We start from the raw sequence: 878,941 nt of genomic DNA on the forward strand, positions 1-878,941 counted from the left end.
CGCGGGACTTCACGCCCGTGCGGTGACGCGAGCGCACAGCCGACCGGCCCGCCGCGCAGCGGCCACCGGACACCGCATCGGCGCGCGGGACTTCACGCCCGTGCGGTGATCTCCCCCTGAGCCGGCCGGGCCGGGACCTCCCGTGGGACGGGGTCCCGGCCCGGTCGTGTCCGCGTCCCCTCAGTCGCCGAGCACGTCCAGGAGCCGGTCCACGTCCGCGGCGGTGTTGTACAGGTGGAACGCGGCCCGCAGGTTGCCCGCCCGGTTGGAGACCTCGATGCCGGCGCGGCTCAGGTCCGGCTGCCGGCCGCCGAGTCCGGGCACCGAGACGATCGCCGAACCGGGTGCGGGCAGGGGCGCGTGCCCGAGGGCGGCGAGTCCGGCCCGGAACCGGTCGGCGAGGGCCACGTCGTGGGCGTGCACGGCGGCCACCCCGAGTTCCTCGATCAGGTCGAGGGAGCGGCGCAGGCCCGCCAAGGTGAACAGGGCGTGGGTGAGGTCGAACCGGCGGGCGGAGTGCGCGAGTTCGGCGACCGGGCCGTAGCAGCTGTCCCACGGCTCCTCGCCCGCGACCCAGCCGGCGAGCAGCGGGGTCAGCCCGCCGAAGTCCTCGGGGACCACGAGGAAGGCTGTGCCGTGCGGGCCGAGCAGCCACTTGAAGGAGACCGCGGCCGAGAAGTCGTGGTCGTCGGCTTCCATCGGGAGCCAGCCGGCGGACTGGGAGAAGTCGACGTAGGTACGCGCCCCGTGCTCGCGGGCGGCCTCCCGCAGGGCCGGCAGGTCGGCGACGCGTCCGTCGGCGGACTGGGCGGCGCTGACCGCGACCAGCGCGGTGCCGGGGCGGACGGACTCGGCGATCCGCTCCAGCGGCACGGCGCGCACCTTGAGGTCGCCGCGGACGTGGAACGGGTTCAGCACGGAGGTGAAGTCGTCCTCGGCGGTGAGGACTTCGGCGCCGGCGGGCAGCGAGGCGGCGATCACACCGGAGTGCGCGGCGACCGACGCGCCCACCGCGACCCGGGTCGCGGGGACGCCGGCGAGCCGGGCGTACGCGGCCCGGCTGGCCTCCACGTCCTCGTACAGCGAGGTCAGCGGACGGCCCTCGGCCCGCAGCAGCGCCGCCTCGTGCAGGGCGACGACGGTGCGGGCCGGCAGCAGGCCGTTGCTGGCGGTGTTCAGGTAGGTGCTCTTCGGGCTGAACTCGGCGCGGACGAGGCTCTCGAACGTCTCCGTGGTCTCCATGGCTCCATGCTGCGGCCCACGGAACCCCCCGTCCATTGCGGATTTTTACGCAGAACCGCTAAGCCCTGCTTATACGACCGCTCTGACCTGGGATTTCTCAGTGCTGCGGGACCGCGCACCCGTCCGGCCCGCAGGCCTCGGCGTCACCCTCGTCGATGAGCTGCAGCGGGGAACGCGCACCCCAGGCCTGGCCGAGCGCCTGGGTGAACACCTCGGCGGGCTGGGCGCCGGAGACCCCGTACTTCCGGTCGAGGACGAAGAAGGGCACCCCGTTGGCGCCGAGCTGGGCGGCCTCGCGCTCGTCGGCGCGGACGTCGTCGGCGTAGCGGGCCGGGTCGGCGAGCACCCCGCGCACCGCCTCCGCGTCCAGCCCGGCCTCCACGGCCAGTTCGACGAGCCGCTCGGCGCCCTCGGTGAACAGGGACCGTTCCTCGGCGAAGTTCGCCCGGTACAGGAGCTGGATCAGCTCGTCCTGCCGGCCCTGCTCCTTGGCGAAGTGCAGCAGCCGGTGCATGTCGAAGGTGTTGCCGTGGTCCCGGCCGCGGGTCTGGTAGTCGAGGCCCTCGGCGGCGGCCTGGGCGCCCAGGTTGTCCTCGCCGGCCTGGGCCTGCGCCTCGCTCATGCCGTACTTCCTGGTAAGCATGGCGAGCACGGGCTGGACGTCGTCCTTGGCGCGGCCGGGGTCCAGCTCGAAGGAGCGGTGCACGACCTCGACCTGCTCGCGGTGCGGGAAGGCAGCGAGCGCCTTCTCGAAGCGGGCCTTGCCCACGTAGCACCACGGGCAGGCGATGTCGCTCCAGATCTCGACGCGCATGTCTTCGGCTCTCCAGGTAGTAAGACGTCTCTCTCGAGTGCCTGAACCTTCAAACAGCCCGCTTCATTCCCCGCCCACCGCGTACCGCAGATACAGGTGGTGGTCACCGTCGGCGGGCGGGTGCTCCGGGTCCGGCACCCAGCCCTGGCGGGCGTAGAAGGCCTGGGCCCGCCGGTTGTCGGTGTGCACGTCGAGCACGGCAGTCCGCCTGCCGTCGGCCCGCCACTGCTCCAGGCAGGCGCTGTGCAGGGCGGTGCCGACCCCGGCCCGCCAGTGGTCGGGGTCGACATGGAACTGGAACAGCTTGACCGTTTCCGCGGGCGCGCCCTCCGGCGTACGGAAGGAGGCGATCGCGGTGATCACGCCCGCTTCCACCACGCACAGCACCTGCCCGTCGGGCCGTTCGACGGCTCCCCGCCAGGCCGCCGTCCAGTCGACGCCGTCGTCCGGCAGACCGTCCGGGTAGTACGTCGACCGGGCCCGGTGGTGCAGCGCGGCGATCTTCTCGGCCTCGGCGGGCAGGGCCGTACGGATCACCCGCAGCCCCTTCAGAGGGTCACTGATCATGCAACGGAGGACGCGATCACGCCCGCGCCGGTTCCTTGGCCGCCTTTTTTGCCGTGGCCTTCCCGCTCAGCTTCCGTCGCGGAGGTCGGCCGGCCAGTCGGGCCTGAACTCGATGTGGTCGTACGTCACCACACATCCCTCCCCTATCGGCGACTGGGTCATGAAGCCGACCAGGGCGCCCTCCGTCTCCTTCTCCCCGCCCAGCGTGAACAGCCGCACGAACACCCACCTCTCGCCGTCGCGGGAGGCGTGGAAGGCGAGCGCCCGCCCGGTCCGGCTGATCCGCAGCCAGACCGAACTCCCTTCCACCGTGAAGGCGTTGGAATCGTCGGAGTGCCCCCGGGTGACCACCGTGCAGACGGTGGGGACGTCCGGGGAGTTCTCCAGACAGAGCTTGGCCCAGGCCCGGTCGCCGACGTGGACGTACAGCACACCGGCGTCGAAGGCGGCACCGAACCCGACGGTGACCCGGGCGATCAGCTGGAAGTCCCCCTCGGGCGCCCCGAGCAGCCGGGGCGCGTCCGAGGCGGGATCCAGGGCCTCCCCGGTGGGCGACACGAACCGATCCTGCCGGGCCCCGGCCCACCCGGTGAGCACACCGCCCTCATAGAACCAGTGCCCGTCGGGCCCGTAGGTACGGAGGGGAAAGGGAAGTTCGGGAAGTTCCACGTCCATGGTCGAATTGTGTCAGCAGAACTTCGAAGCCGACCAAGGTACAGCCAACCTGAGGGGCGCGGGGGAACTGCGCGATCAGCCACAACGGACCCGCACCCCGCAGCGCACCCGCACCCGCACCCGCACCCGCACCCCCCACGGCGCTACCGCTCCAAAACCCCGTTGAACCGCCGAGGAAGCCCCAGCGGATTCTCGTCCCGCAACTCCGCCGGCAGCAGAGCCTCCGGCACCCCCTGGTACGCCACCGGCCGCAACCACCGCTCGATGGCCGTACCGCCCACCGAAGTGGACGTGGAGGTGGTCGCCGGGTAGGGCCCGCCGTGATGCTGGGCCGGCGCCACGGCCACCCCCGTCGGCCACCCGTTCACCAGCACCCGCCCGGCCAGCGGCGTGAGCTCCGCGAGGATCTCCGCGCCGAGCCCCTCCCCCGCGGCCTCCTCGGCGGAGACGTGCACCGTCGCGGTGAGATTCCCCGGCAGCCGCGACAGCACCGCCGTCGCCTCACCCCGGTCCGCGTACCGGACCACCACGGTCACCGGCCCGAAGCACTCCTCCAGGAGCAGGTCGTACGCCCCCTCCTCGGCCAGCCGGCTCGCCGGCACCGTGAGGAACCCCGCGCTGACGGTGTGCTCGCCGCCCGCGCCCGGTGTCACCGGGCTCTCCACGTCCGGGAGTTCGGCGCGCTCGGCGACCCCGGCGACGAAGTTGTCCCGCATCCGGTGGTCGAGCAGCACGCCCGCGTCGGTGTCGCTGACCGCGTCCGTGAGGGACTTGACCAGGCCGTCACCGGCGGCGTCGGCCGGCACCAGCACCAGGCCCGGCTTCACACAGAACTGGCCCACGCCCAGCGTCATCGACCCGGCGAGCCCGGTGCCGATCTCCCCGCCGCGCTCGGCGGCCGCGGCCTCCGTGACCAGGACGGGGTTGAGGGAGCCCAGCTCGCCGTGGAACGGGATCGGCACCGGACGCGCGGCGGCCGCGTCGAACAGCGCACGGCCGCCCCGCACCGAACCGGTGAAGCCGGCCGCGGCGACCAGCGGGTGCCTGATCAGCTCGATGCCGGCCTCGAAGCCGTGCACCAGACCGACCACCTCGGCGGGGATGCCGTGCTCGGCCGCGGCCCGGCGCAGCACCTTGGCGACCAGCTCGGACAGGCCCGGGTGGTCGGGGTGGGCCTTGACGACGACCGGGTTGCCCGCGGCCAGCGCGCTCGCGGTGTCGCCGCCGGCGACCGAGAAGGCGAAGGGGAAGTTGGAGGCGGAGTAGACGGCGACGACGCCCAGCGGGACCTTGTAGCGGCGCAGGTCGGGGACGGGCGGGGTCGCGGTGGCGTCGGGGTGGTTGACGATGACGTCGAGGAAGGCGCCCTCGTCGACGATGTCGGCGAAGGCCCGCAGCTGGTAGGTGGTGCGGGCGAGCTCCCCGGTGAGCCGGACCGGGCCGAGCGCGGTCTCGGCGTCGGCGGCCTCCACGAGGTGGCCCTTGGCCGCGTCGAGTCCGGCGGCGGCGGACCGCAGGAAGGCGGCGCGGACCGTGCGGTCGGCGAGGGAGCCGCGTGCGGCGTGCGCCGCGGTGACGGTGGTGTCCACCTCCTCGGCTGTGGCTTCCACCGCAACCTGTTCACGCTGCTTCCCGGTACGCGGGTCGACACTCCAGACTGGTGCTGCTGCCACCGCGGGTCCCTCCATGAGTTGCGTTCTGCCGCAGAGCCGGGTCACTCACCAGGGATGTTCGATATACTGAACGCTGTCTCTGATGATGAATATGCTGTTGGAGACTATAACCTCGGTTTCTCGTCCAACGAAGGGGTCAAGGGCGATGTCGGCAGGCGAGACAGGCGGCGGGGCACAGGTCAAGTCCGCGGTACGGACCGTGGAGTTGCTCGAGTACTTCGCCGGCCGGCCCGGTATGCACTCCCTCGCGGCGGTCCAGGAGGCCGTGGGCTATCCCAAGTCCAGCCTCTACATGCTGCTGCGCACCCTGGTGGAGCTGGGCTGGGTGGAGACGGACGCGACCGGCACCCGGTACGGCATCGGGGTCCGGGCCCTGCTGGTCGGCACCTCCTACATCGACGGCGACGAGGTGGTCGCGGCGGCCCGCCCGACCCTGGACCGGCTCTCCGACGACACCACGGAGACCATCCACCTGGCGCGCCTCGACGGCACGAACGTCGTCTACCTGGCCACCCGCCAGTCCCAGCACTACCTGCGCCCCTTCACCCGCGTCGGCCGCCGGCTCCCCGCGCACTCGACCTCCCTGGGCAAGGCGCTGCTCGCCACCCACACCGACGAGCAGGTCCGCAAGCTGCTCCCGGAGACCCTCCCGGCGCTCACCGAGCACACCCTCACGGACCGCGAGAAGCTCATCGAGGAGCTCCACCAGATCCGTGAACAGGGCTTCGCGATCGACCGCGAGGAGAACACGCTCGGCCTGCGCTGCTTCGGGGTGGCGATCCCCTACCGCACCCCGGCCCGCGACGCGATCAGCTGCTCGGTCCCGGTGGCCCGGCTCACCCCCGCCCACGAACAGATGATCAAGGACGCCCTGTTCGACGCCCGGGACCGCCTGACGCTGGCGACGCGACGGCTCTAGCGCGGCGCCGCATGAGCGGACGATGAGAAATCCGCCCGCACGGGAACGGACGACCCGACTTCGCTCGTCTGTCTGAGCGGAATGAACAAGACGATCAGGCGAGCGTCCGTCTTCGCGCTGCTGCTCGTGCTCGCCCTGCTGGCCAGGGCGACATGGGTGCAGTTCTACGACGGCCAGGCCCTCGCGGACGACACGGACAACCGGCGCAACGCGATCGAGACGTACTCGCGGCCGCTCGGGAACATCATCGTGGCCGGTGACTCGATCACCGGCTCGGCACGGACCCTGAGCAGCAGTGACCTCAAGTACAAGCGCACGTACAGGGACGGCAGGCTGTACGCGGCCGTGACGGGCTACGCCTCGCAGGCCTATGCCCCGACGCAGCTGGAGGGCATCTACCAGGACCTGCTGAACGGCACCGACACACGGCTGAAGACGGTCATGGACACGGTCACCGGCCAGCGCGCCGACCCGGGCAACGTGATCACGACGATCGACCCGGCCGTCCAGAAGGCGGGGTACCAGGCGCTCGGCGACAAGAAGGGCGCGGCGGTCGCGATCGACCCCAAGACCGGCAAGATCCTCGGGGTCGTGTCCACCCCGTCGTACGACCCCTCCTCGCTCACGGACGCCAACACGGCCGGTGCGGCCTGGAAGAAGCTGACCGCCGACGCGGACAAGCCACTCACCAACCGGGCGCTGCGCCAGCCGCTGCCGCCGGGTTCGACGTTCAAGCTGGTGGTCGCGGCGGCGGCGCTGGAGGACGGCCTCTACGCCGACGTCGACGTCAAGACCCACAGCCCGAACCCGTACACCCTGCCGGGCACGACGACCCCGCTGAGGAACGAGAGCAGCACGGCCCCCTGCGAGGACGCCTCGATCCGTACGGCGCTGCGCTACTCCTGCAACAACGTCTTCGGCAAGATGGCCGTCGAGCTCGGCCAGGACAAGGTGCGGGCGATGGCCGAGAAGTTCGGCTTCAACAACGCCAAGCAGGACATCCCGGTGCGGGCCTGGGCCAGCGTCTACCCGTCGGACATGGACAAGGCCCAGACCGGCCTCTCCGGCATCGGCCAGTTCGACGTCACGGCGACCCCGCTGCAGATGGCCATGGTGTCCGCCGCGATCGCCAACGGCGGCAAGCTGGTCTCGCCGCACATGGTCTCGCAGATCACCGACAGCGGTGGCGATGTGCTGAAGAACTACGACGACGACACCAGCACCGAGCAGATCGTCAGCTCCGGGACGGCCGAGCAGTTGCAGTCCGCGATGCAGACGGTCGTCGAGCAGGGCACCGGCACGAACGCCCGGATCGACGGCGTGACGGTGGGCGGCAAGACGGGCACCGCCCAGCACGGCGAGAACAACTCCAAGACCCCGTACGCCTGGTTCACCTCGTACGGCAAGTCCGACAGCACGGGCAAGGAGGTCGCGGTGGCGGTCCTGGTCGAACAGTCCGACGCGGCGAGGTCGGAGGTCAGCGGCAACGGGCTGGCGGCGCCGGTGGCCAAGGCGATGATGCAGGCGGCGCTGAAGTAGAGCGCCCCGTAGGGGCGCGGGGCTGTATCCATGTGCGGCTCCGCCGCGGGGGCGCGACCGGCCACCAACCACCCGCAGCCGAAAGCGCACCCCCCGCGCCCCACACCCCTACTTCACGCCCAGCACCTGCTCCACCGGATCGATCGCGAAGTACACCAGGAACAGCGCCGACACGACCCACAGCAGCCAGTTGACCTCCTTCGCCTTCCCCAGCACCGCCTTGATCACCACGTACGCCAGGAACCCCGCCCCGATCCCGTCGGTGATCGAGTAGGTGAACGGCATCGCGGCGATCGTCAGGAACGCCGGGATGGCGATCTCGTACTTGTCCCAGTCGATGTGCTTGACGTGGGTCATCATCAGGAAGCCCACGGCGATCAGGGCCGGCGCCGCCGCCTGGAGCGGCACGATCGTCAGCAGCGGCGTCAGGAAGAGCGCGAGTCCGAACAGTCCGCCGGTGATCAGGTTGGCGAAGCCGGTGCGCGCCCCCTCGCCCACCCCCGCCGCCGACTCGATGTACGCCGTGTTGGAGGAGGCCGAGCCCACACCGCCGGCCACCGCTGCCGCGCCGTCGATGAACAGCACCCGTCCGATGCCGGGCACCTGCCCCTTCTCGTCCAGCAGCCCGGCCTCCGCGCTGATGCCCACGATCGTGCCCATGGCGTCGAAGAAGTCGGACAGGATCAGCGTGAAGACCAGCAGGACGGCGGTGAGGACGCCGGCCTCGGCGAAGCCGCCGAACAGGCTGAAGTGGCCGACGAGTCCGAAGTCGGGGGCGTCGACGATCTTGTCGGGGACCTTCGGCGTGGTCAGGCCCCAGCTCTTGATGTCGGCGACCGAGTCGATGACGATCGCCACGAGGGTCATGGTGACGATGCTGATCAGGATCGCGCCCTTCACCTTGCGCGCGACCAGCGCGATGGTCAGGAGCACGCCAAGACAGAAGACCAGTACGGGCCAGCCGGTGAGCCGGCCGACGGCGCCCAGCTGCACCGGCACGGTGGTGTTCGCGGCGTCCGGGATCCGGCTGACGAACCCGGCGTCGACGAAGCCGATGAAGGCGATGAACAGACCGATGCCGACCCCGATCGCCTGCTTCATCGCCTGCGGGATCGCGTTCATGATCGCTTCGCGCAGGCCGGTCACCACCAGCACACAGATCAGGACGCCTTCGAGGACGACCAGGCCCATCGCGTCGGACCAGCTCATCAGCGGCGCCAGCTGGAAGGCCACGACGGCGTTGAGGCCGAGCCCGGCCGCGATGGCCAGCGGCAGGTTGCCGCCGACGCCCATGATGACCGTCATCACACAGGCCACCAGCGCGGTGGCGGTGACCAGTTGGCCGGTGTCGAGGGTGTGGCCGAACTTGTCCTTGGCGCTGCCGAGGATGATGGGGTTCAGGACAAGGATGTAGGCCATGGTGAAGAACGTGGCGAAGCCGCCGCGTATCTCCCGGCCGAAGGTGGACCCTCGTTCGGAGATCTTGAAGAACCGGTCGACGGTGTTGCCGGCAGGTGGCGGGGCGCTCTGCCGCTCGTCCACCTTCTGCGACTCGGACATGGTCGTACTCCTCGTTGCCTGAGTGATCGTGTGCGGATGCTGGCTGGATTGTTCCCGCGTCGAACCGGTTTCAGGTTTTCTCCGTGTTACGGAATCAGGCCTGAGGGACTCCGGTCGACCGGACCGCCACCGAACCCCCGTACGGCACACACAAAAAGACCACTGCTACGCTCCGGATCTCGCCGGAACGTTCCTCCGGACGTTCGCATGTCGATTCACCTGTCATTCGCATGACACAGGCACGCATGACACAGGTGCGCATGACGCAGACACCCTGACAGAAGAGGTCACCCGTGGGCACAGTCGTCGACGACGCCGCCTCCGCGGAGTTCCATGCCTTCTTCGAACGCCACTACGCCGAACTCTCCCGCCTCGCCCACATGTTGACCGGCGAGTCGGACGCCGCCGACGACCTGGCCGCCGACGCGCTGCTGGCGCTCTGGCACCGCTGGGACCGGGTGCGCGCGGCCGACCACCCGGTGGCCTACGCCCGGGGTGTCGTCGCCAACCTGGCCCGCACCCGCATCCGCGGCGCCGTGCGCGAGCGGCGCCGTATCGCCCTGTTCTGGTCGCACCGCGAGGAGACGACCGAGAACCCGGACATCGCCGGCGTGGTCGACGTCCAGGGGGCGCTGCGCCGCCTGCCGTTCCGCAAACGGGCGTGTGTGGTGCTTCGGCACGCGTTCGACCTGTCGGAGAAGGACACCGCGCTCGCCCTCGGGATCTCGGTGGGTACGGTTAAGAGCCAGACCTCGAAGGGCATGGCCGAGCTGCAGAGACTGCTCGGCGGCTCCCAGGGTGTGCCGCAGCGGGTGCACGCGGCGATGGCGCCGCGCGCCGGTGAGAGCGGAGGAAGGAACCGATGAGGCAGCAGGACGTGCACGACGAGCTGCGCGCCCGGCTGCACGAGACGGCCGAGGAGCACGAACCCGACCGCGCCCGCATCCTGGCCCGGGTCGAGCGGGGCATGGCCGCGCAGGGCCGCCCCGGCCATCGCGCCACCCTGCCGCCCCTGTTCGGCTGGGTCCGGGTGGTCAGCGCCACGGCGGCGGTCGCCGCGGTCCTCGGCGTCGGCGGCTACGCGGTCGCCTCGGCCGTGAAGGACCCGCCCACCGAGAAGACGGTCGCGGTGTCGCCGACGCCCTCCGCGTCCCCGGACGCCACCTCCCGGCCGCCGTCCCACCCGGCCCTCCCGCCGTCCCCGAGCGCACCCCCGAAGTCCTCCTCCCCGACGGCGGGTTCGACGCCCTCCGCGACCGCGAAGGCCTCCGCCACCCCGACAGCACCGGCCGCCGAGGGCGAGACGGACGGCCCGCTGTGGTCGGACGGCTCGGTGGACCCCCACAGCAACGACTTCTGGGCGCAGTCCGACATCACCCTGAAGACCTCCGCGCAACTGACCGCACTCACCGTGCGGTTGAAGGTGGCTCAGTCCGGCGTGGTGTCCAACGCCGGAGCCTGGCGCTCGCTGCCGGAGACCGACTTCACGCAGTCGGTGACCGAGCAGGACGGCTTCCTCGTCTACACGTGGACGCTCAAGCCGGGCAGCAGGGTCGCGGTCGGCGAGTGGGTGTTCGCGGGCCAGTACAACCACGAGCAGGGCGACCGCGACGCCAAGGGCGACAGCTACACGATCACGGGCAGCGCGGACGGCAAGCAGTACGGGGTGACCGGCGACTTCGCGACGCACACCAGCGGTGAGGGCGACTCCTGAGATCCACGGGACGTTCGCGCCCCGCAAGGGGCGCGGGGCCGTACCGATATGCGGCTCCGCCGCGTGTGCGCGACCAGCCACAACGGCCGCGCAGCCCGCGGCGCATCCGTCAGTTCATGGTGGAACCGATGGTCGTGGACCCGGTGGTCAGGAACACCGTCCCCGGCAAGGCCCCACTCGCCTGCCGCGCCCCGTACGCGCTCGTCGCATCCGTCGACTTGAAGGCCGGCGTGCTCACACCGCCGTCCCAGCTGTTGGCGGCGGACACGGCCCTGGACCCCACCTTGTCCGCCCCGCCCGCGTTGCCCACCGCGAGGTTCCGCGCCAGCCGTGCTGCACCGGTACCGCTGGCCGTCGACTTGAGGGTGGCGGTCGGGTAGTAGGTGCCCGCGCGGACCTGGATGACGGTGCCGGCGGTGGCGTTCGCGACGGCCGACTCCAGCTGTGCGGTGGTGGAGACGGTGACCGTGCTGGTGGCGGCCTGGGCACCGCCGTTCGACAGGCCGAGGTAGACGCCGCCCGCGCCCGCCGCGACGGCCACCGCCGCGGCGATCGAGAGGGTCCGGGTCCTGCGGTGGCGTCCCGTGCTGAAGCGCACTGGCCGTTCCTTTCCTTGACGTCGCCTAGGACGACGTGCTGACGAGGGGAGCGAAACGGGCCGGAGGGGCCGCCCCGGCCCGTTTCTGTCTCCCAGTCGCCATCGCGGCCGGAAAGGGTTGCCGCGTCCGCCGGCCGAGGCCTGCGGCCTACGACACGAAGTACGTCGGGTTCGGCAGCTTGTACGTGCGGTCCGCGTGGCCGCCGTCCAGGTCCGAGTACTGGTCGCCGAAGTTGGCGATGATGTCGTACCCGAGGTCCTTCTCGATGTGCTTGCGGGTGCCGGACTTGTACTGCACGGTGGTGCAGGTCCAGCTACCCGCGGTGGCGCAACCGCTCAGGTACGACGGCGGGTTGGCCGCGTCCTTGAGGAACATGTGGCCGGCGTCGAGGTTGACGTCGGCGCCGATCTTCTTCAGGTTCTCGACGGCGGCGGTGCGCTGCGCCTCGCTGAGACCGGAGTTGTAGAAGACCTCCACCCCCTTCTGCTTCGCGTACTGCACCAGCTCGGCGCTGCCGAAGACGCCCGGGCGGTCGGCCTTGTTGACGTAGGCCGCCCAGGTGGCCGAGTTGTACGTGTAGTTGTAGCGCTTCTCGTAGTCGAGGCTGAGCAGCAGCGTGTCGTCGATGTCGAAGACGACCGCGGGCTTCTCGCCCTTGCGGTGGGCCTTGCGCGCGGCGCGGTCGATGTAGCGCTGGGCATCCTGGTCGAGATGGGCCAGGTCCTTGGCGTACGGACTGGTCGGCGACGCCTGGTAGACGCCGCCCGCGTCGGCGGCCGTGCCGTAGTAGGTGTCGATGTCCTTCACCAGGAGCCCGATGTTGTAGGGCTCGTGGGTGGAGTTCGCGGTCTTCTGGCCGGCGGTGGCGGCACCGGCGCCGTAGAGGGCGCCGGCGGCGACCGCACAGGAGGCGGTGATCGCCGCGATGCGGAGTGACTTATGCATGACAGGAGTTCTACGCGCGTCATCCTGGTGGGCGCGAGTCCCGTTGCCTGATCGATATCTCATCCACAGGCAAAAAACGGGTCAAGCGCCCTGGAGGGATTGGTTCCGGATGTCCGGGTCAGTCCATGGTGGCCCCGATGGTGGTGCTGCCGGTCGTCAGGAAGGTGGTCGCGGGCAGTGTGCCGCTGGACCTGCGGGCGTTGTACGTGCTGCTCGCGTCCGTCGACTTGAACGCGGGGGTGCCGATCCCGCTGTCCCAGTTGTTGCCGGCCGACACGACCGAGGAGCCCTTGCTGACCAGGCCGCTCCCGTTGCTCACGGCGAGGTTCCTGCCGAGCCGGGCGGCGCTGGTGGCGAAGTAGTAGCCCCAGTTGCCGTTGGCGTAGGCGGTGGTGCGGTTGATGACGATCGCGCCGGTGTTGGAGTTCTCGGTGAACCCGTTGCCGGCGTTGCCCCAGGCGGCCGAGTTGTTGACGACGTGCGCCACCACCTCGCCGTCGCCGCCCAGCTTGTAGCCGTTGCCGTCACCGGCGAACGCCGAGTCGCCCCAGCGGTTGTAACCGTTGCCGAAGGACCAGGTGTGCTCGACGGTGACCGGCGAGGAGAAGGACCAGAAGTCGATCCCGTCGTCCGAGTTGTTGTACGTCCGCGCCGCCGAGATCAGGTTCCCGGTGCCCGAACCGAACTTGACGGCGATCCCGTCGGCGTTCTCGCCGTGGGTGGCGGCGTCGTAGTTGCCGTAGGAGTCGATGTTCTTGACGGTGTTGTTCACCGTTCCGTCCCCGGTGAGCGTGAAGCCGGAGTCGCCGCCGTCGATGGTCTTGATGTTGTTCCAGTTGGTCCCGGTGCAGGACTGGCAGACCACCGCGCTGTCCGGGGAGTTCTGGAAGGTGATGTTGGAGACGTTCCAGTAGTCGGCGGTCAGCTTGAGGATCCAGGAGCCCGAGGGCAGCGAGGACCCGTCGATCTTCACGGTCTCCGAGCCGTACGCGGTCAGAGTGACCGGCGACGACGAGGTGCCGTTGGCGGTGGACTGGAGGGTGGCGGTCGGGTAGTAGGTGCCGCCGCGGACCTGGATGACCGTACCGGCGGTGGCGTTCTTGATGGCGTTGGTCAGGTCGGTGGAGTTGCTGACCACGACGGTGGCCGCGTGCGCCGGGGTGGCGAGCACGGCCAGTCCGAGCGAAGCCGTGGTCACGGCGAGCGCGGTGAGGGAGCTGATACGACGCATGACGTGCGGGTCCTTTCGTCGATCAGGGCTGGCGGACGGGTTTCCAGTCGCCGAGGTAGGCGGCGGGGGTGTGCGACGCCGCCTCGGCGGCGCTGAGCTGGGGCCGGTTGTCGGGGACGCTGATCACCGCGCCCGGCCCGTGGTTGCGGTACTCGTGGAACCGCATGGACTGCCAGGGATAGGCGTCCCGCATGTTCGTGTAGGGGGCGACGGCATCGATGCCCGGGCCGATGAGACTGTCCCGCACGACCAGCGAGGGCCAGGCGGTGGTCTCGTACGTCGGCACCCAGGGCCGCGCCAGCTTGTACGCCCCGTCCTGCGCGCCGGAGGAGAACCGGCAGCGGACGGCGAGGAACCCGTGTGCATCGGCACGGGCGGTCGAGGGGGCGAACACCATGCCCTGGGGAGTGAAGTCCACGTCCCGTCGCAGGGTGCGGAAGTGGCAGTCCTGGTACACCGCGACCGCCCGTCCGAAGACGAAGTCGACATCGCCCTCGACGTAGCAGTTGTGGAAGAACTGCCGGTCGAAGGAGCCGAGTTCGGCCGTGTCGGCGAACAGGGTGTCCTGGTGGGCGAGGAGCCGCACGTTCTCGAAGTGCGTACGGTCCCCGGTGAGATACGCGGCGACGGCCTGGGTCCCGGTGATCTCCGGGTGGTCGGCGCGCAGCCAGTCGTTGGCGAGGGTGAGATCGCGTACGACGAGTCCGGCCGCCGCGGAGGTGAAGGTCGCGGAGCCGGCGGTGCCGTAGGTCCCCGACCCGTCCGGCTTCTGCGTCCCGTTGGCGTTGTCGTAGACGATCACGGCGGCCCGGGGGTCACGGCTCGCGCCCCGCAGGGTCAACCGCACCTTGTCCGCGGCCACGTTGACGACCTCGCGGTACGTCCCCGGGTGCACGACGATCGTCCAGCCCGGCCCGGACACCGCGTCCACGGCCCCCTGGACGGAGTCGCCGGGGCGGACGTGCAGGACGCGGCGGCCTTGGTCCGGGGCGAGGGGCGAGGAGGATCCGACGGCGATGGCGGTGGCGAGGAGGGTGCGTCTCGACAGCACGTCAGCACCCCTTCCATGGGGTCCAGTCGCCCAGATAGGTCTCGCGGGTCGCGGACTCGGCCTGTTCGGCGGTGAGCTGGGGCCGGTTTGCGGCGACCGTGATCTCGGCGCCGGGGCCGAGGTTGCGGTACTCGGCGAACCGCTGGCTCTGCCAGGGAAAGACGTCCGACATGTTGGCGTAGGGCGCGACCGCGTCGAGGCCGGGGCCGAGCCGGCTGTCCCGGACGACCAGCGAGGGCCGGGCGGTGGTGTCCGAGCTGGGCACCCAGGGCCGGGCCAGCTTGTAGGAGGCGGGCGGGGCCTCGCTGGTGACACGGCTCCCGGTCACCAGATATCCGTGCGGGTTGAGGACCGCCGTCGAGGGCGCGAAGACGAACCCGTACGGGGCGGCCGCGAGGTCGGTCCGGTCCAGGGTGCGGAAGTGGCACCGCTCGTACACCGCGGTCGCCCGCCCGAAGACGAAGTCGACGTCGCCCTCGGCGTAGCAGTGGGCGAAGTACTGGCGGGCGACGACACCGAGGGCCGTCGAGTCGGCGTACAGGGTGTCCTGATGCCCGAGGAAGCGGCAGTGGTGGAAGGCGCTGCGATCGCCCTGGGCCTTGAGGGCGACGGCCTGGGTGCCGGTGATGTCCGGGTGGTCGGCGCGCAGCCAGTCGTTGGCGAAGGTGATCCAGCGGGCGGTGAAGCCGTCGGCCTGCACGGTGGCGGTGGCGGAGCCGGTGGTGCCGTAGGTCCCGCCGCCGGGCTTGGCGGTGCCGGCCGCGTTGTCGTGGACGATGACGACGTCCCGCGGGTCCTCGGAGGCGCCGATCCAGGTGGCCTCGGTGCGGGTGGTGTCCAGGGCGACCGTCTCCCGGTAGACGCCCGGGGCGAGGACGAGGGTACGGCCTCTGCCGGTGGCGGCGGTGACGGCGGCCTGGACGGTGGTGAAGTCGCCGCGGCCGTGCGGGTCGACGTACAGGGTCTCCGGGGTGAGACGGTGTTCGGGCGACCCGTAGCGCCCGAACGGACGGCGGCCGCCGACGACGGCCCGCGCGGGGCCGGCGGCGAGGCCGAGCGCGGCGCCCGCCCCGGCGCCCGCGATCAGGAAACCCCTTCTGGACAGGGGAGGTCGTGGATGGTGCGAGGGCATGCGGATGCTCCTTCGCGGTGCGGCTCGGGTGAAGGTGAGGGAGGGGACCGGGGCGGTGGGGCGCCCCGGCCCGAGGACGCGACAGGGTCAGCGCAGCCGGCCGGCCCCGGCCCCGCAGTCGACGACGCGTGGCACGGCCCGTGCCGGGTCGATCCTCGTGCGCAGGGTCGGGGTCCAGGTCGAACCCGCCTGGAGGGTCTCGGCGGGGATCTGCGCGTTGTGGACGGCGATCAGGTCCGTCGGCTCACCGTTGACGTAGTTGTCGTCGGCGGTGAGCGTCGACTCGTTCCACTTCTTCAGGATCGAGCCGGCCCTGACGGTGTCGGGCAGGGTGAAGGCGTTGTGCTCTGCGACGAGTTGGGACTCGATGCCGATGCCGTAGCTGTAGCCGTAGCCGTCCTCGGCGACGAAGTGGTTGTTGTAGGAGTCGACCTGCCCGAACCGCACCCGCGGCGCCCGCTCCACCAGGTCGGAGAACAGGTTGTGGTGGAAGGTGACCTTGAGATGCCCCCGGTCGACGGCGGCCGTGGACGCGCTGTCGCTGTTGCCGATGAGGATCGTCTTGTCGTGGTCCTCGAAGACGTTCCAGGAGGCGGTGACGTAGTCGGCGCCCTTGACGATGTCCAGCTCGCCGTCGTGCTGCTCGTAGATCCGCCCGAAGTAGTACGGCAGGGTGCTGTCCGGGTGGTCGCCGTCGGTGAACGTGTCGTGGTCCATCCACACATGGGTCGACCCGTAGACCACCGCGCTGTCGTACTCGGAGTTCCAGTTGCCGTCGGCGGTGTCGGTCGGGTCCCACTGCGGGAAGCAGTCGAGGGGGCTCTCGAATTCCAGGTTGCGGACGATGACGTTGTCGACGGCCTTGATCTGCAGGCCGGCGCCCTTGAAACCGGCGTCCTTGCCGATGCCGACGATGGTGGTGTTGGCCGGGACGTTCGCCTTGATGTAGGCGTCCTGGTGGGCGGCGGAGGCGCGGCGCAGCCCCTCCGGGCTGTCGTCGGGCTCGCCGTCCAGGTTGGTGGAGTGCCCCCAGGCCTCGGGTGAGTACGCGGCGAGGTAGGCGTCGAAGTCGTAGCCGGGCGCGGCGAACGAGTCACAGCTCGGCCCGTCCGCGTCGATGGCCCCCTTGACTCTGACGATCTTCGGCGCGCTCCCCCCGTCGGCCAGGGCGGCCTTGAACCCGTCCCAGGTGGTGACGGTGTAGACGTGCGCGGAGTCGGCGGCGGCCCCGCCGGTGGTCCCGGTGGCGGCCGCGCCCCAGCCGTCGCCGGCGCCCAGCACCTGGCGTTCGAGCGCGGCCCGGTGCGGGGCGGCGGCCTGGGCGGTCCCGGTCACGGCGAGCACGAGGGCGGTGCAGCCCACGACCGCTGTAATGACGCGTGCATGACACACAGATGTACGCACTGTGCGGGTCTCCTTCGGCTATGCGGTGGGCCAGGTGATCCAGGACGTGGGGATCTCCTGGTGCAGCCGGATGACGTCGTGCCGGGCCAGCACCCGGGTGCGCGGCAGCTCGCGCGCCACGAGCCGGGCCACGGCGATGGCCCCCGGCGGATTGAAGTGCGTGTTGTCCTGTTCGGTGTCGGTCCAGTTGAAGTACGTCTTGGTCGCCTCGGCCCCGAGCGACTGCCACAGCGCGAGCGACAGCGCCTCGATGTCGAGCAGCGGCACACGTTCCTGTACGGCGAGCGCGCGCATCGCCGCCGGGTAGTCGCCGTGGGTCGGCACGGCGTTGCCGTCGGCGTCGAACCTCCGCCGCTCCACGGGCGTGGCGAGGACCGGCCGGGCACCGTGCGCGCGAGCGCCTTCGACGTAGAGGCGCAGATGGTCCTGATAGGTGGTCCAGGGCTCGGTGTACCGGGTGGGATCGTCGCTCTTCTCGTCGTTGTGCGCGAACTGGACGAGGAGCAGATCGTGCGGCCGAATGGTGGCGAGGATGGCGTCGAGCCGCCCCTCGTCGACGAAGCTCTTGGAACTCCGCCCGTTGACGGCCTGGTTGGAGACGGCGATTTCCGTCCGCAGGAAGAAGGGGAGCGCCATTCCCCACCCGGTCTCCGGGGCCGCGTCGGCGAATTTCTGGGCGGCGGTGGAATCACCGGCGATGTACAGGGTGCGATGGTTCTTCTCGGAAGAGCGACCGACAAGGAGAACGGCACCGAGGGCCGCGGAAGTTACCTGTCTGCGCGTGAGGGACACGGGGTCACCTTTCCCACAGGGGACGACATGAACTGCTCAGGGGCGCGGGGAGCTGCGCGACCAGCCACGACAGACCCGCGGTCCCCCACAACCGCACCCACCCGAACTCAGTGGTTCTTCTTCCAGTCCGCCTGAGCCTTATCCAGCTGATCGGCCAACGTGTCCAAGAACTCCTTCGCCGTCAGCTTCCCGAGCAGCACCTTCTGGAAGTTCGGCTCGTTGTCGGCCTTGGAGACGGTGTTCCAGTCCGGCAGGTAGTAAGGAAGCTGCACGATCTTGGTGGACGCGCCGTTGAGCGCCTCGGCGGCCAGCTTCGTCGGCTCCGACGCCCGCACCCACGCGTCCTGTGCCGCCTCGTTGTTCGCCGGCACCTGCCCCGCCGACTCGTTCCACTCGCTGTTGGCCTCGTGGGACGCCGCGAACTCGATGAACTTCCAGGCGGCGGCCTTGTTCCTGCTGGACTTGAACAGCCCGAGCCCGTCGACCGGGTTGGACACCTGCACGCGGGTCCCGTCGTCGAGCGTGGGGTTGGGAATGCCCTTGAACTTCCCGCTCAGCGCTTTCTCGTGGTCCGCGTAGGAACCGAGGTTGTGGCTCAGCATCCCGATCGTGCCGGAGTCCCACTGCGCGACCATCTTGGTGAAGTCGTTGTTGACGTCGGCGGACGGGGTGTCCTTCTTGTAGAGCCCGGCGTACTTCTCCAGGGCGGCGACGTTCTTCGGGTCGTTCACCGTTGTCCTGTCGCCGTTCCAGAACGAGGTGATCCCGCTCTGCCCGTACATGGCGTCCAGCGCCTGGGCTATTGACCCCTCACCGCCCCGGATGGTGTACCCGAACTTGTTGTTCCCCTTGTCGGTGAGGCTGTCGGCCGCCGCGAAGAAGTTCGTCCAGGTGGTCGGCGGGTCCAGTTTGGCCGCGCTGAACAGATCGGTGCGGTACCAGAGCGTTCCGTTGTTCGCGGACGTCGGCACGGAATAGGTCCTGCCGTCGCCGCCGGCGGCTTTCACGCTCTCCAGGAACTTCTCGTTGAGCTTGCCGTTCAGGGAGCTCTTCGCGAGCCGGCCGTCCAGCGGTTCGAGGGCACCCTGCGCGGCGACCTCCGCGAGCATCGCGGTGCCGACACCGCCGACGTCGGGGAGTCCGCCGCCCTGGATGGAGGTGTCGTACTTGGACTGCACACTGGCGGCGGGCACCCCGACGTAGTCGACCTTGATGCCGGGGTTCTGCTTCTCGAAGTCGGCGATGATCTGCTTCCAGACGTCGGTGCGGACACCGCCGTTGTTGTCCCAGAAGGTGATCGTGCCCTTGCCGGAGCCCTCGTCGCCCTTGCCCTCCGCGCTGCCGCTGCCGTCGTCGCCGCAGGCGGTGGCGGTCAGGGCGAGCACGGAGCCCAGGGCGACGGCTACGGCCGCACGCCTGCTTCTGCGAATGCCGATGCTGCTCTTCATTGGTCGGCTCTCTTCTTCTGGATCCCATGGAGATGTGAGGTGGTGCGGACGTTCGGTTACCGGGCGCCGACGCGGCAGACGTCCGGGTCGGACCAGTCGGCGTGCAGGACCGGGTTGGTGAAGGTGGTCACCGGGTCACCGCCTTGTGGACCAGTGCGGCCGCCTCGTCCCGCCCGAGCCGCCCGTCGGCGACGACGGTGACGACGCGCCGTACGACGATCTCGCCGGGAGGGACCGGCAGCCGTTCGACGGGGGCCAGTGAGGAGCCGACGCCCGGGTACTCGGCGGTGCGGACGAACCAGGGGTCGCGGCGGGTGTTCTCGGTGGCCCCGGCGAAGACGAGGGTCCAGCCGGTGCCGGCCAGCGCCAGCCAGTCGGCGCTCCGGCCGTGCACCGCCTGCTCGCCCTCCCGGTCGGCCGTGAAGACGTCCGGGGCGGCGGCCTCCTTGCGGGCCCGCCAGAAGTAGCCGCCGTAGGCCGCGCCGGGGCGTCCGCCGGTGGCGGGGCTGCCGATCGACAGCGGGCCCTCGGTGACGTTGGTGAGGGAGAAGGTGAAGTCCAGCGCCCAGGCGGTGTCGGTGAGTTCGGTCGCGGCGACCGTGCGCCGCTCACGCAGCAGCTCGGTGCCGGCGGCGGCCCAGCGCAGCTCTTCCACGAACCCGTCGGGGTCGCTGAGCTGAAAGGCCAGGTGGCGCTGGGTGCCGTGGTTGTCCAGTTCGGTCGGACCCTGGTCCCGCACGAAGGTCCGCCCGCCCCAGAAGTTGAACCCCTCGACGTCGGGAACGGCGACACCGACGCCGAGGTGGTGGGTGTGGTCGGCCGGGGTCAGCTCGGTGACCGCCGTACCGGCCAGGGTGGTGACGGGATGCAGGTAGGGGCGCGGGGAGAGGCGGGCCGGCAGTCCGGGCCGGGTGACGTAGCGGGCGACCGGGCGGCCCGCGACCCGTAACACCAGGGTGTCTGTCATGTGCTCACCGCTTTCGGTGGGGCCCAGGGGGCGGACAGCTCGGAGTAGAGGGCGAGGGTGTCGGCGCAGGCCGCGACCAGTGCGTCGATGCCGGTGACGACCCGGCGGTCCTCCTCGGGCAGGAAGTGCCAGGCGTCGGCGGGCAGCGCGGCCGGGTCGCCGGCCAGCCGAATCGCTTCGACGACCTTCATGAAGGCGCCCGTCGAGTCGGGTTCGACCAGCAGTTCGGCGCCGGTGGTGAGGTGGTCGGCGAGGTTCTCCAGCAGGTCCGTGCTGCCGTACTCGGTCTCCTGCGGGCCGTGACCCGCCCGCTGCACCAGCACCCGGTCCTGCTTGTACCAGAAGGTGATCCGGCCGCTGCTGCCGTGCACCAGGACATAGGGGTCCCCGGGCTCCTCGGCGCAGAGGGTGGCGGCGACGGTGAGCGGGCCGCGCGGGGTGGTGACGCGGACGCAGGAGGTGTCGTCGGACTCGATGTCGTTGGCGCGCAGCAGTTCGGTCTCGATGTGGGTGACGTCCTCGGCGCGGGGGGTGCCGAGCAGGGCGAGGCCGGTGGCGACGGAGTGCGCGAAGGGGTTGGTGAGGACGCCGTCGACGACGTCCACGCCACCGATGCGCCGCTTGCCGGCCCAGGGCGCCCGCCGGTAGTAGGACTCGGCGCGGGCCCAGGCGCCGGCCCCGCCCACCCCCAGCACGTCACCGATCACGCCCTGTGCCAGTAGCTTGCGGATCGCGGGCACGGCGCCCGAGCCCAGCGACTGGAAGCCGATCTGGCACACCACGCCGGCCTTGGCGACCCCGTCGGCCATCCGCCGGAACTCCGCGTACGACGGTGCCGGCGGCTTTTCGAGGAGCAGGTGCAGGCCCCGCTCAGCGGCGGTCAGCGCGAGGTCGGTGTGGGTGGGGATCGGGGTGCAGATCACGGCGATCCGGGCACCGGTCGTATCGAGCAGGGCGCCGAAGTCGGCGGACTGCTCGGGCGCGCCGAGGCCCTCCGGCAGCTCGTCCGCGCCGAGCGGGGTCAGCTCGCAGATGCCGGCGAGCCGTACGACGCCCTTCTCCTGGAGGCGGCGGATGTTCTCCAGGTGCCAGCGGCCGTGGCCGCGCGCCCCCGCCAGCACGATGTCGATGGTCGAAGAGTTCACGGCATGCTCCCTGCGCCGGCGATCTTTGCGTGCAGGGTAAGCGTCCGACCCGGTCGGCCCGTGTGCTGTCTCATCCCTTCACCGCCCCCGCGCCGAAGCCGGTGATCAGCCACTTCTGGATGAAGGCGAAGACGATCACCACCGGTACGGCGGCGATGATCCCGCCCGCGGCCAGCGCGCCCAGGTCGACGCTGTCGGCGCTCATCAGGGTGTTGAGGCCGACCGGGATGGTCTGCTTGCTCTGGTCGGAGAGGAACATCAGGGCGAACAGGAAGTGGTTCCAGGCGTGCACGAAGGCGAAGGAGCCGACCGCGATCAGCCCCGGCCGCAGCAGCGGCAGGACGACGATCCGGAAGGCGGTGAGCCGGTCGCAGCCGTCGACCCAGGCGGCCTCCTCCAGGGAGTACGGCACGTTCCTGATGAAGCCGCTGATCAGGATCATCGACAGCGGCAGCTGGAAGACGGTCTCGGCGATGACGACGCTGCCGAGCGAGTTGATCATCTGGAGCCTGGCGAAGATCTGGAAGAGCGGCACCAGGAGCAGTGCGCCGGGCACGAACTGGGAGCAGAGCAGCGCCAGCATGAAGCCGCGCTTGAGCCGGAAGTCGAAGCGGGCCAGGGCGTAGCCGCCGGCCAGCGCGACGACCGTGGTCAGCAGCAGGGTGGCGACGCCGACGTAGACGCTGTTGGTGAAGTAGGTGGCGAAGCTGCGCTCGGTCCACACCTTCCGGAAGTGCTCGAAGGTGACCGGCCAGGGCACCAGGGAGGTGGAGCCGGCCGGGCGCAGGGCGAAGAGCAGGATCCAGTAGAAGGGGACGAGGGTGAAGACGAGGTAGATCCCGAGGGGGAGGTAGATCTGCCAGCGGGGGGCCTCGTCCCAGGCGCGGCGCTGCTTGCCCGGCCGGGCGGGTGCGGACACGACGGGTTCGGTCTCGGGGGCGATCTCGGTGATCACTTGGCGTCGCCTCCGAACTTGCTCAGCCGCAGATAGACCACCGAGCAGAAGAGCAGGATCACGAACGCCACCGTGGTCAGCGCGGAGGCGTAGCCGAAGTTGTGGGCGTCGACGCTGGTGTTGGCGATGTAGAGGGGAAGGGTCGTCGTCTCCCCCGCCGGGCCGCCTCCCGTCAGGGTGTAGAGCAGGTCGACGTTGTTGAACTCCCACACCGCGCGCAGCAGGGTGGAAAGCACGATGGCGTCCTTGAGATGCGGCAAGCTGATGTGCCAGAACTGCTTGATCCGGCCGGCCCCGTCGACCTCGGCGGCCTCGTACAGGTCCTTGGAGACGGACTGGAGGTCGGCGAGGATGAGGATCGCGAAGAAGGGGACGCCGCGCCACAGGTCGGCGACGACGGCCGCCGGGAACACCGTCGAGGTGTCGGAGAGCCAGCTGGTGCCGTACGACCCGATGCCCGCGTCGGCGAGGTAACGGGTGACGCCCGTCTGGGAGTTGTAGAGCAGCACCCAGATCGCGGAGGTCAGCACGCCGGAGACGGCCCAGGGCGAGAAGACCAGCGCCCGGCCGAGCGCCCGGCCGACGAACGTCTGGTTGACGATGAGCGCCAGCGCCAGACCGAACAGCAGCTGCAACCCGACTTCCACCACGACCCACTTGGCGCTGAAGGCCAGCGTGGACCAGAACTGCGGGTCGTGCGCGAAGGCCTGGGTGAAGTTGCCGAGGCCCGCGAAGCCGTTCCGCCAGGGCTTGGTCGGGTTGTAGTTCTGCAGGCTGTAGTAGAAGACGCTGAGCACCGGGTAGGCGATGAAGCCCAGCATCAGCAGGGCCGCCGGGGCGATCAGCAGATACGGCAGCCTGCGCGGCGTCGCGGAGGCACGGCGCCGCCGGGGTGGCGCGGGCGGTTTCGCCACGGCTGCGGCTTGGGCCATGACTGTTCTCCGTTCGCTCTGGTTACAGCGGGTGCAGGAAGCGCTTGCTAGATGGACGCGGTTGAAGCGCTTCGACGATCATCAGGGGCGGTTGTGGCGGTTGTGGGTGGTGCGGTCAGCCCGCGTACGGGTCCGGGACCTCGCCCGGCCGGGCCAGGAACTCGAAGTCGCAGCCGGTGTCGGCCTGGGTGATCTGCTGGTCGTAGAGGGCGCCGTAGCCGCGCCGGTGGCGCACCGGCGGCGGCGTCCACGCGGCCCGGCGTCGCGCCAGCTCCGCGTCGTCCACGTCGAGTCGGAGCGTGCGGGCCTCGACGTCGAGGGTGATGGAGTCGCCGGTGCGGACGAGCGCCAGCGGGCCGCCGACGTACGACTCCGGTGCCACGTGCAGCACACAGGCGCCGTAACTCGTCCCGCTCATCCGGGCGTCGGAGATCCGCACCATGTCCCGCACGCCCTGCTTCAGCAGGTGGTCGGGGATGGGCAGCATGCCGTACTCGGGCATGCCGGGGCCGCCCTTGGGCCCGGCGTTGCGCAGCACCAGCACGCTGTCGGCGGTGATGCCGAGGGCGGGGTCGTCGATGGTGCGCTGCATGGTCCGGTAGTCGTCGAAGACGACGGCGGGCCCGGTGTGCTTGAGGAGCCGCGGGTCGGCGGCGATGTGCTTGATGACGGCGCCGTCCGGGCAGAGGTTGCCGCGCAGCACGGCGACTCCGCCCTCGGCGGCCACCGGGTTGTCACGGGGCCGGATGACGTCGTCGTCGTGCACCCGGGCGCCGGCGAGCTGCTCGCGGTAGGTGTCGTGGGAGACCGTCGGGCGGTCGAGGTGGAGCAGGTCGGGGATGCGGGAGAGGAAGCCCGGGAGGCCGCCCGCGAAGTGGAAGTCCTCCATGAGGTACTTCCGGCCGCCGGGGCGGACGTTGGCGAGGACGGGCACGGTGCGGGCGATGCGGTCGAAGTCGTCCAGGGTGAGCCGCACGCCCGCCCGTCCCGCCATGGCGATGAGGTGGATGACGGCGTTGGTGGAGCCGCCGAGGCCGAGGACGGTGGTGACGGCGTCCGCGAACGCCTCTTCGGTGAGGATGCCGGAGAGCCGCCGGTCCCGGTGGACGAGTTCGACGATCCGCATCCCCGCCCCGGCGGCCATCCGGTCGTGCCCCGAGTCGACGGCCGGGATGCTGGACGCGCCCGGGACGGTCACGCCGAGGGCCTCGGCGGCGGCGGTCAGGGTGGAGGCCGTCCCCATGGTCATGCAGTGACCGGGCGAGCGGGCCAGCCCGCTCTCCAGCTCTTGCATCTCGCAGTCGCCGATCAGACCGGCGCGCTTGTCGTCCCAGTACTTCCACATGTCGGTGCCGGAGCCGAGGACCTCGCCCCGCCAGTGGCCGGGGAGCATCGGGCCGGCGGGCACGAAGACGGCCGGCAGGTCGACGGAGGCGGCGCCCATGAGGAGGGCGGGGGTGGACTTGTCGCAGCCGCCCATGAGCACGGCCCCGTCGACCGGGTACGACCGCAGCAGTTCCTCGGTCTCCATGGCGAGGAGGTTGCGGTAGAGCATCGGGGTCGGCTTCTGGAAGGTCTCGGAGAGCGTGGCGACCGGGAACTCCAGCGGGAATCCGCCGGCCTGCCACACGCCCCGCTTGACCGCCTGCGCCCGGTCGCGGAGGTGCACATGACAGGGGTTGATGTCCGACCAGGTGTTGAGGATCGCGATGACCGGCTTGCCGAGGTGCTCCTCGGGAAGGTAGCCGAGCTGGCGGGTGCGGGCGCGGTGACTGAAGGAGCGCAGGCCCTCGGTGCCGTACCACTGGTGGCTGCGGAGTTCCTCGGGCCGCTTGCGGGGCGCGTTCATATGGACCATCCGGAGGCGATGGCGGCGACCTCGGCGCGCTCTTCCTCGGGCAGCTGCCTGCTGGGCGGGCGGACGTCGCGGCGGCACAGGCCGAGGGAGGCGAGGGCCTCCTTGACGACGGTGACGTTGTCGGCGGAGCCGTGGGCCGCGCGGAGTTCCTCGAAGCGGCGGATCTGTTCCCAGACCTTCATGGCGGCCGGATAGTCGCCGGATCGAAGCGCTTCGATCATGTTCAGCGAAACGGCCGGGGCGACGTTCACCAGACCGGAGGTGAAGCCGGTGGCGCCGGCCGAGAAGTAGGAGGGCGCGTAGGGCTCGGCGAGCCCGGCGACCCAGACGAAGCGGTCGAGACCGGCGTCGCGGGCGAACGCGGCGAACCTGGCGGCGTCGGGGACCGCGTACTTGACGCCGATCACGTTGGGGCAGGCGTCGGCGAGTTCGGCGAGGCGGGCGCCGGGGAGCTGGGCGTTGCGCAGGTAGGGGACGACGCCCAGCTCGGGCACGGCCTCGGCGATGGCGCGGTGGTAGTCGACCCAGCCGCCCTGCGAGACGTACGGGTGGACGGGCTGATGGACCATGACCATCCGGACGCCGCACTCCCGGGCGTGCCGGGCGGAGGCCACGGCGGTCGGCACGTCGTGTCCCACACCGACGAGGACCATGGCCCGCTCCCCGGCTTCGTCGACGGTCAGCTCGGTGACGAGCCGCCGCTCCTCGGGGGTGAGGGCGTAGAACTCGCCGGTGTTTCCGTTGGGGGTGAGGGTGCGGATACCGCCGTCGAGGAGGCGGCGCAGCAGGGCCCGGTGGGCGGCCCGGTCGACGCTGCCGTCCGCGGCGAAGGGGGTCACCGGGATGGCCACGACGTCGGCCAGGGCCGCCCGTTGGGTCTCGAACGCCACGCTGCTCATTCCTGTCCTTCCTCGGCCCGGGCTTCGGGGTACGCACGCTCGACGAAGGACGCGATGTGGGCGTGCAGGGCACCGGCGGCGCCTTCGGCGTCGCCCGCCAGAGCCAGCCGCAGGATCTCGCGGTGCTCACCGGCCTCCTGTTCCCATGAGGGGGAAGCGGCCCAGGCGACGGCGGAGACGAGGGCGGCCTGGTCGCGGACCTCGTCGAGCATCCGGCCGAGCAGCGGGTTGCCGCACGGGAGGTAGAGGGCGCGGTGGAAGTCCCGGTTGGCGAGGGAGCGTTCTGCGGTGTCGGTCGCGTCGTCGGCCCGGGTGAGCGCGTCCCGGGCGGCGTCGAGGGAGGCGCCTGCTCTGACGGCCCGCCGGAGCGCCTCGGGTTCGAGCAGGAGCCGTACGTCGTAGACCTCGCGTGCCATGTCCGCGTCCACCATGCGCACCGTGACGCCCTTGTACTGGTTCATCACGACCAGCCCGGTCCCGGCGAGGGTCTTGAGGGCCTCCCGGACGGGGGTCTTGGACACCCCGAACTGCGCGGCCAGTTCGGTCTCCACCAGGGCCTGACCGGGCGTCAGCTGCCCGGTGAGGATGCGGTGCTTGATCGCGTCCAGCACGTACTGCGTCCGGGACGGAATCGGCATGGGCACAGAGGTCATGCGCGCCTCTCGGGGTCACGTACCGGCTCAGGCGAGCCGGTCTGACGTATCTGATCTCGCATATCGCGTCTCATATATGACGTACGAAGTACGACGCGGATGAAGGTAGGAGGACGGCCGTGTTTCGTCAATGCTTCTGACAAAGGTGCTCCGCCGGGCGCCGAGGCCCGCCTGGATCCGGTGTTCTGCCGGGGGTCCGGCGGATTCAGAGACCCCGGGCCTCGCCCTCCCGTGCCACGCCGGTGGGCCGTCCCGCCACCGCCCCCGCCCGGGCCGCCGCCATCTCCCTGGTCAGCGTCGGCCCCACATGGGTCACCAGCAGCTCCCGCACCCCGGCGTCCCGGGCGATCCGCCCCGCGTCCTCCGGCGTGAGATGTACCCGTTCGCCATCGCGATGCTCGTCGAGGTCGGCCTCGCACAGGAAGACGTCCGCGCGGGTGGCCAGCTCGGTCAGCGCGTCGCAGGGACCGCTGTCCCCGGAGTACGCCAGTACGCTCCCCTGGCATTCGGCGCGCAGCCCGTAGGCCTCGACGTCGTGGGCCACCGCCCGGGCGGCGAGCCGCAGGTTCCAGTGCCGGACCATGTGCCCGTCGTACAGCGGCCGGAAGTCGAACACCCCGGCCAGGAAGCCCACGTCCGGCCGGCCGAAGAAGCCCGCCAGCCGTTGCGCGCAGGCCTGCGGCGCGTACACCGGTATCGGCGCGGCCGGTGTCATGCCGCCGAAGGCGTACGCGTACGCGGCGGCCAGCAGATCCGCGCTGTGGTCCGCGTGCAGGTGCGAGATCCAGATCGCCGCGAGCCGGGCCGGATCCGTGTGCCGCTGCAATTCCGCGAAGGTGCCGGTCCCCGCGTCCACCCATACCTCGGCGCCCCCGCCCCGCAGCAGATAGCCGGAGCAGGGGCGGCCGGGCCGGGGGTGCGGAGAGGCCGTGCCGAGGACGGTGAGGCTCAGTGCCATGGCGAGGAGAGTACGGATCCGGGTCCCCGCCCGCTCACCGTTCGAGTCGCTCTACGGCTTACGGCCCGGCCCTCTTACGGCTTCCAGCCCGGATCACGGCCGCTCAGCCCGGTCCTCTTACGGCTTCCAGCCCGGATCACGGCCGCTCAGCCCGATCGCCCGTTCCAGCAGCGGCGCGTTCTCCGGCACCGGCACCAGCGGGCCGAAGGGGCCCCGGTCGGCCATCTCCGCCGCCGCCCGCAGAAAGCCGTACGCCGCTTCCAGCGCCACCGGGTCCGGGACGTACTCCTGGCCGGTGGCCCGGGCCAGGTCCCAGCCGTGGATGACCAGTTCGTCGGCGGCGACCGCCGCGGCCACCTCCCCCGGCAGGTCGATCCCGCCCGCCCGGGTCGTCCCGCCCCACGCTGACGGCTCCCGCCAGGCCCGTGCCAGGGCGTCGAGCGCCTCGGGCAGTTCCTGCCGCCATCCGGGGCCGAGTTCCGGCAGGGTGCCGTCGGGACGGTGGTCGGTCGTGGTCCCCAGAGTCTTGTGGGCCGCGTCCCGGAAGGCCACGGACAGCCCCGCCACATGGGCCAGGAGGTGGCGGACCACATAATCCGGACACGGGGTCGACGCCGTGAGCTGCTCGTCCGTCACCCCCTGCGCGAGCATCGCGACGATCCTCGTCTGCGGGCCGAGGTCGATCATGGTGGTGCCGGTCATTCGTGCCGCCTCCCAAGCCGTGCTGGAACTCTCCTTCGGGGGGTAGACCTCGACGGGCCCCGGAACTCATCGCCATGCCCGCCGGAAGTGCGCGCACGGTCGCGGTCCTTCTAAGGCACCTGCCCGATCCCCGCGCCCCCGCCTTAGGCCCACGATGACCAGGCATGACCACCTCGTGGACCGTGACCCGCCTGCTCCGCGACCGCAATGCCGGCCTCTATCTCGCCGGCGTCGTGGTGTCCGGTTTCGGCAGCTCCGCGCTCTGGCTGGTGTCGGGCGTCTGGGTGAAGGACCTCACCGGCTCCGACGGCCTCGCCGCCCTGTGCACCGCCGCGCTGTGGGCCCCCACCCTGCTCGGCCCCGCCCTCGGCACCTTCGCCGACCGCGTCCGCCGCAAGCCCCTGCTCGTCCGCCTGAACCTCGCCCTCGCCGTCCTCCTGCTCCCCCTCTGGACGGTCGACTCGCCCGGCTCCGTCTGGCTCCTCTTCACCGTCCTCGTCCTGTACGGCGCGGCAGGCGTCGTCGAGGACGCGGCCAACTCCGCCCTGGTCGCCGCCGCCGTCGACCCGGCCCTCCTCGGTGACTTCAACGGGCTGCGGACGACCGCGCGCGAGGGCATGAAACTGGTCGCCCCGCTGACCGGCGCCGCGCTGTACACGGCGTACGGCGGGCCGAGCGTGGCACTGCTGGACGCCGGCAGCTTCGTGCTGGCGGCGGGGGTGTGCGCACTGCTCCGGGTGCGCGAGGAACGCCCGCGGCCGGCCACCGGGAACTGGCGGCGGCAGACCGCCGAGGGCGTCCGGCTGCTGTGGGGGCACCCGGCCCTGCGTCCGCTGGTGCGGGCCGGCGGCGCCACGATGTGCCTCGCCTCGCTCGGCAGCAGCCTGAACTACGCGGTGGTGGACGCCCTCGGCCGCTCCCCCGCCTACACGGGCGTGATGTACGCCGTCCAGGGCGCCGGCTCGGTCGCCGTCGGGCTGGTCTCCGGGCCCGCCCTGCGACGGCTCGGCGAGCGCCGGTTCGCGGCGTACGGCATCGCGCTGACGGGGGTCGCGGTGGCCGCGCGGGCGGTGCCGTACGACGCGGTGGTGCTGGCGTGCAGTGCGGCGGGCGGGCTGGGGCTGCCCTGTGTGCTGATCGCCGCCTACACCGCCGTACAACGCGAGATCCCGGCCGCGGCACTGGGGCGGGCCACCGCGACCGCCGACACGCTGATGTTCACGCCGAACGTGGTCGGTCTGGCCGTCGGGGCCGCCCTGGTCGAACTCGTCGACCACCGGCTGCTGTTGGTGGTCCTCGGCGGTGCGCTGCTGGCCACCGCCGGGTCACTGGCTCAGCGCAGCGCCTCCCGCACCGCCGCCAGGTCGCCGTCGGACGCCAACCCGGCGTGATACAGCCGCAGTCCGGTCGCGCCCAGGTCACGTGCCCGGGCCGCGTCGGCCGCCAGGGTGCCGGGGCTGCCGCCCATCCCGGAGACGACCGTGAAGTTGGCGGCCAGGACCGTGTCCTGGCGCGCGTGCTCCGCGAAGGGCGCCAGCAGGGCCGTACCGCCCGCGCAGGGGACCACCACGCCGTCCGCGACCGACAGCACGTGCGCGGGGTCCACGCCCGCGTTGGCGCCGCAGTGGTAGGCCACCGGGTCGGCGTGCAGCAGCACCTGGAAGCCCTCGGGGGCCGCCGCGCGCACCGCGGCCACGGCCGCCTCCTGCAGCGTGCGGGCCCGTCCGTCGCGCCACGCGCGGGTGGCCGCCGCCACCGGTTCGCCGAGCAGCTTCTCGACCGTCGGCCATCCGCCGTCGTCCGCCGCGCCCCGCCACAGCGGCTCCAGGGCCTCCCGTACGGCGGTGGCCAGCTCGTCGGCGTCCAGGCCCTGTTCGCCGTACCCGGCCCGGCAGGCCGGGCAGAAGCACAGCGCCATCAGGTACTGGCCGGCGTCGCCGAGGGCGACACCCCCGGTCTTGTCGTGGGCGTGCAGATGCGGGAGGCCGTACCAGCCGAGGGACTCCAGCTCGGTGCCGGCCGCACCCGGGCGGACGGCGGCCTCGGCGGCCAGGTCGGTCAGGTACGCGCGCGTGGCGGGCTGGGCGATGCAGGGGGCCCAGGGGTAGCGGTCGCCGTAGGCGTTGACGACCGAGGTCTCCGGGTGCTCGGCGCCCAGGCGGGAACTGTGGGCGAGGATCACCCAGGTGTGGACCTCGAGGCCGGCGCCGGCCAGGGCTTCGGCGGCTTCTCCGTACGCGTCGCCGGGGGCCCAGTCGCCCGCCTGGTGGGGGCGGAGCCCGCGGCCCGCCCAGCGGTCGCCCGCCGGGTAGTAGACGGCCGCGTACTCGGCGGTGACGATGCGGTGGCGCGGGTGCCGGGGGGTCAGCGCGCGGGTCGAGTGGTAGGCCGAGGCGAGGGTCACCTGGTCCACGCCGAGCGCGGCGATCCGCTCCGGGGCCCCGGGGTCCCCGTTCACGTCCCAGGGGTAGACGAACGCCGACGCCTTCACCGGTCCTCCTCCAGCAGGGCGTACCCGCGCTCGATCAGTTGGGCGAGTTGCTTCACATGGTCCTCGCCCGGCTCGTGCAGCGGGGGCCGCACCTCGCCGACGTCCAGACCGCGCAGCCGTACGCCCGCCTTGACCAGGGAGACGGCGTAGCCCCGGCCCTGGGCGCGGAGTTCGACGAACGGGCGGTAGAAGCCGTCCAGCAGGCGCTCCACCGTCGGCCGGTCCCCCTCGCGCAGGGCGGCGTGGAAGGCGAGGGCGATCTCGGGGACGAAGCAGAAGACGGCCGAGGAGTAGAGGGTGATGCCGATGGCCTGGTAGGCGAGCTGGGTCTGTTCGGCGGTGGGCAGGCCGTTGAAGTAGAGGAAGTCGCCGGGGACCTCGGTGCGCACGGCGCTGACGATGCGCTGCATCAGGTCCAGGTCTCCGAGGCCGTCCTTGAAGCCCATGATGCCTTCGGTGCGGGCGAGTTCGACGACCGTGGGCGGGGTGAACACCGCGTTGTCCCGCTGGTAGACGATCACCGGGAGATCGGTCGCCGCGGCCACCTCCCGGTAGTGCCGCAGCAGGCCCTCCTGACCGGCGACCACCAGGTAGGGCGGCATGGCGAGCAGGCCGTCGGCGCCCGCGGCCGCGGCGAGACGCGCGTAGCGCACGGCGAGCGCGGTGCCGTAGCCGGCACCGGCGATCACCGGTACCCGGCCCTCGGTGGCCGCCACGGCCGCGCCCACACAGGCCTCGAACTCCTCGGGCAGCAGCGCGTGGAACTCCCCGGTGCCGCAGCAGGCGAACACGGCCGCGGCACCGGCCTCGACGCCCCGGCGCACATGCTCGCGGTAGGCGTCGAGGTCGAGGGAGCCGTCGGGGTCGTAGGCCGTGACGGGGAAGAAGAGCGGCCCGCGCGGGTCACGGAGCCGCGCGGCGAGAGGGGCTGGCGTCACGGGCGCTCCCTGTTGATGCATGTGTCTTGATGCACGTGCCTTGATGCATATGTCTGATCAGTGTCCATATTCATGAACGCGACCACGTTACGAGGCGCCCTCCGGGTCGGTCAAGGACACAAACGACCAACATCCGAGCGGATTCCCGCACTCCACGGCACACTTGACGAGGTGCGGCGCATCTCCCTAGCGTGTCCACGCATGTGAATGCCATACATGGATGAGACCGCTGGATCGCCCAGAGGACGCCGACCAAGGAGACCTTGGATGCCCACTCCCCGCACGCTACTGCTCACCGGCGCCGCAGGCGGGCTCGGCACCCTGATGCGGACCCTGCTTCCGGAGTACGGCTACGAGCTGCGCCTCTTCGACGTCCGCCCGATCGACGGGGAGCCCGACGCGATCACCGCCGACCTCGGCGACCAGGACGCGCTGCGGGAAGCGGTGCGGGGCGTGGACGCGGTCCTCCATCTCGCGGGGATCTCCTTGGAGGCACCCTTCGAGAAGATCCTCCGCTCGAACATCGAGGGCACGTACCACCTCTACGAGGCCGCCCGCGAGGCCGGCGTGCCACGGATCGTCTTCGCCTCCTCCAACCACGCCGTCGGCTACACCCCGGCCCCGAGCACGGACACACCACTCGGCTCGAGGGCGCTCATCCCGGTCGACACCCCCCGCCGCCCGGACACCTTCTACGGCCTGTCCAAGTCCTTCGGCGAGGACCTCGCCCAGCTCTACTGGGACCGGCACGGCCTGGAGACCGTCTCCGTACGCATCGGCTCCTGCTTCGCCGAGCCGGCCGACGTGCGCATGCTCTCGGTGTGGATGAGCCCCGCCGACGGCGCCCGCCTCTTCCACGCGGCCCTGACCGCCGAGGAGGTCGGCCACACCGTCGTCTACGGCTCCTCCGCCAACACCCGCCTGTGGTGGGACCTGACCGGCGCCCGGGCGCTCGGCTACGAGCCGCAGGACGACTCGGAGCGGTTCGCGGAGAAGCTGATCGCCGAGCACGGCGAGCTGGACCCGGAGAACCCGGCCCACACCCACCTGGGCGGCCGCTTCGTCAACGACCCGCCCATCTGGCCGTACTGAACCCGAACGAGACGCGAGACGGCGGAAGACAACCGGACACGGCAGCACGCGGGCGGCGGAAAACGATCGTCCACGGCGGCGGGCGGGCACCGAACGGGCCCGCCCGCCGCCGCGTTCGGGCATCCCGGCTGCCCGCTCCCACCCCGCACCCGGCAGCCGCGCAGGTCCGAGGCGGGCACCGTGACCGGCAAACGGACACACCCGGGCAGTATCGGGCCCGCAACAGACCTGGTCAGCCTCGCACACCCGCTGTAGAACTTGCTGCATGGCCCGAACGGGCAGCTCCACGCAGCTCCACAAGGAAGTGGGTGACGAGATGAGCACGAGGACGGCGGAAGAACGCCAGCGCGAGATCGTGCGGGCCGCGCGCGTCACCGGCTCGGTCGACGTCACCGCCCTCGCCACCACCCTCGGCGTGGCCAAGGAGACCATCCGGCGGGACCTGCGCGCCCTGGAGGACCACGGCCTGGTCCGCCGTACCCACGGGGGCGCGTATCCCGTCGAGAGCGCCGGTTTCGAGACCACGCTCGCCTTCCGTTCGACCAGCCACGTCCCGGAGAAGCGGCGGATCGCGTCGGCCGCCGCCGAGCTGCTGGGCGACGCCGAGACCGTCTTCGTCGACGAGGGCTTCACCCCGCAGCTCATCGCCGAGGCACTGCCGACGGACCGGCCACTGACCGTGGTCACCGCGTCGCTGCCGGTCGCGGGCGCGCTCGCCGAGACCGAGAACATGTCGGTACTGCTGCTCGGCGGACGGGTACGGGCCGGCACGCTGGCGACCGTCGACCACTGGACGACGAAGATGCTCGCCGGTTTCGTCCTCGACCTCGCCTACATTGGAGCCAACGGCATCTCGCGGGAGCACGGCCTCACCACTCCGGACCCCGCCGTCAGCGAGGTCAAGGCGCAGGCCGTGCGCGCCGCCCGCCGGACGGTCTTCGCGGGCGTGCACACCAAGTTCGGAGCCGTCAGCTTCTGCCGCTTCGCCGAGGTCGGCGCCCTGGAGGCGATCGTGACGAGCACCCTTCTTCCGGCCGCCGAGGCCCACCGCTACGCCCTGCTGGGCCCGCAGGTCATCCGGGTCTGACACACCGACGACACACCCACGCCCTTCCTGAAGGGCTCTTCCACACCCCGCAGTGCCCCATATATCACGATTCCTCCAGGAGCGATCCATGCGAACCCCGAGCCGACGGAGGCCGCGAGTCACACTCGCCATGGCCGCCGCAGGGACGCTGCTCGCCCCGCTGCTCTCCGGCTGCTGGGTCGGTGCGGGCGGGTCCGGTTCAGGCGGCGATTCGATCAACGTGCTGATGGTGAACAACCCCCAGATGACGGAACTCCAGAAGCTCGCCCCACGCTTCACCAAGGAGACCGGCATCAAGGTCAACTTCACCGTCCTGCCCGAGAACGACGTCCGCGACAAGATCAGCCAGGACTTCGCCAACCAGGCCGGCCAGTACGACGTGGCCACCCTGTCCAACTACGAGATACCGATCTACGCCCGCAACGGCTGGCTGCACGAGATGAACTCCTACGTCGCGAAGGACCCGGGCTTCGACCAGCAGGACATCCTCCAGCCGATGCGCGAGTCCCTGACCGCCGACGACGGCAAGCTCTACGGCGAGCCCTTCTACGGCGAGTCGTCCTTCCTGATGTACCGCAAGGACGTGTTCGCGGCGAAGGGCCTGACGATGCCCGCGCACCCCACCTGGCAGCAGGTCGCCGACCTGGCCGCCAAGGCGGACGGCGCGCAGTCCGGCATGCGCGGCATCTGCCTGCGCGGCCTGCCCGGTTGGGGCGAGCTGATGGCGCCGCTGACCACGGTCGTGAACACCTACGGGGGCACCTGGTTCGACAAGGACTGGAAGGCCCAGCTGACCGGGCCCGGCTTCGAGAAGGCGACGAATTTCTATGTCGACCTCGTCCGCAAGCACGGCGAGTCCGGCGCCCCGCAGTCCGGCTTCGCCGAGTGCCTCAACAACATGACCCAGGGCAAGGTCGCCATGTGGTACGACGCCACCTCCGCGGCCGGCCTCCTGGAAGCGAACGGCTCCCCGGTCAAGGGCAAGCTCGGCTACGCCCCCGCGCCCGTCGAGCAGACCAAGTCCGCCGGCTGGCTCTACACCTGGGCCTGGGGCATCCAGAAGGCCTCGCGCAACCCGGACAAGGCCTGGAAGTTCGTGTCCTGGGCGTCCAGCAAGCAGTACGAGGAACTGGTCGGACAGACCAGCGGCTGGTCCAACGTCCCGGCGGGCAAGCGCGCGTCGACCTATACGAACCCGGACTACGTCAAGTCGGCCGCCGCGTTCCAGGAGATGACCAAGGAGGCCATCGAGAGCGCCCGCCCGAACGACCCCGGCGTCCAGCCGCGCCCCGCGCCCGGCATCCAGTTCGTCGACATCCCCGAGTTCACCGATCTCGGCACCAAGGTCTCCCAGGAGATCAGTTCGGCCATCGCCGGACGTCAGTCCGTCGACTCGGCCCTGAAGAAGTCCCAGCAGCTGGCCGAGAAGATCTCCAAGGAGTACGAGGGACGATGACCGCGACGACAGCCCCCTACGCAGCGACACCCGTACACGCCACGCGGCCGCCCTCCGCCCGGCTGCGCGCCTGGGCCACCCGGGCCCCTCTCCTGCCGGCCCTGGTCTTCATGATCGTCGTGACCCAGCTGCCGTTCGTGGCCACGGTGGTCATCTCCTTCTTCGACTGGAACGCCCTCTACCCGAAGGCCCGCCACTTCGCCGGCGTCGACAACTACCGCCAGGTCCTGACCGACGCCGACCTGCGCCACTCGGTGTGGACCACCGTGCTCCTCACCGTCACGGTGGTGCTGGTCAGCCTGGTCCTCGGCCTCGCACTGGCGCTGCTCCTGAACAACAGGTTCCGCGGCCGGGGCGTGGTCCGCACCCTGCTGATCGCCCCCTTCCTGGTGGTCCCGGTGGCCGCCGCACTGCTCTGGAAACACGTCCTCTACAACCCCGAATACGGGCTGCTCAACGGCCTGTTGTACTACGTCGGCGGACCGCAGCCCGACTGGATCTCCAGCACCCCGCTGCTGGCGGTCGAGGCCGCCCTGGTGTGGCAGTGGACGCCGTTCATGATGCTGATCCTGCTCGCCGGGCTGCAGAGCCGTGACCCCGAGCAGATCGAGGCCGCCCGGGTGGACGGCGCGAGCGACTGGCAGGTCTTCCGCTATCTCACGCTCCCGCACCTGCGCCGCTATCTCGAACTCGGCGCCCTGCTGGGCAGCATCTACATCGTCCAGAACTTCGACGCGGTCTTCACGATCACGTCCGGCGGCCTGGGCACCGCCAACCTTCCCTACACCGTGTACCAGAGCTTCTACCAGGCCCACGAGAACGGCCTCGCCTCGGCCGCCGGCGTCCTGGTCGTCATCGGCTCGATCATCATCGCGACCTTCGCCCTGCGCGTGGTGTCGTCCCTGTTCCGAGAGGAGGCGTCCCGCGCATGAGCAGCCTCGCCCTGCACGTCAGGAAGCACCGGGGCCGCAGCGTCGGGCTGGTGGCCTGGCTGGTCGGCATCGTCTTCTTCTTCCCCATCGCCTGGATGGCGCTGACGTCCTTCCACTCCGAGGCGGACGCGGCGACCAACCCGCCCTCCTTCGGCGCCGCCCTCACCCTGGACGGCTACCGCGAGTTCTTCGGGGCAGGCGGCGGCGCGAGCCCCTGGCCGGCCCTGATCAACTCGGCGGTCGCCTCGATCGTCTCCACCCTCTTCGTCCTCGTCCTGGCCTTCCCGGCGGCCTACGCGCTGTCGATCCGGCGGGTCAAGAAGTGGACGGACGTCCTGTTCTTCTTCCTCTCCACCAAGATGCTTCCGGTGGTGGCCGGCCTGCTGCCGATCTACCTGTTCGCGAAGAACACCGGGATGCTGGACAACATCTGGTTCCTGGTCATCCTCTACACCTCCATGAACCTGCCGATCGCGGTGTGGATGATGCAGTCGTTCCTCGCCGAGGTCCCGGTCGCGGTGATCGAGGCCGCGCAGATCGACGGCGCCCGTCTGCCGACGATCCTCGCGCGCGTGGTCGCCCCGATCGCCCTGCCCGGCATCGCCGCCACCTCCCTGATCTGCTTCATCTTCAGCTGGAACGAACTTCTCTTCGCCCGAGTCCTGACGGGCGTGGTCGCCGAGACCGCCCCCGTCTTCCTGACCGGCTTCATCACCAGCCAGGGCCTGTTCCTGGCCAAGGTGTGCGCCGCGTCGCTCGTCGTCTCCCTGCCGGTGCTCGCCGCGGGGTTCGCCGCCCAGGACAAGCTGGTCCAGGGCCTGTCGTTGGGAGCCGTGAAATGAAGGCCGCCGTCATCGAGTCCGTGGGCCGTGCCGTCGTCACCGAGGTTCCCGACCCGACACCTGGCCCCCGTGAGGTCGTGGTGGAAGTGGCCGCCTGCGGCCTGTGCGGAACCGATCTGCACATCCTCCAGGGCGAGTTCGCGCCCAAGCTGCCGATCGTGCCGGGCCACGAGTTCGCCGGCGAGGTGGTCGGCGTCGGCTCCCAGGTGACCGAGGTGGCGATCGGCGACCAGGTCGCGGTCGACCCGTCCCTGTACTGCCACGAGTGCCGCTACTGCCGGGACGGCCACAACAACCTCTGCGAACGCTGGGCCGCGATCGGCGTGACCGTGCCGGGCGGCGCCGCGCAGTACGCGGTCGCCCCGGTCGCCAACTGCGTGAAGCTCCCCGAGCACGTCCGCACCCAGGACGCGGCCCTGGTCGAACCCCTGTCCTGCGCGGTACGCGGCTACGACGTCCTCAACTCCCGACTGGGCGCCCACGTCCTCATCTACGGTTCCGGGACCATGGGCCTGATGATGCTGGAGCTCGCCAAGCGGACCGGCGCGGCCAGCGTCGACGTGGTCGACCTGAACCCGGCCCGCCTGGAGACCGCCCGCGCGCTCGGCGTCTCCGGGTCCGCCGCGAACGCCGACGAACTGGACCGGCCGCGGGGCTGGGACGTGGTGATCGACGCGACCGGCAACGCGGCGGCGATCCAGGACGGCCTGGAGCGGGTGGGGAAGGCCGGCACCTTCCTCCAGTTCGGCGTCGCCGACTACGCGACCCGGGTGACGATCGACCCGTACCGCATCTACAACCAGGAGATCACCATCACCGGCTCCATGGCCGTCCTGCACAGCTACGAACGCGCCGCGGAGCTGTTCGCGAACGGGGTCCTGGACCCCGAGGTCTTCATCAGCGACCGCCTCCCGCTGGACAGCTACCCGCAGGCGCTGGAGCAGTTCGCGGCGGGGGTCGGACGGAAGATCGTCGTCGTCCCCTGAGCCTGGTTCGCAAGGTCCCCTGAGCCGATCGGGGGACGGTGCGAGGGCCGCTCGACGGTAAGGGAACGGTAAAGCGATGCCGTTCGTTCTCGCGGCATGACAGCTATGACCCCTGGCTCGAACATCCCTCTCCCCGTCTCCCGGGTGGCGGTGGACGTCGCCGCCCCGGTGCGGCTCGACGTGTCGGGCCTGCTGCTCACCGGCGACGGCAAGGTGCGCTCCGACGACGACTTCATCTTCTACAACCAGCCGAACGGCCCGGGTGTGACGTACCGCTCCGGCGGCGGTACGTCCCCGGACGCGATCACCGTCGACACGGCCGCCGTGCCCCCGGGCATCGAGAAGATCGTCGTCACCGCGAGCCCCGACGCCGCGGGGCAGACCTTCCAGGGCATCGAGCCGACGGCGACGATCCGCAACGCGGACGACGGCTCGGTGCTGGGCACGTTCACGCCGCCACAGCTGGGCACCGAGACGGCCCTGGTGGTCGTCGAGATCTACCTGCGCAACGGCGCGTGGAAGGCCCGCGCGGTCGGCCAGGGGTACGCGAACGGGCTGGCCGGCATCGCCACCGACTTCGGCGTGACGGTGGAGGAACCGGCGGCGGCCCCGGCCCCGCAGCCGACGGCGCCCCAGCCGACGGCCCCGCAGCCGACGGCGCCCCCGGTCGTGGCCCCGCCCGCGCCCGCCGCGCCGCCCGCTCCGCCCGTCCCGGGCGCCGGGAAGATCAACCTCGACAAGGGCAGGGTCAGCCTCCAGAAGAACCAGACCGTGTCCCTGGTCAAGGGCGGCAGCCCGCTGCTCTCCCTGGTCCACATGGGCCTGGGCTGGGAGCCGGCGTTCCGCGGCAAGGACATCGACCTGGACGCCTCGGTCATCGCCTACGGCCCGCAGCGCGACCACGTCGACAGCTGCTACTTCGGCAAGCTGTCCATCCTCAACGGCGCGATCAAGCACTCCGGCGACAACCTGACCGGTGAGGGAGGCGGCGACGACGAGGTGATCGTGGTCGACCTCGGCCGGATCCCCCCGGAGGTCACCGGCCTGGTCTTCACCGTCAACTCCTTCTCCGGCCAGAAGTTCACGGAGGTCGCCAAGGCCTACTGCCGTCTCCTGGACGCGGCAACCGGCGAGGAACTGGTCCGCTTCGACCTCACCAACGCCGAGGCGCAGACCGGCGTGATGATGGCCAAGCTGGTCCGCCAGTTCTCCGGCGAGTGGGACATGACGGCACTGGGCGAGTTCGTGAAGGCCCGCACGGTCCGGAACATGGTGAAGCCGGGCGCGCAGGCGCTGTAGCGGCCGTGGACCGACACGCCCCGCGCCCCTTCCGAGGGGCGCGGGACCGCCTCTTCCGGTCCGTCAGAACAGGGCGCTGTAGGCGTTCAGCGCGGGTTGCCCGCCCAGGTGGGCGTAGAGGACGGTGCAGCCGGGGTCGATCTCGCCCCGTTCGACCAGGTCCACCATCCCCGCCATCGACTTCCCCTCGTACACCGGGTCCGTCACCACGCCCTCCGTGCGGGCGGCGAGCCGCATCGCCTCCAGGGTGGTCTCGTCCGGGATGCCGTAGACGCCCGCGTGGTAGCGCTCGTCCAGCTCGATGTCTTCGACGGTCAACTCACGCTTGAGACCGATCAGTCGTCCGGTCCGCCGGGCGATCCGGGCCACCTGCTCGCGGGTCTCGGCGGGCTTGGCCGAGGCGTCGATGCCGATGACCCGGCGCTCGCGCCCACCGGCCTCCGCCAGCGCGGCGAACCCGGCGGCCATGCCGGCCTGGGTCGACCCGGTCACCGAGCAGACGATCACCGTGTCGAAGAAGACGCCCAGCTCCCGCCCCTGCTCGGCGACCTCGTACGCCCAGTTGGCGAAGCCGAGCCCGCCGAGCGGATGGTCGGAGGCGCCGGCCGGGACGGCGTAGGGTGGCCCGCACCCCCCGTGAAGGTGCGGGCCACGCTCATGGGCCGGCGGTCAGGCGGCCGCCGCCCACGGCCAGTCGGCGTCCCGGGCGGACTCCAGCAGCGGCACCATCCGGAAAGCCGCGTCCGAGAGGCCGCCGAAGGTGTGCCTGTTGGCCGCTCCCGACGGGCCGTGGCCGACCCGGTAGCCGGCCAGGTTCCAGGTGTAGACCGGGATGTGGGCCGGGACCTGCTGGGTCGGGTCGCCGTGCCGGTGGTACGTGTACTGCTCGTCGGTGACGATCAGCACCCGGTCCTGCCCCCGGTAGTGCGAGCGGATCGCCGAGGTCGTGTCGGTACCGCCCAGCGAGCCGAAGCGACCGAGGATCTTCAGCACCGACTCGCCCTTGCCGAACGTCAGCCGCCTGCTGGTGGTACCGAACTCGACGAGGTCCGCGTCCGCCGCCCGCAGCGCGAGCGCCGAACCGAAGATCGCCGCCGCGTCGGCCCGGTTGAGCCGCGAGCGGTCGGACAGCGGGCCCCACATCGAGCCGGACCGGTCGACCAGCACCAGCGTCCGCCCCGGCAGTGCGGGCACGTTGGCCAGCGAGTGGCCGAGCGCCCGCTCCAGCGGGAAGGACCAGCGCAGCGACGGGGCGTGCTGGTACGCGGCGAGGTACCGGAACGGGAACTGCCGCGAGCGCGCCACCTCCGCCGGGTCACTGATCCGGGCCGCGACCTGGGCGGCGACCTCGTCGCAGACTCCCGCCTCGTCGAAGTTCCGCAGGTTGCGAAGGAGCGCCATGGCCCCCATGGACGGGATGACCGCCTCCCAGGCCGCCCTGTCCATCGGGCCCTGGAGCCATCCGGCCAGTGCCTCCCAGGTCAGCCCCGCCGCCGCGAGCCGCTCGGCGCCACCGGGCTCGGTGACGACCGCACGCCGCCGTGCGACGGGCAGCGCCATCAGCTCGCGGTGCGCGGCGAGCACCGGGCTCGACGCGGGCGGTACGGCCGTGTCCGGGTGGTGCCGCCGGTCCAGCGCGTACTGGAACAGCTCACCCTGCCATGGCTTGTCCGGGTCCGGCGCCGCGTGCACCAGGTTCAGGATGTCGCCGAAGCGGTATCCCTTGGCCGCGGTGTCGTACTTGAGCAGCGACCGGCCGTGGTAGAGCCGCCGTACGGCGTCGGCGATGCCCCGCTTGACGGGCTTGGGGACCGCACGGCCGTAGGTCGCCGTCCAGTAGGCGAGCAGTTCGCCGGGCTCGTCGGGCCGCTGCAGCACGGAGGCGACGACCTGCCGGTTCGAAGGGCCCTCGGTGGCGCCCGCGGTCAGGCGTGCGTGCACGTACTCGGCGGCGCCCACGAGGGAGGCGGTCCGCATGTTGCCCTCGCCGCGCAGCCAGCCGAGCAGGCCGGCGGTCCAGACCGGATCGGTGACGGCGAGCTCGCGGACGAGCTTCGCGTACCGGTCGTCGCGGTCGGCACCGGTCTCGTAGAAGGTCTCCTGCGAGACGAAGTTGGCGACGGCGAGCAGGAAGAGCTCGGACCGCGTGTCCCGCTCCCGGCCACGGCCGCCCTGGTAGGTGCGGAGCACGCGTCCGGTCGAGGTGACCCGCGAAGTGGGCTGCGCCCGGGCCGCCTTGGTGTTGAATCGCGCCATGGTGAATTCCCCCCGAATTCATTGGAGTCTGGGAGGAGGCGCAACAGGAGGTGGGTGCCCGAGATCAGGAGTCGGCGGCGGGACTTTTAACCTGGCGCGTCTTCCTTTCCGCCACATCGGCCCTGAGCCGACGACGGGAATCGAACCCGCACCCCCTTTCGGGGACCAGGGCCCTGAAGTATCCGCTGCCTGCGCACCGGGCACCCTCCATGAGCTGCGCCTCCCGAGTTCAGTGACACACGCACCGGGAGGTGCATGAAGTTTTTGGTGTCCAGAGTTCAAGGCCGGCGGAACCGACGTAGGTGCTCTGACCCCTGAGCTACACCGGCGCGTTGTACCGGTGGCGGGACTCGAACCCGCGGCCGCCCCATTATCAGTGGAAGTAGGTCCTGCCTTCGCACCTGGACGTTCATTACCTTAGGAGGCGTGCCGCGGGCCGAGCGAGTGAATTAATTACCCGCGCTTCTGGCGTTTCCAGGGCCCGGTGATGGCAAGCATGATGCCCGGCGTCTGGATGTTCGCGTACAGGGTCCTGCCGTCGGGCGAGAAGGTGACGCCGGTGAACTCGCTGTATTCCGGCTCCTCTTCGGTGCCGATGTTCAGTTCGTTGCGGGCGATGGGGTAGGTGCGGCCGCTGTCGGTGGCGCCGAACAGGTGCTGGATGCCCTCGCCGTCCTCGGCGATGACCAGCCCGCCGTACGGGGAGACGGTGATGTTGTCCGGGCCGTCGAAGGCGCCGTCCACGGACGGGTCGGGGTTGACTCCGATGAGGACCTTCAGGGTGAGGGTGCGGCGCTTGGGGTCGTAGAACCAGACGGCGCCGTCGTGCTGGACGGGGCTCTCCGAGCGGGCGTAGGAGGAGACGATGTACACGCCCCCGTCGCCCCACCACATGCCCTCCAGCTTGCGGGCGCGGGTGACCTGTCCGGCGGTGAACTGCTTGCGGACCGAGGTGGTCCTGGCGTCTCGGTCCGGGACGTCCGTCCAGTCGACGCCGTACACGGTGCCGATCTTCGTGGCGCGGGAGAGGTCGTCGACGAACACGCCGCCGGAGTCGATGCACTTGAAGGCCTGCAACGTGCCCGCGTCGTCGGCGAGGGCGCGCAGCCGGCCGCGGCCGTGGTGGAAGTGCTCGGGCGGGGTCCAGCGGTAGAGCAGACCGTTCGGGTTGGACGCGTCCTCCGTCAGGTAGAGGTGGCCGCGCTTGGGGTCGACGACGACGGCCTCGTGCGCGTACCGGCCCAGCGCCTTGATCGGCTTGGGGTTTTGGTTGGCCCGGCGGTCCTCGGGGTCGACCTCGAAGACATAGCCGTGGTCCTTGGTCATGCCGTTGGCGCCGGCCTTGTCCTCGGTCTCCTCGCAGGTGAGCCAGGTGCCCCAGGGGGTGTTGCCGCCCGCGCAGTTGGTGGCGGTGCCGGCGATGCCGACCCACTCGGCGACCTTGTCGTGGCGCACCTCGACGACCGTGCAGCCGCCGGCGGCCGCCGGGTCGTAGACGAGGCCCTCGGTGAGCGGCACCGGGTGGGTCCAGTTGGCGCGGGGGCCGGCCAGCTCGTGGTTGTTGACGAGGAGGGTGGCGCCGCGCGGGCCGTCGAAGGTGGAGGTGCCGTCGTGGTTGGAGGGGGTGAACTCGCCCGACTCCAGCCGGGTCTTGCCGCTGTAGGTGATGACGCGGTACTTGAAGCCGGCGGGGAGCGCGAGGATGCCGTCGGGGTCGGGGAGCAGCGGCCCGTAGCCGACGCCGCCGTGTCCGTGTCCGTGCCTCGCCTCGGCCGTGCCGGACGCCTCGGTCTCGGTGGACGCGAGGGCGTTCGGGGCGGTGGCGAGGGCGCCGACGCTGCCCGCCAGCGCGACACCGGCACCGGTGATCGCGGATTTTCTGGCGAAGTCCCTGCGGGTGAGCGACATGGTGTCTCCTGTGACGGTCGAAGGGCCGTGGAGGGTGGCGGACCTCAAGTCGGCGCACACGCTCCCGGCCGCGTCTGAACTCCGCCTGAACTCAGGGCGACATCGGCTTCGCTTGTTCAATGAATCCGTATGCACCGCCCCACGGCAACCCAAAGCCACACCCAAGAAAGCGCCGCGGAGGCCGCCAACCGCGGCCTGGAATCCTTCTTCCGCCACGGCTGCGTTCAGCCGCACTCGACGCGTCCGGCGGGGCCCGACCCGCACGCAGCCCCGCCCCTTCGGCCGCTACCCCCCGTGCTGCGACCGCGCCTTGAACGCCGCCTTCCGGGCCTCCTTCGCGACCTTCTTGTCCGGGTGCAGGCGTCCCATCGCTTCCAGGACGTCGGCCGTGTCCGGGTGGTCGACCCGCCAGGCCTCGGCGAAGAACCCGGCGTGCTGCTGGGCCAACCCCTCGACCAGGGCCTGCAGTTCCTCGGAGTTCCCTTCGGCGGCCAACTGCGCGGCGACCGTGTCGATGGTCAGCCAGAAGATCATGTCCGGCGAGGGTGCCGGTACGTCGGCGGCGCCGCGCTCGGCCAGCCAGACCCTGGCCAGTCCGCCCAGCTCGGGGTCGCCGAGGACCTCGCGGAGCGCCGGTTCGGCCTCGGCGCCGACCAGGGACAGCGCCTGCTGGCAGCGCAGCCGGCGCAGCGGCGCGCCCGCGTCGTCGCCCCGGGCGGCGGCCAGCAACTCCCGCGCGGCGGCGAGGGATTCACGGCGGTCCAGCCACTGCTCGGTCTCGGCCTGCGCGGCTCCCTGCGGGAACGTGGCCATGCCGTCGAGCAACGCGTCCGCGCCCTTGTCGGCGAGGTCTCCGACCGCCGGCGCCTCGAACCCGGCCTCCAGCAGCCGCGCCCGCAGCCCGTACGCGCCGAGCGGGGTGAGCCGCACCATGCCGTACCGGGTGACGTCGCTCTCGTTGACCGGCCCCGCGGCCGGCTCCTCCTCGGTGTCGGCCATGAGCGCCTCGTCGACCGGCTGGTACGCGACGAGTCCGACCGGCTCCAGCGTCCGGAACTGGTCGTCGAGCCGCATCATCGCGTCGGAGACCTGTTCGAGAACGTCGTTGGTCGGCTCCCCCATGTCGCTGGGCACGATCATCGACGCGGCCAGCGCGGGCAGCGGCACCGGCGCCTCGCCGGGGCCGCCTTCGCTCACCGTCAGCAGGTACAGGTTGCCGAGGACGCCGTCGAGGAAGTCCGCCTCCGCCTCGGGGTCCCAGCCGAGTGACGAGAAATCGACCTCGCCGCCCTCGTCGAGCGCGTCGACAATTCCGTCCAGGTCGGGCACGCTCGCGTCGCCGATCACGGTCTCCAGGGCGGCCAGCCAGACCCCGAGGACGTCGTGCGGCGAGCCCCCGGTGAGCAGCGCCAGCTCCTCCCCCGCCGCGACCGTCCCGGCCTCCTCGTCGACGATCTCGACGAGCCCGGCGTCCAGCGCGACCCGCCAGGCCTCGGCGGTGTACGCGGCGGCGTCGTCCCCGGTGAGCCCGAGCAGCTCGGCGGCGGCCGGGAGCTGTTCCTCGGCCAGTCCGCCACCTGCGTCGACGCGGGTGTCGGGGCCGGCCCAGCGGGCGAGCCGGGCGGCCCGGGAGAGCAGCGGCGTGGCCAGCGCGGCGCGTGCCAGCTCCGCTTCGGGACGCAACCGCACCGGCGGCAGGGGGGAGCTGTCTGACATCGGGTGGTTCTCCTCGGACGCCTCTACGGTCGTACGACGACATGGACTCCGTACGACGGCCGTACGACCATCGGGACGCCGTACGCCTCAGCCGCTCAGCCTAGACGGATTTCCACCCATGCCGCCCGGTTCATGTCCTCGCCGAGCTGCGTACATGGCCGAAACCTTGACAACTCCCCTACGCAGGGACGAGATTGACGCGCGTAGAAAACGGGGGGGCAAGTGTTCACTCTCTGTCTACGCGTGTCATGCCCACTCCATGACGCACCCTCGTCCCGGCACCGTTTATGTCCCCGGAGGGATTTCCTTGCCGAGCAGGTCTTCCGCGCGTCTCGCCGCGCTCACCGTCGCCGCCGTCTGCAGCGCGGCGTCCACCGTCGCCCTCACCTCGCCGGCCCAGGCCGACGGGCTGCGCATCCATGACGTCCAGGGCGCCACGCGCATATCGCCGTACGCCGGCCAGAAGGTGACGGACGTTCCCGGCATCGTCACGGCCACGCGCACCTACGGCTCCTCGCGGGGTTTCTGGCTCCAGGATCCGACGCCCGACGCCAACCCGGCCACCAGTGAGGGCGTCTTCGTCTTCACCAGCTCCACCCCGAAGGTCGCGGTCGGCGACTCCGTCACGGTCACCGGCACGGTCTCCGAGTACGTCCCGGGCGGCGCCGCCACCGGCAACCAGTCGCTGACCGAGATCACCAAGCCGACGGTCACCACGGTCTCCACCGGCAACGCGGTCCCGGCGCCGGTCGTGATCGACAAGAAGTCGGTGCCGGCCAAGTACACCCCGGCGGGTGACACGGCCGCGGCCGGCTCGGTCAACGGCCTGACGCTCCAGCCGAAGAACTACGCCCTGGACTACTACGAGTCCCTGGAGGGCATGAACGTCCAGGTCCGCGACACCCGCGTGGTCACCGCCACCGACCCGTACGCCGAGCTGTGGGTCACGGTGAAACCGCACGAGAACCGCACCGTCCGCGGCGGCACGCTGTACCGCTCCTACAACGACCAGAACACCGGCCGTCTCCAGATCCAGTCCCTGGGCGCGACCGCCGGCTTCCCGGTGGCGAACGTCGGCGACACGCTGACCGGCGCCACGACCGGCCCGCTGGACTACAACCAGTTCGGCGGCTACACCCTCGTCGCGAGCGAGCTGGGCACCCTCAGGAGCGGCGGCCTGCAGCGCGAGACGACGAAGAAGCAGTCGAAGAGCGAACTGGCCGTCGCCACCTACAACGTCGAGAACCTCGACCCCTCCGACGGCACCTTCGCCGCGCACGCCGCCGCGATCGTGAACAACCTCCAGTCGCCCGACATCGTGTCCCTGGAGGAGATCCAGGACGACAACGGCGCGACGGACGACGGCACGGTCGCCGCCGACGTGACGGTGAACAAGCTGATCGACGCGATCGTCGCGGCCGGTGGCCCGAAGTACGACTGGCGTTCCATCAACCCGGTCAACGACCAGGACGGCGGCGAGCCCGGCGGCAACATCCGCCAGGTCTTCCTCTTCAACCCCGAGCGGGTGTCCTTCGTCGACCGCGCGGGCGGCGACTCCACCACCGCGGTGGGCGTCACCAAGGTGCACGGCCAGGCCCAGCTGACCGCCTCCCCCGGCCGTGTCGACCCGGCGAACTCCGCCTGGACGGCCAGCCGCAAGCCGCTGGCCGGCGAGTTCGTCTTCCACGGCAAGACGGTCATCGTGATCGCCAACCACCTGAACTCCAAGGGCGGCGACCAGGGCCTGACCGCGCAGTACCAGCCGGTGGCGCGCAGCTCGGAGGTCCAGCGCCACGCGCAGGCGACGCTGGTCAACGCGTTCGTCAAGAGCATCCTCGACGTCCAGAAGGACGCGAACGTCATCGCGCTCGGCGACATGAACGACTTCGACTTCTCCGGCACCACCAAGATCCTGGAGAGCCACGGCGCGCTCTGGTCGGCGATCCAGTCGCTGCCGACCAAGGAGCGCTACACCTACGACTACCAGGGCAACGAGCAGGTCCTGGACCAGATCCTGATCAGCAAGGAGATCCGCCGCAACGGCGACTTCGAGTACGACAGCGTGCACGTCAACTCGGAGTTCCACGACCAGATCAGCGACCACGACCCGCAGGTGCTGCGCTTCCGCCCCTGAGGACGCGGCTCAGGACTGGCTGAACACGCCGTTCAGCCAGTCCTGCCAGGCACGCTCGTTCGCCCGGGCGTCGGCGTCCGCCGCGAAGTCGTGGATGCTGATGCCGACCGGGGCGCCCCAGTGGTTGCGTCCGAAGAACCGGACGAGGGCGTCGTCGGTGCGCAGCCCGATGAAGTACGGGTTGCGGTAGTCGACCACCGCCTCCAGGGTCCGGCCGCCGGGCCCCCGGACGCTCGCCTTCGCGCCCTCGGCCAGGTCGTCCGGCAGGCCGAGAGCGCGGCCCACGGCCTCGAAGGCGTCCGGCGCCTGGGCCGCCTCGGGGCCGTTGAGCTGCGCGAAGGTGACCGGGCGGGGCGCGAAGTGGACCAGGTACTCGCGCAGGGTGTGCAGATAGAAGTCGGTGTGCCGGCTCGCGCCGTCGTACTGGTTGTCCCAGTCGTCGGTGAAGATCCCGCTGTGCACGTAGCGCACCCAGGCACGGCGGCCGCCGTCCCGCGGCTCGATCACGTGCTCCAGCTGGTTGACGCTCTGGACCGGGAAACCGACGTCCTCGCTGCGGACGATCAGGTGGTGCGGCGGCTCGTAGGCGGTCACGGTGGAGCCGAAGGCCGCCGCACCGCCCACCCGGGGCTCGGGCGGCTCCATCGGCCACAGGTAGGCGCCGGTGCCGTTGGTGATCGCCTCCCACACCTCCTGGGGTGTGGCGTCGACCTCGAACTCGCGGGCGATCTCGAATTCCTTGGACATGTCAGGGCTCCTGCTGCCTACTGATCCGTTTCGGGGGTGGTCCGCTCCGAGACCCAGGGCCGGCCCTCGGCCGCCGGGAGGATCTCGGCCGCGGGGTGCGTCTCGGCCGCCGGGTGAGTCCCGGCCACCGGGCCGGAGTCGGCCGCCGGGCCAGGGGGCGCCGTCGGGCCGGGGTCGGCCGTCGGGCCGGGGTCGGCCTTGACCGTGGGGTGGAGGGCTACGACGATCCGGTGGTCCCGGCCGTCCGCCGTGTCGGGCGCGTCGTACTTGCGGATGAGCGCGCTGACGCCCGCCGTCAGCTCCTGCACGAACGCCGCGCGGTCGGCGGCGGAGGCGAAGCGCACCTCACCGTCCAGCGCATAGGTCGCCAGCTGTCTGCGGGCCTTGGCGGCACCGCTGATCAGCGTGCCGACGTCGCGCACCAGGCGGGCGCCGACCGCGAGCAGCCAGCGCGCGGAGAGCTGGTCGCGGAAGCGGTCCGGGTCCGGCTGTACGGCGGGCAGGGCGGCCGGCGAGATGACGTACGACGCGGCGGTCGCGCGCATCAGCCGCTCGTTGACATTGCCCTTGCGCCGCTCGCCCGCCAGCTCGACCAGGCCGTGCCGCTCCAGCGCCTTGAGGTGGTAGTTCACCTTCTGTCGGGGCAGCCCGACCCGGCCGGCCAGCATCGCGGCCGACGCGGGCGCGGCAGCCAGTTCGGCGAGCAGCCGGGCCCGTATGGGGTCCAGCGACACCGCCGCGGCCTCGGGGTCCTCGATCACGGTCACGTCCAGCATGGCTCCACCCTCCCACCGAAAACTTTTCCTGTCCAGACGGATCAGATTTTCGGCGAGAGGGTGGAGAGGGCGGGGAGAAGGCCCCGCGCGGATCTCAGTGGCGCCGGCCACGGCGCAGGGCGCCCGCGGCGACGGCACCGGCGACGGCGAGGGCGGCGCCCGCGACCAGCACCGGGCGGGTGTGCCGCAGCGCGCCCCGGAAGGCCGTACGCGTGGACTGCGGGAGGCGTCCCTCGGCGGCGTGACCCGCCTCGACGGCCTTGTCGGACGCCAGATGGCCCGCCCGTCCGGCCCGCTCCTGAACGGCGTGCCCGGTCCTGAGCGCCCGCTCCTGCAGCGTGTGCCGCGCCTTGACCATCTGCTCCTGGGTGGTGTGGCCGCCCCTCGCCGCCCGGTCCTGGGCCTGGTGGCCGGCCCGGGCGGCACCCTCGCGCAGCTGGACGGTCAGGGCGCCGGCCTTGTCCTTGAGATCGGCGGCGCGGGCCTGGGTGCGTCCCTTGAGGTCGGCCTTCGCCGCCAGGGCGCCCGCGGAGTCGATGATTCGGGCCCCGGTTCCGTGTGCGTTCCTCTTCGTCATCGGTACTGCCCCTCCTGGTCTCGGCGTCCGCTTGTGCCTACGGACCTTCCGAGTACCCAGGTCGCCGACGGTCAGGCGGCCGACCCGTCCGTCAGCCCGGCTCCCCCCGCTCACCGAGCCGCGCGAGCCGGCTCTGGAACCAGTCGAGGCGGGCCTGCAACAGGGCTGCCTCCGCGACCAGTTCGGGCACCCCGAAGTCCTCGCCCAGCACCGGCACCTGCTCACCGACGACCGCCCCCGTGCCCCCGGCGACCATCCGCAGGCCCTCTCCGGCCAGCCGGGCGAATCCGGCGAGCGAGACGGACGTGCGCGCGCGTACACAGCCCCCGCAGGCGGCCGCCAGGGCCCGCCATCCGGGCCTGCCCCAGCCCGCGTCGGCGAGCGCCACGGCCGGCGCGCCGCAGGCGCACGCGCCGACGGTGGCCGTGCGCACCCGCTGCCGGGCGTAGCGGAAGCCGCGTTCGAAGCGGATGTAGGCACCGAGCACGGAGACCTCCAGCAGCACGGCCGCCCGGTGCTCGGCGGTGCACAACAGGGCCTCCGCGGCTTCGCGTCCGTGCACGCAGTGGAAGCCGCAGTCGCACCGCCGCGCGGGCGGGCGATGCCGCCGGCCGTAGACGCAGGACGCGTCGTCCAGCACTCCGTACGGCAGCGCGCCGCCCAGCGACACGCCGGTGAACCCGGCCCGGGCGCCATCCTGGGAGAGCACCGGGTGGGCGATCTTGTAGCCGGTCGGCGGCTCGGCCGGACGTTCCGCCGGGAGCCGCAGCCTCATCGGGCGGCCGGGGCCTCTTCGGGCGCCGCCACGACCTGGGGCTCGTGGATCTCTTCGGGGACTTCGGGTTCCACGTCGTGGACGAGCGGCCGCTCCTCGGCGACCCCGGTGGCCAGTGCCCTGCCGAGCTTCATGACGCCTCCCATGCCGTGCCGTCGGTGACCGTCCGGCCCATAGTGGCCCATCCGGTGCCGAGTTGGACATAGGGCCTCGGCGGCCCGCACGAGCGATGGTTTAGCACTCCTAAGGCATACCCCATAGAAGAATTAAGTGGAGCTAAGCCGTCGTGCCGCCGAGACTACCTTCATGACGAACCCACCCGACACCGCCCGCTCGCCCCGCCCCTTCGGCCGCACCCTCTGTGCGATGGTCACACCGTTCACCGAGGCGGGGGCGCTCGACCTCGACGGCGCCCGGCGGCTGGCCGCGCAGCTGGTGGCGGAGGGCTGTGACGGCCTGGTGCTGAACGGCACCACCGGCGAGTCGCCGACCACCACGGACGCCGAGAAGGCCGAGCTGATCTCGGCCGTCCGGGAGGCGGTCGGCGAGCGGGTGCCGCTCGTGGCGGGCGTGGGCACCGCGGACACGCTGCACACCGTGGAACTCGCGCGCGCGGCCGAGAAGGCGGGTGCGGACGGCGTGCTGGTGGTGTCGCCGTACTACAGCAGGCCGCCGCAGGACGCGCTGGAGGCGCACTTCCTGGAGGTGGCGGAGGCGACCGGGCTGCCGGTGATGCTGTACGACATCCCGGGCCGCACCGGCACCCGTATCGAGCCGGAGACGCTGATCCGGCTCGCCGCGCATCCCGCGATCGTGGCCGTGAAGGACTGTTCGTACGACTTCCTCGGCACCCAGAAGGTGCTGGCGCGCACGGAACTGGCGTACTACGCGGGCAGCGACGAGCACATCCTCGCCCTGTACGCGGTGGGCTCGGCGGGCTGTGTCAGCACGGTCGCCAACGTGGTGCCGGGCCGGGTCGCCGCGATCCTCGACGCGTTCGACGCCGGCGACACCGCCCGTGCCGCCGAACTGCAACTGCGGGCCACCCCGTTGATCGAGGCGATGACGGCCGCGGGCCTGCCGGGCACGGTCACGTCGAAGGCGCTGCTCAGCGCGCTCGGCCGGCCGGCGGGGCCGGTACGGGCCCCGCTGCGATCCGCCGGCCGGGAGACGGCCGACGGACTGCGGGCGGTGTACGAGGAACTCGTGGCCCGCTGATCAGCGGCGGGCGAAGGCGGGCTGCCACGCCTTCAGGTCGTCGTACATCTCCTTCTGGACACCGCTCAGCGCCACGATCTTGTCGCTGCCGATCGTCACCAGGACGAGCCGGGCCCGGTACGACTCGTCCAGGCCGCCGGCCCGCTCCCAGGTGATGAGCCGCCGGTCGTCGGCCCAGGCCAGCAGGTCGCCGCCGCGGACCTTGGTGATCTCCTTGCCGGTGCGGGGGTCGCGGATCGAGGAGTACGACTTCCCGGGGGCGACCACGGCGGCCGTGGCGGCGGCCATGGAGGCGTCCGGCGGGCGCGTCGGCGCCGACGGACGGCCAGCACCCATTCGGCGAAGCCCGATCCCGCCGGCGGCTGTTCCTGTAACCGTGGTGACGCGTGTGGAGCGGCCCCGCTATGCCTGTCCGGCGCGGAAATAATGCACCGGTGTCGCACCCGCCCGCTGCCCTACGTTGTCCCCATGAGCCGCCCCCTGTTGTTCCTGGACGTCGACGGCCCCCTCAACCCCTACGCGGCCCAGCGCGAGCGGCGCCCCGAGGGTTATACGACGATCCGGGCGACCGTCCGCCCGGGACGCCCGTTGCGGGTCTGGCTGAACCCGGAGCACGGCCCGGCGCTGCTCGCCCTCGGCTACGAGCTGTGCTGGGCGACCACCTGGATGGCCGAGGCGAACCACTGGATCGCCCCGGTCGTGGGTCTGCCCGAGCTGCCGTACGTCGACTTCGGCAGGGGACTGCTGGCGGAGCGGCCCGACGGCGTCCACTGGAAGACGGAGGCGATCGTCTCGTACGCCGAGGGGCGGCCGTTCGCCTGGGTGGACGACGAGCAGAGCCCGGCGGACACGCTGTACGTCCGGGCCCACCACCCCGGCCCCGCCCTGCTGCACCACGTCGATCCCCGGATCGGCCTGCGGCAGGGCGACTTCGCCGCGCTGACGCAGTTCCGGGGATCCCTGCCCCAGGGCGGCTGAGCGCCCTCCCGTACCATGGGGCGGCCGTCCGGCCGACCGCACGTCTGCGGCTCTGCCGGGTCACGAGTTGGGGGCCTGCCGGCCGCGACATTCCGCGTTGCGGGCATCACCCGTCGACAGAAGCAGCGCGCCGATCAGCTGATCGTCTCCGGCCCCCAGCGCTCGGGCCCCACTCCGCGCCAGTCGATCCACGGTGACTCGGCCACCTCCGCCGGGTCGATGTCCAGCCCGGCCCGGCGGAGGAACTCCGCGACGTCGACCGCGTGGTGAGCCAGCCCGAGGATCTCACCGTCCACGCGCACGCGGCGGCCACCCGTGGGCGACGGTGGATGCACGATCACACGTATCGGTCCGGGCATGTCCTCAGGGTCGTCCGGGTCGTGCGGACCCGCGTTCCAGGTCGTCATCGCTGATGCCGCTCGTTCACGTTCCGGTCTGACCGCTCCAGGTCACGCAGCTGTTGGTAGGTGGCACTCCACTCCTGCTGTGCCTGGGCAGGGTCGGCGGAAAACAGTCGCATGACCAGATTCAAGCACGTGTTCGATTTTCTGGACCACATCGAGGTCCCGGGCGACCGCATGGCCTCCTCGGAACCGTGTTCCCACGGGGTTCCGCGCCGACCGTCGGCCTCCGCCTGTGGCGCTCCGCCGCCATCGTGCGGTTCGACTGGCCGAGAAAGCCCGTGAGCGCCCTCCCCCGGGCCGTCCTCGGGCCGTGGAAGGGCGCTCAGTGATGACTGGCGTCGACAGACCGCCGACAGCTCGACAGCAGGTCGGGGCGCTGATCGCGCAGGCGGCCGCAGGGCACGGCCGTCGGTGGTCAGTTGTGGCTGTGCAGGATCTCGTTCAGGCCGCCCCAGACCGCATTGTTCGGGCGGGCCTCCACGGCGCCGGTGACCGAGTTGCGGCGGAAGAGGATGTTCGAGGCACCGTTCAGCTCGCGGGCCTTGACGATCTGGCCGTCCGGCATGGTGATCCGGGTGCCCGCGGTGACGTAGAGGCCGGCCTCGACCACGCACTCGTCGCCGAGCGCGATGCCGACGCCCGCCTCGGCGCCGACCAGGCAGCGCTCGCCGATGGCGATGATCACGTTGCCGCCGCCGGACAGCGTGCCCATGGTGGAGGCGCCGCCGCCGATGTCCGAGCCGTTGCCGACCACGACACCGGCCGAGATGCGTCCCTCGACCATCGAGGTGCCGAGCGTGCCCGCGTTGAAGTTGACGAAGCCCTCGTGCATGACGGTCGTACCCTCGGAGAGGTGCGCGCCGAGGCGGACCCGGTCGGCGTCGGCGATACGTACGCCCTTCGGGACGACGTAGTCCGTCATCCGCGGGAACTTGTCGATCGAGGTCACCTGGAGGTGCAGGCCCTCGGCGCGGGCGTTCAGCCGGACCTGCTCGATGTCGTCGACGGCGACCGGGCCGAGGGAGGTCCAGGCGACGTTGGCGAGGAAGCCGAACTGGCCGTCCAGGCTCAGGCCGTGCGGCTTGACCAGGCGGTGCGAGAGCAGGTGCAGGCGCAGGTAGACGTCGTGCGCGTCGATCGGCTTCTCGTCGATCGAGGCGATGACCGTGCGGACCGCGACGACCTCGACGTTGCGGCGGGGGTCCGGGCCGATCGCCTTGGCCGCACCCTCGCCGAGGAGTTCCACGGCCTGCTCGGCGGAGAGCGTCTCGGTGCCGGCCGGGCCGGGCTCGGCGACCAGCGCGGGAGCGGGGAACCAGGTGTCGAGAACGGTGCCGTCGGCGGCGATGGTGGCGAGCCCGGCGGCCACGGCGCCGGTGGGACGAAGAGCAGTCGTGTCGGTCATGAGGGCAACCTAACCGGCCGGGGGCCGGGGAGGCGAACCAGCGTGCGGGGCGTCTCGGCAGCCGGGCCGTGAAGATCGTCCGGGCGGCCCGCACTCCCCCGCGGTGCGGGCCGCCCGGAACAACCCGGGGTGACGTCAGGGGCGCTCGCCGGCCTTGTCCACCACCGCCATCGTGACCAGTTCGTCGGTGTCGACGACCTTGCCGTCCATGAACTGGCGCCAGCCAACGACGTGGTAGGTCCGCGGGTCGATCAGCGTCTGTTTCACCAGACTGGGCCTGCGCTCGGCCTTGTTCTGGGGCAGGTCCGGGTCGTCCACGGCGAGGTAGTTCGTCAGGGCGACGGCCTTACGGCCGGTGACCGTGCCGACCAGGTGGTCGGTGACGTTCCCCTCGACCAGGAGCGCGAGGGCGCGGTACAGCGAGGCCAGCCCCGCGGGCGGCACGAATCTATAACGGAGGAGGGTAGTGATCTCCATGTAGTCGTCCCACGCCTGGCCCCCGGCCCCCTTCATTCCATCGTTGCTGATGGCGTTCCAGTCACGGAGTGCCCGCAGCGTCCCCTCGCCGTCGACCGGCAGTGCGGCCACGAACCGGTACACCGCACGCGGCGACGGGTACACATCCAGCTCCTTGCCCCCTGGATTTGCCGGGCCGACGGTGAGCCTGGGATCGCCGGCCGCCGGGTGATAGGCCCGCAGTTCGCCGTCGTACCGGGCCCAGCGCTCGCTTGACTCTCCGTCGGGGACCGGCACCACGTTCGTGTAGATCCACTGCTTCCCGGTGGGCTCGGTGCCCGCCGGCTGCTTGTCCAGCGCGTCGGCCGCCCGTTCCAGGAAGTCGTGCGCGCTCATCCCTTTCAGGTCGATGTCCGGCGTCGCGGGCCGCACCCTGCGTCCCGTGCCGCCCCCGCCCACCAGCAGGGCGGCGGTGACGGCGACGGCGGTCACCGCGGCCACGACCGCGACGATCACGAACTCCCGCCGCCACCCGGCCCGGCGCCGCTCCCCGGCCCGTACCGCGTCGGTCAGCAGGGCGCGCCCCGCCGCCAGCCGTGCCCGGTCGGGCACCGGCGCGTCGGCGCGCAGCGAGCGCACCTCGGTCATCTCGTCCATCGCTATGCCACCTCCGCGGTGTCGCCCACGAATGCCGGATCGGCGCCCAGCGCCGTACGTACCTTGCGCCGGGCCCGGTTGAGCCGGGAGCGGACCGTGCCGACCGGGATGTCCAGCGCCTCGGCGACCTCCTGGTAGGTGAGGTCGGCCCAGGCGACGAGCAGCAGGACGTGCCGGTCGCCCGCCGTCAGTGCGGCGAGGGCGCCGGCGAGCGGGCCCTGCGCGTCGATCCGGTTGTCGGTGTGTTCGACCCAGGTCTCGCTCCAGGACGCGGCGACCGGGTCGTGCCCGGTGCGGGCCAGCGCCTTGAGTGCCCGTACCTCGGCCCGGCGTTGCTTGCCGATCAGGTTGCCGGCGATGCCGTACAGCCACGGGCGCGCGTTGGGGCGTGCGAGGTCGTAGCGGGAGCGGATCCGGAAGGCGACGAGGAAGGTGTCCGCGGTGATGTCGTCGGCCGCTGCGTCGCCGAGCCTGCGCGCCGCGTACCGGTGGATGTCGGGCGCGTAGCGATCGTAGAGCCGGGCGAAGAGCTCCGGTTGTTCCAGTGACTGGGCGACGGTCTCCGCGTCGTCCTCCGCCTGTGCCGTGGCCGGCGGCGGTCCGCTCACGAGGGCTCCCCCTGGTTCGTCGGTGCGTGTGTGTCACCGCCTGTTCCCCGATGCCCGTCGGAGGGTTCACGGTGCCTCGGCCGGCTCGCCGGGAAAGGGAGCGGCAGACGCGTTCCGCTCAGGGAATCACGCGCCCCAGCGCCTCCCGCGCGTACCCCTCGTCGTACGGCATCCCCGTCAGCAGCACCTGGAGGCAGATCCCGTCCATCAGCGCGACCAGCGCCCGCGCCGTGACCGGGTCGGTGCGCCGTGCCAGCCGCTCGGCGAGGTCGTCGGCCCACTCGGCGGCGACGGGGCGCAGGGCCGGGCGGCGCAGGGCGGCGAGGTAGAGCTCGTACTCCAGCTCCACGGCGGTACGGTCCCCGTTCAGCCAGTCGCCGAGAATCCGGGCGAGGGCGGCGGCGAGGTCCGCCGAGGAGTCGTCCAGGCCGCCGTACGCGGCGACCACCTTGGCGAAGCCCTCGTTGGCCTGCCGCAGCGCGGCGACCATCAGCTCGTCGAGCGTCTTGAAGTGGTAGGTCGTCGAGCCGAGCGGTACGTCCGCGGCGGCGGCGACGGAGCGGTGGGAGAGCCCGGCGAGCCCTTTCTCCCCCACCACGCGGATCGCCGCCTCGATGATCCGCTGCCGGCGTTCGGGGTCGTAACGGCGTGGCATCAGTGCGCGCCTCCCAGGTTCAGGACCACCACTCCGCCGATGATGAGCACGATCCCGGCGACCTTGACCAGGCTCAGCCCCTCCCCGAACAGCAGCAGGCCGAGCACGGCGATGGCCGCGGTGCCGACTCCGGACCAGATGGCGTACGCCGTGCCGATCGACACGGTCTTCAGCGTCGCGGCCAGGAGCAGGAACGACACCACATATCCCAGTGCCGTGACCAGCGAGGGCCAGAGCCTGCTGAAGCCCTCGCTGTACTTCATCGCCGTCGTCGCGGCGACCTCGGCGGCTATGGCGCCGGCGAGCGTCAGGTATCCCATGTGTACGAGTGTACGCAACGTTGTGTACGGCCGTACACAACAGCCGAGTCGCAGCGCAGCCCACGCGAGGGCGCCGAGATCCGCGCGCGAACTCCCCTGCGCCCACAAGAAGATGTTCAATTCTCATAGAAACCGCTAGCTGAAACAGCTCCCCGCAGCCACGCGACTCCACTACTGTGTGCACCTCTGTGATCCATCACCGCTTCACACTTCACCCACCTCACCCTCACACCCCCGGCCGCCGCTGCCTTGGCGCCGCTGGAGGAAAAGCGCATGCCAGAAACCACCCCCCAACCCCCGCCGCACCCCTCCTGGGAGAACGGCTGGGTCCCCGACACCTCCCGGGCTCCCGGGACCCGAAGACTCTGGCTGGCCGGCACGCTGGCGATCGCCACGGTCGTCGCCTGCGTCACCGCGATAGCCGTCAGCCGCACCACCCCTGACCAGGCGTCAGCACCACCTCCCCCGCCGACCGACGCGGCTCTCGACCACGGCCCCGGCCTGCTCTCCTTCGCCTCACCGACGGCGACGGGGCCGGCCACCCCCGCGAAGGACAAGTCAGGCATTCTGACGACTTCGCCGACCTCGTCCTCCTCCGCCACGGCCGCGGCACCGGGCACCACCCCGAAGACCTCGCCGTCGAGTGCGAAGTCCTCCACGTCCTCGCCGTCCAGGGGAAGTTCGGGCGGCTCGGGTGGTTCGGGCGGCTCCACGCAGCAGTCCTCCGCCCACAGGTCGGTCCGGTCGGTCAACTACCCGGACCGCTACTGGCATGTGAGCGACGGCTATGTGAAGCTCGACCCGGTCAGCGGCTCGGAGTCCCGCGCGGACTCCACGTTCACCGTCGTCAAGGGCCTTGCGAACAGCTCCTGTTACTCGTTCAGGACGTCCGACGGGAAGTACCTGCGCCATCGCAACTTCGTGCTGCGCGCCGACCGCAGCGACGGCTCGTCCCTCTTCCACCAGGACGCCACCTTCTGCGCCCGGACCTCGGCCTACTCCGGCGCGGTCATGCTGGAGTCGGTGAACTACCCCGGCCGCTACCTGCGCCACCAGAACTTCCAGCTGAAACTGGTCTCCTACCAGAACAGCGACCTCTACCGCGCGGACTCGGCGTTCCGCCTGGTGGATCCCCTGGCCTGAGCACGCTGCTCGAACACGCGAAAGCGGCGGCACCTGCCCGGTGCCGCCGCTTTTCGCTACGCGGGTGTCAGACGTTGAACCCGAGCGCCCGCAGCTGCTCGCGGCCGTCGTCGGTGATCTTGTCGGGGCCCCACGGGGGCATCCAGACCCAGTTGATGCGCAGTTCGTTGACGAGGCCGTCCGTGGCGGACTTGGCCTGGTCCTCGATGACGTCCGTCAGCGGGCAGGCCGCCGAGGTCAGGGTCATGTCGATCGTCGCGATGTTCGCGTCGTCGATGTGAATGCCGTAGATCAGGCCGAGGTTGACGACGTCGATGCCCAGCTCGGGGTCAACGACGTCGTACAGCGCCTCGCGGAGTTCTTCCTCCGAGGCCGGCTTCATCTCAACGGTCTCGCTCATGCCGTCTTCCTTTCGGCGTCGGCCGCGCCACCCAGCGCCTGAGCCGTCGCGTCCTTCCACGCCATCCAGCTCAGGAGAGCGCACTTGACCCGGGCCGGGTACTTGGAGACACCGGCGAACGCGACCGCGTCCTCCAGCACCTCCTCCATCGCGTCGTCGGGTTCGAGCCTGCCCTTGGACTGCATCAGCTCCAGGAAGGTCTCCTGGATCTGCTGCGCGTCGCCGAGCTCCTTGCCGACCAGGAGGTCGTTCAGTACGGAGGCGCTCGCCTGGCTGATCGAGCAGCCCTGGCCCTCGTACGAGACGTCCTCGATCGTCGTGCCGTCGTACTTCACTCGGAGGGTGATCTCGTCGCCGCACGTCGGGTTCACATGGTGCACCTCGGCGTCGCCATCCCTGAGACCACGCCCGTGCGGGTGCTTGTAGTGGTCCAGGATGACTTCCTGGTACATCGAGTCCAGCTTCACGGTCTCAGTTCACGCCCTTCAGCCGAAGAAGTTCCGTACGTGCTCCAGCCCCTCGACCAGTGCGTCGATCTCGGCCGGCGTGGAGTACAGATAGAACGACGCTCGCGTGGTCGCAGGAATTCCGTACCGCAGGCAGACCGGACGGGCGCAGTGGTGGCCGACCCGGACCGCGATGCCCTGCTCGTCGAGGACCTGGCCCACGTCGTGCGGGTGGATGTCCCCGAGGGTGAAGGAGATCGCCGCGCCCCGGTCCTCGGCCGTGGTGGGGCCGATGATCTTCAGGTCGGGGACCTCGGTGAGCCGCCGTACCGCGTACTCGGTCAGCGCGTGCTCATGGGCGAGGATCTTGTCCATGCCGATGGAGTTCAGGTAGTCGATCGCCGCGCCGAGGCCGACCGCCTGGGCGATCGGGGGGGTGCCCGCCTCGAACTTGTGGGGCGCCGGGGCGTAGGTCGAGGAGTGCATCGACACGGTCTCGATCATCTCGCCGCCGCCCAGGAAGGGGGGCAGGTCCTCCAGGAGCTCCTGGCGGCCCCAGAGGACGCCGATGCCCGTCGGGCCGCACATCTTGTGGCCGGTGAAGGCCACGAAGTCGGCCTGGAGGGCCTGGACGTCGAGGGGCATGTGAGGTGCGGCCTGGGAGGCGTCGACGCAGACCAGCGCGCCGACCTCCTGGGCGCGGCGGACTATCGCCTCGACCGGGTTGACCGTGCCCAGGATGTTCGACACCAGCACGAAGGAGACGATCTTCGTCTTCTCGGTGATGATCTCGTTGATGTTGGACAGGTCGAGGCGGCCGTCGTCGGTGAGGCCGAACCACTTCAGCTTCGCGCCCGTGCGCTGCGCCAGCAGCTGCCACGGCACGATGTTGGAGTGGTGCTCCATCTCCGTGATGACGATCTCGGTCTCGTGGTCTACCCGGTAGGGCTCGTCGGCCCAGCCGAGCATGTTCGCCACGAGGTTCAGCGACTCGGAGGCGTTCTTGGTGAAGATCACCTCGTCGCGGCTGGGCGCGTTGATGAACTCGGCGACCTTGTCGCGCGCGCCCTCGTACAGCGCCGTGGCCTCCTCGGCGAGCACATGCACACCGCGGTGGACGTTGGCGTTGTAGCGCTCGTAGTACTCACTGAGTGCGTCCAGCACCTGGCGCGGCTTCTGCGAGGTCGCCGCGTTGTCCAGGTACACGAGCTTCCGGTCGTCGTGGACCAGTCGGTCCAGGATGGGGAAGTCCTTGCGGATCGCCTCGGTGTCGAGGAGGCCCGGCAGCTGCGTCACGCGGATACGCCACCCTTCGTGTAAGCCTCGTAGCCCTCGTTCTCCAGCTTGTCGGCGAGCTCGGCACCGCCGGACTCGACGATGCGTCCGGCGGAGAAGACGTGGACGAAGTCGGGCTTGATGTAGCGCAGAATGCGCGTGTAGTGCGTGATGAGCAGGGTGCCCACCTCGCCGGTCTCACGGACGCGGTTGACGCCCTCGGAGACGACGCGCAGGGCGTCGACGTCCAGGCCGGAGTCGGTCTCGTCGAGGATCGCGATCTTCGGCTTGAGCAGTTCCAGCTGAAGGATCTCGTGGCGCTTCTTCTCACCGCCGGAGAAGCCCTCGTTGACGTTGCGCTCGGCGAAGGAGGGGTCCATGGAGAGGCGCTCCATGGTCTCCTTGACCTCCTTCACCCAGGTGCGGAGCTTGGGGGCCTCGCCGCGGACGGCGGTGGCGGAGGTGCGCAGGAAGTTGGAGACCGAGACGCCGGGCACCTCGACCGGGTACTGCATCGCCAGGAACAGGCCCGCGCGGGCGCGCTCGTCGACGGACATCTCCAGGACGTCCTCGCCGTCGAGGGTGACGGTGCCGCCGGTGATCGTGTACTTCGGGTGACCCGCGAGCGAGTAGGCGAGGGTCGACTTGCCGGAGCCGTTGGGGCCCATGATGGCGTGCGTCTCGCCCTGCTTCACGGTGAGGTCGACGCCCTTGAGGATCTCCTTCGTGGCGTTGTCGGCCTCGACGGTGACGTGCAGGTCTCGGATTTCAAGCGTTGCCATGGGTGCCTCAGGACTCCTGGGTGAGGGAGACGAGCACGTCGTCCCCTTCGATCTTTACGGGGTAAACGGGGACGGGGCGGGTGGCCGGGAGGCCGGACGGCTTGCCGGTGCGCAGGTCGAAGCTGGAGCCGTGCAGCCAGCACTCGATCTGGCAGTCCTCCACCTCGCCCTCGGAGAGCGAGACGTTGGCGTGGGAGCAGATGTCGTTGATCGCGAACACCTCTCCCTCGGTGCGGACGACCGATACCGGCGTGCCGTCGAGCTCCACCCGCTTCGGGGTGTCGTCCTCCAGCTCGCTCAGGCTGCAAGCGCGTACGAAGGTGGTCATGCGACCGAGGCCTCCAGCTCTTCCTCGATCTTGGCGAGCAGCCGCTCCTCGATGTCGGCGACGCCGATCTGCTGGACCAGCTCGGCGAAGAAGCCGCGGACCACCAGCCGGCGGGCCTCGTACTCCGGGATGCCGCGGGCCATCAGGTAGAAGAGCTGCTCGTCGTCGAAGCGGCCGGTGGCGGAGGCGTGGCCGGCGCCGACGATCTCGCCGGTCTCGATCTCCAGGTTCGGCACCGAGTCGACCCGCGCGCCGTCCGTGAGGACCAGGTTGCGGTTCATCTCGTAGGTGTCGGTGCCCTCGGCCTTGGCCTCGATGAGGACGTCGCCGATCCAGACCGCGTGCGCCTGCTCGCCCTGGAGGGCGCCCTTGTAGGCCACGTTCGACTTGCAGTGCGGGGTGTTGTGGTCGACGAGCAGCCGGTGCTCCTGGTGCTGCCCGGCGTCCGTGAAGTACAGGCCGTACAGCTCGGCCTCGCCGCCGGTGCCGGCGTAGGAGACTCGCGGGTGCAGTCGTACGAGGTCGCCGCCGAAGGTGACGACGACCGACTTGAAGGAGGCGTCCCGGCCGACCAGGGCGTTGTGCTGGGCCACGTGCACGGCCTTGTCGTCCCAGTCCTGGACGGAGACGACGGTGAGCTTGGCGCCGTCGCCCAGGACGTACTCGACGTTGGCCGCGGTGACCACGTCGCCGGTGTGGTCGATGACGACGACGGCCTCGGCGAAGGCGCCCAGCTCGATGACCTGGTGGCCGTAGGAGACCCCGCCCTGGCCGTGCACGCTGATCCGGATCGGCTCGGTGAGCACCGTCTCCTTGGGGACGGTGACCACGCCGGCCTGCTCGAAGGCGGAGTAGGCCTGGGCGGCGACCCGGTCCACCGGGGTGCCGGCCCGGCCGAGCCGGGGATCGTCGCGGCCGACCAGCTCGACGGTGACGCCCTCGGGGGCCTCCACCGCGACCTTCAGGCTGTCGCCGGACGCGACCGCCGTGCCGTCGTGCAGCCCGCGCAGGCGCTCCAGCGGGGTGAACCGCCACTCCTCCTCGCGGCCGTGCGGGACCGGGAAGTCCGCGACGTCGAAGGAGGGGGGCGCGCTCATGCGCGTGGCGACGGTCGACTCGGCGGCCACCGCGATCTGGCCGGCGGTGGTGGACCCGACCGGGATGTTCTGAGCCTCAGCCATGGCTGTCGGTCTGCTCGCTTTCTTACGTGAGTGACTTGACGGTGACGGCGGTCGCTTAGCCGACCGCGCCTTCCATCTGGAGCTCGATCAGCCGGTTGAGCTCGAGGGCGTACTCCATCGGCAGTTCCTTGGCGATCGGCTCGACGAAGCCGCGCACGATCATCGCCATCGCCTCGAACTCGGTCAGACCGCGGCTCATCAGGTAGAAGAGCTGGTCCTCGGAGACCTTGGAGACGGTCGCCTCGTGGCCCATGGACACGTCGTCCTCGCGGACGTCGACGTACGGGTAAGTGTCGGAGCGGGAGATGGTGTCGACGAGCAGCGCGTCGCACAGCACGTTCGACTTGGAGCCGTGGGCGCCCTCGCCGATCTCGACCAGGCCGCGGTAGGAGGTACGGCCGCCGCCGCGCGCCACGGACTTGGAGACGATGTTGGACGACGTGTTCGGCGCCATGTGGACCATCTTGGAGCCGGCGTCCTGGTGCTGGCCCTCGCCCGCGAAGGCGATGGAGAGGGTCTCGCCCTTGGCGTGCTCGCCCATCAGGTAGACGGCCGGGTACTTCATCGTCACCTTGGAGCCGATGTTGCCGTCGATCCACTCCATGGTCGCGCCCTCGTAGGCGACGGCGCGCTTGGTGACCAGGTTGTAGACGTTGTTCGACCAGTTCTGGATGGTCGTGTAGCGGCAGCGGGCGTTCTTCTTGACGATGATCTCGACGACCGCGGAGTGCAGCGAGTCCGACTTGTAGATCGGGGCGGTGCAGCCCTCGACGTAGTGCACGTAGGCACCCTCGTCGACGATGATCAGGGTCCGCTCGAACTGGCCCATGTTCTCGGTGTTGATCCGGAAGTAGGCCTGGAGCGGGATCTCGACGTGCACACCCTTCGGCACGTAGATGAAGGAGCCGCCCGACCACACGGCGGTGTTCAGGGAGGCGAACTTGTTGTCACCGACCGGGATGACGGTCCCGAAGTACTCCTTGAAGAGCTCCGGGTGCTCCTTCAGCGCGGTGTCGGTGTCGAGGAAGATGACGCCCTGCTCCTCCAGGTCCTCGCGGATCTGGTGGTAGACGACCTCCGACTCGTACTGGGCGGCGACACCGGCGACCAGGCGCTGCTTCTCCGCCTCCGGGATGCCCAGCTTGTCGTAGGTGTTCTTGATGTCCTCGGGCAGGTCCTCCCAGGACTCCGCCTGCTTCTCCGTGGAGCGCACGAAGTACTTGATGTTGTCGAAGTCGATCCCCGACAGGTCGGAACCCCAGTTCGGCATCGGCTTCTTCTCGAAGAGGCGCAGGCCCTTGAGGCGGAGCTTGGTCATCCACTCGGGTTCGGACTTCTTCGCGGAGATGTCCCGGACGACGTCCTCGTTGATGCCACGCTTGGCGGAGGCGCCGGCCGTGTCGGAGTCGGCCCAGCCGTATTCGTACTTGCCCAGACCCTCGAGTTCGGGGTGGGCAGTCTCCGTGGGGAGAGTCATGCGGGGTTCCTCCCGGCCGTGCTAGCAGATGCGTCAGTGGAAATCTTGGGGATGAACGTCGTGCAGACGCCGTCGCCGTGCGCGATGGTCGCCAGTCGCTGGACATGCGTTCCCAGTAGTTCGGCGAAGATCTCCGTCTCCGCCTCGCACAGCTGCGGGAACTGCTCCGCGACATGGGCGACCGGGCAGTGGTGCTGGCACAGCTGTTCGCCGACCGGTGCGCTGCGCGCCGTTGCAGCGTACCCGTCCCGGCTCAGGGCCTTGGCCAGCGCTTCCGTGCGGTCGTGGGCGCTCACGGCCTCGATCGCCTTGCGGTAGGCGCTCGCCTGTGCGGCGATCCGGGCCCGCGCGAAGGCGGCGACCGCCTCCTGACCGCCCCCCTGCTCGGCGATCCAGCGCAGCGCGTCGGCGGCGAGGGTGTCGTAGGACTGGTCGAAGGCGTCGCGGCCGCAGTCGGTGAGGGCGAAGACCTTGGCGGGCCGGCCGCGCGTCCGAGCGCCGTACACCCGCTGCTCGCGCGGCTCCACGACGTCGTCGGCGACCAGGGCGTCCAGGTGCCGGCGTACGGCCGCGGGGGTCAGGCCCAGGCGGCCGGCCAGTTCGGTGACGGTCGACGGGCCGTGGTCCAGGATCGACCGCGCGACCCGGTTGCGCGTCGAGCGCTCACCGGTCGCGAGTTCCTCCTGCGGGGCCCCCGTGGGGGTCTCCCGAGCCTCGCCGACGTTTTTCACAACGCCATTGTTGCGTAATTCCTCAGAGCCAGGCAAGCGGCGTCCGGCCCGGCGAGCGGTGCCCTGCGTCACTTAGGCATACCTAATGTGACCTGCGCAAACGATCTTTGATCGATCATCCCTCAGCCAATCCGGTGGCGGTCGGCGGCCCCGTCCGGAACACTCCACAACCATGCCCACACCCCCTCCGACCGGCCCTCTTGTCACTCGGGACTCCCTCGCGAAGCAGCTTCGGCTGCTCGGCGTCAAGACCGGCGAAACCCTCCTCGCGCACACCTCGCTCAGTTCCCTCGGCTGGGTCAACGGCGGAGCCGTGGCGGTCGTGGAAAGTCTTCTCGACGCGCTTGGTCCGGACGGCACCCTGGTGGTCCCCACCCAGACCGGCGACCTCTCGGACCCGGCGGTGTGGCGCGACCCGCCGGTACCGGAGGAGTGGTGGGCGGACATCCGGGCGACCATGCCGCCTTACGACCCCCGGATCACCCCCGCGCGCGGGGTCGGCGTGATCCCGGAGACCGTGCGGACCTGGCCGGGCGCCCTGCGCAGCGCGCACCCGCAGACCTCCTTCGCGGCCGTCGGTCCCCTGGCGGCCGCGATCGTCGACGGCCACGCCCCCGACTGCCGGCTCGGCGAGCGGAGCCCGCTGGCCCGACTGGAGAAGCTGGACGCGCGCGTGCTGATGCTCGGCACCGGCTATGCCACCTGCACCGGCTTCCACCTGGCCGAATACCGCATACCGTCGCCACGCGTCCCGGTCGGCCGGCCCGCGCCGGGCGGCGGCTGGGAGGTGGTGACCGAGGTGTCGATCACCTCCGACCGCTTCGACGAACTGGGCTACGACTTCGAACGCGACCGGCCCGTCGTGGCGCGCGGACCGGTCGGCGCGGCCGAGGCCAGGCTCTTTCCCGTGCGTGAGGCGGTGGCCTACGCCGAGCGATGGCTGGCCGTACATCGACCCCGTGAGGAGGAGATCTAGCACCCGGCCGTCCGGGTGACGGCAGCCGTACCTAGACTCTGTCACCATGCGAAGTGAGCCCGTGGTCCAGGTGCGGGACCTGGTGAAGCGGTATGGCACGAAATCCGCCGTGGACGGCCTCGACCTGGTGGCCCGCCCGGGTGTGACCGCCGTGCTCGGCCCCAACGGAGCGGGCAAGACGACGACGATCGAGACCTGCGAGGGGTACCGCAGGCCGGATTCCGGCTCGGTGCGCGTCCTGGGCCTCGATCCCGTGCGCCAGTCCGCCGAGCTGCGTCCCAGAGTGGGCGTGATGCTCCAGTCCGGCGGGGTCTACTCGGGCGCCCGCGCGGACGAGATGCTGCGGCACGTGGCGAAGCTGCACGCGCATCCGCTGGACGTGGACGCGCTGATCGAGCGGCTGGGCCTGGGCGGCTGCGGCCGTACGTCCTACCGCCGGCTCTCCGGCGGCCAGCAGCAGCGGCTGGCGCTGGCCATGGCCGTCGTGGGCCGTCCGGAACTGGTCTTCCTCGACGAGCCGACCGCCGGGCTCGACCCGCAGGCCCGCCGGGCCACCTGGGACCTGGTGCGGGACCTGCGCACCGACGGCGTTTCGGTCATCCTCACCACCCACTACATGGAAGAGGCCGAGCAGCTCGCCGACGACGTCGCCGTCATCGACGCCGGCCGGGTGATCGCCCAGGGCTCCCCCGAGGAGCTGTGCAAGGGCGGCGCCGAGAACACCCTGCGGTTCTCCGGCCGCCCCGGCCTCGACGTCGGCTCGCTGCTCAAGGCGCTCCCGGCCGACTCCGCGGCCGCCGAGCTGACGCCGGGTTCCTACCGGGTCATGGGCAAGGTCAATCCCCAGCTGCTGGCGACGGTGACCTCGTGGTGCGCCCAGCACGGGGTGATGCCCGACCGCATCTCGGTCGAACGCCACACGCTGGAGGACGTCTTCCTGGAGCTGACCGGCAAGGAGCTGCGCTCATGACCACCGCGACGGGCACCCACACCCCCCGGCCGGGTGCCGCCCCGCTGCCCCGCATGATCGCGGCGCAGGCGGCCCTGGAGACCAGGATGCTGCTGCGCAACGGCGAGCAGCTGCTGCTGACGGTCGTGATCCCGACGCTGCTGCTGGTCCTGTTCAGCTCGGTGGACGTCGTGGACACGGGCACCGGGAAGTCGGTCGACTTCCTGGCCCCGGGCATCCTCGCCCTCGCCATCATGTCCACGGCCTTCACGGGCCAGGCGATCGCGACCGGCTTCGAGCGCCGGTACGGCGTCCTGAAGCGGCTCGCCTCCTCCCCGCTGCCGCGCTGGGGCCTGATGACGGCGAAGACGGCTTCGGTCCTGGTCACCGAGGTCCTCCAGGTGATCCTGCTGACGGTGATCGCCCTCGCGCTCGGCTGGTCCCCGCACGGCGCTGGGACATTTACCGGCGTGCTCGCCGTCCTGCTCCTGCTGGTCCTCGGCACGGCCGCGTTCTCCGGCCTCGGCCTGCTGATGGCGGGCACCCTCAAGGCGGAGGCGACCCTGGCAGCCGCCAACCTGGTGTTCCTGCTGCTGCTCGTGGGCGGCGGGGTCATCGTCCCGCTGGACAGGTTCGGCTCGACCGGACAGGAGATCCTGGGCCTGCTGCCCATCTCCGCCCTCTCGGACGGACTCCGGGACGTGCTCCAGCACGGCGCCGGGACGCCGTGGGGGGACCTGGGGATCCTCGCGGTGTGGGCGGTGCTGGGACTGGGCGCGGCGGGGCGCTTCTTCCGCTGGGAATGACGTGGGGGCGGGGCGCTTCTTCCGCTCGGAATGACGTGAGGGCGGGGCGCTTCTTCCGCTCGGAATGACGTGGGAATGACGCGCTCCGGTCTTGCGCGGCGCGACGGGTGACGCCTTTGTGTCTCCCGTACGAATGAGAGGCACACGCAGCGGGAAGACCACCCCCCGTGTTCGAATCCGCGGATTCTTCGGCACCAAGGTCGTTGCAGCCGCTGCTGCACGATGTCGTCATCTGCGTCGACGCCCCGGCCTTCGCCGCCTCCCCACGCGACGGACAGCTGCGCGGAGCGCACGTCCAGGGCTTCTACGATCATGACCGCAGGCTGCTGCACACGCTGTGCCTGCTCCTCGACGACCGGGAGCCCGAGCCCATCGGCGTGCAGCCGCTCGGTCCGCACCAGGTGCGGTTCACCGCCGTCCACCGCGACCCGAGGGACCGGACCGACGATCCGACGGTGATCGTCGAGCGCGTCCGCACCGCCGGCGAGGGCGAGACCATCTCGCTGCGCAACGTCGGCACCACGGAACGCCGGCTGCGGGTGGAACTGGCCGCGGCGACCGACCTGGCCGACATCGCCGACGTGAAGCGGGGCCGCCGCCGGCCGCCGGTGCTGTGCACCCCGGCGAGCGGCGGCGCGGGCCTGGAGTGGCGCTCCGCCACCGGGCGCGCCGAGATCCGTACCACTGCTTCCGCCGTCGGTCCCGCGGTCGCCGGTGGCCCCGAGGGCGGCACCCTCGCCTGGTCGCCGGTGGTCCTGAGTCCGGGCGAGTCCTGGCAGGTGACGGTCACCGTCGAAGGCCGTGCGGTACCCGCCCCGACCGGACACCCGGTGCGTCCCCGGGAGCCCGCGCCCTGGAGCGAGCCGGTCGTGGCGACCGACGACCGACGGCTGCGTGACCTGGTGCGGTGGGGGCTGCGGGACCTCGGCGCGCTGCGGCTGGCGGACCCGCTGGGCGCTGCCGCCGAGGACCAGTTCATCGCGGCGGGCTGCCCCTGGTACCTGACCCTCTTCGGCCGGGACTCGATCTGGTCGGCACGGATGCTGCTGCCGCTCGGCACCGACCTGGCCCGTGGCACCCTGTGGGCGCTGGCCCGCCGGCAGGGCAAGGTGCCCGACGTCTTCCGGGAGGAGGCACCCGGACGGATCCTCCACGAGCTGCGCCCCGCCGTGGCCCTGCACGGCCACGGCCTGGTGCTTCCCTCCCACTACTACGGCTCGGTCGACGCCACCCCGCTGTTCGTGACGCTGCTGGTGGAGGCCTGGCACTGGGGGCTGCCGGACACCGAGGTCGACGCCCTGCTGCCGTACGCGGAACGCGCCATGGAGTGGGTGCTGGAACGCACCGGCGAGGACGCGGACGGGCTGCTGCGCTACAACCCCCGGCCCGGGGGCCTGCGTCACCAGTCGTGGAAGGACAGCGAGGACGCCGTACGGGACGCCGAGGGCCGCCGTATCGAGCCGCCACTGGCGCTGTGCGAGGTACAGGGGTACGCGTACGAGGCCGCGAACGGCCTGGCCGCCCTCCTCGGACACCGGAACCGGCACGACGCGGCGCAACGGCTGCTGAACTGGGCCACCGCCCTGAAGAAGCGTTTCGCCGAGCTGTTCTGGCTGCCCGCGGCCGAGGGGCCCGCCGCTCGCTACGTGGCCATCGCGGTGGGCCACGGCCCCACCCCCGTCAGCGGCCCCGCCTCGAACATGGGGCAACTGCTGTCGACGGGCATCCTGGACGAGGAGGGCAGCCGCGATGTCGCCGCCTGGCTCGCCCATCCGCAGCTCAACTCCGGATGGGGCCTGCGCAGCCGGTCGGCCGCCGTGCCCGGTTTCAATCCCCTCAGCTATCACGGGGGTTCGGTGTGGACCCACGACACGGCGATCGCGGTGCGCGGACTCTGCGCGGCGGGACACCACGAGGAGGCACGGGCCCTGCTGCACGGACTGCTCGACGCGGCGACCCACTTCGGATACCGGATGCCGGAGCTGTACGGCGGCGACGCACGGAGCGACGACTCCCCCGCACCGCTGGCCTACCCCGCGGCCTGCCGGCCGCAGGGCTGGTCGGCGGCGTCCGGGGTGGCGGTCCTGGCCGCCCTGTTGGGGCTGCAGCCCGACGTCACTCGACGGACGCTGACGGCCCGGCCGGCGACGCCGGTTCCGCTCACGGTGCGAGGTCTGGTACTGGACGGTCAGCCGCTGGCGGTCGAGGCCACGGGGGCGGGCGACTGCACGTTCCCCGAGCTTCCGCCGGGCTGGCGGTACGAACCGGCCTGAGGAACGGCGCCGAGCAGGCGTCCGTATGCGAGAAGCATGGGCTCGACGTAGGCGCGCTCCAGGTCGAAGCGGTGCCGGACGTGTTCGCGGGCGGCGTGTCCGGCTTTCCTGGCCCGGTCGGGCTCGGTCAGCAACCGCCACACGAGGCTGGCGAACTGGGCGGCCAGGGTGTTCTCGTCGTCGCTGGGCGCGACCAGGGTGCTTCCCCCCTCGCCCAGGCCGCCGACGCCGGTCGCGACCACGGGACGGGCCGCGCACATCGCCTCCAGCGGGGCGAGTCCCATGGGCTCGTCGAAACGGGAGGGGTAGACGACGACCGCCGCCTCCTCGTACAGCTTGCACATGTCGTCGACACCGGCCTGCCGGAACTCGACGTCCGGTTCCGCCCCACGACTGAAGCCGCTGTCGTCGATGAGCCGCTCCAGGTCGGCTCGGAAGCCGTCCTTCTCCTGGTGGAAGTCGACCGTGGACGCCGGATCGGTGAGGACGAGACGCGGCCGGAGGCGGGTACCGCCGTCCGTGTGCTTCTCGCCGTGGTCGATGATCTTCCGCAGCATCCTGATCGCCACGGTGGCGCCCTTGTTCGGGATGAGCCGGGCCGGCAGCAGGATCACCGGACGCGGACCGATCTCCCCCAGCTCGGGAACGCGCAGGTACGGCTTGGTGTCCACGCCCAGGTAGGTGCGGTCCACCGGCCTGCCCAGCACCTCGGCGCATTCGCTGACGAGGAAGTCCGACACGGCGTGGTGGACGTCCCAGACGGCGCACTCCCGGGCCAGTCTCTCGTGCTGCGGGCCGCGCCAGATGCTGTGGTAGGTGTGCGGCAGGACCAGTCCCAGCTCTTCCTGGAGGCTCTTCAGCGCGCGGGCCGGGACGCTGGAGAAATGGTGCAGGTTGTGACCGTGGACCAGGCGAACGGGATCGCCGGCGCCCATGAGGTGCGTACGGAACCAGTCGGCGAGTTCCCGCACGTCATGCTCGTCGTCACGGCGGGCGGCGGACAGGTCCAGCAACCGGTGCGTACGCATCTCGACGCCGTCGCAGGGCCGTTGGGGATCCGCGGTCCCGGTGAACACCGTGACCCGGTGCCCACGGGCCACCAACGCCCGCGAGTAGTCCCAGAGATGGGTCTCGACGCCACCCACACACGGCGGAAAGGACCAGTGGACCAGACCGATGTGCAGAGGGCTCCCCGGACGAGATCCCTCCTCGGTGTCGAGCCCCGTCTGCTGCCGCTGCACCGCGCCTCCGTCTGGTCGTAGTGAATGCCCGAAACGAACGCCGGGCTAACGACCTAGTACCAGGAGAGGACACTGAATAGACGCCGACTGGTTCCGCGCAGTTGCTCTGGCTGCCGGTCGAACCGGCGAGGAGAATGGGACGCTACAGCACAGGCATCGCCGGGGGAGGCGTCATGCGGATACTGCCCGATAAGCGACTGTTCAAGACCGTCCTCAGCTCCGTCACAGGGGCCGTGGCGATCTTTTTGTCCGTGATCGCGCAGGACACGGACGGCACGCGGCTCGTGGAACTGGCTTCGAGCGCCGGCGTGCTCGGGGGCATCTCCGCGATCTCCGGCTACTTCGTCGTCCACCCCCGCGCTCCGCAATCCGCCGACGAGGGCTCGGACCAGGGACCGTTATACGTGCCCCCGCCCAATCTGCCGGATCCGTCGCGGTACTTCACCGGGCGGGAGCAGGAACTCCGTGACATCGCCAAGGCGTTACGGCCCGGCCGCCGCAACGGCGGCATCAGGATCGCCGTCGTCCACGGGCCCGCCGGTGTCGGCAAGTCCCAGCTGGCCGCCGCCTACGCCGAGGAACGGCTGCGGCACCACAGGTCCCTGGTGTGGTGGCTGTCGGCGTCCAGCTACGAGCGGCTCAGAAGCGACCTGCTGGAACTGGCGGCCTGCCTCGGCATTCCGGAGCACGACTCCAAGAACGTGATGCTCAACCGGCTCTGGGGGAAGCTGCGGGACTCCCCCGGCTGGCTGCTCGTCTACGACGACGTGCAGCGGGGCAGCATCGGGCCGCTGGACGAGGGGAGCGAGGACTCGCGTCAGTCCCTGCTGCCGCGGACCGGACACGGCGAGGTCCTGATCACCACCCAGCAGCGGGAGGGCTGGGAGCGCCACCGCGCCGTCTCGGTCCTGATCGAGCTGTCCGATCTGGGAGCCTCGGACGGTCTCGCCTTCCTCCGGGCCCGGGTCGACGGCGAGAGCAGCGACGGACAGCTGGAAAAACTCGGCACGCAGCTGCACTGGTGGCCGCTCGCGCTGGAACAGGCCGGTGCGTACATCGCCGGGACGGAGATCTCCGTGCCGGAGTACCTGTACCGGCTGCCCGATCTCTCCAAGAGCCGCAACGTCGTGGCCGTGACGTTTCGGCTCGCCTTCGAGCGGGTGACGGCGGCCGATCCGGTGGCCGAGGATCTCATGCGCCTGTGCTCCTTCCTCGCCTCGGAGGACGTACGCAAGGACATGCTGTTGCGCAACCCGGCGGTCGTCCCCTCCCCGCTGCGGGACGTCATGGAGGATCCCGCCGCCTTCAACCAGGTGGTGCGCCGGCTGTCCGACTATTCGCTGCTGCGCCGCACCGGGGACAGCAGACTCGGCACCGTCACCTACGCCATGCACCCCCAGGTGCAGTTCCAGGTCCGCCAGGACATGGACGAGGAGTCGAGGATGCTGTGGTCGCAGGCCGCCGTCCAGCTCCTCGAAGCCGCCTTCCCGCAGCGGCCGTGGCAGCTGGACCAGCGCACCGTGTGCGAGGGCCTGATGCCGCACGTCGTGGCGGTGACCGCCGAGCTGGCCTGGGCGGCCGACGCCGGGGACCACGAGTTCGGCGCGGCCCGCGACCCCCAGGCGCTGGCCCGGCTGCTGCACCGGGTCGGTGAGTACCAGGAGCACCGCTGCGACTGGAACCGCGCCCTCGACTACTTCGAGAAGGAGGCGATCCTCCGCGGTCTGCACGCCGACGACGACCTGGGGCGTACGACGGCCCTGTTGTCCGTGGCCACCCAGCGCTACCGGCGCGCCCAGCTGGCGACGGCGGAGGAGGAGTGCCGCGAGGCGCTGCTCGAATGCGAGAGCCACGCGGACGTCCCCGCGTTTCTGCCGCTCCAGGCCAAGGGCCGGCGGCTGCTCGGCGGGATCCTGCGGGAACGCGCCAAGTTCACCGAGGCGCTGCGGGCGATGGAACACGCCATCTCCATGTACGAGAGCCCGGAAGCCCGCGGGGAGGACCTCGACCGGGCCGTCGCCGAGCAGGAAGCCGGCATGATCCATCGCAACGCGGGGCAGCTGGGCAAGGCGCTGGAGCGCTACCAGAGGGCCAAGGAGCTGGTGCCCAGCCGCAGCAGCGAGGAGCCCCGTGACCACCTGGTCTTCCTGGCGATGCTGCAGCGCGACCGGGCCGTCGTCGCGCAGGACCGGGGCGATCTGGACACCGCCGAGCGAGAGCTCCGCTCGGCCCTCGTGGTCTTCGGCGCCAACCGCGGCACCGACGACTTCGAGACCTCACAGGTCTGCAAGTTCCTCGCGGACGTCCTGCGGCGCGGCGGTGAGGAGGTCCGGGCCCGTGCCCGGGACACCCATCACCCGATGCGCCGCCTGCGGATGATGCGTGAGGCGCGCCGCCGGCTCGACGAGGCCGACGCCCTCCTTGGGCCCGTCGTGGAGCTGCACTTCAAGCGCCGCGAGAGCGAGGAGCACAAGTACGCGGCCTGCCTCAACAAGCTGGGGTCCCTCCGGCTGGCCCAGGGGCGCCACCAGGAGGCCCTGGACGCCCTGCTGGAAGCGGAGGCCATCTACTCCCGGTCCTACGACGCCGGGCACCCCTACCGGGCCAAGACCCTCTCCCGCCTCGGCGCCGTCCTGATCGCCACGGGCGGGACCGTCATCCTCTCCACGGCGGAGGAGGTGAACGCCGAGCAGACCCTGCGGCTGGCCGAGCAGATCTTCCGCAGCCGTCTCGGAGACCAGCACCCCTGCCTCGTCGCCGTGTACGAGCGCCTCGCCGAGTGCACCACGGACGCGGGTCGCCGGGCCCAGCTGCGCGGCCGCGCCCGGCGGATCAAGGAGGTGCTCGGCAGCGCGTCGCCGCCCACGTCACAGCCGGCGGTCGCGCCCGGCGGGGCACCCACGTGAATTCATGCACAAGCGGCGCCCTACGATGGGGGACGTGCCAAAGCTGACCCCCGCCGATGCCGTAGCGGCCGTGCGCAACCCGCTCGCCTTCATCGCCGACCGCTGGACCCCGGATCCCCGGACGGTCCGGCGCGCGGCCCTCGCCGCCCTCGTGATGTCGGTGGTCATCGTGGTCACCGGCGGCGCGGTCCGGCTCACCGGCTCCGGCCTCGGCTGCCCGACCTGGCCCGAGTGCACCGGCGGCTCGCTGACCCCGACGACCGCGCTGAGCTACCACAGCGCCATCGAGTTCACGAACCGCATGCTGACCTACGTGCTGTGCGCGGCAGTCGGTTGGGCGATCATCGCCGCCCGTTCCGAGAAGCCGTACCGGCGCAGCCTGACCCGGCTGGGCTGGGCGCAGTTCTGGATCGTGATGGGCAACGCGATCCTCGGCGGCGTCGTGGTGCTCGTCGGCCTCAACCCGTACACCGTCGCCGCGCACTTCCTGCTGGCGACCGCCCTCATCACGGTCGCCGTCCTGATGTGGCAGCGCACCCGCGAGGGCGACGGCGAGCCGCGGCTCCTGGTCGGCAAGGCCGTGCAGCAGCTGGTGTGGGCCCTGGTGGTGGTGTCGCTGCTGCTCATCGCCGCGGGCACGGTGGTGACCGGCGCGGGCCCGCATCCGGGTGACTCCGGTGAGGTGGAACGCATCGACGTCAGCTGGTCGGGCGTCGCCGAGCTGCACGCGGTGTTCGCCTGGATCGTGGTGTCCCTGACCTTCGCGCTGTGGTTCTTCCTCAAGGGCGTGAACGCCCCCCAGGGCCCGCGCGACCGCACCCGTGACCTCTTCCTGATCCTGCTCGGCCAGGGCGTGATCGGTTACGTCCAGTACTTCACTCACCTGCCCACGGTCCTGGTGGGCCTCCACATGTTCGGCTCCTGCCTGGTGTGGATCGGCGTGTTGCGTGTTCTGCTGTCCCTGCGGGAACGCGCCGAGGTGACGGCCGAGGTGCCCGCTCAGTCGTACGACGCCGTGAGCGCGTCGATCGCCGGCCCCAAGTAGTCCCGGGTCAGCCGGGCCCGGCGCGCCGTCCACTCCCCGGTGGGCGGGGCGGGGTCGGCGTAACGGCGGCTGCGGATGTCCTCGACGACCTCGACGGGCGCCCCGAGACCGGGCAGCAGGTCCAGCGCCTCGCGTTTGGAGATCAGGCGGCCCTCGCGCGCGGTGACCGTGGCCCGGGCGAACGTGGTCATCCCGACGTGGACCCAGACGTCCCGCGTCCACAGCGGGGCCTTGCCGACCGCGGGCCGCCAGTAGTCCCGCAGTTCACGGACGACGAAGTCGCCGAGTTCCCGGTCCGTCACCGGCGGCAGCAGCCCGGCGGGCGCCTTCCCGTGCAGCACCCGCCCGAAGGCGTGCAGCTCACGCCGGGTCACCGGACTGACCGGCCGTTTGAAGAGCTGCTCATACGCCCAGGTCAGATGGCGCCGGGCGGGATCGGCCGCGGTCGACGGGGTCAGATAGGTGCAGTGCAGGACGGTGGCGAGCGGCAGCGCGCGCAGCCGGGCGTGTGCCACGCCGACCCGCCATACGACGGCCGGGGTCACCGGCCCCGGCAGCACCGCGATCAGGTCCAGGTCGCTGCGGCCCTCCTGGTAGTCACCGGCGGCGAGCGAGCCGTGCGCCCACACGGCGAGCGGGTCCAGTGCCGACAGTTCACCGACGAATCGGGTCAGTAACGTCTCGGTGTCCATGCGCCCAGTCTGTACAGGTCACCCCAGCCCGTACACGCGTTTCGCGTTCCCCGCCGCGATCAGCCCGGCCACGCGCTGCGCGTCGCCCAGCGACCAGGCGTCCTCCGCGACCCAGCCGCCGAGGACCCGGGCGAGGGACTCACGGAAGAGGCGGGCGCCGACGACATGCAGTTCGGGCAGGCCGTGGGCGCCGCTGGAGAAGAGGATCTTACCGAAGGGGGCCAGTTCCAGGATCTCGGCGAGGATCGTCGCGGCTCGTGCGCCGGTACGCACCAGGGCCGCGCCCGAGTCGGCGTACACGTGCGGGAAGACGCCGGCCAGGTGGGCGGCGTGGCGGTGGTACGGGTAGCCGTGCAGCAGGACCAGGTCGGTGCCCAGGCCCGCGGTGGCCCGGACGAAGTCGGTCAGCAGGACCGGGTCGGTGCGGTCGATCCGGGCGCCGGGCTCGCCGAGGCCCGCGTGCAGCTGGAGCGGGAGACCGGAGGCGACGGCGATCCACAGCAGGTGCCGCAGGAGAACCGGGTCGGTCAGCTCGCCGCCGACCCGGCGGCCGGCCAGCCAGCGGCCCGCGGCGCCTCTCACCTCACCGGGTCCGGGCGGCTCGGGGGCCAGGGCGAGGCCGTGCCGCAGTCCGGCGACGGAGGTGAAGGCGACCGCGTTCGCCGCCGCGCCGTGCACCGACTCGGCGAGGTTGGCGAGGAAGGACTCGACGGTGCCGGAGGTGTCGGCGACCTGTTCGGCCAGCAGCTCCAGGCGGACGATCTCCCGCGCCTCGGCGGCCCCGGTGGAGGCCATCTCGGCGGTGCCGGTGAGGTCGCCTGGGAGGCCGGTGTCGACGAGGTAGGTGGTGATGCCGCTGCCGCGCAGCAGCCGGCGGCCCGCCTCCAGGACGCCGAGTTCACGGCGCCGGGCCAGGTAGCGGGCGGGCGGACAGTGGGGTTCCAGGCCGAGGAGCGGGGGACACCAGCGCCGTACCGCGAAACCTGTCTGGGTGTCGAACAGGGTGGTGCCGGGGGCCGGGGGGCCTTCGGTGCGGGCGAGCTGGGCCTCGAAGGTGCCCAGGCCGAGCTCCGTACGCAGCACTCCGTGGCAGTACTGGTCCACCAGGGACGGCGTTTCGATCATCCGGGCTCCCCCGTGGACGGCTGCATACCGTCTTAACGGGTGAACCGGGATGGAGGTCGCGGTGCGCGGCCGTACTTCGGCTGCCGGCCGGTGGCGGCTGGCCGCGTCCACGCGGCGGAGCCGCGCATCGGTACAGCCCCGCGCCCCTGCCGGGGCGCGTTGTCTCAGCCGCCGATCTGAATGCCGGCCATGCGCTTCCACTCGTACGGGCCGGTCTGGACCTTCGCCGCGAACTCGCCGTCGAAGGACTCGTGGACGGTGATGCCCGCCTTCTCCACCGCCTGCCGGGCGATCTCGGTGCTCGGGGCCACCAGGTCGCCCCAGCCACCGTCCTCACCCACGAGGACGATCCGCGCGCCGCGTTCGCCGATGTGGGCCACCTGGCCCTCGGCGCCGCCGTGGGCCTTGGCGAAGGTGCTGATCTGCCTGGCGAGGCGCGCGACCTTGCGCTCGGCCTTCTGGTCAACCTGCTGCGTGTCTGCCATGAGCAGGATGCTACTCACGAGTAGATCGACTGGCGAGGGCAGGGCGGTGTGATGTGGGCCCGCGTGGGGGTCAGTGCAGGAAGGGGTCCACGGCCACCGCCACGAACAGCAGCGACACATAGGTGATGGACCAGTGGAACAGCCGCATCTCCTTGAGCTTCCCGCCCGTCACCTCGGCCTTCGCGCGGTTCTGGAGCGCGTGCGCCTCCCAGAGCCACCAGCCGCCCGCCACCAGGGCGACCAGCGTGTAGAACCAGCCCGTGTAGCCGAGGGGGGTGAGGAGCAGCGAGACCGCGACCATCACCCAGCTGTAGATGACGATCTGCTTGGCGACCACCTTGTTGGAGGCGACCACCGGCAGCATCGGCACGCCCACGCGCGCGTAGTCGTCCTTCACCTTCATGGACAGCGGCCAGTAGTGCGGCGGTGTCCAGAAGAACATGACGAGGAAGAGGATGACCGGCGCCCACGACATGGAGTCCTTGACGGCCGACCAGCCGATCAGCACCGGCAGACAGCCGGCGATGCCGCCCCACACGATGTTCTGCGAGGTACGGCGCTTGAGGATCATCGTGTAGACGACGACGTAGAAGAGCAGCGCTCCGAGTGACAGCCAGGCGCTCAGCCAGTTGACGGTGAAACCGAACAGCAGCGTGGAGCCGACCGCCAGGGTGATGCCGAAGGCGAGGCACTCGCGCGGGCTGACCATGCCGGTCACCAGCGGACGCTGCGCGGTGCGGTCCATCAGCGCGTCGATGTCCCGGTCGATGTACATGTTCAGCGCGTTGGCGCCGCCCGCCGAGAGGTAGCCGCCGACACAGGTGAGCAGCACCAGCGTCAGGTCGGGCACGCCCTGCTGCGCCAGGAACATCACCGGAACGGTGGTGATGAGCAACAGCTCGATGATCCGCGGCTTGGTCAGCGCCACGAAAGCTTTGACACGGGCCCCGAACGGCCGGTGACTCGGGCTCTCGCTCGCACCGAGTACCCCCGCTGGACGGGATTCGACGGCCGTCACGCACACCCCTGACAGAGACTCCCAGCGAGCCCGCCGTGTGAACTCACGGTGAAGGCTCGCGCGTACCACGCCACTTTAGACGTTGCCCATACCCCGACCTTCGCGGGGGTGGGGTCGTGTTGGGGGGCGTCTCGGAAGAGGGGGACGGGGGCTCGGTTGAGCAGTCAGATGAGCGGTTCCGTATTCATGTGCCGAATGCCTTCTCGGCCAGTCGGGAGGCGGATCCCCGCAAGGCCCGGCAGTCTGGAAACACTCGAAAAAACGCACGTCCTTACGGGGGTAGGCTCGACAGCGGCCGGTGGGCACCCAGTGCACCGGCAGCCGGTGCGGGCGTGTGCCCGTGGACCGGTAACCGAACATGTGGAGAGGAGCCCTGACCCAGGGTGAGCACCAAGCCGACCACCACAGACCTCGACTGGACCGAGTTGGACCAGCGGGCCGTCGACACCGCCCGCGTCCTGGCCGCCGACGCCGTACAGAAGGTCGGCAACGGCCATCCGGGTACGGCGATGAGCCTGGCGCCGGCCGCGTACACCCTCTTCCAGAAGGTGATGCGGCACGACCCGTCCGACCCCGACTGGGTGGGCCGCGACCGTTTCGTGCTGTCCGCCGGTCACTCGTCGCTGACCCTCTACACGCAGCTCTACCTGGCCGGCTTCGGCCTGGAGCTGGAAGACCTGGAGTCCTTCCGGACCTGGGGCTCGAAGACCCCGGGCCACCCGGAGTACGGCCACACCAAGGGCGTGGAGACCACCACGGGACCGCTCGGCCAGGGTGTCGCCAACGCCGTCGGCATGGCCATGGCCGCCCGCTACGAGCGCGGCCTGTTCGACCCGGACGCGCCGCAGGGCGAGTCCCCCTTCGACCACTTCATCTACTGCATCGCCGGTGACGGCTGCCTCCAGGAGGGCATCTCCGCCGAGGCGTCCTCGATGGCCGGCCACCAGAAGCTCGGCAACCTGGTCCTGCTGTGGGACGACAACCACATCTCGATCGAGGGCGACACCGAGACGGCCGTCTCCGAGGACACCGTCAAGCGCTTCGAGGCGTACGGCTGGCACGTCCAGCGCGTCGCCCCGAAGCCGGACGGCGACCTGGACCCGCACGCCATCTACAACGCGATCGAGGCCGCGAAGAAGGTGACGGACAAGCCGTCCTTCATCGCGATGCGCTCGATCATCGCCTGGCCCGCCCCGCACGCGCAGAACACCGAGGCCGCCCACGGCTCGGCGCTCGGCGAGGACGAGGTCGCGGCCACCAAGCGAGTCCTCGGCTTCGACCCGGAGAAGTCCTTCGACGTCGCCGAGGAGGTCCTCGCCCACACCCGCCAGGCCGGCGAGCGCGGTGCCGCCGCCAAGGCCGAGTGGGAGAAGTCGTTCCAGCTGTGGCGTGACAGCAACGCCGAGCGGGCCGCCGAGTTCGACCGCATCGCCGCGGCCGAGCTGCCCAAGGGCTGGGAGGAGAAGATCCCGGTCTTCGAGCCCGGCAAGGGCGTCGCCACCCGCGCGGCCTCGGGCAAGGTGCTCCAGGCGCTCGGTGCCGTGATCCCGGAGCTGTGGGGCGGTTCCGCCGACCTCGCCGGGTCGAACAACACGACCATCGACAAGGACAGCTCGTTCCTGCCGGCGGACAACCCGCTGCCGGGTGCGAACCCCTACGGCCGCACCATCCACTTCGGTATCCGCGAGCACTCCATGGCCGCGGAGATGAACGGCATCACCCTGCACGGCAACACCCGTGTCTACGGCGGTACGTTCCTCGTCTTCTCCGACTACATGCGCAACGCCGTGCGGCTGTCGGCGCTGATGCACCTGCCGGTGACGTACGTGTGGACGCACGATTCCATCGGTCTCGGCGAGGACGGCCCGACGCACCAGCCGGTCGAGCACCTCGCCTCGCTGCGCGCCATCCCCGGTCTGAACGTGGTCCGCCCGGCGGACGCCAACGAGACCGCGATCGCCTGGCGCGAGATCCTCAGGCGCTACACCAAGGTCTTCGGCAAGGGCGCTCCGCACGGCCTGGCGCTGACCCGCCAGGGCGTGCCGGTGTACGAGTCCAACGAGGACACGGTCAAGGGCGGTTACGTCCTCTTCGAGGCCTCGAACGGCACCCCCGAGGTCATCCTCATCGCCACCGGCTCCGAGGTGCACGTCGCCGTCGAGGCGCGCGAGCAGCTGGAGGCCGACGGCGTGCCCACCCGGGTCGTCTCCATGCCCTGCGTGGAGTGGTTCGAGGAGCAGGACCAGGGGTACCGGGACAGCGTGCTGCCGCCGTCCGTCCAGGCGCGGGTGTCGGTCGAGGCGGGTATCGGCCTCACCTGGCACAAGTACGTCGGGGACGCCGGCCGCATCGTTTCCCTGGAGCACTTCGGTGCTTCCGCCGACGGCAAGGTGCTCTTCCGCGAGTTCGGCTTCACTGCCGAGAACGTGGCCGCCAAGGCCCGGGAATCCATCGCCGCCGCCCAGCGCTGACGCTCACATACGACACGTAGGAGATGTAATTCCATGACAGACGCACTCAAGCGCCTCTCCGAAGAAGGCGTCGCGATCTGGCTGGACGACCTGTCGCGCAAGCGGATCACGTCCGGCAACCTCGCCGAGCTGATCGACCAGCAGCACGTCGTGGGCGTCACCACCAACCCGACGATCTTCCAGAAGGCGATCTCGCAGGGCGACGGCTACGACCAGCAGCTGTCGGACCTCGCCGCCCGCAAGGTCACCGTCGAAGAGGCCGTCCGCATGATCACCACGGCGGACGTCCGCGACGCCGCCGACATCCTGCGCCCGGTGTTCGACGCGACCGACGGCCAGGACGGCCGGGTGTCGATCGAGGTCGACCCGCGCCTGGCGCACAACACCAAGGCGACCGTCGCCGAGGCCAAGCAGCTGGCCTGGCTGGTGGACCGCCCCAACACGCTCATCAAGATCCCGGCCACCGAGGCGGGTCTGCCGGCGATCACCGAGGTCATCGGCCTCGGCATCAGCGTCAACGTCACGCTGATCTTCTCGCTGGAGCGTTACCGCAAGGTCATGGACGCGTACCTGACCGGCCTGGAGAAGGCCAAGGAGCGCGGCCTGGACCTCTCGCTCATCCGTTCGGTGGCGTCGTTCTTCGTGTCCCGTGTGGACACCGAGATCGACAAGCGCCTGAACGACCTGGGCACCGACGAGGCCAAGGCGCTGCGCGGCAAGGCCGCCGTCGCCAACGCCCGGCTCGCCTACCAGGCGTACGAGGAGGTCTTCTCGACCCCCCGCTGGAGCGCGCTGGAGAGCGCGGGCGCCAACAAGCAGCGTCCGCTGTGGGCGTCGACCGGTGTGAAGGACCCGGCGTACAAGGACACCATGTACGTCGACGACCTGGTCGCGCCGAACACGGTGAACACCATGCCGGAGGCCACCCTCTTCGCGGTCGAGGACCACGGCGACATCACCGGCGACACGATCACCGGCACCTACGAGCAGGCCCGCGCCGACCTCGACGCAGTCGAGCGGCTGGGCATCTCGTACGACGACGTGGTCCAGGTTCTGGAGGACGAGGGCGTCGAGAAGTTCGAGGCCTCCTGGAACGACCTGCTCAAGTCGACCCAGGCGGAGCTGGAGCGCCTGGCCCCCTCGGAGGGCTAAATTGTCGAGCAGCAACCCGCTGCGTGACCCCGCAGACCGACGGCTCCCGCGTATCGCGGGACCGTCCGGTCTGGTCATCTTCGGCGTCACGGGCGACCTCTCCCGCAAGAAGCTCATGCCCGCGGTCTACGACCTCGCCAACCGGGGTCTGCTGCCGCCGGGCTTCTCCCTGGTCGGCTTCGCCCGCCGCGAGTGGGCCAACGAGGACTTCGCCGCCGAGGTCCACGACGCCGTCAAGGAACACGCCCGCACCCCGTTCCGCGAGGAGGTCTGGCAGCAGCTCATCCAGGGGATGCGCTTCGTCCAGGGCACCTTCGACGACGACGACGCCTTCGAGCGGCTCCGCTCCACCATCGAGGAGCTGGACAAGGCGCAGGGCACCGGAGGCAACTTCGCCTTCTACCTGTCCGTCCCGCCGCGGTCCTTCCCGGTCGTCATCCAGCAGCTGAAGAAGCACGGCCTGGCGGACCAGAGCGGCGGCTCCTGGCGGCGCGCGGTCATCGAGAAGCCCTTCGGCCACGACCTGAAGTCGGCCGAGGCGCTCAACAAGGTCGTGCACGAGGTGTTCGAACCGGACCAGGTGTTCCGGATCGACCACTACCTCGGCAAGGAGACCGTCCAGAACATCCTGGCGCTCCGTTTCGCCAACACCATGTTCGAGCCGATCTGGAACCGGTCCTTCGTGGACCACGTGCAGATCACCATGGCCGAGGACATCGGTATCGGCGGCCGCGCCGGCTACTACGACGGCATCGGTGCCGCCCGTGACGTCATCCAGAACCACCTGCTCCAGCTGATGGCCCTGACCGCGATGGAGGAGCCCGCCTCCTTCGACGCGGACGCGCTGGCCGCCGAGAAGGAGAAGGTGCTCGGCGCCGTACGGCTGCCGGACGACCTGGGCAAGCACACCGTGCGCGGCCAGTACGCGGCCGGCTGGCAGGGCGGCGAGAAGGTCACCGGCTACCTCCAAGAGGACGGCATCGACGGCAAGTCGAAGACCGACACCTACGCCGCGATCAAGGTCGAGATCGACAACCGCCGCTGGGCGGGTGTCCCCTTCTACCTGCGCACCGGCAAGCGTCTGGGCCGCCGCGTCACTGAGATCGCGGTGGTCTTCCAGCGGGCCCCGCACTCCCCCTTCGACCACACGGCGACGGAGGAGCTGGGCCAGAACGCGATCGTCATCCGCGTCCAGCCCGACGAGGGCATCACGGTCCGCTTCGGCTCCAAGGTGCCCGGCACCTCGATGGAGATCCGGGACGTGTCGATGGACTTCGCCTACGGCGAGTCGTTCACCGAGTCCTCGCCGGAGGCTTACGAGCGGCTGATCCTGGACGTGCTGCTCGGCGACGCCAACCTCTTCCCGCGCACGGAGGAGGTCGAGCTGTCCTGGAAGATCCTCGACCCGATCGAGGACTACTGGGACCAGCACGGCAGGCCCGCCCAGTACCCGTCGGGCACCTGGGGTCCCGCCGAGGCCGACGAGATGCTCGCACGAGACGGACGGAGCTGGCGCCGGCCATGAAGATAGACCTCACGGACACCACGGCCGGCAAGGTCAACAAGGCGCTGGTACAGGGCCGCCGGGCCATCGGCACGCCCGCCGTGGGCATGGTGCTCACCCTCGTCATCGTCACCGACGAGGAGAACGCGTACGACGCCCTGAAGGCCGCCGGCGACGCCTCGCACGAGCACCCCTCGCGCACGCTGGTCGTCATCAAGCGTGTCTCCCGCTCCCCCCGCGACCGCACGGCGTCCCGCCTGGACGCCGAGGTCCGGGTGGGCGCGGACGCGGGCTCCGGCGAGACGGTGCTGCTGCGGCTGTACGGCGAGGTCGCCGACCACGCCGACTCGGTCGTGCTGCCGCTGCTGCTGCCGGACGCGCCGGTCGTCGTCTGGTGGCCGGTCAACGCCCCCCTCGATCCGGCGAAGGACCCGCTGGGCGCCCTCGCCCAGCGCCGGGTCACCGACACCTACTCCTCCGAGCAGCCGGTACGGGAGCTGTCCGCCCGCGCGGACGCCTACACCCCCGGCGACACGGACCTGTCCTGGACCCGGATCACGCCCTGGCGCTCGATGCTGGCGGCGGCCCTGGACCAGGTGGTCTGCGAGGTCAAGGCCGTCGAGGTGGAGGGCGAGGAGTTCAACCCGAGCTGTGAGCTGCTGGCGATGTGGCTTGCGGACCGGCTGGACGTCCCCGTCAAGCGCTCCCTCTCGTCGGGCCCCGGCCTGACGGCGGTCCGTCTCGACACCAGCCAGGGGGCGATCGCGCTCGACCGCGCGGACGGCTCCCTCGCCACCCTGTCCATCGACGGCCAGCCGGACCGGGCGGTGGCGCTGAAGCGGCGGGAGACGGCCGAGCTGATCGCGGAGGAACTGCGGCGGCTCGACCCGGACGACACCTACGCCTCGGCCCTGCGGTTCGGTGTGGAACGGCTGAACGCGTCGGCCTCGCCGGCCGCGGAACCGGAGGCTCCGGCCGCTCCGGCCGCCCAGGCCACTCCTGAGGCCCAGGCCCCCGAGCCGTCGGCCAAAGGAGAACCGGCCGCCGAAGCCGCTGCCCCGGAAGCTGCCGCGCCCGAAGCGGCGGCGAAGGAACCGCTGAAGAAGAGGGTGAAGGCACCATGAGCACCCCCCAGCTGGTCGTGCACCACGACAAGGAGCTGATGGCGCAGGCCGCCGCGGCCCGCCTGATCACGAAGATCGTGGACGCCCAGGCCTCCCGGGGCGAGGCGTCCGTGGTCCTCACGGGCGGCCGCAACGGCAACGGCCTGCTCGCGGCCCTCGCGGCGGCTCCGGCGCGGGACGCCATCGACTGGGGCCGGCTCGACCTGTGGTGGGGCGACGAACGCTTCCTGCCCGAGGGCGACCCGGAGCGCAATGACACCCAGGCCCGCGAGGCCCTGCTCGACCAGGTGCCGGTGGACCCTAAGCGCGTGCACGCCATGCCCGCGTCGGACGGTCCCTGGGGCGCGGACGTGGAGGCGGCCGCCGAGTCCTACGCCGCGGAACTGGCCCGCGCGGCCGGCCCGGAGAACCACGGCTCGGTGCCCACCTTCGACGTCCTGATGCTGGGCGTCGGCCCGGACACCCACGTGGCCTCGCTCTTCCCGGAGCTGCCCGCGGTCCGGGAGACGGAACGCACGGTGGTGGGCGTCCACGGCTCCCCGAAGCCGCCGCCGACCCGGGTCTCCCTCACCCTCCCCGCCATCCGCTCGGCCCGCGAGGTCTGGCTGCTGGCGGCGGGCGAGGACAAGGCCGAGGCCGTCGCCATCGCCCTCTCGGGCGCGGGCGAGATCCAGGCCCCGGCAGCGGGCGCCCGGGGCCGCCAGCGCACCCTGTGGCTCCTGGACGCGGCAGCAGCGGCTCAGCTGCCCCGCTCGCTGTACCCACCGGCTTCGCCGTGACGAAGCCCTGAAAAAACCAGTGGAGAGCCCGTACGGCCCGGTGGCCGTACGGGCTCTTCCATGACCGGGCCTAACGCCCGCGCAGCTCCCGGTACTTGGCCACCAGGGCCGTTGTCGACGGGTCCAGGCCGGGTACCTCCGCGCCCTCCGTCAGTGCCGGTTCCACGCGCTTGGCGAGGACCTTGCCGAGCTCCACGCCCCACTGGTCGAAGGAGTCGATGTTCCAGACGGCGCCCTGGGTGAACACCTTGTGCTCGTAGAGGGCGACGAGCTGGCCGAGGACCGACGGGGTCAGTTCGCGGGCGAGGATGGTGGTCGTCGGGCGGTTGCCCTTGAAGGTCTTGTGCGCGACGAGCTCCTCCGGCACACCCTCCGCGCGGACCTCCTCGGCCGTCTTGCCGAAGGCCAGCGCCTGCGTCTGGGCGAAGAAGTTCGCCATCAACAGGTCGTGCTGCGCCTTGAGTTCACCGCTCAGCTCGGCGACCGGCTCGGCGAAGCCGATGAAGTCCGCCGGGATCAGCTTCGTGCCCTGGTGGATCAACTGGTAGTAGGCGTGCTGCCCGTTGGTGCCGGGCGTGCCCCAGACGACCGGGCCGGTCGTCCACTCGACCTCCTTGCCGTCCCGCGCCACGTGCTTGCCGTTGGACTCCATGTCCAGCTGCTGGAGGTACGCCGTGAACCTCGACAGGTAGTGGCTGTACGGCAGGACCGCGTGCGACTGGGCGTCGTGGAAGTTGTCGTACCAGATGCCCAGCAGCCCCAGCAGGAGCGGGACGTTGGACTCGGCGGGGGCGGTGCGGAAGTGCTCGTCGACCAGGTGGAAGCCGTCGAGCATCTCGCGGAAGCGGTCCGGGCCGATCGCGATCATCAGCGAGAGGCCGATGGCCGAGTCGTAGGAGTAGCGGCCGCCGACCCAGTCCCAGAACTCGAACATGTTGGCCGTGTCGATGCCGAAGTCCGACACCTTCTCGGAGTTCGTGGAGAGGGCCACGAAGTGCTTGGCGACGGCGTCCTGACCGGCCTTCAGCTCGCCCAGCACCCAGTTCCGGGCGGAGGTGGCGTTGGTGATCGTCTCGATGGTGGTGAAGGTCTTCGAGGCGATGATGAACAGGGTCTCCGCCGCGTCCAGGTCACGGGTGGCCTCGTGCAGGTCGGCGCCGTCGACGTTGGACACGAAGCGGACCGTCAGATCGCGGTCGGTGAAGCTGCGCAGCACCTCGTAGGCCATCGCGGGACCGAGGTCGGAGCCGCCGATGCCGATGTTGACCACGTTCTTGATGCGCTTGCCGGTGTGGCCGGTCCAAGCGCCGGAGCGGACGCGGTCGGCGAAGCCGCTCATCTTGTCCAGGACCGCGTGCACCTGCGGTACGACGTTCTCGCCGTCGACCTCGATCACCGCGTCCCGCGGGGCACGCAGCGCCGTGTGCAGCACCGCGCGGTTCTCGGTGACGTTGATCTTCTCGCCGCGGAACATGGCGTCCCGCAGGCCGAAGACGTCGGTGGCGGCGGCCAGCTCCCGCAGCAGCCGCAGCGTCTCGTCGTTGACCAGGTGCTTCGAGTAGTCGATGTGGAGGTCACCGACCTGGAGGGTGTAGCCCGTGCCGCGCGCCGGGTCGGCCGCGAACAGGTCCCGCAGATGGGTGTCGGCGAGCTCCTCCCGGTGCTTGGCGAGCGCGGTCCACTCGGGCGTCTGGTTGAGCCTGGTACGGCCGTCTGCGTTCATGTGCGACTTCAGCCTTCTTCCTTGCACCTGTCCTGTTGCGTACCTGCCCCGCTGCCGTTCCAACCTAATTGATCAGCGTGGGACGCGGCCTGCTGTCGCGCCGTCCCGCGGCGCAACAACAGGTACGTCCGGCTTGCGCACCGGTATCAACGAGGTGACGGCCAGACCGAACAGGACGGCGGCGAGCAGCGCGGGCCCGTTCAGGCCGTACGCCCCGGCGACGGCTCCGCCGAGGAGGGCGCCGAGCGGCGCGCCCGACGTGGAGGAGGTGCGGAAGGCGGCGGCGATCCGGCCGGTCATCGACTCGGGCGCGCGTTGCTGCATCAGCGTGACCTGGTTGACGTTCCACACCATGTTCATCGCGCCGAGCAGGAACATCCCGGCGACGAGCGCGCCGAGGTGCCGGACGGTGCCGATGAGGAGCAGGGACGACGTCTGGACGGTCCCGGCGACCAGCAGGGCGCGCACCCGCCCGGTGCGGCGGGAGATGCGCTGGGCGAGGAAGCCGCCGGTGATGCTGCCGACCGAGTACGCGGTCAGGGCCGCCGCGTATCCCGCGGTGCCGGCCTGCAGCCAGCGCGTGACGTGCAGCACCAGGGTGGCGATCAGGGCGCCCATGCCGATGTTGCAGAGCAGGGTGGCCACGCAGGTGGCGCGCAGGGCGCGGCCCTGCCACAGGGCGCGCAGGCCTTCGCCGATCTCGGTGCGCAGGGTGCTGCCGGCCAGGCGTGGCGCCCGCTCGGGTGGCCGTGTCCGCAGGGAGGCGACCAGGGCCGCGGCCGCCAGGTAGGTGCTCGCGTCGGCCGCGAAGAACGAGCGGGGCGCCGAGCAGGCCGCCGGCGATCTGCTGTCCGGTCATCAGCCGGGCGTTGGCCCCGCCCAGTGTCTGCCGGTCGACCAGGGAGGGCAGCAGGGCCGTGGACGCGTTGTCGAAGAGCGTCTGGAGCGTGGTCAGCGCGAAGGCGAGCAGGAGCGGCAGCGGGATCGAGGCGTGGCCGAGCCCCACGGCGAGGGCGAAGGCGCCGACGAGCAGCCCCCGTACCGTGTCCACGGCCCACATCGCGCGCCGCTGGTCCACCCGGTCCGCGACGGCACCGCCGAGCAGTCCGAACAGCAGCCACGGCACATAGCCGCAGGCGGTCACCGAGGCGATGGCGAGAGGGTCGTCGGTCAGGCGCGCGGCCAGCAGGGGCAGCGCGGACGTCCGTAACGCGTCTCCGAACCGGGAGACCACGGCGGCCGTCCACAGCCGCCCGAATCCCCCGCGCCACGCGGGCGCCAACTCCTGCACCGTCACCATCGCCCCCTCACGATTCGCCGATGCACAAACCGTAGAGGGCACCACTGACAACGGCCCGGGTCCCGGCCGCGAAGACAGCTCCGGCCAGGCGCCCTCAGGCACCTGGCCGGCCTCAACTCCTAGATCTCGCCCCGCAGTTTGGCGAGCGCCTCGGCGAGGATCGCCTCGCCGTCCGCGTCGCTGCGCCGCTCCCGTACATACGCGAGGTGCGTCTTGTACGGCTCGGTGCGCGGCGGGTCCGGCGGGTTGTCCCGGTCCTGACCGGCCGGGAAGCCGCAGCGCGGGCAGTCCCAGGTCTCGGGCACCTGCGCGTCGCTGGCGAAGCTGGGCTGCGTCTCGTGCCCGTTGGAGCACCAGAAGGAGATGCGCAGACGCGGCGCGGACTCGCCGCGCTCGGCCTCGCCCATCGGCCCCGCCCCGACCCGGCTACCTCGGATCGCGTTGCCACTTGCCACGGTCGTAACTCCCTGCGTGATGGTGCCGCGAAGCGAGTCGGCGTGTCGCTTCGTTGCGAGCGCCTCAGTCTACGTAAGGCCCAACGCGCGTCCAGTGTTGGGAGTTACCGCCCCCGCACCTAGACGCAAGCCCCATGATAGGCCGCGCTCAGGTGCGCGTACCGAACATGGGGCCTTACGTGCGGATTGTGCGTGTGTGCGAGTCGCGGATCAGCTGTTCGTCTTCATCAGCATGCCGAGGACGATGATGCACGCGAACCACAGCAGACCGATCACCACAGTGATCCGGTCCAGGTTCCGCTCGGCGACCGAGGAGCCGCCGACGGAGGACTGCATGCCGCCACCGAACATGTCGGAGAGGCCGCCGCCCTTGCCCTTGTGCATCAGCACCAGCAGCATCAGCAGCAGGCTGAAGACGATCAGGGCGATCGAGAACCCCAAAACCACGGCTGGACCAACTTCCTCGGATACGGATGGACTGCGGGGCCGAAACCGGGATCGAAGCCCGGAGCGGGCTCCTCGTAACAGTTTCGGCCCCGCAAGGGTACGACGGATCGCCGCTACCGCCTACTCGCAGTTCTGCTCACTGGTCGCGGAAGCGCACGATCTTGACGAATTCGTCCGCGTCCAGCGAGGCGCCGCCGACCAGCGCGCCGTCGATGTCGGCCTGCGCCATGATCTCGGCCACGTTGCCGGCCTTGACGGAGCCGCCGTACTGGATGCGGACCTGGTCGGCCAGCTCCTGGCTGTACAGCTCGGCGACCTTGCCGCGGATCGCGGCGCAGACCTCCTGGGCGTCCCCGGAACCGCAGACCTTGCCGGTGCCGATGGCCCAGACGGGCTCGTAGGCGATCACGATCGACTCGGCCTGCTCGGCCGGGACGTCCTTGAGACCGCCCTCGACCTGGGCGAGGGTGTGGGAGACGTGGTTGCCCGCCTCGCGGACCTCCAACTCCTCGCCGACGCACAGGATCGGGGTCAGACCGTGCTTGTAGGCGGCCTTGACCTTGGCGTTCACGATCTCGTCGGTCTCGGCGTGGTACTGCCGGCGCTCGGAGTGGCCGATGACCACGTACGTGCACTTCAGCTTGGTCAGCATCGGGCCGGAGATCTCGCCGGTGTAGGCGCCGGAGTCGTGCGCCGAGAGGTCCTGGGCACCGTACTTGATCTTGAGCTTGTCGCCGTCGACCAGGGTCTGCACGGAACGCAGGTCGGTGAAGGGCGGCAGGACGGCGACCTCGACGGCCTCGTAGTCCTTGTCGGCCAGGGCGAAGGCGAGCTTCTGGACGTGCGCGATGGCCTCGAGGTGGTTGAGGTTCATCTTCCAGTTGCCCGCCATGATCGGCGTGCGCCCAGAAGAAATAGATTCAGCCATGTAGGTCAGTCCTCCAGTGCGGCGAGGCCGGGGAGCGTCTTGCCCTCGAGGTATTCGAGGGAGGCGCCGCCACCGGTCGAGATGTGTCCGAACGCGTTCTCGTCGAAGCCGAGGATGCGTACCGCGGCTGCGGAGTCACCGCCGCCGACGACGGTGAAGCCCTTGGACTCGACGAGAGCCTGGGCGACCGCCCGGGTGCCCGCGGCGTAGTCGGGGTGCTCGAAGACGCCCATCGGGCCGTTCCAGAAGACGGTGGCGGCGTCGGCGAGCTTCGAGGCGTACAGCTTGGCCGTCTCCGGGCCGATGTCCAGGCCCATCTGGCCGGCCGGCATGGCGTCCGCGGCGACCGTGCTGGGGTGGGACGGGGCCTTGCCCGACAGGTCCGGGAACTCGGGCGCGACCAGCGTGTCGACGGGCAGGACGATCTCCACGCCGGTCTTCTCGGCGCGCTCCAGGTACTCGGTGACGGTGCCGAGCTGGTCCTCCTGGAGGAGGGAGCTGCCGACCTCGTACCCCTTGGCCTTGAGGAAGGTGTAGACCATGCCGCCGCCGATGAGGAGGCGGTCGGCCTTGCCCAGCAGTTCGTCGATGACGGCGAGCTTGTCGGAGACCTTGGCGCCGCCGAGCACCACCACGTAGGGGCGCTGGACGTCCTCGGTGAGCTTCTTCAGGACGCCGACCTCGGTGGCGATCAGGTAGCCGGCGTAGTGCGGCAGCCGGGCCGGGAGGTCGTAGACGGAGGCGTGCTTGCGGTGCACGGCGCCGAAGCCGTCGCCGACGTAGACGTCCGCGAGGGCGGCCAGCTGGTCGGCGAACTCACCGCGCTCGGTGTCGTCCTTGGCGGTCTCGCCGGCGTTGAAGCGCAGGTTCTCGATGACCGCGACCTGGCCGGGCTGCAGGCCGTTCACCGCGTCGTGGGCGGCGGGGCCGACGGTGTCCTGGGCGAAGGCGACCGGGGCGCCGAGGAGTTCGGCGAGCCGCTCGGCGGCCTGGAGCAGGGAGAACTTGGGGTCCGGGGCGCCCTTGGGACGGCCCAGGTGGGAGGCGACGACCACCTTGGCGCCCGCGTCGGCGAGGGCCTTGACGGTGGGCAGGACGGCGCGGATACGGCCGTCGTCGGTGATGAGGCCGTCGGACATCGGCACGTTGAGGTCGGCGCGGACGAAGACCCGCTTGCCGTCGACCCCTTCGGCGAGGAGTTCGTCGATCGTCTTCATGGTTTGGGGACTCCTACAGGAGGGCTCTTGATCGTACGAGGGCTGATCGAACCGTAGCCGCCGGGTCGATCCTTACGTGCGTCAGGGCTCGGGCGGCGCGACCGTGCGCTGCCCGAGCCCTGCTACCGCATCGAGGTGCCTGCTTGGCCGATCAGAGCTGGTTGCCGACGAAGACCGTGAGGTCGACGAGGCGGTTGGAGTAGCCCCACTCGTTGTCGTACCAGCCGAGGATCTTCACCGTGTTGCCCTCCTGGACCATGGTCAGGGAGGAGTCGAAGGTGCAGGAGGCCGGGTCGCCGACGATGTCCGAGGAGACGATCTCGTCCTCGGTGTACGCCAGGTAGCCGCTCAGGTCGCCGTCCTCGGAGGCCTTCTTGAACGCGGCGTTGACCTCGTCCTTGGTGACCTCGCGCTGCAGCGTCACGACCAGGTCGGTGGCCGAGCCGGTCGGGACCGGGACGCGCATCGCGATGCCGTCGAGCTTGCCCTTGAGCTGCGGCAGGACCAGGGCGGTGGCCTTCGCGGCACCGGTGGTGGTCGGGATGATGTTCTCGGCGGCGGCACGCGCGCGACGCAGGTCCTTGTGCGGGAAGTCCAGGATCCGCTGGTCGTTGGTGTACGCGTGCACCGTCGTCATCAGGCCCTTGACGATGCCGAAGTTCTCGTCGAGGACCTTCGCCATCGGCGCCACGCAGTTGGTGGTGCAGGAGGCGTTGGAGATGACGTGGTGGTTCGCCGGGTCGTACTTGTCCTGGTTGACGCCCATCACGATGGTGATGTCCTCGTCCTTGGCCGGAGCCGAGATGAGGACCTTCTTCGCACCACCGGCGATGTGCTTGGCGGCGTCGTCCTTCTTGGTGAAGATGCCGGTCGACTCGATGACGATGTCGACGCCCAGCTCGCCCCACGGAATGTCGGAGGGGTTGCGCTCGGACAGGACCTTGATGGTGTGACCGTCGACCGTGATGGTGTCGGCGGTGTGCGAGACCTCGGCCTTGAGACGCCCAAGGATCGTGTCGTACTTGAGCAGGTGGGCGGTGGTCGCGGTGTCACCCAGGTCGTTGACAGCCACGATCTCGATGTCTGCACCCTGCTCCAGCAGCGCGCGGAAGTAGTTGCGACCAATACGGCCGAAGCCGTTGATGCCTACGCGGATCGTCACGAACCGATCTCCTCGTTGGTACGCCGGCCATGCGGTGCCGGCGAGCTGTATTTGGGATGTCCCCGACCACCCACGACCCTACCTCCCTGAGGCTCCCGAGGTGACATCCAGATGCCCCATACACGGCGAGGCGGTCCGTACCCGCCAGTAGGGGTACGGACCGCCCCGGATCGAGCGTCGTATCACGCGGTTTTGTCACGGAATGCCGACCGCGTTTCAGCCCGTTGTCACTCGTTCGTGAGCGGGTCGGCTCACATGTCGAGTGCCGTCGCCGTCAGTTGTCGAGTGCCGTCAACGCCTTCTTCACCAGAGCGGCACGATCGGCGGCCGAGCTGACCTGTTCCAGGCCGAAACCGAGCAGCACGGTGCGGTCGGTGGTGACGGCTCCGTACGTCCTGAACAGGGCTCCGGTGCGCTCCCAGTCCTTGAGGACGGCCGGGCTGCCCGCCGGCGGTCCGCTGACGCTCCAGGGGCCGAGGGAGGTTTCGAAGCCCTCGGTCTCGGTGGCCGTGCCGCCGGTCAGGAGCGAGGCGTCGTCGACGAGGACGCCGTGTCCGCCGGTGCTCGGGTCGGTGATGTAGCCGATGGAGACCTCGACGGTCCGCCCGGCGTAGGCGCTCAGGTCGAACTTCACCGACTGCCAGCCCGCCGAGCTGCCGGTGAAGCTGTGCCAGGAGCCGCTGGTGCCGCTCGCGGCGCACTGGTTGCCGGTGATGGTCAGGTAGTGCTTGAGCCACGGGTGCTCGGCGATCAGGAACCCGGCCCCGCACTCGCTCGGCACGGCGTCGCTGGTGGCACCGCCCGCCTCGGGCAGGGTCGTCCAGTCGTCGGCGCCCACGACGTGCGCCTCGACCACCGCGTGGTCGTAGCCGGGCTCGGTGTCCCAGAGCAGCTTGGCGCTCAGGGCCGGCTGGTCGGCCGCGGTGACACCGGTGAGGTCGATGGTGCGGGTGAGGCGCTTGTAGGCGTCGTCCGTGTGGACCGCGGCGGCCATGTACGACCCCGAGTACGGCCCGTACGGGTTGACGGTCCCGGCGAACTGGCCCGCGCCCGCGCTGGCGAACTGCGGGTAGGTGTCGGCGGCGAGTTCGTCGGAGGTGACGGCGTAGGTGCCGGCCTTGTCGAGCGGGTTGGCGGAGGTGCCGCTGAGCGCGCCGCCGGAGCCGTCCAGCGCGCCTGAGCCGGTGAATCCGGTGGCCCCGCTGGTCGAGGTGCGGGAGTAGGCGCCCAGGTAGTACTGGCTGAAGTCGTTCGACGGGGTGCCGTCGCCGAGGTTCACGCTGCCGCCGGCCAGCTCGCCCGCCTCGATCAGCTTGCCGCCCTCGTTGAGGTAGGCGCGCAGCTGGAGCTGGGTGTCGTTGCCGGGGCCGCTCGTGCCCGAGTAGTGCACGACCGTCCCGAAGTGCTTCAGCACGCCGAGCGCGTCGGGCGCGCCCTGGGTGGCGACGTCCCAGACGACCGCCTTGTGCCCGGCCGCCTTCAGCGCGTCGACATAGGTCTGCGCCTGGGTGGCCTTGGCGCCCTCCTCGGCGACCACCAGCGTGTCCGCCTTGGGCCGCTCGGCGACGGTGTACGTGAAGTGCGAGCTGGAGACCTTCTTGCCGCTCCTGGTCTCCCCGGTGAACCACACCTCGACCTTGTCGCCCGGCACGCCGTCCTTCACCTTGGCCCGGTACTCGTCGAAGTAGAGGTTGTCCCCACCGCCGTAGGTCTCGCCGCCCTTCCAGCGCTTGAGCGCCATGTCGAGCGTACGGCCGCGGTTGACGCGGTACTTCAGCTCCTTGTCGCGGATCGCCTTGCGGACGACGACGGAGACCTCCTGGTCGGCGCCGCGCGAGTACGACGTGGAGAACGCGGCCGGGGTGAAGTCGGCGGCGCTCAGGCCGACCGAGGAGACCGGCTGGTCGGGGTGTGCGGCGGTCTCGGCGACGGAGAGCGCGAACGGCACGTTCTTCGCGAACTCGTCCTGGATCAGCGTCTCGTCGTCCGGGAAGTTGAAGACCGACTGGCAGTCGGCGGCGTTCCAGGCGTCGTTCGGGTCGATGTTCGAGGCCGTCTGGCAGGTCGACATCTCGGGGGTGAACATCGCCATCCCGTTGACGTTCGACGCGTGGCCGTCCGCCTCGCCGTTGGTGGTGTACAGCTCCGAGGAGACCTGCGAGTGGTAGCCGGGGATCGCCGGGTTGTCCGGGGTGCCGGCCAGCGCCTTGTAGAGGACGTCGTCCGGGGTCGGCGTGGCCACCTGCCAGCCGACCCCGTAGAGGAGGAGTTCGGCGGCCGAGTGGTAGTTGATGCCGTACGTGAATCCGACGCGCTTCTCGAAGTAGTCCAGCGCCCTGGTCTCGGGCTCGGACTCGGGGCTCGCGCCGCGGTAGGTCTCGCTGGTGGGGTTGGGGGACGAACCCTCGTCGTCGTAGCCCCACTTGTAGCGGAAGTTCCGGTTGAGGTCGACGCCGTCACCCGTGCTGATGACACCGTCGCCGTTGACGTCCCGCAGGTTCTTGCGCCACAGGCGGGTGTCGGAGTTCTGGAAGGTGTAGTCGTAGCCGTCGGGGTTGGCGGACGGCACGAACCACAGTTCGGTCGAGTCGACGATCTTCTTGATGCGCTTGTCGGTGCGGTAGTTGTCCAGGTAGTAGTGCATCAGCCGGCGGGTCATCTCCGGCGTGATCCATTCGCGCGCGTGCTGGTTGGACACATAGAGCACGGCGGGCTTGGAACCGTCCTTGGAGTTCTTCGCGCCCTTGGTCAGTTTGAGCGCGAGGATGTCCTGGCCGTTCAGCGTCTTGCCGATGGACTCGACCTTGGTGAGGCCGGGGTTGGCCTGCGCGGTCCGCAGGATCTCCTCCTTGAGCCCGCCGCTGCCGCCGTACGGGCGGAACACGCCCTGGGAGGCGTCCGCGACCCGCGTCTCCGCCTTGGCCGACAGCGTGTGCTCGGTGAGGTCGACACCCTGCTTCTCCAGGGTCCGGGCCTGTCCGTCGGTGAGATAGACCTCGACTTCGGTCTTGCCGGATCCGGTGACCTGGTCGCCGAGTTCATGGCCGTCCTGGCCGGCCTTGAGCAGCAGGGGAATCTGCTTCTTGGTGACGTCGGCGTGGAAGACCTTGACCTCGTCGGGGTCGGGCTTCGCCGAACCCCCGGTCTGCGCCTGGGCCATGGGTGCGAGTGCGGCTCCGCCGATCAGGAGCGCGCCGACAGCGAGGATCGATCTCGCTCTGTGTCTCATGAACCCCCCTAGCAGTGGTCCGCCACGGCGGCGAACCCCTGCCAGGCTCATGACACTCCATGATCGAGTCAAGGGCGCCTCACAGACAGTTCACGGTGGCCTAAAAGAGACGCAAACACCGGCGCCGACGGCCGAAGAGGTCGTCGGCACCGGTGCGCTGACGGTGACTCAGCCTGCGAGGTTGTCGGCCATCTCCTCACTGAGGTTGGCCTCGGTGCCCGGGATGCCCAGGTCGGACGCGCGCTTGTCGGCCATCGCCAGCAGACGGCGGATCCGGCCCGCGACGGCGTCCTTGGTGAGCGGCGGGTCGGCGAGCGCACCCAGCTCCTCCAGGGAGGCCTGCTTGTGCTCCATCCGCAGCCGGCCGGCCGCCGCGAGGTGCTCGGGCACCTCGTCGGCGAGGATCTCCAGGGCCCGCTGGACCCGGGCACCGGCGGCGACAGCCGCGCGCGCCGAACGGCGCAGGTTGGCGTCGTCGAAGTTGGCGAGGCGGTTCGCAGTGGCCCGCACCTCGCGGCGCATCCGGCGCTCCTCCCAGGCCAGCACGGACTCGTGCGCGCCGAGCCGGGTCAGCAGCGCGCCGATCGCGTCACCGTCCCGGACGACCACCCGGTCCACCCCGCGCACCTCACGGGCCTTCGCCGCGATGGACAGCCGACGGGCCGCCCCGACCAGGGCGAGCGCGGCCTCCGGGCCGGGGCAGGTCACCTCCAGGGAGGACGAGCGGCCGGGCTCGGTCAGCGAGCCGTGCGCCAGGAAGGCACCGCGCCAGGCCGCCTCCGCGTCGCAGGTCGCCCCGGAGACCACCTGCGGAGGCAGGCCCCGGATCGGGCGGCCCCGCCCGTCCACGAGCCCGGTCTGGCGGGCCAGCTGGTCGCCGCCCGCGACCACGCGCACCACGTACCGCGAGCCGCGGCGCAGTCCGCCGGGTGCCATCACGATCAGCTCGGAGCTGTGCCCGAAGATCTCCAGGATGTCCCGCTTGAGGCGCCGGGCCGCCATCGCGGTGTCCAGCTCCGCCTCGATCACAATGCGCCCGCTCACCAGGTGGAGGCCGCCCGCGAACCGCAGAATGGCGGAGACCTCGGCCTTCCGGCAGCAGGTCCGGGTGACGGGTAGCCGGGAGATCTCGTCCTTCACCGCTGCCGTCATCGCCATGGGCCGATCCTTCCATGCATCCGAAAAATACGGTCGTACGCGGCGGCCAACAGCTCCGGATCATGCCGGGGTGATCCGTCGGTCCGGGCCACGGGGCCCAGCTCGACCGCGGCTCCCAGCCGCTTGGCGGCTTCGGTGAGCGAGTCGCGGTCGGGCACGGCGGCCTCGTCGGCCAGCACCACGTCCAGGGCGAGTTTAGGGGCGTGTCGGCCCAAAACCTCCAAATGACGCTGCGGGGAGAAGCCTTCGGTTTCACCCGGCTGCGGTGCGAGGTTCAGCGACAGGACCTTGCGGGCCTTGGTCTCGGTGAGCGCGTCGAGGAGATCGGGGACCAGCAGGTGCGGGATCACCGAGGAGAACCAGGACCCGGGGCCCAGTACCACCCAGTCCGCGTCCAGGACCGCCGCGACGGCCTCCGGCACGGCCGGCGGGTCGTGCGGCACCAGGTGCACGGACTGCACCTCGCCGGGCGTCAGCGCCACCGTGGCCTGCCCCCGGACGATGTCCACCTCCTCCGGCCGCTCCGGATCATGCCCCTTGACCAGGGCCTGCAGCTCCAGCGGCACGGCGGACATGGGCAGCACCCGCCCGTGCGCGCCGAGCAGCTTGCCGACCAGGTCCAGGGCCTGGACGTGGTCGCCGAGCTGTTCCCACAGGGCGACGATCAGCAGATTGCCGACCGCGTGTTCGTGCAGGTCGCCCTTGGACTGGAAACGGTGCTGGATGACCCGGGCCCAGGTCTGGCCCCAGTCGTCGTCACCGCACAGCGCGGCGAGGGCCTTGCGCAGATCACCCGGAGGAAGCACACCGAGTTCGTCACGAAGGCGCCCGCTGGAGCCGCCGTCGTCGGCCACGGTGACGACGGCGGTGAGGTCGCCGGTGATCCGGCGCAGCGCGGCGAGCGAGGCGGACAGGCCCATGCCGCCGCCCAGGGCGACCACCTTGGGCTGGGTACCGCGCCGGCGCGGCCGGGCGCCGCGGGCCTCGACGGGACGGCCCGAGCGGGACTCGGGCACGACCCGGCGCAGCCTGCTCAGCCGTGGAGAGCGTCCGGTCACTCGCGCCCCATGTCCCGGTGCACGACTACGGTCTCCACTCCCTCTGCGGCCAGACGGGCGGCGAGTTTCTCGGAGACGGCGACCGAGCGGTGCTTGCCGCCCGTGCAGCCGATGGCGATGGTCACGTAACGCTTGCCCTCGCGCCGGTACCCGGTCGCGATCAGCCGCAGCAGCTCGGCGTACCGGTCGAGGAACTCCTTGGCGCCCGGCTGGTTGAAGACGTACGCCGACACCTCCTCGTTGAGGCCGGTGTACGGGCGCAGCTCCGGCACCCAGTGCGGGTTGGGCAGGAACCGCATGTCGGCGACCAGGTCGGCGTCGACCGGCAGGCCGTACTTGAAGCCGAACGACATCACGGTGGCCCGCAGCTCGGGCTCCTCCTCGCCGGCGAACTGGGCGTCCATCTTGGCGCGCAGCTCGTGCACGTTCAGGCTGGAGGTGTCGATCACCAGGTCGGCGTCGCCGCGCAGCTCGCGCAGCAGCTCACGCTCGGCGGCGATGCCGTCCACGATCCGGCCGTCGCCCTGCAGGGGGTGCGGGCGCCGCACCGACTCGAAGCGGCGGACCAGCGCGTCGTCCGAGGACTCCAGGAAGACGATCCGGCGGGTGACGCCCCGGCTGTCGAGGTCGGCGAGGGACTCGCGCAGGTTGTCGAAGAAGCGCCGGCCGCGCACGTCGACGACGACCGCGATCCGGGCCACGTTGCCCTGGGAGCGGGCGCCCAGCTCGACCATGGTGGGGATGAGGGCCGGCGGGAGGTTGTCCACGACGAACCAGCCGAGGTCCTCCAGACACTTGGCCGCCGTCGAGCGGCCCGCTCCCGACATGCCAGAGATGATCACCAGCTCGGGGATGGCCGCCTCGGGCACCCCGGCCGGAGTGGCATCGGTACTCACTTCTGCTCCGTTTTCCTGGACCGCTTCCGCTTCCGTCTGCTGCGGCTGATCCTGGCCCGCCTCGTTGTGCGTTTCCTTGGGCGCGCCCTGAGTTTCGCTGAACGCCGGATCTCGCCGGGCTGTGGGCTGTGCGTCGCGCTCGGTCATCTCTCCTGCCCCCGATCGTCCGGGGCACCCGCGGGTACGGGCTCCCCCGAGGCGTCCGCCGTCGTCCCGGGCGCCTCGTCTTCCCTGTCATCCATGATCTCTCCGGTCGCCGTGTTCACGGCAGGAGCGGCCGGGGCCGCCTGGGCGAGGGCCACGGCGATGGTCTCGGCCGTCTTGCGGCCTATCCCCGGTACCTCCTGGATCTGCTCGATTGTGGCGGACCGCAGCTTCTTCACCGAGCCGAAATGCTTGATCAACGCCTGTTTGCGGGTCTCGCCGAGGCCCGGCACGTCATCCAGCGGGCCGGAGCGGAAACGCTTGGCGCGCTTGGTGCGCTGGTAGGTGATGGCGAAGCGGTGCGCCTCGTCGCGGACGCGCTGGAGCAGGTAGAGACCCTCACTGGTACGGGGCAGGACCACGGGGTCGTCGTCCTCGGGCAGCCAGACCTCTTCGAGGCGCTTGGCGAGACCGCAGACGGCGATGTCGTCGATGCCCAGCTCGTCGAGCGCCCGCTTGGCCGCCGCGACCTGGGGCTGGCCACCGTCGACGACCACGAGCTGGGGCGGGTAGGCGAACTTCCTGGGCCGGCCGTCGTCGTCCTTGAACCCGCTGATCGGGCCGTTGTCGCCGTCGGGGTCGGCGGCCGTGGAGGTGGCGTCGGCGTCGGCGGCCGTGGAGGTGCCGGCGGGGACGGCGGCCGTGGAGGTGCCGTCGGTCGTGGGGGGACCGGCGGTCGGGGGTGCGCCGACGGCCAGGGGTGCGCCGGAGGCTGTGGGTGCGCCGCCGGTAGGTGTGGGTGCGCCGGAAGGCGCGGGTGCGCCGAAGGCTGTGAGGGCACCGGCATCCGTACGTGCATCGGCGTCCGAGGGTGCGCCGGCGTCCGGGACGGAGCTGTCCGTGCCGTCCTCCTCCGCCCACTCGCCGGTCCGCTCCTTCTCGGCGAGGTAGCGGCGGAAGCGGCGGGTGATCACCTCGTGCATGGAGCGCACGTCGTCCTGGCCGGCGAAGCCCTTGATCTGGAAGCGGCGGTACTCGCTCTTGCGCTGCAGACCGTCCTCGAAGACGACCATGGAGGCCACGACGTCGTCGCCCTGGAGGTGCGAGATGTCGTAGCACTCGATGCGCAGCGGAGCGCTGTCCAGGTCCAGGGCGTCGGCGATCTCCTCCAGGGCCCGGGAACGGGTGGTGAGATCGGAGGCACGCTTCGTCTTGTGCAGGGCGAGCGCCTGCTGGGCGTTGCGCTGCACGGTCTCCATCAGGGCCTTCTTGTCGCCGCGCTGCGGGATGCGCAGCGAGACGTTCGACCCGCGGCGGCCGGCGAGCCACTCCTGGACCGGCTCGACCGGCTCGGGCAGGGCCGGGACCAGCACCTCCTTGGGGACGGCGTCCCCGGTCTCCTCGCCGTAGAGCTGCTGGAGGGCGTGCTCGACGAGCGCCCCGGTCGTGACGTCCTCCACCTTGTCCGTCACCCAGCCGCGCTGACCGCGCACGCGCCCGCCGCGCACGTGGAAGATCTGGAGGGCCGCCTCCAGCTCGTCCTCGGCGACCGCGATGAGGTCGGCGTCGGTCGCGTCGGCGAGCACGACCGCGTTCTTCTCCATGGCCTTCTTCAGGGCCTCGATGTCGTCGCGCAGGCGGGCGGCCCGCTCGTACTCCATCGCCTCGGCGGCCTCCATCATCTGCTTCTCCAGACGGCGGAGGTAGGTGCCGGTGCGGCCGGCCATGAAGTCGCAGAACTCCTCGGCCAGGTCGCGGTGGTCCTCCGGGGAGATCCGGTCGACGCAGGGGGCGGAGCACTTGCCGATGTAGCCGAGCAGGCAGGGGCGGCCGGTGCGGGTGGCGTTCTTGAACACCCCGGCGGAGCAGGTGCGCACCGGGAACACGCGCAGCAGCAGGTCGACGGTGTCCCGGATCGCCCACGCGTGGCCGTACGGCCCGAAGTAGCGGACACCCTTCTTCTTGTGACCGCGCATCACCTGGACGCGCGGGAACTCCTCGTTCATCGTCACCGCGAGGTACGGGTAGCTCTTGTCGTCGCGGTACTTGACGTTGAACCGGGGGTCGTACTCCTTGATCCAGGAGTACTCCAGCTGAAGCGCCTCGACCTCCGTGGACACCACGGTCCACTCCACGGACGCGGCGGTGGTGACCATCGTCCGGGTGCGCGGGTGCAGGCCCGCCAGGTCCTGGAAGTAGTTCGCCAGGCGCTGGCGCAGGCTCTTCGCCTTTCCGACGTAGATCACCCGGCGGTGCTCGTCGCGGAACCTGTACACCCCGGGAGAGTCCGGGATCTGTCCCGGCTTGGGGCGGTAGCTGGAGGGGTCGGCCATGTCTCACACCCTACTGGCGCGCACCGACACCGCGACGAGCCTGTGGACAACCCCGACGGGCCGGTGGGACCGGCGGCCCCGTCGAGCAGGCGGGACTGACGGGATGGATCGGACCGCCGGATGGATCGGTCCGGCCGGACCAGCCGGACCAGCTTGGATCGGCCGGACCGGCCGGACCGCTTGGATCGGCCGGACCGGCCGGACCGCTTGGATCGGCCGGACCGGCCGAGATCGATCGACCGGTGCGCAGCCCCGTCGCCGTGCAGCCCCGTCGCCATGCGGCTCTCCGCTCCTCAAAGCGCGGCCCCCGCGCTTCCTGGCGGGGCCAGACCTGCCCGCCCCGGAAGCGGATCTCGGAATCGGCCACCTCGGTGGCATCGCGAGCCGTCCCGGCACTCCGCCGACGCGTGCCCGGCCCATACCCGGTCCGTGACCGGCACGGAACCGCTGGGTCGATCCCGACGGACCTTGCGCGGCTTCCTCCCCAAATCGGCGCCCTGCGTGCGAGCGCGCTTCGCTCCCCCGGGCAGCCACAGCGCCCTCTCGCTCGCGCGATTCTTCCGGCGCCGGGGGCACGCCTCGGCCAGGTGGGCGCCCTCGGCCGGCCGAAGGTGTTGTCGGGGATTGGTCAACACGCTTCAATGCGGGGGAACTCGGGGCCCTGAGCAGCGGCCTGCGGACGCGGCGTACCCAGGTGCGGCCGCCCCGACGCCGACGGGGTGGCCCCGGACCCCCGCCAACGGCCTGACCAGCCGTGGTGAACCCCAAGAGAAAGGCCCTCCTGCATGCGGCACGGCACACAGCACGCGGACGTCGCCACCGCGGAACTGGACTCAGCCCTGCGCGGCGGCCCCTTCCATGTGGCCCTGCGCGCCGCGATCGCCGCCCGCGGGCTGCCGCTCCAGCGCGTGCAGCACCATCTCTCGCGCTACGGGGTCAAAGTGGGCGTCACCAGCCTGAGCTACTGGCAGCAGGGAGCTCGTCGCCCGCAGCGCCCGGAGTCACTGCGGGCCGTCCGGGCACTGGAGGAGATACTCCAGCTCCCGGACGAGTCTCTGATCCGGCTGCTCGCCGATGCCGATCAGGGCCCCGCTGTACGCCGCCCCGCCGCCCGCTCCTACCGCTCCCTGATCGAGGCCTCCGACGTCCTGGACCGGCTGCAGTCCGACCTCGGCTGGTCCCTCGACGGCGGTCTGCACACCCTGGGGCACCACGAGCGCGTGCGGATCGGTGCCCACCGAGAGCTGGCCGCCCGTGAGTCGCAGCACATCGTGCGCGCCCACCGGGACGGCGTCGACCGCTTCGTGGCCGTCCACCACGGCGACCCCGGCTGCGCCCCGCAGCACATGACCGTGCGCGCCCTGGAGAACTGCCGCACCGGACGCGTCCGTTCGGACCCGGAGACCGGCCTGCTCGTCGCCGAACTCCTCTTCGGCACCCGCCTGCGCTCCGGCGACACCTTTCTCTTCCGTTACGTCGTGGAGGACGGTACGGCAGGTGTCTCCCGCGAGTACGTCCGCGACTTCGGCTTTCCCGGCGGCCAGTACACCCTCCAGGTCCGTTTCACCGCGGACGCACTGCCGACGCACTGCCACCGGTTCACCCAGCACTCCGCGGCGGCGCCGCGCAGTGGCCGGCAGGCCCTCCCGCTGAGCGGGCTGCACCGCTCCGTCCACCTGGTCGAGCCCCGAGTGCGGCCGGGTCTCCTCGGGATCGGCTGGGACTGGGAATGACCCGGCGCTGAACCGGCTCCCCCGAATCAGGCGCCCGGGCCTGCCACGATCCGGCCGTTCGCGGTCTTGACCGGCAGTTCGTTCAAGGGCTCGGTGGCCGGCGACCGCACCACCTTTCCGGTGACCGCGTCGAACTCGCTGCCATGGCAGGGGCAGACCAGCGTCGTGCCCTGGAGTTTGTTGATCGGGCAGCCCGCGTGCGTGCAGATCGTGCTGTAAGCCTTCAGGGCACCGTCGGTGGACCGGCTGACGACGACGTTGTGCTCCCGGTACAGCTTCGCGCCGCCCTTGGTGACCTCGCTCTCGGCCCCGAGGTCGACCGGGGCGGTCGGCGTCGCGTCCGCCGAGGCTCCGCCGCCGGGAGCCGAGCAGGCGGCCAGCCCGAGCCCGGCGACCGGTGTGACCGCCGCTCCCCGCAGGACGGCACGACGGCTGGCGGAGGATCGGGCGGCGGGCATCGGGGGCTCCAGCGGGGTTGGGGGTGGGGTGGATCGATTGCAGCGGTGGCGGTAGTCGGCCGCGGCAGGGCAGAGCAGATCAGAGCAGAGCAGATCAGAGCAGAGCAGAGCGACGATACCCGGGCAGATCGTCCCGCTTTCGGGGTGGGTCGGGTTGTGTGCGAGGTGCGAGCGAGGTTGGGGACACCCGGGGCCGGAGGTGCAGGCCGGTGGGGGGTGGGGGGCTTGGGCGGCTCACCCGACGGCGGCGACGGTCCGGGCGACGGAGAAGGCGTGATCATGCCCTGGGGGGCCCGATCGGACGTAAACGCTTGCGTAAGCGTTTACGCGAGAGTTCCGGATGGGGTAACTTCCCGGCCGAGACCTACCGCGCCCCGGGAGGGAACCGCAGGGCCTGGCCCAAGATCGGCAAACGAAGGAGGGGAGCCCCATGCCCACCATGGCCGACGTCGCCCGGCGTGCCGGGGTCTCCGTGGCGACCGTCTCCCATGTACTGAACGAGACGCGTCCGGTGCTGCCCCACACCCGTCAGGCGGTGCTCGACGCCATCGAGGAACTGGACTACACACCCAACACCCTCGCCCGCTCCCTGGTGACTTCCCGCACCCGCTCCATCGGGCTCGCGGTGTCGGCGATCAGCAACCCGTACTTCACGGAGATCCTTCAGGGCGTCGAGGCCGCCGCCCTGGAGCACGGCTACAGCCTGCTCATCGCCGATCCGCACGACGACCCCGACCACGAACGCAAGGTCGTCCAGCTTCTGCACGAGCGCCGCGTCGACGGCATGATCGTCGCCCCCTCCGCCGACCCGCGCGCGCTCCTCACCTACCTCGACCGGCACGCCGTACCGGCCGTCCTCCTCGACCGGGTGATCGACGGCCACGCGGACAGCGCCCCGCGCTTCGACCAGGTCTGCGCCGAGAACACCGAGCCCACGGCCCGGCTCGTCACCCATCTGGCCGGTCTCGGGCACCGGCGGATCGGCCTCGTCGCGGGGCTGCCGGGGCTCAGCACCACCGGTGAACGGATCGCCGGCTACCGGCAGGGGCTCGCCACCGCCGGGCTGCCCTTCGACGACGGTCTGGTCGTCTCCGGTAACTCCGAGTCCGCCGGAGCCGAGCCGGCCACCGCCGCCCTGATGGCTCTCACCGCGCCGCCCACGGCGCTCGTCACCGCCAACAACGCGATGACCATCGGCGCCCTGCGCGCGCTGCGGGCACACGGCCTCTCCGTGCCGGAGGACATCGCCCTGTGCTGCTTCGACGACTTCGCCTGGGCCGATCTGTTCTCGCCTCGTCTCACCGCCGTCGCCCAGCCCAGCAGGGAGATCGGCGCCGAGGCGGTCCGCGTGCTTCTCGAACGGCTGGCCGCACCCGACCGGACCGCCAGGACCGTACGGCTTCCGTGCACCTTCGTGCACCGGACGTCGTGCGGCTGTCAGGAGGAGGGCGGGGCGACCGCGACCGCCCGGACCCGGTCGGCCTCGTCAGCCTCGTCGGCGGGATCGCGTCAGCGGTCCGCACGCTCCCGGCTGGTCCAGCAGTCCGGGCAGGCAGAGCACCGCCGGCATTCCGAGTACCCCGAGGAAGGAACCGTCTCGTGATCGTCGTCGCCGGTGAGGCACTGATCGACCTGGTACCGCAGGGCGCGGGCGCCCTCGCGACCCTGCAGCCGGCCCTCGGCGGCGGCCCGTACAACACGGCCGTGGCCCTCGGCCGCCTCGGCTCCCCCACCGCCTTCTGCTCCCGCACCTCGCACGACGCCTTCGGCGAGGCCCTGCTGGACGGGCTAAGGCGCGCGGGAGTCGATGTCTCCCTCGTGGAGCGCGGCACGGAGCCGACCACTCTCGCGGCGGCCACGATCGACGCGAGGGGCTCCGCCTCCTACTCCTTCTATGTCGACGGCACCGCCGACCGTCTGTTCACCGCACCAACCGGCCTGCCCGCCACGACCCGTGCCGTCTCCTTCGGCACGCTCTCGCTCGTCCTGGAACCTGGGGCGAGCGCCTACGAGGAGCTGATGCGCAGTGCGGCCGGGCAGGGTCTGTTCACCGCCCTCGACCCGAACATCCGGGCAGGTCTGATCACGGATCCGGACGCCTACCGGGCGCGTTTCAAGAGCTGGCTGCCCTCGGTGACTCTCCTCAAGCTCTCGGAGGAGGATGCGCTGTGGCTGGGCGGTACCCCGCGCGAGTGGCTGGCGTCGGGCCCCTCCGCTGTGGTGATCACCCACGGCGGTGACGGTCTCAGCGCCTTCACCCCCGATGGCACCGTGTACGCCATGCCCGGTGAGGAGGTCGCCGTCGTGGACACGATCGGCGCCGGGGACACCGTGAACGCGGCTCTGCTGCATGGACTCGCCGCCCAGGACGCCCTGTCCGCCGAGGCGCTTGCGGGACTGGGCGCCGACGGCTGGACCAGGCTGCTGCGATTCGCGGCGCGGGCGGCCGCGATCACCTGCTCCCGGGCGGGTGCGGAGCCGCCGTACGCCTCCGAACTAGGGGACCTGTAGGGGCCGTCCGGCTCCCCGTCGCCTCTTCAACGGTCCCGCTGACATCGCGCTGATTCCGCTGTTGATGAGTCAAGGTTCGTCGCCGCCGCGAGGATCGGGCGGCTGATGAGGGAACGAGCGGCGCCCCACGGGGAGTTCCCGCGGGACGCCGCACTTTTCTGGATTTGTCCGAGCCGGTCGCCCGGGGACCTCAGGCTTTGCGGGCCCGGGTCGTCTTCTTCGCGGGCGCCGTCTTCCTCGTGGCCCCGGCCGCCTTCTTCGTGGCCGTGCTGTCGGCGGTCCTGGCGGTCGCCGTCTTCTTCGCCACCGACTTGGCCGCGACCGTCTTCTTCGCCGCCGGCTTGCGCGGGGCCTTCACCGAGCTGGCGTCGCTGATGCGGTCGGCGCCGAGGACCTCGCGCAGGAACTTGCCGGTGTGGCTGGCCGGGACGGCGGCGACCTCCTCGGGCGTGCCCTCCGCGACGACGAGTCCGCCGCCGGCACCGCCTTCCGGACCCATGTCGACGACCCAGTCCGCGGTCTTGATCACATCGAGGTTGTGCTCGATGACGATGACCGTGTTGCCCTTGTCGACGAGACCGGCGAGGACCTTCAGCAGTTTGCTGATGTCCTCGAAGTGCAGACCCGTGGTCGGCTCGTCCAGGACGTAGACCGTACGCCCGGTGGAGCGCTTCTGCAGCTCGCTGGCGAGCTTCACGCGCTGCGCCTCACCGCCGGACAGGGTGGTCGCCGACTGGCCGAGACGGACGTAGCCGAGACCGACGTCGTTCAGCGTCGTGAGGTGGCGGTTGATCGCCGGGACGGCCTCGAAGAAGTGCATGGCTTCTTCGATGGGCATGTTCAGGACCTCGGAGATGGACTTGCCCTTGTAGTGGACCTCCAGCGTCTCCCGGTTGTACCGGGCTCCGTGGCAGACCTCGCACGGGACGTAGACGTCCGGGAGGAAGTTCATCTCGATCTTGATGGTGCCGTCGCCCGCGCAGTTCTCGCAGCGGCCGCCCTTGACGTTGAAGGAGAAGCGGCCCGGCAGGTAGCCGCGGACCTTCGCCTCGGTGGTCTCGGCGAACAGCTTGCGGACGTGGTCGAAGACACCGGTGTACGTCGCCGGGTTCGATCGCGGGGTGCGACCGATGGGCGACTGGTCGACGTGCACGACCTTGTCGACGAGGTCGTCGCCGTCCACCCGCGTGTGCCTGCCGGGGACGTTCCGCGCACCGTTCAGCTCACGCGCCAGGTGCGTGTAAAGGATGTCGTTGACCAGCGTCGACTTGCCGGAGCCGGACACGCCCGTGACGGCCGTGAACACGCCCAGCGGGAAGGACACGTCGATGTCCTGGAGGTTGTTCTCGCGGGCGCCGTGCACTGTGAGCCGACGGGACGGGTCCTGCGGCCGGCGGATGTCCGGCAGCGGGATCGCCTTCCTGCCGGACAGGTACTGGCCGGTCTGCGACTCCTCGTTGACCAGCAGCTCCTTGAGGGAACCGCTGTGCACGACCTTGCCGCCGTGCTCGCCGGCGCCGGGGCCGATGTCCACAACCCAGTCGGCGACCTTGATGGTGTCCTCGTCGTGCTCGACCACGATGAGCGTGTTGCCCATGTCGCGAAGCCGGACCAGGGTCTCGATGAGCCGGTGGTTGTCGCGCTGGTGCAGGCCGATCGACGGCTCGTCGAGGACGTACAGGACACCGACGAGACCGGAGCCGATCTGGGTGGCCAGGCGGATCCGCTGCGCCTCGCCGCCGGAGAGTGTGCCGGCCGCGCGGTTCAGCGAGAGGTAGTCCAGGCCGACGTCGACCAGGAACCGCAGCCGCTCGTTGACCTCCTTCAGGACGCGCTCGGCGATCTTCTTGTCGCGCGCGTTGAGCTTGAGCTCGCCCAGGAACTCCGCGCAGTCGCTGATGGACATCGCCGCGACCTCGGCGATCGACTTGTCCATGATCGTGACGGCGAGGACGATCGGCTTCAGGCGCGTGCCCTGACAGGTCGGGCAGGGCACCTCGCGCATGTAGCCCTCGAAGCGCTCCCGGCTGGCGTCGCTCTCGGCCTCACTGTGCCGGCGCTTGACGAAGGGCACCGCCCCCTCGAAGGGCGTGGTGTACACGCGCTCGCGTCCGTACCGGTTGCGGTAGCGGACCTCGATCTGTGTCTTGTGGCCGTAGAGCAGGGCCTTCCTGGCGCGCTGCGGCAGGCCGGCGAAGGGGATGTCGGTGCGGAACCCCAGCGCGTCCGCGAGGGCGCCGATCAGGCGGCCGAAGTAGTCCTTGGTGTGCCCGTGCGACCAGGGGTGGATGGCGCCCTCGTCGAGGGACTTGTCCTCGTCGGGGACGATCAGCTCCGGGTCGACCTCCATGCGCGTGCCGATGCCGGTGCACTCGGGGCAGGCGCCGAAGGGCGAGTTGAAGGAGAAGGAACGGGGCTCCAGCTCCTCGAAGGACAGGTCGTCGTACGGGCAGTACAGGTGCTCCGAGTACATGCGCTCGCGCTCGGGGTCGTCCTCGGGGAGGTCGACGAAGTCGAGCACGACCATGCCGCCTGACAGGCCCAGCGCGGTCTCCACGGAGTCCGTGAGGCGGCGCTTGGCGGTGTCCTTCACCGTGAGACGGTCGACGACCACCTCGATGGTGTGCTTCTCCTGCTTCTTCAGCGTCGGAGGCTCGGAGAGCTGAATGGTCTCGCCGTCCACGCGCGCGCGGGAGTAGCCCTTGGTCTGGAGGTCGGCGAAGAGGTCGACGAACTCGCCCTTGCGCTCGCGCACCAGCGGCGAGAGCACCTGGAAGCGGCTCCCCTCGGGCAGCTCCAGCACCCTGTCGACGATGGCCTGCGGCGACTGGCGGGAGATCGGGCGGCCGCACTCGGGGCAGTGCGGCTTGCCGATGCGCGCGAAGAGCAGACGCAGGTAGTCGTAGACCTCGGTGATGGTGCCGACCGTCGAGCGCGGGTTGCGCGAGGTCGACTTCTGGTCGATGGACACCGCCGGGGACAGGCCCTCGATGAAGTCCACGTCCGGCTTGTCCATCTGCCCGAGGAACTGGCGCGCGTACGAGGAGAGCGACTCCACGTAGCGCCGCTGGCCCTCGGCGAAGATCGTGTCGAAGGCCAGGGAGGACTTGCCCGACCCGGACAGCCCCGTGAAGACGATGAGCGAGTCACGAGGCAGGTCGAGCGAGACATTCTTCAGATTGTGCTCGCGCGCGCCACGGACGATGAGACGGTCGGCCACAGCCGGTCCGCACCTTTCTTGAGAGAAGTGACAGGGGCAGGGCCCCGTGCTTCTTCAGACTAGGGGGAGCCACTGACAACGCCGGTTGGATTCCTGGATGCGTAAACAATCCCGGACCATCCAGCATGCCCGACGCCGTCACCGACGATATAGCACGCGCATTCGATTTACGGACCTGGTGCGAAACCTTCACCCGAAGGTGTGGCGGGGCTACTGTCAGCCCCATGATTGATCACGCTCATGACCTGGCGTCTGTACAGGAAGCGACGGACCGGATCCTCACCGCAGTCGCCAAACTGGACAACGCGTCCGTGGCGCGACCGTCACGGCTGCCCGGTTGGACGGTCGGTCACGTCCTGGCCCACCTCGCCCGCAACGCGGACGCGCTCACGAACGTCCTCGACGGGCGTCCCATGTACGTCTCCGGCGGCGCCCGGGACGCCGACATCGAGCGGGACGCCCCGCGCCCGCTCGACGCCCACCTCGCCGATCTGCGCGAAAGCGACGCCCGGTTCCGGGTCCGCGGGGCAGAGCCAGCGGACTGGACGCGCACGGTGGAGCTCCGCAACGGGGTCACCGACGCGGCGGCACGGGTGCCGTTCCGGCGCTGGGCCGAGGTCGAGCTGCACCATGTCGACCTCGGGATCGGCTACGAGCTGGAGGACCTCCCGGCGGAGTTCACGGAACGGGAGATCGACTTCCTGGCGGAACGCTTCGGCGGCCACCAGGACGTGCCCTCGACCGGGCTGCGCGCCGACGGCGGCCGCGTCTGGACGACGGGCGGTGGCGCCCCCGGAGGCCCGGTCGGCGTCGAGGGAAGCGCCGCGGAGCTGCTCGGCTGGCTCGCCGGCCGCCGTGACGGTTCGGCCCTGACGGTGCGGGGCGGCACCCTGCCCGCGCTTCCGCCGCTGTAGCGCACGGCACCTGGTGGGCCACTCCCCGCTATAGGCTGACCGCCATGACGTACAGCGGAGAGGTGACGGTCGGCGGACCGGCGGACGTGCACGAGCTCAAGGACCTGATGATCACCAAGATCGCGGTCGGACCCATGGACAACAACGCCTATCTGCTGCGCTGCCGCGCCACGGACGAGCAACTGCTGATCGACGCGGCCAATGACGCCGAGACGCTCCTGGGCATGATCGGTGACGACGGCATCGCGTCCGTCGTCACCACGCACCAGCACGGCGACCACTGGCAGGCACTGGCCGAGGTGGTCGCCGCCACCGGCGCACGGACGTACGCGGGGCGCGAGGACGCTCCCGGCATCCCGGTCACCACCGACGTCGCCGTCGACGACGGCGACGTCATCCGGGTCGGCCAGGTCGAACTGACCGCCCGCCACCTCGTCGGTCACACCCCCGGTTCCATCGCCCTGGTCTACGACGACCCGCACGGCCACCCGCACGTCTTCACCGGGGACTGCCTCTTCCCCGGCGGGGTCGGCAACACGCGCAAGAACGCGAAGGCCTTCGCCAGCCTGATCCACGACGTCGAGACGAAGATCTTCGACGTGCTGCCGGACGAGACCTGGGTGTACCCGGGGCACGGCAACGACACCACCCTGGGCACGGAGCGCCCGCACCTGCCGGAGTGGCACGCGCGCGGGTGGTGAGCGCGGGGGCACGCCCGCCATGGGCGTGAGCTGTGGGCGTTACCCATCCGCGTGGGCCGCGCGCGTGAGCCGTCCGCGCGGGGCGTGCGTGCGAGCAGCGCGCGCCCGGCGTGTGGTTCTCAACTCGCGCCCGGCGCACGCCCCTTCACCCGCACCCGGCGCGCACGACCTCGCACGCCCCGCGCGGACTCGTCGCGCGCCCCGTGTGAACAGTTCGCACGCGCCGGGGTCCAGCGCACGCTCCCCGCGCGCGTCGTTGCGCGGTCAACTGGTGTCAGCCCCGCACAGGATGACGGCTCCTGCGCGGTACGGGCCGCCGGTCACCATTCCCCGCCCTCGACCGGCGGCCCCGGCGTGGTCGCCTCGCAACCCGCGACGGGCAACGTTCACAAGACCGCAACACCGGTTCCCACTATGCGGACAGATAACCCCTTGACCTGGACATACGCGGCGTTCGCTGTCACTCTCCCGCCATGCACCCTGCCCCGAGCGCACTGCGCCGCGCTGTCGCCGCCGCCACCATAGCCCTGCTCGCCACCGCTGTCGGCTGTGCTCCGCAGCCGGAGGAGAAGGCTTCCGGCGGGTCTTCCTCCTCGGCCGGAACCACGTGCGCCAAGGGCAAGTTGGCCACCCAGACGTCTGGCAAGCTCACGATCGCGACGGACGAGCCGGCGTACGAGCCGTGGTTCAAGGACGACAAGCCGGCCAATGGCGAGGGCTTCGAGTCCGCGGTCGCGTACGCCGTGGCGAAGCAACTGGGGTACGACAAGAGCGCGGTCGTCTGGCAGAGCGTGCCGTTCAACAAGGCGTTCGCGCCTGGTGTGAAGACCTTCGACTTCGACATCAACCAGGTGTCCATCAGCGCCGAGCGCAAGAAGGCCGTGGACTTCTCGTCGGGTTACTACGACGTGCGCCAGGCGGTCATCGCGCTCAAGGGCAGCAAGGCCGCGAAGGCGACCGGTATCGCGGATCTCAAGGGCCTCAAGCTGGGCGCCCAGGTCGGCACGACCAGCCTCGACTACATCACCGATGTGGTGAAGCCGTCGCAGCAGCCCGCCGTGTACGCCAAGAACGACCAGGCCAAGTCGGCGCTGAAGAACGGCCAGGTGGACGCGATCGTGGTCGACCTGCCGACCGCCTTCTACATCACCTCGGCCGAGGTGACGAACGCGAAGATCGTCGGCCAGTTCCAGAACCAGGGCGGCACGCCCGAGCAGTTCGGCCTGGTCCTCGACAAGGGCAGCGCGCTCACCTCGTGCGTCACGACCGCCGTCGACGCGCTGCGCAAGGACGGCACACTGGCGAAGATCGAGCAGCAGTGGCTGTCCGACGCCGTCGACGCCCCGGTGCTCAAGTGACCGTCACCAAGGACGGGTCCGGCCGGGGGGAGGGTGTGGACGGCACGAGTGGCATGTCCGCGCACGGGGACGACGGCTACACCCCGTCCGAACGGCGGCTGGAGCGGGAACGCTACAGGCGTGCCCGCGCCCGCCGCGCCACCGCGATCGCCGCGCTCTCGACGCTGGTCACGGCGGTCGTGCTCTACCTGGTCGTAGTGAACGCGCCCGGCTGGCCGCGCACCAAGGAGACGTTCTTCAACGGGCAGTACGCGCGCGAGGCGTTGCCGAAGGTCCTTGAAGGTCTGTGGCTGAACGTCCGGCTGCTGGTCGTCTGCGGTGTCGCCGTGCTGGTCCTCGGCATGCTGATCGCCATCGCGCGCACGCTGCGCGGGCCGGTGTTCTTCCCGTTGCGGGCGCTCGCGGCGGCGTACACCGACTTCTTCCGCGGGCTGCCGCTGATCATCAACCTGATGATCGTGGTGCTGGGCGTCCCGGCGCTGCGGCTGCAGGGTGTGACGGTCGATCCGGTGCTGCTGGGCGGTACCGCGCTGACGCTGACGTACTCCGCGTACGTGGCCGAGGTGTTCCGCGCCGGCATCGAGTCGGTCCACCCCTCGCAGCGCGCGGCGGCCCGCTCGCTCGGCCTCACCAACCGGCAGGCCCTGCGCCATGTGATCCTGCCGCAGGCTGTACGACGTCAGGTGCCGCCGCTGCTGAACGACCTGGTGTCGCTCCAGAAGGACACCGGTCTCGTGTCGATCGGTGGTGCGATCGACGCCGTACGGGCGGCCGACATCATCGTGGGCCGGAGCCTCAATTACACGCCGTACATCGTCGCCGGGCTGGTCTTCGTGGCGCTGACCATCCCGATGACCCGATTCACGGACTGGGTGACGGCACGGATGGACCGGCAGCGGGCCCAGGGAGGATCCATATGACCGACGCACCTGTCCTGCGCATGGAGTCCGTTCGCAAGACCTTCGGCCGCTCGGTGGTGCTGCGGGACGTGGACCTGGCGGTCGCCCCGCACACGGTGACGGCGCTGATCGGCGCGTCCGGCTCCGGCAAGTCGACGCTGCTGCGCTGTGCCAACCTCCTCGAGGAGATCGACGACGGCGCGATCTGGCTGGACGGCGAGGAGATCACCGCCCCGCGCGCGGACCAGGACGCGGTACGCCGCCGTATCGGCGTGGTCTTCCAGGCGTACAACCTCTTCCCGCACATGACCGTGCTGGACAACATCACCCTGGCACCGCGCCGGGTGCACGGCGTCTCCCGCGCGGAGGCCGAGGAACGGGCCCGGGAGCTCCTGGAGCGCCTCGGGCTGGGTGACAAGACGGACGCCTACCCGGACCGGTTGAGCGGCGGTCAGCAGCAGCGGGTGGCGATCGTGCGCGCCCTTGCGGTACGGCCCCGGCTGCTGCTGTTCGACGAGATCACCGCCGCCCTCGACCCGGAGCTGGTCGGCGAGGTGCTCACCGTGGTCCGCGGTCTGAAGGACGAGGGCATGACCATGGTGCTGGCGACGCACGAGATGGGCTTCGCCCGGGACGTCGCCGACCAGGTCTGCTTCCTCGACGGCGGCGTCGTACTCGAACACGGCACCGCCGAGCAGGTGTTCGGCGATCCGCAGCAGGAGCGCACCCGGCGCTTCCTGCGGCGGATCGTGGAGGCCGGACGGCTCTGAGGCGTCAGGCGTCTGCCGTGGCGGCGCCGGCCAGCGCCGCCACCCGCTCCACGCCGAACACATAGCCCTGCACACCGCACCCGGCGATCACCCCGTCGGCACGCAGGGAGACGTAGGAGTGGTGCCGGAAGGACTCGCGCTTGTGGATGTTGGAGATGTGGACCTCCAACACAGGCATCCCGTCGCAGGTGTTGAGGGCATCCAGGATGGCGACCGAGGTGTGCGAGTAGGCGCCCGGGTTGATGACGATCCCGCAGTGGCCGAGGCGCGCCTCGTGGATCCAGTCGACCAGTTCGCCCTCGTGGTTGGACTGCCGGAAGTCCACGGTGCCGCCGTGCGCGGCCGCCGCCTTGACGCAGAGGGCCTCGACGTCGGCGAGCGTGTCGGAGCCGTAGATCTCGGGCTGGCGCTGGCCGAGCAGGTTCAGGTTGGGCCCGTTGAGAATCATGATCGGGGCGTTGGCCAGGGTGCGGGGCACGCTTCCTCCGGTCCGTTCGGACGATGAGCGGCCCTGGGTGGACCGCGGCTCAGACCGGTTTATCACGGTGCGCCGAGGCGCCCGTGAAGGGCGCCGTGCGCCCCCGTGACGGACGGTCACCGTGGGTAGTTGACGCGACATGCACGATGTACGCACCGTAAGGGTTCCCTCGATGCTGAGGCTGGCGGCCGCCTCGCTCGCCGGAACCGCCATCGAGTTCTACGACTTCTTCGTCTACGGCACGGCCGCGGCGCTCGTCCTGGGACCGCTGTTCTTCCCGACGTTCTCACCGCTCGCGGGCACGCTGGCGGCGTTCGGGACGTTCGGTGTGGGGTTCGTGGCCCGCCCGCTGGGCTCGGTGCTGTTCGGGCACATCGGGGACCGGCGTGGCCGGCGTCCGGTGCTGGTCGCGTCACTGCTGCTGACCGGCGCCTCGACGGTCGCGGTCGGCTGTCTGCCGACGTACGGCACGATCGGCGTGGCCGCGCCCGTGCTGCTGCTCGTGCTGCGCTTTCTGCAGGGGCTGGGGCTCGGCGGGGAGTGGGGCGGGGCGGTGCTGCTGACCGCGGAACACGCGCCCCCCGGGCGGCGCGCCCTGTGGTCGAGCTTTCCGCAGATCGGGCCGGCCGTCGGCTTTCTGCTCGCCAACGGCGTGATGCTGGCCCTGTCCGCGTCGCTGTCCGAAGCGCAGTTCGCGCAGTGGGGGTGGCGGGTGCCGTTCTGGGCGGCGGGAGCGCTGGCGCTGAGCGGGCTGTGGCTGCGTTCGTCGCTCGCCGAGAGCCCCCGGTTCCTGGAACTCGACGACCATGCGCGCGTGCCGATCGCCGAGGTCGTACGGCATCACTGGCGGCTGGTGCTGCTGACGGCGGGGGCGCTCGCGGTCGGGTACGCGGTGTTCTACGCGGTGACCACCTGGTCGCTGGCGTACGGGACGGACCGGCTCGGGGTCAGCCGGACCGTGATGCTCGTCTGCATCATGGCCGCCGTGGTGGTGAAGGGCTCGCTCACACCGGTGATGGCCCTGCTCGGCGACCGCTACGGGCGACGGCCGCTGTGTCTTGCGGGGTGCACGGCCTCGGCGCTGTGGATGTTCCCGATGGTCGCGTTGCTGGCGACCGGTGAGCCCCTGTTGATGTTCCTCGGGTTCACGGGCGCGCTGGTCTCCTTCATCGCCATGTTCTCCGTCGTCGCCGCCTATCTGCCGGAGCTGTACGAGCCCCGGGTGCGCTGCACCGGCGCCGCCGTCGGCTACAACCTCGGCGGGGTCCTCGGAGGCGCGCTCACCCCGATCGTCGCGACGGCGCTGGCGGAGCACAGCGGACGGGTGCCGTGGGCTGTGGGGACGTATCTGACGGCGATCGCGCTGCTGAGCCTCGGCTGCTTCGCGCTGCTGCCGGAGACGCGCCCGGTGCCGGTGGCGGCGGCCGAGCCGGTCACCGGGTGAGTTCGCGCTAGGGGTTGATCGCCAGTTCCAGATAGGCGGCGAAGAGCACCAGGTGGACGCCGCCCTGGAGCGGTGTGGCCCGGCCCGGCACGACCGTGAGGGAGCTGACCACCACGGTGAGCGCGAGCAGCAGCATGTGGGTGGCGCCGAGGCCGAGTACCAGGGGGCCGGAGAGCCAGATGGATGCCAGGGCAACGGCGGGGATGGTCAGCCCGATGCTGGCCATGGCCGAGCCGAGCGCCAGGTTGAGGCTGGTCTGCACACGGTCGCGGCGGGCGGAGCGCAGGGCTGCGATGGTCTCGGGGAGCAGCACCAGCAGGGCGATGATCACACCGACGACGGCTTGGTGCAGTCCGGCCGCCTGCACGCCGGACTCGATCGTCGGCGACACGCCCTTGGCCAGTCCGACGACGCCGACAAGGGCGAGGCCCAGCAGGCCGAGGCTGATCCAGGCGGTGCGCGCGGAGGGCACCTCGGCGTGGTCGTCACCGTCGATCACCTCACCCTGCCGGGTGATCGGCAGGAAGTAGTCGCGGTGCCGCACGGTCTGGGTGGCGACGAACAGGCCGTAAAGGATCAGTGAGGAAAGGGCCGCGAAGGTCAGCTGGACGCCGGAGAACTCGGGGCCCGGTCTGCTCGTGGTGAAGGTCGGCAGGACCAGACTGAGGGTGGCCAGGGTGGCCACGGTCGCGAGGGCGGCGCCGGTGCCCTCGGGGTTGAAGACTGCGGTGCCGTGGCGCAGGGAGGCGACGAGAAGACAGACGCCGACGATGCCGTTGCAGGTGATCATCACGGCGGCGAAGACGGTGTCCCGGGCCAGCGTGGAACTCTTGGCGCCGCCGTCGACCATGAGGGTGACGATCAGGGCGACCTCGATGATCGTGACGGCGACGGCGAGGACCAGGGACCCGAAGGGTTCGCCCACCCGGTGGGCGACGACCTCGGCGTGGTGGACGGCGGCGAGGACGGATCCGGCGAGGACCACGGTCACCAGTGCGACGACCGCGCCGGGCAGATCACGACCCCAGGTGAACAGGAGCAGGACGACCGCGAGCACCGGCACGAGGAACGTCCACCGAGTGGAGAGCGACCTGAGCCGAGTGATCATGCAGCGATGTTGGCAGAGGCGTACGGGGTTCGCATTCCGGTCCTTTCGGGCTCCGGGGGCCCGCCGTCGACGCGGCACGGCCCCCGGGGTCGTACGGGTGCGGTCGGTCGAACGGTTACGCGAAGTCGGTCGGGTGCGGTCGTTCGAACGGTTACGTGAAGTCGGTCATGTCCACGACGTCGCAGTCGGTGAAGGACGGCGGGCGGGTGCACAGGGCGGCCATCCGCTCGGCGAATTTGCTCGTCTCGGGGTCGTCGCTGTTGCGCATGGCCTCCTCGTAGGAGTTGAACTCGATCACGCCCAGGTAGTGGCCGGGCCGGCTCCGGTCCCTGAGGATCAGCCGACGCGTCGGGCTGTTCTCACCGCCGGCGAGTTGGTTGCCCATCTCGTCCGCGAGGGCCCTCATCTCGTCGATGCGGTCGGTCTCGAAGGCGATGATCTGGACGAATGTCACGGTTGCCTCCACCGGGTGGCGGCGCCCCCGACCGGGGACGCTCCGCCACCCAACGAAGCACCGGGAGCGGTGGGCCGGCAATGCGCTTCGCACCGCCCCGCGGGGTGGTTGTTCCTACGTCCGACGTGGTCAGACGTCGATGCTGTCCTTCGGAGCGCCTTCGCTCCGGCTCCGCGCCGCCTCGGCCGCCGCCTGCTTCCTGGAGGCCCGCAGACTGGTGATCGTGGTGACGATCAGGACCGCGCAGATGACGCCGAGCGAGACCGGGATGCTGATCTCCGGCACATGGACGCCGGACTCGTGCAGAGCGTGCAGCACGAGTTTGACGCCGATGAAGCCGAGGATGATGGACAGACCGTACGAGAGGTGGACCAGCTTCTTCAGCAGTCCGCCGATGAGGAAGTACAGCTGTCGCAGACCCATCAGCGCGAAGGCGTTGGCCGTGAAGACGATGTACGGGTCCTGCGTCAGGCCGAAGATGGCGGGAATGGAGTCCAGCGCGAACAGGACGTCGGTCGTACCGATCGCAAGCATCACGACCAGCATCGGGGTCATGACCCGCTTGCCGTTCTGCTGGATCCACAGCTTGGTGCCGTGGTAGCGGTCGGCCACACCGAACCTGCGTTCCGCGGCCTTGAGCAGCTTGTTCTCCTCGAACTCCTCTTCGTCCTCGTCAGCCCGGGCCTCCTGGATCAGCTTCCAGGCGGTCCAGATCAGGAAGGCGCCGAAGAGGTAGAAAACCCAGGAGAAGTTGGCGAGGATCGCGGCACCCGCGGCGATGAAGACGGCCCGCAGGACCAGGGCTATGAGGACGCCGACGAGCAGCACCCGCTGCTGGTACCGCGAGGGCACGGCGAACTTCGCCATGATCAGGACGAAGACGAAGAGGTTGTCGACGCTCAGCGACTTCTCGGTGATGAAGCCCGCGAAGAACTCGCCGCCGGGTTGGCTGCCGCCGAAGACGAGCAGGCCGAGGCCGAAGAGTCCGGCCAGGGCGATCCAGACGACGGTCCAGATTCCGGCTTCCTTGACGGATACGTCATGCGGCTTGCGGCCGATGAAGAAGTCGACCGCGATGAGGGCGGCCAGACCCAAGATGGTGAGGACCCAAAGGGTCACGGATACATCCACTGCGCCTCCGGTTCGTGAATGGCAAAGGGTCAGCGTCATCGCTGCCGGAGGTCTCTTCCACCCGAGACGGGCCGACGCCCCGGGATCCGGTCGGATCCGTATTGACGGGTACGCCGCAGCAGATAGGGAGTACTCCCCTCCGTGAGGAAAACAGTACCCCAATCACCAAGGAAAGGTAAAGCGATTGGCAAAATAAAGGCCAAGTTACCTGGTCAGAGGGCTTTACATACGCTTGGTGCGCGCGATCGCGACCTGGTTGAGCACCTGCTGGAGCACCTGGCTCCCGGCCGGCACGAGGCAGGGCTCGTACGTCCAGGCATGCCCCACCCACGGGTCGGCCAGGTGATCGTCCGGTACCGGCGTGAGTCGCATCAGTGAACGCCACAGCGGATCGAGCAACGGTCCGTAGGCGGCGGCGTCCTCGCGGTCGGCGACCAGCAGGAGATGGACACCGACGTCCGGACCCTCGTCCGCGAGATAACGCAGCTGAGTGACGGCGCGGTCGTCGAAACCGTGCGGGAACTCGTTGACGATCAGCAGTTGCCGGGAGACGTCCAGACCGGGCGGCAGGGCGTCCGCCGCGCCACCGCGCACGGCCATCTGCACCAGGTCGACGCGCTCGGTCAGCCGACCCAGCACCTCCGCCACACCGGCCGCGCCGGTCGTGGGTGGCCCGGCCAGGACGCCGGTCCCCGTCAGCGGGGCGAGCGCGGAGGCGCCGGAACCGGCCGGATCGACGATCTGTACGCCGAACTCCCCGGCCGGGTGTACGGCGAGCAGCCGGGCCGCGAGCGCCACCGCCGTATGCAGAGCGAGGTGCCGCAGGTCATCGGCGTCGGGAAAGCCACCGTCGGGAGTCGAGGTGAGGCCGCTGTCGATCCACAGGCCCCGCTCCAGCGGCAGCCGGACCAGCATCGGGACGCGCAGCGGATCGCTCTCCGCAAGGTGCAGGTCGCCCAGTCGCACGGCCATCGGCGGTTCCGTCGGTACCCGGTAGGCATGCCAGACGGGGTTGTCCCAGCGTGCGTACGCCGGTGGCAGAGCGGGCTCGACGACCTCGGACTCGGCGGTGAGCTGGGCGAGGTCGCGGTCGAGGGCCGCCTGGGCCTGGTCGACCAGCTGAGCCTGCCGGGCGCGAGCCGCCTCGCGTGCGGCCTCGCCCGTCGAGCCCAGGCGGCTGCGCGGGTCGGCGAGGATCTGGTCGAGCTCCTTCTCCATACGGGACCCGGCGAAGTCGACGGCACTGCGGTACGCGGCGGTGGAGCGGGCAAGGTCCTCGAACATGCCCCAGACCTGGTTGTACAGCCGCTCGTCCATGGACCAGCCGACCGCATCGCCGGCGACGAGCGGCACGGGCCCGTCGGCCGGGGCGGGTGCCCCCGGGGCGGGCGCTGCCGACACCGTTGGCGAGGAGGCCTGGCGACGCCTGGGATGCGTGTAGTCGATGGGGCCGCCGACGGGCGTGGCGGCATCGGCGGGTCCTTCAGAGACCGGGGACCGGCCGTCGTCGAGTGCCGACTCAGATCCACCGAGTCCGCCAGGTCCCCCAGGTCCGCCGGAAGGGATCGGCCGGTCGCTGCTTTCGCCGGGCGCCTGAACGTCGTAGGGGGACCCGGCACTGGTGCCGGACGGATCGGGGCCGGCGACGGAGGCGGCCGTACGACGCGAGCGGCCGGTCTCCGTGTGCACCGGGACCGACCGGGCCACACCGCGCGCCACCGCCTCCTCGATCCCGCGGGCGAGTTCGGCGGCCTGCGGCAGACCCTGGTCGGTCAGGAGCGCGGCGAGGCCCTCCGCGTATCCCTGGCCCACCGCGCGGATCTTCCAGGCGCCCTGGCGGCGGTAGAGCTCCAGGGCCACGACCGCCGACTCGGCGTCCAGGCCGGCGAGGGTGTAGCCCGCTACCTCGGTGCCGTCGAGGCCGGTGACCGCGGCGCGCGGCGCGGCGACCGCGCCGAAGCGGAGGGGGCCGCCGAGGGTTGCGGGCAGGGCGATCAGGACGCTGACCCGGTGCACGCCCTCGGGCAGGGCGTCGAGGTCGACGGCGAGCCGGTGTTCGGCGGCCGCCTGCCGGGAGACCTCGATCCCGGACTGGGTGGGTGCGCCCGGATGGGCCACCCGGTCGGCGTCCCGCACCCGGCCGGTGTCGTCGGCGAGGGTGGCCCCGGCCACGACCGGCACATCGGCCGAGATCCGGATCTCGATCCGGTTCCGCGGGAGCGGATGGTTCTGCCCGCGCTTCAGCTCGGCCGCCATCGCCCAAGTCCCCCTGTGTGTCGTGTCGTCGTGCGCCGCGGGGCTCCTCCTAGAGGACCGGCAGGATCGTGGGCACCAGGTCCTGGAAGGTGCGCCCCTTGGCCGGCACGCCCAGGGCCGTCAGCGTCCAGCCCGAACCGGAGCGGTGCACCTTCGCCATGATCTGGGCGGTGTACTCGCCGCCGCCGTCGAGCGTGTAACGGGCGAGTTCCTGGCCGTTGGTCTCGTCGACCAGGCGGCAGAAGGCGTTCTGCACTTCCTGGAAGGTCTGGCCGGTGAAGGAGTTGACGGTGAAGACGATCTGGTCGATGTGGACCGGGACACGCGCGAGGTCGACGAGGATGGCCTCGTCGTCGCCGCCCTGCCCCGCGCCGCCGACGAGGTTGTCGCCCGTGTGCCGGACCGAACCGTCGTCACTCACCAGGTGGCGGAAAAACACGACGTCGACGGGCTGCTTGTCGGCGAACAGCACCGCCGAGGCGTCCAGGTCGATCTCCCGGGTGCGCGAGCCGAACAGCCCGCGCCGGGGTGCCGCCTTCCAACCAAGACCCATGCGGACCGCGCTCAGGGAGCCGCCGTCCTTCTTCTCCAGGCTGATGGCCTGACCCTTGGTCATGTTGACGGTCACGGCTGCTGTCCCCTCGTCGAATGTCCCCGGTTGCCGCGAAGTGCGCGGTTGTCCAAAACCCTATGCAGCGCCGCTGACAGTCCCGAACCCCGGCCCGCGGTTTGTGTCGGTGTTGCAACACTTCGCGCCCCTGCCGGGGTCCGGCGGCGGCTCGGGGTTCAGGCCAGGCCCGCCTCCCTCATCTGGCGCAGTTCCTTCTTCATCTCGGAGACCTCGTCACGCAGCCGGGCCGCGATCTCGAACTGCAGATCCGCGGCGGCGGCACGCATGCGTTCCGTCATCTCCTCGATCTGCCCGGCGAGTTCGGCCGCCGGACGGTCGGTCGGCACCGTCTCCTTCGCCTTGCCCTTGGCCGTCTTGCCGGCCTTCGCGCCCTTGGCCGCCTTGTCGCCCAGGGCCGGAACGGGGGCCTTGGCCGCCTTGCCGTCCTTCTGCTTGCGGTAGCCCGAGCCGAGCAGCTGCTCGGTGTCCACCTCTTCGCGGGCGATCTGCGCGACGATGTCGTTGATCTTCTTGCGCAGCGGCTGCGGGTCGATGCCGTTGGCCGTGTTGTAGGCGACCTGCTTCTCCCGGCGGCGGTTGGTCTCGTCGATGGCCCGCTCCATCGCCGGGGTGATCTTGTCGGCGTACATGTGGACCTGGCCGGAGACGTTGCGCGCCGCGCGGCCGATGGTCTGGATCAGTGAGGTGCCGGAGCGCAGGAAGCCCTCCTTGTCGGCGTCGAGGATGGCCACCAGGGAAACCTCGGGCAGGTCGAGGCCCTCACGCAGCAGGTTGATGCCGACCAGGACGTCGTACTCGCCGGAGCGCAGCTCACGCAGCAGCTCGACGCGGCGCAGGGTGTCGACGTCGCTGTGCAGATAGCGCACCTGGATGCCGAGTTCCAGGAAGTAGTCGGTGAGGTCCTCGGCCATCTTCTTGGTGAGGGTGGTGACGAGGACGCGTTCGTCCTTCTCGGTGCGCTTGCGGATCTCGTGCACCAGGTCGTCGATCTGGCCCTCGGTGGGCTTGACGACGACCTCCGGGTCGATGAGGCCGGTGGGGCGGATGATCTGCTCGACGACGCCGTCCCCGCGGGACAGCTCGTAGGTGCCCGGGGTCGCCGACAGATACACGGCCTGCCCGATGCGCTCCTGGAACTCCTCCCACTTCAGGGGGCGGTTGTCCAGGGCGGAGGGCAGCCGGAAGCCGTGGTCCACGAGGGTGCGCTTGCGGGAGGCGTCGCCCTCGTACATGGCGCCGATCTGCGGCACGGTGACATGCGACTCGTCGATGACGAGGAGGAAGTCGTCCGGGAAGTAGTCGAGCAGGGTGTTGGGCGGAGAGCCGGGCGAGCGGCCGTCGAAGTGCATCGAGTAGTTCTCCACGCCGGAGCAGGTGCCGATCTGGCGGAGCATCTCGATGTCGTACGTGGTGCGCATGCGCAGCCGCTGGGCCTCCAGGAGCCTGCCCTGCTTCTCCAGCTCCGCGAGGCGCTCCGCCAGCTCCTTCTCGATGTCGTTGACGGCCCGCTCCAGGCGCTCGGGACCGGCGATGTAGTGGGAGGCCGGGAAGACGTACAGCTGCTGGTCGTCGCTGATGATCTCGCCGGTGAGCGGGTGCAGCGTGGACAGCGCCTCGATCTCGTCGCCGAACATCTCGATGCGGACGGCGAGCTCCTCGTAGACCGGGAAGATCTCGATGGTGTCGCCGCGGACGCGGAAGGTGCCGCGGGTGAACGCCATGTCGTTGCGCGTGTACTGGATGTCGACGAAGCGGCGCAGCAGGAGGTCGCGGTCGATCTCGTCCCCGACCCGCAGCGGGACCATCCGGTCGACGTACTCCTGCGGTGTACCGAGGCCGTAGATGCAGGACACGGAGGCGACCACGATGACGTCCCGGCGGGTGAGCAGCGAGTTGGTGGCGGAGTGGCGCAGCCGCTCGACCTCCTCGTTGATCGAGGAGTCCTTCTCGATGTAGGTGTCCGACTGCGGGACGTACGCCTCGGGCTGGTAGTAGTCGTAGTACGAGACGAAGTACTCGACCGCGTTGTTCGGGAGAAGCTCGCGGAACTCGTTGGCCAGCTGGGCGGCCAGCGTCTTGTTCGGCGCCATCACCAGGGTGGGGCGCTGGAGCTTCTCGATCATCCACGCGGTGGTGGCGGACTTGCCGGTGCCGGTCGCGCCGAGGAGGACGACGTCCTTCTCACCGGCCTCGACGCGCTTGGCCAGCTCGGCGATGGCCGCCGGCTGGTCGCCGCTGGGCTGGTACGGGCTGACGACCTCGAAGGGCGCCACCGTGCGTTCGATGTGGGAAACGGGCCGCATGGGTTCCACCGTACGACCCCGCACTGACAACCGGCTCTGATCAGCGATTCTGCGGAGTGCGGGAGCTGTGGTGGCTCTGCTGGCGGCCGATGCGCAGCTGCGGGCGGCGGCTGGGGTGGTGGGTGACCTCGTCGGCCGGGACGCCCGGCTTGTGCTCCACGCGGAGCCGGTCGGGCCTGCCGATGATCATCATGGGGTCGAACACCACGACGACGGCGGCGAGGCAGAGGAAGGCCAGCGGGCCGATCAGCATGGGGGCGAGCAGGGAGGCGGGCGAGTCGCCGGGGGGCGTGGCACCGGTGTTGTGGAGGTGGACGCTCATGGCGGCCATCCCGGTGTAGTGCATGCCGCTGACGGCGAGTCCCATCACGAGGCTCGCGCCGACGCTCCACAGGAAGCCGCGGATCTGCCCGGCCGCCCAGAGGGCCGAGGTGGCGGCCACGACCCCTATCACGACCGACGCGCCCACGGTGAGCGTGTTGTACTCCAGGGTGCCGTTGAGGCGCAGGCCGGCCATGCCGAGGTAGTGCATCGAGGCGATGCCCAGGCCGGTGATCGTGCCGCCCGTGAAGAGCGCGGTTCCGGTCGCACCCCGGTAGCCGACTATGAAGATCCCGACACCCACCATGACGATGGCGAGGCCGAGGCTCGCAAAGGTGATCGTCTTGTCGTAGTGGACAGGCGTCTCCCTGACGCTGAACCCCATCATGGCGACGAAGTGCATGGTCCATATGCCGGAGCCGATCGCTGCCGCCCCCAGGGCGAGCCAGGCGGGCCGCCAGGACTGGGCCACCAGCATCGCCCGGGTCGTACAGCGCAGTCCGAGGGCACCGCCGAGGCAGGCCATCACATAGGCCACCAGCGGGGTGACGACCCCGTAGCTGAATCCGTCGACCGTGCCCTGCATACGTGGCTGCCCTTCACCCTTTGCGTCCCGGAATATTTGATATGCGCCCCCGTCCCAGGACCGCCCGAGCGGTCAGGGTTGACGCAGAGAGTATGACCCGCACCGGAATGGTCGAACGATTTTCCGGCAAAGAAACACGGCTTTGCCGCAGTTGTGCGGCACCAGTGAGCGGACTTGGGTGACTCCATTCAATCTGCGGCCATCCCGTACCCGGCTGCTGTTGACTCCCTGCTGTCAGTCTTGTGCTGTCCGTATTCGTCCGACGTGAGGAGCACACATGCACGCGCGTGCCGTCGCCGCCACGACCACCGCGCTGCTGGGCACGGCCGCCCTGCTGAGCCCCGTGCCCGCCGCCCGGGCCGGCGACGTGCGCGAGCCCACGGTGCTCGCGCACCGGGGCGCCTCCGCCTACGCCCCCGAGAACACGCTGGCCGCCGTCGACAAGGCGGCCGCGCTGGGCTTCACCTGGGTCGAGAACGACGTCCAGCGCACCAGGGACGGCCGGCTGGTGGTTCTCCACGACGACAGCCTTGCGCGCACCACGAACGTCGAACAGGTCTTTCCCGGCCGGGCGCCTTGGAAGGTGAAGGACTTCACCGCCGCCGAGATCGCCCGGCTGGACGCGGGCAGCTGGTTCTCCTCCTCGTACGCAGGCATGCGCGTGCCCACGCTGGCGCAGTACATGCGCAGGATCGAGCACAACCACGAGAAACTGCTCCTGGAGATCAAGAACCCGGAGCTGTACCCGTGCATCGAGCAGCAGATCGTCAAGCTGCTGGGAAACGAGGGCTGGCTGGACGGCCCGCACCTCGGCCGGATCGTCGTGCAGAGCTTCAGCGCGGACAGTCTGCGCATCGTGCACGGTCTCAAGCCCGCCGTGACGACCGGCTACCTCGGCACACCGCCCGTGTCGGCCCTGCAGCGGTACGCGCGCTTCACGGACCTGATCAACCCGTCGATGGGGTCGATCTCCGCCGATTATGTCTCCTCCGTGCACTCATTGGAGGGCCCGCACGGCACGCCGCTGCGCGTCTTCACCTGGACGGTGGACGACGCGGCCACCACCTGGAAGGCCGTCGGCTACGGCGTCGACGGGCTCATCACCAACAAGCCGGACGTGGTGCGGGCCGCGCTGCGCGCGAGCTGAGCAGCCCGGACGGGCCGGCGTTGTCAGTGGCGGGTCGTACGGTGGGTCGCATGGACAGCGAAGGGCAGTACGAGCAGCGGGTGGTGTGGGCCGTCGTGGGCACCGACATCGGTCCGCTGCTGCTGGCGGCGACCCGCGAGGGCCTGGTCACCGTGGTCTTCCACGCCACGGACGCGGTGCGGGAGCGGACTCTGGAGCGGCTGGCGGCCCGGCTGGGCGCCGAGCCCGTCGAGGATGCCGCGGCACCCGTGCTGGTCGAGGCGATACGCCAACTGCGGGCGTACTTCGCGGGTGAGCGGCAGAACTTCGACCTGCCGCTGGACTGGTCGCTGATCTCCGGTTTCAACCGGCAGGTGCTGCGTGAACTGGCCGCCGGCGTCCCTTACGGCACCGTGGTCGGATACGGGGACCTGGCCGGGCGGGTCGGGCAGCCCGGCGGGGCGCAGGCGGTGGGCTCGGCGATGGGTGCCAATCCGCTGCCGGTCGTCGTGCCGTGTCACCGGGTGGTGGAGAGCGACGGCGGCATCGGCGGGTTCGGCGGCGGTCTGGAGACCAAGCGGAAGCTGCTCGCCCTGGAGGGCGTCCTGCCCGAGCCGCTGTTCTGAGGCGCCCCGGCGGGAGCGGCGGTCAGTAGTAGTGCCGGGCCTCTGTGACGTTGCCGTCCGGGTCGCGGAAGCAGAAGTCGCGCGGGGCCTTCCCGCGGGCGCCGAAGGAGTCGTGGCCGATGTCGGTCATGGGGACGGCGTGCTCGGCGAGGCGGCAGCGCAGGGCGTCGAACGCGTCGGGCGGCAGCCACAGACAGATGTGGTTCACCGGGTGGCCGGCAGAGCCGGGGAGCGCCGGTATGCGTTCGGCGAGGGTGTGCGGCGCGAGGTCGAGGATCGTCTCCTCGTTGACACGTACGGAGGGGAAGGGCACCTTTCCCACGGTGAACTCGGCGAGCCGCAAAGGCTCCGGGCCGAGCTTCCGCTCGTAGAAGCGGGCCGCGGCGACCGGATCGGCTGCTCAGAGGACGACATGGTCCAGACGCGCCGTGTGCTTCGTCGTGCGGCACGGGCTGGTGGCGTCCGGCACAGGCCGCAGGCGTTTAACCGGATGTTCCGCCCGCCAGAGATGAGGGAAGACCGACGGACAGGAGGCAGGCGCGTGGTGCTGGTGGTGTCGGAAGAGGTCCGTGAGGCGCTCTGCGCGGGCCGGGCAGTGGTGGCCCTGGAGTCCACGATCATCGCGCACGGGCTGCCGCGCCCGCGCAACCTCCAGGTGGCGCTGGAGCTGGAAGAGGCGGTACGGCACGAGGGTGCCGTACCCGCGACCATCGCGGTGCTGGACGGACGGCCCCATGTCGGCCTGGACAAGGACCAGTTGGAGCGGGTCGCGAACGAGGACGGGATCCGCAAGCTGGGCCACCGCGACCTGCCGCTCGCCGTGGCGGCGGGGGCGAGCGGGGCGACCACCGTGTCGGCGACGGCGCAGCTGGCGGCGCTGGCCGGCATCCGGGTGTTCGCGACGGGCGGTCTCGGCGGGGTGCACCGGGAGTGGACGGTCACCCAGGACGAGTCCGCCGATCTGGGTCTGCTGGCGCGCACCCGGATCACGGTGGTGTGTGCGGGCGTGAAGTCGATCCTGGACGTGCCGGCGACCCTGCAGCGTCTGGAGACCCTGGGTGTGGCGGTGGCCGGTTACGGCACGGACCGCTTCCCCGGCTTCTATCTCTCCGACTCCGGTTACCCGGTCGACTGGACGCTGGAGACTCCGGCGCAGGTCGCGGAGGTCATGCGGGCGCAGGACGCGCTCGACGCGGCGGACACCTCACTGATCGTCGCGAATCCGGTCCCGGAGGCGGAGCAGCTCGATCCCGCACTGCACGCGCGGGTGCTCGCCGACGCGCTGCAGGCGTGCGACGGGGAGGGGATCACCGGTCAGGGGGTCACGCCGTTCCTGCTCGACTATCTGGTCCGGCACACGGACGGCGCCTCGCTGGAGGCCAACCTGGCGGCCGTGCGCGGCAACGTACGGCTGGCGGCGCGGATCGCGTCGGCGTGGACCAGGGGGTGACGACTGCCGGAGAGGGCGCGCTGCTGGTCGTCGGTGACGTCGTCACCGATGTCGTCGCGCGGCACCGGGGACCGCTCGCGGGCGGCACGGACACGGCTGCCGTGATCCGGACCGTGCCCGGCGGGGCGGGCGCCAACGTGGCCTGCTGGGCCGCCCGTGCGGGCTGCGCGGACGTACGGCTGCTGGGGCGGGTCGGCACGGACGCGGCCGAGTGGCACCGGCGGGAGCTGGTCGCGGCCGGGGTGCGGCCACGGCTCGTGGTGGACCCGGAGGTCGCGACGGGGACGGTCATCTGCCTGGTCGACAACGGCGACTCGGCCGAGCGCACCTTTCTCACGGACAGCGGGGCGTCGCTGCGGCTGGAGCCCGCCGACTGGTCGGACGCGTTGCTCGACGGGGTCGCCCGGCTGCATCTGTCGGGTTATCTGCTGTTCTCCGAGCCGAGCCGGGCACTGGTGGCGGTGGCTCTGGCGTCGGCACGCGCGCGTGGCGTGCCGGTGAGCCTGGATCCGGCGTCGGCCGGGTTCCTCGTGGCGCTGGGCGTGGACCGCTTCCTGGCGCTCGTCGAAGGCGTGGACGTCCTCCTGCCGAGCCGTGACGAGGCCTGTCTGTTGACGGGGCTGTCCGATCCGGCCGACGCGGCGGCCGAGTTGAGCCGCCGTGTGCCGCTGGTGGTGGCCAAGGCGGGGGCGGACGGCGCGCTGGTCGCCGAGGCGGGTGGCGTCCTCGCGCGGGTCTCGGCCGAACCGGCGACGCCGCAGGACACCACGGGCGCCGGTGACGCCTTCACCGGGGCGTTCCTCGCGGCGCTGCTCGCCGGCGCGGATCCCGGGGAAGCGGCGGCACGGGGCTGCGGGGCGGGCGCGAGGGCGGTGGAACACGTGGGCGCCAGACCGCCCGTCCACGGTTGACACGGCACCACGGGCGGAAGCGGCGGCCCGGCGCCCTGTCCGGTGGGCCTACTCCTTGTGGCCCCATGCCGAGATCATCGGGGCCGTGGCGAGGTCCATGCCGCCCGCCGCCACGTTGGCGAGGTGCTGGTCGATCTCCTCGTCGGTGGCCAGACCCGCGGTGACGAGCCGGCCGCGGATCTGCCGGACCGTCGCGGACTCCAGGGCGGTACAGGCGGGCGAGGCGACGGGGAAGTAGGCGTCGGCCTCCACCTGGTGCAGCCCGGCCTCGCGGAGCAGCCGCGGGAGTTTGCGCCCGTACGACAGGTCGGCGCCGCGTTCGGCGAGGAGTTCGCGAAAGCCTTGGCGCAGGCGGTTGGCGAGCCGCTGCTCGGGGCCGTACTCGTAGGGGCAGGTGAGCGGCTGGAGGGCGGGGTCGGCGTCCTCGATCAGCAGCCGTCCGCCGGGGCGCAGGGCCTTGATCATGCCGCGCAAGGCATGTTCCCGGTCCGGGACATGGACCAGCACGAGCCGGGCGTGCACCAGGTCGAAGCCCTCCCCCGGCGGCTCCTCGGTGCCGACGTCGTGGGTGCGGACCTCGACCGGTGCGTGGGCGGCCGTGGCGAGCAGCGAGGTGTCGATGTCGGTGGCGACGACCTGGCCGGTCGGTCCGACCTTCCTGGCCAGCCAGGACACCACCGAGGTGCCACCGGCCCCGACCTCCCAGCAACGCCCGCCCGGTCCGATACCCAATGCCTCGAGGTGCCGGAAGGTGGTGGGGTCGAAGAGGGCGGCGAAGGCGTCGAAGCGCTGCGCGGCCTCGCTCTGGCGGTTGTCGAGGAGGTATCCGTCCGCTTGTGTCATGAAGGGATCATCCCCGCTGACCGGGTTGTCGGGCACGGCCAGCCGGGTTGTCCACAGGCGGGAACCAACCGGAACTCGCTGCTCACACAGGCTTACCCGTGTCTCACACCGGGCTGGCAGACTTGCCCGGCAGGGCGCGGAAGCGTTGCGCGAGGGGATCCAGGCAAGGAGATCCGGATGACGATGGCAGGGAATCTGCGGAAGGTCACGGGGCTGGGCAGGGCCGGCGGTCTGCGCAAGGTGGCGCGGCTGGCCCGGCGGCGGCCCCGCGTCGACCTCAACCATCACGCGCGGTCCCCGCTGGGCTCCTCGGTGGTCAACTGCGTGACGTACGAGGCCGGGGCGCGGGTCCCCGAGTGCAGTGATCTCTACTCGGCAGTGGAGCGGGTGCGCAAGAAGGGCGAGGGGTTCGTCTGGCTGGGGCTGCACGAGCCGACGGACAGCGAGTTCGCGGGCATCGCCGAGCTGTTCGATCTGCACCCGCTGGCCGTGGAGGACGCGGTCGAGGCCCATCAGCGCCCCAAGGTGGAGCGGTACGGCGAGACGCTGTTCGCGGTGTTCAAGACGGTCTGCTACGTCGAGCACGAGAAGCTGACGGCGACCAGTGAGGTCGTGAACACGGGCGAGATCATGGTGTTCGTCGGCGAGGACTTCGTGATCACGGTGCGGCACGGCCGGCACGGCTCGCTGGGGCCGCTGCGCGAGGAACTGGAGGCGACGCCGAACCAGCTCGCCAAGGGCCCCGCGGCGGTGCTGCACGCGATCGCGGACCATGTGGTCGACGACTATCTGAACGTCACGGACGCGGTGCAGGCCGACATCGACCAGGTCGAGGCGGACGTGTTCGCGGAGAACGGCGCGCGGGCCGACCCGGGTCGGATCTACCAGATGAAGCGTGAACTCCTGGAGCTGAAGCGGGCGGTGGTGCCGCTGGGCAGGCCCATGGAGGAGCTGACGACCCGGCCGATACGGGTGATCGCCCCGGAGATACAGGCCTACTTCCGGGACGTGCTCGACCACCTGATGCGGGCCAAGGAACAGATCGCGTCCTTCGACGAACTGCTCAACTCCATTCTCCAGGCGCATCTGGCGCAGGTGACGGTCGCCCAGAACGAGGACATGCGGAAGATCACGGCGTGGGCCGCGGTGATCGCCGTGCCGACGATGGTGTGCGGGGTGTACGGCATGAACTTCGATCACATGCCGGAGCTGCACTGGCGGTTCGGCTACCCGCTCGTCATCGGCGTCATATCCCTGGCCTGTCTGGTGCTGTACCGGGGCTTCCGGCGCAACGGCTGGCTCTGAGCCCCACGACGGGCAGCACCAGGGACCGAGGCCCCCACGCCCCCCCGGGGCGGCTTCAAGCCGAGAAGGCGATGACCCGGCGCGGGACGACCCTGATGATCACGCGCACCTCGTCGTCCTTCTCCGCGGGCGGGTCGATGCCGAGGTATTTGTGGGAGAGCTCGAGGGGGAGCCGCTTGGCCTCGTCGGGGAGGATCTCGGCGGTGCCGCGGATCTCGGCCGAGCGGTAGGGGTCGGCCAGGTCGAAGACGGTGAGGCTGACGCGGGGGTCGCGGCGGAGGTTGCGCACCTTCTGGCGACCGTCCGTGGAGGAGAACAGCACGGTGTCGCCCTCGCGTTTGATCCAGACCACCGAGTTCTGCGGGGCACCGTCCGGGCCGAGGGTGGCGACACTGGCGAAGTTCCTGCCGTCGAGGAGGGCCCGGACGGAGTCGTCGAAAGTGGTGGGGGTGTTCGAGGAGGTCGGCATGTGACCAGACTAGTTACATGCATGCACATATAAAAGCGGTTCTCCGAATCAGCCGATGCGAGTGGGCGACGGGGGCCTGCCGCGGGACGCTCAGCCGATGCGAGCGGGGCGACGGGGCCTGCCGCGGGACGCTCAGCCGTTCCACGCCGGGTGCCGGGGGTCGTCGGCGCGGACCAGGACGTCGGCCGTGCCGGCGGGGTCGGTCTCGGCTTCGTAGCGCTCGAAGGCGGGGAGGGTCCAGTGCTCGGACTCGGGGGTACGGCGGCGCAGGGCGCCGGGAGACAACAGGAGGTGGACGGTCAGGTCAAAAGGGAACCAGTGCCGCAGCAACAGCGGTCCGTGCAGCAACAGGATTCCACCGGGCGGGAGTTGGACGTAGGGGCTGCGGGTGGCGCGGTCGGTGGCCGGGTCCCACAGGTCGGGCAGGACACGTCCGGTCCCACCGGGGTCGAGAGGGCCGAAGACCTCCCGCCACAGGGCGTTGGTGTCGAACCAGCCGCCGTAGTACGACTCCGCGTCGCGGCGACCGTGTTCCAGACGCAGCGAGGCGGGGCGCAGGAAGCCCTCGGCGCCCACGACGAGCGAAGGCCGGCCCCGCAGGCGCAACGCCTCCGCGACGCGCTCCGCGAGGTCCCCGGGCCGGGCCGCCGGGGCGCCGTCGAGAGCGACACGCGGCCAGGCACCCCCGTCGGCGGGCTTCAGCTCGGCCAGCCGCTCGGCGAGGCGCTCGGCGAGCCGGTCCCAGGTGATCGCTTCGAGTCGCACGGGGTCATGATGCCGCGCGGCCCGGGCGGCGGCCCGGCCGGGGCCGGGGCACTCCGGTGAGGTTCGCCGGGATGCCCGGCGCCCGGAGCCGCGGGAATGGCCGAGGGGCCGGGTCGTACTCCGGCTCCTGACCGAACCGCACGTCGTGTGCCCGTCGCCGTGCGGACGTGAGATCCCTGGCCCGGAAGGGGAAAGAACCGCATATGACGCGCCTCGCAACTCCCCCTCACCACGGTGGACTTCTGGTGGTGCAGCCTCTTCGGCACAAGCGGTGTGCGGCCTGCCTGCGGGGGCCGTTGTCGATGCTGGTGCTGGAGGACGGGGCACCGCGGTGCCTGGAGTGCGCCGATCTCGGGCATCTGGTGTTCCTGCCGCGTGGGGACACCGCGCTGACCCGGCGGTCGCGGGAGGAGAGCACGCTGTCGGCGGTGGTGGTGCGGTTCAACCGGCGCAAGAGCCGGCACGAACGGCAGGGCGTCCTCGTCGAGGAGGCCGCACTGGCCCGGGCCGAGGCGCGGTGTCTGGCCGATGCCGAGGCGCGGCGGCGGCGCCGGGCGCGGGACGCCAGGCGGCGGGCGGTGGAGGACGTGCGATTCACGGAGGCCTTCGCGGCAGAGATCCTGCGCCTGTTCCCGGGCTGCCCGGTGGAGCGGGCCCGGGCGATCGCGGCGCACGCGTCGGTGCGGGGCAGCGGGCGGGTGGGGCGCACCAGGGCCGGGCGGGCCCTCACGGAGGGGGCGGTGGTCTCGGCGGTGGTGGCGGGGGTGCGGCATGTGGACACGCCGTACGACCAGCTGCTGATGGGCGGGGTGCCGCGGTACGAGGCGCGGCGGCGGATCGCGAGGACGGTGGAGGCGGTGCTGCGGGAATGGGAGGCCGGGGTGGAGATCCGCCTCACCGGCTGACACCGGGCGGACCAGCCGGCCGGAGGGGGCCGGGCACGGGAGGCCGGGCAGTACAGCCGGTCGGAAGAGGCCGGACACAGGAGGCCGGGCAGTACAGCCGGTCGGAAGAGGCCGGGGACGGGAGGTGAGCAGGTAGGTAGCCGGGCAGGGCGGGCGTGGGCAATGACTTGAATGGCGGCGGTGCCCGAGGCGAGGGGCGAGAGTGAGTGTGGTGGCTGTGATCGACGGGCCGTATTACGTGCTGGTCCTGCTGGGAGTACTGGGGACCGGACTGGTGGCGGGGGTGTTCTGCGGGTTCTCGGCCTTCGTGATGCGCGGGCTGGCCGCGCTGCCGCCGGCCCAGGGGGTCGCGGCGATGAACGCGATCAACCGGGCCGCGGTGACCCCCGCGTTCATGCTGGTGTTCGCCGGGTCGGCGGTGCTGTGCGCGCTGATCGCGGTGGTGACGTTCGTGGTGTGGCCGGAGGAGGGGAAGACGGAGCTGCTGCTGGGCAGCGCGCTGTATCTGTCCGGTTCGTTCGGGCTGACCCTGGTGGCGAACGTGCCCCGGAACGAGGCGCTGGCCTCGCTGGAGCCGGGGACCCGGGAGGCCGCCTCCTACTGGACGTCGTATGTGCGCGAGTGGACGCGGTGGAACCATGTGCGCACCCTCGCGTCGGCCGCGGCGACGATCATCTATGTACTGGCCCTGTCCTGAGGGAGGCATGGGAGAAAACCCACACCCGACTGGCCGCCGGCTGGCCTCCCGCTGATTCCCAGCTCGGGAAGCCCCGGCAGATGGCGCTGTCAGCCACTCTGCGGGCACGACCGCGCGGACGTATCGTGGCCGAAAGAGTGCCGCCCGATGACGCATGGCCTGGGGCAGTCGCACGCGAGGAAGTCGACCATGGCCGATCCCAAGGGTTTCATGACCACGCCGCGAGAGGAGTGGCCGCGGCGGCCGGTCGAGGAGCGGGTCCGGGACTGGGACGAGGTGTACGTCCCCGGGGCGCTGCTGCCCATCATCAGCAAGCAGGCGGACCGCTGCATGGACTGCGGGGTGCCGTTCTGCCACGACGCGTGTCCGCTGGGCAACCTGATCCCCGAGTGGAACGACCTGGTGTCACGGGAGGACTGGCGGGCGGCGGGCGACCGGCTGCACGCGACGAACAACTTCCCCGAGTTCACGGGGAGGCTGTGCCCGGCGCCGTGCGAGGCGGGGTGCGTGCTCGCCATCAACCAGCCGGCCGTCACGATCAAGAACGTCGAGTGCGCCATCGCCGACCGGGCCTGGGCAGAGGGGTTCGCCTCGCCGCGGCCGCCGGAACGGCTGTCCGGGCGGACCGTGGCGGTGATCGGGTCCGGTCCGACCGGCCTCGCGGCGGCGCAGCAGCTGACCCGGGCCGGCCACACCGTCGCCGTGTACGAGAAGGACGACCGGCTGGGCGGGCTGATGCGGTACGGCATCCCCTCGTTCAAGATGGAGAAACACCATCTGGAGCGGCGGCTGGGGCAGATGCGGGCCGAGGGGACGAAGTTCCGCACATCGGTGACGGTGGGGCGGGACATCGGGGCGGCGGAGCTACGGACGCGGTACGACGCGGTGGTGATCGCGACCGGGGCGACGGCGTGGCGGGAACTTCCGGTACCGGGTCGGGAGTTGGACGGGATACACCAGGCGATGGAGTATCTGCCGCTGTCCAACCGGGTGGGCGAGGGGGATCTGGCCCGGTCGCCGATGTCGGCGGCCGGCAGGCACGTGGTGATCGTGGGCGGGGGTGACACGGGGGCGGACTGTCTGGGGACGGCGGTGCGGGAGCGGGCCGCGTCGGTGACCCAGCTGGACATCTACGCGCAGCCAGGGGCGGAACGGGACGAGGACGTCGAGCCGTGGCCGACGTATCCGAAGATCTACCGGCTGTCGGCTGCGCACGAGGAGGCGCGGGACCTGGAGACGGCACCCGACGCGCATGCGGACGCGCGGTTGTTCGCGGCGTCGACGCTCCGCTTCACCGGCGACGGGAGCGGGCATGTGCGGTCACTGCACCTGACGGAGGTGGACGCGGCGCGGCGGCCGCTGCACGGGACCGGCCGGACACTGCCAGCCGACATGGTGCTGCTCGCGCTCGGTTTCTCGGGCCCCGACCGGGAGGACGGGCTCATCGACCAACTGGGACTGGTGATGGAACCGCGCGGGACGATCGCCCGGGACGCGGAGTTCACCACGAACGTGCCCGGTGTCTTCGCCGCCGGGGACGCGGCGCGCGGGCAGTCGCTCATCGTCTGGGCGATCGCGGAGGGGCGGGCGGTGGCGGCGGCCGTAGACCGATATCTGACGGGGAGTTCGCAGCTGCCGGCGCCGATATCGCCGTACGACCGGCCGATGACCGTGTAGGTGAGAGCGCGGGATGCGGGACGGCCGCCGTAGGCTGCGGGACGGCGAACACCCGACCCCCGGACCCCCGGACCCCCGGACCCCCGGACCTCCGGAATGCGGAGACTCGCGAACGCCGAAGTTCCCGGGCGCTGGAGCGCCTGCTACGGGCTGAGCCTCGGCCCCGGCCGGATGCGGCAGCCTCCGTTCCCGGTGGTGGCCGTCAGCCGCCTGGTGGACGCGCCCCGGCGCCTGTGGTCGTGTCTCTGCCCCAGGCCGGTCTGTGCTCGTAGCTCTGCCCCAGGCCGCTCTGTGGTCGTGGCTCTGACTAGGCCGCTCTGTGGTCGTGGCTCTGACCTGGGCCGAAGAGGCCGTTACGGTTTGCGCCCCACCGCCCCGTAGCCCGGAATCACGCCGTCGTCCTGCCCCGGCACCGGCTCGCCCAGTTCCGGACGCCAGTGGTGGACCACCGAGACACCGGGGTCGACCAGGTCCAGGCCGTCGAAGAGGCGGCCGAACTCCTCCCGGGAGCGCAGCGCCAGGGTGACTCCGGCCGCCTTGAGTTGCGCGGTGGCCGCCGCCGACTCCTCCGGGGTGAAGTCGGCGGTGGCATGGGTCATCGTCAGGTAGCTGCCGGACGGCAGTTCGGCGAGCAGCCGGCCCACCAGCTCGTGCGCCCCGTCCTCGTCGGGGACGAAGTGCAGCAGGGCGACGAGCGACAGCGCGACCGGGCGGTCGAGGTCCAGGACCTCGCGCGCGCCGGCGACGATCGACGCCGGGTCACGCACGTCGGCCTGGAGGTACTCCGTCGCGCCCTCGGGCGTGCCGCGCAGCAGGGCGGCCGCGTGGACCAGCACGATCGGGTCGTTGTCGCAGTAGACGACCCGGGTGTCGGGTGCGACGCTCTGGGCGATCTGGTGCAGGTTGGGCTCGGTCGGGATGCCCGTGCCGATGTCCAGGAACTGCCGTACGCCCTGCCCGGCCAGCCACCGGGTGGCGCGATGCATGAAGGCGCGGTTGACCCGGGCCATCACCGGCACCCGGGGGTCCAGGGCCAGCATCTGCCTGCCCATTTCCTCGTCGACCGGGTAGTTGTCCTTGCCGCCGAGATACCAGTCGTACATCCGCGCGGGATGCGGCTTGCTGGTGTCGATCACGAGGCACTCCGTAAGCGTCCGACAGGGTCGATGATCAATTCAGCACCATTACAAAGAAGTTGAACAAGAAAAAAAGAAGCAGTTTCAGGAGAGCAGGAAGTCGGCCTCCCCCGCCTTGGCGCCCTCGATGAAGGCCGTCATCTCGTCCGTGGTGTAGATCAGCGCCGGTCCGTCGGGGTCGGTCGACTGGCGGACGGCGATCCGGCCGTCGGCCAGCTTCATCGCCTCCAGGCAGTTGCCGCCGTTGCCGCCGCTCCACGGCTTGTGCCAGCCCTCGCTGCCCAGTTCCCGGGCGGGCATGCCGTTGTAGATCCGCTCGGTGCGGTTCCGTGGCCCGGACTGGGGTTTGATGCGATCCATTCACAGCTCCTTGCGGAGATCCCGGAGGATCTCCTTCGTGCGTTGTGCCGTAGCGGCCTGCGCCGCCATGCGGTCCATGACCTCGAGGTGGGTCGCCACCTCGGTGCGCGCGTCCAGGTAGACGGCGCCGGTCAGGTACTCGCTGTAGACCATGTCCGGCAGTTCGGGCATGGCGAATCGGAACAGCACGAAGGCCCCGTACGTCCCCGGGTGCGGCCCGCTCGTGAACGGGGCGACCTGGAGCGTCACATTGGGCAGCTTCGTGACCTCTAGCAGCCGGTCGATCTGCGCGCGCATCACCTCCGGGCCCCCGACCGGGCGGCGTAGGGCGGTCTCGTCCATCACGGCCCAGAAGCGGGGGGCGTCATCACGGGTGAGCAGATCCTGGCGTTGCATGCGCAGGGCGACATGGCGCTCGATCTCCTCCGGCTGGGTCTGGCCGACGGCTCCCGACTTCAGCACCCCGCGCGCGTAGTCCTCGGTCTGCAGCAGCCCGGGGACGAAGTGCGGCTCGTAGGAGCGGATCAGGCTGGCCGCGCCCTCCAGGCTGACGTACATGGAGAACCAGCCGGGCAGGATGTCGTGGAAACGCTGCCACCAGCCGGGCTGGTTGGCCTCCTCGGCGAGCCGGACGAAGACGTCGGCCTCGTCGTCGGTCACCCCGTACGCCTTCAGGAGCAGTTGGAGGTACGGGATCTTGAGGGCGACCTCGGCCATCTCCATACGGCGGACGGTGGCGGGAGCCACGCGAAGCACACGGGCGGCCTCCTCACGCTTGAGCCCGGCGCGTTCACGCAGGTCAAGGAGGCGCCGACCGAGGACCACCTGGCCCACGGTGGGCGCGGACCGCGGTTCGCTCACGCTCCACCTCCACGAAGTTCCCTGGCCGGGCCGCCACTTGCGCTGCTCGGCGGCGCGGTCGCCGCCACATACAGGTGTCACCCGGCTACAGGTGTCAGCGGCATGCTGACAGCCCAGCGGCGCCATTCGAAGAATCATTCGAAGATCTGACGGGGTGACCGGACCGGACAGGGTGACCGAATTGACCGGAACAACCAGATACTTCCGGTTCAGTCGCATCGATCGCATTGGCCGGATCGGTCCGTCGGATCCTCACTGATCCCAACTGGCGCCGCTCGACATGCTGTTGCGAGCAGTGTGCCACGGCCCTTCACCGCGTCACACAGCACTCTGCATTTTTCAGAGTGACTCTTGCCAAGTGTTCACGGCGGGGCGATAGTGGCAAGCGTGATTCCGTCCCCGCCCTTAGGAACAGACGCCGCCGCAGACCGTCTTGGTCTCGGCGCTGCCGCGGTTGTCGCCCCTGGTGGGGGCGGTGCCGAGCGCCGGTTCCGGTTCGAGTTGGCCGCTCATCCGGGTTCCCCCGCCCAGGCGAGACGCCTGGTGCGTGCCCGGCTGACCGGCTGGTCGGTCTGCGCGGACACCTGTGACACCGCGGTACTCGTCATATCCGAGTTGGTCACCAACGCGATCGTGCACACCGCGAGCAGTCGCGTCGTGTGCGAGTTGCACGACCACGACGACACGGTGCGCATAGCCGTGCACGACGAGGGCTGTGCACCGGATGAGCCCCACCCGTCCCCACAGCGTCCGGAGGAGGAGCACGGGAGGGGGTTGCTCCTCGTCGAGGCGCTGTGCCAGGCGTGGGGGGCTCAGCAGCACGGTCCCGGGCTGCTGGTCTGGGCGGAGCTGCCGCGCCAGACCGATGCCGCCCAGGACTCCGCCGAACCCCGCGACGACCTGGGATGGGGCGCCCGCCCCGATCCGGGCCCGTCGCGTGGCTCGTCCCGCGGACCTTCGCGCGACCCGTCGCACGGGCCCGCGCACAGCCCGGCCCACCGTCCCTCGCCCGGTTCCGGGGAAGAGGGGCAGCCGGAGGCCGCGCTGCGCCCGGTGCCCGTGCAGAGGCGACCGTGAACGGCGTCCCCGGTGCCGGCCGGTCGCTCGGCCTCGACACCCTGGTCCGGCTGCAGCGCGGCCAGCGGCCGGCGACCACGGGCGATGCCCGGCGGGTCCCGGTGCCCGAGGGCATGACGACCCCGCTGGGCTGCGACGCCGTGGCCGTACCTGCGCGTCTCGGGCCGCTGGTGGTCCCCCGGCTGCCGCGGGTGGGCTGTGTGTACGCCGACGGCACGCGCTGGTGGTGGATCGTTCCCTCCGACTCCGACTATGCCCTCAGCTGGCCCGCCCCGGCCGACTACAGCCCGGGGGCCCCGCTTCCCGGCGCCGCCCGGCTGATCCACCGCCCCGACGGCACGGTGCCGTACACCCCGCCGATACCGCTGTACCTCGCCCTGTGCCGGGTGACGGGGACGACACCGGAGTGGTCCCGCCCCCTGAGCGCGTGACCGCCGCGCCGCTTCGGCGGACAGCGATGCGTGAGCGAGGGGCGTGACCGAGGGGCGTGAGGCCGACGGGTGCGGCCGACCGGCGGGAGAGCGACCGGCGTTCAAATCGCCGGCGGCAAGGCCGATGGGTGCAAGACCGACCGGCACGAGACCGGCGGGTCCCAAGCGTGGCTCTCCTTCACATCCCCGGCCCACCCCATCCTCATCCCGCACCCCCGGCGCACTCCCCCGTGCCCCGCGAGCCCCGTCGTACGCCCTGCCCGGGGGCCGCCGTGGCCGCGATAGTGGCCGTTCGTCGACGGCCCTGGGGAGGAACTCGGTGACGAAGAGGCGGGACACGGCGGCGTCCGAGGTGTCGGAGTCGGAGCGGCTGCTGTTCGGGGGGCCGCTCCGCTACGACATGGGATGGAACCAGCACCGGGACGCCTTCCTGGAGCTGGACCTCCGCGCGATGCTGACCCGGCTGCCCGGAATGCTCATGTCCAGCCTGCGGCTGGCCCGTCAGGCGGACGCCGGCGCCGCGCGTGTGGTGCTCACCGCGCAGGTGGCCATCGGCGTGACCCAGGCCGTGAGCCTGCTGGCCGTCAACAGCGTGCTGGGCCGGCTGATCGGCACCGGCAGCATCGAGGAACGGCTGCGCGGTGCCGCCCCGGCCCTGGTGATCATGGCCGCCGTGATGTTCCTGGCCGCCCTGCTGCGCGCCGCGTCCACCTACGCGACGGGCCGTCTGGAACCCAAGGTCGAGCGGGTGGCGACCGAGATGTACCTGGAGCGTGCGGCGGCCGTCGAGCTCGCCGCGATCGAGGACCACGCCTTCCACAAGCTGCTGGACACCGCGCAGTACGGCGCCTCCTCCGCCCGCCGCATGATCATGTACGGGACGCGCGTGGTGAACGCGATGATCTCGCTGATCGCCGCTGCCGGTGTGCTGACCGTGCTGCACCCGGCCCTGCTGCCGCTGCTGATCACGATGACGATCCCGAGCGCGTGGGGCGCCTTGACCATCGCACGGCGCCGCTACGAGTCGTTCCACACCTGGGTGCAGCACGCCCGCGCCGGCCATCTGATCAGCTCCCTGCTCACCGAGCCGGAGGCGGCGCCGGAGATCCGGGTGCACGGCGTCGGCCCCTTCCTGCTGCGGCACTTCCGGGCGATGTCGGAGACGGCGGAGGCGGAGCAGGCCCGGCTGGCCCGGCTCGCCGCCCGCACCGGCCTGATCGCGGCGGCCTGGACCGGCCTCGCGACCGTCGCCACGTACGCGACGCTGGGCGCGCTGCTGCTGAGCGGGGCGATGGCCCTGTCGGTGGCCGGTACGGCGGTGATCGCGATCCGCACCGGCTCGGCGAGCCTCAACACGCTGGTGCTGGAGATCAACACGCTGCACGAGGAGGCGCTGTTCGTGGGCGATCTGGAGCGGCTGTACGTCGAGGCGGCCGAGCGGGCCATCCCGACCGGCGGCGAACCGCTTCCGGAGGATCCGCGGGAGATCCGCTTCGAGAACGTCACGTTCACCTATCCGGGTGATGCCACCCGCCCCGCCCTGGACGACGTCACCCTCGCGCTCCCGCTCGGCCGGATCGTCGCCCTGGTCGGCGAGAACGGCTCCGGCAAGACCACCCTGGTCAAGCTGCTGGCGGGGCTGTACCAGCCGGACGGAGGCCGCATCCTGTGGGACGGGGTCGACGCGGCGCGCGCCGACCGGCACCGGCTCGCCGAGCGCATCGCGATGGTGGCCCAGGACTTCAAGCGCTGGCCCTTCACCGCCAAGGTCAACGTGGCCGTCGGCCGCTCGTCGGCGCCGCTCACCGAGGAGCGGCTGACCAGGTCGGTCTCGGAGGCGGGCGCGGAGGAGGTGGTCGAGGACCTGCCGCGCGGCCTGGACACCCTGCTGGCCCGCAACTTCAGCGGCGGGCACGAGCTGTCCGGCGGTCAGTGGCAGCGACTGGGCATCGCGCGGGCCGCCTACCGGCGCGGGCGCATCCTGATCGTGGACGAACCGACGGCCGCCCTGGACGCCCGGGCCGAGCTGGAGGTCTTCGAGAAGATCCGCGCGCTGGCGGGCAGCGGGCAGACCGTCGTACTGATCACCCACCGGCTGGCGTCGGTCCGCCACGCCGATCTGGTGCACGTCCTCGACCAGGGCCGGGTCGTGGAGTCCGGGACCCCCGACGAGCTCCTGGCGAACGGCGGTGTCTACGCGGAGTTGTACGCGCTCCAGGCGGACCAGTTCACGGCCAAGGTGCCCGCCCGGAAGGTGGGTTAGCCCGCACCCGACCCCCGGCCGGCCCCGCACCCGGCCCCGGACCATTCCCCCGACCAGTTCCCGCCCGCCCCCGACCAGTTCCCCGCCGGCCCGGACCATTCCCCGAGTCGTCCTGGACCGGTCCTCGACTAGCCCTGTGCTCCGTCGCCGCCGCGCACGATGACCAGGAACGTGTCCGTCGCCAGGTCCATCACGACCTCTGCGGGCATGCCTTCGAGTCGCCGCGCGTTGGCGAACTCCTCCGCCGGCCAGGATCCTCGCGGTCCGCCTGCGGGAAAGCGTTCGAGCACGGTTCGCCCGTTCACCACCCTGCACCTCCAGAAGTGCGTCGTACTTGTTGGAGTTAACGCTCTGGAGAACACGAATGGCTCGCCCGGTGACGGTACTGAGACATAGCCGACACGTCACCGGCGCGGAGGGTGAGAGTCCGTTGACTTTCGGCCACCTTCGTGACCGCTTGTGTCAGTCCTCGTACTCGTCGTGATAGCGCACCCGGTCGCTGCCCGCGGGCACCCGGCCCAGTGCCGTCAGGTCGAGCAGGGAGCTGGTCGAGCCGAGTCCGTCGAGGCCCCGGCCGTGAGCGGAGTAGGTGTGGAAGACCCGGTCGTGTTCCCGCAGGAAGCAGCTGATCCCGGGCCGTTCGACCGATTCGTCGTCGACCACGAGGGTCGCCCCGAAGTCGCGGTTGAAGTCGCTGTGGTAGGAGGAGTACCAGGGCAGCGTCCAGCCCATCCGCGCCTTGAACGGCAGGATCCTGGTGAACGGCGCCCGGGACACCGCCGCGAACGAGGTGCCGCGCGCCCGCAGATGGGCGAGGTGGCCGATCTGGTCCAGGAACGCCGAACAGTTGGGACAGCCGGCCTCCCACTCCGGGGCGAACATGAAGTGGTAGACGATCAGTTGGGCGCGCTCCTCGAAGAGGTCGAGCAGGGTGACCTTGCCGTCGCCGCCCTCGAACACGTACTCGGGGTCCACCTCGACCATCGGGAGCCGGCGCCGCTCGGCGTTGAGCACGTCCCGCGCGCGCGTGAGCGCCTCTTCCTTGAGCAGTAACTCCTCACGCGCGGCACGCCACCGCTCACGCGAGACGATCTCCGGAAGCGACATGGGCCCTCCTGTACGACGGTCGGTTCCGGGTGGTGACCGTCGGCGGGAGAAGAACTCATCGGCGCGGCCGAAGATTTTTTTCGGCGTCACCGTCGGGTGTCGTACTCCTGGATGCGCCGGCCCCGGCTGCGGTCGACGAGTGCGGGCAGCCGTTTTCCCAACTCCCTGACCACGGCACGCACATCGAGGGTGAGCAGCTCTCGGTCGCTCGTCAGGACACGGCCGTCGACGATCGTCGTGCGGACGTCGGTCGGACGGGCGCTGTGCACGAGCGTGGCGCTCATCGCCCCGACGTAGGGCAAGGTCGTCGGGCCGTGTGAGCCGAACCGCGCATCCTGTCCTGCCCGCTGTCGCGTACCGGCCCGGCGGCGCTCCGCGGAGCGCCGGGGTGGGACCAGCGCACCGGTATGTGCGGTTCGAGCGCCGAGACGTACGGCGCGGCCGAGGTTCGCTACACCGCGACCGGCATCCGCGGCACCGCGAGCCCGAGCCGTTGCCCGCCGCGCTCCAACTCGGCTGCCAGGTCTTCGAGTTGCCGGGCGTGCCGGGCGGTGAGGTGCCCTGTCTCGTCGAGGTGCACGGCGCACGCGGTGGTCGTGTCCACAAGCCGTTCGAGTACGGCGGCCACCGCGTCCGTGCCCTCGGTGTGCCGGGCGAGGGCGGGGAGTTCGGCGGCGGCGAGGGCGATCGTGGTGCGGGCCTCGGCGAGGGTGCGGTAGGCCTCGCGGCGCAGGGCCCAGCGTTCGCCGCGGTCGTCGGACTCGCTCAGTACGTGGCCGAGATAGGCGTGCGCGGCCCGCCCGGCCGCCGCAAGCCGGGCCCGTACCCCGCCGCCCTGTTTCCCGGCCATCGGCAGATGCCCCACGATCAGCACGATCGCGCAGGCCAGCAGGGTCTCGCCGATGCGGCTGACGGAGGCCTGCGGTTCGCCGCCGACCATGACCAGGGCGAGCACCAGGACGGTCACGGCGGCGGTCTGGGCGGCGAAGTGCCGGGTGGACACCGGGATGGCCGCTCCGCAGACGGCGACCAGCGCGATGAGCCCCTCGGGCCGGGGCAGTACGGCGGCGAAGCCCGCGAAGACGAGGGCGCCGAGCACAGTCCCGGCGGCCCGGCACAGCACCCGGGAGGCGAGCGGTCCGAGGTCGGGCTTGACGAGGAAGACGGCGGTGGCGGGCAGCCAGTACCAGTGCTGGTGCTGGCCGTACCAGCGGGCCTGGTGCAGGGCCTGTGCGATGGCGGCGCTGGCCCCGAAGCAGAGGGCGACCCGCAGCCCGTACTCCCGGCCGCCGCTGCCGAGCGCGGCCCGCAGCACCTCCTTCGGGCTGCGGCGCCGGGCCGGCGGCCGGTGCTCCGCGCCCTCGGCCCGGTCGAAGGCCTCGGCGGCGCGCAGCAGCGCGTCATCGAGGGCACGCAGGGCGGGCGCCGACCGGGACGGCGCGGGCAGCGGACCGGTACCGCCGGTTTCCCGGACCGCGACGGCGAGCCGCCGGGGCCCCTCGGCCGCCCGCTCGGATATCGGCTCCTCCGCCCAGGCGAGGGCGGTGGCCGCCTCGGCGAGGGGCAGCGCGGCGGTGTACTGCGCGTGCAGTCGGCGCTCGGCGGCGGAACTGGCGTGCCGCCGCAACCGGGGCCCGGTGAGCGCGTCCTGGGCGTGGTCGAGCGCGGTGCTCAGCGCCTTGCGCCGGCCGAGGGCGGCCTCGCTGCCGACGGCATCGAGCAGGTCGGCGACGGCGTCGTACACGGCGGCGACGGCGTCCCGTTCCCCGTCGAAGCGGTAGTCGCCGGCGAGGGCGCCCGGGGTGGGCAGGGCGAGCCGCAGCACCAGCAGCCAGCCGGCTCCGGCGAGGAAGGCGAGGGCTCGCTGCCAGCCCGCTTCGGCGACCGGCATCCCGGCGCCGATGGCGGCGGCGACCAGTAACTGCGTCCCGGCCCCGGAGGCGACCGGCCCGACGGCGCTCATCCCGCCGGCGACCAGCCCAAGCCCGGTGAGCAGCAGGGTCAGGGGTACGGCGGTGAGGTGCTCGCCGCCGTAGGTCCCGGTGAGCAGCCCCGCGGCCCCGGCCGCCGCGGGCGCCCCGAGCCGGCGTACGGCGGCCCGTCGGCTGCCCGGCCGGTCGTTGATCCCGGCGAGCATCGCGGCGATGGCGGCGACGACTCCGAGGGAGGTGTGGTGGAGCACGACCGCGGCGAGCAGCAACGGCCCGGCGGCCAGCGCCCCTCTCGTCACGGCGCTCCAGGGCACGGGCCCACGCTGGGTGCGCAGGGCGTGGGCGAGCCAGGGCGGCAGGGCGATACGAGGGGACACGGGGCTCCTGTCCGGGCGAGGGCGGGGGTGTGCCTTCGGACGACGGTGGCCGGGTTGTCGGCTTCGGTGTTCCCACCGTAGATCGTGTTCCCGTACGGAAAGGCCCGTTCGTATTTCCGAGGGGTGACAAGTGGGGCGAAGAGCCGTGTTCTTTATGAACGCAATTTCACGACGAACGGGACACGAAGAACGGGACACGAAGAACGGGCACGGGCCCGGGGGCGTAGCCGGCCGGCCCCCGGGTCGTGGAGAGCCGCCCGTCGTCCCACGCCGGCAGACTTGAGAACCCGTGCTGAGATCGACGAGCTGCTTCTCCAGGAACGGCAGGGAAATTCGTGTGCGGACCGCTGGGGCGAGGGAGGACGATCGGGAGGCTGTCCGTCTTTGATCCAGGACACTCCAGGAGATCCAGTGGTCCAACGCACCAACACCGCCTCGGGACTCGTCCCGCCGCGCGCCTGCTCCTACGTGTCGGTCAGCAAGGCCGGCACGCGGCTCACGTCCCCGGCCGGTTCCGTTCCGCTGGATGCCGAGGGGAAGCTCATCGGTGTGGCCTGCCCCGGAGGCGCCGGTCAGGTGGTGGGGGTTACAGCCACGGACGTCGTGCCCGACGGGGCGCCCGCGTGAGCGCGGGTGAGGCGGCCGTACTGCGCCGGGCGGTCGGACCGGATGCCGGCGCGGTCGCCGACGTCTGGCTGCGGTCGTACTCCGCGGCCCTGCCCACCGTCGTCCGGGGGCGCTCCGACGACGAGGTGCGTGCGTACTTCCGGGATGTCGTGGTGCCGGAGCGGGAGACCTGGCTCGCGGAGGTGGACGGTCGCGTCGTGGGCGTGATGGTGCTCGCGGGGGATCTGCTGTCCCAGTTGTACCTGGCTCCCGAGTGGCGGGGGCGGGGTGTCGGTGACCGGTTCGTCTCGCTGGCCAAGGAGCGCTCCCCGCAGGGGCTCACGCTCTGGACGTTCCAGGTCAACAAGCCCGCCCACCGGTTCTACGAGCGGCACGGTTTCGTCGCCGTCGAGTACACCGACGGCAGCGGGAACGAGGAGCGGGAGCCGGATGTGCGCTACGTCTGGCGACCCTGACCCCGTGTACCGGCCCCGCCGCCGATGCCGTGCCGTGGCTCCGAAGAGCGTGAGTTCATCGCGCCGTGCCCGCTATGCGGACCCGGCCGCACCCCACGCCCGTCGCTTCGGCAACGGCTTCGCGTAACTGCCCGCCCGGCTGGTCGTGAGACCCAGCGCCACCAGCGACTCCGCCAGCTTCACCGCCGCGCCGACGCCGTCGACCACCGGAAGCCCGAGCTTCTCCCCCACCGCACGCTGCAGCCCGGTCATCCCGGCGCAGCCGAGGACCAGGACCTCGGCGCCGGCGTCCCGGGCACGTTCGGCCGCCGCGAGGAACGCCGTCTCCGTGCGCCCGGGGTCCCCGGCGAGGTCGAGGACGCCCAGTCCGGTGCTCGTCACGGCCGCACAGTTGCGGGCCACGCCGGCCGTCTCCAGGCTGTCCTCGATCTGTCCGCGCGACCGCTCCAGGGTGGTGACGACGCCGTAGCGGCGGCCCAGCAGACAGGCCAGGTGGGCCGCGGCCTCGGTGATGTCGACGACGGGTACGTCCACCAGCTCCCGTACGCCCTCCCGCCCGTGCTCGCCGAAACCGGCCATGACCACCGCGTCGTACGGCGGGCCGTGGTAGGTCCGCAGCGTGTCGATGACGGCCGCGGCCGAGAGGTAGCTGTCGAGCCAGCCCTCCGCAGACTCGGGGCCCCAGGTCGGGGTCAGACCGGTCACGGAGGTGCCCGGGCCTGCGGCGGCCCGGGCACCTCGTACGATCTCCTCGGTCATCTCCTGCGTGGAGTTGCAGTTGGTGACGACGATCCGCACGGTCGTCAGGCCTCCAGGGGTGCGACGGCCCGGTCGGTGCGGCAGAGCGCCGCGTACAGTCCGGCGGCCAGCGCCGTACCGATGAACCAGGAGTACGGCGCCACCGCGCTGAACGTCTTCACCAGCGCGAGCACCGCCGCGACCGCCGCCGACGGCAGGAACGCCCACAGCGCCTTGGGGTTGACGCCCTTGCGATAGTGGTACGGCGATCCCGGCGTCGCGTCGAACAGTTTCTCGACGTCCACCTTGCCGCGCTTGACCCAGTGGTAGTCGACCATGATCACGCCGAACAGCGGGCCCAGGAAGGCGCCGAGGCCGCCGAGGAAGTAGTTGACGACGGTGGGGTTGGAGAAGAGGTTCCAGGGGGTGACGACCAGCGCGGCGACCGTGCTGATCATGCCGCCGACCCGGAAACTGATCTTCTGCGGCCAGACGTTGGCCAGGTCGTACGCCGGTGAGACGAAGTTGGCGACGATGTTGACGCCCATGGTGGCGACCGCGAAGGTCAGCGCGGCCACGACCAGGACCCAGGTGTTGCCGACCTTGGCGACCAGTTCGGCGGGGTCGGTGATGGCCTCGCCGAAGACCTCCAGCGAGCCGGCCGTGACGATCACCGAGACGACCACGAAGGCCGTCGAGTTGACGGGCAGGCCCCAGAAGTTGCCGCGGCGGACGGTGCGGTAGTCGGGTGCGAAGCGGGAGAAGTCGCAGAAGTTGAGCATCAGCGTGCCGTAGGTGGCGAGGATCAGGCCGATCGCGCCGAACCACTGCCGCCACTGCTCGCCGGCCGACACCGGGTGCGGGGTGGAGGTGAGCGAGATGGTCCAGTGGGCCTTGGCCAGGATCCAGACGGCGAGCGCGATCATGACCAGCCAGATCGCGGGGCCGCAGAAGTCCTGGAACTTGCGGATCGTCTCCATGCCCCGGCTGATGATCGCCGCCTGGATCAGCCAGAGGGAGACGAAGGAGATCCAGCCGAGCGCGTCCAGGCCCAGGAAGGAGTGGTGCGTCCAGGACTCCAGGCCGGGCCAGGCGGCCAGCAGCATCACGTTGACGGCGACGGACGCCAGATAGGTCTGGATGCCGTACCACATGATGGCGATCACGGCCCGGATCAGGGCCGGGATGTTGGCGCCCCAGACGCCGAAGCTGATCCGGCTGACCACCGGGAACGGCACGCCGTGGCGCTGGCCGATCCGCCCCATCCAGTTCATGCCGACGTAGATGAGCACGAAGCCGACGAGGAGGGAGGTGAAGACCTGCCAGACGTTCATGCCGAGAACCAGCAGGCCGGCGGCGAAGGTGTAGTTGCCGAGGTTGTGGACGTCGGACATCCACATGGCGAAGAGGTCGAAGACCTTCCAGTTCCGCTTCTCGGCGGGGGCGAGGTCTTCGTTGGTGAGCCGGGGGTCGGGGACGAACGCGGGTGCGCCGGTGGCTTCGGCGCGGTCGGCCAGGGACACGGGGCCTCCAGGGACTACGAGGAATGCGGGGGAACTACGAGGACCGCGGGGGAATCAGGAGTGCGGGAACTACGAGGACCGCGGGGGGACGAGGACCCCGGGCGCAACGGGCTACGGGGAGGGCGAAGGGCGGAGGGTGGCTGCCGAATGATGCGCGCGTTTGGTATACCAAACTGTCGTCATGGTCCTCCCGTCAAGCGTTCCGACCGATGTCCGTCCCGTTACGGCTCCGTAAAAGCCCCCTCAGGTCGGCGAAGATGGCCTCATGGGATCCCCCACGACGAAGATCGAACCCCTGGGCGCGGTGCGCGAGCGCGTCCTCGCGACCCTGCGGCAGGACATCATCGCGGGGCGTCTGGGCCCGGGCGACCGGCTGGTCGAGCGCGAGCTGGCCGAGCGGTTCGGGGTGTCCCGGGTGCCGGTCCGGGAGGCGATCCGGGCCCTGGTCGCCGAGGGCTTCGTCCTCTTCGAGTCGGCACGGCGGACCGTCGTACGCCGGCTGACCCCGACCGACGTCAAGGAGCTCTTCGAACTGCGCGAGGCGCTGGAGGTGTACGCGGCCGGGCTGGCGGCGGCACGGGCGACCCCGCAGGCCCTGGCCGAGCTGCGGGACCTGCTCGACCGGGCCGCCACGGCGACGCGGACCGGGGACGCCGAGACGATCACCGACATCAACACCCGTTTCCACGACCGGATCCTGGCCCTGGCCGGCAACAGCCTGCTCATCTCGGTGATGGAACCGGTCGACGGCCGGCTGCGCTGGCTCACCCGACGGAACGAGGAGTGGCCGCAGCTGCTCACCGAACACCGCGAGCTGTACGACGCGATCGCCTCCGGCGACCCGGACCGCGCCCGCGCCCGCGCCCTCGGCCACGTCCAGGCCAACTACCGGTCGACGGTACGGCACCTCTTCGGTGAGGAGACCGAGCAGCGGCCCTGACCTCGCATCGGGTTGTCCACAGGAACACCAGTTCGGACGGGGATCTCCTAGATTTCTCCTCATCGGTGATGATCGGAACGGATCCGATCGGACGACACGGGGAGGCACGACCATGGTGAACAGCCGGGGGCCGTCGAGCGGAGCCGCAGTCGTGGGGACGGGCGCGGTGGGCGGCCTGGCGGCGGCCGCGGGGACCGTCGCGGCCGACACTCCGCTGGACACGCCGTTCACCCCGGTCGCCCTACCGCATCTGACCGAGGCCGAGCAACTGGTGCGGTACCAGCGCCTGCTGGCGGCCGGCCATCTGCCGACGGGACTGGCCGGGCACTGGCCGCTGGACGGCTCCGGCACCGACCGCTCCGGCCTTGAGCATCCCGTCACCCTGGGCTCGGGGGCGGCCTGGAGCACTCTGCGGGCCGGCGGTGAGCTGAGCTTCGACGGCTCCTCCGGTGCCTACGCGGCCACCGGCTCGGTGCTGGACACCACGGCCCCGTTCACGGTCGCGGCCTGGGTCCGGCTGGCCGACGACGCCGTGCTGACCAACATGTACACGGCCGTCAGCCAGGACGGCGGCCGCGTCAGCCGCTTCCTGCTCCAGTACGACGACACGGCCGGGACCTGGGCCTTCAAGGTGCGCAGCGAGGACCAGCGCGCCGAGGTCTCCGCACTGGCCGCCACGCCCGTCACCAGGACCGGCGTCTGGACCCACCTCACGGGTGTCTGGGACGGCACCCGCGCCCGGCTGTATGTGAACGGCGTACTCGAGGGCAGCGCCGACACGACCCTGTGCTGGGCCGCGCCCCACGGCTTCAGCATCGGCCGGGCCCGCTGGGACGGCGGCTACGTCAACCGCTTCAGGGGCGCGATCAACGACGTCCGCGCCTACGGCCGCGCCCTGAGCGCCGCCGAGGTCGCCCTGGTCAGCGGCGCCACGGCACGCGCCAACAACGTCTATCTGACGAACGCGACGGCGACCGTCGGCTGGGGCCGCCCGGACGACCTGGCGAGCTGGGTGGCCCGGGCACGCTGCGCTTCCTTCGTCACGGCGCTGCTCAGACACACCTACGGGTGGGCGACCGACGCCTACTTCCTCCGGTACTTCCAGCAGAGGGGCCCGGAGGCCGCCAACTACTGCGCGGCCTTCCTGCAGAACACCGGCGGCCCGCGCTTCCGTCCCGTCCGCAAGGTCACCGACCTACGGCCGGGCGATCTGATCGCGGTCGACTACAACGGGCAGGACGCCGAGAGCACCGGGCACATCGTGGTGGTCCGTGAGGTCAAGGGGGTCTTCAGCGGGGTCGCCGACTTCCCGGACGAGACCCAGTACGCCGTCGAGATCATCGACTGCACCTCCGACCCGCACGGGGTGTATGGCCTGAGCAACTACCCGCAGTACCCCGACACCCGCATGGTCAGCAACGTGGACGGCGAGAGCTTCCAGGGTGTCGGCGTCGGCCACATGATGTTCTACGCCGCCGACGCCACCGGTGCGTTCTCGCGCTACCGCTGGAGCGTCAATTCCTCCGCGTCCACCGGCACCCACCCGGTCACCGACCGCCCGGTGGCGGCGGCCCGCATAGCCTGCAGCCTGCAGCCCGCAGCCCGCAGCCCGAAGCCCGAAGCCCGCCCGCCCGCCGCCCGTCACCGCAGCCCGGCCGCCTCCGCCGCCGTCGCCAGCACATCGCGAAGCATCTCGGGGGTGAGGCGGCCGGTGAAGGTGTTGCGCTGGCTGACGTGGAAGCAACCGAAGAGGTCCAGTCCGTCGAGGTCGACCCGGGTGCCGTGGGCGAAGGCCGGCCGGGGCCGGGGCACGCTCCAGCCGGCCGCGGCCAACGCGGGCAGCGTGGCCTGCCAGCCGAAGGCGCCGAGGACGACGGCGGCGCGCGCCGTCGGCCGCAGCAAGGTCAGCTCCTCGACCAGCCAGGACCGGCAGGTGTCGCGCTCCTCGGGGGTCGGTTTGTTGTCGGGCGGGGCGCAGTGAACGGGCGCGGTGATGCGCACGCCGTACAGCTCCAGACCGTCGTCGATGCGCTCCGACGTCGGCTGCGAGGCGAGGCCGACGTCGTACAGCGCCTGGTACAGCACGTCGCCGGAGCGGTCGCCGGTGAACATCCGGCCGGTGCGGTTGCCGCCGTGCGCGGCCGGGGCGAGGCCGATGATCAGCAGCGGGGCGTCGGGCGGCCCGAAGCCGGGGACGGGACGGCCCCAGTACGTCCACTCGGCGAACGCGGCGCGCTTGGTACGCGCCACCTCCTCGCGCCAGGCGACCAGGCGAGGGCAGGCCCGACAGGCACTGACCCGCTGGTCGAGGCGGTCGAGGGGGGTGGGCGGGGAGGGGGGAGGGGAGGGAGGATGGTGCACAAGGTCAACGGTAGAGCCGCGCGGACCTGACCGTGCCGGACCGATCCGGTCGACGCGATCGGGCCACATGCATCCGGGAAATCGGCTCCGTTCCTCTCGACTCGGAGGGCTAAGGTCGGGGCATGGCTTCTGAGGACACGGGTGAGAGCAGGGAGCGCGAGAGCGGTGGGACGGGAGCCCCTGTCCCGGGCGGGCCTGCCGAGGGCACCGAGGCGCCTGCCGCCCAGGCCCCCGAGTCCGGCTCGGACCTCGACCCCGCCGCCGTCGCCGCGGCCATCGCCGCCGCCGAAGCCGCGGGGCCCGCTCCCGGTGAGAACGTGCGGATCGACAGCTGGATCTGGGCCGTGCGCCTGATCAAGACGCGCTCGATGGGAGCCACCGCCTGCCGGGGCGGGCACGTCCAGGTGAACGGCGAACGGGTCAAGCCCGCCTACTCCGTGCGCGTCGGTGACGAGGTGCGGCTGCGCCAGGAGGGGCGGGAGCGGATCGTCATCGTGAAGCGCCTGATCCGCAAGCGGGTCGGCGCCCCGGTGGCCGCCCAGTGCTACGTCGACAACTCGCCGCCGCCTCCGCCCCGCGGGGCCTTCGTCCCCGTCGGCCTGCGCGACCGCGGCACCGGCCGCCCCACCAAGCGCGACCGCCGCGATCTGGAACGCCTGCGCGGCCTCGGCGGGATGGGGGGCGCGGGCGGAACGAGCGGAACGGGCCGACCGGACGGCAGACGCCCCGGCGGACGGTGATCCACCGGGGCTGACTCCACAGGGCTCGGCCTGGCCGAGGCCGGCGGCGCGAGGCTCGGCCGGGTCGGGGTCCGGCTCCGCTTTCGTTCGGCGGGGCGGGGTGTCATGCCCGTGGCCGCACCAGTCCCCACAGCCGCGCGTTCTGTCCGCGTCGGGCCCAGGCGATCAGGGCCAGCGGCACGATCAGGATCAGCGGGGTCGCCGCGTACTGGCCGTCGAAGACGGTGAGCTGGACGATGAACGCGCCCACCATGAGCGCACTCAGTGCCGTCGCCGCCACCGACTGCAGCACCGGTATCAACAGGGCGACGGCACCGGCCAGTTCGAGCGCGCCGATGGTGTACATGCCCGTGCTGCCCCAGCCGATCCTGTCGAAGGATTCGACGGCCGACGGGTTCGCGATCAGCTTGGGCAGCGCGCTCGCGACGGCGTAGAAGAGGGCGAGCAGCACCTGCACCGTGCGCAGGCCCAGCCGGGCCCGGCGGCCGCGGGCCGTCGCCGACTCGGCGACGACGGGGGCCGGGACCGCGGCAGGGGCGGCAGGAGCGGCGAGGGAGGCGGACGTAGTGGGCTCGGACATGGGGTTCTCCTGGGGGAAGCGGTCCCTGTTGCTGTCACAGGGGTAGACCCGCCGCCGACGGAGAACTCATCGACCGCCACCGGGATTTCCCGGCCGCCCGCCGCTTCTCGCTAGGGCGCCGGTACCGCCCTCACCCACACCCCGTCCTCGGTCAGGTACTCGGTCACCTCCAGTCCCGCTTCCGCGAGCGCCTCCTCGAACTGTTCCTGGGTGAGCGGCCGGGCCAGGAACGTCTGTGTCCAGGCCGCGTCCGGGAACTCGTACTCCGCGCGCACCGAGTTCACCCCGTCCCCGGCCGGCTCCACGGACGCGATCCGTACCGTGTAGCCGCTGGGGTCGACCCGTTCCCTCGGCACGTTCGAGTGGTAGTCGGCGCCCTCCCGTTGGATGAGCACGCAGCCGCCGTCCGCCACATGTGCCACGCAGGTGCGCAGCATGCCCCGGCGTACCTCCGCGTCCCCGGTGTTCACCAGGAACGACGCGAGCATCACCACGTCGAACTTCTGGCCCAGGTCGAGCCCTTCGATGGTGCTGTGTACGGTGTGTGCTCCGCGGACGCGCGCCAGCATCTCCGCCGACTCGTCCACCGCCGTGACCGCGAACCCGCGTTCCAGGAGCGGGTGGGTCATCCGCCCCACGCCACTGCCCAGTTCCAGGATGTGGGCGCCGGCCGGGACCGCCGCCTCGATGATGTCCGGCTCGCTGCCGACGGACAGCCGCGAGTAGAGCTCCACCGCGCAGCCGTCCGGGGTGATGGCACCGGGACCTGTCCCCTCGTACCCCTCCCGCATTTCAATCGTCATGCCCGGACAACGACCCACCCCCGTAGGGACGTTCCCGCCGTGGCGTCACTCTCCCCAGAGGAACCATCCGTGTCCGAGGTACCAGTGGCCGCCCGCCCGCAGGTGGTCGCCGACCGCCCGCTCCACCGACGTACGCCGGGGCAGGTCCTGTACCGGCAGGTCCGGGGCGCCGAAGACGAACTGGACCGCGGTGGTGTCGACCGGTTCGGTGTCCTCGTGCCCGGCCCGGAACCGGTCCTGGAAGCGGACGATGTTCGAGTCCGCTCGCAGGTACCGCCTCAGCTGCGGGTCGAGCAGCCAGGAGTGGCAGGTCGCGACCGCGTACTCCTCCTCGGGGAAGTACCGGGGGAAGAAGTCCCGTGCCAGGTCGAGCGAGCGGTCGCAGGCGACGGGGGTCAGCGGCCCGCGGTAGTCGGGGATGTGCAGGTTCAGGCAGGGCTGCCCCGGTGCCACGGACCCGGACGAGCCCGACGCGGTCGCCGTGACCGCCCGTGCCGTGCGCTCGCCGAGCCGGGCCCGCTCGTACTGCAGCCGGCCCAGCTGATACAGCTCGCCGCGGAAGTGGCGGATGAGCCAGGACGCCTGGAGGGCCGACAGTCCTCCCCTGCCGTAGCGCCTGCGGTGCAGCGTCATACCGCGCCCCAGGTCGGCGAGCGTGCGCCGGGACACGTCGGCGGGGATACCGCGCGCCTGGTGGTAGGCGTGGGCGTGGGGCAGTGCGGCGAGGAAGACGTAGACCAGGAAGTACCCGTCCAGTGCGGCCGGGGCGGCGGCGGCGAGCTCCCCGAGCCCGGACGAGCCGTCGACCCCCGCCGGGACGGCCGGGGCAGCCGGGGCAGCCGGGGCAGCCGGAGCGGTGGTGACGCCGGTGACCTCGTCGGCGCATTCGGCGAGCAGCCGCCGCACTCCGGGATCGGCGGTCACGGTCCGCCGCAGGGCTACCACCTCGTTGATGTCCTCATGGGGCACGGCGAGGTCGAGGAGCAGGTCGGGCAGGTCGTCGGCGTCCGGCAGCACGGCGGGGTCCCCCTTGGTGAACGTCCTGGTCGAAGAGTACGTTGCAAGGAGGAGTGGTGATCCATGATGCGTACGGGCAGTGAACCGGCGACCGCGCGCAGTGCGCTTCGGGCGCGGTTGTGGCTGAGTGTGTGGGGCGTGGTCTGGGCGATCTTCGGCACGGCGGCGTTCGCGCTCGTCGGCCGTCCCGGCTGGGCGGCGGCCTGCGGGGTGCTGTGGCTGGTGGCCACCGCCGACATGACCATGATCATCAGGCACATCAGGCAGGGCCCGCACTATCAGCCGGGCCGTGATGTGCCGCCGTACCAGCCGGCGGAAGGCGGCCCGCGGCGGCTGCGGCGCCCGCCGCAGCACGGCCACCCGTGAGCAGCCGTCCGCTCACTCGCCGTCGAACCGGGCGACCTGGCGACCTGGCGACCTGGGCGACCCGGCTGATCATCCGCTCACGCGCCCACGGGTGAACCTGGGCGGACGCCGGCGCACCCGTCCACGAACCGGGCGGCCCTGGAGAGCGTCCGCCTCTCGGGCCGTCGGACGCGGCTGCCCTGGGGAGTTGTCCGCTCACCCGGCGTCGTCGAAGCGGGCCGCTTTCAGGTACTCGGGGTTCGGGTCCAGGGCGGCCGCCAGCCGGAAGTGGCGTATCGCGAGGTCGGCGCGGCCCTGGCGTTGGTAGGTGCGGGCGAGCGCGAAGTGCGCGAACGCGTTGTCCGGCTCGCGCTCCAGGACGATGGTGAACTCCAGCTCGGCGGGGCGCAGTTGCGCGGCGGCGAAGAAGGCTCGCGCGCGCAGCAGCCGGGCGGCGGTGTTCTCGGGGTGTGCGGCGATCACTCCGTCGAGCAGTTTCACCGCACCCCGCGGATCCCGTGCGTTGAGCAGTTGCTCGGCGGCACGGAAGTCGATGACATGCGTCTCCGGAGTACGTCCGGTCGAACCGCTGGTCTCGGGCACGGCAAAGTCCTTCCCTCGCTGAAGCGGTTCAACGCCCGGACGGGTGCCCGCTATTTCGAAGACGCGTGTCCGTCAGTTCGAACCGCCCTCCCGCGCCCGGCGTGCGAGGTCCGCCCACACCTGTGCGACCCGCTCCTGGAGCACGTCCAGCGGCACGTCGTTGTCGATCACGATGTCCGCGATCTCCAGGCGTTTCTCGCGCGTCGCCTGCGTGGCCATGCGCGCGCGTGCGTCCTCCTCGGCCATCCCCCGAAGCCGGGTCAGCCGGTCGAGCTGGGTCTCGGGGGCGACGTCCACGACGACCACGACGTCGTAGAACGGCGCGAGGCCGTTCTCCGTGAGGAGCGGAACGTCGTTGATCACCACCGCGTCCGCGGCGGCCGCGTTCTCCAGTTCGCGGGAGCGGGACCCGACCAGGGGGTGCACGATCGAGTTCAGTACGGCGAGCTTCTCGGGGTCGGCGAAGACGATCGAGCCCAGCTTCGGCCGGTCCAGGGTGCCGTCGGCGGCGAGCACGTCCGGCCCGAAGGCCTCGACGACGGCCGCCAGACCGGGGGTTCCCGGCTCGACGACCTCACGCGCGATGCGGTCCGCGTCGATCAGCACCGCGCCGTGTCCGACGAGCAGCCGCGACACCTCGCTCTTGCCGGCGCCGATCCCGCCGGTGAGGCCCACTTTCAGCATGCCCCGAAGCTTAGGCCCTGCCAACGACACCAGCCCCGACCGGCCCTGCTTCCGACCGAACCCGGAGCCCTGCGGAACGGCCCTGCTCCCGAGCAGACCCGACCCCACCGGACCGGCACTGTTTCTAGGCCCGCCGGCCCGGTGGAGGCCCCGGAGGGGGATCTAGTTGTCGCCCTCCCGCTCCGCGAGGAAGCGTTCGAACTCCAGGCCGATCTCGTCCGCCGAGGGGATCTCCACCGGTTCGGCGAGCATGTTGCCCCGGGTCTCGGCGCCCGCGGCGGCGTCGTACTGGTGCTCAAGGCCCTGGACCAGGGCGGTGAGTTCCTCGTCGCCCTCCTGGATCTGGCGGTCGATCTCCGTCTGCGTGCGGTACGCGTCCGTGCGCAGGGCGTGCGCGATGCCAGGGAGCACCAGACCGGTGGCGCCCGTGATGGCCTCCAGGACGGTCAGGGCGGCGTCGGGATAGGCGGAGCGGGCGATGTAGTGCGGGACGTGCGCGGCGACGCCCAGGACGTCGTGGCCGGACTCCATGAGGCGGTATTCGACCAGCGCCTCGGCGCTGCCGGGCACCTGGGCCTCGTCGAAGGGGCTGCTGTGGCCCGGGACGAGGTCGGTGCGGTTGCCGTGTGGCGTGAGGCCGACGGGACGGGTGTGCGGGACGCCCATGGGGATGCCGTGGAAGTTCACGGACAGCCGGACGCCGAGCCGCTCCACGATCTGCCGTACGGCCGCGGCGAAGCGCTCCCACTCGACGTCCGGCTCGGGGCCGGACAGCAGCAGGAACGGCGCGCCCGTGGCGTCCTGGACCAGCCGGACCTCGATGCTGGGCTCCTCGTACTCGGTCCAGCGGTCCCGCTTGAAGGTCAGCAGCGGGCGGCGGGCCCGGTAGTCCACGAGCCGGTCGTGGTCGAAGCGGGCGACGACCTGGTGGGGCAGCGAGTCGAGGAGCCGGTCGACGATCTGGTCGCCGGTCTCGCCCGCGTCGATGTATCCGTCGAAGTGGTAGAGCATGACAAGACCGGCCGACTCCTGGGCCAGCGCCATGTCCACCACGGCGAGGCCCTTCGGCTCCCATGCGTACAAACCCTGCGGATCAAGCACTGTGACCGCTCCTCCTCGTGTTCGTACCGGACAACGTGGCAGGGGCGGCGGGCATTCCCGCCGCCGCTCCGACGAACCGACCACTCACCGACTTCTCATGCCGAAGGGCGCTCGAAGGGCGCTCTTCTCGTACCGAAGAACGCCCTTCTCATGCCGAAGAACGCGGCCTCGTGCCCGTGTGGGCCCCGCTCTGCCGCGCCCTACGCGGACAGCACGCGCGCGTGCAGTGCCGTGACGGCCTTTCGCGCGGAGCTGAACGCCCCGTGCTGCCAGGCGTCCGTGTAGCTGAGCCAGTCGCCGGCGAAGTAGACGCGGCCGGTGGGCTCGTTGAGCGGTTTGTAGCGCACGTCGTCGGGACCGCCGGGGGTGTCGTGCCAGGCGGCCTCCAGATGGGGGGTCTGGCGCCAGTGGTGGGAGAAGGAGGAGACCAGCTCGGTGCGGTACTTGTCGCCGTAGATCTTCACCCCGGCGGCCACCGCGCGCTGTTCGCGTCGGGCCGGGGTGAGTTCGGCGTAGGAGTCCGCGTCGGTGTCGTAGTTGTAGTAGCCGATGAGGACGCCCCGTTCGCCGTGGAAGCCGTACGAGGGGTGCCAGATGTGGGTGACGTCCTGGTCGGTCTCGGTGATGCCGCCGTAGATGCGGTGGTCCAGTTCCCACCAGCGGGAGCGGTATTCGAGGCCGATCTTGGCCGCGGACGACGGGGTGACGGCGGCCAGGGCGCTCTGTACGCCGGAGCCCAGGTTGTGCGGCACCTTGGCGAGGATGTTGGGCGGCATGGCGGCCACGCAGTAGTCGGCGTCGACGGCCTTGGTACGGCCGCCCTGGGTGTAGGTCACGGTGACGCCGTCGCCCTTGTCGGTGATCCTGGAGACGACGGCTCCGGTTCGGATGCGGTGGGCGCCGATCGCGCGGGTGAGCGCCTTGGGTATCCGGTCCATGCCGCCGACCGGCTGGAACATCAGCATCGCCTGGTCGAAGCCGAACTCGAAGGAGAAGTAGCGTCCGACGCCGCTCGCGAACACCTCGGAGGCGGCCGGGACGTCGCCGAGAAGCACACCGGGAGTGCCGGCGGCGGCCGGTACGGTCGTGTATCCGCGCCGCTCGCCGCCCTGGTACGTGAGCTTGTCGCCGAGTTCGCCCCAGTCCTTGAGGAAATCGACGAGCCGCTCCTGGTCGGTGGCCGTCAACTCCTTGTCCAGGGCGCCCTTGTCGGTGGCCTTGGCGAGCAACTCCGCGACGTAGCCGTACACGTCGGCCTTGGCGGTGCGGTAGCGCTCGGCCTTCGTCATGCCGGCGGACTCGTTGTAGAGGTACGCGTCGGCGTTGGTGTTCGTGAACACCTCTATGGGGACGCCGAGTTCGCGGCAGTAGTCGAGGGTGATCATCCACTGCGGTATACGGGCAGGCCCGGCGTTCATGTAGTGGCCGTCGGCGAACCGCGCGGTCTGCGTATGGCCGTAGAGGTCGGTGGTCGAGTCGCCGCCGCGCACGGTGAAGTTGCGTCCGCCGGTACGGTCCCTGGCCTCCAGGATCGTACAGTCGTAGCCGGCCTTGCCCAGTTCGTACGCGGTCGCGAGACCGGCGATGCCGCCGCCGAGGATGACGACCCTGGCCGCGGCGCGCCCGGTGAGGGTGAAGTCGCTTGCCCCGGGCGCCCGGAAGGCCTGTTCGCGCTGGGCGGCCCGGGCGGTGGGCGCGAGGCCGAGGGCTCCCATGGTGGCGAGCATGGTGCCGGCGCCGCCGGTGAGACCGACGTTGCGCAGGAAGGTCCGCCGGCTCGTCCCTGACCTGTACTGAGGCTGTGCCATGCCTGGACTCCTCTCTCGATCTTGAACGAAGACCGGGGAAGCGTCCCAGCGCCGCGTTACGGCTTAGCGGTTACTCGTGTATCCCACACGTTTCTGCGCACGGGAGGTCGGGCGCCCCCGCAGGGGTGCGGAGAGCTGTGCGCTCAGCCACCCACGACGCCGCACGGACGCACGATCGCGCGCCTCTCGAAAACACCGAGGGGCCGCACCTCGAAAGGTGCGGCCCCTCAGTTACCGGCTAGCTAAGCCCAGCGGCTGGCGTTCAGCTCTGGCCACCCGCGAGCTTCTCGCGCAGCGCGGCCAGCGCCTCGTCAGAGGCCAGCGCGCCGGAGGTGTCCGCACCCTCGGAGGAGTACGAACCGCCACCCGAAGCGGCCGGAGCGGCAGCCTCGCCGCCCTCGGCGGCAGCGGCGGCGTCGGCCTCGCGGCTCTTGATGACCTGCTGCTGGTGCTGCTCGAAGCGCTGCTGCGCCTCGGCGTACTGGTGCTCCCACGCCTCGCGCTGGGTCTCGTAGCCCTCGAGCCAGTCGTTGGTCTCGGGGTCGAAGCCCTCGGGGTAGATGTAGTTGCCCTGGTCGTCGTACGAGGCAGCCATGCCGTACAGGGTCGGGTCGAACTCGACCGAGGCCGGGTCGGCACCGAAGGACTCGTTGGCCTGCTTCAGCGAGAGGCTGATGCGACGACGCTCGAGGTCGATGTCGATGACCTTGACGAAGATCTCGTCGTTGACCTGGACGACCTGCTCCGGGATCTCCACGTGGCGCTCGGCCAGCTCGGAGATGTGGACCAGACCCTCGATGCCCTCGTCCACGCGGACGAACGCACCGAACGGAACCAGCTTGGTGACCTTACCCGGGACGACCTGACCGATCTGGTGGGTCCGGGCGAACTGCTGCCACGGGTCTTCCTGGGTCGCCTTCAGCGACAGGGAGACACGCTCGCGGTCCATGTCGACGTCGAGGACCTCGACGGTGACTTCCTGGCCGACCTCGACAACCTCGGACGGGTGGTCGATGTGCTTCCAGGACAGCTCGGAGACGTGGACCAGACCGTCGACGCCACCCAGGTCCACGAAGGCACCGAAGTTGACGATCGAGGAGACCACACCGGAGCGGACCTGACCCTTCTGGAGGGTCGTGAGGAACGTCTGGCGGACCTCGGACTGGGTCTGCTCCAGCCAGGCGCGGCGGGACAGGACCACGTTGTTGCGGTTCTTGTCCAGCTCGATGATCTTGGCCTCGAGCTCCTTGCCCACGTAGGGCTGGAGGTCGCGGACGCGGCGCATCTCGACCAGGGAGGCCGGGAGGAAGCCACGGAGGCCGATGTCGAGGATGAGACCACCCTTGACGACCTCGATGACGGTACCGGTGACGATCCCGTCCTCTTCCTTGATCTTCTCGATGGTGCCCCAGGCACGCTCGTACTGGGCGCGCTTCTTCGAGAGGATCAGGCGGCCTTCCTTGTCCTCCTTCTGGAGAACAAGGGCCTCGATCTCGTCACCGACGGCGACGACCTCGTTGGGGTCGACGTCGTGCTTGATCGAGAGTTCGCGGCTCGGGATGACACCTTCGGTCTTGTAACCGATGTCGAGCAGGACCTCGTCCCGGTCGACCTTCACGATGACGCCGTCGACGATGTCGCCGTCGTTGAAGTACTTGATCGTCTCGTCGATCGCGGCGAGGAAAGCTTCCTCGTTACCGATGTCGTTGACCGCTACCTGCGGGGTGGTGGCGGTGGTCTCGGTGCTGCTCGTCATGTGAGAAAGGGCTCCGGTACGGACATTGAAGTCGTAGGTACTGCTTACGCCGGGAGCCTGTTTCGCTCTGTAGAAGCCGGACAGCCTAGGAAGCGCCACCTGAACAACTGGTGACGCCTCGACAACCGAGGGGACATACAACAGATGCGAGCGCAGCCTGCTACGTCTGAGGTGCGCAGGCCCGCAGCGCAACTTGTAGCATACGGGGGCAGCCGGGCAGGGTCAATGCGCGAAGGCGCACACCCGGGGCGGATCGCCGCATACCCGGCACAAAAGCCGTCCCGCGAGGCCACGCAGGCCCGACAGACCTCCTCCGCGACACCCCCCTGAACGGGTTGCACGGAAGAGTACGACGAGGGAGCCGATCATCCAAGAGCCCGATTCGTTCGACCTCGAAGAGGCCGGGTCACCGCCCGGAACAGAGGGCGAACCCGAAGCCACCCGGCGTGCCGCCGGGGTCACGGAGAGCAGCCGCGCCAACCGGGGCTGGTGGGATCGCAACGCCGACGAGTACCAGGTCGAGCACGGCACGTTCCTGGGCGACGACCGTTTCGTGTGGGGTCCCGAGGGCCTCGACGAGGTGGAGGCGGAGCTGCTCGGCCCGCCGGAGGACCTCAAGGGCAAGGACGTCCTGGAGATCGGCGCCGGCGCGGCCCAGTGCTCGCGCTGGCTGGCCGCCCAGGGCGCCCGTCCGGTCGCCCTGGATCTCTCCCACCGCCAGCTCCAGCACGCGCTGCGCATCGGCGGATCGTTTCCCCTCGTCTGCGCCGACGCCGGCGCGCTGCCCTTCGCCGACGGCTCCTTCGACCTGGCGTGCTCGGCGTACGGCGCGCTCCCCTTCGTCGCCGACCCGCGCCTGGTGCTGCGCGAGGTGCGGCGGGTGCTGCGCCCGGGGGGCCGCTTCGTCTTCTCCGTGACGCACCCGATCCGCTGGGCGTTCCCGGACGAGCCGGGCCCCGAGGGCCTCTCGGTCTCCGCCTCCTACTTCGACCGCACGCCCTACGTCGAGCAGGACGAGGAGGGCCACGCGGTGTACGTCGAGCACCACCGCACGCTCGGCGACCGGGTCCGGGACATCGTCTCCGCGGACCTGCGGCTGGTCGACCTGGTGGAGCCGGAGTGGCCGGCCTGGAACACCGCCGAATGGGGCGGCTGGTCGCCGCTGCGGGGCAACCTCGTGCCGGGGACCGCGATCTTCGTGTGCGAGCGGACCTGAGCCGCCCGCGGCTCGTACAAAGGCACGCGCGCGAGGGCACGCGCGTGAGGGCACGCGCGTGAGGGCACGCGCGCGTGGGGACGTCTTCGGCGGCCGTAAGACACTAGGGCCGTGATCCGTTACGACGCCCTGGACGCGCTGCCCGTACGACAGGCCCTGCCCGGTCTGGACGACGCCCTGGACGGGCCCGGCACCGCCGTCCTGGTGGCACCGCCCGGCACCGGCAAGACGACGCTGGTGCCGCTGGCGCTGGCCGGCCTGCTGGACGGCGGCCGGCCCGCGCGGCGGGTGGTCGTGGCCGAGCCGCGCCGGATCGCCGCGCGCGCGGCGGCCCGCCGGATGGCCTGGCTGCTCGGTGAGCAGGTCGGGCGGAGCGTCGGCTACACCGTGCGCGGCGAACGCGTCGTGGGCCCACACGCGCGCGTGGAGGTCGTCACGACCGGAGTGCTGTTGCAGCGCCTGCAACGCGACCAGGAGCTTTCGGGCGTGGACGTCGTCGTCCTGGACGAGTGCCACGAGCGGCATCTGGACGCCGACACGGTGGCGGCCTTCCTCTGGGACGTTCGCGAGACGCTCCGCCCGGAGCTGCGCCTGGTGGCCGCCTCGGCGACCACGGACGCGCAGGGGTGGGCGCGGCTGCTGGGCGGTGCGCCGGTGGTCGAGGCGGACGGCGTGTCGTACCCGGTGGAGGTGGTGTGGGCCCCGCCGGCGCGTCCGGTGCGGCCGCCGCACGGGATGCGCGTGGACCCGGCGCTCCTGACGCATGTGGCGTCGGTGGTGCGGCGGGCTCTGGCCGAGCGGCCGGGGGACGTGCTGTGCTTCCTGCCGGGCGTGGGCGAGATCGCTCGGGTGGCGGGCCTGTTGGGTGACCTGGGGGACGTGGCGGTGCTCCAGGTCCACGGCCGGGCACCGGCGTCCGTGCAGGACGCGGTGCTGGCGCCCGGGGAGCGGCGCCGGGTGGTCCTGGCCACGGCGGTCGCCGAGTCGTCGCTCACCGTGCCCGGGGTGCGGGTGGTCGTCGACTCCGGGCTGGCGCGGGAGCCGCGGGTCGACCACGCGCGCGGGCTGAGCGCGCTGGCGACGGTACGGGCGTCGCGGGCGGCCGGGCGGCAGCGGGCGGGCCGGGCCGGGCGGGAGGCGCCGGGAGCGGTGTACCGCTGCTGGTCCGAGGCGGAGGACGCTCGCCTGACCGCCTTTCCGGCGCCGGAGATCAAGGTGGCCGATCTGACGGCCTTCGCCCTTCAGGCGGCCTGCTGGGGGGATCCCGGAGCCGCCGGGCTGGCGCTGCTCGATCCGCCGCCGGGCGGGGCGATGGCGGCGGCGCGGGAGGTGCTGACGGCGATCGGGGCGGTCGACCCCGCCGGACGGGCCACGGAACGGGGGCTGCGGCTGGCCCGGCTGGGGGTGCACCCGCGGCTGGGGCGGGCGTTGCTGGACGGCCCGGGCGGGAGTGCCGAGGTGGTCGCCTTGCTGAGCGAGGAGCCGCCGCGGGAGTACGGCGACGACCTGGCCGGCGCGCTGCGGGCGGCCCGGCGCGGCGGCGACGCCTACGCCGGCCGGTGGCAGACGGAGGTACGCCGGCTCCGGGCGGGCGACCGGGGCACATCGGCCGGCACGGTGGACGACCAGCGCACCTCGGCCGGCACGACGGACGACCGCACAGCAGACCACCAGCGCACCTCGGCCGGTTCGGTGGACGACCGCTCGGTGGACGACCGCTCGGTGGGCGACCGCTCGGTGGGCGACCGCATGGTGGGCGACCGCATGGTGGGACTCGTCGCCGCCCTCGCCTTTCCCGAGCGCGTCGCCAAGGCCGACGGCGGCTCGTATCTCATGGCCTCCGGCACCCGGGCCGAGCTCGCCGACGGCAGCCCGCTGCGCGGCGCCCCGTGGCTCTCGGTGGCCGTCGCCGACCGTCCGCTCGGCAGAGGGCACGCGCGCGTGCGGCTCGCTGCGGTGGTGGACGAGGCCACGGCCAGGTCGGCGGCCGGGTCGCTGTACTCCGAGGACCAGGAGGTCCGGTGGGCCGACGGGGACATCGTGGCGCGGCGCGTGGAGCGGCTCGGGGCGATCGAGCTCGTGGTGCGGCCGCTGCGGGACGCCGACCCGGCCCTCGTCCGCGCCGCGCTCCTCGACGGGCTGCGGCAGGAGGGGCTCGGCCTGCTGCGGTGGACGCCCGACGCGGCGGTACTGCGGCAGCGGCTCGCGTTCCTGCGGCTGCGCCTCGGGGAGCCCTGGCCCGACGTCTGCGAGGACGCGCTGCACGCGCGCGTGGACGAGTGGCTGGAACCGGAGCTGAGCCGGGCCCGGCGCCGGGCCGACCTCGGGCGGATCGACGCCGGGGAGGCGCTGCGGCGGCTGCTGCCGTGGGCGAGCGGCGAGGCGGGCCGGCTCGACGAGCTGGCGCCCGAGCGGATCGTCGTACCCAGTGGGTCACGGATCCGGGTCGACTACGGGAACCCCGAGCAGCCCGTGCTCGCCGTGAAGGTGCAGGAGATGTTCGGGGCGCAGGAGTCACCATCCGTGGCCGGGGTGCCGGTGCTCGTGCATCTGCTGTCGCCCGCCGGGCGTCCCGCCGCCGTCACCGCCGACCTCGCCTCCTTCTGGCGGGAGGGGTACAAGGGCGTACGGGCCGAACTGCGCGGTCGGTATCCGAAGCATCCCTGGCCCGAGGACCCGGCGTCCGCCGAGCCCACCCGGCACACCAACGCGCGGCTCAGGCGCTGACCGGTTCCGGGACCGTGGAGGCGGCCGGTTCCGGGTCGGCCGGGCGGCGGCCGAAGGCTTCCAGGCAGAGCGAGAGGGCGAGCAGCGCGATGCCGAGGGAGAGGAAGCCCCACGGGAGGTAGGAGGTCAGCATCAGGACGAGGGTGCGGTTCTGCTTGACCAGGGCGACCGTGTGCTCGATGTAGTCCTCGCGCATCTTCACGTCGCCGGCGAAGGCCGTCACCTTGGCGCGGCCGCCCAGCAGGGTGCCGCCGCGCAGTTCCTCCTTGTGGATCTCCTCGCCGTAGACGGGTGCTCCGGTAACGGGCTCGACCCAGAACTTGCGGACCGTGGTGTACCAGCGGGTGGTGCCGGTCTTGGCGACGGTCTCGGGGGTGATGCCCTGTACCGGCATCTTCTTGGGCATGGGGACCTTGGTCCAGGGGATGGTCTGCTCGAAGTAGTAGACCTTCACGCCCCGGAAGGTCTGCGTCCCCTTGTAATGGATGGGGTTGGTGGTGCGGGTCTGCGCGTCGAAGTACTCGTAGTCCCGCTTCTCGGTCAGGAAGGGCCACTTGAACTCGATGCCGTCCCGTCTCACCGGGTCCCCGTCGACCATCTCGCCGGTGGCGTGGACGGGTTCCTGGCTGTGGGCGTCGAAGATGTACCGCTCGGGGATCTCGGAGACCATCTTGCCGTCGGGACCCTGCACGTAGGACAGGCCGTCCCAGACGACGACGTCCCGTCCCGCCGTCTTCTCGATCTTCTTCGCGGCCGCCACATCGCCCTTGAGGGTCTGCACGATGGTGACCCTGGGTACCTTCCTCGCCTTCATGGTGCCGTAGTCGAGGAGCGTGGCGTCCTTCGCCTCCAGGACCATGTCCTGGTACTGGTTGGCGGGGATCTTGGCCAGGCGCGGGAAGGCGTACCAGCGCAGCAGCGGGGACAGTGCCGCGAAGAACACGGCGCAGGCGAGCAGGACCAGACTGGCCTTGCGGCGCATCTCGGCCTCCCGGGGCGGCGGTTACGGATGTGACGGCACCGTCGTGAGCAGCGGCTTGGGGGACGTCTTCCCGGCCGGCGACCCCAGGGCGCCGATCGTGACGACGAGGACCAGTGCGAGGGCGAGACCGGTCGCGGCGGCGATCAGGGCACGCATGCGGGGCCTCCCGACGGCCGACTGCTTCCCGACGGTCTTCCTGATGGATCGTCAGGTGCGGGCACCGTAGCAACGGGAGGGTGAGATGAGAACAGGTCGTACGACGGCGAAGGGCGCCGTCCCGCGTCGGCGGGAGGGCGCCCTCGTGGTCGTACGACCGTGGTTCAGGGGGTGGCGGAGGCGCTCGGGGAGGCGGAGGCCGACGCGGACTCGGACGCGGAGGCGGACGGGCTCGGCGACGGGCTCGGCGAGGTGTCGGCCGCGGCGACCGTCAGTTCGACGGTGAGGGTCGCACCGCCGGTGGTGGTGATACGGAGCAGGAACGTGCCGGTGGTGTCGTCCGCGTACAGCTTGGGCAGCGTGAGCAGGCCGTTCTTGTCCGTCTTGAGGTCCGTGAGGGTCCGGACGGGGTTGCCGTTCGCGTCCTTGAAGTACGGGCCCTTGTCGTTCTCGGTGGTGTCGTCCGCCGACTTGACGAGCGTGGCGGTGGCGGCGACCTGGTCGGCGACGGTGCCCTGGTAAGTGGCCTTCGCCTGCACCTGGTCGGCGAATTCGGCGCCGGGGGTGCTGGTGAGCGCGGTGGTGTTGGCGAGGGCGAGGGTGTCGGCGGCGCGCGCGGTGACACTCGCCGCGTAGTCGACGCCCTTCGCCGTACGGCCCACCACACTGGCGCGGACCGTGAAGTCACCGGTCTTCTCGCCCGCCTGGAGCGCCGGTGCGACCGCGACGCCCTTGCTGTCGGTGGTGACCGTGGCGACGCTCTCGCCGCCGGTGAAGGTCGCGTCCGTGTCCCCGACGATGGTGAACCGGACCCGGACCTTGGCGACGATCCGGCCCGCCTTGGTCTCCGCGCGCGTACTGATCCTCTTGGTGAACGCGTCGCCTGCCATCGCCGTGAGCTTGGCGGTGCCCGCGTCCTCCAGGTGGTCCACGGTGTCGGTGGCCGTGGGCGGCAGGGTCGGGGTCGTGCTCGGGCCGCCCGGCTCCGGCTCGTGGGGCTTCGGGGTCCCCGGCGCACTGGGCGTCGGGGAGCCGCTGGGACCGCTGGAGCCGGAACCGCTGCCGGGCTTGTCGTCGTCGCTGCGGTGGCTGGGCACGGTGCCGGTGCCGTTCGGGACCGAGTGGGTGCCCTTGCGGTAGAACTCGTACCAGGACAGCACCAGGTTGAGGTAGTCCTGCGAGTTGTTGTAGCTGAGGATCGCGCTGTTCATGTCCGCCTGGACGGACAGGTCCCAGCCGTTGCGGCACAGGTAGTGGCCGGCGGCGAGCGCCGCGTCGTAGACGTTGTTGGGGTCCTTGACGCCGTCGCCGTTGCCGTCGCGGCCCGCCCACGCCCAGGTCGAGGGGATGAACTGCATGGGGCCGACGGCCTGGTCGTACTGGCTGTTGCCGTCGTACTGGCCGCCGTCGGTGTCCGGGATGAGCGCGAACCCGTTGCCGTCGAGCTGCGGTCCCAGGATCCGGTGCAGGGTGTTGCCCTCGGCGTCGACGTCGCCGCCGCGGGCCTGCCCGGACTCCACCTTGCCGATGGCGGCGAGCAGCTGCCAGGGCAGGTTGCAGCCCGGCTTGGAGCCGCGCAGCTCCGCCTCGGCCTTCTTGTAGGCGTCGAGGACGGTGGCGGGTATGCCCGCCTCGGCCGCGCCCCGGGAGACGGCGGTGCCGATGCTCGACGAGGAGGCGGTGGGACTGGGGCTGGGGTTCGGGCTGTTGAGCGGCGGCAGGTCCGTGTAGTACGGCGAGTTGCCGGTGGCGCCGTCGGCCGCGCCGGCTCCGTCGGGTGCGGAGGTGCTGGCACCGGCGTTCGCCTGCCGGCCCGTGTCGCCGCCCGTCGCACCCGGTGCCTGGGACGCGGACAGAGCCGCTACCGCCAACGCGGCCGCGGCGGTCGTCGCCGCTCCCTTGCGCAGCCGCCTGCCGAATTGCGCCGCCATAAGGTGAACCCCTCCCATGGGCGCCTTCTGAGCGCCCGTCTCCGTCTGTCTGCTCGCCTCTGGTGTGACGGTTGGCCTGGTGCTGTGGTTGCCCCCTGTTACCTCTTTCGTGTGGTGAGGTAGCGCATCCGTGGTACACGCCGGGGCGGCGACCCAGGCGACACTACGACAACTTCCATTCCGCGGACACCCGGCGGTGCCCGATTTTCACCAGTTGGCCATTACCCGTTGAACGATGGTGGTGTCGCGGATACTTGCCGTACGCGATCACTTGTTCGGCGCGCCGGCCGCCGACTGCTCCAGGGAGACCGGGTGCCGTTCACTCTCAGCCACGCCGCCGCCGTACTGCCCGCCGTGCGCGACGACGGGACCGGGCGCGGACGGCTGGTGCCGGCGGTGCTCTTCGCCGGGTCCTTCTCCCCCGACCTCACCTACTACGCGGCGAGCGCGGTGCCGGACGCGATGGAGTTCGGCCAGTTCACGCACTCCTTCACCGGTGTCTTCACCGTGGACGTGCTCTTCTCCTGGGCGCTGGTGGCGCTGTGGGTGCTGGTACGGGAGCCGCTCGTGGCCCTGCTGCCCCAAACCCGGCAGGGGCGGCCGGCGGCCCTGCTGCGCTGCGGGGCGCCACGCGCGCGTGCCGGTCTTTCCGTCGCCGCCCGGTGGTACGTCTCCGCCGTGCTCGGCGCGCTCACCCATGTCGTCTGGGACGCGTTCACGCACCACGACCGCTGGGGGACCCGGCTGATCCCCGCGATCGGCCGGAACGTCGCGGGTGTACCGCTCTACACCCTGCTCCAGTACGGCACTTCGGCGGTGGCCGCGGCCGTGCTCGCCGTGTTCGTGCGCCGTGCGCTGCGGCGGGCCCCGGCCGGGGAGCCGGTGGGGGTGCCGCGGCTGTCCGTACGGGACCGGTGGTGGGCCGGGGCAGGGATCGCCGGCTGCGCGCTGGTGGCCGCGGTGCAGCGGGCCACGCGATGGTGGGCCTACTGGGGTTCGACGGCGAAGCCCTGGGAGCTGCTGCCGACGGTGCTCTTCGGGGCGGGCGCGGGGCTGCTGCTCGGGGTGCTCGGGTATGCCGTGACGGTCAGGGTGTGGCGTCCGGCTCCGGTGGCCGGCGGTGTGCGCCGGAACCCTTCGGCCGTTCGGTGAGGGTGGCCACGAACACGGTCATGGTGCGGGGGCGGCGGGGGCCGGGGAGCTTGTTGAGGAGCAGCGCGAGATAGCTGCGGGCGAGATCGAGCCACTGCCGCGGGTCGGGACGGGTGCGGAGTCTGCGCCGGAGGCGGGCGAGCGCTTTGCGCACGGTGACGGCGAGGTCGGTGGGGATGCGGGCGGAGCTGGCGCCGGGTGCCATGGCCGGGGCCGACGGGGCCGCCGTGACCTGCGCCGCGGCGGAGCGGGCGTTGGCCGGGGGCCTGATCTGGGGCGTCCGGCCGTGAAGCATGCGTATACCCATGCCCGCATCCTTGCCGTTGCCGGGTACGGGGGCGTTCTGACGGGGTCCAGCTGAGTGACGCCGTTGCGCCGACGACCGGCGGCGGGCGCCGCTCCACCGGTGTCGTGGAGTGGCGCCCGCCGCGGGCCGCCGGGGAACCCCCCGCCGGCTCTCGCCGGAGGCTAGTGCGCTGCTGATTCCCAGTCCGTGCCCACGCCGACCGAGACGTCCAGCGGGGCCCTGAGGTGGACCGCGTCGGCCATCTCGCGGCGGAGGATCGCCTCGACCTCGGTGCGCTCGCCGGGGGCGATCTCCAGGACGATTTCGTCGTGGACCTGGAGGAGCATCCGGGACTTCAGTTCCGCCTCGCGCAGCGCGCCGTCCACCTTCAGCATGGCCATCTTGACGATGTCCGCCGCGGTGCCCTGGATGGGTGCGTTGAGCGCCATCCGCTCGGCCGCCTCGCGGCGCTGGCGGTTGTCGCTGTTGAGGTCGGGGAGGTAGCGGCGGCGGCCGAAGAGTGTCGCCGTGTAGCCGGTCGCCCGGGCCTCGTCCACGACCCGGCGCAGATAGTCACGGACGCCGCCGAACCGCTCGAAGTACGTGTCCATCAGGGCCCGGGCCTCGCCGGCGTCGATGTTCAGCTGCTGGGAGAGGCCGAACGCCGACAGTCCGTAGGCGAGGCCGTACGACATCGCCTTGATCTTGCGGCGCATCTCCGCGTCGACGGCCGAGCGGTCGACGGAGAACACCTGGGAGGCGACCGTGGTGTGCAGGTCCTCACCGGAGGTGAACGCCTCGATCAGGCCCTCGTCCTCGGAGAGATGGGCCATCACCCGCAGCTCGATCTGGCTGTAGTCGGCCGTCATCAGCGACTCGAAGCCCTCGCCCACCACGAAGCCCCGGCGGATCGCCCGGCCCTCGTCGGTACGGACCGGGATGTTCTGGAGGTTCGGGTCCGTGGAGGAGAGCCGGCCGGTCGCGGCCACGGTCTGGTTGAACGTGGTGTGGATACGGCCGTCCGCCGCCACCGTCTTGATCAGGCCCTCGACCGTCACCCGCAGCTTGGCCTGCTCACGGTGGCGGAGCATGATCACCGGCAGTTCGTTCTCGGTCTGGCCGGCCAGCCAGGCGAGTGCGTCGGCGTCGGTGGTGTAGCCGGTCTTGGTCTTCTTGGTCTTGGGCAGCGCCAGCTCGCCGAAGAGGACCTCCTGGAGCTGCTTGGGCGAGCCCAGGTTGAACTCGTGCCCGGCCGCCGCGTGCGCCTCCTTCACGGCCTGCTGGACCGCGCCCGCGAACATCTGCTCCATCGCTTCCAGATGCGCGCGGTCGGCCGCGATGCCGTGCCGCTCCATGCGGGCGAGGAGGACGGAGGTCGGCAGCTCCATGTCACGGAGCAGGTCCGCCGCGCCGACCTCCTGGAGCCGGCCCTCGAAGGCCTCGCCCAGGTCGAGGATCGCGCGGGCCTGGATCATCAGCGCCTCGGCCTCGGCGCCGTCGTCCGCGCCGAAGGCCAGCTGACCGTCGGCCGTGGCGGCCGGCGCCAGCTCGCGGTGCAGGTACTCCAGGGACAGCGCGTCCAGGTCGAAGGAGCGGCGGCCGGGCTTGACCAGATAGGCGGCGAGCGCGGTGTCCATGGTGACGCCGTCGATGCTCCAGCCGTGCTCGGCGAAGACCCGCATGGCGCCCTTGACGTTGTGAAAGATCTTGGGCCGCGCGGCGTCGGTCAGCCAGGCCGCCCACGCGTTCTCGTCGGCCTCGTCCAGCTCGGCGGGGTCGAACCAGGCCGCCGCTCCCCCGGCCGCGGCCAGCGCGACCTCGGCGACGGAGCCGGTGCCGAGCGCCCAGGTGCCGACGGTGGCGATGCCCAGCGGCTGCGTACCGTGCTCGGCGAGCCAGCCGGTCAGCTCGCCGGTGCCGAGGACGGTGCCGTCCACCGCCACGCCCGCCTCGGGGGCCGGCGCGGCCTCGGCCTCCTCGGCGCCGGGGTCGACGGCGTAGAGCCGCTCGCGCAGCGACGGGTTACGGATCTCCAGGGTGTCCAGGATCATCGCGAGGTTCTTGCGGTCGTACGGCGCGCGCTCCAGGTCGGCGACCGTCTTCGGCAGCTCGACCCGGCGCTCCAGCTCGGTGAGCCGGCGGTTGAGCTTCACCGAGTCCAGGTGGTCGCGGAGGTTCTGGCCGGCCTTGCCCTTCACCTCGTCGACGCGCTCCACCAGCTCGGCGAAGGAACCGAACTGGTTGATCCACTTCGCGGCCGTCTTCTCGCCGACGCCGGGAATGCCGGGAAGGTTGTCGGACGGGTCGCCGCGCAGGGCCGCGAAGTCGGGGTACTGAGCGGGCGTCAAGCCGTACTTCTCGAAAACCTTCTCCGGGGTGAACCGGGTCAGCTCGGAGACGCCCTTCGTCGGATAGAGGACCGTGGTGTGCTCGGTGACCAGCTGGAAGGAGTCGCGGTCGCCGGTGACGATCAGGACCTCGAAGCCCGCGGCCTCGGCCTGGGTGGCGAGGGTGGCGATGACGTCGTCGGCCTCGAAGCCCTCGACGGCGAAGCGCTGCGCGTGCATCGCGTCGAGCAGCTCGCCGATCAGCTCGACCTGGCCCTTGAACTCGTCCGGGGTCTTGGAGCGGTTCGCCTTGTACTCGGTGAACTCCTCGGAGCGCCAGGTCTTGCGGGAGACGTCGAAGGCCACCGCGAAGTGCGTGGGCGCCTCGTCACGCAGGGTGTTGGCCAGCATCGACGCGAAACCGTAGATCGCGTTCGTCGGCTGGCCCGTCGCGGTCGTGAAGTTCTCCGCGGGCAGCGCGAAGAACGCGCGGTAGGCCAGCGAGTGCCCGTCCATGAGCATCAGCCGGGGACGGGTCCCACTGGGGGTCTTGTCGGTCTTCTTCGATGCTGTCTCTGCCACGCCCCCGATCCTGCCACGCCGCACTGACAGCGAGGGCCGACGGTTCGGGTCGCGATGGCCCCGGAACCGCCGGACAGCGCCCGTCGGGGCTGATCGCCGTCCCGGCGGAGAAACTCGAGAGCGGGGTGAGCCGGGAGGCGCGGCTCTGTCGGGCACGGGTTCCGGCGCGCTCGGCCGACCGCGCGGGCAGGGGTTCCGGCGCGCTCGGCCGACCGCCCTCGATCACTGTCGGCGGCGCGTGCGAGTATTCCGATGCACTGGTGCCGGCGTAGAGGGAGATCGTGCGATGGCGACGAAGCCGCCCAAGGGGGATCCGGTCCAGGACGCGCCGCGGGTCGCGGAGCCTAAGCACGCGGCCGCGGGGCTGCCGGCCATCGGGCACACCCTGCGCATCGCCCAGCAGCAGATGGGGGTGAGGCGCACCGCGCTGACGCTGCTCCGGATCAATCAGAAGGACGGCTTCGACTGCCCCGGCTGCGCCTGGCCGGAGCCCGATCACCGGCACGCCGCCGAATTCTGCGAGAACGGCGCCAAGGCCGTGGCCGAGGAGGCCACCCTGCGCCGGGTGACGCCCGAGTTCTTCGCCGAGCACCCGGTCGCCGATCTGCACCACCGCAGCGGCTACTGGCTCGGCCAGCAGGGCCGGCTCACCCACCCCATGTATCTCGCCGAGGGCGCCGACCACTACGAACCGGTCGGCTGGGAGCGTGCGTTCGACATCATCGGGGAGGAGATCGCCGCCCTCGGCTCCCCCGACGAGGCCGTCTTCTACACCTCGGGCCGGACCAGCAACGAGGCCGCGTTCCTGTACCAGCTGTTCGCACGCGAGCTGGGCACCAACAACCTGCCGGACTGCTCCAACATGTGCCACGAGTCCTCGGGCTCGGCGCTCAGCGAGACCATCGGTATCGGCAAGGGCAGCGTCCTGCTCGAAGACCTCTACAAGTCCGACCTGATCGTCGTCGCCGGGCAGAACCCGGGGACCAACCACCCCCGGATGCTCTCCGCGCTGGAGAAGGCCAAGGCCAACGGCGCGAAGATCATCAGCGTCAACCCGCTCCCGGAGGCCGGTCTGGAGCGGTTCAAGAACCCGCAGACCCCCCAGGGCATGCTCAAGGGCGCCGCGCTCACCGACCTGTTCCTGCAGATCCGGATCGGCGGCGACCAGGCCCTGTTCCGGCTCCTCAACAAGCTGATCCTGGAGACCGAGGGCGCGGTCGACGAGGAGTTCATACGCGAACACACCCACGGCTACGAGGAGTTCGCCAAGGCCGCCCGCGCCGCCGACTGGGACGAGACGCTCGCCGCCACCGGTCTCGCCCGTGCGGAGATCGAGGAGGCGCTGCGCATGGTGCTCGCCTCCGAGCGCACGATCGTCTGCTGGGCCATGGGTCTGACCCAGCACAAGCACTCGGTCCCCACGATCCGCGAGGTCGTCAACTTCCTGCTGCTGCGCGGCAACATCGGCCGTACCGGCGCGGGCGTGTGCCCGGTCCGCGGCCACTCGAACGTGCAGGGCGACCGCACGATGGGCATCTTCGAGCGCCCGGCCCCGGCCTTCCTGGACGCCCTGGAGAAGGAGTTCGGCTTCGCGCCCCCGCGTGAGCACGGCTTCGACGTCGTCCGGGCCATCCGCGCGCTGCGCGACGGCGAGGCGAAGGTCTTCTTCGCGATGGGCGGCAACTTCGTCTCCGCGACCCCCGACACGGAGGTCACCGAGGCGGCGATGCGGCGGGCGCGGCTGACCGTGCACGTGTCGACGAAGCTCAACCGCTCGCACGTTGTGACTGGGGCGCGGGCGCTGATCCTGCCGACGCTCGGCCGCACCGAGCGCGATCTCCAGGGCGGCGGCGAGCAGTTCGTCACCGTCGAGGACTCGATGGGCATGGTGCACGCCTCGCGCGGGCGCCTGGAGCCCGCGAGCCCGCATCTGCTGTCGGAGCCGGCCATCGTGTGCCGGCTCGCCCGCCGGGTGCTCGGTGCCGAGAGCGCCACTCCCTGGGAGGAGTTCGAGAAGGACTACGCGACCGTCCGCGACCGCATCGCGCGCGTGATCCCCGGTTTCCACGACTTCAACGCGCGCGTGGCGCAGCCGGGCGGCTTCGCGCTGCCGCACGGCCCGCGCGACGAGCGCCGCTTCCCGACCGCCACCGGCAAGGCGAACTTCACGGCGGCGGGCGTCGAGTACCCCGAACTGCCCGAGGGCCGGCTGCTGTTGCAGACGCTGCGCTCGCACGACCAGTACAACACCACGATCTACGGTCTGGACGACCGCTACCGGGGCATCAGGAACGGCCGCCGGGTGGTGCTGGTGAACCCGCAGGACGCGCGGGCACTGGGTGTCGCCGACGGGTCGTACGTCGACCTGGTGAGCGAGTGGAGGGACGGCGTGGAGCGGCGGGCGCCGGGCTTCCGGGTGGTGCACTATCCGACGGCCCGGGGCTGCGCGGCCGCGTACTACCCGGAGACCAATGTGCTGGTGCCGCTCGACGCGACCGCCGACACCAGCAACACCCCGGCCAGCAAGTCCGTCGTGGTCCGTCTGGAGAGCGGTGTGCCGCAGCCGGTGCCCGCCGTCTGAGCAAACGCTCAGTCCGTCTGGAAGAATCGGCGGCCTACTGAGCGTTTGCTCAGCGGAGAGAGACAGCCGCATGACGATCGGAGCCGGCCCATGGGTGAGCAGCAGCGAGTGAAGTTCCCGCAGGAGATCATCGACGAGTACGCCGCCCTCGGTGTCGACCTGCCCGCCCTGTTCTCGGCGGGCCACCTCGGCACCCGGATGGGCGTGCAGATCATCGAGGCCTCGGCGGACCGGGTCGTCGGCACCATGCCGGTGGAGGGCAACACCCAGCCGTACGGACTGCTGCACGGCGGGGCCAGCGCGGTGCTGGCGGAGACCCTGGGGTCGGTCGGGTCGATGCTGCACGGCGGCAGCTCGAAGATCGCGGTCGGCGTCGACCTGAACTGCACGCATCACCGCGGGGCCCGCTCCGGCCTGGTCACCGGCGTGGCCACGCCCGTCCACCGGGGGCGTTCCACGGCGACGTACGAGATCGTGATCAGCGACGAGGAGGGCCGCCGGGTGTGCACGGCCCGACTCACCTGCCTGCTGCGCGACCTGAAGGGCGACTCGCTCCCCTCCGCACCCCAGGGCTGAGCACCCTCACCCCGGGGCCGAGCACCCTCGACCCGGCAGGGCCGCGCATCTTCGACCCTGCAAAGCCGAGCACCTTCGCCCCCGCAGGGTCGCGTGCCCTCACCCCGCAGGGCTGCGCCCCACCCGCCGCCGCCCAAGGCCGGGGCCCGTCGGCGACGGGCCCATTGCCCCTCGCCGTCCCCGCCCTTAACGTCGGCGCATGGGACGGCGAGGAGGCACCCTGCCGGGTGGAGCGACCGCACTGGGTCTCGGCCTCGCTCTGCTGACCGGCTGCGGTACCACCGGCACCCCCGCTCACACCGCCTCGGGCTCCACGTCACCTTCGGCGTCACTTTCGGCGACCTCCGACGCCGCGCTGTGCGCCGCGATCGTCGCCCACTGGTCGCGCGAGGTGCTCGACAGCGGTACCTACGGCGACTACCAGTCGATGGGGCTGTCCAACGGGCAGTACGAGATCCTCCGGGACGTCGTGGACGACGCGCGGGCCGTGAAACGCCGTCAAGGTGCCGCTGCCGCCGACCAGTTGATCGAGCGCCGGTCGCGTGCCGCCTGCACCGAGCGATACCGCGACGGCGCGCCGACGGGAGGCCCCTGGCAGTGAGCGGAACGACCGGCATCGGCCCCGTCGAGCCGGGCGAGGGCACCCACGGCTGGGACCTCCCCGAGCCGGAAACCGTCTCTCCCCCACGCCCCGGACGGCGTCGCGCCGCCCTCGCCCTGGCCATGACCGCCGCCGTGCTGGCCGGTGGCGGCTACCTCTACGCGACCCGGCCGCACGACCCGCCGCCGCCCGAAGTCCCTTACCCCGCGCAGACGGTGGCGTTCGCCTTCCTGGGCGACCGGCTCACTCCGCCCGGCGCCCCGATCCGCAGCTTCAGCTTCGCGGTACGGATGAGCGTGCTGGAGGGACCTCCGGTCACCGTGGACCGGATCAGCCAGCCCTACGCCGGCCTCTCACTGACCGAGACGCCCCGCGTCCCCTTCCGGACGAAGACGGGCTCGCCGCGCGACGTCACGATAACCATGCATGTGACCGACTGTGCGACGGTTCCGAAGGACGCCGGACTTCCTTTCCTGGACGTAACTCTGCGTAATACGCGCGCAATACAAGTACAGAGTTTCATCCTGGGGTCCCGCTACGCACAACACCTGTCACGCGCCCTGAAAGTCGCCTGCAGCAACGGCCGGTAAGCGCTTCGAGTAATCACCAAAAGCCCCGAGTCGCCTGATCCGATTACGGCGGGTCCTGCGGGTTCTCACCATGCGGACGGAGCGAATCGGCCTGAATTCCACTCTTCTCGACACCATGTACCGCTCTGCATTACCTCGTGTCATAACAAGAGCGTCACAGCATCGGTCAGACCCTCCTCCACGTTCCCTCAGCCCGCTTAGAGTCACGGCCAGTCACGGCGCCGTTGAAATCTTCACTTCGACAGGGCGCCCGACTCGACCGTTTCCACGGGGATGCGGTTGTTCAGGGGAAAGGACTGATCGTGCGTCAACGTTCGCTCATCGCCATCACCGCAGCTCTGGCAGCGGGAGCACTCACCCTCACCGCCTGCGGCTCGCGCGACAGCGGCGACAAGGGCTCCGACTCGGGCAGTGGTGGCACCACGGTCACCATCGGCGTCGACGCCCCGCTGACCGGCGACCTGTCCGCGCTCGGCCTGGGTATCAAGAACTCGGTGGACCTGGCGGTCAAGCAGGCCAACAAGAAGAAGTACGTCGACGGCGTCACCTTCAAGATCGAGGCCAAGGACGACCAGGCCCAGCCCTCCTCCGGCCAGGCCAACGCCTCCGCCTTCGTCAGCGACAAGAACGTCTACGGCGTGGTCGGCCCGCTGAACTCCTCCGTCGCCCAGTCGATGCAGAAGGTGTTCGACGACGCCAAGCTGGTCGAGGTCTCCCCGGCCAACACCAACCCGGCGCTGACCCAGGGCGACAACTGGCAGACGACGAAGGCGCGGCCGTACAAGTCGTACTTCCGTACCGCGACCACGGACGCCATCCAGGGCCCGTACGCCGCGCAGTACGTGTACAACACGGCGAAGCTGACCAAGGCCTTCATCATCGACGACAAGAAGACCTACGGCGCCGGCCTCGCCGCCACCTTCACCGACGAGTTCAAGAAGCTCGGCGGCAAGGTGGTCGGCACCGAGCACATCAACCCCGACTCCAAGGACTACTCCGCGGTCGTCACCAAGGTGAAGAACTCGGGCGCCACCGTGGTCTACTACGGCGGCGAGTACCCGCAGGCCGGTCCGCTGAGCAAGCAGCTCAAGGCCGCGGGCGCCAAGATCCCCCTGGTCGGCGGTGACGGCATCTACGCCGACGACTTCATCAAGCTGGCGGGCACCGCGGCCACCGGCGACATGGCCACCTCGGTCGGCGCCCCGGTCGAAACCCTCGACTCCGCCAAGGAGTTCGTCAACAACTACAAGGCCGGCGGCTACACGGAGGCGTACGGCGCCTACGGCGGCTACTCCTACGACTCGGCCTGGTCGATCATCGAGGCCGTGAAGAAGGTCGTGGACGACAACGGCGGCAAGCTGCCGTCCGACGCCCGCGCGAAGATCACCGCCGCGGTGCAGAACGTCTCCTTCGACGGTGTGACCGGCAAGGTCTCCTTCGACGAGTACGGTGACGCGACCAACAAGCAGCTCACCGTCTACAAGGTCACGGGCGGGGCCTGGAAGGCCGCTACCTCCGGCACGTACACGCCGAGCAGCTGACCCACACCCGCCGCAGCACCGAGCCGCGCGGGGCGCTGTTCCACTGGCGCCCCGCGCGGACTCGCATCCGGCCTCATCCGTCGAACTTTCCGAACGTCTCGGAGGACATGCGGTGAACGAACTGCCGCAGCAGCTGGTCAACGGCCTGCTACTGGGATCCATGTACGGGCTGGTCGCCATCGGCTACACGATGGTCTATGGCATCGTCCAGCTCATCAACTTCGCCCACGGCGAGATCTTCATGACCGGCGCCTTCGGCGCGCTCACGGTCTACGCGTATGTACTGCCCGGCGGCACCTCGATGTGGGTGGCGCTGCCGCTGATGCTGGTGGGCGCGATCATCGTGGCCGTCCTGGTCGCCGTGGGAGCGGAACGGTTCGCCTACCGTCCGCTGCGCACCGCCCCGCGTCTCGCCCCCCTCATCACCGCCATCGGCCTCTCCCTGGCCCTCCAGCAGGCGGTGTGGGCCTGGTACCCCGAGGCGAAGTCCGCCCGGACCTTCCCGACCATCCCGGGCGGCCCCTTCAACATCGGCAACGTCACGATCCAGACCGGTGACATCTTCCTGGTGGTCGTGGCCCCGCTCAGCATGGCCTTCCTCGCCTACTTCGTGATGCGCACCCGCACCGGCCGGGGCATGCAGGCCACCGCCCAGGATCCGGACACCGCGAAGCTGATGGGCGTCAACACCGACCGCATCATCGTGATCGCGTTCGCCCTCGGTGCCGCCTTCGCCGCCGTCGGCGGTGTCGCCTACGGCCTCAAGTACGGCCAGATCGACTTCAAGATGGGCTTCCTGCTCGGTCTGAAGGCCTTCACCGCGGCCGTCCTCGGCGGTATCGGCAACATCTACGGCGCCATGCTCGGCGGACTCGTCCTCGGCGTCGCCGAGGCCCTGTCGACCGCCTACATCTCGGACATCCCCGGCATGGGCCAGTTCGGCAGCCAGTCCTGGGCCGACGTCTGGGCGTTCGTACTCCTCATCCTCGTACTGCTGTTCAGGCCACAGGGTCTGCTCGGCGAACGCGTCGCGGACAGGGCGTGACACCGATGACCACAGAGACCACCGCATCCGAGACCCCCGAGACCCCGGGGTCCCCCGAGACCGAGAGCGCCCCCGCGCCCGCCGCGTCCGGCCTCATCGGTCTGCCCGCCCCGCTGGGCCGGGCCCTCGCCACCGGCGGCGGCGCCCTCGCCGTCGTCTCCACGTTCATGTCCTGGACCTGGACCTCCGCGTTCCCCGGTGACCTCACGGTCTACGGCTACCCGGGCGGCCTGCAGGTCCTGGTCCTGATCGGCGGCCTCCTCACCACCCTGTTCGGTCTCGCCTCCTACGGCGTGCGAGGCCTGGGCGCGCTGACGCCGGGCAGTGCCGAGAGCGCGCTGAAGATGGCCGCGCTGGGCACCTTCGCCACCGCCTGGTACACCGTCATCGCCATCAGCGACGAGCTCGGCGGTGTGGTGAACCTGGACCCGGGCGGCTTCGTCGTCGCGATCGCCACGCTCGCCGCCCTGGTCGGCGCGCTGGCCCTGCCGTTCGAGCGGCCGGAGCCCGACCCGGTCGACCCGGACGACACCGGCTGGGAGCTGTTCAGGCACAGGTCCCGGCAGAACTGGAGCACCTTCCGCGCGTCCTTCGCCGCCAAGGCCCCGGCCCCGGGCCGCCCGCTGCCCTCCTGGGCCGAGATCCTGGTGATCGTCGCGGCCATGGCCGTCGGCCTGATCGTCTTCAGCTACGGCGTCGGCACGTCGTACGACGAGCTGTTCATCGGCTTCCTCATCACGGCCGGCTTCGGTTTCGCGGCCCTCTCCAAGGCCGGGATCGTGGCCCGGGTCTCGGCGATCACCGCGAAGCACCGGAACATCACCATGACCGGCGCCTTCCTGGCCGCCGCCGCCTTCCCGTTCACCCAGTCCAACGACCAGTACGCGACGATCGGCGTCTACATCCTGATCTTCGCGACCGTCGCGCTGGGCCTGAACATCGTCGTCGGCCTCGCCGGCCTGCTCGACCTCGGTTACGTCGCCTTCCTCGGTGTCGGCGCCTACACCGCGGCCCTGGTCTCCGGCTCGCCGTCCTCGCCGCTGCACGTGCAGTGGCCGTTCTGGGCGTCGGCGCTGCTCGGCGCGGCCGTAGCGATGGTCTTCGGTGTCGTCATCGGCGCGCCGACGCTGCGACTGCGCGGCGACTACCTGGCCATCGTGACGCTCGGCTTCGGTGAGATCTTCCGTATCACCGTCCTCAACCTGGACGGCACCTCGGGCCCGGACGTCACCAACGGCTCCAACGGCATCTCCTCCATCCCGAACCTGGACATCCTCGGCTTCGACTTCGGCGCCGAACACCAGATCCTCGGTTCCACCATCGGCCGGTTCGCCAACTACCTGCTGCTGATGCTGATCATCACGCTCATCGTGGTCATCGTCTTCCGGCGCAGCAGTGACTCCCGCATCGGCCGCGCCTGGGTCGCCATCCGTGAGGACGAGACCGCCGCGCTCGCCATGGGCATCAACGGCTTCCGGGTCAAGCTGATCGCGTTCGCCCTGGGCGCCTGCCTCGCCGGTCTCTCCGGCTCGGTCCAGGCACACGTCACCTACACGGTGACCCCGGAGCAGTACCAGTTCGCCTACGTCGTGCCGCCCAACTCGGCCTTCCTGCTGGCCGCGGTGGTGCTCGGCGGCATGGGCACCATCTCCGGCCCGCTGGTCGGCGCGTCCCTGCTCTACCTGATCCCGGCCAAGCTGCAGTTCCTCGGCGACTACCAGCTCTTCGCCTTCGGCGTGGCGCTCATCCTGCTGATGCGCTTCCGTCCGGAGGGCCTCATCCCCAACCGGCGCCGCCAGCTCGAGTTCCACGAAGATGCCGAAGCGCCCGCCGTCCTCACCAAGGCAGGGGCGTGACCACGATGACCACCGACACCACCGTCCAGGACGCCGCGTCCGGAGCCGCCGACCCCGGCGAGACCGTGCTCGACGCACGTGGCGTGACCATGCGCTTCGGCGGCCTGACCGCCGTACGCAATGTGAACCTCACCGTCAACAGCGGCGAGATCGTCGGTCTGATCGGCCCCAACGGAGCCGGCAAGACCACCTTCTTCAACTGCCTGACCGGCCTCTACATCCCCACCGAGGGCGAGGTCCGCTACAAGGGCCAGGTGCTGCCGCCGAAGTCCTTCAAGGTCACGGCGGCCGGTATCGCCCGTACCTTCCAGAACATCCGGCTGTTCGCGAACATGACGGTCCTGGAGAACGTGCTGGTCGGCCGGCACACCCGCACCAAGGAAGGCCTGTGGTCCGCGCTGCTGCGCGGCCCCGGCTTCCACCGTGCCGAGGCGGCCTCCCGGGCCCGGGCCATGGAACTCCTGGAGTTCGTCGGCCTGGAGCGCAAGGCCGAGCACCTGGCCCGCAACCTGCCCTACGGCGAGCAGCGCAAGCTGGAGATCGCGCGCGCCCTCGCCAGCGAGCCGGGACTGCTGCTGCTCGACGAGCCGACGGCCGGCATGAACCCGCAGGAGACCCGGACCACCGAGGAACTGGTCTTCAAGATCCGCGACAAGGGCATCGCCGTCCTCGTCATCGAGCACGACATGCGCTTCATCTTCAACCTCTGCGACCGGGTCGCGGTCCTGGTGCAGGGCGAGAAGCTCGTCGAGGGCGACAGCGCGACCGTGCAGGGCGACGACCGGGTCATCGCCGCGTACCTCGGCGAACCGTTCGAGAACGCGCCCGGTGACGAGGAGGCCGCCGAGGTCGAGGCGGCCGAGGCGCAAGCCGAGTCCCCGACCGACGCCGCGCCCGGCAAGGAGAACGACCGATGACCGCACTGCTCGAAGTAGAGGACCTGCGGGTCGCCTACGGCAAGATCGAGGCCGTCAAGGGCATCTCCTTCAAGGTCGAGGCCGGCCAGGTCGTCACCCTGATCGGCACCAACGGCGCCGGCAAGACGACGACCCTGCGCACGCTGTCCGGGCTGCTCAAGCCGGTCGGCGGGCAGATCCGGTTCAACGGCAGGTCGCTGAAGAAGATCCCGGCGCACAACATCGTGTCGCTGGGCCTGGCCCACTCCCCCGAGGGCCGGCACATCTTCCCGCGCATGACCATCGAGGACAACCTGCGGCTCGGTGCGTTCCTGCGCAACGACAAGCCGGGCATCGAGAAGGACATCCAGCGGGCGTACGACCTGTTCCCGATCCTCGGCGAGCGGCGCAAGCAGGCCGCCGGCACCCTCTCCGGTGGTGAGCAGCAGATGCTCGCCATGGGCAGGGCGCTGATGTCCCAGCCCAAGCTGCTGATGCTGGACGAGCCGTCCATGGGGCTGTCGCCGATCATGATGCAGAAGATCATGGCGACGATCGCGGAGCTGAAGTCCCAGGGCACGACGATCCTGCTGGTCGAGCAGAACGCGCAGGCGGCGCTGTCGCTGGCCGATCAGGGCCACGTCATGGAGGTCGGCAACATCGTCCTGTCGGGGACCGGTCAGGACCTGCTGCACGACGAGTCGGTCCGCAAGGCCTATCTGGGCGAGGACTGACACCCGGGTTCGACACCGTTCCGAACGACGAGGCCCGCGCCCCCTTCTCCGGGGCGCGGGCCTCGTCGTGCGTCCTCGCCGGTACGACAGCCGGTCAGCCCTTGCCGGACTTCTTCTCGTCGCTGTCCACGATGACCGCCTCCGCGACCTGCTGCATCGACATGCGGCGGTCCATCGACGTCTTCTGGATCCAGCGGAAGGCGGCCGGCTCGGTCAGGCCGTACTCGGTCTGCAGGATGGACTTCGCGCGGTCGACCAGCTTGCGGGTCTCCAGGCGCAGGGTGAGGTCGGCGACCTCCTTCTCCAGCTGCTTCAGCTCGGTGAAGCGGGAGACGGCCATCTCGATCGCCGGGACCACGTCGCTCTTGCTGAACGGCTTGACGAGGTACGCCATGGCGCCCGCGTCCCGCGCCCGCTCGACGAGGTCGCGCTGCGAGAACGCGGTGAGCATCAGGACCGGGGCGATGGACTCCTCGGCGATCTTCTCGGCCGCCGAGATGCCGTCCAGCTTGGGCATCTTGACGTCCAGGATGACCAGGTCGGGGCGGTGCTCGCGGGCGAGTTCGACCGCCTGCTCACCGTCGCCGGCCTCGCCGACGACGGTGTACCCCTCCTCCTCCAGCATCTCTTTGAGGTCGAGCCGGATCAGGGCCTCGTCCTCGGCGATGACGACACGGGTCGTCAGCGGAGGCACGTGCGACTTGTCGTCGTCGGGTGCGTCGACTGGCTGGGGCGACTCGGCGGCGGTCACGGGGGCTCCTCGTTCAGGGCAGGGGTACTGCTGACAAGAGCCTACCTAGCTACGGTATGGTGGACGCGCGGAGGGTCGGGTGTGACCTTTGATTCTTCGAGCCCCGGTAGCCCAATTGGCAGCAGGCAACGGATTCAAAACCCGTACAGTGTCGGTTCGAGTCCGACCCGGGGCACTTTTCCTTGGTTTTCAAGGTCACGATAAGTTTGCGTAAATGATGGGTCCCCCCGCCTGACGGAGGGACCCTTCGCTGTCACTTGGGGCTGTCGTCCTCGCCGATGTGGTGCACCCGGACCATGTTCGTGGAGCCGGAGACGCCGGGCGGGGAGCCTGCCGTGATGACCACGATGTCGCCCTTCTCGCAGCGGCCGTACTTCAGCAGCAGCTCGTCCACCTGGTCGACCATCTTGTCCGTCGAGTCGACGTGCGGGCCGAGGAAGGTCTCGACGCCCCAGGTCAGGTTGAGCTGGGAGCGGGTGGCCGGTTCCGGGGTGAAGGCGAGCAGCGGGATCGGCGAGCGGTAGCGGGACAGCCGGCGGACGGTGTCTCCCGACTCGGTGAACGCGACCAGGAACTTCGCGTTCAGGAAGTCGCCCATCTCGGCGGCGGCCCGGGCGACCGCGCCGCCCTGGGTGCGGGGCTTGTTGCTCTCGGTCAGCGGCGACAGCCCCTTGGCGAGGATGTCCTCCTCGGCCGCCTCGACGATCTTCGCCATCGTCCGGACGGTCTCGACGGGGTACTTGCCGACGCTGGTCTCGCCGGACAGCATCACCGCGTCCGTGCCGTCGATGACCGCGTTGGCGACGTCGGAGGCCTCGGCGCGGGTGGGCCGGGAGTTGTCGATCATGGAGTCGAGCATCTGGGTGGCGACGATGACCGGCTTGGCATTGCGCTTGGCCAGCTTGACGGCGCGCTTCTGCACGATCGGCACCTGCTCCAGCGGCATCTCCACGCCCAGGTCTCCGCGGGCGACCATGATGCCGTCGAAGGCGGCCACGATGGAGTCGATGTTCTCGACGGCCTGGGGCTTCTCGACCTTGGCGATCACGGGGAGCCGGCGGCCCTCCTCGGCCATGATGCGGTGGACGTCCTCGACGTCCCGGCCGCTGCGCACGAAGGAGAGGGCGATCACGTCGAAGCCGGTGCGCAGCGCCCACCGCAGGTCGGCCTCGTCCTTGTCGGACAGGGCCGGGACGGAGACGGCGACGCCGGGCAGGTTGAGGCCCTTGTGGTCGGAGATCATGCCGCCCTCGACGACCGTGGTGTGCACCCGGGGGCCGTCGACGTGGGTGACCTCCAGGCAGACCTTGCCGTCGTCGACGAGGACGCGCTCACCGGGGGTGACATCGGCGGCCAGACCGGCGTACGTCGTCCCGCACTGACGGCGGTCGCCCTCGGCGCCCTCCTCCACCGTGATGACGAAGGTGTCACCGCGTTCGAGGAGTACCGGTCCCTCGGTGAAACTGCCGAGGCGAATCTTCGGGCCTTGAAGGTCGGCGAGCATCCCGACGCTGCGACCGGTCTCGTCGGAGGCCTTGCGGACGCGCTGGTAGCGCTCCTCGTGCTCGGCGTAATCGCCGTGGCTGAGGTTGAATCGGGCGACGTCCATTCCGGCCTCGACCAGGGCCTTGATCTGGTCGTACGAGTCGGTGGCGGGCCCCAGAGTACAAACGATCTTTGCTCGGCGCATGCTTCGAGCCTAGGCCTTACCGACGGGTAGAGAATTGGTCGCACATGACGACCCAACAACCTTTGCGTGAAGGCCTATTGACAAGTGTTGAATTGTGCGATGACCCGCTCCGATGAGCATCTCGCACATGTTGAATACGGGAATGTCGACATCCGCACAGTCGACACCCAGAGAGGCGACGCTCATATATTCGACACACCGAACGGCCCAGGCGGGGTCACAGCTCCGGCGGCGCCATCGTGAATTGCGCGCTGACCTCGGCGGTCACGCGCAGTTGCGGAGGTTCGAGATCGAGGGGCTCGGCCTCGGCGATCTCGGCGGCGGCCGCCATCCGGCGGACCCCGCGGTCGAAGGCCGCCCGGCGCGGCCGTGGCCCCTCGCTGCCGGTGTCGGCGAGTTCGACCAGGGCGACGAGGGTGGTGCCGAGGGCGCCGGCGTACTCCCGGGCGCGCCGCACCGCCTCGGCGACCGCCTGCCGCCGGGCCTCGCCGTGCACGGGTGAGTCGGGGCGCAGCGACCACCAGGGGCCGTCGACCCGGGTCAGCTCCAAGTCGGCGAGCCTGGTGGTCAGTTCGCCGAGGACGGTGAAGTCGGTGAACTCGGCGGTGAGCTGGACCCGGCCCTGGTAGCTGCGGACCCGCTCACCCCGACCGCGTTCGGCGAGTTCGGGGGCGATGGAGAAGGTCCCGGTCGACAGGTGTGCCACCGCCTCGCCGTAGGACTTGATCAGGTCGAGGGCGGCGGTGTTGCGGCGGGTGAGGTCGTCCAGGGTCGAGCGGCGGTCGCGGCCCCGGGCGCTCACCGTGACGCCGATCCGGGCCAGCTCGGGCTCGACCTCCAGATCGGCCTCGCCGCGCACGACGAGAAGCGGCGCCCCGGGCGTGCCGGCCGGCCTGCGGTCCTCGGGCGAGGGTGCGGTCATACGCCCCACTCTGTCATGTCATCCCCGGGTGTGCGCACCGGAGTTCACCGTCGGGGTCACCAGATCGCAACCTCCCGGACCTGTTGCCGTCGGTCATGCCCAGGACAGAATCTACGCGCGTCGTTGACCATTTCCCGAGGAGATCAAGACATGCCCTTGAATCGCCGGAAGTTCCTGACGAAGTCCGCCGCCACCGGGGCGGGAGTGGCGGTCGCCGGAGCGGCGGCGGCGGCTCCGGCGCAGGCCGCCCAGGCCTCCCCGAAGCCCGACAGGCACCCCAAGCGGTACTCCCTCACCGTCATGGGCACCACCGACCTGCACGGAAACATCTTCAACTGGGACTACTTCAAGGACGCCGAGTACGCCGACGCCAAGGGCAACGCGCTGGGTCTGGCGCGCGTCTCGACCCTGGTGAACCAGGTGCGCGAGGAGAAGGGCCGCCGTAACACCCTGCTGCTGGACGCCGGCGACACCATCCAGGGGACCCCGCTGACGTACTACTACGCAAAGGTCGACCCGATCACCGCCAAGGGCGGCCCGGTGCACCCGATGGCGCAGGCCATGAACGCGATCGGGTACGACGCGGCGGCGCTCGGCAACCACGAGTTCAACTACGGCATCGAGACCCTGCGCAGGTTCGAGGACCAGCTGCGCTTCCCGCTGCTCGGCGCCAACGCGGTCGACGCGAAGACCCTCAGGCCCGCCTTCCCGCCGTACTTCATGAAGAAGTTCCACGTCCCGGGCGCCCCGCCGGTCAAGGTCGCCGTGCTCGGCCTGACCAACCCGGGCATCGCGATCTGGGACAAGGCCTACGTCCAGGGCAAGCTGGCCTTCCCGGGTCTCGAGGAGCAGGCCGCGAAGTGGGTGCCCCGGCTGAAGGCGATGGGCGCGGACGTGGTCGTGGTCTCGGCCCACTCCGGCACCTCGGGCACCTCGTCCTACGGCGACCAGGTGCCCTACGTCGAGAACGCGGCCGCGAACGTGGCCCGGCAGGTGCCGGGAATCGACGCCGTCCTGGTCGGCCACGCACACGTGGAGATCCCGGAGCTGAAGGTCACCAACGAGGCCACCGGGAAGACCGTCGTCCTCTCCGAGCCGCTGTGCTACGCCGAGCGCCTCACCCTCTTCGACATCGAGCTGGTCTTCGCCAAGGGCAGGTGGGAGGTGGAGTCGGTCGCCGCCTCGCTGCGCAACTCCAACACCGTCGCCGACGACCCGAAGATCACCAGGCTGCTGAAGGACGAACACGCCAAGGTGGTGGCGTACGTCAACCAGGTCGTCGGCACCGCCACCGAGACCCTCACCACGGTCGAGGCCCGCTACCGGGACGCCCCGATCATCGACCTGATCACCAAGGTCCAGGAGGACGTGGTCAAGGCGGCCCTGGCGAGCACCGAGTACGCCGCGCTCCCGGTGCTCGCGCAGGCCTCGCCGTTCTCCCGGACCTCCCAGATCCCGGCCGGCGAGGTCACCGTCCGGGACCTGTCGAGCCTGTACGTGTACGACAACACGCTGGTCGCCAAGGTGATGACGGGCGCTCAGATCCGCGCCTACCTGGAGTACTCGGCGGAGTACTTCGTGCAGACGGCCGCAGGCGCGCCGGTCGACGTGGAGAAGCTGACCAACGCGGGCAACCGTCCGGACTACAACTACGACTACGTGTCGGGCCTGGGGTACGAGATCGACATCGCCCAGCCGGCCGGGTCCCGGATCAAGAACCTGACCTACGGCGGTGCCGCCCTGGACGACGCCCAGCAGTTCGTGCTGGCGGTGAACAACTACCGTGCCAACGGCGGGGGCGCGTTCCCACATGTGGCCTCGGCCAAGGAGCTGTGGTCGGAGTCGACGGAGATCCGCACCCGGATCGCGGAGTGGGTGACCGCCAAGGGCGTCCTGGACCCGAAGGACTTCGCGTCGGCGGACTGGAAGCTGACCCGCGACGGCACGCCGGTGTTCTGACGGGGCGCAGGGCGCCGGTCCCCGGACCGGCGCCCGTCGCTCAGTCGACCAGCGGGGTCAGCTGCCTCGGCCGCTGCCCGTTCTGCGTCGGAACCCGCTCCTCCGACCGCTCCAGGCCGAAGCTGGTGAAGGCCGTGCGGGCGGGCAGCGGGTAGGGCTCCTTGCCGGTCAGCGAGTTCAGGATGGTGGCGCTGCGCCAGGCGGCGAGGCCCAGGTCGGGGGCGCCGACACCATGGGTGTGCAGCTCGGCGTTCTGCACGTACGCGGATCCGGTCACCGACGGGTCGAGGACGAGCCGGAACCGCTCGTCCACGCGCGGGCGTTCGCTGCTGTCCCGGCGCAGGTAGGGGTCGAGCCCGGCGAGCAGTCGGCCCAGGGGGCGCTCGCGGTAGCCGGTGGCCAGCACCACGGCGTCGGTGGGGAGCCGGGAGCGGCTGCCCTGCTGGATGTGTTCCAGATGGAGCTCGATCTTGGTGGTGGCGATGCGTCCGGCCGTACGGACCTGGACCCCGGGGGTGAGGACGGCGTCGGGCCATCCGCCGTGCAGGGTGCGGCGGTAGAGCTCGTCGTGGATGGCGGCGATGGTGTCGGCGTCGATACCCCGGTGCAGCCGCCACTGGGAGGCGACCAGCCGGTCCCGGACGGGCTCGGTCAGGGCGTGGAAGTAGCGGGTGTGGTCGGGCGTGAAGTGCTCCAGGCCGAGTTTGGAGTACTCCATGGGCGCGAAGGCCTCGCTGCGCCCGATCCAGTGCAGCTTCTCGCGGCCGGCCGGGCGGTGCCGCAGCAGGTCGAGGAAGACCTCGGCGCCGGACTGTCCGGAGCCGACGACGGTGACATGCTCGGCGGCGAGGAAGGCCTCGCGGTGGTCGAGGTAGTCGGCCGCGTGCACGACGGGCACACCCGGTGCCTCCACCAGGGGCTTGAGCGGGTCGGGCACGTGGGGAACCGTGCCGACCCCGAGGACGACGTTCTTCGTGTACGTACGGCCCAGGGCCTCGGCCTCCCCCTCGGCGTCGAGCTGGGTGAAGTCGACCTCGAACAGGTCCCGTTCGGAGTTCCAGCGGACCGCGTCCACCTGGTGCGAGAACCGCAGCCCGGGCAGGTTCTCGGCGACCCATCGGCAGTACGCGTCGTACTCGGCGCGCCGGATGTGGAAGCGCTCGGCGAAGTAGAACGGGAAGAGCCGGTCGCGGGACTTCAGGTAGTTCAGGAACGACCAGGGGCTGGCGGGGTCGGCGAGGGTCACCAGGTCGGCCAGGAACGGGACCTGGATGGTGGCGCCGTCGATCAGCAGCCCGGGGTGCCAGTCGAAACCGGGGCGCTGCTCGTAGAAGACGGCGTCCAGTTCGGCGAGCGGATGGGCGAGGGCGGCGAGGGAGAGGTTGAACGGTCCGACGCCGATGCCGACCAGGTCGCGGGGTGCTTCCGGCTCCTGGTGTGGGGGGGTGGGCAGCGAGCTCATTGGGGCGTCGTTCCTTCCACGAGTTTGAGGAGGACGGCCAGTTCGTCCGGCCGGGTGTGGGGGTTGAGGAGGGTGACCTTGAGCCAGAGCCGGCCGTCGAGCCGGGCCCGGCCGAGGACGGCCCGGCCGTCGTGCAGCAGACTGCGCCGTATGCCGGCGACGTCGTCGTCGGTGGCTCCGGTGGGGCGGAACAGCACCGTGCTGATGTTCGGGCGGTCGTGGAGTTCGAAACCGGGGTGCTCCCGGACCAGGGCCGCGAACTCCCGGGCCCGCGCGCACACCTGGTCGACCAGTGCGCCGAGTCCGGAGCGGCCCAGGGTCCTGAGGGTGACCGCGATCTTGAGGACGTCGGGGCGCCGGGTGGTGCGCAGGGACCGGCCGAGCAGGTCGGGGTAGCCGGCCTCGGTGTCGTCGTCGGCGTTGAGGTAGTCGGCGCGGTGGTGGAGCACGCCGAACTCGGCCGGGCGGGCGACCGCGAGGAGGCCGGCGGCGACCGGCTGCCAGCCGAGTTTGTGCAGGTCGAGGGTGACGGTGTGGGCGCGCTCAAGACCGGCGAGCTTGTCCCGGTGCCGGTCGCTGAAGGCGAGGCCGCCTCCGTAGGCGGCGTCGATGTGCAGCCGGGCCCCGTGGGCCGCGCACAGGCCGCCGATCTCGGGGAGCGGGTCGATGAGACCGGCGTCGGTGGTGCCGGCGGTGGCGGCCACGACGAACGGTTTCGGCAGGTGGGTGAGGGCGGCGTGCAGGGCGGCCGGGTCGAGGGTGCCGTTCGGCGCCGGGACCACGACCGGGTCGGGCAGGCCCAGCAGCCAGGCGGCCCGGGGCAGCGAGTGGTGGGCGTTGGCGCCGCAGATCAGCCGGACACCGCTGCCCAGGGCCTCGCGGGCGAGGAGGAGGGCGAGTTGGTTGGACTCGGTGCCGCCGCTGGTGACCACGGCGTCGGAGAGGCCGATGGCATGGGCGAGGGCGCGGGTGACCATGGCCTCCAGGGCGGAGGCTGCCGGGGCCTGGTCCCAGGAGTCCAGCGAGGGGTTGAGGGCGCTCGCGGCGAGGTCGGCGGCGGTGGCGACGGCGAGCGGCGGGCAGTGCAGATGCGCCGCGCACAGCGGGTCGGCGGGGTCGGCCGCGCCCGCCGCGAGAGCGGTCACCAGGGTGCGCAGGGCGTCGGGGTCGCCGTCGTCCGGGAGTACGTCCCCGACGGCGTCCGCGACCCGCTCGGCCACCGCCTCCGGACCGCCCGCCGGCAGCGGTCCGCCACGGGCCCGGCCGCCGTCGCGCAGCGCGTCGAGCACGGTGTCGAGCAGGGGCCGCAGGGCGTCGGGGCCCTGGGGTCCGGATGCGAGGGGCGGCGTGCTCATGGGTCTCCTCGGGGCGCCGGCCGAAAGGGGTTGTCCATGGGGGGGTTCCAGCTTGTACCGGATTGGGTCTGCGCGCCCCCAAAGCTCAACGATCGAAACCCGAAAGTGGGTACTGCCGTGCGGGGAAAACATGTCGGGGCGGGGTGCCCGGGGCGTGTCGGAGCAGGCGGCGACAGGGCGTTGAGACCGGGACTGACCGGGGTTAACGTCGGTCGGGTGGTTGACGCGTGGATGATCGACGTGCCCGGTGAGCGGGTGCTGGTACGGGAGCCGCTGCCCTCGGACGAGGCGCCGCTGCTCGACCTGTTCGAGGCGTGCGAGGACTGGTTCGTGGCGGCGACGGGACTGCCGTCCGGGCCGGGCGACGTGCAGAGCCTGTTCTACGGCCTGCCCGAGGGCGCCGACCCGGACGACAAGGTGCTGCTCGTGCTGGAGGGGGACGGGGTCGTCTCGGGCCTGGTGGACGCGGTACGGAACCATCCGGTGCCCAGGGCGGTCGCGGTCGGCCTGTTCCTGCTGGCGCCCTGGGCGCGGGGCCGGGGCCTCGGGCGGGCGCTGGCCGAGTCGCTGCTCGCGCATGCCGAGGGGGTGTCCCTGGTGACGGCGAGCGTGCCGCCGGGCTGGCGGTCCGGGGAGCGCTTCCTGGAGCGCCTCGGCTTCACGCTGGGCGCGGAGGCGCCCAGGGCGACCGAGGTGGGCAACCGCCGCGCGGGGCCCCGGGAAGGAGGCGTACGCCGGGCGGAGCTACGGCTGGCGGCCGGCTGAGGGCCCTGGCCAGGACGCCGGAACCTGCGAGGCCGCCGGAGCCTGCGAGACCGTCAGAACCTGCGAGGCCGTCAGGCCTCAAGGCCGTCAGGCCTCAAGGCCGTCAGAGCCTCGCCTTCGAAGCCGTCAAGGCCATCAAGGCCGTCAGAGCCTCGCCTTCGAAGCCGTCAGGGACGTCAGGGCGTCAGGGCCGTCAGGGCCGTCAGGGCCGTCAGGGCCGTCAGGGCTGGAAGTCTGCCGCGTGGTCCTCGGCCCACTGGTCGAAGGTGCGGGCCGGGCTGCCGGTGATCTCCTCGACCGTGGCGGTGATCTCGGGAGCGACGCCGACGGTGTCCGCGAAGGTCTTCAGGAGCCCCCTGACCAGCTCCGGCGGTGTCTGCGGGAAGAGCAGCGGGGCCGCCTCCGCCGGCCCCACCTCGACGAACGCCAGATCCCGGCCGACGGCCCGCCCGATCGCGGCGATCTGGTCGGTGTTGGTGGTGGCGGCGGGGCCGGTGAGGCGGTGGACGGCACCCTCGTGGCCGTCGTCGAGGAGGGCGCGTTCCGCGACGGCGGCGATGTCGTCCTCGTGGATGGGGGCCGTGAGCATGTCGGCGAAGACACCGCGGACGGTGTGACCGGCCCGGATCTGGGGCGCCCACTGCAGGGCGTTGGTGGCGAACGCGTTGGGGCGCAGGAACGTCCAGGCGAGGCCGCTGTCGCGGATCTGCCGCTCGGCGGTGGCGTGCATGGCGTGGATCGGGTGGGTCTCGTCGGCGCCCTCCTGGATGATCCCGGAGGAGAGCAGGACGGCCTGCCGCACCCCGGCTGTACGGGCCGCGTCCAGCAGCTCGGGCATCCGGCCGCCCGCGCCCTGGACGTACAGGAAGACCTTGTCCGCGCCCTCGAACAGGGCGGCCTGGTCGTCCGGCCGGAACCTCACCACCTCGGCCTTGTCGGGCAGGCCGGCCGTCTCCGGGGCGCGGGTGAGCGCCCGCACGGGCCGCCCGGCGGCGACGAGACGTGCGACGAGGGCACGGCCGACGTTGCCGGTGGCCCCGGTGACTACGATCACGGGTTTCTCCCTGGGTCTCTGGTGCTTCTTCGGCACCGAGCCTAGGAGCGGCGACCGGTCCCCGCATCGTCATCGGGGACCAGCCGCGCCCGTGTCGTCCTACGCCGCAGCGCTACGCCTCGCGGACCCGCAACGCCCGCTCCAGGTCGTCGAGTTCGTCGGTCAGCCGGCGGCGCAGGGCCGTCACCGGGTCGGCGTCGCGCAGACAGGCCCGGCCCAGGGCGAGGTTCTCGGCGTCGACGGCGTGGGTGGGGAAGGCCTCCCGGCCGACGGCGACCGCGATGGCGGGGCCGCGCCGAGCGGCGACGGCGGCCGCGTCCCCGTAGTACCGCGGCACGTACTCCCGGACCAGGTCGGCCTGTTCGGGGTGCCAGAAGCCCTGGGCGGTGGCGGTGAACAGGTAGTTGGACAGGTCGTCCGTGGTGAACATCGCCTCCCAGGCCCTGCGCTTGGCCTCGGGGTCGGGCAGCGCGGCCCGGCAGCGGGCGGCGCCCTCCTGGCCGCTGGCGCTGGGGTCGCGGGCCAGCTCGGCGGCGATCTGCGCCTCGTCGGTGGCGCCGAGGACGGCGAGCCGGCCCAGGATGCGCCAGCGCAGCTCGGGGTCGAGCTCGGGGCCGCCCGGCACGGTGCCCTCGGCGAGCCAGGCGGCGATGGTGTCGGGGTGGGCGGCCGCGCGGACGAAGTGCCGTACGGCGATCAGGCGCAGGCCGGGGTTGTCGCCGTCCTCGGTGCGCCGGATGAAGTCGCGGCACAGGGCGGAGACGGTGGCGAGGGCGGCCGGGCGGTCCTCGGGCCTGAGGTACCGGTCGACGACGTGGACCGCGGTGAAGGCCAGCACGCCCTGGACGAGGGCGAGGTCGGTCTCGAGCGGGAGATGGGCGCGGGCGGTCTCCAGGTAGTCGGCGGCCGGGAGTTCGCCGTCGCGGACCGCGTCCCGCAGGGCGTTCCACACCACCGCGCGGGTGAGCGGGTCGGGCAGGCCCGACAGCGCGGCGCGGACGGTCCTGGCGGACTCGGCGTCGAAGCGGACCTTGGCGTAGGTCAGGTCGCCGTCGTTGAGCAGGACCAGCGCGGGGCGCTTGCCGAGGGCCTGCGGGGCGCTGTGCGGGACGTCGAGGTCGATGCGCTCGCGCAGGGTCAGCCGGCCCTCGTCGGCGAGGTCCCGGTCGTAGACGCCGACGCAGACGCGGTGCGGGCGACTGCCGGCGCCCTCGACGGTCAGGGTGCGGGTGCCGTCGGGAGCGGTGGCGAGGGCCGGGGTGAGGGTGTCGACGCCGGTGGTGCGCAGCCAGGCGTCGGCCCAGGCGGGCACGTCGCGCTCGGTGGCGGCGGCGAGGGAGTCGATGAAGTCGGCGAGGGTGGCGTTGCCGAACCGGTGCCGCTGGAAGTGGATGTTGATGCCGGCGAGGAAGTCCTTCTCGCCCATCCAGGCGACCAGCTGACGCAGCGCGGAGGCGCCCTTGGCGTAGGAGATGCCGTCGAAGTTGAGCAGGGCGGCGGCGGTGTCGTCGACGGCCTCGGGGGCGACCGGGTGGGTGGAGGGGCGCTGGTCGGCGTCGTAGCCCCAGGCCTTGCGGGACACGCCAAAGTCGACCCAGGTGTCAGTGAAGCGAGTGGCCTCGGTGAGGGTCTGGTAGCCCATGTACTCGGCGAACGACTCGTTCAGCCAGATGTCGTCCCACCACTTCAGGGTGACGAGGTCGCCGAACCACATGTGGGCCATCTCGTGGGCGATGACCATCGCGCGGGTCTGCCGCTCGGTGTCGGTGACGGCGGAGCGGTAGACGAACTCGTCGCGGAAGGTGACCAGGCCGGGGTTCTCCATGGCGCCGGCGTTGAACTCGGGGACGAACGCCTGGTCGTAGGAGTCGAAGGGGTACGGCTCCTCGAACTTCTCGTGGTACCGGTCGTAGCACGCGCGCGTGATGTCGAGGATCTCCTCGGCGTCGGCGTCGAGGTGCGGCGCCAGCGAGCGGCGGCAGTGGATGCCGAAGGGCAGGCCGCGGTGCTCGGTGCGCACCGAGTGCCAGGGACCGGCGGCGACGGCGACCAGGTAGGTGGAGATCAGCGGGGTGGCGGCGGCCCGCCAGCGGCCCTCGCCGAGGTGCTCGGTGACGCCGTTGGCGAGCACGGTCCAGTCCTCGGGCGCCTTGACGGACAGCTCGAAGACGGCCTTCAGGTCGGGCTGGTCGAAGGCGGCGAAGACGCGCTGTATGTCGTCCAGGAAGAGCTGCGTGTAGACGTACGTCTCGTCGTCGCTGGGGTCGGTGAAGCGGTGCATGCCCTCGCCGGTGCGGGAGTAGCGCATCGTCGCGTCGACGCGCAGCTCGTGTTCCCCGGCGGTGAGGTTCCTCAGGGGCAGCCGGTCCTGGTCCAGCGCCCCGGGGTCCAGGGGCTGTCCGTCGAGGCTGACGGCGCGCAGTTCGACGGGCTTCATCTCGACGAAGGTGTCGCCGTCGGATCGCGCCGTGAACCTGATCACGGTCCGGGAGTCGAAGGTCTCGTCCCCGGTGGTCAGGTCGAGGTCGATCGTGTAGCGGTGGACGTCGAGGAGCTCGGCGCGGCTCTGCGCTTCGTCGCGAGTCAGTACGGACATGCTGGCCATGCTGCCCGATGACAGCGACAACGCACAGGGGCGGGGATGGTACGCGGCTTATGTCCGGTCCGTGGCCGTGCGGCGGGACGGGTACGGCGCCGGTGGACACGGTACGGCCGGCGGCGGCCCGGCCGTTGCGCGCCTGTTCGAGCGCCGGTTCACCGCCGGCGGACCGGCAGGGCCGGGGCGCTCTTCGGGGCGTACGGCCGGGTCAGTGCGCGCCCGCGGTCCGGTCGCCGACGGCGTCCTCGGCGATGGACTCGTGGTGTCTGATCACCTCGGCGATGATGAAGTTCAGGAATTTCTCGGCGAAGGCGGGGTCGAGCTTGGCGTTCTCGGCGAGGGCACGCAGCCGGGCGATCTGGCGGGCCTCGCGGGCCGGGTCGGCCGGGGGCAGCCGGTGGACCGCCTTGAGGCGGCCGACCTGCTGGGTGGCCTTGAAGCGTTCGGCGAGCATGTGGACGACGGCCGCGTCGATGTTGTCGATGCTGTCGCGCAGCCGGCCGAGCTCGGCGCGGACGGCGGGGTCGGCGTCACCGGTACCGGTGTTGCTGGTGGTCATGGGCGTCAACCCTAAGGGGACCACCGCGTGATCACTAAGGGCCTTCACCAAGGCCGTCTCGGTCGAGGTTGTCTCCACCGATGCCTTCTCCGCCGAGGCAGTCTGCGTCAAGGCCGTCTCCGCCGAGACCGTCCTCGTCGAGGCCGTCGTTCCAGTCGTCCGGGACGGCACGGCTCTGCTGGGCGCGGAAGCGCACGGGCGCCATGCCGACGCGGCGGGTGAACAGGCGGGAGAAGTAGGCGGGGTCGTCGTAGCCGACGCGGCGGGCGACGGCCGCCACGGACAGTTCGGTGGTGGCGAGGAGTTCCTGGGCGCGGCCGAGCCGGATGCCGATCAGGTAGTCCTTGGGGCTGCACCCGGCGATCCGGCGGACGGCGGTGCGCAGCTCGGCCGGGGTCATGCCGTGCCGGGCCGCGTGGTCGGCGACGGTCATGCCGGTGCAGGCGTCCCGGGCGAGCGCCTGCAGCACCGGGTCCCCGTCGGGGGCGAGGTCGGCACGCGCGCGACGCAGGGCGACCAGGAGCTCGTGCACGGCGGCGCCGGTCTCGACCTCCAGGAGGGGGTTTCCGTGGCGGGCGGCCCGGGCGATGCGGGCGATGACGTCCCGGGGTCCGGCGGCGTCCGCGAGGGGCACCACGGGCCGCTCGGGCTCGATGTAGCCGAGTTCCGTGTAGGTCGCGGTGTCGGGCCCGGTGAAGGTCACGAAGCCCTCGTCCCAGCCGCTGTCCGGGTCCGGCCCGTAGTGGTGCGGGACGCCCGGAGTCAGCCACACCAGCGCGGGCGCGGTCACCGTCGTACGGCGCCCGTCGGGTGCGCGGTACCAGCCCCGGCCGGAGCTGATCACCACGGCGACGTGCCCGTCGAGCACGCGCGGGCCGACGGCGGGCACCGCGCCGTACTGGAGGCCGACGCCCTGGCAGACCAGGCCGAGACGGTGCTGGACGGGGCCGGGTGTGAAGAACCGCATCCAGGTGTGGAAGACGGGCGCCCCTCCCGGCACTGCGCGCTCCTTCTTCTCGGCTCTTCAGTCCAACTGCTGCCGATCTTTGTCCATGGTCTCGGCGCCCACCAGGGGTCCAAGGTGAGCCTATGAGCGACTTCACGGTGGGCGAAACGGATTTCCTGCTCGACGGCCGCCCGGTACGACTGCTGTCCGGCGCGCTGCACTACTTCCGGGTGCACGAGGAACAGTGGGACCACAGGCTGGCGCTGCTGCGCGCCATGGGGCTGAACTGCGTGGAGACCTACGTCCCGTGGAACCTGCACGAACCGCGCCCCGGCTCCTTCCAGGACGTCCAGGCCCTCGGCCGCTTCCTGGACGCGGCACGGGACGCGGGCCTGTGGGCGATCGTGCGCCCGGGGCCGTACATCTGCGCGGAGTGGGAGAACGGCGGTCTGCCGCACTGGGTGACGGGCGAGCTGGGCGCCCGGGCACGCACGCGTGACGAGCGTTTCCTCCAGTACGTGGACCGCTGGTTCGACCGGCTGCTGTCCGAGGTCGTGCCCCGGCAGCTGGACCGGGGCGGCCCGGTGATCATGGTCCAGGTCGAGAACGAGTACGGCAGCTACGGCTCCGACGCCGACTACCTGGCGCACCTCACCGGCCTGCTGCGCGCGGAGGGTGTCACGGTGCCGCTGTTCACCTCGGACGGCCCCGAGGACCACATGCTCACCGGCGGCTCGGTGCCCGGGCTGCTCGCGACGGTGAACTTCGGCTCCCACGCGCGCGTGGCCTTCGAGACACTGCGCCGGCACCGGCCGCGGGGCCCGCTGATGTGCATGGAGTTCTGGTGCGGCTGGTTCGACCACTGGGGCGGCGAGCACGTCGTACGGGACGCGGAGGACGCGACGGCGGCGTTGCGGGAGATCCTCGGCTGCGGGGCCTCCGTGAACGTCTACATGGCGCACGGCGGCACCAACTTCGCCGGCTGGGCGGGCGCCAACCGGCCCGGCGGCGAGCTGCACGAGGGCCCACTGGAGCCGGACGTGACGTCGTACGACTACGACGCGCCGATCGACGAGTACGGCCGTCCCACCGAGAAGTTCTGGCGCTTCCGGGAGGTGCTGGCGGAGTACCACGCCGAGCCACTGCCCGAACCGCCGCCCGCCCCCGCCGTGTTGCCTTCGGCGACGGACGTGGCGATCACCGGCTGGGCGCCCCTGGCCGGCGTCATGGATGCGCTCGGCGGCCCGGAACGCGTGCACGCCGTCCCGCCCACCTTCGAGGAGCTGGGCATCGGCCGGGGCCTGGTCCGCTACGAGGCGGACGTGCCGGGACCCCGCCGGCCGTATCCGCTCACCGCGCGGGGACTGCGCGATCTGGCGGTCGTGTACGTCGACGGGGAGCGGGCCGGCGTGCTCACCGAGGAGGAACCCCAGCTCAAGAAGCCGATCGCCGGCCCCGCGCGCGTGGAGCTCTGGGTGGAGTCCCTGGGCCGCGTCAACTACGGCCCCCGCTCGGGCGAGACGAAGGGCATCACCGGCGGCCTCCTGCACGAACGCCAGTTCCTGCACGGGGTACGCGCGCGGGGCCTGGATCTGGACGCGTTCGAGGGGGGCGTGGAGGCGGTTGCCTTCGACTCGATCCCGCCGGACGGCACGCCCGGGCTCTACCGGGGCACGGCGACGGTCCACGGCGCCGGGGACGCCCGCCTGGAACTCCCCGGCTGGACCCGGGGCTTCGTCTGGATCAACGGCTTCAACCTGGGCCGCTACTGGTCGGCGGGCCCGCAGAAGTCCCTGTACGTGCCGGGTCCGGTCCTGAGGGAGGGCGAGAACGAGATCTGGATCCTGGAACTCCAGGGGACCGACCGGGGAACGGCGCGCATGGCGCCCCTTTAGGGGCGCGGGGAACAGCGCGATCAACCAGCACCGGCCCGCAGACATCGACCAACCTTCCGCCGCCCGTTTCCCCCGTCCCCCGCATACTGTGGAAGACAGCTCCAGCAACGTCTGCGGGGGTAGGGGACGTGGCGAACGGCGGCCCGGTGGAACACGGCTACCCGCACCTGGACACCGTGCGGGCCGCCATCACGGCGTTGTACCGGCGCCTGTCGTACGACACCGTCCAGACCTTCGCCACCAGCGTGCTCCCCGCCGACGTCGCCTTCTGCGACACCGACGACCTGCACCTCGGCGCCCAGCGGGTCGCCCACGAGATGGTCCGGCACTTCCGGCTGCCCGAGGCCCGGATGATCGTCGGCTTCCGGGAGATGACCCACGCGGCGAACGTCGAACTCACCGCGGGCCCCGAGTACTTCATCGAGCTGAACGACCGTTTCCGCACCCACCGCAGGGACATCGGCGCGGCCCTCGCCCACGAGGTGATGCACGTCTACCTGCACCGGCTGGACCTGTCCTTCCCGAGCACCCGGGACAACGAGATCCTCACGGACACCGCGACCACCTATCTGGGCGCGGGCTGGCTGCTGCTCGACGCCTACCGGGAGCACGGGGAGGCCTCCCAGAAGCTCGGCTATCTCACCCCGGAGGAGTTCGGCTACGTCCTGGCGAAGCGAGCCCTGGTCTTCCATGAGGACCCGTCCGTCTGGTTCACCAGCCCGCAGGCGTACACGGCGTACGAGAAGGGCATGGCCCGGGCCCGCCAGGACGAGGAGCAGCCGCCGCTGACCGCGGCGGGCTGGGCGGGCCGCCGCCGCTACGCCCGGGACCGCCGGCACGCCCCCGCGGCCCCGGCCCCGCACCCCGGTACCCCCTACACCTTCACGCCCGACGGCGGCGGTGGGTTGCGGGTCTCGTTCCCGTGCCCCACCTGCCACCAGCGGATCAGGGTGCCGGTCCGGGGCCGGGTCCGGGCCCGGTGCTCGCTGTGCCGGACGGTGCTGGAGTGCGACACGTAGGCCCTGCCGTCTGGATCACCCGGGCGTCGCGGCCCGTCGCGGGGCCGGCCCCGCCGGTCAGGCTCCGTACACCGCCCCCGGCGCCGCCGCCTCGGCCAGCAGTTTCAGCGCCGTCTCCCCCGCCTCGGCCGGGCTCCGGCGGCCGCCCTTGTCGGCGGTCGGCCCCGCTCGCCAGCCCTCCATGACGGTGATCCGGCCGCCCTCGGTCTCGAACACCCGCCCGCTGACTCCGGCGCTCGCGGCGGAGCCCAGCCAGACCACCAGCGGGGAGACGTTCTCGGGCGCCATGGCGTCGAACCCGGAGCCCGGGGCGGCCATGGTCGCGGCGAAGGTGCGCTCGGTCATCCGGGTACGGGCGGCCGGGGCGACGGCGTTGACCTGGACGCCGTAGCGGGCCAGTTCGGCGGCCGCGACCAGGGTGAGGCCGACGATGCCGGCCTTGGCCGCGCTGTAGTTGCCCTGCCCGACCGAGCCCAGCAGTCCGGCTCCGCTGCTGGTGTTGACGATCCGGGCCACCGGGGTGCGACCCGCCTTGGCCTCGGCCCGCCAGTGCGCGGCCGCGTGCCGCAGCGGCAGGAAGTGCCCCTTGAGGTGCACCCGCATGACCGCGTCCCAGTCGTCCTCGCCGAGGTTGACGAGCATGCGGTCGCGCAGGAACCCGGCGTTGTTCACGAGGGTGTCGAGCCGGCCGTAGGTCTCCACGGCCGTCCCGATCAGCGACGCGGCGCCGGCGGTGGTCGCGATGTCACCGCCGTGCGCGACCGCCTCGCCGCCGGCCGCGCGGATCTCGTCCACGACGGCCCCGGCGGGACTGTCCGGACCCGGCACGCCGTCGAGACCGACACCGAGGTCGTTGACGACGACCCGGGCGCCCTCCGCGGCGAAGGCCAGCGCGTGGGCCCGGCCGAGCCCGCGCCCGCCACCGGTGACGACCACGACCCGGCCCGCGCAGATTCCGCTCATCTCAGACCTCCTGGTCGGACGGCTTGTTGGCAGTTGCGGCATCGAGAAAGGGGGGTCGTTCCCCGCCGCCGTGCACGAGCAGGCTCGCCCCGCTGATGTAGGCGGCCGCGTCGGAGGCGAGGAAGACGGCGGCGGCGCCGATGTCGGACGGGACGGCGAGGCGGCCCAGCGGGACGGTGCGGGAGACGGCGTCGACGCCGTCCTGGCCGCCGTAGTGCAGGTGGGCCAGCTCGGTCCGGACCATGCCGACGACCAGCGTGTTGACCCGGACCTGTGGCGCCCACTCCACCGCCATGGAGCGGGCCAGGCTCTCCAGTCCCGCCTTGGCCGCCCCGTAGGCGGCCGAGCCCGGCGAGGGGCGGCCGCCGCTGACGCTGCCGATCATCACCACCGCTCCCCGGGCCCGCCGCAGGTGTTCGTAGGCGGCGAGGGAGGCGGTCAGCGGGGTGAGGAGGTTCAGCTCGATCACCCGGGCGTGCCGCTCGGCGTCCGCTTCGGCGAGCCGCCGGTAGGGGGTTCCACCCGCGTTGTTGACGAGCACGTCGACCCGGGGCAGGGCGTCGAAGAAGGCGCGCACGGCGGGCGGGTCGCGCAGGTCGAGGGGGGTGAACTCGACGCCGTCGAGGGGTTGTCCGGGGGGCCGGCGGGCACAGGTCAGAACGTGGGCACCGGCCTCGGCGAAGGCCCGGGCGATCCCGGCGCCCACGCCTCTCGTACCGCCGGTGACCACGACGGTCCGGCCGTGCATCGCGTCGTCCACAGGGCCTCGGGCGAGGTTTTCCACAGGGCCTCCCGCTTGCTCGCACCGGCTGCTAGCTTCGAAGCCTCACACCTAACAAATGTTTGGTGGAAAGGTAGCTGAGTGCGAAGGTAGCTGATGCGTCCATGGGTGTCTCCACCTCGTTTCCAGAAAAGGGCGTCGTGCTGGTCCTCGTCGATCACCCGCCGGTGAACGCGCTGCCGGTGCGCGGCTGGTTCGCGCTGGCGGACGCGGTGCGCGCGGCGGGCCGCGACCCCGAAACGCGGTGCGTGGTACTGGCGGCGCAGGGCCGCGGTTTCAACGCGGGCGTTGACATCAAGGAGATACAGGCGGACGGGAACGAGGCGCTGCTCGGCGCCAACCGGGCCTGCGCGGAGGCGTTCGCGGCGGTGTACGAGTGCGAGACCCCGGTGGTGGCGGCCGTGCACGGATTCTGCCTGGGCGGCGGGATAGGCCTGGTGGGCAACGCGGACGCGATCGTGGCGAGCGAGGACGCCGTCTTCGGGCTGCCCGAGCTGGACCGGGGCGCGCTGGGCGCGGCCACGCATCTGGCCCGGCTGGTCCCACCGCATCTGATGCGGACGCTGTACTACACCTCGCGCACGGCGACCGCGGCCCAGCTGCACGCGCACGGCTCGGTATGGCGGGTGGTGTCGCGCGGGGAGCTGTTCGCCGCGGCGCTGGAGCTGGCGCGGGAGATAGCCGCCAAGGACGGCCGGCTGCTGCGCCTGGCCAAGGCCGCCATCAACGGCATCGACCCCGTCGACGTGCGGCGCAGCTACCGCCTGGAACAGGGCTTCACCTTCGAGGCCGCCCTCAGCGGGGTGGCCGACCGGGTCCGTGACACCTTCGGGAAGGAGGGTGCGGGGAGTGACTGACAAGACGATGACCGCGGACGAGGCCGTCGCACGGCTGAGCAGCGGCATGACCCTGGGCATCGGCGGCTGGGGTTCCCGACGCAAGCCGATGAGCCTGGTCAGGGCCGTGCTCCGGAGCGGCATCGACGACCTCACCCTGGTCTCCTACGGCGGCCCGGACGTCGGGATGCTGGTCGCGGCCGGCCGGGTGCGCAGGCTGGTGGCGCCCTTCGTCACCCTCGACTCCATCCCGCTGGAACCGCACTACCGGGCGGCGCGCGAGCGCGGGGCCTTCGAGCTGACGGAGGTCGACGAGGGCATGTTCATGTGGGGCCTGCACGCGGCCGCGAACCGGCTGCCCTTCCTGCCGGTGCGCGCGGGGCTCGGCTCGGACGTCATGCGGGTCAACCCCGGCCTGCGCACGGTGACGTCGCCGTACGACGACGGGGAGACGTTCGTGGCGATGCCCGCCCTGCGCCTGGACGCGGCCCTGGTCCACGTCAACCGCGCCGACCGGCTGGGCAACGGACAGTATCTGGGCCCGGATCCGTACTTCGACGACCTGTTCTGCGAGGCGGCGGACACGGCCTATGTCTCCTGCGAACAGATCGTGGACACGGCCGAGTTGACGAAGGCTGCGGTCGCGCAGTCGCTGCTGGTCAAGCGGCTGCACGTGACGGGGGTCGTGGAGGCGCCCGGCGGTGCGCACTTCACCTCCTGCGCGCCCGACCACGGGCGGGACGAGGACTTCCAGCGGCTGTACGCGACGACCCCGTGGCCGGAGTTCTCCGAGCGGTTCCTGGCCGGGGACGAGCAGGCCTACCGCTCCGCGGTGCGGAACTGGCAGGAGGAGCGGGGCTGATGGACGTACTGCGCGCCGACTACTGTGTGATCGCCTGCGCCGAGGCCTGGCGCGGCTCCGGTGAGATCGTGGCGAGCCCGATGGGCCTGATCCCTTCACTGGGCGCCCGGCTGGCCCGGCTCACCTTCGCCCCCGATCTGCTGCTGACCGACGGCGAGGCCCTGCTGGTCCGCCCGGACGGCACCCCCGAGGGCTGGCTGCCCTACCGGCAGCACCTCACCCTGGTGGCCGGTGGCCGCCGGCACGTGATGATGGGCGCGAGCCAGCTCGACCGGTACGGCAACCAGAACATCTCGGCCATCGGTGACTGGTCGCGGCCCCGCCGCCAGCTGCTCGGGGTGCGCGGAGCGCCCTTGAACACACTGAACAACCCGACGAGTTACTGGGTTCCGAAGCACTCCCGGCGGGTGTTCGTGGCGAAGGTCGACATGGTGTGCGGGGTGGGGTACGACCGGGTGGCCGAGCACCCGGGCACGGAGCGTTTCCACCGCATCCCGAGGGTCGTCACCGATCTGGGCGTCTTCGATTTCGAGACGCCGGACCGCTCGATGCGGCTGGCCGCACTGCATCCGGGGGTGAGCGTCGGGCAGGTGCGGGAGGCCACGGACTTCGAGCTCGCCGTCCCGGACGAGGTGCCGTACACCCGCGAACCCGGCCCGGAGGAGCTGCGGCTGATCCGTGAGGTGCTGGATCCCGGCGGCGCGCGGACGAAGGAGGTCGCGGCCTGATGGAGACCGCGCTCACCCGGCTGGTCGGGGTCCGGCATCCGATCGTGCAGACGGGGATGGGCTGGGTGGCGGGCCCCCGCCTGGTCTCGGCGGCGGCCAACGCCGGGGCCCTCGGCATCCTGGCCTCCGCGACGATGACCCTCGACCAGCTGCGCGCCGCGATAGCCGAGGTGCGGTGCCGTACGGACGCCCCGTTCGGGGTGAACCTGCGGGCGGACGCGGCCGACGCCGGCGACCGGGTCCGGCTGATCGTCGACGGGGGTGTGCGGGTGGCTTCGTTCGCGCTCGCCCCCTCCCCCGAACTGATCGCCGAGCTGAAGGGGGCGGGCGTGCTGGTGATCCCCTCGGTCGGGGCCCGGCGGCATGCCGAGAAGGTCGCGGCCTGGGGTGCGGACGCGGTGATCGTGCAGGGCGGTGAGGGTGGTGGGCACACCGGTGAGGTGGCGACGAGCGTGCTGCTGCCGCAGGTGGTGGACGCGGTACGGATACCGGTGGTGGCCGCCGGGGGCTTCTTCGACGGCCGGGGGCTGGTGGCGGCGCTGGCCTACGGGGCGGCGGGGGTGGCGATGGGGACCCGTTTCCTGCTCACCTCGGACTCGACGGTGCCGGACGCGGTGAAGGCGAGATATCTGGCGGCGACGGTCAAGGACGTCACGGTGACCAGGGCGGTGGACGGGCTGCCGCACCGGATGCTGCGCACCCCGCTGGTCGACTCCCTGGAGAACACCGGCCGGACGCGACGGCTGCTGCGGGCCGTGCGCCATGCGGCCGCCTTCCGCAGGCTCTCCGGCCTCACCTGGCCGCAGATGGCTCGCGACGGCCTCGCCCTCCGGCACGGCAAGACCCTGTCCTGGAGCCAGCTGCTGCTCGCCGCCAACACCCCGATGCTGCTCAGGTCGGCGATGGTGGACGGCCGCACGGACCTCGGGGTGATGGCCTCCGGACAGGTCGCCGGCGTGATCGCCGACCTGCCGTCGTGCGCGGAGCTGGTGGCCCGCATCGTGAAGGAGGCGGACGAGGTGTTTCAGGGGCTGGAGCGGCTCAGAGCCGCTCGATGATCGTCACGTTCGCCTGACCGCCACCCTCGCACATGGCCACCCTCCCAAACGGCCCCCGCTCGGGTCACAGCCGCTCGATGATCGTCACGTTCGCCTGACCGCCGCCCTCGCACATGGTCTGGAGGCCGAAGCGTCCCTCGGTGCGCTCCAGTTCGTGCAGGAGGGAGGTCATCAGCTTGACTCCGGTGGCGCCGAGCGGATGGCCGAGGGCGATCGCGCCGCCGTTGACGTTGACCTTGGCGGGGTCGGCGCCGGTCTCCTTGAGCCAGGCGAGGACGACCGGGGCGAAGGCCTCGTTGATCTCGACGAGGTCGACGGCGTCGATGGTGAGGCCGGTCTTCTTCAGGGCGTGCGCGGTGGCCGGGATCGGGGCGGAGAGCATCCGGATGGGGTCCTCGCCGCGGACGGAGAGATGGTGGACGCGGGCGCGGGGGCGCAACCCGTGTTCGCGGACCGCCCGTTCGGAGGCGAGCAGCATCGCGGCGGCGCCGTCGGAGACCTGGGAGGAGCAGGCGGCGGTGATGGTGCCGCCGTCGACGACCGGCTTCAGGGCGGCCATCTTCTCCAGGGAGGTGTCCCGGCGCGGGCCCTCGTCCACGGCGGCCGGGCCGTAGGGCACGATCTCGCGCTCGAAGCGGCCCTCGTCGATGGCGCGCAGCGCCCTGCGGTGGGAGTTCAGGGCGAACTCCTCCTGGTCCCGGCGGCTGATGCCCCACTTGGCGGCGATCATCTCGGCGCCGGCGAACTGGTTGACGGCCTGTCGGCCGTAGCGGGCGCGCCAGCCCTCGCTGCCCAGGAAGGGGCCCTCGGTCAGCCCCAGCGGCTCGGCGGCCTGCCGGGAGGCGAAGGCGATCGGGATCTGGGACATGTTCTGGACGCCGCCCGCGACCACCAGGTCCTGGGTGCCGGAGAGCACGGCCTGCGCGGCGAAGTGCACGGCCTGCTGGGAGGAGCCGCACTGCCGGTCGACGGTCACGCCCGGCACCTCCTCGGGCAGCCCGGCCGCCAGCCAGGCGGTCCGGGCGATGTCGCCGGCCTGTGGTCCGACCGCGTCGAGGCAGCCGAAGACGACGTCCTCGACGGCCGCCGGGTCGATGCCCGACCGCTGGACCAGGGCGGTCAGCACATGGGCGCCCAGATCGGCCGGGTGGACCCCGCTCAGTCCGCCCCCGCGCCGCCCGACGGGCGTACGCACCGCTTCGACTATGTAGGCCTCGGCCATGTCAGCAACTCCCTCGGCAGAAAGGGACTTTCAGCGAATGGGTGAGCTATTCACGGACGGCGATCCCGTCCAGCACCATCGACAGGTACTGCCGGGCGATCTCCTCCGGGCTGTGCTGTCCGCCGGGCCGGTACCAGGAGGCGGCCACCCACACGGTGTCGCGCACGAACCGGTAGGTGAGCCGGACGTCGAGGTCGGCGCGGAAGACGCGCGCGGCGACCCCGTGCTCCAGCGTGGACAGCCATGCCTTCTCGAACTTGCGCTGCGACTCGGCGAGGAAGGTGAACCTCTCCTGCGCGACCAGTTGCTTGCTCTCCTTCTGGTAGATCGCCACGGCGGCACGGTGCCGGTCGATCTCCCGGAAGGACTCGGTGACCAGGGCTTCGAGGGTCTCGCGAGGACCGAGCCCGGCGTCCAGGACGGTGTCGTAGCCACCCCAGAGCTCGTCGAGGAAGGTCCGCAGGATCTCCTCCAGCATCGATTCCTTGGAGTCGAAGTGGTAGTAGAGGCTGCCCGCGAGCATGCCCGCGTGGTCCGCGATCTTGCGTACGGTGGTGGCGTTGTAGCCCTGCTCGGCGAAGACCTCGGCGGCGGTTTCGAGGAGTTCGCGGCGCCGGGCTGGAGCGGCGGCGGCAGCGCGCCTGCTCGCGGCGGTCACCTGGGGCTTCTTCTGGGTCGGCACGGGTCCATTGTCGGTGCTCCGGTGGTCAGGGATGCTGACTGCTGACGGAGACGACCTCTCCGGTGAGGTACGAGGAGTAGTCGGACGCCAGGAAGACGATCGCGTTGGCCACTTCCCAGGGCTCGGCGTACCGCCCGAAGGCCTCGCGTGCGGTCAGCTCCTCCAGCAGTTCGGCGGAGGTCACCTTCACCAGGTGCGGATGCATGGCGAGGCTGGGCGCCACGGCGTTGACCCGCACCCCGTACTCGGCCGCCTCGATGGCCGCGCACCGGGTCAGCGCCATCACCCCGGCCTTGGCGGCGGCGTAGTGGGCCTGTCCGGCCTGGGCACGCCAGCCGACGACGGAGGAGTTGTTGACGATGACCCCGCCCCGCCCGCTGTCGCGGAAGAGCCGCAGGGCGGCCCGCAGGCACCGGAAGGTGCCGTGGAGAGTGACGTCCAGGACCCTCGTCCACTGCTCGTCGTCCATGTCGACCAGGGCCGAAGTGCCGCCCAGGCCCGCGTTGTTGACGACGATGTCCAGCCGCCCGTGGTCCCGTACGGCGGTGTCGAACAGGACCCGCACCTGCCCCTCGTCGGTCACGTCACAGGGCACCGCGGTCACGGCGCCCGGATGCGCACCCGCCAGCTCGGCCTCGTACTCCTTCAGCCGGCGCGGGTGCGCGTCGCTGATCAGTACGCGCGCCCCCTCCTCCAGGAAGCGGCGCGCGGTGGCACCGCCGATCCCGGCCCCGGCCGCGGCGGTCACGACGGCGGTGCGCCCCTCCAGCAGCCCGTGCCCGGGCACGTACTCCGGACTCTCGACGCCTGTCATGGGCCCACGCTAACCTACCAAACACTTGTTAGGGAAGGACGGTGACGACGACCGTGGACCTGACCCACACCCCGGCCGACGAGGAGTTCCGCGCCGAGGCCCGCGCCTGGCTGGCGGAGCACGTACCCGACTCGCCGCTCCCCTCCCTGGAGACCGCTGAGGGCTTCGCGGCACATCGCGCCTGGGAGGCCGAACTGGCCGCGGACCGCTGGTCGGTGGTGTCCTGGCCCGAGCGGTACGGCGGCCGGGACGCGGGGCTGATCCGCTGGCTGGTCTTCGAGGAGGAGTACCACGCGGCGGGCGCGCCGGGCCGGGTCGGCCAGAACGGCGTCAGCCTGCTCGCCCCGGCCCTCTTCGACCACGGCACGGAGGAACAACGCGCGCGGGTGCTGCCGCCGATGGCCACCGGCGAGGTGGTCTGGGCGCAGGCCTGGTCCGAGCCCGGGGCCGGTTCCGACCTGGCCTCCCTCACCTCCAAGGCGGTGCGGACGGACGGCGGCTGGCTGCTCGTCGGCCAGAAGACCTGGTCGTCACGGGCCGCGTTCGCCGACCGCGCGTTCGGCCTGTTCCGCAGCGATCCGGACACGCCCAGGCCGCACCAGGGGCTCACCTATCTGATGTTCGACCTGCGCGCCCCGGGGGTCACGGTCCGCCCGATCGGGCGCCTCGACGGCAAGCCGGCCTTCGCCGAACTCTTCCTGGACGAGGTGTTCGTACCCGACGAGGACGTGATCGGCGAGCCGGGCCAGGGCTGGCGGACGGCGATGTCGACGGCGGCCAACGAGCGGGGGCTGACGCTGCGGTCGCCGGGCCGGTTCCTGGCCGCCGCCGACCGGTTGCTGCACCTGTGGCGGGCACGGGGCGCCCCGGAGTCCGCCGCGGGCCGGGTGGCCGACGCCGTCATCGGCGCACGTGCCTACCAGCTCTTCACCTACGCGGCCGCCGCCCGCTTCCTGGACGGCGAGCCGCTCGGCCCCGAGTCCAGCCTGAACAAGGTGTTCTGGTCCGAACTGGACCTCGCACTGCACGAGACGGCTCTGGATCTGCTGGGCCCGGAAGGCGAGTTGGCGGACACCTCGTGGTCCGAGGGATACGTCTTCTCGCTCGCCGGACCCATCTACGCGGGCACCAACGAGATCCAGCGCGACATCATCGCCGAGCGCCTGCTCGGCCTGCCGAAGGGACGCCGCTGACATGCGTTTCCGCCTCGACACCGAACAACGTGACTTCGCGGACTCCCTGCGGGCACTGCTGGCGGCAGCGGACACACCGGCGGTGATACGGGAGTGGAGCCGCGGGGAGCACACGAGCGGACGGGCCCTGTGGGGGCGTGTCGGCGCGGCGGGGGTGTTCGGTCTCGCGGTGCCCGAGGAGTACGGAGGGGAAGGGCGCCGGGCCGTCGAACTCGCGCTCGCGTTCGTGGAGTTGGGGCGGTATGCGGTGCCCGGGCCACTGGTGGAGACGGTGGTCGCGGCGGTGCTGCTCGGTGAGAGCCCGGATCTCGCCAAGCGGTTCCTGCCCGGGATCGCCTCGGGAGAGACCCTGGCGACGGTGACGGTCGCCGAGCACGGGTACGGGTACGCGCTGGACGGGGACGCGGCGGATCTGCGGCTCGCCGCGACGCCGGAGGGCTTGCGGCTGTCCCCCGGCGCCGGTGCGGTACGCCGGTCTCTGGACCCCGCGCGCCGGCTCACCCCGCTCGCCCCGGTCGGCGAGCTGATCAGCGCGGAGCCGGCGTGGGCAGGTGCGCTGACCTGGGCGCGGCTGGCGGTGGCCGCGCAGGCGCTGGGGGTCGGGCTGGCACTGCTCGACAGCACGGTGGCGCACGTGAGACAGCGGAGTCAGTTCGGGGTTCCCGTCGGCTCGTTCCAGGCGGTCAAGCACCGGCTGGCCGATGTGAAGATCGCGCTGGAGTTCGCCCGGCCGGTGGTCCTCGGGGCGGCGGCGACGATGACTCCGTCGGATGTGGCCGCGGCGAAGCTCGGCGCGTGCGAGGCGGCGTACCTCAGCTCCCGAGCCGCGCTGCAGCTGCATGGGGCGATCGGCTATACGGCGGAGTACGACCTGTCGTTGTGGCTGACCAAGGCGCGGGCGTTGCGGACGGCTTGGGGGACGCCGGAGGAGTGCAGACGGGTGGTTCTCGATTGTCCTCAGCCGCAGGCCGGTGGGGGCTGATCGCGCACACGCGGCGGTAGCCGCATATCCGATACAGCCCCGCGCCCCTTTCGGGGCGCTCCACGCACGGCGCTCAGTGGTGATCCCCACTCGTCAGTTCCTTGTACTCCTCCTGCGTCGGCTTCGGGATGTGGGTGTCCGGGCCGAACATGCCCTTCGCCAGGCTCGCGCGCACCCGCTGGACGACCGTGACCTTTCGGCGTACCCCGTTCGCGTCCGCCAGCGGGCCGATCTCGTACGGCGGATTCTGTTCGTGCTGGGTGAGGACGAACAGACTGCCCTGGCTGAGGGGTTCGTGGACCTCGATGTACTCGCCGTGCGGAAGCATCTTGATGAGGCCGGTCTCCCTGCCGTGCAGCACCTTGTCGCGGTCCCGGCGCTGCAGGCCGAGGCAGATCCGCTTGGTGGTGATGAAGGCGAGGACGGGGAGGACGAAGACGGAGATCCGCACGAACCAGGTGATCGAGTTGATGGACAGATGGAGATGGGTGGCGACGATGTCGTTGCCGCCGCCGATCAGGAGGACGAAGTAGATGCTGAGCCAGGCCACCCCGAGGGCGGTGCGGACGGGGACGTTGCGCGGCCGGTCGAGGATGTGGTGCTCGCGCTTGTCGCCGGTGATCCACGCCTCGACGAACGGGTAGACGCCGATGGCCAGGAGGAAGAGCGGGAAGAGCGAGAAGGGGATGAGGACACCTAGTGCCAGGGTGTGGCCCCAGGCGTTGATCTCCCAGCCGGGCATCACGCGGATCAGGCCCTCGGAGAAGCCCAGGTACCAGTCGGGCTGCGCGCCGGTCGTCACCAGGTCCGGGCGGTAGGGGCCGAAGGCCCACACCGGGTTGATGGTGGCGATGGCGCCGATGATCGCGAGGATGCCGAAGGTGAGGAAGAAGAAGCCGCCGGCCTTGGCCATGTAGACCGGCAGGAAGGGCATGCCGACGACGCTCTTCTGGTCGCGTCCGGGCCCGGGGTACTGGGTGTGCTTGTGGTAGAAGACCAGGATCAGATGGGCCACCACCAGTCCCAGCATGATGCCGGGGAGCAGCAGGACGTGGATCGGGAAGAACCGGGAGATGATGTCGTGGCCCGGGAACTCCCCGCCGAACAGGAACATCGAGATGTACGACCCGACGATCGGGATCGACAGGATGGCTCCGTCGGCGAACCGGACGCCGGTGCCGGAGAGCAGGTCGTCGGGGAGCGAGTAGCCGGTCAGGCCGGTGAGGATGGCGAGGAACAACAGGGTCCAGCCGAACAGCCAGTTGACCTCGCGCGGCTTGCGGAAGGCGCCGGTGAAGAACACCCGCATCATGTGCACGAACATCCCGGCGACGAAGACCAGCGCCGCCCAGTGGTGGATCTGCCGGATCAGCAGTCCGCCGCGTACGTCGAAGCTGATGTGCAGCGTCGACTCGTACGCCTTGGTCATGGTGATGCCGTTCATCGGCCCGTAGGAGCCGTGGTAGACGACCTCGGCGCCGCTGGGCTCGAAGAAGAGCGTGAGGTAGATGCCCGTGAGGATCAGGATGAGGAAGCTGTAGAGGCAGACCTCGCCCAGCATGAAGGACCAGTGGTCCGGGAACACCTTGCGCATGTTGGCCTTGGCCAGGCCGTATATCCCGAGGCGCCCGTCGGCCCAGTCCGCGAGCTTCTCACCCTTGCCCGGCGGAGTCTCCCTGCTCGCCGAAGTCCCCACCCGTACCGAGCCGTTCACCGTTCGTGCCGCGTCGTCCATACGTCGCGTCGCCTCCCCGCCGGATCACCCCTCAGGGTGGCACGACAGGCCCCCGACAGCCAACGGGGCGACGTAAAGTCAGCCGGGTCGGCGGCGACCGCCGGATCAGTCGGCCCGTACGATGCCCGCCGCCCGCGCCGCCGCCAGCCACTGCGGGAACTCGCCGACGAGACGGTCGTACAGCCGGTCGTCCGGCAGCGTCATCTGGTCCGAACCGGCGTGGAAGAAGCCCGCGTTGTCCACCACACGCTTGCCGGGCACCGCCAGTTCGTCGAGCTTGCGCAGGAAGTCGAACTGTTTGCTGTGCGGGTCGCCGAAGCCGACGAACTGCCAGAACAGCGGCAGCCTGGCCGCCTTGCACAGGTAGCGTTCGGCGGCGAGCTTGTTGATCGGGCCGCCGTCGGTCTGGAAGACGACCAGGGCGGGCTCGGTGGCGCCGCTGTCCAGGTAGTGGTCGATGACGGCGTCCATCGCCCAGTGGTAGCTGGTCTTCCCCATGTGCCCGAGTCCGGCCGCGATCTTCTCGATACGGCCCTCGTGCCCGGCGAGTTCGATGTCGGTGACCGCGTCGATGTCGGTGGAGAAGAAGACGACGGGGACCCGGCCGTCGTCGTCCAGGTGCGCGGAGAGGCCCAGCACCCGGTCGGCGAGGGCCTGCACACTGCCGTCGGCGTAGTACGGCTTCATGGAACCGGAGTAGTCGACGACGAGGTAGACGGCGGCCCGAAGTCCGTCGAGTCCGTGCTTGGTGAGGGAGATCCCGGCCGACCGGTAGGGGCCGACGAGCGCGGGCGCGGCCTGCTCCACCTTGCTGAGACTGATCGCGGCCATCCCTGTTCCCCCTGATTCCCCCCGGTTCACGGTCAGGATGCCGAGAGTACTTGGTCAGAGAAATGCTGCGGCACCTGCCCAGTCGTCCGGTCGGGGACTGGCGGACAGGCGCCGCATGGTGGGGGGTCTGGGGGGTGTCCCCCCAGATAACCCGCCCGTACGCCGTTGTACGGGACGTTCTTCGGGGTGGGTCAGACCATCAGCGAGCGGTCCGTCGGGCGGATCGGGGCCGGGAGTTCGCTCGCTCCGGTCAGGAAGCGGTCGACGCCCTTCGCGGCCGAGCGGCCCTCCGCGATCGCCCAGACGATCAGGGACTGGCCACGGCCGGCGTCCCCGGCGACGAAGACACCGGGCACGTTGGTCTGGAAGTCGGCGTCGCGGGCGACGTTGCCGCGCTCGTCGAGGTCGAGACCGAACTGCTCGACCATTCCGTTGTCCCGGTCGGTGCCGGTGAAGCCCATCGCGAGGGTGACCAGCTGGGCCGGGATCCGGCGCTCGGTGCCCGGCTTGGGGGTCAGCTTGCCGTCGATGAACTCCACCTCGGTGAGGTGCAGCCACTGGACGTTGCCGTCCTCGTCGCCCTCGAAGTGGGTGGTGGAGACGGAGTAGACCCGCTCACCGCCCTCCTCGTGCGCCGAGGTGACCTTGTAGAGCATCGGGAAGGTCGGCCACGGCTGGTGCGGCGCCCGGTCCTCGCCCGGCCTGGGCATGATCTCCAGCTGGGTGACCGAGGCCGCGCCCTGGCGGTGGGCGGTGCCCACGCAGTCCGCGCCGGTGTCGCCGCCGCCGATGACGACCACGTGCTTGCCCTCGGCCGAGATCGGGGAGGTGACGTAGTCGCCCTCCTGGACCTTGTTCGACAGCGGCAGGTACTCCATCGCCTGGTGGACGCCCTTCAGCTCCCGTCCGGGGACCGGGAGGTCACGGGCGGTGGTGGCACCGGCGGCGATCACGATCGCGTCGTACCGCTTCTTCAGGTCGGTCGCCTTGAGGTCGCGGCCGATCTCGATCCCGGTACGGAAGCGGGTGCCCTCCGCGCGCATCTGCTCGATGCGGCGGTTGATGTGCCGCTTCTCCATCTTGAACTCGGGGATGCCGTAGCGGAGCAGGCCGCCGACACGGTCGGCGCGCTCGTAGACGGCGACCGTGTGGCCGGCCCGGGTGAGCTGCTGGGCGGCGGCCAGGCCGGCCGGGCCCGAGCCGATCACGGCGACGGTCTTGCCGGACAGGCGCTCCGGGGCCTGCGGGGCGACGGTGCCCGCGTCCCACGCCTTGTCGATGATCGAGACCTCGACGTTCTTGATGGTGACGGCCGGCTGGTTGATGCCGAGCACACACGCCGACTCGCACGGGGCCGGGCAGAGGCGACCGGTGAACTCGGGGAAGTTGTTGGTCGCGTGCAGGCGCTCCGAGGCGGCCGTCCAGTCCTCGCGGTAGGCGAAGTCGTTCCACTCGGGGATCAGGTTCCCCAGCGGACAGCCGTTGTGGCAGAACGGGATCCCGCAGTCCATGCACCGGCCGGCCTGCTTGCTGATGATCGGCAGCAGCGAGCCGGGGACGTAGACCTCGTTCCAGTCCCGGACGCGCTCGGTGACGGGACGGGTCCGGGCGACCTCACGGCCGTGGGTCAGGAAGCCCTTCGGGTCAGCCATTGATCGCCGCCTCCATCATCTTCTCGGTGATCTCGGTCTCGGAGAGACCCGCTCGCTCGGCGGCGTCCTTGGCGGCGAGCACTGCCTTGTACGTGCTGGGGATGATCTTGCTGAACCGCTGCACGGCCGCGTCCCAGTCGGCGAGCAGCTTCTCGGCGACCGTGGAGCCGGTCTCCTCGGCGTGCCGGCGCACCACGTCGTGCAGCCACTGCTTGTCCGTGTCGTCCAGGGCCTCGACGGCGTCCGCGTTGCCGACGTTGACGTTGTCGCGGTTCAGGTCGATGACGTAGGCGATGCCACCGGACATACCGGCCGCGAAGTTACGGCCCGTCTCGCCCAGGACCACCGCGTGACCGCCGGTCATGTACTCGCAGCCGTGGTCGCCCACGCCCTCCGAGACCACCAGCGCACCGGAGTTGCGGACACAGAACCGCTCGCCGCTGCGACCGCGCAGGAACAGCTCGCCGCCGGTCGCGCCGTACGCGATGGTGTTGCCCGCGATGGTGGAGAACTCGGCGAGGTGGTCGGCGTTCCGGTCGGGGCGCACGATGACCCGGCCGCCGGAGAGGCCCTTGCCGACGTAGTCGTTGGCGTCGCCCTCCAGGCGGAGCGTGACACCGCGCGGCAGGAAGGCGCCGAAGGACTGGCCGGCCGAGCCGGTGAAGGTGATGTCGATGGTGTCGTCGGGCAGACCCGCGCCGCCGAACTTCTTCGTCACCTCGTGGCCGAGCATGGTGCCGACCGTGCGGTTGATGTTGCGCACCTTGATCTGGGCGCGCACCGGCTGGGCGTCGGTGGCGCTGGAGGCGGCCAGAGCGTCCGAGGCGAGCTTGATCAGCTCGTTGTCCAGGGCCTTCTCCAGGCCGTGGTCCTGCCGGACGGTCTGGTGCAGGGCCGCGCCCTCGGGCAGCTCGGGCACGTGGAAGAGCGGGGCCAGGTCCAGGCCCTGCGCCTTCCAGTGGTTCACGGCGCGGGTGACGTCGAGCGCCTCCGCGTGGCCGACGGCCTCCTCGATGGAGCGGAAGCCCAGCTCGGCGAGGATCTCGCGGACCTCCTCGGCGATGAACCGGAAGAAGTTCACCACGTACTCGGCCTTGCCGTTGAAGCGGTCGCGCAGCACCGGGTTCTGGGTGGCGACGCCGACCGGGCAGGTGTCGAGGTGGCAGACGCGCATCATGATGCAGCCGGAGACGACGAGCGGCGCGGTCGCGAAACCGAACTCCTCGGCGCCGAGCAGCGCGGCGATGACCACGTCACGGCCGGTCTTGAGCTGGCCGTCGGTCTGGACCACGATCCGGTCCCGCAGGCCGTTGAGCAGCAGGGTCTGCTGGGTCTCGGCGAGACCGAGCTCCCAGGGGCCGCCCGCGTGCTTCAGCGAGGTCAGCGGGGAGGCACCCGTGCCGCCGTCGTGGCCGGAGATGAGCACGACGTCCGCGTGCGCCTTCGACACACCGGCGGCGACCGTGCCGACGCCGACCTCCGAGACCAGCTTGACGTGAATCCGCGCCTGCGGGTTCGCGTTCTTGAGGTCGTGGATCAGCTGGGCCAGGTCCTCGATGGAGTAGATGTCGTGGTGCGGCGGCGGGGAGATCAGGCCGACGCCCGGGGTGGAGTGCCGGGTCTTGGCGACCCACGGGTAGACCTTGTGGCCGGGCAGCTGGCCGCCCTCGCCGGGCTTGGCGCCCTGGGCCATCTTGATCTGGATGTCGTCGGCGTTGACCAGGTACTCGGAGGTCACGCCGAAGCGGCCGGACGCGACCTGCTTGATGGCGCTGCGCCGCGCCGGGTCGTACAGCCGGTCCGGGTCCTCGCCGCCCTCACCGGTGTTGGACTTGCCGCCCAGCTGGTTCATGGCGATGGCGAGGGTCTCGTGGGCCTCGCGCGAGATGGAGCCGTAGGACATGGCGCCGGTGGAGAAGCGCTTGACGATCTCGGAGACCGGCTCGACCTCGTCGACGGAGATGGCTTCCCGGTCGCTCTTGAAGCCGAAGAGGCCGCGGAGCGTCATCAGGCGCTCGGACTGCTCGTTCACGCGGTCCGTGTACTTCTTGAAGATGTCGTAGCGGTTGGCACGCGTCGAGTGCTGGAGGCGGAAGACCGTCTCCGGGTCGAACAGGTGCGGCTCGCCCTCGCGGCGCCACTGGTACTCGCCGCCTATGTCGAGGGCGCGGTGCGCCGGCGCGATGCCGGAGGCCGGGTACGCCTTGGCGTGGCGGGCGGCGACCTCCTTGGCGATGACGTCGATGCCGACGCCGCCGATCTTGGTGGCGGTGCCGTTGAAGTACTTCTCGACGAACGCGCTGTCGAGACCGACGGCCTCGAAGACCTGGGCGCCCCGGTAGGAGGCGACCGTGGAGATGCCCATCTTGGACATGACCTTGAGGACGCCCTTGCCGAGGGCGTAGATCAGGTTGCGGATGGCCTGCTCGGACTCCATGCCCGGCAGGAAGGTGCCCGCGCGGGTCAGGTCCTCGACGGACTCCATGGCCAGGTAGGGGTTGACGGCGGCGGCGCCGAAGCCGATCAGCAGGGCCACGTGGTGGACCTCGCGGACGTCACCGGCCTCGACCAGCAGGCCCACCTGGGTGCGCTGCTTGGTGCGGATGAGGTGGTGGTGGACGGCCGCGGTGAGCAGCAGCGAGGGGATCGGCGCGTGCTCGGCGTCCGAGTGCCGGTCCGACAGGACGATCAGCCGGGCGCCGTTCCCGATGGCCGCGTCGGCCTCGGCGCAGATCTCCTCGATCCGCGCGGCGAGGGTGTCGCCGCCGCCGGAGACCCGGTACAGGCCGGACAGGGTCGCGGCCTTGAAGCCGGGCATGTCGCCGTCGGCGTTGATGTGGATGAGCTTGGCCAGCTCGTCGTTGTCGATCACCGGGAAGGGCAGCACGACGGAGCGGCAGGAGGCGGCGTTCGGGTCGAGCAGGTTGCCCGCGGGGCCGAGCGACGAGCGCAGGCTCGTCACCAGCTCTTCCCGGATCGCGTCCAGCGGCGGGTTGGTGACCTGCGCGAACAGCTGGGTGAAGTAGTCGAAGAGCAGCCGCGGGCGCTCGCTCAGCGCCGCGATCGGCGAGTCGGTGCCCATGGAGCCGATCGGCTCGGCACCGGCCTTGGCCATCGGCGCCAGGATGACGCGCAGCTCCTCCTCGGTGTAGCCGAAGGTCTGCTGGCGGCGGGTGACCGAGGCGTGGGTGTGCACGATGTGCTCGCGCTCGGGCAGGTCGCTCAGCTCGATCTCGCCGGCCTCCAGCCACTCGGCGTAGGGCTCCGCGGCGGCGAGGCTCGCCTTGATCTCGTCGTCCTCGATGATGCGGTGCTCGACGGTGTCGACGAGGAACATCCGGCCGGGCTGCAGCCGGCCCTTGCGGACGACCTTGGCGGGGTCGATGTCGAGGACGCCGACCTCGGAGCCGAGCACGACCAGGCCGTCGTCGGTGACCCAGTAACGGCCCGGGCGCAGACCGTTGCGGTCGAGAACGGCGCCGACCTGGGAGCCGTCGGTGAAGGTGACACAGGCGGGGCCGTCCCAGGGCTCCATCATCGTGGAGTGGAAGCCGTAGAAGGCGCGCCGGGCCGGGTCCATGGAGTCGTGGTTCTCCCACGCCTCCGGGATCATCATCAGCACCGAGTGCGGCAGCGAGCGGCCGCCCAGGTGCAGGAGTTCCAGCACTTCGTCGAAGGAGGCCGAGTCGGAGGCGTCGGGCGTACAGATCGGGAAGACCCGGTCCAGCTTCTCCTGCGGGCCGAACAGGTCGGAGACCAGCTGGGACTCGCGGGCGACCATCCAGTTGCGGTTGCCCTTGACGGTGTTGATCTCACCGTTGTGGGCGACGAACCGGTAGGGGTGCGCGAGCGGCCACGACGGGAAGGTGTTGGTGGAGAACCGGGAGTGCACGAGCGCGATCGCGGATGCGAAGCGGCGGTCGGACAGGTCCGGGAAGAAGGGCTCCAGCTGGCCGGTGGTCAGCATGCCCTTGTAGACGATGGTCCGGGCGGACAGCGAGGGGAAGTAGACACCCACCTCGCGCTCGGCGCGCTTGCGCAGCACGAACGCCCGGCGGTCCAGCGCGATGCCCTCGCTGGCGCCGTCGGTCACGAAAACCTGCCGGAAGACCGGCATGGTGGAGCGGGCGGTGGCGCCGAGCAGCTCCGGGGCGACCGGGACCTCGCGCCAGCCGAGGACGGTGAGGCCCTCCTCGCCGGCGATCGTCTCGATCCGTGAGACGGCGTCCTGGATGCCGTCCTCCGGAAGGAAGGCGATACCGACGGCGTACGACCCGGCCGGCGGCAGTTCGAATTCGGCCACCTCGCGGAAGAAGGCGTCGGGCACCTGGGAGAGCAGGCCGGCGCCGTCGCCGGAGTCGGGCTCGGAGCCGGTCGCGCCGCGGTGCTCCAGGTTGCGCAGAACCGTGAGCGCCTGCTCGACCAGCGCGTGGCTCGCCTCGCCGGTGAGGGTGGCCACAAAGCCGACGCCACAGGCGTCATGCTCGTTGCGGGGGTCGTACATACCCTGCGCAGCAGGGCGAGCATCCATGAACGACCAGTTCAGGCCATTCGTGGAGTGCTGGGACGGCTGGCGCGGCGTACGCATCGGCTCTCCCGTCGTCGTCAGTGGCGTATAGCAGGTGCCGAGGGACGACGCTGGCCCTCTGCGTTTTTGTTGCGAAATTTCACGCAGGTTACATGATGGAGCGATTCTCGGGAACTGGATACACCGTTCCAACATGCGGACGCCGTAGGGGTTTACGGCGGGGTACCGCTCATGCGGTGAAGGTGGTGGGGGACCGATCCGGACAGATCCGTGTCCATCGGTCCGCAGGGGCGGGGGTGAGCGTCGCCGACACCCCACAGGTGCCCGTCAGGCGTCCTTGCCTGCGGTGCTTACGGCTCATGCCCAGTGGTTAAGCATTCGAAACCAGCGAGTAACGGCTACTTATGCGGCCCAACGCATAAGTAGCGGTCCACCTATCCTACGGCCGTTCCGAACAGGCTGCCCAGGGCGTACGTCACACCGGCCGCGGCGCCACCCAGCGCGAGCTGCCGCAGACCGCTGAACCACCAGGTCCGCGCGGTCACCCTGGCCACCACGGCACCACAGCCGAACAGTCCGACGAGCGCCAGCAGCAGGGCGGGCCAGAGCGCGGTGGCGCCGAGCAGGTACGGCAGTACGGGCAGCAGCGCGCCCAGCGCGAACGAGCCGAAGGACGACACGGCGGCGACCAGCGGCGAGGGCAGGTCGCCGGGGTCGATGCCGAGTTCCTCGCGGGCGTGTATCTCCAGCGCCTGCTCCGGGTCGGCGGACAGCTGCCGGGCGACCTCCCGCGCGAGCGCCGCGTCGACCCCTCTCGCCTCGTAGAGTGCGGCCAGCTCGGCCTCCTCGTCCTGCGGATGCCTGCGCAGCTCTCCGCGCTCCACGTCCAGCTCGGCCTCGACGAGCTCGCGCTGCGAGGCGACGGAGGTGTACTCGCCGGCGGCCATGGAGAAGGCACCGGCGGCCAGCCCCGCCAGCCCGGTGATGACGATGGTCTGATGGCTGACGGCCCCGCCGGCGACACCGGTGATCAGGGCGAGGTTGGAGACGAGCCCGTCCATGGCACCGAAGACCGCGGGCCGCAGCCACCCTCCGGTCACGTCCCGGTGGGTGTGGTTGTCTCGGTGCGCCTCGTGCAGCGTCGCCTGGGTCTCGATGACGGCCATGCGGGTCCCCCAACAGGTCTCGAACATGCCTCACCTAAGCTGAGGCAAAGCTAAGTCTGGACTGATTCCATCTTTTGACAACATAGACAGTACGCCCCGCCATTCCCCGCCGCCAGCAAGGAAAGGCTCGGCTAACCTGCGGCTTTACCCTTCTCCGCTCACCTGTGCGATGCTCCGCACAGATGTCGACCGGGTGATGTGGAGGCCCGACAGGCTGCGGTCAACCGCCGTTGGTGGGACACATCCGCAAACGGTTCCGCGCCCCGGCGCGAAGCCCCTCCCGGAGAGGCCCGCCCATGTCATCGATCGTCTGCACCCCGCCGGCCCCCGCCCCCGACGAGCGCGCCTCCCCTCTGCACGACCGGGCGCGGGGCGCGCTGCTGGGCCTGGCGGTGGGCGACGCGCTCGGGGCGCCGGCGGAGAACATGAAGCCCTCCGAGATCCGCGCCCGCTGGGGCCGCATCACGGGGTACGTCACCGACACCCCGGCCGGCACGGACGACACCGAGTACGCGATCTTCTCCGGCCTGCTCCTCGCCCGCCACGGCTCGGCCCTCACCCCGGCCCATGTCGAGGCGGCCTGGCACGAGTGGATCGCCGACCGCGCCGAGGGCCCCTTCAAGGGCGCCGGTTTCAGCGAGCGCGGCACCCTGGAGAACCTCCGCCGGGGCCTCGCCGCCCCCATCTCCGCCCAGCACCGGCACGCCTGGAGCGACGGCCTGGCCATGCGGGCGGCCCCCTTCGGAGTCTTCGCGGCGGGCCGGCCCGTGGAGGCGGCCCGGCTGGTGGCGATCGACGGTTCGGTGAGCCACGAGGGCGAGGGCATCTACGGCGGCCAGGCGGTGGCGGCGGGTGTGGCGGCGGCGATGGCGGGAGCCCCGCCGACGGCGGTGGTCGCGGCCGCGCTGGCGGTGATCCCGGACGACTCCTGGACGGCCCGCTCCCTGCGCCGAGCCGTCTCGGTGGCCCACCGGGGCGAACGGGCGGTCCGCTCCGCGGTCGTCATCGGCGGCTACCCGTGGACCGACCTGGCCCCGGAGGCGGTGGCCCTGGCCTTCGGCGCGTACGCGGCGGCGGACGGCGACTTCCGGGACGCGGTACTGACGGCCGTCAACATGGGGCGCGACGCGGACACGACGGCGGCGGTGGCGGGGGCGCTGGCGGGGGCGACGCAGGGAGAGAAGGCGATCCCGCCGGACTGGGCCGCGGCGATCGGCCCGGCGAGGGGAAGCTGCCTGCCGTCGATGGCGGGCCAACACGTGCTGGAGGTGGCGGCACTCCTGACGGGAACGCCGCCGAGAACGCCGGCCCCGGCCTCCTCCCTACCGACCGAGCCACCCCCTCCGCCCCTCACCGAGCCCCACCCCACGACACCAACGCCCGCAGCGACCGAACCCCGCCGCCCGACACCAACGCCCGCACCGACCGAACCCCGCCCCTCGACACCAACGCCTGCACTGACCGAGCCCCGCCCCTCGACACCTACCTCGCAGCCGGCCGAACGCCCCTCGACGCCGGCCTACCTGCCGAGCGAGCCACCGCCTTCGACCCCCACATCGAAGCCGACCGAACGCCCCTCGACCCCGGCCTACCTGCCGAGCGAGCCACCGCCTTCGACCCCAACAACGCAGCCGACCGAACGCCCCTCCACCCCGGCCTACCTGCCGAGCGAGCCACCGCCTTCGACGCCAACAGCGCTGCCGACCGAGCGGCGGACTTCGGCGGCGGACTTCGCACCCACCGAGCCACGGCCTTCGGCGCCGGCCCTGCAAGGGACCTGGGGCGGCTGCAGCGAGGGGCTGCGGTGAGGCCGCGCCGTATCGAGGGGCTGCTGCTCGGCCTCGCCGCGGGTGACGCGGCCGGCTGGCCCGCCGCCCGGCACCGCGCCGCCCGCATGCCGGAGTGGACCCGCCGTCTCACCCGGGAACTCGACACCTTCGCCGAACAGAACGCGACCACCACCCTCCCCGTCCCCATCGCCCTCAACCAGCCCCCCGAGCCCCTGCGCCTCGGTCCCTCCGACGACGCCGAATGGGCGGCCTTCGCCGCGGAAGCCGTCCTGCGCGCCGGCGACGACACCGCCCTCGCCGACCTCAGCCGTGAGCTCCGTACCCGCGCCGCCATCGACCTCACCTGGACCGCCGTGGCCTCCGAGGTCGCCGCCGCCGCGGAACGCGCCCCCGAGATCGAGTCGGCCGTCCTCCCGCTGCGCGCCCGTATCTCCGTCCGCGCCGGCCTCGGCAACCTCGCCACCGGCCTGCGCCCGCCCGCCACCGGCCACGACAACCCGCACTACTTCGACGACGCCGCCTGTGTCCGTGCCTGCGCACTCGCCGTCGCCCACCCCGGTGACCCCCAACGCGCCGCCGACCTCGCCGAGTTCGACGCCCACTACACGCAGGACGGCGACGGAGTGCACGGCGCCCGCGCCATGGCGGCGGCCGTCGCCCTCGCCCTCGTCGGCACCGAGGTGGAGACCTGCGTGGCCGCCGCGCTCGCCGAACTCCCCGAGGCCACCGAGATCGGCCGCAACGCCCGCCACGCCCTGACCCTCACCGCCTCGGCCGACACCGCGTTCGCCCTCGTCCCCCTCCTCGAACACCAAATCGTCGACCACGTCTACAGCTACGGCATCGCCGCCGCCGAAACCGTCCCCGTCGCCCTCGCCCTCGCCACCGCCGCACGCGGCCGGATCGCCGAGGCCGTCCCCGCCGCCGCCTGTCTCTCCCGGGTCGCCGACTCGGCCCCCGCCCTGGCCGGCGCACTCACCGGGGCCCTCGGCGGCGGCGACTCGATCCCGCCGCCCTGGCGGGACGCCTGCCGCACCCTCTCCGGCTGCGCCCTCCCCCGCCTCACCGGCACCGACCTCGTGGAACTCGCCGAACTCCTGGAAGCCACGCAACCGGCCCGTCCAGGTGGATGATTCGGTGCATGACGCCCAAAGCACAAGAAAGCACCGGCGCTTCGCTGGACGAACGGATCACCGGAGCCCTCGTCGGGGCCGCTGTCGGCGACGCCCTCGGCGGCCCGGTCGAGGGCTACTCCCCCGACCAGATCCTGGAACGCCACGGCGGCCGCGTGCACGGCATCGTCGGCCCCTGGAACGGCGACGCCTGGCGCACCGCCCGCCCCATCGCCCCGTACCACAAGGGCGACGGGCACGTCACCGACGACACCTTGATGACCCATGCGCTGGTACGGGTGTACGACCGCGTCCGCGGCCATCTCGACGCGTACGCGATCGCCGACCACCTGGTCCCCGACCTGATGACCAACCCCCGCTGGATCCCGGAGCTGGAGACCGAGACCATCCCCCTCCAGCGGGTGTTCCTCGCCGAGAAGTGGCTGGCGACCCGCCTGCACTACGGCCATGTCGACCCCCGCGAGGCCGGCACCGGCAACATCGTCAACTGCGGCGCCGCGATGTACATGGCCCCGGTCGGCCTGGTCAACGCGGCGAACCCGCGGGCCGCGTACGCCGAGGCCGTGGACATCGCCGGCGCCCACCAGTCGTCGTACGGCAGGGAGGCGGCGGGCGTCTTCGCGGCGGCGGTGGCGGCGGCGACGGCGCCCGGCGCGACACCGGACTCCGTGGTCGGCGCCTGCCTGTCCACGGCGAAGGACGGCACCCGCGAGGCCATCGAACGGGTCTGTGAAACGGTGGCAGACCACTCCGACTTCGAGTCCGCGCTCGCCCCCCTCCGCGAAGCGATCGCCCCCTACGACACGGTGGGCCCCGACTACCGGTCCCCCTCCCTCGGCGCCCGCCGCCCCTCCCGACTCCACGCGATCGAGGAACTCCCCGTCGCACTGGGCATGTTGCTGGTGGCGGGCGGCGACTTCCGGCACGCCGTCCTCGGCTCCGTCAACTACGGCCGGGACTGCGACTCGATCGCGACGATGGCGGGTGCGATCGCCGGGGCGCTGGGTTCCGCCGTACCGGAGGAGTGGTCGAAGCGGGTCGCCGAGGCGAGCCGCCTCGACCTCTGGGAGCCGCCTCGCACGCTGGCCGCCGTGACCAGGGAGGTCTTCCTCCGCGACACGGACCTGCGGCGTGCCCACGAGGAGTCCTTCGCTCGCCTCGGGGGCCCGGGATGCTCCGCCTGACCTGGGTCCAGCCGGAGGATCTGCTGGGCCATGAGATCCGCCAGGCCCGGCAGGACGGCCGGGAGCCCGGCGCGGTCGCGGCGCGCTGGAAGGCGGCGGGGGGCGCGGACGCGCCGGACCGGGCGGGGGCGTCGCCTGACCGGGCGTCCCGCTACCTGCGCCAGCTGGCGGAGGACCTGCTGGACGAACTCGCCGACCTGCCGAGCCGGTTGAACGAGCCGACGGATCTGGAAGCGATCAAGGCGCTGTGTCCGGAGTGGCCGTCTGCGCCACGGGAAGGGCGGTGCGGACCGTCGTGCGACTGCGAGTGCGATGTGGTCGCTCGCGCGGTTCCCCGCACCCCTGACGGGGCGCTGCCGAGCCGCTCACATAGCTGCGGGCAGTCGTGTCGCTGGGGCGATGGGGGTCCCCCCGCTCGAGCGAAGCCGAGAGTGGGGGAGGGTGGGCGCGGCGGCACCCTGCCGGCACCGGTAAGCGACACCCCCGCCGCTCCCACCTCCCGCACCTACCACGCCGCCTGGCTCGGCAGAGCCGTTGGCTGTCTTCTCGGCAAACCCGTCGAGAAACTCCCCCTCCACGCCATCCGTGAACTCGCCCAAGCAGCCGGCAACTGGCCTCTGAACCACTACTTCACCGCCCGCGGCGTCCCCGCCGAGCTCCTCGCCGCCCATCCCTGGAACCGCCGCTCCGCCGCCACCTCCCTCGTCGAGAACATCGACGGCATGCCCGAGGACGACGATCTCAACTACCCCCTCCTCAACCTCCTCCTGCTCCAGCGCCACACCAGAGCCTTCACCACCGCCGACGTAGCCGCCCTCTGGCTCGACGAACTCCCCGCCGGCCGCACCTTCACCGCCGAGCGCGTCGCCTACCGCAACCTCCTCACCGGCGTCGAACCGCCGCACACCGCCCGCCACCGCAACCCCTTCCGTGAGTGGATCGGCGCCCTGATCCGCGCCGACGTGCACGGCTGGACCAACCCCGGCGACCCGGCCGCCGCGGCCGAGCAGGCCCATCGCGACGCCGCCCTCACCCATACCGCCAACGGCGTCTACGCGGCGATGTTCACGGCGGCCACCATCGCCACCGCCGCCACCGGAACCCACGACATCCACGCCTGCCTGCGCTCCGGCCGCACGGTGATCCCGCCCCGGTCCCGCCTGGCCCAGGCGATCGACCGGGCGATCCGGCTCGCCGAGACCCACGAGGACTTCGAGGCGGTCGTGGCGGAGCTCCACCGCACCCACTCCCCCACCCACCACTGGGTGCACGCCATCCCCAACACCGCGCTGATCGCCGCCGCCCTCACCCACGCGGACGGCGACTTCACCGGCTCCGTCTGCCGTGCGGTGAGCGGCGGCTGGGACACCGACTCCAACGGCGCGACGGCCGGCTCGGTCGCCGGGCTGCTCGCCGGCGACCCCGACGCCCTCCCCGACCGCTGGACGACCCCGCTCAAGAACCGACTCGCCACCTCCGTCGCCGGCTTCGACGGCATTGGCTTCGACACCCTCGCCCACCTCACCCACCTGGAGGCGACCCGCCCATGACCCAGATCGCCGTCCTCGGCAGCACGAACATGGACCTCGTCGCGTACGTCGAGAAGGCCCCGCAGCTAGGCGAGACCGTGACCGGACGGGAGTTCCGTACGATCCCCGGCGGCAAGGGCGCCAACCAGGCGATCGCCGCCGCCCGCGCGGGCGCCACCGTCTCGATGATCGGCGCGGTCGGCCATGACGCCTACGGCGTCCGGATGCGGGACACCCTCGAACACTCCGGCGTGGACACCGACTCACTGCGCACGATCGAGGGCCCCTCCGGCACCGCGCACATCGTCGTGGACGACGAGGGCGGCAACGCGATCGTCGTGATCCCCGGCGCGAACGGCACCGTCGACCATCTCTCCCCCGGCGACGAGGGCGTCATCGCCTCCGCCGACACCCTCCTGCTTCAACTGGAGATCCCGCTGCCCGCGGTCGTCGCCGGTGCGCAGGCCGCCCGCCGGCACGGCGTCCGGACCATCCTCACCCCGTCCCCCACCCGCCCCCTGCCCTCCGAACTGCTCGAGAACATCGACCTGTTGGTGCCCAACGAGCGCGAGGCCGCCGACCTCACCGACCGCGCCGACCCGCGCGACGCGGCGGCCGCCCTGCTCGGCCTGGTGCCGCAGGTCGTGGTCACCCTCGGCGCCGCCGGCTGCCTCTACCTCACCCGTGACGCGGCGCCCCTCGTCATCCCGGCGCCCCGGGTGACCGCCGTCGACTCGACGGGCGCGGGCGACACCTTCGTCGGCGCCCTCGCGGTCGCCCTGGCCGAGGAGAAACCCATCCGGGAGGCCCTGTCCTGGGCGGCGGCCGCGGCCGCGCTCGCCGTGCAACGGGAGGGGGCGTCGACGTCCATGCCGTACCGTCCGGAGATCGAGGCCCAGTACACCGCATGAGTACGACAACACAGCCCCAGCCGCTCGCCGGTCTGCGCGTCCTCGACCTCGCCACCCTCTTCGCCGGCCCCCTCGCCGCCACCCTGCTCGGTGACTTCGGCGCCGAGGTCGTCAAGGTCGAGCACCCCGCCAAACCCGACCCCTCCCGAGGGCACGGCCCTGCCAAGGAGGGCGTCGGCCTGTGGTGGAAGCTGCTCGGGCGCAACAAGCGGACCATCACCCTCGACCTGTCCAAGCCCGGTGGCCGCGCCACGCTGCTCCGGCTCGCCGCCACCGCCGACGTGATCGTGGAGAACTTCCGGCCCGGCACCCTGGAGAAGTGGGACCTCGGCTGGGAGGAACTCTCCGCCGCCAACCCCCGGCTGATCCTGACCCGGGTCACCGCCTTCGGCCAGTTCGGCCCCTACGCCCACCGCCCCGGCTTCGGCACCCTCGCCGAGGCGATGAGCGGCTTCGCGGCGATCACCGGCGAACCGGACGCCCCGCCCACACTGCCGCCGTTCGGACTCGCCGACTCCATCGCGGCACTGGCGACCGCGTACGCCGTGATGACCGCGCTCGCCGCCCGGGACCGCACCGGCGAGGGCCAGGTCGTCGACATGGCGATCATCGAACCGATCCTCACCGTCCTCGGCCCCCAGCCCACCTGGTACGACCAGCTCGGCTACGTCCAGGCGCGCACCGGCAACCGCTCCGCCAACAACGCCCCGCGCAACACCTACCGCACGGCGGACGGGACCTGGGTCGCCGTCTCCACCTCGGCCCAGTCGATCGCGGAACGCGTGCTGCGGCTGGTCGGGCGCCCGGAGCTGATCGACGAGCCGTGGTTCGCGACCGGCGCCGACCGGGCCGCGCACTCCGACGTCCTCGACGCGGCCGTCGGCGACTGGATCGCCACCCGCTCCCGCGCCGAGGTGCTGGCCGAGTTCGAGAAGGCGGAGGCGGCGGTCGCCCCCATCCAGGACGTACGCGACGTGATGGACGACCCGCAGTACCTGGCGCTGGACACGATCACCACCGTCCCCGACCCCGAACTGGGGTCGCTGCGCATGCAGAACGTCCTCTTCCGGCTCTCCTCGACCCCCGGCGCGATCCGCTGGACCGGCCGCCCGCACGGTGCCGACACGGACGAGGTCCTCACCGAGCTGGGCCTGACCCCGGCCCAGCTGCTGGCCCTGCGCGAGGAGGGCGCCGTATGACCACCGCCGCCTTCCCGCTGACCTGGCTGTACGTCCCCGGTGACCGCCCGCATGTCGTCGCCAAGGCGCTGGTCTCCGGCGCGGACGTGGTGGTGGTCGACCTGGAGGACGCCGTCGCCCCCGACCGCAAGGACTGCGCCCGCGCCGCCACCGCCGACCTCCTGGCCCACCCCCAGCCGGTCCCGGTGCACGTCCGGATCAACGGCCTGGACACTCCCTGGGCCGCGCCCGACCTGCAGGCCCTGCTCGGCCTCCCCGGCCTCGCCGGCCTGCGCCTCCCCAAGGTGACCGGCCCCGACGACATCCACCACATCGTGTCCCGGACCGCCGCCCTCCCTCTCTACGCCCTCCTCGAATCGGCCCTCGGCATCGAGCACGCCTACGCCATCGCCGCGGCCCATCCCGCCCTGCGGGGCATCTCGCTCGGGGAGGCGGACCTCCAGGCCGACCTGGGCGTGTACGACGACAGCGGCCTCGACTGGTCCCGTTCCCGGATCGTGGTCGCCGCCCGGGCCGCGGGCCTCGCCCCACCACCCCAGTCGGTCCACCCCGACACCCGCGACCTCAAGGGCCTCGCCGCCTCCTGCGCCCGCGGCCGCGCCCTGGGCTTCCTGGGCCGCGCGGCCATCCACCCCCGGCAGCTCCCGATCATCGAACGCGCCTACCTCCCCACGCAGGCCGAACTGGAACAGGCCGAAAAGATCATCAAGGCGGCCACCACGGAACAGGGCGCCCAGGCCCTCCCGGACGGCAGCTTCATCGACGCGGCGGTGGTGGCGACGGCCCGCAGAACCCTGTCCCTGCTGAACCGCCGCTGACACCGGCAGCCCGGTCCCTTCTTCGCATCCCTAGCCGGTGAACTTCTTCAGCCGCAACGGCGAGCACCCTCGCGGCGGTGTCCGGCGGTGCCGGGCTCGCCGGGGCCCGTCGGCCCGTACGCGAAGAGGGCGCCCGGTCGGTCCCGGGCGCCCTCTTCGTCGTATCGCGGCAGGTCAGCTCTTCTTTGTCGCCGCCCCGGCCTCGTCCTTGGCCTCGGCCTCGCGTCCGGTCTCGTCCTTGGGTTCGTGCTCGGCCTCGACTTCGGAAGCCTCCACCTCGGAAGCCTCCTCGGCTTCCGCGGCCTCGGCGGCGTCGCCCTCGCCGTCGGTCTCCCCGTCTGCGGCGCGCGGCTCGACCACCGCCTCCCGGCCCGGCCGCTTCTTCGCGGAGAGCACGATGTACAGCACCGCGAGCAGGAACACGATGATCGCGGTCCAGTCGTTGAGCCGCAGGCCGAGGATGTGGTGGGCGTCGTCGACGCGCATGTACTCGATCCAGCCGCGGCCCACGCAGTACGCGGCGACGTACAGCGCGAACGCCCGCCCGTGCCCGAGCTTGAACCGGCGGTCGGCCCAGATCACCAGGAAGCCGACGCCGATGCACCACAGCGACTCGTAGAGGAAGGTCGGGTGGTAGTAGCCGGGGACCCGGCCGCCCTCGGACGAGGTGATGTGCAGGGCCCACGGCACATGCGTCTCGCGGCCGTACAGCTCCTGGTTGAACCAGTTGCCCCAGCGGCCGATCGCCTGGGCGAAGGCGATGCCGGGGGCGATGGCGTCGGCGTAGGCCGGGAGCGGGATGCCCCGGCGCCGGCAGCCGATCCAGGCACCCACCGCGCCGAGCGCGATCGCGCCCCAGATACCGAGGCCGCCCTGCCACACCTTGAACGCGTCGACCCAGTCACGGCCCTCGCTGAAGTACAGCTCGTAGTCCGTGATCACGTGGTACAGACGCCCGCCGACCAGGCCGAACGGCACGGCCCAGACGGCGATGTCGGCCACGGTGCCGGCCCGCCCGCCCCGGGCGATCCAGCGCCTGTTTCCGAGCCAGACGGCTACGAAGACACCGATGATGATGCAGAACGCGTAGCCGCGCAGCGGAATGGGACCGAGGTGGATCACTCCGCGCGAAGGGCTGGGAATGTAGGCAAGATATTCCATGGCAGGGTCGACGCTACCGTGCCGGACCGGGCCGACGGCAACCAGCCCGGCTACGGCTCCATAACAGGGGCGTGAGAAAGGCTTACCCCGCTCACCCCTTGTTGGCGTCCTCCACGAGCTGCTTCAGCTTGGCCGGGGTCATGGTCTGGTCCTGGTAGATGTTCTTGCCGTCGAGCAGAACGGTCGGGGTGCCGCCGAACTTGGCCGCCTGGAAGGCCTCGTTGGACTTCACGACCCAGGCGTTGTGCTTGCCGTCCTTGACGCATTTCTGGAACGTCGGCGTGTTCAGGCCCTGGACCTTGCCGGCCAGCTCGATCAGCTTGTCGTTGCTCGAGAAGGCGTCGTCGGTTTCCTTCGGCTGGTTCTCGTACAGCACGTCGTGGAAGTCGCGGAACTTGCCGGCGTCCTGGGCGCAGGCCGCAGCGTTGGCAGCGTTCCGGGAGCCGCTGCCGCCGAGGTTGCCGTCGATCAGCGTGACCAGGTGGTACTCGATTCTGAGCTTGCCGGAGTCGGTCAGCTCGTGGAGCGTCGGGCGGTACGCCGTCTCGAAGGCCTGGCAGGCCGGGCAGCGGAAGTCCTCCCAGATGGTGAGCGTCGCCTTGGCGTCGTCCTTGCCGACCGGGATCGCGAGGCTGTCCTTGCCCTGCGCGCCCGAGGGCGCCACGACCGGGCCCGAGCTCTTGCTGTTCTTGTCCTTGCCCGCGTTCGCGGCGATGACGCCGATCACCGCGGCCAGGCCGAGGACACAGACGACGCTCGCGCCCACGATCAGCGCGCGCCGTCGCTTCTCCGCGGACTGCTGCTTCTCGCGGTCGGCTGCGATCCGCTCGCGGGCCGTCCGCTTTCCGTCACGATTCTTCTCGCTCACACCACCAGAACGAACCGGGGAGGCGCACCGCGCCTCCCCGGTCCCAGGTCCACCCGTTCGAGTGACCGGATGGTCCGTGGTGTTCCGTCACGCCTGTCCGCGCACGCCCTTCGCCAGGTCACCGGCGAGTTCCCGGACGGCCACCACCCCGGCCGCGTCGTCCGGCGCGTCCAGCATCCGCTTCACGAAGGCCGAGCCGACGATCACGCCGTCGGCGAAGCCGGCGACCTCGGCGGCCTGGGCCGCGTTGGAGACACCGAGGCCGACGCAGACGGGCAGCCCGGTGCCGGTGGCCCGGGTGCGTTCCACCAGGTCCTGAGCCTGCGCGCCGACCGATGCCCGGGTGCCCGTGACGCCCATCAGGGAGGCCGCGTAGACGAATCCGCTGCCGGCCGCCGTGATCTGCGCGAGCCGCTCGTCCTTGCTGCTGGGCGCCACGACGAAGACCGTCGCGAGGCCGTGCTTCTCGGCGTGCTCCCTCCACAGGGCCGACTCCTGGACGGGCAGGTCGGGCAGGATGCAGCCCGCGCCGCCCGCCTCGGCCAGCTCGGCGGTGAAGCGCTCGACGCCGTAGCGGTCGATGGGGTTCCAGTACGTCATGACGAGGATCGGCTTGCCGGTGGCCGCGTAGGCCTCCTTGACCGTGCGCATGACGTCCGCGATCTTGACGCCGCCGCGCAGGGCGATGTCGTCGGCGGTCTGGATGACCGGGCCGTCGAGCACCGGGTCGCTGTGCGGCAGCCCGACCTCGACGACGTCGGCGCCGCCGTCCAGGACGGCCCTGATCGCCTCGATGCCGCCGGCCACGGTCGGGAACCCGGCCGGGAGGTAGGCGATGAGCGCGGAGCGGCCTTCGGCCTTGGCACCGGCGAGGGTGTCGGACAGCAGCTGAATGTTCCCGCTCACTTGGCGTCCCCTTCGATCTCCGCGGTGGCGGTGGCGTCGGCGGCGACCTCGGCGTCGGTGTCGTACAGACCGAAGTAGCGCGCGGCGGTGTCCATGTCCTTGTCGCCGCGGCCGGACAGGTTGACGACGATCAGCCCGTCCTTGCCCAGTTCGCGGCCGACCTCCAGGGCGCCGGCGAGGGCGTGCGCGCTCTCGATGGCCGGGATGATGCCCTCGGTGCGGGACAGCAGGCGCATGGCCTGCATGGCCGCGTCGTCGGTGACCGCGCGGTACTCGCCGCGGCCGGAGTCCTTGAGGTAGGAGTGCTCCGGGCCGATACCCGGGTAGTCCAGACCGGCCGAGATCGAGTACGGCTCGGTGATCTGGCCCTCGTCGTCCTGGAGGACGTAGGACCGGGAGCCGTGCAGGATGCCGGGCTCGCCGGCGGTGAGGGTGGCCGCGTGCTCGCCGGTCTCGATGCCGTGCCCCGCGGGCTCGCAGCCGATGAGGCGGACGCCCTCGTCGGGGATGAAGGCGTGGAAGAGGCCGATGGCGTTGGAGCCGCCGCCGACGCAGGCGATCGCCGCGTCGGGGAGCCGGCCGGCCCGCTCCAGGAGCTGGCGGCGGGCCTCGACGCCGATGACCCGGTGGAAGTCGCGGACCATGGCCGGGAAGGGGTGCGGGCCCGCGACCGTACCGAAGAGGTAGTGGGTGTGGTCGACGTTGGCCACCCAGTCACGGAACGCCTCGTTGATGGCGTCCTTCAGGGTGCGGCTGCCGGACTTCACGGCGATGACCTCGGCGCCGAGCATGCGCATCCGGGCCACGTTCAGGGCCTGGCGCCGGGTGTCGATCTCGCCCATGTAGATGGTGCAGTCGAGGCCGAACAGCGCGCAGGCGGTGGCCGTCGCCACGCCGTGCTGGCCGGCGCCGGTCTCCGCGATCACCCGGGTCTTGCCCATGCGCCTGGTGAGCAGGGCCTGGCCGAGCACGTTGTTGATCTTGTGCGAGCCGGTGTGGTTGAGGTCCTCGCGCTTGAGGAAGATCCGGGCGCCGCCCGCGTGTTCCGCGAAGCGGGGGACCTCGGTGAGGGAGCTGGGACGGCCGGTGTAGTTGACCAGCAGGTCGTCGAGTTCGCGGGCGAACTCGGGGTCGTGCTTGGCCTTGTCGTACTCGACGGCGACCTCGTCCACGGCGGCGACGAGGGCCTCCGGGATGAACTTGCCGCCGAAGGCGCCGAAGTAGCCCTCGGGGGAGGGCACCTGGCCTTCTGGGTCAGGGAAGAAGTAGTCGCTGGGCATGCGGAAACCTCACGGTGAGTGTGTGGAACGACACTGTTCGCCGTGGGGCGAGGGGTTGTCTGTGGGCTGACCGCCGTCAGTGGCTGATCGCGCAGTTCCCCGCGCCCCTGACGGGGCGCTGCCATCGACGTCCGTTTACCTGCCCGGGTTCATCACCGATGACGTACCGCACCCTGCGGCCGTGGACACGCCGCGCCGGGGCTCGGCAGCCCCTCGGGCGGCAGCCGCGCGCCAGGCGGGCGTACCGGTCCACGGTCGTCACGGTGAGAGTCATCGGGGTCAGCCTAGCGGGTGATCAGGGGCGGCCGTGGCGCAGTGCCGGGTGTTCGCCCGCCGCCACCAGGTCGGCCACCGCCGACTTGGGGTCACGGCCGGTCACCAGGGACTCGCCGACCAGGACCGCGTCGGCGCCCGCGTTGGCGTAGGCGATCAGGTCGTGCGGGCCGCGGACGCCGGACTCGGCGACCTTGACCACGGTGTCGGGGATCTCCGGGGCGACCCGCTCGAAGGTGGAGCGGTCGACCTCCAGGGTCTTCAGGTTGCGCGCGTTGACGCCGATCACCTTGGCGCCCGCGTCCACCGCGCGCTCGACCTCGTCCTCGTCGTGCACCTCGACGAGCGGGGTGAGGCCGATGGAGACCGCGCGCTCGATCAGCGACTCCAGAGCCGGCTGGTCGAGGGCGGCGACGATCAGCAGCGCGAGGTCGGCGCCGTACGCGCGGGCCTCCCACAGCTGGTACGACGTGACGATGAAGTCCTTGCGCAGGACCGGGATGTCCACACGGGCCCGGACCGCCTCCAGGTCGGCCAGCGAGCCGCCGAAGCGGCGCTGCTCGGTCAGGACCGAGATGACGGCCGCGCCGCCCGCCTCGTAGTCCGCGGCGAGCCCGGCCGGGTCGGCGATCGCGGCCAGCGCGCCCTTGGACGGGCTGGAGCGCTTGACCTCGCAGATCACCTTGACGCCCTCGCCGCGCAGCGCGGCCACTCCGTCCTTGGCGGCCGGCGCCTTCGCCGCGCGCTCCTTGAGCTCGTCGAGGCTGACGCGCGCCTGCCGCTCCGCGAGGTCGGCACGGACTCCGTCGATGATCTCGTCGAGCACACTCACGCGAGCGGTCCCCTTCCGGTTCCGGACGGTTCTTCCGAGCGGGTCGAAACCCTTGCGGGTCAAAACCCATGGTCATATCGATGGTATCCGCAGGACGGCGCCGACCTCGCATCCGGCCGAAGCCCGGTCCCACTACCTGGACGTTTGCCAGTTGATCAAGGATGCAACCAGCCGACGAAGGGCAGGTTCCGGACAACGGTGAAGGCCAGCAGCAACGCGCCCAGGGTCCACATCGGGACCGGCCTGAGCTCGATCCGGACGGGCCGGCCGCGTGCCGCGCGCACCGCCCAGACGGTCCACACCACGGCGAAGGCCAGATAGGCGGCCACGCCCGCCGCGTTGTCCCGCAGCGCGGCCAGGAAGTCGCCGTGGATGAACGCGTGCGCGCTGCGCAGGCCGCCGCAGCCGGGGCAGTACAGGCCGGTGAGCCGGTAGAGGGGGCAGACCGGGTAGTGGCCGGGTTGGTTGGGGTCGACCGTGCCGACGTAGGCGAAGGCCCCGACGACGGCGGCCAGCACCCCCGCGGGCACGGCCAGCCGTCCGCGCAGGGAGGGCGGCGCCGGGGCGGCCGCGCCGGAGGTGTCGGCGTTCACGCCTCGCATTGTGCCCCGTACGGTCGGCACATGCGCGCGAGGGGCGGCCCGATGACTCGGGACGCCCCTCGGGAAGCGCTGCGGGCGCTGCCGATCAGCCCTCGGCGGTGACCGGCTCGCGGGTGACGGCCGGGGCGCTGTGCGCCGTCACCAGGGCGGTCTGCTTCGGCATGCCGAGGCCCATGGCACGCATGATCATGCCGACCACGCCACCGAGGACCACGATCACCATGCCGGCCCAGAAGCCCACCGGCTGGGCCATCACCATGAAGGCGCCCGCGACGCAGAAACCGATGAAGGCGATGGTGACGCCCGTCCAGGCGGCCGGGGTGTGACCGTGGCTGCTGCCCGCCATGACTTGCTCCTCGTTAGCTGGTGCGTGTCGTACGTGCCGTCCGTGGCCGCGCTCGTACGGGTCCGTTCCGGACGCTCGACTTCCATTGTCACGTACGCGCAGGCCCGCCGTGAGCGGGGGTGGCGTCTGATTCGCCACATCGGTATTGGGCCCGCGAGGCTCAGCGCCCCGAAAGGGGGCGCGAGGCTGTGTTCGATGTGCGGCTCCGCCGCGTGGGCGCGACCGGCCACAACTGCGCCGCGGACGACCGACAGCCCCTCACGGCGCCCCCGGCGAAGCGCTCAGGCTCCCGTAGGGTCCTCGCCCCGGTCCAGGGCCTTCCAGATGTCCTCGGGCCGGTCCGGGTCGACCGGCTTCGGCGCGCGGCGCGGCCGCTCCGCGCCCGTGCCGCGCTCGTAGCGGCCGGACATGGCGGGCCAGAGACGGCCGTAGCGCAGCGCGAGCAGTCCGGCGATCAGGATGAGCGCGCCGCCGGCCGCGGCGACGTACGGCCAGCCGGTGTGGCTGAGGGCGTCGACCGCGGCGGAGGTGTCGCCGCTGGCCTGGGCGGCCTTCTCGTCCAGCGCGGAGCCGTCGGAGGCGCCCGCCAGGGCGGCGACGACGATACCGGCGCCGGAGAGCGCGAGGAGCCCGGAGACCAGGAAGCGGCCGGCCCTGCGGACGGCGAAGACGGCGACGAGCGCGGCGAGGCCCACTATGGCGAGGGCCGCGGGAACGCCCGTGACGTCGCTGCCCTTGACGGTCAGCGGGAAGGCGCCACCAGCCACCGTCGCGGTGCCCTCCGCCCAGCGCTGCCGGCTGGACAGCAGGGCCACGGCCGCGCCGAGCGCACCGAACAACAGCGCGACGGCGAGGCTGCGGCGGCCGGACCCGCTGTGCGCGGCGGCTTCGGAACGGGGGTGAGGAACGGCAGTCACGTACTCCACTATCGCTTGAACCCCGGGCGAACGGTCACCCGGGGTTGGGTGAGAAGCGCCCTACTGCCCCAGTCTGTTGGCCGTGTGCACCGCGCGCAGCACCGCCGCCGCCTTGTTGCGGCACTCCTGGTCCTCCGCGACCGGGTTGGAGTCGGCGACGATGCCCGCGCCCGCCTGGACGTACGCCGTGCCGTCCCGCAGCAGGGCGGTACGGATGGCGATCGCGGTGTCGGAGTCGCCTGCGAAGTCGAGGTAGCCGACGCAGCCGCCGTACAACCCCCTTCTGGACGGCTCCAGTTCGTCGATGATCTGCATCGCCCGGGGCTTGGGGGCGCCGGAGAGGGTGCCGGCCGGGAAGCAGGCGGTGAGGACGTCGAAGGCGGTGCGGCCCTCGGAGACCTTTCCGGTGACCGTCGAGACGATGTGCATGACGTGCGAGTACCGCTCGACGGACATGAAGTCGACGACCTCGACGGAGCCCGGTTCGCAGACCCGCCCCAGGTCGTTGCGTCCGAGGTCGACGAGCATCAGGTGCTCGGCGCGCTCCTTGGGGTCGGCCATCAGCTCGTCGGCGAGGTCCTGGTCCTCACGCGGGGTGGCCCCGCGCGGCCGGGTGCCGGCGATGGGGTGGACCATGGCCCGCCCGTCCTCGACCTTGACCAGGGCCTCGGGGGACGATCCGACGACGTCGAAGCCCTCGAAGCGGAAGAGGTACATGTACGGCGAGGGGTTGGTCGCCCTCAGGACGCGGTAGACGTCCAGCGCGCTCGCCGTGCACGGGGTCTCGAAGCGCTGCGAGGGGACGACCTGGAAGGCCTCGCCCGCGCGGATGCGCTCCTTGATGTCCTCGACCGCGGCCTGGAAGTCGGGGCCGCCCCACAGGGCGGTGTACTCGGGGAGCTCGGAGGGGGGCAGGGCGGCCGGGGGCTGGGCGACCGGGCGGGAGAGGTCGGCCTCCATGGCGTCCAGGCGGGCGATCGCGTCCGCGTAGGCCTCGTCGACGCCGGTGTCGAGGTCGTTGTGGTTGATCGCGTTGGCGATCAGCAGGACCGAGCCCTCCCAGTGGTCCATCACCGCGAGGTCGCTGGTGAGGAGCATGGTCAGCTCGGGCAGCCCGAGGTCGTCCCGCTCCCCCGGGCCGATCTTCTCCAGGCGGCGCACGATGTCGTAGCCCAGATAGCCGACCATGCCGCCGGTGAACGGGGGCAGGTCCTCCGTGTGCGGGGTGTGCAGGGCCTCGATGGTGGCGCGCAGGGCGGCCAGCGGGTCCCCGTCGACGGGCACGCCGACCGGCGGGACGCCGAGCCAGTGGGCCTGGCCGTCACGGGCGGTGAGAGTGGCCGCGGAGCGGACGCCCACGAACGAGTAGCGAGACCATTGGAAGGCCGTGCGGCCGTTCTCGGCGGACTCCAGCAGGAAGGTGCCGGGGCGCTCGGCGGCGAGCTTGCGGTAGAGCGCGACCGGGGTGTCGCCGTCGGCGAGGAGCTTGCGGGTGACCGGGATGACACGCCGGTCGGTCGCCAGCTTGCGGAAGGTCTCCAGTTCCATGGCGGCAGACCTTACTGATCGGAGGCCGGGACGCCGGAATCGGCGCCCTCCTTGAGGAGCACGTCGGCGTCGAAGCAGGTGCGGTCGCCGGTGTGGCAGGCGGCGCCCACCTGGTCGACCTTGACCAGCAGGGTGTCGGCGTCGCAGTCGAGGGCGACGGACCTGACCCACTGGAAGTGACCGGAGGTGTCGCCCTTGACCCAGTACTCCTGGCGGCTGCGCGACCAGTAGGTGCAGCGGCCGGTGGTGAGGGTGCGGTGCAGCGCCTCGTCGTCCATCCAGCCGAGCATCAGTACCTCGCCCGTGTCGTACTGCTGGGCGATGGCGGGCACGAGGCCGTCGGCGCTGCGCTTGAGGCGGGCGGCGATCTCCGGGGCGAGGCCGCTGGGCGGGGGCGTACCGGTCGTACTGGTCATGGGTGCCATTGTGCCGCGCGGCACCGGCAGTCACGGACCGTGTCCACTGTCCGGACCGTGCGTGGGGCCGTAGGCTGGCAGCATGTCGACCTTCGCCAAGCGTGAACGGCTTCTGCTCGCCGACCTCTTGGAGACCGCCGGTCCCGAGGCACCGACCCTCTGCGAGGGCTGGCTGACCCGTGATCTGGCCGCGCACGCGGTGGTGCGCGAGCGCCGGCCGGACGCGGCCGGGGGCGCGCTGATCAAGCAGCTCGCGCCCCGCCTGGAGAAGGTGATGGCCGAGTTCGCCGCGAAGCCGTACGAGGAGCTGATCCAGCTGATCCGTACCGGCCCGCCGCGGTTCTCGCCGTTCCAGCTCAAGCAGATCGACGAGGCGGCCAACACGGTGGAGTTCTATGTCCACACGGAGGACGTCCGCCGCGCCCAGCCGGACTGGGCGCCGCGTGAGCTGGACCCCGTCTTCCAGGACGCCCTGTGGTCCCGTCTGGAGCGCACCGCACGGCTGCTGGGCAGGGGTGTGCCGACGGGCCTGGTGCTGCGCCGTCCGGACGGCCAGACGGCCGTCGCCCATCGCGGCGCCCCGGTGGTGACGGTGACCGGCGAGCCTTCCGAGCTGCTGATGTTCGCCTTCGGCCGGCAGAACGCGGCGAAGGTCGCGGTGGACGGCGACGAGAACGCGATCGCCAAGCTGCACGAGTCCAAGCAGCTGGGCATCTGAGGAGCCCGCGATGATCAAGGTCGCGATGACCAACGTCTTCGTCGACGACGTGGTCAAGGCGCACGCCTTCTACACCGATGTCCTCGGCTTCGAGACCCGCACCCGGCTGGACCTCGGCGGAGGCACCCTGTTCATCACGGTCGGCGCGCCCGGCGGCGCCCAGCCGGACCTCCAGCTGCTCCTGGAGCCCGGCCAGGGCACCATCGCGGAGCCGTACCGCAAGGCCGTCTACGAGGCGGGCCTGCCGGCCATCGTCTTCTCGGTCGACGACATCCGCGCGGAGTACGACCGGCTGCGCGCCCTGGACGTCCGCTTCACCCATGAGCCGCAGGAACAGGGCCCGGTGATCGCGGCCGTCCTGGACGACACGGTCGGCAACCTGATCCAGCTCACCCAGCCGAAGGGCTGAGGTACCTCGGCGGGGCAGCTCGGCCCGCCGCGGCCGGGCCGGGGCCCGGCGTGGTGTCAGCGGACGGGGTGGCCGGCTCCGCGCAGGGCCTGCTTGACCTCGCCGATGCGCAGGTCGCCGAAGTGGAACACCGAGGCCGCGAGGACGGCGTCCGCGCCCGCTGCGACGGCGGGGGCGAAGTCGGCCAGCCTGCCGGCGCCCCCGGAGGCGATGACCGGGACGGTGACGTGCTTGCGGACGGCCGTGATCATCTCCAGGTCGTAGCCGTCCTTGGTGCCGTCCGCGTCCATCGAGTTGAGCAGGATCTCCCCCGCGCCCAGCTCGGCGGCCCGGTGCGCCCACTCGACCGCGTCGATGCCGGTGCCGCGGCGGCCGCCGTGGGTGGTGACCTCGAAGGTGCCTTCGGGGGTGCGGCGGGCGTCCACCGACAGGACCAGGACCTGCCGGCCGAAACGTTCCGCGATCTCCCGGATCAGCTCCGGGCGCGCGATCGCCGCCGTGTTGACGCCCACCTTGTCGGCGCCGGCCCGCAGCAGCTTGTCGACGTCCTCGGCCGTGCGCACCCCGCCGCCGACGGTCAGCGGGATGAAGACCTGCTCGGCGGTGCGGCGCACCACGTCGTAGGTGGTCTCCCGGTCGCCGGATGACGCGGTGATGTCCAGGAAGGTCAGCTCGTCGGCGCCCTCCGTGTCGTACACCTTGGCCATCTCGACCGGGTCGCCCGCGTCCCGCAGGTTCTGGAAGTTGACGCCCTTGACGACCCGGCCGTTGTCCACGTCCAGGCAGGGGATGACTCGGACCGCCAGGGTCATGCTGTGGCCTCCCCTCGGTATGCCTCCACCTCGACCTCGACGACCAGGCTGGGGTCCACGAAGCCGGAGACGATGATCATGGATGCGGCGGGCCGGACGGAGTCGAACAGCTCCTTGTGGGCGCGTCCGACGTCGTCCACGTCTCGGGCATGGGTGACGTACATACGTGTCCGCACCACATCGTCACGGCCGAGGCCCAGCTGCCCCAGCGCCGCGAACGCGACGTTGAAGGAGTTGACCGTCTGCTCGTAGGGGCCGCCCCCGGCGATCTCGCCGTCCACTATGGAGGTGCAGCCGGAGACCAGTACCAGGCCGTTGGGCAGTTCCACCGCGCGGGAGTACCCGAAGGCGTCCTCCCAGGGCGCGCCCGTCGTGACACGTCGCAGCTCACTCACGGGGACACTGCCTCCAGTGCTTCTTCCAAGGTGAACGCCTTGGCGTAGAGGGCCTTTCCGACGATGGCGCCCTCGACACCGAGGGGTACCAGCTCGGCCAGCGCGCGGAGGTCGTCCAGCGACGACACGCCGCCGGAGGCCACGACCGGCCGGTCGGTCGCCGCGCAGACGTTCTTCAGGAGCTCCAGGTTCGGGCCCTGAAGGGTGCCGTCCTTGGCGATGTCGGTGACGACGTACCGCGCGCAGCCCTCCTGGTCGAGACGGGCCAGCGTCTCGTAGAGGTCGCCGCCGTCGCGGGTCCAGCCGCGGCCGCGCAGGGTCGTGCCCTTGACGTCCAGGCCCACCGCGATCTGGTCGCCGTGCTCGGCGATGACCTTGGCGACCCACTCCGGGCTCTCCAGGGCGGCCGTGCCGAGGTTCACCCGGCGGCAGCCGGTGGCCAGGGCGGCCGCCAGCGAGGCGTCGTCCCGGATCCCGCCGGACAGCTCCACCTTGATGTCCATCGCCCCGGCGACCTCGGCGATCAGCTCGCGGTTGTCGCCGGTGCCGAAGGCGGCGTCCAGGTCGACCAGGTGCAGCCACTCGGCGCCCGACCGCTGCCAGGCGAGGGCGGCCTCCAGGGGGGAGCCGTAGGAGGTCTCGGTTCCCGACTCGCCGTGCACGAGGCGGACGGCCTGGCCGTCGCGGACGTCGACGGCGGGGAGGAGTTCGAGCTTGCTCACAGTGTTCCGATCCAGTTGGTGAGGAGCTGGGCGCCGGCGTCGCCGGACTTCTCGGGGTGGAACTGGGTGGCCCACAGGGCGCCGTTCTCCACGGCGGCCACGAACGGCTTGCCGTGCGTCGACCAGGTCACGAGCGGGGCGCGCAGCGCGGCGTTGTGCGTCTCCAGCGACCAGTCCTGGACGGCGTAGGAGTGCACGAAGTAGAAGCGGGCGTCGGCGTCCAGGCCCGCGAACAGCTCGGAGCCGGCCGGCACGTCCACGGTGTTCCAGCCCATGTGGGGCACGATCTCGGCCTGCAGCGGCTCGACCGAGCCGGGCCACTCGTCGAGGCCCTCGGTCTCCACGCCGTGCTCGATGCCGCGCGCGAACAGGATCTGCATGCCGACGCAGATGCCCATCACCGGCCGGCCGCCGGACAGCCGCCGGTCGATGATCCAGTCCCCGCGGGCCGCACGCAGGCCCTCCATGCAGGCGGCGAAGGCGCCGACACCCGGCACCAGCAGGCCGTCGGCGTTCATCGCGGTGTCGAAGTCACGGGTTATCTCGACGTCGGCCCCGGCGCGGGCGAGCGCCCGCTCGGCGGAGCGGACGTTCCCGAAGCCGTAGTCGAAGACGACGACCTTCTTCGCGGATCCGCTCAATTCCACACCTCCAGCCTCACGACACCCGCCACCAGGCACATCGCGGCGCCGATCGAGAGCAGCACGATCAGGCTGGTGGGCATCTTCTGCTTGACGAAGGAGATGATTCCGCCGACCAGGAAGAGGCCGACGACGATCAGTATGGTGGACAGCCCGGTCATGGCTTTACAGCGCGCCCTTCGTCGACGGGAGGATGCCGGCCGCGCGCGGGTCGCGCTCGGAGGCATAGCGCAGCGCCCTGGCGAGCGCCTTGAACTGGCATTCCACGATGTGGTGTGCGTTGCGCCCATAGGGCACGTGCACATGGAGGGCGACCTGGGCCTGTGCCACGAAGGACTCCAGGATGTGCCGGGTCATGGTGGTGTCGTACTCGCCGATCATCGGAGCCATGTTCTCCGGCTCCGTGTGCACGAGGTACGGGCGGCCGGACAGGTCCACCGTGACCTGGGCGAGGGACTCGTCCAGCGGGACCGTGCAGTTGCCGAACCGGTAGATGCCGACCTTGTCGCCGAGCGCCTGCTTGAAGGCGGCGCCGAGGGCGAGGGCCGTGTCCTCGATGGTGTGGTGCGAGTCGATGTGCAGATCGCCGTCGGTCTTCACGGTGAGGTCGAACAGGCCGTGCCGGCCGAGCTGGTCGAGCATGTGGTCGTAGAAGCCGACACCGGTGGCGATGTCGGTCTTCCCGGTGCCGTCGAGGTCGATCTCGACGAGGACCGAGGTCTCCTTGGTGGTGCGCTCCACGCGCCCTACGCGGGTCATGCGTCCAGCTCCTTCTTGACTTCACGTACCGCGTCGAGAAACGCGTCGTTCTCTTCGGGGGTTCCGGCGGACACCCGCAGGAAGCCGGGCACGCCGTTGTCGCGGACCAGGACCCCGCGGTCGAGGATCCCCTGCCAGACACGGTGGGGGTCCTCGAACCGCCCGAACTGCACGAAGTTCGCGTCGGACTCGGTGACTTCCAGGCCGAGCGCACGCATCTCGGTGACCAGCCGGTCCCGCTCGGCCTTCAGCTGCTCGACGTACTTCAGCAGGGTGTCGGTGTGCTCGAGGGCGGCCAGCGCGGTCGCCTGGGTGATCGCCGACAGGTGGTACGGCAGCCGGACGAGCTGTACGGCGTCCACCACCGCGGGGTGCGCGGCGAGGTAGCCGAGGCGCAGACCGGCCGCGCCGAAGGCCTTCGACATGGTCCGGGAGACGACGAGATTCGGCCGACCTTCGAGCAGCGGCAGCAGCGAGACGCCGTGGCTGAACTCGACGTACGCCTCGTCGACGATCACCATGGACGGCCGGGCGGCCTGGGCCGCGTCGTACAGCGCGAGGACCGTCTCGGCGGGCACCGCGTTGCCCGTGGGGTTGTTGGGGGTCGTGATGAACACGACGTGGGGCCGGTGCTCGGCGATCGCCCGGGTGGCGGCCTCGAGGTCGAGGGTGAAGTCGTCCTCGCGCGGGCCGGGGATCCAGGCCGTGCCGGTGCCGCGCGCGATCAGCGAGTGCATCGAGTACGACGGCTCGAAGCCGAGCGCGGTACGGCCCGGTCCGCCGAAGGTCTGCAGCAGCTGCTGGATGACCTCGTTGGAGCCGTTGGCCGCCCAGACGTTCTCGAGGGCGAGCGGGTGGTTGCCGGTCTCGGTCAGGTACCTGGCCAGCTCGGTGCGGAGCTGGACCGCGTCCCGGTCGGGGTAGCGGTTCAGGTTCCGGGCGGCCTCGCGGACCCGCTCGGCGATCCGCTCGACCAGCGGCTCGGGCAGCGGGTAGGGGTTCTCGTTGGTGTTCAGCCGTACGGCGACGTCCAGCTGGGGCGCGCCGTAGGGGGACTTGCCGCGCAGCTCGTCCCGTACGGGGAGATCGTCGATTCCGAAGTTCACTTGGTCGCCGGTACCTTCCACCCGAACCTCGCCTTGATCGCCGCGCCGTGTGCCGGCAGGTCCTCCGCCTCCGCCAGCGTGACCACGTGGTGCGCGACCTCGGCCAGCGCGTCCTCGGTGTAGTCGACGATGTGGATGCCGCGCAGGAAGGACTGCACGGACAGCCCGGAGGAGTGGCAGGCGCAGCCGCCGGTGGGCAGCACGTGGTTGGACCCGGCCGCGTAGTCGCCGAGGGAGACCGGCGCCCAGGGCCCGACGAAGATCGCGCCCGCGTTGCGGACCCGGCCGGCCACCGCCGTGGCGTCCGCGGTCTGGATCTCCAGGTGTTCGGCGCCGTACGCGTCGACGACCCGCAGGCCCTCCTCGACGCCGTCGACCAGGACGATCGCGGACTGCCGGCCCTTGAGCGCCGGGACGATCCGGTCGTCGACGTGCTTGGTGGCCGCGACCTGCGGTTCCAGCTCCTTCGCCACCGCGTCCGCGAGCTCGACGGAGTCGGTGACCAGGACGGCGGCGGCCAGCGGGTCGTGCTCGGCCTGGCTGATGAGGTCGGCGGCGACGTGCACCGGGTCGGCGGTGGCATCCGCGAGGACCGCGATCTCGGTGGGGCCGGCCTCGGCGTCGATGCCGATCCGGCCGGTGAAGTAGCGCTTGGCGGCGGCGACCCAGATGTTGCCGGGGCCGGTGACCATGGTGACGGGCGGGCAGGACTCGGTGCCGTACGCGAACATCGCGACGGCGGAGGCACCGCCGGCCGCGTAGACCTCGTCGACGCCGAGCAGGGCGCAGGCCGCGAGGATGGTCGGGTGCGGCAGGCCGCCGAACTCCGCCTGCGGCGGCGAGGCGAGCGCGATGGACTCGACGCCGGCCTCCTGCGCGGGCACGACGTTCATGACCACGGACGAGGGGTAGACGGACCGGCCGCCGGGCGCGTAGAGCCCGACCCGTTCGACCGGCACCCACTTCTCGGTGACCGAGCCGCCGGGGACGACCTGGGTGGTGTGGCTCGTACGGCGCTGCTCGCGGTGGACCAGTCGGGCGCGCCGGATGGACTCCTCCAGGGCCGCGCGCACGGCCGGGTCCAGCTCCTCCAGCGCCCTGGTCAGGGCCTCGGCGGGCACCCGCACCTGCTTCAGGGCGACCCCGTCGAACCTCTCGGCGAAGTCGATCAGCGCCGCGTCGCCCCGATGATGCACGGCCTCGCAGATCGGACGCACCTTCTCCAGGGCGGCCGAGACGTCGAAGTCGGCTCGGGGCAGCAGGTCGCGCAGGGCGAGTCCCTCGGGGAGGGCGTCGCCGCGCAGATCGATACGAGAGATCACAGGCTCAATTCTCTCAGACGGCACTCCGGGCCCGTTCGCGCGTATCAATGGCTGATACAGAACGTGAGCCAACGGCCGGTACATAGCCTGGCCGGAACCCGGAAGATCACCTTCACGTGTTGTGTTCGAGGGGTGACGGAGCGGGCATCACCGCTGGGCGAACACCTGACTGACGAGTAGCTGAGGAAGAAGGAACAGCCGTGACCGAGGGGGTCCGGGAAGGGGAACTGCCGGACGATCTGACCGCGGCCGAGGCCGGCATGTGGCAGGCCTTCCGCAACGGCAGCGTGTACGACCTGAGCAGCGGCGACGCGCAGGTGGACGATCCGCACGGCGGCCACCCCTGGGGGCCCGAGCGGACCGTGCGGGCGCGCATCGTCTGCTGGCTGCTGCTCGACGGGCCGCCGGCGCTCGCGGGCCGGGTGCCCGCGCTGAAGCTGGCCGGCCTGCGGATCACCGGCGCCTTGGACCTGGCGGGTGGCACGGTCGCCCCGTACGTGGAGCTGCGCGGCTGCCGGTTCGACGACGAGGTCCTGCTGCCGGAGGCGCACTTCACCACCGTCCGGTTCGTGGACTGCGCGGTGCCACGCCTCGAGGCGGCCCGGGTCCGCACGGAGGGTGACCTGCATCTGCCGCGCTGCCGCTTCCTGGGCGGGGTCCGGCTGACCGACGCGCACATCGGCACCGACCTGCTGCTGAACCAGGCCGTGGTGTACCGGGACCGCAGCGGACGGTCGATCGCGGCGGACGGCATGACGGTCGGGCAGGATCTGCAGGCGGAGCTCCTGGAGTCGTACGGGGAGCTGAGCCTGCGCAGCGCCAAGGTGGGCGTCTCGCTGAGCCTGCGCGGGGCCCGGCTGCGCAATCCGCACGGGCGGTTCGCGCTGAACGCGCCCCAGCTGACCGTCGGCCGCACCCTGTACCTGACCCCGGCCGGGGTGGGCGGCCCCTGGCAGAGCGGCACGACCCCGGCGCGCGGGACCCGGATCCAGCGGTTCGAGTGCCAGGGCGGGTTCCGGCTGGACGACGGGCGGTTCGGGGACGCCGTCGACCTGGAGCGGGCGCGCTTCACCTTCACGGACGACCAGGAACTGTCGCTGCGCCGGGTGCAGGCGCCGGAGCTGCGGTTCCTCGGGGAGGAGCCGCAGCGTGGCCGGGTGGTGCTGTCGGGCGCCCGGACCGTGAACCTGGTGGACCGGGCGACCAGCTGGCCGGGCCCCGGGCGGCTGCACATGGGCGGCTTCGCCTACGAGAACCTGGTTCCGCAGGGCCCGTTCCCGCTGACCCGGCGGCTCGGCTGGGTGGCGGCGGCGACCGCCGAGTACAACCCGGAGCCGTACGAGCGGCTCGCGACCGTGCTGCGGGCCGCCGGCGAGGACGAGGACGCGCGCGAGGTGCAGCTCGCCAAGCAGCGCCGGCGCCGCGAGACGCTGCCGGTCGCCGCCAAGTTCTGGGGGTACGCGCAGGACCTCACGGTGGCCTACGGGTACCGGCCGGGCCGGGCGGCGGTGTGGATGGCGGTGCTGTGGGCGGCGGGCACGCTCGCCTTCGCGCATGCCCCGCATCCGCCGATGACCACCGGCGGGCATCCGGTCTGGGACCCGGCGCTGTTCGTCCTCGATCTGCTGCTGCCGGTGATCGACCTGGGCCAGGTCGGCCAGTGGCGCCTCAGCGGGGGCTGGCAGTGGGCGGCCGCCGCGATGATCCTGCTGGGCTGGATCCTGGCGACGACGGTGGCGGCGGGGGCCACCCGGCTACTGAGGCGCGGTTAGGCGCGGTGGACTCCGATGGGCCCGGTCGGGCGCGGTAGGCACGGTGGGGGGCGGTAGGGCACGCTAGGCACGGCCGGGCGTGCCTGGCAGGTACCCAACAGGTGAGCAACAGTCACCTTTTACCTTCCTTGACCTCGAATCGTACAACTTTCTCGGAGTTGGCCTGGTGGTCTGGCGCGCGCTCGACCTGCGGACTTTCAATGGCGACACCATGGCTTCGCTGCGTGCGCTGTTCCGTCCCACACGGACGGCAAGGACCACTCCACGCCCCGCCCTCGGCCCGCTGCCGGCCGACGACGAGGTCTTCCTCGACGCGCCCGACGAGCGACTCGCCCCCGTGCTGGTCGCGGCAGGCCGTGGCGAGTACCGGCCCGCCGCGCGGCTGCTGGCCGGAACCCGGGCCGCGGCCGAGTGGGAGGCCCGGGACCGGTACGTGCACCGGCTCGCCCTCTTCGCCCGCTCCCGGGCCGAGTGGCTGGGCGACTGGTCCGCGGCCGCTCCGCACGACCCGGACCTGCTCCTGCTCCGGGCCCAGCTGGCGGTGGACCAGGCCTGGCCCTCCCCGGCCCGGACCGAGTTGCTACGCGCGGTGAGTCCCCTGATCACGGCTGCCGCACGCGGCGACGACCGCGACCCGGTGCCCTGGCGGGTGGCGCTGGACCACGCCCGCGGCTCCGACGCCGGTCACAAGTACTTCGAGGAGCTGTGGGAGGCGGCGGTCCGCCGCGCCCCGCACCACTACGGCTGCCATGCGGCGGCCCTGCGCTATCTGGGCACGTACTGGCACGGCTCGCACGGCGAGTGCTTCGACTTCGCCGACCTGGCCGCCCAGGACGCCCCGGCCGACTCCCTCGTCCAGGCCCTCCCGGCCCGGGCCGCGTTCGCCTACCTCGCCGACGGCTGCGGTCCGGCGGTGCCGCGCGCCCGCCTGGACGCGGCGGCCGACCGGGCGATCGCCCTCTCCGGCCGGTTCCCGGCGGCCGACCCATGGCCGGCCGAGGTCCGCAACAAGCTGATGTACCTCCTGGTCCGGCTGGAGCGCTGGGAGGCCGCCCGCACCCAGCTGCACCTGATCGGCCCGTACGTCACGTCGTTCCCCTGGGACCGCCTGTCCGACGACCCGCTGGGCCATTTCGTACGGCTGCGCGCACACCTGCTGGCCGGTACGGAACCGCTCCCCGAGGCCCGCCCGGCCCCCTCGCAGCGGAGCGCGGGGCGCCCACGGGCCGAGCACGGCGGACATGTTCCCGCCGATGACCATTAGGCTGTGGCGCCGTGACCACCGTCCGTCTTCCCCTCTTCCCGCTGAACTCGGTGCTGTTCCCGGGGCTCGTGCTGCCGCTGAACGTCTTCGAGGAGCGCTATCGCGCCATGATGCGCGATCTCCTGAAGACCCCCGAGGAGGAACCGCGCCGGTTCGCCGTCGTGGCGATCCGCGACGGCCACGAGGTGGCACCGAGCGCGCCGGGCATGCCGGATCCGACGGCCCGGCCCGACCGGGGGCCGGCGGCCGGCTTCGGGCCCGACCCCCTCAAGTCCTTCCACCGGGTGGGCTGTGTGGCGGACGCGGCGACGATCCGGGAGCGGGCGAACGGCACGTTCGAGGTGCTGGCGACCGGGACCAGCCGGGTGCGGCTGCTCTCCGTCGACGCGTCGGGGCCGTTCCTGACGGCGGAGCTGGAGGAGCTGCCCGAGGAACAGGGCGACGAGGCGGGCGCGCTGGCGGAGGGGGTGCTGCGGGCCTTCCGGCAGTACCAGAAGCGGCTGGCGGGGGCGCGGGAGCGCTCGCTGTCGGCGGGTGTCGAGCTCCCCGACGAACCGTCCGTGGTCTCCTACCTGGTCGCCGCGGCGATGATGCACGACATCCCCACCAAGCAGCGGCTGCTCCAGGCGCCCGACACCGCGTCCCGGCTCCGCGACGAGCTGAAACTGCTTCGCTCCGAGACGGCGATCATCCGTAACCTGCCGTCACTGCCCGCGGCGGAGCTGACGCGGTCGCCGACGAGCCTGAACTGAGCCGGGGTTTCCTGACATGCCGAAGAAGTCGAAGAAGCAGCAGCCCGGCGGCACCCCGGCGACGGTGGCCCTGACCGCGGCGGGCGTGGACTTCTCCGTCCACTCCTACGACCACGACCCCTCCCACCCGTCCTACGGCGAGGAGGCGGCGGAGGCGATGGGTGTGTCCCCCGACCGGGTCTTCAAGACCCTGGTCGCGGACGTCGACGGCGCACTCACGGTCGCGGTGGTGCCGGTGGCCGGCAGCCTGGATCTGAAGGCCCTGGCGACGGCGGTCGGCGGCAAACGCGCGGCGATGGCGGACCCGGCCCTGGCCGAGCGCACGACGGGCTACGTCCGCGGCGGCATCTCCCCGCTGGGCCAGCGCAAGAAGCTCCCCACGGTCCTGGACGCGTCGGCGTCCTCCCACCCCACGATCTGCGTCTCGGCGGGCCGCCGCGGCCTGGAGGTCGAGCTGTCCCCGACGTCCCTGGCCGACCTGACGGACGCGACCGTGGCACCCATCGGGCGTGCGTGACCTCTCGACGAAGCGCCCGTTCTCGGTTAATTACGGGAGACATGTCAAAGAAGACACGGAAACGAAAGTGGCGCACGAAGAAGGGCCACGCGAACCACGGTCGCCGTCCGGCATAGAGGCCGAGAGCACGGGCGGCCTGCCGACCACGACCCTCCCACGGCCGGATCGCGCAGTTCCCCGCGCCCCTGCCCCTCCAACCACCCCAACACCAAAAGCCAAAACCCGCCCCACACCCCCACCCCCAGCCCGTCCGTCCGGCCTCTGAGGACGAGACCGATCAGACACCCCCCAACCCGCCCGTCCTCCGAGCACGAAGCCGATCAGACACCCCCCAGCCCTCCGGCGTCTGAGAACGAGACCGTTCAGACACCCCCCAGCCCGCCCGTCCTCCGAGGACGAAGCCGCTCAGACACCCCCAGGCCGCCCGCCCTCCGAGCACGAAGCCGCTCAGACACCCCCCCAAGCCCGTCCGGCGATTGAGGACGAGGCCGTTCAGGCCGATGCGGGGGTCTGGGGGCGGCAGCCACCAAGGGCGGGGGCCTGAGGGGGCGCAGCCCCCTGGGATGGGACGGGTAAGGGCGGCGGGGGCGGAGAACTACGCCGGCGGAGCCGCGTACGGTCCGTCCCCATAGGGCGGCTCCGGATCCCGCGGGCCGAACAACGCGGTCAGCCCCAGATGCACCACCAACGCCGACAGCGACCACGCCAGCAACGCCCCCTTCGCCCCCAGCTTCAGCGGCGCCGAGAACGTGACCCCCTTGCCCACCGCCTTCGCGTGCGCGATCACGTCCTGCTGCGGCCCCAGCCACACCCCCAGCCGCCACGCCAGCAGCGACCCGAGCACTCCCCCGACCCCCAGCGCCACCACCAGCGGCACGCCCCCACGCCGCTGCCACAGGAACACCACCGCCGCGCTCACCGCCCCGAACGCCAGCGCCAGCAGCGTGAACGTCCCGTCCACCCCCACCGCCTGCTCCCCCTCGGTGTCCTCGAGGTAGACCACCCAGCCCTTGCTGGAGTGGTCCCCCACCAGCGGGACGTGCGGCGCCAGCCACAGCCACAGCAGCCCGAGCAGCACCCCGCTCACCGCGAGCGCGAGAACGATCACCGTGGCCTGACGCAGCTCGGTCTTCATCCCGGGACCGTCCTGTCCGTACGATGCTTCGACCGTCCCGGCAGGCGGCGGCGCCTGCCAGGCCTGGTGCGAGGACTGGTCGTGCGGCGGCGGAGGCGGCGTCAACGGTGCGGTCACCCTGACATCGTGCCAGGTCGCCCTGTGCGGCGCGTCACCGGACGGCGGCTCGGCGATACGCCCAGGTGGCGACGGCCAGCGAGACGACCCCCACCCCGGCACACACGCCCAGGTCGGCAAGGACGACGGTCCAGTCGGGCCGCGCCCCGAAGGTCCGGGCGTAGGCCTCCACGCCGTACGTCGAAGGCAGCAGGTCACGTGCGAACTGGATGATCCCCGGCATCCGGTCCGGCGGCAGCACGCCGAGCAGCAGGGCCGCCGACATGCCCAACTGCCCCAGCAGCGTGGCAAGTTCGGGCCGGGGCGCAAGCAGCCCGCAGGCGGCGCCGAGCCCGGACAGGGCGGCCCCCGCCAGCGGGATCACGGCCAGCAGAATCCACAGGTTGCCCAGCGGCAGCCCGAACAGCACACACCCGAAGACGGCCGTCACCAGCGTCCCCGGCACGGTGAAGGAGGCGTACGCCGCGGCCGCCCCGAGCACCACGGAGGCCGGCGGCACCGGCAGCGTGGCGTAGTGGTCGAGGCCACCGCTCGCCCGCAGCTGCCCGAAGTACTGCGCGAGCAGGTTCAGTGCCACATAGGCGACGACGACCACCGACGACCCCGCCACCACGGACTGGGCCTCGGCCCGGCTGTCCACCACCCCGCGCATCATGATCATGATGCCGACGGACTGGAAGGTCGCGACGAACAGCAGCGGGATCCGCGCCACTCGGGCACGGGACAGCTGCGCCCGGTAGACGGCCGCCAGGGACGGCCACAGACGCGCACGCGGGCCCAGCTCGGCCGCCGCGCGCGGCGCCGTCTCCTCCAGGGCCAGGGCACCGCCCGGCAGAACCTCCGCGGGTACGACACTCACGTCGCGCAGCTCCTCTTCCCAACGGCATCCACGGCACGTACGTCCGCCGCGCCTTCCCGTACGGGCCCGGTCGCCCCGGCGTTCACGCTCATGCCTTCACCAGCCCCTGCCGTGCGGCGCCGCCCAGCGCCAGATAGACGTCCTCCAGGCTGGGCGTGGCGAGGGTGAAGTCGTCGAGAGCCGCGAAGGCGGCCCCGCCGGTCACCGTGGCGACGACGGCACGCGCCTCCTCGGGGGCGAGCCGCAGCGTCCAGCGCCGGCCGGACTCGATTGCACGCTCCCGCAGGACGGCCACCTCGGGCACGTCCAGCGGGGCCTGCTCCCGCCACACCAGTTCCACCCGCACCTCGCCGGCGACCCGTTCCTTGAGCCCGGCCGGGGTGTCGCAGGCGATGACCCGCCCCTGGTCGAGCACGGCGACCCGGTCGAGCACCGTCTCGGCCTCGATCACGTTGTGGGTGACCAGGACGACGGTCGCGCCGTGCTCGGCCCGCCGCCGGTCGACGGCGGCCCACACGGCCCGCCGGGCCACCGGGTCCATCCCGGTCGTCGGCTCGTCGAGCACCAGCAGCGACCGCTGTCCGACCAGCGCCGCGGCGAAGCAGGCCAGCCGCCGCTGGCCGCCGGAGAGTTTCTTGATCGCCCGCCCGGCGAGGGGCGCGAGTCCCAGTTCCGCCAGCACCGCGTCCCGCTCGGCACGGGCCTGCCGTACGTCCAGGCCGCGCAGCCGCCCGGTGGTCTCGGCGGCGAGGGAGACGGTCAGCTCGTCGAGGGCGCTGGACTCCTGGCCCAGGTAGGCGAGGATCCGGGCGGCCCGCTCGGGATGCCGCACGATGTCGTGCCCGAGGATCTCGACGGTGCCGGCGTCGGGCCGCAGCAGCCCGGTGAGCTGCCGTACGAGGGTGGACTTGCCGGCTCCGTTCGGCCCGAGCAGCCCGAAGATCTCCCCGCGCCGGACATCGAGGTCCACCCCGTCGGTGGCCCGGACCTCGGGCACCGCGGGAGTCCCACGGCGCCCTTTGACCGCGGCGTAGGTCTTCGTCAGCCCACGCACGGCACACACCACGTCGCTCTGCTGCCGAAGTGCCCGACCCACGCCCGTACTCACAAGGGACGAGACTACGGGGTCGGCCCCGTTTACTCGCCTTTGGGGCCGTCGGCTTCACGTCCCCGGGGCCGGCTCATTCGGCCGGCGCATGCTCCGCGGCCCCCGCCGGCACGTCGATCTCGCGCCAGAACCCCGCCCGAATGGCGTACCGGTCGTGCTCGTCGATCTGGTCGTCCTTGTGCGCCAGCAGCCCGAACCGGGCCGCGTACCGCAGCAGCTCCCCGTCGATCCGGTGCGGAATCCGCGGGTACATCCCGGACAGCTTCTGCACGTGGTTCTGGTCGCCCAGCCGCGAGATCCACCGTCGGGCGAACACCTGCCCGACCTCGTACGGATCCCCGCCGACGGTCGTGATGTCCTCCTCCCGGTCGGCCCACCGCTGCTCCGCGGTCGTCAGCTGGGCCAGCGTCGGCATGGCGACGGCCTCCGCGGGCTCCGCGACGGCGCCCGGCCGGTCCACCCACCCCTTGTCGGAGGACCACCGCAGGGTCGCCGTGGTCGCCGGGTGCTGCACCGGCGACTGCGCGCCCGGCGCCCGCAGCGCGGCGAGGTCCTTCGGCGTGGGCACCCCCTTGGGCGCCGGCACCCGCTCGACCGCCCCGTTCTCCGCCGCGCCCGCCACGGGCGCCCGCTCGGCCTCGTCGGCCCCCGGCTCGGCCGCGGCCGACAGCCCCGAGTCGGGCAGCGGCGCGGAGAGGATCGCGGCGATCTCCGGCCGCGGCGCCGGCGGCGGCGCACAGACCCCGGTCAGCTCCTTCGCCCGTACCGCCTGGGTGATCCACGCGCGGTCCAGGACCCGCCGCTCGTCGGCCTCCGCGACCAGGTCCTCGGACTGGTTGTAGTCCCCGTCCGCGGCCTGCACGGCCCACAGGTGCACGGCGACCCCGTGCTCCTTGGCGGCCATCATGCCCGGCAGCAGATCGCCGTCGCCGGTCACCAGCACGACGTCCGAGCAGGCGCGGTTGCGGGCCAGTTCGGTCAGCTCGGCGTGCATGGCCGCGTCCACGCCCTTCTGGGCCCAGCGTCCGTCGCTGCGGGTCAGCGCGCCGAGCCGGACGGTGACCCGGGGCATCACGCGCAGCCGGCGGTGTTCCGGCTGCGGGACGCGGTCGGGGGCGCCGTCGAACCAGTAGATGCGCAGCAGTGGACGCTCGGTGTCGGATTCCGCGCGGTCGCGCAGCGCCTGGATGAGCGCGGCGTGGTCGACGGTGATCCGGGATCGGGAGGGCTCACCGGCGAGGAGACTGGCGGCGGCACCCAGCAGATACCCGGCGTCCACCAGGACAATGCAGCGGTCCACGCGACTCACCCTCTTTCCGGGAGGTTTGCTTTCGGGGCTTCCTTCGAGTCTGCCCGACGGCGCGGGGGTTAACGGCCCGAACTCGATCTTCGGCGTGGCGTTTCGGCACCTCGCTCTCCGACAAACCCTGTCACACACGGTAATTATCCGAAATGCGTCTGTTGTCAGCCTATGTGAATCTGAATTCGGCCCCTAGATCCCCCACAGGAGGCAGATCACCATGGCCAAGAACAAGAACCGCAAGGGTGGCTCTCAGAACCGCACCCCGCAGACCGAGCAGACCCACGAGCACCCGCAGCGTACGTCGACGGAGTCCCAGGACTCGCCGGTGTCGCACATCCAGGGCAGCCCGGCGGATGTTGCTCGCAAGAAGCAGAAGAGCTTCGGCCACAACTGAGCGGACTGACCAGGTCCCACCGGGCTGTTGAAGCCCAGGCACGCAGGAGGGGCGCACCCGGTGCGGGTGCGCCCCTTCCGCGCGCGTACGACCGGGGAACCTATCCGGCCAGGCAGGACGGGCCGAGCAGCACCTTCAGGTCGCCGAACAGGGCCGGATCCGGCTTCACCCGGTGCCGGTCGAGACGCAGCACGGTCGTCTTGGTCGGCCCCTGGAGCTTGATCCGGACCTCGCTGTCGCCCTTGTGGTGACTGAGGATCTCGCCGAGGCGGCTGACCATCGGCGGGGTGATCCGGGTGGCGGGGATGGTGAGGATCACGGGCGCGTTGGCGCCCGCGGCGGACAGGTCCGGGATCGCCAGCTCCATCGCCACCAGGCGGGGCACGTCCTCGCGCTTGTCGAGACGGCCCTTGACGAACACGACGGCGTCCTCGACGAGTTGGGTCGAGATGAGCTGGTAGGTCGCCGGGAAGAACATGCACTCGATGGAGCCCGCGAGGTCCTCGACGGTGGCGATCGCCCAGGCGTTGCCCTGCTTGGTCATCTTGCGCTGCAGGCCGGAGATGATGCCGCCGATGGTGACGACCGCGCCGTCGGCGTGCTCACCGCCGGTCAGCTGCGCGATACCCGCGTCGGCCTTGTCGGAGAGCACGTGCTCCAGGCCGAAGAGCGGGTGGTCGGAGACGTACAGACCGAGCATCTCCCGCTCCTGGGCGAGCAGATAGGTCTTGTCCCACTCGTCGGTGGTGAACTCCACGTCGAGGCCGAACCCGGGCTCGCTGCTCTCCTCCTCGCCCATCCCGCCGAAGAGGTCGAACTGGCCCTCGGCCTCCTTACGCTTGACCTGCACCACGTTGTCGATCATCGGCTCGTACTGGGCGGTGAGGCCCTTGCGGGTGTGCCCGAGCGCGTCGAAGGCGCCCGCCTTGATGAGGGATTCCGTGGTCCGCTTGTTGCAGGCGGTGGCGTCGACCTTGTCCAGGTAGTCGGGGAAGGAGGCGAACTTCCCCTTCGCCTTGCGGGCCTTGATGATCGACTCCACGACGCCCGTGCCGACGTTGCGCACGGCCTCCAGGCCGAAGAGGATCACGTCGTCGCCCTGGGCCGCGAAGTTGTGCACCGACTCGTTCACGTTCGGCGGGAGCACCTTGATGCCCATGCGGCGGCACTCGTTGAGGTAGACGGCCGACTTGTCCTTGTCGTCCTTGACCGAGGTGAGCAGCCCGGCCATGTACTCGGCGGGGTGGTTCGCCTTCAGGTAGGCGGTCCAGTACGAGACCAGGCCGTACGCGGCGGAGTGCGCCTTGTTGAAGGCGTATCCGGCGAACGGGACCAGCACGTCCCACAGGGCCTGGATGGCCTCGTCGCTGTAGCCCTTGTCCCGGGCGCCCTTCTGGAAGAGGACGAAGTTCTTGGCCAGTTCGTCGGGCTTCTTCTTGCCCATCACGCGGCGCAGGATGTCGGCCTCGCCGAGCGAGTACCCGGCGATGATCTGGGCGGCCTTCTGCACCTGCTCCTGGTAGACGATCAGGCCGTAGGTGACCGCGAGGACTTCTTGGAGGGGCTCCTCCAGCTCCTTGTGGATCGGGGTGATCTCCTGGAGCTTGTTCTTGCGCAGCGCGTAGTTGGTGTGCGAGTCCATGCCCATCGGGCCCGGACGGTAGAGCGCGGAGACGGCGGAGATGTCCTCGAAGTTGTCGGGCTTCATCAGGCGCAGCAGGGAGCGCATGGGGCCGCCGTCGAACTGGAAGACGCCCAGGGTGTCGCCGCGCTGGAGGAGTTCGAAGGTCTTCGGGTCGTCGAGCGGCAGGGCCAGCAGGTCGAGGTCGATGCCCTTGTTGGACTTCACCATCTTGACGGCGTCGTCCATGATCGTCAGGTTGCGCAGGCCGAGGAAGTCCATCTTCAGCAGGCCGAGCGACTCGCACTGCGGGTAGTCCCACTGCGTGATGGTCACGCCGTCGGTGTGCCGCACCCAGATCGGCGCGTGGTCCACGATGGGCTCGCTGGACATGATCACGCCGGCCGCGTGCACACCCATCTGCCGGACCAGGCCCTCGACGCCCTTGGCGGTGTCGATGACCTTCTTGACGTCCGGCTCGTTCTCGTACATCCCGCGGATCTCGCCCGCCTCGTTGTACCGCGGGTGCGAGGGGTTGGTGATGCCGTCCAGGTCGATGCCCTTGCCGAGGACGTCCGCGGGCATCGCCTTGGTCAGGCGGTCGCCCATCGCGTACGGGTAGCCCAGCACGCGCGCGGAGTCCTTGATGGCGTTCTTGGCCTTGATCTTGCCGTAGGTGCCGATCATGGCGACCTTGTCGGCGCCGTACTTCTCGGTCACGTACCTGATCACCTCGACGCGCCGGCGCTCGTCGAAGTCGATGTCGACGTCGGGCATGGAGACGCGCTCGGGGTTGAGGAACCGCTCGAAGATCAGACCGTGCGGGATCGGGTCGAGGTCGGTGATGCCCATCGCGTAGGCGACGATCGAACCGGCCGCGGAGCCTCGGCCGGGGCCGACCGCGATGCCGTTGTTCTTGGCCCACATGATGAAGTCGGCGACCACCAGGAAGTAGCCCGGGAACCCCATCTGGATGATGACGTCCATCTCGTAGTCGGCCTGCTTCTGGCGGTCGTCGGGGATGCCGCCGGGGAAGCGGCGCTCCATGCCGCGGCGGACCTCCTCCTTGAACCAGGTGACCTCGGTGTAGCCCTCGGGGATGTCGAACTTGGGCATCAGGTCGCGCTTCTCGAACATGCCGGTGGTGTCCACCATCTCGGCGACGAGGAGGGTGTTGGCGCAGCCCTGCTGCCAGGCGTCCGAGGAGTCGACGGCGTACATCTCGTCCGTGGACTTCAGGTAGTAGCCGGTGCCGTCGAACTTGAAGCGGTCCGGGTCGGAGAGGTTCTTGCCGGTCTGGATGCACAGCAGGGCGTCGTGGGCGGTCGCCTCGTGCGCGTACGTGTAGTGCGAGTCGTTCGTCACCAGCGGCGGGATGCCGAGCTTCTTGCCGATCTCCAGGAGGCCGTCGCGGACCCGGTGCTCGATCTCGATGCCGTGGTCCATCAGCTCCAGGAAGTAGCGGTCCTTGCCGAAGATGTCCTGGTAGTCGGCGGCCGCCTTCAGGGCCTCGTCGTACTGGCCGAGGCGGAGCCGGGTCTGCAGCTCGCCGGAGGGGCAGCCGGTGGAGGCCACGATCCCCTCGGACCACTGGGAGATCGTCTCCTTGTCCATCCGGGGCCACTTCTGCAGCCAGCCCTCGGCGTAGGCGTCGGAGGAGAGCCGGAAGAGGTTGTGCAGGCCGGTGCTGTTCACCGCCCACATCGTCTTGTGGGTGTAACCACCGGAACCGGAGACGTCGTCCCGCTTCTGGTGCGGCTGGCCCCACTGGATCTTGCGCTTGTTGCGCCGCGACTCGGGCGCGACATACGCCTCGATCCCGATGATCGGGGTGACTCCGGCCTTCTGCGCGGTGTGGAAGAAGTCGTACGCCCCGTGCAGGTTGCCGTGGTCGGACATGGCGATGTGTGTCATGCCCATCTCGTTGCAGGCGTTGAACATGTCCTTCAGCCGCGCGGCACCGTCCAGCAGCGAGTACTGGGTGTGGACGTGCAGGTGCGTGAACGGCGGCTTTGACACGGTTTCGGCCTCCAGAGGAAAACAAGCGTCGACGATCTTCCGACCGACTGCGGACCGACTGCGGACAGTCTGGTGGGACGGCGAAATCCTATGCCTCGGCACTGACAATCCGCCCGCCACCCCGCGTACCTTCAGGCGAAGAAAGCGGGCACTCCCCCGGACCTTCGCACGTTGGCCCGAAGGAGAGATCCGCCCCACATGTCACGTACCACCCGTACCAGGAGGCACCCAGCGATGCCGGTCCCCCAGCTCAACGGCGAGCAGCGCGGCGAGGAGATCCTCGCCGTCTTCGACACCGCCTTCGGCGAGCTCCTGGCCGCCGACCCGGCCGCGTTCCGCGTGAAGTTCCGGAAGATGGCGGCCTCGGCCTTCGCCTTCTACCGGGGCACGGCCGCGCTCTTCTACCACGACGTGGACGCCGAGAAGCGCGGCGGCCCGTTCCTGGACGAGCGCACCTCGCGCGTGTGGATCCACGGCGACCTGCACGCGGAGAACTTCGGCACGTACATGGACTCCAACGGCCGCCTGGTCTTCAACGTCAACGACTTCGACGAGGCCTACGTCGGCCCCTTCACCTGGGACCTGAAGCGCTTCTCCGCCTCCATCGCGCTGGTCGGGTACGCGAAGGCGCTCAGCGACGAGCAGATCACCGAGCTGGTCGAGGTGTACGCGGGCGCCTACCGGGAGCGGATCCACGCGCTGGCGACCGGCGCCAAGAGCGACGAGGTGCCGCCGTTCACCCTGGACAGCGCCGAGGGCCCGCTGCTCGGCGCGCTGCGCGCGGCCCGCTCGCTGACCCGCTTCGAGCTGCTGGACTCGATGACGGAGATCCGCGACTGGGAGCGCCGCTTCGCCTCCGGCGGCGGCTCCATCGAGCTGGACGCCGCCACCCGCTACAAGGTCCTCGCCGCCTTCGACGGCTATCTGGAGACGCTTCCGGAGTCGTCCCTGTCCCGCCCGGACTCCTACCGCGTGAAGGACGTCGTCGGCCGGCGCGGCATCGGCATCGGTTCGGCCGGCCTGCCGTCGTACAACATCCTCCTGGAGGGCTCCACGGACGCCCTGGAGAACGACGTCGTGATCTACATCAAGCAGGCCCAGACCCCGGCCGTCTCCCGGCACATCACGGACCCGGCGATCCGCGACTACTTCCAGCACGAGGGCCACCGCACGGTGATCTCCCAGCGCGCCCTGCAGGCGCACGCCGACCCGTGGCTGGGCTGGACCGAGCTGGACGGCTCCGGGCAGCTGGTCGCCGAGGTGTCGCCGTACGCGGTCGACCTGGACTGGGGCGACATCGACGACCCGGAGGAGATCGCGGCGGTCGTCGCGGACCTCGGCCGGGCCACGGCGTCGATGCACTCGGCGGCCGACGACCAGTCCGGCGAGTCCCTGGTGCCGTTCTCCACCGAGCGGGCCATCGACGCGGCGATCGCCGCCGACGAGGAGGGCTTCGCGCCCCTGCTGGCCGACTTCGCGCACAGCTACGGCGCACGCGCGCGTGCCGACCACCAGATCTTCGTCGACCTGTTCCGCAACGGCCGCATTCCGGGGCTGTAACCTTCACGGATTCACAGGGCTCTTTTAGGGGTCCCTTACATGAGTACGTGACAGACTCTCCACCGCTATGGACATATCCGGGACCCAGCTCAGAGCCGTGCGCGCGGCGCTGTTCACGGCCTTCGTCGTGACGCTCAGCACCGCGTCGCACGTGCTGCTGTCCCGGGCCCCGCTGCCGTTCTCCACGGTGGCCGCGGTCGCCGCCGGCGTGTTCGGCACGGCGTACGCGCTGGCGGGCCGCGAGCGTGGCTTCGGCCGGATCGCGGCCCTGCTGGTCCCGCTGGAACTGGCCGCCGACACGGTCTTCACCACCGGCCAGCACGCCTGCTACGGCCGGGCCGGCGGTCCCATCGCCGGCCCGCTGCGCGCGGTCGGCTTCGACGTGCTGTGTCACGGCGGCGCCGTCGGCACCCCGCTGGCCCGGATGACCGGCGGCTCCCGGGCCGCCGCGGCGCTCGCCCACGCCGACCCGACCGCGGCCTGGCTGCTGCTGGCCGCGCACGTCGGTGTCGGTCTGCTGGCCGCCGCCTGGCTGCGCCGCGGCGAGCGCGCCCTGACCCAGCTGCTGCGCGCGGTCGCCGCCACCACCTTCCGCCCGCTGCTCCTCGCGGTCGCCGCGGGCACGGTCCGGCTGGTTCCGGTACGAGGACTGCCGCGTCCGGCGCCGCGTACGGCCGCGGCCCGCGACCTGGTCCTCGTGCACTCCCTGGGACGGCGCGGACCGCCGTGCTCCCGGGCGCTCGCCCTGCCCTTCGCCTGAGCGCCCCTCTCTCACCGGCACACCCCTCGTTCGAGCACGACGAGTCCCCCGCACGTATCCCGCGTACGACATGTGCGCGTCCCATATGGAGATCACCAACATGAGCAAGCGGAACAGCCAGTCCGCCAAGAACGCGGCCCGGGAGCGACTGCGCGTCGAGCGCGAGAAGCAGGCCAAGCGCGCCAAGGTCAAGCGCCAGGTCATCGTGGCCTGCTCGGTCGTGGCCGTGCTGGCCGCGGCGGGCGGCATAGGTTACGCCGTCGTCCAGGCCAACAAGCCGGGCTACTGGGAGGACGAGAAGTCCGCCAAGGTGGTCGCCCCGGCCAACACCACGGGCACCGACGGCACCACGGTCGTGATCGGCAAGTCCACCGCCAAGAAGACCCTCAAGGTCTACGAGGACCCGCGCTGCCCGATCTGTGCCCAGTTCGAGCAGACGGTCGGCTCGACGGTGAAGAAGGACATCGACGACGGCAAGTTCAAGATCGAGTACATCGGTGGCACGTTCATCGACGGCGACTCGCTGGGCAAGGGCAAGATCGGCACCAACGGCGAGGGCTCCAAGAACGCGATGAGCGCCATGGGCGCCGCGCTGAACGTCAGCCCCGAGGCGTTCCTGGAGTACAAGACCGCGCTGTACTCCACGAAGTGGCACCCCGAGGAGACGGACGACAAGTTCAAGAACGACAGCTACCTCATCCAGGTCGCCAACACCGTCCCGGCGCTGAAGAACAACAAGACGTTCCAGGACGCCGTGAAGTCCGGCAAGTACGACGCCTGGGCGCTGGCCATGTCGAAGACCTTCGACACCAACAAGGACGGCGTGACGGGCACCCCGAGCTTCGTCATGAACGGCAAGATGCTCACGGCCGACTCCAGCGGCAACCCGCCGATGACGGTCGCGGCCTTCAACTCCTTGGTGGACGCGGCCCTCAAGGCGTAACCCGCCGCTGTGCACAGGTACGGCACCAGCTCCGGGTGAAGAGCAGGCGAACTTTTTCTGGTTCGCCTGCTCTTGTTCATACTGGTCAGTAACCTGACCGGACGTGACCAGTCGATACAGATCAACTCAGGCTTCTGAGGGTGCCAACTCCCTCTCCCCGCGCCGCCGTACGGTCGTCAAGGCCGCGGCGGCGACGGCTGTCCTGGCCGCCCCGCTCGCCGCCGCGCTGCCGGCCCGGGCCGCCTCGGACGCCCCTGCCTTCCTGCACGGCATCGCCTCCGGCGACCCGCTGCCCGACGGCGTCCTGCTGTGGACCCGGGTGACGCCGAGCGCCGACGCGACCCCGGGCTCCGGTGCCGGCGCCGACACCGAGGTCAGCTGGGTCGTCGCCACCGACAAGGCGCTGACCAACGTCGTCTCCCGCGGCTCCACCACCGCGACCGCCGCCTCCGACCACACCGTCAAGGCCGACATCCGCGGCCTCGCCCCGGCCACCGACTACTGGTTCCGCTTCTCGGCCGGCGGCACGGACTCCGCGGTGGCGCGCACCCGCACCGCCCCGGCGGCCGACGCCGCCGTCTCCGGTCTGCGCTTCGGTGTCGTCTCCTGCGCCAACTGGGAGGCCGGCTACTTCGCCTCCTACCGTCACCTGGCCACCCGCAACGACCTGGACGCGTGGCTGCACCTCGGCGACTACATCTACGAGTACGGCACCGGCGAGTACGGCACCCGGGACACCGTGGTCCGCCAGCACGCGCCGGCCCACGAGATCATCACCCTCGCCGACTACCGCACCCGGCACGGCAAGTACAAGACCGACACCGACCTGCAGGCCCTGCACCTCAAGGCGCCGGTCATCGCGATCTGGGACGACCACGAGTTCGCCAACGACTCCTGGTCCGGCGGTGCCGAGAACCACACCGAGGGTGCCGAGGGCACCTGGACGGCCCGTCAGGCCGCCGCCAAGCAGGCCTACTTCGAGTGGATGCCGGTCCGCCCGGCCATCGCCGGCACCACCTACCGCCGGCTGCGCTTCGGCAAGCTCGCCGACCTCTCCCTGCTCGACCTGCGCTCCTTCCGCTCCCAGCAGGTGTCCACGGGCAGCGGCTCGGTCGACGACCCGGACCGCACCATCACCGGCCGCGCCCAGCTCGACTGGCTGAAGGCCGGACTGAAGGCCTCCGACACCACCTGGCGGCTGGTCGGCAACTCGGTGATGATCTCGCCGTTCGCCATCGGCTCGCTCTCCGCCGACCTGCTCAAGCCGCTCGCCAAGCTGCTCGGGCTGCCGCAGGACGGCCTCGCCCTCAACACCGACCAGTGGGACGGCTACACCGACGACCGCCGCGAGCTGCTGGCCCACCTGCGCTCCAACGCGATCGGCAACACGGTGTTCCTGACCGGCGACATCCACATGGCGTGGGCCAACGACGTGCCGGTGGACGCCGGCACCTACCCGCTCTCCGCCTCCGCGGCCACGGAGTTCGTGGTGACCTCGGTGACCTCCGACAACCTGGACGACATCCTCAAGGTCTCCCCGGGTGTCGTCTCCACCGTCGCCGCGCCGATCATCCAGCTGGCCAACCGCCATGTGCACTGGGTGGACACCGACCGGCACGGCTACGGCATCCTGGACATCACCGCCGCCCGGGCGCAGATGGACTACTACGTCGTCTCCGACAAGACGAAGGCCGACGCGACCTCGTCCTGGGAGCGTTCGTACCGCACCCGCAGCGGCACCCAGAAGGTCGAGCGCACCTACGACCCGGTGTAGCCGTCACCTACAGCGTGTCGAGGAAGCCGAGCGCCACCCGCCAGGTGGCCTCGGCGGCCTCCTCGTCCCAGTCCGGCAGCCCGGGGTCGGTGTAGAGGTGTCCGGCGCCCGGGTACCGGTAGATCTCCACATCGGCGCCGGCCCGGCCCATCTGCAGATACCAGGCGCTCAGCCAGTCGTCCGTCTCGAAGGCGTCCGGCTCGGCCACGTGCAGCTGGACCGGCAGCTCGTCCACCGAGGCGTTCGGCGCGATGTCCGAGGTGCCGTGCACAAGCAGCAGCCCGCGTGCCCGCTCGTCGCCCAGCGCCAGCGTCTGCGCGATCGAGGCGCCCAGCGAGAACCCCGCGTACACCAGCCCGCGCTCCGAGTACGGCGCCGCCGCCAGCACGGCCCGCTTCAGCAGCTCGTCCTTGCCGATCGACTCGTTGAACTCCATGCCCTCCTCGACCGTGTCGAACGTGCGTCCCGCGAAGAGGTCCGGCGTCCACACCTCGTGCCCCGCGGCACGCAGCCGGTCCGCGGCCTCGCGCACCGCGGGCCTGAGGCCATAGGTCGAGTGAAAGAGCATGATGTTCATGCGCCCATGGTGCCAGCCTGCGCCGACAGGCTTTGTGACGCCCTCGACACCGGTCAGCATGTTCAGGACCCCGCGGATCTGGTTACGTTCGGACCCATGGACATGGAGAACGTACTCCGCCCGCTGATCGTGGTCGGCGGCGCCGTCGTCCTCACCCTGCTGATCGGCTGGGCGACCGACCTGCTGCTGCGCAAGGCAGACGCACGGCACAGCGAGACACCCCTGTGGGGGCTGCTGCGCCGGGCCCGCATCCCCTACCAGCTGGTGCTGTGCGCGGCCCTGCTCAGAGGCTCCTACGACAAGGCCGAGCTGCTCCTGGGCCACCGGGTCGCCGTCGGTCAGATGCTGACCCTGGTGCTGATCGGGTCGGCCGCCTGGCTGGTGGTGCGGATCGCGGCGGCCGTCGTCGACACCTCGTACAATCGCTACGCCCGCGGCCACACCGACGCGGCCCGGGTCCGCCGGGTACGCACCCAGGTGTCGCTGATCATGCGGGTGGTCACGGCGATAGTCGGCGTGATGGCCGCGGCGGCGATGCTGCTGACCTTCCCGGCGATGCGCGCGGCCGGCGCCTCGCTGCTGGCCTCCGCCGGGATCCTCGGCATCGTCGCCGGTGTGGCCGCCCAGTCCACGCTGGCGAACATGTTCGCGGGTCTGCAGATCGCCTTCGGCGACATGGTGCGCCTCGGCGACACCGTCGTGGTCGACGGCGAGTGGGGCACGGTCGAGGAGATCACCCTGACCTTTCTGACGGTACGGACCTGGGACGAGCGGCGGATCACCATGCCGGTGTCGTACTTCACCTCCAAACCCTTCGAGAACTGGTCCCGGGGCACCCCGCAGATGACCGGGGTCGTCTACTGGCACCTCGACCACTCGGCGCCGATCGAGTCGATGCGCGAGAAGCTCCGGGACATCCTGCGCGAGTGCCCCGCCTGGGACGGGCGGGACTACAGCCTGGTCGTCACCGACTCCACGCCGAACACCATCCAGGTGCGGGCGCTGGTGACCGCCAAGGACTCGGACGACGTCTGGAAGGTCCGGGTCACCGTCCGTGAGCAGATGATCACCTGGCTGTCCGCCGAGCATCCCTACGCCCTGCCCCGGGTCAACACCGCCGACGCGGTCCTGTCGCCGGGCGGGATCATCCCCTCCCAGGACGGGGCGGCGGCCCGGCGTCTGCACGAGCCGCCCCGCACCGGCCGCGGCGCCTGACCGCCCCCCTTCCCGTCAGTGGCCGCGCTCGGCGCCGCCGTTGACCTGGACGATCTGCGAGGTGACGTGTCCGGCGGCCGGGGAGGCCAGCCAGTGCAGGGTGGCGGCGACGTCACCCGGTATGCCGGCCCGCCCGGTCGCCGTCTCGGCGACGAGCCGTGCCCGCCGCGCCTCCTCGACCGGGCCGCCGAAGAACTCGGTGTCCTCGACGTACCCGGGCGCGACCACGTTCACGGTGACCCCGCGCGGTCCCAGCTGCCGGGCCAGGTCGTGGGCGTACGGATGCAGGGCCGCCTTGGCGGCGGCGTAGGACCCGGTCCCCGACCCCCGGTACGCGGCGATGGAGCTGAGGAACAGCACCCGTCCGCCGGGGTCGGCGAGCCGGTCCTTCAGCGCCTCCGTGAGCAGCACGGCGGTGAGCGTGTTCTGCTGGAAGTTGCCCGTCCAGGTGCGGGCGACGGCGTCGAGCGGGTCGCCGGCCTCCGCGTCGGGCGCGAACGCCGCGTTGCCTCCGGCGCTGTGGACGAGCACGTCCACGGTGCCGATCTCCTCGGCGACGTACCGCGCCACGCCCCGTACGCCGGCCGGGTCGCTCAGATCGGCGGCGTACCAGACCGCCCCCGGCACCCCGGCCTGCTCCAACACCTCTCTGCGCCGCCCGAGCAGCAGCACCCGATCCCCGTCGGCGGCGAACACCCGCGCCGCGGCGAGCCCGATCCCTGTTCCGCCACCACTGATCACAATGTTCCGAGCCATGATCCGAGACTACGAGCGCACCGCCGACCCCGCCTTCGGATATCCACAACGGCCATACGTTTGTATTACTGCACGTGGGGGCGTGCGGTCAGCGCAGGCTACGGACGTCCAGGTGGCGCAGCACCCGGTCCACGATCTCCGGATCCGCCCCCGGCTCGCTCCGCGCCGCCAGCACCTCGTGCCGCGCCGCGCTGAGCATCTCCTGCTGGATCCGCCGCAGCCGCTTCAACCGTTTCGCCCGCTTGTCGTGCCCCTCCCGCCGCTCGTCCTCCACCACCTCGGGGCTGATCCGGAAGCCGATCTCGAAGGCCCGCCGCAGCATCTGCTCCGTCACCTCCTCCGGCAGGTCCTCGACCTGCTCGATCTCCTTCAGCCGCCGGCGTGCGGCCTTCGCCGCCCGTACCGCCAGTTCCTTCTCGAACTCCTTCTCCTGGTCGGTGTCGGCCCGCACCCCCAGCCGCTTCACCAGCCACGGCAGGGTCAGCCCCTGGAGCACCAGCGTCGCCATGATCACGCCGAACGCGATGAAGACGATCTCGTCCCGGTCCGGGAAGGGGGATCCGTCGTCGGTCTTCAGCGGAACGGCCAGGGCCAGCGCGACCGACGCCACCCCGCGCATCCCGGACCACCACATCACCACGGTCTCCCGCCAGCTGGTCGGGATCTCCTCGTCGTAGTCCCGCCGGGCGTGCAGCCGCTTGGTCAGCCAGGTCGCCGGCAGCAGCCACACCAGCCGGACCACGACGACCACGCCCACGATCGCGGCCGCCCAGCCGAGCAGTTCGCCCCAGCGGCCGGACGCCGTGCGGATCGCGTTGTGCAGCTCCAGGCCGATCAGCCCGAACGCGACGCCGGTGACGAGCGTGTCGACGATGTCCCAGAAGGTGTATCCGGCGAGCCGGGTCATCACGTCGTCGGCGTCGGTGGCGTACTCGGCGATGAACAGCGCGGTGGTGAGCACGGCGAGCACGCCGGAGCCGTGCAGTTCCTCGGCGAGGACGTAGGAGACGTAGGGGACCAGCAGGGTGAGGCCGATCTGGAGGGTCGGGTCGCCGAGCACGTCCATCAGCTTGTTCGCGCCCCAGCCGAGCGCAAGACCCACCGCGACCGCGACCACGGCGGAGAGCAGGAAGTCCAGCCCGGCCCGCCAGGGCGAGAACGTGCCGCTGACCACGGCGGCGATCGCCACGTGGTAGAGCACGATGGCCGTGACGTCGTTGAAGAGGCCCTCGCCCTCCAGGATCGACACCAGCCGGCGCGGCAGCCCGAGCTGCCCGGCGACGGCGGTCGCGGCGACCGGGTCGGGCGGGGCGACCAGCGCGCCCAGCGCCACGGCGGCGGCGATCGGCAGCCCGGGCACGATCGCGCCGGCGACGACGGCCACGCACACCGTGGTGACGAACACCAGGGCGACCGCGAGCAGGAAGATCGGCCGCTTGTTGGCCGTGAACTGGCGCCAGGAGGTCCGCCGTACGGCGGCGTAGAGCAGCGGTGGCAGCAGGCCGGGCAGGATCAGCTCGGGCGGGATGTCCACGTTCGGCACGAAGTCGGCCACCGCGAGGACGATCCCGAACAGGGTCATCAGCACGGGCGCCGGCAGCCCCAGCCGGTCCCCCACCGGGACGCTCACCAGAGCCCCGAGCAGCAGCACGAACAAAAGGGCCAACTGATCCACGGCCAGCGCTCCGGGAGTCGACGATCACACGGCGGGCCTCAAGCCTGCCATGCGGTCTTCCGGCACGGGCCGCGCTACAGGGCGCGCCGCATCCCCCGGTGCGGGATGCCCGCCTCCTCGTACTCCGGGCCGTAGGGCTCGTAGCCCAGCCGCTCGTAGAAGCCCAGCGCGTGCGTCTGCGCGTGCAGGTCCACCGCGCTCAGGCCACGCGCGCGTGCCGCGTCCTCGATGGCCCGGACCAGGACCACGCCTATGCCGAGGCCGCGGGCCTCCTGGGAGACCGCGAGCCGGCCCAGCGAGCCGAGGGACGGATCGCCGCCGGTCTTCTCCAGGGCCGTCTCGCCGTACAGCAGCCGGCCGGTGCCGAGCGGTACGCCGTCCTCGCGGATCGCGAGCACGTGCAGGGCCACCGGGTCGTACTCGTCGTACTCCAGGTCCTCGGGGACGCCCTGTTCGACGACGAAGACCTGCTTGCGTACGGCGAAGCACGCCGCCAGGTCGGCGGGGTCCTCGGCGACCCGCACCTTGTAGGCGCGCGTGCTCATCCGTACGTCTCCTCGCGGACCTGGTCCAGCGCCTTGCTCAGGTCGGCCGGGTAGTCGCTCTCGAACTCGACCCAGTCACCGCTGCCGGGGTGCTCGAAGCCGAGCCGGACCGCGTGCAGCCACTGCCGGGTCAGGTGCAGCCGCTTGGCGAGCGTCGGGTCGGCGCCGTAGGTGAGGTCGCCGACGCAGGGGTGGCGGTGGGCGGCCATGTGGACGCGGATCTGGTGGGTGCGGCCGGTCTCCAGCTTCACGTCCAGCAGGGAGGCCGCGCGGAACGCCTCGATGAGGTCGTAGTGGGTCACGGAGGGCTTGCCGTCGGCCGTGACCGCCCACTTGTAGTCGTGCTGGGGGTGGCGGCCGATGGGGGCGTCGATGGTGCCGCTGGTCGGGTCCGGGTGGCCCTGCACGAGCGTGTGGTAGCGCTTGTCGACCGTGCGCTCCTTGAACTGGCGCTTGAGCGAGGTGTACGCGCGCTCCGACTTGGCCACCACCATCAGGCCGGAGGTGCCGACGTCGAGGCGGTGCACGATGCCCTGGCGCTCGGCGGCGCCGGAGGTGGAGATCCGGTAGCCGGCGGCCGCCAGACCGCCGATGACGGTCGTGCCGGTCCAGCCGGGGCTGGGGTGCGCGGCCACGCCGACCGGCTTGACGATGACGACCACGTCATCGTCGTCGTACACGATCTCCATGCCCTCGACGGGCTCCGCGACGATCTGCACGGGCGCGGGCGCGCCCGGCATCTCGACCTCCAGCCAGGACCCGCCGCTCACCCGCTCGGACTTGCCGACCACCGCGCCGTCGACCTGGACCTTGCCCGCCGCGGCCAGCTCGGCCGCCTTGGTGCGGGAGAAGCCGAACATGCGGGAGATGGCGGCGTCGACGCGCTCGCCCTCCAGGCCGTCGGGCACGGGCAGGGTTCGGATCTCGGGAAGCGTACTCACCCGTCGAGTATGCCGGACCGCGCCGACAGCGCCGTACGCGAGCCCGTGCGGCCCCCGCTCCGGCCGCGGTCAGTCCTTGTGGACGGTGCCGTCCGGGTCCAGGCCGCGGAAGGAGAGCAGCACGATCAGGATGCCGCCGCAGACGATCGCGGAGTCGGCCAGGTTGAACACCGCGAACCCCTTGGGCGCGATGAAGTCGACGACCTGGCCCTCGAAGACGCCGGGCGAGCGGAAGATCCGGTCGGTGAGGTTGCCGAGCGCGCCGCCCAGCAGCAGGCCGAGGGCGACCGCCCAGGGGAAGCTGTAGAGCTTGCGGGCCAGGCGGAAGATCACGACGATCACGGCCGCCGCGATCACCGTGAAGATGATCGTGAAGGCGCCGCCGAACCCGAAGGCCGCGCCCGGGTTGCGGATCGCGTGGAACTCCAGCCAGTCGCCGAGGACCTCGATCGGCGCGTGGTGCTCCAGCTTCGCGACCACGATCATCTTGCTGACCAGGTCGAGGGCGTACGCGAAGGCGGCGACCGCGAACAGCACGGCGATCCGGCGTCCGCGCCCGGGGCGCCGTTCGTCGTCGGCCCGCTGCTGCTCCGCGCCGGACACGCCGGGTGCCGCCGTCTCCTCACCGCCGTCGTCCGGAGTGTCCGGCGTACCGATGATGCGCTCCGCCTCTGCCACGTGAGTCCCTCAACCTAGGTGCCTGCCTCGGGACGAGACTACGGCACGCCCCACGCGACCCCGATGCTCAGTAGCGGCGTTCCTGCTTCTGCTTGCACTCGACGCACAGAGTCGCCCTCGGGAAGGCCTGCATCCGGGCCTTCCCGATGGGGTTCCCGCAGTTCTCGCAGAGTCCGTAGGTGCCCGCGTCGAGCTTCTCCAGGGCCCGCTCGGTCTGTTCCAGCATCTCGCGCGCGTTGGCGGCCAGCGCCAGCTCGTGCTCGCGGGTGATGTTCTTGGTGCCGGTGTCGGCCTGGTCGTCTCCGGCGCCGTCCCCGGAGTCCCGCATCAGACCGGCGAGGGCGCTGTCGGAGGCGTCCAGCTCGGTGCGCAGCCGCAGTGCCTCGGTCATCAGCTCGGTGCGCGCCTCCTCGACCTCCTCCGGCGTCCACGGGTCCTCGCCGGGACGCACCGCGAGTTCGCCCGGAGCCGCCGCGGCGATCCGCGCCTTGGGGACGGCGGTCTCCGTCGCCGCAGTGGCCGTGCCAGGGGTCTTCTTCGCAACCACCGTCGTGGCTCCCGTCTGCTTCGCGGCCCTCGCCGCGCCCGCTTTCTTGGCCGTGCTCTTCTTGGCCGTGCTCTTCGCCGCCGCGGTCCTCGTCGCCGCGGGCTTGGACGCGCTCTTCTCCGACTTCCCCGCGGTACCCCCGGCAGCCGCGGTCGCCCTGTCACCGGCCGCCGGTGCCTCGGCCGCCTTCGCCTCGGCGGCCGTCGGCTTCCCGGCCGTCCTCGTGTCCGCGGCTCGGTTCCCGTCCGCTCTCTTCCCGTCCACTTTCTTCACCGGCGTCTTCTTTGCGGCCGTCTTCCTGGCGGAACCCTTCTCACCAGCCGTTCTCTCCGCCGCGGCGGTCTCCCCCGCGCGCGTGCCCCGCTTTCCGCCGCCCCCTTTGGTGTCGCCGTCGGAGGCAGCCGCGACCCCGGACGGGCCGGATGCCGACTGCTGTACGGCGGTCTTCTTCGCCACCATGGCCGCGGCCCCTTCACATATTGTGATCTTGCACGCGAATCGTGCTGGGACGATAAATCGACCTGAGTCCCTCGGCAACGGGGCACGCCGCCCGATCCGCCTGCCCCGCACCCCCCACGCAGCCGGTATGCATGCGTTGTGCCCAGCTCCCCGCGCGGTAATCCGCCGAGCCGGACATCCCAGGATGCGAACACGCGTACCGCGCCATTCGGGTCATCTCGGCAGGTGGACGGCCCGGCGCCGCCGGTGCCCGGAAAACGGGTCGGCCGCTGTCCGTGCGGCGCCGTACACTGGGCGGAGCGAGAAGCGTGGATGGGGACGAGTAGCGGCGTACGCAGCCCAGAGCGACCCGGGGACGGTGGGAGCCCGGGGGCGAGCGCGACGTGAAGATCACCCCGGAGCCGCCGGAAGAAAGCCGTGCAGGACCTGCTACGGCGAGTAGAACCGGTTTCGCGACCCCAATGAGGGGGCTCACCGGCGCGCATGGCGTTCGGGGAGCCAAGGAGGGTGGTACCGCGGGAGCGCGCCGCACACGGCGTACGGAAGACAAGGCTCTCGTCCCTCCGACGGAAGGCAGCAAGTCCGTTGGAGGAAGCTCGCAGATGACAGCGCCGACGTACCGCCAGGTGCCCGCACAGGTCGACCTGCCCGCCCTCGAGCACGCCGTGCTCGACTTCTGGCGCGAGCAGAAGATCTTCGCCAAGACCCTGGAGCAGTCCGAGGGCCGCCCCGAGTGGGTGTTCTACGAGGGCCCGCCCACCGCCAACGGCATGCCCGGCGCCCACCACATCGAGGCGCGCGTCTTCAAGGACGTCTTCCCCCGCTTCCGCACCATGCGCGGCTACCACGTGGCCCGCAAGGCCGGCTGGGACTGCCACGGCCTGCCCGTGGAGCTGGCGGTCGAGAAGGAGCTGGGCTTCAGCGGCAAGCCGGACATCGAGAAGTACGGCATCGCCGAGTTCAACGCCAAGTGCCGCGAGTCCGTGCTCCGCCACACCGACGCGTTCTCCGAGCTGACGACCCGCATGGGCTACTGGGTCGACCTCGACGACGCGTACGTGACCATGGACCCCGAGTACATCGAGTCGGTCTGGTGGTCGCTCAAGGAGATCTTCGCCAAGGGCCTGCTGGTCCAGGACCACCGGGTCGCCCCCTGGTGCCCGCGCTGCGGCACCGGCCTGTCCGACCACGAGCTGGCGCAGGGCTACGAGACGGTCGTCGACCCCTCCGTGTACGTCCGTTTCCCGCTCACCTCCGGTCCGCTCGCCGGCCAGGCCGCGCTCCTGGTGTGGACGACCACCCCGTGGACCCTGGTGTCCAACACGGCGGTCGCCGCGCACCCGGAGGTCACCTACGTCGTCGCCACCAACGGCGAGGAGCAGCTCGTCGTCGCCGAGCAGCTGGTCGCCAAGGCGCTCGGCGAGGGCTGGGAGACCACGGGCCAGACCTTCACCGGCGCCGAGATGGAGCGCTGGACCTATCAACGTCCGTTCGAGCTCGTGGAGTTCCCGGAACCGGCACACTACGTCGTGAACGCCGAGTACGTCACGACCGAGGACGGTACGGGTCTGGTCCACCAGTCCCCCGCCTTCGGCGAGGAGGACCTCAAGGTCTGCCGCGCCTACGGCCTGCCGGTGGTGAACCCGGTCCGCCCGGACGGCACCTTCGAGGAGAACGTCCCGCTGATCGGCGGCGTCTTCTTCAAGAAGGCCGACGAGCGTCTCACCGAGGACCTGTTGCAGCGCGGCCTCCTCTTCAAGCACCTGCCGTACGAGCACAGCTACCCGCACTGCTGGCGCTGTCACACCGCGCTGCTCTACTACGCGCAGCCGTCCTGGTACATCCGCACCACGGAGATCAAGGACCGGCTCCTCGAGGAGAACGAGAAGACGAACTGGTTCCCGGAGACCGTCAAGCACGGCCGCTACGGTGACTGGCTGAACAACAACATCGACTGGGCGCTGTCCCGCAACCGCTACTGGGGCACCCCGCTGCCGATCTGGCGCTGCGAGGACGACCACCTCACCGTCGTCGGCTCCCGCGCGGAGCTGACCGAGCTGACCGGCACCGACCAGTCGGGGCTGGACCCGCACCGCCCGTTCATCGACGAGGTCACCTTCGCCTGCCCGCAGTGCCGGAAGACGGCCACGCGCGTGCCGGAGGTCATCGACGCCTGGTACGACTCGGGTTCGATGCCGTTCGCGCAGTGGGGCTACCCGTACAAGAACAAGGAGCTGTTCGAGAGCCGCTACCCGGCCCAGTTCATCTCCGAGGCGATCGACCAGACGCGAGGGTGGTTCTACACCCTCATGGCGATCGGCACGCTGGTCTTCGACAAGTCGTCGTACGAGAACGTGGTCTGCCTCGGCCACATCCTCGCCGAGGACGGCCGCAAGATGTCCAAGCACCTGGGCAACATCCTGCAGCCGATCCCGCTGATGGACCAGCACGGCGCGGACGCGGTGCGCTGGTTCATGGCGGCCGGCGGCTCTCCGTGGGCGGCCCGCCGGGTCGGCCACGGCACCATCCAGGAGGTCGTCCGCAAGACCCTGCTGACGTACTGGAACACGGTCGCCTTCCAGGCCCTGTACGCCCGTACGTCGAACTGGGCACCGAGCGCGGCGGACCCGGCTCCGGCCGACCGCCCGCTGCTGGACCGCTGGCTGCTCTCCGAGCTGCACGCGCTCACCGACCAGGTGACCCAGGCGCTGGAGGCGTACGACACCCAGCGCGCCGGCAAGCTGCTGTCCGCGTTCGTCGACGACCTGTCGAACTGGTACGTCCGCCGCTCGCGCCGCCGCTTCTGGCAGGGCGACAAGGCCGCGCTGCGCACGCTGCACGAGGTCGTGGAGACGGTCACCAAGCTGATGGCCCCGCTGACCCCGTTCATCACCGAGCGGGTCTGGCAGGACCTGGTGGCGCCGGTCACCCCGGGCGCACCGGAGTCGGTGCACCTGGCGGCGTGGCCGGAGGCCGACCTGGGTGCGATCGACCCGGAGCTGTCCAAGCAGATGGTTCTGGTACGACGGCTCGTGGAGCTCGGCCGGGCCACGCGCGCGGAGTCGGGCGTCAAGACCCGTCAGCCGCTGTCCCGGGCGCTGGTCGCGGCCGTGGGCTTCGACTCGCTCGACCCGGAGCTGCACGCGCAGATCACCGACGAGCTGAACGTCTCCTCGCTGGCGTCGCTGTCCGAGGTGGGCGGCTCGCTGGTGGACACCACGGCCAAGGCCAACTTCCGGGCGCTGGGCAAGCGGTTCGGCAAGCGGGTGCAGGACGTGGCGAAGGCGGTCGCCGCGGCGGACGCGGCCGCGCTGTCGCTGGCGCTGCGCGAGGGCACGGCGTCGGTGGAGGTCGACGGCGAGACCGTGACGCTGGCGCCGGACGAGGTGATCATCACGGAGACGCCGCGTGAGGGCTGGTCGGTGGCGTCGGACTCGGGTGCGACCGTCGCGCTCGACCTGGAGATCACGGAGGAGCTGCGCCAGGCGGGGCTCGCCCGGGACGCGATCCGGCTGATCCAGGAGGCGCGGAAGAACAGCGGACTGGACGTGGCCGACCGGATCGCACTGCGGTGGGTGTCGACCGACCCGGCGGTGATCGCGGCGTTGGCCGAGCATGCCTCGCTGATCGCCGACGAGGTGCTGGCGACGGACTTCGCGCAGGGCGAGGCCGACGGCGGCTACGGCGAGCCGTTCGTGGACGAGGGGCTGTCTCTGACGTTCCGGCTGCGGAAGGCGTAGTAGCCGACCTCACGTTCCGGCTGCGGAAGGCGTAGCCGCCGACCCAGGTGACAAAGGGCCCGGTCTCCACGGTGGAGATCGGGCCCTTCTCGTACGTGCGGGTCGGAGCAGGTACCGTGCGCGGTTCCCCGCGCCCCTCCCGGCCCCCTCCTCGGGGAAGCCGCGCAACACGCATAAACAGGGCGGGACCCCGGTTGGTGAACCGGGGTCCCGCCCTGTGGTGCTCTGCCGACGCCTACGCGTGCTACGCGCCCGCCGTCAGTTGTCGTCCTCGTCGATGAGGAAGCCGCGCATCGGGGACGGCGCCTGGCCCATCGGAGAGGGGCCCTGCGGACGTACCGGTGCCATCGGCTGGGTCATCGCCGGCGTCATCTGCTGCTGGCCGCCGTAGGACGGCGGAGCGGGGGACGGACCACCCATCGGCTGGTTGCCGCCGTAGGACGGGGCACTCGCGCCGGCCGGGGCCATGGAGGGCGCCGGGGACGGCGGGAGAGAGGCAGCGGCCGGGGTACGCGGCGGCGCCAGGGAGTCGTCGGCCTGGGTCTCCAGCTGACGCAGCTGCGACTCCAGGTACGACTTCAGACGCGTGCGGTACTCGCGCTCGAAGCCTCGCAGGTCCTCGACCTTGCGCTCCAGCGTGGCGCGCGCGGACTCCAGGGAGCCCATGGCGACGCGGTGCTTCTCCTGCGCGTCCCGCTCCAGCGCGTCCGCCTTGGCACGGGCGTCACGCTCCAGACCCTCGGCGCGGCTGCGGGCCTCGCCGACGATCTTGTTGGCCTCGGAGCGGGCCTCGGCGATCGCCTGGTCGGCGGTCTGCTGGGCCAGCGAGAGGACTCGGGCGGCGCTGTCGCCACCGGGGCCCTGACCGGGGCCGCCCATCGGACCGCCCATGGGGCCGCCCATCGGACCACCCATCTGCTGCTGCATGGGGGGCTGGCCGCCCATCGGGCCCTGGCCCATGCCCTGGCCCATCGGACCCTGACCCATGGGGCCCTGGCCCATCGGACCGCCCTGGCCCATCGGACCCTGACCCATGGGGCCCTGGCCCATCGGACCACCCTGGCCCATCGGACCCTGACCCATCGGACCAGGACCCTGCGGACCGCCCTGGCCACTGGGACCGGCCGGCAGCTGCGGGGCGCCGCTCGGCAGCTGCGGGGGGCCACCCATGGGGCCACCCATCTGCTGCTGCGGCGGGCCCGATATGCCGGCGGGCACCGGAGCGCCGGGACCTCGCATGCCCTGCTGAGGCATACCACCCTGCTGCGGCATACCACCCTGCTGGGGCATGCCGCCCTGAGGCATACCGCCCTGCTGGTCCTGCGGCTCCGGAGGCTTGCGCATGTTCTGCTGGTTCTGGGCGGCGGCACGCGTGGCCGCGGCCAGTTTGGCGCGCAGGTCCTCGTTCTCGCGCAGCAGGCGCGTCAGTTCGGCTTCGACCTCATCGAGGAAGGCATCGACCTCGTCCTCGTCATAGCCTTCTCGGAGGCGGACGGTCGTGAACTGCTTGTTCCGCACGTCCTCGGGGGTCAACGGCATCTCTTCACCTCAACGTAGTCGTCGGCATCGGCAAGACGGTAGGTCACATCGCTCATCACAGCCGACCAACGATCGCGATCAGGATGTAGACGATGATCATCAGTACGAAGAAGGACAGGTCGAGCGCCACGCCCCCGAGACGCAGCGGCGGGATGAACCGCCGCAGAAGCTTGAGCGGTGGATCGGTGACAGTGTAGGTGGCCTCAAGTACGACCACCATCGCCTTGCCGGGTTGCCATGAGCGGGCGAACTGGAACACGTAGTCCATGACCAACCGGAAGATGAGCACGATGAGGAAGCACATCAGCGCGATGTAGATCACATCAAGGAACACGCTCATGGTTCGTGCTTCCCTCTCCCCTGTTCCGTGCTTCGTACCGGTGTTGCGTCTCAGCTCTGGTTGAAGAACCCGCCCTCTGCGATGCGGGCCTTGTCCTCCGCCGTGACATCGACGTTAGCAGGCGACAACAGGAACACCTTCTGCGTCACCCGCTCGATGCTGCCGTGAAGACCAAACACCAAACCGGCCGCAAAGTCGACAAGTCGCTTCGCGTCTGTGTCATCCATCTCAGTCAGATTCATGATCACCGGGGTGCCCTCACGGAAGTGTTCCCCGATGGTACGGGCCTCGTTGTAGGTCCGGGGGTGGAGCGTGGTGATCCGGTAAGGCTCTCGTTCCGACACGACCTTGGGCATGATCACCGGTGCGTTCTTCTCCAGGCTTGCGCGTTCTTGTGTGATGGACGCCACGGGGGCGATACGCGCCGGGCGTCCCGATTCCGCGGACAGCGATGCGGAATGCGACACCGGCTCACGCGGCGCCGGCGGCTGTACCACTCGTACCGAATCGTCCCTTTGGGACTGGTGTGCACCGTGGGACTGATGTGACGGCTCATGCCGTCGATGGTCCCGTTCGGGCTCCGGGTCCAGTTCGGGCTCGAAGTCGTCGTCGGGGTCAAATCCGCGGCCGTCGTACCCATCGTCCTCCACGAGGCCGAGGTAGACCGCCATCTTGCGCATCGCGCCGGCCATGCTCTGAGTCCTCCGCTCTGTGGTGGATCGGTGACGACTACCAAGTCCCGCGATCCACGTGGCCGTTGTGCCCGTCTTGGGCCGCATTGACCATATTTTCTGCTGTGGTCCGACTTCTTGGCGACGTTACCCGAGCCTGGGGCGGACGCCGAGTACCGCAGTGCCGACGCGCACATGTGTCGCCCCGGCGGCCACGGCTTCCTCGAGGTCCGCACTCATCCCTGCCGAGACCATGTTCGCAGCCGGATGGGCTCGGCGCAGGTCGGTCGACAAATCCATCAACCGCTCGAACGCCGCCTGTTGGCGCCCCGCGTACTCCCCGGTGAGCGGAGCGACGGTCATCAGTCCGCCGAGCCGCAACCCAGGCGATCCGGCGACCAGGTCGGCCAACTCTTCGATTCCGCCGGGCGCCACACCGCCGCGCTCACCCCTCCCGCTCGCACCCGCGTCGAGCGCGACCTGGAGGAGACACCCCACCTCGCGCCCGGCCCGCACCGCCTCCCTGGACAGTGCCTCGACGAGCTTGGAACGATCGACGGACTGCACGAGATCCGCGTAACCCACCACGGATCGCACTTTGTTGGTCTGCAATTGACCAACAAAGTGCCAAGCAAGGGGCAGATCGGCACATTCGGCAGCCTTGGGGGCGGCGTCCTGGTCCCGGTTCTCGGCGACATGGCGCACGCCGAGTTCCGACAGGATCCGCACGTCGCCGGCCGGATAGGTCTTGGTGACCACGATCAGGGTCACCTCCGCCCGCTTGCGCCCGGCCGCCGCACAGGCGGCGGCGATGCGCTCCTCCACTTTCGCCAGGTTTCCGGCGAGTTCGGTCCTACGGTCCGTCATGCCCCATCAGTCCAGCCACACATAGCCTGCGAGCCGCCCGGTGGTGCGGTCGCGACGGTAGGAGAAGTGATCGCCCGACTCCAGCGTGCACACCGGCGACTGCGCCCGGTCGAGCACCCCGGCGCGCGCGAGCTGCGCGTGCACACCGGCGCTCACGTCGACCGCCGGAGTGCCCCAGCTGGTCTCGGCGTGCGCCGTCGGCTCGACGGCGGCCACGTCGGCGCGCATCGCCTCCGGCACCTCGTAGCACCGTCCGCAGACGGCGGGGCCGGTGCGGGCGACGATCCGGGCCGGGTCGGCGCCGAGCGACTCCATGGCGTCGATCGCGGCCGGCACGATGCCCTTCACCATGCCCGGCCGTCCGGCGTGGGCGGCGGCGACCACTCGGGCCACCGGGTCGGCCAGCAGGACCGGCACGCAGTCGGCGGTCAGCACGGCGAGGGCGAGCCCTCGGGCCGCGGTCACCAGTCCGTCGACCGGCGGAGCCTGCCGAGTGGCCCAGGGCCCGTCGACCTCGGCGACGAGATTGCCGTGCACCTGGTTCATCCAGACCACCCGGCCGGGATCCAGACCGAGCGACTTGGCGGCGAGTTCCCGATTGGTCTGCACCGCGCCGGGGTCGTCGCCGACCGCCCCGCCCAGGTTGAGCTGCTCGTACGGAGCGGCGCTCACCCCGCCCCACCTGTCGGTGAAGGCGAAGTGCGCGCCGCTCACGGTTTCGCGCTGTCCTATCACGTCTGAAGGATCACTTGAGGAAGTCCGGTACGTCCAGTTCCTCGGCCGCGCTGTCCGTGTAGGAACGCGACGGCGGGACCGGCGGGGCGACCGGGATGTCGGCCACCGGCTCGGGCGCCGGCTCCGGCTCCTCCTTCGGGGTCACGCTGCCGAGCGAGCCGAAGGACGGGCGGGACTCGGGCTGCCGGGCCGGAGTGGGCTCCTCGCGGCGGGCCGAGGACGAGGCCGAGGACGAGCCGAGCACGGTGTCCCGGCGGGCCGGGGGCTGGCCCCCGTCGAACCCGGCCGCGATGACCGTGACCCGGACCTCGTCGCCGAGGGCGTCGTCGATGACCGCGCCGAAGATGATGTTGGCCTCGGGGTGAGCGGCCTCGCTGACCAGCTGGGCGGCCTCGTTGATCTCGAACAGGCCGAGGTCGGAGCCGCCGGAGATGGAGAGCAGGACGCCCCGGGCGCCGTCGATGGAGGCCTCCAGGAGCGGCGAGGAGATCGCCATCTCGGCGGCGGCCACCGCACGGTCGTCGCCGCGGGCCGAGCCGATGCCCATGAGGGCCGAGCCGGCCTCGGACATGACGGACTTGACGTCGGCGAAGTCGAGGTTGATCAGACCGGGTGTGGTGATGAGGTCGGTGATGCCCTGGACACCGGAGAGCAGGACCTGGTCGGCCGACTTGAAGGCGTCGAGGACCGAGACCTGGCGGTCCGAGATGGAGAGCAGCCGGTCGTTCGGGATGACGATGAGGGTGTCGACCTCTTCGCGGAGTTCCGCGATGCCGTCCTCGGCCTGGTTGGCGCGGCGCCGGCCCTCGAAGGTGAAGGGGCGGGTGACCACGCCGATGGTGAGGGCGCCCAGCGAGCGGGCGATGTTGGCCACGACGGGGGCGCCGCCGGTGCCGGTGCCGCCGCCTTCGCCGGCCGTCACGAAGACCATGTCGGCCCCCTTGAGGACCTCCTCGATCTCCTCGCGGTGGTCCTCGGCGGCCTTGCGGCCGACGGCCGGGTTGGCGCCGGCGCCGAGTCCACGGGTGAGTTCACGGCCGACGTCGAGCTTGACGTCGGCGTCGCTCATCAACAGCGCCTGTGCGTCGGTGTTGATGGCGATGAACTCGACGCCCTTGAGACCGACCTCGATCATCCGGTTGATGGCATTGACACCACCGCCGCCGACACCGATGACCTTGATGACTGCGAGGTAGTTCTGCGGTGCTGCCACGTCGAAGGCCTCTCGCCTCGAATTACGTTGCCGTCGCCATGCGATGCCCGCGTGGGACGGCAGATGCCGATTGGGACGGTCCGTAGCGCCGACCCGAACCCTAACGTTGAAGTTTAGGGTTACCAGTGTGTCTGTTCCCTGGAGTCTTCTGAACAGGACACTAAGTCGACAAGTGGCGCGCGTTCAACGAACACGCCGAACCTCCCGTTTTTCTTTTCACCCTATGTGATCAGCCGTAGCGGTGCCCAACCAGGGTGCTGGCCTGCGCTGATGTGCGTCAACTCGCCGATGACGCAGGCGCGGTGGGAACACTCACGTCGAAGTACCGCGCGACGGAAGCGGCTTTCATGAGAGCGGTGAGCGTGCGCGCCTTGGCGGCGCCGTTCTCGGCGCTGCCCCACTCGACCGTGCGGCCGCCGCTCAACTCCAGCGTGATGTCGTCATAGGAACGGACCTTGAGGGTTCGGGTGTCCCGGCGGACGGCGGCCGGAATGTCACCCGCGACCTCCACGGCTTCCCGCACCAGCCGGTCGGTGCCGAAACGGCGCAGACTCGCGGTGGCCGAACCCGACCGGGACAGACTCAATTCCAGTGCCGGAGCGCCTTTCGGTGCCTGCGAAACCGTCGCGAAACGGACGCCTTCCTTGTCCACTTCGGTGAACTTTCCACCCTTTTCGATGAGCAGAACCGGCAGCCGCTCGGTCACTTTCAGCCCGATTCCATGGGGCCAGGCGCGGACGACGTCGATCTCGTCAATTCGGGGCAGTTTCCGGCGCAGTCGGGCCTCGATGCCGTCGGTGTCGACGGAGACCATCGGCGCCCCGACGGGGACGTCGGCCGCCTCCCGCACCTGCCCGGGTGTCAGAACGACCGTGCCGGAGACGGAGACGTGCCGTACGCGCAGCCACGTGGAGCCGTACAGCAGCCAGACGGAACCGGAACCCAGGAGCACAACTCCCAGCACCAGAATGACGATCATACGAAAGCGGCGGTTCCTCCATCGCCGGGCGGGCGGCGGGCCGGACGACTCCTGCTGGCGTTGACCGCGCTCGGCGGTGGTCGGTCCGGCCACGCTGCTCACTTGCCTTTCGTCGTACGGCCTAACGGCTGGAGGCGATCGCCTCGTACACCATCCCGACGAGCAGGTCGTCGGCGTCCCGGCGGCCGAACTCGCTTGCCGCGCGGGACATCTCGTACAACCGGTGCGGATCGGCGAGCACGGGAAGCACGTTCTGCTGTACCCACTCCGGGGTGAGTTCCGCGTCGTCGACCAGCAGGCCGCCGCCGGCCTTGACCACCGGCTGGGCGTTCAGCCGCTGTTCGCCGTTGCCGATGGGCAGCGGGACATAGGCGGCCGGGAGCCCGACGGCGGAGAGTTCGGCGACGGTCATCGCACCCGCACGGCAGAGCATCATGTCGGCCGCGGCGTACGCGAGGTCCATCCGGTCCAGGTAACTTACCGGGACATACGGAGGCATCCCCGGCATCTGGTGCACCTGCGGCAGTTCGTTCTTCGGGCCGACCGCGTGCAGGATCTGGATACCGGCCCGCTGCAGCCAGGGCGCGACCTGCTGGGTGACCTCGTTGAGGCGGCGGGCGCCCTGGGAGCCGCCGGAGACCAGCAGCGTGGGCAGGTTGGGGTCGAGGCCGAAGCGGTGGCGGGCCTCGGGGCGGGCCGCGGCCCGGTCCAGGAGGGAGATGGAGCGGCGCAGCGGGATGCCGATGTAGCGGGCGTCGCGCAGCTTGCTGTCGGGGGTGGAGACCGCGACCCGGGCGGCGTACCGGGAGCCGATCTTGTTGGCGAGGCCGGGCCGGGCGTTGGCCTCGTGGATCACGATCGGCACGCCGAGGCGCTTGGCGGCGAGATAGCCGGGCAGGGCGACGTAGCCGCCGAAGCCGACGACGCAGTCCGCCTTGGTGCGCTCCAGGATCTGCTCGGCCGCCTTGATGGTGCCGCGCAGCCGGCCCGGGACGGTGATCAGTTCAGGGGTGGGCTTGCGGGGCAGCGGCACCGCCGGGATCAGGGCGAGCTCGTAGCCGCGCTCGGGCACCAGCCTGGTCTCCAGCCCGCGCTCCGTGCCCAGGGCCGTGATCCCCACGGTGGGGTCCTGCCTGCGCAGGGCGTCCGCGAGGGCGAGCGCCGGCTCGATGTGGCCGGCGGTCCCCCCACCAGCGAGTACGACATGCACCGAAATTCACCGCTCTCCGGACGAGCGCGCCGCGGAGGCACGCCGTCGCATCGTGTTCCATCTCCGAGACCCCTGAGGGCCCCCGGCTCCCCGCTTTCTACCAAAGCGAGGTTGCCGCATCGCAAGCGCCGCCCGCGCAGCGGGCTCGTCGCGCGCGAAGGCGATCAGCAACCCGATGGCGAACATGGTCGGCAGCAGGGCGGAGCCTCCGTAGGAGAACAGCGGGAGCGGGACACCGGCGATCGGCAGCAGGCCGAGCACCGCACCGATGTTGATCACCGCCTGTGCGGTGATCCAGGTGGTCACGCCTCCCGCGGCATACCTCACGAAGGGGTCCTCCGTGCGTCCGGCCACGCGGATACCCGCATAGCCTAGAGCCGCGAAGAGGGCCAGTACCGACAGCGTCCCCGCCAGACCCAGTTCCTCGCCGGTGACGGCGAAGATGAAGTCGGTGTGAGCTTCGGGCAGTTGGCCCCATTTTTCCACACTCGCACCGAGTCCGGAGCCGAAGAGTCCGCCGGATGCCAGGGCATAGATGCCATGAACCGCCTGCCAGCAGTCGGCTACGCCGCTCTTGGGCTCGGTGGCTCCGATACAGGCGAGCCGGGCCATTCGGTTGGGGCTGGTCTTGATGAGGATCACGCCGAGCAGTCCGGCGATCGACAGCACCCCGGCGAACAGCCGGGTGGGTGCCCCCGCCAGCCAGAGCAGGCCGAACAGGATCGCGGTCAGGATGATCGCCGTACCCATGTCGCCGCCGAGCATGATCAGGCCGAGCAGCAGGAAGCTGACCGGGACCAGCGGCACCAGCATGTGTTTCCACTGGGTCAGCAGCCGCTTCTCCTGTTTGCGCGCCATCAGGTCGGCGCCCCAGAGCACCAGGGCGAGCTTGCCGAACTCGCTGGGCTGGATCTGGAAGGAGCCGCCCAGGGAGATCCAGTTCTGGTTGCCGTTGACCGACATCCCTATCCCGGGGACCTGCACCAGGGCCATCAGGAAGACGGCGCCGGCGAGGATCGGGTAGGCGAGCGCCCGGTGCAGTTTCACCGGCATGCGGGACGCCACGAACAGCAGCACGCCCCCGATACAGGCGGCCAGGAACTGTTTGCGGAAGAAGAACGAACCCGGCAGCGACATCTGCAGCGCGGTGATCTGGGAGGCCGAGTAGACCATCACCAGACCCAGCACGATGATCAGCAGGCTGCCGCCGAGGATCAGGTAGTACGCGGTCAGCGGCCGGTCCCAGGCCCGGTGGAGGCGCGTGTGGAGCCGCCGCAGCGGGTTGTCGCGCGACGTGCGGGGGACGGCGGGCCTGCGGACTGCTCGCTGTACGGGCGGTCGGCCGGTGCGGCTACCGGGCATCCACGCCTCCGCTGAACGTCGAGCGTCCCACGCGTCCCTCCCAAGGTCGCCCGGCTGGCGGCCGGGTCAGGCGCCGAGTTCGCGAACAGCCTGAGCGAACGCGTCTCCGCGCTTGTTGTAGTTGGCGAACATGTCCATGGAGGCACAGGCGGGGGCAAGGAGCACCGTGTCGCCTTCGACCGCCAGTCGCCGCGCCTCCTGGACCGCCGCGAGCATCGCCCCAGTGTCGGTCCGGTCGAGGTCGACGACGGGTACTTCCGGCGCGTGTCGCGCGAGGGCCTCCCGGATGAGGGCGCGATCGGCACCGATCAGCACCACGCCGCGAAGTCGCTTTGCCGACTTGGCGACCAGTTCGTCAAAGGTCGCCCCCTTCGCCAGACCGCCCGCAATCCATACGATCGACTCATATGACGCCAACGAGGCTTCCGCCGCGTGCGTGTTGGTCGCCTTGGAGTCGTCGATGTACGCGACCCCGTCCACGTCGGCCACGTGCGCGATGCGGTGGGCGTCCGGGGTGAAGTTCCGCAGCCCGTCCCGTACGGCCGTGGCGGGCACCCCGAAGGCACGCGCCAGGGCCGCCGCGGCAAGGGCGTTGGCGATGTTGTGCGGGGCGGGCGGGTTGACGTCCGAGACCTCGGCCAGCTCCTGGGCGTTCTGCTGCCGGTTCTCGACGAAGGCGCGGTCGACCAGGATGCCGTCCACGACACCGAGTTGGGACGGCCCCGGGGTGCCGAGGGTGAAGCCGATGGCCCGGCAGCCCTCCTCGACGTCGGCCGCCCGCACCAGCTCCTCGGTGAGCTTGTCGCCGACGTTGTAGACACAGGCGACCCGGTTGCCCTCGTAGATATGGCCCTTGTCGGCGGCGTACGCCTCCATGGAGCCGTGCCAGTCGAGGTGGTCGGGGGCGAGGTTGAGCACGGCCGCCGAGTGGGCGCGCAGGGAGGGCGCCCAGTGCAGCTGATAGCTGGACAGCTCGACGGCCAGGACGTCGTACTCCTCGTCGCCGAGGACCGTGTCGAGCAGCGAGACGCCGATGTTGCCGACGGCGGCCGTGCGCAGGCCCGCGGCCTTCAGGATCGACGCCAGCATCTGGACCGTGGTGGTCTTGCCGTTGGTGCCCGTGACGGCCAGCCAAGGGGCCGCGTCCGGCCCCCGCAGTCGCCAGGCCAGCTCCACATCGCCCCAGACCGGGACGCCCGCCTCGGCCGCCGCCGCGAACAGCGGCTTGTCCGGCTTCCAGCCGGGGGCGGTGACGATCAGCTCGGTGCCCTCCGGCAGGGCTCCCGCGGCGGAGCCGCCGACGGATGCGGTGTCGCCGAGGCGCACGGTGATGCCGAGCGCCTCCAGCTCCGCGGCCTGTGCACGCGCGCGCTCGTCGTCGCCGTCGTTGACGACCGTGACGATCGCCCCGCGCGCGTGCAGCACCTTCGCCGCCGGGACGCCGGAGACGCCGAGCCCGGCGACGGTGACGTGCGTGCCGTGGAAGTCCGGGGACACCGAGGAGGTCACTTGTCCGCTGCCCATCCCGCATAGAAGAGGCCGAGTCCGACAATCACGCAAATACCCTGGATGATCCAGAAGCGGACCACCACAAGTACCTCGGACCAGCCCTTGAGTTCGAAGTGGTGCTGGAGTGGCGCCATCCGGAAGACGCGCCTTCCGGTGAGCCGGAAGGAGCCGACCTGGATGACGACCGACATGGTGATGAGGACGAACAGGCCGCCCATGAGGGCGACGAGGAGTTCCGTGCGGGACAGGATCGCGAGGCCGGTGAGGACACCGCCGAGCGCGAGCGAACCGGTGTCGCCCATGAAGATCTTGGCCGGCGAGGTGTTCCACCACAGGAAGCCGAGGCAGGAACCCATCAGCGCGGAGGCGATGACCGCGAGGTCCAGGGGATCGCGGACGGTGTAGCAGGCGTTGGGGTTGGTCAGGGTCATCGCGTTGGCGCAGGACTCCTGGAACTGCCAGACGCCGATGAACGTGTAGGCGCCGAAGACGAGCACGGAGGCGCCGGTGGCGAGACCGTCCAGACCGTCCGTCAGGTTCACGCCGTTGGACATCGCGAGGATCATGAACAGCGCCCAGACCACGAACAGCACCGGCCCGATGGTCCAGCCGAAGTCCGTGATGAAGGACAGCTTGGTGGACGCCGGGGTGTTGCCGATGGCATCCGGGAACTGCAGCGAGAGAACCGCGAAGGAGATGCCGACGATCAGCTGGCCGGCCATCTTCGCCTTGGCCCGCAGACCCAGCGAACGCCGCTTGACGATCTTGATGTAGTCGTCCAGGAAGCCGACCAGGCCCATGCCGCACATCAGGCCGAGCACCAGCACACCCGAGTATGTCGGGGCGTAGCCGGTGATCACCTTGGACAGGAAGTAGGCGGCGACCGTCGACAGGATGAAGGCGATACCGCCCATCGTCGGGGTACCGCGCTTGCTGGCGTGCTCGCGCGGGCCGTCGTCACGGATGTACTGGCCGTAGCCCTTGCGCGCGAGGAGCTTGATCAGCAGCGGAGTGCCGATCAGCGTCAGGAAGAGACCGATGACGCCCGAGAAGAGGATCTGCTTCATCATCGGGCATCAACACCCTCGGCACCGCTCTGGAGGAGCGCCTGGGCAACGCTCTCCAGGCCCACCGACCGTGACGCCTTCACGAGGACGACGTCCCCCGGGCGCAACTCGCTGCGCAACAGGTCGACCGCCGCCTGTGCGTCGGACACGTGCACCGACTCCTCACCCCACGAACCCTCGTTATATGCGCCCAGTTGCAGCCAGGAGGCTTCTACTCCCCCGACCGCGACGAGCTTGCCGACATTGAGCCGGACGGCGAGCCGTCCGACCGCGTCGTGCTCGGCGAGCGCCTCGTCCCCGAGCTCGGCCATCTTGCCGAGCACCGCCCACGTGCGGCGCCCCTTGCCCATGGCCGCGAGCGCGCGCAGCGCGGCTCGCATGGACTCGGGGTTGGCGTTGTAGGCGTCGTTGACGATGGTCACGCCGTCCGGGCGCTCGGTGACCTCCATACGCCAGCGGGAGAGGGAGCCAGCCTCGGAGAGCGCGGTGGCGATCTCTTCCGCGGACATGCCCAGCTCATGGGCGACGGCGGCCGCGGCGAGCGCGTTCGACACGTGGTGCTCACCGTACAGGCGCATGGTCACATCGCTTGCACCGGAGGGTGTGTGAAGGCTGAACGCGGGCTGTCCCGTGTCCGTGAGTCGTACGTTCTCGGCGCGTACGTCCGCTTCGGCCGACTCTCCGAAAAGGACCACCTTCGCCTTGGTACGGGATGCCATGGCCCGCACCAGGGGGTCGTCCGCGTTGAGGATCGCGGCGCCGCCGTCCTCGGCCGGGGGCAGGGCCTCGACCAACTCGCCCTTCGCCTGGGCGATCTGCTCACGGCCGCCGAACTCGCCGATGTGGGCGGTGCCGACGTTGAGGACCAGGCCGATCCTCGGGGGCGTCAGATCCGCCAGGTAGCGGATGTGGCCGATGCCGCGGGCGCCCATCTCCAGCACCAGGAACTTCGTCTCCTCGGTGGCGGACAGGGCGGTCAGCGGCAGGCCGATCTCGTTGTTGAGCGAGCCCGGCGTGAACACGGTCGGCGCCTTGGTGCGCAGCACCTGCGCGATGAGGTCCTTGGTGCTGGTCTTGCCGGCCGAGCCGGTGAGGGCCACCAGGGTCGCGCCGAGCCGTCGTACGACATGGCGGGCGAGGGCGCCGAGGGCGGTCTGGACGTCGTCCACGACGATCGCGGGCACGCCGACGGGGCGGGACGCCAGAACGGCGACCGCGCCCTGTCCGACGACCTGGGCCGCGAAGTCGTGGCCGTCCACGCGCTCGCCCACGAAGGCGGCGAACAGGCTGCCGGGGCCCGCCTCGCGGGAGTCCCGGACGACCTCCCCGGTGACCTGGACGGACGGATCCGGTATGTCATGCGTCTGCCCGCCGACGACTGCTGCGATCTCGGCGAGGGAGAGGGCGATCACAAGTTCATCCCTGGGTCTTCTGGATAGCTTCGCGAAGCACCTGGCGGTCGTCGAACGGACGGACCACGCCGGCGATGTCCTGGCCCTGCTCGTGGCCCTTGCCGGCGACCAGCACGGTGTCGCCGGGGTGGGCGCGGGCGACGGCCGCGGCGATCGCGGCGGCCCGCTCCTCGAAGAGGAGCACCTCGCCGCGCTCGTGGGCGGGCACCGTGGCGGCGCCTTCGAGCATGGTCGCGAGGATGGCGAGCGGGTCCTCGGAGCGCGGGTTGTCGGAGGTCAGTACGGCCGTGTCGGCGAGCCGGGCGGCGGCGGCGCCCATCGGGGCCCGCTTCGTCCTGTCGCGGTCGCCGCCGCAGCCGAGGACGATGTGCAGCCGGCCCTTGGTGACCTTGCGGAGCGCCTTGAGGACCGATTCGACGGCGTCCGTCTTGTGGGCGTAGTCGACGACCGCGAGGTAGGCCTGTCCGGCGTCCACCCGCTCCAGGCGGCCCGGGACACCCGGGACGGCGGCGACGCCGTCGGCGGCGGTCTGCGGGTCGAGGCCCGCGGCGGCCAGGGCGACGATCGCGGCGAGGGTGTTCGCCACGTTGAAGGGGCCCGGCAGCGGCGACTTGGCGGCGACTCGGACGTCCCCGGGCCCGACGACGGTGAACGTCGAGTCCATCGGGCCGATGTGGACGTCCGCGGCCCGCCAGTCGGCGTCGGGGTGGCCCTCGGCGGAGTAGGTGACGACCGGGACGCCGGCCTCGCGGGCGAGCCTGCGGCCGTACTCGTCGTCGACGTTCACCACCCCCCGTTTACTGCGTCTCGGGGTGAAGAGCTGCGCCTTGGCCCGGTAGTAGTCCTCCATGTCGGAGTGGAACTCCATGTGTTCCGGGCTGAGGTTGGTGAAGACGGCGATGTCGAAGACGCAGCCGTCGACCCGGCCGAGGACCAGGGCGTGGCTGGAGACCTCCATGGCGACCGCCTCGACGCCGCGCTCGCGCATCACGGCGAACAGGGCCTGGAGGTCGGTGGCCTCGGGGGTGGTGCGCTCGGACTTGATGCGCTCGTCGCCGATGCGCATCTCGACGGTGCCGATGAGTCCGGTGCTGCGCGTTCTCTTCAGACCGCCCTCGACCAGGTAGGCCGTGGTGGTCTTGCCGGAGGTGCCGGTGATGCCGATCTGGAGCAGGTCGCGCCCGGGGTGACCGTAGATGGTGGCCGCGAGTTCGCCCATCCGCGCGCGCGGCTCGTCGGCGACCAGGACCGGCAGGCCGGTCGCGGTGGCGCGTTCGGCGCCCGTCGGGTCGGTCAGCACGGCGACCGCGCCGAGTCCGGCGGCCTGGGCGACGAAGTCGGCACCGTGCAGCCGGGCGCCCGGCAGGGCGGCGTACACGTCGCCGGGGCGGACCGCGCGCGAGTCATGGGTGATGCCCGTGACCTCCACCGTGTCCGCGGTGTCCGGGACGGCGACGCCCAGCTGATCGGCGAGCTCCGCGAGGGGTGTGGCGGAGACCTGAACCGGCCTGGGCGGCCCCGGATATGTCACGGAAGCGCCCTTCTGGGTGGTTTGGGACTGATCAGCGTGTGGCACGGCGGTGAGCGTACCGGGCGCACCCGCTCCGGAGCGAAGTGAGGGCTCGGGGGCCCGGTGGTTCCCGGGATCGGGGGTGATCGTTGTCACGGGCTCGTTCCTGGTGGTCTTTCCGAAAAGCTGAGGCGCTGATCAGGGCTTGTAGTCGACGGGCAGGTTCGCCGCCTTGGCACCGGTCGGCGGGATCTGCAGGGTCTTGAGGGCGAACTCCATCACCTGCTTGTAGATCGGGCCGCAGATCTGGCCGCCGAAGTAGCTGCCGGCGGTGGCGTTCTGGATGGCGCAGTAGACGGTGATGCGGGGCTTGTCCGCGGGCGCGAACCCGGCGAACGAGGAGGTGTAGCCGCGGTATCTGCCGGTGGCCGGATCGACTCGGTTGGCGGTACCGGTCTTGCCCGCGACGTTGTAGCCGGGGATGGCCGCCTTGGCGCCCGTGCCCTGCTCGTCGTCCACGACGGACTCCAGCATCTCGGCGAGCGTCTTTGCGGTCTTCTCACTGACCACGCGGGTCTTCTTGGGCTGCGCGGACGGGGTGAAGCGGCCGTCTGCGCCCTTGGAGCCGCGCACCAGGGTGGGCTCCACCCGGATTCCGCCGTTGGCGATCGTCGAGTAGACGGAGGCCGCCTGCATGGCGTTGATGGAGAAACCCTGACCGAAAGGGATCGTGTACTGCTGCGAGGTGGACCACTTGGCCGGGGCGGCGAGGATGCCCCGGGTCTCGCCGGGGAAGCCGAGCCCGGTGTAGCCGCCGATGCCGAACTTGCGCAGATACGAGTAGAGGACCTGGTTGGCCTGCTCCTGGGTCTTGCCGAGCTGGCCGGTGGCGAGGATGGTGCCGATGTTGCTGGACTTGGCGAGCACGCCGTTGAGCGTGAGGTACCAGGTCGCGTGGTCGACGTCGTCCTTGAAGAGCCGGTCGCCGCGGTGCAGCCGGTTGGGCACCACCACGTGCGTGAGCGGGGTGGCGGCGTTCTCCTCCAGGACGGCCGCCATCGACATCACCTTGGCGGTGGAGCCGGGCTCGTAGGCGTCCTGGAGGGCCGCATTGCCCATCGCGGCGGCGTCGGCCGTCGACAGGTCGTTCGGGTCGAAGCCGGGCGAGTTGGCCATCGCCAGGATCTGCCCGGTCCTGGTGTCCTGGACGACCACGTAACCGCGGTCCGCCCTGGACTTCTTGACCTGCTCGGTGATGGCGTTCTGCGCGGCCCACTGGATGTCCCGGTCGATGGTCAGCTCGACGTCCGAGCCGGGTACGGCCGGGGTCTCCGTGGAGCCCGCGGTGGGCACCTCACGGCCACCGGACTGGGCGTAGCGGATCTTGCCGTCCTTGCCGGTCAGCTGCTTGTCGAGCTGCTGCTCGACACCGCCGCCGCCCTTGCCGTCGGCGTTGACCCAGCCCAGTATCCCGGCGGCCAGGTCGCCGTTCGGGTACACCCGCTGGCTGCTGGGGTCGGCGAAGACGCCGGCGAGCACGTTGACGGTGCCGCCGGCGGTCTCGGCCTTGTTGGTGAGCGCGGTCTTCAGGTCCTTGATCTGCTTCCAGACCTGCGGGGTCTGCCGGGCGGCGAGCCGGACGTAGCGCAGCTCCCGGTTCTCGGGCCGCAGCAGCTTGACGAGGGCGGCCTGGTCCTTGCCGAGGATCGGGGCGAGCAGCGCGGCGGCCTGCTCGGGGCCGTCGTTCACCTTGAGCTGCTTGCTGGTGAACATCGTGGGGTCGGCGGTGATGTCGTACGCGTCCTCGCTGATCGCCAGCGCCACGCCGTTGCGGTCGGTGATCCCGCCGCGCTCGGCGGCCAGGGTGTGCACGACGTACCGGTTCTGTTCGGCCTTCGCGGCGTACGCGCTGGCATCGACGGCCTGCACCTGGAGCAGGCGCCCGACGAAGACCAGCAGCACCAGGGTCAGGGCGAAGCCGACCATGCGCAGCCGGGGCCGGGGGCTGCCGAGCCGCAGGGGGCGCTGGGCCGGGGGGCGTGGCGCGCCCGGGCGGCGGACCGGGCGGGCGCCGGGGCCGGGGCCGCGCCGGACCGCGCCCCGGGGCTCCCGGGGGCGGGGCGGCCGGGCAGGGCCGGGCACACGGCGGCGCGGCGATTGCCTTTCTCCAGAAGTGTCTGGCACGTCCGTCACCTGCCGGGGGTCGTGGTCGGGGTCGTCACGGGCGTGAGTGCCGGCGCCGGGGTCGTCACCGGTGTGGTGACCGGCGTGGGCGCCGGTGCGGTCACCGCGGATGAGCCGGCCGGCGTCGGCAGGGCGGGGGACGGCGTGGCGATGGCCTCGGGGGCGGCCGGCTGGGTGGACCCCCGGAGGGCGGCCGTGCTGGGAACGCCCTTGACGGTGCCGTCGGAGCCGAGGAAGGCCGGGTCGCCGCCGGGGACCATGCCGAGTTCGCGGGCCCGGCGCTGCAGGGCGTCGGGGGCGGAGTAGGCGTCGATGTCCCGCTGCAGGGCCTGTTCCTCGTCGGTGAGGTTCTTGGTCTGCTTCTGCAGGTCGTCGAGTTTGAACGAGCCCTCGCTGAGCGCCGAGTTCAGCACCAGCAGGCCGATCAGGCCGCCGCCGAGCAGCAGGACGACCAGCAGGACGAACGGGGTGCGGGCGGCCTGGTTGGCCCGGCCGACCGGAAAGAGCCGGGCGAGCCGGGCGGCCCGCCCTTTCAGCTCGGGTTTCCTACTCACGTGTCCTCCGGTGGGTCCGGAAACCCAGCGTGCTCACGCCGCTCATTCAATGGACTCCCTGATGCGCTGGGCCCCTCGAAGACGCGCGGGCGCGGCCCGGCGGTTCTCGGCGACCTCTTCCTCGGTGGGAAGTTCGGCACCGCGCGTGAGCAGCTTGAGCCGGGGCTGGTACTGCTCGGGCACGACCGGCAGCCCGGGCGGCGCGGTGGTGGCGGCACCGGCCGCGAACACCTGCTTGACGAGGCGGTCTTCGAGCGAGTGGTACGACAGTACGGCGATCCGACCGCCGACCGCGAGGGCCTGCACGGCGGCCGGGATCGCCCTTTCCAGGACGGCCAGTTCGCCGTTGACCTCGATACGCAGCGCCTGGAAGGTGCGCTTGGCCGGATTGCCGCCGGTGCGCTTGGCGGCCTGCGGCAGGGAGTCCCGGATCAGCTCGACGAGCCGGGCGCTGTTGCCGAAGGGCTCCTTCTCGCGCTCCCGGACGATCGCCGAGACGATCCGCTTGGCCTGCTTCTCCTCGCCGTACGCGAAGAGAATGCGCACCAGGTCACCGGCCGGGTAGGTGTTGAGGACCTCGGCGGCGCTGATGCCGGTGGTCTGGTCCATGCGCATGTCGAGGGGGGCGTCCTGGGCGTAGGCGAAGCCGCGGTCCGCCTCGTCGAGCTGCATGGAGGAGACGCCGAGGTCGAACAGCACGCCCTGCACGCGCGCGATGCCGAGACGTTCGAGTACGTCGGGCAGCTCGTCGTAGACGGCGTGCACCAGGGTGGCGCGGTCGCCGAAGGGGGCGAGGCGCTCGCCGGACAGGCGCAGGGCCTCCTTGTCGCGGTCGAGGGCGACCAGACGGGCCTCGGGGAAGCGGGCCAGCAGCGCCTCGCTGTGGCCGCCGAGGCCGAGGGTGCAGTCGACGACCACGCTGCCCGGCGCCGCCAGGGCGGGTGCCAGCAGATCCAGGCACCGCTGGAGCATCACCGGAACGTGTCGACTCTGGCTCAAGGGGGCCTCTCAGGTCCGCGCGGGAGATACGCACCGCCGGGTCCCCGCCCGCTCGGTACGCGCGCCGCGCACGTGGGGAGACGGTCCGGGCGCCGTGCCGGGGTCTCCAGGGGATTTCACCAGCGGGGAGAGCCTCGCCTCCCGCTTCGCGTCACTTTAGTCCACCGTGTCGCCCGGTCAATCAACCGGCCTGTACGGCGCGTACGGCAGGGCGGCGTGGGCCGGGATTGGAAAGGAATCACCCGTACGGCCCCGGTTTGCGCTCCGTGTGGGTTAGCTCACAACGAGCCACGATGACGTTCTTTGTGCCCCCTCACAGCAGGCTCTGTACGCCCGTGACCAGTACCGTCGTGTCTATGACGACTTCCGCAGCAGCTCCCACCGGACCCGAAGGCGCCATAACCGACGGCGGCACCGTGACGGATCGCCTGGTCGACGCCAACCGCACGTACGCGTCCGCCTTCACCGACCCCGGCATGGACGCCCGGCCCGTGCTGCACGTGGCCGTGGTGTCCTGTATGGACGCCCGCATCGACCTGCACAAGGCGCTCGGCCTGCAACTCGGCGACTGTCACACCATCCGCAACGCGGGCGGCGTGGTCACCGACGACGTGATCCGCTCCCTCACCATCAGCCAGCGCAAGCTCGGCACCCGCAGCGTGGTCCTCATCCACCACACCGGCTGCGGCCTGGAGGCCCTCACCGAGGACTTCCGCACCGAGCTGGAGATGGAGGTCGGCCAGCGCCCGGCCTGGGCGGTGGAGTCCTTCCGGGACGTCGACCAGGACGTACGGCAGTCCATGCAGCGGGTGCGCACCTCGCCGTTCCTGCTGCACACCGACGACGTACGCGGCTTCGTCTTCGACGTCCGCACCGGGCTGCTCCGTGAGGTCGACCCCGCCTGAGCCCACCGGCTCCGACGGCCCGCCCGCCCCGAAAACCGCCGCCGTACCCTGTCAGGACGCTGTCGAAATACACGGCCGAAAGACCGTAAGACCGACATAGTGCGAGCAGTTGTCCACAGGCGAGTGACACGAATCGGTAACGGCAGCAAGAATGCGGTGTGGGACGTCGCGCGGAACTATTCACGCGTGGTGTCCGTGTTTCGGGGTGGGCCGGTTCCGCTGACAGAGCGCCGGCCCGGGCAATAAGGGGCCGAGGAGGGCCGGGTGACGACCTATGACGATCGAGCGAGCCTTACTGATCTGACCGCCACTGTGGAGCGGGTCCGCAGTTCGGTTGAGGGTGTGATCGAGGGCAAGCCGGAGGTCGTACGGCTTTCGCTGACCGTGCTGCTGGCCGAGGGACATCTTCTGATCGAGGACGTCCCGGGTGTCGGCAAGACGATGCTGGCGAAGGCGCTGGCGCGGTCCATCGACTGTTCGGTGCGACGCATCCAGTTCACGCCCGACCTGCTGCCGTCGGACATCACCGGCGTGTCCATCTGGGACCAGCAGCGACGGGACTTCGAGTTCAAACCGGGCGCCATCTTCGCCCAGATCGTGATCGGCGACGAGATCAACCGCGCCTCGCCCAAGACCCAGTCCGCGCTGCTGGAGTCGATGGAGGAGCGGCAGGTCACCATCGACGGGCAGACCTATGAACTGCCCAGCCCGTTCATGGTGGTGGCCACCCAGAACCCGGTCGAGATGGAGGGCACCTACCCGCTGCCGGAGGCCCAGCGCGACCGCTTCATGGCCCGCGTCTCGGTCGGCTACCCCAGCGCGGAGGCCGAGTTGCAGATGCTCGACATCCACGGCGGGGCGAACCCCCTGGACGACCTCCAGCCGGTGGCGCACGCGCACGACATCGTGAAGCTCGTCGAGACCGTACGGGGTGTCCATGTCGCCGAGACGGTCCGGCGGTACGCGGTGGACCTGGTCTCCGCCACCCGTACCCACCCCGACCTCAGACTCGGCGCCTCCCCGCGCGCGACGCTGCACCTGCTGCGCGCGGCGAAGGCGTCCGCGGCCCTGAGCGGCCGGGAGTACGCGCTCCCGGACGACGTACAGGCACTCGCCGTGGCGGTCCTGGCGCACCGGCTGCTGCCCACCGCCCAGGCCCAGCTCAACCGGCGTACCGCCGAGCAGGTCGTCCAGGAGATCCTGCAGCAGACCCCGGTGCCCGCGGCGGCCCCCCGGCAGCAGAACGGCTTCGGCGGTCTGGGCCGGGGCGTGCCGGCGTATCCCCAGCAGCCCCCGCGGAGTCTGTGATGAGCGCCCCGGCGGAGGCCGACCGTGACGAGTCGGGCGGCGTCCGCACGGCCCTGGCCGGGCTGACCACCCGCGGCCGCTCCTTCCTGGCGGCCGGCATCGCGGCGGTGATCTGCGCGTACATCCTCGGCCAGAGCGATCTGCGCCGGGTCGGGCTGCTGCTCGCCGTGCTGCCGCTGATCTGCGCGGCCGTGCTCTACCGCACCCGCTACCGGGTGGCCGGCAGCCGCCGGCTCTCCCCCTCGCGGGTGCCGGCCGGCAGCGAGGCCCGGGTCCATCTGCGGATGGACAACGTCTCGCGGCTGCCCACCGGCCTGCTGATGCTCCAGGACCGGGTGCCCTACGTCCTCGGTCCGCGCCCGCGCTTCGTCCTGGACCGGGTCGAGCCGGGCGGCCGCCGGGAGGTCTCCTACCGGGTCCGCTCCGACCTGCGCGGCCGCTATCCGCTGGGCCCGCTCCAGCTGCGCCTGACCGATCCGTTCGGGATGTGCGAACTGACCCGGTCCTTCTCGACGTTCGACACCCTGACCGTCATCCCGCGCGTGGAGCCGCTGTCGCCGATCCGGCTCAGCGGCGAGGCGAAGGGTTACGGCGACGGGCGGCAGCGCTCGCTGGCCCTGGCCGGCGAGGACGACGTGATCCCGCGCGGCTACCGGTACGGCGACGACCTGCGCCGCGTACACTGGCGCTCCACCGCCCGCTACGGCGAGCTGATGGTGCGCCGCGAGGAGCAACCGCAGCGCGCCCGCTGCACGGTGCTGCTGGACACCCGGGGCATCGCCTACGAGGGCGCGGGCCCCGACTCGGCGTTCGAGTGGGCGGTCTCCGGCGCCGCCTCGGTCCTGGTCCACATGCTCGAACGCGGCTTCTCGGTCCGGCTGTTGACGGACACCGGCAGCGCGGTGCCCGGTGAGGGCGCCGACGGTTTCGCGGGCTCCGGCCAGGACTCGGCGGACGCGGCCGGGCTGATGATGGACACCCTGGCCGTGGTCGACCACTCGGACGGCACCGGCCTGTCCCGGGCCTACGACGTCCTGCGCGGCGGGAACGAGGGGCTGCTCGTGGCCTTCCTGGGCGACCTCGACGAGGAACAGGCGGCGGTGGCCACCAAGATGCGCCGGCGCAGCGGCGGTGCCGTCGCCTTCGTCCTGGACCCGGACACCTGGGTGCGGGAGCCCACCGACGTGCCCGCGCCGGGCAACGCCCACGAGGAGCGGCTGCGGATGCTGCGCGAGGCCGGCTGGACGGCGGTCAGCGTGGCGCGCGGTGCTCCGCTGGCCGAGCTGTGGCGGCAGGCCGACCGGGAGCGTCTGTCGGTGGCCGCGGCGGGCGGGGAGGCCCGGTGATGAGCGGACGGGCCCGGCTGGCCCTCACCGCGGCGGCGGCGACGCTGATGGCGTCCTGTTCCCTGCTGCCCCTGGTCTCTCCGTGGACCTGGCTGTTCCAGGCGGCCTTCCTGGTGGCGATCCAGACCGGCGTCGGCGCGGCCGCGCGGCGGGTGCCGCTGGCCCGGCCGCTGACCGTGGCCGCGCAGGCCCTGGTCACGCTGCTGATGCTGACCCTGGTCTTCGCCCGGGGCCACGCGATCGCCGGGCTGATCCCCGGCCCGGACACCTTCCGGTACTTCGCCGACCTGCTGCAGCAGGGCTCCGACGACGTCAGCCGGTATGCGATACCCGCGCCGCTGTCGGACGGCATCCGGCTGATGGTGATCGGCGGGGTACTGGTCGTCGGGCTGATCGTGGACACCCTCGCGGTGACCTTCCGCAGCGCGGCCCCGGCCGGACTGCCGCTGCTCGCGCTGTACTCGGTGGCGGCGGGTCTGTCCGACGGACCGACCGACTGGCTCTGGTTCCTGGTGGCGGCGGCCGGCTACCTGCTGTTGCTGCTCGCCGAGGGCCGGGACCGGCTCTCGCAGTGGGGCCGGGTGTTCGGCGGGGTCTCCCGCACCCCGGGCGGCCCGGAGAGCGGCGCGGTGGCCCCGGTGCGCACCGGACGCCGGATCGGCTTCGCGGTGCTGGGCGTCGCTCTGTTCGTGCCGTTCGTGATGCCCTCGATCCAGGGCGGCCTGCTGGACGGCACCGGGAACGGCGTCGGCGTGGGCAACGGGAACGGCGGCACGATCTCCGCGGTCAACCCGCTGGTGTCGCTGCGGGACAGCCTCAACCTGGACGAGGACCGGCAGGTGCTGTCCGTACGGACCAGCACCGCCGACATCTCCGACATGTATCTGCGGATCGTCTCCCTGGACGACTTCGACGGCACTACCTGGAAGCCGGCCCAGCGGCACATCACCGGAGTCCCGGACACCTTCCCGACCCCGGTCGGCCTGGGCGGCGACGTCAAGCGGGCGACGGTGCGGACCACGATCTCGGCCGCCGGCTGGTACGCCCAGGACTGGCTGCCGATGCCGTACCCGCCGAGCGGGGTGAAGGTCGCCGGCACCTGGCGCTACGAGCCCGTCGGGATGACCCTGGTCGGCGACCACGGGCAGAGCACCCGCGGTGAGACCTACCAGGTCACCAGTCTGGACGTGCAGCCGACGGCGGATCAGCTGGCCGCGGCGCCGGAGCCGTCGGCGGCCATGAAGAAGGATTACACCAAGGTGCCCTCCTCGCTGCCGTCGGTGGTGGCGCAGACGGCCCGGGAGGTCACCGCGGGCTCGACGAGCCACTACGAGGAGGCGGTCAAGCTCCAGGACTACTTCGCGGTGAACGGCGGCTTCCAGTACGACACCCAGGTGCAGGTCGGCCGGGGCGAGGGCGCGATCGCGAACTTCCTGAAGCAGAAGCGCGGTTTCTGCGTGCACTTCTCCTTCGCGATGGCCGCGATGGCCCGGACGCTGGGCATCCCGGCCCGGGTCGCGGTGGGCTTCGCGCCCGGCACCCCGCAGGCCGACGGCACGGTCTCGGTGGGCCTCAAAGACGCGCACGCCTGGCCCGAACTGTACTTCGAGGGCGTGGGCTGGACCCGGTTCGAGCCGACCCCGACCCGCGGCACCACGCCGTCGTACACCGTCTCGGACGCCCCCGGCTCCTCGGTGCCGGACCAGACGCTGCCCTCCAAGGGCGCCTCGGCGGCGCCGTCGGCCTCGGCCTCGGAGAGCCAGAGCTGCTCGGCCCAGCTGCGCAAGCAGGACGTCTGCGCGAGCCCGTCGGCGGCGAGCGCGGTGCAGCAGGGCGACGGCGGGCCGCCGTGGTGGCAGCTGGCGCTGTGGGCGCTCGCCGGACTCGCCGTCCTGGCGGTGCCGCTGTCGCCGATGCTCTACCGGCAGCGGGTGCGTGCCAACCGGCTCGGGGCCTACGACCGTACCCCCGACGGTGTGGCGGCGCACACGCTGGCGGTCTGGCAGGAACTGATCGACACGGTCTGGGACTTCGGCGTCCCGCCGGACGACTCGCAGAGCCCGCGCGGCGCGGCCGCCCGGATCGTCCTGCTGGGCCACCTCGACCCGGTCGCCGCCGCGTCGGTGCACCGGGTGGCGGACGCGGTCGAACAGGTGCTGTACGCGCCACGGCCGCGGCTGACGGCGGGCCTCTCGGACGACGTCCGTCGGGTGACGGCCGCGTTCAACGGCACGGTCAGCGTCCCCACCCGGCTGAGGGCGCTGTTCGTCCCGCGGTCGGCCGTGCGGGCGCTGTGGGCGGCGTCGGTCGGGTGGGCGCGGCTGCGGGAGCGGGCGGCAGCGGCCCGCCCGACCCTGCGCAAGCCGTCGAACCAGCAGGGCTGACCGGCGGTGGGCTGGCCGAACGGCAGCGGCCTCACCGAACGGCGGCGGCTCTTACCGGCAGAAGGTTGACGGTCAGGGGGCTCGCCGACCGGCAGCGGGCTGACCGGCAGCGGGTTCGCTGACCGGCGGCGGGCCGACCGGCAGCGGCCTCACCGAACGGTGGCGGCTCGCACCGGCAGAAGGTTGACGGGCAGCGGGCTCGCCGGCCGGCGCAGGGCCCGGCGGACATGACTGAGGGGTGACCACCCGGTGGGTGGTCACCCCTCAGTCGCGCTCTGTTCTGCCTGTTCGGCGAATCCCTACTGGCCCTGCTCGTCTCGGCGGCGCTGCCAGCGCTCCTCGATGCGGTCCATCACGGAGCGCTTCGGCCGGACCTGACGGCGGGCCTGCTGGCCTCCCGCGGGCTGCTCGCCGGGCTTGGGAGCCTTGCGCCAGCCGGTGACGGCGAGGACCGCGCAGCCCAGCATGACGAGGAAGCCCACCACGCTGACCCAGATCTGCTTGGCAACCATTCCGGCCATGAGGAGCGCGATACCCACGAGGAAGCCGGCGATCGCCTGGTAGACCCGTCGCCGGGTGTACGACCGCAGCCCGCTTCCCTCAAGCGCTGTCGCGAACTTGGGGTCTTCGGCGTACAGCGCTCGCTCCATCTGCTCAAGCATTCGCTGCTCGTGCTCCGAGAGCGGCACGGCGTCCTCCTCATCGTGCAGTCGCCGGGGCGACCCGGGGGGTCCCTTCAGGATAGGCAGGGAATCGCCCCCGTGAAACCCGCCCCTCTAGGCCAATTGGCCAACCGGAATCCGCCATGGCCGTTCCGGCTCGCTGAGGCTTCCATTCCCCGGCGGCCGGCCCGTCATGCCGAGCGGTCTCCCTCGATCATACGGCGCAAACCCCTCGATCGGGGGGCCTGTGGCGTACTCCATCCGCTGCCGAGTCCCTGATCAGCGGCTCGTCTCAGGGGAATCTCAGGCCCCGGCCGCGCCCGGAGTCTCGCCGAGGACGTGGAGCTGGGTGGCGAAGGCGTGGAAGGCCGGGAGCTCGGCCGCGGCGGCCTCCAGCTTGAGCAGCGCGTCGAGAGCGCCGGGCTCGGTGTCCACCAGGACGCCGGGGACGAGGTCGGCGAAGACCCGTACGCCGTGCACGGCGGCGACGGCCAGACCCGCGCCCTCGACCAGGCCGGTGAGCTGCTCGGCGGTGAAGCGGCGCGGCATGGGGTCGCCGCTGCCCCAGCGGCCGTCGGGGTCGTCGAGGGCCTGCCGGGCCTCCTTGAAGTGCCCGGCGATGGCCCGCGCGACCACGGCCCCACCGAGTCCGGCGGCGAGCAGGCTGAGGACGCCCTCGGAGCGCAGCGCGGCCACCGTGTTGCGCACGCCCTCGGCCGGGTCGTCGACGTACTCCAGGACGCCGTGGCAGAGCACGATGTCGTGGCTGCCGCGCTCGACCACGTCGAACAGGCCGAGGACGTCGCCCTGCACGCCCTTGACCCGGTCGGCGACGTCGGCCTCGGCGGCGCGGCGCTCCAGCGCGAACAGCGCGTTCGGGCTGGGGTCGACGACGGTGACGCGGTGGCCGAGACGGGCGAGGGGCACGGCGAAGTTGCCGCTGCCGCCGCCGGTGTCGAGGACGTCCAGCGCGTCCCGGCCGGTGGCCTTGACCCGGCGGTCGAGGGCGTCCTGGAGGACCTCCCAGACCACGGCGGTACGGAGAGAAGCGCGGGGTCGTGTGGGGTCCGGCACGGCAGTTGACTCCTCGGCGCGGCACCGCCTGTTGCCCGGCGGCGCGAACTCGGTGCCTCCCCGGCCCGGAGTGCGGGAGGAGGGAAGGCTTCAGGCGCTCTCCACCCTATTGCCTCCGCTGCCCGGCCATGGCCTCCGCCGCCTCCCCCCGATCCTCCCGGGCAGGGCGTCCGCGTCCTGGTCAGCCCGCGTCGGGCAACCCCCTGTCCGGGGCGCCGTCCGGCTGCTCACCGTCCTGTCGGCGGGGCTGCGGCAGCACCGGCTGGAGGATGAGCATCCGCTCGACGATACGGAGGAACATCTCCACGTCCCGTATCAGGTCGTCGGCGTCGCGGCGGCCGGCCGCGCCCTGGATGCCCGCCTCGGCGCGGGCGCGGCGGCCGGCGCCGGAGGCGAACAGGGCGCTCCACTCCGTGAGCTCGGGCGCCACCTCGGGGAGCACCTCCCAGGCGCTGCGGATGCGGGCCCGGCGCCGGGGCGAGGTCTCGGGGCGGGCGCGGGCGGCGAGCACGGCGGCCGCGGTGCGCAGGGCGGCCAGATGGGCCGTCGCATAGCGCTCGTTGGGGGTGTCGAGGAGTTCGGCCTCGTCGAGGGAGGCGCGGGCCTGGGCGAGCAGGTCGAGGGCGGCGGGCGGGGCGGTGGCCCGGCGGAGCACGGGGTGCACGTCGCTCGCCGGGCCGGTCAGTGAGGGGGCAGGGCCGGTGGCGCGGCGCCGGTGGGCGGCGGCCGCTGAGGAGTTGGCCATGACGAACCTCCCGTCGTCTGGGTGACGGCTCCCTTACCCGGGGTGCCGTATGTGCCCATCGTGCGGTATGGCACTGACAATCCGTTCTGACCTGGGGTTTTGCTTCGATCGCGAGTTCGGGCTAGTTTTTGCACTGACCAGTCAGTTCAAAATGAAGCCGATGCGGACACCACTTCGGAAGGCAGGGGGGAACCTGTGCACGGCGTACCTGTCAGGGCCGAGGGGCTCGGGCTCAAGGGCCCGCGCGGCTGGGCGTTCCAGGGGATCTCCCTGGACGCCGGGCCCGGCGCGCTGATCGCGGTGGAGGGGCCGTCCGGCTCCGGCCGCACCTGTCTGCTGCTGGCCCTCACCGGACGGATGAGGGCCACCGAGGGCACCGGGACCGTCGGCGGGGCCCGGCTGCCCAAGCAGTTGGCGGCAGTGCGCCGGATCAGCGCGGTGGCCAACGTCGCCGGGGTCACCGACCTCGACCCCGCCCTGACCGTCGGCGAACACCTGCGGGAACGGGCCCTGCTGCAGCGCCGGTTCGGCGACTCGCTGCGCGCCCTGCTGCGGCCCCGGGCCGAGAAGGGCGCACAGGCACGGCAGTTGACCGACGAGGCCCTGGCCGCCGCCGGGCTCGACCTGGAGTCGCTGCCGAAGGGCGCCCGGACCGCCGTACGGGATCTGGAGCGGATCGAGGCACTGCGGCTGTCGGTGGCGCTGGCGCTGGTCGGGAGGCCGCGGCTGCTCGCCGTGGACGACGCGGACCTGAAGCTGTCCGCGGCCGAACGGACCCAGGTGCGGACGCTGTTGGCGTCGATCGCCGAGGCCGGCACGACCGTGGTGGCGGTCTGCGGGGAGGCGCTGGAGGGGGCCGTCGTGGTACGCACCGGGACCGTTCAGGAAGAGGAGAGCGGGATGCCGGAAGGCCCCGGAACCGGGGAGGAGGCCGGCGATGCGCTCACCGCGACTGGCCGCGCTTGAGCTCAGGCGCTTCGGACGGGGGAAGCTGCCCCGCGCGGCCCTGGTGGCCCTGCTGGTGCTGCCGCTGCTGTACGGCGCGCTCTATCTGTGGTCGTTCTGGGATCCGTACGGCCGGCTGGACCGCATCCCGGTGGCGCTCGTGAACGACGACAAGGGGGCGAGCGCGAGCGGCAGGAAGATCACCGCGGGCGACGACATCGTCGACGGGCTGCGGGACAGCAGGACGTTCGAGTGGCACCAGGTGAGCGCCGCCGAGGCACACCGGGGTGTCGAGAACGGCACCTACTACCTGTCGCTGACCATGCCCGCCGACTTCAGCTCGCGCATCGCCTCCAGTGCCGGCGACTCCCCGGAGACCGGTGCGCTCCAGGTCCGCACGAACGACGCGAACAACTACATCGTCGGCCAGATCTCCCGCACGGTCTTCAACGAGGTGCGCTCGGCCGCGTCCGCGAAGGCCTCCCGGTCCTTCCTGGACCGCATCTTCATCTCGTTCGCCGACATCCACGGGCAGACCGTGCGGGCCGCCGAGGGCGCCGACACGCTCAGCGGCGGCATCGGGAAGGCCGAGAAGGGCTCGAAGGACCTCGCGGACGGGCTGACGGACGCCAAGTCCGGCAGCGGGAAGCTCGCCAAGGGGATCAGGAAGCTGGACACGGGCGCGGGGACGCTCAAGGACGGTTCCCGGCAGGTCGCGGACGGCACCCAGGCGCTCGCGGACCAGGTCAACGGGGTCTACGGCAGGGTCGGCCCGTATCTCGCGGACAACGAGAAGACCATCGGCGACACCGCGCGGCTGGTCGCCGACTCGGCGCGGACCGTCCGCGACAACCTGGGCGTCCTGGTAAAGGCGGCCCCCGTGGCCGCGAAGACCGCGCACACGGCCGCCGGCACGCTGGACGACGTCTACCGGGCGCGCTGCTCGGCCGGGCTGCTGACCGACCCGGTCTGTCCCGACCTGAAGAAGGCCAGGGACGCGGCCGACGACGTGGCCGCAGTCGCCGACGACCTCGACACGCTGATCGCGGACCAGCACGGCGACCTGAAGACGCTCGACGGGAACCTCGGCACCCTCCAGCGGCAGGCCCAGGCCCTCGCCGACCGGGCCCCGCACCTCTCCGAGGACGTAGCCGACGCCGTCAAGAAGATCAACAAGCTGAACGACGGCGCGGCCCGGGTCGCCGCGGGCGCCGAGAAGCTGCACACCGGCCTCGGCACGGCCCTGACCGGCGCGACCGGTCTGGACTCGGGCGTCGGCAAGCTCGAGAGCGGCGCCTACGACCTCAACGGCGGGATGTACAAGCTCGTCGACGGCTCCGGCAAGCTCGCCGGCGGTCTGCACGACGGCGCCGCCCGGATCCCCGACTACGGCAAGCAGGACCGCGACCGGCGCACCGGGGTGATGGCCGACCCGGTCCAGCTCGCCTCCAGGGACCTGCACAAGGCACCCAACTACGGCACCGGGTTCGCCCCGTACTTCATCCCGCTGTCCCTGTGGGTCGGCGCGATGGTGGCCTACATGCTGATCCCGCCGCTCAACCGGCGTGCCCTGGCGGCCGGTTCGGCGGCCTGGCGGATCGCGCTGGCGGGCTGGCTGCCGGTGGTCGCGGTCGGGGTGCTGCAGACGGCCGCCCTGATGGCCGTACTGCACTGGGCGATCGGTCTGGAGATGGTCCACGCGGCCGGGACGGTCGGGTTCCTGTTCCTGGTGACGGCGTGCTTCGCGGCGATCGTGCAGTGGCTGAACGCGCGCTTCGGGGCGGCCGGCCGAATCCTGGTGCTGGCGCTGCTGATGCTCCAGCTGACCTCGGCGGGCGGCACCTATCCCGTGCAGACCAGCCCGGGCTTCTTCAACGCGATCCACCCCTTCCTGCCGATGAGCTACATCGTGGCGGCCCTGCGGAGGCTGATCACGGGCGGCGGGCTGGGACCGGTGTGGCAGGCCTGTGCCGTCCTGACGGCGTTCACGGCGGGCGCCCTCGCGCTCACCGCCCTCTCGGCCCGGCGCCGCCAGGTGTGGACGCTGGACCGGCTGCACCCCGAGCTGAGCCTGTGAGGAGATCCATGTCCTCGCCTCCGGTGCCCGCCGGCGCCGCCGTTCCTGTGAGAATCAGGACCATGGAAAGCAGCAGCACCACGGGCGGCAGCACGCGCCGTGAAGCCACCCGGCAGAAGCTCTACGAGGCGGCCGTCACCCTCATCGCCGAGCAGGGCTTCTCCGCCACCACCGTGGACGAGATCGCCGAGCGTGCCGGGGTGGCGAAGGGCACGGTCTACTACAACTTCGCCAGCAAGTCGGTCCTCTTCGAGGAGCTGCTGCGGCACGGCGTGGGCCTGCTCACCGCCTCCCTGAAGGAGGCCGCCGAGCGGACCGCGCGGGAGGGCGGCAACCGCGTCGACGCCCTGGACGCCATGATCCGCGCGGGCCTGGTCTTCATCGACCGCTACCCGGCCTTCACCCAGCTCTACGTGGCCGAGCTGTGGCGCACCAACCGGGCCTGGCAGTCGACGCTGATGGTGGTCCGGCAGCAGGCGGTCGCGGTCGTCGAGGGCGTGCTGCGCGAGGGCGTCGAGAACGGCGAGTTCAGCGACGAGATCGACATCCAGCTGACGGCGGCCGCGCTGGTCGGCATGGTGCTGGTGGCCGCGCTGGACTGGAAGTCCTTCCAGCCGGAGCGCTCCCTGGACGACGTCCACTCGGCCCTGTCCCGGCTGTTGCAGGGGCGGGTGAGCGGGAAGGGCTGAGCCCTTCCGGGACCGGCACGCGCGCGTGGCCGCGAGAAAGCCGCCCGCGCGCGTGGGCGGACGAAAGCACCGCCCGCGCGTGTGCGGACGAAGGCACCGCACTCGAAGGTGAGCAGACGAAGGCACCGCACCCGCACGTGAGCGGACGAACGGACCGCACTCGCGGGTGGGCAGACGAATGCGCCGGTCCGCCGTGGCCGCGTCCCCCGCGGGCCACCGTCGGACCGGCGCCTTCCGTGCACCCCCGTGCTTCCCCCGGTTTCCCGTTGTTTCCCCCGGGTCCCCTCTCCCCCGTGTCTCGCTTCCGCCGACGGAGCGGCGGAAGGAGCGGTCGAGGGCGCCGGCGCCGCTCCGCCGCCCCGTGTCGGCGGTACCGGGCCTGGCGCCCTTTTCCGTGCCCCCACTCTCTCGTTCACGCAGGTCGCGGCCCATCCGCGCGCGTACTCAACTCACTCCCTAGGTACGCGTACTCAGCTCTGCGTGCTCAGGCCCACGACGCGCGGGCGCCGACTGGTTACGATCGCGTCCGTGTCGGTACTCCCCTTGGTCTTCACCAGCGGCTGGGCCAGCGGAATCAACGCGTACGCGGTGGTGCTGCTGCTCGGCTTCTTCGGCGCGACGGGCCTGAGCGACGACGTCCCCGAGACGCTGCAGCGCCCCGAGGTGCTGATCATCGCGGGCGTGCTGTTCCTGTGCGAGGCGGTCGCCGACAAGATCCCGTACGTCGACTCGGTGTGGGACTCCGTGCACACGGTGGTCCGCCCGGTGGCGGGCGCCTGGGTCGGGGCACTGCTCGCCGGGCACAGCGGCTCCCTGTCGGACGTGGCGGCCGGGCTGATCGGGGGCTCGACGGCGCTGGCCAGCCACACGGTCAAGGCCGGGACCCGAATGGCGGTCAACGCCTCGCCGGAGCCGTTCAGCAACATCGTGCTGAGCTTCGCCGAGGATCTCGGGGTCGGCGCGATCGTGTCGTTCGCGATGTTCCACCCGCTGGCGGCGGCGATCATCGCCGCGGTACTCCTGGCCACCGGTCTGATCGTGCTGGTGTTCCTGATCTCCCGGATCCGCCGCTTCTGGCGCCGTCGCGCCCAGCGCCGGGAGGAACGCCGGGTCGCGGCCCAGGTGGGCAGGCCGCCGGACTGACGGGCCGCCGAGCCGGACTGTCGGTGGCGGTCGATAAAGTCGCGGGCATGGGACGGATTGCGGTGATCGGCGCCGGGATGGGCGCCATGGCGGCGGCCGCCCGGCTGGCCGTCGCGGGCCACCGGGTGACGGTGTACGAGCGCACGGAGACGTACGGCGGCGGGGTGCGCCGGTTCGAGCGCGACGGGTTCGCCTTCGACACCGGCCCGGGGCTGCTGTCGCTGCCCGCCGTCTACCGCGACCTGTTCGTCAAGACCGGCAAGGAGCCGCTGGAGGACCGGGTCGAGCTGGTCCAGGTCGACCCCTCGGCCCGGCACGTCTTCGCGGACGGCACCGAGGTCGCGCTGCCGAACGCGTCCCGCGCGGGCGTCGTCACCGCCCTGGACGAGGCTCTCGGGGCGGGCGCCGGCCAGCGCTGGGGCGACTTCCTGGTGCGGGCCCGGGAGGCCTGGGACCGCACCCGGCGTCCGCTGCTGGAGGAGCCGCTGTGGCCGAACTGGCAGGTGCTGGCCGAGCGCGAGCCCTATCCGTCCGTGCCGCACAGGAAGCTGCTGCGCACCCGCCGGGCCGGCACGCTCGCCGAGATCGGCGCCTGGGAGCTGCGCGACGAGCGGCTCGCCGCCCTCCTGAACAGCCATGCGCTCGCCCATGGCCTCAACCCCCGTGACACCCCGGCGAGCGCGGCGGTGCTGCCGTACCTGGAGCACGCCTTCGGCACCTGGTATGTGCGCGGCGGGACAAGGGAGTTGGCGCGTGCGGTGTACGAGCGGTGCGTACAGCGGCGGGTCGAGTTCGTGTTCGGCGCGGAGGTCACCGCGGTACTGGCGAAGGACGGCCGGGCGGCGGGGGTGGAGCTCGCCGGGGGCAGGGTGATCGACGCGGACCATGTGGTGGCCGGAGTGGATCCGGTGCGGCTCGAGGCTCTCACGCGGCTGACGGGGTGCCACCTGGACGCCGAGGACGATGTGCGGGCCGACACGAAGGCGGCGCGCCCGGGCCGCCTCACCGTGCTGCTCGCGCTGCGGGGCGGGCCCGAGGCCGGTGCCGCGCATCGCACGATCGTGCACGCTCCGGACGACGAGACCGAGCTGGATCTGCTGGCCGCTCCCGGCGGCGACCGTCCGGTGCGCCCCACCGTGACGGTGCTGCGCCCCGACGACCCGGCACTGAGACCGGACGACGACCACGAGTCCGTGGTGCTGTCGGCGGTGCTGTCGACCGAGGCGGGCTGGGAGAGGGCCGACATGGCCCGGGTGTGTACGGACTTCCTCCTGGAAGCCGCCGAGGCCGCCGTCCCGGGGCTGCGGGAGCGCCTGATCTGGCACGAGACGCTGCTGCCGGAACGGGTCACGGGGACCGGGGGGTTCGGGGAGGTCTCAGCGCCCGCTCTCGCCGCCGGCAAGGGCCGTTTCCTGCACCCGGCCAACACCACCCGGCTGCCGGGCCTGTACCGGGTCGGCGGCTGGTCGCACCCCGGCGGCGGCCTCCCGCACGCCGGTATGTCCGGGGCGCTGGTGGCCGGGCTGATCGTGGAAGGGCCGGAGTTCCGCGGCTCGCAGTGAGGCGCGGTCCGCGCCGCGCGGAACAGCAGCTTCAGAAACGGAACAGCAGCTTCAGAAACGGTACTGCTCGTCGTACCCGGTGCCGTGCTGGCTCTGCTGCTGGCCCTGCCCGTCGCCCTGGTAGGGGTACGGCTGCTCCTGCGGGAGTTCGCCGCCGTAGGTCTCGTCGGCGCGCTGCTGGGGGACCCAGACACCGCCCGCCGGGGTCTCGCCGTAGCCGCCGTTGCCGTACTGGTCCTGGGCGTAGCCCTGCTGGTCGTACTGCTGGGTGCCGTACGACTGGTCGTACCCGGCGCCGCCGTAGGTCTGGTTGCCGATGTACGGGTCGGAGTAATTGGCGTACTGCTGCTGGCCGTTGGCGTCGTAGCCGTACTGCTGCTGGCCGTAGCCGGAGTAGTCGTAGGCGTAGTTCTGGTCGGTGCCCTGGGCGGCGTACGCCTGGTCCTGGCCGGCGGTCGCGTAGGCGGGGTCGCCGGTGGTGGCGTATCCGGAGTCGTCGTATATGCCGTAGGAGCCGGTGTCGTCGGGCATCGGCTGCGGCTCGTACACCGCCGTGGACTCGGCGGCCGTGGGCTCGGTGGCGCGGCCCGGGGAGAAGACGTCGTCCCGGTCGTAGTCGTCGCCGTAGGCCGGGTTACCGCCGGTGGCGTAGGCGGTCTGCTGGTCGGCGTAGGCGGCGTCGGCCGTGTCCGGGTCGGTGGCCTCCAGGCCCGGGTCCTCGTCCGGCTCGCCGCGGCGGCCCTTGAGCAGGCCGCCCTCACCGTCGGCGCCGGGGCGCTTGACCGCCCAGCCGGACTCGAAGCCGCGGCGGAACGAGAGCGTGACGTAGGTCTGGCCGACCGCGAACGCGATCGCGCCCAGCCCGATGACGATCACCGACGGAATCAGGACACCGAACACGACCCCGAGGAAGCCGACGAAGGCGAGCAGCCGCCAGCGCAGCCGCGCCTTGTACTGCAGCAGTACCTCGCCCAGCAACCACAGTGCGACGATGCCGAACGCTACGTAGAGGACCGTCCAGCCCATGTACGCCCCTCTCCCAGTAACCGCTACGCAGTGTGTCGTACTCCGGTGCGGCCGGTCTAGGCCCGCGGGGGATGGTGCAGGCCCAGGTTCTCGTGGATTTCCAGCGTCGCCGTGGAGCTGTTGAGCGTGATGAAGTGCAGTCCGGGGACGCCTTCGGCCAACAGCCGTGCGCAGAACTCCGTGGCGAACTCGATACCGATGGAGCGTACCGCCGCCGGATCGTCTTTGGCTGTGAGGATCCGCTCTTTCAGGGCGTCCGGGAAGGACGCGTTGCTGAGTTTGGGCAGCCGTTCCAGCATCTTCACACTGGTGACGGGCAGGATTTCCGGAATCACCGGGGTCTCGCAGCCGGCCGCGGCGACCCGGTCGCGAAGGCGAAGGTACGACTCGGGCTGGAAGAACATCTGCGTGATGGCGTAGTCGGCCCCCGCACGGCACTTGTCGACGAAGTGCCGGACGTCGGTGTCCCAGTCGCTGGAGCGCGGGTGCATCTCCGGGAAGGCGGCCACGCCCACGCAGAAGTCACCGGACTCCTTGATGAGCCGGACGAGTTCGGCCGCGTAGGTCAGGCCCCGCGGGTGCGCCACCCACTCCCCCATCGGGTCGCCGGGCGGGTCGCCGCGCACCGCGAGCATGTTGCGGATCCCGGCGTCCGCGTACTGGCCGATGATGTTGCGCAGTTCGGCCAGCGAGTGGTCGACCGCGGTGAGGTGGGCGACCGGGGTGAGCGTGGTGTCCGCGACGATCTGCTGGGTCTCCCTGACGGTGCCCGCGCGGGTGGAGCCGCCGGCGCCGTAGGTCACGGAGACGAAGTCGGGGGCGACCGCCTCGACCCGCCGGAGCGCGCTCCACAGGTTCCGCTCGCCCTTGGGGGTTTTCGGCGCCGAGAACTCGAACGAGTACGTGGTCTTGCCGGAGGCGAGCATGTCACGCACGGTGCGTGCGCGGTCAGTCCTGGTGGATGCGGTTCCGAGGGCCATACTCGCAGGTTAGCCAGGGGTGGACGGACACCCAACCGCACTCGGGAGATTTGCCTGGATTGTCCGCCCCGTGTCCGAATACTGGACAAGTTTCCGGACGGTTCACCAAAGAGCCGAGCCGCCGCACCGGCCACGGACGAGGAGCCGCGCCGGCCGGACCGGCCACGGAAAGGAGCTTGCGCCGGCCGGAGCGGGCGCGATCCGGGCCCTAGGCCGACCGCAGCCGCTTCGCGAACTCGGCCGCCGCGGCGCCCGGGTCGTCGGCCTCGGTGAGCGCGCGGACCACGACCACCCGGCGGGCGCCAGCGTCCAGTACCTGGTCGAGGTTGCCCAGGTCGATGCCGCCGATGGCGAACCAGGGGCGGTCCGTGCCCAGGGCGGCGGTGTACCGCACCAGGTCGAGGCCGGGGGCGGGGCGGCCGGGCTTGGTGGGGGTGGGCCAGCAGGGACCGGTGCAGAAGTAGTCCACACCGTCCTGGACGGCGGCCGCGGCGGCCTCGGACTCGGCGTGGGTGGAGCGGCCGATCAGGACGTCCGGCCCGAGGAGCGCCCGGGCGGCCGGGACCGGCAGGTCGCCCTGGCCGAGGTGGAGCACGTCGGCGCCGGCCGCGTGGGCGACGTCCGCGCGGTCGTTGACCGCGAGCAGCTTGCCGTGCCGGGCGCAGGCGTCGGCGAACACGGCGAGGTGCTCCAGCTCCTCGGCGGCCTCCATGCCCTTGTCGCGCAGCTGCACGATGTCGACACCGCCCGCCAGGACCGCGTCCAGGAACCCGGCGAGGTCGCCCTGCTCCTTACGGGCGTCCGTGCACAGGTACAGCCGGGCGTCGGCCAGCTGGGCGCGGGCGGTGTCGGTCATCGGTGTGTCCCCCGTCGTGTCGGTACTGGCTGCCTCAGACGGCGAGCGCCTGGGCGCGGCGCTTCACCTCCGTGCCACGATTCTCGCTGAGCGCCTGCGCGGGGGTACCGGGCAGGGTCTCGTCGGGCGTGAACAGCCACTCCAGCATCTCTTCGTCCGTGAAGCCGTCGTCCCGCAGGAGCGTCAAGGTTCCGGACAGGCCCTTGACGACCTTGTCCCCGTCGATGAAGGCGGCGGGGACGTGCAGCGCGCGGTTCTCACCACGGCGAACGGCGATGAGCTGGCCCTCCTTGACCAGCTGCCGCACGCGCGTCACATCGACGTCCAGCATCTCTGCGATGTCGGGGACGGTGAGCCAGGCGGGGACGAGAGCATCGATCTTTGCGTCAATCTCGGTCACGGAAACAAGGGTAGGCGTTCCGGCGGGTGGGCCGCGATAGGGAAGCGCCAGGATGGGTCGGTGGTCGGCTGCGGGTTCGTCGTGGCTGGTCGCGCCCACGCGGGGGACCCGCGCATGTCACAGCCCCGCGCCCCTACCGGGGCGCTCCAGTCGCGTTCTTCAGCGGGCGGGACGGATCCGCCAGTGCCTCCGCGTCCATGCGGGTGTTCGCCTCGATCAGCCTGCGGCCCTGCGCCAGGTCTCGTGGGCGGCCTACCGCCAGCAGAGCGACCAGGCGGTCCTCGCGGAGCCAGCAGACGCTCCAGGCCGGCCCCGTCGGGTCGCCGCGCCAGATCATGCGGTCGGCGACGGCATGGTGGCCGGCGTACTGCACGAAGCGGCCGAACTGCTCCGACCAGAAGTACGGCACCGGGTCGTAGACCGCGTCGGACTCGCCGAGGATGTTGGCGGCCACCGTGCGCGGGCCCTGGAGGGCGTTGTCCCAGTGGTGGACCAGCAGGCGCTCGCCGTAGCGGCCGGACGGGAAGGAGGCGCAGTCGCCGACCGCGTAGACGTCCGGGGCGCCGGTGCGCAGCCGGTCGTCGGCGAGCACCTCCCCGTGCGCGCCCAGTCCGATGCCGGAGCCGGCCAGCCAGGCGGTGGCGGGGCGGGCGCCGATGCCGACCACGACGGCGCCCGCGGGCAGCCGCGAGCCGTCGTCGAGCACCACCGCGCCGGGTTCGACCCTCGCCACGCGCGCGTGCGTGCGCAGTACGGCGCCGCTGTCGGCGTACCAGCCGGCCATCGGCGCGGCCACCTCGGCCGGGAGCGCTCCCGCGAGCGGGCGGTCGGCGGCCTCCACGACGGTCACCGCACAGCCGGCCTGCCGGGCCGCGGTGGCGAACTCGGCGCCGATCCAGCCCGCGCCGACCACCACGATGTCGTGCTGCCGGGCGAGCACGGGCCGCAGCCGCTCGGCGTCGTCCAGGGTGCGCAGCAGATGGACGCCGGGCACGCCCTCGGTGCCGGGCAGCGTGATCGGCTCGGCACCGGTGGCGAGCACCAGGGCGTCGTACGGCACCGGTCCGGCCTCGGTGTCCAGCTCACGGTCGGCGGGGCGCACGCCGAGGGCCTCACGGCCCAGCGCCAGCTCGATGCCGAGCGCCTCGAAGTCGACCTCGAAGGCGGAGCCCTCGGACTTGCCGAGCAGCACCGCCTTGGAGAGCGGCGGCCGGTCGTACGGCTGGTGCGGCTCGGCGCCGATCAGGGTGACGGTGTCGGTGAACCCCCGCTCCCGCAGGGCCACGGCGGTCTGCACCCCGGCCATGCCCGCGCCCACGACGACCACGTGTCGCCTCTGTGACGTGCTCGGTCGCTGCGTCTGCTCGCTCACCTGATCACCATAGACAAGAACGATAGACAACTGACAAAGAGTCAGTCAGGTGGCGTGCTGGGTGACCTGTTCCACACCGCCGGGGCAGGCCGTCCTACCGGGGCGGAGCCCCGCGGGCTAGGGTGGCCGGGAAGCACACGCGGGAGCCCGGACGCACCGGGCTGAGAGGGAGGCTGGCGGCCTCCGACCGTACGAACCTGATCCGGGTCATGCCGGCGAAGGGAGGGGCTGGACGCCCATGTCCGCACATACGTCCGACGTCCTCGTCATCGGGGGCGGAATCATCGGCCTGGTGACGGCCTGGCGGTCCGCGCAGCGCGGGCTCGCCACCGCCGTGGTCGACCCCGAGCCCGGCGGCGGGGCCGCGCAGGTCGCCGCGGGGATGCTCGCCGCGGTCACCGAACTGCACTACGGCGAGCAGACCCTGCTGGGGCTCAACCTGGCCTCCGCCCGCCGCTATCCCGACTTCGCCGCCGAGCTCACCGAGCTGACCGGCCACGACCTCGGCTACCGGCGCTGCGGCACCCTCGCGGTCGCGCTGGACGCCGACGACCGGGCGCACCTGCGGGAGCTGCACGCCCTCCAGCAGCAGTCCGGACTGGACTCCGAGTGGCTGTCCGGGCGGGAGTGCCGGCGCCTGGAGCCGATGCTCGCGCCCGGCGTGCGCGGCGGGCTGCGGGTCGACGGCGACCACCAGATCGACCCGCGCCGGCTGGCGGCCGCGCTGGTGGCCGCGTGCGAGCGGGCCGGGGTGGTCTTCCACCGCGACTGGGCCGAGCGTCTGGAGGTGGCACGGGAGCGGGCGGCCGGTGTCGTCACGCGCGCGGGCGACCTGCTGACCGCGGACCGCGTCGTGCTCGCCGGCGGCAGCCTGAGCGGACGGCTGGCGGGGGTGCCGGACGAGGTGCTGCCGCCGGTGCGGCCCGTGAAGGGGCAGGTGCTGCGGCTGACCGTGCCCGCACCGTACGCGCCGTTCCTGAGCCGGACCGTGCGGGCCGTGGTGCGCGGCGGCCATCTCTACCTGGTGCCCCGGGAGAACGGCGAGCTGGTCGTGGGGGCGACCAGCGAGGAGCTGGGCTGGGACACGACGGTCACGGCGGGGGGCGTGTACGAGCTGCTGCGCGACGCGCACGAGCTGGTGCCCGGCATCACCGAGCTGCCACTGACCGAGACCCGGGCCGGGCTGCGCCCCGGCTCCCCCGACAACGCGCCGCTGCTCGGGCCGACCCGCCTCGAGGGACTGCTGCTGGCCACCGGGCACCACCGCAACGGAGTGCTGCTCACGCCGGTCACGGGAGACGTGATGGCGGAGCTGCTGACCGGCGGTGAGCTGCCGGAAGAGGCCCGTCCGTTCACCCCGAAGCGTTTCGGCCCCGCACCCGGCGCACTCCTGGAGCAGACCGCATGAACATCTCCGTCAACGGGGAGCGCCGGGAGATCACCCCGGGCACCGCTCTCGACACGCTCGTGAAGTCCCTGACGGTCGCGCCGTCCGGGGTGGCCGCCGCGGTCAACGAGACCGTGGTCCCGCGCGGGGAGTGGCCGGGTACGGCGCTCGCCGAGGGTGACCGCGTGGAAGTACTGACCGCCGTACAGGGAGGCTGAGCCATGGCCGACGATCCGTTGGTGCTCGGAGGTACGGCCTTCTCCTCCCGGCTGATCATGGGGACCGGCGGTGCGCCCAGCCTGGAGGTGCTGGAGCGGGCGCTGGTCGCGTCCGGGACCGAGCTGACGACGGTCGCGATGCGGCGGGTGGATCCGGGCGTACGGGGGTCCGTGCTCTCGGTCCTCGAACGGCTGGGGATCCGGGTGCTGCCGAACACGGCGGGGTGCTTCACCGCCGGCGAGGCCGTGCTGACCGCCCGGCTGGCCCGGGAGGCGCTGGGGACCTCGATGGTCAAGCTGGAGGTCATCGCCGACGAGCGGACCCTGCTCCCCGACCCGATCGAGCTCCTTGACGCGGCGGAGACGCTGGTCGACGACGGGTTCACGGTGCTGCCGTACACCAACGACGATCCTGTGCTGGCCCGGAAGCTGGAGGACGTCGGGTGCGCCGCGGTGATGCCGCTCGGATCGCCGATCGGGTCGGGGCTCGGGATCCGCAACCCGCACAACTTCCGGCTGATCGTCGAGCACGCGCGCGTGCCGGTGATTCTGGACGCGGGGGCCGGTACGGCGTCCGACGTGGCGCTGGCGATGGAGCTGGGCTGTGCGGGGGTGATGCTGGCGTCGGCGGTGACCCGGGCGCAGGATCCCGAACGGATGGCGTCCGCCATGCGGGCCGGGGTGGAGGCGGGGCGGCTGGCCCGGCTGGCCGGCCGGATCCCCTTCCGCCACTTCGCCGAGCCGTCGTCCCCCACGGAGGGCCTGGCCGCGTTCCACCCCGAGCACCCCGCATTCTGACCGCCGGCCCCCTCCCGCCCGTCTCTCCCACCCACGCAGCAACCGAATCGGTCGGCCGAAAGCCGGACTCTCCCGTGGGGACTGAACACCATCGGCGACCGCGGGACGTACGGGGGAGGCCCGCCGGGTGGGTGGTGGGCGGCCGTCGGGGGCGTGCGTCGTCGGCGCGTGTGGGGCGCGTGGAGGGGCGCGCTGCGTCACAGGTGCGCTGCAAGTCGGTGGGGAAATCTGTCTCACCTGTGGGGGTTTCAGCCGGGGCTCGTACACTCGCGGGGTGGATACGACGCTTCAGGACCCCCTCGTCGGGCAGGTGCTCGACGGCCGTTATCGCGTCGACGCGCGAATCGCCGTCGGCGGGATGGCCACGGTCTACCGGGCCCTGGACGTCCGGCTGGACCGGGTGCTCGCGCTGAAAGTGATGCATCCGGCGCTCGCCGCCGACGGGTCCTTCGTCGAGAGATTCATCCGCGAGGCCAAGTCGGTCGCCCGGCTGGCCCACCCGAATGTCGTCCAGGTCTTCGACCAGGGGACCGACGGGCCGTACGTGTATCTCGCGATGGAGTACGTCGCCGGGTGCACCCTCCGTGACGTGCTGCGTGAGCGCGGCGCGCTGCAGCCGCGGGCCGCGCTGGACATTCTGGAGCCCGTGCTGGCCGCGCTGGGCGCCGCGCACCGCGCCGGGTTCGTGCACCGGGACATGAAGCCCGAGAACGTGTTGATAGGGGACGACGGGCGGGTCAAGGTCGCCGACTTCGGGCTCGTGCGGTCCGTGGACAGCGTCACCAACACGACCGGCGCGGTGCTCGGGACCGTGGCGTACCTGGCGCCCGAGCAGGTCGAGAGCGGGGCCGCCGATCCCCGCGTCGACGTGTACGCGTGCGGTGTCGTGCTCTACGAGATGCTCACCGGCGAGAAGCCGCACGACTCGGACTCGCCCGCGGTGATCCTCTACAAGCATCTCCACGAGGACGTGCCGCCGCCGTCCGCCCTCGTGCCGGGGCTCGCCTACGAGCTGGACGAGCTGGTCGCCCACGGCACCGCCCGCAATCCCGAGGTCCGGCCGTACGACGCCGTCGCGCTGCTGGCCCTGGTGCGGCAGGCGCGTGCCACCCTGCGGGACGAGCAGCTGGACGCCGTACCGCCGCAGGCTCTCTCCGAGGCACATGACATAGCCGAGGACCGCACCAGCGTCATTCCGCGGTCGCTGACCGTGCCCCGGCCGCTGCCCGTCAACGAACCGGACGACAAGGTCCTGATGACGAGCCGGTTCGAGGCGCCGCCGGTGCCGGAGCGACGGCACGGGGCACGCCGCCGGTCCCGGCGCGGACTGGTGACGCTCGTCATCGCCGTACTGGTCCTCTTCGGTGCCGGCACCGGGATCTGGTACATCAACTCCGGGCAGTTCACGAAGGTTCCGCCGCTGCTGTCGAAGACCGAGGCACAGGCCACCGCGCAGCTGAAGGCGGCCGGGCTCGACGTCAAGAAGGTCGAGCACGCCTACAGCGACACGGTGCGGCGGGGCACGGTGGTCAGCACCGACCCGGCGGCCGGCAGGCGCATCCGCAGCAACGACTCGGTGACGCTCACCATCTCGGACGGCCCGGAGACGGTGAACGTGCCGGACGTGCAGGGCCGGACGCAGGCACGGGCCAAGGCGCTGCTGAAGGCCGACGGGCTCGAACCGGGCATGGTGACGCGGGAGTTCAGCGACGACGTGCCCAAGGGGTCGGTCATCTCCACCGATCCGGGCGCCGGGAGCAAGCGGCACGCGGGGACGGCGATCGCGCTCGTCGTCAGCAAGGGTTCGCCGGTCGACGTCCCGGATGTCACCGGTGACGCCCTGGACGACGCCCGGCAGGAGCTTCAGGAGGCCGGGCTGAAGGTGACCGTTTCGGCCACCGAGGTCACCTCCGAGTACGACCAGGGGCAGGTGGCCCGGCAGACCCCGGCGGGCGACGCGCAGGCCGCCGAGGGCGACACGGTGACGCTGACGCTGTCCAAGGGCCCGGAGATGGTCGAGGTGCCGAACGTGGTCGGGGCCACGGTCGACGACGCGACGAAGCTGCTCGAGCAGTCCGGCTTCCGGGTCAAGGAGGACCGCGGGCTGTTCGGGCTGTTCGGCGACACCGTGAAGCGGCAGTCCGTGGACGCCGGGGAGCAGGCGCCCAAGGGGTCGGCGATCACCATCACCATCCGGTGACCGGGGCCGGCCCACGGCGTGACACCCTTGACGGGTGAAAAGCCACCCGTCCCGTCCCTCCGGCACCCCGCAGTCCGGTCCCTCCCGCAACCCCGTCGGCGGTCATGTCCCGGTGGCTGGTGGCCTGCACTCGGTGGGGCTGTCGTACGCCCGTGAGCTGAAGGCCGAGACCGTGCAGGTCTTCGTCGCCAACCCGCGTGGCTGGGCCACCCCGGCGGGCAGCCCCCGGCAGGACGAGGCGTTCCGGGCGGCCTGTGCGGAGCAGGCGATCCCGGCCTACGTGCACGCCCCCTACCTGATCAACTTCGGTTCGCACACCGAGGCGACGGCTCAGCAGTCGGTGGAGTCGCTGCGGCACTCGCTGCGGCGGGGGCGGGAGATCGGGGCGCTCGGGGTGGTCGTGCACACCGGGAGCGCCACCGGCGGTCGGGCCCGGGAGGTCGCGCTGAAGCAGGTGCGGGCGTATCTGCTGCCGCTCCTCGACGAGCTCACCCATGACGACGACCCGTTCCTGCTCCTGGAGTCCACCGCCGGACAGGGCGCCTCGCTCTGCTCGCGGACCTGGGACTTCGGGCCGTACTTCGAGGCGCTGGACGCACATCCCAAGCTGGGCGTCTGCCTGGACACCTGCCATGTGTTCGCCGCCGGGCACGACCTGACCGGGCCGAGCGGCATGCACCAGACGCTGGACCTGCTGGTGGAGACGGTCGGCGAGGGCCGGCTGAAGCTGATCCACGCCAACGACTCCAAGGACGTCGTCGGCGCGCACAAGGACCGTCACGAGAACATCGGTGCCGGGCACATCGGCGAGGATCCGTTCCGCGCGCTGATGACCCACCCGGCGACCGCGGGCGTACCGCTGATCATCGAGACGCCCGGCGGCAAGGAGGGGCACGCGGCCGACGTCGAGCGCCTCAAGCGGCTCCGCGACGGCTGACCGCGCCCGGGTCAGCCGACCGCCAGCGGCACCGCCGCCAGCAGAAGTCCCGCCCCGAGCAGCGCCATCGACCGGCGCAGCCAGCGGTACTTCGCCGAGAGGATGACACTGACGTCCTGGAACTGGGTGAGCAGCCAGCCCACGCGGTCCGCGCCGACCTCGGCGGCTGCGCGGCGCAGCGCCTCCTGGTCGGTGGCGGTGAGCGCGTCGGCGTAGAAGGTCGGGCCCGGTGCCGAGCGGAACGTACGGGTGCGGGGCACGATCACCGCGAGCAGCAGCAGGGTGCCCGCCGCCCACAGCGCCGCGCCCGCCGCGAGGAACACCACGGCGGGACCGGAGACCCCGGGCGGCAGCCCGCGCCCGAGGACCAGGGCGGGTACCGCCACGGCGCCGGACAGCAGGACGGACGCCTTCACGTCCGCCCTGCCCAGGTCCTCGCGCACGGTGAGCAGCAGCCGTTCGGCGACATAGTGCGCGGCGGCTTCGGAGGCGGGGTCGGGGTCGCCTGGGGTCATCGGCGCGCCTCGGGGCTGGAGTCGTCCTCCACCCCCGTCCCCTCTCCGGGGATGGTGTCCACCGGGGACACCGGCGGCGCGGGCGGGATCGGCGGGGGCGCGTCGGCCGGGAGCAGCGGCGGTGCGGGCGGCATCGGCGGGATCGGCAGCGAGGTCGGGGCCTGCGGCAGGCCGTTCGGGAAGACTCCGGTGGAGACCGTGCGGCTGAAGTCGATGAGGGCCTGGACCTGGTCGTCGATCTGGTGGCGCTGCACCACGCCCTGGTTGATCAGGTTGGTCAGGTAGTCCAGGGCGCCCTGGCGCTGTTCGCGGGCCTGCTGCTGGAGCACACCGAGGATCTCGTGCGCGCGGCTCGGGTCCGAGGCGAGCATATGGGCGTACTGGACGGTCTCGCCGGCCGTGATCAGCTTCTGGGCGTCTTCCAGGTTGGCGGCGATCCGCGCCTTGTTGACGTTGTCGATGGCCTCCTGGACCACGCCGCCCTTCTCCACCGCGACCATCTGCGCCTGGTAGTCGGCGGCCGCCTGGCCGAGGTCGATCCGGACGAACACCTGGGTGGCGAGGCCGAGGTCGGCCCCGAAGTCGCTCCACCGGCCGCTGGCCAGCTCGTCCTGGATCGCCTCGTCGACCTGCTGGGCCGAGTCCAGGCTGTAGCGGCGGCTCAGCCCGCGCAGCCGGGCCTCCAGCGAGGGGCGCAGCATGCGCTCGACGTCGACCACGCGCTTCTCGGCGGCCTGGTAGAAGTCCTGCACCTCCCAGTTGACGTCCGCGCCCGCCCGGAACCGGGAGCGGTCGCCGTAGGTGGGCAGTTCCAGCTGGAAGGAGACCTGGTGCTGGCCGCGGGCGATCCAGCACACCGAGGTGGGCTTGCCCATCAGCGGCTTGTTGTGGTGCTCCGCGCCGCGCACGGTGATGACGCTGTGCCCGCCGTTCTTGTAGTAGAGCACCGAGGCGACCTGGCTGTTGCGGTGCCGGTAGGTGGTCTGTGGGGCGAACTCGCGGACGAAGGGGCCTCTGAGGTCGTGCGGAAGGGCGAACTCCTCGTCCTGAGGCGGCCACGGCTGCCCCCACTGGTTGTGCGTCATGGTGTACTCGCTCCCTGGACCGCGCCCCACAGGCGGCGGACCTGCTGGTCGTTCAGTGGTTGGTCGGGGTCTTCGGTCAGTTCCTTGATCAGGCCGAGCAGCCGGTTGCGGTCGTCGTGGGTGTGCACGAGGAGCGGCAGGAACCGCTCCAGCCGGTCGGCCCAGGGCTGGTCGGCCGAGTCACGCAGCCAGTCGGAGACGGTCTCGATCGCCGCCTCGTACGACCGTGGGGTCTGCAGCGCGGTCCACAGGAGCCCGGCGAGTTCCGCGGCGAGGGCGGGCCGGACGGTGGCCAGGGCCAGCATCAGCGGCCAGTCGCCGTAGCCCTCCAGCTCCTCGTGCTGGTTCCAGAGGTCGACGACGGGGATGGCGGCGAGGTAGACCGTGCTCTGCAGGCCGAGGTCCTGCTGGGTCCGGCGTTCGTCGGAGAGCCAGGCGCGGATCCTGCGCAGGGTCCCGGGCTCGGGGTGGGCGCCGGCGAAGTGGGCGACCTGGACGGCCGCTTCGGCCCGCAGTCTGCCCTCGTCCCAGACGCCGATCCCGCCGAGCAGGTCGAGCGACTCGCGGACGGTGTCCGTGGCCCGGCCCCGGCCGAGCACGGCCCCGGCGGTCCAGCGCAGCTGCTCGTCGCCGTAGCGGGCCCAGGAGCCGGCCAGGGCGCGGACGGCGGTGCCGACCTCCGGGGAGCGCACGGCGACGTCGAGCACGGTCGCGGCGAACAGCCGACGGCGGGCCCGCTCGGACTGGGCCATGGGCTGGACCAGTTCGTGCACGGTGTGCGAGAGGTCGAGGCGGCACAGCTGACCGGCCGCCACGGCGGCCCGTACCCACACCTGCGGCCTGGTGTCCTCGCAGAGTCCGGCCAGCCAGCGCAGCACGGGTCCGCGCGCGTTGTGCCGGTGCTGCCAGAGATGGCCGAGGACGGCCGGGGCGAGGGCCTCGCCGCCGAACCGGACGGTGCGGACCGGCACCTCCTCGGTGCCGACCTCCTCGGTGCCGAGTTCGGCGACCGCGCGGGCGGAGACCAGCCGGGCGTCGACGCCGTCGCTGAACAGCGGCCGGCCGGGGGTGGCCTCCGGGTCGACGGTGACGGCCAGTTCCCAGGCGAGCACCTCGGCGGCCTCGGCGACGGCGCTGAGCGAGGCGCCCTCCAGTACGGCGACGGCGATCCGGTAGGCCGCGTCCCGCAGCCGCTCGGGGGTCTCGGAGCGGATCCCGCCGGCGAACCATTCGGCGGCCTGGCTCTCGGCGAACCTGCGGCACTCGGCGAGGAGTTCCTCGTGCGTGAGCTCGTCCCTGGTGTGCCGGGCGAGGAGCCGCGCGAAGCGGGCGGCCTCCGCCGGCCGTAACTCGTCGAGTCCGCGTGCCTCCAGGACGTCGGGGTCGAGGGCGGTCGCCCGGGCCCGTTCGTACAGCTCGGGGCCCGAGTCCGCGAGTTCGACGGCGAGATGGCCTTCGAGTACGGCGGTCTGGGCGGCCGGGGTGTGGAGGCGGTAGTAGCGGCCGCCTCGGGAGAGGACGTCACCGGGTTCGGGGGTGGCCAGCAGGACGGCGTACGCCTCCTTCCTGCCGAGCAGTTCGCAGAGCCGGTCGAGACCGGTCTCGTCCGGCAGTCCGGTGGCGCTGGGTTCCAGGGCGTAGCCGTGGCCGTCGTGGATCTGCTCGTCGTCCAGCCGGTCCAGGTCGGTGCGCGGGTCGAGCCGGGAGACCTGGCCGCGGGTGAGGTCGTCGAGCAGGGACAGGGCGGTGTAGGCGCGGCCGGTACCGGGCTGGCCGTACAGCACCAGGAGGCGGCCGCCGCGCAGTTGCCCGCGGTGGTCGTCGTAGTCCGCCGGTTCCTGGAAGACCCGGCGCAGCCTGCGCAGTTCGTCCTCCGGGAGCGGGCCGGCGAGCAGGCGTTCCGCGGTCTGCGTCTGCCGGCTGTAGAAGTTCATGGTGCCGACGGATCCGGAGCTGATGAGGGTGCCGGAGCCGTGCTGGTTCACGGTGGAGCGGTAGATCCGGGAGGCGGCGGCCGCGGCCCCGGGCAGGGCCTCCTCGCCGAGCGGGTTGGCGGCGGAGCCGCCGATGACGTCCGCCTTCTCCGATTCGGTCGCGCCGCCGGACTCGGCGCCTGCCGGCTTGTCCGGCTCGGCCTTCTGCTGCGGCTGGGGCTGCGGTTTCGGACCGGCCTGGGGCGGCGGGGGGTTCTGCGCGTTCACCGGTCACCGCCGTCGGAAAAGTCGATGGTGTCGATGGTGCCGCCGACGACGATCCTGCCGGTGCCGTGCTGGTTGATGTTCTGGACGACGCCGCTCCCGGTGTCCTTGGGTGCCGGCGTCCGCGGCGGGTTGCCCCCCGCCGGCCCTTCCGGATCGTCCGGCCCGTCGGCCGCGTCCGGCCCCTGCTCCTCATGCGGCTCGGGCGGCCGGGACCGTCCGGGGACCATGAACCAGGCGGTGGTGCGGCCCTCCTTGAGGTCGACGTCGTGCCGGCGGTAGTGCTCGGGGTCCACCCAGCGCCCGCCGGGCAGGATGAAGTCCTCGTGCACCCGGTCGGAGGCGACCACCACCATGGGTGCGCCGTCCGCCGCCTTCAGGACCGCCTTCGCGACAGCGCAGTCGGCCAGCCGGCAGGCGAGGTCGACGGCGCGTCCGGAGCGGCCGTGGGCGTCGGCGGTGACCCGGCCGATGTGCAGGCCGACGCGGAGCCGCAGCGGTTTGCTGAGGTGCCGGTTGCTCTCCCGCAGGTTCTGGTGGAGGTGTTCCACCCATTCTCCGAGGACCCTGACGGGCGGCACGTCGGGCGCCAGTACGCCGAGGATGCCGTCGCCCCGGTCCTCCTGGTAGAGGCGCGGCGGCCGGATGCCGGCCTGTTCGAAGGCGGTGCCCGTGACGTCGTAGAGTCTGCGCCGCATCTCGGGTTTCTCGGTGTCAGTCAGCAGTCCCGAGCCTTGTGCGTCCACATTGACGATGAAGCCGTAGGCGGCTTCCCCCTCCATCGTTTTCTCCTCCCTGCCGTCCCGCCGGGCCACCGGCGCCTCCGGTGCGATGCTCGCGGAGCCGGCCGGTCGCCGCTGTAGCCGTTTACACAGCGCGGGACTCGGCGCTTGTCAGGTCTCCGTGCCGTGTGGTTGTCCGGCGGCGAGCAGGCGGAGCGGGTCCAGGTCGGCGACGGCCAGGGTGCCGGGGCCGGTGCGGACCAGGCCCTGTTCGCGTAACAGGCGCAGGGCCTTGGCGACGGCCTCGCGGGTGGAACCCACCGAGGCGGCCAGTTCGTGCTGGGCGAGGGGCAGCCGGATGGTCACGGCCTCGTTCTCCAGGCGGCCGGTGCGGTCGGCGAGTTCGACGAGGCGTTCGGCGAGCCGCTGCAGCACGGTCATGGAGGCCAGGGCCCGGCGCTCGTGGTCCGCGCTGCGCAGCCGCTCGGTGAGCTGGATCGTCATCAGCGCGTTGGCACGCGGCCGGGCGGCGAGAAACCGTCGTAACCGCTCGCCGGGTATGACCAGGCCGGTGACCGGGCCCAGGGTGCTCACCGAGGCGCTGCGCGGGCGGCCGTCGAGCGCCGCCATGTCGCCGACGACCTCACCGGCCCGCCTCAGGGCCAGGATCAGCCGGCCGCCGCGCTCGGTGGGTGTCCACACCGTGCACCAGCCGCTGAGCAGGACCACCGCGAACGTGGTCCGGTCGCCTTCCGCGATGACCGTGTCGTACGGCGGATACTCGTGCCGGGTGCCGAGTCCCGCCAGTGCCTCCCGGTCCCCCGGACCGAGCCCGCCCATGAAGGTATGCCGCTCTCCGAACAGCCCCACCGTCGTCCCCCGACCGCTCGCCCCCGAACCGGACCACAAGCGGAACCCCAAGGGCCCCTTGGATCCGTCTTTGCCCGGTGTGTCTCCCGCCAGGCAAGGATCTCAGCGTAGCGCTCTGGGCACGGAATGTGCCGCCGGTTACCGGAACGAGCCCGAAGCCTTCACGGGAATACCCCAGGGGGGTATATATCGTTGTCTCAAGAGGGATCCGCACCTGACACCGGGGATCAGTCATGGACCACGACCACACCCTTCACGAGCACGACGGACACGACGAGCACCACGGGCACGCGGAACAGCCCCACACGCACCACGAAGCACACGGGACACACGCCACGCACGGGCCCGCCGGCGCCTCCTGGGCCATGGCCGTCCAGGCGACCCTGCACTGCCTCACCGGCTGCGCCATCGGGGAGGTGCTCGGCATGGTCGTCGGCACGGCCTTCGGCTGGGGGAACCTGCCGACCACGCTGCTGGCGATCGTGCTGGCGTTCTTCTTCGGCTACTCGCTCACCATGCGCGGAGTACTGAGCGCGGGCGTCGACCTGCGCACCGCGCTGCGGGTGGCGCTGGCCGCGGACACCCTCTCGATCGCCGTGATGGAGCTGATCGACAACGGCACGATCCTGGTCTGGCCGGCCGCGATGGACGCCCAGCTGGGTGACGCGCTGTTCTGGGTCTCGCTGGCCGTCTCGCTGGTGATCGCGTTCGTGGTGACGACACCGGTCAACAAGTGGACGATCGGCCGGGGCAAGGGACACGCGGTGGTGCACCGGTACCACCACTGACCCGGCCCCGGGAACTCAGAGTTCCGGACCGTCCCCCGGCTCCTCCTGGTAGGAGTAGCGCTGCTCCTTCCAGGGGTCGCCGAGGTTGTGGTAGCCGCGCTCCTCCCAGAAGCCGCGCCGGTCGGCGGTCATGTACTCGATGCCGCGGACCCACTTGGGGCCCTTCCAGGCGTACAGCTGGGGGACGACCAGGCGCACCGGGAAGCCGTGCTCGGCGGTGAGGAGTTCGCCGTCCTTGTGGGTGGCGAAGATCGTGCGGTCGCCGGCGAAGTCCGTGAGGCGCAGGTTGGAGCTGAAGCCGTACTCCGCCCACACCATCACATGGGTGACATCGGGAGCGGGCGGCGCGAGCTCCAGGACGGTCCACGCCGGGACCCCGCCCCACTCGGCGCCCAGCATGCTGAACTTGGTCACGCAGTGCAGATCGGCGACCACGGTGGTGTACGGCAGGGCCGTGAACTGCTCGTGGTTCCAGGTGTGCGGGCCCGCGTCGGCGGTGGCGCCGAAGACCCTGAACTCCCAGCGCTCGGGACGGAACTTGGGCACCGGACCGTAGTGGGTGACAGGCCAGCCGCGCTGCAGCCGCTGTCCCGGCGGAAGCCCGGCTCCCGCGGCTTCCCTCGACGCGTGTTCCACCGGATGACCCATGCCTTCCATCCTGACAGACCACGGACGGTGCATCTGACCACGCATATCTCTCAAAGATCAGCAAATAGGTCAACTGGCGCCAAGCGTGCCCTTACTTACTAAGTACGCACTTACTGGACGATCTTCTGTGCCGGTGCAATCATGCGCCGCACACACCCAGTGCGTCCCCCACGTACCCATGCGGAAGGAGCCTCTGCGATGCAGGGCGACCCCGAGGTCATCGAATTCCTCAACGAGCAGCTCACGGGTGAGCTCACCGCGATCAACCAGTACTTCCTGCACGCGAAGATGCAGGAGAACTTCGGCTGGTACAAGCTCGCGAAGTACACCCGGCACGAGTCGTTCGACGAGATGAAGCACGCCGAGGTGCTCACCGACCGGATTCTGTTCCTGGAGGGGCTGCCCAACTACCAGCGGCTCTTCCACGTGCGGGTGGGGCAGACCGTCAAGGAGATGTTCGAGGCGGACAGGCAGGTCGAGGTGGAGGCCATCGACCGCCTCAAGCGCGGGATCAAGGTGATGCGCGAGAAGGGCGACATCACGTCCGCGAACATCTTCGAGTCCATCCTGGAGGACGAGGAGCACCACATCGACTACCTCGACACCCAGCTGGACCTGGTGGAGAAGCTCGGCGAGGCGCTCTACATCTCGCAGATCATCGAGCAGCCCGAGAGCAGCTGAGTCACGCGGCTTCGTCGAGCGCGTCGTACTCCGAGAGATCCGAGAGATCGGCGGAGAGCACCGGGCGGCCCTGGTCGGCCTGCTCACGGCGGGGGCAGGCGCCCCGGCCGAGAATCGCCTGGATGCGACGGACGCACGAACCGCAGTCCGTGCCCGCCTTGCAGGCGGACGCTATCTGGCGAGGAGTACAGGCCCCGCCCTCCGCGTGCTGCTTGACCTGCGCTTCGGTCACCCCGAAACAGCTGCAGACGTACACGCGGATTCACCTCCCGCCGGGATCGATCAGTGGTGCCGTCCCGATTGGTCGGTGAGGCAAACCTAACCTTACCCATCACCCGGCGAGTGCAAAAGTGGAGTGGGGCGCGGATCGCATGTGATCCGCGCCCCACTTCCCGCAAGACTCCCCGCGAGGCCGCCTACTGGTCGCGGTACATCTCCGCGACCAGGAACGCCAGGTCGAGGGACTGGCTGCGGTTCAGGCGCGGGTCGCAGGCCGTCTCGTAACGCTGGTGCAGGTCGTCGACGAAGATCTCGTCGCCGCCGCCCACGCACTCGGTGACATCGTCACCGGTGAGCTCGACATGGATGCCGCCCGGGTGGGTGCCGAGCGTCTTGTGGACCTCGAAGAAGCCCTTGACCTCGTCGAGCACGTCGTCGAAGCGGCGGGTCTTGTGGCCGGAGGCCGCCTCGTACGTGTTGCCGTGCATCGGGTCGGTGATCCAGGCGACGGTGGCGCCCGAGGCGGTGACCTTCTCGACCAGCTCGGGGAGCTTGTCGCGGACCTTGTCGGCGCCCATCCGGACGACGAAGGTCAGCCGGCCCGGCTCGCGGTCCGGGTCGAGGCGGTCGATGTACTTCAGCGCGTCCTCGGCCGTGGTCGTGGGGCCGAGCTTGAGACCGATCGGGTTGCGGATCTTCGAGGCGAACTCGATGTGCGCGCCGTCCAGCTGCCGGGTGCGCTCACCGATCCACACCATGTGCGCAGAGACGTCGTACAGCTTGCCGGTGCGGGAGTCGACCCTGGTCAGGGCGGACTCGTAGTCCAGCAGCAGCGCCTCGTGCGAGGAGAAGAACTCGACCGTCTTGAACTCCTCGGGCTCCGCGCCGCAGGCCCGCATGAAGTTCAGCGCGTTGTCGATCTCGCGGGCGAGCTGCTCGTAGCGCTGGCCCGACGGGGAGGACTTCACGAAGTCCTGGTTCCAGGCGTGCACCTGGCGCAGGTCCGCGTAACCGCCGGTGGTGAAGGCACGCACCAGGTTCAGCGTGGAGGCGGACGCGTTGTACATCCGCTTCAGCCGCTCGGGGTCCGGGACGCGGGAGGCCTCGTCGAACGCGAAGCCGTTGACGGAGTCGCCCCGGTAGGTCGGCAGCGTCACCCCGTCACGGGTCTCGGTCGACTTGGAGCGCGGCTTGCTGTACTGGCCGGCGATCCGGCCCACCTTCACCACCGGGACGGACGCGGCGTACGTCAGCACGGCGCCCATCTGCAGGAGGGTCTTGAGCTTGTTGCGGATGTGGTCGGCCGACACCGCGTCGAAGGCCTCGGCGCAGTCGCCGCCCTGGAGGAGGAACGCCTCTCCCTTGGCGACCGCCGCCATCCGGGCGCGCAGCTGGTCGCACTCGCCCGCGAAGACGAGCGGCGGATACGACTCCAGCTCCGCAACGACTGCGCGCAGAGCCTCGGGGTCGGGGTACTCGGGCTGCTGCGCCGCGGGCAGGTCTCGCCAGGTGTTGCCGGCGCTCGGGCCGGTCTTAGCGTTCACTGTCACCCCGTAAACATTACGGGGTCGTGTCGACTGTTTTTCCCCTGGCTCGACTGGTGAGACGGAGTGATTGTCCTGTGGACGGAGGGCGGGGTGCGGTACGGTATGCGCATGTTCGCGCTTTCGACCCAGAACTGGTGGTGGACCGCTTCTCCGGCGGCCCACTGACTGCGCGTACGCAAGACTTCGCGAAGGCCGCCCAGAGGGCGGCCTTCGGCGTTTCCGGGGCCGTTCCTCTCCACCTGCAAGGGATCGCAGAGGAATCATGGACCTGACCCAGCTGCTCCACGACGACCGCCCGTTCGCCCTGCTCCGCCGCCGTACCCCAGGCCACGACGAGAGCACGGTGGAGGTGCTGCTCGGCCCGGTCACCGACCGCGACCGGCTGGCCGCACTGCCCGAGGAGGGGCTCGCCCTGGTGCCCTTCCGCCAGATCCGCGAGCGCGGCTTCGACGTCCGCGACGACGGCACGCCCCTGCTGGTCCTCACCCCCGAGGAGACCCACACCCTGCCGCTGGCGGACGCCCTGGCCCAGCTGCCCGGGCACGCGGTGCGGGTCGAGGACGGGGGCTTCGACGTCGACGACGAGGAGTACGGGGAGATCGTCGGCCGGGTGCTGCGCGAGGAGATCGGCCGGGGCGAGGGCGCGAACTTCGTGATCCGGCGGACGTACCGGGGCCGGATCCCGGACTTCGGCCGGGCCGACGCGCTCGCGCTGTTCCGGCGGCTCCTGGAGGGCGAGCGGGGCGCGTACTGGACGTTCGTGGTGCACACCGGGGACCGGACCCTGGTCGGCGCCAGTCCTGAGGTGCACGTCCGGATGTCCGGCGGCACGGTGGTCATGAACCCGATCAGCGGGACGTACCGCTATCCGGCCGAGGGGCCCACTCCGGACCATCTGCTCGGCTTCCTCGCCGACGGCAAGGAGATCGAGGAGCTGTCGATGGTCGTCGACGAGGAGCTCAAGATGATGTGCACGGTGGGTGACATGGGGGGCGTGGTGGTCGGGCCCCGGCTCAAGGAAATGGCCCACCTCGCGCACACGGAGTACGAGCTGCGCGGCCGGTCCTCGCTGGACGTGCGGGAGGTCCTCAAGGAGACCATGTTCGCGGCGACCGTGACGGGCTCGCCGGTGCAGAACGCCTGCCGGGTGATCGAGCGCTACGAGCCCCTCGGGCGGGACGGGGTCGGGCGCGGCTACTACGCGGGTGCGCTGGCCCTGCTCGGCCGGGACTCCGGCGGCGCCCAGACCCTGGACTCCCCCATCCTGATCCGCACCGCGGACATCTCCTCGGAGGGCCGGCTGCGGGTCCCGGTCGGCGCCACGCTGGTGCGCGGCTCGGATCCGGCGGGCGAGGTCGCGGAGACGCACGCGAAGGCGGCGGGGGTCCTCGCGGCTCTAGGGGTACGACCGGCACGGCCGCGTACCGAGGGGACGCGGCCCCGGCTGGCCGACGACCCCCGGGTGCGGGCCGCGCTGGACGGGCGCCGGGCCGCGCTGGCGCCGTTCTGGCTGCGGATGCAGGAGCGGACCGGGGAGCTGGCCGGGCACGCGCTGGTGGTGGACGGCGAGGACACCTTCACGGCGATGCTCGCGCACGTGCTGCGGGCGGCCGGGCTCGACGTCACCGTCCGGCGTTACGACGAGCCCGGGCTGCGGGCGGCGGTGCTCGCGCACGAGGGGCCGGTGGTGCTGGGCCCGGGGCCCGGTGACCCGTCCGACCTGGACGATCCGAAGATGCGGTTCCTCCGGAAGCTCACGGCGACCGTGATCCGGGAGCACCGGCACGGGGTGCTGGGCGTCTGCCTGGGACACGAGCTGATCGCGGCCGAGCTGGGCCTGGACATCGTGCGGAAGGAAGTGCCCTACCAGGGGGCGCAGACGACCGTGGACCTGTTCGGGCGCCCGGAGACGGTCGGCTTCTACAACAGCTTCGTGGCCCGCTGCGAGGAGGACACGGCGCGGGAGCTGGCGGCGCACGGCGTGGAGGTGAGCCGGGCGGCCAACGACGAGGTGCACGCCGTACGGGGGCCGGGGTTCGCCGGGGTGCAGTTCCACCCCGAGTCGGTGCTCACGCTGAACGGCGCCGCCGTGGTGCGGGAGCTGATCGGCCAGGTGCGCGGCACCGGCACGTTCTCCGAGCGGCGGCCGGCCCGGTAGTCCAGGACGTCCGGACAACAGGGTCCGCCCAGGAAGAGCGCGTGCCGTCACGGTGACCGTGACGGCACGCGGACGGCCGTACCACGAGGTGCGTGGGGGACGGGATCCGGCGGTCAGCCGAAGAACACGCCGACCTCTTCGTACAGCTTCGGGTCGACGGTCTTCAGCCGGGCCGTGGCCTCCGCGATCGGCACCCGGACGATGTCGGTGCCGCGCAGCGCGACCATCTTGCCGAAGTCGCCGTCGCGGACGGCGTCGATGGCGTGCAGGCCGAAGCGGGTGGCCAGCCAGCGGTCGAAGGCGCTGGGCGTACCGCCGCGCTGGATGTGCCCGAGGACGGTGGTCCTGGCCTCCTTGCCGGTGCGCTTCTCCAGCTCCTTGGCCAGCCACTCGCCGACCCCGGAGAGCCGCACGTGCCCGAAGGAGTCCAGCGACTCGTCCTTGAGCACCATGTCGCCGTCCTTCGGCATGGCGCCCTCGGCGACGACCACGATCGGGGCGTACGACGCCTTGAACCGGGACGTGATCCAGGCGCACACCTGGTCGACGTCGAAGCGCTGCTCGGGGATGAGGATGACGTTGGCGCCGCCCGCGAGCCCGGAGTGCAGGGCGATCCAGCCGGTGTGCCGGCCCATCACCTCGCAGACCAGGATCCGCATGTGCGACTCGGCGGTGGTGTGCAGCCGGTCGATGGCCTCGGTGGCGATCCCCACCGCGGTGTCGAAGCCGAAGGTGTAGTCGGTGGCGGACAGGTCGTTGTCGATGGTCTTCGGTACGCCGACGACGGGCACGCCGTACTCGTCGGTGAGGCGGGCGGCCACGCCCAGGGTGTCCTCGCCGCCGATCGCGATGAGCGCCTGGACCTCCTGCTTGGCGAGGTTGTCCTTGATCCGCCGGATGCCGTCCTCCTGCTTCAGCGGGTTGGTCCGCGAGGAGCCGAGGATGGTGCCGCCGCGGGGCAGGATGCCGCGCACGGCGGGGATGTCGAGGCGGACGGTGTCGCCCTCGAGGGGTCCGCGCCAGCCGTCCCGGAAGCCGACGAAGTCATAGCCGTACTCCTGCACGCCCTTGCGGACGATGCCCCGGATGACGGCGTTGAGCCCGGGGCAGTCGCCGCCTCCGGTCAGTACTCCGACCCGCATGGAAATGTCCCTTCGCCGCGGTTGCCTGGTGGGGCTCACGGTAGTGGTGATCCAGGTCACACAGGGATGGGCGCGGAAGGGCAATTCCGGTGAATTGTCGGGCGGTTGGTTTACGTCCGGGCCGCGAAGATCAGATCAGCCGCCTTCCGGACCGTCGTCGAGACCGCGCTCTATGGCGTATCTGACCAACTCCACCCTGTTGTGCAACTGGAGCTTGCCGAGGGTGTTCTGGACGTGGTTCTGGACCGTGCGGTGCGAGATGACCAGCCGCTCGGCGATCTGCTTGTAGCTCAGGCCCTTGGCGACCAGCCGCAGCACCTCGGTCTCACGGTCGGTGAGCCGGGGCGCGTCGGGACTACCGGCGTCCGCGGCCGGCACCGGCTCGGAGGCCAGCCGGCGGTACTCGCCGAGCACCAGACCGGCGAGGCCCGGCGTGAACACCGGGTCGCCGACGGCGGTTCGGCGGACCGCGTCCAGCAGTTCCTCGGTCGAGGCCGACTTCAGGAGGTAGCCGGTCGCGCCGGACTTCACCGCCTCCAGGACATCGGCGTGCTCCCCGCTCGCCGAGAGCACCAGCACACGCAACGCCGGGTTGTGGCCGACGAGTTCCTTGCAGACCTGGACGCCGGGCTTGGCGGGCAGGTTGAGGTCCAGGACGAGGACGTCGGGCGCGGCCGCCTTGGCGCGGCGCACCGCCTGCTCGCCGTCCCCCGCGGTGGCGACCACCTCGAAACCGGACTCGGCCAGATCCCGGGCGACCGCGTCGCGCCACATGGGGTGGTCGTCGACCACCATGACCCTGATGCTCATCGCCGCTCCGCCTTCCCCAGGGAGACCTTCGGTATCTTCAGCTCTACTTCCGTGCCCTGCCCGGGAGTCGAGAACAGCTCGGCGCTGCCGCCGAGGTCGCGCAGCCGCCCCCGGATCGACTGGGCCACCCCGAGCCGCCCCTCCCCCTCGGCCTGGGCGAGCCGGCCCTCCGGGATGCCGGGGCCGTCGTCCCGTACGGTCACCACGATCTCGCCGGGCTCGTCCTCCACCAGGATCCAGGCCCGCGCCCCGTCCCCCGCGTGACTGCGCACATTGTCCAGGGCGGCACCGACGGCGGCCGCCAGCTCGCGCGCCGCACCCGGCGGCAGCTCCACCGGCGCCCCGGGCTCGGCCAGGCTCACCCGTGCTCCGGCGTACGGCGCGAGCAGCGCGCGCAGGTCGACGGGACCGGCGTCGTCCGGCTCCTCGACGAGGCGTACGACCGCACCCTGGGCCGCGTCCTCGGAGGCTCGGGAGAGCGGCACCAGACCACCGGAGACCAGGGTGCGCAGCGCCACCTCCTGCTCCCCCGCCATCCGGCCCAGCGCGGCCGCCTCGCCGCCGAGGACCGCGCCGCGCCGCTGCACCATCGCCAGCACCTGGAGCACGCTGTCGTGGATGTCCCGGGCGAGCCGCTCCCGCTCCCGGGTCGCCGCCTCGATCTCCAGGGCGCGGGCCAGGGTGCGCTCGGAGGCGCGGGCCACCTCGACGACGTACCCGATGGCGATGGAGGCGACCCAGACCAGGATCACGTTGTGGACGGTGTCACGGGCCGGCTGGCCGCGCTCGACCAGGTTGGCGGCGGCGACCGGCGTGGAGGCGAACGCGGCCCAGCGCCAGCCGCCCTTGAGGGCGTAGGCGAGGACCGAGCCGGCGGTCCATATCGACGGCAGGGTCGGGCCGCCGCGGTCGATGTGCGACTGGGTGACCACCCAGGGGGTCAGCACGATGCCGGTGAGCGCGATCGCCAGGTCGACTGCGAGGAAGCGCTTGGTGCAGGCGGCCGCGCTCTGCACGCGGGGCAGGGTCGCCAGCGTCCAGACGGTCAGGACGGCGTAGTAGGCGATCGCGACACCCGCACGGTCGTACTCGTCGTAGGCGGACGCGAACAGGCCGATCGCGTACAGCAGGGTCAGCACGCGGTAGCCGGTGAGGGCACGCCACAGGGGCAGCTCGACCGACATCCGTATGACGCGTTCCCGCTTTGTCATCTCCCCCAGTCCCCCCGGTCCCCCGGTCCCTCGGTCCCCCTTGCCGCCGGTCTAGGACTCGGCGGCCTTCTTCTCGGCCCTCGCCGCCTCCTTCTCGGCCTTGGCGGCCTCCGCGATCTGCCGCTTGGCAGCGGTCGCGTAGATGTCGACGTACTCCTGGCCGGAGAGCTTCATGATCTCGTACATGACCTCGTCGGTCACCGCGCGCAGCACGAACCGGTCGTGCTCCATGCCCTGGTAGCGGCTGAAGTCCAGCGGCTTGCCGATCCGGATGCCCGGCCGCATCAGCTTGGGCATCACCTGTCCCGGCGGCTGGATCTTCTCCGTGTCGATCATGGCGACCGGGACGACCGGGGCGCCCGTCGCGAGCGCCACGCGCGCGAGGCCGCCGGGCTTGCCCCGGTAGAGACGGCCGTCCGGCGAGCGGGTGCCCTCCGGGTAGATGCCGAACAGCTCGCCGCGCTCCAGTACGTCCATGCCGCTCCGCACCGCCGCCTCACCGGCGCCGCGCCCGCCGGAGCGGTCCACCGGGAGCTGGCCGACGCCCTTGAAGAAGGCGGCCGTGAGGCGGCCCTTCACGCCGGGCGTGGTGAAGTACTCGGCCTTCGCGATGAAGGTGACCTTGCGGTCCAGCACCGCGGGCAGGAAGAACGAGTCCGAGAAGGACAGGTGGTTACTCGCCAGGATCGCCGGGCCCTCGGCCGGGACGTTCTCCAGGCCCTCCACCCAGGGCCTGAAGGTGACCTTCAGCGGTCCCCCGATAGCGACCTTCATCGCGCCGTACAACAACCGAGTGCCTCCCGTTTCCGTCGATGAGACCTTAACCCGCAGCGCCGGGAATGGCCCCGACGACCCTGGTCGGTGTCAGTGCCGTCGCGTACGGTGAAGGACATCCGAAGTCGTCGTTCGGGCCTCTCTCAGTTCCTGCCCCCTCTCATGAATTGGAGACCGAAGGTGCCGGTTCTCCCTGGAGCCGAGCCGTACCGCCATGACGGCGGGGAGGTCGGTGTCCTGCTCTGCCACGGTTTCACCGGCTCGCCCCAGTCGCTGCGCCCCTGGGCGGAGCACCATGCGGCACACGGCCTGACCGTGGCCCTGCCCCTGCTGCCCGGGCACGGCACCCGCTGGGAGGACATGCAGGTCACCGGCTGGCAGGACTGGTACGCGGAGGTGGACCGCGAGCTGCGGCTGCTGCGCGAGCGCTGCTCCCAGGTGTTCGTGGCGGGCCTGTCCATGGGCGGCGCCCTGGCGCTGCGGCTCGCCGCCAAGAACGGGACGGGTGTGGACGGCGTGGTGATCGTCAACCCGGCGAACAAGGTGCACGGTCTGTCCGCGTACGCCCTTCCGGTGGCCCGGCACCTCGTCCGCACGACGCCGGGCATCGCCAGTGACATCGCCAAGCCGGGCGCCGCCGAGGTGGGGTACGACCGGGTGCCACTGCATGCCGCGCACTCGCTGCGGAACTTCTTCCGCCGGGTGGACGGCGAGCTTCCGCAGGTGACCCAGCCGCTGCTGCTGTTGCGCAGCACCCGGGACCATGTGGTCCCGGCGGTGGATTCGGCCCGGATCCTGAGCCGGGTGTCCTCCACGGACGTAACCGAGGTAGTGCTGGAACAGAGTTACCACGTGGCGACGTTGGACCACGATGCGGACCGGATCTTCGAGGAGAGCCTCGCCTTCATCGGCCGGCTCGCACCCAGTGTCGGCAAGGAAGGGACGGCCGCAGTTGGCTGAGCACGACTCCGACCGCGAGGACCGCGAGCCGGACGAGAAGGGGGTGCCCTTCGACGAGGCAGCCGCCTGGGCGGCGATCGTCGCGGGGTACGGCGAGGAGCCGCCGGACCCGCCGGGCGCCTCGCCCTACAAGCCGGTGGAGGATCTGGCGCTGCCGGCCATGGAGGAGGACGCCGCCGAACCCGGGGCGGCCGAGGAGCAGCGGCCCGCCCAGCCCCTGGGCAGTTCCGTCTCCTTCGCGCCCGGGGTGGGCCCGCGGGACTACACGGCACCGGAGCCGTCCGAGGACGACTTCGACGATGACGACGAGGGGCACTTCGTGCCGCCCGAGCCGCCGCCGCTGCCGGACTCCGACACGACCGCCAGGTTCGCCTGGCTGGGCGTGGTGGGCGGTCCGATCCTGCTCCTGCTCGCGGTGCTGCTCGGCTGGGACATGACCTGGTGGCTGGCGACGCTGGGGATCGGCGGGTTCCTCGGCGGCTTCGTCACCCTGGTGACCCGGATGAAGACCGACGACGACGAGGACGAGGGCCCGGGGCGCGGCGCCGTGGTCTGAGACTCACCGAGACCGGGGGCTCCCTGCCAGGACGCCGGGATTCTGAGGGCGGCCAGGACCGGCAATGGCCAGAGCCTCCCGACGCCGCCCTCGCACTGCTCGGCCCGGGGGCCTGGCGGGCTTCGGGCGGCTGCGCCGGACTCCGTCCGGCGGCGCCTCCGGTTCAGGCCGCGGGCACCCGGAGCGCGGCCAGGACGGGCAAGTGGTCCGTCGCCCTGGTGAGGTCGGCGTCGGTCACGCCCGGCTGCCCCAGGGGCACCCCGCAGCCGAGCACCTCGATGCCCTTCGTCGCGAAGATCGCGTCGATGCGCTGGTGGGGGTCGGTGGACCCGGAGGTGAACTCGCCGCCCCAGGGTGCGGTGGTATGGCAGTCCTGGAAGGCGTCGGCAAGGCGGCGGAAGGTGCGGCCGTCGGGGCGGTCGTTCAGGTCGCCGCCGACGATGGCGTGCGCCACGTCCATGCCGGCGACCCGGTCGAGCAGCATGCCGCCCTGCTCGTAGCGCTCCTCCTGCTGGAGGCTGAGGTGGAAGCTGGTGACGCCGAGGCGGGCGCGGCCGAAGCGGACGACGGCGGTCGCCAAGCCGCGGCGGTGCAGGCCGGGGGTGAGGGGCAGGAGCACGTCCTCCGTGCGCTCCACGGTGGCGCGCAGGTCGCAGAGGACGGCCGGGCCGGCCGCGGTCGCTCCGCCGGTGAGGATCACCAGGTCGGAGGCGGCGGCCAGGCGGGCGAGCTTCTTGCGCCAGCGGAAGAACCGGGGGGCTTCCTGGATCAGGACCAGGTCGGGGGCGCAGGCCTTGATGACACGGGCCAGGGCCTGGGTGTCGTCCCGCATGGAGCGGATGTTGTAGCTGAGGACGCGGATGACGGCGGAACCGTCGGGCTCTGTGTGGGAGTTGGGGAGCGACACGGTTGCCATGCCGTCAATTTACGACACGAGGGAGTCGGGACGCCCGATGGGGCGGGGCGCGAGGCAGGTGCGCGGCTGCCGGCCTCGTCGTGGCCGGCCGCGCCCGCGCGGCGCGGTAGCCGCATATCGACCACCGCCCCGCGCCCCCAGAAGAAGTGTGACCCGTGGACGGCGATTACATGATCGGGTCGGGCTCCCGGGCCAGGTCCGCGGCGCCCACCAGGCCTGCCTCGTTGCCCAGCTGGGCGGCGATGACCTCGGCCACCGGGCGCCAGTTGCCGCCTACCAGCCAGCGCTTGTAGGACTTGCGGATCGGGTCCAGGACCAGTTCGCCCTCGTCGGAGAGGCCGCCGCCGACGATGAAGGCGGAGGGGTCGAAGAGGGAGGCCAGGTCGGCGAGGCCGGCGCCGGCCCAGCGGGCGAGCTCGCGGTAGGAGTCGACGGCGACCGGGTCGCCCTGGCGGGCGGCCATGGAGATGTGCTTGCCCTCGATGCCGTCGGGGCTGCCGTCGCCGAGGCCGAGCAGGATCTCGGCGGCCTCGGGGGTGGCGTTGGCGCGCTGCTTGGCGTAGCGGACGAGGGCGCGGCCGGAGGCGTACTGCTCCCAGCAGCCCTGCGAGCCGCAGCCGCACAGCAGCCCGTCCGGGACCATCCGGATGTGACCGAACTCGGCGGCGACGCCGAAGTGCCCGCGGCGCAGCTTGTTGCCGATGATGATGCCGCCGCCGAGGCCGGTGCCGAGCGTGATGCAGATGACGTTGCGGTGGCCCTTGCCGGCGCCGAACTTGTACTCGCCCCAGGCAGCGGCGTTGGCGTCGTTCTCCACGACCACGGGGAGGCCGACGCGGGCCTCGACCTTCTCCTTCAACGGCTCCTGGCGCCAGTCGATGTTGGGCGCGAAGTAGACCGTGGAGCGCTGCCGGTTCACATAGCCGGCGGCACCGATGCCCACGCCGACGATCTCGTGCCCGGCGCGCGCACCCTCTACGGCGGAAGCAATGGCGTCCACGATGCCCTCGGGCGTGCCCGGGGTCGGCACCTTGTGGGTCGAGAGGATGTTGCCTTCCTCATCGACCACGCCGGCCGCGATCTTCGTGCCGCCGATGTCGACGCCGATGGTGAGTCCCATGAATCCCTCAGTTTCGGTCGAGCCCCGCTACGGCCAACCGTACCCGAGGGCCCGCCATCGGGTTCCCGTCATCCGCCCGCCCGGGCAGGCGGGAACCCGATGGCAGGGCCTTCAGGGGGCTGTCAGTCGAGGTCGATGCGTTCGCCGGGGCCAGGGTCGTCGCCCTTGTCCCGGCCGCTGGAGGCCCAGCGGGTCTCCTGGGCCTGGACCGCGGAGCGGTAGGCGGCGAGGAGCTCGGTGCCGGCCGCGGCCAGGTGGTCGAAGACGTCGGGGTTGCGCTCTATGACGGGCTCGACGGCGTTCTTCGCCTGCTGCACGACCTGCCGGACCACCTGCTGGGCGGCGGGCCCGGCGACCGCCCCGAGGAGCGGGGTCTGGATGCCGGAGAGCTTGTCGGCGACGACGTCGACGAGCTTGCGCAGTTCCTCGGCGGCCGACCCCGGGGTGGGGCCGTACTGGGCGCGGCGGCGGGCCTTCTCCGACTCCAGGTCCTCGGCACAGGCCGTGGCCCAGGCGTCGTCGTCGGTCACTCGTACGTCGTCCGCGGCCTCGGAGGCGTCGACTGTGGGGCGCTCTTCGCTCATGACGGACTCCTGACTACGGTTCGTCTCTACGACGTTACCCGAACGGGCGTACCGGATTCACCGTCAGCGCGGCCACAGATCCGGGTCCGGCGCGAAGCGCAGCCGAAGTTCGCCGTCGCGCAGCGCGGCCCCGGCGACGGTGCACCGGCGCAGGGCCGACGGCAGTGCGACGATCCGGCGGAAGCCACCGACGGTGATCACGAGTTCGTCGCCGCGCCGGACGAGGTCGAGGCCGTCCCGTATCGCACCGGGCAGCGGGATGTGCCAGACGAGGACGCCGTCCTCCTCGATACGGTCGGCGACGGGCCACTCGACCGGTGCGGGCGCGATGTTGACGCCGGGCACGGCGAGAGCCGCGAGGTCCTCGGTACCGCGCGGGTCGTGCCCGAGGTGGGGCACGGCGGTGACGTCGAACGTCTCCGCCCAGTCGTCGAGGGCCTTGCGCTGCTGCGCGACGAGGCCGTGCAGCGGGGTGTCCTCGGGCAGCACGCGGTTGGCGACCAGGGCCTCGGTGTGCAGGCCGCGCAGGGCGAGGCCGAGGCGGGCGGTGCGGACCGCGTCGGCGCCGGCCGGGCCGGGCTCCGCGACCAGGCGCACGGCGGTGCGGCGGTCGGCGAGGACGGCCTCCACGGCGGCCAGCTCGACGTCCCAGCGGGCGGCCGTCTCGTAGAGCCAGTCGGCGGGCATGGGGACGCCGGCCAGCCGGCCGAGGACCGGGCGCAGGGCGCGGGCCGCCTGCCGCTCGGGCGGCAGCAGCCGGCGCAGGTAGCGGCGCAGCTCCTCGGGGAGGGCCAGCAGGGCGAGGGCGTGCGGGGCGGCCGGGAGGTCCACGACGAGCAGCTCGTACCGCTCGCAGAGGGCGGCGTCGCGCAGGGCGCGCAGCAGGGACAGCTCCTCGGCGCCGGGCAGCGGGGTGAGCTCCTCGGCGTCCAGGCGGGAGGCGCCCAGCAGGTCGAGGACGCCCGCGGCGCGGGTCTGGAAGTCGGTGAGGTCCTCGCGGAAGCGGGCGGCGGCGTCGGGGCGCCAGGCGGTGAGGGTGGGGGTGAGGCGGGTGGGCTCCGGTCCTGTCGCCGCGCCCAGAGCGGCGCCGAGAGTGTCCGTGCGGTCGGCGCCGAGGACGAGGGTGGGGGTGCCCTCGGCCGCGGCGCGCAGAGCGGTGGCCGCGGCGACGGTCGTACGACCGCTGCCGCCCGGCCCGGTGATCAGGATGGTGCGCATGAGGGTGAACCGTAACTGAAGCGGACCTTGCTCGAAGGCGCTCGGTGGAGGGGGTGTCACTTACCGGCGCTCGCAGGGGGCCCCGCGCCCACCCGAGCCGCCCCAGGCGGCACGCCTGCCCGCAGCTGTGGAGCTGACGCGACTGCAGCGCCCCGAAAGGGGCGCGGGGAGCTGCGCGGCCGGCCACGACGGACCCGCGCCCGGGAGACCACGGGTACCCCCGCGGCGTGTCCCTACTTCTCCCCCGACTCCACCCTCTTCTTCAGCCCCGCCAGAGCACGGTCGATGATGACCTTCTCCGCCTTGCGCTTGATCATCCCGAGCATCGGGATCTTCACGTCCACCGTCAGCGAGTAGGTGACCTCGGTCGCCCCCGCGCCCGCCGGCTTCAGCAGGTACGACCCGTCCAGCGACCGCAGCATCTGGGACTTCACCAGCGTCCAGGACACCTCGTTGTCACCGGTCCACGTGTAGCCCAGCGTCTGGTCGTCCTTGATCGCACCCGCGTCCATGACGAGGCGGACCTGCTCGGCCCGGCCCTTCGCGTCGGTCTGCAGCACCTCCGCCTCCTTCACCTCACCGGTCCAGTCCGGGTAACGGGCGAAGTCGGCGATCACCGCCATGACGTCGGCCGGGGCCGCCTCGATCGTGATGCTCGAGCTGGTGTGTTCCGCCATCGCCGTGGCTCCTCCAGATGCGGGCCGGTGAGACCGGTACAAGGGTCTCCGTGCGCGAGCGTGCGCACGCGTGTGCAGCGTGAAGGCTACCGCGCGTCCGACCAGGCGACTTCACCCCCGTCCGGGGCCGTCGTCACCATTCCAGCGCCCAGGGCCGGCCGGTACCGGCGAAGTGCCCGACGTTCACGCACTCGGTGGCCCCGATCCGCATCCGCTTCACCAGGGGCTGGTGGACATGTCCGAAGAGCGAGTAACGCGGCCTGGTGCGCCGGATCGCGTCGAGCAGCGCCCGGCTGCCCCGTTCGAAACGGCGCGCCACCGTGTCGTACACCAGTTCCGGCACCTCCGGCGGAATGTGCGTGCACAGCACGTCGACCTCGCCGAGCGCCTCGATCTTGGCCGCGTACTCCTCGTCGGAGACCTCGTAGGGGGTGCGCATCGGCGTCCGCAGCCCGCCGCCCACGAAGCCGAAGACCCGGCCGCCGATCTCCACCCGCTGCCCGTCGAGGATCGTGGTGCCCGGTCCCGCGTACTCCGGCCAGAGCGGCGGGATGTCGACATTGCCGTAGGTGGCGTACGTCGGGGTCGGGAACGCCGCGAACATCTCGGCGTACTGCTTGCGCACCGCCTTCTCGATCGCGGTCGCCCGGTCCATGCCGATCCCGCCCCACAGCCGGGCCCCCAGCTCCCGGGCCTCCTCGAAGCGGCGGGCGGTGCGGAGTTCGACGAGGCGGTCGGCGTTCTCGACGCCGAACAGGTCGGGGAAGATGCCGCGCGAGTGGTCGGCGTAGTCGAGGAAGAGGACCAGGTCGCCGAGGCAGATCAGGGCGTCGGCGCCGTCGCCGGCTCTGGCCAGGTCACGGGCGTTGCCGTGGACGTCGCTGACCACGTGGACGCGGGTCGTTCGGTTGCCGGAGGGTGTGGCTGCCATGGTGATCAAGCGTAGGCCTGTGCGGCAAACGTGAACAGGCGGTGGCCGGGCCTGGGGTTACTGGTCAGTCACTAAAGCCGTGGACTACCGTACGCGAAGGAACACCAACCTGTGTGACGCACCGAACATCTCGCCGGGACCCCCTGTCGAAGAAGCCATACCGACGGGTAACGTCCGGGCAGTCCAGTCGTGCTCAGGAATTCAACCAACGGATCATGTGGCCCGTGGCGAAGCCCTGAGTACCTGCCCGAGCCTTGGACCGCACCGTCGCATCGCACAACGTCGTGGCGCCGGCGCCCTATGAGGAGCAGCAGTCTTGCGCGAGTTCAGCCTTCCGGCTTTGTACGAGGTCCCCGCGGACGGCAATCTGACCGACATCGTCCGCAGAAACGCCGCGCAGCATCCCGATGTCGCCGTCATGGCCCGCAAGGTCGGCGGAGTCTGGCAGGACGTGACCGCCACCACCTTCCTGACCGAGGTGCACGCGGCCGCCAAGGGCCTCATCGCCTCCGGCGTGCAGCCGGGCGACCGGGTCGGCCTGATGTCCCGCACCCGCTACGAGTGGACGCTCCTCGACTTCGCGATCTGGTGCGCCGGCGCGGTCACCGTGCCGGTGTACGAGACCAGCTCGCCGGAGCAGGTGCAGTGGATCCTCAGCGACTCCGGCGCGACCGCCTGTGTCGTCGAACTCGACACCCATGTGGCCGCCGTCGAGTCGGTGCGCGAGGCGCTGCCGGCCCTCAAGCAGGTCTGGCAGATCGAGGCCGGCGGGCTGGAGGAGCTGGGCCGGCTCGGCCAGGGCGTCACGGACGCGACCGTCGAGGAGCGCAGCTCGCAGGCGAAGGCGGACGACCCGGCGACCATCGTCTACACCTCGGGGACGACGGGCCGTCCCAAGGGGTGCGTCCTCACCCACCGCAACTTCTTCGCCGAGTGCGGCAACATCGTGGAGCGCCTGCGTCCGCTGTTCCGCACCGGTGAGTGCAGTGTGCTCCTCTTCCTTCCGCTCGCCCACGTCTTCGGCCGGCTCGTGCAGATCGCCCCGATGATGGCGCCGATCAAGCTGGGCTGCGTCCCGGACATCAAGAACCTCACCGACGAGCTGGCCGCGTTCCGGCCGACGCTGGTCCTCGGCGTCCCGCGGGTCTTCGAGAAGGTCTACAACTCGGCGCGCGCCAAGGCGCAGGCGGACGGCAAGGGCAAGATCTTCGACAAGGCCGCGGACACCGCGATCGCGTACAGCAAGGCGCTGGACACGCCGTCGGGCGCGTCCCTCGGCCTGAAGATCAAGCACAAGACCTTCGACAAACTCGTCTACAGCAAGCTACGGGCGGTGCTCGGCGGCCGGGGCGAATACGCGATTTCCGGCGGCGCCCCCCTGGGCGAGCGCCTGGGTCACTTCTTCCGCGGCATCGGCTTCACGGTCCTGGAGGGCTACGGCCTGACCGAGTCCTGTGCCGCGACCGCGTTCAACCCCTGGGACCGGCAGAAGATCGGCACGGTCGGCCAGCCGCTGCCCGGCTCGGTGATCCGGATCGCGGACGACGGCGAGGTGCTGCTGCACGGCGAGCACCTGTTCCGGGAGTACTGGAACAACCCCGGCGCGACCGCCGAGGCGCTGGCCGACGGCTGGTTCCACACCGGCGACATCGGCACCCTGGACGAGGACGGCTACCTCAGGATCACCGGCCGCAAGAAGGAGATCATCGTCACCGCGGGCGGCAAGAACGTCGCCCCGGCCGTGATCGAGGACCGCATCCGCGCGCACGCGCTGGTCGCGGAGTGCATGGTGGTCGGCGACGGGCGGCCGTTCGTGGGTGCGCTGGTCACCATCGACGACGAGTTCCTGGGCCGCTGGGCGGCCGAGCACGGAAAGCCGTCGGGTTCCACCGCGGCGTCGCTGCGTGACGACCCGGACCTGATCGCGGCGGTCCAGGACGCCGTCGACGACGGCAACGCCGCGGTGTCGAAGGCGGAATCGGTGCGGAAGTTCCGCATTCTGTCCTCCCAGTTCTCGGAGGAGTCGGGCCACCTGACGCCGTCCCTGAAGCTCAAGCGCAATGTGGTGGCGAAGGACTACGCGGACGAGATCGAGGCCCTCTACCAGAAGTAGAGCGGCACTTGACGAGGTGTCCGCTCAGGTCCCCGCTCACAGGTCCTCGGCGAGAACCCGTTCCATCGTGCGCTCGGCGAGCGCGGTGATGGTCACGAACGGGTTCACGCCGATGTTCCCGGGCACCAGCGAGCCGTCCGTGACGTACAGCTTCGGATACCCCTTCACCCGGCCGTAGTCGTCGGTCGCCTTGCCCAGCACGCAGCCGCCCAGCGGGTGGTAGCAGAAGTCGTCCGCGAACACCTTGCTGGACGACCCGAACAGGTCGTACCGGTAGATCGTGGCGTTGGCCAGGTTGATCCGGTCGAACAGTTTTTTGGCCATGGCGACCGAGACCGCGCTCTGGGCCGCGGTCCAGCCCAGCTTCACCCCGTCGCTCGCCGCGTCGTAGGTGAAGGAGGCCCGTTGCGGGTTCTTGGTGATCGCCAGGTACAGGCTGACCCAGGTCTCGAACCCGATGGGCAGCGGGGCGATCTCCGCGAAGACCGGGTTGTCGGTGTTGGCCCAGTCGTCGATGCCCATCACCGGCATGGTCGCCTGGTCGGCGCCGGTGGTGTCCCAGATGTGGTTGGCGCGCCCGAGCATGGTGTTGCCGTTGGTGCTCCAGCCGGCGCCTACACTGGCGTTGAGCACGGGCAGCGTGCCGGTGTCGCGGGCCCGTACGAGCAGTTCGGTGGTCCCGAGGCTCCCGCCGCCGAGGAACAGGTAGGTGCAGCTGTACTGCTTGGTCTCGACGACGGCCCCGGTCACGTCGATCCGGTCGACGCCGAGCAGCCAGCTCCCGTCGCCCGCCCGGCTGATGGACCGCACCTTCTCCATGGTGTGGATGGTGAGGTTGCCGGTGCCGAGGGCGGCGGCGAGGTAGGTCTTGTCGAGGCTCTTCTTGCCGTAGTTGTTGCCGTAGATGACCTCCTGCGCGAGCGCGGACTTCGTGGCGGTGCCGGCGGCTTCCTTCTGCATGTACCCGAAGTCGTAGACGTTGGGTACGAAGGTGGTCTTGAGGCCGGTGTTGGCGGCGGCCTTCCTGGAGGTCCGGGTGAACCGGTACCACTCGGTCGACTCGAACCAGGTGGCGTCGACGGTGTTGACGCCGAGCATGGAACGGGCGCGCGGGTAGTACGTGTTGTACATCGCGCTCGCGTCCACGGTCGGGAACTGCTCGGTGAAGTACGACTGGAGCGGGGTGACCGCCATCCCCCCGTTGACCAGTGAGCCCCCGCCCACACCGCGCCCGACGTAGACGGACATGTTGTCGTAGTGCACCCGGTCCAGGACGCCGGGATAGGGCGTGATGTCCTTGTTGACGACGTCCAGCCAGAGGAAGCTGGCGAGCGGGGCCTCCGTGCGGGACTTGAACCACATGGATCTCTTGTCCGGGGCGGCGGTGGAGCAGAAGACCTTCCCGTCGGAGCCGGCCGTGTTCCACAGCTGCCCCATCTCGATCATCAGGGTCCGCACGCCGGCCTGTCCGAGCCGGAGCGCGGCCACGGCCCCGCCGTACCCGGAACCGACCACGATCGCGGGCGCGTTGTCGACGGCGGCCGCCTCCTCGGCGGCCTGCGCCGACTGGAGCCCGACGCGGGTGAGACCTGCCGCGGCGGCGGTCTGGAGGGCGATCATGCCCAGGATGTGACGTCTGGTCAGCTGACGCTGCATCAGTTTTGCTGTCATGCGCGCAGCATGTGCGGATTTTCCGGTTCCGCCTAGGCCCTGCGACAGACTTAGTGACAACGCGCCCCACAGGGGCGCGGGGAACTGCGCGACCAGCCACAACGCATCCGCGGACGAACCGCGACCCAGCCCCCTAGAGCAACGCCTTCAGCCGCTCCGCAAGGAGGTCCCAGCGCCACCTCTCCTCGACCCACGACCGCCCCCGCTCCCCCATCCGCCGCCGCAGCTCCGCATCCCCCAGCAGCACGACGATCCGCTCGGCCGCCTCCTCCACCGAGCCGCCCCGCACCACCCATCCGGTCTCCCCGTCGAGCACCGCGTCCGGCGCCCCGCCGGAGTCCCCCGCCACCACCGGCAACCCGGTGGCCGAGGCCTCCAGGTACACGATCCCGAGCCCTTCCACGTCCAGCCCGCGCCGCCGGGTCCGGCAGGGCATCGCGAACACGTCACCGGCGCCGTAGTGCGCGGGCAGCTCGGCCCACGGCACGGCCCCCGTGAACCGCACCGACGCCTCGACCCCCGTCTCCCGGGCCAGCCGCCGCAGCTCCTTCTCGTACGGCCCGCCGCCCACGACCAGCAGCACCGCGTCCGGCTGGGCGGCCAGGATCAGCGGCATCGCGAGGATCAGCGTGTCCTGCCCCTTGCGCGGCACCAGCCGCGACACGCACACGACCACCGGCCGGTCGCTCAGCCCCAGCCGTGCCCGCACCTCCGCGCCCCCGGACCCGGGATGGAACGTCTTCTCGTCCACGCCCGGCGGCAGCTGCACCATCCGCCCGGCCGCGGCCGGACCGAGCGCGGGGGCGATCCGCGAGCGGGTGTACTCGCCGAGATACGTGATCGTGTCGGTCGCCTCGCCGATCCGCCCGAGCAGCTGCCGGGCGGCGGGCAGCTGGGCCCAGCCCGCCTCGTGCCCGTGGGTGGTGGCGACCAGCCGCTGTGCCCCCGCCTTCCGCAGCGCCGGCGCCATCAGCCCGAGCGGCGCCGCCGCCCCGAACCACACGGAGGCGCACCCGTGCTCCCGGAGCAGTCCGACCGCCGTGCGGGTCGCCCCCGGCGTGGGCAGCAGCATCGTCGTAGGGTCGCGTACGACGGTGAAGGGCTGCTCCGCGTCGAACGCGGCGGTGGCCTCGAAGCCCTCCCGGCTCCGCTTCCACGTGGACGCGTAGACGACGAGCCGCTCCGGGTCCAGCCGCAGGGCCATGTTGTGCAGAAAGGCCTGGATGCCGCCCGGCCGGGGCGGGAAGTCGTTCGTCACGATGAGGGTCTTGTGCATCGCGGCCGACCTTACCCGCACAGTGTGTTCGGCCGTGCTTCATGGCCGTCGCACAGCCCGGCGGGAGATCATGTGGCGCACTTCCAGGCACAGGGCGACGGACAGGGGCTCAGGTGGACAGGACGGGCGAGAGGCGTGCCCTGGCGTTGCTGGCGGCCGTCTGGGGTGCCACCCGGCTGGCGCTGCTGCTGTCCGTGCTGAAGGTGTTCGTGTTCCCGGGCGCGGACGTCACGACCGACGTGTCGGTGATCTACCAGGGGTGGTACGAGGTCCTCCGGCACGGAACGTTCCCCCTGGACGACGTCACCTGGCAGTACCCGCCCGCGGCCGCCCTGGCGATCCTCGCCCCCGGGCTGCTGCCCTTCCTGGACTACCCGACCGCCTTCTTCGTGCTGGCCTTCCTGGCCGACCTGGTGGTGCTCTCCCTGCTCCTCTACACGGGCCGGCGGCCCGGCCGGACCCTGCGCGGCGCCTGGATCTGGGTGCCCGGCGTGCCGCTGCTCGGGCCGACCGTCTACTCCCGCTACGACCTGATGGTCACCGCCGTCGCGGTGGCCGCGCTGCTCGCCGGGGCCCGGCACCCCCGGCTGATGGGCGCGCTGGCCGGCTTCGGCGCGATGGTCAAGGTGTGGCCGGCGCTGCTCCTGGTGGGGGCCGTACGACGGCGGGCCTGGGTGTCGGCGGCGGTCACGACGGTCCTGGTCGGGGCGCTGTTCGCGGTGGCCATGCCCGGCGCGTTCGCCTTCCTGACCTTCCAGCGGGACCGGGGCACCGAGGTGGAGTCGCTGGGCGCGCTGGTCCTGCACATCGCCCGGCACTACGGCTGGCAGGGCGAGGTGCTGCTGAACTACGGCTCGATCGAATTCCTCGGCCCGCGGGTGAAGGCGGTGAGCGCGGCGGCCCTGGTGCTGACCGCGTGCGCCTTCGGCTGGCTGCTGCTGTGGCGGCTGTGCGCGGCCCGCTTCCGGTCCCACACGCTCGCGGACGCCGCCTTCACGGCCGTCCTGATGTTCACGGTCACCAGCCGGGTGATCAGCCCGCAGTACATGGTGTGGCTGGTGGGCCTGGCCGCCGTCTGCCTCTGCTTCCGGGCCGGCCGGATGACCCTGCCGGCCGTCCTGCTCCTCCTGGCCGCCTTCGTGACGGTCCTGGAGTTCCCGGTCGGCTTCTCGCACGTCGTGGTGAGCGACTGGTACGGCATCACCCTGCTGCTCCTGCGCAACGGCCTGCTGGTCGCGGCGACGGTCACGGCGGCCCGGCAGCTGTGGCGCTCCACGGTGACCGAGGCCCCGGGCGCTCCGCTGCCCGCCCAGGCCGCCCGGGCGAAGGAGACCTCGGCGCCCTCCTGAGCGCGGGCCGGTTCAGTCGCCGAGCCGGTCCGTCAGGTAGTCGCGCCAGCGTGCGGTGAAGTCCGGCAGGGTGGTGCCGAGTTCCGTGCGCAGCGCGTCCTCGACGGCGCCGGTGCGGCCCTGGTGGGCGCCGACCGCCCGGTAGAACGCGCCGAGCCGCTCCTCGCCCCAGTGGGCGGCGATCATCCGGCAGGCCAGCCAGCCGCCCTCGTAGGCCTCGGCCAGCTTGGTGGGGTCGTCGGTGAAGCCGAAGTCCTTGTCCACCGGAAGGTCCTCGGGCAGGTCCCCGTCCCGCACGGCGCGGGCCAGTTCCGGTGCTGCCTCGGTGGGCGTACGGCCGCTGTCGAGATAGCCGATCCAGTCGGCGTATCCCTCGGAGAGCCAGAGCGGGGTGGCGGCCGAGGTGTGGGCGCGGGTGGCGACATGGGTCGTCTCATGGGTGAGGACCACCTGCTTGCCGACCGGGCCGAGGACGGCGTACGCCTCCGGGTTGAGGATGACCCGGTCCGCCGGGGCCTGGCCGGAGCCTCCCACCTCGCCGGTGGTGACGGCGGCGATGCCCCGGTAGTTGGAGGCGGGGGCGCCCAGCAGGCCCGCCATGCCGTTCAGCGACTTGGGTACGACCACGACCACCCGCCGGCTCCACTCGGTGCCCCAGGCCTTGGAGACCTCGGGGACGGCGGTGTCGGCGAGGCCGGCGTAGTCCCGCAGGGTGCCCCTGGACTGGCCGACGCCGAGCACCAGGCTGTGCGCGCCCTGGACGGCCGTCACGGTGCCCTGGTCCCACAGCTGCTGCCCCGACTTCCCGGCGGGTTTGTCGGCGGCGACGTACCAGTGGCCGTCGGCGGTGCGGCTGAGGGTCAGGGCGCGGTCGGTGGTGACCGCGGCCCTGTCGTAGCCCTGGATGCGGTAGCTGAGCCGGGCCTCGGCGGTGGCCTGGGCACCGTCCGGGTGGAGGGCGGTCAGCCGGTAGCCCCAGTCCGCGAGCGGCACGGCCCGCAGGTTCGCGTACGAGCTCCGGGTGCCGGTCTCGGTGTAGGACCGCTCGTCATGGCCGAGGACGGCGGCCGCACGCCGGTCCAGGACCTGCTGCACCTCGGCCATCGCCGAACCGGTCGCCGCCTGCCCGCCGCCGCATCCCGTCAGCGGCAGGAGCAGCAGACACAGTCCCACCACTCCTGAGCGCCACGCCCGCCTGCCACCAGCCACTTTCCGATCGTACGGGTCGGGGCCGGAAAGTCAGGGCCGGGTGACGGAGGAGATGGGCATCATGCCGACCGGGTCGTAGCGGACCGGGGCACCCGGGTAGGGGGCGTGGATGACCTGCCCGTTGCCGACGTACATCCCCACGTGGCTGGCGTCGGAGCGGTAGACGACCAGGTCACCGGGTTGCGCCTGGGAGAGCGGTACCTGGTGGCCGGCGTAGCGCTGCTCCTGCGAGGTGCGCGGCAGGTGGATGCCGGCGTGCGCGTACGACCACTGCATCAGGCCCGAGCAGTCGAAGCCGGAGGGGCCGCTGGCGCCCCACAGGTACGGCTTGCCGAGGGCGGCGCGGGCGGCGGCCACCGCGGCGGCGGCGCGGCCGTCGGGGGCGCTGACGCCGGAGAGATCGGGCAGGTCGGCGCGGTCGTCGCCCCGGGAGGCGTGTTCGAAGGCGGCGCGGTCGGCGGCGGGCAGCGTGTTGAGCAGCCGGCGGGCCGTGGCGAGCTTCTTCTCCACGGTGGCCTTGTGGGAGGCGACCGCCGTGCGGCTGCGCTCCAGCTCGGCGAGCTCTCCGGTGGCCTCGCTGCGTTCCTGGGCGAGTTCGCGCATCGCCGCCTGGAGCTCCCTGAGCTGCCCGGCCTGGCGGACGTCGATGCGGTCGAGGAGGGACGCCCGGTCGAGGTAGTCCTCGGGGTCGTCGGAGAAGAGCAGGGCGACGGTGGGGTCGAGGCCGCCGGAGCGGTACTGGGCGCCGGCCAGTGAACCGAGCGTCTCCCGCATGGCGTTGACGCGCTGCTGCTGGCGGGCGATGCGGTCCTGGGAGTCGTTCACCTCGCGGCGCAGCGCACCGGCCCGCTCGTCGGCCCTGTTGTAGGCCTCGGTAGCCTCCTCGGCCTGCTGGTACAGCCGGTCCACCTCGGCGCGGGTGTGCCCGTGCGAGGCCGCGCTCGCGGGTGCGGCGCCGAGCGCGGCCGCCGCGGCGGACAGCGCACAGATGGCGGCACCGGCGCCACGGTTGAACCCGGACGGTGCGAGACGGCGGTGAAACCCCACGGTGGTCCTTCTGCCGGCGGACGGGTACCGCTTCCTCCGGCGCCGGGGACGGGGATGCCCCGGCACCGGAGGAAACGCGGCAGACAGTAGCCGTGCGACCACACCCCGGCCAAAGACTCTCGACGGCCATTGCAACGTGACGCCCCGCCGCTGACGCAGGTCACCGGCGGGGCGTGGGGTCATCTTCGGTTGTCGGGATTCGCCCGTTCGGGCGCGCCGTGAGGTTGATCTTGGGCCGTACGAGTGTCGCCGTAACCCGCTGGGGTCAGATCCGGACGCCGAACTCGAACGTCATGTCACCGATCGACTCGTAGCGCACCACTGCACCGGTGTGCGGGGCGTGCAGCACCTGGCCGTTGCCGGCGTAGAGACCGACGTGGTGGTAGTCGCCGTAGAAGATGACCAGGTCGCCGACCTTGAGGTCGCTCTGGCTGTAGATCCGGGTGCCGGCGTTGGCCTGGGCCTCGGAGGTGCGCGGGATGGTGACGCCGGCCTGGGCGTAGGCCCAGGAGGTCAGGCCCGAGCAGTCGAAGGAGGACGGTCCGGAGGCGCCGTAGACGTACGGCGAGCCGATCACGGACTGGGCGGCGGAGAAGGCGGCGGCGGCCCGGCCGGAGGCGGAGCCGGTGTTGCCGAGGTCCACCCGGGAGGAGGCGCGGCTGGCGGCCTGGGCCTGCTCGGCGTCCAGGGCGGCCTTCTCCTTGGCCGTCAGGGTGTTGAGGAGCTTCTGCGCGTCGGCGAGCTTGGACTGGACGGCGCTCTTCTGCTTGGCCAGCTCGGTGCGGGTGGCGGAGAGGTCCTTGAGCTTGTCCGTCGCCTCTGCCCGCTCCTGGGCGAGTTCGCGCTGTTTGTCCTGAATCTTCTTCAGGGCCGCGACCTGCTGGCCGCTCAACTGGTCGAGCGTGGACGCCTTGTCGAGGTAGTCGTCCGGGTCGGACGAGAGGAAGAGCTGGACCGACGGGTCTATGCCGCCGGAGCGGTACTGCGCGGTGGCCAGCGAACCGAGGCTGTCCCGCAGCTTGTTGAGGTCCTCCTGACCACGGGCCACATTGTCCTGGATCGTGGAGATTTCCTTCTGCAGCTTGTGCTGCTTGTCCTTGGCTCCGTCCAGCTTCTCGGTGGCCTGCTCGGCCTCCTCGTAGAGCTTGTCGACCTTTGCCTTGACCTCGTCCTTGCTCAGCTTCTCGCTGGGTGCCGCGTTGGCGGCGTTGGCGCTGAGGACGACAGCAGCGGCGGCTGCGGTGGTCAGCACGGTCACGCGCGCGCGACTCGGCTGCTTGGGTCGACGATGGGACGCCACGGAGACGGGCTCCTTCGTTTGAGTGATCACCCGTGTGGAGGTTCGAGGCCCGACCCTAGTGACCTCCCCGTGATCAGTTCAAACCCAACAGCGAAAAAACTGGTCACGCAACGCACTCTTTGCACATAACTCACGTGCCGTAATGCTCGATTGACGCTACGTTGCGTGACGGTTCGGTCAATTCGGGCATTGCATATGTCCGTTGAACCTTCAGGACAGTCGCTTCAGAAGCATCGCAGAAGCGACCGGACGGGCACCCGCCTTGGCGACCCCGTCGGCGACCTCGCGGTCGGTCGAGGCGACGATCACCGGACGGCCCGGCGGCTCGGCGCGCACCAGCTGGCGGATCAGCTCGTCCGCGGTGACACCTGGCTTGGAGAAGAGGACCCTGACCCCGCGCGGCGGTGCGAGCAGCACCGGGGCGGCCAGTTCGGCGCCGTCGAAGACACAGGTGACCTCGGCGCCGGTCTGCGCGGCGAGCTGGGAGAGCTGCCCGAGCAGCCGCAGCCGCTGCTTCTCCAACGGCATCTGCGGATAGCCGGTCTTGGTCACGTTGTAGCCGTCGACGACCAAGTGCGCCTGGGGCAGGGCGAGCAGCTGGTTGAGAATGGCCGGGTCGTTCTCGGAGAGCGCCCGGGCCGCGATGTCCTTCGGGGTCATTCGTCCCGGTTCGACCGCGTCCACGGTCTCGGCGGGCCGCACCGACACCGGCGGCAGCGCCAGTTCGCGGCGCAGCCCCTGGGCCGCGTCCAGGACGGTGTCGAGCAGCAGCCGCACTCTCATGTCCTCGACGCTGCGTCCCTCGCGGGCGGCCCGGCGGCTGGCCTCCAGGGCTGCCTCGACCTCGCCGAGCCGGCCCTTGAGACGCCGGCCCTCGCTCTCGGCGGCGGACACCTGGGCCTGCCCCTCGGTGCGCACCGACTCCATCTCGCCCTGCAGCTTGCGCAGCGCGGCCTGACCCCGCTTGACGTCACTGAGGGCCGCGCGCAGCTTGCGGTGAAGCGATTCCGCTTCCTTCTTCGCCGCGTCCAGCTCGGCGCGCAGCCGCTCCGTGTCGGCACGGGTCTGCGCCCGGGCCCGGTCCAGCTCCTCGCGCAGCCGCTCCAGTTCGGCCCGGCTCTCCTCGTCGGCGCGCTCGGCGTCGGCCCGCTGGGCCTCCTCGCCGGCCGCCGCCACCAGCTTCACCCAGCCCGTGGGGCGCAGTACGTAGGCCGCGGCCGCCACATCGAGCGGGTCCGCGGCCGGGGGAGGTGAGCCGGAGTCGAGGGCGCCGGCGAGTTCCGGCTGGGCCTCTCTGAGCTTCTCCCCGATCCGCTGCCGGAAAAGGGTGTCCGTCTCCAGCGCGGTCGCCATGGCGTTGCCGGCGAACTTGGCCCGCCGGTTCGGGGCGAACCGGGCGTACTGCCGCAGTTGAGCCGGCAGTTCGGCGACGGTCAGGCCGCCGAAGCCGTCCGACACGATCTGCACGACACGCCGTCGCACGCCGTCGGGCAACGGACGGTCAAGCACCTCGGCGGTGCCGTCGCCCGGCCCCCCGCCTGTGGTCTCCACCATCCGTCACACCCCATCACCTGTGCGGGGCCGCCTCCCGGTCTCAGGAGTCGGCACCCGGCCTGTCCACGAGTTCCACCTGGTCCACCGCGTTGCACCAGCGGCAGCGCACCGACTCGATGGTCTCACTGACCACCTCGCGCTCCTCGACCTTGGGCTCACCGGCCAGGTCGAGGTGCACGTACTCCACGACCTTCGACGAGCGGGTCACGTCGAACCTCGTGAGGTTGCCACAGAGGGTGCAGCGCCACCGCGTCGTGGCGGTCGGCAGGGGAACCGTCATCGTGACTGTTCGCTTCCTTCTAGTGTCCGTGACGCGCCGTCCCGACGCGTGTGGCTCGTTACCCTACGGCCTGGCGAGTACTCGACGCCGCCCCGTCCAGGGCGGCGAGGCGATCTGCACCAGTGCATCCCGTTACGTCATGCTCTATGTCCATGATCGGCAACTGGAACACGACGGCCGGCCGGACGCTGCGGAGCCTGAGGGGGACGTCGGCGCCCATGACGTACACCCTGATCGCCGTGTGCTGCCTGATCTTCGTGCTCGGCCCGGCGTCCGGCTTCACCCCGTCCTACGGCACCGGGGACGCCCTGGCGGCCGCCCAGCGCGCGTACTTCCGGCGCTGGGGGGTGGTCCCCGCCGACCTGTTCGACGGTCCGGCGCGGGAGGTGCTCACCCCGGCCACGGCGCTGTTCATCCACGGCAGCTGGGTGCACCTGCTCGGCAACATGCTCTTCCTCTTCGTCTTCGGGGCGATGACCGAGGAACGGATGGGCCGCGTCGAGTTCACCCTCTTCTACATCGGCTGCGGCTACCTCGCATTGCTCGGCTACGCGGCCGCCAACGCCACGTCCCAGCAGTCGCTGGTGGGGGCGTCCGGGGCGATCTCGGCGGTCCTCGGAGCGTTCCTGTACCTGTTCCCCAACGCCCGCGTGACCAGTCTTCTGCCGTTCCTCTTCTTCCTTCCGCTGCGGTTCCCGGCCTGGGTGGTGCTCCCCTTCTGGGCGGCCCTGCAGTGGGTCGCCCTGAACCAGGCCCCCTCCGGCCCCGGCGTGGCCTACCTCGCCCACCTGGTCGGCTTCGGACTCGGCGTCGGCTACGCGTGGGTGCGGTACGGCCGTGGGACTAAAGTGAAGGCCGCCCCAGCTCCGGCACCCGAGGGAGAGAACCAGCCGTGATCACCGCGATCGTCCTCATCAAGACCAGCGTGGACCGGATCCCCGAGATCGCGGAACAGATCGCCGCGCTGGACAGCGTCAGCGAGGTCTTCTCCGTCACCGGTACGTACGACCTGATCGCCATGGTCCGGGTGCGCGAGCACGAGGATCTGGCCGAGGTGATCCCGGGCCGGATCAGCAAGATCCAGGGCGTGGAGGGCACGGACACGCACGTCGCGTTCCGCACGTACTCCCAGCACGACCTGGAGGCCGCGTTCGCCATCGGCCTGGACAGCTAGCGGACGCCGTTCACCCAAGCGCCCCGTCAGGGGCGCGGGGAACTGCGCGCTCAGCCCCCACCGGCCCGCACCGCGGTCGTCTGCGGGTCCGTCGTGGCTGGTCGCGCAGTTCCCCGCGCCCCTTGCGGGGCGCTGATCACACCGCCGGGACGCAGCGGCCTTCTTCCGTGCGGTACGTCCACTTGGCGCCGTGGGCAACCAGTTCCTTCACGGCGTTCGCGAAGCGCTCCACGTGCTCGTCGGGCGTCCCCGCCCCGAAGCTCACCCGGATCGCGTTGAGGGACTTCTCGCCCGGTGCCGCCTCCGGCGCCCCGCACTCGCCCTGGGTCTGGGGGTCGGAGCCCAGCAGGGTCCTGACCAGCGGGTGGGCGCAGAAGAGGCCGTCGCGGACGCCGATGCCGTACTCGGCGGAGAGGGCGGCGGCGAAGTGGGAGCTGTTCCAGCCCTCGACCACGAAGGAGAGCACGCCCACGCGGGGGGCGTCGTCGCCGAAGAGGGACAGGACACGGACCTCGGGCACCTCGGCGAGGCCCTCCCGGACCTTGGCGATCAGGTGCCGCTCGCGGGCGACCAGCGTGTCGAAGCCCGCCTCGGTCAGCGCCTTGCAGGCGGCGGCGATCGAGTAGGCGCCGATGACGTTCGGGGAGCCCGCCTCGTGCCGCGCAGCGCTGTCGTGCCACTCCACGGCCACTCCCCCGTCCGCGCGCCGGGTGACCTTGCGGCTGGCGCCGCCGCCCGCGAGGTACGGCTCGGCCGCCCGCAGCCAGTCGGCGCGGCCGGCCAGGACGCCGGAGCCGAAGGGGGCGTACAGCTTGTGGCCGGAGAAGGCGATCCAGTCGACGTCCAGCTCGCGGACGCTCACCGGGTGGTGCGGGGCCAGCTGGGCCGCGTCCAGGACGATCCGGGCGCCGTGCGCGTGCGCGGCGGCGGCCAGCTCACGGACCGGCCACAGCTCGCCGGTGACGTTCGAGGCGCCGGTGACGCAGACCAGGGCCGGGCCGTGCGGGTCACGGTCGGCGAGGGCCTTCTCCAGGGTCTCCACGGCCTGGCGCGGGGTGCGCGGGGCGTCGAGGTAGCTGACCCGGGCGTCCTGCCAGGGCAGCAGGCTCGCGTGGTGCTCGGTCTCGAAGACGAAGACCTGGCAGCCGGCCGGGAGGGCGCGGGCCAGGAGGTTCAGGGAGTCCGTGGTCGAGCGGGTGAAGACCAGCTGGTCGTCCTCACGGCAGTCGAGGAACTCGGCGACGGTCCGGCGGGCGTTCTCGAAGAGGTCCGTGGAGAGCTGGGAGAGGTAGCCGGCGCCGCGGTGGACGCTGCCGTAGTAGGGCGCGTACGCGGCCACGTCGTCCCAGACACGCTGGAGGGCGGGGGCGCTGGCCGCGTAGTCGAGGGCGGCGTAGGTGACCTCGCCACCGGTGACGAGCGGGACGATGACATCCCGCCCCAGAACGGGCAGGGGAGCACAAACCGACTGGGCGGAGGCGGCGGTGGAGACGGACATGGCGGAACTCCCGTGAGAGGAAGGAAGAAAGGGAAAAGGGTGCGCGGAAGTGGGGGCTCGACGCCCTAGCGCATTCGCTTGCTCACGGGGGACTCCCTCGATGACCAGGATCCCTGGGCTTTGCTCATTCAGAAGAGCGTGAGGGATCCGCGCTTGCCGCAGACCTCGCTGCCTACGGCCTGGTCTTCACCCGGGGCACCCCGCCACGGACGGAGGGTTGCCGGACAGTCGGCCGGGGCCTCATGACTGTCACTCATGACCTGAGTGGAAAACTAGATGAGGTGATCGCCGGCGCGCAACTCCTGTCCGGATGACGGACTGCCGAGGGCGCCGGCGCCACATGCTCTCTTCCGTTGGGCGCCTACCGGTTGGTGGCCGCCGCCCAGCGCTCCAGCACCCGCTTGGCCGCGCCCGAGTCGATCGACTCCGCGGCCTTGTCCATGCCGGCACGGATCTGCTCGGCGAGCGTTCCGGTGCCCGGGTCCAGGGCCACCAGGGCCGCCGCCGAGTTCAGCAGGACCGCGTCACGGACCGGGCCCGTCTCGCCGTCCAGCAGCCGGCGCGCGACCTCCGCGTTGTACGACGGGTCGCCGCCGCGCAGCGCCTCCACCGGGACCAGCTCGATGCCGGCGTCCCGCGGGTCGAAGGTCTCCTCGGTGACCTTGCCGTCGCGGACGATCCAGACGTGGGACGTGGCGGTGGTCGTCAGTTCGTCGAGGCCGTCGTCGCCGCGGAAGACCAGGGAGGAGTTGCCGCGCTCGGCGAAGACGCCCGCGACGACCGGTGCCATGCGCGGGTCCGCGACGCCGACCGCCTGGGACCGCACCTGCGCGGGGTTGGTCAGCGGGCCGAGGATGTTGAACACCGTGCGGATGCCCAGCTGGCCGCGGGCCGCGCCGGCATGGCGCAGCGCCGGGTGGAACTTGACGGCGAAGCAGAAGGTGATGCCGGCCTCCTCGGCGACCTCGGCCACCCGCCGCGGGGTCAGGTCGAGGTTGACGCCGAGCTTCTCCAGCACGTCCGAGGCGCCGGACGCGGAGGACGCGGCCCGGTTGCCGTGCTTGACGACCTTCGCCCCGGTGCCGGCCACCACCAGCGCCGACATCGTGGAGATGTTCACCGTTTTGGCGCCGTCACCGCCGGTGCCGACGATGTCGACCGTGCGGCCCGGTACCTCGATGACGTTGGCGTGCGCGTACATCGTGCGGACCAGGCCGTTGATCTCGTCCACCGTCTCGCCCTTGGCCCGCAGGGCGACGACGAAGCCGGCGATCTGGGCGTCGGTCGCCTGGCCGCGCATGATCTGGTCCATCGCCCAGGCCGTCGCGTCCGCGCTCTGGTCCTGGCCGTAGAGCAGCGCGTTCAGCACCTCGGGCCAGGAACGGCCCGCCGCGATGTCGCCTCCAGCGGGGGTCACAGCGCTCATAAGGCCGCTCCTGATCGTCGTACCGGCAAAAAACGGTGTCAGGCCTACCCTATCCAGCCCCGGGCACGGCGAAGGGCCCCCATCCGTACACCGGACGGGGGCCCTTCGACCGTGGCGTGGCGACGCGGTCGATCAGTGGTGGCCGTGGCCGCTCGTGATCTCCTTGTACTCCTCGACGGTGGGCTTCGGGATCTGGTTGTCCTCGCCGTAGTAGGCGCTGCTCAGCTTGGCGCGGAGCTTCTCGGAGCCCTTGATCTTGCGCTCGACACCGTTCTCGTCCACCGCCGCGCCGATCTCGGCCGGCTCGTACTGGTGGTGGGCCGTGAGGGTGTGCAGCTGCTCCTGGCTGAGCGGCTCGTGCACCTCGATGAACTCACCGTGCGGCAGCCGCTTGATGATGCCGGTCTCACGACCGTGCAGCACCTTCTCGCGGTCCCGGCGCTGCAGGCCGAGGCAGATCCGCTTGGTGACGAGGAACGCGATCACCGGTCCGGCGAAGAAGAAGATCCGGACGAACCAGGTCACGTCGTTGATCGACAGGTGGAAGTGGGTGGCGAAGAGGTCGTTGCCACCACCGACCAGGCCGATCATGTACACGGTCACCCAGGCGACACCGAAGCCGGTGCGGGTCGGGGCGTTGCGCGGCCGGTCCAGGATGTGGTGCTCGCTCTTGTCGCCGGTGACCCAGGACTCGATGAACGGGTAGAGCGCGATCGCGCCCAGCACCACACCGAACAGGACCAGCGGGATGAAGACGCCCAGGACCAGGGTGTGGCCCCAGAAGTTGATCTCCCAGCCCGGCATGTAACGGATCAGACCCTCGGCGAAGCCCATGTACCAGTCGGGCTGGGCGCCGGTGGACACCTGGTCCGGACGGTAGGGGCCCATGGCCCAGATCGGGTTGATCTGGGTGGTCGCCGCGATGACCGCGATGACACCGAAGACCAGGAAGAAGAAGCCTCCGGCCTTGGCCATGTAGACCGGCAGCAGCGGCATGCCGACGACGTTCTTCTCGGACTTTCCGGGACCCGCGAACTGCGTGTGCTTGTGGTAGAAGACCAGGATCAGGTGGCCCACCACCAGGCCGAGCATGATGCCCGGCAGCAGCAGGATGTGGATCGAGTAGAACCGGGCGACGAAGTCGTGGCCGGGGAACTGCCCGCCGAAGAGGAAGAACGAGATGTACGAGCCGACGATCGGCATCGACAGGATCGCACCCTCGGTGAAGCGGACACCGGTGCCGGAGAGCAGGTCGTCCGGGAGCGAGTAACCGGTGAAGCCGGTGAACATGCCGAGGACGAACAGCAGGAAGCCGAACAGCCAGTTGATCTCACGCGGCTTGCGGAACGCGCCGGTGAAGAACACGCGCATCATGTGCACGAACATGCCGGCGAGGAAGATCAGCGCGGCCCAGTGGTGGATCTGCCGGATGAGCAGACCACCGCGCACGTCGAAGGAGATGTGCAGGGTCGAGTTGAACGCCTCGGACATCATCTGTCCCTGGAGCGGGACGTAGCTGCCGTGGTACACCACCTCGTTCATCGACGGGTGGAAGAACAGCGTCAGGTACACACCCGTGAGGATGATGATGATGAAGCTGTACAGGCACACTTCGCCCAACATGAACGACCAGTGGTCGGGGAAGATCTTGCGCATGTTGGACTTGGCCAGGGAGTAGATCCCGAGCCGTCCGTCGGCCCAGTCGGCGACGCGCTCGCCGGCCGGTGCCTTCCCGCGTGAGCGGGTCTCGTCGTTGGTCGTAGTGCTCATCCGCGCTCCCAGAAAGCAGGACCGACGGGCTCCTCGAAGTCGCCGAGCGCCTGGAGGTAGCCCTCCTCGCTCACACCGATGCGCAGCTGCGGCAGGGCGTGACCGGCCGGGCCGAAGATCACTCGGGCACCGTCGGAGAGGTCGAAGGTGGACTGGTGGCACGGGCAGAGCACATGGTGGGTCTGCTGCTCGTACAGCGAGATCGGGCAGCCCACGTGGGTGCAGATCTTCGAGTAGGCCACGATGCCCTCGTGGGACCACTCCAGCTCGCGCTTGTCCTTGATGTTGTCCGGCTGCAGCCGGATGATCATCAGGGCCGCCTTCGCCATCACGTTCTGGAAGTCCTCCTGGGACTCCTCGACGCCCTCGGGCTTGGCGAAGGTCAGCGAGCCGACGGCGACGTCGGAGGGACGCAGCGGCTCGTTGGTGTTCATGTTGACGAGCAGCTTGCCCTTCGACCACGCCGTGTGCCGCAGCGAGGTGCCGGGCAGCGGGCCGAGGTCGCGCAGCAGCACCACACCGGAGAGCGGGACCAGGGTCAGCGCGCCGAACATGGTGTTGCGGATCAGCTTGCGCCGGCCGAGCGCCGATTCCTTGGCGCCCTGCTTGAAGTCGGCCAGGACCTTGGCCTTGACCTCCGGCGGCGCCGAGATGGCGTGCCGCTCGTCGGCGACCTCCACGTCGGACATCAGGGTGCGGGCCCAGTGGACCGCGCCCGCGCCGATGCAGAACAGCGCCACACCGAGGGTCAGGCCCAGCGCGAAGTTCAGCGCGCTGATGTGACCGATCGGGAAGACGAAGATCGACTTGTCTTTCGGGATCGTCACATAGGAGGCGATGAAGCCGACGGTGGCCAGCATCGACACCGTGAACAGCAGGGCCACGACGCGCTCGGACCGCTTGGCGGCCCGCTCGTCGATGTCCTGGATCCGGTGCTCGTGAGGCGGCAGACCGGGGTCCGCGAACGGGTCCTTCTCGTCCGCGATGCTCACGGCGCCGTGCGCGTGGCCCTGCTCAGCGGGCAGGTTCTCTTCTGGAATCTCTTGGCTACTCATGACTTCTTGGCCTTTGCGGTCCGAGCGGCGACCCAGACGGCGACGGCGATCATGGCGCCGAGACCGAAGATCCAGGCGAACAGGCCCTCGCTGACCGGCCCGATGCCGCCCAGGTTGAGACCGCCGGGGTTCTCCGTCTTGGGGCTGTTGACCGCGTCGAGGTACGCGATGATGTCCTTCTTGTTCTTCTCCGACAGCGTGGTGTCGGGGAAGGACGGCATGTTCTGCGGGCCCGTCTGCATGGCCTCGTAGATGTGCTTCGGGTCGACGCCTTCCAGGCTCGGCGCGAACTTGCCCTTGGTCAGCGCGCCACCCGCACCCACGAAGTTGTGGCACTGCGCGCAGTTGGTGCGGAAGAGCTCACCGCCCGCGGCGATGTCGGCACCACCCGGGCCGTACTGCTCCTTGGTGGGCACCTCGGGACCGGCGCCCAGCGAGGCGATGTACGTCGCGAGCTGGGTGATCTGGGCCTGGGTGTAGATGTTCTTCTTCTTGACGACCTGCGGGCCCTGCGAGGTGGCGGCCGGCATACGGCCGGTGCCGACCTGGAAGTCGACCGCCGCGGCGCCCACGCCGACCAGGCTGGGACCGTCGGACGAGCCCTGACCGCCGGTGCCGTGGCAGCTGGCACAGCCGACCGAGTAGAGCTTCTTGCCCTCCTCAATGGTCAGGGACTGGGAGGTCTCATCGGCCTGCGCCCGGCCCGCGGGCGCGAGCGCGGCGTACAGCCCCCCAGTGGCCGCCAGCGCAAAGAGTAGGACGACGACCGCCGCCAGCGGATGGCGTCGTCGTGCGGAGAGCTTTTTCACGGATTACCCCGGTGTCAGGATCTTCTGCGTCGATGCTTCTGGGTTGTGCGCTTCTGCAGCGCGTGGAGCCGGCCCGGCTACTTGATCAGGTAGATCGTGGCGAAAAGGCCGATCCAGACGACATCGACGAAGTGCCAGTAGTAGGACACGACGATGGCCGCGGTCGCCTGCTCGTGCGTGAAGCGCTTCGCCGCGTAGGTGCGGCCGAGGACGAACAGGAAGGCGATGAGGCCGCCCGTCACGTGCATCCCGTGGAAGCCGGTGGTCAGGTAGAACACCGAGCCGTACGGGTCGGAGGAGAGCGAGATCCCGTCCTCCTTCACCAGGCTGGTGTACTCGTAGATCTGGCCGCCGATGAAGATCGCGCCCATCACGAAGGTGACGATGAACCAGCCCCGGAGCTTCTTCACGTCCCCGCGCTCGGCGGCGAACACGCCGAGCTGGCAGGTGAGGGAGGAGAGCACCAGGATCGTGGTGTTGGTCGCGGAGAACGGAATGTTGAGATGGCTCGCCATCTCCTTCCAGTGATCCGGACCGGTCACCGATCGCAGGGTGAAGTACATCGCGAAGAGGGCCGCGAAGAACATCAGCTCGGAACTCAGCCAGATGATGGTTCCGACGCTGGTGAGGTTCGGCCGATTGACCGACGGGTGCGCGTGCCCGGTTTCTACTGTCGTTGCTGTCGCCACGACCGACATTATGTCGGTCGCTTATCTCGCGCTCACTCCGGGGGGTGCCGTTCGGGGTGTCCGCACCGTGTGTACTGCCCGGATGGCCCATCGAAGCGGTGTTCCAACAGGTGTTGACGAGGTGTTCGGGGGAGTAGCATCCGGCGCATCGGTCCTGTCCGTACGACGACTCCCGTCCCCGCGTATCGGAGGAACAATGCAGCCGACCGCCACGGTGCTGGTCTACAGCGACGACTCCAACACCCGCGAGCAGGTACGGCTGGCCTCGGGCCGGCGGCCGGCTCCCGATGTGCCGTTCGTCGAGTTCGTGGAGTGCGCGACGCCCCAGGCGGTCGTCACCGAGCTGGACAAGGGCGGCGTCGACGTGTGCGTGCTGGACGGCGAGGCCGTGCCGCTGGGCGGCATGGGGCTGTGCCGGCAGATCAAGGACGAGGTGTTCAACTGCCCGCCGGTGCTGCTGCTGATCGGGCGGCCGCAGGACGCGTGGCTGGCCACGTGGAGCCGTGCGGACGCGGCTGTGACGCTGCCGGTGGACCCGGTGGAGTTCGCGGCCGCGCTGGCGTCTTTGCTGCGGCAGCGGAGGCTGCAGAGCGCGTAGGAGAGGGCGGGGCGCGGTGGGTTCGCGCGTGCGGGCCGCACGTGGCTGGTCCCGCCCACGCGGCGGTAGCCGCATATCGGCTACCGCCCCGCGCCCCTGGTTTCTCACACTGACGTCGGCTGCAAACGCGCCGCGTCCTGGGGCTTCGGGCCGTCCGGGGTGCCGTTGACGAGGGCGCTGCCGTTGCGCCAGTCCTTCCAGGCGAGGTTCCAGTCGCCGAAGCCGTTGCCGAAGTGCTCCATCTCCTCGCCGTTGGAGTTGACGACCTTCACCAGGTCGCCCGGGTGGAAGGTGTCGAAGAACCACTCGGCGTTCGAGGTGTTCATGCCGGTGCAGCCGTGGCTGACGTTGGCGTACCCCTGGGAGCCCACCGACCAGGGTGCGGCGTGGACGTACTCGCCCGACCAGGTCACCCGGGTGGCGTAGTAGACCGGGAGGTCGTACGAGTCCGAGGTGCCCTCGGCGATGCCGACCGTGCTGCCGCGCATGCGTACGAAGTACTGCTTCTCCAGTACGACCTTGACGCCGTTGCGGGTCTCGAAGCCCGGCTTGCCGGTGGTGATGGGGATCTGGTTGATCTCCTTGTCGTTCTTGTACACGGTCATCTGGTGGGCGCCGGCGTCCGTGACGGCGAGGAGCTTGTCGCCGATGGTGAGCTTCAGGGGCGCGGCCGCGCCGCCCCACAGGCGGTCGCTGATCCTGACGCCGTCCAGGTCGCTGTGCACCTGGACGGTGGCGTGGGCGGGCCAGTAGTCCTTGGGCCGGTAGTGGAGTTCCTTGTCGCTCACCCAGTACCAGGCCCCGTCGACGGCGGGGACGGAGTCGACCCTGAGGGCGCGCTCCACGATGGCGCGCTGGGCCTTGTCCTTGACCGCGTGGTCGAGTTGGGCGGTGACGGGCTGGCCGACGCCGTACTCGCCCGCCTTGGGGCCGAAGGTGACCTTCAGCCGCTGCTGGGTGGTGGGCTTGCTGGTGTCGAAGGTGAGGACCTTGCGGCCGGGCGCGCCGTCCTCGTCCTCGGTGCTGACCTGGACCGTGTAGTGGGCGTTGGCGGCCAGCGGGGAGGTGCTGTGCCAGCGACGGCCGTCGGCGTCGAGTTCGCCCGCCACAAGGCGACCGGTGGCGTCCTCGGCCGTGACGTCCGTGATCCGGTCCTCGTCGCTCTTGGCGACGACCTCCAGCGGCTTGTCGGGGTCGGCCCGCTTCCCGGCGCCGGTGGGGGTGTTGAAGGAGACCTGGTCCGCCGCGTCGTACGGCTTGCCCGACAGCGGGTTGCCGTCCGATCCGCAGGCGGTGACGCCCGCGCCGAGGGCGGTCACCAGCAGGGTGCAGCTGACGACGGTACGGGCGCACGGAGAGTGACTCATATGGTCACGCTATGAGACGTTTTCCGGACCGGCACGCCAGGTACTCCGGACGGGGGACCGGCACTGCGCCGAAGGCGGCAACGGCCGGAAAAGCGGGAGCCCGGACCCTCCTGACAGAGGGTCCGGGCTCCCGGTGCGCTCGGCGCGTGCCTACTGGGTGCGGTTCTCACCGCGGTAGTACTCGAACACCCAGCCGAAGAGGCCGATCATGATGATGGGCGCCGAGAAGTACAGCAGCCACCAGCCGACCGCGACACCGAGGAAGGCCAGCGCGCCGCCGACACCGAGGGCGAGCGGCTGCCAGCTGTGCGGGCTGAAGAAGCCCACCTCGCCGGCCTCGTCCGCGACGTCGGCCTCCTTGTTGTCCTGGGCACCGGCGTCCACCCGCGAGGCCGTGAAGCCCAGGTAGAAGCCGATCATGATGCACAGGCCGAAGGCCATGAAGAGCGCCGTGGTTCCGGCCGCCTCCTTCGACCACACGCCATAGACGATCGCCATGGCGAGCACGAAGACGCTCAGCCACACGAACATGCGGCCCTGGATCTTCACTTGCCGGCCTCCTTGCTGCCCGTGACAGCGGCGACGGCCTGGCCGTGCTCCAGCTGCTCCAGGGCGGCGATCTCAGGGTGGTGCAGGTCGAACGCCGGGGATTCGCTGCGGATCCGCGGCAGGGTGAGGAAGTTGTGCCGCGGCGGCGGGCAGGAGGTCGCCCACTCCAGCGAACGGCCGTAGCCCCACGGGTCGTCGACCTCGACCTTCTTGCCGTACTTGGCCGTCTTCCACACGTTGTAGAGGAACGGCAGGATCGACAGGCCGAGCAGGAAGGAGCTGATCGACGAGATCGTGTTCAGCGTGGTGAAGCCGTCCTGCGCCAGGTAGTCGGCGTACCGGCGCGGCATGCCCTCGGCGCCCAGCCAGTGCTGGACCAGGAAGGTGCCGTGGAAGCCGATGAACAGCGTCCAGAAGGTGATCTTGCCGAGCCGTTCGTCGAGCATCTTGCCCGTCATCTTCGGCCACCAGAAGTGGAAGCCGGAGAACATCGCGAAGACGACCGTACCGAAGACCACGTAGTGGAAGTGGGCCACCACGAAGTACGAGTCGGACACGTGGAAGTCCATCGGCGGCGAGGCCAGGATGACACCGGTCAGACCACCGAAGGTGAAGGTGATCAGGAAGCCGGTGGCCCAGAGCATCGGGGTCTCGAAACTCAGTGACCCCTTCCACATCGTTCCGATCCAGTTGAAGAACTTCACGCCGGTCGGTACGGCGATGAGGAACGTCATGAAGGAGAAGAACGGCAGCAGCACACCGCCGGTGACGTACATGTGGTGCGCCCACACCGTGACGGAGAGACCGGCGATCGCGATGGTCGCCGCGATCAGACCCATGTAGCCGAACATCGGCTTGCGGGAGAAGACCGGGATGACCTCGGAGATGATGCCGAAGAACGGCAGGGCGATGATGTACACCTCTGGATGGCCGAAGAACCAGAAGAGGTGTTGCCAGAGCAGGGCTCCGCCGTTGGCCGCGTCGAAGACATGTGCCCCGAATTTCCGATCCGCCTCCAGCGCGAACAGCGCGGCGGCGAGGACGGGGAAGGCGAGCAGGACCAGGACGGCGGTCAGCAGCACGTTCCACACGAAGATCGGCATGCGGAACATGGTCATGCCCGGCGCACGCATGCAGATGATCGTGGTGATGAAGTTGACCGCGCCGAGGATCGTGCCGAAGCCGGAGAAGGCCAGACCCATGATCCACATGTCGGCGCCGATGCCCGGCGAGCGGACCGCGTCCGACAGCGGGGAGTAGGCGAACCAGCCGAAGTCGGCCGCGCCCTGCGGGGTGAGGAAGCCGCCGACCGCGATGGTCGAGCCGAACAGGTAGAGCCAGTAGGCGAACATGTTCAGCCGCGGGAACGCGACGTCCGGCGCCCCGATCTGCAGCGGCATGATCCAGTTCGTGAAGCCCGCGAACAGCGGCGTCGCGAACATCAGCAGCATGATCGTGCCGTGCATCGTGAACGCCTGGTTGAACTGCTCGTTCGACATGATCTGCAGACCGGGGCGAGCGAGTTCGGCGCGCATGAGCAGCGCCATCACTCCACCGATCAGGAAGAACGCGAACGACGTGACCAGATAGAGCGTTCCGATGGTCTTGTGGTCGGTGGTCGTCAGCCACTTCACCACGACATTGCCGGGCTGCTTGCGCCTGACCGGCAGCTCGTCAGCGTACGAGCCTTCAGCCGCGGCACCCTGGGGTTCGTTGAGGATGCTCACAGGTTGTTCGTCTCCCGGTTCTTCTCGTGGCTCGTCTGCGCGATGCCGGCGGGAATGTAACCGGTCTGCCCCTTCTTGGCGAGGTCCTTGAGGTGCTGCTGGTAACGCTCGGGCGAGACGACCTTCACGTTGAACAGCATCCGGGAGTGGTCGACGCCGCAGAGCTCGGCACACTTGCCGAGGAAGGTGCCCTCCTGATTGGGAGTCACCTGGAACGCGTTGGTGTGGCCCGGGATGACGTCCATCTTCATCAGGAACGGCACCACCCAGAAGGAGTGGATGACGTCACGCGAGGTGAGGACGAAGCGGACGGTCTCACCCTTGGGAAGCCAGAGCGTCGGACCGGGGTTGCCGGTCTGCGGGTTCCTGGTACCCGGAGTACCGACGTCGTAGACGCCACCGGCGGCGGCCGGGAACTCCTTCTTGAACCGGTCCGGAATGGCGTCCAGGTTCGCGTCGGTCTTCGCGTCGCCGGTGACACCGTCGACGGGCGTGATGTAGTTGAAGCCCCAGCTCCACTGGAAGCCGACCACGTTGACGGTGACGTCGGGCTTCTTGTCGGTGAGGCTGAGCAGCTTCGTCTCGTCACGCGCGGTGAAGTAGAACAACACCGAGACGATGATGAGCGGAACCACCGTGTACAGCGCCTCGATCGGCATGTTGTACCGGGTCTGGGCCGGCACCTCGATCTTGGTGCGGCTGCGCCGGTGGAAGATGGCGCTCCAGATGATCAGACCCCACACCAGCACGCCGACGGCGAGCGCGGCGGCCCAGGAACCCTGCCACAGGGAGAGGATCCGCGGAGCCTCTTCCGTGGTCGGGGTGGGCATACCAAGGCGGGGGAAGTCCTTGTATGTGCAACCGGTAGCGGTCGCAAGGACCAGGCCCGCGGTCATTGCCTGCAGCAGCTTCCGCCGCATCGGGCGCCGCGGCGAGCGGTCGGAGCCGTTGGGACTCACGTAGCGCCTTCCCGAGAGTCTCGCCCGCGCGGTTCGGCTGCGGCCTTCTCGCTGGTCGGTCGCCGCCCTGCGTCGGGCAGGGGTTTGGATGTTTATGCGGACCAAACCCTAGCCGACGCGATTCAGGGGTTCGCGGGGAGGGGGGCATACGCGTCGCCTGTCACTCGGTTGGGGTGGGAATGGGCGCCCAATAGCTCGGGTTGTCGCGGTTTGCGATACGGGTGCGGGTGCGTTGTGGTTGTCGCGCCCACGCAGCTGAGCTGCAGATGGGTACAGCCTCGCGCCCCTTGGGCCGGCTGTCCTCAGGAACGTTCTAACGTTGCCGTGTGTCCTACTTTGACGCCGCATCGGCCGCTCCCCTTCATCCCGTCGCCCGTCAGGCGCTGTTGGCCGCCCTGGACGACGGGTGGGCCGATCCTTCCCGGCTGTACCGCGAAGGGCGCAAGGCGCGCATGCTGCTGGACGCCGCCCGGGAGGCGGCTGCCGAAGCCGTCGGTTGCCGGGTGGACGAACTGACTTTCACCTCGTCCGGCAGCCGGGCCGTCCATACGGGTCTCGCCGGGGCGTTGGCCGGTCGTCGTCGCGTCGGACGTCACCTGATCGTGTCAGCCGTCGAACACTCCTCGGTGCTCCATTCGGCGGAGGTGTTCGAGGCGGACGGCGGCCAGGTGACCCAGGTGCCGGTGCGGCGGACCGGAGCGGTGGACGCCGAGTCGTACGCCGCCGCCCTCCGCGCCGACACCGCGCTCGCCTGCCTCCAGTCGGCCAACCACGAAGTGGGCACCGTGCAGCCGGTGGCGGCGGTGGCCGAGGTGTGCCGGGCGGCCGGGGTGCCGTTGCTGGTGGACGCGGCGCAGTCGCTGGGGTGGGGGCGCGTCGAGGGCGGCTGGTCACTGCTGACGGCGAGTGCGCACAAATGGGGCGGGCCGAGCGGGGTCGGGCTGCTGGTCGTGCGCAAGGGGGTGCGGTTCGCCCACCAAGGGGCCTCGGACGAGCGGGAGTCGGGCCGTGCGCCCGGCTTCGAGAACCTGCCGGCGATCGTCGCGGCGGCCGCGTCCCTGCGGGCCGTACGGGCGGAGGCCGAGCAGGAGGCGGTACGACTGCGGGAGCTGACGGCGCGGATCCGGGCGCGGGTGCCGCAGTTGGTGCCCGACGTGGAGGTGGTGGGGGACGCGGACCGGCGCCTGCCGGGGATCGTCACCTTCTCCTGTCTCTATGTCGACGGCGAGACATTGCTGCATGAGCTGGACCGGGAGGGCTTCTCCGTGTCGTCCGGATCGTCCTGCACGAGCAGCACGCTGACGCCCAGCCATGTGCTCAAGGCGATGGGGGTGCTGAGCGAGGGGAACGTGCGGGTGTCGCTGCCGGCGGGGGCGGCCGAGGCGGACGTCGACCGCTTCCTGGAGGTGCTCCCGGGGGCGGTGGCGGGGATGCGGGAGAAGTTGGGCGCCCCCGCGCCGGCAGCGACCGTACAGCAGGCGGAGGAAGTGGTCGTGGACTCGCTCGGCAAGCGGTGCCCGATCCCCGTCATCGAACTGGCGAAGGTGATCGGGAGCGTGCCGGTGGGCGGCAGGGTGCGGGTCCTGTCCGACGACGAGGCCGCACGACTCGACATCCCCGCGTGGTGCGAGATGCGGGGCCAGGAGTACGAGGGAGAGGAGAAGGCGGAAAGAGGAACGGCCTACCTGGTCCGCCGGATCAGCTGAGGCGCCCCGGCAGGGGCGCGGGGCTGTGTCGACTTGCGGCTACCGCCGCGGTGGGGGTCCCCCGCCCGAGCGGAGCCGAGAGTGGGGGAACGACCAGCCCCCCCACACCCGGAGCCGGACTCAGACCAGATACCCACGGACCTCTTCGGCGGCCTCGTCCCCGTACGCCTTCGTGAACCGCTCCATGAAGTGTCCGCGACGCAGCTGGTACTCCTGGGTGCCGACCGTCTCGATGACGAGGGTCGCCAGCATGCAGCCCACCTGGGCCGCCCGCTCCAGCGAGACCCCCCACGCCAGGCCCGAAAGGAACCCGGCGCGGAACGCGTCGCCGACACCCGTCGGGTCCGCCTTGCGCTCCTCGTCGGGGCAGCCGACCTCGATGGCCTCCTCGCCGGCCCGCTCGATCCGCACCCCGCGGGCGCCCAGCGTGGTGACCCGGTGGCCGACCTTCCCGAGGATCTCCTCGTCGCTCCAGCCGGTCTTGGTCTCGATCAGGCCCTTCTCGTACTCGTTGGAGAAGAGATAGGTCGCGCCGTCCAGCAGTATCCGGATCTCGTCGCCGTTCATCCGGGCGATCTGCTGGGAGAAGTCGGCGGCGAAGGGGATGCCCCGGGTCCGGCACTCCTCCGTGTGGCGGAGCATGCCCTCGGGGTCGTCCGCGCCGATGAGCACCAGGTCGAGGCCGCCGACCCGGTCGGCGACGGTCTTCAGCTCGATCAGGCGGGCCTCGCTCATCGCGCCCGTGTAGAAGGAGCCGATCTGGTTGTGGTCGGCGTCGGTCGTGCACACGAACCGCGCGGTGTGCAGGGTCTCGGAGATGCGCACGGAGTCCGTGTCGACGCCGTGCCGGTCGAGCCAGGCCCGGTACTCGTCGAAGTCGAAGCCCGCCGCGCCGACCAGGACCGGCCGGGTGCCGAGCTGTCCCATGCCGAACGCGATGTTGGCGCCGACGCCGCCCCGGCGGACGTCCAGGTTGTCGACCAGGAAGGACAGCGAGACCGTGTGCAACTGGTCCGCGACGAGCTGGTCGGCGAAGCGGCCGGGGAAGGTCATGAGGTGGTCGGTGGCGATGGAGCCGGTGACTGCGATGCGCACGGCTGGGACTCTCCTGAGGGGGAGGCGTGATTGACAGTTAACGCTACCGGGTCGGCGGGGGCGCCCTGAAGGTGCCAAAACTACCCGATAGTAGATCTTTCTTCGCGGCGCCCTACGTGCATACCGTTCGGTCATGACGAACCTCAAGGTCCACGCCCCCGCTCCGGCCGACCTCGACGGCGACCTTGCGTCGCTGCGCGGTGACTGCGCGCGGATGGCCCCGCACTGGGCGGTTCCCGATCACAGCGATGCCCGGCCGGTGCCGCCGTCACTCATCCACGGGGTGACTGTGCCGAAGAAGTCCGCCAGGCTGCTGGACGCGATGTCCGACTACGGCGACTGAGGCGCCCGGCGCGTTTCCAGGGAACCGCGCGCTCCCCTCCCGCGTCCCATCGCCGTCCCCCGTGAAGGGGAGGCGGGATACGACACGCGGCAAGGAGCGATGCGGTGAAGAGCGAGCGACCCGAGAACGAGGACGACGCGGCCGCTGGTGCCACCGGGGAGCCCCCGGAGACCCAGGCCACCACGGAGTCGCCGAAGGCAGCCGCCAGGCCCGACACGGGCCCCGCCGAGAGCACCGCCCGCCCGGAAGGGGAGCGGACCCCGGCAGAACCCCGAGCGACCCCTGAGCCGACCGCGCCCCCTGCCACAGAGGCGTCCCCCGAGCCCGCGGGCAACCCCGAGCCGGAAACGACCCGCGCCGCGGCCGAGGCCGAGCCGGAAACGACCCCCGAGCCCGCAGAGGCCCCCCGAGCGGCTGCCGGCCCCGCCGCCGAAACGACCCCCGCGCCGAACACGACTCCGGAGCCGGAGGCAGTGCCGGAGCGGGAGAAGAACCGCGCCTCGGAAAAAGCCCTGGAGACGGAGAAGGCCCCCGACTCGGACGCAACGTCGGAGCCGGACCCGGACGTCGTGCCCGAGTCCGAGGTGGCCTCGCTCTCCGGTGCCGAGGGGTTCGGGGCCGACGGCGGCCGTCCCGCCCGGCGTCGGTCTCCCGCTGTCATCGCCTCCGTGGCCGCCGCCGTGCTGCTGATCGGCGGCGGTGGGGCCTATCTCGCCGCGAGCGGCGGCTCCGGCGGCGGTACCGGGGCGGCCGGGACCGGCACCTCCGGTGGTGCCACTCCCCCGCCGCTCGCCCTGGACGGCTACTCCTCCGGCGGCAACGGGATCGCCCCGGGCGAGCCCAACCCCTACGGAGTGACCTACAGGGCGGGGGGAACGCTCCCCGGCGGCCCCGACTCGGCCGCGGTGTACCAGCCGGCCGACGAGGTCTCCAAGGACCGGGTGGCCGCGCTGGCGAAGGCGCTCGGGATCGAGGGGGCGCCGGTCGCCGAGGGCCAGGTGTGGAAGGTCGGCACCGACAACGACGGCTCCGGCGGGAGTCTCCAGGTGAACAGGGCCGCCCCGGGCATCTGGACGTACAGCCGCTACGCCCCCGGCACCGACAACTGCAAGTCCGGCCTGGTGTGCGCGCAGGATCCGGCGGCGCCGGCCGCAACCCCGGTGAGTGTCTCCGCCGCGGAGAAGGCTGCCGCCCCGGTCCTCAAGGCGCTCGGCCAGGACGACGCGAAGCTCGACGCGAGCCAGGTCATGGGCGCCCAGCGGGCGGTGAACGCCGATCCGGTGGTCGGCGGGCTGCCCACGTACGGCTGGACGACCGGGCTGACCGTCAGCAAGGCGGGCGAGGTCGTCGGCGGCAACGGGATGCTGGCGACGCCGGTCAAGGGCGACACGTATCCGGTGCTGAGCGCCGGGAAGACGCTGGGTCTGATGAACGCGGCGCCCCGCTCCGACCACCGGATGGGCATCGGCGGCTGCGCCAGTTCCGTACCGCTGAAGGACCGGCTGGAGCAGCCGTGCTCCGCCTCGACGTCGTCCGCCTCCTCGGCTTCCTCGGCTTCCTCGGCCGTGGTCCAGAACGCGGTGTTCGGGCTGGCCGCGCACTCCGTCGGCGGCCGGCAGGCGCTGGTGCCGTCCTGGCTGTTCCAGGTGCGCGGCGCGGCGGACTCGTACACCGTCACCTATCCGGCGGTGGACCCGAAGTACCTGGCCTCCGCCGCCTCACCGACGCCGAGCTCCTCCCCGGGGGCCCCGAAGGACGTGAAGGTGGACGGTTACACGGCCGACGGCAGTGAGCTGACCGTCGCCTTCACCGGCGGGGTGTGCGCCGACTACAAGGCGACCGCGGACGAGGGCTCGGAGCAGGTGGTGGTCAAGGTGACCGAGACGCCCTGGCCGGACAAGATCTGCGTCATGATCGCCAAGCAGTACCACCAGACGGTGCATCTCAAGGCGCCGCTGGACGGCCGGAAGGTGGTCGGCACGGACGGCAGGGCGGTCCCTAAGGAGAAGGCGACCACGCTCGACCCGCAGGTGGGCTGAGGACGAGGACACACGAAGGCGGCGGCCCCTCCGGGAGGGGCCGCCGCCTTCGTTCCGCTTGCCGGCCGGCTCGGCCGGCCGTGTCGGCTCAGCTGAAGGAGTCGCCGCAGGCGCAGGAGCCGGTCGCGTTCGGGTTGTCGATCGTGAAGCCCTGCTTCTCGATGGTGTCGACGAAGTCGATCGACGCGCCGCCCAGGTAGGGAGCGCTCATGCGGTCGGTCACGACCTTGACGCCACCGAAGTCCTTGACGACGTCGCCGTCGAGGGAACGCTCGTCGAAGAAGAGCTGGTAGCGCAGGCCGGAGCAGCCACCGGGCTGGACGGCGACACGCAGGGCGAGGTCGTCACGGCCTTCCTGGTCGAGCAAAGCCTTGACCTTGGCCGCGGCGGCGTCACTCAGGATGATGCCGTCGGTGGCGGTGCTGGTCTCGTCCGATACGGACATCTACATCTCTCCCGGGTTGTACGGAGACTGCTTGCCGACGAGTGCAACCGGCGGGTCCGCTGTTTCATTCCGGGCCGGCATGCGCGTTCTCGCGTTTTTCTCTTCCTTCATGCTCGCACATGCCCGAAGTCACGCCCAGCGGCCCGATGACCACTCCCCGACCACACCACAACCACCCCGCGGCCACTCTCCCGCAACCCTCCCGTACGGCGCCGGGATTCACGTCACATCGACACAATGGGCATCGTCAAACTGACGTGAAGCGGTTATGATAGATAACGTCAGAACGACGAAAAGTAGAAAGGGTGCGTGTCGTGACCACCGCCCAGACCACGGAGCTCGACGTACAGCCGACTCCGCTCGCCCTGCTGCTGCTCGGCCGTGAGGCCGACCCGAAGAGCGAGCGGGGCGTCGAGTGTCCCGGCGACCTGCCCTCGCCGTCCGACCCGGACCTGGCCGCGCGCGCCCGCGCGGCCAAGGAGAAGCTCGGCGACAAGGTCTTCGTGCTCGGCCACCACTACCAGCGCGACGAGGTCATCCAGTTCGCCGACGTCACGGGCGACTCCTTCAAGCTGGCCCGGGACGCGGCCGCCCGCCCGGAGGCCGAGTACATCGTCTTCTGCGGTGTGCACTTCATGGCCGAGTCCGCCGACATCCTGACCTCGGAGGACCAGAAGGTGGTCCTGCCCGACCTGGCGGCCGGCTGCTCCATGGCCGACATGGCGACGGCCGAGCAGGTCGCCGAGTGCTGGGACGTGCTGACGGAGGCCGGGATAGCCGAGCAGGTCGTCCCCGTCTCGTACATGAACTCGTCCGCGGACATCAAGGCGTTCACCGGCAGGCACGGTGGCACCATCTGTACCTCGTCCAACGCCCAGCGGGCCCTGGAGTGGGCCTTCGAGCAGGGCACGAAGGTGCTCTTCCTCCCCGACCAGCACCTCGGCCGCAACACCGCCGTCCGGGACATGGGCATGTCCCTGGACGACTGCGTGCTCTACAACCCGCACAAGCCGAACGGCGGCCTCACCGCCGACCAGTTGCGCGACGCGAAGATGATCCTGTGGCGCGGCCACTGCTCGGTGCACGGCCGGTTCAGCCTGGACTCGGTGGCCGACGTGCGCGAGCGCATCCCCGGGGTGAACGTCCTGGTGCACCCGGAGTGCAAGCACGAGGTGGTGGCCGCGGCCGACTACGTCGGTTCGACCGAGTACATCATCAAGGCGCTGGAAGCCGCGCCCGCCGGCTCCAAGTGGGCGATCGGCACGGAGCTGAACCTGGTCCGCCGGCTGGCGAACCGTTTCGCTCCCGAGGGCAAGGAGATCGTCTTCCTCGACAAGACCGTCTGCTTCTGCTCCACCATGAACCGCATCGACCTCCCCCACCTGGTCTGGACCCTGGAGTCGCTGGCCGAGGGCAACCTGGTCAACCGGATCGAGGTCGACAAGGAGACGGAGAAGTTCGCCAAGCTGGCCCTGGAGCGGATGCTGGCGCTCCCGTAGCCGTACGACCCGAGGTCACCCCGAGACGGGCTTCCGCTCGGGGTCGGCCGGGTCGAGGGTGAAGATCGTGCCGTCGGAGGTGGAGAGGACCAGGGCGCCCCGGTTGAACCACACGGTCGGCAGCAGGCCGCTGTTGCCCAGCACCTCGGCGCGGGCGGGGGACTCCCACAGCACGGTGCCCTTGGCGGTGTCCAGCGCGACCACCCGCCCGCTCGCGCCGGCCATGAAGAGCGTGCGGCCACTCGCGTCCACCGAGGCCTGGCCCGGCGATTCCAGGGTGGTGTGGCTGTTCCACCGCTTCTCCCCCGTCGTCGGGGAGAAGGCGGTGACCAGGCCGCTGGAGGTGGCGAGGTAGAGGGTGCCCCGGGCCAGGGTGGGCAGTCCGCCCCGGTAGTGCTCGGGCAGGGACGTCAGGGTGCGCTTGCCGGTGTCGGGGTCGACGCGCACGATGCGGGTGTAGATCAGGTCGGGACCGTTGTCGACGTCCTGGTCGTCGGCCTCCAGGAAGACCAGCTGTCCGGAGAGCGTGCCCACGAAACTGCCCGTCTGGGCGGGTGAGTTCAGGGTGCGCACCGGCCCGTCCGCCGGGTCGACGGCGAAGAACTTCGTGGCGTGCGAGCCGTCCGTCTGATCGCCGCAGTCCACATAGGGAAAGTCCCCCACGGCGAGCAGCGAGCAGAGCCAGCCCTGGGGCACGGGCACGGTTCTGCGCACACTGCCGTCGCGCGCCGAGCGGATGGTGACCGCGCTGCCGTCGCCCTCCTGGGTCAGGGTCACCCCGTCGGCGTAGGCCGACCCCAGGCTGTCGGTGCGTACCGCGTGGGACCAGATCCTCGCGCCGTTCCGGCTGTCGAGCGCCATGACGGACTGCGCCTGTCCCGCGCCGTTGGTGTCGGTGACCTGCAGTTCGACGAGGACCCGGCCGTCGTCCACGCCGAGGACGGTGGTGATGTAGCGGTCGGCCGGGATCCCCGCGGGTGCGATCGGGGAGCGCCACAGGGTCCGGCCGGTGGTGGCGTCGACCCGGGTGGGCAGGAGGGCGGTGCCGCCGCAGTAGACGGAGGAGCCGTCGGAGACGCAGGAGGGCGAGGTGTCGCCCTCGTAGCCCGGCGCCTTCTTCACCCCCTGCTCGGCGGTCGCGGACACCGTTGTCTGCCAGGGCTTCCAGCCGTCGGGGAGGGTGCCCCAGCGGGATCCGGGGGACGCCGAGGAGCCGGTGCGTGCCTCGCCGTCGCCGTTCCAGGGGCCCGGCAGGAAGTATCCGGTCAGGGCGATGGCGGTCACCGCGGCCGCGGCCAGCAGCAGCCGGGGGACGCGGCGGCGCGGGCGGTGGCCGGTGCCCGGCGGGGTGGTGGTGTCGAGGGACGGGGCGGTGCCGGGCCGTGCGGAGGGCAGGCGCAGGGTCATCGTCTGCGGTTCGGCGGACGACTCCGGCAGGGCCGTCGCGAACTCCCGGGCCAGTTCGTCCAGTTCGGGCCGGGCGGCCGGGTCCTTGGCCAGGCAGCGCACCAGGACCGCGCGCAACGGGCCGGTGACCCCGTCCAGTACGGGCTCGTTGTGGACCACTCGGTAGCCGGTCAGATAGGGGCTGTCGGCGTCGAAGGGGCCGCGTCCGGTGACGCAGTACACCAGCAGCGCGCCGAGCGAGAAGACGTCCGAGGCGGGGCCGACCGTACGGGCGTCCGTGAACTGCTCCGGGGACATGAACGGCGGGGTGCCGACCATCTGCCCGGTCTCGGTCAGGGTGTTGTGGTTCTCGGCGGCCCGGGAGATGCCGAAGTCGATGACCCGGGGGCCGTCCTCGGCCATCAGGACGTTGCCCGGTTTCAGGTCCCGGTGCACCACCCCGGCCCGGTGGATGTCCCGCAGCGCCTCCACCAGGCCCAGGGCCAGCGGCCGCAGCTCGGTGACGCGGAGCGCGCCCTGGGACCGGATACGGGCGGCGAGGGAGGGGCCTGGCACGTACTGCGTGGCCATCCAGGGGGCCGGCGCGTCCGGGTCGGCGTCCAGGACGGGGGCGGTGAAGGCGCCGCTGACCCGGCGGGCGGCCTCGATCTCCTGCCGGAACCGGGCGCGGAAGACCGGGTCCTCGGCGTACTGGGCGTGCACCACCTTGACGGCGACCTCGCGCCCGGAGCGCGACCGGCCCCAGTAGACGATGCCCATCCCGCCGGCCCCGAGCCGGTCGGCCAGCCGGTACCCGCCGAGGGACCTCGGGTCGTCCTTGTGCAGCGGCACGCCGAAACTCCCCTTCCCCGCCCTGCAGTTCGCGGCGCCAGCATACGGAACGGCCGGACGCGGACGGCCGGTTCCCGGAGGTGTTCCGGAAACCGGCCGTCGTTCGCGGGACCGTCACACGGCTGCGGGCTGCGGCTCCTCGGCCGCCGGGGCAGAGTCCGCTGCCCCCGGGTCCCGCTTCGCCGCCCGCTTCCTGGCCCGGCGCTCCTTGCGGAGTTCGACCATCGCGTACAGCGTCGGCACCAGCAGCAGGGTGAGCAGCGTGGAGGTGATCAGACCGCCGATCACGACCACCGCCAGCGGCTGGGCGATGAAGCCGCCTTCGCCGGTGACGCCGAGCGCCATCGGGAGGAGGGCGAAGATGGTCGCCAGGGCGGTCATCAGGATCGGGCGCAGCCGGTGCCGGCCGCCCTCGATGACCGCTTCGACCACGCCGTGTCCCTGGCGCCGGTACTGGTTGACGAGGTCGATCAGCACGATCGCGTTGGTCACCACGATGCCGATCAGCATCAGCATGCCGATCATCGCGGGGACGCCCATCGGAGTGCCGGTGACGACCAGCAGGCCGATCGCGCCGGTCGCCGCGAACGGGATGGAGACCAGCAGGATCAGCGGCTGGACGAGCGAGCGGAAGGTCGCGACCAGCAGCATGAAGACGATCGCGATCGCCGCGAGCATCGCCAGGCCCAGGTTCTTGAACGCGCTGTCCTGGTCCGAGGTGACCCCGCCGATCGAGGCCGTCGCCCCCGCCGGGAGCTTCAACGCCTTGATCTTGGACTGGAGTTGGGTGCTGACCGCGCCGGTGTTGTCACCGGTCGGCTTCGCCGTGATGGTCGCGGCGCGCCGGCCGTCGATCCGGGTCATCGACACCGGCCCGTCCACCAGCTTCACGGTGGCGATGTCGCCCAGCTTCACCGGGCCCAGCTTGAGGGCGCGCAGCTGTGCGAGGGTCTCGGCCGGCTTCGCCGACTTCACGACGACGTCCCGCTCGGTGTCGTCGAGGACCGCCTTCGCGACGGTGGTGCCCTTGACCGCCTGGGTGACGGCGGCGCCCAGCGTCTGGTCGTCGAACCCGGCCGCCGCGGCCTTGGAGTTGGCCTTCACCGAGATGCGCGGCACGCTCTGGGAGAGGTTGCTGGTGACGTCGGTGACGTCGTCCAGCTTGGCGACGGTGGCCCGGACCTGCTCCGAGGCCTTGCGCAGCACGTCCCCGTCGGCCGCCTTCACGACGACGCTCAGGTCCTGGCTGCCGAAGCCGTCACCGGCGGACACCGTGGTCGTACCGATGCCCGGCAGCTTGTGCAGACCGTCCTCGATGGCCGTCTGCACCTTGTCGTACGACTTGGCGTCGTCCAGCATCACCGAGTACGACGCCTGGTTGGTGTCGGTGCCGCCGCCGAAGGCCGCCATGAAGCCGGACGAGCCGACCGTGACCTGGTAGTCCTTCACCCCGTCGACGGAGGCGAGCAGCTTCTCGACCTTCTTCGCCTGCGCGTCGGTCGCCGCCAGGCTGGTGCCCGGCTTCAGCTCCTGCTTGACGGTGAGGACCTCCTGGTCGCCCTGGTCGAAGAAGTTGGTCTTCAGCAGCCCGGCCATGCCGAACGTGACGACCAGGACCACGATCGCGATCAGCACGCTGGTGAGGCGGCGCCGGGTCGCGAAGCGCAGGACGGGCACGTAGGCACGCTGGAGCCGGCTGTCGGCCTCCTTCGCCTCGGCCTCGCGGCGGGCCTCCGCGGCGTCCTCGGGGGTGCCCTTCGGAGCGCGCAGGAACCAGTACGACAGCACCGGTACGACCGTCAGCGAGACCAGCAGGGAGGCGAGCAGCGCGGCCGTCACGGTGATGCTGAACGAGCCGAACAGGGCGCCCACCATGCCGCCGACCAGCCCGATCGGCAGGAAGACGGCGACCGTGGTGAGGGTGGAGGAGGTGACCGCGCCGGCCACCTCGCGGACCGCGCCGATGATGGCGGCCTGGCGCTCCTCGCCGTAGCCGAGGTGGCGCTTGATGTTCTCCAGGACCACGATCGAGTCGTCGACGACCCGGCCGATGGCGATGGTCAGCGCGCCGAGGGTGAGCATGTTGAGGGAGAGACCCCGGGTCCACAGCACGATCAGCGTGAGGACCACCGACAGCGGGATGGAGACCGCCGTCACCAGGGTCGAGCGGATCGAGGCCAGGAAGACCAGGATGACCAGGACCGCGAAGACCAGGCCCAGGGCGCCCTCGGTGGTGAGGCCCTTGATGGACTTGGAGACCGCCGGGCCCTGGTCGCTGACGACCGTGAGGGTGGCGCCGGAGCCGAGGTCCTGACGCAGCTTGGGCAGCTTGTCCTTGACCGCGTTCGAGATGGAGACGGCGCTGCCGTCGTGGTCCATGGTGACGTTCACGGCGAGGCTGGGACGGCCGTCGGTACGGGTGATGGAGTCGGCCGGAGCCTCCTGCTCCTTGACCGAGGCCACGTCACCGAGGCGCACGGGCTTCTTGACGCCCTGCCCGCTGACCATCAGGTCCTTGATCTGCTCCAGCGAGGTGAGTCCGCCGCCGACCTGGACGGTGCGGTTGGCGCCGTCCTCGTCGAAGGAGCCCGCCGGCACGGTCGCGCCGGCCGCCTGCAGCGTCTGGGCGATCGCGGCCGGGGTGAGGCCCGCCCCGGCCGGCTTCGCCTGGTCCGGGGTGACGGTGACCTGGAGGTCCCGTACGCCGGTGACCTGGACGCGGCCGACGCCGTCGATGTCCTTCAGGTCCGGGACGACCGTCTTGTCGAGCTGGTCGGCGAGGGCCTGCTGGTCCTTGCCGGAGGTGACGGCGAGGACCACGGTCGGCATGTCGTCCGTGGAGCCGGAGATGACCTGCGGGTCGACGGAGTCCGGGAGCTGGGCGCGGTTGACGGCCAGCTGGACGTCGGCGACCAGCTTCTTGGTGTCGCTGCCGTAGTCGAAGGACGCCATGATCACGGCGTTGCCCTCGCCGGCGGTGGAGGTGACGCCGGTGATCCCGTCGACGCCTTCGAGGTTGTTCTCCACGGGCTCGATGATCTGCTTCTCGACGACGTCCGGCGACGCGCCCTGGTAGGGGGCGAGGACGGAGACGACCGGGAGTTCGATGGTGGGCAGCAGCTGCTGCTTGATCTGGGGGATGGCGATCGCCCCGAAGGCGAGCGCGATCAATGACATGAGGCCTATCAGGGCCCGCTGCGCGAGGCTGAATCGGGACAGCCAGGACATGGGTCAGGGTCTCTTTTCGGTGAGCTGCTGCTGTGAGCGGAACTGCTGTGAGCGGCGGATGAACGGCGAACGAGCGGCACAGGTGACACCTGTGAGCGCCCACCCCACACCCTCACCCATGCGCCGCCCCGCGCACGTAGGCCCTGGGTGCCGTCCTATATCCGGCTCCTACTCCCGCCGCAGTACGGCCGGGTGGAGGTCACTCCATCCTCGGACGGACCAGCCCCGACTCGTAGGCGATCACCACGAGCTGTGCCCGGTCCCGGGCGCCCAGCTTGGCCATGGCTCGGTTGACGTGCGTCTTCACGGTCAGCGGGCTGACCTCGAGGCGCTCGGCGATCTCGTCGTTGGAGTGCCCGCCGGCGACCTGGACCAGCACCTCGCGCTCGCGTGAGGTGAGTGCGTCCAGCCGCTCGGCGCGGGCCGGGTCGAGGCCGTCGGCGCCGGTGTCGCCCTGGGCGAGGAAGCGGGCGATCAGCCCCTTGGTGGCGGTCGGCGAGAGCAGCGCCTCGCCGCCGGCGGCGACCCGGATGGCACTCAGCAGCTCCTCTGGTTCGCTGCCCTTGCCGAGAAAGCCGGAGGCGCCCGCGCGCAGCGCCTGCACGACGTAGTCGTCCACCTCGAAGGTGGTCAGTATGACGACCCGGACCCGGTCCAGGGACGGGTCCTGGCTGATCAGCCGGGTGGCGGCCAGGCCGTCCGTGCCCGGCATCCGGATGTCCATCAGGACGACGTCGGCCCGGGTCTCCCCGGCCAGCCGCACCGCCTCGGCGCCGTCGGAGGCCTCGCCGACCACCTCCATGTCGGGCTCGGAGTCGACGAGCACGCGGAACGCGCTGCGCAGCAGGGCCTGGTCGTCGGCGAGCAGGACACGGATCGTCATGCGGAATCCCCCAGGGCGGCCGTCCGGTGGTTCGTACGGTCGTCGGTGTCGGTCTTGACCGGCAGGATCGCATGGACGCGGAAGCCGCCGCCGTAGCGGGGGCCGGTGGTGAGGGTGCCGCGCAGGGCGGTGACGCGCTCGCGCATGCCGAGCAGGCCGTGGCCGCCGCCGGCCTCGGGGGCGGCGTCCTCGCCGGAGCCGTTGTCGAGGACGGTGACCTCGATGTGCGGTCCGACGCGTACGACGCTGACCTCGGCCTTGGCCTCGGGTCCGGCGTGCTTCCGCACGTTGGTCAGGGCCTCCTGGATGATCCGGTAGGCGGCGAGGTCCACGGCGGCGGGCAGGGTGGTGCCCTGGTCGGCGCGGGCCACCTCGACCTGGAGGCCGGCGTTGCGGAAGGTGTCGGCGAGCTCTTCGAGGCGGTGCAGGCCGGGGGCGGGTTCGGTCGGGGCCTCGGGGTCGCCGGACTGGCGGAGCAGGCCGACGGTGGCGCGCAGTTCGTTGAGCGCGGAGCGGCTGGCCTCGCGGACGTGGGCGAGGGCCTCCTTGGCCTGGTCGGGCCGCTTGTCCATGACGTGTGCGGCCACTCCTGCCTGCACGTTGACCAGGGCGATGTGGTGGGCGACGACATCGTGCAGGTCACGGGCGATGCGCAGGCGCTCCTCGGCGACCCGGCGGCGGGCCTCCTCCTCGCGGGTCCGCTCGGCGCGCTCGGCACGCTCCCGGATGGCCTGGACGACGGCCCGCCGGCTGCGCACCGCGTCCCCGGCGGTGGCGCCGATACCGGTCCAGGCGAAGATCGCGAGGTTCTCCTGGGCGTACCACGGGAGGGGGCCCGCGGCCATCGCGGCGGTGGTCAGCACGGTCATGGTGAGCAGGCCGGCCCGCAGGGTGGTCCGGCGGTCGGTGGTGGCGGCGACGGTGAAGAGGGCGACGACGGCCGCCATCGCGACGGGGGCGCGGGGGTCGCCGGTGACGCACTCGACGACGGCGGCCGCGCCGGTGACGGCCAGGACCGTCTTCGGGGCGTGCCGGCGGAAGACCAGGGCGACGGCGGCGAGCGTCATCAGGACCAGGCTGAGGGGATCCGGGGTGCGGATGCCCCAGGCGACGCCGTGGGCGCCGTGCGGGACGGCGAAAGAGCTCACGACCATGCAGACGAGAGCGCCCGCGGCGATGACCGCGTCCACGGCGAGTGGATGCGCGCCGACTCTGCAGCGGGCTCTTTCGAAGGGGCTCACGGTGTGAACAGTACGGCTGGTTCATGCGGGCCGGAACTCTTGGTTCGGCCCGATCAGGCACCGTCCGGTTTCCCACGCACCCACCCACCCGACGCGGCCTGCCGACGGCTCAGGTCCGGGCGTCAGGCGAGTCAGCGGGAGCGCGTCAGCCCGGGATCAGGCCGTCGTCCCTCAGCAGCTCCCGGACCTCCTCCAGGGTGGCGTCCGGGGAGGGGAGGATCAGGTCCGAGGGTTCCAGGGCGTCGTCCGGGAGGGGGGTGCCGAGTTCTCGGACCTTGTCCAGGAGGGCGCCCAGGGTGCGGCGGAAGGCCGACTCGTCGCCGGACTCCGTCTCCGCCAGGAGTTCGTCGTCCAGCTTGTTCAGCTCGGTGAGGTGGCTGTCGGCCAGCCGCACCTGGCCCTCCCCCATGATCCTTACGACCATGTCGGCCATGTCGCCCTCCAGGCGTCGGCTACTGCTTGTCGAAGCGCGGGGTGTCCTGCGGCTGCTGCGCCTGCTGGCCCTGGCCGGCGCCGCCCTCGATCGCCTGCTGCGGCTGCCCGCCGGCCAGCTCCGCCTTCATCCGCTGGAGCTCCAGCTCTACATCCGTACCACCGGAGAGGCGGTCCAGCTCGGCGGCGATGTCGTCCTTGGCCATGCCGGTCGGGTCGTCGAGGGCACCGGAGGCGAGCAGTTCGTCGATGGCGCCGGCGCGGGCCTGCAGCTGCTGCGTCTTGTCCTCGGCGCGCTGGATGGCGAGGCCGACGTCGCCCATCTCCTCGGAGATGCCGGAGAACGCCTCACCGATGCGGGTCTGGGCCTGGGCGGCGGTGTAGGTGGCCTTGATGGTCTCCTTCTTCGTGCGGAAGGCGTCCACCTTGGCCTGGAGGCGCTGGGCCGCGAGGGTGAGCTTCTCCTCCTCGCCCTGGAGGGTGGCGTGCTGCGTCTCCAGGTCGGTCACCTGCTGCTGGAGGGCGGCGCGGCGGGACAGCGCCTCGCGGGCGAGGTCCTCGCGGCCGAGCGCGAGCGCCTTGCGGCCCTGGTCCTCCAGCTTGGTGGACTGCTGCTGGAGCTGGTTCAGCTGGAGTTCGAGCCGCTTGCGGGAGGTGGCGACGTCGGCCACCCCGCGGCGCACCTTCTGGAGCAGCTCAAGCTGCTTCTGGTAGGAGTAATCGAGGGTCTCGCGCGGGTCCTCGGCCCTGTCCAGGGCCTTGTTCGCCTTCGCGCGGAAGATCATCCCCATACGCTTCATGACACCGCTCATGGGCTTCGCGCGCCCCCTTCTGACGGACTCCAGCTCACAGATCCTGCGACAGAACCCACAGTACGGGCCCTGCCTCCATTACCGCACTGTTCGGGGACCGATGCGCTCATCCCCAAGGACGACTGCGGACAGTTCCACTCCGGCACAGGTAGTAGGTGCTCCCCCGAGCGAACCGTCTGCAACGTCCCCTGTGTCCCCTCTGGAGACGACTGACGTTGCGGGATCGTTCCCCACCGCGCTAGGGCCCACACCCGTCGACCCCGTACCCTTGGGTTTTGTGTTCCGTAGCCGTGCCAAGGATGAGAAGGCCCCCGCCGACAAGGCGGCGGTGACCGACTCCAAGCAGACCCGTGACCCGCAGGCGCCCAAGGGCAGGCCCACGCCCAAGCGCAGTGAGGCCCAGACCCAGCGCCGCAGCGTGGCCAACACGCCGACGACGCGCAAGGACGCCGCCAAGCGTCAGCGCGAGGACCGGCGTGCCGCCATGGAGCGGCAGCGCCAGGCGCTGGCCACCGGCGACGAGCGGTACCTGCCGCCCCGTGACAAGGGCCCGGTCCGCAAGCTCGCCCGAGACTGGGTCGACTCGCGCTTCAACGTGGCGGAGTTCTTCCTGCCGCTGGCCGTGATCATCCTGGTCATGAGCGTGGTGAACAACGCGGCGATCAAGAACATCGCGCTGCTGCTGTGGCTGGTCGTGATCGTGCTGATCGTGCTCGACGCGGCGGTGAGCGGCCTGCGGCTGCGCAAGCGCCTCGCCGAGCGCTTCCCGGACCAGAACAAGAAGGGCGCCGTCGCCTACGGTCTGATGCGCTCCCTCCAGATGCGCCGGCTCCGGCTGCCCAAGCCGCAGGTCAAGCGCGGAGAGCGGCCCTGAGCACAGAGCCTTTCTCCGGGGGTGCGGCGAAGGCCTGGCTGACCAGGCTGGGCGGACTGCGTGAGGTCGTACGACAGGAGCTGGTGGCCCGGCAGCTCGACGAGCAGATAGCCGGGCGTTTCCCGGTCGGGCAGCGGCTGCGGGTGCTCGACGTGGGGATGGGCCAGGGCACCCAGGCGTTGCGGCTGGCCCGCGCCGGGCACCAGGTGACCGGCGTCGAGCGGGAACCGACGATGATCGCGGCCGCGCGGGAGGCCCTGGCCGGTGAGCCGGAGGGGATCCGCGAACGGGTGCGGATCGTCGAGGGGGACGGACGGGACACGGGCGTCCACTTTCTGCCGGGCAGCTTCGACCTGGTGCTCTGTCACGGCGTGCTGATGTACGTCGAGGAGCCGGACGCACTGCTGGCCGGGCTGGCCCGGATGCTGGCCCCCGGCGGCCTGCTCTCGCTGCTGGTGCGCAACGCCGACGCGCTGGCCATGCGGCCGGGGCTGAGCGGGGACTGGGCGGGGGCGATGGGCGCCTTCGACACCGTCTCCTACCGCAACCGGCTGGGCCTCGAGGTGCGGGCCGACCGGCTGACCGTCCTCACCGCCGCACTCGCCGGCATCGGTGCGCCCCTGCACTCCTGGTACGGCGTACGGGTGTTCACGGACACGGCCGCGGACGGCGCCGGACCACCCGCCGACCTGGAGACGCTGCTGGCGGCCGAGGAACGGGCCGGACGGACGGATCCGTACCGTGCGGTCGCGGCGCTGCTGCATCTGTGCGGGGTCCGCGGCTGAACCCGCCGCGTGCTGCTCGTTCGGGTCAGCAGCACGAGCCGGACCGGCACCCCGCGACGAGACTCGGGGGCATGGACGCTTCCCGTACTCGCCGGACCTTCCGTACGGCCGCCGCGCTCGGCTCCTGCTGTCTGGCTCTCGTCTCCGGCTGCTCCGCCTTCGGCGGCGACACGGCCGAGGACGGCTCGACCACCCACGCCGCCCAGGCGGCGGCCGTTCCCGTGACGGCGGTCGACCTGCAGAACCGGTACCAGAAGGTGATCAAGGACGTCCTGCCGTCGGTGGTGCAGATCCAGGCCAGCAGCGACCTGGGGTCCGGCGTGGTCTACGACGACAAGGGACACATCGTCACCAACGCGCATGTCGTCAAGGGCGAGAAGAAGTTCAAGGTGACGACCGCCAACAACGAGGAACCGCTCACCGCGACGCTCGTCTACTCCTACCCCGAGCAGGACCTGGCGGTCCTCCGGCTCGACAAGATCCCGGACGGGCTGAAGGCGGCCGCCTTCGGGGACACCGAGAAGGTCGAGGTCGGGCAGATCACGCTCGCCATGGGGTCACCGCTCGGGCTGTCGTCGAGCGTCACCGAGGGCATCGTGTCGGCGACCGGACGGACCGTCAGCGAGAACCAGGAGGGCGGCGGCACCGGGGCCACCATCCCCAACATGGTGCAGACCTCGGCCGCCATCAACCCCGGCAACAGCGGCGGCGCCCTGGTCAACCTCAACGGCGAGGTCATCGGCATCCCGACGCTCGCCGCGAGCGACCCGGACCTGGGAAACAGCGCGGCGCCAGGGATCGGGTTCGCCATCCCGGGGTCGATGGTGAAGACGGTCGCCGACCAGATCATCAAGCAGGGCAAGGTGACCGACTCGGGGCGGGCCGCGCTCGGCATCAGCGGCCGCACGGTCGTCGACGTGAACTACCAGCCCGCCGGGGTGGCCGTCGTGACCGTGAAGCCGGGGGACGCGGCCGACAAGGCGGGCATCCGGCCCGGCGACATCATCACCAAAGTGGGTGACGACCACATCACCACCATCACCTCACTGGCCGAGTCGCTCGCCGTGGACCGGCCGGGGCAGAAGACGACGGTGACGTACAGCCGGGAGGACGTCCAGCGGACGGTGGACGTGACGCTGGGCGAGCAGTGACGGCGGGGCGACCCGCTCGGGGCCGCCCCGGACCGGCACCTCTCAGGACTCGTCCGCGTGCAGGCTCATCGGGCCGTAGATCTCGGTGGCGTCCTCGTAGAGCCGCACCTGGTCGGCGCCGCCGGCCAGCAGCGCCTTCCACTGTTCGCCGATCCAGGACTCGGCGTCGCCCTGGGTGGTGAACTCCTCGGGCTCCACCGCGGGCTGGACCTCCGTCCCGTCGGCCTTCTCGAACCGCCACGTCCATGCCGTCATGTAGGCCTCCTTTGATCCAACTGGTGCATCGTATAAGGACGCCGCCGAAAACTCCGCTGGTTGTGGGGTATGTGCGGGCTCGGCAGGGGCCGGCCGCGATCGCGCGGCGGAGCCGCACGCCGCCGGCCCCGCGCCCCTTCCGGGGCACGTCGCACGCGGCGCCCGCTGAAGCGAGAACCGTTGGGACAGGTGAAAATCAGGGCGTGGAAGTGACTTTGCTCGGTACCGGTGCTCCCGCGGGTCTGCCCCGCCCGGACTGCCCTTGTGCGGCCTGTGCCTGCGCCGTCGGGGCTGATGCCCGGGCCGCCACGGCGGCGCTCGTCGACGGAACGCTGCTGCTGGACCTGACGCCGGGCGCGGCGTTCGCCGCGGCACGCGCCGGGCGGTCCCTCACCGGCGTACGGCAGGTGCTGCTCTCGCATCCGCACGACGGACCCGCCGTCGAGGTGCCGGCCGGACTGCCGCAGCCGGGGCGGGTACCGGACGGCCGGGAGCTGGCGCTGCTGACCGGGCACCGGGTGCGGGCGCTGGCGATGGACGCGGGCGGCACCGGGTACGCGGTGACCGGCCCCGACGGGCAGCGGCTGCTGTACCTGCCGCCGGGCGGTGCGCCGGCCGGTCTGGAGAACGGGAGCACGGAGTCGTACGACATGGCGCTCCTGGACGTCGTGGGCCGCCCGGACGCGCTGGCGCGTCTGCGGGCGGTGGCGGCGGTGGGGCCGGCCACCGACGTCGTCGCCGTCCATCTCGACCACGACGTGCCGCCGGGACCGGAGTTGCGACGGCGGCTGGCGGCGGCCGGGGCGCGGGCCGTGCCGGACGGTACGACGCTGACGGTGGGGGTGTACGAGGAGGTGCCCGACGTTCCGCGCCGGACGCTGGTGCTGGGCGGGGCCCGGTCCGGCAAGTCCGTGGAGGCCGAACGGCGGCTGGAGTCCTTCCCCGACGTGCTGTACGTCGCCACGGGCGGGACGCGCGGCGGTGACACCGAATGGGCGGCGCGGGTCGCCGTGCACCGGGAGCGGCGGCCGGGGTCGTGGCGTACGACGGAGACGTGCGACCTGGTGCCGTTGCTGGCGCAGGACGGGCCGCCGTTGCTGGTGGACTGTCTGTCGCTGTGGCTGACGGACGCGATGGACTCCGTCGGGGCGTGGGACGACACGGAGTGGGCGTCGGGCGGGGAGAAGGCGCTGCGGGAGCGGGTGCGGGAGCTGACGGAGGCGGTGCGCTCGACCCGGCGGACGGTGGTCGCCGTCTCCAACGAGGTGGGGTCGGGGATCGTGCCGGCCACGGCGTCGGGCCGCCGCTACCGGGACGAACTGGGCCGGCTGAACACGGCGTTCGCGGCCGAGTGCGAGCACGTGGTGCTGGTGGTGGCCGGACAGGCGGTGGTGCTGCGGTAAAGGAAGGCGGGGGTGGGATCGCTTACCGGCGCTTGCAGGGTGCCGCCGCGCCCACCCTCCCCCATCGCCCCAGCGGCACGACTGCCCGCGGCTGGGACGGGCCCCGTGAGGGGCGCGGGGAACCGCGCGAACGGCCCCCAACCCGGCCCGCGGCCGCGCGGCAGGCCGTCAGCGCCCCTTTCTCGCGATGATCCGGTACCCGTTGGAGAAGGGTGTGCGGCGCAGCAAGGGGGCCAGCGCGCTGTCGACGGCCGCCGCCGTGGCCACCAGCGGGGCCGTCGCCGGCAGCCAGCGCTTGGGCAGCACCCGGCCCAGCAGCAGCGCGAGCGCCGCCGAGATGTCGTACGGGATGTGCGGCGTCCTCCGGTCGGCTTTCAGGATCTCGCAGCCCTGGGACTCCAGCTCCGCCCGCAGGTTGGCCGGCGGCAGCAGATGCAGGTGGCGGGGCTGCCCGTACGGGACCCACCACTTGCCGAGCAGCGCGCCGAAGGCGCTGCGCGGGTTGGCGATGTCGATCAGGAGGTGGCCGCCGGGCCGTAGCGCCGCGAGCGCCGCGCGGAGTTCGGCGCGCGGGTCGGGGGCGTGTTCGAGGTGCCGGAACATGCTGACGACGTCGTAGCGGGCGCGCAGCCGGGCCAGCACCTCCGGTGCGGTCAGGTGGCCGCAGTGCGCCTCCTCGATGTGCCCCTCGGCCTGGGCCCGCACCACCCGCAGGGTCGAGTCCAGGCCGTCGAACGAGGTGTACGGGAAGAGTTCCCTCGCCGTCCGCGGGAAGTGGGCGTGGCCCGTCCCGATGTCCAGCCAGCTCTCCGGCTCCGTCAGCGCCAGCATCGCGTGGGCGGCGGCGCGGTGCCTGCGGCGGCCGCCGCGGGTCGCGAGCAGGCCGTCGGCGTAGTCCTCCAGACGGCCCTCGTAGTGGTCCCGGTGGTAGAGGACGAAGCCCTCCGCGGTCAGCCGGGGGTTCTGGAAGGCGTGGGCGCAGTCGCGGCACTCGTCGACGACGAACCTGCCGGGCCGGTGATGGAGGAGGTCGGATGTGCGCAGCCGGGTGCGCAGGCGTCTGGAACCGCACCAGGGACAGTCCTCGCGGCGCGGTTCGTGGAACCGGTCGGTGCCCGGGAGGAGTTCGGGTGTGGGCGGCATGGGCGGCTCCCTGTGCTCCCTGTACGCAATACGCTGCAAAACGGAACGTATGGGATACCGATCTTGCCTGCCAAGACGCCGTGCGGGTGTGCCGGCGATCTGACACCGAAGCGTTCGTTCGGTGCCGGTACTGTTCGGCGAATGAGCTCGCTTAATCTCGACGACTTCACCGATCTGATCGAGCGCCCCGACGGCGGTGTGCGCCGTGACGCAGAGGCGCGCCGGGAGCGGCTGATCGTGCCGCCCGGATCGCTGGGCCGCCTCGACGACCTGGGTGAGTGGCTGGCCGCCGCGCAGGGTTCCGTGCCGGTACGGCCGGTCGAACGGCCGCGGGTGCTGCTCTTCGCCGGTGACCACGGCGTCGCGGAACTCGGCGTGTCCGCGCGGCCCGCGGGCACCGCCGAGCTGCTGGTGCGGGCGGTTCTGGAGGGGGCCAGCCCGGTTGCGGTGCTGGCCCGGCGGCTCGGGGTACCCCTGCGGATCGTCGACATGGCGCTGGACTGCGACCCGGACACGCTGCCCGCGGAGGTCGTACGGCACCGGGTGCGGCGGGGCAGCGGCCGTATCGACGTCGAGGACGCGCTGACGCTGGAGGAGGCCGAGGAGGCCTTCCGGGCGGGGATGGCGCTGGCCGACGGGGAGGCCGACTCGGGGACCGATCTGGTGGTGCTCGGCGATGTGAGCGTCGGGGGGACCACGGCGGCCTGTGTCCTCGTCGCGGCGCTGTGCGGCACCGATGCGTCCGTGGTGACTGGGCGGGGCGGGCTCGCCATCGACGACCTCGCGTGGATGCGCAAGTGCGCGGCGATCCGGGACGCGTTGCGGCGGGCGCGGCCGGTGCTCGGGGACCAGCTGCAGCTGCTGGCGACGGTCGGCGGGGCCGACCTCGCGGCGATGACCGGGTTCCTGCTGCAGGCGGCGGTGCGGAAGCTGCCGGTGGTGCTGGACGGAGTGGTGGCGGCCGCGTGTGCGCTGGTCGCGCAGCGGATCGCGTTCCGGGCGCCGGACTGGTGGCTGGCCGGCCACGACAGCGGCGAGCCGGGCCAGGCGAAGGCACTGGACCGGATGGCCCTGGAGCCGCTGCTGGAACAGGGCGTGACGGTGGGCGAGGGAGCGGGAGCGCTGCTCGCCCTCCCCCTGGTCCAGTCCGCGGCGGCCCTGGCGGCGGAACTCCCGGAGAAACCCGAGGAAGTGGCAGGGGAAGAGGCAGCGGAAGAGGAAAAGCCGGAGGAGTAGAGGTATCACCGGCAACGGCGAGGTCCGTGCGTGTGACGGCGTTCGCCCGCAGGGGCGCCCATATGATCCATCTCCATGGGAGATGTCCGAATTGCCGTTGAACGGTGGCGGGCCGGCGGGGTTTCCCGGCGGGCCGCCGCCTTTGCCGTGTGGTACTTGCGGGCCGTCGCCTTCGTCAACTTCCTCAGCGCGGTGTGGGTGTCGCTGGGGCAGGACGTGCGGCGGCACAACCAGGAGGACTTCTTCACGCCGTACCTGCTGACCGCCGGCTTCGCCTCCGGCGTGTTCACCGCGTTCCTCGCGATCACGATGCGGCGGCGCAAGCGGGCCGCCTGGATCCTCAACCTCGTCCTGAGCGGCCTGTTCCTCGCGCTGTTCGCGTTCGCCATGGCGTTTCCGGAGATCCGGCGGTACCCGCAGAACTGGATCTCGATCGCGCTGACCGCCGCCTTCGTGGGCGCGCTGCTGGCCGGCCGCCGGGAGTTCTACGCCAAGGGCGACCGGTCGAACCCGCGGCTCGCCGCGACCGTGGCCGTCGGCGGCGGACTGCTCGCCTCACTGCTCGCCGCCCTCCTCGTGACCGTCACCAACCAGGCCCCGCACGCCGCCCGTTCGACGTTCGCGGAGCGCTGGCACTACGGCACCCTGCGCCTGGTCTCGGTCGCCGCCGACCCCTCCCGGTTCCCTTACATCGCGCCGCCCAACTGGGTGAACGTCTCCGTCAACGTGCTGAGCACGCTCCTCGTCCTCGCCGTCCTCTACGCCGCCTTCCGCTCCCGCCGCGCCGTCGACCCGATCAGCGAGGACGACGAGAAGCGGCTGCGGGAGCTGCTGGAGCGGCACGGCGAGCGGGACTCGCTCGGGTACTTCGCGCTGCGCCGGGAGAAGAGCGTCGTGTGGTCGCCGACCGGGAAGGCGGCGGTGGCCTACCGGGTGGTGGGCGGGGTGAGCCTCGCCTCCGGGGATCCGATCGGGGATCCGGAGGCCTGGCCCGGGGCGATCGCGCCGTGGCTGAGCGAGGCCCGGGCGCACGGGTGGATCCCGGCGGTGATGGGGGCGAGCGAGGAGGCCGGGACCGTGTACGCGCGGCACGGGCTCGACGCGCTGGAGCTCGGGGACGAGGCGATCGTCGAGGTCGCCGAGTTCACGCTGGAGGGACGGGCCATGCGGACCGTCCGGCAGGCCCACAACCGGGTCGGGCGGGCCGGCTATTCGGTGCGGATCCGGCGGCACGAGGACATCCCCGCCGACGAGATGGCGTACCTCCTGCGGCGCGCCGACGACTGGCGGGACGGCGCCACCGAGCGCGGGTTCAGCATGGCGCTGGGGCGGCTCGGGGACGGCCGGGACGGGCGGTGCGTGATGCTGGAGTGCACCGACGGCCAGGGCCGGCTGCGGGCGCTGCTGTCGTTCGTGCCGTGGGGGCCGGGCGGCCTCTCCCTCGACCTGATGCGGCGGGACCGGGACTCCGACAACGGGCTGATGGAGTTCATGGTCATCGAGCTGCTGCGGCGTGCCGGAGAGATCCGGATCGCGCAGGTCTCGCTCAACTTCGCCATGTTCCGATCGGTCTTCGAACGTGGCGCGCGTCTCGGCGCGGGGCCGGTGCTGCGGTTGTGGAGGTCCTTGCTGAGCTTCTTCTCCCGGTGGTGGCAGATCGAGTCCCTGTACCGGGCCAACGCCAAGTACCGGCCGATCTGGGAACCCCGGTTCCTGCTCTTCGAGAAGAGCGCGGATCTGCCGCGCATCGGCCTCTCGTCGGCCCGTGCCGAGGGGTTCCTGGGGGCCGTGTCGGTGCTGCCGCGGTGGCTGCGCCGCCGGCATCTGGACACGGACCGGAACCCGCACGGATGAGGACCGCCGCATGAAGCCGCTCGGCCGCTGGGCCCGCGCCGAGTGGGGTCCGCTGTACGCCACCGTGCGCGGCCCGCTGACGGAGCGGCGGCTGCGGGCGGTGCCGATGTCGGTGGCGGCGGTGTGTCTGACGGCGCTGCTGCAGTTCGTCCAGAACCAGTCGTGGGGCTACCGGTTCGTGCAGGCCGTCGGGGGCACGCGGGCCGCGGACCCGCTCTGGCCGGCCCTGTTGCGCACTCCCCTGTCGCTGTTCGTGCCGGCGCTGGACCTGCCGGTCTGGGGCGCGCTGGTGCAGATCCTGGTCGTGTTCGGCATCGCCGAGGTGTGCCTGGGCTGGTGGCGGACGCTGGCCGTCGCGTACGTCGCGACCCTCGCCGGCACGCTGTACGCCCGCGTCGGCATCGCGCTGGGCCCGCACAGCCCGCTGGGCCTGCCCGCCTCGGACGCCTGGGTGGTGGACACCGGCCCCTCGGCCGCCGTCGTCGGGCTCGCGGTCGTCCTCTGCCGGCGGTACGGCGCGGATGTCACCGCGGGTGCGGTGGTGGCGGCGATGGTGGTCGAGGTGGCGGTCAAGGACAACCTCGCCGGCAAGGAGCATCTGGCGGCCATCGCGGGCGTGGCGGCGCTGTACGCGGCGGTGACGGTGGGGCGCCGGCTGCGGCGCCGGTGGCGTCAGCGGCGGCCGGGCAGCCGGGCCGGTTCCGGGCGGTCGGGTTTGCCGCCGATCCAGTCCTGAAGGGTCCTGCTCAGCCGCGCCCAGCGGCGGTCGTGGTGGTACGTGCGCAGCCCGGCCCTGGCCCTGGCGCGCGGGCGGTTGGCGTAGAAGCGGCGGGCCCAGGCCGAGCCGGGCCGGGCCAGGCGGACCGCGCCGACGACACCGACGAACGGGACGATCACCCCGAAGATCGCGGTACGGGCCTTGCCCTTGCTGAGGGCGACGAGCGAGAAGAGGAAGTTCGCCACGATGTTCGCGATGACGGCGCCCCGGTCCTGGAGTTCGTCCGTCGAGAGGTCGTTGACGCCGAACGGCGAGAACCCGGCGAGCAGCAGCCCGACCATCGCGGCGGTGACCACGACGACCTCCACGCTCTGGCGGCCCTCCTCGGTCCAGTAGACGTCGTCGAGGTGCAGGATCAGGGCGAACTCGTCGAGCACGAGCCCCGCGCCGACGCCGAAGACGACCGCGGCGAGGGCCGCTCCGAAGCCCTGCCGGCCGCTGGAGACCGCGCCGAAACCGCCGATGACGACGAGGACGACCCCGGGGACCACGTGGTGGATGTGCAGGCCGCCCGCCTTCACGTTGCCGAACGGGCCCTTTCCGGCGCGGATCAGCCGGGTGATGACCCGTGTGATCACAAAGGTCAGGACGAAGGCGGTCAGGGCGAGCAACAGCGGGAGTTTGCCCGGCTCGATGACGTTCCGCTCCAGCCAATGTCCCATGTGCGCACTTTATCCCCGGCCATGGCATGGGCCCCGCTGACCACCGGGTAACCTGCGCCGGTGGCTGCGACCTCTGCGACTCCCTGGCGTGACGGCCTCCGCTTCGCCTTCGGCACCCTCACCGTCTTCCCCGTGAAGGTGACCCGGTGGGACCGCGAGGCCGCCCGGGGCGGCATGCTGCTCGCGCCACTGGCCGGCCTCGCCGTCGGGCTCTGCGCGGGCGCGGTCGGGGCGCTGCTGGTCCTGGCCGGGGCGAGCGCGCTGCTGGCCGCGGTGGCCGCGGTCGCGGTACCGGCCGTGCTCACCCGGGGCCTGCATCTGGACGGGCTCGCCGACACCGCCGACGGGCTGGGCAGCGGCAAGCCCGCCGAGGAAGCGCTGCGGATCATGAAGCGGTCGGACATCGGGCCGTTCGGCGTGATCACGCTCGTCCTCGTGCTGCTCGGGCAGGTGGCCGCGCTGGCCCAGGCCTACGGCGGCTCGTGGCGGCGGGGTGTGCTGGCCGCGGTCGTCTCGGCGATGGTGGCCCGGCTGGCGATGAGCCTGGCAGCGGTGCAGGGGGTGCCCGCGGCCCGGCCGGAGGGGCTGGGGGCGGCGGTGGCCGGGGTGGTGCCGAAGGTGGGCGCGTCGGTGGTCACGATCGCGGTGATGGTGGTGGCGGCGGGGGCCGGGGCGCTGGCGGGATCGGCCGACAGCCTGCGGGCGTTGCTCGCGGTGGTGGTGGCGGAGGCGGCGACGGACGTGCTGCTGCGGCTGTGCCGGCGGCGGTTCGGCGGGGTGACGGGGGACGTGTTCGGGTGCCTCGCCGAGACGGCGGCCACTGTGGCGCTTGTGGTGTTTTCCTTGGGAGGTTGAAGGTCGAGCCGTGTCTGCGGGCCGGTGGAGGCCGGACGCGCCCACGCGGCGCGGCCGCACATGAAGGGGCCCATCCCCGAGCCCCCCTCAACAGGTTCTGCGCCACACCCCCAGCTCGTACTTCTTCTGCAGCGAGCTCAGTTTCAGTTCGCGCGACCGGGCGCAGAACTTCGCCGTCGGCAGTTCGTACTCCACGTGGAAGACGGCCTTGTCCGCCTTGGTGAACGGCTTCAGGTCGTCGCACTCGCCGTACTGGGCGCACTGCTCGTTGACCGCGAAGTCGAAGTCGGCGACCAGCTGCGGTATCTGGTCCAGGTCGTTCTTCAGGCCCACCGACATGCCCCGGTCGTGGGCGAGCCGGGCGATGAGCCGGTTGTAGCGGAGCTGGTCGGCCGCCTTGAGGGGGAAGCCCGTGCGGTTCTTGTAGCCGTCCATGTTGTCGGGCTCCACCGCGTCGAAGCCCTTGTCCTTGCACATGTCGAGACGGGCCGCCATCAACGGCTCCAGGACGTCCGTACGGCGGATGTCCAGCCAGCGTTCGCCCTCCCAGCCGTTGCCGCGCCCCAGCACCGACGCGGGGAACTGCTTCGCGTCGGGCCGCCAGTCCTCGAAGGCGCCGGTGGAGAGGTAGCAGATGACCTTGCGGCCTTTGCCGTGCAGCGCGCCGACCGTCGCCTTGGACTGGTCGAAGCCGTCGATGTCGTACACCGACGCTCGTACGGACGTGTCCACGCGGCCGCTCAGTTGCCACTGCCAGGTGACCCCGGGCCTCGGTTGCCAGCGACCGGCGTCGTCCGAGGCGGCGGTGCAGCCGGCGAGCAGGGCCAGCGGGACGAGCAGGGGCGTGGTGGTGCGGAGTTTCACCGGGCGGACTCCAGGGTGTGCGACAGGGGACCCCGGCGATGATCTCCCACCCCGGGTACCGCGCCGCGGTCGAGGCCGGCCTCGGGACGCGGGCCGGCCGCGGTCATGGCCATTGCCTTGGTTCTCGTTTGATACGCGGTGTGCGCCGATGCGGGGCCTATCCCCCGCACAATCCCCTTGCGCCTCCTTGTGGAGGTTTGGAGCGGGATCAGTGGAGATCGCGCGAAGCGGCAGATGGCCTCGCCCACCGGAACGCGAGGGATGTGACCCAGGTCACCTGGCGGGAGAGGGGGAGGTGGCGTGGACGCCACCCTCAGGTGAACGCCCGTAGGAATGAGCGAACGCATACACACGCGTAGGCTCGTCCCGGGTGTTCGCCGACAGGGTGAAGGCCCCGGTGGTCATGCGCCCCGAGGCCACTGCCTAGGGTCGCTTCCCGGGCCCGGTCGACCCACCCACTCGGCCACAGCAACTCAACATCGGAAGCGAGATCCCACCACCGTGACTGCTCTCACTCTCAGCACCGCAGCGGCGCCCGGCCTCCGGGCCGACGCGATCGTGATCGGTGTCGCCAAGGGCGCCAAGGGCCCGGTCGTAACGCCGGGCGCCGAGGCCGTGGACAAGGCCTACGACGGCAAGCTCGCCGACGTCCTGGAGACCCTCGGTGCCTCGGGTGCCGAGGGCGAACTGACGAAGCTGCCCTCGCCGGCCGGCTTCAAGTCCCCGCTCGTCATCGCGGTCGGCCTGGGCGCCGAGCCCGACGGCGGCGCCGGTTACGACGCCGAGGCGCTGCGCCGGGCGGCCGGCCTCGCGGCCCGCACGCTGAACGGTGCCAAGAAGGCGGCCTTCGCGCTGCCCGTCGAGGACGCGGCCGCCGTCGGCGTGATCGCCGAGGGCGTGCTGCTGGGCGCCTACTCCTTCGACGTCTACAAGGGCAACGGCGGCAACGGGACGGCGAAGAACGGCAAGGCGCCGCTCGCCGAGGCCACGCTGCTCGGCGGCAAGCCGCGGGACGCCGCCCACAAGGCGGCCCTCGCCCGCGCCACCGCGGTCTCCGAGGAGCTCAACCGCGCCCGCGACCTGGTCAACACCCCGCCGAACGACCTGACTCCGGCCGCGTTCGCCGCGATCGCGCAGCGCGCGGCCAAGGAGCACGGCCTCAAGATCCAGATCCTGGACGACAAGGCGCTCGCCAAGGACGGCTACGGCGGCATCCTCGGTGTCGGCGGCGGCTCGGCCGCGACCCCGCGGCTGGTGAAGCTGTCGTACACCAGCCCCGAGGCGGACAAGCACCTCGCCTTCGTCGGCAAGGGCATCACCTACGACTCGGGCGGTATCTCGCTCAAGCCGGCCGGGCACAACGAGACGATGAAGTGCGACATGAGCGGCGCGGCGGCGGTCTTCGCGGCAGTCGTCTCGGCGGCGCGGCTCGGCCTGCGGGTCAATGTGACCGGGTGGCTGGCGCTCGCCGAGAACATGCCGTCCGGCTCGGCCGTGCGCCCCGGTGACGTGCTGCGCATGTACAGCGGCAAGACGGTCGAGGTCCTCAACACGGACGCCGAGGGCCGGCTGGTCCTCGCCGACGCGCTGTGGGCGGCGTCGGCGGAGAAGCCGGACGCGATCGTCGACGTGGCGACGCTGACCGGGGCGATGATGCTGGCGCTGGGCAGCCGGACGTTCGGTGTCATGGCCAACGACGACGCGTTCCGTACGGCGATCCACGAGGCGGCCGAGGAGGTCGGCGAGCCGGCGTGGCCGATGCCGCTGCCGGAGCACCTGCGCAAGGGGATGGACTCCCCCACGGCGGACATCGCGAACATGGGCGAGCGGATGGGCGGCGGGCTGGTGGCCGGCCTCTTCCTGCGCGAGTTCGTGGGTGAGGGGATCACCTGGGCGCACCTCGACATCGCCGGGCCGGCGTTCAACGAGGGCGGGCCCTTCGGGTACACGCCGAAGGGCGGGACGGGGTCGGCGGTGCGGACGCTCGTGCGGCTTGCCGAGCTGACGGCCGAGGGCGACCTGGGCTGACGTCGGTTTTTGTGGGCGGGACCTCGCGTGCGGGTAGGGCGGGGTCCCGTCGCCCCTTGACTCGGTCCGTTCCGTCGTGGGGCGACTGCGGGCCGTGGGGGTTCTGGCGCCCACGCGGCGGAGCCGCACATCGATACAGCCCCGCGCCCCTCCAGGCATGCCGCCCCCGGCCTGCCCCGCAGGTGAGCGTCGGAGCCGCGCGCGCCCACGCGGCGGAGCCGCACTGGCGCTGATACCTCGCGGCGTTATCAAGTGAGCGTGTGGTGTCTCACACCCCAGCCCGGCGTCTCGTTCACCTCCGACAAGTGCGAAGATGGGGCTCGGCAGGACAGGGCCCCCACCACAGGGCCGAAGAAGAGCGGCCGGACACCAGCCGACCGACCGGTCAACCACCCGTATGGGAAAAAGGTGCCGGCGTACGGCGCACATGCATGGAGGACGTGACGTGGCGAACGACGCCAGCACCGTTTTCGACCTAGTGATCCTCGGCGGTGGTAGTGGCGGTTACGCCGCGGCCCTGCGCGGGGCGCAGCTGGGCCTGGACGTCGCCCTGATCGAGAAGGACAAGGTCGGCGGTACCTGCCTGCACCGGGGTTGCATCCCCACCAAGGCCCTGCTGCACGCGGGCGAGATCGCCGACCAGGCCCGCGAGAGCGAGCAGTTCGGCGTCAAGGCCACCTTCGAGGGCATCGACGTGCCGGCCGTGCACAAGTACAAGGACGGCGTGATCGCCGGTCTGTACAAGGGCCTGCAGGGTCTGATCGCGTCCCGCAAGGTGACGTACATCGAGGGCACGGGGCGCCTCTCCTCCCCGACCTCCGTCGACGTGAACGGCCAGCGCATCCAGGGCCGGCACGTGCTGCTCGCGACCGGCTCCGTGCCGAAGTCGCTGCCCGGCCTGGAGATCGACGGCAACCGCATCATCTCCTCCGACCACGCCCTCGTCCTGGACCGCGTGCCCAAGTCCGCGATCATCCTGGGCGGCGGGGTCATCGGCGTCGAGTTCGCCTCCGCCTGGAAGTCCTTCGGTGCCGACGTCACCGTCATCGAGGGCCTCAAGCACCTCGTCCCGGTCGAGGACGAGAACTCCTCCAAGCTTCTTGAGCGCGCCTTCCGCAAGCGCGGCATCAAGTTCAACCTGGGCACCTTCTTCTCGAAGGCCGAGTACACCGCCGACGGCGTCAAGGTCACCCTCGCCGACGGCAAGGAGTTCGAGGCCGAGGTCCTGCTCGTCGCCGTCGGCCGCGGCCCGGTCTCGGCCGGCCTCGGTTACGAGGAGCAGGGTGTCGCCATGGACCGCGGTTACGTCCTGGTCGACGAGTACATGCGGACGAACGTCCCGACCATCTCCGCCGTCGGTGACCTGGTCCCGACGCTCCAGCTCGCGCACGTCGGCTTCGCCGAGGGCATCCTGGTGGCGGAGCGTCTGGCCGGTCTGAAGACCGTTCCGATCGACTACGACGGTGTCCCCCGGGTGACGTACTGCCACCCCGAGGTCGCCTCCGTGGGGATCACCGAGGCCAAGGCCAAGGAGATCTACGGTGCGGACAAGGTCGTCGCCCTGAAGTACAACCTGGCGGGCAACGGCAAGAGCAAGATCCTCAACACCGCGGGCGAGATCAAGCTCGTCCAGGTGAAGGACGGTGCCGTGGTCGGCGTCCACATGGTCGGCGACCGCATGGGCGAGCAGGTCGGCGAGGCCCAGCTGATCTACAACTGGGAAGCGCTGCCCGCCGAGGTCGCCCAGCTCATCCACGCCCACCCGACGCAGAACGAGGCGATGGGCGAGGCCCACCTGGCCCTGGCCGGCAAGCCGCTGCACTCGCACGACTGACCCTCGGTCGACACACGCGACGACTCAGACTTCCGCAATTCGTAAGGAGCAACCGAAACCATGGCGGTTTCCGTAACCCTTCCGGCGCTCGGCGAGAGCGTCACCGAGGGCACCGTCACCCGCTGGCTGAAGGCCGAGGGTGAGCGCGTAGAGGCCGACGAGCCGCTGCTCGAGGTCTCGACCGACAAGGTCGACACCGAGATCCCGGCCCCCGCCTCCGGTGTGCTGGCCTCGATCAAGGTCGCCGAGGACGAGACCGTCGAGGTGGGCGCCGAGCTGGCGATCATCGACGACGGCACCGGCGCGCCCGCCCCGGCCGCCCCGGCACCGGCCGCCGAGCCGACCCCGGCTCCGGCCGCTGCGCCCGCCCCGGCCCCGGTGGCCGAGGCCCCCGCGGCTCCCGCCCCGGCCCCCGCCGAGGCCCCGGCCGCGCCGGCCGGTGGCGCCTCGGGCACGGACGTGGTCCTGCCCGCGCTCGGTGAGTCCGTCACCGAGGGCACCGTCACCCGCTGGCTGAAGTCGGTCGGCGAGGAGGTCGCGGAGGACGAGCCCCTGCTCGAGGTCTCCACCGACAAGGTCGACACCGAGATCCCGGCGCCGGTCGCCGGTGTCCTGCTGGAGATCGTGGTCGGCGAGGACGAGACCGCCGAGGTCGGCGCCAAGCTCGCCGTCATCGGTGCCCCGGGTGCCGCTCCGGCGGCCGCCCCGGCTCCGGCGGCGCCCGCTCCGGCGCCCGCCGCCGCTGCCCCGGCGCCCGCCCCGGCCGCCCCCGCGGCTCCGGCTCCGGCCGCCCCGGCGCCCGCGCCGGCCGCTCCCGCCCCGGTCGCCGCCGCTCCGGCTCCGGCCGCCCCGGCGCCCGCGCCGGCGGCTCCGGCCCCGGTCACCCCGGCCGCGGCTCCGGCTCCGGCCGCTCCGGTCGACGAGGGCGCCTACGTCACCCCGCTGGTACGCAAGCTCGCCGCCGAGAACGGTGTCGACCTGGGCTCCGTCAAGGGCACCGGCGTCGGCGGTCGTATCCGCAAGCAGGACGTGCTCGCCGCCGCCGAGGCCGCGAAGGCCGCTCCGGCCCCCGCGGCCGCCGCCGCTCCGGCCGCCGGTGCGAAGAAGACCCCCACGCTGGAGGTCTCCCCGCTCCGTGGCCAGACCGTCAAGATGCCCCGCATCCGCAAGGTCATCGGCGACAACATGGTCAAGGCGCTGCGCGAGCAGGCCCAGCTGTCCTCGGTCGTCGAGGTCGACGTGACCCGCCTGATGCGCCTGCGCGCCCAGGCCAAGGACGCGTTCGCGGCCCGTGAGGGCGTCAAGCTCTCCCCGATGCCGTTCTTCGTCAAGGCCGCCGCCCAGGCGCTGAAGGCCCACCCGGTCATCAACGCCCGGATCAACGAGGCCGAGGGCACCATCACCTACTTCGACGCCGAGAACATCGGTATCGCGGTGGACTCCGAGAAGGGCCTGATGACCCCGGTCATCAAGGGTGCCGGTGACCTCAACATCGCCGGTATCTCCAAGGCCACGGCGGACCTGGCCGGCAAGGTCCGCGCCAACAAGATCACCCCGGACGAGCTGTCCGGCGCGACCTTCACCATCTCCAACACCGGCTCGCGCGGCGCGCTGTTCGACACGATCATCGTGCCGCCGAACCAGGTCGCGATCCTCGGCATCGGTGCCACGGTCAAGCGTCCGGCCGTCATCGAGACGGAGGAGGGCACGGTCATCGGCGTCCGCGACATGACGTACCTGACCCTGTCCTACGACCACCGCCTGGTGGACGGCGCCGACGCGGCCCGTTACCTGACGGCCGTCAAGGCGATCCTGGAGGCGGGCGAGTTCGAGGTCGAGCTCGGCCTGTAACAAGACCGAGGATCTCGACGAAGTCGATTTCGGCCTCTGACCCGACCAAGGGTCGTACGGTGCCCCGTCCGGAGCTTCTCCGGGCGGGGCACCGTCGTATCACCCGGGCGTGAGCCGGTCGCCGGACCGGCCGACCAGCGGCGCCGGCCCGGCGGCGGCGCCCGCGTCGTCGTCGAACCCGGCGGCGCGCAGAAGTTCGGCCACGTGGGGTGGGGCTTCCGGAATCACCGGACCGGGCACCTGGCCGGGCCCGTCGTGGCACCGTTGCCCCGTCGTCCGGGGTGGCCATGCTCCTTCCCCGGCCGGCCGGGAAGCGTGTAAGTCTCGTCTCACCTGCGCGAAAGCGCCCCCGTGCGCCTCTCCCGAGAGGCGGTCCGGCCGTATTGTCTAAACGTCAACGCCCTTAAGGAGCTCCCATGACCGCGCCCGTCGTCCACTCGCTGCGCGAACAGATCCGCGAGCACATCGTGGAGGGAATCGTCAGCGGGCGCTGGAAGCCGGGCGAGCGGATCGTGGAGCGACGGATCGCCACCGAGCTGGAGGTCAGCCAGACGCCGGTGCGGGAGGCGCTGCGGGAGCTGGAGTCGCTGCGGCTGATCGAGTCGGCGCCGAACAAGGGCGTTCGGGTGCGGAACCTGACGGCGGCCGACCTGGAGGAGAGCTACCCGGTGCGGGCCGGTCTGGAGGCGATAGCGGCGGAGCTGGCGTCGGAGCGGCTGGCGTCGGACTGCTCGGCGCTCGAACCACATGTCACGGCGCTGTACGAGGCCGACCGGAACGCCGACGGCACGGGGCAGGTCCGGCACACCGTCGGCTTCCACCGCGAGCTGGTCCGGGCGGCCGGCAACTCGGTGCTGCTGCACACCTGGGAGGGCCTGGGCATCGAGGTCTTCACGGCGCTGTCGATCCGCTGGCTGGGGACGGTCCAGCAGTCGTACGCGGAGGAGCACGAGGAACTGGTGGCCGCGTTCCAGCGCCGGGATCCGCGCATCGCCGATATCGTGAAGGCCCATGTGCTGGGGTGCGCGCCGCGGGCATGACGGCCCGGCGGCACGAGGGAATCGAGGGGACCGAGCGTGACGGCAAGCGGTACGCCCGCCATGCGGCGGCGGGTGTGGTTGCTGGGGTGGGTGACGGGCCTCGCGTACGCCGTCGACCTGGGGAGCAAGGTGGCCGTGGTCGCATGGCTGGAGGGCCGCGCTCCCGTCCCGGTGCTCGGTACCTGGATGGAGCTGCGGGTGCAGCGCAACCCCGGCGCGGCGTTCGGTATCGGTCATGCGACGACGTTCGTGTTCACGCTGATCGCGGCGGCCGTCGCCGTGGCCGTTGTCCGGGTCTCGCGCCGGCTGACCAGCATGCCGTGGGCGGTCTCGCTCGGGCTGCTGCTCGGCGGGGCGCTGGGCAACCTGACGGACCGTGTCTTCCGTTCGCCGGGCGGCATGCAGGGCGCGGTGGTGGACTTCATCGCGGTCCGCGACTTCAGTGTGATGAATCTCGCCGACTGGGCGATCACCTGCGGCAGTGTCCTGGCGGTCCTGCTGTCCTTGCGGGGACGGGAGTTGGGGCCCGCCGGCCCGGCAACCCTTCCCGAGGCCTCGTAGTCCGAGGTCTCGTGGTTCGAGGTCCCGTAGCCCTCTCCCCGACCGTCGGAACACAAGAGCGCACGCCCGCTCAAAACCCCGTCCCACCTGCGCAAACCCCGTTCCGATCACGTCACCCGGTGCCACCGCCCAAGGCACCCCGTGCCGACTTTCTCGGAATCGAGAAGTTTTGCCCCTCAACCCTTTGATCGATCATCGATCAGGGAGTTATTGTCGCCGACGGGCCCGCACCCGGGCCCGCCGCCCTGTCCTGCCAAAGACCAAGGGCACCCCCGAACCCTTTAACCGATGAGGGAACCCCCTTCGACTGAGGAAGGCGGCGACATGACCGACCCCCAGGCCATCCAGCCGAGCGCGCTCGACCAGCTCCCCGACCGGGACCCGGAGGAGACCGCCGAATGGCAGGCCTCACTGGACGCCGTGGCCAGGGAGGCCGGGCCGCACCGTGCCGCGTACCTGATGCGCCGCACCCTGGAGCGCGCCGAGGCGGGCGGCATCGTGCTGCCGAAGCTGCTGGAGACCGACTACGTCAACACCATCCCCACCGCCGCCGAGGCAGCCATTCCCGGCGACGAGGAGATGGAGCGCCGGATCACCGCGTGGAACCGCTGGAACGCGGCCGCGATGGTCACCCGGGGCAGCAAGCACGGCGTCGGCGGCCACATCGCCACCTTCGCCTCCGCGGCCTGGCTCTACGAGACCGGCTTCAACCACTTCTTCAAGGGCAAGGAAGGGGACGGCAGCGGTGACCAGCTCTACATCCAGGGCCACGCCTCCCCCGGCATCTACGCCCGCGCCTTCCTCGACGGCCGGCTGACCGAGGCGCACCTCGACAACTTCCGCCAGGAAGCCGGCGGCAACGGCCTCCCGTCGTACCCGCACCCCCGCCGCCTGCCCTGGCTGTGGGAGTTCCCGACGGTGAGCATGGGCCTCGGCCCCCTGTCGGCGATCTACCAGGCCCGCTTCAACCGGTACCTGACCGCGCGGGGCGTCAAGGACGTCTCGTCCTCGCACGTCTGGGCGTTCCTCGGCGACGGCGAGATGGACGAGCCGGAGTCGACGGCCGCCCTCGCACTCGCCTCCCGCGAGGGCCTGGACAACCTGACCTTCGTCATCAACTGCAACCTGCAGCGCCTCGACGGCCCGGTGCGCGCCAACTTCAAGATCGTGCAGGAGCTGGAGGCCCAGTTCCGCGGCGCCGGCTGGAACGTCGTCAAGTCGCTCTGGGGCAACGCCTGGGACGAGCTGTTCGCGCTCGACACCACCGGTGCGCTGGTACGGCGCCTCCGTGAGGTACCGGACGCGCAGGTGCAGACGTACCAGACCCGGGACGCCGCGTACATCCGCGCCGACTTCTTCGGCAAGGACCCGGCGCTCGCCGAGCTGGCGAAGCTGATCAGCGACGACAAGATCATCGAGTGCTTCCACCTCTCGCGCGGCGGCCACGAGGCCCGCAAGGTGTACGCGGCCTACAAGGCGGCCCTGGACCACAAGGGCGGCCCGACCGTCATCCTGGCCCAGACCGTCAAGGGCCACACCCTCGGCCAGGGCTTCGCGTCGAAGAACGCCAACCACCAGATGAAGAAGCTGACGGTGGACGAGTTCAAGCAGATGCGTGACCTGCTCGAACTGCCCATCAAGGACAGTGACTTCGCCGACGGCCAGGTGCCCTACGGCCACCCCGGCGCCGACTCCCCCGAGGTCCGCTACCTCCAGGAGCGCCGGGCGGCCCTCGGCGGCCCGGCCCCGGCCCGCCGTACGCACCCGCTGGCCCCGCTGCCGGCCCCCGCCGACAAGGCCTTCGCCTCCTTCGACAAGGGCTCCGGCTCGCAGAACGTGGCGACGACGATGGCCTTCGTCCGGCTCGTCAAGGATCTGGTCCGCGACAAGGAGACCGGCAGGCGCTGGGTGCCGATCGTCCCGGACGAGGCGCGTACCTTCGGCATGGAGAGCCTGTTCCCGTCCCTCGGGATCTACTCGCCCAAGGGGCAGACGTACGAGCCGGTCGACCGCGACCAGCTGATGTACTACAAGGAGGCCAAGAACGGCCAGATCCTCAACGAGGGGATCACCGAGGCCGGTTCGATGGCCGACTTCATCGCCGCGTCCACCGCGTACGCGACGCACGGCGAGGCGATGATCCCGTTCTACATCTTCTACTCGATGTTCGGCTGGCAGCGCACCGCCGACCAGATGTGGCAGCTCGGCGACCAGCTCGGCCGCGGCTTCCTCGTCGGCGCGACCGCCGGCCGTACGACCCTGACGGGCGAGGGCCTGCAGCACGCCGACGGCCACTCCCCGGTGATCGCCGCGACCAACCCGGCCGCGCTGTCGTACGACCCGGCCTTCGCCTACGAGATCGCGACGATCGTCAAGGACGGTCTGCGCCGCATGTACGGCGAGTCGGCCCCGGGCGAGGACCCGAACGTCTTCTACTACCTGACCGTCTACAACGAGCCGCTCCCGCAGCCCGCGAAGCCGGCCGGGCTCGGTATCGACGAGGGCATCGTCAAGGGCCTGTACCGCTTCAACACCGCGGAGTCGGCCGGGCTCTCGGTGGTGGCGAACGCCCCACGCATCCAGCTGCTCGGCTCCGGTACGGCGATCCACTGGGCGCTCAAGGCGCAGCGGCTGCTCGCCGAGGAGTGGGGCGTGGCGGCCGACGTCTGGTCCGCCACCTCCTGGACGGAGCTGCGCCGTGACGCCATGGAGGCGGACGCCGCCCTGCTGCGCGGCGAGGAGCGGGTGCCGTACGTCCGTCAGGCGCTGCAGGGTGCGGAGGGCCCGGTGCTGGCCGTCTCCGACTACATGCGCCAGGTCCCGGACCAGATCGCGCAGTGGGTCGAGCAGGACTGGTCCTCCCTGGGTGCCGACGGCTTCGGTCTCTCCGACACCCGGGACGCGGCCCGCCGCCACTTCGGCGTCGACGCCGAGTCGGTCGTCGTCGCGGCCCTGGCCCAGCTGGCCAGGCGCAGCGAGGTCAAGGCGGCGGCGGTGAAGGAAGCCCGGGAGCGTTACGGCCTGTAGGAAACGCGCGTCTCTCTCCGCCGCAACGGCTCTCCGTTGCGGCGGAGATCCTTTTCCGGCCCGGCATCATGGGACGCATGCGCGCCGCCCGTCTGATCAGAATGGTGCTTCTGCTCCAGTCCCGGTCCGCCATGACCGCCGGTGAACTGGCCGCCGAGCTGGAGGTGTCCGAGCGGACCGTGATGCGGGACGCGCAGGCCCTGTCGGAGGCGGGGGTGCCGGTGTACGCGGACCGGGGCAGGGCGGGCGGGTACCGGCTGGTCGGCGGCTACCGGACGGGGCTGACGGGGCTGGGGCGGAGCGAGGCCGAAGCACTGTTCCTGAGCGGGGTGCCGGGGGCGTTGCGGGAGATGGGGCTGGCGGACGCCGCCAGTGCCGCCCGCCTGAAGGTGTCCGCCGCGCTGATGCCGTCGCTGCGGGACGCGTCCCGGACCGCGGCCCAGCGGTTCCATCTGGACGCGCCCAACTGGTTCGCGGAGCCCGGCACGCCCGCACTGCTGCCGGCCGTCGCCGACGCGGTGTGGGACGACCGGCGGGTCGTCGCGCACTACCGGCGCGGGGAGTCGGAGGTGCGGCGGGAACTGGAGCCGTACGGGCTCGTGCTGAAGGCCGGTGTCTGGTACCTGTGCGCGCGGGTCACGGAGACCGACTCCTACCGGGTGTACCGGATCGACCGCTTCACCTCGGTCGAGGCCGGCGAGGAGCGGTTCGCGCGGGACGAGGAGTTCGACCTGCCGGGGTTCTGGGACCGGCGGGCGGAGCAGTTCGCACGGTCGATCCTGCATGCCGAGGTGGTGGTGCGGCTGTCGGCGGTCGGCCTGCGCAGACTGCCGTACGCCGTCGATCCGGTGACCGCGCGACAGGCGCTCGCGGGCGCCGGCGGCCCGGACGCGCGGGGGTGGGTGACGGTGACCCTGCCGGTGGAGAGCGAGGAGGTCGCGCACGGTCAGCTGACCGCGCTCGGCCCGGAGGCGGAGGTGCTCGCGCCGCCGGGACTGAGGGCACGCTTCGCGGCGGACGCACGGCGCCTGGCGCGGCTGTACCCACCGGCGGAGGACTGCGGATAACAATCCGCACCACTCCGCGTGCGCCCCCGGCGCACAGGCACGATGCTGGACCCGTGATGGACGAGACGGAGTTCTGGGAGCTGGTCGACGGCACCCGCGAGGCCGCCGAGGGCGACCCGGAGGACCAGGCGGACCTGCTCGTGGACCGGCTGCTCCAGCTGGATCCGGACATGGTGCTGGACTTCGCCCGTCACTTCGAGGCCCGCTACAACCGCGCCTACCGCTGGGACCTGTGGGGCGCCGCGTCGGTGCTGCTCGACGGGGCCAGCGACGACGCGTTCGACTTCTTCCGGTGCTGGCTGATCGGCCAGGGCCGGGAGGTCTTCGAGGGCGCCCTGCACGACCCGGACGGGCTGGCGGAGTCGCTGGGCGACTTCGACGAGGAGATCGACGGCGACGGCGAGGAGCTCGGGTACGCGGCGGACGAGGCGTACGAGCAGCTCACCGGGACCGTGGCACCGGACCTGGGCATCGCCCCCGCGCCCTCCGAACCGGAGGGCACCCCGGTCGACTTCGAGAACGAGCGGGCGCTCGCGGAACGGTTCCCCAGACTCTGGGCCCGCTTCAAGGAGTGAGTGCTACGCCGTACGACGGCGGGTCATGTCCGAGGGGATGTACGCCTGGGTCTGTTCGGCCTTGACCGCGTGGTGCATCGGCGCCGCGTTGGCCTGGTCGAGGGCGGACGCGGTGACCGCGGCCGGGCCGAGGACGACCGTCGCGACCGCGCAGACCACGGCCCAGGGGCCGCGCGCGGACCTGACCCAACGGTCCTTCTCCGTGCTGCCCTTGGTGTCCCCGCGGGCTTCGGTACGGCTGCTGTTCATGATCCCCGCCTCCGGTCGGCCTGTGTTGTCCATGACGTTAGGACGCGGGGATCTGAACGGCCTGCGTGCCGCCTATGGCCTTCCTGTGGACGCGTCCACGGATGCTTCCACGGGTGTCTTCAGGAACCTGAGGGGTACTTCGAGGGGGGCTTTGAGGGGTGCTTTGAGGGGGGCTGTCAGAGGCGTCTTCGGAGGTGTTCGGGCCGGGGTCGACCCGGGTGTACCCGGCGGAGTCGCCGCGGGCGCTGCCGGCGGGGTCGCGGCGGGCGCTGCCGGCGGGATCGCGGCGGGCGGTCCCGGCGGGATCGCGGCGGGCGGTCCCGGCGGGGTCGCGGTGGGCGGGGTCGCGGCCGGTGGCACCCTGCCCTGGAGCCGGGCCGCCGCCTCCCTGATCTCGGGGAGGCGGGCGGTGAGGGCGGCGCCGGGGCAGTTGGTCATGTAGCCGTCCTGGTGGCCGGCCACGGCGGGCAGGGCGACCACGGCACCCTCCCGGTAGCGGCTGAGCCCGTTGCTGGAGACCAGGCGGGCCCTGGCGCGCGGGTCGACGTCGGCCAGGCCGAGCTTCCAGGCGGCGAGGGCGGCGATCGAGTCGGTCATGGCGCGCGGCACGGGTACCCCGGCGGTGAAGGTGCCGAGGGCGGCGATACCGGCGGTGCGGTGGTTGAAGCCCTGGGTGTGGGCACCGACGACGGCCCGCTCGGTGCCGCCGGCGCGGCCCTCGTAGATGGTGCCGCAGCGGTCGACGAGGAAGTTGTAGCCGATGTCGTCCCACGCCCGGTCGCCGGTCTGGCCGGTGTAGAGGCGGCGGATGATCTCGGGCACCTCGGCGCAGGAGTAGCCGTTGGGCGAGTCGGTGTGGTGCACGAAGACGGCGACGACCTTGTCGTCGTAGCGCGGCGGCGGCTGGGTGCGCCGGACGGTGGCGTTCAGCCAGGCCGAGCGCGGCACGATACGCGGCCGGGGCGCCCGGTAGCGGGTGGCGGGGCTGGCGGGCGCGGGCGCGGCGAGGTGGATCGCGACGGGGCGGTCGGTGCCCTGGGCGGACAGCAGCAGCGCGAGGGCGGCGGCGAGGCCGGGCAGACAGCCGAGCAGCGTCAGGACGGTGGTTCTGGTGCGCCGCCCTGCTCTGGGGAAGACACGCATGGCAACCACTCTCGGGTTGATCCACTCCGCCCGCGATGTGTGCTGTGCCACCTGATGGAACCAACGTCCCGGTCCGAGGCGTTTCAGGGGGTACACGCACGCGTGGCCGGTTCCCGGCGTTCCCGCGGGTGTGGACTGATCACTGGACCTGTCCCGACCGTATTAAGGGCACCGAGAGAAAGGCGGCTCCGTGGACCTGCTCGACCTGGTGCTCGTACTGGTGGTCCTCGTCTACGCGGCGTCCGGTTACCGGCGCGGGCTGGTGGCCGGCTGCGTCTCGCTGGCCGGGTTCGTGGGCGGCGCGGTCATCGGCGTGTGGGTGCTGCCGTGGGTGATGGAACTGGTCACCCGCGGATCCGCGACGGCGACGGTGGTCGCGGTGCTGACGGTGCTGGTGCCGGGGGTGGTCGGGCACGAGCTGGCGGGGCGGCTGGCGCTGCGGCTGCGCCGCGAGCTGGACCAGGGGCCGCTGCGGGTGGCCGACGGGATCGGCGGGGCGGCGGCCAACTCGGTGGCGGTGCTGATCGTGGCCTGGGTGGCGGCGAGCGTGCTGGGCGCGTCCTCGTCGGCGGCGGTGACGACGGCGATACAGGACTCGAAGCTGCTCGGCGCGGTGCAGAACACCATGCCGGACACCACGCCGGCCTGGTTCTCGCGGGCCACCTCGGCCCTCACGGAGGCGGGGTTCCCGCAGGTCTTCAACCCGTTCGAGAACGAGTCGACGGCCCGGGTCGCCAAGCCGACGGGCGACAGCGTCACGGCGGCCGCCACCGGCGCGGCCAAGCGCAGCACGGTCAAGATCGAGGGTGTGTCGGGCGCCCAGGGCCGTGAGGGCAGCGGGTTCGTGTACGCGCCGGAGCATGTGATGACCAACGCCCACGTGGTGGCCGGCATCACCGACCCGAGCGTGCGGATCGGCGGGGTCGGGGCGTCGTACGAGGCGCAGGTGGTGCTCTTCGACCCGGACCGGGACGTGGCGGTGCTGTACGTGCCGCGGCTGCGCGCGCCGGTGCTGCGGTTCGACACCGGTGCGGCGCGCGGCGACTCGGCCGTGGTGGCCGGCTATCCGCAGGACGGCGACCTGAACCTGCAGGCGGCCACGGTGGCCGCCAAGGTGCCGGCCACCGGCCGGAACATCTACAACGACGCCACCGTGACCCGTGACATCTACTCGATCCGCTCCACGGTCCGCCCCGGCAACTCCGGCGGTCCGCTGCTGACCACCGGCGGCAGGGTGTACGGCGTGGTGTTCGCCCGCTCCACGTCGGACGACGAGACGGGGTACGTCCTGACGGCCGACGAGGTGGCCTCGGACGCCACCCGCGGGGCGACCGCCACGGCGCCGGTGGACACCGGCGAGCTGATCACGTCCTGACCGTCACAGCGCCCGGCCCATGATCACGTCGTCGACGTACTCGCCGCCCAGCAGGAACTCCCCCGGCAGCACGCCCTCGACGGCGAAGCCCTCCGACTCGTAGAGCCTGCGCGCCGGCGCGTTGTGCCCGAGGACGCCCAGCCGGATCCGGCGGGCGCCACGGCGGCGGGCCTCCTCCATCACCGCCCGCAGCAGCGCCCGGGCGACCCCGTGGCCGCGGGCCTCCTCGGCGACCGCGAGGCCCTGGATCTGCCGGACGTGCGCGTTGGAGGCGATGTTGTAGGCGAACCCGAGGCGGACGTAGCCGACGATGCGCCGGTCGAGCTCGGCGACCAGGGTGTCCTCGGGGGCGTGGCGCTCGTCGAAGAAGGGGTCGTACGGCGGCTGCGGCTCGGGGTGCACGGCGTGCAGGTACGACCAGGTGGCGCGGTCCAGGGCGCGGAGTTCCTGGTCGTCGTCGGGCAGAGCGGTGCGTATGTACGGTTCCGGCATGTGGTCACCCTAAGTCCGGCGGCACCCGGGTCCCACGCGTTTTCCGGCGCCGCTCCCGGCATGCTGGGATACATGGAACGCTCTCGTATCGCGGTGGCCGGCGCGTCCGGTCTGATCGGCAACGCCCTGGTGCGGTCCCTGCGGGCGGACGGGCACGAGGTGGTGCGCCTGGTGCGGCGCGGGGCCCACGGCTCCGGTGAGGTCTGCTGGGACCCCGAGGGGCAGTACGTGGACGCGGCCGGCCTGGCCGGCTGCGACGCGGTGGTGAACCTCGCCGGGGCCGGGATCGGCGACCGGCGCTGGACGGCCGCCTACAAGCAGCGGATCCGGGACAGCCGGGTCCTCGGCACGTCCGCGCTCGCGGAGGCGGTGGCGGCCCTGGAGGAGCCGCCGCGGGTGTTCGTGAGCGGCAGCGCGATCGGCTTCTACGGCGATACGGGCGACCGGGTCGTCGACGAGGACGCGCCACCCGGGGACGGTTTCCTGCCGTCGCTGTGCGTGGAGTGGGAGGAGGCCGCGGCGCCGGCTCGGGAGGCGGGCATCCGGACGGTGTTCATCCGCACGGGTCTGGTGGTGGCCCGCGGCGGCGGGGCCTGGGGCCGGCTGTTCCCGCTGTTCAATGCGGGGCTCGGCGGCCGGCTGGGCGACGGCCGCCAGTACTGGTCGTTCATCGCGCTGCACGACGAGGTGGCCGCGATCAGGTTCCTGATGGAGACCGAGGGTCTTGAGGGCCCTTTCAACCTCACCGCGCCGCACCCCCTGACGAACCGTGAGATCACCGAGGCGATGGCCCGGGTACTGCGCCGCCCGGCCCTCTTCCCGGTCCCCTCGCAGGCGCTGCGGCTGGCGCTCGGCGAGATGGCCGGGGACGTGCTCGGCAGCCAACGGGTGGTGCCGAAGCGGCTGCTGGAGTCGGGGTTCACCTTCGCGTTCCCGGGCATCGAGGACGCGATCCGCGCGGCCTGACCACCCATGTGACCGTATGCGACCGGCGTGCGACCGTGCCCTGTTCATGCGCGACTGTCCTTGACCGATCACCGTCCTAACCTCGACCCGAACTCGGGTATCCCCAGAGCCGGTTGGGGGCATCACGTCTCCACCGGACGCGCAATCGAGGAGGGGCCTCGTGCATGAGCCCGCGTACCAGGCGGACGTCGTCATCGTGGGAGCCGGTGTCGCCGGTCTCTCCGCGGCTCATCGGCTGAACAGCGCAGGAGTAACGACCGCGGTCCTGGAGGCCGCCCCTTACGTCGGCGGCCGAATGTCGACCGAGAAGGTCGACGGCTTCCGGCTCGACCGGATAGGGCAGTTCCTGTCCACGTCCTACCCGGAGCTGAAGCTGGCACCGGGACTGGACGCCCTGGTTCTGCGCCGGTTCGCGCCCGGCGTACTGCTGCATCGCGACGGGCGCAGGCACCGGGCCGGCGCTCCGGCGGGCGGCGGGAGCGCGAGGGGCGCACTGTATGCGGTGCGCGCCCTGGCAAGCGCCCCCAGGGGCGGCTCGGCCGTATCGCCGGCGCGGGTGACCGCGCCGATGGGCGGCGCGGTCGACCAGGCGCGGCTCGGTGCGGCGCTGGGCCGGATCGCCACGACCCCGGTGGAACGCATCCTCGCCCGCCCCGAACTCCCGGCCGCACACGCCCTCGCGGAGCGGGGGGTGCCCGCCCGTACGATCGACGGCTTTCTGCGCCCGCTGCTCGCGGCCCTGCTCTGCGACCCGGAGCTGACCACGTCCAGCCGGTGTGCGGACCTCGCCCTGCGGTCCTTCGCGAGCGGGCGGCTGTGCGTGCCGGAGGGAGGCGCCGAGGTCCTCCCGGAGCTCCTCGCCCGCGCCCTCCCGCCCGGCACGGTGCACACGGGCGTACGGGTCACCGCGGTCTCGACGACGTCCGTGACGACGGCCGAGCACGGCGTGATCCGCTGCCGGGCGGTGCTGCTGGCCACGGACGCGCGGGCCGCGGCCGGGTTGCTGCCCGGTCTGCGGGTGCCGGACTTCCACCAGGTGACGGTGGTCCACCACACCACGGACGAGCCGGCGGCGCTCACGACGGGGGCGTCGCTCCTCCTCGACGCGGACCGGGGCGGGCCCGTCTCCCACACCTCGGTGGTCAGCAACATCGACCCGAGCCGGGCGCCGCAGGGCCGCGCGCTGATCTCCTCGACGGTCCTCGGGCCGCCGCCCCCCGACGTCGACACGGCGGTCCGGACGCACCTGGCCCGGCTCTACGGCACGTCGACGCACCGCTGGGAGACCCTGGCCGTCCACCACACGCCGGAGGCGATCCCGGCGATGCGCCCGCCGCACGACCTCCGCCGCCCGGTCCGCCTCCTGGCCGGCCTCTACGTCTGCGGCGACCACCGCGACACCAGCACGGTCCAGGGGGCTCTGCATTCGGCCCATCGGGCAACGGCGGCGATCCTGACGGACCTGGGTGTATCGGACTCGATGCACGCGGCGGAACCAACGCAACGCCGCGCAGCGTAGACGCGCCTTCAGGGGCGCGGGGAACTGCGCGAGAAGCCACGACGGCGCCGCACCCGGCCGCAGGCCGGAACCGGCAATGGCGCGTAGCGCCGAACGGCTCGGCACCGCCGGACAACGCCGTCGTGGCCGATCACCGCCGCGGCGGAAAGAGGTTTCCGCCCAGGCGGGAAAGAGAGCCAAGGTCGCAGACCCCAGCACCGAGCCGGACGCGGCCGACCCAGCGCCGAACCGGCGCGGGCCGGCCCAACGCCTAGCCGGACGCGGGCCGCCTCAACGCCAAACCGGAAGCGGGCCGGCCCAGCGCCGAGCCGGACGCGGGCTGCCCCAACGCCAAGCCGATGGCCGGGCCGGGCCGGCGCCGAGTCAGGTGCCGACCGGCCCGGCATCCAGTCGCGCGGCGGTCAGTTCAGTGCGGCGACCTTGTCGCGGTAGCCCTTCACCGGCGCCGCGTCCTTGTACGGCTCCAGTCGGCGTTCGAAGTCCTTGACGTACTCGATCGCGCGCACCGAGCGCATCTCCGCCGCGGCGCCCGCCGCCTCCGCGCCGAGCGTGCACGCCTGGTCGAGTTCGCCGAGGCCCAGACGGGCCGTGGCGAGGACGACCCGGCAGAAGAGGCGGCTGCGCGCATAGGAGGGCGCACGGAGTTGCAGCGAGCGCTCCGCGTGCTGCGCTGCCGCCCGGAACTGCTGGAGATCCCGGTGGCAGTGGCCGAACTCGTCGGCGAGCTGCGCCTCGTCGAAGAAGCGGGCCCACTGGGGGACTTCGTCGCCGGGCCGGGCCGCCGCCAGGGCGCGTTCGGCCCGGACCAGCGCGCCGGTGCACGCCCGTACCTCGCCGAGGACTCCGTGGGCCCGGGCCTCGGCCGCGTGCAGGAGCGCCTGCACGATCGGCGGGGCGTTGGTGCCCACGCCCTGCTGGGCCACCCGGGCCAGCTGCACCGCCTCCCGGCCGTGGCCGAGGTAGACGGCCTGGCGGCTCATCGTGACGAGGACGTAGGAGCCGTAGGAGCGGTCCCCGGCCGCCTGGGCGAGGCGCAGGGACTGGACGAAGTAGCGCTGGGCGAGCCCGTGCGCGGCGATGTCGTACGACGTCCAGCCCGCGAGCCGGGTCAGCTCGGCGGCCGCGCCGAACAGCTTGCGGCCGGTCTGCTCGCCGTACGTGCCGCGCAGCATCGGCTCGCACTCGTGCTCCAGATAGCGCACCAGTGCCTGCCGGGCGTGGCCGCCGCCGTACGCGTCGTCGAGCGTGCGGAACAGTTCGCCGACCGAGCGCAGCGCGGCGATGTCCCCGCCGGTGACCCGCTGGCCGGGCCCGCGTTCGGCCTGACCGCGCGGGCGTCCCGGCGCGAGCGTCGGCTTGGGCACGGCGGGGCGGGTCTGGGCCGGGACCCGGCCCACCGCCGCGGGTGCCGGTTCACCGCGGGCCACCCGGTCGTCGGCACGGCCGATCAGCCAGTCCCGGCTGGGCACCACGAGCCCGGCCGGGGTGAACGCGATCTTGCGGAGTTCGGCGTGGCTGCCGGAGTCCTTGCGCCACAGCCCGCCGACGATGTCGACGGCCTCCTCGGGGGTGGCCGCGAACTCCAGCCCGGCGTACACCGGGGCGCAGGCGTCCAGGCCCAGGTCCTGGGCGGTGAGCCGGCGGCCGAGGCGCCGGGTGAAGACCTCGGCGATCAGGGCGGGGGTGGTGCCCCGGGGCTGCTGGCCACGTAGCCATCGGGTGACCGACGTCTTGTCGTATCTGAGATCCAGCCCGTGTTCGAGACCGAGCTGGTCGACCCGGCGGGCCAGACCCGCGTTGGAGAACCCTGCTTCTGCGATAAGCGCGGCGAGCTGGCGGTTGGGGGTGCGCTGCGCGGGTCGGTCCGTCATCTGCGGTGCGGTCTCCTGCCTTCTGGCTCAGCTCGGTAGCTTGTGCCCGGATTGCCGGTGAGCAGCCCTTTTGGCGCTCGTGGACGGCGCGAATGTAGCGGAGAGTGAGCAGCCGATCGCACATTTCGACCTTCATTCATCCGATCGTGTGAGGATTGACCCCAGGGCTGACGCGCGACGGGCGGACGTACAGTGGCTTGGGCGCGTTATGTGCCTGACACACCCATCGCCCGAGGGAGGCGCTTGCCGTGAGTGAGTTGCGGTTCGTCCGCATGGGGTTCGGCGCGGACGCCGTCGAGTACCAGGAGGCGTGGGACGAGCAGCGCCGGGTGCACGCGGCGCGGTTCGCCGACGAGGCGCCCGACACGGTCCTGCTGCTCGAACACCCCCCGGTGTACACGGCGGGCCGGCGCACCGCGGACAACGAGCGGCCGCTGGACGGCACCCCGGTCATCGACGTGGACCGCGGCGGCAAGATCACCTGGCACGGCCCGGGCCAGCTGGTGGGCTATCCGATCCAGAAGCTCCCGCGCCCGGTGGACGTGGTCGCGCACGTACGGCGCCTGGAGGAGGCACTGATCCGCGTCTGCGCCGAGTTCGGCCTGGAGACCACCCGGGTCGAGGGGCGCAGCGGGGTGTGGGTGCTCGGCGACCCGGTCGAGCAGCGGCCGGCGCTGGGCGGGCTGTCCCTGGACTTCGATCCCCGGCTGCACGACGAGGAGTTCGACCCCCGCCTCAACGGCCCGGAGTACGCGCCCTCCAACGCCGGGCAGCGCCGCGAGGACCGGAAGATCGCCGCGATCGGCATCCGGGTGGCCAAGGGCGTCACGATGCACGGCTTCGCGCTCAACGTGAACCCGGACAACAAGTGGTTCGACCGGATCATCCCGTGCGGCATCCGGGACGCCGGGGTGGCCTCCCTGGCGGGCGAGCTGGGCCGGGACGTGACGATCGAGGAGGTGCTGCCGGTGGTGGAACGGCACCTGAAGGACGTCCTGGAGAACGCGGAGCTCAAGCCGCGCGAGATCGAGAAGACCCCGGCCTGACCGAGAAGACCCCGGCCCGGCCCAGGGAATGCGCCCTGCGGCCGGGGGGTTGGCCTCCACGGAAGGGCCCAGCAATCACGGGCGTACCCTGGTGTACGCCGAGGAATCGAAGTTACAGGGAGCCGACGTGTCCGCAGTCTCACCCGACGGACGCAAGATGCTGCGCCTGGAGGTCCGGAACGCCCAGACCCCCATCGAGCGCAAGCCCGAGTGGATCAAGACCCGGGCGAAAATGGGCCCCGAGTACACGAAGATGCAGAATCTCGTGAAGAGCGAGGGTCTGCACACGGTCTGCCAGGAAGCCGGCTGCCCGAACATCTACGAGTGCTGGGAGGACCGCGAGGCGACCTTCCTCATCGGCGGTGACCAGTGCACCCGGCGCTGCGACTTCTGCCAGATCGACACCGGCAAGCCCGAGGCGCTGGACCGCGACGAGCCGCGCCGCGTGGGCGAGTCCGTGGTCACCATGGACCTGAACTACGCCACCATCACCGGCGTCGCCCGTGACGACCTGGAGGACGGCGGCGCCTGGCTGTACGCCGAGACCGTCCGCCAGATCCACGCGCAGACGGCGGAGCGCGAGGCCGGCCGCACCAAGGTCGAGCTGCTCGCCCCGGACTTCAACGCCGTCCCGGAGCTGCTGCGCGAGGTCTTCGAGTCCCGCCCCGAGGTGTTCGCGCACAACGTCGAGACGGTGCCGCGGATCTTCAAGCGGATCCGCCCCGGCTTCCGCTACGAGCGTTCCCTGAAGGTCATCACCGAGGCCCGTGACTTCGGCCTGGTCACCAAGTCGAACCTCATCCTCGGCATGGGCGAGACCCGCGAGGAGGTCTCCGAGGCGCTGCGCCAGCTGCACGAGGCCGGCTGCGAGCTGATCACCATCACGCAGTACCTGCGCCCGAGCGTGCGGCACCACCCCGTGGAGCGCTGGGTCAAGCCGCAGGAGTTCGTGGAGCTGAAGGAGGAGGCCGAGCAGATCGGCTTCTCCGGTGTGATGTCCGGGCCGCTGGTCCGCTCCTCCTACCGCGCCGGGCGGCTTTACCAGATGGCCATCGAGAAGCGGGGCGCGTTCGTCGCCGTGCAGGCGGTCTGACTCCAGCACCCGGCAAGCGTGTGAATTCGCGCACAAGTTACTACCGGCCAGTAATGTCCGAATGACCGCGGTCCTGACCGTCCTCGCTGATGAGGACGCCCGTCAGGACCGCGTCAGCGTGCGGGGCGCGCGTATCAAGGTTTCATTGGTGTTTGACCGGTCGGTCACGCCCTGGTAACACCAATCAGTGACCCTGGTATCACAGCACGTACACCCACTCCGAGGGGGGACCTTCACCATGCAGGCCGCGCCCGTTCGCGCCACCGCCATTCCGTCCTTCACCGACGCGCTGCGCGCCGTCGAGTCCCTCCTGATGAGCGGCGGACAGCGCACCGCCCGCCAGAACGCCTGGACCTCCGTGCTGGAGGACCGCCGTCGCGCCAAGGACCGGGTCGAGGCGCAGCTCTTCCTCGAGCAGGTCGCCGGCCGCTCCTGAGGGCCCTCTCCGGCCCTTCTCCGGGCACTGCCGTCGAAGGCACTCCCGGGGCCACGTAGACTTCGGGTCATGGCGAGGAAGGAACCCGCAGCGGACGCTGCGAATGCCGGGCGACTGAAGCAGATCGTCCTGACGTACAAGATGACCCGCAAGGCCGATAAGACGATCGGTCTTGTACTTGCTGGTGTCGGTCTCGGCACCCTTGCTGTCTTCCTCGTGATCGGCTTCCTGATCGGCCACCCGGTCTATCTGGGCATCCTGGGCCTGCTGCTCGCCTTCCTCGCGACGGCGATCGTCTTCGGCCGCCGGGCCGAGCGGGCGGCCTTCGGCCAGATGGAGGGCCAGCCGGGCGCCGCGGCCGCCGTTCTGGACAACATCGGGCGGGGCTGGACGACGACCCCGGCGGTGGCGATGAACCGCAGCCAGGACGTGGTGCACCGGGCCGTCGGCAAGGCCGGCATCGTCCTGGTCGCCGAGGGCAACCCGAACCGGGTGAAGACCCTGCTGGCCGCCGAGAAGAAGAAGATGGCCCGGATCGTGGCCGATGTGCCGGTGCACGACGTGATCGTGGGCACGGGCGAGGGCCAGGTCGAGCTGAAGAAGCTGCGGACCACGATGCTCAAGTTCCCGCGGGTGCTGACCGGCCCCCAGGTGACGTCGACCAACGACCGGCTGCGGGCGATGGGTGACCTGATGTCCAACATGCCGCTGCCGAAGGGACCGATGCCGAAGGGCATGCGGATGCCCAAGGGCGGTCCTCGGGGGCGGTAGGCGTTCAAGAACGCGAAGGCGGGGCGGTCGCGATGCGGCCGCCCCGCCTTCGCGTTCTCCGGTCCGGCCCGCCGCGGCCCGGATGACACGCCGCCGAACGGCCTATCCAGCGGGTAATCGGGTCATCGGCTCCTAACCTGCCAAATGTGACAAAACGCCATATCACATACCTCGCCTGCGCCGCCGCCCTGTGCGGCTCCCTGCTCGGCGCCGCCCCGGCGACCGCTGCCCACCGCATCCTCGAGGTGCATCCGGGTGAGTCGATCCAGAAGGCCGTGAACGCGGCCGAGCCCGGCGACACCGTCCTCGTGCTGGCCGGCACGTACCACGAGAGCGTCAAGGTGACCACGCCCAGCCTCACGCTGCGCGGGGTGGGCCCGAAGACCGTGCTCCAGCCGGCCAAGAAGTCCAAGAAGGCCAAGAAGGCCATGGCCAAGAAGGCCGCCGCCGAGAAGTCCTGCGCGGAGATGGGCAACGGCATCTGCGTGGTCGGCGCCAAGAACAAGCCCGTCGAGGACGTCACCATCGCCCAATTGACCGTGACCGGGTTCTCCCGGACCGGTGTCATGGCGGTCGGCACGGCCAACCTGAACGTGCACGGCGTGGCCGCCGTGAAGAACGGGCAGTGGGGCATCGCCGAAGAGCGGTCCGTGCACAGCACCTACCGGTACAACGTCGCCCGGAGCAACGGCGACGCGGGCCTGTTCCTCGCCAACTCCATCACCGCGGAGAAGGGCGCCACCGACACCGACGGCACGGTGGTCGCCCACAACCTGCTGGAGAAGAACCGGATCGGCGCCACCGTGCGCCGGTTGCGCAACCTGACCGTCTCGGACAACTCGGTGACCGGGAACTGCGCGGGCGTGTTCGTCGTCGGCGACGAGAACAAGCCGAAGGCCGGTCACATCACCGTCGCCGACAACCAGGTCGTGAAGAACAACAAGTACTGCAAGAAGACCGCCCGGCTGTCCTTCCTGCAGGGTTCCGGCATCGTCCTGACCGGCGCCGAGGACACCCTGGTCACCGGCAACACGGTCACCGGCAACTCGGGCAAGTCCCCGATGTCGGGCGGTGTCGTGGTCTTCAAGAGCTTCGTGGGCGCCACCAGCGACAAGAACCAGATCACCCGCAACAAGCTGTCGGGCAACGCCCCCGCCGACCTGGTCAACCAGGAAGCCACCAAGCACGGCAACGCCTTCAAGCAGAACACCTGCAAGAAGTCCAAGCCCGCGGGTCTGTGCTGACCTGACGGCCGTACGTCACCCCACAAGGAAGGAAGGCGGCACATGACCGCACCAGCACGCGGCCTCTCGGCGCCGGCGAAGGACCCGGCGCGGGACGACGCACCGCCGCCGTCGATGCGGCTGCGCGAGCTCGTGTTCGGGGCGGCCTGTGCCGCCGCCGTCCGCGCGGCCGCCCGGCTGCGCGTCGCCGACGCGCTCGGGGACGCCCCGATGACCGTGGAGAGCCTGGCGTCCGCGGTGAAGACCGACCCCAGGCCGCTGCGCCGGCTGCTGCGCGCCCTGTCCTGCTACGGCGTCTTCGCCGAGCGCCCGGACGGGACGTTCGCCCACACCGAGACCTCCCGGCTGCTGCGCGAGGACGACCCGCACAGCCTGCGGTACATCGCCCTGTGGTGCACCGAGCCGTGGACCTGGGACGCCTGGCCGAAGCTCGACGAGGCCGTGCGCAGCGGCCGTAACGTCATCGAGGATCTCTACGGCAAGGAGTTCTTCGTCTACCTGAACGAGGACGCACCGGAGTCGGCGGACGTCTTCAACCGGGCGATGACCACCTCCAGCGAGCAGTCGGCCCGTGAGGTCGCGGCGCTGCTCGACCTGTCCGGCAGCCGGTCGGTCGCGGACCTCGGCGGCGGCCAGGGGCATGTGGTGGCCTGTCTGCTGGACAAGTACCCGGCGATGAAGGGCTATCTGCTGGATCTGCCGCGGGTGGTGGAGAAGGCCCTGCCGCGGCTGCGCCCGGGCGGCGACCTGGAGGACCGGGCGCGCATCGTGCCGGGTGACATCCGGGAGGCCGTGCCGGTCGACGCGGACGTCTACATCATCAAGAACATCCTGGAGTGGGACGACGAGTCCACCGCGCAGCTGCTGGCCAACGTGGTCGCGGCGGGCGGTCCCGGGGCCCGGGTCGTGGTGATCGAGAACCTGGTCGACGACACCCCGTCGATGCGGTTCAGCACGGCGATGGACCTGCTGCTGCTCCTGAACGTCGGCGGCGCAAAGCACACCACGGACAGCATGGTGCGCCGGCTGACCGAAGCGGGTCTGAGCGTCAACGACATCCGCCCCGTCAACCCGTATCTGCACGCCTTCGACTGCACGGTGCCCGCCTGAGGCAGGTCCCGGACATGCCGGTGCCGGGCCCGCGTTCTGCGCGGGTCCGGCACCGTTGGCGTACGGCGGTACGACGGGTCACGCGCCGCCGTCGCGCTCCCAGAGGTAGAAGCGCTGGGCCATCGCGTCCTTCGGAGAGCGCCAGGTCTCCGGGTCGTACGCGCTGACGTACGCCGTGAGACGGTCGCTGACGTCCCTGAAGTCGGGGTGCGAGGTGACCTTGGCGATGGCCGGTCCCGGCTCGCGCTCGGACTCGATGAGGTGCATGTACACATCACCGAACTGGAAGAGGCTGCGCCGGACGACCCCGACGAGGTGCGGCAGCTCTCCCCGGTCGGACTCCGCGAACACCTTCGCGATGTCGGGGGCGGAGCCCGGTGCCATACGGGCGACGATCAGGGCCTGGTGCACGTGTCTCTCCGTTCCTGTCTTCCCCGCGGCCGGCTCAGTCGGCCAGGGCCGGGTCGGGACGCCGGCCGGTGGCCGCCTTCTCGATCTTGTCCCGGATCAAGGCCATCTGGACCTTGGAGTTCCTGTTGATGTTGTCGGTCATCCACTCGTCGTCGACGGGGGCTTCCGGCTTCATCGCGAAGTCCTGGGTCCAGACCATCCGGGTGCCGGCGGGCACCTCCTCGTACTCCCAGAGGATGTTCATGTGCGCGAACGGGCCCGTCTCGACCCGGCGGGCCTTGACACGGAGGTGGGCGCGGTCCGCCTCGCGCTCGGAGACCCAGCTCCACACCTTGCCGTTCTCGTCGGGGTGCATGGTCAGCCGGAAGGTGACCTTGTTCCCCTCCTCTTCGAGGATGTCGGCGCTGGCGTACTCACTGAACAGCTGGGGCCAGTTGGCCACGTCGTTGGTCATGTCCCAGACCAGGTCGACGGGCGCGGCGATGGTGATCTCGTTCTTGGTGTGTCCGGTCATGTCAGGCTCCCGCGGGCATGGCGCTGTTGACGAGGTCGAGGAACTGACGGGGGGTCTTGCACCGCTCGGCGTCCACCGGCATGGGCACGCCGTGCCGGTTCTCCAGTTCGCCGACGATGCCGAGCAGGCCGAGCGAGTCGACGCCGAGGGCGTCGAAGCCGCTGTCGGCCCGGTCCTGGAGGTCGGTCGGGGCGACGGTGACGCCGGCGGCCTTCTTCATGAGTTCGGACAGTTCGTCCACGGTGATGCTCATTGGGACTCCTTCTTCTTCGCTGCTGGGCAGCTGTTTCTTCGCCGGATCACCCGGCCGCGCCGTGGCGCAGCACGAGTGCCGAGTTCGACCCCATGAGTCCCCGGCTGAGGACCAGCGCCGTGCGTGGTGCGGCGGCGCGGGCGCTGCCCGTCACGAGGTCGAGGTCGTGGCAGATGTCGTGGACACCCGGGGTCGGCGGGATCAGGCCGTGTTCCATCGCCAGCACCGCGGCGGCGGTGTCGAGGACGGGGGCCGCGCAGTAGCCCCGGCCGATCCCGGTCTTGGGTGCCGTGACGGGCACGCGTCTGCCGTGCGCGCCCAGCACGTCGGTGATGGCCAGCGCCTCCGCCCGGTCGGCCGCCGGCACGCCGAGGGCGTCGGCGAAGACCACGTCGATCTCCTCCGGGGCACAGCCGGCCTCGGCGAGGGCGCCACGGATCGCCTGGGCGAGCCCGGCCCTCGACTCGGCCCAGCGGGAGGCCCCGGTGAAGGTCGACGCGTGGCCGTCGAGGGTGGCCCGCACCGGCAGCCCGCGTTTCCGGGCCGAGCCGATGTCCTCCACGACGAGCATGGCGCCGCCCTCGGCCGGCACGAACCCGCAGGCCTGCTCGGTGAACGGGCGGTAGGCGCGGGCGGGGTCGGTCTCCCGGCTGAGCTCCTCGTAGCCGAGCTGGCAGACCATCGAGTACGGAGCTATGGGCGCCTCGGTGGAGCCGGCCACGATGACGTCGGTGCCGCGTCGCACCGCGCGGGCGGCGTGCGCCAGGGCGTCCAGGCCGCCGGCCTCGTCGGCGGCGACCACCGAGCAGGGTCCCTTGAAGCCGCGCCGGATGGAGATCTGGCCGGTGCTGGCCGCGTAGAACCAGGCGATGGACTGGTAGGGGCCGACGAACCGGCTGCCCTTGCCCCAGAGTTGCTGGAGCTCGCGCTGGCCGAACTCGCCGCCGCCGGAGCCGGCCGCGGTGACCACGCCGACGTCGAACGGCGAGCCGTCGGTGTCGGCGCGGCCGAGACGGGCGTCCTCGAGTGCCAGGTCGGCCGCGGCCATCGCGAAGTGCGTGAAGCGGTCGGTCTGGACGATGAGGCGTTCCTCGACGGCGGCCGTCGGGTCGAAGTCGCGGACCTCTCCGGCCACCTTCATGGGCAGGTGGTCGCAGCCGTCGCGGGTCACCTTGTCGAGGACGTTGCGTCCCTCCTGGACGGATTTCCAGAAGGTCTCGGTGCTGGTTCCGTTGGGCGCGACGACACCGATGCCGGTGACGGCGGCCCGTCGAGACCGGGGTTCGCTCATCGTGTCCGTCCTCTCTGCCGGGTCAGGATCACCGCGGACTGGAAGCCGCCGAACCCGCTGCCCACGGACAGGACGCCGCCGAGGCGCCGTTCGCGGGCGACGCGCGGCACGTAGTCGAGGTCGCACTCGGGGTCGGGGGTCTCGTAGTTCGCGGTGGGCGGGACGACCTGGTGGGCCAGGGCGAGCACACAGGCGACCACCTCGATCGCGCCGATGGCGCCGAGCGAGTGGCCCACCATGGACTTGATGGAGCTCATGGGCGTGCTGTACGCGTGCTGCCCGAGCGCCTTCTTCACGGCCGCGGTCTCGTGGCGGTCGTTCTGCCGGGTGCCGGAGCCGTGGGCGTTGACGTAGTCGATGGCGGTGGGGTCGAGGCGGGCGTGGTCCAGGGCGGTCTCGATGGCGCGGGCCATCTCCAGGCCCTCGCTGGTGAGACCGGTCATGTGGTAGGCGTTGCCGAAGGTGGCGTAGCCGTCGAGCTGGCAGTAGATGTGCGCGCCGCGGGCCTTGGCGTGCTCCAGCTCCTCCAGGACGAGCACCGCGCCGCCCTCGCCCATGACGAAGCCGTCACGGCGGTTGTCGAAGGGACGCGAGGCGTGCTCGGGGTCGTCGTTGTTCGGTGAGGTGGCCTTGATCGCGTCGAAGCAGGCCATGGTGATCGGGGAGATCGGGGAGTCCGAGGCACCGGCGATGCAGATGTCGGCGCGGCCCTCCTGCACGGTGTGGAAGGCGTAGCCCACGGCGTCCAGGCCCGAGGTGCAGCCGGTGGAGACGGTCTGCACCGGACCCTGGGCGCCGAAACGTTCCGCCACCGCGGAGGCGAGGGTGCTCGGCGAGAACGCCCGGTGCAGCTGGGGCCCCGCCTGCCGGTGGTCCACGTCCCAGTGCTGGCCGCCGGCGCTCACCAGGACGTAGTCGTGCTCCAGACGGGTGGTGCCGCCGACCGCCGTCCCCAGGGACACCCCGACCCGCCAGGGGTTCTCCCGGCCCAGGTCGAGACCGGAGTCCCGGACCGCCTCGTCACCGGCGACCAGGGCGAACTGTATGTAACGGTCCGCCCGTTCGATCTCCTCGGCGTCCAGGCCGTGCGCCGCCGGGTCGAAGTCGCACTCGGCGGCGATCCGCGACCTGAGGCCGGAGGGGTCGAAGAAGGTGATGCCGCGCGTCGCGGTCCGGCCGGAGGCGAGCAAGTCCCAGAACGCCGGTACGCCCACACCCCCCGGAGCCACGATGCCTATGCCCGTAACCGCCACGCGCCGGGTCACGACCGGACCTGCCCCACGGCGACGGCGGCTTCCGTCTCCTCCGTGTCGACATGACCCTGGCTCGGGCGCGGGGCCAGCGGACCGAGGTGGAAGACGATCCGGGCCTCGACATCGCCCACGTTGCGGAAACGGTGGCGCATGTTGATGGGGATCATCAGACCCTGCTCGGGCCGCAGCGGGTGCGGCTCGCCGTCCAGGTCGACCTCCATCTCACCGCAGACCACGTACACGAACTCCTCGGAGAACGGGTGGTAGTGCTCGGCGATGCGGTCGCCCGGCTGCACGAGGGCCACACCCATGAAACCGCTGGTGGAACCCACCGTGGCGGGGGTGAGCATGGCGCGCAGGTCGCCGCCGCGCCGCGTGTTGGGCTCGATCTCGCTGAGGTCCACGATCTTCGGAATGGGCTTCATCTCTAGGTTCCTCCGTGAGGGTGATCCGGCGGTGGTGGGGTCAGGCGTCGGGCGAACGACGGTCGGTGAGGAGCTTCATCCGCACCGCGTCGCCGTCCAGCAGGGCGGTCAGCGCATGGGCCGGGACGTCGTCCACGGGGGTGCCGGGCCGCTGCTCGACCAGCCGTACGACGACGTCGTCGCGCTGGAAGACCGTGCTGTGCAGCACCGGGCTCGCCGGGTCCTCGGCCGCGGCCTCGTCCTGCTGCGCGAGCAGCTCGGCGAGCCGCATCCCGCAGCCCGGGCGGGCCGGGTAGTAAAGCGCGTGACGGTCGCCCTCGGCGCGGTCCTCGGGGCTGTTGACGTGGTGCACGGCCGGCAGCGCCGCCCGGGTGAAGAACACCCGTGCGGAGTCCTGGTCGTCGAGGTCGCGGTCCTGCTCCAGGTAGGGGTTGATGGCCTCCTCGACGGCCCGCACCTCGGGCTGCTGGGCGACATGGCGCAGGGCGGCCATCAGGTCGCCGCGCACCTCGATGGCCCGCACCACCCGGTTGCCGTGCATGAACAGCGAGGTGCGGCACAGCCGGGTGGAGTCGTCGACCTGCGCCTTGGGCGAGGCGTAGTCCGACAGGATCTTCGCGACCTCGGCCTCACTGCCCGGCCGGACCGTGAAGGTGAGCGCGTGGCGGATCACGCCGTCGCCCATCCGCGGCTCGGCCTGCAGGACCCGCACCGCGTCCGCCGCCGGCCCGCCGGTCTCGCGGACCACGTGGAAGCGGAGCGAACGGGTGTCGCGCACGCAGTTGTGGAGCGGCTTCACCATCTCCACGTGCTCCTCGCTGTTCACCCAGGCGAGGAACGGCGGGGCGCTCTCCCACTCGCTGGTGATCAGCCACTGCGAGGGGTTCTCGATCGACTGGCAGAGCTGGTCGCTGACGTGCCCGGGCACCTGGGCGACCTGGCTGCACAGCTGCTCGTAGGCCTCCAGGAAGTGCTGCTGCGCGCCGTCGTAGACGTCCACCAGCAGGACGACCCGGAGCCGGGAGCCGTCGAAGACGGACTGGGAGACCCGTTTCGACACCGGGCGGGTCAGCTTTTCCGAAACCTTTTCCGAGATCGTCGTCATGCTTCGCACATCTCCTTCGCTGGGGCAGCGGCCTACGCCTTCGCCGATGACGCGGCGTCAGCGCTTCTTGATCCTGTGCCGGTCCTCCGAAGCGCGCGACTCGCGTGAACCAGGTGGGTGATTGAGCACGCGGAACCCCTCCGAAAGGCGCGGAAGGGGCATGGAAGTTCCAAGGCACCTGACGCACCGCCACCCCGCCCCTGGAGTCCCCGATGCAGCACAGAACCGATCACCAGGTCCCCGTCCTCGTCGTGGGCGGCTCGCTGGTGGGCCTGTCCATGTCCCTCTTCCTGGGCCGTCTAGGCGTACGGCACATGCTCGTCGAGCGGCACTCCGGGACCTCGATCCATCCCCGCGGCCGGGGCAACAACGTGCGGACCATGGAGCTGTTCCGTAAGGCCGGCATCGAGCCCGGCATCAAGTCCGCCGCCTCACTCCTCGCCGACAACCACGGCATCCTGCAGACCCCGACGCTGGTCGGCGACGCCGGCGAATGGCTGTTCAAGGAGATCGATCCCGGCGGCGGAATTGCGAAGTTCAGCCCTACGGGGTGGTGCCTGTGCAGCCAGAACGACCTCGAACCCGTGCTCCGCCAGGCGGCCGAATCCCTCACCGGCGAGCTGCGCTACTTCCACGAGCTGGAGTCCTTCGAACAGGACCCCGAAGGAGTGACCGCGTACGTCCGCGACCGTGACTCCGACCGGATGTACACCGTCCGCGCGGACTACCTGGTCGCCGCCGACGGCCCGCGCAGCCCGGTCCGGGGCCGGCTCGGCATCGGCCAGATGGGCCCCGGCGACCTGTTCGCCAACGTGAGCATCACCTTCCGCTCCAAGCTGCTCGCCCAATCCGTCGGGGACCGGCGGTTCATCTGCTGCTACCTCACCGACCGGGAGGCGGACGGGGCGCTGCTGCCCGTCGACAACAAGGAACGCTGGGTCTTCCACGCCCCGTGGCACCCTGAACGCGGCGAAACCCTCGACGAGTTCACCGAGGAGCGCCTGACCCGGCACATCCGCCGGGCCGTCGGCGTCCCCGACCTCGACGTCGAGATCACCGGCCGGGCCTCCTGGCGGGCCGCCGAGCGGGTCGCCGAACGGTACGCGTCCGGGCGGGTCTTCCTGGCCGGGGACTCCGCGCACGAGATGTCCCCGACCGGCGCGTTCGGCTCCAACACCGGCATCCAGGACGCGCACAACCTGGCGTGGAAGCTGGCGGCCGTCCTCGACGGCTGGGCCGGCCCCGGGCTGCTGGAGTCGTACGACGCCGAGCGCCGCCCGGTCGCCGTCGCCACCAGCGCCCGCGCCTCGGCCCGCTCGGTGGAGCACAGCCACCCCGGGTTCGCGCCCGCGCCGGGCATCGGCGCCGGCAAGCGCGGCGGCATCCTCAACATCGTCCTCGGCTACCGGTACCCGAAGGGCGCGATCGTCGGCGCGGACCCCGGCCAGCCGGTCGTACCCGATGGGATGAACCTGACCGGGCAGCCGGGCAGCCGGGCCCCCCACCTGTGGCTGCGCCGCGCGGACGAACGGCTCTCCACGCTCGACCTGTACGAGCGGTCCCTGGTGCTGCTCAGCGACGCGGCCTCGGCGGCGGGCGCGGCCTGGCACGCGGCCGCCCGCCGGATCGCGGACACGGAGCGGCTACGACTGGACACGTACCGCGTCGGGGCGGCGGGGGCGGACCTCGTGTACGACGGGGAGGGCGTGGACTGGGCGGCGGCGCACGGGACGACGGCGGAGGGTGCGGTGCTGGTACGGCCGGACGGATTCGTGGCCTGGCGCTCGGAGGGCGCGGTACCGGACCCGGAGGGAGAGCTGCGGGACGTACTGGCGCGGCTGCTGCGGAGAAGGTGAGCCGGGGGGCGGGGCCGGGGTCGCTCACCGGCGCTTGCAGGGTGCCTCCCAGGCCCTTGAGGCACGGGGGGAGGCACGACTCTGCCCGCGGCTATGGAGAGGCGACGGGGAAGCGCCCCTTCAGGGGGGCGGGGCTGTACCGATGTGCGGCTACGCCGCGCGGGCGCGACCAGCCCCCACTCACCCGCACTCAGATGCGGACCTCGACGGTCTTCGCCAGGCGGTCGTGCAGCCCCCTGCCGTCCCGGTCCCACACCAGCGCCGGGATCGCGAGGCACAACAGCACCGTGCGGGCCAGCGCGCGCAGCGGCTGCACCCGCCCCGTCTCCACGCCGACCACCCGCAGCCGGAACAGCCGCTTACCCGGCGTGAAGCCGATCGTACCGACGGTCAGGACCCCCAGGACGAAGAAGACCAGCAGCGCCCAGTTGCTGGTGGTCGCCGGGTTGTAGCCGTCGGTGATCAGGCCGTATGCGATCAAGACGCACAGGGCCCAGTCCACGACCAGCGCACCGAGCCGTCGCCCCGGGCGGGCGATGGAGCCCGGCCCGTCCTCCGGCAGACCGAGCTGCTCACCCCGGTACCCGAACTCCGCACCGGCCTCTTCCATGGCCGCACGGGGCCCCGAGAGCCACGATCCCATTGCTTGCCTGTTGTCCACCCGAACACGGTACTGCCCGGGCGAACACCCGGGGTCCGGCGGGGTGCCCCGGGGCTACGGTGGAACAAGGGCGGTTAACTTCAGCGAAACAAATGGGTCACGCCCGAGAAATCACCCGTCCCTAGGGTCGAGGACAGCGTGTGCCACCGCACTGGCCGCACGAACGAACTACCACCCCGGCGCGGGAACGCCCGGAAGTAGGAGGAGCTGGATGTTCCAGAACGCCGACGAGACCAAGAAGTTCATCGCTGACGAGGACGTCAAGTTCGTCGACGTCCGGTTCTGCGACCTGCCGGGCGTCATGCAGCACTTCACGGTGCCCGTCGATGCGTTCGACCCGGACGAGGAGCTCGCCTTCGACGGATCCTCGATCCGTGGTTTCCAGGCGATCCACGAGTCCGACATGGCGCTGCGCGCGGACCTGTCGACGGCCCGGGTCGACCCCTTCCGCCGCGACAAGACGCTCAACATCAACTTCTTCATCCACGACCCGATCACGGGCGAGCAGTACTCCCGTGACCCGCGCAACGTGGCGAAGAAGGCGGAGGCCTACCTCGCGTCGACCGGTATCGCGGACACCGCGTACTTCGGCCCCGAGGCCGAGTTCTACGTCTTCGACTCCGTCCGCTTCGCGACCACCGCGAACGAGTCCTTCTACCACATCGACTCCGAGGCGGGTGCCTGGAACACCGGCGCCCTGGAGGACAACCGTGGTTACAAGGTCCGCTACAAGGGCGGCTACTTCCCGGTCCCGCCGGTCGACCACTTCGCCGACCTGCGCGCCGAGATCTCCCTGGAGCTGGAGAAGAACGGCCTGAAGGTCGAGCGCCAGCACCACGAGGTGGGCACCGCCGGCCAGGCGGAGATCAACTACAAGTTCAACACGCTGCTCGCGGCCGCCGACGACCTCCAGCTCTTCAAGTACATCGTGAAGAACGTGGCCTGGCGCAACGGCAAGACCGCGACCTTCATGCCGAAGCCGATCTTCGGCGACAACGGCTCGGGCATGCACGTGCACCAGTCGCTGTGGGCCAACGGCGACCCGCTGTTCTACGACGAGGCCGGCTACGCGGGCCTGTCGGACACCGCCCGCTACTACATCGGCGGCATCCTCAGGCACGCCCCGTCGCTGCTCGCCTTCACCAACCCCACGGTGAACTCGTACCACCGCCTCGTGCCCGGCTTCGAGGCCCCGGTGAACCTGGTGTACTCGCAGCGCAACCGCTCGGCCGCGATGCGTATCCCGATCACGGGTTCGAACCCGAAGGCCAAGCGCGTCGAGTTCCGCGCGCCCGACTCCTCCGGCAACCCGTACCTCGCCTTCTCGGCCCTGCTGCTCGCGGGCCTGGACGGCATCAAGAACAAGATCGAGCCGGCGGAGCCGATCGACAAGGACCTCTACGAGCTGGCTCCCGAGGAGCACGCGGGCGTCCCGCAGGTGCCGACCTCCCTCCCGGCCGTCCTCGACTCCCTGGAGCGCGACCACGAGTTCCTGCTCGCGGGTGACGTCTTCACGTCCGACCTGATCGAGACGTGGATCGACTTCAAGCGCACCAACGAGATCGCCCCGCTGCAGCTGCGTCCGCACCCGCACGAGTTCGAGCTGTACTTCGACGTGTGACAGACGCCGTTCGCGGCGCCCGGCGCCCCCGTTCCCGGTTTCTCGGGACGGGGGCGTCGTCGTATCGTGCGGGTGTACTCATGTTCGAGACGGGGGGAACGGGGATGTCCCAACAGGACGACGACCAGCACGAGTTCGACTTCAGGTGGGCCGCCGAGGCGGAGCACAAGGAGCCGTCCGCGCGGGCGCGCATGCTGGCCGCGCGCTGGAAGGAGAACCCGCCGGAGCCGGCGCCGTTCCGGGCGGATCCGGGGCCGGTGCAGCCACGCCGGTCGTCGTGGGTGTCGACGGCCCTGGTTCTGGGGTGCGTGGCAGCGGTGATCGTGCTGCTGGGTTACATACAGACGCGTTCGCCGTACTAGCGTCCCGTAAGGGGCGCGGGGCCCCGTCGATGTGCGGCTCCGCCGCGGGGGCGCGCTCAGCCCACGGCGCCGCGCCTTCACAGGGACCTTTTGCCGCTACTAGGGACGTTCGGAACCTTTCCATGGGCCCCGGCAGGTGCACACTGGACAGCGGGACGAGTGCCTGACTGCGGGGTGATGGCAGATGCAGAGCCGCTTCCGGAGCGACCGGCGACTGACCGTGCGGATGACGGTCACGCTGTTCCTGCTCGGATTGTTGTACGTCGGCTTCGTTGCCGCGTTGATCGTGCTGCTGAAGTCGTGGCTGCTGGTCGTCGTACTGGTGGGCGCGATGTTCGTGGCACAGTTCTGGTTCTCCGACCGGATCGCGATGTTCGCCATGCGCGGGCGGGTCGTGGAGCGGGAGGAGTATCCCGAGCTGCACGCGGTGGTGGACCGGCTGTGTGCCATCGCCGACATGCCGAAACCCGTGGTCGCCGTGTCCGAGATGGACATGCCGAACGCGTTCGCCACCGGACGCAATCCCGATCACGCCGTGGTCTGTGTGACCACGGGCCTGCTGCGGCGGCTGGAGCCCGCCGAGCTGGAGGGGGTGCTCGCGCACGAGCTGTCGCACGTGGCGCACAAGGACGTCGCCGTGATCACGGTCGCGTCCTTCCTGGGTGTGATCGCGGGGCTGGTCGTGCGGTTCGCCTTCTACTCGCAGATCCTGGGCGGGGGCAGGCGGGACCAGAACACGGCCGCTGTCTTCGCCGCCGTCATCGGGGTCTCCGCCGCCGTGTACGCGATCAGTTTCCTGCTGATCAGGGCGCTCAGCCGGTACCGGGAGCTGGCCGCCGACCGGGCCGCGGCCCAGCTCACCGGGCGTCCCTCCGCGCTGGCGTCGGCGCTCACCAAGGTCTCCGGCGACATCGCCCGGATCCCGACCAAGGACCTCCGAACCGCCCAGGCCTTCAACGCGTTCTACTTCACCCCGGCGACCGGCAAGGAGCCCGGCATCGAGCGCTTCTTCTCCACCCACCCGCCCCTGGAGCAGCGACTCGAGCAGCTGGGGCGGATCTCGGCGGAGCTGGGTGAGGCGGCGACGCCCGGGAAGGCCGGGTGAGCATGGGGTTCCTGGACATCCTGCTCGGCCGTACCAAGCCCGTCGCCCCCGACCTCGACCAGTTGTTCGCGCTGCCGTCGGCGGCGGTGACCCTGGAGGCGGCGGCCGGGTTCCGGCCCACCGGTCTGGGCGCGGTGTGTTTCGCCACCGTGGAGGGCGCGGCCTTCGAGCAGACCCACCGCGAGGTGCAGGCGCTCCTCGACGCGGACGCCGAACGCAACGGCTCCCCGGTCGAGCTGAGCCAGGACCACTACGGCTACTCCTGGCTGGTCTCGCGGCGCACCCCCGACCAGCTTCCGGAACTGGTCACCGACCTGCACGCGGTGAACAGTTCGATGGAGGTCAACGGCTTCGGCCCGCAGCTGCTCTGTTCCCTGGCCTCCTTCGAGGACGAGCGCGGGCGCAGGCTCGCGCTCGTCTATCTCTACAAGCGGGCGACGTTCTACCCCTTCGCGCCGCTGCCCGGTTCCGGTGAACGGCGCGACAGCGCGCTGGAGTTGCAGATGAAAGCGGCCCTCGCGAACGACCTGCGGATCGAGCAGGACCTCAGCCGCTGGTTCCCGGTGTGGGGTGCCCCCGGCCTCTGACGGCCGGGGGCACCCGCCTGCCGGCCCCTACTGACCCTTGTTCCGCTCCTGACGCCGGAACTCCAGGGGGCGCTCGCGCCGGTAGCGGCGCTCCCACTTGGCCTGCCGGTCACGGCGGTCGCGGTACGTCTTGTAGTCGTTCGGCACGCCCCCGCCCCCGCCGGACGGACCGCCCGACGAGGATGCCGACGACGAGCCGCGCCCGTAGTGGACGTACAGGAAGAGCAGGGCGACGGCGGCGAGCCACCAGTTGTGGTTTCCGAATCCGAGGATGACCAGGACGACAGTTCCGGATAGGACGATGGTGCCCATGACGGGCCTCCGTGGCGTGAGCGTGTGTGAGCGGTCGACGGATCCGACGGCACGCGGGGACGGCGGCCGTCCGTCGGTGCGTAGCAGAGTAGCCCCGAGTCCGCAGGGCGCGGTCGGCCCTTCGGAAAGCGGTGGTGGACCGCTCCGGAACGCGTCTCCAGCGTAGGGATCCGGTCACTCGGCGTGCATCCCGTTTTTCGGGAGCCACCGCATGAGTGACAGGTCGCTCAGACCCGCGGTGCCGCCGTCAGGACGCCCGCAGTGACGGCCGTGCCGAGGACGGCGGGGGCCCCGGGGACCGGTCGTCCGGCCGAGGAAGGGCGCCGGGGGGCTCGGTGACGAAGGCGCCGGGGCCGTGTCGGACACACGGCACCCGGCGCCATCGGTTCACCGCGAATACCGCATCAGGGCCCGCACCATGTGGCACGTGGTGGCCGACGGCGGATGGACGCCGATGCTCTGCGCCGTGCTCCGGATCGTCTCGTCGCGCGCCTGGTTGGGCAGGTAGACGCCGGAGTCGAGCAGGGCGATGGCGAGACGCATGGCCTTGAGGCGGCGGTTGTGCGTGACGTACCACTCGCGTGGCCGCCCGGCCGGCAGCGGGCGCTTCTCCGCCGGCGCGTAGGGCGAGTCGAGCAGGACGGCACGCTTCGCGGTGGACTGGGTCGGCAACGGCTTCGGCTTCAGTGCGGCAGCGGGCACAGGCATCCTCCTGTCGCGGTCAGAGGGCCACCGGACACCCCGGCGACTCTCTCGAACACTGCTTCCAGTGTACCGGCCCCCACTGACAATCGGGGGCCCGGAACGGACCGTCAAAACAGCAGGTGGCTAGGGGAATTGAGGCTCCGTTTCAGGGGTTCCGGATGAGGCGGATGGGATCGCCCGAATTCGAACAGCGCCGGTCGTCGCGGACTCGGCGGCTACCGTGTCCGGCATGGAGATCTGGATCAACCCGGCCTGCTCGAAGTGCCGTACCGCGATGGGCCTGCTCGACGCCGAGGGGGCCGACTACACCGTCCGCCGTTACCTGGAGGACGTGCCGAGCGCGGACGAGATCAGGGCCGTACTGGAACGGCTCGGGCTCGAACCCTGGGACATCACCCGCACCCAGGAGGCCGTGGCGAAGGAGCTGGGGCTGAGGGAGTGGGCACGGGACGAGGCGGCGCGCGACCGCTGGATCACGGCGCTGGCCGAGCATCCGAAGCTCATCCAGCGGCCGATCATCACCGCGGACGACGGGACCGCGCTCGTCGCCCGCACCGACGAGGCCGTGCAGGAAGCACTGGCCAGGGGCACCAGGTGACAAGAGGTGAACAGACTTCAACTCCATTGTGACGCAGGTTACTTAGGTGGCTCCTGTAACCACTGAGTAACTCCGTTCGGCATCTCGTACATAGCGACGTACGCTCCCCCACCCCTCTTCAGGAGGCGCGCATGTCGCGTAGGAGAACTCTCGGCGCCAAGAAGTCGATCGCCCTGCTGGTCGGCGCCGCAGCCGTCGCCGGCGGCGGGGCTTTCGTCCTGGCGTCCACCTCGAACGCCGCGCAGAGCCCGCAGAACGCGAAGACACTGTCCTCGGCCGCGGACTCGACCGTCTGCTCGGGGCTGGCCACCGCCCTCGGCAACAACCAGAAGTTCATCGCGGACCAGAAGGCGAACCCGGACGCCCAGTCGTCGGCCCGGATCGCCAACCGCGAGGCGGTCATCGCGCAGATCAAGGTCCAGCAGAAGGCGTCCGGTTGCGTCGTTGGGGAGTCGGCTCAGGGCTCCCAGGCGGCGGGCGGTGCGCAGACGGGCCAGACGGGCCAGACGGGCCAGCAGGCCGCCACGCCGGCGCCCTCGAAGAGCGCGGCCACCGGGAACACCGGAGGCGGTGCCGCCGCCGCGGGCCAGCAGGTCTGCAACGGCTCGACCGTCACGCTGTCCGGTGAGGCCGGCGCCCCGGCCGCCTCCAGCAACCAGTTCCCGGCGGGAACCACGCTGAAGGTCACCAACCTGGACAACAACAAGTCCACGACGGTGAAGGTCACCTCGGTGTCCGGCAGTTGTGTGCTGCTCAACAACGCCGCCTTCGAACAGGTCCGGGAACCCGGCAAGTTCCTGATCCGCCGGGCCCTGATCCAGAAGGTCGGCTGATCGACGGCACGGGCTGTGGCTCGGCCGCCGGCTTTCACGGAGGGAAAGCCGGCGGCCGCCGCGCACGGCGCCCGAAATGGGCTCCGTACCCCGCCCGCACGCTCCTCACAACGTGAGTCGCACCACAGAACCGCCAGGTAACACCGGGTTCACATTCGAGCAATGATCGGGAAATCGCCTGTTGACAGGCTGCCGGGCAACACCGAGGCGCCCCAGTGCCGTAGCGCCGCTGCACCCGCAAGTGCGCCCGACCCACCCCGAAGGATGTGGCCCGTGACCTTCAAGGCTGAGTACATCTGGATCGACGGCACCGAGCCGACGGCCAAGCTGCGTTCGAAGACGAAGATCATCGCGGGCGCCCCCGCCGGTCTCGACGCGCTGCCGATCTGGGGCTTCGACGGGTCCTCCACGAACCAGGCCGAGGGGCACTCCTCGGACCGTGTGCTGAAGCCGGTCTTCACCTGCCCGGACCCGATCCGCGGCGGCGACGACGTACTCGTCCTGTGCGAGGTCCTGGACATCGACTTCACCCCGCACTCCTCCAACACGCGTGCCGCGCTGGTCGAGGTCGCGGAGAAGTTCGCCGCGCAGGAGCCGATCTTCGGCATCGAGCAGGAGTACACCTTCTTCGACGGCGCCCGTCCGCTGGGCTTCCCCGAGGGCGGCTTCCCGGCCCCGCAGGGCGGCTACTACTGCGGTGTCGGCGCCGACGAGATCTTCGGCCGCGAGATCGTCGAGGCCCACCTGGACAACTGCCTGAAGGCGGGTCTGGCGATCTCCGGCATCAACGCCGAGGTCATGCCCGGCCAGTGGGAGTTCCAGGTCGGCCCGGTCTCCCCGCTGGAGGTCTCCGACCACCTGTGGGTGGCCCGCTGGCTGCTCTACCGCACCGCCGAGGACTTCGGCATCTCCGCCACCCTCGACCCCAAGCCGGTCAAGGGCGACTGGAACGGCGCCGGCGCGCACACCAACTTCTCCACCAAGGCGATGCGCGAGGGCTACGACGCGATCATCACCGCGTGCGAGTCGCTCGGCGAGGGCGCCAAGCCCCTCGACCACGTCAAGAACTACGGCGCCGGCATCGACGACCGTCTGACGGGTCTGCACGAGACCGCCCCGTGGAACGAGTACTCCTACGGCGTCTCCAACCGCGGTGCCTCGGTCCGCATCCCCTGGCAGGTCGAGAAGGACGGCAAGGGCTACATCGAGGACCGCCGCCCGAACGCCAACGTCGACCCGTACCTGGTGACCCGGCTGATCGTCGACACCTGCTGCACCGCCCTGGACAAGGCCGGCCAGGTCTGATCCGCGCCCTCCCCGCAGGGGCGTCCACCGTCGCGGTGGACGCCCCTGCGGCGTTGTCGCAGCGGGCGTGGACCGGACCCACCGACCCGGACCGGCTGACGCGGGCGTTCGAGGCGCCGGAGCGCGAAGGCGTCGTCGCCCGCGAGGACTTCACCTGCTGCCGCTCCTGCGGGATGGCCGAGATCGGCGCCGAGGCCCGAGGACGCGGGCGGGGCCCGGGGCTTCGTCTTCTTCCACCACCAGGGCACCCGCTCCGCCGCCGAGGGCCACGGCCTCAGCCTCTGCCACGGCGGCTTCGACGGCTCCGCGGAGACCACCACGGCCGTCGGCCGCGAGGTGGTCGCCGCCCGCACCGGCGCCGGGCTGTCCGCAGTGTGGGACGGCAATCCGGACAAGGCGATCGAGCCCACCCCGCTGACCTGGCACAAACGCCTGGTGGGAGGAGGCGGCCAAGGTCAGGATCCCGCCAGGGAAGCGTCCAAGCAGTGAGAGAAGGGTCCTGTTTCCGGGCTGTGTCTGCTTCAATGGGCGCATGGCCAGCTACCAGAAGTGCAGCGCGACGGGTCGCCATGACCTCGAGCCCTTCTGGCCTTCCCGTCAGCACCACGACTTCGACCGGGTGTGTTGCCGCGCGATGAACGCGCGGGCCCTCTAAAGCCGTACACCCCGGCCTTCGGCCAGCGCGGAACGCAGAACGTCCCCGGCGCGCCCGACCACGAATCGCGGCCGTCGTCCCGACCGACGAACTCCTCGCGCGAAAGAGCTGACGTCTCATGGCGACCACTCGTTCTCTCTCCCCCGCCTCCGCCCTCGCCGCCTCCTCCGCCGCCCGGCACCGGCTGCGTGCCGTCGACCGGGACGAGGTGGTGGACATGGCCGACTTCCTGCCGCCGGGGGCCACCTGGCTGCCCGCCCCGCAGCACACCGTGCCCACCCTGCCGGGCCAGCCGCCGATGATCGGCTACCTGGTGCTGGTCCCGGCGGACCAGCGGCCGCCGTTCCTGCCGGTCGCGGTGCCGGACCCGCAGCAGCCGGCCGACGAACCGGGCGCGACCACGGCGATCGCCGCGAGCGCCGCGTCCGCCACGACCGGTACCCGGCCGCTCGTCACCGTCGACTCCGTGCAGCGCACCGCCCAGGTCGACGGGCGTGAACTCGACCTCACCTACCTGGAGTTCGAGCTCCTCGCCCATCTGGTCGCGCACCCCAACCGGGTGCACACCCGCGACCAGCTGGTCACCACGGTCTGGGGCTACGGCCACGTCGGCGACGGCCGCACGGTCGACGTCCATGTCGCCCGGCTGCGCCGCAAGCTCGGCGCGGAGCACCGCAAGGCGATCCAGACGGTCCGCCGGGTCGGCTACAAGTACACCCCGCCGACCGGCCGCTGACGGGCCGCTCCGCCCTCGGCGGAGTCCCGTTCCGTCCGGCGCCTCTTCCGGGCGCGATCACCGGCAGGCGACTTCTCGTGCTGGGTGGTACGCAGTCCGTGGGGGGGCCGTCGTGTGGCGGCGGCGCTGGGGCGTGGCTGGGAGGTGGCCGTCCTCCACCGGGGACGGCACCGGCCCCCGGCGGGCGCACGGTCGCTGCACGGCGACCGCACCGCGCCCGACGAGCCTGACCGCGCTTCCCGCCGGTACCGAAGTCGATGCGAGGGTGCTCGGCATCGGGTCAGGGAGGTCGTGATCAGTCCGCGGGCCGGTAGGGGCTTGTCGCGCCCGCGCGGCGGAGCCGCGTATCGGATACAGCCGCACGCCCCCGACGGGACGCGACAGTCCCGGGGGTGTAGGTAGCACCACCCCCTCACATGGGGCTTCGGGCCAGTGACCGCCGTGTGTCCGGTCGGACAGACTGGCGCCATGATGACGAACACGAACAGCGGGGGCTTCCGCGCCAGGGCACGGGAGGTCGTGCTCGCCGCCGTGCGGGGGCTGGTGCTGGCGTTGGTGATGCCGGCCGTCTCGATCCTCTGTTTTGTCCTGACCGTGGTCTCCGTCGCGCTGATCCCGAGCGGCCTCGGCATCCTCACGACCCCCAGGGTCCTGGGCGGTGTGCGGGACGTGGCGGACGTGCGGCGACGGCTCGCCCAGGAGTGGTGCGGGGTGCGGATCCGGTCGGCGTACCGGCCGGTGCCGGCGAACGCCAACCCCTGGACCCGCACCCTCGCGCTACTGCAGGACCCGCAGGTCGGGCGGGACGTACTGTGGCTGCTGGTGGACATGACGGCCGGGTATGTGACCGCACTGCTGCCGGCGTTGCTCGTGTTCTATCCGGTGGAGGGGTTCGCGGTGGCCGCCGGGCTGTGGCGGGTGCTGGGGGACGGTTACTGGTACGGCTTCGTGCCGGTCAGCGGGCAGGCCACGGCGTTCGCCGCCGCCGGGCTCGGTGCCGTCATCCTCGTCGCCGCCTTCCGCTACACCCCGGCCCTGCTGGCCGTCCACTTCAAGCTCACCCGTGCCGTCCTGGAACCCGGGCAGGGTGAACTCACCGAGCGCGTACGGGTGTTGACCGAGACCCGGAAGGACGCGGTGGACACCTCCGCGGCCGAGCTGCGGCGGATCGAGCGGGACCTGCACGACGGGGCGCAGGCCCGGCTGGTGGCCATGGGCATGGACCTCGGCACCATCGAGATGCTGCTCGACAAGGATCCGGAGAAGGCGAGGCAACTGCTCGCGCGGACCCGGCAGGCGTCCGTGGAGGCCCTGGGCGAGCTGCGCGACCTGGTGCGGGGCATCCATCCGCCGGTGCTGGCCGAGCGCGGACTCGGCGACGCCGTACGGGCGTTGGCGCTACGGCTGCCGGTGCCCACGGAGGTGACCGTGGACCTGCCGGGCCGGGCGGACGCGCCGGTGGAGTCGGCCGCGTACTTCGCGGTGAGCGAGGTGCTGACCAACGCGGTCAAGCACTCCGGCGCCGACCGGATCTGGGTGGACCTGCATCACGTGCCGGAAGGCGTCGGCATGCTGCGGATCTCGGTCACCGACCACGGCAGGGGCGGCGCGGTGACCGGCGCCGGTTCGGGACTCGCCGGGGTCGAGCGGCGGCTGGGTACATTCGACGGCGTCCTGGCCGTCAGCAGCCCCGCGGGCGGCCCCACCATGGTCACCATGGAGATTCCGTGCGCGTTGTCCTAGCCGAAGACCTGTTCCTGCTCCGCGACGGGCTGGTCCGGCTGCTGGAGGCCTACGACTTCGAGATCGCGGCCGCCGTCGAGACCGGCCCCGAACTGACCCGGGCGCTGGCCGAGTTGGAGCCGGACGTGGCGGTGGTGGACGTACGGCTGCCGCCCACGCACACCGACGAGGGGCTGCAGTGCGCGCTCAGGGCGCGGCAGGACCGGCCGGGGCTGCCGGTGCTGGTCCTCTCCCAGCACGTGGAACAGCTGTACGCGCGGGAGCTGCTGGCCGACGGCAGCGGCGGGGTGGGGTATCTGCTGAAGGACCGGGTGTTCGACGCCGAGCAGTTCGTGGACGCCGTACGGCGGGTCGCGGCGGGCGGTACGGCGATGGATCCGCAGGTGATCCAGCAGCTGCTGTCCCGGCGGGCCGGCGACCGGCCCCTGGAGGGCTTGACACGGCGGGAGCTGGAGGTACTGGAGCTGATGGCGCAGGGCCGTTCGAACGGGGCGATCGCCGCTCAGCTCGTCGTCACGGAACGGGCCATCGCCAAACACACCTCCAACATCTTCACCAAACTGGGACTCGAGGTGTCGGACGATGACAATCGGCGCGTCCTGGCGGTGCTCGCGTATCTGGACCGCGACCGCTGATTTTCCAGAAATCGCCCTGCTCAAACGGCAGTTGTGGCCCAAGTGCGTAACAAATCTCTGATGAATTTGTGAGGCGGCTGAACACCTCTGAGGCGGGGTGCGTATGAAAGGGCGCCGCTTCACTCCTGTCGGGCGCCTCGATGCTGCCCCGCAAGGAAGTCAGAGGAGTTCCATGGGACGCAACACACGCAAGCGCCGTTCGCCATTGGCCGTCAAGGCCATAGCCGCATCGGCGGCCATAGCGCTCGGCGGGGGCGGGCTGCTCTGGGCACAGATGAACGCTTCGGCGCATGAGTCGAACAACTCAGCCCAGAACTACACGAAGGCCGCCGCCGCCTCGGTCGCGACGATCTCCTGCCCGGACGTCGGCCAGAAGCTGACGAACGTGCCCGCCAACGCCAAGATGGGGGTGGCGGCGGAACTGGCGAAGCTCGACAAGCAGATCACCGAGGCCTACGCCCGTCTCGCCTCCACTCGCCAGGCCCAGGCGAACGACGCGAACTTCGTGCAGAACGCGATCGTCGGCCCCCTGAAGGAGAAGCGGGCGGCCACGATCGACCGGATCCGGATCGACATCACCCGGGTGGGCGGCAGCTTCGACAGCTCGCTGGCCCAGCTCGCCGCCTGCACCACGCAGACCGCCAACCAGACCACCGCCGGCGGGGGCAACAACACCGGTGGTCAGAACAACAACGGCCAGAACAACGGCGGGCAGAACAACGGCGGGCAGAACAACGGCCAGGCCACGGCCGCCCCGAGTGCCAGCGCCAGCGCCCCGGCCAACATCGGCGGGCAGGCGGGCAACGGCCCGGTCGCGGCCGACTTCGTGGACATCACGAAGGTCGCGCCGAACGTCCTGGCCAAGCCGCAGAAGCAGCAGAACGCTTCGACCGGTACCTTCACCACCCGCTGCGGTGTGAACGCGAACAAGAACCACAACACCGACAACGTCATCGTGGCGCCCGGCGTGGCCAACGGCGCGCACCACCTGCACGACTACGTCGGCAACCAGAAGGTCAACGCGTTCGCCACCAACGACTCGATGCTGGCCGCGCCGAGCTCCTGCCAGAACCAGAGCGACCTGTCGTCGTACTACTGGCCGGTCGTGCGTGTGCAGGACGGCACGCAGGACTTCGACCAGAACGCGGACGGCGGTGGCAAGGAAGGCAACGTCGGCAAGATCCTGACCCCGCAGTCGGCGCAGATCAAGTACGTCGGCAGCCCGGCCGCCAAGGTCGTCGCGATGCCGCAGTTCCTGCGCATCATCACCGGTGACGCCAAGACCACGACCAACGGTCTGGCCAACGCCAACGCGCACTGGAGCTGCACCGGCTTCGAGAACAAGGTCCAGCTCACCCAGCAGTACCCGATCTGCCCGCAGGGCAGCAACGTGGTCCGGACGTTCGCCTTCCAGAGCTGCTGGGACGGCGTCAACATCGACAGCGCCAACCACCGTACGCACGTGGCCTTCGCGGACCCGGCGAGCGGTGTCTGCGGGAACGGCTTCAAGGCCATCCCGCAGCTGACGATGCGCCTGGTCTACAAGATCACCCCGCCGACCATCCAGAACGGCCAGGTGAAGAACGCCTACGCGGTGGACGGTTTCCCGGAGCAGCTGCACAAGTCGGCGACCGACCACGACGACTTCATCAGCGTCACCAAGAACAACCTGGCGGCGAAGATCGCCAACTGCATCAACTCCGGCCGCAGGTGCCAGTGAGCAACACCCCTGGCTAGCCGGTAGCACGAAGGCGGGCGGTGGGAATCTCCCACCGCCCGCCTTCGTGTGCGCGGTTCCGGACGACGTCAGCCGGTGTGCTTGCTGTGGTCGGTCCCGATCTCCTCCTCGCCGCCCAGCGTGGTCTGCAGCGTCTTGACCACCACGTCGTCGCCGACGGCGACCCACTTGCGGCCGACGAGGTAGAACCCGCCGTAGTCCTTGGCGTCGTTGATCCACTCGCGCTGGCCGCGGTCGGTGGCGAAGGTGGCGAAGACGAACTTGCCGGCCGCGGTCTTGCAGATGGCCTGGCGGACCTCGTCGGAGTCGATCTGCATGTCCGGGGTGCACTTCACCTTGGCGGCCAGGCTCTCCAGGCTGCCGGTGGCGGTCACCGGAATCTTCGCCTCCGCGCTGCTGTCACCGGATCCACAGCCCGCCAGCGCCAGTACGGCCGCCGCGCCGGCCACGGCGAGCATCGGTCGGGTCAACCTCATCTGTTCCTCCGGTCGCGTTGCCGGCCCCGGGAATGCCTTCGGGGCCCTCCCCTTCGATACGGCTGTGGGGCGCGGGGCGCTCAAACCGAAGAGAGGTCCAGGATGCCGTGGTCACCCGGGTGGCGGTGACCTCCGAACGGTTCGCTCGTTCTTCAGGACGTGCAGTCACAGGATGTAGCCCAGCGTCACGCAGCAGCCTCCGCCGGAGCCCTGGGTCCGGCCGTCGATGTCGAGCAGGCCGAGGCCGCGCTCGTCGAGCACTACCCACGGCTGGTCCGGCTCGCCTATCTGGTGCTGCCGCCGGGCCTGGCCCGGGGCCGCCGCGTCCTGACCGCGCACTCCCTGGTCCAGCGGGCGCTGCCGCGCGGCCGTAAGCAGGCCCCGGTGATCCCGGCCCAGTCCACCGGGCGGGACACCGACCCCGGGTACGCCCTGGTCCGCCTCGAAGTGGTACGTACGGCGCTGGAGGCGGGCCTGCCGCTCAGGCTGACCACGTGGCCCAAGCGGGCCCAGCTGCCGCCGCTGCTCCCCCAGGTGTGGGGCCTCAGGCTCTTCCCGCGTTCCGGCGGCGCCGACGAACTCGCCCTGGACCAGCGCCTCGCCACCCTGTCCGGCCCGGCCCGCGCCGCCTATGCCCTGCGCGGTCTCGAACAGCTCCCCGACGGCGACGTCCGCAAGGTCCTGCGGGCGGCCGGCGTGGAGCACCCGGACGACGCGCTCGCCGAGGCGAACGGCGTTCCGGCCGAGTACCCGCTGCTCGACTCCCCCGAGTTCGACCCCTGTGCCCTGCAGGCCCGGCCCACCGATCTGATGCGGCGCCGTCAGCACACCAAGGCCGCACTGGCCGCCGCGGCCGCGCTCGCGGTCTGCGGGGCGCTGGTCACGCTGCCGGGCGGCGGCTGGGGCGCCGACGGCGCGGCGGCGCCGGTGTACGCGCAGAACCCGGCCGCCCAGGCCGCCCTGGACCCGGCCCAGCTGACGAAGGCGCCGTCCACCGCCTGGAAGACCGCCGCCCGTACCGACTTCTCCGCCTGGCCCGCACGTGGCGCCCTCACCGGCGACACCGCGCTGCTGCGCCGCGCCCTCGCCGTCTGGGCCCGCCCCGGCGAGACCGTCCGGGTCTCGGCGACCCCCGGCACCCAGACCGGCGGCCCCGCCGGACCGCCCCAGCTGCTGTACGCGGGCGTCGTCGACAGCGCCCGGGTGGTGATCTTCTACGACGGTCTGCGCCTCGCCCGTTACGCCGAGCCCAAGGACGGCACCCAGGGCGCGGCCCTGGACTTCGCCCGCGTGGACGGCGCGACCGGCGTCGAGGCGGAGGCGATGGTGCTGGGCCGTTCCGACGGCAACGTCCGCTATCTGACGGCTCCCTGGGTGACCGGGGCGGCGGAGCGGGACCTGGTGAAACCGACCGCGGGGGCGATGGACCTCGGCCTGGCCGACGGGGTGACCGGTCCGCTGGCCAGCTCCGCCCTCCAGCAGGGGGCGTGCACGTCCTGGAACGTGCTCCAGCTGACCGACGCGCAGGGCGTGCACCTCTCGACCGACCTGGGCGAACTGGTGCCGGCCCGCCTCACCTCGGGCCGGCCCGGGTACACCGACGAGGCCTCGGGTGCGAAGGCGCTGCGCGACTGGGCGCCGTTCGCCTGCTCGCTCTCCGCCGAGCGGTCCGCCGGAGTGCGCAGCGTCAACGCCTGGGCGTTCGCGGAGCAGCCGCTGCCGGACGCCAGTGGCGCCGGGGCGTGGGTGTGCACGCGCACGGAGACCTGGCGGGGCGACGGCACGATGTCGCTGGCCCAGTTCCGGACGCCGGGCAGTCGGTACGGCGCGGTGGCGGCGAAGGGGTCCGACGTGACGGCGTGCGGTCCGCGTGATCCGCACGTGCTGGCCGGGGTGTTGTGGAAGTCTGGGGCCGGGCAGTGGTACCTGCTGGCCGCGGGCAGTCGCGACACGGCGTCGATCCGGGCGACCGGCGGGGTCACCGCGTCGGCTCAGGGGACGCTGCTGACGGCCAGGGCGAAGCAGGGGGCGCAGGCCTACCTGACGGGGACGCTGGAGGACGGGAGCGGGATCAGCGGGCTGCGGTGAGGTCTTCCCTCGCGACCGAACCTTGCTGACACTTCCGTAAACAAGCTCTGCCGCAGGTCTTCTCACTCTGGCTACCCGTCAGTACATTGACGCCATGTCCAACAAGCAGCCGCAACCGGTGGCGTCCGAGCACATCGCGCTCACGGCCCGCAACGTGTCCTTCGCCTGGCAGGACACCCCGCTGCACTGGGTGCCCGGCGACCCGCTCGCCACGCACACCATCAACGTGCTGCATCTGCTGCTGCCCGCCGGCGAGCGCTGGTTCGTGCACGTCTACAAGCAGGTGCTGCCCCTGATCCGCGACGAGCGGCTGCGCGCGGACGTCGTCGGGTTCATCGGGCAGGAGGCGATGCACTCCCAGGCCCACGACGAGGTGCTGCCCCACCTCAAGGAGCTGGGGCTCGACCCGACGCCGTACACCGCGCAGGTGGACTGGTTCTTCGAGAAGCTGCTCGGCGACCGCACGCTGCCGCCGGGCCGGGCGCGCCGCTGGTGGCTCCTCGAACGGGTCGCGCTGATCGCGGCCATCGAGCACTACACCGCCTTCCTCGGCGACTGGGTGCTCAACGCCGACGAACTGGACCGGCGCGGCGCCGACCCGACCATGCTGGACCTGCTGCGCTGGCACGGCGCCGAGGAGGTCGAGCACCGGTCGGTCGCCTTCGACCTGTTCCAGCACGTCGACGGCGGCTACCGGCGGCGGGTGCGGACCTGGGCGACGGCGTTCACGGCGATCGTGTTCCTGTGGCAGCGCGGTGCCCGCTTCTTCATGGCGAACGACCCGACGCTCCTCGAAGGCCGCGCCCGGCTCCGGGACTTCTATCTCGCCGGCCGGCGCGGCACCCTGCCCGCCGCCGGCGACATGCTCAGGTCCATACCGAGGTACCTGAGCCGCGGCTACCACCCCTCCCAGGAGGGCTCCACCGCCCAGGCGGTCGCCTACCTCGCCTCCTCCCCCGCCGCGCTGGCCGCGGAGCACGCCGAGAAAGGGGCCGAGTGATGCCGAGGCTGCGGACCGTCGTCGCCGTCGCGGGCGCCGCGCTGCTCGTCAAGCGGGCCATGAGACGCCGTATCGAGGTCTCCCCGCTGTGGCCGATGCCGGCCCTGGACCCGCCGACCTCCGGACAGCCGCGCTCCCGGGCGCTGCGGCTGCGGGTCGCCTCGCGCGAGACGGTCGCGGACGGGGTCGTCCAACTGCGCCTGGAAGGCGCGCGGTTGCCGGGCTGGGAGCCGGGGGCCCATCTCGACGTGGTGCTGCCGTCGGGACTGGTCCGGCAGTACTCGCTGTGCGGGGACCCGGCCGACACCTCGTCGTACACGATCGCCACGCGGCTGGTCGCGGACGGGCGGGGCGGTTCCCGGGAGGTCCACGAGCAGCTGGCCGAGGGCATGGAGCTGGAGGTGCGGGGGCCGCGCAACCGCTTCCCGCTCGTCGGGGCCGACGCCTACGTCTTCGTCGCCGGGGGCATCGGCATCACCCCGATCCTGTCGATGGTGCGGGCCGTGCCGGCGGGGGTGGAGTGGCGGCTGCTGTACTGCGGGCGGAGCCGGGCGTCGATGCCGTACGTGGCGGAGCTGGCCGGGGACGACCGGGTCACGGTCGTCGCGGAGGACGAGGACGGGCGCCCGGACCTCGACGCGCTGACGGTCCCCGAGGGCGCGCTGGTGTACTGCTGCGGTCCGCAGGGGCTGATGGCGGCCGTGCAGGAGCGGTTCCCCGCCGTCCGGCTGGAACGGTTCGCACCGCACACCGGTGGCGCGGGCAACCAGGAGTTCGAACTGGAACTGCGGCGCAGCGGCCGGACGGTGACGGTGCCGGCCGACTCGACCGTGCTGGCCGCGGTGCGGGCGGAGCTCCCCGACACCGCGTACTCCTGTGCCCAGGGGTTCTGCGGGACCTGCCAGCAGCGGGTGCTGGCCGGGGAGGTGGAGCACCGGGACGAACTGCTGACGGACGCGGAGCGTGCCGACTCGATGCTGATCTGCGTATCCCGGGCGCGCGGGGGGAGACTTGTGCTGGATCTGTGAACGCCCAGGCCGGGTCAGGTCCATTGGAGGCCGGATCCGATCGGTAAGGTGTTCGTATGAGTACCGGGGTACGCCGCAGATTGGGAGTCGAGGAGCGGCGGCAGCAGTTGATCGGCGTCGCCCTCGAACTGTTCAGCCGCCGATCGCCCGACGAGGTCTCGATTGACGAGATAGCGTCGGCCGCGGGCATCTCGCGGCCGCTCGTCTACCACTACTTCCCCGGCAAACTCAGCCTGTACGAGGCCGCGTTGAAGCGTGCCTCGGAGGATCTCGCGGGGCGCTTCGCCGAGCCGAAGGAAGGCCCGCTCGGGGCGCGGCTGCTGCGGGTGATGCGGCGCTTCTTCGACTTCGTCGACGAACACGGGCCCGGTTTCGCCGCGCTGATGCGCGGCGGCCCGGCGGTCTCCGTGGGCGGAGCGCAGTCCATGAGTCACGTGTCCGCGACCAACGCGCTCATCGAGTCCGTACGGCAGGCCGCCTACGAGCAGATCCTCGCGCACCTCGACGTCACCGAGGCGCCGGCCCGCCTGGAACTGGTCGTCCGCTCCTGGATCTCCCTCGCCGAGTCGACCGCGCTGCTCTGGCTGGACGGCCGGCGCATCCCCCGCGCCGAGCTGGAGGTCCAGCTCGTCCACGACTTCGCGGCGCTGGCCGCCGTCAGCGCCGCCCACGACGAGGAGATGAGCGCGCTGCTGAAGCGGATGGTCAAGGACGAGCCGGGCGACGGCCCGTTCGCGGACCTGGCCGTCCGGCTGCTGGCGTTGGCGGGCTGAGCGAAGTCGGGTGCGGTTCGGTGGCGCCCAGAGGGGCGCGGGGAACTGCGCGACCAGCCACGACGGCGCCGCAGCCGAACGACCGCACACCACGGCGCTTACAGCGAAGCGTTCAGCCCTCGTACTTCCGGTACGACGGGTCCAGGTCACGGACCTCCGCCGACGCGTGCAGCACGAACCCCTCCGGCTTCAGGTGCTCCCGCAGCAGTTCCAGCGTCGTCTCGGTCAGCTTCGCCTTCGTCTCGTCGGTGCGGCCGGCCAGCAGGCCGAAGGTCACGTGCACGATGACATGCGCCCCATCGGCGTCGTAGCCGAAGGCGGTGTCGTCCGCGGCGCGGAACAGTGTCTTGCAGGCCTCGGGCTTGGCTGCCGCGATCTCGACGACGGCGGTGTGCAGGGCCCGGGCGAAGCCCTCCCGGTCGAAGGCGGCACCCGCCGTGGCGGAGTAGTCGACGGTGATCTGCGGCATGAGCCCTCCTGGTCGGCTGGAACTGGGGTCCAGCCTAGTTCGCCAGGCTCAGTGCCAGCAGGGCGACGTCGTCCTCGCGGTCCCGGCCGAAACAGGCCAGGAGGGTGTCGCAGAGGGCCTCCAGGCCGGGCAGGGCGCCGACCGCGGCGGACCGGAGTTGTTCCATCGAGACCGTGAGGTCGGTGCCCCGGGTCTCGATCAGGCCGTCGGTGACCATGAGGAGCCGGTCGGTGGGTTCGAGGACCAGCTCGGTGGGCGGCGGGTGCGGCAGGCCCACGCCGAGCAGCGGACCGGAGGCCTTGACGTACTCGGCGCTGCCGTCGTCACCCAGTATCAGCGGCGGGATGTGACCGGCGTTGGCGATGCGGGTGCGCCCGGTCCCCGGATCGATCAGGGCCAGGCAGACGGTGGCGGTGACCTCGGCGTGGTAGTGCTGGAGCAGCCGGTCGAGCCGTTCGGCGAGCGCGGCCGGGTCGCTCTCCGCGAGGCAGTAGGCGCGCAGCGCGTGCCGCAGTTCGACCATGACGGTGGCCGCGTCCAGCGAGTGCCCGACGACGTCCCCCACCGCGGTGAGCACTCCGTCGCCGACCCGCAGGGCCGCGTAGAAGTCGCCGCCGATCTCCGTCTCCTGGGAGGCGGGCTCGTAACGCACCGCTATGTCGACGCCCGGCAGCTCGGGCAGCTGGTGCGGGCGGGGCAGGAAGCTGTGCTGGAGGGTGAGCGCGACATGCCGCTCCACCTGGTACATGAGCAGCGGCTCGGCGGCCAGCGCGGTGGCCTGCGCCAGTTGGGCCAGCAGCGCCTCGTTCTCCGGGCTGACGCGGCGCCGGCCGCGGGTGGGGGTGGCCAGGCAGACCGGCACCTTGCCGTCCTGGGTGAGGACCAGCGTCAGCCGGGCGTCGTGCTGCACCCCGGGCCGGAAGAACCCGGTGGGCCACAGCGGCGCCGGCACGGTGGTGATCTGGACCCCGGACTGCCCCCGGGTGAGCCGCCGCAGCAGCCCGGCGACGTCCCGGTGGGCGCCCTCGTCGGGCAGGGCGAGGGAGGTGCGTTCCCGGCTCAGACCGCGGTACAGCTCGCCGTCCCGGTCGAGGACGAAGGCGGCGGCGGGGCAGCCGAGCAGCCGTGCGGCGCCGTCCGCCGTGGCATCGGTCAGTTCGTGCAGCGAGCGCGCCGACTGGATGGTGACGATCGTCTCCGACAGCTGCCTGAGCCGTCGCACCAGCGCCTGGTCGTCGGCGCGCAGCCGGGCGGCGCGGACCGCGGCCCGGACCGCGGCCTCGATGTCCTCCGGTTCGGCGGGCACCGTCAGATACGCCTCGGCGCCCGTCTCCAGCCCCGGGCAGCGGTCCGCCGGGACGGCGGAGAGCGCCGAGAAGTGCACCACGGGCAGGCCGGCCATGTGCGGCCGCTCCTTGAGCCGGCTGCACAGCTCGAAGCCGCTCATGTCCGGCAGGTGCACGTCGATGAGGGCCACGTCGGGCAGCCGGCCCTTGCGCAGCCGTACGTCGAGTTCGCTGAGCGCCTCCTGGCCGCGGCCGACCGCGACGACCTCGTGACCGGCTCGGCGCAGCACGGTGCCCATCGCGTACCGGCTCGCGGCCTCGTCGTCCACGATCAGCACGGTGGTGTCGGTGAGGTTGCCGTTCACGTCCATTTACCAGCCCCTGGACAACGCCGGTGGGGCAGCACCCGGTTCCGGGCCTGCCCCACCAAAGTAGTGCGGATGTCATGCGGTCCGGGAGAACACCGCCACAGTGCGTCCCGGAACGATGAACGTACCCGCTCCCCGCTCGTACGATGCGGACTTGACGACGGAATCGGCGCCCGCCGCCTGCATCGGGTGCAGCCGGTAACCGGTCCCGGCCAGCGCGCTCACCCGCTGTTCCTGCCGCTGCGGCGTCGCGTTGAACACGACGACCAGGTCACCGAGTTCCATGGTGATCACGCCAGGCGTCTCGTCCTTCCCGGACAACGGGAACGAGAGCTTCGACTGCACCTGTCCAGCCGTGTCCAGCGAGAACACGCTGTCGGTCGTACGGATTCTCAGCAGATCGCGGTAGGCGGCCGAGGCCCCGTCGATCTCCGCGCAGCCGACCCGCACCGAACTCAGCAACGGCTTGGCGTACGGCCACTTGGACGCGTTGTCGGCGGCCATGGGCAGCCCGCGCCCGAAGCCGTTGCCGTCGGAGCAGTTCCAGTGGATGGCGTTGAACCAGTCGCCGCTGTCGAAGGAGTTGCGGTCCAGGGACTTGGAGCGGAGGAGATCCGTACCCGCCTGGGAGAGCGACGGGCCCTGCGACAGGGCTGCCGTGGCCATCGCCAGGACCTGCATCCGGGCCCGGTCGGAGGCGCTGGTGGTGGCCGGCAGCTTGTACGTCAGCGCGTCGAAGAGCGACTCGTTGTCGTGCGCGTCGACATAGGCGAGGGCGTCGCCGGGCGCGTCCGCGTAACCGGCGGGCGAGCCGTTGTAGTCGATCTCGGCGCCGGTGACCTCCTTGCCGTCGGTGTCGGTGAACCGGTACCGGGCGAGGTTGCCGCTCAGGCCGACCTTGATCAGGTCCTGGTAGTGCAGCAGCCGGGCCTTCTGCTCGGCCGGAGTGCCGTTGGCCGTGGACGCGTTGGGGTCGGTGTAGAGCCCGGACGCGAAGCCCTGGACGCCGGGGTCCTCGTCGAAGGGGCTGCCGCCGCGTACGGCGTCCCGGGCGCGGTCGGAGAAGGTGGCGATGCCGGTGCCGGCCATGTTGGCCTGGGTGGCCTGCACGAACCGGGCGTCGTCGGCGACCTCGCCGAAGTTCCAGCCCTCGCCGTAGAGGATGATCTTCTTGCCGTCGACGCCGTCCTTCTTCAGGGTCAGCGCGTCCAGGGCCTTCCTGACCGCCAGGATGTTGGCCTTCGGGTGGTGCCCCATCAGGTCGAAGCGGAAGCCGTCGACCTTGTACTCCTTGGCCCAGGTGACGATCGAGTCGACCACCAGCTTGCCCATCATGGCGTTCTCGGGCGCGGTGTTGGCGCAGCAGGTGCTGTTCGCGACCGAGCCGTCGGCGAGCAGCCGCTGGTAGTAACCGGGCACGATCTTGTCGAGGACGGACGTGTCCGCCTGCCCGCTCGCCGCGGTGTGGTTGTAGACGACGTCCATGACGACCCGCAGGCCGTCCTCGTTCAGCGACTTGACCATCTGCCGGAACTGGACCGTGCGGGCGGTGCCGTCCGGGTCGGTGGCGTACGACCCCTCGGGGACCGTGAAGTGGTAGGGGTCGTACCCCCAGTTGTAGGCGTCCTTGGCGGCGGTCGCGGCGACGCACTCCTGCTGCTGGTCGGAGTCGGCCGGGTAGGAGGCGAGGTCGCAGCCGGGGCTCGCCTGGTCGGCCTTCTTCTCGGGCACGGTGGCGAAGTCGAAGGCCGGCAGCAGATGGACGTACGACGTCCCGGACTTGGCGAGTGCGCGCAGGTGTTTCGAGCCGTCGCTGCCCTTGTCGGTGAAGGCCAGGTACGTGCCCCGGTCGGCGGCCGGGACCGTGGAGTCCGCCGCCGAGTAGTCCCGGACGTGCAGCTCCTGGATCTGGGCGTCCTTCAGCGGCACGGCCTTGGGCTTGGTGTAGGTCGACCAGCCGCCCGGGGCGAGGGACCTGTCGTCGAGGTCGACGACGAGACTGCGCTCGGAGTTCGCGGTGAGGGCGACCGAGTAGGGGTCGGTGACCTTGTTGGTCACCAGTTTCCGGACGCTGGGCGCCCAGACCTTCACGACGTACCGGTAGGGCTTGTTCCTCCAGGACCCGGGTCCGGTGACGGACCAGACGCCGGTGGCGGAATTCCGCTTCATGGCCACGGTGGAGCCGTCGATCTCGAGGCGCACGCTCTGCGCGGTCGGCGCCCAGACGGAGAGGGTCGGCTTCCCGCCGTGGAAGACCGGACCGAGACCCGCCGTCGTGGCCTTGGCGTACACGTCGTCGAGCATCCCGGCGATCTGTACGCCGGTCGCGGCCAGCACCGCCCCGTTCGCGGCCCGCTGGGAGGCGACGAGCTGTCCGTCGAGCGCCTCGCGCACCCGGTCACGGTCGCGCGGGTCGACCGACCAGGCCGTGTAGTCCTTCAGGTGCGGGAACTTGGCCTTCTGGGCGTCGGTGAGGGTGGTCTTCGTCAGCCGCAGCCACCGCTCGTCGTCGCTCGTCAGCGTCCCGTCGGCGACGGCGATCGAACCGTCGTGGGAGTAGAGGAGCTGGGTGGAGGCGGCACCGTCCACACCGTCCCAGGCGACGGTGTCCCGGTCGATCCAGATCGCCTTGGAGGTGGCCAGGTCGAGGGCGGCCGCGCTGCCGGCGGGCTGCGGGAGCAGGTACTTCTCCTGACCGTTCAGCAGCCACACCTCGTGGCCGCTGGAGGTGAGGTCCAGGGACTGGTCGGCGGAGAGGTCCTTCTCGTCACCGTTGTGGATGATGTAGCTGAGGCTGGTGGCACCCTCGGTGAGCGGTACCTCGAAGACCGCGCCATAGGCGTCGGTCCTCACCGGCTTCAGGGGGCTCGACCAGTCGGTGGGGTTCGCGGCGCCCGTCCAGACGTGCAGGCCCCAGCCGTCGTAGTTCCCGTCGGCGCGGTGGTAGTGGATGACCGCCTTGGTGGTGTCCTGGGCGGGGTACTCGGGTCTCGTGGTCAGGACGTCCGCCTTCCCCTGCTCGATCCAGACTTCGCCCGTCCTGGTGACGTCGATGGAGCGGTCGGCGGAGACGTCCTTGTTGCCGTCCTTGTCGACGACGAGGAAGCCGACGTTCGAGGCACCGGACTTCAGCTTGACGTAGGCGAAGGCGCCGTACGCGTCGCGGCCGACGAACGGGTGACCGGCGGGCCAGGTGGTCGCCTCGCCGTCGGCGAGGTCGCCCCAGGCGTACAGGCCCCAGTCGGCGTAGTCGCCGTCGGTGCGCTTGTAGTGGACGATCGCGTAGTCGCGGGAGGAGGCGGTGGGGGTCTCGGGGGCGGGCGGGGTGCCGGAGGTGCTCTCGGCCGTGGCGGCGGCGCGGTGGCCCGCCGAGTCGACGACGACCGTCTTGTAGCGCAGGGCGGTGCCGGCCGGGACGTCCGCGGCGAGGGTCTGGGTGACCTTGTAGGGGGCGTGGTCGGCGGAGCCGAGGGTGGTCCATCTGCCGGTGCCGACCTGGGCGGCGAAGACGACCCGGTCCAGCTGACCGCCGGTGACGTTCGCGGTGAGGTCGACGGTGCCGGTGGCACCGGCGGCCGGGGCGGCGAGGGTGATCTCCGGGCTGGTGGCGGGCTTGTCGAGGGGGCCGGTGGCCTTGTAGACGACGGCGGATCCGGCCGGGACGGTGACGGTCAGCCGGTCCGCGCCGTCGGAGGTCAGCGTGCCGTGCGTGCCGTAGAGCGCGCGGTAGCGCATGCCGGCGGAGCCGGTGGTGAAGGCCGCGGTCTTCGGCGCATCGGCGTTGTTGAAGGCGACCACGTACTCCTGGCCGGTCTTCGCGTCCGTCCGGGTGAACGCGTAGACGCCGGCGCCGTCGGCCGCGTAACGCTCGGTCTGCACGCCGTCGGCGAGGGCCGGGTTGGCCGCGCGCAGCCTGGAGAGAGCACTGATCTGCCGGTAGAGCGGCGCGCTGGTGTCATAGGCGTCGCTCGCATGCGTGCGCGCGGTGCCGATCTCGTCGTCGTCGAGATAGTCGGCGACCTTCGACGCGAACATCGTCTGCCGGGCGTCCTTGTCCCCGCCCGAGCCGGTGAAGCCCTGCTCGTCGCCGTAGTAGACGACCGGGTTGCCCCGGCTGAGGAACATCAGCTCGTTGGCGAGCCGGTCCTTGGCCAGCAGCTGGGCGTCGGTGGCCTTCGGGTTGTCCTGCTCCAGGAAGTACCCGATCCGGCCCATGTCGTGGTTGCCGAGGAAGGTGACCTGCTCGTAGGCGTTGGCCTTGTCGGTCGTGTACTTGTAGTCGTCGCCGAGGACCGAGGCGAGCTTCTGCGCGCTGCCGCCCTGGGAGGCGTAGGCGCGGGCCGCGTCCTGGAAGGGGAAGTCGAGGGTCGCGTCCAACCGCCCCTGGGTGACGTACGGGGAGGTGACCGAGGTGTCGGCGGAGTAGGTCTCGCCGAACATGAAGAAGTTCTTACGGCCGTGCCGGGCCGCGTACGTGTCGAGCGCGGTCGCCCACTGGGTCCAGAACTCCATGTTGACGTTCTTCACGGTGTCGATCCGGAAGCCGTCGACGTCGTAGTCCCGCACCCACCGCTCGTAGATCTTCTCCATCCCGCTGACGACCTCGGGCCGCTCGGTCCACAGGTCGTCGAGACCGGAGAAGTCGCCGTAGGTGGCGGACTCGCCGGCGAACGTGGAGTCGCCCCGGTTGTGGTACATCGTCGGGTCGTTGAGCCAGGACGGCACCTTCGACCGGCTGGTCACGGTGGGCGTGCGCGGGAAGGAGGCGGCGGAGACGGCCGGGAACTTCTTCTTGCCGTCCGCGTAGTCGGCGTCGTCGAAGGGCTGCCCGTCCTTGGTCAGGTAGGGGAAGGCGCCCTTGGAGAGGTAGTCGTAGGACTTCTGCTCGTAGTCGACGACGTCGGCGGTGTGGTTGGTGATGACGTCGAAGAAGACCTTCATCCCCTTGGCGTGCGCCTTGGAGATCAGGGTCTCCAGGTCCTTGTTGGTCCCGAAGTGCGGGTCGACCTGGGTGAAGTCGGTGATCCAGTAACCGTGGTAGCCGGCCGAGGCGTTGCTGCCCGTGCCCTGCACCGGCTTGTTCTTGAAGATGGGTGCCATCCACAGGGCGGTGGTGCCGAGCCCCTTGATGTAGTCGAGCCGCTTGGTCAGGCCCTTGAGGTCACCGCCCTGGTAGAAGCCCTTGTCGGTGGGGTCGTAGCCGGTGGAGAGGCGGGAGCCGGTGAGGCCGCCCTGGTCATTGCCGGTGTCACCGTTGGCGAAACGGTCCGGCATGACGAAGTAGAACTGCTCGCGGGTGTCGTCGTGCCGGGCGGGCTCGGCGGCGAGCTTCGCGTCGGAGGGCGGTGCGGGCGGCGCGGCGGCGTGTGCGGCGAGGGGCTGCACGAGCGCGGCGGCGAGGGCGGCGACGGCGACGGCCGCGACCCGTCTGACATGTATCACCGGTGTGAACTCCTAGCGATTGCGGCTCTCTTGGGTCCGACCCCGCGCGACCGTACCGCCGCCGAAAGGCTTACAGCAAGAGGCTTGCAATTCACAGAAAGAACTTTCAACCACCGTATTGACGTGCCCTTCGCAACTGCCCCACTCTCGGGGGTTGTTGAACCCCGTCTCCTTCCTTTCGGAACCGCACATGACCACCGGACACCGGCCCCCGGGCGCCCTCCGCCGCACGACGGGCGCGCCGGCCGCGGGCGCCCTCGCACCGCGGCGCCGGGGCCCCGCTCGTCGGGCACGACCGGGACCCCGGACCGGCGGACGGGAGATTTTTTCCGCGTTCCGGTGAACAAATCGGCTGCATCCCGCATCGAACCTGGTGTAGGTCACCAGAGGACGGCGCGGAGGGCGGGTACGGACACCGCCGCCGAACGCGCCGCGGAGCACGAGTGGAGCACCGTCACCGTGAACGATCACCGGAACACCATCGACCAGACCCGCACCGCCGAGCACCGCACCCCCCGCAGGATCGGCCGCACGGCACTCGCCGTGGCCGCCGTCGCCGGCCTGGGGCTCGCCTGGGCGGGCACCGCCGAGGCCGCGAGCCCGAGCGCCGCGAAGTCGACGCCGACCTGCGCCGCGGGCGCGCTCAAGGCCACCTTCGGCCAGCAGCTCGCCGGCGGGATGAACCACCAGGGTGTCGTCATCCGGCTGCGCAACCTCAGCGGCAAGACCTGCGCCCTGCGCGGCTACCCCGGCCTGGGCCTGGAGAACTCCGCGCACCACGCGCTCACGACCCACACGCACTGGGGCGACACCTGGTACGCCAAGGATCCCGGCAAGAAGACCCTGGTCCTCAAGGACGGTCAGAGCGCCGAGGCCGTCATCGCCTGGACGCACGCCAACACCGGCACCTCGGGCGCGGTGCACGCCTCCTACCTGGAGATCACCCCGCCCGCCTCGACCAAGCACAAGACGCTGGCGTTCCCCCAGTGGGTCGACCACGCCGACCTCTCCGTCACCGCGCTGGCCAAGCACATCAACGTCACGCCGTGACCTAGGCCCGCGCCCCGCCGTCCACCCGCAGGACCGCGCCGGTCACTTAGGACGCGCGGTCGCTCAGCGGCCGGACGGCGGGGTCGGCGCTCGGATCGATCAGCAGGTGGACTTCCCGGCGTAGACCGCCAGGGCGGTGTTGGCGGCCAGGGTGGCGGTGAACTGGCCGCTCGTGTTCACCGTCACCGAGGTGTTCGCCTGCACGTTGCAGTACGTCCCCGCCGGCAGCGAGGTCTGGTAGGTCCGGGTCAGCGAGCCCGACTCGTGGTTGATGGCGACGTAGCCCTTGGCGCCCCGCCCGAAGGCGATCGCGTCGGCTCCGTCGTCCCACCAGTTCGTCACCGACTCGCCGCGAACCGCGTTGCGGAAGGCGACCATGCGGATGATCTCCGGCCAGGCGTGCTGGCACTTCCAGCCGTCCTGCCAGCAGGCGTTGACGGTACCGCCGTTGGGCGGCCCCGCGTCGGCGTCGGTCCACTCGTATCCGGAGTTGATGTCCGGGGCGCCGTAGGGGTAGGCGAGCATGAAGACGTTGGCCAGGGTGTAGTTGGCGCCGTCCTTGTAGTTGAGCGTGGAGCCGTTGCGCTCGGTGTCGTGGTTGTCGACGAAGACTCCGGCGACCGAGCTGCTCATGTACCCCCAGCCCTCGCCGTAGTTCTTCAGGTAGGCGAGGTTCTCGTCGTTGAAGACGCGCTTGAGGTCGTAGGCGTAGCGGAACTCCTGGACGTCCCCGTTGCCGGTGTACTCGGTGGGCTGGACGGCCTCGCCGGCGCCGTAGATGACCTCCTGCTTCCAGTAGACCGACGGGTTGGTGAGCCGGGTCTTGATGTTGGCCAGGTCCTCGGCCGGGATGTGCTTGGCCGCGTCGATCCGGAAGCCGTCGACGCCGAGGCTCAGCAGGTCGTTCATGTAGCCGGCGATGGTCTTGCGGACGTACTCCTCGCCGGTGTCCAGGTCGGCGAGGCCGACCAGTTCGCAGTGCTGGACGTTCCAGCGGTCGGCGTAGTTGGAGACGGGGGAGGTGCAGTCGTCGAAGTCGTAGGAGGAGTACAGGCCGGGGTAGTCGTACTTCGTGTACGACGAGCCGCCGGTGCCGGTGCCGCTGCCCGCCGACATGTGGTTGATGACGGTGTCGACGACCACCTTCACACCGGCCGTGTGGCAGGTGTTCACCATGTTCTGGAAGGCCGTGCGGTCGCCGAGCCGGCCCGCGATCTTGTACGACACCGGCTGGTACGACGTCCACCACTGCGAGCCCGGTATGTGCTCGGCGGGCGGGGAGACCTGGACGTATCCGTAGCCGGCGGGGCCGAGGGTGGCGGTGCACTCCTTGGCGACCGAGGCGTACTTCCACTCGAAGAGGACGGCGGTGACGTCCTTGGTGCCGGGCGGGGAGGCGGCCGCGACGGACGGGGTCATGACAACGCTGCAGGCGGCGAGGGCCAGCGCGGCGGAGAGGGTCTTGGGTGCCATGTGGGGGTTCCTTCGACATTGAAGGCGCCATGGAAGGCTCTTGCTGAAAGGTTGCTGAAACCTTGCGGTTGCGCAGATGTTAAGGGCCCGCTCCCCGGATGGGTAGCGGGCCCTCAGAAGTTGACGCAACAAATTACCGAATGACGGTCCGTCAGGCGGTCGTCCACCACACGGTGGTGTCGGCCGGCAGCTTCGCCTCGCCGTCCGCCTCGGTCACCTCACCGCTGGTGAGGAGCACCCGGCCGTACGCCGGAGTGGTCACCGACTCCCCGCCGGTGTTCGCCACGCACACGAACTCCCCGCGCCGGAAGGCGAGTACGCCCTCGGGAGCGCGCAGCCACTCCACCGACTCGCCCGCGCCCAGATCGGGTTGGGTACGACGGACGTGCAGCGCGGTGCGGTACAGCTCCAGGGTGGAACCGGCCGCCCCGGTCTGCGCCTCGATGCTCAGCTCGCCCCAGTTCGCGGGCTGCGGAAGCCAGCTGCCCCCGCCGCCGAAGCCGTACGACGAGCCCTCCCGCGTCCAGGGGATCGGCACCCGGCAGCCGTCCCGGAAACCGTCCTGTCCCGCCCCGCGGAAGTACGCGGGGTCCTGCCGGACCTCGTCGGGCAGATCGACGACGTCGGGCAGGCCCAGCTCCTCGCCCTGGTAGATGTACGCCGATCCGGGCAGCGCCAGCATCAGCAGCGTCGCCGCGCGGGCCCTGCGCAGGCCCAGCTCTCGGTCTCCGGCCGTGCGGATCTGGGTGCCGAGGCCGGGCGGGTTGGCGAAGCGGGTGGCGTGCCGGGTGACGTCGTGGTTGGAGAGGACCCAGGTGGCGGGGGCGCCGACCGGGCGCATCGCCTCCAGGGTGCGGTCGATGACCGTACGCAGTTCCTTCGCGTCCCAGTCGGTGCTCAGGTACTGGAAGTTGAAGGCCTGGTGCAGCTCGTCCGGGCGGACGTAGTGGGCGGTGCGCTCGACGGTCGGCGTCCATGCCTCGGCCACGAAGATGCGCTCGCCGGCGTACTCGTCGAGGACGTGCCGCCACTGCCGGTAGATCTCGTGCACACCGTCCTGGTCGAAGAACGGCATGACATCGTTGCCCAGCAGCTTCAGCTGGTCGGCGCCGCCGAGGTCCGGGAGGCCCTCCGCCTTCACCAGGCCGTGCGCCACGTCGATGCGGAAGCCGTCCACGCCCATGTCCAGCCAGAAGCGCAGGATGGAGCGGAACTCGTCGCCGACGGCCGGGTGTTCCCAGTTGAAGTCGGGCTGCTCCGGGGCGAAGAGATGCAGGTACCACTCCCCGTCCGCGACCCTCGTCCAGGCCGGCCCGCCGAAGATGGACTCCCAGTCGTTGGGCGGGAGTTCGCCGTTCTCGCCCTTGCCCGGACGGAAGTGATACCGCTCCCGCAGCGGCGAGCCGGGGCCCTCCGCCAGCGCCCGCTTGAACCACTCGTGCTGGTCGGAGGAGTGGTTCGGGACCAGGTCGACGATGATCCTGAGGGCCAGCTCATGGGCGTCCCGGATCAGCGCGTCCGCGTCGAGCAGGTTGCCGAACATCGGGTCCACGGCCCGGTAGTCGGCGACGTCGTAGCCGGCGTCGGCCTGCGGGGAGGCGTAGAACGGGCTGAGCCACACGGCGTCGACGCCGAGGTCGCGCAGATACGGGAGTCTGGACCGTACGCCCTCCAGGTCCCCCATGCCGTCGCCGTTGCTGTCGGCGAAGCTGCGCGGATAGACCTGGTAGATCACCGCGTCCCGCCACCAGTCGCGGCGACGGGCGACGGTGGTCGTGGCGGTGGCCGGTGCGACGGATTGCTGCTGGCTCATGGCGTCCTTGATGCGTCGTAGCTGGGTCATCGGGTCAGAGGTGGATACGCAGACGGGTGACAAGGCGGCCGCGGTGAAAGCGGGGTCGGATGAACACCGCGGCCGCCCACCCGCGCCCCGAAGGGGCGCGGGACTCTATCGATATGCGGCTTCCGCCGCGTGGCCGCGACCGGCCACGACATCGCCGCACCCGAACGGCGGCCGAAGCGGCTTTCCCGGCGACCGGCGTCAGCCCTTCGTGCCGCCGGCGGTGAGACCGGTCACCAGATTCTTCTGCACGAGGTAGAAGAACACGGCCACCGGTATCGCGATCAGCACGGCCGTCGCGGTCATCAGGTTGCGCTGCGCGTCGTGCTCGCTGATGAAGCTCTGCAGCCCCACCGCGAACGTGTACTTGTCGTCGCTGAGCATGAACGTGGACGCGAAGGCGACCTCACCGAAGGCGGTCAGGAAGTTGTAGAACGCGGCGACCGCGAGACCCGGCTTGGCGAGCGGCAGGATCAGCCGGGCGAAGGTGCCGAACGGCGAGAGCCCGTCGACCCGGCCGGCCTCGTCGATCTCGAAGGGGATCGTGTCGAAGTAGCCCTTGAGCAGCCAGGCCGTGTAGGGGACGACGGTGGTGCAGTAGACCAGGATCAGGCCGAGGTAGCTGTCGATGAGGCCGAGCCGCGACAGGATCTGGTACATCGGCACGATCAGGACGGCGATCGGGAACATCTGGGTGAGCAGCAGCAGCCACATGAACTTCCGGTAGCCGGGGAAGCGCATGCGGGAGACCGCGTAGCCGGTGGTGGAGGCGAGGATCAGTCCGATGACCGTCGTACCGCCGACGACGATCATCGTCGTCTTGAACCAGTCCCAGAAGCCGGTGTGCTGGAGGACGAAGGAGTAGTTGTCCAACGTCATCTTGTGCCAGATGCCGCTCGGATGGAGGTAGTCGTCCTTGTCCGGGCCGAGGGACAGGAAGATCAGCCAGCCGACCGGGAAGAACGCGATCAGGCTCGCGACACCCAGCAGGCCGTGGGTGACGGCGGTGCCGAGGGGGCCGCGCTCGCCCCGGCGGCGGACACGGGGACTGCTGGTCACAGGGGCCTCCTCGGCGACCTGGGCGGAGGTCTCGACAGTGGTCGTACTCATGGAAACTCCTGCCTCAGATCGCGAGCTGCTGGTCGTTGCGGTTGAGCCAGCGGCGGTAGAAGGAGGTGAAGACGATCAGGATGGCCAGCAGCAGCATGCCGTAGGCGGCGGACTGAGCGAAGTCACGCGGCTGCTGTCCGAAGCCGAGGTAGTAGGCCCAGGTGACCAGGATCTGCGCGTCGGGGGCGGTGTTGCCGAAGAGCAGGAAGATGACGGCGAACTGGTTGAACGTCCAGATGATGCCGAGCAGGACGACCGTGGAGCTGACGGACCGCAGCCCCGGCAGGGTGACGTACCGGAACCGCTGCCAGGCGCTCGCGCCGTCCATCTCGGCGGCCTCGTAGAGCGTGCCGTCGATGGCCTGCAGGCCGCCGAGCAGCGAGAGCATCATGAACGGCACACCGCACCAGGTGTTGACCAGGATGGCGGCGGCCCGCTGCCAGAAGGTGTCCTCCAGCCATTCGGGTTGCGGCAGATGGAGGAAGTGGAGCGTCGCGTTGATGATGCCGCCGTCGGCGAGCATGAACCGCCAGCCGAACACGGTGACGAAGGTCGGCACCGCCCAGGGCAGCACCAGGACCATGCGGTAGAAGGTGCGGCCGCGGAACTTCTCGTTGAGCAGCAGGGCGAGGCCCAGACCGATGGTGTAGTGCAGGGTGACGCAGAGCGCGGTCCAGACGATCGTCCAGACGAAGTGCGACCAGAAGCGGTCGTAGGACGTCGGGCCGAACAGGATGTCCTTGTAGTTGTCCAGGCCGATGAACTTGTAGGTGGCGTCGATGTGGTTGACGCCGATGGTGCGGGCGGTGTTCAGGCTGTTGGCGTCCGTCAGCGTCAGGTAGAAGCCGTACACCAGCGGGTAGACGACGAGCGCCCCGAGCACGACGGCCACGGGGGCGATCATCGCGTAGGCGTACCAGTACTTCTGGTAGTTGTTGCGGAGCCGCTGGCCCAGCCCGGGGCGGGGCGCGCGGTCGCCGTGGCGCTTGCCGGTCGCGCGGTCGATGGCGACTGTCATGGTTCGACACCTTCTGGGTTTTCCGGGAGGGGGCTGGGCACAGGCCGGTGGCCGCCGGATCCCTCCCCCCATGTCTCAGGGGGATCCGACGGCCACTCGCGGCTTACTTGCTGAAGTCGGGGACGAGCTTCTCGATCCCGAGTTCGGCGTTGCCCAGGCCCTTGTCGAGGGACTCCTTGCCGCCGGCGATCTTGGTCAGCTCGGTGCCGACCGGACCCCACAGGGAGGAGTACTCGGCGAGCGCCGGGCGCGGCTGCGCGGAGGAGAGGACGGCCTGGTAGCCGGCGATGCCCGGGTCGGCCTTGACCTCGGCGGTGTAGGCGTCGGAGCGGGTCGGCAGGGTGGAGTTCTTCAGGGCGATCTCCGTCTGGGACTTCGCGGAGGTCAGGAAGGCGACGAACTTCTCGGCGGCTTCCTGGTGGGCCTTGTCGATGCCGGCGTAGATGGAGAGGTTGTGGCCGCCGGTCGGGGCGCCCGCCTTGCCGGTGGAGCCGGCCGGGACGGTGGTGATGCCGAGGTTGGACTTGTCGCTGAACGCGGAGCCCTTGTAGAAGTTGGTGATCTCCCAGGGGCCCTCGATGGTCATGGCGACCTTGCCGTTGACGAAGGCGTCCTGGCGGTGGGCGTAGGCGTCGGCGGTGGTGTCCGCCTTCTGCAGGCCCTTGCCGGAGTAGAGGTCCAGCCAGGTCTGGTAGCCCTTCTTGGCCGCCGCCGAGGTGATGGTGATCTTCTTGGCGGAGGCGTCGACCATGTCGGTGCCCTCGCCGTAGAGGAAGGGCTGCGTGTAGTACGCGGCCTCGGGGCCCCAGTAGCCGGTGACCTTGGCCTTGGCCTGGATCTTGGCGGCGTCGGTCTTCACCTCGTCCCAGGTCTTGGGGGCCTCGGTGATGCCGGCCTTCTTCAGCAGGGCCTTGTTGTAGACGAGCGCGAGGGTGTCCGTGACCAGCGGGACACCGTAGGTCTTGCCCTCGTACTGGGCCTGCGTCATCAGGCTGGACTGGAACTTGTCCTTGTCCGCGAGCGCGCTGGTGCCGTCCAGCGGCAGGAAGTAGCCGGCCTTGGCGAAGGCGGGGGTCCAGCCGACCTCGGAGCGCAGCACGTCGGGGGCGCCCTTGCCGGACTGGGCCGCCGTGTCGAACTTGTTCTGCGCCTGGTCGAACTGGACGTCGACGTAGTTGACCTTGATGCCCTTGTTCGCGGCTTCGAACTCCTTGACCAAGGCCTTGTACGTCGGTGCCTCATTGGTGGCGTTGGAGGTGTCCCACCAGGTGATGGTGACCGGGCCGTCCGACTTGCTGTCGCTGTCGCTCCCGCCGCACGCCGTCGCCGTGAGGGCGAGGGACGCCACCAGCGCGGAGGCCGCTATGCCACGCCGCATGAGTTCTCCTTGAGGGTGAAAAGCCCGAGTGATGCGAGGCGGCCCCGTCCGCCGTCCTCGCCGTCGTGCCGACAGCGCCGTTGCGGCGGCCGGGCGTCAGGGAACGTAACAGCGATGTAAGCGCGACGAAAGACCTTGCAGCAAAAAAGTGCAAGGGATCTCCGAAGTTATCCGGGCGTGACCTGTCGGCGACCGTCGTGAGACGCTTGCTTGCTGCTTGTTTACGGCGGTAGAGCGCTACGACGGCCACTTGTGCAAGACTCTGCAAGCTCTTGCCATCACGTTCACGAGGGAGTGCGATGACGCAGCAGCCCGCACCGGGCCGCCCCCCAGGCCGCATCAGGCGCCCGATCGGTGTGCAAGGGGACATACGGCCGGTACAGTCCAGTGCCGTGACCACACGGCTTGCCGACATCGCAGCGCAGGCGGGGGTGAGCGAGGCGACCGTCAGCCGGGTCCTCAACGGCAAGCCGGGCGTCGCCGCCACCACCCGCCAGTCCGTGCTCGCCGCGCTGGACGTGCTCGGCTACGAGCGTCCGGTACGGCTGCGACAGCGCAGCGAGGGGCTGGTGGGGCTGATCACCCCCGAGCTGGAGAACCCGATATTCCCGGCGCTGGCCCAGGTCATCGGCCAGGCCCTGACCCGGCAGGGTTACACCCCCGTGCTCGCCACCCAGACCCCCGGCGGTTCCACGGAGGACGAGCTGACCGAGATGCTGGTGGACCGCGGGGTCGCGGGCATCATCTACGTCTCCGGCCTGCACGCGGACACGACGGCCGACATGCAGCGCTACGAGCGGCTACGGGCGCAGGACGTGCCGTACGTCCTCGTGGACGGCTTCTCGCCCAAGGTGCAGGCGCCGTTCATCTCCCCCGACGACCGGGCGGCGATGACCCTGGCGGTCACGCATCTGGTGTCCCTCGGGCACACCAGGATCGGACTCGCCCTCGGCCCGAAGCGCTTCGTCCCCGTGCAGCGCAAGATCGAGGGCTTCGTGCGGGCCATGCAGGACCAGTTGGGGCTGGCGGCCGAGGCGATCGAGACCGAGCTGGTCCAGCACTCCCTCTACACCCTGGAGGGCGGTCAGGCGGCGACCACGGCGCTCATCGACCGCGACTGCACCGCGGTCGTCTGCGCCAGCGACATGATGGCCCTCGGCGCGATACGGGCGGCCCGGCAGCGGGGGCTGGACGTCCCCAAGGACATCTCGGTGGTCGGTTTCGACGACTCCCCGCTGATCGCGTTCACCGACCCGCCGCTCACCACGATCCGCAAGCCGGTCCCCGCGATGGGGCAGGCCGCGGTGCGCACCCTGCTGGAGGAGATCGGCGGGACACCGGCTCCGCACAGCGAGTTCGTTTTCATGCCGGAGTTGGTGGTACGCGGTTCTACGGCGGCGGTGCCTGGGAAGTAGTCGCCCCGCCGTAGAACATGCACCGTGAACCCGACCTTGGGATGATCTGTCGGAGACTTCTTTTCTGGCAGACTCTGTGCCTATGAGTGACTCGACCGTGACAGAGCCGGAAGGTCGCGCACAACAGACCCTTCCGCGGACCGTCACGGGCGAGGGAGAACAGGTATTCCTGCGGCGGCTTCGCACTCCGCGCCGGCCCCGGCTCTGGTTCGAGATCCTGTTGATCGCGGTGAGTTACTGGACCTACTCGCTCATCCGCAACGCGGTCCCGGAGCAGAAGGCGCAGGCGCTGCGCAACGCGGACTGGATCTGGCGGGCCGAGCACCACCTGGGGATCGCCGTCGAGGAGTCGGTCAATCATGCCGTGAACTCGGCGGCTTGGCTGATCGTCGGGATGAACTACTACTACGCGACACTGCACTTCGTGGTGACGCTGGGTGTGCTGGTGTGGCTCTACCGTAGCCATCCCGGCCGCTACGCGGCGGCCCGCCTCGCCCTCTTCGCCACGACGGGCGTGGCCCTCCTCGGCTACTACCTGTTCCCGCTCGCCCCGCCGCGGCTGATGAACGGCGGCGGCTTCATCGACACGGTGTCGGTCCACCACACCTGGGGTTCGATGGCCTCCGGCGACCTCAAGCACATGTCCAACCAGTACGCCGCGATGCCGTCCATGCACATCGGCTGGTCCCTGTGGTGCGGCCTGACCGTCTTCGCCCTGGCGTCGGTGCCCTGGGTACGCGTCCTGGGCCTCGTCTACCCGACGGCGACTTTGCTGGTCATCGTCGCCACGGCCAACCACTTCTGGCTGGACGCGGTGGGCGGCATGCTGTGCCTGGCGTTCGGCCTGACCCTGGCCCTCCTGTGGTACGGCACGCTGCCCTACGCGCTACCGAGACGAACGTAGCCCTGCGGGCGGCCGGGGCCGACTCGGCCGGGCCGCCCGTCGGTGCCGGGCACGCCGGTTCTCCGTGGTGACCGCACCGCCGGTCGCCGCCCGCACACAGGGCTCATGAACCGCGCGCGGGCCATGCCCGTCACCTGGCGGCCGCCGCCCGCAGCGCGTCGAGGAACGCCTCCCGTGCGGGCTGCGGCGGCGCGGTCTCCCGTACCGCCGCATGGATCGCGCGCACCGGCACGGGGTCGCGCACCTCCCGTACGACCACCCCCGGATGCCGGCTGCCGAGCCCCAGCCGGGGCACCAGGCTCACCCCGAGCCCGGCGGCGACGAACCCCTGCGCGGTGACGTAGTCCTCGCTCTCCACGACGAACCGCGGCCGGAACCCGGCCGCCCGGCAGGCGTCGAGCTGTGCGTCCAGACAGGGGCCGGGCCACTCGCTGCCGACGAACGCCTCCTCGGCCAGCTCGGTCAGCCGGACGCAGCGCCGCCCGGCGAGCCGGTGCCCGCGCGGCAGCACGGCGAGATAGGGGTCGTCGAGCAGCCGCACCAGCCGTACGCCGGTCTCCTGCCGTCCCTCGGCCCGCACCAGGAGCGCCAGATCCGCCCGGCCCTCCTTCACGTCGGCCAGCGGCTCCTCCGCGTCGCGGGAGAGCCGCAGTTCGATCCGCACGCCGGGGTGGTCCGCGCGCAGCCGGGCGACCGCCGGGGCGACCAGGGCCGCCCCCGCCGTGGCGAAGTACCGCACCGACAGCCGCCCGGTGCGACCCGCGAGCAGGTCGGCCAGGGCGGTCTCGGCCTCGGCGACCTGCCGGGCCACCGTGCCGGCGTACTCGGTGAGCAGCAGCCCGGCGGCGGTGGGCCGTACCCCGCGTCCGACCCGCTCCAGGAGCGCGGCCCCGGCCTCCTTCTCCAGCGCGGCGATCTGCTGGCTCACCGCGGAGGGCGTGTAGCCGAGGGTGGCCGCCGCACCGGTCACCGATCCGTCGGCCACCACGGCCCGGAGCACCTGCATCCGTCGCACATCAAGCATGCAGCACAGCTTAACGGTATGTGCATAACCTTTCACTTGTCCTCAAGGCTCGGGGCGGCCACGGTGGAGCCATGCCACTCGCCTCGACCGTCCGGACGGCCGCCCTGGCCCTGCTCTGGGGTTCCGGATTCCTCTGGATCAAACTCGCCCTGAACCACGGCCTGTCCCCCGCCCAGATCACGATCGTCCGCTGCGCCCTGGGCGCCGCCGTCCTGGCCCTGCTGGCCCGCAGAGCCGGCCGGCGCATCCCCCGCTCCCGCGCCCTCTGGGGTCACCTGGCGGTGGCCGCCCTGTTCTGCAACGCCATCCCCTTCGCCCTGTTCGCGTTGGGCGAGCGGTCGGTCGACTCGGGCATCGCGGGCGTCCTGAACGCCACGACTCCGCTGTGGTCCCTGCTCATCGGCCTCACCGTCGGCACCGACCGCGGCCTGTCCCGCACCCGCCTCACCGGCCTCCTGCTGGGCTTCGCCGGTACGGTCCTGATCTTCGCCCCCTGGCAGCGCTCGGGCCTGCTGAGCTGGGGCGCGCTCGCCCTGCTCGGGGCGGCGGCGAGCTACGCGGCGGCGTTCGCGTACATGGCCCGCCATCTCACCGGCCGGGGCGCCCCGTTGGCGGTCTCGGCCGCGCAGCTCCTGACGGCGACGGCGTGGAGCACGCTGGGGCTGCCGTGGGCGGGCCCGGTGGACACGGACCTGACCGGCGTGCTGGCGGTCACCGCCCTCGGTGCCCTGGCGACGGGCGTCACCTTCTACCTCAACTACCGCCTGATAGCCGACGAGGGCGCGACCAGCGCGGCGACGGTCGGCTACCTGCTACCGGTGGTGTCGGTGGCCCTGGGCGCCCTGATCCTGGACGAACACATCGGCCGGCGGGTGGTGACAGGCATGGCGGTCGTGTTGACCGGGGTGGCCTTGACACGCCACCAGCTGGAGCGCCCCGAAGGGGAGCGGGGCCGTATACATCAGCGGCTCCGCCGCGGGGCGCGACCGGCCCCGACGGCGCCGCACCCGAAACACGACCGGACTCCCCCCGGCACAACCCCTCAAGCCCCGTAGAAAAGCTCCTCCACAACCACCCGAGCCCGCCGCGCGGTCCGCCGGTACGCGTCCAGCATGTCCCCCGCGTGCCCGTCCCCGTACCCCAGGTACCGGCCCACCGCGGCCAACTCCCGGCTCTCCGGGGGAAACGTGTCGCCGGCCCGCCCCCGCACCAGCATCACCGCGTTCCGCACCCGGGTGGCCAGTACCCACGCCTCGTCCAGTATCGAGGCCTCCTCGGTCCCCAGCAGCCCCGCCGCGCACGCCGCGGCCAGCGCCTCCCGGGTCCGGGTGGTCCGCAGCCCCGGCTCGGCCCAGCCGTGCCGCAGCTGCAGCAGCTGCACGGTCCACTCGACGTCGGACAGCCCGCCCGGCCCGAGCTTGGTGTGCAGCTTGGGGTCGGCCCCGCGCGGCAGCCGCTCGGACTCCATGCGGGCCTTCAGCCGCCGGATCTCGCGGACCGCGTCCTCGCCGAGCCCCTCCGCCGGATACCGCAGCGGATCGATCAGCTCGATGAACCGGCGCCCCAGCTCCTCGTCCCCGGCGACCGGTTCGGCCCGCAGCAGGGCCTGTGACTCCCACACCAGCGACCACCGGCGGTAGTACGCCTCGTAGGCCTTGAGCGTGCGCACCAGCGGCCCGGACTTGCCCTCGGGCCGCAGGTCGGCGTCGATCAGCAACGGCGGGTCGGCGCTGGGGATCTGGAGCAGCCGCCGCATCTCGGAGACGACCTTGTTCGCCGCGTCGGCGGCCTCCCGCTCGGCCACGCCGTCCCGCGGTTCGTGCACGAACACCACGTCCGCGTCGGAGCCGTAGCCCAGCTCGTGGCCGCCGAACCGGCCCATGCCGATGATCGTGAACCGGGTCGGCAGGGTGTCGCCCCAGCCGTCGCGGACCACCGCCCGCAGCGTCCCGGCCAGGGTCGCCGCCGTGAGGTCGGAGACCGCGCCGCCGACCCGGTCCACCAGGGCGCCCTGGTCGGCCTCGGCGGGATTGGTCTCGGTGCCGTAGGAGTCGACGATGTCGGCCGCGGCCGTACGGAACAGCTCGCGGCGGCGCACGCCACGCGCCGCCCGGACGCCGTCCTCGGCGTTGTACGCGCGGCCGACGGCGGCGAGGATCTCCCTTTCCAGCTGGGCGCGTTCGCGGGGTTCGAGGCCGCCGGAGCGGCCGCCTTCGCGGGCACTGTCGCCGTCGCCGAGCAGGGCGACCGCCTCGGGGGCGCGCATCAGCAGGTCGGGGGCGAGCCGGCCGGCCGACAGCACCCGGGCGAGGTTCTCGGCGGCGGCGCCCTCGTCCCGCAACAGCCGTAGGTACCAGGGGGTCTTGCCGAGGGCGTCGGAGACCTTGCGGAAGTTCAGCAGGCCCGCGTCCGGGTCGGCGGAGTCGGCGAACCAGCCCAGCAGGACGGGCAGCAGGGTGCGCTGGATCGCGGCCTTGCGGGTCACGCCCGAGGCGAGGGCCTCCAGGTGACGCAGGGCGGCCGCCGGGTCCGCGTAGCCGAGCGCCTCCAGGCGTTCCCGGGCCGCCTTCGGACTCAACCTGGCCTCACTGGGGCCGAGTTGGGCGACCGCGTCGAGCAGCGGGCGGTAGAAGAGCTTCTCGTGCAGGCGCCGTACGACACTCGTGTGCCGCTTCCACTCGCGGATCAGCTCGGTCACCGGGTCGGTGCGCAGCCCCAGGGAACGGCCGAGGCGGCGCAGGTCGGCCTGGTCCTCGGGGACCAGGTGGGTGCGGCGCAGCCGGTAGAGCTGGATGCGGTGCTCCATGGAGCGCAGGAAGCGGTAGGCGTCGTCGAGTTGCGTGGCGTCGGCGCGGCCCACGTAGCCGCCGGCGGCGAGGGCCTGGAGGGCGACGAGGGTGGTGCCGGAACGGATGGTGGCGTCGGCCCGTCCGTGCACCAACTGGAGCAGCTGGACGGCGAATTCGACGTCGCGCAGGCCGCCGGGACCGAGCTTCAGCTCGCGGTCGACCTCGGCGACGGGGATGTTCTCCACCACCCGGCGGCGCATCTGCTGCACGTCGGTGACGAAGTTCTCGCGCTCGGCGGCCTTCCAGACCAGCGGTTCGAGGGCGTCGATGTACTCCTGCCCCAGTTCGCGGTCGCCGGCGACCGGGCGGGCCTTGAGCAGGGCCTGGAACTCCCAGGTCTTGGCCCAGCGCTGGTAGTAGGCGAGGTGGCTGCTCAGCGTGCGGACGAGCGGACCGTTGCGGCCCTCGGGCCGGAGGTTGGCGTCGACCGGCCAGATCGAGCCCTCCACCGTGGTCTCGGAGCAGATCCGCATCATGTGCGAGGCGAGCTTGGTGGCGGAGCGCAGGGCCTTGGCCTCGTCGGCGCCGGTGGCGGCCTCGCCGACGAAGATGACGTCGACGTCGGAGACGTAGTTCAGCTCGTGGCCGCCGCACTTGCCCATGGCGATCACGGCGAGCCGGCAGGCGGCGGCGTCCTCGGGCGCGGCGCGCTCGGCGAGGGCGAGGGCCGCGCGCAGGGTGGCGGTGGCGAGGTCGGCGAGCTCGGCGGCGGTCTCGGCGACATCGGTGGTGCCGCACACGTCCCGGGCGGCGATGGACAGCAGGCAGCGCCGGTAGGCGACCCTGAGGCCGACCGGGTCGCCGGCCTCGGCCAGGCCGCGCTCGAACTCCGCCACGCCGGGGTGCAGGTCCCGGGGCTCGTAGGTGACCAGGGCCTCCCAGTCCCGCGGGTGCCGGGCCAGGTGGTCGGCGAGGGCCGCGGAGGCGCCGAGGACGCCCAGCAGGCGGTCCCTCAGCGGCTTGGCCGCTATCAGGGTGTCGAGCAGTTCGCGGTGGGCGGTGGGGCCGGGCTGGGCCTCCAGCAGCCGTACCAGCCCGTGCAGGGCGAGATCCGGGTCGGCGGTGGCACCGAGTGCCTCAAGGAGGACCGGGTCGTCGCGTACGGCCGCCAGCTCGGGGCTGTCCAGCAGGCGCTCGGCCGCCGAGGCATCGGTGAAGCCGTGCCGCAGCAGTCGCGTGAAGGTGCTGCTCCTGCGCCCCGGCGTCATCCGCGGCCTCCCCAGGGATCGAGAACCGGATCAAGGTCGTCCACGCCAGAGCCTAACCGCAGACCCCGGCACGGGCGCCGATGAGTTTCCGGCGGGATCGTGGTCTGTACCGGGTGTGCACCGGCAGGAGAACCGAAGGAGGCATCATGCGCGAACCCGAGGGTGTGCTGGACGCCCGCTACAGCAGCCCCGGCACCCGGGCCCACGACTGGTCCGAGGCGGAGAAGCTGCTCACCGGCGCCGAGCTGTTCTGGCTCACCACGGTACGGCCGGACGGGCGGCCGCATGTCACTCCGCTGCTCGCGGTGTGGCACGACGGCGCCCTGCACTTCAGCACCGGCCCCGGCGAACGCAAGGCGCACAACCTCGCCGGGAACCCGCAGGTCGTCCTGACCACGGGCACCAACAGCTGGGCCCAGGGGTACGACCTGACCGTCGAGGGCGCGGCGGCGCGGGTCACCGACGACGCCCGGCTGCGCGAGCTGGCGGCGGCCTGGGCGGCGAAGTACGGCCCCGCCTGGCACTACGAGGTGGCCGACGGCCACTTCCAGCACGGGCCCGGCCGGGCCCTGGTCTTCGCGGTGCGGCCCAGCAAGGTCCTGGGCTTCGGCAAGGGCGAGCCGTTCAGCCAGACGAAGTGGACCTGGCAGGACCGGGCGGACCGGGCGGACCAGTGAGCAGTCTTCGGAGAAGGGGGCCCGACTGACCCACTGACAGGAGCAGTTCACCCGCTCTTCATCCGTCTGGCCGGGCGCGGTGGGACGGGGGGATTATTGGCGTGTGCATGCTCTGTCCGCACCGCCACCACCCCCGTCTCCCCCCAGCACCGGAGGTTGATGTGTCCGGCAGTTCCGCACGTTCGGCGATGCTGCGCCGCGCCCGTACGACGGTGGCCTCCGCCACCGCCTTCACCGCGGCCGCGATCGGCCTGTGGACCGGGCTCGGCGGCACGTCCGCGCACGCCGCGAGTGCCGTACCGACCCCGGACCACGTGATCGTCGTGGTCTTCGAGAACCACGCCTACAGCCAGGTCATCGGCTCCTCCAGCGCCCCCTACATCAACTCGCTGGCGACCGGCGGCGCCAACCTGACCCAGATGTACGCCGAGACCCACCCGAGCCAGCCCAACTACTTCGCCCTGTTCTCCGGCGCCACCCAGGGCATCACCGACGACAGCTGCTACACCGCGGGCTTCTCCTCCGCGGCGAACCTGGCCTCCGAACAGCTCGCGGCCGGCCGCACCTGGGCCAGCTACAACGAGACCCTGCCCAGCCAGGGCTCGACCACGTGCAGCAGCGGCGACTACGCGCGCAAGCACAACCCGTGGTTCGGCTTCAGCAACGTACCGACGTCGACCGCGAAGACGTTCACCCAGTTCCCCACCGACTACACCACCCTGCCCCAGCTCTCCTTCGTGACCCCCAACCTGTGCAGCGACATGCACGACTGCTCGGTGTCCACCGGTGACACCTGGCTGAAGAACAAGCTCGGGGCGTACGCGACCTGGGCCAAGACCCACAACAGCCTCCTCGTCGTCACCATGGACGAGGACAACCGCCTGGCCGGCAACCGCATCCCGACGGTCCTGTACGGACAGCCGGTCAAGGCGGGGTCGACCTCCTCCACCACCTACAACCACTACGACCTGCTGCGCACCCTGGAGGACGGCCAGGGCCTGAGCGCGCACGCGGGCAACGCGGCCTCGGCCGACGACATCACCGGGATCTGGGCGTCCTGACGTGTATGTAGCGGACAGCCGCGCGAGCACTCCGGCGGCGTCCGCGGAAGGTACCGCCCGGCCGTCATCGGCCGGGCGGTACCGCACCGCGGTCGCTCCCACCGTCCTCGCCCTCGGCACGGTCAGCCTGATCACGGACGTGTCCTCCGAGATGGTGACAGCGGTCCTCCCGCTGTACCTGGTGGCGGGCCTGGGCCTGTCGCCGCTGGGCTTCGGCCTCCTGGACGGCGTCTACAACGGCTTCTCGGCGGTCGTACGCCTGGTCGGCGGCCACCTCGCCGACCGCGGCGGCGGCCGGCACAAGTGGGTGGCGGGCGCGGGCTACGCCCTGTCGGCCCTCTGCAAACCCCTGCTGCTCATCGCCCACACCCTCACCCCCATCGGCCTGGTCCTCGCGGCGGACCGCACCGGCAAGGGCCTGCGCACGGCTCCGCGCGACGCCCTGATCTCCCTCTCCAGCACCCCCGAGACCCGGGGCCGTGCCTTCGGCGTACACCGGGCGATGGACACCGCGGGCGCCCTGCTCGGCCCCCTGGCGGCGTTCCTGATCCTGCGGGCGACGGTGGACGGCTACGACGCGGTGTTCACGGTGAGCTTCTGCGTGGCGGTGGTCGGGGTGTTGATCCTGGTGCTGTTCGTACCGGGTGAACACGCTCGTACGGCCGACGCGGCGGCGCGCCCCACGCTGCGCGCGGCCGTGGGTCTCCTGTCGAATCGGGACCTGCGCCGGATCACCGTCTGCGCCCTGCTCCTCGGCCTCGCCACGGTGAGCGACTCGTTCGTGTACCTGCTGCTGCAACGGCGCCTGGGCGTCCCGGACCGCTGGTTCGCGCTGCTCCCCCTCGGTACGGCGGCCGCGTTCCTCCTCCTGGCCGTCCCCCTGGGCCGGCTGGCGGACCGCTGGGGCCGCTGGCGGGTGTTCCTGGCGGGCCACGGAGCCCTGTTGCTGACGTACGCCTCGCTGCTCACGTCCTGGCACGGCACGGCACTGCCGTACGTGGTCCTCGCCCTGCACGGCACGTTCTACGCGGCGACCGACGGGGTCCTGATGGCGGCCGCGTCGGACAGCGTGCCGGAGGCGCTGCGCTCGTCGGGCCTGGCGCTGGTCCAGACGGGCCAGGCGGGGGCACGTTTCGCCTGCTCACTGACGTTCGGGGCGGCCTGGACGCTGTGGGGCGACCGTACCGCGCTGAGCGTGTCGGCGGTGGCCCTGGCGGTGTGCGCCGCGTACGCCCTGACCCTCCGACCCTTCCGGAAGGCTGCCGTATGACCCTGAGGTCCCGCGTCCTGATCCTCGTCGCGGCCCTGGCCGTGCTGGGGGCGATAGCCCTGGCCTCCGTCCTGCACGCCTCGGCGCGGGCGGAGCGCCGCGACCAGACCCAGGCGGGCGGCCCCAAGGTCACCGCGGGGACGGTCGCCCTGACCACCCCCGGTCGCATGATCTTCCGCAACATGGCCTGGGGCCCGCACCGGGACGAACTGACCACGACCCCGGCGACCGACCCGGCCGGCCCACGCACTGCTTCCGGCGTGAAATGCCTGCGCTTCTACGCCGCTTCAGGCACGGGCGTATGCCTCCGGGCCGTCCACGGCCCGGTCTCGGACACCTACCGCGCGTTGATCCTGGACGCGAAGCTGCGCACGCGCGCCCACTACGACGTCCCGGGCATCCCGTCCCGCGCCCGGGTCTCCCCCACCGGCCACTACGCGGCCTGGACGGCGTTCGTGGGCGGCGACTCGTACGCGGGCACGAACTTCTCCACGCGTACGGCGATCGTCGACACCCGCACCGGCGCGCTGATCTCGTCCCTGGAGGCGTTCCGGATCGTCAAGGACGGCCGTTCCTACCAGTCCGCGGACGTCAACTTCTGGGGTGTGACCTTCGCTTCGGACGACAACACCTTCTACGCGACGCTGGCGACGAAGGGCACCACGTACCTCGTGCGCGGCGACCTCCGCACCCGCACGGTGACCACGCTCCACCCGAACGTCGAGTGCCCGTCCCTCTCCCCCGACGGCACGCGCATCGCCTACAAGAAGCGCGTGCAGGGCCTCCCCAAGGACGCCCCCTGGCGCCTGTACGTCCTGAACCTGCGGACGATGCGCGAAACGCCGCTGGCGGAGACACGAAGCGTGGACGACCAGGCGGTCTGGAAGGACGCCCGTACGGTCGTGTACGCGCTGCCGGGCGACTATGGGGCGGACCTGTACGAGGTACCGGCGGACGGATCGGGAAAGCCGCGGCGGATCAGCGTCTCGGCGGTGTCACCGGCGTACGTCGGTCCGTAGCCGCCCCGGGTGAATGTGGGGTCCCCTCCCAGGCGGTTGCGACTCGAACGCGTCCGCCGTGGGGAGGCACTTCCCATGCCTGTGATCTTCTTCGACATCGGGGCGACCCTGGCGGAACCCCGACTGAACCCCGACGGCTCCCTGACGCTCCGTCCCCTGCCGCGTGTCCTCGCCGTGCTCGACGACCTCGGCGAGGTGCGCAAGGGCATCATCTCCAACCCCGGGACCCACGAGGGTGACGCCGAACGGGTGGCGGCCGCGCTGCACGAGGCGTTCCCGGGCCGCTTCACCGACGTGACCCTCGTGCACTGGGGCGCGAAGGACAGCCGCGCCCTCTTCGACCGGGCCGTCGCGAGCGCCGGTGGAACGGCCGACGACTGTGTCTTCGTGGGCGAGGACGCCCGCGAGCGCGCGTTCGCGCGGGATGCGGGGATGCGTACGGCGGCCCACCCGGTGTTCACCCGGGCCGCCACGGAGGACCGTCCGGTGCTCCGGGCCCGGATCGAGTCGCCCGCCGGCCCGGACGGCCCGGAGCTGGCTGCGGCCGTGGACGCGACCGAGGCCGTCGTCGTGGAGGTCGTCTCCGAGCGGCTCGCGCTCGCCATGGTGACCGCGCGGGGCACCGACGCGCTGCGGCGGGCGGGGTTCACGGTAGACCTGCGCGGGCCGGTGGACACCACCGGTGACGGCGTGCCGGCCGGCGAGGAGCCGGACGTGCTCGGCGGTGCGGAGCCGGACGGGGACGCCGAGCGGGTCGCGGCCGAGAAGTTCGTCAACGACCTGCTGGCGCGCGGCGAGGCGGTGTTCGAGGGCGAGGAGCCGACGACGCGTACGACGCATGTCATCAGGCGCGAGGACGACGGGCGGCTGACCGCCCGCCGTCTGCGCTTCTTCAGCTGACGCCGAAGCTCTCCCGGTGGATCAGTCGAAGCAGCGCCGGACCAGGGCGAGGCCCTCGCCGGTCGAGCTCCGGGCGATCTCGTGGGTCTTGATCCGCGACGGGCTGTTGTCGACGAACGCCGAGGCGGTGCGGTGCTCCTCCGGGACGTCGACGCGGCCGCGCCGGAAGAGGTCCTCGAGGAACGACGTGGCGACCCGGTCGGGGTCGGCGGCCCGCAGTGAGCCGCCGGCGGGGTCGGAGGCCGCGATGCCGAACCGTCGTCCCTCCGCCGGGGCGGACAGGGTGATCGGCTGGTTCAGGCCGTACATGGTCCCCTGGACGGTGACGGGCATCAGCCCCTCCTCGTCACCGCCGCCTGGGGTCGCCTCGGCCATGCCGACGCCCCTGCGCGACACCTCCGACTCGGTGATCGACGTGGCGGCCTCCAGGGAGAGGATGCCGTGCCGGACGAACGCCGAGCGCAGGAACGGGCCGTAGCGGCCGCCGTTGCGGCGCTGGTCGGCGGCGATCATGTGGCCGGCGACCTGCGCGTAGTAGGCGGACACGACGGGCGCGGCGACGACGGCGTCCACCAGCAGCTGCCCGGCGATCTCGGCCGCGAGGCCCAGACCGGCCTGGTCCTGCAGGTCCTGCTGCCGGAAGATCCCCGCGACGCATTTCAGGAAGGCGCCGCTGAACACCCGGGAGAACGAGTGCGGCTCGCTGGACAGCGTGTTCGCGGGGCCGCTCGGCGGCAGCAGCACCGGGTCGCGGTAGAAGAAGCTGTTCGACATGTTCCGCAGGCAGTCGGGGTCGACCGCGCTCGGGTGGCCCTGGCGGATGGCCCAGCCCAGTTGCTCGGCCATCCGGGACACCCGCGAGGAGACTTCGAGGTCGCCCTGGGTCTCGGCCAGGACGGAGGTGCGCAGCGACTCCTGCCGAAGTGCCGACACCAGCGCGCTGATGTCGCCGAACGCCTCGTGCAGGGCGGCCGCCTCCGCGCTCGACGCGCTGAACAGCTGGGGGCGCAGCGCGTCGAGGACCGCGTGTCCGGCCTCGTGCCTGACGACGTCGCCGCTCTCGCACGCGGCGACGGTGATCCCGGCCACCGTGCGGCGGAAGAACCACAGGCCCTTGCGGTCGTAGAAGGCGTTGAGGTCGTTCCCGGCGTCGAGGTGGGCGGTGAGGGCGCGGCCGACCGTCGGGTACCAGTGCGTGCCGGTCGGCACGAGCGGGCCCCAGGTCTGGCAGGCGCTGCTGAGCGCGTCGGCCGCCACCCAGTAGCGGAACGCCTCGGTGCCCGGTCCCGCACTGTCCGGCTGCGGCGCGGTCTCGGCGATGGCGGCGGGGAAGGGCTGGGTGTCGAGCTGGGGAACGGCATGCGGCACGGGCATGTTGACGTGCCCGAAGGATCCGGGGTCCTCCTCGTACACCAGGATCGTCGGGATCGTGGATTGCTGTTGCTGCACCGTCACGGTGCCTCCCTGAAGGCGGGAATGGATCACGGTTGCTGGAATCCCCCACAGGGAAACTGGCCAAAAGTCCCTCGTGTTCAGTACGAGGCCCCGGCAACCCGCTGTCAATTCGAACATCCCGGCCCGAACCCGCCGAACGGGTGACTGCCCCCGTGGCCGCGAGCGCACACGGGGGCAGTCGCATCGACTCGGGCCAGGGCGGCGACCCGCCTTACAGCGCCGGGGCGACCCGCCCTTACAGCACCGGCAGGTTCTTCCGCAGTTCGAACGCGGTGACCTCGGAGCGCTACTCCTCCCACTCCTGGCGCTTGTTGCGGAGGAAGTGACGCCGGCCCGGACCGGCGAAGTCAGTGCGGCCCGAGGGCCCTCATGCCGCCGTTAGCGCCGCCAGGGCGCGGTCCATCGCGTCGTTGAATTCTTCCGGCGTCAGCGGCAGCCGGGACTTGACGTCCCGACTCCACTGGTCGGCGAGGACCTCGGCGGAGCCCGCCTCGACACCGTCGAGCGCCGCGTCGGCCAGGTCCGACGGCGCGATCTTGGCCACGGGCCAGCCCGCGGCCATGTCGGTGTCGGCCAGGCCGAGGTGCACCGCTGTCACGAGCGTGCCCTGCTCGGCGAGTTCCAGGCGGACGCCGTTGGTCATGGCCCAGGCGGCGGCCTTGGCCAGGTGGTAGGCGTTGGCGCCCTTGCCCCCGAACCATGACATGGCGGAGAGGACGTTGACGATCGCGCCCCCGCCGTTCCTGGCGAGCGCCGGCGTGAACTCCCGGATCATTCCCAGGTGGCCGAACACGTTGGTCTCCAGTTCGTGCCGTACCGCGTCCAGCGAACCGGTCACCAGGTCGGTCCCCGTCTGGATCCCCGCGTTGTTGATGAGCAGCGAGACGTCCGGGGCGGCCTCGGCTGCGGCCCTCACGGATGCGGGATCGGTGATGTCGAGGGGCAGCGCCTCGACCCCGGGCAGGTCCACGGTCTCCGGTCGGCGGGCCGTCGCGTAGACCTTGCGGGCGCCCCGTTCGAGCAGGCGCTGGGCGAAGGCGCGGCCCAGGCCGCGGTTGGCTCCGGTGACAAGGGCGACTGAGTTGTTGATGTCCATGCCCGGTACGCTAAAACCTGACGTTGACGTCAGAGGCAAGTGCTGGTCCTCAGGGCCGGGGTGAGAGGAATCACCATGACCGTCACAGAGGCCGCGGCCGAGCGGCTGGTCCGCATCGGCGAGGTGGCGCGGGGTGCCGGCGTCTCGGTACGCGCCGTGCGCTACTACGAGCAGCAGGGGCTGCTCATCGCGGAGCGCAGCCCATCCGGCCAGCGCCTCTACCGGCAGGATGCCGTCCCCCTGGTCCGTTTCTTCCAGCAGATGTTCGCCGCCGGCCTGACCAGCCGAAGGATCGAGGAACTCCTTCCGTGCTGGGTCGCCGGGCACACCGACGCCGAGCAACGAGCCATGCTGCGCGCCGAGCGGGACCGCATCCAGGCCAAGGTCGACGACCTGCAGGCTGCCCTGGACCGCCTCGACGAGGTCATCGCGATCACGGACACGCACCCGTAGGCGCGGTCGGTCGGACGTCGCACCAGCGATCCACGGCTGGAGTATCAGGCGTTCCCTGGCACGTGTGGCAAGGATGCGTGACAGCGCTCTCGATGCAAAGACTCGGGGCTAGGACTGGCCCGAGACGGCCCCAAGGCTGTGAGAGGCCGCGGGGTGGACGGTCCGAGACCGTTGGCCCCCACGGCATCGTTTCGGCGGTAACCGGCCCTGACCTGCGCCTTACAGCACCGGCAGGTTCTTGCGCAGCTCGAAGGCGGTGACCTCGGAGCGGTACTCGTACCACTCCTGGCGCTTGTTGCGCAGGAAGAAGTCGAAGACGTGCTCGCCGAGGGTCTCGGCGACCAGGTCGCTGCGTTCCATCAGGGTGAGGGCCTCGCCGAGGTTCTGCGGCAGGGGCTCGATGCCCATCGCGCGGCGCTCCGCGTCGGAGAGGGCCCAGACGTCGTCCTCGGCGCCCGGCGGGAGCTCGTAGCCCTCCTCGATGCCCTTGAGGCCGGCCGCCAGCAGGAGGGCGTAGGCCAGGTACGGGTTGGCTCCGGAATCGATGGAGCGGACCTCGACACGGGCCGAGCCCGTCTTGCCGGGCTTGTACATCGGGACCCGGACCAGCGCGCTGCGGTTGTTGTGGCCCCAGCAGATGTAGGAGGGAGCCTCACCGCCGGCGCCCGCGGTGCGCTCGGAGCCGCCCCAGATGCGCTTGTAGGAGTTCACCCACTGGTTGGTGACCGCCGAGATCTCCGCCGCGTGCTTCAGCAGGCCCGCGATGAAGGAACGGCCGACCTTGGAGAGCTGGAATTCCGCGCCCGACTCGTAGAACGCGTTCCGGTCGCCCTCGAAGAGGGAGAGGTGGGTGTGCATACCCGAGCCGGGGTGCTCGGAGAAAGGCTTCGGCATGAAGGTCGCGTGCACCCCCTGCTCCAGCGCCACCTGCTTCATGACCAGGCGGAACGTCATGATGTTGTCCGCCGTGGAGAGCGCGTCCGCGTACCGCAGGTCGATCTCCTGCTGGCCCGGGGCGCCCTCGTGGTGGGAGAACTCGACCGAGATGCCCATCGACTCCAGCATGGTGATCGCCTGGCGGCGGAAGTCCATGCCGACGTTGGTGGGGGTGTGGTCGAAGTAGCCCGAGTTGTCGGCCGGGATCGGGCGGGAGCCGTCCAGCGGGCGGTCCTTCAGGAGGAAGAACTCGATCTCCGGGTGGGTGTAGAAGGTGAAGCCCAGGTCGGAGGTGCGGGCCAGGGCCCGCTTGAGGACGTAGCGCGGGTCCGCGAAGGACGGGGAGCCGTCCGGCATCAAAATGTCGCAGAACATGCGGGCCGTGCCGGGGGTCTCCGCGCGCCACGGGAGGACCTGGAAGGTGGACGGGTCCGGCTTGGCGATCATGTCGGACTCGTAGACCCGGGCGAAGCCCTCGATCGCGGAGCCGTCGAAGCCGATGCCCTCGTCGAAGGCCTGTTCCAGCTCGGCCGGGGCCACGGCTACGGACTTGAGGAAGCCCAGCACGTCCGTGAACCACAGGCGTACGAACCGGATGTCCCGCTCCTCCAAGGTCCGGAGCACGAACTCCTGCTGCTTGTCCATCTTGCGCTTCCCCATCCTTGCTGGTCAGGCCGCCTGCTCCCGGTCCCACAGGAGGCGGTCGGGCACCTGAGCATCACACCACAACAGCATTTCATGCGCGTTGCGGACCATGATCGCCCCGGCGTCCTCGGCCTGAACGGCTCCCGTACGGCAGGTGTACCGCCCTGGCGCCCATCTTGCCTGCTCGCACCGACATCCGTAATGGCCGATTCGATTCCGACGCACGTCACACCAAGCCCATGAACATGAATATCAGATGCAAACCCACCGGACACACGAAACCCGACACCCCGCACCCCGCACCCCGCACCCGACGCCGGCCACGCCACGCCACGTCGGCCACACCCACCCGCGCCCCCACGTCCCGGTTATCGGTTTCCTGTCGAACCACCGGCGTTTCCAGGTCTTTCCTGTGCCCTCCCTACGGCTGACCCCCTCTCCCGATTACGATCAGCTGGCCCACCTTTCACACCCCTTACCCCCCAGAAGGACACACCCCATGGGTTCCGCGAAGAAGAGCAGCAACGCCGAACGCAAGGCGCGCATAGAGCAGATGCGGCGCGCGGAGCAGGCGCGCGAGCGTCGCAACCGGATCCTCACGATCGCCGCGAGCGTGGTGGTCGTGGCCGGCCTCGTGGTCGGCGGTGTGGTGCTGGTGAAGAACCAGTCCGGTGACGACTCCACGGCGGCCGACGCGAAGACCTCGGGGCACTTCGTGACCGGCAAGGACGGGGTGAACACCTGGAAGGGCACGCTGGGCCGGACGCACGTGACGACGACCGTGCACTACCCGACCGAGCCTCCGGTGGGCGGCAACCACAACCCGGTCTGGCAGAACTGCAACGGCGACGTCTACACCACGGCGCTCGACAACATGAACGCCGTGCACTCGCTGGAGCACGGCGCGGTCTGGGTGACGTACAACAGCAAGGCGAAGAAGGCCGACGTCGACGCGCTCGCGGCGAAGGTGAAGCAGACGCCGTACACGCTGATGAGCCCGGACGACAAGCAGAAGGACCCGATCATGCTGACGGCGTGGGCGCACCAGCGCACCGTGACCGGGGCCGACGACCCGAACGTGGGCAAGTTCTTCGAGGAGTTCGTGCAGGGCAAGCAGACGCCCGAGCCGGGTGCCGCGTGCACGGGCGGTAAGGGCCAGTGATGCGGTCGGTACTCATCGCGGGCTCCGCGGTGGCGGTACTGGTGGCGGCCGGCGCGATCACCTACGCGGTCGCGGGCGAGGACGGCGACGGCGGTGGCGGTACGGTCCCGAGCGCCGACTCGGCGGACGCCGGGTTCGCGCGGGACATGGCGGTCCATCACCAGCAGGCCGTCGAGATGTCGTACATCGTGCGCGACCGCACGAAGAACGCCGACGTACGGCGGCTCGCCTACGACATCGCGCAGACGCAGGCCAACCAGCGCGGCATGCTGCTGGGCTGGCTGGACCTGTGGGGGCTGCCGAAGGTGTCGGCCGATCCGCCGATGACCTGGATGGGCATGGGCGACATGGCCTCCGGCAAGGACGGTTCGCTGATGCCGGGCATGGCGACCAACACCGAGCTGAAGAAGCTGGGGACGCTGAACGGCAAGCAGGCGGAGATCTTCTATCTGCAGCTGATGACGGACCACCACAAGGGCGGCATCCACATGGCCGAGGGGTGTGTGGCCAAGTGCACCGTCGCAGTGGAGAAGAGCCTCGCCCAGGGCATGGTGGACGCGCAGCAGTCGGAGTTGACGGCGATGGCGCAGATGCTGAAGGAGCGGGGCGCCGAGCCGCGCGACTGAACTGACGTACAAGGTGGGGGATTTGTCGACTTAACGGCACCGCAAGGGCTTACGAGCAATCGCAATCGATCCGTAACGTTTGGTACGGCATCAAAATCCGGTCAAAGGCCCCTAATCAACGCTCACTTGGGGTTTCCTTGGCCTTTTCATTCCCCTGGCATGAACAGTTCACCGCAAGAGTGACCCCCATCGTGTGATCCATTCACGGGCCGTTCCGCCGCTGGCCTCCTGATGATCACGCCTGACCGACCACTCCATGCGTCGAACCGCATAGCAGGGGGCAGTATGAGATCGAACCGTGCCAAGGTGCGGGCCAGCGTGAGCATGGCAGCGACACTGCCGATGATCGCCGGCGCGCTCGCACTCGGCATACCCGCGGCGCACGCCGCGGACAGCCCGGCCCGTGACGCCCTGAAGGGCACCAAGCCCACCTGGGCCACGGCCAAGGCGGACAAGGGCGCGACCTCCAACAGCGCGCAGGTCAAGGCCCGGGTCTACCTGGCCGGCCGGAACGCCAGCGGCCTCGCGGCCTACGCGAAGGCCGTGTCCGACCCCAGCTCGCCGTACTACGGCAAGTACCTCAGCGCCAAGCAGGCGCAGGCCCGCTTCGGCGCCACCGCGGCCCAGGTGAAGGCCGTCAAGTCCTGGCTGACCGCGTCCGGCCTGAAGGTCACCGAGGTCACCCAGCACTACATAGCCGTCTCCGGCGACGTGTCCGCCGTCGAGCGGGCGTTCGGCACCCAGCTGCACAACTACGCCAAGGGCTCGAAGACCTACCGCGCGCCGCAGAAGACCGCGTCGGTGCCGGCGGCCGTGAGCAGCTCGATCCTGACCGTCACCGGTCTGGACAACGCGCCGCACAAGGCGACCCACGACGACACGCTGCCGCCCCCGGCCGGCGTGTTCAAGAACTCCGGGCCGTTCTCGTCGTACTACGGCTCGAAGACCGCGACCACGCTGCCGGACGCGTACGGCACCAAGATCCCGTACGCGGTCGAGGGCTACACCGGCAAGCAGCTGCGGGCCGCCTACGGCGCCGGCAAGTACACCGGCAAGCACGTGCGCGTCGCGATCACCGACGCGTTCGCCTCGCCGACCATCGCCTACGACGCCGGCACCTACGCCAAGGCGCACGGCGACTCCTCGTGGAAGACGAGCCAGCTGCACCAGGTGCTGCCCGCGAACTACACGAACACCGGCGCCGACGAGTGCGACGCCTCCGGCTGGTACGGCGAGGAGACCCTCGACGTCGAGGCCGTGCACGCGGTCGCGCCGGACGCCGACGTCACCTACGTGGGCGCCGCCTCCTGCCAGGACAGCGACCTGCTGGACGCGCTCAGCAAGGTCGTCGACAACCACCTGGCCGACATCGTCTCCAACTCCTGGGGCGACATCGAGGCCAACGAGACCCCGGACATCCAGGCCGCCTACGACCAGGTCTTCCAGCTGGGCGCGGTCCAGGGCATCGGCTTCTACTTCTCCTCCGGTGACAACGGCGACGAGGTCGCCAACACCAACACGAAGCAGGTCGACACCCCGGCCAACTCCGCCTGGGTGACGGCGGTCGGCGGTACCTCGCTGGCCGTCGGCAAGGGCGACAAGTACCTGTGGGAGACCGGCTGGGGCACCGAGAAGGCCTCGCTGTCGGCCGACGGCAAGAGCTGGACCGGCTTCCCCGGCCCGTTCACCTCGGGCGCGGGCGGCGGCACCAGCAAGACGGTGAACGAGCCGTCCTACCAGAAGGGTGTCGTCCCGGACTCCCTCGCGAAGGCCAACAGCGCCTCCGGCAACCGCGTGGTCCCGGACATCTCGGCGATCGCCGACCCCAACACCGGTTTCAAGGTCGGCCAGACGCAGACCCAGGCGGACGGCACCGAGGCGTACAGCGAGTACCGCATCGGCGGCACGTCGCTGGCCGCGCCGGTCATCGCGGCGGTCCAGGCCCTCGCCCAGGAGGCGCGCGGCGGCAAGGCGATCGGCTTCGCCAACCCGCTGATCTACTCCAAGTACGGCACGAAGGCCTACCACGACGTCACCGACAAGCCGACCGGCAAGGACCTCGCGGTCGCCCGCGTCGACTTCGCCAACGGCTACGACGCCACCGACGGCCTGCTGACCTCGGTCCGCAGCCTCGGCAAGGACAGCTCCCTGTCCGCGGTGAAGGGCTACGACGACGTGACCGGCGTCGGCACCCCGGCGGCCGGCTACGTGGAGTCGTACAAGGCGCACCGCAAGCACTGATCCGCTGCGCTGCCTGAGCGGCTGAGCGGAGGGGCGTGGGGTCTTCTCGGAGACCTCACGCCCCTTTGCGTTACGCCGAATCTAACCGGCCATGGAGGAGGCGAAGGGAGACAGGGACGGGGCGAGTTGGGTGCCGGAGGGCAGGCCGAGAGCGGTGAGGGCGTCGGGCAGGCCGCACCCGGTACGGGTCGCGTCCGGCGTTCCCGGTACGGCCAGCGGGCGGCAGCTGGCGGCGATGATCTCGAACAGGTGCTGCACGCGGCCAGGCCCGCGGGGCAGCAGCTGGCCGTGGAAATCCTCATGGTGGGCCAGCACCAGCGCCGCCAGGCCCGCGATGTGGGCGGATGCGGTGCCGGTGCCGTCGAGAGCGGTGTAGCCGCCGTCGCGGGAGCAGGAGAGGACCGAGACGCCGGGGGCGGCCGCGTCCACTCCGGGGCCCTGGCTGCTGAACGGCGCGGCGAAGAGCCCTTCCGGGCTCAACTGCGGCCCGACGTGGGCGGCGTGGGAGGTGTCGGGCGGGCAGGTACCGAAGGCGCCCAGGGCGCCCACGGCGAAGACGGTGGGCAGCGAGGCGGGGAAGGAGACCGGTCCGCCGTTGTCACCTGCCGGCGCGATGCAGGCGATGCCCGCCGCGGTGGCGTCGGCGAGTTTGCGGGAGACCAGCGCCGAGGGGTACGGGGCCGTCACCTGGATGTGGGCGATGTCGACCTCGCGCTCGATGCAGTGGTCCAGCGCGGCGATCAGGTCGCTGAAGTGGCCGTCGGGCATCACCTGGCAGACCTCGAGCTCGGCGTCGACGGCGATGCCGATGATGCCCTTGCCGGTGTCCGCCCCGGCGATGACACCGGCCGTGTGAGTGCCGGTGCCGACCGGGTCGTGGGTCCAGCCCTCCTTCGTGCGGTGCACGAGGTCGGCGCCGGAGCGCACCCCCTGTTTCAGGTCGGGGTGGTCGATGCTGACGCCCGTACCGATGACAGCGATCTTGATGCCGAAGGCGCGGAAAGTGGGCGGCAGCCGGTCCAGCCGCATGGCCTGCTGGCCCCAGCCGTAACTCTGCCGCTGTTCCAGCTCCGGGTAGACCGTGGACAGCGGGGTGAGGGTGACGAGGTTGTCATGGCCCACCGACAGGTCGGGGCGGTGGATCCAGCGGTCCGTGTAACCGCCCGCGGGCCGGACGTACAGGGACTGGACGGACTGCGCGGTCTCCGTCACCAGGGCGAAGGTGACCCTCCCGTCGGGGCCGGTGACGCCCTGGCTCGGCCATGTCGCCCCGATCAGGAACACGCCCGCGCCGGCCAGCGGTTCGCCGTCCGGGCCGCAGACGCGAACCGAGAACTCCACGGGCTCCTCCAGCGGCATGACCAGCCCCGGGTCGCGCAACGGCAGCATCCCCGCGGCGGGCATGGCAACGGGTACGGCCGCGGACAGCGGCAGATCCGGCTCGACGTGCGCATGCAGCGACCGCATCGCCGGTACCTGGGCTTCGGCGGCCTCGACGACCACGATTTCAGGGCAGGAGGCCTGCCCTCCCGCCGACCGCAGTTTGTCCGCGAGGGTGAGTCTGCGGACCACCGTGACCTCGGGCATCCGTTCCAGCTGGTCGTACATCTCTTCGATGCCGAGTTCGGGCACTCCGATGGACAGCAGCTGCTGCGGCAGCGGGGTCACCATGTAGCGAGACCGCCGCGGCTGTACCGCGACCGGTGACCGGCCGCCCTTCTTGCGCGGCGCCGCTTCCTCGGGGCTCGGCCCGCCGACCCCCGCGCCCTCGGATTCGCTCTGGCGGCTGCTCCGAGGCTTGCTTCCGGGCCTGTCCTTGACCATTAAATCCACCTCAACCATGCCTGCGTCGGTTCCTGCGCTTCTGATCCGTATGACGGGCGGCTCGCGCCTTCCGCGACTGTGCGGTGTGCCCGGGAACCTGTCCCGGGCACACCGCACAGCGCACTGCCTTGTGTCAGCCGATGCCGAAGTGCTGACCCATCGGGCCGAAGCCGGAGCCGGGCTGCTGGTACTGCTGCGGGTACTGCTGGCCGAAGCCGCCGCCCCACTGCTGCTGGCCCTGCTGACCCTGCTGGCTCTGCTGGCTCTGTTGCACCAGCGCCAGGATCGCGGTCGGCAGCGCCTGCTGCACGGACTGCTCCACAGCGCTGCGCACGCCCTGCTGCAGGGTGTGATGCAGCGCGACGGCCAGGTACGGGTGGGCGTGGTGGGCGATGCCCTGCTGCTGCAGCTGCTGCTGGACCTGCTGAATCTGCTGCAGCGTCTGCTGCATGCGCTGCGCGATCTGCTGGCTCGCCTGCTGGCAGGCCTGCTGGATGGCCTGCTGGACCACCTGCGCGAGCGGCTGCTGGGGCCCGGCCATCTGCTGGCCGAACTGCTGCAGGGGCGGGGTACCGGTCATCACCGACATGAATGCTCCGTTCGATGTTCAGAAAGCCAACAAAAGAGATGATGTTGACCTTTCGGAATAAATCCGACGAACTGAAGCTAGGACGGTATCGCTCCCCCCACAATCCGGGGGACCGCTCGGGGCGAGGAATCCCCCGATTGGATCCAGCGACCGGCGAACCGGCCGGGGACACGGCAGGATGGGCCGGAGGTGTCGGACGACCGCGCGGAAGGAAGGCAGCACGGATCACCTACCGGACGCTGTTCGCCGCCAGGCCCCCCCGAACTCCGATCGACAACTCCGGGCGCGCCTCACCAGGCATCACGGAGAGCGTGAATAGCCTGGGCAACGCCCCGGCCGGCCGAACTTCCGCGGCCTTCGGGGCGAATGGGATATGGGGTAATTGGCAGCCCGACGGTTTCTGGTTCCGTTAGTTCAGGTTCGAGTCCTGGTATCCCAGCAAACATGGAGTCTCCGGCGGGGACGAGGCCGGGGACGTTGTCGGCTACTTCGACGCATTGCCGCCGTCGCCGTTGCGGTAGCTCGACTTGCGCCAGAGGGCGGCGCCGGGGAAGCCGCCGGCGACCTCGACGCATTCCCCGCCGTCACCGTGGCCGTGGCTGCTCTTGGACCAGCGAGCGTCACTCAAGTCGATCCGGTTGCTTGCCATTTCGGTAATACTCTGCCGCCGCCTTGACCATGTCGAGGGGGGGAGGACGGACGCGGTCAGCCGGCCTTTTTCTGGGCGGCCTTGAGGATCTGGTCGACGTCGAAGGCGAGGTGAGCGCCGCTCCCGCCTCTTGACGGCCGGATCCGGCAGCGGCGGCCGTAGTACCCGGTACCGCGAGCGACTGTTGCCCGACCCGTTTCCGTCGGGGCCGGCCGCCTGGAGCACAGCCGTGTCCCGGCCGGGCACCTCGGCGCCCGGCCGGGACACGGGCGGTCAGGAGTGCACCGGCTCCGCGGGCTCGGGGACGTGCGAAGCGATGACGCGTTGCCGGGCCGTCGCAGGCAGCGCACGCCGCCGGTCCACCGCGAACGCCACGCTCGCCACCCCCAGGCCCAGGACCGCGAGGGCCGCGCCCGCCAGGGCCGGGGACGTGACGCCGAAGCCCGCTGCCAGGGCGATGCCGCCGAGCCAGGCGCCGCCCGCGTTCGCGAGGTTGAAGGCCGCCTGGTTGGCGGAGGAGGCGAGGGAGGGGCCCGCGGCGGCGCGTTCCATGACCATCAGCTGGAGGGGCGAGCCGGTGATGAAGGCGGCCACGCCGAGCAGCGTCACCGCCAGGGCCGCGCTCCACTGCGCGTGCATCAGGACGGGGAAGAGGAACAGCACCGCGACCATGGAGGCCAGGCCGCCGAAGAGCGTGCCGCGCATCGCGTGGTCGGCGAGACGGCCGCCGATCAGGTTGCCGGCGGTGGCGCCGACGCCGAAGAGCGCCAGCAGCAGGGTCACGTCGGAGTCGGCGTACCCGGCGGAGTCCGTCAGCATCGGCGTGATGTAGCTGTACGCGGAGAAGAGGGCGCCGAAGCCGACGACGGTCGTGGCGAGGGCCAGCCAGACCGGGAGGGAGCGCAGGGCGGTCAGCTCCCCGCGCAGGCCGGAGACCGGGGCCGGGGCGTCGGCGCCTCGGATCAGCAGCGCGACCGCGGCCATCGCGGCGACGCCGATCAGGCTCACGCCCAGGAAGGTGGCCCGCCAGCCGAGGTGCTGGCCCATGAGGGTGGCGACGGGGACGCCCGCGATGTTGGCGACCGTCAGGCCCATGAACATCAGGGAGACCGAGCGGGCCTTGCGCTCCGGTGCCACCAGGTTGGTGGCGACCACCGCGCCGACACCGAAGAACGCGCCGTGCGGCAGGCCGCTCAGGAAGCGGGCGGCGAGCAACCAGTCGTACGTGGGGGCCAGGGCCGACAGCGCGTTACCCGCCACGAACAGGGCCATCAGGGAGATCAGGACCGTGCGGCGGGGCATGCGCGCGGTCAGCGCGGCAAGGAGCGGGGCGCCTATGACGACGCCGAGCGCGTACGCCGAGACCAGGTGTCCGGCGGTGGGGATCGATATGTGCAGGTCGTCGGCGACGTCGGGCAGCAGGCCCATCATCACGAACTCGGTGGTGCCGAGACCAAAAGCGCCGACGGCCAGGGCGAGCAGGGCCAGGGGCATGGGAGGGCTTTGCCTTTCGGGGAGCGGGGTTCCGTACTGACGTGTTTAAGTTCAGTTGCGGAACAAAGCATCCCAGGCGAAGTATTCCGGCAGGTTACAGTCCGGCGTCCGATTGTCCTTACAAAAGTGGGAGCGCGGGTCTGACCAGGAGTTTCCGCTAATCCGATGTGGTCAGGTTCACACGTGCCGCGACCGGGAGGTGGTCGCTGCCCGTCCTCGGCAGGGTCCAGGAGCTCTCCGGTTCCACGCCCTTGACCATGATCTGGTCGATCCGGGCCATCGGGAACGCGGCCGGCCAGCTGAACCCGAACCCGCTGCCCGCCGCGCCCTGCGTGGAGCGCATCTGCGAGGTGACGCCGTTGAGGGAACGGTCGTTCATCGTGCCGTTGAGGTCACCGAGGAGGATCACCCGCGGCAGGCTCTCGTCGGCGATGGCCTCGCCCAGCGCGTCGGCGCTCGTGTCCCGCTGCCGGGCGGTGAACCCCGCGTTCATCTTCACCCGCACCGAGGGGAGATGGGCGACGTAGACCGCGAGGGCCCCCTCCGGCGTGGCCACCGTGGCGCGCATCGCACGCGTCCAGCCGAGTTTGATGTCGACGGCCTTCACGCCGGTCAGCCGGTACTTGCTCCACAGCCCCACGGTGCCCTCGACCGCGTGGTACTTGTACGTCGGCGCCAGCGCCTTCTCGTACGCCGGTACGGCCGACGCCTTCAGCTCCTCCAGGGCCACCACGTCGGCACCGGACGTGGCGAGCCGGTCGGCGGTGCCGGTCGGGTCGGGGTTCTCGGCGTTCACGTTGTGCGTGGCGACCGTGAAGTCGCCGCCGGTACCGGACTTGTCGGTGAGCAGCCCGCCGAACAGGTTCAGCCAGACGATCGCCGGGAGAAGGACGGCGATGAGCGCGGTCGCCGACTTGCGCAGGACGCCGAGCAGCACCAGCACCGGGATCAGCAGGCCCAGCCAGGGCAGGAACGTCTCGGTGAGACTGCCGAGGTTGCCGATGGTGTTGGGGATACGGGAGTGCATCAGCATCACGCCGGCCAGCAGCAGGGCGATGGCGGCGAGGACGAGGCCCCGGCGCCAGATGCGCGGGTCGTCACGCCAGCCGGCCAGCAGGCGGTTCACCAGGCGCCGGAACCGGTCTCCCCGACGCTCGGGCCCCGAGCCGCCGTTGTCCGTCTCCGTCATGTACGCCTGCTGCGCCATACCGCCTGCCTCACAACCTGCCGTGCACACCGTCGTCCCCCGGGATACGACCCTAGGGGATGATCGGCTCCGATCCCGCCGTCACATGACGGCCGTACGGAAGACGAGGACGAACAAGTCGGCCGAAGGGGTTCCGGTTACCGCCCGGTCGGGGTGGACTGTGACAAAACGAGCACATTCCACCGACGGCGACAACAACCCTTACGGCTGCGGCTCCGGCCTCGGTACCGGCTCCGGCTCGGGTGAGCTGACGGGCTGTAGGCCGGCCAGTACCGAGTCGACGATGTGTTCGGCCAGGCCCTCGGGGAGCTCCGCGTCCTGGCGCAGGATGGCCCTGAGCAGCATCGGGCCGGTGAACATGTCGTTGGCCAGGTCGACGTCGATGTCGGCGCGGAGTTCGCCGTTGCGCTGGCCGCGGCGCAGCACTTCCTTGCCGAGTTCGCGCCGCGGGTTGACGACGTTGACGTGATAGGCGTTCCAGATGCGGGGGCTGCTCTTCATCTGGGCGTACACGTTGTGCAGGATCGCCGACGAACGGTTCATCAGCCCGCGCCGGCGCAGCGATTCGAGCAGCACGACGAGGTCGTCGCGCATGGAGGTGCCGGGGAGTTCGGGGTCGGGGGGCTCGGCGGCGCGCATGACGTCGACGAAGAGTTCCTCCTTGCCGTTCCAGCGGCGGTAGATGGTGGCCTTGCCGACGCCGGCGGTCCGGGCGATCCGCTCGATGGACAGTTCGGCGAGCGGGACACCGTCCTCCAGGAGCTTCATCACCCCTTCCAGGATGGCGCTCTCCACCGCCTCGCTGCGGGGACGGCCCCGGGCCGGACCCACGGACCGCGGCCGACTGTCGGCAAGCCTCACGTCATACCGTCCTCTCACTGGCTGCGGGAATTCTCCCGCAGCCCAAGCCTCCCCCCGTGGATCCGCGCCCTACCGTGTGCCCGCTCACTCCGCGGCGGCGACCAACTCCTGCTCCCGTTCGCCCTGCTGACCGGCCGGCGGCTTGCCCGGCAGGAAGAGGGCGGTGACCACGGCACCGAGCAGCGCGACGCCCACACCGCACAGGGCGGTCATGTGCATGGCGTGCAGGAAGGCGTCGTTGGCGGGCGTGACCAGGGCCTTGCCCTGCGCCCCGAGCTTCTGGGCGACGCCCAGCGTGGCCTCGATGGACTCGCCGGCGGTCCCGCGCAGCCCGGGCGGCAGCGCGCCGAGCTTGCCCTCGATGCCGTTGCGGTACGACGTCGACAGCACCGAGCCGAGGACGGCGATACCGAGGGCGCCGCCGACCTGACGGAAGGTGTTGCTGAGCGCGGAGGCGGAGCCGGCCTTCTCCCGGGGCAGGGCCTGCATGATGACGACCGAGGTCGGCGTCATGATGTGCGCCATGCCGGTGCCCATCAGGAAGAAGACGACCTCCAGGAGCCAGATCGGGGTGTCGGCCTCGAAGGTGGCGAACATGCCCAGCATCGCCGCGATCAGCACCAGGCCCGCGGTGGTGGTGGCCTTGTTGCCGATCCGGTCCACGACCAGCCGGGCCCGCGGCGCGAAGACCAGCTGGGCGACGGCCAGCGGGAGCAGCAGCAGACCGGACTGCAGCGGCGAGTAGCCGCGCACGCTCTGGGTGTAGAAGACGGAGAAGAAGGTCACGCCCATCAGCGCGAAGAAGACCAGCGCGATGGCGGCCATGGCGGACGAGAAGACCTTGTTCTTGAAGTAGGTGACGTCCAGGGACGGGTGGTCGCTGCGCATCTCGTAGACGACGAAGCCGGCAAGCACCACGGCACCGGCGATGATGGTCGCGAGCACCTTGGCGTCGGTGAAGTCGGCGAGTTCGCCGCCCTTGATGATGCCGTAGACCAGCAGGACCAGGCCGACGACGGAGAGCACCACGCCGACGGGGTCGAGGCGGCCCGGACGCGGGTCGCGCGAGTCGGGCACCAGCCACACCATCAGCGCGAGCGCGACGATCACGATCGGCACGTTGATGAGGAAGACCGAGCCCCACCAGAAGTGGTCGAGCAGCACACCGCCGGTGATCGGGCCGATCGCGATGGCGAGGCCGACGCCGCCGGCCCAGATGCCGATGGCCTTGGGCTGTTCCTGACGCTCGAAGACGTTCATCAGGACGGCGAGGGTGGCGGGCATCACGAAGGCGGCGCCGAGGGCCATGAGGGCGCGGTAGGTGATCAGCTGGCCCGGGGAGCCGGACTCGGCGGCCAGAGCGGAGCCGACGCCGAACACGACGAGGCCGCCGATCAGCACCTTCTTGCGGCCGAGCCGGTCGCCGATGAGGCCGGCGGTGAACAGCAGGCCCGCGAAGACCAGGGTGTAGGCGTTGATCGCCCACTCCAGCTGGCTCTGGGTGGCGCCCAGGCCGGTCGGGGCCGGGGTGGAGATGGTCTTGATGGCGACGTTCAGGATCGAGTTGTCGAGCACCACGATCAGCAGGCTCAGCATGAGCACGCCGAGGATCGCCCAGCGGCGCCGGTGCACCTCCTCGGGTATGCGCGGGCCGGTTGGAGCGTGGTCGGCAGGAGTTGTCATGACGAGGAGCCTAGGGCCATTTCAATACGGCACCGTCTCGTATCTGAATTCCTTTACCGAGGCCTTACGCAAGAGGGGTGACCGATGGATCACATGACGGTCCTCTGGCCGAGGACGGCACGAAGTGCCACCATGGAATCGATCCGGGGACACCGTCAGGGTGCCTCGAGATGAATTGAAGGAGCCGTTGCCATGACGCAGCTCTCGGCTGCCCAGCCTGCGCAGAACAACCCCTCCGACGGCAGCAGGACGCTGTACGGGGGAAAGGGCACCCGCCGCATCACGGTCCGCGACATCGCCCTCGCCAAGGAACGCGGCGAGAAGTGGCCCATGCTCACCGCGTACGACGCGATGACCGCGTCCGTCTTCGACGAGTCCGGCATCCCGGTACTCCTGGTCGGCGACTCGGCCGGCAACTGCCACCTCGGGTACGAGTCGACGGTGCCCGTCACCCTGGACGAGATGACGATGCTGTCGGCGGCCGTGGTCCGCGGCACCCAGCGCGCCCTCATCGTCGGTGACCTCCCCTTCGGCTCCTACCAGGAGGGCCCGGTGCAGGCGCTGCGCTCGGCGACCCGGCTGGTGAAGGAGGCCGGTGTCGGCGCGGTCAAGCTGGAGGGCGGCGAGCGCTCGCACGAACAGATCCGGTTGCTCGTCGAGTCCGGCATCCCGGTGATGGCGCACATCGGCCTGACCCCGCAGTCCGTGAACGCGATGGGCTACCGCGTACAGGGCCGCGGCGAGGAGGCGGCCCAGCAGCTGCTGCGCGACGCCAAGTCGGTCCAGGACGCGGGCGCGTTCGCGGTCGTACTCGAACTGGTCCCGGCGGAGCTGGCGGCCGAGGTGACCCGGGTGCTGCACATCCCGACGGTCGGAATCGGCGCCGGTCCCGAGACCGACGCCCAGGTGCTGGTCTGGACGGACATGCTGGGCCTGACCTCGGGCCGGGTGCCGAAGTTCGTGAAGAAGTACGCGGACCTGCGCGAGGTCATGGGCACCGCGGCCCGCGCCTACGCCGAGGACGTCGTCGGCGGAACGTTCCCGCTGGAGGAGCACTCCGTCCACTAGAGCCACTGCGGAAACACCACGGCCAGCCCGCCGATCTTCCCCCGTCGGCGGGCTGGCCCCTTTTTGCGCCTAAACCGGCGCCGCTCTCGCGGAGGTGGTTGCTCGCCGTGGGGGTTGCTCAATTGATGGTTGCGGTGGTCGGGGGGATACATGGTCGCGGTGGGCAGGGGGATGTGGTCAGGGGGATACATGGTCGCGGTGGTCGTCCGGCGTGCTCGACGCGCAGCGGCAGCGGCTCCAGCCGGTCGGTGTCCAGGGGCTGAGCAGCGGGGACGGTCGTGGCGGGCCCGGTACGCAGCCCCTTGTCGGCGGTCTGCGGGCGGGTTGTCGGCAGGAGGGCCGCCGGTGTCGGCGGCCTGTCGGCGGTTTGTCGGTGGGGCCTGGCACGGTTCTTCCCATGACGCGAATCGACAACACCGCCGTGACCGTACGGGGGCTGGTGAAGCACTACGGCGACACCAAGGCTCTCGACGGAGTTGATCTGGACGTCCGCGAGGGCACCGTGATGGGTGTCCTCGGGCCGAACGGGGCCGGCAAGACGACCATCGTCCGGATTCTGTCCACCCTGCTGAAGCCCGACGCCGGGCAGGCGACCGTCGCCGGCTACGACGTCCTGCGCCAGCCCCGCCAGCTGCGCCGGGTGATCGGACTGACGGGGCAGTACGCCTCGGTCGACGAGAAGCTGCCGGGCTGGGAGAACCTCTACATGATCGGGCGGCTGCTCGACCTGTCCCGCAAGGACGCCCGGGCCCGCGCCGACCAGCTGCTGGAGCGGTTCTCGCTGACCGACGCCGCCAAGCGGCCGGCCGGCACCTACTCCGGCGGCATGCGCCGTCGGCTGGACCTCGCCGCCTCGATGATCGGCCACCCCCAGGTGCTGTTCCTGGACGAGCCGACCACCGGTCTCGACCCGCGCACCCGCAACGAGGTGTGGGAGGAGGTCAAGACCATGGTCGACGAGGGCGTGACCGTGCTGCTGACCACCCAGTACATGGAGGAGGCCGAGCAGCTCGCCTCCGAGCTGACCGTCGTGGACCGCGGGAAGGTCATCGCCGGCGGCAAGGTGGAGGAGCTGAAGGCCAAGGTCGGCGGACGGACGCTGCGGGTGAAGCCGGTCGACCCGCTGCAGGTGCGGCCGCTCGCCGCCATGATCGACGAGCTGGGGATCACCGGGCTCGCCAACACGACCGTGGACGCCGAGCGGGGCACCCTGCTGGTGCCGATCCTCAGCGACGAGCAGCTGACCGCCGTGGTCGGCGCCGTCACCGCCCGCGGTATCACCATCAGCTCCATCGTCACCGAACTGCCCAGCCTGGACGAGGTCTTCCTGTCCCTCACCGGCCACCGTGCCAGTGCCCCGCAGGACGCCACGCCCGCCGACGACCGCGAGGAGGTCACCGTATGAGCGCCGTCACCACCACCCCGGCCGTCACCACCACCCCGGCCGCCGCCGACGCCCGGATCCCGCTGCGCGGGCACCTGCGGCACACCGGCGCCCTGATCCGCCGCAACCTGCTGTGGATCCGGCAGGACCCCGAGTCGATGTTCGACGCCCTGCTGATGCCGGTCATCTTCACGCTGCTGTTCGTGTACGTCTTCGGCGGCTCGATCGGGCAGGCCCTCGGCGGCGGCCAGGACGGCTACGTCCAGTACGTCATCCCGGGCATGATCGCGATGATGAGCATGACGCTCTCGCAGGGCGTCGGCACCGGGTTCAGCCAGGACTTCAACTCCGGTGTGATGGACCGGTTCCGGTCGCTGCCGATCGGGCGCGGCTCGGTGCTGTTCGCGAAGATCTCCGTCGAGCTGGTGCGGATGCTGTTCGCGACCGCCGTGCTGATGGTCGTCGCCGTGCTGGTCGGGTTCCACATCACCCACTGGGGCGGGCTGTTCGCCGCCGTGGGCCTGTCCGCGGTGTTCGCCTCCTCGATCATGTGGGTGTTCCTCACCCTGGGCGTGATCCTGAAGAACGCCCAGTCCGTGCAGGCCATGGGGTTCCTGGTGCTGTTCCCGCTGCAGTTCGGCTCGTCGATCTTCGCGCCGACGCAGTCGATGCCGGGCTGGCTGCAGGCCTTCACCGACTACAACCCGCTGTCCACGCTCGCCGACGCCGCCCGCGGACTGATGATCGGCGGCCCGGTCGCCCACGACCTGTGGATCACGCTCGCCTGGTCGGTGGGGATCACGGCGGTGGCGGCGCCGTACGCGATCTACAAGTTCCGCACCAAGAGCTGACGTCCGGCGACCCGGTCCCGGGTCAGAGCAGGGCGGTGGCCTCCGCGAGGGAGAGGCCACCGCCCTCGGCGTATGCGGCCTCGTAGGCGTCGTCGTCTCCGAGTGCGGCGCGGACCCGGGCCTCGGCGCGGGCGTACAGCCTGCGTTCCATGCCGGAGGGGATGTGGCCGGGCGGCTGCAGGGCACTGGCGGCGCCCAGGCAGCGGGCGGCGTCCTGGGCGCGGGCGCCGTCGTCCAGGCCGGCCAGGGCGAAGGCGGCGACGGTCAGGCTGGAGGAGCCGGAGTGCGGGGTGACAGCCTGGGACAGCGGGTCGTCGGAGTGGGATATCGCCTCGCGCAGCTTGGCCAGGGCGTCCGCGTGGAGGCCGTCGAGGGCGTCCACCCAGGCCTCCTGGATGAGGATCATGGCGTCGAAGACGACGAAGTGCGAGATCTTGAACTGGGTCCGCAGCAGCCGGAGTTGCTCGCGGGCCTCGGCGATCCGGTCGGTCAGCAGCAGCCACACGGTGAGGAAGAGCCGGGCGGCGGGCATCGCCTCGTTGTGGCTGCTGTCGTGGTCGGCGATGACCTCGCGCAGCAGCCGTTCACCGCGCTCGATCTCGCCCAGTTCGAGCAGTGCCATGCCGAGGCGGGCGTTGAGCACGGCGACCTGGGTGCGGGCGTCGAGCCGTTCGGCGCACTCGATGGCGGCCTCGTAGTCGTCGGCTGCCTCCCGGTACTCCCCCATGCGTTCCCGGGACTCGGCGCGCGCGGAGAACGCCTCGGCGGTGCCCCAGTCGTCCCCGAGGCGCCGGAAGATCTCCAGGGCCTCGTCGGCGTCGCGGGTGGCGGCACCGGCCGAGGTGGCGAAGTTGGCGAACACGTTGGCGCGCAGCTGGAGGGCGCCCGCGAGTTCCCACTCGTAGCCGGGCGTACGGCGGCTGGTCTCGACGCCGGCGTCGACGATGGTGCGCAGCTGCTCCAGGCCACCGATCAGCATCACCGCGAAGAACCAGAACATGCCGGGGGCCCGGCAGGTCTGCGGCTGGCCGGGCTCGTAGGCCCGGACGACGGCGCGCATCTTGGCCTGCGCGGCCGGGGTCTGCCAGACCTCCAACTCGGTGTCCATGCAGGCCAGATGGGCCAGATGGATGCCGCGCCGGGCCTCGACGAGGACTTCTCCGGTGTACGGCGGCGGGGTGTCGTGCACGCGCTGCCACACCGGTTCGGCACGGCGGACCGGCTCGGCGAAGGGGTCCGGTCCGAGGGCCATGATGTCGGCGCACCAGGTGCGGGTCTCGACCCGCTTGTCACGCAACTGCCAGTACCAGACCAGGGAGTGGGCCAGGCACAGCGCCTCCTGCTCGTCCTTGGCGGCGATGGCGTGGCGGATGGCGGTGCGCAGGTTCTCGTACTCCAGCTCCAGCCGGGCCACGGCGGCCCGCTGTCCGGAGCCGCGCAGCAACGGGTCGGTGGTGCGGGCGAGTTCGCGGTAGTACGTCAGATGGGCGCGCGCGGCGTCGGCGCGGGCGCCGCTCTCGTCCAGGCGGGCGCCGGCGTACTCGGCGACGGTCTCCAGGAGCCGGTAGCGCATCCCCTGCCCGTCCGAAGGGGCGGCGACGACCAGGGACTTGTCGACCAGGGAGGCGAGGGCGTCGAGAGCGGCGGGGCCGCAGACCGCCTCGGCGGCGGCCAGGTCGCAGCCGCCCGCGAAGACGGAGAGCCGGCCGAGGACGTCCCGTTCGTCGGCGTCGAGCAGGTCCCAGGACCAGTCGACGACCGCGCGCAGGGTCTGCTGGCGGGGCAGCACGGTGCGGCTGCCGGAGGTGAGGAGGCGGAAGCGGTCGTCGAGCCGGTCGGCGATCTGGCGGGGCGTGAGCATCCGCAGCCGGGCGGCGGCCAGCTCGATGGCGAGGGGCAGACCGTCCAGGCGGCGGCAGATCTCGGCGCAGGCCGCCGCGGTCTCCTCGTCGGCGTCGACCGTGAAGCCGGGCCGGGCCGCGCTGCCCCGGTCGGCGAGCAGCCGCAGCGCCACCGGATCGGGCAGCGGCTCCACCGGGCGTAGCAACTCCCCCGGGACACCTAGGGGTTCACGGCTGGTGGCCAGGATCGTCAGGTCCGGGCAGCGCTCGAGGAGCCGGGCCGCCAGATCGGCCGCCGCGTCGACGACGTGCTCGCAGTTGTCGAGGACGATCAGCATCCGGCGCCGGGAACAGTGGTCGACGAGCCGCTCGACCGGGTCGTCGTGCCGGTCGGCGGCGGCCCGCATACCCTCGGCGCCGGCGCCGTGGAGCACGGTCTCGCGGGCGCCGAGCGCGCTGAGCACGGCCTCGGGGACGTCGGCCGGGTCGTCGACGGGGGCCAGCTCGGCCAGCCACACCCCGTCCCGGGCGGCGTGCCGCACGGTCTCGGCGGCCTCCTGGGACAGCCGGGTCTTGCCGGCCCCGCCGGGCCCGAGCAGGGTGACCAGGCGGGCGGCGGCGAGGTCGCCCCGGATGACCTCCAGGTCGCTCTCGCGGCCGACGAAGGAGGTGAGCCGGGCGCGCAGGTTGCCGGGCCGGGACGGCTCCTCGGGCTCCGCCGCCGGTTCGAGCAACTCGATGTGCAGGGCGCGCAGTTCGGGCCCGGGGTCGGAGCCGAGGCGGTCGGCGAGCAGGTGTCGTACGTCGTCGTAGGCGGCCAGCGCCTCGGCGGTGCGGCCGCAGCTGTGCAGGGCGCGCAGCCGCAGCGTCTGGAGGGGTTCGTCCAGGGGGTGGGCGTCGCACAGGGCGGTCAGCTCGGGCAGGGCCTGTTCGGCGTGACCGAGGGCGAGGGCGGCGGTGTGGCGGGCGCGCAGCGCGTCCACGCGACGGACGTCGACGCGGGCCGCCTCGGCGGTGCGGTCGGGCAGGTCGGCCAGGGCCGGGCCGTGCCACAGGGAGAGGGCGTCGTCGAGGACGGTCGCCGCCTTGGCGGGGTCGCCGTCGGCGAGTGCGCGCAGGGCTTCGCCGGTGAGCCGCTCGAAGCGGTGCAGGTCGACGTCGTCGGGGGCGGCCGCGAGGCGGTAGCCGCCGTCGGTGGACTCGATCGCGTCCGCGCCGAGCGCCCGGCGCAGCCGGCCGACCAGCGCCTGCAGCGCGCCGGTCGCGTCGGCGGGCGGTTCGTCGCCCCACACCTCGTCGACGAGCAGCCCGGCGGGCACCCCGCGTCCGGCCCGCAGCGCGAGCACGGTCAGCAGGGCACGCAGCCGAGAACCGCCCACGGGGACGGCCGTGCCGTCGGGGCGGAGTACCTGGGTGGTGCCGAGGATCGCGTAGCGCACGGGGTCCATTGTCCCTGGGGGTGTCAGGAGCGGTCACGGGGTTCGGACGGCGGGGTGTCGAGAGCCGCCACGGGGGTCAGGGGCGCAGGACGTGCCTCGTGTCCGGGGCGGCCAGCGTGACGAGGGCGCCGCAGGTACGGCGGACCCGCCCCAGGCCGTCCACTGTGCCGAGGTCCACCTCCCCGAACCACTTCGGGCAGGCTTCGACGGACGTCGTCGTGACGGTCCCGGGCACCGGTTCCAGGCCGCGTCCGGTGCCCTGCAGCACCACCCCCTCCCCCGGCGGCGCCGGCACCGGGTCGGGCCGGTGGAAGCGGTACTCCTCCCGGACCAGGTCGACGGCGTGGACCCGGCCGGTGGTGGGGTGGTCGGGCCCGCCGTGGTTCTCCACCCAGGCCTCGGCGCCGTACCCGACGTCCTCCCGACGGGCCCCGGCCCGGTAGGCGACGAGTTTCCAGGCCACCTCGTCGCCGACCGCGAACGGGGTGCCGCAGCACTCCATCTGCCAGTCCTCGTAGAACACCTTCAACACCCTCAACGCCTTCGGCGGTCGCATGTCCCCAGCCTTCCGGAACCGAACGGCGGTCGCGATCCGTTTTCACCTGCGCCGAGAGGTATTTCCCCAGCACCCGACGCGTTCTTTCGCCACGCCAGGTACGGTCGGACCCGCGTCGACCGCCCCAGTCCCCAGGAGCCCTGCCCATGACCGCCACCACCACCCGCCACAGCGACCGGCGGATCAGTCCCGTCTTCGTCGGGATCCTGGCCGTCACCGCCGTCACCGGGTGGGCCACCTGGTCCGGGTTCGCCGAGCAGCCCGGGGTCGCCGTCTTCCTGTTCGTGACGGCGGCCTGGATCGTGTCGCTCTGCCTGCACGAGTACGCGCACGCGCGCACCGCCCTCCACAGCGGTGACATCACGGTGGGCGCGAAGGGCTACCTGACCCTGAACCCGCTGAAGTACACGCACGCCCTGCTGAGCATCGTGCTCCCGGTGCTGTTCGTGATCATGGGCGGGATCGGTCTGCCGGGCGGCGCGGTCTTCATCGAGCGCAGCCGGATCCGCGGCCGCTGGCGGCACAGCCTCATCTCGGCCGCCGGCCCGCTGACGAACGTGGTCTTCGCCGCCGTCTGCACCGCGCCGTTCTGGCTGCACTCCCTGGACGGCGTGCCGCGCGACTTCCGTTACGCCCTCGCCTTCCTCGCCCTGCTCCAGGTCACGGCCGCGATCCTGAACTTCCTGCCGGTGCCGGGCCTGGACGGCTACGGCGTGATCGAGCCATGGCTGTCGTACAACATCAAGCGTCAGGTGGAGCCGTTCGCCCCCTTCGGCCTGCTCTTCGTCTTCGCGCTGCTGTGGGTGCCGTCGATCAACAGCGCGTTCTTCGACGTGATCGACGCGCTGCTGCGCGGCCTGGGCGTGGGCGACTTCGACCAGTACTGCGGTCAGGAGCTGTACCGCTTCTGGCAGGGGACGAACGAGTACTGCTCCGTAGCCGGCTGACCCTCACGCGGAGATCGGGAACTCCTCGCCCAGCGCCCGGAACACCGCCATGTTGAGGGCGAACGCCCGCTTGCACTCGGCCACGACGCGCTGCTTCTCCAGGTCGTCGGCGTGCACCGCGTCGAGGAGTTCGCGGTAACCGCGCTTGAAGGCGGCCGGGTTGGCGATGCCCTCGAAGACGTAGAAGCGGACCCCGTCGCCCTTCTTCTCGATGCCCCAGGTCCGCTCCGCCCGGTCCCGGATGATCTGGCCGCCGGAGAGGTCGCCGAGGTAACGGGTGTAGTGGTGGGCGATGTAACCGGCGGGCCACCGCTCGGCGCACTCTCGCACCCGTGCCGCGTACTCCTCCGTCGCCGGCAGCGCCGTGAGCCCCGTCCGCCACCCGGCCCCGCGCAGATGCGCCAGGTCCCGCTCCAGCGCCGTCAGCCGGAACAGCTCGGGCCGGACGAACGGCCCGGCCACCGGGTCCGACGCCAGCCGGTCGGCCGCGCCCTCCAGCGCGTCGTACACGAACCACAGCTGCTCGGTGTAGCGGGTGTACGCCAGCACGCCGAGCCGGCCGCCCAGCAGATCGCTCATGAACGTCGAGGTCCCCACCTCCACGTGCTGCTCGTGGGACGCGCTGCGGATGAGTGTCGAGAAGGAGTCCATGGGCAACATCCTCAAGGTAAGGCTTACCTGATCCACTGCTCTTACCGGCACCCTGTCGGCAACGTTACCGACACGCTGTCGGTAAAAGCGTACCCGAAAAAGGCCCGCCCTCCGAGGGGAGAGCGGGCCCGGTGCCACGGCGGGGCTACGGCAGGGTGAGGATCTCCGCGCCGGTGTCGGTCACCACCAGGGTGTGCTCGAACTGGGCGGTCCGCCTGCGGTCCTTGGTGACGACCGTCCAGCCGTCGTCCCACATGTCGTACTCGTGCGTCCCGAGCGTCAGCATCGGCTCGATCGTGAAGGTCATCCCGGGCTGCATCACGGTCGTCGCGTGCGGGCTGTCGTAGTGCGGGATGATCAGCCCGGAGTGGAAGGAGGAGTTGATGCCGTGGCCGGTGAAGTCACGGACGACTCCGTAGCCGAAGCGCTTGGCGTACGACTCGATGACCCGGCCGATGATGTTGATCTGCCGGCCTGGCTTGACCGCCTTGATCGCCCGGTCCAGGGACTCCCGGGTCCGCTCGACCAGCAGCCGGCTCTCCTCGTCGACGTCCCCGACCAGATAGGTCGCGTTGTTGTCGCCGTGCACCCCGCCGATGTACGCCGTCACGTCCAGGTTGACGATGTCACCGTCCTGGAGGACGGTCGAGTCCGGAATGCCGTGGCAGATGACCTCGTTGAGGCTGGTGCACAGGGACTTGGGGAAGCCCCGGTAGCCGAGCGTGGAGGGGTAGGCCCCGTGGTCGCACATGTACGCGTGCGCGACCTTGTCCAGCTCGTCCGTGGTCACCCCCGGCGCGATGATCTTCGCGGCCTCCGCCATCGCCTGGGCGGCGATACGGCCGGCGGTCCGCATCGCCTCGATGGTCTCCGGGGTCTGCACCTCGGGCCCGGTGTACGGGGTCGGCGCGGGTTTGCCGACGTACTCGGGGCGGCGGATGTTTCCGGGTACCGGACGGGTGGGAGAGAGCTCCCCTGGTACGAGCAGCGACTGGCCAGACATGCCAGCGAGTCTAACCAGCGGGCATGGGGGAACATGTGGATGGCGAAAGGAGCCGGTCATGGCCCTGTTCAAGAAGCGGACCGTCGGCAAGCCGGGCGAGTGGTACTACTGCCTGGAGCACAAGAAGGTCGAGGAGGGCCCCGAGTGCCCTGCCAAGGACCGGTTCGGCCCCTACGCCAGCCGGCAGGAGGCCGAGCACGCGATGGAGAGCGCGCGGGAGCGCAACCTCCAGTGGGAGAACGATCCGCGCTGGCACGACGCCCCGGCGGGTGACTCCTCCGAAGAGGGGTGATCAGAGCCGGGTCGGTGCGGCCGTGCGCTGAGCGCGCAGCCGCACGGCGTGCTCGTTGGTCCGGGCGTCGTACGACATCAGGGCGGGCAGACACAGGGCCAGCAGGCCGACCGTGCCCGCGCACAGCAGGCCGCCCACGCCGACGGACGCCCGGACGCCCAGCCATCCGGCCATGCCGCCGGCCCGTACCTGGCCGAGGGTCGGGCCCACGGAGTACGACAGCAGCTCGATCCCGGCGAGCCGGCCGCGCAGCTCGTCGGGGATCGTCTGGTTCCACATGGCGCCCCGGAAGATCCCGCTGACCATGTCGCAGCCGCCGGCGACGGCCAGCAGGAGCAGGACCAGCCATACGTCGCGCACGGCGCCGGCGGCGGCGATCGCCAGGCCCCACAGCGCGGCCGACAGCACCACCATCCGGCCGTGCCGGCGCACCCGGCCGGTCCAGCCGCTGACCAGGCTCACGAGGAGGGAACCGGCCGGGATGGCCGCGTACATCAGTCCGAGCGACCACTTCGCGTCCAACTCGTCGGCCAGGAACGGCAGGACGGCGAGCGGCATCGCCAGGAACATCGCCGCGAGGTCGACGGCGTAGGTGCCGAGGAGTTCCTTGCGGCCCCAGGCGTAACGGGCGCCCTCCGCGATGGAGCGGAGGGAGGGCTTCACGGCCTCGTGGGCGGCGGGGGACGCGGCGATCGGCAGGATCAGTACGACCGAGACGGCGAACGTGACGAGGTCGGCGCCGTACGCCCAGCCGAGACCCGCGTAGGCCACGACCAGGCCGGCGACGGCGGGTCCCGCGACGCCGCCGACCGTCCAGCGGAACGAGTTGAGGGCCGCCGCGGCCGGGAGGTCGTCGTGGGCGACGATCCTGGGCCAGAGCGAGTCGAGGGCGGGGCGCTGGACCGAGCCCAGTGCGGCGGAGAGCGCGGCGACGGCGTACAGCGGCCAGACGGCCGGGTGCGGCAGCAGGGCGTTGAGCAGCAGGGCGGCGCTGAGCAGGCCCTGCCCCGCCTCGGTCCACAGGATGAGCAGCCGCTTGTCGAGGGCGTCGGCGAGGGCGCCGCCGTAGAGGCCGAAGAGGATGAGCGGGAGCAGCTCCACCGCGCCGATGGCGCCGACGGCGGTCGCGCTACCGGTGAGGTCCTTGATCTGCACGGGGAGGGCGACGAACGTCAGGAAGGTCCCGAAGTTGCTGATCAGGCCGGAGGCCCACAGCCGACGGAAGTCGACGGAGGCCCGCCAGGGGGCGAGGTCGGGAAGCACGGTCACGCTGAGCCATGCTGACCGCCCACCGCCACCACCCTCAACCCCTTTTTCGCCCACCCACCCGACTCGGTCAGGAGAGAGGTGAGGTGAGGAGCCTATTCGGGGCTGCCGCAGGCGGGTAATCAACCGAGTCGGGTGGGTGGGTGGGGAATTACCAGGGGGTGGGGGGCGGGGCCGTTACTGTTTCGGCCAGCCTGGAGAGGCGGTCTCGGAAGCGGCGGTGGGTTCTCGGGGAGGGGCCGTTCTCCCCCGTCGCCGCGCTGACCAGGTGCTGGACCGTGTCCAGGTCCAGTTCCGCGCCGTCCGGGACCGTGAGCGTCTCGTGGGCCATCGCCGTCAGCGCGTCGTCGGCCGTGGTGGAGAGGGCCAGTACCGTCACCCCGGCCCGGCGGGCGGTGTGCACGTGGTCCAGGAGCGGTGCCGATCCAGCCGGCGCCACCACCAGCAGCGTCTCGCCCCGGCGGGCCGCCTCGATACGGCCGGGGCCGACCGCGAGGTGCGCCGGGTCGGACGGGCGCGCGTCGTGTCGTACGAGCGTCGGCGCCAGTTCCGGCGTACCGGACCACGCGGCCTCGTCCACCAGGTGCGCGGCGAGATGCCACGGCTCGTACTCCGGCGTGCCCAGCAGCAGCAGTCCGCCGCCGTGCGTCACCACCGAGCCCCGCAGCGCGCCCGCGAATCTCCGCGTCGCCCCCAACCACTCGGTCCCGGCGAGCACTTCACGCAGCAACGCGACCCGTACGGCGTCCATGCCCCCGCATACTGCCGCAATCGGTCACTCGTGACGCGGAGTTCACCCCGAATTCGCCCGACCAGGGGAGAAGGCGGCCCATGAGCGACGTAGAAGCAAGCATTCCCTTTCGCGCGGGCACCGAGGGCTACGCCAGTTTCCGGATCCCGGCCGTGGTGGTCTCCCGGGCGGGCACCGTGCTCGCCTTCTGCGAGGGGCGGGTCAACTCCGGCGCCGACTACGGGCACATCGACGTGGTGCTGAAGAGGTCCGGCGACGGGGGGCGTACCTGGGGGGCGCTCCAGGTCGCCGCCAGGAACGGCAGTGACCTGGCCGGCAACCCCGCCCCCGTCGTCCTGGACACCGGCCGGATCCTGCTCGTCCACGTCCGCAGCGCCGCCTCCGCCACCGAGGACGCCATTCTGCGCGGGCAGGTGTCGGACGCCGACGGGCGCCGGGTGTGGGTGCAGCACAGCGACGACGACGGGGTGACGTGGTCCGCTCCGAAGGAGATCACCAAGACGGTGAAGAAGGCCGGGTGGCGGTGGTACGCGACCACCCCCGGGCACGCCATCCAGCTGCGCGCGGGGCGGGTCGTCGTGGCCGCGAACCACACCGTCGCGCCCGCCGGGACCGACAACGGCACCGAGGGCAAGTACAACAGCGGCCACTGCCTGCTCAGCGACGACCGGGGCGAGACCTGGTACCTCGGCTACATCGACGAGAACACCAACGGCTACATCAACGTCAACGAGACCACCGCCGCCGAACTTCCCGACGGACGCGTCTACTTCAACACCCGCAACGACTCGCCGTCCCCGGGCAACCGGGCCGACGCGCACTCGAAGGACGGCGGGAAGACGCTGGTGAAGCCGTTCCGGCCGCAGGCCGGGCTCACCGCGCCGGTCTGCGAGGCCTCCGTACTGCAACTGCGGGATCCGGACCTGCTGCTCTACTCGGGCCCCGCCGACCCCGCCACGCGCGCGCTCATGACGATCCGTGCCTCCGGCGACGGCGGTACCACCTGGCGCCCCGTCTACCCGCTCGACGGCCTGCCCGCCGCGTACTCCGACCTGACCCGGATCGACCCGGCCACCGTCGGACTGCTGTACGAGACCGGGGACTTCGGCGCGTACGAGACGATCACCTTCCGCCGGGTGCCCGTGAACCGGCTCACCTGACCGGGTACGGCCGCCGCCACGGACGTAGAGTCGGCCCATGACCTCTTCCGACACTTCCGACAACGCACAGCAGGCGGCGGCCGAGAAGGCTCCCGCCAAGGATCCCTGGGACCTGCCCGACGTCTCCGGCCTGGTCGTGGGTGTACTCGGCGGCACCGGCCCGCAGGGCAAGGGCCTCGCCTACCGGCTGGCCCGGGCCGGCCAGAAGGTGATCATCGGCTCCCGGGCCGCCGAGCGCGCGCAGGCCGCCGCCGACGAACTCGGTCACGGTGTCGAGGGCGCCGACAACGCCGAGTGCGCGCGCCGCAGTGACCTCGTGATCGTCGCCGTACCGTGGGACGGGCACGGCAAGACCCTGGAGTCGCTGCGCGCGGAACTGGCCGGGAAGCTGGTCGTGGACTGCGTCAACCCGCTCGGCTTCGACAAGAAGGGCGCCTACGCGCTCAAGCCGGAGGAGGGCAGCGCGGCGGAGCAGGCCGCGGCGCTGCTGCCGGACTCGCGGGTCACGGCGGCCTTCCACCATCTGTCGGCGGTGCTGCTCCAGGACCCGGAGGTCGAGGAGATCGACACCGATGTGATGGTGCTGGGCGAGGTGCGCGCGGACGTGGAGATCGTGCAGGCGCTGGCCGGGCGGATCCCGGGGATGCGGGGCATCTTCGCGGGGCGGCTGCGCAACGCCCACCAGGTGGAGTCCCTGGTCGCCAACCTGATCTCGGTCAACCGCCGCTACAAGGCACACGCCGGCCTCCGCGTCACGGACGTCTGAGTGGATGGGGGACACTGGTGGCTGCCACCGGTGTCCCCCCTCGACCGGTTCGACCGGTTCGACCGATCCGAAAGCGACCGCCATGCCCCGCCTCGCCCTCTACGCTCTCGTCGTCTGCGTCCTCGCCGTCGCCGCCGCCGTCGTCTCGTTCGTCCAGGGCAGCTGGCTGATGGGCGTCGTCTGGGTGCTGCTGACGGGGCTGTCGTCGAACATGAGCTGGTACTACGTGCGGCGCGGGCGGCAGGACACTTCGGTCACCAGCTGATCCCGGGCTGATGCTCCGCGCCCTCCAGGAGGACCCGCCCGCCGATCTCCACCCAGCCGTACGGCTGCGGTGCCGTGAGGATCTGCGAGCCCCTGCCCTGGGTGATGTTCAGGGCCCGGCCCAGCCGGTCGGTGAGCAGCAGCGCGGCCGCCCCGGTCGCCTCGTCCTCGTCGATGCCGTCGCCGCGCCCGGGAAACGCGCGGGCGCGCACCCGCCCGGCCGACTCGTCCTCCCATGCCCAGGCGTAGATCCTCCCCCGGACTTCGTCCGGGGGGACCCCCATCTCGCTTCGCTCCCCCGGTGACGGCACCGCCAGGGCCTCCACCTCGGCGGCCGTGGCGTACTGGCGCAGGGTGCACGGCGGGGCCCACTCGGGGCGCGCCTCGATCCAGCTGAACTCCCCGTCCAGCCGGGCACCGACCACGCCGGCCGGTGTGACCAGTTCGGGCACGTCCAGCAGCCAGGCGGTACCGACGCAGGGGTGGCCGGCGAAGGGCAGCCGCAGGGTGGGGGTGTAGATGTCGATCACCCCGCGCTCGGGGTCGTCGACGAACACGGTCTCGCTGAACCCGAGTTTGGCCGCCAGCGCCTGCCGGTCCTCCCGCCCGGGCAGCACCGAGCCGTCCCGGACCACCCCGAGTTCGTTGCCGTAGCCGCCGTTCGCCGCGCAGAAGACCCGCAGCACGTCGTAATCAGTCACTTCGGCATTGAAGCACTGCCGTCCTCTGCGCTCACCCGCCCATGTCATCGCCGACGCCCACCCCACTTGACCTTCTCTTGACCTTTCCTTGGTGACGACATTGGGCCACCGATATCAAGCCGTAGCTGTGATCTTTCTGTGTCTGGTCAATCCCGACCCGGCCGGGTATCAGTGAGGTAAGCCTCATGTAAGTTAGGCCAGCCTCACCACACCTCCCCCGCTTGGAGCCTGCATGCGTGCCGTCCGACTCACCGTCACCGCCGCCGCCACCGCGGCCGCTCTGACCGCCCTATCGGCCTGCACGGCGAAGAGCGACGCCAAGGGCGACGACGCGATCCAGGTCACCGCAGCCGACTCCAAGTGCGAGACGTCGGCCAAGTCCGTGCCGGCCGGACACGTCACGCTCGCCATCGAGAACAAGGGCTCCAAGGCCACCGAGGTCGAGATCCTCTTCCCGGACGACCGCATCGTCTCGGAGAAGGAGAACATCGGCCCGGGGACCAAGTACACGCTCACCGCCGAGGTGAAGCAGGGGGCGTACGAGATCGCCTGCCGCCCCGGGATGAAGGGGCACGGCGTCCGGCAGAAGCTGACCGTCACCGGCTCCGGCGCGGTCGCCAAGCGCAACCCGGCGCTCGACAAGGCCGTCGCCGACTACCGCGAGTACGCGCAGGAGCAGGCCGACGCGACGATCCCGAAGGTGGAGACGTTCGTCAACGCCGTCAAGGCGGGGAACATAGAGGCCGCCAAGAACGCCTACGCCCCCTCCCGCGTCGGCTGGGAGAGCACCGAGCCGATCGCCGAGTCCTTCGGGGACATCGACCCCAAGACGGACACTCGCGTCAACGACCTGGAGAAGGGTCAGAAGTGGACCGGCTGGCACGCGCTGGAGAAGGCGCTGTGGCAGGACAAGAAGATCGGCGCCGAGCAGAAGACCCTCGCCGACGAACTGCTCACCGACCTGAAGGACTGGCAGAAGCGGGTCGGCAAGGCCGAGATCACCCCGACCTCCATGGCCAACGGTGCCAAGGAACTCCTCGACGAGGTCGCCACCGGCAAGGTCACCGGTGAGGAGGACCGTTACTCCCACACCGACCTCAGCGACTTCAAGGGCAACGTCGACGGCGCGCAGAAGGCGTACGAACTGCTGAAGCCGGTCGCCCGGAAGAACGACGCGGCCCTGGCCACCGAGCTGGACAAGCAGTTCGCCGCACTGAACACGCTGCTCGACAAGTACCGCACGACCTCCACCTCGGACGGCTTCGTGTCGTACGAGAAGGTCACCAAGGACCAGCGCAAGGAGCTGTCCGACGCCGTCAACGCCCTCGCGGAGCCGCTGTCCAAGCTCGCCGCGACCGTCGTCAAGTAAGGGGCGCGACATGGCCGAGAAAACCAATCCTTCGCGACGCGCGCTCATCGGCTGGGGCGGGGCCGGGCTCGCGCTCGGCGCCGCCGTGGCCGGGGGCGCGGTGGCGATGACCGAGACCGGCGACGACCTGGACCCGGCCGCCGCCGAAGCCGGTGGCGCGGTCGAGTTCCACGGCGCCCACCAGGCCGGTATCGCCACCCCCGTCCAGGACCGGCTGCACTTCGCCGCGTTCGACGTGAAGACCGACGACCGGGCCGAGTTCGTCCAGCTGCTGAAGGACTGGACGGAGGCGGCCCGGCGGCTGACCGCCGGGAAGGCGATCGGCGACGGCGCGTACGGCGGGCTGGCCGAGGCGCCCCCGGACGACACCGGTGAGGCGCTCGGGCTGAAGCCGAACCGGCTGACGCTGACGATCGGCTTCGGGCCGTCGTTCTTCGAGAAGTTCGGACTGGGGGACAGCCGCCCGGCCGCCCTGGTCGATCTGCCGCAGTTCCCGGGCGACAACTTCGAGTCCGCCCGCACCGGCGGTGACCTGTGCGTGCAGGCCTGCGCCGACGACCCCCAGGTCGCCGTGCACGCCATCCGCAACCTCGCCCGGATCGGCTTCGGCAAGGTCGCCATCCGCTGGTCCCAGCTCGGCTTCGGGAAGACGTCCTCGACCACGCCGGACGCCCAGACCCCGCGCAACCTCATGGGGTTCAAGGACGGCACCCGCAACATCGCGGGGACCGAGACCGACCGGCTGAAGAAGTTCGTGTGGGTGGGCGACGGCGACGGTCCGGCGTGGATGAGCGGGGGGTCGTATCTCGTCGCCCGGCGCATCCGGATGAACATCGAGACCTGGGACCGGACCTCGCTCCAGGAGCAGGAGGACGTCTTCGGCCGGGACAAGGGCGAGGGCGCCCCGGTCGGCAAGGCCAAGGAGCACGACGCGCCGTTCCTGAAGGCGATGAAGCCGGACGCCCATGTGCGGCTCGCGCACCCCGACTCCAACGACGGGATCACCATCCTGCGCCGGGGCTATTCGTTCACCGACGGTACGGACGGGCTCGGCCGGCTCGACGCGGGCCTGTTCTTCCTGGCCTACCAGCGTGACGTACGCAAGGGGTTCATCCCGCTGCAGCGCAGGCTGTCGGCGTCCGACGCACTCAACGAGTACATCCAGCACGTGGGTTCGGCGGTCTTCGCGGTCCCGCCCGGCGTCCGGGACAAGGACGACTGGTGGGGCCGGACGCTGTTCTCCGAGTCCTCCAAGGGGGCGTGATCCGTGTTCTCCAACTACCTGATCGGGCTGCGCGAAGGCCTTGAGGCCTCGCTCGTCGTCTGCATCCTCATCGCCTACCTGGTCAAGACCGAGCGCAGGGACGCCCTGCGGCCGATCTGGATCGGCATCGCCGTGGCGGTGCTGATCGCCATGGGCTTCGGCTGCGCCCTCGAATTCGGCTCCCAGGAGCTGACGTTCCAGGCGCAGGAGGCGCTCGGCGGGTCCCTGTCCGTCGTCGCGGTCTGTCTGGTGACCTGGATGGTGTTCTGGATGCGGCGCACCGCCCGGCACCTCAAGGCGGAGCTGCACGGCAAGCTGGACGCGGCCCTCGCGATGGGGACCGGCGCACTGGTCGCCACCGCCTTCCTCGCCGTGGGCCGCGAGGGCCTGGAGACCGCCCTGTTCGTGTGGGCGTCCGTGCACGCGGCCAGCGACGGCACCCCGCGCCCCCTGATCGGCGTCGCCCTCGGCCTCGCCACCGCGGTCCTGCTCGGCTGGCTGTTCTACCGCGGCGCCCTGCGGATCAACCTCGCCAAGTTCTTCACCTGGACCGGCGGCATGCTGGTCGTGGTCGCCGCAGGCGTGCTGGCGTACGGCTTCCACGACCTCCAGGAGGCCGACTGGATCCCGGGCCTGACCAACCAGGCCTTCGACATCAGCGGCACCATCCCGCCGGACAGCTGGTACGGCACCCTCCTCAAGGGCGTCTTCAACTTCCAGCCCGACCCGACCGTGCTCCAGGTCACGGTGTGGCTGCTGTACCTGGTCCCGACGCTCGCACTCTTCTTCGCCCCGGTAGGGTTCGGCTCCGGGAAGGGGAAGGTGAAGGCACCTGATGACGCACCTGACGACCAGGGATCGCGGCCCTCGGCGGCTCCGCAGACGTGATCGGAACGCGCTCCTGGCGGTCTCGCTGACCGCCATGTCGCTGACGGCGAGCGGATGCGTGGTGGTGCACGGGGAGCGCGAGGTGCTCCCCACCACCACCCGCGCCGAGGCCGCCAAGGCGCTCAAGCAGTTCACGAACGCCTACAACAAGGCCGACAAGGCCTACGACGGCTCCCTGGACGCCGACTACACGACCGGCGCCCTCGCCGACATCGACTCCGCGCGTCTGAAGGCCGGGCACGTGAACAGCCCGAGCGGCAACTCCGGCCACTCGGCGCTGGAGTTCGACGACGTCACCTACACCATCCCCAAGAAGGCCGGCTGGCCGCGCTGGTTCCTCGCCGACGCGCACGGCAACAAGGGCGGCGACGACCGCTGGCTGCTGGTCTTCACCCGCAACAGCCTCTCCGAGCCGTTCCAGGTGGCGTATCTGACGCTGGTCGCGCCGGACGCCGTACCGAAGTTCACGACCGACAAGGACGGCTGGGCCGAGGCCGTGCCGGCCAACAGTGCCCAACTGGCCGTCTCCCCCGCCGACCTGGGCCAGGACTACACCACGTACCTGAAGAGCGGCGGCACCGTCTTCGCGGACGGCGCGCACACCAGCGGCTGGCGCACGGACCGCAAGAAGTCGACCAAGCCGGGCCTCGCGACCCAGTACATCGACGAGCCGCTCACCAACGGCGACTACGCGCCGCTCGCCCTGCGCACCACCGACGGCGGCGCGATGGTGTTCTTCACCACCCGCTACTACGCCAAGGAGACGGCGGCCGCGGGCACTTCGGTGCCGACTCCGAACCAGGACGTGAAGGCCCTCACCAAGGGCGAGATCAAGCAGTCGCTGACCATGGAGTTCGTCTCCAACCAGGTCGCCCTGGACCCGGCGGGCACCGGGAAGGTCTCGGTCCTCGGACGCATCCAGGGCCTGACCTCCGCGGAGGGTTCCTAGGGCCAGGCCCTAGCGGCGGACCGGCCAGGCGGCGCCCACCTGGTCGGACTCCTCGCCGGCGTGCCGGGCGCCGGCGTCGGTGAGGATCTCCAGGAGGGACAGCGGGTCGGGCAGCGGGTGCTCGGGGCCGCGCACCCAGTGCACCCGCCGGTCGCCGTCACCGGGCAGCCGGGCGGGCGGTACGAGGACGTACGACCCCCGGCAGTGCCAGCGCAGGCCGGGGTGCTCGTCCATGGTCTCGGGGCGGCAGTCCAGCTCGCACGGCCACCACTCGTCCTCGTCCTCGGGGGTGCCGCGGGTGAGGGTGAAGAACAGCATGCGGCCGTCGTCGCTCTCGGCGACCGGACCGACCTCGACGCCGTCCGCGAGCAGCCGGTCAAGCGCCTGCCGGCCGGCCTCCACGGGGACGTCCAGGACGTCGTGCGTCATGCCGGTCGCGGTGATGAAGTTGGCCTGCGGCTGGTGCCGGGCCCAGCGCTCGATCTGCGCGCGGTCGGTGGTGGACTGCGTCTGCCACGCGAACGACACCGGGTGCCGGGCCGGGGTGGGACAGCCGACGCGGTCGCAGGAGCAGCCGTAGCCTGGGGCGGGATGCGCGGCGGGGGCCAGCGGCAGGCCCGCCTCGGCGGCGGCGAGCAGCAGGGCCGCACGGCTGTCGGCGTCGGTGGCGGCGGCATCCCTGGGCCGCCGTCCGAGCAGCCACTGGGAGAGCTTGCCCTGCCGGCCACTACGGCCGCGGAACGTCCCGCTCATGTATCGCCTCGCCTCGCTGTGGTCCCGACAGCATGCCTTATCGTCCCATCTGGGCGTGAAGGGGGGTACGCGAGCGACAAGGGATCGCGGGAGTTACACCCTCGAACCGGGCGAACCGGGCGGCGGCCACTCGTCGCCCCAGTCCGCGTCCCGCGCCGCCTTGTACAGGTCGCCGTGGCGTTTGGTGATCGTCGTCCGGCGCAGCTGTTCGTCCCTCTCGCACAGGTCGAGGAGGACCTGGCCCTTGCGGATCTGCGGGCGCCGGACCACCCGGGCCGGTGCCGGGGCGGCCGGCAGGCGGGTGGCGGCCACATAGCTGAACTTCTCGTCCTCGTAGGGCAGTGATCCGCCCTTGACCTGCCGGTGCAGGGAGGAGCGGCTGACCCGGGCCGAGAAGTGGCACCAGTCCGTGCCGGGGACGATCGGGCAGGCGGCGCTGTGCGGGCAGGGCGCGGCGATGCGGAAGCCGGCGGCGACCAGGCGGTCGCGGGCCTCGATGACCCGGGCGTAACCCGCCGGGGTGCCGGCCTCGACGATGACGACGGTCTGCGCGGCGGTCGCGGCGGCGTCGACGAGAGCGGTGCGGGCGGCCTCGTCGAGTTCGTTGAGGACGTACGACACCGTGACCAGATCAGTGCTCTCGATGGTGAGCGCCGCTCCGATCCGAGAGCGCTGCCACACCGCCTGCCGCAGCTCCGGGTTGGCCGCGGCGATCTCCCGGCCGAGGGCCAGCGCCGGCTCGGCCCAGTCGAGCACCGTCACCGGCCGCACCCCGGCCCAGGTGTCGGTCACCGCCCAGGTCGCCGCGCCCGTCCCGCCACCGACGTCCACATGGCTTCCCGGCACCCAGCCCTCCGGCGCCGCGTCGGCGAACGCCGCCAGCGCCGCCCGTACCGCCTCGAAGGTGGCCGGCATCCGATAGGCCGCGTAGGCCACCACGTCCGCCCGGTCCCGCAGGATCGGCGCGTCGGTCGGGGTGGCCCCCCGGTAGCTGGCGATCAGCCGCTCGACGGCTCCGGCGGCCTGCTTGGGAGGAAGGCCGTCGAGGAGTTCGGCGAGCGTGGCACGGAGCCGGTCGGCCGGGGATGCGGGGTGGTTCACCCGGCGATTGTAGGGGGCTCCGGCGCCACGCCGACCGCCCGCCGGCCCGCACCCTCACACCCCCGCCGGGCTGAGGAACACCGCCCTCGCCAGCCGGGTGGCCGCCGCCGCTCTCGGGGCGCTGTCGCCCGGCCGCCGCCGTGGATGCACGGTGTTGGCCAGCAGGACCAGGAACGTGTCCGTCGCCCGGTCCAGCACCAGGCTCGTCCCCGTGAACCCGGTGTGCCCGGCCGCGCCCCGGCCCGCCAGCTCGCCCATGAACCACCGCTGGTCCACCAGGAACCCCAGACCGGGCGGGCCCAGCAGCAGGTCCACGAAGTCGGGGCCGAGGATGCGTGCCGGGCCGTAGGCACCGCCGGCCAGCAGCGCCCGGCAGAAGACGGCCAGGTCCCGGGCCGTGGAGAAGAGGCCCGCGTGCCCGGCCACCCCGCCCAGCGCCCAGGCGTTCTCGTCGTGCACGACACCGCGCAGCATGCCCCGGTCCGCCTTGGCCCACGGCCGCCGCTGGTCCTCGGTGGCCGCCGCGCCGGGGCAGGGGCCGAAGTCGGTGGCGGTCATCCCGAGCGGGCGGGTGATGCCCTCGTGGATCAGGACGTCGAGGGTGCGGCCGGTGATCCGTTCCAGGACGGACTGGAGGAGGAGCATGTTGAGGTCCGAGTAGCGGTAGGCGCCGGGCGCGCTGCTCGGGGCCTCGGCGCGCAGCAGGTCGAGGCGGGACGCGTCGTCGGGGCAGTCGTGGAGCGGGAGTTCGGGGCGCAGGCCGGAGGTGTGGGTGAGGAGCTGGCGCACGGTGATGCCGTGCACGGCGGCCGCCCGGAAGTCGGGGAGGTAGGCGCCCACCCGGGCGTCGATACCGAGGGTGCCGCGTTCGAGTTGCTGCACGGCGGCGACCGCGGTGAAGAGTTTGGTGAGGGAGGCCAGGTCGAAGGGGGTGTCGACGGTCATCGGGACCCGGGCGGCGGGCGGCAGTTCGACACCGGCGTCGGCCTCGGGGTCGTACGCGGACCAGCGCACCGCCCAGCCGGCCGCCTGCTGTACGGCGATCACGGGACCGCGTCCGGCGACCACCACGGCTCCGGCCGCCCAGGGGCGCTCACCGACGGTGAGGGCCTGCACTTCGCGCACGAGGTGCCTGAGTTCCGCGGGGTCGAGCCCGGCCCGTTCCGGTGTCTCGACGCGCAGTCTCGGTACGCTCAGCTCCCTGCTCCCTCCATCCCCGCACGTGTGTTCCCACGTGTTCTCCAGGGACGGCACATTCCCACGAAGCAGGCCAGTGCCACCAGTGCCCCTGCCAGTTGGACGATCGCCATGGGCACGGCGGTTCTCTCTCCGGCGATCCCGACCAGCGGCGAGGCGACCGCGCCCACCAGGAACGAGGACGTCCCGAGCAGCGCGGAGGCGGTTCCGGCGGCGTGCCGGGTGCGCAGCAGGGCGAGGGACTGGGCGTTGGGAAGGGTGAAGCCCATCGCGGACATCAGCACGAGGAGGGCGGCGGCGACGGGGGCCAGACCGACCGGGCCGAAGACCCCGGTCGACATGAGGAGCAGGGCGGTCGCGGCGAGCACGGTCACGGCCAGGCCCGCGCCCAGCACCCTGTCCAGGCTGACCCGGCCGACCAGCACCTTGCCGTTGATCTGCCCGGCGATCACCAGCCCGACCGAGTTGAGCCCGAAGAGCAGGCTGAAGGTCTGCGGGGAGGCGCCGTAGATCTCCTGGACGACGAAAGGGGAGGCCGATATGTAGGCGAAGAGCGCGGCGAAGGCGAAGCCGCCGGCCAGCATGTAGCCGGTGAAGGGGAGGTCGGCGAGCAGGGCGCGCATGGCGCGGACGGCGGCGGCCGCTCCCCCGGCGTGCCGGTCGGCCGCCGGCAGGGTCTCCGGGAGCTTCGTCCACACCACCACGGCGAGGACCGCGCCGACGCCGGTCAGGACGACGAACACGCCCCGCCAGTCCGTCACCCGCAGGATCTGCCCGCCGATCAGCGGGGCGACGATCGGGGCCACCCCGGAGACCAGCATCAGGGTGGAGAAGAACCGGGCCATCGCGACACCGTCGTAGAGGTCGCGTACGACGGCCCGGGCGATGACTATGCCGGCCGCGCCCGCGAGGCCCTGGGCCAAACGGAAGGCGACCAGCGTCTCGACGTTCGGCGCGAGGGCGCACAGGGCGGTGGCGGCGACGTAGACGGCGAGGCCTGCCAGCAGCGGGCGGCGGCGGCCCCAGCGGTCGCTCATCGGGCCGACGACCAGCTGGCCGAGGGCCATGCCGGCGAGGCAGGCGGTGAGGGTGAGCTGGACGGTGGCGGCGGGGGCGTGCAGGGAGCGGGTGACCTCCGGCAGGGACGGGAGGTACATGTCCATCGCCAGCGGCGGTGTCGCGGTGAGCGCGCCGAGGACCAGCACCAGCAGCAGACCGGCGCGGCGGGCGGTGGGGGTGGTCGTGGGAACGGCGGTGTCCTGGGTGTCCGGCGTCGGCGGTGCCGGCCGCTCCGGCATCTGGCGCATGTGTCCCCCCGCTCCTTCGGTTCCCGGCGGTCTCGCCCTGCGGATCCGCTCTTGTTGAACCCCGATGTCCGCCGCCTATGCTCTCAGCTCGTACGGACTGCCTGGAAACACATGAGCGAGGGTGGGGCTGCCGGGATGGCTGAGCAGAGTGTGCGGTGGGGGATCCTGGCGACCGGCGGGATCGCGGCCGCGTTCGCGGCGGATCTGGTGGATCTGCCGGACGCGGAGATCGCGGCGGTGGCCTCGCGGTCGGCGGAGTCGGCGGAGGCCTTCGCGGAGCGGTTCGGGATCGGGCGGGCGTACGGCGACTGGGAGTCGCTGGCCCGGGACGAGGACATCGATGTCGTGTACGTCGCCACTCCGCACTCGGCGCACCGGGCGGCCGCCGGGCTGTGCCTGGAGGCGGGGCGGAACGTGCTGTGCGAGAAGGCGTTCACGATCGACGCCCGCGAGGCCGGGGAACTGGTGGCGCTGGCGAAGGAGCACGACCGCTTCCTGATGGAGGCGATGTGGATGTACTGCAACCCGCTGGTGCGGCGGCTGAAGACACTGGTCGCGGACGGGGCGATCGGCGAGGTGCGGACCGTGCAGGCGGACTTCGGGCTCGAAGGGCCGTTCCCCCCTGCGCACCGGCTGCGGGACCCGGCGCTGGGCGGGGGCGCGCTGCTCGACCTGGGGGTGTACCCGGTGTCGTTCGCGCATCTGCTGCTCGGCGAGCCGGACGGGCTGTCGGCGCGAGCGGTGCTCTCGGACGAGGGCGTCGATCTCCAGACGGGTGCACTGCTCTCCTGGGAGAGCGGCGCTCTCGCGTCGGTGCACTGCTCCATAGTCGGCGGCACCGGCACCACCGCCTCGGTCACCGGTTCCCGAGGCCGGATCGACATCCCGGACGGCTTCTTCAACCCCGAGCGCTTCGTCCTGCACCGCGACGGCCATGACCCCGAGGAGTTCGCCCTGGGCCCGGCCGACGGCCCCCGCAACACCCTCCGCCACGAGGCCCGGGAGGTCATGCGCGCCCTGCGGGCCGGCGAGAAGGAGTCCCCCCTGGTCCCGCTCGCCGGCACCCTCGCCGTCATGCGCACCCTGGACACCCTCCGGGAGCAGATCGGCGTCCGCTACGCGGTTGAAGCGTAAAAGCCCCCGACGAGAGAGCGCCCCGTAGGGGCGCGGGGAACTGCGCGCCCAGCCACGACGCAGCCGCAGACAGCCAATGACCCAACACGGCCCTCCCCAGCGGAGCGCCTACGCTGCGACTCCATGAACACCAAGCAATCGAAGATCGCGGTGGTCACCGGCGCCGGTTCCGGTGTCGGGCGGGCCGTGGCCGTGGAACTGCTGCGGGCCGGCTGGTCGGTGGCGCTGGCCGGGCGCCGGCCCCGGACGCTGGAGGAGACGGCGGGGCTGGTGCCCGAGGGCGCCTGTCTCGTCGTACGCACGGACGTGGCGCAACCGGAGGACGTGGCCGGGCTGTTCGCGGCGACCGTGGCGCGGTTCGGGCGGGTGGACCTGCTGTTCAACAACGCGGGGACGTTCGGGCCCGGCGGGGTGCCCGTGGAGGATCTCGCCTACGACGCGTGGCGGCATGTCGTGGACACCAACCTCAACGGGGCGTTCCTGTGCGCGCAGGCGGCGTTCCGGCAGATGAAGGAGCAGGAGCCGCAGGGCGGGCGGATCATCAACAACGGGTCCGTCTCGGCACACACGCCCCGCCCGAACTCCGCCCCCTACACCGCGACCAAGCACGCGCTGACCGGCCTCACCAAGTCGCTGTCCCTGGACGGGCGGCCGTACGGCATCGCGGTCGGGCAGATCGACATCGGCAACGCGGCCACGGACATGACGGCCCGGATGCAGACCGGCGCCCTCCAGGCCAACGGGGAGATGGCCCCCGAACCCGTGATGGACGTGGCCGACGTGGCGCGTACCGTCCGGCACATGGCCGAGCTGCCTCTGGCGGCGAACGTGCAGTTCGCGACGGTGCTGGCGACGACGATGCCGTACGTGGGGCGGGGCTGAACCGCCGTTCAGCCCGGGCCTGCGCAACCTGCACAACCGGAATTCAAACATCCGCGGTATTGCGGCCGGTAGCGCGCCTATGCTCAACTTTCCTCCACCAGAGCTTCACAGTTGAGGCTCTGGTGTTCCGCCAACCACATCGAGGGGGAGGCGGCAGCCGTCCTACCGGACCGGGTGGGGGTGGACCCGTGCGGGACCGCGGGTACGCACCGGTGGGTGGGACGGCTGCCGCGTGACGTCAACTCGCCGGTGTGTCGGCCGAGTCGGCGCCGGCCGCCCGGCGACGCCGGCGCAGCGCCCAGGCCCCCGCGCCCAGCAGCGCGAGCGTTCCCGCGCCGCCCTCCGCGAGCCGCCACGGTGACGGTCCGGACGAACCCGAACCGGCCGCGGCGCCCGTCCCGGCCGCCCCCGCGGCGCCCTTGGCCGTGCCGGGCGACGGGCTCGCGCTCGCGCCGCCCTCGCTCAACGGGTCGACCAGGGTGCCGACCGGCTGTGCCGAACTCCCCTTGCCGAAGCCCCAGTCGAGCAGCGCGGCGGTCTCCTCGTAGACGGCGTTGCTGCCGCTGTCGGGGTGCATCACGGTGACCAGCAGGGTGCGGCCGCCCCGGGTGGCGCCGCCGGTGAAGGTGTTGCCTGCGTGACTGGTGTAGCCGTTCTTGACGCCGAACAGGCCCTTGTAGACGCCGAGTCCCCAGGAGCCGGTGAGCAGGCGGTCGGTGTTCTGGATCTGGAAGGTCTTCTTGCCGCCCGCCGGGAAGTCCGCGGTCCTGGTCCCGCAGTAGCCCCGGAAGTCGTCGTCCTTCAGCCCGTGCCGGGCGAAGAGCGTCAGGTCGTAGGCGGAGGACAGCTGGCCGGGGTGGTCGAAGCCGTCGGGGCTGACCACATGGGTGTCCAGGGCCTGCAGGTCGGCCGCCTTGGCCTGCATCTCGGCGACGGTCTTCGCGATGCCGCCGTTCATGTGGGCGAGGACGTGCACGGCGTCGTTGCCGGAGCGCAGGAAGACGCCCTGCCACAGCTGCTCGACGGTGTAGGTGATGCCGGGCTTGATGCCGACCAGGCTGGAGCCGGCCGGGACGTCGGAGAGGTCGCTGTCCTTGACCCGGTAGCGCTCGGTCCGCTCGAACTTCTTCAGCACGGTGTCCGCGAAGAGCATCTTCAGCGTGGACGCGGGCGCCAGGCGCCGGTGCGCGTCGTAGGAGGCCAGCACCTCCCCGCTCGCGCAGTCGGCGAGCAGCCAGGCATGGGCGGTGATCTTCCTGGGAAGGCCGGTGGCACCGCGCACCTGGACGCCGCGGCGGGCGAGGCGCCCGCCGCCTATCACGGTGGCCGCGGAGGCAGTGGTCGCCGCGGAAAGGGGAAGAGCGGCGGCCGTCAGTCCGAAGACGGCACGCCTGGTCAGCCGAGAGGAATCGCGCACCCCGGGACCGTACACCGCATCGAACAGCGGATTCCTGGGCGGGCCTCCTCGCCGCGATAGAAATTTGCTGTCTTATGAAAGTTTGATAAGACTACGGGCTTTCTCAGCTCTGACACATCTTTTACCCAGTGTGACTCAAAGGTTTCTCCCTAGCTTGAGCTCGCGTCCACAGCGGGCGCCAAGAACCTTCGAGGAACGGGATGTTTGGCATCTATCTCAAGCGCGAGCTGGGCCGGAGAAAGAAGGCGGCCCTGGTCATCGCACTGGGTCTGGCGCTCGGAATCGCGCTGGTCATCACGGTCAACTCGGTGTCGGCCGGCATGACCCAGGCGCAGGACAAGGTCCTCAAGTCGCTGTACGGCCTCGGGACCGACATGACGGTCACCAAGGCCCGTACGGCACCCACCTCGGGCAGCTCCGGCGGCCCGAACTTCAAGTTCGGCGCCAAGTCCAGCAGCAGCTCCACGCAGAGCTCGGACCGGGTGCAGACGCAGGGAGGTCAGGCCCTGAAGTCGACCCTGGTCACCAAGGTCGCCGCACAGAAGGGCGTGGAGAGCGCGGTCGGAGCACTCTCCCTGAACGTGACCAAGGTCGACGGCTCCTTCACCCAGGGCAAGGCGCAGAGCTCCGGCGGCAGCAACAGCGGTGGCGGCGGCCAGGGCCAGCCGGGCGGCACCTCCACCGGCCAGCCGCAGGTCCAGGGCGGCGGCGCCAACTTCAACGTCAACAGCTACTCCGTCGTCGGCGTCGACGTGGCCCACCAGGGCCTCGGCCCGCTGTCCACGATGAAGATCACCTCGGGCCGGACCTTCACCTCGGCGCAGACCGCTGCCAAGGTCGCGGTGGTCAGCAAGTCGTACGCCAAGGAGAAGAAGTACAAGGTCGGCTCGACCTTCAAGATCTCCGGCACCAAGTTCACGGTCATTGGCATCGCGACCCCGGACAGCAGTGAGTCCGACACCGACCTCTACATCCCGCTGAAGCCGGCGCAGACCCTCGGCGACGCCCAGAACCAGGTCACCACGATCTACGTCAAGGCGACCGACTCCAAGCAGATCTCCACCGTGAAGAAGGAGATCACGTCCAACATCTCCGGTACGACGGTCACCACCTCCGCCGACCTGGCGTCCACCGTCTCCGGTTCCCTCTCCACCGCCTCCAGCCTGGCGACCAGCGTCGGCAAGTGGCTGTCCATCGCCGTCCTGGTGGCGGCCTTCCTGGTGGCGGCGCTGCTGACCTCCTCCGCGGTCTCCCGCCGGGTGCGTGAGTTCGGCACCCTGAAGGCGCTGGGCTGGCCCTCCCGGAACGTCACCCGGCAGGTCGTCGGCGAGTCCATGGTGAACGGCCTGATCGGCGGCGCCCTCGGTATCGCCCTCGGCGTCGGTGCGGCCTACGCGGTCACCGCGATCAGCCCCAAGCTGACGGCCCAGCTGGGCAGCACCGGCGGCGTGGGCGGCGGCCCGGGCGGCGGCGGACCCGGCCGGCAGGCCACCCAGAACACCCTGGAGATCGCGCTGACCGCGCCGGTCTCGCTCACCACCATCGCGCTCGCGGTCGGCCTCGCGGTCACCGGCGGTCTGATCGCCGGTGCGATGGGCGGCTGGCGCGCCTCCCGGATGCGCCCGGCCGACGCCCTGCGCAGCGTCTCGTAAAGCCGCCAGTCCCCCTCGGACCGGGGCGCCGCTTCCGATCCCCCCGGGACGCGGCGCCCCACCCCACTCACCACCCAGTGGAGAACCCATGTACAGACTCACCGGAGTCACCAAGCGCTACACCCGGGGCAAGGAGACGGTCGAGGCGCTGCGCGGCATCGACCTGACCATCGAGGACGGCGACCAGCTCGTCATCCAGGGCCCGACCGGCGGCGGCAAGTCGACGCTGCTCCAGATGATCGGCGGCCTGGACCGGCCGACCGAGGGCAGTGTCGAGCTGGACGGCGTCGACCTCGCGCGGATCAGCGAGGCGAAGCTGACCCGGCTGCGGGCCGAGAAGATCGGCATCATCTTCCAGTCGTTCAACCTGATCCCGACGCTCACCGCGCAGGAGAACGTCGAGACGGCCCTGGTGCCGCTCGGCGTGAAGCCGGCCGAGCGGCGCGAGCGGGCGGCGGAGGCGCTGCGCTCGGTGGGCCTGGGCGAGCGCCTCACCCACGCCCCCGCGGAGCTCTCCGGCGGCCAGCAGCAGCGGGTCGCCATCGCCCGTGCGCTGGTGAAGAAGCCGAAGGTACTGCTCGCCGACGAGCCCACCGGCAACCTCGACGAGGGCACCCGGGACGACATCATGGGCCTGCTGGAGGGCCTGTGGCACGAGTACGGGCTGACCTTCGTCATGGTCACCCACGACTCCTCCATCGCCCGCCGCGCCCCGCGCCTGGCCACCATCAAGGCCGGCCAGATCACCCTCACCGAGCAGGGCCGCGGACAGCAGTACGCGCAGCAGGCCGCGGGCCACGGCGGCCCGCAGCAGCAGGATTACGGCCGGCAGCACGCCCAGCAGCCTTACGTGCAGCAGCAGTACGGCGGCGGACAGGGCCACTGACCCGTCCGCAGGGGCCGTTCAGCGCCCGAGCAGCCGGTCGATCTCGGCCAGCTGTCCGGCGGTGAGCGGCCCCTTCGCCATCGCCCCGGCGTTGTCCTCGGCCTGGGCGACGGACCGGAAGCCGGGGATGGGGACCGTACGCGGGCTGCGGGCCCAGATCCAGCCGAGGGCACCCTGCGCCAGGGTCCGGCCGCCGCTGGTGAGGACCGCCCGCAGCGCGTCGATCCGCGCGATCCACTCGGGATCGGCCTCGTCCCCGTCCCCGAACCCGGGCAGCCAGGCCGGCGGCCTGCTCCGGATGTCGCCCGCACCGGCCGCCTGCCGCCGGCCGCCGAGCAACCCCATCGCGAGCGGGCTGCGGTTGACGGCGGCAAGACCCAGGTCATCCGCCGCCCGCAGGAGTTCGGGCGCGTCCTGGAGCACGTTGAGGGTGTGCTGCACGGCCGTACAGTGCGGGCCCTCGGCGAAGACGGCGGCACGGGCCGGGTCGTCCGTGCTCCAGCCGTAGGCACGGATGAGCCCCTCCGCCACCAACTCCTCACAGACGTCACGGAGTTCGGCGGCGCGGGCCGGGTCCGCGTCGGAGAGGTGCAGCTGGTAGAGGTCGACGTGGTCGGTGCCGAGGCGGCGCAGCGACGCCGTGAGGGCACGGCGGACGTACGCCGGGGAGTCGTCGCTGCCGGTGAGGGTGCGGGTCTCCTCGTCGAAGACGTTGCCCCACTTGGTGGCGACGACGACCTCGTCCCGGCGCTTGCCGAGGGCGCGGCCGAGGACGCGCTCGCTGTGCCCGGCGCCGTAGGTGTCGGCGGTGTCGAAGAAGGTGACGCCGAGGTCGAGGGCGCGGTGCACCGCCCGTACGGACTCCTCGTCGTCGACCTTGCCCCAGCCGAGCGGCTGCCCGGTGCCGTCCTGCCACTCGCCGCCGATGGCCCAGCAGCCGAAGCCGAGCGCGCTGACCTCGATGCCGGAACGTCCCAGGGTCCTGGTGGTGCTGTAGCTGTCCATGCCCGAGGACGCTAGGAGTTGAAGTGCACGCGAGGGCAAGGGGGCAGGCGAGGTGGTTGTCAGGCCTGCCCGGTCTCGAAACGGGAGATACGGCCGTCGTCCTCGACCGTGAATTTCCAGCGGGTGACCATCTCGCCCCAGGTGTCGTTGCGGTAGTGGGCGAGCAGCGAACGGCCGCCGTTGGACTCGTTGTCGACGTCGAGGTGGCCGTTGGAGGAGAAGATCTCCCGGTCGATCCACTCGTCGAGGTTCCGGTCGGAGCCGTCGTCCGCCATGGTCGCGTCCGGGGTCAGGACTCCCAGGAGGCGCTCGCGGTCGTTGGCGTTGACGGCGGTGACGAAGGCCCGGACCGCCGGGTCGCTGAGCTTGGCTGTCTTGATCGTCATGCGAGCCAGCGTCACACCGGGGCCGGGGGCCCGCCACCCGAACGGCGGCGCGGGCGAGCCACCCGGGTGGCCCGGTGCGACGGTGGAGACCTGATCGCACCCCCGGCCCGAGGAGCCACCGTGACCTGCTACGACCGACGTGATGTGGGCCTGCTGCTGCTTCGGCTGGGCACAGGCGGGGTACTGGCGGCGCACGGCGCGCAGAAGCTGTTCGGCTGGTTCGGCGGGGGCGGGATCGAGGGCACCGGCCAGTTCATGGAGTCGGTCGGGTACGCGCCCGGACGGCAGAGCGCGCTGGCGGCGGGCCTGGCGGAGGCGGGCGGCGGCACCCTGCTGGCGCTGGGCCTGGCGACCCCGGCGGCGGGGGCCGCGGCGGCCGGCGCGATGGCGGGTGCGGCCGCGCTGCACATGCCGAACGGGTTCTTCGCGGCGGAGGGCGGCTACGAGTACGCGGCGAGCCTGGGCCTGGCCGCCACGGGGCTGGCGGTCGCCGGTCCCGGCCGGCTCTCCCTGGACCACATGTTCTGGCATGTCTTCGACCGGGGCTGGATGGTCCCGGTGACGCTGGGAGTGACGGCGGCGGTCACGGCGGCGGTGATCGGGGGCCGGAACCAGCGGTTGCAGCGGCGACGGGAGGGCGAGCAGGAGGCGTTGTTCGAGGAGTAGCGCCGGGTCGGTGCGCGGCAGACTACGACCCATGAGCGAACAGGACACCCCCGTCACCATCCCCGTCGCCACCCCTGTCACCCCCGTCACCCCCGTCGAACTGTGGCCCACCGTGGACGGCCTCTGGGCACGCCTGGAGGCCACCCGCGTCCACGCCGGACCGGAGGGCGTCCTCCTGCGCATCCTCAAGCTCTCCGAGGAGGTCGGCGAGGTCGCCGAAGCGGTCATCGGTGCCACCGGGCAGAACCCGCGCAAGGGCGTGACCCACACCTGGGACGACGTACAGGGCGAACTCTGCGACGTGGCGATCACGGCCCTGGTGGCACTGCGGACGCTGACTCCGCAGGCGCAGGAGGTGTTCGAGGCACACTTGCAGGGCGTCAGGGACCGGCCACTGGGTCCGTCGGCGTGAAGCCGTTCCTGATCGGCGCCGGACGGCACGTCGGCTGCGCATCGCCGCACCAGCGGTGGACGGCGTTCCCGCAGGCCGCCGCGTGAGTCATTACTCGTACTGTTCCGAGGAGTCCTCCATGTTCCGCGGCCTCAGCGCCTTCCCCCTCACCCCGACCAGCGAGGACGGCATCGACGAGAACGCCTTCCGCACCCTCGTCTCCCGCCTCGCCGCCGCCGGCGTCGACTCCATCGGGGCCCTGGGCTCCACCGGCGGCTACGCCTACCTCACCCGCGAGCAGCGCGCCCGCGTGACGGCGCTCGCGGTCGAGGCCGCCGACGGTGTGCCGGTCATGGTCGGTATCGGTGCCCTGCGGACCTCGCAGGTCCTCGCCCACGCCGAGGACGCCCAGAGGGCGGGCGCGTCCGCGGTCCTGCTCGCCCCGATGACGTATCAGCCGCTCACCGACGACGAGGTGTTCGGCCTGTACGAGGACGTCACCCGCGAACTGTCCGTGCCGCTGTGCGTGTACGACAACCCCCGCACCACCCACGTCGACTTCACCGACGAACTCCACGGCCGTATCGCCGGGTTGCCGAACGTCGCCGCCGTCAAGATCCCGCCGGTGCCGGACGACCCGGCCGCCGCGGAGCAGCGCGTGACGGCATTGCGGGCACGACTCCCCGGGACGGTGAGCATCGGCGTGAGCGGTGACTGGGCGGCGGCCGGCGGTCTGAACGCCGGATGCGAGGCGTGGTACTCGGTCCTCGGCGGCCTGTTCCCACGAACCGCCCTCGCCCTCACCCGCGCCGCCCAGGCCGGCGACACCGAGCAGGCCACCACCCGCTCCCAACGCCTGGAACCTCTCTGGGACCTCAACCGCCGGTACGGCGGCCTGCGCGTGATGTCGGCGGCCGCCGCGCACCTGGGCCTCACCACCGAGCCCAACCTGCCGCTCCCGCTCCGCGGCCTGCCCGTCGACGCCCGAGGCCGGCTGGTCACCGTACTGGACGACCTGGACCTAGGAACGACGGCGTGACCCCTGCCCCGGGCAGGCCTCGCGATCACTGTGCGCTCGACGCGGTCCGCAAGGTGGCGGCCATCAACTCGATGGCCTCCTTCGCGCCCCCCGGTTTGTCACGCAGGCGCCCGGACGCCCGCCGCCGGCGGTGTGCTTGTGCCGGCCCCACACCGGCGCGCCGTCAGGCGGCGTCCGGCTTGTTCCCAGGTGCCGTGAACCTGGGTGCGCGTAGGCGCTCTTCGAGGAGCGACGGCGGCACCGGCCTCGAGCTGCGGATGCCGAAGCCCACCGAGGAGGTCGGCGAGGAGGCCGGCGAGGAGGCCGGCGAGTTCGCCCAAGCGGACGGCCCCGCGCCCCGCCGTGCCGACCAGACGCCGTAAAACACGCTGACCGGCGGCGACGCCACTAGCGTGATGACGCATGAGACGCTCCTTGCCCCTGGATGCCGTGCCCCGCCTCGTCATCGCGGCGGTCGTCGGAGCGGTGGTCGGCGTGGCCGCGGCGCTGGCCACCGACGGAGCACTGGGCGCACTGGCCGCGATCGCCACGACGGAACTGTGCTTCGTCCTGGCGGGCTGGGCGGTGCTGTGGCCGATGGACGCCACGGTCACCCACCGCAATGCGCGGCGTGAGGACTTCCGCCCCGGGACGGAGGAACTCGTTGTGGTCGCGGTGGCCCTGTGCGCGCTGGCCGCCATCGTGCTGCTGCTCCTGCGCGGCAGGTCCGATCCCGGCCACGTGGCGGCGGCCATCGCCCTGTGCGGCGTCTTCACGGCCTGGGCCGCGCTGCATCTGATGTACGCCGCCCGTTACGCCTACGTGTACTACGACTCGGCGGGCGGGATCGACTTCAATTCGGACGACCCTCCGGCGTACCGGGACTTCTTCTACTTCAGCTACAACCTCGGCATGACCTACCAGGTGTCCGACACCGATGTGTCGAGTTCGGCGATCCGGGCGATCGTGCTGCGCCACACCCTGCTGTCCTACGTCTTCGGCACCGGCATTCTCGCCACCGCCATCAATCTCGTCGTGGGCCTCGTCAGCGGCTGAAGGGGCGGCCACGGGGCAGGGCGGGTGGCCGCGCGGCGTGAGCCGGTGTGTCCAGGGTAGGAAGCATGCGTCGCGCTGACGTGGCCGGACGGCCGGCAGTCAGACGGAGCGGGAGGGCAGGGGTGGGTCATGATGTCGGAGCAGGCTGCCGGGAGCGTGGTGGCCGCGGTCGTCGTGTACGACGGGCGTCTGCTGCTGGTGAACGAGAAGGGCGGCTGGGAACTGCCGTCAGGGACTCCTGAACCAGCCGAATCGGCGACGGCCACCGCGGCGCGCCTGGTGTACGAGCTCACCGGTTATCTCACCGACGGCTCAACGCTGCTACGACCGGCGGACGCTGCTCCGAGGGAAACGGCTCCGACGGACACGGCTTCAACGGATACGGCTTCAACGGATACGGCTCCGACGGACGCGCGCTCGTTCGCGGTGTGCCAGTTGTTGTCCGAAACCCCGTCCGCAGAGGCTCGGCTCGGCCCGGAGCAGTTCCGGTGGTCCCCGTTCGCGGAAGCCATCGACGCCGGGCTTCCCGGACTCGTACGGGTCTATCTGGAGGGCCATACGCCCGTCTAGTCATACGCCCGCCCGCGCAGAGGGACCGGCCGGGCGTCGCCACCTCCCGGGCGGGCCCGCGCGACGCGCGCACCGGCTGTCCAGTCCCGGCACCGGCCCGTCCGTCACCAGGCGGGCCGCCTCGTGGAGGATGACCACACGGATCCGCTTGCCGCCGCGCAGGGACAGTTCCCTCAGCAGGTCCAGGCACTCCGGGGTGAACCTGCTGAACGAGGGGGGGTCGAGGGCACCGCCCAGGGAGTCGAAGTACTCCGCGAAGAGCTTCTCGAAGGCCTGGGTGTGACCGGCGAGACGAGCCGTCAACTGGTCATGGCCACCAGTGGGGTCGGGCATGGCGGGGCTCCTGGGGCGGGCGGGTGGACGCGGGTGTCCCATCATGCGCGACGGGATGCCGACCGCCCCACCGAAGGAACAGGAGCGCAAAGAACGCGCTACGTCTGTCCGGACTGTTCACTTTCCGGGTCGGGGCCGTTGGCCGACGGCAAGTTGTCCGGACGAGTTGGACGGACACCGTTCCCGATGTGAGTACGGCCAGGTATCCGGAGATCAGGGACCGGCCCGACACAGCTTCGCGCAGGGCTTCCGACACGGAGGAATCATGAACACACTCACGAGTGACCGACTGGCCGAACTGATCGACGGCCTCGCGGTCCTCCCCTACGGCGGGGAGCCGGTCGACCAGCGCACCCACGCCCTCCAGGCCGCCCACCTCGCGGCGGCGGCGGGCGCCGACGACGAACTGGTGGTCGCCGCCGCGCTGCACGACATCGGCAGGGCGAAGCAGGTGCGGGCCGAGCACCCGGGCCTGCCGCACGAGCTGGCGGGCGCGGCGTGGGCCCGCCGGCACCTGAGCGAACGCGCGGCCTGGATCATCGCCCAGCATGTCCCGGCCAAGCGCTACCTGGTGGCCACGGACCCCCCGTACCGGGCCCTGCTCAGCCCGGCGTCCATCGCGTCCCTGAAGGTCCAGGGCGGCCCGATGGACGAGACGGAGACCGCCGCCTTCGCCGCCCACCCGATGGCCGAGGACGCGGTGTCCCTGCGCCGCTGGGACGACGCGGCGAAGGACCCGGAGGGGCCGGTACTGGGGGTGGGGGAGCTGGTGGCGGCGTATGAGCGGTGCACGACGGGCGGGACCGGCGGCTCCTGATCGCCGTTACGGCCCCCGCCCCTCCCCCCTCGCCCAGGTTCCGATCGAGGCGGACTGCCGCTTCACCGTCCCCCTGCGGGGCGGCGCAGCGGGCCGACCGGGGTGCGCGCGGTCAGCGCAGTCCGGCGAACAGGTCGTTCTCGGGCACGGCCGCGCCGGTGGTGTCCTGGACGCGTACGAAGGTCTCGACGCCCATCAACTCGGTGAACTTCTCCGGGCCCATCCTGAGGAAGAAGATGTTCTCGCCCTGGCTGGCGTGCGCGGCCAGCGAGTCGAACTTCTGGCCGCCGAACCCGGTGGTGTCCACCCAGGTGGTGATCTCCTCGTCGGGCAGTCCGATCTCGGCAAGCGCGGCGGCCTCGGCGGGATCCGGCTCCGGCATCTCCTCACCGAACTCGCGCATGACCTCCCCGAACCGCTGCATCGCCGAGCGGGGCATCGTCGTCCAGTACACCTTCGACGCGGAGTCGGTCATCGCCAGCGCCGCCATCGTGATGCGGTTGGCCTGGATGTGGTCGGGGTGCCCGTAGAAGCCGTTCTCGTCATAGGTGACGACCACATCGGGCTGGTACTGCCGGATGAGTTCCGCAAGCCGTGCGGCCCCCTCCTCCACCGGCGTCTGCCAGAACGCCCCGGGGGCGTCGTTGGACGGCCAGCCCATCATCCCGGAGTCGCCGTAGCCCAGCATCTCCAGGTGACTGATCTTCAGGATCTCGCAGCTGGCCTCCAGCTCCTGACGCCGAATCGCGGCGACGGCCGCCGGGTCATGCCCGGGATCACCCGGTTTGACACCCCCCGGCCCGTCACCGCAAGCGCCGTCGGTACAGGTCACGAGGACCGTGCGCACGCCCTCCGCCGCATACCGCGCGAGGACGCCTCCGGTACTCGTGGCCTCGTCGTCGGGGTGGGCGTGCACGGCCATGAGCGTCAAGGGCCGGTCGTTCATAAAACAGTCCTCCTGCTGGGAAATCCTCGGTCTGAGTCCACGGCGGGTACATGGTCGAGCGCCCGCCCCCTAATGAAAGACGACCGGGCACACCGATTTTCATCGCCCTCGCGACACCGCTTCCTCGACCGCTGCAACAGCGCCGGCCGAACATACTGTTCCCGCCGCACACCGGCAGGTTCCCCGGCCGCCCCGACCAACGCCTGTCGCGGAAGGCCGGAGCACCCAGCAACCAGCACCCGAATCCGGCACCCGGCACCCGGGATCCGCACCCGGCAACCGGCACCGGTCTCGGCCCCCTGCCTGCGCCACCGCGACACCGTGATATACGGCACAGTGGCGCCCGTACAGGATCACCAGGTGTGAGCCACGTCCACCACGAGATGGTTGGCCGTCTGGAAGACCCGGAACGGCAGCCGGGCGCGGACGCCCAGTCCGGCCTGGGTGTAGCCCTCGGAGCCACCTGTGACCTTGAACTCCCGGAAGGTCCGGTACCCGGTGACGTTGACGGACGGAAGCGTCGGGTACGGCTGTCCGGTTGCCGGGTCGTAGCGCGGGGAGAACAGCGAGATCTCCAGAATGGCTCCGCCCTTGATCGGAACCACGACGTCGGACGGGTCCTGGTGCAGCACGTCGACGTAGCGAACCGTGTACCCGATCGGGTCGGCCCCCGTCCCCTGGGCATCGAAGACCAGCCGGTCGAAGCACTCGTGCTGTCCGGCCCGCACGTCGGCCAGGCGCCGTGCGGCACCAGAGTCACCGCTCTTCTCGAGACTCCCCCACGTCACGGCGCAGTCCACGGCGGCCGTCGGCGCGGCCACCGCCGGAACCGTCCCGGCCAGCAGACCGCCGCCCGCCAGCATCATCGCGGCCAGTGCAGTACCTATCCGTCGCATGACTACCCCCGGTAGCTCGCGCAGGTGTGTGTGTCTGTTCAGACCGGCGGCGTTCCGGAAGGTTGTGCGCAGTGGAGCAGCCCATCGCGGCGCAGGGGCCCTTCCGGCACCAGGCGCCCCGTGAGACCACTCCTGTCGTTACGGCTTACGCGCAAGTCCACCGTGCTCGGCGACGACCTCCGGGACGCCCGAACCGGGCTCCGGACGCCACTCCGTCACCGAGACGACACCGGGGTCGACAAGCTCCAGACCGTCGAAGTACGCGGTGATCTCATCGATGGAGCGCAGGTTGTACGGAACGGCGCCGCTGCTGTTGTAGGCGTCCTGGGCCTGCTCGAACACGGGGTCAATGCCACGGGACCCGTCGTTGATGGAGAGGTAACTACCCGAGGGCAGAGCGCCCATCAGCCGGGTGACGATGGAACGCGCCTGGTCGTAGTCGGCGACATGGCCCAGGATGTTGCTGAGGATGAGCGCGGTGGGACGACCGAAGTCCAGCGTCCTGGCGGCGACTTCAAGAATGCGATCCGGGTCGTTCACGTCGGCGTCGATGTAGGCGGTCGCGCCCTCGTCGGTGGAGTACAGCAGCGCACGGGCGTGGGCGAGCACCAGCGGATCGTTGTCGACGTAGACGATCCGCGCCTCGGGAGCGAGCCCCTGGGCGACCTCGTGGGTGTTCTGCGCGGTCGGAAGCCCGGTACCGACGTCCAGGAACTGCCGGATACCCGCCTCGGAGACGAGATACGCGATGTTGCGCCGCAGGAAGCCACGGCTGGAGCGGGCGATGGTGACGATCCCGGGAAACACCTCGGTGTACGCGTCACCGGCCTGCTCGTCGACGGGGTAGTTGTCCTTGCCGCCCAGCCAGTAGTTCCAGATACGGGCGGAGTGCGGCACCGACGTATCGATCTTCTGCTGCTCCGCCGGCTCGGGCGTCGTCACAGGGTCACTCATGAGTCGTGCACGTCCTTCAACCGGGGCGGGGACCATCCGCAGCACATCCTACGATCGAACTCCCTTCCCCTGCCCGCTAGTTCACGTCTCCTTCCGAGCGGTCGGGACAGGGGCGCCCGGTTTTCGACCGACCGAAACCGTTCCGCCAACCAAGCCGGTACTCGCTCGTGGAATCGGCCCATGCCGCCCGCACGATGCGCCCCCGCTCTGCCTCCGTCACCAACCGCGCGCCTCGGACGCCCACGTACCCGCCTTGTGAACTTCCGGTCCCTCGACGTGCGTGGCACCGGCCACGTACAGCAGCCACAGCAGCTCAAGGGAGCCGAAGAAGGACTCCCCCCAGCTGTCGACCCAGACGCAGACCCGCGACGGCCCCACCGGGACGATGTCCCAGAACTCCCAGCCGCGAGAGTCCTCTTCCGGGTCGAACCGATAGATCCAGTTCTGCAAGGACCAAGAGCCTCCACCGCTACGGTCCACGTAGGCGGTGCGGCCGTGTCGGGCGAATTCCGGTTGCGGCGCCTCACCGTCCCGGACGGACACCGCCCTGAACCAGTCAGGGAACTCGTCCGTCGGCAGATCTTCATCGCCGAACTCCACCGTGCAGGCCAGGTGGAGGGCGGCCGACAGAACGCGACGTACGCGTAGCGCGTACGCCTCGGGAGTCCCTTCAAATACATCGACAGTGAAAGCGGCCAGAACCGACGGAGCCGAATCGATCGCGGGGCGCTGCCGAACGCGGTCCAGTTCGGCGGCGACACTCTCCCCGCTGTGAATCATCGCACGATCCTATCGTTCCTGTACGACACTTCCGGAGCCCGTAATGATGTTGTCGCGGAGTTCGTTGAGGAGCTTGGCCGGCATTCCGTAGAGGTCTTTCCCCTTGTTCGTTGAGGAGCTTGGCCAGCATTCCGTAGAGGTCTTTCCCCTTGGTCGAATCGGAGTTTTCCGGCAGGCTTTCCATTCCGCGCGGGTGAAGGCGGCACCGTCAGGATGATCGTCCTTGTTCTGCGGCAGAGCGGACTCGCGGGTCTTGGCCAGGTAGTTTTCGGGGATCTTGAAGGAGACGCTCTGGCCGCCGGCACCCCGATATTCCAACGTGTGCTTGATATTGCCGCTCATGTTCAGATAGAGCTTGCCTTTCCGGTGATCTTCACCTCGCCGTTCTCACCGATGTGGATCCGTTGGCTCAATGGGTGGTCGGTCTGTTTGCGGTAGACCGAAATCAGGTCCTCGCCGCTTCATCCGTCGTACTGAAAGCGCGTCGGCTCGCCAAGCACCAAGCTGGCGCTTTCGAAGTCGGCCAAGCGGGCCGCCACCGTGGCCACGGCGAGGCGTTCCGGGAGGGCGGCGGAGAAGAGTCTCGATCAAACCCGGACCAGTTCACATTCCCCTCTGCTCGGAGGGCTGGCCATAAGGACGCTCATCCCCAGTGTTCATCCTGGTAGCGCAGGAGGTCATCGCCGTGGAGCTGCTTGGTGGCGTTGCCGACCCGGACCCAGAAGTCGGTGGCGCCGTTGCCGCCCTTGGCGGGCTTGGCGAACACCGGCCTACCTGCTGCGGCAACGCTGATCTGACAGACGACGTTGCCGGAAATTTCGGGGAAGCGTACGCGGACGGTGGTCGCTGTGGGGGTCGACAGGCTGCTGTCGAGGAGTTGGCGTACGAAGAGCTCGTATCCGTCGACATCGGCCTGCGACTCCAGAGTGGTGAGGTCGTTCTCGATGCCGAGGACAGTCCCGTCGTCGGCGACTCCGATAAACAGGTTTCCGCCCTCGCCGTTCAGGAAGCCGCAGACGGCCTTGACGATGTTGTGCCGTAGGGACTTGTCGGCCTGCCGGGTGTGCACGTTCCAGCGGGCGCTGGCCTTGAACTCGGTGCCCTGGGACTCGCCGGCGGCGATCATGTCTGCCGGGGTGGTCGGGACGTACGAGGGGCGTTCCCCCGTAAGGGTTTCGAACGCTTCCCGCACGACCTTGGCGATCAGCTGGCGCCGCCGTTCCAGGAAGGTGAAATAGTCGAGCTGTTCCCAGCCGACCGGGAGCGCGTGCCACCGTACCTGCCGCTCGAGCGCCTCCGGGTCCATCGCGTCCGTGATTCTCGGCCAGTAGTCATGTGGTGCGTCGGTGTTGGACTGTCCATCTGCCGGCCACGTCACGTAGGCCATGTTGGCGATGGCATTGACTTGGCGCCGGTCGGTGATACCCAGTCTGGCGAGCGCCTTGCGGTGGAACAGGTTGTCCCGGTCGACAGCCTTGGCGGGTTTGACTGATGGGTCCAGCAGATCACGGATTCGTTGGTCGCCGAAGAGCATTTCGGCGTCAAGGATGTTGAGCGCCGCCTGGTAAGCGAACAGCACCGGTGAACGCGACGAGGAGGTGTCCAACCGGTTTGGCAGGGAGATGTCCCAGTAGTCGCCGGTGAAGTTCGCTGCGATGATCCGGTCGAGCTCCGCGGTGAAGGCTCGGCCGTCACCTGGCGGCAGACTTCCGATGCGTCCCAGATCGAACTCCATCTGTGACTCCGGCGAGTTGGAGTACCGGCCGGTGGTGTGCGCCATGAAGAACCACCGTCCGATCACGGGGCGGAGTTCATCGGCAGTCAGCCCGAAGTCGTGGCGTCCGATCAGCCAGATCGTGTAGCTGTACAGCAGGGCATTGTCGGAGGTGATCATCTTGCGGCTGCGGAAGCCGGCCGCCGTGACGCACTGGAAGAACTCATGCCAGCAGGTCAGGTCCAGGACCTTCGTATGTGCTTGGGCGAGCCGGTCGAACTGCTCCTGCCGTCGAGCGGCGGTGACCTTGCCGGTTTCGAGGTCCTTTCCTCGCAGGACGCTATAGACGTGCTGCAGCCGGGCGCGCCGGAAGGCAAAAGCGACGGCTACGCGCAGCAGTTGGTCCGGGCTGGGATCCAGAAAGGCGTTCCGAGGGCTCGGACCGGGGAGTCCTGCGATCACCGCGCTGCGGCTGAAGTCTTCGAGCTGGCGGCGGCCCTTCTCCCAATGCACTGACATCAGGGTGAGAATGAAGTCGGACTGGTTGAGCTTCACGCCTTCGGAGTTGATGCGCACGAAGATGTCGGCGACCTGCTCCTCGTTGGCCGAAGCGCCCAGTTCCACAACCTGGAAGCGGAACTCGTGCAGGTCCCGGACCCTGTCAATGCGTTCTTCGAGCTCATCCTTGGCAGCGTCCGACAAAGGCTGTCCGCTGGTCTGTTCGAGCCGTTGAAAGAACTGCCGGACGGTGGGCTTGTAACCGCCGTGGGTCCAGAGCGCGGTGATGTCCGGAATGAAGTGGGCGTCACGCTCGATCGCCGCGTCCGTGACCTCGAAAGTCTGGTCCTCCGGGCGGAACGCGATGCGAACGTTGATCTCGTCGAAAGACTTGGTGACGATCTTGCGTCCGGTGAGGACAGCGAACAGGGCGGTGAGCCGCTGCTGCCCGTCAACGACCAACAGCTGGGGTGCTCGATCGCCGGCTTGCGTTCCGATCTGCCGCGTCCCCACCTCAGCGCCGGTCTCCCAGAACATCAGGGTGCCGATCGGGTAGCCCCGATACATCGAGTCGAAGAGATCGCGGGTCTTCGCCGCGGACCAGACGAACGGGCGTTGGATGTCGGGGAGTCCGATACGGCCGCCTTCGATGTTCTCGATCAGGTGCCGGAGCGTGTAACCAGTGTCGCGATACAGAGTGGGTGGCACAGCCGAGGGCTCCTAACGTCCGAGGGCAACTGGCCGGCGGAAGCGGTCAGAGCGTGGGAACAGCATCAGGTTTCTACCACGCGGACACGTCGCAACGCAGGACCAATGGCCCTCGCCACAAGGAGGATTGCACGGCGGCGGGACCCAACTAGGCCTGTCTGAAGTCGTGATCACCGGAGGCTGCACATCCAGATCGCTGCTCCTCGCAGATGGAGGCGGGCGAGGTAGTTCTGGGGTGTCTTGTCGCAAGGCGTCCCGCAGTCGCAGTAGTTCGCGTCGGCGGCGCCGCGCCCGTACCAGGGTGAGCATCGCGGCGGCGGTGAGGATGACCCCGCCCGCAGCGGTGGCCACCAGGTCGGCGGTGCTGCCGCGGACTGCAGGCAGCGCCACCCCGGCCAGGCGGTCACCACGGTCGCCGCCAGTGCGATCCGGGCGGACAGCACCCGGTCCCGGGCGAACAGCGGCCGACGCCTGCTCAGCACCCAGCCGGCGAGGACGGCCCAGGCCAGGCCGATGGCGATCAGTCCGGCGAAGGCGGCCTGGGTACGCGTCGGCAGAGCATCCGGCTCGGTGGCCCCGCGCCGCATCCCCCGGCCAGGCCCACTGCCACGTGGCGCAGCCGGGACCGCATCGACACCTCCGTGGCCAGCGCGCGCTCCAGTTGCTCGGGCACGGCCCGCTGCGCTGCGCGGTTCTGCTCGCTCATGCCTCGTATCCCTTCTCGGCAAGGTGGTTGCGCAGCATGCGCCGAGCGCGATACAGCCTGCTCTTGACCGTGCCGGCCGGTACACCGAGCGCCTCCGCGCAGACTCCAGTGGCAGGTCCTCCAGGTGGAAAAGGATCAGCACCTCGCGCTCCAAGGGCGGCAGAGCGGTAAGACCTGCCTCGATCTGCATCATGGTGAGCACGCTGCCGAGCTCGTCGTCGGCGACTACAGTCGCGGCTTCCTCCATGGCCGTCTCCGGAGCCTTGTACGTCTGTCGCAGATGCTCGGTGACCGTGCGCCGGACGATGGTGAACAGCCAGGGGGCGAACCGCTCCAGCTGCCGCAGCCGCGGCAGACCGCGCACCAAAGCGCCCCACTGACCATGCCCCGGACATAGCGGCACAGCCGGGGGTGCCACAGGGCCACCAGTTCGCCGAACGCCTCCCTCTCCCCAAACTGGCAGCGCACCACCAACAACCCGTCGCCGCCCACCACGCCTCCCTGCGCTGCACCGTCCGTCACACAGAGAGTCGGCATTCCGGGCGAGAAGGTTCACGGAATCCCGAGCATCTTGACCTTGGCGGAGAGATGGGGTCGACCACGCCGGTAGGTCAGCAGGCGACAAGCATGCTCAACGCGGCCGCGGCTGCAGATATCCCGGTGATGACCCGGGCAGGTCACGGAGCCAGTCTGGACCGACGCATGTGCGCTGGCGCAGCGTTAAGGGGCGTTCGGGCTTGTAGGTAGCCACGCACGGACATTCGGAGGGCCACCACCCGCGACCGATCGCTCGCTCTCCTGGACAGTCATTCATCGCCAGTGAAGCGCCGTGGCCATGAACTCCGGCCCTGCCCGTCGGCTCGCTTCCAGAGCGGTTTCTCAAGCAGGGCTGTCTGAGAGGTACGAGCCAGGAGCGGCTGCACTGCATGCTCAAGCATCGCGGCGGAACCGTCCCGATGCCCCAGGACAGAGGCCGTCTGCACCTGGCCAGCCCCCTCCGCGGCCGATCTCCGGCCCCACGATTCATGGCTACTCTCGCGGCTACTTACGCAGCCGAGCGGTCCGGTTTGAACCGGTACGGAACTGGGTGCGAGCGAGCCCTTGATCCCGCAAAGAAAGGCCTTTGACCAGCGCTTTCGCTGGTCAGGGACCCTTGGCGGCAGACGAGTCGGGCTGTACGCCGGGTTCTGTTCCCCGGTCCCTCGCGGGTGCCGGGGTGACGGCCATCCATCTAGGGCCGGTGTTGCCACCGGCCTCGTGCGGTCTACCCGGGGGCTCGGGCGGGCAGCCCTCGAACGTCCCCGCAGAAGCACCGGGGTGCTTCCTTTTGACCTTGCTCCGGGTGGGGTTTACCTAGCTGCCCAGGTCACCCTGGGCACTGGTGGTCTCTTACACCACCGTTTCACCCTTACCGAGGACCGAGGTCCCCGGCGGTCTGCTTTCTGTGGCACTGTCCCGCGAGTCGCCTCGGGTGGCCGTTAGCCACCACCCTGCCCTGTGGAGCCCGGACGTTCCTCGGGAAGCCCCCTGAGGGGACTTCACGCGGCCGTCCGCCCGGCTCGTCTGCCGTGTGGACCATGCTACCGGGCGCCGGCCTCGTCTCGTTCCGGCCGGGGCTCCGGCCCGCGGCGGAGCCACTGACGGGCGGGACGGCCCAGCACCGGGGCTGTCGGCGCCTTCGGTGCCGAGGCCCCCAGCACCGGGTCTGCCTGCACCTTCGGCGCCGAGGCCATCGTCGCCAGCACCGACCCCGCCAGGATCAGCGCGAAGGAGACCGCGATCGTCGCGGTGAAGCGCTCGTTCAGGAAGAGGGCCCCGGCCGCCACCGCCACCGCCGGGTTGACGTACGTGATCACCGTCGAGCGGGTCGGTCCTATCTCCTTGATGAGTTCCAGGAAGGCCACGAAGGCGACCGCTGTGCACAGGACGCCCAGGGCGAGGAGGGAGAGGAGGGCGCCGGAGGAGGGCATCGAGGTGGGCCAGGTGACCGCCGCCGCGGGAGCGTAGACCAGGGTGGCCAGGGTCAGGCAGGGGGCTATGAGCTGCAGGGTCGGGACGTCCTTCAGGCGGCGGGCCGCTATCAGGGGCGCCGTCGCGTAGCCGACCACCGTGAGCAGGACCTCGCCGAGGGAGCGGGCGTCGCCGCCGGTCAGGTGGGGGACGGTCAGGACGCCCACGCCGGCCAGGCCGATCAGGAGGCCCGCGATCCGGCGGGCACCCAGGTGTTCCGTGTCGCCGAAGTAGCGCGCCGCGACCACGCCCACGATCGGCACGCCCGCGATCAGCAGGCCCGCCGTCGAGCTGGACAGGTGGCGTTCGGCGTCCGTGAGCGTGAACCAGGGGCCCATGATCTCTATGCAGGCGAAAGCCAGCATCGGGCGCCAGTGGGTGCGGATGGTCAGCCACAGGCCGCCCTGGCGGATCGCCAGCGGGAGGAGGAGCAGGGCGCCCACCGCACAACGCGCGAACACCACCATCGACGGGGACACCTCGTCCACCGCCACCTTGATCATCAGATAGGGGATGCCCCAGATCACTCCCATGAGGGAGAAGAGGAACCAGCCTCGTGCAGTCATGTACAGAGCCTGCGCGTCAGGGCCGTCCCGCGTCTTGAACGCTGTTGCGGTACGCCGCCGGGGTCACGCCCAGTACTCGGCGGAACCAGCGGGTGAGGTGGGCCTGGTCCGCGAAGCCCACCAGGGTCGCCACCTCCGCCGGGCGCAGGCCCGAGTCCAGGAGGGCGCGGGCCCGGGTCACCCGGTACTGCGCCAGCCAGGCGTACGGCGGGACGCCCATCGTCGTACGGAAGGCCCTGAGGAGCTGGTAGCGGGAGAGGCCCAGGTCGGCGGCCAGGTCGGAGAGTGAGGGTGGGGCGGTGAGTTCGTCGGCGAGTCTGTCCCGGACGAGGAGGGATATCCCCTGCGCCCCGGGGACGGGGTCCGCTGCCGGGCGGGCCGTGGAGTGGCGGCGGGACAGGGCCGTCAGCAGCCAGGGGAGGCGGGATTCCGCTTCCAGCGGGTCGGGGCAGGTGGCCAGGTCGGTGTGGGCCTGGCGGAGGGCCGCGGCCAGTTCCGGGTCGTCCAGTACCGGCTCGCGGAAGTGCGGTGTGCCGGAGCCCAGGGTGCCCTCCGCCAACAGGGACGGGTCCGCGTACAGGGCACGGTAGGCGTAGCCCTCGGTCGGGGTGGCCGGGCCGCCGGTGTGCATCTCGCCGGGGGCCAGTACGACGATCGCGCCGGGGCCGTTGCGGATGTGGCCGCCCCGGTAGTCGATGATCTCGGAGCCGCCCACGCACACCCCGATCGTGAACTCCGCGTGCGCGTGCGGGGCGTAGATGTGGCGCTCGAAATGCGCCGTCAGCAGGTCGAGCGGCGGCCCGCAGCGGCCCAGTCGAGCCCTCGTCCACCGTGCTTGTTCCGCCACCTTCGGTACCCCCTAGACCTCACACCTGCAACGCGCTCAGGTGCCGGTTTCATGCCCCGTCCGCTCCATCCGCTCCAGTGCGTCGAACGCTGCCCCCATCCGTTCCCGGTGGTCCCGCGCGATCTCCGGGAACGGCTCGCCCGCGAGCTGGCGCCGCACGGAGGTGACACACACCGAGCGGTACGCGGCGACGGTCACGGCCGCCAGCAGCTCCGGGTCGGTCTGTCCGGCCTCGGCGAGCGCTCCGGCCAGCGCCCGCTCCACCTCCTCGGCCCCCTCGCGGGCGCGCGCCAGCAGCGCCGGCGAGGCGGCCACGACCGGCCAGAAGCCCTCGAAGCCCTCCCCCACGCCGCCCAGCGGGTGCCCCGCGTCGATGAACCGGAAGGCAAGGCGGCGCAGCGCCGTGAGCGGGGGTTCGCCGGGGGCGCGGTCCCGTACCGCCCCGGAGAAGGCCTGGACGGCCTCCGGGATGCGGTCGAGGAACAGGTCCTCCTTGCGCGGGAAGTAGTTGAAGACGGTCATCGCCGAGACGCCCGCCGCCCGCGCGACCTCGGCGACGGTCACCTGGTCGAAGCCGTGTTCCCGGAACATCACCGTGGCGACGTTCGAGATCCGCTGCCGCGTCTGCCGCTTCTTGCGCTCCCGCAGGGACTCCCCTGGCCTGTTCTCATCGATCACAGGAAAACTATAGCCGCTCGAAACTTTTAGTGACTACAGTGAAGTCATGACTACGACGACAACAGAGCGCAAGGACGTGGACATGTACGACGTGGTGGTGGCCGGCGGCGGCCCCGTCGGGCTCTTTCTCGCCGGGGAGCTGCGGCTCGGCGGGGCGCGGGTGCTGGTCGTGGAGCGGCTGGCCGAGGTGGACGTGACCATCAAGGCGGGCGGCATCAACACGGCCGGTGCGGTGGCCCTCTACCGGCGGGGCATGCTGCCCGAGCTCGCGGAGGCCTGGGAGAGGAACCGTTGGCGGTTGCAGGCCTTCCTCGGGGACCGCGGCGCCGACGCGCCCGGCACCCCCCTGAAGGACGCGCCCCGGACTGCCCCGCAGGACGCGCCCTCCACTCCCCCGAAGGACGCGCCCCGTACTCCCCCGAAGTTCGCCGGGCACTTCGCCGGGATCATGATGCGCGGTGACCTGTTCGACGGTTCCGACCCGGCGTTCGCCGACATCGGCCCCGCCGACCGGGTCGGCCTCGGTGTCCCGCAGGCCGACCTGGAGCGGATCCTGGGCGCCCGCGCCGAGCGGCTCGGCGTCGAGGTCCGCCGGGGCGTGGAGCTGACCGGCTTCGACGCCGGCGACGACAACGTCACCGTACGGCTGGGCACCTCCGAGACGGTCCGGGCCGGCTGGCTCGTCGGGTGTGACGGCGGGCGGAGCACCGTCCGCAAGCTCGCCGGGATCGACTTCCCCGGTACCGAGCCGGAGATCACCGGTTATCAGGCGGTCGTGGAGATGAGCGGGGGCGAGCGGCTCGGGAAAGGGTGGAACACCACCGACGTCGGGACGTACGTCAACGGGCCCTTCCCCGGCCGGATACTCACCGTCGAGTTCGACGGGCCGCCCGCCGACCGCTCCGCGCCCATCACCGCCGAGGAGCTCCAGGCCGCCCTGCGCCGGGTGTCGGGGGTGCCCGAGGTGACCATCCACGAGGTGCACTCGTCGACCCGGTTCACCGACAACGCCCGGCAGGCGAGCACCTACCGCGAGGGCCGGGTGCTGCTCTCCGGGGACGCGGCGCATGTGCACTCGCCGTTCGGCGGACAGGGGCTCAACCTCGGCCTCGGCGACGCCATGAACCTCGGCTGGAAGCTGGCCGCCGTCACACGCGGCCGGGCCCCGGAGTCGCTGCTCGACAGCTACACCGGCGAACGGCATCCGGTCGGCGCCTGGGTGCTGGACTGGACCCGGGCCCAGATCGCCGTGATGCGGCCCGACCGGCACGCCCGCGCCCTGCGCCGGGTGGTCACCGATCTCGCGCTGACGAGGGACGGGACGACGTACCTCGTCAAGCAGATCTCCGGTGTCCGGCAGCGGTACGAGCTGCCCGGCGAGCACCCGCTGACCGGGCGGAGCGCCCCTGACCTGGAGTTCTCCGACGGCACCCGGCTCGGCGACCGGCTGCACGACGGCCGGGCGGTCCTCTTCGACCTCGCCGACGACCCGAAGCTGCGCGCCCGGGCGGAGGGGTACGGCGACCGGGTGGACGTCGTCTCCGCGGTCTGCCCGGGGCGGCCCGAGCTGACCGGTCTCCTCGTGCGGCCCGACGGATTCGTGGCCTGGGCCGCGGACGGGGCGGACGGGCACGACCAGGGAGACGGCCTCGACGACACCCTGGCCCGCTGGTTCGTCGGCGCGTGACGCCCGTCGTTTGACCCTGCCGCGACGTCAACGTCTGTACTGGTGGCATGCGGATCGGAGAACTCGCCGCCACCGTCGGCGTCACCACGCGCGCGGTGCGGCACTACCACCACCTGGGCCTGCTGCCCGAGCCCGAGCGCCTCTCCAACGGCTATCGGGACTACACCCTCCGGCATGCCGTGGTCCTCGCCCGGATCCGGCGGCTGACCGAGTTCGGGCTCGGGCTCGCCGAGGTGCGGGACGTGCTCGCGGACGACGCCGGCAAGGACCTCGTCGAAGTGCTCACCGAACTCGACGAGGACCTGGCCCGGCAGGAGGGGGAGATCCGGGACCGGCGGCAGCGGCTGCGAGCCCTGCTGGACGCGGGTGAGCTGCCCGCCGAGGGGCCGGTCTCGCCCGAACTGGCCGCGCTGTTCGCCGAGACAGCTCCGCGGCTGGCCGGTTCCCCGATGGCCGCCCGGGACCGTGAGGTGTTCGCCCTGATGGACACGGTGGCCGACCCGGCGGCACGGGAACGGCTGCTGTCCCTCGCCGGTGCCATCGCCGGGTCGTCGCAGGCGACGGCCCGGGTCCACGAGGCCTACGCCCTGCTCGACGCGCTCGCCGACGCGGACCTCGGCGACCCCCGGGTGGCCGAGGCCGCCCGGGTCCTCGCGGACTGCATCCCGCGCGAGGTCTTCCCCGACGGCGCCGTGGACCATGAGGACAGCTTCCTGCGCGCCCTCTACGCCGACCTCGCCCCCGCGCAGGCCGCCGCGATCCGCCGGGCGCTGGACATCGTCAGCGGAGAACGGCCGTGAAGGCCGTGTACGCCGTGCTCCGGCACGAGGTGCGGCTGCTGGCGAGTCTGGTGCTGTGGGCCGCCCGCCGCACCAAGGGGACCGGGGAGCGGTTCGGGTACGCCCGGGGCCAGGGCGCCATGATGGCCGGGCTCGCGTTCGTGTGCGTGATCGAGACGGTCGCCCTGTCGGTGCTGCTGCGCGACTGGCCGGTCGTGCACCGGATCGTGCTGGTCCTGGACGTCTACACGGTCCTCTTCGTCGTGGGCCTGCACGCGGCCTCCGTGGTCCACCCGCACCTGCTGACCCCGGACGCGCTGCACGTCCGCCACGGCGTCCGGCTCGACCTGCGCGTCCCGCTGGACGCGATCAGGTCCGTGCGGCGCGAGACGCGTTACCAGCACGACCGCGGCGCCGAGGACCGGCTCGACGTGCCGATCGGCTCCCAGACCTCCGTCACCCTCGAACTGGCCGTGCCCCTGACCCACTTCACCCTGCTGGGCCGCCGCCGCGAGGTGAGCGTCGTGCGGTTCCACGCCGACGACGCCACCGGTCTCGTACGACGGCTCACGCGGGCGCGAACCGCACCTTCGCCGTCCCCGGATCGGCCTGGGTCAGCCGCACCGGCAACCGCTCGCCCAGCGGAAGAGGCGCGCCGGCCTCGATCCGGCCTATGACGGCGGGCTGCTGCAACAGCACCTTCCCCACGCTCGGCTGACGCGGCTCGACCTCCACCACGCACCCGTCGAAGACCTCCCCGACCCGGTCCTTGAGCAGGGCCGCCTCGACGATGTCGACGCACTCCCGCTCCACCGTGCCCGCCCGCCGCGAGCCCTCGGCCATCTCCTTGGGGAGCAGGTCCAGCGCCATCAGCACCCAGTCGGGTGAGGACTCGCCGGCCGCCGCCGCCAGGCACAGCTCCGAGGCGTAGCGGTCGGCCAGGCGGCGCAGCGGCGCGGTGCAGTGCGCGTAGGGGGCGGCCACGGCCGCGTGGGTGCTGGCCGCGGGCAGCACGCCGTCCCGGAAGACCGTGTAGCCGGCGCCGCGCAGCAGCGTGGTGCACTCCTGGAGGAAGGCCGCGTGGCGGGGGCGGCGCGGGTTCAGGGAGCGGATCAGCGCGGCGTACGAGACATGGTGCGGCCAGTCGATGTGCAGGGCGGTGGCGGTGCGCCGCAGCCGCGCGACGGCGCCGTCGGGGGCGGTGGGCAGGGTGCGCAGGACGCCGGTGCCGTGGGCCAGCATCAGATCGGCGGCGGCCATGCCGGTGAGCAGGGAGATCTGGGCGTTCCAGGACTCGGCGGGCAGCGGGGCGCGGTAACTGAGCCGGTAGGTGTGGTCGTACTCGACGATCTCCTGCTCGGGCACGTTGAGCGAGATGCCGCCGCGCTCCACCTCGAGGCGTTCGCGCGCCTCGCCGATCTCCTTGAGCAGGGCGAGGGGTTCCTCGGCGGTCCCCTCGTCGATCTGCTGCTGCACGCCGGCGTAGTCCAGCTTGGCCCGGCTGCGGACGAGGGACCGGCGGACGTCGGCGGTCAGGGTCCGTCCCTCCGCGTCCAGGTCGATGGTCCACAGGATGGCCGGACAGGCCTGGCCGGGGAGCAGGCTGGCCGCGCCCTCGCTGAGCACGGCGGGGTGCAGCGGGACCCGCTCGTCCGGGAAGTAGAGCGTGTTCACCCGGTGGTGTGCCTCGGAGTCCAGGTCGCCGCCGGGCACGACGAAGGCGGCGACGTCGGCGATGGCGTACCGGACGCGGTAGCCGCCGCGGCGCCGGGAGAGGTGCATCGCCTGGTCGAGGTCCTGGGCGGTGGGCGGGTCGATGGTGATGAAGGGGAGGTCGGTCGCGTCGTGGGCGGGCACGGCCGGGTACGTGGCGGCGCTCTCGGCCTCCGCGAGCACCTCGGGCCGGAAGCCGTCCGGGATGCCGAGGTCGTCCCGGAGCGCGGCGAGCGCGGCCCGCAGGGGCGCCTCGGGGGCACCTTCGACGCGTATGTGGCGGCTGGGCATACGACGAGCGTAGTCACATCGTGCCGGTCCGGCGCTCTACGCTGGCGCGAAGCGTCAAACGAAGAACCTGATGGTGAAGAGGAGTACGTGTGCTGGTCCTGCTGCCGCCCTCGGAGGGCAAGGCGTCCTCGGGCCGTGGTGCCCCGCTGGAGCCCCGGTCGCTGTCCCTGCCGGGGCTCGCGGACGCCCGCATGGCCGTGCTCGCCGAGCTGGTCGACCTGTGCGCCGGTGACGAGGAGAAGGCGCGCGAGGTCCTCGGGCTGAGCGAGGGGCTGCGCGGCGAGGTCACCAAGAACGCGGAGCTGCGGACGGCGGGCGCACGGCCGGCCGGGGAGATCTACACGGGGGTGCTGTACGACGCCCTCGGCCTGGCCTCCCTGGACGCGGCGGCGAAGCGGCGGGCAGCACGGTCGCTGCTGGTGTTCTCGGGGCTGTGGGGTGCGGTCCGGGTGACGGACCGGATCCCCTCCTACCGCTGCTCGATGGGGGTGAGGCTGCCGGGGCTCGGGGCGCTGGGGGCGCACTGGCGCAAGCCGATGGCCGAGGCGCTGCCGGAGGCGGCCGGGACGGGGCTGGTGCTGGATCTGCGGTCGGCGGCGTACGCGGCGGCGTGGAAGCCCAGGGGGGAGGTGGCCTCGCGGACGGCGACCGTGCGGGTGCTGCACGCGCCGACGCGGAAGGTGGTGAGCCACTTCAACAAGGCGACGAAGGGACGGATCGTACGGAGTCTGCTGACCGCCGGGACCGCGCCGCGCGGTCCGGGTGAGCTGGTGGAGGCGTTGCGGGACCTGGGGTACGAGGTGGAGGCCGCGGCACCGGGGAAGGCGGGGCAGGCCTGGGCGCTGGATGTGCTGGTGGACGAAATCCACTAGGAGACGCCAGGAGACGCCACCCATTGCAGCATGCGCAACGGGCTTTGCGCCGTGTGCATCACCCCGGCAGGATGTCGGCCATGCCCACCTCCGTGCTGGACCTCGCGCCCGTCGTCCCCGTCGTCGTGATCGAGGACGCCGGCGATGCCGTACCGCTCGCGCGGGCGCTGGTGGCCGGGGGGCTGCCCGCGATCGAGGTGACCCTGCGGACCCCGGCGGCGCTGGACGCGATCCGGGCGATCGCCGCCGCGGTTCCGGACGCGGTGGTCGGGGCGGGGACCGTGCTGACGCCCGCCCAGGTCACGGAGTGCGTGGCGGCCGGGGCGCGCTTTCTGGTGAGCCCGGGATGGACGGACGGGCTGCTGGGGGCGATGGCCGCGTCCGGGGTGCCGTTCCTGCCGGGTGTGTCGACCGCCTCGGAGGTGGTGGCGCTGCTCGAACGCGGGGTGCGCGAGATGAAGTTCTTCCCGGCGCAGGCCGCCGGCGGCACGGCCTACCTGAAGTCCCTCGCCGGTCCGCTCCCGCAGGCCCGCTTCTGCCCGACCGGAGGGATCGGCGCGGAGAACGCCCCGGAATACCTCGCCCTGCCCAACGTCGGCTGTGTGGGCGGCACTTGGATGCTCCCCGCGGACGCCGTGGCCGCCCGGGACTGGGCCCGCGTCGAGTCGCTGGCGCGGGCCGCGGCGGGCCTCAGGGGCGCAGGTGGGACGTGTCGTTGAAGAGGCGCACGCTCGCGTTGCCGTCCGCGTAGTACGCCACCGCCGACAGCGAGGCCGCCGACAGTTCCATGCGGAACAGGGACTTGGCCGGGGCACCGAGGGCGAGCCGCACGAACGTCTTGATCGGCGTGACGTGGGTGACCAGCAGGACCGTGCGGCCCGCGTAGGCCGCGACCAGCTTGTCCCGGGTGGCCGCGATGCGGGTCGCCGTCTCGGCGAAGCTCTCGCCGCCGCCGGTGGGGTGGGCCTCCGGGTCGGCGAGCCAGGCGTTCAGGTCGTCCGGGTAGCGCTCGCGGACCTCGCCGAAGGTGAGGCCCTCCCAGGTGCCGAAGTCCGTCTCCTTGAGCCCCTCCTCGATCGTGACGTCGAGGCCGAGGCGCTCGGCGACGGCTGCGGCGGTCTGCCGGGTGCGGGTGAGCGGGGAGGCGAGGATCACCTCGATCGTGCCGCGCCGGGCGAGGGCGTCGGCGGCGCGCCTCGCCTGCTCCTGGCCGACGTCGGAGAGGGCGGGGTCGGTGCCGCCGCTGCCGGAGAAGCGTTTCTGGGGGGTGAGGGGGGTCTCGCCGTGGCGGAGGAGGACGAAGGTGGCGGGGGCGCCCATGTCTGGCGACGCCCAGCCGGAGGTTGGCTGAGGTGCCGTCGCGACATTGCGTGCGGCGCGGGTGTCGGGGGCGTCGGCAGTCGTCACAGTGGCGGTGAGTGGGGGCTGGTCGCGCAGTTCCCCGCGCCCCTTACGGGGCGCTGTTGTCGCCGTCGGTGACCACTGTTCGCCCCGCTTGCCCGCGTCCATCGCCTCGTTCGCCAGGCGGTCGGCGTGCTTGTTCTCGGCTCTCGGGATCCACTCGTAGGTCACCCGGTCCGCCGGGAACACCCGTGCCGCCTCTGTCGCCAGGGGCTTCATGTCGGGGTGCTTGATCTTCCAGCGGCCGGACATCTGCTCGACCACCAGCTTGGAGTCCATGCGGACGTGGACGGTCGCGGAAGGGTCGAGTTCCCGGGCCGCGCGCAGGCCCGCCAACAGCCCCCGGTACTCGGCGACGTTGTTGGTGACGACGCCGAGGTACTCGGCCGCCTCCGCCAGCGTCTCGCCGGTCGCCGCGTCGATGACCACCGCGCCGTAGCCGGCCGGCCCCGGGTTGCCCCGCGAGCCGCCGTCCGCCTCGACGATGAACTCCCTTGCCACGTAAGCCCCTTACTACAGGCCGGACTCGGCCGTGCGGACCAGGATGCGGCGGCAGTTCTCGCAGCGCACGACGGTGTCGGGCGCGGCCGAGCGGATCTCGTTCAGCTCGGTGATGGCGAGCTCCTGGCGGCAGCCCTGGCAGCTGCGGGCGTACAGCTTGGCCGCGCCGATGCCGCCCTGCTGCTCGCGCAGCTTGTCGTAGAGCTTCAGCAGGTCCGCCGGGATCGCGCCCGCGATGACCTCGCGCTCCTTGGTGACCTTGGCCGCCTCGGCGTCGAGTTCTCCGGACGCGGCGTTGCGGCGGGCGGTGGCCTCGTCGATGCGGCCCTGGACGGCGCCGGTCCGCTCGGTCAGTTCGGCGACCCGCTCCTGGGCGGACTCGCGGCGCTCCATGACCTCCAGGACGACGTCCTCCAGGTCACCCTGGCGCTTGGCGAGGGAGACGATCTCCTTCTGGAGGTTCTCCAGGTCCTTCGGGGAGGTGACCGCGCCGGAGTCCAGGCGCTGCTGGTCGCGGGCGGCGCGCTGGCGCACCTGGTCCACGTCCTGCTCGGCCTTGGTCTGCTCGCGGGCGGTGTCGCTCTCCTCGGTCTGCGCGGCCACCAGCAGGTCGCGCAGCTGGGTGAGGTCCTTCGTCAGCGAGTCGATCTCGGCGTGTTCGGGCAGCGACTTCCGCTTGTGCGCCAGCTGCTGGAGGCGGACGTCCAGGGCCTGGACGTCGAGGAGTCGGATCTGGTCGGCGGGCGCGGCGTTCAGTTGGGGGCTCCAAGGGAGGGGGAGTGGCTGGTCCAGGGGTCGGTGACCGTCTTGGAGACGTGCACCCGAAGGTCCCAGCCGTGGCGGTCGGAGATCTCGTCGAGCTGGGCTGCGGCCAGTTCGCACCAGGGCCATTCGGTGGCCCAGTGCGCCGCGTCGAGCAGCGCGAGGGGGCTGTGGGCTACGGCTTCGGAAGCCGGGTGGTGGCGCAGGTCCGCCGTCAGGAAGGCGTCCACCCCGGCGGCGCGTACGACGTCGAAGAGGCTGTCGCCGCTGCCGCCGCTGACGGCGATCGTACGGACGAGGGCCTCGGGGTCGCCGGCGACGCGGATGCCCTGCGCGGTGGCGGGGAGGCGCTCGGCCGCCCGGCGCGCGAGTTCGCCGACGGTGACCGGGTGGTCCAGTTCGCAGACGCGGCCCAGGCCCCGGCGGCCCTCCGGGTCGGTGGGGTCCGGGACGAGGGGGCGTACCACCCGCAGGTCCAGGGCGCCCGCGAGCGCGTCGGAGACACCCGGGTCTGCGGTGTCGGCGTTGGTGTGGGCGACGTGCAGCGCGATGTCGTTCTTGATGAGGGTGTGCACCACGCGGCCCTTGAAGTGGCTCGCCGCGACCGTGGTCGTCCCGCGCAGGTAGAGGGGGTGGTGGGTGACCAGCAGGTCGGCGCCCAGCTTCACCGCCTCGTCGACGATGTCCCGCACCGGGTCCACGGCGAACAGGACCCGGGTGATCTCCTGGTCGGGGTCGCCCACGACGGTGCCGACCGCGTCCCAGGACTCGGCCCGCTCGGCGGGCCACAGGTTCTCCAGCGCGGCGATGACTTCTGACAGACGGGGCACGGGGAAAGGCTACCTGCCTGTTCCCCGGGGCCGTACCTGCTCGCCCACGGGAGGCGACGCCCAGCACACCCGTCCCCGTTTCCTCAGGCGAATCGTCGAGTGTGCACCCGTATGTGTGAAGCCGTCGGCTGCCGCTCCCCCGTCTGTGCGTGCGAAAACTAGCTTCGTGGCCGGAGGTGACCGAGCGATGACGGTCTGTGCGATCGAACCCTCGGCTGCGGACGAGGACGACAGCGCGCCGAGAGCGGGCTGCACCATCACGGCGGACGGGGCGTACGCGGCCCGGCTGGTCCAGCAGGAAGGTTCCTGGTACCCGGAGCGGTGGACGCTGGACGGCTTCGAGCCGTACGCCGTGCCGCTGCCCGGCAACCAGCCCGAGGAGCCGGGCACGGAGGTGCAGCCGATGGGCGACGGGCGGGTGCTCATCCACCGGCTGGTGGACGACCGGCACCACTTCGCCCTGCTCTATCCGACCGGGCCCGGCACCGGTGAGCTGCCGCTGGGCGCGGTCGTGTGCCCGGACGCGGGGACGTCGCTACGGCTGCTGCCGTCCGCGCCGGGGGGCCGTGCCGCGTATGCGCTGGCCGTGGGGGAACGCTCCTCCACCGTGTGGCTGGTGGCGGGCGGGGCCTTCGGGCCGGAGCGGCTCGCGGTGGTTCCGGGGCGCTGTTCGGGCGGGGTCTGGCTGGACCGCGGCGGGCGGATGCTGGCCCTGGACCGGAAGCTGGGCGGGCGGACCAAGGCGGTCGTGGTCGATCTGGAGCGGGGCGGCGAGGTGTCGCCGCTGCTGCAGATCGCGGCGGACAGCGACGACCGGCTGCTGGTCGCCGACCCGGACAGCGGGCTGATCCTGGTCGGCTCGGACGCGCCCTCCCCCGGGCAGGAACGATTGGGCTGGGGTGTCCTCGGCAGCACGCTGCCGGTGCGCTTTCCGGAGAGCCTGCGGCTGGCGGAGTGCACGGTGACGCCGTTCGCGATCCAGCCGGGGCTGGTGCTGATGCCGGAGAGCTGCGGGGTGGCGCTGCGCATCGACGGTCCGCTGGGCAGCTGGGTCGGCGCCTGGCGGCCAAGGGACCGCGGGGTGTGCCATCTCCCGGCGCCGGAGGGGTGGTTGGCGGGCGCCGGGCTGTGGACGCAGGACGGGGTGCTGCGGCTGCCGTACGCCACGGGGGAGGTCCCGTGCGGCGTGGCGGAGGTCGCGGTGCCCTGGGGGGGAACGGGGGGCTCGGGGGAGACGGGGGAGAACGGGGGGCCGGGGGACGCGGGCCCGGGGGATCCGGTTCGGGACGGCACGGCTGCCGGGGCGTCGGGTACGCCCGGGGAGTCGGCGGAACCGGATCCTCCGGAGCCTGTCATGGCCCGGCCGGTGCCCCTGCAACAGGCCCCGCTGGGAGGGCACGTAACGAAGTAGAGAAGGCTTGTAACGAAGTAGCACCGGTCGGCGTGGCCGCCTGGATTCGCCCCGTGGTGGGTTGGTTAAACTCACCGCGCTGTAAGAAAGATCATGTTGACGGGGTGAATTCTTCCGATGAGCGACACCAGCACGTCTCAGCACCTGTCCGCCGACCTGCAGGAGTCCGACAGCCACGGCAGGCACCGTGGTCCGGTCTCGGCCCAGGACGGCGAATCGGCCCCGAGCGGCCGGCACCGCAAGCCGGAGCCGGCCGAGACCGCGGCCTGACGGTACGTCGTACGACAGCGGCTCCGCCCTTGGGGGTGGGGCCGCTGTCGTCTGTGCTGCTACTGCCGTTTCAGCCCCAGTACCTCCGCCGCCGCGAAGGTCTCCCCCGGCGGCCGGTCGGCGTAGTGCGGGGTGAGCACGGCGTCGAGTTCGTCGTAGCTGAACGTGTCCTGCTTGCTGTCGAACCGGGCCTGGACCCGCGGCCGTTCGACGATCGCGACCATGCCGCCGTGCACGACCAGCAGCTGGCCGTTGACCCGCTCGGCGGCCGGGGACGCCAGGTAGCCGACGAGCGGGGCGACATGCTCGGGGGCGAGCGGATCGAGGCCCTCGGCGGGCTGTTCGAACCCGGCGAAGACGTCCTCGGTCATCCGGGTGCGGGCGCGCGGGCAGATCACGTTGGCGGTCACGCCGTACTTGGCGAGGGCGAGGGCGGTGGAGGTGGTCAGGCCGACGATGCCGCCCTTGGCGGCCGCGTAGTTGGGCTGGCCCGCGGAACCGGCGAGGAAGGCCTCGGAGGAGGTGTTGACGATCCGGCCGTACACCCTCGCGCCGCCGGCCGCCTTGGACCGCTCCCGCCAGTGCGCGGCCGCGAAGCGGGTGGTGTTGAAGTGGCCCTTGAGGTGGACCCGGATCACCGAGTCCCACTCGTCCTCGGTCATGGAGAAGACCATGCGGTCGCGCAGGATGCCGGCGTTGTTGACGAGGATGTCCAGCTTGCCGTACTGGGTTGCCGCCAGGGTGAGAAGGTCGCGCGCCTGTGAGAAGTCCGCGATGTCTCCGGTGTGGGCGACGGCCCGGCCGCCCGCCGCGCGGATCTCCTCGGCGACCTGTTCGGCGGGGCCGGTGGAGGCCGTGCCGGAGCCGTCCCGGCCCGGCTGCCCGAAGTCGTTGACGACGACGGCCGCGCCCAGCCGGGCCAGTTCGAGCGCCTCGGCCCGGCCGAGCCCCCGGCCGGCGCCGGTGACGATCGCACTGAGCCCTTCGAGCGGCTTCTCCGGCAGCGATCCCTCCGGCAGTGGCTTCTCCGACATACGGCGGCCCCTCAGATCTCTATGCAGGTGCGCAGCGCGGTGCCGGTGCGCATCTGGTCCAGGGCCTCGTTGATCTCCGCCAGCGGCAACCGGTGGGTGATCAGGCCCTCCAGGTCGACGCGGCCGGCCCGCCACAGGGCGATCGTGCGCTCGTAGGAGCCGACCACGTCGCCGCCGCCGTACATCGACGGCAGGATCCGCTTCTCGTCGAAGAACAGCTCGAACATGTTGAGCTGGAGGAAGTCGTCCATGGCACCCGCCCCGACGACCACGAGGGTGCCGCCGCGCCGGGTGTTCTCGTACGCCGTGCGGGCGGTCGCGGACCTGCCGACGACCTCGAAGACGTAGTCGAAGCCCTCGCCGGCGGTGACCTCCTGCTTGGCGCCGGGCAGTTCGTCGGGCGAGACCGCCCTGGTCGCGCCGAACCCGATCGCGGCCTCGCGCCGGGACGCGACCGGGTCGACGGCGACGATCTCCGCCGCCCCCTTGAGCCGTGCCCCCTGGATCGCCGAGATCCCGACCCCTCCGCACCCGATCACGGCGACCGACGAACCGGCCTCCACGTCGGCCGTGTTGAGGGCCGCGCCGAGCCCGGTGGTGACCCCGCAGCCGATCAGCGCGGCGATGTCGAAGGGCACGTCGTCCGGGATCGGTACCGCGCACCCGGCGTCGACCACGACCTCCTCGGCGAAGGTGCCGGTGCCCGCGAAGCCGAAGACGTCACCGCCGGGGCGCCTGAAGTTGGGGGTGCCGGCGTTCATGAACCCGGCCAGGCACAGCTCGGTCTGCCCGCGCCTGCAGGCCGGACAGGCCCCGCAGGCCGGCAGCCAGCAGACGACGACCCGGTCGCCGGGCTTGACCCGGGTGACGCCCTCCCCCACCTCCAGGACCTCGCCCGCGCCCTCGTGGCCCGGCACGAACGGGGCCGGCTGCGGCAGCACCCCGTTCATCGCCGACAGGTCCGAGTGGCACAGCCCGGTGGCGCGCACCCGGATCCGCACCCTGCCGGGGCCGAACCCGACCGCCTCGACGTCGTCGAGGACCTCAAGCTTCTCCTGGCCTGTTTCCTGCAGTACGGCTGCGCGCATGGTGCGGCTCTCCCCTCGACTGCGTTCCGGAACAAAGTGGATCAAGTTGGCTCAAGCAGGATCAAGCCGGCTCGAGCGGGATCAGGAGTGTTCGACGATCGTGTCGGCGAGGACGGGTGCGTCGTCCCGCTCGACGGCACCGACGGCCACGCGGACCTGCGCGTCGCCCCGCCACATGCGGATGCGCAGGGTCTCCCCCGGGTAGACCACCCCGGCGAACCTCGTCGCGTACGACCGCACCCGGCTCACGTCCCCGCCGAGCAGCGTGTCCACGACCGCCTTGAGCGTCATGCCGTAGGTGCACAGCCCGTGCAGGATGGGCCGGTCGAAGCCGGCGAGCTTGGCGAACTCCGGGTCGGCGTGCAGCGGGTTGTAGTCGCCGGAGAGGCGGTAGAGCAGGGCTTGGTCCTCGCGGATCGGCCGCTCGACGGTCCGGTCGGGCTCGCCGGCGGGCGGGTCGAGCCGAGTGGACGGGCCGCGGTCGCCGCCCCAGCCGCCCTCTCCCCGTACGAAGATCTGCGCGTCGTTGGTCCACAGCGGGCCGTCGGCGTCCGCGACCTCGGTGCGCATCACCAGGACGGCCGCCTTGCCCTTGTCGTACACGGCGGCGATCCGGCCCGTGGCGGTGGCCGAGCCCCGCACGGGGAGGGGACGGTGGACGGTGAGCGACTGGCCGCCGTGCAGGACCTTGGCGAGGTCGACGTCGACGCCGGGCATGGACAGTCCGCTGATCACTCCGGGTGAGCCGGCCCCCGCCACGGTGGCGAAGCTGGGCAGGACGTGCAGCCGGGACTCCAGGGTGTAGCGCAGTTCGTCGGGGTCGGTGGCGGGGCGGCCCGCGCCGATGCCGAGGTGGTAGAGCTGGACGTCCCGGCGCTCCCAGTGGATCTCCCCGGACCGGGGTTCGGCGGCGAGGGCCTTGGCTGCGTCGATGGGCATACGGCTCCTGAGGTGTCTCAAGACCTCGGCACGACCGTCCGCACCGTCGGCCGCACCGAGGTCGTCCACGGGGCGGGTCCAAGGGGAAGCCCCTAGAACGCGTTCCAGTCCAGCGCCCCTTGTATAGCCGAGCGCTCCACACTTGTGAAGGCTCCTGACACAGTGTCAGATTCAGTCGTGACGGGCCATGACATTTGTCATGCGCGAGTCCGTACAAGAACATCTGCCGCGCGGGAGCCCGGTTTCGTAGCGTCGTAGCCATGACATGGACAGGTGGGACAGCAGGCCCGACAGAGCGTGCCGTGTCCTTCGCGGGGGCGGTCAAGACCTTCGGGACGGTACGCGCGGTGGACGGGGTGGACCTGGAGATAGGGCGCGGCGAGACGGTCGCGCTGCTCGGCCGCAACGGCGCGGGCAAGTCGACGACGATCTCGCTGCTGCTCGGGCTGAACACGCCCGACGCCGGCACGGTCGAACTCTTCGGCGCGCAGCCGGCGAAGGCCGTACGCGGCGGGCTGGTCGGAGCGATGCTCCAGGAGGCACGGGCGGTGCCGCGGGTCACCGTCGGCGAGCTGGTCACCTTCGTGGCCCGGCGCTATCCGGCTCCGATGCCCGTCACACAGGCCCTGGAGCTGGCCGGTATCGGCGAGTTGGCCGGGCGCCGGGTGGACCGTCTGTCGGGCGGCCAGACACAGCGCGTGCGGTTCGCCGTGGCACTGGCCGGGAACCCGTCGCTGGTCGTCCTGGACGAGCCGACCGCCGCCCTGGACGTGGAGGCGCGGCACGCGTTCTGGCGCTCGATGCGCGCGTACGCCCGGCGCGGCCACACCGTCCTGTTCTCCACGCACTACCTGGAGGAGGCGGACGCCCACGCCGACCGCATCCTCGTCATCGACCGCGGCCGGATCGTCGCGGACGGCACCGGCGAGCAGCTCAAACGGGCGGCCGGCGGCAGCCTCGTCTCCTTCGATCTGGCGGGCCGCGGCACCGAGGGCCTGGCGCGGCTGCCCGGTGTGCGGTCCCTCGAAGTGCGCGGCGACCGTGCGCTGCTGCGCACCGACGACTCGGACGCGACCGTGATCGCGCTGGCCGCCCGGAACGCGATCCGTGGCCTGGAGGTCACCCCCGCCTCGCTCGACGACGCCTTCCTGGCCCTGACGTCCGGCCCGGGAACCGGAGACGGCGCGGTGCCCGGCCCGCTGCCCCGCGAAGCCGCCCCGAACGGCACCTCCCCCACCCGCACCGCCGCTGAGACGGAGACCGTCTGATGCTCGACTACCTGCGCCTCGAAGTACGCCGGACCCTGCGCGACGTCGGCTTCGTGATCGGCGGGATCGCGATGCCGGTGATGATGTACCTGCTCTTCACCAACCTGGGCGGCGACGACAGCGGCTACCGGACCCAGGCCATGGTCGGCATGGCCGCCTACGGCGCGGTCGGCTCCGCCCTCAACACCGGCGGCGGGGTCGCCGAGGACCGGGCGATCGGCTGGCTGCGGCAGCTCCGGGTGACCCCGATGACCCCGCGCCAGGTCGTCCTCGGCCGGGCGCTGACCGGCTCGGTGACCGTACTGCCCGCGATCCTCGCGGTGCTCCTGGCGGGCGGCCTGGTCAACGGCGTACGGCTGGCGCCCTGGCAGTGGGCGGGGATCGCGCTGCTGCTGTGGCTGGGCTCGATCCCCTTCACGCTGCTCGGCCTCGCCAACGGCTACGGCCTGACCGCCCAGACCACCGGCGTGGCGAACATGGCCTGCAACCTGGGGCTCGCCGTGATCGGCGGCCTGTGGTTCCCGATCAGCCTGTTCCCCGGCTGGCTGCGCGCCGTCTCGGCGTACACCCCGACCAACCGCTTCGCCGAACTCGGCACCGCCGTCGCCGACGGGCACACCCCGGCACTCGGCGCGATCGCGGTCCTGACGGCTTGGCTGTTCGCGTTCGGTTCGTACGCTGTGGTGGCGTACCGCCGGACCGGGCGGACCGTGTGACCGGGGGAGCGAGAACGATGTCCTGGATGCGAGGGATCACCTGCCAGGCACGCCGCTGGCGGGCGGCGCGGGCTCAGTGGAAGACCGACATGAGGGAGTTCAAGGCCGCGCGGAAGGAGGCGCGCCGCAAGGGCGAGTGGCCCGAGAACCCGGGTCCGCCGCCGACCGGCTTCTCCCTGCTGCCGTGGCTGCTGCTGGGCCTTGGCTCCTTCTCCAACCTCCTCCAGGGCAAGACCCCCAACCCCTGGATCGGCGGCCTGGGCCTGTTCGCGTTCAACTCCCTCTACATCTACGTCGTGTTCCGCTCCTTCGTGAAGGAGGCGCGCGAGGCGGTCTCGACGCGGGTGGCGCTCGGCCTGATGGGCCTGATCACCTGCGGCCTCGCCCTCGGCTACGGCGGCAGCTGGCTGTACTTCTTCCCGTTGCTCGGCCTCGCCACCGGGGCCTGTCTGCGCGGCCCGCGGCTCGGTCAGATCGGCCTCTCGCTGACCGCCCTCGCGGCGGCGGTCTCCGTGTTCCGGGCGGGCTGGGACGCGATCAACGTCGCCTATGGCACCTTCCTGTCCACCATGGTGACCGCCGCGATCCTCTCCCTGTCCGAGGCGGTACGGGAGCTGCGCGCCGCCCGCGAGGAGCTGGCCCGGCGCGCGGTGGAGAAGGAGCGGCTGCGCTTCTCCCGGGATCTGCACGACCTGCTCGGCCACACCCTCTCGGTGATCGTCGTCAAGTCGGAGGCGGCCCGGCGCCTCGCCCCCCGTGACATGGACGCGGCCCTCTCCCAGATCTCCGACATCGAGTCGGTGGGCCGGCAGGCGCTCACCGAGATCCGCGAGGCGGTCACCGGCTACCGCGAGGGCAGCCTGGCCACGGAACTCGACCGGGCCCGCTCGGTCCTGTCGGCGGCGAGCGTCGAGCCGGTCGTCCGACAGACCGGGACGCCGCTCGCCCCGCAGACCGAGACGCTGCTGGGCTGGGTGGTGCGCGAGGCGGTCACCAACGTGATCCGGCACAGCGACGCCACCCACTGCCAGATCACCGTCGACAGCGGCGCCGAGCGGGTCCGGCTGACCGTCGGCGACGACGGCACCGGCACGAGCGCCGCCGAGCCCCGCCGTGCGGGCGTCGGCGGCACCGGTCTGAAGGGGCTGACCGAGCGCCTCGCGGCGGCGGGCGGCTCGCTCGAAGCCGGCCCGTCGCCACGCGGCGGTTTCACGGTCACCGCGAAACTCCCCACCGAGTCGGTGGAGTTGCTGGCCGCTATGACGGTGGCGCCTACGGCGCCCAGGGCGAGCTGACGACCCAGCTCACGTCGTCGGTCCACGAGGTGGCGCTGTCCCAGGCGTTGGAACCGCCGTCGCTCGCTATGTAGACGTTGTAGTTGTAGTGGCGCAGATATCGCGTCGGGTAGTTGTACGAGGCGAACGAGGTGCCCGTGCCGCTCTTGCCGGTCTCCGGGCAGAACGTGGCGTCGGCTCTGAACGTGGCGGTGCCGTCCATGGGCTGTCGCAGGAGCTTGAAGTTGTAGTGGCGCAGGAAGTCGCCCGGGTAGTTGCGCGACTCGAAGGAGACACAGGAACTGCCGGCCAGTCCGCGGCGGACGATCCAGGTGGCGTCGTTCTTGTCCAGGGCGGAGCTGCCGGCGGTGATGGCGGAGAGGACGGCCGCGTTGGCCTGGTGGCGGACGTAGTCGGTGGTGCAGCAGGACGTCGTGGCCTTCAGGGAGATCTCCGAGCCGGGACTGAGGGTGCCGGTGGAGCCGGTCGCGCCGCCGTAGCCGACGGAGACGATGTTGGACTGGACGGCGTTGTCGGCGGCGTCGGTCGGGATGCCGGAGGTCATCACACCCTCGAAGAAGGAGCCGATGGAGCCGTTGCTGTTGTCACCGCCGGTGCCGAGGACGATCGCGCCCTCCTGGTGCATGGGCGAGTAGCCGCTGGTGGTGGGCTCACCGCCGGAATACGTGGTGGTGAGACCGCCGGATTGCGCGTTTCCCCATTTCAGTGCGAAATGGTCCTGTCCGTTGTTCTTCAGCAACGCGGTGACGAAAGGTGTCGCGCCCGTGCCGGTGTTGGAGGAGTTGGTGCTGTAGCCGAGGTTGGACTGGAACAGCCCGTTCTCCAGGTCCGCCTGCACCCAGGGCCCCGAGCCGTAGCAGGGCGCGAACCAGCACTCGGTGCCGAAGTTGATGGCGTCCATGTGGCCGTTGCCGGTGTCCTTGTTGTTGGTCTCGGCGTTGCCGTAGTCGAAGCAGCAGCTGCCGTTGACATGGGTGCCGGAGGTGACCATGTACATCCCCTCGGCAGCGCCGTTGGTGGCCACACCGGAGGTGGAGTTGTCCCGGTAGCCCATGCCGGCCGAGATCTCCAGACCGTAGACCTGGTGGCCGCCGACGGTCACCGGCAGCGCGTCCGCAGGGGCCCCGACGTCGGCCGCGCCGGCCCCGCCGGCGCCCTCGACGGTGAGGTCGTTGTGCCGGCTGGACTGGTCGTAGATCTTGGTGACGATGCAGGTCGTGCCGGAGCAGAAGGAGTCCTGCGCGGCCGCGTTGGCGTATCCGCCGGTGGCCAGCAGTCCGATGTTCGCGGTGGCGCTGTCGGAGGCGCGCTGCACCTGGTAGAGGGAGCCGCTGTACGACGAGTACAGCGCCCGGACCATGCTGTGCGCGGCGACGCACGGCGTGCCGGCGGTGGCGTAGACGTCACAGGGCAGCGGACCCGCGGCGGCGGCCTGCGGGGCGCCGGCCCCGACGACGAGCGCGGCGACGGTGGCGAAGGCCGCGAGCGCGGAGAGCGCGGCTCTCCTGACCCGTGGCGGACAGGAGCGCAGAACTCGTAGGGACACTGAGAACACGATGCACCTCTTCTTCGGTTCCTCGTAGGGCGGTGCGGGTGCCTGGCCGGTATACCGAACGCCGTTCGACCGAAATACCGAACCTATTCAGCGGTCGAAATACCGACCATTGGCCGGGAATTCAGAGAATTGCAGAGGTGATTGTTTGAGCACGGTCAACCGCCGTCAAGCCCTGCGGCGCGGAACAATGACCACTCTTTAATTCCCGGGCCTGCGGCTAGGCTTGGGCTGTGTACGAGCCTGCGAACGAGATGCCCCGGGACCACCGGCCCGCCAAGTCCATCAGGGTGCTGCTCGCCGAGGACCAGGGCATGATGCGCGGAGCCCTCGCCCTCCTGCTCGGAATGGAGCCGGACATCGAGGTCGTCGCCCAGGTCGCGGCGGGTGACGCGATCGTGGACGCCGCGCTGACCCACCGGCCCGACGTGGCCCTCCTCGACATCGAACTGCCGGGCATCAGCGGCCTGGACGCGGCGGCGGAGCTGCGCGACCAGGCGCCCGACTGCCGGGTGCTGATCCTGACCACCTTCGGCCGGCCCGGCTATCTGCGCCGGGCCATGGAGGCCGGCGCGGCCGGCTTCCTCGTCAAGGACGGTCCGGTCGAGGACCTGGCCCGGGCGATCCGGCAGGTGCTCACCGGGGAGACCGTGGTCGACCCGGCGCTCGCGGCGGCCGCGCTCAGCGCCGGGCCGAATCCGCTCACCGTCCGCGAGTGCGACGTCCTGAAGGCCTCGGTGGACGGCGCGACCGTCGCCGACGTCGCGGCGAAGCTGCATCTGTCGGAGTCGACGGTCCGCAACTACCTGTCCGCCGCGATCGGCAAGACCGGCACCCGCAACCGCACGGAGGCGGTACGGGAGGCACGGCAGCAGGGCTGGCTGTGACCTCCCGCCACGCTCCGCGGTGCTACTTCGTCACCTCCGCCGACTCGTAGGTGGTGCCCTGTGGGGCCACGCAGACGAACCAGTTGGCCCCCGGGTAGTCGCGGACCGGCCGGAGCTCCGACTCCCCGGAGTAGGACGGGGAGTCGGCGGAAACGCGCGTGACCCGGGTCGAGGTGCCGTCCTTCCAGTGGCAGGTGACCTCCGCGGCGGTCGTGGCGACCTTGCCGACGACCAGCCGGTCGGCGCTCGCCGGATCGTCGCCGAGCCTTGCGGCGGCGGCGTCCAGGTCGGTGCCCGAGAGCGGCTCCACCCCCCGCACCGTGTTGAACATGACCACCTGGCGGCGGAATCCGGCGTAACTGCGGGCGGCGAAGAAGGACGTCTTGCCGATCAGGTCGGCGGGCTTGTCCGCGTCCGCGGGTTCGACCCCCCAGTCGCCCATCGCCTTCCACTGTTTCTCGGCCTCGGCACGGGTGAGCGGCGCGCCCCACACCATGACCCCGACGCCCCACTCCTTGCCCTGGTAGTCGCCGAACGCCAGGTCCGTCGACTCCGGCGTGTACACATGACGCTCCTCCGGTGACGCCGGCCGGACCGCCACCTCACCGCCCCGGTCCCCGTGACCCCCGCCCGGCAGCCCCGTCACCGCCAGCGTCCCCGCCGTCGCGCCGACGGCCAGCGCCAGCGCCGTGGCCCCCGCCACCGCCCACCGTCGGGCACGGCGCCGCCTGCCGCCGCGCATCACCGCCTGGACAGGGGCTATGCCGATCTCGACCTCGTCCGCGGCGTCCGCGAGGAGGAAGGCGATGTCCGACTCCGTCTGTGTCATGCCGTGGTTCTCCCGGTTCGCGCTCATCACCCACGCCCTCCCTGCGTCACCGTCTCGGCCAGTCCCGGTATGGCACGGAGTTTCGCGATCCCCTTGGCCGCGTTGCTCTTGACCGTGCCCACCGAGCAGCCCATCGCCTCCGCCGCCTGGGTCTCCGTCAGGTCCTCCCAGTAGCGCAGGACCACCGCCTCCCGCTGCCGCGGCGGCAGTTGGGCGAGTGCCTTGAGCAGGGCGCTGCGGTCGTCGGCCTGGGCGATCCGGTCCCCCGTGTCGGGCACCTCGCGCACCAGGCCCGAATCGTCCCTGGGCGCGAGGAACTCCTTGAGTTTCCTTCTGTGCCGGCGAGCGTGCGCGTTGATCATCACGCGCCGTACGTACGCCTCCGGATCATCGGCCGAGCCGACCTTGCGCCAGGCCACGAAGACCTGTTCGAGCGTCGACTGGACCAGGTCCTCGGCGGCGTGCTGCTCCCCCGTGAGGAGAAAAGCCGTACGCATCAGCCGTGGCCAGCGGCCGGTCATGAAACTCTGGAACTCCTCGTTCCGAGCGTTCTCCCGCTCCCCCATGGGCACCTCCTAGATGTAATGAGGAGTCCACGAGCCGTCCGGACCGTTGCCTCATCCGGCAGACGTCGGCGGAATTCTTCCCGGCAGCCACAGCAGCATCAGTACCGTGCCGGCCAGCAGCACCCCGGTGCTGGTGCGGAAGGCCAGCGCGTACCCCTCGGTCAGGGCCGCGGCCCCGCCGCCCGTGCCGGTCCGGGCCGCCGCGACCGTCGACATCACCGCGAGCCCCAGCGAACCGCCCATCGTGCGCGAGGTGTTGATGAGCCCCGAGAGCAGTCCGGCCTCCGCCGGCGCCGCCCCGGAGGTGGCCAGTGCGGCCAGCGGGGTCGCGGCCAGGCCCGCGCCCAGCATCATCAGGATCCCGGGGAGCATGATCGCCGTCAGGTAGGCGCCGTGCGGACCCATGGTCGACTGCCAGCCGAAGCCGGTCGCCGCGACCAGCGTGCCCGCCACCGCCACCGTCCGCGCGCCCGCCCGCCGCATCAGCCGGGGCGCCGTCTTGGAGCCGACGAGCACCGCGACCGAGCTGGGTATCAGGGCGAACCCGGCCTCCAGCGGGGAGTAGCCGAGGACGTTCTGGGCGTAGAGCGTCATGAAGTACCACATGCAGAACATCGCCGAACCGGACACCAGCATGGCCGCGTTGGCCGACGCCACCCTCCGTCGCGCCAGCAGGCCGAGCGGCATCAGCGGGGCCGCCGTGCGCGCCTCGACGGCCAGGAACAGCCCGAGCAGCGCGAGCCCGGCGGCCAGCGGGACCAGGGTGGCGGCCGACGTCCATCCCTTGGCCTCGGTCTGCGAGACGCCGTACGCCAGGGTCGCCAGGCCCGCCGTCACCAGCAGCGCGCCGGGCAGGTCGAGCCGCCGTCCGGCCCCGGCCCGGCTCTCCGTCAGCCACAGCACGGACCCGGCGAGGACCAGCGCGCCCACCGGCACGTTGATCAGCAGCACCCAGCGCCAGGACAGGGTGTCCACCAGCACCCCGCCGACCAGCCCGCCGGCCGCGCCGCCGCCGGCACCGACCGCCGTCCAGGTGGCGATCGCCCGCGCCCGGGCCGGGCCCTCCGGCACGGCGGCCGTGAGCAGGGTCAGTGTCGAGGGTGCGAGGACCGCCGCGCCCAGCCCCTGCACGGCCCGGGCGAGCAGCAGCTGCCAGCCGTCCTGGGCGAGGCCGCCGCCGAGCGAGGCCAGCGTGAACAGACCGAGCCCGACCAGGAACATCCGCTTACGGCCGTAGAGGTCACCGGCCCGCCCGCCGAGCAGCATGAACCCGGCGAAGGCGATGGCGTACGCGTTCACCACCCACTGCAGGCCGGACGCGCTCAGCCCCAGGTCCGCACGCATCGACGGCAGCGCCACGTTCACCACGGACACGTCGAGCACCACCAGGAACTGCCCGGCGCACGCCAGCGCCACCACCAGCCAGGTGGGGGGTGCGGTACGGCGGGATATTCGTGAGGTGTCCGCGGCTTCGAGCATGACCGTCATGCTCTCAAGCCGGTTACGGTCCTTGCATCGGCTTTTCGGCCCACCCGGCCTCGGTCGTGCGGCCTACACCGCCCCTTTCGCGGTCGGTCACACGGCTGACACCGCCCCGCACCGCGCCCTTCGCCGTACCGCCTGTACGGCCCCGCACCGCGCCTTTCGCCGTCACACCGCCTACACCCGCCCCGCACCGGCGCCTCGCCTACACCGTCTTCCGGAGCATGGTCACCACGGCCGCGCCGCCCAGCCCGATGTTGTGCGCGAGCCCCACTCGCGCGCCCGGCACCTGCCGCTCCCCCGCCGTGCCCCGCAGCTGCCACACCAGTTCGGCGGTCTGCGCGAGGCCGGTCGCGCCCAGCGGGTGCCCCTTGGAGATGAGCCCTCCGGAGGGGTTCACCACCCAGCGTCCGCCGTACGTCGTCGCCCCCGACTCGACGAGCTTGCCCGACTCGCCCACCGCGCACATGCCGAGCGCCTCGTACGTCAGCAGCTCGTTGACGGAGAAGCAGTCGTGCATTTCCACGACGTCGACGTCCTCGATGCCGAGTCCTGAGCGGTCGTACACCTGGCGGGCCGCCGCCCGTGACATCGGCTGCCCGACGACGTCGATGCACGAGCCCGACGCGAAGGACTCCTCGGTGTCCGTCGTCATCGCCTGCGCGACGATCTCGACGAGGCCGGTGAGCCCGCGCCGTTCGGCGAACCGTTCCGAGACGACCACGGCCGCCGCCGCGCCGTCGGAGGTGGGCGAGCACTGGAGTTTGGTGAGCGGGCGGTGGACGGTGCGGGCGGCGAGGATGCCGGCCACGTCGTACACGTCCTGGAACTGGGCGTACGGGTTGTGCGCGGAGTGCCGGTGGTTCTTGGCGGCCACGGCCGCGAGCTGCGCCTCGGTGGTGCCGTACCGCTCCATGTGCTCGCGGGCCGCGTCGCCGAAGATCTGCGCGGTGGGCGGGGTCGTCTCGAAGCCGTGCCGGGCGGCCATGACGCCGTAGTGCCGGGCGACGGGAGAGGTGGAGAAGTCCCCACCGTCCGCGCCGCTTCCGAGCGCGCCCTTCTTCATCTTCTCGAAGCCGAGGGCCAGGACGCAGTCGGCCGCGCCGCCCTCGACGAGCTGACGGGCCAGCATCAGGGCGGTGGCGCCGGTGGCGCAGTTGTTGTTGACGTTGTAGACGGGGACGCCGGTGAGACCCAGCTCATAGGCGGCGCGCTGGCCGGCGGTGGAGGGCTGGAAACAGTAGCCGACAGGAACCTGTTCCACATCGGCGTACGAGATCCCCGCGTCCGCGAGTGCGGAGCCGCCCGCCTCCCGGACCATTTCCCAGTACTGCCAATCACGGGTCTCAGGCTTCTCGAACCTGGTCATTCCGACCCCGGCGACGTACGCCTTCGCGGCCCTGACGGAACTCATCGCGGCACTCATGGCGCGTGAGGCTAGAACACGTTCCATAAATTGACCAGGGCCTGACGGCAGATCAGAAACCCATGGGACGGTCAAGAATTCGTTAGCAGCTCGAAGCAACGGAATAGTTGCCTGTGCATACGAGGTTTACCCACCACTTATCCGCGGCGGATCCCGCCTCTCCCCGCTCTGCCCGTCACTCTCTTGGCCCGGAGGCCTCACTCAATGACGCACACGACGACCGACCAGCCCGCCCGGGGCGCGAGCGGGGCCGTGGTCCCGGTGCTCGCCTTCGCGGGCATCGTGGTCGCGGTGATGCAGACCCTGCTCGTTCCGGTCATCAAGGACCTGCCGCAACTGCTGGGCACCGAGCCCAGCAACGCCACCTGGGTGCTGACCTCGACGCTCCTGTCGGGCGCCGTGGCCACTCCGATCATGGGCCGCCTCGGCGACCTGTACGGCAAGCGGCGGATGCTGATATTCAGCCTCTCCGTGATGGTGGTGGGTGCGCTGATCAGCGCACTCACCAGCGAACTGCTCACGATGATCGTGGGCCGTACCCTCCAGGGCTTCGCCATGGGCGCGATCCCGCTCGGCATCGGCCTGATGCGCGACATGCTGCCGCGCGAGAAGCTCGCCTCGGCGATGGCCCTGATGAGCTCCTCGATCGGCGTCGGCGGCGGCCTCGCGCTGCCCGCCGCGGCCCTGGTCGCCCAGCACGCCGACTGGCACGCCCTGTTCTACGGCGCCGCCGGCCTCGGTGTCATCGCCATCGTCCTCACCCTCGTCGCGGTACCCGAGTCCCCGGCGCGCGCCGCGGGCACGTTCGACGTGCTGGGCGCGATCGGGCTCTCCGTGGGCCTGGTCCTCTTCCTCCTCCCGATCACCAAGGGCAGCGACTGGGGCTGGACCTCCGGCACCACGCTCGGGCTCTTCGCCGCGTCCGCCGTCGTCCTCGTCCTGTGGGGCGTGATGGAGCTGCGGGTCAAGGCCCCGCTGGTCGACCTGCGCACCACCGCCCGCCCGGCGGTGCTCTTCACCAACCTCGCCTCGATCATGGTCGGGGTCAGCTTCTACGTCGTCTCGCTGGTCCTGCCGCAGCTGCTCCAGCTGCCGAAGGCCACCGGCTACGGGCTCGGCCAGTCGATGGTCACCGCGGGTCTGCTGGTCGCCCCGCTGGGCCTGACGATGATGGTCACGGCGCCCGTCTACGCCCGGCTGTCCGCCAAGTACGGCCCCAAGACCACCCTGATCCTCGGCATGCTGATCATCGGTATCGGCTACGGCGCGGGCCTCGGCCTGATGAGCGCGGCCTGGCAGAGCCTGGTCATCGCCGTGGTGCTGGGCGCGGGCATCGGCCTCGCGTACTCCTCCCTCCCCGCCCTGATCGTCGGTGCGGTCCCCGCGTCGGAGACGGGCGCGGCGAACGGTCTCAACACCCTGATGCGGTCCATCGGTACGTCCGTGTCCAGCGCCGTCATCGGCATGGTGCTGGCCAACACGGCGAACCACGTGGGCGGCGTCGCCATCCCGACCATGCACGGTTTCCGGGTCTCCTTCATGATCGCGACGGGCGCGGTGGCCGTGGGCCTGGTCCTCGCCCTGCTGCTGCCCAAGCGGAGCCGGCCGGCGGCGGAGGCCGCCCAGCACACGCAGCTGCGCGCGAGCAGCGAGGAGGACGTCGCGCTGGCCAACGCCGAGGAGGTGCTGCGCGGTTTCCGCGGGCGCGTGCTCGACGCGGCGGGCGTCCCGGTGGCCCGCGCCAAGGTCACGCTGATCGACCGGCGGGGGCGGCAGGCGGGGGCGACGCTGTCCGGCGACGACGGTACGTACGTGCTCGCGGTGCCCACCGAGGGGGCGTACGTGCTGGCCGCGAAGGCACTGGGGCACGGGCCGTTGGCTTCCTCGGCGTCGCACGCGGGGGATGACCGGGCCGTCGACCTCGATCTCTCGTTGCCGGTGGAGACCGTCTCGGCCTGACGCCAACCCTGAGGACCTTGCATCCGCACCCCCTGTCGGACTCCGGCAGGGGGTGCGGCAGCATGGGTGGCCGGAACGTCGTACGACCGAAGGGACCCCCATGGCCGTGGCCGCGCCCCAGCCCGAGACGCTCGCCGCGTTCGAGAAGGCCAAGGGGTTCATGCCCCTGCACGAGGGGCTGGCGCTGTACGCGGCCGCTGTCGAAGCCGGGGAACTCGGCCTCCCGCTCCTGGAGGTCGGGACGTACTGCGGGCGTTCCACGCTTCTCCTCGCCGACGCGGCGCGTGCCGCCGGGGTCACCGCTGTCACCGTCGACCACCACCGGGGCAGCGAGGAGCAGCAGCCGGGCTGGGACTACCACGACCCGGAGACGGTCGACCCGGAGCTGGGGCTGATGGACACGCTGCCCACCTTCCGCCGGACGCTGCACCGGGCGGGCCTCGAAGACCACGTCGTCGCCCTGGTGGGCCGCTCCCCCCAGATCGCCTCCTTCTGGAACTCGCCCCTCGGCCTCGTCTTCATCGACGGCGGCCACACCGACGAGCACGCCACCGCCGACTACGAGGGCTGGGCCCCCCATGTGGCGCGGGGCGGGCTCCTGCTGATCCACGACGTCTTCCCGGACCCGAAGGACGAGTTCACCGGCCAGGCCCCCTACCGCGTCTACCTTCGTGCTTTGGAGTCGCGCGCGTTCACGGAGGTCTCGGCGCAGGACTCGCTGCGCGTGCTGCGGCGAACGGGGGCCGGGATCTGAGGGCGCGGCCGGAACCGGCGTCCCCTCTTGCCGGGGGCCGGTGTCGCGCCGTCATCCCATCGGCCCTCTTGGACCGCGTGGACGCCGTGGACGGCCGCTAGGGTGGCTGATGTGTCGTACACAGGCCCCGAATTCGATTCCCCGCAGCAGCGGCGCTCTCGGCGAGCGCCCATGACTGTCGCTCTCGCCGCGCTCGTGCCCGGTGCGCTGCTCGGATGGGTGGTGTTCGAGGGGGTGGGGAAGCCCGGTGGGAGCGGTGGCGGGGAGGCGAACGCGGCGGCGCCTCGGTCGGCGCCCGTGTCGCCCGGCGATGACGCGAAGGTGCCGAGCCCCAGTGCGGCCCCTCCGCTCAAGGGCAAGATCGTCGTCATCGACCCGGGGCACAACCCGGGGAACTTCCAGCACACGTCCGAGATCAACCAGAAGGTGGATATCGGGACGAACTGGAAGGAGTGCGACACGACGGGGACGGCCACCAACGCGGGTTACAGCGAGGCGCGGTTCACGCTCGACGTCGCGCACCGGTTGCGGACCCTGCTGGAGCGGCAGGGCGCCACCGTGAAGTTCACCCACGACGGGGACAAGCCCGCCTGGGGGCCGTGCGTGACCCAGCGCGCCCAGATCGGGAACGACGCGCACGCGGACGCGGCCATCTCCATCCACGCCGACGGGGCGCCCGAGGGCGACCGCGGCTTCCATGTCATCCTCCCGGCCACCGTGCACGCCGGCGGCGCCGACACCCGCCCGATCGTCGGCCCCTCGCGCACCCTCGGCGAGCACATCGAGAGCGATTTCGCGAAGGTGACCGGCAGTTCTCCGTCCAACTACGTCGGAAACGGCACCGGCCTCGACGTACGCAAGGATCTCGGCGGTCTCAATCTGTCAACGGTTCCCAAGGTGTTCATCGAGTGCGGCAACATGCGCGACAGCAAGGACGCGGCACTCCTGACGAGCGGGACCTGGCGGCAGAAGGCGGCGCAGGGAATCTCTGAGGGAATCGTGAGTTTCCTGCGCGGGTAGGCATCGGCGGACTGGTCCGGGCGGACACGCCGATCGTACGAACGATAGTGTCCTTCCTGCGATTCCTACGATGAGGGGCACCCCCGCGACGCCTCCTCCGCCGACGAGACGACCTACGAAGGACCTGAAGTGAATATCCGCTCCCTCACTAGAGGCGACGGCGTGGTGATCGGAGCAGCGGTGTTGCTGTTCATCGCGTCGTTCCTCGACACGTTCGACAAGTCCGGCAACGGTGCCCCGAACGCCTGGGACAACCTCGGCCTGGTGATGAGCATGTACGTCGGCGGTATCGCCGGCGCGGTCCTGATCGTCCTCGCCCGCGCGCTGCCGCAGCCGCTGAAGTTCGTCGGTCTCGACCTGGGCCAGATCGGCGTCGGTCTCACCGTGTTCTCGGTGTGGACCGCGTTCTGGTCGACCATCGACCCGCTGGGCGCGTTCGACGACTTCAACACCCTCGACATCGGCGCCGGATCCGGTCTGATCCTCGGCTTGATCGCCGCCCTGCTGCTGGCCGCGGCCGCGATCGCCACCCCGCTGGTCCCCGCCCTCCAGGCGGCCCTGGTCCCGGCCCCCAAGCCGCAGACCCCCCAGCCCTACGGTGCCCAGCCCTCCGGCGGCTACGGCTACCCCGGCGCCGCAGCCCCGCAGCCCGGCCAGCCGTACGGCGCCCAGCCGCAGGCCGGTCAGCCGTTCGGCCAGCAGCAGACCCCGGCCGCCGCACAGCAGCAGCCGGCCGGCCCCGCGCCCGACTTCTCGCCGTTCTGGTTCGCCGTCCCGGTGGCCCGGCCGCTGTTCGCGGAGGACGGCTCGGCCGCGCCGATCGCTGAACTGGCGCCGGGAACCTGGTACTTGGCCGTCGAGCAGCGCGGTGGCGCGCTGGTGGCGCAGACCCAGGACGGCCGCCGCGGCGTGCTGCAGGACACCTCCGGGATCCAGCGCGGCTGATCCTCGCAGGACCGCGTACGGCCCCTCTCCCTTCCGGGTGGGGGGCCGTTGTCGTACAGTCCGGAACTCGGTCTGACATGCCGTCAGGAGGCTCGTATGCGGCTCGGGTTGGCACTCGGATACTGGGGGCGGGGTCCCTCTCCGGACCATGTGCCGCTGGCGCGGGAGGCGGAGCGGCTCGGGTACCACTCGGTGTGGACGGCGGAGTCCTGGGGCTCGGACGCGTTCACCCCGCTCACCTGGATCGCCGCGCAGACGTCAACGATCCAGCTGGGTACGGCCGTTGCCCAGATGGCGGCCCGCTCGCCGACCACCACCGCGATGCACGCGCTGACCCTGGACCACCTGTCGGGGGGCCGGGTGATGCTGGGACTCGGCCTGTCCGGGCCGCAGGTCGTGGAGGGCTGGTACGGCCGCCCGTTCCCGAAGTCGCCGCTGACCGCGACCAGGGAGTACGTGGACGTCGTACGGCAGGTACTGCGCCGGGAGGGGCCGGTGGAGGCGGCGGGGCGCTTCCACTCCCATCCGTACCGAGGGCCGGACGCCACCGGTCTCGGCAAGCCGCTGAAGCCGATCACCCACCCGCTCCGGGCCGACCTGCCGGTCCTGCTCGGCGCGGAAGGGCCGAAGAACGTCGCCCAGACGGTCCGGATCGCCGACGGGTGGCTGCCGCTGTACTGGGCGCCGAGCCGGCCCGAGGTGTACGGGCCCGCGGTGACGGAGCTGCCGGAGGGCTTCCTGGTCGCCCCGATGGCACAGGTGAAGGTCTGTGACGACGTGGCCGCCGGGCTGCTGCCCGTGAAGGCCATGCTCGGCTTCTACATCGGCGGGATGGGCCACGCGGCCCGCAACTTCCACGCCGACCTCATGGCGCGCATGGGGTACGAGGAGGAGGCGCGGCGGATCCAGGAACTGTTCCTGTCCGGGCGGCGCGAGGAGGCCGTACTGGCCGTGCCGGACGCTTTCGCCGACGAGATCTCGCTGGTCGGTCCGCGCGAACGCATCGCCGAGCGGCTGGAGTCGTGGCGCAAGGGCCCGGTGACCGACCTGCTGGCGCTGGCCCCCGACCCGCACACACTGCGGGTCCTCGCGGAGCTCAACTCCTAGCCGCCCCGGGCGGCGGACCGGAGGAGGGGCGAGCAGGACGCGGCGGCGCACGGCGCCGGGGTCCGCCTCGGACGGTCGCCGCCCAAAGCGGTTCGGACACTCCGGCGCCGAACCCGAACCACGTTGCTCAGTGGGTGAGTTGAGACGTCGAAGGCACCTTGTTGGTGACCGGGGCGTCGGCGCTCTTTCCGGCGTCCTTCACGTTGTTGATGACGTCGTTGAACGAACTGGCCGCGTTCCCGTCGCCCTTGCGGAGCTTGGACGGCAGGTCCTTCAGCGCGTCGATGCCGGACGAGAGCGGGGCGACGGCCTTGGACAGCAGCGGGTCGCCCTGGGCGTTCCGCTTGGCGGCCTGGAGCCGGTTGTAGGCGAAGGTGCCCGCGAGACCGGCCTTGATGAGGGCGAAGGTGCGGCCGTGGGCGCCCTTCTTGAACTTGCCGGCCTTCCAGGGCTTGACGATCCACTGGTAGGTGGCGCCGGCCGCGAGTGACGCGTTGGCGACGAACCGCGTCTTGGCGAACTTCTGTTTCTCGGCGGACGTACTCGGACTGGGCGTGTCGGCCACGGGCACCGCGGCCATGCCGGTGTCGGTGGACTTGCTCTGCGTGGTGCTGCATGCGGTCACACCGGCGACGAGTGCGCAGCAGAGGGTCAGCGCGACGACCAGGCGCCGTATCGGTACGGGCACGGGGTCCTCCCGTGTGTCTCGATGTCCTCCCCGAGCGGTTGCTTCCTCCGGCAGCCTCACCCAGATGGCGGCGCTGCGCCACTCGGGGGCACCAGGTTCAGGTTTCAAGGACCGATCGGCGGCAACCCGGAGGGCATGTCCCCTCGATATCGTCACAACCAGGCCGGCACGGTCGTCGCGGTCGTCGCCGACATCATGGCCCTCATACTGGGCCTCTGGATAATGATGTACCTGCTGGACGCGAACCGGGCGAACAGCCTGGTCCAGTTCATCCACAACGCGGCCGCCTGGCTGGCCGGCTGGTCACGCGACCTGTTCACCTTCGACGAGGCGTGGGCGAGGGTGGTGGCAGGATACGGCCTGGCGGCGGTCGTCTACCTGTTCATCGGCCACGCGATCGCCAACCGGATGCAGCGGCACTGAGCAGTTCCGGTCAGAACTGCGCCCGTAAGGGGCGCGGGGCTGTGTGGACGTGCGGATCCGCCGCGTGGGTGCTACCAGCCCGTATGGCGCCGCACCCGCCGTACGCCGCGCCCCCGCCCCCTAGGCGCAGCAGTCCACCTCAAGCCCAGAAGGCAGCCGCCCACCTCCGAACACCGCACACGTGGCGTCATGCCCTCCGAGCGCGGCGACCGCCAGCAGCAGCGACCCCGCCGTCCACGTGGTGAGTTCCCGCGGCCAGATCGCGTCGTCCTCGAAGACGTATCCGGTCCAGTACAGCCCCGACTCCGCGTCCCGCAGATGCTGGATCGACTGCAGGATCTCCAGCGCCCGGTCGGACTCCCCGACCGCCCACAGCGCGAGGGCGAGCTCGGCCGACTCCCCGCCCGTCACCCACGGATTGGGGACGACGCACCGCACCCCGAACCCGGGTACGACGAACCGCTCCCAGTCCTTCTCGATCCGCGCGGCCGCCTCCGCACCGGTCAACGCCCCGCCCAGCACCGGGTAGTACCAGTCCATCGAGTACCGGTCCTTGTCCAGGAACCGCTCGGGGTGGCGCCGTATCGCGTGCCGCAGCGCGCCCACCGCCAACTCCCAGTCCGGCTGCGCCTCTTCCCGCTGCTCGGCGATGGCGAGCGCACAGCGCAGCGCGTGGTGGATCGACGAACTCCCGGTCAGCAGCGCGTCGTCGGTGGGCGTCCCCTCGTCCTCGCGCCGCCAGCCGATCTCACCGCCGGGCTGCTGCAGCCGCAGCACCCACTCGACGGCCGCGTACACGGCGGGCCACATCCGGTCGAGGAAGGTGTCGTCGCCGGTGGAGAGGTAGTGGTGCCAGACGCCCACGGCGATGTAGGCGACGAAGTTGGACTCGCGGGCGCGGTCGGTGACGTCGTCGTGCGCGCCGTCGGCGTAGGCCGCGTACCAGGAGCCGTCCTCGTTCTGGTGCTCGGCGAGCCAGGTGTAGGCCCGCTCGGCGGCGGCGTGCTCCCCGGCCGCGTCCAGCGCCATCGCGGCCTCGGTGTGGTCCCAGGGGTCGAGGTGGTGCCCCCGGAACCACGGGATCGCGCCGTCCTCCCGCTGTACGGCGAGGATCCCGCGGACGGTCGCGGCAGCCTGCTCGGCGGTGAGGACCCCGGGCAGGACGAGGTGTTCTGTCCGGGGGGTGGTCACTTGGCGGCCACCTCGGCGTCCGACGGGGCGTCGGTCCCGGTTTCGGTTCCGGTCCCCGTTCCCGTCTCGGTCCGGGGCAGGTGCGGCTTGGTGGCGTAGACGACGAAGCTCTTGCCCATCACCGGGTTCAGCGCCTGCTCGGCCAGGCGGGTGGCCAGCGGCTTCTTCATGATGTCCCAGACGAGCAGCTTGTGGTACGCGCGTACCGGCAGTGCCTTGTCGTTGTCGACGCCGAACGCGCACTTCAGCCACCAGTAGGGCGAGTGCAGCGCGTGCGCGTGGTGGCTGCCGTACGGCCGCAGACCGGCTTCCTTGATCTTCCCGACCAGCTCGTCGGCCTTGTAGATGCGGATGTGGCCGCCCTCGACCTCGTGATAGGCGTCGGAGAGCGTCCAGCAGACCTTCTCGGGGCCATAGCGCGGCACGGTGACGGCTATCCGCCCGCCGGGCCTGAGCACGCGCACCATCTCGGCGAGCACGCCCTTGTCGTCGGGGATGTGCTCCATGACCTCGGAGATGATGACGACGTCGAAGGACTCGTCGGGGAAGGGGAGCGCCAGCGCGTCACCCTCCATGGCGGTGGCCGTCGCGCCGGCCGGTGCCTCGCCGGCCTCCGCCATCGCCGCGAACCACTTGGCGACCTCGCGGATCTCCTCTCCGTTCTGGTCGAGCGCCACGACCTGGGCGCCGCGCCGGTAGCACTCGAAGGCGTGGCGTCCTGCCCCGCAGCCGAGGTCCAGGACGCGGTCGCCCGGGGCGAGCGGGAACCGGGAGAAGTCGACGGTCAGCACGTGGCCCTGCTTTCACTCTCGTGACGAACACCAGCTGAGGCCGCGGAGCGGCCGGGATTGCGGGGCGCGCGGGCCACGGCCTCGGCCGCGGAGCGGCCGGAAGCGGCGTCCGTGCCGCCCGCGGAGCGGGCGATCGCCTCGCGGTACCGGGCCACCGTGCCCTCCGCGGCGCGCGCCCAGGTGAAGTGCCGTAGCACCCGCTCACGGCCGGCCCGGCCGAGGCGCGCGCGGAGCTCCGGGTCGCCCAGCAGCCGGCTCAGGCCGGCGGCCAGCGCGCCGGCGTCGCCCGGCGGCACGGCCAGGCAGGTCTCCCCGTCCCGTCCGGCGACCTCGGGGATCGCGCCGCCCGTCGTCGCGAGCAGCGGGGTGCCGGTGGCCATCGCCTCGGCGGCGGGCAGCGAGAAGCCCTCGTAGAGCGACGGCACGCAGGCGACCTCGGCCGAACGGACCAGGTCGACGAGTTCGGCGTCGGAGATGCCCTTCACGAACTCGACGGCGCCCTCGAGGCCGTACCGCTCCACGGCCTGCGCGACGGGCCCCTCGGTGGGCTGTTTGCCGACGACGACGAGGTGGGCGGCGGGGTGCTCGGTCCGCACCTTGGCGAGGGCCTCGACGAGGAACACCAGCCCCTTCAGGGGCACGTCCGCGCTGGAGGTGGTGACGATCCGGCCGGGCACCTGGGGTACGGCGGGATTCGGCGCGAAGAGGTCGGTGTCGGCGCCGATGTGGACGACGTGGACGCGGTCCTCGCGTACCCCGAGATGGTCGACGATCTCCTGGCGTGAGGTGCCGGAGACGGTGAGCACGGAGGGCAGCCGGCGGGCGACCCGCTTCTGCATCCGGGTGAAGGCGTACCAGCGCCGTACCGAGTACCGCCGCTTCCATCCCTCGGCCGCGTCCAGCTCCAACTGCCGGTCGACGGTGATGGGGTGGTGGATGGTGGTGACGAGGGGCGCGCCGACGTCCCCCAACAGGCCGTATCCCAGCGTCTGGTTGTCGTGGACGACGTCGAACTCCCCGGCCCGGGCGCGCAGATGGCGCCGGGCGCGCAGCGAGAAGGTCAGCGGTTCGGGGAAGCCGCCGGTCCACATGGTGGCCACTTCGAGCGCGTCGACCCAGTCCCGGTACTCGTCCCGCCCGGGCGTCCGGAAGGGGTCCGGGGAGCGGTACAGGTCGAGGCTGGGCAGCTCGGTGAGGGTGAGCGCGGGGTACCCCTCGTCCAGGACGGGGTACGGCTGTGAGCCGATCACCTCGACGCGGTGCCCGAGGCGGGCCAGCTCGCGGGAGAGGTGCCGTACGTAGACGCCCTGGCCGCCGCAGAACGGGTTCCCTTTATAGGTGAGGAGCGCGATGCCGAGCGGTCGCTCGCCGTCGGCGGCGGGTTCCTCGTCGGTACCCGTCCGCCTGGCCTCAGCGGTCACTCTGGGCCCCCTTCTCCCTGCACTTTCCCGCGAGATTACGCCGGGACGCTAATCTAGAACAAGTTTCAGACTTGATCGTTCAAGAGGCTCTGAATCTACCGGCAGGTAGGGGCGGAGTGAGCAGTGGATCAGGTGATTCGCGCCACGACGCGACCCCTGCCATGCTGTCTGATCACTCGCCCTGAGCACTGCCCTCACCGACTGTCACGGACGGGACCCATGCCTGCGGAAGCCAAGGTGGACATCGGCGCCAGATCGGCCACTCCGCCGCTCACCGAGCGGCAGGAGGCCCGGCGCCGCCGCATCCTGCACGCGAGCGCCCAGCTGGCCAGCCGGGGCGGTTTCGACGCGGTGCAGATGCGCGAGGTGGCCGAGTCCTCCCAGGTGGCGCTGGGCACGCTCTACCGCTACTTCCCCTCCAAGGTCCACCTGCTGGTCGCGACCATGCAGGACCAGCTGGAGCACATGCACGGCACGCTGCGCAAGAAGCCGCCGGCGGGCGAGACGGCGTCCGAGCGGGTCGCCGAGACCCTGATGCGGGCCTTCCGGGCCCTGCAGCGCGAGCCGCACCTGGCCGACGCGATGGTCCGCGCCCTCACCTTCGCCGACCGCAGCGTCTCTCCCGAGGTGGACCAGGTCTCCCGGCAGACGACGGCGATCATCCTGGACGCGATGGGCCTGACCGACCCGTCCCCCGCCCAGCTCTCCGCCGTCCGCGTCATCGAGCACACCTGGCACTCGGCCCTGATCACCTGGCTGTCGGGCCGCGCCTCCATCGCCCAGGTGAAGATCGACATCGAGACGGTCTGCCGGCTGATCGACCTGACGGAGCCGGGCGGGAAGCAGTAGCCCGGGCGCGCTCGGGGCATGGCTCGGTGCGCGGCTCGGGGCATGCGAAGACCTACGAGACGGGTTCCCTTCGCCGGCATGGTCCGGATCAGGTGATGGGGGTCGCCGTCCGGCAAAACCGCTGCCTTCCGACCTCTCAGCCCGACCGTCGACGTCGGCACTGGCGGATGCGTATGCATCTGCGTCACGCCTGAGTCGGCTACGCCGCTCGGACTCCCTCACTCGCCTCGTAGGCTGATTTCAGGATAGAACGCCCGAACGGGAATAGACCACCCCAATGGGGGATTTTTTCTACTTTTCTTGATATGGGTCACACGCGAGCGCCTGCGGCGCGCAACCCCGCCGCTCACGACCCGCTACCCCACCCCTCACAACCCGCTACCCCACCGCTTCCGGCGCGCTACCCCACCGTTGTCAGCCCGCTCCAGCTCCGCCCGAGCGCGGTCTCCCCGGCCCAGCGCTCCAGCAGCAGCCGGGCCTCGGCCTCCGGGGCCGCCAGGGACACCCGCTGGGCCCCTGCGTGGACCTTGCGCGACTGTTCGTGGGTGCCCTCGCTGCAGCAGGAGCAGAGCATCTCCAGGCTGCTCGCGGGTTCCGCGCCGAAGTCGTGCTCGACGAAGAGGGCGAGCAGCGCGTCGAGGTCGGCGGCCTCCCCGGCGTTCACCGTCACCTCAAGGGTCGGCAGCCCGGACGCCCGGAGGAGGAGCAGTTCGTCGAAGACGGGGAACTCGCGGCCCTCGACCACCCGGCGCCCCGTGGGCTCGCCGTCGTGCACGACGATCTCCCCGAACCGCCGTCCCGCCGTCACCGGCACGTTCATCACCCTCCCCCGCGTCGGGCACAGCCGGTCGATCCACACGACCTCCCGCTCACCACCGGTGTCCAGCCGCACACAGGCCGCCCCGAACCGCCCGTCGATCTCCCCCTCCCCTGCCGGGAGTTCGATGCCGAAACCGGCCCAGGCGTCCCGGGCGGTGGCCCAGTCGCCCTGGATGGTGGCCGCGATACCGAGGTTCCAGAAGGCCGGGTCGCCCTCGCCGCGCGGCGCCCGGGCAGCGGCCTCGCGACCCAGTGCGCAGGCCTTGGCCCAGTTGCGCAGGAACTTGTGGGCGAGCGCGGCGTCGTACCACCACACCGCGCTCCGCTCCTCGTCCGGGAACCGCGCGAGAACCTGCTCGAAGAGCCCGGCGGCGGACAGCCACTCCTCGGCCTCCCACGCCTCGTAGGCCGCTTTGATCAGGCCCTCGGCCTCGGTCTTGCGCACGTTCCCCACCCTGGTCGGCCTGTCGGACCGCTGGAGCGTATCCCAGGCCACCGACAGACCAGGCTGGGCCACCGAGGTGCCGCGCCGGGAAGTTGCCAGGCCACGCCGGGCGGTTGGCAGGCCGGCGCCAAGCCACCCCGTCAGCTGCCGGATCAGCCCCGGATCAGCCGCCGAGTCAGCGCTCGGATCAGCCCTCGGGTGAAAAGCCCCTGGCGGGGCCCTGCCCCTGATCGGAGAATGTCCCCATGGCACTCATCCACCACACCACCCTCAAGCCCACCAAGGTCGAACTCCTCGCCGGCTGGCTCCCCACCCGCCCCTGGTACCGCGGCCCCGCCGCGCCGGAGTTGGTGAAGGCCGGCGGGTTCCGGCTGGACGACCCGGAGGGCGAGGTGGGGATCGAGTTCATGATCGTCACGGAGGGCTCGGACGCGTATCTCGTACCGCTCACCTACCGCGCAGCCCCGCTCGACGGCGCCGAGCACGCGCTCGTCGGGACCATGGAACACGGTGTGCTCGGCACGCGCTGGACCTACGACGGCTGCCACGACCCCGTGCTGACGGCCGGGTTGGTGGCCCTGATCGAGGGACGTACCGCGGCGCAGGCGCAGAGCGTCACCGACACGCCCGACCAGGAGGTCGCCCGCGGCTACACCGCGGCGGCTCCGCTCCCCGGCCTCGGCGCCCCCGTCGACACCGACGAGAGCACCGAGTTCGCCGTGGCGGACGAGGGCCTGGTCCTGCGGCTGCGCCGCGTACTGACCCCCGGCTCACTGCCGGCCGCCGACGCGGCCGGGTATGTCACCGGAGCCTGGCAGCAGCCGGACGGCACCCGGGCCAGGGCGCTGTTCGCCGCTCTCGAGCCTCGCTAAGCCCACGGGCGGGAGCCAGGCCTCGGTCAGGAGTCGGTCCCCAGGCGGAAGCCAGTCCCCAGGCAGGAGCCGGTCCCCAGGCAGGAGCCGGTCCCCAGACGGAAGCCTGTCCCCAGGCGGAAGCCAGGCCTCGATCGGAAGCCGGCCCTCGATCGGAAGCTACTCCTCGGGTGGGAAGACAGGTTCCCCGGTGTCCAGCAGTGTGATCGTGATCGCCTCCACCGGGCAGTTCTCGGCCGCGTCGAGGATCCTGCCGTTGGCGTCCGTCTCCGGGTCCACGGGGTGGGACTGCATGGCGGAGTCGAGGCGGAAGGCCCCGGTGGCGCGGTTGACGCACTGAGCCGAGCCGATGCAGATCGAACGGTCGACCTCGACGTGCCAACGGTCACCCATGGCGTCCTCTCACCCCTCCCAGCCGGCCGGCAGGTGGATCATCTTGTGTTCGAGGAACTCGCTGTAGCCCTCGGGCCCGAACTCCCGCCCCAGACCGGAGTTCTTGTAGCCGCCGAACGGACCGAGCATGTCCAGGCTGAAGGTGTTGACGGAGTAGGTGCCCGTACGGACCTGCCGCGCGACCTCGATACCGTGCTCCACATCCGCCGTCCACACGCTGCCGCTCAGCCCGTAGTCCGAGTCGTTCGCGATCTTCAGGGCCTCGGACTCGTCGCCGTAGGGGAGGAGGCAGATAACCGGGCCGAAGATCTCCTCCCTGGCTATCCGCATGGAGTTGTCGACGTCGCCGAAGAGGGTCGGCTCGACGTACCAGCCCTTCTCCAGACCCGCAGGACGGCCGCCGCCCGTGAGGATCTTCGCGCCTTCCTCCTGGCCGATCCGGATGTAGTCCAGGTTCCGCTGTTGCTGGCGGCGGGCGACGAGGGGGCCCACCTGGGTGGCCGGGTCGAGCGGGTCGCCCACCTTCAGGGCGCTCGCCGCCGCCGCGAGGGCGTCGGCGAACTCGTCGTAGCGGGAGCGCGGGACGAGGATGCGGGTCTGGGCGACGCACGCCTGACCGTTGTTCATCCAGGCCGCCGGGACGATCCCGGCGACGGAGGCGGCCACATCGGCGTCCGGCAGTACGACCGCGGCCGACTTGCCGCCCAGCTCCAGCGTCACCCGGGTGAGGTTCTTCGCGGCCACCTCCATCACCCGCTTGCCGGCCGCGACCGAGCCGGTGAAGGAGACCTTGTCGACGCCCGGATGCGAGACGAGATACTCGCTCACCTCGCGGTCCGCCGGAAGGATGGACAGCACCCCGTCCGGCAGTCCGGCCTCCTTGGTGATCTCACCGAGTATGTAGGCGTCCAGCGGCGACTCCGGGGACGGCTTGAGCACCACCGTGCAGCCGGTGAGCAGCGCGGGGGCGAGCTTGGCGGCGGCCACGAACTGCGGCACGTTCCAGGGCACGACGGCCGCCACGACCCCGACCGGCTCCCGCCGGACCAGGATCTTCCCCAGCACCCCGTCGCGCGTCTCCTCGTACGTGAAGTCGCGTGCCACCCTGATCGCCGCGTCCCACACCATCATCGCGCCGAGCGCCTGCGCGAGCACGCTCCACGAGTACGGCGAACCGTTCTCGGAGGAGATCACCCGCGCGATCTCCTCGTGCCGTACGGCGATCGCGTCCTTGATCCGAGTGACGACCTCGACCCGCTCCGCAAGGCTCATCCGCGGCCAGGGCCCCTCGTCGAAGGCCCGCCGCGCGACCCCGACGGCCCGGTCCACGTCCTCCCGCGAGGCATGCGGCACCCGCCCGAAGACCTCCTCGGTGTGCGGCGACACCACCTCGATGACGTCCTTGCCCAGGGGGTCGGTCAACTCCCCGCCGATGAACAGCTGCCCATGTTCCAGGAACTCGGTCATGGCGCCCCGCCACCCTTCCTGACGATGTTTCAGAACTGATACCAGTTCTAGTTAAAGTAGTCCACGGACAGCACAGGAATGCCCCTGACCAGCGGTTTCCCGATGATCAGGGGCGGGTGCGAAAGTCGTGGGCCGTCAGGGGGCCGTCGGGTCCTTGTGGGCCGTCCGGTACATCTCGTCGACGGCCTTGCGCGTACGCGTCTCGCTGCTCGGCATGAGATGGGTGTAGGTGCGCAGCGTGAACCCGGCGTCGGCATGGCCGAGGTAGGCGCTCAGGGCCTTGATGCTCTCCCCGGAGTCGAGGAGCACCGAGGCGTAGAAGTGCCGTAGCGCGTGCATGCCGTCTTCGCGGGCTTCCTTGTACCGCTCCCCCGGCGCGGGCTTGGGGATCACTCCAGCTGCGGCCAGCGCAGGCTTCCAGGCGTGTGCGTTGAAGGCGTTGCGCCAGACTGCCCCGCCCTCAACGCCACTGAAGAAGAGGAGCAGCAGGTCAAGGTCGTGGAACGGAAGTTGGTCTTCGCTCCGCCCAAGAACGGCAACTGCCGGACTCGGTCGCCTTCGCGCTCGCCGAGCACATGACGGCCTTGCATCCAGGGCAGCGTGACGTCGACCGGCGGGAGGCGACCCGGAGTCCGTGGCTGTTCGCCAGCGTGACGAGGAGGAGGGCATCGGCGACGACCTGGCGGCACGAGCGCGGATCACTCGCCGGTACTTGCAGCCCGCCATGTCGACGCCCGGCGTCGAGATCCGGCTGCACCACACGATCCTCTACAACTCGATCTACCGCTTCGATGACGACGTGCTGGTCAACCCTCACGTGCTGGGAGCCCCCGCAGGACAGAACCCGGTGATGCACTTCAAGTACCTGCCGGGTGCACGGACGTTCCGGCACTACATGCGGAGCTTCGACTACGCGTGGGACCAGGGCCGGAAGGCGTGAACCGCGTTCGACGTGCGAGGCTGAACGCATGGCACGCGTCGACTACTTCAACGACCCGAACGCCCCGAAGGCGAACAGCCTCGTCCCCTCCGTGACCGCCGTAGCCCGCAACGAGGCCGGGGAAGTGCTGCTCATCCACAAGACCGACAACGACTTGTGGGCCCTGCCAGGAGGCGGAATCGACCTGGGCGAGTCAGCCCCCAACGCGGCCGTACGCGAGACCAAGGAAGAGACCGGCTTCGATGTCGAGGTGACCGGCCTGGTCGGGATCTACACGAACCCCGGGCACGTCATGGCGTACGACGACGGCGAAGTCCGCCAGCAGTTCTCCATCTGCTTCCACGCGCGCATCGTCGGCGGCCAGCTGCGGACGAGCAGCGAGAGCAAGGAGGTCGCCTTCGTCGATCCGAGCAGGCTGGACGAGCTGACCATCCACCCGTCGATGCGCATGCGGATCGACCACGGGCTCGCCGACCGGACCGAGCCCTACATCGGTTGATGCCCTCGATAGGGTCCCGCCATGAACGAAACCGACCCGGCGACAGAAGCGGCAAAGGGCCGAGTGCCCCTCTGGCTAGACCCCGATGACCTGCGATGGCTGGCTAGCCACTGCTGCTGCCCCGAGGACGCGTCCGATGAGGAGAAGGACCGCTGTGGACGTATGCGCTTCCGCGCCAGCGCGGCGCTGCACAAGCACGGGCACTCGCGCTGAGCAAGTGATCAGGAGCCGACGCCGAGACGGACGCGCGTCCGCTGGACAGCCGCACGGAGGTACGGCCGCGCCTTGCTGATCGCGTTGTGCACTTCGCTGCCCGGCTCATAGCGGACGAGGATCTCGTCGATCCGTGTATCGAAGTCGAAGGGCTGTCCGGCGGGACCGGTCGTCATGTCGGCGAAGATCAACGCGTCGAGGACGGGGGAGTCTTCGCGCTCGTAGACGGCCAGCTCTGCCGAGAGGCCGCGCTGCTCTGCTTCGTACACGGCCCCGGAGTGGTGGGCGACGAGCCGCACGAGACGCGCCGGCGCTCCCAGCGCTTCCACATAGCGAGCACCGTCGAGGGGATGGAACCCGGTCTCGCGCAGCTCGGGTGCGTAGCCGATGTCATGGAGCCACGCTGCGGCGACGAGAAGATCACGATCAGCCTCCGACACAGCCGCGGCAGCCTCTTGAGCGCGTGCGGCTACAGCCAGAGTGTGCAGCCAACGGTTCCCGAGCTGGGAAGCAGAGACTCGGCTAGCTCGGCCGCTCCCTGAGGCGTGTCCAGTGCAGAAGGCATGCCTGGAACGGTAGCCGAGGCGAGTGCTGAGCCGACAGGCCACGATCGAGCGGTTCCGATCAATGGGTGCGGTACAACTTTCCCTACTTCATCAAGGCGGCTCGCTCCGCTCCCCGCGCGCGGCCCGGCCCCCGGCCGGGCCTGCGCTCCTGTCTCCGTCCCGCTCCAGCCCGGCCGGCGCCCGTGCCGCGCGCACAGCAATCAGCCGCCTGACGTCAGAGAAGGGGTACGTCGTGGCTGGGGCGGTCGGCTCCACGGCTTTACGGAGCCACTTTGGCGCGAGCCTCGCAGATCGTGGAGGACCTTGATCCTTACGATAAAATTGGCTTCTATGAACGCATGGTGCAGCTGCAAACGAGCGCCCCTACTCGAATTGCGTTCGATAGTATGAGGCCTTGTGACTAGTTTCCGATGCCGGCATCGTTCTGCGAAGCCTTGGTAGGCTATCTCAGCTCGCTGACGTGAGTTGATCCCGCGCACCGAGTGCCGTTAGGTGAGTGTCTAACTGCGTGACAACGCCGACGAATAATCGCGGACGAGTACGGACACCTGCGGATATCAGCGCAGGTGAAGGGTGCTCTGATCCAAGGTGGCGCGCCTACCCTAGTTACTTCGGGACGAAGAGGTCACCACCCAAGGTCTCACCGTCGCGCTTCCGCCGGCGCGGCTTGCTGCTCTGGTCGACGACATGGCAGCGTGGCTGATACCGGTGGGGTGCGTCGAGGCACACGCGTGCGTGGTCGGTCGACGCACCCGCCATCGTGGCTGACTGTCGTCGGCTGAGAATCAAACACTCCGGGCTCTAGCTCCGCCAAGGAACGTTCGAGGCGAAGGGAACGTGCCACTCACGTGCCAGATCCTGCGGGGAACCACGGGGAACAGCGGGAACTTGCCCCTGGTGCGACCAAGACTCCAACACCGCTCCGCCGCAGGTCAGCTCAGCATCTGCCGCCGCAAGACCCGAGCTTCCCAAGCTCATGGCACAGGTACGAACGTCTGCATGCAACTCGCTTGACGTCACAGTGTCAGACCCGGATGGCACTGTAGGCGACCAACCACGCAGATGGGGGCGGGACATGACGGTGATTCCGAGTGGACGGCGGGTCGAACAGGCAGCAGTGAACGCTCTGCGCACTCTCCTGCAAAGTCACGATCACGTCGTAGAGGAGATCTCGGGGCAGAACGACTACGGCGAGGACCTGTATGTCACCTTCGCTGACGCCGGGCGAGTGACCAACGACGTCATAAAGGTACAGGTGAAGGGGGGCGTCTCATGGAGACGTTCTTACGGCTACGCAGTACCGGTGCGACAGCACTCCGAGACCTGGGCAAACGGCAACGTGCCTGTATTCTGTGTCGTCTTTGACCCGGAAACAGATAAGTTGTACTGGGCGAACGCTACGAAGCAGCTCCGTGTTGGAGGGCAGAAGGGCCGCCGTCCGCGCACCATCAGGCTGTCTGGGGCGTCAATACTGGATGCCAGCACCATAACGGACTTCGTAAATGAAGCCCGTGCGTACGTCGGCGGGTATCGGGGACGGAACGCGGTCCTGAGTCATCTCGGAGAGATGGCAGGCGTAGTCTTCGATCGCTCAGACTACGTCCTGCATTGGGTCAATGAGTTCGATGAGCAGTTGATCTTCTGGCAGCGCCCCGGGGAGTTTTACGCCACGCTTCTGCACAGTGACCTCGACTGGGATCCGATCCCGATCATACCTAGCGGGTTGCTCCTGCCCGGCGCATGGGCTCAGGGACTCGATTTCGGCGAAGACTTCCCTGAGGAGTTGCGGCGTAGCTCGCCAATCCCGGTCATCAGTGGCGTGATCCTGAACATGCCGGAGGCCTTGTGGCTCGCCTCCTGCTTCTCTACGACGGAGAGGTTCCGGCATGGTGTTGAGGTGCCGAGATGAGAGAGCTGCCGACCACACGCACGCTCGACCGGCGGGCTGCCAGCGACCGTGTGTCTAACTGCGTGACAACCGCGACGCACAACCGCGAATAACCGCGGACGTCAGCGGACCATCAGCCCAGGTGAGGGACACCGCAACCCAAGAACAACGGGCACCCCGAGTTGCTTCGGGACGAAGAGGTCCTCACCCAAGGTCTCACCGCCATGCTTCCGCCGGACGCTTTGCTCCGGTCGACCGCATGGCAGCGTGGCTGAGGCCGTTGGGATCGCAGCGAGGCACACGTATACGTAGTCAGTTGGCGCAGCCGCCATCGTGGCTGACGGTCGTGGGCTGAGGTCCAGACCTCCGACGGCTTACCGCAGTCCAGGATGGAGCTCGCGGCCGCTCCCCAATAAGGTGCGCTGCATGACCAGCGACGCGCCGGCCTGTCTCGAGTGCAATCAGCCCGTGAAGTCCGGTGGCTTCGTGCTCTCCGGCCGGGAGGACGACAACCGGCGCGCATGCCGCGCGTTGTGGCAGTGCGCGGACCGGCACACATGGTGGCGCTGGGCGGACCGACCAGACGATCCGTTGGAGGTCTGACCAGTTCCGGAGCTGTCTCGGTGACATCCAACGCTGACATCAACGAGCCCGGACGGCGGCATACGTCAACACCCTCGCACGACCTCCGGAGCTGCCGACTACGGCCCCACGAACAGGTGTAGATCGAACTCCTAATGCTGGGGTCACACGGCGGCGCCACCGACGGCAGTGACGGCGGTGCTGGCGGCAACGACGGCGGACGGCAGCGGTACTCGGCAACCCGGCACGGTGCCGGCATAGAACGAGCGGACCGCCTCACCAGGGCGTGCCCGCATCTTCTAAGCACCGGACCACAGATGCCGTACAGCAGTCAGTGCAGCAACCACCGCTTCGCGGGCTGGGCCGTATCTGGGCCGTCCGGCAGTGACCAACGTCGACAGGCGGCGACAGGTGATGCGGACATCAGCGCAGGTCAGCCCAACATCCCATAGTGTCGGTCGACTTGAGCACCCATTGAAACCAGTTCTAGTTATAGTGAGCAATGGCCGTGAGGCGGTGCGGGGGCGGAGGGCGACGAATGGCGAACAGTCAGGGCGAGCAGGACGAGTCCGCGGCGGGGCGGGCGGAGGTGACCGTTCACGATCACGGCGGGGGCGTACGGTCCGTCGAGGTTCCCATTCCGGACAATCCCCTCGGCTACACGCTGGTGTACGTCGTGGACACCGACCGGGGGCCGGTCCTCGTCGACACCGGCTGGGACGATCCCGGGTCGTGGGACGTACTGGTGGCGGGGCTGGAGGCGTGCGGCATCGGCATCGGGGAGGTGCACGGGGTCGTCATCACCCACCACCACCCCGATCACCACGGGCTGTCGGGGCGGGTGCGGGAGGCGTCCGGGGCCTGGCTCGCCATGCACGCGGCCGACGCGGCGATCGTGCGTCGGGCCCGGGAGACCCGGCCCGAGCGGTGGTTCACCTACATGGCGGCGAAGCTGACGGCCGCGGGAGCGCCCGAGGAACACGTGGCGCCCCTGCGCGGGGGACCCCGCCGCCGCGACTCGCCGCCGGGACTGTCCCCGGCCCTCCCCGACCGCGAGATCCTCCCCGGCGAACTCCTCGACCTGCCCGGCCGCCGGCTGCGCGCCGTCTGGACGCCGGGGCACACGCCCGGCCACGTCTGCCTGCACCTGGAGGAAGAGCACCCGGCCCGACTCCCCGGCCTGGGGCGCCTGTTCTCCGGCGACCATCTGCTCCCCGAGATCACCCCGCACATCGGCCTGTACGAGGACCCCGACGACGCGACCGTCACCGACCCCCTCGGCGACTACCTCGACTCCCTGGAACGCATCGGCCGTCTCGCCCCCGCCGAGGTGCTCCCGGCCCACCAGTACACCTTCACCGACGCGCCGGCACGGGTACGGGAGCTCCTGGCCCACCACGAGGAACGCCTCACCGCGCTCCATGTCCTCCTCCAACAGCCCCTGAACTTGTGGCAGTTGGCCGTACGGATGGAGTGGAACCGGCCCTGGGAGCAGATCCCCTACGGATCGCGGAACATCGCCGTCTCGGAGGCGGAGGCCCATCTGCGGCGCCTGGTGAAACTGGGGCTCGTGGAGCCGGTGACGGGAAGCGAGCCGGTCACGTACGTGGCGGTGTAGTAAGGAGCGCATGGACCCCTTGGACCCACTCCTCACCGAACGCGCCTGCGGCCCCGTTCATGCCTGGTTGGCAGGCTAGTTGGCGGCCGTCTCGGACGTGATGAGCATCTCTGCCAGGTCGGCGAGGGTGGTGAGCTGGCGTGGGTTCATCTGCGGGGCGCGGGCGGCCAGCCGGACCAGGCCGCTCTCCCGCAGCCGGGACAGCGGGTCGGCCTGTGCCTCCAGTCCCTGCAACACCGGCTGGAGCGCCTCGTACAGTGCCTCGGGCTCGTCGGCGGTGAAGAAGCCGGGCGGCAGCCCGAAGAACCGCCGTAGCCGGTCGGTGTGTTCGAGGCCCGGCATGCCGCTCTTGCGCCACTCGCTCAGCCACTGCCTGCTGGTGCCTGCGATCGCCGCGAGCTCGCCCAGCGAGTACCGCTTGCCGTCGGGCCGGCGCCGGTTCTCGCGGATGAAGTCCAGCCGCTGGCGGACCCGTTCGGCCAGCCCCGCCTCGGGCGCGGTCCCGCCGGCGAGCAGTTCGGCGACGGTCCCGACGGGGATCCCGGTGCGGTGGGACAGGTCGGCCACGTCCAGCACCTCGGACAGCCGCCCGGGCCGTCCGGTCAGTTCCCCGAGCCGTGCCAGTACGCCGGTCAGCGGGGCATGGGCGTCACTCACCAAGGTCCCCCAGGAGACACGTCGTTGACCGGTCGGTCGGCCGAGCAGTCGGTCGGCCGAGCAGACGCGAGGTTATCGAATTCCCGTGCCCGGTCACCAGACATGACAAGGGTCACTGCGGAACGGGGCAGCAATCGTTGACATATGACGGTTCGCCAGAAAGGATCGGGAACGATCACGTCACCCAGGCCATGGTCGAACCGACCCGCCCCGGGTGCCGCCTATGGGGGAGCGGCATCCGGGGCGACCAGCCGCCCCGCCTCCTCCCTGAAGGTGAGGCGAACGGATGTCGCAGCCCGTCCTGCTCCTCGGTGCCGGCCGCCGGTGCGCGTACGACGAGTTCGTGCTGACGCGCATCGCCGCGGCCCGCCCCGTGGTGCTGGTGGACGCCGCGCCGCCCGACTGGGCACGTCCGTGCCTGGCCGGTCACCTGGCGGCGGACCCCGGCAAGGACGGGGCGACGGCCTCGGCGGTGGTGCGGTTCGCGGCCCGGCACCGGGTCCGCGGGGTGCTGGCCCGGTCGGCCGGGTACACGGTCGCCGCGGCCAGGATCGCCGGGCAGTTGGGGCTGCCCGGCCCCTCCCCCGCCACGGCCGCCGCCTGCGCCGACCCGGCCGCGCTGCGTGCCTCGCTCGCCGCCGGCGCGGTCCCCGTCGACGACCCGGGTACGCCCAGGGTCTGCGCCGAGACCGTCGTCCTGGACGGCGAGATCCGTATCGTCGCCATCACCCGTACGACCCTGGGCCCGGCGCCCGCCCGGCAGCCGCTCCGGCACACCGTGCACGCCCACGACGGCCTGCTGCACAACCGTTTCCTGCGTCTTGCCGTCGACCGCACCGTGCACGCCCTCGGCCTCACCCGCGGTGTGCTGCACATCGGGTTGCGGCTCACCGACCGCGGCCCCCGGGTCACCGACGTCACCCCGTGTCTCCCGGGCGACCTGATCCCGCTCCTCGTCAAACGCGCCACCGGCGTCGACCTCGCGCAGGCCGCCGCCGCCCTGGCCACCGGCGAGGTGCCGGACACCACGCCCACCCGGCAGCGGGCGGCCGCGATCCGGTTCGCCTACCCGGCCGCCACCGGCCGCCTCGACCACCTGACCCTCTCCCCCGACGCGGCCGGGGAACCCGGCGCCGACCGCATGATCCTCACCCGGGACGCCGGCCACCACGTCACCGCCGGGCCGCACGCGACCGTCGATGACCGGCTGGCGCTCTGGGTGGCCGTCGGCGAGGATCCCGCCGGCTGCGACGACGCCCTGCGCCGGATGGGCCGCCACCTGTCCGCGGGCATCGCCCCGGTCGTGACAGCGGCCTGAGCGCCTCGCCGCAAGCGCCGTGATGTCCGGCCGCAGTTCGGCGGCGGCACCGCCGTGGCCGGTCGCGCCTCGCGGCGGAGCCGCACACCGATGCGGCCGCCGCGCCCCTGTGAGCCGCCACCGGATCGCAGCCGAAGTGAGCCCGCGGTCACATCAGGGTTCGTATCAACCTCTCGGCCGCGCCGAGCAGTTCGACCTCCCGGTGGCTCATCGTCGGATTGGCCGCCCGTCGCCGCAGGGCCTCCGCCAGCCCCTCCTCGGTCAGTTCACCCGGATCGGCGAGCAGGCCCGCGAGCAGTTCGCGGGCCACCGGCAGCTCGCCCACCGCGACCTGGGCGAGGATCACCGCGGACATGGCCCAGTCCAGGCCGGGCGGCCCGTCCTCGGCGTTGGTCCAGTCGATGACCCGAGGCCCGTCGGGGGTCATCATCACGTTGTCCGGATGCAGGTCGAGGTGGAGGACACGGGAGCCGGGGTCGGCCGGGTCCCGTCCGGGCACCGCGTGCAGCCGCCGCAGCAGCGAGGCGAGCAGCGCACCGCCCGCCGCCGGGCCCATCTCCCCCGCGAGCAGCGCCGCCAGCATGGTCGGTCCGGTCAGCCGTTCCATGACCAGGTCGGTACGGGACCCGGAGGGCCGCACCCGGGGCACCGGATACCCGTGCTCCCGTACGTACGTCATCACCGCGCCCTCGGCGGCCGCGTCCCCCCAGCCGTCCCGGTCCCGGCGCAGCACCCACGCCTCGTCGACCTCGTACACATCCGCCGAACGCCCCGAACCGAGCAGTCTCCCCGTCATGGCATGACCATAACCAGCGGCTACGACCCACAGCCGCCCCTCAGCTTCGATTCGGCGGCCGGTAAGGTAGCCGGGTCGTCATCACCCGTACGGGGGAAAGCCGGTGCAAACCCGGCGCTGCTCCTTCCCCGGTTCACGGCTTCGCCCGAACCGGGGGACACCCCTGTCCGTGAACCGTCGCACCGACGGTGAGCCGGACCGCCCCGCGCGGGACGTTGATCGGCTCATGTGCGCCGGCACCCGTCGGCGCACGGCACCGTCGAGGTTCACGGAGCCGAGCCGCCGGGGTGTCCCGTGCCGCCCGGTTCCCCCGCAGGGAGAGGCACCCGCCGATCATGACCGTCCTCCGCCGCAGCGCCGCGGTGCTGGCCGCCACCGCCGTCATCGGCGCCGCCACGCCCGCCATGACCGCGACGGCCGCCGACAGCCCGTCCCCGTCCGCTTCGACGGTGCTCCCGTCGGGGCTGTTCGGCAGGACGGACCCCAAGTACGACGGCGTCTGGCGCCAGTCGCTCGCCCTGCTCGCCCAGCACACGGTGGGCCTGACCCCGGCCGCGAAGGCGGTGGACTGGCTGGCCGGGCAGCAGTGCGCGAACGGCTCGTACGCGGCGTTCCGCGCCGAGCCGACCGTGGCCTGCGGTGCCAAGGTGACGGTGGACACGAACAGCACGGCCGCCGCCGTACAGGCGCTGGCGGCGGTCGGCGGTCACGACGACGCCGTCGGCAAGGCGGTGACCTGGCTGAAGGCGCAGCGCAACAAGGACGGCGGCTGGGGCTACTCCCCCGGCTCGCCCAGCGACACGAACTCCACCGGCGTGGTGATCGGCGCGCTCACCGCGGCCGGCGAGAGCCCGGACAAGGCGGCGGCCGACCTCCTCGCCAAGTGGTCCCTCCGCTGCGACGCGGCGGGTGGCGGCGGCCTCGCCTACCAGCCGGACAAGAAGGGGAAGCTGGCGGCCAACGCGGACGCGACCGCCGCCGGGGTGCTCGGTCTGCTCGGCAAGGGGTTCGCGGCGACGGCCGGGAAGGCCCCGGAGGAGGGCTATGCCTGCGAGAACTCCGACAAGGCACTGACGCCGGCCGACGCGTCCCGCAACGGCGCCGCGTATCTGGCGGAGGCCATGGACGACCACGGAAACCACCTGGTCTCCGCGCTCGCCGGCGCCAAGCCCCAGCCGGACTACGGCAACACCGCCGACGCGGTCGTGGCCATGGCCGCGCAGGGCTCGACCAAGCCGGCACGGAAGCCGTACGCCTGGCTGGAGGCCCACGCCGAGCCGTGGGCCACGCAGAGCGGGCCCGCGGCCTACGCGGAGCTGATCTTCGCGGCGCACGCGATGGGCGCGGATCCGCGTGACTTCGGCGGTACGGACCTGGTGACGGCGCTCAACGCGACGGGCCCGGCCCCCGAGGCCGCGGCCGCACACACCGAGGAGAAGAAGGAGAAGAAGTCCTCGGGCACCAGCGTCTGGTGGATCGTCGGTACCGGGCTCGTCGTCGGCATCGGCATCGGCTTCCTGTTCAGCGGGCGCCGGAAGCAGCGGCAGCCGTGACCGGCGTCCGCGTCCGCCGTGCGGCGCTGCTGGTGATGGCCGCGCTGACCCTGCTGGCGACCGCGGCGCCAGCGGAGGCCGCCGGTTACCGCTACTGGTCCTTCTGGGAGCGGGACGGCTCGCGGTGGACGTACGCCACGCAGGGACCGTCCACGGCGCGGCCGGACGACGGCGCGGTCGAGGGGTTCCGGTTCGCGGTGAGCGAGGACTCGGGGGACGCGTCGCAGCCACGCGGGACGGCGGGCTTCGGGACGATCTGCGCCGACACGGCCGCGGTCCGGGGGAAGAAGCGGGTGGCGCTGGTCATCGACTTCGGTACGGCGGCGGACGCGCCGTCCGCGGAGCGGCCGCCGGTGCGGCGGACCGCGTGCGCGGTGGTGCCGGACGACGCGACGGCCGCGGACGCGCTGGCCGCCGTGGCCAAACCGCTGCGGTACGACGCGAACGCGTTGCTGTGCGCGATCGGGGGGTATCCCGAGAAGGGATGCGGGGAGAAGGTGGCGGCGGGCGGTACGCCGGCCGGTGGTACGTCGGGCGGTGGTACGTCGGGGGCCGGGCCGTCCGTGGGGCTGCTGGCCGGGGTGGGGGTGATCGTGGTGGTGGCCGCGGGTGCGTTCTGGCAGGCGCGGCGGCGGAAGAATGCGTGATCGTCACAGTGCGAGCCGGTGGGGGCTGGTCGCGTCCACGCGGCGGAGCCGCGGATCGCTACGGCCCGCACCCCTTACGGGGTACGTCCTGGCCGTGGACAGTAGTGCCTCCCCCAGAGCCCGAAAGGCCTGGGGGGACCCCCAGTCGGCACTGGCGGGCGGGGCGGCACCCCGCGAGCGCGGGCGAGTGAAACCCCCCGTGCCCCGGTCCCGGCGTACCCGCACTCTGCATCCCGGTGCCTGGTGGCTCTGGGCGCTCTCGCTCGGTGTCGCCGCCTCTCGGACCACCAACCCCCTCCTCCTCGCCCTGCTCGTCACGGTCACCGGCTATGTCGTGGCCGCCTGCCGGAGCCGGACGCAGGGGTCCCGTTCATACTCCGCCTTCGCCAGGCTCGCCCTCGCCGTCCTGATCGTCCGCCTCGCCTTCACCGTCCTCCTCGGCTCTCCCGTCCCCGGCTCGCACACCCTCGTCACCCTCCCCGAGATCCCGCTCCCGCACTGGGCGCAGGGCATCCGGCTCGGTGGCCGGGTCACCGCCGAGGCGCTGGCCTTCTCCCTCTACGACGGCCTCCGGATCGCCACCCTCCTGATCTGCATCGGCGCCGCGAACGCGCTCGCCGATCCGGCCCGTCTCCTCAAGTCGCTGCCCGGCGCCCTGTACGAACTGGGGGTGGCCGTGGTCGTCGCCCTGACCTTCGCGCCGAACCTGATCGCCGACGTCCAGCGGCTGCGCGCCGCCCGCCGGCTGCGCGGCCGTCCCGACTCCGGCGTCCGGGGGCTGCTCCAGGTCGGGCTGCCGGTCCTGGAGGGTGCGTTGGAGCGCTCGGTCGCCCTCGCCGCCGCGATGGACGCGCGCGGTTACGGCCGCAGCGCCGACGTACCGGACCGGGTCCGCCGTACGACGGCCGCGCTGACCCTCGGCGGGCTGCTCGGCGTGTGCGCGGGAACGTACGGGCTGCTCACCGCGGAGGGCGGCGGTTACGGGCTGCCCCTGCTGCTGGCCGGGGTGGTCGCCGCGCTGGCGGGGCTGCGGCTCGGCGGCCGCCGTTCGCTGCGCACCCGCTACCGGCCGGACGCGTGGGACGCGCGGGCCTGGCTGGTGTCCGGGTCGGGTGCGGCCGTCGCCGGGTTGCTGGCGCTGGCCGCGGTGCGGGATCCGGACGCCCTGCAGCCCGGGGTCGTACCGCTGATCGCCCCCACGCTTCCGCTGTGGCCCGCGGCCGCCGTGCTGCTCGGGCTGCTGCCCGCCCTCGTCGTGCCGAAGGAGCCGTCGTGATCCGTTTCGAGGACGTCTCCGTGACGTACGAGGGCGCGGCCGGGCCGGCCGTCCAGGGCGTCGACTTCGAGGTGCCGGAAGGTGAACTCGTCCTCCTGGTGGGGCCGTCCGGTACCGGCAAGTCGACGATCCTGAACTCCGTCAGCGGGCTGGTGCCGCACTTCACCGGCGGCACCCTGCGCGGCCGGGTCACCGTCGCGGGGCGGGACACCCGGACGCACAAGCCGCGTGAACTCGCCGATGTCGTCGGCACGGTGGGGCAGGATCCGCTCGCCCACTTCGTGACCGGCACGGTGGAGGACGAACTCGCCTACGGGATGGAGTCGTTGGGGATCCCTCCGGCCGTGATGCGGCGGCGGGTGGAGGAGACCCTCGATCTGCTGGGGCTCGACGGGCTGCGGGACCGGGCGATCGCCACCCTCTCCGGCGGGCAGCGGCAGCGGGTCGCCATCGGGTCGGTGCTCACCCCGCATCCGGAGGTCCTGGTCCTCGACGAGCCGACCTCCGCGCTCGACCCGGCCGCCGCCGAGGAGGTGCTGGCCGTGCTCCAGCGACTGGTGCACGACCTGGGGACCACGGTGTTCCTGGCCGAGCACCGGCTGGAGCGGGTGGTGCAGTACGCCGACCGGGTGGTGCTGCTCCCGGAGCCGGGGGCCGCGCCGGTGTGCGGCACTCCCGCCGAGGTGATGGCCGTGTCGCCGGTGTGTCCGCCGGTGGTGGAGCTGGGGCGGCTGGCCGGTTGGTCGCCGCTGCCGATGACCGTGCGGGACGCCCGGCGCCGGGCGGCCGGCCTGCGGGAGCGCCTCGCAGGACGGGCGGTCCCGGAGCAGCGGACCCCCACCGACTCCGCGGTTCCCGCTCGCGCTGCCGTCGCTCCTGGCACCGGGTGGGCCGAAGCCCGGCGGCCGGCCGGCGCCTCCGCCGCGGCTCCCCGCGTGGGGGCAGCAGACCGGCTGCGGGCCGCCGCCCGCCGCGGTCCCCGGGCCGGGCGGCCCGGAACACAGGGGGCCGCCGCCCCGGTGGCCCCCGCCGCTCCGCTCGCCGAGGTCCGTGCCCTCGCCGTCCGGCGGGACCGGGTGGACGCGCTGTGCGGTGTCGGCCTCACCGTCACGCCCGGCGAGACCGTCGCTCTCATGGGCCGTAACGGCGCCGGGAAGTCCACGCTGCTGGGCGCCCTGGTCGGGCTGGTGGAGCCGGGCTCCGGGACGGTCCGGGTCGGCGGGGCGGTACCGCATCGCACCCGTCCGCGTGACCTCGTACGCCTGGTCGGCCTGGTCCCGCAGGAACCCCGTGACCTGCTGTACGCCGACACGGTCGGCGCCGAGTGCGCGGCCGCCGACCGGGACGCGGGGGCGGCCCCGGGAACCTGCCGTGACCTGGTGTCCGAGCTGCTCCCCGGGGTCGGCGACGACACTCATCCGCGCGATCTGTCCGAGGGACAGCGGCTGGCGCTGGCACTGGCCGTCGTCCTGACCGCCCGGCCGCCGCTGCTCCTGCTGGACGAGCCGACCCGGGGCCTCGACTACGCGGCGAAGGCACGGCTGGTCGGCGTGCTGCGCGGACTCGCCGCCGACGGGCACGCGATCGTGCTGGCCACGCACGACGTGGAGCTGGCCGCCGAGATCGCGCACCGGGTCGTGCTGCTCGCGGAGGGCGAGGTGATCGCGGACGGACCGACGGACGAGATCGTGGTCTCCTCGCCGTCGTTCGCGCCGCAGGTGACGAAGGTCCTCGCGCCGCAGCGGTGGCTGACCGTGGCCCAGGTGCGCGAGGCGCTGGCATGACCGGCCCGGTGCGGCTCGGCCCCCGCTCGCTGGCCGCCCTCCTTCTCGTCAGTGCCGTCGGCGTGGTCGCCGTCGGCTGGCCCTTCTTCGCCCCGCCCGGCTCCCGGATCACCTCCCACGCCCAGGACGCGCCCTGGCTCTTCGCGGGCCTGCTGCTCCTGCTTGTCGCCGTGCTCGGGGCGACGATCTCCGAGTCGGGGCTGGGTCCGAAGGCGGTCGCCATGCTCGGCGTGCTGGCCGCGACGGGGGCGGCGCTGCGGCCGATCGGCGCGGGCACCGCCGGGATCGAGCCGATGTTCTTCCTGATGGTGCTGAGCGGGCGGGTGCTGGGGCCGGGCTTCGGGTTCACCCTGGGCTCGCTCACCATGTTCGCGTCGGCGCTGCTGACCGGCGGGGTGGGGCCGTGGCTGCCGTTCCAGATGCTGGCGATGGGCTGGTTCACGATGGGCGCCGGGCTGCTGCCGGGGGCCGGGCGGCTGCGCGGGCGCGGTGAGCTGGCGCTGCTGGCGGGCTACGGCTTCCTGGCCGCGTTCGGCTACGGCATGGTCGTGGACCTGGCCGGCTGGCCGCTGCTGGCCGGCACCGCCTCGAACATCGCCTTCGACCCGCACGCCGGGCCCGCCGCCAATCTGCCCCGGTTCCTCGCCTACAGCCTGGCCACCGCCATGGGCTGGAACCTGGGCCGGGCCCTGTGCACGGTCGTCCTCACCCTCGCCCTCGGGCCCGCCCTGCTGCGGGCGCTGCGCCGGGCGACCAGGAAGGCGGCCTTCGAGACCGCGGTCACATTCGACGACCCCGGGGCGTGAGGCGCCGTACGCACCCGGTGACGAGACCGGTGAAGCACCCCACATGACGCACGTCACCTACGGCCCGAGCTAGTAGTCAGACTCTTCCCAAATGTCCGATTCGCCAACCCCTCTGACCTGCACTTTGAGAGCCACGCCACACAACGGGCCATCAGCGCCTATGCGACCACAACTAGTAAAAGGGGTGATTGCGGACGGGTTGGCGGCCTGCTTCTCTGGACGACGTCGCCAGGCGCCACCGGCTCCCAGCGGGCCACGGAGCCGACGCACACGGCCACCGCCCGCGGGTGGTTCCGGAGCGCGGCGACCCCCTGTCCCCGACGAACGAGGTTCTCCGTGTCCGTGTCCATCATCCGCCGCATCGCCTCCCCGAAGAAGGTCCTCACCGCCGCCGCCGTGGCCGCCGCCACCGCCGGTATGGCGCTGAGCGCGGCGCCCGCCCAGGCCGCCACCGGCTCGGCCTCCTCCGCTCAGGCGATCGCGCACAAGATGATCCCGGACGCCGCACAGTTCAACGCGTTCAGCAAGATCGTCTCGCATGAGAGCGGCTGGAACCCCAGCGCCACCAACAGCTCCTCCGGCGCCTACGGCCTGGTCCAGGCCCTGCCGGGCTCGAAGATGGCGTCCGCCGGGTCCGACTGGAAGACCAACCCGGCCACCCAGATCAAGTGGGGTCTGGACTACATGAACTCCCGCTACGGCAGCCCGACGGCCGCCTGGAGCTTCTGGCAGGCCAACGGCTGGTACTGAGCCGGCCGACCCGCTCCCCCGCACCTCGGCACCCTCGCCCCCCTCCTCCCGGGCGAGGGTGCCGACGCATGTCCGGACGTGGTGGACTGATGCCCCAGAGCCGCCGAACCCGGGACCGCCGAGCCGCCCGGTCCGGCGCGATCCACCGGAGGAGCGATGCCCACGGCGTCACCGACCCCCGATCCCGAGACCCGCGGTGTGCGGCTGGTGTTCGTACTGCTGGCCCTGACCATGATGAGCGGCATGATCGACGCCGTCAGCTATCTCGGCCTGGGTCATGTCTTCACCGCGAACATGACCGGCAACGTGGTGGTCCTGGGCTTCGCGGCCGCCGGGGCGCCCGGCTTCTCCGTCCCCCACTCGGCGGCCTCGCTGGCCGCCTTTCTGCTGGGCGCGGCGGTGGGCGGCCGGGTCTCGGCCCGGTTCGGCGGCAGCTCCCGCCGGCGGTGGATACGGGTGACCCTGGCCGCGGAGGCGGTCTTGTTGGCCGCGGCCGCCGTGGTGGCCTTCGCCCGGCCCGCCGGAACGGCGACGACGTACACCCTGATCGCGCTGACCGCCTTCGCGATGGGCGTGCGCAACGCGAACGTCCGCAAGCTGGGGATCCCCGACCTGACGGCGACCACGGTCCTGACGACCACCCTGACCGGCCTGGTCTCCGAGTCCCACCTCGGCGACGCCACCAGGCCGCACTCCCCGCGCCGCGTGGCCGCGGTCCTCGCGCTGGTCGCCGGCGCGGTCCTGGGTGCCTGGCTGGTCCTCCACGAGAACCTGGGGATCCCGCTGCTCGTCGCGGCGGTGGTCGCCGGGGTACTGGCGGTGGTGGCGTCCGGGCGGGAGTGACCGCGGGGACGGGGTGAGCGGCACCGGCGTCTCGGGGGAGGCAGGAACGGGGCGTAGGGAGGGGGTGCTCCTGCCTCCCTCGGGGCGGGCCGGCGGCGCCGGGAGCCGTCGGCCCGGGTCGAGGGGTTACGCCGTGGTGACCTGGAGGTGCTTCACCCCGTTGATCCACGCCGAGCGCAGCCGGTCCGGGTCGCCGACCAGGCGCAGGGTCGGCATAGCGTCGGCTATCGCGTTGAAGATCAGGTCGATCTCCAGGACCGCCAGGGACTTGCCCAGGCAGTAGTGGGGGCCGCCGCCGCCGAAGCCGAGGTGCGGGTTGGGGTCGCGGGTGATGTCGAAGGTGTCGGGGTCGGTGAAGACCTCGGGGTCGTGGTTGGCGGAGGCGTAGAAGACACCGACCCGGTCGCCCTTGCGGATCAGCTTGCCGCCCAGTTCGGTGTCCTGGGTGGCGGTGCGCTGGAAGGAGTTGACCGGGGTGGCCCAGCGGACGATCTCCTCGGCGGTGGTCGAGGGGCGCTCCCGCTTGTAGAGGTCCCAGGCCTCGGGGTGGGTGAGGAAGGCGTGCATGCCGTGGGTGATGGCGTTGCGGGTGGTCTCGTTTCCGGCCACCGCGAGCATCAGCACGAAGAAGCCGAACTCGTCGGAGTTCAGGTTGCCCTCGTCCTCGGCCGCCACCAGCGTGGAGACGATGTCCTTGGCCGGGCACTGCTTGCGGTCGGCGGCCATGTTCATCGCGTAGGCGATCAGCTCGGTGGCCGACTCGGCGCCCACCTCTTCGGTGATCGCGTACTCCGGGTCGTCGTACGAGATCATCTTGTTGGACCAGTCGAAGATCTTGGCCCGGTCGTCCTGGGGGATGCCGATCAGTTCCGCGATCGCCTGGAGGGGGAGTTCGCAGGCGACCTCGGTGACGAAGTCGAAGGGGCCCGGGTGGGCGCGGGCGGCGTCGGTGATCGCCCCGGCGCGGGCGCGCAGCCGGTCCTCCAGGGCGCGGATGGAGCGGGGCGTGAAGCCGCGCTGGATGATCTGGCGGACCCGGGTGTGCTCGGGCGGGTCCATGTTCAGCAGGATCAGCCGCTGGGCGTCGATCGCGTCCCGCGGTATGTGCTCGGTGAAACGGATGATCGCGGTGTTGAGCCAGGACGAGAAGATCTCGGGGTGCGTGGAGACGTACTTGACGTCGGCGTGCCGGGTGACGGCCCAGTAGCCGCCGTCCGCGAAGCCGGCGATGCCGTGCGGCTGTTCGATCCAGCGGACCGGTTCCGCCCGGCGCAGCTCGGCGAACTCCGGGAGCGGTACCCGGTGATGGAGCAGATCGGGGTCGGTGAGGTCGAACCCGTCGGGCAGTGCGGGACAGGGCATGGCGACTCACTCCCACCGTGTACGAACCTGGATACGTGTGCCTTACGACACCCATCTGACGGACCATCAGAAAGGGTCGGTTGCCGTGAAGGTAGTAACGGGTTCTACAAGTCGCAAGGGGCACGGTCACCCCAATTGCGTGCAACCCTCTTGCGGTTGTGCAGGGGCTGTCAGCAGACTGCACACAGAACTAGTACGCGTTCTAGTTCTGCGTGGCGGGCCGGGCCGGGACGCCCCTGCGCCGCGCGGGTGACCGAGGAGAGGACCGAGCCCCCATGGCCGCGGAACCCGTGATCGTCGAAGCCGTACGCACCCCCATCGGCAAGCGCGGTGGCGCGCTCGCCAATCTCCACCCCGCCTATCTCCTGGGCGAGACCTACCGTGAACTCCTCGGCCGCACCGGCATCCCCGCCGACTGCGTCGAGCAGATCGTCGGCGGCACGGTGACCCACGCCGGCGAGCAGTCCATGAACCCCGCGCGTACGGCCTGGCTGACCGTCGGGCTGCCGTACGAGACCGCGGCCACGACCGTCGACTGCCAGTGCGGCTCCTCGCAGCAGGCCTCGCACATGACCGCCAACATGATCGCCGCCGGGGTCATCGACGTCGGGATCAGCTGCGGGATCGAGGCGATGTCGCGGGTGCCGCTCGGCTCCGGCTCCAAGCACGGGCCGGGCAAGCCCTTCCCCGACGAGTGGAACGTCGATCTGCCCAACCAGTTCGAGGCCGCCGAGCGCATCGCCCGTCACCGGGGTCTGACCAGGGAGAACGTCGACTCGCTCGGGCTGCTCTCGCAGGAGCGGGCGGCGCACGCCTGGGCCGAGGAACGCTTCAAACGGGAGACCTTCGCCGTGCAGGTGCCGACGACGGAGGAGGAACAGCACGCCGGGCAGGGCATGTGGCGCCTGGTCGACAAGGACGAGGGCCTGCGCGACACGTCCATGGAGGCGCTGTCCGGCCTGAAGCCGGTGATGCCGACGGCGGTCCACACCGCGGGCAACTCGTCCCAGATCTCGGACGGCGCGGCCGCCATCATGTGGGCCTCGAAGCGGATGGCCCGCGCCCTGAAGCTGCGCCCGCGGGCCCGGATCGTCGCCCAGGCCCTGGTCGGCGCCGACCCGCACTTCCACCTCGACGGCCCGATCGACGCGACCCGGGCCGTGCTCGGCAAGGCCGGCATGACCCTCGGGGACATCGACCTGGTCGAGATCAACGAGGCGTTCGCGTCGGTGGTGCTGAGCTGGGCCCAGGTCTTCGAGCAGAGCCTGGACAAGGTCAACGTCAACGGCGGCGCCATCGCCCTGGGGCACCCCGTCGGGGCGACGGGAGCCCGTCTGATCACCACCGCCCTGCACGAACTGGAGCGCACGGACAAGGAGTTCGCCCTCATCACGATGTGCGCGGGCGGCGGCCTGGCCACCGGGACGATCATCCAGCGGCTGTAAGCAGGTCGGGGGAAGTCCGCTGCTGTTCGGCAGCGCCCCGAGGTTCAGCGCCCCGAAGGGGCGCGGGGCTGTACTGAATGTGCGGCTGCCGCCGCGTGGGCGCGACCAGCCACGACGGCGCCGCAGACGAACGACAGCACGCCGCGGCAAGGCGTCACCCGGGAGCCGGCACCGTTACCGGCTCCCGGTCTCCTTTGTCGGCCCTCGCCGCCCGCAGGGCCTGCGGCCCCTGGAGCAGGTAGCCGACGCCGAAGCCCGCGCCGACCACCGCCGCGCCGCCCACCGCGTCCAGGACCCAGTGGTTGCCGGTGGCGATGATCGCCGAGACCGTCAGAAGGGGGTGGAGCAGGCCGAGGGGCTTCAGCCACCACTTCGGGGCGACGACGGCGATCACGATCCCGCACCACAGCGACCAGCCGAAGTGCAGCGAGGGCATCGCCGCGTACTGGTTGGTCAGCTGGGTGAGGGTGCCGTAGTCCGGCTTGGCGAAGTCCTGCGGGCCGTGCACCGTGTCGGTGATGCCGAGGCCCGGCATCAGACGCGGCGGGGCCAGCGGGTAGAGCCAGAAGCCGATCAGGGCGAAGGCGGTGGCGAAGCCCAGGGCGGTGCGGGCCCAGCGGTAGTCGACCGGGCGGCGGACGTAGAGGACCGCGAGGACGGTCAGCGGGACGACGAAGTGGAAGGACTCGTAGTAGAAGTCGAAGAAGTCCCGCAGCCAGCCGATGCCGTGCACGGCGTGGTTGGCCCAGTGCTCGATGTCGACGTGCAGGAACCGCTCGATGCCGAGGATCTGGTGCCCGTGGTGCTCGGCCCGGGCCCGCCCGGAGGTGCCGTCCCCGTCCCCGGCGGCGGCCAGCCGGATCTGCTGGTAGGCGAAGTAGACCAGCCGCATCGCGACCAGTTCGAGGAAGAGGTTCGGCCGGGTCAGGACCCGGCGCAGCCCGGGGGCCAGTGGCACCCGGCGGAAGCGGGCCGGCACCGGCTCCGCGTAGTCCGTCGGGATCGGGCGGGCGAACTCCGGGGCGGTACGGGACAGGAACGGTACGACCGTGGCCGCGGCCAGGGCGGCCAGCAGGACGGCGTTGTCACGCACCGGGACGAAGAGGGACTGGTTCGGCAGCAGCGCCTTGGCGGGCAGCGTCATCACCATGACCACCACGACCGGCCACACCGACCGGTCGGCGGCGCGCCGTCCGGTCCGGCCGACCACCGCGAGCAGCACCCACAGCAGCTGGTGCTGCCAGGCGGCCGGCGACACCGCCACCACCGCGCAGCCGGTGATCGCGACCGCCAGCAGCAGCTGCCCGTCCCGGGCGTAGCGGACCGCGCGGCGCAGCGCGAGGACGGCCACGGCCGCGGCGAGCGCCAGGAACAGGACGATCTCCAGCGGGCCGCTCAGCCCGAACCGCAGCAGGGCGCCGTGCAGCGACTGGTTGGCGAGCGCGTCGGCCGCGCCGCCCAGACCCACGCCGGCCGTGTGGTGGACCCAGTAGGTGTACGAGTCGTGCGGCAGCGCCGCCCAGGCCAGCACCGTGCACGCGGCGAAGGTGACGCCGGAGGCGAGGGCGGCCCGGCGGCGGCCGGTGAACCAGAGCAGCGGGGCGAACAGCAGCAGGGCCGGCTGGAGCGCGGCGGCCAGGCCGACGCACAGTCCGCCGTCGCGCTGCCCGCGGGCGGCGAAGCAGCCGAGCAGGACGAACAGCACCGGGATGATGCTGGTCTGGCCGAGCCAGAGGGTGTTACGGACCGGCAGCGAGAGCATCAGCAGGCTGATGGCGACCGGAGCGGCCAGCAGCGAGGTGCGGCGGCTCACCGGCCGCGGCAGCGCGCGGGCGGCGACCAGGCCGAGGGCGACCACCAGGAGCAGCGTGCCGAAGGTCCAGCCCCAGCCGAGGGCCTGCTCGGCGGCCTTGGTGAGCGGCTTGAGCACCAGCCCGCCGAACGGGGAGCCGGTGAACTGGGTCGAGTCGTAGAGCGAGCCCTTGACGTGCAGCACGCCCTCCGGGCCGACCCAGGTCTCCAGATCCGTCAGCCGGTCCCCGCTCGGCGTGCCGAGGACGACGGCCATCTGCCGTACGGCGAGGATCGCGGCCATCGCCCACAGCCCGAGCCGGGCCATTCTGAACCGCGTCTCTGGCTCCGCTCCCCCGAACGCGTCTCCCGGTCTCCCACTGTGTTCCACGTTCGCCACGCCGCGCCGGCCTCCCGCCCCGCTCGTTCGCTCTGAGAACCCTGAGAACCTTTACGAGGCTCCCATTCCTTTCTGTGAGAGACGCAGGCGGCCCCCTCCCCACCTGACGTCCGGCCGCGTTTTGTCCGGATGGCGACAGCGTGGAAGGGGTGCGGTTGCCTCCGTGGAGCGCGACAAGGATCACAGTGCGTGGTCCGTATCCGGGCGCGGGAGCGGGCATACGTCCCTGCATACACCGCATTTAGCTGCACTATGCACGGATGCGTGTACGCGACGTAACGAGCCCAAGTCCTCCTATCGTCGCTTTTCGACCCGTCCGGCGCCGTACGGGCCGCGCCCCCGTCCCCGTCGAAAGGTAGGCGAGCCCCGTTTTGGCGACCGCCACAGCCGTCACCCCGTCCGTCAAGATCCCCGGCCCCCGCACGGCCGCGCCCGCGCCGACCGTCACCGACCCCGCGCTGGTGAAGCGCGCCGTGAAGGCGGCCGCACTCGGCAACGCCATGGAGTGGTTCGACTTCGGCGTCTACAGCTACATCGCGGTGACCCTGGGCAAGGTCTTCTTCCCGTCCGGCAACCCGACCGCCCAGCTGCTGTCCACGTTCGGCGCCTTCGCCGCGGCCTTCCTGGTCCGCCCGCTCGGCGGCATGGTCTTCGGCCCGCTCGGCGACCGCGTGGGCCGCCAGAAGGTCCTCGCCGTCACCATGATCATGATGGCGGCCGGCACCTTCGCGATCGGCCTGATCCCCTCGTACGCGACGATCGGCGTCGGCGCCCCGATCCTGCTCCTCGCCGCCCGCCTGGTGCAGGGCTTCTCGACCGGCGGCGAGTACGCGGGCGCGTCCACGTTCATCGCCGAGTACGCACCGGACAAGAAGCGCGGCTTCTTCGGCAGCTGGCTGGAGTTCGGCACGCTGGCGGGCTACATCGGCGGCGCGGGCCTGGTCACCCTGATGACGGCCCTGCTCTCCGACGGCGACCTCACCTCCTGGGGCTGGCGCGTCCCGTTCCTGATCGCGGGCCCGATGGGCATCATCGGCCTGTACCTGCGGATGCGCCTGGAGGAGACCCCCGCGTTCGTCGCGGAGGTCGAGAAGGCCGAGCAGTCCCGCTCGAAGGTCCCGCTGCGCGAGATGATCACCGGCCAGTGGAAGGCCCTGCTGCTGTGCATGGCCCTGGTCCTGGTCTTCAACGTCACGGACTACATGCTGCTGTCGTACATGCCGAGCTACCTGACCAGCGAGCTGAAGTACGACGAGACGCACGGCCTGCTGGTGGTGCTCGCCGTCATGGCCCTGATGATGATCGTCCAGCCGTTCGCCGGCGCCCTGACCGACCGCGTCGGCCGCCGCCCGGTGATCGCCGCGGGCTGTGCCGGCTTCCTCCTGCTCTCCGTCCCGGCCCTGCTCCTGATCCGCCAGGGCAGCCTGCTGGCGGTCGCCCTCGGCATGGGCGCCCTGGGCCTCCTCCTGGTCTGCTTCACGGCGGCGATGCCGGCGGCCCTCCCGGCCCTGTTCCCGACCCGGGTCCGCTACGGCTCCCTGTCGATCGGCTTCAACGTCTCGGTCTCCCTCTTCGGCGGCACGACCCCGCTGGTGGTGACGGCCCTGATCGGAGCGACGGGCAACATGATGATGCCCGCGTACTACATGATGGCGGCGGCCGTCATCGGCGGCTTCGCGGCCTGGCGCATGACGGAGACGGCGGGCAAGCCGCTGCCCGGTTCGGCGCCGTCGGTCGAAGCGCCCCGTTAGGGGCGCGGGGCCGTGTCGATGTGCGGCTCCGCCGCGCGGGCGCGCTCAGCCCCACCCACCTGCACCGTCCGAACGATCCGCCCGTCCTGTGCGTACCGTCGGTGGACAGACGGTGGCTGTCCGGAACGGGCCCAGGAACCATGCCCTCCGCTATACCGTCTGCAGTCGGTGATGCACACACGGGCGGAGGGCATCGGTTCATGGTCGGGCGCGCACGTGTTCTCGCGGTCCTGCTCACACTCCTCGGTATCCAGCTGAGCTGGCTCGCCGCTCCCGCCTTCGCCTGCGGCTGCGGTGCCCTCGTCCCCGGCGACCGGCAGCAGGTCACCGTCGGCCGGGAGGAGTCGGTCCTGCGCTGGGACGGCACCCGCGAACAGATCGTGATGCGCCTGACGGTCGACGGCGACGCCGACCACGCCGCCTGGATCATGCCCGTCCCGCACCGCGCCACCGTCGCCCTCGGCGACCCGGCCCTCTTCGACGAGCTGCACACCCTCACCGCCCCGGCGCACCGCACCCGCTACCACCTCTGGCCCCAGAGCGGCGACTGGCCCCTCACCACCGGCCGCACCACGGCCGCAGGCCCGCCCGGCGGCGCCGCGAAGGCCCCTGGCGTCGGTATGGTCGACCGCCGGCGGCTCGGCCCGTTCGACGTGGCCCAGCTGACCGCCACCGACCCCGGCGCCCTGGACGGCTGGCTGCGCGGCAACGGCTTCCCGATCCCGCCCCGCCTGGACACCGCGCTACGGCCCTACGTCGACCAGCGCTGGGAGTACGTCGCGGTCAGGCTCGCCCCCGAGACCGCGGGCTCCACGCTGACCGGCGCCCTCGACCCGCTGCACCTCGCCTTCGCCAGCGACCGGCCGGTCTACCCGATGCGGCTGTCCAGGCTCGCGGCCACCCCGCAGTCGCTGGGCCTGTACGTGCTCGCCGCGCACCGCATGGAGCCGCGCGCGTCGATCGGCGGCGAACCCCCGAGGGTCGTCTACGCCGGCCGTCTCAACCGTCCGGCCGGCGATCTCCGCGGACTCGCCGCCGGCACCCCGTATCTGACGGCCATCGGCCAGGAGTTCCCCTACCCGTCGCGGATCTCCGGCGACCACGTGCTGCGCCGGGCCTCCTCGGACACCGCCTTCCAGCAGGTCGTCTACGAGGACCGGCTGCGCGAGGCGGCCGGGATCCCGCTGTGGCTGCTGACCGTCGGCGGCGCGCTGCTGCTGGTCGTCACGGTCACCTCCGTGGCGGCCGTACGGCGCTCCCGCCGCCCGCCCCCGGCCCGGCCCCCTGCGCCGATCGGCTGAGTTCCGTCCGGAACCGGGGCGGTGGATCACCGAGGCACCCGTCGCCTAAGTAGTGCTAAGCAGATAGCTGTCAGAGGGCAGTTACCGGACATCCGAAAGGCAGCGGACGCATGAGCGGCTCTCAGCTCTGGGACGACGTCGACTTCTACTTCACCAGCCACCTCTCGCCGGACGACGAGGCGCTCCAGGCGGCCCTGCGCGAGAGCGAGGCGAACGACCTTCCGCACGTCAGCGTGACCGCCAACCAGGGCAAGCTGCTCCAGCTGCTCGCACAGATCCAGGACGCCCGGAACATCCTGGAGATCGGCACCCTCGGCGGCTACAGCACCATCTGGCTGGCCCGCGCGCTGCCCGAGGACGGCAGGCTGATCTCGCTGGAGTACAACGCCCGGCACGCCGAGGTCGCGCTCCGCAACATCGCCCGCGCCGGCTTGGAGCGGCTCGTCGAGGTGCGGGTCGGCCCCGCCCTGGAGTCGCTGCCCAAGCTCGCCGACGAGAACCCGGCCCCCTTCGACCTGGTCTTCATCGACGCCGACAAGGCCAACAACCCGCACTACGTCGAGTGGGCGCTGCGGCTCACCCGCACCGGCAGCCTGATCGTCGTCGACAACGTGGTGCGCGGCGGCCGGGTCGCCGACGCCGACAGCAGCGAACCGGACGTGGTCGGCACCCGCGCCGCGATCGAGCTGATCGCCGCCCACCCGAGGCTGAGCGGCACGGCGATCCAGACGGTCGGCAGCAAGGGCTACGACGGCTTCGCCCTGGCCCGGGTGCTCGACTGAGGGGTGTCGCTCAGCCCTCGTGGTAGAAGCCCACGTTGACGCTGCGCGGGGCGGTGCGGTCCCGGACGACGATCTCGCCGGAGCCGCCCCGGGGCAGTGCGACCGTGCCGCCGTATCCGATGGCCTGGGCGTACTCGCCGACGGTCAGCAGCACCTCGGAGGACGGTTCGGCCTGGGAGCCGCGCAGCCAGGTGACCTGCCAGCCGCCCTCGGGCCCGCACAGGAACTCCAGGTGCACCCGGGAGACGAACAGCCAGTCGTCGGGCGTGGTGAGCCGGCAGGCGGAGGCATCGCGGCCCACTCGCAGCACGGCGCCCGGTTCGCTGGGCGCGTCGGCCATGAGCATTCCGGCCGTCTCGCCCGCGTCCCCGGACACGGAGGCCATGGTGAGTTCGAGCACGTGCGTTCCCCCTGCGCGGTTCCTGAATCGTTCCTGGATCTCCGGCGCATGATAAAACGCCCGGCGCGGTGGCGTCCGGCACAATGAAGTCATGACCGAGCGAAAGCCACCCGGGGTGCCGTTCGAGTCCTGGGTCGACAAGCAGATCCGTGATGCGCAGCAGCGCGGTGACTTCGATCAACTCACGGGCGCGGGCGAGCCGTTGCCGGCCGACCTGGACACGCCGTACGACGAACTGTGGTGGATCAAGCGGAAGATGGCCCGGGAGGGCCTGGTGATGCTGCCTCCGGCCCTCGCGTTGCGCAAGGAGGCCGAGGACGCCCTGGCGGCCGCCTACGCGGCCCCCTCGGAGCGGATCGTCCGCGGGATCATCACGGAGGTCAACGTGAAGATCCGGGACATGATGTTCAAGCCGCCGCCCGGGCCCCCGCTGGGCAAGAAGCCGTACGACGTCGATGAGGTCGTACGCCAGTGGCGGGAGCGCCGGGCGGCGGCCGGGTCGGAACCGGACTCGGGTGACTCAGATGTGCATTAGCCGGTCCGCCAGTTCGCGGTAGTCGCGCAGGGCCAGCCGGAGCTGCTCGGTGTCGGCCGTGCCGGGGTGGTCCCGGTCGGTCTCCTGCCAGCTGCCCCGCAGGGTACGGCGGCGCCGGTCGACGGCGTCGGTGAGGCGGGCGCTGAGTTCCTCGAGAGCCCGGTCGGCCTCCTCCACGGCCGCGCGCGGCTCGTCGACGAAACCGGTGACCGCGTGCTGCAGGCGTCGCTCCAGCTGCCCGCACTCCTCGTTCGGCATCAGCCGGTCGTCCTGCGCCGCCGGCCGGTCGTCGGACGTCCGGCGGTCGTCGTTGCGCGTCGGCCGGTCGTCGCGGGCCGTCGCCGGCGCGTGGCCCGGACCTTCGCCGGCCACCAGCACCGCCTGCCCGGGCGCCTCGTCCCGGTCGGCCCGACGCCCCGCCGCGATGTCCTCGCGTCCGGGGGTGGTCCCCCCGACGGGGGCGTCGCCCTGGCCGGTCGTGCGCTCGGCGGTGCGCTCCTCACGTCCCGGCATCGCTTCGTCGCCGGGGTATATGTCGCCGCTCCCCTGCGGGCGGCCCTTCTCTGTCCTCGCGTCGGTCATGTCGGTCAGCTCTCCTTCGGACGGCTCCGGTCGGCGGACCAGGGCAGATGCGGGTGGCCGCCGGTGTCGGCACCGACACCGGCGCGGTGCCGGCCGGTCTCGCCGGTCGACGGGGTGACCAGGTCGTCGAAGAGGGAGCGGGCCTCGATCATGGCCGTACGCATCTCCTCTGTACCCCCCTGGTCCTGCTGGGCCCCGTCCACGGGCGCCTGGGCGGCACGGTGGACGCGTCGGTAGCCGTCGACGTGGTCGGCGTGGTGCACGGACAGCGCGGCGATCTGGTCGTCGAACTCGGCACCGGCCGGGAATCCACGGGCGGCCGCCACTTCGGCGAGCAGCCGGTCGATCTCGGTCACGGACTCCCGCGGCGAGTCGACGAAGTGTTCCTGTGCGGTCGTCCAGCGGGCCGCGTAGCGTTCGCGCTCCGCCGGCTCCAGCGGCCGCTCGTTCAGGTCGCCGTGGCGCTGCACCCGTTCGGCCAGCTCCTGCTCGGCCGCCTTGGTGTCGCCGCTGTGCTGGGCCACGGCCCGCTCGTACTCGGGCCCGAAGCGCTGCTTCAGGCCGTGCGGGCCATGGCTCCTGGAGCGCGCGGCCAGTACGGCCGCGACGACGACCACGGCGGCCACGATCACGATCGCAATGATCAAGCCTGTGGACATGGTTGCCTTCCGGTGTCTCGGCCCGACGGGCCGGCTCGCCCTCCGGGTGACCCGTACGGCGCCCCGCAAACAGCCCCGGTTCATGCGGGCCGAACCGGGCCCGCACCGAATCCGGTTGCGCGACCCACCCGCACCCGCTGGAGACTGCCGTCCATGACCACCTGGACGATCACCCCGGAACGCCCCGACTCACCCGTGGCCGCCGCCCTGTGGCGGGCGTACTACACAGAGGTCAGCGACCGCTGGTACCTGCGCCACGAGGGCCGGCGCACCGACGCGGCTGAGCTGGAACGCGAGATCGCCGCCCTTCCGGGGTCCGAACTCGCCCCGCCCACCGGGCGGTTGCTGATCGCACGGTACGAGGGTGCACCGGCCGGCAGCGCGGGCGTACGGCTCCTGGACCCGGCCACCGCCGAACTCACCAGGGTGTTCGTGCACGAGGGGCTGCGCGGCAGGGGTGGTGCCGCGCTCCTCGTCGCGGCGGCCGAGGACGCGGCCCGCGCGCTCGGGGCCGGACGGCTCGTGCTGGACACCCGCACCGACCTCGTCGAGGCCCGCGCCCTGTACGCACGGCTCGGCTACACCGAGACCGCACCGCACAACGACGACGTCTACGCCGAGCACTGGTTCCGCAAGGAGCTCGTCAACTGACCTGCCGGGTGGCCGGGTTCTGGGGCTGTTCGCGTTCGGTGCCGCACAGTTCGTCGGTCAGGTCGCGCACCAGGCGGTCCAGGTCGGTGGGCCGGTCGGAGCTCCACCAGTCGCCGAGCAGGCCGGCCAGGGACTCCTCGCGGGCCGTGGCGAGCCGTTCGGCGATCGCGCGGCCCTGCTCGGTCAGGGTCAGGTCGAGGCCCAGGCGGTCGACGAGGTGCCGCTCCTCCAGCTGGCGGGCGCCCTCCAGGACGACGGTCATCGGGACGGCCCCGCGCTCGGCGAGCCGGCCCGGCTCCACCGAGCCGTACCTGCGGATGCGCAGCAGCAGCCAGCCGGCGGCGGGCAGCAGGTCCACCCCGGCCCGGTCGTTGATCTTCCGGTAGATCTCCCGGCGGCCCTCGCGGGTGCCGAGCAGCGAAAGGGCCCGGCAGCACTCGTCGTACGACGAGCGCTGCACCGGGTTGGGCGGGATGGTCTCCGACGCGTCCGGCGCGGTGACCGAGCCGCGCAGCCGGTCCTCCTTGAGGAACCAGGCCAGGACGAAGCCGAGGGCGGCCACCGGGGCGGCGTACAGGAAGACGTCGGTGATCGAGGACGCGTACGCGTGCAGGGCCGCCGGGCGCAGCGCGGGCGGCAGTTCGGTGATGCCGCGCGGGTCCGCCTTGAGGGAGTCGGGGGTGACACCGGCCGGGAGGCGGACGCCCTGGAAGGCGTCGGCCAGCTTGTCGGCGAGCCGGCTCGCGAAGACCGAGCCGAAGATGGCCACGCCGAAGGAGGCGCCGATGGAGCGGAAGAAGGTCGCGCCGGAGGTGGCGACGCCGAGGTCCTCGTACGAGACGGAGTTCTGCACGATCAGCACCAGCACCTGCATGACCAGCCCGAGGCCCAGGCCGAAGACGAAGAAGTAGCAGCTCATCTCGATCGTCGAGCTGTGTTCGTCGAGCCGGTGGAGCAGCAGCAGGCCGAAGGCGGTGACGGCGGTGCCGGCGATCGGGAACACCTTCCAGCGGCCCGAGTGGCTGACGATCTGGCCGGACAGGGTGGAGGACAGCAGCAGGCCGATCACCATCGGCAGCATGTGCACACCCGACAGGGTCGGTGAGATGCCCTGCACGACCTGGAGGAAGGTCGGCAGGTAGGTCATCGCGCCGAACATCGCGAAGCCGACGATGAAGCTGATCACGGCGGCGAGCGTGAAGGTGCGGATGCCGAAGAGCTTCAGCGGGAGCACGGGTTCGGCGGCCCGTCGCTCGACGGCCACGAAGGCGACGGCGAGCAGCACCCCGAGCACCGCCAGCCCGGTGATCTGCGGCGACCCCCAGCGCCAGGTCGTCCCGCCCAGCGAGGCCACCAGCACCAGGCAGGTGGCGACGGCGGCGATCAGCAGCGTGCCGAGATAGTCGATCCGGTGACGGGCGGTCCTGCGCGGAATGTGCAGCGCGACCGCGATCACGGCGAGCGCGACCACGCCGACGGGCAGGTTGACGTAGAACACCCAGCGCCAGCTCAGGTGCTCGGTGAGCACCCCGCCGAGCAGCGGCCCCAGCACGCTGGTCGCGCCGAAGACGGCACCGAACAGGCCCTGGTAGCGCCCCCGTTCACGCGGCGGCACGAGGTCCCCGACGATCGCCATCGACAGCACCAGGAGCCCGCCGCCGCCCAGCCCCTGCAGGGCGCGGAAGCCGATCAGCTCGCCCATGTTCTGGGCCATCCCGCACAGGGCCGACCCGACCAGGAAGATCACGATCGCCGCCTGGAAGAGCCGCTTGCGCCCGTACTGGTCACCGAGCTTGCCCCACAGCGGGGTGGCGGCGGTGGAGGCCAGCAGGTAGGCGGTGACCACCCACGACAGGTGCTCGAGCCCGCCCAGGTCGCTGACGATCGTGGGCAGCGCGGTCGACACGATGGTCTGGTCGAGCGCGGCCAGCAGCAGGCCGAGCAGCAGCGCACCGATCGGGACGAGCACATTGCCGGGTACGTGCTCCGCGTCCTTCGCCTGGGTGTGCGTCATGTCCAGGGCCATGGAGACCTCCCGGGGTGCTTTCAGCCATCTTCCATCGTGGAGGTTGTCACCCGGTATGGCCCGTCGAGACCTCTTCGCCCCGTCCGAAACAAGGGGATCCGGCGAACGTACGTGTGGGTGCGCCGCATAACCTGTGGAGTTCGTGAGGGGACACGGGGGGACCACGAGGGGACACGAGGGCACACGAGGGGAGGGGACGAACACCGTGACGGACACGACCGGAGCCCATCGGTGCCCGGAGTGCGGGGCGCCGAGAGGGGCGGACAACACGCCCTCCTGCGACTGCACCCGGCGGGCATCGGACGCACTGCGCGACGCCCGTACGGCAGCACAGGCGGCCGCGGAGGACTTCGACCCACTGCGGATACGGCCGTACGTCGATCTGTCCGGGGCCGAGACCGCAGCCGGGGCCGGGACCGGAGCCGGGGCCGGGACCGGGGCAGGGACCGGAGCCGGGGCCGGGACCGGGGCAGGGACCGGAGCCGGGGCCGGGGCCGCCGAGGCGGAGGCCGACGGCGGGGACGGAACCGGCGGCAGGGGCGGTGGTGATGCCTGGGCCGACGAGGGGAAGACGCAGCCGCTGACGGTGGTCGGGTCGGCGACGATGCCGTTGCGGGTGGTGCGGGAGCCGGCGGGCGCCGGTGCGGAGCTCGGGGAGGCGTCCGCGGCCTCTCCCGGTCAGGGAGAACCCGGTCGGCGCCGGCCCCGGTGGGTGCTGGTCCTGTCGATCGCTGGGGCGGTGGTCGGGATCCTCGCGGTGGCCGGTTTCGCGAGCGGGCTGTTCTCCCATGTGACGCCGACACGGGACACGGCGGCGCCGAAGGACGTCCGGGAGAGCGTTCCCGACGTGACACCGAGTACGGGGTCGCCTTCACCCACGGCGCCGGTGACGTCGGCGGGGGCGCCGGCGCCGGCCGTGCCGTCCGCGACCGCCGACGTGAGCGCGTCGCCGACGGCCTCGCGCTCACGGACGGTGAGCGCGAGTCCGTCCGCGACCGCATCCCGCTCGGTCGCACCGACCCAGTCGGCGTCGACGACCGGTACGGCCGCCTCCGCCCAGCCCACCTCGGCACCGGTCCTGCGCCTCGGCGACAACGGCGCCGAGGTGACGGAACTCCAGCTGCGGCTGGCGCAGCTGAGGCTCTTCTCCGGGAGGGCCGACGGCCACTACGACCGCACGACGGAGGGCGCGGTGCGGACGTACCAGCTGGCGCGGGGGATCCTGACGGACGAGTCGGGGGTGTACGGGACGGCCACCCGAGCCGCCCTGGAGTCGGAGACGACCGAACCGTAGGGAGGGGGCCGGAGGGGGTGGCTGCGGTTGTCGGTCAGGTGCGGGTGGGTGGGGGCAGAGCGCGCAGTTCCCCGCGCCCCTTCCCGGCGTTGACCCTGAAGCCGACTTCGAGGACAACCTCCTGGGGGCGCGGGGACCTGCGCGACCAGCCCCCACCGGGCTCGCACTCACCCCACAACCGCACCACCCCCACCGCCGCCTCAGTCGACGTACACCCGCAGTGAACCGTCGGCCGCGGTCTCCACGCGCACCCCCGTCAGGTCCCGCACCACCGCGTCCGGCCCGTGCACGCCCGCCCGGGCCCCGACGCCCACCACCCGCATGCCCGCCGCGCGCCCCGCCGCGATCCCCGCGCCCGAGTCCTCGAAGACCACGCAGTCCGCCGGGGCGACGCCCAGCTCGGCCGCGCCCTTCAGGAAACCCTCTGGGTCCGGCTTGCTCGCGCCCACCGACTCCGCCGTGATCCGCACCGCCGGCAGCGGCAGCCCGGCCGCCGCCATCCGGGCCGTGGACAGCGCCACGTCCGCCGAGGTCACCAGGGCGTGCGGCAGCCCGTGCAGGGAGGCGAGGAAGGCCGCGGCGCCCGGGACCTCGACCACGCCGTCCATGTCGGCGGTCTCCTCGGCCAGCATCCGCGCGTTGTCCGCGAGGTTCTGCTGGACCGGCCGGTCCGGCAGCAGCACCGCCATGGACGCGTGCCCCTGGCGCCCGTGGACGACCTTCATGACCTCGTCGCCGTCCAGCCCGTGCCGCTCGGACCAGCGCCGCCAGATGCGTTCGACGACGGCGTCCGAGTTGACGAGGGTGCCGTCCATGTCGAGCAGGAGGGCGCGGGCGGGGAGGACGGTGGCCGTCATCGGGCAGCTCCTAAGCAGGCCGGGCAAAGCAAAACAGAGCGGCCCCGCCCGCCGGTCAGGGAAAACGGGCGGGAACCACTTTGTTTCTCTACGGTACAAAACGGAGCGCCCATCCCGCCACCGCCGTCCCCGACCGTTCACCGACTCTTCAGCTCGCCGGACCCCCCACGGGACACGTCCGGCTCAGCCGGCGATCGCCTCCCACAGGCTCCACACGCCCAGCGCCAGCATCAGCACGGCGGCGATCTGCGTGATCAGCCGCAGCGGCACCTTCTTCATCAGCGCCTTGCCGCCGACGATGCCGAGTCCGGCCACCGCCCACAGGCCGAGCACCGCGCCGAGACCGACGGAGATCGGGTCGTCGTACCGGGCCGCGAGGTTCGCCGTCATGATCTGCGTGAGGTCACCGAACTCGGCGACCAGGATGAGCATGAACCCGGTTCCGGCGACCTTCCAGAAGGACTGGTCGGCGGGCTTGCGGATCTCCTCTTCCTCCTCGCCCTTCTTCAGCAGCAGCACGGCCGCGCCGCCGAGGAAGAGCACGCCGGTCAGGGCGTGCACGATCTGCTGGGGCAGCAGGGTCAGCGCACTGCCGGCCGCGACGGCGAGCACGACGTGCAGGAGGAAGGCGGCCGCGACGCCCGCGAAGACGTAGGACGCCCGGTAGCGCGTGCCCAGGACGAGGCCGGCGAGCGCGGTCTTGTCGGGCAGTTCGGCGAGGAAGATGACGCCGAAGACGAGCGCCGTCACGGTGATGCTGATCAAGGGTCCTCAATCGGTCGGGGCCACCCCACCGAGAGTGCTGCACTTCGCGCGGAACACACGACACCTCGGCACGGCAGCACACATGGATCACCCGCGCCGCTGTGCGGCACAGGCGTGCACTGCTTGCCGAAGGTCTCGCTGGCGGCCTCGTGATCGAGGTCCGCCTCCGGGCGCCGGCTCAGACGGGCTGAGCAGTATGTCGACGGTCCGGCGAAGAGCTACTCCCCTTCAACGCCGTCCACGGTACGTGACCACCACACCGATTTCCAAGGCCGAAGTTCCCGCCTGTGAGTCACGTCGCACACCTTGTCGTGTCATGCACACGTCACTAGCTTCTTACCCAACGCTCACCCCTCGGCAACACGGCCACGCGAGCATTCCCTCGCTCGCGCTCCAACACCCCACCCCCACCAGGGAGTTCGCATGCCGAAGTTCTACGCGCGTCGACGACTCAGCATACTCGCGGCATTCACCGGCCTGATAGCCTCCGCCGCCCTTTTCAACTCCCCGAGCGCCTCCGCCGCCCTCCCCACGCCGGTCAGCGCGTCCACCGCGCGCACCTACCTCGCCTCGCTCACCGTGGCGACCGAGGTCAGGACCGGCTACGCGCGCGACCTGTTCCCGACCTGGGACACCATCAGCGGTACCTGCAACACCCGTGAGTGGATCCTCAAGCGCGACGGTTCCAACGTCGTCACCAACTCCGCCTGCACCGCCACCAGCGGCAGCTGGTACTCCCCCTACGACGGCGCCACCTGGACCGCCGCCTCCGACGTCGACATCGACCACCTCGTGCCGCTGGCCGAGGCCTGGGACTCCGGTGCCCGCAACTGGACCACCGCCCAGCGCGAGGCCTTCGCCAACGACGTCACCCGCCCGCAGCTGCTCGCCGTCACGGACAACGTCAACCAGTCCAAGGGCGACCAGGACCCGGCCACCTGGATGCCGTCGCTGACGTCGTACCGCTGCACCTACGTCCGCGCCTGGGTCCAGGTGAAGTACTACTACGGCCTCTCGGTCGACTCCGCCGAGAAGAGCGCGCTCACCAGCTACCTCTCCGGCTGCTGACCCGACCGGCGGGCAGCCGGGCGCACAGAGGGTCCCGCTTCCCCCGCGTTCCGGTCACGCTCCACCCCCCTTCCCGCCTCTTTCCCGGGTCGAAGCCTCCCCGCTGACCTCCGTCGTTCCGTACCGTACGGGGCGACGGAGGCGAACCGACCGGGAAAGAGGGCGGGCGAACGTGGCCGGACTGCGCCTGGGACCACTGCTGAGGTACACCGACGGCTCGTCGGCGACCGTCTGGGTCGAGACGAGCCGTCCGTGCACCGCCGAGGTGCGCTGCCCGGACGGGGCCGGCGGCAGCACGCGCACCTTCCAGGTGGCCGGCCACCACTACGCCCTGGTCCCGGTCACCGGGCTGACGCCGGGGACTTCGACGCCGTACGAGGTGATCCTGGACGGCACGCGGGTGTGGCCGCTGCCGGACTCCCCTTTCCCGGCCCCGGTGATACGTACGGCCGCCGAGGGCGACGAGCTGCGGGTGACCTTCGGCTCCTGCCGCTGGGCCGCTCCCCCGGCCGACGACCAGGACCCGGTCGGCCCCGACGCCCTGGACAGCCTGGCCGCACGCGTCGCCGCCGGCGGTGAACGGCCGGACGTACTGCTGCTGCTGGGCGACCAGGTGTACGCCGACGAGACCTCGACGGCGACCCACCACTGGCTGGCCGCCCGCCGCGACCTGTCGGAGCCGCCCGGCGCCGAGGTCGCGGACTACGAGGAGTACACCCACCTCTACTACGAGTCCTGGCTCGACCCCGAGGTGCGCTGGCTGCTGTCCACCGTGCCCAGTTGCATGATCTTCGACGACCACGACGTCATAGACGACTGGAACACCTCCGCCGCCTGGCTCGCCGACGTACGGGCCACGCCCTGGTGGCGGGAGCGGCTGCTGAGCGGGCTGATGTCGTACTGGGTGCACCAGCACCTGGGGAACCTCTCCCCCGCCGAGCTGGCCGCCGACCCGCTGTACGCGGCCGTGTGCGGATCCCCCGACGGCACCGACGCGTTGCGCGCCTTCGCGGCCGAGGCCGACACCGATCCGTCCTCGGTGCGCTGGAGTTACCGGCGCGACTTCGGGCGGGTACGGGTGCTGATGGTGGACACCCGGGCGGCCCGGGTACTGGACGAGGACGACCGCGCCATGCTCGACCCCGGCGAGGCCGAGTGGCTGCGCGAACAGGCGCTGGCCGACCGGGAGTCGTACGACCATCTCCTGGTCGGCACCTCGCTGCCCTGGCTGCTGCCGCATCTCGTACACGACCTGGAGACCTGGGACGCGGCCCTGTGCAGGGGCGAACGGGGCGCCCGCTGGGCCAAGTTCGGGGAGCGGCTGCGCCGCGCGGCCGACCTGGAGCACTGGGCGGCCTTCCCGGCCTCCTTCGCCGAACTGGCCGGCCTGGTCGCCCGCACCGGCTCTGGTCCCGGGGCGCCCGCGTCGATCTGTGTGCTCTCCGGGGACGTCCATCACGCCTACGTCGCCGAGCCCGCTTGGCCGGCCGGCACCGGGCCCGCCGCCCGAGTGCTGCAACTCACCTGCTCGCCCGTCCACAACTCGGTGCCGCCGACGATCCGGGTCGGATTCCGGTTCGGCTGGAGCGCCCTGGCCCGGTTCCTCGGGCGGCGGTTCACCCGGCACGGACGCTGTGCGCCACCGCCGGTGACATGGCGGAAGAGGGGCGGGCCGTGGTTCGGCAACCAGCTCATGACGCTGACCCTGCACGGCCGTTCGGCCCGGCTGCGGCTGGAGCGGGCCCGGCGCAACGGGACGCTGGAGACCGTGGAGGAGTCCGCCCTCACCGCTCCATGAGGGACATCCGAGGCGAGTGGGGCGCGCGTTGGCTTCTGTTAACCGCGGCGGCATGATGAGGCGGACCGTCCGCTTCCTGATCCCGTGCGGGCGGTGTTCCTGCCCAGCGCCCCACACGCCCGGGAGTCACGTACTTGTCTGCCTCGCCCCAGGAATCCGCCCCGGTCGCCGTCGCCCTGGTCGGCGCCGGCCCGCGCGGCACCAGCGTCCTGGAACGCCTCTGCGCCTCCGCACCCGAACTGCTGCCCCCGGGATCGCGTCTGACGGTCCATGTGATCGATCCGGCGCCGCCGGGCCCGGGCCGGGTCTGGCGTACGGCGCAGTCGGCGGAGCTGCTGATGAACACCGTGGCGAGCCAGGTGACCCTGTTCACCGACGACAGCGTGGAGTGCTCGGGCCCGGTCCGGTCCGGCCCCAGCCTGTACGAGTGGGCGGCCGGCGAGCTGGGCCCCGACGACTACCCGACCCGCGCCCACTACGGCCGCTACCTGGAGTGGGTGTTCGCGAGGACGGTCGCCCGGGCACCGGAGGCGGTCCGCGTGGAGACCCACCGCGGCCGTGCCGTACGGCTCGCCGACGACCCCGACGGCCGCCAGACGCTCACCCTCGACGACGGCCGCGCCCTGTCCGGTCTGGCAGCCGTGGTGCTGGCCCAGGGCCATCTGCCGGCGACGGCGACCCCCGAGGACCGCCGCCACCTGGCACACGCCGCCCGGCACGGCCTGCGCCACATACCGCCCGCCAACCCGGCCGACGTCGATCTCACCCCGATCGCCCCCGGCGAACCGGTGCTGCTGCGCGGCCTCGGCCTCAACTTCTTCGACCACCTGGCCCTGCTCACCACCGGCCGGGGCGGCCGTTTCACCCGCTCCCCCGACGGCGCCCTGCACTACACGCCCTCCGGCCGCGAGCCCCGCCTGTACGCGGGCTCCCGGCGGGGCGTCCCCTACCAGGCGCGCGGCGACAACGCCAAGGGCCCGTACGGGCGGCACACCCCACTGCTGCTCACCCCCGAGGTGATCGCGGGCCTGCGCAAACGCGCGGACTCCGGCGAGGCCCCCGACTTCCTCGCGGAGGTCTGGCCGCTGGTCGCGAAGGAGGTGGAGACGGTCTACTACACGGCCCTGACCGGCGACCCGGACCTCACCGAGCGCTTCCTCACGGCCGACGGCCGACCCGCGGAGACCGCCGTGCTCGACGGCGCCGGCGTCCCGGAGGCGGACCGCTGGTCCTGGGAACGCCTCCAGCGCCCGTACGGGGGGCGGGAGTTCGCCGGCCCGGCGGACTGGCACGACTGGCTCCGCGGGCACCTGCGCGAGGACGCGGCACAGGCCGCCCTCGGCAATGTGCGCGGCCCGCTCAAGGCGGCCCTGGACGTGCTGCGCGACCTGCGCAACGAGATACGGCTGGTGGTCGACCACGGCGGCCTGACCGGCGCCTCCCGGCGGGCCCACCTGGACGGCTGGTACACCCCGCTCAACGCGTTCCTGTCCATCGGGCCGCCCCGCCGCCGCGTCGAGGAGCTGACCGCGCTGCTGGCGGCGGACGTGGTGGCGGTGCTGGGCCCCGGTCTGGAGGTGGACCGGGCGGACGGCGCGTGGCTGGCGCACTCGCCGGAGGTCCCCGGCTCGGCGGTCCGGGTGACCACGCTCATAGAGGCCCGCCTCCCGGAGCCGGACCTGCGCCGTACCGCCGACGAGCTGCTGGCCGGGCTGCTGCGCGAGGGCGCGTGCCGCCCGCACCGGGTGGACGGCCACGAGACCGGGGGGCTGGACGTGACCCCACGCCCGTACCGGCTGATCGACCGCGACGGCCTGCCGCATCCGAGGCGGTTCGCCTTCGGCGTGCCCACGGAGGGCGTGCACTGGGTGACCGCGGCGGGCGCCCGGCCGGGCGTGGACTCGGTCACCCTGTCGGACGCCGACGCGATCGCACGAGCGGTCCTCCGAACGGCCACGCCGGCCGGAGAGCAGCCGGGGGCGGAACGAGGAGAGCAGCGGGGGGCGGCGCAGGGAGTGCAACCGGCGCCGGAGCAGGGAGAGCAACCGGAGGCGGAGCAGCCGGACGCGGCGCGGGGCGCCGGGCGGGACACGCCGGTGGCCGCTTAATCCTTTGCGGATTACGCAAACCCCCCGTGAAACTCCTGTCACACCCCCCGCGTACGCTGTATGGCTGACGTCGGGGGGCGCAACAGGACAATCACGGGGGAACCGTCGTGTGGGAAAGCATGGGGTCGCTGGAGGCCGGGCCATGGATATACGCCATGGTGGCGCTCTCCGTGCTGCTTGATGTGTTCCTGCCGGTCCTGCCCAGCGGTGTGCTGGTCATCACCGCGGCCACGGCAGCGGCGGCGGGCACCGGGGCGGCTCCCGGGCGCGTCCCGCACGTCATACCCGACATCCTCGCGCTGACCTTCTGCGCCGCCGCCGCGTCGGTCCTCGGCGACCTGGTCGCCTACCGGCTGGCCTGGCGCGGCGGGGCCCGCCTGGACCGTGCGATCGCCCGCTCCCGACGGCTGAGCAGCGCGCAGGAACGTCTCGGCGAGGCCCTGTCCCGGGGCGGCGGCGCCCTGGTCGTACTGGCCCGATTCGCCCCGGCCGGCCGCTCGATCGTCTCCCTGGGCGCCGGCGCCACCCACCGCCGCGTCCGCGAATTCCTCCCCTGGTCCGCGCTGGCGGGCCTCAGCTGGGCGGTCTACAGCGTCGCCCTCGGCTACCTGGGCGCCCAGTGGCTGGGCGCGACCTGGCTGGCGACGGCGGTGTCGGTGGTGGCGCTGTTCGGGGCGGGAGCGGGCGCGGGGTTCCTGATGCGAAGACGCCCGGCCTGATCCGTACGTCCCCCGGCGCTTCGAGGGGCCGGGAGCGTCCGGGAGCCCCGCGTCCTCAGCCGGCGGCTTCGCGCACCGCCTGCCCCCGCACCTCCAGCCCGCCGAGCAGCGCGGCGGTGGCCTCCGCCACCGCGTCCACCGCCCGCTCGAACACCTCCCGGTTGTGCGCGGCGGGCGCCCGGAACCCGGACACCTTCCGTACGTACTGCAACGCGGCAGCACGGATCTCGTCCTCGGTGGCCTCCTCGGCCAGCTGAGGCGGACGCAGGGTCTTGATACTCCGGCACATGTCCCCAGTCTCCCGCAGTCCCCCTTCTTCCTGCGAGGATCGTCCTGAGGCGGCCACCGCTCCCGGGGCCGACCGACGAGAGGACAGCCCCCCATGACGAACACCCCGAACACGCCGAGCAGCCCGAACACGCCGGACAACCCGGACAACGAGTTCGGCCCCCGGCTCACCGTCGCCGTTCTCGGTCCCGGCGGCGTGGGCGGCCTGCTCGCGGCCCTGCTCTCCCGCGCCGGCCACCGGGTGCTGTGCCTGGCCGGCGAGGACACGGCGCACACCCTGCGTACCGCCGGAATCCAGGTCCGCAGCGCCCTGTTCGGCGACTTCACCGCCCCCGTGGACGCCGACACGGCCCTGCGCGAACCGGTCGACGCCTGCCTGATCACCGTCAAGGCCACCGCCCTGGACGCGGCCCTCACCCGGATCCCGCCCACGGTCCTCGACGACGCCCTCCTCGTACCGTTCCTGAACGGCGTGGAGCATCCCGCCCTGCTGCGCGCCCGCTACGCCCCCGACCGCGTGGCCCCCTCCGTGATCCGCGTCGAGTCGACCCGCACCGCCCCCGGCCTGGTCGAACACACCAGCCCCTTCGCGGAGATCGACCTGACCGGCGCCAAGGTCCCCCGCCCCCGTCTGGAGGACCTGGCCGCGGCCCTCACCGCGGCCGGCCCGGCCACCCGGGTCCTGGACGACGAGACCACGGCCCTGTGGGCGAAGATGTCGTTCCTCGCGCCCTTCGCCCTGCTCACCACCCGCTACGGTCTCCCCCTCGGCGAGGCCCGGACCGGGCACCGCGACGAACTGGCCTCGCTCGTCGCGGAGACGGCCGCGGTCAGCCGCGCCTGCGGCTCCCCGGTGGACCCGGCCCAGGCCCTGTCCCGCTACGACGCCTTCCCGCCCGCCGCCAAGTCCTCGATGCAACGTGACGCGGAGGCCGGCCGCCCCCTCGAACTCGATGCGATCGGGGGCGCGTTGCTGCGCGCGGCGGACCGGCACGGGGTACCCGTACCGGTGACGGCCCGTATCGTGCGCGAGCTGCGCGAAGCCGGGCACTGAGCCGGGCGGGCGCAGTCGGCTGCGGCGCGGTAACGCCCCCCCGGGAGGCGGGGGGTGCCCGGCACCCTCCCCGGGGGAGGCGGGGGTGCCCGGCCGCGTCGGCGTCGCGGGCGAACGACGGCCCCTCACGGCGCCTTTGGCGAAGCGCTCAGCGGCTGTCCCGCCCGGCGGTGCGGGCGGCGGCGATGAAGGAGGCCATCTTCTCGCGGCTCTTGATCCCCGGCGCGGTCTCGACGCTGCTGGAGACGTCCACGCCGTAGGGGCCGAAGGCCTCGATGACACCGGCCACGTTGTGCTCGTCGAGGCCCCCGGCGATGACGACCCTCCCGGGCACGTCCGCGACCCAGGCGGGGATGTCGGCGAACACGCCGGTGCCCGCGCTGGCGTCGTAGAAGAAGTACTGCAGGGCCTCCGGCCGTTCGGGCGGGGTGCCGGAGGCGAGGGCGAGGTTCGGGACGGCGGCGGTCTCGTAGATCTGGACGGTGTCGAAGTCCTCGGCGACCTCGGCCGTCTCGGCGTACGTCAGGGCCACGGCGAAGACCGGGATCCGGCCGCGGGCGTACCCGGCGAGTTCCAAGGCCCGCTCGGGCGGGCAGTACCGCTTGCTCCTGGGGGTCACGACGATCCCGACGGCGTCGTATCCCAGCTCGACGGCCCAGTCGATCTGCTGCTCCTGGGTGAGCCCGCACACCTTCACGAACGTCGGCTGCCGTTGCCCGCTCATCCGTCCCCTGCTCCGTTCTCCCGCCCAGCGGGAACGTGATCGTGCCGTCGCCCCCCAGGCTCTCATTGCGGGCCGGGGCCGTGCGCGCCGCGCAGTGCGGACCCACGAGCCGACGGGTCGTCAGACCGCCGTTCCCCGTGTGGTCACCGACGTCGACAACCGAATCAACCTGCCGCCGAACGCCTCGACTTGACGCGTGTGCTCGGCCGCACCGCAGGGGCGCGGCCGGTGCCGTGGAGCGCCGGATCAGCGGACCGTGACAGCGCTCGGCATCCGGTACGTGAGGTCACCACGGGGTCGTCCGGGGCGCGTGGGTCCGTGGGCGGCTGTCGCGGTACGGTGTGCGGCAGTCGATCGCCCGTTCTGTGATCGCTGACCCACGAGGGGGTTTCATGAATCACCGCCGCCTGCGCCACCGCCGCAGAATGATCGCCGTAGCGGTCGGCTCGGCGGGTGCGCTGGCCGTTGCACTGGGTGTGGGGCTGACCTCGGCGATGGCCACCGGGACGTCGTCCGCCACGCCTGCGCCCACCGCGTCCTCGTCCGCCCCGAGCACGCCCTGGGCGCCCGAGAACGACGAGGCGCCGCTGGGCCGCCACAAGGCCGTGCAGCCCAAGACCCTCGCGGCCGGCCGCACGGCCTCGAACGCTCTGCAGCTCAAGATGCCCGCACCGTCGGGGAAGTACAGCGTGGGCATGGTCGGCCTGCACCTCGTCGACACGTCCCGTACGGATCCGTACGTGGGCGGGACCCGCGAGCTGATGGTGTCGCTCTGGTATCCGGCCACCTCCACGTCCGGGCACTACCAGGCGCCGTGGATGCCCTCGATCTCCGGCGCCCACTTCCTCGCCACGCGCGGACTGTCGCCGCAGCAGGTGACCCTGCCGACCACGGCGGGCCATGTTCTCGCCCCGGTGAACACCACCCTCGGCAAGCTGCCCGTCCTGCTGTACTCGACCGGGCTGCACTCGGACCGCGCGATGGGCACCGCCCTCGTCCAGGACCTCGCCAGCCGCGGCTACCTCGTCGTCACCGTCGACCACACCCACGACGCCAACGAGGTGCAGTTCCCGAAGAGCCGGCTCGAGGTCAACAAGATGCCGGCGGGCGCCCACTCCTCCGACACGCTCAAGGTGCGCGCGGCCGACATCAAGTTCGTCATCAACAAGCTCAACACGCTCAGCACGGGCGGCAACCCGGACGCCGGCAAGGCCACGCTCCCCTCCGGGCTGACGAAGTCGGTCGACATGTCCCGAATCGGGATGTTCGGCTGGTCGCTGGGCGGCGCGGCGGTCGACACCGCCATGCAGCTCGACAGCCGTATCGACGCCGGTGCCAACCTGGACGGCCAGTTCTTCGGGACGGCTCCGAGCAAGGACCTGAAGCGCCCCTTCATGCTCTTCAGCTCCGGCAGCCACAACCGCAACAACGACTCGTCGTGGCGCACGCTGTGGTCGCACCTGAAGGGCTACAAGGTCGACATCAAGCTCAAGGGCGCGGCGCACCTGTCCTTCAGCGACAACGAGTGGATGATCCCCCAGGAGGCGCGCCTGCTCGGGCTCTCGCAGGCGCAGATCCAGCAGAGTTACGGCACGATCGACCCGAACCGCGCGATCGCGGTCCAGCGCGTCTATCTCGCGGCCTTCTTCGACCAGGAGCTGCGCAAGCAGCACAGCACCCTGCTCGACGGGACCAACAGCAAGTACCCGGAGATCTCTTTCGTCCCCTGACCGGACAGCCGTCCGGACAGCCGGCCGGACATCCGAAGGGCGGGTCCTGCTCGTGGGTCCGCCCTTCGGCTCGCCGTGGGCCCGCATGTGTCGGCCGTCGTCTCCGGCGGCCCGGTTAACACGTACGAAACAGGCGTGAAAGTGTGATGGTTATGTAATCGCATGGCGCTAGAGTGTTCGAGCTGACGAACATTCGGGCGCCCGGCGCCAATTGACAAAGGACCTCCTGCCCTGCCCTCCGCCCCTCGGGCGCCGCGCCGACACCGCACCCGCCGCCGCGCCGATATGCCGATCCTTGGCGGGGTGCGCCCGCCGATCGCCTCACTCGTCGTACTCCTGCTGGTGGTCGCCGCCCTGACCATGATCGCCCTCGACGGCATCCGTTCCGCGGGTGTGCCGCAGGCCGTGGCGGACGGGGAGCAGCAGATCGCCGCCGACACCGCGCTGTCGATGCGCACCACGATCGACGCCGAGGCGAGCACGGTACGCCGTACGGCCAAGGCGTACCCGGCGACGAGCGCATCGACCCCCGCGACCACGCTCAAAGCACTGGCTTCCGCCAGGAAGGGGATCCTGGGCAGCGCGCTGCTCGACCCGAAGACCGGCAAACTGCTGGCGGCCGGCGGCAAGACGGTGCAGCTCGTCGGGGTGGACGTCGCCAGGACGGCATCCGGGCACGGGGCGATCGCGCCCCGGCTGGTGACGTCGGACGGCACGCGGCAACTGCTGTACTTCGCCAAGGTCACGCTGCCCGCGCAGCAGGAGGACGCCAACCAGGACCAGAACCAGGTCCCCAGCGGGCCCGACCGGCAGTGGCTGCTGGTGGTCTCCGAGGCGCTCCCCGCCCCCACGGCGTACGGCGACGGACGCACCGCCGAGGTGCTGGACGCGAACGGCACCGCGCTCGCCACCGCGTCCCACGGCACGGCATCGCCGGCCGCCGACAGCGGTCTGCCCTCGGCGGCGGCCCGCGCGGCGAAGGGGTCGGGGCATGACACCGACGCCTCGGGAAGCCTGCTGGGAGCCGCCACGGGCAACCGGCGCACGGTGGCCGGCTGGGCCCAGGTCGCTTCGACGACCGGCCCGGGCGACACCGACGGCCTCGGTCTGGTGGTGCTCACCTTCCGCGCGGTGCCCGCCACGACCACCGCCGTCGACTACTCGGGCTTCGCGCTCCAGGCCGCGGGGGCGCTGGTCCTGCTCGCGCTGCTGCTCGGGCTGGCGCTGCACCTCTTCCTGCAGCGGCCGCTGCTGTGGCTCTACCTGTCCGCCGGCCGCCTGGCCCGGGGCGCGACCGAGAACGGGCCGGCCGCGTGGGAGGAGCTGTCCCGGCCGGTGCCGGTGAACGGCTTCGGGGAACTGGCCCGGATCGGGCGGGCACTGGAGTCGCTGCGCCGGCAGTTGCTCGGCGAGAGCGGCCCGCAGGAGTTCCCGCTCCGGCGCGGACCGGGCTACCGGGCGCTGGCCGGGGTCGGCGTGCTGGTGCTGGTCTGCTGGGCGGCGCCGATGATCTTCGTGCTGAACCGGGCGGACACCGCGACCGCGGTGCCGGCTTCGGTCCTCGCCATCCAGCAGACACGCACCGAGATCGCTTCGAACCGGGTCCGGCAGTCCCTCGACCAGCTGTACACCGACCTGAGTGGCGCGGCCGCAGGTCTGCCGGGCAGCGACCGGGCCGCCCAGACCGAGGTGCTGCGGCACACCCTCGCCGACCACAAGCAGTTCCGCTCGCTGTATCTCCTGGACAGCTCGGGCGGCATCTCGCTGCGCGTGGGCGGGTCACCGCTGCGCACCATCGTCCACGTGCCCGGCGGCGGCGGGATCACCACCGTCAACACCTCGGGCCGGATCCCGGCGATCGCCGCCTACACCCAGGTCCGGGCCGTCAAGGGCAAGACCCCGGCGGCCGGCGTGGTCCTGTTCGGCGAGATCGACGTGAAGGCACTCAACTCCATTCTGTCCAGACCGAAACTGGGCAGCGTCTGGGTGACGGACGGCGACGACAGGGTGCTGGCGGCGAACGTGGGCTACCGCGCCTTCCAGTCGCTGCCCGACTCCGGTCTGAGCCGTCTCGCCCGCGCCACCCAGGGCGCCCCGGGGACCGCGGGGACCGCGACCTCGCGGGTGCTCCGCACGTCCTCCGGCCCCTCGGTCGACGCCGCCGCGCCGCTCGCGCAGAGCGGTCCGACGGCCCGACTCGGTTGGCACGTGGTGACCGCGGAGCCCGCGGCAGCGCTCCAGATTCCCGCGGTGCAGGCCGAGCAGCGCACCATGCTCGCGGGGATCCTCGGCCTCACCCTGGGCGCTGCCTGCCTGGGCTGGCTGCATGTCGTAGTGGTCCGGCCGCTGCGCTCGGTCGCGGTGCTCGTCGAGCGGCTCGCCGGCGGAGACCGCCGCACCGTGCTGCACCCGGTCAACCACGACGAGATCGGCTCGGTCACCCGCAGCCTGGAACTGATGCGCCAGGCCCTGGCGGAACGCGACCGGGCGGCCAGATCCGGCCAGGCCGCCGGGCCCTTCCCGTCCCTGCCTCAGACCACCCTCCAGCGGTAGAAGGACGGAATCGGCATGCTTTTCCTCTATGTCATCGTCCTGCTGTGCTGCGCCGGGCTGTGGATCGCCGGAATCGTGGAGCAGCGGCGGCACTTCGCCTCGCTGGAGCAGATACCGACGCGGGTGCTGGTCAACGGCATCCGCGGCAAGAGTTCGATCACCCGGCTGTGCGCGGGCGCGCTGCGCGGCGGCGACCTGGTCACGGTGGCCAAGACCACCGGCACCGCGGCCCGGTTCATCCATCCGGATGCCACCGAGGAGCCGGTGTACCGCAAGTTCGGGCTGGCCAACGTCGTCGAGCAGATCGGCATCGTGCGGCGGGCGGCGGCCTACCGGCCGGACGCGCTGGTGATCGAGTGCATGGCGGTGATGCCCGCGCTGCAGGAGATCAATCAGGAGAAGCTGATCCGTTCCACGATCGGCGTGCTGTGCAACGTGCGCGAGGACCATCTGGAGGAGATGGGGCCGACGCTGGACGATGTCGCCCGCTCGCTCTCCCGCTCGATGCCGGTGGGCGGGGTGTGCGTGACGGCGGAGAAGGACCGGCTGCACATCCTCCAGGAGGAGGCCGACAAGCGGAACTGCCGTCTGATCGCGGTCGATCCGGAGTCGGTGACCGACGCCGAGCTGCGCGGCTTCAGCTGGTTCACCTTCAAGGAGAACGTGGCGATCGCGCTCGCCGTCGCCGAACTGCTCGGCGTGGAGCGGCAGACCGCGATGCAGGGCATGTGGGACGCGCCGCCCGACCCGGGCGTGCTGTCGGTGGAACGTTACGTCACCCCTGAAGGCAAGCAACTGCGGTTCGCCAACGTCTTCGCGGCCAACGACCCCGAGTCGACGCTGATGAACGTCCAGCAGCTGGAGGATCTGGGCGCGATCCGACGGCCTCTCAACGTGGTCATCAACTGCCGCCCGGACCGGGTGGAGCGCAACGGCCAGATGGGCGCGATCGTCCCCGGCCTCGCCCCCGAGACGGTGTTCCTGATCGGCCACCCGACCAAGAGCGCCCGCGATGCGATTCCGGCCGGCTTCACCGGGCGGGTGGTGGATCTCGGCGGCGACCGCCGGGATCCCGAGGAGGTGACCGAGGCGATCCTCGCGGAACTCGGCCCGACCTCCTCGATGGTGGCGATCGGCAACATCCACGGCCAGGGCGAGCTGTTCCTGGAATGCCTCGCCGGGCTGCCGCTGGACGACTCCGAGGATCCGTTCGACGCCGTTCCCCAGGGCGACGGCCTGGACCAGGAGACCATGCAGATCGCGCTGGTCCGGCCGCAGGTCGCGATGGGCCGGCCGCCCGAGCCGGAGCCGTACAGCTGGGTGGCCCCGCTGGAGACGACCCACATCTTCCACATCCCGAATCAGAGGGAACTCGCCCGCCAGTTCGCCGCCCGCCACGGCCGGCCCGACAGCCAGAGCACCACGGACGACCCGCGCCACTCCTACGATCAGCCCCAGTCCACGAGGAACCCGTGATCCCCGCCCACCTCACCGCACAGACCGCCGCACTCGGGATCGCCCTCGGGCTGGTCTTCTCACTCGTCTGCTACCTGACCACCAACCTCTCCCCGGGAGGCATGATCACCCCGGGCTGGATCGCCCTGACGCTCGTCACCGACGTGCAGTTGGCCGGGCTGATGGTCGTCGTGGCGGTGCTCACGTACTTCACGACGAAGCTGCTGCAGCGCACCGTGATTCTCTACGGCAAGCGGCTGTTCGCCGCCGTGGTGCTGAGCGCGGTGCTGATACAGACCACCGTGATGCTCGCCCTCAGCCACGAGTTCCCGCTGCTGTACACATCACAGACCCTTGGCTTCATCGTCCCCGGTCTGGTCTCCTACCAGATGGTCCGTCAGCCGATGGCGGCCACGGTCATCTCGACCACGGCCGTGACGCTGGCCACGTACGTGGTGCTGGTCTCCGGTCTGCTCATCGGCGTCCTGCCCACCGGGTGACCTGCCCACCACCCTCACACCCAGTACTTCCAGGAGGATCGGCCATGCACTCCCACTCCGCCGGCAGAGGCAGCCGCCCGAATCGCCGCGCTCTGCTCGGGACGATCGCGGGCGTGGCGGCCGCCGGGTTGACGGGCGGGTACGCCTGGAACCGCCTCGGGCACGGCAGCGGCGACGACGGCGACGGCACGGCCGCCGACGGCACGGGCACCGGTTCGAGCGCCGGGAAGCGGACCTTCGAGCGGCTGTCCGCCCCCGACCGCACCGTGGTCCGTGCCGCCGACGGCGGCACCCTCGCCACGTTCACCGACGGAGCCCGTACGGCCGTGCTCACCGGCCGCACCCGCAGCTTCAGCGAGCCGCGGACCACCGAGGCCAAGGTGACCACGGACGCCTGGGTACGGGTGCTGCCGCACCCGTGGCAGCGGGGCATGGAGAAGTCCGCCTGGTTCGAGGGCTGGTTCGACAAGACGCTCGGCGACACCAGCCCGGACGTCTTCGCGGTGGCGTTCCAGTACAGCAGCGCCGGGGCGCCCGACAAGCACAACGCGAAGGGTGTGCGCTACGCGGGCACCGCGCACTTCGGCCCGCGCAATTCCGAGGTCAACAACCCGTTGGACTTCGCCTACCACGACGAACAGTCCGACTTCTACGACTATCTGGGCGTTCCCTGGACCTTCCCGGACGGCTCCCGCGTGCAGCCGGAGCAGGCCCGCTACGGCGACGTCGACTGCTCCGGCTTCCAGCGTCTGGTGTGGGGCTACCGCATGGGCATCCCCCTGCACAACACCAACACCAAGGGCACCGGCCTGCCGCGCCGCGCCTTCGCCATCGCCGCCTATGGTCCCGGCCGCCTGGTGATCCCGCACACCGGCACGAAGCAGGCCACCGACCTGGGCGTCCTGCAACCCGGCGATCTGGTGTTCTTCGCCATCATCAAGGACCGGCCGGACTTCATCGACCACTGCGGCATATACATGGGCCTCGACGACCAGGGCCGGCACCGCTTCTACTCCAGCCGCTCCGCCGCCAACGGCCCCACCCTGGGCGACCTGTCGGGCCGCTCGCTGCTGGACGGCACCGACTTCTACGCCCGCGGCTTCCGGTCGGCCCGCCGCCTGTGATCCCGCCGCCAGCGCACCGCGGCTCCACCTGACCTGCTGATCCAAGGACCACTGCCATGACCGCCATCCCCGCCGCCCGGCCCACCGGAGCGCACCGAGGCCGCCGGGCGGCGAACCGCCGATCCGGCCTGCCGGAAGACGCCCCGCGCTGGGAGCGCCCGGCGCTCGCCGCGGTGCTGGCCGTCGCCACGCTGCTGTACTCCTGGGGCATCGGGCACGCCGCGCTCCACCCCTTCTACGGTGCGGCGATACGGTCGATGGCCGGCAGCTGGCGGTCCTTCTTCTTCGGCGGACTCGACACCAGCGGCTCGGTCAGCATCGACAAGCTGCCCGGCGCCCTGTGGCCCGACGCCGTCTCCGTCTGGCTCTTCGGCCCGCACACCTGGGCGGCCGCTCTTCCGCAGGTCGTCGAGGGCGTGCTCACCGTATGGCTGTTGCACCGGATCGTACGGGCCTGGGCCGGGCCGTTCGCCGCGCTGATCGCCGCGCTGGCGCTCACCGTCACCCCGGTCACCGTGGTCCTCAACCGGGCCACCATCCCGGACACCGCGCTCACTCTGCTCCTGGTGGCGGCCGCCGGAGCGCTGCAGAAGGCGGTGCGCACCGACCGGCTGCTACCGCTGATCACCTGCGGGATCTGGGTCGGGCTCGCCTTCCAGGCGAAGATGCTGCAGGCGTGGCTGGTGCTGCCGGTCTTCGCCGCGGTGTACCTGGTCGTCGCGCCCGGAACGCCGTTGAAGCGGGCTCTGCGCGTCCTGCTGGCCGGTGCGGTCGCGCTGGCGGTCTCCTGCTTCTGGGTGCTGATCGCCTGGGCGACACCGGCCGCCGACCGCCCGTACCTCGACGGAACGTCCGACAACAACCCGTTCGCCCTGGTCTTCGGCTACAACGGCCTGAGCCGCTTCACCAGCGACTCGACCGCGTTCGGTGCCGTCGCGGGCACCGCCACCAGCCGCACCACCGGCAACACCGGCTGGGACATGCTGATCAACCAGACGGTCGGCCCCCAGGTCGCCTGGTTCCTGCCGCTCGCCGTGCTCGCCGCGGTCCTCGGCGTCGTCTGGCGCGCCGGTCAGCCGCGAACCGACATGCTGCGCACGGGATTTCTGATGTGGGGCGGCTGGCTGGCCGTGCACGCCGTGGTGTTCAGCGCCTCCAACGGCAACCACGCCTACTACATGGCCGTCATCGCCCCGGCGCTCGCCGCGCTGGCCGGCGGCGGGCTCGCGCTCTTCCGGTCGGAGTACGAGTCGGCGTACAAGCCGAAGGACGGGTCGGAGCACGAACCGGAACACGGATCGGAGTACGAGCCGGAGCAGGGATCGGAGCACGAGCCGGAGCCCTGGTCGCCGTACCTGTCGGCGTACGGTTCGCAGGGCTGGTCGCCGCCCGTGTCGGCGTACGAATCCGAGCACGGGCCGGCGCACGAATCGGAACCCCGGTCCGAGGGCGAATCGGGCGGCCGACGGCACCTGGCGCTGCCGGCGGCGATCGTGCTGACGGCGGCTTGGGCGCTGGTGCTCGACTGGCCCACCCGATTCGTCTCCTGGCTGCTGCCGGTCACCGTGATGCTCGCGCTGTGCGGCGTGGTGGGCCTGTGGACCCGTGGCCCGCGCACCTCCTCGCGGATGGTCCGCGCGGCCCTCGCCGCCGGAGTCGCGGCCACCCTGGTCGCACCGGCCGGCTGGGCCGCCTCCAGCCTCAACCCGCTCTACGCGGGCGCCGCCACCGCGCCGATAGCCGGTCCGGTCGGCAACGCGTATTACGACAGCGTCCGTCGGCACCACGCTCCGCAGCGGATAGGTCTCGACAAGCCCAGCGCCCGCGACACCGCCCTGCTCGACTACCTCACCGAGCACCGCCACGGCGAGAAGTACCTGCTGGCCACCCAGGCCGCCTACGGCGCCGAGCCCCTGCTGCGGGCGAAGTCCGAACCCATCCTCGTCATGGGCGGCTTCACCGGCAACACCCCCTTCCCCACCGCCCGGCAGCTGGGCAGCCTCGTCGCCGCCCACCAGCTGCGCTACGCGCTGCTCACCAGCCAGCGCCCCACCACCGCGGTCACCACCTGGGTGAAGTCCCACTGCGCCCGTGTCCAGCCCACCGCCTACGGCCGCAGCGCGGGCGGCAGCTTCACCCTCTACGACTGCAACGCCCAGAAGTGAGACCGACGGGCCCGCGCCCGGAGCAGCCACTCGATCCCTGCCGACCCGCAGGGCTCGCGGGGCCCGCCTGAGCCGGACGCCGTCAGCACCGCACGTCCGGTTCCGCGGGGCGCCGGGGATCAGCGCTGGTCCCCGGCCACCCGGCCACACTCGAACACATGAACCCCACGGCCGAACTCGCCACCCAAATTCGAACAGGCGTAGCATTGCCGCGTGGCTGCGACCTATGACTTTCCGAGTGACCTCCTCGCCGGTCAGGAGGAGCTGCATCAGGTCCGGGCCGAGCTGTCGGCCCTGCTGAAGCGGCTCCCCTGGTCGGTCGAGCCGCTGGACGGATTCAGTGACGACGGCGGCTGGCGCAAGGTGGAGCGCCCCGCCTCCCCGGGCTGGACCGAGGACGAACAGGCCGAAGTGGAGAAGCTGCGCCGCCGCGAACACGAACTCACGGTGTTCGTCAGCGGCCACCGCTTCTGGGCGGAGATAACGGCACCGGACCGCATGGACGCCCGAAGCCGCCTCAAGCACGCTCACGAGGAAGGCTGAGAACACGAGAAGACCCCGGCCGATGCGGCCGGGGTCTTCCTCGAAGTGGGCGCGGACGGTTTCGAACCGCCGACATCCTGCTTGTAAGGCAGGCGCTCTACCCCTGAGCTACGCACCCGAGACGATTCGACAGCCTACATCGTCCCGGACTCAGTCCCGCAATTCCGTTTTCCGGGTCGGGCAGGCGGCAGCGGTTCCCATGGGGTGCCGCCGCTCGAGCGGGGTCGAGAGTCGAACCGTTGCCGCCCGATCGCCTCCCGGCCGGCGAAGTGATCACGCGAACCGCGAACTGACCGACCCGTGTGTTCGTCTTTCCTGGGTGGGAGAATGTCAGCACCGCCAGCACACAGGGGCGCACCGCGGCACGGGAGAGGGAGAAGTGACGGCGACATCGGCGACTTCGGCGGCATCCGAGCCGTATTCGCGTCCCGTACGGGCCCGGCGCTCCCCGCTCCGGGATGTCCTCGGCCTGATGAGTGTGCCGTTGCTGGCCGTGCTCGTGGTGCCCGGGGCGTTCGCCGGTGGCGGCACCCGGCGGTGGTTCGGGGGGCGGGCCGAGAGTCAGCGGGCCGAGGCCCAGGCGGCCAAGGACGCCGCGGCCGCCGCCTTCTACGAACTGGACACCGCCCAGCGGGATCTGCGGATCTCCATAGAGACCATCTCCGCCGTCGACGACTCGCCGGACGCCCGTCGTGCCGTCTCCGACTTCGATGCGCTGGGGCGGCGGATCGACGAGGTGAGCAACCGGTACATCCAGGCCATCGACGCCTACGACCTGGACCGGGACGATCTGGAGGCCGCCGCCGCCTCGCGGGCCCGGGGGGAGATCACCCGCGCCAAGGACGAGCTCGTCGGCGTCAAGCGGGACCTGGACCGGTTCGGGGAGTCGCTCGGGCCGCTGCTCGGCAAGGCCGAGACGCAGCTGGCACGGCTCGCGCCCGCCGTGGAGCGGGCCCGGCAGGCGCTGCTGGCCGCCAGCAACGCGCTCGATGCCGTACGGAAGACCCAGATCAGGGCCGACGATCTGGCGGCCCGGCTGGCCGCGCTCGCGCCCGAGCTGACCAGGCTCAATCAGGGCGCCGGACAGCATGGTCTGCAGACGACGCTGGAGCGGGCCGGGCGGGTGCAGCGGGAGGCCGAGGCCATCCGGGTCGAGGCCGAGCGGCTGCCGGAGAGGGCCGCCGAGATCGATCACCGGCTGGTGAGCCTGCGGACGCGGGCGCAGGCGCTGACCACCCGGGCCGGGCAGGTGGATCCGGTCCTCAGTGAGCTGCGCCGACGGTTCTCGGCCGCCTGCTGGCAGGATCTCCAGCAGGTGCCCGAGCAGGCCGCGCAGAACGTACGGCAGGCCGAGCTGAAGCTGCGGGATGCGCAGGCCGCGCGGGACGCGCAGAAGTGGGCGGACGCCACCTCGCTGCTCTCCACCGTGCGGGCGCTGCTCAACGGCACGGACGAGGCGGTCTCCGCCGCCGGTGACCGGCTGAGCCGGCTCAACGCCGCACAGAAGGATCCGCAGGCGGAGATCGAGCGGACCCGGTTCGCGATCCGGGACGCGCAGCGGCTGGCGATGGCCGGGCGGACCAGCCCGGATCCGCGGCACGCGCGGCCGCTGGACGACGCGGTGGCGCGGCTGGAGCGGGCGGGCGGGTCGCTGGAGGGGCGTCATCCCGACTACTGGCACTTCCTGACGGAGACGGAAGCGGTACGGCAGTCGGTCGCGCGGGTGGTCGCGCAGATCAGGGAGGACCGGGGCACCGCTCACTGAGGCGTTTGCCGATGACCCGCTCCGGGCGGATATTGGAAGGCGACCCGCATTCGAGAGCAGGAGGCGGAGATGGCCTCACACTCACACGTATCGCACCCGGGGACACGGCGGCGGATCATGTTCGACGAGGCACTGCCCGTCGACCACCGCCTGAACAGGATCTACCGGATCGGTGCGGGCCTGATGGGCCTGTTCCTGGTGGCCTTCGGGATCCTCGGGCTCACCAACAACATCGGTTTCTTCGACACGGGCGGAAACACCGCGATCGGCCTGAACACCAACGGCGCGCTGAGCGTGCTGTCGATCTGCGTCGGGCTGCTGCTCTTCGTGGGCATGGTGATCGGCGGGAACTTCGCCTCCACGCTGAACATGGTGCTCGGCGTGCTGTTCATCCTGAACGGTTTCCTGTTCCTCGGCCTGCTCGGCACCGACTCGAACTTCCTGGCCTTCGGGATCCAGAACGTGCTGTTCAGTTTCGTGGTGGGCCTCGTGCTGATGGTGTTCGGAATGTACGGCAGGGTCAACACGAACCTGCCACACGACAACCCGTACTGGCGGGCCCGCCACCCCGAGGCGGAGGAGCAGCCCGAATCACGGACTCAGGTGCGGTAGAGACCGCCGGGCCACGTGCACCGGGGCGGCCCGGGAAGACGAAATCTTCCCGGGCCGCCCCCTGTTTCGGCTGCCACCCCACCGGCGCTGCCCCAGACCGCGCCCTGTGCGATCGCACGGTGGCCGGCCTTGTTCAGGACCACTGCGACGTACGGCTTGTTCTTGTACGTGAGGCGCAGCGATACCCGTCACCCCCGTCGCTCCCGTTAGCCTGTCCTCATGCCCCGCTACGAGTACCGCTGCCGCGCCTGCGGCGACACCTTCGAACTGTCCCGCCCGATGGCCGAGTCGTCCGCTCCGGCGGCATGCCCCGAGGGGCATGAGGACACGGTGAAGCTCCTGTCGACGGTGGCGGTGGGAGGCACCGCGTCCGCGCCCGCCGCCGGCCCCACCAAAGGCTCCGGAGGGGGCTGCTGCGGCGGCGGCTGCTGCGGTTAGCCCTCCGTACGGACCGTCTTCAGGAATTCCCGCAGGATTCGTTCTCCGGCGAGCACTCCGCGCTCCGGCAATGCGACGACGGCCGGCCCGGCCCATCCGGCGTCGGCCAACTCGCCGTGCCCCGGCCGCCAGCCACGGTCCGCGGCCAGCAGCAGGTCGGCGTCGAGCAGCGAGTCTCCGGCGGCCAGCGTGAGCCCGGCGCCGGTCCGCCGCGCGATCTCCCGCATCGCCGCGCTCTTCGTCAGCGGCTTGGGCACGGCGTAGATCTTCCGCCCCTGCAACGACACCGTCCAGCCGCGGTTCTCCGCCCACACCGCGAGGCTCTTCACCCACTCCTCGGGCAGCAGCTCCCGCTCCACCACCAGGTAGGCGAACAGGTCCTCGGCGACCCGGAGCTTGCGCAGCCACACCGGGTCGGCGTGCTCGGCCAGGTACGCCTGTACCTCGTCCAGCGGCGCGCACTCGTCGGCCAGCCGCGCCAGCACCTGCCCGTGCCAGTCCCCGTCGGACACCCCGTCGACCAGCAGATGCCCGCCGTTGGCGCAGATGGCGTACCGCGGCGCCGGCCCCGGCAGGTTGATCCGCTCGTACTGCTTACGGGTCCGGGTGGTCGTCGGCACGAAGACGGCCGCGTCCCCGAGTTCGGTCAGCAACCGCGCGGACGTCTCGGTCAGGTACGACAGCGGCCTGCTCTCGTGCACCTCGACACAGAGCAGCCGGGGCGCCCGCGCGTCCGGCATGGTCAGGGAGAGCGCACCCGCCGAGTAGATGAGCGTACGGTCGAGATCGCTCGCCACCAGCACCGCCATCAGACGTTCACCGTCCTGCCGTCGGCGCCGGTCGCCCCGCGCGTGAATTTGGGATGGATCAACCCGACACAGGTGTAGGGCAGTTCGCCGACCTCCTCGACCGGCACACCGCGCTGCTCGGCCAGCAGCCGCACGTGGTCGAGGTCGGCGCCCGCCCCGGCCCGCGCCAGGATCTTCCAGGGCACCCGGCGCAGCAGCACCCGGGTGGTCTCCCCCACGCCCGGCTTGACGAGGTTCACGTCGTGGATGCCGTACTCCTCGCTGATCCGCTCGACGGCCGCCCAGCCCTCCCAGGTCGGCGTGCGGTCGGCGACGGCCAGCTCCTTCACGGCCGCGTCCACCGCGTCCACGACCTCCCCGAACCGGGCGGCGACCGCGTCCAGGAAGGCCACCGACACATCCGCCCCGGCCAGTTCGCGGTAGAACTTCGCGCCGTGGAAGTCGTCGGGACCCACCAGGTCGGCCCGCAGCACGGTCCGCGAGATCAGCCCGGAGACGGTCGAGTTGAGGCAGGCGGAGGGGATCAGGAAGTCCTCCCGGGTGCCGTACGTCCGCACGCACGATCCGGGGTCCGCGAGCACCGCGATCTCCGGGTCGAACCCGGAGACGCCCTCCCGCTCCTCGAACTCCTCGACCGCGTCGGCCAGTTCCCGGGTGATCGCGCCCTTCCCGGTCCAGCCGTCCACGAAGACCACGTCCCGCGGGTCGTGGTGCGCGGCCAGCCAGCGCAGCGCGTTCGCGTCGATACCGCGGCCGCGCACGATCGACACGGCGTAGTGCGGCAGCTCGACGCCGTACCGGAACTGCGCCCAGCGGCGCATCAGCACACCCACCGGGGTCCCGGCACGGGCCAGCGAGACCAGCACCGGCCGGGCCGCCCGTTCGGCCAGCACGGTCTCCGTCACGACCCCGACGGCCTGCGCGATCCGGGCGGCCGAGGTCTCCAGGGCGGCGTGGAAGAGCGCCTGGTACCGCTCGCTCGGCTGGTACTCCACCGGCAGCGACTCCGCGTAGTGCGCGCCGCCGCTCTGGATCGCCTCCTCGCGTTCCTCGGTGGGCGCCTCCAGCGTGACGTCCGAGAGGTCCTGGAGCAGCCAGCCGACGTCCTCCGGCGGGTACGAGGAGAAGGCGGGGCCGCGGAGGGGCTCGGGCAGCATGGCGGGGCTCTCTTCGGTCAGCGCGGGGACGTACGACGGTACAACCGCGAGCAGGACATGCGGGGCATGCGCGCCGAGCCGGGCCAACAGGCCGTCCGGGGCGTGGAGTTCGGGGGTGTCGCCGGCCGAGTCGACGAAGACGACCACCGCGTCGAAGCCGGCGCCGGCCACGTTGTACGCGTAGCGCTCACCGGGGCCGTCGGCGGGGTTGTCGTGGGCCGGGAAGACGAGCCGGCTGCGGATGGCGTAACCGGGGTCGTCGACGGCCAGCACGGGTGAGCGGGTGGTGGTGGAGTACCGCACGTCGGCGACGACGAGGGGCTCCAGCTCACGGGCGACTCTGAGGGGGGCGTACATCAGCTCCTCGAAGCCGAGGGTGAGTACGCGGCGGGCGTCGGAGGGCAGGGCCTCGGCGAGGCGCGCGGCCATGGCGGGAAGGGCCGCTTCCAGGCGTATTCGGTGAGCCGGGGTGAAGCCGTGGCGCCCGCCGTCCGGGAGGCCGTGCGGCCAGTGCAGGTCGACGCGGGTGAAGTGGGGGGTGGTGCGGTCGTCGGCCGCCTGCGGGCCGACGGGGGCCGTTCGCGCCCGCGCGGCGGTAGCCGCAGATTCGACACAGCCCCGCGCCCCCAGGGGGTTACGGGCAGCGCCGGTAAGGGGCGCGGGGAGCTGCGCGACAAGCCCCGACGGCGCCGCACCCGGCCCACCGGCGGCCGCGGCACTCTCCTCGTACTTCGCCACCAGCGCCTGCCCCTTTTCAAGGACACCCTCGGGCAGCTTCACGGTGCCGGATGCGCCGGCCACCAGGTCCACCCTCGCGCCGATCTCACCGGCGAGATCCGCGAGGCGCCCCGCGTCCGCGGGCGACCGCATATCCACCAGAGCCACCACGACGTAACGTTTCCGCGGATAACGGGCGTGCAGGTCCCTGATCGTGTTCAGGACCGTGTTACCCGTGGAGAACTCGTCGTCGACCAGGACCAGCGGGCCCTCGCCGGAGAGCAGAGCGGGGTCCTCGGGGAGCAGCAGGTGGGACGTCGCGTGCGAGTGGGACTCCTCGAAGCCCCCCGCAGGCTCGACCCCGGCGACCGGCCGCCGCGTGGAGTGCAGGTACGGGGCGAGGCCGATACCGTCGGCCACCGAATGCCCGAGGCCCGTGGCCGTCTCGGCGTAGCCCACCACCACCGCCCGGGCCGCCTCCTCGTCACCGAGGAGCTCGCGTACCCGGCGGCCCAGACCGAACCCGTGGCCGTACACCACCGCCGGCGACTGGGGCACGTGCTTGCCGAGCACGTTGGAGACCAGCAGGTGGGCCCGCTTCGGGTTGCGGCGCAGGGCGAGCCCGAGGAGGGCCCGCAGACCGTCGTCGCCCACGAGTTCGACGCCGAGCCGCTCGGCGACCCAGCTACCGGACCAGTCCCCGCTGTTCACTGCGATGTTCATGCGCTTCCTGTGTCGTCCCCTAGGCCCGTCAGCCGGGGATTCCGGCGGCGAGCAGCTCCACGAAGCCGACGTCCTCGTTGGCCACGCCGAACACCTCGGCCCGCAGCATGGTCCGCTCGGCCCAGGCGCGATGCGGTTTCACCTCGTTCATCTTGTTCGTGTACGCCGAGCGGAGTACACCCCCGCCGCCCCGTTCCGGCCGCAGGATGTCCTGGGCGTCGCAGAACTCCTCGTGACTGACGACCGACAGCGCGTGCACGGGGATGACGTGCGAGGGGTGGATGCAGGTCTTGCCGAGCAGCCCGTTGGCCTGGTCCAGGGAGATCTCTCTCAGCAGGCCGTCCATGGCGTGCTCGATGAGCCGGTTGCGCAGTTCCACGGCCTGCTCCTCCAGGAAGGGGCTGGTCCGCAGCATCGGCTTGAACATGCGCTCGGGCACCCGGAAGTACTCCCAGACCGGCCCGGTCACCGTGAACCCGGTGCCGTCGGCCCGTCCCAGCATGTTCACCACGTCGGCGATGACGGAGGCGATGATCTGCACGTCGTAGGCGGTCATGTCGGGTGCCCGTCGCAGCCCGTACGACGAGCAGAAGTCGGTCACGCCCAGGCGCAGCGCCAGCACCTTGTCACGGTACTTGTCGACGGCGCGGGCGATGCCCTCCAGGGCGTCCACGCGCGTCTCGCGGTACATCAGCTCGGGTGTCTCCAGGACGGGCATCCCGAACAGCCGGCGGCCGCTGCGCGCCTCGGCCCCGTCCAGGGCCTGCAGGAAGGGGATACCGCGCTCCTCGGTGAACTTCGGGAACACGAAACCGGACAGCAGTGACACGCTGTCACCGAGCCGTCGTACGAGATCGGGGATCTGCTCGGGCTCGCGGACCCGGATGAAGAGCAGCGGCGGCTCCACGCCCTCCTGGACCCGGGCGGCCAGGTCGGCGAACTGCCGGACGAGGTTCTCCTCGCCCGCCACCACGTCCTCGTCGCCGATGGAGTCCTCCAGGCACAGCACCATCGAGACCACGCCGAGTCCCGCCTGTTTGACGATGTCGTCGGCGAGCCGCTCCCGGGTGGCCGGGCTGTACAGCGTGGCGCCCAGGGCCGCGGAGAGCAACCGGGCAGGGGAGTCGGCGGTGAACTCGCACGGCTCCTGGTGGAAGAGGCGCTGGCGCACCTCAGGTGCAATGTGCCCGAAATGACGCATAGAACTCCCCCGTGGCGTGGGCCTAGCCTGTGGAATGGGTAAAGGGTGGCCGGTAATAGTACGTACAAAGCCATGTCGAGGGTTCCCGCCGGGCATGAATTCCAGGTAACCCGCCCATGTCGGCCGCGAGGCCCCCCGCGTTGTCGTGACCAGGACCGAGAGGGCAGGATGACCGCATGACGCACGCGATGCTGAAGGGGTCGAACGTCCCGCTGGAAGCCACCACGGTCCGGGCCGTGCTGCGCTGGACACCCGGGCAGGGAGTTCCGGACGTGGACGCCTCGGCGCTGCTCCTCGGCCCCGACGGACGTGTGCGCTCCGACGAGGACTTCGTCTTCTACAACCAGCCCAGGCACCCCTCCGGGAAGGTCTGGCGGCTCGGCAAGAAACGGGTGGCGGAAGGCCTCACCGACACGATCCAGACAGATCTCCCCGGTGTCGAGCCCAATGTCGGCCGAATCCTCCTGGTCGCATCGGCGGACGGCATCCCCTTCGAACACGTACCCGCCCTGCGCATCCTGCTGTACGACGCCTCGGCCCCCGACGCCGAGCCGCTGGCCCACTTCGACATCAAGCCGGAGACCGGCGCCGAGACGGCCCTGATCTGCGGCGAGCTGTACCGCAGGGGCGAGGGCTGGAAGTTCCGGGCGCTGGGCGAGGGCTACAGCAACGGCCTCAAGGGCCTGGCGACCGACTTCGGCATCTCGGTGGACGAGTCGGAGACGCTGGACGAGCCCCAGGGCTCCCAGCCGCTGCCTCCCGAGCAGCCGGCCTCGGTCCCGACCCAGCCGGCGTACGGCTACCCCCAGCCGACCTCACCCGCCCCGCAGCAGGCCTACGGCTATCCCCAGCAACAGCCGCAGTCGGGCTACGGCTACCCCCCACCGGCCCCGGTGCCGGTGGCGACGGTCCCGAACACGGACTTCCGGCTGCCTCCGCAGGGCCCGCAGTTCATCGGGCGGTGACGGGAGCTGCCCAGGGGGCTACTTCTCCACCTTCGTCTTGTAACCCCGCCCCCACTGCAGCCCCCACCCGTACAACCGGTCCAGCTCCCCCTGGAACCCGTACACGAACTTCACCTCGCGCCGGACGACCAGCTCGCCCTTCACGTTCTCGATCATGACCACCGCGCAGGACCGGGCCTGCGGATGCCGTTCGTCCAGGCCTATCTCGATCCGCGGCCCGTTGCTCGGGTACAGCGTCACGACCGCGTGGGTACGGTCGAACGCCGGCGTCTGGTCGTAGATGTACACGAACACCAGCAGCCGCTTGATGTCATCGCGGTGATCCAGGTTGACGTACATCGTCTCGCCGGACGCCGACCCGAACCGGTCGTCGCCGCTGAGCTTGATGTACGGCGGTGCGTTGACGTCCCCGAGCAGGCCGCCGAGCGGCTGTACGACCCCCTTGCTCCCGTCGGTCAGCTCGTACAGCGCCCCGAGGTCGAGGTCGACGTTGACCATGCTCTGCCCGTGCCCGACCACCTCCGGCGGCCTGAGCGCCTTGAAGGGGTGCCGGAACAGACTGGTCCGCTGTTCGCCGTCGAAGTCGGACGTCCGCATCCGCCAGCTCAGGTTGACGCGCAGGTTGCCGGTGGCCGCGCCCTGCTTGGTGAGGGACACCTGCTGGTGCCGCTTGGTGAGCTCGATGGAGTTGGACGCGGCGCTGCCCGAGTCGAACTCGGCCGCCCTTCCGCCGAGCAGCCCGTCGAAGAAACCCATTCCCGCCCCCAGAGACTTCCGCCGACGCCGCGGGGCGGCCGACCGTGTCGGCCGCCCCGAACAGAGCGTTCCTCGTCCAGAAGGGTGTCACACCCTTCGTTTTCGGCCCGGTGAGCCGGTTCAGACTCCGGACGAGACCTCAGTCTTCTCGTCCGTCCCCGCTTTTCCCTCGGCCACCGCCAGCCGCTGGTTGCGTCGCACGGAGGACCAGAACGACCAGCCGATCAGGACGACGCCGACGAGACCGGTGATGACCTCGTTGATCTGGTACTGGATGGTGACCATCAGGATGACCGCCAGCGCGCCGATCGCGTAGTGGGCGCCATGCTCCAGATAGACGTAGTCGTCGAGGGTGCCCTGGCGGACCAGGTAGACCGTGAGCGACCGGACGTACATCGCGCCGATGCCGAGGCCGAGGGCCATGAGCACGATGTCGTTGGTGATGGCGAACGCGCCGATCACGCCGTCGAAGGAGAAGGACGCGTCCAGGACCTCCAGGTAGAGGAACATGAAGAACGCCGCCTGGCCGGCCAGGACGACCGCCGACTTCTTGTTGCCGGTGCGCTCGGCCTCTTCCTCCTCCTCGTGCTCGCGTTCCTCCTCGGCCTCCAGCCGGTCCTCGAAGAAGCCGGAGAGGCCGCCGACGATCATGTAGGTGATCAGGCCGGCGATACCCGCGATCAGGACCGTCTGCGCCTTGTCGACGTGGCCGCCGCCGTGCTGGTGGGCGTGGGTGGCGAAGGTGAAGGAGGTGATCAGCAGGACGATCAGGGCGATGCAGACCGCCAGCATGTCGACCTTGCCGAGCTTGGCCAGCGGGCGCTCGATCCAGCGCAGCCACTGGATGTCCCGGTCCTCGAAGATGAAGTCGAGGAAGATCATCAGCAGGAACATACCGCCGAAGGCGGCGATCGCCGGGTGGGCGTCGGTGACCAGTTCCTGGTAGCGGTCCTTGTTGTTGAGCGCGAGGTCGACGGCCTCGATGGGGCCCATCTTGGCGGTGACCGCGACGATCACGACGGGGAAGACCAGCCGCATGCCGAAGACCGCGATGAGAACACCGACCGTGAGGAAGATCTTCTGCCAGAAGGCACTCATCTTCTTCAGGATTCCGGCATTGACGACCGCGTTGTCGAACGACAGGGAGATCTCGAGGACGGCGAGGATCGCGACGATGCCGAAGGCCTCCCACCCCCCGTAGAAGACCGCGGCGACCAGGCCGAGCGCGGTGATCGCGAACGACCAGCCGAAGGTTTTCAGAAGCACTGGCTACCCAATCATGGTGTGGTACGGGTCTCTCCCGCGCCGTACTCGGCTTTACTCACTGTTGACCACGGAGTCTAGAGGGCATCGGTGTCCTACGGCTCGCGCGGGCCCTACATCCGGCTGTGACGGGTGCTACGAGACGTTCACACCGAAGTCGAGCGCGATGCCCCGCAGCCCGGAGGCGTAGCCCTGGCCGACGGCCCGGAACTTCCACTCGCCCTGGTAGCGGTAGAGCTCGCCGAAGATCATGGCGGTCTCGGTGGAGGCGTCCTCGCTGAGGTCGTAGCGGGCGAGCTCCTGGCCGTCGGCCTGGTTGACGACCCGGATGAACGCGTTGGAGACCTGGCCGAAGGTCTGGCCGCGCTCGTCGGCCATGTGGATGGAGACCGGGAAGATGATCTTGTCGCACTCGGCCGGCACCTTGGGCAGGTCGACCAGAATCGATTCGTCGTCGCCCTCGCCCTCACCGGTGAGGTTGTCGCCGGTGTGCTCGACCGAGCCGTCGGGGCTCTTGAGCTGGTTGTAGAAGACGAACCACTCGTCGCCGAGCACCCGGCCGTCCTTGCACAGCAACGCGCTGGCGTCCAGGTCGAAGGGGGCGCCGGTGGTGGACCGGGCGTCCCAGCCGAGTCCGATCATGACGTTGGTGAGGTTCGGTGCGGCCTTGGAGAGGGAGACATTGCCTCCCTTGGCGAGCGTGACGCCCATGGTGATGGTCCTCCCCTAGTGGTGCTTCTCCGGTTGTCCTGCGCGTCCGGCGCCGACCGTAAACGGTGCGGCGCCGGACAGAGCGGACGTGCGAGTGCCGAGGCCCTCGGTTGGGCTCAGACGTTGACGCCGAAGTCCTGGGCGATGCCGCGCAGGCCGGAGGCGTAGCCCTGGCCGATGGCGCGGAACTTCCACTCCGCGCCGTTGCGGTACAGCTCGCCGAAGACCATCGCGGTCTCGGTCGAGGCGTCCTCGGACAGGTCGTAGCGGGCGATCTCGGCGCCGCCGGCCTGGTTCACGACGCGGATGAACGCGTTGCGGACCTGGCCGAAGGACTGCTGGCGGTTGTCGGCGTCGTAGATCGACACCGGGAAGACGATCTTGTCGACGTCGGCGGGGACCGTGGCCAGGTTGACCTTGATCACCTCGTCGTCGCCCTCGCCCTCACCGGTGATGTTGTCACCGGTGTGCTCGACCGAGCCGTCGGGGCTCTTGAGGTTGTTGAAGAAGACGAAGTTCTGGTCGCTGGCGACCTTGCCGGCTGTGTCCAGCAGCAGCGCGCTGGCGTCCAGGTCGAAGTCGGCGCCGGTGGTGGTCCGGACGTCCCAGCCCAGACCGACGAGGACCGCGGTCAGGCCCGGGGCCTCCTTCGTCAGCGAAACGTTGCCGCCCTTGCTGAGGCTGACTCCCACGAGTCCTCCCTTGTGGTGTCCAGGGGCGGGGAGCCCCCGTCGTGCTTCGGATACCGGATCAACGATTCGATCCTAGTGACGGGTTCCCGCCCCCCGCAGGCCCTGGACCCCGAAGAATTACCGGGTGTCGGCCGTGTCGGCCCCTAGGGGATCGACGGGCGGTCCGCGGAGCTGTCTACAGGGCGTCGAGCGCCCGCACGTAGTCGTTCAGGTCGCGCGCGTCCGGCAGTCCGTTGACCACGGTCCACCGCACGACGCCCTCCTTGTCGATGACGAAGGTGCCGCGCACCGCGCAGCCCTTGGCCTCGTCGAAGACGCCGTAGGCGCGCGAGGTCTCGCCGTGCGGCCAGAAGTCGCTGAGCAGCGGGTACTCCAGGCCCTCCTGCTCGGCGAAGACCCGCAGGGTGTGGATGGAGTCGTTGGAGACGGCGAGCAGCTGGGTGCCGCGGTCCTCGAACTGCGGCAGGTTGTCGCGCAGCTCGCACAGCTCACCGGTGCACACGCCCGTGAAGGCGAACGGGTAGAAGAGCAGCACGACGTTCTTCTCGCCGCGGAAGTCGGACAGCTTCACGGACCGGCCGTGGTTGTCCTTGAGCTCGAAGTCGGGCGCCTTGTCGCCGACCTGGATCGCCATCGCTGCATCCCTTCGTAAGGGGCTGTTCGGGTGAGGACACCCTATGCGGCGACCCTTGCGCGGCGATCACGGCAGGCCGGCGGACGGACCGGGGCACGGTCCGTCCGCCGGTCGGGGATCAGCGCTTCTTGGCGGCGCCCTTCGGGGTCAGCAGCCGGCTGCCGTTCCAGTCCTTGCCCACGCTGACGCTCTTCGTCTGCGAGAGGCCGGCGGTCGTGGCCGCCTCGCCGATGTCGCTCGGCTCGACGTAGCCGTCACGGCCCGTCTTGGGAGTCAGCAGCAGGATCCAGCCGCCTTCCTCCATGTAGGTGACGGCATCCACCAGCGCGTCCGTCAGGTCGCCGTCATCCTCACGGAACCACAGCACCACGGCGTCGGCCACGTCGTCGTAGTCCTCGTCCACCAACTCGGTGCCGATGGTGTCTTCGATGGACTCGCGGAGTTCCTGGTCGACGTCGTCGTCGTAGCCGATCTCCTGGACCACCTGGTCTGGCTGGAACCCCAGCCTGACGGCAGGGGTGGTCCGCTCCTCCGCGTGGTCCGCGGTCGCGCTCACGGGTTGCCTCCTGATCATGTCTTGTTGATTAACTCAGCCACGCGCGTGCGCGAAGCATTGGCCGTAGTCCACACGGGCGGGACGGATCGCGCAAGTACCCGGCCGTTCAGACCGCCGAAACGGTGACGATCCCGGCCGTGTCGCCGCAACTCCCGGCACCGTATCGCAGTCAGGTGTGGCACACACCATTCCGTTTTGCCCGCTATGTTCCTTTCGGAATCATCCTCACATACGACGGTCGAACGAGTTTGCCAAACACGTCACACCCCGGGCGTATCGTTGCGTTTTGGCCGGGCCCGAGTTACCTCACGGTAGAGATGACGTGCGCTGCCCCGAGGTGGACGATGGACAGCGGTGCAGGGAAACGCAGGGATATGCAGGAAAACGCAGGGAATCAGTGCCCCTCTGACAGGTAAGGAACAGCGTGGCTTCCGGATCCGATCGCAACCCGATCATCATTGGCGGCCTTCCGAGTCAGGTTCCTGACTTCGACCCCGAGGAAACCCAGGAGTGGCTCGACTCGCTCGACGCCGCCGTGGACGAGCGCGGCCGGGAACGGGCCCGTTATCTGATGCTCCGCCTGATCGAGCGTGCCCGCGAGCGGCGGGTGGCCGTGCCCGAGATGCGCAGCACGGACTACGTCAACACGATCCCCACCCGCGCGGAGCCGTTCTTCCCGGGCAACGAGGAGATCGAGCGCAGGGTCCTCAACGCGACCCGCTGGAACGCGGCCGTGATGGTCTCGCGCGCACAGCGTCCGGGCATCGGCGTCGGCGGGCACATCGCCACCTTCGCCTCCTCCGCATCCCTCTACGACGTCGGCTTCAACCACTTCTTCCGCGGCAAGGACGACGGCCGTGGCGGCGACCAGGTCTTCTTTCAGGGCCACGCCTCCCCCGGTATCTACGCCCGCGCGTTCCTGCTCGACCGGCTCGGCGAGGAGCAGCTGGACGGCTTCCGCCAGGAGAAGTCGAAATACCCGAACGGCCTCTCCAGCTACCCGCACCCGCGCTCCATGCCGGACTTCTGGGAGTTCCCGACGGTGTCGATGGGCCTCGGCCCGATCGGCGCGATCTACCAGGCGCGGATGAACCGCTACATGCACGCGCGCGGGATCGCCGACACCTCGACGTCGCACGTCTGGGCGTTCCTCGGCGACGGCGAGATGGACGAGCCGGAGTCGCTCGGCCAGCTGTCCATCGCCGCGCGCGAGGGCCTGGACAACCTGACCTTCGTCGTCAACTGCAACCTCCAGCGGCTCGACGGCCCGGTGCGCGGCAACGGCAAGATCATCCAGGAGCTGGAGTCGGTCTTCCGGGGCGCCGGCTGGAACGTGATCAAGCTGGTCTGGGACCGCACCTGGGACCCGCTGCTCGCCCAGGACCGCGACGGCGTCCTGGTCAACAAGATGAACACGACCCCCGACGGTCAGTTCCAGACCTACGCCACCGAGTCCGGCGCGTACATCCGCGACCACTTCTTCGGCGACGACCAGCGGCTGCGCGCGATGGTCGAGCACATGACCGACGACCAGATCCTGCACCTGGGCCGCGGCGGCCACGACCACCGCAAGATCTACGCGGCGTTCAAGGCGGCCACCGAGCACCGGGGCCAGCCGACGGTCATCCTGGCCAAGACGATCAAGGGCTGGACGCTGGGCCCGAACTTCGAGGGCCGCAACGCCACGCACCAGATGAAGAAGCTGACGGTCGCCGACCTCAAGGGCTTCCGGGACCGGCTGCACCTGCCGATCTCCGACCGGGAACTGGAGTCCGGCCTGCCGCCGTACTACCACCCGGGCCGGAACTCGGAGGAGATCCAGTACATGCACGACCGGCGCAAGGGGCTCGGCGGTTACGTCCCGACCCGCGTCGTGCGCTCCCAGCCGCTCGCCCTGCCGGACGACAAGGTGTACGCGACCGTGAAGAAGGGCACCGGCCAGCAGTCCATCGCGACCACCATGGCCTTTGTCCGTCTCCTCAAGGACCTCATGCGGGACAAGGAGCTCGGCCGTCGCTTCGTACTGATCGCGCCGGACGAGTACCGCACCTTCGGTATGGACTCCTTCTTCCCGAGCGCGAAGATCTACAACCCGCTCGGCCAGCAGTACGAGTCGGTCGACCGCGACCTGCTGCTCGCCTACAAGGAGTCGCCGACCGGCCAGATGCTGCACGACGGCATCTCCGAGGCCGGCTGCACGGCCTCCCTGATCGCGGCGGGCTCGGCCTACGCGACCCACGGCGAGCCGCTCATCCCGGTCTACGTCTTCTACTCGATGTTCGGTTTCCAGCGCACCGGCGACCAGTTCTGGCAGATGGCCGACCAGCTGGCGCGCGGTTTCGTCCTGGGCGCGACCGCCGGCCGTACGACCCTGACCGGTGAGGGCCTCCAGCACGCCGACGGCCACTCCCAGCTGCTCGCCTCGACGAACCCGGGCTGTGTGGCCTACGACCCGGCGTACTCGTACGAGATCGCACACATCGTCCAGGACGGCCTGCGCCGCATGTACGGCGGCGACGCCGAGCACCCGCACGGCGAGGACGTCTTCTACTACCTGACCGTCTACAACGAGCCGATCCAGCACCCGGCCGAGCCGGCCGACGTGGACGTCGAGGGCATCCTGAAGGGCATCCACCGGATCAGCGCGGGCACGGACGGCACTGTCCCGGCGCAGATCATGGCGTCCGGTGTCGCGGTGCCCTGGGCGATCGAGGCACAGCGGGTCCTCGCCGCGGACTGGAACGTGAAGGCCGACGTCTGGTCCGCCACCTCCTGGAACGAGCTGCGGCGCGAGGCCGTGGCCTGCGAGGAGCACAACCTCCTCCATCCGGAGGAGGAGCAGCGCACGCCGTACGTGACGAGCAAGCTGAGCGGCGCCGAGGGTCCGTTCGTGGCCGTGTCCGACTGGATGCGATCGGTTCCGGACCAGATCGCGCGCTGGGTGCCGGGCACGTACCAGTCGCTGGGCGCCGACGGCTTCGGCTTCGCCGACACGCGCGGCGCGGCGCGCCGGTTCTTCCACATCGACGCGCAGTCGATCGTGGTCGCGGTGCTGACCGAGCTGGCCCGTGAGGGCAGGCTCGACCGCTCGGTGCTCAAGCAGGCCATCGACCGCTACCAGCTGCTGGACGTGACGGCGGCGCACCCGGGCGCGGCGGGCGGCGACGCGTAGCCGCTGCGCTCGGCCTCGGCCGGGGCGGGCGGTGGGGAGCTGCGGCGGCGTCGTGGCTCGTCCCGCCCGCGCGGCGGAGCCGCGGATCGAGGCAGGTCCGCCGCCTTCGGGGCGCGGGTGATGCCTACGATGCCCCCATGGAGCGACAGTCCGCGCAGGTGCGTTGGGAGCAGCTGACCCAACGGCCTTTGCTGGCACTCGCGGTGGCCTTCGCCGTCGCCTATGCCCTGCCGATCGTGGACAGTTCCGCAGGGCACGGCCTCACCGCGGTCTGCACGGCGGCGGAGTGGGTGGTCTGGGGTTCTTTCGCCGTGGACTACCTGGTACGGATGGCTCTGGCGCCCCGGCGCAAGGAGTTCGTGCGGACCCACTGGATAGACCTGTGCGCGGTGGTGCTGCCGCTGCTCCAGCCGCTGCGGCTGCTGCGGCTCGTCGCCACGCTGACGCTGGTGGGGCGGCGGGCCCGGATGGCCTCGCAGATCCAGCTGACGACGTATGTGGTGGGCGCGGTCGTCGGACTGCTGATGTTCGGGTCGCTGGCCGTGCTCTCGGCGGAGCGGGACTCTCCGAACGGGAACATCCGGACGCTGGGTGACGCGCTGTGGTGGTCGTTCACGACGATGACCACGGTGGGGTACGGCGACCACGCACCGACGACCGGGCTGGGCCGGATGATCGCGGTCGGCCTGATGCTGTCCGGGATCGCCCTGCTCGGTGTGGTGACGGCGAACATCGCGACCTGGTTCATCGCACGGTTCGAGAAGGACGACGTGGAGGAGCGCCGGCAGACGGAGGCGATCGGGGTGCTGACCGAGGAAGTACGGGCGCTCCGGGCGGAGGTCGCTGCCCTGCGCGAGGGGGTGGGTGCCGAGGTCACGGCGTCGCGCTCACCGGCGCTGACCGGGTGCCGCTGCGCCCACCCGTGCCGCCCGGGGGTCCCCCCAGGCCTTTCGGGCTCTGGGGGAGGCACGACCGCCCGCGGCTGAGTGGCTCACACGCTGCCGCCTCGTGGGCGGGCGCCGCCCCAGCGGCACGGCTGCCCGCAGCTGGGGCGCCCCTTCAGGGGCGCGGGGAACTGCGCGAGCGACCCCCACCGGGCCGCAGCTACAGCGAGACGCCACCCAGCCACAGCAGCGCCAGCAGCGTGTCGATCGCTCCCAGCACCACCGCCACCAGCGCCGGTATGGAACTCTTCGGGTTCCATACCCGGCCCATGGAGAGCCAGCCGCACACCAGTGCCGCCGGCCCCAACACGATCCCGAGCGCGAAGAAGCCGACCACGGCGAATATCGTGCCGATGATTCCGAGCGTGCCATGGTCCAGCCCGTCCCGCATACCTGTGCGGCCGCGTGAACGGGGGTACCCACGTGTTCGTTGGCCGAAGCTCGCCATCATCAACTCCCTGGTCTTCATGGACTGTTCGGGTGCGATGACCGGGTACCCCTGTTCCGCGTCCGCAGACCTGCCCGCGCGCTGCCCCCCTCCAGCAGCGCGCTGCGGCCCGGCTGTCCTCCCATGCCCTGCGGAGGACTTGACCCACTGTGACCTGCGGCGCGTGCCGAGCGCGAGGAATCTTTAGCGGAGTCACCCTGATAGGGGAACTCCGCCAAAGGAAACCGGACATATCGACCTGCGTGTGTGCTGAACCCGCGTCAGATGTGCCCGACGCCCGCGCCGGCGTCCGCGTTCTCGCCGCGCTTGGTGAGCAGCGCGACCAGGATCGCGACCGCCGCCACGCCCGCCGCGACCAACGAGGCGAGGCTCATGCCGGAGATGAACGTGTCGTGGGCGACGTCGGAGATCTTCGCGGCGATCTCCGCCGGCGTCCCCTTGGCGACCGGCGCGACACCGACCTGGACCGCCTCGGAGGCCTGCGCCAACTGCGCGTCGGTCAGCTTCGGCAGCCCCGCGTCGGCCCAGTTGCCCGGCAGGTCGCTGTCGACCTTGGAGGCCATCACGGCGCCCAGCACGGCCGTACCGAGGCTGCCGCCGATCTGCATCGCGGCCTGCTGGAGACCACCGGCCACCCCCGACAGCTCCATCGCCGCGTTGCCGACGATGACCTCGGTGGCGCCGACCATGACCGGCGCGAGGCCGAGGCCGAGCAGGGCGAACCAGATGGACATCACGCCGCTGCCGGTGTCCGCCTTCAGGGTGGACATGCCGTACATGGCGATCGCGGTGGCCGCCATGCCGCCGGCCAGCGGGATCCGCGGGCCGAGCTTGGTGATCGCGGCGCCGGCCAGCGGGGAGCCGACGATCATCATGCCGGTGAGCGGCAGCAGATGGAGGCCGGCGTCCACCGGGTCCATGCCGTGGACGTTCTGCAAATAGAACGTCACGAAGAACAGGCCGCCCATGAAGGCGATGGCCATCAGGACCATCAGGACCACGCCCGCGGAGAGCGGGACCGAGCGGAACAGGGTGAGCGGGATCAGCGGCTCGCTGACCCTGGTCTCCCAGAAGGAGAAGAGGGCGAAGCCCAGCACGGACACGGCGATGAACGTCCACGTCAGGCCGGCGCCCCAGCCCCAGCTCGGCGCCTTGATGAGCGCCCAGACCAGGCAGAACATCGCGCCGGAGAGCAGGGCGATGCCGAGCAGGTCGAAGGAGCGCGGCGCGTTCTCGGCGCGGTGGTCGCGCAGGATCAGGACGCCCAGGACGAGGGCGAGCAGGCCGACCGGCACGTTGATGAAGAAGACCGACTGCCAGCTGACGTGCTGCACCAGCACACCGCCGAGGATCGGGCCGCCCGCGGTGGAGGCGCCGATGACCATGCCCCAGATGCCGATCGCCATGTTGAGCTTCTCGGCCGGGAAGGTGGCCCGCAGCAGGCCGAGCGCGGCCGGCATCAGCAGCGCGCCGAACAGGCCCTGGAAGACGCGGAAGGTGACGACCAGGCCGATGCTGTCGGACAGGCCGATGGCGCCCGAGGCGGCGGCGAAGCCGACGACGCCGATCAGGAAGGTCTGCCGGTGGCCGAAGCGGTCACCGAGCTTGCCCGCGGTGATCAGGGAGACCGCGAGGGCGAGGAAGTAGCCGTTGGTGATCCACTGCACCTGGGCGAAGGTGGCGCCGAGGTCCTTCTGGATCGCCGGGTTGGCGATGGCCACGATGGTGCCGTCGAGGGCGACCATCATGACCCCGACGGCGACGGTGATCAGGGTGAACCAGGGGTGACCGCGCAGGCCGGAGGCCGGCGGCTGTTCCGGCAGGGCTGTAGGTGTCGCGTCCCCCGACCCCGCCGTGTCGATCGTGGTCTGACTAGTCATACGACCGAGGCTAGTGACAGCCGCTGACAGTTGACAAACGAAATCACTAGTCAGTAACTGTCAGACATGGAAACGCTGCGCGAACGCAAGAAACAGCGCACCCGGGACGCGCTGCTGCGCAACGCGCTGGAGCTGTTCGTGACCCGGGGCTACGAGCACACCACCATCGACGAGATCGCCGAGTCCGTCGACGTCTCGCAGCGCACCTTCTTCCGCTACTTCGCCAGCAAGGAGGACGTGGCCTTCTTCGTGCCACGGCTCACCGAGGCGCACTACGTCGAGGCGGTGCGCCGGCGGCCGGCCGAGGAGACCCCGCTGGAGGCGCTGCGCCGGTCCGTCATGGACAGCTGGGACAGCATCGAGGAGGCCATCGAGCGGTACGTCCCGGTGGAACTGCTGATGCGCACGTACAAGATGATCGAGGCGACGCCGGTGCTGTTCGCCGCCCATCTGCGGCGCCAGTCGGAGACGGAGGAGGAGATCGCGCGGATCGTCGCCGAGCGGGAGGGCGTCGACCCGGACACCGACCCGCGGCCCCGGCTCGTGGTCGCCGTGTTCGGCGCGGTCATCCGGGTCACCGAGCGGCACTGGTCGGTCGGCGACGACTTCAGCGTCGCGGCGATCCGCGAACTCACCTCGTCGTACCTCGACCAGGTGGGGCCGGCGCTCACCGGGAACTGGCGCGAGCGCCCCGCGAGGTGAGACGGGCCGCACGAGGCGTGATCGGCCATACATTTGCCGAAACGTGATAACTGTCACTCGGTTACCGCGAGACCCCTTCGTTCTCCTAGTGTGTCCTCCCAGTGACTTCCTTCGACACCTCCCCGCCACTGAACGTCTGGCGCGCGCTGCTTGCCCTGGCCGTGGTGTTCGTGATGCTCGCGACCACCGGCTGGACGGCCATGCGCGCGCACCGCGAGACCACCGTCATGCAGACCTCCCTCGCCAAGTGGGAGCACGGCAGCCTGCGCGGTCTCCACCTGCCGGACCCGGAGGCGTCCCCCGCGCTGCTCACCCGTTTCTTCGCCACGCTCACCGTGCCGGAGCGCGACCGGCTCGTGCACCGCTACCCGCTCGTGGTCGGCAACATGAACGGCGCCCCGGCCGCCCTGCGCTACCGGGCCAACCACATCGCCCTCGACCAGCAGCGCGCCGTCGAGAAGAAACGCATGCACGACCCACGGCTCACCGCGGCCGGACAGCAGGACGCGGGCCGCCGGATGCACCGATACGAGGCGCTGATGGCGAAGGGCCGGCAGATCCTCGCCTTCGACCCGGACGGCAGCGGCCGGGTCGCCGAGGTGTTCGGCGACCTCACCAGGGCCGAGCGGGTCTCCGTCGTCGTCCCCGGCGTCGACACCGACCTGCTCACCTTCCAGCGGACGAACCGTCAGTACACCGCCCCGGTCGGCATGGCCAAGGCGCTGTACAAGGCGGAGCACACGGCGAGCCCCTCGACCCGTACGGCGGTGATCGCCTGGGCCGACTACACCGCGCCCGACGGTCTCGGCGTGGGGGCGGCGACCGGCACGGCCGCCGCGCTGGGCGCCGTACGCCTCAACGCGCTGCTGCGCGGGCTGCCCGGCGAGGCGCCGGTGTCGATGTTCTGCCACAGCTACGGCTCGGTGGTCTGCGGGGTGGCCGCGCGCTACATGCCGGACCGGGTGTCCGACATAGCGGTGGCCGCGAGCCCCGGGATGCGGGTCGAGAACGCCGCGCACCTGGGCACCTCGGCCCGGGTGTGGGCGATGCGGGACGCCACCGACTGGATCCAGGACGTCCCCTACATGGAGCTCGGCGGACTCGGCCACGGCGCCGACCCCGTCTCCTCCTCCTTCGGGGCACGGGTGCTGTCGGCGCACGACGCACAGGGACACGCCGGCTACTTCGAGCCGGGCACGGACAGCCTGCGCAATCTCGCCGACATCGGGGTTGGCGCGTACGGCGCGGTGACCTGCGCCCACGACGATGACGGGTGCCGGGCGGGTTTGTCCGGCACGTTGATGGCCGGACGCGCGTAGAGACAGCAGGAAGTGCGGTATGCGCGGGGATGGGACTGGGAAGCACGTGCCGCATACGATGAGCCGCATGGGTGACGTACTGGCCGGATTTCATGCCGCCTGGGAGTTCGAGTCCGACTCCGTGCTCATCCGCTACGAACGGGGGATTCGCACACCCAGGCTCTTCCAGACGCTGGGGGTACGCCGGGTGCCGTTCGCGGCGCTCGCGGGGGTGACGCTCGCTCCCGGCAAACGGGGCACCGTGGTCCTGCGAGCCGAGCCGCGCCCGGGCGCCGATCCCCTGATGGAGGCCGCCGCGGGGCAGCTGAAGGACGGCAGCGACCCCTACCGGCTCGTCCTCCCGGCCGAGCGGGAGACCCTCGCGGAGTACTACGCCGACGAACTGCGCGCGGTGCTCACCGAGTCCGCGTCCGAGCCGGCCGAAAGGTTTCTGGTGCCCGCTCCCGAGGCACCCCGGCAGTTCAAGGCGTACGACGGCAAGGCGAGCTTCGACGGCCGGGCCGTGCACTTCCGCTGGTCGTGGACGGGCGCGTCGACGGCCAAGTGGAAGTCCGGCGACCAGCGCTTCGCGGTGGCCGACCTCGGGGGTGTGGAGTGGCGGTCCCCGGAGGTCTTCGAGGGGCACCTGCGACTGCTGCGCCGCGCGGACCTCACGGGGGCGGCGTCGGCGGTCCCGGCCGACCAGGACCCCGCGACCGTGGTGTTCGGGCTCGGGTACGGGCCGGTGCACGAGTCGTTGCCGTTCGCGGCGGCGGTTCTGGAGGCGGTGCGGGCGAAGGGCGGGGCCGCACTGCCGGCGTCGGCGGGCCGGCGGGACCCCGCAGACATCGCGGAGCGGATTCGCCACCTGGGCGAACTGCACGAGGCGGGGCTGGTCACCGACGAGGAGTTCGCCGCGAAGAAGGCGGAGCTGCTGGCCGAGCTGTGAGGACGCCTCAGCCGACGCCCTTCTCATAGAAGCTGATCTTCCGGTCCAGGACCGACAGGGTGTCGTGCAGTTCGGCGATCCTCGACACGACGTCCCTGCGCGTCTGTTCCAGGAGTTCCCGGCGGTCGGAGTAGGTGGTCTCGCCCTCTCTCACCAGTTCCGCGTATCTCACCATGTCCGCCACCGGCATCCCGGTCAGGCGGAGCTTGGTCACGAAGTCCAGCCAGTCCAGGTCACTGTTGCTGTAGCGACGCTGGCCGGTGTGGGAGCGGTCGATGTGGGACATCAGCCCGATCCGCTCGTACCAGCGCAGGGTGTGGGCGGTCAGTCCGGTGAAGGCGACGACCTCGCTGATCGTGTAGCGGTCCTGGCCCTCGGGGCGCGGATGCCGGCGGGGCGGGGCGGAACAGATGTCGGCGGGTGCGCGGTCGGACTGCTGAGTGGGCGCCGCGGTCGAGGTCTGCATCACCGTCATGACCCCACGCTATGACCTTGGAGTGCGCTCGAAGCAAGGGGAACCCGGTAAGACGGTAAGAAATGCGCGCGACGCGGGGACGGCCGATGACTACCGTGCGCGGGTATGAGTCTCGTACGCCGTGCCAGGCCCGAGGACGCACCGGAAGTGCTGCGTCTGCGCCAGGTCATGATCGACGCACTGCCCGGTGGGGACACCACCACCCACTGGCACGCCCTGGCGCTGCCGGGGCTCCGGGAGAGACTGGCCGAGTCGGACGGGGACTTCGCCGCGTTCGTCGTCGACCACCCGGACCGGCCGGGGGCGCTGGCCGCGCTGGTCGTCGGGACCCTCGACTACCGGATCGGCAAGGCGTCCAGTCCGCACGGGCACTCCGGGTACGTCTTCAGCGTGGCCACCGACCCGGACGCGCGTCGCCGCGGGTACGCGCGCGCGTGCATGGCGGAGCTGCTGGCCTGGTTCCGCGAGCGGGGCGCCGGGCAGGTCATGCTGACCGCGTCCGCCGAGGCCGAGCCCCTCTACGCCTCGCTCGGCTTCGTCCACAAGCCGGACCCCACGATGACCCTGACGCTCTGATCCGCTTAGGCTCGTCAGCATGTCCTTGCAGAGCCTTGCGTTGATCGAGAACTGGCCGGTCCCCACCGCGGCGGCGGGTGCCGTCCGGGCCGACGGGACGGTCCTCGGCACCCACGGTCCGGCCGGGCAGCGCTTCCCGCTGGCCTCCGTGACCAAGCCGCTCGCCGCGTACGCGGTGCTCGTCGCGTACGAGGAGGGGGCGGTCGAGTTCGACGAGCCGGCCGGTCCTGAGGGGTCGACGGTACGGCATCTGCTCGCGCACGCCTCCGGGCTGGCCTTCGACGAGCACCGGGTGACGGCGCCGCCCGGGGAGCGGCGGCTGTACTCCAACGCCGGGTTCGAGGTGCTCGGGGACCATGTCGCCAAGGCGACGGAGATGCCGTTCGGCGAGTATCTGCGGCAGGCGGTCCTCGAGCCGCTGGGCATGACGTCGACGTCTCTGGAGGGGTCGCCGGCGAAGGACGGCGTCTCCTCGGTCTCCGACCTGCTCCGCTTCGCGGCGGAGTTGCAGGCGCCGAGGCTGCTGGATCCGCGGACGGTGGCGGAGGCGACGCTGACCGTCCAATACCCCGGGACGAAGGGTGTGTTGCCGGGGTACGGCCACCAGAACCCGAACGACTGGGGGCTGGGCTTCGAGATCCGGGACTCCAAGTCCCCGCACTGGACGGGCGGTTCGTCCTCCCCCCGCACCTTCGGCCACTTCGGCCAGTCCGGCACGTTCCTGTGGGTGGACCCCGAAGCGGGCGTGGCGTCGGTGGCCCTGACGGACCGTGCGTTCGGCCCCTGGGCGGTCGATGCGTGGCCGCCGTTCACGGACGCGGTCCTGACGGAGCTGCGCGGCTGAGGGTGGGCCGGGGCCGGGGGGCTCGCTTACCGGCGCCGGCAGGGTGCCGCCGCGCCCACCCGTGCCGCCTGGGGGTCCCCCCAGGCCTTTCGGGCTCTGGGGGAACCACGACCGCCCGCAGCTACGTCGGGCCCCGTAAGGGGCGCGGGGAACCGCGCGAACGGCCCCCACCGGCCCGCAGGGGACGTACTACCCGGCCATCTCCCAGATCAGCGCCTCCGCCGCCGTGATCCCGAGCGCCTCCAGATCCTTCGCCCCCGTCACCCTTACCGAGTCGCCCGGGCCCAACTTCTCCCCGCCCACCCGCACTTCCCCCCGCACCACGTGCACGTACACATACGCCCCGTCCGGGACCGCCGTCCGCTCCCCCGCCCCCAGCCGGCGGACGTGCAGCATCGCCGCGGCTTCCGGGACGGCGTACGGCGTCGAGTCGGCGATGCCGTGGACGATCTCGTACGACGGCTCGCCGCCGGGGCGTTCCGGGGCCAGCCACATCTGCACGAACACCAGCGGCACCGCCCCGTCGTTGCGCTCCACGTGGCGGACACCCCCCGCCGAGCTCAGCCGCTGCACGTCCCCCCGGCGTACCACCGTCTCGTTGCCCGCCGAGTCGCGGTGGGTCAGCTCGCCCTCGACCACCCAGCTCACGATCTCGGTGTGGCTGTGCGGATGCTCGTCGAAGCCGGCGCCCGGTTCCAGGCGCTCCTCGTTGCACGCGATGATCGCGCCGAAGCGGAGGTTGTCGGGGTCGTAGTGCGGCCCGAAGGAGAAGGCGTGGCGGGACTCGATTCCGGCTGCCGGGTCCCCTCCGGGGTAGCGCTCAGCCGCGCGCCGTACGTCCATCACGGAACCACCGTAGACCGCAGTCGGCACCCGGCGGCGCACGCTCCCGTCCGGATAAGGCAGTCTTGTCCCCGTGCCCGAACCCGTAACGCGCAAGTCCGACCCCTCGGCTCATGCAGTCCATCAGCACTCCGCGACCCTGAAGCGGCTGGAGAAGTCGTCCGGCAGCCTCGCCGCCCAGGCCATCGCGCGGATGGACGAGACCCTGCCGTGGTACCGGGCCATGCCCCCGGAGAACCGTTCCTGGATCGGGCTCGTCGCCCAGGCGGGTATCGCGGCTTTCACCGAGTGGTTCCGGCACCCCGACGCACCCCAGGCCATCTCCACCGACGTCTTCGGGACCGCCCCGCGTGAGCTGACCCGGGCGATCACGCTGCGGCAGACCGTGGAGATGGTGCGGACGACGATCGAGGTCATGGAGAGCGCCATCGACGAGGTGGCGGCCCCCGGCGACGAGAGTGTGCTGCGGGAGGCGCTGCTGGTCTACGCCCGGGAGATCGCCTTCGCCACGGCCCAGGTGTACGCGCAGGCCGCCGAGGCACGGGGTGCCTGGGATGCCCGGCTGGAGTCGCTGGTCGTCAACGCGGTGCTGAGCGGGGAGGCCGACGAGGGGGCGGTGAGCCGGGCCGCCGCGCTGGGCTGGAACTCGCCCGAGCACGTGTGTGTCGTGCTCGGTACCGCGCCCGACGGGGACAGCGAGCTGACCGTCGAGGCCATCCGGCGGGCCGCCCGGCACGCCAAGTTGCAGGTCCTCACCGGGGTGCTCGGGGACCGGCTCGTGGTCATCGCGGGCGGCAACGACAACCCGCTGGCCGTCGCCAAGTCGCTGATCGGGCCCTATGCCGCCGGTCCGGTGGTCGCGGGGCCCGTCGTACCCGATCTGCTGGCCGCCACCCGGTCCGCGCAGGCCGCCGCCGCGGGGCTGAAGGCCTGTTCCGCCTGGCAGGACGCGCCGCGTCCGGTGCTGGCGGACGACCTGCTTCCGGAACGCGCCATGGCAGGTGATCCGGGCGCACGCGAGCAACTGGTGGAGGAGATCTACAGACCGCTGGAAGAAGCGGGCTCGGCGCTGCTGGAAACGCTGAGCGTCTATCTGGAACAGGCGAGCAGCCTGGAGGGCGCGGCCCGGATGCTCTTCGTCCACCCGAACACCGTGCGCTACCGGCTTCGACGTGTGACTGACGTCACCGGATGGTCGCCGTCCGATGTACGATCCGCCTTCACGTTGCGGATCGCACTGATCCTGGGGCGTCTGGTCGATGGAGATCCCCAGCCATAGGATTTTGTCGGGGGTCCACAAAACCCCCTCGTGTTCTTCGTCCTTGTCCCCACGGGCGGCCGTGGGGTTCCCCAAGAGAGAGTGTGAGAGTGCTCGTACTCGTCGCTCCCGGCCAGGGCGCCCAGACGCCCGGCTTCCTGACCCCCTGGCTCGAACTCCCCGGTGCCCAGGACCGTTTGCGTGAATGGTCCGATGCCATCGGGCTCGATCTGGTGCACTACGGCACGAACGCCGACGCGGACGAGATCCGGGACACCGCGATCGCGCAGCCGCTGCTCGTCGCCGCCGGGATCCTGTCCGGCGCGGCACTCGGTGCCATGACGGACATCGCGCCGGGCGCGGTCGCGGGGCACAGCGTCGGTGAGATCACCGCCGCCGCCTTCGCGGGCGTCCTGGAGGACACCGAGGCGCTGCGCCTGGTCCGCAGGCGCGGTCTGGCGATGGCCGAGGCCGCCGCGATCACCGAGACCGGAATGTCGGCGCTGCTCGGCGGCGACCCGGACGTCTCGGTCGCGCACCTGGAGAAGCTGGGCCTGACCCCGGCGAACATCAACGGCGCGGGCCAGATCGTCGCCGCGGGCACCCTGGAGCAGCTCGCCGCGCTGAGCGAGGACAAGCCCGAAGGCGTCCGCAAGGTCGTCGCCCTCAAGGTCGCCGGCGCCTTCCACACGCACCACATGGCTCCCGCGGTCGACAAGCTGGCCGAGGCCGCCAAGGAGCTCGTGCCCGCCGATCCGAAGCTCACCTACGTCTCCAACCGGGACGGACGGGCCGTCACCTCCGGCGACAGGATCGTGGAGCGGCTGGTCGGACAGGTCGCCAACCCGGTCCGCTGGGACCTGTGCATGGAGACCTTCAAGGAGCTCGGCGTGACCGCCCTCCTTGAGGTGTGCCCCGGGGGCACCCTGACCGGCCTGGCCAAGCGCGCGCTGCCCGGCGTGAAGACGCTCGCCCTGAAGACCCCCGACGACCTCGACGCGGCCCGCGAGCTCATCGCCGAGCACAGCTGAATTAGGAGCCCACTGCGATGTCGAAGATCAAGCCCAGCAAGGGTGCCCCGTACGCGCGCATCCTCGGCGTCGGCGGCTACCGCCCGACCCGCGTGGTGCCCAACGAGGTGATCCTGGAGACGATCGACTCCTCCGACGAGTGGATCCGGTCGCGCTCCGGCATCGAGACCCGGCACTGGGCGGGCCCCGAGGAGACGGTCGCCGCGATGTCGATCGAGGCGTCCGGGAAGGCGATCGCGGACGCGGGCATCTCCGCCGAGCAGATCGGCGCCGTGGTCGTCTCGACCGTCTCGCACTTCAGCCAGACCCCGGCCGTGGCGACCGAGATCGCCGACAAGCTGGGCACGAACAAGGCCGCCGCCTTCGACATCTCCGCCGGCTGCGCGGGCTTCGGCTACGGCCTGACGCTCGCCAAGGGCATGGTGGTGGAGGGTTCCGCCGAGTACGTGCTCGTCATCGGCGTGGAGCGGCTCAGCGACCTGACCGACCTGGAGGACCGGGCCACGGCCTTCCTGTTCGGCGACGGCGCGGGCGCGGTCGTGGTCGGCCCCTCGCAGGAGCCGGCGATCGGCCCGACGGTGTGGGGCTCCGAGGGCGACAAGTCGGAGACCATCAAGCAGACCGTGCCCTGGGACCGGTTCCACGTCGGCGACGTCACCAACCTCCCCCTCGACAGCGCCGGGAACATCAAGTTCCCCGCGATCACGCAGGAGGGCCAGGCGGTGTTCCGCTGGGCCGTGTTCGAGATGGCGAAGGTCGCTCAGCAGGCGCTGGACGCGGCCGGAATCAGCGCGGACGACCTGGACGTCTTCATCCCGCACCAGGCCAATGTGCGGATCATCGACTCGATGGTGAAGACTCTCAAGCTGCCGGAGCACGTCACGGTCGCCCGTGACATCCGCACCACCGGCAACACCTCGGCCGCCTCGATCCCGCTCGCGATGGAGCGGCTCCTGGCGACCGGCGAGGCGAAGAGCGGCGACACCGCGCTCGTCATCGGGTTCGGGGCGGGTCTCGTCTACGCCGCCACTGTCGTTACCCTCCCCTAGGCACTCCGTGCCGGATCATGCATCCGGTACCGGAAACGCCGCCAGCAACACCGCAGCAACCGTCTGGAACATCTAAGAAGGAGCGCCTGACATGGCCGCCACTGAGAAGGAGATCGTCGACGGTCTCGCCGAGATCGTGAACGAGATCGCCGGGATCCCCGTGGAGGACGTCCAGCTGGACAAGTCCTTCACCGACGACCTGGACGTCGACTCGCTGTCCATGGTCGAGGTCGTCGTCGCCGCCGAAGAGCGCTTCGACGTCAAGATCCCGGACGAGGACGTCAAGAACCTGAAGACCGTCGGGGACGCCACCAACTACATCCTCAAGCACCAGGACTGAGTTCCCGCCGGGTCCCGGGCCACCCGCCCGGGTACCCGGCAGGTTCCCGGACTGCGAGGCCCCGCCACCCGGCGGTGGCGCCGTCGAATCCCGTATCCGTTGGAGAAAGAATTCCCGTGAGCCCGACCAATCGCACCGTGGTCGTCACCGGTATCGGCGCAACCACACCGCTGGGTGGCGACGCAGCTTCGTTCTGGGAGGCCCTGACCGCCGGCAAGTCCGGTGTCCGCCTCCTGGAGCAGGACTGGGCGGCCGAGCTGCCCGTCCGTATCGCGGCACAGATCGCCGTCGAACCGGGCGAGATCATCCCGCGCCCGCAGGCCCGCAAGCTGGACCGGTCCGCGCAGTTCGCGCTGATCGCCGCCCAGGAGGCCTGGAAGGACGCCGGTTTCACCGCCAAGGCCGGTGAGGACTCGTCCGCCAACCCCGACCGGGTCGGCGCCGTCATCGCCTCCGGCATCGGCGGTGTGACGACCCTGCTCGACCAGTACGACGTGCTCAAGGAGAAGGGCGTACGCCGTGTCTCCCCGCACACCGTGCCGATGCTGATGCCCAACTCGCCTGCCGCGAACGTCGGTATCGAGCTGGGTGCGCGCGCCGGTGTGCACACGCCCGTGTCGGCCTGCGCCTCCGGCGCCGAGGCCATCGGGTACGCCATCGAGATGATCCGCACCGGGCGTGCGGACATCGTCGTGGCCGGCGGCACGGAGGCGGCGATCCACCCGCTGCCGATCGTCGCGTTCGGCAACATGATGGCGATGTCCAAGAACAACGACGACCCCGAGGGTGCGTCGCGTCCCTACGACTCCGGCCGTGACGGCTTCGTCCTCGGTGAGGGCGCGGGCGTGATCGTCCTGGAGTCCGAGGAGCACGCGAGGGCGCGCGGGGCGCGGATCTACGCCGAGGCGGTCGGGCAGGGCATCTCCGCCGACGCGCACCACATCACGCAGCCGGAGCCGTCGGGCAACGGCATCGCCCACGCGCTGCAGAACCTGCTCGACAACACGGACCTGAAGCCGGCCGAGATCGTGCACGTCAATGCGCACGCGACGTCGACGCCGCAGGGTGACGTGGCCGAGATCAAGGCGCTGCGGAAGGTGTTCGGCGACGACGTCGATCACATGGCCATCTCGGCGACCAAGTCGATGACGGGACACCTGCTGGGCGGTGCGGGTGGTATCGAGACCGTCGCGTCGATCCTGGCGCTGGTGAACCGTACGGCACCGCCGACCATCAACCTGGACAACCTCGACCCCGAGGTCAACGCGGATGTGGTGCGGGGTGAGGCGCGTGCGCTGCCCGAGGGGCAGATCGCGGTGCTGAACGACTCGTTCGGCTTCGGTGGGCACAACGTGGTCCTAGCGTTCAGGACCGTGTGAGACACGTTGCGCTGAGGCTCGCGGCCCGGACTCCGTTGGACGGAGTCCGGGCCGCGGTACGTTTCGTTGTCGGCTGACAGCCGGTGGCGACAAGCCACGACGGCGCCGCAGTCGCCCGACGGCAATCGCGGCACTTCCGACGGCGCTCTCAGACCACCTGGTGGAGCCAGCGGACCGGGGCGCCTTCGCCCGCGTAGCGGAACGGCTCCAGTTCGTCGTCCCAGGGCTTGCCGAGGAGTTTGGCGATCTCGGCCTCCAGGTCGGTCTCCCCGCGCTGTGAGCGGGTCATCGCGGCCCTCAGGCGGTCCTCCGGGATCAGGATGTCGCCGTGGATTCCGGTGACCGCGTGGAAGATGCCCAGATCGGGGGTGCAGCTGTAGCGCTCGCCCTCGGCCTTCGCGCAGGGCTCGGCCGTGACCTCGAAGCGCAGCAGGTGCCAGCCGCGCAGTGCGGAGGCGAGTTTGGAGGCCGTACCGACCTCGCCCTGCCAGGAGAACTCGGAGCGCCAGGTGCCGGGAGCCGCCGGCTGCCGGATCCAGTCGAGGTTGACGCGCGTGCCGAGCACCCCGGCGACGGCCCACTCGACGTGCGGGCACAGCGCGCGCGGCGCGGAGTGCACGTACAGAACTCCACGTGTCGTCACCGGAACCTCCGGGCAGAGCGGGACATCTTGCTGGCTGGCTGGCGGCAGTGACACGAAGGCCGCGTTGATGGCGAGGCTACCGTGCGGCGGTGCAAGGAGTGTGACGTACCGTCGGTCCCACAGCCAGGAAACCCCTGCCATTCACCCAGGGGGACGCTTGTACGGGGGTGGACCGTTGCAGGGCGGGGGCTGGGAACTCCCGTGCGTTGTTATGAAGGGGCACCAACCAGCCGACCTGACCAGCCGACGGAGAGGACCAGCGGGGTATGCGGAAGCAGCGACGCCGACGTTCGCGTGCCCTGATCGGTGTCGTCGCCACGACCGCCGCGCTGGCGCTGGCCGGGTGCGACGTGATCGGCGGCTCGTCCTCGGCGGGCGACGGCGGCCGGAAGCAGGCCCCCCGGGCCGTGTCGGTGTGGGACCGCAGCCCGGCCTCGATCGCGGCCGTCGGCGACTCCATCACCCGTGGTTTCGACGCGTGCACGGTGCTCTCGGACTGCCCGGAGGTCTCCTGGGCGACCGGCACCAGCGACCAGGTGGACAGTCTGGCGGTACGGCTGCTGGGGCGGACCGGGGCGGTCGACCACAGCTGGAACTACGCCGAGACGGGCGCCCGGATGGCCGACCTCTCCGCGCAGATGGCCGAGGCGGTGGCACGCAGGCCGCAGTTGGTGACGGTGATGGCGGGTGCGAACGACGCCTGCCGCAGGTCGGTACGGGCGATGACCTCGGTGGCCGACTTCCGCACCCAGTTCGAGGACGCGATGGGCACCCTGCGCAAGTCGCTGCCGAAGACGCAGGTGTACGTGTCGAGCGTGCCGAACCTGAAGCGGCTGTGGTCGCAGGGGCGGACCAACCCGCTGGGCAAGCAGATCTGGAAGCTGGGCATCTGCCCTTCCATGCTGGGCGACGCCGACGATCTGACCAGCGTGGCGACCCTGCGCCGGGACAGGGTGCAGCAGCGGGTCGAGGAGTACAACAAGGTGCTGGCGGAGGTCTGTGCCAAGGACCGGCGCTGCCGTTTCGACGGCGGGGCGGTGTACGAGTACCGCTTCGGCACGGATCAGCTGAGTCACTGGGACTGGTTCCACCCGAGCACCGACGGCCAGTCGAAGCTCGCCGCGATCGCCTACCGGACCATCACGGCGGCGGACCCGGTGGACTAGACCCTTGGCTTAGGGTTTCCCTCATGAGCGAACTTTTCGGCACACTTTCCGACGGCACCGAGGTGCACCGCTGGACACTGGAGCGGGCGGGGACCCGGGTGCGGGTCCTGTCGTACGGCGGAATCGTGCAGTCGGTCGAGGTGCCGGACCGGGACGGGCGGACGGCGGACGTGGTGCTGGGGTTCACCAGCCTGGACGGCTACCTGGAGCATCCGGGCCCGTACTTCGGCGCTCTGGTCGGCCGGTACGCCAACCGGATCGCGCACGCCCGCTTCCCGCTGGACGGCGTGACCTACGCCCTGGAGCCGAACAACGGGCCCAACTCCCTGCACGGCGGCTCCGGCGGCTTCGACAAGCGGGTGTGGGCGGCCGAGGGCGTCGAGCACGGGGTGCGGCTGACGCGGGTGAGCCCGCACGGGGAGGAGGGCTTCCCGGGGCGGCTGGAGCTCACGGCGACGTACACGCTGGACGCGTCCGGCGCGCTGCGGATCTCCTACGAGGCGGTCACCGACGCGCCGACCGTCGTGAACCTCACCAACCACAGCTACTTCAACCTCGCGGGCTCCGGGAACGCGGGCGGCCATGAACTCCGGATCGCCGCCTCCCGGTACACCCCCGTCGACGGCGACCTGATCCCGACCGGGGTCCTGGCGGACGTCTCCGGCTCCCGTTTCGACTTCCGCACGGCCCGCAAGGTGGGCTCCGGCTACGACCACAACCTGGTCCTCGACAAGGGCGTCACCGACTCCCCCGCCGAGATCGCCGAGCTGCACGACCCGGGCTCCGGCCGCACCCTCACGGTGGCCACCACCGAACCCGGCGTCCAGCTCTACACGGCAGAGCACCTGAGCGGCCCGTTCGCCCCGGGCGACGGCATCGCCCTGGAGACCCAGCACTTCCCGGACTCCCCCAACCGCCCGGATTTCCCGAGCACCCGCCTCGACCCGGGCACGGTGTACCGCTCTCAGACGGTGTACGGCTTCGGGGTGCGGGACTGACCGAGACAGCCGCAAGCCCCGGTCCAGGGGTCAGGTCCCGGACCGGGGCTGCTCAGGGGGGACAGGTCCCGGCTCAGACCCTAGCCTCGGCTGTGGGCCGACGGCCGGTGACCGCCCTTCCCACAGCTATCCCGTACGAACCCTTCACAAACACCCGCGAGCCGTCCCACATCCCGGACACCCGCCGCGGACCCCCGCCTGCGCCCCGGGCAGGGCCTCAGCCGGCCACCGCCGCCACGGCCTCCACCATCGCCTCCGGCCGGAACAGCCGGCCGCTGCGGAGTTCGTGACCGTGCTCCGGGAGGTGGCACGATCGCTCCCCCTGGCGTAGACCACACCGTGTCGCGCAAGCGATACTGCGGCCCGAACGGCACCACGCACCCCACTGCGACGGAAGGCCAACTCCCTTGAATTCGCTGCGCGTTCGGATCGGTGTTCTTGGAATCGCCCTGCTGGCCGGGGCGCTTGCCCCGGGCTCCGCACACGCGGCCACCGCGCCCTCCCCCACCGTCGAGGAGCAGCGGCTGGACCGGGCCGTGCCGCAGGAGATACTCCGGCGGTCCGGGTTCGACGCCGTGGCACCGGAGTTCGCGCGGGCGCTCGACGGCGCGCGGTCCTACGCGCAGGCCCGGCGGATCGCCGCAGGGCACGGGTCCGCGCTGTGGCGGCGGGCCGTGGACCGGGCACAGGGGCGCGGGCCGGTCTCCGGTGACATCACCCGGGACGACGACCGGCCGCTGTACTGGGCGCGGCTCGGGATGACCCGTGACGTGCGCACCTGGGAGCCGGGGTTCGGGCTGAGCGAGCGGCAGCGGGCGGCGCTGCTCGACGTGCTGGAGCGGACCTCGCGCGGGCAGACCGACATCCGGTATCCCGGCAAGGGTGTGCGGCGGATCCTGGTCACCGGGTTCGACCCGTTCACGCTCGACCGGGACATCCGGATCTCCAACCCGTCCGGGGCGAGTGCGCTGGCCCTCGACGGCACGGTCGTACAGACGGCGGAGGGGCCCGCCCGGGTGGAGACGGCCGTCTTCCCGGTGCGGTGGGACGACTTCGCGCAGGGGACCGTGGAGCGGACGCTGCGGCCGTATCTGCCGAAGGTGGACCTGTTCACGACCGTGAGCCAGGGGCGGGTCGGTCGGTTCGACGTGGAGCGCACCAACGGGGCCTGGCGGGGCGGGTTCCCCGACAACGACAACGTGAGCCGGACGGAGACCGTCCCGGTCGCCGACCCGTCCTCGCAGCCGCAGTGGACGACCACGACCCTGCCGTACGCGGCGATCGTGGCGGCGCCGACCGGGCGGTTCCCGGTGTACGACCACACCGAGGTGACCGAGATCCCGGCTGGGGGAGGCACGGAGGCCGTCGTACGGGCGGACGGGCCGACTCCCGGGTCCACGGCACGGGCCGGGGGCGGCGGGGACTATCTGTCCAACGAGATCGCCTACCGGGCCACGCTGCTGCGGGACCGGCTGGGGCTGCACGACAGCCTGCCCGGCGGGCACGTGCACACGCCGGTGCTGCAGTTCGGGGCCGGGAACACCACCGAGGTGACCGATCCGGAGTTCGTGCGGAACCGGGTGGACATCATCGCCCAGGTGCGGGCGATCGTGACCGTGGCGGCGGACGCGAGCTTCAGGAAGTGAGCCGCCGGTCCCGGTCCCGGTCCCGGTCCCGGTCCTGGTCCTGGTCCGGGTCCTCCTGCGCCGTCTCCTCGCCCAGCAGGTCGCGGGCGAGGAGGGTGGCGCCCGCGACCGCGCCCGGCATCAGGAACACCGCGACGAAGGGGACCAGGAAGGCGAGGCCCAGCGGGGCGCCGAAGCCCCACACCAGGGTCTTGCGGGAGCGCAGCAGGACGAGCCGGGCACGCAGGTCGACCCCCCGGCGCTGGAGGGCGACGGCGGCGAGTTCCTCGGTGAGGAAGAAGCCGGTCACGAAGAAGCCGACGACCGGTACGACGGTCTGCCCGACGAGGGGCAGGAAGCCGAGGGCGAAGAGCAGCAGGCCCCACAGGCCGGCCCGGAGCAGGACGCGCAGGCTGTCGCGGGCCGAGATCCACAGCTCGCGCCAGAACGGCAGCCCGGACTCGGGCGCGGTGCCGTCGGGCGAGACGTCCGCGTCGACCTTCTCGGAGAGGTTCTCGTAGAAGGGCTGGCCTATCAGCAGCGTGACGGCGGTGAAGGTGAGGACCGCGAGCAGCAGGCCGAGGGCGAAGAGCACGGCGGTGAGGAAGCCGCGGAAGAGGCCGAGCCAGGGGCTGGACCAGTCGTCGGCGAACGGGGTGGCCCAGGCGACGAAGTCCTCTCCCCATATCGCGAGGGCGACCAGCGCCGCCGCGTAGAGGACGAGGGTGATCAGGCCGGGCAGCAGGCCGAAGCCGTACTGCTTGCCGTGCCGGCCGACCCACCGCTGGCCCTTGAGCAGATATCCGAAGCCCACCCCGAGATCACGCATGGCGAAAACTTTACCGGTGCGGTCCCGGGGCCCGGTGGGGGCATGGAGCCACCGGGACAGCGGTGCCGCCAAGACCTCCTGGTCGCTGTTGAGTCGAACGGGTGCGTCCCGCCGTACCGATTCTCAGGAACCAGAGGGCAGGGCGTTGTTCACCATGGGAGCTGCTTGCGGCGGCTCGGTTGAGGAGAGCGGATGACGCAGGAGATCACCGTCCGGGGCACGGTCGCGGAGGGCTTCGAAGCGGTGCGCGAGGAGTTCGCCGCCTTCGTCGCCGGCGAACCGACCGACTACGAGGGACAGTTGTGCGCGTACGTCCACGGCCGGCGGGTCGTCGACCTGTGGGCCGGCGAGGGGGCCGACGGGGACTCCCTCTACGGCGTGTTCTCGTCCACCAAGGGCGCGGCCCATCTCGTCGTGGCGATGCTGGTGCAGGACGGCACGCTGGAGCTGGACCGTAAAGTCACCTACTACTGGCCGGAGTTCGCCGCTGAGGGCAAGGGCACGCTGACCCTGCGGGACCTGGTCGCGCACCGGGCGGGCCTGGTCGGCACCGACACCGGGTTCAGCCCGCAGGAGCTGACCGACGACCGGGCGATGGCCGAACGCCTCGCCGACCAGCGGCCGTTCTGGCGCCCCGGTACCGCCTTCGGCTACCACGCCCTCGTCATCGGGGCCCTCACCGGCGAGGTGGTACGGCGGGCGACCGGCCGTACCCTCCAGGACGTGTACGAGGAGCGGGTCCGGGCACCGTACGGCCTCGGCTTCTTCCTGGGCCTGCCGGCCGCGCACGAGCCGCGTTTCCGCACGACCCGGCCGATGCGGCCGACACCGGAGCAGCAGGCGCTGCTCGACGCCCTCCCGGCCGGCCCGCGGACGCTACCCGGGATCGCCTTCAACGAGCACGCCGCCGAGCCCGTGGACCTGGTGGCCCTGCCCAACGACCCGCGGGTCCGCGCCAGGGGCCCGGCGTCCTTCGGCGGGGTGGCGTCGGCGCGCGGCCTGGCCGGGATGTACGCGGCGCTGCTCAGCGAGATCGACGGCAAGGCCCCGCTGCTGAAGGAGGACACGGTCGCGGAGTTCGGCCAGTTCCACTCGGTGGGGTACGACCTGGTGGCGCGCGCCCACAAGTCGTACGGCCTGGGCTTCCAGGCGACGGCGGACACCTGGCACCCGTTCCTGGGCGCGGGCACGATCGGCCACAGCGGCGCGGCGGGCTCCCAGGCCTTCGCGGACCCGAGAAACGGGGTCGCCTACGGCTACACGCGCCGCCGGTTCGCCTTCCCGGGCGGAGCGGCACCCGAGAACAACGCCCTGGCGAAAGCCGTACACAAGGCAGCACTTGAAACCCGCTGAGCGCAACCTGCTCAAGGGGCGCGGGGCTGTGTCGATGTGCGGCTCCGCCGCGTGGGCGCGAGCAAACCCAGACCACCCGCACCGGCACTGAGTCCGCACCCCGCAGACGAGAGGCCGCACCCCACGTCCAAGGGTGCGGCCTCCCCACAGCGCAACGACGATCGTCAGGCCAGCGTCACGCTGATGTTCCCGCGCGTCGCCTTCGAGTACGGGCACACGCCGTGCGCCTGCTCGACGAGGTCACGGGCAACGAGCTCGTCGACGCCCGGAATCTCCGCCGAGATCTCGACGATGATCCCGAACCCCTCCTCGTTCTTCCCGAGCCCCACTTTCGCGGTGACGGTCGAACCCGAGACGTCGGCCCCGGCCTGCCGGGCGACGACGCCCAGCGCTCCCTGGAAGCACGCGGCGTACCCCGCGGCGAACAGCTGCTCCGGATTGGTCCCGGCCCCGCTGCCGCCCATCTCCTTCGGCGGGTTCACGACGACGTCGATCCGGCCGTCGTCCGTGGCGACCCGGCCGTCGCGGCCGTTCTCGGCCGTGGCGACGGCGGTGTACAGGACGTCGGACTGCTGAATGGGCATGCGGTTTCTTCTCTCCTCGGTCCGCCGCGACTCGCGCCCACGATCGACGACGGTTTCGGAAAGAAGTTACCGCATGCCGGAAAGCGTAGGCAGCCCTACAGCTTGACGATCATCTTCCCGGTGTTGTCGCCGCGCAGCACCCCGAGGAACGCCTCCAGGTTGTTCTCGATGCCCTCGACGACCGTCTCGCGGTACTTGAGCTGCCCGGAGGCCACCCACGGGCCGACCTCGGCGACGAACTGCGGCTGCAGGTCGTAGTGGTCGCCGACCAGGAAGCCCTCGATCCGGCCGCGGGTCTGGATGAGCCGGGCGAGGTTCTTCGGGCCGGGGGCGGGCTCGGTGTTGTTGTAGACGGAGATCATGCCGCAGACCGCGATCCGGCCGTCCCGGTTCAGCTGGCCGATGGCCGCCTCCAGGTGGTCGCCGCCGACGTTGTCGAAGTAGACGTCGACACCGTCGGGCGCGGCCGCGCGCAGCTGCTCGCCGACCGGGCCGTTCTTGTAGTTGAAGGCCGCGTCGAAGCCGTACTCCTCGAGCAGCAGCTTGACCTTCTCGTCGGAGCCGGCCGAGCCGATCACCCGCGAGGCACCCTTGAGCTTCGCGATCTGGCCGACCTGGCTGCCGACCGCGCCGGCCGCGCCGGAGACGAAGACCGAGTCGCCCTCCTTGAAGGAGGCGGTACGCAGCAGGCCCGCGTAGGCGGTGAGGCCGGTCATGCCGAGGACGCCGAGGTACGTCGACAGGGGCGCCGCCGCCGCGTCGACCTTGACGGCGTTCTTCGCGTCCATGACCGCGTACTCGCGCCAGCCGAAGAAGTGCAGGACGTGGTCGCCGGCCGCGATGCCCTCGGCGTTCGACTCGACGACCTCGCCGACCGCGCCGCCCTGCATGACCTTGCCGAGCTCGAAGGGGGCGGCGTACGACTTGGCGGCACTCATCCGGCCGCGCATGTACGGGTCGACGGAGAGGTACTTGTTCCGCACGAGCACCTGCCCCTCGCCCGGTGCCGGGACCTCCGCCTCGACCAGGGCGAAGTCCTCGGGCTTCGGCCAGCCGACGGGACGGCTCAGCAGGTGCCACTCGCGGTTGATCATGACATGCGCCTTTCCTAATTACTTCAGTACCTGAAACAACCATGCTCATTAATATTTCAGGATGTCAAGTAACCGGGTACTCTTGGGCGCATGTCGTCCTCACAGTCCAGTCCAGCGAAGACCCGGCGCCCCGACGCCCTGTCTCTGGAGGTCGTCGAGCTGATCGGGGATGTCGTGTCCCGTTTCTACGCGGACTACGAGGAGGCGGCGGGCGAGCACGCGCTCACCGGGGCGCAGGCGCGGCTGCTCAGCCTGCTCTCGCTGGAGCCGCTGCCGATGCGGAAGCTGGCGCAAAAGCTGAAGTGCGAGCCGTCGAACGTGACGGGGATCGTGGACCGGCTGGAGGCGCGGGGGCTCGCGGAGCGGCGGCCCGACCCGGCCGACCGCCGGGTGAAGCTGGCCGCGGCGACGGACGAGGGCCGCAGGGTCGCCCGCGAGCTGCGCGACGGGTTGCGCTTCGCGCGCGAGCCGCTGGCGGGGCTGTCGGACGCGGAGCGGCTGGCGTTGCGGGATCTGCTGCGGCGGATGCTGGACGCGTAGCGGGGGCCACCGCCGAGGCCGGCCGGCAGCCCCCTGGGACGGTTACGCGAACTGGCCGGGGCGGTAGTCGCCCGCCGGCTGCTGGAAGATGACGTTCAGCCGGTTGTAGGCGTTGATCAGGGCGATCGTCGCCACCAGCGCGACGAGTTCCTCTTCGGTGTAGTGCTTGGCCGCGTTCTCCCACACCTCGTCGGGGACCCCGCCCGCCGCGTCGGCGATCCGGGTGCCCTGCTCGGCCAGCTCCAGCGCGGCGCGCTCGGCGTCGGTGAACACGGTCGCCTCGCGCCAGGCGCCGACCATGTGGAGGCGCTGCTGGGTCTCACCGGCGGCCGTCGCGTCCTTGGTGTGCATGTCGAGGCAGAAGCCGCAGCCGTTGATCTGGCTGGCGCGGATCTTGACCAGTTCCAGGGTGGCGGCGGGGATCGACGTCCCCTCAGCGGCCTTGCCCGCGCCGTTGAAGGCCTTGATCAGCTTGTTGGCGGTGGGGCTGGCGAAGAGGTTCAGACGGGCTTCCATGGTGTGTTCCTCCGTTGGGTTCAGCGAGATACACACCTATGACGGAGCGGGTTCTGCGGATGTGACACGGCGACCGAGGATTTGCTGAGTTTGCTTCGGTGGACCTTCGGTCGCCCTAGGAGCACCACCACAGGAACCGCGTGCACGAGTGGCTCTGCGACGGGGTCGGGCTCGGGTCGGAGGTCGTCGGGTTCGCCGTCGGGGTCGAGGCCGCCGAGGAAGTCGGTGCCGCCGTCGGTGTCTGCGGGCCCGGGCCCGTGCCCGTCGTCGCCGACTGTGCCGAGGGGTCCTTCGGGGAAGCCGACGGGGAGTCGGACGCCTTGTCCTTCGACGCGGAGGGGGACGGGGAGGCCGAAGGGTCGGCGGAGGCCGAACTCGCCGGCCCGGTCGCGCCGGACGTGTCGCCCAGGGGCTCGGCCGTCGTACCCGGGGACGACGTCGACGTGCCGCCGTCGGCGGTGTCGCCGCCTGCCGAGGCCGGGCCGGGGCTGGTGAACGGTATGGCGTCCGTGCCGAGTTCGGCGAGGCTCAGGGCGCCCGCCGCCAGTACGCACGCCGCGCTCACGAGCAGGATCCTGCGGCGCCGCCGACGATGGGCCGCGGCCTTGCGGTCGCGACGGCTGCCGTCGGCCCCGGACGGTTCCTCGACGCCCTCGGAGAGGCTCTCGGCGGCTCGCCCCCGGCTCCGGCCGCCACGCCCGCGCGCCGCCCGTCGCCGGTCCGCCCGGCCACCCGGCAGGGGCTCGTCGTCCTCGTCGTCGTACCCGTCGCCGTCAGTGCCGGTGCCGGTGTCTCCGTGGCCGTCGCCGGGGAAATCCGGCTCCGGGTAAGGGGCTTCACCGGTCGCGGCCGGGTCGGGGGCCGTCGCTTCCGGCGCGGACGCGCGTAGCGTCTCGGCCGGAGCGCCGCACCCCGGGCAGGCGAGGGCGCCGTTGAGGTGCCGTCGGCACGGGTGGCAGTAGTCCATGACGCGGGAAGACTAAGTTCCCCACCGGTCACTTAACCACCCGGCCCTGTGAAGGTTCTGTGGGGGACCGAAAAAGCTGTCGAAAGCCTTGCCGAAACCGTTACCTGTTCGCCCCATTGACACCCCCGCCGTCCCATCCTTACTGTCACGCCAGCATTTCGAACGTGTGACGAAATCTCGAACAGCTGAGGGGCAACTGCCGTGCGCATCACCGGAATCAGCACGCACGTGGTCGGGACGCCGTGGCGCAACCTGACGTACGTCCAGGTGCACACCGACGAAGGGATCACGGGAGTCGGCGAGACCCGGATGCTCGGGCACACCGACGCGCTGATCGGCTATCTCCGGGAGGCCGAGGCCAACCACATTCTCGGTTCGGACCCGTTCGCGGTGGAAGACCTCGTACGCCGGATGAAGTACGGCGACTACGGCCGGGCGGGCGAGATCGTCATGTCCGGCATCGCCGTGATCGAGATGGCCTGCTGGGACATCAAGGGCAAGGCCCTGGGCGTGCCGGTGTGGCAGCTGCTCGGCGGGAAGGTCACCGACAGGGTCAAGGCGTACGCCAACGGCTGGTACACGACCGAGCGCACGCCGGAGGCCTACCACAAGGCCGCCCAGGGGGTGATCGAGCGCGGGTACCGGGCGCTGAAGATCGACCCGTTCGGGACCGGGCACTTCGAGCTCGACCACGAACAGACGCTGTACTCCGTGTCGCTGATCGAGGCCGTGCGGGACGCCATCGGGCCGGACGCCGAGCTGATGCTGGAGATGCACGGCCGCTTCTCCCCCGCGACGGCCGTACGGCTCGCGCGCGAGCTGGCGCCCTTCAAGCCGGCCTGGCTGGAGGAGCCCTGCCCGCCGGAGAACCTGAAGGCGCTGGAGAAGGTCGCCGCCAAGGTGGACATCCCGGTCGCCACCGGTGAACGCATCCACGACCGCATCGAGTTCCGCGAGCTCTTCGAGAGCCAGGCCGTGGACATCATCCAGCCGGACGTCGGCCATATCGGTGGAATCTGGGAGACGCGGAAGCTGGCCGCCACCGCCGAGACGCACTACGTACTGGTCGCGCCGCACAACGTCGGCGGGTCCGTGCTGACCGCCGCCTCCCTCCAGGTCGGGTTCACCTCCCCGAACTTCAAGATCCTGGAGCACTTCAACGACTTCGCCGACGCCGAGATCAAGAAGGTGGTCAAGGGCGCGCCGGAGGTCGTCGACGGGTACTTCCAGCTGTCCGACGCGCCCGGCCTCGGGGTGGAGTTCGACGCCGACGCCGCCGCGGAGTTCCCGCAGCAGCAGGCCCGCTTCGACCTCTGGGCCGACGGCTGGGAGCAGCGCAAGCCCAAGGGGACCAAGTGAGCTCCCAGGTCGTCGTCGAGGCGCCGGGCCGCCACCGGGTGGAGGAGCACACGCCTCGCGAGCCCGGCCCCGGCGAGGCGCTGGTCGCCGTGCACGCGGTCGGGATTTGCGGAAGCGACCGCGAGGTGTACCAGGGGAACCGGCCCGAGGGGTACGTCCGTTACCCGCTGACGCCGGGACACGAGTGGTCGGGGACGGTCGAGAGGGTCGGCCCCGGTGTCCCCGCCTCGCTCGTCGGCCGCAAGGTCGTCGGCGAGGGGTTCCGGAACTGCCAGGTGTGCGACCGGTGCCACGCCGGTGAGACCACGCTGTGCACGGACGGCTACGAGGAGACCGGGTTCACCCAGCCGGGCGCCATGGCCGCCACGCTCACGCTCCCGGCCCGGCTGCTGCACGCCCTGCCGGAGGACGCGGATCTGACGGCCGCCGCCCTCCTCGAACCGGCCGCCTGTGTCGCGGCGGCCGCGCTGAAGGGCAACGCGCAGCCGGGCGAGCGGGTCGCGGTGGTCGGCACCGGGACGCTCGGGATGTTCGCCGTGCAGTTCCTGAGGGCGATCTCGCCGGGCGAGCTGCTGGTGGTCGGGACCCGGAACGACCGGGAGGCGCTGTCCCGGCAGTTCGGGGCGACCGACTTCCGCATCAAGGACCAGGAGCTTCCCGACGACTTCGACGTCGTCATCGAGACCGCCGGGTCCGCGTCCGCCGCGCGCACCGCCGCCGCGCTGCTCCGGCGCGGCGGGCGCCTGGTCCTGACCGGTATCCCGGCCGCCGGTGCCGAGGGCCTGGACCCGACCGATCTCGTCGTACGGCAACTGGAGGTGCACACCGTCTTCGGGGCGCCGCCGGACGCCTGGTCGCACACGGTGCGGGTCTTCGGGGCCGGGCTCCTCGATCCGCTGCCGCTGGTCACGCACGAGCTGCCGCTGACCGAGTTCCCCCAGGCCATCGAGCTGGTGGGGGCCGGTGATCCGAAGGTGGGCAAGGTGCTGCTCCGCCCCTAGCCGTACGCCGGCCACGGCGTGCCCTGACCTCGCCGTGGCCGGCGTACCGCCAAGCCTTTTGTTGCCCCGAGCCGCGAACCTCGTCCGAAATACCGAACACGAAGGACAGCTTGTGACGACCGACGCTTCCGTTACGGCGGCCCGCCGACCCGGTGAGCAGGCACTCACCGCCCTCGGTCTGGGCGCGCCCGCCCTCGACCCCGCCGACGCCTCCGCCCACACCTTCCCGGGCGGCGGCAAGTGGCGCACCGAGATCCCCTCCTGCGAGGGCCCCGAGGCGCTGGCCGTCGTACTCAAGGAGTCCTCACGGCTGGACGTGCCGATCCACCGGATCAGCCAGGGCAGCGGCGTGTGGATGCTCACCGACGCCGAGATCACCGAGATGGTCGAGGCGACCGGTGAGCGTGACATCGAGCTCTGCCTGTTCACCGGTCCGCGCGGAACCTGGGACATCGGCGGCTCCGTGCGCTCCGACTCGCGGGGGGCCGGACTGCGCGCGCGTGGCCACGACGCGGTCGCCGGATGCGTCGAGGACGCCGTGCGGGCCACGGAGTTGGGCGTCAAGTGTCTGCTCGTCGCCGACGAGGGTGTGCTGTGGACGCTGCACCGGGCCCGGCAGGCGGGGATCATCCCGGCCGACACCACGCTGAAGGTGTCCGCGCTCGTCGGGCCGGTCAACCCGGCGTCGTACTCCGTCTTCGAGCACCTCGGCGCCGACTCCGTCAACGTGCCGAGCGACCTGACGCTCGACCACCTCACCGAGATCCGCCGGGTGTCCGGAGCGCCCATGGACATGTACATCGAGGCCCCCGACGACCTGGGCGGCTACATCCGGATGTACGAGGTCGCCGAGCTGATCCGGCGCGGCGCACCGATCTACCTGAAGTTCGGCCTGTCCAAGGCTCCCGGCATCTACCCGTGGGGCACCCATCTGCGGGACGTGACCCTGGACACCGCGCGGGAGCGGGTGCGGCGGGGGCGGCTCGCGCTGGACCTGCTGGCGCGGCACGGGGCGGACGGCGACATGGCGCCGCTGGGGTCCCGGTTGCCGGGACGTCTGAACCGATTCCCCGTCGAAAGTTCTGCTGACTGACCGATGGGGGCTGCAGGCCGTATGCGGCTGGTCGCGCCCGCGCGGCGGAGCCGCAAATCAACTGCACCCCGCGCCCCTACGGGGCGCTTCACCGACCTTGCTTGACATTTCTCAACGCCGAGAAGAACAGGGACCGATCACCATGCGTACTCGTAGAAGCGCCCTCACCCTCATAGCCGGGGCCGCCTCCCTCGCCCTGACCCTGTCCGCCTGCGGCCAGAGCGGTGAAGGCGGCAGCAAGGAGGACAGCGGCAGCGCCAAGGGCGGCACGATCGGCATCGCGATGCCGACCAAGTCCTCCGAACGCTGGATCGCCGACGGCAACAACGTCGTCAAGAACCTGAAGTCCAAGGGCTACAAGACCCAGCTGGTCTACGGCGAGGACAACCCGGAGACCCAGGTCTCGCAGATCGAGAACCTGATCACCCAGGGCGTCAAGGGCCTGATCATCGCGGCCATCGACAACAAGTCCCTGAACAACGTGCTCCAGGAGGCCGCGGACGCCAACATCCCGGTCATCGCCTACGACCGCCTCATCCTCGGCACCAAGAACGTCGACTACTACGCGTCCTTCGACAACGAGAAGGTCGGTGTCGAGCAGGGCACGTACATCGTGCACAAGCTGGGCCTGGACAGCGGCAAGAAGGGTCCGTTCAACATCGAGCTGTTCGCCGGCTCGAACGACGACAACAACACCAAGTACTTCTTCAGCGGCGCGATGAGCGTGCTCCAGCCGTACATCGACAAGAAGGAGCTGGTGGTCAAGTCCGGCCAGACCGCGCTGAACAAGGTCACCACCCTGCGCTGGGACGGCGCGACCGCACAGGCACGTATGGAGGACATCCTCACCTCCTCCTACAAGTCCGCCAAGGTCGACGCGGTGCTCTCGCCGTACGACGGCATCTCGATCGGCATCCTCGCCGCGCTGAAGTCGGACGGCTACGGGTCCAGCAGCCAGCCGCTGCCCGTCATCACCGGGCAGGACGCCGAGCTGGCCTCGGTGAAGTCGATCATCGCGGGCCAGCAGACGCAGACCGTCTACAAGGACACCCGGCAGCTCGCCAAGGTCGCCGCGACCATGGTCGACGACGTCCTGAACAAGAAGACCCCGCAGGTCAACGACACCAAGACCTACGACAACGGGTCCAAGGTCGTCCCCGCCTACCTGCTCCAGCCGGTGAGCGTCGACAAGTCCAACTACGAGGACGTCCTGGTCAAGGGCGGCTACTACACCGACGCCGAGCTCAAGTAATCCGCCGAACCCTGATCGACCATCACTGATTGGAAGGCAGACCATGGCGGGACCCGTCCTGGAAATGCGCTCGATCGTCAAGACCTTTCCCGGTGTCAAGGCGCTCTCGGACGTCACCCTGACCGTCCGTCAGGGCGAGGTCCACGCCATCTGCGGGGAGAACGGCGCCGGCAAGTCGACCCTGATGAAGGTCCTCTCCGGCGTCCACCCGCACGGCAGTTACGAGGGCGACATCCTCTTCGAGGGCGAGCTGTGCAGGTTCGGTGACATCCGGGCGAGCGAGCAGCGCGGCATCGTAATCATCCACCAGGAGCTGGCGCTGTCGCCGTACCTCTCGCTGGCGGAGAACATCTTCCTCGGCAACGAACACGCCAAGGGCGGGTTCATCGACTGGCGGGAGACCCTGCGGCACGCCACCGAGCTGCTGCGCCGGGTGGGTCTCGACGACCACCCGGAGACCCGCGTCACCGACATCGGCGTGGGCAAGCAGCAGCTGGTGGAGATCGCGAAGGCGCTGTCGAAGAAGGTGAAGCTGCTCATCCTCGACGAGCCGACCGCGGCTCTGAACGACGAGGACAGCGGCAAACTCCTGGACCTCATCCTGGAGCTGAAGAACCAGGGCATCACCTCGATCATCATCTCGCACAAGCTCAACGAGATCCGCCGGGTCGCCGACTCGGTGACGATCCTCCGTGACGGCCACTCCATCGAGACCCTCGACGTGAAGGCCGAGGAGACGACCGAGGAGCGGATCATCGCGGGCATGGTGGGCCGCGACCTGGACCACCGCTTTCCCGAACGGACCGCGTACGACGGCGAGGAGGACGCGGCCCCGGCCCTGGAGATCCGCGACTGGACCGTGCTCCACCCGATCGACCAGGAGCGCAGGGTCGTCGACGACGTGTCGATCCATGTCCGGCGCGGCGAGATCGTCGGTATCGCGGGCCTGATGGGCGCGGGCCGGACCGAACTCGCGATGAGCGTCTTCGGGCGGTCCTACGGCCGGTACGCGGGCGGCTCGGTCCTCAAGGACGGCACCGAGATCCGCACCAAGTCGGTCGCCGAGGCGGTCGGCCACGGCATCGCCTATGTCACCGAGGACCGCAAGCACTACGGCCTCAACCTCATCGACACCATCAACCGCAACATCTCCCTGACCGCGCTGAACAAGGTCGCCAAGCGCGGGATCGTGGACGAGCACGAGGAGCGGCAGGTCTCCGAGGGCTACCGCACGTCCATGAACATCAAGGCTCCGACCGTCTTCGAGCCGGTGGGCAAGCTGTCGGGCGGCAACCAGCAGAAGGTCGTCCTCAGCAAGTGGATCTTCGCGGGCCCGGACGTGCTGATCCTGGACGAGCCGACCCGCGGGATCGACGTCGGCGCCAAGTACGAGATCTACACGGTCATCGACCAGCTCGCCGCCCAGGGCAAGGCGGTCGTCTTCATCTCCTCCGAGCTGCCCGAGCTGCTCGGCATGTGCGACCGCATCTACACCATGGCCGCAGGCCGGCTGACCGGTGAGGTGCCCCGGGCCGAGGCCACGCAGGAAGTGCTGATGCGCCATATGACAAAGGACAAAGAGGTAACGCGATGAGCACGGATGTCACCGCCAAGAGCCCGGCGCCCGCGCCGCCGGGCAGGAGCGGATCGGCGGACGGCACCGGCCTGATCCGGCTGGTGCTCGACGGCCTGCGCCGCAACATGCGCCAGTACGGCATGCTGATCGCGCTCGGTCTGATCGTCGCCCTGTTCGCGGTGTGGACCGACGGGGACCTGCTGCTGCCGCGCAACGTCTCCAACCTGGTCCTGCAGAACAGCTACATCCTGATCCTCGCCATCGGCATGATGATGGTGATCATCGCCGGCCACATCGACCTGTCGGTCGGATCGCTGACGGCGTTCGTGGGCGCCTTCGCGGCCGTGCTGACGGTCAATCACGGGGTGGCCTGGCCGGTCGCGTTGATCCTGTGTCTGACGATGGGTGCCGTGGCCGGCGCGCTGCAAGGCGTGCTGATCGCCTACCTGGGCATACCGTCGTTCATCGTCACCCTCGCCGGGATGCTGCTCTTCCGCGGTCTCACGGAGATCCTGCTCCAGGGCCAGACCATCGGCCCGTTCCCGAACGGCCTGCAGAAGCTGGGCAACGGCTTCCTCCCCGAGGTGGGCCCGCACACCAACTACCACAACATCACCCTGCTGCTGGGTGTCGTGCTGATCGCCGCCGTGGTCTGGCAGGAGTTCCGGGACCGGCGCCGCCAGCAGGAGTTCGCCCTGGACGTGCCGCCCACCCGGCTGTTCCTGCTCAAGCTGACCGCGCTGATCGCCGCCATCCTCGTCCTCACCCTGCTGCTCGCCAGCTACAAGGGCGCCCCGATCATCCTGATCGTCCTGGGCGCGCTGGTCGTCGGCTACGGCTACGTGATGCGCAACGCGGTCTTCGGCCGGCACATCTACGCGATCGGCGGCAACCTGCCGGCGGCCAAGCTGTCCGGCGTCAAGGACAAGAAGATCTCCTTCTACGTCTTCCTGAACATGGGCGTGCTCGCGGCCCTGGCCGGTCTGGTGGTCGCCGCCCGGCTGAACGCGGCCTCGCCGAAGGCGGGCGACGGCTTCGAACTGGAGGCGATCGCCTCCTCGTTCATCGGCGGCGCCTCCATGAGCGGCGGTGTCGGCACCATCCTCGGTGCCATCATCGGCGGTCTCGTCCTCGGCGTGCTGAACAACGGCATGAACCTCCTCAGCGTCGGCACCGACTGGCAGCAGGTCATCAAGGGCCTCGCCCTCCTCGCGGCGGTCGGGTTCGACGTGTGGAACAAGCGCAAGTCCGGTTCGTAGTCAGCGCGGGCCCCGCCGGAAGGCGGGGCCCCTCCTCCATACAGGAGCCGCACATGGAACTGAACAGACGCACGGTCATCGCCGGCGCCGCGGCCGCGGGCATCGCCGCGAGCACCCTCGGCGCCGGTACGGCGCAGGCTGCCTCGGGAGGCAGGAAGCCTGTGAAGGAATTCTTCGGTACCCTCGCCGACGGGACGAAGGTCCACCGCTGGTCCCTGGAGAACGGCGGCACCCGCCTCAAGGTCCTCTCCTACGGCGGCATCATCCAGTCCCTGGAGATCCCGGACCGGCACGGCAAGTACGCCAACGTGTCGCTCGGTTACGACAACCTGGCCGCGTACGTCGCCGGAACCACCTTCTTCGGCGCGACCATCGGCCGGTACGGGAACCGGATCGCCAAGGGACAGTTCACCCTCGACGGCAAGAGCTACCAGCTCTCCGTCAACGACGGCGTCAACAGCCTGCACGGCGGCGCCAAGGGCTTCAACACGAAGGTCTGGGACATCGAGGGCTTCACCTCGGGCTCCGACGTGGGCCTGCACCTCCACTACACGAGCGTCGACGGCGAGATGGGCTACCCGGGGACCCTCAGGACGAAGGTGACCTTCACCCTGAACCGGCACGGCGACTGGACCATCGACTACGAGGCCACCACCGACAAGCCGACCGTCGTCAACCTCACCAACCACACCTACTGGAACCTCGCCGGTGAGGGCACGGGCACGATCGAGGACCACGAGCTGACGATCGCCGCCGGCCGCTACACGCCCACCGACTCGGGTCTGATCCCGACGGGCGAACTGGCCACGGTCTCCGGTACCCCCTTCGACTTCCGCAAGGGCAAGCCGGTCGGCCGGGACATCCGCGCGGGTCACCCCCAGCAGGTGCAGGCCAAGGGCTTCGACCACAACTGGGTCCTCGACAAGGGCGTCACGGCCAAGCCGGAACACATCGCCACCCTGCGCGACCCGCGCTCCGGCCGGACCCTGAAGATCGCCACGGACCAGCCGGGTCTGCAGTTCTACTCGGGCAACTTCCTCGACGGCACCCTCATCGGCACCTCCGGCCACACCTACCGGCAGGGCGACGGGCTGTGCCTGGAGACCCAGCACTTCCCGGACTCGCCGAACCACGCGGCCTTCCCCTCGACGGTGCTTCGTCCGGGCCAGACCTACAAGTCCCGGACCATTCACAGTTTCGGGGCCTGAGGCAGCGTGGGCGCGGCCGGTAAGGGGCCGGTCGCGCCCACGCGGCGGAGCCGCATATTCGCGCGGCTCCGCGCCCCTTACGGGGCGCCGCACCACCTGGTTCCAAGAAGAAACGTAAAGTCACACTTTTTTCACACCGGTTGAACAGCGCCACAACCGCCTCCGTACTCAAAGGCGGCCCGTGCTCCCCCGCGCGGGCCACCCAAGACGACGGGCCCGGTCGTCCCCACCGGGCCCGCCTCATACGGAGGTTCAATGGCAGGCAACGTCACCTCGTTGTTCCGCAGCGGCGCGCACAGCCCGTCGATGGCGGCGCTGACCCGTGAGGGGGGCGAGGGGGCCGGTCCCGTCGACTTCTGCATTCCCTGCAATCCGTACTTCCCCACCCCGGCGATGATGGAAACGATGGCGTCCAGACTGAAGGACATCATCACGTTCTATCCGAGCAGCGCCGACACCATCACCGCCGAGCTCTGCCAGCTCCTCCAGCTCCCGCCGCAGGCCGTCGCCATGGGCAACGGCTCCACCGAGCTGATCACCTGGATCGACCACCTGCTGGTCCGCGAGTCCCTCGCCATCCCCGTCCCCACCTTCGGCCGCTGGACCGACCAGCCGATGGAGACCGGCAAGCGCGTCGACATGTTCCCGCTCCAGGAGTCCAACGGCTTCGCCCTGGACCTCGCGCAGTACGCCGAGTTCATCCGCAAGCGGGGCACCAGGGTCGCCGTCATCTGCAACCCCAACAACCCCGACGGCGGTTTCCTCCACAAGCAGGCCCTGGTGCAGTTCATGGACGCCATGGCCGACCTGGACCTGATCGTCATCGACGAGTCGTTCCTGGAGTTCGCCGACGCCGAGGCCGAGCCCAGCGTCGTCCAGGAGGCGATGCTCCGTCCGAACGTCATCGTGCTGCGCAGCCTCGGCAAGAACTTCGGTCTGCACGGCATCCGGTTCGGCTACATGGTCGCCAACCCCTCGCTGGCCGGCAAGGTCCGCTCGATGCTGCCGAAGTGGAACCTCAACGCGTTCGCCGAGTACGTCGTCTTCATGCTCAAGGAGCACGGCGCCGAGTACGCGCAGAGCCTGCTCCAGGTCCGCAAGGACCGGCTGGAGATGGCCAGCCAGCTCTCTGTCCTGCCGGGTCTGACCGTCTACCCCTCGCAGGGCAACTTCCTCTTCGTACGGCTTCCCGTCGGTGCCGAGGGCACGGTGGTCCGGGACCGGATGCTCACCGAGCACCGCATCCTGGTCCGCGAGTGCGGCAACAAGATCGGTTCGTCCAGCCGCTTCCTGAGGCTCGTGGTGCGCCCCGAGGTGGACGTGCGTCGCCTGGTGTCCGCCATGGAGCAGGTGCTCTACGGGTCCAGGAGGGGAGCCGCCGTGCCCGAGCTGGGCAATGGGACCAGCTACAGCTCGGGTACGGCGGCGGTTGACCGGCTGGTGAGCGAGACCAACGGAGCGGGCATGCAGCTCGCCCAGGCCGTCGGCATGGGGCCCGTCCCGGGTCTCACCGCGGCGCCGGCCATGGGGCCGGGTCTCGCCGCGGCGCCGGCCATGGGGCCGGGTCTCGCCGCCGCTCCCGCCGCCGGTGTCGGCATGCCGCTCCCCGTCGCCGGTCCGCCGGCCGGGATGCCGATGCCGGCGGCAGCGCCCGCCGTGCAGCAGCCTCAGCCGATGGTGGCCCAGATGCAGGCGCCCATGCCGCCCCCCATGCAGGCACCGATGCAGGCACCGCCGATGCAGATGCCCATGCAGGCCCCGGCTCCCGTGCCGGCGCCTGCCCCGGCCGGGCCCACCCCGACCGGGGTTCCGGCGCGGGGTGGACTGACCGCCGCGCAGGTGCGGGGGATGACGGCACCGGCGCCTCCGCCGCCCGGACTGGCCCCGGCGCCGGCCACGGGGTGGCCGAACGCGCAGAGCTGGCCCAACGCGGCGGGGATGGGGCAGGCCGGGTAGGCGCGCGTCGTACGGGGTGCGGTGCGGGGCGGGTGCGGCGCCGTCGTGGCTGGTCGCGCCCACGCGGCGGCAGCCGCACCTCGATACCGCCCCGCGCCCCTGAAGGGGTGCCTGTTCCCCGCGGGGTCCCAAGTCGCCGTGGCTGGTGGAACCGTGCCCCGTGAGGGGCGTGGGGAACTGCGCGGCCGGCCCCCACCGGCCCGCGGTGAACGGGCCGCGCAACAGCGGAGCGCTCAGCCCCGCACGGCGTGCAACAGCGACGCTCCGAGGGGGAGCGCGTAGCAGGCCGTCGGCTTGAAGCCCGCCCCCTCCAGCAGGCGCCCGTAATGGGCCTCTTCCCTCTCCCGGCCGCCCACGTTGCACAGCATGTGGACGTCCCAGGCTGCCGCTGTGTTGCCGGGCAACAGGCGTTCCACAACGAGCAGTTGGCTGCCCTCGCGCATCGCCTCGGCGCAGCGCCGCAGGATGGTCACGCAGCGTTCGTCATCCCAGTCGTGCAGAACGCGGGACAGGAGGTAGACGTCGCCGCCCTCCGGTACGGACTCCGTGAAGTCCCCGGCGGTGAAGGTCCAGCGGCCGGTCAGGCCGGCCAGTTCCGTGCGGGCCGCCTCCAGGGCTTCCGGTCGCTCCAGGAGGACGCCCTCGACATGGCCGTGGGCCCGCAGCACCCGGCCGAGCAGCGCGCCGTTGCCGCCGCCGACGTCCACCACGCGCCTGACGCCGGAGAAGTCGACCAGGTCGGGGACCGGGGTGAACATCTCCGCGCTCGCGGCCATCGCCCGGTGGAAGAGGTCGCCGAGTTCGGGGTGCTCGGCGAAGTAGGGGAAGTGGTGCTGTCCGTAGCGGTGGGCGAAAGCTTCCTGCCCGGTGCGTACGGCGTACGTCAGACCGGCGAAGGAGTCGTAGAACGGGCCGCCGTACAGCAGCGCGAGCGGGTGCAGGGAGAACTCGGTGCCGGTGTGCAGGGGCTCGCCGAGGGCGGTGAGGTGGTAGGTGCCGTCTACCGAGGCGGTCAGCAGGCCCAGGGTGGCCAGGTAGCGCAGGAGCCGGCGCAGGGCGTCGGGGTCGGTGCCGGTGTGGCCCGCGAGGGTTTCCGCGTCCAGGCCCGGCCGGGCGGCGAGGTGGTCGGCGATGCGGAGTTCGGCCATGGTGCGGACGGCCTGGGTGGCCCAGGCGCCGGTCATCACGCCGAGGAGGGAGAGGGTCGCGTCCGGCACGGGGTCGTGGCGGCCGGGGAGGCGCAGTTCGAAGCGGCGGTGGTGGGCGGTGCGGAAGTAGAGGACGGTGACGTTCTCGTGTTTGTTGTAGCCGCCGCCGTCCGGGACCGCGCCCGCGCGTTCGGTCAGCAGGGTGCGCAGTCCGGCCGGGATCACCCGTCCCGGGGCGGTCACGGCGAAGGCGTGGTGGGACTCGTGGCCGGCGGCGCGTTCGTCGGCGGCGACCGTCTCCAGGGGGGAGCCGGGCGGTACGGGCAGCGCGAAGATCTCCACGGTCCGCCCGGCGACGGGCACGTGCACGATGGCGACCGGGCTGTCGGCGACCGCCGAGCCATAGCGCCGGGCAAGCCGTCCGCGTACCACCACGCTCGGTGTGACGGGTCCCGGTTCCAGCCCGGCGCGCCGCAGTTCGTCGGGGAGCGCGTCGAGGGAGGCGGGGAAGACCAGCACCGCGGTGTGGTCGTAGACGAGATGGCGGGAGACGTCGGCCCGCTCCTCGGCCGTCAGATCGGGCAGCAGGTCGGCGAGGACCCGGTCGGTGTCGTGGTCGCGGACGTGACCGGCCGCGTGCCGGATCCGTTCCAGGTCGGTTTCCGTCAGACATGCGTGAACGACGGAGAGGTTCATGAAGGGTTCCCGTTGATCGTGGGGTGGGGAGGAACCGGGGGTTGTGGGCCCGGGGATCAGATGCCGGTGTAGTTCTCGGCGAAGAGGTCCTGGTGGGAGCGGGAGGTGCGGAGGCTCTCCAGTCGGGCGTACTGCAGCGCCCGCCCGTAGCGGGCCGTGTCGTCGTCGCCGTCGGGGCCGTGCAGCAGGGTGCTCATCCACTGCGAGAACTCGTGGGCGCGCCAGATGCGGGGCAGGCAGCCACCGGCGTACCGGGCGAGGCCGGCCTCGTCGCCGTGTGCCACAGCTTGCGCGAGGGCGCGGGCGAGCAACTCGGCTTGCAGGACGGCGAGGTTGGCGCCCTTGGCCGCGGACGGGCTGATGAGCCCGGCGGAGTCACCGGCCAGCCACAGCCGGCCGGCGCCCGGGGTCTCCAGTACGTCGGAGCGCAGGTCGACGAGTGTCTTCTCCAGGACGGCGCCCTCGCGCAGCGGCCCGAACTCGGCCGTCCGCAGCCGGGTCGCCAGCTCCGTCCAGATCCGGTCCTCGCTCCACTCGGCGGGGTCGGTGCCGCGCGGGCACTGCAGGTAGTACCGGGTGACGGAGGCGGTGCGGGCCATGTGGCCGGCGAACCCCCGCTCGTGCAGGGCGTATCCGACGGCCGACAGGCTGGGTGGGGCCGCGACCAGTACGGCCAGCCAGGAGACCCCGTGGTCCCAGCGGGCGGTCCGGGTGCCGTGGGCCGTCATCGCGGCGCGGCCGATCCCCCGGTGTCCGTCGCATCCGGCGACGTACCGCCCGGTGACGTCCGTGCCGCCGCGCACCCGCACCCGGCCGTCGGTGACCTCCTCGGCCTCGGCGCCGAACCGGATCTCCCCGCCGCGCCGCAGGTACTCGGCGATCAGGTCCCGTACGAGTTCCTGCTGGGGGTAGACGGTGTGCGGCTCGCCGAGGCCCAACTTTCCGTAGTCCAGGGTGAATTCGCCGCGGTCGCTGCGGAACAGGCAGGTCGTGTGGGTCTGCCCGCGGGCGAGCAGGCCGGCCGCCAGGCCGTTCTCCGTCAGGATCCGCACCGAGTGGGGGGCGAGGAAACCGGCCCTGGCCCGGCCCTCCACCGCTTGCCGGGCGCGCCGCTCCAGGATCACGCAGTCGACACCGCGGTCCAGAAGCAGGTTCCCCAGCACGAGCCCTGCCGGTCCAGCGCCGACGATCACCACACCGACCTGTGCTGTTGTCATACCCGCCCCCGAAGATTCCTTTTGGCCAGGAGGTTTCATATCAGCCGGATCCTGGATACAGGCGGCCAGAGGGGGTTGAAGCGGGATGATTAGCCCGAAAGGGTTGTCGGAGGCGACGAACGCGAGAGGCCGGGGGGCAAACGCCACGGTGCCCGTCCGCAATCATGCGGACGGGCACCGGATGGAGCGCCGGGCAGGCCTTGCACCTGCATTTCCCCGCAGGAAGCGGGGCGTCTTTCCTTGGACCACCAACGCAGCACCAGCCACCGGGTTCAGCGGCGACCAGCTCTGGGACGATCATACCGTATCCGGCACGCTCTCCTGTTCCTCGTCGAGCCCGCGGACCAGGCCGCGCAGGACGGGCCCGTACTCGGGGTGGGCGAGGGCGAAGGCCATCTGGGCGACGAGGTAGTCGGCCGGGTTGCCGGTGTCGTACCAGCGGCCCTGGATGACCTGCCCGTACACGGCCCGGCTGGCGGCGTAGGCGTTGATGGCGTCGGTCAGGTAGACCTCGCCGGTGCGGTGCTCGTACCAGCGGCGGGTCTGCTCGCGCAGTTCGTCGATGATGCCGGGGGTGATGACGTAACCGCCGATGGCCGCGTACGGGGACGGGGCGTCGGCCGGCGCGGGCTTCTCCACCAGGCCGGTGATGCGCAACTGCCCGTCGCCGAGGTCCTCCTTGACTATCGGCACGCCGTAGCGCTGGGAGTCGGCGGGGTCCATCGGCAGCAGGGCCAGCACCGGGCAGCCGGTCTGCTCGTAGGCGCGGATCAGCTGCTGCGCGCGGGGGACGTCGGCGACGAACACGTCGTCGGGCCAGAGCACCAGGACCGGCTCGTCGCCGAAGGAGCGGGCGGCGTTCAGCACGGGCGTGCCGTTGCCGTACGGGCCGTACTGGTCGAGGTAGGTGATGTGGCCGCGACGGGCCAGCTCGGCTACCTCCTCGACGGCGTCCGCGTAGGCGGTCTTCCCGTCGGCGCGCAGCTGTTCCACGAGCCCGGGGTTGGGCCTGAAGTGGTCCTGGATCAGGCTCTTGCCGCCCGAGACGACGATGGTGATGTCGGTGATGCCGGAGTTCACCAGTTCCCGCACGGTGTGCTCGATCACCGGTTTGTCGCCGACCGGGAGCATCTCCTTCGGCGTGGCCTTCGTCAGCGGCAGCAGACGGGAGCCGAGTCCGGCGGCGGGGATCACGGCCCTGCGGATCGTCGGGGGCATCAGGTCTCTCTCGGTCGGACGGCACGGGATACGCCGACGCTACCAACGGCCCCTGTCCCACCCGGCAAACGCCGACCGGCCGGACGCCTTCGTCCAGGTGACTTCAAGGCGAAGTCGAGACGAAGGCCGAGATGAGGGATACGGACGTCCCGGCCCGCGGACTTCTCCGACGAGGCCATGCCCACCCGGCTACTCCGTTCCCGTCTCCGTTTCCGTGGCGTCGGGGACCGCTCCCCGGGCACGTAGTCCGGCGATCTCGGCGGGGCCGAATCCCAGCTCGGCGAGGATCTCGTCGTTGTGCTCGCCCAGGTCCGGTGCCCGCTTCGCCGGCACCTTCGGCACCCCGCGGAGGGTGACGGGGCTGTTGACGGTCTCCGTCAGCCCGCTGACCCCCTCCAGCGGGACGACGATGTCGTTCTCGCGCAGTTGCTGGTCCCGCGCGGCCGCTTCCGGCGTCTGGATGAGGCTGTAGGTGATCCGTTCCCGGCCCAGGACCTCCTTCCAGTGGTCGAAGGTCTGCGAGCGGAACTCGGTGTCGAGCAGTTCGGCCAGCGCGTCGGCGTGCTGGACCATGCCCTCCAGGTCGGCGAACCGGGGGTCCTCCAGCAGTTCGGGGTGCCCGACGGCGCGGGTCAGTCCCGGCCAGCGGGTGGGTGAGGCGACCAGCATGAACCACTCGCCGTCCGCGGTCTGGTAGGGGTTGATCAGCGGGTTCGCCGGCGCCTTGCGGTCGTGCAGTTCGAAGGGGGTGCCGTGGGCGAGCGCGCCGGCCACCAGGGTTCCGGTGGCCCAGACGCCCGTGGCGAGCAGTGACGTCCCGACGTTGGCCCCTTGTCCGGTCCGCTCGCGGTGGTAGAGGGCGGTCGTGATCGCCGCGTAGATGGCGATCGCCGTCGTGTAGTCGCCGCTGCCCCAGACCGGGACGGTCGGCGGGGCGCCCGCGTCGCGGGTGGAGGCCAGCAGTCCGCTGCGTGACCAGAAGGCGGTCAGGTCGAAGCCCGGCTGCCGGGCGTCGGGACCCGTGTCCCCGAAGCCGGTGAGGTCGGCGTAGACGACCCGCGGGTTCCAGCCCGCGACCTCCTCGTAGCCGAGGTGCAGCTTCTCGCGCGTGCCGTGCGGGAAGTTGGTGATCACCACGTCGGCCCACTGGACGAGCCGCTTGAGGACCTCGACGGCCGACGGCGCCTTCAGGTCCAGCACCATGCCCCGCTTGTTGCGGTTGGCGAGGTGCCAGCTGTAGTTCGCCTGCGCCTGCGGACTGGGCGGTACGGAACTCAGTCGCCGCTGGGGGTCGCCCGTCCCCGGCGGCTCGATCTTGATGACGTCCGCTCCGAAGTCGGACAGCACGGTGGCCGCGGCCGGCCCCGCGATGAACGAGGACGCGTCGAGGACCTTCAGGCCGGTGAAGACGGATTCGGTGGTCATCGTCATCACTTCACGAAGGCGCTCAGGCCGCCGGTGACGGCGCGTCCCACGATCAGGGTCTGGATCTCCCGCGTGCCCTCGTACGAGTAGAGGGCCTCGGCGTCGGCGACGAAGCGGCCGACCTTGTAGTCCAGGACGATGCCGTTGCCGGCCAGCAGCTCCCGGGCCCACCCGACGCTCTCCCGCATCCGCACGGTGCAGTACGCCTTCGCCAGGGCGGAGTGCTCGTCCTTGAAGATCCCGGCGTCCTGCAACTGGGCCAGGCGCACCACCATCCCGCACGAGGCGGTGGCGTTGCCGAGCATCTTCACCAGCAGATCCTGGACGAGCTGGAAACCGCCGATCGGGCGCCCGAACTGCTCGCGTTCCTTCGCGTACTGCAACGCGATCTCGTAGGCGCCGAACATCGTTCCCACGGCCTGCCAGGCCACCCCGCTGCGTGTCTGGCGCAGGATGCCCGCGGTGTCCTTGAACGAGTTCGCGTTCTGCAGCCGGTTGGCCTCCGGGACGCGGCAGCCCTCCAGCACGATGTCGGCGTTCTGCACGATCCGCAGCGCCATCTTGTTCTCGATCTTCGTCGCGGTGAACCCGGGGGTGTCCTTCTCCACGACGAAGCCCAGCACGTGGTTGGTCTCGGTGTCCCGCGCCCAGATGACGACCAGGTCGGCGAAGGTCGCGTTGCCGATCCACCGCTTGGCCCCGTCGAGGATCCAGCCGTCGCCGTCGCGGCGCGCGGTCGTCCGCAGGCCGCCGGCCACGTCGGAGCCCCCGTGCGGTTCGGTCAGCCCGAAGGCTCCGATCTTCTCGAATCGGCTCATCGCCGGCAGCCATCGCTGCTTCTGCTCCTCGGAACCACAGGCGAGGATCGAGCCCATGGCGAGCCCCGTGTGCACGCCGGAGAAGGTCGCCAGGGACGCGTCGGCATGGGCGAATTCCAGCGCCAGGAATCCCGAAAGGAGATTGCTCGGCTTGGTTTCCGCGGAGTCCGGGTCCGCCCAGTCCACCAGCCCGAGGCCGCCGAATCCCTCCACCAGCTGGAAGGGGAACTCGGCCCGGCCCCAGTAGTCCTCGAGGAGGGGGGCGGCCTGCGTGTGGAGGAATTCGCGGACGCGCTCGATCTTCTTCCGCTCGCTGTCCGACAGCAGTTCCTCGAAGGAATAGAAATCGGCGGGCAGCAGTCCTTTGCCCAGGTAGGGACTGGTTGACTTCGGCAGAAGCGGGTTGGCAGCCATGGAACATCTTCCTCTAGCACTGCGGGACATTGCGTCGGCTTCGGAGCCCCTCGGCACTTGGCACTCTCCGCGCTGTGTCTCGGCTCTCTGGTGCGATTAGAACCAGATGCCGCGCCGATTCCGACGAGCCCTCGCCGTTCAGGGGGTGCCCTCGTCGCGGCGAACGACCCCAATGGCCCCTTTCATGCCCGGTACCGGCGCGCGCCGTGGCGTCGAACGGGGATCGTCCGTCCGGCTGTCTCAACTCAGGACTTGACGGTTGTTCACTTTGCTGAACTGACAGCTTTCCAACAGCAACCATTCCTACGGTGCCGTGTCCATGACAGACACCTCAGAAGGCGCCCGCTCCGTCGGACGCCGTACCGTACTCGTCGCCACCGGGACGACCGCCGCCGCGCTGGCCGTAGGCGCAGCGGTCTCGACCGAGGCCCCCGCGGCAGCCGCCGCGCCCGCCCCCGAGCCGGCCGCCGCCGCGGCGGTCTGCACGCTCACGGAGGAGATGACCGAAGGCCCCTACTACCTCGACGGGGCGCTGGTCCGCACCGACATCACCGAGGGCAAGCCCGGCATCACGTTCAAGCTCGCGCTCACCGTCGTCAACTCCGCCTGCACCGTCATCCCCAACGCCCTGGTGGAGGTCTGGCACACCGACGCGCTCGGCGAGTACTCCGGGTACGTCGGCAACAACGGCCACAACGAGGCCGACGACGGCACCTTCCTGCGCGGCGGCGTGCTCACCAACTCCAGCGGCGTCGCCAACATCACCACCATCTACCCGGGCTGGTACCGGGGCCGCTGCATCCACATCCACGTGAAGGTCCACACGGGTGTCACCCTGACCTCCGACGGCTCCTTCACCGGCGGCAGGACCGTGCACACGGGCCAGCTCTTCATCGACGAGATCATCACCACGGCCGTCGCCAAGGTCTCGCCGTACTCGACCAACACGACCACCCGCACCACCCTCGCCCAGGACTCCATCTACGACGACGGCGGCGCCTCCTCCGGCCTGATGACCGTCACCGGTTCCACCACCGCCGGCTACACCGGCACCCTCACCCTCGGCGTCACCAGCTGATCCTCAGGGTCTGCGCCGAAAAGGCAGGTCCACCTCGGCCCGTACGGTCTTGCCCGGTGCGTCGGCGCAGTTCCTGCTCAGCACCTCCCACCGATCGGCCAGCGCGTCCACCAGCACGAGCCCCCGGCCGCCGTCGTCCAGCGGCCCGCCCGGCCGTACCACGCCGGGTGCGGGCGGCCGCCGTTCGGCCAGGGTGTCCGTGACCTCGACCCGCACGCTCCCCGTCACCAGCGACACCCGCAGCTCGAAGTCCCGCCCCGGCACCCGCCCGTGCGTCACGGCGTTGGCCGCGAGCTCCGCGACGATCACGCCGACCTTGTCGATCACCTCCGCCGACGCGAACGGGCCACCCCACGCGTGGAGTTGGGCTACGGCGAGATGGCGGCCGAGGCGTGCGCCGCGTGGGGTGGCACTGAGCCGCTGGGCGAATGTTCGACTCACGGTGACGGTGGTGAGGGGAGCGTCCATGCGTCCAATCTGCCGCCCGGAACCGGCACTTCACCAGGTGGGAGCCGCGTACGCTGTGCGCGCGTACACGGTGACGCACTGGACCGTACTGATCACTGGCCGTGACCATGGGGGGCGGGAGGTGGCCTACGTGGGCGATGGAGTGGAGCCGGAGTCGTCGGACAGTCTGCGGACCTTCGGAGCGGTGCTCCAGGCGTTGCGCGAGCACGCCGGGTTGAGCAGGGAGGAGTTCGCGGAACAGGTGCGGTTCTCGAAACACACGGTGGCATCGGTGGAGTTGGGGAGGCGGATGCCGGACGAGTCGTTGGTGGAGGCGTCGGAGGAGGCCACCGGCAACACGGGAGCCCTGCGGAAAGCGGCGGCGCATCTGGCGCGGCAACCAGGGTTGGCAGCCTGGTTCCGGCAGTGGGCGAGGATGGAGACGACGGCGATCACGTTGTACACGTACGAGAGCCGAATGCTGCCAGGGCTGCTCCAGACGAAGACCTACGCCGAGGCGCTGTCCGCAGCACAGCTTCCGCCGTTGGACGACGCAGAGATCGAGGAGCGGTGGGCTGCACGAGCGGAACACCAGAAGCTGCTGTGCGAACGAGCGAACACCGCATTCAGCTTCATCCTCGAAGAGCACTTGTTCCTCCGACGCACCGGCGGCACAGGAGTCACGCGCAGCCTCATCGACCACGTCCTGGAGGTGTCCGAGCTGCGGAACGTCGAGATCCAGGTCATGCCTCTCGTCCAGGAGTCGCACTCGGGCCTACAAGGTCCGATCTGCCTGCTAGAAACCCCTGAGAACAGGTGGTACGCCTACAACGAGGGCCAGGAAAGCGGGCAGTTGATCTCCGACCCGAAAGTGGTCAGCGTTCTCCAGAGGCGGTATGCCAGGATGCGTTCGCAGGCTCTCACCATCCAGGACTCCGTGAGCCTGTTGCGACGGATGCGAGGGGACTTATGAGCACGTCCGGCCTGGCCTGGTTCAAGAGCAGCTACAGCAGCGCGTCCGGCGACAACTGCATCGAAGTCGCCCTCTCCTGGCACAAGTCCAGCTACTGCAGCGGCGGTTCCGGCGACTGCGTCGAAGTAGCCACCTGCCCCACCACCATCCACATCCGCGACTCCAAGAATGACCAGGGCCCCGCGCTCGCCCTCTCCCCCGCCGCCTGGGCCGGCTTCCTCGCGTACGCGGGGAAGTGACCGGTCAGCCTTCGTCCAGTACCGCCCGGATCACGTGCCGGGCGTTGTGGGCCATCGCGGGGTTGGTGTGCCGGTAGTACGGCAGGGCGATCAGTGCCTGGGAGAGGGTGCGGGCCCGGCCGCTGATCCAGGTCGGTTCGTCCACGGCCAGTGCCTCGCGGAACGCCTTCCGGCCCTCGGGCGGCAGCAGGTTCCACGCCGGGAACAGGTCGCAGGCCGGGTCGCCCACCCCCGCGCAGCCGAAGTCGATGACGGAGGCGAGCCTGCCGTCGTCGTCGACCAGCAGGTTGCCCGGCATCAGGTCGGCGTGCAGCCAGACCGGCGGCCCGTCGCCGTCCGGGACCCGCAGCGCCTCCTCCCAGACGGCGGCCACGGCGTCGCAGTCGATGCCCTCCTCCGGGATCCCGCGCAGTTCCCCGATCGCCGCCCGGGTCTCCGCGTCGAGCGAGGAGAGCGGCCCGCCCCGGTGGGCCCGCAGCGCGTCCGGCAGGGTGATGCTCCGCATCGCCGTCACGAACGCGGCCAGATCCTCGGCGAGCAGCACGGGCTCGGCCAGGGCGCCCGGTTCGGGAAGCTCCCCCGGCAGCCACCGGTAGACCGACCACGGCCACGGATACCCGTGGGCAGGTTCCCCGGCGCCGAGCACCTCGGGAATGCGAACGGGCAGGTGCGGGGCGAGGCGGGGCAGCCACTCCCGCTCCCTCGACACGTCCTCGGCTCCGCCCTCGACCAGCGGCAGCCGCACGACCATGTCGTCGCCGAGCCGGTACATGGCGTTGACGGTGCCGCCGGACGGCCACCGCCGCACTGCCGACCCCGCCCACCGCGGGAACTGTCCCGCGATCAACCGTCGTACAAGGCCGTCGTCGATGGGGTGCATACCGGGATGCAGGCGCCCTGTGCTCATGCGCGTCATCGGATCACCGGGCGCCGACGGGCGTCAAACGCCTTTCCGGGGCTCGACGGCGGTGGCTACATCAGCGGCTGGCGATAGAATCGTGCCATGTCCGAGATCGCCTTCCTGAAGACCCGCCCCCACCGGGTCGTCGTGCTCGCCCTCGACGGGGTCTACCCCTTCGAGCTGGGCATCCCGAACCGGGTCTTCCCCTGCGTCCCGGGCGCCTACGAAGTGGTCACCTGCGCGGCGACGGACGACCGCACGGTGGCGACCAACGCCGACTTCACGGTCACCCTCGAACACGGGCCGGAGGCGCTGGAGAGCGCGGACACCGTGGTCGTCCCGCCGTACGACATGACGCGGATCACGGACGAGGTGCCCGCGCCGGTGGCCGCCGCGCTCGCGCGGATCCGGCCCGCTACCCGGATCGTCTCCATCTGCACGGGGGCGTTCACGCTCGCGGCGGCCGGGCTGCTGGACGGACGGCCCGCGACGACGCACTGGGCGCTGGCGCCCCGGTTCCGCCGGATGTTCCCGCAGGTAGCCCTGGATCCGGATGTGCTGTTCATCGACGACGGCGACGTGCTGACCTCCGCGGGCGCCGCCTCCGGTGTCGACGTCTGCCTGCACATCGTCCGCTCCGACCACGGCAGCGCGGTCGCCAACAGCGTGGCCCGGCAGTGTGTCGTACCGCCGTGGCGGGACGGCGGCCAGGCGCAGTACATCGAGCAGCCGGTGCCCGACGAGAGCGCCACCGGGACCGCCGGCACCCGGGCGTGGGCCCTGGAGAACCTGGAACGGCCGCTGGCCCTGCGGGAGTTGGCGGAGCATGCCCGGATGAGCCAGCGCACCTTCGCGCGCCGCTTCCTGGACGAGACCGGCGTCAGCCCCGGCCGCTGGCTGATCCAGCAGCGGGTGCACCGGGCCCGCCATCTGCTGGAGACCAGCGACCTGGCGATCGACCGCATCGCCGCGGAGGTCGGCTTCGCCACCGGCACGTCCCTGCGGCAGCACCTGCACGCGGCGATCGGGGTGTCCCCGCAGGCGTACCGGAACACGTTCCGGGCGACGGCGGCGGCCCGGGGCTGAACACTCGGTTGCGATGTCTCCGATCCGCACCGGGAAAGGACGGGCGAGCTCCTGCACGGAGCTCGCCCGCCGCGCCGACACCTCCGCGCTGACCGTGCGCCGGCGCCTGGAGGCGCCGGCGCACGGCATGGTTGTACGGCTGGCTACCGACGCCGACCTCGACGCGCTGTACGTATTCCTGAGCGAGACCGTCGGCGCCCTGGAACACGTCACGACGACCGAGGTCACGCCCATCCTGACGGGGGTCAAGCGGACCGGACTGGTCCGCCCGGGGAGCCTGTGACCGGCGCAGGACTACTTCACGGGGCCTACTTGGCGGGGCACTGCTTCCAGGCCAGGTGGTAGACGGTGCTGATCTCACCGTCGGTCGAGTCCATGGTCATGAAGCTGACCTTGCCGGGGTTCGCGCTCCCGGCGGTCACCCGCAGCTCCGTGTTGATGTTGAAGTTGCGCTGGACCCCGCAGGGCGCCCAGACCAGCTGGGCCCAGTCGGTGGTGTCGGTGGCCTGCCAGTTGTCGTCGTAGGGGCCCCGGAAGGGGTGGTTCGCGGAGGCCGTGTTGGACGAGCCCTGGAAGTAGTACGAGGCGCGCTGGGTACCGGTGGCGCCCTGCTGGAGGGAGGCGAAGCCGCGGTAGTCGGCGCTGGCGATGGCGTAGGTGAAACCGCCCGGCACGTGAACGACCAGGTTGAGCTGGCAGTTGCGCCGGAAGGCGGTGGGGTCGGAGTTGCCGCCGGCCTGGGCGAGGTATTCGCTGTAGGTGACGGTGAAGGCCTCGTTGTCCTCGGAGACGGCGACGGCGGTGGTGCCCTGCGGGCAGCCGGAGCCGTTCACCGTGGCGACGTTGATCACGATCTTGTCCGGCGGCGGGTCGTCGAAGACGGGCGACGACGAGGCCTTGGCCTGGGCGGGCAACCCGGCGGTGAGCAGCGCGGCGAGCGCTCCGCCGAGCAGGAGTCCATGCCTCATGGGTTTCATGGTTTCTCCGGTTCGGTGATCGGGTGGGGGGTGACACCCGCGGACCACAGGACCCTCACGCCCCTCAAGGCTCGATATGGTTCACCTTTGAAGAACCTGTGAGTTTCCTGTGAAGAACGGGGCGCTCGCATCGTAGGAATCCCCACGCCGACCGGTCAGGGCGAACTCCGGCCATTCACAACACCGGATTTCACAGCCGCCGTGACCTCCCGCCCCACCCCTAGGGGTTCTCCCAGGCGGCCGGTTCCGCGGCCAGCGCCCGGACCGGCTCCGGAAGGGCGTCCGCCGCGATGTCCGCCACGGTGACCCCTTCGAGGATCCGGCGGACGTTCGCGCGCAGGGCGATCCACAGGGGCAGCAGCGGCTGGGCGGTGCCGGTGTAGGCCAGACCCGTGGGGCGTTCGCCGCGTACCGACACGATCGGGCCGTCCACGGCCCGGATGAGGTCCGCCACGGTGATCGCGGACGCGTCCCGGGCCAGCCGGTAGCCGCCGCCCCCGCCACGTCGGCTGTCGACGATCCCGGCGCGCCGGAGGTCACCCAGAATTCCCTCCAGGAATTTGTGCGGGATCTCCTGCGCCCCGGCGATCTCCTCGGCCTTCACCGGGCCGTCGTCCTGCCGTACGGCGAGCTCCAGGACCGCCCGTACCGCGTAATCCGCTCGTGCCGAGATCCTCATGTGTCCATTGTGGGGCGTACTCCCGTGGACAATGGCGGCACCCGCGCCCCGTAAGATCGCCCGGGAGGATCCCTTGGCGCTCAGCAGACGTACCTTCAGTGCCCTCGCCGGCTCGGCCGCGCTCGGTTTCGCCCTGGGCGGCAGCGGCGGCCCCGGGGCGCCCGCGGCGTACGCGGCACGGACCGTGCCGACCGGCCCGGCCCCCGCCCCGCCGCGTGCCGACGGGCGGCGGCACGCGATCGGCCACGACCAGTACTCCCTCGTGGTCGACGGCCGGCGGCTGGTCGTCTGGTCCGGCGAACTGCACCCCTTCCGGCTCCCGAGCCCGTCCCTGTGGCGGGACGTGCTGGAGAAGATGCGGGCGCACGGCTACAACACCGTCAGCATCTACGTGGCGTGGAACTACCACTCCCCCGCGCCCGGCACGTTCGACTTCACCGGCGTCCGTGACCTGGACCTGTTCCTGCGCACGGCCGCCGAGACCGGGCTGTACGTCATCCTCCGCCCCGGCCCCTACATCAACGCCGAGGTCGACGCCGGCGGCTTCCCCGGCTGGCTGACCGCCACGCGGGGCTCGGCCCGCACCACCGATCCCACCTACCTCGGGCACGTCGACGCGTGGCTGACGGCCGTCAACCGCATCGTGCGCCGCCACCAGCACACGGACGGCGGCGGTACCGTCCTGCTCTACCAGATCGAGAACGAGTACGACGGCCACGTCGCCGACCCGGCCGGCCCCGCCTACATGTCCCACCTGTACAAGAAGGTGCGGGCGGACGGCATCGACGTCCCCCTCTTCCACAACGACAAGGGCCGCAACGGCTACTGGATCCCCGGCTCCTTCGACACCGGCGGCGAGACCGGGAAGTGGCTGTACGGCTTCGACGGCTACCCGGCCCCCACCCAGACCCCGCCGGACTGGGGCGACTTCGGGATCGGCGGCCTCAAGGGCGGCGCGACCGCCAGTCCCCGTACGCCCGGGTTCGTGCCGGAGTACGGAGGCGGCTGGTTCGATCCGTGGGGCGGGGTCGAGTTCGGCGGCAAGGGGTACGCCGAGTCCCGGCGCACCCGGGACGCGGCCTACGAACGCCGCTTCTACCTCACCAACCTCGCCAACGGCATCACCCTGCACAACGTCTACATGACCTACGGCGGCACGAACTGGGGCTGGCTTCCGGCGCCGGTCGTCTACACGTCGTACGACTACGGGGCGGCCATCGACGAGGCCCGCAACGTCACTCCGAAGATCGCGCCGATGCACCAGCTCGGCCACCTCCTGCAACGTGTCCCGGACTTCGCCAAGCTGGAGCGCGCGGCGGACGTCCACGCGGACGGGCTGAAGACGTACCACCTCACCAACCCGGACACCCAGGCGCACGTGTACGTGCTGCGCAACGACGGGACGAGCGAGGTGACGTCCACCCTGAGGACCCACAAGCGGGACGGGGGTGACGACATCGAGGTCACCGTCCCGGCCAAGGACGCCCGGCTGATCACCACCGGGCTCTCCCTCGGCAAGCGGAAGCTGCGGTACGCCACCGCCCAGCCGATGGCCGTGTTCACCGCCGGCAGGCAGGACATCGCCCTGTTCACCGGCCGGTACGGCGAGATGGCGCACCTGGTGCTCGAGTGCCCGAGCGAGCCCTTCGTCCAGCGCCTGGACGCCGAGGCGGCCTGGGTGTACGACCAGGGCGTCCTGCACGTCACCGCGCCGCTCGGACAGGGCGGGCTCACCCGGGTCCTGGTCCAGCGCGGCGAGAGCGACACCCCGCTGCTCCTGCTCTTCGCCGACGACGCGACCTCGCTACGGCTGTTCCCGTACGACACCCCGTCCGGCACTCTGCTGGTCTACGGCCCGGCGCTGCTGCGGCACGCGAAGCTCAGCGGGTCGACCGTGCAGCTCACCGGGGACACGGTCGGGCCCAGCGGCGTGGAGGTGTGGGGACCACGCGGGATCTCCTCGGTCACCTGGAACGGGCGGCCGGTACAGACCCGGGCGACCCTCTCGGAAAGCCTGGTCGCCACGTCGGACCTGGCCGGGGCGCCGAAGCCGGCGCTGCCGGTCCTGGCCGGCTGGCGCCGGAAGACCGAGAACCCCGAGTCGGCGCCGGCCTTCGACGACGCGTCGTGGACGGTGGCCGACAAGAAGACGTCGTTCAGTACGACGCCGGTCCCGGACGGACAGCCGGTGCTGTTCGCCGACGACTACGGCTTCCACTACGGGGACGTCTGGTACCGAGGCCGGGTGGACGGCGACCTCGCGGACCTGGAGTCCCTCTCCCTCGCCTACAGCACGGGCACCCAGGGCATGCTGATGGCCTGGCTGGACGGGAAGCCGCTCGGTTCGCACCGGATGCCGGTGCCGGACACGAAGACGGTCCGGCAGGGCAGTTGGGCGGCCACGGCCGAGTTCTCCGCCGCCGGGCTGAAGAAGCAGTGGAAGAAGGAGTCGGAGGAGAAGCCGGAGCAGGGGTCGGAGGAGGAACAGCGCGCGCAGCGGCAGCATGTGCTGTCCGTGCTGGTGCGGCGGATGCAGCACGACATGGACGGCCGGTCCCTGGACACCCACAAGGTGGCCCGGGGCCTGACCGCCGTCACCTTCAAGGGCGCCTCGCCGAAGGTGAGTTGGCGGATCCAGGGCGAGACCGCGCCCGATCCGGTGCGGGGTCCGCTGAACAACGGCGGGCTCTACGGGGAGCGGCAGGGCTGGCATCTGCCCGGCTTCGCCGACGCCGGATGGGAACCGGCCGAACTCCCGTGCGCGGACAAGGGTATGGGCGTCACCTGGTACCGCACCGGCTTCAAGCTGGCCGTGCCGGACGGGGTCGACGCGTCGGTGGGGCTGGTCCTCGAGGACGATCCGGCGCGGGCCTACCGGGCCCAGATCTTCCTGAACGGCTGGAACCTCGGACAGTACGTCAACGATGTGGGGCCGCAGCACACGTTCGTTCTGCCGAACGGGATCCTGCGGACCCGGGGGTCCAACACGCTGGCACTGGCCGTGCTTTCGGATGGGACGAGCGCGTTCGGGCCGGGGGTCGTGCGGCTGGAGCTACTGGGGAGTGCGGCCGGAGGAGTACCGGTTGTGGGGGTGGACTCCCCCGGCCGTTGAGTGCGGGTTGTGTGGGGTTGCTCGCGCAGTTCCCCGCGCCCCTGAAAGCAAGGGGCGCCGGCCCCTACGTCAGTCGGATCACGTTCCAGGACAAGGGCTCCAGAGTGGCCTTGAGCGTGCCGTCGTTCAGCGATGTGCCCTCGGCCTGGTGCGGCGCCACCCGCTCCGGCTCCTCCAACGTGTTGCGGGCGTCGGGGTCCTCGTCCGCCAGGACGTTGTGTTCGGTCACCGACGTCAGGTCGAGGCCGCTCAGGACGATTTCGAGGGGCAGGGTCTCCGTCCGGCTGCGGTTGACGGCGAAGACGGTGACCGTGCCGTCGTCGGCCCTGACCGCTGTCGCGTGCAGCAGGCTCGTCTCGCCGTACTTCTTCGTGTCGTACGCCGGTGAGTCGACCCGCACGTCCAGGACCTGGCCCCGGCCGTACCGGGACGCCTGGGCGAACGGGAAGAACGTCGTCTGGCGCCAGGCCGGGCCGCCGGGCTCCGTCATGATCGGGGCGATGACGTTGACCAGCTGGGCCAGGCAGGCCACCGTGACGCGGTCGGCGTGGCGGAGCAGGGCGATGAGGAGGGAGCCGAAGACGACGGCGTCCAGGACGCTGTAGTTGTCCTCCAGGAGGCGGGGAGCCTCGGGCCAGTCCCGCGCGGCGGAGTTCTCGATCTCATGCCACTTCGAGGTGTACCAGACGTTCCACTCGTCGAAGGAGAGGTTGATCTTCTTCTTGGACTTCAGCCTGGCGCCCACGTGGTCACAGGTGGCGACCACGTTCTCGATGAAGGACTCCATGTCGACGGCGGACGCCAGGAAGGAGTCGACGTCGCCGTCCTGGGGCTCGTAGTAGGCGTGCAGGGAGATGTAGTCGACCAGGTCGTACGTCTCCGCGAGGACCGTCGCCTCCCACTCGGCGAAGGTCGGCATGGACTGGCTGGAGGAACCGCAGGCGACCAGTTCCACGGACGGGTCCATCTGGCGCATGGCGCGGGCGGTCTCGGCGGCGATGCGGCCGTATTCCCCGGCGGTCTTGTGGCCGGTCTGCCAGGGGCCGTCCATCTCGTTGCCCAGGCACCAGAGCCTGATGCCGAAGGGGTCCTTGTCGCCGTGGGCGGCGCGGAGGTCCGACAGGGTGGTTCCGGAGGGCTGGTTGGCGTACTCCTGAAGTTCCAGAGCCTCCGCCACGCCCCGCGTGCCGAGGTTGATCGCCATCATGGGCTCGGACTGCGGGCCGACCTTCTTCAGGAACGCGATGTACTCGCCGAGTCCGAAGCGGTTGGTCTCCGTCGACCGCCAGGCGAGGTCGAGGCGGCGCGGGCGCTCCTCCACCGGGCCGACCGAGTCCTCCCACTTGTAGCCGGAGACGAAGTTGCCACCGGGGTAGCGGACGGTGGTGACGCCGAGTTCGCGGACCAGGTCGAGGACGTCGGTGCGGAGGCCTTCGGCGTCGGCCGTGGGGTGGGTCGGCTCGAAGATGCCGGTGTAGACACAGCGGCCCAGGTGCTCGACGAAGGAGCCGAACAGGCGGGGGTTGACTTCGCCGACGGTGAAGGCGGGGTCGAGGGTGAAGCGGGCGGTGCGCAATGGTCGCCTTTCGGGGGTGGGGTCCTTGTGTTTCGTGGGCGGGTGCGGGTCTGCCCTCGGCGTCGTAGCAGCGGCGCGTTCGGTATGTCGGATTTCGCTCGTAACTTCGAACGGGACCGTAAAATCGAAGCGCTTGCACGTCAACAGATCCGGCGGGACTTTCCTGCGTCGGCGGTTGTTCCGAGGTCAACCACCGTCACCGGATCGCATGACGCGGACACATCCGGACGCGTAATCTCGGACGGGCCGACGCAGCGCGGTGACCGCCGTCGGGGCGGTACGAAGGGGGAGCGATGGACTTGGCCGGCGCGCGGCACCGGTGGGCCCGGATCACCGCCAGGCTGCGGCACCCCCGGCCGAACACAGCGGCCCGGCGCTCCCGGCCGACCGCGGAGATGCGCCGGCTCGCCGCCGACCTCACCGCCGCCGTCCGCGCCCGGCCCCGACGGCCGGCCGGGGCGGGCGAGTTGTGCCGGGCGCTGTGCGAGGAGATGACCGCGCTGCGCGCCGGGCGGCCGGTGGAGCTGCGGTTCGAGCGGTTCCCGGACGAGATCGAGGTCACCGGAGTCTGGGTGGAGTTCCAGGACTTCGACCTGGTCATCGTCGAGGAGCGGGCCGAGGCCGTGCAGCAACTGGTCATCCTCGGCCACGAGTTGTGGCATCTGCACACCGGCCACCGACATCCGCACGAGGTCGGCCCGGAGGCGGCCCGCGCGCTGGCCGGCCAACCGGGCTGGCGGGACATGGCGCTGACGGTGGCCGCCCGCAACGGCTCCCGGGAGACCGACGAGGCCGAGGCCGACGACTTCGGGTACCGGCTGGCGACCGCCTTCCGGCCCTACATGGAGCACCCGCGCCGCTCTCCGTCCGACCCAGTCCAGCGCACCCTCGGCTACCGCGGACGCGGCGGAGCGGCACGGTGACCACCCCCTTGTCGGCGCCGACCCCCTCGGGGCTGCTCAGCGAGCTCTACATCTCCTTCTGGATCCCCACCGCGGTACTGACCACCGCCCTGGTGATCAAGCTGCCCACCATCATCCGGCTGTGGCGCGACCCGCTGCTGCGCGCGGTCGGCGGACTGCTGCTGCTCGCCTGCGCGGTGTTCGTGTTCTGCACGCCGTCGACGATCGCCACCGTCAACCGGTGGACCGGCGTCCCCAACATCTCAGCGCCCTGGTGCTACTCGCTCATCACCGCGTTCGGCGGCTCCTGCCTGCTGCTGATCATCGCCTGGCGCAACGGGCTCGCCGACCGCTCGGCCGCCACCCGGCGCGCGATGCGCTGGGTGATCGCCGGCTACTCCTCGGTGATCGCCGCCCTGTGGCTGCTGTTCGCGCTCGCCGACGTACCGGTGGAACGGCTCCGGGACCTGGACACGTACTACGCCACCACCCCCTTCATGCGCGAGGAGATCCTGCTCTACCTCGTCGCCCACTGCGTGGCCTGTCTCATCACCTCGCGGCTGATCTGGAACTGGGTGCGCACCGAGGGCCTCGACGCCTGGCTGCGCTGGGGACTGAAACTGCTCGGCGTCGGCTACGTCCTGAACCTGATCTTCGACGTCTGCAAGCTGGTCGCGGTCACCGCCCGCTGGTGCGGCTCGGACCTGGACTGGCTCAGCACCAGCCTGGCCCCGCCGGTCGCCGCCCTGTCCGCGATCAACATCGCCGTCGGCTTCATCCTGCCGCACGCCGGCCAGTACCTCCACGACCGCTGGCGGGTCCGGCTCGCCCACCACGAGCTGCGGCCGCTGTACCAGCTGACCCGGACCGTGCACGGCGACGGCGTCCCCTTCGTGCTGCGCGCCACGCCCGAGCTGCGGCTGACCCGGCGCGAGACGTTCATCCGGGACGTCCTGCTGCCCCTGACCCGGCGCATCGACGCCGACCTCGACCGGCGCTCCTACGAGGCCGCGCTCGACCTCGGCCACCCGCCCGAGCGGGCCCGGGCACTGGCCTCCGCGGTCAGCATCCTGAACGCCGTCGGCACCCGGGGCCGTACCGAGGAGCCCGCCGACGCGGCCGGCGCCCCGGACGCCACCCACCTCCTCCGGGAGATCGGGGCGGTGTCCCGGGCGCTGCGCCACCCCGACCGGATCGAGGCGGTACGGGAACGTGCGACCGCCCCAGCAGAGAGCGTTGCCCTTCATGACTGACCGCATCGCCGTCGTCCTCGGCGGCTCCCTCGCCGGCCTGCTCGCGGCCCGGGCGCTCACCCCCTTCACGGACCGGGTCGTGGTGGTGGAACGGGACGCGCTGCCCGCCGGACCGGAACCGCGCAAGGGGCTCCCGCAGGCCCGGCACGTCCACCACCTGTGGTCCGGCGGCGCCCGCGCCCTGGAGGAGCTGCTCCCCGGCACCATCGGACGACTGCGGTCGGCGGGCGTACGGCGGCTGCCGGTGACCACGGACATGGTGGCGTTGTCCCCGCAGGGCTGGTACCGGCGCTGGGCGGAGTCGGCGTTCGTACTGCCCGGCAGCCGGGACCTGCTGGACTGGGTGGTACGGGAGCGGGTCCTCGCCGACGACCGGATCGAACTGCTGCCGCGCACCGAGGCGGTGGGCCTGCTCGGCACGGACCTCGCCGTCACGGGCGTACGGCTGCGGGCGCTCGACTCCGGCGCTGAGCACGTGCGCGCCGCGCAACTGGTCGTCGACGCGACCGGCCGAGGCTCCCGCACACCCGCCTGGCTGGCCGAACTCGGCCTGCCCGCACCCGAGTTCCGTGAGGTCGATGCCGGTATCACCTACGCCAGCCGGATGTTCCGGGCCCCGGCGGAGACGGTCCGCACCGGCTTCCCGATCGTCAACGTCCAGGCGAGCCCGCGGGGCGGCGCCCCCGGACGCGGCGGTGTCCTGATGCCGATCGAGAACGGCCGGTGGCTGGTCACCCTCCACGGCAGCCGCGGCGGCGAGCCGGGCCCCGGCGCCGACGACTTCCTGCGCTACGCCCGGGAGGACCTGGCCCACCCCGTCATCGCCGAACTCCTCGCGAACGCCGAGCCGTTGACCGACGTGTCGATGACCCGTACGACGGCCAACCGGCGGCACTTCTACGAACGGGCCCCGGCCTGGCCGGAGAACCTGGTCGTCCTCGGCGACGCGGTGTGCGCGCTCAACCCCGTGTACGGGCACGGGATGTCGGTGGCGGCACAAGGGGCGCTCGCGATGCGGGACGTGATACGACGTCAGGGCTGGGGCGCCCCCGGGCTCGCGCGCTCCCTCCAGAAGGCGGTGAGCCGGCCGGCGCGGGCGGCCTGGGAGCTGTCGACGGGGGCGGACGTGTTCTACCCCGGCGCGACGGAGAACGGCCCGACCCTGCGGGACCGGCTGACACAGGTGTATGTGGACCGGCTCCTGTACACGGCGACCGGGAACGGCCGGATCGCCCGCCGGGTGACGGACGTGACGTCGCTGGAGCGGGGCACGGAGGTGCTGATGACGCCGGGTGTGGTGCTGGGCGCGCTGGTGGGACCGCTGAGACCCCAGCTGACCCGCCCCCCGCTGACCACGGAGGAGCTGAAGGCGGCGGGGGTCATGTAGGCGGGGGTTGGCCGGGGGCGGGGGTGTCGCTCACCGGCGCCGGCAGGCTGGGTCAGCTGGGAAGGCGCGGCTGTGCAGCGCCCCGTAAGGGGCGCGGGGCTGTATTCGATTTGCGGCTGCCGCCGCGTGGGCGCGACCAGCCCCCACGCACCCGCGCCCTGGCGACCACCGCCACCACCCCTCCCCCGCCTCCCCGACCGCTACCCCTGGAACGCCGGTTGGGCGACTCCCTTCCCGGCACCCGGAATCACCAGCAGGGAACCCGCCGTCGGATGCGGCCGCTCCAGCCCCACCCGCGCCGACGTGACGTACAGGTCGGTCAGATCGGCGCCGCCGAACGCACAGGCCGTCGTCAGCGGCGTCGGCAGGCTGATCACCCGGTCCAGCTCGCCGTCAGGCGTGTAGCGGCGCACCGCTCCCCCGCCCCACAGCGCCACCCACACACAGCCCTCCGCGTCCACCGTCAGCCCGTCGGGGAACCCGGCATCCTCCTCGATGGTCACCAACGGGCGGCGGTCGACGGGGAGTTCGCCGTCGTAGTCGAAGACGTCCACCCGCCGCGTCGGCGTGTCGACGTAGTACACGCGGCTGCCGTCCGGGCTCCAGCCCGTCCCGTTGCTGACGGTGACATCGGGCAGCAGGGTGGTGACCGAGCCGTCACCGGTCACCCGGGACAGCGTGCCACCGCCCACCGTCTCGTCGTAGCGCATCGTGCCCGCCCACAGGGAGCCGTCCGGCGCCACCGCCGCGTCGTTGGCGCGGCGGCCGGGGACCGGCTCGCGGTGGAGCCAGCGGAACGTGTCGTCGGGGTCGAGGAGGCCGACGCCGTCGCGGAGGTTGAGAACCAGGCCGCCGTTCGCGCGCGGCTTGACCGCGCCGATGTGCTGCTCCGCGGTACGGATCGTGCGGCGGTCCGTGGCCGGGTCGTACGTGTGGATCCGCGCGCCCAGGACGTCGATCCAGAGGAGCCGGCCGGTCGCCGCGTCCCACGTCGGGCCCTCGCCCAGCGTCGCCTCCGCCGCCACCGCGACCTCGTACGCCGTGTGTGCCGTGCGTCCCGTCGTCATGCCACGCTCCGGTGGCCGAGGCGCTCGGAGAGTTCGGCGGCGCCCTTGGCCGCGAGCTGCTCCAGCTCGACGCGGCGCTCGTCGCTCCAGCGGATCATCGGGACGGAGATGGACAGCGCCGCGACGACCTGCCCGGTCCGGTCGCGGACCGGCGCGGCGACGCAGGAGACGTCCGGGTTGGACTCCCGGCTCTCCACGGCGATGCCACGCGCCCGGATCCCGGTGAGGGCCTCGCGCAGCGCGCCCGGCTCGGTGATGCTGTTCGGGGTCATCGCGACGAGGTCGGCGTCGTCCGGGATGCGCGCGGTCAGCTCCGGCTCCGGCAGCGAGGCCAGCAGCATCTTGCCGACCGAGGTGCAGTGGGCGGGAAGCCGGCGGCCGGCGGCGGAGACCATGCGGACGGCGTGCGTGGAGTCGACCTTGGCGATGTAGATGACGTCGGTCCCTTCGAGGATCGCCACATGGACGGTCTCGTCACAGGTCTCGGCGACGGACCGGGCGACCTGCTGGCCCTCGGCGGCGAGGTCGAGCTGCTCGGCGTACCGGCTGCCGAGCTGGTACGGGCGGACGCCGAGCCGGTATCGTCCGGGCTGTCCGGGTACGGACACGATGTACGAGCGGGCGGAGAGCGTGGTCACCAGCTCGTGCACGGTGGTGCGGGGCAGCTGGAGTCTGCGCACTATGTCGGGGGCGGAGAGAGTCCCGTCCCCGTCGAGGAAGAGCTCAAGAATGTCGAGAGCCCGGGTCACGGCAGGCACGAGGCGTCCCACGTCCGGCCCCCTCCCTTGGGTCTAAGCGCCAGATATCGTCGGAAACCGCGGAAGCCGTTCGAGATATCAACAGGCGATCGGCATGACGAACACAGGCTAGCCATCGGGGATTGCCCGGGCAATGGCCGGGAACCAGCCGGGGGCCGGTATGTGCACCATGGGTGGCATGCGACTGGACTTCCAGCTGGTGCTGCTGCGCCGTATGGCCGACCACAACCCGGACCTGGTCGAGGACGCCCGGCGCGCGCTGGGCGCGTCGATCGCGGACATGCGGGAGGCCAACAAGCGGTGGCAGGCGATGGCCCGCTCGCCCCGGTCCCGCTCGGCGGCCGCCCGCTACCGCTCGGTCCTCGGCCCGCCCGACTCCGAGACCAAACGCACCGTCGGTGACCTGGAGTGCGTGGCCTGGCAGTGGCCCCTCCCCCTGTGGCCCACGCTCCGCTTCGAGGTCATGGCCGGCCCCGGCGGCGCGGTCTGGAACGAATGGCTGGTCCGCGCCCCCGGCGCCGCCGCCCCGAAGCTGGAGACCCTCGACGACCTCGCCCCGTGGTCCTGCACGGTCGACGAGGCCGCCCGCGCCTTCGCCCCCGCCCGCCCCCTGGAGGGCACGGCCCCCACCCGCTGGGGCCTCACCTTCAAGGTCCCCGACGGCCGTCAGGTGGTCGCGGAGTTCACCTGGGGCCTGCTCCAGCGCACCGCGGTCATCGACGAGCCGCGCTGAGGATCGCCTCCGCCACCCCGTCCACCGATCCGGGGTGCAGGAACAGGAACAGGTTCGGCTCGACCAGCTCCAGTTCCATCACCTGCGGCTGCCCGTCCGCCCCGTCGACCAGGTCCACCCGGGCGTACAGCAGCTCGGGCGCCTCCGGTACGGCGGCCAACGCGCGCTCCGCGACCTCGAGTTCGGCCGCGACAGGGGTCCACCGCGTCAGGTCGGGGTGGGCGACCTTGTCCGCGTCGTACGCCGTGCCCGGGGTGAGGACCGCCCGCTTGCGGCTGGCGTGCAGCAGCCGGCCGCCGAGGAACTGCAGCGCCCGCTCACCGCTGACGTCGATCCCGGCGACGTACGGCTGGACCATCGCGGTCAGCCCCTCGTCGTGCATCCGGGCCAGGTGCCGTACGGCCGTCCCGTGCTCGTCGGGCGTGTAGCGGGCGGCGAACCGGGCGCCGGCGCCGAAGGCGGGCTTGACGACGAAGTCGCGGTCGGACGGCAGCTCGACCGGGTCGCCCGGCGCGAGGTACCGGGTCGGTACGACGGGCACACCGGCCGCCGCGAGATCACCGAGATACCGCTTGTCGCTGTTCCAGCGGACCACGGCGGCCGGATTCGCGATCCGGGTCGCCTTCCCCACCCGCTCCACCCACGGCAGGAACTCCTCGGTGCGCCAGCTGTAGTCCCAGGTGGAGCGGATGACGACCAGGTCGAAGGCGCCCCACTCCACGCCGGGGTCGTCCCAGGGACGGGCGACGGCGTCCGCCCCCGCGGCGGTCAGCGCGCGCAGCAGCACCGGCAGGTCCTGGTCCTTGCTCGGCTCCGCGCCGGGGTCGTAGGTGGCGAGGGCTATTCGGGGCACGGCGGGGGCTCCCTTGTCCTGGTGGCGGCGGGGGTGTTCCGGTCCGTCGCAGGCTAACCACTCCTGCCTGCCGTACCGCAACCGCGGCCGCCCCGTTGACCTTCACCTTTGGTGAAGCCCCAGCATCGGTGGCAGACGTCGAGGAACACGAGGTACGGCATGAAGTGGCTGACCATCGGCGCCTTCGCGAAGGCCTGCCGGCTGTCGCCGAAGGCACTGCGGCTGTACGACGAGCTGGATCTGCTGCGGCCCGCCCGGGTCGACCCGGACACCGGCTACCGGTACTACGCCGTCGAGCAGCTCGAACGCGCCCGGCTGGTGGCCTGGCTGCGGCGGCTGGGGATGCCGTTGGCGCGGATCCGCGAGGTGTGCGGACTGCCGGCCGGCCGGGCCGCTCAGGAGATCCGGGCGTACTGGGCCCGGGTCGAGGCGGAGACCGCCGTACGGGCGGACCTGGCCGCGTTCCTCGTCGACCACCTGTCGGGAGAATCGAGAAGGGAAACGACGACGATGCTGGAGTTGCGTTACGCCGCCCACTCGGACCGGGGGCATGTCCGGCCGACCAACCAGGACACCGTGTACGCGGGACACCGGCTGCTGGCCGTCGCCGACGGCTGCGGGGCGGCCGGGGCCCGGGCCAGTGCCGCCGCCGTGGACGCGCTGAAGTTCCTGGAGGACGCCGAGCTGTCGGCGGGGAACGTACTGAACCTGCTGGAGGACGCGGTGCGTTCGGCGGACGAGGCCGTGCGGGACGTGACGGCGGGGGACACGGATGCCGGTACGACACTCACCGCGCTGCTGTGGACCGGGTCCCGGCTGGCCCTGGTGCACATCGGGGACTCGCGGGCGTACCTGCTGCGGGAGGGGGAACTGTTCCGGATCACGCACGACCACAGTGTGGTGCAGTCGCTGATCGACGAGGGACGGCTGACCCCGGCGGAGGCCGCCACCCACCCCCAGCGGATGCTGCTGGCCAGGGCGCTGTCGGGGAGCGAGCCGGCGGTACCGGACCTGAAACTGCACGAGGCCCGGGACGGCGACCGGTACCTGCTGTGCTCGGACGGGCTGAGCAGGGTGGTCTCCGACGAACGGATCCGGGAGCTGCTGAGCGGGGGCGGCCCGGCGGACACGGTACGGACGCTGGTCGAGGCGGCCGACACGGCGGGCGGGGACGACAACGTGAGCGCGGTCGTCGCCGACGTCGTGCCTCGCACCCACCCACAGGTCTCGATCGGATAGGAGGCGGTCGAGGGGCGGAGTGTGGGTGGGGCGGCCCGGAGGGCGCCGGCTGGTGTAGGAAGGGTCTGTCGAGGTTCCGACCGGTGAGGAGTCGTCGCGTGTCCCTTCTGTTTCCGGCCCTGGTGGACGGTCCGGGCGAGCGCAGCGGGATGGGGGTCCCCCCGGACGAAGACCGGGGGAGGGTCGCCCTGCGCTTCGGCGCCCGGTCGCTGACGTACGGGCAGCTCGCCGCCGCCGCGGGCGCTGTCGCCGGCCGCGTCCGGGACGCCGACCGGGTCGCCGTGTGGGCGACTCCGGAGCTGGAGACCGCCGTCGCCGTCGTCGGCACCCTGCTGGCCGGCCGGGCCGCCGTGCCGCTCAACCCCAAGTCCGGTGACAAGGAACTCGCGCACATCCTCTCCGACAGCGCGCCGGCCGCGGTGCTGGCCGCCCCGGGGACCGAACTCCCCGCGGCCGTGGCCGGCCTGCCGCGTATCGACGTCGACGTGCGGGCCGTCGGCCCGGTCCCCGAGGACCGCACCACCGAGGCCGACCCCGCCCTCGTCGTCTACACCTCCGGCACCACAGGCCCGCCCAAGGGCGCCGTCCTCCCGCGCCGGGCACTCGCCGCCACCCTGGACGCGCTCGCCGACGCCTGGCAGTGGACCGGGGACGACGTCCTGGTGCACGGGCTGCCGTTGTTCCATGTGCACGGGCTGGTGCTGGGGATTCTCGGGCCGTTGCGGCGCGGTGGTTCCGTGCGGCACCTCGGGCGGTTCGACACCGAAGGCGTGACCCGCGAGCTGAACGACGGCGCCACCATGCTGTTCGGCGTCCCCACCATGTACCACCGGATCGCCGAGGCCCTGCCCGCCGACCCCGCGCTGGCGAAGGCCCTCGGCCGCGCCCGGCTGCTGGTCTCCGGGTCGGCCGCGCTGCCCGTCCACGACCACGAGCGGATCGCGGCCGCGACCGGGCGCCGGGTCGTCGAGCGGTACGGCATGACGGAGACCCTGATGAACACGAGTGTGCGCGCGGACGGGGAGGCCCGGGCGGGGACCGTCGGGGTGCCGCTGCCGGGTGTGGAGCTGCGGCTGGTGGAGGAGGACGGGACGGCGCTCGCCACGTTCGACGGGGAGACCGTCGGGGAGATCCAGGTACGCGGTGCGAACCTGTTCACCGAGTACCTCAACCGCCCCGACGCCACCGCCGCCGCCTTCACCGCCGACGGCTGGTTCCGCACCGGCGACATGGCCGTGCGCGAGCCGGACGGCTATGTGCGGATCGTCGGCCGCAAGGCCACCGACCTGATCAAGAGCGGCGGTTACAAGATCGGGGCGGGTGAGATCGAGAACGCGCTGCTGGAGTATCCGGGGGTGCGGGAGGCCGCCGTCACCGGGGAGCCGGACGCGGACCTGGGCGAGCGGATCGTCGCCTGGATCGTCCCGGTGGATCCGCAGTCCCCGCCCGGGGAGCGGGAGTTGGCGGACCATGTGGCCGGCCGGCTCGCCCCGCACAAGCGCCCGCGGGTCGTCCGCTACCTGGACGCCCTCCCCCGCAACGACATGGGGAAGATCATGAAGCGGGCCCTGGGTGTCTGACAGCCGGCCGGTCCGGCTCTCCGCCCGGCAGTTCCTCGACCTCGTCGCCGACCCCGGCACCTTCGCCGAACTCCCGCACCCGCCACGGGAGTCCCGGCCCGACGGTCCCCTCGGCTGGCAGGGGTACGACGCCTCGCGCGCCCGCGCCGCGAGGCGCACCGGCGAGGAGGAGTCCGTCGTCGTCGGCACCGCGCGCGTCGAGGGCACGGCGGCCGTGCTGATCGTGTTCGAGTTCGGGTTCCTCGGCGGCTCGCTGGGCGAGCGGACCGGGGACCGGCTGGAGGCGGCGTACACGCATGCCCGCGGGCACCGGCTCCCGGTGGTCCCGCTGGTCGCCACCGGCGGCAGCCGGATGCAGGAGGGCATGCTCGCGCTGTCCCAGCTCCAGCGGGTGGCACGGCAGTCGGCGCTCACCCGGGAGGCGGGGCTGCCGCAGATCGCCGTCCTGCGCGATCCGACGACCGGCGGTGGCTGGGCCACCCTGGGCGCCGGCGCCGACGTCGTCCTGGCGCTGCCCGGGGCACAGGTGGGCTTCGCGGGCTCCCGGGTCCGGCCGCCGGACGCGGACCCGGCGGCGTACACCGCCCACGCGCAGCTCGCGGCCGGGTCGGCGGACGCCGTGGTGCCACTGGAAGAGCTGAAGGCGGCGCTCGGGCTGTGGCTGCGGCTGCTCACCAACCCGGCCGCGGCCCCCGCCGACCCGCCGGACGCCCTGGGTGACACCGGCCTGCCCGCCACCGGATGGCAGGCCGTCCAGCGGGCCCGGTCTCCGCGACGGCCGCGTGCCCAGGCCTACTTGGACGCCTACTTCGGAGACCGCCGGGCCGCCCTCGTCGGCGACCGGTGCGGCGGCGCGGATCCGGGCGGGATGCTGTGCGGGTTCGGCGAGCGGGACGGCCGTACCGTCGCCTTCGCCGCGCAGACGGGCACGGCGACCCGGCCCGCCGGATACCGGACCGCCACCCGCCTGATACGGCTCGCCGACCGGCTCGGGATCCCCGTGCTGACCCTCGTCGACACCCCGGGCGCCGCCAACGACGCCGAGGCGGAACGGCAGGGCGCGGGGGCGGCGATCGCGGAGCTGTTCGGCGCGGTGGCCGCGGCCCGGACGCCGATCACCACCCTCGTCATCGGCGAGGGCGGCTCGGGCGGGGCACTGGCGCTGGCCGCGCCCGGCAACACCTGGGCCACGCCCGACAGTTACTTCTCTGTCATCGCCCCGGAGCTGGCGGCGGCGATCCTCAAACGGCCTCCGCAGGAGGTCGAGGCGACCGCCGGCCAGCTGCGGATCCGGCCGCAGGACCTGGTGGAGCTGGGGGTGATCCGGGGCGTCACGGGTCACCCCCGGCCCTGAGTCACCTCACTCCCACCGCCCGGACGATCTCCTGGGTGACCGAGCCGCCCCGGTCGTCGCTCGCCGAGGCCCGCAGCGAGACGTACGCGGCGTCGCGCGGCACCGCGAGCACACCGCGCCCGGCACGGGTGAGGGGCACGTTTCGCCAGGAGGCGCCGTCGTCGTACGAGACCGCGAGGCGCGGTCCGCCGAGGGTCCCGGTGCCGCTCGCTCCGGCCACGTACGAGGCGCCGATCCCGACCGGGACCCGGTGGCCGCCCCTGACGTCCCCCGCGAGGTCGGTGCCGACGTCGAAGGCGAGGTTGATCAGCGGGAGGTAGCTCCAGTGGTCGTCCGGGGTGGCCGCCGACCGGAAGGTCCACTCGGCGTGGCCCCGGGTGGCGAGCGGCCAGCTGTCGGCGTCCAGGGCGGTGTCGGTGACCACCTGGTAGGTGTGCTCGTCGGCCGGCGCGTCCCACACGTAACCCGCGGAACCGGTGCCCCGGTCGACCAGGGTGCCGTCCTGGTAGACCGAGGTCTGCTGGGTCATCCCGCTGTCCTCGCTCCACACGTCGCCGAAGCCGGTGTGGTCGGGCCCGGAGTCGCCCCAGCCGGGGGTGTTGAACTCCAGCTGGTTCCCGGCGCGTTGCTGGCCCCAGCCGAGTCCGGTGCCGAGCCAGGGATGCCACACCGGGCGGAACCAGTTCAGCGCCGGCCGTGATCCGCCGGTGTACGTCACCAGCCCGCTGCGCTCCTCCAGCGTGCCGTCGCCGACGGCCACCGACTCGTGCCAGCGCTGGCCGGGGCCGGTGGAGACGTAGTCGGTCCGCTCGGCCGGGAAGTCGATCCGCTGCTGGAAGCCGAGGCCGACCGGGAAGGCGTCGGTGATCGAGTAACGGAACTCACCGCCGCCGGCCGGCCGCGCGGCGTGGAACTTCACGTCCACGGCGGCGAGTTGACGACGGGTGGGGGCGTAGGTCAGGTCCCGGTCCGGTACCGCACCCCGGTGGCCCTCCGAAAGGTCGTACACGTAGGGCGAGTTGCGGGTGCCGGTCATGTCCACCCGGCCGGCCGCCCGCAGCCGGGCCGCGTCGGCGGCGTTGACCGTGGCTATCTGCAGCGGCCGGTCCGCGTTGTCGTCGGTGCCCCACCAGGCCATCAGCCGGCCGGGCGTGTCATCGGTGACGAACAGCGCCCTGGCGCCCGCGTCCTGCGCGGCCTGGGCGAGGGCGGCGGGGTCGGCGCCGTCATCGAGACGGGCGAGCACCGCCTTGCCCGTCACACCGGTGAAGGGGCCGTCTCCGACGTCGACGAGCGGCAGCCGGGTGCGCCCCTCGACGAGCGTCCCGCCGGACTGCACGGTCGCCTCGCCGATCCCCTTCACCGCCAGCAGCGGCTTCGCGAGGCGCCACACGGTCCGGTACTCGAAGGTGCCCCGGGAGACCTTCGCGGTCGGCGCGGCGAAGACGCTGTCGTAGGTGAGCGGCACCTGGACCGCGCCGAACAGGTCACTGCCGTCGGCGTTCCGGTCGTACTCCATGAGCAGCTGGTCGGTCTCGGTGCGCCGTTCGGTGACGGCCTTGATCTCCCGCAGCTTCCGTCCGTCCAGGGTGACTTCGCGGTCGCGGTCCAGGGTGATCCCGGGGGCCGCGAGGAAGCCGAGGCCGAGGGAGTCGTCGCCGTGGCTGCCGTGCACGTCGAGGAAGGAGGTCAGGCTGTAGGTGCCCGGCCGGAGGCGGAGCCTGAGGGTGCCGGAGTCGCCCACGCGGGCGGGCTCGGCGTCGGCTCCCTCGGCCAGCCGCTGTACGACGAGGTCGGCGGCGGTGGCGGCGCCGTCCCGGTCCTTGACGTGCACGGTGAGGGTGTACCGCTCCTCCTCCTTGACCAGCCCGAAGACGGTGTGCGCGACGGGGGTCCCGGTCCCGGCGAGTACAGCCACGATCTGCCCGCTGGTGTTGCCGACCGCCGCGCCGGCGCCGTTCCCGGTCACGGTGGTGGCGGCGGTGGAGTGCGCCGGGACGGTGAGGGTGTCGTCGGCGAGGGTCACGACGCCGTCCGGGGCGCCCTGCGCCGTCAGGTTCAGCCGCACATCGTGGTCGGAGGTGTTGGTGTAGGTGAGCGTCCTGGTCACCGGCTTGTCCGCGTCGTACGGCCAGGCGTAGAAGCCGAGGTCGGCGCTGCCGGTCGCGGTGACCTGCGCGCCCACCGCACCGGCGACGTCGACCCGCCCGGCGCCCAGCACGTAGGCGGAGGCGTCGAGCTGCTTCGACGTGGACAGCAGGACGTCCTTGAGCTGGGCGCCCGTCCAGTCGGGGTGCTCCTCGGCGAGCAGCGCGGCCGCCCCCGCGATGTGCGGGGTCGCCATCGACGTACCGCTCATGGTCGTGTAGTAGCCGCTGCCGGAGGTGAGCTGGGAGCGGGCGGCGAGAATGTCGACGCCGGGGGCCGAGAGGTCGGGCTTGAGGGCGTTGTCGCCGTACCGGGGGCCCGCGCTGGTGAAGTAGGCCGCCTGGTCGTCCGCGTCCACCGCGGCGACGGTGAGGGCCGCGTCGGCGGCGCCGGGCGAGCCGATGGAGGAGGGGGCTCCGGTGTTGCCCGCGGCGACGACGAACAGGGCGCCGGTCTCGGCGGACAGGGTGTTCAGGGCCTCGGCCATCGGGTCGGTGCCGTCGCTGGGCTCGGTCGAGCCGAGGCTCATGGAGATCACTCTGGCGTGCACGTCCCGGGCGGCCCACTCCATGCCGGCGATGATCTGGGACTCGCTGCCCGATCCCTGGTCGCTGAGCACCTTGCCGACGGCGAGGGTGGCCCCGGGCGCGACGCCCTTCTCCTTGCCGTCGGAGGCGGCTCCGCTGCCGCCGACGGTGGAGGTGGTGTGGGTGCCGTGGCCGTTGCGGTCGGCGATGTCCTCCCCGTCGATGAAGCTCCGGGTGGCGCCGGTCCGGCCGGCCAGGTCGGGGTGGGTGAGGTCGGCGCCGGTGTCGAGGACGGCGACGGTGACGCCCTTCCCCGTGTAGCCGGCGTCCCAGGCGGCGGCCGTGCCGATCTGCGCGTTGCTGTCGGCCATGGTGGCCCTGACCCGGCCGTCGAGCCAGACCTTGCCGAGGCTCCTGCGTGCCGTGAAGGTCCGCCAGAAGGTGCGCCCCCGGCCGGCGTCCACGGCGGCCCCGCGCAGACTGGGCAGCGTCCGGGTCCGCTCGGCGCCGCGTACGGCGGTGGCCCCCTTGCGGTAGGTCACGATCAGCGGCAGGGCATCGCTCCCGGCATCCGTGAGCCCCTGCCGGATCAGCCCGCTGACGTCGAACAGCCGCCGGTCCAGGGTGCCTTCACGCAGATAGGGCAGGGCTTCGTCGGGTACGACGGTGATGTCACCGTCGTCCACCTGGGTACGGACGGCACCGGTGGCGCCGGGCGGCCGCTGGACGGTGACCGTCTTCTTGCCCTGCCCCACGTCGGTGACGGTGACCTTGTCACCGGTGACCAGGGTGACGGTGGTGTCGCTCGCGGGCGAGCGGGCGGCGGTCGCGGCCGCCGTCGCTGTCGCCGCCGCCGTCGCTGTCGCTGTCGCCGTCGCTGTCGCTGTCGCCGTCGCTGTCGCTGTCGCCGTCGCCGTTGTCGGGAGCAGGCCGATCACGAGGCCCGCGGACAGCAGGGTCGTCCCACGCCCGATGGTTCGTCGTCTTCTCATCCACGCCTCTTCTCGAGGGATGCGATCAGGTGCGTCGAGTGCTGGGACGAGTGTCACGGTGCCGGTGTGGCAAGGGAGTTGGCCGGTGCTGGCGGGAAGGCGCCCGGGCGGGTTTCCGCCACGGCGCCGGGACAGGGGTGTGACGTCCGGCATCCGGCGGTGGTCACCGACCGCGATCCCCGCACGGCGCCCGCGTCCCTGCTCCGGCGCGGGCCGAAGCCGAGCGGCAGGCGCCCGGCGGGCCGGCGTTCCCCTCTTCCACGCCACTTCCAGGCCGGCGACGAACCCGGCCCGCGTCCCCTCCTCGAAGCCGCCCGCGCCCTACCGGCCGGGAAACCCCCCGTTCAGCCGCGCCCCGCCCGGCCCCCTCCCGAAGGCGCGCCGTCCGAATCCCCCGGAGGATGCGAAGCAGGCCGCCGACCGGCGGTACCACCCCGTACGGCCCGCGCACTCGGGAGGATCTGCCGTGACCGTCAGTCTGGAGCAGTTGCGCCGCTGCCATTTCGCCGTCGATCTGGGGGCTGCCCGTACCCGGGTGTACGTGAAGGGCATGGGCTTGGTCGTCGACCAGCCTTCCGTGGCCGCCGTGAACACCCGGACCGGCGCCCTGATCGCGGTCGGCGAGTTCGCGGAGAAGATGACGGGCCGGACACCCGACTACATCCGGGTCGTACGCCCCGTCTCCGGCGGTACCGTCGTCGACATCGAGATGGCCCAGCGGATGCTGCGTCACCTGCTCGGCGACAAGATCCGCCGTTCCCTGCGCCGCAAGCCACGGCTGCGTGCGGCCGCCTGCACCCCGCACGACGCCGACCCGCTTGCCCAGCGGGCGACCATCGAGACGCTGGCGGGGCTGGGGGCGCGCCGGGTGGAGCTGGTCGACACGCTGATCGCCGCCGCCGTGGGGTGCGGGATGCCGGTGGAGCGGCCCGAGGCGACCATGATCCTGGTCTGCGGGGCGGCGGCGACACAGGTCGCGGTGCTCTCCCTCGGGTCGATCGTGTGCGCCGAGCGGCTGCCCGTCGGCGGCGAGGCCGTGGACCACGCGATCGTGCAGCATCTGCGGCACGAGCACGCGCTGATGCTGCCGAGCCAGTCGGTACGGCCCCTGCAGCTCGCCCTGTCCGGGAACGGCCTCACCCCGCACGGGCCGGCCTCCACCGAGATCCACGGGCGGGACGTGGCCACCGGCCTCGCCCGCAGCGTGCGGGTCGACACCGCCGCCGTTCGTGATGCCATCCAGACGCCGCTCACGGGGGTGCTGGACGTGATCGGCAAGGTGCTGCGGGACTGCCCGCCCGACCTGGTCGCCGATCTCGCCGACCGCGGGATCATGATGGTCGGCGGCTCGGCGCTGCTCCCCGGCTTCGACCAGTTGCTGCGGCAGGCCACCGGTATGCCGGTGCACATCGCGGAACGGCCGGACGTGTGCGTCGTGCACGGCATCGGCGCGATGCTGGAGGGCCGCATCGAGCCGCTGGTACTGGGCCCGCTGGCCGCCTAGCCCTGACCGTTGGGCCGGACTTCGGCTTCCCGGTCGTACCGGGCGTCTGACCGCCGTCCCCCGGGCATCTGACCGCTGTCCCGGGCCGTCCGCCCGTCGCCCCGGCCGCCCCGCCCGCCGTCCCGGCCGGCCGCGATATTCCCATGCCGCCGCACCGGACGGGTGACACTCTGTCGGGCATGGTGACCTCCCCGCTTCTGCGACAACTCGCCCGCACCCGCCGCTTCACCCTCGGTGCGCCCGCCCGCTTCACCGTGGCGCCGGACGGGGGCCGTGTCCTGTTCCTGCGGAGCCGGGCCGGGGACGATCCGGTCGGGTGCCTGTGGTCGCTCGACCCGGCGACCGGTGCGGAGCGGCTGCTGGCCGACCCCGCCGGACTGCTCGGCGACGCGGCCGACGAGGTGCCGGAGGAGGAGCGCGTCCGGCGCGAGCGCGCCCGGCAGCCGGCCTCCGGGATCACCGACTACGCCACCGACGCGGCCGCCCGGGTGGCCGCGTTCGCGCTCTCCGGACAGCTGTGGGCGGTGGACACGGGCTCCGGCGCCGTCCGGCGGCTGCCCGCCCGGCAACCGGTGGTGGACCCGCGCCCGTCCCCGGACGGCCGGCACATCGCCTACGTCTGCCGCGGCGCGCTCCGGGTGATCGGCGCCGACGGCGGCGGCGACCGGGCGGTGGCCGCGCCCGAACCGGCGGAGAGTCCGGACGTCTTCTTCGGCCTGCCGGAGCATGTGGCGAGCGAGTCGATGGGCCGTCACCGGGCGTACTGGTGGGCACCGGACGGGGAGCGGCTGCTGGCCACCCGGGTGGACAACCGGGAGGTCGGGCTCTGGTACCTCACCGATCCGGCGGACCCCGCCAAGCCGCCGCGGACGATGCGCTATCCGCGGGTCGGTACCGCCAACGCGGACGTCACGCTCTGGATCGCCGACCTGGCGGGCCACCGCACCGAGGTCCGCTGGGACCGGGCCGGCTTCGAGTACCTGCCGGTGGCCGGCTGGGACGGGCACGGCCCGTTCGCCGCCGTCCTCAGCCGTGACCAGCGCACGCTGCAGGTGCTGGCCGTCGACCCGGCGGACGGTGCGACGAGCCTCCTGGCCGAGCGGCACGACGAGCGCTGGGTGGAGCTGCTGGTGCCCGGGGTGCCCGCGCGGACCGCCTCCGGTCTGCTGGTCGACTACCTCGACCGGGACGAGACCCGGCATCTGGGCATCGACGGCACGCCGGTCACGCCGGACGGTCTGCAACTGCACGAGGTGCTCGCGGTGGACGGCGAGACGGTGCTCTTCGTGGCCGCCGCGGAACCCACCGAGCGCCATCTGTGGAGATACGGCCCGGGCGAGGGCGTACGCCGGTTGACCGAGCAGCCGGGCGTGCACACCGGCGCGTACTGCGGCGGCACGCTGGTGCGCACGACGCGCACGCCGGACCGTCCGGGCTCGTACACCACCGTGAGCCGGCTGACCGGGGACGGGCGACCGGAGCCGGACGGCCCCGCGCCCGTCGAGATCGCCTCGCACGCCCAACGGCCGTTGCTGCACGTACGCGTCGAGTCCGCCGCCGTCGGGCCGCGCGAACTGCGCACACACCTCTTCCTGCCGTCCTGGCACCGCAGCGGTGACGCCCCGCTGCCGGTGCTGGTCGACCCCTACGGCGGCCCCGCGATGCAGAAGGTGCTGGCCGAGCAGTCCGGTCACGCCTTCGTCTCGCAGTGGTTCGCCGAACAGGGCTTCGCGGTGCTGGTGACGGACGGAGCGGGTACGCCCGGACGCGGGCCCCGCTGGGAGAAGGAGATCTTCGGCGACCTGATCGGCCCGACCCTGGACGACCAGGTGGCCGCGCTGCACGCGACGGCCGAGCGCCGCCCGGAGCTGGACCTCGGCCGGGTCGGTATCCGCGGCTGGTCGTTCGGCGGGACGCTGGCCGCCGCCGCGGTGCTGCGCCGGCCCGACGTCTTTCATGCCGCGGTGGCAGGCGCCCCGCTCACCGACCAGCGGCTCTACGACGCCTGCTGGAAGGAGCGCTTTCTCGGCCCGCCCGACCGGTACCCGGAGCACTACGAGCTGTCCTCGCTGCTTGCCGACGCTCCGAAGCTCAGCCGTCCGCTGCTGCTGGCGCACGGGCTGGCGGACGACAACGCCTTCGTGGCCAACACCCTGCAGCTGTCCCGCGCTCTGCTGGCCGCCGGGCGGCCGCACGAGGTGCTCCCGCTGAGCGGGATGACACACTCCGCGCCGGCCGACGACACGTTCGCCCGGCTGTTGGGGCACCAACTGGAGTTCCTCCGGCGGCACCTGACCGCCCGCCCCGCCGCGGTGCCCGGCCAGGATCCCGGATCGTCAATCCGTGACTGACACTCGTTCCGTGCGTGCCCGCGGTGCCGCGCACGTCCCCGATGCGGCGCACGCCCGCGGTGCCGCGCGACGGGTCCGGCCGCGCGCCCCGGCAGTCCGGGTCAAGACCTGCGCCCGGACGGTGTGTTGATCGCGCATCGATACACGGCCTAGTACGGCAGGATCCGCCCGGAAGGCGTCCTGCGGTCGATTTCCTGTCCTCGGGGAGCGGGCCGACGAACAACGCGCACGCGGATCCGACCGTCCATGACGCCCTCCTCTTGCCGAGCCCTGACCGGGCCTGCCGTCCGGTAGGAGGGCCATGCCCAGCGACCGGCACCTCCAAGCCTCATGAGCGACGCGAGTTGGCAAACCGCCTTTCCCTTTCCCCTCACCTCGTTCGACCCGTCAGACACCGCCCGGGAACTCTTGCCGTTCCCGACCGTCCGTCAGCGGCGCGCCGTGGCGGTGGAGCTGGGTTCCGTGCCCTCCGCTCGGAGCGAGCCGCGGCCGTGGCCGGGGGTGGGGGTGGGGGTGGGCCGGGGTGTGCCCCCGGCCTCGGTCGCCCGCTTGGCGTGGTGCCGGGGCACGACGTCCTGCGGGAAGGTCAGCTGGCCGTTCATCCACTTCAGGGCGGCGGGCATCTCCCGTACCCAGGTGGGGAAGTTGTGGCTGCCGTTCTCGGGGAGGATCGAGACCACCCGCATGGGCGCCCTGACGGCCCTGATGAAGGCCTCGGTCTCCGCGTAGCCCTTCTCGCCGTGCTTGCTGTTGGCGACCAGGACCGAGACCTGGGGGACGGGCAGGTGCTTCAGCCGCCACATCAGGTCGTGGCCGTCGACCCGCGCCTGGCGGCCCGGACCGCTGCCGAAGAGGTTGCCGGTGGTGGGGTCGTCCTTGACCTTGTAGTCCGGGGACAGGGCGGCGGCCGTGGTGTAGACACCCGGGTCGCGCATCGTGAGCTGGAGGGCGCAACTGCCGCCCGAGGAGTACCCCATGACCCCCCAGGAGCCGGCGTCGTGGCCGGCCCGGTAGCCGGACCTGATCGCCTCCGGCAGGTCCTTGGCCAGGAACGTCTCGGTCTGCGGTCCGCCGGGGACGTCCACGCACTCGGTGTCGCGCGGCGGGGCGATCGTGGGCCGGATCATCACCATGATCGTCGGCTGCATCTGGCCCTTGCCCTGCAGCTCCCCGGCGGTCTGCGAGACCCGCAGATGCTGGGCGAGGTTGAAGATGCTGCCCGGGTAGCCGCTGAGCGCGACGATCACCGGGAACCGCATCCGGTGGTACGCCTTCTGGAAGTACTGCGGCGGCAGGTAGACGAAGGCCGGGTCGACCACGCCGGTGCGCCTGCCGACGATCTTGACGGACTCCACCCGTCCGACGGCCGCGGCCGGCCCGTCCGGCAGCCCGCTGACCCGGTTCAACTGCTGGTCGCCCGCGGGCTGGACGAGCGCGCCGTGGACATTGCTTATGCCGTTCACCGAGCCGTCGCCGGTGCCGCCGGCCGCCTGTGTGACGCCGACGGGAGCGGTGTCGACGTCGCCGAACAGTTCATCCCAGGAACCGAAGAACTGGTACGACGAGTTCACCGCGCACGCGAACGCCGCGACGATCGTCACCTGGGTGACGCCGACCGCCGCCAGCCGCCCCAGCACCTGCCACAGCCCCGGCCTGGCGAAGCGCGGCCACAGCCAGACCAGCAGCGCCACGCACAGGGCGGCGAGTGCCACCGTCGCGTATACGGTCGTTCGACTGGTCAAACCCATGTCGTTCAGTCCCTGACTTCCCTGCCCGTGCGTATGTCCTACGCAAAGGAGGAGGGCGGAAGAGCCTTTCCCGTTCCGTAACGAGGGATTCAGGCAAAAGACATTGCCTGTTCCTTTATGTCGCATGGTGATCGATGTCATTGACAAGCCGATCACCGGCGGTTGTCATGAACACATGTTTCCGACCGGGCGCCGTGCGCTGCTCGACGCCGCCCGAGTCCAGGCGGCGGCACGCCCCGGAGTGCTCCTCCACGGACCCGCCGGCATCGGCAAGTCCACGCTCGTGACGGCGCTCGCCGCGGCCCTGGCCGCCGACGCCCCGGCCGGCACCGTACTGCACTGCGCGCCCGCCGAGGAGGAGACCCGGCTCCCCTTCGCGGGTCTGGTCGGCCTGTTCGCACGGGTCCCGGAGAGCTGCCTGGAGCCCCTGCCGCCCGAGCCCCGGACGGCGCTGCGGGCGGCCCTGTTGCGCGGCCCGGAACCGGCCGACGACCGGGGCCGTCTCGCGGTGCGCGTCGCCGTCCTCGACGCGTTGCGCGCCCTGGCCGCCGCCGGCCCCGTCCTGCTGGTCGTCGACGGTCTGCAGTGGCTGGACGAGCCGACCGCCGAGGTCCTCGCCTTCGCCGTACGCCGTCTCGAAGGTCCCGGCATCCGGATGCTCGCCACCGAGCGGGTGGCCGACGGCGGACAGCCCGAACGGCTGCGCTGCTGCCCGCCCGGTACCGTCGAACTCCCCGTGCCGCCCCTGACGGACGGCGAGACGGCCCGCCTCGTCCGCGCCGACCTCGGCGTCGACCTGCCCCCGGCCCTGCTGCGGGCCGTCCAGGAAACCGCGGCCGGAAACCCCTCGTACGCACAGGAGTTGGGCCGGGCCGCCCGGCACACCCCGGCGCCGCTCGGCTTCGGCACGCCCCCGCCCGTGCCCCCCAGGCTGCGGAACCTCCTTCTGGAACAGGTCCGTTCGCTGCCGGAGACGGTGCGGCACACCCTTCTCGTCGCGAGCGCCGCCGCCCGCCCCACCCTGACCCTGCTGCGTACCGCGGGAATCCCCGACCCCGCCGCGGACCTCGCGGAGGCCGAACGGCTCGGCATCGCGACGGCCGACGCCGAGGGGATCGTACGGTTCCGGCACCCCGTACTGCGGGCGGCCGTGCACGCCGACGCCCCCGAGCACGGCCGGCGGCAGGCACACGCCCGGCTGGCCCACGCGGCGGCCGAGCCGGTGCAGCGGGCCCGCCACCTCGCGCTCGCCCACCCGTACGAGGACGAGGCCACCGCCCGCACCCTGATGTCCGCGGCCGGGTCCGCCCGCGCCGACGGCTCCCCCGGCGCCGCCTTCGAACTGGCCGCCCTCGCCGCCCGCCGCACCCCCGCCGACCGCCCGGCGGAACATGCCGAACGGCTGCTGGCCGCGGCCGAGTACGCGTGCGACGCCGGACGGCCCGAGGAGGCGGGCGAGGCCGCCGGCGCCGTCCTCGCCCGGTCGGGCTCCGCGGCCCAGCGGGTGCGGGCCCGCCTGGTCCTGCTGCTCGGCGCCGGGCAGGCACTGGAGAGCGCCGGGGACCTGATCGCGGAAGGCCTCCAGGACGCGGCCGGCGACCCGCGCTCGGAGGCCCGGCTGCACCACTGGGCCGCCGTACGGGGGCTGCTGTGCGGGGAGTTGACGGAGGCGGCCCGGCAGGCCCGGCGGGCGGCGCGACAGGCGGCCGCGGCCGGCGACACGGAGACCAGGATCGGGGCGCTCGCCACCCTCGCCCGGGTGCGGTCCCTGGCCGGGGAGCCGGTCGCCGCCGACGCCGCGCTCAAGGAGGCGCTCGCCCTGGTCGGCGGCGCGGACGGCGGCCCGGAGAGCCGGCGGCTGATCCGGATGCGGGCGATCCTCGCCCTGGACTCCGACCAGGTGACCGAGGCCCGTGACCAGGTCGTCCGGCTCCTCGCGGAGAACGGCGGCTCGGCCGGGGCCGAGGAGATGGTGGCGACCCTGGTGGCGCTGACCCGCATCCAGGTCCGCGCCGGGCACTGCCGGGAGGCGCTGCGCACCGCGGCCCGCTGCTCGCGCGCCATGGCCCAGGCGGCCCCCGCGCTGTACGCGGCGGCCCTCGCCGCGACCACCGGCGGCGCCGCCGACGAGGCCCGGCGGCTGGCCGCGCGGGCCGTCCAGGCCTCGGAGGCCGACGGCGACCGGCTGTTCCTGCTGCGCGCGCTGGCGGTGCTCGGGCAGGCCGAACTGCTCGGCGGCGATCCGCGCGGGGCGGCGGCCGCGGTCGAGGCGCTGGAGCGCGTCAAGGAGCTGGGCGAGGCCATGTGCGCCGCCGACCCGCCCCTGCTGCACTGGTACGCGGACCTGGCCGAGGCGCTGGTCGTCCTCGGCGAGACGGACGCGGCCGGCGCCGTGCTCCACGACGCCCACGCACGGCTGCCGGACGCGGCACCCGGCAGCGTACTGGCGGCGCTGGAGCGGGCGGCGGGCCTGCGCGAGGCGGGCCTGGGCCGGGCGAAGGAGGGGGCGGTACGGCTGCGCGGCGCCGTCGAACGCCTCCGTCACCTCCCGCTCCCCGTCGAGCTGGTACGCACCCTGATCGCGCTCGGCGCGGTCGAGCGCCGGGCCCGCCGCCGCAACGCGGCCCGCGAGGCGCTCGCCGAGGCCCTGGAGACGGCGACCCGGATCGGCGCGGCCCCGCTCGCGTCCCGGGCCCGGGACGAGCTCGCCCGGCTGGCGGCCGGGGAGCGCGGTGGCGAGGCGGGCGCCGGCGGGCCCGAACTCACGCCCGCGGAGGCCAGGATCGCCGAACTGGTCGGGGGCGGGGCGACCAACAGGGAGGTCGCCGCGGAGCTGTTCATCAGCGTCAAGACGGTGGAAGGGGCGCTGTCACGGGTCTACCGCAAGTTCGGCGTCCGCTCGCGCACCGCGCTGGCGCACGCGATGGCGGTCGCCGTCCTCGCGTCCGGAGCAGCGGTGGAAGCCATCGACGACGACCAACCCGGGCCTCCGGCACCGAGTATGACGATCAGTCAGCCCGTCCGTCTGCGTGTCCCCCGCACCCTCGACACCCGCAATTAACACGCAACGCAAGGGTTAACCCGCTTATGGGGGCAGGGCCGCAGTTCCTACGGTGATCCCGTTCCGCTCGCGGGATTCCGCTTACGGGGCACACTCCCCACCCCCCACCCCCCCTCCGGAGGACTTCGGTGAAGTCACGCCTGAAACTGCTCGGTCTGGTCGCCGCGCCGGCCCTGGTCACGGCGGTCGTCCCCGCCGCCTACGCGTCCGACGCGCCGCACACGGCCCGCGCCGCCGTCGCCGGGGACGTCCTGCCCGGCCTCAAGCACAACGCGTCCCGCACCGGCAAGGTCGCCGCCGGCAAGCGGATATCGGTGGCGATCAGCCTGACTCCGCGCGGCGGTAAGGCCCTTGACACCTTCGTGGCCGCGGTCAGCGACCCGCACTCGGCTTCGTACGGCCACTACCTGACGAAGCGGCAGTTCGCGGCCCGGTTCGGCCGGACCGACGCCGAGGTGAAGAAGCTCCGGGACTACCTGCGCTCGCAGGGGGTCACCGTCGGCAAGGTGCACTCGGGCAACCTGCTGGTCGACGCCAGCGGCACCGCCGCCCAGCTGCAGAAGGCCTTCGGGACCGAGCTGTCGACCTGGAAGGACGCCGCCTCGGGCCGCTCCTTCTACGCCAACGACAGCGCGCCGACGCTGCCGTCCTCCCTCGCCTCCCTGGTCAGCGACGTGGCCGGCCTCAACAACCGCGTCCAGCTGCACCACCAGGCGACCCCGCACACCGTCTCCCCGCACAACGGCCCCGGCGGCGGCTACACCCCGGCCCAGCTCAAGGGCGGCTACAACGTCTCCAGCACGTACACCGGCAGCGGCCAGAAGATCGCGCTGCTCGAGTTCGACGGCTTCCAGCAGTCCAACATCACCAAGTACGACACCAACTACAGCCTGGGTTCGCCGACCCCGACCGTGTCCAAGGTGGACGGCGGCTCCGGTTCGCTCGGCGACGGCCAGGTCGAGGTCGAGCTGGACATCGAGGTCCTGCACGCGATCGCCCCGAAGGCGAACGTGACCGTGTTCGAGGGCCCCAACTCCGACGCGGGCGAGGTCGACACCTACCAGGCCATCGTCGACAGCGGCATCCCCACCACCTCGATCAGCTGGGGCGCCGCCGAGAGCGCCCGCACCACCTCCAACATCAACGCCGTGGACGCCGTCTTCAAGGCGGGCGCCGCCGAGGGCCTCGGCTTCTACGCGGCCTCCGGTGACGACGGCTCCGACGACGCGGGCGACGGCGGCACCTCCGTCGACTACCCGGCCAGTGACCCGTACGTCACGGGCGTCGGCGGCACCAAGCTGACCGTCACCTCCGCCAACGCCTTCAGCAAGGAGGTGGCCTGGTCGGGCGGCGGTGGCGGCAAGTCCTCCGTCTTCAAGATCCCGAGCTGGCAGACGGCCGTCCAGAAGAGCGCGGGCGGCGGCTACCGCCAGGTCCCGGACGTCTCGGCGCACGCCAACCCCAGCCCCGGCGTCTCCATCTACTCGCAGGGTTCCTGGTCCTCGGTCGGCGGCACCAGCGCGGCGGCCCCCGAGTGGGCGGCGTTCGCGGCCCTCTACAACCAGCGGGCCGCGGCGGCCGGCAAGGCCAACCTCGGCTTCGCCAACCCCGCCCTCTACGCGGCGAGCGGCACCGGCTTCCACGACATCACCAGCGGCAGCAACGGCGCCTACTCGGCGGCCTCCGGCTGGGACTTCACCACCGGCTGGGGCTCGTACAACGCCTCGACCCTGGCCACGAAGCTCCTCGGCTGACCCCACCTCCCGCACCGCCGGACGCGTCCGGCCCGGCCCCGAGTCCTGCCTTCGGACCCGGGGCCGGGCCTTTCGGGTGCGCCGGGCCTCTCGACCCCGCGGGTCGGCGGCGGGTGGTCACCTGACGTCGACGAAGTCGCCCGCGGCGGTGGCGGGGCCCGTGGTGGCGGTGCCGGGGAAGAGGAAGCGGAAGTAGCCGTCCGCCTTCGCCGTGGTGGTGGTCCTCAGCGTGCCGCCGCTGCCGCTGGTGACGGTCTTCAGGGTGGTGTACGTGGAGCCGCCCTTCTTGCGGAACTGCAGCCGTACCGGCTGCCCCTGGTAGCCGGTGTAGCCGCCGCTCTCCCAGTCGGCGCGGGTGAGCCTGCCGGTGACCGTGACGGTCCTGCCCTTCCTCACCGGCTCGGGCGAGGCGTTGACGGTCACCTTGGCCAGCCGCTGGACCCGGGCCGTGCCGACGACGTCGGTCTCCGTCCAGTCGTCGCCGGTGTCCTGCGCCGCGGCGAGCACCTTCCAGGTGCCGGCCAGGCCGTTGTGGCCGAAGTCCCGTGCGGCGTCGACGCCGAAGCTCACCTCGCAGGTGACGGTGGTGCGGTCGGCGGAGGCCGCGGTGCACGAACCCGCCGGCGGGTACAGCGGCAGGATGCCGTCGGCGTCGTCGGTGTTCGGACCGTGCCACAGGTAGGCCCAGGACGCGGCGACGCCGTCCGGGTCCTCGGCCGTCCAGCTGATCGTCACGGTCTTCCTGGTGGTCAGGCCGAGTACGACGTCCTTGCCGCCGTTGACGACGACGTCCGAGAACGTGGTGCCGCCGGACGCGGCCCGGTCCGCGGCCCGGGCGGTTGCCGGAACCACCGACGCGGAGGAGCAGGCGGCAAGGGACAACAGGACGACGACCGCGCGCATACGCATGGCTTTCCCCCCTCGGGATCGGCGGTCCCACCGGCTCCGCACGGCGGGGCCTGATGGCGGGTCATGCCGACTAGACACGTGAGGGCCGGTCGCGGTTGCCCCCTTTCCCCGGTCCGGCCGCGGTGGAACCGCGGTGTCCGCCCCGGGAGCCCCGTCCGGGCCGCCGTGTCCCACGCGCATCCCAGCGGTGATCCGTCCCCGCAGATCACAGGCGTGCCACTGTCCCGGCGTCCCGGCCGGGGAGAAGCCGGTCCGCTCCGGCACGAGCCCTGCCAGCCTGATCCGGGCCGGGACCTCCCGGCCACCAACCTGAGGGGGAACACCAGATGGGACAGAGGACGCTTCTGCGGGGTCTGACCCTCGCCGTGGCAGCGGTCCTGCCCCTGTACGGGCCGACGGCGGTACAGGCGGCGCAGTCCGCCGCGGCCGCCGCGGTCGCGGTCTGCGGGCACACGAGCGCACAACCCACGCTGCAGCGGGGATCGACGGGGGACCCGGCGGTCGAGGCTCAGTGCGAGCTCAATCTGGCGACGAAGCCGAGCCGGTACACGCCGATCGCGGCGGACGGCTCGTTCGGGCCGGCGACGGAGACGCGGGTCAAGGAGTTCCAGCGGTGCGCCGGGCTGGACGCGGACGGAGTGCTCGGCCCGCAGACCTGGGCGGCGCTGAACGCCTGGGCCGCCCAGCCGCACACCTGCGGGACCCAGGGCACGTCGAGCACGGCGCAGACGGCCGTGTGCGGCCACACCGACACGCGGCCGACCCTGCAGAAGGGCGCGAAGGGCACCGAGGTCGAGGAGGTGCAGTGCCGGCTGAACCTGGCCATGGAGCCCTTCCACTACCCGCCGCTGACGATCGACGGCGACTTCGGGGGCGGTACCGAGGGCCGGGTCATCGAATTCCAGCACTGCGCCAACCTGAGCGCCGACGGTGTGGTCGGCCCCAACACCTGGGCGAAGCTGGTGGACTGGGCCGGCCGCAACACGTACTGCACGCCGCCGCGCCCCGCCGGTTACCCGATCGACGGACTGGACACCGCCAAGTACCAGCACCCCGGCGGCGCGCCGATCGACTGGAAGGCCGTGAAGGCCTCGGGTGTCGAGTTCGCGACGGTCAAGGCCACCCGGGGCCTGAACGTCACCGACGAATACCTCGCCACCGACCTGCCGGCGGCCAGGGCGGCGGGACTGGCCGTCGCCCCCTATCACTTCTACACGGGCACCGCGGCCGACACCGGTGCCGCACAGGCCGACCGGTTCATCGCCGCCGTGCGGGCCACCGGCTACACCGGGCAGCGGGCGGGCGACCTGCCGCCGGTGTTCGACCTGGAGCGCATGGACGACGGCACCGGACGCTGCCCCACCTACGGCACGGTGGCCGACGCCAAGGCCTGGCTCGACAAGGTGGAGGCGGCCTTCGGCCGCACCCCGATCATCTACACGCAGAAGTCCTTCCTGGACGACTGCCTGGGTTCGACCACCGCCTTCGCCCGGTATCCGCTGCAACTCGCGGACTACCGCCAGTCGATCACCCAGCCGCCGGTGCCGAACGGCTCGGCGACCTGGGCGATGTGGCAGTACACCGACGCCGCGCTGTTCCCGGGCATCAAGGCACCGGCGACCGCGGACGTGTTCAAGGGCACCCAGGCCGACCTCGACCGGCTGGCCAACCGCTGATCCCGGCCGTACCGCCGTACCAAGGAGGACCCCCATGACCACCCGGTTCGCCCGCGCGTCCCTCGTCGCGCTGCTCTTCACCCTGGGCCTCACCGCTCCCGCACCCGCGGCCTCGGCCGCCACCGCCACCGCCACCGCCACGAGTTGCTACGGCGGGGCCGTCACCGTGCGCTACGGGGACGTGCTCGACTTCGGCCCCTACTGGACCACCAGCCGCTGCGTCGACATCAACATGCGGGTCACCGGCGGAACCGCGGACTACGTGAACGCCTGCGTGAAGTTCGCGAAGACCGGCGTCTGCAACCGCTGGACCAAGGTCGGCCGCAGCTGGACGACCATCGCCACCGACGTCCTGGACGGCACCAAGTTCACGGTGCCCAACGGCGTGCCCCTGGAGGGCGACGACGCCGTCATGCAGATCGCCTTCTGACCCCTGCCCTCTCCCCTCACACGGAACGGAGACCACCATGATCCGGAGCAGGATCCTGCCCGCGGCTCTGATCACCGCGGCCGCCCTGCTGGGAGTGGGCGTCGCGCCCGCCTCCGCACAGTCCACGGCCGCCGCGGTCAGCTGCTACGGCGGCGCGAAGACCCTGACGTACCACTACCAGGCGGCTGCCAAGGAGTACGGCACCTACACCACGTCCTCGCGGTGCAACGACATCAACATGCGGCTCATCACGGACGCGCCGGGCGTGTACCTGGACGCCTGCGTGGTGTTCACCGACCACACCACCAAGTGCAACAACGGCGACGCGTACACCACCCACGGTACCGAGTGGGGGACCGTCGCCACGGACGTCCTGGACGGCACCCACTTCATCCTGCGCGTGCACGCCTACGACATCGACGCACAGAACGTGACCTTCCAGATCGCCTACTGACCCTCTTCCTCCCGAAAGGACGACCATGACTTCCTCCTTCCGTCCCATCGACCGCCGCACCATGCTGCGCGGCACGCTGGCCGCCGGTGCCGGTGTCGCCTTCGGCCAGCTGCTCTTCTCGGGCGTCGCGCAGGCCTATTCGTGGTCGCGCACACTGACCCAGGGCGCGACGGGTGCCGACGTGACCGAACTGCAGATCCGGATCGCGGGCTGGGCGGCGGACAGCGCCAGCCAGAGCCGGGTCGGCATAGACGGGGACTTCGGCCCCGGTACGGCGGCTGCGGTACGCCGGTTCCAGGCGGCGTACGGCCTCAGCGCCGATGCCGAGGTCGGTCCCAACACCCAGGCGAAGCTCAACTCGCTGGAGCAGTCGGACGGTTCCACGCTCCACTTCAACTGGAGCGAGTTCTACAACCAGACGGACGGCACCTTCAACGGCGGCAAGCTGAGCGCGTCGCAGGTGAAGGAGAACGTCCGGCGCTGCATGTACAAGCTGGAGGCGCTGCGCAAGAAGCTGGGCGACAAGCCGATCACGGTCAACTCCGGCTTCCGCAGCATCGCGCACAACGCCGAGATCGGCGGGGCCAGCGACAGCATGCACCTGTACGGCACGGCCGCCGACCTCGACGTGCCCGGCGTGGCCACCAAGACCGTCTACCAGAAGGCGGAGACCTGCGGGTTCTCCGGCCTGGAGACGTACACCGTCGACCACCAGCACGTCGACAGCAGGGCCGACCTGGGCCGCGCGTGGTGGTGGGAGAACGGCACCGTCTGACGCCGCTCCCGGGGGAGCGGAGCTCCGGGTACCGCCGCTTCGGTACCCGGAGCTCCGGGCTTCGGCGCCTCAGCGCTTGGTCTTCGGCATGCTCTTCGGCGTGTTCTTCGGCGTGTTCTTCAGTGCCGCCTCGCAGGAGGGCCAGTCGTGGAAGTCGTGCCGGACGCTCCACAGACGGTGGGCGGCCCTGATGTTCCAGTCCGGGTCGAACGCCCGCAGCGGGGTGCCGTGGAGCTCCTGCAGGCGGGCGTCGGAGATCTGGAACACGCCCCAGTTGCGGCTGCCGTTGGTGTTGGGCAGTACGTACAGCGGGTCGAGGAACGACGCGCAGCGGGCGACGGCGACGGCGGTGTCGGGATCCTCGACGAACACCTCGCGGATCCGCTGCGCCACCTTCGCCGGCGGCCAGGTCGTCATGCTCACCTTCTGCCCGTAGAGCGCCTCCTTGGTGGCGTCGTCGACCACGTTGGTGGCCGGCAGGCCCGCCAGCACCTGGAACGCGGTCAGCCTGCGCAGGGTCTCCGGCCCGAAGTCCCCGTCGACGGCGAGCGTGCCTTTCGCCCGCGTCAACAGGGTCTGGACCTCGCGTACGCACTCGTCGTGCTGTCCCATGCTCACCGACTTGCACGCGGGCGAGTACAGCAGCGCGCCGCCGGTCGCCGGCGCGTCGCCGGCGGAGCTTCCGACGGGCAGCCACACGAAGCCGGCCACCAGCACCACCGCGACCACGGCGGCCAGGATCGCGGAACGCGAGGACAGCCTTTCGGGCAACCGGGACCGCCGCGGCTTCGCGGTCTCCTCGGGGATGATCTCCGACGGGGTGACATCACCGGGTGCGGGGCCCGTCAGCACGGGCACGGCGGGCTCGGCCACCTCCGCCTCGGCCCGCGGTTCCGGTTCCGGGTTCTCCTTGGCGGTCGCGGGCGCCACGTCCCGGTCGGTGTCCGCCAGCGCCCACAGCCGGTGCAGTTCGCGGAGCTCCTCCGCACTGGCGCCGCACACCTTGGCGAAGGCGTGCACGACCCGGTAGTCCGTCGGGACGCTGAGCCCGGAGCAGTACCGGTGCAGGCTGGAACCACTGACGCCCGCCTCCTTGCCGAGGCGGTCGTAACCCCGGCCGCTGCGGTCCTTCAGCATCCGCAGGTGGGCGGCGAACTTGTCGGTCTGCGGAGAGGCAACCACACGTCCCCCCTTGCTCAAGCCTCTACTGACGGGTAGAAGCTACACCGCAGGAATGGAGCGCGTACGTTCTTTCGATATCGCCATACGACCGTCAACGACCGTTCTTACGAGGGTATTTGACGACGAGTCAATAAGAGGACGCAGCACGTCGGGGAAAGCACCAGGACGCCACCCCTACCGGCCCTACCGACTCCGGCCTAGGGCATGAGGACGATCTTGCCGTGGGTGTGGCGGCGTTCGAGCTCGGTGTAGGCCTCGCGTACCAGCGCCAGCGGGTAGACGTTCGCGATCGGCACCTCGAGGTGTCCGTCGGCGATCAGGCCGGCGAGCTCGGCGAGCACCTTGGCGCCCGGCCCGGCCGCGCTCCCCCCGTCAGTCTTCACTCCGTACTTCCTCGCAGCCGCGAAGTCGGCGATGGTGTCGATCCGTTCGGCCGGGACGCCGAGGTCGAGGGCCAGCTCGAAGTTCACGGACGGTCACCGGATATGTCTCGGTTCCGCGTTCGACGTCGCCGACACCGGCGGCCGCCAGGTTGCGATGCCAGTCCTGCCGGCCGGAGCCGAGATGACCGTCACCTTGCCCGCCGCCGCGCGATCCAGGGCAGCGACGAGATCGTCCCGGTCGATCAGCCGGGGAGCTGCTGGAGGCACCGTCCAAGGACCGCCTTGCTATCCGCGCCCGACACCCTGGCGCCGGTCGCCCAGCCCCGGCTCCTTTCCCGTCCTGAACAGGCTAGCGCGCCTGCTGACCACCACGCGTGGACGCCGGGTCAGGCGGCGTCACGCCGACGCGGCCTCGCCGTCACCGGGATCCGGTGCCGGCATCTCCACCGACCGGCGGTCCGGCGGTCGGGCTGGCCAATGCCTGCGGGCCGAGGCCGAGAATCCCCGGAAGGGGGATTCTCGGCCTCGGCCCGGTCGCCGCGGCGCAGATTCCAGCGACAGCCGCCGAAGGCGCTGCTCAGCCCGCCTGTCCCTGCTCCGTTCCGGTCGTCGGCGCAACCACCCGGAGGTTCGCATCGGGCTGTACCCAGGACAGGTCCGCGCCTTCGAGATCGACGACGGCGTGCCAGCCGGGGGACAGTTCGGAGAACTCTCCGAACGGCGGCCGGTGCATCCGGACCACCCGGGCCGGGGGCGCCCCGACATCCACTGGGCCGTCCACCGGAAGCACCGAATCGCCGGGGAAGACACTCCGCCCCACACTGACGCAGCGGGCGTGACAGACCACCCTGTTCGCCGAGGGCCGCTCGTACACGATCTCGACTTGCAGCAGGCCGACGGGCTCGGTACCGCTCATTGCGAGGATGCCTCCATCCCGGGTCAGAACCAGTTCATGACCTTGTCGGCCACATCGGACGCCACGCCGCTGCCGATGATGCCTCCGACGACACCGCCGACCACACCGCCGACGACGGTACCCGCTCCGGGAAAGGCCGAGCCGATGGACGCACCCACCTCCGCGCCGTAGGCGGCGCCCGCGAGGCCGCCCGCGAGGCCCGCGGCGTCCCGTGTGGCGGTGTGGAGCCGCTGGGCCGGTGGTGCCTTGGCGACGTCGTAGGCGGAGAGCGCCACCGCGCCGACGAAGAGGCTGCCCTTCAGCGCGCCTCCGACCGTGATGAAGCCCGCGTCGCCGCCCGCCGAGTCCGCCAGCTTGCTCGCGGTCGAGGCGGCACCGCTGCCCGAACCGCTGTCGGCTCCGGCGCTCTTGGCGAACTCCCCGATCTGCTCGGGGGTCAGCTTGGGGGTCGCCTCGATGTTGAATTTGAGATCACCGAGCCGGGTGGACGGATCGACGTCCACCCCCATCTTGGAGAGGATGTCCCGCGCCTGCTCGACCGGGATCGTCACCCGGGCCCGGTTGGCAATGTCCTTGGCGGACGCCCCGACCAGCACCTCGCTCTCGTACCGGAGCGACAGTTCGTAGTTGTCGATCACCTCCACGTCGGTGAGGTCCTGCCTGTTCAGGATGTGGAGTACGCCCTGCGTGTGATAGTCGTTCGCGGATTGGACGGCGAAGTGGACGGAGACACCAGGGTCCGAGGAGGTCGGTGTGTACCCGCTGGACTGGATGTGCTCCGAACCACCGAAGTCCACGGTGGAGCCGCGGAAGAGCCAGTCCGTCGCGTCCGTCGGCGGGCGGTAGCCCGGGCCGGGGCCCATGTCCGCCGGGTACATCTGGCCGCTCGGGTCGGCGTTGGTGACGGGGTTGTCACCGGCGTAGGCGTAGCCGCCGAGCTCCTGCGGGTTGGTGGCCTCGAACTTGGGGTCGACGCTGATGAAGCGTCCCAGCGCCGGGTCGTACTTGCGGACACCGACGTCGGTGTAACCGGTGGCGGCGTCCTGGGACTTGCCGAGGTAGGAGTGGGTGGGGTCGGGCCACGCGGTGTCGTTGGCGTTGGCCCGCTGCTGCCCGTACGGCGTGTACTGCTGACGGGACACCTTCTGCGTGGTGGTGTCCATGGCCATGGTGCCGGTGCCGTGCGGATCGTCGAAGAGGTAGTCGGTGCCGCCGCCGGGCAGGCTGGAGCGGACCGCCACCGGGCTGCCGGCACCACCGTGCGAGTAGGTGCGTACGGCGCCGAGCAGGACGTTCGGGGTGACGCCGGTGTTGACGACGATCTCGGTGTCGCCCGCGAACAGCGTGGTCTTCCCGGGGTCGCGGCGGATCAGCTGGTTGCCGTCGGCGTCGTAGACGTACTTGGTGGTGGTGGGGCTGCTTCCGGTGGTGTCGACCTGGGCCAGGTGGCCTTCGTCGTCCCAGGTCAGGCTCTGGCCCGCGCCGCTGCCGGTGGGGGTGCGAGTGAGCAGGTTGCCCGCGGCGTCGTAGACGAGGTCGGCCGGGTTGCTTCCTCCGGTGGTCTTGGTGAGGGTGTGCGGCTGGGCGCCGGTGGCGTTGCAACCGGTGGTGCAGCCCTCGACGTAGCCGGTGGTGACGTCCGCCCCACCGGTGGTGGAGTGATCGACCACCTGGGTGCGGTCACCGATGGCGTTGTAGCTGTAGGACTGCCAGTACGACCCGGCGGTGCCGGCGACGGTCGCGGCGGTGGGGTCGGTGCCCTGCGCCGGGCAGGCGGCCTTCGCGGTCCACGCCTCGGACAGCCGGGCCAGTGCGTCGTACTGGTAGCACTGGGTGTCCTTGACCGTGTTGCCGGTCTCGGACTGCTGGTCGGCGGTGGTCAGCGGGTTGCCGGCGGCGTCGTAGGAGTACGTGGTGTCGTCCACCTGCGGCCCCGGGGCCTGCGTGCGGGAGACGAGCCGCTCGGTGGGTCTGCGGGTCTGGTCGTCGTAGGAGTAGGTGATCCAGGCGGGGTTGCTGGACGCCCCCAGAGTGAGCTGCGAGGGCTGGCCGTAGTTGGTGTAGACGGTGCCGCCGACGTAGGTCTGGGCACTGCTCGCGGTCGTGGTCGGGTTGCCGAGCACGTCGTGCCCGTAGGTGATGGTCTCGCCGATCAGGCCCTGGGTGCGCGGGTCGATCTGCGAGGCCAGCAGCTGCGTCTTGGGGGTGTAGGTGTAGGTGGTCTGGTAGCTGGTCGGCAGCGGTGCCTCGCTCGCGGGCAGCGTGATCTTCGTGCCGGTCGACTTGCCCAGTGTGGTGTAGCCGGTCGTCGCGACCGTGTATCCGCCGGTCACGCCCTGCACATAGCTGGTGGACGAGGTCAGCTGGCCGATCCGCGAGGTGTCGTACAGCCAGGAGGCGACCTTGAAGTTCTTCGCCTTGTCCGTCTCGGTCAGCTTGCGGCCGAGCAGGTCGTAGGTGAAGTCCAGCTCGTTGCTGCGTGAGTCGGTGGTGGAGACGAGGTTCCCGGCGTCGTCGAAGCCGTAGTGGCTGGCGCCGGCGTCCGGGTCCGCCTGCGAGGTCTTGCGGCCCAGCAGGTCGTAGCCGAAGTCCCAGACCGCGTTGTCGGGACCGGTCACCTTGTTCTGCTGGCCGGCGGCGTTGTAACCGTAACGAGTGGCGTGGGACGTCCCGCCGGTGACGGTGAAGCCGTCGGTGGCGTTGCCGCTCACGGTCGGTGCCACGGTGAACTGGTCGAGCTCGGTGTTCTGACCGCGCGCGTCGGCCACCGTGGTGGTGGCGACCGCACCGGCGGGCGGGATGACGGTGGTCTTGTCACCCGTGTAGGCGGTGCGGGTGTTCCAGGTCTGGACCCCGTCGTGCTCCTCTGTGCTCCGGGTGGCTCGTCCCATCGCGTCGTGGTCGGTGACGGTGGTGGCGGGGATGCTCACCTGGGAGACCGACACCAGACTGGAGCGCGGGTCGCCGTCGATCGCGTAGCTGTTGTCGGTGACCACGGTCCAGCCGTGCGAGTCGTACTGAGTGTCCGAGACCGTGGTGCTGCCGTTCTCCGCCGTCACCTGGGTCTGCAGGGTGCGCAGCATGGCGTCGTACAGCGTCTCGTTGACGCTGTAACTGCCGTTGTCCAGCAGGGTGCCGGTGGACACCACCGAAGGAGCGGTGGCGGACAGCGCGTAGCTGTAGGTCATGCTGGCGGGGGCGCCGGCTCCCTTGTTCTCATTGGGCAGCCAGACACCGGTCAGCCGGCCGAGCGCGTCGTAGGACAGCGACGTGACCAGACCGGCGACATCGGTCTTGGTGACGGGCACGCCACGGGCGGCGTCCAGTCCGGAGGACGCCACCTGGCAGTCCTTGGACGAGGTGGTGGCCGGTGTGCAGGCCGCGCCCGGGGTGATCTGCGTGGCGGTGGTGGTGCTGGTGGGCAGCGCGCCGGTGGCCGGCGTGTAGGAGGTCGCCACGGTCTGGGCCAGGCTGCTGCCGTCCGGGGCGGTGGCATGGGGCGTCCGGGTGGCCAGTACCACTCGGCCGTAGGAGTCGTACGCGCTCTGGGTCTGGTCGACGAACTTGGTGGCGGTCGCCCCGCTGGAGGCAGACGCCTTCTGGACGAGGGTGGCGTCGCCCGTGCTCGGCTGGTCCGGGTTGGACTGACCGTCGCCGTTGTAGGCGAAGGCGTGCCCGTCGAACGACGTGCGGGTGTCGGAGACCAGGTTTCCGGAGGGAGTGGCCCCGGAGCTGTTGCAGTCCTGGTCGGTGACGATGGTCTCGGCGGTGACCACCACGGTCGCGCGGGTGCCGTCGAGGTGGCGGGTGAAGGTGCACTTGGCGGTGTTGCCGGTGGCACCCGTCTCACCGCGGTCGTCGCTCTGGACGGCCATGCCGGTGGTGGTCTGGCCCAGGGTCGTGTTGTAGAAGGTGTCGGTCTCGGTCTTCCGCCAGCCGTAGGAGACGGCCTGGCGGGTCAGCGTCCTGGCGGGGCGGACCATGTTCGCCGTCAGGTCCGCGACACCGCTCCGGGACCGCGTGGCGGTGGGGCCGATGATCTTGGGAACGTTGACGACGGCCTTGTCGATGCCGCCGTTGACACCGGTGTAGGTGTCGGTCTCGAAGACCTGCCCGGCCAGCGGGTTGTCGTCGGCGACAGTGACACTGCCGTCCTGGCTGGTGAGCGCGGGCACGCTGCGTGTCCCCGACGGCATGGTGTCGCCGTTCATGCCCAGGAAGTAGTAGGTCTTGGTGAGGGTCTTCTGGTCGTAGACCTTGGCCCCGTCGGTGTAGTGGAAGACGTTCGGGTCACCGGTGGTGACGTCGACCTCCGGGAATCCGCGGAACTGGCCCCAGGTGCGGTTCTTGCTCTTGACCGTCTCGTTGTCGTCGTAGTGCCAGCCCGGGTTCCCCCTGTAGGAGTACTCCGTCAGCAACTCCGGCTCGGTGCCGTCCTGGTAGCTGTTGTGCGGGTCGACGGTGGACACCGATCTGACCGGGTGCAGGGAGAACCAGTCCAGCATCGGCGCGGGCTGTCCCTCCGGCGTCCAGTACACCGGGAAGCACCGCAGTTTGTTCGTCGAGGCGAACCCCTTCGCCGCCGCGTCCGCCGGATCGGACGGATCACTTGCCGGGGCGCTGGAGCAGTCCGGGGTGTCGTAGACCACCGTGGTCTGCGCACCGGTCTCCGTGGTGACCGTCTGGATCCGGTCGTGGTACATCAACGGCATCTGCGGGATCGTCCCGACCCGGTTCGCCAGCTGCAGCGGTGGGTCGAAGCTCACCGACGGGGTGGAGGTGCTCGCGGAGGCGCCGCCGAGCAGGTCCAGGCCGGTGTGCTTGATGCTGTCCAGCCACAGGGTCGGGGCGTGGTCCCCGCCGTCGGGGAAGGACTGGGTGAAGTCGTAGCGGTCCACCTGCTTGGTCGCCCCGCCGACCTGCACCTGCGTGGTGATCGAGGTCAGACGTTTGCGCGACCAGAAACTGGGACCGTGGTTGGTGCAGTCGGTCGCGTCCTTGGCGCAGTTCAGGTCGATCGGCACATCCGGCCAGTACTCCGGGTTGGACTTGGTGAACTGGGAGTCCGAGCACGTGTTGCCCGCGGGCGTGCCCGAGATGCAGCGCTCCGCCGTCGCGTCGAACAGGATCTGCTCCGGCGCGGTGTCCGAGTAGACGGTGGACGAGGTCATGCCGTAGTCGATGCGCTTCAGCGTCCCGCCGCGGGTGTAGGCCACCGCGGTGTTCTTCATGTTCGGGCCGTAGTAACCCGTCTCCGGCGCGTAGTAGTACGCCATCGCGTTGCTGTGGCGGTCCACGACGTAGTCGAGGTTGAACCGGTAGCCCAGAGTGCAGGAGCTGGACGCGAAGTCGGTGCCGGCGGGGCAGTCCGAGACCCCGCTGTGCGCCTTGTAGACCGGCATCGTCCAGGCCGACTTGGTCTCCTCCTTGCCCGAACTCCAGCCCGGCAGGCGGTTCCAGCCGAAGTAGTACTGGACGCCGTTCTCGGTGACCTTGAAGTACTCGCCGTTGTCGGTGCCGTTGGTAGCGCCGGTCAGGTCTTCGATCTTCGTGGTGGAGTCGTCCTGCGCGGCGCGGAACGTCTTGGTGCTGTCGTCGTAGACGATCGGGGTGGACTTCCCGTCCAGCGACAGGGTCAGGACCTGGCCCGCCCAGCACTCGTCGCCGTCGTTCTTGGGCGCGTCCGACGACGAGTCGTCCTTGCAGGACTTGTAGGTCCGCTCGATGTAGTTGTCCGAGGTCGACCAGCCGTCACCCAGCCACGAGGACTGGTTGTTGGTCCCCTCGGTACGCGAGTCCTGCGTCGCCGAGTTGTAGTTCAGGGTCAGCGTGGGTGCCGAACCACCGATGGCTCCCGGTACGGAGATGGGGTAGTTGTAGGTGAAGGCCCCGGTGTTGCCCGCGGTGGACCACGTGCCACCGGAGGACAGCGTGGTCGCCGTGTAGTCGCCGGACGAGCCGCTGGTGCCCGAGGTCGCGGCCAGCGCCACCACGCCGCCGGAGGCCTGGGCGGTGTGCGCGGACAGGGTCTTGGACGTCGTCGCCGGCAGCGAGACCTGGGCCGACAGCGGTGCGCCGGCCCTGGAGCGCAGCGGCGTCTGCGACTGGCACCGTGGCAGGCGGGGGGTCGTCAGTACGCAGGCCGGCAGCCGCACCAGGTGCAACCGTGAGGCGTAGTCGCCGCCGAAGGCGTTGCGGAAGGCCGAGTCGTCCACGTCGACGCCGACGCCGCCGGAGCCACCCGTGCTCCGCAGGGTGAACAGCACGCCGTGTACACCGGCGGCCCGTGCGGTCTTCTGGTCGACGGTTCTCACCTGGACCCGGCGTGCCGTGGTACCCGAACGCACCGCCGACAGCAGCACCGGCGACGATCCCGCCCGCACTCGCGACACCGTCCGCCGGGAGGATGCCGGGCCCGCCGCCGCGTGCGCCGAACGCCCACCGGTGGGCGGAACGGTCAGCGACACCGTCGAGCTGCCGCCGCCCGGCAACGCCGCGTGCCCCGCGGGATCGAACCGTGTGAACCTCTTCGACACCGCGGCTGCCTTCGGCTTCGCGTGGGTGAAGGGGATCCGCTTGTCCTTGGCCACCGCGGGGGCGGGGACGTGCCGATGCGCATTCGGCGAAGCCATCGCGTCCGCGGCGGGGATGAGCATGCTCACCAGGAGGACACCTGTGGTCGGGAGGCTGAGGCCACGGAGCCATCTGGCGCCCCGTCGCATCCGTCTCCCCAACCCGGCTGTTCGCGTCATCGTGAGCCTTCCCCCGTTCCCGGCCCAGGGCACACGGAAGCCGCCCCCGGGTGTTGCTGTGGGCACCCAAGCGGCCTTCGTTCCCGGCCGGTTGAGCGCACGCCAAAGGAGAGGCAAGTTGATCAAGCCCCTCACGGAAGCTTCACGCTAGGGCCTGAGATCAACACGCCTTGCAAAGCGCATGCACACGGAGTGCAAAGGAATCCCCTAGCCTTGAACTCAATTTGACTGCCATACGTCAAAAACGGACCTCGTTCGGTCACCAAGTGATCAATCGGCGATGGACCCGGCTCACGTCGGCCCCACAGAATGCACTCCGGCGCGGGGCCCGCGGGGGGAACCGCCTGAAAAGCGGAGGACCCCAACCTTCATGTCCGTCCATCGCAGTTCCTTGCGCATGTCCAGACGCCGGCTGTCGAGACCGATCGCCACCGCCGTCGTCACGGCCCTGACCGCGGCTTCGTTGGCCGCGGCGGCACCCGCGCACGCCGCGCCCGACACCTCACACCGGGCCAAATCGAAGAGCGGCGGGTCTTCGTCCGCCACCCGGCGTCTCAACCCCACGGAGGCGGCGTCCGCGCGGGCGAAGGCCACCGGCAAGCCGGTGACGATCGACCAACTCACCGACACCGGAACAACGGTGGTGGCCAACCCGAACGGCACCTTCACCCGCACCGACTCCTCGATGCCGCAGCGCACGCTGCAGCACGGGAAGTGGGTGCCGATCGACACGAAGCTGGTGCGGCAGGCGAACGGAACCTGGGCGCCCAGGGCCGCCGTCACCGACGTGGCGTTCTCCGCCGGCGGTTCGGGCGCGCTGGTCACGATGCGCAGCGGCAGTGCCAGGCTGGGCTTCTCCTGGCCGGGCAAGCTGCCCGAGCCGGTGATCTCCGGGAACACCGCCACCTACCCCGACGTACTGCCGCAGGTGGACCTGCAGCTGACCGCGGACGCCTCCGGCTACTCCTCGGTCCTCGTGGTCAAGTCCCGCAAGGCGGCGGCCGATCCGCGTCTGCGCAGCCTCGCGCTGAACACCACCTCGTCAAATGTCGAGGTGACTCCCACGCGCGACGGCGGGGCCCGGGCAACCGACAAGCGCACCGGCGAGACGGTGTTCCACAGTGACACCGCGCTGATGTGGGACAGCGCCGGCAAGAAGACCTCCGGCGTGTCCTCGGCCCGCACGGCGACCGTCTCCCTGGCCCGTGCCGAGCAGAAGGCGGCCGCCAAGGTCGGCGGACACCGTGCGCAGGTCCGGGTGAGTCTGCAGCACGGCAGGCAACTGCTGGGCCTGGACCAGAAGTTGCTCACCGCGAAGAGCACCGCCTACCCGGTCTACATCGACCCCGAGTGGAGCGGCAGGCCCTCCCAGCTGGACTGGGCGCGGATCTCCGACAACGGGTGGAACGTCTACAACTCGACGTCCACCTCGGGGGCGACCAACGCCCGTGAGGGGTGGGACAACTCCTCCCCCGGCAACGGCGAACGGGCTCGCACCTACTACCAGATGAACACGAGCGGCATCAAAGGCGCCGTGGTCACGCATGCCTCGCTGTACGTGAAGCAGCTCTCCGCCGCCTCCTGCGCGGACACCCCGGCCGCCGTCTACGGCACCGACCGCCCCGCAGGCTGGAGTTCCTCGTCGCTGTACTGGGGTCATGAGCCCGGCGGGCGCACCGGCTCGCTGGGCACCAACCCCAAGAGCCACGAGGCCGGCACCTGCCCGGTCACCGACGGTGCCAACTCGTGGGTCAGCCCGCCGTCGCTGGAGTTCGACGTGACCTCCCGGGCCCAGAGCGCGGCGGCCGGCGGCTGGAAGAGCATGACGCTGATGGTCCAGTCGCCCGACATGAACGACGCGACCCAGTGGAAGCAGCTCGCCTACGGCGGCGGCGCCACCATGTCGGTCACCTACAGCTACCGCCCCAAGCTCAAGAACGGCACCGGCACCCCGGCCATCAAGCCGTCCATCGTGAGCCTGGGCAAGACGATGACCACCACCCATACGCCGACGCTGTCCGCGCGCGCGGTCGACCCCGACCTGGCGGGCGGCAGCGAACTGGTACGCATCGAGTACAACGTCTACAACTCCTCCGGCACCCTGATCCACCAGGGCTTCGGTCCCAGCACGGACTCGAAGAAGCGCGCCCGGTACAACACCAACGGCAGCGACTGGACCACGTCGAGCCTGCCGGACGGCACCTACACCTGGAAGGCCACCGCACAGAACGCGGCCGGCTACTGGGTGGGCCCCGGCTCGGGCATCTGGACCAAGACGCAGACGTTCACGGTCGACACCAGCGCGCCTCCCGCGCCCACGGTGACCTCGAGTCAGTTCCCCGCCAAGCAGATCGGTGCCGCCTTCGGCGACAAGGGCACCTTCACGCTCAGCAACAACCACACCAACAACATCACCGGCTATCTGTTCGCCCTGGACGCCACGCTCGGCAACACGGTCTACACCAGCAGCGTCACCCACTGGACCACGAGCACCACGATCGTGCCGGGCCACGTCTACTACGCCACCTCGGACAACGGCCCCGGCACCGGCACCGTGGTCCTCAACGGCAGCGCCTCCCCGGCTTTCGCCCCCGGCAAGGCGGGACCGCACACGCTGTACGCCAAGGCCGTGGACCAGGCGGGCTCGACGTCCATCTCCCAGACCAGCTACGCCTTCTACGCCGGTACCAGCACCCCGACGTACGCCTACGGCGACAAGATGATCGCCGGCTGGACGGCGACCAACACCGACGGCACGACCACCGTCGTGCCCAAGGCGACCACCACCTCCAAGGGCGGCCAGCTGATCAGCCAGGCGGCGGGCAGCGGCTACGAGTTCGCCGACGGCTACCAGGCCATGCTGGCCAACAAGAGCACCACCTCGAAGGTGGTCAGCGGGGACAGCGCGACCTTCGGCTTCGACATCCCCAAGGACGGTCCCTGGAGCTTCGGGGTCAACCTGACCAAGGCCAAGGACTACGGCATCTACAACCTGGTCCTGGACGCGGGCAAGCCCACCCAGGCCACCCTGCTCAGCGGCCTGGACGCCTACAACTCCTACGTCACCACCCGGTTCGTCAACCTCGGCATCCCCAAGGACTCGAACGGTCAGCTGCTCACCCTCAAGCAGGGCGCGCACACCCTGACCCTCACCCTGACCGGCAAGAACCCCAGCTCCACCGGCTATCAGGCAGGCCTCGACGTGCTGCGCCTCGCGCCCGCGCTGACCTGCGCGATGAACAGCACCGGCAGTTGCCTGAACAACACCGCGACCAGCACCTTCACCACCACGACCAGCACGGCCGACGCCGACGGCTCCGGCAACAGCCTCAACTCCGCCGACCTGACCGGCACTTCGGGCTGGCAGAGCGGCAAGTCGGTGACCGTCGACGGTACGAGCATCGCGCTGCCGAAGTTCGGCACCGGCACCTACGACAACATGCTGGCCTCCGGGCAGACCGTCACCGTGCCGGGCAGCGGTGTGGTGAACACCGGTGACGCCGTCGTCTTCCTGGCCTTCGCCACCGGCGGTGCGGCCAAGGGAGCCACCGGCACCATCACCTACGCCAAGAACAACTGCCTGGACCCGAACGGCGCACCCGCCGACCAGTCGTACACCCTGGACACGGTGCCCGACTGGCTGAGCGGCCCCGCCTCCGCGGCCACGCTGACCCTCGTCCACCAGAACCACAGCAACAACACCCAGACCAGCCCCAACCCCGGCCCGAAGGTCTACGCCGTCAGCGTCCCGCTGACCTGCCCCGGCTCGGTCATCAGCACCATCTCCCTGCCGCTGTTCACCAACGGCGTCCAGGCCGGCCAGCCGACCCTGCACATCCTGGGCATGGGCGTCCGGCCGCTGACCGTCACCGGCAACGGCACCCAGCACTGGGTCGGCACCTGGTCCTCCGTCCAGGACACCGCCAAGGTGACGCAGTCCGGCGGCAGCGCCGCCACCGTCAACGGGCAGACGCTGCGCATCCCGGCCCACGTCAGCATCGGCACCGACGACGGCAACGGCGTCCGCGTCCACCTGTCCAACGCCATGGGCAGCAGCCCGGTGACCTTCGACGCGGCCTCCGTCGCCCTGCAGGACGGCACGGCGGGCGGTGCCACGGCGGGCGCGGCACCGGTACCGCTGGCCTTCGGCGGCGCCGGCACCGTCACGATCCCGGCGGGCGGCGACGTCACCAGCGACCCGGTGACCCTGCACGTCGACCAGCAGGCGACGGTCCTGGTCAGCCTGCAGGTGCACGGCTCGGTGTCCGCGTTGCCCGGCCACGCGGCGGCCCAGACCCCGGTCTGGGTCAGCGACGCGGCCAACCGCACCGGTGACACCGCGGCCACCAAGTTCACGCAGACCACGTACACCGGTCTGCCGTACCTGGCCGGCATCGACGTCACCACGCCCACCACCGCTCCCACCGGCTCCCTGGTCCTCTACGGCGACCAGAGCGTCAACGGCGACACCGCGAGCGGCGACGGCCGGCACCACCTGAGCGACGCCATCACCGGCGCCATCGTGGGCGACCCCAACGGGGACTCCACGGTGGACTACGGCGTGCTCAACGCCGGTACCAACAGCAACAGCCTGAGCAACAACCTGCTGCCCCAGGGCACGTACAGCGACAACCCGATCAACGCGCTCAACCCGCTGGACCGCAACGTGCTGGCGCAGGGCAACGTGCGTACCGTGCTCGTCTCCACCGGTGCCACCGACCTGCTCAACTGCACCGGCACCGCCGACGCCTGCGCCACCGGTGTCGAGCACGGACTCGCCGCGATGAACAGCGAGCTGAACTCGTACTACACCGACGACGGACAGGCCTACATCAACGGGCAACCGGTCACCCAGAACTCCAACATCACCGTCTACCTCACCACCATCACGCCGTTCACCGCCGCCCACCCCGGCACGGCGACCCAGGAGTCCGCACGTGAGCTGGTGAACCAGTACCTCCTCGACAACTTCCCCAGCCAGGTCATCGACTTCGCCGCGGCGGTCTCCACGGACGGCACGGCCACCTCGTCGACCGTGAAGGCGGCGGACCTCTCGAGCGGCAACCCGTCGAACACGTACTACGACGACCTCGCCGCCCGCTACCTCAACGACACCAACACCCAGGTCGTCGGCATCGCGCCGAACCTGATCGTCCCGGAGGCCACCGGCAGCGACACCCCCGACAACGAGTGGGAGCTGGCCGCCGACGGCACCGACGCACGCGGCGACAACCCGTTCACCGCGGTCGGCGGGGCGACCTTCGGCTCGACCGGACCGGACGCGGTCAACGCCCCGGCCACCGCCACCTCCTTCGACGGCAGCACCGGCTTCCTGGAGAGCGACCACACCGCCGTCGACACCTCCGCCGACTACACCGTCTCCGCCTGGGTGAAGCTCGACTCCACGGACAACCCGGCCACCGCCATCTGTGAGGGAACCAGCCAGCACCAGGCGTTCTACATCGGCTACGACCGGGGCAACAAGGGCTGGATGTTCCAGACCACGACCACCAACGACGACAACGCCGACTTCCCCACCGCGGAGGGAGACACCAACACCGGGGCCGTGGGCACCTGGACCCACCTCCTGGTCACCTACACCGCACCCGTGGACGGCGACGACAACAGCGGCGTGATGTCCATCTACCAGAACGGCACCCTGATGGGGACCGCCACCAACCTCACCCCGCAGTACGACTCGTCGATGCCCCTGACCGTCGGCGGCTGCATCAACGACCCCGCCGCGACCTCGCCGTACAACGCGTTCCCGGGCTCCGTCTCGGACGTGCAGGTCTACCCGTACGCGATGGCGGCCGGCGATGCCGACGCGGCCAGCGTGATCGTGCCGGCCGGCTGGGACAAGGGCATGCCCGAGGACGAGTGGAAGCTCGGCTCGAACGGCACCGACACCGCCTCCCTCAACCCGGTCACCGCCACCGGCAACGCCACCTACGGCAGCGACGCGCCGAGCGGACTGTCCGGCAGCGTCGCCTTCGACGGCAGCACCGGCTTCCTCAAGAGCAGGCAGAGCGCGGTCAACACCCTCGGCGACTACTCCGTCTCCGCCTGGGTGAAGATCAACTCGGCTCTCGGGACCGCCGCCGTCTGCCAGGGCACCACCCAGCACCAGTCCTTCTACCTCTCCTACGACAAACCCAGCGCCGCCTGGATGTTCCAGACCACGACCACCAACGACGAGAACTCCGACTTCCCCACCGCGGAAGGCGACAACAACTCCGGCCCGGTCGGCACCTGGACCCACCTGGTCGCCACCTTCCGGGCACCGGTCCCGGGGCAGTCCACCACCGGCAACATGGCCCTCTACCAGAACGGCTCCCTGGTGGGGACCGCCACCAACCTCAGCCCCCAGTACGACTCATCCCTGCCCCTGACCGTCGGCGGCTGCGTCAACAGCGCCTCCGCCACCACCCCCTACCTGGCCTTCCCCGGCTCCGTCGCCGACGTCCACGTCTACCCGCGGACACTCTCGGCGACCGAGGTCAGCGCACTGCACTGACCCGCACCGCCGCCACGGGCCGCGCCGGTTGATCACGGCTCGGTGGCCAGGAGTTCCCAACAGGTCGAAGGCCCCCGCCACGAGGCGGGGGCCTTCTTCCGTCCACACGACCCCGCGGCGGATTCGCCTTCCACCGGCCGGCGGCTCCGCCCGGTCCTGGAGACGTGCAAAGCCATTTTCTCGGGCAGTGCACGGACCGTCGTATCCAGGCGGCCGTCGGTCACCGTGTTTCGCGCTGCCTGCCCAAGTACCGTGCACGGCGGGACATACCCGCGCGGCAGCATCGCCCCGGTACGAGGAGCGGACGGCTTCGAACCGCCCGCCGGACCGGGGTGAGGACTATGCTGCTGTACGGACGTCCCAGACCCCGGCGGCTAGTCGTAGATCGACACAGATGGCTGCGGGAAGCGGAGTCTTCGTCCGCCACCCGGCGCATCACTGGAAGGAACCGGGTAGATCCGCTCCTCTGTAACACAGGCCGCGGACCCATCCGTTGCTTCACCTCCGCCGAACCCACGCCCTGGCCGGCAGCGCGCCAAGGAAGCCGGGATTTCCCGTCGTCACCGCGTCCGCTGCCGTACGGTCCTGCGAACCGAGGCGTCATGCCCCTCCCCCAGCTCACCGTCTACCGTCATGACCGATGGAATCGGACACTCATCACCCTGGCCGGCGAGATCGACCTGGAATCCGCCCCGCTGGTGCGCAGGGTACTGGCGCAGTGCCTGAGCGACGGTATCCGCACCATCGACGTCGACCTCACTCCCGTCACCTTCTGCGACTGCAGCGGCCTGAACACCTTCCTTCACGCCGCGCAGAAATCCTCCGAGACCGGCGCAACCCTGCGACTGCACCACCCGCCACGGACACTGGGCCTGATACTCGACCTGACCGGCTCCGGGGTCCTGCTCCTCGGCGTTCCGTCCGGGCATCTGTCGCCTCCTACCGGGAGTGTTCCGGCCCCGGCCACCCCCGTCCCGCCGCAACGGACACATCCGCTTGCCTCTGTGCTCCCAGGTGATGCGCGGTGAGGGTCCGGGCAGGGCAGGGACAACCCCGCAGGCGCCGTGACGGCGAGTCGTCCACCATGGACGCGGCCCGGTTGCGTCGGGTCAACCGCCGGCAGGCGCAGGATCTGAGCGGGAAGCTGTCGGATCTTTATGTGGATTCCCGCGAGACGTCGCCTCCTGAGGCGCGCCGACGTCTCAGCCGTCGGCGCTTTCTGAACGGTCTCACCGCCGACATCCGGCGAACGGGTTTCGCCATGGTGATCGCGGAGACGGACGGACTCGTGGGATGCGCATTCGGCTTCCCGGTGCGCAGTGACGGCTTCTTGTGGCTGGGGTTCGAGGCGGTACTGTCGCGCGGAATCGGGGAACTCACCGCGCCCATCGGCATCTTCGCGATCACCGACATCCTGGTCCGCCCGCAGCCGCAGGATGCGCACGTGGCCCGCCGGTTGCAGGACCGGCTACTGACCGACCATCAGGCCTCACTCGGCGCCACCCTGGTGGACCGGGCCGATCATCCCGTCCTCGCCGCGCTCCGTTCCTGGGGGTGGCTGGACGTGGGAGAGATCAGGAAGCCGATCAGCTCCACACTGCTCCGCATACTGGTGCTCCCCGTCGGCGAACGAGCCACGGCCCGGTTGCACGGACTTGCGCACGATGCCTGGACGCGGTGGCCCGGATGAGATCCGGCGGCCGGTCGGCCCGGATCCAGATGCTGGTCGCCGAGCAGGCGGCGCGACGCGGCGTCCGGGTCGGTGTCGTGGACGTCTGCACCGCGGCCGTGGCCGCACTGCCGGTCGGCGGGGCCGGCCTGTCGGCGATGTCCCGCACCGCGGCGAGCCATCCGCTGTGCAGCACCGACAGCATCAGCGAGCAGGTGGAGGAGTTGCAGCTCACCCTGGGCGAGGGGCCCTGTGTGGATGCGTTCCTGCACGGTTCGGCCGTCCTGACTCCTGATCTACAGACCGTTGAACTGCGCTACCGCTGGGCTGTGTTCACGAACGCGGCCCTCAAGGCCGGGGCACACGCCGTCTTCGCGTTCCCCCTGCAGATGGGGGCAATCTGTCCGGGCGTCCTGGACCTGTACGCCGACGTGCCGACCGTGCTGAACACAGAGGAGCTTGCCGATGCGCTGGCGTTCGCCGATCTCGCGACGCTGCTCCTGCTCGACGCGCGGATCGACGAGACGGGCGAGCCGACCGACGGGCCGTCGCCGGACCGCGGCTTCGACGACCTGGGCGGATACCGAGCGGAAATCGGCCAGGCCACCGGCATCCTCACCGTCCAGCTCGGCGTCGGCATCGACGAAGCCTTCGTACGGCTGCGCGCCCACGCCTACCTGCAGGGGCGCCGACTCGCGGACGTGGCCGCCGACGTGGTGGCCCACCGGCTTCGCTTCTCCTCGCACGCGGAGCCCGACCAGGCCGACGAGGAGACCTGACGTACCGGCGCCGATCGGTGAACTGGCTGACTTCCCGCCCCCTCCCGGGGGAATAGTCTCAATCGAGGGTGACACGATGAATCAGCAGCTCCTGGCCAAGACCTTCGTCGAACTGGCGGACAACCTGGTCGCCGACTTCGACCTGATCGACTTCCTGCGCCTGCTCACCGACCGCTGCGTGGCGATGCTCGGCGCCGACGCCGCCGGGGTGCTGCTCGCGGACCACAACGGCGAACTGCGGGTGATGGCCGCCTCCGACGAACAGGTACGGCTGCTGGAACTCTTCCAGCTCCAGAGCGACGAAGGCCCCTGCCTGGAGTGCTTCCGCTCCGGCACACCCGTGATCGTCGCCGACCTGACCCTGGAGATCGGCCGATGGCCGCGCTTCGTCACAGCGGCCCACCGCAGCGGGTTCGGGGCGGTCCAGGCCTTGCCCATGCGCCTGCGGGACGAGGTCGTCGGCGCCCTCAACCTCTTCCGCGCCGCCCCCGGCCCCTTCGACCCGGCAGGCACACTCATCGCACAGGCCCTGGCCGACGTCGCCACCATCAGCCTCCTGCAGCAACGCTCCACCCACCGCAGCACGATCCTCAACGAACAGCTGCAGACCGCGCTCAACAGCCGCGTACTGATCGAACAGGCCAAAGGCAAACTCGCCGAACGCCAGGGCATCGACATGGAACAGGCCTTCACCACCCTGCGTGGCTACGCCCGTGCCCACAACCGGCGCCTGTCCGATGTGGCCCGCGCCTTCATCGACGGCTTGGAACCCCTCCCCGGACTGGTGCCCTGACCCACTCGTCGCCACCGACCACCGCCCCCACGGTCCGGACGGCCGTCGCCACTGTGCGACGGCGACCGGGCCTCGAGGAGGTGCGGCCCCCTCCGCCGTCGGCCCGCCTGCTGACCACTCTCCTGCGTTTCGCCGACCGGTCCGCCGAACGGGGCGCCGGCACTGCCCGCAGGTGGCGGACCGGTTTGCCGGTGCTCTCGTGAGCCCGCTTGCGAGTCCCCTCGCTCCGGACGACTGCTCGGCCGGATCGACCCGCTGCTGTCCGACCGGATCCCGCTCGGATGTCGCGCCCCCTCGTCGAGGGCCCGCGCGGCCGACGGGCAGGCAGTCGGCGTCGTCCTCGGAGCCCGTTGTCGTGTTGATCACGGGCCCGCGTGCACGGTGTGCCTGTCACGGGCACGGTGTCTATGCCGAGCGGGGCAGGGTGTCGGACTCCTCGCGAAGGGGAGTCGTTGGATCGGGGCGTCGGGCGAGTCGTCGTAGCATGGTGCGGCTGTTGTGCTCGACAAGGATCGGCACGTAGGTGGCGATGCGGGCGTTACTGAGCGGCTGGTAGCAGTCCTGCACGACAGCCCGCACGACTGCGGCCGTCAGCAGGTCGGCGTAAAGGGCAGTCAGATGGTCTGTGAGCTTCTCCAGGGTGTCGGGCAACCGGGGCTGGGCCGTGTTCGCGCTCATGGCGCGCTCCTTACTTTGACGGACGGTCGACCTAGGCAGCCGATCAGTATCCGGTGCTCGGCGTCGGACCGTCCGCTCCCCACGCTTGCACGGATCGCGTCCGTGAACCGGTCCGCCTGATCTGTTCATCCACTCGCCATCTCGGACGTGTCGACCCAGGCAACCGGTCGCGGGGCACCGCGACCGCTGGGCGGAGTCCGTACGGCCGACCGGAGGAGTAACCTGGAGTTACCGAGGGTATTCCGCACACTGGCCTCCATGCTCGTGTCATTTTCGGCGATTGATCACGCCGGGCCGGTTCTGACCGGTCCGGAGCAGGGTTCGCATCATGACTGCGACCGTTTCGTACCCGCCGACACTCGGACACCGGCCCTCCTCTCCCTCTCTTCGCATGTCGTCGTCTCTCACCGGTTCGACACCGGCACTGCCGCGTGACGTCTGGGGGCCCCGCTCCCGGGGTCCGGACTCGACTCCCGTCTCGGCCGCCTGGCTGATGGCCGCCGCGAGTGACCCACTGCGCACGTCGACCACAGGCCGGCTGATGGAGGAGGCGGCGAGCCTGCGCACCGTGGCGGAGACCGACCGGGCCGTGCAGGCCGTCTGGGATGCCGAAGAAGGCCACGAGGCGCGCGCTCCGATCGCACGCCCACGGATCCCGGCCGTCACCGCTCCGGTACTCGGCATCAGGCCAGTAGCTCTTCCGACACCGAATCCGGCGCGGGGGATGTGATGGCCATGGAGACCTTCGTGACCGTGGTCGTGCTCCTGGCGATGGTGGCCGTGGGCGTGCTCCTGATCCATCTGCTCAACAACCAGCACGACGACCGCATCAGCGCTTTCCCCTACGGCCGCTCCCGGGCCGTCGTCCAGGGACCTGCGCCACCGGCCTGGCAGAAGGGTCGCGGTCGTGCCGGTACGAGCGGCACCGGTGACCACCGCGACGGGGGACGCGGACGGATCCGGCCCCAGCGCCGGACTCGGGCAGGAGAGAAGTGAGTCGCCATGCTCTCCGCCACGCAACCCGTCAGGCTTCTGGCAGACACCAGCAGTGAGCCGGTACTGCCCGGCACCGCAGTCCTGCGGATGGAGACGACGCCCCGTCGCACGGGGACGTTCGACGGCGCTTGGTGGCCGAGGACGCGCGACCCTGAGAGCCAGCTTCCCGTCCTGCTCATCGCGTTGACCGCCCGGCTGGGCCCCGTCGCCCGCGTCGGCCTCGACGCGAGCGGGTGGGACAGCGCACCGGGCCGCCTGGTCGTCGAGGGACATCCGGTCCGTATCGACTGGTCCGCCATCGAAGACAGCACGATGATCGTCACCAGGGGCGACCAGGACCACTTCCTGTTCCTGGTGATCCCGCCGGGGACGGCTCCCGCGCCCGCACGCGCCGCGATGGCCATGGCGGTACAGGACGACAACGCCGTCTCGGCCGAGCGGATTCTGGCCGCCACCGGCATAACTCCGGCCCGGCCGCCGGACTGACGTAGCCGCCCGCCGCTGGGCGATTCACGCGATCCGCAGCCCAGGACCCCGGCCGCCGCACCACGGACAACAGGCCGGGGTCCTCCCACACCGTGCACTGTGTGCTTCCGCCAGGCCGGTTCTCCGGTCACCCGCGGCGTTCCTCGTCCCGTTGGTTTTCGCGCCTCCAGCGCGCCCGGTTCTGACGGCTGTAGCGGCGGTCCCAGCGGTCCTGACGGTCCCGGCGCTCCCGGTAATCCCGGTAGTCACCGAGATCGGACCCGTCGCCACGGATCCAGCCTCCCCCGCGATCGCGGCCGTGGCGGGTGATACCGAAGATCAACACTGCCGCGGCCGCCCACCAGAAGGGATGGAGAAAGCCGAGGCCGAACAGGACCACGGTCAGGACGAGAAGCAGAACGAACACGGCGGGCCTCCCCGGAGCGGAACAACGCTTCAGTGCCGGGGGCCGGGGCCTGTTCGAACAGCCTAGTCCTCCCCGGAGGTTACGGATAGCGACCCGCGTTCGCGTCTTCCGCCCGAACCGGCCGGAACCGGATGGCCACTTGACATCTGTCCGGGGAGTGCCGTGAGGGCTAGCGTGCGTGGTGCGGCCCGAGCCCCCGGCAGCGTCGATCTTCTCTCGCGCTCCTCCGAGGGCGTACCTCGTGCATCAGTACCGGAATCCGCCCCCGTCGCCGACGGGCGACTCCGGCACCCGCCGTCGCCACTCGATTCGATCCTGGCGCGGTATGGATGCGCTCCCTGCGGGCACCGTTCTGCTGCCCGCCGCGTCGCACGCATTTCATGACAGGCGGTACACATGTACGCGCTGATCGTTCCGGCCTCGACCCCCTTCGTCCTGCTCGCCACCGTGCTGGGCCTGTCCTGGTGGGAGGACCGCATCCTGCCGCCGGCCGAGCCGGCCGAAGCCTCCGGCGAGGCTCCCCCTGCCCCTGCCCCTGCCCCGCTCACCGAACTCCTCAGTGTCTTCGCGGGACTGTGCGAAATGCGCCTGCCGGCCACGGCCGACTCCAGCCCGGCTGACGCCGAGACCATACGCTCCCATTGACCAGCCGCCGGCCCTTCACGACCCCGGGGCTGGCAGCGGCGAACGTCTCGATCAGAACGCGCCAGCGTGGCCCGTGGCACAGCGCCCCATGCACAGGACTTTCCCGGTGCCCCAATGGTCGCCCACACCACGCCGGTGACCATGGCCGCCAGACCGTACTTGCCGGCCTCCACCTCAGGGCCGGTGACCGGGGAGCCGGGGCCATACGTCCCGGTCGCCGATGGGGTGGGCTCCGCCGTGGGCGTGCGGGTGCGCTCCTCGACGGGTCCGCTGCCGGGCCCGGGCGAAGGACTGGGGGTAGGCCGGGTGCGCTTCTTGTCTGTCCCGTAGTACCTCATGCCGGGAGCACTGTCCGCGGACCATACGGCGCCCTTGCCCTGGCCGGAATGGAACAACTGCCGGGGAAGCTGTGCACCCCGCTGGACCAAACGCCCGTCGCCCACGTCGTCGAAATCGGGGTCGGCGCGGGCTCCACCGCCATCGCCGCGCCGCAGAACGGCAAGGTCGACTGCGTGATGACGACGCAGCCGACGGTGGCCGCGATCCAGAAGAAGGGCGTCGGTACGTCCGCGGTCGACCTGGCCACCACGGACGGCGCCACGGCGGCCATGGGCGGTGCCTACCCTGCCGCCAGTGTGCTCGCCCGCACCGACTGGGTGAACTCGCACAAGGCCACGGTGCTGAAGGTCGTCGACGCTCTCGTCGCCACCATGCACCGGATCAACACCCGCAGCGCGACCGACATCGCCGACAAGCTGCCGGCGTCGTTCGTGTCGAACCAGCTGGTGACCAAGGCCGGCTGCATCTCGGCCCTGAACGAGGACAAGGGTCAGTTCCTCCCGGACGGTCTCCTGCCGGCCGGCGGTCCCAAGACCTCTCTGGCGACGGGGAAGCTGGTCGGCAACGTGAAGGGGTCGGTGGACCTCGGCAAGACGTTCACCAATGACTTCGCCGTACGGGCCAACAAGACCGAGGGCTTCAAGACGACCACGACCCCGGCCGGGTCCATCGGCTGAGCCCGCACCATGCATGAGGCCGCCCGGCTGACTATCACCTGGGCGGCCTCATGGCCAGTCGTAAACGACCAGGTCAGCGGACCGGCAGGACGGCGGTGTGCTCCTCGCGCACGGCCTTGAGGGAGCGCGGGTCGAGACCGAGCAGGCTCAGGATCGTCGGTGCGATCTGCTTGGTCTGCACGCTCGCGGAGTCTCGCACGCCGCCCCGGCCGGAGGCGCCGGACACGACGAGGGGGACGTCGAGGTCGTCGGAGTGGCTGCCGCCGTGCTCGGCGATCTTCTTGGTGCCGCCGGTGTAGACGACGCCGTACTGCGCGACTCCGAGGAGGTCAGGGACCCGGGCGTCGCCGGCCTTGACGTGGAAGTAGTCGGCGGCGGCCTGGCCGGCGTAGACCTTGTGGAGCCCGCTGTGGGTGTAGGCCTTGGGCGCGGCGTTGATGTCGGTGCCGGTGCCGCTCTGTGCGAGCAGGTACGTCTTGGCGAAGGCGGTGGCGGCCGCGGAGCGGTCGGAGAGCCAGAGCAGCATGGCGTCGTCGTCCACCGCGTGCGTCACCAGGTCGGCGGCGCCGGGGTGCAGCTTCTTCCAGGCGGCGTTGAGGCCGTCCAGCAGCGGGCCGTCGTCGACGCGGGTGAGCGCGGCGGGGTCGGTGGGCGACTGGCCGTGCTTGGCGGAGAGGATGACGGCGGTGCTGCCGGACAGGTGCCGCTTGCGGATCTCGGCGGTCAGGGCGCCGATCTCCGTGTTGACGAAGTCCAGGTTCTTCACCAGCAGCGGGCCCGGGACGTTCTTGGCGGCGTAGCCGCCGGTGAGGCCGTCGGAGGCGGGCAGCTTCTGCGCGGTGGAGACGGACTGGAAGTTGAGGCCGAAGATCGCCGGGGTGCCGACCTTGTGGGTGCGGCTGTGGTCGTAGCCGTCGATCTCGTTGAGGACGGCCTTCACCTTGTAGCCGTCGTACTGCTCGGTGGCCTTGTTGTCCGTGGTCCAGTCGTTGCCGGCGGCGTAGCCGAGGGCGTCGCTGTTGATCTCCGGGGTGAACAGGTCCTGGACGCCGGTACCCGAGGGGCCGTCGAGGATCTCGTAGGCGGCGTGCTTGTCCGACCAGGCGGTCCGCAGACCCGCCTGGCGGGCCACCTCGAAGACCGTGTTCACCTTGAGGTACGAGTGCGGGTAGACCGGCTTGCAGGTCTTCGGGTCGACGGGCAGCTTCGACGCGTTGATCAGGCTCTGCGGGTGGCCCGTCATCGACAGGATGCTGTCCGGCAGGCCCGCGAGGCCCTGACCGGCGTCGATGGAGGCCTGGTTCTTGTCCAGGTCTTCGGTGAGGTCCACCTCGACTCCGGGCTTGACGCCCTTGCAACTGGTGGTTCCCGCCGGGAGGAGCGCGGCGTTGTAGGTGTCGTCGTAGTAGATGCCCGTGGTGCCGGGGCTGCCGCCGGTCGCCTGGGCGACCATGCCGGGGAAGGAGTCGGACGGCGTGGTGGTCCTGGCGTGGGTGTACTCCACGCCGCCGCCGACCAGCCGGGCCAGCGCGGACTCCGGGTGTCTGGCGATGTACCAGGCCAGGTCCGACTGGTGCAGCCCGTCGACGGAGACCAGCAGGACGTGCCGGGCGGCGGCCCGGTGGTGGGAGGCGGCGAACGCGGCGGGCTGGGCGGCGGTAACCCCGGTCAGAACCCCGGCGGCGGCGAGGACGGCTGCGGGCCTGACGTGGCGTCTGAACATCTGGTCTCTCCCGGGTGTTCGGGGCGGGCTGCGGGTGCCGGGCCCATCAGAGGCCTGCCTTGTGTACCGGAAACGGCGCATGTGTGAACACGCCCGGAATGAGCGGTCGGGTCTTCACCAAGCGGGCCCGGCTTTCCCCAGGACGGAGACGCTCGTGAAGGTGGATATGGCCGCCCGTGTGCGGGGTGCTCGCACTCGCCGTACGAGGTCGGCGTGCCCTGGTCCGGGTGGACGCCGGAGTTCTCGTCCTCGCGGTGGCCCTGGTGATCTGCGGTTACTGGCTGAAGCACACCCGCACCGACAAAGGCGTACGGACCGCGCAGGCCGCGCACCAGATCGTGCACGGCCGCCCCGTCTACGGACAGCCCTGGCCCTGGCTGTTCGGCACGTCCAATTCCGGCCTGACCAAGACGATGTCCGGCTGGGCGCACTACACGTACGGCTATCCACCGCTGACCGCCCTGACGGACCAACACCAGCACGGTGAACGCGTTGGGGTGGCGGCTGGTCAGAAAGAGTCCGCCCAGGGAGCTTCAGTACTCATTGGTGCGGCGGAGCGCCAGAGGGCGGCCGTCGGGGTCGGCGAGCAGTCGGTAGAGCGGGGTGACCAAGGCCGTCGTAGTGGGCGACACACGCGGGGTGCGGTAGGTCCGCAGGCGGCCGGGAGGCCGGAGCCCCTGGCACCCGCCGTCGTACCACGCGTCCAACGCCGCGGCGGACTCCGAGAAGGCGTGGAAGGCCTTCACCGGGTCGCACAGTCCCCGCGGGTCAGCGCGGTCCAGGTGCTCGCGGGCCAGTTCGAGTCGCAGGTCGCGGGGGTAGACGCGGGCGCCGTCGCCGAGACCTCCGGGGTCGCGTGGCTCACGGGGATCGATCGCCTCGTCCAAAACGGCGCAGCTCAACTCGGAATCGTGGGTCCAGGAACGGCGGTTGACGTTGTCCGATCCGACTGAGGACCACACGTCGTCGATGACGCAGACCTTCGCGTGGACGTACACGGGAGTCCCGGCGTGGTTCTCCACCGCGTAGACGGCGACACGGTCGCCGCCCGCGCGGCGCAGCAACTTCAGGGCGCTGATCCGCCCGACGAGGTTCATCGCCTGCGTCACCCGCCCGTCCTCGTCGGGATGGGCGGGAATGACCGCGATGAGGCGCAGCCCGGGGTGGGCGGCCAGTGCCTCGGCGAAGCACCTGACGACCTGGGCGGACCACAGGTACTGGTCCTCCAGGTAGATCAGCGAGCGGGCCCGGCGCATGACCTTTTGGTAGCCGCGGGCGATGCTGCGCTCGCCGTGCGGGGCGAAGTCGTAGCCGTGGACGCGGGCCGGATAGGTGCGCAGTAGTTGCACGGTGTGCGTTCCGCAGGGCTCCGGGTCGTCCAGCTGCGGAGGCAGCGGGTCCGCTGTGGTGTCCTCATGGTGCAGGAGTTCACGCAGCCGCCCCAGCGGGCTGCGGCTGAGCGGAGCCGGGTCCTCCCAGCGTTCGCGGAAGTGGGCTTCGACATCACCGACGGCGGGGCCGTGGATCGCGAGCTGGACGTCGTGCCAGGGCGGACGCGACCCGTAGGCGGCGGCGAACGGCTGGCTGAGCGGGTCGCCCTGATGAGCGGTGTCGTCGCGCCGGCTGTGGCACAGGTCGATGCCGCCGACGAAGGCGACGTCCCGCTCGGGCCGTCCCGGGTGGCGCAGTACGACGAACTTCTGGTGGTGCGAGCCGCCCGGGCGCACCCGCATGTCGAGCAGGCACTCTCCGCCTGCCGCTCTGATCTCCTCACCGAGGTGACGGTTCTCGCGTTCGCTGAACTGGAAGCGGTCCAGATGAGAACGCCAGATCAGCCCCTTGACGATGACACCGCGCTCGGCCGCCGCACACAGCACCTGTCCGATCTCGCTGCCGGGGCCGTCGAGCCGTTCGTCGGGGTCGCCGCGCCAGTCGGTGAACAGCAGCAAGTCGCCCGGCTGTTGGGCGCGGACGGCCTTGAGCAGTTCACCGAAGTACACCGCGCCGTGGACGAGGGGACGTACCTGGTTACCCCTCGACCATGCCGCTCCTCCGGGCCGGCGGCTCTCCAGACGGGTCGCGGGGTTACCCCGCTCGCCGGGCGCGAGCAGCCAGTCGGCCAGCTTCATGGCCCCTCCCACGGGCAGCGCCCGGCAAAGCAGGCATGTCCATCAGTCATCTGTGTGCCCAGGCCGCTGTCAGATGCTCCGGGGGCGGGCGTCTCGGCAGCATGGTTCCGTGATGTCCGCGATGCGGAGGCTGCCGTCCCCGCGGGGTTGCCGCCGTAGCGTCTGGACACGTCCGACGAGTAGCCCGCAAAGAAGTGCTGAAACCCGCCGCCCCGGCCTGGGTCACCGTTTCGCAGGCGGCGCCGACGGGCCGGGGCGTGGGCACGAAGAGAACGAGCCCGATCTCGACACCGATCAGGAGCCGCGGCCCCATCGGTGTCTGTGCGAGGCTGCGGAGCGTCGCGTCCACGCCCCCTTCCTCGCGGGGGGGGGGTCACCGGAGCCCAGGTCCCGGGCCGGCTCCACAGCGACCGGCGCGCGTCGGTCGAGCATGACGCTTCGCGGGACTGTGCGGAATACACCTGCGACCACGGCCGACTCCAGCCTGGCTGACGCCACCCCATCGACCAACCGCCGGCCCTTCACGACCCCGGGGAGGGCAACGGCGAACGTCTCGATCAGAACGCGCCAGCGTGGCCCGTGGCACAGCGCCCCATGCAGGATCCAGAAGGATGCCCGACCGCGTGTCGTTGTCCATGCACGTCCATGCTGTGGCAGCTCAGCGGACTCCAGCGGCATCACGTGGCACGAACCGCATTTCCGGGTACGCCGGGTCCGGGTGAGGCTCGCCCGGCGGCAGCACGGGAGCCAGCGTCTCGAACACCCGCTCCATCACCTGGTCCGTGTACCCGCCCAGAGTCTCCGAAGCCTGCAGCAGCACACCCCCCGCCCGCAGCGGGACCACCCGGTGAAAGGCCCCCGAGCTCTCCAGCGAAGCGGCACCGCCGAGCCGTGCCGCCAGCTCCGCCGGACAGACCGTCGCCCAGGCGTAGCCCCGCAGGAACTGTCGGCTCTCGCGGAGTGACGTGCGCCTTTTCCGCCGGAGTACGGCATCAAGGTTGGTGAGTTCGTTGAAGTTGCGCCACTCGATGCGCCCGAATGTGGGGTTGCTCGCGTCCAGCGCAGCGCGCAGGAAGTCCACCAGCGCGGCGCAGGATTCGGCGTCGTCAGGAGAGTCCACGCTCGCCGAAGCCAACGCCCGCCAGATGGAACCGTCCGCCAGAACGTGATACGAGTTCGCTCGCCCCAGTTCATCCGGTTCCCCGTCGTCCGTGAGAAATGTGAGTCCCGCGCCCCACGGGAACGCGGCGAGGCCCTCCTCGAACTGCTCCCAAGTCTCTCCGACTTTGGGGAAGCGACGGGGGGAGTCGTCGATGTGCCGGATGACCCGCGCTTCGGAGACGACCTCCCCACCACCTGCCGCTTCCGCCTCCACCAAGCCCCCGAACAGCCGGGCGCGTGCAGCGCGGAACCACTGCGCCAGCGATTCGCCCGGGCCGTCCGGAGCCGCGATGTCGAAGGAAGCTTCGATGTAGACGTACATTTCGCTCACCTTCCTGGCGCCTCAGCAGGCGCCGCCCAGAATGCAGGCCGGGCCCTCGGACAGGACCTTCCCGCGCACACCGGACGCCAACGGAGACAAGATCCCGGACATCTGGGCGCTCATGGCCGACGGTTCGGCCCGCTTCTATCCAGGAGGCCGCAGCGCGATCGGCACGCCGACCACTGTGATCGCCTCGGGCAGCTGGACGTACAAACAAGCCCTCGGCTGACCTGAGCCGACGGGCCGAGCCCCCTTCCGGCCGACGATCGGGTGCGCTGCCACCAGTGACAACTGGTGACAGCGGACCCGTGTCTGTTCGCCACCGACGGCGACGTCACCAAGGCTCCTGGCTGCCGCAGCCCCGGCAACCCTCCTGGCCCATCGCGGTGTGATCAGCGCCTGCGGTGAACCTCACCAGGAACCGCTCCCGTGCCCGCACCGCTCACGCCAGGCGCCGGCCCGGCATATCGCCGTGTGGCCGCTTTCAGTCCCGGCGGTCCCTGTGAGCCGGCCCGGGCGGTGTCGCCGAGACGATGGAACACCGTCCGAGCGTGATCTTGCCGGATTCGGCGACGGCCTGGCGGTAGCCGGGGCACTCTCCCGACACCTTTGGCCTCAGGATGGCCTCAATACCTGCACCTGTCGCAGCAGAGCTCAGCCGAACTCACCCCGCTGACTGCACGTCCATGCAGGTCGGAAGGACATCAGCCGACGCAGACCAAGGTGCACCAAACTCACGAGCAGCGGATTCAGTCCGTTCAGGCGAAGTTGACGCCCCGACACCCGAAAATAAATGTTTCCGCAGCTCAGGGACCTGCACTGGTGGGGCGGGTGGGACTCGAACCCACGGCCGACGGATTATGAGTCCTTTGAGGATCTTGGCGACCCTTGTCGATCAATGCTCATCTTGGCCGTTCTCCCAGGTCAGGCGCCGTTTGGCACCTCAGTCCTTCGCGGCCCTTGTCAGTCTTTTCCGATCCTTGTGTCCAACCTGCGTCCAGAACACGTCCCGGGTGGCTGGAGTATGGCTGCCACAGCGGGCGTCCTCCCAGCTGAGCGAAGGACTCAAAAACCAAGAGCAGCGGATTTACCTTCAAACGCTCAGAGGCTCCGCCCCTCTGCTCGGGGCGAAGCCTCAGTAGCCGTTTCCGCAGGCCAGACGTTGTCTTGTCAGCATATCCAGCTCAGTCGCCATGTTCCAGTGCAAGCTGAAGGGATCGGGCAGGCCGCGACTTCGGACGCACGGTATGGAGGATGAACCCTCCCCGGGAGAGTTGGCGCGTGGCCGTACCCGCTCACGCGAGGCGAGCCGCAGCCCACCGGTCGACTTCCCTCCCGCGATAGAGAAGGGGACCACTTCAAACAAGGCCCTACACGGAACGCTATCGCGTCGCTACCCTGAGGTTCCGGGTTGAAGTGCGACGGGGGAATGAGCGTGGACGCTTTGACGCTCGCTGCGGCTTCCGCAGTGGTGGGGACAATGACTACGCAAGCTTGGGAGCAGGCCCGCCAGACGGTGGTGGCGTTTTGGCAGCAGCGCCATCCAGAAGAGGTGCCGGCCATTGACGCGGAACTGATCTACGGCCGCACCCAGATGAGGGAGGCCATGGCGGTCGGCGACCAGTCGGTCGAAGAGGCACTGATCGGCGATTGGCAGCGACGACTCCGTCGACTCCTTACGGCGGACCCCGCATTGGGCGCCGAGTTGCAGCGCGTACTTGATGAGGAGCTGACGCCGCTGTTGCCGGACACCGAGGCCGCCGGGATCGCCAAGATCAAGATGAACGCCAAGGTCTCCGGTCACGGCAAGGCATACATGTCGGCCCGCGACATGACAATCAATGAGGGTCCGTCATGACACAGGTGCCGCCCTCGTCCCCACACGAGGAGCCCGATCAACCCGGTACCTACGCCTCGGTGCGCGACAACGGCAGAGCGTATATGGCACACGGTGACATGAACGTGAACAGGTCACGCAACAAGCATATATTCAAGCAGATGGGTGCATCTCATCTAGTAATGCTGGTCGCAGTCGCCGTTGTCGCGATCCTTTCCGTCACATGGCTCGTTATTCGCGTGACCAACGACAAGGCAGGGCCGGCAGACTCTTCCCCCATAAGCACAGAAATCACCATCGAACCAACGTCCGGTCCACAGGGATCCTCTGTGCACGTCTCTGGCCGCGGCTTCGAACCGGGAAACATCGTGCAGGTGCTCTGCCAGGATCCAATGAGTCCGCAACTTGGCCAGTTTCGCGCAACAGACGATGGTTCGTTTACCGGCGAGATCCGCATTCCGCAGGACGAATGGATCAGCAAAGTCGGTGTGCAACTCGCTATCGTCGCGGCCAGCGGACAAGCCCAGGACTCGGACCGGCAGGGGTTGGCCTTCTTCACTGTGCGCCGATGAGACGTAATCTCCCGCATGGAGGATGAAGCCCTCACCGGGAGCTCTCCCTGCTTCGTGTAGGCCGAAGGGCGGATCGGCGTACAGGCAGAGCGGCCCGCCGACGTCGAACCATCCTTCTGGGCACGTCGGGGCCAGGTGGAGCGACCAGGTCTTTGAGCCTCTTCGGCTCCACGCTGGATCAAAGGCCGGCAGCTCCAACGCCGTCGGCTACAGGCTTGCCGCCCCGTACTTCCGGCAGCTGATCACGCGCCCGGGTGGCGGACGGACCTGAAGGGAAAGCCCTCCGCGGCCGAGGAGTGACTGCCAGGCGAGCCCCCGCCGGGCGGTTCACGGCAGGGGCTCATCTCTGCCCGTCCTTCGATCTCGTCCGCGCGACGGCAGGGCCGCCGCGCAACCCGGCTGAGGTTTTGGCCGCAGGCGTTGCCGAGGAGCTAGACGCCGAGGCCGAGGCCGTGGAGGACCTCGCTGAGATTGATCCCGAGGATGTTCCACCCTTCGGCGGGAGCCGGGTTGGCCCTGGCGTGGCTGTTCGCCGTTGCGGTGGGTGTCCCGGCGTGGGCAGCTCCCGACGTGGTCAGGACAGCTCCCGCAAGAGTGAGGGCGACAAGTACGCGCTTGGTGTTGTTCATGCAGGGATGAACGATCTTGGGCCGTTTCTGGTCACCATCCATCCGAGTCCAGCAGGCCGTCGTCGTGATCGGGATCGGTCGGACGGCCGGTGACCAGGGGAAAGATAGCCAGGGGTGAGGTATGTACGGATCGAGCTTTGGGGCCTGGTCACGTCACCGCGTCGCCTATTGACGCTCGGACGTCAATGACACCGGTTATCTCCAGGATCCGCCTCAACTGCTCGGCTGGTGCGGCGACGCACAGCTGAGTCAGCCGATGGACGCGCAGCAGCAGATTCAGAAAGGTCGAGTCGGCGAACGTGATCCCGGAGGCGTCGTCGTCCAGCAGAGGCGCACACCACGCGGGCCCGAGCCCGCGATCATCCATGTGGACGACTGCTCGATGATCGAGGGCACACCCCGGGCATCTAGTCTCATTGATTTTTGGATCGCCTGATGACCGCAACCAACGGCATGAAAGGTTCAGCCTGCTTACCCGATCCCCTCACCTGGTTGACCCAAGCTTGCATCTTGAACGAGCAAGCCCTCAGGTCCACCACCAATCCTGGCCGGGTACGTCTCCCCGATTCCCAGCCAGGTGATCTGCCATCACTTTCACATTCTCGTTCGTCATTCTCTTTCCAGGAGCTCGGCAAGCCCTGGGTACATCCAGATCTTAAATGGGACGAACTGATGAAATATTAGGAGAGTCAAAATAATCAACCCACCCTTCACATCCACCCAGAGCAGCAGCCATATCCCGATCAGGGCCAGAGGGACGAAGAGGAATGCGAACATGCCAGCACGCATGGAATACTGTCGCTTCGCCTGCTTTCGCACTCGCGAGGTGAGGCGTGTGCCATTGCTCCAGGTCAGCACGCCGGTATATATGTACGTCTCCTCCTCTCGGTTGGTCGCCGTGTTCAGCGTGACGGCCGAGACTTTGCCATTGGTACAGCTGAGCGGAACAGCCCCGGGGACGTCAGCCAGGATCACCCTCACTTTCCGCAGAAACAGGATGGCACGCATGTTGCCGAATGACAGTAAAATTAGGATCAGATTGAGCACCAGCGAGGCGACACCCAAAATAACGGCGCCTAGAAGATAATTCTCAATTCCGCGCACAGCTCACCACTCATTTCTGCCGTCACATGATGTGCGGCTAATCTCGTACGTTCAGTTCCCGTGAAAGAAATTCTCGATCATCTTTACGAGTCCTTCCCCTTGATTATTTTTGTGATGAGATCCCTGATTGGACATGTCTGGCCCGTCCCCAGAGCCGTGGGAGGAACCTGCGGAGTGATGAGAATCCGTCACGTTCGCCACCATCCAGTCCCAGAAACCAGTGACTTCGGCGTCAGCTTTGTCGCCCACGATTCCGGAGGCCGCAGCGGCCAGCGTCCACAGCGCCAACGTCTTCGCCGACGAACCGAGCGGCGGGCGGGATCCGTTGTGGGCCAACGACACTGCGGTGAGAGCCGAACCGCCCCGGCGGGGATCGTTTAGATCGTGCAGAAGCGCCAGAATTCCAGCCGCGACGGGAACTGCGGCCAGGGTGCGGCTGAACTGCATGACAGTCATAGGAGAACCCTGATGGCGGGACAGCCTTGCGTGCATCACGATCCGCGCCACCGGTTCGGATGTGATGCGCTGAAGCGCCTCAGCCCAGTCCTCCGGCAGCTTCGGGGCCTCAACGATGGGCCACAGCGCGAAGGTAGCAAAGTCGACGGCGACCTGTTCGGGCAACCTTCCTGCCCGTGAGGAAACGTCTCCCAATCCGTACCGGATGACGCCACACGCAAGCAACTCCCTCAGCCGGTCAGCGCCTTGGCCGTGAGCGTCGCCCTCGCATGTCCTTCGCAGTTCTTGCAGCCGCCTACGGAAGGCCCGCTGCTCCCGCCGCGACAACGGAACCCGACCTTGGAGGGCGGCGGACTCGTAATCTCGCCTCAATCGGTCGATCCACAACCGCATCTCGCTGAGATTCGGGGGCTGAGGTTCCGCTTCTGACATCGGTCCTCCAAGTACCGGACGTAGGAGCGGAGCTCATCATGGAGGAGTGGATGACCACTCCGCAGCAGAATGAGAGCTTTTTGGCACGCACCCCTGCATGACATCGATAAGGGATGTAGCGGCCGCCCTTCGACCGCCTCGTCGGCGGAGCCGCAGTCCTCCACCAAGAGGTAGGCGACGTTGCTGCTGCTGGCTGCGAGCGTCCACGTCTGTGCGACTCCGCCTTGAGTTCCGGTCCAGCACAGTGCGGCCGTGACGTCGCTGCCCGTGGAGTTGGTCAGAATGCTCTGCACGGAAACGGCTGCGTTCGCTGTGGAGGCTTGCAGGTTGTTGACTCGTATCTGGTCCTTGTAGATCGTTCCGGACACGGTGTTCTTACGGATTCGATATAGCGCATAGCTGTCGCTGGCCGCGTTGTGCAGTGCCCAGAGGGAGACACGGTAGGCACGGCCGGTCTTGAACGTGATGCTGCCGGTGGTGATGAGCGCCGTCTCCGTGCTGGAGAAGGTGACGTTCGCGGTCAGCGTCTTCTGTGCGACAAATCCGCGACCCTGGGATTTGCCGTAGACGCTGAGGTCTCGGTCGATCGCGAATCCGCTGGATGTGAGCTTGGCGGTGGCCTGGGCGGATGCGGACGGAGCGTCGCGGACGTGCAGCTCGATGGATGATCCGGCGGCCGATGTATCAGCGCCGTACCCGTTGATGTAGGCAACTCCGTTGCCGCTGAAATCGTTTGCGTAGAGGTTGAAGACTCCTCCTCCGCTGGATCAAGGCGAAGAAGTCCCTCGCACGCACCACTCGCCACGGCTATCAGGAGCACCTCGACAACTACCTCGTCCCCCACCTGGGGCACATCAAGCGACGCGACCTCAAGGTCCGCCACCTCGACCTCATGTACGACGCGATCGAGAGGGAGAACGCGGAGCGCATCCTCCACCGGCTCCGCGTGACGGAGCTGCAGGAGGCTCGGGATGAGGCCCACCGGGCTGGGTGAAGACCGCTGGCTACGCCAAGAGGGAAGAAAGCCGTCCGTACCGGCAAGCCTTCCTGGAGGCCAACAAGGCTCTACGCGAGGGGCGCAGGGGCCTGCGAAAGATCACCTCCCCCGCAACCATGCGCCGCATCAACGACACCCTCAGCTCGGCGCTCACCTGGGGGATCAAGCGCGAGCAGGCATTCGCCAAGAACTGGTCGCAGCTCGTCGAGCTTCCGTCGGTCACACGGCCGAAGCCGATCGTCTGGACCCCAGAGCGCATCAAGCACTGGAAGCGCACCGGAGAGAAGCCCGGCCCGGTCATGGTCTGGACACCCAAGCCGACCGGGGAGTTCCTCGACTTCGTCAAGGACGACTGGCTCTACGAGCTGTGGCACTCGTTCATCTTCCTCGGCCCCCGCCGCGGCGAGATGGCCGCGGTGCCGTGGACGGAGGTCAGCATCGACGCTCTCTGGCTCCGGATCGCGCCAGGAGTGGGGAGCTGCCTACGTCGAGACCGGTCGCGTGTGGACGCACGAGAACGGCGAGGCGCTGCACCCTGACTGGATCTCCCGACGCTTCACCCGTCTCGTGGAGCTGTCCGGCCTGCCGCCGGTCCGCCTCCACGACCTACGCCACCTGGCAGCCACGCTCTCCCTGCTCGCCGGGAACGACATCAAGGTGGTCCAGGAGAAGCTGGGGCACTCCTCACGCCAGATCACCTCCGACACCTACACCAGCGTCCTGCCCGAGATGATGCGGGCCGAGGCCGAGTCGGTCATCGCCGTAGTCCCCCGCGAAGTCCCCTACAAGGTGCACACGCCGCTGGAGATCCCCGAGGCGACCTGGCAGGGCGGCCTCGCCGTCTTCTTCGCCCACGGCGCGCGCCAGGCGGGTGAGGACTGGTCCGTAGGCGCCCAGACCCGACCCGACTCCGATCTCCTCGGCCTGGTCACCCTCGCCGGCCGGGGCCAGGACGACGCCGCCAATGCCGCCGTGAAGTGGATGCGCGATCACTGCACGAGCAACGATCCAGAGCTGGTCCGGATCGAGAACTTCAACGACCAGTACCAGGGAGACCAGCGCCAGGAGTTCGCCCCCCTCCGCTTCACGCTCGCACGACCGGAGACGCCGAGCATCGCGGGGTGGGACACCTCGCGTCCCGCTCCTCTCCGCCGCAACAACAGGCAGAAGAGGGCTCGTTCACGCGCCGCGTGACCTGCGTCCAGAATGTGCCCAGACGATCATGAAATCATGATCACGGCAGGGTAGCCAGGGCCCTCACACTCTCGCCCCGACCAGGAAAGCGCCTGTTCAGAACGGTTCTTCTCGCGTAGCGAGTGGTGGGGCGGGTGGGACTCGAACCCACGGCCGACGGATTATGAGTCCGCTGCTCTAACCGGCTGAGCTACCGCCCCATAGCGGCGTGTCGCGTACAAGTGTGCGCGCCGTCTGCCGCAGCATAGCCGCTCATACGATCTCCTGCTTCGGATGGTCGGCTTCTGCGGACGTTCACGACCTTGAGGACATCGGCGCAGGCCCAGCGGTTCCCGCGGACACGGAACGGACATGAAAAAGGACCCCCGCAGGGGTCCTCGTTCAGCATGCTCCCCCGACTGGACTCGAACCAGTAACCTGCCGGTTAACAGCCGGCTGCTCTGCCAATTGAGCTACGGAGGACCGAGCTCCCCCGACTGGACTCGAACCAGTAACCTGCCGGTTAACAGCCGGCTGCTCTGCCAATTGAGCTACGGAGGAATGCCTCGTTGCATCGAACGTACCTACCTGGGTATTCGCCAGGGGGCGCCCGCTCGCTGCGACACATACATTAGCGCAAGCAGGGGGGTGCTCCGCCAATCGGTACTCCCCGACAAGACTCCCCCCGAGGGAAGGGTGGCCGCCATGCGCTACAAGCTCACGTTCGTCGCCGGGCTCGCTCTGGGCTACGTGCTGGGAACCAGGGCCGGACGCGAGCGATACGAGCAGCTGAAGAAGTCCGCCCGCCAGGTCGCCCAGAACCCCGCGGTCCGCAACACCGCCGAGACCGCCGCCCAGCAGGGCCGGGTCTACGCCGGCAAGGCATTCCACTCGGTCAGCGCAAAGGTCGGCGACCGGATGCCCGACTCGGTGACCGCCCGGGTCCGCTCCCTGCGCGAGCGCAACACGAACGGCGCAGCCGGGGACGACTGGGGCACCAGCAACACGTAGCGCCCGCCCGGCAGCACGGCCGCCCCGCACCTCCCAGAGGCGCGGGGCTGTGCCATGTGCGGCTCCGCCGCGTGGGCGCGACGAGCCCCGACACGCCCGCGCCCGCGGAACCACGCGAACCCCTACGGCGCCCTCGGCCAAACCACAGCGGCGCGTGCGGCAGAATTTCGGGTATGGGGATAGTCGCCGGGTTGGACAGCTCACCGGATTTCACTCGCATCGTGGTCTGCGACACGGACACGGGTGCGGTGCTCCGCCAGGGATACGCACCGCACCCGGTCGACACGCCGGACGGCGCGGCGCGCCCCAGCGACGTCGACCCGCAGGCCTGGCTGCTCTCCCTCGGCGAGGCGGCCGGCGGCGGGCTCCTGGAGGGCGTGCAGGCCATCGGCGTCTCCGCGCAGCAGAACGCGCTGATCCCGCTGGACGCCCAGGGCAACACCGTGCGCCCGGCGATCGTCGGCGGCGACCGGCGCGCCCAGGTCGCGGCCGCCGATCTCATCGACGGGCTCGGCGGCCGGGAGGCCTGGGCGCAGGCGGTGGGGTGCGTGCCGCAGGCCGCGCAGCCGGTGACCAAGCTGCGCTGGCTGGCGAAGGCCGAGCCGGAGAACGCCCGGCGGACCGCCGCACTGCTGCAGGCCCATGACTGGCTGGTGTGGCAGTTGCTCGGGCGGCCGGTCCGCAGGACCACCGACCGCGGGGGTGCCTCCGGGACCGGGTACTGGTCGGCCGCGACCGGCGGCTACCGGTCCGATCTCGTCGAACTCGCCCTGGGCCATCAGGCCATGCTGCCCGAGGTGATCGGCCCCTCGGACGCCGCCGGTACGACTCCGGAGGGGCTGCTGATCTCCGCGGGCACCGGCGAGACCATGGCCGCCGCCTTCGGGCTGGGGCTGGGCTTCGGGGACGCCGTGGTGTCCCTGGGCGCGTCCGGGTCCGTGATGGCCGTGCACCCGGAGGCGCTCGCCGACACCTCCGGGATGATCACCTCGCTCGCCGACGCCACCGGGATGCACCTGCCGGTCGTGACCACCCTGAACGCCGTACGGACGCTGCGCGGGACCGCCGAGCTGCTCGGTCTTCCGGACCTGGAGAGCCTCTCCGACCTGGCGATGAAGTCGACGCCCGGCTCCCACGGGCTGGTCATGCTGCCGTACCTGGAGGGCGAGCGGACGCCGAACCTGCCGCACACCGCCGGGACGCTGGCCGGGCTGCGCCGGGAGTCCATGAAGGCCGAGCACCTCGCGCGCGCCGCCTTCGAGGGCATGCTGTGCGGGCTCGCCGACGCGCTGGACGTGCTGCGCGGCCGGGGTGTGGAGGTGCGGCGGATCTTCCTGCTGGGCCAGGCAGCCGAGTTGTCGGCCGTACAGGCGGCGGCGCCGATGCTGTTCGGCGCGCAGGTCGTCGTACCGCAGCCGGCGGACTACGCGGCGATCGGGGCGGCCCGGCAGGCGGCCTGGGCGCTCGGGGTCTCGCAGGGGACCCTGGATCCGCGTACCCCGCCCGTCTGGCAGGGTGCGGCGGCGCAGGTGCTGGATCCCGGGGACGAGCTGGCCGTCGGGCAGGCGGTGCGACAGCAGTTCGTGTCGGTGCGCGAACAGACGCATCCGGGGGCGTTCCGGTCGTAATCGCGCGCCCGCAGTGCCGCGGGACATCCGCTGTCGGGTTAATCGGTTGGGGTAACGCGGGTGGAGTGTCGGACGATAGGGGCCTAGGGCAAGCGACCCCGCCTTTCGGGCAAGCGACCCCGCCCCCACCGCCGACTCCGAGAGACGTAGCGTGCTCATACGACTTCTGCGGACCTATCTCAGGCCCTACAGGAAACCGATCTCCATCCTGGTGCTGCTGCAACTCCTGCAGACCTGCGCCACCCTCTACCTGCCCACGCTCAACGCACACATCATCGACAACGGCGTCGTGAAGGGTGACACGGATTACATTCTGTCCTTCGGCGCCCTGATGATCGGCATCTCGCTCGCACAGGTGGTGTGCAACATCGGTGCGGTGTACTACGGCGCCCGGACCGCGTCGGCGCTCGGCCGGGATGTGCGGGCCGCCGTCTTCGACCGGGTGCAGTCCTTCTCGTCACGTGAGGTGGGTCACTTCGGCGCGCCCTCTCTCATCACCCGTACGACCAACGACGTACAGCAGGTCCAGATGCTGGTTCTGATGACGTTCACGCTGATGGTGTCGGCGCCCATCATGTGTGTCGGCGGCATCGTGCTCGCCCTCGGCCTGGACGTTCCGCTGTCCGGGGTACTGGTCGCCGTCGTCCCGGTGCTGGCCGTCTCCGTCGCCCTGATCGTGCGCCGGCTGCGTCCGCTGTTCCGGGCCATGCAGGTGCGCCTCGACACGGTGAACCGGGTGCTGCGCGAGCAGATCACCGGCAACCGGGTGATCCGCGCGTTCGTCCGCGACGAGTACGAGCAGGGCCGGTTCGGGAAGGCCAACAAGGACCTGACCGAGATGCAGCTGGCCACCGGCAACATGCTCGCGCTGATGTTCCCCATCGTCATGACGACGGTGAACGTCTCCTCGATCGCGGTGGTGTGGTTCGGCGCCCACCGCATCGACAGCGGTGACATGGCGATCGGCGATCTGACGGCGTTCCTCGCCTACCTGATGCAGATCGTGATGTCCGTGATGATGGCCACCTTCATGTTCATGATGGTGCCGCGTGCGGAGGTCTGTGCCGAGCGCATCGAGGAGGTCCTGGACACCGAGTCCAGTGTCGTGCCGCCGGTCGCGCCGGTCGTCGAGCTGCGCCGGCACGGGCACCTGGAGATCCGGGGCGCGGGCTTCCGCTATCCGGGTGCCGAGGAGCCGGTGCTCAAGGCCGTCGACCTGGTGGCCCGGCCCGGCGAGGTGACCGCCGTGATCGGCTCCACCGGCAGCGGCAAGTCCACCCTGCTCGGCCTGGTGCCGCGGCTCTTCGACGCCACGGACGGTCAGGTCCTCGTGGACGGGGAGGACGTCTCGGGTCTCGATCCGAAGCTGCTCGCCAAGACGGTGGGGCTGGTGCCGCAGAAGCCGTACCTGTTCGCCGGGACGGTCGCGACCAACCTGCGGTACGGCAACCCGGACGCCACCGACGAGGAACTGTGGCACGCGCTGGAGGTGGCGCAGGCCAAGGGCTTCGTGGCGAAGCTCGAGGGCGGACTGAACGCGCCCATCGCCCAGGGCGGCACCAACGTCTCGGGCGGCCAGCGGCAGCGTCTCGCCATCGCCCGCACGCTGGTGCAGCGCCCGGAGATCTACCTCTTCGACGACTCCTTCTCCGCCCTCGACTACGCGACCGACGCGGCCCTGCGCGCCGCCCTCGCGGAGGAGACGGCCGAGGCGACCGTCGTCATCGTCGCCCAGCGGGTGGCGACCATCAGGGAGGCCGACCGGATCGTCGTCCTCGACGAGGGACGGGTCGTCGGCACCGGCCGCCACCACGAACTCATGGCAGGCAACGAGACCTACCGGGAGATCGTGCTCTCCCAGCTGACGGAAGCGGAGGCCGCCTGATGGCCGGGCCCATGGGACGCATGATGGCCGGGGGCGGCCCCGACCAGCGCTCGATGGACTTCAAGAACTCGGGCAAACGGCTTCTCGCCCGGTTCAAACCCGAACGGTTCACCATCTGTGTGCTGCTGTTCTGTGTGGTCGCGAGCGTCACCCTCAACGTGATCGGCCCCAAGATCCTCGGCCGCGCCACCGACCTGGTCTTCGCCGGTGTCATCGGCAAGCAGATGCCGGCCGGGCCCACCAAGGACCAGGTCCTGCAGGGCATGCACGAGCGGGGCCAGGACACCGTCGCCGACATGCTCAAGGGCACCGACTTCACCCCGGGCAAGGGCATCGACTTCGGTCAGGTCGGCGACGTCCTGCTGTTCGCCCTCTGCACCTACGTCGTCGCCGGCCTGCTGATGGCGGTGGCGACCCGGCTGGTCAACCGGTCCGTCAACCGCACGATGTACCGGCTGCGCGAGGACGTCCAGGGGAAGCTGTCCCGGCTCCCGTTGTCGTACTTCGACAAGCGGCAGCGCGGCGAGGTGCTGTCCCGGGCGACCAACGACATCGACAACATCGGCCAGACCCTCCAGCAGTCGATGGGCCAGCTCATCAACTCGCTGCTCACCATCATCGGCGTGCTCGCGGTGATGTTCTGGGTGTCCTGGATCCTGGCGCTGGTGGCCCTGGCCACCGTGCCGCTGTCGTTCGTCGTCGCCACCCGCATCGGCAAGCGCTCGCAGCCGCACTTCGTGCAGCAGTGGCGCACCACCGGCAAGCTCAACGCCCATGTCGAGGAGATGTACACCGGGCACACCCTGGTGAAGGTTTTCGGCCGGCAGCAGGAGTCGGCGCAGCAGTTCGCCGAGCAGAACGACGCGCTGTACGAGGCCGGGTTCAAGGCGCAGTTCAACAGCGGTGTGATGCAGCCGCTGATGATGTTCGTGTCGAACCTGAACTACGTGCTGGTGGCGGTCGTCGGCGGGCTGCGGGTGGCCTCCGGCGCGCTGTCGATCGGTGACGTGCAGGCGTTCATCCAGTACTCCCGGCAGTTCTCGATGCCGCTGACCCAGGTCGCCTCGATGGCCAACCTGGTGCAGTCGGGTGTCGCGTCCGCCGAGCGGATCTTCGAACTCCTCGACGCGGAGGAGCAGGAGGCCGACCCGGTACCGGGCGAGCGTCCGGCGGAGCTGCGTGGGCGGGTGGCCCTGGAGCACGTGTCGTTCCGGTACGACCCGGAGAAGCCGCTCATCGAGGACCTCTCGCTGACGGTGGAACCGGGCCACACGGTGGCGATCGTCGGCCCGACCGGCGCCGGCAAGACCACCCTGGTGAACCTGCTGATGCGGTTCTACGACGTCTCCGGCGGCCGGATCACCCTGGACGGCGTCGACATCACGCGGATGTCCCGGGACGAACTCCGGGCCGGGATCGGCATGGTGCTCCAGGACACCTGGCTGTTCGGCGGCTCCATCGCGGAGAACATCGCGTACGGCGCCTCCCGCGAGGTCACCCGGGGCGAGATCGAGGAGGCGGCGCGGGCGGCCCACGCCGACCGGTTCGTCCGTACCCTCCCCGAGGGCTACGACACGGTGATCGACGACGAGGGCACGGGTGTCAGCGCGGGTGAGAAGCAGCTCATCACCATCGCGCGGGCGTTCCTGTCCGACCCGACGATCCTGGTCCTCGACGAGGCGACGTCCTCGGTGGACACCCGCACCGAGGTGCTGATCCAGAAGGCGATGGCCAAGCTGGCCCACGGGCGCACGTCGTTCGTCATCGCCCACCGGCTGTCGACGATCCGCGACGCCGACACCATCCTGGTGATGGAGAACGGCTCGATCGTCGAACAGGGCGCGCACACCGAGCTGCTGGCGGCCGACGGGGCGTACGCGCGGCTGTACAAGGCGCAGTTCGCGCAGGCGGTGGCCGAGGTGGACTGACCGGGTGCGGCACGGGTGGGGACGCTTACCGGCACTTGCAGGGTGCCGCTGCGCCCACCCGTGCCGCCCTGCGGCACGCCTGCCCGCAGCTATGCGGGACACGGCTGGGCCGGCCCCCACGCACCCGCACCCGGTGTCAGTCCAGATAGCCCCTCAGCTGGTCCGCGAAGGCGTGGTCCCGGAGCTTGTTGAGCGTCTTCGACTCGATCTGCCGGATCCGTTCCCGTGTCACGCCGAAGATGCGTCCTATCTCCTCCAGCGTCCGCGGGCGCCCGTCGGCCAGGCCGTACCGCAGTTGCACGACCTTCCGCTCCCGCTCTCCCAGCGTCGACAGCACGGCGTCCAGGTGCTGGCGCAGCAGCAGGAACGCCGCCGACTCCACGGGGCTCGCGGCGTCGCCGTCCTCGATGAGGTCGCCGAGGGCGACGTCGTCCTCCTCGCCGACCGGCGCGTGCAAGGACACCGGCTCCTGCGCCAGGCGCAGTACTTCGCCCACCCGTTCCGGCGCCAGATCCAGGTGCGCGGCGACCTCCTCGGGTGTCGGCTCGTAGCCCCGTTCCTGGAGCATCCGGCGCTGGACGCGCACCACCCGGTTGATGAGTTCCACGACATGCACCGGGACGCGGATGGTGCGGGCCTGGTCGGCCAGGGCGCGGGACATGGCCTGGCGGATCCACCAGGTCGCGTACGTCGAGAACTTGTAGCCGCGGGCGTAGTCGAACTTCTCGACGGCGCGGATCAGGCCCAGGTTTCCCTCCTGGACGAGGTCCAGCATGGTCAGGCCGCGGCCGACGTACCGCTTGGCCACCGACACGACCAGCCGCAGGTTGGCCTCGATGAGGCGGCGCTTGGCCATGCGGCCCATGACGACCAGCCGGTCGAGGTCGAGGGCCAGTTCGCTGTCGAGGTCCGGGGCGCCTCCCAGCTTCTCCTCGGCGAACAGGCCGGCCTCGACACGGCGGGCGAGTTCGACCTCCTCGGCGGCGGTGAGCAGCGGGATACGGCCGATCTCGCGCAGGTACTGCCGGAACAGGTCGGAGGAGGGGCTGCCGTTGTCGACGCGGGCGACGGCGGCCGGCTCGGGCTCCGGCTCGGTCTCGGGCTCGGTCTCCGGGATGTCGGCCGCGAGTTCCGCCACGGCCGGGCCCTCGGCCTCCGCAGGCAGCTCGGTCTCCGTCTCGGGGTGGAGCGCCACCCGGCTCTGCGGTGGTACGCCGGGGTAGATGTCGGCGTCGGCCTCCGGTTCGTCCGTGAGCGTGCTGTCGGTCTGGGTCAGGGTCTGGGTCTGCACGGGGGCGACCTCCAGGATGATCGCTGCCAGGGGGTACGGCAGCGGTACTTCGGGGACGGAGACGACGGCCTCGCCGCTGTCCGTCCCGTACGCGATGAGTGGAACGGCGGGGGTGTGGGACCCGTCAGGGACGGGCCGGCCGCGCTCCGAGGACTCAGGCACCGCCCCCCAGTGTGGGGTAAGACACATCGCCGCCACGAGGGGCGTGCGGTGACTTTTTGCGTCCGGTCCGTGACCGCGCGGTTATCCTGTCGGCCGCTCGAAGCTCACAGGGCGGCGACGCCGCGCTCGCGCAGCGCCTGCCCGTACTGCTGGAGCACCCACAACTCGTTCTGCACGGCCGCGAGTTGAGCCGGATCGCCCCCGCTGCCGAGGCGGGTGAGGGTGATCTGGATCTCGTGGATACGACGGTCCACGGCCCGGCGGCGGACGGTCACGAGTTGCTCGCCCGCGTAGTTCTCGTCGACCGTGCGGCGCATGATCGCCTCGACGGCGAGCTCCGTGACCATCGCGCGGACCGTGTCGTCGGGGGCCGACTCACGCACCCGGACCAGGTACTCCTGCGGATCCTGCACGCCCCACTCGGTGCCGCCCGCCTCCATGATGGTCTGGCGTACGGCCGCGTACGGAGCGGCGGTGAACTCGTCGATGCCGTAGGCGTCGAACGCCGGGGAGACCAGCTCGGGCCGCTGGAGGGCGAGCTTCAGCAGCTCACGCTCGGTGGCGTAGACCGCGTTGCGCAGATTGAGGGCGGGTCCCGAGACGGCCGGACGCGAGGCGCCGGTGTCGTACGACGGCTGCTGCGGGCCGCGCGCCGGGGAGGGCCCCCTGCCGCCCTTGTCCCGTGCCCAACGGGCCAGCTGGGCCACCCTCTTGACGACGAACTGGGTGTCCAGGATGCCGAGCATGCCGGCCAGTTCGACGGCGACCTCGTGCTGGGCGCCGCTGTTCTTGATCCGGGCGACGATCGGCGCGGCCTCGTCCAGGGCGGCCGCGCGGCCCGCCGGGGTGTCCAGGTCGTAGCGGGCCACGATCTGGCGGAGCGCGAACTCGAAGAGCGGGGTGCGGGGTTCGGCCAGGTCGGCGACCGCCTCGTCGCCCTTGGCGAGCCGCAGCTCGCAGGGGTCCATGCCGTCCGGCGCGATGGCGATGTACGTCTCGGCGGCGAACTTCTGGTCGTCCTCGAAGGCGCGCAGGGCGGCCTTCTGGCCGGCCGCGTCGCCGTCGAAGGTGAAGATCACCCGGGCGCTGCCGTTGTCCATCAGCAGCCGGCGGAGGATCTTGATGTGGTCGCCGCCGAAGGCCGTACCGCAGGTCGCGATCGCGGTCGTCACCCCGGCCAGGTGGCAGGCCATGACGTCCGTGTAACCCTCGACCACGACCGCGCGGCTGGACTTGGCGATGCTCTGCTTGGCGAGGTCGATGCCGTACAGGACCTGGGATTTCCTGTAGATCGCGGTGTCGGGCGTGTTGAGGTACTTGGGGCCGTTGTCCGCCTCGTACAGCTTGCGGGCGCCGAAGCCGACGACCTCGCCGCCGATGTCCCGGATCGGCCACATCAGCCGCCCCCGGAACCGGTCGATGGGCCCGCGCCGCCCCTCCTGCGACAGCCCCGACAGCAGCAGCTCCTTGTCGGTGAAGCCCTGGCCGCGCAGATAGCGGGTGAGGTGGTCCCAGCCCTGGGGGCTGTAGCCGACGCCGAAGTGGACGGCGGCGGCCTGGTCGAAGCCGCGCTCGGCGAGGAAGACCCGGCCGGTCTCGGCCTCGGGGCTGGTGGCGAGCTGTTCCGCGTACCAGACGGCGGCGATCTTGTGCGCCTCGACCAGCCGGATCCGCTCACCGCGCTGATGGGAGGGGTTGTACCCGCCCTCCTCGTACCGCAGGGTGATGCCGGCCAGCCCGGCCAGCCGCTCGACCGACTCCGAGAAGGAGAGGTGGTCGACCTTCATCACGAACGTGATGGTGTCGCCGCCCTCCTGGCAGCCGAAGCAGTGGAAGAGTCCCTTGCTCGGGCTGACCTGGAAGGACGGTGACTTCTCGTCGTGGAACGGGCAGAGTCCCTTGAGGTTCCCGCCGCCCGCGTTGCGCAGCTGGAGGTACTCGGACACGACGGCGTCGATCGGGACCGCGTCCCGTACCGCCTTCACGTCCTCGTCATTGATCCGTCCTGCCACGGATGAATTCTACGGTCACCGAAGCACCCGGAAGGGGCGCGGGACCCTGTCCGATATGCGGCTCCGCCGCGTGGGCGCGAGCAACCACGCGCCACCCGCACCCGCGAGCCCGCGGGCCCCGGCACCCCCTAGGCGCCCAGGCTGTCCAACGGCACATGAGGATTCGCCAGCGCGTCGGTGTCCACCACCGCCCCCGAAGTGATCAGCTTCTGGATCGGCTCTGTGACATCCCACACGTTCACGTTCATCCCGGCCAGCAGCCGCCCCTCCTTCAGCCAGAACGCGATGAACTCCCGCTTCCCCGCGTCCCCCCGGATGACGACCTCGTCGTACGACCCGGCCGGCGCCCACCCGCTGTACTCCATCCCGAGGTCGTACTGGTCGGAGAAGAAGTAGGGCACCCGGTCGTAGGGCAGGTCCCGGCCCAGCATCGAGCGCGCCGCCGCCGGACCGCCGTTCAGCGCGTTGGCCCAGTGCTCCACCCGCAGCCGGGTGCCGAACAGGGCGTGCGGGAAGGAGGCCACGTCGCCGGCCGCGTAGATGTCGGGGTCGGACGTCCGCAGCCGTTCGTCGACGACGATGCCGCCGCCGTGCGCCCGGTCGGCGATCTCCAGCCCGGCGGCCTCGGCGAGCCCGACCCGCGGCGCCGCGCCGATCGCCGCGAGGACGTCGTGCGCCGGGTGCTCCTCGCCGTCGTCCGTGCGGGCGGCGAGCACCATGCCGTCCTGCCCGACGATCTCGGTGAGCTGTACGCCGAAGCGGAAACGGACCCCGTGCTCCTGGTGCAGCTGGGCGAAGACGTTGCCCAGCTCGGGCCCGAGCACGCCGTGCAGCGGGGTCGGCCCGTGCTCGATGACCGTGACCTCGGCGCCGTACGTCCGGGCCGCAGCCGCGACCTCCAGGCCGATCCAGCCGGCGCCCGCGATGACGAGGTGCCCGTTGTCCCGGCCGAGGGCGGCGAGGACGCCCTTGAGGCGCTCCGCGTGCGCGAGGCGGCGCAGGTGGTGGACGCCGGCCAGGTCGGTGCCGGGGATGTCGAGGCGGCGGGGCTCGGCGCCGGTGACGAGCAGCAGCTTGTCGTAGCGGACGATCGTGCCGTCGTCGCCGAAGCGGACGGTCCTGGCGGCGCGGTCGATCCGGTCCACGGTCTGGCCGAGGTGCAGCTCGATGTCGTTCCGCGCGTACCAGGCGGGCTCGTGCACGAAGACGCTGTCGCGCTCCTCCTTGCCGAGCAGGTAGCCCTTGGAGAGCGGCGGCCGCTCGTACGGGTGGTCGCGTTCGTCGCAGATCAGTATCACCCGGCCGGTGAAGCCCTCGGCTCGGAGCGTCTCGGCCGCCTTCGCGCCGGCGAGTCCGCCACCGACGATGACGAATGTCTGGTCCGCGTCGACCACTTGATGCCTCCTCGTAAGGGTGCCGCCACATATGCCGCCCACATGCGCCGCACTGTGAGCCTCCCGCACGCAGCGTGATGCGGGAAGAGGGAGTGCCCCCCGCTGACACGATCATGACTCGATCAGGCCACCGGGAGTCACAGAGGGTCACAAAATGTTCACTTACGCCCCGTCAGCCTCGCATGCAAGGACCGCGCGGAGGCGTCGGTGAGCGAGGCGATCTGATCGACGATCACGCGCTTGCGGGCGTGGTCGTCGCCCGCCGTGTCGAACAGCGCCCGGAACTGCGGGTCGAGACCGTCCGGAGCCCGGCGGGTCAGCGCCTCGGCCAGTTCGGCGACGACGACCCGCTGCTCGGCGCGGATCCGCTCCTGTTCGGCACGCTGCATGACGTAACGGTGTGCGATCGCCTTCAGCACCGCGCACTCCATCCGCGCCTCGCGCGGTACGACGAGTTCGGCGCCGTAACGGGTGAGCCGGCCGCTGCCGTACCTCTCACGGGTGGCGGCCTCCGCGGCCAGGCAGAAGCGGCCGATGAGCTGGCTGGTGGCGTCCTTGAGGCGGGCCTGGGCGACCGCGGTGCCGTCGTAGCCGTGCGGCCACCACTCCTCGTCCTGGAGCCGGTCGAGGGCGGCGGCGAGTTCGGCGGGATCGGTGCCGGCCGGCACGTATCTGCCGACGGCGACCGCGTACACCTCCTGCCGTTCCGGTTCGGCGTGCAGGCAGTTGGGGTCGATGTGGCCGGCGTGCAGACCGTCCTCGACGTCGTGCACGGAGTAGGCGACGTCGTCGGACCAGTCCATGACCTGCGCCTCGAAGCAGGTGCGGCTGCCGGGGGCCTCCTTGCGGACCCAGTCGAAGACCGGGCGGTCGTCCTCGTACACGCCGAACTTCGGGGACGCCGGGTCGGTGGGGTGCGCGCCGCGCGGCCACGGGTACTTGGTGGCCGCGTCCAGGGCGGCACGGGTGAGGTTGAGGCCGACGGAGCCCTCCGGCGTGAACCGTTTGGGCTCGATGCGGGTGAGCAGGCGCAGGGACTGGGCGTTGCCCTCGAAACCGCCGCAGTCGTCCGCGAACTCGTTCAACGCCTGTTCGCCGTTGTGACCGAAGGGCGGGTGGCCGAGGTCGTGCGAGAGACAGGCGGCCTCGACGAGGTCGGGGTCGCAGCCGAGGGCGGCGCCCAGCTCCCGGCCGACCTGGGCGCATTCGAGGGAGTGGGTGAGGCGGGTGCGGGGGCTGGCGTCCCACATCTGGCTGGGGTTGCCGGGGGTGACGACCTGGGTCTTGCCGGCGAGCCTGCGGAGCGCCCCGCTGTGCAGGACGCGGGCGCGGTCCCGCTGGAAGGCGGTGCGGCCGGGGCGCTTGTCGGGTTCGGGGGCCCAGCGGTCGGCTGACGCCGGGTCGTAGGCCGAGGTGGGTGCGGGTGCGGGGACTGCCATGGTTCGACAGTACGGGGCGATAGTGACAAACGGGTGTTTGGTGCGCCTACCGCTCTGCCAAGTCGTGTTGTCGGCCGGGTGCGGGCGGGTGGGGGCAGCTCGCGCAGTTCCCCGCGCCCCCGGGAGGGGCGCGTTGCGGGGCCGCACCTTCCTCACGCGCCCCCTTTCAGGCGGCCGCGGCGACCTGCGTCCCCAGTGCACGCCGATAACGGTGGAGAACCAGCTCGGCCATCGAGACGTGGGCTCCCAAAGGGGCCGCTGCCAGCCATGGCGCCTGTGCCGCGCACTGCGTCGAGAAGCGGCCCGGGGCCGTGAAGTAGGAGGCGACGGCGATGCGGTGGCGGCCCCTTGCCTGCAGAGCGGTGATCGCCTCCTGGACCGTCGGAGCCGCCGCCGAGGCGTAGGCCGGGAGGACCGGGACGCCCAGGCGTGCCGCGAGGAGCCGGGCCATGCGGTGGGTGTCGACCTTGGAGTCGGGGTCGCGGGAGCCGGCCGCCGCCAGGACCACGGCACTCGCGGGCCGGGGGCGCCAGCCCGCCTCCAGCAGCCGGGCGTGCAGGGTGTCGGCCAGGAGGGGATGCGGGCCCAGCGGGGCGGCGACACGGGTGCGGGCCGGGGAGGCCGCGGCCATCGCCGGGATGTCCTGCCTGACGTGGTACCCGCGGCTCAGCAGCAGCGGGACCAGGACGGCCGGGGTGGCGCCGAGGGCCTCGAGGGTGTCCGGGAGCAGCGGTTCGTTCAGCTCGATGTGACCGAGGTGCACGGGGAGACCGGGGCGCAGCGCGCGCACCCGGTCCATGAGCGCCCGCACGGTGCTGAGCGCGCGCGGGTCACGGCTGCCGTGGGCCACCAGGACCAGGGCGGGCGGGCCGGGGCGCGGAGGAAGGTCGGACACGGTCATGCAGCGATCCTCGCCGGGCGGGATTGCACCCCCGTTGCCTGACCGTCACGAGAGTTTTCGTACGCTTCACGGCACGAATCCGGCCGCTGTGAGCGAACCGGAACGCCTCGGTACGCGTCCTCCAAGGTCGGAGCCGCCAGGGGGAGGCCACCGGGAAGCCACCGGAGGCCGAGGAGAGGTCGAGGGGGAACAACCGTATGAAGATCCGCCGACCGCGTCTGCCGCGCACCCGTACCGGCAGACGGCGCCTGGTGCAGGGCGTGATGGCCGGCTGCGTGCTGGCGCTGCTGCCGGCCACCTGGCTGTACGTGTCGACGGCCGACCGGCTGTACACGGTGGCGGACGTACCCCGCACCGGCGTCGCGGTCGTCTTCGGCGCGGGCCTGTGGGACGGCGAGCCGTCGCCGTACCTCGCTCACCGCCTGGACGCGGCGGCGAAGCTGTACCGGGAGGGCCGTGTCGAGGTCGTCCTCGTCACCGGCGACAACAGCCGGAAGGACTACGACGAGCCGGACGCCATGCGCACGTACCTCACCGGGCACGGGGTACCGGCCGGGCGCATCGTCAGCGACTACGCCGGCTTCGACACCTGGGACTCCTGCGTCCGCGCCAAGAAGATCTTCGGCGTGGACCGGGCGGTACTGATCAGCCAGGGCTTCCACATCCGGCGCGCGGTGGCGCTGTGCGAGGCGGCGGGGGTGGCGTCGTACGGCGTCGGGGTCGACGACAAGCACGACGCGACCTGGTACTACGGCGGGACGCGGGAGGTACTCGCGGCCGGCAAGGCGGCCCTGGACGTGGTCTTCGAGCCGAACCCCCAGTTCCTCGGCAAGAAGGAACCGGGGGTCTCGAAGGCCTTGGCCGCGGCGGCCCGTCAGGCCCGCCGGACTGGTTGAGCCCGTCGGTCACGCCGGTCGGACGGGCTGGTCTCGCCGACCGGTCAGGAGCACCGGGCGGTATCGGCGTACGCGGTCGCGGCCGAGGTCGTCGCCGTGGCCGAGGTGGCAGTGGTCGCGGTCGTGGCCGTGGCCGAGGTCGCAGTGGTCATGGTCGTCGGGGTGGGCGCGGCCGTGCCTGAGGGCGTCGCCGGGTGGGGTGGGCGGCCACTGCCGGTGCGCGGGCGGAACGTGGGCGTCTCGGCCCGGTCGTCGGCGGCGCGGCCGAGGTGTTCGAGGCCGCCGTCGGGGGTCCATCGGCCCAGCGCGCCGGTGCGGAACATGGTGCGGCCCGCGCCGAGGAACGGATCGGGTGCGTACCGCCCGGCGTTCCGCGCGCCGTCGCCGAGGTGACCCGCCGGGACGCAGTCGCCGCCCGCCCACACCTCGCCGGTCTCGCCGACGGGCAGCGGCCGGCGATCCGCGTCGAGGACGTACACCGTGGTGTTGGGGACGGGGCGGCCGACGGCCGGCCGCCCGGCGGCCGGGTCGTGGCGGGCCATGGTGGTGACGACGGCCGCCCCGGCCGGCCCCCGGCAGTCGAAGAGGGCGGCGTGCCGCGACCAGAGGTCGGCGAGCGGGCGCGGCGGACCGGGCTCCCCGGCGACGGCGACCGTGCGCAGGCGCGGGCAGTCGGCGGGGTCGATGCCGGACAGCACGGCCGGGGTGGCGATCAGGACGGTCGCGGTGCCGGCCGCGGCGGCGGGGTCCGCGCCGCGGATGACCAGGGTGGCGCCGCGGGTGAGGCAGCCGAGGATCTCCCAGGCGGCCATGCCGGAGGCGAGGTCGAGGAGTTGGGCCACCCGGTCGCCGGGGCGGATGCCGAGGCCGCCGGGTTCGGTGAGCAGCAGGTTGGTGACGTTGCGGTGGGTGACCTTCACGGCTTCGGGGCGGCCGGCGGCGAAGAGGACATGGCAGCCGTCGTCGGGGTGCGGGAGCACGATCGGGGTGGCCCGCTGGTACGGCACGGGGTCGTCGAGGGCGATCAGCCGGTGGCCGTCGGGGAGCGGGACACGCGGGGCGTGTTCCTTCTGGGTGAGGATCACCCGGGTGCGGGCGGTGCGCACGACGTGCCGGAGCCGGTCCGGGGACGTGCGGCCGATGTCCTGGGGGACGTAGGCGGCGCCCGCCTTGAGGACGGCGAGCAGGCCGACCAGCATCGGGATGGACCGGCGGGCGAACAGGCCGACATGGTCGCCGGGGCGGACGCCCTCGCGGACCAGGTGGGCGGCGAGGGCACCGGCGTAGCGGTCGAGTTCGCCGTAGGTGAGGGTCGCGCCGTGGTGTTCGGCGGCGACGGCGTGGGGGTGGGCGATCGCGTGCCGTTCGACGGCACGGTGGACGAGCGGTTCGTGGACGGGTGTGCCGGCGCCGCGGCCGTACTGCCAGAAGAGGTGCTGGTCGCGGGGGGTGAGGTGACGCAGAGGCATGGCTCGGAGACCTCCTGGCTGCATGCGTGTACGTCGGGGGAGGCCGGGTCCGGGTGCGGCGGGGGCCCGGACCGGGCCGTGGAGCGGAACAACGGAACAGCGGAACAGCGGAACAGCGGAATGCCGAACGTCGTACGGGGCGGTGGGCGGTGCGTGGTGCGCGGTGCGCGGCGCTTCACGAACAGGTGCACGACTGTAGTCCGGCCCCTTGAAGTCTCAACGGTGACCGCTCGGCCAACCCCGGCACGGAACAAGCCACATGGGCCGTACGAGGCGCGCCCGAGCCACCGCTACGACGCGGTCGGGCCGGGCAGCCCGCGGCGGAGCCAGTCACCGCCCGCGATGCGACGGCCGTCCGCCCGCAGTTCCGCGGCGACGGCGGCGCCCGCGAGGTACACCCAGGCCCGGACGGCGGCCCCGTCCCGCCGCCGTACGACGTCGCGCTCCACCCGTACGTAAAGGCTGCGCGGGTCCCCCGGCACGCACTCCTCCAACTCGTCGAGTTCCAGGAGGAGTCGGTCGTACGACTCCGGGCGGGCGGTGACCAGTTCGCCGCTGAGTTCTCCGCCGGGCTCCTCGACCGCGTACGGGTAGCCGGGCCCGTCGTACAGCACCGCGCCCAGCAGGCATCCCGGCTCCTCGGCCCGCGTCCGACCCCGCAGGAACAGGTCGTGGTTGGGCTCGCCGGGGCGGAGCGTGCCGTAGACGAAGAAGGGGAGGCGGCGGCGGTTCCCGGTGGTCACAGAAAGGATTCTCCACCCCCTTCACCCCCACACACATCTCCATGGAGGCGCTATGGACATGGATTGTCATGGCCTCTTAAATCGCTCTCGTCATCAGCGCCACCCCACGCCTCTGAGGCGCATCTCCAAGGAGACCGATGAGCCGGACACGGAACACCCGAGTTTCCCGTCTCGCCACGGCCGGCGTCGCCGCCACCACCGCGACCCTGCTGGCCGCCGCGCTCTCCCCCACCGCCCACGCCGACGCGAGACCGACCCGGGCCACCGCGATCGAGAACGCGGCGCAGGCGCTCGTCCACTACGCCGGCACCCTCGGACTCACCGCCGCCGAGGGCACCAAGGTCCGCGACGTGATCGTCGACAAGAACGGCGCCCAGCACGTCCGTTACGACCGCACCTACCGTCAGCTCCCCGTGCTGGGCGGCGACTTCGTCGTCCACCTCAAGTCGGACGGCGCCTACCGGAGTGCCGACCGGGCGACCCGGAGCAAGATATCCCTCGCCTCGATCGTCCCGGACATATCCGCCCCGAAGGCCGCCGACCTCGCGGTGAACGCGCTGCGGGCGGCGAACCTCGGCGACGCGCTGAAGCAGGTGAAGGCCAGGCCGGAGCTGGTCGTCGACGCGCTGCACGGCACCCCGAAGCTGGCCTGGCGCACCAACGCGGTCGGCAAGGACTCGCTCGGCAACCCGGTCGCCCGCACGGTGCTGACGGACGCCCGCACCGGCGCCCAGATCGACGCCTGGGACAGCATCGAGACGGCGACCGGCGACGGCAAGTCGCTGTACAGCGGCACGGTTGCGCTGGAGACGACGCAGTCCGGGTCGACGTACAACCTCACCGACCCGACGCGCGGCAACACGTACACGGGCGACGCGGCCAACAAGACGGACCTGTGCATCTTCGGCATCTGCATCGTCCGGGCGCCGTCGACGGTGTTCACGGACGCCGACAACCACTGGGGCACCGGGGCGACTTCGGACCGTTCCTCGGCGGCCGTCGACGCCCAGTACGGCACCAACGAGACCTGGGACTACTACAAGAACGTCCACGGCCGTAACGGCATCGCGGGCGACGGCAAGGGCTCGTACAACCGCGTCCACTACGGCAACAGCTACAACAACGCCTTCTGGGACGACAGCTGCTTCTGCATGACGTACGGCGACGGTGACGGGACCACCTTCGGCCCGCTGGTGGCGCTGGACGTGGCGGGCCACGAGATGACCCACGGCGTCACCTCCAAGACCGCGGCGCTGACGTACTCGGGCGAGTCCGGCGGCCTGAACGAGGCGACGTCGGACATCCTCGGCACACTGGTGGAGTGGTACGCGAACAACTCCTCCGACCCCGGCGACTACCTGATCGGCGAGGAGATCGTCCGCTCCGGCTTCGGCAAGGCGGCACTGCGGTTCATGGACCAGCCCTCGAAGGACGGGAGTTCGGCGGACTACTGGAGTTCGTCGGTGGGGAACCTGGACGTGCACTACTCGTCGGGTGTCGCCAACCACTTCGCCTACCTGCTGGCGGAGGGCAGCGGCGCCAAGACCATCAACGGCGTGAGCTACAACTCCCCGACGTACAACGGCTCGACGGTGACGGGGATCGGGAGGGACAAGCTGGGGGCCATCTGGTACCGCGCCCTGACGGTCTACATGACGTCCTCGACGAACTACGCGGGCGCGCGGACGGCGACCCTGAACGCGGCGAAGGACCTGTACGGTGCGGGCAGCACCGAGTACAACGCGGTGGCCGCGGCCTGGAGCGCGGTGAACGTGAACTGACCCGCCACGCGGGCGGGTGACGGCGGCCGCCCCGGCGAACGAACCGGGGCGGCCGTCACATACACCCCGAACAAAGGGGAATAGCGCAATTCAAGGAACCGCGGAATCCGGGAATACCGAGCACTTTCTGAGTGGATCCGATGGCGATGATGTGCAGTTTCGGTGACCGCCTACGAAATTCCCGAACTCCGCTGTCCGGGCGACCACTTGCGGCAATTCCCCGAGTCGACTAACTAGATAAATCATGAACTTGTTCAGCCGCCCCCACACGTCCCGCCGCACCCCCACCGTCCCCCCACGCCCGACGGCGGCGCCGGCCTCCCCCACCTCGGCGCCCGTCCTCCTCGACCCCGCTCTCGCCGCCCTCACCGGCGAATGGATCATCGACCCCGCGCACAGCAGAATCGGTTTCTCGGTCCGGCACGCGATGGTCACGACGGTCCGCGGAGCCTTCACCGAGTACAAGAGCCGCCTCTACTTCGACGGCCGCGACCCGTCCCGCTCCCAGGCGGAACTGATCATCTCCACGCCGAGCGTCGACACGGGCGTGGAACAACGCGACGCCCATCTGACCGGCCGCGACTTCCTGGACGCGGCGGCCTACCCCCGCATGCGCTTCGCCAGCACGGCGGTCCGCCTCAAAGCCCCCGACGTCTACGTCATGGCCGGCGACCTCACCATCAAGGACACGACGCGCCCGGTCGACCTTGAACTCACCTACATCGGCAACGTCACGGACCCCTTCGGCTACCAGCGGGTCGGCTTCGACGGCACGACCACCATCAACCGCATGGACTGGGGCCTGTCGTACAACTCCCGCCTGGCGGAGGGCGGCGCGATGGTGAGCGAGACGGTGCGGCTGCAGTTCGACATCGCGGCGATCCGGATGACGCCGGAGGGGAGCTGACGTCGAGCTCCTTCGACCCCGGCCGCGCGGCAGGGTGTCCCGGCAGCGGCGCCTCGCCCGCACGGCCTTGCACCGAACCGCCCGGCGACGTTCGCGTCCGTCCCGAGGGGCGCTCAGCCGTCCGTCGCCGTCAGGGCGACCGAGAAGCAGCGCGCGCGGCGAGAACGTCGCTGCGCGGGCACCGGCCACAGGCGGAACGCATCGCGGCGAGACCGATACGCCGGTACTCCGGCCGACTCGCCGGGCGAAAGGTTCCCGCAGTTGCCGCCGGCCCCGAGAGGGATGGCATGGCCCGTGGAGCCGGGGCGCGGTGGAGCCGAGCGGTGAATTCCGGCTCCTTTTCCGGCCGGGTTCCGGTCAGCCTTGGGTCGTGCTCGCCGCACCGCCGTGGTCCCGGCCCGAGCCGTCGCGGCGGCGGAGGGCACGCCCGGCCGCCGGTCGGGATGCCGGGTTCCGGTGCGCGCGGACGGCGATCCCGGCCGGCCGGCCGCCGCGGCTCCCCCGGCCCCGGGGAGCCGTCGTGGCGGGCGTCACCCGTTCACTCCCCACGGGGGCCCGCCGTTCGTGTGTTTTTCATACTGGACCCTTCGTATCCCCCTTGACCTGCCGGAACTCCTCCTCAACCGCTGCCCCGACCCCTCTCCGTGACACCCATTCATCCCACACCTGACGGAATCTCAGGGAGCGGGCCCGGCCCGTTGGCTTTTACCTCGGAAGAGCAAGGGAGTGGGACGAGCTCGACGAGGGAGCACCATGCGACGCACTGTCCGTCCACTGACCGGGGCCGCGCTCGCCGTGGCCGCGGCCGGTCTCGCCGCCGCGCCGGCGTACGGCGGCAGTACCGGCAGCCTGGACGTCTACCCGTCGACCACGGCGCCGGGTGCCCAGGTCTCCGTGAACACGGCGGCCTGCGGGGAGCAGTCTTCGGCGCTCGGCGACGCCAGTTCGGTCGGCGCCGGGACGTTCACGCTCGCGCCCAGCACCCATGAGGGCGAGGCGATCGGACAGTTCCAGGTGCCGGCCAGCGCGCAACCGGGGACGTACGAGATCGTCGCGAAGTGCGCCGACGGGACCCGGCAGGTGACCGGCGACCTGGTGGTGGCACTGATGCCGGCTGCCGGCGGGCAGGTACAGCCCCACGGCAGTGTGAAGACGGGGGTCGGTGGTGCCCTGGGCACCGACCCCGTGCAGACCGCGGCAGGTGTGACGGCTCTGGCCGTCGCCGCCGCGGGCGGTACCTGGCTCCTGCATCGCCGGGCGAGAGGCGACGGGATCTGACGGACACCCTCCGCAGTCCGTCCGCCGGTACCGCACACCCCACCCCCTCCGGGTCCGACGCCCCTCGCGGCCCGGAGGGGGTAGGGGGTCAGGTTTGTCAGAGGCTGTCACCTTCGTGAGACCTCTGGCTTTTGTTAGAGGTAGCGCCCTTGCTGCACCCGGGTGCTCCCGCTAGCCCCTCTCCCCCCGCGTTAGAAGTTCCAGCCTCCGAAAAAGGGGTTCGCATGCGCAAGATCGGGGACACCGCGATAGCCGCCGTAACCGTGATAGCGCTCGGCTCAGGCGTCTGGCTGCTCGGCCCCGGCTCCGGCCCGCACACCGCGCCACCCCAGCCGTCCGCCGCCGAGGGCCGCCCCGACCCCGGTGAGGAACGCCTCGAAGCCCCCGCGCTGCCCCCCTCCCCGCCCACCCGCATCCGCATCCCCGCGATCCGTGTGAACGCCCCCCTCATGGGCCTCGCCCTCACCTCCACCGGCAGCCTCGACGTCCCGCCGGCCGGCAACAAGAACCTCGCCGGCTGGTACGAGTCGGGCACCGCACCCGGCGAGACCGGCACCGCGATCGTCGCCGGCCACGTGGACAACACCGAGGGTCCCGCCGTCTTCTACGACCTCGGCGCCCTCAAGCGTGGCGCCACCATCGAGGTGGACCGGCAGGACAAGACCGTCGCCGTCTTCACGGTCGACGCGGTGGAGGTGTACCAGGCCCGTGACTTCCCCGACGAGAGGGTGTACGGAGCCGCGCGACGCCCCGAGCTCAGGGTCATCACCTGCGGTGGCGGCTACTCCCGGGCCACCGGCTACCAGGGGAACGTCGTCGTCTTCGCCCACCTGACGGCAAGCCGCTGACCGAACACGGACGGCCGGCCGACGGCGATCGGCCACCCGGTGCCCTACGACACCGCCGCTCCCCGCGTTTCCCCACCTCACAGCCCCCGCCGTCTCGCCTTCAGACCCCTCACACCTCACGACCGCCCCCGAAGAGGGCAGCGTTCCGCGCGGGAAACAGGGGGGATGCGGCCGGGTAACGTCGGCGCCGCACGCTCCAGGGCATGACCTTGAACACGCCTGTGGTGGTGATCGGCGGCTACGCCGAGGTACTGACCGGCCGCGACGCCGTACCGCTCGCCGTGGCCGCCCCGGGCACGTGCACCCACGATGGAGGCTCCTGATGACCGCCACCCAGGGGTCCGCCCCCACGATCGTGCTCGTCGGTCACGGCATGGTCGGCCAGCGCTTCCTCGAAGCGCTTGCCGAGCGCGGCCTGACCACCACGCACCGCGTGGTCGTGCTGTGCGAGGAGCCGCGGCCCGCCTACGACCGGGTCGCCCTCACCTCGTACTTCTCGGGCCGGACCCCCGCCGAACTCTCGGTGACCGACATGGAGTTCATCGAAACCCACGGCATCGAGCTGTACGTCGGCGACCCGGCGGAGACGGTCGACCGCGCGGCGCGGACGGTGACGGCCAGGTCCGGGAGGGTCTTCGGCTACGACACGCTCGTGCTGGCGACCGGCTCGTATCCGTTCGTGCCGCCGGTGCCCAACAAGGACGCCACCGGCTGCTTCGTCTACCGCACGATCGAGGACCTCCTGGCGATCGAGGCCTACGCGAAGTCGGGGGCGACCGTGGGTGCCGTGGTCGGCGGCGGCCTGCTCGGGCTCGAGGCGGCGGGCGCGCTGAAGGGGCTCGGGCTCACCGCGCACATCGTGGAGTTCGCGCCCCGGCTGATGCCGGTGCAGGTGGACGCGGGCGGTGGCGCGGCCCTGCTGCGCACCATCGAGGAGATGGGCCTGAGCGTGCACACGGGCGTGGGCACCCAGGAGATCGTGACGGACGACGCGGGCGCCGTCGTCGGCATGAAGCTGTCCGACGGATCCGAACTCGCCACCGACATGGTCGTGTTCAGCGCCGGGGTCCGGCCGCGGGACCAACTCGCCCGGGACTGCGGCCTTTCCGTCGGCGCGCGCGGTGGCATCGCCGTCGACGAGCAGTGCCGTACGGTGGACGACCCCCGTGTGTTCGCGATCGGCGAGTGCGCGCTGGCGGCGGACGGCCGGGTGTACGGCCTGGTGGCACCGGGGTACGAGCAGGCGGCGACGGCCGCGGCCGCCATCGCGCGGGACGAGTCCGCCTTCACCGGCGCCGACCTGTCCACCAAGCTCAAACTGCTCGGCGTCGACGTGGCCTCCTTCGGCGACGCGCACGGGACGGCCGAGGGCTGTCTGGACGTCGTCTACTCCGACGCCCGCTCCGGCCTGTACAAGAAACTGGTCGTCGGCCGGGACGGCACGCTGCTCGGCGGCATCCTGGTCGGCGACGCGGACGCGTACGGCACGCTGAAGGCCTTCACCGGTTCGGTGCCGCCGGTCTCACCCGAGTCGCTGGTCCTGCCGGCGGGCGCGAGCGGCGGCGCCCAGCTCGGCCCGTCCGCGCTCCCGGACGACGCGGTCGTCTGCTCCTGCCACAACGTCAGCAAGGGCACGATCCGCGGCGCGGTGAGCGAGCACTCCTGCACCACCGTGCCGGAGGTGAAGAAGTGCACCAAGGCCGGTACCGGCTGCGGCAGTTGCGTCAAGGTCCTCGGCCAGCTGGTCACGGCCGAGCTGGAGGCGTCCGGCGTCGAGGTCGACAAGGGGCTGTGCGGCTGCTTCGCGCAGACCCGCGAGGAGCTGTACGAGATCGTCCTCGCACTGCGCGTCAACACCCACCAGGAGCTGCTCGACCGATACGGCCGGGACGGCGCCCGGGGCGGCGACGGCTGCGAGGTCTGCAAGCCGGCGGTGGCGTCCGTCATCGCCTCCCTCGCCCCGACGATCGGCGCGAGCGGCTATGTCCTGGACGGCGAACAGGCGGCGCTCCAGGACAGCAACGACCACTTCCTCGCCAACCTGCAGAAGAACGGCTCGTATTCGGTCGTCCCGCGCATCCCGGGCGGTGAGATCACCCCCGAGGGCCTGATCGTGATCGGCGAGATCGCCCGGGACTTCGGCCTCTACACGAAGATCACCGGTGGTCAGCGGATCGACATGTTCGGCGCTCGGGTGGAGCAACTCCCGCTGATCTGGACACGGTTGGTGGACGCCGGTTTCGAGTCCGGCCATGCGTACGGCAAGGCGCTCCGGACGGTGAAGTCGTGCGTCGGACAGACCTGGTGCCGTTACGGCGTCCAGGACTCGGTCCGGATGGCGATCGAACTGGAGTTGCGCTACCGGGGCCTGCGGTCTCCGCACAAGCTCAAGTCGGCGGTCTCCGGGTGCGCCCGCGAGTGCGCCGAGGCCCAGTCGAAGGACTTCGGTGTCATCGCCACGGCCACCGGCTGGAACCTGTACGTCGGCGGCAACGGCGGAGCCACTCCGCGCCACGCGGATCTGCTCGCCCAGGACCTGACCGACGCCGGACTGGTCCGGCTGATCGACCGCTTCCTGATGTTCTACATCCGGACGGCGGACCGCCTGGAACGCACGTCGACCTGGCTGGAGCGCATCCCGGGCGGCCTGGACCACGTGCGTGACGTGGTGGTCGAGGACTCCCTCGGCATCTGCGAGGAACTGGAGTCCCTGATGGCGGCGCACGTGGCCCACTACGCCGACGAGTGGGCGTCGACCATCGCCGACCCCGACAAGCTCGCCCGGTTCGTGTCCTTCGTCAACGCCCCCGACACCCCCGACCCGGTCGTCGGCTTCGTGCCCGAGCGCGACCAGATGAAGCCCGACCTGCCCCTGCTGTCGATCGGCCTGCGCCCCGCCGAGGATGTTCTGGAAGGAAGCGCCCAGCGATGACCCTGGCACCCGAGACCACCGAGCTGATGATCCAACTCCAGCTGGACGACGGCTGGTTCACGGTCTGCGACCTGAGCCGGCTGACCCCGGGGCGGGGAGTGGCCGCACTGCTGCCGGACGGCCGCCAGGTCGCCGTCTTCCGGGACCGCGCCGACCGGCTGTACGCGATCGACAACCGCGACCCCTTCGGCGGCGCGGCGGTCCTCTCCCGCGGCCTGACCGGCACCCACGGGGACCGCCCGTTCGTCGCCTCCCCCCTGCTGAAGCAGCGCTTCGACCTGGCGACGGGCCAGTGCCTGGACGACGAGACGGTACGGGTGGCCGCCTACACGGTACGGGCCGTGGACAGCGGCGGCTCGCGGTAGCGCCCAGGACTCCTCCGAGCCCCTGAAGGCCCCTGCGGAGTCCCCCAGGCCCCACCGGGCCCTACCGCGCTCCTCCGGATTCCTCCGGATCACTCCGGACTCCTCCGAGCTCCTCGGCTCCTCAGATCTCCTTCAGGACCGCCGCGCAGGAGACCCCGGTGAGCCGCTCCGAGGCGTCCCAGAGGCGTTGCGCCATGGTGTCGTCGCGGGTCCAGGGGGCGCGCCGGGAGGGGGCCGGGGCGCCGCGCCACATCACGATCGCGGGGCCGGTGAAGGAGTCGGGCCGTACGCCGGGGGCGGTGGCCGCGTACAGCGTGGGCAGCGCGCCGGCCTCGGCGGACTGTGCGAAGACGACGTTCGCGGCCGCCATCACCCGCTCGGCCCCGCGCCGCCCTTCGGCACGGGGCCCGGCGGTCTGCAGGTTGGTGGCCGCGTACCCGGGGTGGGCGGCGGCCGCGACGAGGTCGCCGCCGTGGGCGTCGACCCGCCGGGCCAGCTCGTGGACGAAGAGCAGATTGGCGCTCTTGGACCGGCCGTAGGCGACCCAACGCCGGTATCGGCGCGTGCTGTTGGGGTCGTCGAGGTCGATGTTGGCGATGACGTGCATCATGCTGGAGACGGTGACGACCCGGGCGGCGGGGGTACCCAGCAGCACGGGCATGAGCAGCCCGGTGAGGGCGAAGTGCCCGAGGTGGTTGACCCCGAACTGCGTCTCGAACCCGTCCGCGGTGGTCCCGTACGGCGGTGCCATCACCCCGGCGTTGTTGACGAGGAGATCGAGCCGGCCGTACGGGAACGAGTCGGCGAAGTCCCGCACGGAGGCCAGGTCTCCGAGGTCGAGCCGCCCGAACTCGATGTGCGCGTCGGGCACTTCGGCGGCCATCCGGTCCCCGGCCTCGTGCCCCCGCGCCTCGCTCCGGCAGGCGAGCACGACCCGGGCCCCCTTGCGGGCCAGCTCGCGCGCGGTGACGTACCCGAGCCCGCTGTTGGCCCCGGTGACGACGGCGACACGGCCGGTGAGGTCCGGGATGTCGCCGCTGCTCCAGCCGCTGCGCATGTGAACGCCCTCCACAGGTGGGGGTCTGTGTCGCGGCCAGCCTACGAGGAGGGACCACAACGGGACACGGGACACGGCCGTACGCCGGACACGGCCGTACGCCGTACACCGCCGTACGCCGGACGCGGCCTTTCGCCGTGCGAAGCGCTCGGTGGCGCGTAGGGTGCCAGGGTGATCGGCATTCCGGAGGGGCTGGCGCGCGGCACGATCGACCGTGAGGGTGACCAAGGTGCTGCCTGGATCGCCGGGCTCCCCGCGATCGTCGAGGACCTGCTGGAGCGGTGGGAGTGCGTACCCGACGGTGCGGTGACGCACGGGGGCGTAGGGGTGATCGTCCCGGTACGGCAGCGGTCCACCGGCGGCCGGTTCGTCCTGAAGGTGTCCTTCCCGCACCCCGGCAACGTCCACGAGCCGGACGCGTTCGAGGCGTGGGAGGGCCGGGGAGCGGTCCTCCTGCACCGGCGGGACGACGCCCGTTTCGCCCTCCTGCTGGAACGGGCCCGCATGTCGACGCTGGCGGCCCTCCGGTCCGACGACGAGACGGTGGTGACCGTGGCGGGCCGCCTGAACCACCGCCTGGCCGTCCCGGCTCCGGCGGGGCTGCCCCGGCTGAGGGACCAGGCCGGCGCCTGGGAGACGGAGCTGCGCAGGGACGCGACGGAACTGACGAACGCGCTGCCGCCCCGCGTGGTGGACGCGGCCGTCGCCACCACGCGTGAACTGGGCCACGACCAGCCGGACACCCTCGTCCACGGCGACCTGCACGCGAGGAACATCCTGCGGGCGGACCGGGAACCGTGGCTGGCCGTCGACCCCAAGGGCTACGCGGGAGACCCGGCGTACGACGGCGGCACGCTGCTCAAGTCCCGTGCCCTGTCCCTCATGCGGGCCGACGACCTGGCCAAGACGGTCCACCGCCTCCTCGACGTCTTCGCCGAGGCGGCGGAACTCGACCGCGAACGCGTCGGACGCTGGGCGCAGTTGCACGCCGTACAGGCGGCGTTCTGGGGCCGCCGGCACGGCTTCCGTATCGCACGCGGCGGCCCCCAACTCGATCGCATCACACAATTCGCCGACGTGTTGGCGGAGTTGCTCACCGCTTAGGGGGCGCCCCGGCTCGTCACCGTCGGCCGCCGAACTCCCACCCGTACACCTCTGTCTCCGCGTACCGGTGCGGGGCCAGGACGGCCCGTGCCCGCTCCGGGTCCGGCGCCCGGACCAGTGCCGCCGTACCCAGCCAGGTGGTCGCGTCGTCGGACAGCAACGGGCCGAAGGCGATCAACTCGTCGCGATCGACGCCGGGCGGCAGGCCGGGTCCGGGGGCGGTACCGGCGTCGCCATCGGCGTCGGCGTCGGCCCGCTGTGGGCCCAGGCCGAGCACCAGGTACCGGTTGCCGCCGGTCCGGCCGCCGGGGAACTGCCACATGGTGCGGCCCAGCAGGTTGCGCCACCGGCGCAGCAGCACGTCCCGGTAGACGCCGGCCTGGTGGTTGGGCTCGTCGAAGGCGAACGCGCGGGCGGCGGCCGGATCCGGCAGATCGACGATGTGCACACTGCCGGTGAGCGTCTCGCCGTCGGCACCGAAGGCCGGCCCGCGGGCGATCAGCTCCGCCTCGTACCGGTCCATGTAGGACCAGTGCTCCTCCACCAGCTCCCGGCGCAACGCCAGGGAACCGGCCCGGTCACGGTGATGACAGAAGAACTCCATGTCCGAGGACCCTCCCGCACCTCGGCGCGGCATCTCAACAGGATTCCCCGGGTGCCCGCACACCCCATGACAGGACGGCGGCCGACACGCGTCGAAGCGGCGCGTGCGGGTCGGCTGGAGAAGGTCTCCGTCGGGTCGCGCGGTGCCGTCAGCTCTGCACGACCCCGCACAGCAGCAAGTCGATGAGCCGGCTCGCCAGTTCGCGCTGTTCCTCGCTCGCCGCCATCAGGCTGATCCCCCCGAGCGCCATCAGTACGTCGCGCGCGTCGACGCCCGGTCGCGCCACCGGCGACGCCCCCTCCCCGGCGTCCAGCAGCCAGGCGATGGCGTCGACCAGCAGTGTCCGGGTGTGCAGCTTCTCGCTGTCGTCCGTCAGGATCACCCGCAGCGCGTCGGCCATCCCCTGCTTCGCCGCCATGAAGTCGATGAACCGCTCCATCCACGTCCGCAGCGCCTCCACCGCCGGCAGCGTCGCCGCCAGTTCCTCCGCCGCCGCGCACAGACGCTGCACCTCGTGCCGGTACACCGCCTCGATCAGCAGTTCCTTGGAGGGGAACCGGCGGTAGAGCGTGCCCACGCCGACGCCCGCCTGCCGGGCGATGTCCTTGACCGAGGCGCCCGACCCCTCGCGGGCGAACGCCTCGGCCGCCGCCTCCAGCAGCCGGTCCTCATTGCGCTGCGCATCCGCACGCAACGGCTTGCGGGAGGCCGCCCCGCCTCCGTCGATTCCGGTCACCCTCGGCTCCCCTTCACCCACACCACTTGCAACCGGAACCAGTTCCGCTTACCTTCGAGAAGCGAACCGGAACCAGTTCCGGATAAGAGCGTACGACGCCCCCTGCCGCCACGCCATGCCGTGCCATGCCCGCCCTTCATGTCACCGCCGGCGATGCCGTGCCGTCGGGCTTCCCCGTACCGGCTCAGTCGATTCCACCCTCACCCTCTGGAGAGCGCCATGTCCCACAGCCTCGTCACCACCCCCTTCGGAGCGCAGACCACCGCCGCCGAGGTGCTCCTCGGTCTCGACCTCGGCGGCAGGCGCGCCGTCGTCACCGGCGGAGCCTCCGGCATCGGGCGGGAGACGGCCCGCGCCCTCGCCGCCGCCGGAGCCGAGGTCGTCATCGGCGTCCGCGACCTGGCGGCAGGCGCACAGGCCGCCGAGGAGATCACCCCGGCCGACGGTCCCGGCACGGTCCGCGCCGCCCTGCTCGACCTCGCCGACCAGTCCTCCGTACGCGCCTTCGTGGACGCCTGGCACGGCCCCCTGCACATCCTCGTCCTCAACGCCGGCGTGATGGCCACCCCGCTCCAGCGGACGAAGGAGGGCTGGGAGATGCAGTTCGCCACGAACCACCTCGGCCATTTCGCCCTCGCGACCGGCCTGCACGGCGCCCTCACGGCGGCCCGGGGCGCGCGCGTGGTCGCGGTGAGCTCGGTCGGACACGTCAACGGGGACGTCCTCTTCGACGACCCCCACTTCGAGCGGCACCCCTACGACCCGTGGGCGGCCTACAGCCAGTCCAAGACGGCCAATGTCCTGTTCACCGTCGAAGCCGCCCGCCGCTGGGCCGCCGACCTGATCGCCGTCAACGCCCTCAACCCCGGCCGTATCACCAGCACCCGGCTCGGCCGGCACATCGGCGACATCTCCAACAGCCCGTCCACCTTCGACCCCACCAGCACCGACGTGTCCTGGAAGAACATCGAGCAGGGCGCCGCGACCTCGGTCCTGCTCGCCGCCTCCCCGCTGGTCGAGGGCGTGACCGGACGCTACTTCGAGGACGTCAACGAGGCGGGCCCGCACCAGCCCGGCATCCGCCGCGGAGTGGCCGCCCACGCCCTGGACCCCGAGCGCGCGACCCGCCTCTGGCGGCTCTCCGTCGACCTGGTCACGACCACGCCGCCAGCCCGAACCTCGCTCTGACCGCGGCTACGGCCACCCGACCACCGCACCACCGCACAGCCGCGTCCCGGCCCCCGGCCGCCCCAGCCGCTACGGCCGCGAGACCACAGCCACCGCCACGCGGAGTTTCTCCGCGAACTCCCCCCGGTCCGCGACCCGGTGCTTCCACCCCTCGCCGGCCGCCTGCAGGACCTCCGCGATCTGCCGGGGCGTGACGTCCCCGGTCTCCCGGCCGGAGTCGGCGATCGCCCCGGCGAGCGCGTCGCGGAAGGCGTCCCGGTAGTCGTCGTACATGCCGTGCAGCTGGGCGGTGCCGTGCTCCAGCAGCTCGTCGACACCCTCGTTGAGGTGCGTGCCGACGTACCGGCCCAGGTGCGCGTCGAGCGCGGCCACGAGACGCGCGTCGAGATCGTCGCCGGGCGCGGCCAGCGCCGTACGGACATCGCCCAGCGCCCGGTCCAGCTCCTGCCGCATGGTCTCGCGGAACAGCTCCTCCTTGCCGGAGAAGAGGAAGTACAGGCCCGGGCGGGAGATGTCCGCGGCCCGGGCCACCGCGTCCATCGACGTCTTGCGGAAGCCGAACGTGGCGAAAACGCTCAGCGCCGCCGCGAGCACCTGCTCACGGCGCTGGATGTCCCCCCGGGTCGCGGTCATATGCACACCATACCGACTGGGCGTTCTATACATGTTTTGTAGATTCTGTTTAGTGGCGTGGAAGTGCAAGCGGGGGGACCGCAGCACACGAGAGACCGTCGAGAGAGAGCACCATGAGCAAGACCGTTCTGATCACCGGCGCTTCGACCGGCATGGGCGAGGCCCTCACCTTCGAGTACGTGGCACGCGGCTGGAACGTCGCCGCCACCATGCGCGACCCCGCCAAGGCCAACCCGGCCTTCGCCGGCCTCGACAACGTCCTGGTCACGCGCCTCGACGTCACCGAAGCCGCGAGCGTCGAGCAGGCCGTGCGGGAGACCGTCGAGCGCTTCGGCGCCGTCGACGCGGTCGTCAACGCCGCCGGCTACGGACAGGTCGGCGCGATCGAGGAGGTCAGCCCCGCCCAGGTGCGCGACCAGTTCGAGACCAACGTGGTGGGCATAGTCCAGGTGGTCCAGGCCGTCCTCCCGCACATGCGGGAACGCGGATCCGGCCACATCCTCAACATCGGCTCCATGGGCGGCCACGTCAGCCTGCCCACCATGGCCGTGTACTGCGCCTCCAAGAGCGCCGTGCAGAACCTGACCGAGGGACTGGCCAGGGAACTCGCCCCGCTGGGCATCCGCGTCACGCTGGTCGAGCCGGCCGGCTTCGACACCAACTTCGGGACCAGCTCCAGGCTCCCGGCCAGGTCCGTCCCGGTCCACGCGGGCTCCTACGCCACCATGGCCGAGTTCGGCAAGCAGGCGGTGCGGGGCGACCTCACCAGGTCCATGGCGGCCGTTGCCGACATCACCGGCGCCGAGGAGCCCCCGGTGCACCTCGCGGTGGCCACCGCCGGCCTGGAGATGGTGCGCGGCCACTTCGCCGAGCTGCTGGACGAGTACGCCCGCTGGGAGTCGGTCACGGCCGCCACCGACTGACGACCGCGCCACCGACCGACGACCGTCCCAGGGCCGGGTGGGTCAGACGACGCGCCGCAGGGCCTCCGGCGTGAGATCGGCGAGCGTCGGATAGCCGTCGACGGCCATGATCAGGTCGGCCTCGGCCAGCAGGGCCCGCAGCACATGGACGAGGCCGGCTTCACCGCCGTAGGCGAGACCGTACGCGTAAGGACGGCCGACGCCCACGGCGGTCGCGCCCAGGGCCACGGCCTTGATGATGTCGGCTCCCGTGCGCACCCCGGAGTCGAACAGGACGGGCAGGCCGTCGGCGGCCTCGACCACGCCGGGCAGCGCGTCCAGGGCGGGCAGGCCCCCGTTGGCCTGCCGGCCGCCGTGGTTGGAGCAGTAGATTCCGTCCACGCCGGCGTCCTTGGCCCGGCGGACGTCCTCGGGGTGGCAGATGCCCTTGAGGATCAGCGGCAGATCGGTGATCGACCGCAGCCAGGGCAGGTCGTCCCAGGTGAGCGGGTTACCGAAGATGCCGGCCCACAGGGCGACCGCGCCCTGCGGATCGTCCTCGGGACTCCGGCCGCCGAGCAGGGAGCGGAAGACCGGGTCGCTGGTGTAGTTGGCCAGGCAGTTCCCGCGCAGCTGGGGGAAGTTGCTGGTGCTCAGGTCCCGGGGCCGCCAGCCGGTGATCCAGGTGTCCAGGGTGACCACGATCCCCTTGAACCCGGCCCGCTCGGCCCGGTGCACCAGGCTCTCGGCCAGCTCCCGGTCGGTGGGGGTGTAGAGCTGGAAGAAGCCCGGGGTGTCGCCGAACCCGGCGGCGACCTGCTCCAGCGGGTCGACGGTCAGCGTGGAGGCGACCATCGGTACGCCGGTACGGGCGGCGGCCCGCGCCACGGCGAGATCACCGTGGCCGTCCTGCGCGCACAGCCCGATCACCCCGACCGGCGCCATGAAAAGCGGCGCGGCCAGCCGCATCCCGAACAGTTCGACGGACAGATCCCGCTCACTGGCCCCCACCAGCATGCGCGGCACCAGCCCCCAGCCCTCGAACGCGCTGACGTTGGCCCGCTGCGTCCGCTCGTCGCCCGCGCCGCCCGCGACATACGACCGCACCGAGGCGGGCATCGCGGCCTGGGCCAACGGCTCCAGATCGTCGTACGTCATCGGGAACCGCGGCATCACCCCGCTCAGCCCGTCGAGGTAGATCTCGTTCTGGTAGTCGGCGAAAGCCATGGTCCAGACCTCCTTCACGCCTCGCCCGCCGGCCGGCGGGTCCTCGGGTCCACAATGAGAGAGTGACGCGGGAAAGCGCTGAGACGCAGGATTCTGGCTCCACAGCCGGCGTACCGCAGGATGCTGTCCCCGCACTGCTGAGCGAGGACGAGCTGGCGCTGATCAACGCCCTGCAGCTGCGCCCGCGCGCCTCCTGGACCGAACTCGGGCGTGTTCTGGACGTCGACCCGGTCACCGTGGCCCGCCGCTACCACCGCCTCTCCGAGCAGGGCACCGCCTGGGTCGGCTTCTCCCCCGGCCCGCGCCTCCTCGAACAGATCTGTGTGGCGTACGTCGTGATCGACTGCGCCCCGGGAGCGACCGCCCGGGTCGCCGAGGCCCTCAGCGCCCACCCCCACATGGTCACCATCGAACGCACGGCCACCGGCCACGACCTCCTCACCACGGTCGCCACCCGCGACCTGCCGGCCCTGTCCCGCTACACCCTCGACCGGCTCCCCCACCTGCCCGGCATCACGGCCGTACGATCCCGGATCGTCACCCACATGTTCACGGAGGGCGGCCGCTGGCGTATCGCGGCCCTCGCCCCCGCCCAGCGCGCCCGGCTGACACCCCCGCCGGCACCCCCCACCCCCGCCGCCCTCACCGCCGGCGCCACTCCCGTCGACCGCGACCTGGTCACCCACCTCGCCCACGACGGCCGTATCTCCTACCAGACCCTGGCCCGGCACCTGGGCGTCAGCCTCTCCACCGCCAAACGCCGGATCGAACACCTCACCCGCCGCGGTCTGCTCCGCTTCCGCTGCGACTTCGCCCGCCCGCTGGGCGGCTGGCCGGTCGCGGTGACCTTCTGGGCCAAGGTGCCGCCCGCCGACCTCCCGCACATCGGCCAGGCCCTCATCCGCCTCCCCGAGACCCGCAACTGCGCGGCGATCAGCGGCCCCCAGAACCTCGTCCTCCAGGCCACGCTCCATTCACTGGCCGACATCCTCCGCCTGGAGACCCAACTGGCCACGGCCCACCCGACCCTGGACATCGCCGACCGGGTCATCACCCTGCGCCACGACAAACTCCTCGGCCGCCTTCTGGACCCCTACGGCCGCTCCACCGGCGTCGTACCGGCGGACCTGTGGGCGGAGCCGACGCTGTGAACGGAGACGACCGGTGTCAGGCGGGAGGGTTGGTGCTCTTGGTCCATCCCACCGACAGGCCCCAGGATCCAGCCGTCTTGGAAGTGACCGACACAACCACGTTCCTGTAGTCACGATCGAGAACGGATTCGTTGTGCACCCCGGGGTCGCCGTCGGCGCACACGGTGGTGGAGCTCACAAGAGAGCCGACTTTGACGTCGACGGTCCCGGAACCCGAGCAGATCACCGCGACCTCCAGGGTTCCCTTCCGAACCTCAGGGATCACCGGAAACGAGTGAGGCCCGGTATTTCCGCCTGTTTTGACGAACGTCTTCTGCGCGTCGGCAAGCTGGGGCGCAACGCGAGGGTCCCCGGTGGCCGAAGCGGTGACGGAGGGTTCGCCGGACGAAGCCGTCCCGGCCGGCGCCTCGCTCGCGGTTGCCCGATCACCGGTTGACGTCGTACCGGTGCAGCCGGCCAACGCAAGCAGGACCACTGGAACGGCTATCCCTGCTCGGCTCATGCGTATCACCCGACGTCCTTGGGCCCGTGGCCCGTCACCTTGTCGCGCGTAAAGTAACAGGTGAGGTGCTTGTAGCAGGCAGCGGCGGCGAACTCGCGGCGCCGTACGCCTGTTGTTCACCTGGAGATCTCCTACGGGCGGCGCTGGGCGTTCCGCAGCCGATCGGCGGCAAGCCGGCGGGCGTTCCCCGGCGCCCCGGGTCGGGCGGGCCGTGCGGTGGGAGTCGTAGAGTGCGGCGTGGTGGGGACGCTGAGTCGTTGGAGGGGGAGCCTGCCATGGGTGCGGCGAACAGAAACCGGGCCGATCTCGCGCCGATGAATCCCGAGGAGATGATCGCGGAGGCGCGGAAGGCGTTCTTCGTGATGTTCGCGCTGCTCGCCGTCGTCTGGCTGGTGCAACTCGCCAACTTCGCCGACCACTACGCCCTCTCCCGGGACTACGCCGTGGTCTCCGGCGACGTCGGCACGCTGCCCGACGTCCTGGTCGCGCCGCTGCTGCACTGGAGCTGGGCGCACATCGAGAGCAACTCCGGCCCGCTGTTCGTGTTCGGTTTCCTCGCCGCCTACCGCGGAGTGCTGCGGTTCCTCGCGCTGACCCTGCTGATCGCGGTGAGCAGCGGTGCCGTGGTCTGGTTCTTCGAGAAGGGCGACGTGGCGACGGTCGGCGCCAGCGGCCTGATCTTCGGGTACTTCGGTTACGTCGTCGTCCGCGGCCTCTTCGACCGGCACCTGATCGACACGCTGATCGGGATCGTCATGGGCGCCTCCTTCGCGTACCTCCTCACCGTGGCCGTGCCCGGCACACCGGGGGTGAGCTGGCTCGGACACCTCGGCGGGCTGCTCGGGGGCCTGCTGGGCGCCTGGCTCTTCCGCGACCGGCGCCCGCGGGCCGGCACCGGCGAGGGAAACCCCCGGGCGGTGACCGGCGACGCCGCGCAGCCGCGCTCCGACCTGTACAAGGAACTCGGCGACCTCGGCCTGCTCTGACGACACGTCATCCCCGGTCCCGCGGAAACACCCGGGTCCGCGGGCGCCGTGGCGTCCGCGGACCCCGGTGGTCGAGCAGCGGGTCGGGTCAGTAGGAGAACTGCTGGATCTGGCTGCCGTCGCCTGCGTACGTCCATCCGGTCCGGGTTGCCGGGTCGAGCTGCATGACGCGCTCGCGATGGGTTTCGAGCCGGCCGTTGTAGGACCCGAACAGCGGGTACTCGACGCCGCTCACGGTGCGCACCGTCCGACCCGTCCGCAGGTCGACGACGGCGATGCGGCCGGTGGCGTTGTTGTCGCCGAAGCCGTACTGCTGAAAGCCACCCGTCGGCTTCAGGTCCGGCAGCCGGAAGGCGAACAGCGCCAGGTGGTGCTCACCGTCGACGGCGAGCGCGAGGGGCGCTTGCGCCATGCCGAGACTCACCTGGTCCCCGGCGGGCAACTGCGCGAAGTACCCGGTGCCGGCGAAGTTGACGCTGAAGGAGTGGTACCAGGTTTCGTAGAGGCTGCCCTTCTGGTCGGAGGCGAGGTCCGTGGCGCAAGGGGCGCCCCCCTGGCTGTTGGTGACCGTCGCGCTGTCCAGGTCGATCGTGGCCATGGTGCCGGACCCGACCGAGGCCAGGCAGTTGATGGTGGACCCGGACTTCTGCGCGGAGAAGACGCCGGTCGACTCGTCCACGTCCAGCAGCCCGTACGAGGTTCTCCCGTCCGGGGTGGGCTCGAGCTGGAGCGGTGTCCCCTGAGTGCCGGTCGCAGTGTCCACGGGCAGGACGAAGCCCGCACGGTCGCCCGAACGGTAGGCGAGCACCGCCGCACGGTGGCGCTTGGCGTCCACCCGCCCGCCCGTCACGACGTACTGGTCGTCGACCCGCACGGGGCTGCCGACCTCGTTGCCGGTGCTCGTGTCGTAGGTCTCGAGCCACTGCTCGCCGGTGGTGGTCTGCTTGTGCAGGACCAGCGTGTGGTTGGCGGAGTCGACGCCGAACACCTCGTAGATGGAGCCGTACGCGGGGTCGCTCGTCAACTTGCGCCCATAGATTCCGGTGGCGGCGTTGTAGTCGTACACCGAGCCTTCACCGGTGGGGCTCTCGACCGCCGCGACGGACGTGCCGCCGGGGACGATCGCGAAGTCGGTCAGGTTGGTGCCGTCGGGGGCCAGTCCGTCGTCGTATCCCAGCAGCGACGTCGGCGAAGCCTGCCCGACTATCTTGCCGTGCTCGTCGACGGCGAACACCCGCAGGTCGTAGGCGATCGATGAGGACAGCTTGAGCGCGAGGGCGTCGAGTGCCGCCGTGCCCCGCGTGCCCTTCAGCGAGCGGTCGAGCGTGGCAGGGCTGTCCACCCCGTTGTTGTCGCGGGTGGTGCCGTTCTGGTTGCTGACCAGGTTGTACGAGTTGTACACGTTCGGCCCAGGCGCGGAGAACTCCAGCAGCGTGCCGGTGGCGCCCTTGACCCCCGATACGTCGTAGTGCACCGAGAACTTCGGTGCGGCTCGGTTGATCTCCAGCAGGTGACCGAACTCTCCGGATGCCTTCGCGGCCAGGGTCGGCCCCGCCGGACGTTGCGAGGGGTCGCCGCCGTCGATCCGGATCGAGGCGAACTCGCCGTACGCCGGGCCGCCCTTGGCGCCGGCCGTGGGGTTCTGGATGATGCCTATCCCGTAGATGCCGCCGCCGGCGGAGAAGGCGCTGGCCGGGATGGTGACCGTGCCGCGAAGTCCGGTCAGCGGGGCGGTGTAGGAGGCGGAGAAGATGGGCGCCGCCGCGGGGTTCCAGTGGCCGACTCCCGACACGACCAGTTTGGGCGAGCTGACGTTCCGCACTCCGGTGAGGTCGTAGCGGACCTGAACGGAGTGTCCCGTGCTGACGACGGGCTGGACCACCGGGGCGAGCGCCTCGACGTAGCCGCCGTCGGTCGGGCCGAAGGTCAGCTCGTGGGTGGCCGAGGCCAGCACCCGGTGGCCGTGGCGCACCTCGAAGGTGAGCGCGACCTGACGGTCCGTCGTGGAGACGACCGGCAGTCCGGCCGCGGTCAGCATCTGCGTGGGGGTCAGCCGGATCGCCGGCACATCGGAGGTGAACTGGTGATGCCCGATACGCAGCGCGTAGCTGACGCCTTGCCGGTCGGGCAGGCCGGTCACGTCGGCGCCGATGGTCACCGGTCCCACCAGGCCCTCCCCGGTGTCGCCGGGTCCGGCCAGGTCAATGCGTCCGGGGTCGGTGGCCTCCAGGTACGAGCTCCCGAGTCCGCCGTCGGTCTGGCGATGCGCCACGGAGAGCCGGACGATGCGGGGCGTGCCCGTGTCGGCGTGGCTGCCGTGCGCCTTGGCCAGGACCGCCTGCACAGCGGCTGTGACGTCGAGCTGTGGGCCCACGTGCAGCGGCTGGTCGATCTGCGGCGGAGTGGGCACCGCCCGGCCGGTGCGCTCCAGCAGCGAACGGACGTCATCGGGCGACGGGTGCTGCCCGGTCAGCCGGGAGGCCTGCAGCACGACCGCGGCAGCGGCCGCGATCTCGGGCGCGGACGCCGAAGTGCCTCCGTTGAGGACCTCCGCCACCGACTGCGCGCTCTGGCCCTGATGCTCGAAGGCGGGGATGCCGTCACTGGGCGCCGAGACGTCCACGCGCGTGCCGAATCCCGAGGAGAAGACCCCGGAACCGTTGAGCCTGGTGGTCGCCCAGGTCCCGTTGGCCGACGCGGCTCCGCCGTTCTGCGGCGGAACGGACAGCGTGTCGTCGGTCGTTGTACCGCCCGCGGCGATCGCACCGGAGTCCAGCACCTTGCTGGGCGTGGTCGACAGCTGGTCGTCGTCGATCCGGGTGGTGTCGGCGGCCTTGCGCGTGACGTCGGTCGCGGTGCTGCCGCCGTCGGGCCCGACGGCCGCGTTGGTGTACAGCCTGGTCCCGTCGTTCGACGAGACCACCACGGTGATGCCGTACTGCTGCACGATCGACGCGATCACGGCCTGCTGGACCGGGTCGTCCTCCAGGTAGCGGCCGGGGAGCCCCGCGGCGTCGGTGCCGTAACCGAGGCTGGCGGTGATCACGTCGGGTCGCGGCTGCTGCCGGGCCGCGGCCAGCAGTGCCACCGCGATCTGGCTGAACGTCGGCTGCTTCGGGACGACCAGCCGGTAGTCGGCACCCGGGGCGATGCCCAGCAGGTCGGAGGATCCGCTGCCCTGCGTGCCCGGACGCTGCAGTTCGTGCGGAAGCGGCGCCATCACGGAGAAGTCCAGCAGGACCTCATCCAGATAGGGGTCCTCCCCTTGGGTCGACCCGGTCGGGTCGAGTGCGCCGGTCGCATCCGCGGTGTAGGTGGGGATCAAGGGCATCGTGGGGATGTCCAGGTACCGCTGGCCGTTCTGGACGACGGTCGTCGCCCCTGTGGCCGGGACGTCGGGTTGCCCCGCGTCGACGAGGTCGCCGACCGAGACGTTGGTGATGGTCTCGCCCGTGCCGGGCAATTGGTCGAACTTCTGCTTCAACAGGCTGTAGGCGCCCGTCGCGTTCACGCCGCCCGCGTTGAGGAAGCTCTGCAGCGAGGTGCCGAGAGCCGCGTTGCCGGGCACTCCGTCGGAGTTGGTCGCACCGCTGCTCGGGGCCTTCGCCGCCTTCTTCGCCGCAGCGCCCACCGAGGAGGGCAGCGGCACGGAGCCTGTGTTCATGGGGGAGACGGTCTGGTCGGGCTCGGCGTAGTCGACGCCGGGTGTGGCGGCCAGCGCCCGGGCAGCCGCCGAGGCGTCGCCGCCGGCGAGCTGGACGACCTGGACCTTGGACAGGTCGATCGCCCCGGAGCCCAGCTTCGCCCGGGCGGCTGAGCGCAACTCCTTCGCCTGGGCGGTCGACAGTCCCGGCACCAGGGGCCGCATGGAGACCGCGTGGGCCCGGTGGAGTGCGGTGTTGACCACGGTGTTCGAGGTCAGCGGGGTACGGACCCGCAGATTGCGCTGCTTGCCCAGCGACGTGCCCGTCACCTGGGTGGCCGAGCCGAGTACCACAAGGACCTGGTGAGGACTGTTCTTCGCCGACTGCGCGGGCGTGGGCTTCAGGAACGAGCGCCACCGACCGAGCGCTGAGGATCCGGGTGTGGAGGGCAGCGCGGCCCCCGCCCCGGGCTGTGACGCTGATGAGCTGCTGGCAAGCGGGGTCCTGACGGCCGGCGACTGGCCGGAATCAGTGGCAGCGGAGCCGGGCCCGGGGGAGCTTGGGGGAATCGCTGCCGCGGGTATCGTTACGGCCGCGGTGATGGCCACGAGCGCGACGCCGACGGCACCAAGCCGTCTGCCGCGCGTGTGGGCATACGTCATGGGACACCTTTCTCGGGGAGTGAATCCGCAAGCACGGATCCACACCGGAAGGCTCTGCCCGCTCGAACGTGCTCAGGACAGCGCCAACTTCAGCGTGAAAGATGTCAACCGCGACCAACGAAACACAAGGTTACGAGGCTGGCGGATCCCTGCCAGGTGGCGGAAGCCGCCAAGGAAATTGGGCGGACGGTATGGAATTTGACGTGCTCGGGCTTGCGGAAGAAACAGAACACGTCTACATGGCACTGGTCCGGCAGCCTCGCTGCACCTCTTCGGAGTTGGCAGACGTCTGCGGCATGCCCGCGACCACTGCGGGAAGACTGCTGTCCAAACTGGTCAAGATCGGGCTCGCCGTGCGGGACGCCGGATGCCCGCCACGCTTCACCGCCACGCCTCCGGATGTCGCCGTCACCGCGCTGATCGACCAGCGCGAGCACCAGCTCAAGGAAGCACGGGCCCTGGTACAGCGGTTGACCGAGACCCACCGGGAGGCTGCCCGGATCAGCCAACGCGACATGGCCGTCGAACTGCTCACCAGCCGTGAGCACATCAACGCCACCGTACTCCGACTGACTGTCGACGCCCGCCACGAGGTACGTGTGTGCGACCGGCCGCCCTATTTCGACGGCCCCGGCAGCAACCTCGACAGCCAACTCCAGCAGCAGCGGCGCGGCGTGATCTTCCGGGTGATCTACGACCGCGAAGCGGTGGCCTGGCCCGGCAGGCTGAACAACGACATCGTGCCCAGCATGAAGGCGGGCGAGCAGGCACGGGTACACCCTGAGCTGCCCCTCAAACTCGTCATCAGCGACGACCGGGCGGCCATCCTCCCCTTCAGCCTCGGACCTGGGGGCCAGTCAGTCGCCTACCTGGTCCACCGCTCCCCCGTGCTCGTAGCCCTGGAATCGCTCTTCGAGGCGCAATGGGAGCGCGCAGTGCCGCTGCCGGACGCCCCCACACCACCCGGCGACGCCACCACCGCGGCCGAATCCAAGGACGCAGAGCCCGATGAGGAGACACGGTCCCTGCTCGCCCTGCTCGCCTCCGGCCTCACCGACACGGCCATCGCGCGCGCCCAGGGCTGGAGCGAGCGGACCACCCAGCGTCGCGTCCACCAACTCATGCGCCAACTCGGCGCCTCCACCCGCTTCCAGGCGGGCCTCACCGCGACCCGACGCGGCTGGCTGTGAAACGAACCCCGGCACAAAGGGGCGGCACCCCCGCGCAGTGTGCAAGACCAACCCTTGACCAGGGGGGTTGATGGTCTGCCCTCCACACACACGTCTCCCCGGTACCGCGCCCCGGTGAGGCAGGCCGCATCGACCGGCCTACGACAAGGTGTGCAGCCGTAGGGCACGCTCAACGTTCGTCTCGGTCCGCTCGCGGTGTACGGCTGTCTCCTGCCGGCGTTCTGCGACGGCCCTGAACTTCTGCTTGCCCAACTCCCGATACACAAAGGTGCCGCCGTCGAGTTCCGTGGTCACCTTGGCGGCACGGGAGTCCGCAGCAGTCTTCTTCTCGAAGTTCTCCTTGCACTGCTTGCCGGCCACGTCCCGGTAGCGCACCTGCCAACGTTTCCCTGTGCCGTGCTCGGTGCTGGGATACAGCGTCTGCGTCCTGCCGCTGTGCGCCGCGCACGGCTCAGCGTCAGTCGGCGGACGGGACAGGTGCCAGCGGTCGTACACGCCGTCGGCGGTTCGGAAGTACCGGACGTGCGCTTGTCGCAGTGTTCGGCCGCGCAGGCCGATGGACCTTCCCTGCCGTCTCCGCGCTTCCCGGCTCGTTCGAGCGCTTCACCAGCCCTCTTGCAGGACCGCCAAGAACATGACGGAGGGCGGGGCCCATGCCGGCGCTATGGGGGGTCTGGCAGACCCCCCGTAGCGCTGACGAGCCCACCGCCCCTGAGCTGGGAAGCGGCAGGTGGCCAAGGCGTCCGGCAAGACCCAGGGCAAGAAGAAGCGAGCGCCCGCGAGCGAAGCCTTGCCCGCGGGCGATCCTCACGTGACGAGTGGGATCATCCATGGATGGCAGACATACGGCTCCCCCACGGTTGGACTCTTCAGCAGATCCGCGATGTCTCGGGAGATCGACAGGCTGTCGCCCTGGATCCCGATCGGCCAGTGAAGTGGGTCAGCGTCGGCGAGGCCCACGAGATGCCACGCCCGGAGATCGTTCTCGGGTTCCACAGTCTGTGTCTCGTGAAGCCCGTCGATGACGACGACTGGTACATGGGCAGCCTGTACGACGACGGCAGCATCGACTGTTGGACCGCCTACGGCAGCAACCTGTACGAGGCGCTACGCGGCCTCTAGGAGCCTGCTCCGGCGAGGCGGCTGAGTGTCTAACTGCGTGACAACCACGACGCACAACCGCGAACAGTCGCGCACGTCAGCGGACCACCGGCGCAGGTGACAGGCACAGCGGTCCAAGAGCAGCGACCATCCCAAGTTGCTTCGAGAAGAGGGATTCGCGTCGCTACTGAGGTCGGCGCTTCAGGGTGACGCAGCAGCGCCACCCTCTGGCCACGTGACCGCCCGGACGCGGCGGCTAGGCTGCCGAGCATGCTCGTGGCCGCTGCCATCTGTCCCTACCTGCCATCGCTCACGTTCGCGACGGACGTGAGCACGCCTTCTGCGCCGGAGCGGCTGCGCGCGGTGTGCGCGCAGGCGGTGGCAGCCGTACTGGTCGAGGATCCCCAGATCGTGGCCGTGGTCGGCCCCGGTACGAGATCCCTTCTCCACGAGGAGAGAGCCCTGGGGCTTGGCCACGGCCGGGCCGCGGAGGCACCGACGAACACGCTGCCGATGGCGCTCAGCATCGGTGCGTGGCTGCTCCAACAGGCAGGCTGGACCGGTCCGGTGCGCGCCTACGAGCTGGACGACGCCCGGAGTTGGTCCATGAACGGAGAGGACGGCGTCCATCTGGCGGGATGGGCGGAGCGCGTAGGGTTGCTGGTGTTGGGGGACGGTCCGACCCGCGTCGGCGCGGACGGAGCCGAGCGCTCCGACCCGCGAGTTGAGGAGATCACAGCGGGCATCGCTGCCGCGCTGACAAGCGGTGACGCGGACGGATTCTTCCCGACCCTGGATGTGGGCCTCGCTCGCGAGCTGGGGGTTTCGGGTCGCTCACCCTGGCAGTTGCTCGACGGGGCTGACTGGGATCTCACCACTCACCATCTCCTGTACGCCGAGACCGTGGACGGCGTCAGCTGCTTCGTGGCGACCTGGTCACTCTGAAGCGCCGACCTCAGTAAGGTGCGTTGCATGAGCGATGCCGTTCCGGTCTGCCCCGAGTGCAGCCAGCCGATGAGGTCCGGTGGCCTCGTGCTCTCCGAGCGGGAGGACGACGGCCGGCGGACCTGTCGGTCGCTGTGGAAGTGCGCCGACCGACACGTCTGGTGGCGCTGGGCCGACCAGCCTGACGAGCCATGGGAGGTCTGTCCAGTGCCGCAACTGTTCCGCTGACATCAACGACCACGAACAGCGGCAACAGTCGGCACCCGGCAATGGCACCCGCCCACAAGCTTGATCGCGGCCGCTCAGGAGCGAGATCGAACTCCTAAAGCGGTGCGCACCTTCTCCGAGTCGCGGACGGAACCCGGCCGCCCCGGGCAGGGCACAACGAGGGCACAACAGTTCCGCGCGACTTCAACGGCAGCCAACGCCCGCAAACGCCGTTCTACCTGGTCAGCGGCTTACCTTGACAGTCGCCGCAGAGCATGCACGAAGGGGCGGCACCCCCGCACAGGGTGCCGCCCCTCTCTTGCGTGCCGGGGCCGCCGTCCATCGGTCTTGAGGGTCGGGGACGGACGGCGGACCCGGGGTTCTCAGGAGGCCGGGGTCGGCCTCAGCGGTGGTCGCTGCCCGCCGACTGCGTCGCCGCCCGGCCCGCCTCCAGACGGGCCACCGGGATCCGGAACGGGGAGCAGGAGACGTAGTCCAGGCCCACCTCGTGGAAGAAGTGGACGGACTCCGGGTCACCGCCGTGCTCGCCGCAGACGCCCAGTTTCAGGTCCGGGCGGGTCGCGCGGCCGGCCTGGGCCGCCGCCGCCACCAGGGAGCCGACGCCGTCCCGGTCGATCGTCTCGAAGGGGGAGACGCCGAAGATGCCCTTCTCCAGGTAGGCGGTGAAGAAGCTCGCCTCCACGTCGTCCCGGCTGAAGCCCCAGACCGTCTGCGTCAGGTCGTTGGTGCCGAAGGAGAAGAACTCCGCGGCCTCCGCGATCTGGCCCGCCGTCAGGGCGGCGCGCGGGAGCTCGATCATCGTGCCGATCGAGAGCTTGAGGCTGGTGCCCGTCGCCGCTTCCACCTCCGCGATGACCTGGTCGGCCTCCTCGCGGACGATCTCCAGCTCCTGGACCGTGCCCACCAGCGGGATCATGATCTCCGCGCGCGGGTCGCCCTTGGCGTTCTTGCGTTCGGCCGCGGCCTCGGCGATCGCGCGGACCTGCATGGTGAACAGGCCGGGGATCACCAGGCCCAGGCGCACGCCGCGCAGCCCCAGCATCGGGTTCTGCTCGTGCAGGCGGTGGACCGCCTGGAGGAGGCGGAGTTCGTTCTCGTGCGGCTCCTGGCGGGACTCGGCGAGGGCCACCCGGACCGAGAGTTCCGTGATGTCCGGGAGGAACTCGTGCAGCGGCGGGTCCAGGAGACGGACCGTCACCGGGAGGCCGTCCATCGCCGAGAGGAGTTCGACGAAGTCCTTCTTCTGGAGCGGGAGCAGGGCGCTCAGCGCCTCCTCGCGGTCCTCCTCGGTGTCCGCCAGGATCAGGCGTTCCACCAGTTCGCGGCGGTCGCCGAGGAACATGTGCTCGGTGCGGCACAGGCCGATGCCCTGGGCACCGAAGCGGCGGGCCCGCAGCGCGTCCTCGGCGTTGTCGGCGTTGGCGCGCACCCGCAGGCGGCGCTTGCGGTCCGCGAACGCCATGATGCGGTGGACCGCCTCGACCAGTTCGCCGGCGTCATGGGCGCCCGCGTGCATCCGGCCCTCGAAGTACTCGACCACCGGGGAGGGGACCACCGGGACCTCGCCCAGGTAGACCTTGCCGGACGAGCCGTCGATGGAGATGACGTCGCCCTCCTCGACCACGTGGCCGCCGGGGACCGTCATCCGGCGGCGCTTGGTGTCGACCTCCAGGTCCTCCGCGCCGCAGACACAGGTCTTGCCCATGCCGCGGGCGACGACGGCCGCGTGGGAGGTCTTGCCGCCCCGGGAGGTCAGGATGCCCTCGGCGGCGATCATGCCGTCCAGGTCGTCGGGGTTCGTCTCGCGGCGGACCAGGATGACCTTCTCGCCCGAGCGGGACCACTTGACCGCCGTGTACGAGTCGAAGACCGCCTTGCCGACCGCCGCGCCCGGCGACGCCGCGATGCCCCGGCCGACCTGCTGCGCCTTCGCCTGCTCGTCGAAGCGGGGGAACATCAGCTGCGCGAGCTGGGCGCCGGTGACCCGCTGGAGCGCCTCCGTCTCGTCGATCAGGCCCTGGTCGACGAGCTGGGTCGCGATCCGGAAGGCGGCGCCGGCGGTGCGCTTGCCGACGCGCGTCTGGAGCATCCACAGCTGACCGCGCTCGATGGTGAACTCGATGTCGCAGAGGTCCTTGTAGTGGTTCTCCAGCGTCTCCATGATCTGCATCAGCTGGTCGTACGACTTCTTGTCGATGGACTCCAGCTCGGCCAGGGGGACCGTGTTGCGGATGCCCGCGACCACGTCCTCGCCCTGGGCGTTCTGGAGGTAGTCGCCGTAGACGCCCTGGTGGCCCGAGGCGGGGTCGCGGGTGAAGGCGACGCCGGTGCCCGAGTCCGGGCCGAGGTTGCCGAAGACCATCGAGCAGACGTTGACCGCGGTGCCGAGGTCGCCGGGGATGCGCTCCTGACGGCGGTAGAGCTTGGCGCGGTCGGTGTTCCAGGAGTCGAAGACCGCGCGGATCGCGAGGTCCATCTGCTCGCGCGGGTCCTGCGGGAAGTCCCGGCCGGCCTCCGCCTTGACGATCTTCTTGAACTTGGTGACGAGCTTCTTGAGGTCGGCCGCCTCCAGCTCCGTGTCGACGGTGACCTTCTTGGCGTCCTTCGCCGCGTCGAGGGCCTCTTCGAAGAGGTCGCCGTCGACGCCGAGGACCGTCTTGCCGAACATCTGGATGAGGCGGCGGTAGGAGTCCCACGCGAAGCGGTCGTCGCCGGCCTGCTTGGCCAGGCCCTGGACGGACTTGTCGGAGAGACCGATGTTCAGGACCGTGTCCATCATGCCGGGCATGGAGAACTTCGCGCCGGAGCGGACCGAGACCAGGAGCGGGTTGTCGGCCTGGCCGAGCTTCTTGCCCATCCGCTGCTCCAGCGCGTCGAGGTGCGCACTCACCTCGTCACGCAGTGCCACCGGTTCCTCGCCGCTGTCGAGGTAGACCTTGCAGGCTTCCGTCGTGATCGTGAAGCCCGGGGGGACGGGGAGACCGAGGTTGGTCATCTCGGCGAGGTTCGCGCCCTTGCCACCCAGGAGGTCCTTGAGGTCCTTGTTTCCCTCGGTGAAGTCGTAAACGAACTTCGCTACGTGGGGTTCTTTGTTTTCCGACACGGGTCTCGACTCCCTGAAGGACGCGGTGGCTGCCCTGACGGCGAGGAACATACCCAGATCGAAGGCGCCTGGGTACGTCTACTCGCGTGTCATGCGCCCGTAACCGATCGTCCGCCACCGGATCGAAAGTCAAAGCTTGGCAAGCGGAGACGGGTGGATGTTTTCACTTCTTGAACGCAAGACCGCTCAGGGACGCACTATTTCGCTCAGATGAGCGGAGTGACTGCACGTCTGATTTCGATCGATGAACGATCAAGGGGTGGCACCGAGTGCCACCCCTTGGAGAAGTGCAGTCGCTCATGATCCGCTCATCTGAGCGCAACCCTTATCAAGGGTGGCGAGAATCACGCTGCCACAGACGCCGGGATTTCACCATGCGGACACGGAACGGACGCCGAAAGCGGACGGAAACAACCGCGTCATCCGGGCCGCGGCGGCACGGACAGCGGCAGCGGCGGCCGCCTCACATCCCGAGCGCGAGCAACCGCTCCTCGACCCGCTCCGGCGCGTACAGGTACTCCACGACCAGCGCCCCGGCGCCAATCACCCCGGCCCGGTCCCCCAGCCGTGAGGTCACGACGTCCAGGTGGGCGGTGGAACGGGGCAGCGCCCGCTGGTACAGCAACTCCCGCACACCGGTGAGGAACGAGGTGCCCGCCAGATCCCCCGCGATCATCAGCACGCCCGGGTTCAGCAGGGTCACGACCGTCGCCAGTACGTCCCCGACCCGGCGCCCGGCCTCCCTGGCCAGTGCCGCCGCCTCCGGATGACCCGAGGCGAGCAGATCGCGCACATCTGAGCCGGAAGCCGCCGGAACCCCGGCCTCCGCCAGCCGCCGGGCCACCGCGCCACCGCTCGCGACGGCGGCGAGGCAGCCGTACGAACCACAGCGGCACTGCACCTCGGCGCCCACCCGGATATGGCCGATGTCCCCGGCACCGCCGTCGATGCCCCGGTAGATCGAGCCGTCGACCACCACCCCGGCGCCGATACCCGTCGAGACCTTCACCAGCACGAACGCCGAGCAGTCCGGGCATGTCGTGCGCTGTTCGCCGTACGCCATCAGGTTCGCGTCGTTGTCCACCAGGACCGGGACCCCCGGCGGCGCGCCCGTGTGCTCGGTGAACGCCCTGGCCATACGGCCGCGTATGTCGTAGCCGTCCCAGCCGGGCATGATCGGCGGCTGGACGACCCGGCCGGTCTCGGTGTCCACCGGACCCGGTACCGCGAGGCCGATCCCGCACACCTCCGTCGCCAGGTGGCCGGCCTTCTCCAGCAACTCGGCGAACCAGCGGCCGAGTTCGGTGAGCACGGCGTCCGGTCCGTCCTGGATGACCAGCGTGCCCGAGTGTTCGGCCAGGATCTCGCCGGTCAGGGAGAGGACGGCGGCCCTGGCATGGCGGGTCTCCAGGTCGGCGGCGAGGACCACGGCGTGCGAGTCGTCGAACTCGAGGGTGATGGAGGGACGGCCGCCGAGCGGGGAGTCGACCGGGCCGCCGGCGCCCTCGCGCAGCCAGCCGGCGCGGAACAGCCGGTCCAGGCGCAGGCCGACGGTCGCACGGGAGAGTCCGGTGGCCTGCTGGAGGGCGCCGCGCGTCACGGCCCGCCCGCTGCGCACCAGCTCCAGCAGTTCGCCCGAGCTGGCCTGTCCGCCGCCCTTGCCGGTCCTGCCGGGACGTCCGGTCATGCGCACCCCCTTGTGTTTCTCAAGCTTGCATTACATATTGAGTTTTGCGTGTTAAATAGACGTAACCCTACGGTAGCCACTGCCGAACCCGGTCGGCCGGACGTCTTCGGGGAGCCCCGAGTGGATCGCACTGCCCAGCTCACAGCCCATGCGCTCGCTTCCGAGATCGCATACGATCCACCCTCCACGCGCTCCCCCGGCACCACCGGCCCGGCGTCCCTGCACGTCAGGGCCGCACGTGTGCTCACCGACAACTGGACCGGCAGTTCGACCGTGCCGTCCCGGAGCCTGTACCCGCACCAGTGGTCCTGGGACTCGGCGTTCGTCGCGATCGGCCTCAGGCACCTGTCGCCGCTGCGCGCGCAGACCGAGCTGGAGACGCTGCTGGCCGCCCAGTGGGCCGACGGGCGGATCCCGCACATCGTGTTCAACCCCTCCGTACCCCTCGACGCGTACTTCCCGAGCCCCGACTTCTGGCGTTCCTCGACCGCGGGGCGGGCCGCGGGCGCCCCGCGCACCGTACAGACCTCCGGAATCGTGCAGCCACCGGTGCACGCGCTCGCGGCCTGGCTGGTGCACCTCGCCGATCCCGGCCTGTCCCGGGCGCGCGGCTTCCTGGCGACCGCCTACCCCCGGCTCGCCGCCTGGCACCGCTATCTGCTGCACCGGCGGGACCTCGGCGGCGGCGGTCTCGCGTCCGTCGTGCACCCCTGGGAACAGGGTATGGACAACAGCCCCTGCTGGGACGCCCCGCTGGCCCGTGTCACGCCCGCCCCGGCGCGCTCCTTCCACCGCGCCGACCTGGACCACGGCGCCGCCGAGGACCGGCCGACGGATCTGGACTACGGGCGGTACGTGCGGCTGGCGACGGACTACCGGGACGCCGAATACGCGGACCGGCAGCGCGAGTTCGCCGTGGAGGACCCGGCGTTCAACGCCCTGCTCATCGCCTCCGAGCACGCCCTCGCGCGCATCGCGCAGGAGTTGGGGGCCACCGGCACGGCGCGGCACGCGCGCGCGGAGCGGTTGACGGCGGCGCTGGTGGACCGGCTGTGGGACCCGGAGCGGGAGATCTTCCTCTGCCGGGACCTGCGAGGCGGGCTGATCCCCGAGCGCGGGGTCTCGGGTCTGATCCCGCTGATCCTCCCGGAGTTGCCCCGCGAGATCGCCGCCGCGCTCGTCCGGACGCTGAGCGGCCCGCACTTCGGCACCGGCACCCGTCTGGTCCCCAGCTACGACCTGCTCGGCGCGGCCTTCGACCCGCACCGGTACTGGCGCGGCCCGGCCTGGGCCAACACCGGCTGGCTGCTGGAGCGGGGGCTGCGCGAACACGGCGAGCGGGAGCGGGCGGACGCGCTCGGCGCGGCGGTCGTACGGACGGCCGGCGCGACCGGGTTCGCCGAGTACGTCGACCCGCACACGGGCGAGGCGTGCGGCGCGACCGGGTTCAGCTGGACGGCGGCGCTCGCGCTCGATCTGCACCACCGGCGGCACGCGCCGCACCACGGACTCCGGAATCGTCAAGATGCGGACAAGAGCTGACAAAACGAGGTGTCTTTCACGGACACCGCACGTTCGACCTGGGGAACAAAGGAGGGGACCGGGGATGACGGACCGGCATCATCTGCTCGTGCACGGCGCGACGTTCGCCGCCGTGGACGACCGCGGGGACATCAGCGGCGTCCGGGGCGGCGGCTCCCCGGACGGGTTATTCGTACGGGACGCCCGGCACCTCAGCCGCTGGCAGCTGACGGTCGACGGGGCGCTGCCCGAGGTGCTCACGCCGGTCTCCGGCGGGGACGGCACCCGGTGTGTGCTGGTCCCGCGCGGTGGCCGCCAGGAACCGCCCGCGCACACCCTCTTCCGTGAACAGGCCGTCGGTGACGGCTCGTTCGCCGAGTCCCTGCGGGTCACCAGCAACCGCGCGGTGCCGACCACGATCCGGGTCGCGATCACCGCCGACGCCGACTTCACCGACCAGTTCGAGCTCCGCGCCGACCACCGCACCTACACGAAGTCCGGCGCCGTACGCTCCCGCCAGGTCCTCGACGACGGAGTGGAGTTCGGCTACCGCCGGGGCGAGTGGCGGTCCTGTACGACGATCACCGCCGAACCGGCGCCGGACGGCGTCGAGGAGACCGGGACCGGCGCCCGGCGGATGGTGTGGACGCTGGACCTCGCCCCGCACGGCACGACCGAGCTGGTCGTGCGGGTCATCGGGCGCCCGCACGGCGACAGGCGGGCCCTGCGCGTGCCCCGCGACCCGGCCGCCCTGAACGAACAACTCCTCGCGCTGGAGGGAGAGTTCGTCGAGGGCGTGGCCTTCCCGACCGGCTGGCCCGAGCTGGCGGCGGCCTGCGCCCGCGGCCTCTCCGACCTCGCCGCGCTCCAGGTGCCGGCCACCGGCCCGGACGGCGAGGAGCTCAAGGTCCCCGCCGCGGGCGCCCCCTGGTTCCTCACCCTTCTCGGCCGCGACGCCCTGATCACCTCCCTCTTCGCCCTTCCCTACCGGCCCCGGCTGGCCGCCGCCACCCTCCCCGCCCTCGCCGCCACCCAGGCCACCGAGGCCGGCGCGCACTCCGTGGCCCAGCCCGGGAAGATCGTCCACGAGGTACGGCACGGGGAGCTGGCGCACTTCGGGCAGGTGCCGTACGGCCGTTACTACGGTTCCGTCGACGCCACCCCGCTCTTCCTGATCCTGCTCGGCGCGTATGTGGAGCAGACCGGGGACACCGGCATGGCCCGGCGCCTGGAACGCAACGCCCGGGCGGCCATCGGCTGGATGCTCGACCACGGCGGGCTGACCTCGCGCGGCTATCTCGTCTACCGCGCCGACAAGGGCGGCCTCGCCAACCAGAACTGGAAGGACTCCCCCGGCGCGATCTGCTCCGCCGACGGCAGCCGGCCGGTGGGGACCGTGATGGCGGCGGGGGCACAGGGATACGCGTACGACGCGCTGCGCCGGACGGCGTGGGTGGCTCGGACGGCGTGGGCCGACGGGACGTACGCGGCGCTCCTCGAACAGGCCGCCGCGGATCTGCGGGACCGGTTCCAGCGGGACTTCTGGATGCACCGGGCGGGGTTCCCCGCGCTGGCCCTGGACGGGGAGGGCCGGCAGGTCGACGCGCTCGCCTCGGACGCCGGGCATCTGCTGTGGTCCGGGCTGCTCGACAAGGAGTACGGGGAGGAGGTCGGGCGGCGGTTGCTGGAGCCGGACTTCTTCTCGGGGTGGGGGGTACGGACGCTGGCCGCGGGGCAGGCGGCGTACCACCCGTTGTCGTACCACCGGGGGTCGGTGTGGCCGCACGACAACGCGCTGATCGCGTTGGGCCTGGCACGGTACGGCCTGCATGACGAGGCGCGGGCCGTGGCGCACGGGCTGGTGGACGCGGCGACGGCGGGCGGGCACCGGCTGCCGGAGGTGCTGGCCGGGTACGGGAGGGACACGCATCCGGAACCGGTGCCGTATCCGCACGCGTGCGTGCGGGAGTCCCGGTCGGCGGCGGCGCCGCTGGCGCTGCTCACGGCCGTGGGCGGGGCGTAGGGTCGGGTGCCGGGCGCGACGGGGTGGGGACTTGTCGCGCCCACGCGGCGGAGCCACGTGTCGACACGGCCGCGCGCCCCTTCGGGGCGCCGGCTTGGGGCGCGGGTTGATATGCGTTTGCCCGGTGTTTGCCGTTGGCCCTGAACAGGGGGCTTGTGTGAGCCGTACGGGAAGATGGCGGGCCGGGACCTCCCCGGCATGGGCCCGCCGTTCTCCGTTTCACGGGTCTCGCACGGAAGGACCTCCGGGTTGCCTCAGCACACGAGCATTCGCCAGTCATCGGACACGCCCTCGGGGCCGTCCGAACGCGAGGGCGCACCGGAGGAGTCCGAAGCCCTGACGTCCGAGCGGGAAACGGCTCCCGAGATATCCGAGCCCGCCGGCGAGGCGACTGCTGACGCGTTGCCCGCGGAGCCCGGGAAGACGGCCGCGGAGAGCACCGCCCCGGATGCCGAATCCCCGGATCCCGGGCCGGAACCCGCCGCCGCGGCCGAATCCGAACCGGCGTCCGCGGTCACGGCCGAGCAGCCGGCCTCCGCCACCGGATCCACTGACGCCGCGTCCGAGTCCAGGTCCGCCGAATCCGACTCCGAATCCGACTTCGCAGAGTCCGAGTCCGCCGCGTCCGACTCCGCAGAGTCCGAGTCAAAGTCCGCCGCGTCCAAGTCCGCCGCGTCCGAATCCGAAGCCGCCGCGTCCGAGTCCGCCGTCGGCCCCGAAATCGAAGCCGGGGACCGCGGCGGAGGTGAGCGGGAGGCCGTCGGTGCCTCTGTTCCGGACGGTCCGGACGGTCCGGATGCCCCTGACGTCGGCGATACCCCCGTGCCCGCCCCCGCCGGCCCCCGCCGCGGCGGCCGGGCCTCCTGGAGTGGGCGGGTCCGGGCGCGGCGGGAGGCCTGGCGGGAGGCTCATCCCGGCGCCGCCTCCGCACTGTCCATCGGCGTCACCGTGCTGTGCGCCGCGCTGGTGATCGCCGCGCTGGTGATGCCGAACACCGTCGTCGGGCTCGGGCCGGCGAAGTTCCTGCGGATACCGTCCGAGGGGATCATCGCGGCCGCCGTCGCGCTTGCGCTGCCCCGGCGGCCCCGGATCGTGCTGGCCGCGGTGTTCGGCGTCGTGCTCGGCGCGCTGACCCTCATCAACTTCCTCGACATGGGGTTCAACGAGTACCTCGGCCGGAGCTTCAACGCCATCCTGGACTGGAGCCTGCTCGGCGACGCGGAGTCGTACCTGGAGGACACCCTGGGCAAGACGGCCACCGTCGCCGTCAGCGTCGGTGCCGTCGTCCTCGTGCTGCTGCTGTTCGTGCTGCTCGCCCTGGCGACGGTACGGCTGAGCAATCTGCTGGCCCGGCATCCCGGGCGGGCCACCCGCTCCACGCTGATCGCGGGTGTCGTCTGGATCACCTGCTCCTCCTTCGGCCTCCAGATCGTCGGCGGTGTGCCGCTGGCCTCCGACCGCACCGCCGGCGCGCTGGAGATCAAGGCCCGCCAGGTGCGGGACACCCTGCACGACGAGGCGGAGTTCCGGAAGGTCGCCAAGGTGGACGCCTTCGGGAACACCCCGGCCGACCAGCTGGTGCCGGACCTGCGCGGCAAGGACATGATCTTCACGTTCATCGAGAGCTACGGCCGCAGCGCCATCGAGGACCCGATCATGGCGCCCGGTGTCGACAAGACGCTCGACGCCCAGACCAAGGCTCTCGCCAAGGCCGGTTACGCCGCGAAGAGCGGGTGGCTGACGTCGGCGACCTACGGCGGCAGCAGCTGGCTCGGGCACTCCACGACCATGTCGGGGCTGTGGGTGAGCAACCAGCAGCGCTACCGGACCGTCATGGCCAGCGACCACCTCAGCATCACCAAGGCGTTCCAGAAGACCGGTGACTTCGACACGGTCGGTGTGATGCCGGGCATCCAGAAGGGCTGGCCGGAGCAGAGCTACTACGGCCTCGACAAGGTCTACAACGCCTTCCAGCTCGGCTACAAGGGACCTAAGTTCAGCTGGTCGACGATGCCCGACCAGTACGCGCTCCAGCAGTTCCAGGACCGGGTGCACAGCAAGAAGCCGGCCGACGGCAAGTCACGGATGTCGTTCCTGATCCTGACCTCCAGCCACCAGCCGTGGGCGCCGATCCCGAAGATGGTGCCGTGGGACCAGCTGGGCGACGGTTCGGTCTTCGACGCCATCCAGAAGGCCGGCAACAAGGCCTCCGACGTCATCGCCGACACCACCAAGTCCCGCCAGGAGTACGGCAAGTCGGTCCAGTACTCGGTGACCGCGCTCACCCAGTGGCTGGAGCGCTACGGCAACGACGACACGGTGCTCGTCTTCCTCGGCGACCACCAGCCGATCGCCCGGGTCAGCGGCAACCACGCCAGCCGTGACGTGCCGATCTCGATCGTCGCCAAGGACCCGAAGGTGCTGGACGCGATCAACTCCTGGAACTGGACCGACGGTCTGCGCCCGGCGCACGACGCCCCGGTGTGGAAGATGAGCTCCTTCCGCGACAGGTTCCTGACGGCCTACGGCTCCACGCCGCACCCGAAGACGAACTGACGCCCGCGGGACGCCTTCGGCCTCAGCCGCCGGAGGTGTCCAGCTCCGCGTCCTCGCCGATGCCCGCGCAGTCGTAGGGGTCCTTGAGCCAGCCGTCCGGCAGCACCACCCGGTTGTTGCCGGACGTACGGCCGCGGGGGCCGTCGGCGCCCGTGGGCCAGGGCTGGTCGAGGTCCAGTTCGTCCAGGCCCGCGCGGAGTTCGGCCAGCGAGGAGGTGATGGCGAGGCGCTTGCGCATCTCGCTGCCGACCGCGAAGCCCTTGAGGTACCAGGCGACGTGCTTGCGGAAGTCGACGACTCCCTTGGACTCGTCCCCGAGCCACTCGCCGAGCAGCGTGGCGTGCCGGACCATGACGTCGGCGACCTGGCGCAGGGACGGACGCGCGATGTCGTCGTGACGGCCCTCGAACGCGGCGACCAGGTCCGCGAACAGCCACGGCCGGCCCAGGCAGCCGCGTCCGACGACCACTCCGTCGCAGCCCGTCTCCCGGACCATCCTGAGCGCGTCCGCGGCCGACCAGATGTCGCCGTTGCCGAGGACCGGGATCTCCGGGACGTGCTCCTTGAGGCGGGCGATGGCCTCCCAGTCGGCGGTGCCGCCATAGTGCTGGGCGGCGGTGCGGCCGTGCAGCGCGATCGAGGTGACGCCCTCCTCGACGGCGATCCGGCCGGCGTCGAGGTAGGTGATGTGGTCGTCGTCGATGCCCTTGCGCATCTTCATGGTGACCGGGAGGTCGCCCGCGCCGCTGACCGCCTCGCGCAGGATCGCGCGGAGCAGGTTGCGCTTGTAGGGGAGGGCCGAGCCGCCGCCCTTGCGGGTGACCTTCGGGACCGGGCAGCCGAAGTTCAGGTCGATATGGTCGGCCAGGCCCTCCTCCGCGATCATGCGGACGGCCTTGCCGACGGTGGCGGGGTCGACGCCGTACAGCTGGATGGAGCGCGGCTTCTCGGTGGCGTCGAAGCGGATCAGCTGCATGGTCTTCTCGTTGCGCTCGACCAGCGCCCGAGTCGTGATCATCTCGCTGACGAACAGCCCCTTGCCCCCGTCGGCCGCGTCCGTTGCCTCGCCTTCGGCGAAGCCTCCGCCTCCGGCGAATTGCCTGCACAGGGTCCGGAAGGGTGCGTTGGTGATCCCGGCCATGGGGGCCAGGACGACCGGCGGCCGGACGGTGTGCGGGCCGATCTGGAGCGGGGTCGTGGGCTCGGGCATTCCCCCATTGTCGCGTACTGCGCGCGGTGCTCGGCCGGCCTGTGGACAACCGCGGATCCGGCACCCTCCGTCATGATCATGTAACACTCATTAGTTAGACGCACTATCGAAACGGGCGTACGATGGAGCGCATGCCCGAGCTGAGCCCCCGCCGACGCATGCTCGTGCTCGCGATCTGCTGCATGAGCCTGCTGATCGTGAGTCTCGACACGACCGCCCTCAATGTCGGCCTGCCGTCCATGCAGCGTGAACTGCACGCCTCGACGGCCGGTCTGCAGTGGACCATCGACGCCTACACCCTGGTCCTGGCCTCGCTGCTGATGCTCGCGGGGTCGACCGGCGACCGGGTCGGCCGCAAGAAGGTCTTCATGACGGGCCTGGTCGTCTTCTCGCTGGGCTCGCTGCTCTGCTCGCTGGCGCCGAACCTCGAATCGCTGATCGCGTTCCGCATGCTCCAGGCGGTGGGCGGCTCGATGCTCAACCCGGTGGCCATGTCGATCATCACCAACACCTTCACCGACCCCCGTGAGCGGGCCCGTGCAATCGGCGTGTGGGGTGCGGTGGTCGGCATATCCATGGCCGCCGGACCGCTGGTCGGCGGCCTGCTGGTGGAGTCGGTCGGCTGGCGCGCGATCTTCTGGGTCAACCTCCCGGTCGGTCTCGCCGCGCTGCTGCTGACGCTGCGTTTCGTGCCGGAGTCCCGGGCGCCGAAGGCCCGCCGGCCCGACCCGGTCGGCCAGGTGCTGGTCATCGCGCTGTTCGGCGCGCTGACGTACTCGATCATCGAGGCGCCGACGGCGAGCGCGGCCGCGGTGGTGCCCTTCGCGGTGGTGGCCCTCGCCGCCCTCGCCGGCCTGCTCTGGTACGAGCCGAGGCGCACCGAACCCCTCATCGACCTGCGGTTCTTCCGTTCGGCGCCGTTCAGCGGGGCCACCGTGATCGCGATCAGCGCGTTCGCGTCGCTGGGCGGCTTCCTGTTCCTGTCCACCCTGTACCTGCAGAACGTGCGCGGACTGGACGCCCTGCACGCCGGCCTGTGGATGCTGCCGATGGCCGTCCCGATGTTCCTCTGCGCCCCGCTCGCCGGCCGCCTGGTCGGCAGCCGGGGTCCACGGCTGCCGCTGGTGATCGCCGGGGTCGCGATGACCGCGAGCGCGGTGCTGTTCGCGGCCTTCGAGGCGGAGACCTCCGACACCACCCTCTTCCTCGGCTATGTCCTGTTCGGTATCGGCTTCGGCTTCGTGAACGCGCCGATCACCAACACGGCGGTCTCCGGCATGCCGCGGTCCCAGGCGGGTGTGGCCGCCGCGGTCGCCTCCACCAGCAGGCAGCTGGGCCAGACCCTAGGCGTGGCGGTCATCGGCGCGGTCCTCGCGTCGGGGATCGGCGCGTCGTCGTACCGCCGGACCTTCGTGACCGCCGCCCGCCCCGGCTGGTGGATCCTCGCCGTCTGCGGGCTCGCGGTCCTCACCCTCGGCGCCCTGACGAACGGCCGCTGGGCCCGGGCGACGGCCGAGCGCACGGCGCAGCGCCTGGAGTCGGCGGAGATACGCCAGGTGGTGGGGGCCGGCGAGCGGGTGTGACCCCCGCCCCCGCCGGCGTCGGCGGGACGGGCGGCGGTCAGCAGGAGCCGAGCATCCGCTGGTGGCGGGTCCGTATCGCCTGCCCCAGGGTGCCCAGGGCCAGGGACTGCAGTAACGCCGATACGACGAGCACGGCGGCGAAGGACCAGGCCGGCAGCTCCGCCGTACCCCACGCCGTCCGGCCCAGTGCCGCGACGAGCGGGAACGCGGGGAAGGTGACCAGGGGCGGCCAGAGCCAGGCGAAGTCCTGGGCAGGGCCGTCGGCGGCGGCGAGGGAGTCCGCCGTGGCCTTGGCGACGACTACGGCGACCACGGCGAGATAGGCCACCGAGACACGGTTGGCGAGCGTCAGTCGGACAAGGGTGCGCGCAGGGCCGGTTCTCATCGGTCGTTCCCCCGGGGCCGGTTGTCGGTTGCTCTTCCTCCCCGCATGGTCTGCCGACGGCGGCGCGCTGTCCTGAGTACCCGTACTCAGCCCCGCTCCTGGCCGGCGGAGACGGCCAGCGTGTACAGCTCCTCCAGCCGCTCCCGGGACTCGTCGTCCGTCGGGGTGTAGGTCACCAGGCGTGCCCCGGTCTCGCGGGTCAGCCACAGGTCCGTGTGGTCCAGGGAGAGGAAGCCGACGTACGGGTTGAGGAACTGCTTGGTCCTGGTGCGCAGGTCCATCACCTCGTAGCGCTCCCAGTTCGCACGGAACTCCGGGGACTCCGCGGTCAGCCGCTTGACCAGCATCTTCCAGGCGGGCTCACCGAGATGACCGGCCATCGAGGCACGGAGTTTGGCCGCCATCACACGGCGGGTCTCCTCCAGGTGCACGATCGAGCGGCGCCACTCGGGGTGGGTGTAGACGAGGATCATGCAGTTGCGGTCCTCGGGCGGGACCGCCTCCAGGTCGCCCATCAGGCGGGCGTAGGTGCGGTTGTAGGCGAGGATGTCGTAGCGGCTGTTCTGGATGCAGGCCGGGAGGGGTTCCAGGGCGCGCAGCATCTGGTGCAGCGCCGGGGTGACGCCTGAGCAGTTCGCGGCCGGGGTCGGGTCGACGGCACCGGCCAGCTGGAAGAGGTGGGCGCGCTCGCTGCCGTCGAGCAGCAGGGTGCGCGCGAGGGCGTCCAGGACCTGCACGGAGACCTGGATGTCCCGGGCCTGTTCCAGCCAGGTGTACCAGGTGACGCCGACCGAGGAGAGGTGCGCGACCTCCTCGCGGCGCAGGCCGGGCGTGCGGCGGCGGGCGCCGTGCGGCAGGCCCACCTGCTCCGGGGTGATCCGCTCGCGTCGGCTGCGCAGGAACACGGCCAGTTCGCTGCGCCGGATACCGACGGCGCTGCGGGGCGCCGGAGCCGGCGCGGTCGCTCCCGCCGTCGCCGCCGCCGTCACCCTCGACGTCGTCGTCGCCGTCGTTGCCGTCGTCGTACGAACCGTCTCATGGGCCGAGGTCGTCATGGCTCCAGCCTGCCGCCCCGCCGATCCTGTTGCCAGGTACTTCTGCTACCAGGATAAGAAGACTCTGGTACCCGCCTGAGCACCGGCGCAGGCTCAGGACCATGACCGAAACCGTCACCACTCCGGCCGTACGGTCCCCGTCCGGGGCCGCCGCGCTCGGCGGGCCCGGACTGTTCACCGTCCTGCTGGCCGCGGCCCTGCCCCTCGTCGACTTCTTCATCGTCAACGTCGCCCTGCCCACCATCGGAACCGACCTGCACGCGGGCGAGGCGGTCCTGGAACTCGTCGTCGCCGGGTACGGCGTCGCCTACGCCGTGCTGCTGGTGCTCGGCGGCCGGCTCGGCGACCTGTTCGGGCGCCGCCGGCTCTTCCTCGCCGGCATGGCCGCCTTCGGGGTGACCTCGCTGGCCTGCGGACTGGCGCCCGGCGCCTGGTCGCTGGTGGCCGCGCGGGTCGCCCAGGGCGCCGCGGCCGCCGCGATGCTCCCGCAGGTCCTCGCCACCATCCAGGCCGCCACCAGCGGCGGCCGCCGCGCCAAGGCCATGAGCCTGTACGGCGCCACCGCCGGCCTCTCCATGGTCGCCGGACAGATACTCGGCGGGGTGCTGGTCGCCGCGGACATCGCCGGCACCGGCTGGCGCTCCGTGTTCCTCGTCAACGTGCCGGTCGTGCTCGTCGGGCTGGTACTGGGTGCGCGGTTCGTGCCGGAGACGCGGTCGCAGCGACCCGAACCCGTCGACGGACCCGGCACCGTACTGCTCGCCCTCTCCCTGCTCACCCTGCTCGCCCCGCTCACCGAGGGCCGGGCGGCGGGCTGGCCGCTGTGGACCTGGCTGTCGCTGGCCGCGTTTCCCGGGGTGGCCGCCGCCTTCTACGCCGTGGAGCGCCGCGCCGACCGGGCCGGCCGTACCCCGCTGGTCCCGCCGAGCCTGTTGGCGCTCACCTCGCTGCGCCGGGGGCTGGTGCTGATGGTGCCGTTCTCCATCGGCTTCAGCGGGTTCATGTTCGTGATCGCCGTGGCCCTGCAGAGCGGGGAGCGGATGGGCCCGGTCCCGGCGGGGCTGGCGCTCGCGCCGATGGCCGTCGTCTTCCTGTTCGTGTCACTGGCCGGGCCGCGGCTGATCGCGCGGTACGGCAGCCGGGTGGTGTCGGCCGGCTCGGTGATCCAGGGGGTCGGCATCGTCCTCATCGCGCTGGCCGCCTGGCGGGACTGGCCGCACCTGGACTTCACCGGGCTGCTCCCCGGGGTCGCGGTCGCCGGGGCCGGTCAGGCCCTCCAACTCCCCAACGTGCTGCGGCTGGTCATGTCGGAGGTGCCGGCCGCGCGGGCCGGCGTCGGCAGCGGGGTGATGGTCACCACCCAGCAGTCCGCGCTGGCCCTGGGCGTGGCCACGCTGGGCACCCTGTTCCTCTCCCTGGTCCCGCACCAGGGCACCCGGGACGCCCTGGTGGTCACCCTGCTGGTGCAACTGGGCCTGGTGGTCCTGACCGGCCTGCTCAGCCTGCGACTGCCGCGCACGGTGCGCTGACCGCGCCTCGGTCGTGGCGGGTCCGGACGCGGACGCGGGCGCGGACGCCGTGAAGTGCCCGTCGTTCGGCCGCGGCCTCGTCGTGGCCGGTCGCGCAGTTCCCCGCGCCCCTTCAGGGCGGCCGGTCGCGGTTTCTCGCGGACCTTCAGGGCGGCCGGTCGCGGTTCGCGCCCCTTCGACGGACGCGGGCACCGTGAAACGCCGTCGTTCGACCGCGGCGGCGCCGTGGCCGGTCGCGCAGTTCCCCGCGCCCCTTCAGGGCGGCCGGTCGTGCGGTTTCTCGTGGACCTTCAGGGCGGCCGGTCGTGCGGTTTCGCGCGCGCCTCTGGGGCGTTCAGGGTGCGCTGCCGCCCAGTTCGAACCAGACGATCTTGCCGGTGCCCAGCCGGGTGGTGCCCCAGCGGCGGGCCAGGCGGTTCACCAGGAACAGGCCCCGGCCGTGCTCCTCCTCGGGTGATGCCCGGCGCAGTCTGGGCAGTTGCGGCACGTCGTCGCCGACCTCGCAGCGCAGCACTTCGGTACGGAGCAGCCGCAGGCTGATCGGCCGGGAGGCGTGCCGTACGGCGTTGGTGACGATCTCGCTGACCAGCAGCTCGGCGGTGTCGGTGAGTTCCTCCAGGCCCCAGCCGGCCAGGGCCTGCCGGGTGAGCCGGCGCGCCCGGCCGGGGATGCTGTCCTCCGGGTCGAGGGTCCAGTAGGCCACGTCGCTCGGCGCGATGCCGTCGAAACGGGCGGCGAGCAGCGCGATGTCGTCGTCCCGGTCGCCGGGCCCGAGCATGTCGAGGACCTCGTCGCACAGCGCCTCCAGCGGGGGCGGCCGGTCGGGGCCGGTCAACTGGGCGGTGGCGGCGAGCCGTTCACGCAGCTGCTCGATGCCGGTCCACACGTCGCGCAGCCGGGACTCGACCAGGCCGTCGGTGTAGAGGAGCAGGGTCGCCCCGGCGGGCGCGTCCAGCTCGACCGCCTCGAAGTCGATGCCGCCGACGCCGATCGGGGCGCCGGGCGGCACCGCGAGGACCTCCGTCTTGCCGCCGGGGTGCAGCAGGATCGGCGGCGGATGGCCGGCGTTGGCGACGGTGATGCGGTGCGAGACCGGGTCGTAGACGACGTACAGGCAGGTCGCCATGCGGTCGGTGCCCAGCCGCTGGGCCTGCTCGTCGAGGTGGTGGAGCACCTCCTGCGGCGGCAGGTCGAGGCCGGCCAGGGTCAGCGCGGTGGTGCGCAGCTGGCCCATCACGGCGGCCGAGGTCATGGAGTGCCCCATGACGTCGCCGACGACGAGGGCCACCCGGCTGCCGGGCAGCGGGATCGCGTCGTACCAGTCGCCGCCGACGCGGGCGGTCTCGGCGGCGGGGAGATAGCGGACGGCCAGCCGGACGCCGGTGGGCCGGGGCAGGGAGTGCGGCAGCATCGCGCGCTGCAGCCGGTCGGCGATGAAGGCCTCGCGGCTGTACAGCACGGCCTTGTCGACGCCGAGCGCGGTGTGGGTGGCCAGCTGGGCGGCGACCAGCAGGTCGGCGGGCTCGAACGCCGGGCGCTCCGGGCGGCGCAGGAAGACCACCGCGCCGGTGACCCGGCGGCGGCCGCGCAGCGGGGCGAGGATCGCGTGCGTACCGGCCCAGCCGTTCAACGCACTGTCCTCGCCGACGAGTTCGCTCAGCGCGGCCCGGGTCGCCGGGTCGTCGGCGAACACCGGCCGGACCCCGCGCAGCACCTCGGCGAGCGCGCCGCCGGGCACCACCTCGCTCCAGTCGGACGCGTCCAGGTCGTCCTGCTCGTCGTCGACGGTCTCCGCCGGCCAGACCAGACCCTCGGCGCCGGGCCCCTTGATCCGGTCGGTGCGGCGCAGCCGCAGCACGGCGGGGCCGGCCGGGCGTTCGTCGCCGACCGGCAGCGGGTCGCGCAGATAGACGAGGGCCGCGTCCGAGTACGTCGGTACGGCGGCCCGGCACAGGCCGAGCACGATCTCGTCGGTGTCGAAGCCGCGGGCGATCCGGCGGGTGGCGGCGCCGACGTAGCGCAGCCGGTCCTCGTCCGGGGCCCTGGGGGCGGCGGGCCGGGCCTGCGGGGCGTCGGTGTCCTCGCTCACGCCGAGCGCGGCCTGTGCCGCCAGCGCGTCGGCCAGGGCGATGTCGTCCGCCACGAAGTCCTCCCGGTCCATGCGCCGCAGGAACACCACGACGCCCACGACGGCGTCGGGCGCGCGCAGCGGGGCGAGCAGGACCCTGTTCCCCTGCGGGAGACGGGGAGCGCTCCCGAGCAGCTCACGCAGCGCCTCCTCGATGTCGTCCGGACCTCTGCCGCGTGCTCTGCCGCACCGCAGGAACCCGGCCAGCACTCCGTCGGAGGGCACCGGGGCGACGGCCGGGGGTGTGCCGCCCATCAGGCCGCCGAGTTCGGCCGGCGGCCCGTCCAGGAGCAGGCGCAACGGGCCGTCCGGGTCCTGCCGTTGCTCGGCGAGGTAGACGAACACCCCGTCAGCCAGGTCCGGGACGGTCGACAGGCACAGCTCCCTGACGACCTGGGCCGCGCCCTCGGCGCGAGCGATCCGGCGGCCGGAGACGGCCAGGAAACGTTGAGGATCCGGCAGCATCGCCTCTCCGTGCCGGTGGCCGCTTCAGCTAAGGTCGCTCTCATCTTGAGCCTTGGTCAATGCCGTGTCCAGGGTTTCCGCCGGTACACCAAGTCCGGCTCGTGGTCCGAGGGTTGGTCCGGCAGCCCGGATCCGCACCGGGAACGGCCTGTCCAGCGACGGAATCCCGGCCGCCCGGACACGGCTTGGCCAACTCACTGTGAAGAAATCCCTGTTGATGTTGGTCGTGCTGCACACTCCTCCCGTCGACACGTGCCGAACGGCAGATCGGGCACCGACTCGGAGGCGTCATGTCACAGATCGACTCGAGCAAGGTCAGCCGCTGGGACCAGCACGGGCGGGAACACACGGTGCGGGTGCAGCGCACCGGCATCCAGCGCACGATCAGGTGCGACACCTGCGGCTGGCGGCAGAGCGCGCAGTTCCTGCCCTGGCTGAAGGCGGAGGAGCATCTGGCCGAGGCCCACCAGGCCACCGTGGACCCCGCGGGAGCCCAGCCCTCCCGATGAGTTTCCGCCGGGGTGGGAGTCGTACATCCGACCGCACCCGACGGAAGGACGACCGATGACCGTGTCACCGCTCCATGCCACCTTGCGCCGCCATGTCGACGGCGGAACGGTTCCCGGGGCCGTCGGGCTGGTCGCCCGGGGTGCCGACGTGGAGGTCGTGACCGTCGGGGACCTGGATGCCGAGGGGTCCGCGCCGATGACCCGGGAGTCGATCTTCCGGATCGCGTCGATCACCAAGCCGGTCACCGCGGCGGCGGTGCTGATGCTGGTGGACGAGGGCCGGATCGGGCTCGACGACCCGGTGGCCGAGTGGCTCCCGGAGCTGGCGAAGCCGTGGGTGGTCCGCACGCCCGCGAGCCCCGTCGACGACGTCGTGCCGGCCGACCGCCCGGTCACCGTGGAGGACCTGCTCAGTTTCCGCGCCGGCTGGGGCCTTCCCGACGACTTCGCGCTGCCCGCCGCGCAGGCCCTGTTCGCGGTGCAGGATCACGGCCGTCCCTTCCAGGACTGGCCGGACCCGGACACCTGGCTGGGGCTGCTCGCCCAGGTGCCGATGCTGCACCAGCCGGGCGAGGCCTGGCTGTACGGCACCTCGTCCGCCCTGCAGGGCATCCTGGTCGCCCGGGTGTCGGGCCGTACCCTCCCCGACTTCCTGGCGGAGCGGATCTTCGAGCCGCTGGGCATGCGGGACACGGCGTTCGAGGTGCCGGCCTCGAAGCGGGACCGGTTCACCTCCGCCTACGCCCCCGCCGAGAACGGCACCCTGCGCCTGACGGACACCCCGGACGGCGACTTCAACCGCCTGCCGCGCTTCCCCTCGGGCGGCGGGGGCCTGGTCTCCACGGCCGACGACTGGCTGGCGTTCGCCCGGCTGCTGCTGAACGCGGGCGTCGCTCCGGACGGCCGCCGGCTCCTGTCCGCGACCTCGGTCAGCCGGATGACCACCAACCATCTGACGGCGGCCCAGCGCGAGCGCGCCACCCTCTTCCTGGAGGGCCAGGGCTGGGGTTACGGCGGCCAGGTCGACGTCACCCCGGCCGACCCCTGGAACGTCCCCGGCCGCTACGGCTGGGTGGGCGGCACCGGCACCACCGCGCACCTGGTCCCCACCACCGGCACGGTCACGGTCCTGCTGTCCCAGGTGGCCATGACGGGCCCGACCCCGAACCCGCTGATGCGGGACTTCTGGCGGGTCACCGGCTAGCCCGTCCATTACTGCATTCGGGTGACATCAGCGGTAAGAATCGCGAGGTCAGCGCACATATCGCCACCTGCGGACTTTACCGGAGCAAGGGGCGGCCCTCACCGCTCGCGCACCCTCCCGGGTCGCCGTCGCGCGCGCCCCGGCCAAGCCTGGAGCAGTCCCCCCGTCCTATCGACAGGAGCTCTGCCATGCACCGCATCCACCGCCCGGTGTCCCGGGCCCTCGCCGCCGGCGCCCTCTCGCTGGCGCTGCTGTCCGCCGGTGGCGCCGGCGCGTTCGCCGCGGAGGCCAAGCCGAGCCCCGCGCCCAGCAGCGCCACGCCGAAGCCGAGCCCGTCCCTGTCCGCCATGGGCTCGATCACGATCAAGGCGAACAAGACCTCGGTCAAGGCCGGTGACGGGGTGACCTTCACGGGTCGCACCCAGGGCCTGAAGATCGGCACGCCGCTGGTGCTGCAGCACGAGAACAACGGCAAGTGGATCCCGCTCCGGGCGAGCGTCAAGGTCAAGAACGGCAGCGCCTACGCACTGACCGCGAAGATCAACACCAAGGGCACCCAGCATCTGCGGATCGCGGCCGGCAAGACCCACTCCCCCACGGTCACCGTCAAGGTGAGCTGAGGCCGCGCAGCAGCAGGTCCACCAACGAGGCGAAGTCCGCCTCTGCCTCCGGCCGCACCCACTCGCGCGCGTACCCCGGGTCGTGGAAGCGGCCGGTGGCCTGGAAGACGACCCGGGCCGCCGCGGCGGGGTCGGACACGGTGAAGGCTCCCGTGCCGGCCCCGTCCCGGAGGATCTCGGCGAGCTGCCCGGTCAGGTCGTCTATGTGCCCGGTGACCGCCGGGCCGTTCTCGTCGACCAGCACCATGTAGGTGGCGAACAGCTCCGGATCGTCGCCGGCCTTGCGGCGCTTGGCGTCGAAGAGGGCCCACAGCCAGTCGCGCAGCCGCACGTCCGGAGCGCGGTCCTCGGCGACGATGACGGACAGCACCCGCGAGGTGCGGTCCAGCCACCGCTTGGTCACCGCCTCCCGCAGCGCCGCCTTGGTCCGGAAGTGCCGGTAGACGCTGCCGTGGCTGACGCCGAGCGCGCGGGCCACGTCCACCACGGTGGCCTTGGCCGGGCCGTGCCGGCGCAGCACCTCCTCGGTGGCCTCAAGGATGCGCTCGGCGGTCAGGGCCGGGGTCGGGGGCGGGGACGTCGCTGCCATGGCCTAGACGGTACCCGGCGCCGCGGTCAGTGCTCGGTGCCGAGATGGCTCATCTGCTCGGCCGGGTAGCGGGTACCCGCCGCCGCGTCCGCCGGTACGGCGTCCTCGATCGCCGCCAGGTCGGCCGCGTCCAGGGTGACGTCCAGCGCGCCCAGCGACTCGGCGAGCCGCTCGCGGGTGCGGGCGCCGACGAGCGGCACGATCTCGTCGCCGCGGGAGAGCACCCAGGCGATGGCGATCTGCGCGACGGTCACGCCCTTCTCGTCGGCGATCTTGCGCAGCGCCTCGACGAGGTCGAGGTTGTGCTGGAGGTTCTCGCCCTGGAAGCGGGGCGAGAACGCCCGGAAGTCGCCCGCGCCGAGCTGCCGGTCGCGGGTGAAGTGGCCGGAGATCAGACCCCGGGACAGCACGCCGTACGCGGTGATGCCGATGCCCAGCTCACGGGTGGTGGGCAGGATCTCCCGCTCGATGTCGCGGGTGATGATCGCGTACTCGATCTGGAGGTCGGAGATGGGCGCGGTGGCGGCGGCCCGGCGGATGTTGTCCGCGGACGCCTCGCTGAGGCCGATGTGCCGGACGTATCCCTGCTCGACCAGTTCGGCGATCGCGCCGACCGTCTCCTCGATCGGCACGTCCGGGTCGACGCGGGCGATGCGGTAGACGTCGATGTGGTCGACGCCGAGGCGCTGGAGGGAGTAGGCGGCGAAGTTCTTCACGGCCTGCGGGCGGCCGTCGTAGGCGTTCCAGCCGCCGGCCGGGTCGCGCAGGGCGCCGAACTTGACGCTGGTCAGGGCCCTTTCACGGAGGGCGGCGGGGGCGGTGCGCAGGGCCTCGCCCACCAGCATCTCGTTGTGGCCCATGGCGTAGAAGTCGCCGGTGTCGAGGAGCGTCACGCCCGCGTCGAGGGCGGCGTGGACGGTGGCGATCGACTCGGCGCGGTCGGCCTCGCCGTAGAGGGCGGACATGCCCATGCAGCCGAGGCCGAGGGCCGAGACGCGGGGGCCGGTGGTTCCGAGGGAGCGCGTGTGCATCGTCATGACTCCACCTTCGCATGACAGCTGACAGATTTCAATATCTGTCATTCCATACTCGTCACCGGCCCGTCGCGCACCCGCCCTCACGCCCGTCGCCGCACCCGTCCTCGCGTCCGTCGCCGCACCCGCCCTCGCGTCCGTCACCCCTCCTCACGCCCGTCACCGCGGCCGGCCGTCACACCCGCGCCCGCATCCGCCGTCCCGCCCGGCACCGGGTACGCCCGTTTCTGGTCCAGACCTATTGACGAGAGGTCTGGACCACGAGCACTGTCATGGCTACGACACCTCGCCGCACCCCCACCGGGAGGATCCGTATGTTCCGCCGCGCCCTCGGCCTGCTCGCCGCCGCCCTGGCGACCGCCGCGCTCACCCAGCTCCCCGCCGCCGCGCCCGCCTCCGCCGCCGACACCTGCGCGGTGAAGTCGCGGCCCGCCGGAAAGGTCCTGCAGGGCTACTGGGAGAACTGGGACGGCTCCGCCAACGGCGTCCACCCGCCCTTCGGCTGGACCCCGATCACCGACTCCCGGATCGCCGCGCACGGCTACAACGTGATCAACGCGGCCTTCCCGGTGATCCGTTCCGACGGGACTGCCCTGTGGGAGGACGGCATGGACGCGGGCGTGAAGGTGGCGACGCCCGCGGAGATGTGCGCGGCGAAGGCGGCCGGCCAGACCATCCTGCTGTCGATCGGCGGCGCCGCGGCCGGCATCGACCTGAGCTCGTCCGCCGTGGCCGACAGGTTCGTCGCGACGATCGTCCCGATCCTGAAGAAGTACAACTTCGACGGCATCGACATCGACATCGAGACCGGCCTGGTGGGCAGCGGGTCCATCACCCAGCTCTCCACCTCGCAGGCCAACCTGGTCCGCATCATCGACGGCGTCCTCGCCCAGATGCCGGCGGGCTTCGGCCTGACGATGGCCCCGGAGACGGCGTACGTCACCGGCGGCAGCATCACCTACGGCTCGATCTGGGGCGCCTATCTGCCGATCGTCAAGAAGTACGCCGACAACGGCCGGCTGTGGTGGCTCAACATGCAGTACTACAACGGCAGCATGTACGGCTGCTCCGGCGACTCCTACTCGGCGGGCACGGTGGCCGGCTTCACCGCCCAGACCGACTGCCTCAACAAGGGCCTGGTCGTGCAGGGTACGACGATCAAGGTGCCGTACGACAAGCAGGTCCCGGGGCTGCCCGCGCAGTCGGGAGCGGGCGGCGGCTACATGTCACCGAGCCTGGTCGCGCAGGCCTGGAACCACTACGGCACGTCCCTCAAGGGCCTGATGACCTGGTCGGTCAACTGGGACGGCTCGAAGAACTGGACGTTCGGCGACAACGTGAAGGCACTGCAGCACCGCTGAGCAGAGCCACCGAACCCAAAACGCCCACCCTGCAGCCGACCGAGTCGGTTGGAGGGTGGGCGAAAAGCGGTGGGACCCCGGACCTAGCAGCCCAGCAGGCGCCCGGCGAGGTAACCCTCGATCTGGTCCAGCGAGATCCGCTCCTGCTTCATCGAGTCGCGCTCCCGGACCGTCACCGCGTTGTCCTCGAGCGTGTCGAAGTCGACGGTCACGCAGTACGGCGTACCGATCTCGTCCTGACGGCGGTAGCGGCGGCCGATGGCACCGGCGTCGTCGAACTCGATGTTCCAGTTCTGCCGCAGGGCGGCGGCCAGCCCCTTGGCCTTCGGGGACAGCTCGGGGTTGCGGGACAGCGGCAGGACCGCGACCTTGACCGGCGCCAGGCGGTGGTCCAGGCGCAGCACCGTGCGCTTCTCCAGCTTGCCCTTGGCGTTCGGCGCCTCGTCCTCGACGTACGCGTCGAGCAGGAACGCGAGCATCGCGCGGCCGACACCGGCCGCCGGCTCGATGACGTACGGCGTCCAGCGCTCCCCGGCCTCCTGGTCGAAGTAGGAGAGGTCCTGGCCGGAGGCCTTGGAGTGGGCGTTCAGGTCGTAGTCGGTGCGGTTGGCGACGCCCTCCAGCTCACCCCACTCGTTGCCGCCGAACTGGAAGCGGTACTCGATGTCGGCGGTGCGCTTGGAGTAGTGGGAGAGCTTCTCCTTCGGGTGCTCGTACCACCGCATGTTCTCCTCGCGCAGGCCCAGGCCGGTGTACCAGTTCCAGCGCTGCTCCATCCAGTACTCCTGCCACTTCTCGTCCTCGCCCGGCTTGACGAAGAACTCCATCTCCATCTGCTCGAACTCGCGGGTGCGGAAGATGAAGTTGCCGGGCGTGATCTCGTTGCGGAAGGACTTGCCCATCTGCGCGATGCCGAACGGCGGCTTGCGGCGCGAGGTGGTCTGCACCTGGGCGAAGTTGGTGAAGATGCCCTGCGCGGTCTCGGGGCGCAGGTAGGCGACCGAGCCGCTGTCCTGGGTCGGGCCGAGGTGCGTCGACAGCAGACCCGAGAACTGCTTGGGCTCGGTGAACTGGCCCTTGTTGCCGCAGTTCGGGCAGTTCACGTCCGCCAGGCCGTTCTCCGGGAGGCGGTTGTGCTTGGCCTCGTAGGCCTCCTCCAGGTGGTCGGCGCGGAACCGCTTGTGGCAGGCGGTGCACTCGGTCAGCGGGTCCGTGAAGGTGGCGACGTGACCGGAGGCCACCCAGACCTCCGGGGCCAGGATGACGGACGAGTCGAGACCGACCACGTCCTCGCGCGACGTCACCATGTAGCGCCACCACTGGCGCTTCAGGTTCTCCTTGAGCTCGACACCGAGCGGCCCGTAGTCCCAGGCGGCACGCTGGCCGCCGTAGATCTCACTGCACGGGAATACGAAGCCACGGCGCTTGCTCAGGCTGACGATGGTGTCGATCTTGTCGGCGGCCACGGTGCTCTCTTCATTACGACGACGGGCGACGAAGCGAGATGCTTCAGAGCGAATGCTTCAGGTTACCGGCGGGGGCTCCCCCCCGACCAAATCGGTCCCCCATGACGGACAGGCCGCCCAGGGCTTACCAAGGTCTTACCGGTGGTTGTTGACAACGGTTTCCATGTTAGTTGAAAATGACTCTCATGAACGTACGACGCCGCCTCATACCCGCGGCCGCCGCGGCCACCGTCACCGCACTCGGCATGGCGACCCTCACCGCCTGCGGAGGTGACGCCACGGCGGCCCAGACCGGCAAGTTCGACGTCGTCGCGTCGTTCTACCCGATGGCCTTCCTCGCCGACCGGATCGGCGGGAACCACGTCCACGTCACCAGTCTCACATCGCCCGGCCAGGAACCGCACGACCTGGAGATCAGCCCCAAACAGATCATCGGGATCGAGAAGTCCGACGCGGTCCTCTACCTGAAGAACCTCCAGCCCTCCGTCGACGACGCCGTCGCCCAGTCCTCGGTGGGGACGAAGATCGACGCGGCCTCCCTGACCTCGCTGGAGCAGCACGGCAACGAGGTCGGCGGCCACGCGGCCACGCACGACACCTCGAAGAACGAGGAACTTTCCGGCCTCGACCCGCACATCTGGCTGGACCCGGTGCGCTACGCCCAGGTCGCCGAAGGGGTCGGCAAGGCCTTCGAGAAGGCCGACCCGGATCACGCGGCCGACTACCGGAAGAACACCGCCGCCCTGGTCGAGAGGCTGGACGCCCTCAACACCAAGTTCAAGGACGGCCTGGCGAACACGAGGACCAAGGTCTTCATCACCACCCACGCGGCCTTCGGCTACCTCGCCGAGCGCTACGGCCTGACCGAGGAGGCCATCAACGGCCTCGACCCGGAGTCGGAGCCGAGCGCGGCCCGCGTGAAGGACCTGGAGACCATGGCCAGGGCCGACGGCGTCAGCACCGTGTTCTACGAGACGCTCGTCAGCGACAAGACCGCCAGGACCATCGCCGCCGACGCCGGACTGAAGACGGACGTCCTCGACCCGATCGAGGGGATCACCGGCAGGTCCCGCGGCAAGGACTACTTCGCGGTCCAGGAAGCCAACCTCAAGGCCCTCCGCACGGCCCTGGGTGCCAAGTGAGTGGAGAGAAGATGACCGGCGAGCCCGTCATATCCCTGCGCGGGGTCACCGCGGAGCTGGGCTCGCGCCCCGTGCTGCGCGGCATCGACCTCGGCGTGCACCGCGGTGAGGTCGTCGCGCTGCTCGGCGCGAACGGCTCCGGCAAGTCGACCGCGATCCGTACGATCATCGGCCAGGTGCCGGCCAGCGGCGGCGAGATCACGCTGTTCGGCACCCCGCGCGGCGCCTTCCGCGACTGGTCCCGGGTCGGCTACGTCCCGCAGCGCACCACCGCCGCGGGCGGTGTCCCCGCCACCGTCACCGAGGTCGTCTCCGCCGGTCTGCTCTCCCGCACCCGTTTCGGCCTCTTCCGCAAGGCCGACCACCAGGCCGTACGGGACGCACTCGACCTGGTCGGGATGGCCGACCGGGCCAAGGACAACGTCGAGGCGCTCTCCGGCGGCCAGCACCAGCGGGTGCTGATCGCCCGCGCTTTGGTGGCCCGGCCCGAACTGCTGATCATGGACGAGCCGATGGCCGGCGTCGACCTGGCCAGCCAGGAGATCCTCGCGCGGACCCTGCGCGAGCAGGTCGAGCAGGGCACCACGGTCCTGCTGGTCCTGCACGAACTGGGCCCGCTGGAGCCGCTGATCGACCGCGCGGTCGTGCTGCGCGACGGCTGCGTCCTGCACGACGGGCCGCCCCCGCGGGCCGTGGGCCAGCACGCCCTCCCCGGCCACGACCACGTCCACCCCCACGACGAACACACGCCGCTGCGCACGGGACTGCTGAGCTGATGGACTTCCTGAACTACGCCTTCATGCAGCGCGCCCTGCTCGCCGCCGTCCTGGTCGGCATCACCGCGCCCGCCGTCGGCATCTACCTGGTCCAGCGCCGCCAGGCCCTGATGGGCGACGGCATCGGCCATGTCGCGATGACGGGCGTCGGCCTGGGCTTCCTGCTCTCCACCTCCCCGGTGTGGATGGCCACGGCCGTCTCCGTCCTCGGCGCGATCCTGATGGAGCTGATCCGCTGGTACGGCAGGACCCGCGGCGACGTCGCCCTCGCGATGCTCTTCTACGGCGGGATGGCCGGCGGGGTGATGCTGATCAACCTCGCGCCGGGCGGCTCCAACGCCAACCTGATGTCGTACCTCTTCGGCTCGCTGTCGACGGTGTCGGAGTCGGACGTGACCGCGATCTGCGTGCTCGCCGCGTTCGTCCTGCTGGTCACCCTCGGACTGCGCCGGCAGCTGTTCGCGGTGAGCCAGGACGAGGAGTTCGCGCGGGTGACGGGCCTGCCGGTGCGGGCGCTGAACCTGCTGACGGCGATCACGGCGGCGGTCACGGTCACGGTCGCGATGCGCGTGGTGGGGCTGCTGCTGGTGTCGGCGCTGATGGTGGTCCCGGTGGCCGCGGCCCAGCAGCTGAGCCGGAGCTTCGCGGCCACGTTCGCGATCGCCGTCGCGATCGGGGTGACGGTGACGATCGGGGGCACGATCACGTCGTACTACCAGTACGTTCCGCCGGGCGCGACGATCGTGCTGCTGACGATCGCCGCGTTCATCGTGCTGAGCGTGCTGGCCGCACCGCTGGCCCGGCGACGCGCCCGTGCGGCGGCCGCGCGGCGGCCCGCCGGGGATCCGGCGGAGTGCGCGATTCCGGCCGGTCGGCAGGGCGCCGACGAGGTCGGCGTCTGACCGCGCACACTCCGGGCTGGCACAATGGCCCGGCAGAAGCAGTGATGTGAGGAGGCAACCGGTGACGACCGCTGGACCGCCCGTGAAGGGCCGCTCGACCCGTCAGCGGGCAGCCGTGGCGGCGGCCCTGGACGAGGTCGACGAGTTCCGCAGCGCGCAGGAACTGCACGACATGCTCAAGCACAAGGGCGACTCGGTGGGCCTCACCACGGTGTACCGCACCCTCCAGAACCTCGCCGACGCCGGCGAGGTGGACGTCCTGCGCACGTCCGACGGCGAGTCGGTGTACCGCCGCTGCTCCACCGGCGAACACCACCACCACCTGGTCTGCCGCGTGTGCGGCAAGGCGGTGGAGGTGGAGGGGCCTGCGGTGGAGAAGTGGGCGGAGGCGATCGCGGCGGAGCACGGGTACGTCAACGTCGCCCACACCGTCGAGATCTTCGGAACGTGCGCGGACTGCGCGGAGTGCGCCGCGGGTTGAGCCCGTTGTCCGGGCGCCGCCCGGTGGGGGTTGCTCGCGCAGTTCCCCGCGCCCCTTACGGGGCGCTGAGCGTCCCACCCCTGCCCCGACCCCCGGTCAGCCCCTTCCGAAGCAGCGCTCCAGTTCGTTCAGGTCGTAGAACTTGCTGTTCTTCCTGATCGGGTGGCAGCCCTGCTTGAAGGCGACCTCCTTCTCGTTGTAGAGCATCCGCACCAGGTAGTCGTCGCCCTTCCTGAAGACGTCCCACTGGATGTTGGAGGCCAGGGAGGCGACCTCGGCGCCGCGCCAGGGGTTGTCGGCGTAGGTGTACGTCCGCTCCGGCGTCGCCGCCTTCTCGCTGCCCGGCAGCCGCATCAGCGCGGCCAGCGGGATGATCTCCTCGGCGTGGGTGAAGCGGAGTTCGGCGCCCAGCGTGCTGGTGCCGTCCCGCTTGGCCTCGGCCTGCTTGAAGAAGTCGTCGAGGAGGACACCGGCCATCTTGTAGGTGATGTCGCTGTCCGAGAAGCTCGGACCCTTCTCGTAGAAGTCCTCGGCGTCGCTGAGGTAGCCGAACCAGGCCGCGTCGCGCGGGGCGATGTAGCGGTCGAAGTCCCAGCCCTGGCCGCTCGGGCTCTCCTCGCTCATCGCGGGCGCGATGGCGTAGAGGTTGTAGACGGCCTGGGCGGCGGTGATGTCGGAGGCCGTGGCGGAGAACTCGCCGTCGACGACGCGCCGCACGAACGCCGGCTTGAAGATCTTGCCGAGGACCCGGGCGGCGGCCCTGTGCGAGGCCGGCTGGTCGGTGACCGCCGCCAGGGTCGAGGCCAGCCGCTCGTCGCCGGCCAGCCACTTCTGGTAGTCGGCGCCGCCGGCGGACTTGTGGAAGTAGAGCAGGTCCTTGTCGACCCGGGCGGTGCCGAGCGAGGCCTTGAGCGCCGGGTCGGCGTCGGTGAGGGCGGTGGCGAAGACCGTCCCGCTGTCCACCGCGCGGCCCTGGCCCGAGCTGACGACGTCGATCTTCTCGCCGTTCCCGGCGATCGAGGAGAAGAGGGAGGGCAGGCGCTTCTCCAGGCGTACCGCGGTGGCGCGGAGTTCGTCCTTGCCGCGGCCGCTGAGGTTGCCGTACCCGATGGTGCTCATGGCCGCCTCGATGGCCTGCACGTCCGGGCCGAACTCCTTGCCCAGCTCGGTGAGTTGGCCATCGGCCTCGGCCTGGTTCCAGAGCGCGAGGACCGTGTCGCCGTCCTCGCCGTCGGTGGCCGAGCGGGATCCGTGCCGGGAGACGTTCTCGGTGAACACGGCGGTGTACCCGGCGGGCGCCTGCTGGTAGGTGCGCGGGTTCTGCCCCGGGGAGTACACGGCTTTGGTGCCGTAACTGTCGCGGTGGGCAGGCCCGTTGTCCGTGGCGTGCGCGGGCAGCGCGGTGAGGAGCAGGGCGCCCAGGGCGAGGACAGGGGTGACACGCTTCATGAGGGACCGTTCCAGAGGCGGGAGACCGGGGGGCCTGGCATGATCTCCCGCATCCTGGACGGCTCTCGTGAACGGCGGGTGGCCGTCAGTCGCCGGGCTGGTTGCCCTCCATGGCCAACAGCTCCTCGTTGGGGATGGCGCCGCCGAACCGGCGGTCCCGGGAGGCGAATTCGAGGCACGCGCGCCACAGGTCACGGCGGTCGAAGTCGGGCCACAGGACGTCCTGGTAGACCATCTCGGCGTAGGCGCTCTGCCAGAGCAGGAAGTTGGAGGTGCGCTGCTCTCCGCTGGGCCGCAGGAACATGTCCACGTCCGGCATGTCCCCGTAGTACATGTGCTTCTGGATGGTCTTCTCGGAGACCTTCGACGGGTCGAGCCGGCCCGCCCTGACCTCCTCGGCGATCGCCTGCACCGCGTCGGCGATCTCGGCCCGGCCGCCGTAGTTCATGCAGAAGTACAGGGTGAGCAGGTCGTTGCCCTTGGTCTGCTCCTGGGCGACCTGGAGCTCCTTGGCGACCGACTTCCACAGCCGGGGCATCCGGCCCGCCCAGCGCACCCGGATGCCGAGCTCGTCGAGCTGGTCGCGGGTCTTGCGGATGAAGTCGCGGTTGAAGTTCATCAGGAAGCGGACCTCTTCGGGCGAGCGCTTCCAGTTCTCGGTGGAGAAGGCGTAGAGGGAGATGTTCCGGACACCGATCTCGATGGAGCCCTGCAGCACGTCGAGGACGCGCTCGGCGCCGACCTTGTGCCCCTCGGTGCGCGGCAGCCCGCGCTCCTTCGCCCAGCGGCCGTTGCCGTCCATGACGATGGCCACATGGTTGGGGACCAGCTCGCCCGGGAGCTTCGGCGGCCGGGCACCGGACGGGTGTGGCTCCGGCGTCCGGTACTCGCGGCGCCGGCTCCCCAGGATCCCGCGTACGACCATGTGCTTCTCGTCTCCCTCTAGCTCTTCTCTACGTACCTGAGCGAGCGCAGCCCCCGCTCCAGGTGCCAGTGCAGATAGGCGGACACCAGTCCGCCGCCCTCCCGGACGTGCCGTGCCTCGGCCGCGTCCGCCGTCTCCCAGTCTCCCGTAAGCAGCGCGCCGAGGAGAACCAGGGTCTGCGGGGAGGGTACGACGCTGCCGGGCACCCGGCAGTCGACGCAGACGCTGCCCCCGGAGGCGACCGAGAAGAAACGGTTCGGGCCGGGCATCCCGCATTTGGCGCAGGAGTCGAAGCTGGGCGCGTAGCCGTTGACGGCGAGGGAGCGCAGCAGGAAGGCGTCGAGGACGAGGTGGGGTGCGTGCTCGCCGCGGGCGAGTGTCCTGAGCGCCCCCACCAGCAGCAGATACTGCTGCACCGCGGGTTCGCCCTCATGATCCGTGAACCGCTCGGCGGTCTCCAGCATGGCCGTCCCGGCGGTGTACCGGGCGTAGTCGGTGACGATCCCGCCGCCGTACGGCGCGATGGTCTCGCTCTGGGTGCACAGCGGCAGCCCGCGTCCGATCAGCTCGCTGCCCCGCGCGAAGAACTGCACGTCGACATGGGAGAACGGCTCGAGCCGCGCCCCGAACTTCGACTTGGTCCGCCGCACCCCACGCGCGACGGCCCGCACCCGGCCGTGTCCACGGGTGAGCAGCGTGATGATCCGGTCCGCCTCACCCAGCTTCTGGGTGCGCAGCACGATGCCGTCGTCGCGGAACAGGCTCATGGGCCCATTCTGCCCTGCCGTGGCAGGGGACCGGTCCGGACCGGAACCTTCAAGGCACCTCGCCGCGGCTGCGGGCGTTGGCGTGGGCGGTGGCCGCGCTGAGCCGTTCGGCCTGGGTCGCGATCCGTACGGCGTCCGGGTGGGCGTCCCACTCCCGCCCTCCCCCGTACGGCCTCAGCTGCACATAGGGGCCTTCGTGCCCCATGACGATGCCCAGCCGTCCGGTACGGGTGTCGACGGCGCAGGAGCCGAGGGGGAGGTTCTTCGCGTTCACCTCACCTGGCTCCCCCGCCTCCGTGAATTTCACGCTTCGCATCACCGAGGTGGCGCTGCGTGCCTAGACTCGGCCGGAGTCTGTCCCGCACGGCCGCCCGAGCCCGGTTTCCGGGACCGCCTGCCGTGCGCGCGGTGACAGCCGTCCGTCCGCGGCCGCTGCGGCGCCGGCTCACATCAGCCCCGCCGCCGCCAGGTGCTTGCCCACGCACTCGATCTCCGCCTCCGACAGCGGCACCTGCGGCTCCGCGGTGACCGGGGATCCGATGACCCCGCGCAGATGCAGTGCCGCCTTGAACGCGCCCAGCGCCGCCGAGCTGCCGCCCATCCGGCGCCCGTCGCCGACCCGGACCATCGCGAACAGCGCGCACAGCCGCTCCTGTTCGGCCCGCGCCCGCTCCCAGTCACCGGCCCGGCAGAGCCGGTGGAGACGGACATAGCCGTCCGGGTCGACGTTGGCGAGCCCCGGTACCGCGCCGTCGGCGCCCAGCGCGAGGGCCGAGTCGACGGTCAGCTCGGAGCCGGTCAGCGCGCTGAAGCGGGGCAGGCCCCGGCTGCCGGTGACGACCTCGCGGAAGGCCGCCAGGTCGCCGCTGGAGTCCTTCAGCCCGGCCAGCACCCCGTCGGCGGCCAGCTCCAGCACCAGGTCGGCGGGGAGCTTGGTGTGGACGGCGGACGGGATGTCGTAGGCGATCACCGGGACGGGCGAGCCGTCGGCGACCAGCCGGAAGTGGCGGGCGATCTCGGCGGGGTGGGTGCGGGTGTAGAAGGGCGCGGTGGCGACGATCGCGTCCGCGCCGGCGGAGGTGACGGACTCGACGTGGTCCAGGACCCGGGGCGTGGTCATGTCGATCACGCCCGCCAGCACCGGGAGCCGCCCGGCCGCGTGCGTCACCACGGTCTCCGTGACCAGCCTGCGCTGGCGGTCCGTCAGGTACGCCACCTCCGACGTCGAGCCCAGCACGAACAGGCCGTCCACCCCGGCCGCCACCAGATGGTCGACGAGCCCGCGCAGGGACGGGACGTCCACCTCGCGGTCCGGGGTCAGGGGGGTGCAGACGGGCGGTACGACACCGGTCAGCGGGGTGGGCAGGGTCATCAGGGCTCCCTGGGCAGGCTGTGGCTCGGCTGGTCCTCCTCCAGTGGATGGTGACAGCGGTAGCGGTGAGCGGTGCGTGACGCGGCCGTGAAGTCAGGCATGCGGACGGCACACTCGTCGTCCGCCTTCCAGCAGCGGGTGCGGAACGGGCACCCGGACGGCGGTCGGGTGGCCGAGGGGACCGGACCGGTGAGCGGGATGGGGTCGATCGGGCGGAGCAGGCCGGGAGTGGCCGAGAACAGGGCCCTGGTGTACGGGTGCCGGGCGTGCTCGCTGACCTCGGCGGCCGGGGTCTCCTCGACGATCCGGCCCAGGTACATGGTGATCACCCGGTCGCTCATCCGCCGTACCGTCTGGATGTCGTGGGAGACGAAGACCATGGCGAGGCCGAGCCGCTCGCGCAGGTCGAGGAGGAGGTTGAGGATCTGGGCGCGGACCGAGACGTCCAGCGCGCTGGTCGGTTCGTCCGCCACCACCAGGTCGGGGTCCAGGGCGAGCGCCCGGGCGATCGCCACCCGCTGCCGCTGTCCGCCGGAGAGCTGGCCGGGCAGGGCCTCGGCGAGGGCCCGGGGCAGACCGACCAGGCCCATCAACTCCCGCACCCGGTCCTCCCGTTCGGCCCGGGTGCCGCGCTCGTGGACGTCCAGCGGGTCGCGAAGGATACGGCGCACCGGCAGCCGGCGGTTGAGGGCCGTCGACGGGTCCTGGAAGATCATGCCGGTGCCGGCGCCGACGGCCGACCGGCGTTCGGCCCCCGGCATCGCCCACAGGTCGCGGCCGTGGACGGTGACCGTGCCGGCGGTCGGCCGCTGGATGCCGACCAGCACCTTCGCCAGCGTCGACTTCCCGCACCCCGACTCGCCGACCACGCCGACCGTCTCGCCGGGCGCCACGGTGAGATCGGCGCCGGTCAGCGCGTACACCCGGTCCCGGCCGAAGACACCTCCACCGCGGGACCGGTGGACCACGTGGACGCCGGCCAGCTCCACCGCGCTCATGTCACCGCCTCGGTGCTCGCCAGGTCGACGGCCGGGTGGTGGCAGGCCGCGGTGTGGATACGGGAGCCGACCAGGTCCGGTGCCGTCGTACGGCAGACCTCGCTCGCCGCCGGGCAGCGGTCCGCGAAGCGGCAGCCCGCCGGGAAGTCGGCCGGGGACGGCACCACGCCCCTGATCTGGGTCAGCCGCTCGGCCCCGGACTCCAGCGACAGCACGCTGCCGAGCAGGCCGCGCGTGTAGTGGTGGGCCGGGGCGGCGACCAGCTCCGCGGTGACGCCGGTCTCGACGATCTGTCCGCCGTACATCACCACCACCCGGTCGGTGACGTCCGCGACGAGGGCCAGGTCGTGGGAGACGAGGATCAGCGCGAAGCCGAGTTCCTCGCGGAGGCGGAGGAGGAGTTCCATCACCTGGGCCTGGACGGTGACGTCGAGGGCGGTGGTCGGTTCGTCGGCGATGATCAGGCGGGGGTCGCGGGAGAGGGCCATGGCGATCAGGACGCGCTGGCGTTGGCCGCCGGAGAGTTCGTGGGGATAGCTGCGGAGCGTTCCACCGGGGTCGAGGCCGACGAGGGCGAGAAGTTCGGCCGGGGTGTGGTGGCCGCCGCGTCTTGTCAGCTGCTTGAGCTGGGCGTTGACGGTCATGGAGGGGTTCAGGGAGGACAGGGCGTCCTGGTAGACCATCGCGAGTTCGTGGCCGAGGAGGCGGCGGTGGGGGGTGGTCAGGTCTACGGGCGGCTGCGGGCCGGCGGGGGTTGATCGTGCCCGCACGGCGGTAGCCGCATGTTCGATACCGCCCCGCGCCCCTTTGGGGCGCGTTCCCTCACCGGGGGAGAAATCGATCCGGCCCGTCACCCGCGCCGTCTTCGGCTGCAGGCCCATGATCGTCAGCGCCGTCAAGGACTTTCCGCAGCCCGACTCTCCCACCAGGCCCAGTACCTCACCCGGATGCACCTCGAAGCTGATGCCGTCGACGATGTTCACGCCCCGGTGGCGGTCGGGGAAGCCGATGGCCAGCCGCTCCACGGCCAGTACCGGCTGACCGTCCGGAACGGGCGGCCGGGCGCGGGCGCGGAGTCGTTCGCCGGCCTCCGCCAGCCCGGGCAGCTCCAGGACCTCGCCCCGCTCGACGGTCTCCACCGGATCGGCCCCTGTCGGCTCCGTCTCCCGCGGCGCCGGGGACGCCCACGCGTCCGAGACGCCCTCGGAGAGGATGTTCAGGGAGAGGACGGTGAGCAGGATCAGCAGGCCGGGGAAGAGGGTCGCCCACCAGCCGCCCGTCAGCACCATGTTCCTGCCGTCCGCGATGACGCTGCCCCAGGACGGGTCCGGGGGCCGCACGCCCGCGCCGATGAAGGACAGGGACGCCTCGAAGACGATGGCCTCGGCGACCTGGACCGTGCAGAAGACCAGGACGGGGGCGGCGCAGTTGACGGCCACGTGGCGGAGCACGATGTGGGGGGTGCGGGCGCCGATCACGCGTTCCGCGGTGACGTAGTCCTCGCCGTACTGGTCGAGGACGTTCGCCCGGACCACGCGGGCCACGGGCGGGGTGAAGAGGAAGGCGATCGCGCAGATCAGGACCGTGATGCCACCGCCGAAGACGGCGACCAGGACGGCGGCCAGGGCGATGCCCGGGAACGCCATCACCACGTCCAGGCAGCGCATCAGGGTCTCGTCGACGCCTTTGCGGGAGGTGGCCGCGAGCGCGCCGAGCAGCGCGCCGGCGAGCAGGGCGAGGCCGGTCGCGCCGAGGCCGATGGCGAGGGACCAGCGGGCGCCGTACATCAGCCGGCTGAGGATGTCCCGGCCGAGGCTGTCCTGGCCCATCCAGTGGCCGGCGGAGGGGTGCCCGGTGCCGTCGGCGGGTGCCTGCTGGGCGAGGGGGTCGTCGGGGGCGAGCAGGGGCGCGCACACCGCCACCAGGACGACCACGGCCAGGAAGACGAGGGCCGCCCTGGACAGCGGGGACAGTCTGCGCAGTCGTACGCCGGGACGGGCCAGGGCGGTGGTGAGGGCCGCGCGGGTGAACGTCGTCATGTCGCCTCCCTCAGACGGGGGTTGACCAGCAGGTAGAGGACGTCGATGACGAGGTTGACGACGACGAAGCCGGTCGCGGTGGTGAGGACCACGCCCTGGACGACGGCCGGGTCGCCGTTCTGCACGGCGTCGATCATCAGCTTGCCCATGCCGGGCAGGGCGAAGATGGTCTCGATGACGACGGCGCCGCCGAGCAGGTAGCCGACCCGCAGACCGAGCACGGTCAGGGGGTTGACCAGCGCGTTGCGCAGGACGTTGCGGCCGACCACGACATGGGGTGGCAGCCCGCTGCCGATCGCCGTGCGGACGTAGTCCCGGTCGAGTTCCTCGACCACCGAGGTGCGGACGATCCGGGTGAGCTGGGCGGCGACCGGGAGGGAGAGCGCGAGGGCGGGCAGGGCCATGGTCTTCAGCCAGCCGGTGACGGAGTCCTCCGGGTTGATGTAGCCGCCGGAGGGGAACCAGCCCCGGTCGACGGCCAGGTACTGGATCATCAGCAGCGCCAGCCAGAAGGCGGGGGCGGCGACGCCGACGAGCGAGAGCACCCGGATGGCCTGGTCCGGCCAGCGGTCGCGGTGGATGGCCGCGGTGACACCGCCGGCCAGCGCCAGGACGACCGCGATGCCGAGGCCGAGGAAGGTCAGCTGGAGGGTGAGCGGCAGGGCGGTGGCGACCTGGTCGAGGACCGGGGTGCGGGTGAGGGCGCTGGTGCCGAGGTCGCCGTGGAGCAGACCGCCGACGAAGTGGACGTAGCGCAGGGGCAGGGGGTCGAGGAGGCCGTTGCGTTCGCGGAAGTCGTGGAGCTGTTGCGGGGTGGGGTTGGCGCCCTGGAAGAACGCGGACGCCGGGTCGACGTCGGAGAAGCGCATCACCAGGAACACGAACAGGGCGATGCCGAGCAGCAGCGGCACCAGCAGGACGATTCGGCGCAGCAGGATGCGCAGGACGGCGTTCATGCCGTCAGGCCCACTTGGCCGTCAGGACGTTGATGCCGGGGTAGGGCTGGGCCCTTATGCCGGTGAGCCTGCGCGGGTCCCAGGCGGTGATCAGCTCGTTGTGGACGACCGGGTAGAGGACGGCCTGTTCGGCGACGATGTCGACGTAGTCCTGGATCATCGTCTTCTTCTTCTCGGGGTCCGGTTCGCGGGTGGCCGCGTCCATGTCCTTGAAGAGCCGCTTCGCGACGGCGTTGTCGGACCAGCGGGCGTACCCCATCCAGAGGTTCTCGGGGCCGTAGTTGTAGTGCATGATCAGGTCGGCGTCGAGGCCGAACTGGTTGGGGTTCGAGACGGCGGCGACGACCTGGTAGTCCTGTTTCTGGTCCATCTTGGTGAACACGGCCGTGGTCTCCTGCGGGGACAGGGTCGTGGCGACGCCGATCGCGTCCCAGGACGACTTGATGGTGGGCAGGCAGTCGACGATCCAGCTCACGTTGACGGCGAGGATGTCGATTCTGAGCCCGCTGACGCCGGCCGCCCTGAGGAGCGCCTTCGCCCTTTCGGGGTCGTGGTCGTAGACCGTCTTCGCCCTGCGGTAGGCGGGGTTGGTCTCGTTCAGGAACGAACTCGCCGGTTTTCCGTGGCCCTTGAGGGCGACCTCGACGATCTTCGCCTTGTCGATGGCGTAGTGCAGGGCCTGCCGGACCCGGACGTCGTCGAAGGGTTTGTGCCGCGTGTTGAACATCAGGAACAGGTTGTTCATCCCGGCGCCGCCGCCGACCGACAGTCCGCCCTGTTCGAGGCGGGTGATGTTGGCGTAGGGGATGTTGTCGGAGATCTGTGCGCCCGCGCCGACCCCGGAGATCCTGGCCACCCGTGAGGCCGCGTCGACGATCGTCAGCCAGTTCATCCGCCGGAAGGCGGCCCTGCGGGGGCCGTTGTAGCCGTCGTACGCGGCGAAGGTGGTGTTCGACTTCGGGTGGTGCCCGGTCTGCCGGTACGGTCCCGTGCCCACCGCGAGTCCCTTGATCGCGTCGTCCCAGGCACCGGGCCGGGAGAACACGCGCCTGGGCATGATCTTGGCGAGGGTGAGGCGGGCGACCCCGTCCGGGAAGGGGAATCTCAGGACCAGGTCGACGGTCCGGCTGTCGATCTTGCGGGCCTCCTTCAGCCAGCTCGCGAAGAAGCCCTTGGCGAGGGTCTGGGTGCCCGGGTCGAGGATCCGGTCGAAGACGAAGACCACGTCGTCGGCGGTGACCGGCCTGCCGTCGTGGAAGGTGGCGCCCGGGCGCAGGGTGAACCGCCAGGTGGTGGCGTCCGGGTCGGCGGGCAGCCGGGTCGCCAGCGCCGGATAGGGGGCGCGGGTGATGGGGTCGGTGTCGGCGAGGCCCTCGTAGATGTGGTTGTTGGCGGCCATCGCGAACGCGGACGCGGTCTGGGTCGGGTCCCAGCTGCCGTCGTTGCCGTAGCCGATGACGGCCGTCAGGGTGCGGTCGGAGCCGCTGCCGCCGAGGTCGATCGTCGACTTGGGCCCGCAGGCCGTCAGCGAGGCGGCCGCCCCCAGTGCGCCGGCGTGTTTCAGGAACGTCCTGCGGCCGTGGGTCGCCTCGTCGCGCACGGTGCCTCCAGCGTGGGGGAAAAGGAGACGTCGGACGTCATGTGTAAGCGCGACCATAAGAGGGGGCTTCGGGACGGTCAAGGCACCGCACACGAATGGCGTAAACCATCAGAGGTCGGACCAATAAGCGTGGCTGGACGGCGCCACGGTGGCCGCCCAGCCGGCCGCTCCCCGACAGCCCGCCCGGCGCCGGCCACCTCCCCGGTGACCGGCGCCGACCGCCGGCCCGCCCCTCTGCGGCTCCTTCCGCCGCCTCCTCCGTCGTCCCCTGGCGTGGAGGCCCTGCGCTAGGGCAGCGTCTTCTCGTACGAGGCGTCCTGGTCGGAGTCGTAGACGAGCTTGCCGGTGCGGTCGTACCCCTTGAGGCGCGGTGACTTCGTGACCTGCTGGTGCAGGGTGCCGGCGGCGACGAACCAGCCGTGGTCGAGGACCGCCTCGCCCGTGCCGTCGCCGTAGGACACGGTCATCCTGGCCACCGAGCTGCGGTAGCTGCCGATGATCCCCCAGCGGAACGGAAGCTTCCAGTTGCCCTTGTCGAGGTACGACTGCTGGTACAGCTTGCCGCTGTTGATGTCCGGGATCACCGGCATGGCCGAGTCGCCGAAGGGGTCCCCGGTGCTGGTGTTCAGCCCGGAGGCCTCGCCGCCCTTGATGTCGCAGATGAGCCGGGCCGCCGTCGGCTTCTCGCGCACCGCGACCACGAAGTAGCCGTCGCCGGGGGCGTTCGAGTCGCCGGTGCTGCGCATCGCCAGGATGATCCGGTAGTCGGCGGGTCGCCCCAGGTCGGTGTAGGACGGGTCCTTGGGTAGCCGGTGCGCCTTGTTGTAGTCCAGGCACTTGCCGAGTCCGCCGGCGGCCTGTTCGAAGGTGATCCCGTCCAGGAGCTGGTCCGCGGAAACCGGCCGCGCCGGGCCTGTCGGGGTGGCCGACGGTGTCGCTGTCGGGCGCGGGCTGGACCGCACGGTGGGACTTGGGCCCGCCGGGCTCGTCGTGGTGCTGCCGCCGCCGATCGCGTACGCGCCGACCGGCACCGCCGCCAGGGTCGCCAGCGCCACCCCGGTCACCCCGAGGCGCCGCCGCCGTCGCTCCAGCACCCCCCGCCGCCGGATCTCCGGATACGGCACCGGCGACGGCCGCAGCGCCGAGGCGTCCCCGGCCAGCAGCGCCCGGACCCGCTCCTCGAAGTCCGGATCGGCCTGTGTGCCCTGCTTCTCGCCGCTCACCTGGTGCCTCCCTGCCCGGATCCCGCTTGGCTCATGGTCTGCGCGAGACCCGGAAACGTACGCAACTTCGCCAGGCCCTTGGACGCCTGGCTCTTGACCGTGCCCGGGGAGCAGCCGAGCACGTCGGCGACCTCCGCCTCGGACAGGTCCTCCCAGTACCGCAGCACCACCACGGCGCGCTGCCTGGGCGGCAGTTCCGCCAGGGCGGCGAGCAGCGTGCCGCGCTCGTCGGCCCGGGAGACCGCGTCGTCGTGCCCCGCGCGCTCGGGCGGCGCGGCGGTCAGCGACTCCGTGACCCGCCGTTTGCGGAACCGGTCGCTGTTGCAGCTGACCAGCATGCGGCGGACGTACGCCTCCGGACGGTCGGTGCCGGAGACCCGGCGCCACGACCGGTACGCCTTCGCCAGCGCGGTCTGCGTGAGGTCCTCCGCGTGGTGCGGGTCGCCGGTGAGCAGATAGGCGGTCCGCACCAGATGGGACCACCGTGCTCTGACGAATTCCTGGAACTGGGCCTCGAGTTCGGCCTGCATCAGCCACCCCCTCGCCCTCCAGACCACCGGCGGGGTGGATTCGGTTGCCCCGTTCATGGCAACAACCGGTTCACGGAGGCGGCCGGCGCACGGCAGCGGCCGGTACACGGCGGCGGCCGGTACGCGGCGGCGGCCGGTTCACCGCCACGGCTCACTCCCGGGGTGCCGCGACCCGCCGGAACTCGATCGTGTCGTACGCCGTCCGCGTCCCCGTCTCGTACAGCACGCCCACCGTGCTCCTGTCCACCTGCACCAGGTCCGAGTAGGCCGCCTTGCGGCCGGACAGGGTGAGGAGCTTGTCGAAGCTGATGCCCTCGTCCGCGCTGGTCCACAGGGCCATGGCCTGGCGGGCCGTCGGGATCGAGGGGGCGGAGAAGAGCAACGGGGCTTCGAAGCCCCGGAGTTGGAGGACCGAGGCTTCGACCACCGGGACCCGGCGCAGGGTCGGCTGGACGGTGTACTGCGCGTCCAGGGTTTCCGCGCCGTCGCTCGACCAGGCGTTGAGGCGGTTGCCGGGGCTGCTGCCGTTCTGGTCACGGGCGTTGAAGTAGAGGCGGCCGTCGGGGAGTTGGGCGGCGGTGGTCTCGTTGGGGTTGTCGCGGCCGGTGTAGGAGCCGTCGACGAAGCCGAGGTGCCAGCTGCGGCCGCCGTCGTCGCTGTAGATCGCGTGACCGCCGTAGTACCTGGCCTCCTGGCCGGTGTCGGAGGAGCCGGGACGCGGCGTTCCGGAGTGGTCGGCGGCGACGACCAGACGGCCGCGGTGCGGTCCCTCGGTGACGGCGACGGCATGGCCGGGACCGGTGGCGTACCAGCGCCAGCCCGAGGGTTTCACCTGCGCCGTGATCTCCCGCGGGGCGGTGAAGGACCGGCCGTCGCTCCGGCTGCGCTGCACGAACACCCGGCGGCTCTGCTCCTTGGTGACCTGGCCGCGCATGATCTGCGCCTCGCTCACCGAGCCGTCGTTGTAGGAGGTCACCAGGACGATGTCGCCGGTGCGCGGGTCGACCACGGGTGCCGGGTTGCCCCGGGTGTTCCCCTTGCCGTCGGCCACCACCTGGAGCGGGCTCCAGGTGCAGCCGCCGTCGGAGGAACGCCGCAACACGACGTCGATGTCACCGCTGTCGCCGGTGGTGCTGTGCCGGCCCTCGGCGAAGGCGAGCAGGGTGCCGTGCCAGGTGCGGACGACGGCCGGGATGCGGTACTGGGCGTAGCCGCCCTCGCCGGACACATACGGCACGGCGGACTCGCAGGTCGCCGCCCAGGCCCTGGGTTCGACGGTGAACGCCCCGAGCAGCAGGGCGGCGGCGAGGGAGATCCGGCTCACACGGGTCACAGGAGACACATGGCTCACCCTTCCATGTTCCTCCCCGCCGCCTTCACCGCACCCCCGCAACGGCCGAACGGGTCACGCGGTTTGGCACACCGTCAGTTTCCGCGGGGGCTCAGGAGGGGGTGCGGGCCGCCGCCAGCAGGCGGGTCACGTCGTCGGCGCAGATGGTCAGGGCCGCGCCGACCGTGCCGAGGACCTCGCGTTCGGCGTTGGTGTAGGGGCCGTCGGCGAGCGCGATCCGGGCGGCCTGGAGGAGCAGGGACTCGCGGCCGGCCGGGGCGAGGTGCGGGGCCAGCGGGTCGAGGGCCTCGTGCAGTTCTATCGCGAGGCTCGCACCGCCCGGCTGCTCGAAGACCCGGCCGGTGTCGGCGGCGAGCGCGTCGACGAGCGCGCTCAACTGCTCCTCCGTGACGTCCTCGAAGCCGGCCGCGCGGACCGCCGCAGCGGCCGCCTCCAGGGACGTACGGGCACAGGCGCCGCCCGCCGCGAGGACGGCGAGGGCGACGGTGTGCACGGCGTCGCGGAGCATCGCGGAGAAGCGGGAGGTGGTCGGGTGGTCGAGGACGTCGGTGCCGAAGTGGTGACGGCAGGCGGCGCACTCCACGACCGGCCCGGTGGTGCCGCGCGGCAGCACCGGCACACCGAGCAGGGTGAAGCGGCGGCGGCCGGTGAGCCGCTGGTAGTTGCGGTCGCCTCCGCAGCCGGGGCAGAAGAACTCGCCGTCGCCGACGGGCGTCCATGCGGTGCGGGTGCCCAGAATGCGGGCAGGCCTGGCGGTTCGGCCGTCTCGTCCCCGTACTGGCAGCACGTCGCACCTCCTTAACGCCGTGGCAACATCGCCACCGCTGGCGTGATGTTAGCCACATCGGTGAGGTGGAGTCAGTACCCCGTACGAGACCTTTCCGTGACCTCCACGGTCGGATGGCCGGTATACGACGGGACCCTGATCGCCGTACAGCACGATCAGGGCCCCTAAACCGCCGGTCAGAGCGGTTATCGCGTCGCGCGGTTGACGGCGGACACGACCGCCTTCAGCGACGCACGCGTCGTGTTCGCGTCGATGCCGATCCCCCACAGAACCTTGTCGCCGATCGCGCATTCGATGTAGGAGGCGGCCTGCGCGGAGGCACCCTCGCTCATCGTGTGCTCCTGGTAGTCCAGCAGCCGTACGTCGATGCCCAGCCCCTGCAGCGCGTCGAAGAACGCGGAGATCGGGCCGTTGCCCGAGCCGGTCAGGACGGTGTCCTCGCCGTCGACGGTGGCCTCGACGGTGAGGGTGTCCACCCCGTCGGTGTCGGTGGTCGACTGACCCGTCTTCACCTGGACACGGCCCCAGGGGTTCTCCGGGTTCGGCAGGTACTCGTCCTGGAAGACCGCCCAGATGGCGGATCCGGTGACCTCGCCGCCCTCGGCGTCCGTCTTCGCCTGGATGAGCTTGGAGAACTCGATCTGCATCCGGCGCGGCAGGTCCAGCTTGTGGTCGTTCTTCAGGACGTAGGCGACACCGCCCTTGCCGGACTGCGAGTTGACCCGGATGACCGCCTCGTAGGAGCGGCCGACGTCCTTCGGGTCGATCGGCAGGTACGGCACGGCCCACTCGATGTCGTCGACGGTGACGCCCTTCGCGGCCGCGTCGGCCTCCATGGCGTCGAAGCCCTTCTTGATGGCGTCCTGGTGGGAGCCGGAGAAGGACGTGTAGACCAGGTCGCCCACGTACGGGTGGCGCGGGTGGACCTCCATCTGGTTGCAGTACTCCCACGTACGACGGATCTCGTCGATGTCGGAGAAGTCGATCTGCGGGTCGACGCCCTGCGAGAACAGGTTCATGCCCAGGGTGACCAGGTCGACGTTGCCGGTGCGCTCGCCCTGCCCGAACAGGCAGCCCTCGACGCGGTCGGCGCCGGCCATCAGCGCCAGCTCGGCGGCGGCGACGGCCGTACCGCGGTCGTTGTGCGGGTGGACGGACAGCACGACGTGCTCACGGCGGGAGAGGTTGCGGTGCATCCACTCGAAGCGGTCCGCGTGCGTCGACGGCGTCGAACGCTCCACGGTGGCCGGCAGGTTGAGGATGATCTCGCGGCCCGGACCCGGCTGGTAGACGTCCATGACCGCTTCGCAGACCTCCAGCGCGAAGTCCAGCTCGGTGTCGGTGAAGATCTCCGGGGAGTACTGGTAGCCGAACTCCGTCTCCGGACCCAGCAGCTTCTCGGCGTACTCCATCACCAGGCGGGTGCCGTCGACGGCGATCTGCCTGATGTCGTCCTTGGAGCCGCGGAACACCACCCGCCGGAAGACCGGCGCCGTGGCGTTGTACAGGTGCACGGTGGCCCGCCGGGCGCCCTTCAGCGACTCCACGGTCCGCTCGATCAGGTCCTCGCGGGCCTGGGTCAGCACGGAGATCGTGACGTCGTCGGGGATAGCGCCCTCTTCCTCGATGATCGAGCGCACGAAGTCGAAGTCGGTCTGGCCGGAGGCGGGGAAGCCGACCTCGATCTCCTTGTAGCCCATCTTCACCAGCTGGTCGAACATCCGGCGCTTGCGCTCGGGCGACATCGGGTCGATCAGGGACTGGTTGCCGTCGCGCAGGTCGGTGGAGAGCCAGCGGGGAGCGGCGGTGATGCGCTGCTGGGGCCAGGTGCGGTCCGGGATGTCGACCTGCTCGTAGCGGCCGTACTTGTGGATCGGCATGGTGGTGGGCTGCTGGCGGTTCGCCATGATCGCGGGGCTCCTCAGGATGTCCGGAAGGACGGCCGACGACGCAACACGAAGCTCCGCGGGGAGGGAGTCGACCTGGACTACAGGCCCTCGCCGCGGCAGCTAAGAAGAAGCAGCCCGAAACGCATGATGCTCCGCATGCTAGTCGAGCCCCTTCGAACGCGGGGCGCCGTATCAGTATGCGGGACCGTGGGGACGAACTGGACAAAACGTGCGCCATACCACTCCCCCTCACGCAGAGTCATCAATTGTCGCGGTATTTCACCAATCATGGTTGCGAGTAGTGACAGTCGAGTGACTCAGTGCGAGGGTGCGGTGCATGACGACCAACGGGGGCTCTGAGCCCGTCATCCGCCGCACGCCCGTTTTCTGCGGGATCGTGCCGCCGCACATCCTCGACCAGCTCGCCCAGCACGAGGACGGCGCACTCGCCGACTCCGCGCTGCGCACCCTGCAGCACGACTCCGCGGCCCGCGTCCGCCGCCGGGTCACCGCCGTGCGCACCCTCACCGTCGTCGCCGCCCCGGCGGCCCCGGACAGCGCGCCGCGCCGCACCGTCTACGACGCCGGCCACGGTACCGACCTGCCCGGCGCCAAGGTCCGCGAGGAGGGCTCCGAGCCCGGCCAGGACGCGAGCGTCAACCGCGCCTACGCCGGCCTCGGCGCCACCTTCGACCTCTATCTGAAGGCGTACGAGCGCGACTCCATCGACGGCAACGGACTCGCGCTCGACGCGAGCGTGCACTACGACCGCGACTACGACAACGCCTTCTGGAACGGCGAGCAGATGGTGTTCGGCGACGGCGACGGCCAGATCTTCACCGACTTCACCAGCTCCGTCGACGTCATCGGCCACGAGCTCACGCACGGCGTCACCCAGTACACGGCCAACCTGGAGTACTACGGCCAGTCCGGCGCCCTCAACGAGTCGGTCTCGGACGTCTTCGGCTCGCTGATCAAGCAGTACTCCCTCGGCCAGAGTGCCGACCAGGCGGACTGGCTGATCGGCGAGGGCCTGCTCGCCCCGGGCGTGCGCGGGGTGGCCCTGCGCTCGATGAAGGCCCCGGGTACCGCGTACGACGACCCCCGCCTCGGCAAGGACCCGCAGCCCGCGACCATGGCGGGGTACGTCAGGACCAACCGGGACAACGGCGGGGTGCACATCAACTCCGGCATTCCCAACCACGCCTTCTACCTGCTCGCCACCGCCCTCGGCGGCAACGCCTGGGAGCGGGCCGGGCGGATCTGGTACGACGTGCTCACCGGCGGTGAACTGGGGTCGGACGCCCGCTTCACGGACTTCGCGAAGCTCACCGTGGCGGCGGCCAAGGCCCGCTTCGAGGAGGGCGAGGAGACCGAGGCGGTCCTCAAGGCGTGGGCCCAGGTGGGTGTGCAGACCGGCTGATCCCGTACTACACAGGGACCCATGCGTATTCAGGTGAGGCGTACGGGTGGGTTCGCGGGCATCGAGCGGCGGGCCGAGGTGGACACCTCGGGGCAGCCCGACGCCCATGAGTGGCAGGCCCTGGCCGAGCACGCGCTCGCGGCCGGCCAGGGCACCCCGCCGCCCGGGGTGCCGGACGGGTTCGCGTACCGGATCACGGTGGACGGGCGGACGGTGTACGCGGCCGATCCGCGGCTGACCTCCGAGCAACGCGAGCTGATCTCAAGGGTGTTGAAGGAGGGCGCCTAATCGGCAGCGGTAACGGGTAGTTCACCTCCGGACGTTGACTTCTGTTACCGGTGGTAAGGATGATCCCGGCCATGGCGACTGACGCGGACCGTCCGATACCCCGTTTCCCCGGTTTCCCCGACGACTTCCTGTGGGGTGTGTCGACCTCGGCCCACCAGATCGAGGGCGCGGCCGACGAGCGCGAGCCCTCCGTGTGGGACGTGTTCTCGGCCGAGCCGGGCCGGATCAAGGACGGCTCGACGGCGGCGGTGGCCTGCGACCACTACCACCGCCACCGCGAGGACGTGGCCCTGCTGGCCGGCCTCGGCGTGGACGCGTACCGCTTCTCGGTCTCCTGGCCGCGGGTGCGCTCGGCGGGCGGCCTGGACTTCTACGACCGCCTCGTGGACGAGCTGTGCGCGGCGGGCGTACGGCCGGTCCCGACCCTCTTCCACTGGGACCTGCCGACGGCCCTTCAGGCTGTGCCCGACAGCGGCTCCGCCGCGGGGGGCGGCTGGCTGGAGCGGGACACCGCCGCACGATTCGCCGACTACGTCTCCACGGTCGCGGACCGGCTCGGGGACCGGGTGCAGAAGTGGATCACCCTCAACGAGCCCGCCGAACACACCCTGTTCGGCCACGCCCTGGGCGCCCATGCCCCCGGCAAGCAGCTGATGTTCGACGCGCTCCCGGTCGCCCACCACCAGCTCCTCGCCCACGGCCTGGCCGTACGGGCGCTGCGCGCGGCGGGCGCCGCCGACATCGGCATCGCCAACTCCCACGGCCCCACCTGGCCGGCCTCCCGGGAGCAGCCGGACCTGGAGGCGGCCGGCTTCTACGACCTCCTCCTCAACCGCCTGTTCGCGGAGCCGGTTCTGCTGGGCGAGTACCCGGAGGGCATGGGCGACCTGATGCCGGGCGACGTCGCCGCGGACCTGAAGGTGATCTCCGAGCCGCTCGACTGGTACGGCGTCAACTACTACGCCCCGACGAAGGTGGGCGCCCCGCAGGGCACCGAGATCGAGTTCGGCGGACTCACCCTCCCCGCCGAACTCCCCTTCTCCGTGCAGGACATCGAGGACGTGCCGGTCACGGACTTCGGCTGGCCGGTGGTCCCGGAGGGCCTGACGGAACTCCTCACCGGATTCCGGGACCGCTACGGAGACCGGCTCCCGCCGATCGTCATCACCGAGAACGGCTGCTCCTACGAGGGCGTCGACGACCAGGCGCGTATCGCCTACCTGGACGGTCACATCCGGGCGCTGCACCGGGCGGCGGAGGCCGGCGTGGACGTGCGCGGCTACTTCGTCTGGTCGCTGCTGGACAACTTCGAGTGGGCGGAGGGGTACACGCGCCGCTTCGGCCTGGTCCACGTGGACTACGACACCCAGGTACGGACGCCGAAGTCGTCGTACGGCTGGTTCCGGGACCTGCTCCGGGCACAGAAGACCCAGGCGCAGGGATCCCAGGCGCAGAGATCCCAGGCGCAGGGATGACGACGGCGGGGGCGCCGGCCGCGCTGGCGGAACCGGCCGAGAAGGTCGGCCGGGGCTGGACGTCGGCGCTCTCCCTCGCCAACGGGGCGATCTGGGTGGGCTGGTACGGCCCCCTGCAGATCCTCCTGGCCTCCCAGGCCAAGGACTTCGCACCCGGCTCCGGGATGTCCAAGGAGACGATGCTGGCGTGGGTGACCGCCGTGGGCGCGGTGGTGTCGCTGGCGGCGAACCCGGTCTTCGGCGCGCTGTCGGACCGTACGGCGTCCCGCTGGGGCCGCCGTACGCCGTGGATCGTCGCCGGCACGGCGGGCGGGGCGCTGTCGCTGCTGCTGCTCGCGGGCGCCGGCGGCATGGGGACGATGATGCTGGGCTGGTGCCTGGTCCAGCTGACGCTGAACGCGGCCTTCGCGGCCGTCACGGCGGCCGTGCCGGACCGGGTGCCGAGGAGCCAGCGGGGTTCGGTGGGCGGCTGGCTGGGAGCCGCCCAGATCCTCGGGGTGGTCGGCGGCACGGGGCTGGCGACGGCCGCCGGGGGCGTCGGGGCGGGCTATGCGGCGTGCGCAGTGTTCACGACGGCCGGAGTGCTGCCCTACGTGCTCCGGTACCCGGATCTGCGGCTGACCCGCCAGGACCGGCCGCCCTGGTCCTGGCGGCCCTTTCTCGCCGGGTTCTGGCTGAGCCCGCGCCGGTACCCCGACCTGGGCTGGGCGTGGCTGACCCGGTTCCTGATCAACCTCAGCAACGCCCTGGTCCTGCTGTACCTGCTCTACTACCTCCGCGACCGCCTGCACCACTCCGACCCCGACCAGGGTGTGCTGATCCTGACGGCGGTGAACGGGCTGACGCTGATGGCGACGGTCGTGGTCGGCGGGGTCTGGTCGGACCGGACGGGGCGGCGCAAGCCGTTCGTGGTCTGGTCGGGGATGCTGATGGCGGCGGCGACGGCGCTGCTGGCGGCGTGGCAGACCTGGCCGGGGGCGATCGTCGCGGCGGCCTTCCTGGGCATCGGCTTCGGCGTGTTCACCTCGGTCGACTTCGCCCTGATGACGGACGTCCTGCCGAAGGCCCTGGACCGCGGCAAGGACCTCGGCGTCATCAACGTGGCCAACGCCCTGCCCCAGGTGGCGGCACCCGCCCTCGCCGCACCGATCGTGACGTACCTGGGCGGCTACCGGGTGCTCTACCTGGCGGCGGCGGTGATCGGACTGGCGGGGGCGGGGCTGGTGGGGCGGATCCGGGGAGTCGACTAGCCGCTCAGCCGCTCACAGGGCTCCGGCGTCGCGGGCGGTCCAGACGCTCGGGTAGATCGGCCGGAAGCCGAGGTCCCGGCGGATCTTCTGGTTGGACATGATCCCGAACCAGGGGTCGGGGTCGGTGCGGGTGTGCAGGTCCGCGGGCACGTCGATGCCGTTGAGCCGGTACAGCTCCACGGTCGTGACGGGGGCGTCGTCGGCGATGTTGTGGAGCGGGCCGTTCACGGCCGGGGCGTACAGCAGACGCATCAGGCCCTGGCCGACATCCGCGTGGTGGGCCATCTGGAGTCGCTGGGCGGGCGCCCAGTGCGCGGCCCAGTGCAGGGAGTTGGCGAGGTGGGGGTCGCCCTCGCCATAGACGAAGGGCAGCCGCGCGATCCGCACCTCCGTGTCGCCGTCCAACGCGAGCAGTTCCCGTTCGGCGGTTGCCTTGGACTCGGCGTAGGCGCCCCACATCTCACCGCCGGGCCTGCTCTCATCCTCCTCGGTCAGCGGACGGCCACGCCCGGTGCCGTACACGACCCCGGTGCTGACCTGCACAAATCGCCGCACCCCGGCGGACACCGCGGCCCTCCCCAGGGCCACCGCCGCGTCCCGGTTGACGGCCCAGGCCTCCTCGTCGGGCACCCCGCGGAAGGAGGCCGCGACGTTCACGACGGCGTCCACCCCGGCGACGGCCTTGCCGAGCGCCTCCTCGTCCCGCAGGTCCCCGACGAGGACCTCGGCGCCCAGCCCGGCGAACGGCTCCCCACGGGCCGCGTCCCGCACGAGCACCCGTACCTGCTCCCCCGGCCGGGTCTGGGTGAGCAGCCGCGGCACGAACCGCCGTCCGACCTGCCCCGTCGTACCGGTGACAAGAGTGATCACGGTCTTCTCCTTCGCTTCCTACGCTTCCTTCGCGCTGGTGCCACCAGCCTCGGTCTCCTCGGAGACGGCCGGGAGAGACCTCCCGATCAGGGGATCGGCAGTCCCTGGATAAGCCGGGCGCCCCGGGCCACCCTGGAGGGGTGAACCGCCCCGAACTGGCCGACTTCCTGCGCCACGCCCGCACCCGCCTGGACCCCGCCGACGTGGGCCTGGCCCCCGGCGCCCGCCGCCGCACCCCGGGCCTGCGCCGCGAGGAGGTGGCGTCCCTGGCAGGCATGTCGGCGGACTACTACACCCGCCTCGAACAGTCCCGGGGCCCACGCCCCTCCCGCCAGATGCTGACGGCGATGGCCCGCGCGCTGCGCCTGACGGAGGACGAACGCGATCACCTGTTCCACCTGGCCGGCGAGGAAGCCCCGCGCCGGGAGGCGACGAGCACACACGTCCGTCCCGGCCTCCTCCTGGTCCTGGACCGGCTGCACGACACCCCGGCGCTGGTGACGACCGACTACGGCGAGGTCCTGGCCCAGAACGCGCTGTCGCGGGCGCTGAGCGGCGACGTCCTGGCCCGCCCGCCGCGCGAACGCAACCTGCTCCGCCGCTACTTCCTGGACCCCTCGACCCGCGACCTGTTCCCGCCGGAGGACCGCCCGGCGCACACCCGGGACCACGTCGCCAACCTCCGGGCGGTGGCCGCGGGCCGCCCCACCGACCCGGTCCCCGCCGCGCTCGTCGCCGAACTCCTGGCGGGCAGCGACGAGTTCGCCCGCCTCTGGGCCGAACACGAGGTGTCGGTACGGCGCGCGACGACCAAGCGCTTCCTGCACCCCACGGTCGGCCTCCTGGAACTGGACTGCGAGGTCCTCCTCAACGCCGACACCCACCAGCAACTCGTCATCCACACGGCCCGCCCGGGCACGGAGTCCCACGAACGCCTGCAACTGCTACGGGTGGTGGGCCTGCAGGACATGACCCCGAGCCGCGATTGACCCACCGGGTACCTTTGCCGGGACGCACACGCAATGAGTGAAGAACGGCAACGGGGGTTGCGGGCGCACGGCGGTCGACAGCCGCCCGAGGCCGTCGTAACCGCGCAGGGTGGTGTGGCCCAGCTCGTCGGTCCACGACGTGAGCTGGTGGTGCTCGTCCCAGGTGCTGCGGGTACGCCGACCGCTGTGTGGCCGAGGGCGGCGAGGCCGGCCATCTCACCCTCACCCTGGAGTACGAGGGCACCGACCCTGCCTGGCCGGGCGCCAGGGTCACCACCGTCACCACCGCCGAAGGCGCGGTGAACAAGTACGTCGTCGACGACAGCTGCCGGATCGTCGCGGAGATCGACCCGGTGGGCGGGACCACAGTTGAAGGAGTGAGTGGGCGGTGAGTGACGTGTTCTGGTCCGCGCCGGAGAGCCGAGCCGTGTGGCAGACGCTGCCGCAACCGGTGCTGGAGGCGGTCGGACGGTGTGACGCGGAACGGCTGGAGGTGGAGCGGGCGCGGGTCGCGCCGCATCTGCGGGAGCGGATCACCACGCCCGTGTACTCGGTCGCGGACCGCTTCGCGTCCTGGGAACGCCTGGTACGCCGGATGGAAGCCGACCGGACGGACGCTGACGACTACTACCCGATCAGCGCGTACGGCAACGACCTCGACTCCCGGGACAACCTGGACGAGGTGCTGAACACCCTGCCCGCGGCGGCACGTGACGGTGCGCTCGGCAGGCTGCTGGCCGGGCTGGACGCCCGCTTCGACGCGGCGAGCGCTCCTGACCCGGAAGGCTCACTGCGCCCCTGGGTGCGCCCGACGAAGGACCACGCCCAGCTCCCCGACCGCTGGTGCCGCAAGCCACTGCGCGCCCCCTGGGACGGCTGAGGAGACCGCCGTCCGCGCCACCGCCTGCTGCCGGACGCCCCGGCGCAGCCCCCCCTCAGAACCCCAGCCGCCGCAGCTGCTTCGGGTCGCGCTGCCAGTCCTTGGCCACCTTCACGTGCAGGTCGAGGAAGACGGGGGTGCCGAGCAGTGCCTCGATCTGCTTGCGTGACTTGATGCCGACCTCCTTCAGGCGCGTGCCCTTGGGGCCGATGACGATGCCCTTCTGGCTGGGGCGCTCGATGTAGAGGTTGGCGTGGATGTCCAGGAGGGGCTTGTCGGCGGGGCGGTCCGGGCGGGGGAGCATCTCCTCGACCACGACGGCGATGGAGTGCGGCAGTTCGTCGCGGACGCCCTCCAGGGCCGCCTCACGGATCAGTTCCGCGATCATGACCTGCTCGGGCTCGTCCGTGAGGTCGCCCTCGGGGTAGAGGGCCGGGCCCTCGGGGAGGAGCGGGACGAGGAGGTCGGCCAGCAGGTTCACCTGCTGGTCACCGACCGCCGACACCGGCACGATCTCGGCCCACTCGAAGCCCAGCTCCTTGCCCAGCTGGTCGATGGCGATCAGCTGCTCGGCGAGGGTCTTGGAGTCGACCAGGTCGGTCTTGGTGACGACCGCGATCTTCGGGGTCTTGCGGATCCCGGCCAGCTCCTTGGCGATGAAGCGGTCACCGGGGCCGATCTTCTCGTTCGCCGGCAGGCAGAAGCCGATCACGTCGACCTCGGCCCAGGTGGTGCGGACCACGTCGTTGAGGCGCTCGCCGAGCAGCGTGCGCGGCTTGTGCAGGCCCGGGGTGTCGACCAGGATCAGCTGCGCGTCCGGCCGGTGCACGATGCCGCGCACCGTGTGCCGCGTGGTCTGCGGCTGGTTCGCGGTGATCGCCACCTTCTGCCCGACCAGAGCGTTCGTGAGGGTGGACTTGCCCGCGTTGGGGCGCCCGACGAAACAGGCGAAGCCCGCCCGGTGGGCGGCCTCCGGCGATTCCGACGGCTCGGTGGACTGGCTGCGAACGCTCATGGCCCCCATTCTCCCTGATCCACGAGCCCCCGCCGCACCGTGAGATTTCGGTAACCCAGAGGCAACGAAACGTCACGGAAACACATCCGTACGCGGCCGGAAACGCGTTCCGGTGAATCTCTGACGAGCCCCCACGACGTTGGAGACGCCCGTGACCCTCTCCGCCGCGCACGCCGACACCGGTGACACCGCCTGGCTGCTCGCCGCCACCGCCCTGGTCCTGCTGATGACCCCGGGCCTGGCCCTGTTCTACGGCGGCATGGTCCGCACGAAGAGCGTCCTCAACATGCTGATGATGAGCTTCGTGTCGATCGCGCTGGTGACGGTGGTGTGGCTGGCGGGCGGGTACTCACTGGCCTTCGGGGAGGACGTCGGGGCGGGACTCATCGGCGGGCTGCGGCACGCCGGGATGCACGGGCTCGGACCGGACAGCGTGCAGGGCACCGTCCCCACCCTCCTCTTCGCCACCTTCCAGCTCACCTTCGCGATCATCACGGCCGCGCTGATCAGCGGTGCGGTCGCGGACCGGGCGCGGTTCGGGGCGTGGCTGGTGTTCGTGCCGGTGTGGGCGCTGCTGGTATACGTTCCGGTGGCGCACTGGGTGTGGGGCCCGGGGGGCTGGATCGTGCGGCACCTCGGCGCCCTGGACTTCGCCGGCGGCCTGCCCGTCGAGATCACCTCCGGCGCCTCCGGCCTGGCCCTGTGCCTGGTCCTGGGCCCGCGGCTCGGGTTCAAGAAGGACGCGATGCGCCCGCACAACCTCCCGATGGTCGTCCTGGGCGCCGGCCTGCTCTGGTTCGGCTGGTTCGGCTTCAACGCGGGCAGCGCGCTCGGCGCCGACGGTCTCGCGGCCGCCGCCTTCCTCAACACCATGGCCGCCGGCTGCACGGGCCTGCTGGGCTGGCTCTTCGTCGAGCAGAAGCGGGACGGCCACCCGACCACCCTGGGCGCGGCCTCCGGCGCCGTCGCCGGCCTGGTCGCGATCACCCCGTCCTGCGGCTCGGTCTCGCTGCTCGGCGCGCTGGTCGTCGGCCTCGCCGCGGGCGTGGTCTGCTCGTACGCGGTCTCCTGGAAGTTCCGGCTGAACTACGACGACTCGCTCGACGTCGTCGGCGTTCACCTGGTCGGCGGAGTCATCGGCACCCTCCTCATCGGCCTGTTCGCGGAGCGGGCCATGACCGGCGGCGCCGAGGGCCTCTTCTACGGCGGCGGGCTCGCCCAGCTCGGCAGGCAGGCGGTGGCGGTGGTGGCCGTGGCGGCGTACGCCTTCACCGTGACGTACGGCCTCGGCAAGCTGCTGGACCGGACGCTGGGCTTCCGGGCGAGCGAGGAGCAGGAGCACACCGGCCTGGACCTTACGGTGCACGCCGAGACGGCTTACGATCACGGGGTCCTGGGCCACGGCGCCCCGGTCAGCGCGTCCGTCCTCCCCTCCGCCCAGAAGGTCAAGACCCACCCATGAAGCTCGTCACCGCGATCGTCAAGCCCTACCGCCTCGACGCGGTGAAGGCCGCCCTCCAGGAGATCGGGGTGCACGGCCTGACCGTGACCGAGGCCAGCGGGTACGGCCGGCAGCGTGGCCACACCGAGGTGTACCGCGGTGCCGAGTACCAGGTCGACCTGGTCCCCAAGGTCCGGATCGAGGTCGTCGTCGAGGACGCCGACTCCGAGCCGGCGATCGAGGCGATCGTCAAGGCCGCGCGGACGGGGAAGATCGGGGACGGGAAGGTGTGGGCACTGCCGGTGGAGACGGTCGTACGGGTGCGGACGGGCGAGCGCGGCCCCGACGCCCTCTGAGCAGCCGCGGCAGACCGCGGCCCCGGCGGGCCCGGGCGAGCAGCACGCCGCCCGCCACCCCGGCGACGAAGGCCAGCCCCACCACGAGCCACGGCAGCGCGAGGAACGACATGCTCGCCGACTCCCTGGTGCCGGTCGCGCTGGCCGTCAACGTCACGTCGCCCCAGTCGAGTTGGGGCGCGTCCCGCCAGGGCGCGGTGAGCCGCACACGCTCCCCCGGCAGCAGCTCGGAGGGGACGCCGGTGAGGTCGCGGCTGAGCAGCGTCCGGCCGAAGAGCCCCTCGGCCCGCAGCCGCACCCGGGGGTTCAACGTCACGTTCCCCGTGTTGTGCAGGGTGTAGGAGACGGTGGCCGTGCTGGCGCCGAGGCCGGGCACCAGCGGCTGGTGATGGGTGAGGTGCACGTGCTCGACGGCGACGGCCGGGAGCGTCGGCCCGCTCACCCGCAGATAGACCCGGGCGCCGACGGCCCGCTGCACACCGAGCGCGAGGGAGCCGGCCCCCGGATCGACGCGCTCGTCCAGTGCCACGATCGCCCCCGGATGGTCACCGGGTTCGGCGCCCCGGGGCACCCGCAGGGTGAAGGCGACGGTGACCGTCCTGTGCGGCGCCACGGTGACCCGCGCCTTCGCGATGCTCGCCCAGGCCCCCACGCCCCGCATCTTCTCCTTCACCGTGCGGACGGCGAACCCGCCGTCCCGCGCGGTGTTGTAGGCGTCGGCCGCGTACAGCCGGAAGGTGAGCGGTTCGCCGGTCTTGTTGGCGACGGCCACCTTGTCGGTGATCGTCTGCCCGGGGTCGAGGGAGAGGTAGAAGTACGGCCGCGCCGCGATCTTGGAGGCGACCGGGTAGACGGACCAGCTGCCGTTGTCGGCGGCGTGCGCGGGAGCCGCCGTGCGGAGGAGTCCGAGAAGCAGGCTCAGGAGGAGGGCATACGGCTTGACTCGACGCATGGGTGCGGACCCCCGGTCGGAAGCGGGTCGGGTGGCGACCGGGACTCCGCTGGCTCGAAAGCCCGGTCGCCACTGGGGAGTTGGCTCAGCTGAGCGTCAGGGTCAGGACTCCGGAGTACGACCCCGGAGGTGTGAACGCCGGTACGTCCAGGGAGAGTCCGGCGCCGACGGTGAACTCACCGCCGGTGACGGTGGAGTCCGGGGTCGACGCGAGGGTCGCTCCGGAACCGCCGACGGCGCCCGCGGAACCGGCCGCACAGGTGCTCGGGCTGCCCGCCTTGGTCGCACAGGACGGGGTCCAGCTGAGCTTCCCGGCGTCGATCTTGGCGCCGGGACCGGTGAAGTCGGTGACCTTGCCGGTGAGCGACCAGCCGGCCGGACCGCCGCGGAAGTCCTTGACGGTGACGGTCTGCAGGTTGCCCGTCGATGCCCCGCCCTGACCGAAGTCGACTGCCGAGAGCGCGACGGAGTCCCCGGCCTGGGACATGGACAGGGTCCCCGCCTTGACGGTGGTCGTCAGCTTCTGGCTTCCGGCCGGCACCGGCGTGGTGTCGTTGACGACGTAGGCGGCCGGACCGGCCCCCGCCGTGTCGCTCCACGCACCGCCCTCGTACGCCACGATCCCGCTCGTCGTCTTGTCGTTGACGGTGAGCGGGGCGCTGAAGGAGCCGTCGGAACCCGCGGTCGCGGTGGCCGTGTCCGCGGTCTGGCTGGACCCGGACCGCCCGGCCAGCGTCACACTCGCGCCCGGCGTGAAGTTCCGGCCGCTGACGGTCACGCTGTCACCGGGGTTCCCGGAGGCCGAACTCAGGCTGATGGCACGGTTGTTGACCGGTGTCGAGTCGGTCGCCGTGACGGTCTCCGACACCGGGGCGGGCGGGTTGGTGACCGTGCAGGGGGTGTCCAGCTCCAGGATGTAGCTGGTGTGGATGTTGTAGTCGCCGGGCGAGAGGGTGATGGCACCCGGCGAGGTGACGGTGAACGTCCCCGTCATGGAGAACGACGGGAAGGTCCCGTGCCCGGGCACCGGATCGTTCTTCTTCGGCCCGGTGACCGTGACGTCCCCGCTCTGCGCCCCGCCCAGTGTGACCTTCCCGGTCGGCGTCATGATGTCGGCCGGCAGGGCGAGGGCGGTGGGGTTGTTGGCGGCGGGTGTGACCACGGTGTAGGTCACGGTGACCGTGTCGCCGACCTTGGGGGTGGTGTCGTCCACCGAGATGCTCGCGGTGGTGGTGCCGTCGATCGGCGGGAGGCCCGCGACCGCGGGCGGGATGCAGTGGGTGGCGAAGTCGACGTTCGTCCCGGCGGCACCGGCCGGACAGGCCAGCGCGCCCCCCGTCGTGACCGCGAGCGCGGTCGCCCCGAACAGTGAGATCCAGCGCCACCGTCGGGATCTTCGTGATCTTGGGGGTGAACCCATGGAAGCCCCCTCCTGAGGGTTGCGGGCGCAGCGGCTCCTCTGCGCCGACAGGGGGCCATTGATGTGGAGGGCGCGTGAGAAGTCAATGGAGATGCCGCAGAAACCTGACGGTTCATCAGCTTCTGCGGCATCCGGAACGAACCCGTCAGCGGACTCAGAAGACGAACGGACCCGGGGACTGGGCGGCGCTGGACGTACAGGTGACGGTGATGCCGAAGATGACCATCTTGAGCGAGCCGCCGTGGAAGTCGAGGCTGTCGCCGGAGGCGACGGTGCCGGGCAGCGGGCCGACGGTGACGGCGCTGCCGGCCGCCATGGCCGGGTTCACGGTGCCGCTGAAGACGACGTTGCCGCCGGTGGAGTTGGCCATGGTCAGCGTGGAGGCGATGGAGTTCGCCGACAGGGCGAGCGGGGTGGTGATCGCGCTGGAGGTGAGCGTGAGGGTGGCCGAGGTACCGCTCTGGGTCGCGGTGAGGGTGGCCGCGCCGCCGCCGAAGATGCCGCAGCTGGCGGTGACGGTGGCGGTGGTCGGGGTGACGGCGGCGGCCGAGGGGGCGAAGGCCAGCGCCGTGGCGGCGAGGGCCCCCGCCGCGAGTGCCGCACCGGTGGTCAAGCGTTTCATGGAGATCGGGCTCCCTTCCCGTTGCGTGGGAATGCCATGTGGGGATGGCGACCCCGGTCCGGGTGGATGCGGGCACACCGCGGGGCCGAACCTGACGCACCATCACAATCTGACGGTCCGTCGGAACTTACGGTCCCATTGATACGCGAGAGACGGGGACCGACAAGTTGAAATCTGGCCGACTGCGACGGGGTGGTGCGGCCCGAGGGCGGGGGCGGCTGGGTGGGGCTGGTCGCGCCCACGCGGCGGAGCCGCAAATTGACACAGCCCCGCACCCCTTCAGGTGGGACCGGCACAGGCGCCCCGAAAGGGGCGCGGGGAACTGCGCGACCAGCCACAGCGGCGCCGCACCCGCCTCCAGTCAGCCGACCCCCACCCTTCCCCCGACGGAGTCAGAGAACGCCTCGCTTCTCAGCGGAGCGAGTCGGGTGGGTGGGTCGGTGGGTGGGAAAGCTACGCGGGGACCGTGAGCCGCACCTCTCCGTCCGGCCCCGCCAGCAGCACCGGCGTCCCCGGTCCCCCGAGATCCCGCACCGCGGCCAGGTCCTCGGCGCCAACCTCCCCGGCCCCGCTCACAACCGCCGCCGCCTCCAGCGACTCCGCCCCCGACGCCACCGCCATTGCCACCGCCGTCCGCAGCGCGCTCAGCTGCAGCGAGGCCAGCTCCACCGTCCCCGCCACATACGTCCGCCCCGTCGAGTCCCGTACGGCCGCCCCTTCGGGCACCCCGTTGCGGGCCCGGGCCGAACGGGCCAGGGTGACGATCTTGCGGTCCTCGGGATCAAGCGCACTGCTCTCGGTCATGCCCCGAGCATACGAACAACTTGACTGGGTCAGGCACCCCGGCCACCGCGTCACGCCCGGTCGAGCCGCAGCCGCTCCGCTCTCGGCAGGCCGGCCACGACCAGGTCGTACGAGTCCTCGATCAGCTCTTCCACCAGCCGGTCGGGGAGGCCGCCGTCGACGGTCACGGTGTTCCAGTGGCGCTTGTTCATGTGGTACCCGGGGATGATCAGCCCCTCGTGGTCGGTGCGCAGCCGGACCGCGTCGTCGGGATCGCACTTGAGGTTGACCTTCAGCGGGCGGGCGTCCATCCAGCTCAGCGCGAACATCTTGCCGAGGACCTTGAAGACCGAGATGTCCGGGTTGAAGGGGAAGTCCTCCTCCGCCGCGTTGAAGGAGAGGCAGCAGGCGCGGAGCCGGTCGGGGGTCATTCGGGCTCGTCCTCGGGGTCGTGGGCCACCGGCACCGGCTCCACCAGCACCGTCACGATCTTGTTCCGGCGTCCGGCGGCGGCCTCCGCGGTCAGGGCCAGTTTCCGTCCGTCGGGGAGTTCGACCTGGGCGGCGGCGCCCGCGATGGGCACCCGGCCGAGCGCCTTGGCGAGCAGCCCGCCGACGGTCTCCACGTCCTCGTCGTCGTACTCCTCGAGCCCGTACAGCTCGCCGAGGTCGGTGATGTCGAGGCGGGCGGTGACCCGGTAGCGGTCGTCGCCGAGGTCGGTGACCGGCGGGAGCTCCCGGTCGTACTCGTCGGTGATCTCGCCGACGATCTCCTCCAGGATGTCCTCGATGGTGACGATCCCGGCCGTGCCGCCGTACTCGTCGATGACGACGGCGACGTGGTTGCGTTCCTTCTGCATCTCGCGCAGCAGGTCGCCGGCGTTCTTGGTGTCGGGCACGAAGAACGCGGGCCGCATGGCGGTGGAGACCAGGTCGGACTCGGCGTCCCGGCTGATGTGCGTCTTGCGGACCAGGTCCTTGAGATACACGATGCCGACTATGTCGTCCTCGCTCTCCCCGGTGACGGGGATGCGCGAGAAGCCCGAGCGCAACGCCAGCGTCAGGGCCTGGCGGATGGTCTTGTACCGCTCGATGACCACCAGGTCGGTGCGCGGCACCATGACCTCGCGCACGAGCGTGTCACCGAGTTCGAAGACCGAGTGCACCATCCGGCGCTCCTCGTCCTCGATCAGGGACTCCTTCTCGGCGAGGTCGACCAGGGCGCGCAGTTCGGCCTCGGAGGCGAACGGGCCGCGCCGGAAGCCCTTGCCCGGGGTGAGGGCGTTTCCGATGAGGATGAGGAGATACGGGATCGGGCCCATGATCCTGGCCAGCGGCAGCAGCACGTAGGCGGCGGCCGTGGCCGTGTTCAGCGGGTGCTGGCGGCCGATGGTGCGCGGGGAGACGCCGACGGCGACGTACGACACGAGCACCATCACGCCGATCGCGGCGAGCAGCGCCTCCCAGGTGGTCGGGATCTCCTGGAGGCAGGCGTAGGTCACCAGGGCCGCGGCGGCCATCTCGCAGGCGACGCGGACCAGCAGCGCGACATTGAGGTAGCGGGTGGGGTCGGCGGCGATCTGGGCGAGTTTCGCGCTGCCGCGCCGCCCGGACTTCACGGCCTCCTCGGCGCGGAAGCTGGAGACGCGGGCGATACCGGCCTCGGCGCAGGCGGCCAGCCACGCCACCACGACCAGGGCGATCGCTCCGGCGACGATCTGCGGACTCATACCTGGACGACCACCCGGCTAGGAGACCGTCGGCGCCGGGGAGGGGCCGGTCAGGCCCTTCTCCCCCCGCCAGCCGTCCACGATGGCCGCCTGCAGGCCGAACATCTCGGCCTTCTCGTCGGGCTCCTCGTGGTCGTAGCCGAGCAGGTGCAGCACGCCATGGACGGTGAGCAGCTGGAGCTCCTCGTCCATGGAGTGCTGGGTGTCGGCCTCGGCACCCTGCTTGGCGGCGACCTCCGGGCAGAGCACGATGTCGCCGAGCAGCCCCTGCGGCGGCTCGTCCTCGTCCTTCGACGGCGGCCGCAGCTCGTCCATCGGGAAGGACATGACATCGGTCGGCCCGGGCAGGTCCATCCACTGGATGTGCAGCTGCTCCATGGCGTCGGCGTCCACGACGATCACCGAGAGCTCGGAGAGCGGGTGGATGCGCATCCGCGCGAGGGCGTAGCGGGCGATGTCGAGGATCGCCTGCTCGTCGACCTCGGTTCCGGACTCGTTGTTGACGTCGATCGACATGGCGCTGTGCTTGTCTACTTCCCCTTGTGCCCGGACTTCGAGCGGCCGCCCTGGTGCGAGCCGTTCTCCGTGCCGTGCGTGCTGTCGTACTGCTCGTACGCGTCGACGATACGGCCCACCAGCTTGTGCCGTACGACATCGTGGGACGTCAGCCGGGAGAAGTGCACATCTTCCACGCCTTCCAGGATGTCCTGCACCTGGCGCAGACCGGACTTGGTCCCGTTGGGCAGGTCGACCTGGGTGACGTCGCCCGTGATCACGATCTTCGACTCGAAGCCGAGCCGGGTGAGGAACATCTTCATCTGCTCGGGCGAGGTGTTCTGGGCCTCGTCGAGAATGATGAAGGCGTCGTTGAGCGTACGGCCGCGCATGTAGGCCAGCGGCGCCACCTCGATCGTCCCGGCCGCCATCAGGCGCGGGATCGAGTCCGGGTCGAGCATGTCGTGCAGCGCGTCGTACAGCGGGCGCAGGTACGGGTCGATCTTCTCGTAGAGCGTGCCCGGCAGGAAGCCGAGCCGCTCGCCCGCCTCGACCGCCGGCCGGGTCAGGATGATGCGGTTGACCTGCTTGGACTGCAGGGCCTGCACCGCCTTGGCCATGGCCAGGTAGGTCTTGCCGGTACCGGCGGGGCCGATGCCGAAGACGATCGTGTGCTTGTCGATCGCGTCGACGTACCGCTTCTGGTTGAGGGTCTTGGGGCGGATGGTGCGGCCGCGCGAGGACAGGATGTTCTGTGTCAGAACCTGGGCCGGGGTCTCCTCCGGGCCCTCCCCGTTCTCACTCGCCCGCAACATGGCGATCGAGCGTTCCACTGCGTCCTCCGTCATCGGCTGCCCGGTGCGGAGCACCAGCATCATCTCGTCGAACAGGCGCTGGACGATGGCAACTTCACGGGCATCGCCGACCGCGCTGATCTCATTGCCCCGGACATGGATGTCGGCCGCCGGGAAGGCCTTCTCGATCACGCGCAGCAGGGAGTCGCCGGATCCCAGCACGGTGACCATCGGGTGCTGGGCGGGAACCTCGAACTGAGCTCGGGCCTGCTGCTGCGCGGGAGTCTGAGCTGTGGGTGTCTGAGTCATGGGCCGGCGCTTAAGGCCTGCGGTTCCTCCTCTTCACGGCCGCGTAGCTGAGGGCGGCCTCGCGCTACCAAGCGTACGACGCGGGGCTGACAACGCCGTAGGCCTTTTCACAGCGGAAGGCGCCCCCGTTGCAGCCGTGAGCCCTGCATGCGCTCCGGCGCGCCGGGGCAGAATCCGGGCCGTCACTGCCACGCGTGGTCGGGGGGCCGCGTTCGCTCCACGCCACCTGTCCGTTCAGAAAGCAGGTAGCCGTGCTGCTGCGTCTGCCCACGTCGGTGTCCGAGGCCCGGGAATGCCTGGCCGAGGGGGCGATACCCGTCGGCGGTGCGACCCTCGTCTGGGCCGTCTGGCAGCGGGACGGCTTCCCGGAACAGGCGGTGTCCCTGCGGAAGGTGCCGGAAGCGACGGCGATCGGGGGCGGCGTGCTGGGGGGTGCGGTGCTTCTGCACCAGGTGGACGACCGGGTTCCGGAAGTGCTGCGGAAGGCGGCGAAGGGGGTCGGCACGGGGGCGGTGCGCCGGACGGCGACGGTGGGCGGGAACATCGCCGGGTCGAACCTGCGGGATCTGCTGCCGGCGGCGATCGTGCTGGACGCGTGGGCCGAGGTGCTCACGGCGGACGGGGTGGACGAGGTGGACCTGTCCGAGGTGGAGGCGAAGGCGCCGGTGCTGCTGGCGCTGCGCTGGCGGGAGCCGGTGAAGGGGGCGTACGCGAAGGTCGCGGACCCGGCGGGCGGCGAGGTACCGACGATCGCCGCGGCGGCCGTGGACACGGACGGTGTGCTGAGGGTCGCGGTACGCGAGGGGTACGTGCTGAGCAGCGGGAGGGTGGGCGCCGAGGGGGGCGAGGTGGAGGAGCTGTTCGCCGGGGCGCTGGCCGGGGTGTCGGGACCGGGACGGAAGCTTCTGCGGGAGCAGGTCGCCGGGGTGCTCGGAGGTTAGCCTCGGGGTGGTGACCACCGGTCGTCGGCCGCGGGCCGGTGGGGGCTTGTCGCGCAGTTCCCCGCGCCCCTTTCGGGGCGCCCCGCGCTGGTCCCACCTGAAGGGGCGCGGCGAACTGCGCGACCAGCCACGACGGCGCCGCACCCGCACCCGCAACCTCGGCAGTCACCCCGCGCGCCCGAACCCGATCGTCGGCACCGCCCTCCGCAGGGGCCACGGCCTCGCCTGGTCCTCCTCCGGCACCAGGCCCTCCAGGAACGCGTATCGCCGCAGCGCCGCCCGGTCCTGGCCCGGCACCGACTGGACCTTGCGCCACCACGCCCCGATCTCCGACCAGCCGGGCGCGGACAGGGAGCCGCCGAACTCCTGGACGGAGAGCGCCGCCGTGAGGCCCGCGAAGGCGAGGCGGTCGGCCAGCGGCCAGTCCGCGAGCGTGCCGGTGACGAACCCGGCGACGAAGACATCACCCGCACCGGTCGGGTCGAGGGCCTCCACGGCGATCGCCGGGACCTCCGCGGACTCCCCGGTCCGCCCGTCCACGGCATAGGCCCCCTCCGCCCCGAGGGTGACGACGGCGATGGGCACGTACTCGGTGAGGGCATGGGCCGCGGCGCGCGGGCAGTCGGCGCCGGTGTACCGCCGCGCCTCCTCGGCGTTCGGCAGGAACGCCTCGCAGTGTTCGAGATCGGCGAGCCCCGCCAGGTCCCACGCGCCGGTGTCGTCCCAGCCGACGTCGGCGAAGATCCGGGTGCCCTCGGCGGCGGCCTTGGCGATCCAGGGGTTGCGTTTGCCGGGCGTGAGGGAGGCGACGGCGGCGCGGGCGTGGGCCGGGTGGCCGGGGGCGTTCTGCTGCCGGAACAGCGTGTCGGCGGGCGGCTCGTGGCCGTGCGAGACCATGGTCCGCTCGCCCTCGTACGCCATGGACACGGTGACCGGCGAGTGCCAGCCGCGCACGGTCCGCGACGGGGAGAGGTCGATGCCCTCGCCCTGTTCGAGGGCGTCCCAGCAGTACTCGCCGTAGTGGTCGTCGCCGAAGGCCGCCGCGAGGGAGGTCTTCAGGCCGAGCCGGGCGAGCGCGGTGGCCATGTTGGCGATGCCGCCGGGGCTGGAGCCCATGCCCCGGGCCCAGGACTCGGTGCCGCGCACGGGGGCGGAGTGCAGGCCGGTGAAGATGATGTCGAGGAAGACGGTGCCGGTGAGGTAGACGTCCCAGGGCGGATCGTCCGGCGTGCGCAGGCCGGCCAGCGGGTCGACCTGTGCGGCGCAGTGCGGGGTCGTTGCTCCTCTGTCGTCGTCGAGGTACTCCGGTTCCTCTCCGGCGAACGCGTTGGACGCGGTCACGGTGCGCTCCCTGGACGTGGTGCGGATCCGGCCAGTCTGCACCATGCCGGGACCGCGGCGACGGCTCTCGCCGTACGACCGTCCGAACGAGCGCCGCTACCAGCGCGGCACGGCCGGTGTGGTCCACCCCGGCTCGGCCACCCGCATCGCGGCCGCGTCGTCGCGGTCGCGGAACGTCCCGTCGTCGTCCAGCCAGCGCTGGTGCAGCGCCCGCAGCCGCTCCCGGTCCAGCTCGACCCCCAGGCCCGGCGCGTCGGAGACGGCGACCCGGCCGTCCTCGAAGACGAGCCGTTCGGTGAGGACGTCCTCGGACTGCCAGGGGTAGTGGGAGTCGCAGGCGTGGTGGAGGCCGGGGACGGTCGCGGCCACGTGGGTCATCGCGGCCAGGCTGATCCCGAGGTGGGTGTTGGAGTGCATGGAGACGCCGACGCCGAAGGTGCGGCAGACGGCGGCCAGTTGCTGGGTGTTGCGCAGTCCGCCCCAGTAGTGGTGGTCGGAGAGGACGACCTGGACGGCACCGCGGGTGAACGCCTCCTGGATCTCGCCGAAGGTCGTCACGCACATGTTGGTGGCGAGCGGCACGTCGGTGCCCGCGGCGACCTCGGCCATGGCCGGGGTGCCGAGCGCCGGGTCCTCCAGGTACTCGAGGACGTCCCCGAGTTCCTTCGCGACCTTCAGGGAGGTCTCGACGGACCAGGCGCCGTTGGGGTCGAGGCGCAGCGGATGTCCGGGGAACGCCTGCGCCAGTGCCCGGACGGCCGCGATCTCCTCCTCGGGTGGGAAGACCCCACCCTTGAGCTTGAAGGAGGTGAAGCCGTACCGCTCCGTGAAGCGGCGGGCCTGCGCCACCACCCCGGCCGGGTCGAGCGCGGCCCCCCAGTCGTCCGGCTCCGCCGGCCCGCCCTCCGGGTGGGCGGCCCATTTGTAGAACAGGTACGCGCTGTACTCGACCGAGTCGCGGACCTTCCCGCCGAGCAGGGCGTGCACGGGCATCCCGAGCGCCTTGCCGAGCGCGTCCAGGCAGGCGACCTCGAAGCCGGAGACCACGGACAGCCGCAGCTTGTCGGCGGTCTGGACACCGCGCAGCCCGCCGACGTCGACCTGTCCGGAGACCCTGGCCGCGTCCACGGCGACCTCGTCGGCGACGGTGAACAGCCCGTTGAGATCACTGACCGGGCGCCCGCGCAGCCGCTCGGCGAACGGCCGGGCCAGTTCCAGGTACTTGGTGTCGCCGAGGTCTCACCGACCCCGGTCACCCCGTCGGCGGTCTCCACCTCCACGATCAGCCGGGGCGTGTACGGCTGGTGCACGCCCTGTGTGTTCAGCAGCGGCGGGTCGGCGACCAGGATCGGCGTCAGGCGGACGTCGGTGATCGTGAGGTTCACAGCGACGCTCCCACGAGGCCGAGTCCGGCGGCCAGCAGGGCCTTGAGGTCGGCCAGGTCGGCGGCCGAGGGGTCGGTGAGCGGGGCGCGCACCGGGCCGACGGGGCGGCCGCGCAGCCGGGCCGCCGCCTTGACGAGGGACACGGAATATCCGGGGACGCGGTCGCGGAGTTCGACGAACGGCACGTAGAAGTCGCGCAGCAGCTTGTCGACCGTGCCGTGGTCGCCGGCGTCGAGGGCGGCGAAGAAGGCGTCGGCGATCTCGGGGGCGAAGGCGTGCACAGCGGAGGAGTAGGCGGGGACGCCGACGGTGGCGTAGGCGCGGGCCTGGATCTCGGCGGTGGCGGCGCCGTTGAAGAAGAGGAAGCCCTCCGGGGCGGCGAGGGTGAGCCGCTGGAGCCGGTCCAGGTCGCTGTGCCCGTCCTTGAGCCCGATCACGCCGGGGATGCCGGCGACACGCGTCAACGAGTCGGCCGTGAAGGCGACCTGTCCGCGCTGGTAGGCGATGAGCGGAAGAGACGTCCGGGCCGCGATCCGCTCCAGTTGCGCGACCAGCCCGTCCTGCGGGGCGGCGACGAGGTAGTGCGGCAGCACGAGCAGGGCGTCGGCCCCGGCCTCCTCGGCGATCCGGGCGAACCGCACGGCCTGCGCCCAGCCGTACCCCACCCCGGCGACCACCGGCACCCGGCCGCCGGCCTCCTCGACGGAGACGGCCACGACCTGCCGGTACTCGTCCTCGTCCAGTGAGAAGAACTCCCCCGTCCCGCAGGCCGGGAAAAGAGCACCGGGCCCGGCGGCCAGCTGCCCGCCGACGTACTCCCGGAATCCGTCCACGTCCAGGGACCCGTCGGCGTGAAAGGAGGTGAGCGGGAACGACAGCACCCCGCCCGCCATCCCGTCCCGCAGCCTGCGCACCACGTCCTCCGGCTGTCCGGCCACCGAATCCATCTCCCCATGTAGACGTCATCCACGTATAGAAACAAAGACTAGATATGCGAACACCCCCCGTCAACGGCGCACACCGCCCCCGCCCCCTTACGATCTGCACCATGTCCGAGACAGCAGGCGTCCGTGAGGTGAAGTCCGCGGCACGCACCGTGGAGCTGCTGGAGCTCCTCGCGGCCCGCGGTGACCGCCCGGCCCGCCTCCAGGAGCTGGCGGACGAACTCGGCGTCCCACGCAGCTCGATGTACGCCCTGCTCCAGACGCTGATCACGCGGGGCTGGGTACGCACCGACACGACCGGTTCCCTCTACGGCGTCGGCATCCGCACCCTGCTGACCGGCACGAGCTACCTGGACTCCGACCCGCGCGTCCGCCTCGCGCGCCCGTACCTGGACGAGGCGTCCGAGGCGCTGGGCGAGACCATCCATCTGGGCCGCCTGGACGGCCCGGACGTGGCGTACCTGGCGACCCGCGAGTCGCACGAATACCTGCGCACGATCAACAGGGTGGGCCGACGGCTGCCGGCCCACGCGGGCGCCCTCGGCAAGGCACTCCTGGCGGAACGCCCCGCCGAGAACCTCCCCGAGGGCCCGTACGAGCCCCTGACCCCCCGTACGCACACCACACGGGACGCGCTGGCCGCCGACCTCGCCGGGATCCGCGCCCGCGGCTACGCGATCGACCACGAGGAAGCCGTCACCGGCATCGTCGGCTTCGGCCTCGCCCTGCGCTACGACACCCCGGCCCAGGACGCGATCAGCTGCTCGGTACCGGTGACCCGCCTGACGCCGGACCATCAGGCGGAGATCGCGTCGGTGATGAGAGCGACCCGGGCGAGGATCGAGTCGGCGACAGCCCCCGGCGGCACGGTCAACTGGCGCTGACCGCGCCCGCCTTCTTTCGCAGCCCCGGGAGACCTGTCGGCACGCGCGCACGCAGCCGACCCGAAAAGGGCGCGGGGCTGTATCGACATGCGGCTGCGCCGCGTGGGCGCGACCGGCCACATCGGACCCGCACGCGCCCCCATCGAACCCCCACGGCGCGCGGCGCCCCTACCCCTCCCCTCACACCCGAAACCGAACATGACCCACATCACACCCCCCGCCCTTCTTCCGGCCTCCCCCACTTGATACAAATTGCCCGCGCGTTCCTGTCCGTCGACGGCCTGCGCCCAACCCCCCTCCTCCGTCGGTTTTTTCGCATGCCCTGGGAACGCCCGTGTTCGCCCGCACCACCCCCTGGCCCCTCGTCGCCCTTTTCACGGCCGGGTATCTCGCCCCCTACCTGCTTCCGACCACCGTCGGCAGGCTCGAATCGGGGCTCCCGATCTCCGCCACCCAGGCAGGTGTCATCGGCAGTGCCCTGCTGCTGAGTTCCGCGGCGGCCGGCTTCCTGCTGGCCTCCCGCGTGGACCGCGTCGGCCCCCGCACCCTCGCCCGCGCCGGCCTCCTGCTGGCCGTCCTCGGTTACGGCGGCGCCGCCCTCACCACCCACGTCCCGGCGGTCGTGGCCGGTGCGGTGGTCGGCGGTTTCGGCTCCGGCACGGTCACCGCGGTGGCCGCCACCGGTATCGCCGGGCAGCGGGACCCGCACCGCATCACCACCCTCGGCCTGCTCGGCGTCTCCGCCCTCGCGGGCGCCGTCTATCTGACGGTCCCGCACCTCGGCCCCGGTCACGCGCAGCCCCTCGCCGCGATCGCGCTCACCGCGCTGGCGGTCTGGCCACTCACCGCCCGACTGTCCCCCCGTACCGCCCCGGTCCTGCCCCGCACGGTCACCGGCTCCCGTCTCCCGCACCTGCGCCCGGGTCTGCTGCTGGCCGCCGCGATGCCCTGCTGGTCGGCCGCGCAGAACTCGCTGTGGGGCGTGAGCGGCCGGATCGGCCTGACGCAGGCACACCTGGGCGAGGTGACCGTCGGCGTGGTGTTCGCGGTGGCCCTCGGCGCCGGCCTGCTGGGCGTGGTCGGCGCTGGCGCGCTCGGCCCGCGGCTCGGCCAGGCCCTGCCGATCGGTCTCGGCACCGTGCTGATCGCCGGCTGTATCGCGCTCAGCGCCTCCGCCACGGACCTGACGACGTTCGCGTCCGGCGAGATCGCCTGGAACCTGCTCTACCCGGTCGTCCTGTCGTACGTGATCGGCCTGGCCGCTTCCCTGGACCCGCGGGGCCGCTGGGCGGTGCTGGTCGGCTCGGCGTCGTCGCTGGGGACGGCCGTCGGCCCGATGACGGGCAGCCTGCTGTCGGCCCGGGCCGGTTTCCCGGCGATGGGGACGGTCCTGGCGGTGGGCCTGCTGGCGGTCGCGGTCCCGCTGACGGCGGTGGCGCTGCGGCGCAGGACCACCACCGTCACGACCTACCCGGCGCTCACCGACGAGACGGTACGGCTGGACGTCGCCGCCTAGCCGAACTCGTAGGCCTCCACCTCGGCGAGGTAGCGGGCCCGCAGCTCCTCGTCGTCCTCCAGGAAGGACGCGAGGAAGGAGTTGCGGGCCAGTTCCCGCATCTGCTCCCGGGACAGACCCAGGGCGTCGTGCACGGCGTGGTAGTTGTCGGCGACGTAACCGCCGAAGTAGGCCGGGTCGTCGGAGTTGACCGTGCACAGCAGGCCCGCGTCGAGCATCGCGGGCAGCGGGTGCTCGGCGAGCACGTCGACCGCGCGCAGCCGCACGTTCGACAGCGGGCACAGCGTCAGCGGGATCCGCTCCCGCACCAGACGGGCGACCAGGTCCGGGTCCTCCATGCAGCGCAGCCCGTGGTCGACGCGCTCCACACCGAGCACGTCCAGCGCCTCGGTGATGTAGGCGGGCGGCCCCTCCTCACCGGCGTGCGCCACGCGTCGCAGCCCGAGGTCGGCGGCGGCCTCGTACACCTCGCGGAACTTGGCCGGCGGATGCCCGACCTCGGCCGAGTCCAGCCCGACCCCGATGATCCGGTCGAGGTGCGGCCGCGCGGCCTCCAGCGTCTCCAGCGCCGAGTCGGCGGACTCGTCCCGCAGGAAGCACATGATCAGCCGGGTGGAGATCCCGTGGTTGTCGACGCTTTCGCCGAGCGCCCGCCACAGCCCGTCCACGACCGTGCCCAGGGGCACGCCCCGGGCGATGTGCGCCTGCGGGTCGAAGAAGATCTCGGCGTGCCGCACGCCCTGCGCGGCGGCCCGGGCCAGATAGGCGTTCGCGAGGTCCTCGAAGTCCTGCTCGGTGCGCAGGACGGCCATGAGTTCGTAGTACAGGTTCAGGAAGGACTGGAGGTCCTTGAACCGGTAGGCCTCACGGAGGGCGTCGGTGTCCGCGTACGGCAGTTCGACGCCGTTGCGAGCGGCGAGCCGGAACGCCAGCTCCGGCTCCAGGGTGCCTTCGATGTGGAGGTGCAGTTCCGCTTTGGGGAGGGGCATCAGAGCATGGTACGGCCGTTTCACCTGCGCTTCGGAACCGGCACTCGGAGCAGATCCCGTGCCACGGTCAGCTCCTCCTGGTATCCGGCCGCCCGCGCCTGCCGCTCGAATTCCTCGGGTTCGGAGTAGCGCTGGCTGAAGTGGGTCAGCACGAGGTGCCGTACCCCCGCGTCCCGCGCGACGGCCGCCGCCTGTCCGGCGGTCAGATGGCCGTGCTCCGCGGCGAGTTCGGCGTCCTCGTCGAGGAACGTGGACTCGATGACCAGCATGTCGCAGCCCTCGGCGAGCGCGTCCACGCCGTCGCAGAGCCGGGTGTCCATCACGAACGCGAACCGCTGCCCGCGTCGCACCTCGCTGACCTGGTCGAGGGTGACGTCCCCGAGGACGCCGTCGCGCTGGAGACGGCCGACGTCCGGGCCCTTGATGCCGTGCGCGGCGAGCCGGTCGGGCAGCATGCGGCGGCCGTCGGGCTCGACCAGCCGGTAGCCGTACGACTCGACGGGGTGGGACAGCTTCCTGGCCTGCAGCGTGTACGACGAGGCCACGGCGAGGTCGCCGTCCGCGTCGACCGGGGCCTCGGTGATGCCGACGGTCTCCCGGTAGGCCGTGGCGTACCGGAGCCGGTCGAAGAACCGCCGGCCGGACTTCGGGTAGTGCGCGGTGACCGGGTGCGGAACCTTGTCGAGGTTGATGCGCTGGATGACCCCGGCGAGACCGAGGCAGTGGTCGCCGTGGAAGTGGGTGACGCAGATCCGGTTGAGGTCGTGTGCGGCGGCCCCGGCCCGCAGCATCTGCCGCTGGGTGCCCTCGCCGGGGTCGAAGAGGATGCCCTCGCCGTCCCAGCGCAGCAGGTAGCCGTTGTGGTTGCGGTGCCGGGTGGGAACCTGGCTGGCGGTGCCGAGGACCACCAGTTCACGGACGGACACGACGACCTATCCGGGCGGCCAGTGCAGGCCACGGCCGCCGATGACGTGCGCGTGGGCGTGCCAGACGGTCTGGCCGGCGCCGCTGCCGGTGTTGAAGACGATGCGGTAGCTGTCCAGCTTGTCCTCGTCGGCGACGGCCTGCGCCTCGCGCAGTATGTCGGCGGCCACGGCGGGTTCGCCCGCGGCGAGCTCGGCCGCGCTCGCGTAGTGGACCTTGGGGATCACCAGGACGTGGGTGGGCGCCTGGGGGTTTATGTCCCGGAAGGCGACGGTGGTGTCGGTCTCCCGGACGATCGTCGCGGGGACGTGGCCTGCGACGATCTTGCAGAACAGGCAGTCGTCCTGGGGTTCCCCTGCCATGTCTTCTCCTCGCCCGGTGATCAGTTCCGGGGGCATCGTAGTCGGTTCGGCCGCGGGCCGGTGGGGGCTGGTCGCCCCCACGCGCCGGAGCCGCACGTCGGCACGGCCCCGCGGCCCTCAGGTGGGCAGAGTGGGCGGAGTCTTCGCAGGAGCCGTCTCCAGTGCCTCGAGGGCGAGGCGGATGGCCTCGTCGAGTTGGGGGTCCCGGTCCGCGGCCCAGTCCTGGGGGGTCTGTACGACCTCCACGTCGGGGTCGACGCCGTGGTTCTCCACGCCCCAGCCGTAGCCCTCCAGCCAGAACGCGTACTTCGGCTGGGTGACCAGCGTGCCGTCGACCAGGCGGTAGCGGCTGTCGATGCCGATCACGCCGCCCCAGGTGCGGGTGCCGACCACCGGGCCGATACCGAGCGCCTTGATCGCCGCGTTGACGATGTCCCCGTCCGAGCCGGAGAACTCGTTCGCGACGACGACCACCGGGCCGCGGGGCGCGTCCCTCGGGTAGCTGAACGGGCGCATGCCGCGCGGCAGGTCCCAGCCGACGATCCGGCGGGCCAGTTTCTCCACGACGAGCTGCGAGGTGTGCCCGCCGCGGTTCTCCCGGACGTCCACGACGATGCCCTCGCGGGCCATCTCCACGCTCAGGTCACGGTGGATCTGGGCCCAGCCGGGTGCCTGCATGTCCGGCACGTGGAGGTAGCCGAGGCGGCCGCCGGAGAGTTCGTGCACATGGGCCCGGCGGTCGGCCACCCACGCGTGGTAGCGCAGCGGCTCCTCGTCCGCGACCGGGACGACCACCGGGTGCCGCGACTCGCCGCCGCCCGCCGGGGACACGGTCAGCTCGATCGCCTTGCCGGCCGTGCCGACGAGCAGCGGGCCGGGTCCGGTCACCGGGTCGACGGGGCGGCCCGCGACGGCCACGATCGCGTCGCCGGGGCGTACCGCGACGCCGGGCGCGGCGAGCGGGGAGCGGGCCCCGGGGTCGGAGGTCTCGGCGGGCAGGATCCGGTCGATGCGCCAACTGCCGTCCGGATGACGGGAGATGTCGGCGCCGAGCAGGCCCTGGCGGGGGCCGTTGCCGTGGCCGCCGCGCGGGGTGACGTAGGCGTGCGAGGTGCCCAGTTCGCCCTGGACCTCCCAGAGCAGGTCGACCAGGTCGTCGTGGGTGGCGACCTGCTCGACGAGCGGACGGTAGCGGTCCAGGACGCCGTTCCAGTCGACGCCGCCGAGGTCCGGCCGCCAGAACTGGTCCCGCATGATGCGGCCGGTCTCGTCGAACATCTGCCGCCACTCGGCGGCCGGGTCGAGGGTCTGCCGGACCCGGGACAGGTCGACGGTGATGTTGGTGTCGCTGTCGTCGTCGTTCGAGGCACGGCGGTCGCTGGGTACGACCTTGAGCTTGCCGTCGGCCCACAGCAGGACGCGTTTGCCGTCGCCGCTGACCTCGAAGTGGTCGGCGTCGGAGGAGAGGTACTCGATGCGCTGCTGGGCGAGGTCGTAGCGCTCCAGCTCGGTCTTGGGGTCGGGGTCCTCCGGGTGGGCGCGGGAGGCGCCGAGCACACCGCGCACCGGGTGGCGCAGCCACAGGACGCCGTCCTTGGCGGCGCGCAGCCCGGAGTAGCGGCCGGCCTCGACGGGGAAGGGCACGATCCGGTCGGCGAGGCCCTCCAGGTCGATCCGGGTGGCGGGGGTGCCCTCGGCGTCCGGGGTCTCGTCCTTGTCGGGCGCCTCGAAGGGCCGGCCGTGCCGCTGCGGGCCGAACGGCGAGGGGGTGGTCGCGGCCAGGGTGATCAGGTGCGGCCGGTCGCCGACCACGAAGGCCAGGTCGAAGACGTGCTCGTCGTAGACCGGGTCGAAGGAGCGGGTGGAGAGGAAGGCGAGGTGTTTGCCGTCGCGGGTGAAGACGGGGTCGTAGTCCTGGAAGCGCAGCGGGGTCGCCTCGGTGACGGTGAGGTCGGTGGTGTGGGCGATGCGGAGCTGGGCGAGCCCGCCGGCCCCTGGGTGGGACCAGGCCAGCCAGCCGGAGTCGGGTGAGAAGGCGAGACCCGACACGTCGCCGTCCTCGCTGCGGTCGACCTCGCGCACCTCGCCGGTCTCGCGTTCGACGAGGAGCAGCCGTCCGTCGTGCGCGGCGACCGCGACCCGGCCGCCGTCGGGGGCGACGGCGAGGTCCAGGACCCGGCCGAGCTGCCCGGCGGCGAGCCGCCGCGGGGCGGAGCCGGGCACGGCACCGGTGGCGGGCGCGAACTCCAGGGCGTCGTCGCCCTCGGCGTCCGTCACCCACACCACCCACTCCTCCGCCTCCGAGCGGAAGGTGACGGGCAGCCGGGCGCGCACCCCGGGCTGGGCGGCCAGGGCGCGGGCCGGGCCCGACCGGTGGGTCACCCAGTGCACGCCGCCGCGCACCAGGACGGCGCTGCCGCGCGCGGTGTGGTCGGGCGAGGCGGAACTGAACCAGCGGGCCGCGTTGACCGGGTGCGGCTGCCGGTCGACGCGGGCCCCGCCGAGCCGGATGTCGAGCCGGCGCGGCTCGGCGCCCTCCAGGTCGTCGAGGAGCCAGAGTTCACCGGCCGAGGCGTAGACGACCCGGGTGCCGTCACCGGACGCGTGCCGGGCGTAAAAGCCGTCGAGCGGGGTGTGCCGGCGCAGGTCGGAACCGTCGGCGAGGGACGAGTACAGCGCGCCCGTCCCCTCGTGGTCGGAGAGGAAGGCGATCCGGTCCCCGGCCCACACGGGGTGTTCGAGGTTCCCGTCCAGCTCCTCGTGCAGCCGTACGAACTCACCCTCGCCCTGCGGGTCGATCCACAGCTTCCCGGCCGTGCCGCCCCGGTACCGCTTCCACCAGGCCGCCTCCCGGCCCATCGGCGCGGACAGCAGCACGGTGTGCGGCCCGAAGGCGACATGGCCGACCGGGCCGTACGGCAGGACGGTGGACGGGCCGCCGTCGAGCGGGACGGTCCGGGCCCAGCTGCGCCGGAGGCTGGACTGTCCGTAGGTGCTGATCGCGAGGACCTGTCCGTCGGCGGTCCAGCCGCGCACCTGGGTGCGGGAACTCCCCCAGTGCGTCAGGCGGGTGGCCAAGCCGCCGTCGACGGGGGCGGTGTGGATCTCGGGAGCACCGTCGCGCGTGGAGGTCCAGGCGACCGTGGTCCCGTCGGGCGAGATACGCGGCAGCGTCACGGGGACGTTGTCGGCGCTGACCCGCCAGGCCCGGCCCCCGTCCAGGGGCGCGAGCCACACGTCGTCCTCGGCGGTGAAGGCGACCAGGTCGCCGTGGACATGGGGAAATCGGAGGTAGGACCGCGGTCCTGTCGCTGCACCCTGAGTCACCCGCTCAGCCTATGCATCGCCGGACGATCGCGGTGGCCGATTTCGATCACTTGCCCTGGACCGGTCGGCACTTGGGGTCGCTCTGGCACCAGACGGTCCGCGTCACGGTCACGGTGGGGCCCGGCTGCTGTCCGTAGGTGGGCGGCCGGTAGGTGCTGTACGCCGGTCCGGGTGTGGCGTCGCAGTCGCCGAGGCCCTTCACCCGGAACCACTCCTTGCCGCCCACCTTCGCGACGAGGTTCCCGCGCACACAGGCGCCGCTGACCGCCTTGGTGACCCGTCCGGTGACGGTGATGTCCCGGCCGTCCTTGGTCCGGCCCCGGCAGTCCACCAAGACCGCGGTGGTCTCGGACGCCGAGGGCGTCCTCGGGGCCGACGAGCCGTAGTTGCCGGTGCAGGTGAGCCAGCTGACGTCGACGTGCTGCCGTTTCAGCTCGGCGGTGGCGGTCTGATCGGTGGTGTACGCGACGGTCGCGGAGTTCAGGTCGGTCGGCCGGCAGCCCACCGCACCGCCCACGGCGATCACCGCGAGCCCCGCCACGGCCGCCACTGTGGTCATGCGCGGCCGTCGCGTCACGAGCGGCCGTCGCCAAATCGGCCTCAATGCCCCCATGGAGGGCAGCCTGCCACCGTCGCGCCCGTGACGGTAGGGGGCATGCGGCCACTCACGTGTTCGGAGTCGTCCCCCCGGAGGCGGACGGACGGACTCCTCAGGTGCGCAGCAGCAGCCACTCCTGGAGTTCCACCAGGTTGCCCTCCGGGTCCTTGAGGTGGGCGACGCGCATGCGTTCCGTCATCGGCGCCGGCCCCTGCACCAGGACCGCGCCCCGGGCGGCGATCTGCTCGCAGTAGGCGTCCAGGTCGTCCACGCGCAGCACCACCAGCGATCGGTGCCCGGTCGCGGTGTCTCCCAGCTCGCCCAGCACCTCGGCCATCACGGCCCGGTCCTGCAGGGCTATCCCCGCCGACCCGGCGTGCGGACTGAACTTCTCGTACGGTCCCTCGCTCGCCCCCGACTGCGGCTTCAGCCCGAGTACTTCGGCGTAGAAGCGGTAGCAGGCGGCGAAGTCGGAGACCAGGAGCCGGACTTGGGCGAGTTCCACGGCGCGTTCTCCCTGTGGTGTCGTACGGGTCAGGACCGGTCGTACCGAGTCAGGACCACCGGCCGGTACGGCCGAGGAGCAGGGCCGCGGCCGCGGTCCCGGCGGTCGATGTGCGCATCACGGTAGGCCCCAGGGTGTAGGCCTTGGCGCCCGCCTCCTCGCGGACTGAACTTCTCGTACGGTCCCTCGCTCGCCCCCGACTGCGGCTTCAGCCCGAGTACTTCGGCGTAGAAGCGGTAGCAGGCGGCGAAGTCGGA

773 protein-coding genes, 6 tRNA genes, 1 other RNA gene, 12 pseudogenes and 2 riboswitches are annotated in these 878,941 nt (G+C 71.2%); of the genes and pseudogenes, 363 read left to right on the forward strand and 429 right to left on the reverse strand.

Features of this window, described 5'->3' with window-relative positions; all coding sequences use genetic code 11:
• Nucleotides 1-180: 180 nt before the first annotated feature.
• The 5 genes from ACZ4N4_RS00465 to ACZ4N4_RS00485 all read right to left on the reverse strand — a co-directional run bounded on the left by ACZ4N4_RS00465 (nucleotide 181) and on the right by ACZ4N4_RS00485 (nucleotide 4,971).
• Nucleotides 181-1,242, reverse strand: coding sequence for an aminotransferase class V-fold PLP-dependent enzyme (locus tag ACZ4N4_RS00465; RefSeq protein ID WP_467582830.1), 1,062 nt, complete (start codon nucleotides 1,240-1,242; stop codon nucleotides 181-183).
• A gap of 97 nt (nucleotides 1,243-1,339) precedes the next feature.
• Nucleotides 1,340-2,056: a DsbA family oxidoreductase gene (locus tag ACZ4N4_RS00470; RefSeq protein WP_453573894.1), complete on the reverse strand. Its 717-nt coding sequence runs from the start codon at nucleotides 2,054-2,056 to the stop codon at nucleotides 1,340-1,342.
• A 63-nt stretch (nucleotides 2,057-2,119) separates the two neighbouring features.
• Nucleotides 2,120-2,623, reverse strand: coding sequence for a GNAT family N-acetyltransferase (locus ACZ4N4_RS00475; RefSeq protein WP_467582833.1), 504 nt, complete (start codon nucleotides 2,621-2,623; stop codon nucleotides 2,120-2,122).
• Nucleotides 2,624-2,689: 66 nt separating this feature from the next.
• Complete coding sequence (locus tag ACZ4N4_RS00480; protein ID WP_467582836.1) at nucleotides 2,690-3,298, reverse strand: DUF1349 domain-containing protein; 609 nt, start codon at nucleotides 3,296-3,298, stop codon at nucleotides 2,690-2,692.
• Between the two features lie 143 nt (nucleotides 3,299-3,441).
• The gene (locus ACZ4N4_RS00485) at nucleotides 3,442-4,971 is read right to left on the reverse strand and encodes an aldehyde dehydrogenase (NADP(+)) (RefSeq protein ID WP_453573899.1); all 1,530 of its coding nucleotides are present in this window, start codon (nucleotides 4,969-4,971) and stop codon (nucleotides 3,442-3,444) included.
• Between the two features lie 145 nt (nucleotides 4,972-5,116).
• Between ACZ4N4_RS00485 and ACZ4N4_RS00490 the strand changes: the two genes are divergently transcribed.
• The gene (locus tag ACZ4N4_RS00490; RefSeq protein WP_351694752.1) at nucleotides 5,117-5,890 is read left to right on the forward strand and encodes an IclR family transcriptional regulator; all 774 of its coding nucleotides are present in this window, start codon (nucleotides 5,117-5,119) and stop codon (nucleotides 5,888-5,890) included.
• An 81-nt stretch (nucleotides 5,891-5,971) separates the two neighbouring features.
• Nucleotides 5,972-7,429, forward strand: a complete 1,458-nt coding sequence (locus ACZ4N4_RS00495) for a peptidoglycan D,D-transpeptidase FtsI family protein (protein WP_467582838.1) — start codon at nucleotides 5,972-5,974, stop codon at nucleotides 7,427-7,429.
• A 108-nt stretch (nucleotides 7,430-7,537) separates the two neighbouring features.
• Here ACZ4N4_RS00495 and ACZ4N4_RS00500 read toward each other — a convergent pair whose 3' ends face one another.
• Entirely contained in the window at nucleotides 7,538-8,989 is a 1,452-nt protein-coding gene (locus ACZ4N4_RS00500) for an NCS2 family permease (protein ID WP_467582840.1), read from the reverse strand.
• A gap of 293 nt (nucleotides 8,990-9,282) precedes the next feature.
• Here ACZ4N4_RS00500 and ACZ4N4_RS00505 point away from each other — a divergent pair, with 293 nt between their 5' ends.
• On the forward strand, nucleotides 9,283-9,855 hold the full coding sequence (locus tag ACZ4N4_RS00505; RefSeq protein WP_467582843.1) for a SigE family RNA polymerase sigma factor: 573 nt from the start codon (nucleotides 9,283-9,285) through the stop codon (nucleotides 9,853-9,855).
• Entirely contained in the window at nucleotides 9,852-10,703 is an 852-nt protein-coding gene (locus tag ACZ4N4_RS00510; RefSeq protein WP_467582845.1) for a hypothetical protein, read from the forward strand. Before ACZ4N4_RS00505 ends, ACZ4N4_RS00510 begins: the two co-directional genes overlap by 4 nt.
• 325 nt (nucleotides 10,704-11,028) lie before the next feature.
• On the opposite strand, the pseudogene ACZ4N4_RS00515 reads toward ACZ4N4_RS00510, so the two are convergent.
• The 17 genes and pseudogenes from ACZ4N4_RS00515 to ACZ4N4_RS00595 form a co-directional block, all read right to left on the reverse strand.
• A pseudogene (locus ACZ4N4_RS00515) lies at nucleotides 11,029-11,301 on the reverse strand (right-handed parallel beta-helix repeat-containing protein); the annotation flags it as partial.
• 148 nt (nucleotides 11,302-11,449) lie between these two features.
• A complete protein-coding gene (locus ACZ4N4_RS00520; RefSeq protein ID WP_467582848.1) occupies nucleotides 11,450-12,247 on the reverse strand; it encodes an HAD family acid phosphatase in 798 nt (265 codons plus the stop codon).
• A 118-nt stretch (nucleotides 12,248-12,365) separates the two neighbouring features.
• Complete coding sequence (locus ACZ4N4_RS00525; protein WP_467582851.1) at nucleotides 12,366-13,478, reverse strand: right-handed parallel beta-helix repeat-containing protein; 1,113 nt, start codon at nucleotides 13,476-13,478, stop codon at nucleotides 12,366-12,368.
• A 22-nt stretch (nucleotides 13,479-13,500) separates the two neighbouring features.
• A complete protein-coding gene (locus ACZ4N4_RS00530) occupies nucleotides 13,501-14,526 on the reverse strand; it encodes a pectinesterase family protein (RefSeq protein ID WP_467585249.1) in 1,026 nt (341 codons plus the stop codon).
• Between the two features lie 4 nt (nucleotides 14,527-14,530).
• On the reverse strand, nucleotides 14,531-15,661 hold the full coding sequence (locus tag ACZ4N4_RS00535) for a pectinesterase family protein (protein WP_467582855.1): 1,131 nt from the start codon (nucleotides 15,659-15,661) through the stop codon (nucleotides 14,531-14,533).
• An 87-nt stretch (nucleotides 15,662-15,748) separates the two neighbouring features.
• A complete protein-coding gene (locus tag ACZ4N4_RS00540) occupies nucleotides 15,749-17,065 on the reverse strand; it encodes a pectate lyase family protein (RefSeq protein ID WP_467582858.1) in 1,317 nt (438 codons plus the stop codon).
• 18 nt (nucleotides 17,066-17,083) lie between these two features.
• Nucleotides 17,084-17,857 carry a rhamnogalacturonan acetylesterase gene (locus tag ACZ4N4_RS00545; RefSeq protein WP_467582860.1) on the reverse strand — a complete coding sequence of 258 codons (774 nt, stop codon included), beginning with the start codon at nucleotides 17,855-17,857 and terminating at the stop codon, nucleotides 17,084-17,086.
• 107 nt (nucleotides 17,858-17,964) lie between these two features.
• Entirely contained in the window at nucleotides 17,965-19,305 is a 1,341-nt protein-coding gene (locus tag ACZ4N4_RS00550) for an ABC transporter substrate-binding protein (RefSeq protein WP_467582863.1), read from the reverse strand.
• A 127-nt stretch (nucleotides 19,306-19,432) separates the two neighbouring features.
• Nucleotides 19,433-20,272 (reverse strand): DUF6807 domain-containing protein, encoded by an 840-nt coding sequence (locus tag ACZ4N4_RS00555; protein WP_467582866.1) that lies wholly within the window; start codon nucleotides 20,270-20,272, stop codon nucleotides 19,433-19,435.
• Nucleotides 20,269-21,417 carry a Gfo/Idh/MocA family protein gene (locus tag ACZ4N4_RS00560; RefSeq protein ID WP_467582869.1) on the reverse strand — a complete coding sequence of 383 codons (1,149 nt, stop codon included), beginning with the start codon at nucleotides 21,415-21,417 and terminating at the stop codon, nucleotides 20,269-20,271. Before ACZ4N4_RS00560 ends, ACZ4N4_RS00555 begins: the two co-directional genes overlap by 4 nt.
• Nucleotides 21,418-21,487: 70 nt before the next feature.
• Complete coding sequence (locus ACZ4N4_RS00565; protein ID WP_453573936.1) at nucleotides 21,488-22,372, reverse strand: carbohydrate ABC transporter permease; 885 nt, start codon at nucleotides 22,370-22,372, stop codon at nucleotides 21,488-21,490.
• Nucleotides 22,369-23,304, reverse strand: coding sequence for a carbohydrate ABC transporter permease (locus ACZ4N4_RS00570; protein WP_467582872.1), 936 nt, complete (start codon nucleotides 23,302-23,304; stop codon nucleotides 22,369-22,371). The genes ACZ4N4_RS00565 and ACZ4N4_RS00570 overlap by 4 nt, the downstream gene beginning before the upstream one ends.
• A gap of 115 nt (nucleotides 23,305-23,419) precedes the next feature.
• Complete coding sequence (gene araD, locus ACZ4N4_RS00575; protein ID WP_467582875.1) at nucleotides 23,420-25,153, reverse strand: L-arabinonate dehydratase; 1,734 nt, start codon at nucleotides 25,151-25,153, stop codon at nucleotides 23,420-23,422.
• The gene (locus tag ACZ4N4_RS00580; RefSeq protein WP_467582878.1) at nucleotides 25,150-26,061 is read right to left on the reverse strand and encodes a dihydrodipicolinate synthase family protein; all 912 of its coding nucleotides are present in this window, start codon (nucleotides 26,059-26,061) and stop codon (nucleotides 25,150-25,152) included. Before ACZ4N4_RS00580 ends, araD begins: the two co-directional genes overlap by 4 nt.
• Nucleotides 26,058-26,714: a GntR family transcriptional regulator gene (locus ACZ4N4_RS00585; RefSeq protein WP_467582881.1), complete on the reverse strand. Its 657-nt coding sequence runs from the start codon at nucleotides 26,712-26,714 to the stop codon at nucleotides 26,058-26,060. The genes ACZ4N4_RS00580 and ACZ4N4_RS00585 overlap by 4 nt, the downstream gene beginning before the upstream one ends.
• Nucleotides 26,715-26,919: 205 nt before the next feature.
• A complete protein-coding gene (locus ACZ4N4_RS00590) occupies nucleotides 26,920-27,672 on the reverse strand; it encodes an MBL fold metallo-hydrolase (RefSeq protein ID WP_467582884.1) in 753 nt (250 codons plus the stop codon).
• Between the two features lie 117 nt (nucleotides 27,673-27,789).
• Nucleotides 27,790-28,374, reverse strand: a complete 585-nt coding sequence (locus tag ACZ4N4_RS00595) for a TIGR03086 family metal-binding protein (protein ID WP_467582887.1) — start codon at nucleotides 28,372-28,374, stop codon at nucleotides 27,790-27,792.
• A gap of 164 nt (nucleotides 28,375-28,538) precedes the next feature.
• On the opposite strand from ACZ4N4_RS00595, the gene ACZ4N4_RS00600 reads away from it, so the two are divergent.
• Nucleotides 28,539-29,765: an MFS transporter gene (locus tag ACZ4N4_RS00600; protein ID WP_467582890.1), complete on the forward strand. Its 1,227-nt coding sequence runs from the start codon at nucleotides 28,539-28,541 to the stop codon at nucleotides 29,763-29,765.
• Here ACZ4N4_RS00600 and ACZ4N4_RS00605 read toward each other — a convergent pair.
• Both ACZ4N4_RS00605 and ACZ4N4_RS00610 read right to left on the reverse strand, forming a co-directional pair.
• Nucleotides 29,708-30,865 carry a hypothetical protein gene (locus ACZ4N4_RS00605; RefSeq protein WP_467582893.1) on the reverse strand — a complete coding sequence of 386 codons (1,158 nt, stop codon included), beginning with the start codon at nucleotides 30,863-30,865 and terminating at the stop codon, nucleotides 29,708-29,710. The genes ACZ4N4_RS00600 and ACZ4N4_RS00605 overlap by 58 nt on opposite strands.
• Nucleotides 30,862-31,803, reverse strand: coding sequence for a 5-dehydro-4-deoxyglucarate dehydratase (locus ACZ4N4_RS00610; protein ID WP_467582896.1), 942 nt, complete (start codon nucleotides 31,801-31,803; stop codon nucleotides 30,862-30,864). The genes ACZ4N4_RS00605 and ACZ4N4_RS00610 overlap by 4 nt, the downstream gene beginning before the upstream one ends.
• Before the next feature lie 267 nt (nucleotides 31,804-32,070).
• On the opposite strand from ACZ4N4_RS00610, the gene ACZ4N4_RS00615 reads away from it, so the two are divergent.
• From ACZ4N4_RS00615 to ACZ4N4_RS00645, 7 genes are all read left to right on the forward strand, one after another.
• Nucleotides 32,071-32,895, forward strand: coding sequence for an NAD-dependent epimerase/dehydratase family protein (locus ACZ4N4_RS00615; protein WP_453573955.1), 825 nt, complete (start codon nucleotides 32,071-32,073; stop codon nucleotides 32,893-32,895).
• Between the two features lie 316 nt (nucleotides 32,896-33,211).
• Nucleotides 33,212-33,982, forward strand: coding sequence for a DeoR/GlpR family DNA-binding transcription regulator (locus ACZ4N4_RS00620; protein ID WP_450762975.1), 771 nt, complete (start codon nucleotides 33,212-33,214; stop codon nucleotides 33,980-33,982).
• An 88-nt stretch (nucleotides 33,983-34,070) separates the two neighbouring features.
• Entirely contained in the window at nucleotides 34,071-35,438 is a 1,368-nt protein-coding gene (locus ACZ4N4_RS00625; RefSeq protein ID WP_467582900.1) for an ABC transporter substrate-binding protein, read from the forward strand.
• Nucleotides 35,435-36,370 (forward strand): carbohydrate ABC transporter permease, encoded by a 936-nt coding sequence (locus ACZ4N4_RS00630; protein ID WP_467582903.1) that lies wholly within the window; start codon nucleotides 35,435-35,437, stop codon nucleotides 36,368-36,370. Before ACZ4N4_RS00625 ends, ACZ4N4_RS00630 begins: the two co-directional genes overlap by 4 nt.
• Nucleotides 36,367-37,212, forward strand: coding sequence for a carbohydrate ABC transporter permease (locus ACZ4N4_RS00635; RefSeq protein ID WP_467582906.1), 846 nt, complete (start codon nucleotides 36,367-36,369; stop codon nucleotides 37,210-37,212). The genes ACZ4N4_RS00630 and ACZ4N4_RS00635 overlap by 4 nt, the downstream gene beginning before the upstream one ends.
• Entirely contained in the window at nucleotides 37,209-38,198 is a 990-nt protein-coding gene (locus ACZ4N4_RS00640; protein ID WP_453573965.1) for a zinc-dependent alcohol dehydrogenase family protein, read from the forward strand. The genes ACZ4N4_RS00635 and ACZ4N4_RS00640 overlap by 4 nt, the downstream gene beginning before the upstream one ends.
• A 105-nt stretch (nucleotides 38,199-38,303) precedes the next feature.
• Nucleotides 38,304-39,497, forward strand: a complete 1,194-nt coding sequence (locus ACZ4N4_RS00645; RefSeq protein ID WP_467582910.1) for a TerD family protein — start codon at nucleotides 38,304-38,306, stop codon at nucleotides 39,495-39,497.
• A gap of 63 nt (nucleotides 39,498-39,560) precedes the next feature.
• On the opposite strand, the pseudogene ACZ4N4_RS00650 reads toward ACZ4N4_RS00645, so the two are convergent.
• From ACZ4N4_RS00650 to ACZ4N4_RS00665, 4 genes and pseudogenes are all read right to left on the reverse strand, one after another.
• Nucleotides 39,561-40,124, reverse strand: a pseudogene (locus ACZ4N4_RS00650) (pyridoxal-phosphate dependent enzyme); the annotation flags it as partial.
• A 42-nt stretch (nucleotides 40,125-40,166) separates the two neighbouring features.
• Nucleotides 40,167-41,753 carry a TROVE domain-containing protein gene (locus ACZ4N4_RS00655; RefSeq protein ID WP_467582913.1) on the reverse strand — a complete coding sequence of 529 codons (1,587 nt, stop codon included), beginning with the start codon at nucleotides 41,751-41,753 and terminating at the stop codon, nucleotides 40,167-40,169.
• A gap of 453 nt (nucleotides 41,754-42,206) precedes the next feature.
• Nucleotides 42,207-43,661 carry an alkaline phosphatase PhoX gene (locus ACZ4N4_RS00660; RefSeq protein WP_467582915.1) on the reverse strand — a complete coding sequence of 485 codons (1,455 nt, stop codon included), beginning with the start codon at nucleotides 43,659-43,661 and terminating at the stop codon, nucleotides 42,207-42,209.
• A 285-nt stretch (nucleotides 43,662-43,946) separates the two neighbouring features.
• Complete coding sequence (locus ACZ4N4_RS00665) at nucleotides 43,947-45,377, reverse strand: hypothetical protein (protein WP_453573983.1); 1,431 nt, start codon at nucleotides 45,375-45,377, stop codon at nucleotides 43,947-43,949.
• A gap of 307 nt (nucleotides 45,378-45,684) precedes the next feature.
• Between ACZ4N4_RS00665 and ACZ4N4_RS00670 the strand changes: the two genes are divergently transcribed.
• Nucleotides 45,685-47,511: an endonuclease/exonuclease/phosphatase family protein gene (locus ACZ4N4_RS00670; RefSeq protein ID WP_467582918.1), complete on the forward strand. Its 1,827-nt coding sequence runs from the start codon at nucleotides 45,685-45,687 to the stop codon at nucleotides 47,509-47,511.
• A gap of 9 nt (nucleotides 47,512-47,520) precedes the next feature.
• Here the strand turns inward: ACZ4N4_RS00670 and ACZ4N4_RS00675 are convergent, their stop codons facing one another.
• The 5 genes from ACZ4N4_RS00675 to ACZ4N4_RS00695 all read right to left on the reverse strand — a co-directional run bounded on the left by ACZ4N4_RS00675 (nucleotide 47,521) and on the right by ACZ4N4_RS00695 (nucleotide 50,520).
• Complete coding sequence (locus ACZ4N4_RS00675) at nucleotides 47,521-48,258, reverse strand: SRPBCC family protein (protein ID WP_467582922.1); 738 nt, start codon at nucleotides 48,256-48,258, stop codon at nucleotides 47,521-47,523.
• Between the two features lie 17 nt (nucleotides 48,259-48,275).
• On the reverse strand, nucleotides 48,276-49,034 hold the full coding sequence (locus tag ACZ4N4_RS00680) for a helix-turn-helix domain-containing protein (RefSeq protein WP_467582925.1): 759 nt from the start codon (nucleotides 49,032-49,034) through the stop codon (nucleotides 48,276-48,278).
• A gap of 94 nt (nucleotides 49,035-49,128) precedes the next feature.
• Nucleotides 49,129-49,611 (reverse strand): DUF3618 domain-containing protein, encoded by a 483-nt coding sequence (locus ACZ4N4_RS00685; RefSeq protein WP_467582928.1) that lies wholly within the window; start codon nucleotides 49,609-49,611, stop codon nucleotides 49,129-49,131.
• A gap of 91 nt (nucleotides 49,612-49,702) precedes the next feature.
• Nucleotides 49,703-50,386, reverse strand: a complete 684-nt coding sequence (locus tag ACZ4N4_RS00690) for a hypothetical protein (RefSeq protein WP_467582931.1) — start codon at nucleotides 50,384-50,386, stop codon at nucleotides 49,703-49,705.
• A complete protein-coding gene (locus tag ACZ4N4_RS00695) occupies nucleotides 50,383-50,520 on the reverse strand; it encodes a hypothetical protein (protein WP_467582934.1) in 138 nt (45 codons plus the stop codon). The genes ACZ4N4_RS00690 and ACZ4N4_RS00695 overlap by 4 nt, the downstream gene beginning before the upstream one ends.
• 172 nt (nucleotides 50,521-50,692) lie before the next feature.
• On the opposite strand from ACZ4N4_RS00695, the gene dapA reads away from it, so the two are divergent.
• Nucleotides 50,693-51,604 carry a 4-hydroxy-tetrahydrodipicolinate synthase gene (gene dapA, locus ACZ4N4_RS00700; protein WP_467582937.1) on the forward strand — a complete coding sequence of 304 codons (912 nt, stop codon included), beginning with the start codon at nucleotides 50,693-50,695 and terminating at the stop codon, nucleotides 51,602-51,604.
• Here the strand turns inward: dapA and ACZ4N4_RS00705 are convergent, their stop codons facing one another.
• Nucleotides 51,605-51,892, reverse strand: a complete 288-nt coding sequence (locus tag ACZ4N4_RS00705) for a hypothetical protein (RefSeq protein ID WP_467582940.1) — start codon at nucleotides 51,890-51,892, stop codon at nucleotides 51,605-51,607.
• Between the two features lie 180 nt (nucleotides 51,893-52,072).
• Between ACZ4N4_RS00705 and ACZ4N4_RS00710 the strand changes: the two genes are divergently transcribed.
• Entirely contained in the window at nucleotides 52,073-52,582 is a 510-nt protein-coding gene (locus tag ACZ4N4_RS00710; RefSeq protein ID WP_453573999.1) for a hypothetical protein, read from the forward strand.
• Nucleotides 52,583-52,716: 134 nt separating this feature from the next.
• Here ACZ4N4_RS00710 and ACZ4N4_RS00715 read toward each other — a convergent pair whose 3' ends face one another.
• The 6 genes from ACZ4N4_RS00715 to ACZ4N4_RS00740 all read right to left on the reverse strand — a co-directional run bounded on the left by ACZ4N4_RS00715 (nucleotide 52,717) and on the right by ACZ4N4_RS00740 (nucleotide 57,087).
• Entirely contained in the window at nucleotides 52,717-52,941 is a 225-nt protein-coding gene (locus ACZ4N4_RS00715; protein ID WP_360481757.1) for a hypothetical protein, read from the reverse strand.
• A gap of 460 nt (nucleotides 52,942-53,401) precedes the next feature.
• Entirely contained in the window at nucleotides 53,402-54,391 is a 990-nt protein-coding gene (gene dapD / locus ACZ4N4_RS00720) for a 2,3,4,5-tetrahydropyridine-2,6-dicarboxylate N-succinyltransferase (protein ID WP_453574001.1), read from the reverse strand.
• A gap of 135 nt (nucleotides 54,392-54,526) precedes the next feature.
• A complete protein-coding gene (locus ACZ4N4_RS00725) occupies nucleotides 54,527-55,504 on the reverse strand; it encodes a CU044_5270 family protein (protein ID WP_467582945.1) in 978 nt (325 codons plus the stop codon).
• A gap of 2 nt (nucleotides 55,505-55,506) precedes the next feature.
• Nucleotides 55,507-56,112, reverse strand: coding sequence for an RNA polymerase sigma factor (locus ACZ4N4_RS00730; RefSeq protein ID WP_450762937.1), 606 nt, complete (start codon nucleotides 56,110-56,112; stop codon nucleotides 55,507-55,509).
• Between the two features lie 118 nt (nucleotides 56,113-56,230).
• Nucleotides 56,231-56,767, reverse strand: coding sequence for a TetR/AcrR family transcriptional regulator (locus tag ACZ4N4_RS00735; protein ID WP_453574005.1), 537 nt, complete (start codon nucleotides 56,765-56,767; stop codon nucleotides 56,231-56,233).
• Nucleotides 56,767-57,087, reverse strand: coding sequence for a DMT family transporter (locus ACZ4N4_RS00740; RefSeq protein WP_351694858.1), 321 nt, complete (start codon nucleotides 57,085-57,087; stop codon nucleotides 56,767-56,769). Before ACZ4N4_RS00740 ends, ACZ4N4_RS00735 begins: the two co-directional genes overlap by 1 nt.
• A gap of 273 nt (nucleotides 57,088-57,360) precedes the next feature.
• Here ACZ4N4_RS00740 and ACZ4N4_RS00745 point away from each other — a divergent pair, with 273 nt between their 5' ends.
• Nucleotides 57,361-58,230 (forward strand): AbfB domain-containing protein, encoded by an 870-nt coding sequence (locus ACZ4N4_RS00745; RefSeq protein WP_467582949.1) that lies wholly within the window; start codon nucleotides 57,361-57,363, stop codon nucleotides 58,228-58,230.
• Nucleotides 58,231-58,297: 67 nt separating this feature from the next.
• Here the strand turns inward: ACZ4N4_RS00745 and ACZ4N4_RS00750 are convergent, their stop codons facing one another.
• From ACZ4N4_RS00750 to ACZ4N4_RS00785, 8 genes are read right to left on the reverse strand one after another with little or no spacing between them, the layout of a single operon-like run.
• Nucleotides 58,298-58,630: a metal-sulfur cluster assembly factor gene (locus tag ACZ4N4_RS00750; RefSeq protein ID WP_037743875.1), complete on the reverse strand. Its 333-nt coding sequence runs from the start codon at nucleotides 58,628-58,630 to the stop codon at nucleotides 58,298-58,300.
• Nucleotides 58,627-59,097 (reverse strand): Fe-S cluster assembly sulfur transfer protein SufU, encoded by a 471-nt coding sequence (gene sufU / locus ACZ4N4_RS00755; RefSeq protein WP_365799011.1) that lies wholly within the window; start codon nucleotides 59,095-59,097, stop codon nucleotides 58,627-58,629. Before sufU ends, ACZ4N4_RS00750 begins: the two co-directional genes overlap by 4 nt.
• Nucleotides 59,098-59,115: 18 nt before the next feature.
• Nucleotides 59,116-60,372 (reverse strand): cysteine desulfurase, encoded by a 1,257-nt coding sequence (locus tag ACZ4N4_RS00760; protein WP_467582952.1) that lies wholly within the window; start codon nucleotides 60,370-60,372, stop codon nucleotides 59,116-59,118.
• The gene (gene sufC, locus ACZ4N4_RS00765; RefSeq protein ID WP_467582955.1) at nucleotides 60,369-61,133 is read right to left on the reverse strand and encodes a Fe-S cluster assembly ATPase SufC; all 765 of its coding nucleotides are present in this window, start codon (nucleotides 61,131-61,133) and stop codon (nucleotides 60,369-60,371) included. The genes ACZ4N4_RS00760 and sufC overlap by 4 nt, the downstream gene beginning before the upstream one ends.
• A gap of 7 nt (nucleotides 61,134-61,140) precedes the next feature.
• Entirely contained in the window at nucleotides 61,141-61,461 is a 321-nt protein-coding gene (locus ACZ4N4_RS00770) for a bifunctional 3-phenylpropionate/cinnamic acid dioxygenase ferredoxin subunit (protein ID WP_450762926.1), read from the reverse strand.
• Entirely contained in the window at nucleotides 61,458-62,642 is a 1,185-nt protein-coding gene (gene sufD / locus ACZ4N4_RS00775) for a Fe-S cluster assembly protein SufD (RefSeq protein WP_467582958.1), read from the reverse strand. Before sufD ends, ACZ4N4_RS00770 begins: the two co-directional genes overlap by 4 nt.
• A 55-nt stretch (nucleotides 62,643-62,697) precedes the next feature.
• Nucleotides 62,698-64,119 carry a Fe-S cluster assembly protein SufB gene (sufB, locus tag ACZ4N4_RS00780; RefSeq protein ID WP_453574015.1) on the reverse strand — a complete coding sequence of 474 codons (1,422 nt, stop codon included), beginning with the start codon at nucleotides 64,117-64,119 and terminating at the stop codon, nucleotides 62,698-62,700.
• A complete protein-coding gene (locus tag ACZ4N4_RS00785) occupies nucleotides 64,116-64,850 on the reverse strand; it encodes a helix-turn-helix transcriptional regulator (protein ID WP_453574016.1) in 735 nt (244 codons plus the stop codon). Before ACZ4N4_RS00785 ends, sufB begins: the two co-directional genes overlap by 4 nt.
• A gap of 172 nt (nucleotides 64,851-65,022) precedes the next feature.
• Between ACZ4N4_RS00785 and ACZ4N4_RS00790 the strand changes: the two genes are divergently transcribed.
• The 4 genes from ACZ4N4_RS00790 (at nucleotide 65,023) to ACZ4N4_RS00805 (ending at nucleotide 69,854) form a co-directional block, all read left to right on the forward strand.
• Complete coding sequence (locus ACZ4N4_RS00790) at nucleotides 65,023-65,826, forward strand: AAC(3) family N-acetyltransferase (RefSeq protein ID WP_453574018.1); 804 nt, start codon at nucleotides 65,023-65,025, stop codon at nucleotides 65,824-65,826.
• A gap of 46 nt (nucleotides 65,827-65,872) precedes the next feature.
• On the forward strand, nucleotides 65,873-66,796 hold the full coding sequence (locus tag ACZ4N4_RS00795; RefSeq protein WP_450762918.1) for an ABC transporter ATP-binding protein: 924 nt from the start codon (nucleotides 65,873-65,875) through the stop codon (nucleotides 66,794-66,796).
• Nucleotides 66,793-67,581 carry an ABC transporter permease gene (locus ACZ4N4_RS00800; RefSeq protein WP_453574020.1) on the forward strand — a complete coding sequence of 263 codons (789 nt, stop codon included), beginning with the start codon at nucleotides 66,793-66,795 and terminating at the stop codon, nucleotides 67,579-67,581. Before ACZ4N4_RS00795 ends, ACZ4N4_RS00800 begins: the two co-directional genes overlap by 4 nt.
• A 167-nt stretch (nucleotides 67,582-67,748) precedes the next feature.
• The gene (locus ACZ4N4_RS00805) at nucleotides 67,749-69,854 is read left to right on the forward strand and encodes a glycogen debranching N-terminal domain-containing protein (protein WP_467582963.1); all 2,106 of its coding nucleotides are present in this window, start codon (nucleotides 67,749-67,751) and stop codon (nucleotides 69,852-69,854) included.
• Here ACZ4N4_RS00805 and ACZ4N4_RS00810 read toward each other — a convergent pair.
• Nucleotides 69,770-71,095: a glycosyltransferase family 4 protein gene (locus ACZ4N4_RS00810; RefSeq protein ID WP_467582966.1), complete on the reverse strand. Its 1,326-nt coding sequence runs from the start codon at nucleotides 71,093-71,095 to the stop codon at nucleotides 69,770-69,772. The genes ACZ4N4_RS00805 and ACZ4N4_RS00810 overlap by 85 nt on opposite strands.
• 173 nt (nucleotides 71,096-71,268) lie before the next feature.
• On the opposite strand from ACZ4N4_RS00810, the gene ACZ4N4_RS00815 reads away from it, so the two are divergent.
• Nucleotides 71,269-74,001 carry a tetratricopeptide repeat protein gene (locus ACZ4N4_RS00815; protein ID WP_467582969.1) on the forward strand — a complete coding sequence of 911 codons (2,733 nt, stop codon included), beginning with the start codon at nucleotides 71,269-71,271 and terminating at the stop codon, nucleotides 73,999-74,001.
• A gap of 25 nt (nucleotides 74,002-74,026) precedes the next feature.
• Nucleotides 74,027-75,046 carry a COX15/CtaA family protein gene (locus ACZ4N4_RS00820; RefSeq protein WP_467582971.1) on the forward strand — a complete coding sequence of 340 codons (1,020 nt, stop codon included), beginning with the start codon at nucleotides 74,027-74,029 and terminating at the stop codon, nucleotides 75,044-75,046.
• Here the strand turns inward: ACZ4N4_RS00820 and ACZ4N4_RS00825 are convergent.
• The 4 genes from ACZ4N4_RS00825 to ACZ4N4_RS00840 form a co-directional block, all read right to left on the reverse strand.
• Entirely contained in the window at nucleotides 75,001-75,738 is a 738-nt protein-coding gene (locus ACZ4N4_RS00825) for a nucleotidyltransferase domain-containing protein (protein ID WP_467582974.1), read from the reverse strand. The genes ACZ4N4_RS00820 and ACZ4N4_RS00825 overlap by 46 nt on opposite strands.
• A gap of 18 nt (nucleotides 75,739-75,756) precedes the next feature.
• Nucleotides 75,757-76,863, reverse strand: coding sequence for an amidohydrolase family protein (locus tag ACZ4N4_RS00830; RefSeq protein ID WP_453574031.1), 1,107 nt, complete (start codon nucleotides 76,861-76,863; stop codon nucleotides 75,757-75,759).
• A 164-nt stretch (nucleotides 76,864-77,027) separates the two neighbouring features.
• On the reverse strand, nucleotides 77,028-77,348 hold the full coding sequence (locus ACZ4N4_RS00835; protein WP_453574033.1) for a hypothetical protein: 321 nt from the start codon (nucleotides 77,346-77,348) through the stop codon (nucleotides 77,028-77,030).
• Nucleotides 77,349-77,418: 70 nt separating this feature from the next.
• Entirely contained in the window at nucleotides 77,419-78,372 is a 954-nt protein-coding gene (locus ACZ4N4_RS00840; RefSeq protein WP_453574035.1) for a heme o synthase, read from the reverse strand.
• 377 nt (nucleotides 78,373-78,749) lie between these two features.
• On the opposite strand from ACZ4N4_RS00840, the gene tkt reads away from it, so the two are divergent.
• The 5 genes from tkt to pgl are packed head-to-tail and all read left to right on the forward strand — an operon-like array spanning nucleotide 78,750 to nucleotide 85,396.
• The gene (gene tkt / locus ACZ4N4_RS00845) at nucleotides 78,750-80,837 is read left to right on the forward strand and encodes a transketolase (protein ID WP_467582977.1); all 2,088 of its coding nucleotides are present in this window, start codon (nucleotides 78,750-78,752) and stop codon (nucleotides 80,835-80,837) included.
• Between the two features lie 33 nt (nucleotides 80,838-80,870).
• A complete protein-coding gene (gene tal, locus ACZ4N4_RS00850) occupies nucleotides 80,871-81,989 on the forward strand; it encodes a transaldolase (protein ID WP_467582980.1) in 1,119 nt (372 codons plus the stop codon).
• 1 nt (nucleotide 81,990) lies between these two features.
• A complete protein-coding gene (gene zwf, locus ACZ4N4_RS00855) occupies nucleotides 81,991-83,514 on the forward strand; it encodes a glucose-6-phosphate dehydrogenase (RefSeq protein WP_450762895.1) in 1,524 nt (507 codons plus the stop codon).
• A complete protein-coding gene (gene opcA / locus ACZ4N4_RS00860) occupies nucleotides 83,511-84,617 on the forward strand; it encodes a glucose-6-phosphate dehydrogenase assembly protein OpcA (RefSeq protein WP_450762893.1) in 1,107 nt (368 codons plus the stop codon). Before zwf ends, opcA begins: the two co-directional genes overlap by 4 nt.
• The gene (gene pgl, locus ACZ4N4_RS00865) at nucleotides 84,614-85,396 is read left to right on the forward strand and encodes a 6-phosphogluconolactonase (RefSeq protein ID WP_362568056.1); all 783 of its coding nucleotides are present in this window, start codon (nucleotides 84,614-84,616) and stop codon (nucleotides 85,394-85,396) included. The genes opcA and pgl overlap by 4 nt, the downstream gene beginning before the upstream one ends.
• 70 nt (nucleotides 85,397-85,466) lie before the next feature.
• On the opposite strand, the gene pgi is transcribed toward pgl, so the two are convergent.
• The 12 genes and pseudogenes from pgi to uvrC all read right to left on the reverse strand — a co-directional run bounded on the left by pgi (nucleotide 85,467) and on the right by uvrC (nucleotide 101,446).
• Nucleotides 85,467-87,119 carry a glucose-6-phosphate isomerase gene (pgi, locus tag ACZ4N4_RS00870; RefSeq protein WP_453574042.1) on the reverse strand — a complete coding sequence of 551 codons (1,653 nt, stop codon included), beginning with the start codon at nucleotides 87,117-87,119 and terminating at the stop codon, nucleotides 85,467-85,469.
• A gap of 72 nt (nucleotides 87,120-87,191) precedes the next feature.
• A pseudogene (locus tag ACZ4N4_RS00875) lies at nucleotides 87,192-88,419 on the reverse strand (MFS transporter).
• Between the two features lie 119 nt (nucleotides 88,420-88,538).
• Nucleotides 88,539-88,874 carry an RNA polymerase-binding protein RbpA gene (locus tag ACZ4N4_RS00880; protein ID WP_003976875.1) on the reverse strand — a complete coding sequence of 112 codons (336 nt, stop codon included), beginning with the start codon at nucleotides 88,872-88,874 and terminating at the stop codon, nucleotides 88,539-88,541.
• A 210-nt stretch (nucleotides 88,875-89,084) separates the two neighbouring features.
• The gene (secG, locus tag ACZ4N4_RS00885) at nucleotides 89,085-89,321 is read right to left on the reverse strand and encodes a preprotein translocase subunit SecG (RefSeq protein WP_079178834.1); all 237 of its coding nucleotides are present in this window, start codon (nucleotides 89,319-89,321) and stop codon (nucleotides 89,085-89,087) included.
• Between the two features lie 136 nt (nucleotides 89,322-89,457).
• Nucleotides 89,458-90,213, reverse strand: a complete 756-nt coding sequence (gene tpiA / locus ACZ4N4_RS00890) for a triose-phosphate isomerase (RefSeq protein ID WP_453574115.1) — start codon at nucleotides 90,211-90,213, stop codon at nucleotides 89,458-89,460.
• Nucleotides 90,214-90,254: 41 nt separating this feature from the next.
• Nucleotides 90,255-91,466 carry a phosphoglycerate kinase gene (locus tag ACZ4N4_RS00895; protein ID WP_365798975.1) on the reverse strand — a complete coding sequence of 404 codons (1,212 nt, stop codon included), beginning with the start codon at nucleotides 91,464-91,466 and terminating at the stop codon, nucleotides 90,255-90,257.
• Between the two features lie 151 nt (nucleotides 91,467-91,617).
• Nucleotides 91,618-92,628 (reverse strand): type I glyceraldehyde-3-phosphate dehydrogenase, encoded by a 1,011-nt coding sequence (gap, locus tag ACZ4N4_RS00900; RefSeq protein WP_450762881.1) that lies wholly within the window; start codon nucleotides 92,626-92,628, stop codon nucleotides 91,618-91,620.
• A 274-nt stretch (nucleotides 92,629-92,902) separates the two neighbouring features.
• Nucleotides 92,903-95,857, reverse strand: coding sequence for a M14 family metallopeptidase (locus ACZ4N4_RS00905; protein WP_467582986.1), 2,955 nt, complete (start codon nucleotides 95,855-95,857; stop codon nucleotides 92,903-92,905).
• A gap of 168 nt (nucleotides 95,858-96,025) precedes the next feature.
• Nucleotides 96,026-97,015, reverse strand: coding sequence for a DNA-binding protein WhiA (whiA, locus tag ACZ4N4_RS00910; protein ID WP_360481844.1), 990 nt, complete (start codon nucleotides 97,013-97,015; stop codon nucleotides 96,026-96,028).
• Nucleotides 97,006-98,073 (reverse strand): gluconeogenesis factor YvcK family protein, encoded by a 1,068-nt coding sequence (locus tag ACZ4N4_RS00915; RefSeq protein WP_360481847.1) that lies wholly within the window; start codon nucleotides 98,071-98,073, stop codon nucleotides 97,006-97,008. The genes whiA and ACZ4N4_RS00915 overlap by 10 nt, the downstream gene beginning before the upstream one ends.
• On the reverse strand, nucleotides 98,070-99,116 hold the full coding sequence (rapZ, locus tag ACZ4N4_RS00920) for an RNase adapter RapZ (protein ID WP_450762875.1): 1,047 nt from the start codon (nucleotides 99,114-99,116) through the stop codon (nucleotides 98,070-98,072). Before rapZ ends, ACZ4N4_RS00915 begins: the two co-directional genes overlap by 4 nt.
• Nucleotides 99,113-101,446, reverse strand: a complete 2,334-nt coding sequence (gene uvrC / locus ACZ4N4_RS00925; protein WP_467582989.1) for an excinuclease ABC subunit UvrC — start codon at nucleotides 101,444-101,446, stop codon at nucleotides 99,113-99,115. Before uvrC ends, rapZ begins: the two co-directional genes overlap by 4 nt.
• Nucleotides 101,447-102,231: 785 nt before the next feature.
• On the opposite strand from uvrC, the gene ACZ4N4_RS00930 reads away from it, so the two are divergent.
• Nucleotides 102,232-103,179 (forward strand): hypothetical protein, encoded by a 948-nt coding sequence (locus ACZ4N4_RS00930; RefSeq protein ID WP_453574052.1) that lies wholly within the window; start codon nucleotides 102,232-102,234, stop codon nucleotides 103,177-103,179.
• A 26-nt stretch (nucleotides 103,180-103,205) separates the two neighbouring features.
• Here the strand turns inward: ACZ4N4_RS00930 and ACZ4N4_RS00935 are convergent, their stop codons facing one another.
• Entirely contained in the window at nucleotides 103,206-103,637 is a 432-nt protein-coding gene (locus tag ACZ4N4_RS00935; protein WP_467582992.1) for a Rieske (2Fe-2S) protein, read from the reverse strand.
• Nucleotides 103,638-104,067: 430 nt separating this feature from the next.
• On the opposite strand from ACZ4N4_RS00935, the gene ACZ4N4_RS00940 reads away from it, so the two are divergent.
• Both ACZ4N4_RS00940 and ACZ4N4_RS00945 read left to right on the forward strand, forming a co-directional pair.
• On the forward strand, nucleotides 104,068-105,240 hold the full coding sequence (locus tag ACZ4N4_RS00940) for a LacI family DNA-binding transcriptional regulator (protein WP_467582995.1): 1,173 nt from the start codon (nucleotides 104,068-104,070) through the stop codon (nucleotides 105,238-105,240).
• A complete protein-coding gene (locus tag ACZ4N4_RS00945) occupies nucleotides 105,237-106,148 on the forward strand; it encodes a carbohydrate kinase family protein (RefSeq protein ID WP_467582998.1) in 912 nt (303 codons plus the stop codon). Before ACZ4N4_RS00940 ends, ACZ4N4_RS00945 begins: the two co-directional genes overlap by 4 nt.
• A 190-nt stretch (nucleotides 106,149-106,338) precedes the next feature.
• On the opposite strand, the gene uvrA is transcribed toward ACZ4N4_RS00945, so the two are convergent.
• Nucleotides 106,339-109,368 carry an excinuclease ABC subunit UvrA gene (uvrA, locus tag ACZ4N4_RS00950; protein WP_453574060.1) on the reverse strand — a complete coding sequence of 1,010 codons (3,030 nt, stop codon included), beginning with the start codon at nucleotides 109,366-109,368 and terminating at the stop codon, nucleotides 106,339-106,341.
• 224 nt (nucleotides 109,369-109,592) lie between these two features.
• Here uvrA and ACZ4N4_RS00955 point away from each other — a divergent pair, with 224 nt between their 5' ends.
• The 5 genes from ACZ4N4_RS00955 (at nucleotide 109,593) to ACZ4N4_RS00975 (ending at nucleotide 114,010) form a co-directional block, all read left to right on the forward strand.
• Complete coding sequence (locus ACZ4N4_RS00955) at nucleotides 109,593-110,282, forward strand: maleylpyruvate isomerase family mycothiol-dependent enzyme (protein ID WP_467583002.1); 690 nt, start codon at nucleotides 109,593-109,595, stop codon at nucleotides 110,280-110,282.
• 44 nt (nucleotides 110,283-110,326) lie between these two features.
• A complete protein-coding gene (locus tag ACZ4N4_RS00960) occupies nucleotides 110,327-110,983 on the forward strand; it encodes an MBL fold metallo-hydrolase (protein WP_453574064.1) in 657 nt (218 codons plus the stop codon).
• A gap of 473 nt (nucleotides 110,984-111,456) precedes the next feature.
• Nucleotides 111,457-112,341, forward strand: coding sequence for an ABC transporter substrate-binding protein (locus ACZ4N4_RS00965; RefSeq protein ID WP_467583006.1), 885 nt, complete (start codon nucleotides 111,457-111,459; stop codon nucleotides 112,339-112,341).
• Entirely contained in the window at nucleotides 112,338-113,261 is a 924-nt protein-coding gene (locus ACZ4N4_RS00970; RefSeq protein WP_467583008.1) for an amino acid ABC transporter permease, read from the forward strand. Before ACZ4N4_RS00965 ends, ACZ4N4_RS00970 begins: the two co-directional genes overlap by 4 nt.
• Nucleotides 113,258-114,010, forward strand: a complete 753-nt coding sequence (locus ACZ4N4_RS00975; RefSeq protein ID WP_467583011.1) for an amino acid ABC transporter ATP-binding protein — start codon at nucleotides 113,258-113,260, stop codon at nucleotides 114,008-114,010. Before ACZ4N4_RS00970 ends, ACZ4N4_RS00975 begins: the two co-directional genes overlap by 4 nt.
• 4 nt (nucleotides 114,011-114,014) lie before the next feature.
• Here ACZ4N4_RS00975 and aroQ read toward each other — a convergent pair whose 3' ends face one another.
• Nucleotides 114,015-114,488 carry a type II 3-dehydroquinate dehydratase gene (gene aroQ / locus ACZ4N4_RS00980; protein ID WP_453574072.1) on the reverse strand — a complete coding sequence of 158 codons (474 nt, stop codon included), beginning with the start codon at nucleotides 114,486-114,488 and terminating at the stop codon, nucleotides 114,015-114,017.
• A 172-nt stretch (nucleotides 114,489-114,660) separates the two neighbouring features.
• On the opposite strand from aroQ, the gene ACZ4N4_RS00985 reads away from it, so the two are divergent.
• Complete coding sequence (locus ACZ4N4_RS00985) at nucleotides 114,661-115,932, forward strand: MFS transporter (RefSeq protein ID WP_467583014.1); 1,272 nt, start codon at nucleotides 114,661-114,663, stop codon at nucleotides 115,930-115,932.
• Between the two features lie 7 nt (nucleotides 115,933-115,939).
• On the opposite strand, the gene ACZ4N4_RS00990 is transcribed toward ACZ4N4_RS00985, so the two are convergent.
• The 7 genes from ACZ4N4_RS00990 to ACZ4N4_RS01020 all read right to left on the reverse strand — a co-directional run bounded on the left by ACZ4N4_RS00990 (nucleotide 115,940) and on the right by ACZ4N4_RS01020 (nucleotide 124,722).
• Nucleotides 115,940-117,040 carry a calcium:cation antiporter gene (locus tag ACZ4N4_RS00990; protein WP_467583017.1) on the reverse strand — a complete coding sequence of 367 codons (1,101 nt, stop codon included), beginning with the start codon at nucleotides 117,038-117,040 and terminating at the stop codon, nucleotides 115,940-115,942.
• Nucleotides 117,041-117,191: 151 nt separating this feature from the next.
• Entirely contained in the window at nucleotides 117,192-117,494 is a 303-nt protein-coding gene (locus ACZ4N4_RS00995) for a hypothetical protein (protein ID WP_467583019.1), read from the reverse strand.
• A 129-nt stretch (nucleotides 117,495-117,623) separates the two neighbouring features.
• Nucleotides 117,624-118,625, reverse strand: coding sequence for a TerC family protein (locus tag ACZ4N4_RS01000; protein ID WP_467583021.1), 1,002 nt, complete (start codon nucleotides 118,623-118,625; stop codon nucleotides 117,624-117,626).
• 222 nt (nucleotides 118,626-118,847) lie between these two features.
• Nucleotides 118,848-120,881, reverse strand: a complete 2,034-nt coding sequence (locus ACZ4N4_RS01005; RefSeq protein WP_467583024.1) for a TerD family protein — start codon at nucleotides 120,879-120,881, stop codon at nucleotides 118,848-118,850.
• A gap of 49 nt (nucleotides 120,882-120,930) precedes the next feature.
• Nucleotides 120,931-121,509 (reverse strand): TerD family protein, encoded by a 579-nt coding sequence (locus ACZ4N4_RS01010; RefSeq protein WP_352224595.1) that lies wholly within the window; start codon nucleotides 121,507-121,509, stop codon nucleotides 120,931-120,933.
• Nucleotides 121,510-121,667: 158 nt separating this feature from the next.
• Nucleotides 121,668-123,815, reverse strand: coding sequence for an excinuclease ABC subunit UvrB (gene uvrB, locus ACZ4N4_RS01015; RefSeq protein ID WP_467583027.1), 2,148 nt, complete (start codon nucleotides 123,813-123,815; stop codon nucleotides 121,668-121,670).
• A gap of 40 nt (nucleotides 123,816-123,855) precedes the next feature.
• Complete coding sequence (locus tag ACZ4N4_RS01020) at nucleotides 123,856-124,722, reverse strand: MHYT domain-containing protein (protein ID WP_467583031.1); 867 nt, start codon at nucleotides 124,720-124,722, stop codon at nucleotides 123,856-123,858.
• A gap of 277 nt (nucleotides 124,723-124,999) precedes the next feature.
• Here ACZ4N4_RS01020 and ACZ4N4_RS01025 point away from each other — a divergent pair, with 277 nt between their 5' ends.
• On the forward strand, nucleotides 125,000-125,869 hold the full coding sequence (locus tag ACZ4N4_RS01025) for a glycerophosphodiester phosphodiesterase (protein ID WP_467583034.1): 870 nt from the start codon (nucleotides 125,000-125,002) through the stop codon (nucleotides 125,867-125,869).
• Nucleotides 125,870-125,919: 50 nt separating this feature from the next.
• Nucleotides 125,920-126,474, forward strand: a complete 555-nt coding sequence (locus ACZ4N4_RS01030) for a methylated-DNA--[protein]-cysteine S-methyltransferase (RefSeq protein ID WP_467583036.1) — start codon at nucleotides 125,920-125,922, stop codon at nucleotides 126,472-126,474.
• Between the two features lie 22 nt (nucleotides 126,475-126,496).
• Here the strand turns inward: ACZ4N4_RS01030 and ACZ4N4_RS01035 are convergent.
• Nucleotides 126,497-126,943 (reverse strand): annotated as a pseudogene (locus tag ACZ4N4_RS01035) (VOC family protein).
• Nucleotides 126,944-127,015: 72 nt separating this feature from the next.
• Here ACZ4N4_RS01035 and ACZ4N4_RS01040 point away from each other — a divergent pair.
• Nucleotides 127,016-127,924: a pseudouridine-5'-phosphate glycosidase gene (locus ACZ4N4_RS01040; protein ID WP_467583039.1), complete on the forward strand. Its 909-nt coding sequence runs from the start codon at nucleotides 127,016-127,018 to the stop codon at nucleotides 127,922-127,924.
• Nucleotides 127,921-128,835: a carbohydrate kinase family protein gene (locus tag ACZ4N4_RS01045; RefSeq protein WP_467583042.1), complete on the forward strand. Its 915-nt coding sequence runs from the start codon at nucleotides 127,921-127,923 to the stop codon at nucleotides 128,833-128,835. The genes ACZ4N4_RS01040 and ACZ4N4_RS01045 overlap by 4 nt, the downstream gene beginning before the upstream one ends.
• Nucleotides 128,836-128,883: 48 nt before the next feature.
• On the opposite strand, the gene ACZ4N4_RS01050 is transcribed toward ACZ4N4_RS01045, so the two are convergent.
• Nucleotides 128,884-129,678, reverse strand: a complete 795-nt coding sequence (locus tag ACZ4N4_RS01050; RefSeq protein ID WP_467583045.1) for a methyltransferase — start codon at nucleotides 129,676-129,678, stop codon at nucleotides 128,884-128,886.
• Nucleotides 129,679-129,855: 177 nt separating this feature from the next.
• Here ACZ4N4_RS01050 and corA point away from each other — a divergent pair, with 177 nt between their 5' ends.
• Nucleotides 129,856-130,983 carry a magnesium/cobalt transporter CorA gene (corA, locus tag ACZ4N4_RS01055; protein WP_450762829.1) on the forward strand — a complete coding sequence of 376 codons (1,128 nt, stop codon included), beginning with the start codon at nucleotides 129,856-129,858 and terminating at the stop codon, nucleotides 130,981-130,983.
• A 55-nt stretch (nucleotides 130,984-131,038) separates the two neighbouring features.
• Here corA and ACZ4N4_RS01060 read toward each other — a convergent pair whose 3' ends face one another.
• Nucleotides 131,039-131,452: a PPOX class F420-dependent oxidoreductase gene (locus tag ACZ4N4_RS01060; RefSeq protein ID WP_467583048.1), complete on the reverse strand. Its 414-nt coding sequence runs from the start codon at nucleotides 131,450-131,452 to the stop codon at nucleotides 131,039-131,041.
• A gap of 132 nt (nucleotides 131,453-131,584) precedes the next feature.
• Nucleotides 131,585-132,217, reverse strand: coding sequence for a nucleoside/nucleotide kinase family protein (locus tag ACZ4N4_RS01065; RefSeq protein WP_467583051.1), 633 nt, complete (start codon nucleotides 132,215-132,217; stop codon nucleotides 131,585-131,587).
• 203 nt (nucleotides 132,218-132,420) lie between these two features.
• Here ACZ4N4_RS01065 and ACZ4N4_RS01070 point away from each other — a divergent pair, with 203 nt between their 5' ends.
• From ACZ4N4_RS01070 to ACZ4N4_RS01080, 3 genes are all read left to right on the forward strand, one after another.
• Nucleotides 132,421-133,122, forward strand: a complete 702-nt coding sequence (locus ACZ4N4_RS01070; protein WP_467583054.1) for a DUF2293 domain-containing protein — start codon at nucleotides 132,421-132,423, stop codon at nucleotides 133,120-133,122.
• 217 nt (nucleotides 133,123-133,339) lie between these two features.
• Nucleotides 133,340-133,819, forward strand: a complete 480-nt coding sequence (locus tag ACZ4N4_RS01075) for an anthrone oxygenase family protein (protein WP_467585251.1) — start codon at nucleotides 133,340-133,342, stop codon at nucleotides 133,817-133,819.
• Between the two features lie 189 nt (nucleotides 133,820-134,008).
• Nucleotides 134,009-135,496, forward strand: a complete 1,488-nt coding sequence (locus tag ACZ4N4_RS01080; protein ID WP_453574100.1) for a glutamate synthase subunit beta — start codon at nucleotides 134,009-134,011, stop codon at nucleotides 135,494-135,496.
• Between the two features lie 353 nt (nucleotides 135,497-135,849).
• Here the strand turns inward: ACZ4N4_RS01080 and ACZ4N4_RS01085 are convergent, their stop codons facing one another.
• The 3 genes from ACZ4N4_RS01085 to ACZ4N4_RS01095 form a co-directional block, all read right to left on the reverse strand.
• Nucleotides 135,850-136,632 carry an SAM-dependent methyltransferase gene (locus ACZ4N4_RS01085; protein ID WP_467583057.1) on the reverse strand — a complete coding sequence of 261 codons (783 nt, stop codon included), beginning with the start codon at nucleotides 136,630-136,632 and terminating at the stop codon, nucleotides 135,850-135,852.
• 84 nt (nucleotides 136,633-136,716) lie between these two features.
• The gene (locus tag ACZ4N4_RS01090) at nucleotides 136,717-136,992 is read right to left on the reverse strand and encodes a DUF397 domain-containing protein (protein ID WP_089100964.1); all 276 of its coding nucleotides are present in this window, start codon (nucleotides 136,990-136,992) and stop codon (nucleotides 136,717-136,719) included.
• Complete coding sequence (locus ACZ4N4_RS01095; protein WP_453574104.1) at nucleotides 136,993-137,853, reverse strand: helix-turn-helix domain-containing protein; 861 nt, start codon at nucleotides 137,851-137,853, stop codon at nucleotides 136,993-136,995.
• A gap of 378 nt (nucleotides 137,854-138,231) precedes the next feature.
• Between ACZ4N4_RS01095 and ACZ4N4_RS01100 the strand changes: the two genes are divergently transcribed.
• The 3 genes from ACZ4N4_RS01100 (at nucleotide 138,232) to ACZ4N4_RS01110 (ending at nucleotide 141,624) form a co-directional block, all read left to right on the forward strand.
• On the forward strand, nucleotides 138,232-138,930 hold the full coding sequence (locus tag ACZ4N4_RS01100) for an ATP-binding protein (RefSeq protein ID WP_467583060.1): 699 nt from the start codon (nucleotides 138,232-138,234) through the stop codon (nucleotides 138,928-138,930).
• Nucleotides 138,927-139,361: a hypothetical protein gene (locus ACZ4N4_RS01105; RefSeq protein WP_453574108.1), complete on the forward strand. Its 435-nt coding sequence runs from the start codon at nucleotides 138,927-138,929 to the stop codon at nucleotides 139,359-139,361. The genes ACZ4N4_RS01100 and ACZ4N4_RS01105 overlap by 4 nt, the downstream gene beginning before the upstream one ends.
• Nucleotides 139,362-139,761: 400 nt before the next feature.
• The gene (locus tag ACZ4N4_RS01110) at nucleotides 139,762-141,624 is read left to right on the forward strand and encodes an ABC transporter ATP-binding protein (protein ID WP_453574121.1); all 1,863 of its coding nucleotides are present in this window, start codon (nucleotides 139,762-139,764) and stop codon (nucleotides 141,622-141,624) included.
• 128 nt (nucleotides 141,625-141,752) lie between these two features.
• Here the strand turns inward: ACZ4N4_RS01110 and ACZ4N4_RS01115 are convergent, their stop codons facing one another.
• The 4 genes and pseudogenes from ACZ4N4_RS01115 to ACZ4N4_RS01130 form a co-directional block, all read right to left on the reverse strand.
• Nucleotides 141,753-141,929 carry a hypothetical protein gene (locus ACZ4N4_RS01115; RefSeq protein ID WP_467583063.1) on the reverse strand — a complete coding sequence of 59 codons (177 nt, stop codon included), beginning with the start codon at nucleotides 141,927-141,929 and terminating at the stop codon, nucleotides 141,753-141,755.
• A gap of 157 nt (nucleotides 141,930-142,086) precedes the next feature.
• A complete protein-coding gene (locus ACZ4N4_RS01120; protein WP_467583067.1) occupies nucleotides 142,087-142,731 on the reverse strand; it encodes a DUF899 domain-containing protein in 645 nt (214 codons plus the stop codon).
• A gap of 86 nt (nucleotides 142,732-142,817) precedes the next feature.
• A pseudogene (locus ACZ4N4_RS01125) lies at nucleotides 142,818-143,045 on the reverse strand (amidohydrolase); the annotation flags it as partial.
• Nucleotides 143,046-143,182: 137 nt separating this feature from the next.
• On the reverse strand, nucleotides 143,183-145,039 hold the full coding sequence (locus ACZ4N4_RS01130; RefSeq protein WP_467583070.1) for an FUSC family protein: 1,857 nt from the start codon (nucleotides 145,037-145,039) through the stop codon (nucleotides 143,183-143,185).
• Between the two features lie 623 nt (nucleotides 145,040-145,662).
• On the opposite strand from ACZ4N4_RS01130, the gene ACZ4N4_RS01135 reads away from it, so the two are divergent.
• Complete coding sequence (locus ACZ4N4_RS01135; protein ID WP_467583073.1) at nucleotides 145,663-146,121, forward strand: GNAT family N-acetyltransferase; 459 nt, start codon at nucleotides 145,663-145,665, stop codon at nucleotides 146,119-146,121.
• Between the two features lie 72 nt (nucleotides 146,122-146,193).
• Here the strand turns inward: ACZ4N4_RS01135 and ACZ4N4_RS01140 are convergent, their stop codons facing one another.
• Together ACZ4N4_RS01140 and ACZ4N4_RS01145 are read right to left on the reverse strand one after the other, a co-directional pair.
• The gene (locus ACZ4N4_RS01140; RefSeq protein ID WP_467583076.1) at nucleotides 146,194-146,919 is read right to left on the reverse strand and encodes an aspartate/glutamate racemase family protein; all 726 of its coding nucleotides are present in this window, start codon (nucleotides 146,917-146,919) and stop codon (nucleotides 146,194-146,196) included.
• Nucleotides 146,920-146,924: 5 nt separating this feature from the next.
• Nucleotides 146,925-148,382 (reverse strand): NCS1 family nucleobase:cation symporter-1, encoded by a 1,458-nt coding sequence (locus tag ACZ4N4_RS01145; protein WP_467583079.1) that lies wholly within the window; start codon nucleotides 148,380-148,382, stop codon nucleotides 146,925-146,927.
• A 265-nt stretch (nucleotides 148,383-148,647) separates the two neighbouring features.
• On the opposite strand from ACZ4N4_RS01145, the gene ACZ4N4_RS01150 reads away from it, so the two are divergent.
• Nucleotides 148,648-149,322, forward strand: coding sequence for a GntR family transcriptional regulator (locus ACZ4N4_RS01150; protein ID WP_450762797.1), 675 nt, complete (start codon nucleotides 148,648-148,650; stop codon nucleotides 149,320-149,322).
• Between the two features lie 112 nt (nucleotides 149,323-149,434).
• A pseudogene (locus tag ACZ4N4_RS01155) lies at nucleotides 149,435-150,226 on the forward strand (LamG domain-containing protein); the annotation flags it as partial.
• 737 nt (nucleotides 150,227-150,963) lie between these two features.
• Here the strand turns inward: ACZ4N4_RS01155 and ACZ4N4_RS01160 are convergent.
• Nucleotides 150,964-151,752 (reverse strand): uracil-DNA glycosylase, encoded by a 789-nt coding sequence (locus tag ACZ4N4_RS01160; RefSeq protein WP_467583082.1) that lies wholly within the window; start codon nucleotides 151,750-151,752, stop codon nucleotides 150,964-150,966.
• A 53-nt stretch (nucleotides 151,753-151,805) separates the two neighbouring features.
• Between ACZ4N4_RS01160 and ACZ4N4_RS01165 the strand changes: the two genes are divergently transcribed.
• Nucleotides 151,806-152,423 carry an RNA-binding S4 domain-containing protein gene (locus ACZ4N4_RS01165; RefSeq protein WP_467583085.1) on the forward strand — a complete coding sequence of 206 codons (618 nt, stop codon included), beginning with the start codon at nucleotides 151,806-151,808 and terminating at the stop codon, nucleotides 152,421-152,423.
• A 103-nt stretch (nucleotides 152,424-152,526) separates the two neighbouring features.
• On the opposite strand, the gene ACZ4N4_RS01170 is transcribed toward ACZ4N4_RS01165, so the two are convergent.
• The 3 genes from ACZ4N4_RS01170 to ACZ4N4_RS01180 all read right to left on the reverse strand — a co-directional run bounded on the left by ACZ4N4_RS01170 (nucleotide 152,527) and on the right by ACZ4N4_RS01180 (nucleotide 154,823).
• On the reverse strand, nucleotides 152,527-153,003 hold the full coding sequence (locus ACZ4N4_RS01170) for a DoxX family protein (protein WP_467583088.1): 477 nt from the start codon (nucleotides 153,001-153,003) through the stop codon (nucleotides 152,527-152,529).
• Between the two features lie 110 nt (nucleotides 153,004-153,113).
• The gene (locus tag ACZ4N4_RS01175; RefSeq protein WP_467585254.1) at nucleotides 153,114-153,794 is read right to left on the reverse strand and encodes a class I SAM-dependent methyltransferase; all 681 of its coding nucleotides are present in this window, start codon (nucleotides 153,792-153,794) and stop codon (nucleotides 153,114-153,116) included.
• Nucleotides 153,795-153,851: 57 nt separating this feature from the next.
• Nucleotides 153,852-154,823 carry an acyltransferase domain-containing protein gene (locus ACZ4N4_RS01180; protein WP_467583091.1) on the reverse strand — a complete coding sequence of 324 codons (972 nt, stop codon included), beginning with the start codon at nucleotides 154,821-154,823 and terminating at the stop codon, nucleotides 153,852-153,854.
• 66 nt (nucleotides 154,824-154,889) lie between these two features.
• Between ACZ4N4_RS01180 and ACZ4N4_RS01185 the strand changes: the two genes are divergently transcribed.
• Nucleotides 154,890-155,189, forward strand: a complete 300-nt coding sequence (locus tag ACZ4N4_RS01185) for a DUF6343 family protein (RefSeq protein WP_467585257.1) — start codon at nucleotides 154,890-154,892, stop codon at nucleotides 155,187-155,189.
• A 195-nt stretch (nucleotides 155,190-155,384) separates the two neighbouring features.
• On the opposite strand, the gene ACZ4N4_RS01190 is transcribed toward ACZ4N4_RS01185, so the two are convergent.
• The 5 genes from ACZ4N4_RS01190 to rpsA form a co-directional block, all read right to left on the reverse strand.
• Nucleotides 155,385-155,771: a tetratricopeptide repeat protein gene (locus tag ACZ4N4_RS01190; RefSeq protein ID WP_351326380.1), complete on the reverse strand. Its 387-nt coding sequence runs from the start codon at nucleotides 155,769-155,771 to the stop codon at nucleotides 155,385-155,387.
• 72 nt (nucleotides 155,772-155,843) lie between these two features.
• Entirely contained in the window at nucleotides 155,844-156,455 is a 612-nt protein-coding gene (gene coaE, locus ACZ4N4_RS01195) for a dephospho-CoA kinase (RefSeq protein WP_467583095.1), read from the reverse strand.
• Between the two features lie 162 nt (nucleotides 156,456-156,617).
• On the reverse strand, nucleotides 156,618-157,556 hold the full coding sequence (locus tag ACZ4N4_RS01200; protein WP_453571112.1) for a PAC2 family protein: 939 nt from the start codon (nucleotides 157,554-157,556) through the stop codon (nucleotides 156,618-156,620).
• A gap of 200 nt (nucleotides 157,557-157,756) precedes the next feature.
• Nucleotides 157,757-159,283: a flavin monoamine oxidase family protein gene (locus tag ACZ4N4_RS01205; protein WP_467585259.1), complete on the reverse strand. Its 1,527-nt coding sequence runs from the start codon at nucleotides 159,281-159,283 to the stop codon at nucleotides 157,757-157,759.
• A 343-nt stretch (nucleotides 159,284-159,626) separates the two neighbouring features.
• A complete protein-coding gene (rpsA, locus tag ACZ4N4_RS01210; protein WP_189947373.1) occupies nucleotides 159,627-161,120 on the reverse strand; it encodes a 30S ribosomal protein S1 in 1,494 nt (497 codons plus the stop codon).
• 364 nt (nucleotides 161,121-161,484) lie between these two features.
• Here rpsA and ACZ4N4_RS01215 point away from each other — a divergent pair, with 364 nt between their 5' ends.
• A complete protein-coding gene (locus ACZ4N4_RS01215) occupies nucleotides 161,485-162,336 on the forward strand; it encodes a class I SAM-dependent methyltransferase (protein ID WP_467585262.1) in 852 nt (283 codons plus the stop codon).
• Nucleotides 162,337-162,447: 111 nt separating this feature from the next.
• A complete protein-coding gene (gene hrpB, locus ACZ4N4_RS01220) occupies nucleotides 162,448-165,063 on the forward strand; it encodes an ATP-dependent helicase HrpB (RefSeq protein ID WP_467583100.1) in 2,616 nt (871 codons plus the stop codon).
• On the opposite strand, the gene pgfA is transcribed toward hrpB, so the two are convergent.
• From pgfA to ACZ4N4_RS01235, 3 genes are all read right to left on the reverse strand, one after another.
• Nucleotides 165,053-166,045, reverse strand: a complete 993-nt coding sequence (pgfA, locus tag ACZ4N4_RS01225) for a cell envelope lipid trafficking protein PgfA (RefSeq protein ID WP_467583103.1) — start codon at nucleotides 166,043-166,045, stop codon at nucleotides 165,053-165,055. The two genes, hrpB and pgfA, sit on opposite strands and share 11 nt — an antisense overlap.
• 21 nt (nucleotides 166,046-166,066) lie before the next feature.
• Nucleotides 166,067-166,201 carry an SPW_0924 family protein gene (locus ACZ4N4_RS01230; protein WP_365798853.1) on the reverse strand — a complete coding sequence of 45 codons (135 nt, stop codon included), beginning with the start codon at nucleotides 166,199-166,201 and terminating at the stop codon, nucleotides 166,067-166,069.
• A gap of 164 nt (nucleotides 166,202-166,365) precedes the next feature.
• Nucleotides 166,366-168,132, reverse strand: coding sequence for a lytic transglycosylase domain-containing protein (locus ACZ4N4_RS01235; RefSeq protein ID WP_467583106.1), 1,767 nt, complete (start codon nucleotides 168,130-168,132; stop codon nucleotides 166,366-166,368).
• Nucleotides 168,133-168,444: 312 nt separating this feature from the next.
• Between ACZ4N4_RS01235 and ACZ4N4_RS01240 the strand changes: the two genes are divergently transcribed.
• A complete protein-coding gene (locus tag ACZ4N4_RS01240; protein ID WP_467583109.1) occupies nucleotides 168,445-169,284 on the forward strand; it encodes a DUF4184 family protein in 840 nt (279 codons plus the stop codon).
• Here ACZ4N4_RS01240 and ACZ4N4_RS01245 read toward each other — a convergent pair.
• Together ACZ4N4_RS01245 and polA are read right to left on the reverse strand one after the other, a co-directional pair.
• Complete coding sequence (locus tag ACZ4N4_RS01245; protein ID WP_467583112.1) at nucleotides 169,220-169,591, reverse strand: hypothetical protein; 372 nt, start codon at nucleotides 169,589-169,591, stop codon at nucleotides 169,220-169,222. The genes ACZ4N4_RS01240 and ACZ4N4_RS01245 overlap by 65 nt on opposite strands.
• Before the next feature lie 161 nt (nucleotides 169,592-169,752).
• Nucleotides 169,753-172,479 (reverse strand): DNA polymerase I, encoded by a 2,727-nt coding sequence (gene polA / locus ACZ4N4_RS01250; RefSeq protein WP_467583115.1) that lies wholly within the window; start codon nucleotides 172,477-172,479, stop codon nucleotides 169,753-169,755.
• Between the two features lie 286 nt (nucleotides 172,480-172,765).
• Here polA and ACZ4N4_RS01255 point away from each other — a divergent pair, with 286 nt between their 5' ends.
• The 9 genes from ACZ4N4_RS01255 (at nucleotide 172,766) to ACZ4N4_RS01295 (ending at nucleotide 182,899) form a co-directional block, all read left to right on the forward strand.
• Complete coding sequence (locus ACZ4N4_RS01255) at nucleotides 172,766-175,060, forward strand: FdhF/YdeP family oxidoreductase (RefSeq protein ID WP_467583118.1); 2,295 nt, start codon at nucleotides 172,766-172,768, stop codon at nucleotides 175,058-175,060.
• Nucleotides 175,061-175,150: 90 nt separating this feature from the next.
• A complete protein-coding gene (locus tag ACZ4N4_RS01260; protein WP_467583121.1) occupies nucleotides 175,151-175,636 on the forward strand; it encodes a PaaI family thioesterase in 486 nt (161 codons plus the stop codon).
• 199 nt (nucleotides 175,637-175,835) lie between these two features.
• Nucleotides 175,836-176,237 (forward strand): hypothetical protein, encoded by a 402-nt coding sequence (locus ACZ4N4_RS01265; RefSeq protein ID WP_467583124.1) that lies wholly within the window; start codon nucleotides 175,836-175,838, stop codon nucleotides 176,235-176,237.
• A complete protein-coding gene (locus ACZ4N4_RS01270) occupies nucleotides 176,234-176,827 on the forward strand; it encodes a Tat pathway signal sequence domain protein (RefSeq protein WP_467583127.1) in 594 nt (197 codons plus the stop codon). The genes ACZ4N4_RS01265 and ACZ4N4_RS01270 overlap by 4 nt, the downstream gene beginning before the upstream one ends.
• A gap of 302 nt (nucleotides 176,828-177,129) precedes the next feature.
• On the forward strand, nucleotides 177,130-178,368 hold the full coding sequence (locus tag ACZ4N4_RS01275) for a branched-chain amino acid ABC transporter substrate-binding protein (RefSeq protein ID WP_467583130.1): 1,239 nt from the start codon (nucleotides 177,130-177,132) through the stop codon (nucleotides 178,366-178,368).
• Between the two features lie 112 nt (nucleotides 178,369-178,480).
• Nucleotides 178,481-179,413: a branched-chain amino acid ABC transporter permease gene (locus ACZ4N4_RS01280; RefSeq protein WP_450762760.1), complete on the forward strand. Its 933-nt coding sequence runs from the start codon at nucleotides 178,481-178,483 to the stop codon at nucleotides 179,411-179,413.
• A gap of 5 nt (nucleotides 179,414-179,418) precedes the next feature.
• Complete coding sequence (locus tag ACZ4N4_RS01285) at nucleotides 179,419-181,269, forward strand: branched-chain amino acid ABC transporter permease (RefSeq protein ID WP_453571151.1); 1,851 nt, start codon at nucleotides 179,419-179,421, stop codon at nucleotides 181,267-181,269.
• Nucleotides 181,270-181,274: 5 nt separating this feature from the next.
• Nucleotides 181,275-182,186: an ABC transporter ATP-binding protein gene (locus ACZ4N4_RS01290; RefSeq protein ID WP_453571580.1), complete on the forward strand. Its 912-nt coding sequence runs from the start codon at nucleotides 181,275-181,277 to the stop codon at nucleotides 182,184-182,186.
• Nucleotides 182,183-182,899 (forward strand): ABC transporter ATP-binding protein, encoded by a 717-nt coding sequence (locus ACZ4N4_RS01295; RefSeq protein WP_453571154.1) that lies wholly within the window; start codon nucleotides 182,183-182,185, stop codon nucleotides 182,897-182,899. The genes ACZ4N4_RS01290 and ACZ4N4_RS01295 overlap by 4 nt, the downstream gene beginning before the upstream one ends.
• Nucleotides 182,900-182,993: 94 nt before the next feature.
• Here the strand turns inward: ACZ4N4_RS01295 and ACZ4N4_RS01300 are convergent, their stop codons facing one another.
• Nucleotides 182,994-183,650 carry an ANTAR domain-containing response regulator gene (locus ACZ4N4_RS01300; RefSeq protein WP_453571157.1) on the reverse strand — a complete coding sequence of 219 codons (657 nt, stop codon included), beginning with the start codon at nucleotides 183,648-183,650 and terminating at the stop codon, nucleotides 182,994-182,996.
• Between the two features lie 100 nt (nucleotides 183,651-183,750).
• Here ACZ4N4_RS01300 and ACZ4N4_RS01305 point away from each other — a divergent pair.
• A tRNA-Leu gene (locus tag ACZ4N4_RS01305) sits at nucleotides 183,751-183,825 on the forward strand.
• Between the two features lie 78 nt (nucleotides 183,826-183,903).
• Here ACZ4N4_RS01305 and pyk read toward each other — a convergent pair.
• Entirely contained in the window at nucleotides 183,904-185,340 is a 1,437-nt protein-coding gene (pyk, locus tag ACZ4N4_RS01310) for a pyruvate kinase (protein ID WP_467583135.1), read from the reverse strand.
• A gap of 217 nt (nucleotides 185,341-185,557) precedes the next feature.
• Nucleotides 185,558-186,262: an SIMPL domain-containing protein gene (locus ACZ4N4_RS01315; RefSeq protein WP_467583138.1), complete on the reverse strand. Its 705-nt coding sequence runs from the start codon at nucleotides 186,260-186,262 to the stop codon at nucleotides 185,558-185,560.
• Between the two features lie 150 nt (nucleotides 186,263-186,412).
• On the opposite strand from ACZ4N4_RS01315, the gene ACZ4N4_RS01320 reads away from it, so the two are divergent.
• A complete protein-coding gene (locus ACZ4N4_RS01320) occupies nucleotides 186,413-188,221 on the forward strand; it encodes a bifunctional metallophosphatase/5'-nucleotidase (protein WP_467583141.1) in 1,809 nt (602 codons plus the stop codon).
• 40 nt (nucleotides 188,222-188,261) lie between these two features.
• On the opposite strand, the gene ACZ4N4_RS01325 is transcribed toward ACZ4N4_RS01320, so the two are convergent.
• Together ACZ4N4_RS01325 and ACZ4N4_RS01330 are read right to left on the reverse strand one after the other, a co-directional pair.
• Entirely contained in the window at nucleotides 188,262-189,683 is a 1,422-nt protein-coding gene (locus ACZ4N4_RS01325; RefSeq protein WP_453571171.1) for a lysine N(6)-hydroxylase/L-ornithine N(5)-oxygenase family protein, read from the reverse strand.
• A complete protein-coding gene (locus ACZ4N4_RS01330; protein ID WP_467583145.1) occupies nucleotides 189,680-191,038 on the reverse strand; it encodes a pyridoxal phosphate-dependent decarboxylase family protein in 1,359 nt (452 codons plus the stop codon). The genes ACZ4N4_RS01325 and ACZ4N4_RS01330 overlap by 4 nt, the downstream gene beginning before the upstream one ends.
• A 216-nt stretch (nucleotides 191,039-191,254) precedes the next feature.
• Between ACZ4N4_RS01330 and ACZ4N4_RS01335 the strand changes: the two genes are divergently transcribed.
• The gene (locus ACZ4N4_RS01335) at nucleotides 191,255-191,803 is read left to right on the forward strand and encodes a GNAT family N-acetyltransferase (protein ID WP_467583148.1); all 549 of its coding nucleotides are present in this window, start codon (nucleotides 191,255-191,257) and stop codon (nucleotides 191,801-191,803) included.
• A gap of 220 nt (nucleotides 191,804-192,023) precedes the next feature.
• Here ACZ4N4_RS01335 and ACZ4N4_RS01340 read toward each other — a convergent pair whose 3' ends face one another.
• The 4 genes from ACZ4N4_RS01340 to ACZ4N4_RS01355 all read right to left on the reverse strand — a co-directional run bounded on the left by ACZ4N4_RS01340 (nucleotide 192,024) and on the right by ACZ4N4_RS01355 (nucleotide 196,982).
• A complete protein-coding gene (locus ACZ4N4_RS01340; RefSeq protein ID WP_467583151.1) occupies nucleotides 192,024-192,857 on the reverse strand; it encodes an NAD(P)H-binding protein in 834 nt (277 codons plus the stop codon).
• A gap of 112 nt (nucleotides 192,858-192,969) precedes the next feature.
• Entirely contained in the window at nucleotides 192,970-195,453 is a 2,484-nt protein-coding gene (gene pepN / locus ACZ4N4_RS01345; RefSeq protein ID WP_467583154.1) for an aminopeptidase N, read from the reverse strand.
• Between the two features lie 211 nt (nucleotides 195,454-195,664).
• Nucleotides 195,665-196,015 (reverse strand): chorismate mutase, encoded by a 351-nt coding sequence (locus ACZ4N4_RS01350; RefSeq protein WP_453571186.1) that lies wholly within the window; start codon nucleotides 196,013-196,015, stop codon nucleotides 195,665-195,667.
• 34 nt (nucleotides 196,016-196,049) lie between these two features.
• Complete coding sequence (locus tag ACZ4N4_RS01355; RefSeq protein WP_467585265.1) at nucleotides 196,050-196,982, reverse strand: helix-turn-helix domain-containing protein; 933 nt, start codon at nucleotides 196,980-196,982, stop codon at nucleotides 196,050-196,052.
• Between the two features lie 122 nt (nucleotides 196,983-197,104).
• Between ACZ4N4_RS01355 and ACZ4N4_RS01360 the strand changes: the two genes are divergently transcribed.
• Nucleotides 197,105-198,856 (forward strand): glycoside hydrolase family 35 protein, encoded by a 1,752-nt coding sequence (locus ACZ4N4_RS01360; protein ID WP_467583157.1) that lies wholly within the window; start codon nucleotides 197,105-197,107, stop codon nucleotides 198,854-198,856.
• Nucleotides 198,857-198,984: 128 nt separating this feature from the next.
• Nucleotides 198,985-199,875, forward strand: coding sequence for a hypothetical protein (locus tag ACZ4N4_RS01365; RefSeq protein ID WP_467583160.1), 891 nt, complete (start codon nucleotides 198,985-198,987; stop codon nucleotides 199,873-199,875).
• Nucleotides 199,876-199,932: 57 nt separating this feature from the next.
• Here the strand turns inward: ACZ4N4_RS01365 and ACZ4N4_RS01370 are convergent, their stop codons facing one another.
• Together ACZ4N4_RS01370 and ACZ4N4_RS01375 are read right to left on the reverse strand one after the other, a co-directional pair.
• Entirely contained in the window at nucleotides 199,933-200,838 is a 906-nt protein-coding gene (locus ACZ4N4_RS01370) for an SDR family oxidoreductase (protein ID WP_467583163.1), read from the reverse strand.
• 1 nt (nucleotide 200,839) lies between these two features.
• Entirely contained in the window at nucleotides 200,840-201,586 is a 747-nt protein-coding gene (locus tag ACZ4N4_RS01375; protein ID WP_467585268.1) for an SDR family oxidoreductase, read from the reverse strand.
• Between the two features lie 137 nt (nucleotides 201,587-201,723).
• Between ACZ4N4_RS01375 and ACZ4N4_RS01380 the strand changes: the two genes are divergently transcribed.
• From ACZ4N4_RS01380 to ACZ4N4_RS01395, 4 genes are read left to right on the forward strand one after another with little or no spacing between them, the layout of a single operon-like run.
• The gene (locus ACZ4N4_RS01380; protein WP_453571195.1) at nucleotides 201,724-202,476 is read left to right on the forward strand and encodes an enoyl-CoA hydratase family protein; all 753 of its coding nucleotides are present in this window, start codon (nucleotides 201,724-201,726) and stop codon (nucleotides 202,474-202,476) included.
• Nucleotides 202,469-203,317, forward strand: a complete 849-nt coding sequence (locus ACZ4N4_RS01385; RefSeq protein WP_467583165.1) for a CoA transferase subunit A — start codon at nucleotides 202,469-202,471, stop codon at nucleotides 203,315-203,317. The genes ACZ4N4_RS01380 and ACZ4N4_RS01385 overlap by 8 nt, the downstream gene beginning before the upstream one ends.
• Entirely contained in the window at nucleotides 203,317-204,045 is a 729-nt protein-coding gene (locus ACZ4N4_RS01390; RefSeq protein WP_467583168.1) for a CoA-transferase subunit beta, read from the forward strand. The genes ACZ4N4_RS01385 and ACZ4N4_RS01390 overlap by 1 nt, the downstream gene beginning before the upstream one ends.
• On the forward strand, nucleotides 204,045-205,103 hold the full coding sequence (locus ACZ4N4_RS01395; protein ID WP_467583170.1) for an NAD(P)H-dependent flavin oxidoreductase: 1,059 nt from the start codon (nucleotides 204,045-204,047) through the stop codon (nucleotides 205,101-205,103). The genes ACZ4N4_RS01390 and ACZ4N4_RS01395 overlap by 1 nt, the downstream gene beginning before the upstream one ends.
• A gap of 64 nt (nucleotides 205,104-205,167) precedes the next feature.
• On the opposite strand, the gene ACZ4N4_RS01400 is transcribed toward ACZ4N4_RS01395, so the two are convergent.
• The 3 genes from ACZ4N4_RS01400 to ACZ4N4_RS01410 are packed head-to-tail and all read right to left on the reverse strand — an operon-like array spanning nucleotide 205,168 to nucleotide 207,821.
• Complete coding sequence (locus tag ACZ4N4_RS01400) at nucleotides 205,168-206,325, reverse strand: acetyl-CoA C-acetyltransferase (RefSeq protein ID WP_467583173.1); 1,158 nt, start codon at nucleotides 206,323-206,325, stop codon at nucleotides 205,168-205,170.
• Nucleotides 206,326-206,371: 46 nt separating this feature from the next.
• Complete coding sequence (locus ACZ4N4_RS01405; protein ID WP_467583176.1) at nucleotides 206,372-207,007, reverse strand: TetR/AcrR family transcriptional regulator; 636 nt, start codon at nucleotides 207,005-207,007, stop codon at nucleotides 206,372-206,374.
• Nucleotides 207,008-207,032: 25 nt separating this feature from the next.
• A complete protein-coding gene (locus ACZ4N4_RS01410; protein WP_467583178.1) occupies nucleotides 207,033-207,821 on the reverse strand; it encodes an SDR family oxidoreductase in 789 nt (262 codons plus the stop codon).
• Nucleotides 207,822-207,874: 53 nt separating this feature from the next.
• Here ACZ4N4_RS01410 and ACZ4N4_RS01415 point away from each other — a divergent pair, with 53 nt between their 5' ends.
• Together ACZ4N4_RS01415 and ACZ4N4_RS01420 are read left to right on the forward strand one after the other, a co-directional pair.
• Complete coding sequence (locus tag ACZ4N4_RS01415) at nucleotides 207,875-209,014, forward strand: acyl-CoA dehydrogenase family protein (protein WP_467585271.1); 1,140 nt, start codon at nucleotides 207,875-207,877, stop codon at nucleotides 209,012-209,014.
• 1 nt (nucleotide 209,015) lies between these two features.
• Nucleotides 209,016-209,996, forward strand: coding sequence for an acyl-CoA dehydrogenase family protein (locus ACZ4N4_RS01420; RefSeq protein WP_453571213.1), 981 nt, complete (start codon nucleotides 209,016-209,018; stop codon nucleotides 209,994-209,996).
• Between the two features lie 73 nt (nucleotides 209,997-210,069).
• Here ACZ4N4_RS01420 and qcrB (ACZ4N4_RS01425) read toward each other — a convergent pair whose 3' ends face one another.
• The 5 genes from qcrB (ACZ4N4_RS01425) to ACZ4N4_RS01445 form a co-directional block, all read right to left on the reverse strand.
• Nucleotides 210,070-211,731 (reverse strand): cytochrome bc1 complex cytochrome b subunit, encoded by a 1,662-nt coding sequence (gene qcrB, locus ACZ4N4_RS01425; protein WP_467583181.1) that lies wholly within the window; start codon nucleotides 211,729-211,731, stop codon nucleotides 210,070-210,072.
• A gap of 105 nt (nucleotides 211,732-211,836) precedes the next feature.
• Nucleotides 211,837-212,562, reverse strand: coding sequence for a VWA domain-containing protein (locus ACZ4N4_RS01430; protein WP_467583184.1), 726 nt, complete (start codon nucleotides 212,560-212,562; stop codon nucleotides 211,837-211,839).
• A gap of 191 nt (nucleotides 212,563-212,753) precedes the next feature.
• Nucleotides 212,754-214,214: a glutamate synthase subunit beta gene (locus tag ACZ4N4_RS01435; RefSeq protein ID WP_453571221.1), complete on the reverse strand. Its 1,461-nt coding sequence runs from the start codon at nucleotides 214,212-214,214 to the stop codon at nucleotides 212,754-212,756.
• Nucleotides 214,207-218,802, reverse strand: a complete 4,596-nt coding sequence (gltB, locus tag ACZ4N4_RS01440; protein ID WP_467583187.1) for a glutamate synthase large subunit — start codon at nucleotides 218,800-218,802, stop codon at nucleotides 214,207-214,209. Before gltB ends, ACZ4N4_RS01435 begins: the two co-directional genes overlap by 8 nt.
• 374 nt (nucleotides 218,803-219,176) lie before the next feature.
• Entirely contained in the window at nucleotides 219,177-219,908 is a 732-nt protein-coding gene (locus tag ACZ4N4_RS01445) for a VIT1/CCC1 transporter family protein (protein WP_453571592.1), read from the reverse strand.
• A gap of 296 nt (nucleotides 219,909-220,204) precedes the next feature.
• Here ACZ4N4_RS01445 and ACZ4N4_RS01450 point away from each other — a divergent pair, with 296 nt between their 5' ends.
• From ACZ4N4_RS01450 to ACZ4N4_RS01480, 7 genes are read left to right on the forward strand one after another with little or no spacing between them, the layout of a single operon-like run.
• Complete coding sequence (locus tag ACZ4N4_RS01450) at nucleotides 220,205-221,716, forward strand: ADP-ribosylglycohydrolase family protein (RefSeq protein WP_467583190.1); 1,512 nt, start codon at nucleotides 220,205-220,207, stop codon at nucleotides 221,714-221,716.
• On the forward strand, nucleotides 221,713-222,831 hold the full coding sequence (locus ACZ4N4_RS01455; protein WP_453571230.1) for an ADP-ribosylglycohydrolase family protein: 1,119 nt from the start codon (nucleotides 221,713-221,715) through the stop codon (nucleotides 222,829-222,831). Before ACZ4N4_RS01450 ends, ACZ4N4_RS01455 begins: the two co-directional genes overlap by 4 nt.
• An 8-nt stretch (nucleotides 222,832-222,839) precedes the next feature.
• Nucleotides 222,840-224,015, forward strand: a complete 1,176-nt coding sequence (locus ACZ4N4_RS01460; RefSeq protein ID WP_467583193.1) for an ADP-ribosylglycohydrolase family protein — start codon at nucleotides 222,840-222,842, stop codon at nucleotides 224,013-224,015.
• Nucleotides 224,003-225,565, forward strand: a complete 1,563-nt coding sequence (locus ACZ4N4_RS01465; RefSeq protein WP_467583196.1) for an ADP-ribosylglycohydrolase family protein — start codon at nucleotides 224,003-224,005, stop codon at nucleotides 225,563-225,565. Before ACZ4N4_RS01460 ends, ACZ4N4_RS01465 begins: the two co-directional genes overlap by 13 nt.
• Nucleotides 225,562-226,455, forward strand: coding sequence for a ribokinase (gene rbsK / locus ACZ4N4_RS01470; protein WP_453571239.1), 894 nt, complete (start codon nucleotides 225,562-225,564; stop codon nucleotides 226,453-226,455). Before ACZ4N4_RS01465 ends, rbsK begins: the two co-directional genes overlap by 4 nt.
• Complete coding sequence (locus ACZ4N4_RS01475) at nucleotides 226,452-227,654, forward strand: CaiB/BaiF CoA transferase family protein (protein ID WP_467583199.1); 1,203 nt, start codon at nucleotides 226,452-226,454, stop codon at nucleotides 227,652-227,654. The genes rbsK and ACZ4N4_RS01475 overlap by 4 nt, the downstream gene beginning before the upstream one ends.
• Nucleotides 227,651-228,472: an HpcH/HpaI aldolase/citrate lyase family protein gene (locus ACZ4N4_RS01480; protein ID WP_453571245.1), complete on the forward strand. Its 822-nt coding sequence runs from the start codon at nucleotides 227,651-227,653 to the stop codon at nucleotides 228,470-228,472. Before ACZ4N4_RS01475 ends, ACZ4N4_RS01480 begins: the two co-directional genes overlap by 4 nt.
• 174 nt (nucleotides 228,473-228,646) lie before the next feature.
• Here ACZ4N4_RS01480 and lgt read toward each other — a convergent pair whose 3' ends face one another.
• The 11 genes from lgt to hisI form a co-directional block, all read right to left on the reverse strand.
• The gene (gene lgt / locus ACZ4N4_RS01485; RefSeq protein WP_467583202.1) at nucleotides 228,647-229,633 is read right to left on the reverse strand and encodes a prolipoprotein diacylglyceryl transferase; all 987 of its coding nucleotides are present in this window, start codon (nucleotides 229,631-229,633) and stop codon (nucleotides 228,647-228,649) included.
• A gap of 91 nt (nucleotides 229,634-229,724) precedes the next feature.
• Nucleotides 229,725-230,501, reverse strand: a complete 777-nt coding sequence (locus ACZ4N4_RS01490; RefSeq protein ID WP_453571251.1) for a DsbA family protein — start codon at nucleotides 230,499-230,501, stop codon at nucleotides 229,725-229,727.
• Nucleotides 230,502-230,588: 87 nt separating this feature from the next.
• Entirely contained in the window at nucleotides 230,589-231,407 is an 819-nt protein-coding gene (gene trpA / locus ACZ4N4_RS01495) for a tryptophan synthase subunit alpha (protein WP_453571254.1), read from the reverse strand.
• Entirely contained in the window at nucleotides 231,404-232,687 is a 1,284-nt protein-coding gene (gene trpB, locus ACZ4N4_RS01500) for a tryptophan synthase subunit beta (RefSeq protein ID WP_467583206.1), read from the reverse strand. Before trpB ends, trpA begins: the two co-directional genes overlap by 4 nt.
• A gap of 76 nt (nucleotides 232,688-232,763) precedes the next feature.
• Entirely contained in the window at nucleotides 232,764-232,961 is a 198-nt protein-coding gene (gene trpM / locus ACZ4N4_RS01505; protein WP_450762674.1) for a tryptophan biosynthesis modulator TrpM, read from the reverse strand.
• A 21-nt stretch (nucleotides 232,962-232,982) separates the two neighbouring features.
• Nucleotides 232,983-233,792, reverse strand: coding sequence for an indole-3-glycerol phosphate synthase TrpC (trpC, locus tag ACZ4N4_RS01510; protein ID WP_453571260.1), 810 nt, complete (start codon nucleotides 233,790-233,792; stop codon nucleotides 232,983-232,985).
• Between the two features lie 155 nt (nucleotides 233,793-233,947).
• Entirely contained in the window at nucleotides 233,948-234,394 is a 447-nt protein-coding gene (locus ACZ4N4_RS01515) for a DUF2752 domain-containing protein (RefSeq protein ID WP_453571263.1), read from the reverse strand.
• A gap of 85 nt (nucleotides 234,395-234,479) precedes the next feature.
• A complete protein-coding gene (locus ACZ4N4_RS01520) occupies nucleotides 234,480-234,740 on the reverse strand; it encodes an HGxxPAAW family protein (RefSeq protein WP_453380148.1) in 261 nt (86 codons plus the stop codon).
• A 281-nt stretch (nucleotides 234,741-235,021) separates the two neighbouring features.
• A complete protein-coding gene (locus ACZ4N4_RS01525) occupies nucleotides 235,022-235,666 on the reverse strand; it encodes a TIGR02234 family membrane protein (protein WP_453571266.1) in 645 nt (214 codons plus the stop codon).
• Nucleotides 235,667-235,717: 51 nt separating this feature from the next.
• Nucleotides 235,718-237,205 carry an anthranilate synthase component I gene (locus ACZ4N4_RS01530; RefSeq protein WP_467583211.1) on the reverse strand — a complete coding sequence of 496 codons (1,488 nt, stop codon included), beginning with the start codon at nucleotides 237,203-237,205 and terminating at the stop codon, nucleotides 235,718-235,720.
• Between the two features lie 11 nt (nucleotides 237,206-237,216).
• On the reverse strand, nucleotides 237,217-237,621 hold the full coding sequence (hisI, locus tag ACZ4N4_RS01535) for a phosphoribosyl-AMP cyclohydrolase (protein ID WP_453571272.1): 405 nt from the start codon (nucleotides 237,619-237,621) through the stop codon (nucleotides 237,217-237,219).
• A gap of 82 nt (nucleotides 237,622-237,703) precedes the next feature.
• Here hisI and ACZ4N4_RS01540 point away from each other — a divergent pair, with 82 nt between their 5' ends.
• Both ACZ4N4_RS01540 and ACZ4N4_RS01545 read left to right on the forward strand, forming a co-directional pair.
• Nucleotides 237,704-238,339, forward strand: coding sequence for a TIGR03085 family metal-binding protein (locus ACZ4N4_RS01540; protein WP_467583214.1), 636 nt, complete (start codon nucleotides 237,704-237,706; stop codon nucleotides 238,337-238,339).
• Between the two features lie 10 nt (nucleotides 238,340-238,349).
• Nucleotides 238,350-238,748, forward strand: a complete 399-nt coding sequence (locus ACZ4N4_RS01545; RefSeq protein ID WP_450762658.1) for a VOC family protein — start codon at nucleotides 238,350-238,352, stop codon at nucleotides 238,746-238,748.
• A 56-nt stretch (nucleotides 238,749-238,804) separates the two neighbouring features.
• Here the strand turns inward: ACZ4N4_RS01545 and hisF are convergent, their stop codons facing one another.
• Genes hisF through hisD form a run of 8 tightly spaced genes read right to left on the reverse strand, consistent with a single transcriptional unit; the run spans nucleotide 238,805 to nucleotide 244,505 of the window.
• Nucleotides 238,805-239,560, reverse strand: coding sequence for an imidazole glycerol phosphate synthase subunit HisF (gene hisF / locus ACZ4N4_RS01550; RefSeq protein ID WP_450762656.1), 756 nt, complete (start codon nucleotides 239,558-239,560; stop codon nucleotides 238,805-238,807).
• Nucleotides 239,557-239,955: a RidA family protein gene (locus tag ACZ4N4_RS01555; protein ID WP_384481035.1), complete on the reverse strand. Its 399-nt coding sequence runs from the start codon at nucleotides 239,953-239,955 to the stop codon at nucleotides 239,557-239,559. Before ACZ4N4_RS01555 ends, hisF begins: the two co-directional genes overlap by 4 nt.
• Nucleotides 239,952-240,677: a bifunctional 1-(5-phosphoribosyl)-5-((5-phosphoribosylamino)methylideneamino)imidazole-4-carboxamide isomerase/phosphoribosylanthranilate isomerase PriA gene (priA, locus tag ACZ4N4_RS01560; protein WP_351732568.1), complete on the reverse strand. Its 726-nt coding sequence runs from the start codon at nucleotides 240,675-240,677 to the stop codon at nucleotides 239,952-239,954. Before priA ends, ACZ4N4_RS01555 begins: the two co-directional genes overlap by 4 nt.
• The gene (gene hisH / locus ACZ4N4_RS01565) at nucleotides 240,674-241,324 is read right to left on the reverse strand and encodes an imidazole glycerol phosphate synthase subunit HisH (RefSeq protein ID WP_467583221.1); all 651 of its coding nucleotides are present in this window, start codon (nucleotides 241,322-241,324) and stop codon (nucleotides 240,674-240,676) included. The genes priA and hisH overlap by 4 nt, the downstream gene beginning before the upstream one ends.
• Nucleotides 241,315-241,479, reverse strand: a complete 165-nt coding sequence (locus ACZ4N4_RS01570) for a hypothetical protein (RefSeq protein ID WP_351732562.1) — start codon at nucleotides 241,477-241,479, stop codon at nucleotides 241,315-241,317. Before ACZ4N4_RS01570 ends, hisH begins: the two co-directional genes overlap by 10 nt.
• Nucleotides 241,480-241,483: 4 nt before the next feature.
• Nucleotides 241,484-242,077: an imidazoleglycerol-phosphate dehydratase HisB gene (hisB, locus tag ACZ4N4_RS01575; RefSeq protein WP_028422551.1), complete on the reverse strand. Its 594-nt coding sequence runs from the start codon at nucleotides 242,075-242,077 to the stop codon at nucleotides 241,484-241,486.
• Entirely contained in the window at nucleotides 242,074-243,183 is a 1,110-nt protein-coding gene (locus tag ACZ4N4_RS01580; protein WP_467583224.1) for a histidinol-phosphate transaminase, read from the reverse strand. The genes hisB and ACZ4N4_RS01580 overlap by 4 nt, the downstream gene beginning before the upstream one ends.
• On the reverse strand, nucleotides 243,180-244,505 hold the full coding sequence (hisD, locus tag ACZ4N4_RS01585; protein WP_467583227.1) for a histidinol dehydrogenase: 1,326 nt from the start codon (nucleotides 244,503-244,505) through the stop codon (nucleotides 243,180-243,182). The genes ACZ4N4_RS01580 and hisD overlap by 4 nt, the downstream gene beginning before the upstream one ends.
• A gap of 200 nt (nucleotides 244,506-244,705) precedes the next feature.
• Between hisD and ACZ4N4_RS01590 the strand changes: the two genes are divergently transcribed.
• The 4 genes from ACZ4N4_RS01590 (at nucleotide 244,706) to ybaK (ending at nucleotide 248,810) form a co-directional block, all read left to right on the forward strand.
• Entirely contained in the window at nucleotides 244,706-246,277 is a 1,572-nt protein-coding gene (locus tag ACZ4N4_RS01590) for an oxidoreductase (protein ID WP_467583230.1), read from the forward strand.
• A 211-nt stretch (nucleotides 246,278-246,488) separates the two neighbouring features.
• The gene (locus ACZ4N4_RS01595; protein WP_467583233.1) at nucleotides 246,489-247,541 is read left to right on the forward strand and encodes a hypothetical protein; all 1,053 of its coding nucleotides are present in this window, start codon (nucleotides 246,489-246,491) and stop codon (nucleotides 247,539-247,541) included.
• Nucleotides 247,542-247,552: 11 nt separating this feature from the next.
• Entirely contained in the window at nucleotides 247,553-248,293 is a 741-nt protein-coding gene (locus tag ACZ4N4_RS01600) for an LON peptidase substrate-binding domain-containing protein (RefSeq protein ID WP_453571298.1), read from the forward strand.
• A gap of 16 nt (nucleotides 248,294-248,309) precedes the next feature.
• Nucleotides 248,310-248,810: a Cys-tRNA(Pro) deacylase gene (gene ybaK / locus ACZ4N4_RS01605; RefSeq protein WP_467583237.1), complete on the forward strand. Its 501-nt coding sequence runs from the start codon at nucleotides 248,310-248,312 to the stop codon at nucleotides 248,808-248,810.
• Between the two features lie 595 nt (nucleotides 248,811-249,405).
• Here the strand turns inward: ybaK and ACZ4N4_RS01610 are convergent.
• The 4 genes from ACZ4N4_RS01610 to ACZ4N4_RS01625 all read right to left on the reverse strand — a co-directional run bounded on the left by ACZ4N4_RS01610 (nucleotide 249,406) and on the right by ACZ4N4_RS01625 (nucleotide 253,329).
• Nucleotides 249,406-250,062, reverse strand: a complete 657-nt coding sequence (locus tag ACZ4N4_RS01610; RefSeq protein WP_467583240.1) for an AAA family ATPase — start codon at nucleotides 250,060-250,062, stop codon at nucleotides 249,406-249,408.
• 34 nt (nucleotides 250,063-250,096) lie between these two features.
• A complete protein-coding gene (locus tag ACZ4N4_RS01615) occupies nucleotides 250,097-250,921 on the reverse strand; it encodes an ABC transporter permease (RefSeq protein WP_467583243.1) in 825 nt (274 codons plus the stop codon).
• Nucleotides 250,922-251,009: 88 nt separating this feature from the next.
• Nucleotides 251,010-251,984 (reverse strand): ABC transporter ATP-binding protein, encoded by a 975-nt coding sequence (locus ACZ4N4_RS01620; protein WP_453571597.1) that lies wholly within the window; start codon nucleotides 251,982-251,984, stop codon nucleotides 251,010-251,012.
• 118 nt (nucleotides 251,985-252,102) lie between these two features.
• Nucleotides 252,103-253,329, reverse strand: coding sequence for an NYN domain-containing protein (locus tag ACZ4N4_RS01625; RefSeq protein WP_467583246.1), 1,227 nt, complete (start codon nucleotides 253,327-253,329; stop codon nucleotides 252,103-252,105).
• 220 nt (nucleotides 253,330-253,549) lie between these two features.
• Here ACZ4N4_RS01625 and ACZ4N4_RS01630 point away from each other — a divergent pair, with 220 nt between their 5' ends.
• Nucleotides 253,550-253,726 carry a hypothetical protein gene (locus tag ACZ4N4_RS01630; protein WP_453380166.1) on the forward strand — a complete coding sequence of 59 codons (177 nt, stop codon included), beginning with the start codon at nucleotides 253,550-253,552 and terminating at the stop codon, nucleotides 253,724-253,726.
• Between the two features lie 100 nt (nucleotides 253,727-253,826).
• Here the strand turns inward: ACZ4N4_RS01630 and dnaE are convergent, their stop codons facing one another.
• On the reverse strand, nucleotides 253,827-257,366 hold the full coding sequence (dnaE, locus tag ACZ4N4_RS01635) for a DNA polymerase III subunit alpha (RefSeq protein ID WP_453571305.1): 3,540 nt from the start codon (nucleotides 257,364-257,366) through the stop codon (nucleotides 253,827-253,829).
• A 234-nt stretch (nucleotides 257,367-257,600) separates the two neighbouring features.
• Here dnaE and ACZ4N4_RS01640 point away from each other — a divergent pair, with 234 nt between their 5' ends.
• The 4 genes from ACZ4N4_RS01640 (at nucleotide 257,601) to ACZ4N4_RS01655 (ending at nucleotide 262,403) form a co-directional block, all read left to right on the forward strand.
• Complete coding sequence (locus tag ACZ4N4_RS01640) at nucleotides 257,601-258,926, forward strand: DUF2252 domain-containing protein (protein WP_467583249.1); 1,326 nt, start codon at nucleotides 257,601-257,603, stop codon at nucleotides 258,924-258,926.
• 67 nt (nucleotides 258,927-258,993) lie between these two features.
• Entirely contained in the window at nucleotides 258,994-259,686 is a 693-nt protein-coding gene (locus ACZ4N4_RS01645) for a hypothetical protein (RefSeq protein WP_467583252.1), read from the forward strand.
• Between the two features lie 100 nt (nucleotides 259,687-259,786).
• Entirely contained in the window at nucleotides 259,787-260,629 is an 843-nt protein-coding gene (locus ACZ4N4_RS01650) for a thioredoxin domain-containing protein (RefSeq protein WP_453571313.1), read from the forward strand.
• Between the two features lie 103 nt (nucleotides 260,630-260,732).
• On the forward strand, nucleotides 260,733-262,403 hold the full coding sequence (locus ACZ4N4_RS01655) for an alkaline phosphatase D family protein (protein WP_467583254.1): 1,671 nt from the start codon (nucleotides 260,733-260,735) through the stop codon (nucleotides 262,401-262,403).
• Nucleotides 262,404-262,410: 7 nt separating this feature from the next.
• Here ACZ4N4_RS01655 and ACZ4N4_RS01660 read toward each other — a convergent pair whose 3' ends face one another.
• Nucleotides 262,411-262,980: a dienelactone hydrolase family protein gene (locus ACZ4N4_RS01660; RefSeq protein ID WP_453380172.1), complete on the reverse strand. Its 570-nt coding sequence runs from the start codon at nucleotides 262,978-262,980 to the stop codon at nucleotides 262,411-262,413.
• Nucleotides 262,981-263,082: 102 nt separating this feature from the next.
• Between ACZ4N4_RS01660 and ACZ4N4_RS01665 the strand changes: the two genes are divergently transcribed.
• The gene (locus ACZ4N4_RS01665) at nucleotides 263,083-264,195 is read left to right on the forward strand and encodes a mechanosensitive ion channel family protein (RefSeq protein WP_453571600.1); all 1,113 of its coding nucleotides are present in this window, start codon (nucleotides 263,083-263,085) and stop codon (nucleotides 264,193-264,195) included.
• A 15-nt stretch (nucleotides 264,196-264,210) separates the two neighbouring features.
• Here ACZ4N4_RS01665 and ACZ4N4_RS01670 read toward each other — a convergent pair whose 3' ends face one another.
• The 6 genes from ACZ4N4_RS01670 to ACZ4N4_RS01695 form a co-directional block, all read right to left on the reverse strand.
• Nucleotides 264,211-264,951 (reverse strand): SDR family NAD(P)-dependent oxidoreductase, encoded by a 741-nt coding sequence (locus tag ACZ4N4_RS01670; RefSeq protein ID WP_467583257.1) that lies wholly within the window; start codon nucleotides 264,949-264,951, stop codon nucleotides 264,211-264,213.
• A gap of 88 nt (nucleotides 264,952-265,039) precedes the next feature.
• Complete coding sequence (locus ACZ4N4_RS01675; protein WP_467583260.1) at nucleotides 265,040-266,626, reverse strand: Na+/H+ antiporter; 1,587 nt, start codon at nucleotides 266,624-266,626, stop codon at nucleotides 265,040-265,042.
• A 74-nt stretch (nucleotides 266,627-266,700) separates the two neighbouring features.
• Nucleotides 266,701-267,171: a GNAT family N-acetyltransferase gene (locus tag ACZ4N4_RS01680; protein ID WP_467583263.1), complete on the reverse strand. Its 471-nt coding sequence runs from the start codon at nucleotides 267,169-267,171 to the stop codon at nucleotides 266,701-266,703.
• A complete protein-coding gene (locus ACZ4N4_RS01685; protein WP_467583266.1) occupies nucleotides 267,168-268,112 on the reverse strand; it encodes an RluA family pseudouridine synthase in 945 nt (314 codons plus the stop codon). The genes ACZ4N4_RS01680 and ACZ4N4_RS01685 overlap by 4 nt, the downstream gene beginning before the upstream one ends.
• 69 nt (nucleotides 268,113-268,181) lie before the next feature.
• Nucleotides 268,182-268,790, reverse strand: a complete 609-nt coding sequence (lspA, locus tag ACZ4N4_RS01690) for a signal peptidase II (protein WP_467583270.1) — start codon at nucleotides 268,788-268,790, stop codon at nucleotides 268,182-268,184.
• Between the two features lie 67 nt (nucleotides 268,791-268,857).
• Nucleotides 268,858-269,796, reverse strand: coding sequence for a TraR/DksA family transcriptional regulator (locus tag ACZ4N4_RS01695; protein ID WP_467583273.1), 939 nt, complete (start codon nucleotides 269,794-269,796; stop codon nucleotides 268,858-268,860).
• A 602-nt stretch (nucleotides 269,797-270,398) separates the two neighbouring features.
• Between ACZ4N4_RS01695 and ileS the strand changes: the two genes are divergently transcribed.
• Nucleotides 270,399-273,536 (forward strand): isoleucine--tRNA ligase, encoded by a 3,138-nt coding sequence (ileS, locus tag ACZ4N4_RS01700; protein ID WP_467583276.1) that lies wholly within the window; start codon nucleotides 270,399-270,401, stop codon nucleotides 273,534-273,536.
• Nucleotides 273,537-273,794: 258 nt separating this feature from the next.
• Here ileS and ACZ4N4_RS01705 read toward each other — a convergent pair whose 3' ends face one another.
• The 16 genes from ACZ4N4_RS01705 to rsmH form a co-directional block, all read right to left on the reverse strand.
• Nucleotides 273,795-275,075, reverse strand: a complete 1,281-nt coding sequence (locus tag ACZ4N4_RS01705; protein WP_467583279.1) for a DivIVA domain-containing protein — start codon at nucleotides 275,073-275,075, stop codon at nucleotides 273,795-273,797.
• A 55-nt stretch (nucleotides 275,076-275,130) separates the two neighbouring features.
• On the reverse strand, nucleotides 275,131-275,415 hold the full coding sequence (locus tag ACZ4N4_RS01710; RefSeq protein WP_046729537.1) for a YggT family protein: 285 nt from the start codon (nucleotides 275,413-275,415) through the stop codon (nucleotides 275,131-275,133).
• 50 nt (nucleotides 275,416-275,465) lie between these two features.
• Nucleotides 275,466-276,107 (reverse strand): cell division protein SepF, encoded by a 642-nt coding sequence (locus ACZ4N4_RS01715; protein WP_360482271.1) that lies wholly within the window; start codon nucleotides 276,105-276,107, stop codon nucleotides 275,466-275,468.
• A gap of 126 nt (nucleotides 276,108-276,233) precedes the next feature.
• Entirely contained in the window at nucleotides 276,234-276,953 is a 720-nt protein-coding gene (locus ACZ4N4_RS01720; protein WP_450760013.1) for a YggS family pyridoxal phosphate-dependent enzyme, read from the reverse strand.
• A 6-nt stretch (nucleotides 276,954-276,959) separates the two neighbouring features.
• Entirely contained in the window at nucleotides 276,960-277,688 is a 729-nt protein-coding gene (pgeF, locus tag ACZ4N4_RS01725; protein WP_467583284.1) for a peptidoglycan editing factor PgeF, read from the reverse strand.
• Nucleotides 277,689-277,698: 10 nt separating this feature from the next.
• On the reverse strand, nucleotides 277,699-278,901 hold the full coding sequence (ftsZ, locus tag ACZ4N4_RS01730) for a cell division protein FtsZ (protein ID WP_450760010.1): 1,203 nt from the start codon (nucleotides 278,899-278,901) through the stop codon (nucleotides 277,699-277,701).
• A 277-nt stretch (nucleotides 278,902-279,178) separates the two neighbouring features.
• On the reverse strand, nucleotides 279,179-279,973 hold the full coding sequence (locus tag ACZ4N4_RS01735; RefSeq protein ID WP_467585275.1) for a cell division protein FtsQ/DivIB: 795 nt from the start codon (nucleotides 279,971-279,973) through the stop codon (nucleotides 279,179-279,181).
• Nucleotides 279,974-280,001: 28 nt separating this feature from the next.
• A complete protein-coding gene (gene murG / locus ACZ4N4_RS01740; protein ID WP_453571346.1) occupies nucleotides 280,002-281,090 on the reverse strand; it encodes an undecaprenyldiphospho-muramoylpentapeptide beta-N-acetylglucosaminyltransferase in 1,089 nt (362 codons plus the stop codon).
• Between the two features lie 6 nt (nucleotides 281,091-281,096).
• Nucleotides 281,097-282,452 carry a putative lipid II flippase FtsW gene (gene ftsW, locus ACZ4N4_RS01745; RefSeq protein ID WP_467583288.1) on the reverse strand — a complete coding sequence of 452 codons (1,356 nt, stop codon included), beginning with the start codon at nucleotides 282,450-282,452 and terminating at the stop codon, nucleotides 281,097-281,099.
• A gap of 66 nt (nucleotides 282,453-282,518) precedes the next feature.
• Nucleotides 282,519-283,976 (reverse strand): UDP-N-acetylmuramoyl-L-alanine--D-glutamate ligase, encoded by a 1,458-nt coding sequence (gene murD, locus ACZ4N4_RS01750; protein WP_453571351.1) that lies wholly within the window; start codon nucleotides 283,974-283,976, stop codon nucleotides 282,519-282,521.
• Nucleotides 283,958-285,028 (reverse strand): phospho-N-acetylmuramoyl-pentapeptide-transferase, encoded by a 1,071-nt coding sequence (gene mraY, locus ACZ4N4_RS01755; RefSeq protein ID WP_360482513.1) that lies wholly within the window; start codon nucleotides 285,026-285,028, stop codon nucleotides 283,958-283,960. Before mraY ends, murD begins: the two co-directional genes overlap by 19 nt.
• Complete coding sequence (locus tag ACZ4N4_RS01760; protein WP_453571354.1) at nucleotides 285,028-286,440, reverse strand: UDP-N-acetylmuramoyl-tripeptide--D-alanyl-D-alanine ligase; 1,413 nt, start codon at nucleotides 286,438-286,440, stop codon at nucleotides 285,028-285,030. The genes mraY and ACZ4N4_RS01760 overlap by 1 nt, the downstream gene beginning before the upstream one ends.
• A 4-nt stretch (nucleotides 286,441-286,444) precedes the next feature.
• Nucleotides 286,445-288,106 (reverse strand): UDP-N-acetylmuramoyl-L-alanyl-D-glutamate--2,6-diaminopimelate ligase, encoded by a 1,662-nt coding sequence (locus tag ACZ4N4_RS01765; protein WP_467583293.1) that lies wholly within the window; start codon nucleotides 288,104-288,106, stop codon nucleotides 286,445-286,447.
• Nucleotides 288,107-288,148: 42 nt separating this feature from the next.
• Entirely contained in the window at nucleotides 288,149-290,134 is a 1,986-nt protein-coding gene (locus ACZ4N4_RS01770) for a peptidoglycan D,D-transpeptidase FtsI family protein (RefSeq protein ID WP_467583295.1), read from the reverse strand.
• 5 nt (nucleotides 290,135-290,139) lie between these two features.
• Nucleotides 290,140-290,688 (reverse strand): cell division protein FtsL, encoded by a 549-nt coding sequence (gene ftsL, locus ACZ4N4_RS01775; protein ID WP_453571360.1) that lies wholly within the window; start codon nucleotides 290,686-290,688, stop codon nucleotides 290,140-290,142.
• Nucleotides 290,689-290,730: 42 nt separating this feature from the next.
• Nucleotides 290,731-291,687: a 16S rRNA (cytosine(1402)-N(4))-methyltransferase RsmH gene (rsmH, locus tag ACZ4N4_RS01780; RefSeq protein ID WP_450759996.1), complete on the reverse strand. Its 957-nt coding sequence runs from the start codon at nucleotides 291,685-291,687 to the stop codon at nucleotides 290,731-290,733.
• Nucleotides 291,688-292,043: 356 nt separating this feature from the next.
• Between rsmH and ACZ4N4_RS01785 the strand changes: the two genes are divergently transcribed.
• From ACZ4N4_RS01785 to ACZ4N4_RS01800, 4 genes are all read left to right on the forward strand, one after another.
• The gene (locus tag ACZ4N4_RS01785; protein ID WP_453571363.1) at nucleotides 292,044-292,592 is read left to right on the forward strand and encodes a beta-class carbonic anhydrase; all 549 of its coding nucleotides are present in this window, start codon (nucleotides 292,044-292,046) and stop codon (nucleotides 292,590-292,592) included.
• A gap of 264 nt (nucleotides 292,593-292,856) precedes the next feature.
• On the forward strand, nucleotides 292,857-293,900 hold the full coding sequence (locus ACZ4N4_RS01790; protein WP_450759992.1) for an AAA family ATPase: 1,044 nt from the start codon (nucleotides 292,857-292,859) through the stop codon (nucleotides 293,898-293,900).
• Entirely contained in the window at nucleotides 293,900-295,246 is a 1,347-nt protein-coding gene (locus tag ACZ4N4_RS01795) for a DUF58 domain-containing protein (protein ID WP_453571365.1), read from the forward strand. Before ACZ4N4_RS01790 ends, ACZ4N4_RS01795 begins: the two co-directional genes overlap by 1 nt.
• Nucleotides 295,246-297,630, forward strand: a complete 2,385-nt coding sequence (locus ACZ4N4_RS01800) for a transglutaminase TgpA family protein (protein WP_467583301.1) — start codon at nucleotides 295,246-295,248, stop codon at nucleotides 297,628-297,630. The genes ACZ4N4_RS01795 and ACZ4N4_RS01800 overlap by 1 nt, the downstream gene beginning before the upstream one ends.
• Before the next feature lie 299 nt (nucleotides 297,631-297,929).
• Here ACZ4N4_RS01800 and ACZ4N4_RS01805 read toward each other — a convergent pair whose 3' ends face one another.
• The 3 genes from ACZ4N4_RS01805 to ACZ4N4_RS01815 all read right to left on the reverse strand — a co-directional run bounded on the left by ACZ4N4_RS01805 (nucleotide 297,930) and on the right by ACZ4N4_RS01815 (nucleotide 300,111).
• A complete protein-coding gene (locus ACZ4N4_RS01805) occupies nucleotides 297,930-298,319 on the reverse strand; it encodes a DUF3040 domain-containing protein (protein ID WP_453571371.1) in 390 nt (129 codons plus the stop codon).
• Between the two features lie 276 nt (nucleotides 298,320-298,595).
• Nucleotides 298,596-299,366, reverse strand: coding sequence for a methyltransferase (locus tag ACZ4N4_RS01810; RefSeq protein ID WP_453571374.1), 771 nt, complete (start codon nucleotides 299,364-299,366; stop codon nucleotides 298,596-298,598).
• A gap of 181 nt (nucleotides 299,367-299,547) precedes the next feature.
• Nucleotides 299,548-300,111 carry an SAV_6107 family HEPN domain-containing protein gene (locus ACZ4N4_RS01815; protein ID WP_467583304.1) on the reverse strand — a complete coding sequence of 188 codons (564 nt, stop codon included), beginning with the start codon at nucleotides 300,109-300,111 and terminating at the stop codon, nucleotides 299,548-299,550.
• 195 nt (nucleotides 300,112-300,306) lie between these two features.
• On the opposite strand from ACZ4N4_RS01815, the gene ACZ4N4_RS01820 reads away from it, so the two are divergent.
• The 5 genes from ACZ4N4_RS01820 to ACZ4N4_RS01840 all read left to right on the forward strand — a co-directional run bounded on the left by ACZ4N4_RS01820 (nucleotide 300,307) and on the right by ACZ4N4_RS01840 (nucleotide 306,527).
• Complete coding sequence (locus tag ACZ4N4_RS01820; protein ID WP_467583307.1) at nucleotides 300,307-301,077, forward strand: ATP-binding cassette domain-containing protein; 771 nt, start codon at nucleotides 300,307-300,309, stop codon at nucleotides 301,075-301,077.
• A complete protein-coding gene (locus ACZ4N4_RS01825; RefSeq protein WP_467583309.1) occupies nucleotides 301,049-303,133 on the forward strand; it encodes a YhgE/Pip family protein in 2,085 nt (694 codons plus the stop codon). The genes ACZ4N4_RS01820 and ACZ4N4_RS01825 overlap by 29 nt, the downstream gene beginning before the upstream one ends.
• Nucleotides 303,134-303,195: 62 nt before the next feature.
• A complete protein-coding gene (locus ACZ4N4_RS01830) occupies nucleotides 303,196-303,822 on the forward strand; it encodes a TetR/AcrR family transcriptional regulator (RefSeq protein WP_467583312.1) in 627 nt (208 codons plus the stop codon).
• A gap of 528 nt (nucleotides 303,823-304,350) precedes the next feature.
• Nucleotides 304,351-304,965 carry a DUF4126 domain-containing protein gene (locus tag ACZ4N4_RS01835; RefSeq protein WP_453571389.1) on the forward strand — a complete coding sequence of 205 codons (615 nt, stop codon included), beginning with the start codon at nucleotides 304,351-304,353 and terminating at the stop codon, nucleotides 304,963-304,965.
• Nucleotides 304,966-305,012: 47 nt separating this feature from the next.
• Nucleotides 305,013-306,527, forward strand: a complete 1,515-nt coding sequence (locus ACZ4N4_RS01840) for a phytoene desaturase family protein (RefSeq protein WP_467583315.1) — start codon at nucleotides 305,013-305,015, stop codon at nucleotides 306,525-306,527.
• Nucleotides 306,528-306,578: 51 nt separating this feature from the next.
• Here the strand turns inward: ACZ4N4_RS01840 and ACZ4N4_RS01845 are convergent, their stop codons facing one another.
• The 5 genes from ACZ4N4_RS01845 to ACZ4N4_RS01865 all read right to left on the reverse strand — a co-directional run bounded on the left by ACZ4N4_RS01845 (nucleotide 306,579) and on the right by ACZ4N4_RS01865 (nucleotide 311,161).
• Nucleotides 306,579-307,553, reverse strand: coding sequence for an SCO2102 family sporulation regulator (locus ACZ4N4_RS01845; protein WP_467583318.1), 975 nt, complete (start codon nucleotides 307,551-307,553; stop codon nucleotides 306,579-306,581).
• Nucleotides 307,554-307,609: 56 nt separating this feature from the next.
• Nucleotides 307,610-308,533: a methylenetetrahydrofolate reductase [NAD(P)H] gene (gene metF / locus ACZ4N4_RS01850; RefSeq protein ID WP_453571398.1), complete on the reverse strand. Its 924-nt coding sequence runs from the start codon at nucleotides 308,531-308,533 to the stop codon at nucleotides 307,610-307,612.
• Between the two features lie 208 nt (nucleotides 308,534-308,741).
• Nucleotides 308,742-309,389: a thiamine phosphate synthase gene (gene thiE, locus ACZ4N4_RS01855; protein ID WP_467583322.1), complete on the reverse strand. Its 648-nt coding sequence runs from the start codon at nucleotides 309,387-309,389 to the stop codon at nucleotides 308,742-308,744.
• Nucleotides 309,390-309,423: 34 nt separating this feature from the next.
• A complete protein-coding gene (locus tag ACZ4N4_RS01860) occupies nucleotides 309,424-309,789 on the reverse strand; it encodes an Rv2175c family DNA-binding protein (protein ID WP_453571403.1) in 366 nt (121 codons plus the stop codon).
• A 133-nt stretch (nucleotides 309,790-309,922) separates the two neighbouring features.
• Nucleotides 309,923-311,161 carry an NAD(P)/FAD-dependent oxidoreductase gene (locus ACZ4N4_RS01865; RefSeq protein WP_467583325.1) on the reverse strand — a complete coding sequence of 413 codons (1,239 nt, stop codon included), beginning with the start codon at nucleotides 311,159-311,161 and terminating at the stop codon, nucleotides 309,923-309,925.
• Between the two features lie 129 nt (nucleotides 311,162-311,290).
• Nucleotides 311,291-311,402, forward strand: a riboswitch (TPP riboswitch).
• On the opposite strand from ACZ4N4_RS01865, the gene thiO reads away from it, so the two are divergent.
• From thiO to ACZ4N4_RS01890, 5 genes are all read left to right on the forward strand, one after another.
• Nucleotides 311,400-312,569 carry a glycine oxidase ThiO gene (thiO, locus tag ACZ4N4_RS01870; protein ID WP_467583328.1) on the forward strand — a complete coding sequence of 390 codons (1,170 nt, stop codon included), beginning with the start codon at nucleotides 311,400-311,402 and terminating at the stop codon, nucleotides 312,567-312,569. (Overlaps the previous riboswitch by 3 nt.)
• Entirely contained in the window at nucleotides 312,566-312,766 is a 201-nt protein-coding gene (gene thiS, locus ACZ4N4_RS01875; protein WP_360482358.1) for a sulfur carrier protein ThiS, read from the forward strand. The genes thiO and thiS overlap by 4 nt, the downstream gene beginning before the upstream one ends.
• A gap of 3 nt (nucleotides 312,767-312,769) precedes the next feature.
• Entirely contained in the window at nucleotides 312,770-313,564 is a 795-nt protein-coding gene (locus ACZ4N4_RS01880; protein ID WP_453571411.1) for a thiazole synthase, read from the forward strand.
• Nucleotides 313,565-313,838: 274 nt separating this feature from the next.
• Complete coding sequence (gene pknB / locus ACZ4N4_RS01885; RefSeq protein WP_467583332.1) at nucleotides 313,839-315,764, forward strand: Stk1 family PASTA domain-containing Ser/Thr kinase; 1,926 nt, start codon at nucleotides 313,839-313,841, stop codon at nucleotides 315,762-315,764.
• 34 nt (nucleotides 315,765-315,798) lie between these two features.
• Nucleotides 315,799-316,701, forward strand: a complete 903-nt coding sequence (locus ACZ4N4_RS01890; protein ID WP_453571416.1) for a deoxyribonuclease IV — start codon at nucleotides 315,799-315,801, stop codon at nucleotides 316,699-316,701.
• 11 nt (nucleotides 316,702-316,712) lie between these two features.
• Here the strand turns inward: ACZ4N4_RS01890 and ACZ4N4_RS01895 are convergent, their stop codons facing one another.
• From ACZ4N4_RS01895 to ACZ4N4_RS01915, 5 genes are all read right to left on the reverse strand, one after another.
• Nucleotides 316,713-317,216, reverse strand: a complete 504-nt coding sequence (locus tag ACZ4N4_RS01895) for a Pycsar system effector family protein (protein WP_453571419.1) — start codon at nucleotides 317,214-317,216, stop codon at nucleotides 316,713-316,715.
• Complete coding sequence (locus ACZ4N4_RS01900) at nucleotides 317,213-318,301, reverse strand: hypothetical protein (RefSeq protein ID WP_467583335.1); 1,089 nt, start codon at nucleotides 318,299-318,301, stop codon at nucleotides 317,213-317,215. The genes ACZ4N4_RS01895 and ACZ4N4_RS01900 overlap by 4 nt, the downstream gene beginning before the upstream one ends.
• Nucleotides 318,298-320,502, reverse strand: coding sequence for a serine/threonine-protein kinase (locus ACZ4N4_RS01905; RefSeq protein ID WP_467583337.1), 2,205 nt, complete (start codon nucleotides 320,500-320,502; stop codon nucleotides 318,298-318,300). The genes ACZ4N4_RS01900 and ACZ4N4_RS01905 overlap by 4 nt, the downstream gene beginning before the upstream one ends.
• Nucleotides 320,499-321,281 carry a nucleotidyl cyclase domain-containing protein gene (locus ACZ4N4_RS01910; protein WP_467583340.1) on the reverse strand — a complete coding sequence of 261 codons (783 nt, stop codon included), beginning with the start codon at nucleotides 321,279-321,281 and terminating at the stop codon, nucleotides 320,499-320,501. Before ACZ4N4_RS01910 ends, ACZ4N4_RS01905 begins: the two co-directional genes overlap by 4 nt.
• Before the next feature lie 111 nt (nucleotides 321,282-321,392).
• Entirely contained in the window at nucleotides 321,393-322,061 is a 669-nt protein-coding gene (locus ACZ4N4_RS01915) for a Crp/Fnr family transcriptional regulator (RefSeq protein ID WP_467583343.1), read from the reverse strand.
• A 263-nt stretch (nucleotides 322,062-322,324) separates the two neighbouring features.
• On the opposite strand from ACZ4N4_RS01915, the gene ACZ4N4_RS01920 reads away from it, so the two are divergent.
• Nucleotides 322,325-322,879 carry a DUF4396 domain-containing protein gene (locus ACZ4N4_RS01920; RefSeq protein ID WP_467583346.1) on the forward strand — a complete coding sequence of 185 codons (555 nt, stop codon included), beginning with the start codon at nucleotides 322,325-322,327 and terminating at the stop codon, nucleotides 322,877-322,879.
• Between the two features lie 15 nt (nucleotides 322,880-322,894).
• On the opposite strand, the gene ACZ4N4_RS01925 is transcribed toward ACZ4N4_RS01920, so the two are convergent.
• Nucleotides 322,895-323,527, reverse strand: a complete 633-nt coding sequence (locus tag ACZ4N4_RS01925) for a sulfite oxidase-like oxidoreductase (RefSeq protein ID WP_453571434.1) — start codon at nucleotides 323,525-323,527, stop codon at nucleotides 322,895-322,897.
• A gap of 198 nt (nucleotides 323,528-323,725) precedes the next feature.
• Between ACZ4N4_RS01925 and bfr the strand changes: the two genes are divergently transcribed.
• A complete protein-coding gene (bfr, locus tag ACZ4N4_RS01930) occupies nucleotides 323,726-324,208 on the forward strand; it encodes a bacterioferritin (protein WP_360482388.1) in 483 nt (160 codons plus the stop codon).
• 1 nt (nucleotide 324,209) lies between these two features.
• On the opposite strand, the gene ACZ4N4_RS01935 is transcribed toward bfr, so the two are convergent.
• Entirely contained in the window at nucleotides 324,210-324,464 is a 255-nt protein-coding gene (locus ACZ4N4_RS01935) for a (2Fe-2S)-binding protein (RefSeq protein ID WP_467583351.1), read from the reverse strand.
• Nucleotides 324,465-324,624: 160 nt separating this feature from the next.
• Nucleotides 324,625-325,977 carry a class II 3-deoxy-7-phosphoheptulonate synthase gene (locus ACZ4N4_RS01940; RefSeq protein ID WP_450759946.1) on the reverse strand — a complete coding sequence of 451 codons (1,353 nt, stop codon included), beginning with the start codon at nucleotides 325,975-325,977 and terminating at the stop codon, nucleotides 324,625-324,627.
• Between the two features lie 105 nt (nucleotides 325,978-326,082).
• Here ACZ4N4_RS01940 and ACZ4N4_RS01945 point away from each other — a divergent pair, with 105 nt between their 5' ends.
• Nucleotides 326,083-326,139 (forward strand): trp operon leader peptide, encoded by a 57-nt coding sequence (locus ACZ4N4_RS01945; RefSeq protein WP_076090275.1) that lies wholly within the window; start codon nucleotides 326,083-326,085, stop codon nucleotides 326,137-326,139.
• A gap of 97 nt (nucleotides 326,140-326,236) precedes the next feature.
• Nucleotides 326,237-328,132, forward strand: coding sequence for an anthranilate synthase family protein (locus tag ACZ4N4_RS01950; RefSeq protein ID WP_467583354.1), 1,896 nt, complete (start codon nucleotides 326,237-326,239; stop codon nucleotides 328,130-328,132).
• 113 nt (nucleotides 328,133-328,245) lie between these two features.
• On the opposite strand, the gene ACZ4N4_RS01955 is transcribed toward ACZ4N4_RS01950, so the two are convergent.
• The 4 genes from ACZ4N4_RS01955 to ACZ4N4_RS01970 all read right to left on the reverse strand — a co-directional run bounded on the left by ACZ4N4_RS01955 (nucleotide 328,246) and on the right by ACZ4N4_RS01970 (nucleotide 332,069).
• Nucleotides 328,246-329,274, reverse strand: a complete 1,029-nt coding sequence (locus ACZ4N4_RS01955; RefSeq protein ID WP_453571442.1) for a 6-phosphofructokinase — start codon at nucleotides 329,272-329,274, stop codon at nucleotides 328,246-328,248.
• Nucleotides 329,275-329,409: 135 nt separating this feature from the next.
• On the reverse strand, nucleotides 329,410-330,069 hold the full coding sequence (locus ACZ4N4_RS01960; protein WP_467585278.1) for a response regulator: 660 nt from the start codon (nucleotides 330,067-330,069) through the stop codon (nucleotides 329,410-329,412).
• Between the two features lie 11 nt (nucleotides 330,070-330,080).
• On the reverse strand, nucleotides 330,081-331,295 hold the full coding sequence (macS, locus tag ACZ4N4_RS01965) for a MacS family sensor histidine kinase (protein WP_453571446.1): 1,215 nt from the start codon (nucleotides 331,293-331,295) through the stop codon (nucleotides 330,081-330,083).
• A 51-nt stretch (nucleotides 331,296-331,346) separates the two neighbouring features.
• Nucleotides 331,347-332,069 (reverse strand): lysophospholipid acyltransferase family protein, encoded by a 723-nt coding sequence (locus tag ACZ4N4_RS01970; RefSeq protein WP_450759936.1) that lies wholly within the window; start codon nucleotides 332,067-332,069, stop codon nucleotides 331,347-331,349.
• 180 nt (nucleotides 332,070-332,249) lie between these two features.
• Here ACZ4N4_RS01970 and ACZ4N4_RS01975 point away from each other — a divergent pair, with 180 nt between their 5' ends.
• Together ACZ4N4_RS01975 and ACZ4N4_RS01980 are read left to right on the forward strand one after the other, a co-directional pair.
• Nucleotides 332,250-333,029 carry an alpha/beta hydrolase gene (locus tag ACZ4N4_RS01975; protein ID WP_453571448.1) on the forward strand — a complete coding sequence of 260 codons (780 nt, stop codon included), beginning with the start codon at nucleotides 332,250-332,252 and terminating at the stop codon, nucleotides 333,027-333,029.
• Nucleotides 333,022-333,585, forward strand: coding sequence for a hypothetical protein (locus ACZ4N4_RS01980; RefSeq protein ID WP_467583359.1), 564 nt, complete (start codon nucleotides 333,022-333,024; stop codon nucleotides 333,583-333,585). Before ACZ4N4_RS01975 ends, ACZ4N4_RS01980 begins: the two co-directional genes overlap by 8 nt.
• A gap of 163 nt (nucleotides 333,586-333,748) precedes the next feature.
• Here ACZ4N4_RS01980 and ACZ4N4_RS01985 read toward each other — a convergent pair whose 3' ends face one another.
• The 6 genes from ACZ4N4_RS01985 to ACZ4N4_RS02010 form a co-directional block, all read right to left on the reverse strand.
• Nucleotides 333,749-334,501: an endonuclease/exonuclease/phosphatase family protein gene (locus tag ACZ4N4_RS01985; RefSeq protein WP_467583362.1), complete on the reverse strand. Its 753-nt coding sequence runs from the start codon at nucleotides 334,499-334,501 to the stop codon at nucleotides 333,749-333,751.
• Between the two features lie 166 nt (nucleotides 334,502-334,667).
• A complete protein-coding gene (locus ACZ4N4_RS01990; RefSeq protein ID WP_132886312.1) occupies nucleotides 334,668-335,621 on the reverse strand; it encodes an ROK family glucokinase in 954 nt (317 codons plus the stop codon).
• Between the two features lie 122 nt (nucleotides 335,622-335,743).
• Nucleotides 335,744-336,205: a DUF5304 domain-containing protein gene (locus ACZ4N4_RS01995; RefSeq protein ID WP_467583365.1), complete on the reverse strand. Its 462-nt coding sequence runs from the start codon at nucleotides 336,203-336,205 to the stop codon at nucleotides 335,744-335,746.
• A gap of 63 nt (nucleotides 336,206-336,268) precedes the next feature.
• Complete coding sequence (locus tag ACZ4N4_RS02000) at nucleotides 336,269-337,423, reverse strand: ArsA family ATPase (protein WP_453571459.1); 1,155 nt, start codon at nucleotides 337,421-337,423, stop codon at nucleotides 336,269-336,271.
• A 233-nt stretch (nucleotides 337,424-337,656) separates the two neighbouring features.
• A complete protein-coding gene (locus ACZ4N4_RS02005; protein WP_453571462.1) occupies nucleotides 337,657-338,100 on the reverse strand; it encodes an SRPBCC family protein in 444 nt (147 codons plus the stop codon).
• A gap of 133 nt (nucleotides 338,101-338,233) precedes the next feature.
• Nucleotides 338,234-339,031, reverse strand: coding sequence for a metallophosphoesterase family protein (locus ACZ4N4_RS02010; protein ID WP_453571464.1), 798 nt, complete (start codon nucleotides 339,029-339,031; stop codon nucleotides 338,234-338,236).
• Between the two features lie 316 nt (nucleotides 339,032-339,347).
• Between ACZ4N4_RS02010 and ACZ4N4_RS02015 the strand changes: the two genes are divergently transcribed.
• Nucleotides 339,348-341,144 (forward strand): AMP-dependent synthetase/ligase, encoded by a 1,797-nt coding sequence (locus ACZ4N4_RS02015; protein WP_467583370.1) that lies wholly within the window; start codon nucleotides 339,348-339,350, stop codon nucleotides 341,142-341,144.
• 36 nt (nucleotides 341,145-341,180) lie between these two features.
• On the opposite strand, the gene ACZ4N4_RS02020 is transcribed toward ACZ4N4_RS02015, so the two are convergent.
• Nucleotides 341,181-342,815, reverse strand: a complete 1,635-nt coding sequence (locus ACZ4N4_RS02020) for a GMC oxidoreductase (RefSeq protein ID WP_467583372.1) — start codon at nucleotides 342,813-342,815, stop codon at nucleotides 341,181-341,183.
• 133 nt (nucleotides 342,816-342,948) lie between these two features.
• Nucleotides 342,949-344,091 carry a glycosyltransferase family 4 protein gene (locus ACZ4N4_RS02025; RefSeq protein WP_467583375.1) on the reverse strand — a complete coding sequence of 381 codons (1,143 nt, stop codon included), beginning with the start codon at nucleotides 344,089-344,091 and terminating at the stop codon, nucleotides 342,949-342,951.
• Nucleotides 344,092-344,204: 113 nt separating this feature from the next.
• Between ACZ4N4_RS02025 and ACZ4N4_RS02030 the strand changes: the two genes are divergently transcribed.
• The gene (locus ACZ4N4_RS02030) at nucleotides 344,205-345,440 is read left to right on the forward strand and encodes a glycosyltransferase 87 family protein (RefSeq protein WP_467583378.1); all 1,236 of its coding nucleotides are present in this window, start codon (nucleotides 344,205-344,207) and stop codon (nucleotides 345,438-345,440) included.
• 12 nt (nucleotides 345,441-345,452) lie between these two features.
• Here the strand turns inward: ACZ4N4_RS02030 and ACZ4N4_RS02035 are convergent, their stop codons facing one another.
• The 5 genes from ACZ4N4_RS02035 to ACZ4N4_RS02055 form a co-directional block, all read right to left on the reverse strand.
• Nucleotides 345,453-346,649: a hypothetical protein gene (locus ACZ4N4_RS02035; protein ID WP_467583380.1), complete on the reverse strand. Its 1,197-nt coding sequence runs from the start codon at nucleotides 346,647-346,649 to the stop codon at nucleotides 345,453-345,455.
• 30 nt (nucleotides 346,650-346,679) lie between these two features.
• The gene (locus tag ACZ4N4_RS02040) at nucleotides 346,680-347,696 is read right to left on the reverse strand and encodes a C40 family peptidase (RefSeq protein WP_467583382.1); all 1,017 of its coding nucleotides are present in this window, start codon (nucleotides 347,694-347,696) and stop codon (nucleotides 346,680-346,682) included.
• A gap of 265 nt (nucleotides 347,697-347,961) precedes the next feature.
• Nucleotides 347,962-348,996: a C40 family peptidase gene (locus ACZ4N4_RS02045; RefSeq protein ID WP_453571482.1), complete on the reverse strand. Its 1,035-nt coding sequence runs from the start codon at nucleotides 348,994-348,996 to the stop codon at nucleotides 347,962-347,964.
• 210 nt (nucleotides 348,997-349,206) lie between these two features.
• On the reverse strand, nucleotides 349,207-350,550 hold the full coding sequence (locus tag ACZ4N4_RS02050) for an NYN domain-containing protein (protein ID WP_467583387.1): 1,344 nt from the start codon (nucleotides 350,548-350,550) through the stop codon (nucleotides 349,207-349,209).
• Between the two features lie 40 nt (nucleotides 350,551-350,590).
• Nucleotides 350,591-350,830, reverse strand: coding sequence for a hypothetical protein (locus ACZ4N4_RS02055; RefSeq protein WP_009309707.1), 240 nt, complete (start codon nucleotides 350,828-350,830; stop codon nucleotides 350,591-350,593).
• Nucleotides 350,831-350,982: 152 nt separating this feature from the next.
• Here ACZ4N4_RS02055 and ACZ4N4_RS02060 point away from each other — a divergent pair, with 152 nt between their 5' ends.
• Both ACZ4N4_RS02060 and ACZ4N4_RS02065 read left to right on the forward strand, forming a co-directional pair.
• The gene (locus tag ACZ4N4_RS02060; RefSeq protein ID WP_467583390.1) at nucleotides 350,983-351,726 is read left to right on the forward strand and encodes a rhomboid family intramembrane serine protease; all 744 of its coding nucleotides are present in this window, start codon (nucleotides 350,983-350,985) and stop codon (nucleotides 351,724-351,726) included.
• Nucleotides 351,723-352,004 (forward strand): Lrp/AsnC family transcriptional regulator, encoded by a 282-nt coding sequence (locus ACZ4N4_RS02065; RefSeq protein WP_024882613.1) that lies wholly within the window; start codon nucleotides 351,723-351,725, stop codon nucleotides 352,002-352,004. Before ACZ4N4_RS02060 ends, ACZ4N4_RS02065 begins: the two co-directional genes overlap by 4 nt.
• Before the next feature lie 136 nt (nucleotides 352,005-352,140).
• Here the strand turns inward: ACZ4N4_RS02065 and ACZ4N4_RS02070 are convergent, their stop codons facing one another.
• The 6 genes from ACZ4N4_RS02070 to ctaE form a co-directional block, all read right to left on the reverse strand.
• Complete coding sequence (locus ACZ4N4_RS02070) at nucleotides 352,141-353,502, reverse strand: aminotransferase class V-fold PLP-dependent enzyme (RefSeq protein ID WP_453571488.1); 1,362 nt, start codon at nucleotides 353,500-353,502, stop codon at nucleotides 352,141-352,143.
• A 144-nt stretch (nucleotides 353,503-353,646) separates the two neighbouring features.
• A riboswitch (SAM riboswitch) is annotated at nucleotides 353,647-353,763 on the reverse strand.
• Between the two features lie 100 nt (nucleotides 353,764-353,863).
• Nucleotides 353,864-354,928 (reverse strand): anthranilate phosphoribosyltransferase, encoded by a 1,065-nt coding sequence (gene trpD, locus ACZ4N4_RS02075; RefSeq protein WP_467583393.1) that lies wholly within the window; start codon nucleotides 354,926-354,928, stop codon nucleotides 353,864-353,866.
• Nucleotides 354,929-355,060: 132 nt separating this feature from the next.
• A complete protein-coding gene (qcrB, locus tag ACZ4N4_RS02080; RefSeq protein WP_467583395.1) occupies nucleotides 355,061-356,698 on the reverse strand; it encodes a cytochrome bc1 complex cytochrome b subunit in 1,638 nt (545 codons plus the stop codon).
• Nucleotides 356,695-357,753 carry a cytochrome bc1 complex Rieske iron-sulfur subunit gene (gene qcrA, locus ACZ4N4_RS02085; RefSeq protein ID WP_450759900.1) on the reverse strand — a complete coding sequence of 353 codons (1,059 nt, stop codon included), beginning with the start codon at nucleotides 357,751-357,753 and terminating at the stop codon, nucleotides 356,695-356,697. Before qcrA ends, qcrB (ACZ4N4_RS02080) begins: the two co-directional genes overlap by 4 nt.
• The gene (qcrC, locus tag ACZ4N4_RS02090) at nucleotides 357,750-358,562 is read right to left on the reverse strand and encodes a cytochrome bc1 complex diheme cytochrome c subunit (protein ID WP_453571497.1); all 813 of its coding nucleotides are present in this window, start codon (nucleotides 358,560-358,562) and stop codon (nucleotides 357,750-357,752) included. Before qcrC ends, qcrA begins: the two co-directional genes overlap by 4 nt.
• A gap of 77 nt (nucleotides 358,563-358,639) precedes the next feature.
• Nucleotides 358,640-359,260: an aa3-type cytochrome oxidase subunit III gene (gene ctaE / locus ACZ4N4_RS02095; RefSeq protein ID WP_351695412.1), complete on the reverse strand. Its 621-nt coding sequence runs from the start codon at nucleotides 359,258-359,260 to the stop codon at nucleotides 358,640-358,642.
• Between the two features lie 187 nt (nucleotides 359,261-359,447).
• Between ctaE and ACZ4N4_RS02100 the strand changes: the two genes are divergently transcribed.
• Nucleotides 359,448-359,849: a response regulator gene (locus ACZ4N4_RS02100; protein ID WP_453380246.1), complete on the forward strand. Its 402-nt coding sequence runs from the start codon at nucleotides 359,448-359,450 to the stop codon at nucleotides 359,847-359,849.
• Nucleotides 359,850-359,953: 104 nt separating this feature from the next.
• Here ACZ4N4_RS02100 and ACZ4N4_RS02105 read toward each other — a convergent pair whose 3' ends face one another.
• From ACZ4N4_RS02105 to ctaC, 4 genes are all read right to left on the reverse strand, one after another.
• Nucleotides 359,954-361,216, reverse strand: coding sequence for a L,D-transpeptidase (locus ACZ4N4_RS02105; protein ID WP_467583400.1), 1,263 nt, complete (start codon nucleotides 361,214-361,216; stop codon nucleotides 359,954-359,956).
• Nucleotides 361,217-361,366: 150 nt separating this feature from the next.
• Nucleotides 361,367-361,765, reverse strand: a complete 399-nt coding sequence (locus ACZ4N4_RS02110; RefSeq protein ID WP_046727399.1) for a cytochrome c oxidase subunit 4 — start codon at nucleotides 361,763-361,765, stop codon at nucleotides 361,367-361,369.
• Nucleotides 361,762-363,492 (reverse strand): aa3-type cytochrome oxidase subunit I, encoded by a 1,731-nt coding sequence (ctaD, locus tag ACZ4N4_RS02115; RefSeq protein WP_453571503.1) that lies wholly within the window; start codon nucleotides 363,490-363,492, stop codon nucleotides 361,762-361,764. The genes ACZ4N4_RS02110 and ctaD overlap by 4 nt, the downstream gene beginning before the upstream one ends.
• Nucleotides 363,489-364,451 carry an aa3-type cytochrome oxidase subunit II gene (ctaC, locus tag ACZ4N4_RS02120; protein WP_453571506.1) on the reverse strand — a complete coding sequence of 321 codons (963 nt, stop codon included), beginning with the start codon at nucleotides 364,449-364,451 and terminating at the stop codon, nucleotides 363,489-363,491. Before ctaC ends, ctaD begins: the two co-directional genes overlap by 4 nt.
• A gap of 326 nt (nucleotides 364,452-364,777) precedes the next feature.
• Here ctaC and ACZ4N4_RS02125 point away from each other — a divergent pair, with 326 nt between their 5' ends.
• The gene (locus ACZ4N4_RS02125) at nucleotides 364,778-366,157 is read left to right on the forward strand and encodes an aminotransferase class V-fold PLP-dependent enzyme (protein ID WP_467583403.1); all 1,380 of its coding nucleotides are present in this window, start codon (nucleotides 364,778-364,780) and stop codon (nucleotides 366,155-366,157) included.
• 120 nt (nucleotides 366,158-366,277) lie between these two features.
• Here ACZ4N4_RS02125 and ACZ4N4_RS02130 read toward each other — a convergent pair whose 3' ends face one another.
• Nucleotides 366,278-367,252, reverse strand: coding sequence for a carbohydrate kinase family protein (locus ACZ4N4_RS02130; protein WP_450759886.1), 975 nt, complete (start codon nucleotides 367,250-367,252; stop codon nucleotides 366,278-366,280).
• 133 nt (nucleotides 367,253-367,385) lie between these two features.
• Here ACZ4N4_RS02130 and ACZ4N4_RS02135 point away from each other — a divergent pair, with 133 nt between their 5' ends.
• Both ACZ4N4_RS02135 and ACZ4N4_RS02140 read left to right on the forward strand, forming a co-directional pair.
• Nucleotides 367,386-367,595 (forward strand): hypothetical protein, encoded by a 210-nt coding sequence (locus tag ACZ4N4_RS02135; RefSeq protein ID WP_093503947.1) that lies wholly within the window; start codon nucleotides 367,386-367,388, stop codon nucleotides 367,593-367,595.
• Nucleotides 367,596-368,164: 569 nt separating this feature from the next.
• Complete coding sequence (locus ACZ4N4_RS02140; protein ID WP_467585281.1) at nucleotides 368,165-369,634, forward strand: hypothetical protein; 1,470 nt, start codon at nucleotides 368,165-368,167, stop codon at nucleotides 369,632-369,634.
• An 88-nt stretch (nucleotides 369,635-369,722) separates the two neighbouring features.
• Here ACZ4N4_RS02140 and ACZ4N4_RS02145 read toward each other — a convergent pair whose 3' ends face one another.
• Complete coding sequence (locus ACZ4N4_RS02145) at nucleotides 369,723-370,079, reverse strand: iron-sulfur cluster assembly accessory protein (protein ID WP_030951236.1); 357 nt, start codon at nucleotides 370,077-370,079, stop codon at nucleotides 369,723-369,725.
• 314 nt (nucleotides 370,080-370,393) lie between these two features.
• On the opposite strand from ACZ4N4_RS02145, the gene nadA reads away from it, so the two are divergent.
• A complete protein-coding gene (nadA, locus tag ACZ4N4_RS02150; RefSeq protein ID WP_467583406.1) occupies nucleotides 370,394-371,578 on the forward strand; it encodes a quinolinate synthase NadA in 1,185 nt (394 codons plus the stop codon).
• 15 nt (nucleotides 371,579-371,593) lie between these two features.
• Here the strand turns inward: nadA and ACZ4N4_RS02155 are convergent, their stop codons facing one another.
• The 6 genes from ACZ4N4_RS02155 to ACZ4N4_RS02180 form a co-directional block, all read right to left on the reverse strand.
• Complete coding sequence (locus ACZ4N4_RS02155) at nucleotides 371,594-373,816, reverse strand: protein kinase domain-containing protein (RefSeq protein ID WP_467583409.1); 2,223 nt, start codon at nucleotides 373,814-373,816, stop codon at nucleotides 371,594-371,596.
• A gap of 114 nt (nucleotides 373,817-373,930) precedes the next feature.
• Nucleotides 373,931-377,044, reverse strand: a complete 3,114-nt coding sequence (locus ACZ4N4_RS02160; RefSeq protein ID WP_467583412.1) for an efflux RND transporter permease subunit — start codon at nucleotides 377,042-377,044, stop codon at nucleotides 373,931-373,933.
• A 199-nt stretch (nucleotides 377,045-377,243) separates the two neighbouring features.
• Nucleotides 377,244-377,927 (reverse strand): response regulator, encoded by a 684-nt coding sequence (locus tag ACZ4N4_RS02165; RefSeq protein WP_453571525.1) that lies wholly within the window; start codon nucleotides 377,925-377,927, stop codon nucleotides 377,244-377,246.
• Entirely contained in the window at nucleotides 377,924-379,168 is a 1,245-nt protein-coding gene (locus ACZ4N4_RS02170; protein WP_467583415.1) for a sensor histidine kinase, read from the reverse strand. The genes ACZ4N4_RS02165 and ACZ4N4_RS02170 overlap by 4 nt, the downstream gene beginning before the upstream one ends.
• 145 nt (nucleotides 379,169-379,313) lie before the next feature.
• Nucleotides 379,314-379,592, reverse strand: a complete 279-nt coding sequence (gene pspAA / locus ACZ4N4_RS02175) for a PspA-associated protein PspAA (protein WP_453571608.1) — start codon at nucleotides 379,590-379,592, stop codon at nucleotides 379,314-379,316.
• A gap of 28 nt (nucleotides 379,593-379,620) precedes the next feature.
• Nucleotides 379,621-380,412, reverse strand: a complete 792-nt coding sequence (locus ACZ4N4_RS02180) for a PspA/IM30 family protein (RefSeq protein WP_362730221.1) — start codon at nucleotides 380,410-380,412, stop codon at nucleotides 379,621-379,623.
• Between the two features lie 277 nt (nucleotides 380,413-380,689).
• Here ACZ4N4_RS02180 and ACZ4N4_RS02185 point away from each other — a divergent pair, with 277 nt between their 5' ends.
• The 3 genes from ACZ4N4_RS02185 (at nucleotide 380,690) to ACZ4N4_RS02195 (ending at nucleotide 383,222) form a co-directional block, all read left to right on the forward strand.
• Nucleotides 380,690-381,286, forward strand: coding sequence for a DUF3043 domain-containing protein (locus ACZ4N4_RS02185; protein WP_453571531.1), 597 nt, complete (start codon nucleotides 380,690-380,692; stop codon nucleotides 381,284-381,286).
• An 83-nt stretch (nucleotides 381,287-381,369) separates the two neighbouring features.
• Nucleotides 381,370-382,071 (forward strand): class I SAM-dependent methyltransferase, encoded by a 702-nt coding sequence (locus ACZ4N4_RS02190; protein ID WP_453571534.1) that lies wholly within the window; start codon nucleotides 381,370-381,372, stop codon nucleotides 382,069-382,071.
• A 71-nt stretch (nucleotides 382,072-382,142) separates the two neighbouring features.
• A complete protein-coding gene (locus ACZ4N4_RS02195; RefSeq protein WP_453571537.1) occupies nucleotides 382,143-383,222 on the forward strand; it encodes a S1C family serine protease in 1,080 nt (359 codons plus the stop codon).
• A gap of 42 nt (nucleotides 383,223-383,264) precedes the next feature.
• Here the strand turns inward: ACZ4N4_RS02195 and ACZ4N4_RS02200 are convergent, their stop codons facing one another.
• Entirely contained in the window at nucleotides 383,265-383,477 is a 213-nt protein-coding gene (locus ACZ4N4_RS02200; RefSeq protein ID WP_467583420.1) for a hypothetical protein, read from the reverse strand.
• A gap of 203 nt (nucleotides 383,478-383,680) precedes the next feature.
• On the opposite strand from ACZ4N4_RS02200, the gene ACZ4N4_RS02205 reads away from it, so the two are divergent.
• The gene (locus ACZ4N4_RS02205; RefSeq protein WP_467583423.1) at nucleotides 383,681-384,880 is read left to right on the forward strand and encodes a bifunctional adenosylcobinamide kinase/adenosylcobinamide-phosphate guanylyltransferase; all 1,200 of its coding nucleotides are present in this window, start codon (nucleotides 383,681-383,683) and stop codon (nucleotides 384,878-384,880) included.
• A gap of 168 nt (nucleotides 384,881-385,048) precedes the next feature.
• Here ACZ4N4_RS02205 and ACZ4N4_RS02210 read toward each other — a convergent pair whose 3' ends face one another.
• Nucleotides 385,049-386,023, reverse strand: coding sequence for a class I SAM-dependent methyltransferase (locus tag ACZ4N4_RS02210; protein WP_453571543.1), 975 nt, complete (start codon nucleotides 386,021-386,023; stop codon nucleotides 385,049-385,051).
• A 141-nt stretch (nucleotides 386,024-386,164) separates the two neighbouring features.
• On the opposite strand from ACZ4N4_RS02210, the gene cobT reads away from it, so the two are divergent.
• From cobT to ACZ4N4_RS02225, 3 genes are all read left to right on the forward strand, one after another.
• Nucleotides 386,165-387,259, forward strand: coding sequence for a nicotinate-nucleotide--dimethylbenzimidazole phosphoribosyltransferase (gene cobT, locus ACZ4N4_RS02215; protein WP_467583427.1), 1,095 nt, complete (start codon nucleotides 386,165-386,167; stop codon nucleotides 387,257-387,259).
• 75 nt (nucleotides 387,260-387,334) lie between these two features.
• Entirely contained in the window at nucleotides 387,335-389,113 is a 1,779-nt protein-coding gene (locus tag ACZ4N4_RS02220) for a phosphatidylglycerol lysyltransferase domain-containing protein (RefSeq protein WP_467583430.1), read from the forward strand.
• 10 nt (nucleotides 389,114-389,123) lie between these two features.
• Complete coding sequence (locus tag ACZ4N4_RS02225; protein WP_467583433.1) at nucleotides 389,124-389,849, forward strand: hypothetical protein; 726 nt, start codon at nucleotides 389,124-389,126, stop codon at nucleotides 389,847-389,849.
• Here ACZ4N4_RS02225 and ACZ4N4_RS02230 read toward each other — a convergent pair.
• Nucleotides 389,786-390,553 (reverse strand): hypothetical protein, encoded by a 768-nt coding sequence (locus ACZ4N4_RS02230; protein WP_453571553.1) that lies wholly within the window; start codon nucleotides 390,551-390,553, stop codon nucleotides 389,786-389,788. The two genes, ACZ4N4_RS02225 and ACZ4N4_RS02230, sit on opposite strands and share 64 nt — an antisense overlap.
• Nucleotides 390,554-390,613: 60 nt before the next feature.
• Here ACZ4N4_RS02230 and ACZ4N4_RS02235 point away from each other — a divergent pair, with 60 nt between their 5' ends.
• The gene (locus ACZ4N4_RS02235) at nucleotides 390,614-391,408 is read left to right on the forward strand and encodes an adenosylcobinamide-GDP ribazoletransferase (protein ID WP_453571556.1); all 795 of its coding nucleotides are present in this window, start codon (nucleotides 390,614-390,616) and stop codon (nucleotides 391,406-391,408) included.
• An 87-nt stretch (nucleotides 391,409-391,495) separates the two neighbouring features.
• Here ACZ4N4_RS02235 and ACZ4N4_RS02240 read toward each other — a convergent pair whose 3' ends face one another.
• Nucleotides 391,496-392,272: an endo alpha-1,4 polygalactosaminidase gene (locus ACZ4N4_RS02240; protein ID WP_467583436.1), complete on the reverse strand. Its 777-nt coding sequence runs from the start codon at nucleotides 392,270-392,272 to the stop codon at nucleotides 391,496-391,498.
• A gap of 501 nt (nucleotides 392,273-392,773) precedes the next feature.
• Between ACZ4N4_RS02240 and ACZ4N4_RS02245 the strand changes: the two genes are divergently transcribed.
• The 8 genes from ACZ4N4_RS02245 (at nucleotide 392,774) to ACZ4N4_RS02280 (ending at nucleotide 404,255) form a co-directional block, all read left to right on the forward strand.
• Nucleotides 392,774-394,300 carry a leucyl aminopeptidase gene (locus ACZ4N4_RS02245; protein WP_467583439.1) on the forward strand — a complete coding sequence of 509 codons (1,527 nt, stop codon included), beginning with the start codon at nucleotides 392,774-392,776 and terminating at the stop codon, nucleotides 394,298-394,300.
• A gap of 445 nt (nucleotides 394,301-394,745) precedes the next feature.
• On the forward strand, nucleotides 394,746-396,134 hold the full coding sequence (gene lpdA / locus ACZ4N4_RS02250) for a dihydrolipoyl dehydrogenase (protein WP_350790338.1): 1,389 nt from the start codon (nucleotides 394,746-394,748) through the stop codon (nucleotides 396,132-396,134).
• A 60-nt stretch (nucleotides 396,135-396,194) separates the two neighbouring features.
• Nucleotides 396,195-397,985: a 2-oxoglutarate dehydrogenase, E2 component, dihydrolipoamide succinyltransferase gene (gene sucB, locus ACZ4N4_RS02255; protein WP_467583442.1), complete on the forward strand. Its 1,791-nt coding sequence runs from the start codon at nucleotides 396,195-396,197 to the stop codon at nucleotides 397,983-397,985.
• Nucleotides 397,986-398,401: 416 nt separating this feature from the next.
• Nucleotides 398,402-399,025 (forward strand): GntR family transcriptional regulator, encoded by a 624-nt coding sequence (locus ACZ4N4_RS02260; protein WP_453575049.1) that lies wholly within the window; start codon nucleotides 398,402-398,404, stop codon nucleotides 399,023-399,025.
• 60 nt (nucleotides 399,026-399,085) lie between these two features.
• Complete coding sequence (locus ACZ4N4_RS02265; RefSeq protein WP_467585284.1) at nucleotides 399,086-399,586, forward strand: signal peptidase II; 501 nt, start codon at nucleotides 399,086-399,088, stop codon at nucleotides 399,584-399,586.
• 324 nt (nucleotides 399,587-399,910) lie between these two features.
• Entirely contained in the window at nucleotides 399,911-402,613 is a 2,703-nt protein-coding gene (aceE, locus tag ACZ4N4_RS02270; RefSeq protein ID WP_467583445.1) for a pyruvate dehydrogenase (acetyl-transferring), homodimeric type, read from the forward strand.
• 77 nt (nucleotides 402,614-402,690) lie between these two features.
• The gene (locus ACZ4N4_RS02275) at nucleotides 402,691-403,680 is read left to right on the forward strand and encodes a helix-turn-helix transcriptional regulator (RefSeq protein ID WP_453575052.1); all 990 of its coding nucleotides are present in this window, start codon (nucleotides 402,691-402,693) and stop codon (nucleotides 403,678-403,680) included.
• Between the two features lie 56 nt (nucleotides 403,681-403,736).
• Nucleotides 403,737-404,255 carry a DUF4240 domain-containing protein gene (locus ACZ4N4_RS02280; RefSeq protein ID WP_453575311.1) on the forward strand — a complete coding sequence of 173 codons (519 nt, stop codon included), beginning with the start codon at nucleotides 403,737-403,739 and terminating at the stop codon, nucleotides 404,253-404,255.
• Nucleotides 404,256-404,258: 3 nt separating this feature from the next.
• Here ACZ4N4_RS02280 and ACZ4N4_RS02285 read toward each other — a convergent pair whose 3' ends face one another.
• Both ACZ4N4_RS02285 and ACZ4N4_RS02290 read right to left on the reverse strand, forming a co-directional pair.
• A complete protein-coding gene (locus tag ACZ4N4_RS02285) occupies nucleotides 404,259-404,504 on the reverse strand; it encodes a hypothetical protein (protein ID WP_467585287.1) in 246 nt (81 codons plus the stop codon).
• Between the two features lie 360 nt (nucleotides 404,505-404,864).
• A pseudogene (locus ACZ4N4_RS02290) lies at nucleotides 404,865-405,647 on the reverse strand (peptidoglycan recognition protein family protein); the annotation flags it as partial.
• 190 nt (nucleotides 405,648-405,837) lie between these two features.
• Between ACZ4N4_RS02290 and ACZ4N4_RS02295 the strand changes: the two are divergent.
• Entirely contained in the window at nucleotides 405,838-407,022 is a 1,185-nt protein-coding gene (locus tag ACZ4N4_RS02295; RefSeq protein ID WP_467583448.1) for a MarP family serine protease, read from the forward strand.
• Nucleotides 407,023-407,025: 3 nt separating this feature from the next.
• On the opposite strand, the gene ACZ4N4_RS02300 is transcribed toward ACZ4N4_RS02295, so the two are convergent.
• Nucleotides 407,026-407,514 carry a GNAT family N-acetyltransferase gene (locus ACZ4N4_RS02300; RefSeq protein WP_467583451.1) on the reverse strand — a complete coding sequence of 163 codons (489 nt, stop codon included), beginning with the start codon at nucleotides 407,512-407,514 and terminating at the stop codon, nucleotides 407,026-407,028.
• Nucleotides 407,515-407,586: 72 nt separating this feature from the next.
• Between ACZ4N4_RS02300 and ACZ4N4_RS02305 the strand changes: the two genes are divergently transcribed.
• Nucleotides 407,587-408,480, forward strand: a complete 894-nt coding sequence (locus ACZ4N4_RS02305) for a TIGR01777 family oxidoreductase (protein ID WP_467583454.1) — start codon at nucleotides 407,587-407,589, stop codon at nucleotides 408,478-408,480.
• A 160-nt stretch (nucleotides 408,481-408,640) separates the two neighbouring features.
• Nucleotides 408,641-409,999 (forward strand): NAD(P)/FAD-dependent oxidoreductase, encoded by a 1,359-nt coding sequence (locus tag ACZ4N4_RS02310; RefSeq protein WP_467583456.1) that lies wholly within the window; start codon nucleotides 408,641-408,643, stop codon nucleotides 409,997-409,999.
• Nucleotides 410,000-410,400: 401 nt separating this feature from the next.
• Here the strand turns inward: ACZ4N4_RS02310 and ACZ4N4_RS02315 are convergent, their stop codons facing one another.
• A complete protein-coding gene (locus tag ACZ4N4_RS02315) occupies nucleotides 410,401-411,870 on the reverse strand; it encodes a regulator (protein ID WP_453575061.1) in 1,470 nt (489 codons plus the stop codon).
• Nucleotides 411,871-412,118: 248 nt separating this feature from the next.
• Here ACZ4N4_RS02315 and lipB point away from each other — a divergent pair, with 248 nt between their 5' ends.
• The 6 genes from lipB (at nucleotide 412,119) to ACZ4N4_RS02345 (ending at nucleotide 417,570) form a co-directional block, all read left to right on the forward strand.
• Nucleotides 412,119-412,916 carry a lipoyl(octanoyl) transferase LipB gene (gene lipB / locus ACZ4N4_RS02320; RefSeq protein ID WP_450759826.1) on the forward strand — a complete coding sequence of 266 codons (798 nt, stop codon included), beginning with the start codon at nucleotides 412,119-412,121 and terminating at the stop codon, nucleotides 412,914-412,916.
• Between the two features lie 127 nt (nucleotides 412,917-413,043).
• A complete protein-coding gene (gene lipA / locus ACZ4N4_RS02325; protein ID WP_453575063.1) occupies nucleotides 413,044-414,009 on the forward strand; it encodes a lipoyl synthase in 966 nt (321 codons plus the stop codon).
• 238 nt (nucleotides 414,010-414,247) lie between these two features.
• Nucleotides 414,248-414,445 carry an SCO2195 family GlnR-regulated protein gene (locus tag ACZ4N4_RS02330; protein WP_453575064.1) on the forward strand — a complete coding sequence of 66 codons (198 nt, stop codon included), beginning with the start codon at nucleotides 414,248-414,250 and terminating at the stop codon, nucleotides 414,443-414,445.
• Nucleotides 414,446-414,514: 69 nt separating this feature from the next.
• Nucleotides 414,515-415,216, forward strand: a complete 702-nt coding sequence (locus tag ACZ4N4_RS02335; protein ID WP_467583460.1) for a DUF4191 domain-containing protein — start codon at nucleotides 414,515-414,517, stop codon at nucleotides 415,214-415,216.
• Nucleotides 415,217-415,362: 146 nt separating this feature from the next.
• Complete coding sequence (locus tag ACZ4N4_RS02340; RefSeq protein WP_467583463.1) at nucleotides 415,363-416,460, forward strand: right-handed parallel beta-helix repeat-containing protein; 1,098 nt, start codon at nucleotides 415,363-415,365, stop codon at nucleotides 416,458-416,460.
• 114 nt (nucleotides 416,461-416,574) lie between these two features.
• The gene (locus tag ACZ4N4_RS02345) at nucleotides 416,575-417,570 is read left to right on the forward strand and encodes a methyltransferase (RefSeq protein ID WP_453575315.1); all 996 of its coding nucleotides are present in this window, start codon (nucleotides 416,575-416,577) and stop codon (nucleotides 417,568-417,570) included.
• Nucleotides 417,571-417,648: 78 nt separating this feature from the next.
• On the opposite strand, the gene ACZ4N4_RS02350 is transcribed toward ACZ4N4_RS02345, so the two are convergent.
• Genes ACZ4N4_RS02350 through ACZ4N4_RS02380 form a run of 7 tightly spaced genes read right to left on the reverse strand, consistent with a single transcriptional unit; the run spans nucleotide 417,649 to nucleotide 422,822 of the window.
• Nucleotides 417,649-417,981 (reverse strand): TcmI family type II polyketide cyclase, encoded by a 333-nt coding sequence (locus ACZ4N4_RS02350; protein ID WP_362567803.1) that lies wholly within the window; start codon nucleotides 417,979-417,981, stop codon nucleotides 417,649-417,651.
• Nucleotides 417,982-418,015: 34 nt separating this feature from the next.
• Entirely contained in the window at nucleotides 418,016-418,495 is a 480-nt protein-coding gene (locus ACZ4N4_RS02355; RefSeq protein WP_467583466.1) for an SRPBCC family protein, read from the reverse strand.
• Between the two features lies 1 nt (nucleotide 418,496).
• Nucleotides 418,497-418,748, reverse strand: a complete 252-nt coding sequence (locus ACZ4N4_RS02360; RefSeq protein WP_360493705.1) for an acyl carrier protein — start codon at nucleotides 418,746-418,748, stop codon at nucleotides 418,497-418,499.
• A 46-nt stretch (nucleotides 418,749-418,794) separates the two neighbouring features.
• The gene (locus ACZ4N4_RS02365; RefSeq protein WP_467583468.1) at nucleotides 418,795-420,039 is read right to left on the reverse strand and encodes a ketosynthase chain-length factor; all 1,245 of its coding nucleotides are present in this window, start codon (nucleotides 420,037-420,039) and stop codon (nucleotides 418,795-418,797) included.
• Complete coding sequence (locus ACZ4N4_RS02370; RefSeq protein WP_360493699.1) at nucleotides 420,036-421,304, reverse strand: beta-ketoacyl-[acyl-carrier-protein] synthase family protein; 1,269 nt, start codon at nucleotides 421,302-421,304, stop codon at nucleotides 420,036-420,038. Before ACZ4N4_RS02370 ends, ACZ4N4_RS02365 begins: the two co-directional genes overlap by 4 nt.
• Nucleotides 421,301-421,717, reverse strand: a complete 417-nt coding sequence (locus ACZ4N4_RS02375; RefSeq protein ID WP_453575075.1) for a cupin domain-containing protein — start codon at nucleotides 421,715-421,717, stop codon at nucleotides 421,301-421,303. The genes ACZ4N4_RS02370 and ACZ4N4_RS02375 overlap by 4 nt, the downstream gene beginning before the upstream one ends.
• A 40-nt stretch (nucleotides 421,718-421,757) precedes the next feature.
• On the reverse strand, nucleotides 421,758-422,822 hold the full coding sequence (locus ACZ4N4_RS02380) for a SchA/CurD-like domain-containing protein (protein ID WP_467583472.1): 1,065 nt from the start codon (nucleotides 422,820-422,822) through the stop codon (nucleotides 421,758-421,760).
• Between the two features lie 212 nt (nucleotides 422,823-423,034).
• On the opposite strand from ACZ4N4_RS02380, the gene ACZ4N4_RS02385 reads away from it, so the two are divergent.
• A complete protein-coding gene (locus ACZ4N4_RS02385; protein WP_467583475.1) occupies nucleotides 423,035-424,678 on the forward strand; it encodes an FAD-dependent oxidoreductase in 1,644 nt (547 codons plus the stop codon).
• A gap of 190 nt (nucleotides 424,679-424,868) precedes the next feature.
• On the opposite strand, the gene ACZ4N4_RS02390 is transcribed toward ACZ4N4_RS02385, so the two are convergent.
• Nucleotides 424,869-425,339 carry an RDD family protein gene (locus ACZ4N4_RS02390; RefSeq protein ID WP_453575081.1) on the reverse strand — a complete coding sequence of 157 codons (471 nt, stop codon included), beginning with the start codon at nucleotides 425,337-425,339 and terminating at the stop codon, nucleotides 424,869-424,871.
• A gap of 211 nt (nucleotides 425,340-425,550) precedes the next feature.
• Between ACZ4N4_RS02390 and glnA the strand changes: the two genes are divergently transcribed.
• The 4 genes from glnA to pspAB all read left to right on the forward strand — a co-directional run bounded on the left by glnA (nucleotide 425,551) and on the right by pspAB (nucleotide 429,014).
• A complete protein-coding gene (gene glnA, locus ACZ4N4_RS02395) occupies nucleotides 425,551-426,960 on the forward strand; it encodes a type I glutamate--ammonia ligase (protein ID WP_362567829.1) in 1,410 nt (469 codons plus the stop codon).
• 104 nt (nucleotides 426,961-427,064) lie between these two features.
• Nucleotides 427,065-427,322 (forward strand): SCO2583/SCO2584 N-terminal domain-containing protein, encoded by a 258-nt coding sequence (locus ACZ4N4_RS02400; protein ID WP_453575083.1) that lies wholly within the window; start codon nucleotides 427,065-427,067, stop codon nucleotides 427,320-427,322.
• 184 nt (nucleotides 427,323-427,506) lie between these two features.
• Nucleotides 427,507-428,427 carry a zinc metalloprotease HtpX gene (gene htpX, locus ACZ4N4_RS02405; protein ID WP_453575085.1) on the forward strand — a complete coding sequence of 307 codons (921 nt, stop codon included), beginning with the start codon at nucleotides 427,507-427,509 and terminating at the stop codon, nucleotides 428,425-428,427.
• Nucleotides 428,428-428,429: 2 nt separating this feature from the next.
• Nucleotides 428,430-429,014 carry a PspA-associated protein PspAB gene (pspAB, locus tag ACZ4N4_RS02410; protein WP_467585290.1) on the forward strand — a complete coding sequence of 195 codons (585 nt, stop codon included), beginning with the start codon at nucleotides 428,430-428,432 and terminating at the stop codon, nucleotides 429,012-429,014.
• Nucleotides 429,015-429,041: 27 nt separating this feature from the next.
• On the opposite strand, the gene ACZ4N4_RS02415 is transcribed toward pspAB, so the two are convergent.
• Together ACZ4N4_RS02415 and ACZ4N4_RS02420 are read right to left on the reverse strand one after the other, a co-directional pair.
• Nucleotides 429,042-429,326 carry a hypothetical protein gene (locus ACZ4N4_RS02415; RefSeq protein ID WP_450759797.1) on the reverse strand — a complete coding sequence of 95 codons (285 nt, stop codon included), beginning with the start codon at nucleotides 429,324-429,326 and terminating at the stop codon, nucleotides 429,042-429,044.
• A 387-nt stretch (nucleotides 429,327-429,713) separates the two neighbouring features.
• Entirely contained in the window at nucleotides 429,714-430,028 is a 315-nt protein-coding gene (locus tag ACZ4N4_RS02420) for a hypothetical protein (RefSeq protein WP_450759796.1), read from the reverse strand.
• Nucleotides 430,029-430,260: 232 nt separating this feature from the next.
• On the opposite strand from ACZ4N4_RS02420, the gene ACZ4N4_RS02425 reads away from it, so the two are divergent.
• The 9 genes and pseudogenes from ACZ4N4_RS02425 (at nucleotide 430,261) to ACZ4N4_RS02465 (ending at nucleotide 438,256) form a co-directional block, all read left to right on the forward strand.
• Nucleotides 430,261-430,629, forward strand: a complete 369-nt coding sequence (locus ACZ4N4_RS02425) for an arsenate reductase family protein (protein ID WP_467583480.1) — start codon at nucleotides 430,261-430,263, stop codon at nucleotides 430,627-430,629.
• Between the two features lie 131 nt (nucleotides 430,630-430,760).
• Nucleotides 430,761-431,462: a hypothetical protein gene (locus tag ACZ4N4_RS02430; RefSeq protein WP_467583483.1), complete on the forward strand. Its 702-nt coding sequence runs from the start codon at nucleotides 430,761-430,763 to the stop codon at nucleotides 431,460-431,462.
• Between the two features lie 273 nt (nucleotides 431,463-431,735).
• Complete coding sequence (gene glnII, locus ACZ4N4_RS02435; protein ID WP_467583486.1) at nucleotides 431,736-432,767, forward strand: glutamine synthetase; 1,032 nt, start codon at nucleotides 431,736-431,738, stop codon at nucleotides 432,765-432,767.
• Nucleotides 432,768-432,826: 59 nt separating this feature from the next.
• Nucleotides 432,827-433,256, forward strand: a pseudogene (locus ACZ4N4_RS02440) (DUF6891 domain-containing protein); the annotation flags it as partial.
• 284 nt (nucleotides 433,257-433,540) lie between these two features.
• On the forward strand, nucleotides 433,541-434,158 hold the full coding sequence (locus ACZ4N4_RS02445; protein WP_467583489.1) for a winged helix-turn-helix domain-containing protein: 618 nt from the start codon (nucleotides 433,541-433,543) through the stop codon (nucleotides 434,156-434,158).
• Between the two features lie 77 nt (nucleotides 434,159-434,235).
• Nucleotides 434,236-434,380: pseudogene (locus tag ACZ4N4_RS02450) on the forward strand (reductase); the annotation flags it as partial.
• Between the two features lie 246 nt (nucleotides 434,381-434,626).
• On the forward strand, nucleotides 434,627-435,901 hold the full coding sequence (locus ACZ4N4_RS02455) for a sensor histidine kinase (RefSeq protein ID WP_467583492.1): 1,275 nt from the start codon (nucleotides 434,627-434,629) through the stop codon (nucleotides 435,899-435,901).
• Nucleotides 435,886-436,536, forward strand: a complete 651-nt coding sequence (locus ACZ4N4_RS02460) for a response regulator transcription factor (protein ID WP_467583495.1) — start codon at nucleotides 435,886-435,888, stop codon at nucleotides 436,534-436,536. The genes ACZ4N4_RS02455 and ACZ4N4_RS02460 overlap by 16 nt, the downstream gene beginning before the upstream one ends.
• 172 nt (nucleotides 436,537-436,708) lie before the next feature.
• The gene (locus ACZ4N4_RS02465) at nucleotides 436,709-438,256 is read left to right on the forward strand and encodes a DUF1996 domain-containing protein (protein WP_467583498.1); all 1,548 of its coding nucleotides are present in this window, start codon (nucleotides 436,709-436,711) and stop codon (nucleotides 438,254-438,256) included.
• 86 nt (nucleotides 438,257-438,342) lie between these two features.
• Here ACZ4N4_RS02465 and ACZ4N4_RS02470 read toward each other — a convergent pair whose 3' ends face one another.
• Entirely contained in the window at nucleotides 438,343-438,750 is a 408-nt protein-coding gene (locus ACZ4N4_RS02470) for a hypothetical protein (protein ID WP_360493642.1), read from the reverse strand.
• 159 nt (nucleotides 438,751-438,909) lie between these two features.
• Here ACZ4N4_RS02470 and ACZ4N4_RS02475 point away from each other — a divergent pair, with 159 nt between their 5' ends.
• The 4 genes from ACZ4N4_RS02475 (at nucleotide 438,910) to ACZ4N4_RS02490 (ending at nucleotide 443,639) form a co-directional block, all read left to right on the forward strand.
• Complete coding sequence (locus tag ACZ4N4_RS02475) at nucleotides 438,910-440,838, forward strand: hypothetical protein (RefSeq protein WP_467583501.1); 1,929 nt, start codon at nucleotides 438,910-438,912, stop codon at nucleotides 440,836-440,838.
• Nucleotides 440,839-440,932: 94 nt separating this feature from the next.
• Nucleotides 440,933-441,838 (forward strand): metal-dependent hydrolase, encoded by a 906-nt coding sequence (locus tag ACZ4N4_RS02480; protein WP_467583504.1) that lies wholly within the window; start codon nucleotides 440,933-440,935, stop codon nucleotides 441,836-441,838.
• Nucleotides 441,838-442,866 carry a PDR/VanB family oxidoreductase gene (locus tag ACZ4N4_RS02485; protein WP_467583507.1) on the forward strand — a complete coding sequence of 343 codons (1,029 nt, stop codon included), beginning with the start codon at nucleotides 441,838-441,840 and terminating at the stop codon, nucleotides 442,864-442,866. Before ACZ4N4_RS02480 ends, ACZ4N4_RS02485 begins: the two co-directional genes overlap by 1 nt.
• Before the next feature lie 56 nt (nucleotides 442,867-442,922).
• A complete protein-coding gene (locus ACZ4N4_RS02490) occupies nucleotides 442,923-443,639 on the forward strand; it encodes a TetR/AcrR family transcriptional regulator (RefSeq protein ID WP_467583509.1) in 717 nt (238 codons plus the stop codon).
• A 112-nt stretch (nucleotides 443,640-443,751) separates the two neighbouring features.
• Here the strand turns inward: ACZ4N4_RS02490 and ACZ4N4_RS02495 are convergent, their stop codons facing one another.
• From ACZ4N4_RS02495 to pulA, 3 genes are all read right to left on the reverse strand, one after another.
• Nucleotides 443,752-444,108 carry a 5-carboxymethyl-2-hydroxymuconate Delta-isomerase gene (locus ACZ4N4_RS02495; RefSeq protein ID WP_453575105.1) on the reverse strand — a complete coding sequence of 119 codons (357 nt, stop codon included), beginning with the start codon at nucleotides 444,106-444,108 and terminating at the stop codon, nucleotides 443,752-443,754.
• Between the two features lie 34 nt (nucleotides 444,109-444,142).
• Nucleotides 444,143-445,765, reverse strand: a complete 1,623-nt coding sequence (locus ACZ4N4_RS02500; protein WP_453575106.1) for a SpoIIE family protein phosphatase — start codon at nucleotides 445,763-445,765, stop codon at nucleotides 444,143-444,145.
• A gap of 72 nt (nucleotides 445,766-445,837) precedes the next feature.
• Entirely contained in the window at nucleotides 445,838-451,204 is a 5,367-nt protein-coding gene (pulA, locus tag ACZ4N4_RS02505; protein ID WP_467583514.1) for a pullulanase-type alpha-1,6-glucosidase, read from the reverse strand.
• Between the two features lie 459 nt (nucleotides 451,205-451,663).
• Here pulA and ACZ4N4_RS02510 point away from each other — a divergent pair, with 459 nt between their 5' ends.
• Nucleotides 451,664-452,254, forward strand: coding sequence for a DUF4232 domain-containing protein (locus tag ACZ4N4_RS02510; protein WP_467583517.1), 591 nt, complete (start codon nucleotides 451,664-451,666; stop codon nucleotides 452,252-452,254).
• Between the two features lie 99 nt (nucleotides 452,255-452,353).
• Here the strand turns inward: ACZ4N4_RS02510 and ACZ4N4_RS02515 are convergent, their stop codons facing one another.
• The 5 genes from ACZ4N4_RS02515 to ACZ4N4_RS02535 form a co-directional block, all read right to left on the reverse strand.
• Nucleotides 452,354-453,727 (reverse strand): alpha-amylase, encoded by a 1,374-nt coding sequence (locus tag ACZ4N4_RS02515; protein ID WP_467583520.1) that lies wholly within the window; start codon nucleotides 453,725-453,727, stop codon nucleotides 452,354-452,356.
• A gap of 151 nt (nucleotides 453,728-453,878) precedes the next feature.
• Nucleotides 453,879-455,540, reverse strand: a complete 1,662-nt coding sequence (locus ACZ4N4_RS02520; RefSeq protein ID WP_467585293.1) for a glycoside hydrolase family 13 protein — start codon at nucleotides 455,538-455,540, stop codon at nucleotides 453,879-453,881.
• Nucleotides 455,541-455,768: 228 nt separating this feature from the next.
• Nucleotides 455,769-456,677 carry a sugar ABC transporter permease gene (locus ACZ4N4_RS02525; protein WP_450759756.1) on the reverse strand — a complete coding sequence of 303 codons (909 nt, stop codon included), beginning with the start codon at nucleotides 456,675-456,677 and terminating at the stop codon, nucleotides 455,769-455,771.
• Nucleotides 456,678-456,690: 13 nt separating this feature from the next.
• Entirely contained in the window at nucleotides 456,691-457,695 is a 1,005-nt protein-coding gene (locus ACZ4N4_RS02530; protein ID WP_453575115.1) for a carbohydrate ABC transporter permease, read from the reverse strand.
• Nucleotides 457,696-457,798: 103 nt separating this feature from the next.
• Nucleotides 457,799-459,073, reverse strand: coding sequence for an extracellular solute-binding protein (locus ACZ4N4_RS02535; RefSeq protein ID WP_467583523.1), 1,275 nt, complete (start codon nucleotides 459,071-459,073; stop codon nucleotides 457,799-457,801).
• Nucleotides 459,074-459,465: 392 nt separating this feature from the next.
• On the opposite strand from ACZ4N4_RS02535, the gene ACZ4N4_RS02540 reads away from it, so the two are divergent.
• Both ACZ4N4_RS02540 and ACZ4N4_RS02545 read left to right on the forward strand, forming a co-directional pair.
• Complete coding sequence (locus ACZ4N4_RS02540) at nucleotides 459,466-460,488, forward strand: LacI family DNA-binding transcriptional regulator (protein ID WP_467583526.1); 1,023 nt, start codon at nucleotides 459,466-459,468, stop codon at nucleotides 460,486-460,488.
• Between the two features lie 82 nt (nucleotides 460,489-460,570).
• Complete coding sequence (locus ACZ4N4_RS02545; RefSeq protein ID WP_467583529.1) at nucleotides 460,571-461,392, forward strand: phosphatase PAP2 family protein; 822 nt, start codon at nucleotides 460,571-460,573, stop codon at nucleotides 461,390-461,392.
• Between the two features lie 130 nt (nucleotides 461,393-461,522).
• On the opposite strand, the gene ACZ4N4_RS02550 is transcribed toward ACZ4N4_RS02545, so the two are convergent.
• Complete coding sequence (locus ACZ4N4_RS02550) at nucleotides 461,523-462,416, reverse strand: LysR family transcriptional regulator (protein WP_467583532.1); 894 nt, start codon at nucleotides 462,414-462,416, stop codon at nucleotides 461,523-461,525.
• Nucleotides 462,417-462,487: 71 nt separating this feature from the next.
• Between ACZ4N4_RS02550 and ACZ4N4_RS02555 the strand changes: the two genes are divergently transcribed.
• The gene (locus ACZ4N4_RS02555; RefSeq protein ID WP_467583535.1) at nucleotides 462,488-463,471 is read left to right on the forward strand and encodes a DMT family transporter; all 984 of its coding nucleotides are present in this window, start codon (nucleotides 462,488-462,490) and stop codon (nucleotides 463,469-463,471) included.
• On the opposite strand, the gene ACZ4N4_RS02560 is transcribed toward ACZ4N4_RS02555, so the two are convergent.
• Complete coding sequence (locus tag ACZ4N4_RS02560; protein ID WP_453575125.1) at nucleotides 463,459-466,473, reverse strand: bifunctional [glutamine synthetase] adenylyltransferase/[glutamine synthetase]-adenylyl-L-tyrosine phosphorylase; 3,015 nt, start codon at nucleotides 466,471-466,473, stop codon at nucleotides 463,459-463,461. The two genes, ACZ4N4_RS02555 and ACZ4N4_RS02560, sit on opposite strands and share 13 nt — an antisense overlap.
• A 146-nt stretch (nucleotides 466,474-466,619) precedes the next feature.
• On the opposite strand from ACZ4N4_RS02560, the gene ACZ4N4_RS02565 reads away from it, so the two are divergent.
• The 5 genes from ACZ4N4_RS02565 (at nucleotide 466,620) to ACZ4N4_RS02585 (ending at nucleotide 471,400) form a co-directional block, all read left to right on the forward strand.
• Entirely contained in the window at nucleotides 466,620-467,150 is a 531-nt protein-coding gene (locus ACZ4N4_RS02565; RefSeq protein WP_467583537.1) for a pyridoxamine 5'-phosphate oxidase family protein, read from the forward strand.
• 188 nt (nucleotides 467,151-467,338) lie between these two features.
• Entirely contained in the window at nucleotides 467,339-468,211 is an 873-nt protein-coding gene (locus ACZ4N4_RS02570) for an alkaline phosphatase family protein (RefSeq protein ID WP_360493729.1), read from the forward strand.
• A gap of 1 nt (nucleotide 468,212) precedes the next feature.
• A complete protein-coding gene (locus ACZ4N4_RS02575; RefSeq protein ID WP_467583540.1) occupies nucleotides 468,213-469,481 on the forward strand; it encodes an MFS transporter in 1,269 nt (422 codons plus the stop codon).
• On the forward strand, nucleotides 469,478-470,500 hold the full coding sequence (locus ACZ4N4_RS02580) for a TolB family protein (RefSeq protein ID WP_467583543.1): 1,023 nt from the start codon (nucleotides 469,478-469,480) through the stop codon (nucleotides 470,498-470,500). The genes ACZ4N4_RS02575 and ACZ4N4_RS02580 overlap by 4 nt, the downstream gene beginning before the upstream one ends.
• A gap of 75 nt (nucleotides 470,501-470,575) precedes the next feature.
• Nucleotides 470,576-471,400, forward strand: coding sequence for an HAD family hydrolase (locus ACZ4N4_RS02585; protein ID WP_467583546.1), 825 nt, complete (start codon nucleotides 470,576-470,578; stop codon nucleotides 471,398-471,400).
• 21 nt (nucleotides 471,401-471,421) lie between these two features.
• Here the strand turns inward: ACZ4N4_RS02585 and ACZ4N4_RS02590 are convergent, their stop codons facing one another.
• From ACZ4N4_RS02590 to ACZ4N4_RS02600, 3 genes and pseudogenes are all read right to left on the reverse strand, one after another.
• Nucleotides 471,422-472,855 (reverse strand): gluzincin family metallopeptidase, encoded by a 1,434-nt coding sequence (locus tag ACZ4N4_RS02590; RefSeq protein ID WP_467583549.1) that lies wholly within the window; start codon nucleotides 472,853-472,855, stop codon nucleotides 471,422-471,424.
• 235 nt (nucleotides 472,856-473,090) lie between these two features.
• Nucleotides 473,091-473,177: pseudogene (locus ACZ4N4_RS02595) on the reverse strand (glutamine synthetase); the annotation flags it as partial.
• Nucleotides 473,178-473,222: 45 nt separating this feature from the next.
• Nucleotides 473,223-473,951 (reverse strand): SDR family oxidoreductase, encoded by a 729-nt coding sequence (locus ACZ4N4_RS02600; RefSeq protein ID WP_467583551.1) that lies wholly within the window; start codon nucleotides 473,949-473,951, stop codon nucleotides 473,223-473,225.
• A 75-nt stretch (nucleotides 473,952-474,026) separates the two neighbouring features.
• On the opposite strand from ACZ4N4_RS02600, the gene ACZ4N4_RS02605 reads away from it, so the two are divergent.
• Nucleotides 474,027-474,404 (forward strand): MerR family DNA-binding transcriptional regulator, encoded by a 378-nt coding sequence (locus ACZ4N4_RS02605; RefSeq protein WP_467583554.1) that lies wholly within the window; start codon nucleotides 474,027-474,029, stop codon nucleotides 474,402-474,404.
• Between the two features lie 219 nt (nucleotides 474,405-474,623).
• Here the strand turns inward: ACZ4N4_RS02605 and ACZ4N4_RS02610 are convergent, their stop codons facing one another.
• Entirely contained in the window at nucleotides 474,624-475,985 is a 1,362-nt protein-coding gene (locus ACZ4N4_RS02610) for a glutamine synthetase family protein (protein ID WP_351692693.1), read from the reverse strand.
• A 499-nt stretch (nucleotides 475,986-476,484) separates the two neighbouring features.
• Here ACZ4N4_RS02610 and ACZ4N4_RS02615 point away from each other — a divergent pair, with 499 nt between their 5' ends.
• From ACZ4N4_RS02615 to ACZ4N4_RS02625, 3 genes are all read left to right on the forward strand, one after another.
• Complete coding sequence (locus ACZ4N4_RS02615; RefSeq protein ID WP_467583557.1) at nucleotides 476,485-477,147, forward strand: DUF3105 domain-containing protein; 663 nt, start codon at nucleotides 476,485-476,487, stop codon at nucleotides 477,145-477,147.
• Nucleotides 477,147-477,773 (forward strand): DUF305 domain-containing protein, encoded by a 627-nt coding sequence (locus tag ACZ4N4_RS02620; protein ID WP_467583560.1) that lies wholly within the window; start codon nucleotides 477,147-477,149, stop codon nucleotides 477,771-477,773. The genes ACZ4N4_RS02615 and ACZ4N4_RS02620 overlap by 1 nt, the downstream gene beginning before the upstream one ends.
• Before the next feature lie 285 nt (nucleotides 477,774-478,058).
• Entirely contained in the window at nucleotides 478,059-480,014 is a 1,956-nt protein-coding gene (locus tag ACZ4N4_RS02625) for a S53 family peptidase (protein ID WP_467583564.1), read from the forward strand.
• Between the two features lie 81 nt (nucleotides 480,015-480,095).
• Here ACZ4N4_RS02625 and ACZ4N4_RS02630 read toward each other — a convergent pair whose 3' ends face one another.
• Together ACZ4N4_RS02630 and ACZ4N4_RS02635 are read right to left on the reverse strand one after the other, a co-directional pair.
• Entirely contained in the window at nucleotides 480,096-481,838 is a 1,743-nt protein-coding gene (locus tag ACZ4N4_RS02630; RefSeq protein WP_467583567.1) for a S8 family serine peptidase, read from the reverse strand.
• A gap of 133 nt (nucleotides 481,839-481,971) precedes the next feature.
• Nucleotides 481,972-482,421: a hypothetical protein gene (locus tag ACZ4N4_RS02635; protein WP_467583570.1), complete on the reverse strand. Its 450-nt coding sequence runs from the start codon at nucleotides 482,419-482,421 to the stop codon at nucleotides 481,972-481,974.
• Nucleotides 482,422-482,794: 373 nt separating this feature from the next.
• Here ACZ4N4_RS02635 and ACZ4N4_RS02640 point away from each other — a divergent pair.
• Nucleotides 482,795-482,866: transfer RNA gene (locus ACZ4N4_RS02640), tRNA-Gln, on the forward strand.
• Nucleotides 482,867-482,911: 45 nt separating this feature from the next.
• Here ACZ4N4_RS02640 and ACZ4N4_RS02645 read toward each other — a convergent pair.
• The 5 genes from ACZ4N4_RS02645 to ACZ4N4_RS02665 form a co-directional block, all read right to left on the reverse strand.
• Nucleotides 482,912-483,076: a DUF397 domain-containing protein gene (locus ACZ4N4_RS02645; protein WP_467583574.1), complete on the reverse strand. Its 165-nt coding sequence runs from the start codon at nucleotides 483,074-483,076 to the stop codon at nucleotides 482,912-482,914.
• Nucleotides 483,077-483,349: 273 nt separating this feature from the next.
• Entirely contained in the window at nucleotides 483,350-484,570 is a 1,221-nt protein-coding gene (locus tag ACZ4N4_RS02650) for an MFS transporter (protein WP_453575153.1), read from the reverse strand.
• A 157-nt stretch (nucleotides 484,571-484,727) separates the two neighbouring features.
• Nucleotides 484,728-485,777, reverse strand: a complete 1,050-nt coding sequence (locus ACZ4N4_RS02655) for an endonuclease/exonuclease/phosphatase family protein (protein WP_467583577.1) — start codon at nucleotides 485,775-485,777, stop codon at nucleotides 484,728-484,730.
• 201 nt (nucleotides 485,778-485,978) lie between these two features.
• On the reverse strand, nucleotides 485,979-486,638 hold the full coding sequence (locus ACZ4N4_RS02660) for a TetR/AcrR family transcriptional regulator (RefSeq protein ID WP_467583579.1): 660 nt from the start codon (nucleotides 486,636-486,638) through the stop codon (nucleotides 485,979-485,981).
• A gap of 84 nt (nucleotides 486,639-486,722) precedes the next feature.
• Entirely contained in the window at nucleotides 486,723-488,321 is a 1,599-nt protein-coding gene (locus ACZ4N4_RS02665; RefSeq protein ID WP_453575158.1) for an MFS transporter, read from the reverse strand.
• Nucleotides 488,322-488,513: 192 nt separating this feature from the next.
• Here ACZ4N4_RS02665 and panB point away from each other — a divergent pair, with 192 nt between their 5' ends.
• The 3 genes from panB to ACZ4N4_RS02680 all read left to right on the forward strand — a co-directional run bounded on the left by panB (nucleotide 488,514) and on the right by ACZ4N4_RS02680 (nucleotide 491,624).
• Nucleotides 488,514-489,389, forward strand: a complete 876-nt coding sequence (gene panB, locus ACZ4N4_RS02670) for a 3-methyl-2-oxobutanoate hydroxymethyltransferase (protein WP_450759720.1) — start codon at nucleotides 488,514-488,516, stop codon at nucleotides 489,387-489,389.
• A 397-nt stretch (nucleotides 489,390-489,786) separates the two neighbouring features.
• Nucleotides 489,787-490,794 carry an ATP-binding cassette domain-containing protein gene (locus ACZ4N4_RS02675; RefSeq protein ID WP_467583583.1) on the forward strand — a complete coding sequence of 336 codons (1,008 nt, stop codon included), beginning with the start codon at nucleotides 489,787-489,789 and terminating at the stop codon, nucleotides 490,792-490,794.
• On the forward strand, nucleotides 490,791-491,624 hold the full coding sequence (locus tag ACZ4N4_RS02680; protein ID WP_467583586.1) for an ABC transporter permease: 834 nt from the start codon (nucleotides 490,791-490,793) through the stop codon (nucleotides 491,622-491,624). The genes ACZ4N4_RS02675 and ACZ4N4_RS02680 overlap by 4 nt, the downstream gene beginning before the upstream one ends.
• 22 nt (nucleotides 491,625-491,646) lie before the next feature.
• Here the strand turns inward: ACZ4N4_RS02680 and ACZ4N4_RS02685 are convergent, their stop codons facing one another.
• Nucleotides 491,647-494,913 (reverse strand): AfsR/SARP family transcriptional regulator, encoded by a 3,267-nt coding sequence (locus ACZ4N4_RS02685; protein ID WP_467583589.1) that lies wholly within the window; start codon nucleotides 494,911-494,913, stop codon nucleotides 491,647-491,649.
• 67 nt (nucleotides 494,914-494,980) lie between these two features.
• Nucleotides 494,981-495,460, reverse strand: a complete 480-nt coding sequence (locus tag ACZ4N4_RS02690) for a DUF6578 domain-containing protein (protein ID WP_467583591.1) — start codon at nucleotides 495,458-495,460, stop codon at nucleotides 494,981-494,983.
• Between the two features lie 146 nt (nucleotides 495,461-495,606).
• Between ACZ4N4_RS02690 and ACZ4N4_RS02695 the strand changes: the two genes are divergently transcribed.
• Entirely contained in the window at nucleotides 495,607-496,407 is an 801-nt protein-coding gene (locus tag ACZ4N4_RS02695; protein ID WP_467583593.1) for a site-2 protease family protein, read from the forward strand.
• 3 nt (nucleotides 496,408-496,410) lie between these two features.
• Here ACZ4N4_RS02695 and ACZ4N4_RS02700 read toward each other — a convergent pair whose 3' ends face one another.
• Together ACZ4N4_RS02700 and map are read right to left on the reverse strand one after the other, a co-directional pair.
• Nucleotides 496,411-497,058: a biliverdin-producing heme oxygenase gene (locus ACZ4N4_RS02700; RefSeq protein ID WP_467583595.1), complete on the reverse strand. Its 648-nt coding sequence runs from the start codon at nucleotides 497,056-497,058 to the stop codon at nucleotides 496,411-496,413.
• A gap of 145 nt (nucleotides 497,059-497,203) precedes the next feature.
• Nucleotides 497,204-498,061 carry a type I methionyl aminopeptidase gene (gene map, locus ACZ4N4_RS02705; RefSeq protein WP_453575172.1) on the reverse strand — a complete coding sequence of 286 codons (858 nt, stop codon included), beginning with the start codon at nucleotides 498,059-498,061 and terminating at the stop codon, nucleotides 497,204-497,206.
• 58 nt (nucleotides 498,062-498,119) lie between these two features.
• Between map and ACZ4N4_RS02710 the strand changes: the two genes are divergently transcribed.
• Nucleotides 498,120-498,353 carry a hypothetical protein gene (locus tag ACZ4N4_RS02710; protein WP_360493507.1) on the forward strand — a complete coding sequence of 78 codons (234 nt, stop codon included), beginning with the start codon at nucleotides 498,120-498,122 and terminating at the stop codon, nucleotides 498,351-498,353.
• On the opposite strand, the gene ACZ4N4_RS02715 is transcribed toward ACZ4N4_RS02710, so the two are convergent.
• Both ACZ4N4_RS02715 and ACZ4N4_RS02720 read right to left on the reverse strand, forming a co-directional pair.
• A complete protein-coding gene (locus ACZ4N4_RS02715; protein WP_467583599.1) occupies nucleotides 498,354-499,622 on the reverse strand; it encodes an MFS transporter in 1,269 nt (422 codons plus the stop codon).
• 148 nt (nucleotides 499,623-499,770) lie between these two features.
• The gene (locus tag ACZ4N4_RS02720) at nucleotides 499,771-500,370 is read right to left on the reverse strand and encodes a hypothetical protein (protein ID WP_450759703.1); all 600 of its coding nucleotides are present in this window, start codon (nucleotides 500,368-500,370) and stop codon (nucleotides 499,771-499,773) included.
• Nucleotides 500,371-500,450: 80 nt separating this feature from the next.
• Between ACZ4N4_RS02720 and ACZ4N4_RS02725 the strand changes: the two genes are divergently transcribed.
• The 3 genes from ACZ4N4_RS02725 (at nucleotide 500,451) to ACZ4N4_RS02735 (ending at nucleotide 502,561) form a co-directional block, all read left to right on the forward strand.
• Nucleotides 500,451-501,530: a sialidase family protein gene (locus ACZ4N4_RS02725; RefSeq protein WP_467583602.1), complete on the forward strand. Its 1,080-nt coding sequence runs from the start codon at nucleotides 500,451-500,453 to the stop codon at nucleotides 501,528-501,530.
• Between the two features lie 37 nt (nucleotides 501,531-501,567).
• Complete coding sequence (gene npdG, locus ACZ4N4_RS02730; protein WP_450759699.1) at nucleotides 501,568-502,296, forward strand: NADPH-dependent F420 reductase; 729 nt, start codon at nucleotides 501,568-501,570, stop codon at nucleotides 502,294-502,296.
• Between the two features lie 82 nt (nucleotides 502,297-502,378).
• A complete protein-coding gene (locus ACZ4N4_RS02735) occupies nucleotides 502,379-502,561 on the forward strand; it encodes a hypothetical protein (protein ID WP_467583605.1) in 183 nt (60 codons plus the stop codon).
• Here ACZ4N4_RS02735 and ACZ4N4_RS02740 read toward each other — a convergent pair.
• Complete coding sequence (locus tag ACZ4N4_RS02740; protein ID WP_467583608.1) at nucleotides 502,551-503,261, reverse strand: PhzF family phenazine biosynthesis protein; 711 nt, start codon at nucleotides 503,259-503,261, stop codon at nucleotides 502,551-502,553. The two genes, ACZ4N4_RS02735 and ACZ4N4_RS02740, sit on opposite strands and share 11 nt — an antisense overlap.
• A gap of 232 nt (nucleotides 503,262-503,493) precedes the next feature.
• Between ACZ4N4_RS02740 and efeO the strand changes: the two genes are divergently transcribed.
• Genes efeO through ACZ4N4_RS02760 form a run of 4 tightly spaced genes read left to right on the forward strand, consistent with a single transcriptional unit; the run spans nucleotide 503,494 to nucleotide 507,731 of the window.
• A complete protein-coding gene (gene efeO, locus ACZ4N4_RS02745; RefSeq protein ID WP_467583611.1) occupies nucleotides 503,494-504,630 on the forward strand; it encodes an iron uptake system protein EfeO in 1,137 nt (378 codons plus the stop codon).
• Nucleotides 504,631-504,640: 10 nt separating this feature from the next.
• On the forward strand, nucleotides 504,641-505,894 hold the full coding sequence (gene efeB, locus ACZ4N4_RS02750) for an iron uptake transporter deferrochelatase/peroxidase subunit (protein WP_467583614.1): 1,254 nt from the start codon (nucleotides 504,641-504,643) through the stop codon (nucleotides 505,892-505,894).
• A 3-nt stretch (nucleotides 505,895-505,897) separates the two neighbouring features.
• Nucleotides 505,898-506,782, forward strand: coding sequence for an iron uptake transporter permease EfeU (gene efeU, locus ACZ4N4_RS02755; protein WP_467583616.1), 885 nt, complete (start codon nucleotides 505,898-505,900; stop codon nucleotides 506,780-506,782).
• A complete protein-coding gene (locus tag ACZ4N4_RS02760; protein ID WP_467583619.1) occupies nucleotides 506,730-507,731 on the forward strand; it encodes an SCO2278 family lipoprotein in 1,002 nt (333 codons plus the stop codon). Before efeU ends, ACZ4N4_RS02760 begins: the two co-directional genes overlap by 53 nt.
• A 9-nt stretch (nucleotides 507,732-507,740) precedes the next feature.
• Here the strand turns inward: ACZ4N4_RS02760 and ACZ4N4_RS02765 are convergent, their stop codons facing one another.
• From ACZ4N4_RS02765 to ACZ4N4_RS02780, 4 genes are all read right to left on the reverse strand, one after another.
• Nucleotides 507,741-508,484 carry a bifunctional DNA primase/polymerase gene (locus ACZ4N4_RS02765; RefSeq protein WP_467583622.1) on the reverse strand — a complete coding sequence of 248 codons (744 nt, stop codon included), beginning with the start codon at nucleotides 508,482-508,484 and terminating at the stop codon, nucleotides 507,741-507,743.
• A gap of 93 nt (nucleotides 508,485-508,577) precedes the next feature.
• The gene (locus tag ACZ4N4_RS02770; RefSeq protein WP_467583625.1) at nucleotides 508,578-509,585 is read right to left on the reverse strand and encodes a small ribosomal subunit Rsm22 family protein; all 1,008 of its coding nucleotides are present in this window, start codon (nucleotides 509,583-509,585) and stop codon (nucleotides 508,578-508,580) included.
• Nucleotides 509,586-509,639: 54 nt separating this feature from the next.
• Nucleotides 509,640-510,839 carry a serine hydrolase domain-containing protein gene (locus ACZ4N4_RS02775; RefSeq protein ID WP_467583629.1) on the reverse strand — a complete coding sequence of 400 codons (1,200 nt, stop codon included), beginning with the start codon at nucleotides 510,837-510,839 and terminating at the stop codon, nucleotides 509,640-509,642.
• Nucleotides 510,779-512,080 carry a multidrug effflux MFS transporter gene (locus ACZ4N4_RS02780; RefSeq protein ID WP_467585296.1) on the reverse strand — a complete coding sequence of 434 codons (1,302 nt, stop codon included), beginning with the start codon at nucleotides 512,078-512,080 and terminating at the stop codon, nucleotides 510,779-510,781. The genes ACZ4N4_RS02775 and ACZ4N4_RS02780 overlap by 61 nt, the downstream gene beginning before the upstream one ends.
• A 144-nt stretch (nucleotides 512,081-512,224) precedes the next feature.
• Here ACZ4N4_RS02780 and ACZ4N4_RS02785 point away from each other — a divergent pair, with 144 nt between their 5' ends.
• Nucleotides 512,225-513,223, forward strand: coding sequence for a Gfo/Idh/MocA family protein (locus ACZ4N4_RS02785; RefSeq protein WP_453575195.1), 999 nt, complete (start codon nucleotides 512,225-512,227; stop codon nucleotides 513,221-513,223).
• A 123-nt stretch (nucleotides 513,224-513,346) separates the two neighbouring features.
• Nucleotides 513,347-514,105, forward strand: coding sequence for an SDR family oxidoreductase (locus tag ACZ4N4_RS02790; RefSeq protein ID WP_467583632.1), 759 nt, complete (start codon nucleotides 513,347-513,349; stop codon nucleotides 514,103-514,105).
• Nucleotides 514,106-514,343: 238 nt separating this feature from the next.
• Here ACZ4N4_RS02790 and ACZ4N4_RS02795 read toward each other — a convergent pair whose 3' ends face one another.
• Nucleotides 514,344-515,522, reverse strand: coding sequence for a D-alanyl-D-alanine carboxypeptidase family protein (locus tag ACZ4N4_RS02795; RefSeq protein WP_467583635.1), 1,179 nt, complete (start codon nucleotides 515,520-515,522; stop codon nucleotides 514,344-514,346).
• Between the two features lie 200 nt (nucleotides 515,523-515,722).
• Between ACZ4N4_RS02795 and ACZ4N4_RS02800 the strand changes: the two genes are divergently transcribed.
• Together ACZ4N4_RS02800 and ACZ4N4_RS02805 are read left to right on the forward strand one after the other, a co-directional pair.
• On the forward strand, nucleotides 515,723-517,174 hold the full coding sequence (locus tag ACZ4N4_RS02800) for an ABC transporter permease (protein WP_467583636.1): 1,452 nt from the start codon (nucleotides 515,723-515,725) through the stop codon (nucleotides 517,172-517,174).
• Between the two features lie 88 nt (nucleotides 517,175-517,262).
• Nucleotides 517,263-518,060, forward strand: a complete 798-nt coding sequence (locus ACZ4N4_RS02805) for an ABC transporter ATP-binding protein (protein ID WP_453575202.1) — start codon at nucleotides 517,263-517,265, stop codon at nucleotides 518,058-518,060.
• 18 nt (nucleotides 518,061-518,078) lie between these two features.
• Here ACZ4N4_RS02805 and ACZ4N4_RS02810 read toward each other — a convergent pair whose 3' ends face one another.
• The gene (locus ACZ4N4_RS02810; protein ID WP_453575204.1) at nucleotides 518,079-519,065 is read right to left on the reverse strand and encodes an aldo/keto reductase; all 987 of its coding nucleotides are present in this window, start codon (nucleotides 519,063-519,065) and stop codon (nucleotides 518,079-518,081) included.
• Between the two features lie 59 nt (nucleotides 519,066-519,124).
• Nucleotides 519,125-519,451: a nuclear transport factor 2 family protein gene (locus ACZ4N4_RS02815; protein WP_450759668.1), complete on the reverse strand. Its 327-nt coding sequence runs from the start codon at nucleotides 519,449-519,451 to the stop codon at nucleotides 519,125-519,127.
• A gap of 120 nt (nucleotides 519,452-519,571) precedes the next feature.
• On the opposite strand from ACZ4N4_RS02815, the gene ACZ4N4_RS02820 reads away from it, so the two are divergent.
• The 6 genes from ACZ4N4_RS02820 (at nucleotide 519,572) to ACZ4N4_RS02845 (ending at nucleotide 523,152) form a co-directional block, all read left to right on the forward strand.
• The gene (locus ACZ4N4_RS02820) at nucleotides 519,572-520,117 is read left to right on the forward strand and encodes a DoxX family protein (RefSeq protein WP_467583640.1); all 546 of its coding nucleotides are present in this window, start codon (nucleotides 519,572-519,574) and stop codon (nucleotides 520,115-520,117) included.
• Nucleotides 520,118-520,148: 31 nt separating this feature from the next.
• Nucleotides 520,149-520,529: a MazG-like family protein gene (locus ACZ4N4_RS02825; protein ID WP_467583643.1), complete on the forward strand. Its 381-nt coding sequence runs from the start codon at nucleotides 520,149-520,151 to the stop codon at nucleotides 520,527-520,529.
• A 118-nt stretch (nucleotides 520,530-520,647) separates the two neighbouring features.
• Nucleotides 520,648-521,547: a dihydrodipicolinate synthase family protein gene (locus ACZ4N4_RS02830; RefSeq protein ID WP_467583646.1), complete on the forward strand. Its 900-nt coding sequence runs from the start codon at nucleotides 520,648-520,650 to the stop codon at nucleotides 521,545-521,547.
• 194 nt (nucleotides 521,548-521,741) lie between these two features.
• The gene (locus ACZ4N4_RS02835; protein WP_467583649.1) at nucleotides 521,742-521,909 is read left to right on the forward strand and encodes a hypothetical protein; all 168 of its coding nucleotides are present in this window, start codon (nucleotides 521,742-521,744) and stop codon (nucleotides 521,907-521,909) included.
• Nucleotides 521,910-521,949: 40 nt separating this feature from the next.
• Nucleotides 521,950-522,582, forward strand: coding sequence for a DUF1345 domain-containing protein (locus tag ACZ4N4_RS02840; protein ID WP_467583652.1), 633 nt, complete (start codon nucleotides 521,950-521,952; stop codon nucleotides 522,580-522,582).
• 132 nt (nucleotides 522,583-522,714) lie between these two features.
• Nucleotides 522,715-523,152 (forward strand): NUDIX domain-containing protein, encoded by a 438-nt coding sequence (locus tag ACZ4N4_RS02845; protein ID WP_467583654.1) that lies wholly within the window; start codon nucleotides 522,715-522,717, stop codon nucleotides 523,150-523,152.
• Here the strand turns inward: ACZ4N4_RS02845 and ACZ4N4_RS02850 are convergent, their stop codons facing one another.
• Nucleotides 523,153-523,485, reverse strand: a complete 333-nt coding sequence (locus ACZ4N4_RS02850) for a hypothetical protein (protein ID WP_467583657.1) — start codon at nucleotides 523,483-523,485, stop codon at nucleotides 523,153-523,155.
• Between the two features lie 265 nt (nucleotides 523,486-523,750).
• On the opposite strand from ACZ4N4_RS02850, the gene ACZ4N4_RS02855 reads away from it, so the two are divergent.
• Nucleotides 523,751-524,302 carry an HD domain-containing protein gene (locus ACZ4N4_RS02855; protein ID WP_467583660.1) on the forward strand — a complete coding sequence of 184 codons (552 nt, stop codon included), beginning with the start codon at nucleotides 523,751-523,753 and terminating at the stop codon, nucleotides 524,300-524,302.
• 112 nt (nucleotides 524,303-524,414) lie between these two features.
• Here the strand turns inward: ACZ4N4_RS02855 and ACZ4N4_RS02860 are convergent, their stop codons facing one another.
• From ACZ4N4_RS02860 to ACZ4N4_RS02910, 11 genes are all read right to left on the reverse strand, one after another.
• Nucleotides 524,415-525,248 carry a PIG-L family deacetylase gene (locus tag ACZ4N4_RS02860; protein ID WP_467583663.1) on the reverse strand — a complete coding sequence of 278 codons (834 nt, stop codon included), beginning with the start codon at nucleotides 525,246-525,248 and terminating at the stop codon, nucleotides 524,415-524,417.
• 353 nt (nucleotides 525,249-525,601) lie between these two features.
• Nucleotides 525,602-526,144 (reverse strand): AMIN-like domain-containing (lipo)protein, encoded by a 543-nt coding sequence (locus ACZ4N4_RS02865; protein ID WP_467583666.1) that lies wholly within the window; start codon nucleotides 526,142-526,144, stop codon nucleotides 525,602-525,604.
• A 138-nt stretch (nucleotides 526,145-526,282) separates the two neighbouring features.
• Nucleotides 526,283-527,098: an SAM-dependent methyltransferase gene (locus tag ACZ4N4_RS02870; protein ID WP_467583669.1), complete on the reverse strand. Its 816-nt coding sequence runs from the start codon at nucleotides 527,096-527,098 to the stop codon at nucleotides 526,283-526,285.
• Nucleotides 527,099-527,314: 216 nt separating this feature from the next.
• Entirely contained in the window at nucleotides 527,315-527,878 is a 564-nt protein-coding gene (locus ACZ4N4_RS02875) for a hypothetical protein (protein ID WP_467583672.1), read from the reverse strand.
• 9 nt (nucleotides 527,879-527,887) lie between these two features.
• A complete protein-coding gene (locus tag ACZ4N4_RS02880) occupies nucleotides 527,888-528,220 on the reverse strand; it encodes a hypothetical protein (RefSeq protein WP_467583675.1) in 333 nt (110 codons plus the stop codon).
• A gap of 301 nt (nucleotides 528,221-528,521) precedes the next feature.
• The gene (locus ACZ4N4_RS02885; protein WP_467583678.1) at nucleotides 528,522-530,798 is read right to left on the reverse strand and encodes a GmrSD restriction endonuclease domain-containing protein; all 2,277 of its coding nucleotides are present in this window, start codon (nucleotides 530,796-530,798) and stop codon (nucleotides 528,522-528,524) included.
• A 170-nt stretch (nucleotides 530,799-530,968) separates the two neighbouring features.
• Nucleotides 530,969-531,385, reverse strand: a complete 417-nt coding sequence (locus tag ACZ4N4_RS02890; RefSeq protein ID WP_467583681.1) for a hypothetical protein — start codon at nucleotides 531,383-531,385, stop codon at nucleotides 530,969-530,971.
• A 1,279-nt stretch (nucleotides 531,386-532,664) separates the two neighbouring features.
• Nucleotides 532,665-533,066, reverse strand: an RNA gene (gene rnpB / locus ACZ4N4_RS02895) — RNase P RNA component class A.
• Nucleotides 533,067-533,084: 18 nt separating this feature from the next.
• Nucleotides 533,085-534,080 carry a DMT family transporter gene (locus tag ACZ4N4_RS02900; RefSeq protein ID WP_467583684.1) on the reverse strand — a complete coding sequence of 332 codons (996 nt, stop codon included), beginning with the start codon at nucleotides 534,078-534,080 and terminating at the stop codon, nucleotides 533,085-533,087.
• Nucleotides 534,081-534,096: 16 nt separating this feature from the next.
• Complete coding sequence (locus tag ACZ4N4_RS02905) at nucleotides 534,097-534,927, reverse strand: helix-turn-helix domain-containing protein (RefSeq protein WP_467583687.1); 831 nt, start codon at nucleotides 534,925-534,927, stop codon at nucleotides 534,097-534,099.
• 36 nt (nucleotides 534,928-534,963) lie between these two features.
• A complete protein-coding gene (locus ACZ4N4_RS02910; protein ID WP_453575237.1) occupies nucleotides 534,964-535,605 on the reverse strand; it encodes a TetR/AcrR family transcriptional regulator in 642 nt (213 codons plus the stop codon).
• A gap of 46 nt (nucleotides 535,606-535,651) precedes the next feature.
• Here ACZ4N4_RS02910 and ACZ4N4_RS02915 point away from each other — a divergent pair, with 46 nt between their 5' ends.
• From ACZ4N4_RS02915 to ACZ4N4_RS02925, 3 genes are read left to right on the forward strand one after another with little or no spacing between them, the layout of a single operon-like run.
• Nucleotides 535,652-537,292 carry an FAD-dependent monooxygenase gene (locus ACZ4N4_RS02915; RefSeq protein ID WP_467583691.1) on the forward strand — a complete coding sequence of 547 codons (1,641 nt, stop codon included), beginning with the start codon at nucleotides 535,652-535,654 and terminating at the stop codon, nucleotides 537,290-537,292.
• A 47-nt stretch (nucleotides 537,293-537,339) separates the two neighbouring features.
• On the forward strand, nucleotides 537,340-538,092 hold the full coding sequence (locus ACZ4N4_RS02920) for a MerR family transcriptional regulator (protein WP_467583694.1): 753 nt from the start codon (nucleotides 537,340-537,342) through the stop codon (nucleotides 538,090-538,092).
• On the forward strand, nucleotides 538,089-538,748 hold the full coding sequence (locus ACZ4N4_RS02925) for a hypothetical protein (RefSeq protein WP_467583697.1): 660 nt from the start codon (nucleotides 538,089-538,091) through the stop codon (nucleotides 538,746-538,748). Before ACZ4N4_RS02920 ends, ACZ4N4_RS02925 begins: the two co-directional genes overlap by 4 nt.
• Here the strand turns inward: ACZ4N4_RS02925 and ACZ4N4_RS02930 are convergent.
• On the reverse strand, nucleotides 538,639-540,075 hold the full coding sequence (locus tag ACZ4N4_RS02930; protein ID WP_467583699.1) for an RNB domain-containing ribonuclease: 1,437 nt from the start codon (nucleotides 540,073-540,075) through the stop codon (nucleotides 538,639-538,641). The genes ACZ4N4_RS02925 and ACZ4N4_RS02930 overlap by 110 nt on opposite strands.
• 89 nt (nucleotides 540,076-540,164) lie before the next feature.
• On the opposite strand from ACZ4N4_RS02930, the gene yaaA reads away from it, so the two are divergent.
• Nucleotides 540,165-540,947 carry a peroxide stress protein YaaA gene (gene yaaA / locus ACZ4N4_RS02935; RefSeq protein ID WP_467583702.1) on the forward strand — a complete coding sequence of 261 codons (783 nt, stop codon included), beginning with the start codon at nucleotides 540,165-540,167 and terminating at the stop codon, nucleotides 540,945-540,947.
• Nucleotides 540,948-541,018: 71 nt separating this feature from the next.
• Nucleotides 541,019-541,666, forward strand: a complete 648-nt coding sequence (gene eda / locus ACZ4N4_RS02940) for a bifunctional 4-hydroxy-2-oxoglutarate aldolase/2-dehydro-3-deoxy-phosphogluconate aldolase (RefSeq protein ID WP_467583705.1) — start codon at nucleotides 541,019-541,021, stop codon at nucleotides 541,664-541,666.
• Here the strand turns inward: eda and ACZ4N4_RS02945 are convergent.
• The 3 genes from ACZ4N4_RS02945 to ACZ4N4_RS02955 are packed head-to-tail and all read right to left on the reverse strand — an operon-like array spanning nucleotide 541,638 to nucleotide 544,441.
• Nucleotides 541,638-542,849, reverse strand: coding sequence for a bifunctional RNase H/acid phosphatase (locus ACZ4N4_RS02945; RefSeq protein WP_467583708.1), 1,212 nt, complete (start codon nucleotides 542,847-542,849; stop codon nucleotides 541,638-541,640). The two genes, eda and ACZ4N4_RS02945, sit on opposite strands and share 29 nt — an antisense overlap.
• Before the next feature lie 12 nt (nucleotides 542,850-542,861).
• Nucleotides 542,862-543,605 (reverse strand): zinc ribbon domain-containing protein, encoded by a 744-nt coding sequence (locus tag ACZ4N4_RS02950; RefSeq protein ID WP_453575331.1) that lies wholly within the window; start codon nucleotides 543,603-543,605, stop codon nucleotides 542,862-542,864.
• A complete protein-coding gene (locus tag ACZ4N4_RS02955; RefSeq protein ID WP_467583711.1) occupies nucleotides 543,602-544,441 on the reverse strand; it encodes a Nif3-like dinuclear metal center hexameric protein in 840 nt (279 codons plus the stop codon). The genes ACZ4N4_RS02950 and ACZ4N4_RS02955 overlap by 4 nt, the downstream gene beginning before the upstream one ends.
• 187 nt (nucleotides 544,442-544,628) lie before the next feature.
• Here ACZ4N4_RS02955 and ACZ4N4_RS02960 point away from each other — a divergent pair, with 187 nt between their 5' ends.
• Together ACZ4N4_RS02960 and ACZ4N4_RS02965 are read left to right on the forward strand one after the other, a co-directional pair.
• A complete protein-coding gene (locus ACZ4N4_RS02960; protein ID WP_467583713.1) occupies nucleotides 544,629-545,852 on the forward strand; it encodes a hypothetical protein in 1,224 nt (407 codons plus the stop codon).
• A 117-nt stretch (nucleotides 545,853-545,969) separates the two neighbouring features.
• Entirely contained in the window at nucleotides 545,970-546,122 is a 153-nt protein-coding gene (locus tag ACZ4N4_RS02965) for a hypothetical protein (RefSeq protein ID WP_467583716.1), read from the forward strand.
• Between the two features lie 59 nt (nucleotides 546,123-546,181).
• Here ACZ4N4_RS02965 and ACZ4N4_RS02970 read toward each other — a convergent pair whose 3' ends face one another.
• The 3 genes from ACZ4N4_RS02970 to ACZ4N4_RS02980 form a co-directional block, all read right to left on the reverse strand.
• Nucleotides 546,182-547,156, reverse strand: coding sequence for a 3-oxoacyl-ACP reductase (locus ACZ4N4_RS02970; RefSeq protein WP_467583719.1), 975 nt, complete (start codon nucleotides 547,154-547,156; stop codon nucleotides 546,182-546,184).
• An 11-nt stretch (nucleotides 547,157-547,167) separates the two neighbouring features.
• Nucleotides 547,168-548,244: a Zn-dependent alcohol dehydrogenase gene (locus tag ACZ4N4_RS02975; RefSeq protein ID WP_467583722.1), complete on the reverse strand. Its 1,077-nt coding sequence runs from the start codon at nucleotides 548,242-548,244 to the stop codon at nucleotides 547,168-547,170.
• Nucleotides 548,245-548,325: 81 nt separating this feature from the next.
• Nucleotides 548,326-549,183, reverse strand: coding sequence for a MaoC/PaaZ C-terminal domain-containing protein (locus ACZ4N4_RS02980; protein WP_467583724.1), 858 nt, complete (start codon nucleotides 549,181-549,183; stop codon nucleotides 548,326-548,328).
• Nucleotides 549,184-549,443: 260 nt separating this feature from the next.
• Between ACZ4N4_RS02980 and ACZ4N4_RS02985 the strand changes: the two genes are divergently transcribed.
• Genes ACZ4N4_RS02985 through ACZ4N4_RS02995 form a run of 3 tightly spaced genes read left to right on the forward strand, consistent with a single transcriptional unit; the run spans nucleotide 549,444 to nucleotide 552,462 of the window.
• Nucleotides 549,444-550,451: an ABC transporter ATP-binding protein gene (locus tag ACZ4N4_RS02985; RefSeq protein WP_467583727.1), complete on the forward strand. Its 1,008-nt coding sequence runs from the start codon at nucleotides 549,444-549,446 to the stop codon at nucleotides 550,449-550,451.
• Entirely contained in the window at nucleotides 550,451-551,167 is a 717-nt protein-coding gene (locus tag ACZ4N4_RS02990; RefSeq protein WP_467583729.1) for an ABC transporter permease, read from the forward strand. The genes ACZ4N4_RS02985 and ACZ4N4_RS02990 overlap by 1 nt, the downstream gene beginning before the upstream one ends.
• Before the next feature lie 17 nt (nucleotides 551,168-551,184).
• On the forward strand, nucleotides 551,185-552,462 hold the full coding sequence (locus tag ACZ4N4_RS02995) for a sensor histidine kinase (RefSeq protein ID WP_467583733.1): 1,278 nt from the start codon (nucleotides 551,185-551,187) through the stop codon (nucleotides 552,460-552,462).
• Here the strand turns inward: ACZ4N4_RS02995 and ACZ4N4_RS03000 are convergent.
• Nucleotides 552,440-554,008 carry an alpha-L-arabinofuranosidase B gene (locus ACZ4N4_RS03000; RefSeq protein WP_467583736.1) on the reverse strand — a complete coding sequence of 523 codons (1,569 nt, stop codon included), beginning with the start codon at nucleotides 554,006-554,008 and terminating at the stop codon, nucleotides 552,440-552,442. The two genes, ACZ4N4_RS02995 and ACZ4N4_RS03000, sit on opposite strands and share 23 nt — an antisense overlap.
• 260 nt (nucleotides 554,009-554,268) lie before the next feature.
• On the opposite strand from ACZ4N4_RS03000, the gene ACZ4N4_RS03005 reads away from it, so the two are divergent.
• Nucleotides 554,269-554,901: a response regulator gene (locus ACZ4N4_RS03005; RefSeq protein ID WP_467585299.1), complete on the forward strand. Its 633-nt coding sequence runs from the start codon at nucleotides 554,269-554,271 to the stop codon at nucleotides 554,899-554,901.
• 22 nt (nucleotides 554,902-554,923) lie between these two features.
• On the opposite strand, the gene ACZ4N4_RS03010 is transcribed toward ACZ4N4_RS03005, so the two are convergent.
• The 4 genes from ACZ4N4_RS03010 to ACZ4N4_RS03025 all read right to left on the reverse strand — a co-directional run bounded on the left by ACZ4N4_RS03010 (nucleotide 554,924) and on the right by ACZ4N4_RS03025 (nucleotide 559,192).
• The gene (locus tag ACZ4N4_RS03010; RefSeq protein ID WP_467583739.1) at nucleotides 554,924-555,757 is read right to left on the reverse strand and encodes a hypothetical protein; all 834 of its coding nucleotides are present in this window, start codon (nucleotides 555,755-555,757) and stop codon (nucleotides 554,924-554,926) included.
• Complete coding sequence (locus ACZ4N4_RS03015) at nucleotides 555,757-556,296, reverse strand: SigE family RNA polymerase sigma factor (protein ID WP_450759585.1); 540 nt, start codon at nucleotides 556,294-556,296, stop codon at nucleotides 555,757-555,759. The genes ACZ4N4_RS03010 and ACZ4N4_RS03015 overlap by 1 nt, the downstream gene beginning before the upstream one ends.
• A 51-nt stretch (nucleotides 556,297-556,347) precedes the next feature.
• The gene (locus tag ACZ4N4_RS03020; RefSeq protein WP_467583742.1) at nucleotides 556,348-557,775 is read right to left on the reverse strand and encodes an MFS transporter; all 1,428 of its coding nucleotides are present in this window, start codon (nucleotides 557,773-557,775) and stop codon (nucleotides 556,348-556,350) included.
• 208 nt (nucleotides 557,776-557,983) lie between these two features.
• The gene (locus ACZ4N4_RS03025) at nucleotides 557,984-559,192 is read right to left on the reverse strand and encodes a lipid-transfer protein (protein WP_467583745.1); all 1,209 of its coding nucleotides are present in this window, start codon (nucleotides 559,190-559,192) and stop codon (nucleotides 557,984-557,986) included.
• Between the two features lie 216 nt (nucleotides 559,193-559,408).
• On the opposite strand from ACZ4N4_RS03025, the gene ACZ4N4_RS03030 reads away from it, so the two are divergent.
• From ACZ4N4_RS03030 to ACZ4N4_RS03050, 5 genes are all read left to right on the forward strand, one after another.
• Nucleotides 559,409-561,163 carry an MFS transporter gene (locus ACZ4N4_RS03030; RefSeq protein WP_467583748.1) on the forward strand — a complete coding sequence of 585 codons (1,755 nt, stop codon included), beginning with the start codon at nucleotides 559,409-559,411 and terminating at the stop codon, nucleotides 561,161-561,163.
• 100 nt (nucleotides 561,164-561,263) lie between these two features.
• On the forward strand, nucleotides 561,264-561,917 hold the full coding sequence (locus ACZ4N4_RS03035) for a class I SAM-dependent methyltransferase (protein ID WP_467583751.1): 654 nt from the start codon (nucleotides 561,264-561,266) through the stop codon (nucleotides 561,915-561,917).
• Between the two features lie 111 nt (nucleotides 561,918-562,028).
• Complete coding sequence (locus ACZ4N4_RS03040; RefSeq protein WP_467583755.1) at nucleotides 562,029-562,937, forward strand: N-acetylmuramoyl-L-alanine amidase; 909 nt, start codon at nucleotides 562,029-562,031, stop codon at nucleotides 562,935-562,937.
• 129 nt (nucleotides 562,938-563,066) lie between these two features.
• Nucleotides 563,067-563,882: a hypothetical protein gene (locus tag ACZ4N4_RS03045; RefSeq protein ID WP_467583758.1), complete on the forward strand. Its 816-nt coding sequence runs from the start codon at nucleotides 563,067-563,069 to the stop codon at nucleotides 563,880-563,882.
• A gap of 96 nt (nucleotides 563,883-563,978) precedes the next feature.
• Nucleotides 563,979-564,989 (forward strand): LLM class F420-dependent oxidoreductase, encoded by a 1,011-nt coding sequence (locus ACZ4N4_RS03050; protein WP_467583761.1) that lies wholly within the window; start codon nucleotides 563,979-563,981, stop codon nucleotides 564,987-564,989.
• Nucleotides 564,990-565,116: 127 nt separating this feature from the next.
• Here ACZ4N4_RS03050 and ACZ4N4_RS03055 read toward each other — a convergent pair whose 3' ends face one another.
• Nucleotides 565,117-565,677, reverse strand: coding sequence for a hypothetical protein (locus ACZ4N4_RS03055; protein ID WP_467583764.1), 561 nt, complete (start codon nucleotides 565,675-565,677; stop codon nucleotides 565,117-565,119).
• A gap of 135 nt (nucleotides 565,678-565,812) precedes the next feature.
• Between ACZ4N4_RS03055 and ACZ4N4_RS03060 the strand changes: the two genes are divergently transcribed.
• Complete coding sequence (locus tag ACZ4N4_RS03060) at nucleotides 565,813-566,100, forward strand: hypothetical protein (RefSeq protein WP_360486818.1); 288 nt, start codon at nucleotides 565,813-565,815, stop codon at nucleotides 566,098-566,100.
• Between the two features lie 120 nt (nucleotides 566,101-566,220).
• On the opposite strand, the gene ACZ4N4_RS03065 is transcribed toward ACZ4N4_RS03060, so the two are convergent.
• The 3 genes from ACZ4N4_RS03065 to ACZ4N4_RS03075 are packed head-to-tail and all read right to left on the reverse strand — an operon-like array spanning nucleotide 566,221 to nucleotide 569,503.
• Complete coding sequence (locus ACZ4N4_RS03065) at nucleotides 566,221-567,291, reverse strand: prenyltransferase/squalene oxidase repeat-containing protein (RefSeq protein ID WP_453575283.1); 1,071 nt, start codon at nucleotides 567,289-567,291, stop codon at nucleotides 566,221-566,223.
• Nucleotides 567,288-568,082 carry a class I SAM-dependent methyltransferase gene (locus ACZ4N4_RS03070; protein ID WP_453575285.1) on the reverse strand — a complete coding sequence of 265 codons (795 nt, stop codon included), beginning with the start codon at nucleotides 568,080-568,082 and terminating at the stop codon, nucleotides 567,288-567,290. Before ACZ4N4_RS03070 ends, ACZ4N4_RS03065 begins: the two co-directional genes overlap by 4 nt.
• Nucleotides 568,076-569,503, reverse strand: coding sequence for a glycosyltransferase family 4 protein (locus tag ACZ4N4_RS03075; RefSeq protein WP_467583768.1), 1,428 nt, complete (start codon nucleotides 569,501-569,503; stop codon nucleotides 568,076-568,078). Before ACZ4N4_RS03075 ends, ACZ4N4_RS03070 begins: the two co-directional genes overlap by 7 nt.
• Nucleotides 569,504-569,722: 219 nt before the next feature.
• Between ACZ4N4_RS03075 and ACZ4N4_RS03080 the strand changes: the two genes are divergently transcribed.
• Nucleotides 569,723-570,352, forward strand: coding sequence for a TetR family transcriptional regulator (locus tag ACZ4N4_RS03080; protein WP_467583771.1), 630 nt, complete (start codon nucleotides 569,723-569,725; stop codon nucleotides 570,350-570,352).
• Between the two features lie 400 nt (nucleotides 570,353-570,752).
• Here ACZ4N4_RS03080 and ACZ4N4_RS03085 read toward each other — a convergent pair whose 3' ends face one another.
• On the reverse strand, nucleotides 570,753-571,616 hold the full coding sequence (locus tag ACZ4N4_RS03085) for a tetratricopeptide repeat protein (RefSeq protein WP_467583774.1): 864 nt from the start codon (nucleotides 571,614-571,616) through the stop codon (nucleotides 570,753-570,755).
• 245 nt (nucleotides 571,617-571,861) lie between these two features.
• Between ACZ4N4_RS03085 and ACZ4N4_RS03090 the strand changes: the two genes are divergently transcribed.
• Nucleotides 571,862-572,488: a maltokinase N-terminal cap-like domain-containing protein gene (locus tag ACZ4N4_RS03090; protein ID WP_467583777.1), complete on the forward strand. Its 627-nt coding sequence runs from the start codon at nucleotides 571,862-571,864 to the stop codon at nucleotides 572,486-572,488.
• Between the two features lie 159 nt (nucleotides 572,489-572,647).
• On the opposite strand, the gene ACZ4N4_RS03095 is transcribed toward ACZ4N4_RS03090, so the two are convergent.
• From ACZ4N4_RS03095 to ACZ4N4_RS03105, 3 genes are all read right to left on the reverse strand, one after another.
• Nucleotides 572,648-572,881, reverse strand: coding sequence for a ferredoxin (locus ACZ4N4_RS03095; protein ID WP_467583780.1), 234 nt, complete (start codon nucleotides 572,879-572,881; stop codon nucleotides 572,648-572,650).
• 9 nt (nucleotides 572,882-572,890) lie between these two features.
• The gene (locus tag ACZ4N4_RS03100) at nucleotides 572,891-574,348 is read right to left on the reverse strand and encodes an aldehyde dehydrogenase (RefSeq protein ID WP_453575293.1); all 1,458 of its coding nucleotides are present in this window, start codon (nucleotides 574,346-574,348) and stop codon (nucleotides 572,891-572,893) included.
• A 135-nt stretch (nucleotides 574,349-574,483) separates the two neighbouring features.
• A complete protein-coding gene (locus ACZ4N4_RS03105; protein WP_467583783.1) occupies nucleotides 574,484-574,741 on the reverse strand; it encodes a tyrosine-type recombinase/integrase in 258 nt (85 codons plus the stop codon).
• Between the two features lie 241 nt (nucleotides 574,742-574,982).
• Here ACZ4N4_RS03105 and ACZ4N4_RS03110 point away from each other — a divergent pair, with 241 nt between their 5' ends.
• On the forward strand, nucleotides 574,983-575,288 hold the full coding sequence (locus ACZ4N4_RS03110; RefSeq protein ID WP_467583786.1) for a hypothetical protein: 306 nt from the start codon (nucleotides 574,983-574,985) through the stop codon (nucleotides 575,286-575,288).
• Between the two features lie 28 nt (nucleotides 575,289-575,316).
• Nucleotides 575,317-575,787: an NUDIX hydrolase gene (locus ACZ4N4_RS03115; protein WP_467583789.1), complete on the forward strand. Its 471-nt coding sequence runs from the start codon at nucleotides 575,317-575,319 to the stop codon at nucleotides 575,785-575,787.
• Nucleotides 575,788-576,008: 221 nt separating this feature from the next.
• Here the strand turns inward: ACZ4N4_RS03115 and ACZ4N4_RS03120 are convergent, their stop codons facing one another.
• A complete protein-coding gene (locus tag ACZ4N4_RS03120) occupies nucleotides 576,009-576,440 on the reverse strand; it encodes an HD domain-containing protein (protein ID WP_467583792.1) in 432 nt (143 codons plus the stop codon).
• Between the two features lie 1,201 nt (nucleotides 576,441-577,641).
• On the opposite strand from ACZ4N4_RS03120, the gene ACZ4N4_RS03125 reads away from it, so the two are divergent.
• From ACZ4N4_RS03125 to ACZ4N4_RS03135, 3 genes are all read left to right on the forward strand, one after another.
• On the forward strand, nucleotides 577,642-578,475 hold the full coding sequence (locus ACZ4N4_RS03125; protein ID WP_467583795.1) for a DUF4365 domain-containing protein: 834 nt from the start codon (nucleotides 577,642-577,644) through the stop codon (nucleotides 578,473-578,475).
• 405 nt (nucleotides 578,476-578,880) lie between these two features.
• Entirely contained in the window at nucleotides 578,881-579,057 is a 177-nt protein-coding gene (locus tag ACZ4N4_RS03130) for a dehydrogenase (protein WP_467583798.1), read from the forward strand.
• A gap of 517 nt (nucleotides 579,058-579,574) precedes the next feature.
• Nucleotides 579,575-580,654, forward strand: coding sequence for an MBL fold metallo-hydrolase (locus tag ACZ4N4_RS03135; RefSeq protein WP_467583800.1), 1,080 nt, complete (start codon nucleotides 579,575-579,577; stop codon nucleotides 580,652-580,654).
• A 75-nt stretch (nucleotides 580,655-580,729) separates the two neighbouring features.
• On the opposite strand, the gene ACZ4N4_RS03140 is transcribed toward ACZ4N4_RS03135, so the two are convergent.
• Nucleotides 580,730-581,311 carry an XRE family transcriptional regulator gene (locus ACZ4N4_RS03140; RefSeq protein ID WP_453577418.1) on the reverse strand — a complete coding sequence of 194 codons (582 nt, stop codon included), beginning with the start codon at nucleotides 581,309-581,311 and terminating at the stop codon, nucleotides 580,730-580,732.
• A gap of 286 nt (nucleotides 581,312-581,597) precedes the next feature.
• Between ACZ4N4_RS03140 and ACZ4N4_RS03145 the strand changes: the two genes are divergently transcribed.
• Complete coding sequence (locus tag ACZ4N4_RS03145; protein ID WP_467583803.1) at nucleotides 581,598-582,629, forward strand: hypothetical protein; 1,032 nt, start codon at nucleotides 581,598-581,600, stop codon at nucleotides 582,627-582,629.
• 148 nt (nucleotides 582,630-582,777) lie between these two features.
• Here the strand turns inward: ACZ4N4_RS03145 and ACZ4N4_RS03150 are convergent, their stop codons facing one another.
• Nucleotides 582,778-583,425 carry a phosphotransferase family protein gene (locus ACZ4N4_RS03150; protein WP_467583807.1) on the reverse strand — a complete coding sequence of 216 codons (648 nt, stop codon included), beginning with the start codon at nucleotides 583,423-583,425 and terminating at the stop codon, nucleotides 582,778-582,780.
• A gap of 335 nt (nucleotides 583,426-583,760) precedes the next feature.
• On the opposite strand from ACZ4N4_RS03150, the gene ACZ4N4_RS03155 reads away from it, so the two are divergent.
• From ACZ4N4_RS03155 to ACZ4N4_RS03185, 7 genes are all read left to right on the forward strand, one after another.
• Nucleotides 583,761-584,978, forward strand: coding sequence for a prenyltransferase/squalene oxidase repeat-containing protein (locus tag ACZ4N4_RS03155; protein WP_467583810.1), 1,218 nt, complete (start codon nucleotides 583,761-583,763; stop codon nucleotides 584,976-584,978).
• A gap of 35 nt (nucleotides 584,979-585,013) precedes the next feature.
• Entirely contained in the window at nucleotides 585,014-585,625 is a 612-nt protein-coding gene (locus tag ACZ4N4_RS03160) for an SCO2322 family protein (RefSeq protein WP_467585302.1), read from the forward strand.
• A gap of 187 nt (nucleotides 585,626-585,812) precedes the next feature.
• Entirely contained in the window at nucleotides 585,813-586,901 is a 1,089-nt protein-coding gene (locus ACZ4N4_RS03165; RefSeq protein ID WP_467583813.1) for an energy-coupling factor transporter transmembrane component T, read from the forward strand.
• A complete protein-coding gene (locus tag ACZ4N4_RS03170; RefSeq protein ID WP_467583816.1) occupies nucleotides 586,898-588,685 on the forward strand; it encodes an ABC transporter ATP-binding protein in 1,788 nt (595 codons plus the stop codon). The genes ACZ4N4_RS03165 and ACZ4N4_RS03170 overlap by 4 nt, the downstream gene beginning before the upstream one ends.
• Nucleotides 588,682-589,491: an ECF transporter S component gene (locus ACZ4N4_RS03175; protein WP_467583820.1), complete on the forward strand. Its 810-nt coding sequence runs from the start codon at nucleotides 588,682-588,684 to the stop codon at nucleotides 589,489-589,491. The genes ACZ4N4_RS03170 and ACZ4N4_RS03175 overlap by 4 nt, the downstream gene beginning before the upstream one ends.
• A 336-nt stretch (nucleotides 589,492-589,827) precedes the next feature.
• Nucleotides 589,828-590,241 carry an aggregation-promoting factor C-terminal-like domain-containing protein gene (locus ACZ4N4_RS03180; RefSeq protein ID WP_365795679.1) on the forward strand — a complete coding sequence of 138 codons (414 nt, stop codon included), beginning with the start codon at nucleotides 589,828-589,830 and terminating at the stop codon, nucleotides 590,239-590,241.
• Between the two features lie 156 nt (nucleotides 590,242-590,397).
• Entirely contained in the window at nucleotides 590,398-591,084 is a 687-nt protein-coding gene (locus ACZ4N4_RS03185) for a YoaK family protein (RefSeq protein WP_467583824.1), read from the forward strand.
• A gap of 126 nt (nucleotides 591,085-591,210) precedes the next feature.
• Here ACZ4N4_RS03185 and ACZ4N4_RS03190 read toward each other — a convergent pair whose 3' ends face one another.
• Complete coding sequence (locus ACZ4N4_RS03190) at nucleotides 591,211-592,446, reverse strand: cytochrome P450 (protein ID WP_453577442.1); 1,236 nt, start codon at nucleotides 592,444-592,446, stop codon at nucleotides 591,211-591,213.
• 275 nt (nucleotides 592,447-592,721) lie between these two features.
• On the opposite strand from ACZ4N4_RS03190, the gene ACZ4N4_RS03195 reads away from it, so the two are divergent.
• Entirely contained in the window at nucleotides 592,722-593,891 is a 1,170-nt protein-coding gene (locus tag ACZ4N4_RS03195) for a steroid 3-ketoacyl-CoA thiolase (protein ID WP_453577445.1), read from the forward strand.
• A 154-nt stretch (nucleotides 593,892-594,045) separates the two neighbouring features.
• Here the strand turns inward: ACZ4N4_RS03195 and ACZ4N4_RS03200 are convergent, their stop codons facing one another.
• Nucleotides 594,046-596,082 (reverse strand): bifunctional glycosyltransferase 87/phosphatase PAP2 family protein, encoded by a 2,037-nt coding sequence (locus ACZ4N4_RS03200; protein ID WP_467583828.1) that lies wholly within the window; start codon nucleotides 596,080-596,082, stop codon nucleotides 594,046-594,048.
• A gap of 371 nt (nucleotides 596,083-596,453) precedes the next feature.
• Between ACZ4N4_RS03200 and proP the strand changes: the two genes are divergently transcribed.
• From proP to ACZ4N4_RS03215, 3 genes are all read left to right on the forward strand, one after another.
• The gene (gene proP, locus ACZ4N4_RS03205; RefSeq protein ID WP_467583831.1) at nucleotides 596,454-597,833 is read left to right on the forward strand and encodes a glycine betaine/L-proline transporter ProP; all 1,380 of its coding nucleotides are present in this window, start codon (nucleotides 596,454-596,456) and stop codon (nucleotides 597,831-597,833) included.
• Between the two features lie 200 nt (nucleotides 597,834-598,033).
• The gene (locus tag ACZ4N4_RS03210) at nucleotides 598,034-599,134 is read left to right on the forward strand and encodes a DUF2330 domain-containing protein (protein ID WP_467583834.1); all 1,101 of its coding nucleotides are present in this window, start codon (nucleotides 598,034-598,036) and stop codon (nucleotides 599,132-599,134) included.
• A gap of 110 nt (nucleotides 599,135-599,244) precedes the next feature.
• Entirely contained in the window at nucleotides 599,245-599,916 is a 672-nt protein-coding gene (locus tag ACZ4N4_RS03215) for an O-methyltransferase (RefSeq protein WP_467583837.1), read from the forward strand.
• A gap of 10 nt (nucleotides 599,917-599,926) precedes the next feature.
• Here ACZ4N4_RS03215 and ACZ4N4_RS03220 read toward each other — a convergent pair whose 3' ends face one another.
• Entirely contained in the window at nucleotides 599,927-600,316 is a 390-nt protein-coding gene (locus tag ACZ4N4_RS03220; RefSeq protein WP_360486914.1) for a hypothetical protein, read from the reverse strand.
• Nucleotides 600,317-600,407: 91 nt separating this feature from the next.
• Here ACZ4N4_RS03220 and ACZ4N4_RS03225 point away from each other — a divergent pair, with 91 nt between their 5' ends.
• Nucleotides 600,408-600,851 carry a DnaJ family domain-containing protein gene (locus ACZ4N4_RS03225; protein WP_453577456.1) on the forward strand — a complete coding sequence of 148 codons (444 nt, stop codon included), beginning with the start codon at nucleotides 600,408-600,410 and terminating at the stop codon, nucleotides 600,849-600,851.
• Here ACZ4N4_RS03225 and ACZ4N4_RS03230 read toward each other — a convergent pair.
• Together ACZ4N4_RS03230 and ACZ4N4_RS03235 are read right to left on the reverse strand one after the other, a co-directional pair.
• Nucleotides 600,837-601,433 (reverse strand): hypothetical protein, encoded by a 597-nt coding sequence (locus tag ACZ4N4_RS03230; RefSeq protein WP_453577459.1) that lies wholly within the window; start codon nucleotides 601,431-601,433, stop codon nucleotides 600,837-600,839. The two genes, ACZ4N4_RS03225 and ACZ4N4_RS03230, sit on opposite strands and share 15 nt — an antisense overlap.
• Nucleotides 601,434-601,438: 5 nt before the next feature.
• Entirely contained in the window at nucleotides 601,439-602,092 is a 654-nt protein-coding gene (locus ACZ4N4_RS03235; RefSeq protein ID WP_453577462.1) for a hypothetical protein, read from the reverse strand.
• A gap of 153 nt (nucleotides 602,093-602,245) precedes the next feature.
• On the opposite strand from ACZ4N4_RS03235, the gene ACZ4N4_RS03240 reads away from it, so the two are divergent.
• Nucleotides 602,246-602,743, forward strand: coding sequence for a GNAT family N-acetyltransferase (locus ACZ4N4_RS03240; RefSeq protein ID WP_467583840.1), 498 nt, complete (start codon nucleotides 602,246-602,248; stop codon nucleotides 602,741-602,743).
• Here the strand turns inward: ACZ4N4_RS03240 and ACZ4N4_RS03245 are convergent.
• Nucleotides 602,736-604,769 carry a DHA2 family efflux MFS transporter permease subunit gene (locus tag ACZ4N4_RS03245; protein WP_467583842.1) on the reverse strand — a complete coding sequence of 678 codons (2,034 nt, stop codon included), beginning with the start codon at nucleotides 604,767-604,769 and terminating at the stop codon, nucleotides 602,736-602,738. The genes ACZ4N4_RS03240 and ACZ4N4_RS03245 overlap by 8 nt on opposite strands.
• A gap of 205 nt (nucleotides 604,770-604,974) precedes the next feature.
• Here ACZ4N4_RS03245 and ACZ4N4_RS03250 point away from each other — a divergent pair, with 205 nt between their 5' ends.
• Complete coding sequence (locus tag ACZ4N4_RS03250) at nucleotides 604,975-606,063, forward strand: peptidoglycan-binding domain-containing protein (protein WP_467583845.1); 1,089 nt, start codon at nucleotides 604,975-604,977, stop codon at nucleotides 606,061-606,063.
• Nucleotides 606,064-606,263: 200 nt separating this feature from the next.
• Here the strand turns inward: ACZ4N4_RS03250 and ACZ4N4_RS03255 are convergent, their stop codons facing one another.
• The gene (locus ACZ4N4_RS03255) at nucleotides 606,264-606,920 is read right to left on the reverse strand and encodes an HAD-IA family hydrolase (RefSeq protein WP_453577474.1); all 657 of its coding nucleotides are present in this window, start codon (nucleotides 606,918-606,920) and stop codon (nucleotides 606,264-606,266) included.
• Between the two features lie 183 nt (nucleotides 606,921-607,103).
• On the reverse strand, nucleotides 607,104-607,685 hold the full coding sequence (locus ACZ4N4_RS03260; RefSeq protein WP_453577477.1) for a TMEM165/GDT1 family protein: 582 nt from the start codon (nucleotides 607,683-607,685) through the stop codon (nucleotides 607,104-607,106).
• A 423-nt stretch (nucleotides 607,686-608,108) separates the two neighbouring features.
• On the opposite strand from ACZ4N4_RS03260, the gene ACZ4N4_RS03265 reads away from it, so the two are divergent.
• The 4 genes from ACZ4N4_RS03265 to ACZ4N4_RS03280 all read left to right on the forward strand — a co-directional run bounded on the left by ACZ4N4_RS03265 (nucleotide 608,109) and on the right by ACZ4N4_RS03280 (nucleotide 613,378).
• On the forward strand, nucleotides 608,109-608,753 hold the full coding sequence (locus tag ACZ4N4_RS03265) for an HNH endonuclease family protein (protein ID WP_362725750.1): 645 nt from the start codon (nucleotides 608,109-608,111) through the stop codon (nucleotides 608,751-608,753).
• Nucleotides 608,754-608,925: 172 nt separating this feature from the next.
• Complete coding sequence (locus tag ACZ4N4_RS03270; RefSeq protein ID WP_467583848.1) at nucleotides 608,926-610,551, forward strand: alkaline phosphatase D family protein; 1,626 nt, start codon at nucleotides 608,926-608,928, stop codon at nucleotides 610,549-610,551.
• A gap of 134 nt (nucleotides 610,552-610,685) precedes the next feature.
• Nucleotides 610,686-612,659, forward strand: a complete 1,974-nt coding sequence (locus ACZ4N4_RS03275) for an FAD/NAD(P)-binding protein (protein WP_467583851.1) — start codon at nucleotides 610,686-610,688, stop codon at nucleotides 612,657-612,659.
• A gap of 107 nt (nucleotides 612,660-612,766) precedes the next feature.
• Nucleotides 612,767-613,378, forward strand: coding sequence for a DedA family protein (locus ACZ4N4_RS03280; protein WP_467583854.1), 612 nt, complete (start codon nucleotides 612,767-612,769; stop codon nucleotides 613,376-613,378).
• Between the two features lie 55 nt (nucleotides 613,379-613,433).
• Here ACZ4N4_RS03280 and ACZ4N4_RS03285 read toward each other — a convergent pair whose 3' ends face one another.
• Nucleotides 613,434-613,667, reverse strand: coding sequence for a DUF2277 domain-containing protein (locus ACZ4N4_RS03285; RefSeq protein WP_360486953.1), 234 nt, complete (start codon nucleotides 613,665-613,667; stop codon nucleotides 613,434-613,436).
• 93 nt (nucleotides 613,668-613,760) lie between these two features.
• Between ACZ4N4_RS03285 and ACZ4N4_RS03290 the strand changes: the two genes are divergently transcribed.
• The gene (locus ACZ4N4_RS03290) at nucleotides 613,761-614,720 is read left to right on the forward strand and encodes a ketopantoate reductase family protein (RefSeq protein WP_467583856.1); all 960 of its coding nucleotides are present in this window, start codon (nucleotides 613,761-613,763) and stop codon (nucleotides 614,718-614,720) included.
• 148 nt (nucleotides 614,721-614,868) lie between these two features.
• Here the strand turns inward: ACZ4N4_RS03290 and trpF are convergent, their stop codons facing one another.
• On the reverse strand, nucleotides 614,869-615,444 hold the full coding sequence (trpF, locus tag ACZ4N4_RS03295) for a phosphoribosylanthranilate isomerase (RefSeq protein WP_467583859.1): 576 nt from the start codon (nucleotides 615,442-615,444) through the stop codon (nucleotides 614,869-614,871).
• Between the two features lie 392 nt (nucleotides 615,445-615,836).
• Between trpF and ACZ4N4_RS03300 the strand changes: the two genes are divergently transcribed.
• From ACZ4N4_RS03300 to ACZ4N4_RS03330, 7 genes are all read left to right on the forward strand, one after another.
• Nucleotides 615,837-617,174 carry an alpha/beta hydrolase family protein gene (locus ACZ4N4_RS03300; RefSeq protein ID WP_467583861.1) on the forward strand — a complete coding sequence of 446 codons (1,338 nt, stop codon included), beginning with the start codon at nucleotides 615,837-615,839 and terminating at the stop codon, nucleotides 617,172-617,174.
• 303 nt (nucleotides 617,175-617,477) lie between these two features.
• On the forward strand, nucleotides 617,478-619,727 hold the full coding sequence (locus tag ACZ4N4_RS03305; RefSeq protein ID WP_467583864.1) for a HAMP domain-containing protein: 2,250 nt from the start codon (nucleotides 617,478-617,480) through the stop codon (nucleotides 619,725-619,727).
• 15 nt (nucleotides 619,728-619,742) lie between these two features.
• Nucleotides 619,743-621,203: a poly-gamma-glutamate synthase PgsB gene (gene pgsB, locus ACZ4N4_RS03310; RefSeq protein ID WP_467583867.1), complete on the forward strand. Its 1,461-nt coding sequence runs from the start codon at nucleotides 619,743-619,745 to the stop codon at nucleotides 621,201-621,203.
• Entirely contained in the window at nucleotides 621,200-621,682 is a 483-nt protein-coding gene (locus tag ACZ4N4_RS03315; RefSeq protein ID WP_360486974.1) for a poly-gamma-glutamate biosynthesis protein PgsC/CapC, read from the forward strand. The genes pgsB and ACZ4N4_RS03315 overlap by 4 nt, the downstream gene beginning before the upstream one ends.
• A gap of 44 nt (nucleotides 621,683-621,726) precedes the next feature.
• Nucleotides 621,727-622,806 carry an NlpC/P60 family protein gene (locus ACZ4N4_RS03320; protein WP_467583870.1) on the forward strand — a complete coding sequence of 360 codons (1,080 nt, stop codon included), beginning with the start codon at nucleotides 621,727-621,729 and terminating at the stop codon, nucleotides 622,804-622,806.
• A 56-nt stretch (nucleotides 622,807-622,862) separates the two neighbouring features.
• Nucleotides 622,863-624,971, forward strand: a complete 2,109-nt coding sequence (locus tag ACZ4N4_RS03325; protein WP_467583873.1) for a mannosyltransferase YkcB-related protein — start codon at nucleotides 622,863-622,865, stop codon at nucleotides 624,969-624,971.
• Nucleotides 624,972-625,184: 213 nt separating this feature from the next.
• A complete protein-coding gene (locus ACZ4N4_RS03330; RefSeq protein WP_467583876.1) occupies nucleotides 625,185-625,514 on the forward strand; it encodes a hypothetical protein in 330 nt (109 codons plus the stop codon).
• Between the two features lie 46 nt (nucleotides 625,515-625,560).
• On the opposite strand, the gene ACZ4N4_RS03335 is transcribed toward ACZ4N4_RS03330, so the two are convergent.
• Nucleotides 625,561-625,632 (reverse strand) — tRNA-Val (locus ACZ4N4_RS03335).
• A 261-nt stretch (nucleotides 625,633-625,893) separates the two neighbouring features.
• Between ACZ4N4_RS03335 and ACZ4N4_RS03340 the strand changes: the two genes are divergently transcribed.
• The 3 genes from ACZ4N4_RS03340 to ACZ4N4_RS03350 all read left to right on the forward strand — a co-directional run bounded on the left by ACZ4N4_RS03340 (nucleotide 625,894) and on the right by ACZ4N4_RS03350 (nucleotide 628,329).
• Entirely contained in the window at nucleotides 625,894-627,279 is a 1,386-nt protein-coding gene (locus ACZ4N4_RS03340) for a hypothetical protein (RefSeq protein ID WP_467583879.1), read from the forward strand.
• Nucleotides 627,280-627,348: 69 nt separating this feature from the next.
• Nucleotides 627,349-627,891, forward strand: coding sequence for a DUF4383 domain-containing protein (locus ACZ4N4_RS03345; protein WP_467583882.1), 543 nt, complete (start codon nucleotides 627,349-627,351; stop codon nucleotides 627,889-627,891).
• A gap of 219 nt (nucleotides 627,892-628,110) precedes the next feature.
• Nucleotides 628,111-628,329 carry an FmdB family zinc ribbon protein gene (locus tag ACZ4N4_RS03350; RefSeq protein ID WP_453577537.1) on the forward strand — a complete coding sequence of 73 codons (219 nt, stop codon included), beginning with the start codon at nucleotides 628,111-628,113 and terminating at the stop codon, nucleotides 628,327-628,329.
• Here ACZ4N4_RS03350 and ACZ4N4_RS03355 read toward each other — a convergent pair.
• From ACZ4N4_RS03355 to ACZ4N4_RS03365, 3 genes are read right to left on the reverse strand one after another with little or no spacing between them, the layout of a single operon-like run.
• Nucleotides 628,326-629,138: an HAD family hydrolase gene (locus ACZ4N4_RS03355; RefSeq protein WP_453577539.1), complete on the reverse strand. Its 813-nt coding sequence runs from the start codon at nucleotides 629,136-629,138 to the stop codon at nucleotides 628,326-628,328. The genes ACZ4N4_RS03350 and ACZ4N4_RS03355 overlap by 4 nt on opposite strands.
• Nucleotides 629,138-631,735, reverse strand: a complete 2,598-nt coding sequence (locus tag ACZ4N4_RS03360; RefSeq protein ID WP_467583885.1) for a phosphoribosyltransferase — start codon at nucleotides 631,733-631,735, stop codon at nucleotides 629,138-629,140. The genes ACZ4N4_RS03355 and ACZ4N4_RS03360 overlap by 1 nt, the downstream gene beginning before the upstream one ends.
• Nucleotides 631,736-631,763: 28 nt before the next feature.
• On the reverse strand, nucleotides 631,764-632,936 hold the full coding sequence (locus tag ACZ4N4_RS03365) for an HpcH/HpaI aldolase/citrate lyase family protein (RefSeq protein ID WP_467583888.1): 1,173 nt from the start codon (nucleotides 632,934-632,936) through the stop codon (nucleotides 631,764-631,766).
• Between the two features lie 176 nt (nucleotides 632,937-633,112).
• Here ACZ4N4_RS03365 and ACZ4N4_RS03370 point away from each other — a divergent pair, with 176 nt between their 5' ends.
• Nucleotides 633,113-633,901, forward strand: a complete 789-nt coding sequence (locus ACZ4N4_RS03370; protein WP_453577547.1) for a TerD family protein — start codon at nucleotides 633,113-633,115, stop codon at nucleotides 633,899-633,901.
• An 18-nt stretch (nucleotides 633,902-633,919) separates the two neighbouring features.
• Here the strand turns inward: ACZ4N4_RS03370 and ACZ4N4_RS03375 are convergent, their stop codons facing one another.
• From ACZ4N4_RS03375 to ACZ4N4_RS03400, 6 genes are all read right to left on the reverse strand, one after another.
• Nucleotides 633,920-634,657 carry a TerD family protein gene (locus tag ACZ4N4_RS03375; RefSeq protein WP_450759468.1) on the reverse strand — a complete coding sequence of 246 codons (738 nt, stop codon included), beginning with the start codon at nucleotides 634,655-634,657 and terminating at the stop codon, nucleotides 633,920-633,922.
• A 120-nt stretch (nucleotides 634,658-634,777) separates the two neighbouring features.
• The gene (locus ACZ4N4_RS03380; protein ID WP_453577553.1) at nucleotides 634,778-635,923 is read right to left on the reverse strand and encodes a DUF475 domain-containing protein; all 1,146 of its coding nucleotides are present in this window, start codon (nucleotides 635,921-635,923) and stop codon (nucleotides 634,778-634,780) included.
• 132 nt (nucleotides 635,924-636,055) lie between these two features.
• A complete protein-coding gene (locus ACZ4N4_RS03385) occupies nucleotides 636,056-636,631 on the reverse strand; it encodes a TerD family protein (protein ID WP_351692136.1) in 576 nt (191 codons plus the stop codon).
• A 116-nt stretch (nucleotides 636,632-636,747) separates the two neighbouring features.
• Nucleotides 636,748-637,323 carry a TerD family protein gene (locus ACZ4N4_RS03390; protein ID WP_360487016.1) on the reverse strand — a complete coding sequence of 192 codons (576 nt, stop codon included), beginning with the start codon at nucleotides 637,321-637,323 and terminating at the stop codon, nucleotides 636,748-636,750.
• Nucleotides 637,324-637,498: 175 nt separating this feature from the next.
• A complete protein-coding gene (locus tag ACZ4N4_RS03395) occupies nucleotides 637,499-637,957 on the reverse strand; it encodes a peroxiredoxin (RefSeq protein WP_360487018.1) in 459 nt (152 codons plus the stop codon).
• Nucleotides 637,958-638,075: 118 nt separating this feature from the next.
• Entirely contained in the window at nucleotides 638,076-638,513 is a 438-nt protein-coding gene (locus tag ACZ4N4_RS03400; RefSeq protein ID WP_351692127.1) for a DUF3052 domain-containing protein, read from the reverse strand.
• Between the two features lie 424 nt (nucleotides 638,514-638,937).
• On the opposite strand from ACZ4N4_RS03400, the gene aceE (ACZ4N4_RS03405) reads away from it, so the two are divergent.
• Nucleotides 638,938-641,685, forward strand: coding sequence for a pyruvate dehydrogenase (acetyl-transferring), homodimeric type (gene aceE / locus ACZ4N4_RS03405; protein ID WP_453577558.1), 2,748 nt, complete (start codon nucleotides 638,938-638,940; stop codon nucleotides 641,683-641,685).
• A 137-nt stretch (nucleotides 641,686-641,822) separates the two neighbouring features.
• On the forward strand, nucleotides 641,823-642,671 hold the full coding sequence (locus tag ACZ4N4_RS03410; RefSeq protein WP_467583897.1) for a potassium channel family protein: 849 nt from the start codon (nucleotides 641,823-641,825) through the stop codon (nucleotides 642,669-642,671).
• Between the two features lie 118 nt (nucleotides 642,672-642,789).
• On the opposite strand, the gene ACZ4N4_RS03415 is transcribed toward ACZ4N4_RS03410, so the two are convergent.
• Entirely contained in the window at nucleotides 642,790-643,077 is a 288-nt protein-coding gene (locus ACZ4N4_RS03415; RefSeq protein ID WP_453577584.1) for a small hydrophobic protein, read from the reverse strand.
• A gap of 260 nt (nucleotides 643,078-643,337) precedes the next feature.
• Nucleotides 643,338-644,957, reverse strand: coding sequence for an MFS transporter (locus ACZ4N4_RS03420; RefSeq protein WP_467583900.1), 1,620 nt, complete (start codon nucleotides 644,955-644,957; stop codon nucleotides 643,338-643,340).
• A gap of 66 nt (nucleotides 644,958-645,023) precedes the next feature.
• Between ACZ4N4_RS03420 and ACZ4N4_RS03425 the strand changes: the two genes are divergently transcribed.
• The 3 genes from ACZ4N4_RS03425 to ACZ4N4_RS03435 all read left to right on the forward strand — a co-directional run bounded on the left by ACZ4N4_RS03425 (nucleotide 645,024) and on the right by ACZ4N4_RS03435 (nucleotide 647,906).
• Nucleotides 645,024-645,659 carry a TetR family transcriptional regulator gene (locus ACZ4N4_RS03425; protein WP_467583903.1) on the forward strand — a complete coding sequence of 212 codons (636 nt, stop codon included), beginning with the start codon at nucleotides 645,024-645,026 and terminating at the stop codon, nucleotides 645,657-645,659.
• Between the two features lie 101 nt (nucleotides 645,660-645,760).
• Nucleotides 645,761-646,978 (forward strand): alpha/beta hydrolase, encoded by a 1,218-nt coding sequence (locus ACZ4N4_RS03430; RefSeq protein ID WP_467583906.1) that lies wholly within the window; start codon nucleotides 645,761-645,763, stop codon nucleotides 646,976-646,978.
• A 67-nt stretch (nucleotides 646,979-647,045) separates the two neighbouring features.
• Nucleotides 647,046-647,906 carry a DUF4429 domain-containing protein gene (locus ACZ4N4_RS03435; protein WP_453577568.1) on the forward strand — a complete coding sequence of 287 codons (861 nt, stop codon included), beginning with the start codon at nucleotides 647,046-647,048 and terminating at the stop codon, nucleotides 647,904-647,906.
• 7 nt (nucleotides 647,907-647,913) lie between these two features.
• On the opposite strand, the gene ACZ4N4_RS03440 is transcribed toward ACZ4N4_RS03435, so the two are convergent.
• Complete coding sequence (locus ACZ4N4_RS03440; RefSeq protein ID WP_453577571.1) at nucleotides 647,914-648,381, reverse strand: MerR family transcriptional regulator; 468 nt, start codon at nucleotides 648,379-648,381, stop codon at nucleotides 647,914-647,916.
• A gap of 105 nt (nucleotides 648,382-648,486) precedes the next feature.
• Here ACZ4N4_RS03440 and ACZ4N4_RS03445 point away from each other — a divergent pair, with 105 nt between their 5' ends.
• Nucleotides 648,487-648,957, forward strand: coding sequence for a GNAT family N-acetyltransferase (locus ACZ4N4_RS03445; protein WP_453577573.1), 471 nt, complete (start codon nucleotides 648,487-648,489; stop codon nucleotides 648,955-648,957).
• A gap of 19 nt (nucleotides 648,958-648,976) precedes the next feature.
• On the forward strand, nucleotides 648,977-649,801 hold the full coding sequence (locus ACZ4N4_RS03450; RefSeq protein WP_467583910.1) for a serine hydrolase domain-containing protein: 825 nt from the start codon (nucleotides 648,977-648,979) through the stop codon (nucleotides 649,799-649,801).
• 189 nt (nucleotides 649,802-649,990) lie between these two features.
• On the opposite strand, the gene ACZ4N4_RS03455 is transcribed toward ACZ4N4_RS03450, so the two are convergent.
• Entirely contained in the window at nucleotides 649,991-650,644 is a 654-nt protein-coding gene (locus tag ACZ4N4_RS03455) for a pirin family protein (RefSeq protein ID WP_467585305.1), read from the reverse strand.
• Between the two features lie 73 nt (nucleotides 650,645-650,717).
• Between ACZ4N4_RS03455 and fasR the strand changes: the two genes are divergently transcribed.
• The 5 genes from fasR to fabF all read left to right on the forward strand — a co-directional run bounded on the left by fasR (nucleotide 650,718) and on the right by fabF (nucleotide 655,701).
• On the forward strand, nucleotides 650,718-651,923 hold the full coding sequence (fasR, locus tag ACZ4N4_RS03460; protein WP_365795773.1) for a fatty acid biosynthesis transcriptional regulator FasR: 1,206 nt from the start codon (nucleotides 650,718-650,720) through the stop codon (nucleotides 651,921-651,923).
• A gap of 89 nt (nucleotides 651,924-652,012) precedes the next feature.
• On the forward strand, nucleotides 652,013-652,933 hold the full coding sequence (locus tag ACZ4N4_RS03465; protein WP_467583912.1) for an ACP S-malonyltransferase: 921 nt from the start codon (nucleotides 652,013-652,015) through the stop codon (nucleotides 652,931-652,933).
• Between the two features lie 17 nt (nucleotides 652,934-652,950).
• Nucleotides 652,951-653,982, forward strand: coding sequence for a ketoacyl-ACP synthase III (locus ACZ4N4_RS03470; RefSeq protein WP_360487055.1), 1,032 nt, complete (start codon nucleotides 652,951-652,953; stop codon nucleotides 653,980-653,982).
• Nucleotides 653,983-654,073: 91 nt separating this feature from the next.
• Nucleotides 654,074-654,322, forward strand: a complete 249-nt coding sequence (locus ACZ4N4_RS03475) for an acyl carrier protein (RefSeq protein ID WP_351731548.1) — start codon at nucleotides 654,074-654,076, stop codon at nucleotides 654,320-654,322.
• Between the two features lie 116 nt (nucleotides 654,323-654,438).
• Nucleotides 654,439-655,701, forward strand: coding sequence for a beta-ketoacyl-ACP synthase II (gene fabF, locus ACZ4N4_RS03480; RefSeq protein WP_467583917.1), 1,263 nt, complete (start codon nucleotides 654,439-654,441; stop codon nucleotides 655,699-655,701).
• 148 nt (nucleotides 655,702-655,849) lie between these two features.
• On the opposite strand, the gene ACZ4N4_RS03485 is transcribed toward fabF, so the two are convergent.
• On the reverse strand, nucleotides 655,850-656,344 hold the full coding sequence (locus ACZ4N4_RS03485) for a DUF3145 domain-containing protein (RefSeq protein WP_123977426.1): 495 nt from the start codon (nucleotides 656,342-656,344) through the stop codon (nucleotides 655,850-655,852).
• 266 nt (nucleotides 656,345-656,610) lie between these two features.
• Here ACZ4N4_RS03485 and ACZ4N4_RS03490 point away from each other — a divergent pair, with 266 nt between their 5' ends.
• The 3 genes from ACZ4N4_RS03490 (at nucleotide 656,611) to ACZ4N4_RS03500 (ending at nucleotide 660,154) form a co-directional block, all read left to right on the forward strand.
• Nucleotides 656,611-657,510 (forward strand): SGNH/GDSL hydrolase family protein, encoded by a 900-nt coding sequence (locus tag ACZ4N4_RS03490; protein ID WP_453573186.1) that lies wholly within the window; start codon nucleotides 656,611-656,613, stop codon nucleotides 657,508-657,510.
• Nucleotides 657,511-657,533: 23 nt separating this feature from the next.
• Nucleotides 657,534-658,508 (forward strand): aldose epimerase family protein, encoded by a 975-nt coding sequence (locus tag ACZ4N4_RS03495; protein ID WP_467583922.1) that lies wholly within the window; start codon nucleotides 657,534-657,536, stop codon nucleotides 658,506-658,508.
• 407 nt (nucleotides 658,509-658,915) lie between these two features.
• The gene (locus ACZ4N4_RS03500; RefSeq protein ID WP_467583924.1) at nucleotides 658,916-660,154 is read left to right on the forward strand and encodes a pyroglutamyl-peptidase I; all 1,239 of its coding nucleotides are present in this window, start codon (nucleotides 658,916-658,918) and stop codon (nucleotides 660,152-660,154) included.
• Here ACZ4N4_RS03500 and ACZ4N4_RS03505 read toward each other — a convergent pair.
• A complete protein-coding gene (locus ACZ4N4_RS03505; RefSeq protein WP_467583927.1) occupies nucleotides 660,144-660,962 on the reverse strand; it encodes an EI24 domain-containing protein in 819 nt (272 codons plus the stop codon). The two genes, ACZ4N4_RS03500 and ACZ4N4_RS03505, sit on opposite strands and share 11 nt — an antisense overlap.
• A 192-nt stretch (nucleotides 660,963-661,154) precedes the next feature.
• Here ACZ4N4_RS03505 and ACZ4N4_RS03510 point away from each other — a divergent pair, with 192 nt between their 5' ends.
• A complete protein-coding gene (locus ACZ4N4_RS03510; protein ID WP_467583930.1) occupies nucleotides 661,155-662,315 on the forward strand; it encodes a serine hydrolase domain-containing protein in 1,161 nt (386 codons plus the stop codon).
• A 164-nt stretch (nucleotides 662,316-662,479) separates the two neighbouring features.
• On the opposite strand, the gene ACZ4N4_RS03515 is transcribed toward ACZ4N4_RS03510, so the two are convergent.
• A complete protein-coding gene (locus ACZ4N4_RS03515) occupies nucleotides 662,480-662,899 on the reverse strand; it encodes an organic hydroperoxide resistance protein (RefSeq protein WP_467583933.1) in 420 nt (139 codons plus the stop codon).
• A gap of 95 nt (nucleotides 662,900-662,994) precedes the next feature.
• Nucleotides 662,995-663,993, reverse strand: coding sequence for an NADP-dependent oxidoreductase (locus ACZ4N4_RS03520; protein WP_453573171.1), 999 nt, complete (start codon nucleotides 663,991-663,993; stop codon nucleotides 662,995-662,997).
• A 90-nt stretch (nucleotides 663,994-664,083) separates the two neighbouring features.
• Between ACZ4N4_RS03520 and ACZ4N4_RS03525 the strand changes: the two genes are divergently transcribed.
• On the forward strand, nucleotides 664,084-664,533 hold the full coding sequence (locus ACZ4N4_RS03525; protein ID WP_450759421.1) for a MarR family winged helix-turn-helix transcriptional regulator: 450 nt from the start codon (nucleotides 664,084-664,086) through the stop codon (nucleotides 664,531-664,533).
• Between the two features lie 42 nt (nucleotides 664,534-664,575).
• Here the strand turns inward: ACZ4N4_RS03525 and ACZ4N4_RS03530 are convergent, their stop codons facing one another.
• Nucleotides 664,576-665,049: a carboxymuconolactone decarboxylase family protein gene (locus ACZ4N4_RS03530; protein WP_467583936.1), complete on the reverse strand. Its 474-nt coding sequence runs from the start codon at nucleotides 665,047-665,049 to the stop codon at nucleotides 664,576-664,578.
• A 115-nt stretch (nucleotides 665,050-665,164) separates the two neighbouring features.
• Nucleotides 665,165-666,016 carry an SCO2400 family protein gene (locus ACZ4N4_RS03535; protein ID WP_467583939.1) on the reverse strand — a complete coding sequence of 284 codons (852 nt, stop codon included), beginning with the start codon at nucleotides 666,014-666,016 and terminating at the stop codon, nucleotides 665,165-665,167.
• A gap of 201 nt (nucleotides 666,017-666,217) precedes the next feature.
• Between ACZ4N4_RS03535 and ACZ4N4_RS03540 the strand changes: the two genes are divergently transcribed.
• The 8 genes from ACZ4N4_RS03540 (at nucleotide 666,218) to ACZ4N4_RS03575 (ending at nucleotide 676,720) form a co-directional block, all read left to right on the forward strand.
• Nucleotides 666,218-667,375 carry a mandelate racemase/muconate lactonizing enzyme family protein gene (locus ACZ4N4_RS03540; RefSeq protein ID WP_453573162.1) on the forward strand — a complete coding sequence of 386 codons (1,158 nt, stop codon included), beginning with the start codon at nucleotides 666,218-666,220 and terminating at the stop codon, nucleotides 667,373-667,375.
• Nucleotides 667,372-668,376 (forward strand): zinc-dependent alcohol dehydrogenase, encoded by a 1,005-nt coding sequence (locus ACZ4N4_RS03545; protein WP_467583942.1) that lies wholly within the window; start codon nucleotides 667,372-667,374, stop codon nucleotides 668,374-668,376. The genes ACZ4N4_RS03540 and ACZ4N4_RS03545 overlap by 4 nt, the downstream gene beginning before the upstream one ends.
• A 112-nt stretch (nucleotides 668,377-668,488) precedes the next feature.
• The gene (locus ACZ4N4_RS03550) at nucleotides 668,489-669,469 is read left to right on the forward strand and encodes a hypothetical protein (protein ID WP_467583944.1); all 981 of its coding nucleotides are present in this window, start codon (nucleotides 668,489-668,491) and stop codon (nucleotides 669,467-669,469) included.
• Nucleotides 669,470-669,611: 142 nt separating this feature from the next.
• Nucleotides 669,612-670,721, forward strand: a complete 1,110-nt coding sequence (gene chvE, locus ACZ4N4_RS03555; protein WP_467583946.1) for a multiple monosaccharide ABC transporter substrate-binding protein — start codon at nucleotides 669,612-669,614, stop codon at nucleotides 670,719-670,721.
• A gap of 43 nt (nucleotides 670,722-670,764) precedes the next feature.
• Nucleotides 670,765-672,315, forward strand: a complete 1,551-nt coding sequence (gene mmsA, locus ACZ4N4_RS03560) for a multiple monosaccharide ABC transporter ATP-binding protein (RefSeq protein ID WP_467583949.1) — start codon at nucleotides 670,765-670,767, stop codon at nucleotides 672,313-672,315.
• Entirely contained in the window at nucleotides 672,312-673,556 is a 1,245-nt protein-coding gene (gene mmsB / locus ACZ4N4_RS03565) for a multiple monosaccharide ABC transporter permease (RefSeq protein WP_453573150.1), read from the forward strand. Before mmsA ends, mmsB begins: the two co-directional genes overlap by 4 nt.
• A gap of 53 nt (nucleotides 673,557-673,609) precedes the next feature.
• Nucleotides 673,610-674,764 carry an aldose epimerase family protein gene (locus ACZ4N4_RS03570; protein ID WP_467583951.1) on the forward strand — a complete coding sequence of 385 codons (1,155 nt, stop codon included), beginning with the start codon at nucleotides 673,610-673,612 and terminating at the stop codon, nucleotides 674,762-674,764.
• Nucleotides 674,765-675,019: 255 nt separating this feature from the next.
• Nucleotides 675,020-676,720: a pyridoxal phosphate-dependent aminotransferase gene (locus ACZ4N4_RS03575; RefSeq protein ID WP_467583953.1), complete on the forward strand. Its 1,701-nt coding sequence runs from the start codon at nucleotides 675,020-675,022 to the stop codon at nucleotides 676,718-676,720.
• Nucleotides 676,721-676,953: 233 nt separating this feature from the next.
• Here the strand turns inward: ACZ4N4_RS03575 and ACZ4N4_RS03580 are convergent, their stop codons facing one another.
• The 5 genes from ACZ4N4_RS03580 to ACZ4N4_RS03600 form a co-directional block, all read right to left on the reverse strand.
• Nucleotides 676,954-678,564 carry a methyltransferase gene (locus ACZ4N4_RS03580; protein ID WP_467583956.1) on the reverse strand — a complete coding sequence of 537 codons (1,611 nt, stop codon included), beginning with the start codon at nucleotides 678,562-678,564 and terminating at the stop codon, nucleotides 676,954-676,956.
• 56 nt (nucleotides 678,565-678,620) lie between these two features.
• On the reverse strand, nucleotides 678,621-679,781 hold the full coding sequence (locus ACZ4N4_RS03585; protein WP_467583959.1) for a 4-hydroxybenzoate 3-monooxygenase: 1,161 nt from the start codon (nucleotides 679,779-679,781) through the stop codon (nucleotides 678,621-678,623).
• Nucleotides 679,782-680,078: 297 nt separating this feature from the next.
• Nucleotides 680,079-680,999 carry a UTP--glucose-1-phosphate uridylyltransferase gene (locus ACZ4N4_RS03590; RefSeq protein WP_453573142.1) on the reverse strand — a complete coding sequence of 307 codons (921 nt, stop codon included), beginning with the start codon at nucleotides 680,997-680,999 and terminating at the stop codon, nucleotides 680,079-680,081.
• 189 nt (nucleotides 681,000-681,188) lie between these two features.
• Entirely contained in the window at nucleotides 681,189-682,424 is a 1,236-nt protein-coding gene (locus ACZ4N4_RS03595) for a CaiB/BaiF CoA transferase family protein (protein ID WP_467583962.1), read from the reverse strand.
• Between the two features lie 5 nt (nucleotides 682,425-682,429).
• Complete coding sequence (locus ACZ4N4_RS03600; RefSeq protein ID WP_467583965.1) at nucleotides 682,430-683,656, reverse strand: acyl-CoA dehydrogenase family protein; 1,227 nt, start codon at nucleotides 683,654-683,656, stop codon at nucleotides 682,430-682,432.
• A gap of 319 nt (nucleotides 683,657-683,975) precedes the next feature.
• On the opposite strand from ACZ4N4_RS03600, the gene ACZ4N4_RS03605 reads away from it, so the two are divergent.
• Nucleotides 683,976-684,734: an intradiol ring-cleavage dioxygenase gene (locus ACZ4N4_RS03605; protein ID WP_467583968.1), complete on the forward strand. Its 759-nt coding sequence runs from the start codon at nucleotides 683,976-683,978 to the stop codon at nucleotides 684,732-684,734.
• 3 nt (nucleotides 684,735-684,737) lie between these two features.
• Here the strand turns inward: ACZ4N4_RS03605 and ACZ4N4_RS03610 are convergent, their stop codons facing one another.
• The gene (locus ACZ4N4_RS03610; RefSeq protein WP_467583970.1) at nucleotides 684,738-685,202 is read right to left on the reverse strand and encodes an ATP-binding protein; all 465 of its coding nucleotides are present in this window, start codon (nucleotides 685,200-685,202) and stop codon (nucleotides 684,738-684,740) included.
• A gap of 130 nt (nucleotides 685,203-685,332) precedes the next feature.
• Here ACZ4N4_RS03610 and ACZ4N4_RS03615 point away from each other — a divergent pair, with 130 nt between their 5' ends.
• A complete protein-coding gene (locus ACZ4N4_RS03615) occupies nucleotides 685,333-686,154 on the forward strand; it encodes a helix-turn-helix domain-containing protein (RefSeq protein WP_467583972.1) in 822 nt (273 codons plus the stop codon).
• Nucleotides 686,151-686,393: a DUF397 domain-containing protein gene (locus ACZ4N4_RS03620; RefSeq protein WP_467583975.1), complete on the forward strand. Its 243-nt coding sequence runs from the start codon at nucleotides 686,151-686,153 to the stop codon at nucleotides 686,391-686,393. The genes ACZ4N4_RS03615 and ACZ4N4_RS03620 overlap by 4 nt, the downstream gene beginning before the upstream one ends.
• Before the next feature lie 4 nt (nucleotides 686,394-686,397).
• Here ACZ4N4_RS03620 and ACZ4N4_RS03625 read toward each other — a convergent pair whose 3' ends face one another.
• Entirely contained in the window at nucleotides 686,398-687,300 is a 903-nt protein-coding gene (locus ACZ4N4_RS03625) for an aminoglycoside phosphotransferase family protein (protein WP_467583978.1), read from the reverse strand.
• Nucleotides 687,301-687,396: 96 nt separating this feature from the next.
• Between ACZ4N4_RS03625 and ACZ4N4_RS03630 the strand changes: the two genes are divergently transcribed.
• The gene (locus ACZ4N4_RS03630; protein WP_467583981.1) at nucleotides 687,397-688,380 is read left to right on the forward strand and encodes a GlxA family transcriptional regulator; all 984 of its coding nucleotides are present in this window, start codon (nucleotides 687,397-687,399) and stop codon (nucleotides 688,378-688,380) included.
• A 13-nt stretch (nucleotides 688,381-688,393) separates the two neighbouring features.
• Entirely contained in the window at nucleotides 688,394-688,663 is a 270-nt protein-coding gene (locus ACZ4N4_RS03635; RefSeq protein ID WP_467583984.1) for a hypothetical protein, read from the forward strand.
• Between the two features lie 25 nt (nucleotides 688,664-688,688).
• On the opposite strand, the gene ACZ4N4_RS03640 is transcribed toward ACZ4N4_RS03635, so the two are convergent.
• Together ACZ4N4_RS03640 and ACZ4N4_RS03645 are read right to left on the reverse strand one after the other, a co-directional pair.
• On the reverse strand, nucleotides 688,689-689,348 hold the full coding sequence (locus ACZ4N4_RS03640) for a DUF4360 domain-containing protein (protein WP_467583987.1): 660 nt from the start codon (nucleotides 689,346-689,348) through the stop codon (nucleotides 688,689-688,691).
• A gap of 229 nt (nucleotides 689,349-689,577) precedes the next feature.
• Nucleotides 689,578-690,036, reverse strand: a complete 459-nt coding sequence (locus ACZ4N4_RS03645) for an RrF2 family transcriptional regulator (RefSeq protein ID WP_382526754.1) — start codon at nucleotides 690,034-690,036, stop codon at nucleotides 689,578-689,580.
• Between the two features lie 73 nt (nucleotides 690,037-690,109).
• Here ACZ4N4_RS03645 and ACZ4N4_RS03650 point away from each other — a divergent pair, with 73 nt between their 5' ends.
• Nucleotides 690,110-693,148 carry a beta-galactosidase gene (locus tag ACZ4N4_RS03650; protein ID WP_467583990.1) on the forward strand — a complete coding sequence of 1,013 codons (3,039 nt, stop codon included), beginning with the start codon at nucleotides 690,110-690,112 and terminating at the stop codon, nucleotides 693,146-693,148.
• Between the two features lie 64 nt (nucleotides 693,149-693,212).
• Here ACZ4N4_RS03650 and arfA read toward each other — a convergent pair whose 3' ends face one another.
• Nucleotides 693,213-694,724: an arabinosylfuranosidase ArfA gene (gene arfA / locus ACZ4N4_RS03655; RefSeq protein ID WP_467583993.1), complete on the reverse strand. Its 1,512-nt coding sequence runs from the start codon at nucleotides 694,722-694,724 to the stop codon at nucleotides 693,213-693,215.
• Nucleotides 694,725-695,017: 293 nt separating this feature from the next.
• On the opposite strand from arfA, the gene ACZ4N4_RS03660 reads away from it, so the two are divergent.
• Genes ACZ4N4_RS03660 through ACZ4N4_RS03670 form a run of 3 tightly spaced genes read left to right on the forward strand, consistent with a single transcriptional unit; the run spans nucleotide 695,018 to nucleotide 698,266 of the window.
• Nucleotides 695,018-695,647, forward strand: a complete 630-nt coding sequence (locus ACZ4N4_RS03660) for a toxin-antitoxin system, toxin component family protein (RefSeq protein WP_467583995.1) — start codon at nucleotides 695,018-695,020, stop codon at nucleotides 695,645-695,647.
• Complete coding sequence (locus ACZ4N4_RS03665; RefSeq protein WP_467583997.1) at nucleotides 695,644-696,879, forward strand: MAB_1171c family putative transporter; 1,236 nt, start codon at nucleotides 695,644-695,646, stop codon at nucleotides 696,877-696,879. The genes ACZ4N4_RS03660 and ACZ4N4_RS03665 overlap by 4 nt, the downstream gene beginning before the upstream one ends.
• Nucleotides 696,872-698,266, forward strand: coding sequence for an NAD(P)/FAD-dependent oxidoreductase (locus tag ACZ4N4_RS03670; protein WP_467584000.1), 1,395 nt, complete (start codon nucleotides 696,872-696,874; stop codon nucleotides 698,264-698,266). Before ACZ4N4_RS03665 ends, ACZ4N4_RS03670 begins: the two co-directional genes overlap by 8 nt.
• 200 nt (nucleotides 698,267-698,466) lie before the next feature.
• On the opposite strand, the gene ACZ4N4_RS03675 is transcribed toward ACZ4N4_RS03670, so the two are convergent.
• Both ACZ4N4_RS03675 and ACZ4N4_RS03680 read right to left on the reverse strand, forming a co-directional pair.
• Complete coding sequence (locus ACZ4N4_RS03675) at nucleotides 698,467-699,333, reverse strand: SMP-30/gluconolactonase/LRE family protein (protein WP_467584002.1); 867 nt, start codon at nucleotides 699,331-699,333, stop codon at nucleotides 698,467-698,469.
• The gene (locus tag ACZ4N4_RS03680; RefSeq protein WP_450759366.1) at nucleotides 699,330-700,103 is read right to left on the reverse strand and encodes an IclR family transcriptional regulator; all 774 of its coding nucleotides are present in this window, start codon (nucleotides 700,101-700,103) and stop codon (nucleotides 699,330-699,332) included. Before ACZ4N4_RS03680 ends, ACZ4N4_RS03675 begins: the two co-directional genes overlap by 4 nt.
• Before the next feature lie 121 nt (nucleotides 700,104-700,224).
• Here ACZ4N4_RS03680 and ACZ4N4_RS03685 point away from each other — a divergent pair, with 121 nt between their 5' ends.
• Nucleotides 700,225-700,824, forward strand: coding sequence for a hypothetical protein (locus tag ACZ4N4_RS03685; RefSeq protein WP_467584005.1), 600 nt, complete (start codon nucleotides 700,225-700,227; stop codon nucleotides 700,822-700,824).
• On the opposite strand, the gene ACZ4N4_RS03690 is transcribed toward ACZ4N4_RS03685, so the two are convergent.
• The gene (locus ACZ4N4_RS03690; RefSeq protein WP_467584008.1) at nucleotides 700,805-701,677 is read right to left on the reverse strand and encodes an ATP-grasp domain-containing protein; all 873 of its coding nucleotides are present in this window, start codon (nucleotides 701,675-701,677) and stop codon (nucleotides 700,805-700,807) included. The two genes, ACZ4N4_RS03685 and ACZ4N4_RS03690, sit on opposite strands and share 20 nt — an antisense overlap.
• A gap of 159 nt (nucleotides 701,678-701,836) precedes the next feature.
• On the opposite strand from ACZ4N4_RS03690, the gene ACZ4N4_RS03695 reads away from it, so the two are divergent.
• From ACZ4N4_RS03695 to ACZ4N4_RS03705, 3 genes are all read left to right on the forward strand, one after another.
• Complete coding sequence (locus ACZ4N4_RS03695) at nucleotides 701,837-702,916, forward strand: MerR family transcriptional regulator (protein WP_467584011.1); 1,080 nt, start codon at nucleotides 701,837-701,839, stop codon at nucleotides 702,914-702,916.
• 98 nt (nucleotides 702,917-703,014) lie between these two features.
• On the forward strand, nucleotides 703,015-704,496 hold the full coding sequence (locus ACZ4N4_RS03700; protein ID WP_467584014.1) for an acyl-CoA synthetase: 1,482 nt from the start codon (nucleotides 703,015-703,017) through the stop codon (nucleotides 704,494-704,496).
• Nucleotides 704,489-705,850 carry a carboxyl transferase domain-containing protein gene (locus ACZ4N4_RS03705; protein WP_467584017.1) on the forward strand — a complete coding sequence of 454 codons (1,362 nt, stop codon included), beginning with the start codon at nucleotides 704,489-704,491 and terminating at the stop codon, nucleotides 705,848-705,850. The genes ACZ4N4_RS03700 and ACZ4N4_RS03705 overlap by 8 nt, the downstream gene beginning before the upstream one ends.
• A 1-nt stretch (nucleotide 705,851) precedes the next feature.
• Here the strand turns inward: ACZ4N4_RS03705 and ACZ4N4_RS03710 are convergent, their stop codons facing one another.
• Nucleotides 705,852-709,517: a S8 family serine peptidase gene (locus ACZ4N4_RS03710; RefSeq protein ID WP_467584019.1), complete on the reverse strand. Its 3,666-nt coding sequence runs from the start codon at nucleotides 709,515-709,517 to the stop codon at nucleotides 705,852-705,854.
• Nucleotides 709,518-709,983: 466 nt separating this feature from the next.
• Here ACZ4N4_RS03710 and ACZ4N4_RS03715 point away from each other — a divergent pair, with 466 nt between their 5' ends.
• Both ACZ4N4_RS03715 and ACZ4N4_RS03720 read left to right on the forward strand, forming a co-directional pair.
• Nucleotides 709,984-711,021 (forward strand): rod shape-determining protein, encoded by a 1,038-nt coding sequence (locus ACZ4N4_RS03715; protein WP_467584022.1) that lies wholly within the window; start codon nucleotides 709,984-709,986, stop codon nucleotides 711,019-711,021.
• Between the two features lie 179 nt (nucleotides 711,022-711,200).
• Nucleotides 711,201-713,372 (forward strand): S9 family peptidase, encoded by a 2,172-nt coding sequence (locus ACZ4N4_RS03720; protein WP_467584025.1) that lies wholly within the window; start codon nucleotides 711,201-711,203, stop codon nucleotides 713,370-713,372.
• 428 nt (nucleotides 713,373-713,800) lie between these two features.
• On the opposite strand, the gene ACZ4N4_RS03725 is transcribed toward ACZ4N4_RS03720, so the two are convergent.
• Entirely contained in the window at nucleotides 713,801-715,120 is a 1,320-nt protein-coding gene (locus ACZ4N4_RS03725; RefSeq protein WP_467584028.1) for an alpha/beta hydrolase, read from the reverse strand.
• A gap of 175 nt (nucleotides 715,121-715,295) precedes the next feature.
• On the opposite strand from ACZ4N4_RS03725, the gene ACZ4N4_RS03730 reads away from it, so the two are divergent.
• Together ACZ4N4_RS03730 and ACZ4N4_RS03735 are read left to right on the forward strand one after the other, a co-directional pair.
• Entirely contained in the window at nucleotides 715,296-718,181 is a 2,886-nt protein-coding gene (locus ACZ4N4_RS03730; RefSeq protein WP_467584031.1) for a helix-turn-helix transcriptional regulator, read from the forward strand.
• Nucleotides 718,182-718,309: 128 nt separating this feature from the next.
• Nucleotides 718,310-719,935, forward strand: a complete 1,626-nt coding sequence (locus ACZ4N4_RS03735) for a S53 family peptidase (protein ID WP_467584034.1) — start codon at nucleotides 718,310-718,312, stop codon at nucleotides 719,933-719,935.
• Between the two features lie 117 nt (nucleotides 719,936-720,052).
• On the opposite strand, the gene ACZ4N4_RS03740 is transcribed toward ACZ4N4_RS03735, so the two are convergent.
• A complete protein-coding gene (locus ACZ4N4_RS03740) occupies nucleotides 720,053-720,844 on the reverse strand; it encodes a hypothetical protein (protein WP_467584037.1) in 792 nt (263 codons plus the stop codon).
• Between the two features lie 326 nt (nucleotides 720,845-721,170).
• Here ACZ4N4_RS03740 and ACZ4N4_RS03745 point away from each other — a divergent pair, with 326 nt between their 5' ends.
• Genes ACZ4N4_RS03745 through ACZ4N4_RS03760 form a run of 4 tightly spaced genes read left to right on the forward strand, consistent with a single transcriptional unit; the run spans nucleotide 721,171 to nucleotide 724,179 of the window.
• Nucleotides 721,171-722,520: a GH25 family lysozyme gene (locus ACZ4N4_RS03745; protein ID WP_467584040.1), complete on the forward strand. Its 1,350-nt coding sequence runs from the start codon at nucleotides 721,171-721,173 to the stop codon at nucleotides 722,518-722,520.
• A gap of 34 nt (nucleotides 722,521-722,554) precedes the next feature.
• On the forward strand, nucleotides 722,555-722,950 hold the full coding sequence (locus tag ACZ4N4_RS03750; RefSeq protein ID WP_467584043.1) for a hypothetical protein: 396 nt from the start codon (nucleotides 722,555-722,557) through the stop codon (nucleotides 722,948-722,950).
• A 37-nt stretch (nucleotides 722,951-722,987) separates the two neighbouring features.
• Nucleotides 722,988-723,404 (forward strand): hypothetical protein, encoded by a 417-nt coding sequence (locus ACZ4N4_RS03755; RefSeq protein ID WP_453573061.1) that lies wholly within the window; start codon nucleotides 722,988-722,990, stop codon nucleotides 723,402-723,404.
• Between the two features lie 25 nt (nucleotides 723,405-723,429).
• Entirely contained in the window at nucleotides 723,430-724,179 is a 750-nt protein-coding gene (locus ACZ4N4_RS03760; RefSeq protein ID WP_453573058.1) for a D-Ala-D-Ala carboxypeptidase family metallohydrolase, read from the forward strand.
• Between the two features lie 69 nt (nucleotides 724,180-724,248).
• On the opposite strand, the gene ACZ4N4_RS03765 is transcribed toward ACZ4N4_RS03760, so the two are convergent.
• The 4 genes from ACZ4N4_RS03765 to ACZ4N4_RS03780 form a co-directional block, all read right to left on the reverse strand.
• Nucleotides 724,249-725,361: a helix-turn-helix domain-containing protein gene (locus tag ACZ4N4_RS03765; protein ID WP_467584046.1), complete on the reverse strand. Its 1,113-nt coding sequence runs from the start codon at nucleotides 725,359-725,361 to the stop codon at nucleotides 724,249-724,251.
• A 197-nt stretch (nucleotides 725,362-725,558) separates the two neighbouring features.
• Entirely contained in the window at nucleotides 725,559-725,831 is a 273-nt protein-coding gene (locus ACZ4N4_RS03770) for a zinc-binding dehydrogenase (RefSeq protein ID WP_467584049.1), read from the reverse strand.
• A 490-nt stretch (nucleotides 725,832-726,321) separates the two neighbouring features.
• Nucleotides 726,322-726,660, reverse strand: a complete 339-nt coding sequence (locus tag ACZ4N4_RS03775) for a hypothetical protein (protein WP_467584051.1) — start codon at nucleotides 726,658-726,660, stop codon at nucleotides 726,322-726,324.
• A gap of 23 nt (nucleotides 726,661-726,683) precedes the next feature.
• Nucleotides 726,684-733,316, reverse strand: coding sequence for an RHS repeat domain-containing protein (locus ACZ4N4_RS03780; RefSeq protein WP_467585308.1), 6,633 nt, complete (start codon nucleotides 733,314-733,316; stop codon nucleotides 726,684-726,686).
• 493 nt (nucleotides 733,317-733,809) lie between these two features.
• Here ACZ4N4_RS03780 and ACZ4N4_RS03785 point away from each other — a divergent pair, with 493 nt between their 5' ends.
• From ACZ4N4_RS03785 to ACZ4N4_RS03805, 5 genes are all read left to right on the forward strand, one after another.
• Nucleotides 733,810-739,929, forward strand: coding sequence for a LamG-like jellyroll fold domain-containing protein (locus tag ACZ4N4_RS03785; RefSeq protein WP_467584054.1), 6,120 nt, complete (start codon nucleotides 733,810-733,812; stop codon nucleotides 739,927-739,929).
• 602 nt (nucleotides 739,930-740,531) lie between these two features.
• Entirely contained in the window at nucleotides 740,532-740,957 is a 426-nt protein-coding gene (locus ACZ4N4_RS03790) for an STAS domain-containing protein (protein WP_467584057.1), read from the forward strand.
• 56 nt (nucleotides 740,958-741,013) lie between these two features.
• Nucleotides 741,014-741,619: a hypothetical protein gene (locus ACZ4N4_RS03795; RefSeq protein ID WP_467584060.1), complete on the forward strand. Its 606-nt coding sequence runs from the start codon at nucleotides 741,014-741,016 to the stop codon at nucleotides 741,617-741,619.
• Entirely contained in the window at nucleotides 741,616-742,377 is a 762-nt protein-coding gene (locus ACZ4N4_RS03800; protein WP_467584063.1) for an ANTAR domain-containing protein, read from the forward strand. Before ACZ4N4_RS03795 ends, ACZ4N4_RS03800 begins: the two co-directional genes overlap by 4 nt.
• Before the next feature lie 76 nt (nucleotides 742,378-742,453).
• On the forward strand, nucleotides 742,454-743,170 hold the full coding sequence (locus tag ACZ4N4_RS03805) for a GAF and ANTAR domain-containing protein (RefSeq protein ID WP_467584066.1): 717 nt from the start codon (nucleotides 742,454-742,456) through the stop codon (nucleotides 743,168-743,170).
• A gap of 405 nt (nucleotides 743,171-743,575) precedes the next feature.
• On the opposite strand, the gene ACZ4N4_RS03810 is transcribed toward ACZ4N4_RS03805, so the two are convergent.
• Nucleotides 743,576-743,848 (reverse strand): three-helix bundle dimerization domain-containing protein, encoded by a 273-nt coding sequence (locus ACZ4N4_RS03810; protein ID WP_467584068.1) that lies wholly within the window; start codon nucleotides 743,846-743,848, stop codon nucleotides 743,576-743,578.
• A gap of 391 nt (nucleotides 743,849-744,239) precedes the next feature.
• Between ACZ4N4_RS03810 and ACZ4N4_RS03815 the strand changes: the two genes are divergently transcribed.
• From ACZ4N4_RS03815 to ACZ4N4_RS03825, 3 genes are read left to right on the forward strand one after another with little or no spacing between them, the layout of a single operon-like run.
• On the forward strand, nucleotides 744,240-744,578 hold the full coding sequence (locus ACZ4N4_RS03815; RefSeq protein WP_467584071.1) for a hypothetical protein: 339 nt from the start codon (nucleotides 744,240-744,242) through the stop codon (nucleotides 744,576-744,578).
• Between the two features lie 5 nt (nucleotides 744,579-744,583).
• Nucleotides 744,584-744,844, forward strand: coding sequence for a hypothetical protein (locus ACZ4N4_RS03820; RefSeq protein WP_467584073.1), 261 nt, complete (start codon nucleotides 744,584-744,586; stop codon nucleotides 744,842-744,844).
• A gap of 6 nt (nucleotides 744,845-744,850) precedes the next feature.
• On the forward strand, nucleotides 744,851-745,330 hold the full coding sequence (locus tag ACZ4N4_RS03825; protein ID WP_467584076.1) for a DUF5994 family protein: 480 nt from the start codon (nucleotides 744,851-744,853) through the stop codon (nucleotides 745,328-745,330).
• Between the two features lie 127 nt (nucleotides 745,331-745,457).
• Here the strand turns inward: ACZ4N4_RS03825 and ACZ4N4_RS03830 are convergent, their stop codons facing one another.
• Nucleotides 745,458-745,736, reverse strand: a complete 279-nt coding sequence (locus ACZ4N4_RS03830; RefSeq protein ID WP_453573024.1) for a hypothetical protein — start codon at nucleotides 745,734-745,736, stop codon at nucleotides 745,458-745,460.
• Nucleotides 745,737-746,132: 396 nt separating this feature from the next.
• Between ACZ4N4_RS03830 and ACZ4N4_RS03835 the strand changes: the two genes are divergently transcribed.
• Together ACZ4N4_RS03835 and ACZ4N4_RS03840 are read left to right on the forward strand one after the other, a co-directional pair.
• Entirely contained in the window at nucleotides 746,133-746,381 is a 249-nt protein-coding gene (locus ACZ4N4_RS03835) for a hypothetical protein (protein ID WP_467584079.1), read from the forward strand.
• A gap of 386 nt (nucleotides 746,382-746,767) precedes the next feature.
• Nucleotides 746,768-747,397 carry a type 2 periplasmic-binding domain-containing protein gene (locus ACZ4N4_RS03840; RefSeq protein WP_467584082.1) on the forward strand — a complete coding sequence of 210 codons (630 nt, stop codon included), beginning with the start codon at nucleotides 746,768-746,770 and terminating at the stop codon, nucleotides 747,395-747,397.
• A gap of 73 nt (nucleotides 747,398-747,470) precedes the next feature.
• Here ACZ4N4_RS03840 and ACZ4N4_RS03845 read toward each other — a convergent pair whose 3' ends face one another.
• From ACZ4N4_RS03845 to ACZ4N4_RS03855, 3 genes are all read right to left on the reverse strand, one after another.
• Entirely contained in the window at nucleotides 747,471-749,120 is a 1,650-nt protein-coding gene (locus ACZ4N4_RS03845) for an alkaline phosphatase family protein (protein ID WP_467584085.1), read from the reverse strand.
• A gap of 533 nt (nucleotides 749,121-749,653) precedes the next feature.
• A complete protein-coding gene (locus tag ACZ4N4_RS03850) occupies nucleotides 749,654-751,249 on the reverse strand; it encodes a phospholipase D family protein (RefSeq protein ID WP_467584088.1) in 1,596 nt (531 codons plus the stop codon).
• A 658-nt stretch (nucleotides 751,250-751,907) separates the two neighbouring features.
• Nucleotides 751,908-752,732, reverse strand: a complete 825-nt coding sequence (locus tag ACZ4N4_RS03855; RefSeq protein WP_467584091.1) for a hypothetical protein — start codon at nucleotides 752,730-752,732, stop codon at nucleotides 751,908-751,910.
• Between the two features lie 40 nt (nucleotides 752,733-752,772).
• Here ACZ4N4_RS03855 and ACZ4N4_RS03860 point away from each other — a divergent pair, with 40 nt between their 5' ends.
• The 3 genes from ACZ4N4_RS03860 to ACZ4N4_RS03870 all read left to right on the forward strand — a co-directional run bounded on the left by ACZ4N4_RS03860 (nucleotide 752,773) and on the right by ACZ4N4_RS03870 (nucleotide 755,141).
• Nucleotides 752,773-752,961 carry a hypothetical protein gene (locus ACZ4N4_RS03860; protein ID WP_467584094.1) on the forward strand — a complete coding sequence of 63 codons (189 nt, stop codon included), beginning with the start codon at nucleotides 752,773-752,775 and terminating at the stop codon, nucleotides 752,959-752,961.
• Between the two features lie 1,206 nt (nucleotides 752,962-754,167).
• Complete coding sequence (locus tag ACZ4N4_RS03865; protein WP_467584097.1) at nucleotides 754,168-754,590, forward strand: hypothetical protein; 423 nt, start codon at nucleotides 754,168-754,170, stop codon at nucleotides 754,588-754,590.
• On the forward strand, nucleotides 754,587-755,141 hold the full coding sequence (locus ACZ4N4_RS03870) for a hypothetical protein (protein WP_467584099.1): 555 nt from the start codon (nucleotides 754,587-754,589) through the stop codon (nucleotides 755,139-755,141). Before ACZ4N4_RS03865 ends, ACZ4N4_RS03870 begins: the two co-directional genes overlap by 4 nt.
• Before the next feature lie 431 nt (nucleotides 755,142-755,572).
• Here ACZ4N4_RS03870 and ACZ4N4_RS03875 read toward each other — a convergent pair whose 3' ends face one another.
• The 4 genes from ACZ4N4_RS03875 to ACZ4N4_RS03890 all read right to left on the reverse strand — a co-directional run bounded on the left by ACZ4N4_RS03875 (nucleotide 755,573) and on the right by ACZ4N4_RS03890 (nucleotide 757,495).
• Nucleotides 755,573-755,770: a hypothetical protein gene (locus tag ACZ4N4_RS03875; protein ID WP_467584102.1), complete on the reverse strand. Its 198-nt coding sequence runs from the start codon at nucleotides 755,768-755,770 to the stop codon at nucleotides 755,573-755,575.
• Between the two features lie 148 nt (nucleotides 755,771-755,918).
• On the reverse strand, nucleotides 755,919-756,137 hold the full coding sequence (locus ACZ4N4_RS03880) for an STAS domain-containing protein (protein WP_467584105.1): 219 nt from the start codon (nucleotides 756,135-756,137) through the stop codon (nucleotides 755,919-755,921).
• Nucleotides 756,138-756,379: 242 nt separating this feature from the next.
• Nucleotides 756,380-756,874, reverse strand: a complete 495-nt coding sequence (locus tag ACZ4N4_RS03885) for a hypothetical protein (RefSeq protein WP_467584108.1) — start codon at nucleotides 756,872-756,874, stop codon at nucleotides 756,380-756,382.
• Between the two features lie 51 nt (nucleotides 756,875-756,925).
• Complete coding sequence (locus ACZ4N4_RS03890) at nucleotides 756,926-757,495, reverse strand: hypothetical protein (protein WP_467584110.1); 570 nt, start codon at nucleotides 757,493-757,495, stop codon at nucleotides 756,926-756,928.
• A gap of 1,257 nt (nucleotides 757,496-758,752) precedes the next feature.
• On the opposite strand from ACZ4N4_RS03890, the gene ACZ4N4_RS03895 reads away from it, so the two are divergent.
• Both ACZ4N4_RS03895 and ACZ4N4_RS03900 read left to right on the forward strand, forming a co-directional pair.
• Nucleotides 758,753-759,298 carry a hypothetical protein gene (locus ACZ4N4_RS03895; RefSeq protein WP_467584112.1) on the forward strand — a complete coding sequence of 182 codons (546 nt, stop codon included), beginning with the start codon at nucleotides 758,753-758,755 and terminating at the stop codon, nucleotides 759,296-759,298.
• Entirely contained in the window at nucleotides 759,261-759,953 is a 693-nt protein-coding gene (locus tag ACZ4N4_RS03900) for a tyrosine-type recombinase/integrase (protein WP_467584115.1), read from the forward strand. Before ACZ4N4_RS03895 ends, ACZ4N4_RS03900 begins: the two co-directional genes overlap by 38 nt.
• A gap of 123 nt (nucleotides 759,954-760,076) precedes the next feature.
• Here the strand turns inward: ACZ4N4_RS03900 and ACZ4N4_RS03905 are convergent.
• The 3 genes from ACZ4N4_RS03905 to ACZ4N4_RS03915 form a co-directional block, all read right to left on the reverse strand.
• Nucleotides 760,077-760,153 (reverse strand) — tRNA-Ile (locus tag ACZ4N4_RS03905).
• Nucleotides 760,154-760,342: 189 nt separating this feature from the next.
• Nucleotides 760,343-760,415, reverse strand: a tRNA-Asn gene (locus tag ACZ4N4_RS03910).
• Between the two features lie 5 nt (nucleotides 760,416-760,420).
• Nucleotides 760,421-760,493: transfer RNA gene (locus ACZ4N4_RS03915), tRNA-Asn, on the reverse strand.
• Between the two features lie 144 nt (nucleotides 760,494-760,637).
• On the opposite strand from ACZ4N4_RS03915, the gene ACZ4N4_RS03920 reads away from it, so the two are divergent.
• The 4 genes from ACZ4N4_RS03920 (at nucleotide 760,638) to ACZ4N4_RS03935 (ending at nucleotide 766,384) form a co-directional block, all read left to right on the forward strand.
• Complete coding sequence (locus ACZ4N4_RS03920) at nucleotides 760,638-760,943, forward strand: YtxH domain-containing protein (RefSeq protein WP_453573004.1); 306 nt, start codon at nucleotides 760,638-760,640, stop codon at nucleotides 760,941-760,943.
• Between the two features lie 173 nt (nucleotides 760,944-761,116).
• The gene (locus ACZ4N4_RS03925) at nucleotides 761,117-762,571 is read left to right on the forward strand and encodes a xylulokinase (protein ID WP_453573002.1); all 1,455 of its coding nucleotides are present in this window, start codon (nucleotides 761,117-761,119) and stop codon (nucleotides 762,569-762,571) included.
• Between the two features lie 151 nt (nucleotides 762,572-762,722).
• Nucleotides 762,723-764,456: an ABC transporter ATP-binding protein gene (locus tag ACZ4N4_RS03930; protein WP_453572999.1), complete on the forward strand. Its 1,734-nt coding sequence runs from the start codon at nucleotides 762,723-762,725 to the stop codon at nucleotides 764,454-764,456.
• Nucleotides 764,456-766,384: an ABC transporter ATP-binding protein gene (locus ACZ4N4_RS03935; protein WP_467584120.1), complete on the forward strand. Its 1,929-nt coding sequence runs from the start codon at nucleotides 764,456-764,458 to the stop codon at nucleotides 766,382-766,384. Before ACZ4N4_RS03930 ends, ACZ4N4_RS03935 begins: the two co-directional genes overlap by 1 nt.
• 136 nt (nucleotides 766,385-766,520) lie before the next feature.
• Here the strand turns inward: ACZ4N4_RS03935 and ACZ4N4_RS03940 are convergent, their stop codons facing one another.
• The 5 genes from ACZ4N4_RS03940 to ACZ4N4_RS03960 form a co-directional block, all read right to left on the reverse strand.
• A complete protein-coding gene (locus tag ACZ4N4_RS03940; RefSeq protein WP_467584123.1) occupies nucleotides 766,521-767,837 on the reverse strand; it encodes an RNA polymerase sigma factor in 1,317 nt (438 codons plus the stop codon).
• Between the two features lie 104 nt (nucleotides 767,838-767,941).
• Nucleotides 767,942-769,849, reverse strand: a complete 1,908-nt coding sequence (dnaG, locus tag ACZ4N4_RS03945; protein WP_453572990.1) for a DNA primase — start codon at nucleotides 769,847-769,849, stop codon at nucleotides 767,942-767,944.
• A gap of 128 nt (nucleotides 769,850-769,977) precedes the next feature.
• Complete coding sequence (locus ACZ4N4_RS03950; protein WP_467584126.1) at nucleotides 769,978-771,243, reverse strand: NAD(P)/FAD-dependent oxidoreductase; 1,266 nt, start codon at nucleotides 771,241-771,243, stop codon at nucleotides 769,978-769,980.
• A gap of 158 nt (nucleotides 771,244-771,401) precedes the next feature.
• The gene (locus tag ACZ4N4_RS03955; protein ID WP_467584129.1) at nucleotides 771,402-772,682 is read right to left on the reverse strand and encodes a deoxyguanosinetriphosphate triphosphohydrolase; all 1,281 of its coding nucleotides are present in this window, start codon (nucleotides 772,680-772,682) and stop codon (nucleotides 771,402-771,404) included.
• Between the two features lie 166 nt (nucleotides 772,683-772,848).
• On the reverse strand, nucleotides 772,849-773,583 hold the full coding sequence (locus ACZ4N4_RS03960; protein ID WP_467584132.1) for a sirohydrochlorin chelatase: 735 nt from the start codon (nucleotides 773,581-773,583) through the stop codon (nucleotides 772,849-772,851).
• A gap of 197 nt (nucleotides 773,584-773,780) precedes the next feature.
• On the opposite strand from ACZ4N4_RS03960, the gene ACZ4N4_RS03965 reads away from it, so the two are divergent.
• Nucleotides 773,781-774,479, forward strand: a complete 699-nt coding sequence (locus tag ACZ4N4_RS03965; RefSeq protein ID WP_453572978.1) for a SanA/YdcF family protein — start codon at nucleotides 773,781-773,783, stop codon at nucleotides 774,477-774,479.
• Between the two features lie 44 nt (nucleotides 774,480-774,523).
• Here the strand turns inward: ACZ4N4_RS03965 and ACZ4N4_RS03970 are convergent, their stop codons facing one another.
• Both ACZ4N4_RS03970 and ACZ4N4_RS03975 read right to left on the reverse strand, forming a co-directional pair.
• Nucleotides 774,524-775,948 (reverse strand): AMP-binding protein, encoded by a 1,425-nt coding sequence (locus ACZ4N4_RS03970; protein WP_467584135.1) that lies wholly within the window; start codon nucleotides 775,946-775,948, stop codon nucleotides 774,524-774,526.
• A 290-nt stretch (nucleotides 775,949-776,238) separates the two neighbouring features.
• Complete coding sequence (locus tag ACZ4N4_RS03975; RefSeq protein ID WP_467584138.1) at nucleotides 776,239-776,691, reverse strand: gamma-glutamylcyclotransferase family protein; 453 nt, start codon at nucleotides 776,689-776,691, stop codon at nucleotides 776,239-776,241.
• Between the two features lie 137 nt (nucleotides 776,692-776,828).
• Between ACZ4N4_RS03975 and ACZ4N4_RS03980 the strand changes: the two genes are divergently transcribed.
• From ACZ4N4_RS03980 to nirD, 6 genes are all read left to right on the forward strand, one after another.
• Nucleotides 776,829-778,472: a M4 family metallopeptidase gene (locus ACZ4N4_RS03980; protein ID WP_467584140.1), complete on the forward strand. Its 1,644-nt coding sequence runs from the start codon at nucleotides 776,829-776,831 to the stop codon at nucleotides 778,470-778,472.
• A 244-nt stretch (nucleotides 778,473-778,716) separates the two neighbouring features.
• Entirely contained in the window at nucleotides 778,717-779,379 is a 663-nt protein-coding gene (locus tag ACZ4N4_RS03985) for a YceI family protein (RefSeq protein WP_453572967.1), read from the forward strand.
• 753 nt (nucleotides 779,380-780,132) lie between these two features.
• Nucleotides 780,133-780,657 (forward strand): hypothetical protein, encoded by a 525-nt coding sequence (locus tag ACZ4N4_RS03990; RefSeq protein ID WP_453572965.1) that lies wholly within the window; start codon nucleotides 780,133-780,135, stop codon nucleotides 780,655-780,657.
• A 224-nt stretch (nucleotides 780,658-780,881) separates the two neighbouring features.
• A complete protein-coding gene (locus tag ACZ4N4_RS03995) occupies nucleotides 780,882-781,505 on the forward strand; it encodes a class F sortase (protein WP_453572963.1) in 624 nt (207 codons plus the stop codon).
• Between the two features lie 322 nt (nucleotides 781,506-781,827).
• A complete protein-coding gene (gene nirB / locus ACZ4N4_RS04000) occupies nucleotides 781,828-784,437 on the forward strand; it encodes a nitrite reductase large subunit NirB (RefSeq protein ID WP_467584145.1) in 2,610 nt (869 codons plus the stop codon).
• On the forward strand, nucleotides 784,434-784,802 hold the full coding sequence (gene nirD / locus ACZ4N4_RS04005; protein ID WP_467584148.1) for a nitrite reductase small subunit NirD: 369 nt from the start codon (nucleotides 784,434-784,436) through the stop codon (nucleotides 784,800-784,802). Before nirB ends, nirD begins: the two co-directional genes overlap by 4 nt.
• A 121-nt stretch (nucleotides 784,803-784,923) precedes the next feature.
• Here nirD and ACZ4N4_RS04010 read toward each other — a convergent pair whose 3' ends face one another.
• Complete coding sequence (locus ACZ4N4_RS04010) at nucleotides 784,924-785,859, reverse strand: oxidoreductase (RefSeq protein ID WP_467584150.1); 936 nt, start codon at nucleotides 785,857-785,859, stop codon at nucleotides 784,924-784,926.
• Nucleotides 785,860-786,030: 171 nt separating this feature from the next.
• Here ACZ4N4_RS04010 and ACZ4N4_RS04015 point away from each other — a divergent pair, with 171 nt between their 5' ends.
• Nucleotides 786,031-786,963, forward strand: coding sequence for an aminoglycoside phosphotransferase family protein (locus tag ACZ4N4_RS04015; protein ID WP_467584153.1), 933 nt, complete (start codon nucleotides 786,031-786,033; stop codon nucleotides 786,961-786,963).
• 16 nt (nucleotides 786,964-786,979) lie between these two features.
• On the opposite strand, the gene ACZ4N4_RS04020 is transcribed toward ACZ4N4_RS04015, so the two are convergent.
• Nucleotides 786,980-787,567 carry a YciI family protein gene (locus ACZ4N4_RS04020; RefSeq protein ID WP_467584156.1) on the reverse strand — a complete coding sequence of 196 codons (588 nt, stop codon included), beginning with the start codon at nucleotides 787,565-787,567 and terminating at the stop codon, nucleotides 786,980-786,982.
• Between the two features lie 148 nt (nucleotides 787,568-787,715).
• Complete coding sequence (locus ACZ4N4_RS04025; protein WP_467584159.1) at nucleotides 787,716-788,303, reverse strand: TetR/AcrR family transcriptional regulator; 588 nt, start codon at nucleotides 788,301-788,303, stop codon at nucleotides 787,716-787,718.
• 219 nt (nucleotides 788,304-788,522) lie between these two features.
• On the opposite strand from ACZ4N4_RS04025, the gene ACZ4N4_RS04030 reads away from it, so the two are divergent.
• Nucleotides 788,523-789,491 carry an SDR family NAD(P)-dependent oxidoreductase gene (locus ACZ4N4_RS04030; RefSeq protein WP_467584162.1) on the forward strand — a complete coding sequence of 323 codons (969 nt, stop codon included), beginning with the start codon at nucleotides 788,523-788,525 and terminating at the stop codon, nucleotides 789,489-789,491.
• A 69-nt stretch (nucleotides 789,492-789,560) separates the two neighbouring features.
• Here the strand turns inward: ACZ4N4_RS04030 and ACZ4N4_RS04035 are convergent, their stop codons facing one another.
• Nucleotides 789,561-790,124, reverse strand: a complete 564-nt coding sequence (locus ACZ4N4_RS04035; protein WP_467584165.1) for a TetR/AcrR family transcriptional regulator — start codon at nucleotides 790,122-790,124, stop codon at nucleotides 789,561-789,563.
• A gap of 113 nt (nucleotides 790,125-790,237) precedes the next feature.
• Between ACZ4N4_RS04035 and ACZ4N4_RS04040 the strand changes: the two genes are divergently transcribed.
• Entirely contained in the window at nucleotides 790,238-791,047 is an 810-nt protein-coding gene (locus ACZ4N4_RS04040) for an SDR family NAD(P)-dependent oxidoreductase (protein WP_467584168.1), read from the forward strand.
• Between the two features lie 42 nt (nucleotides 791,048-791,089).
• Here the strand turns inward: ACZ4N4_RS04040 and ACZ4N4_RS04045 are convergent, their stop codons facing one another.
• Nucleotides 791,090-792,253 carry a lactate 2-monooxygenase gene (locus ACZ4N4_RS04045; RefSeq protein WP_453572935.1) on the reverse strand — a complete coding sequence of 388 codons (1,164 nt, stop codon included), beginning with the start codon at nucleotides 792,251-792,253 and terminating at the stop codon, nucleotides 791,090-791,092.
• A gap of 62 nt (nucleotides 792,254-792,315) precedes the next feature.
• Here ACZ4N4_RS04045 and ACZ4N4_RS04050 point away from each other — a divergent pair, with 62 nt between their 5' ends.
• On the forward strand, nucleotides 792,316-793,404 hold the full coding sequence (locus ACZ4N4_RS04050; RefSeq protein ID WP_467584171.1) for an Lrp/AsnC family transcriptional regulator: 1,089 nt from the start codon (nucleotides 792,316-792,318) through the stop codon (nucleotides 793,402-793,404).
• Nucleotides 793,405-793,420: 16 nt separating this feature from the next.
• Here the strand turns inward: ACZ4N4_RS04050 and ACZ4N4_RS04055 are convergent, their stop codons facing one another.
• Nucleotides 793,421-793,906 carry a hypothetical protein gene (locus ACZ4N4_RS04055; protein ID WP_467584174.1) on the reverse strand — a complete coding sequence of 162 codons (486 nt, stop codon included), beginning with the start codon at nucleotides 793,904-793,906 and terminating at the stop codon, nucleotides 793,421-793,423.
• A 275-nt stretch (nucleotides 793,907-794,181) separates the two neighbouring features.
• On the opposite strand from ACZ4N4_RS04055, the gene ACZ4N4_RS04060 reads away from it, so the two are divergent.
• Complete coding sequence (locus ACZ4N4_RS04060) at nucleotides 794,182-794,892, forward strand: rhomboid family intramembrane serine protease (RefSeq protein WP_467584177.1); 711 nt, start codon at nucleotides 794,182-794,184, stop codon at nucleotides 794,890-794,892.
• A gap of 88 nt (nucleotides 794,893-794,980) precedes the next feature.
• On the opposite strand, the gene ACZ4N4_RS04065 is transcribed toward ACZ4N4_RS04060, so the two are convergent.
• Nucleotides 794,981-798,889: a S8 family serine peptidase gene (locus tag ACZ4N4_RS04065; RefSeq protein ID WP_467584178.1), complete on the reverse strand. Its 3,909-nt coding sequence runs from the start codon at nucleotides 798,887-798,889 to the stop codon at nucleotides 794,981-794,983.
• Nucleotides 798,890-799,389: 500 nt separating this feature from the next.
• Here ACZ4N4_RS04065 and ACZ4N4_RS04070 point away from each other — a divergent pair, with 500 nt between their 5' ends.
• Nucleotides 799,390-800,388: a helix-turn-helix domain-containing protein gene (locus ACZ4N4_RS04070; protein ID WP_467584181.1), complete on the forward strand. Its 999-nt coding sequence runs from the start codon at nucleotides 799,390-799,392 to the stop codon at nucleotides 800,386-800,388.
• Between the two features lie 138 nt (nucleotides 800,389-800,526).
• Here ACZ4N4_RS04070 and ACZ4N4_RS04075 read toward each other — a convergent pair whose 3' ends face one another.
• Nucleotides 800,527-800,763, reverse strand: a complete 237-nt coding sequence (locus tag ACZ4N4_RS04075) for a hypothetical protein (protein WP_467584184.1) — start codon at nucleotides 800,761-800,763, stop codon at nucleotides 800,527-800,529.
• 996 nt (nucleotides 800,764-801,759) lie between these two features.
• On the opposite strand from ACZ4N4_RS04075, the gene ACZ4N4_RS04080 reads away from it, so the two are divergent.
• On the forward strand, nucleotides 801,760-802,434 hold the full coding sequence (locus ACZ4N4_RS04080) for a class III extradiol ring-cleavage dioxygenase family protein (RefSeq protein ID WP_467584187.1): 675 nt from the start codon (nucleotides 801,760-801,762) through the stop codon (nucleotides 802,432-802,434).
• Between the two features lie 610 nt (nucleotides 802,435-803,044).
• On the opposite strand, the gene ppdK is transcribed toward ACZ4N4_RS04080, so the two are convergent.
• Together ppdK and ACZ4N4_RS04090 are read right to left on the reverse strand one after the other, a co-directional pair.
• Entirely contained in the window at nucleotides 803,045-805,765 is a 2,721-nt protein-coding gene (gene ppdK / locus ACZ4N4_RS04085) for a pyruvate, phosphate dikinase (protein ID WP_467584190.1), read from the reverse strand.
• 463 nt (nucleotides 805,766-806,228) lie between these two features.
• Nucleotides 806,229-807,452: an ROK family transcriptional regulator gene (locus ACZ4N4_RS04090; RefSeq protein WP_467584192.1), complete on the reverse strand. Its 1,224-nt coding sequence runs from the start codon at nucleotides 807,450-807,452 to the stop codon at nucleotides 806,229-806,231.
• A 120-nt stretch (nucleotides 807,453-807,572) separates the two neighbouring features.
• On the opposite strand from ACZ4N4_RS04090, the gene ACZ4N4_RS04095 reads away from it, so the two are divergent.
• The 3 genes from ACZ4N4_RS04095 to ACZ4N4_RS04105 all read left to right on the forward strand — a co-directional run bounded on the left by ACZ4N4_RS04095 (nucleotide 807,573) and on the right by ACZ4N4_RS04105 (nucleotide 813,552).
• Entirely contained in the window at nucleotides 807,573-808,994 is a 1,422-nt protein-coding gene (locus ACZ4N4_RS04095; RefSeq protein WP_467584193.1) for an amylo-alpha-1,6-glucosidase, read from the forward strand.
• Nucleotides 808,995-809,058: 64 nt separating this feature from the next.
• Nucleotides 809,059-810,996: an amylo-alpha-1,6-glucosidase gene (locus tag ACZ4N4_RS04100; RefSeq protein WP_453572912.1), complete on the forward strand. Its 1,938-nt coding sequence runs from the start codon at nucleotides 809,059-809,061 to the stop codon at nucleotides 810,994-810,996.
• Between the two features lie 822 nt (nucleotides 810,997-811,818).
• Nucleotides 811,819-813,552, forward strand: coding sequence for a sulfatase-like hydrolase/transferase (locus ACZ4N4_RS04105; protein WP_467584196.1), 1,734 nt, complete (start codon nucleotides 811,819-811,821; stop codon nucleotides 813,550-813,552).
• Nucleotides 813,553-813,574: 22 nt separating this feature from the next.
• Here ACZ4N4_RS04105 and dusB read toward each other — a convergent pair whose 3' ends face one another.
• On the reverse strand, nucleotides 813,575-814,762 hold the full coding sequence (gene dusB / locus ACZ4N4_RS04110) for a tRNA dihydrouridine synthase DusB (RefSeq protein ID WP_453572909.1): 1,188 nt from the start codon (nucleotides 814,760-814,762) through the stop codon (nucleotides 813,575-813,577).
• A gap of 131 nt (nucleotides 814,763-814,893) precedes the next feature.
• On the opposite strand from dusB, the gene ACZ4N4_RS04115 reads away from it, so the two are divergent.
• Nucleotides 814,894-816,345: an MFS transporter gene (locus ACZ4N4_RS04115; protein WP_467584198.1), complete on the forward strand. Its 1,452-nt coding sequence runs from the start codon at nucleotides 814,894-814,896 to the stop codon at nucleotides 816,343-816,345.
• Between the two features lie 37 nt (nucleotides 816,346-816,382).
• Here the strand turns inward: ACZ4N4_RS04115 and ACZ4N4_RS04120 are convergent, their stop codons facing one another.
• Nucleotides 816,383-816,730 carry an SCO4225 family membrane protein gene (locus tag ACZ4N4_RS04120; RefSeq protein ID WP_453572904.1) on the reverse strand — a complete coding sequence of 116 codons (348 nt, stop codon included), beginning with the start codon at nucleotides 816,728-816,730 and terminating at the stop codon, nucleotides 816,383-816,385.
• A gap of 86 nt (nucleotides 816,731-816,816) precedes the next feature.
• Entirely contained in the window at nucleotides 816,817-817,785 is a 969-nt protein-coding gene (locus ACZ4N4_RS04125) for a helix-turn-helix transcriptional regulator (RefSeq protein ID WP_467584201.1), read from the reverse strand.
• 101 nt (nucleotides 817,786-817,886) lie between these two features.
• On the opposite strand from ACZ4N4_RS04125, the gene ACZ4N4_RS04130 reads away from it, so the two are divergent.
• On the forward strand, nucleotides 817,887-819,314 hold the full coding sequence (locus tag ACZ4N4_RS04130; RefSeq protein ID WP_467584204.1) for an MFS transporter: 1,428 nt from the start codon (nucleotides 817,887-817,889) through the stop codon (nucleotides 819,312-819,314).
• 334 nt (nucleotides 819,315-819,648) lie between these two features.
• On the opposite strand, the gene ACZ4N4_RS04135 is transcribed toward ACZ4N4_RS04130, so the two are convergent.
• The gene (locus tag ACZ4N4_RS04135) at nucleotides 819,649-821,907 is read right to left on the reverse strand and encodes a SpoIIE family protein phosphatase (protein WP_467584206.1); all 2,259 of its coding nucleotides are present in this window, start codon (nucleotides 821,905-821,907) and stop codon (nucleotides 819,649-819,651) included.
• A gap of 290 nt (nucleotides 821,908-822,197) precedes the next feature.
• Here ACZ4N4_RS04135 and ACZ4N4_RS04140 point away from each other — a divergent pair, with 290 nt between their 5' ends.
• The 3 genes from ACZ4N4_RS04140 (at nucleotide 822,198) to ACZ4N4_RS04150 (ending at nucleotide 824,240) form a co-directional block, all read left to right on the forward strand.
• Nucleotides 822,198-822,416, forward strand: coding sequence for a hypothetical protein (locus tag ACZ4N4_RS04140; RefSeq protein ID WP_450755443.1), 219 nt, complete (start codon nucleotides 822,198-822,200; stop codon nucleotides 822,414-822,416).
• Nucleotides 822,417-822,477: 61 nt separating this feature from the next.
• Nucleotides 822,478-823,620 carry a serine hydrolase domain-containing protein gene (locus ACZ4N4_RS04145; protein ID WP_467585311.1) on the forward strand — a complete coding sequence of 381 codons (1,143 nt, stop codon included), beginning with the start codon at nucleotides 822,478-822,480 and terminating at the stop codon, nucleotides 823,618-823,620.
• 188 nt (nucleotides 823,621-823,808) lie between these two features.
• Nucleotides 823,809-824,240 (forward strand): hypothetical protein, encoded by a 432-nt coding sequence (locus ACZ4N4_RS04150; RefSeq protein ID WP_467584208.1) that lies wholly within the window; start codon nucleotides 823,809-823,811, stop codon nucleotides 824,238-824,240.
• Here ACZ4N4_RS04150 and ACZ4N4_RS04155 read toward each other — a convergent pair.
• Complete coding sequence (locus tag ACZ4N4_RS04155; RefSeq protein ID WP_453572887.1) at nucleotides 824,227-824,829, reverse strand: TetR/AcrR family transcriptional regulator; 603 nt, start codon at nucleotides 824,827-824,829, stop codon at nucleotides 824,227-824,229. The genes ACZ4N4_RS04150 and ACZ4N4_RS04155 overlap by 14 nt on opposite strands.
• 26 nt (nucleotides 824,830-824,855) lie before the next feature.
• Nucleotides 824,856-825,866, reverse strand: coding sequence for an aldo/keto reductase (locus ACZ4N4_RS04160; protein ID WP_467584211.1), 1,011 nt, complete (start codon nucleotides 825,864-825,866; stop codon nucleotides 824,856-824,858).
• A gap of 311 nt (nucleotides 825,867-826,177) precedes the next feature.
• On the opposite strand from ACZ4N4_RS04160, the gene ACZ4N4_RS04165 reads away from it, so the two are divergent.
• Nucleotides 826,178-827,224 carry a chitinase gene (locus tag ACZ4N4_RS04165; RefSeq protein WP_453573204.1) on the forward strand — a complete coding sequence of 349 codons (1,047 nt, stop codon included), beginning with the start codon at nucleotides 826,178-826,180 and terminating at the stop codon, nucleotides 827,222-827,224.
• Nucleotides 827,225-827,307: 83 nt separating this feature from the next.
• Here the strand turns inward: ACZ4N4_RS04165 and ACZ4N4_RS04170 are convergent, their stop codons facing one another.
• A complete protein-coding gene (locus ACZ4N4_RS04170; protein ID WP_467584214.1) occupies nucleotides 827,308-828,690 on the reverse strand; it encodes a glycine--tRNA ligase in 1,383 nt (460 codons plus the stop codon).
• A gap of 185 nt (nucleotides 828,691-828,875) precedes the next feature.
• Here ACZ4N4_RS04170 and ACZ4N4_RS04175 point away from each other — a divergent pair, with 185 nt between their 5' ends.
• The 4 genes from ACZ4N4_RS04175 (at nucleotide 828,876) to ACZ4N4_RS04190 (ending at nucleotide 831,991) form a co-directional block, all read left to right on the forward strand.
• Nucleotides 828,876-829,832 carry a metal ABC transporter substrate-binding protein gene (locus ACZ4N4_RS04175; protein ID WP_467584216.1) on the forward strand — a complete coding sequence of 319 codons (957 nt, stop codon included), beginning with the start codon at nucleotides 828,876-828,878 and terminating at the stop codon, nucleotides 829,830-829,832.
• Nucleotides 829,833-829,843: 11 nt separating this feature from the next.
• Entirely contained in the window at nucleotides 829,844-830,608 is a 765-nt protein-coding gene (locus ACZ4N4_RS04180) for a metal ABC transporter ATP-binding protein (RefSeq protein WP_467584219.1), read from the forward strand.
• Entirely contained in the window at nucleotides 830,608-831,510 is a 903-nt protein-coding gene (locus ACZ4N4_RS04185; protein ID WP_467584221.1) for a metal ABC transporter permease, read from the forward strand. The genes ACZ4N4_RS04180 and ACZ4N4_RS04185 overlap by 1 nt, the downstream gene beginning before the upstream one ends.
• Nucleotides 831,511-831,571: 61 nt before the next feature.
• Nucleotides 831,572-831,991, forward strand: a complete 420-nt coding sequence (locus ACZ4N4_RS04190; protein ID WP_467584224.1) for a Fur family transcriptional regulator — start codon at nucleotides 831,572-831,574, stop codon at nucleotides 831,989-831,991.
• Nucleotides 831,992-832,087: 96 nt separating this feature from the next.
• Here the strand turns inward: ACZ4N4_RS04190 and ACZ4N4_RS04195 are convergent, their stop codons facing one another.
• The 14 genes from ACZ4N4_RS04195 to leuA form a co-directional block, all read right to left on the reverse strand.
• Nucleotides 832,088-833,440 (reverse strand): histidine-type phosphatase, encoded by a 1,353-nt coding sequence (locus ACZ4N4_RS04195; protein ID WP_467584227.1) that lies wholly within the window; start codon nucleotides 833,438-833,440, stop codon nucleotides 832,088-832,090.
• An 85-nt stretch (nucleotides 833,441-833,525) separates the two neighbouring features.
• Entirely contained in the window at nucleotides 833,526-834,365 is an 840-nt protein-coding gene (locus ACZ4N4_RS04200; protein ID WP_453572865.1) for an isoprenyl transferase, read from the reverse strand.
• A gap of 17 nt (nucleotides 834,366-834,382) precedes the next feature.
• Nucleotides 834,383-835,132 (reverse strand): DNA repair protein RecO, encoded by a 750-nt coding sequence (gene recO, locus ACZ4N4_RS04205; RefSeq protein ID WP_351691460.1) that lies wholly within the window; start codon nucleotides 835,130-835,132, stop codon nucleotides 834,383-834,385.
• Between the two features lie 49 nt (nucleotides 835,133-835,181).
• Complete coding sequence (locus tag ACZ4N4_RS04210; protein ID WP_352218895.1) at nucleotides 835,182-835,406, reverse strand: hypothetical protein; 225 nt, start codon at nucleotides 835,404-835,406, stop codon at nucleotides 835,182-835,184.
• 171 nt (nucleotides 835,407-835,577) lie between these two features.
• Entirely contained in the window at nucleotides 835,578-836,504 is a 927-nt protein-coding gene (locus ACZ4N4_RS04215) for a dihydrodipicolinate synthase family protein (protein ID WP_467584230.1), read from the reverse strand.
• Nucleotides 836,504-837,502, reverse strand: a complete 999-nt coding sequence (locus ACZ4N4_RS04220; RefSeq protein WP_467584233.1) for an oligopeptide/dipeptide ABC transporter ATP-binding protein — start codon at nucleotides 837,500-837,502, stop codon at nucleotides 836,504-836,506. The genes ACZ4N4_RS04215 and ACZ4N4_RS04220 overlap by 1 nt, the downstream gene beginning before the upstream one ends.
• Entirely contained in the window at nucleotides 837,499-839,541 is a 2,043-nt protein-coding gene (locus ACZ4N4_RS04225) for a dipeptide/oligopeptide/nickel ABC transporter permease/ATP-binding protein (RefSeq protein WP_467584235.1), read from the reverse strand. The genes ACZ4N4_RS04220 and ACZ4N4_RS04225 overlap by 4 nt, the downstream gene beginning before the upstream one ends.
• Nucleotides 839,538-840,497, reverse strand: a complete 960-nt coding sequence (locus tag ACZ4N4_RS04230; protein WP_453572860.1) for an ABC transporter permease — start codon at nucleotides 840,495-840,497, stop codon at nucleotides 839,538-839,540. The genes ACZ4N4_RS04225 and ACZ4N4_RS04230 overlap by 4 nt, the downstream gene beginning before the upstream one ends.
• A gap of 4 nt (nucleotides 840,498-840,501) precedes the next feature.
• Nucleotides 840,502-842,097: an ABC transporter substrate-binding protein gene (locus tag ACZ4N4_RS04235; protein ID WP_467584238.1), complete on the reverse strand. Its 1,596-nt coding sequence runs from the start codon at nucleotides 842,095-842,097 to the stop codon at nucleotides 840,502-840,504.
• A gap of 287 nt (nucleotides 842,098-842,384) precedes the next feature.
• Entirely contained in the window at nucleotides 842,385-843,320 is a 936-nt protein-coding gene (locus tag ACZ4N4_RS04240) for a hypothetical protein (RefSeq protein ID WP_467584240.1), read from the reverse strand.
• On the reverse strand, nucleotides 843,317-843,850 hold the full coding sequence (locus ACZ4N4_RS04245; RefSeq protein WP_453572853.1) for a SigE family RNA polymerase sigma factor: 534 nt from the start codon (nucleotides 843,848-843,850) through the stop codon (nucleotides 843,317-843,319). Before ACZ4N4_RS04245 ends, ACZ4N4_RS04240 begins: the two co-directional genes overlap by 4 nt.
• 151 nt (nucleotides 843,851-844,001) lie before the next feature.
• Nucleotides 844,002-845,183, reverse strand: coding sequence for a sialidase family protein (locus ACZ4N4_RS04250; protein WP_453572850.1), 1,182 nt, complete (start codon nucleotides 845,181-845,183; stop codon nucleotides 844,002-844,004).
• A gap of 109 nt (nucleotides 845,184-845,292) precedes the next feature.
• Nucleotides 845,293-845,988 carry a tellurite resistance TerB family protein gene (locus ACZ4N4_RS04255; RefSeq protein WP_453379606.1) on the reverse strand — a complete coding sequence of 232 codons (696 nt, stop codon included), beginning with the start codon at nucleotides 845,986-845,988 and terminating at the stop codon, nucleotides 845,293-845,295.
• A 185-nt stretch (nucleotides 845,989-846,173) separates the two neighbouring features.
• Nucleotides 846,174-847,895, reverse strand: coding sequence for a 2-isopropylmalate synthase (gene leuA / locus ACZ4N4_RS04260; protein WP_450755479.1), 1,722 nt, complete (start codon nucleotides 847,893-847,895; stop codon nucleotides 846,174-846,176).
• Between the two features lie 319 nt (nucleotides 847,896-848,214).
• Here leuA and ACZ4N4_RS04265 point away from each other — a divergent pair, with 319 nt between their 5' ends.
• From ACZ4N4_RS04265 to ACZ4N4_RS04280, 4 genes are read left to right on the forward strand one after another with little or no spacing between them, the layout of a single operon-like run.
• Nucleotides 848,215-849,300, forward strand: coding sequence for a M4 family metallopeptidase (locus tag ACZ4N4_RS04265; protein WP_453572847.1), 1,086 nt, complete (start codon nucleotides 848,215-848,217; stop codon nucleotides 849,298-849,300).
• Nucleotides 849,301-849,321: 21 nt separating this feature from the next.
• Nucleotides 849,322-849,588: a protealysin inhibitor emfourin gene (locus tag ACZ4N4_RS04270; RefSeq protein ID WP_467584243.1), complete on the forward strand. Its 267-nt coding sequence runs from the start codon at nucleotides 849,322-849,324 to the stop codon at nucleotides 849,586-849,588.
• A gap of 59 nt (nucleotides 849,589-849,647) precedes the next feature.
• A complete protein-coding gene (locus ACZ4N4_RS04275; RefSeq protein WP_467584245.1) occupies nucleotides 849,648-851,063 on the forward strand; it encodes a GH1 family beta-glucosidase in 1,416 nt (471 codons plus the stop codon).
• Nucleotides 851,060-852,313, forward strand: a complete 1,254-nt coding sequence (locus tag ACZ4N4_RS04280) for an MFS transporter (protein WP_467584248.1) — start codon at nucleotides 851,060-851,062, stop codon at nucleotides 852,311-852,313. Before ACZ4N4_RS04275 ends, ACZ4N4_RS04280 begins: the two co-directional genes overlap by 4 nt.
• 12 nt (nucleotides 852,314-852,325) lie before the next feature.
• Here ACZ4N4_RS04280 and ACZ4N4_RS04285 read toward each other — a convergent pair whose 3' ends face one another.
• A complete protein-coding gene (locus ACZ4N4_RS04285) occupies nucleotides 852,326-853,183 on the reverse strand; it encodes an NAD-dependent epimerase/dehydratase family protein (protein ID WP_467584251.1) in 858 nt (285 codons plus the stop codon).
• Between the two features lie 140 nt (nucleotides 853,184-853,323).
• Between ACZ4N4_RS04285 and ACZ4N4_RS04290 the strand changes: the two genes are divergently transcribed.
• The 3 genes from ACZ4N4_RS04290 to ACZ4N4_RS04300 all read left to right on the forward strand — a co-directional run bounded on the left by ACZ4N4_RS04290 (nucleotide 853,324) and on the right by ACZ4N4_RS04300 (nucleotide 855,052).
• Nucleotides 853,324-854,172, forward strand: a complete 849-nt coding sequence (locus tag ACZ4N4_RS04290) for a helix-turn-helix transcriptional regulator (RefSeq protein WP_467584254.1) — start codon at nucleotides 853,324-853,326, stop codon at nucleotides 854,170-854,172.
• A gap of 188 nt (nucleotides 854,173-854,360) precedes the next feature.
• Nucleotides 854,361-854,564 (forward strand): hypothetical protein, encoded by a 204-nt coding sequence (locus tag ACZ4N4_RS04295; RefSeq protein ID WP_467584257.1) that lies wholly within the window; start codon nucleotides 854,361-854,363, stop codon nucleotides 854,562-854,564.
• Entirely contained in the window at nucleotides 854,561-855,052 is a 492-nt protein-coding gene (locus ACZ4N4_RS04300; RefSeq protein ID WP_467584260.1) for a hypothetical protein, read from the forward strand. The genes ACZ4N4_RS04295 and ACZ4N4_RS04300 overlap by 4 nt, the downstream gene beginning before the upstream one ends.
• Before the next feature lie 55 nt (nucleotides 855,053-855,107).
• Here the strand turns inward: ACZ4N4_RS04300 and era are convergent, their stop codons facing one another.
• Complete coding sequence (era, locus tag ACZ4N4_RS04305; RefSeq protein WP_453572832.1) at nucleotides 855,108-856,076, reverse strand: GTPase Era; 969 nt, start codon at nucleotides 856,074-856,076, stop codon at nucleotides 855,108-855,110.
• A 142-nt stretch (nucleotides 856,077-856,218) separates the two neighbouring features.
• Here era and ACZ4N4_RS04310 point away from each other — a divergent pair, with 142 nt between their 5' ends.
• On the forward strand, nucleotides 856,219-857,529 hold the full coding sequence (locus ACZ4N4_RS04310; RefSeq protein WP_467584263.1) for an ammonium transporter: 1,311 nt from the start codon (nucleotides 856,219-856,221) through the stop codon (nucleotides 857,527-857,529).
• Nucleotides 857,526-857,864 carry a P-II family nitrogen regulator gene (locus tag ACZ4N4_RS04315; RefSeq protein ID WP_453572826.1) on the forward strand — a complete coding sequence of 113 codons (339 nt, stop codon included), beginning with the start codon at nucleotides 857,526-857,528 and terminating at the stop codon, nucleotides 857,862-857,864. The genes ACZ4N4_RS04310 and ACZ4N4_RS04315 overlap by 4 nt, the downstream gene beginning before the upstream one ends.
• Here ACZ4N4_RS04315 and ACZ4N4_RS04320 read toward each other — a convergent pair.
• The 8 genes from ACZ4N4_RS04320 to ACZ4N4_RS04355 all read right to left on the reverse strand — a co-directional run bounded on the left by ACZ4N4_RS04320 (nucleotide 857,758) and on the right by ACZ4N4_RS04355 (nucleotide 864,968).
• Nucleotides 857,758-858,816, reverse strand: coding sequence for a DUF916 domain-containing protein (locus ACZ4N4_RS04320; protein WP_467584266.1), 1,059 nt, complete (start codon nucleotides 858,814-858,816; stop codon nucleotides 857,758-857,760). The two genes, ACZ4N4_RS04315 and ACZ4N4_RS04320, sit on opposite strands and share 107 nt — an antisense overlap.
• Nucleotides 858,817-858,901: 85 nt before the next feature.
• Nucleotides 858,902-860,236 (reverse strand): beta-xylosidase, encoded by a 1,335-nt coding sequence (locus ACZ4N4_RS04325; RefSeq protein ID WP_467584269.1) that lies wholly within the window; start codon nucleotides 860,234-860,236, stop codon nucleotides 858,902-858,904.
• 154 nt (nucleotides 860,237-860,390) lie between these two features.
• Complete coding sequence (locus ACZ4N4_RS04330) at nucleotides 860,391-860,858, reverse strand: hypothetical protein (protein WP_450755506.1); 468 nt, start codon at nucleotides 860,856-860,858, stop codon at nucleotides 860,391-860,393.
• A gap of 453 nt (nucleotides 860,859-861,311) precedes the next feature.
• Complete coding sequence (locus ACZ4N4_RS04335; RefSeq protein ID WP_453572814.1) at nucleotides 861,312-861,662, reverse strand: cytidine deaminase; 351 nt, start codon at nucleotides 861,660-861,662, stop codon at nucleotides 861,312-861,314.
• A 50-nt stretch (nucleotides 861,663-861,712) separates the two neighbouring features.
• Nucleotides 861,713-862,072: an MmcQ/YjbR family DNA-binding protein gene (locus ACZ4N4_RS04340; RefSeq protein ID WP_467584273.1), complete on the reverse strand. Its 360-nt coding sequence runs from the start codon at nucleotides 862,070-862,072 to the stop codon at nucleotides 861,713-861,715.
• The gene (locus tag ACZ4N4_RS04345) at nucleotides 862,069-863,370 is read right to left on the reverse strand and encodes a hemolysin family protein (RefSeq protein WP_453572809.1); all 1,302 of its coding nucleotides are present in this window, start codon (nucleotides 863,368-863,370) and stop codon (nucleotides 862,069-862,071) included. The genes ACZ4N4_RS04340 and ACZ4N4_RS04345 overlap by 4 nt, the downstream gene beginning before the upstream one ends.
• Before the next feature lie 18 nt (nucleotides 863,371-863,388).
• Entirely contained in the window at nucleotides 863,389-863,886 is a 498-nt protein-coding gene (ybeY, locus tag ACZ4N4_RS04350; protein WP_351691360.1) for an rRNA maturation RNase YbeY, read from the reverse strand.
• 14 nt (nucleotides 863,887-863,900) lie between these two features.
• A complete protein-coding gene (locus ACZ4N4_RS04355) occupies nucleotides 863,901-864,968 on the reverse strand; it encodes a PhoH family protein (RefSeq protein ID WP_453572806.1) in 1,068 nt (355 codons plus the stop codon).
• 251 nt (nucleotides 864,969-865,219) lie between these two features.
• Here ACZ4N4_RS04355 and ACZ4N4_RS04360 point away from each other — a divergent pair, with 251 nt between their 5' ends.
• A complete protein-coding gene (locus ACZ4N4_RS04360) occupies nucleotides 865,220-865,909 on the forward strand; it encodes an FAD binding domain-containing protein (protein ID WP_467584278.1) in 690 nt (229 codons plus the stop codon).
• Nucleotides 865,910-866,074: 165 nt separating this feature from the next.
• Here ACZ4N4_RS04360 and ACZ4N4_RS04365 read toward each other — a convergent pair whose 3' ends face one another.
• The 3 genes and pseudogenes from ACZ4N4_RS04365 to ACZ4N4_RS04375 form a co-directional block, all read right to left on the reverse strand.
• Nucleotides 866,075-867,250 carry a carbohydrate kinase family protein gene (locus ACZ4N4_RS04365; protein WP_453573198.1) on the reverse strand — a complete coding sequence of 392 codons (1,176 nt, stop codon included), beginning with the start codon at nucleotides 867,248-867,250 and terminating at the stop codon, nucleotides 866,075-866,077.
• Nucleotides 867,251-867,346: 96 nt separating this feature from the next.
• A pseudogene (locus tag ACZ4N4_RS04370) lies at nucleotides 867,347-868,635 on the reverse strand (glucarate dehydratase family protein).
• Complete coding sequence (locus ACZ4N4_RS04375; RefSeq protein WP_467585314.1) at nucleotides 868,632-869,528, reverse strand: 5-dehydro-4-deoxyglucarate dehydratase; 897 nt, start codon at nucleotides 869,526-869,528, stop codon at nucleotides 868,632-868,634. The pseudogene ACZ4N4_RS04370 and the gene ACZ4N4_RS04375 overlap by 4 nt, the downstream one beginning before the upstream one ends.
• A gap of 155 nt (nucleotides 869,529-869,683) precedes the next feature.
• Here ACZ4N4_RS04375 and ACZ4N4_RS04380 point away from each other — a divergent pair, with 155 nt between their 5' ends.
• Nucleotides 869,684-870,463 carry an IclR family transcriptional regulator gene (locus ACZ4N4_RS04380; protein WP_467584281.1) on the forward strand — a complete coding sequence of 260 codons (780 nt, stop codon included), beginning with the start codon at nucleotides 869,684-869,686 and terminating at the stop codon, nucleotides 870,461-870,463.
• A 334-nt stretch (nucleotides 870,464-870,797) separates the two neighbouring features.
• Nucleotides 870,798-871,979, forward strand: a complete 1,182-nt coding sequence (locus ACZ4N4_RS04385) for an MFS transporter (protein ID WP_453572796.1) — start codon at nucleotides 870,798-870,800, stop codon at nucleotides 871,977-871,979.
• On the opposite strand, the gene ACZ4N4_RS04390 is transcribed toward ACZ4N4_RS04385, so the two are convergent.
• The 7 genes and pseudogenes from ACZ4N4_RS04390 to ACZ4N4_RS04420 all read right to left on the reverse strand — a co-directional run.
• Nucleotides 871,976-872,968 (reverse strand): adenosine deaminase, encoded by a 993-nt coding sequence (locus ACZ4N4_RS04390; protein WP_467584284.1) that lies wholly within the window; start codon nucleotides 872,966-872,968, stop codon nucleotides 871,976-871,978. The two genes, ACZ4N4_RS04385 and ACZ4N4_RS04390, sit on opposite strands and share 4 nt — an antisense overlap.
• A gap of 20 nt (nucleotides 872,969-872,988) precedes the next feature.
• Complete coding sequence (locus ACZ4N4_RS04395) at nucleotides 872,989-873,894, reverse strand: ribonuclease Z (protein ID WP_467584287.1); 906 nt, start codon at nucleotides 873,892-873,894, stop codon at nucleotides 872,989-872,991.
• Nucleotides 873,895-873,900: 6 nt separating this feature from the next.
• A complete protein-coding gene (locus ACZ4N4_RS04400) occupies nucleotides 873,901-874,254 on the reverse strand; it encodes a histidine triad nucleotide-binding protein (protein WP_467584290.1) in 354 nt (117 codons plus the stop codon).
• Nucleotides 874,255-874,371: 117 nt separating this feature from the next.
• The gene (locus ACZ4N4_RS04405) at nucleotides 874,372-877,581 is read right to left on the reverse strand and encodes a S41 family peptidase (RefSeq protein ID WP_467584293.1); all 3,210 of its coding nucleotides are present in this window, start codon (nucleotides 877,579-877,581) and stop codon (nucleotides 874,372-874,374) included.
• Between the two features lie 46 nt (nucleotides 877,582-877,627).
• Nucleotides 877,628-878,140, reverse strand: a complete 513-nt coding sequence (locus ACZ4N4_RS04410; RefSeq protein ID WP_467584296.1) for a hypothetical protein — start codon at nucleotides 878,138-878,140, stop codon at nucleotides 877,628-877,630.
• Between the two features lie 151 nt (nucleotides 878,141-878,291).
• The gene (locus ACZ4N4_RS04415) at nucleotides 878,292-878,684 is read right to left on the reverse strand and encodes a VOC family protein (RefSeq protein ID WP_467584298.1); all 393 of its coding nucleotides are present in this window, start codon (nucleotides 878,682-878,684) and stop codon (nucleotides 878,292-878,294) included.
• Between the two features lie 49 nt (nucleotides 878,685-878,733).
• A pseudogene (locus ACZ4N4_RS04420) lies at nucleotides 878,734-878,844 on the reverse strand (16S rRNA (uracil(1498)-N(3))-methyltransferase); the annotation flags it as partial.
• Nucleotides 878,845-878,941 lie beyond the last annotated feature (97 nt).

Source organism: Streptomyces sp. NPDC026538 (assembly GCF_055567535.1).

Bases quoted from the DNA above. Each gene is read 5' to 3' on its own strand.
- ACZ4N4_RS00465 (WP_467582830.1), bottom strand. From the start codon at position 1,242: ATGGAGACCACGGAGACGTTCGAGAGCCTCGTCCGCGCCGAGTTCAGC.
- ACZ4N4_RS00470 (WP_453573894.1), bottom strand. From the start codon at position 2,056: ATGCGCGTCGAGATCTGGAGCGACATCGCCTGCCCGTGGTGCTACGTG.
- ACZ4N4_RS00475 (WP_467582833.1), bottom strand. From the start codon at position 2,623: ATGATCAGTGACCCTCTGAAGGGGCTGCGGGTGATCCGTACGGCCCTG.
- ACZ4N4_RS00480 (WP_467582836.1), bottom strand. From the start codon at position 3,298: ATGGACGTGGAACTTCCCGAACTTCCCTTTCCCCTCCGTACCTACGGG.
- ACZ4N4_RS00490 (WP_351694752.1), top strand. From the start codon at position 5,117: ATGTCGGCAGGCGAGACAGGCGGCGGGGCACAGGTCAAGTCCGCGGTA.
- ACZ4N4_RS00495 (WP_467582838.1), top strand. From the start codon at position 5,972: ATGAACAAGACGATCAGGCGAGCGTCCGTCTTCGCGCTGCTGCTCGTG.
- ACZ4N4_RS00500 (WP_467582840.1), bottom strand. From the start codon at position 8,989: ATGTCCGAGTCGCAGAAGGTGGACGAGCGGCAGAGCGCCCCGCCACCT.
- ACZ4N4_RS00510 (WP_467582845.1), top strand. From the start codon at position 9,852: ATGAGGCAGCAGGACGTGCACGACGAGCTGCGCGCCCGGCTGCACGAG.
- ACZ4N4_RS00520 (WP_467582848.1), bottom strand. From the start codon at position 12,247: ATGCATAAGTCACTCCGCATCGCGGCGATCACCGCCTCCTGTGCGGTC.
- ACZ4N4_RS00525 (WP_467582851.1), bottom strand. From the start codon at position 13,478: ATGCGTCGTATCAGCTCCCTCACCGCGCTCGCCGTGACCACGGCTTCG.
- ACZ4N4_RS00535 (WP_467582855.1), bottom strand. From the start codon at position 15,661: ATGCCCTCGCACCATCCACGACCTCCCCTGTCCAGAAGGGGTTTCCTG.
- ACZ4N4_RS00550 (WP_467582863.1), bottom strand. From the start codon at position 19,305: ATGAAGAGCAGCATCGGCATTCGCAGAAGCAGGCGTGCGGCCGTAGCC.
- ACZ4N4_RS00555 (WP_467582866.1), bottom strand. From the start codon at position 20,272: ATGACAGACACCCTGGTGTTACGGGTCGCGGGCCGCCCGGTCGCCCGC.
- ACZ4N4_RS00570 (WP_467582872.1), bottom strand. From the start codon at position 23,304: ATGGCCCAAGCCGCAGCCGTGGCGAAACCGCCCGCGCCACCCCGGCGG.
- araD (WP_467582875.1), bottom strand. From the start codon at position 25,153: ATGAACGCGCCCCGCAAGCGGCCCGAGGAACTCCGCAGCCACCAGTGG.
- ACZ4N4_RS00580 (WP_467582878.1), bottom strand. From the start codon at position 26,061: ATGAGCAGCGTGGCGTTCGAGACCCAACGGGCGGCCCTGGCCGACGTC.
- ACZ4N4_RS00585 (WP_467582881.1), bottom strand. From the start codon at position 26,714: ATGACCTCTGTGCCCATGCCGATTCCGTCCCGGACGCAGTACGTGCTG.
- ACZ4N4_RS00590 (WP_467582884.1), bottom strand. From the start codon at position 27,672: ATGGCACTGAGCCTCACCGTCCTCGGCACGGCCTCTCCGCACCCCCGG.
- ACZ4N4_RS00595 (WP_467582887.1), bottom strand. From the start codon at position 28,374: ATGACCGGCACCACCATGATCGACCTCGGCCCGCAGACGAGGATCGTC.
- ACZ4N4_RS00600 (WP_467582890.1), top strand. From the start codon at position 28,539: ATGACCACCTCGTGGACCGTGACCCGCCTGCTCCGCGACCGCAATGCC.
- ACZ4N4_RS00615 (WP_453573955.1), top strand. From the start codon at position 32,071: ATGCCCACTCCCCGCACGCTACTGCTCACCGGCGCCGCAGGCGGGCTC.
- ACZ4N4_RS00620 (WP_450762975.1), top strand. From the start codon at position 33,212: ATGAGCACGAGGACGGCGGAAGAACGCCAGCGCGAGATCGTGCGGGCC.
- ACZ4N4_RS00625 (WP_467582900.1), top strand. From the start codon at position 34,071: ATGCGAACCCCGAGCCGACGGAGGCCGCGAGTCACACTCGCCATGGCC.
- ACZ4N4_RS00630 (WP_467582903.1), top strand. From the start codon at position 35,435: ATGACCGCGACGACAGCCCCCTACGCAGCGACACCCGTACACGCCACG.
- ACZ4N4_RS00635 (WP_467582906.1), top strand. From the start codon at position 36,367: ATGAGCAGCCTCGCCCTGCACGTCAGGAAGCACCGGGGCCGCAGCGTC.
- ACZ4N4_RS00640 (WP_453573965.1), top strand. From the start codon at position 37,209: ATGAAGGCCGCCGTCATCGAGTCCGTGGGCCGTGCCGTCGTCACCGAG.
- ACZ4N4_RS00645 (WP_467582910.1), top strand. From the start codon at position 38,304: ATGACCCCTGGCTCGAACATCCCTCTCCCCGTCTCCCGGGTGGCGGTG.
- ACZ4N4_RS00655 (WP_467582913.1), bottom strand. From the start codon at position 41,753: ATGGCGCGATTCAACACCAAGGCGGCCCGGGCGCAGCCCACTTCGCGG.
- ACZ4N4_RS00660 (WP_467582915.1), bottom strand. From the start codon at position 43,661: ATGTCGCTCACCCGCAGGGACTTCGCCAGAAAATCCGCGATCACCGGT.
- ACZ4N4_RS00665 (WP_453573983.1), bottom strand. From the start codon at position 45,377: ATGTCAGACAGCTCCCCCCTGCCGCCGGTGCGGTTGCGTCCCGAAGCG.
- ACZ4N4_RS00675 (WP_467582922.1), bottom strand. From the start codon at position 48,258: ATGTCCAAGGAATTCGAGATCGCCCGCGAGTTCGAGGTCGACGCCACA.
- ACZ4N4_RS00680 (WP_467582925.1), bottom strand. From the start codon at position 49,034: ATGCTGGACGTGACCGTGATCGAGGACCCCGAGGCCGCGGCGGTGTCG.
- ACZ4N4_RS00685 (WP_467582928.1), bottom strand. From the start codon at position 49,611: ATGACGAAGAGGAACGCACACGGAACCGGGGCCCGAATCATCGACTCC.
- ACZ4N4_RS00690 (WP_467582931.1), bottom strand. From the start codon at position 50,386: ATGAGGCTGCGGCTCCCGGCGGAACGTCCGGCCGAGCCGCCGACCGGC.
- ACZ4N4_RS00695 (WP_467582934.1), bottom strand. From the start codon at position 50,520: ATGAAGCTCGGCAGGGCACTGGCCACCGGGGTCGCCGAGGAGCGGCCG.
- dapA (WP_467582937.1), top strand. From the start codon at position 50,693: ATGACGAACCCACCCGACACCGCCCGCTCGCCCCGCCCCTTCGGCCGC.
- ACZ4N4_RS00705 (WP_467582940.1), bottom strand. From the start codon at position 51,892: ATGGCCGCCGCCACGGCCGCCGTGGTCGCCCCCGGGAAGTCGTACTCC.
- ACZ4N4_RS00710 (WP_453573999.1), top strand. From the start codon at position 52,073: ATGAGCCGCCCCCTGTTGTTCCTGGACGTCGACGGCCCCCTCAACCCC.
- ACZ4N4_RS00715 (WP_360481757.1), bottom strand. From the start codon at position 52,941: ATGCCCGGACCGATACGTGTGATCGTGCATCCACCGTCGCCCACGGGT.
- dapD (WP_453574001.1), bottom strand. From the start codon at position 54,391: ATGACCGACACGACTGCTCTTCGTCCCACCGGCGCCGTGGCCGCCGGG.
- ACZ4N4_RS00725 (WP_467582945.1), bottom strand. From the start codon at position 55,504: ATGGACGAGATGACCGAGGTGCGCTCGCTGCGCGCCGACGCGCCGGTG.
- ACZ4N4_RS00735 (WP_453574005.1), bottom strand. From the start codon at position 56,767: ATGCCACGCCGTTACGACCCCGAACGCCGGCAGCGGATCATCGAGGCG.
- ACZ4N4_RS00740 (WP_351694858.1), bottom strand. From the start codon at position 57,087: ATGGGATACCTGACGCTCGCCGGCGCCATAGCCGCCGAGGTCGCCGCG.
- ACZ4N4_RS00745 (WP_467582949.1), top strand. From the start codon at position 57,361: ATGCCAGAAACCACCCCCCAACCCCCGCCGCACCCCTCCTGGGAGAAC.
- ACZ4N4_RS00750 (WP_037743875.1), bottom strand. From the start codon at position 58,630: ATGAGCGAGACCGTTGAGATGAAGCCGGCCTCGGAGGAAGAACTCCGC.
- sufC (WP_467582955.1), bottom strand. From the start codon at position 61,133: ATGGCAACGCTTGAAATCCGAGACCTGCACGTCACCGTCGAGGCCGAC.
- ACZ4N4_RS00770 (WP_450762926.1), bottom strand. From the start codon at position 61,461: ATGACCACCTTCGTACGCGCTTGCAGCCTGAGCGAGCTGGAGGACGAC.
- sufD (WP_467582958.1), bottom strand. From the start codon at position 62,642: ATGGCTGAGGCTCAGAACATCCCGGTCGGGTCCACCACCGCCGGCCAG.
- sufB (WP_453574015.1), bottom strand. From the start codon at position 64,119: ATGACTCTCCCCACGGAGACTGCCCACCCCGAACTCGAGGGTCTGGGC.
- ACZ4N4_RS00790 (WP_453574018.1), top strand. From the start codon at position 65,023: ATGCCCACACCCCCTCCGACCGGCCCTCTTGTCACTCGGGACTCCCTC.
- ACZ4N4_RS00795 (WP_450762918.1), top strand. From the start codon at position 65,873: ATGCGAAGTGAGCCCGTGGTCCAGGTGCGGGACCTGGTGAAGCGGTAT.
- ACZ4N4_RS00800 (WP_453574020.1), top strand. From the start codon at position 66,793: ATGACCACCGCGACGGGCACCCACACCCCCCGGCCGGGTGCCGCCCCG.
- ACZ4N4_RS00815 (WP_467582969.1), top strand. From the start codon at position 71,269: ATGCGGATACTGCCCGATAAGCGACTGTTCAAGACCGTCCTCAGCTCC.
- ACZ4N4_RS00820 (WP_467582971.1), top strand. From the start codon at position 74,027: ATGGGGGACGTGCCAAAGCTGACCCCCGCCGATGCCGTAGCGGCCGTG.
- ACZ4N4_RS00825 (WP_467582974.1), bottom strand. From the start codon at position 75,738: ATGGACACCGAGACGTTACTGACCCGATTCGTCGGTGAACTGTCGGCA.
- ACZ4N4_RS00830 (WP_453574031.1), bottom strand. From the start codon at position 76,863: ATGATCGAAACGCCGTCCCTGGTGGACCAGTACTGCCACGGAGTGCTG.
- ACZ4N4_RS00835 (WP_453574033.1), bottom strand. From the start codon at position 77,348: ATGGCAGACACGCAGCAGGTTGACCAGAAGGCCGAGCGCAAGGTCGCG.
- tal (WP_467582980.1), top strand. From the start codon at position 80,871: ATGACAGACGCACTCAAGCGCCTCTCCGAAGAAGGCGTCGCGATCTGG.
- opcA (WP_450762893.1), top strand. From the start codon at position 83,511: ATGAAGATAGACCTCACGGACACCACGGCCGGCAAGGTCAACAAGGCG.
- pgl (WP_362568056.1), top strand. From the start codon at position 84,614: ATGAGCACCCCCCAGCTGGTCGTGCACCACGACAAGGAGCTGATGGCG.
- pgi (WP_453574042.1), bottom strand. From the start codon at position 87,119: ATGAACGCAGACGGCCGTACCAGGCTCAACCAGACGCCCGAGTGGACC.
- tpiA (WP_453574115.1), bottom strand. From the start codon at position 90,213: ATGGCGGGCAACTGGAAGATGAACCTCAACCACCTCGAGGCCATCGCG.
- ACZ4N4_RS00895 (WP_365798975.1), bottom strand. From the start codon at position 91,466: ATGAAGACGATCGACGAACTCCTCGCCGAAGGGGTCGACGGCAAGCGG.
- ACZ4N4_RS00905 (WP_467582986.1), bottom strand. From the start codon at position 95,857: ATGAGACACAGAGCGAGATCGATCCTCGCTGTCGGCGCGCTCCTGATC.
- whiA (WP_360481844.1), bottom strand. From the start codon at position 97,015: ATGGCGATGACGGCAGCGGTGAAGGACGAGATCTCCCGGCTACCCGTC.
- rapZ (WP_450762875.1), bottom strand. From the start codon at position 99,116: ATGACCGAGCGCGACGCACAGCCCACAGCCCGGCGAGATCCGGCGTTC.
- uvrC (WP_467582989.1), bottom strand. From the start codon at position 101,446: ATGGCCGACCCCTCCAGCTACCGCCCCAAGCCGGGACAGATCCCGGAC.
- ACZ4N4_RS00930 (WP_453574052.1), top strand. From the start codon at position 102,232: ATGCGGCACGGCACACAGCACGCGGACGTCGCCACCGCGGAACTGGAC.
- ACZ4N4_RS00935 (WP_467582992.1), bottom strand. From the start codon at position 103,637: ATGCCCGCCGCCCGATCCTCCGCCAGCCGTCGTGCCGTCCTGCGGGGA.
- ACZ4N4_RS00940 (WP_467582995.1), top strand. From the start codon at position 104,068: ATGCCCACCATGGCCGACGTCGCCCGGCGTGCCGGGGTCTCCGTGGCG.
- ACZ4N4_RS00955 (WP_467583002.1), top strand. From the start codon at position 109,593: ATGATTGATCACGCTCATGACCTGGCGTCTGTACAGGAAGCGACGGAC.
- ACZ4N4_RS00960 (WP_453574064.1), top strand. From the start codon at position 110,327: ATGACGTACAGCGGAGAGGTGACGGTCGGCGGACCGGCGGACGTGCAC.
- ACZ4N4_RS00965 (WP_467583006.1), top strand. From the start codon at position 111,457: ATGCACCCTGCCCCGAGCGCACTGCGCCGCGCTGTCGCCGCCGCCACC.
- ACZ4N4_RS00975 (WP_467583011.1), top strand. From the start codon at position 113,258: ATGACCGACGCACCTGTCCTGCGCATGGAGTCCGTTCGCAAGACCTTC.
- ACZ4N4_RS00985 (WP_467583014.1), top strand. From the start codon at position 114,661: ATGCTGAGGCTGGCGGCCGCCTCGCTCGCCGGAACCGCCATCGAGTTC.
- ACZ4N4_RS00990 (WP_467583017.1), bottom strand. From the start codon at position 117,040: ATGATCACTCGGCTCAGGTCGCTCTCCACTCGGTGGACGTTCCTCGTG.
- ACZ4N4_RS01005 (WP_467583024.1), bottom strand. From the start codon at position 120,881: ATGGCGGCCGAGCTGAAGCGCGGGCAGAACCATCCGCTCCCGCGGAAC.
- uvrB (WP_467583027.1), bottom strand. From the start codon at position 123,815: ATGCGGCCCGTTTCCCACATCGAACGCACGGTGGCGCCCTTCGAGGTC.
- ACZ4N4_RS01020 (WP_467583031.1), bottom strand. From the start codon at position 124,722: ATGCAGGGCACGGTCGACGGATTCAGCTACGGGGTCGTCACCCCGCTG.
- ACZ4N4_RS01025 (WP_467583034.1), top strand. From the start codon at position 125,000: ATGCACGCGCGTGCCGTCGCCGCCACGACCACCGCGCTGCTGGGCACG.
- ACZ4N4_RS01030 (WP_467583036.1), top strand. From the start codon at position 125,920: ATGGACAGCGAAGGGCAGTACGAGCAGCGGGTGGTGTGGGCCGTCGTG.
- ACZ4N4_RS01050 (WP_467583045.1), bottom strand. From the start codon at position 129,678: ATGACACAAGCGGACGGATACCTCCTCGACAACCGCCAGAGCGAGGCC.
- corA (WP_450762829.1), top strand. From the start codon at position 129,856: ATGACGATGGCAGGGAATCTGCGGAAGGTCACGGGGCTGGGCAGGGCC.
- ACZ4N4_RS01060 (WP_467583048.1), bottom strand. From the start codon at position 131,452: ATGCCGACCTCCTCGAACACCCCCACCACTTTCGACGACTCCGTCCGG.
- ACZ4N4_RS01070 (WP_467583054.1), top strand. From the start codon at position 132,421: ATGACGCGCCTCGCAACTCCCCCTCACCACGGTGGACTTCTGGTGGTG.
- ACZ4N4_RS01080 (WP_453574100.1), top strand. From the start codon at position 134,009: ATGGCCGATCCCAAGGGTTTCATGACCACGCCGCGAGAGGAGTGGCCG.
- ACZ4N4_RS01090 (WP_089100964.1), bottom strand. From the start codon at position 136,992: ATGGATCGCATCAAACCCCAGTCCGGGCCACGGAACCGCACCGAGCGG.
- ACZ4N4_RS01110 (WP_453574121.1), top strand. From the start codon at position 139,762: ATGGGATGGAACCAGCACCGGGACGCCTTCCTGGAGCTGGACCTCCGC.
- ACZ4N4_RS01120 (WP_467583067.1), bottom strand. From the start codon at position 142,731: ATGTCGCTTCCGGAGATCGTCTCGCGTGAGCGGTGGCGTGCCGCGCGT.
- ACZ4N4_RS01150 (WP_450762797.1), top strand. From the start codon at position 148,648: ATGGGATCCCCCACGACGAAGATCGAACCCCTGGGCGCGGTGCGCGAG.
- ACZ4N4_RS01160 (WP_467583082.1), bottom strand. From the start codon at position 151,752: ATGTGGCCCGATCGCGTCGACCGGATCGGTCCGGCACGGTCAGGTCCG.
- ACZ4N4_RS01165 (WP_467583085.1), top strand. From the start codon at position 151,806: ATGGCTTCTGAGGACACGGGTGAGAGCAGGGAGCGCGAGAGCGGTGGG.
- ACZ4N4_RS01170 (WP_467583088.1), bottom strand. From the start codon at position 153,003: ATGTCCGAGCCCACTACGTCCGCCTCCCTCGCCGCTCCTGCCGCCCCT.
- ACZ4N4_RS01175 (WP_467585254.1), bottom strand. From the start codon at position 153,794: ATGCGGGAGGGGTACGAGGGGACAGGTCCCGGTGCCATCACCCCGGAC.
- ACZ4N4_RS01185 (WP_467585257.1), top strand. From the start codon at position 154,890: ATGCGTACGGGCAGTGAACCGGCGACCGCGCGCAGTGCGCTTCGGGCG.
- coaE (WP_467583095.1), bottom strand. From the start codon at position 156,455: ATGCTGAAAGTGGGCCTCACCGGCGGGATCGGCGCCGGCAAGAGCGAG.
- ACZ4N4_RS01205 (WP_467585259.1), bottom strand. From the start codon at position 159,283: ATGCTCGCCACCATGGGAGCCCTCGGCCTCGCGCCCACCGCCCGGGCC.
- rpsA (WP_189947373.1), bottom strand. From the start codon at position 161,120: ATGACGAGCAGCACCGAGACCACCGCCACCACCCCGCAGGTAGCGGTC.
- pgfA (WP_467583103.1), bottom strand. From the start codon at position 166,045: ATGCGCCGCAAGGCCAGTCTGGTCCTGCTCGCCTGCGCCGTGTTCTTC.
- ACZ4N4_RS01230 (WP_365798853.1), bottom strand. From the start codon at position 166,201: ATGCGTGCCCTGATCGCCGCCGCGACCGGTCTCGCCCTCGCACTGGTC.
- ACZ4N4_RS01235 (WP_467583106.1), bottom strand. From the start codon at position 168,132: ATGGCGGCGCAATTCGGCAGGCGGCTGCGCAAGGGAGCGGCGACGACC.
- ACZ4N4_RS01245 (WP_467583112.1), bottom strand. From the start codon at position 169,591: ATGGGTATACGCATGCTTCACGGCCGGACGCCCCAGATCAGGCCCCCG.
- ACZ4N4_RS01255 (WP_467583118.1), top strand. From the start codon at position 172,766: ATGGCGACGAAGCCGCCCAAGGGGGATCCGGTCCAGGACGCGCCGCGG.
- ACZ4N4_RS01260 (WP_467583121.1), top strand. From the start codon at position 175,151: ATGGGTGAGCAGCAGCGAGTGAAGTTCCCGCAGGAGATCATCGACGAG.
- ACZ4N4_RS01265 (WP_467583124.1), top strand. From the start codon at position 175,836: ATGGGACGGCGAGGAGGCACCCTGCCGGGTGGAGCGACCGCACTGGGT.
- ACZ4N4_RS01285 (WP_453571151.1), top strand. From the start codon at position 179,419: ATGACCACAGAGACCACCGCATCCGAGACCCCCGAGACCCCGGGGTCC.
- ACZ4N4_RS01290 (WP_453571580.1), top strand. From the start codon at position 181,275: ATGACCACCGACACCACCGTCCAGGACGCCGCGTCCGGAGCCGCCGAC.
- ACZ4N4_RS01295 (WP_453571154.1), top strand. From the start codon at position 182,183: ATGACCGCACTGCTCGAAGTAGAGGACCTGCGGGTCGCCTACGGCAAG.
- pyk (WP_467583135.1), bottom strand. From the start codon at position 185,340: ATGCGCCGAGCAAAGATCGTTTGTACTCTGGGGCCCGCCACCGACTCG.
- ACZ4N4_RS01315 (WP_467583138.1), bottom strand. From the start codon at position 186,262: ATGACCGCACCCTCGCCCGAGGACCGCAGGCCGGCCGGCACGCCCGGG.
- ACZ4N4_RS01320 (WP_467583141.1), top strand. From the start codon at position 186,413: ATGCCCTTGAATCGCCGGAAGTTCCTGACGAAGTCCGCCGCCACCGGG.
- ACZ4N4_RS01325 (WP_453571171.1), bottom strand. From the start codon at position 189,683: ATGAGCTCGCTGCCCACCCCCCCACACCAGGAGCCGGAAGCACCCCGC.
- ACZ4N4_RS01330 (WP_467583145.1), bottom strand. From the start codon at position 191,038: ATGAGCACGCCGCCCCTCGCATCCGGACCCCAGGGCCCCGACGCCCTG.
- pepN (WP_467583154.1), bottom strand. From the start codon at position 195,453: ATGTCCGTACTGACTCGCGACGAAGCGCAGAGCCGCGCCGAGCTCCTC.
- ACZ4N4_RS01350 (WP_453571186.1), bottom strand. From the start codon at position 196,015: ATGACCACCAGCAACACCGGTACCGGTGACGCCGACCCCGCCGTCCGC.
- ACZ4N4_RS01355 (WP_467585265.1), bottom strand. From the start codon at position 196,982: ATGCGGTTCTTCACACCCGGCCCCGTCCAGCACCGTCTCGGCCTGGTC.
- ACZ4N4_RS01360 (WP_467583157.1), top strand. From the start codon at position 197,105: ATGAGCGACTTCACGGTGGGCGAAACGGATTTCCTGCTCGACGGCCGC.
- ACZ4N4_RS01370 (WP_467583163.1), bottom strand. From the start codon at position 200,838: ATGAGCGGAATCTGCGCGGGCCGGGTCGTGGTCGTCACCGGTGGCGGG.
- ACZ4N4_RS01375 (WP_467585268.1), bottom strand. From the start codon at position 201,586: ATGCACGGCCGGACCGTCGTGGTCACCGGCGGTACGAGAGGCGTGGGC.
- ACZ4N4_RS01380 (WP_453571195.1), top strand. From the start codon at position 201,724: ATGGGTGTCTCCACCTCGTTTCCAGAAAAGGGCGTCGTGCTGGTCCTC.
- ACZ4N4_RS01390 (WP_467583168.1), top strand. From the start codon at position 203,317: ATGGACGTACTGCGCGCCGACTACTGTGTGATCGCCTGCGCCGAGGCC.
- ACZ4N4_RS01395 (WP_467583170.1), top strand. From the start codon at position 204,045: ATGGAGACCGCGCTCACCCGGCTGGTCGGGGTCCGGCATCCGATCGTG.
- ACZ4N4_RS01400 (WP_467583173.1), bottom strand. From the start codon at position 206,325: ATGGCCGAGGCCTACATAGTCGAAGCGGTGCGTACGCCCGTCGGGCGG.
- ACZ4N4_RS01410 (WP_467583178.1), bottom strand. From the start codon at position 207,821: ATGACAGGCGTCGAGAGTCCGGAGTACGTGCCCGGGCACGGGCTGCTG.
- ACZ4N4_RS01420 (WP_453571213.1), top strand. From the start codon at position 209,016: ATGCGTTTCCGCCTCGACACCGAACAACGTGACTTCGCGGACTCCCTG.
- qcrB (WP_467583181.1), bottom strand. From the start codon at position 211,731: ATGGACGACGCGGCACGAACGGTGAACGGCTCGGTACGGGTGGGGACT.
- ACZ4N4_RS01430 (WP_467583184.1), bottom strand. From the start codon at position 212,562: ATGGCCGCGATCAGTCTCAGCAAGGTGGAGCAGGCCGCGCCCGCGCTC.
- ACZ4N4_RS01435 (WP_453571221.1), bottom strand. From the start codon at position 214,214: ATGGCTGACCCGAAGGGCTTCCTGACCCACGGCCGTGAGGTCGCCCGG.
- gltB (WP_467583187.1), bottom strand. From the start codon at position 218,802: ATGCGTACGCCGCGCCAGCCGTCCCAGCACTCCACGAATGGCCTGAAC.
- ACZ4N4_RS01445 (WP_453571592.1), bottom strand. From the start codon at position 219,908: ATGGCCGTCATCGAGACCCAGGCGACGCTGCACGAGGCGCACCGAGAC.
- ACZ4N4_RS01450 (WP_467583190.1), top strand. From the start codon at position 220,205: ATGTCATCGATCGTCTGCACCCCGCCGGCCCCCGCCCCCGACGAGCGC.
- ACZ4N4_RS01460 (WP_467583193.1), top strand. From the start codon at position 222,840: ATGACGCCCAAAGCACAAGAAAGCACCGGCGCTTCGCTGGACGAACGG.
- ACZ4N4_RS01465 (WP_467583196.1), top strand. From the start codon at position 224,003: ATGCTCCGCCTGACCTGGGTCCAGCCGGAGGATCTGCTGGGCCATGAG.
- rbsK (WP_453571239.1), top strand. From the start codon at position 225,562: ATGACCCAGATCGCCGTCCTCGGCAGCACGAACATGGACCTCGTCGCG.
- ACZ4N4_RS01475 (WP_467583199.1), top strand. From the start codon at position 226,452: ATGAGTACGACAACACAGCCCCAGCCGCTCGCCGGTCTGCGCGTCCTC.
- ACZ4N4_RS01480 (WP_453571245.1), top strand. From the start codon at position 227,651: ATGACCACCGCCGCCTTCCCGCTGACCTGGCTGTACGTCCCCGGTGAC.
- lgt (WP_467583202.1), bottom strand. From the start codon at position 229,633: ATGGAATATCTTGCCTACATTCCCAGCCCTTCGCGCGGAGTGATCCAC.
- trpB (WP_467583206.1), bottom strand. From the start codon at position 232,687: ATGCCCAGCGACTACTTCTTCCCTGACCCAGAAGGCCAGGTGCCCTCC.
- trpM (WP_450762674.1), bottom strand. From the start codon at position 232,961: ATGACTCTCACCGTGACGACCGTGGACCGGTACGCCCGCCTGGCGCGC.
- ACZ4N4_RS01515 (WP_453571263.1), bottom strand. From the start codon at position 234,394: ATGCGAGGCGTGAACGCCGACACCTCCGGCGCGGCCGCCCCGGCGCCG.
- ACZ4N4_RS01520 (WP_453380148.1), bottom strand. From the start codon at position 234,740: ATGGCGGGCAGCAGCCACGGTCACACCCCGGCCGCCTGGACGGGCGTC.
- ACZ4N4_RS01530 (WP_467583211.1), bottom strand. From the start codon at position 237,205: ATGGAACTGGAGACCTTCCGCAAGCTGGCGACCGACCGGCGTGTCATC.
- hisI (WP_453571272.1), bottom strand. From the start codon at position 237,621: ATGACCAGTACGACCGGTACGCCCCCGCCCAGCGGCCTCGCCCCGGAG.
- ACZ4N4_RS01540 (WP_467583214.1), top strand. From the start codon at position 237,704: ATGTCGACCTTCGCCAAGCGTGAACGGCTTCTGCTCGCCGACCTCTTG.
- ACZ4N4_RS01545 (WP_450762658.1), top strand. From the start codon at position 238,350: ATGATCAAGGTCGCGATGACCAACGTCTTCGTCGACGACGTGGTCAAG.
- hisF (WP_450762656.1), bottom strand. From the start codon at position 239,560: ATGACCCTGGCGGTCCGAGTCATCCCCTGCCTGGACGTGGACAACGGC.
- ACZ4N4_RS01570 (WP_351732562.1), bottom strand. From the start codon at position 241,479: ATGACCGGGCTGTCCACCATACTGATCGTCGTCGGCCTCTTCCTGGTC.
- hisB (WP_028422551.1), bottom strand. From the start codon at position 242,077: ATGACCCGCGTAGGGCGCGTGGAGCGCACCACCAAGGAGACCTCGGTC.
- ACZ4N4_RS01595 (WP_467583233.1), top strand. From the start codon at position 246,489: ATGGCTTCGCTGCGTGCGCTGTTCCGTCCCACACGGACGGCAAGGACC.
- ybaK (WP_467583237.1), top strand. From the start codon at position 248,310: ATGCCGAAGAAGTCGAAGAAGCAGCAGCCCGGCGGCACCCCGGCGACG.
- ACZ4N4_RS01630 (WP_453380166.1), top strand. From the start codon at position 253,550: ATGGCCAAGAACAAGAACCGCAAGGGTGGCTCTCAGAACCGCACCCCG.
- ACZ4N4_RS01640 (WP_467583249.1), top strand. From the start codon at position 257,601: ATGCCGGTCCCCCAGCTCAACGGCGAGCAGCGCGGCGAGGAGATCCTC.
- ACZ4N4_RS01645 (WP_467583252.1), top strand. From the start codon at position 258,994: ATGGACATATCCGGGACCCAGCTCAGAGCCGTGCGCGCGGCGCTGTTC.
- ACZ4N4_RS01650 (WP_453571313.1), top strand. From the start codon at position 259,787: ATGAGCAAGCGGAACAGCCAGTCCGCCAAGAACGCGGCCCGGGAGCGA.
- ACZ4N4_RS01660 (WP_453380172.1), bottom strand. From the start codon at position 262,980: ATGAACATCATGCTCTTTCACTCGACCTATGGCCTCAGGCCCGCGGTG.
- ACZ4N4_RS01665 (WP_453571600.1), top strand. From the start codon at position 263,083: ATGGAGAACGTACTCCGCCCGCTGATCGTGGTCGGCGGCGCCGTCGTC.
- ACZ4N4_RS01670 (WP_467583257.1), bottom strand. From the start codon at position 264,951: ATGGCTCGGAACATTGTGATCAGTGGTGGCGGAACAGGGATCGGGCTC.
- ACZ4N4_RS01680 (WP_467583263.1), bottom strand. From the start codon at position 267,171: ATGAGCACGCGCGCCTACAAGGTGCGGGTCGCCGAGGACCCCGCCGAC.
- ACZ4N4_RS01695 (WP_467583273.1), bottom strand. From the start codon at position 269,796: ATGGTGGCGAAGAAGACCGCCGTACAGCAGTCGGCATCCGGCCCGTCC.
- ileS (WP_467583276.1), top strand. From the start codon at position 270,399: ATGACAGCGCCGACGTACCGCCAGGTGCCCGCACAGGTCGACCTGCCC.
- ACZ4N4_RS01705 (WP_467583279.1), bottom strand. From the start codon at position 275,075: ATGCCGTTGACCCCCGAGGACGTGCGGAACAAGCAGTTCACGACCGTC.
- ACZ4N4_RS01710 (WP_046729537.1), bottom strand. From the start codon at position 275,415: ATGAGCGTGTTCCTTGATGTGATCTACATCGCGCTGATGTGCTTCCTC.
- ACZ4N4_RS01715 (WP_360482271.1), bottom strand. From the start codon at position 276,107: ATGGCCGGCGCGATGCGCAAGATGGCGGTCTACCTCGGCCTCGTGGAG.
- ACZ4N4_RS01720 (WP_450760013.1), bottom strand. From the start codon at position 276,953: ATGACGGACCGTAGGACCGAACTCGCCGGAAACCTGGCGAAAGTGGAG.
- ftsW (WP_467583288.1), bottom strand. From the start codon at position 282,452: ATGCCCGGTAGCCGCACCGGCCGACCGCCCGTACAGCGAGCAGTCCGC.
- murD (WP_453571351.1), bottom strand. From the start codon at position 283,976: ATGGGCAGCGGACAAGTGACCTCCTCGGTGTCCCCGGACTTCCACGGC.
- mraY (WP_360482513.1), bottom strand. From the start codon at position 285,028: ATGAAGCAGATCCTCTTCTCGGGCGTCATCGGTCTCTTCCTGACGCTG.
- ACZ4N4_RS01785 (WP_453571363.1), top strand. From the start codon at position 292,044: ATGACGACTTCCGCAGCAGCTCCCACCGGACCCGAAGGCGCCATAACC.
- ACZ4N4_RS01795 (WP_453571365.1), top strand. From the start codon at position 293,900: ATGAGCGCCCCGGCGGAGGCCGACCGTGACGAGTCGGGCGGCGTCCGC.
- ACZ4N4_RS01800 (WP_467583301.1), top strand. From the start codon at position 295,246: ATGAGCGGACGGGCCCGGCTGGCCCTCACCGCGGCGGCGGCGACGCTG.
- ACZ4N4_RS01815 (WP_467583304.1), bottom strand. From the start codon at position 300,111: ATGGCCAACTCCTCAGCGGCCGCCGCCCACCGGCGCCGCGCCACCGGC.
- ACZ4N4_RS01825 (WP_467583309.1), top strand. From the start codon at position 301,049: ATGCGCTCACCGCGACTGGCCGCGCTTGAGCTCAGGCGCTTCGGACGG.
- ACZ4N4_RS01830 (WP_467583312.1), top strand. From the start codon at position 303,196: ATGGAAAGCAGCAGCACCACGGGCGGCAGCACGCGCCGTGAAGCCACC.
- ACZ4N4_RS01840 (WP_467583315.1), top strand. From the start codon at position 305,013: ATGGGACGGATTGCGGTGATCGGCGCCGGGATGGGCGCCATGGCGGCG.
- ACZ4N4_RS01845 (WP_467583318.1), bottom strand. From the start codon at position 307,553: ATGGGCTGGACGGTCCTCTACGTAGCGTTCGGCATCGTCGCACTGTGG.
- metF (WP_453571398.1), bottom strand. From the start codon at position 308,533: ATGGCCCTCGGAACCGCATCCACCAGGACTGACCGCGCACGCACCGTG.
- thiE (WP_467583322.1), bottom strand. From the start codon at position 309,389: ATGACCGACACCGCCCGCGCCCAGCTGGCCGACGCCCGGCTGTACCTG.
- thiO (WP_467583328.1), top strand. From the start codon at position 311,400: ATGTCCGCACATACGTCCGACGTCCTCGTCATCGGGGGCGGAATCATC.
- thiS (WP_360482358.1), top strand. From the start codon at position 312,566: ATGAACATCTCCGTCAACGGGGAGCGCCGGGAGATCACCCCGGGCACC.
- ACZ4N4_RS01880 (WP_453571411.1), top strand. From the start codon at position 312,770: ATGGCCGACGATCCGTTGGTGCTCGGAGGTACGGCCTTCTCCTCCCGG.
- ACZ4N4_RS01895 (WP_453571419.1), bottom strand. From the start codon at position 317,216: ATGACCCCAGGCGACCCCGACCCCGCCTCCGAAGCCGCCGCGCACTAT.
- ACZ4N4_RS01900 (WP_467583335.1), bottom strand. From the start codon at position 318,301: ATGACGCACAACCAGTGGGGGCAGCCGTGGCCGCCTCAGGACGAGGAG.
- ACZ4N4_RS01910 (WP_467583340.1), bottom strand. From the start codon at position 321,281: ATGGAGGGGGAAGCCGCCTACGGCTTCATCGTCAATGTGGACGCACAA.
- ACZ4N4_RS01915 (WP_467583343.1), bottom strand. From the start codon at position 322,061: ATGGGCGGGCTCGGTCCGGGGGACCGGGAGGCACTGGCGGGACTCGGC.
- ACZ4N4_RS01920 (WP_467583346.1), top strand. From the start codon at position 322,325: ATGGACCACGACCACACCCTTCACGAGCACGACGGACACGACGAGCAC.
- ACZ4N4_RS01925 (WP_453571434.1), bottom strand. From the start codon at position 323,527: ATGGGTCATCCGGTGGAACACGCGTCGAGGGAAGCCGCGGGAGCCGGG.
- bfr (WP_360482388.1), top strand. From the start codon at position 323,726: ATGCAGGGCGACCCCGAGGTCATCGAATTCCTCAACGAGCAGCTCACG.
- ACZ4N4_RS01950 (WP_467583354.1), top strand. From the start codon at position 326,237: ATGGACCTGACCCAGCTGCTCCACGACGACCGCCCGTTCGCCCTGCTC.
- ACZ4N4_RS01955 (WP_453571442.1), bottom strand. From the start codon at position 329,274: ATGCGGGTCGGAGTACTGACCGGAGGCGGCGACTGCCCCGGGCTCAAC.
- ACZ4N4_RS01960 (WP_467585278.1), bottom strand. From the start codon at position 330,069: ATGGTGGTCGACGACCACCCCATGTGGCGCGACGCGGTCGCCCGGGAT.
- macS (WP_453571446.1), bottom strand. From the start codon at position 331,295: ATGACAAAGCGGGAACGCGTCATACGGATGTCGGTCGAGCTGCCCCTG.
- ACZ4N4_RS01970 (WP_450759936.1), bottom strand. From the start codon at position 332,069: ATGAAGGTCGCTATCGGGGGACCGCTGAAGGTCACCTTCAGGCCCTGG.
- ACZ4N4_RS01985 (WP_467583362.1), bottom strand. From the start codon at position 334,501: ATGGCAACCGTGTCGCTCCCCAACTCCCACACAGAGCCCGACGGTTCC.
- ACZ4N4_RS01990 (WP_132886312.1), bottom strand. From the start codon at position 335,621: ATGGGACTCACCATCGGCGTCGACATCGGCGGCACGAAGATCGCGGCC.
- ACZ4N4_RS01995 (WP_467583365.1), bottom strand. From the start codon at position 336,205: ATGAGCGAAGAGCGCCCCACAGTCGACGCCTCCGAGGCCGCGGACGAC.
- ACZ4N4_RS02000 (WP_453571459.1), bottom strand. From the start codon at position 337,423: ATGCGCACCATCCTGATCACCGGGCCGGGCGGCAGCGGTCGTACGACC.
- ACZ4N4_RS02005 (WP_453571462.1), bottom strand. From the start codon at position 338,100: ATGGCGGAACACACCAGCTCGAGCATCACGATCGAGGCGGCCCCGGCC.
- ACZ4N4_RS02010 (WP_453571464.1), bottom strand. From the start codon at position 339,031: ATGGCAGCCACACCCTCCGGCAACCGAACGACCCGCGTCCACGTGGTC.
- ACZ4N4_RS02020 (WP_467583372.1), bottom strand. From the start codon at position 342,815: ATGACAGCAAAACTGATGCAGCGTCAGCTGACCAGACGTCACATCCTG.
- ACZ4N4_RS02025 (WP_467583375.1), bottom strand. From the start codon at position 344,091: ATGCACAAGACCCTCATCGTGACGAACGACTTCCCGCCCCGGCCGGGC.
- ACZ4N4_RS02050 (WP_467583387.1), bottom strand. From the start codon at position 350,550: ATGGTGGAGACCACAGGCGGGGGGCCGGGCGACGGCACCGCCGAGGTG.
- ACZ4N4_RS02055 (WP_009309707.1), bottom strand. From the start codon at position 350,830: ATGACGGTTCCCCTGCCGACCGCCACGACGCGGTGGCGCTGCACCCTC.
- ACZ4N4_RS02060 (WP_467583390.1), top strand. From the start codon at position 350,983: ATGATCGGCAACTGGAACACGACGGCCGGCCGGACGCTGCGGAGCCTG.
- ACZ4N4_RS02070 (WP_453571488.1), bottom strand. From the start codon at position 353,502: ATGTCCGTCTCCACCGCCGCCTCCGCCCAGTCGGTTTGTGCTCCCCTG.
- trpD (WP_467583393.1), bottom strand. From the start codon at position 354,928: ATGAGCGCTGTGACCCCCGCTGGAGGCGACATCGCGGCGGGCCGTTCC.
- qcrB (WP_467583395.1), bottom strand. From the start codon at position 356,698: ATGAGCACTACGACCAACGACGAGACCCGCTCACGCGGGAAGGCACCG.
- qcrA (WP_450759900.1), bottom strand. From the start codon at position 357,753: ATGAGTAGCCAAGAGATTCCAGAAGAGAACCTGCCCGCTGAGCAGGGC.
- ctaE (WP_351695412.1), bottom strand. From the start codon at position 359,260: ATGTCGGTCGTGGCGACAGCAACGACAGTAGAAACCGGGCACGCGCAC.
- ACZ4N4_RS02100 (WP_453380246.1), top strand. From the start codon at position 359,448: ATGCAGCCGACCGCCACGGTGCTGGTCTACAGCGACGACTCCAACACC.
- ACZ4N4_RS02105 (WP_467583400.1), bottom strand. From the start codon at position 361,216: ATGAGTCACTCTCCGTGCGCCCGTACCGTCGTCAGCTGCACCCTGCTG.
- ACZ4N4_RS02135 (WP_093503947.1), top strand. From the start codon at position 367,386: ATGACGAACCTCAAGGTCCACGCCCCCGCTCCGGCCGACCTCGACGGC.
- ACZ4N4_RS02145 (WP_030951236.1), bottom strand. From the start codon at position 370,079: ATGTCCGTATCGGACGAGACCAGCACCGCCACCGACGGCATCATCCTG.
- ACZ4N4_RS02160 (WP_467583412.1), bottom strand. From the start codon at position 377,044: ATGTCCTGGCTGTCCCGATTCAGCCTCGCGCAGCGGGCCCTGATAGGC.
- ACZ4N4_RS02165 (WP_453571525.1), bottom strand. From the start codon at position 377,927: ATGACGATCCGTGTCCTGCTCGCCGACGACCAGGCCCTGCTGCGCAGC.
- pspAA (WP_453571608.1), bottom strand. From the start codon at position 379,592: ATGGTCGTAAGGATCATGGGGGAGGGCCAGGTGCGGCTGGCCGACAGC.
- ACZ4N4_RS02180 (WP_362730221.1), bottom strand. From the start codon at position 380,412: ATGAGCGGTGTCATGAAGCGTATGGGGATGATCTTCCGCGCGAAGGCG.
- ACZ4N4_RS02195 (WP_453571537.1), top strand. From the start codon at position 382,143: ATGGACGCTTCCCGTACTCGCCGGACCTTCCGTACGGCCGCCGCGCTC.
- ACZ4N4_RS02200 (WP_467583420.1), bottom strand. From the start codon at position 383,477: ATGACGGCATGGACGTGGCGGTTCGAGAAGGCCGACGGGACGGAGGTC.
- ACZ4N4_RS02210 (WP_453571543.1), bottom strand. From the start codon at position 386,023: ATGCCGCCCACACCCGAACTCCTCCCGGGCACCGACCGGTTCCACGAA.
- cobT (WP_467583427.1), top strand. From the start codon at position 386,165: ATGAGCTCGCTTAATCTCGACGACTTCACCGATCTGATCGAGCGCCCC.
- ACZ4N4_RS02220 (WP_467583430.1), top strand. From the start codon at position 387,335: ATGGGAGATGTCCGAATTGCCGTTGAACGGTGGCGGGCCGGCGGGGTT.
- ACZ4N4_RS02225 (WP_467583433.1), top strand. From the start codon at position 389,124: ATGAAGCCGCTCGGCCGCTGGGCCCGCGCCGAGTGGGGTCCGCTGTAC.
- ACZ4N4_RS02230 (WP_453571553.1), bottom strand. From the start codon at position 390,553: ATGGGACATTGGCTGGAGCGGAACGTCATCGAGCCGGGCAAACTCCCG.
- sucB (WP_467583442.1), top strand. From the start codon at position 396,195: ATGGCGGTTTCCGTAACCCTTCCGGCGCTCGGCGAGAGCGTCACCGAG.
- ACZ4N4_RS02260 (WP_453575049.1), top strand. From the start codon at position 398,402: ATGACCGCGCCCGTCGTCCACTCGCTGCGCGAACAGATCCGCGAGCAC.
- ACZ4N4_RS02265 (WP_467585284.1), top strand. From the start codon at position 399,086: ATGCGGCGGCGGGTGTGGTTGCTGGGGTGGGTGACGGGCCTCGCGTAC.
- aceE (WP_467583445.1), top strand. From the start codon at position 399,911: ATGACCGACCCCCAGGCCATCCAGCCGAGCGCGCTCGACCAGCTCCCC.
- ACZ4N4_RS02275 (WP_453575052.1), top strand. From the start codon at position 402,691: ATGCGCGCCGCCCGTCTGATCAGAATGGTGCTTCTGCTCCAGTCCCGG.
- ACZ4N4_RS02280 (WP_453575311.1), top strand. From the start codon at position 403,737: ATGGACGAGACGGAGTTCTGGGAGCTGGTCGACGGCACCCGCGAGGCC.
- ACZ4N4_RS02285 (WP_467585287.1), bottom strand. From the start codon at position 404,504: ATGAACAGCAGCCGTACCGAAGCCCGCGGGGACACCAAGGGCAGCACG.
- ACZ4N4_RS02300 (WP_467583451.1), bottom strand. From the start codon at position 407,514: ATGCCGGAACCGTACATACGCACCGCTCTGCCCGACGACGACCAGGAA.
- ACZ4N4_RS02305 (WP_467583454.1), top strand. From the start codon at position 407,587: ATGGAACGCTCTCGTATCGCGGTGGCCGGCGCGTCCGGTCTGATCGGC.
- ACZ4N4_RS02315 (WP_453575061.1), bottom strand. From the start codon at position 411,870: ATGACGGACCGACCCGCGCAGCGCACCCCCAACCGCCAGCTCGCCGCG.
- ACZ4N4_RS02330 (WP_453575064.1), top strand. From the start codon at position 414,248: ATGCAGGCCGCGCCCGTTCGCGCCACCGCCATTCCGTCCTTCACCGAC.
- ACZ4N4_RS02335 (WP_467583460.1), top strand. From the start codon at position 414,515: ATGGCGAGGAAGGAACCCGCAGCGGACGCTGCGAATGCCGGGCGACTG.
- ACZ4N4_RS02345 (WP_453575315.1), top strand. From the start codon at position 416,575: ATGCGGCTGCGCGAGCTCGTGTTCGGGGCGGCCTGTGCCGCCGCCGTC.
- ACZ4N4_RS02355 (WP_467583466.1), bottom strand. From the start codon at position 418,495: ATGACCGGACACACCAAGAACGAGATCACCATCGCCGCGCCCGTCGAC.
- ACZ4N4_RS02360 (WP_360493705.1), bottom strand. From the start codon at position 418,748: ATGAGCATCACCGTGGACGAACTGTCCGAACTCATGAAGAAGGCCGCC.
- ACZ4N4_RS02365 (WP_467583468.1), bottom strand. From the start codon at position 420,039: ATGAGCGAACCCCGGTCTCGACGGGCCGCCGTCACCGGCATCGGTGTC.
- ACZ4N4_RS02375 (WP_453575075.1), bottom strand. From the start codon at position 421,717: ATGAAGCCCATTCCGAAGATCGTGGACCTCAGCGAGATCGAGCCCAAC.
- ACZ4N4_RS02380 (WP_467583472.1), bottom strand. From the start codon at position 422,822: ATGACGACGATCTCGGAAAAGGTTTCGGAAAAGCTGACCCGCCCGGTG.
- ACZ4N4_RS02385 (WP_467583475.1), top strand. From the start codon at position 423,035: ATGCAGCACAGAACCGATCACCAGGTCCCCGTCCTCGTCGTGGGCGGC.
- glnA (WP_362567829.1), top strand. From the start codon at position 425,551: ATGTTCCAGAACGCCGACGAGACCAAGAAGTTCATCGCTGACGAGGAC.
- ACZ4N4_RS02400 (WP_453575083.1), top strand. From the start codon at position 427,065: ATGTCCCAACAGGACGACGACCAGCACGAGTTCGACTTCAGGTGGGCC.
- htpX (WP_453575085.1), top strand. From the start codon at position 427,507: ATGCAGAGCCGCTTCCGGAGCGACCGGCGACTGACCGTGCGGATGACG.
- pspAB (WP_467585290.1), top strand. From the start codon at position 428,430: ATGGGGTTCCTGGACATCCTGCTCGGCCGTACCAAGCCCGTCGCCCCC.
- ACZ4N4_RS02415 (WP_450759797.1), bottom strand. From the start codon at position 429,326: ATGGGCACCATCGTCCTATCCGGAACTGTCGTCCTGGTCATCCTCGGA.
- ACZ4N4_RS02425 (WP_467583480.1), top strand. From the start codon at position 430,261: ATGGAGATCTGGATCAACCCGGCCTGCTCGAAGTGCCGTACCGCGATG.
- ACZ4N4_RS02430 (WP_467583483.1), top strand. From the start codon at position 430,761: ATGTCGCGTAGGAGAACTCTCGGCGCCAAGAAGTCGATCGCCCTGCTG.
- ACZ4N4_RS02445 (WP_467583489.1), top strand. From the start codon at position 433,541: ATGGCGACCACTCGTTCTCTCTCCCCCGCCTCCGCCCTCGCCGCCTCC.
- ACZ4N4_RS02455 (WP_467583492.1), top strand. From the start codon at position 434,627: ATGATGACGAACACGAACAGCGGGGGCTTCCGCGCCAGGGCACGGGAG.
- ACZ4N4_RS02465 (WP_467583498.1), top strand. From the start codon at position 436,709: ATGGGACGCAACACACGCAAGCGCCGTTCGCCATTGGCCGTCAAGGCC.
- ACZ4N4_RS02470 (WP_360493642.1), bottom strand. From the start codon at position 438,750: ATGAGGTTGACCCGACCGATGCTCGCCGTGGCCGGCGCGGCGGCCGTA.
- ACZ4N4_RS02480 (WP_467583504.1), top strand. From the start codon at position 440,933: ATGTCCAACAAGCAGCCGCAACCGGTGGCGTCCGAGCACATCGCGCTC.
- ACZ4N4_RS02485 (WP_467583507.1), top strand. From the start codon at position 441,838: ATGCCGAGGCTGCGGACCGTCGTCGCCGTCGCGGGCGCCGCGCTGCTC.
- ACZ4N4_RS02490 (WP_467583509.1), top strand. From the start codon at position 442,923: ATGAGTACCGGGGTACGCCGCAGATTGGGAGTCGAGGAGCGGCGGCAG.
- ACZ4N4_RS02495 (WP_453575105.1), bottom strand. From the start codon at position 444,108: ATGCCGCAGATCACCGTCGACTACTCCGCCACGGCGGGTGCCGCCTTC.
- ACZ4N4_RS02500 (WP_453575106.1), bottom strand. From the start codon at position 445,765: ATGGACGTGAACGGCAACCTCACCGACACCACCGTGCTGATCGTGGAC.
- ACZ4N4_RS02515 (WP_467583520.1), bottom strand. From the start codon at position 453,727: ATGGCACCCAAGACCCTCTCCGCCGCGCTGGCCCTCGCCGCCTGCAGC.
- ACZ4N4_RS02520 (WP_467585293.1), bottom strand. From the start codon at position 455,540: ATGAGCCAGCAGCAATCCGTCGCACCGGCCACCGCCACGACCACCGTC.
- ACZ4N4_RS02525 (WP_450759756.1), bottom strand. From the start codon at position 456,677: ATGAGTACGACCACTGTCGAGACCTCCGCCCAGGTCGCCGAGGAGGCC.
- ACZ4N4_RS02530 (WP_453575115.1), bottom strand. From the start codon at position 457,695: ATGACAGTCGCCATCGACCGCGCGACCGGCAAGCGCCACGGCGACCGC.
- ACZ4N4_RS02535 (WP_467583523.1), bottom strand. From the start codon at position 459,073: ATGCGGCGTGGCATAGCGGCCTCCGCGCTGGTGGCGTCCCTCGCCCTC.
- ACZ4N4_RS02545 (WP_467583529.1), top strand. From the start codon at position 460,571: ATGAGTGACTCGACCGTGACAGAGCCGGAAGGTCGCGCACAACAGACC.
- ACZ4N4_RS02550 (WP_467583532.1), bottom strand. From the start codon at position 462,416: ATGCTTGATGTGCGACGGATGCAGGTGCTCCGGGCCGTGGTGGCCGAC.
- ACZ4N4_RS02555 (WP_467583535.1), top strand. From the start codon at position 462,488: ATGCCACTCGCCTCGACCGTCCGGACGGCCGCCCTGGCCCTGCTCTGG.
- ACZ4N4_RS02560 (WP_453575125.1), bottom strand. From the start codon at position 466,473: ATGACGCCGGGGCGCAGGAGCAGCACCTTCACGCGACTGCTGCGGCAC.
- ACZ4N4_RS02565 (WP_467583537.1), top strand. From the start codon at position 466,620: ATGCGCGAACCCGAGGGTGTGCTGGACGCCCGCTACAGCAGCCCCGGC.
- ACZ4N4_RS02570 (WP_360493729.1), top strand. From the start codon at position 467,339: ATGCTGCGCCGCGCCCGTACGACGGTGGCCTCCGCCACCGCCTTCACC.
- ACZ4N4_RS02580 (WP_467583543.1), top strand. From the start codon at position 469,478: ATGACCCTGAGGTCCCGCGTCCTGATCCTCGTCGCGGCCCTGGCCGTG.
- ACZ4N4_RS02585 (WP_467583546.1), top strand. From the start codon at position 470,576: ATGCCTGTGATCTTCTTCGACATCGGGGCGACCCTGGCGGAACCCCGA.
- ACZ4N4_RS02600 (WP_467583551.1), bottom strand. From the start codon at position 473,951: ATGGACATCAACAACTCAGTCGCCCTTGTCACCGGAGCCAACCGCGGC.
- ACZ4N4_RS02605 (WP_467583554.1), top strand. From the start codon at position 474,027: ATGACCGTCACAGAGGCCGCGGCCGAGCGGCTGGTCCGCATCGGCGAG.
- ACZ4N4_RS02610 (WP_351692693.1), bottom strand. From the start codon at position 475,985: ATGGACAAGCAGCAGGAGTTCGTGCTCCGGACCTTGGAGGAGCGGGAC.
- ACZ4N4_RS02615 (WP_467583557.1), top strand. From the start codon at position 476,485: ATGGGTTCCGCGAAGAAGAGCAGCAACGCCGAACGCAAGGCGCGCATA.
- ACZ4N4_RS02620 (WP_467583560.1), top strand. From the start codon at position 477,147: ATGCGGTCGGTACTCATCGCGGGCTCCGCGGTGGCGGTACTGGTGGCG.
- ACZ4N4_RS02625 (WP_467583564.1), top strand. From the start codon at position 478,059: ATGAGATCGAACCGTGCCAAGGTGCGGGCCAGCGTGAGCATGGCAGCG.
- ACZ4N4_RS02630 (WP_467583567.1), bottom strand. From the start codon at position 481,838: ATGGTCAAGGACAGGCCCGGAAGCAAGCCTCGGAGCAGCCGCCAGAGC.
- ACZ4N4_RS02645 (WP_467583574.1), bottom strand. From the start codon at position 483,076: ATGGCAAGCAACCGGATCGACTTGAGTGACGCTCGCTGGTCCAAGAGC.
- ACZ4N4_RS02650 (WP_453575153.1), bottom strand. From the start codon at position 484,570: ATGCCCCTGGCCCTGCTCGCCCTGGCCGTCGGCGCTTTTGGTCTCGGC.
- ACZ4N4_RS02655 (WP_467583577.1), bottom strand. From the start codon at position 485,777: ATGGCGCAGCAGGCGTACATGACGGAGACGGACAACGGCGGCTCGGGG.
- ACZ4N4_RS02665 (WP_453575158.1), bottom strand. From the start codon at position 488,321: ATGACAACTCCTGCCGACCACGCTCCAACCGGCCCGCGCATACCCGAG.
- panB (WP_450759720.1), top strand. From the start codon at position 488,514: ATGACGCAGCTCTCGGCTGCCCAGCCTGCGCAGAACAACCCCTCCGAC.
- ACZ4N4_RS02675 (WP_467583583.1), top strand. From the start codon at position 489,787: ATGACGCGAATCGACAACACCGCCGTGACCGTACGGGGGCTGGTGAAG.
- ACZ4N4_RS02680 (WP_467583586.1), top strand. From the start codon at position 490,791: ATGAGCGCCGTCACCACCACCCCGGCCGTCACCACCACCCCGGCCGCC.
- ACZ4N4_RS02685 (WP_467583589.1), bottom strand. From the start codon at position 494,913: ATGGACCCCGTGCGCTACGCGATCCTCGGCACCACCCAGGTACTCCGC.
- ACZ4N4_RS02690 (WP_467583591.1), bottom strand. From the start codon at position 495,460: ATGCGACCGCCGAAGGCGTTGAGGGTGTTGAAGGTGTTCTACGAGGAC.
- ACZ4N4_RS02695 (WP_467583593.1), top strand. From the start codon at position 495,607: ATGACCGCCACCACCACCCGCCACAGCGACCGGCGGATCAGTCCCGTC.
- ACZ4N4_RS02700 (WP_467583595.1), bottom strand. From the start codon at position 497,058: ATGGACTCCTTCTCGACACTCATCCGCAGCGCGTCCCACGAGCAGCAC.
- map (WP_453575172.1), bottom strand. From the start codon at position 498,061: ATGTCTGGCCAGTCGCTGCTCGTACCAGGGGAGCTCTCTCCCACCCGT.
- ACZ4N4_RS02710 (WP_360493507.1), top strand. From the start codon at position 498,120: ATGGCCCTGTTCAAGAAGCGGACCGTCGGCAAGCCGGGCGAGTGGTAC.
- ACZ4N4_RS02720 (WP_450759703.1), bottom strand. From the start codon at position 500,370: ATGGACGCCGTACGGGTCGCGTTGCTGCGTGAAGTGCTCGCCGGGACC.
- ACZ4N4_RS02725 (WP_467583602.1), top strand. From the start codon at position 500,451: ATGAGCGACGTAGAAGCAAGCATTCCCTTTCGCGCGGGCACCGAGGGC.
- npdG (WP_450759699.1), top strand. From the start codon at position 501,568: ATGACCTCTTCCGACACTTCCGACAACGCACAGCAGGCGGCGGCCGAG.
- ACZ4N4_RS02735 (WP_467583605.1), top strand. From the start codon at position 502,379: ATGCCCCGCCTCGCCCTCTACGCTCTCGTCGTCTGCGTCCTCGCCGTC.
- efeO (WP_467583611.1), top strand. From the start codon at position 503,494: ATGCGTGCCGTCCGACTCACCGTCACCGCCGCCGCCACCGCGGCCGCT.
- efeB (WP_467583614.1), top strand. From the start codon at position 504,641: ATGGCCGAGAAAACCAATCCTTCGCGACGCGCGCTCATCGGCTGGGGC.
- ACZ4N4_RS02760 (WP_467583619.1), top strand. From the start codon at position 506,730: ATGACGCACCTGACGACCAGGGATCGCGGCCCTCGGCGGCTCCGCAGA.
- ACZ4N4_RS02765 (WP_467583622.1), bottom strand. From the start codon at position 508,484: ATGAGCGGGACGTTCCGCGGCCGTAGTGGCCGGCAGGGCAAGCTCTCC.
- ACZ4N4_RS02780 (WP_467585296.1), bottom strand. From the start codon at position 512,080: ATGCCGGAGCGGCCGGCACCGCCGACGCCGGACACCCAGGACACCGCC.
- ACZ4N4_RS02785 (WP_453575195.1), top strand. From the start codon at position 512,225: ATGGCTGAGCAGAGTGTGCGGTGGGGGATCCTGGCGACCGGCGGGATC.
- ACZ4N4_RS02790 (WP_467583632.1), top strand. From the start codon at position 513,347: ATGAACACCAAGCAATCGAAGATCGCGGTGGTCACCGGCGCCGGTTCC.
- ACZ4N4_RS02800 (WP_467583636.1), top strand. From the start codon at position 515,723: ATGTTTGGCATCTATCTCAAGCGCGAGCTGGGCCGGAGAAAGAAGGCG.
- ACZ4N4_RS02805 (WP_453575202.1), top strand. From the start codon at position 517,263: ATGTACAGACTCACCGGAGTCACCAAGCGCTACACCCGGGGCAAGGAG.
- ACZ4N4_RS02810 (WP_453575204.1), bottom strand. From the start codon at position 519,065: ATGGACAGCTACAGCACCACCAGGACCCTGGGACGTTCCGGCATCGAG.
- ACZ4N4_RS02815 (WP_450759668.1), bottom strand. From the start codon at position 519,451: ATGACGATCAAGACAGCCAAGCTCAGCGACCCGGCGGTCCGGGCCTTC.
- ACZ4N4_RS02825 (WP_467583643.1), top strand. From the start codon at position 520,149: ATGAGCGAACAGGACACCCCCGTCACCATCCCCGTCGCCACCCCTGTC.
- ACZ4N4_RS02830 (WP_467583646.1), top strand. From the start codon at position 520,648: ATGTTCCGCGGCCTCAGCGCCTTCCCCCTCACCCCGACCAGCGAGGAC.
- ACZ4N4_RS02840 (WP_467583652.1), top strand. From the start codon at position 521,950: ATGAGACGCTCCTTGCCCCTGGATGCCGTGCCCCGCCTCGTCATCGCG.
- ACZ4N4_RS02845 (WP_467583654.1), top strand. From the start codon at position 522,715: ATGTCGGAGCAGGCTGCCGGGAGCGTGGTGGCCGCGGTCGTCGTGTAC.
- ACZ4N4_RS02850 (WP_467583657.1), bottom strand. From the start codon at position 523,485: ATGCCCGACCCCACTGGTGGCCATGACCAGTTGACGGCTCGTCTCGCC.
- ACZ4N4_RS02855 (WP_467583660.1), top strand. From the start codon at position 523,751: ATGAACACACTCACGAGTGACCGACTGGCCGAACTGATCGACGGCCTC.
- ACZ4N4_RS02860 (WP_467583663.1), bottom strand. From the start codon at position 525,248: ATGAACGACCGGCCCTTGACGCTCATGGCCGTGCACGCCCACCCCGAC.
- ACZ4N4_RS02865 (WP_467583666.1), bottom strand. From the start codon at position 526,144: ATGCGACGGATAGGTACTGCACTGGCCGCGATGATGCTGGCGGGCGGC.
- ACZ4N4_RS02870 (WP_467583669.1), bottom strand. From the start codon at position 527,098: ATGAGTGACCCTGTGACGACGCCCGAGCCGGCGGAGCAGCAGAAGATC.
- ACZ4N4_RS02875 (WP_467583672.1), bottom strand. From the start codon at position 527,878: ATGATTCACAGCGGGGAGAGTGTCGCCGCCGAACTGGACCGCGTTCGG.
- ACZ4N4_RS02880 (WP_467583675.1), bottom strand. From the start codon at position 528,220: ATGAGCGGCAATATCAAGCACACGTTGGAATATCGGGGTGCCGGCGGC.
- ACZ4N4_RS02890 (WP_467583681.1), bottom strand. From the start codon at position 531,385: ATGCGGCGCGGGGCCACCGAGCCGGATGCTCTGCCGACGCGTACCCAG.
- ACZ4N4_RS02900 (WP_467583684.1), bottom strand. From the start codon at position 534,080: ATGACTGCACGAGGCTGGTTCCTCTTCTCCCTCATGGGAGTGATCTGG.
- ACZ4N4_RS02915 (WP_467583691.1), top strand. From the start codon at position 535,652: ATGACTACGACGACAACAGAGCGCAAGGACGTGGACATGTACGACGTG.
- ACZ4N4_RS02920 (WP_467583694.1), top strand. From the start codon at position 537,340: ATGCGGATCGGAGAACTCGCCGCCACCGTCGGCGTCACCACGCGCGCG.
- ACZ4N4_RS02930 (WP_467583699.1), bottom strand. From the start codon at position 540,075: ATGCCCAGCCGCCACATACGCGTCGAAGGTGCCCCCGAGGCGCCCCTG.
- eda (WP_467583705.1), top strand. From the start codon at position 541,019: ATGTCGGCCATGCCCACCTCCGTGCTGGACCTCGCGCCCGTCGTCCCC.
- ACZ4N4_RS02960 (WP_467583713.1), top strand. From the start codon at position 544,629: ATGACGGTCTGTGCGATCGAACCCTCGGCTGCGGACGAGGACGACAGC.
- ACZ4N4_RS02965 (WP_467583716.1), top strand. From the start codon at position 545,970: ATGAGCGACACCAGCACGTCTCAGCACCTGTCCGCCGACCTGCAGGAG.
- ACZ4N4_RS02970 (WP_467583719.1), bottom strand. From the start codon at position 547,156: ATGTCGGAGAAGCCACTGCCGGAGGGATCGCTGCCGGAGAAGCCGCTC.
- ACZ4N4_RS02975 (WP_467583722.1), bottom strand. From the start codon at position 548,244: ATGCGCGCAGCCGTACTGCAGGAAACAGGCCAGGAGAAGCTTGAGGTC.
- ACZ4N4_RS02980 (WP_467583724.1), bottom strand. From the start codon at position 549,183: ATGCCCATCGACGCAGCCAAGGCCCTCGCCGCCGAACCCCGGTCCGGG.
- ACZ4N4_RS02985 (WP_467583727.1), top strand. From the start codon at position 549,444: ATGACATGGACAGGTGGGACAGCAGGCCCGACAGAGCGTGCCGTGTCC.
- ACZ4N4_RS02990 (WP_467583729.1), top strand. From the start codon at position 550,451: ATGCTCGACTACCTGCGCCTCGAAGTACGCCGGACCCTGCGCGACGTC.
- ACZ4N4_RS02995 (WP_467583733.1), top strand. From the start codon at position 551,185: ATGTCCTGGATGCGAGGGATCACCTGCCAGGCACGCCGCTGGCGGGCG.
- ACZ4N4_RS03005 (WP_467585299.1), top strand. From the start codon at position 554,269: ATGCCCCGGGACCACCGGCCCGCCAAGTCCATCAGGGTGCTGCTCGCC.
- ACZ4N4_RS03010 (WP_467583739.1), bottom strand. From the start codon at position 555,757: ATGAGCGCGAACCGGGAGAACCACGGCATGACACAGACGGAGTCGGAC.
- ACZ4N4_RS03015 (WP_450759585.1), bottom strand. From the start codon at position 556,296: ATGGGGGAGCGGGAGAACGCTCGGAACGAGGAGTTCCAGAGTTTCATG.
- ACZ4N4_RS03020 (WP_467583742.1), bottom strand. From the start codon at position 557,775: ATGCTCGAAGCCGCGGACACCTCACGAATATCCCGCCGTACCGCACCC.
- ACZ4N4_RS03025 (WP_467583745.1), bottom strand. From the start codon at position 559,192: ATGAGTTCCGTCAGGGCCGCGAAGGCGTACGTCGCCGGGGTCGGAATG.
- ACZ4N4_RS03030 (WP_467583748.1), top strand. From the start codon at position 559,409: ATGACGCACACGACGACCGACCAGCCCGCCCGGGGCGCGAGCGGGGCC.
- ACZ4N4_RS03035 (WP_467583751.1), top strand. From the start codon at position 561,264: ATGGCCGTGGCCGCGCCCCAGCCCGAGACGCTCGCCGCGTTCGAGAAG.
- ACZ4N4_RS03050 (WP_467583761.1), top strand. From the start codon at position 563,979: ATGCGGCTCGGGTTGGCACTCGGATACTGGGGGCGGGGTCCCTCTCCG.
- ACZ4N4_RS03060 (WP_360486818.1), top strand. From the start codon at position 565,813: ATGTCCCCTCGATATCGTCACAACCAGGCCGGCACGGTCGTCGCGGTC.
- ACZ4N4_RS03080 (WP_467583771.1), top strand. From the start codon at position 569,723: ATGCCTGCGGAAGCCAAGGTGGACATCGGCGCCAGATCGGCCACTCCG.
- ACZ4N4_RS03090 (WP_467583777.1), top strand. From the start codon at position 571,862: ATGGCACTCATCCACCACACCACCCTCAAGCCCACCAAGGTCGAACTC.
- ACZ4N4_RS03095 (WP_467583780.1), bottom strand. From the start codon at position 572,881: ATGGGTGACCGTTGGCACGTCGAGGTCGACCGTTCGATCTGCATCGGC.
- ACZ4N4_RS03100 (WP_453575293.1), bottom strand. From the start codon at position 574,348: ATGACCGAGTTCCTGGAACATGGGCAGCTGTTCATCGGCGGGGAGTTG.
- ACZ4N4_RS03115 (WP_467583789.1), top strand. From the start codon at position 575,317: ATGGCACGCGTCGACTACTTCAACGACCCGAACGCCCCGAAGGCGAAC.
- ACZ4N4_RS03125 (WP_467583795.1), top strand. From the start codon at position 577,642: ATGACGGTGATTCCGAGTGGACGGCGGGTCGAACAGGCAGCAGTGAAC.
- ACZ4N4_RS03130 (WP_467583798.1), top strand. From the start codon at position 578,881: ATGACCAGCGACGCGCCGGCCTGTCTCGAGTGCAATCAGCCCGTGAAG.
- ACZ4N4_RS03135 (WP_467583800.1), top strand. From the start codon at position 579,575: ATGGCGAACAGTCAGGGCGAGCAGGACGAGTCCGCGGCGGGGCGGGCG.
- ACZ4N4_RS03145 (WP_467583803.1), top strand. From the start codon at position 581,598: ATGTCGCAGCCCGTCCTGCTCCTCGGTGCCGGCCGCCGGTGCGCGTAC.
- ACZ4N4_RS03150 (WP_467583807.1), bottom strand. From the start codon at position 583,425: ATGACGGGGAGACTGCTCGGTTCGGGGCGTTCGGCGGATGTGTACGAG.
- ACZ4N4_RS03155 (WP_467583810.1), top strand. From the start codon at position 583,761: ATGACCGTCCTCCGCCGCAGCGCCGCGGTGCTGGCCGCCACCGCCGTC.
- ACZ4N4_RS03160 (WP_467585302.1), top strand. From the start codon at position 585,014: ATGGCCGCGCTGACCCTGCTGGCGACCGCGGCGCCAGCGGAGGCCGCC.
- ACZ4N4_RS03175 (WP_467583820.1), top strand. From the start codon at position 588,682: ATGACCGGCCCGGTGCGGCTCGGCCCCCGCTCGCTGGCCGCCCTCCTT.
- ACZ4N4_RS03185 (WP_467583824.1), top strand. From the start codon at position 590,398: ATGCCCACGGCGTCACCGACCCCCGATCCCGAGACCCGCGGTGTGCGG.
- ACZ4N4_RS03190 (WP_453577442.1), bottom strand. From the start codon at position 592,446: ATGCCCTGTCCCGCACTGCCCGACGGGTTCGACCTCACCGACCCCGAT.
- ACZ4N4_RS03195 (WP_453577445.1), top strand. From the start codon at position 592,722: ATGGCCGCGGAACCCGTGATCGTCGAAGCCGTACGCACCCCCATCGGC.
- ACZ4N4_RS03210 (WP_467583834.1), top strand. From the start codon at position 598,034: ATGGTCGGGCGCGCACGTGTTCTCGCGGTCCTGCTCACACTCCTCGGT.
- ACZ4N4_RS03215 (WP_467583837.1), top strand. From the start codon at position 599,245: ATGAGCGGCTCTCAGCTCTGGGACGACGTCGACTTCTACTTCACCAGC.
- ACZ4N4_RS03225 (WP_453577456.1), top strand. From the start codon at position 600,408: ATGACCGAGCGAAAGCCACCCGGGGTGCCGTTCGAGTCCTGGGTCGAC.
- ACZ4N4_RS03230 (WP_453577459.1), bottom strand. From the start codon at position 601,433: ATGACCGACGCGAGGACAGAGAAGGGCCGCCCGCAGGGGAGCGGCGAC.
- ACZ4N4_RS03235 (WP_453577462.1), bottom strand. From the start codon at position 602,092: ATGTCCACAGGCTTGATCATTGCGATCGTGATCGTGGCCGCCGTGGTC.
- ACZ4N4_RS03240 (WP_467583840.1), top strand. From the start codon at position 602,246: ATGACCACCTGGACGATCACCCCGGAACGCCCCGACTCACCCGTGGCC.
- ACZ4N4_RS03245 (WP_467583842.1), bottom strand. From the start codon at position 604,769: ATGGCCCTGGACATGACGCACACCCAGGCGAAGGACGCGGAGCACGTA.
- ACZ4N4_RS03255 (WP_453577474.1), bottom strand. From the start codon at position 606,920: ATGACGGCCACCGTCCTCCCCGCCCGCGCCCTCCTGCTCGACATGGAC.
- ACZ4N4_RS03265 (WP_362725750.1), top strand. From the start codon at position 608,109: ATGCCGAAGTTCTACGCGCGTCGACGACTCAGCATACTCGCGGCATTC.
- ACZ4N4_RS03285 (WP_360486953.1), bottom strand. From the start codon at position 613,667: ATGTGCCGGAGTATCAAGACCCTGCGTCCGCCTCAGCTGGCCGAGGAG.
- ACZ4N4_RS03290 (WP_467583856.1), top strand. From the start codon at position 613,761: ATGACGAACACCCCGAACACGCCGAGCAGCCCGAACACGCCGGACAAC.
- trpF (WP_467583859.1), bottom strand. From the start codon at position 615,444: ATGAGCGGGCAACGGCAGCCGACGTTCGTGAAGGTGTGCGGGCTCACC.
- ACZ4N4_RS03300 (WP_467583861.1), top strand. From the start codon at position 615,837: ATGAATCACCGCCGCCTGCGCCACCGCCGCAGAATGATCGCCGTAGCG.
- pgsB (WP_467583867.1), top strand. From the start codon at position 619,743: ATGCTTTTCCTCTATGTCATCGTCCTGCTGTGCTGCGCCGGGCTGTGG.
- ACZ4N4_RS03320 (WP_467583870.1), top strand. From the start codon at position 621,727: ATGCACTCCCACTCCGCCGGCAGAGGCAGCCGCCCGAATCGCCGCGCT.
- ACZ4N4_RS03325 (WP_467583873.1), top strand. From the start codon at position 622,863: ATGACCGCCATCCCCGCCGCCCGGCCCACCGGAGCGCACCGAGGCCGC.
- ACZ4N4_RS03345 (WP_467583882.1), top strand. From the start codon at position 627,349: ATGGCCTCACACTCACACGTATCGCACCCGGGGACACGGCGGCGGATC.
- ACZ4N4_RS03350 (WP_453577537.1), top strand. From the start codon at position 628,111: ATGCCCCGCTACGAGTACCGCTGCCGCGCCTGCGGCGACACCTTCGAA.
- ACZ4N4_RS03355 (WP_453577539.1), bottom strand. From the start codon at position 629,138: ATGGCGGTGCTGGTGGCGAGCGATCTCGACCGTACGCTCATCTACTCG.
- ACZ4N4_RS03360 (WP_467583885.1), bottom strand. From the start codon at position 631,735: ATGAACATCGCAGTGAACAGCGGGGACTGGTCCGGTAGCTGGGTCGCC.
- ACZ4N4_RS03365 (WP_467583888.1), bottom strand. From the start codon at position 632,936: ATGCGTCATTTCGGGCACATTGCACCTGAGGTGCGCCAGCGCCTCTTC.
- ACZ4N4_RS03370 (WP_453577547.1), top strand. From the start codon at position 633,113: ATGACGCACGCGATGCTGAAGGGGTCGAACGTCCCGCTGGAAGCCACC.
- ACZ4N4_RS03375 (WP_450759468.1), bottom strand. From the start codon at position 634,657: ATGGGTTTCTTCGACGGGCTGCTCGGCGGAAGGGCGGCCGAGTTCGAC.
- ACZ4N4_RS03385 (WP_351692136.1), bottom strand. From the start codon at position 636,631: ATGGGCGTCACGCTCGCCAAGGGAGGCAATGTCTCCCTCTCCAAGGCC.
- ACZ4N4_RS03395 (WP_360487018.1), bottom strand. From the start codon at position 637,957: ATGGCGATCCAGGTCGGCGACAAGGCGCCCGACTTCGAGCTCAAGGAC.
- ACZ4N4_RS03410 (WP_467583897.1), top strand. From the start codon at position 641,823: ATGGAGCGACAGTCCGCGCAGGTGCGTTGGGAGCAGCTGACCCAACGG.
- ACZ4N4_RS03415 (WP_453577584.1), bottom strand. From the start codon at position 643,077: ATGGCGAGCTTCGGCCAACGAACACGTGGGTACCCCCGTTCACGCGGC.
- ACZ4N4_RS03420 (WP_467583900.1), bottom strand. From the start codon at position 644,957: ATGACTAGTCAGACCACGATCGACACGGCGGGGTCGGGGGACGCGACA.
- ACZ4N4_RS03425 (WP_467583903.1), top strand. From the start codon at position 645,024: ATGGAAACGCTGCGCGAACGCAAGAAACAGCGCACCCGGGACGCGCTG.
- ACZ4N4_RS03435 (WP_453577568.1), top strand. From the start codon at position 647,046: ATGGGTGACGTACTGGCCGGATTTCATGCCGCCTGGGAGTTCGAGTCC.
- ACZ4N4_RS03440 (WP_453577571.1), bottom strand. From the start codon at position 648,381: ATGACGGTGATGCAGACCTCGACCGCGGCGCCCACTCAGCAGTCCGAC.
- ACZ4N4_RS03445 (WP_453577573.1), top strand. From the start codon at position 648,487: ATGAGTCTCGTACGCCGTGCCAGGCCCGAGGACGCACCGGAAGTGCTG.
- ACZ4N4_RS03450 (WP_467583910.1), top strand. From the start codon at position 648,977: ATGTCCTTGCAGAGCCTTGCGTTGATCGAGAACTGGCCGGTCCCCACC.
- ACZ4N4_RS03455 (WP_467585305.1), bottom strand. From the start codon at position 650,644: ATGGACGTACGGCGCGCGGCTGAGCGCTACCCCGGAGGGGACCCGGCA.
- ACZ4N4_RS03470 (WP_360487055.1), top strand. From the start codon at position 652,951: ATGTCGAAGATCAAGCCCAGCAAGGGTGCCCCGTACGCGCGCATCCTC.
- ACZ4N4_RS03475 (WP_351731548.1), top strand. From the start codon at position 654,074: ATGGCCGCCACTGAGAAGGAGATCGTCGACGGTCTCGCCGAGATCGTG.
- ACZ4N4_RS03490 (WP_453573186.1), top strand. From the start codon at position 656,611: ATGCGGAAGCAGCGACGCCGACGTTCGCGTGCCCTGATCGGTGTCGTC.
- ACZ4N4_RS03495 (WP_467583922.1), top strand. From the start codon at position 657,534: ATGAGCGAACTTTTCGGCACACTTTCCGACGGCACCGAGGTGCACCGC.
- ACZ4N4_RS03505 (WP_467583927.1), bottom strand. From the start codon at position 660,962: ATGCGTGATCTCGGGGTGGGCTTCGGATATCTGCTCAAGGGCCAGCGG.
- ACZ4N4_RS03510 (WP_467583930.1), top strand. From the start codon at position 661,155: ATGACGCAGGAGATCACCGTCCGGGGCACGGTCGCGGAGGGCTTCGAA.
- ACZ4N4_RS03515 (WP_467583933.1), bottom strand. From the start codon at position 662,899: ATGCCCATTCAGCAGTCCGACGTCCTGTACACCGCCGTCGCCACGGCC.
- ACZ4N4_RS03520 (WP_453573171.1), bottom strand. From the start codon at position 663,993: ATGATCAACCGCGAGTGGCACCTGCTGAGCCGTCCCGTCGGCTGGCCG.
- ACZ4N4_RS03525 (WP_450759421.1), top strand. From the start codon at position 664,084: ATGTCGTCCTCACAGTCCAGTCCAGCGAAGACCCGGCGCCCCGACGCC.
- ACZ4N4_RS03530 (WP_467583936.1), bottom strand. From the start codon at position 665,049: ATGGAAGCCCGTCTGAACCTCTTCGCCAGCCCCACCGCCAACAAGCTG.
- ACZ4N4_RS03535 (WP_467583939.1), bottom strand. From the start codon at position 666,016: ATGGACTACTGCCACCCGTGCCGACGGCACCTCAACGGCGCCCTCGCC.
- chvE (WP_467583946.1), top strand. From the start codon at position 669,612: ATGCGTACTCGTAGAAGCGCCCTCACCCTCATAGCCGGGGCCGCCTCC.
- mmsA (WP_467583949.1), top strand. From the start codon at position 670,765: ATGGCGGGACCCGTCCTGGAAATGCGCTCGATCGTCAAGACCTTTCCC.
- mmsB (WP_453573150.1), top strand. From the start codon at position 672,312: ATGAGCACGGATGTCACCGCCAAGAGCCCGGCGCCCGCGCCGCCGGGC.
- ACZ4N4_RS03570 (WP_467583951.1), top strand. From the start codon at position 673,610: ATGGAACTGAACAGACGCACGGTCATCGCCGGCGCCGCGGCCGCGGGC.
- ACZ4N4_RS03575 (WP_467583953.1), top strand. From the start codon at position 675,020: ATGGCAGGCAACGTCACCTCGTTGTTCCGCAGCGGCGCGCACAGCCCG.
- ACZ4N4_RS03580 (WP_467583956.1), bottom strand. From the start codon at position 678,564: ATGAACCTCTCCGTCGTTCACGCATGTCTGACGGAAACCGACCTGGAA.
- ACZ4N4_RS03585 (WP_467583959.1), bottom strand. From the start codon at position 679,781: ATGACAACAGCACAGGTCGGTGTGGTGATCGTCGGCGCTGGACCGGCA.
- ACZ4N4_RS03590 (WP_453573142.1), bottom strand. From the start codon at position 680,999: ATGCCCCCGACGATCCGCAGGGCCGTGATCCCCGCCGCCGGACTCGGC.
- ACZ4N4_RS03595 (WP_467583962.1), bottom strand. From the start codon at position 682,424: ATGACCACCGAATCCGTCTTCACCGGCCTGAAGGTCCTCGACGCGTCC.
- ACZ4N4_RS03600 (WP_467583965.1), bottom strand. From the start codon at position 683,656: ATGGCTGCCAACCCGCTTCTGCCGAAGTCAACCAGTCCCTACCTGGGC.
- ACZ4N4_RS03605 (WP_467583968.1), top strand. From the start codon at position 683,976: ATGACAGACACCTCAGAAGGCGCCCGCTCCGTCGGACGCCGTACCGTA.
- ACZ4N4_RS03610 (WP_467583970.1), bottom strand. From the start codon at position 685,202: ATGGACGCTCCCCTCACCACCGTCACCGTGAGTCGAACATTCGCCCAG.
- ACZ4N4_RS03620 (WP_467583975.1), top strand. From the start codon at position 686,151: ATGAGCACGTCCGGCCTGGCCTGGTTCAAGAGCAGCTACAGCAGCGCG.
- ACZ4N4_RS03625 (WP_467583978.1), bottom strand. From the start codon at position 687,300: ATGAGCACAGGGCGCCTGCATCCCGGTATGCACCCCATCGACGACGGC.
- ACZ4N4_RS03630 (WP_467583981.1), top strand. From the start codon at position 687,397: ATGTCCGAGATCGCCTTCCTGAAGACCCGCCCCCACCGGGTCGTCGTG.
- ACZ4N4_RS03635 (WP_467583984.1), top strand. From the start codon at position 688,394: ATGTCTCCGATCCGCACCGGGAAAGGACGGGCGAGCTCCTGCACGGAG.
- ACZ4N4_RS03640 (WP_467583987.1), bottom strand. From the start codon at position 689,348: ATGAGGCATGGACTCCTGCTCGGCGGAGCGCTCGCCGCGCTGCTCACC.
- ACZ4N4_RS03645 (WP_382526754.1), bottom strand. From the start codon at position 690,036: ATGAGGATCTCGGCACGAGCGGATTACGCGGTACGGGCGGTCCTGGAG.
- ACZ4N4_RS03660 (WP_467583995.1), top strand. From the start codon at position 695,018: ATGGACTTGGCCGGCGCGCGGCACCGGTGGGCCCGGATCACCGCCAGG.
- ACZ4N4_RS03670 (WP_467584000.1), top strand. From the start codon at position 696,872: ATGACTGACCGCATCGCCGTCGTCCTCGGCGGCTCCCTCGCCGGCCTG.
- ACZ4N4_RS03675 (WP_467584002.1), bottom strand. From the start codon at position 699,333: ATGACGACGGGACGCACGGCACACACGGCGTACGAGGTCGCGGTGGCG.
- ACZ4N4_RS03685 (WP_467584005.1), top strand. From the start codon at position 700,225: ATGGCCGGGAACCAGCCGGGGGCCGGTATGTGCACCATGGGTGGCATG.
- ACZ4N4_RS03695 (WP_467584011.1), top strand. From the start codon at position 701,837: ATGAAGTGGCTGACCATCGGCGCCTTCGCGAAGGCCTGCCGGCTGTCG.
- ACZ4N4_RS03710 (WP_467584019.1), bottom strand. From the start codon at position 709,517: ATGAGAAGACGACGAACCATCGGGCGTGGGACGACCCTGCTGTCCGCG.
- ACZ4N4_RS03720 (WP_467584025.1), top strand. From the start codon at position 711,201: ATGGTGACCTCCCCGCTTCTGCGACAACTCGCCCGCACCCGCCGCTTC.
- ACZ4N4_RS03725 (WP_467584028.1), bottom strand. From the start codon at position 715,120: ATGGGTTTGACCAGTCGAACGACCGTATACGCGACGGTGGCACTCGCC.
- ACZ4N4_RS03730 (WP_467584031.1), top strand. From the start codon at position 715,296: ATGTTTCCGACCGGGCGCCGTGCGCTGCTCGACGCCGCCCGAGTCCAG.
- ACZ4N4_RS03740 (WP_467584037.1), bottom strand. From the start codon at position 720,844: ATGCGTATGCGCGCGGTCGTCGTCCTGTTGTCCCTTGCCGCCTGCTCC.
- ACZ4N4_RS03745 (WP_467584040.1), top strand. From the start codon at position 721,171: ATGGGACAGAGGACGCTTCTGCGGGGTCTGACCCTCGCCGTGGCAGCG.
- ACZ4N4_RS03750 (WP_467584043.1), top strand. From the start codon at position 722,555: ATGACCACCCGGTTCGCCCGCGCGTCCCTCGTCGCGCTGCTCTTCACC.
- ACZ4N4_RS03755 (WP_453573061.1), top strand. From the start codon at position 722,988: ATGATCCGGAGCAGGATCCTGCCCGCGGCTCTGATCACCGCGGCCGCC.
- ACZ4N4_RS03760 (WP_453573058.1), top strand. From the start codon at position 723,430: ATGACTTCCTCCTTCCGTCCCATCGACCGCCGCACCATGCTGCGCGGC.
- ACZ4N4_RS03775 (WP_467584051.1), bottom strand. From the start codon at position 726,660: ATGAGCGGTACCGAGCCCGTCGGCCTGCTGCAAGTCGAGATCGTGTAC.
- ACZ4N4_RS03780 (WP_467585308.1), bottom strand. From the start codon at position 733,316: ATGCTCATCCCCGCCGCGGACGCGATGGCTTCGCCGAATGCGCATCGG.
- ACZ4N4_RS03785 (WP_467584054.1), top strand. From the start codon at position 733,810: ATGTCCAGACGCCGGCTGTCGAGACCGATCGCCACCGCCGTCGTCACG.
- ACZ4N4_RS03790 (WP_467584057.1), top strand. From the start codon at position 740,532: ATGCCCCTCCCCCAGCTCACCGTCTACCGTCATGACCGATGGAATCGG.
- ACZ4N4_RS03795 (WP_467584060.1), top strand. From the start codon at position 741,014: ATGGACGCGGCCCGGTTGCGTCGGGTCAACCGCCGGCAGGCGCAGGAT.
- ACZ4N4_RS03800 (WP_467584063.1), top strand. From the start codon at position 741,616: ATGAGATCCGGCGGCCGGTCGGCCCGGATCCAGATGCTGGTCGCCGAG.
- ACZ4N4_RS03805 (WP_467584066.1), top strand. From the start codon at position 742,454: ATGAATCAGCAGCTCCTGGCCAAGACCTTCGTCGAACTGGCGGACAAC.
- ACZ4N4_RS03810 (WP_467584068.1), bottom strand. From the start codon at position 743,848: ATGAGCGCGAACACGGCCCAGCCCCGGTTGCCCGACACCCTGGAGAAG.
- ACZ4N4_RS03815 (WP_467584071.1), top strand. From the start codon at position 744,240: ATGTCGTCGTCTCTCACCGGTTCGACACCGGCACTGCCGCGTGACGTC.
- ACZ4N4_RS03820 (WP_467584073.1), top strand. From the start codon at position 744,584: ATGGAGACCTTCGTGACCGTGGTCGTGCTCCTGGCGATGGTGGCCGTG.
- ACZ4N4_RS03825 (WP_467584076.1), top strand. From the start codon at position 744,851: ATGCTCTCCGCCACGCAACCCGTCAGGCTTCTGGCAGACACCAGCAGT.
- ACZ4N4_RS03835 (WP_467584079.1), top strand. From the start codon at position 746,133: ATGTACGCGCTGATCGTTCCGGCCTCGACCCCCTTCGTCCTGCTCGCC.
- ACZ4N4_RS03840 (WP_467584082.1), top strand. From the start codon at position 746,768: ATGGAACAACTGCCGGGGAAGCTGTGCACCCCGCTGGACCAAACGCCC.
- ACZ4N4_RS03845 (WP_467584085.1), bottom strand. From the start codon at position 749,120: ATGTTCAGACGCCACGTCAGGCCCGCAGCCGTCCTCGCCGCCGCCGGG.
- ACZ4N4_RS03850 (WP_467584088.1), bottom strand. From the start codon at position 751,249: ATGAAGCTGGCCGACTGGCTGCTCGCGCCCGGCGAGCGGGGTAACCCC.
- ACZ4N4_RS03855 (WP_467584091.1), bottom strand. From the start codon at position 752,732: ATGTACGTCTACATCGAAGCTTCCTTCGACATCGCGGCTCCGGACGGC.
- ACZ4N4_RS03860 (WP_467584094.1), top strand. From the start codon at position 752,773: ATGCAGGCCGGGCCCTCGGACAGGACCTTCCCGCGCACACCGGACGCC.
- ACZ4N4_RS03870 (WP_467584099.1), top strand. From the start codon at position 754,587: ATGACACAGGTGCCGCCCTCGTCCCCACACGAGGAGCCCGATCAACCC.
- ACZ4N4_RS03875 (WP_467584102.1), bottom strand. From the start codon at position 755,770: ATGAACAACACCAAGCGCGTACTTGTCGCCCTCACTCTTGCGGGAGCT.
- ACZ4N4_RS03880 (WP_467584105.1), bottom strand. From the start codon at position 756,137: ATGGATGATCGCGGGCTCGGGCCCGCGTGGTGTGCGCCTCTGCTGGAC.
- ACZ4N4_RS03920 (WP_453573004.1), top strand. From the start codon at position 760,638: ATGCGCTACAAGCTCACGTTCGTCGCCGGGCTCGCTCTGGGCTACGTG.
- ACZ4N4_RS03925 (WP_453573002.1), top strand. From the start codon at position 761,117: ATGGGGATAGTCGCCGGGTTGGACAGCTCACCGGATTTCACTCGCATC.
- ACZ4N4_RS03935 (WP_467584120.1), top strand. From the start codon at position 764,456: ATGGCCGGGCCCATGGGACGCATGATGGCCGGGGGCGGCCCCGACCAG.
- ACZ4N4_RS03955 (WP_467584129.1), bottom strand. From the start codon at position 772,682: ATGGCAGTCCCCGCACCCGCACCCACCTCGGCCTACGACCCGGCGTCA.
- ACZ4N4_RS03960 (WP_467584132.1), bottom strand. From the start codon at position 773,583: ATGACCGTGTCCGACCTTCCTCCGCGCCCCGGCCCGCCCGCCCTGGTC.
- ACZ4N4_RS03965 (WP_453572978.1), top strand. From the start codon at position 773,781: ATGAAGATCCGCCGACCGCGTCTGCCGCGCACCCGTACCGGCAGACGG.
- ACZ4N4_RS03970 (WP_467584135.1), bottom strand. From the start codon at position 775,948: ATGCCTCTGCGTCACCTCACCCCCCGCGACCAGCACCTCTTCTGGCAG.
- ACZ4N4_RS03980 (WP_467584140.1), top strand. From the start codon at position 776,829: ATGAGCCGGACACGGAACACCCGAGTTTCCCGTCTCGCCACGGCCGGC.
- ACZ4N4_RS03985 (WP_453572967.1), top strand. From the start codon at position 778,717: ATGAACTTGTTCAGCCGCCCCCACACGTCCCGCCGCACCCCCACCGTC.
- ACZ4N4_RS03990 (WP_453572965.1), top strand. From the start codon at position 780,133: ATGCGACGCACTGTCCGTCCACTGACCGGGGCCGCGCTCGCCGTGGCC.
- ACZ4N4_RS03995 (WP_453572963.1), top strand. From the start codon at position 780,882: ATGCGCAAGATCGGGGACACCGCGATAGCCGCCGTAACCGTGATAGCG.
- nirB (WP_467584145.1), top strand. From the start codon at position 781,828: ATGACCGCCACCCAGGGGTCCGCCCCCACGATCGTGCTCGTCGGTCAC.
- nirD (WP_467584148.1), top strand. From the start codon at position 784,434: ATGACCCTGGCACCCGAGACCACCGAGCTGATGATCCAACTCCAGCTG.
- ACZ4N4_RS04010 (WP_467584150.1), bottom strand. From the start codon at position 785,859: ATGCGCAGCGGCTGGAGCAGCGGCGACATCCCGGACCTCACCGGCCGT.
- ACZ4N4_RS04020 (WP_467584156.1), bottom strand. From the start codon at position 787,567: ATGGAGTTCTTCTGTCATCACCGTGACCGGGCCGGTTCCCTGGCGTTG.
- ACZ4N4_RS04030 (WP_467584162.1), top strand. From the start codon at position 788,523: ATGTCCCACAGCCTCGTCACCACCCCCTTCGGAGCGCAGACCACCGCC.
- ACZ4N4_RS04035 (WP_467584165.1), bottom strand. From the start codon at position 790,124: ATGACCGCGACCCGGGGGGACATCCAGCGCCGTGAGCAGGTGCTCGCG.
- ACZ4N4_RS04040 (WP_467584168.1), top strand. From the start codon at position 790,238: ATGAGCAAGACCGTTCTGATCACCGGCGCTTCGACCGGCATGGGCGAG.
- ACZ4N4_RS04045 (WP_453572935.1), bottom strand. From the start codon at position 792,253: ATGGCTTTCGCCGACTACCAGAACGAGATCTACCTCGACGGGCTGAGC.
- ACZ4N4_RS04055 (WP_467584174.1), bottom strand. From the start codon at position 793,906: ATGAGCCGAGCAGGGATAGCCGTTCCAGTGGTCCTGCTTGCGTTGGCC.
- ACZ4N4_RS04060 (WP_467584177.1), top strand. From the start codon at position 794,182: ATGGGTGCGGCGAACAGAAACCGGGCCGATCTCGCGCCGATGAATCCC.
- ACZ4N4_RS04070 (WP_467584181.1), top strand. From the start codon at position 799,390: ATGGAATTTGACGTGCTCGGGCTTGCGGAAGAAACAGAACACGTCTAC.
- ACZ4N4_RS04080 (WP_467584187.1), top strand. From the start codon at position 801,760: ATGCTCGTGGCCGCTGCCATCTGTCCCTACCTGCCATCGCTCACGTTC.
- ACZ4N4_RS04090 (WP_467584192.1), bottom strand. From the start codon at position 807,452: ATGACCGGACGTCCCGGCAGGACCGGCAAGGGCGGCGGACAGGCCAGC.
- ACZ4N4_RS04100 (WP_453572912.1), top strand. From the start codon at position 809,059: ATGACGGACCGGCATCATCTGCTCGTGCACGGCGCGACGTTCGCCGCC.
- dusB (WP_453572909.1), bottom strand. From the start codon at position 814,762: ATGCCCGAGCCCACGACCCCGCTCCAGATCGGCCCGCACACCGTCCGG.
- ACZ4N4_RS04115 (WP_467584198.1), top strand. From the start codon at position 814,894: ATGCCCGAGCTGAGCCCCCGCCGACGCATGCTCGTGCTCGCGATCTGC.
- ACZ4N4_RS04120 (WP_453572904.1), bottom strand. From the start codon at position 816,730: ATGAGAACCGGCCCTGCGCGCACCCTTGTCCGACTGACGCTCGCCAAC.
- ACZ4N4_RS04125 (WP_467584201.1), bottom strand. From the start codon at position 817,785: ATGACGACCTCGGCCCATGAGACGGTTCGTACGACGACGGCAACGACG.
- ACZ4N4_RS04130 (WP_467584204.1), top strand. From the start codon at position 817,887: ATGACCGAAACCGTCACCACTCCGGCCGTACGGTCCCCGTCCGGGGCC.
- ACZ4N4_RS04135 (WP_467584206.1), bottom strand. From the start codon at position 821,907: ATGCTGCCGGATCCTCAACGTTTCCTGGCCGTCTCCGGCCGCCGGATC.
- ACZ4N4_RS04140 (WP_450755443.1), top strand. From the start codon at position 822,198: ATGTCACAGATCGACTCGAGCAAGGTCAGCCGCTGGGACCAGCACGGG.
- ACZ4N4_RS04150 (WP_467584208.1), top strand. From the start codon at position 823,809: ATGCACCGCATCCACCGCCCGGTGTCCCGGGCCCTCGCCGCCGGCGCC.
- ACZ4N4_RS04155 (WP_453572887.1), bottom strand. From the start codon at position 824,829: ATGGCAGCGACGTCCCCGCCCCCGACCCCGGCCCTGACCGCCGAGCGC.
- ACZ4N4_RS04160 (WP_467584211.1), bottom strand. From the start codon at position 825,866: ATGACGATGCACACGCGCTCCCTCGGAACCACCGGCCCCCGCGTCTCG.
- ACZ4N4_RS04165 (WP_453573204.1), top strand. From the start codon at position 826,178: ATGTTCCGCCGCGCCCTCGGCCTGCTCGCCGCCGCCCTGGCGACCGCC.
- ACZ4N4_RS04175 (WP_467584216.1), top strand. From the start codon at position 828,876: ATGAACGTACGACGCCGCCTCATACCCGCGGCCGCCGCGGCCACCGTC.
- ACZ4N4_RS04180 (WP_467584219.1), top strand. From the start codon at position 829,844: ATGACCGGCGAGCCCGTCATATCCCTGCGCGGGGTCACCGCGGAGCTG.
- ACZ4N4_RS04185 (WP_467584221.1), top strand. From the start codon at position 830,608: ATGGACTTCCTGAACTACGCCTTCATGCAGCGCGCCCTGCTCGCCGCC.
- ACZ4N4_RS04195 (WP_467584227.1), bottom strand. From the start codon at position 833,440: ATGAAGCGTGTCACCCCTGTCCTCGCCCTGGGCGCCCTGCTCCTCACC.
- ACZ4N4_RS04200 (WP_453572865.1), bottom strand. From the start codon at position 834,365: ATGGTCGTACGCGGGATCCTGGGGAGCCGGCGCCGCGAGTACCGGACG.
- recO (WP_351691460.1), bottom strand. From the start codon at position 835,132: ATGAGCCTGTTCCGCGACGACGGCATCGTGCTGCGCACCCAGAAGCTG.
- ACZ4N4_RS04215 (WP_467584230.1), bottom strand. From the start codon at position 836,504: ATGACCCTGCCCACCCCGCTGACCGGTGTCGTACCGCCCGTCTGCACC.
- ACZ4N4_RS04220 (WP_467584233.1), bottom strand. From the start codon at position 837,502: ATGAGCGCGGTGGAGCTGGCCGGCGTCCACGTGGTCCACCGGTCCCGC.
- ACZ4N4_RS04225 (WP_467584235.1), bottom strand. From the start codon at position 839,541: ATGACGACGTTCACCCGCGCGGCCCTCACCACCGCCCTGGCCCGTCCC.
- ACZ4N4_RS04230 (WP_453572860.1), bottom strand. From the start codon at position 840,497: ATGAACGCCGTCCTGCGCATCCTGCTGCGCCGAATCGTCCTGCTGGTG.
- ACZ4N4_RS04245 (WP_453572853.1), bottom strand. From the start codon at position 843,850: ATGCAGGCCGAACTCGAGGCCCAGTTCCAGGAATTCGTCAGAGCACGG.
- leuA (WP_450755479.1), bottom strand. From the start codon at position 847,895: ATGGCGAACCGCCAGCAGCCCACCACCATGCCGATCCACAAGTACGGC.
- ACZ4N4_RS04265 (WP_453572847.1), top strand. From the start codon at position 848,215: ATGACGACCAACGGGGGCTCTGAGCCCGTCATCCGCCGCACGCCCGTT.
- ACZ4N4_RS04270 (WP_467584243.1), top strand. From the start codon at position 849,322: ATGCGTATTCAGGTGAGGCGTACGGGTGGGTTCGCGGGCATCGAGCGG.
- ACZ4N4_RS04275 (WP_467584245.1), top strand. From the start codon at position 849,648: ATGATCCCGGCCATGGCGACTGACGCGGACCGTCCGATACCCCGTTTC.
- ACZ4N4_RS04280 (WP_467584248.1), top strand. From the start codon at position 851,060: ATGACGACGGCGGGGGCGCCGGCCGCGCTGGCGGAACCGGCCGAGAAG.
- era (WP_453572832.1), bottom strand. From the start codon at position 856,076: ATGGGGGCCATGAGCGTTCGCAGCCAGTCCACCGAGCCGTCGGAATCG.
- ACZ4N4_RS04315 (WP_453572826.1), top strand. From the start codon at position 857,526: ATGAAGCTCGTCACCGCGATCGTCAAGCCCTACCGCCTCGACGCGGTG.
- ACZ4N4_RS04320 (WP_467584266.1), bottom strand. From the start codon at position 858,816: ATGCGTCGAGTCAAGCCGTATGCCCTCCTCCTGAGCCTGCTTCTCGGA.
- ACZ4N4_RS04325 (WP_467584269.1), bottom strand. From the start codon at position 860,236: ATGGGTTCACCCCCAAGATCACGAAGATCCCGACGGTGGCGCTGGATC.
- ACZ4N4_RS04330 (WP_450755506.1), bottom strand. From the start codon at position 860,858: ATGAAACGCTTGACCACCGGTGCGGCACTCGCGGCGGGGGCCCTCGCC.
- ACZ4N4_RS04335 (WP_453572814.1), bottom strand. From the start codon at position 861,662: ATGACCGAGAGCAGTGCGCTTGATCCCGAGGACCGCAAGATCGTCACC.
- ACZ4N4_RS04340 (WP_467584273.1), bottom strand. From the start codon at position 862,072: ATGACCCCCGACCGGCTCCGCGCCTGCTGCCTCTCCTTCAACGCGGCG.
- ACZ4N4_RS04345 (WP_453572809.1), bottom strand. From the start codon at position 863,370: ATGAGTCCGCAGATCGTCGCCGGAGCGATCGCCCTGGTCGTGGTGGCG.
- ybeY (WP_351691360.1), bottom strand. From the start codon at position 863,886: ATGTCGATCGACGTCAACAACGAGTCCGGAACCGAGGTCGACGAGCAG.
- ACZ4N4_RS04355 (WP_453572806.1), bottom strand. From the start codon at position 864,968: ATGACTCAGACACCCACAGCTCAGACTCCCGCGCAGCAGCAGGCCCGA.
- ACZ4N4_RS04375 (WP_467585314.1), bottom strand. From the start codon at position 869,528: ATGGCGGGCGGGGTGCTGTCGTTCCCGCTCACCTCCTTTCACGCCGAC.
- ACZ4N4_RS04380 (WP_467584281.1), top strand. From the start codon at position 869,684: ATGTCCGAGACAGCAGGCGTCCGTGAGGTGAAGTCCGCGGCACGCACC.
- ACZ4N4_RS04390 (WP_467584284.1), bottom strand. From the start codon at position 872,968: ATGCCCCTCCCCAAAGCGGAACTGCACCTCCACATCGAAGGCACCCTG.
- ACZ4N4_RS04400 (WP_467584290.1), bottom strand. From the start codon at position 874,254: ATGGCAGGGGAACCCCAGGACGACTGCCTGTTCTGCAAGATCGTCGCA.
- ACZ4N4_RS04410 (WP_467584296.1), bottom strand. From the start codon at position 878,140: ATGACCACAGTGGCGGCCGTGGCGGGGCTCGCGGTGATCGCCGTGGGC.